Source organism: Pseudomonas sp. AE27, assembly GCF_037113495.1.
Lineage (GTDB): Bacteria > Pseudomonadota > Gammaproteobacteria > Pseudomonadales > Pseudomonadaceae > Aquipseudomonas > Aquipseudomonas palmensis.
This window is the reverse complement of record NZ_CP146966.1, coordinates 1,370,437-2,293,182: the sequence shown is the minus strand read 5'-3', so window position 1 is coordinate 2,293,182 and position 922,746 is coordinate 1,370,437. Positions and strand designations below refer to the sequence as shown.

At 65.1% G+C, this 922,746-nt stretch carries 787 protein-coding genes, 1 tRNA gene, 9 pseudogenes and 3 riboswitches (1 of these 800 only partly in view); of the genes and pseudogenes, 410 read left to right on the top strand and 387 right to left on the bottom strand.

Annotation, left to right across the window (positions count from 1 at the left end; all coding sequences use genetic code 11):
* Nucleotides 1-70: 70 nt before the first annotated feature.
* Nucleotides 71-1,633 (top strand): alkyl hydroperoxide reductase subunit F, encoded by a 1,563-nt coding sequence (gene ahpF, locus V9K84_RS10375; RefSeq protein ID WP_088514406.1) that lies wholly within the window; start codon nt 71-73, stop codon nt 1,631-1,633.
* Between the two features lie 84 nt (nt 1,634-1,717).
* On the opposite strand, the gene V9K84_RS10370 is transcribed toward ahpF, so the two are convergent.
* The 3 genes from V9K84_RS10370 to V9K84_RS10360 form a co-directional block, all read right to left on the bottom strand.
* Nucleotides 1,718-1,966, bottom strand: a complete 249-nt coding sequence (locus V9K84_RS10370; RefSeq protein WP_088514407.1) for a hypothetical protein — start codon at nt 1,964-1,966, stop codon at nt 1,718-1,720.
* A gap of 103 nt (nt 1,967-2,069) precedes the next feature.
* Nucleotides 2,070-2,591 (bottom strand): lactoylglutathione lyase, encoded by a 522-nt coding sequence (gloA, locus tag V9K84_RS10365; RefSeq protein WP_043861746.1) that lies wholly within the window; start codon nt 2,589-2,591, stop codon nt 2,070-2,072.
* Nucleotides 2,592-2,810: 219 nt separating this feature from the next.
* Nucleotides 2,811-3,170: a histone-like nucleoid-structuring protein, MvaT/MvaU family gene (locus V9K84_RS10360; protein WP_043861747.1), complete on the bottom strand. Its 360-nt coding sequence runs from the start codon at nt 3,168-3,170 to the stop codon at nt 2,811-2,813.
* A gap of 357 nt (nt 3,171-3,527) precedes the next feature.
* Here V9K84_RS10360 and V9K84_RS10355 point away from each other — a divergent pair, with 357 nt between their 5' ends.
* Nucleotides 3,528-4,817, top strand: coding sequence for an OprD family porin (locus tag V9K84_RS10355; protein ID WP_054914311.1), 1,290 nt, complete (start codon nt 3,528-3,530; stop codon nt 4,815-4,817).
* A gap of 65 nt (nt 4,818-4,882) precedes the next feature.
* Nucleotides 4,883-5,620, top strand: a complete 738-nt coding sequence (cobF, locus tag V9K84_RS10350) for a precorrin-6A synthase (deacetylating) (RefSeq protein WP_088514408.1) — start codon at nt 4,883-4,885, stop codon at nt 5,618-5,620.
* On the opposite strand, the gene V9K84_RS10345 is transcribed toward cobF, so the two are convergent.
* The gene (locus V9K84_RS10345; protein ID WP_054914312.1) at nt 5,589-6,902 is read right to left on the bottom strand and encodes a glycosyltransferase; all 1,314 of its coding nucleotides are present in this window, start codon (nt 6,900-6,902) and stop codon (nt 5,589-5,591) included. The two genes, cobF and V9K84_RS10345, sit on opposite strands and share 32 nt — an antisense overlap.
* A 118-nt stretch (nt 6,903-7,020) precedes the next feature.
* On the bottom strand, nt 7,021-7,380 hold the full coding sequence (locus tag V9K84_RS10340) for a response regulator (RefSeq protein WP_088514409.1): 360 nt from the start codon (nt 7,378-7,380) through the stop codon (nt 7,021-7,023).
* Nucleotides 7,381-7,649: 269 nt separating this feature from the next.
* Here V9K84_RS10340 and V9K84_RS10335 point away from each other — a divergent pair, with 269 nt between their 5' ends.
* The 5 genes from V9K84_RS10335 to V9K84_RS10315 are packed head-to-tail and all read left to right on the top strand — an operon-like array spanning nt 7,650 to nt 14,184.
* Entirely contained in the window at nt 7,650-11,141 is a 3,492-nt protein-coding gene (locus V9K84_RS10335; protein WP_088514410.1) for a response regulator, read from the top strand.
* Complete coding sequence (locus V9K84_RS10330; RefSeq protein WP_043861753.1) at nt 11,138-11,959, top strand: protein-glutamate O-methyltransferase CheR; 822 nt, start codon at nt 11,138-11,140, stop codon at nt 11,957-11,959. The genes V9K84_RS10335 and V9K84_RS10330 overlap by 4 nt, the downstream gene beginning before the upstream one ends.
* Nucleotides 11,956-12,531, top strand: coding sequence for a chemotaxis protein CheB (locus V9K84_RS10325; protein WP_338794335.1), 576 nt, complete (start codon nt 11,956-11,958; stop codon nt 12,529-12,531). Before V9K84_RS10330 ends, V9K84_RS10325 begins: the two co-directional genes overlap by 4 nt.
* Nucleotides 12,525-13,751, top strand: a complete 1,227-nt coding sequence (locus tag V9K84_RS10320; protein ID WP_043861755.1) for a hybrid sensor histidine kinase/response regulator — start codon at nt 12,525-12,527, stop codon at nt 13,749-13,751. The genes V9K84_RS10325 and V9K84_RS10320 overlap by 7 nt, the downstream gene beginning before the upstream one ends.
* 55 nt (nt 13,752-13,806) lie before the next feature.
* Nucleotides 13,807-14,184 carry a response regulator gene (locus V9K84_RS10315; RefSeq protein WP_043861756.1) on the top strand — a complete coding sequence of 126 codons (378 nt, stop codon included), beginning with the start codon at nt 13,807-13,809 and terminating at the stop codon, nt 14,182-14,184.
* A gap of 19 nt (nt 14,185-14,203) precedes the next feature.
* Here V9K84_RS10315 and V9K84_RS10310 read toward each other — a convergent pair whose 3' ends face one another.
* From V9K84_RS10310 to V9K84_RS10300, 3 genes are read right to left on the bottom strand one after another with little or no spacing between them, the layout of a single operon-like run.
* Complete coding sequence (locus V9K84_RS10310) at nt 14,204-14,809, bottom strand: TetR/AcrR family transcriptional regulator (RefSeq protein ID WP_043861757.1); 606 nt, start codon at nt 14,807-14,809, stop codon at nt 14,204-14,206.
* 9 nt (nt 14,810-14,818) lie between these two features.
* On the bottom strand, nt 14,819-15,667 hold the full coding sequence (locus tag V9K84_RS10305; RefSeq protein WP_088514411.1) for a 3-hydroxybutyryl-CoA dehydrogenase: 849 nt from the start codon (nt 15,665-15,667) through the stop codon (nt 14,819-14,821).
* Nucleotides 15,668-15,680: 13 nt separating this feature from the next.
* Nucleotides 15,681-16,865: an acetyl-CoA C-acyltransferase family protein gene (locus tag V9K84_RS10300; RefSeq protein WP_043861759.1), complete on the bottom strand. Its 1,185-nt coding sequence runs from the start codon at nt 16,863-16,865 to the stop codon at nt 15,681-15,683.
* A gap of 180 nt (nt 16,866-17,045) precedes the next feature.
* Between V9K84_RS10300 and V9K84_RS10295 the strand changes: the two genes are divergently transcribed.
* On the top strand, nt 17,046-18,056 hold the full coding sequence (locus V9K84_RS10295) for an AraC family transcriptional regulator (RefSeq protein WP_058540352.1): 1,011 nt from the start codon (nt 17,046-17,048) through the stop codon (nt 18,054-18,056).
* On the opposite strand, the gene V9K84_RS10290 is transcribed toward V9K84_RS10295, so the two are convergent.
* Nucleotides 17,998-18,921, bottom strand: a complete 924-nt coding sequence (locus tag V9K84_RS10290; RefSeq protein WP_088514412.1) for a LysR substrate-binding domain-containing protein — start codon at nt 18,919-18,921, stop codon at nt 17,998-18,000. The genes V9K84_RS10295 and V9K84_RS10290 overlap by 59 nt on opposite strands.
* Before the next feature lie 113 nt (nt 18,922-19,034).
* On the opposite strand from V9K84_RS10290, the gene V9K84_RS10285 reads away from it, so the two are divergent.
* From V9K84_RS10285 to V9K84_RS10270, 4 genes are read left to right on the top strand one after another with little or no spacing between them, the layout of a single operon-like run.
* Nucleotides 19,035-19,679, top strand: coding sequence for an ankyrin repeat domain-containing protein (locus V9K84_RS10285; protein WP_043864086.1), 645 nt, complete (start codon nt 19,035-19,037; stop codon nt 19,677-19,679).
* 19 nt (nt 19,680-19,698) lie between these two features.
* Nucleotides 19,699-20,154: a nucleoside deaminase gene (locus tag V9K84_RS10280; protein ID WP_054914318.1), complete on the top strand. Its 456-nt coding sequence runs from the start codon at nt 19,699-19,701 to the stop codon at nt 20,152-20,154.
* A complete protein-coding gene (locus tag V9K84_RS10275) occupies nt 20,154-21,371 on the top strand; it encodes a cyanate transporter (RefSeq protein ID WP_088514413.1) in 1,218 nt (405 codons plus the stop codon). The genes V9K84_RS10280 and V9K84_RS10275 overlap by 1 nt, the downstream gene beginning before the upstream one ends.
* 55 nt (nt 21,372-21,426) lie before the next feature.
* Nucleotides 21,427-21,666 carry a DUF2790 domain-containing protein gene (locus tag V9K84_RS10270; protein ID WP_043864083.1) on the top strand — a complete coding sequence of 80 codons (240 nt, stop codon included), beginning with the start codon at nt 21,427-21,429 and terminating at the stop codon, nt 21,664-21,666.
* Here V9K84_RS10270 and dkgB read toward each other — a convergent pair whose 3' ends face one another.
* Nucleotides 21,667-22,470 carry a 2,5-didehydrogluconate reductase DkgB gene (gene dkgB / locus V9K84_RS10265; RefSeq protein ID WP_088514414.1) on the bottom strand — a complete coding sequence of 268 codons (804 nt, stop codon included), beginning with the start codon at nt 22,468-22,470 and terminating at the stop codon, nt 21,667-21,669.
* A 159-nt stretch (nt 22,471-22,629) separates the two neighbouring features.
* Between dkgB and V9K84_RS10260 the strand changes: the two genes are divergently transcribed.
* Entirely contained in the window at nt 22,630-23,250 is a 621-nt protein-coding gene (locus tag V9K84_RS10260; RefSeq protein WP_043864081.1) for a TetR/AcrR family transcriptional regulator, read from the top strand.
* Nucleotides 23,251-23,348: 98 nt separating this feature from the next.
* On the opposite strand, the gene V9K84_RS10255 is transcribed toward V9K84_RS10260, so the two are convergent.
* Nucleotides 23,349-23,567, bottom strand: a complete 219-nt coding sequence (locus V9K84_RS10255) for a DUF2970 domain-containing protein (protein WP_043864080.1) — start codon at nt 23,565-23,567, stop codon at nt 23,349-23,351.
* A 54-nt stretch (nt 23,568-23,621) separates the two neighbouring features.
* Nucleotides 23,622-27,329, bottom strand: coding sequence for a methionine synthase (gene metH / locus V9K84_RS10250; RefSeq protein ID WP_058540347.1), 3,708 nt, complete (start codon nt 27,327-27,329; stop codon nt 23,622-23,624).
* Nucleotides 27,330-27,485: 156 nt separating this feature from the next.
* On the opposite strand from metH, the gene V9K84_RS10245 reads away from it, so the two are divergent.
* The 3 genes from V9K84_RS10245 (at nt 27,486) to nfuA (ending at nt 31,571) form a co-directional block, all read left to right on the top strand.
* Entirely contained in the window at nt 27,486-29,783 is a 2,298-nt protein-coding gene (locus V9K84_RS10245; protein ID WP_054914322.1) for a fatty acid cis/trans isomerase, read from the top strand.
* 111 nt (nt 29,784-29,894) lie between these two features.
* On the top strand, nt 29,895-30,929 hold the full coding sequence (locus tag V9K84_RS10240; RefSeq protein WP_058540346.1) for an acyltransferase: 1,035 nt from the start codon (nt 29,895-29,897) through the stop codon (nt 30,927-30,929).
* A 57-nt stretch (nt 30,930-30,986) separates the two neighbouring features.
* On the top strand, nt 30,987-31,571 hold the full coding sequence (gene nfuA, locus V9K84_RS10235; protein WP_058540345.1) for a Fe-S biogenesis protein NfuA: 585 nt from the start codon (nt 30,987-30,989) through the stop codon (nt 31,569-31,571).
* 219 nt (nt 31,572-31,790) lie between these two features.
* Here nfuA and V9K84_RS10230 read toward each other — a convergent pair whose 3' ends face one another.
* From V9K84_RS10230 to V9K84_RS10210, 5 genes are all read right to left on the bottom strand, one after another.
* On the bottom strand, nt 31,791-33,215 hold the full coding sequence (locus tag V9K84_RS10230) for a TolC family protein (RefSeq protein WP_043864075.1): 1,425 nt from the start codon (nt 33,213-33,215) through the stop codon (nt 31,791-31,793).
* Nucleotides 33,212-36,391 (bottom strand): efflux RND transporter permease subunit, encoded by a 3,180-nt coding sequence (locus V9K84_RS10225; protein WP_054914324.1) that lies wholly within the window; start codon nt 36,389-36,391, stop codon nt 33,212-33,214. The genes V9K84_RS10230 and V9K84_RS10225 overlap by 4 nt, the downstream gene beginning before the upstream one ends.
* A 12-nt stretch (nt 36,392-36,403) precedes the next feature.
* Nucleotides 36,404-37,636, bottom strand: a complete 1,233-nt coding sequence (locus V9K84_RS10220; protein WP_043864073.1) for an efflux RND transporter periplasmic adaptor subunit — start codon at nt 37,634-37,636, stop codon at nt 36,404-36,406.
* Between the two features lie 197 nt (nt 37,637-37,833).
* Nucleotides 37,834-39,147 carry an MFS transporter gene (locus V9K84_RS10215; RefSeq protein WP_078481163.1) on the bottom strand — a complete coding sequence of 438 codons (1,314 nt, stop codon included), beginning with the start codon at nt 39,145-39,147 and terminating at the stop codon, nt 37,834-37,836.
* 70 nt (nt 39,148-39,217) lie between these two features.
* The gene (locus tag V9K84_RS10210; protein ID WP_043864071.1) at nt 39,218-40,528 is read right to left on the bottom strand and encodes an L-fuconate dehydratase; all 1,311 of its coding nucleotides are present in this window, start codon (nt 40,526-40,528) and stop codon (nt 39,218-39,220) included.
* Between the two features lie 101 nt (nt 40,529-40,629).
* Between V9K84_RS10210 and V9K84_RS10205 the strand changes: the two genes are divergently transcribed.
* From V9K84_RS10205 to V9K84_RS10170, 8 genes are all read left to right on the top strand, one after another.
* A complete protein-coding gene (locus tag V9K84_RS10205) occupies nt 40,630-41,577 on the top strand; it encodes a LysR substrate-binding domain-containing protein (RefSeq protein ID WP_054914325.1) in 948 nt (315 codons plus the stop codon).
* Nucleotides 41,578-41,615: 38 nt separating this feature from the next.
* Nucleotides 41,616-42,587: a LysR family transcriptional regulator gene (locus V9K84_RS10200; RefSeq protein WP_054914326.1), complete on the top strand. Its 972-nt coding sequence runs from the start codon at nt 41,616-41,618 to the stop codon at nt 42,585-42,587.
* A gap of 158 nt (nt 42,588-42,745) precedes the next feature.
* The gene (locus V9K84_RS10195) at nt 42,746-44,296 is read left to right on the top strand and encodes an altronate dehydratase family protein (RefSeq protein ID WP_088514415.1); all 1,551 of its coding nucleotides are present in this window, start codon (nt 42,746-42,748) and stop codon (nt 44,294-44,296) included.
* Nucleotides 44,297-44,332: 36 nt separating this feature from the next.
* Entirely contained in the window at nt 44,333-45,919 is a 1,587-nt protein-coding gene (locus tag V9K84_RS10190) for an aldehyde dehydrogenase (NADP(+)) (RefSeq protein WP_088514457.1), read from the top strand.
* Nucleotides 45,912-46,970: an Ldh family oxidoreductase gene (locus V9K84_RS10185; protein WP_054914328.1), complete on the top strand. Its 1,059-nt coding sequence runs from the start codon at nt 45,912-45,914 to the stop codon at nt 46,968-46,970. The genes V9K84_RS10190 and V9K84_RS10185 overlap by 8 nt, the downstream gene beginning before the upstream one ends.
* Nucleotides 46,971-46,996: 26 nt before the next feature.
* The gene (locus tag V9K84_RS10180) at nt 46,997-48,214 is read left to right on the top strand and encodes a fumarylacetoacetate hydrolase family protein (RefSeq protein ID WP_058540534.1); all 1,218 of its coding nucleotides are present in this window, start codon (nt 46,997-46,999) and stop codon (nt 48,212-48,214) included.
* Nucleotides 48,215-48,300: 86 nt separating this feature from the next.
* Nucleotides 48,301-49,614 (top strand): MFS transporter, encoded by a 1,314-nt coding sequence (locus V9K84_RS10175; RefSeq protein WP_088514416.1) that lies wholly within the window; start codon nt 48,301-48,303, stop codon nt 49,612-49,614.
* A 172-nt stretch (nt 49,615-49,786) separates the two neighbouring features.
* On the top strand, nt 49,787-50,167 hold the full coding sequence (locus tag V9K84_RS10170; protein WP_043864065.1) for a hypothetical protein: 381 nt from the start codon (nt 49,787-49,789) through the stop codon (nt 50,165-50,167).
* Between the two features lie 46 nt (nt 50,168-50,213).
* On the opposite strand, the gene V9K84_RS10165 is transcribed toward V9K84_RS10170, so the two are convergent.
* The 6 genes from V9K84_RS10165 to V9K84_RS10140 all read right to left on the bottom strand — a co-directional run bounded on the left by V9K84_RS10165 (nt 50,214) and on the right by V9K84_RS10140 (nt 55,978).
* Nucleotides 50,214-51,434, bottom strand: a complete 1,221-nt coding sequence (locus tag V9K84_RS10165) for a zinc-dependent alcohol dehydrogenase (protein WP_058540342.1) — start codon at nt 51,432-51,434, stop codon at nt 50,214-50,216.
* A 74-nt stretch (nt 51,435-51,508) separates the two neighbouring features.
* The gene (locus V9K84_RS10160) at nt 51,509-52,303 is read right to left on the bottom strand and encodes a DUF3618 domain-containing protein (RefSeq protein ID WP_088514417.1); all 795 of its coding nucleotides are present in this window, start codon (nt 52,301-52,303) and stop codon (nt 51,509-51,511) included.
* Complete coding sequence (locus tag V9K84_RS10155) at nt 52,300-52,728, bottom strand: phage holin family protein (protein ID WP_178075062.1); 429 nt, start codon at nt 52,726-52,728, stop codon at nt 52,300-52,302. Before V9K84_RS10155 ends, V9K84_RS10160 begins: the two co-directional genes overlap by 4 nt.
* The gene (locus V9K84_RS10150) at nt 52,728-53,309 is read right to left on the bottom strand and encodes a hypothetical protein (protein WP_088514419.1); all 582 of its coding nucleotides are present in this window, start codon (nt 53,307-53,309) and stop codon (nt 52,728-52,730) included. Before V9K84_RS10150 ends, V9K84_RS10155 begins: the two co-directional genes overlap by 1 nt.
* Before the next feature lie 185 nt (nt 53,310-53,494).
* Nucleotides 53,495-53,968, bottom strand: coding sequence for a hemerythrin domain-containing protein (locus tag V9K84_RS10145; protein ID WP_043864060.1), 474 nt, complete (start codon nt 53,966-53,968; stop codon nt 53,495-53,497).
* Nucleotides 53,969-54,187: 219 nt separating this feature from the next.
* Complete coding sequence (locus V9K84_RS10140; protein ID WP_338794334.1) at nt 54,188-55,978, bottom strand: thiamine pyrophosphate-requiring protein; 1,791 nt, start codon at nt 55,976-55,978, stop codon at nt 54,188-54,190.
* Nucleotides 55,979-56,154: 176 nt separating this feature from the next.
* Here V9K84_RS10140 and V9K84_RS10135 point away from each other — a divergent pair, with 176 nt between their 5' ends.
* Both V9K84_RS10135 and V9K84_RS10130 read left to right on the top strand, forming a co-directional pair.
* A complete protein-coding gene (locus tag V9K84_RS10135) occupies nt 56,155-57,195 on the top strand; it encodes a GlxA family transcriptional regulator (RefSeq protein WP_229590272.1) in 1,041 nt (346 codons plus the stop codon).
* 124 nt (nt 57,196-57,319) lie between these two features.
* Nucleotides 57,320-57,394: transfer RNA gene (locus V9K84_RS10130), tRNA-Gln, on the top strand.
* 154 nt (nt 57,395-57,548) lie between these two features.
* Here the strand turns inward: V9K84_RS10130 and V9K84_RS10125 are convergent.
* Both V9K84_RS10125 and V9K84_RS10120 read right to left on the bottom strand, forming a co-directional pair.
* Nucleotides 57,549-58,778 carry a DUF3422 domain-containing protein gene (locus tag V9K84_RS10125; RefSeq protein WP_088514421.1) on the bottom strand — a complete coding sequence of 410 codons (1,230 nt, stop codon included), beginning with the start codon at nt 58,776-58,778 and terminating at the stop codon, nt 57,549-57,551.
* A gap of 5 nt (nt 58,779-58,783) precedes the next feature.
* Entirely contained in the window at nt 58,784-59,386 is a 603-nt protein-coding gene (locus tag V9K84_RS10120) for a TetR/AcrR family transcriptional regulator (RefSeq protein ID WP_088514422.1), read from the bottom strand.
* 97 nt (nt 59,387-59,483) lie between these two features.
* Here V9K84_RS10120 and V9K84_RS10115 point away from each other — a divergent pair, with 97 nt between their 5' ends.
* The 9 genes from V9K84_RS10115 to V9K84_RS10075 all read left to right on the top strand — a co-directional run bounded on the left by V9K84_RS10115 (nt 59,484) and on the right by V9K84_RS10075 (nt 71,424).
* Nucleotides 59,484-60,233, top strand: coding sequence for an SDR family oxidoreductase (locus V9K84_RS10115; protein WP_043864056.1), 750 nt, complete (start codon nt 59,484-59,486; stop codon nt 60,231-60,233).
* On the top strand, nt 60,226-60,984 hold the full coding sequence (locus V9K84_RS10110; protein ID WP_078481155.1) for an SDR family oxidoreductase: 759 nt from the start codon (nt 60,226-60,228) through the stop codon (nt 60,982-60,984). Before V9K84_RS10115 ends, V9K84_RS10110 begins: the two co-directional genes overlap by 8 nt.
* Nucleotides 60,985-61,144: 160 nt before the next feature.
* The gene (locus tag V9K84_RS10105; protein ID WP_088514423.1) at nt 61,145-63,220 is read left to right on the top strand and encodes a hydantoinase/oxoprolinase family protein; all 2,076 of its coding nucleotides are present in this window, start codon (nt 61,145-61,147) and stop codon (nt 63,218-63,220) included.
* A gap of 40 nt (nt 63,221-63,260) precedes the next feature.
* Nucleotides 63,261-64,913: a hydantoinase B/oxoprolinase family protein gene (locus tag V9K84_RS10100; RefSeq protein ID WP_236171901.1), complete on the top strand. Its 1,653-nt coding sequence runs from the start codon at nt 63,261-63,263 to the stop codon at nt 64,911-64,913.
* A 3-nt stretch (nt 64,914-64,916) separates the two neighbouring features.
* On the top strand, nt 64,917-66,119 hold the full coding sequence (locus V9K84_RS10095; protein WP_043864052.1) for an aminotransferase class I/II-fold pyridoxal phosphate-dependent enzyme: 1,203 nt from the start codon (nt 64,917-64,919) through the stop codon (nt 66,117-66,119).
* Nucleotides 66,120-66,152: 33 nt separating this feature from the next.
* Nucleotides 66,153-66,965, top strand: coding sequence for an NAD(P)-dependent oxidoreductase (locus V9K84_RS10090; RefSeq protein WP_088514424.1), 813 nt, complete (start codon nt 66,153-66,155; stop codon nt 66,963-66,965).
* A 33-nt stretch (nt 66,966-66,998) separates the two neighbouring features.
* Nucleotides 66,999-68,195: an FAD-dependent oxidoreductase gene (locus V9K84_RS10085; RefSeq protein ID WP_088514425.1), complete on the top strand. Its 1,197-nt coding sequence runs from the start codon at nt 66,999-67,001 to the stop codon at nt 68,193-68,195.
* A gap of 27 nt (nt 68,196-68,222) precedes the next feature.
* Nucleotides 68,223-69,908 (top strand): thiamine pyrophosphate-binding protein, encoded by a 1,686-nt coding sequence (locus V9K84_RS10080; protein ID WP_088514458.1) that lies wholly within the window; start codon nt 68,223-68,225, stop codon nt 69,906-69,908.
* A gap of 64 nt (nt 69,909-69,972) precedes the next feature.
* Entirely contained in the window at nt 69,973-71,424 is a 1,452-nt protein-coding gene (locus V9K84_RS10075) for an NAD-dependent succinate-semialdehyde dehydrogenase (protein WP_088514426.1), read from the top strand.
* Between the two features lie 27 nt (nt 71,425-71,451).
* Here V9K84_RS10075 and V9K84_RS10070 read toward each other — a convergent pair whose 3' ends face one another.
* Nucleotides 71,452-72,177, bottom strand: coding sequence for a FadR/GntR family transcriptional regulator (locus V9K84_RS10070; protein ID WP_043864047.1), 726 nt, complete (start codon nt 72,175-72,177; stop codon nt 71,452-71,454).
* Nucleotides 72,178-72,540: 363 nt separating this feature from the next.
* On the opposite strand from V9K84_RS10070, the gene V9K84_RS10065 reads away from it, so the two are divergent.
* From V9K84_RS10065 to V9K84_RS10045, 5 genes are all read left to right on the top strand, one after another.
* The gene (locus V9K84_RS10065) at nt 72,541-73,689 is read left to right on the top strand and encodes a branched-chain amino acid ABC transporter substrate-binding protein (RefSeq protein ID WP_078481146.1); all 1,149 of its coding nucleotides are present in this window, start codon (nt 72,541-72,543) and stop codon (nt 73,687-73,689) included.
* Between the two features lie 143 nt (nt 73,690-73,832).
* Nucleotides 73,833-74,771 carry a branched-chain amino acid ABC transporter permease gene (locus V9K84_RS10060; RefSeq protein ID WP_088514427.1) on the top strand — a complete coding sequence of 313 codons (939 nt, stop codon included), beginning with the start codon at nt 73,833-73,835 and terminating at the stop codon, nt 74,769-74,771.
* Between the two features lie 12 nt (nt 74,772-74,783).
* Nucleotides 74,784-76,025: an ABC transporter ATP-binding protein gene (locus tag V9K84_RS10055; protein ID WP_043864045.1), complete on the top strand. Its 1,242-nt coding sequence runs from the start codon at nt 74,784-74,786 to the stop codon at nt 76,023-76,025.
* Nucleotides 76,022-76,795 carry an ABC transporter ATP-binding protein gene (locus V9K84_RS10050; protein WP_043864044.1) on the top strand — a complete coding sequence of 258 codons (774 nt, stop codon included), beginning with the start codon at nt 76,022-76,024 and terminating at the stop codon, nt 76,793-76,795. The genes V9K84_RS10055 and V9K84_RS10050 overlap by 4 nt, the downstream gene beginning before the upstream one ends.
* 2 nt (nt 76,796-76,797) lie before the next feature.
* Entirely contained in the window at nt 76,798-77,514 is a 717-nt protein-coding gene (locus V9K84_RS10045) for an ABC transporter ATP-binding protein (protein ID WP_088514428.1), read from the top strand.
* A 7-nt stretch (nt 77,515-77,521) separates the two neighbouring features.
* On the opposite strand, the gene V9K84_RS10040 is transcribed toward V9K84_RS10045, so the two are convergent.
* Together V9K84_RS10040 and V9K84_RS10035 are read right to left on the bottom strand one after the other, a co-directional pair.
* Complete coding sequence (locus tag V9K84_RS10040; RefSeq protein ID WP_088514429.1) at nt 77,522-78,196, bottom strand: SOS response-associated peptidase family protein; 675 nt, start codon at nt 78,194-78,196, stop codon at nt 77,522-77,524.
* 92 nt (nt 78,197-78,288) lie between these two features.
* On the bottom strand, nt 78,289-79,473 hold the full coding sequence (locus V9K84_RS10035) for an acyl-CoA dehydrogenase family protein (protein WP_054914345.1): 1,185 nt from the start codon (nt 79,471-79,473) through the stop codon (nt 78,289-78,291).
* A gap of 255 nt (nt 79,474-79,728) precedes the next feature.
* Between V9K84_RS10035 and V9K84_RS10030 the strand changes: the two genes are divergently transcribed.
* Nucleotides 79,729-80,685, top strand: coding sequence for an ABC transporter substrate-binding protein (locus V9K84_RS10030; protein ID WP_088514459.1), 957 nt, complete (start codon nt 79,729-79,731; stop codon nt 80,683-80,685).
* A gap of 14 nt (nt 80,686-80,699) precedes the next feature.
* Nucleotides 80,700-81,662: an aliphatic sulfonate ABC transporter substrate-binding protein gene (locus tag V9K84_RS10025; protein WP_043864039.1), complete on the top strand. Its 963-nt coding sequence runs from the start codon at nt 80,700-80,702 to the stop codon at nt 81,660-81,662.
* A 191-nt stretch (nt 81,663-81,853) separates the two neighbouring features.
* On the opposite strand, the gene V9K84_RS10020 is transcribed toward V9K84_RS10025, so the two are convergent.
* Both V9K84_RS10020 and V9K84_RS10015 read right to left on the bottom strand, forming a co-directional pair.
* Complete coding sequence (locus V9K84_RS10020) at nt 81,854-83,437, bottom strand: rhodanese-related sulfurtransferase (RefSeq protein WP_088514430.1); 1,584 nt, start codon at nt 83,435-83,437, stop codon at nt 81,854-81,856.
* Nucleotides 83,434-84,042, bottom strand: coding sequence for a cysteine dioxygenase (locus V9K84_RS10015; protein WP_088514431.1), 609 nt, complete (start codon nt 84,040-84,042; stop codon nt 83,434-83,436). The genes V9K84_RS10020 and V9K84_RS10015 overlap by 4 nt, the downstream gene beginning before the upstream one ends.
* A 253-nt stretch (nt 84,043-84,295) precedes the next feature.
* Here V9K84_RS10015 and V9K84_RS10010 point away from each other — a divergent pair, with 253 nt between their 5' ends.
* The 4 genes from V9K84_RS10010 to V9K84_RS09995 all read left to right on the top strand — a co-directional run bounded on the left by V9K84_RS10010 (nt 84,296) and on the right by V9K84_RS09995 (nt 88,486).
* Nucleotides 84,296-85,378, top strand: coding sequence for an LLM class flavin-dependent oxidoreductase (locus V9K84_RS10010; RefSeq protein ID WP_088514432.1), 1,083 nt, complete (start codon nt 84,296-84,298; stop codon nt 85,376-85,378).
* An 83-nt stretch (nt 85,379-85,461) separates the two neighbouring features.
* A complete protein-coding gene (locus tag V9K84_RS10005; protein WP_236171895.1) occupies nt 85,462-85,962 on the top strand; it encodes a tripartite tricarboxylate transporter TctB family protein in 501 nt (166 codons plus the stop codon).
* 10 nt (nt 85,963-85,972) lie between these two features.
* Nucleotides 85,973-87,475, top strand: a complete 1,503-nt coding sequence (locus tag V9K84_RS10000) for a tripartite tricarboxylate transporter permease (protein ID WP_043864035.1) — start codon at nt 85,973-85,975, stop codon at nt 87,473-87,475.
* 36 nt (nt 87,476-87,511) lie between these two features.
* Complete coding sequence (locus V9K84_RS09995) at nt 87,512-88,486, top strand: tripartite tricarboxylate transporter substrate binding protein (protein WP_088514433.1); 975 nt, start codon at nt 87,512-87,514, stop codon at nt 88,484-88,486.
* A 39-nt stretch (nt 88,487-88,525) separates the two neighbouring features.
* On the opposite strand, the gene V9K84_RS09990 is transcribed toward V9K84_RS09995, so the two are convergent.
* The 4 genes from V9K84_RS09990 to V9K84_RS09975 form a co-directional block, all read right to left on the bottom strand.
* Complete coding sequence (locus V9K84_RS09990) at nt 88,526-89,416, bottom strand: LysR family transcriptional regulator (RefSeq protein ID WP_054914352.1); 891 nt, start codon at nt 89,414-89,416, stop codon at nt 88,526-88,528.
* 89 nt (nt 89,417-89,505) lie between these two features.
* A complete protein-coding gene (locus tag V9K84_RS09985; protein ID WP_043864032.1) occupies nt 89,506-91,905 on the bottom strand; it encodes a hybrid sensor histidine kinase/response regulator in 2,400 nt (799 codons plus the stop codon).
* A gap of 9 nt (nt 91,906-91,914) precedes the next feature.
* Nucleotides 91,915-92,376 (bottom strand): response regulator, encoded by a 462-nt coding sequence (locus V9K84_RS09980; RefSeq protein ID WP_043864031.1) that lies wholly within the window; start codon nt 92,374-92,376, stop codon nt 91,915-91,917.
* A gap of 18 nt (nt 92,377-92,394) precedes the next feature.
* Nucleotides 92,395-94,650, bottom strand: coding sequence for an ATP-binding protein (locus tag V9K84_RS09975; protein WP_254999888.1), 2,256 nt, complete (start codon nt 94,648-94,650; stop codon nt 92,395-92,397).
* A gap of 295 nt (nt 94,651-94,945) precedes the next feature.
* On the opposite strand from V9K84_RS09975, the gene mqo reads away from it, so the two are divergent.
* Nucleotides 94,946-96,592 (top strand): malate dehydrogenase (quinone), encoded by a 1,647-nt coding sequence (gene mqo / locus V9K84_RS09970; RefSeq protein WP_058540324.1) that lies wholly within the window; start codon nt 94,946-94,948, stop codon nt 96,590-96,592.
* 16 nt (nt 96,593-96,608) lie between these two features.
* Here mqo and V9K84_RS09965 read toward each other — a convergent pair whose 3' ends face one another.
* Nucleotides 96,609-97,439 carry a LysR family transcriptional regulator gene (locus V9K84_RS09965; RefSeq protein WP_088514434.1) on the bottom strand — a complete coding sequence of 277 codons (831 nt, stop codon included), beginning with the start codon at nt 97,437-97,439 and terminating at the stop codon, nt 96,609-96,611.
* A gap of 101 nt (nt 97,440-97,540) precedes the next feature.
* Between V9K84_RS09965 and V9K84_RS09960 the strand changes: the two genes are divergently transcribed.
* On the top strand, nt 97,541-98,266 hold the full coding sequence (locus V9K84_RS09960) for an SDR family oxidoreductase (protein WP_043864027.1): 726 nt from the start codon (nt 97,541-97,543) through the stop codon (nt 98,264-98,266).
* Nucleotides 98,267-98,284: 18 nt separating this feature from the next.
* Here the strand turns inward: V9K84_RS09960 and V9K84_RS09955 are convergent, their stop codons facing one another.
* From V9K84_RS09955 to V9K84_RS09930, 6 genes are all read right to left on the bottom strand, one after another.
* Nucleotides 98,285-100,789, bottom strand: coding sequence for a TonB-dependent receptor (locus V9K84_RS09955; protein WP_143516628.1), 2,505 nt, complete (start codon nt 100,787-100,789; stop codon nt 98,285-98,287).
* A 126-nt stretch (nt 100,790-100,915) separates the two neighbouring features.
* On the bottom strand, nt 100,916-101,896 hold the full coding sequence (locus tag V9K84_RS09950) for a FecR domain-containing protein (protein WP_054914364.1): 981 nt from the start codon (nt 101,894-101,896) through the stop codon (nt 100,916-100,918).
* 55 nt (nt 101,897-101,951) lie between these two features.
* Nucleotides 101,952-102,449, bottom strand: a complete 498-nt coding sequence (locus tag V9K84_RS09945) for an RNA polymerase sigma factor (protein ID WP_043864025.1) — start codon at nt 102,447-102,449, stop codon at nt 101,952-101,954.
* A 147-nt stretch (nt 102,450-102,596) separates the two neighbouring features.
* Complete coding sequence (locus V9K84_RS09940) at nt 102,597-103,127, bottom strand: cupin (RefSeq protein ID WP_088514436.1); 531 nt, start codon at nt 103,125-103,127, stop codon at nt 102,597-102,599.
* Nucleotides 103,128-103,219: 92 nt separating this feature from the next.
* Nucleotides 103,220-104,050: an alpha/beta hydrolase gene (locus V9K84_RS09935; RefSeq protein ID WP_088514437.1), complete on the bottom strand. Its 831-nt coding sequence runs from the start codon at nt 104,048-104,050 to the stop codon at nt 103,220-103,222.
* Nucleotides 104,051-104,196: 146 nt separating this feature from the next.
* Nucleotides 104,197-106,056 carry an ABC transporter ATP-binding protein gene (locus V9K84_RS09930; protein WP_054914368.1) on the bottom strand — a complete coding sequence of 620 codons (1,860 nt, stop codon included), beginning with the start codon at nt 106,054-106,056 and terminating at the stop codon, nt 104,197-104,199.
* 221 nt (nt 106,057-106,277) lie between these two features.
* On the opposite strand from V9K84_RS09930, the gene V9K84_RS09925 reads away from it, so the two are divergent.
* Together V9K84_RS09925 and V9K84_RS09920 are read left to right on the top strand one after the other, a co-directional pair.
* On the top strand, nt 106,278-107,063 hold the full coding sequence (locus tag V9K84_RS09925) for a PhzF family phenazine biosynthesis protein (RefSeq protein WP_088514439.1): 786 nt from the start codon (nt 106,278-106,280) through the stop codon (nt 107,061-107,063).
* An 81-nt stretch (nt 107,064-107,144) separates the two neighbouring features.
* On the top strand, nt 107,145-107,363 hold the full coding sequence (locus V9K84_RS09920) for a hypothetical protein (RefSeq protein WP_088514440.1): 219 nt from the start codon (nt 107,145-107,147) through the stop codon (nt 107,361-107,363).
* A gap of 45 nt (nt 107,364-107,408) precedes the next feature.
* On the opposite strand, the gene V9K84_RS09915 is transcribed toward V9K84_RS09920, so the two are convergent.
* The gene (locus tag V9K84_RS09915; RefSeq protein ID WP_052504313.1) at nt 107,409-108,284 is read right to left on the bottom strand and encodes a helix-turn-helix transcriptional regulator; all 876 of its coding nucleotides are present in this window, start codon (nt 108,282-108,284) and stop codon (nt 107,409-107,411) included.
* A gap of 217 nt (nt 108,285-108,501) precedes the next feature.
* Here V9K84_RS09915 and V9K84_RS09910 point away from each other — a divergent pair, with 217 nt between their 5' ends.
* The 7 genes from V9K84_RS09910 to V9K84_RS09880 all read left to right on the top strand — a co-directional run bounded on the left by V9K84_RS09910 (nt 108,502) and on the right by V9K84_RS09880 (nt 115,670).
* On the top strand, nt 108,502-109,356 hold the full coding sequence (locus V9K84_RS09910; protein ID WP_088514441.1) for a hypothetical protein: 855 nt from the start codon (nt 108,502-108,504) through the stop codon (nt 109,354-109,356).
* 162 nt (nt 109,357-109,518) lie between these two features.
* Nucleotides 109,519-110,754, top strand: coding sequence for an MFS transporter (locus V9K84_RS09905; RefSeq protein WP_043864017.1), 1,236 nt, complete (start codon nt 109,519-109,521; stop codon nt 110,752-110,754).
* Between the two features lie 186 nt (nt 110,755-110,940).
* On the top strand, nt 110,941-111,771 hold the full coding sequence (locus V9K84_RS09900) for a dihydroorotate dehydrogenase electron transfer subunit (RefSeq protein ID WP_043864016.1): 831 nt from the start codon (nt 110,941-110,943) through the stop codon (nt 111,769-111,771).
* Entirely contained in the window at nt 111,771-112,706 is a 936-nt protein-coding gene (locus V9K84_RS09895) for a dihydroorotate dehydrogenase (RefSeq protein WP_043864015.1), read from the top strand. Before V9K84_RS09900 ends, V9K84_RS09895 begins: the two co-directional genes overlap by 1 nt.
* Nucleotides 112,703-113,959 carry a Zn-dependent hydrolase gene (locus tag V9K84_RS09890; RefSeq protein ID WP_088514442.1) on the top strand — a complete coding sequence of 419 codons (1,257 nt, stop codon included), beginning with the start codon at nt 112,703-112,705 and terminating at the stop codon, nt 113,957-113,959. Before V9K84_RS09895 ends, V9K84_RS09890 begins: the two co-directional genes overlap by 4 nt.
* Nucleotides 113,956-115,314, top strand: a complete 1,359-nt coding sequence (locus V9K84_RS09885; RefSeq protein ID WP_088514443.1) for a dihydroorotase — start codon at nt 113,956-113,958, stop codon at nt 115,312-115,314. The genes V9K84_RS09890 and V9K84_RS09885 overlap by 4 nt, the downstream gene beginning before the upstream one ends.
* Nucleotides 115,315-115,340: 26 nt before the next feature.
* A complete protein-coding gene (locus tag V9K84_RS09880) occupies nt 115,341-115,670 on the top strand; it encodes a hypothetical protein (protein ID WP_054914373.1) in 330 nt (109 codons plus the stop codon).
* 39 nt (nt 115,671-115,709) lie between these two features.
* Here the strand turns inward: V9K84_RS09880 and V9K84_RS09875 are convergent, their stop codons facing one another.
* The gene (locus V9K84_RS09875) at nt 115,710-116,612 is read right to left on the bottom strand and encodes a LysR substrate-binding domain-containing protein (protein WP_058540305.1); all 903 of its coding nucleotides are present in this window, start codon (nt 116,610-116,612) and stop codon (nt 115,710-115,712) included.
* Between the two features lie 149 nt (nt 116,613-116,761).
* On the opposite strand from V9K84_RS09875, the gene V9K84_RS09870 reads away from it, so the two are divergent.
* From V9K84_RS09870 to V9K84_RS09825, 10 genes and pseudogenes are all read left to right on the top strand, one after another.
* Nucleotides 116,762-118,345, top strand: coding sequence for a peptidase M20 (locus V9K84_RS09870; protein ID WP_088514444.1), 1,584 nt, complete (start codon nt 116,762-116,764; stop codon nt 118,343-118,345).
* Between the two features lie 93 nt (nt 118,346-118,438).
* Complete coding sequence (locus tag V9K84_RS09865) at nt 118,439-120,175, top strand: amidohydrolase (protein WP_043864009.1); 1,737 nt, start codon at nt 118,439-118,441, stop codon at nt 120,173-120,175.
* 14 nt (nt 120,176-120,189) lie between these two features.
* A complete protein-coding gene (locus V9K84_RS09860) occupies nt 120,190-121,191 on the top strand; it encodes a GTP-binding protein (protein WP_088514445.1) in 1,002 nt (333 codons plus the stop codon).
* Between the two features lie 186 nt (nt 121,192-121,377).
* Nucleotides 121,378-122,979, top strand: coding sequence for a 5-guanidino-2-oxopentanoate decarboxylase (locus V9K84_RS09855; RefSeq protein WP_088514446.1), 1,602 nt, complete (start codon nt 121,378-121,380; stop codon nt 122,977-122,979).
* An 88-nt stretch (nt 122,980-123,067) separates the two neighbouring features.
* Nucleotides 123,068-123,832 (top strand): annotated as a pseudogene (locus V9K84_RS09850) (ATP-binding cassette domain-containing protein); the annotation flags it as partial.
* An 80-nt stretch (nt 123,833-123,912) separates the two neighbouring features.
* Nucleotides 123,913-124,689: a transporter substrate-binding domain-containing protein gene (locus tag V9K84_RS09845; RefSeq protein WP_054914377.1), complete on the top strand. Its 777-nt coding sequence runs from the start codon at nt 123,913-123,915 to the stop codon at nt 124,687-124,689.
* 36 nt (nt 124,690-124,725) lie between these two features.
* On the top strand, nt 124,726-125,439 hold the full coding sequence (locus tag V9K84_RS09840; protein ID WP_043864005.1) for an ABC transporter permease subunit: 714 nt from the start codon (nt 124,726-124,728) through the stop codon (nt 125,437-125,439).
* A 10-nt stretch (nt 125,440-125,449) separates the two neighbouring features.
* A complete protein-coding gene (locus V9K84_RS09835; protein WP_043864004.1) occupies nt 125,450-126,139 on the top strand; it encodes an ABC transporter permease subunit in 690 nt (229 codons plus the stop codon).
* A gap of 44 nt (nt 126,140-126,183) precedes the next feature.
* Nucleotides 126,184-127,365, top strand: a complete 1,182-nt coding sequence (locus V9K84_RS09830; RefSeq protein ID WP_043864003.1) for an aminotransferase class I/II-fold pyridoxal phosphate-dependent enzyme — start codon at nt 126,184-126,186, stop codon at nt 127,363-127,365.
* Between the two features lie 21 nt (nt 127,366-127,386).
* Nucleotides 127,387-128,847 (top strand): aldehyde dehydrogenase family protein, encoded by a 1,461-nt coding sequence (locus V9K84_RS09825; RefSeq protein ID WP_088514447.1) that lies wholly within the window; start codon nt 127,387-127,389, stop codon nt 128,845-128,847.
* Between the two features lie 499 nt (nt 128,848-129,346).
* On the opposite strand, the gene V9K84_RS09820 is transcribed toward V9K84_RS09825, so the two are convergent.
* The 4 genes from V9K84_RS09820 to V9K84_RS09805 all read right to left on the bottom strand — a co-directional run bounded on the left by V9K84_RS09820 (nt 129,347) and on the right by V9K84_RS09805 (nt 132,757).
* Nucleotides 129,347-129,865, bottom strand: coding sequence for a hypothetical protein (locus V9K84_RS09820; protein ID WP_088514448.1), 519 nt, complete (start codon nt 129,863-129,865; stop codon nt 129,347-129,349).
* Nucleotides 129,866-129,915: 50 nt separating this feature from the next.
* On the bottom strand, nt 129,916-130,314 hold the full coding sequence (locus V9K84_RS09815; protein ID WP_256582795.1) for a GIY-YIG nuclease family protein: 399 nt from the start codon (nt 130,312-130,314) through the stop codon (nt 129,916-129,918).
* Between the two features lie 75 nt (nt 130,315-130,389).
* A complete protein-coding gene (locus V9K84_RS09810) occupies nt 130,390-131,172 on the bottom strand; it encodes a phage exclusion protein Lit family protein (protein ID WP_168186828.1) in 783 nt (260 codons plus the stop codon).
* A 130-nt stretch (nt 131,173-131,302) separates the two neighbouring features.
* On the bottom strand, nt 131,303-132,757 hold the full coding sequence (locus tag V9K84_RS09805) for a hypothetical protein (RefSeq protein WP_088514450.1): 1,455 nt from the start codon (nt 132,755-132,757) through the stop codon (nt 131,303-131,305).
* Nucleotides 132,758-133,053: 296 nt separating this feature from the next.
* Here V9K84_RS09805 and V9K84_RS09800 point away from each other — a divergent pair, with 296 nt between their 5' ends.
* The 5 genes from V9K84_RS09800 to V9K84_RS09780 all read left to right on the top strand — a co-directional run bounded on the left by V9K84_RS09800 (nt 133,054) and on the right by V9K84_RS09780 (nt 145,578).
* A complete protein-coding gene (locus tag V9K84_RS09800; RefSeq protein ID WP_088514451.1) occupies nt 133,054-134,094 on the top strand; it encodes a phospholipase D family protein in 1,041 nt (346 codons plus the stop codon).
* Nucleotides 134,095-134,164: 70 nt separating this feature from the next.
* Nucleotides 134,165-138,178 (top strand): hypothetical protein, encoded by a 4,014-nt coding sequence (locus V9K84_RS09795; protein ID WP_088514452.1) that lies wholly within the window; start codon nt 134,165-134,167, stop codon nt 138,176-138,178.
* A 558-nt stretch (nt 138,179-138,736) separates the two neighbouring features.
* Entirely contained in the window at nt 138,737-139,522 is a 786-nt protein-coding gene (locus tag V9K84_RS09790) for a DUF3732 domain-containing protein (RefSeq protein ID WP_338794333.1), read from the top strand.
* A 120-nt stretch (nt 139,523-139,642) separates the two neighbouring features.
* Nucleotides 139,643-144,136: an ATP-binding protein gene (locus V9K84_RS09785; RefSeq protein ID WP_168186830.1), complete on the top strand. Its 4,494-nt coding sequence runs from the start codon at nt 139,643-139,645 to the stop codon at nt 144,134-144,136.
* Nucleotides 144,136-145,578, top strand: coding sequence for a multidrug DMT transporter permease (locus V9K84_RS09780; protein ID WP_168186831.1), 1,443 nt, complete (start codon nt 144,136-144,138; stop codon nt 145,576-145,578). Before V9K84_RS09785 ends, V9K84_RS09780 begins: the two co-directional genes overlap by 1 nt.
* A 173-nt stretch (nt 145,579-145,751) precedes the next feature.
* On the opposite strand, the pseudogene V9K84_RS09775 reads toward V9K84_RS09780, so the two are convergent.
* Together V9K84_RS09775 and V9K84_RS09770 are read right to left on the bottom strand one after the other, a co-directional pair.
* Nucleotides 145,752-145,943, bottom strand: a pseudogene (locus tag V9K84_RS09775) (transposase); the annotation flags it as partial.
* A gap of 315 nt (nt 145,944-146,258) precedes the next feature.
* Entirely contained in the window at nt 146,259-147,173 is a 915-nt protein-coding gene (locus V9K84_RS09770) for a LysR family transcriptional regulator (protein ID WP_043863986.1), read from the bottom strand.
* A gap of 198 nt (nt 147,174-147,371) precedes the next feature.
* Here V9K84_RS09770 and V9K84_RS09765 point away from each other — a divergent pair, with 198 nt between their 5' ends.
* The 5 genes from V9K84_RS09765 to pgm all read left to right on the top strand — a co-directional run bounded on the left by V9K84_RS09765 (nt 147,372) and on the right by pgm (nt 156,068).
* Nucleotides 147,372-148,394, top strand: a complete 1,023-nt coding sequence (locus tag V9K84_RS09765; RefSeq protein WP_043863985.1) for a zinc-dependent alcohol dehydrogenase family protein — start codon at nt 147,372-147,374, stop codon at nt 148,392-148,394.
* A 546-nt stretch (nt 148,395-148,940) separates the two neighbouring features.
* The gene (locus tag V9K84_RS09760) at nt 148,941-150,350 is read left to right on the top strand and encodes a hypothetical protein (RefSeq protein ID WP_143516651.1); all 1,410 of its coding nucleotides are present in this window, start codon (nt 148,941-148,943) and stop codon (nt 150,348-150,350) included.
* 71 nt (nt 150,351-150,421) lie between these two features.
* Nucleotides 150,422-152,074, top strand: coding sequence for a VRR-NUC domain-containing protein (locus V9K84_RS09755; RefSeq protein WP_088515127.1), 1,653 nt, complete (start codon nt 150,422-150,424; stop codon nt 152,072-152,074).
* Nucleotides 152,071-154,332, top strand: a complete 2,262-nt coding sequence (locus V9K84_RS09750) for an ATP-dependent DNA helicase (RefSeq protein WP_088515126.1) — start codon at nt 152,071-152,073, stop codon at nt 154,330-154,332. Before V9K84_RS09755 ends, V9K84_RS09750 begins: the two co-directional genes overlap by 4 nt.
* Nucleotides 154,333-154,427: 95 nt before the next feature.
* Nucleotides 154,428-156,068 carry a phosphoglucomutase (alpha-D-glucose-1,6-bisphosphate-dependent) gene (pgm, locus tag V9K84_RS09745; RefSeq protein ID WP_088515125.1) on the top strand — a complete coding sequence of 547 codons (1,641 nt, stop codon included), beginning with the start codon at nt 154,428-154,430 and terminating at the stop codon, nt 156,066-156,068.
* 85 nt (nt 156,069-156,153) lie between these two features.
* Here pgm and V9K84_RS09740 read toward each other — a convergent pair whose 3' ends face one another.
* The gene (locus V9K84_RS09740) at nt 156,154-156,852 is read right to left on the bottom strand and encodes a pirin family protein (protein WP_043864092.1); all 699 of its coding nucleotides are present in this window, start codon (nt 156,850-156,852) and stop codon (nt 156,154-156,156) included.
* A gap of 222 nt (nt 156,853-157,074) precedes the next feature.
* On the opposite strand from V9K84_RS09740, the gene V9K84_RS09735 reads away from it, so the two are divergent.
* Complete coding sequence (locus V9K84_RS09735; protein WP_088515124.1) at nt 157,075-159,564, top strand: UvrD-helicase domain-containing protein; 2,490 nt, start codon at nt 157,075-157,077, stop codon at nt 159,562-159,564.
* Here V9K84_RS09735 and preA read toward each other — a convergent pair.
* The 3 genes from preA to hydA all read right to left on the bottom strand — a co-directional run bounded on the left by preA (nt 159,546) and on the right by hydA (nt 163,739).
* Entirely contained in the window at nt 159,546-160,820 is a 1,275-nt protein-coding gene (preA, locus tag V9K84_RS09730) for an NAD-dependent dihydropyrimidine dehydrogenase subunit PreA (protein WP_043863980.1), read from the bottom strand. The genes V9K84_RS09735 and preA overlap by 19 nt on opposite strands.
* On the bottom strand, nt 160,821-162,188 hold the full coding sequence (locus tag V9K84_RS09725; protein ID WP_043863979.1) for an NAD(P)-dependent oxidoreductase: 1,368 nt from the start codon (nt 162,186-162,188) through the stop codon (nt 160,821-160,823). It abuts the gene before it with no gap.
* 111 nt (nt 162,189-162,299) lie between these two features.
* Nucleotides 162,300-163,739: a dihydropyrimidinase gene (gene hydA / locus V9K84_RS09720; protein WP_054914390.1), complete on the bottom strand. Its 1,440-nt coding sequence runs from the start codon at nt 163,737-163,739 to the stop codon at nt 162,300-162,302.
* Nucleotides 163,740-164,086: 347 nt separating this feature from the next.
* On the opposite strand from hydA, the gene V9K84_RS09715 reads away from it, so the two are divergent.
* The 3 genes from V9K84_RS09715 to V9K84_RS09705 all read left to right on the top strand — a co-directional run bounded on the left by V9K84_RS09715 (nt 164,087) and on the right by V9K84_RS09705 (nt 167,867).
* Nucleotides 164,087-165,574, top strand: coding sequence for an NCS1 family nucleobase:cation symporter-1 (locus tag V9K84_RS09715; protein WP_088515123.1), 1,488 nt, complete (start codon nt 164,087-164,089; stop codon nt 165,572-165,574).
* A gap of 39 nt (nt 165,575-165,613) precedes the next feature.
* Nucleotides 165,614-166,894: a Zn-dependent hydrolase gene (locus V9K84_RS09710; RefSeq protein WP_054914391.1), complete on the top strand. Its 1,281-nt coding sequence runs from the start codon at nt 165,614-165,616 to the stop codon at nt 166,892-166,894.
* Nucleotides 166,895-167,159: 265 nt separating this feature from the next.
* The gene (locus V9K84_RS09705; protein WP_043863975.1) at nt 167,160-167,867 is read left to right on the top strand and encodes a YebC/PmpR family DNA-binding transcriptional regulator; all 708 of its coding nucleotides are present in this window, start codon (nt 167,160-167,162) and stop codon (nt 167,865-167,867) included.
* Between the two features lie 28 nt (nt 167,868-167,895).
* Here the strand turns inward: V9K84_RS09705 and V9K84_RS09700 are convergent, their stop codons facing one another.
* Nucleotides 167,896-169,203, bottom strand: coding sequence for a leucine-rich repeat-containing protein kinase family protein (locus V9K84_RS09700; RefSeq protein WP_088515122.1), 1,308 nt, complete (start codon nt 169,201-169,203; stop codon nt 167,896-167,898).
* 129 nt (nt 169,204-169,332) lie between these two features.
* On the opposite strand from V9K84_RS09700, the gene V9K84_RS09695 reads away from it, so the two are divergent.
* On the top strand, nt 169,333-171,222 hold the full coding sequence (locus V9K84_RS09695) for a propionyl-CoA synthetase (RefSeq protein ID WP_088515121.1): 1,890 nt from the start codon (nt 169,333-169,335) through the stop codon (nt 171,220-171,222).
* A 3-nt stretch (nt 171,223-171,225) separates the two neighbouring features.
* On the opposite strand, the gene zapE is transcribed toward V9K84_RS09695, so the two are convergent.
* Nucleotides 171,226-172,299 carry a cell division protein ZapE gene (gene zapE / locus V9K84_RS09690; RefSeq protein WP_229590271.1) on the bottom strand — a complete coding sequence of 358 codons (1,074 nt, stop codon included), beginning with the start codon at nt 172,297-172,299 and terminating at the stop codon, nt 171,226-171,228.
* 260 nt (nt 172,300-172,559) lie between these two features.
* Here zapE and V9K84_RS09685 point away from each other — a divergent pair, with 260 nt between their 5' ends.
* The 7 genes from V9K84_RS09685 to V9K84_RS09655 all read left to right on the top strand — a co-directional run bounded on the left by V9K84_RS09685 (nt 172,560) and on the right by V9K84_RS09655 (nt 178,926).
* Nucleotides 172,560-173,087 (top strand): spore coat U domain-containing protein, encoded by a 528-nt coding sequence (locus V9K84_RS09685; RefSeq protein ID WP_078481712.1) that lies wholly within the window; start codon nt 172,560-172,562, stop codon nt 173,085-173,087.
* A gap of 28 nt (nt 173,088-173,115) precedes the next feature.
* Entirely contained in the window at nt 173,116-173,649 is a 534-nt protein-coding gene (locus tag V9K84_RS09680; protein WP_043863971.1) for a spore coat U domain-containing protein, read from the top strand.
* A gap of 16 nt (nt 173,650-173,665) precedes the next feature.
* On the top strand, nt 173,666-174,199 hold the full coding sequence (locus tag V9K84_RS09675; protein ID WP_043863970.1) for a spore coat U domain-containing protein: 534 nt from the start codon (nt 173,666-173,668) through the stop codon (nt 174,197-174,199).
* Nucleotides 174,200-174,202: 3 nt separating this feature from the next.
* Nucleotides 174,203-174,700, top strand: a complete 498-nt coding sequence (locus V9K84_RS09670; RefSeq protein ID WP_043863969.1) for a spore coat U domain-containing protein — start codon at nt 174,203-174,205, stop codon at nt 174,698-174,700.
* A 45-nt stretch (nt 174,701-174,745) separates the two neighbouring features.
* Nucleotides 174,746-175,531, top strand: a complete 786-nt coding sequence (locus V9K84_RS09665) for a molecular chaperone (RefSeq protein ID WP_088515120.1) — start codon at nt 174,746-174,748, stop codon at nt 175,529-175,531.
* A gap of 168 nt (nt 175,532-175,699) precedes the next feature.
* Nucleotides 175,700-177,940, top strand: a complete 2,241-nt coding sequence (locus tag V9K84_RS09660) for a fimbria/pilus outer membrane usher protein (RefSeq protein ID WP_338794408.1) — start codon at nt 175,700-175,702, stop codon at nt 177,938-177,940.
* A gap of 47 nt (nt 177,941-177,987) precedes the next feature.
* Nucleotides 177,988-178,926, top strand: a complete 939-nt coding sequence (locus V9K84_RS09655) for a spore coat U domain-containing protein (protein ID WP_088515135.1) — start codon at nt 177,988-177,990, stop codon at nt 178,924-178,926.
* Here the strand turns inward: V9K84_RS09655 and V9K84_RS09650 are convergent.
* Nucleotides 178,890-180,104 (bottom strand): MFS transporter, encoded by a 1,215-nt coding sequence (locus V9K84_RS09650; RefSeq protein ID WP_078481709.1) that lies wholly within the window; start codon nt 180,102-180,104, stop codon nt 178,890-178,892. The two genes, V9K84_RS09655 and V9K84_RS09650, sit on opposite strands and share 37 nt — an antisense overlap.
* 95 nt (nt 180,105-180,199) lie before the next feature.
* Between V9K84_RS09650 and V9K84_RS09645 the strand changes: the two genes are divergently transcribed.
* Nucleotides 180,200-180,655, top strand: a complete 456-nt coding sequence (locus V9K84_RS09645; RefSeq protein ID WP_088515119.1) for a helix-turn-helix domain-containing protein — start codon at nt 180,200-180,202, stop codon at nt 180,653-180,655.
* Nucleotides 180,656-180,760: 105 nt separating this feature from the next.
* Here the strand turns inward: V9K84_RS09645 and V9K84_RS09640 are convergent, their stop codons facing one another.
* The 3 genes from V9K84_RS09640 to V9K84_RS09630 form a co-directional block, all read right to left on the bottom strand.
* Nucleotides 180,761-181,909: a M14-type cytosolic carboxypeptidase gene (locus tag V9K84_RS09640; RefSeq protein ID WP_088515118.1), complete on the bottom strand. Its 1,149-nt coding sequence runs from the start codon at nt 181,907-181,909 to the stop codon at nt 180,761-180,763.
* A 48-nt stretch (nt 181,910-181,957) separates the two neighbouring features.
* Nucleotides 181,958-182,470, bottom strand: a complete 513-nt coding sequence (locus V9K84_RS09635; RefSeq protein WP_043863965.1) for a DUF4880 domain-containing protein — start codon at nt 182,468-182,470, stop codon at nt 181,958-181,960.
* A 435-nt stretch (nt 182,471-182,905) separates the two neighbouring features.
* Complete coding sequence (locus V9K84_RS09630; RefSeq protein WP_054914395.1) at nt 182,906-183,238, bottom strand: DUF3077 domain-containing protein; 333 nt, start codon at nt 183,236-183,238, stop codon at nt 182,906-182,908.
* Nucleotides 183,239-183,370: 132 nt separating this feature from the next.
* Here V9K84_RS09630 and V9K84_RS09625 point away from each other — a divergent pair, with 132 nt between their 5' ends.
* Entirely contained in the window at nt 183,371-183,988 is a 618-nt protein-coding gene (locus V9K84_RS09625) for a S24 family peptidase (RefSeq protein ID WP_063611980.1), read from the top strand.
* Nucleotides 183,989-184,060: 72 nt separating this feature from the next.
* Here the strand turns inward: V9K84_RS09625 and V9K84_RS09620 are convergent, their stop codons facing one another.
* From V9K84_RS09620 to V9K84_RS09605, 4 genes are all read right to left on the bottom strand, one after another.
* Complete coding sequence (locus tag V9K84_RS09620) at nt 184,061-186,019, bottom strand: acetyl/propionyl/methylcrotonyl-CoA carboxylase subunit alpha (RefSeq protein ID WP_088515117.1); 1,959 nt, start codon at nt 186,017-186,019, stop codon at nt 184,061-184,063.
* Complete coding sequence (locus tag V9K84_RS09615; RefSeq protein ID WP_043863961.1) at nt 186,016-186,834, bottom strand: gamma-carboxygeranoyl-CoA hydratase; 819 nt, start codon at nt 186,832-186,834, stop codon at nt 186,016-186,018. The genes V9K84_RS09620 and V9K84_RS09615 overlap by 4 nt, the downstream gene beginning before the upstream one ends.
* 3 nt (nt 186,835-186,837) lie before the next feature.
* Nucleotides 186,838-188,442, bottom strand: coding sequence for a carboxyl transferase domain-containing protein (locus tag V9K84_RS09610; RefSeq protein WP_043863960.1), 1,605 nt, complete (start codon nt 188,440-188,442; stop codon nt 186,838-186,840).
* An 83-nt stretch (nt 188,443-188,525) separates the two neighbouring features.
* Nucleotides 188,526-189,689, bottom strand: a complete 1,164-nt coding sequence (locus V9K84_RS09605; RefSeq protein WP_043863959.1) for an isovaleryl-CoA dehydrogenase — start codon at nt 189,687-189,689, stop codon at nt 188,526-188,528.
* A 204-nt stretch (nt 189,690-189,893) separates the two neighbouring features.
* Between V9K84_RS09605 and V9K84_RS09600 the strand changes: the two genes are divergently transcribed.
* Nucleotides 189,894-191,567 (top strand): AMP-binding protein, encoded by a 1,674-nt coding sequence (locus V9K84_RS09600; protein ID WP_088515116.1) that lies wholly within the window; start codon nt 189,894-189,896, stop codon nt 191,565-191,567.
* Nucleotides 191,568-191,662: 95 nt separating this feature from the next.
* Here V9K84_RS09600 and V9K84_RS09595 read toward each other — a convergent pair whose 3' ends face one another.
* Entirely contained in the window at nt 191,663-191,818 is a 156-nt protein-coding gene (locus V9K84_RS09595; RefSeq protein WP_167400188.1) for a hypothetical protein, read from the bottom strand.
* Nucleotides 191,819-191,960: 142 nt separating this feature from the next.
* Between V9K84_RS09595 and V9K84_RS09590 the strand changes: the two genes are divergently transcribed.
* Genes V9K84_RS09590 through glgB form a run of 3 tightly spaced genes read left to right on the top strand, consistent with a single transcriptional unit; the run spans nt 191,961 to nt 199,517 of the window.
* Complete coding sequence (locus V9K84_RS09590) at nt 191,961-193,967, top strand: alpha-1,4-glucan--maltose-1-phosphate maltosyltransferase (protein WP_088515115.1); 2,007 nt, start codon at nt 191,961-191,963, stop codon at nt 193,965-193,967.
* 27 nt (nt 193,968-193,994) lie between these two features.
* The gene (gene treS / locus V9K84_RS09585) at nt 193,995-197,303 is read left to right on the top strand and encodes a maltose alpha-D-glucosyltransferase (RefSeq protein ID WP_088515114.1); all 3,309 of its coding nucleotides are present in this window, start codon (nt 193,995-193,997) and stop codon (nt 197,301-197,303) included.
* Nucleotides 197,304-199,517 carry a 1,4-alpha-glucan branching protein GlgB gene (gene glgB / locus V9K84_RS09580; protein WP_088515113.1) on the top strand — a complete coding sequence of 738 codons (2,214 nt, stop codon included), beginning with the start codon at nt 197,304-197,306 and terminating at the stop codon, nt 199,515-199,517. It abuts the gene before it with no gap.
* 75 nt (nt 199,518-199,592) lie between these two features.
* Here glgB and V9K84_RS09575 read toward each other — a convergent pair whose 3' ends face one another.
* From V9K84_RS09575 to V9K84_RS09555, 5 genes are all read right to left on the bottom strand, one after another.
* Nucleotides 199,593-200,564: a PDR/VanB family oxidoreductase gene (locus V9K84_RS09575; RefSeq protein WP_054914401.1), complete on the bottom strand. Its 972-nt coding sequence runs from the start codon at nt 200,562-200,564 to the stop codon at nt 199,593-199,595.
* Between the two features lie 23 nt (nt 200,565-200,587).
* Complete coding sequence (locus tag V9K84_RS09570) at nt 200,588-202,036, bottom strand: NAD-dependent succinate-semialdehyde dehydrogenase (RefSeq protein ID WP_088515112.1); 1,449 nt, start codon at nt 202,034-202,036, stop codon at nt 200,588-200,590.
* A gap of 45 nt (nt 202,037-202,081) precedes the next feature.
* Complete coding sequence (locus V9K84_RS09565; protein WP_043863952.1) at nt 202,082-203,203, bottom strand: ring-hydroxylating oxygenase subunit alpha; 1,122 nt, start codon at nt 203,201-203,203, stop codon at nt 202,082-202,084.
* A gap of 153 nt (nt 203,204-203,356) precedes the next feature.
* Nucleotides 203,357-204,979 (bottom strand): BCCT family transporter, encoded by a 1,623-nt coding sequence (locus tag V9K84_RS09560; RefSeq protein WP_043863951.1) that lies wholly within the window; start codon nt 204,977-204,979, stop codon nt 203,357-203,359.
* 196 nt (nt 204,980-205,175) lie between these two features.
* On the bottom strand, nt 205,176-206,267 hold the full coding sequence (locus V9K84_RS09555; RefSeq protein WP_043863950.1) for a tartrate dehydrogenase: 1,092 nt from the start codon (nt 206,265-206,267) through the stop codon (nt 205,176-205,178).
* A gap of 99 nt (nt 206,268-206,366) precedes the next feature.
* Here V9K84_RS09555 and V9K84_RS09550 point away from each other — a divergent pair, with 99 nt between their 5' ends.
* Entirely contained in the window at nt 206,367-207,284 is a 918-nt protein-coding gene (locus tag V9K84_RS09550; protein WP_054914402.1) for a LysR substrate-binding domain-containing protein, read from the top strand.
* On the opposite strand, the gene V9K84_RS09545 is transcribed toward V9K84_RS09550, so the two are convergent.
* Nucleotides 207,281-207,580, bottom strand: coding sequence for an RcnB family protein (locus V9K84_RS09545; protein WP_043863948.1), 300 nt, complete (start codon nt 207,578-207,580; stop codon nt 207,281-207,283). The two genes, V9K84_RS09550 and V9K84_RS09545, sit on opposite strands and share 4 nt — an antisense overlap.
* A gap of 288 nt (nt 207,581-207,868) precedes the next feature.
* On the opposite strand from V9K84_RS09545, the gene V9K84_RS09540 reads away from it, so the two are divergent.
* Complete coding sequence (locus V9K84_RS09540) at nt 207,869-208,621, top strand: outer membrane beta-barrel protein (protein WP_043863947.1); 753 nt, start codon at nt 207,869-207,871, stop codon at nt 208,619-208,621.
* A gap of 3 nt (nt 208,622-208,624) precedes the next feature.
* Here V9K84_RS09540 and V9K84_RS09535 read toward each other — a convergent pair whose 3' ends face one another.
* A complete protein-coding gene (locus V9K84_RS09535; RefSeq protein WP_043863946.1) occupies nt 208,625-209,191 on the bottom strand; it encodes an N-acetyltransferase in 567 nt (188 codons plus the stop codon).
* A 131-nt stretch (nt 209,192-209,322) separates the two neighbouring features.
* On the opposite strand from V9K84_RS09535, the gene V9K84_RS09530 reads away from it, so the two are divergent.
* Together V9K84_RS09530 and V9K84_RS09525 are read left to right on the top strand one after the other, a co-directional pair.
* The gene (locus tag V9K84_RS09530; RefSeq protein WP_043860251.1) at nt 209,323-209,859 is read left to right on the top strand and encodes a hypothetical protein; all 537 of its coding nucleotides are present in this window, start codon (nt 209,323-209,325) and stop codon (nt 209,857-209,859) included.
* 58 nt (nt 209,860-209,917) lie between these two features.
* Complete coding sequence (locus V9K84_RS09525; RefSeq protein ID WP_043860250.1) at nt 209,918-210,394, top strand: GNAT family N-acetyltransferase; 477 nt, start codon at nt 209,918-209,920, stop codon at nt 210,392-210,394.
* Between the two features lie 19 nt (nt 210,395-210,413).
* Here V9K84_RS09525 and V9K84_RS09520 read toward each other — a convergent pair whose 3' ends face one another.
* The 3 genes from V9K84_RS09520 to V9K84_RS09510 form a co-directional block, all read right to left on the bottom strand.
* Nucleotides 210,414-210,758, bottom strand: a complete 345-nt coding sequence (locus V9K84_RS09520) for a carboxymuconolactone decarboxylase family protein (protein ID WP_078481264.1) — start codon at nt 210,756-210,758, stop codon at nt 210,414-210,416.
* Between the two features lie 183 nt (nt 210,759-210,941).
* Entirely contained in the window at nt 210,942-211,841 is a 900-nt protein-coding gene (lpxO, locus tag V9K84_RS09515; protein WP_043860248.1) for a lipid A hydroxylase LpxO, read from the bottom strand.
* 136 nt (nt 211,842-211,977) lie between these two features.
* Nucleotides 211,978-213,228 carry a DUF1835 domain-containing protein gene (locus tag V9K84_RS09510; protein WP_088515111.1) on the bottom strand — a complete coding sequence of 417 codons (1,251 nt, stop codon included), beginning with the start codon at nt 213,226-213,228 and terminating at the stop codon, nt 211,978-211,980.
* A gap of 258 nt (nt 213,229-213,486) precedes the next feature.
* Here V9K84_RS09510 and V9K84_RS09505 point away from each other — a divergent pair, with 258 nt between their 5' ends.
* From V9K84_RS09505 to mnmH, 6 genes are all read left to right on the top strand, one after another.
* The gene (locus V9K84_RS09505) at nt 213,487-213,930 is read left to right on the top strand and encodes a bifunctional diaminohydroxyphosphoribosylaminopyrimidine deaminase/5-amino-6-(5-phosphoribosylamino)uracil reductase RibD (protein ID WP_043860246.1); all 444 of its coding nucleotides are present in this window, start codon (nt 213,487-213,489) and stop codon (nt 213,928-213,930) included.
* A gap of 123 nt (nt 213,931-214,053) precedes the next feature.
* Nucleotides 214,054-214,692, top strand: a complete 639-nt coding sequence (locus V9K84_RS09500; protein ID WP_088515110.1) for a TetR/AcrR family transcriptional regulator — start codon at nt 214,054-214,056, stop codon at nt 214,690-214,692.
* A 141-nt stretch (nt 214,693-214,833) separates the two neighbouring features.
* Nucleotides 214,834-216,774, top strand: a complete 1,941-nt coding sequence (locus V9K84_RS09495) for a methyl-accepting chemotaxis protein (RefSeq protein WP_088515109.1) — start codon at nt 214,834-214,836, stop codon at nt 216,772-216,774.
* A 188-nt stretch (nt 216,775-216,962) separates the two neighbouring features.
* The gene (locus V9K84_RS09490) at nt 216,963-218,591 is read left to right on the top strand and encodes a methyl-accepting chemotaxis protein (protein WP_043860243.1); all 1,629 of its coding nucleotides are present in this window, start codon (nt 216,963-216,965) and stop codon (nt 218,589-218,591) included.
* A gap of 74 nt (nt 218,592-218,665) precedes the next feature.
* Nucleotides 218,666-219,700 (top strand): selenide, water dikinase SelD, encoded by a 1,035-nt coding sequence (gene selD, locus V9K84_RS09485; protein WP_043860242.1) that lies wholly within the window; start codon nt 218,666-218,668, stop codon nt 219,698-219,700.
* Nucleotides 219,700-220,797 carry a tRNA 2-selenouridine(34) synthase MnmH gene (gene mnmH, locus V9K84_RS09480; RefSeq protein ID WP_088515108.1) on the top strand — a complete coding sequence of 366 codons (1,098 nt, stop codon included), beginning with the start codon at nt 219,700-219,702 and terminating at the stop codon, nt 220,795-220,797. The genes selD and mnmH overlap by 1 nt, the downstream gene beginning before the upstream one ends.
* A 39-nt stretch (nt 220,798-220,836) precedes the next feature.
* Here mnmH and V9K84_RS09475 read toward each other — a convergent pair whose 3' ends face one another.
* From V9K84_RS09475 to V9K84_RS09440, 8 genes are all read right to left on the bottom strand, one after another.
* A complete protein-coding gene (locus V9K84_RS09475; protein ID WP_088515107.1) occupies nt 220,837-221,889 on the bottom strand; it encodes a permease in 1,053 nt (350 codons plus the stop codon).
* 57 nt (nt 221,890-221,946) lie between these two features.
* Entirely contained in the window at nt 221,947-223,026 is a 1,080-nt protein-coding gene (locus tag V9K84_RS09470; protein WP_088515106.1) for a lipocalin-like domain-containing protein, read from the bottom strand.
* Complete coding sequence (locus V9K84_RS09465; RefSeq protein WP_088515105.1) at nt 223,016-225,472, bottom strand: FtsX-like permease family protein; 2,457 nt, start codon at nt 225,470-225,472, stop codon at nt 223,016-223,018. The genes V9K84_RS09470 and V9K84_RS09465 overlap by 11 nt, the downstream gene beginning before the upstream one ends.
* Nucleotides 225,469-226,125 (bottom strand): ABC transporter ATP-binding protein, encoded by a 657-nt coding sequence (locus V9K84_RS09460; RefSeq protein WP_088515134.1) that lies wholly within the window; start codon nt 226,123-226,125, stop codon nt 225,469-225,471. The genes V9K84_RS09465 and V9K84_RS09460 overlap by 4 nt, the downstream gene beginning before the upstream one ends.
* Nucleotides 226,126-226,504: 379 nt before the next feature.
* Nucleotides 226,505-227,839, bottom strand: a complete 1,335-nt coding sequence (locus tag V9K84_RS09455) for a cation:proton antiporter (RefSeq protein WP_043860236.1) — start codon at nt 227,837-227,839, stop codon at nt 226,505-226,507.
* A gap of 87 nt (nt 227,840-227,926) precedes the next feature.
* Nucleotides 227,927-228,589, bottom strand: a complete 663-nt coding sequence (locus V9K84_RS09450) for a hypothetical protein (protein WP_043860235.1) — start codon at nt 228,587-228,589, stop codon at nt 227,927-227,929.
* A 2-nt stretch (nt 228,590-228,591) separates the two neighbouring features.
* Complete coding sequence (gene ampC, locus V9K84_RS09445) at nt 228,592-229,752, bottom strand: class C beta-lactamase (protein ID WP_256582841.1); 1,161 nt, start codon at nt 229,750-229,752, stop codon at nt 228,592-228,594.
* Nucleotides 229,749-230,555: a helix-turn-helix transcriptional regulator gene (locus tag V9K84_RS09440; RefSeq protein WP_054914413.1), complete on the bottom strand. Its 807-nt coding sequence runs from the start codon at nt 230,553-230,555 to the stop codon at nt 229,749-229,751. Before V9K84_RS09440 ends, ampC begins: the two co-directional genes overlap by 4 nt.
* Nucleotides 230,556-230,634: 79 nt before the next feature.
* Here V9K84_RS09440 and V9K84_RS09435 point away from each other — a divergent pair, with 79 nt between their 5' ends.
* Complete coding sequence (locus V9K84_RS09435) at nt 230,635-231,609, top strand: bile acid:sodium symporter family protein (protein WP_043860233.1); 975 nt, start codon at nt 230,635-230,637, stop codon at nt 231,607-231,609.
* Between the two features lie 80 nt (nt 231,610-231,689).
* On the opposite strand, the gene V9K84_RS09430 is transcribed toward V9K84_RS09435, so the two are convergent.
* Together V9K84_RS09430 and V9K84_RS09425 are read right to left on the bottom strand one after the other, a co-directional pair.
* A complete protein-coding gene (locus tag V9K84_RS09430; protein WP_088515104.1) occupies nt 231,690-232,064 on the bottom strand; it encodes a DUF2784 domain-containing protein in 375 nt (124 codons plus the stop codon).
* Between the two features lie 9 nt (nt 232,065-232,073).
* Entirely contained in the window at nt 232,074-232,553 is a 480-nt protein-coding gene (locus V9K84_RS09425) for a GNAT family N-acetyltransferase (RefSeq protein WP_043860231.1), read from the bottom strand.
* A 188-nt stretch (nt 232,554-232,741) separates the two neighbouring features.
* Here V9K84_RS09425 and V9K84_RS09420 point away from each other — a divergent pair, with 188 nt between their 5' ends.
* The 4 genes from V9K84_RS09420 (at nt 232,742) to V9K84_RS09405 (ending at nt 236,998) form a co-directional block, all read left to right on the top strand.
* Nucleotides 232,742-233,362 (top strand): LysE family translocator, encoded by a 621-nt coding sequence (locus tag V9K84_RS09420; protein WP_088515103.1) that lies wholly within the window; start codon nt 232,742-232,744, stop codon nt 233,360-233,362.
* Between the two features lie 18 nt (nt 233,363-233,380).
* Nucleotides 233,381-234,253 (top strand): alpha/beta hydrolase, encoded by an 873-nt coding sequence (locus tag V9K84_RS09415; RefSeq protein WP_058540269.1) that lies wholly within the window; start codon nt 233,381-233,383, stop codon nt 234,251-234,253.
* A gap of 164 nt (nt 234,254-234,417) precedes the next feature.
* Nucleotides 234,418-235,494, top strand: coding sequence for an HlyD family secretion protein (locus tag V9K84_RS09410; RefSeq protein WP_229590267.1), 1,077 nt, complete (start codon nt 234,418-234,420; stop codon nt 235,492-235,494).
* Nucleotides 235,484-236,998, top strand: a complete 1,515-nt coding sequence (locus V9K84_RS09405; protein WP_088515102.1) for an MDR family MFS transporter — start codon at nt 235,484-235,486, stop codon at nt 236,996-236,998. Before V9K84_RS09410 ends, V9K84_RS09405 begins: the two co-directional genes overlap by 11 nt.
* On the opposite strand, the gene V9K84_RS09400 is transcribed toward V9K84_RS09405, so the two are convergent.
* Nucleotides 236,999-237,760 carry a helix-turn-helix transcriptional regulator gene (locus tag V9K84_RS09400; protein WP_088515101.1) on the bottom strand — a complete coding sequence of 254 codons (762 nt, stop codon included), beginning with the start codon at nt 237,758-237,760 and terminating at the stop codon, nt 236,999-237,001. It lies immediately after the preceding gene.
* Between the two features lie 143 nt (nt 237,761-237,903).
* Nucleotides 237,904-238,812, bottom strand: a complete 909-nt coding sequence (locus V9K84_RS09395) for a LysR family transcriptional regulator (protein ID WP_173925050.1) — start codon at nt 238,810-238,812, stop codon at nt 237,904-237,906.
* Between the two features lie 96 nt (nt 238,813-238,908).
* On the opposite strand from V9K84_RS09395, the gene V9K84_RS09390 reads away from it, so the two are divergent.
* Both V9K84_RS09390 and ycaC read left to right on the top strand, forming a co-directional pair.
* Nucleotides 238,909-239,802 carry a pirin family protein gene (locus V9K84_RS09390; protein ID WP_088515100.1) on the top strand — a complete coding sequence of 298 codons (894 nt, stop codon included), beginning with the start codon at nt 238,909-238,911 and terminating at the stop codon, nt 239,800-239,802.
* A gap of 73 nt (nt 239,803-239,875) precedes the next feature.
* Nucleotides 239,876-240,505, top strand: a complete 630-nt coding sequence (ycaC, locus tag V9K84_RS09385) for an isochorismate family cysteine hydrolase YcaC (RefSeq protein WP_043860055.1) — start codon at nt 239,876-239,878, stop codon at nt 240,503-240,505.
* A 6-nt stretch (nt 240,506-240,511) separates the two neighbouring features.
* On the opposite strand, the gene V9K84_RS09380 is transcribed toward ycaC, so the two are convergent.
* Nucleotides 240,512-240,913, bottom strand: a complete 402-nt coding sequence (locus V9K84_RS09380) for a low affinity iron permease family protein (protein ID WP_043860056.1) — start codon at nt 240,911-240,913, stop codon at nt 240,512-240,514.
* A gap of 79 nt (nt 240,914-240,992) precedes the next feature.
* Between V9K84_RS09380 and V9K84_RS09375 the strand changes: the two genes are divergently transcribed.
* Nucleotides 240,993-241,577 (top strand): hypothetical protein, encoded by a 585-nt coding sequence (locus V9K84_RS09375; RefSeq protein ID WP_088515099.1) that lies wholly within the window; start codon nt 240,993-240,995, stop codon nt 241,575-241,577.
* A 2-nt stretch (nt 241,578-241,579) separates the two neighbouring features.
* Here the strand turns inward: V9K84_RS09375 and V9K84_RS09370 are convergent, their stop codons facing one another.
* On the bottom strand, nt 241,580-242,092 hold the full coding sequence (locus V9K84_RS09370) for a DUF2938 domain-containing protein (protein WP_088515098.1): 513 nt from the start codon (nt 242,090-242,092) through the stop codon (nt 241,580-241,582).
* 67 nt (nt 242,093-242,159) lie between these two features.
* Here V9K84_RS09370 and V9K84_RS09365 point away from each other — a divergent pair, with 67 nt between their 5' ends.
* Nucleotides 242,160-242,813 (top strand): metalloregulator ArsR/SmtB family transcription factor, encoded by a 654-nt coding sequence (locus V9K84_RS09365; protein WP_088515097.1) that lies wholly within the window; start codon nt 242,160-242,162, stop codon nt 242,811-242,813.
* Between the two features lie 91 nt (nt 242,814-242,904).
* Entirely contained in the window at nt 242,905-243,402 is a 498-nt protein-coding gene (locus tag V9K84_RS09360) for a PaaI family thioesterase (protein ID WP_043860059.1), read from the top strand.
* Nucleotides 243,403-243,452: 50 nt separating this feature from the next.
* On the opposite strand, the gene V9K84_RS09355 is transcribed toward V9K84_RS09360, so the two are convergent.
* Complete coding sequence (locus V9K84_RS09355) at nt 243,453-244,766, bottom strand: hypothetical protein (protein WP_088515096.1); 1,314 nt, start codon at nt 244,764-244,766, stop codon at nt 243,453-243,455.
* Nucleotides 244,767-245,139: 373 nt separating this feature from the next.
* Here V9K84_RS09355 and V9K84_RS09350 point away from each other — a divergent pair, with 373 nt between their 5' ends.
* The 5 genes from V9K84_RS09350 (at nt 245,140) to V9K84_RS09330 (ending at nt 250,195) form a co-directional block, all read left to right on the top strand.
* Nucleotides 245,140-246,642 carry an APC family permease gene (locus V9K84_RS09350; RefSeq protein WP_088515095.1) on the top strand — a complete coding sequence of 501 codons (1,503 nt, stop codon included), beginning with the start codon at nt 245,140-245,142 and terminating at the stop codon, nt 246,640-246,642.
* Nucleotides 246,602-247,192, top strand: a complete 591-nt coding sequence (locus V9K84_RS09345; protein WP_088515094.1) for a DUF3156 family protein — start codon at nt 246,602-246,604, stop codon at nt 247,190-247,192. The genes V9K84_RS09350 and V9K84_RS09345 overlap by 41 nt, the downstream gene beginning before the upstream one ends.
* Nucleotides 247,193-247,309: 117 nt before the next feature.
* A complete protein-coding gene (gene feaR / locus V9K84_RS09340; protein WP_088515093.1) occupies nt 247,310-248,263 on the top strand; it encodes a transcriptional regulator FeaR in 954 nt (317 codons plus the stop codon).
* A gap of 119 nt (nt 248,264-248,382) precedes the next feature.
* Entirely contained in the window at nt 248,383-249,597 is a 1,215-nt protein-coding gene (locus tag V9K84_RS09335; protein ID WP_088515092.1) for a multidrug effflux MFS transporter, read from the top strand.
* Nucleotides 249,598-249,613: 16 nt separating this feature from the next.
* Complete coding sequence (locus V9K84_RS09330) at nt 249,614-250,195, top strand: TetR/AcrR family transcriptional regulator (RefSeq protein ID WP_088515091.1); 582 nt, start codon at nt 249,614-249,616, stop codon at nt 250,193-250,195.
* Between the two features lie 86 nt (nt 250,196-250,281).
* On the opposite strand, the gene V9K84_RS09325 is transcribed toward V9K84_RS09330, so the two are convergent.
* Nucleotides 250,282-250,647: a cupin domain-containing protein gene (locus V9K84_RS09325; RefSeq protein ID WP_088515090.1), complete on the bottom strand. Its 366-nt coding sequence runs from the start codon at nt 250,645-250,647 to the stop codon at nt 250,282-250,284.
* Between the two features lie 36 nt (nt 250,648-250,683).
* Nucleotides 250,684-251,982, bottom strand: coding sequence for an FAD-binding oxidoreductase (locus V9K84_RS09320; RefSeq protein ID WP_088515089.1), 1,299 nt, complete (start codon nt 251,980-251,982; stop codon nt 250,684-250,686).
* 179 nt (nt 251,983-252,161) lie between these two features.
* On the opposite strand from V9K84_RS09320, the gene hpaR reads away from it, so the two are divergent.
* Nucleotides 252,162-252,584 carry a homoprotocatechuate degradation operon regulator HpaR gene (hpaR, locus tag V9K84_RS09315; RefSeq protein WP_043860068.1) on the top strand — a complete coding sequence of 141 codons (423 nt, stop codon included), beginning with the start codon at nt 252,162-252,164 and terminating at the stop codon, nt 252,582-252,584.
* Nucleotides 252,585-252,665: 81 nt separating this feature from the next.
* Here hpaR and hpaI read toward each other — a convergent pair whose 3' ends face one another.
* From hpaI to V9K84_RS09275, 8 genes are all read right to left on the bottom strand, one after another.
* A complete protein-coding gene (gene hpaI, locus V9K84_RS09310) occupies nt 252,666-253,469 on the bottom strand; it encodes a 4-hydroxy-2-oxoheptanedioate aldolase (RefSeq protein ID WP_088515088.1) in 804 nt (267 codons plus the stop codon).
* Between the two features lie 15 nt (nt 253,470-253,484).
* On the bottom strand, nt 253,485-254,288 hold the full coding sequence (gene hpaH, locus V9K84_RS09305; protein WP_043860070.1) for a 2-oxo-hept-4-ene-1,7-dioate hydratase: 804 nt from the start codon (nt 254,286-254,288) through the stop codon (nt 253,485-253,487).
* Between the two features lie 12 nt (nt 254,289-254,300).
* Nucleotides 254,301-255,605: an MFS transporter gene (locus V9K84_RS09300; RefSeq protein WP_088515087.1), complete on the bottom strand. Its 1,305-nt coding sequence runs from the start codon at nt 255,603-255,605 to the stop codon at nt 254,301-254,303.
* Between the two features lie 50 nt (nt 255,606-255,655).
* Nucleotides 255,656-256,051, bottom strand: coding sequence for a 5-carboxymethyl-2-hydroxymuconate Delta-isomerase (locus tag V9K84_RS09295; protein WP_043860072.1), 396 nt, complete (start codon nt 256,049-256,051; stop codon nt 255,656-255,658).
* A 19-nt stretch (nt 256,052-256,070) separates the two neighbouring features.
* Nucleotides 256,071-256,928 carry a 3,4-dihydroxyphenylacetate 2,3-dioxygenase gene (hpaD, locus tag V9K84_RS09290; RefSeq protein WP_043860073.1) on the bottom strand — a complete coding sequence of 286 codons (858 nt, stop codon included), beginning with the start codon at nt 256,926-256,928 and terminating at the stop codon, nt 256,071-256,073.
* Between the two features lie 119 nt (nt 256,929-257,047).
* The gene (gene hpaE, locus V9K84_RS09285) at nt 257,048-258,508 is read right to left on the bottom strand and encodes a 5-carboxymethyl-2-hydroxymuconate semialdehyde dehydrogenase (protein ID WP_043860079.1); all 1,461 of its coding nucleotides are present in this window, start codon (nt 258,506-258,508) and stop codon (nt 257,048-257,050) included.
* Nucleotides 258,509-258,513: 5 nt separating this feature from the next.
* Nucleotides 258,514-259,287, bottom strand: a complete 774-nt coding sequence (locus tag V9K84_RS09280) for a fumarylacetoacetate hydrolase family protein (RefSeq protein WP_054914429.1) — start codon at nt 259,285-259,287, stop codon at nt 258,514-258,516.
* Nucleotides 259,287-259,958, bottom strand: a complete 672-nt coding sequence (locus V9K84_RS09275) for a fumarylacetoacetate hydrolase family protein (RefSeq protein WP_088515086.1) — start codon at nt 259,956-259,958, stop codon at nt 259,287-259,289. Before V9K84_RS09275 ends, V9K84_RS09280 begins: the two co-directional genes overlap by 1 nt.
* A 151-nt stretch (nt 259,959-260,109) precedes the next feature.
* On the opposite strand from V9K84_RS09275, the gene hpaA reads away from it, so the two are divergent.
* Complete coding sequence (gene hpaA / locus V9K84_RS09270; protein ID WP_043860076.1) at nt 260,110-261,012, top strand: 4-hydroxyphenylacetate catabolism regulatory protein HpaA; 903 nt, start codon at nt 260,110-260,112, stop codon at nt 261,010-261,012.
* A gap of 118 nt (nt 261,013-261,130) precedes the next feature.
* On the opposite strand, the gene V9K84_RS09265 is transcribed toward hpaA, so the two are convergent.
* The 3 genes from V9K84_RS09265 to V9K84_RS09255 are packed head-to-tail and all read right to left on the bottom strand — an operon-like array spanning nt 261,131 to nt 265,144.
* Nucleotides 261,131-262,705 carry an ABC transporter substrate-binding protein gene (locus tag V9K84_RS09265; RefSeq protein ID WP_088515085.1) on the bottom strand — a complete coding sequence of 525 codons (1,575 nt, stop codon included), beginning with the start codon at nt 262,703-262,705 and terminating at the stop codon, nt 261,131-261,133.
* 3 nt (nt 262,706-262,708) lie between these two features.
* Nucleotides 262,709-263,905: an LLM class flavin-dependent oxidoreductase gene (locus tag V9K84_RS09260; protein ID WP_043860051.1), complete on the bottom strand. Its 1,197-nt coding sequence runs from the start codon at nt 263,903-263,905 to the stop codon at nt 262,709-262,711.
* Nucleotides 263,906-263,920: 15 nt separating this feature from the next.
* Nucleotides 263,921-265,144, bottom strand: a complete 1,224-nt coding sequence (locus V9K84_RS09255) for a lipase family protein (RefSeq protein WP_054914432.1) — start codon at nt 265,142-265,144, stop codon at nt 263,921-263,923.
* 300 nt (nt 265,145-265,444) lie between these two features.
* Between V9K84_RS09255 and V9K84_RS09250 the strand changes: the two genes are divergently transcribed.
* The 5 genes from V9K84_RS09250 (at nt 265,445) to V9K84_RS09230 (ending at nt 270,164) form a co-directional block, all read left to right on the top strand.
* Nucleotides 265,445-266,524 (top strand): sigma-54 dependent transcriptional regulator, encoded by a 1,080-nt coding sequence (locus V9K84_RS09250; protein WP_088515084.1) that lies wholly within the window; start codon nt 265,445-265,447, stop codon nt 266,522-266,524.
* A gap of 187 nt (nt 266,525-266,711) precedes the next feature.
* Nucleotides 266,712-268,394: a nitrite/sulfite reductase gene (locus tag V9K84_RS09245; RefSeq protein ID WP_043860048.1), complete on the top strand. Its 1,683-nt coding sequence runs from the start codon at nt 266,712-266,714 to the stop codon at nt 268,392-268,394.
* Nucleotides 268,382-268,864: a DUF934 domain-containing protein gene (locus V9K84_RS09240; protein WP_058540251.1), complete on the top strand. Its 483-nt coding sequence runs from the start codon at nt 268,382-268,384 to the stop codon at nt 268,862-268,864. The genes V9K84_RS09245 and V9K84_RS09240 overlap by 13 nt, the downstream gene beginning before the upstream one ends.
* 75 nt (nt 268,865-268,939) lie before the next feature.
* The gene (locus V9K84_RS09235) at nt 268,940-269,476 is read left to right on the top strand and encodes an N-acetyltransferase (protein WP_043860046.1); all 537 of its coding nucleotides are present in this window, start codon (nt 268,940-268,942) and stop codon (nt 269,474-269,476) included.
* Entirely contained in the window at nt 269,469-270,164 is a 696-nt protein-coding gene (locus V9K84_RS09230) for a glutathione S-transferase N-terminal domain-containing protein (RefSeq protein ID WP_088515083.1), read from the top strand. Before V9K84_RS09235 ends, V9K84_RS09230 begins: the two co-directional genes overlap by 8 nt.
* Before the next feature lie 54 nt (nt 270,165-270,218).
* Here V9K84_RS09230 and V9K84_RS09225 read toward each other — a convergent pair whose 3' ends face one another.
* The 3 genes from V9K84_RS09225 to V9K84_RS09215 form a co-directional block, all read right to left on the bottom strand.
* Nucleotides 270,219-270,446 carry a DUF6555 family protein gene (locus V9K84_RS09225; RefSeq protein ID WP_043860044.1) on the bottom strand — a complete coding sequence of 76 codons (228 nt, stop codon included), beginning with the start codon at nt 270,444-270,446 and terminating at the stop codon, nt 270,219-270,221.
* Nucleotides 270,447-270,550: 104 nt separating this feature from the next.
* Nucleotides 270,551-271,111, bottom strand: coding sequence for an ATP-dependent Clp protease proteolytic subunit (locus tag V9K84_RS09220; RefSeq protein WP_043860043.1), 561 nt, complete (start codon nt 271,109-271,111; stop codon nt 270,551-270,553).
* 49 nt (nt 271,112-271,160) lie between these two features.
* A complete protein-coding gene (locus V9K84_RS09215) occupies nt 271,161-271,331 on the bottom strand; it encodes a KGG domain-containing protein (RefSeq protein WP_078481227.1) in 171 nt (56 codons plus the stop codon).
* A gap of 217 nt (nt 271,332-271,548) precedes the next feature.
* On the opposite strand from V9K84_RS09215, the gene V9K84_RS09210 reads away from it, so the two are divergent.
* The 3 genes from V9K84_RS09210 to V9K84_RS09200 all read left to right on the top strand — a co-directional run bounded on the left by V9K84_RS09210 (nt 271,549) and on the right by V9K84_RS09200 (nt 274,245).
* Nucleotides 271,549-272,889 (top strand): iron-containing redox enzyme family protein, encoded by a 1,341-nt coding sequence (locus V9K84_RS09210; RefSeq protein WP_088515082.1) that lies wholly within the window; start codon nt 271,549-271,551, stop codon nt 272,887-272,889.
* Nucleotides 272,890-272,900: 11 nt separating this feature from the next.
* Entirely contained in the window at nt 272,901-273,854 is a 954-nt protein-coding gene (locus V9K84_RS09205) for a class I SAM-dependent methyltransferase (RefSeq protein WP_043860041.1), read from the top strand.
* A gap of 127 nt (nt 273,855-273,981) precedes the next feature.
* Entirely contained in the window at nt 273,982-274,245 is a 264-nt protein-coding gene (locus V9K84_RS09200; protein WP_088515081.1) for a DUF1652 domain-containing protein, read from the top strand.
* Between the two features lie 15 nt (nt 274,246-274,260).
* Here the strand turns inward: V9K84_RS09200 and V9K84_RS09195 are convergent, their stop codons facing one another.
* Nucleotides 274,261-274,875 carry a Yip1 family protein gene (locus V9K84_RS09195; RefSeq protein WP_054914434.1) on the bottom strand — a complete coding sequence of 205 codons (615 nt, stop codon included), beginning with the start codon at nt 274,873-274,875 and terminating at the stop codon, nt 274,261-274,263.
* 189 nt (nt 274,876-275,064) lie between these two features.
* Here V9K84_RS09195 and V9K84_RS09190 point away from each other — a divergent pair, with 189 nt between their 5' ends.
* From V9K84_RS09190 to V9K84_RS09180, 3 genes are read left to right on the top strand one after another with little or no spacing between them, the layout of a single operon-like run.
* Nucleotides 275,065-275,235 (top strand): metallothionein, encoded by a 171-nt coding sequence (locus tag V9K84_RS09190; RefSeq protein WP_043860038.1) that lies wholly within the window; start codon nt 275,065-275,067, stop codon nt 275,233-275,235.
* 27 nt (nt 275,236-275,262) lie between these two features.
* A complete protein-coding gene (locus V9K84_RS09185) occupies nt 275,263-276,171 on the top strand; it encodes an SDR family oxidoreductase (RefSeq protein WP_043860037.1) in 909 nt (302 codons plus the stop codon).
* A 14-nt stretch (nt 276,172-276,185) separates the two neighbouring features.
* A complete protein-coding gene (locus V9K84_RS09180) occupies nt 276,186-277,016 on the top strand; it encodes a Ku protein (protein ID WP_078481224.1) in 831 nt (276 codons plus the stop codon).
* A gap of 78 nt (nt 277,017-277,094) precedes the next feature.
* On the opposite strand, the gene V9K84_RS09175 is transcribed toward V9K84_RS09180, so the two are convergent.
* A complete protein-coding gene (locus V9K84_RS09175; protein ID WP_058540247.1) occupies nt 277,095-277,466 on the bottom strand; it encodes a hypothetical protein in 372 nt (123 codons plus the stop codon).
* A 5-nt stretch (nt 277,467-277,471) separates the two neighbouring features.
* Nucleotides 277,472-278,665 (bottom strand): MFS transporter, encoded by a 1,194-nt coding sequence (locus V9K84_RS09170; protein WP_088515080.1) that lies wholly within the window; start codon nt 278,663-278,665, stop codon nt 277,472-277,474.
* Nucleotides 278,666-278,779: 114 nt separating this feature from the next.
* On the opposite strand from V9K84_RS09170, the gene V9K84_RS09165 reads away from it, so the two are divergent.
* Nucleotides 278,780-279,667, top strand: a complete 888-nt coding sequence (locus tag V9K84_RS09165) for a LysR family transcriptional regulator (RefSeq protein WP_088515079.1) — start codon at nt 278,780-278,782, stop codon at nt 279,665-279,667.
* Nucleotides 279,668-279,745: 78 nt separating this feature from the next.
* On the opposite strand, the gene V9K84_RS09160 is transcribed toward V9K84_RS09165, so the two are convergent.
* From V9K84_RS09160 to alkB, 8 genes are all read right to left on the bottom strand, one after another.
* The gene (locus tag V9K84_RS09160; protein WP_078481219.1) at nt 279,746-280,666 is read right to left on the bottom strand and encodes a DUF72 domain-containing protein; all 921 of its coding nucleotides are present in this window, start codon (nt 280,664-280,666) and stop codon (nt 279,746-279,748) included.
* Nucleotides 280,663-281,322, bottom strand: coding sequence for a glycosyltransferase (locus tag V9K84_RS09155; RefSeq protein WP_043860031.1), 660 nt, complete (start codon nt 281,320-281,322; stop codon nt 280,663-280,665). The genes V9K84_RS09160 and V9K84_RS09155 overlap by 4 nt, the downstream gene beginning before the upstream one ends.
* Nucleotides 281,319-281,918 (bottom strand): class I SAM-dependent methyltransferase, encoded by a 600-nt coding sequence (locus V9K84_RS09150; RefSeq protein WP_054914437.1) that lies wholly within the window; start codon nt 281,916-281,918, stop codon nt 281,319-281,321. Before V9K84_RS09150 ends, V9K84_RS09155 begins: the two co-directional genes overlap by 4 nt.
* Before the next feature lie 11 nt (nt 281,919-281,929).
* Entirely contained in the window at nt 281,930-282,691 is a 762-nt protein-coding gene (locus tag V9K84_RS09145; RefSeq protein ID WP_088515078.1) for a PIG-L family deacetylase, read from the bottom strand.
* Nucleotides 282,688-283,731 (bottom strand): hypothetical protein, encoded by a 1,044-nt coding sequence (locus V9K84_RS09140; RefSeq protein ID WP_054914439.1) that lies wholly within the window; start codon nt 283,729-283,731, stop codon nt 282,688-282,690. Before V9K84_RS09140 ends, V9K84_RS09145 begins: the two co-directional genes overlap by 4 nt.
* On the bottom strand, nt 283,728-283,991 hold the full coding sequence (locus tag V9K84_RS09135) for a hypothetical protein (RefSeq protein WP_054914648.1): 264 nt from the start codon (nt 283,989-283,991) through the stop codon (nt 283,728-283,730). The genes V9K84_RS09140 and V9K84_RS09135 overlap by 4 nt, the downstream gene beginning before the upstream one ends.
* Nucleotides 283,992-283,996: 5 nt before the next feature.
* A complete protein-coding gene (gene ligD, locus V9K84_RS09130) occupies nt 283,997-286,504 on the bottom strand; it encodes a DNA ligase D (protein WP_088515077.1) in 2,508 nt (835 codons plus the stop codon).
* A 61-nt stretch (nt 286,505-286,565) separates the two neighbouring features.
* Nucleotides 286,566-287,231 carry a DNA oxidative demethylase AlkB gene (gene alkB, locus V9K84_RS09125; protein WP_054914441.1) on the bottom strand — a complete coding sequence of 222 codons (666 nt, stop codon included), beginning with the start codon at nt 287,229-287,231 and terminating at the stop codon, nt 286,566-286,568.
* A gap of 111 nt (nt 287,232-287,342) precedes the next feature.
* On the opposite strand from alkB, the gene V9K84_RS09120 reads away from it, so the two are divergent.
* The 12 genes and pseudogenes from V9K84_RS09120 to V9K84_RS09065 form a co-directional block, all read left to right on the top strand.
* Nucleotides 287,343-287,744, top strand: a complete 402-nt coding sequence (locus V9K84_RS09120) for a hypothetical protein (protein WP_054914649.1) — start codon at nt 287,343-287,345, stop codon at nt 287,742-287,744.
* A 145-nt stretch (nt 287,745-287,889) separates the two neighbouring features.
* Nucleotides 287,890-288,726: an urease accessory protein UreD gene (locus V9K84_RS09115; protein ID WP_088515076.1), complete on the top strand. Its 837-nt coding sequence runs from the start codon at nt 287,890-287,892 to the stop codon at nt 288,724-288,726.
* 11 nt (nt 288,727-288,737) lie between these two features.
* Entirely contained in the window at nt 288,738-289,040 is a 303-nt protein-coding gene (locus V9K84_RS09110) for an urease subunit gamma (RefSeq protein WP_043859641.1), read from the top strand.
* An 18-nt stretch (nt 289,041-289,058) separates the two neighbouring features.
* Nucleotides 289,059-289,376, top strand: a complete 318-nt coding sequence (locus tag V9K84_RS09105; RefSeq protein ID WP_054914443.1) for an urease subunit beta — start codon at nt 289,059-289,061, stop codon at nt 289,374-289,376.
* Nucleotides 289,373-291,076, top strand: a complete 1,704-nt coding sequence (ureC, locus tag V9K84_RS09100; protein WP_088515075.1) for an urease subunit alpha — start codon at nt 289,373-289,375, stop codon at nt 291,074-291,076. The genes V9K84_RS09105 and ureC overlap by 4 nt, the downstream gene beginning before the upstream one ends.
* A 9-nt stretch (nt 291,077-291,085) precedes the next feature.
* On the top strand, nt 291,086-291,571 hold the full coding sequence (gene ureE / locus V9K84_RS09095) for an urease accessory protein UreE (protein WP_043859638.1): 486 nt from the start codon (nt 291,086-291,088) through the stop codon (nt 291,569-291,571).
* 20 nt (nt 291,572-291,591) lie between these two features.
* Nucleotides 291,592-292,137 (top strand): HupE/UreJ family protein, encoded by a 546-nt coding sequence (locus tag V9K84_RS09090; protein WP_058540237.1) that lies wholly within the window; start codon nt 291,592-291,594, stop codon nt 292,135-292,137.
* A complete protein-coding gene (locus V9K84_RS09085; protein ID WP_054914445.1) occupies nt 292,137-292,811 on the top strand; it encodes an urease accessory protein UreF in 675 nt (224 codons plus the stop codon). The genes V9K84_RS09090 and V9K84_RS09085 overlap by 1 nt, the downstream gene beginning before the upstream one ends.
* Before the next feature lie 10 nt (nt 292,812-292,821).
* Nucleotides 292,822-293,448, top strand: coding sequence for an urease accessory protein UreG (gene ureG, locus V9K84_RS09080; RefSeq protein WP_058540236.1), 627 nt, complete (start codon nt 292,822-292,824; stop codon nt 293,446-293,448).
* Between the two features lie 109 nt (nt 293,449-293,557).
* A riboswitch (TPP riboswitch) is annotated at nt 293,558-293,673 on the top strand.
* A gap of 32 nt (nt 293,674-293,705) precedes the next feature.
* Nucleotides 293,706-294,356 carry a TenA family protein gene (locus tag V9K84_RS09075; protein ID WP_088515074.1) on the top strand — a complete coding sequence of 217 codons (651 nt, stop codon included), beginning with the start codon at nt 293,706-293,708 and terminating at the stop codon, nt 294,354-294,356.
* A gap of 3 nt (nt 294,357-294,359) precedes the next feature.
* Nucleotides 294,360-295,019, top strand: a complete 660-nt coding sequence (locus tag V9K84_RS09070; RefSeq protein ID WP_088515073.1) for a TenA family protein — start codon at nt 294,360-294,362, stop codon at nt 295,017-295,019.
* Nucleotides 295,020-295,024: 5 nt separating this feature from the next.
* Nucleotides 295,025-295,162: pseudogene (locus V9K84_RS09065) on the top strand (hypothetical protein); the annotation flags it as partial.
* A gap of 43 nt (nt 295,163-295,205) precedes the next feature.
* Here the strand turns inward: V9K84_RS09065 and V9K84_RS09060 are convergent.
* The 3 genes from V9K84_RS09060 to V9K84_RS09050 form a co-directional block, all read right to left on the bottom strand.
* A complete protein-coding gene (locus V9K84_RS09060; RefSeq protein ID WP_088515071.1) occupies nt 295,206-295,553 on the bottom strand; it encodes a ribosomal protein L7/L12 in 348 nt (115 codons plus the stop codon).
* Nucleotides 295,554-295,669: 116 nt separating this feature from the next.
* Nucleotides 295,670-296,098 (bottom strand): RidA family protein, encoded by a 429-nt coding sequence (locus V9K84_RS09055; protein ID WP_088515070.1) that lies wholly within the window; start codon nt 296,096-296,098, stop codon nt 295,670-295,672.
* Nucleotides 296,099-296,186: 88 nt separating this feature from the next.
* The gene (locus V9K84_RS09050; protein ID WP_088515069.1) at nt 296,187-296,732 is read right to left on the bottom strand and encodes a hypothetical protein; all 546 of its coding nucleotides are present in this window, start codon (nt 296,730-296,732) and stop codon (nt 296,187-296,189) included.
* Between the two features lie 154 nt (nt 296,733-296,886).
* Here V9K84_RS09050 and V9K84_RS09045 point away from each other — a divergent pair, with 154 nt between their 5' ends.
* Nucleotides 296,887-297,693, top strand: a complete 807-nt coding sequence (locus V9K84_RS09045; protein ID WP_088515068.1) for a hypothetical protein — start codon at nt 296,887-296,889, stop codon at nt 297,691-297,693.
* A gap of 133 nt (nt 297,694-297,826) precedes the next feature.
* Nucleotides 297,827-298,672 (top strand): tyrosine-type recombinase/integrase, encoded by an 846-nt coding sequence (locus V9K84_RS09040; RefSeq protein WP_235593661.1) that lies wholly within the window; start codon nt 297,827-297,829, stop codon nt 298,670-298,672.
* Here the strand turns inward: V9K84_RS09040 and V9K84_RS09035 are convergent.
* The 22 genes from V9K84_RS09035 to V9K84_RS08930 form a co-directional block, all read right to left on the bottom strand.
* Nucleotides 298,669-299,181: a FecR domain-containing protein gene (locus V9K84_RS09035; RefSeq protein WP_054914451.1), complete on the bottom strand. Its 513-nt coding sequence runs from the start codon at nt 299,179-299,181 to the stop codon at nt 298,669-298,671. The genes V9K84_RS09040 and V9K84_RS09035 overlap by 4 nt on opposite strands.
* A gap of 144 nt (nt 299,182-299,325) precedes the next feature.
* Nucleotides 299,326-299,673 carry a hypothetical protein gene (locus tag V9K84_RS09030; protein ID WP_043860591.1) on the bottom strand — a complete coding sequence of 116 codons (348 nt, stop codon included), beginning with the start codon at nt 299,671-299,673 and terminating at the stop codon, nt 299,326-299,328.
* A 79-nt stretch (nt 299,674-299,752) separates the two neighbouring features.
* Nucleotides 299,753-300,946 (bottom strand): hypothetical protein, encoded by a 1,194-nt coding sequence (locus V9K84_RS09025; protein ID WP_088515066.1) that lies wholly within the window; start codon nt 300,944-300,946, stop codon nt 299,753-299,755.
* A gap of 81 nt (nt 300,947-301,027) precedes the next feature.
* Nucleotides 301,028-301,495: a VOC family protein gene (locus tag V9K84_RS09020; RefSeq protein WP_043860593.1), complete on the bottom strand. Its 468-nt coding sequence runs from the start codon at nt 301,493-301,495 to the stop codon at nt 301,028-301,030.
* Between the two features lie 157 nt (nt 301,496-301,652).
* Nucleotides 301,653-303,269, bottom strand: coding sequence for an NADP-dependent glyceraldehyde-3-phosphate dehydrogenase (locus tag V9K84_RS09015; RefSeq protein ID WP_058540227.1), 1,617 nt, complete (start codon nt 303,267-303,269; stop codon nt 301,653-301,655).
* A 110-nt stretch (nt 303,270-303,379) separates the two neighbouring features.
* Entirely contained in the window at nt 303,380-307,780 is a 4,401-nt protein-coding gene (locus V9K84_RS09010) for a leucine-rich repeat domain-containing protein (protein WP_088515065.1), read from the bottom strand.
* A 60-nt stretch (nt 307,781-307,840) separates the two neighbouring features.
* Nucleotides 307,841-308,641 carry a ChbG/HpnK family deacetylase gene (locus tag V9K84_RS09005; RefSeq protein WP_043860596.1) on the bottom strand — a complete coding sequence of 267 codons (801 nt, stop codon included), beginning with the start codon at nt 308,639-308,641 and terminating at the stop codon, nt 307,841-307,843.
* Nucleotides 308,613-309,788 carry a GNAT family N-acetyltransferase gene (locus V9K84_RS09000; RefSeq protein WP_088515064.1) on the bottom strand — a complete coding sequence of 392 codons (1,176 nt, stop codon included), beginning with the start codon at nt 309,786-309,788 and terminating at the stop codon, nt 308,613-308,615. The genes V9K84_RS09005 and V9K84_RS09000 overlap by 29 nt, the downstream gene beginning before the upstream one ends.
* A gap of 4 nt (nt 309,789-309,792) precedes the next feature.
* Complete coding sequence (locus V9K84_RS08995; protein ID WP_043860598.1) at nt 309,793-310,482, bottom strand: GNAT family protein; 690 nt, start codon at nt 310,480-310,482, stop codon at nt 309,793-309,795.
* 45 nt (nt 310,483-310,527) lie between these two features.
* Nucleotides 310,528-312,456, bottom strand: a complete 1,929-nt coding sequence (locus V9K84_RS08990) for a hypothetical protein (protein WP_088515063.1) — start codon at nt 312,454-312,456, stop codon at nt 310,528-310,530.
* Nucleotides 312,453-313,757 carry an oligosaccharide flippase family protein gene (locus tag V9K84_RS08985; protein WP_043860600.1) on the bottom strand — a complete coding sequence of 435 codons (1,305 nt, stop codon included), beginning with the start codon at nt 313,755-313,757 and terminating at the stop codon, nt 312,453-312,455. The genes V9K84_RS08990 and V9K84_RS08985 overlap by 4 nt, the downstream gene beginning before the upstream one ends.
* Nucleotides 313,754-314,764 carry a polysaccharide deacetylase family protein gene (locus tag V9K84_RS08980; RefSeq protein WP_043860619.1) on the bottom strand — a complete coding sequence of 337 codons (1,011 nt, stop codon included), beginning with the start codon at nt 314,762-314,764 and terminating at the stop codon, nt 313,754-313,756. The genes V9K84_RS08985 and V9K84_RS08980 overlap by 4 nt, the downstream gene beginning before the upstream one ends.
* A gap of 8 nt (nt 314,765-314,772) precedes the next feature.
* Entirely contained in the window at nt 314,773-315,909 is a 1,137-nt protein-coding gene (locus V9K84_RS08975; protein WP_043860601.1) for a glycosyltransferase, read from the bottom strand.
* On the bottom strand, nt 315,902-316,867 hold the full coding sequence (locus V9K84_RS08970; RefSeq protein ID WP_088515062.1) for a glycosyltransferase: 966 nt from the start codon (nt 316,865-316,867) through the stop codon (nt 315,902-315,904). Before V9K84_RS08970 ends, V9K84_RS08975 begins: the two co-directional genes overlap by 8 nt.
* Nucleotides 316,864-318,234, bottom strand: coding sequence for an O-antigen ligase family protein (locus V9K84_RS08965; RefSeq protein ID WP_054914458.1), 1,371 nt, complete (start codon nt 318,232-318,234; stop codon nt 316,864-316,866). Before V9K84_RS08965 ends, V9K84_RS08970 begins: the two co-directional genes overlap by 4 nt.
* Nucleotides 318,231-319,316: a glycosyltransferase family 4 protein gene (locus V9K84_RS08960; protein WP_088515061.1), complete on the bottom strand. Its 1,086-nt coding sequence runs from the start codon at nt 319,314-319,316 to the stop codon at nt 318,231-318,233. The genes V9K84_RS08965 and V9K84_RS08960 overlap by 4 nt, the downstream gene beginning before the upstream one ends.
* Before the next feature lie 8 nt (nt 319,317-319,324).
* On the bottom strand, nt 319,325-320,917 hold the full coding sequence (locus tag V9K84_RS08955) for a GNVR domain-containing protein (protein ID WP_043860605.1): 1,593 nt from the start codon (nt 320,915-320,917) through the stop codon (nt 319,325-319,327).
* 20 nt (nt 320,918-320,937) lie between these two features.
* Nucleotides 320,938-321,960, bottom strand: a complete 1,023-nt coding sequence (locus V9K84_RS08950) for a polysaccharide biosynthesis/export family protein (protein ID WP_088515060.1) — start codon at nt 321,958-321,960, stop codon at nt 320,938-320,940.
* 23 nt (nt 321,961-321,983) lie between these two features.
* The gene (locus V9K84_RS08945; protein ID WP_043860607.1) at nt 321,984-322,631 is read right to left on the bottom strand and encodes a CpsD/CapB family tyrosine-protein kinase; all 648 of its coding nucleotides are present in this window, start codon (nt 322,629-322,631) and stop codon (nt 321,984-321,986) included.
* Entirely contained in the window at nt 322,632-323,378 is a 747-nt protein-coding gene (locus V9K84_RS08940; protein ID WP_043860608.1) for a sugar transferase, read from the bottom strand.
* A complete protein-coding gene (locus V9K84_RS08935; protein ID WP_088515059.1) occupies nt 323,375-324,457 on the bottom strand; it encodes an NAD-dependent epimerase in 1,083 nt (360 codons plus the stop codon). The genes V9K84_RS08940 and V9K84_RS08935 overlap by 4 nt, the downstream gene beginning before the upstream one ends.
* A complete protein-coding gene (locus tag V9K84_RS08930) occupies nt 324,454-325,806 on the bottom strand; it encodes a UDP-glucose/GDP-mannose dehydrogenase family protein (protein WP_088515058.1) in 1,353 nt (450 codons plus the stop codon). Before V9K84_RS08930 ends, V9K84_RS08935 begins: the two co-directional genes overlap by 4 nt.
* Before the next feature lie 407 nt (nt 325,807-326,213).
* Between V9K84_RS08930 and V9K84_RS08925 the strand changes: the two genes are divergently transcribed.
* Nucleotides 326,214-327,911, top strand: coding sequence for a sulfatase-like hydrolase/transferase (locus tag V9K84_RS08925; protein ID WP_088515057.1), 1,698 nt, complete (start codon nt 326,214-326,216; stop codon nt 327,909-327,911).
* 18 nt (nt 327,912-327,929) lie between these two features.
* Here V9K84_RS08925 and V9K84_RS08920 read toward each other — a convergent pair whose 3' ends face one another.
* The 4 genes from V9K84_RS08920 to V9K84_RS08905 are packed head-to-tail and all read right to left on the bottom strand — an operon-like array spanning nt 327,930 to nt 331,384.
* Nucleotides 327,930-328,490: a PqiC family protein gene (locus V9K84_RS08920; protein ID WP_088515056.1), complete on the bottom strand. Its 561-nt coding sequence runs from the start codon at nt 328,488-328,490 to the stop codon at nt 327,930-327,932.
* 17 nt (nt 328,491-328,507) lie between these two features.
* The gene (locus V9K84_RS08915; RefSeq protein WP_088515055.1) at nt 328,508-330,163 is read right to left on the bottom strand and encodes an MlaD family protein; all 1,656 of its coding nucleotides are present in this window, start codon (nt 330,161-330,163) and stop codon (nt 328,508-328,510) included.
* The gene (locus V9K84_RS08910; RefSeq protein WP_043860614.1) at nt 330,156-330,788 is read right to left on the bottom strand and encodes a paraquat-inducible protein A; all 633 of its coding nucleotides are present in this window, start codon (nt 330,786-330,788) and stop codon (nt 330,156-330,158) included. Before V9K84_RS08910 ends, V9K84_RS08915 begins: the two co-directional genes overlap by 8 nt.
* The gene (locus V9K84_RS08905) at nt 330,785-331,384 is read right to left on the bottom strand and encodes a paraquat-inducible protein A (RefSeq protein ID WP_043860615.1); all 600 of its coding nucleotides are present in this window, start codon (nt 331,382-331,384) and stop codon (nt 330,785-330,787) included. The genes V9K84_RS08910 and V9K84_RS08905 overlap by 4 nt, the downstream gene beginning before the upstream one ends.
* A gap of 130 nt (nt 331,385-331,514) precedes the next feature.
* Between V9K84_RS08905 and V9K84_RS08900 the strand changes: the two genes are divergently transcribed.
* Complete coding sequence (locus tag V9K84_RS08900; protein ID WP_088515054.1) at nt 331,515-332,435, top strand: aldo/keto reductase; 921 nt, start codon at nt 331,515-331,517, stop codon at nt 332,433-332,435.
* Nucleotides 332,435-333,691: an MFS transporter gene (locus tag V9K84_RS08895; protein ID WP_088515053.1), complete on the top strand. Its 1,257-nt coding sequence runs from the start codon at nt 332,435-332,437 to the stop codon at nt 333,689-333,691. Before V9K84_RS08900 ends, V9K84_RS08895 begins: the two co-directional genes overlap by 1 nt.
* A 90-nt stretch (nt 333,692-333,781) precedes the next feature.
* Here V9K84_RS08895 and V9K84_RS08890 read toward each other — a convergent pair whose 3' ends face one another.
* Nucleotides 333,782-334,663 (bottom strand): bile acid:sodium symporter family protein, encoded by an 882-nt coding sequence (locus V9K84_RS08890; RefSeq protein ID WP_043861212.1) that lies wholly within the window; start codon nt 334,661-334,663, stop codon nt 333,782-333,784.
* 302 nt (nt 334,664-334,965) lie between these two features.
* Between V9K84_RS08890 and V9K84_RS08885 the strand changes: the two genes are divergently transcribed.
* From V9K84_RS08885 to V9K84_RS08875, 3 genes are read left to right on the top strand one after another with little or no spacing between them, the layout of a single operon-like run.
* Entirely contained in the window at nt 334,966-336,375 is a 1,410-nt protein-coding gene (locus V9K84_RS08885) for a circularly permuted type 2 ATP-grasp protein (RefSeq protein ID WP_043861213.1), read from the top strand.
* A gap of 3 nt (nt 336,376-336,378) precedes the next feature.
* Nucleotides 336,379-337,329, top strand: coding sequence for an alpha-E domain-containing protein (locus tag V9K84_RS08880; protein WP_043861214.1), 951 nt, complete (start codon nt 336,379-336,381; stop codon nt 337,327-337,329).
* Nucleotides 337,326-338,117 (top strand): transglutaminase family protein, encoded by a 792-nt coding sequence (locus V9K84_RS08875; RefSeq protein ID WP_054914468.1) that lies wholly within the window; start codon nt 337,326-337,328, stop codon nt 338,115-338,117. The genes V9K84_RS08880 and V9K84_RS08875 overlap by 4 nt, the downstream gene beginning before the upstream one ends.
* A 93-nt stretch (nt 338,118-338,210) precedes the next feature.
* On the opposite strand, the gene V9K84_RS08870 is transcribed toward V9K84_RS08875, so the two are convergent.
* Nucleotides 338,211-339,392: an acetyl-CoA C-acetyltransferase gene (locus tag V9K84_RS08870; RefSeq protein WP_043861216.1), complete on the bottom strand. Its 1,182-nt coding sequence runs from the start codon at nt 339,390-339,392 to the stop codon at nt 338,211-338,213.
* A 125-nt stretch (nt 339,393-339,517) separates the two neighbouring features.
* Between V9K84_RS08870 and V9K84_RS08865 the strand changes: the two genes are divergently transcribed.
* Nucleotides 339,518-340,408, top strand: a complete 891-nt coding sequence (locus V9K84_RS08865) for a LysR family transcriptional regulator (protein WP_043861217.1) — start codon at nt 339,518-339,520, stop codon at nt 340,406-340,408.
* Here V9K84_RS08865 and V9K84_RS08860 read toward each other — a convergent pair.
* The 6 genes from V9K84_RS08860 to V9K84_RS08835 all read right to left on the bottom strand — a co-directional run bounded on the left by V9K84_RS08860 (nt 340,405) and on the right by V9K84_RS08835 (nt 348,403).
* The gene (locus V9K84_RS08860) at nt 340,405-340,896 is read right to left on the bottom strand and encodes a winged helix-turn-helix transcriptional regulator (RefSeq protein ID WP_043861218.1); all 492 of its coding nucleotides are present in this window, start codon (nt 340,894-340,896) and stop codon (nt 340,405-340,407) included. The two genes, V9K84_RS08865 and V9K84_RS08860, sit on opposite strands and share 4 nt — an antisense overlap.
* A 122-nt stretch (nt 340,897-341,018) precedes the next feature.
* On the bottom strand, nt 341,019-342,311 hold the full coding sequence (gene gabT / locus V9K84_RS08855) for a 4-aminobutyrate--2-oxoglutarate transaminase (protein ID WP_043861219.1): 1,293 nt from the start codon (nt 342,309-342,311) through the stop codon (nt 341,019-341,021).
* Nucleotides 342,312-342,363: 52 nt separating this feature from the next.
* Complete coding sequence (locus tag V9K84_RS08850) at nt 342,364-343,824, bottom strand: NAD-dependent succinate-semialdehyde dehydrogenase (RefSeq protein ID WP_054914469.1); 1,461 nt, start codon at nt 343,822-343,824, stop codon at nt 342,364-342,366.
* A 245-nt stretch (nt 343,825-344,069) separates the two neighbouring features.
* A complete protein-coding gene (locus V9K84_RS08845) occupies nt 344,070-345,623 on the bottom strand; it encodes a PucR family transcriptional regulator (protein WP_088515052.1) in 1,554 nt (517 codons plus the stop codon).
* 129 nt (nt 345,624-345,752) lie between these two features.
* Nucleotides 345,753-346,754 (bottom strand): polyamine ABC transporter substrate-binding protein, encoded by a 1,002-nt coding sequence (locus tag V9K84_RS08840; protein WP_229590265.1) that lies wholly within the window; start codon nt 346,752-346,754, stop codon nt 345,753-345,755.
* A 257-nt stretch (nt 346,755-347,011) separates the two neighbouring features.
* On the bottom strand, nt 347,012-348,403 hold the full coding sequence (locus tag V9K84_RS08835) for an aldehyde dehydrogenase family protein (RefSeq protein ID WP_088515051.1): 1,392 nt from the start codon (nt 348,401-348,403) through the stop codon (nt 347,012-347,014).
* 106 nt (nt 348,404-348,509) lie between these two features.
* Here V9K84_RS08835 and V9K84_RS08830 point away from each other — a divergent pair, with 106 nt between their 5' ends.
* From V9K84_RS08830 to V9K84_RS08805, 6 genes are all read left to right on the top strand, one after another.
* Nucleotides 348,510-349,382, top strand: a complete 873-nt coding sequence (locus tag V9K84_RS08830; protein ID WP_088515131.1) for a LysR family transcriptional regulator — start codon at nt 348,510-348,512, stop codon at nt 349,380-349,382.
* 118 nt (nt 349,383-349,500) lie between these two features.
* On the top strand, nt 349,501-350,247 hold the full coding sequence (locus tag V9K84_RS08825) for a hypothetical protein (RefSeq protein ID WP_088515050.1): 747 nt from the start codon (nt 349,501-349,503) through the stop codon (nt 350,245-350,247).
* A gap of 87 nt (nt 350,248-350,334) precedes the next feature.
* Nucleotides 350,335-350,550 (top strand): PLD nuclease N-terminal domain-containing protein, encoded by a 216-nt coding sequence (locus V9K84_RS08820; protein ID WP_043861225.1) that lies wholly within the window; start codon nt 350,335-350,337, stop codon nt 350,548-350,550.
* A 130-nt stretch (nt 350,551-350,680) separates the two neighbouring features.
* On the top strand, nt 350,681-352,624 hold the full coding sequence (locus V9K84_RS08815) for a LodA/GoxA family CTQ-dependent oxidase (RefSeq protein WP_088515049.1): 1,944 nt from the start codon (nt 350,681-350,683) through the stop codon (nt 352,622-352,624).
* A gap of 5 nt (nt 352,625-352,629) precedes the next feature.
* Complete coding sequence (locus V9K84_RS08810) at nt 352,630-353,688, top strand: NAD(P)/FAD-dependent oxidoreductase (protein WP_256582845.1); 1,059 nt, start codon at nt 352,630-352,632, stop codon at nt 353,686-353,688.
* A gap of 86 nt (nt 353,689-353,774) precedes the next feature.
* A complete protein-coding gene (locus V9K84_RS08805) occupies nt 353,775-354,599 on the top strand; it encodes an ABC transporter ATP-binding protein (protein ID WP_043861228.1) in 825 nt (274 codons plus the stop codon).
* Here V9K84_RS08805 and V9K84_RS08800 read toward each other — a convergent pair.
* Nucleotides 354,567-355,367, bottom strand: a complete 801-nt coding sequence (locus V9K84_RS08800; RefSeq protein WP_229590123.1) for an IclR family transcriptional regulator — start codon at nt 355,365-355,367, stop codon at nt 354,567-354,569. The genes V9K84_RS08805 and V9K84_RS08800 overlap by 33 nt on opposite strands.
* Nucleotides 355,368-355,582: 215 nt before the next feature.
* On the opposite strand from V9K84_RS08800, the gene V9K84_RS08795 reads away from it, so the two are divergent.
* The 8 genes from V9K84_RS08795 to V9K84_RS08760 all read left to right on the top strand — a co-directional run bounded on the left by V9K84_RS08795 (nt 355,583) and on the right by V9K84_RS08760 (nt 366,300).
* Nucleotides 355,583-357,673 carry a TonB-dependent receptor gene (locus V9K84_RS08795; RefSeq protein WP_058540521.1) on the top strand — a complete coding sequence of 697 codons (2,091 nt, stop codon included), beginning with the start codon at nt 355,583-355,585 and terminating at the stop codon, nt 357,671-357,673.
* A gap of 64 nt (nt 357,674-357,737) precedes the next feature.
* A complete protein-coding gene (locus V9K84_RS08790; protein WP_054914474.1) occupies nt 357,738-359,048 on the top strand; it encodes an NtaA/DmoA family FMN-dependent monooxygenase in 1,311 nt (436 codons plus the stop codon).
* 3 nt (nt 359,049-359,051) lie between these two features.
* On the top strand, nt 359,052-359,990 hold the full coding sequence (gene fepB, locus V9K84_RS08785; protein WP_088515047.1) for a Fe2+-enterobactin ABC transporter substrate-binding protein: 939 nt from the start codon (nt 359,052-359,054) through the stop codon (nt 359,988-359,990).
* A gap of 3 nt (nt 359,991-359,993) precedes the next feature.
* Complete coding sequence (locus V9K84_RS08780; protein ID WP_088515046.1) at nt 359,994-360,998, top strand: iron ABC transporter permease; 1,005 nt, start codon at nt 359,994-359,996, stop codon at nt 360,996-360,998.
* Complete coding sequence (locus tag V9K84_RS08775; protein WP_054914476.1) at nt 360,995-362,032, top strand: iron chelate uptake ABC transporter family permease subunit; 1,038 nt, start codon at nt 360,995-360,997, stop codon at nt 362,030-362,032. Before V9K84_RS08780 ends, V9K84_RS08775 begins: the two co-directional genes overlap by 4 nt.
* A 169-nt stretch (nt 362,033-362,201) precedes the next feature.
* Nucleotides 362,202-364,115 carry a sigma-54-dependent Fis family transcriptional regulator gene (locus V9K84_RS08770; RefSeq protein WP_088515045.1) on the top strand — a complete coding sequence of 638 codons (1,914 nt, stop codon included), beginning with the start codon at nt 362,202-362,204 and terminating at the stop codon, nt 364,113-364,115.
* 299 nt (nt 364,116-364,414) lie between these two features.
* The gene (locus V9K84_RS08765) at nt 364,415-364,603 is read left to right on the top strand and encodes a c-type cytochrome (protein WP_078480933.1); all 189 of its coding nucleotides are present in this window, start codon (nt 364,415-364,417) and stop codon (nt 364,601-364,603) included.
* On the top strand, nt 364,600-366,300 hold the full coding sequence (locus tag V9K84_RS08760) for an AMP-binding protein (protein ID WP_088515044.1): 1,701 nt from the start codon (nt 364,600-364,602) through the stop codon (nt 366,298-366,300). Before V9K84_RS08765 ends, V9K84_RS08760 begins: the two co-directional genes overlap by 4 nt.
* 56 nt (nt 366,301-366,356) lie before the next feature.
* On the opposite strand, the gene V9K84_RS08755 is transcribed toward V9K84_RS08760, so the two are convergent.
* The 6 genes from V9K84_RS08755 to V9K84_RS08730 all read right to left on the bottom strand — a co-directional run bounded on the left by V9K84_RS08755 (nt 366,357) and on the right by V9K84_RS08730 (nt 376,136).
* The gene (locus V9K84_RS08755; RefSeq protein WP_043861235.1) at nt 366,357-368,354 is read right to left on the bottom strand and encodes a U32 family peptidase; all 1,998 of its coding nucleotides are present in this window, start codon (nt 368,352-368,354) and stop codon (nt 366,357-366,359) included.
* A gap of 139 nt (nt 368,355-368,493) precedes the next feature.
* Entirely contained in the window at nt 368,494-373,761 is a 5,268-nt protein-coding gene (locus V9K84_RS08750; RefSeq protein WP_088515043.1) for a putative Ig domain-containing protein, read from the bottom strand.
* A 120-nt stretch (nt 373,762-373,881) separates the two neighbouring features.
* A complete protein-coding gene (locus V9K84_RS08745; protein ID WP_088515042.1) occupies nt 373,882-374,427 on the bottom strand; it encodes a GNAT family N-acetyltransferase in 546 nt (181 codons plus the stop codon).
* A complete protein-coding gene (locus V9K84_RS08740) occupies nt 374,420-374,959 on the bottom strand; it encodes a tail fiber protein (RefSeq protein ID WP_043861237.1) in 540 nt (179 codons plus the stop codon). The genes V9K84_RS08745 and V9K84_RS08740 overlap by 8 nt, the downstream gene beginning before the upstream one ends.
* Nucleotides 374,960-374,994: 35 nt before the next feature.
* Nucleotides 374,995-375,552, bottom strand: a complete 558-nt coding sequence (locus tag V9K84_RS08735; RefSeq protein ID WP_043861238.1) for a tail fiber protein — start codon at nt 375,550-375,552, stop codon at nt 374,995-374,997.
* A 29-nt stretch (nt 375,553-375,581) separates the two neighbouring features.
* On the bottom strand, nt 375,582-376,136 hold the full coding sequence (locus V9K84_RS08730) for a tail fiber protein (RefSeq protein WP_054914486.1): 555 nt from the start codon (nt 376,134-376,136) through the stop codon (nt 375,582-375,584).
* A gap of 433 nt (nt 376,137-376,569) precedes the next feature.
* Between V9K84_RS08730 and V9K84_RS08725 the strand changes: the two genes are divergently transcribed.
* Complete coding sequence (locus V9K84_RS08725) at nt 376,570-377,343, top strand: ATP-binding cassette domain-containing protein (RefSeq protein WP_088515041.1); 774 nt, start codon at nt 376,570-376,572, stop codon at nt 377,341-377,343.
* A gap of 30 nt (nt 377,344-377,373) precedes the next feature.
* On the opposite strand, the gene V9K84_RS08720 is transcribed toward V9K84_RS08725, so the two are convergent.
* A complete protein-coding gene (locus V9K84_RS08720; protein WP_231390587.1) occupies nt 377,374-378,300 on the bottom strand; it encodes a class I SAM-dependent methyltransferase in 927 nt (308 codons plus the stop codon).
* Between the two features lie 259 nt (nt 378,301-378,559).
* Here V9K84_RS08720 and V9K84_RS08715 point away from each other — a divergent pair, with 259 nt between their 5' ends.
* The 8 genes from V9K84_RS08715 to betI all read left to right on the top strand — a co-directional run bounded on the left by V9K84_RS08715 (nt 378,560) and on the right by betI (nt 388,927).
* The gene (locus V9K84_RS08715) at nt 378,560-379,900 is read left to right on the top strand and encodes a diguanylate cyclase (RefSeq protein ID WP_173925049.1); all 1,341 of its coding nucleotides are present in this window, start codon (nt 378,560-378,562) and stop codon (nt 379,898-379,900) included.
* A 58-nt stretch (nt 379,901-379,958) separates the two neighbouring features.
* Nucleotides 379,959-381,035 carry a hypothetical protein gene (locus V9K84_RS08710; protein ID WP_218195173.1) on the top strand — a complete coding sequence of 359 codons (1,077 nt, stop codon included), beginning with the start codon at nt 379,959-379,961 and terminating at the stop codon, nt 381,033-381,035.
* A 188-nt stretch (nt 381,036-381,223) separates the two neighbouring features.
* Nucleotides 381,224-382,123, top strand: coding sequence for a proline iminopeptidase-family hydrolase (locus V9K84_RS08705; protein WP_168186848.1), 900 nt, complete (start codon nt 381,224-381,226; stop codon nt 382,121-382,123).
* Between the two features lie 269 nt (nt 382,124-382,392).
* On the top strand, nt 382,393-383,760 hold the full coding sequence (locus V9K84_RS08700; RefSeq protein ID WP_054914490.1) for an APC family permease: 1,368 nt from the start codon (nt 382,393-382,395) through the stop codon (nt 383,758-383,760).
* 158 nt (nt 383,761-383,918) lie between these two features.
* The gene (locus tag V9K84_RS08695) at nt 383,919-385,415 is read left to right on the top strand and encodes an aldehyde dehydrogenase family protein (protein WP_088515038.1); all 1,497 of its coding nucleotides are present in this window, start codon (nt 383,919-383,921) and stop codon (nt 385,413-385,415) included.
* 10 nt (nt 385,416-385,425) lie between these two features.
* Nucleotides 385,426-386,610, top strand: a complete 1,185-nt coding sequence (locus V9K84_RS08690) for an iron-containing alcohol dehydrogenase (RefSeq protein ID WP_088515037.1) — start codon at nt 385,426-385,428, stop codon at nt 386,608-386,610.
* Nucleotides 386,611-386,670: 60 nt separating this feature from the next.
* A complete protein-coding gene (locus V9K84_RS08685; protein WP_043861246.1) occupies nt 386,671-388,113 on the top strand; it encodes a cytosine permease in 1,443 nt (480 codons plus the stop codon).
* A gap of 166 nt (nt 388,114-388,279) precedes the next feature.
* A complete protein-coding gene (gene betI / locus V9K84_RS08680; protein ID WP_052504246.1) occupies nt 388,280-388,927 on the top strand; it encodes a transcriptional regulator BetI in 648 nt (215 codons plus the stop codon).
* 4 nt (nt 388,928-388,931) lie between these two features.
* On the opposite strand, the gene V9K84_RS08675 is transcribed toward betI, so the two are convergent.
* From V9K84_RS08675 to V9K84_RS08665, 3 genes are all read right to left on the bottom strand, one after another.
* Nucleotides 388,932-389,102, bottom strand: a complete 171-nt coding sequence (locus V9K84_RS08675; protein ID WP_167400189.1) for a hypothetical protein — start codon at nt 389,100-389,102, stop codon at nt 388,932-388,934.
* Nucleotides 389,103-389,242: 140 nt separating this feature from the next.
* Nucleotides 389,243-389,929, bottom strand: coding sequence for a hypothetical protein (locus V9K84_RS08670; RefSeq protein ID WP_088515036.1), 687 nt, complete (start codon nt 389,927-389,929; stop codon nt 389,243-389,245).
* Nucleotides 389,930-389,996: 67 nt separating this feature from the next.
* Complete coding sequence (locus V9K84_RS08665; RefSeq protein WP_088515035.1) at nt 389,997-390,719, bottom strand: DUF4375 domain-containing protein; 723 nt, start codon at nt 390,717-390,719, stop codon at nt 389,997-389,999.
* Nucleotides 390,720-390,807: 88 nt separating this feature from the next.
* Here V9K84_RS08665 and V9K84_RS08660 point away from each other — a divergent pair, with 88 nt between their 5' ends.
* A complete protein-coding gene (locus V9K84_RS08660) occupies nt 390,808-391,452 on the top strand; it encodes a dTMP kinase (protein ID WP_043861249.1) in 645 nt (214 codons plus the stop codon).
* A gap of 55 nt (nt 391,453-391,507) precedes the next feature.
* Here V9K84_RS08660 and V9K84_RS08655 read toward each other — a convergent pair whose 3' ends face one another.
* On the bottom strand, nt 391,508-392,188 hold the full coding sequence (locus tag V9K84_RS08655) for a hydrolase (protein ID WP_043861250.1): 681 nt from the start codon (nt 392,186-392,188) through the stop codon (nt 391,508-391,510).
* Between the two features lie 261 nt (nt 392,189-392,449).
* On the opposite strand from V9K84_RS08655, the gene mdcA reads away from it, so the two are divergent.
* The 9 genes from mdcA to madM all read left to right on the top strand — a co-directional run bounded on the left by mdcA (nt 392,450) and on the right by madM (nt 399,748).
* Nucleotides 392,450-394,126 carry a malonate decarboxylase subunit alpha gene (mdcA, locus tag V9K84_RS08650; RefSeq protein ID WP_043861251.1) on the top strand — a complete coding sequence of 559 codons (1,677 nt, stop codon included), beginning with the start codon at nt 392,450-392,452 and terminating at the stop codon, nt 394,124-394,126.
* Nucleotides 394,126-395,001 carry a triphosphoribosyl-dephospho-CoA synthase gene (locus V9K84_RS08645; protein WP_043861252.1) on the top strand — a complete coding sequence of 292 codons (876 nt, stop codon included), beginning with the start codon at nt 394,126-394,128 and terminating at the stop codon, nt 394,999-395,001. The genes mdcA and V9K84_RS08645 overlap by 1 nt, the downstream gene beginning before the upstream one ends.
* Entirely contained in the window at nt 395,001-395,300 is a 300-nt protein-coding gene (locus V9K84_RS08640) for a malonate decarboxylase subunit delta (RefSeq protein WP_088515130.1), read from the top strand. Before V9K84_RS08645 ends, V9K84_RS08640 begins: the two co-directional genes overlap by 1 nt.
* Nucleotides 395,293-396,141 (top strand): biotin-independent malonate decarboxylase subunit beta, encoded by an 849-nt coding sequence (locus V9K84_RS08635; protein ID WP_043861253.1) that lies wholly within the window; start codon nt 395,293-395,295, stop codon nt 396,139-396,141. Before V9K84_RS08640 ends, V9K84_RS08635 begins: the two co-directional genes overlap by 8 nt.
* Nucleotides 396,141-396,944, top strand: a complete 804-nt coding sequence (gene mdcE, locus V9K84_RS08630) for a biotin-independent malonate decarboxylase subunit gamma (RefSeq protein ID WP_088515034.1) — start codon at nt 396,141-396,143, stop codon at nt 396,942-396,944. The genes V9K84_RS08635 and mdcE overlap by 1 nt, the downstream gene beginning before the upstream one ends.
* Before the next feature lie 5 nt (nt 396,945-396,949).
* Nucleotides 396,950-397,570: a malonate decarboxylase holo-ACP synthase gene (locus V9K84_RS08625; protein ID WP_088515033.1), complete on the top strand. Its 621-nt coding sequence runs from the start codon at nt 396,950-396,952 to the stop codon at nt 397,568-397,570.
* Nucleotides 397,567-398,502 (top strand): malonate decarboxylase subunit epsilon, encoded by a 936-nt coding sequence (mdcH, locus tag V9K84_RS08620; RefSeq protein WP_088515032.1) that lies wholly within the window; start codon nt 397,567-397,569, stop codon nt 398,500-398,502. The genes V9K84_RS08625 and mdcH overlap by 4 nt, the downstream gene beginning before the upstream one ends.
* Nucleotides 398,503-398,568: 66 nt before the next feature.
* On the top strand, nt 398,569-398,979 hold the full coding sequence (gene madL, locus V9K84_RS08615; protein ID WP_088515031.1) for a malonate transporter subunit MadL: 411 nt from the start codon (nt 398,569-398,571) through the stop codon (nt 398,977-398,979).
* Nucleotide 398,980: 1 nt separating this feature from the next.
* Nucleotides 398,981-399,748 carry a malonate transporter subunit MadM gene (madM, locus tag V9K84_RS08610; RefSeq protein WP_088515030.1) on the top strand — a complete coding sequence of 256 codons (768 nt, stop codon included), beginning with the start codon at nt 398,981-398,983 and terminating at the stop codon, nt 399,746-399,748.
* A 32-nt stretch (nt 399,749-399,780) separates the two neighbouring features.
* On the opposite strand, the gene V9K84_RS08605 is transcribed toward madM, so the two are convergent.
* A complete protein-coding gene (locus V9K84_RS08605) occupies nt 399,781-400,701 on the bottom strand; it encodes a LysR substrate-binding domain-containing protein (protein WP_043861259.1) in 921 nt (306 codons plus the stop codon).
* A gap of 259 nt (nt 400,702-400,960) precedes the next feature.
* Here V9K84_RS08605 and V9K84_RS08600 point away from each other — a divergent pair.
* Nucleotides 400,961-401,924: pseudogene (locus V9K84_RS08600) on the top strand (GNAT family N-acetyltransferase).
* A 318-nt stretch (nt 401,925-402,242) separates the two neighbouring features.
* A complete protein-coding gene (locus V9K84_RS08595) occupies nt 402,243-403,682 on the top strand; it encodes a tetratricopeptide repeat protein (RefSeq protein WP_088515028.1) in 1,440 nt (479 codons plus the stop codon).
* Between the two features lie 47 nt (nt 403,683-403,729).
* Here the strand turns inward: V9K84_RS08595 and V9K84_RS08590 are convergent, their stop codons facing one another.
* The 3 genes from V9K84_RS08590 to V9K84_RS08580 all read right to left on the bottom strand — a co-directional run bounded on the left by V9K84_RS08590 (nt 403,730) and on the right by V9K84_RS08580 (nt 408,450).
* Nucleotides 403,730-404,455 carry a hypothetical protein gene (locus tag V9K84_RS08590; RefSeq protein ID WP_088515027.1) on the bottom strand — a complete coding sequence of 242 codons (726 nt, stop codon included), beginning with the start codon at nt 404,453-404,455 and terminating at the stop codon, nt 403,730-403,732.
* A gap of 83 nt (nt 404,456-404,538) precedes the next feature.
* On the bottom strand, nt 404,539-408,054 hold the full coding sequence (locus V9K84_RS08585) for a hypothetical protein (RefSeq protein ID WP_338794332.1): 3,516 nt from the start codon (nt 408,052-408,054) through the stop codon (nt 404,539-404,541).
* 78 nt (nt 408,055-408,132) lie between these two features.
* Nucleotides 408,133-408,450 carry a hypothetical protein gene (locus V9K84_RS08580; protein ID WP_043861263.1) on the bottom strand — a complete coding sequence of 106 codons (318 nt, stop codon included), beginning with the start codon at nt 408,448-408,450 and terminating at the stop codon, nt 408,133-408,135.
* Nucleotides 408,451-408,826: 376 nt separating this feature from the next.
* On the opposite strand from V9K84_RS08580, the gene V9K84_RS08575 reads away from it, so the two are divergent.
* From V9K84_RS08575 to hisD, 3 genes are all read left to right on the top strand, one after another.
* Nucleotides 408,827-409,693, top strand: coding sequence for a sugar phosphate isomerase/epimerase family protein (locus V9K84_RS08575; protein WP_043861264.1), 867 nt, complete (start codon nt 408,827-408,829; stop codon nt 409,691-409,693).
* Between the two features lie 213 nt (nt 409,694-409,906).
* Nucleotides 409,907-411,628, top strand: coding sequence for a thiamine pyrophosphate-binding protein (locus tag V9K84_RS08570; RefSeq protein ID WP_052504248.1), 1,722 nt, complete (start codon nt 409,907-409,909; stop codon nt 411,626-411,628).
* 314 nt (nt 411,629-411,942) lie between these two features.
* Nucleotides 411,943-413,250 (top strand): histidinol dehydrogenase, encoded by a 1,308-nt coding sequence (gene hisD, locus V9K84_RS08565; RefSeq protein WP_088515025.1) that lies wholly within the window; start codon nt 411,943-411,945, stop codon nt 413,248-413,250.
* 83 nt (nt 413,251-413,333) lie between these two features.
* Here hisD and V9K84_RS08560 read toward each other — a convergent pair whose 3' ends face one another.
* Entirely contained in the window at nt 413,334-414,200 is an 867-nt protein-coding gene (locus tag V9K84_RS08560; RefSeq protein WP_043859788.1) for a helix-turn-helix transcriptional regulator, read from the bottom strand.
* Nucleotides 414,201-414,532: 332 nt separating this feature from the next.
* Here V9K84_RS08560 and V9K84_RS08555 point away from each other — a divergent pair, with 332 nt between their 5' ends.
* The 3 genes from V9K84_RS08555 (at nt 414,533) to V9K84_RS08545 (ending at nt 416,553) form a co-directional block, all read left to right on the top strand.
* On the top strand, nt 414,533-415,120 hold the full coding sequence (locus tag V9K84_RS08555; RefSeq protein WP_338794331.1) for an IclR family transcriptional regulator C-terminal domain-containing protein: 588 nt from the start codon (nt 414,533-414,535) through the stop codon (nt 415,118-415,120).
* 41 nt (nt 415,121-415,161) lie between these two features.
* Nucleotides 415,162-416,312 (top strand): IS3 family transposase gene (locus V9K84_RS08550; RefSeq protein ID WP_095160079.1). Its coding sequence is split into 2 segments (ribosomal slippage): nt 415,162-415,405 and nt 415,405-416,312, totalling 1,152 coding nucleotides; the frame shifts between segments, so codons are not numbered across the junction.
* 64 nt (nt 416,313-416,376) lie between these two features.
* Nucleotides 416,377-416,553 (top strand): hypothetical protein, encoded by a 177-nt coding sequence (locus V9K84_RS08545; protein WP_338794407.1) that lies wholly within the window; start codon nt 416,377-416,379, stop codon nt 416,551-416,553.
* A 73-nt stretch (nt 416,554-416,626) separates the two neighbouring features.
* On the opposite strand, the gene V9K84_RS08540 is transcribed toward V9K84_RS08545, so the two are convergent.
* Nucleotides 416,627-417,883, bottom strand: a complete 1,257-nt coding sequence (locus tag V9K84_RS08540) for an MFS transporter (protein WP_088515024.1) — start codon at nt 417,881-417,883, stop codon at nt 416,627-416,629.
* A 621-nt stretch (nt 417,884-418,504) separates the two neighbouring features.
* Here V9K84_RS08540 and V9K84_RS08535 point away from each other — a divergent pair.
* The 11 genes and pseudogenes from V9K84_RS08535 to V9K84_RS08485 all read left to right on the top strand — a co-directional run bounded on the left by V9K84_RS08535 (nt 418,505) and on the right by V9K84_RS08485 (nt 438,890).
* Nucleotides 418,505-419,665, top strand: coding sequence for an iron-containing alcohol dehydrogenase (locus tag V9K84_RS08535; RefSeq protein ID WP_088515023.1), 1,161 nt, complete (start codon nt 418,505-418,507; stop codon nt 419,663-419,665).
* Nucleotides 419,666-419,747: 82 nt separating this feature from the next.
* Nucleotides 419,748-421,244: a CoA-acylating methylmalonate-semialdehyde dehydrogenase gene (locus V9K84_RS08530; protein WP_043859784.1), complete on the top strand. Its 1,497-nt coding sequence runs from the start codon at nt 419,748-419,750 to the stop codon at nt 421,242-421,244.
* A gap of 184 nt (nt 421,245-421,428) precedes the next feature.
* Nucleotides 421,429-422,655 (top strand): MFS transporter, encoded by a 1,227-nt coding sequence (locus V9K84_RS08525; RefSeq protein WP_200893442.1) that lies wholly within the window; start codon nt 421,429-421,431, stop codon nt 422,653-422,655.
* Nucleotides 422,656-422,689: 34 nt separating this feature from the next.
* Complete coding sequence (gene thiS, locus V9K84_RS08520) at nt 422,690-422,890, top strand: sulfur carrier protein ThiS (protein WP_043859783.1); 201 nt, start codon at nt 422,690-422,692, stop codon at nt 422,888-422,890.
* A gap of 523 nt (nt 422,891-423,413) precedes the next feature.
* On the top strand, nt 423,414-424,988 hold the full coding sequence (locus V9K84_RS08515) for a GMC family oxidoreductase (protein WP_088515129.1): 1,575 nt from the start codon (nt 423,414-423,416) through the stop codon (nt 424,986-424,988).
* Between the two features lie 90 nt (nt 424,989-425,078).
* Nucleotides 425,079-426,887 (top strand): thiamine pyrophosphate-binding protein, encoded by a 1,809-nt coding sequence (locus V9K84_RS08510; protein WP_168186847.1) that lies wholly within the window; start codon nt 425,079-425,081, stop codon nt 426,885-426,887.
* Nucleotides 426,888-427,123: 236 nt separating this feature from the next.
* The gene (locus V9K84_RS08505; RefSeq protein WP_256582844.1) at nt 427,124-428,257 is read left to right on the top strand and encodes a carbohydrate porin; all 1,134 of its coding nucleotides are present in this window, start codon (nt 427,124-427,126) and stop codon (nt 428,255-428,257) included.
* Between the two features lie 90 nt (nt 428,258-428,347).
* On the top strand, nt 428,348-429,043 hold the full coding sequence (locus V9K84_RS08500) for a hypothetical protein (protein WP_088515128.1): 696 nt from the start codon (nt 428,348-428,350) through the stop codon (nt 429,041-429,043).
* A gap of 822 nt (nt 429,044-429,865) precedes the next feature.
* Entirely contained in the window at nt 429,866-430,081 is a 216-nt protein-coding gene (locus V9K84_RS08495; RefSeq protein WP_143516650.1) for a hypothetical protein, read from the top strand.
* 323 nt (nt 430,082-430,404) lie between these two features.
* The gene (locus V9K84_RS08490) at nt 430,405-437,031 is read left to right on the top strand and encodes a DUF3320 domain-containing protein (RefSeq protein WP_088515019.1); all 6,627 of its coding nucleotides are present in this window, start codon (nt 430,405-430,407) and stop codon (nt 437,029-437,031) included.
* A gap of 697 nt (nt 437,032-437,728) precedes the next feature.
* Nucleotides 437,729-438,890: pseudogene (locus V9K84_RS08485) on the top strand (IS3 family transposase).
* Between the two features lie 31 nt (nt 438,891-438,921).
* On the opposite strand, the gene V9K84_RS08480 reads toward V9K84_RS08485, so the two are convergent.
* On the bottom strand, nt 438,922-440,160 hold the full coding sequence (locus V9K84_RS08480) for a site-specific integrase (RefSeq protein WP_088515018.1): 1,239 nt from the start codon (nt 440,158-440,160) through the stop codon (nt 438,922-438,924).
* A gap of 287 nt (nt 440,161-440,447) precedes the next feature.
* On the opposite strand from V9K84_RS08480, the gene V9K84_RS08475 reads away from it, so the two are divergent.
* Nucleotides 440,448-440,879, top strand: a complete 432-nt coding sequence (locus V9K84_RS08475; RefSeq protein WP_088514901.1) for an N-acetyltransferase — start codon at nt 440,448-440,450, stop codon at nt 440,877-440,879.
* Nucleotides 440,880-440,932: 53 nt separating this feature from the next.
* The gene (locus tag V9K84_RS08470; RefSeq protein ID WP_088514902.1) at nt 440,933-441,433 is read left to right on the top strand and encodes a DUF4019 domain-containing protein; all 501 of its coding nucleotides are present in this window, start codon (nt 440,933-440,935) and stop codon (nt 441,431-441,433) included.
* Between the two features lie 174 nt (nt 441,434-441,607).
* On the opposite strand, the gene V9K84_RS08465 is transcribed toward V9K84_RS08470, so the two are convergent.
* The 3 genes from V9K84_RS08465 to V9K84_RS08455 all read right to left on the bottom strand — a co-directional run bounded on the left by V9K84_RS08465 (nt 441,608) and on the right by V9K84_RS08455 (nt 445,886).
* A complete protein-coding gene (locus V9K84_RS08465; RefSeq protein WP_088514903.1) occupies nt 441,608-442,012 on the bottom strand; it encodes a DUF2251 domain-containing protein in 405 nt (134 codons plus the stop codon).
* A 78-nt stretch (nt 442,013-442,090) separates the two neighbouring features.
* Nucleotides 442,091-442,810 carry a TraX family protein gene (locus V9K84_RS08460; protein ID WP_088514904.1) on the bottom strand — a complete coding sequence of 240 codons (720 nt, stop codon included), beginning with the start codon at nt 442,808-442,810 and terminating at the stop codon, nt 442,091-442,093.
* Nucleotides 442,811-442,847: 37 nt separating this feature from the next.
* On the bottom strand, nt 442,848-445,886 hold the full coding sequence (locus V9K84_RS08455; protein ID WP_043862794.1) for an FAD-binding and (Fe-S)-binding domain-containing protein: 3,039 nt from the start codon (nt 445,884-445,886) through the stop codon (nt 442,848-442,850).
* A gap of 159 nt (nt 445,887-446,045) precedes the next feature.
* Between V9K84_RS08455 and V9K84_RS08450 the strand changes: the two genes are divergently transcribed.
* The 3 genes from V9K84_RS08450 (at nt 446,046) to V9K84_RS08440 (ending at nt 456,519) form a co-directional block, all read left to right on the top strand.
* A complete protein-coding gene (locus V9K84_RS08450) occupies nt 446,046-446,942 on the top strand; it encodes a LysR substrate-binding domain-containing protein (RefSeq protein WP_078480977.1) in 897 nt (298 codons plus the stop codon).
* 212 nt (nt 446,943-447,154) lie between these two features.
* Nucleotides 447,155-455,746, top strand: a complete 8,592-nt coding sequence (locus V9K84_RS08445; RefSeq protein ID WP_088514905.1) for a glycoside hydrolase family 94 protein — start codon at nt 447,155-447,157, stop codon at nt 455,744-455,746.
* A gap of 26 nt (nt 455,747-455,772) precedes the next feature.
* A complete protein-coding gene (locus V9K84_RS08440; RefSeq protein ID WP_088514906.1) occupies nt 455,773-456,519 on the top strand; it encodes a Crp/Fnr family transcriptional regulator in 747 nt (248 codons plus the stop codon).
* Here V9K84_RS08440 and V9K84_RS08435 read toward each other — a convergent pair.
* The 4 genes from V9K84_RS08435 to V9K84_RS08420 all read right to left on the bottom strand — a co-directional run bounded on the left by V9K84_RS08435 (nt 456,507) and on the right by V9K84_RS08420 (nt 469,577).
* Nucleotides 456,507-461,594 carry an RHS repeat-associated core domain-containing protein gene (locus V9K84_RS08435; protein WP_088514907.1) on the bottom strand — a complete coding sequence of 1,696 codons (5,088 nt, stop codon included), beginning with the start codon at nt 461,592-461,594 and terminating at the stop codon, nt 456,507-456,509. The two genes, V9K84_RS08440 and V9K84_RS08435, sit on opposite strands and share 13 nt — an antisense overlap.
* Nucleotides 461,581-463,629 carry a hypothetical protein gene (locus tag V9K84_RS08430; RefSeq protein ID WP_088514908.1) on the bottom strand — a complete coding sequence of 683 codons (2,049 nt, stop codon included), beginning with the start codon at nt 463,627-463,629 and terminating at the stop codon, nt 461,581-461,583. The genes V9K84_RS08435 and V9K84_RS08430 overlap by 14 nt, the downstream gene beginning before the upstream one ends.
* A gap of 30 nt (nt 463,630-463,659) precedes the next feature.
* The gene (locus V9K84_RS08425) at nt 463,660-464,166 is read right to left on the bottom strand and encodes a hypothetical protein (protein WP_143516641.1); all 507 of its coding nucleotides are present in this window, start codon (nt 464,164-464,166) and stop codon (nt 463,660-463,662) included.
* 272 nt (nt 464,167-464,438) lie between these two features.
* Nucleotides 464,439-469,577 (bottom strand): RHS repeat-associated core domain-containing protein, encoded by a 5,139-nt coding sequence (locus V9K84_RS08420; RefSeq protein WP_088514910.1) that lies wholly within the window; start codon nt 469,575-469,577, stop codon nt 464,439-464,441.
* Between the two features lie 597 nt (nt 469,578-470,174).
* On the opposite strand from V9K84_RS08420, the gene V9K84_RS08415 reads away from it, so the two are divergent.
* The gene (locus V9K84_RS08415) at nt 470,175-470,882 is read left to right on the top strand and encodes an MgtC/SapB family protein (RefSeq protein ID WP_043862787.1); all 708 of its coding nucleotides are present in this window, start codon (nt 470,175-470,177) and stop codon (nt 470,880-470,882) included.
* A gap of 6 nt (nt 470,883-470,888) precedes the next feature.
* On the opposite strand, the gene V9K84_RS08410 is transcribed toward V9K84_RS08415, so the two are convergent.
* The 4 genes from V9K84_RS08410 to V9K84_RS08395 all read right to left on the bottom strand — a co-directional run bounded on the left by V9K84_RS08410 (nt 470,889) and on the right by V9K84_RS08395 (nt 473,143).
* Nucleotides 470,889-471,806, bottom strand: coding sequence for a pyridoxal-phosphate dependent enzyme (locus V9K84_RS08410; protein WP_054914512.1), 918 nt, complete (start codon nt 471,804-471,806; stop codon nt 470,889-470,891).
* Between the two features lie 52 nt (nt 471,807-471,858).
* A complete protein-coding gene (locus V9K84_RS08405) occupies nt 471,859-472,545 on the bottom strand; it encodes a PAS domain-containing protein (protein WP_088514911.1) in 687 nt (228 codons plus the stop codon).
* A 95-nt stretch (nt 472,546-472,640) separates the two neighbouring features.
* The gene (locus V9K84_RS08400; protein ID WP_043862785.1) at nt 472,641-472,910 is read right to left on the bottom strand and encodes a hypothetical protein; all 270 of its coding nucleotides are present in this window, start codon (nt 472,908-472,910) and stop codon (nt 472,641-472,643) included.
* Between the two features lie 23 nt (nt 472,911-472,933).
* Nucleotides 472,934-473,143: a hypothetical protein gene (locus V9K84_RS08395; protein ID WP_043862784.1), complete on the bottom strand. Its 210-nt coding sequence runs from the start codon at nt 473,141-473,143 to the stop codon at nt 472,934-472,936.
* Between the two features lie 220 nt (nt 473,144-473,363).
* On the opposite strand from V9K84_RS08395, the gene V9K84_RS08390 reads away from it, so the two are divergent.
* A complete protein-coding gene (locus tag V9K84_RS08390; protein ID WP_043862783.1) occupies nt 473,364-474,275 on the top strand; it encodes a LysR substrate-binding domain-containing protein in 912 nt (303 codons plus the stop codon).
* Nucleotides 474,276-474,291: 16 nt separating this feature from the next.
* Here the strand turns inward: V9K84_RS08390 and V9K84_RS08385 are convergent, their stop codons facing one another.
* The 8 genes from V9K84_RS08385 to V9K84_RS08350 form a co-directional block, all read right to left on the bottom strand.
* A complete protein-coding gene (locus tag V9K84_RS08385; RefSeq protein ID WP_168186841.1) occupies nt 474,292-475,887 on the bottom strand; it encodes a DUF2599 domain-containing protein in 1,596 nt (531 codons plus the stop codon).
* A 275-nt stretch (nt 475,888-476,162) separates the two neighbouring features.
* Entirely contained in the window at nt 476,163-477,434 is a 1,272-nt protein-coding gene (locus tag V9K84_RS08380; RefSeq protein WP_088514913.1) for a DUF2599 domain-containing protein, read from the bottom strand.
* A 36-nt stretch (nt 477,435-477,470) separates the two neighbouring features.
* Complete coding sequence (locus V9K84_RS08375) at nt 477,471-477,965, bottom strand: DUF2599 domain-containing protein (RefSeq protein ID WP_088514914.1); 495 nt, start codon at nt 477,963-477,965, stop codon at nt 477,471-477,473.
* A gap of 283 nt (nt 477,966-478,248) precedes the next feature.
* Nucleotides 478,249-479,289, bottom strand: coding sequence for an ABC transporter substrate-binding protein (locus tag V9K84_RS08370; RefSeq protein ID WP_088514915.1), 1,041 nt, complete (start codon nt 479,287-479,289; stop codon nt 478,249-478,251).
* Nucleotides 479,290-479,422: 133 nt separating this feature from the next.
* A complete protein-coding gene (gene argE / locus V9K84_RS08365; RefSeq protein WP_088514916.1) occupies nt 479,423-480,583 on the bottom strand; it encodes an acetylornithine deacetylase in 1,161 nt (386 codons plus the stop codon).
* A complete protein-coding gene (locus tag V9K84_RS08360; RefSeq protein WP_043862778.1) occupies nt 480,576-481,250 on the bottom strand; it encodes a DUF1028 domain-containing protein in 675 nt (224 codons plus the stop codon). Before V9K84_RS08360 ends, argE begins: the two co-directional genes overlap by 8 nt.
* A gap of 10 nt (nt 481,251-481,260) precedes the next feature.
* Nucleotides 481,261-481,671 carry a RidA family protein gene (locus V9K84_RS08355; RefSeq protein WP_003182257.1) on the bottom strand — a complete coding sequence of 137 codons (411 nt, stop codon included), beginning with the start codon at nt 481,669-481,671 and terminating at the stop codon, nt 481,261-481,263.
* Nucleotides 481,671-483,002: an NAD(P)/FAD-dependent oxidoreductase gene (locus V9K84_RS08350; RefSeq protein ID WP_236066318.1), complete on the bottom strand. Its 1,332-nt coding sequence runs from the start codon at nt 483,000-483,002 to the stop codon at nt 481,671-481,673. The genes V9K84_RS08355 and V9K84_RS08350 overlap by 1 nt, the downstream gene beginning before the upstream one ends.
* A gap of 166 nt (nt 483,003-483,168) precedes the next feature.
* On the opposite strand from V9K84_RS08350, the gene V9K84_RS08345 reads away from it, so the two are divergent.
* The gene (locus V9K84_RS08345) at nt 483,169-483,684 is read left to right on the top strand and encodes a GNAT family N-acetyltransferase (protein ID WP_088514917.1); all 516 of its coding nucleotides are present in this window, start codon (nt 483,169-483,171) and stop codon (nt 483,682-483,684) included.
* Between the two features lie 643 nt (nt 483,685-484,327).
* Here V9K84_RS08345 and V9K84_RS08340 read toward each other — a convergent pair.
* On the bottom strand, nt 484,328-485,326 hold the full coding sequence (locus V9K84_RS08340) for a DNA-binding protein (protein WP_088514918.1): 999 nt from the start codon (nt 485,324-485,326) through the stop codon (nt 484,328-484,330).
* Between the two features lie 178 nt (nt 485,327-485,504).
* On the opposite strand from V9K84_RS08340, the gene V9K84_RS08335 reads away from it, so the two are divergent.
* The gene (locus V9K84_RS08335) at nt 485,505-486,455 is read left to right on the top strand and encodes a site-specific integrase (RefSeq protein ID WP_058540184.1); all 951 of its coding nucleotides are present in this window, start codon (nt 485,505-485,507) and stop codon (nt 486,453-486,455) included.
* Between the two features lie 42 nt (nt 486,456-486,497).
* Here the strand turns inward: V9K84_RS08335 and V9K84_RS08330 are convergent, their stop codons facing one another.
* Entirely contained in the window at nt 486,498-486,713 is a 216-nt protein-coding gene (locus tag V9K84_RS08330) for a TOBE domain-containing protein (RefSeq protein ID WP_043862773.1), read from the bottom strand.
* Nucleotides 486,714-486,942: 229 nt separating this feature from the next.
* On the opposite strand from V9K84_RS08330, the gene V9K84_RS08325 reads away from it, so the two are divergent.
* Complete coding sequence (locus V9K84_RS08325; protein ID WP_043862772.1) at nt 486,943-488,130, top strand: acyl-CoA dehydrogenase family protein; 1,188 nt, start codon at nt 486,943-486,945, stop codon at nt 488,128-488,130.
* 10 nt (nt 488,131-488,140) lie between these two features.
* Complete coding sequence (locus V9K84_RS08320; RefSeq protein WP_043862771.1) at nt 488,141-489,241, top strand: sigma-54 dependent transcriptional regulator; 1,101 nt, start codon at nt 488,141-488,143, stop codon at nt 489,239-489,241.
* Here the strand turns inward: V9K84_RS08320 and V9K84_RS08315 are convergent, their stop codons facing one another.
* The 13 genes from V9K84_RS08315 to V9K84_RS08255 form a co-directional block, all read right to left on the bottom strand.
* Complete coding sequence (locus V9K84_RS08315; protein ID WP_256582835.1) at nt 489,242-490,651, bottom strand: MFS transporter; 1,410 nt, start codon at nt 490,649-490,651, stop codon at nt 489,242-489,244.
* A gap of 6 nt (nt 490,652-490,657) precedes the next feature.
* The gene (locus tag V9K84_RS08310) at nt 490,658-491,878 is read right to left on the bottom strand and encodes an acyl-CoA dehydrogenase family protein (RefSeq protein WP_088514919.1); all 1,221 of its coding nucleotides are present in this window, start codon (nt 491,876-491,878) and stop codon (nt 490,658-490,660) included.
* A 28-nt stretch (nt 491,879-491,906) separates the two neighbouring features.
* Nucleotides 491,907-493,745: an ABC transporter ATP-binding protein gene (locus V9K84_RS08305; RefSeq protein WP_088514920.1), complete on the bottom strand. Its 1,839-nt coding sequence runs from the start codon at nt 493,743-493,745 to the stop codon at nt 491,907-491,909.
* 3 nt (nt 493,746-493,748) lie between these two features.
* Nucleotides 493,749-495,398: an ABC transporter ATP-binding protein gene (locus tag V9K84_RS08300; RefSeq protein ID WP_088514921.1), complete on the bottom strand. Its 1,650-nt coding sequence runs from the start codon at nt 495,396-495,398 to the stop codon at nt 493,749-493,751.
* On the bottom strand, nt 495,395-496,285 hold the full coding sequence (locus V9K84_RS08295) for an ABC transporter permease (RefSeq protein ID WP_063611979.1): 891 nt from the start codon (nt 496,283-496,285) through the stop codon (nt 495,395-495,397). The genes V9K84_RS08300 and V9K84_RS08295 overlap by 4 nt, the downstream gene beginning before the upstream one ends.
* A 29-nt stretch (nt 496,286-496,314) precedes the next feature.
* Nucleotides 496,315-497,367 carry an NADP(H)-dependent aldo-keto reductase gene (locus tag V9K84_RS08290; protein WP_078480993.1) on the bottom strand — a complete coding sequence of 351 codons (1,053 nt, stop codon included), beginning with the start codon at nt 497,365-497,367 and terminating at the stop codon, nt 496,315-496,317.
* Nucleotides 497,368-497,389: 22 nt separating this feature from the next.
* A complete protein-coding gene (locus tag V9K84_RS08285) occupies nt 497,390-498,733 on the bottom strand; it encodes an LLM class flavin-dependent oxidoreductase (RefSeq protein ID WP_088514922.1) in 1,344 nt (447 codons plus the stop codon).
* Nucleotides 498,734-498,758: 25 nt separating this feature from the next.
* Complete coding sequence (locus tag V9K84_RS08280) at nt 498,759-499,994, bottom strand: acyl-CoA dehydrogenase family protein (RefSeq protein ID WP_058540179.1); 1,236 nt, start codon at nt 499,992-499,994, stop codon at nt 498,759-498,761.
* 25 nt (nt 499,995-500,019) lie between these two features.
* On the bottom strand, nt 500,020-500,952 hold the full coding sequence (locus tag V9K84_RS08275) for an ABC transporter permease (RefSeq protein ID WP_054914524.1): 933 nt from the start codon (nt 500,950-500,952) through the stop codon (nt 500,020-500,022).
* Complete coding sequence (locus V9K84_RS08270; RefSeq protein WP_088514923.1) at nt 500,949-502,664, bottom strand: ABC transporter substrate-binding protein; 1,716 nt, start codon at nt 502,662-502,664, stop codon at nt 500,949-500,951. Before V9K84_RS08270 ends, V9K84_RS08275 begins: the two co-directional genes overlap by 4 nt.
* A gap of 55 nt (nt 502,665-502,719) precedes the next feature.
* Nucleotides 502,720-504,849 (bottom strand): TonB-dependent receptor, encoded by a 2,130-nt coding sequence (locus V9K84_RS08265; protein ID WP_229590261.1) that lies wholly within the window; start codon nt 504,847-504,849, stop codon nt 502,720-502,722.
* Nucleotides 504,850-505,146: 297 nt separating this feature from the next.
* Nucleotides 505,147-506,286, bottom strand: a complete 1,140-nt coding sequence (locus V9K84_RS08260; protein ID WP_054914526.1) for a glycerate kinase — start codon at nt 506,284-506,286, stop codon at nt 505,147-505,149.
* A 134-nt stretch (nt 506,287-506,420) separates the two neighbouring features.
* Nucleotides 506,421-507,521, bottom strand: a complete 1,101-nt coding sequence (locus V9K84_RS08255) for a sugar diacid recognition domain-containing protein (protein WP_043862760.1) — start codon at nt 507,519-507,521, stop codon at nt 506,421-506,423.
* Nucleotides 507,522-507,681: 160 nt separating this feature from the next.
* Between V9K84_RS08255 and V9K84_RS08250 the strand changes: the two genes are divergently transcribed.
* Together V9K84_RS08250 and V9K84_RS08245 are read left to right on the top strand one after the other, a co-directional pair.
* Entirely contained in the window at nt 507,682-508,986 is a 1,305-nt protein-coding gene (locus V9K84_RS08250) for an MFS transporter (RefSeq protein ID WP_088514924.1), read from the top strand.
* A gap of 135 nt (nt 508,987-509,121) precedes the next feature.
* Nucleotides 509,122-510,129 (top strand): aldo/keto reductase, encoded by a 1,008-nt coding sequence (locus tag V9K84_RS08245; protein ID WP_088514925.1) that lies wholly within the window; start codon nt 509,122-509,124, stop codon nt 510,127-510,129.
* On the opposite strand, the gene nahK is transcribed toward V9K84_RS08245, so the two are convergent.
* The 3 genes from nahK to V9K84_RS08230 form a co-directional block, all read right to left on the bottom strand.
* The gene (gene nahK, locus V9K84_RS08240; protein ID WP_078481000.1) at nt 510,107-512,755 is read right to left on the bottom strand and encodes a hybrid sensor histidine kinase/response regulator NahK/ErcS'; all 2,649 of its coding nucleotides are present in this window, start codon (nt 512,753-512,755) and stop codon (nt 510,107-510,109) included. The genes V9K84_RS08245 and nahK overlap by 23 nt on opposite strands.
* Entirely contained in the window at nt 512,685-513,848 is a 1,164-nt protein-coding gene (gene nosP, locus V9K84_RS08235; RefSeq protein WP_054914528.1) for a nitric oxide-sensing protein NosP, read from the bottom strand. Before nosP ends, nahK begins: the two co-directional genes overlap by 71 nt.
* Nucleotides 513,849-514,067: 219 nt before the next feature.
* The gene (locus V9K84_RS08230) at nt 514,068-515,249 is read right to left on the bottom strand and encodes a porin (protein ID WP_043860154.1); all 1,182 of its coding nucleotides are present in this window, start codon (nt 515,247-515,249) and stop codon (nt 514,068-514,070) included.
* Nucleotides 515,250-515,586: 337 nt separating this feature from the next.
* Here V9K84_RS08230 and V9K84_RS08225 point away from each other — a divergent pair, with 337 nt between their 5' ends.
* A complete protein-coding gene (locus V9K84_RS08225; protein WP_088514926.1) occupies nt 515,587-516,657 on the top strand; it encodes an enoyl-CoA hydratase/isomerase family protein in 1,071 nt (356 codons plus the stop codon).
* 16 nt (nt 516,658-516,673) lie between these two features.
* Nucleotides 516,674-517,825 carry an acyl-CoA dehydrogenase family protein gene (locus V9K84_RS08220; protein ID WP_088514927.1) on the top strand — a complete coding sequence of 384 codons (1,152 nt, stop codon included), beginning with the start codon at nt 516,674-516,676 and terminating at the stop codon, nt 517,823-517,825.
* A 67-nt stretch (nt 517,826-517,892) separates the two neighbouring features.
* Here the strand turns inward: V9K84_RS08220 and V9K84_RS08215 are convergent, their stop codons facing one another.
* Genes V9K84_RS08215 through pedF form a run of 3 tightly spaced genes read right to left on the bottom strand, consistent with a single transcriptional unit; the run spans nt 517,893 to nt 520,024 of the window.
* Entirely contained in the window at nt 517,893-518,819 is a 927-nt protein-coding gene (locus V9K84_RS08215) for a quinoprotein relay system zinc metallohydrolase 1 (RefSeq protein ID WP_088514928.1), read from the bottom strand.
* An 8-nt stretch (nt 518,820-518,827) separates the two neighbouring features.
* The gene (locus tag V9K84_RS08210) at nt 518,828-519,583 is read right to left on the bottom strand and encodes a quinoprotein dehydrogenase-associated SoxYZ-like carrier (protein WP_043860158.1); all 756 of its coding nucleotides are present in this window, start codon (nt 519,581-519,583) and stop codon (nt 518,828-518,830) included.
* A gap of 3 nt (nt 519,584-519,586) precedes the next feature.
* On the bottom strand, nt 519,587-520,024 hold the full coding sequence (gene pedF, locus V9K84_RS08205) for a cytochrome c-550 PedF (RefSeq protein ID WP_043860159.1): 438 nt from the start codon (nt 520,022-520,024) through the stop codon (nt 519,587-519,589).
* A gap of 315 nt (nt 520,025-520,339) precedes the next feature.
* Between pedF and exaA the strand changes: the two genes are divergently transcribed.
* Entirely contained in the window at nt 520,340-522,169 is a 1,830-nt protein-coding gene (gene exaA, locus V9K84_RS08200; protein ID WP_256582838.1) for a quinoprotein ethanol dehydrogenase, read from the top strand.
* Nucleotides 522,170-522,271: 102 nt separating this feature from the next.
* Complete coding sequence (locus V9K84_RS08195) at nt 522,272-522,922, top strand: pentapeptide repeat-containing protein (RefSeq protein WP_088514930.1); 651 nt, start codon at nt 522,272-522,274, stop codon at nt 522,920-522,922.
* A gap of 17 nt (nt 522,923-522,939) precedes the next feature.
* Here the strand turns inward: V9K84_RS08195 and V9K84_RS08190 are convergent, their stop codons facing one another.
* Entirely contained in the window at nt 522,940-523,584 is a 645-nt protein-coding gene (locus V9K84_RS08190; RefSeq protein WP_043860162.1) for a response regulator transcription factor, read from the bottom strand.
* 156 nt (nt 523,585-523,740) lie between these two features.
* Here V9K84_RS08190 and V9K84_RS08185 point away from each other — a divergent pair, with 156 nt between their 5' ends.
* Nucleotides 523,741-524,277 (top strand): PQQ-dependent catabolism-associated CXXCW motif protein, encoded by a 537-nt coding sequence (locus V9K84_RS08185; protein ID WP_088514931.1) that lies wholly within the window; start codon nt 523,741-523,743, stop codon nt 524,275-524,277.
* Between the two features lie 45 nt (nt 524,278-524,322).
* Nucleotides 524,323-524,988: a response regulator transcription factor gene (locus V9K84_RS08180; RefSeq protein WP_043860164.1), complete on the top strand. Its 666-nt coding sequence runs from the start codon at nt 524,323-524,325 to the stop codon at nt 524,986-524,988.
* Here V9K84_RS08180 and V9K84_RS08175 read toward each other — a convergent pair whose 3' ends face one another.
* A complete protein-coding gene (locus tag V9K84_RS08175; protein WP_088514932.1) occupies nt 524,989-525,792 on the bottom strand; it encodes a hypothetical protein in 804 nt (267 codons plus the stop codon).
* 591 nt (nt 525,793-526,383) lie between these two features.
* Between V9K84_RS08175 and V9K84_RS08170 the strand changes: the two genes are divergently transcribed.
* Complete coding sequence (locus V9K84_RS08170; RefSeq protein ID WP_088514933.1) at nt 526,384-527,463, top strand: 3-deoxy-7-phosphoheptulonate synthase; 1,080 nt, start codon at nt 526,384-526,386, stop codon at nt 527,461-527,463.
* A 111-nt stretch (nt 527,464-527,574) separates the two neighbouring features.
* Here V9K84_RS08170 and V9K84_RS08165 read toward each other — a convergent pair whose 3' ends face one another.
* From V9K84_RS08165 to V9K84_RS08145, 5 genes are all read right to left on the bottom strand, one after another.
* Nucleotides 527,575-528,855 (bottom strand): hypothetical protein, encoded by a 1,281-nt coding sequence (locus tag V9K84_RS08165; RefSeq protein WP_088514934.1) that lies wholly within the window; start codon nt 528,853-528,855, stop codon nt 527,575-527,577.
* A 12-nt stretch (nt 528,856-528,867) separates the two neighbouring features.
* Nucleotides 528,868-530,166 (bottom strand): hypothetical protein, encoded by a 1,299-nt coding sequence (locus V9K84_RS08160; protein WP_338794330.1) that lies wholly within the window; start codon nt 530,164-530,166, stop codon nt 528,868-528,870.
* Nucleotides 530,167-530,198: 32 nt separating this feature from the next.
* A complete protein-coding gene (locus V9K84_RS08155) occupies nt 530,199-531,209 on the bottom strand; it encodes a hypothetical protein (RefSeq protein ID WP_088514936.1) in 1,011 nt (336 codons plus the stop codon).
* Between the two features lie 23 nt (nt 531,210-531,232).
* Nucleotides 531,233-532,150 carry a hypothetical protein gene (locus V9K84_RS08150; protein WP_143516643.1) on the bottom strand — a complete coding sequence of 306 codons (918 nt, stop codon included), beginning with the start codon at nt 532,148-532,150 and terminating at the stop codon, nt 531,233-531,235.
* A gap of 72 nt (nt 532,151-532,222) precedes the next feature.
* On the bottom strand, nt 532,223-536,236 hold the full coding sequence (locus V9K84_RS08145) for a hypothetical protein (protein ID WP_143516644.1): 4,014 nt from the start codon (nt 536,234-536,236) through the stop codon (nt 532,223-532,225).
* A 193-nt stretch (nt 536,237-536,429) separates the two neighbouring features.
* Between V9K84_RS08145 and V9K84_RS08140 the strand changes: the two genes are divergently transcribed.
* The 10 genes from V9K84_RS08140 (at nt 536,430) to V9K84_RS08095 (ending at nt 548,983) form a co-directional block, all read left to right on the top strand.
* Nucleotides 536,430-536,711 (top strand): peptidylprolyl isomerase, encoded by a 282-nt coding sequence (locus tag V9K84_RS08140; protein ID WP_043860171.1) that lies wholly within the window; start codon nt 536,430-536,432, stop codon nt 536,709-536,711.
* Between the two features lie 69 nt (nt 536,712-536,780).
* A complete protein-coding gene (locus V9K84_RS08135) occupies nt 536,781-538,622 on the top strand; it encodes an extracellular solute-binding protein (protein WP_168186845.1) in 1,842 nt (613 codons plus the stop codon).
* Nucleotides 538,619-539,677 carry a microcin C ABC transporter permease YejB gene (yejB, locus tag V9K84_RS08130; protein ID WP_058540166.1) on the top strand — a complete coding sequence of 353 codons (1,059 nt, stop codon included), beginning with the start codon at nt 538,619-538,621 and terminating at the stop codon, nt 539,675-539,677. Before V9K84_RS08135 ends, yejB begins: the two co-directional genes overlap by 4 nt.
* Nucleotides 539,677-540,699: an ABC transporter permease gene (locus tag V9K84_RS08125; protein ID WP_088514939.1), complete on the top strand. Its 1,023-nt coding sequence runs from the start codon at nt 539,677-539,679 to the stop codon at nt 540,697-540,699. The genes yejB and V9K84_RS08125 overlap by 1 nt, the downstream gene beginning before the upstream one ends.
* Nucleotides 540,700-540,727: 28 nt before the next feature.
* Nucleotides 540,728-542,122 (top strand): sigma 54-interacting transcriptional regulator, encoded by a 1,395-nt coding sequence (locus V9K84_RS08120; protein WP_088514940.1) that lies wholly within the window; start codon nt 540,728-540,730, stop codon nt 542,120-542,122.
* A 1,173-nt stretch (nt 542,123-543,295) separates the two neighbouring features.
* A complete protein-coding gene (locus V9K84_RS08115; RefSeq protein ID WP_058540163.1) occupies nt 543,296-544,687 on the top strand; it encodes a GntP family permease in 1,392 nt (463 codons plus the stop codon).
* A gap of 10 nt (nt 544,688-544,697) precedes the next feature.
* Nucleotides 544,698-545,468, top strand: a complete 771-nt coding sequence (gene hbdH / locus V9K84_RS08110; RefSeq protein WP_088514941.1) for a 3-hydroxybutyrate dehydrogenase — start codon at nt 544,698-544,700, stop codon at nt 545,466-545,468.
* Between the two features lie 68 nt (nt 545,469-545,536).
* The gene (eco, locus tag V9K84_RS08105) at nt 545,537-546,016 is read left to right on the top strand and encodes a serine protease inhibitor ecotin (protein ID WP_058540161.1); all 480 of its coding nucleotides are present in this window, start codon (nt 545,537-545,539) and stop codon (nt 546,014-546,016) included.
* Nucleotides 546,017-546,106: 90 nt separating this feature from the next.
* Complete coding sequence (locus tag V9K84_RS08100) at nt 546,107-546,382, top strand: peptidylprolyl isomerase (RefSeq protein ID WP_038611202.1); 276 nt, start codon at nt 546,107-546,109, stop codon at nt 546,380-546,382.
* Between the two features lie 150 nt (nt 546,383-546,532).
* Nucleotides 546,533-548,983 carry an autotransporter outer membrane beta-barrel domain-containing protein gene (locus tag V9K84_RS08095; protein ID WP_088514942.1) on the top strand — a complete coding sequence of 817 codons (2,451 nt, stop codon included), beginning with the start codon at nt 546,533-546,535 and terminating at the stop codon, nt 548,981-548,983.
* Nucleotides 548,984-548,986: 3 nt separating this feature from the next.
* Here the strand turns inward: V9K84_RS08095 and V9K84_RS08090 are convergent, their stop codons facing one another.
* Both V9K84_RS08090 and V9K84_RS08085 read right to left on the bottom strand, forming a co-directional pair.
* The gene (locus V9K84_RS08090; protein WP_043861489.1) at nt 548,987-549,613 is read right to left on the bottom strand and encodes a LysE family translocator; all 627 of its coding nucleotides are present in this window, start codon (nt 549,611-549,613) and stop codon (nt 548,987-548,989) included.
* Between the two features lie 203 nt (nt 549,614-549,816).
* Nucleotides 549,817-550,506, bottom strand: coding sequence for a metallophosphoesterase (locus V9K84_RS08085; protein WP_054914547.1), 690 nt, complete (start codon nt 550,504-550,506; stop codon nt 549,817-549,819).
* Between the two features lie 84 nt (nt 550,507-550,590).
* Between V9K84_RS08085 and V9K84_RS08080 the strand changes: the two genes are divergently transcribed.
* From V9K84_RS08080 to V9K84_RS08065, 4 genes are all read left to right on the top strand, one after another.
* On the top strand, nt 550,591-550,818 hold the full coding sequence (locus tag V9K84_RS08080) for a hypothetical protein (RefSeq protein ID WP_043861486.1): 228 nt from the start codon (nt 550,591-550,593) through the stop codon (nt 550,816-550,818).
* Between the two features lie 62 nt (nt 550,819-550,880).
* Entirely contained in the window at nt 550,881-551,105 is a 225-nt protein-coding gene (locus V9K84_RS08075; RefSeq protein ID WP_043861485.1) for a hypothetical protein, read from the top strand.
* Between the two features lie 119 nt (nt 551,106-551,224).
* Nucleotides 551,225-551,437: a hypothetical protein gene (locus tag V9K84_RS08070; RefSeq protein ID WP_043861484.1), complete on the top strand. Its 213-nt coding sequence runs from the start codon at nt 551,225-551,227 to the stop codon at nt 551,435-551,437.
* A gap of 203 nt (nt 551,438-551,640) precedes the next feature.
* Nucleotides 551,641-551,892 (top strand): hypothetical protein, encoded by a 252-nt coding sequence (locus V9K84_RS08065; protein WP_043861483.1) that lies wholly within the window; start codon nt 551,641-551,643, stop codon nt 551,890-551,892.
* Nucleotides 551,893-551,945: 53 nt separating this feature from the next.
* On the opposite strand, the gene V9K84_RS08060 is transcribed toward V9K84_RS08065, so the two are convergent.
* The 4 genes from V9K84_RS08060 to V9K84_RS08045 form a co-directional block, all read right to left on the bottom strand.
* On the bottom strand, nt 551,946-552,128 hold the full coding sequence (locus tag V9K84_RS08060) for a DUF6021 family protein (protein ID WP_088514943.1): 183 nt from the start codon (nt 552,126-552,128) through the stop codon (nt 551,946-551,948).
* An 84-nt stretch (nt 552,129-552,212) separates the two neighbouring features.
* Complete coding sequence (locus tag V9K84_RS08055) at nt 552,213-552,392, bottom strand: hypothetical protein (RefSeq protein ID WP_080922870.1); 180 nt, start codon at nt 552,390-552,392, stop codon at nt 552,213-552,215.
* A gap of 104 nt (nt 552,393-552,496) precedes the next feature.
* The gene (locus V9K84_RS08050; protein ID WP_168186843.1) at nt 552,497-552,664 is read right to left on the bottom strand and encodes a hypothetical protein; all 168 of its coding nucleotides are present in this window, start codon (nt 552,662-552,664) and stop codon (nt 552,497-552,499) included.
* A gap of 121 nt (nt 552,665-552,785) precedes the next feature.
* On the bottom strand, nt 552,786-553,829 hold the full coding sequence (locus V9K84_RS08045) for an ABC transporter substrate-binding protein (protein ID WP_088514944.1): 1,044 nt from the start codon (nt 553,827-553,829) through the stop codon (nt 552,786-552,788).
* Nucleotides 553,830-554,021: 192 nt separating this feature from the next.
* Here V9K84_RS08045 and V9K84_RS08040 point away from each other — a divergent pair, with 192 nt between their 5' ends.
* Complete coding sequence (locus V9K84_RS08040) at nt 554,022-555,974, top strand: FAD-dependent oxidoreductase (RefSeq protein ID WP_088514945.1); 1,953 nt, start codon at nt 554,022-554,024, stop codon at nt 555,972-555,974.
* A 45-nt stretch (nt 555,975-556,019) separates the two neighbouring features.
* Nucleotides 556,020-556,622, top strand: coding sequence for a cupin domain-containing protein (locus V9K84_RS08035; protein WP_043861479.1), 603 nt, complete (start codon nt 556,020-556,022; stop codon nt 556,620-556,622).
* 47 nt (nt 556,623-556,669) lie between these two features.
* Here the strand turns inward: V9K84_RS08035 and V9K84_RS08030 are convergent, their stop codons facing one another.
* The 3 genes from V9K84_RS08030 to V9K84_RS08020 all read right to left on the bottom strand — a co-directional run bounded on the left by V9K84_RS08030 (nt 556,670) and on the right by V9K84_RS08020 (nt 557,676).
* Nucleotides 556,670-556,843 (bottom strand): hypothetical protein, encoded by a 174-nt coding sequence (locus V9K84_RS08030; RefSeq protein WP_167400191.1) that lies wholly within the window; start codon nt 556,841-556,843, stop codon nt 556,670-556,672.
* A 40-nt stretch (nt 556,844-556,883) separates the two neighbouring features.
* Nucleotides 556,884-557,078 carry a hypothetical protein gene (locus tag V9K84_RS08025; protein WP_054914550.1) on the bottom strand — a complete coding sequence of 65 codons (195 nt, stop codon included), beginning with the start codon at nt 557,076-557,078 and terminating at the stop codon, nt 556,884-556,886.
* A gap of 82 nt (nt 557,079-557,160) precedes the next feature.
* Entirely contained in the window at nt 557,161-557,676 is a 516-nt protein-coding gene (locus V9K84_RS08020; protein WP_043861503.1) for a DUF4142 domain-containing protein, read from the bottom strand.
* A 196-nt stretch (nt 557,677-557,872) separates the two neighbouring features.
* On the opposite strand from V9K84_RS08020, the gene V9K84_RS08015 reads away from it, so the two are divergent.
* Complete coding sequence (locus tag V9K84_RS08015) at nt 557,873-558,007, top strand: hypothetical protein (RefSeq protein WP_255001044.1); 135 nt, start codon at nt 557,873-557,875, stop codon at nt 558,005-558,007.
* A gap of 263 nt (nt 558,008-558,270) precedes the next feature.
* On the opposite strand, the gene V9K84_RS08010 is transcribed toward V9K84_RS08015, so the two are convergent.
* From V9K84_RS08010 to V9K84_RS07975, 8 genes are all read right to left on the bottom strand, one after another.
* Nucleotides 558,271-559,329 carry a linear amide C-N hydrolase gene (locus V9K84_RS08010; protein ID WP_043861477.1) on the bottom strand — a complete coding sequence of 353 codons (1,059 nt, stop codon included), beginning with the start codon at nt 559,327-559,329 and terminating at the stop codon, nt 558,271-558,273.
* 143 nt (nt 559,330-559,472) lie between these two features.
* Nucleotides 559,473-559,760: a hypothetical protein gene (locus tag V9K84_RS08005; RefSeq protein WP_143516645.1), complete on the bottom strand. Its 288-nt coding sequence runs from the start codon at nt 559,758-559,760 to the stop codon at nt 559,473-559,475.
* A gap of 116 nt (nt 559,761-559,876) precedes the next feature.
* On the bottom strand, nt 559,877-560,227 hold the full coding sequence (locus V9K84_RS08000) for a copper-binding protein (RefSeq protein WP_078480399.1): 351 nt from the start codon (nt 560,225-560,227) through the stop codon (nt 559,877-559,879).
* Complete coding sequence (locus tag V9K84_RS07995) at nt 560,224-563,382, bottom strand: efflux RND transporter permease subunit (protein ID WP_088514946.1); 3,159 nt, start codon at nt 563,380-563,382, stop codon at nt 560,224-560,226. The genes V9K84_RS08000 and V9K84_RS07995 overlap by 4 nt, the downstream gene beginning before the upstream one ends.
* Nucleotides 563,379-564,863, bottom strand: a complete 1,485-nt coding sequence (locus V9K84_RS07990; RefSeq protein ID WP_088514947.1) for an efflux RND transporter periplasmic adaptor subunit — start codon at nt 564,861-564,863, stop codon at nt 563,379-563,381. Before V9K84_RS07990 ends, V9K84_RS07995 begins: the two co-directional genes overlap by 4 nt.
* Entirely contained in the window at nt 564,860-566,116 is a 1,257-nt protein-coding gene (locus tag V9K84_RS07985) for a TolC family protein (protein WP_088514948.1), read from the bottom strand. The genes V9K84_RS07990 and V9K84_RS07985 overlap by 4 nt, the downstream gene beginning before the upstream one ends.
* Before the next feature lie 100 nt (nt 566,117-566,216).
* Nucleotides 566,217-566,558 (bottom strand): hypothetical protein, encoded by a 342-nt coding sequence (locus V9K84_RS07980; protein ID WP_088514949.1) that lies wholly within the window; start codon nt 566,556-566,558, stop codon nt 566,217-566,219.
* A gap of 340 nt (nt 566,559-566,898) precedes the next feature.
* Entirely contained in the window at nt 566,899-567,069 is a 171-nt protein-coding gene (locus tag V9K84_RS07975) for a hypothetical protein (RefSeq protein WP_167400192.1), read from the bottom strand.
* Between the two features lie 224 nt (nt 567,070-567,293).
* Between V9K84_RS07975 and V9K84_RS07970 the strand changes: the two are divergent.
* The 3 genes and pseudogenes from V9K84_RS07970 to V9K84_RS07960 all read left to right on the top strand — a co-directional run bounded on the left by V9K84_RS07970 (nt 567,294) and on the right by V9K84_RS07960 (nt 570,628).
* Nucleotides 567,294-567,605 (top strand): annotated as a pseudogene (locus V9K84_RS07970) (integrase).
* 71 nt (nt 567,606-567,676) lie between these two features.
* Complete coding sequence (locus V9K84_RS07965; RefSeq protein ID WP_043861471.1) at nt 567,677-569,263, top strand: ABC-F family ATPase; 1,587 nt, start codon at nt 567,677-567,679, stop codon at nt 569,261-569,263.
* Nucleotides 569,264-569,434: 171 nt separating this feature from the next.
* Nucleotides 569,435-570,628: an MFS transporter gene (locus V9K84_RS07960; protein ID WP_088514950.1), complete on the top strand. Its 1,194-nt coding sequence runs from the start codon at nt 569,435-569,437 to the stop codon at nt 570,626-570,628.
* On the opposite strand, the gene V9K84_RS07955 is transcribed toward V9K84_RS07960, so the two are convergent.
* On the bottom strand, nt 570,622-571,629 hold the full coding sequence (locus V9K84_RS07955) for a dienelactone hydrolase (RefSeq protein ID WP_256582839.1): 1,008 nt from the start codon (nt 571,627-571,629) through the stop codon (nt 570,622-570,624). The genes V9K84_RS07960 and V9K84_RS07955 overlap by 7 nt on opposite strands.
* Before the next feature lie 157 nt (nt 571,630-571,786).
* Complete coding sequence (locus V9K84_RS07950; protein WP_054914558.1) at nt 571,787-572,398, bottom strand: FMN-dependent NADH-azoreductase; 612 nt, start codon at nt 572,396-572,398, stop codon at nt 571,787-571,789.
* Nucleotides 572,399-572,526: 128 nt separating this feature from the next.
* Between V9K84_RS07950 and V9K84_RS07945 the strand changes: the two genes are divergently transcribed.
* Nucleotides 572,527-573,435: a LysR substrate-binding domain-containing protein gene (locus V9K84_RS07945; protein ID WP_043861502.1), complete on the top strand. Its 909-nt coding sequence runs from the start codon at nt 572,527-572,529 to the stop codon at nt 573,433-573,435.
* Nucleotides 573,428-573,787: an MmcQ/YjbR family DNA-binding protein gene (locus tag V9K84_RS07940; protein WP_043861467.1), complete on the top strand. Its 360-nt coding sequence runs from the start codon at nt 573,428-573,430 to the stop codon at nt 573,785-573,787. Before V9K84_RS07945 ends, V9K84_RS07940 begins: the two co-directional genes overlap by 8 nt.
* 63 nt (nt 573,788-573,850) lie before the next feature.
* Here V9K84_RS07940 and V9K84_RS07935 read toward each other — a convergent pair whose 3' ends face one another.
* Together V9K84_RS07935 and V9K84_RS07930 are read right to left on the bottom strand one after the other, a co-directional pair.
* Complete coding sequence (locus V9K84_RS07935; RefSeq protein ID WP_080922871.1) at nt 573,851-574,225, bottom strand: DUF1294 domain-containing protein; 375 nt, start codon at nt 574,223-574,225, stop codon at nt 573,851-573,853.
* A gap of 28 nt (nt 574,226-574,253) precedes the next feature.
* Nucleotides 574,254-575,084 (bottom strand): undecaprenyl-diphosphate phosphatase, encoded by an 831-nt coding sequence (locus V9K84_RS07930; RefSeq protein ID WP_054914658.1) that lies wholly within the window; start codon nt 575,082-575,084, stop codon nt 574,254-574,256.
* Nucleotides 575,085-575,368: 284 nt separating this feature from the next.
* On the opposite strand from V9K84_RS07930, the gene V9K84_RS07925 reads away from it, so the two are divergent.
* The 9 genes from V9K84_RS07925 to V9K84_RS07885 all read left to right on the top strand — a co-directional run bounded on the left by V9K84_RS07925 (nt 575,369) and on the right by V9K84_RS07885 (nt 583,502).
* Nucleotides 575,369-577,003 carry a methyl-accepting chemotaxis protein gene (locus V9K84_RS07925; protein WP_043861500.1) on the top strand — a complete coding sequence of 545 codons (1,635 nt, stop codon included), beginning with the start codon at nt 575,369-575,371 and terminating at the stop codon, nt 577,001-577,003.
* A gap of 152 nt (nt 577,004-577,155) precedes the next feature.
* Nucleotides 577,156-577,722, top strand: coding sequence for a nicotinamide riboside transporter PnuC (pnuC, locus tag V9K84_RS07920; protein ID WP_058540151.1), 567 nt, complete (start codon nt 577,156-577,158; stop codon nt 577,720-577,722).
* Nucleotides 577,719-578,270 carry an AAA family ATPase gene (locus tag V9K84_RS07915; RefSeq protein ID WP_054914561.1) on the top strand — a complete coding sequence of 184 codons (552 nt, stop codon included), beginning with the start codon at nt 577,719-577,721 and terminating at the stop codon, nt 578,268-578,270. Before pnuC ends, V9K84_RS07915 begins: the two co-directional genes overlap by 4 nt.
* A gap of 334 nt (nt 578,271-578,604) precedes the next feature.
* A complete protein-coding gene (locus V9K84_RS07910) occupies nt 578,605-579,018 on the top strand; it encodes a hypothetical protein (protein ID WP_088515013.1) in 414 nt (137 codons plus the stop codon).
* Nucleotide 579,019: 1 nt separating this feature from the next.
* Nucleotides 579,020-579,592 (top strand): hypothetical protein, encoded by a 573-nt coding sequence (locus V9K84_RS07905; protein WP_058540149.1) that lies wholly within the window; start codon nt 579,020-579,022, stop codon nt 579,590-579,592.
* Nucleotides 579,593-579,657: 65 nt separating this feature from the next.
* Entirely contained in the window at nt 579,658-580,653 is a 996-nt protein-coding gene (locus V9K84_RS07900) for a heme utilization protein (RefSeq protein ID WP_088514952.1), read from the top strand.
* Nucleotides 580,654-580,713: 60 nt separating this feature from the next.
* Nucleotides 580,714-581,394, top strand: coding sequence for a C39 family peptidase (locus V9K84_RS07895; RefSeq protein ID WP_043861461.1), 681 nt, complete (start codon nt 580,714-580,716; stop codon nt 581,392-581,394).
* 33 nt (nt 581,395-581,427) lie between these two features.
* On the top strand, nt 581,428-582,168 hold the full coding sequence (locus V9K84_RS07890) for a hypothetical protein (RefSeq protein WP_054914563.1): 741 nt from the start codon (nt 581,428-581,430) through the stop codon (nt 582,166-582,168).
* A gap of 47 nt (nt 582,169-582,215) precedes the next feature.
* Nucleotides 582,216-583,502 carry a hypothetical protein gene (locus V9K84_RS07885; protein ID WP_043861459.1) on the top strand — a complete coding sequence of 429 codons (1,287 nt, stop codon included), beginning with the start codon at nt 582,216-582,218 and terminating at the stop codon, nt 583,500-583,502.
* An 88-nt stretch (nt 583,503-583,590) separates the two neighbouring features.
* Here the strand turns inward: V9K84_RS07885 and V9K84_RS07880 are convergent, their stop codons facing one another.
* Nucleotides 583,591-584,916, bottom strand: coding sequence for a sigma-54 dependent transcriptional regulator (locus tag V9K84_RS07880; RefSeq protein WP_043861458.1), 1,326 nt, complete (start codon nt 584,914-584,916; stop codon nt 583,591-583,593).
* 323 nt (nt 584,917-585,239) lie between these two features.
* On the opposite strand from V9K84_RS07880, the gene V9K84_RS07875 reads away from it, so the two are divergent.
* Complete coding sequence (locus tag V9K84_RS07875) at nt 585,240-585,506, top strand: hypothetical protein (RefSeq protein WP_054914565.1); 267 nt, start codon at nt 585,240-585,242, stop codon at nt 585,504-585,506.
* Nucleotides 585,507-585,623: 117 nt separating this feature from the next.
* Here the strand turns inward: V9K84_RS07875 and V9K84_RS07870 are convergent, their stop codons facing one another.
* The 4 genes from V9K84_RS07870 to cobW form a co-directional block, all read right to left on the bottom strand.
* Nucleotides 585,624-586,187: a VWA domain-containing protein gene (locus V9K84_RS07870; RefSeq protein WP_058540516.1), complete on the bottom strand. Its 564-nt coding sequence runs from the start codon at nt 586,185-586,187 to the stop codon at nt 585,624-585,626.
* A 101-nt stretch (nt 586,188-586,288) separates the two neighbouring features.
* Nucleotides 586,289-587,296: an ATP-binding protein gene (locus V9K84_RS07865; RefSeq protein WP_088514953.1), complete on the bottom strand. Its 1,008-nt coding sequence runs from the start codon at nt 587,294-587,296 to the stop codon at nt 586,289-586,291.
* Nucleotides 587,297-587,303: 7 nt separating this feature from the next.
* Entirely contained in the window at nt 587,304-591,053 is a 3,750-nt protein-coding gene (gene cobN, locus V9K84_RS07860) for a cobaltochelatase subunit CobN (protein WP_088514954.1), read from the bottom strand.
* Between the two features lie 3 nt (nt 591,054-591,056).
* A complete protein-coding gene (gene cobW, locus V9K84_RS07855; RefSeq protein ID WP_043861454.1) occupies nt 591,057-592,127 on the bottom strand; it encodes a cobalamin biosynthesis protein CobW in 1,071 nt (356 codons plus the stop codon).
* Between the two features lie 97 nt (nt 592,128-592,224).
* Nucleotides 592,225-592,424: riboswitch (cobalamin riboswitch) on the bottom strand.
* 56 nt (nt 592,425-592,480) lie between these two features.
* Nucleotides 592,481-592,710, top strand: a riboswitch (cobalamin riboswitch).
* 113 nt (nt 592,711-592,823) lie between these two features.
* Between cobW and V9K84_RS07850 the strand changes: the two genes are divergently transcribed.
* From V9K84_RS07850 to V9K84_RS07825, 6 genes are all read left to right on the top strand, one after another.
* On the top strand, nt 592,824-593,009 hold the full coding sequence (locus tag V9K84_RS07850; RefSeq protein ID WP_043861453.1) for a CbtB domain-containing protein: 186 nt from the start codon (nt 592,824-592,826) through the stop codon (nt 593,007-593,009).
* A gap of 11 nt (nt 593,010-593,020) precedes the next feature.
* Nucleotides 593,021-593,710 carry a CbtA family protein gene (locus V9K84_RS07845; RefSeq protein ID WP_058540145.1) on the top strand — a complete coding sequence of 230 codons (690 nt, stop codon included), beginning with the start codon at nt 593,021-593,023 and terminating at the stop codon, nt 593,708-593,710.
* Nucleotides 593,710-594,114, top strand: coding sequence for a cobalamin biosynthesis protein (locus tag V9K84_RS07840; RefSeq protein WP_054914569.1), 405 nt, complete (start codon nt 593,710-593,712; stop codon nt 594,112-594,114). Before V9K84_RS07845 ends, V9K84_RS07840 begins: the two co-directional genes overlap by 1 nt.
* Nucleotides 594,115-594,142: 28 nt before the next feature.
* Nucleotides 594,143-594,889 carry a precorrin-4 C(11)-methyltransferase gene (gene cobM / locus V9K84_RS07835; RefSeq protein WP_043861450.1) on the top strand — a complete coding sequence of 249 codons (747 nt, stop codon included), beginning with the start codon at nt 594,143-594,145 and terminating at the stop codon, nt 594,887-594,889.
* A 295-nt stretch (nt 594,890-595,184) separates the two neighbouring features.
* A complete protein-coding gene (locus V9K84_RS07830; protein WP_043861449.1) occupies nt 595,185-595,799 on the top strand; it encodes a response regulator transcription factor in 615 nt (204 codons plus the stop codon).
* Nucleotides 595,800-595,806: 7 nt separating this feature from the next.
* Nucleotides 595,807-599,103 (top strand): transporter substrate-binding domain-containing protein, encoded by a 3,297-nt coding sequence (locus V9K84_RS07825; RefSeq protein ID WP_088514955.1) that lies wholly within the window; start codon nt 595,807-595,809, stop codon nt 599,101-599,103.
* 8 nt (nt 599,104-599,111) lie between these two features.
* Here V9K84_RS07825 and V9K84_RS07820 read toward each other — a convergent pair whose 3' ends face one another.
* Together V9K84_RS07820 and V9K84_RS07815 are read right to left on the bottom strand one after the other, a co-directional pair.
* On the bottom strand, nt 599,112-600,431 hold the full coding sequence (locus tag V9K84_RS07820) for a PAS domain-containing methyl-accepting chemotaxis protein (RefSeq protein WP_088514956.1): 1,320 nt from the start codon (nt 600,429-600,431) through the stop codon (nt 599,112-599,114).
* Between the two features lie 89 nt (nt 600,432-600,520).
* Entirely contained in the window at nt 600,521-601,540 is a 1,020-nt protein-coding gene (locus tag V9K84_RS07815; protein WP_054914573.1) for a LacI family DNA-binding transcriptional regulator, read from the bottom strand.
* Nucleotides 601,541-601,747: 207 nt separating this feature from the next.
* Here V9K84_RS07815 and V9K84_RS07810 point away from each other — a divergent pair, with 207 nt between their 5' ends.
* Together V9K84_RS07810 and V9K84_RS07805 are read left to right on the top strand one after the other, a co-directional pair.
* Nucleotides 601,748-602,287 (top strand): gluconokinase, encoded by a 540-nt coding sequence (locus tag V9K84_RS07810; RefSeq protein ID WP_043861445.1) that lies wholly within the window; start codon nt 601,748-601,750, stop codon nt 602,285-602,287.
* A gap of 100 nt (nt 602,288-602,387) precedes the next feature.
* Nucleotides 602,388-603,740 carry a GntP family permease gene (locus V9K84_RS07805; protein WP_043861444.1) on the top strand — a complete coding sequence of 451 codons (1,353 nt, stop codon included), beginning with the start codon at nt 602,388-602,390 and terminating at the stop codon, nt 603,738-603,740.
* Nucleotides 603,741-603,820: 80 nt separating this feature from the next.
* Here V9K84_RS07805 and yiaY read toward each other — a convergent pair whose 3' ends face one another.
* From yiaY to V9K84_RS07785, 4 genes are all read right to left on the bottom strand, one after another.
* Nucleotides 603,821-604,969 carry an L-threonine dehydrogenase gene (gene yiaY, locus V9K84_RS07800; protein ID WP_054914574.1) on the bottom strand — a complete coding sequence of 383 codons (1,149 nt, stop codon included), beginning with the start codon at nt 604,967-604,969 and terminating at the stop codon, nt 603,821-603,823.
* A gap of 78 nt (nt 604,970-605,047) precedes the next feature.
* A complete protein-coding gene (ilvA, locus tag V9K84_RS07795) occupies nt 605,048-606,610 on the bottom strand; it encodes a threonine ammonia-lyase, biosynthetic (RefSeq protein ID WP_088514957.1) in 1,563 nt (520 codons plus the stop codon).
* 190 nt (nt 606,611-606,800) lie between these two features.
* Nucleotides 606,801-607,253: a PACE efflux transporter gene (locus V9K84_RS07790; RefSeq protein ID WP_043861441.1), complete on the bottom strand. Its 453-nt coding sequence runs from the start codon at nt 607,251-607,253 to the stop codon at nt 606,801-606,803.
* 156 nt (nt 607,254-607,409) lie between these two features.
* Nucleotides 607,410-608,081 carry a DUF3313 domain-containing protein gene (locus V9K84_RS07785; protein WP_043861440.1) on the bottom strand — a complete coding sequence of 224 codons (672 nt, stop codon included), beginning with the start codon at nt 608,079-608,081 and terminating at the stop codon, nt 607,410-607,412.
* A gap of 81 nt (nt 608,082-608,162) precedes the next feature.
* On the opposite strand from V9K84_RS07785, the gene V9K84_RS07780 reads away from it, so the two are divergent.
* Both V9K84_RS07780 and V9K84_RS07775 read left to right on the top strand, forming a co-directional pair.
* A complete protein-coding gene (locus V9K84_RS07780; RefSeq protein ID WP_054914577.1) occupies nt 608,163-608,810 on the top strand; it encodes a DUF1345 domain-containing protein in 648 nt (215 codons plus the stop codon).
* Nucleotides 608,811-609,089: 279 nt separating this feature from the next.
* Nucleotides 609,090-609,347: a DUF1652 domain-containing protein gene (locus tag V9K84_RS07775; RefSeq protein ID WP_043861439.1), complete on the top strand. Its 258-nt coding sequence runs from the start codon at nt 609,090-609,092 to the stop codon at nt 609,345-609,347.
* A 9-nt stretch (nt 609,348-609,356) separates the two neighbouring features.
* On the opposite strand, the gene V9K84_RS07770 is transcribed toward V9K84_RS07775, so the two are convergent.
* The 9 genes from V9K84_RS07770 to V9K84_RS07730 all read right to left on the bottom strand — a co-directional run bounded on the left by V9K84_RS07770 (nt 609,357) and on the right by V9K84_RS07730 (nt 625,420).
* Complete coding sequence (locus tag V9K84_RS07770; protein ID WP_088514958.1) at nt 609,357-611,435, bottom strand: EAL domain-containing protein; 2,079 nt, start codon at nt 611,433-611,435, stop codon at nt 609,357-609,359.
* Between the two features lie 229 nt (nt 611,436-611,664).
* Nucleotides 611,665-613,167, bottom strand: a complete 1,503-nt coding sequence (locus tag V9K84_RS07765; protein ID WP_054914580.1) for an efflux transporter outer membrane subunit — start codon at nt 613,165-613,167, stop codon at nt 611,665-611,667.
* A complete protein-coding gene (locus V9K84_RS07760) occupies nt 613,164-616,271 on the bottom strand; it encodes an efflux RND transporter permease subunit (protein ID WP_043861436.1) in 3,108 nt (1,035 codons plus the stop codon). Before V9K84_RS07760 ends, V9K84_RS07765 begins: the two co-directional genes overlap by 4 nt.
* Nucleotides 616,268-619,366, bottom strand: a complete 3,099-nt coding sequence (locus V9K84_RS07755; protein ID WP_058540138.1) for an MdtB/MuxB family multidrug efflux RND transporter permease subunit — start codon at nt 619,364-619,366, stop codon at nt 616,268-616,270. The genes V9K84_RS07760 and V9K84_RS07755 overlap by 4 nt, the downstream gene beginning before the upstream one ends.
* On the bottom strand, nt 619,363-620,649 hold the full coding sequence (locus V9K84_RS07750) for an MdtA/MuxA family multidrug efflux RND transporter periplasmic adaptor subunit (protein WP_088514959.1): 1,287 nt from the start codon (nt 620,647-620,649) through the stop codon (nt 619,363-619,365). Before V9K84_RS07750 ends, V9K84_RS07755 begins: the two co-directional genes overlap by 4 nt.
* 255 nt (nt 620,650-620,904) lie before the next feature.
* On the bottom strand, nt 620,905-621,405 hold the full coding sequence (gene tpx, locus V9K84_RS07745; RefSeq protein ID WP_043861433.1) for a thiol peroxidase: 501 nt from the start codon (nt 621,403-621,405) through the stop codon (nt 620,905-620,907).
* Between the two features lie 152 nt (nt 621,406-621,557).
* Complete coding sequence (locus V9K84_RS07740) at nt 621,558-622,835, bottom strand: serine/threonine transporter (RefSeq protein WP_088514960.1); 1,278 nt, start codon at nt 622,833-622,835, stop codon at nt 621,558-621,560.
* Nucleotides 622,836-623,063: 228 nt separating this feature from the next.
* Entirely contained in the window at nt 623,064-624,266 is a 1,203-nt protein-coding gene (locus tag V9K84_RS07735; RefSeq protein WP_043861431.1) for an amino acid aminotransferase, read from the bottom strand.
* A 137-nt stretch (nt 624,267-624,403) separates the two neighbouring features.
* On the bottom strand, nt 624,404-625,420 hold the full coding sequence (locus V9K84_RS07730; RefSeq protein ID WP_043861430.1) for an Ldh family oxidoreductase: 1,017 nt from the start codon (nt 625,418-625,420) through the stop codon (nt 624,404-624,406).
* A 148-nt stretch (nt 625,421-625,568) separates the two neighbouring features.
* Between V9K84_RS07730 and V9K84_RS07725 the strand changes: the two genes are divergently transcribed.
* The 6 genes from V9K84_RS07725 to V9K84_RS07700 all read left to right on the top strand — a co-directional run bounded on the left by V9K84_RS07725 (nt 625,569) and on the right by V9K84_RS07700 (nt 630,839).
* Complete coding sequence (locus V9K84_RS07725) at nt 625,569-626,438, top strand: MurR/RpiR family transcriptional regulator (RefSeq protein WP_043861429.1); 870 nt, start codon at nt 625,569-625,571, stop codon at nt 626,436-626,438.
* 29 nt (nt 626,439-626,467) lie between these two features.
* Nucleotides 626,468-627,226, top strand: a complete 759-nt coding sequence (locus tag V9K84_RS07720) for a transporter substrate-binding domain-containing protein (RefSeq protein WP_088514961.1) — start codon at nt 626,468-626,470, stop codon at nt 627,224-627,226.
* A gap of 109 nt (nt 627,227-627,335) precedes the next feature.
* Nucleotides 627,336-628,055, top strand: coding sequence for an ABC transporter permease subunit (locus tag V9K84_RS07715; RefSeq protein ID WP_043861427.1), 720 nt, complete (start codon nt 627,336-627,338; stop codon nt 628,053-628,055).
* A complete protein-coding gene (locus tag V9K84_RS07710) occupies nt 628,052-628,762 on the top strand; it encodes an ABC transporter permease subunit (protein WP_043861426.1) in 711 nt (236 codons plus the stop codon). The genes V9K84_RS07715 and V9K84_RS07710 overlap by 4 nt, the downstream gene beginning before the upstream one ends.
* Before the next feature lie 24 nt (nt 628,763-628,786).
* Complete coding sequence (locus V9K84_RS07705) at nt 628,787-630,031, top strand: FAD-binding oxidoreductase (protein ID WP_043861425.1); 1,245 nt, start codon at nt 628,787-628,789, stop codon at nt 630,029-630,031.
* Nucleotides 630,032-630,050: 19 nt separating this feature from the next.
* Entirely contained in the window at nt 630,051-630,839 is a 789-nt protein-coding gene (locus tag V9K84_RS07700) for an amino acid ABC transporter ATP-binding protein (RefSeq protein WP_043861496.1), read from the top strand.
* 99 nt (nt 630,840-630,938) lie between these two features.
* On the opposite strand, the gene V9K84_RS07695 is transcribed toward V9K84_RS07700, so the two are convergent.
* A complete protein-coding gene (locus tag V9K84_RS07695; protein ID WP_054914585.1) occupies nt 630,939-631,232 on the bottom strand; it encodes a hypothetical protein in 294 nt (97 codons plus the stop codon).
* A 158-nt stretch (nt 631,233-631,390) separates the two neighbouring features.
* Nucleotides 631,391-633,121, bottom strand: coding sequence for a hypothetical protein (locus tag V9K84_RS07690; protein ID WP_338794329.1), 1,731 nt, complete (start codon nt 633,119-633,121; stop codon nt 631,391-631,393).
* Nucleotides 633,122-633,318: 197 nt separating this feature from the next.
* On the opposite strand from V9K84_RS07690, the gene V9K84_RS07685 reads away from it, so the two are divergent.
* From V9K84_RS07685 to V9K84_RS07665, 5 genes are all read left to right on the top strand, one after another.
* Complete coding sequence (locus tag V9K84_RS07685) at nt 633,319-634,110, top strand: hypothetical protein (protein ID WP_143516646.1); 792 nt, start codon at nt 633,319-633,321, stop codon at nt 634,108-634,110.
* A 2-nt stretch (nt 634,111-634,112) separates the two neighbouring features.
* Nucleotides 634,113-635,753 (top strand): hypothetical protein, encoded by a 1,641-nt coding sequence (locus V9K84_RS07680; protein WP_088514964.1) that lies wholly within the window; start codon nt 634,113-634,115, stop codon nt 635,751-635,753.
* Nucleotides 635,754-635,790: 37 nt separating this feature from the next.
* A complete protein-coding gene (locus V9K84_RS07675) occupies nt 635,791-636,429 on the top strand; it encodes a glycine zipper domain-containing protein (RefSeq protein ID WP_058540130.1) in 639 nt (212 codons plus the stop codon).
* A 30-nt stretch (nt 636,430-636,459) separates the two neighbouring features.
* Complete coding sequence (locus V9K84_RS07670) at nt 636,460-636,921, top strand: hypothetical protein (RefSeq protein WP_054914589.1); 462 nt, start codon at nt 636,460-636,462, stop codon at nt 636,919-636,921.
* Nucleotides 636,922-637,227: 306 nt separating this feature from the next.
* Complete coding sequence (locus tag V9K84_RS07665; RefSeq protein ID WP_043861344.1) at nt 637,228-638,043, top strand: type 1 glutamine amidotransferase; 816 nt, start codon at nt 637,228-637,230, stop codon at nt 638,041-638,043.
* An 80-nt stretch (nt 638,044-638,123) separates the two neighbouring features.
* Here the strand turns inward: V9K84_RS07665 and V9K84_RS07660 are convergent, their stop codons facing one another.
* Nucleotides 638,124-639,041 (bottom strand): LysR family transcriptional regulator, encoded by a 918-nt coding sequence (locus V9K84_RS07660; protein WP_338794328.1) that lies wholly within the window; start codon nt 639,039-639,041, stop codon nt 638,124-638,126.
* A 112-nt stretch (nt 639,042-639,153) separates the two neighbouring features.
* Here V9K84_RS07660 and araD1 point away from each other — a divergent pair, with 112 nt between their 5' ends.
* From araD1 to V9K84_RS07640, 4 genes are read left to right on the top strand one after another with little or no spacing between them, the layout of a single operon-like run.
* Nucleotides 639,154-640,152: an AraD1 family protein gene (gene araD1, locus V9K84_RS07655; protein ID WP_088514965.1), complete on the top strand. Its 999-nt coding sequence runs from the start codon at nt 639,154-639,156 to the stop codon at nt 640,150-640,152.
* A gap of 57 nt (nt 640,153-640,209) precedes the next feature.
* Nucleotides 640,210-641,532 carry an MFS transporter gene (locus V9K84_RS07650; RefSeq protein WP_054914592.1) on the top strand — a complete coding sequence of 441 codons (1,323 nt, stop codon included), beginning with the start codon at nt 640,210-640,212 and terminating at the stop codon, nt 641,530-641,532.
* Between the two features lie 30 nt (nt 641,533-641,562).
* Entirely contained in the window at nt 641,563-643,119 is a 1,557-nt protein-coding gene (locus V9K84_RS07645) for an altronate dehydratase family protein (protein WP_338794327.1), read from the top strand.
* Nucleotides 643,120-643,150: 31 nt separating this feature from the next.
* Nucleotides 643,151-644,737 (top strand): aldehyde dehydrogenase (NADP(+)), encoded by a 1,587-nt coding sequence (locus V9K84_RS07640; RefSeq protein WP_088514966.1) that lies wholly within the window; start codon nt 643,151-643,153, stop codon nt 644,735-644,737.
* Nucleotides 644,738-644,803: 66 nt separating this feature from the next.
* On the opposite strand, the gene V9K84_RS07635 is transcribed toward V9K84_RS07640, so the two are convergent.
* Nucleotides 644,804-646,426, bottom strand: coding sequence for an ankyrin repeat domain-containing protein (locus tag V9K84_RS07635; RefSeq protein WP_143516647.1), 1,623 nt, complete (start codon nt 646,424-646,426; stop codon nt 644,804-644,806).
* Nucleotides 646,427-646,460: 34 nt separating this feature from the next.
* Complete coding sequence (locus tag V9K84_RS07630; protein WP_043861351.1) at nt 646,461-646,790, bottom strand: hypothetical protein; 330 nt, start codon at nt 646,788-646,790, stop codon at nt 646,461-646,463.
* 319 nt (nt 646,791-647,109) lie between these two features.
* Here V9K84_RS07630 and V9K84_RS07625 point away from each other — a divergent pair, with 319 nt between their 5' ends.
* Entirely contained in the window at nt 647,110-648,183 is a 1,074-nt protein-coding gene (locus tag V9K84_RS07625; protein ID WP_043861352.1) for an NAD(P)-dependent alcohol dehydrogenase, read from the top strand.
* A 9-nt stretch (nt 648,184-648,192) separates the two neighbouring features.
* Here the strand turns inward: V9K84_RS07625 and V9K84_RS07620 are convergent, their stop codons facing one another.
* The gene (locus V9K84_RS07620; RefSeq protein WP_043861353.1) at nt 648,193-649,215 is read right to left on the bottom strand and encodes a hypothetical protein; all 1,023 of its coding nucleotides are present in this window, start codon (nt 649,213-649,215) and stop codon (nt 648,193-648,195) included.
* A 125-nt stretch (nt 649,216-649,340) separates the two neighbouring features.
* Here V9K84_RS07620 and thpR point away from each other — a divergent pair, with 125 nt between their 5' ends.
* A complete protein-coding gene (gene thpR / locus V9K84_RS07615; protein ID WP_043861354.1) occupies nt 649,341-649,883 on the top strand; it encodes an RNA 2',3'-cyclic phosphodiesterase in 543 nt (180 codons plus the stop codon).
* Nucleotides 649,884-649,927: 44 nt separating this feature from the next.
* Complete coding sequence (locus V9K84_RS07610; RefSeq protein ID WP_088514968.1) at nt 649,928-650,638, top strand: hypothetical protein; 711 nt, start codon at nt 649,928-649,930, stop codon at nt 650,636-650,638.
* Between the two features lie 65 nt (nt 650,639-650,703).
* Here the strand turns inward: V9K84_RS07610 and V9K84_RS07605 are convergent, their stop codons facing one another.
* The 4 genes from V9K84_RS07605 to V9K84_RS07590 all read right to left on the bottom strand — a co-directional run bounded on the left by V9K84_RS07605 (nt 650,704) and on the right by V9K84_RS07590 (nt 654,494).
* A complete protein-coding gene (locus tag V9K84_RS07605; RefSeq protein ID WP_088514969.1) occupies nt 650,704-651,597 on the bottom strand; it encodes an AraC family transcriptional regulator in 894 nt (297 codons plus the stop codon).
* A gap of 105 nt (nt 651,598-651,702) precedes the next feature.
* The gene (locus tag V9K84_RS07600; protein ID WP_043861356.1) at nt 651,703-652,050 is read right to left on the bottom strand and encodes a cupin domain-containing protein; all 348 of its coding nucleotides are present in this window, start codon (nt 652,048-652,050) and stop codon (nt 651,703-651,705) included.
* Nucleotides 652,051-652,059: 9 nt separating this feature from the next.
* Nucleotides 652,060-653,466 carry an FAD-dependent oxidoreductase gene (locus tag V9K84_RS07595; RefSeq protein WP_054914599.1) on the bottom strand — a complete coding sequence of 469 codons (1,407 nt, stop codon included), beginning with the start codon at nt 653,464-653,466 and terminating at the stop codon, nt 652,060-652,062.
* Nucleotides 653,463-654,494 carry an ABC transporter substrate-binding protein gene (locus tag V9K84_RS07590; RefSeq protein WP_043861358.1) on the bottom strand — a complete coding sequence of 344 codons (1,032 nt, stop codon included), beginning with the start codon at nt 654,492-654,494 and terminating at the stop codon, nt 653,463-653,465. The genes V9K84_RS07595 and V9K84_RS07590 overlap by 4 nt, the downstream gene beginning before the upstream one ends.
* Nucleotides 654,495-654,670: 176 nt before the next feature.
* Here V9K84_RS07590 and V9K84_RS07585 point away from each other — a divergent pair, with 176 nt between their 5' ends.
* On the top strand, nt 654,671-656,152 hold the full coding sequence (locus V9K84_RS07585) for a PucR family transcriptional regulator ligand-binding domain-containing protein (protein ID WP_088514970.1): 1,482 nt from the start codon (nt 654,671-654,673) through the stop codon (nt 656,150-656,152).
* 3 nt (nt 656,153-656,155) lie between these two features.
* Here V9K84_RS07585 and V9K84_RS07580 read toward each other — a convergent pair whose 3' ends face one another.
* The 8 genes from V9K84_RS07580 to V9K84_RS07545 all read right to left on the bottom strand — a co-directional run bounded on the left by V9K84_RS07580 (nt 656,156) and on the right by V9K84_RS07545 (nt 663,616).
* The gene (locus V9K84_RS07580; RefSeq protein WP_088514971.1) at nt 656,156-657,094 is read right to left on the bottom strand and encodes a LysR family transcriptional regulator; all 939 of its coding nucleotides are present in this window, start codon (nt 657,092-657,094) and stop codon (nt 656,156-656,158) included.
* Between the two features lie 27 nt (nt 657,095-657,121).
* Nucleotides 657,122-658,096, bottom strand: coding sequence for a quinone oxidoreductase (locus V9K84_RS07575; protein WP_088514972.1), 975 nt, complete (start codon nt 658,094-658,096; stop codon nt 657,122-657,124).
* A 124-nt stretch (nt 658,097-658,220) separates the two neighbouring features.
* Complete coding sequence (locus V9K84_RS07570; protein ID WP_043861362.1) at nt 658,221-658,529, bottom strand: AzlD domain-containing protein; 309 nt, start codon at nt 658,527-658,529, stop codon at nt 658,221-658,223.
* The gene (locus V9K84_RS07565; protein WP_256582836.1) at nt 658,519-659,235 is read right to left on the bottom strand and encodes an AzlC family ABC transporter permease; all 717 of its coding nucleotides are present in this window, start codon (nt 659,233-659,235) and stop codon (nt 658,519-658,521) included. The genes V9K84_RS07570 and V9K84_RS07565 overlap by 11 nt, the downstream gene beginning before the upstream one ends.
* 161 nt (nt 659,236-659,396) lie before the next feature.
* A complete protein-coding gene (locus V9K84_RS07560) occupies nt 659,397-659,894 on the bottom strand; it encodes a VOC family protein (protein WP_058540117.1) in 498 nt (165 codons plus the stop codon).
* 37 nt (nt 659,895-659,931) lie between these two features.
* On the bottom strand, nt 659,932-660,870 hold the full coding sequence (gene dsdC / locus V9K84_RS07555) for a DNA-binding transcriptional regulator DsdC (protein ID WP_054914605.1): 939 nt from the start codon (nt 660,868-660,870) through the stop codon (nt 659,932-659,934).
* A gap of 14 nt (nt 660,871-660,884) precedes the next feature.
* Nucleotides 660,885-662,237, bottom strand: coding sequence for a D-serine ammonia-lyase (locus V9K84_RS07550; RefSeq protein ID WP_088514974.1), 1,353 nt, complete (start codon nt 662,235-662,237; stop codon nt 660,885-660,887).
* 35 nt (nt 662,238-662,272) lie between these two features.
* Nucleotides 662,273-663,616, bottom strand: a complete 1,344-nt coding sequence (locus V9K84_RS07545; protein ID WP_088514975.1) for a gluconate:H+ symporter — start codon at nt 663,614-663,616, stop codon at nt 662,273-662,275.
* A gap of 217 nt (nt 663,617-663,833) precedes the next feature.
* On the opposite strand from V9K84_RS07545, the gene V9K84_RS07540 reads away from it, so the two are divergent.
* A complete protein-coding gene (locus tag V9K84_RS07540; protein ID WP_088514976.1) occupies nt 663,834-665,552 on the top strand; it encodes an amidase in 1,719 nt (572 codons plus the stop codon).
* 143 nt (nt 665,553-665,695) lie between these two features.
* Here V9K84_RS07540 and V9K84_RS07535 read toward each other — a convergent pair whose 3' ends face one another.
* The 5 genes from V9K84_RS07535 to V9K84_RS07515 all read right to left on the bottom strand — a co-directional run bounded on the left by V9K84_RS07535 (nt 665,696) and on the right by V9K84_RS07515 (nt 672,200).
* Nucleotides 665,696-666,931, bottom strand: coding sequence for a saccharopine dehydrogenase family protein (locus V9K84_RS07535; RefSeq protein WP_043861369.1), 1,236 nt, complete (start codon nt 666,929-666,931; stop codon nt 665,696-665,698).
* A 26-nt stretch (nt 666,932-666,957) separates the two neighbouring features.
* Nucleotides 666,958-668,055 (bottom strand): carboxynorspermidine decarboxylase, encoded by a 1,098-nt coding sequence (gene nspC / locus V9K84_RS07530; RefSeq protein ID WP_043861418.1) that lies wholly within the window; start codon nt 668,053-668,055, stop codon nt 666,958-666,960.
* 157 nt (nt 668,056-668,212) lie between these two features.
* Nucleotides 668,213-670,618, bottom strand: coding sequence for a TonB-dependent siderophore receptor (locus tag V9K84_RS07525; protein ID WP_088514977.1), 2,406 nt, complete (start codon nt 670,616-670,618; stop codon nt 668,213-668,215).
* Nucleotides 670,619-670,728: 110 nt separating this feature from the next.
* Complete coding sequence (locus V9K84_RS07520; RefSeq protein WP_088514978.1) at nt 670,729-671,694, bottom strand: DUF4880 domain-containing protein; 966 nt, start codon at nt 671,692-671,694, stop codon at nt 670,729-670,731.
* On the bottom strand, nt 671,691-672,200 hold the full coding sequence (locus V9K84_RS07515; protein ID WP_043861372.1) for a sigma-70 family RNA polymerase sigma factor: 510 nt from the start codon (nt 672,198-672,200) through the stop codon (nt 671,691-671,693). The genes V9K84_RS07520 and V9K84_RS07515 overlap by 4 nt, the downstream gene beginning before the upstream one ends.
* 166 nt (nt 672,201-672,366) lie before the next feature.
* Between V9K84_RS07515 and V9K84_RS07510 the strand changes: the two genes are divergently transcribed.
* Complete coding sequence (locus V9K84_RS07510) at nt 672,367-673,113, top strand: hypothetical protein (protein ID WP_043861373.1); 747 nt, start codon at nt 672,367-672,369, stop codon at nt 673,111-673,113.
* 52 nt (nt 673,114-673,165) lie between these two features.
* On the opposite strand, the gene V9K84_RS07505 is transcribed toward V9K84_RS07510, so the two are convergent.
* Together V9K84_RS07505 and V9K84_RS07500 are read right to left on the bottom strand one after the other, a co-directional pair.
* Complete coding sequence (locus tag V9K84_RS07505; RefSeq protein WP_043861374.1) at nt 673,166-673,597, bottom strand: hypothetical protein; 432 nt, start codon at nt 673,595-673,597, stop codon at nt 673,166-673,168.
* Between the two features lie 50 nt (nt 673,598-673,647).
* Nucleotides 673,648-673,944 (bottom strand): DUF3144 domain-containing protein, encoded by a 297-nt coding sequence (locus tag V9K84_RS07500; RefSeq protein ID WP_043861375.1) that lies wholly within the window; start codon nt 673,942-673,944, stop codon nt 673,648-673,650.
* Nucleotides 673,945-674,165: 221 nt separating this feature from the next.
* Between V9K84_RS07500 and V9K84_RS07495 the strand changes: the two genes are divergently transcribed.
* Nucleotides 674,166-675,842 (top strand): MFS transporter, encoded by a 1,677-nt coding sequence (locus V9K84_RS07495; RefSeq protein WP_088514979.1) that lies wholly within the window; start codon nt 674,166-674,168, stop codon nt 675,840-675,842.
* A 40-nt stretch (nt 675,843-675,882) separates the two neighbouring features.
* On the opposite strand, the gene V9K84_RS07490 is transcribed toward V9K84_RS07495, so the two are convergent.
* Nucleotides 675,883-677,115: a M20/M25/M40 family metallo-hydrolase gene (locus V9K84_RS07490; RefSeq protein WP_078480332.1), complete on the bottom strand. Its 1,233-nt coding sequence runs from the start codon at nt 677,113-677,115 to the stop codon at nt 675,883-675,885.
* Nucleotides 677,116-677,221: 106 nt separating this feature from the next.
* Here V9K84_RS07490 and V9K84_RS07485 point away from each other — a divergent pair, with 106 nt between their 5' ends.
* The 3 genes from V9K84_RS07485 to V9K84_RS07475 all read left to right on the top strand — a co-directional run bounded on the left by V9K84_RS07485 (nt 677,222) and on the right by V9K84_RS07475 (nt 679,492).
* Nucleotides 677,222-677,623, top strand: coding sequence for a GFA family protein (locus V9K84_RS07485; protein WP_088514980.1), 402 nt, complete (start codon nt 677,222-677,224; stop codon nt 677,621-677,623).
* 137 nt (nt 677,624-677,760) lie between these two features.
* Nucleotides 677,761-678,939, top strand: a complete 1,179-nt coding sequence (locus V9K84_RS07480; RefSeq protein WP_088514981.1) for a GGDEF domain-containing protein — start codon at nt 677,761-677,763, stop codon at nt 678,937-678,939.
* Between the two features lie 31 nt (nt 678,940-678,970).
* Nucleotides 678,971-679,492, top strand: coding sequence for a GNAT family N-acetyltransferase (locus tag V9K84_RS07475; RefSeq protein WP_043861419.1), 522 nt, complete (start codon nt 678,971-678,973; stop codon nt 679,490-679,492).
* A gap of 35 nt (nt 679,493-679,527) precedes the next feature.
* Here V9K84_RS07475 and V9K84_RS07470 read toward each other — a convergent pair whose 3' ends face one another.
* Nucleotides 679,528-680,127 carry a DMP19 family protein gene (locus V9K84_RS07470; RefSeq protein ID WP_058540104.1) on the bottom strand — a complete coding sequence of 200 codons (600 nt, stop codon included), beginning with the start codon at nt 680,125-680,127 and terminating at the stop codon, nt 679,528-679,530.
* A 184-nt stretch (nt 680,128-680,311) separates the two neighbouring features.
* Between V9K84_RS07470 and V9K84_RS07465 the strand changes: the two are divergent.
* The 8 genes and pseudogenes from V9K84_RS07465 to V9K84_RS07430 all read left to right on the top strand — a co-directional run.
* Nucleotides 680,312-680,842, top strand: a pseudogene (locus tag V9K84_RS07465) (GNAT family N-acetyltransferase); the annotation flags it as partial.
* 114 nt (nt 680,843-680,956) lie between these two features.
* Complete coding sequence (locus V9K84_RS07460) at nt 680,957-681,223, top strand: DUF4440 domain-containing protein (protein WP_229589509.1); 267 nt, start codon at nt 680,957-680,959, stop codon at nt 681,221-681,223.
* Between the two features lie 90 nt (nt 681,224-681,313).
* Nucleotides 681,314-681,937, top strand: coding sequence for an SMI1/KNR4 family protein (locus V9K84_RS07455; protein ID WP_054914615.1), 624 nt, complete (start codon nt 681,314-681,316; stop codon nt 681,935-681,937).
* A 19-nt stretch (nt 681,938-681,956) separates the two neighbouring features.
* On the top strand, nt 681,957-682,475 hold the full coding sequence (locus V9K84_RS07450; protein ID WP_043861382.1) for a GrpB family protein: 519 nt from the start codon (nt 681,957-681,959) through the stop codon (nt 682,473-682,475).
* Between the two features lie 100 nt (nt 682,476-682,575).
* Nucleotides 682,576-683,157: a hypothetical protein gene (locus V9K84_RS07445; RefSeq protein ID WP_088514982.1), complete on the top strand. Its 582-nt coding sequence runs from the start codon at nt 682,576-682,578 to the stop codon at nt 683,155-683,157.
* Nucleotides 683,158-683,331: 174 nt separating this feature from the next.
* A complete protein-coding gene (locus V9K84_RS07440) occupies nt 683,332-683,628 on the top strand; it encodes a hypothetical protein (protein ID WP_088514983.1) in 297 nt (98 codons plus the stop codon).
* Nucleotides 683,629-683,667: 39 nt separating this feature from the next.
* Nucleotides 683,668-684,744: an FAD-binding oxidoreductase gene (locus tag V9K84_RS07435; protein ID WP_088514984.1), complete on the top strand. Its 1,077-nt coding sequence runs from the start codon at nt 683,668-683,670 to the stop codon at nt 684,742-684,744.
* A gap of 23 nt (nt 684,745-684,767) precedes the next feature.
* Nucleotides 684,768-685,292: a M15 family metallopeptidase gene (locus tag V9K84_RS07430; protein WP_088514985.1), complete on the top strand. Its 525-nt coding sequence runs from the start codon at nt 684,768-684,770 to the stop codon at nt 685,290-685,292.
* A 1-nt stretch (nt 685,293) separates the two neighbouring features.
* Here the strand turns inward: V9K84_RS07430 and V9K84_RS07425 are convergent, their stop codons facing one another.
* Nucleotides 685,294-686,499 (bottom strand): MFS transporter, encoded by a 1,206-nt coding sequence (locus V9K84_RS07425; protein ID WP_088514986.1) that lies wholly within the window; start codon nt 686,497-686,499, stop codon nt 685,294-685,296.
* 137 nt (nt 686,500-686,636) lie between these two features.
* Between V9K84_RS07425 and V9K84_RS07420 the strand changes: the two genes are divergently transcribed.
* Entirely contained in the window at nt 686,637-687,224 is a 588-nt protein-coding gene (locus V9K84_RS07420) for a TetR/AcrR family transcriptional regulator (RefSeq protein WP_054914619.1), read from the top strand.
* A 48-nt stretch (nt 687,225-687,272) separates the two neighbouring features.
* Here the strand turns inward: V9K84_RS07420 and V9K84_RS07415 are convergent, their stop codons facing one another.
* Genes V9K84_RS07415 through V9K84_RS07400 form a run of 4 tightly spaced genes read right to left on the bottom strand, consistent with a single transcriptional unit; the run spans nt 687,273 to nt 693,340 of the window.
* Nucleotides 687,273-687,758 (bottom strand): DUF2165 family protein, encoded by a 486-nt coding sequence (locus V9K84_RS07415; RefSeq protein ID WP_088514987.1) that lies wholly within the window; start codon nt 687,756-687,758, stop codon nt 687,273-687,275.
* A gap of 13 nt (nt 687,759-687,771) precedes the next feature.
* Nucleotides 687,772-689,208, bottom strand: a complete 1,437-nt coding sequence (locus tag V9K84_RS07410) for an efflux transporter outer membrane subunit (RefSeq protein WP_088514988.1) — start codon at nt 689,206-689,208, stop codon at nt 687,772-687,774.
* Nucleotides 689,205-692,306 (bottom strand): MexW/MexI family multidrug efflux RND transporter permease subunit, encoded by a 3,102-nt coding sequence (locus V9K84_RS07405; protein ID WP_088514989.1) that lies wholly within the window; start codon nt 692,304-692,306, stop codon nt 689,205-689,207. Before V9K84_RS07405 ends, V9K84_RS07410 begins: the two co-directional genes overlap by 4 nt.
* The gene (locus tag V9K84_RS07400; protein WP_305886534.1) at nt 692,303-693,340 is read right to left on the bottom strand and encodes an efflux RND transporter periplasmic adaptor subunit; all 1,038 of its coding nucleotides are present in this window, start codon (nt 693,338-693,340) and stop codon (nt 692,303-692,305) included. Before V9K84_RS07400 ends, V9K84_RS07405 begins: the two co-directional genes overlap by 4 nt.
* A gap of 215 nt (nt 693,341-693,555) precedes the next feature.
* Between V9K84_RS07400 and soxR the strand changes: the two genes are divergently transcribed.
* Both soxR and V9K84_RS07390 read left to right on the top strand, forming a co-directional pair.
* Entirely contained in the window at nt 693,556-694,008 is a 453-nt protein-coding gene (gene soxR, locus V9K84_RS07395; protein WP_058540094.1) for a redox-sensitive transcriptional activator SoxR, read from the top strand.
* Nucleotides 694,009-694,622: 614 nt separating this feature from the next.
* Complete coding sequence (locus tag V9K84_RS07390; protein ID WP_168186844.1) at nt 694,623-694,790, top strand: hypothetical protein; 168 nt, start codon at nt 694,623-694,625, stop codon at nt 694,788-694,790.
* On the opposite strand, the gene V9K84_RS07385 is transcribed toward V9K84_RS07390, so the two are convergent.
* Nucleotides 694,778-695,578, bottom strand: a complete 801-nt coding sequence (locus tag V9K84_RS07385; protein ID WP_088514991.1) for an aminoglycoside phosphotransferase family protein — start codon at nt 695,576-695,578, stop codon at nt 694,778-694,780. The genes V9K84_RS07390 and V9K84_RS07385 overlap by 13 nt on opposite strands.
* A complete protein-coding gene (locus V9K84_RS07380) occupies nt 695,571-696,185 on the bottom strand; it encodes a hypothetical protein (protein ID WP_088514992.1) in 615 nt (204 codons plus the stop codon). Before V9K84_RS07380 ends, V9K84_RS07385 begins: the two co-directional genes overlap by 8 nt.
* Before the next feature lie 217 nt (nt 696,186-696,402).
* On the opposite strand from V9K84_RS07380, the gene V9K84_RS07375 reads away from it, so the two are divergent.
* Complete coding sequence (locus tag V9K84_RS07375; RefSeq protein ID WP_088514993.1) at nt 696,403-697,092, top strand: B3/4 domain-containing protein; 690 nt, start codon at nt 696,403-696,405, stop codon at nt 697,090-697,092.
* Between the two features lie 17 nt (nt 697,093-697,109).
* Here V9K84_RS07375 and V9K84_RS07370 read toward each other — a convergent pair whose 3' ends face one another.
* The 4 genes from V9K84_RS07370 to V9K84_RS07355 form a co-directional block, all read right to left on the bottom strand.
* Nucleotides 697,110-697,595 (bottom strand): ATP-binding protein, encoded by a 486-nt coding sequence (locus tag V9K84_RS07370; RefSeq protein WP_078480319.1) that lies wholly within the window; start codon nt 697,593-697,595, stop codon nt 697,110-697,112.
* Nucleotides 697,596-697,664: 69 nt separating this feature from the next.
* Entirely contained in the window at nt 697,665-698,096 is a 432-nt protein-coding gene (locus tag V9K84_RS07365; RefSeq protein ID WP_043861401.1) for a carboxymuconolactone decarboxylase family protein, read from the bottom strand.
* A 27-nt stretch (nt 698,097-698,123) separates the two neighbouring features.
* Entirely contained in the window at nt 698,124-698,744 is a 621-nt protein-coding gene (locus tag V9K84_RS07360) for an NAD(P)H-dependent oxidoreductase (protein WP_338794326.1), read from the bottom strand.
* Nucleotides 698,741-699,187, bottom strand: coding sequence for a GNAT family N-acetyltransferase (locus V9K84_RS07355; protein WP_088514995.1), 447 nt, complete (start codon nt 699,185-699,187; stop codon nt 698,741-698,743). Before V9K84_RS07355 ends, V9K84_RS07360 begins: the two co-directional genes overlap by 4 nt.
* An 89-nt stretch (nt 699,188-699,276) precedes the next feature.
* On the opposite strand from V9K84_RS07355, the gene V9K84_RS07350 reads away from it, so the two are divergent.
* The 5 genes from V9K84_RS07350 (at nt 699,277) to V9K84_RS07330 (ending at nt 706,571) form a co-directional block, all read left to right on the top strand.
* Nucleotides 699,277-700,674 carry a PLP-dependent aminotransferase family protein gene (locus V9K84_RS07350; protein ID WP_088514996.1) on the top strand — a complete coding sequence of 466 codons (1,398 nt, stop codon included), beginning with the start codon at nt 699,277-699,279 and terminating at the stop codon, nt 700,672-700,674.
* Nucleotides 700,675-700,768: 94 nt separating this feature from the next.
* Nucleotides 700,769-701,638, top strand: a complete 870-nt coding sequence (locus V9K84_RS07345; RefSeq protein ID WP_088514997.1) for an AraC family transcriptional regulator — start codon at nt 700,769-700,771, stop codon at nt 701,636-701,638.
* 208 nt (nt 701,639-701,846) lie between these two features.
* Nucleotides 701,847-702,851, top strand: coding sequence for a sensor domain-containing diguanylate cyclase (locus tag V9K84_RS07340; protein ID WP_088514998.1), 1,005 nt, complete (start codon nt 701,847-701,849; stop codon nt 702,849-702,851).
* 210 nt (nt 702,852-703,061) lie between these two features.
* Complete coding sequence (locus V9K84_RS07335; RefSeq protein WP_078480310.1) at nt 703,062-703,430, top strand: hypothetical protein; 369 nt, start codon at nt 703,062-703,064, stop codon at nt 703,428-703,430.
* 705 nt (nt 703,431-704,135) lie between these two features.
* Entirely contained in the window at nt 704,136-706,571 is a 2,436-nt protein-coding gene (locus tag V9K84_RS07330; RefSeq protein ID WP_088514999.1) for a membrane-bound PQQ-dependent dehydrogenase, glucose/quinate/shikimate family, read from the top strand.
* Between the two features lie 66 nt (nt 706,572-706,637).
* Here the strand turns inward: V9K84_RS07330 and V9K84_RS07325 are convergent, their stop codons facing one another.
* From V9K84_RS07325 to V9K84_RS07305, 5 genes are all read right to left on the bottom strand, one after another.
* Complete coding sequence (locus V9K84_RS07325) at nt 706,638-708,092, bottom strand: TolC family protein (RefSeq protein ID WP_088515000.1); 1,455 nt, start codon at nt 708,090-708,092, stop codon at nt 706,638-706,640.
* Nucleotides 708,089-711,265, bottom strand: coding sequence for a multidrug efflux RND transporter permease subunit (locus V9K84_RS07320; RefSeq protein ID WP_088515001.1), 3,177 nt, complete (start codon nt 711,263-711,265; stop codon nt 708,089-708,091). Before V9K84_RS07320 ends, V9K84_RS07325 begins: the two co-directional genes overlap by 4 nt.
* Nucleotides 711,262-712,419 (bottom strand): efflux RND transporter periplasmic adaptor subunit, encoded by a 1,158-nt coding sequence (locus V9K84_RS07315; RefSeq protein WP_088515002.1) that lies wholly within the window; start codon nt 712,417-712,419, stop codon nt 711,262-711,264. Before V9K84_RS07315 ends, V9K84_RS07320 begins: the two co-directional genes overlap by 4 nt.
* Before the next feature lie 120 nt (nt 712,420-712,539).
* Entirely contained in the window at nt 712,540-713,442 is a 903-nt protein-coding gene (locus V9K84_RS07310; RefSeq protein WP_088515003.1) for a GGDEF domain-containing protein, read from the bottom strand.
* Nucleotides 713,443-713,619: 177 nt separating this feature from the next.
* On the bottom strand, nt 713,620-714,492 hold the full coding sequence (locus V9K84_RS07305; protein ID WP_088515004.1) for a universal stress protein: 873 nt from the start codon (nt 714,490-714,492) through the stop codon (nt 713,620-713,622).
* 333 nt (nt 714,493-714,825) lie between these two features.
* Between V9K84_RS07305 and V9K84_RS07300 the strand changes: the two genes are divergently transcribed.
* The 3 genes from V9K84_RS07300 to V9K84_RS07290 all read left to right on the top strand — a co-directional run bounded on the left by V9K84_RS07300 (nt 714,826) and on the right by V9K84_RS07290 (nt 716,783).
* Entirely contained in the window at nt 714,826-715,248 is a 423-nt protein-coding gene (locus V9K84_RS07300; protein WP_088515005.1) for an NUDIX domain-containing protein, read from the top strand.
* 310 nt (nt 715,249-715,558) lie between these two features.
* On the top strand, nt 715,559-716,206 hold the full coding sequence (locus V9K84_RS07295; protein WP_218195168.1) for a hypothetical protein: 648 nt from the start codon (nt 715,559-715,561) through the stop codon (nt 716,204-716,206).
* The gene (locus tag V9K84_RS07290; RefSeq protein ID WP_143516649.1) at nt 716,199-716,783 is read left to right on the top strand and encodes a hypothetical protein; all 585 of its coding nucleotides are present in this window, start codon (nt 716,199-716,201) and stop codon (nt 716,781-716,783) included. Before V9K84_RS07295 ends, V9K84_RS07290 begins: the two co-directional genes overlap by 8 nt.
* Before the next feature lie 100 nt (nt 716,784-716,883).
* Here the strand turns inward: V9K84_RS07290 and V9K84_RS07285 are convergent, their stop codons facing one another.
* On the bottom strand, nt 716,884-718,110 hold the full coding sequence (locus tag V9K84_RS07285) for an MFS transporter (protein WP_088515015.1): 1,227 nt from the start codon (nt 718,108-718,110) through the stop codon (nt 716,884-716,886).
* A gap of 353 nt (nt 718,111-718,463) precedes the next feature.
* Between V9K84_RS07285 and V9K84_RS07280 the strand changes: the two genes are divergently transcribed.
* A complete protein-coding gene (locus V9K84_RS07280) occupies nt 718,464-718,712 on the top strand; it encodes a hypothetical protein (protein WP_256582837.1) in 249 nt (82 codons plus the stop codon).
* A 91-nt stretch (nt 718,713-718,803) separates the two neighbouring features.
* Here the strand turns inward: V9K84_RS07280 and V9K84_RS07275 are convergent, their stop codons facing one another.
* The 10 genes from V9K84_RS07275 to V9K84_RS07230 all read right to left on the bottom strand — a co-directional run bounded on the left by V9K84_RS07275 (nt 718,804) and on the right by V9K84_RS07230 (nt 732,988).
* Entirely contained in the window at nt 718,804-720,138 is a 1,335-nt protein-coding gene (locus tag V9K84_RS07275; protein ID WP_218195169.1) for a di-heme oxidoredictase family protein, read from the bottom strand.
* Nucleotides 720,135-721,436 (bottom strand): extracellular solute-binding protein, encoded by a 1,302-nt coding sequence (locus tag V9K84_RS07270; protein WP_088515006.1) that lies wholly within the window; start codon nt 721,434-721,436, stop codon nt 720,135-720,137. The genes V9K84_RS07275 and V9K84_RS07270 overlap by 4 nt, the downstream gene beginning before the upstream one ends.
* Nucleotides 721,423-723,465 carry a TonB-dependent receptor gene (locus V9K84_RS07265; RefSeq protein WP_088515007.1) on the bottom strand — a complete coding sequence of 681 codons (2,043 nt, stop codon included), beginning with the start codon at nt 723,463-723,465 and terminating at the stop codon, nt 721,423-721,425. Before V9K84_RS07265 ends, V9K84_RS07270 begins: the two co-directional genes overlap by 14 nt.
* Before the next feature lie 319 nt (nt 723,466-723,784).
* Nucleotides 723,785-724,300, bottom strand: coding sequence for a hypothetical protein (locus V9K84_RS07260; protein ID WP_088515008.1), 516 nt, complete (start codon nt 724,298-724,300; stop codon nt 723,785-723,787).
* A 554-nt stretch (nt 724,301-724,854) separates the two neighbouring features.
* A complete protein-coding gene (locus V9K84_RS07255; protein ID WP_078480297.1) occupies nt 724,855-725,304 on the bottom strand; it encodes a hypothetical protein in 450 nt (149 codons plus the stop codon).
* 352 nt (nt 725,305-725,656) lie between these two features.
* Nucleotides 725,657-726,274 carry a hypothetical protein gene (locus V9K84_RS07250; RefSeq protein ID WP_143516593.1) on the bottom strand — a complete coding sequence of 206 codons (618 nt, stop codon included), beginning with the start codon at nt 726,272-726,274 and terminating at the stop codon, nt 725,657-725,659.
* Between the two features lie 5 nt (nt 726,275-726,279).
* On the bottom strand, nt 726,280-730,929 hold the full coding sequence (locus V9K84_RS07245) for an RHS repeat-associated core domain-containing protein (RefSeq protein ID WP_338794325.1): 4,650 nt from the start codon (nt 730,927-730,929) through the stop codon (nt 726,280-726,282).
* 117 nt (nt 730,930-731,046) lie between these two features.
* Complete coding sequence (locus V9K84_RS07240) at nt 731,047-731,226, bottom strand: hypothetical protein (RefSeq protein ID WP_088515338.1); 180 nt, start codon at nt 731,224-731,226, stop codon at nt 731,047-731,049.
* A gap of 138 nt (nt 731,227-731,364) precedes the next feature.
* Nucleotides 731,365-731,808, bottom strand: coding sequence for a hypothetical protein (locus tag V9K84_RS07235; RefSeq protein ID WP_143516665.1), 444 nt, complete (start codon nt 731,806-731,808; stop codon nt 731,365-731,367).
* A gap of 439 nt (nt 731,809-732,247) precedes the next feature.
* Nucleotides 732,248-732,988 (bottom strand): hypothetical protein, encoded by a 741-nt coding sequence (locus V9K84_RS07230; RefSeq protein ID WP_143516666.1) that lies wholly within the window; start codon nt 732,986-732,988, stop codon nt 732,248-732,250.
* A 157-nt stretch (nt 732,989-733,145) separates the two neighbouring features.
* Here V9K84_RS07230 and V9K84_RS07225 point away from each other — a divergent pair, with 157 nt between their 5' ends.
* The 5 genes from V9K84_RS07225 to V9K84_RS07205 all read left to right on the top strand — a co-directional run bounded on the left by V9K84_RS07225 (nt 733,146) and on the right by V9K84_RS07205 (nt 738,837).
* A complete protein-coding gene (locus tag V9K84_RS07225; RefSeq protein ID WP_054915325.1) occupies nt 733,146-733,454 on the top strand; it encodes a DUF3077 domain-containing protein in 309 nt (102 codons plus the stop codon).
* A gap of 164 nt (nt 733,455-733,618) precedes the next feature.
* A complete protein-coding gene (locus V9K84_RS07220; protein WP_302098955.1) occupies nt 733,619-734,134 on the top strand; it encodes a sigma-70 family RNA polymerase sigma factor in 516 nt (171 codons plus the stop codon).
* Nucleotides 734,131-735,111: a FecR family protein gene (locus tag V9K84_RS07215; RefSeq protein ID WP_088515340.1), complete on the top strand. Its 981-nt coding sequence runs from the start codon at nt 734,131-734,133 to the stop codon at nt 735,109-735,111. The genes V9K84_RS07220 and V9K84_RS07215 overlap by 4 nt, the downstream gene beginning before the upstream one ends.
* 97 nt (nt 735,112-735,208) lie before the next feature.
* Entirely contained in the window at nt 735,209-737,674 is a 2,466-nt protein-coding gene (locus V9K84_RS07210; RefSeq protein WP_088515341.1) for a TonB-dependent siderophore receptor, read from the top strand.
* A gap of 1,001 nt (nt 737,675-738,675) precedes the next feature.
* On the top strand, nt 738,676-738,837 hold the full coding sequence (locus V9K84_RS07205) for a DUF2986 domain-containing protein (protein WP_078480115.1): 162 nt from the start codon (nt 738,676-738,678) through the stop codon (nt 738,835-738,837).
* Between the two features lie 10 nt (nt 738,838-738,847).
* On the opposite strand, the gene gcvA (V9K84_RS07200) is transcribed toward V9K84_RS07205, so the two are convergent.
* Complete coding sequence (gene gcvA / locus V9K84_RS07200) at nt 738,848-739,735, bottom strand: transcriptional regulator GcvA (RefSeq protein ID WP_088515342.1); 888 nt, start codon at nt 739,733-739,735, stop codon at nt 738,848-738,850.
* A 129-nt stretch (nt 739,736-739,864) separates the two neighbouring features.
* Between gcvA (V9K84_RS07200) and V9K84_RS07195 the strand changes: the two genes are divergently transcribed.
* A complete protein-coding gene (locus tag V9K84_RS07195; protein WP_256582873.1) occupies nt 739,865-740,500 on the top strand; it encodes a glutathione S-transferase family protein in 636 nt (211 codons plus the stop codon).
* A gap of 22 nt (nt 740,501-740,522) precedes the next feature.
* A complete protein-coding gene (locus V9K84_RS07190) occupies nt 740,523-741,569 on the top strand; it encodes an LLM class oxidoreductase (RefSeq protein ID WP_088515344.1) in 1,047 nt (348 codons plus the stop codon).
* 3 nt (nt 741,570-741,572) lie between these two features.
* Here the strand turns inward: V9K84_RS07190 and V9K84_RS07185 are convergent, their stop codons facing one another.
* The 3 genes from V9K84_RS07185 to V9K84_RS07175 all read right to left on the bottom strand — a co-directional run bounded on the left by V9K84_RS07185 (nt 741,573) and on the right by V9K84_RS07175 (nt 743,916).
* Complete coding sequence (locus tag V9K84_RS07185; RefSeq protein ID WP_088515345.1) at nt 741,573-742,223, bottom strand: hypothetical protein; 651 nt, start codon at nt 742,221-742,223, stop codon at nt 741,573-741,575.
* Between the two features lie 42 nt (nt 742,224-742,265).
* Complete coding sequence (locus V9K84_RS07180) at nt 742,266-742,997, bottom strand: carbon-nitrogen hydrolase family protein (RefSeq protein ID WP_088515346.1); 732 nt, start codon at nt 742,995-742,997, stop codon at nt 742,266-742,268.
* A gap of 109 nt (nt 742,998-743,106) precedes the next feature.
* The gene (locus V9K84_RS07175) at nt 743,107-743,916 is read right to left on the bottom strand and encodes a sulfite exporter TauE/SafE family protein (protein WP_088515347.1); all 810 of its coding nucleotides are present in this window, start codon (nt 743,914-743,916) and stop codon (nt 743,107-743,109) included.
* Between the two features lie 105 nt (nt 743,917-744,021).
* Between V9K84_RS07175 and V9K84_RS07170 the strand changes: the two genes are divergently transcribed.
* Nucleotides 744,022-744,819 (top strand): helix-turn-helix transcriptional regulator, encoded by a 798-nt coding sequence (locus V9K84_RS07170; protein ID WP_088515348.1) that lies wholly within the window; start codon nt 744,022-744,024, stop codon nt 744,817-744,819.
* Nucleotide 744,820: 1 nt separating this feature from the next.
* Here V9K84_RS07170 and V9K84_RS07165 read toward each other — a convergent pair whose 3' ends face one another.
* On the bottom strand, nt 744,821-745,705 hold the full coding sequence (locus V9K84_RS07165; RefSeq protein ID WP_088515349.1) for a DMT family transporter: 885 nt from the start codon (nt 745,703-745,705) through the stop codon (nt 744,821-744,823).
* A 123-nt stretch (nt 745,706-745,828) separates the two neighbouring features.
* On the opposite strand from V9K84_RS07165, the gene V9K84_RS07160 reads away from it, so the two are divergent.
* Together V9K84_RS07160 and V9K84_RS07155 are read left to right on the top strand one after the other, a co-directional pair.
* Nucleotides 745,829-746,392, top strand: a complete 564-nt coding sequence (locus tag V9K84_RS07160; RefSeq protein WP_054915334.1) for a helix-turn-helix domain-containing protein — start codon at nt 745,829-745,831, stop codon at nt 746,390-746,392.
* Nucleotides 746,393-746,430: 38 nt separating this feature from the next.
* Entirely contained in the window at nt 746,431-746,928 is a 498-nt protein-coding gene (locus V9K84_RS07155) for a hypothetical protein (protein ID WP_043860528.1), read from the top strand.
* Nucleotides 746,929-746,949: 21 nt separating this feature from the next.
* Here V9K84_RS07155 and V9K84_RS07150 read toward each other — a convergent pair whose 3' ends face one another.
* Together V9K84_RS07150 and V9K84_RS07145 are read right to left on the bottom strand one after the other, a co-directional pair.
* Entirely contained in the window at nt 746,950-747,432 is a 483-nt protein-coding gene (locus V9K84_RS07150; RefSeq protein ID WP_054915335.1) for a MaoC family dehydratase, read from the bottom strand.
* A gap of 36 nt (nt 747,433-747,468) precedes the next feature.
* Nucleotides 747,469-748,086, bottom strand: a complete 618-nt coding sequence (locus V9K84_RS07145) for a LysE family translocator (protein WP_043860545.1) — start codon at nt 748,084-748,086, stop codon at nt 747,469-747,471.
* A gap of 148 nt (nt 748,087-748,234) precedes the next feature.
* Between V9K84_RS07145 and V9K84_RS07140 the strand changes: the two genes are divergently transcribed.
* Complete coding sequence (locus tag V9K84_RS07140; RefSeq protein WP_043860530.1) at nt 748,235-748,687, top strand: Lrp/AsnC family transcriptional regulator; 453 nt, start codon at nt 748,235-748,237, stop codon at nt 748,685-748,687.
* 102 nt (nt 748,688-748,789) lie between these two features.
* Complete coding sequence (locus V9K84_RS07135) at nt 748,790-749,410, top strand: AraC family transcriptional regulator (RefSeq protein WP_229589228.1); 621 nt, start codon at nt 748,790-748,792, stop codon at nt 749,408-749,410.
* On the opposite strand, the gene V9K84_RS07130 is transcribed toward V9K84_RS07135, so the two are convergent.
* The 4 genes from V9K84_RS07130 to V9K84_RS07115 all read right to left on the bottom strand — a co-directional run bounded on the left by V9K84_RS07130 (nt 749,393) and on the right by V9K84_RS07115 (nt 753,156).
* A complete protein-coding gene (locus tag V9K84_RS07130; RefSeq protein WP_088515351.1) occupies nt 749,393-750,286 on the bottom strand; it encodes a sterol desaturase family protein in 894 nt (297 codons plus the stop codon). The two genes, V9K84_RS07135 and V9K84_RS07130, sit on opposite strands and share 18 nt — an antisense overlap.
* A 98-nt stretch (nt 750,287-750,384) precedes the next feature.
* Nucleotides 750,385-750,915 (bottom strand): glyoxalase superfamily protein, encoded by a 531-nt coding sequence (locus V9K84_RS07125; RefSeq protein ID WP_088515352.1) that lies wholly within the window; start codon nt 750,913-750,915, stop codon nt 750,385-750,387.
* A 178-nt stretch (nt 750,916-751,093) separates the two neighbouring features.
* Nucleotides 751,094-751,939, bottom strand: coding sequence for a TIGR03915 family putative DNA repair protein (locus V9K84_RS07120; RefSeq protein WP_054915340.1), 846 nt, complete (start codon nt 751,937-751,939; stop codon nt 751,094-751,096).
* On the bottom strand, nt 751,936-753,156 hold the full coding sequence (locus tag V9K84_RS07115) for a putative DNA modification/repair radical SAM protein (protein WP_054915341.1): 1,221 nt from the start codon (nt 753,154-753,156) through the stop codon (nt 751,936-751,938). The genes V9K84_RS07120 and V9K84_RS07115 overlap by 4 nt, the downstream gene beginning before the upstream one ends.
* Nucleotides 753,157-753,436: 280 nt before the next feature.
* On the opposite strand from V9K84_RS07115, the gene mrdA reads away from it, so the two are divergent.
* Both mrdA and V9K84_RS07105 read left to right on the top strand, forming a co-directional pair.
* Nucleotides 753,437-755,329 carry a penicillin-binding protein 2 gene (mrdA, locus tag V9K84_RS07110; protein ID WP_088515353.1) on the top strand — a complete coding sequence of 631 codons (1,893 nt, stop codon included), beginning with the start codon at nt 753,437-753,439 and terminating at the stop codon, nt 755,327-755,329.
* Between the two features lie 101 nt (nt 755,330-755,430).
* Entirely contained in the window at nt 755,431-756,501 is a 1,071-nt protein-coding gene (locus V9K84_RS07105) for a pyruvate dehydrogenase (protein WP_256582875.1), read from the top strand.
* Here the strand turns inward: V9K84_RS07105 and V9K84_RS07100 are convergent.
* Nucleotides 756,490-756,936 carry a MarR family transcriptional regulator gene (locus tag V9K84_RS07100; RefSeq protein WP_088515354.1) on the bottom strand — a complete coding sequence of 149 codons (447 nt, stop codon included), beginning with the start codon at nt 756,934-756,936 and terminating at the stop codon, nt 756,490-756,492. The two genes, V9K84_RS07105 and V9K84_RS07100, sit on opposite strands and share 12 nt — an antisense overlap.
* Before the next feature lie 131 nt (nt 756,937-757,067).
* On the opposite strand from V9K84_RS07100, the gene aceE reads away from it, so the two are divergent.
* Nucleotides 757,068-759,740 (top strand): pyruvate dehydrogenase (acetyl-transferring), homodimeric type, encoded by a 2,673-nt coding sequence (aceE, locus tag V9K84_RS07095; RefSeq protein ID WP_088515355.1) that lies wholly within the window; start codon nt 757,068-757,070, stop codon nt 759,738-759,740.
* 144 nt (nt 759,741-759,884) lie between these two features.
* Here aceE and V9K84_RS07090 read toward each other — a convergent pair whose 3' ends face one another.
* The gene (locus V9K84_RS07090) at nt 759,885-760,202 is read right to left on the bottom strand and encodes a DUF2388 domain-containing protein (RefSeq protein ID WP_043860539.1); all 318 of its coding nucleotides are present in this window, start codon (nt 760,200-760,202) and stop codon (nt 759,885-759,887) included.
* Between the two features lie 154 nt (nt 760,203-760,356).
* Here V9K84_RS07090 and V9K84_RS07085 point away from each other — a divergent pair, with 154 nt between their 5' ends.
* The 3 genes from V9K84_RS07085 to V9K84_RS07075 are packed head-to-tail and all read left to right on the top strand — an operon-like array spanning nt 760,357 to nt 763,256.
* Nucleotides 760,357-761,415, top strand: coding sequence for an NAD(P)-dependent alcohol dehydrogenase (locus tag V9K84_RS07085; protein WP_058540721.1), 1,059 nt, complete (start codon nt 760,357-760,359; stop codon nt 761,413-761,415).
* Between the two features lie 37 nt (nt 761,416-761,452).
* Nucleotides 761,453-762,076 (top strand): glutathione S-transferase, encoded by a 624-nt coding sequence (locus V9K84_RS07080; protein ID WP_043860541.1) that lies wholly within the window; start codon nt 761,453-761,455, stop codon nt 762,074-762,076.
* Nucleotides 762,054-763,256, top strand: coding sequence for an MFS transporter (locus V9K84_RS07075; protein WP_088515356.1), 1,203 nt, complete (start codon nt 762,054-762,056; stop codon nt 763,254-763,256). Before V9K84_RS07080 ends, V9K84_RS07075 begins: the two co-directional genes overlap by 23 nt.
* Before the next feature lie 745 nt (nt 763,257-764,001).
* On the opposite strand, the gene V9K84_RS07070 is transcribed toward V9K84_RS07075, so the two are convergent.
* Entirely contained in the window at nt 764,002-764,892 is an 891-nt protein-coding gene (locus V9K84_RS07070) for a DMT family transporter (RefSeq protein WP_088515357.1), read from the bottom strand.
* A 105-nt stretch (nt 764,893-764,997) separates the two neighbouring features.
* Here V9K84_RS07070 and V9K84_RS07065 point away from each other — a divergent pair, with 105 nt between their 5' ends.
* Nucleotides 764,998-766,329, top strand: a complete 1,332-nt coding sequence (locus V9K84_RS07065; protein ID WP_054915346.1) for a PLP-dependent aminotransferase family protein — start codon at nt 764,998-765,000, stop codon at nt 766,327-766,329.
* Between the two features lie 10 nt (nt 766,330-766,339).
* On the opposite strand, the gene V9K84_RS07060 is transcribed toward V9K84_RS07065, so the two are convergent.
* The 3 genes from V9K84_RS07060 to V9K84_RS07050 all read right to left on the bottom strand — a co-directional run bounded on the left by V9K84_RS07060 (nt 766,340) and on the right by V9K84_RS07050 (nt 770,884).
* Nucleotides 766,340-768,628 (bottom strand): TonB-dependent receptor, encoded by a 2,289-nt coding sequence (locus V9K84_RS07060; RefSeq protein WP_088515358.1) that lies wholly within the window; start codon nt 768,626-768,628, stop codon nt 766,340-766,342.
* Nucleotides 768,629-768,709: 81 nt separating this feature from the next.
* Entirely contained in the window at nt 768,710-769,828 is a 1,119-nt protein-coding gene (locus V9K84_RS07055) for an aryl-sulfate sulfotransferase (RefSeq protein WP_043860506.1), read from the bottom strand.
* Between the two features lie 66 nt (nt 769,829-769,894).
* A complete protein-coding gene (locus V9K84_RS07050; RefSeq protein WP_088515359.1) occupies nt 769,895-770,884 on the bottom strand; it encodes an ABC transporter substrate-binding protein in 990 nt (329 codons plus the stop codon).
* Between the two features lie 46 nt (nt 770,885-770,930).
* Here V9K84_RS07050 and V9K84_RS07045 point away from each other — a divergent pair, with 46 nt between their 5' ends.
* Nucleotides 770,931-772,058, top strand: a complete 1,128-nt coding sequence (locus V9K84_RS07045) for a helix-turn-helix domain-containing protein (protein WP_256582876.1) — start codon at nt 770,931-770,933, stop codon at nt 772,056-772,058.
* Nucleotides 772,059-772,085: 27 nt separating this feature from the next.
* Nucleotides 772,086-772,562, top strand: coding sequence for a hypothetical protein (locus V9K84_RS07040; RefSeq protein ID WP_043860504.1), 477 nt, complete (start codon nt 772,086-772,088; stop codon nt 772,560-772,562).
* A 140-nt stretch (nt 772,563-772,702) separates the two neighbouring features.
* Here V9K84_RS07040 and V9K84_RS07035 read toward each other — a convergent pair whose 3' ends face one another.
* A complete protein-coding gene (locus tag V9K84_RS07035) occupies nt 772,703-773,173 on the bottom strand; it encodes an FAD/FMN-containing dehydrogenase (protein WP_088515361.1) in 471 nt (156 codons plus the stop codon).
* 113 nt (nt 773,174-773,286) lie between these two features.
* Between V9K84_RS07035 and V9K84_RS07030 the strand changes: the two genes are divergently transcribed.
* Nucleotides 773,287-773,589 (top strand): hypothetical protein, encoded by a 303-nt coding sequence (locus V9K84_RS07030; protein WP_043860502.1) that lies wholly within the window; start codon nt 773,287-773,289, stop codon nt 773,587-773,589.
* Here the strand turns inward: V9K84_RS07030 and V9K84_RS07025 are convergent.
* The 5 genes from V9K84_RS07025 to V9K84_RS07005 all read right to left on the bottom strand — a co-directional run bounded on the left by V9K84_RS07025 (nt 773,586) and on the right by V9K84_RS07005 (nt 776,967).
* Entirely contained in the window at nt 773,586-773,915 is a 330-nt protein-coding gene (locus V9K84_RS07025) for a hypothetical protein (RefSeq protein WP_088515362.1), read from the bottom strand. The two genes, V9K84_RS07030 and V9K84_RS07025, sit on opposite strands and share 4 nt — an antisense overlap.
* A gap of 72 nt (nt 773,916-773,987) precedes the next feature.
* Entirely contained in the window at nt 773,988-774,713 is a 726-nt protein-coding gene (locus tag V9K84_RS07020; RefSeq protein ID WP_088515363.1) for a DUF72 domain-containing protein, read from the bottom strand.
* On the bottom strand, nt 774,710-775,498 hold the full coding sequence (gene xth, locus V9K84_RS07015) for an exodeoxyribonuclease III (protein ID WP_043860499.1): 789 nt from the start codon (nt 775,496-775,498) through the stop codon (nt 774,710-774,712). The genes V9K84_RS07020 and xth overlap by 4 nt, the downstream gene beginning before the upstream one ends.
* A gap of 17 nt (nt 775,499-775,515) precedes the next feature.
* Nucleotides 775,516-775,758 carry a hypothetical protein gene (locus tag V9K84_RS07010; protein WP_338794324.1) on the bottom strand — a complete coding sequence of 81 codons (243 nt, stop codon included), beginning with the start codon at nt 775,756-775,758 and terminating at the stop codon, nt 775,516-775,518.
* Between the two features lie 75 nt (nt 775,759-775,833).
* Nucleotides 775,834-776,967, bottom strand: a complete 1,134-nt coding sequence (locus tag V9K84_RS07005; protein ID WP_043860497.1) for a diguanylate cyclase — start codon at nt 776,965-776,967, stop codon at nt 775,834-775,836.
* A 171-nt stretch (nt 776,968-777,138) separates the two neighbouring features.
* On the opposite strand from V9K84_RS07005, the gene V9K84_RS07000 reads away from it, so the two are divergent.
* The 3 genes from V9K84_RS07000 to V9K84_RS06990 all read left to right on the top strand — a co-directional run bounded on the left by V9K84_RS07000 (nt 777,139) and on the right by V9K84_RS06990 (nt 779,388).
* On the top strand, nt 777,139-777,867 hold the full coding sequence (locus V9K84_RS07000; protein ID WP_043860496.1) for an AraC family transcriptional regulator: 729 nt from the start codon (nt 777,139-777,141) through the stop codon (nt 777,865-777,867).
* Between the two features lie 77 nt (nt 777,868-777,944).
* Nucleotides 777,945-778,904 carry a DMT family transporter gene (locus V9K84_RS06995; protein WP_078480222.1) on the top strand — a complete coding sequence of 320 codons (960 nt, stop codon included), beginning with the start codon at nt 777,945-777,947 and terminating at the stop codon, nt 778,902-778,904.
* A gap of 16 nt (nt 778,905-778,920) precedes the next feature.
* Entirely contained in the window at nt 778,921-779,388 is a 468-nt protein-coding gene (locus tag V9K84_RS06990; RefSeq protein WP_088515364.1) for a GNAT family N-acetyltransferase, read from the top strand.
* Nucleotides 779,389-779,473: 85 nt separating this feature from the next.
* Here the strand turns inward: V9K84_RS06990 and V9K84_RS06985 are convergent, their stop codons facing one another.
* The 3 genes from V9K84_RS06985 to V9K84_RS06975 form a co-directional block, all read right to left on the bottom strand.
* Entirely contained in the window at nt 779,474-780,325 is an 852-nt protein-coding gene (locus tag V9K84_RS06985) for a CAP domain-containing protein (protein WP_043860494.1), read from the bottom strand.
* Between the two features lie 177 nt (nt 780,326-780,502).
* Entirely contained in the window at nt 780,503-781,222 is a 720-nt protein-coding gene (locus V9K84_RS06980) for a GNAT family N-acetyltransferase (protein ID WP_043860493.1), read from the bottom strand.
* A gap of 73 nt (nt 781,223-781,295) precedes the next feature.
* Entirely contained in the window at nt 781,296-782,180 is an 885-nt protein-coding gene (locus V9K84_RS06975; protein WP_043860492.1) for a LysR family transcriptional regulator, read from the bottom strand.
* A gap of 111 nt (nt 782,181-782,291) precedes the next feature.
* Here V9K84_RS06975 and argC point away from each other — a divergent pair, with 111 nt between their 5' ends.
* From argC to V9K84_RS06945, 6 genes are all read left to right on the top strand, one after another.
* A complete protein-coding gene (gene argC / locus V9K84_RS06970) occupies nt 782,292-783,215 on the top strand; it encodes an N-acetyl-gamma-glutamyl-phosphate reductase (RefSeq protein WP_088515365.1) in 924 nt (307 codons plus the stop codon).
* Between the two features lie 1,135 nt (nt 783,216-784,350).
* Nucleotides 784,351-786,126: a DUF262 domain-containing protein gene (locus tag V9K84_RS06965; protein ID WP_088515366.1), complete on the top strand. Its 1,776-nt coding sequence runs from the start codon at nt 784,351-784,353 to the stop codon at nt 786,124-786,126.
* A complete protein-coding gene (locus tag V9K84_RS06960; protein WP_088515367.1) occupies nt 786,123-788,486 on the top strand; it encodes a DUF262 domain-containing protein in 2,364 nt (787 codons plus the stop codon). Before V9K84_RS06965 ends, V9K84_RS06960 begins: the two co-directional genes overlap by 4 nt.
* A gap of 113 nt (nt 788,487-788,599) precedes the next feature.
* Entirely contained in the window at nt 788,600-789,058 is a 459-nt protein-coding gene (locus V9K84_RS06955) for a GNAT family N-acetyltransferase (RefSeq protein WP_054915360.1), read from the top strand.
* An 85-nt stretch (nt 789,059-789,143) separates the two neighbouring features.
* Nucleotides 789,144-790,667, top strand: coding sequence for a PLP-dependent aminotransferase family protein (locus V9K84_RS06950; RefSeq protein WP_043860488.1), 1,524 nt, complete (start codon nt 789,144-789,146; stop codon nt 790,665-790,667).
* Between the two features lie 60 nt (nt 790,668-790,727).
* Nucleotides 790,728-792,014, top strand: a complete 1,287-nt coding sequence (locus tag V9K84_RS06945; RefSeq protein ID WP_088515368.1) for a benzoate/H(+) symporter BenE family transporter — start codon at nt 790,728-790,730, stop codon at nt 792,012-792,014.
* Here V9K84_RS06945 and V9K84_RS06940 read toward each other — a convergent pair.
* The 7 genes from V9K84_RS06940 to V9K84_RS06910 are packed head-to-tail and all read right to left on the bottom strand — an operon-like array spanning nt 791,908 to nt 800,201.
* Entirely contained in the window at nt 791,908-793,743 is a 1,836-nt protein-coding gene (locus V9K84_RS06940) for an ABC transporter ATP-binding protein (protein WP_082405744.1), read from the bottom strand. The genes V9K84_RS06945 and V9K84_RS06940 overlap by 107 nt on opposite strands.
* Nucleotides 793,740-794,558, bottom strand: coding sequence for an ABC transporter permease (locus tag V9K84_RS06935; RefSeq protein WP_043860485.1), 819 nt, complete (start codon nt 794,556-794,558; stop codon nt 793,740-793,742). The genes V9K84_RS06940 and V9K84_RS06935 overlap by 4 nt, the downstream gene beginning before the upstream one ends.
* A gap of 12 nt (nt 794,559-794,570) precedes the next feature.
* Complete coding sequence (locus V9K84_RS06930; RefSeq protein WP_043860484.1) at nt 794,571-795,632, bottom strand: ABC transporter permease; 1,062 nt, start codon at nt 795,630-795,632, stop codon at nt 794,571-794,573.
* On the bottom strand, nt 795,625-797,199 hold the full coding sequence (locus tag V9K84_RS06925) for an ABC transporter substrate-binding protein (RefSeq protein ID WP_088515369.1): 1,575 nt from the start codon (nt 797,197-797,199) through the stop codon (nt 795,625-795,627). Before V9K84_RS06925 ends, V9K84_RS06930 begins: the two co-directional genes overlap by 8 nt.
* Before the next feature lie 10 nt (nt 797,200-797,209).
* Nucleotides 797,210-798,385, bottom strand: a complete 1,176-nt coding sequence (locus tag V9K84_RS06920; protein ID WP_088515370.1) for an LLM class flavin-dependent oxidoreductase — start codon at nt 798,383-798,385, stop codon at nt 797,210-797,212.
* 10 nt (nt 798,386-798,395) lie between these two features.
* Complete coding sequence (locus V9K84_RS06915; RefSeq protein ID WP_088515371.1) at nt 798,396-799,130, bottom strand: class II aldolase/adducin family protein; 735 nt, start codon at nt 799,128-799,130, stop codon at nt 798,396-798,398.
* Nucleotides 799,131-799,145: 15 nt separating this feature from the next.
* A complete protein-coding gene (locus tag V9K84_RS06910; RefSeq protein WP_088515372.1) occupies nt 799,146-800,201 on the bottom strand; it encodes an ABC transporter substrate-binding protein in 1,056 nt (351 codons plus the stop codon).
* A gap of 290 nt (nt 800,202-800,491) precedes the next feature.
* Here V9K84_RS06910 and V9K84_RS06905 point away from each other — a divergent pair, with 290 nt between their 5' ends.
* From V9K84_RS06905 to V9K84_RS06840, 14 genes are all read left to right on the top strand, one after another.
* Nucleotides 800,492-801,709 (top strand): acyl-CoA dehydrogenase family protein, encoded by a 1,218-nt coding sequence (locus tag V9K84_RS06905; RefSeq protein ID WP_054915368.1) that lies wholly within the window; start codon nt 800,492-800,494, stop codon nt 801,707-801,709.
* Nucleotides 801,710-801,764: 55 nt separating this feature from the next.
* Nucleotides 801,765-803,543, top strand: coding sequence for an ABC transporter ATP-binding protein (locus tag V9K84_RS06900; RefSeq protein WP_088515373.1), 1,779 nt, complete (start codon nt 801,765-801,767; stop codon nt 803,541-803,543).
* Nucleotides 803,536-805,434 (top strand): ABC transporter ATP-binding protein, encoded by a 1,899-nt coding sequence (locus V9K84_RS06895; protein WP_088515374.1) that lies wholly within the window; start codon nt 803,536-803,538, stop codon nt 805,432-805,434. Before V9K84_RS06900 ends, V9K84_RS06895 begins: the two co-directional genes overlap by 8 nt.
* A 520-nt stretch (nt 805,435-805,954) precedes the next feature.
* Entirely contained in the window at nt 805,955-807,100 is a 1,146-nt protein-coding gene (locus tag V9K84_RS06890; RefSeq protein WP_058540679.1) for an LLM class flavin-dependent oxidoreductase, read from the top strand.
* Complete coding sequence (locus V9K84_RS06885) at nt 807,097-808,155, top strand: ABC transporter substrate-binding protein (protein WP_043862916.1); 1,059 nt, start codon at nt 807,097-807,099, stop codon at nt 808,153-808,155. Before V9K84_RS06890 ends, V9K84_RS06885 begins: the two co-directional genes overlap by 4 nt.
* Before the next feature lie 69 nt (nt 808,156-808,224).
* The gene (locus V9K84_RS06880; protein WP_168186860.1) at nt 808,225-808,371 is read left to right on the top strand and encodes a hypothetical protein; all 147 of its coding nucleotides are present in this window, start codon (nt 808,225-808,227) and stop codon (nt 808,369-808,371) included.
* 32 nt (nt 808,372-808,403) lie between these two features.
* Complete coding sequence (locus V9K84_RS06875; protein ID WP_088515375.1) at nt 808,404-810,635, top strand: TonB-dependent receptor; 2,232 nt, start codon at nt 808,404-808,406, stop codon at nt 810,633-810,635.
* Nucleotides 810,636-810,695: 60 nt separating this feature from the next.
* The gene (locus V9K84_RS06870) at nt 810,696-813,155 is read left to right on the top strand and encodes a TonB-dependent receptor (RefSeq protein WP_058540677.1); all 2,460 of its coding nucleotides are present in this window, start codon (nt 810,696-810,698) and stop codon (nt 813,153-813,155) included.
* Between the two features lie 129 nt (nt 813,156-813,284).
* Entirely contained in the window at nt 813,285-814,859 is a 1,575-nt protein-coding gene (locus V9K84_RS06865) for a methyl-accepting chemotaxis protein (protein ID WP_043862919.1), read from the top strand.
* 113 nt (nt 814,860-814,972) lie between these two features.
* The gene (locus V9K84_RS06860) at nt 814,973-816,025 is read left to right on the top strand and encodes a tetratricopeptide repeat protein (RefSeq protein WP_054915374.1); all 1,053 of its coding nucleotides are present in this window, start codon (nt 814,973-814,975) and stop codon (nt 816,023-816,025) included.
* 117 nt (nt 816,026-816,142) lie between these two features.
* Entirely contained in the window at nt 816,143-817,771 is a 1,629-nt protein-coding gene (locus V9K84_RS06855; RefSeq protein ID WP_088515376.1) for a response regulator, read from the top strand.
* The gene (locus V9K84_RS06850) at nt 817,768-818,550 is read left to right on the top strand and encodes an endonuclease/exonuclease/phosphatase family protein (protein ID WP_088515377.1); all 783 of its coding nucleotides are present in this window, start codon (nt 817,768-817,770) and stop codon (nt 818,548-818,550) included. Before V9K84_RS06855 ends, V9K84_RS06850 begins: the two co-directional genes overlap by 4 nt.
* Nucleotides 818,547-819,758 carry a cardiolipin synthase ClsB gene (gene clsB, locus V9K84_RS06845; protein ID WP_088515378.1) on the top strand — a complete coding sequence of 404 codons (1,212 nt, stop codon included), beginning with the start codon at nt 818,547-818,549 and terminating at the stop codon, nt 819,756-819,758. Before V9K84_RS06850 ends, clsB begins: the two co-directional genes overlap by 4 nt.
* Nucleotides 819,755-820,723: a lysylphosphatidylglycerol synthase domain-containing protein gene (locus V9K84_RS06840; RefSeq protein ID WP_088515379.1), complete on the top strand. Its 969-nt coding sequence runs from the start codon at nt 819,755-819,757 to the stop codon at nt 820,721-820,723. Before clsB ends, V9K84_RS06840 begins: the two co-directional genes overlap by 4 nt.
* On the opposite strand, the gene V9K84_RS06835 is transcribed toward V9K84_RS06840, so the two are convergent.
* Complete coding sequence (locus tag V9K84_RS06835; protein WP_256582878.1) at nt 820,675-822,756, bottom strand: ATP-binding protein; 2,082 nt, start codon at nt 822,754-822,756, stop codon at nt 820,675-820,677. The genes V9K84_RS06840 and V9K84_RS06835 overlap by 49 nt on opposite strands.
* 23 nt (nt 822,757-822,779) lie before the next feature.
* A complete protein-coding gene (locus tag V9K84_RS06830) occupies nt 822,780-823,241 on the bottom strand; it encodes a nucleoside deaminase (RefSeq protein ID WP_229589252.1) in 462 nt (153 codons plus the stop codon).
* Between the two features lie 147 nt (nt 823,242-823,388).
* Between V9K84_RS06830 and V9K84_RS06825 the strand changes: the two genes are divergently transcribed.
* Together V9K84_RS06825 and V9K84_RS06820 are read left to right on the top strand one after the other, a co-directional pair.
* A complete protein-coding gene (locus V9K84_RS06825) occupies nt 823,389-824,093 on the top strand; it encodes a type 1 glutamine amidotransferase domain-containing protein (protein WP_078480157.1) in 705 nt (234 codons plus the stop codon).
* A 140-nt stretch (nt 824,094-824,233) separates the two neighbouring features.
* Nucleotides 824,234-825,040 (top strand): CSS-motif domain-containing protein, encoded by an 807-nt coding sequence (locus V9K84_RS06820; RefSeq protein WP_043862927.1) that lies wholly within the window; start codon nt 824,234-824,236, stop codon nt 825,038-825,040.
* Nucleotides 825,041-825,106: 66 nt separating this feature from the next.
* Here the strand turns inward: V9K84_RS06820 and hppD are convergent, their stop codons facing one another.
* Nucleotides 825,107-826,183, bottom strand: coding sequence for a 4-hydroxyphenylpyruvate dioxygenase (gene hppD, locus V9K84_RS06815; RefSeq protein WP_054915379.1), 1,077 nt, complete (start codon nt 826,181-826,183; stop codon nt 825,107-825,109).
* Nucleotides 826,184-826,588: 405 nt separating this feature from the next.
* Between hppD and V9K84_RS06810 the strand changes: the two are divergent.
* Together V9K84_RS06810 and rarD are read left to right on the top strand one after the other, a co-directional pair.
* A pseudogene (locus V9K84_RS06810) lies at nt 826,589-828,137 on the top strand (EAL domain-containing protein).
* A gap of 61 nt (nt 828,138-828,198) precedes the next feature.
* Complete coding sequence (gene rarD / locus V9K84_RS06805; RefSeq protein ID WP_043862930.1) at nt 828,199-829,086, top strand: EamA family transporter RarD; 888 nt, start codon at nt 828,199-828,201, stop codon at nt 829,084-829,086.
* On the opposite strand, the gene V9K84_RS06800 is transcribed toward rarD, so the two are convergent.
* Nucleotides 829,049-830,620 (bottom strand): TerC family protein, encoded by a 1,572-nt coding sequence (locus tag V9K84_RS06800; protein WP_088515380.1) that lies wholly within the window; start codon nt 830,618-830,620, stop codon nt 829,049-829,051. The two genes, rarD and V9K84_RS06800, sit on opposite strands and share 38 nt — an antisense overlap.
* Before the next feature lie 269 nt (nt 830,621-830,889).
* Here V9K84_RS06800 and V9K84_RS06795 point away from each other — a divergent pair, with 269 nt between their 5' ends.
* Entirely contained in the window at nt 830,890-831,483 is a 594-nt protein-coding gene (locus V9K84_RS06795; RefSeq protein WP_088515381.1) for a LysE family translocator, read from the top strand.
* Nucleotides 831,484-831,548: 65 nt separating this feature from the next.
* On the opposite strand, the gene V9K84_RS06790 is transcribed toward V9K84_RS06795, so the two are convergent.
* Nucleotides 831,549-832,331, bottom strand: a complete 783-nt coding sequence (locus V9K84_RS06790; protein WP_088515382.1) for an AraC family transcriptional regulator — start codon at nt 832,329-832,331, stop codon at nt 831,549-831,551.
* Between the two features lie 136 nt (nt 832,332-832,467).
* Between V9K84_RS06790 and V9K84_RS06785 the strand changes: the two genes are divergently transcribed.
* Nucleotides 832,468-833,019 (top strand): RNA 2'-phosphotransferase, encoded by a 552-nt coding sequence (locus tag V9K84_RS06785; RefSeq protein WP_088515383.1) that lies wholly within the window; start codon nt 832,468-832,470, stop codon nt 833,017-833,019.
* Here the strand turns inward: V9K84_RS06785 and V9K84_RS06780 are convergent.
* Nucleotides 833,016-833,564 (bottom strand): XRE family transcriptional regulator, encoded by a 549-nt coding sequence (locus V9K84_RS06780; protein WP_043862935.1) that lies wholly within the window; start codon nt 833,562-833,564, stop codon nt 833,016-833,018. The two genes, V9K84_RS06785 and V9K84_RS06780, sit on opposite strands and share 4 nt — an antisense overlap.
* A 161-nt stretch (nt 833,565-833,725) precedes the next feature.
* Between V9K84_RS06780 and V9K84_RS06775 the strand changes: the two genes are divergently transcribed.
* Nucleotides 833,726-834,508 (top strand): aldolase, encoded by a 783-nt coding sequence (locus V9K84_RS06775; protein WP_088515384.1) that lies wholly within the window; start codon nt 833,726-833,728, stop codon nt 834,506-834,508.
* 25 nt (nt 834,509-834,533) lie between these two features.
* Complete coding sequence (locus tag V9K84_RS06770) at nt 834,534-835,418, top strand: dihydrodipicolinate synthase family protein (RefSeq protein WP_043862937.1); 885 nt, start codon at nt 834,534-834,536, stop codon at nt 835,416-835,418.
* Nucleotides 835,419-835,501: 83 nt separating this feature from the next.
* Here the strand turns inward: V9K84_RS06770 and V9K84_RS06765 are convergent, their stop codons facing one another.
* The 4 genes from V9K84_RS06765 to V9K84_RS06750 all read right to left on the bottom strand — a co-directional run bounded on the left by V9K84_RS06765 (nt 835,502) and on the right by V9K84_RS06750 (nt 840,834).
* Nucleotides 835,502-837,730 carry a TonB-dependent siderophore receptor gene (locus tag V9K84_RS06765; RefSeq protein WP_088515385.1) on the bottom strand — a complete coding sequence of 743 codons (2,229 nt, stop codon included), beginning with the start codon at nt 837,728-837,730 and terminating at the stop codon, nt 835,502-835,504.
* Between the two features lie 150 nt (nt 837,731-837,880).
* Nucleotides 837,881-839,299, bottom strand: a complete 1,419-nt coding sequence (locus V9K84_RS06760; protein WP_043862939.1) for a TIGR00366 family protein — start codon at nt 839,297-839,299, stop codon at nt 837,881-837,883.
* A gap of 143 nt (nt 839,300-839,442) precedes the next feature.
* Nucleotides 839,443-840,099, bottom strand: coding sequence for a CoA transferase subunit B (locus V9K84_RS06755; RefSeq protein ID WP_054915387.1), 657 nt, complete (start codon nt 840,097-840,099; stop codon nt 839,443-839,445).
* Between the two features lie 36 nt (nt 840,100-840,135).
* Nucleotides 840,136-840,834, bottom strand: a complete 699-nt coding sequence (locus V9K84_RS06750) for a CoA transferase subunit A (RefSeq protein ID WP_043862941.1) — start codon at nt 840,832-840,834, stop codon at nt 840,136-840,138.
* Nucleotides 840,835-841,040: 206 nt separating this feature from the next.
* On the opposite strand from V9K84_RS06750, the gene V9K84_RS06745 reads away from it, so the two are divergent.
* Nucleotides 841,041-841,862: an aldo/keto reductase gene (locus V9K84_RS06745; protein WP_043862942.1), complete on the top strand. Its 822-nt coding sequence runs from the start codon at nt 841,041-841,043 to the stop codon at nt 841,860-841,862.
* Here the strand turns inward: V9K84_RS06745 and V9K84_RS06740 are convergent, their stop codons facing one another.
* From V9K84_RS06740 to lexA, 4 genes are read right to left on the bottom strand one after another with little or no spacing between them, the layout of a single operon-like run.
* Nucleotides 841,863-844,961, bottom strand: coding sequence for an error-prone DNA polymerase (locus V9K84_RS06740; protein WP_218195177.1), 3,099 nt, complete (start codon nt 844,959-844,961; stop codon nt 841,863-841,865).
* A complete protein-coding gene (locus V9K84_RS06735; protein ID WP_088515387.1) occupies nt 844,937-846,355 on the bottom strand; it encodes a DNA polymerase Y family protein in 1,419 nt (472 codons plus the stop codon). Before V9K84_RS06735 ends, V9K84_RS06740 begins: the two co-directional genes overlap by 25 nt.
* 6 nt (nt 846,356-846,361) lie before the next feature.
* Nucleotides 846,362-846,979, bottom strand: coding sequence for a translesion DNA synthesis-associated protein ImuA (imuA, locus tag V9K84_RS06730; RefSeq protein WP_043862945.1), 618 nt, complete (start codon nt 846,977-846,979; stop codon nt 846,362-846,364).
* The gene (lexA, locus tag V9K84_RS06725) at nt 846,979-847,596 is read right to left on the bottom strand and encodes a transcriptional repressor LexA (protein ID WP_054915390.1); all 618 of its coding nucleotides are present in this window, start codon (nt 847,594-847,596) and stop codon (nt 846,979-846,981) included. The genes imuA and lexA overlap by 1 nt, the downstream gene beginning before the upstream one ends.
* Nucleotides 847,597-847,687: 91 nt before the next feature.
* Here lexA and V9K84_RS06720 point away from each other — a divergent pair, with 91 nt between their 5' ends.
* The 11 genes from V9K84_RS06720 (at nt 847,688) to V9K84_RS06670 (ending at nt 862,661) form a co-directional block, all read left to right on the top strand.
* Nucleotides 847,688-848,344, top strand: a complete 657-nt coding sequence (locus V9K84_RS06720) for an HAD-IA family hydrolase (RefSeq protein WP_088515389.1) — start codon at nt 847,688-847,690, stop codon at nt 848,342-848,344.
* Between the two features lie 430 nt (nt 848,345-848,774).
* Complete coding sequence (gene glgA / locus V9K84_RS06715) at nt 848,775-850,337, top strand: glycogen synthase GlgA (protein WP_058541106.1); 1,563 nt, start codon at nt 848,775-848,777, stop codon at nt 850,335-850,337.
* A gap of 13 nt (nt 850,338-850,350) precedes the next feature.
* A complete protein-coding gene (gene treZ / locus V9K84_RS06710; protein WP_043862949.1) occupies nt 850,351-852,123 on the top strand; it encodes a malto-oligosyltrehalose trehalohydrolase in 1,773 nt (590 codons plus the stop codon).
* Nucleotides 852,116-854,188 (top strand): 4-alpha-glucanotransferase, encoded by a 2,073-nt coding sequence (malQ, locus tag V9K84_RS06705; protein ID WP_054915393.1) that lies wholly within the window; start codon nt 852,116-852,118, stop codon nt 854,186-854,188. The genes treZ and malQ overlap by 8 nt, the downstream gene beginning before the upstream one ends.
* Nucleotides 854,185-856,989 carry a malto-oligosyltrehalose synthase gene (locus V9K84_RS06700; RefSeq protein WP_088515390.1) on the top strand — a complete coding sequence of 935 codons (2,805 nt, stop codon included), beginning with the start codon at nt 854,185-854,187 and terminating at the stop codon, nt 856,987-856,989. Before malQ ends, V9K84_RS06700 begins: the two co-directional genes overlap by 4 nt.
* A complete protein-coding gene (locus V9K84_RS06695; protein ID WP_043862952.1) occupies nt 856,986-857,288 on the top strand; it encodes a DUF2934 domain-containing protein in 303 nt (100 codons plus the stop codon). Before V9K84_RS06700 ends, V9K84_RS06695 begins: the two co-directional genes overlap by 4 nt.
* Before the next feature lie 102 nt (nt 857,289-857,390).
* Nucleotides 857,391-859,556, top strand: a complete 2,166-nt coding sequence (glgX, locus tag V9K84_RS06690; RefSeq protein WP_088515391.1) for a glycogen debranching protein GlgX — start codon at nt 857,391-857,393, stop codon at nt 859,554-859,556.
* 318 nt (nt 859,557-859,874) lie between these two features.
* Nucleotides 859,875-860,933, top strand: coding sequence for an autotransporter outer membrane beta-barrel domain-containing protein (locus tag V9K84_RS06685; protein ID WP_088515392.1), 1,059 nt, complete (start codon nt 859,875-859,877; stop codon nt 860,931-860,933).
* 118 nt (nt 860,934-861,051) lie between these two features.
* Nucleotides 861,052-862,137, top strand: a complete 1,086-nt coding sequence (locus V9K84_RS06680) for a helix-turn-helix transcriptional regulator (protein ID WP_043862955.1) — start codon at nt 861,052-861,054, stop codon at nt 862,135-862,137.
* Nucleotides 862,134-862,379, top strand: a complete 246-nt coding sequence (locus V9K84_RS06675; RefSeq protein WP_058541109.1) for a hypothetical protein — start codon at nt 862,134-862,136, stop codon at nt 862,377-862,379. Before V9K84_RS06680 ends, V9K84_RS06675 begins: the two co-directional genes overlap by 4 nt.
* A gap of 30 nt (nt 862,380-862,409) precedes the next feature.
* Nucleotides 862,410-862,661, top strand: a complete 252-nt coding sequence (locus tag V9K84_RS06670; protein WP_043862957.1) for a hypothetical protein — start codon at nt 862,410-862,412, stop codon at nt 862,659-862,661.
* Here the strand turns inward: V9K84_RS06670 and V9K84_RS06665 are convergent.
* A complete protein-coding gene (locus tag V9K84_RS06665; protein ID WP_043862958.1) occupies nt 862,658-863,008 on the bottom strand; it encodes a hypothetical protein in 351 nt (116 codons plus the stop codon). The genes V9K84_RS06670 and V9K84_RS06665 overlap by 4 nt on opposite strands.
* Before the next feature lie 171 nt (nt 863,009-863,179).
* Here V9K84_RS06665 and V9K84_RS06660 point away from each other — a divergent pair, with 171 nt between their 5' ends.
* The 5 genes from V9K84_RS06660 to fdhE all read left to right on the top strand — a co-directional run bounded on the left by V9K84_RS06660 (nt 863,180) and on the right by fdhE (nt 869,180).
* Nucleotides 863,180-863,458 (top strand): YceK/YidQ family lipoprotein, encoded by a 279-nt coding sequence (locus V9K84_RS06660; RefSeq protein ID WP_116054465.1) that lies wholly within the window; start codon nt 863,180-863,182, stop codon nt 863,456-863,458.
* Nucleotides 863,459-863,688: 230 nt separating this feature from the next.
* The gene (fdnG, locus tag V9K84_RS06655; RefSeq protein WP_088515393.1) at nt 863,689-866,739 is read left to right on the top strand and encodes a formate dehydrogenase-N subunit alpha; all 3,051 of its coding nucleotides are present in this window, start codon (nt 863,689-863,691) and stop codon (nt 866,737-866,739) included.
* Nucleotides 866,740-866,758: 19 nt separating this feature from the next.
* On the top strand, nt 866,759-867,649 hold the full coding sequence (gene fdxH / locus V9K84_RS06650) for a formate dehydrogenase subunit beta (RefSeq protein WP_305886535.1): 891 nt from the start codon (nt 866,759-866,761) through the stop codon (nt 867,647-867,649).
* Nucleotides 867,646-868,293, top strand: coding sequence for a formate dehydrogenase subunit gamma (locus V9K84_RS06645; RefSeq protein WP_043862960.1), 648 nt, complete (start codon nt 867,646-867,648; stop codon nt 868,291-868,293). The genes fdxH and V9K84_RS06645 overlap by 4 nt, the downstream gene beginning before the upstream one ends.
* Nucleotides 868,290-869,180, top strand: coding sequence for a formate dehydrogenase accessory protein FdhE (gene fdhE / locus V9K84_RS06640; protein WP_043862961.1), 891 nt, complete (start codon nt 868,290-868,292; stop codon nt 869,178-869,180). Before V9K84_RS06645 ends, fdhE begins: the two co-directional genes overlap by 4 nt.
* Here fdhE and V9K84_RS06635 read toward each other — a convergent pair.
* Nucleotides 869,177-869,629, bottom strand: a complete 453-nt coding sequence (locus V9K84_RS06635) for a GNAT family N-acetyltransferase (RefSeq protein ID WP_088515395.1) — start codon at nt 869,627-869,629, stop codon at nt 869,177-869,179. The two genes, fdhE and V9K84_RS06635, sit on opposite strands and share 4 nt — an antisense overlap.
* 112 nt (nt 869,630-869,741) lie before the next feature.
* Between V9K84_RS06635 and V9K84_RS06630 the strand changes: the two genes are divergently transcribed.
* Nucleotides 869,742-871,265 (top strand): FAD-dependent oxidoreductase, encoded by a 1,524-nt coding sequence (locus V9K84_RS06630; protein ID WP_088515396.1) that lies wholly within the window; start codon nt 869,742-869,744, stop codon nt 871,263-871,265.
* 5 nt (nt 871,266-871,270) lie between these two features.
* On the opposite strand, the gene V9K84_RS06625 is transcribed toward V9K84_RS06630, so the two are convergent.
* Nucleotides 871,271-872,464: a sugar transporter gene (locus V9K84_RS06625; protein WP_088515397.1), complete on the bottom strand. Its 1,194-nt coding sequence runs from the start codon at nt 872,462-872,464 to the stop codon at nt 871,271-871,273.
* A gap of 369 nt (nt 872,465-872,833) precedes the next feature.
* Between V9K84_RS06625 and V9K84_RS06620 the strand changes: the two genes are divergently transcribed.
* The 4 genes from V9K84_RS06620 to V9K84_RS06605 all read left to right on the top strand — a co-directional run bounded on the left by V9K84_RS06620 (nt 872,834) and on the right by V9K84_RS06605 (nt 876,193).
* Nucleotides 872,834-873,547: a GNAT family N-acetyltransferase gene (locus tag V9K84_RS06620; RefSeq protein WP_229589264.1), complete on the top strand. Its 714-nt coding sequence runs from the start codon at nt 872,834-872,836 to the stop codon at nt 873,545-873,547.
* 137 nt (nt 873,548-873,684) lie between these two features.
* Complete coding sequence (locus V9K84_RS06615; protein WP_088515398.1) at nt 873,685-874,377, top strand: N-acetyltransferase; 693 nt, start codon at nt 873,685-873,687, stop codon at nt 874,375-874,377.
* A 234-nt stretch (nt 874,378-874,611) separates the two neighbouring features.
* Complete coding sequence (locus V9K84_RS06610; protein WP_043862966.1) at nt 874,612-875,301, top strand: hypothetical protein; 690 nt, start codon at nt 874,612-874,614, stop codon at nt 875,299-875,301.
* Between the two features lie 304 nt (nt 875,302-875,605).
* On the top strand, nt 875,606-876,193 hold the full coding sequence (locus V9K84_RS06605) for a biliverdin-producing heme oxygenase (RefSeq protein WP_088515399.1): 588 nt from the start codon (nt 875,606-875,608) through the stop codon (nt 876,191-876,193).
* Nucleotides 876,194-876,283: 90 nt separating this feature from the next.
* Here V9K84_RS06605 and V9K84_RS06600 read toward each other — a convergent pair whose 3' ends face one another.
* Nucleotides 876,284-877,684 (bottom strand): amino acid permease, encoded by a 1,401-nt coding sequence (locus V9K84_RS06600; protein WP_054915402.1) that lies wholly within the window; start codon nt 877,682-877,684, stop codon nt 876,284-876,286.
* A gap of 334 nt (nt 877,685-878,018) precedes the next feature.
* On the opposite strand from V9K84_RS06600, the gene gcvA (V9K84_RS06595) reads away from it, so the two are divergent.
* The 8 genes from gcvA (V9K84_RS06595) (at nt 878,019) to V9K84_RS06560 (ending at nt 887,119) form a co-directional block, all read left to right on the top strand.
* Complete coding sequence (gene gcvA, locus V9K84_RS06595; protein WP_088515400.1) at nt 878,019-878,909, top strand: transcriptional regulator GcvA; 891 nt, start codon at nt 878,019-878,021, stop codon at nt 878,907-878,909.
* Between the two features lie 90 nt (nt 878,910-878,999).
* Entirely contained in the window at nt 879,000-880,250 is a 1,251-nt protein-coding gene (locus tag V9K84_RS06590; protein ID WP_054915403.1) for an aspartate aminotransferase family protein, read from the top strand.
* 70 nt (nt 880,251-880,320) lie between these two features.
* Nucleotides 880,321-881,229 (top strand): hypothetical protein, encoded by a 909-nt coding sequence (locus tag V9K84_RS06585; RefSeq protein WP_088515401.1) that lies wholly within the window; start codon nt 880,321-880,323, stop codon nt 881,227-881,229.
* Between the two features lie 128 nt (nt 881,230-881,357).
* Nucleotides 881,358-881,816 (top strand): (2Fe-2S)-binding protein, encoded by a 459-nt coding sequence (locus tag V9K84_RS06580; RefSeq protein WP_088515402.1) that lies wholly within the window; start codon nt 881,358-881,360, stop codon nt 881,814-881,816.
* Nucleotides 881,816-884,074, top strand: coding sequence for a xanthine dehydrogenase family protein molybdopterin-binding subunit (locus V9K84_RS06575; protein WP_088515403.1), 2,259 nt, complete (start codon nt 881,816-881,818; stop codon nt 884,072-884,074). Before V9K84_RS06580 ends, V9K84_RS06575 begins: the two co-directional genes overlap by 1 nt.
* A gap of 24 nt (nt 884,075-884,098) precedes the next feature.
* Nucleotides 884,099-885,448, top strand: coding sequence for a cytochrome c (locus V9K84_RS06570; RefSeq protein ID WP_088515404.1), 1,350 nt, complete (start codon nt 884,099-884,101; stop codon nt 885,446-885,448).
* A 53-nt stretch (nt 885,449-885,501) separates the two neighbouring features.
* Complete coding sequence (locus V9K84_RS06565; protein ID WP_088515405.1) at nt 885,502-886,548, top strand: XdhC family protein; 1,047 nt, start codon at nt 885,502-885,504, stop codon at nt 886,546-886,548.
* Nucleotides 886,532-887,119 carry a nucleotidyltransferase family protein gene (locus tag V9K84_RS06560; RefSeq protein ID WP_058541118.1) on the top strand — a complete coding sequence of 196 codons (588 nt, stop codon included), beginning with the start codon at nt 886,532-886,534 and terminating at the stop codon, nt 887,117-887,119. Before V9K84_RS06565 ends, V9K84_RS06560 begins: the two co-directional genes overlap by 17 nt.
* A 45-nt stretch (nt 887,120-887,164) precedes the next feature.
* Here the strand turns inward: V9K84_RS06560 and V9K84_RS06555 are convergent, their stop codons facing one another.
* Together V9K84_RS06555 and V9K84_RS06550 are read right to left on the bottom strand one after the other, a co-directional pair.
* Nucleotides 887,165-888,310, bottom strand: a complete 1,146-nt coding sequence (locus V9K84_RS06555) for a serine hydrolase domain-containing protein (RefSeq protein ID WP_088515406.1) — start codon at nt 888,308-888,310, stop codon at nt 887,165-887,167.
* Nucleotides 888,311-888,497: 187 nt separating this feature from the next.
* Nucleotides 888,498-889,565 (bottom strand): fatty acid desaturase, encoded by a 1,068-nt coding sequence (locus V9K84_RS06550; protein WP_043862977.1) that lies wholly within the window; start codon nt 889,563-889,565, stop codon nt 888,498-888,500.
* Nucleotides 889,566-889,862: 297 nt separating this feature from the next.
* Here V9K84_RS06550 and V9K84_RS06545 point away from each other — a divergent pair, with 297 nt between their 5' ends.
* Entirely contained in the window at nt 889,863-890,426 is a 564-nt protein-coding gene (locus V9K84_RS06545; protein WP_043862978.1) for a recombinase family protein, read from the top strand.
* Nucleotides 890,427-890,471: 45 nt separating this feature from the next.
* Here V9K84_RS06545 and V9K84_RS06540 read toward each other — a convergent pair whose 3' ends face one another.
* Nucleotides 890,472-890,606, bottom strand: coding sequence for a hypothetical protein (locus tag V9K84_RS06540; protein ID WP_256582880.1), 135 nt, complete (start codon nt 890,604-890,606; stop codon nt 890,472-890,474).
* 159 nt (nt 890,607-890,765) lie between these two features.
* Between V9K84_RS06540 and V9K84_RS06535 the strand changes: the two genes are divergently transcribed.
* The 8 genes from V9K84_RS06535 (at nt 890,766) to V9K84_RS06500 (ending at nt 900,570) form a co-directional block, all read left to right on the top strand.
* Entirely contained in the window at nt 890,766-892,940 is a 2,175-nt protein-coding gene (locus V9K84_RS06535) for a TonB-dependent siderophore receptor (RefSeq protein WP_088515407.1), read from the top strand.
* Between the two features lie 562 nt (nt 892,941-893,502).
* A complete protein-coding gene (locus V9K84_RS06530; protein WP_088515408.1) occupies nt 893,503-895,044 on the top strand; it encodes a class I adenylate-forming enzyme family protein in 1,542 nt (513 codons plus the stop codon).
* Nucleotides 895,045-895,060: 16 nt separating this feature from the next.
* A complete protein-coding gene (locus tag V9K84_RS06525; protein ID WP_088515409.1) occupies nt 895,061-896,095 on the top strand; it encodes a hypothetical protein in 1,035 nt (344 codons plus the stop codon).
* On the top strand, nt 896,088-897,269 hold the full coding sequence (locus tag V9K84_RS06520) for an acyl-CoA dehydrogenase family protein (RefSeq protein WP_088515410.1): 1,182 nt from the start codon (nt 896,088-896,090) through the stop codon (nt 897,267-897,269). Before V9K84_RS06525 ends, V9K84_RS06520 begins: the two co-directional genes overlap by 8 nt.
* 36 nt (nt 897,270-897,305) lie before the next feature.
* Entirely contained in the window at nt 897,306-897,692 is a 387-nt protein-coding gene (locus V9K84_RS06515) for an ectoine synthase (protein ID WP_043862984.1), read from the top strand.
* Between the two features lie 48 nt (nt 897,693-897,740).
* Nucleotides 897,741-898,967 (top strand): MFS transporter, encoded by a 1,227-nt coding sequence (locus tag V9K84_RS06510; RefSeq protein WP_338794323.1) that lies wholly within the window; start codon nt 897,741-897,743, stop codon nt 898,965-898,967.
* Between the two features lie 111 nt (nt 898,968-899,078).
* Nucleotides 899,079-899,711, top strand: coding sequence for a hypothetical protein (locus V9K84_RS06505; protein ID WP_088515412.1), 633 nt, complete (start codon nt 899,079-899,081; stop codon nt 899,709-899,711).
* A gap of 550 nt (nt 899,712-900,261) precedes the next feature.
* Complete coding sequence (locus tag V9K84_RS06500; protein WP_078480193.1) at nt 900,262-900,570, top strand: DUF3077 domain-containing protein; 309 nt, start codon at nt 900,262-900,264, stop codon at nt 900,568-900,570.
* Between the two features lie 126 nt (nt 900,571-900,696).
* On the opposite strand, the gene V9K84_RS06495 is transcribed toward V9K84_RS06500, so the two are convergent.
* Nucleotides 900,697-901,665 (bottom strand): AraC family transcriptional regulator, encoded by a 969-nt coding sequence (locus tag V9K84_RS06495; protein WP_088515413.1) that lies wholly within the window; start codon nt 901,663-901,665, stop codon nt 900,697-900,699.
* A 103-nt stretch (nt 901,666-901,768) separates the two neighbouring features.
* Here V9K84_RS06495 and V9K84_RS06490 point away from each other — a divergent pair, with 103 nt between their 5' ends.
* The gene (locus V9K84_RS06490; RefSeq protein ID WP_088515414.1) at nt 901,769-903,016 is read left to right on the top strand and encodes an MFS transporter; all 1,248 of its coding nucleotides are present in this window, start codon (nt 901,769-901,771) and stop codon (nt 903,014-903,016) included.
* Nucleotides 903,017-903,111: 95 nt separating this feature from the next.
* On the opposite strand, the gene V9K84_RS06485 is transcribed toward V9K84_RS06490, so the two are convergent.
* The 18 genes and pseudogenes from V9K84_RS06485 to paaF all read right to left on the bottom strand — a co-directional run bounded on the left by V9K84_RS06485 (nt 903,112) and on the right by paaF (nt 922,398).
* The gene (locus V9K84_RS06485) at nt 903,112-903,501 is read right to left on the bottom strand and encodes a hypothetical protein (protein WP_143516667.1); all 390 of its coding nucleotides are present in this window, start codon (nt 903,499-903,501) and stop codon (nt 903,112-903,114) included.
* A gap of 128 nt (nt 903,502-903,629) precedes the next feature.
* Nucleotides 903,630-904,496: a transporter gene (locus V9K84_RS06480; protein WP_043862995.1), complete on the bottom strand. Its 867-nt coding sequence runs from the start codon at nt 904,494-904,496 to the stop codon at nt 903,630-903,632.
* A gap of 88 nt (nt 904,497-904,584) precedes the next feature.
* Nucleotides 904,585-906,678 (bottom strand): PQQ-dependent dehydrogenase, methanol/ethanol family, encoded by a 2,094-nt coding sequence (locus V9K84_RS06475; RefSeq protein ID WP_078480197.1) that lies wholly within the window; start codon nt 906,676-906,678, stop codon nt 904,585-904,587.
* A 243-nt stretch (nt 906,679-906,921) separates the two neighbouring features.
* On the bottom strand, nt 906,922-908,976 hold the full coding sequence (paaZ, locus tag V9K84_RS06470) for a phenylacetic acid degradation bifunctional protein PaaZ (RefSeq protein WP_088515416.1): 2,055 nt from the start codon (nt 908,974-908,976) through the stop codon (nt 906,922-906,924).
* A gap of 32 nt (nt 908,977-909,008) precedes the next feature.
* Nucleotides 909,009-910,250: an OprD family porin gene (locus V9K84_RS06465; protein WP_088515417.1), complete on the bottom strand. Its 1,242-nt coding sequence runs from the start codon at nt 910,248-910,250 to the stop codon at nt 909,009-909,011.
* A gap of 31 nt (nt 910,251-910,281) precedes the next feature.
* A pseudogene (locus V9K84_RS06460) lies at nt 910,282-911,844 on the bottom strand (cation acetate symporter); the annotation flags it as partial.
* Nucleotides 911,841-912,149, bottom strand: a complete 309-nt coding sequence (locus tag V9K84_RS06455; protein ID WP_043863000.1) for a DUF485 domain-containing protein — start codon at nt 912,147-912,149, stop codon at nt 911,841-911,843. The gene V9K84_RS06455 and the pseudogene V9K84_RS06460, both read right to left, overlap by 4 nt.
* A 118-nt stretch (nt 912,150-912,267) precedes the next feature.
* A complete protein-coding gene (gene paaE / locus V9K84_RS06450) occupies nt 912,268-913,344 on the bottom strand; it encodes a 1,2-phenylacetyl-CoA epoxidase subunit PaaE (RefSeq protein ID WP_043863001.1) in 1,077 nt (358 codons plus the stop codon).
* A 31-nt stretch (nt 913,345-913,375) separates the two neighbouring features.
* Nucleotides 913,376-913,909, bottom strand: coding sequence for a 1,2-phenylacetyl-CoA epoxidase subunit PaaD (paaD, locus tag V9K84_RS06445; RefSeq protein ID WP_054915435.1), 534 nt, complete (start codon nt 913,907-913,909; stop codon nt 913,376-913,378).
* The gene (paaC, locus tag V9K84_RS06440; protein WP_088515418.1) at nt 913,896-914,660 is read right to left on the bottom strand and encodes a 1,2-phenylacetyl-CoA epoxidase subunit PaaC; all 765 of its coding nucleotides are present in this window, start codon (nt 914,658-914,660) and stop codon (nt 913,896-913,898) included. The genes paaD and paaC overlap by 14 nt, the downstream gene beginning before the upstream one ends.
* Before the next feature lie 8 nt (nt 914,661-914,668).
* Complete coding sequence (paaB, locus tag V9K84_RS06435) at nt 914,669-914,950, bottom strand: 1,2-phenylacetyl-CoA epoxidase subunit PaaB (protein ID WP_043863004.1); 282 nt, start codon at nt 914,948-914,950, stop codon at nt 914,669-914,671.
* Between the two features lie 25 nt (nt 914,951-914,975).
* Complete coding sequence (gene paaA / locus V9K84_RS06430) at nt 914,976-915,965, bottom strand: 1,2-phenylacetyl-CoA epoxidase subunit PaaA (protein WP_054915436.1); 990 nt, start codon at nt 915,963-915,965, stop codon at nt 914,976-914,978.
* A 207-nt stretch (nt 915,966-916,172) separates the two neighbouring features.
* Nucleotides 916,173-917,489, bottom strand: coding sequence for a phenylacetate--CoA ligase PaaK (gene paaK, locus V9K84_RS06425; RefSeq protein WP_054915437.1), 1,317 nt, complete (start codon nt 917,487-917,489; stop codon nt 916,173-916,175).
* Between the two features lie 82 nt (nt 917,490-917,571).
* Entirely contained in the window at nt 917,572-918,777 is a 1,206-nt protein-coding gene (gene pcaF / locus V9K84_RS06420; protein WP_088515419.1) for a 3-oxoadipyl-CoA thiolase, read from the bottom strand.
* Entirely contained in the window at nt 918,770-919,219 is a 450-nt protein-coding gene (gene paaI, locus V9K84_RS06415) for a hydroxyphenylacetyl-CoA thioesterase PaaI (protein WP_043863008.1), read from the bottom strand. Before paaI ends, pcaF begins: the two co-directional genes overlap by 8 nt.
* Nucleotides 919,212-920,786 carry a 3-hydroxyacyl-CoA dehydrogenase PaaH gene (gene paaH, locus V9K84_RS06410; RefSeq protein WP_088515420.1) on the bottom strand — a complete coding sequence of 525 codons (1,575 nt, stop codon included), beginning with the start codon at nt 920,784-920,786 and terminating at the stop codon, nt 919,212-919,214. Before paaH ends, paaI begins: the two co-directional genes overlap by 8 nt.
* Nucleotides 920,787-920,788: 2 nt before the next feature.
* On the bottom strand, nt 920,789-921,580 hold the full coding sequence (paaG, locus tag V9K84_RS06405) for a 2-(1,2-epoxy-1,2-dihydrophenyl)acetyl-CoA isomerase PaaG (RefSeq protein WP_043863010.1): 792 nt from the start codon (nt 921,578-921,580) through the stop codon (nt 920,789-920,791).
* 44 nt (nt 921,581-921,624) lie between these two features.
* Nucleotides 921,625-922,398 carry a 2,3-dehydroadipyl-CoA hydratase PaaF gene (gene paaF / locus V9K84_RS06400; protein WP_054915468.1) on the bottom strand — a complete coding sequence of 258 codons (774 nt, stop codon included), beginning with the start codon at nt 922,396-922,398 and terminating at the stop codon, nt 921,625-921,627.
* 261 nt (nt 922,399-922,659) lie between these two features.
* On the opposite strand from paaF, the gene paaY reads away from it, so the two are divergent.
* Nucleotides 922,660-922,746, top strand: the 5' portion of a protein-coding gene (paaY, locus tag V9K84_RS06395) for a phenylacetic acid degradation protein PaaY (RefSeq protein WP_043863012.1). Its footprint extends 510 nt past the window's final position; the window shows 87 of its 597 coding nt (coding positions 1-87); its start codon is at nt 922,660-922,662; the stop codon falls past the right edge of the window.

Sequence of the window (922,746 nt, the reverse complement as noted above, 5' to 3'; positions counted from 1 at the left end):
GCCCCGCAAAACGCCCGGGCGACTCTGCCCGGGCGTTGTTTTTTCTACCGTTTGAAAAGGAATCGCCCGTATGTTGGACGCCACGCTTAAAACTCAGTTGAAAGCCTACCTGGAGCGGGTCACCCAGCCGATCGAGATCGTTACCTCCCTCGACGACGGCGCGAAGTCCCGTGAAATGCACGACCTGCTGCGGGAAATCGCCAGCCTGTCGGATCTGATTACCTTGCGCGAGGACGGTGCCGACGCCCGTCGCCCGTCGTTCTCGCTCAATCGCCCGGGGGGCGATATCAGCCTGCGCTTTGCCGGCATCCCCATGGGCCACGAATTCACCTCGCTGGTGCTGGCGCTGCTGCAAGTCGGTGGCCACCCCTCCAAGGCGAGCGCCGAGCTGATCGAACAGGTCGCCGGGCTCAAGGGTGAGTTCAACTTCGAAACCTACTTCTCGCTGTCGTGCCAGAACTGCCCGGACGTGGTGCAGGCGCTGAACCTGATGGCGGTACTCAACCCCAACGTGCGCCATGTGGCCATCGACGGCGCGCTGTTCCAGGCCGAAGTCGAGGCGCGCCAGGTGATGGCAGTGCCCAGCGTCTACCTCAATGGCGAAGTGTTCGGCCAGGGCCGCATGGGCCTGGAGGAGATCGTCGCCAAGCTCGACACCGGCACCAGCGAGCGCCAGGCCGAGAAACTCAACGCCAAGGACGCCTTCGACGTGCTGGTGGTCGGTGGTGGGCCGGCAGGCGCGGCAGCAGCGATCTACGCGGCCCGCAAAGGCATTCGCACCGGCGTGGCTGCCGAGCGCTTCGGCGGGCAGGTGCTGGACACCATGGCCATCGAGAACTTCATCTCCGTGCAGGAGACCGAAGGGCCGAAGCTGGCCATGGCGCTGGAAGAGCACGTCAAGCAGTACGACGTCGACATCATGAACCTGCAGCGCGCCGATGCGCTGGTGCCGGGCCAGGACGGCGCGCTGCACCAGGTGCGCATGGCCAACGGTGCCACGCTCAAGGCCAAGACCGTGATCCTGGCCACCGGCGCACGCTGGCGCGAGATGAACGTGCCGGGCGAAAAGGAGTACCGCAGCCGTGGCGTGGCCTACTGCCCGCACTGCGACGGCCCGCTGTTCAAGGGCAAGCGTGTGGCGGTGATCGGTGGTGGCAACTCCGGTGTGGAGGCGGCCATCGATCTGGCCGGCATCGTCGCCCATGTCACGCTGATCGAGTTCGACAGCCAGTTGCGTGCCGACGCGGTGCTGCAGCGCAAGCTGCACAGCCTGGCCAACGTGACCGTGATCACCAGCGCCTTGACCACCGAAGTGCTGGGCGACGGCCAGAAGGTCAACGGGCTGCGCTACAAGGACCGCAACAGCGACGTGCAGCATGACATCGCGCTGGAAGGGATCTTCGTCCAGATCGGCCTGCTGCCCAACACCGATTGGCTCAAGGGTACCCTCGAGCTGTCGCCCCGTGGCGAGATCATTGTCGATGCGCGGGGCCAGACCAGCGTGCCGGGCGTGTTTGCCGCCGGTGACGTGACCACGGTGCCCTACAAACAGATCGTGATCGCGGTGGGTGAGGGGGCCAAGGCGTCGCTGGCAGCGTTCGACCACCTGATCCGTACCAGCGCTCCAGCCTGAGGCGCATCGCCGGCCTTGCCGGCCTGAGACGGTGCAACAACGCAAAAGCCCTGACAGGTCAGCCTGTCAGGGCTTTTGCGTGGCCTACTTGAACAGCGGCCGGCCCTTGTCCAGCTGCTGGTCGACCAGCGACTTGCCCAGTGCAATCGACGCGCGCTGGGCGTTTTCCAGGTCGGCCAGAAACAGCGGCGCGTGGGCACACAATCGCCGGGTGCTGTGCTTGTCTGGGGAGGTGATGCGGCATCCGACTTCGAACGGCAGGGGAATGCCGGCATGCGGGACCACGTTTGCCGTGACCGTGTAGTTGCGGTGGACACATTCAAGGGTGTGCATGAGCGCTACCTCGCTGTGGTGGCTTCAACCGGTATCAGCTCCGGTATACCACAGCCAGGTGCGCCGGGGCGGCGCGCCGACGAGCGCGCCCCCGGGGCCGCTGTCAGAACTCGGTCGGCTGGATGATCTCTACCCAGTAATCGTCCGGGTCCTTGATGAAGGCCAGGTGCTTCATGCGCCCGTCGCTCAGGCGCTTCTGGAAGTTCACGCCCAGCTGTTCGAAGCGCTCGCAGGCCGCGCGGATGTCCGGTACGGCAATGCAGATATGGCCGAAACCGCGCGGGTCGGTGTTGCCGTTGTGGTAGGCGAACGCGGGATCGTTTTCGGTGCCGTGGTTGTGGGTCAGCTCGAGGATGCCCGGGATCGACTTCATCCACTCGGTACGCTTGGCCGGGTCGGCCGGAATCTGCGCCTTGTCCACCAGCGCCAGGAAGTACAGGCTGAATTCGGCTTCCGGGAAGTCGCGTTTTTCCACGAGGCTGAAGCCCAGAACGCGGGTGTAGAAGTCCAGGGACTTGGCGACGTCCTTGACCCGCAGCATGGTGTGGTTGAACACGAAGTTGTGGGTCGCGGCATCCGGTTGCGCGGTGACGCCGGGGAGGGTGTCGAGGTTTTGCAGGCTCATGGGCACTCCGCAGATAGGGCCGGCGCTTGGCGCGCCAGCAAAACAGTCAGGGAGCAATGATACGGAACTGAAGCGATTGCGCAAACGGTTTGCGCCCCGTCGGCCAGGCCTGACGGGGCGCAAGAATTAGAAGCCCGCCGAAGCGGGCGTATGGGGCGCTAATCCTTTAGCAGTCTTCATCCTGAGCCAGTACATGTGAAAAAAGTGTGAAGCACTGTTTCACTTGCGCAACCAGCTGTCGACTGTCTGTGCGCCGTATTCCTGCTTCCATGCCTTGAGGCCGTGATGATTGCCGCCCTTGGTTTCGATCAGCTCGCCGGTATGCGGGTTTTCATAGACTTTCACCACGCGCGCACGGCGTTGCTTGGGCGCGCTGGCAGGCCGGCGCGTAGTGGCCGCCGGGTCGAGAATATTGATGATGTCGCGCAAGCCCTTGTCATAGGTTTTCATCAGGCTGACAAGTTTCTGCTCGAATTCGATTTCCCGTTTGAGGCCGGCGTCTTTTTTCAGTGCCTCCAGTTGAGCAAGCTGTTCCTGAAGGGCTTTTTCGGCAGCACGAAACTCTGCAAGTCTGGACACTGTCATCTCTCCTGTTGGTCGGTAAGGGCCGTGCGCGGCGCAACCGCTTGAGGCCGCTATTGATGCCGCGTCACCGGGTAGAAAACAAACAACACAGTAAAAAGAGTGTAGTCAATCGCCCTGCGATAAACATCAAACTTTTACGACAACACACTACGGAACTTTCTTATTGCACAGTGCTCGCCACACTAAAGAATTAATTACCGCATCGGCATCTGTTCTAGACCATGGTCCAATGGCCCGTGCCAGAGCGCTTTGGAGACAATAAGCGGTCGCTGCCTAGTTGTGTGCAGCGGCCCTTGCCCAGCCCCGTCGGGGCTGATGGATACCTTGCCTTCGTTCTGGATACTGCTTTTCATGCGTGCCCCAACTCCCTTCATTGCCCAACGCCCGGTGGTCGGCGCGTTGTTGTCCTTCGTTACTGTTTCGGCCCAGGCCAGTGGTTTCCTGCAAGACAGCAGTGTCAACATCGAGGCGCGCAATGTGTATTTCAATCGTGACTTTCGTGACGGTCACACCGCCTCCTCCCAGGGCGCGTCGAAACGTGAAGAGTGGGCGCAGGGTTTCATACTCAACGCGCAGTCCGGGTATACCCAGGGCACCGTGGGCTTTGGTATCGATGCGCTGGGCATGCTGGGTTTCAAACTCGATTCCAGCCCCGCCGACAGCAACAGCGGGCTGCTGCCTTCCAGCGGCCACAACCCGCGCCATTCGGCCGATCAGTACGCAAAACTGGGTGTGGCCGGCAAGGTGCGTTACTCGCAGACCGTATTGAAATACGGTGCCATGCTGCCGGACATGCCGCTGCTCAAGTACAACGACGGGCGCCTGTTGCCCACCATGTTCCATGGCGCGATGCTGACGTCCAGAGAGGTCGACAACCTCACCTTCAGCGCCGCGCGGCTCGACAAGTACACCGCCCGCGATTCGACCGACCAGCAAGACATCCGCGTGCACTGCAAGAACAAGCGCTATGCCTGCGACACCCGCGCCGACCACTTCGACACGGCCGGGCTGGAGTACCGCTTCAACGAGCGCCTGAGCGCGCAGTACCAGGTGGCCAAGCTCGAAAACATCTATCGCCAGCATTTCCTCGGGCTGGTGGCCAGCCAGCCCTTGAGCGTGGGCCGCCTCTCGGCCGACCTGCGCCTGATCAAGAGCGACGACATCGGTCGTGCCCGTGCCGGCGATATCGACCACCGTGCCTTCAGCGCCATGCTTGGCTACAGCCTGGGCGGGCACAAGCTCAGCGCCGGCTGGCAGCGCATGTACGGCGAGAACGCCATGCCGTACCTCGATGGCAGCAACCCCTACCTGGTCAACTACGCCCAGGTCAACGACTTCGCTGCGGCCCAGGAGCGGTCCTGGCAGGTGCGCTACGACTACGACTTCAAGGCAGTAGGGCTCGAAGGCCTGAGCTTCCTGACCCGCTACATCAGCGGCGATCACGTCAAGGTGCCGGGCAGCCCGGCACAGGGCAAGGAATGGGAGCGCGACAGCGAACTCAAGTACCAGGTGCAGAGCGGCACCTTCAAGGACGTCAGCGTGCGCCTGCGCAACTCCACCTACCGCAGCAACTACGAAAAATTCGCCCGCGACATGGATGAGACCCGGGTGATCGTCAGCTACAACTTCTCCGTACTGTAGGCGCAGGCTTTGCCAAGTGGCGCGGGCCGGTCGACAATGGCCGCGCGCCCCTGGGAGAGCTTGCGATGAAACACCTGCTGCTGATTGGAATAGGCCCGGGCAACCCCCGGCAGATCACCCTCGAAGCCATCGACAGCCTGAACCGCGCCGACGTGTTCTTCGTGCTGGACAAGGGCGCCGCCAAGGGCGACCTGCTGCGCCTGCGCAAGGAGCTGCTGGAGCGCCACGTCAACCGGCCCTATCGCCTGGTGCAGGTCGAAGACCCGCAACGCGACGCGGCGGCTGCAGACTACGTCGGTGCCGTGGAGGACTGGCACCGCCAGCGCGCTGCGCTGTATGGGCGCCTGCTGCACGACGAGCTTGCCGAGGGGCAATGCGGCGCGTTCCTGCTGTGGGGCGAGCCGACGCTTTACGACAGCACCCTGCGCATTCTGGAGCGGGTGGCGCAGCCGGCGTTCAGCCTTGAAGTCATCCCCGGCATCAGCAGCGTCCAGGCCCTGGCGGCCGCTCACCGCATTGCACTGAACCGTATCGGCGAGCCGCTGCATATCCTGCCGGGCCGACGCCTGGCTGATGAGTCAGGCATCGACAACGTGGTGGTGATGCTGGACGGGCAATGCGCCTTTGCCGAACTGGACGATCCGCACCTGCACATCTATTGGGGCGCCTACCTGGGCACTGCCGACGAGCTGCTGATCGAGGGGCCGCTGATGCAGGTCAAGGCGCAGATCCTGGCGCAGCGCGAGCAGGCCCGCGCGCGCAAGGGCTGGATCATGGACACGTATCTGCTGCGCCGCCGCTAGGCCGGTTCTTGGCCTCGATCCACTGGGCCATGTACTGGGTGCTCTTGTGGTGATGGTGGCGCAGCATGGCCCCGGTGAAGTTGTACAGGCGCTGTTCATCCAGGTGCGCCAGCGTGTGTTCGATGCGCTGCACCAGGGCCTGGCCGTGCCAGCGCCTGTCGTAGCGGGCGCTCAGCAGCTGGCGCCCGTCGCGCTGGGCCTGCTCCCAGCGCGGTTGCTCGCTGTAGAGCCGCGCCGCGGCATCGGCCAACCCTTCGGCGGTGTCGGCCACCAGGCCTGGCCAGGGCAGGTCGCCGTGCATGGCCTCGGCGCCAATCGGGGTGGTCACGCTGGGCGTGCCGCACAGCATCGCATCGGTCAGCTTGCCCTTGATGCCGGCGCCAAAGCGCAGCGGGGCCAGGCACACCCGTGCGCCGCTCATCACCTGCAGGGCGTCCTCAGCCCAGTTCATCACGTGAAATCCTTCGGCAGCATTGTGCAGCGCGGTGGCCTTGGGCGGCGTGTAGGCACCATAGATGTGCAACTGCGCCTTGGGCAGGCGACGGCGGATCATCGGCCACAGGCTGTGCTTCATCCACAGCACCGCATCCCAGTTCGGCGCGTGGCGGAAGTTGCCGATGCTGAGAAAGTGCTCGCGTTCCGCGAACGGCCTGAAGGCTTCGGTGGGCGGCGCCAGCATCAGCGGGCACCAGTGCAGCAACGCCTCGGGCACGCCGAAGCCATTGACCAGCAGGTCTATCTCGACATCCGAGATCATCAGGCTCAGGTCGCTGCGGTAGATCGCCGCCAGTTCGCGCTGGGCCAGGTCGGCACCGGCCATCTGGCGATACAGATCGGGGCCCGAGGTGTTGAACAGCGCGCGAAAGTCGTTGCTGTCCAGGCCCTCGGCCAGGCGCCGGCGCAGCAACTGATGACGGGCATCGCGCAGGCTCTGCAGGTCGGAGGTCTCGAGCACGCGCAGGGCCGCCGGGCAATGCTTCTCGACGCGCCAGCCGAACTGCTCCTCCATCATGAAGCGATCGAACAGCACCACGTCGGGGGCAAGGTCGGCGATGAAACGGTCGAAACTGGCGTTGTTCAGCTCGATGGCCTGCTCGGCGATGCCCAGGCTCGCGAGGTCGGCCTTGTGTTCGCCGATGGCTGCGGGGCTGCTGAAGGTGATGCGCCAGCCGCGCTCCAGAAAACACTCCAGCAGCTGCATCATGTGCCCGCCGGCGGCCGAAGAGCGGGGTTCGGGCCAGACATAGCCGATGACCAGTACGTGGAGGGCGGTTGGGTGCATGGGGAGGGCGGGCCTTTGGGCAAAAAAGGCGTATTAAACCAGAATCCAGGCCACCCGTTTCGGCCTCTTCGGCGGCAGGCCGGCTCCCGCAGGTAAAGCGGTGCGGGAGCTGGCGCGCCTAGAGGGCCAGAATCGAGGTCACCTTGTCGCGCAGCTGGTCGATGCTGAACGGCTTGCCGATCATGTGCATGCCCTCGGGCACATCGAAGCTGTCGGCATAGCCACTGGCGAACAGGATGGGCAACAGCGGCCGCAGTTCGCGGGCCTTGCCCGCCAGTTGCTTGCCGTCCATGTCGGGCAAGCCGACATCGGTCATCATCAGGGCAAGGGGTTTGTCCGGGTTGCCCAGCACTTGCAGCGCTTCTTCGGCATCTTTGGCCTCCACCACCTGGTAACCCAGTTCATCGAGCACATCCACCATCAGCATGCGCACGATGGTGTCGTCTTCGACGACCAGAAGAGGGTGATTATCGGGCATGGCAGGATCCTGTGAAAATGGGTGACACACTATCTGTAAACAGCACGCGGTGCTTAGTTCCCTGGATCGTCAAACGTACCAGCCAGTGAGCATAGCGGGCTCTGGCCAAACAGGGAACGTTTGGCGCAGCACTGGCTCAAATACGGGCTCGATGCCCGGCCAACACGGGCACGGCGCCACGCTGCGGGCATTGAACTGGCGGAAAACTGGAACAATTGCTCGAAAATCCGTCACACTCTTTCGTTCGTCTACTTGCTCGGGCCTTTCCAATGAGTCAACCAGCCTCGACCGATCAGCAGAGCTTTCGCAAGCTGCTGAGCCGCAACATCGGCCTGCCCCTGGGGGTCGGTCTGATCAGTGCGGTGGTTTTCGTCGCCGTGATTGCCTACCTGCTGTCGGTCATCCAGTGGGTCGCCCACACCGACCGGGTGATCAACAACGCCAACGAGGCGGTCAAGCTGTCCATCGACATGGAAACCGGCATGCGCGGGTTCCTGCTCACCGGCGACGAGCAGTTCCTCGACCCCTATGAAGTGGCCAAGCCACGCATACAGGCCGAACTCGAGACGCTCAAGCAACTGGTGGCCGACAACCCGCAGCAGGTCGACCGCCTGAGCCGCCTGCAAGCCCTGCAGGCCGCCTGGAACAACTTCGGCAAGGACATGATCGCCCTGCGCCGCGCCAATGACGACTACCGCACGCCCATCAAGCTCGGTCAGGGCAAGCGCCTGACCGACGAGATCCGCAAGGAGTTCGACGATTTCGTCGCGATGGAGCAACAGCTGCGTCTTGCCCGCAACGATCAGGTCGGCAACACCACGAAGTGGTCCATTTCCCTTTACCTGGCCTTCGTGGTGCTGCTCAGCGCATTGCTGGCCTATATCGGCCGCCGCGACCTGCTCAACCTGTCCAGCAACTACGCGGCCAACCTGGAGGCCCAGCAGCGCGCTGCCGAGCGCCTCGAACAGCAGGCCTGGCAGCGCGCCGGGCAATCGCGTCTGGCCGAGCAGGTGCTGGGGCAACTGACCCTGCCGATGCTGGGCAACAACATCCTGCAGTTCTTCGCCCATTACCTGGGCAGCGTGGTGGCGGCCGTGTACGTGCGCGACGAGCATGGCAGCCTGCGCCGCGTGGCCAGCTACGGCTTCTCCCGCGAGCAGCAGGGGCAGGAGCAGGTCGTCGGCGCCCAGGAGGGCATCCTTGCCCAGGCCGTGGCGCAACGTCGCCTGATGCGCCTGGACGAGGTGCCGCAGGACTACTTCAAGGTCAGCTCCGGGCTGGGCGAGGGGTGCCCGCGCAACGTGCTGGTGATTCCGGCGATCAACGACGGCCAGGTCAATGGCGTGGTCGAGCTGGGCTTTCTGCGCGCAGTGGAGGACCGCGACATCGAGTTTCTCGAGCGGTTGGCCGACAACCTGGGCACCTCCATCGAGAGTGCGCGCTATCGCCAGCGCCTGCAGGAAGTGCTGGCCGAAACCCAGCAGCTCAACGAAGAGCTGCAGGTGCAGCAGGAAGAGCTCAAGACCGCCAACGAAGAGCTCGAGGAACAGTCCCGGGTGCTCAAGGAGTCCCAGGCCCATCTGGAGACGCAGCAGGCCGAGCTGGAGCAGACCAACGAGCAACTGGCCGAGCGTACCGACGCGCTGGCCGAGCAGCGCGATGCGCTGGACCGCAAGAACGGCGAGCTGAACCGGGTGCAGGTCGAGTTGCAGGAGCGTGCAGAGGAACTGCAGCGCTCGAGCAAGTACAAGTCCGAATTCCTCGCCAACATGTCCCACGAGCTGCGCACCCCGCTCAACAGCTCGCTGATCCTGGCCAAGCTGCTGGCCGAGAACCCGCAGGACAACCTCAGCGCCGAGCAGGTCAAGTTCGCCGAGTCGATCTATTCGGCCGGCAACGACCTGCTCAACCTGATCAACGACATTCTCGACATCGCCAAGGTCGAGGCCGGCAAGCTCGATGTACGCGCCGAAACCACCCACATCAGCCGCATGGCCGAAGGCCTGCGCAGCCTGTTCGAGCCGCTGGCGCAGCAGAAGCAGCTGGCCTTCAGCGTCACCGTAGAGCCGCAGGTGCCGGCCACCCTGTTCACCGATCGACAGCGCCTGGAGCAGATCCTCAAGAACCTGCTGTCCAACGCACTGAAGTTCACCGAGCGCGGCCAGGTGGCGCTGACCATCGGCTACCAGGCCGGCACCGGCATCGTGTTCTCGGTGCGCGACAGTGGCATCGGCATTGCCGACGACCAGCAGCAGAGCATCTTCGAAGCCTTCCACCAGGCCGACGGCACCACCAACCGGCGCTACGGCGGCACGGGCCTGGGGCTGTCGATTTCCCGTGACCTGGCGCAGTTGCTGGGCGGCCAGATCCGTGTCGAAAGCCAACTGGGCCAGGGCAGCGTGTTCAGCCTGATACTGCCCGAGTCGTACGAGCCGAGCGTCGAGGCGCAGCCGCTGGCACTGGTGGCCCGCGCCGCCGCGCCGTTGCCCGTGGCGGCCCCCGTCGTGCTGCCGGCCGCCGAAGCCCCGCGTCCGGCGGCCAGCTTCGCCGACGACCGTCACCTGGCACCGTTCAGCAACCGCTGCATCCTGGTGATCGAGGACGAGCCCAACTTTGCCCGCATCCTCTTCGACCTGGCCCACGAGCTGGGCTACAGCTGCCTGGTGGCCCAGGCCGCCGACGAAGGCTTCGAACTGGCGGCCAGCTACATCCCCGACGCCATCCTGCTGGACATGCGCCTGCCCGACCATTCCGGCCTAACCGTGCTGCAGCGGCTCAAGGAGCAGGCGTCCACCCGGCACATACCGGTGCACATCATCTCGGTCGAGGACCGTGTCGAGGCGGCCATGCACATGGGCGCGATCGGCTATGCGGTCAAGCCCACCAGCCGCGAGGAGCTCAAGGCCGTGTTCGGCCGCCTGGAAGCCAAGCTGACCCAGAAGCTCAAGCACATCCTGCTGGTGGAAGACGATGACCTGCAGCGCGAAAGCATCGCCCGCCTGATCGGCGACGAAGACATCAAGATCACCGCGGTGGGCATGGCTCAGGAAGCCCTGGAGCTGCTGCGCGAGAACATCTACGACTGCATGATCATCGACCTCAAGCTGCCCGACATGCTCGGCAACGAGCTGCTCAAGCGCATGACCGCCGACGATATCCGCTCGTTCCCGCCGGTGATCGTCTACACCGGGCGCAACCTGACCCGCGACGAAGAGGCCGACCTGCTCAAGTACTCGCGCTCGATCATCATCAAGGGCGCGCGTTCACCCGAGCGGTTGCTGGATGAAGTCACGCTGTTTCTGCACAAAGTCGAGTCGACGCTGTCCCATGAACGTCAGCGCATGCTCAAGACCGCGCGCAGCCGCGACAAGGTGTTCGAGGGGCGCAAGATCCTGCTGGTGGACGACGACGTGCGCAACATCTTCGCCCTCACCAGTGCGTTGGAGCACAAGGGCGCGATCGTGGAGATCGGTCGCAATGGCCGCGAGGCCATCGAAAAACTCGAGCAGGTCAGCGATATCGACCTGGTGCTGATGGACGTGATGATGCCGGAGATGGACGGCTACGAAGCCACCCGGCGCATTCGCAAGGACCCGCGCTGGCGCAAGCTGCCGATCATCGCCGTCACCGCCAAGGCCATGAAGGATGACCAGGAGCGCTGCCTGCAGGCCGGCGCCAACGACTACCTGGCCAAGCCGATAGAGCTGGACCGGCTGTTCTCCCTGATTCGGGTATGGCTGCCGCAACTGGAGCGAATTTGAGTATCGAACGTAACACCGACATTGAAATCCGGCTGCTGATCGAGGCGATCTACCTCAAGTACAGCTACGACTTTCGCGACTATTCCGGCGCTTCGATCAAGCGCCGGGTGCTGCATGCCGTGCGCCAGTTCGAATGTGCCACGGTGTCGGCCCTGCAGGAACGGGTGCTGCACGACCCGAGTGTGTTCATGCAGTTGCTGCAGTACCTCACCATACCGGTGAGCGAGATGTTTCGCGACCCTGGTCACTTCCTCGCGCTGCGCGAGGAGGTGGTGCCGCACCTCAAGACCTGGCCCTCGATCAAGATCTGGATTGCCGGCTGCAGCACGGGCGAGGAGGTCTACTCCATGGCCATCCTGCTGCGCGAAGAAGGGTTGCTCGAACGCACCATCATCTACGCCACCGACATCAACCCCAGTTCGCTGGAAAAGGCCAAGCAGGGCATCTACTCGATGCAGAACATGCGCGAGTACACCGAGAACTACCAGAAGGCCGGCGGGCGCCGGGCCTTCAGCGACTACTACACTGCCGCCTATGGCAACGCGATCATCGACAGCAGCCTGCGCGAAAACGTGACCTTCGCCGACCACAGCCTGGCCACCGACAGCGTGTTCTCCGAAACCCAGCTGATCTCGTGCCGCAACGTGCTCATCTACTTCAACAAGACCCTGCAGGACCGGGCCTTCGGCCTGTTTCACGACTCGCTGTGCCACCGTGGCTTTCTGGTGCTGGGCAGCAAGGAAACCCTGGATTTTTCCGCTTACGCCAACCGCTTCGACGCGCTGGTCAAGCCAGAACGGATCTACCGAAAGTCATGAAAGGCACCGATGCGATCGTGGTGGGGGCTTCAGCCGGGGGCGTGTCGGCGCTGCTCACGGTGTTTGCCGCCTTGCCCGCCGACTACGCCATTGCGCTGCTGTGCGTGCTGCACCTGCCCGACGACCGCCACAGCCAGCTGGCCGAAGTCTTCAGCCGCCGCTTGCAGCGCCCCGTGCAGGAGGCCCGCGACAAGGAAAGCGTGGTGCCGGGCATGATCTACGTGGCCGGCCCCGGCTATCACCTGTCGGTGGAGCGTGACCGCAGCCTGTCCCTGAGCCAGGAGGCCCGCGTGCACTTTTCCCGGCCCTCGATCGACATCCTCTTCGAGTCGGCCGCCGATGCCTATGGCGACGGCCTGGTCGGCGTGTTGCTGACCGGCGCCAACGAAGACGGTGCGCGCGGGCTGGCGCGCATCAAGGAGCACGGCGGTACTACCCTGATTCAAGACCCGCATGAGGCGCAAGTCGCGGTCATGCCCGAGGCGGCGCTGGCGCTGCACCGGCCCGACCACATACTCCCATTGAATGGCATCGGGCAATTGCTCGCCAAGCTGGAACCACGTGCATGCTAAGCCATATCCAAGCAAACCTGCTGATCGTCGACGACCTGCCGGAAAACCTGCTGGCGCTCGAGGCGCTGATCAAGGGGCCGGACCGCAACGTGTACCAGGCGCAATCGGCCGACCATGCGTTGTCGCTGTTGCTCGAGCACGAGTTCGCGCTGGCCATCCTCGACGTCCAGATGCCCGGAATGAACGGTTTCGAACTGGCCGAGATGATGCGCGGTACGGAAAAGACCAAGAACATTCCCATCGTGTTCGTGAGCGCTGCGGCGCGCGAGATGAACTACGCCTTCAAGGGCTACGAGAGCGGCGCGGTGGACTTCCTGCACAAGCCGCTGGACACCCAGGCGGTGAAGAGCAAGGTGGCGGTGTTCATCGACCTGTACCGCCAGCGCAAGGCCCTCGGCCAGCAGCTGGAGGCCCTGGAGCGCAGCCGCCAGGAGCAGGAGCTGCTGCTGGCGCAGCTGCAGGTCACGCGCAGCGAGCTGGAGCACGCGGTACGCATGCGCGACGACTTCATGTCGATCGTCTCCCACGAGGTGCGCACACCGCTCAACGGTCTGATACTGGAGACCCAGCTGCGCAAGCTGCACCTGGCGCGCAACAACGCCGATGCCTTCACCCTGGACAAGATGCACGCCATGGTCGAGCGTGACGAGCGCCAGATCAACAGCCTGATCCGGCTGATCGAAGACATGCTCGACGTGTCGCGCATCCGTACCGGCAAGCTGTCGATCCGGCCCGCATCGTTCGACCTGTGCCAGCTGGTCAGCGGCCTGGTCGAGAACTTCGCCGCCCAGGCGGCTGCGGTCGACTCGAGCATCAGCCTGCAGGCCGGCGCCGAACTGGTCGGCTACTGGGACGAGTTTCGTATCGAGCAGGTGATCGCCAACCTGCTCACCAACGCCCTGCGCTATGGCGCCAAGTCGCCGGTGCAGGTGCGCGTGTTCGAGGAACAGGGCATGGCCTGCGTGCAGGTGCGCGACCATGGCATCGGCATCAGTGCCGAGAACCAGCAGCGCATCTTCCAGCAGTTCGAGCGGGTATGCTCCAACCAGAGCAGTGCCGGCCTGGGGCTGGGCCTGTATATTTCCGAACAGATCGTGCTGGCCCATGGCGGCAGCATCACGGTCAGCAGTACCGAGGGCCAGGGCGCGACATTCAGCGTGCGCCTGCCACTGGTACGCAGCCCGCAAGAAAGTGGCGCGCAGCAGGCAACCTCTGCGTGAGGCCGGGGTCGTATAGCGATCCCCCATGAATCAAATACGAGTTGAAGGCATTGGCATGAGTGAAGATGCGCAAGATGTAGTACTGGTCGTCGAAGACGAACCGGTCATTCGCATGATCCTGAAGGACTATCTTCAAGGCGAGGGCTATCACGTGCTGGTGGCCGAAGATGGCGAGCAGGCATTCAAGATCCTGGCCAGCAAGCCGCACCTGGACCTTATCGTGACCGACTTCCGCCTGCCGGGCGGCATTTCAGGGGTACAGATCGCCGAACCTGCGGTCAAGCTGCGCCCGGACCTGAAGGTGATCTTCATCAGTGGCTACCCGGCGGAGATCCGCGAGTCGGGCAGCCCGATCGCGTTCAAGGCACCGATCCTGGCCAAGCCGTTCGACCTGGACAGCCTGCGCGACCAGATTCAGGAACTCCTGAAATAGGCCTGACGTTGGCGTGAGTTCAAGCGGCAGCGTCCAGCGCACCGGTCTGCAGGGTGCGCTCTATCGCCCCCAGCAGCATGTTTTCCATCAGCGCCAGGCGTTGTGGCTGCCCCAGCGGTGAGGCCTGCAACCAGCCGGGCAGGCTGTTGAGCAGCGTGGCGATGACATGGCCGGTCGCCTCCCGGGCCGGCGGCGGCAGGGCCGCGTGAGGGGCGATCAACTGTAACAGGCGGGTTTCGTATTCACGGCGCAGCTGGGCGATGCGTGCCTGTTGTTCCTCGCTCAGGCAGCACAGGTCACGTTCGGCCAGGCGAAACTGCAACGGGCGCTCGGCATGCAGCGCCCAGTGTGCCTTTATCACCCGGCTCAACGCCGTGGCCTCGGGCTTGCCGCGCCCACGGGGCTGCAGGGTGGCCAGCAACTCCTCGAACAGCTCTTCGATCAGGTCGAACAGCAGGTGCTGCTTGCTCGGGAAGTGGTGATACAGCGAGCCCGCCGTCAGCCCCAGGTGGCTGGCCAGTTCACGCATGCTGACCTGGCCGAACCCCTTGACTGCAAAGAGTTCGAGTGCCTTGTCCCGACGTTCTTCAAAGTTGGCGCAACGTTCGGCGCAGGTCTGCGGCATGCCCGTACCTCAGTAGGTGAAGAAGCCGCGGCCGCTCTTGCGCCCCAGGTAGCCGGCGGCGACCATTTCCTTGAGCAGGGCAGCGGGGCGGTACTTGCTGTCGTTGAAGCCGTCGTGGAACGACTCGATGATCGCCAGCAGCGTGTCCAGGCCGATCAGGTCGGCCAGGGCCAGTGGGCCGATGGGCTGGTTGCAGCCCAGGCGCATGCCGGTGTCGATGTCCTCGGCGCTGGCCAGGCCTTCCTGCAGCACCATGATCGCCTCGTTGATCATCGGCACCAGGATGCGGTTGACCACGAAGCCCGGGCGGTTGCCGGCACTGATGGCGGTCTTGCCCACGCGCTCGGTCAGGGCCATGGCGCTGGCGTAGGTGGTGTCGCTGGTCTGCAGGCCGCGAATGATCTCGACCAGCGCCATCATCGGCACCGGGTTGAAGAAGTGCACGCCGATGAAACGTTCGGGCTGGCTCACCGATGCGCCCAGCTGGGTGATCGACAGCGACGAGGTGTTGGTGGCGATGACGCAGTCGTCGGCCACGCTGGCGGCCACCTGCTGCAGAATCTTCACCTTCAGGGCGAGGTTCTCGGTGGCTGCCTCGATCACCAGCTGCGCGCCCTTGAGCTGCGCGTAGTCGGTGCTGGTGGCGATGCGCGTCAGGGCTGCCTCGGCCTGTTCGGCCTGCAGGGTCTGCTTGCTGACCTGGCGCTCCAGGTTCTTGCGCAGGGTGGCCAGGCCACGCTCCAGCGCGGCCTCGGACACGTCGATCAGGGTGACCCGGTAGCCGGCCACTGCACACACCTGGGCAATCCCGTTGCCCATGGTGCCGGCGCCGATCACGGCGATGTTTTCAATACTCACGGTTAACTCCGACTCAAACACGTTCGAACACGACGGCGATACCCTGACCGCCGCCGATGCACATGGTGGCCAGCGCGTAGCGGCCCTGGATACGTTGCAGCTCATGGATCGCCTTGGTGGCGATGATGGCCCCGGTGGCCCCCACCGGGTGGCCCAGGGAAATGCCCGAGCCGTTGGGGTTGACCTTTTCGGGGTCCAGGCCCAGTTCCCGCGACACGGCGCAGGCCTGGGCAGCGAAGGCTTCGTTGGACTCGATCACGTCCAGGTCGGCGACGCTCAGGCCGGCCTTTTCCAGCACCTTGCGCGTGGCCGGCACCGGGCCCAGGCCCATCAGCTCGGGCTCGACGCCTGCATGTGCATAGGCCACCAGGCGCGCCAGCGGGCGCAAGCCCAGGCGCTCGACCATTTCGCCGGTGGCCAGCACCAGGGCGCCGGCGCCGTCGTTGAGGCCGCTGGCGTTGCCGGCGGTGACGGTGCCGTCCTTCTTGAAGGCAGGCTTCATGCCGGCCAGTTGCTCGGCACTCACATCGCCACGCACATGCTCGTCCACCTCGAAACGTACCGGACCTTTGCGGCTCGGGATCTCGATGGGCACGATCTGGCTGGTGAAGCGGCCTTCGGCGATGGCGCGGGCGGCGCGCTGCTGGCTGGTCAGGGCCACCTCGTCCTGCATCTGGCGGGTGATGCCGTTTTTCGCCGCCACGTTCTCGGCGGTGATGCCCATGTGAAAGCCTTCGAACGGGTCCTGCAGAATGCCCAGCATGTAGTCGACACCCTTCAGGTCACCCATGCGCGCGCCCCAGCGCGCCTGCGGCAGCAGATACGGGCCGCGGCTCATGGATTCGGCGCCGGCGGCAATCACCGCCTCGGCCTCGCCCAGCAGCAGGCTCTGTGCGGCCGAGACGATGGCCTGCAGGCCCGAGCCGCACAGGCGGTTGACGTTGAATGCCGGGGTTTCCTTGGGCACGCCGGCGTTCATCGCGGCCACGCGGCCCAGGTACGCGTCACGCGGCTCGGTGGGGATCACGTTGCCCATGACCATGTGGCCGATCTGTTCGGGGGCAATGCCGGAGCGTTCGATGGCGGCGCGGGTCACCTGGGTGGCCAGGTCGGCCAGGGGCAGGTCCTTGAGCGAGCCGCCGAAGGTGCCGATGGCCGAGCGAACGGCGCTCACTACATAGATTTGCGGGGTGTTCATACGCGACTCCAGTGTGCGAAAGCGTGGCGGGGCGCTGCCTGGCTCTGCCAGAATGGCGCCCGGGGCCACGCTCGGGATGGGTTCGAGTCTAGGCAAAGGTCACGCCTGGGCCTATGCCATAACTGCCCAGCGAGGCTGGCACTTTTTGCCATATTCTTACGCTGCATAGCGGAAACAGTCATGCGGGAAAACGATTCGGTCGCGGTGTACTTCGTGCACATCATGCTGCACACACTGCGCCAACAGCCGGCGCGCGCCAGTGCGTTGCTGGTGCAGGCGGGCATCGACCCGGCGGTGGTGGACGCACCCGATGCACGGGTGCCGGCCAGGGCGTTCGCACGGCTGTGGCTGCTGCTCATTGAAGACCTGGGCGACGAATTCTTCAACCTCGACAGCCACGGCATGCCGCTGGGCAGTTTCGCCCTGATCTGTCGTGGGCTGATCCAGGAGCCGACGCTGGAAAAGGCCTTGCGCCAGTGCCTGAGCAACTTCGGCCTGTTCCTGCGTGACGTGCGCGGGCGCCTGGTGGTGCGTGGGCAGCGTGCGGTGATCAGCCTGGAGTCGCATTTCGACGATGCGCAGACTCGGGTATATGCAGAGGAGACCTTCCTGGTGCTGGTGGTCAGCCTGCTGTGCTGGCTGGGGGGGCGGCGCATCGCCATCGACCGTACCGAACTGCGCGACGGGCGTGCGGTGCTGGAGGACGACGCGTTGCTGTGGGGGCCGAACCTGCAGTTGGGCAGTGGCCGCACCCAGGTCGAGTTCTCGGCGCACTACCTGCGCTTGCCGGTGGTGCAGGACCTGGGTGCGCTCAAGACCTTCCTGCGCAGTGCGCCGCAGTGGCTGGTGGTGCGCTACCGCAACCAGAACGGATTGGCGGCGCGGGTATACCGGCATCTGCGCGGGCGTCAGTACGGGCAGTGGCCAACCTTGCTGGGCATGGCGGCAGCCGAGGGCCTGAGCCCGAGCAGTTTTCGCCGGCAGTTGGAGCGTGAGGGGTGTTCGTACCAGCAGATCAAGGACGAGGTGCGCCGTGCACTGGCGTTCGAATGCTTGCGCGATGGTGTGTTGAGCGTGGCGCAGATTGCCGAGCAGACCGGCTTCCAGGAGCCCAGCGCGTTTCATCGCGCGTTCAAGAAATGGACGGGGGAGAGCCCGGGGAGCTACCGCGCGCGGGTGGCGGGGGAGTAGGGGGCTGGCCCCCTCGACACCCTGCGCGCTGCTCGCACAGGGCCTGCAGCAGCTCGCGCAGCGCCAGGCCATCGGCGTCCAGCCCCTTGCGCCCGTACAACGCCAGCTCCAGGCCCTGGACCGGGGTAAACCCCTGCGCCTCACCCAGCACCCGATGGGTCGGCAACACGCTGCGGGTCGGTATCAGGCTCACGCCCAACCCCGCACTCACCGCCGCCCCCAGGCTGGCCAGACTGGTGCTCGAATAGCTGATACGCCAGCTGCGCCCACGGGCTTCCAGCGCATTGATCATTTCCTGCCGGTACAGCGCCCCCACCGGAAACACCACCAGCGGCACCGGGTCGGCCAGCTGCGTCTGCCCGGCACTGCACACCCACGACAACGGCTCGTGCCAGCCGGCATGGCGGTCGCGGTCCGCGCCCCATTGCTTGACCAGCAGCAGGTCCAGCTCGCCATCACGGTACAGGCGCAGCAGCGGGCTGCTCAGCCCGCTCTCGACCTCCAGGCGCACATGCGGGCGCTCGCCGATGAACCGGCTCAATGGCTCGGTCAGCACTTCCCCAGCCAGGTCTTCCGGCACCCCCAGGCGTAGCGCCCGTTGCGCCTGCACCGGGCTGAACGCCTGGCGCGCCTCTTCGTCCAGGCGCAGCAGGCGCCGGGCATACCCCAGCAGGCGCTCGCCGTCTTCGGTCGGCCACACCTGGCGCTGGCTGCGATCCAGCAGGCGCACCCCCAGGTGCTGCTCCAGCCGGATGATCTGCTGGCTGATGGTCGACTGGGTCAGGTGCAGGCGCTCGGCGGCGCGGGTGAAATTGCCGGTTTCCACCACGGTGACGAAGCTGCGCAGCAGTACGGGGTCAAGCATTCGATTACCCACTGGTATGCATGAAATCAATTAATTTCATGCTACACCCCAAGCCTCGGATAATCCCGCTTCATTGCACCAAAGGAGGCGCCATGTCATTGCTCAGACACTGGATGTACGGGGTTGCCGGGCTGTGCGCCAGCCTCGGCATCGCCGGGGCCGCCGGGGCGGCCGACACCTTGCTCGAAGCGGCCGCCAGCGGCAACCCCACCCGCGTCGGCGCCTTGCTGGCCCAGGGCGCCGACGTCGATCAGCGCGACTCGCGCAACAATACGCCGCTGCTGCTGGCCACCGCCGGAGGGCATGTGGCGGCGGCGCGCCGGTTGATCGACGCCGGCGCTGACGTCAACGCCAGCAACTGGATGCACGACAGCCCGTATCTGCTGGCCGGCGCCGAAGGCCAGTTGCAGATTCTGGAGATGACCCTGGCCCATGGCGCGGACCTCAAGAGCACCAACCGCTATGGCGGCACGGCGCTGATCCCCGCATGCGAGCGCGGCCATGTCGAGGTGGTCGCCCGCCTGCTGGCCGCCGGCGTTGCACCCGACCACGTGAACTCGCTGGGCTGGACCGGGCTGCTCGAAGCCATCCTGCTCAGCGATGGCGGCCCGCGTCACCAGGCCATCGTGCAACTGCTGATCGACGCCGGTGCCGACGTCAACCTTGCCGACCGCCAGGGCGTGACGCCCCTGCAGCACGCCCGGGAACGCGGCCAGCAGCGGATCGTCGAGTTGCTGCTGGCCCACGATGCCCATTGAACCTGACAGGAGCCTGACCATGGCCAACGAACATTTCATGCAGCAAGCGCTGGGGCTGGCCCGGGCGAACATCCAGGCCGGCGGCCGCCCGTTCGCGGCGGTGCTGGTGCACCAGGGCCGGGTGATCGCCGAGGCGGTCAACCAGATCCACCTGACCCAGGACCCGACCGCCCACGCCGAACTGCAGGCCATCCGCCTGGCCAGCCAGGTGCTCGGCAGCCCGCGCCTGGAGGGCTGCGAAATCTACGCCACCGGCCACCCCTGCCCGATGTGCCTGGCCGCCATGCACCTGTGCGGTATCGAGCGCGCCTGGTTCGCCTACAGCAACGAAGACGGCGAGCCCTATGGCCTGTCGACGGCAGCGGTTTACGCGCAGATGGCACGCCCGCCGCAGCAGCAGTCGCTGCCCCTGGCACCCCTGAAGCCAGCCGGCGAGCAGGGCCTGTACGCCGCCTGGCGGCAGGTGCAGGGGTGATGCGCGAGCAGGCTCGCAGTACCTTGCTGCTGTTGCTGGTGGTGGTGATGGCGCTGAACCTGCGCCCCATCCTCACCAGCATCGGCCCATTGCTGGAGGCCATCCGCCAGAGCACCGGCATCGGCTACCAGCAGGCCGCGCTGCTGACCGCCTTGCCCGTGCTGTGCATGGGGCTGGTGCCCTTGCTGCAACCCTGGTTGCGCCGCTGGGTCAGCGAGCAGGGCGCGATGCTCGCCGGGCTGGCCGCCATCGCGCTGGCCTGCGCCTGGCGCCTGACCCTCGACTCCGCCGCTGCGCTGATCGCCAGCGCAGCATTGGCCGGGCTTGGGGTGGCCTGCATTCAGGCGCTGATGCCGGGGCTGGTCAACCGCTGGTTTCCTCACCGCCTGGCCATGGCCATGGGTGTGTATTCGGCAGCCCTGATGAGCGGCGGCGGGGCCGCCGCCGTGCTCGGGCCGCGGGTGGCCGAGCAGTTCTCGCACTGGCAGGCAGGCCTGGGCATCTGGCTGTTGCCGGCCTTGCTGGCGTTCGCGGTATGGGCCTGGGTGCGCCCGCAGCTCGAAGCGGCGGTCGGCGGCGCAGGTGCCAGCGGGCACCTGTTCGGCAGCCGTCGGGCATGGCTGCTGGCGGTCTATTTCGGGCTGATCAATGGCGGCTACACCAGCATGGTGGCGTGGCTGCCGGCCTACTACCAGCAGGTCGGCGGCAGTGCCCAGGGCGGTGGCGAGCTGGTGGGGCTGATGACCGTGTTCCAGGTGGCCGGCGCCCTCGGGCTGCCCTTGCTGCTGCGTCGCCTGGTGGATCGGCGCCCCGGCCTGTGGCTGGCGTTGACCGTGCAACTGGCAGGCTTTGTCGGCCTGCTGCTGGCCCCGGCAATCGCCGGGCTATGGGTGGCCCTGATCGGCTTCGGCCTGGGCGCGTGCTTCAGCCTCAGCCTCACGCTGACCCTCGAACACCTCAAGGCCCCCGCCAGTGCGGGGGCGCTGGCGGCGTTCGTGCAGGGCGTGGGCTTCATCATCACCGGCATCGTGCCTTACGTCACCGGCTGGTTGCGCGACGTCAGCGGCGACTTCCAGGCCTCCTGGCTGCTGCTGAGCGTGACGGTGCTGCTGATGCTGCTGGTGACCTGGCGCTTCGCTCCCAGCGGCTATGCGCAGGCGATGGGCATGCCGTTGATCCGCGAAAGCGACACCAGGGCAGGCATGGCACCACACTGAAAGGGTCGGCGCGCGCCGGTGCCGGGCGTGCCTTCCATTTCACGGGAGAACTGTCATGACGCTGCGAATGCTGCTGCCCCTGGCGCTGTTGCTGGCCGGTGCCGCCCAGGCCCAGACAACCACGGTCTATCAGTACGGCATGCCACTGGACGTGGCGCGCGTGGTGCAACTGGACGAGCCGGCCACCGAGGTCTGCGACGTGGTGAAGGCGTACATGACCTACGTGGACTCTGCCGGCCGGCAGCACACCGTGCAGTACCTGAAACTGGCCAAGGTGTGCACCGACCGCGGTTGATCAGTCCCAGGCGGGTGCAAGCGACTCGGGGTCGACCAGGCGCTCGCCCTTGTCCAGGCCGGCAATCTGCGCCATGTCCTGTTCGCTCAGGCGCAGCTGCGCTGCCTTCAGGTTGCTGGCCAGGTTTTCACGCCGGGTCGAGGAGGGGATCACCGCATAGCCCAGCTGCATCGCCCAGGCCAGGGCCACCTGCGCCGGGGTGGCGCCATGGCGTTCGGCGATCTGCTGGATCAGCGGATCGTGCAGCACCTTGCCATAGCCCAGGGTCATGTAGGAGGTCACCGCGATGCCCTGTTCGTGCATGAAATCCACCAGCGTGCGGTTCTGCAGGTAGGGGTGCAGCTCGAACTGGTTGGTGGCTATCTGTTCGGCGCCCACCACCTCGATGGCCTGACGCAGCAAGGCGATGGTGAAGTTGGACACGCCGATCTGGCGGGTCAGGCCCTGGCGCTTCGCTTCGAGCAGGGCGCCCATGAACTCGGCCACCGGCACGGCGCCCTTGGGCGACGGCCAATGGATCAGGGTCAGGTCCAGATAGTCGGTGCCCAGCTTGTGCAGGCTCTCTTTCAGGCTGGGGATCAGCTTGTCGGCGCCCAGGTTCTCGGTCCAGATCTTGCTGGTCAGGAACAGCTCGTTGCGTGCAACGCCGCTGGCGGCGATGGCGTGCCCGACGTCGGCCTCGTTGCCGTAGATCTGCGCGGTGTCGATGGCCCGATAGCCCAGTTCGAGGGCCTGGCTGACCGAGTCGATGACCACCTGGTCCTTGAGCCGGAAGGTGCCCAGGCCGAGCAGGGGAATAGTCATGGAGTGCGTCCTCTTGTGTGGGATGTAATGCGGTGAGGCGCAGTATCGGACAGCGCACAGCGCTGAAAAACACCGCCCGCGGCACAACTTTTTTGACCGTGCGGCACGAATCGCCCTGGCGGTGGTAGCCTTGCAGGGTCATCCGCAACGGACCCGCCCATGGCCGCGCACAAGCACAGCATTCGCCAACGCAATGTCGACAGCATCCTGCTGGCAGCAGAAAAGGTCTTTGCCGAGAAGGGCTTCGCCGGCACGGCCATGGCCGACATCGCCGAGGCCGCCGCGCTGCCGCGCAGCAACGTGCACTATTACTTCAGCACCAAGGCCGAGCTGTACCAGGCGGTGCTGTTCGGCTTGCTGGAAGTGTGGAAGCAGGACGCCCTGTGCTTCGAGCTCTACGATGACCCGCGCATCGTGCTCAGCACCTATATCCGCGCCAAGATGAACCATTCCTGGACCCGCCCGCACGGCTCCAAGGTGTGGGCGAACGAGATCATCCACGGTGCGCCGCACCTGGGGGCGGCGCTGGATGACAGCCTGTACGGATGGGCCAAGCTCAAGGAGGGCAAGATTCGCCAGTGGGTCGAGGACGGGCGGATTCTGCCGGTGGAGCCCTCGGGGCTGCTGTACATGATCTGGGCCTCGACCCAGCACTACGCCGACTTCAGCCACCAGGTGAACCTGCTCAACGCGCACCAGCCGCTGAGCGAACCGCAGTTCGAGCGGGCGTTGCAGACGGTGACCAGTGTGATACTGCGGGGGATCGGGCTGGAGCCCTGAGGCTGTACCGGCCTTTTCGCCGGCAAGGCCGGCTCCCACAGGGCCACACATGACCTGTAGGAGCCGGCGTTGCCGGCGAAGGCGCCAACACGGTCGCCTCAGCGTGCGGTGAGGTGCATCGCCAGCTGAACCAGCCCTATCAGCACCAGGATGAACACCAGCGTGAAGGCCGTGCCCAGCGCAATGAAGTGCGCGGGCTTGCCGTGGGTGAAGTCGCGGGCGCGGTTCTTGCCGGTCTGCACGCCAAAGGCTGCAGCCAGCACGCTGTGCAGCATTTGCCAGAAGGTCGGCGGTTTGTGTTCGGCCGGGTCTTCCATGATCTGCTCCTGTAAAAGGCTTCAGCTCAGTGTAGACCCTTACCTCACCAGCGCTTAGTTGTCGTACCCCAGGTTGGGCGCCAGCCAGCGCTCGGTTACCGCCAGGTCCTGCCCCTTGCGCGCGGTGTAGCTCTGGACCTGGTCCTTGTCGACCTTGCCCACGGCAAAGTACTGCGCCTGCGGGTGGGCAAAGTACCAGCCGCTGACCGCCGCCGCCGGGAACATCGCGAAGTGCTCGGTGAGGAACACGCCGCTCGGGCCGGTCTCGCCGATCGCCGTGCCGTCGAGCAGGCGGAACAGGGTTTCCTTCTCGGTGTGGTCCGGGCACGCCGGGTAGCCCGGGGCAGGGCGGATACCCGCGTACTGCTCCTTGATCAGCGCCTCGTTGTCCAGGTGCTCGTCCTTGGCATAGCCCCAGTACTCCTTGCGCACCTGCTCGTGCAGCCACTCGGCGCAGGCCTCGGCCAGGCGGTCGGCCAGGGCCTTGACCATGATCGAGCTGTAGTCGTCGCCCTTGTCCTGGTAGGCCTTGGCCACTTCCTCGGCGCCGATGCCGGCGGTGGTGATGAAGCCGCCCACGTAGTCGGTGATGCCGCTGTCCTTGGGCGCCACGAAGTCGGCCAGGCAGAAATTGGGCTTGCTGTCGGGCTTGATCGTCTGCTGGCGCAGGTGGTGCAGCAGGGCCAGGGGCTGGCCGTCATCGCCGTACACCTCGATGTCGTCGTGCGCCACCTGGTTGGCCGGCCAGAAGCCGAACACCGCGCGGGCACTGATCAACTTCTCGTCGATCAGCTTGGCCAGCATTTCCTGTGCATCGGCGAACAGGGCGGTGGCCGCTTCGCCCACCACCTCGTCGTTGAGGATGCGCGGGTACTTGCCAGCCAGGTCCCAGGAGATGAAGAACGGCGTCCAGTCGATGTACTCGGCCAGCACCTTGAGGTCGATGTTCTCCAGCACGCGGGTACCGGTAAAGGTCGGTGCCACCGGCTGGTAGGCAGACCAGTCGTATTTCGGCTTGGCCTCGATCGACTGCGCATAGCTCAGGCGCTCGGTGCGCGCGCTGCGGTTGGCGGTGCGTTCGCGCACCTCCACGTAGTCCTCGCGGGTCTTGTGCACGAAGGCCGGCTTGAGCTCTTTGGACAGCAACTGCGTGGCCACGCCCACCGCACGCGAGGCGTCGGTCACGTAGACCACCGCGTCGTTGCTGTACTTGGGCTCGATCTTCACCGCGGTATGCGCCTTGGAGGTGGTTGCCCCCCCGATCATCAGCGGCAGGTGGAAGTCCTGGCGCTGCATCTCGCGGGCCACGTGCACCATTTCGTCCAGCGACGGGGTGATCAGCCCCGACAGGCCGATGATGTCGCACTTCTGCTCGCGCGCCACCTGCAGGATCTTCTCGGCCGGCACCATCACGCCCAGGTCGACGATGTCGTAGCCGTTGCAGCCGAGCACCACGCCGACGATGTTCTTGCCGATGTCGTGCACGTCGCCCTTGACCGTGGCCATCAGGATCTTGCCCTTGGCCTCGGGCTTGTCGCCTTTTTCCAGTTCGATGAACGGGATCAGGTGAGCCACCGCCTGCTTCATCACCCGCGCCGACTTGACCACCTGGGGCAGGAACATCTTGCCTGCGCCGAACAGGTCGCCCACCACGTTCATGCCGCTCATCAGCGGCCCCTCGATCACCTCGATGGGGCGCGCGCACTGCTGGCGGCACTCCTCGGTGTCCTCGACGATGAACGCGGTGATGCCCTTGACCAGGGCGTGCTCGAGGCGCTTGTCCACCGGCAGCGAACGCCACTCCTCGTTCTCGACCTCCTTGACCGCGCCGCCGCCCTTGTAGTCGTCGGCAATCGCCAGCAGCGCATCGGTGCCGTCGGGGGTGCGGTTGAGCACCACGTCCTCGACCTTCTCGCGCAGCAGCGCCGGGATCTCGTCGTAGATCTCCAGCTGGCCGGCGTTGACGATGCCCATGGTCAGGCCGTTCTGGATCGCGTGGTAGAGGAACACCGAGTGGATCGCCTCGCGCACCGGGTTGTTGCCACGGAACGAGAACGACACGTTGGATACCCCGCCGGAGGTCAGTGCATACGGCAGGTGGTCGCGGATGTAGGCACAGGCCTCGATGAAGTCCACCGCGTAGTTGTTGTGTTCCTCGATGCCGGTGGCCACGGCGAAGATGTTCGGGTCGAAGATGATGTCTTCGGGCGGGAAGCCCACCTCATCGACCAGGATGTCGTAGCTGCGCTTGCAGATCTCGCGCTTGCGGGCGGCGGTATCGGCCTGGCCGACCTCGTCGAAGGCCATCACCACCACGGCGGCGCCGTAGCGCTTGCACAGGCGGGCATGGTGCTTGAACGCCTCGACGCCTTCCTTCATCGAGATCGAGTTGACGATGCCCTTGCCCTGGATGCACTTGAGGCCGGCCTCGATCACTTCCCACTTGGAGGAGTCGATCATGATCGGCACCCGGGAGATGTCGGGTTCGCCGGCGATCAGGTTGAGGAACTTGACCATGGCCGCCTGGGAATCGAGCATCCCTTCGTCCATGTTGATGTCGATCACCTGGGCGCCGGCCTCGACCTGCTGCAGGGCCACTTCCAGCGCCTCGGTGTAGTTCTCTTCACGGATCAGCCGCGCGAAGCGGGCGGAACCTGTGATGTTGGTGCGCTCGCCGACGTTGACGAACAGCGAGCTGCGGTCGATGGTGAACGGCTCCAGGCCCGACAGGCGGCAGGCCCTGGGAATCTCGGGGATCGCCCGTGGCGGGTACTTGGCCACTGCCTCGGCGATGGCCTGGATATGCCCCGGGGTGGTGCCGCAGCAACCGCCGATGATGTTCAGAAACCCACTGGCGGCGAACTCTTCGATCACCGCGGCGGTTTCGGCCGGGGTCTCGTCGTACTCGCCGAAGGCGTTCGGCAGGCCGGCGTTGGGGTGCGCCGAAACGTGGGTGCCGGCCTTGTTCGACAGCTCTTCGAGGTAGGGGCGCAGGTCCTTGGCGCCCAGTGCGCAGTTCAGGCCCACCGAGATCGGGTTGGCGTGACGCACCGAGTTCCAGAACGCCTCGGTGGTCTGGCCCGAGAGGGTACGGCCCGAGGCGTCGGTGATGGTGCCCGAGATCATGATCGGCAGCTCGATGCCGTCGTCCTCGAACACCTGCTGCACGGCGAAGATCGCCGCCTTGGCATTGAGGGTGTCGAAGATGGTCTCGATCAGGATCAGGTCGGCGCCGCCCTCGATCAGGCCGCGGGTGGCCTCGATGTAGTTTTCCACCAGCAGGTCGAAGGTGACGTTGCGGTAGCCGGGGTCGTTGACATCCGGGGAGATCGAGCAGGTCCGGCTGGTGGGGCCCAGCACCCCGGCGACGAAGCGCGGCTTGTCGGGGGTCTCGAGGGTCTTGGCATCGGCCACCTGGCGGGCGATGCGCGCACCTTCCACGTTGAGTTCGTACACCAGCGATTCCATGCCGTAGTCGGCCTGGGATACCTGGGTGGCGTTGAAGGTGTTGGTTTCGAGGATGTCGGCGCCGGCATCCAGGTAGGCTTTCTCGATGGCCGCGATCACGTCGGGGCGCGAAAGCAGCAGCAGGTCGTTGTTACCCTTGACGTCGCTAGGCCAGTCGGCAAAGCGCGTGCCACGATAGTCGTGTTCCTCCAGGCGGTAGCTTTGGATCATAGTACCCATGCCGCCATCGAGGATCAGTATGCGCTCTTTGAGGGCTTGCTGAAGTGCTTGGTAACGGGCGCTGCGGTCAGACATAGGACTACCTGGTCGGGCAAATACAAAAGTTGCGGAATAATAACAAACCTGCGCGGTTTTTAGGCGTGTTGCCGGTTTGCATGAATTTGATTCATGTTGGCACGCTGCCGCCACCGGTAGAATCGTGAAGCTATCAATACCCAGGACATTCGGCACATGGTGCATCGTTTACTTGCCGGCGCCTTCGCACTGCTCATCAGCGGCGCGGCGCTCGGACAAGCCCCCGTCACAAGCCCGGCTATTTCCTATACCCGGGACATCCAACCGATCTTCACCGAGAAGTGCGTTGCCTGCCATGCCTGCAACGACGCGGCCTGCCAGCTGAACCTGGGCAGTGCCGAGGGCGCCGCGCGCGGTGCCTCCAAGGTGCCTGTGTATCAGGGCGACCGCAGTACGGCGGTCGCGCCGACCCGGCTGTTCTACGACGCGCACAGCGTCGAGGCCTGGCAGCGCAAGGGCTTCAGTTCGGTGCTCGACAGCCAGGGCAGCCAGGCCGCGCTGATGGCGCGCATGCTCGAGCTGGGCCACAACACGCCGCTCACCCCCAACGCCAAGCTGCCCGAGGAGATCGTGCTGGGGCTCAACCGCAACAACATGTGCCCGCTGCCCGGCGAGTTCGACGCCTACGCCGGCGCCCACCCCAGGGAGGGCATGCCGCTGGCCGTCACCGGCCTTACCGATGCCGAGTACCAGACCCTGCAGCGCTGGTTCGCCGCCGGTGCGCCGGTGGAGTACAACCCGATCCAGCCAAGTGCCAGCGAGGCCGCGCAGATCACCGAGTGGGAGGCGCTGCTCAACCGCCCCGGGTCCACCGAGGCGCTGGTGGGGCGCTGGCTGTACGAGCACCTGTTCCTGGCGCACATCTACTTTGTCGGCGGCGAGCAGGGCCACTTCTTCCAGTGGGTGCGCTCGCGCACGCCCAGCGGCCAGCCGATCGACCTGATCGCCACACGCCGCCCCAACGATCCGCCCGGCACCGACTTCTACTACCGCCTGATGCCCGTGCAGGGCGTGATCGTGCACAAGACCCACATCACCTACCCGATGGGGCCGAACAAGCTCAAGCGCGTGAAGCAGCTGTTCTACAGCGGCGACTGGCATGCCACGGCCTTGCCCGGCTACGGCCCGCGCCACCGCGCCAACCCGTTCGAGACCTTCGAGGCGATCCCGGCGATAGCGCGCTACCAGTTCATGCTCGATAACGCCGAGTACTTCGTGCGCACCTTCATTCGCGGCCCGGTATGCCGTGGGCAGATCGCCACCGACGTGATCCGCGACAACTTCTGGACCCTGTTCCAGGAGCCGGCACACGACCGCTACATCACCGATGCCGAGTACCGCGGCAAGGCCACGCCACTGCTGGCGATGCCCGGTCAGATCGACGACGTGGGCAGCATCCTGACCCTGTGGCACGCCTACCGCGACAAGCGCAACGAGTACGAAAAACTGCGCCGCGACGCCTATGCCGACCTGCCGCCACCGAGCTGGTCGAGCCTGTGGGCCGGCAACGACAACGCCTTGCTGACCATCTTCCGCCACTTCGACAGCGCCTCGGTGAGCAAGGGCCTGATCGGCGATGTGCCCAAGACCCTGTGGCTCTTCGACTACCCGCTGTTCGAGCGTACCTATTACCAGCTGGCGGTGAATTTCGACGTGTACGGCAACGTCTCGCACCAGGCGCAGACGCGCCTGTACTTCGACCTGATCCGCAACGGGGCCGAGGTCAACTTCCTGCGCCTGATGCCGGCCAAGCAGCGCAGCGACATCCTCGGCGACTGGTACCAGAACAGCGGCAAGGTCAAGATGTGGCTGGACTACGAGGCGATCGACAGCAAGACCCCGACCGCCCTCAAGCTCGACCCGCGCGACCCCAAGCGCGACTTCGGCCTCAAGCTGGTGGAGCGCACCGGCAGCCTGAACGCCGCGCCCGATCCGATCAACCGCTGCCAGGGCGCGTACTGCTCGCTGCCCGGCAGCGAGGAGTTCCGTGACGTGGAGCAGGCCCTGAGCCGGCTGGCCTCGCGCCCGGCGGCCGGGCTCAAGGTGATCGGCCAGTTGCCCGAGGCGACCATGCTGCGCATCGAAGGGCAGGGCGGCCAGCGCAAGGTCTACAGCCTGCTGCGCAACCGCGCCCACAGCAACGTGGCGTTCATGCTCGGCGAGGCCTACCGCTACCAGCCGGGGCTGGACACCCTGACCCTCTACCCGGGGGTGATGAGCAGCTACCCCAACTTCATGTTCAACATTCCGGCCAGCGACGTGCCCGAGTGGGTCGAGGACATGGAGGCGGCGCGGGACGATCCGGCCCGCTTCGAGCGCATCGTCATGCGCTGGGGCGTGCGCCGCAGCCACCCGCAGTTCTGGCAGTACTTTCATGACCTGAGCCGCTACATCCAGCAGACCGATCCGGTGGAGGCCGGCGTGCTCGACATGAACCGCTACGAGAACCTCTGAGGCAACCGCCGGGCAGATCAGGCTGATCTTTCCCGGCCTTTCGTAGTCCCACCCGCAAGCGGTCCCGATTTGTGCGGGGCCAGGGTGGGGTAACGAGAGACGGGAATCGACATGCTGTTTTCGCTTCAGGCATTGAGGGCGCTCGCCGCCTGGGTGGTGGTCTGTCACCACTTCATGCAGATCTTCTTCGACTTCAAGGCCAGCGGCCCGGTAGGGCAGTTTCTGGCTGATCGCGGTGCGGTCGGGGTGGACATCTTCTTCGTCATCAGCGGGCTGGTGATCTACCTCTCGACCCGCGACAAACCCATGGCGCCCCGGCGCTTTCTGCTCAACCGGGTGCTGCGCATCGTGCCGGCCTACTGGTTCTATACCGGCCTGATGGCGCTGCTGCTGGTGGTGGCCAGCCAGTGGATGCCGCACCAGACCCTGGAGCTGTCGCACCTGCTGCTGTCGCTGCTGTTCATTCCGGCGGAAAACCCCGGCGGCTACGGCCTGTACCCCACGCTCAACGTGGGCTGGACGCTGAACTACGAGATGTTCTTCTACCTGCTGTTCTCGCTGGTGTTCCTGGTGCGCCAGCGCCATCACCTGTGGCTGGTGGCGCTGGCGCTGTTCGCGGTCAGCGAGGTGCTCACCGGCCTGGGCGTGCTGGGGCGGTTCTACAGCAACAACATCATCTACGAGTTCCTGCTGGGCGTAGCCATCGGCGTGCTCTACCGGCGCGGCTGGATTGCCCAGGGGCTGTGGCTGCCGTTGCTGACCCTGGCGGCCGCATCGGTGGCGATCTACCGCCTGGATGCCTCGTCACGCCTGCTGCACTGGGGCCTGCCTAGCGCGCTGATCGTGCTGGCGTGCATCTCGCTGGAGCCGTATTTCAAGGGCAACCGGGTGCTCAAGGCACTGGGCGACTGCTCCTATTCGGTGTACCTGATCCATGTGCTGGTGCTGTACGGCGGCTGGTTTGCCAGCGAGCGTCTGGGGCTCAACCCCTACCTGGTGTTCGCGCTGTGCGTGCCGCTGATCGGCGGGGCGTCGTGGGCCAGTTACCGCTGGCTGGAAAAGGGCCTGTACCGGCGCATGAGTGGCTGGTTCGAGGCGCGTCTGGGCCCGGCGGTGCCGGTGGCACTTTCCCGACAGAATTACTAGGACTTTGTTCGCCGGCCGTGTTGGCGTAAACTGCGCACAAGTCTGTGAGGAACTTACATGAGCGCCATAACGATTACCGACGCCGCGCACGATTACCTGGCCGATCTGCTGGAAAAGCAGAATACCCCAGGCATTGGCATTCGCATTTTCATTACCCAGCCGGGTACGAACTACGCCGAAACCTGCATTGCCTACTGCAAGCCAGGTGAAGAAAAGCCGGAAGACGAAGCGGTGGGGCTCAAGTCCTTCACCGCCTACCTGGATGCGGTCAGCATCCCGTTTCTGGAAGATGCGGTGGTGGACTACGCCACCGACCGCATGGGCGGCCAGCTGACCATCAAGGCGCCGAACGCCAAGGTGCCGATGGTCAATGCCGACAGCCCGATCAACGAGCGCATCAACTACTACCTGCAAACCGAGATCAACCCGGGGCTGGCCAGCCATGGCGGTCAGGTCAACCTGATCGAAGTGGTCGAGGACGGCATTGCGGTGCTGCAGTTCGGCGGTGGTTGCCAGGGTTGCGGCCAGGCCGACGTGACCTTGCGCGAAGGCATCGAGCGCACCTTGCTCGAACGCATTCCGGAGCTCAAGGGCGTGCGTGACGTGACCGACCATTCGCAGAAAGAAAACGCCTACTACTAAGCAGTTGTAGCGTTCTGGCGGGCCCCTTCGCCGGCAAGGCCGGCTCCTACAGGTTTACCGTGACCTGTGTAGGAGCCGGCCTTGCCGGCGAAGGGGCCCGCCGCATTTCAAGGGCAAAGAAGGCAGATGTGCCGGCGAAGAGGCCCGCAAGGCCACAAAAAAAGCCCCGCCAATGGCGGGGCAAAGTGGTCGGTGCTAACCAACCAAAGGAGCTCTGAATCAGTTCGCCGCAGCCACGCTGTCGGTCTGCCAGCCACCACCGAGTGCCTTGTAGATCGCAACGATCCCGCGATACAGGTCCACCTCGCCCAACGCCTGCGCGTCCTCGGCAGTAAGCCGTTCACGCTCGGCATCCAGCAGCACCAGGTAATCCACCGTACCCTCGCGGTAACGAATCGACGCCAGGTCCGCCGCCTTGCGGCTCGCCTCGCTCTGGCGCAGCAGCGCCATCAGCCGTTGCTGACGCTTGGCGTAATCGCTGAACGCATTCTCCGACTCTTCCAACGCCAGCAGCACCTGCTGCTCATAGGTCGCCAACGCACCCTCGGCCTCGGCATTCGCGCCGCGCAGACGCGCCCGCACACTGCCCAGGTCGAACGCCGCCCAGGTGATGCTCGGGCCCAGTGCCCACGCCTGCGCCGCACTCGACCCCAACTGCGAACCACGCCCTGCGGTAAAGCCCAGGAAGCCGCTCAGGCTCACCCGCGGGAACAGGTCGGCCGTGGCCACCCCCACATTCGCCGTGGCCGCCGCCAGCTGGCGCTCGGCACTGCGCACATCCGGGCGACGCTTGAGCAGTTCGCCCGGGTCGCCAATCGGCAGGGCCTTGGCAATCGCCGGCAACTGCGCCGGCGACAGGTCGACACTCAACGCATCCGGCCGCTGCCCCAGCAAGGTGGCGATGCGGTTGCGCGCACGCACCTGCTCGGCCTGCAGCTGCGGCACGCTGGCCTCTACCGCCGCCAGGCGCGCATCGGCGCGCACCACGTCCAGTTCGTTGCCAACCCCTGCATCACGCAGGGTTTCGGTAATGCCGCGCGAATCCTGCTGGGTCTTGAGGTTGGCCAGGGCTATCTTCTCGCGCAACTGCGCACCACGCAGTTGTCCATAAGCATCAACCAGCTCGGCAATCAGGCTCACCTGCAATTGTTGCAGGTCGGCCTGGGCCGCGGCCTCCTGCGCCTCGCTGGCTTCCAGCTGGCGCTGAATGCGGCCGAACAGGTCAAGCTCCCAGGCCATGTCCAGGCCCAGGTCGTAGCGCTCGCTGTTGACCCGGCGGTCGGTCTGGCCAGGTATCTGACCCTTGCCCAGGTCGCTGCTGGCGCGGCTGGTGACGGTGGGCAGTGCATCGTTGCTCACATCGTCACGAATCGCCCGCGCCGCCTTCAGGCGCGCAAACGCCACGCGCAGCTCGCGGTTGTCGGCCAGCGACTGGCTCACCAGCTGGTTGAGGACCGGGTCGTCGAACTGACGCCACCAGATCGCATCGAAGCGGGTGCGGTCGAAGGCCGCCTTGGCCTCCTGCGCATCGGCCGCCGCCAGGTGCGCGGCGTCGGTGTGCGGGGCCTGGTAGTCCGGGCCGACCGCACAGGCGGCCAGGGCCAGCACCAGCAGGCTCGGTGCCCACAGTTTCAAGTGGTTCATGCCTGGTTCTCCAGCTGCAGCTGGCGGGCCGCCTTGCGGGCCTCGCTGCGCTCTACATAACGACGGATCAACACAAAGAACACCGGGGTCAGCAACAGGCCGAAAATCGTCACCCCGATCATCCCGGAGAACACCGCCACACCCATGGCATGGCGCATTTCGGCGCCGGCCCCGGAGGAGAACACCAGCGGTACCACACCCATGATGAAGGCGAACGAGGTCATCAGGATCGGGCGCAGCCGCAGCCGGCAGGCTTCCAGCACCGCAGCCAGCGGGTCGAGCCCTTCGGCCTGCTTGTCCTTGGCGAACTCGACGATAAGAATCGCGTTCTTGCACGCCAGCCCCACCAGTACGATCAGGCCGATCTGGGTGAAGATGTTGTTGTCGCCACCGGACAGGATCACCCCGGTAATGGCCGACAGCAGGGTCATCGGCACGATCAGGATCACCGCCAGCGGCAGGCTCCAGCTCTCGTACTGGGCAGCCAGTACCAGGAACGCCAGCAGCACGCACAGCGGGAACACGAACAGCGCGGTGTTGCCGGCCAGGATCTGCTGATAGGTCAGCTCGGTCCATTCGAAGGTCATGCCGTTGGGCAGCTCTTCCTTGAGCAGTTTTGCCATGGCCTGTTCGGCCTGGCCGGAGCTGTAGCCGGGTGCTGCGCCACCGTTGATCTCGGCGGTGATGAAGCCGTTGTAGTGCATCACGCGGTCCGGCCCGGAGGTGTCGCTGACCTTGATGAAGGTCGCCAGCGGGATCATCTCGCCCTGGTTGTTGCGCACCTTGAGCTGGCCGATCTGCTCGGCATCCAGGCGGAACTGCTGCTCGGCCTGCACGTTGACCTGGTAGGTACGGCCAAAGCGGTTGAAGTCGTTGGCGTACAGCGAGCCCAGGTAGATCTGCAGGGTGTCGAAGATATCGTTGATCGCCACACCGTGGGTCTTGGCCTTCTCACGGTCGATGGCGGCATCCACCTGCGGCACATTCACCTGGTAGCTGGTGAACAGCCCGGCCAGCTCCGGCACGTTGTGGCTCTTGGCGATGATGTTCTGGGTTTCCTTGTACAGCGCCTCGTAGCCCAGGTTGCCACGGTCTTCGATCTGCAGGCGGAAACCGCCGATGGTACCCAGCCCCTGAACCGGCGGTGGCGGGAAGATCGCGATGTAGGCTTCCTGGATGTCGGCGTACTGCGCGTTCAACGTGGCGGCAATCGCCGCGGCCGACTGGCTGGGGTCCTTGCGCTGGTCGAACGACTTGAGTGCGACGAACACGATGCCGCTGTTGGGGCTGTTGGTGAACCCGTTGATCGACAGGCCCGGGAAGGCGATGGAGTCGGCCACACCCGGTTGCTTGAGGGCGAACTCGCTCATCTTCTTGATGACCGATTCGGTGCGGTCAAGGCTGGCCGCATCCGGCAGTTGCGCGAAGGCCACCAGGTACTGCTTGTCCTGAGCGGGCACGAAACCGGTCGGGGTGGCGGCAAAGCCCATCCAGGTCAGCACCATCAGCCCGGCGTACACGAACAGGGCGATGCCGCTGCTGCGGATCACGCGGCCCACGGTGCCCACGTAGCCATGGCTGGCACGCTCGAAGAAGCGGTTGAACGGCTTGAACAGCCAGCCGCCGAGCAGGCGGTCGAGCAGTTTCGAGAAGCGGTCCTTGGGGGCGTGATGGCCCTTGAGCAACACCGCAGCCAGCGCCGGCGACAGGGTCAGCGAGTTGAACGCCGAGATCACCGTGGAAATCGCGATGGTCAAGGCGAACTGCTTGTAGAACTGCCCGGTCAGGCCGGAGATGAACGCCGCCGGGATGAACACCGCACACAGCACCAGCGCGGTGGCGATGATCGGCCCGGTCACTTCGCTCATGGCGCGCTTGGTCGCCTCCAGCGGGTTGAGCCCCAGCTCGATGTTGCGCTCCACGTTCTCCACCACCACGATGGCGTCGTCCACCACGATACCGATGGCCAGCACCAGCCCGAACAGCGACAGCGCGTTGAGCGAGAAGCCGAACAGGTGCATCACCGCAAAGGTGCCGATCAGCGAGACCGGTACCGCCACCAGCGGGATGATCGAGGCGCGCCAGGTCTGCAGGAACAGGATCACCACCAGCACCACCAGGATCAGCGCCTCGAACAGGGTGTGCACCACCGCTTCGATCGAGCCGCGCACGAACACGGTGGGGTCATAGACGATGCTGTAGTCCATGCCCTCGGGGAAGTCCTTCTTCAGCTCGGCCATCTTGGCGCGTACTTCGTCGGAGATCTCGATGGCGTTGGAGCCAGGGCGCTGGAAGATCGGGATCGCCACCGCCGGCTGATTGTTGAGCAGCGAACGCAGGGCGTACTGGCTGGAGCCCAGCTCCACCCGGGCGATGTCCTTGAGGCGGGTGATTTCACCGTCGGCGCCGGAGCGGATGATGATGTTCTCGAATTCCTCTTCGCTCACCAGGCGGCCCTGGGTGTTGACCGACAGCTGGAAGCTGGTGGCCCCGGGGGCGGGCGGCGAACCGAGCTGGCCGGCGGCCACCTGGCGGTTCTGCTCGCGAATGGCAGCCACCACGTCGCTGGCAGTCAGGTTGCGCGAGGCGGTCTTGTTCGGGTCCAGCCATACGCGCAGCGAGTAGTCGCCCATGCCGAACAGCTGCACGTCACCCACGCCACCCAGGCGAGCCAGCTCGTCCTTGATGTTGAGGATCGCGTAGTTGGACAGGTAGAGCATGTCGTAGCGGTTGTCCGGCGAGGTCAGGTGCACCACCATGGTCAGGTCGGGCGAGGCCTTGTCGACGGTGATACCGATACGCGTGACTTCCTCGGGCAGCTTGGGCTGGGTGCGGGTCACACGGTTCTGCACCTGCACCTGCGCGTTGTCCAGGTCGGTGCCCAGGGCGAAGGTGATGGTCAGGGTGATCTTGCCGTCGGCGGTGGACTGCGAGGACATGTACAGCATGTTCTCGACACCGGTGATGGCCTGCTCGAGCGGCGCGGCCACGGTTTCGCCGATCACCTTGGGGTTGGCACCGGGGAAGTTGGCGCGCACCACCACGGTGGGCGGTACCACCTCGGGGTATTCGCTGATCGGCAGCTGGAACAGCGAGATGCTGCCGGCGATCAGGATCAGCAGCGACAGCACGGCGGCGAAGATCGGCCGGGTAATGAAGAACTGGGAAAAATTCATCGGTCTGGTCCCTTAACCGCGTGGTGCCGCGGCACTGGCGAGCTTGACCGTGACCGGCTTGCTCGGGGTGCTGGCTTCCAGGGCCTGGCGTTGCTGGGCGAGGGCGGCGAGGGTGGTGTCGCTGGCCATCGGGGTTTCTTCAGGGCTGACCGGCGAGCCAGGGCGTACACGCTGCAGGCCCTTGACCACGATGCGGTCTTCCTTGCTCAGGCCGCTGCGCACGATACGCAGGCCTTCGAGTTTGGGGCCCAGCTCCACGGCGCGGTAATCGGCTTTGTTGTCCTTGTCCATCACCAGCACGAACTTCTTGCCCAGGTCGGTGCCCACGGCCTCGTCGTTGATCAGCACGGCCGAATAGGTGGCGCTGCCGACCAGTTTCAGGCGCGCGTACAGCCCGGGGGTGAACTGGCCGTCGCTGTTGTCGAACACCGCGCGACCGCGAATGGTGCCGGTCTTGGGGTTGACCTGGTTGTCGACGAAGTTCATCTGGCCCAGGTGCGGGTTGCCGGTTTCGTTGGACAGGCCCAGGTACACCGGGGTGCTCTGGCCGCGCTGGCCGTCGCGGGCCAGCTGGGTGTACTTGAGGTACACGCGCTCGTCGGCGTCGAAGTAGGCGTAGACCTTGTCGGTGGACACCACGCTGGTGAGCGCGGTGACATCGGCGGTGACGATGTTGCCGGCGGTGAACTCGGCGCGGCTGACACGGCCGCTGATGGGCGCGGTCACGCGGGTGAAGCTCAGGTTCAGCCTGGCCAGGTCCAGCTGCGCCTGGATCGCGGCCACCCCGGCGCGGGCTTCGGCGGCGGCACTGGTGCGCGACTCGGCGAGTTCGGCGGAAATCGCGTTGCTGCTGCGCAGGCGCTCGCCGCGCTGGGCTTCGGTCTGGCTGCGGGTGGCGGTGGCGCGGGCTTGTTGCAGTTGGGCTTCAAGTTGGCGTACCTGAGCCTGGAACGGGCGCGGATCGATCTGGAACAGCAGGTCGCCTTTCTTGACCTGGGCACCTTCGGTGAAGGCTACCTGGTCGATCTGGCCGGAAACGCGCGGGCGTACTTCGACGGTTTCGGGGGCTTCGAGGCGGCCGGTGAACTCGTCCCATTCGTTGATGGGCTGCTCCAGCACCTTGGCCACCGTGACTTTCGGCGCACCGGGCGCTTGCGGGGCCTCCGGGGTACGACCACAGGCACTCATCACCACCAGTGCCAGGGCAGCAAGGGGATAGCGCAAGGGTTTGAGTGAGTGTTCCATGGATAGATCCGCCAATGTATTGAGAGTGGGCGGATTCTGCGATTTGTAACTATTAACAACGAATCGAATGGGGCGAAGGTAACTATCATTCGGAATGATATGAACGCCATTCGCCGGCAAGGCCGGCTCCTACATGCAGATGCACAAACCCGTAGGAGCCGGCCTTGCCGGCGAATGAGCGCGTAACCGATACCCGATCAGGCCTGAGCCTTCTCCTCCTGCCCCTGACGCAACCGCGTGCTGATCAGCGCCGCCAGCACCAGCAGGCCGGCGATCACCCACAGCCCGTTGCGCGTGCTGCCGGTGGTCTGCTCGATCAACCCCATCACCGACGGCCCGACGAACCCGCCGAACAGCCCGCACATGGTCACGAACGCCAGCCCCGCCGCCAGTGCACTGCCGCTCAGGCGGCTGGACGGGAACACGAAGATGATCGATTGCACCACGAACAGCATCAGCGCCGTCAGCGAAAAGCCCACCAGCCCGATGAACGAGTTGGAGAACGAGGCAATCACCAGCCCCGCCGCCATGGTCAGCAAGCCGAAGAACATGATCATCCGGCAGCGGGTGGGGGTGGTGGCCAGGCGCGGGAAGGTCGCGGCGCCAATGGCGGCGGCAATCCACGGTACCGAGGTCAGCAGGCCGATCTGGAACGGCGACAGGTTGCCATAGGTGCCGATGATGCCCGGCAGAAAGAAGATCACCGTGTAGATGGTGATCTGGTGCACGAAGTACACCGCGATCGCCAGCCAGATCTGCTTGTCGCGAAACATCTGGCTCAGGCGGGTCTGTGGCGGCGCGGCGGCTTTTTCGGCGTTCAGGCGCTGCTCGATATCGCGCTTGTCGGCCTCCGACAGCCATTTGGCCGAGGCCGGCCCGTCAGGCAGTTTCTTCCACACCACATACGCCAGCGCCACTGCCGGCAGGCCTTCGATCACGAACAGCCACTGCCAGCCATGCCAGCCCAGCAAACCGTCCATCTGCAGCAACGCACCGCCCAGCGGCCCGCTGAGGATGTTGGCCAGGCACACGCCCAGCAAAAAGTAACCGGTGGCGCGTGCCCGCTGTTCGCGGTCGAACCAGTAGGTCAGGTACAGCATCACCCCCGGGAACAGCCCGGCCTCGGCCACGCCCAGCAGCAGGCGCATGATGTAGAACGAGGTCTCGCCCTGCACGAACGCCATGCCTGCCGACAGCAGGCCCCAGGTGATCATGATGCGGGTGATCCAGAAACGTGCGCCCACCCGGTGCATGATCAGGTTGCTTGGCACCTCGGCCAGCGCGTAGGTCAGAAAGAACAGCCCGGCACCCAGGCCGTAGGCAGCGGCCGACAGCCCAAGGTCGATGCCCATGCTGGCCTTGGCCAGGGCAATGTTGGTGCGGTCCAGAAAGCTCATCACGTAGACGATGACCAGCAGCGGCAGCAGTTTGCGCAGCAGCAGGCTGTTCAGGCGTTGTTCGGCAGGCACGGCGGGCGCGGCCGCCGCTGTCGCGGTATTGAGGATTGTCATTATTGTTAACCCCGGTATTGATGGTGCGGCCCGCCGACGCGCAGGGCGCGGCGGCGGGCTTGGGTGTCGATCAGGTGCGGGCGATGTCCAGCCACACCGGGCCGTTCGGGTACTGGTAGCGCTCCAGGGTGTCGGCGTGCATCTCGATGCTGTAGCCGGGGCGCAGTGGTGGCATGTAGCGGCCGCGGCGGATCACCACCGGGTCGATGAAGTGCTCGTGCAGGTGGTCGACGTATTCCAGCACGCGGTTGTGCAGCGAGGCCGAAACGCCGATGTAGTCGAACAGCGCGATATTCTGCACGTATTCGCACAAACCCACACCCCCGCCATGCGGGCACACCGGCACGTCGTACTTGGCCGCCATCAGCAGCACGATCAGCACCTCGTTCAGCCCGCCCAGGCGCGCCGCGTCGAGCTGGCAGAAGTCCAGCGCACCGGCCTGGAACATCTGCTTGAACATCACCCGGTTGTGGCAGTGCTCGCCGGTGGCCACGCCGATCGGCGCGATGCGCTGGCGAATGGTGGCATGGCCGAGGATGTCGTCGGGGCTGGTCGGCTCCTCGATCCACAGCGGTGCGAAGGCGGCCAGGCGGCGCATGTTCTCGATCGATTCGTCCACGCCCCACACCTGGTTGGCGTCCATCATCAGGGTGCGTTCCCAGCCCAGCTCGTCACGCAGGATGCCGGCGCGGCGAATGTCGTCTTCCAGGTTGGCGCCGATTTTCTGCTTCACGTGGGTCCAGCCATCGGCCACGGCCTCGCGGGTCAGCTGGCGCATCTTCTCTTCGCTGTAGCCCAGCCAGCCCGGTGCGGTGGTGTAGCCCGGGTAGCCTTCGCGCAGCATCTGCGCCTCGCGCTCGGCCTTGCCCGGCGCATTGCGGCGCAGCAGGGCGATGGCTTCCTCGGGGGTGATCACGTCGGTGACGTAGCTGAAGTCCAGGCAGCGCACCAGCTGCTCGGGGCTCATGTCGGCCAGCAGCTTCCACACCGGTTTTTCTTCGTGCTTGGCCCACAGGTCCCACACGGCATTGATGATGGCGGCGGTGGCGAGGTGGATCACGCCTTTTTCCGGGCCCAGCCAGCGCAGCTGGCTGTCGCCCACGGTGAAGTTGTGCCAGAAGGCGCCCATGTCGGCGGTGATCTCTTCCAGGGTCAGGCCCACCACCATCGGTGCCAGCGACTGGATCGCGGCCACGCAGATCTCGTTGCCGCGGCCGATGGTGAAGGTCAGGCCGTGGCCTTCCAGGGGGCTGTCGGTGTGCAGCACCACGTAGGACGCCGAATAGTCCGGTGCGCTGTTCATCGCGTCGGAGCCGTCGAGCGACAGCGAGGTAGGGAAACGGATATCGCGAACGCTCAGGTGGGTAATTCGAATGCTCATGGCGGGCTCTTGTTCTCGGTGACCACTTGGAGTCCCGACTGTAGGTTGCCGAGCGATACGTGCATAATCGCGGTTTCCTAACCAGGGATACCGAATTCGATATGTCTGCGAGCCCTGAAGCCGATCCGCTGCTGCCACGCAGCCTCGGCGCGCTGAAAATTTCCAGCCGCCAGATCACCTTGCTCAACGCCCTGGGCGAGTTCGGCAACCTGCGCCGCGCCGCAGCGGCCATGCACACCACCCAACCGGCGGCGAGCCTGCTGTTGCAGCAGTTGGAGGAGCGCCTGGGCGTACGCCTGTTCGAGCGCCTGCCCCGGGGCATGCAGCCCACCCTGTATGGCGAGGTGATGATCCGCTATGCCCAGGGCGCGCTGCACGAGTTCGAGCACGCCCAGGCGCAGATCGCCGAACTGGCCCGCGGTGCCATGGGCCTGGTGCGGGTGGGCACGGTGATGGGCCCGGTGCCGCGCCTGCTGACCGGCGCGGTGCTGGCCTACAAGCGCGACCACCCCAAGGTGCGCATCAGCATCGAGGTGGGCACCAGCGACACCTTGCTGCCGGCGCTGCTGCGCGGCGACTTCGACGTGGTGCTCGGGCGCCTGCCCGACCAGGGTGACAGCCAGGACCTGGACATCGAGCTGTTCGACATCGGCGAGCAGATGCGCGTGATCGCCAGGGCAGGGCACCCGCTGGCCGGCGCCGCGGCGCTGCAACTGGCCGACCTGGTCAGCCTCACCTGGATCCTGCACCCGCTCGGCAGCCCCATGCGCCGTCGCGTGGAAAGCGCGCTGCAGGCCGGCGGCATGGTGCAGTCGCTGGACATCGTCGAGACCGCCTCGATCCTGGCCACCACCGCCATGCTCGAAGCCTCCGATATGATCGCGGTGGTGCCCAACGACGTGGCCGAGCATTATGCGCGCTATGGCATGGTCGCCATCCTGCCGGTGGAGCTGCCCATCAGCATGGTCAACCTGGGCCTGCTGACCCTGCGTTCGCGCCCACGCTCGGTGGCGCTGAACACCCTGCTGCATTACCTGCGGGCGCAATGACATGACCTGCGCCGCCACCTTCAGGAGGCACTGAGCCGATGCCCTCGGACATTACCCATTCCAGCTTCTGCAACTGGGTGCGCTTCAAACACCTGGTGCTGATCGACACCCTGGCGCGCACGCGCAACATGCATGCCACCGCCTCGCGCATGAACCTCAGCCAGCCGGCCCTGAGCAAGATGCTGCGCGACCTCGAGGAGCAGTTCGGCTTTGCCCTGTTCGAACGCCTGCCGCGCAGCATGCCGCCCACCGAGCTGGGCGAGTACGTGGTGCGCTATGCGCAGAACGCGCTGGCCGACTCGCACACCTTCGTCGACCAGGTCAATCGCCTGCGCAAGGGCGGCCACGGCTTCATCAAGGTGGGCGGCATCTTCGCCGCCACCTCGGTGGTGCTGCCCCAGGCCATTGCCGCGATCAAGGCGCGCAGCCCGCTGCTGTCGATAGAAGTGGTGGAGCAGTCCAGCGACTACCTGCTGGCGATGCTCGAACAGAACAAGCTCGACCTGATGATCGGGCGCTTCACCGAACCGCGTTTCGCCCAGTTGTTCGACTTCCAGGCACTGGAGCCGGAGCCCTTCTGCCTGGTGGTCAACAGCAGCCACCCGCTCAACCAGCTCGAGGTCACGCCGCTGGAGGCCCTGGGCGACTGGCCGTGGGTGCTGTACCCGGTCGGCACGCCGATCCGCGACCGCCTGGAGCGGGCGTTTCGCGCTGCCAACATCGCCACCCCCGCCGACAGCGTGGATACCATCTCGATGCCGATGTTCCTGCAACTGCTGCAGTCGGGGCCGATGATCGCCATGCTGCCGCGCTCGATGGTGGCGGCGCAGCTGGCCAGCGGTCAGTTTCGCGAGCTGCAGACCCCGCTGCACCTGGCACCGCTGGAGTACGGCATCATCACCCGCAAGGACCAGCCGCTGACCGGCTCGGCGCAGGTGTTCGCCGATATCCTGCTGGACTTCGCCCGCCAGCGCCGTCAAGCCGAGGGTCATAAAACGATCTATAAATGAAACGAGAATTCGCACTTCGATAACCCAGGGTTATCGCTTGATCGGATCATCTCATTGGGAATACGCCGGCCGGCTCCTTACAGTTGGTGCAGATTCGCCCGCACAAGACGGGCGTGATGCCATAACAAGAAGCTTGCCGTAGCGCCCTGAGAGGTCCCATGCACCTGATTGCCAGAACCCGCAGCAGCGAAGACCCTGCGGTCATCCGCCTCAACCCGCTGGACAACGTGCTGATCGCCCGCCAGGTGCTGCCCGAGGGCCTGCACCTGGACGCCGAGGCGGTCACCGTGCGCCAGTCGATCCCTTCGGGGCACAAGGTGGCCAGCCAGCGCGTGGAGCAGGGCGAGGCGCTGCGCCGCTATGGCCAGATCATCGGTTTTGCCTCGCAGCCCATCGAGGCCGGCGAACACGTGCATGTGCACAACGTGGAGATGGGCGACTTCGCCCGTGACTACGCCTTTGGCGAAGACGCCCACAGCGTGCCGGCCAGGGAAGCCTTCTTCGAAGGCATCGTGCGTGCCGACGGGCGGGTGGCCACCCGCAACTACGTGGGCATCCTGACCTCGGTGAACTGCTCGGCGACCGTTGCCCGTGCCGTGGCCGACCATTTTCGCCGCGATATCCACCCCGAGGCGCTGGTCGACTACCCCAACGTCGATGGCGTGGTGGCCCTGACCCACGGTGCCGGTTGCGCGGTCGACCCCAGCGGCGAAGCCCTGGGCCTGCTGCGCCGCACCCTGGGCGGCTATGCCGTGCACCCCAACTTCGCCGCCGTGCTGATCATCGGCCTGGGCTGCGAGACCAACCAGATCGAAAGCCTGATGCAGACCCAGGGGCTGACCGCCGGCGCCCAGTTGCGCGCGTTCACCATCCAGGGCATTGGCGGCACCTCCAAGACCATCGCCGCCGGTATCGAGCAGGTCAAGGCGCTGCTGGCCGACGCCAACCAGGTGCGCCGCGAGCCGGTCAGCGCCCGGCACCTGATCGTGGGCCTGCAATGCGGCGGTTCCGACGGCTATTCGGGCATCACCGCCAACCCCGCGCTGGGCAATGCGGTAGACCGCCTGGTGGCTGCGGGCGGCACCGCGATCCTGTCCGAAACCCCGGAAATCTACGGCGCCGAGCACCTGCTGACGCGCCGTGCGGTCAGTCGCGAAGTGGGCGAGAAGCTGATCGCGCGCATCCACTGGTGGGAAGACTACTGCCAGCGCATGAACGCCGAGCTCAACAACAACCCCTCGGCCGGCAACAAGGCCGGCGGCCTCACCACCATTCTCGAAAAATCCCTGGGCGCCGTGGCCAAGGCCGGCTCCAGCAACCTGGTGGACGTGTACCAGTACGCCGAGGCCGTGCGCGCCAAGGGGCTGGTGTTCATGGACACCCCCGGCTACGACCCGGTGTCGGCCACCGGCCAGGTCGCCGGCGGCGCCAACCTGATCGCCTTCACCACCGGTCGCGGTTCGGCCTACGGCTGCGCCCCGGCGCCGTCGATCAAGCTGGCCACCAACAACCGGGTGTTCGAGCACCAGGAAGAAGACATGGACGTGAACTGCGGCGGCATTGCCGACGGTTCCACCAGCATTGAAGAACGCGGCGCCTACATCTTCGAACAGATGCTGCGCATCGCATCGGGCCAGCGCAGCAAGAGCGAGCAACACGGCTACGGGCAGAACGAGTTCGTGCCGTGGCAGATCGGCGCCGTGACCTGATTGACCTTTCCGCACCCTTACAGAGGCGAAATGCACATGAGCTTTTCCGGACACAACTTCATCGCAGGCCAGCGCAGCGCCCTGGGCGACACCCTGGTCTACAGCGTCGACGCCCACACCGGCGAACGCCTGCCGGGCGGTTTCCACCAGGCCACCCTGGGCGAAGTCGACAGCGCCGTTGCCGGTGCCAGCGCGGCCTTCCCGGTGTTTCGCAGCCTGCCGGCCGTGCGCCGGGCCGAATTTCTCGACGCCATTGCCGATGAACTCGACGCCCTGGGCGAGGACTTCGTGGCGCTGACCTGCCGCGAAACCGCGCTGCCAAGCGCACGCATCCAGGGGGAGCGCGGTCGCACCAGCGGCCAGATGCGCCTGTTCGCCAAGGTGCTGCGCCGTGGCGACTTCTACGGTGCGCGCATCGACCAGGCGCTGCCCGAGCGCACGCCGCTGCCACGTCCGGACCTGCGCCAGTACCGCATCGGCGTGGGCCCGGTGGCGGTGTTCGGCGCCAGCAACTTCCCGCTGGCATTCTCCACCGCTGGCGGCGACACCGCCGCAGCGCTGGCAGCCGGTTGCCCGGTGGTGTTCAAGGCCCACAGTGGCCACATGGCCACTGCCGAGCGCGTGGCTGAGGCGCTGCTGCGTGCGGCCGACAAAACCGGCATGCCGGCCGGCGTGTTCAACATGATCTTCGGTGGCGGGGTGGGCGAGGCGCTGGTCAAGCACCCCGGCATCCAGGCCGTGGGCTTCACCGGTTCGCTCAAGGGCGGCCGTGCCCTGTGCGACATGGCGGCGGCGCGGCCGCAGCCGATCCCGGTATTTGCCGAGATGTCGAGCATCAACCCGGTACTGGCGCTGCCGCAGGCACTGGCCAGCCGTGGTGCGCAGATGGCCAGGGAACTGGCCGCCTCGGTGGTGCAGGGCTGTGGCCAGTTCTGTACCAACCCGGGCCTGGTGCTGGGCATCCGCTCGCCGGCCTTCACCACCTTCATCGAGCAACTGGGCGGCCACCTGGCCGAACAGGCGCCGCAGACCATGCTCAACGCCGGCACCCTGGCCAGCTATGGCAAGGGCCTGCAGGCACTGCTGGCGCACCCCGGCATCCAGCACCTGAGCGGCCAGGCACAAGCCGGCAACCAGGCCCAGCCGCAGCTGTTCGGCGCCGATGTCAGCCTGCTGCTGGAACACGACGAACTGCTGCAGGAAGAGGTGTTCGGCCCCTGCACCATCGTGATCCAGGTGGCCGACGCCGCCGAGCTGCTGCGCGCCGTCAGCGCCCTGCGTGGCCAGCTCACCGCCACGCTACTGGCCGACGGTGACGACCTGCCGGCCTTCGCCCAGCTGTTCGGCGTGCTCGAAGACAAGGTCGGCCGCGTGCTGGTCAACGGCTACCCCACCGGTGTGGAGGTGTGTGACGCGATGGTGCACGGCGGCCCGTACCCGGCCACCTCCGATGCCCGCGGCACCTCGGTCGGCACCCTGGCCATCGACCGCTTCCTGCGCCCGGTGTGCTACCAGAACGTGCCCGACGCGCTGCTGCCGGACGCCCTCAAGGACGCCAACCCGCTGGGTATCCAGCGCCTGGTCGATGGCCAGTACAGCCGCCAGGGCCTGGGCGATGTCTGAGGCCCGGCGCTACGACACGGCCACGTTGACCCGGTTCGTCGAACAGTTGTTCGAGGGTGCCGGGGCCGACGCCGAGGTGGCCCGGGTGGTGACCCGCGTGCTGCTCGAGGGCGAGCTGCTGGGGCACCGCACCCACGGTCTGAACCTGGTCAGCCGCTATGTCGGTGGCGTACAGCGCGGTGAGGTCAAGGCACGTGCCGCCGACCTCGAACACCTGCAGGGCAGCGGCATCGCCACGCTGTTCGACGGCCACTACGTGCTGGGCCCGTACTGCGTAGAGCGTGCCCTGGCATGCGCCGCGCAGGGTGCCCAGGCGCAGGGTATCGGCATCTCGGTGGTGCGCCGTGCCTCGCACATCGGCTGCCTGGCGGCCTACCTCAAGCCCTACACCGACCGTGGCCTGGTGGCCCTGCTGTATTCCTCCGACCCGTCGGTGGGGCTGGTGTGCGCCCAGGGCGGCATCGACCCGATCTACACCCCCAACCCGATTGCCGCGGGTATTCCGACCCAGGGCGAGCCGATCCTGCTGGATGTGAGCATGTCCAGCGTCACCCTGGGCCTGGTGGGCCAGTGCCGCGATGCCGGCACCACCTTGCCCCACGCCGTGCTGATGAGTAACGACGGCACGCCGAGCAACGACCCGCGCGACTTCTTCACCACGCCCCAGGGCAGCCTGCTGCCATTGGGCGGGCAGGCCTTCGGGCACAAGGGCTTTGCCCTGGCCCTGCTGGTCGAGGCGCTGACCTCGGGCCTGGCCGGGCACGGGCGCAAGGACGCGCCGCAGCAGTGGGGCGCCTCGGCCACCGCAGTGGTAATCGACCCGCGCTTCTTCGGCGGGCTTGAGGCCTTTACCGCCGAGAGCAGCTTCCTTGGCCAGTTGGTGCTGGCCAGCCGTCCGCTCGACCCGCAGCGCCCGGTGCGCCTGCCGGGCCAGGCCGGGCTGAAACTGCGCGAGCAGGCGTTGCGCGAGGGCCTGGGCCTGTCGCCGGCGGTGCTCGATGCGCTGAACCAGACCGCTGCGCAGTTGCAACTGGCGCCGCTTTCGCAATGACCGACCACCACAACAAGAGTGCACACATGACCAACCAGAACCAGGCGCACGCGCCTCTCGCACTGAGCAACGATCTCGCCGTGTTCGCCACCGGCAGCTGGGTAGGGCGGGTGTGGCTGCCCGAGCAGGGCCCGGCCGTGGTGCTGGTCAGGGCCGGCGCGGTGCATGACATCAGTGCCCATGTGGCCACCGTCTCGGCCCTGCTCGAACAACCCGACCCGGCCGCCTACCTGCGCGCACTGCCGCTGGGCGAGGCGTTGATCGAGCTGCCCGCGCTGCTGGCCAACAGCGACCCGCAGCAGCGCGATGCGCGCCTGCCATGGTTGCTGGCCCCCATCGACCTGCAGGCGGTCAAGGCCGCCGGCGTGACCTTCGCCGCCAGCCTGCTGGAGCGTGTGGTCGAAGAGCAGGCCAAGGGCGACCCGGCCAAGGCCGACGCGATTCGCGACACCCTGGTCAGCCGCATCGGCGCCGACCTGTCGCGTATCGTGCCCGGCTCGGCCCAGGCCGAAGAACTGCGCGTGCTGCTGGTGGAGCAGGGCATGTGGTCGCAGTACCTGGAAGTGGGCATCGGCCCGGACGCCGAAGTGTTCACCAAGGCCCAGCCGTTGTCGGCGGTCGGCCATGGCGCCGATATCGGCCTGCACCCCAAGTCCAGCTGGAACAACCCCGAGCCCGAGGTGGTGCTGGCGGTGTCGAGCAACGGCACCATCCACGGCGCCATGCTGGGCAACGACGTGAACCTGCGCGACTTCGAGGGGCGCAGCGCGCTGCTGCTGTCCAAGGCCAAGGACAACAACGCCTCGACCTCCCTCGGCCCGCTGCTGCGCCTGTTCGACGAGACCTTCAGCCTGGAGGACGTGCGCGCCGCCGAAGTCGACCTGCGCGTCGAAGGCCGGGATGGCTTCGTGCTGCAGGGGCGCAGCTCGATGCGCCAGATCAGCCGCGACCCGGTCGACCTGGTACAGCAGACCCTCAACGAGAACCACCAGTACCCCGACGGCCTGGTGCTGTTTCTGGGTACCCTGTTCGCGCCCAAGCAGGACCGTGACCAGCCCGGCAGCGGTTTCACCCACAAGCTGGGCGATGTGGTCACCATCAGCAACCCGCTGCTGGGCAGCCTGTGCAACCGCGTGACCACCAGCGACCAGGCGCCACAATGGGCATTCGGCCTGCGTGCGCTGATCGAAAGCCTGAGCCGTCGTGGCTTGCTGGAGGTGGCAGTGACTGCACGCCAGCCCTGAGCGGGCGTGCGTATTCCAGGGATGACGTGTGGATGAAGGATCGCCTCGGCGTTTGACGCTGCAACAACAATAATAAAGGCCATCAGATGAACGCACTGAAGAAGTACCAACGCATCACCGTCGTGTTTCTGCTGTTGATCGGCATCGTCAACTACCTGGACCGCAGCGCGCTGTCGATTGCCAACACCTCGATCCAGCGCGACATGCTCATCAGCCCTTCGCAGATGGGCATCCTGCTGTCGGCCTTCTCCGTGGCCTATGCCTTTGCGCAGTTGCCACTGGGCCTGATCATCGACCGCCTGGGCAGCAAGATCGCCCTGGGCGCCTCGTTGCTGGCCTGGTCGGTGGCGCAGTCGCTGTGCGGGCTGGTCAACAGCTTTGGCGGCTTCATGGGCCTGCGGGTGCTGCTGGGGATCGGCGAGGCGCCGATGTTCCCCTCGGCGGCCAAGGCGCTGTCGGAATGGTTCGACGCCAACGAGCGGGGCACGCCGACCGGCATCGTGTGGTCGTCGACCTGCCTGGGGCCGTGCCTGGCGCCACCGTTGCTGACGCTGTTCATGGTCAACTTCGGCTGGCGCGGGATGTTCATCATCACCGGCGTGATCGGCATCGTGCTGGCGCTGTGCTGGTTGACGTTCTACAAGAGCAAGGCCAGGTACCTGGCCGAACTGGCGGCGCAGGGCCAGGCGCTGCCAAGCGAACAGCCGGCGCCGCGGGCTGACGCGGTGCAGGCGCCCAAGGCGTCGTACTTTGCCGGCTGGCTCGACCTGTTCAAGCACCGCAGCACCTGGGGCGCGGTGCTGGGCTTCATGGGCGTGATCTACATGCTGTGGCTGCACCTGACCTGGCTGCCGGGCTACTTCGAGCGCGAGCATGGGCTGAACCTGTACGACACCGCGTGGGTGGTATCGCTGGCCTATGGTTTCGGCGCGGTGGGCACCATCGTGGCGGGGCGGTTCTGCGACCTGCTGGTACGGCGTGACATGAGCGTGCTGGCCAGCCGCAAGTTCAGCGTGATCACCGGGCTGGTGCTGGCGGCGCTGTTCACCTTGCCGCTGTCGTACGTGAGCGGGTTGACCGGGTGCGTGATACTGCTGTGCCTGGCGCTGTTCAGCATCAACATGGCCAGTGCCACGGCGTGGATGATCGTCAACACCATCGTCGACAGCCCGCGGGTGGCCTCGTTTGGTTCGATCCAGAACTTTGGCGGCTACATTGCAGGGTCCGTGGCGCCGATCGTGACCGGGTTCAGCATCCAGTATTCGGGCTCGTTCAATACCGCGTTCATGATCAGTGCGGTGGTGGCGCTGTGCTCGGCGCTGGCGTACTTCCTGTTGCTCAAGGCGCCGATCGGCGGGGCGGATGAGCCGGCGGGGCAGATGGCCGGGGCTACCCAGTAGGGCAGGTGGCGAGCGCTTCGCGCTCGTTCGCTGGCGTGCCAGCGAAGAGGCCGGTGGTCTTCGCTCCTCTGCCATTCATCCACCCAATCGCACCCTGGCGCACGCGCGCCCTCAAACCCCCTGAATGGCCCGTGACACGGGCCCGCATTCAACCGGATCGAGGGTGAGCACCATGCCCCAGGGAAGCAAAGCCAAGTACACCGCCGAGCAGAAACGCAAGGCGCAGCACATCGAAGAAAGCTACGAGCAAAAAGGCACGCCCAAAGCCGAGGCCGAGGCGCGTGCCTGGGCCACGGTGAACAAGCAGTCTGGCGGGGGCGAGAAAAAGGGCGGCTCAGGTCGCAGCACCCCGGCCGGCGAAAAGCACGCCGCTGCCTCCGACTCGGCCAAACGCGCCGCCAGCACCCGCGCCGGCCACGCGCGCACCTCCACCACCTCGTTGGCCAGCCAGACCAAGCAAAGCCTGCTCAAGGAGGCGCGCAGCAAGGACATCAAGGGGCGCTCGAGCATGACCAAGGCGCAGCTGATCGAAGCGCTGCACGCCCACCACTGAACCCGCCCGACGCTGACCGGCGAGGCCGCCGGCCAGCGTCACGGGCTCAGGCCACCACGCCGTCGTCGACGATGGCCATCGGCAACTCGATGCTGCTGTCGCCAGGCGTGAGGATGACCTTGCGGCACTCCTGCTCCTTCTTGTCGAAGATCCTGTAGCCCTCGGCCGCCTGTTCCAGCGACAGGCGGTGGGTGATGATGGTTTCCGGCGTGAGCGCGCCGGTTTCGATGTAGCCCAGCAGTTCGGGCAGGTAGCGCTGCACGTGGGTCTGGCCCATGCGAAAGGTCAGGCCCTTGTCGAACGCATCGCCGAACAGGAAGCCGTGGATGAACCCCGAATACACCCCCGGCACACTGACCACACCGCCGCGCCGGGCTGCCGCGATGCACTGGCGCAAGGCCTTGCCGCTGCTGCCCTCGAGCTTGAGCGCGGCCAGCACGGTTTCGGTGGTGCTGCCCTTGGCCTCGAAGCCCACCGCATCGACCACACCATCCACCCCGCGCATGCCCGGGGTCTGGCGGATGATGGTATCGGCCGGGTCGTCGTCATCGTCGAAATTGATCGGTATCACGCCATACGCCTGCTGCGCATAGGCCAGCCGGTAGGGGTGGTGGTCGACCATGAAGATGCGTTCGGCGCCGAGCATCCGCGCCACCGCCGCGCACAGCAGCCCGACCGGCCCCGCGCCGTAGATGGCGAGGCTCGAACCCTGGCCGATCTCGGTGTTTTTCACCGCCTGGAAGGCCGTGGGCAGGATGTCGGACAGAAACAGCACCTTCTCGTCGCTCAGCGTGCCGGGCACGCGGAACGGCCCGGTGTTGGCCTTGGGTACGCGCACGTACTCGGCCTGGCCGCCGGGTACGCCACCGTACAGGTGGCTGTAGCCGAACAGCGCTGCGCCAGAGGGGATGAGCTTCTTGTTGAGGATCGCGCCGCGCCCGGTATTGGTGGTCTCGCACGCGGCGAACAGGTCCTGCTGGCAGAAGAAACAGCTGCCGCAGGCAATCACGAACGGGATCACCACGCGATCGCCCGGCTGCACCGCGGTCACCCCGGTGCCGACTTCCTCGACCACGCCCATGAACTCGTGACCGAAGATGTCGCCGTCTTCGACCGCCGGGATCTTGCCGCGGTACAGGTGCAGGTCCGAGCCGCAGATGGCGGTGGCGGTCACCCGCAGGATCAGGTCGTCGGGTTCTTCCAGAATGGGGTCGATTACGGTATCGACCCTGACGTCGTGGGCGCCGTGGTAGGTGAGTGCTCTCATGGTCTCTCCAGCTTCGCGTAGGTAGGTGCAACACAGAGGGGCGTGCCCCGGCGCACAGGGCGCCGGGGCGACACTCAGGGCCTGAAGCCCAGCCCGTCGGACAGGTCGGCAGGCCCCTCGCGGGGGGCCTGCGCGGCAGCTGCCGGCGCGCTGGCGTCGGCGTTGTGCACGGCCTCGGTGGCGTCGGCGTACAGCGCCTTGCCGGTGCGGGTCACCTTGTCGGCCAGGGCATCGCGGGTTTCGCCCATCAGTTCGTCCTCCTTGCGCGTGCCGGGCAATGCCGCGCCCAGGGCCGCGCCGAGGGCGATGCCGATGGCGGCCAGCACCAGCGGCTGGTCCTTGAGCAGGTGGTCGAACTGGCCCTTGAGCTGCGCGGCCTGGGCCTGCACCCGGTCGCTGGCGTGGTGCGCGGCCTGGCGCACCTTGTCGGCCGAGCTGCCCAGGCTGTCGCTGGCGTCGCGCGCCTTGTCGTGGGCCACGTCCGAGGCGTGGTGCAGGTGCTCGCCGGCCTGGGCCATGGCGCCCTTGATGCCGCTGGCAGCGTCGCCCAGCGTGTCGGCCAGGCCGCTGCCGCCAAAGGTCGGGGAGCCGGGTGAGAAGGGGCGGTTCTGGTTCAGCGCCAGCCACGCAAGGCCCACACCGGTGAGCACGGTGGGCACCGGGTTGTGCTTCAGGGTGGTGCCCAGGTTCTGGAAGAACTCGCCGCCGTTGCCCTTGAAGTACGCCATGCCCTGGTCGATCAGCTGGCCGGGGGTGAGGCGGTGTTCCAGCGAGTCCACCAGGTGGCTGATGCTGGCGCGCTTGGCGTCGATCTCCTGCTCCAGGGTTTCCGGGCTCTTGTGCGATTCGGCTTCGAATGAGGTGCTCATGAGACTTTCCTCTTCAGTGCGTCCTTGTCCCGTTGCAGGGCATGCAGGGTGCGGTCGGGGGTGAGGTTGGACGGGTCGAACTGCTTCTTGCCGGCCTGCAGCATCACGAAGCCGATGACCAGGGTCACCGCGCCCACGATCAGCGCCGCCAGCCAGGGCGCGACCACGTAGGCCAGGCCGTACACCGCCGCCATCAGCAGGATGATCAGGCCCGCCAGCAGCACCATGGCGCCGCCGGCCACGGCGGCTGTACCGGCCTTGAGGGTGGTCAGGCTGCGTTGCAGTTCGGCCTTGGCCAGTGCCAGCTCCTTGGTGAACAGCTCGGGCACTTCACGGGTGAGCTGGCGCAGCAGGCTGCCGATGCTGGTGTTGTCGTGCTCGCCCGGTGGCGCGGGGGGCAGGGTATCGAGTGGGTCGCGTTCCATCACACACCTCCCTTGAAGCTGTCCTGGGTGTTGGGGCCATCGGCCAGGGTGCGGCCGAGCGGGTCGGCGGGCACGGGGTTGTCGCGCAGCGGCGGTACCGAGCTCTGGTAGGGCGCGCTGGCGCCGTAGGCCTGCGTGGGGGTGCCCGACGCGGTCGGGTGGCTGCTGCTGGCGCGCAGGAAGCGCGACAGGCCAAAGCCGATGGCGACGCTGCCGGCCAGGAACAGCGTGGGGTTGTCGCGGGCCAGCTGCGCGCCCTTGTGCACCAGGTCCTCGATGCTGTTGTCGCGGACCTGGTCGGCAAAATCGCCCAGCCCGCTGGCCAGTTGCGCCATGTACTGGGCCAGCCCGAGGGAATCCTTGCCTTCAAGGGCCGAGGCTGCCGACTGGGCGCCTTCGACCAGCGAGTCGAGCTGTTCGGCGGCCAGGTCGCGATACTGCTCGTACTGTCTGGCGCCGTGTTCCCTGGCGTCGTCGAGCAATGCCCCGGCGTCTTCGGCCAGGGTGTGCAGGTGTTCCTGCGGGGTGCCCTGGGGCGACTGCGAGGCGTCGCCGTGGGCCGACTGTTCAGTCCCGTTCATTGTGGTTCTCCCTTACGTTCGGATAAACGCCGGGCACACTGCGCTGATTGCCAAGCACTGTTTTACGGACTCTCAGGCGGATGACGATGGACGTGGCGGCAGAGTTCAAGGCAAGTGACAGGTGACTGCCAAGGGCACGACCAAAGGTGGGACGGGCCCGCCCGGCGGCGGGCCTGGGGAAGGGGTCAGTGGCTGGTGGTATTCTTGAGGGCCTTCATGTAGTTGGCCTTGAACGCCTGCATCTGTTCGCCAAGGGCCTCGAGTTCGGCCTTTTTCAGCAGCTTGCGGGCCTGCGGGAACATCTCGGACTCTTCTTCCTCGATATGGTGTTCGAGCAGCTCCTTCACCACCTTCACGCGGCCGGTGAACTCCGGGGTCGACGGGTCGGTGGTCTTGAGGTCGGGCAGCACCAGGGAGTCGACGGTGCGGTGCTCTTCCTTGGCCTCGTAGTACATCACGTCCTGTTCCTTGCCGCCGGCCTGCTTGAACGCCGGGTAGAGGATCTGCTCCTCGATCTCGGTGTGCACGGTGATTTCCATCTCCAGTTCGGCAAGCAGCTGGGTGCGCGTCTTGACGCCGCGCTCGGTGGATGCGCTCAGTTTTGCCAACAGGGCCTTTACGCGCTTGTGATCGGCTTCGAGCAGTTCAATGGCATTCATGGTGATCTCCGATGGCGGGTACGGTGGCGTGTTCGCCTCGGTAGTCGTTGCATCAACGGTGCCAGCCTGCACCGCTGGAAAAACCTCGTTGAATCAACGGCGTCGCCAGCGCATGGGCAGCGTCAGGCTTGCAAATTGCCCGAAACGGCCACCGGATCATGCAGTTTGGATGAAGGCACACTGCCCACGCCGCCTCAGCGAAGCGGCGTGGGCATGCAATCAGCGCTTGCGCTTGGGCAGCACCGCGCTGAGCACCTGCTTGGCGGTCTGGGTGATCACGCCGGCTTCGTCGGAGTCGCCCTTGAGCAGGGTGGTGGCGAAGTTCTTCGCCTGTTGCACGGTGATGTGCGGCGGCAGGGGCGCCACGTTGGGGTCGGTCTTGAACTCGATCAGCACCGGGCAGTCGCTGGCCAGGGCCTGCTCCCAGGCGGCGGCAACGTCTTCTTCACGCTCGACGAAAATGCCCTTGAGCCCGATGGAGATGGCAAACAGGTGGTAGGGCACGTCGGGAATGTTCTGCGACGCCTCGAACTTGGGGTCGCCCTCCATTACCCGCTGCTCCCAGGTGACCTGGTTGAGGTCCTCGTTGTTGAACACCGCGCAGATCCAGTTCGGGGTCTGCCACTGACGCCAGTACTTGGCCACGGTGATCAGCTCGGCCATGTTGTTCATCTGCATGGCGCCGTCGCCCACCAGCGCGATCACCGGGCGCTCGGGGTGGGCGAACTTGGCCGCGATGGCGTAGGGCACGGCCGCACCCATCGAGGCCAGCCCGCCGGACAGCGAGCACTGCATGCCGCGGCGGATCTTCAGGTCGCGGGCGTACCAGTTGGCGCACGAACCCGAGTCGCTGGTGATGATGGCCTGGTCGGGCAGCCGAGGTGACAGCTCGTGCACCACCCGCTGCGGGTTGATCGGGTTGGCGCTGACCAGTGCGCGTTTTTCCAGGGTCTTGTCCCAGCGGGCGCGCCAGCCTTCGACCTTCTTGCGCCAGCTGCGGCTGGTCTTGCTGTCGAGCAGCGGCAGCAGGGCGCTCAGGGTTTCGGCCGCATCGCCCACCAGGTTGACCTCCATCGGGTAGCGCAGGCTGAGCATGTCGGGCTGGATGTCGATCTGCACCGCGCGGGCCTGGCCCTCCTTGGGCAGAAACTCGGCGTAGGGGAAGCCCGAGCCGATCATCAGCAGGGTGTCGCACTCCTGCATCAGCTTGTAGCTGGGCTCGGTGCCGAGCAGGCCGATGGCGCCGGTGACCCAGGGCAGTTCGTCGGGCAGGGCGGCCTTGCCCAGCAGCGCCTTGGCCACGCCGGCGCCGAGTTTTTCGGCCACGGCGATGACCTCGTCGGTGGCGTTCAGCGCGCCCGCACCAACCAGCACGGCGACCTTCTTGCCCGCATTGAGGGTGTCGGCGGCGCGCTGCAGGTCGGCCTCGTAGGGCACCACCCTGGGCTTGCTGTAGCCGACGCCCGAATGCAGGGTGCCGTGGGCACGGGCGGGTTCTTTATAGGGCAGATCCTGCAGGTCGTTGGGCAGGATCACCGCCGTGACGCGGCGCTCGCCCACCGCCGTGCGCACGGCACGGTCGATCAGGTGGCGTACCTGGGAGGGTTCGGAGGCCTGCTGCACGAAGGCGCCGGCCACGTCCTTGAACATCGACAACAGGTCCAGTTCCTGCTGGTAATGGCCGCCCAGCGCGGTGCGGGCCTGCTGGCCGACGATGGCGAGCACCGGCATGTGGTCCATGCGCGCATCGTAGAGGCCGGTGAGCAGGTGCGAGGCGCCGGGGCCGGAGGTGGCGATGCATACCCCCAGCTCGCCGGTGAACTTGGCATGGGCTGCGGCCATGAACGCGGCCATTTCCTCGTGCCGCGCCTGGATGAATTCGATCTTGCCCCGGGCCCGGTCGAGCGCGCCGAACACGCCGTTGATGCCATCGCCGGGGTAGCCGTAGATACGTCGCACGCCCCATTGATACAGCCGCTCAACCAGGAAGTCGCCCACTGTCGTCGTCATTCGATCCCTCACGTTTACAAGTGATAGTCAGAGGTCTGGACCGGGCGCGCGCGCAGAAAGTTTCAACTGTCGAGCGTGGCGACGACTATCGCGGCGGGGGCATTTGAAGGCATATTGCCGTGCCACCCGGCGTGCGCTGCACGCTTTACCAGAACAACCAGAAGAGGCAGAACGTGGTGCAACGGCGGCAGTTCAGCGGTGCCCTGCAGGGCTCGAACCTGCGTTTTGTAGGCGGGCAGGGTCACGGCAGCGGGCCCCGGGCGCGGGTGGGCTTTGTGCTGCTCGAACATTTCTCGTTGCCGGCCTTCACCCAGGCGCTCGATACCCTGGTCACCGCCAACCTGATCCAGGCCGATGCCTTCGCCACCACCACCTTCAGCCTTGACGGTGCCTCGGTGGTCAGCGACCTGGGGCTGGTGATCTGCCCGGATGCCCCGCTGGGTTTGAAGACGCTCGAAGGCCTGGACCTGCTGGTGGTGTGCGGTGGCCTGCGCACCGTGCTGCGCCCGCTGCCGGAGCTGGCGCTGTTGCTGCAACGGGCTGCGCAGGCGGGGGTGGCGTTGGCGGGGCTGTGGAATGGTGCCTGGTTTCTGGCCCAGGCCGGCCTGCTCGATGGCTACCAGTGTGCGGTGCACCCGGAGAACCGTGCGGCGCTGGCCGAGCTGGCCAGGCATAGCCAGGTGACAGGGGAGAGCTACACGGTGGACCGAGACCGCCTGACGGCGGGCAGCCCGGCGGGGGCGTTCAACATGGTGCTGGAATGGATCGGCCAGCGTCATGGGCGTGGCCTGGTGGATGCCGTGGTCGATATCCTGGCCTACGAGGCCTCGCGCTTTCGCCGGGTGCAGCCGACCGTGCACCAGAACATGAGTGCGCCGCTGCGCGAGGCGATCAAGCTGATGGGGGCCAACCTTGAAGAGCCGCTGAGCCAGGTGCAGTTGGCGCAGTATGTGGGGTTGTCCCGGCGTCAGATCGAGCGGCTGTTCCAGTCGCAGCTGGGGACCACGCCGGTCCGTTACTACCTGGAGTTGCGCATTACCGAGAGTCGCCGGTTGTTGCAGCACTCGGACCTGGCGTTGATCGATGTGGCCCTGGCGTGCGGCTTTGTTTCGCCCAGCCATTTCAGCAAGTGCTACACCTCTTTTTATGGGTACGGCCCGTCGAAGGAGACGCGATTTGGCTGCGTGAACGGGCCGCAAAAGCCGGACATGCCGTAAGCCATGCGGTAACCACCTGTTTTTTCGTTATTTTTTATCGTTGGGGGCTTCCCTGGCGAAGCGAAAGTTGGTACATTTCCGCTCATTCCTGCCGAGGCCTTTCATGGGCTTCCAGTTGCATCACAGGGGCGTCGCCAAGCGGTAAGGCAGCAGGTTTTGATCCTGCCATGCGTTGGTTCGAATCCAGCCGCCCCTGCCATTTTTTCCCGTATCAACCTTCCCCAACTATCAAAAGCTGCTTGATTGCGGTTGGCTTCCGTTCGTGCTGCGTTTCGCTGCCGGGCCAGCGGCGCCAAGGCTGCAGGCCATGGCGCTCGGTTTAAACAACGTAGGTTCAAACGCTGGTCGCAGGGCTAGTGATCGTTGTGCTTGACCTTGCGCACCCGCACCAGAATCAACCCCAGCACGCCGATGGCCAGCGGCGCCATGCCCAGCAGTGCGTCCCGTGCGCTGACCTGCAGCCCCATCACCGTCAGGCCTGAATAGATCAGCTTGAACAGGTTGAGCAGGTAGTAGGTGATGGCGATGATCGACAACCCTTCCACTGCGCGCTGGATCTTGATCTGGGTGTCGGCGCGGGTGCTCAGGCTCTTGAGGATCTCCGCGTTCTGCTCCTCCATTTCCACCTGCACCCGTGCCTGCAGCAGGTCGCCCAGGTTGGCCACGCTCTTGGCCAGCTGGTCCAGGCGCTGTTCGGTCACGGCGCAGTAGCGCACCGTGGGCTTGAAGCGCCGTTCGATGAAGATACCCAACCGCTGGCAATCGCCCAGGTGGCTTTCGCGCAGCTCGCCCAGGCGCTCGAACACCAGTTGCGCATAGGCCTGGGTGGCGCTGAAGCGGTGGCGGGTCTTCGCGGCGCTGCGCACCATCTGCGCCGACAGCCCGGCAATGTCGCCCAGCAGTGCCTTGGCGTTGCCCGGCTGCGGGTCGGCGTTGCGCTCGGACAGGCTCACCAGGGTTCTGTCGTAGGCATTGAGCTCCACGCTCAGGGCCTTGGCGGTGTCCAGCGACAGCGAGGCCATCATGCGGTAGGTCTCGATCTCCAGCAGGCGCCGGATCATGCGGCCCTGGCGGTAGGCATTGAGGCGCCTGTTGACGAACAGGAAGCGGTTGGTGCCGTCCTCGCCCAGGCGAAAATCGCTCCATACCCGCGCATCGCCCCCGCCAATGCACGAGCCGCACGGGTCCTTGAAACCGTAGCGCGACAGCTCGCCGGCAAATGCCGCGTCGTTGTGCACCATGATCTGCACGGCATTGATCAGGTACGGCAAAAAGGCATCGACCCTGTCCATCAGCAGCGCGGGCAGGGGCTGCCAGTCCGGCGTCTGCTCGGTGGTGGTGACCACCAGGGTGAGGGTGACGAACTCGGCGTGCCGTTCCCATTTCAGGGCGTGGCCTTGCAGTCGGGTGATGCCCTGCACGGCGCCTGGGCTCACCGGCTCCGGGCAGCACTGCTGCAGCAGCGCCTCGCAACGTGCGTCGTCGCTGAGAAAGGCCAGGTGGTAGACGTGGGCGGGCTCGTCGAAGTACAGCGAGGGGCGGGCGTGCAGCTCGTTGTGCAAGGTCTTGCGCTGTGGGTGCATGTAGATCAGGCCATGTTGGAATTGTTCTTGGCGCTTTCGATGATGCCCGTGACGAAGGTGATCAGGGCCTGGGTCAGGCCCTGTTCGCTGACCTGCACCCCGCGCCACTGCGCATGCCCGTACAGCATGCCGATGACGGCATGGGTGACGAGGCCGATCGCGCCTCCCTGGCGCCCGTCGCGTGCACACTCGCTAGCAATGATGCCGCTCAGGATCGACGTATGGCTGCGGTTGAGCGCGTCGATCTGCAACTGCTGTTCGTGGGACAGGTTGACGTACTCGCGAGTCACCAATTGCACGCGATGGACGTGCGCCAGGTTGAACCGCACAAACGCCTGGACGAAGCGCTGCAGGCGTTCTTCGGGGGTTCTGGCGCCTTTCATGCAGCGTTTTGTGTCGAACACCAGGTCGGCCAGGGTCGACTCGATCAGCTCGAACAACAGGCACTGCTTGTTCTCGATGTGGTGGTACAGCGAGCCGGCACGCAGGCCCAGATGGCTGGCCAGGTCGCGCAGGCCGATGGCCTGGTAGCCGCGGGTGGCGAACAGTTCGGTGGCCGCGTCGAGCAGGCGGTCCCGGGGCGAGCAGGCAGTAGCGGCAGCGGGCATGGCGCAGTCCTGTATGGGCATCGAGCGGGGCAAATTCGGTTTGACCAAATGTAAGACAACAGGCATCTTACGTAAAGACTAATGCGCGGAGGTGGTTATGGAAGGTCAGACGGTCGTAATCGTTGGCGGTGCTTCGGGTTTGGGCCTGGAAACCGCCAGGTTAATGGTCAAGCGTGGGGCACGAAAAATCGGCTTGATCGATCGCAATGAGCAGTTGATGGCCGAGGCGGCAAGCACCTTGCGCGCCCTGGATTGCGAGGTGGCCACGGCGGCGGCGGACATTTCGCGCCAGGCCAGCGCCCATGCAGCCTTCGGGCAGGTCGTCGAGGCGCTGGGGCGGGTGCACTGCCTGGTCAACAGTGCGGCGATCTACCCGCGCCAGGACATCTTCGAGATCACCGACGAAGAGTGGGACCTGGAAAACGCGGTCAACATCAAGGGCACCTACCACATGATGGTCGCCGCCGTGCGCCACATGCAGGGCTTCGTCGCGGCGCCGCAGGTGACCGGGCGCATCGTCAACGTGACCTCGGTGGACGCCTTCAAGGCGCACCCGCAGAACGCCCACTATGCCGCCACCAAGGCGGCGGTGGTGAGCCTGACCAAATCCTTCGCCCAGGCCTGTGCCAAGGACCAGATCCTGGTCAACTCGGTGGCGCCGGCCGGTTTTGCCACCGAGCGCGCCCGCCAGCTGGGTTTTCTCGGCGAGCTGGCCGCCGCCAACCCGCTGGGCCGCGCGGCGGAACCTGCGGAGATCGCCGAATGGATCGTGATGATGGGCAGCAGCCGCAACAGCTATGCCACGGGTGAGAACGTGATTGTCAGCGGGGGTTACATCTATGCCTGAAGCAGCCGCATTACCGGCCTCCTACCGCTGTGCACTGGTGACCGGTGCCACCAGCGGCATCGGCAAGGCCATCGTGCTGGCCCTGCGCGATGCCGGCCTGCAGGTGATTGCCGTGGGCCGCAGCCGTGAGGCGCTGCAGGCGCTGGGCCAGGAGCAGGGCGTGGTGACGGTGGAGGCCGACGTGCGCCAGGCCGACGCCTTTGCCCAGGTGCTGAGCCAGTACCCGGTGGACGTGCTGGTCAACAATGCCGGGGTGCTGTCGAGCCGCGCCGCGTTCCAGGATATGGACCCGGCCGAGATCGACACCATGCTCGACATCAACCTCAAGGCGCCCCTGCACCTGACCCGTCAGGTGCTGCCGGGCATGGTGCAGCGCGGCCATGGCCACCTGTTCTTCATCGGCTCGAGTGCCGGGCGTGCGCCGCACCCCGGGGCGGCGGTGTATGGTTCGTCGAAGGCCGGCATCAGCCTGTTCTGCGACGCGCTGCGCTGCGACCTGCTGGGCAGCGGGGTGCGGGTGACCGAAATCGCCCCGGGTCGCGTGCAGACCCAGCTGTACCGCACCGCCATGGGCATGCAGGCCGCGGGCAGCGAGCTGTATGACGGCTACGCCTCGATCATGCCCGAGGACATCGCCCAGCTGCTGTTGGCGGCCTTGCGCCTGCCCGAGCAGGTGGACGTTTCGCGTCTGGAGGTGTTCCCGACGGCCCAGGCCGTGGGCGGCGCGCGGATGGTCAAGACGCTCGGCTGAGGCAGGCGGTGCCGGTGCGCACGGCGCATCGGCACGCCAGCCCGGGCGAGGGTGGAAAAGCGTGGTGTTAGTGCTTGACCACCTGTAAGACAACATATAACTTACATTAAGCCCGCCAACCAGTCGGGTGTGACAAGCACAAGAATTCAGGGGAACGACGATGACTGCTACAGCATGCCGAGTCGGCGTGGACATAGGTGGGACCTTTACGGATATCGCGCTGGATGTCGGCGGGGTGTTGCACTCGACCAAGATTCTGACGGACTACGCATTGCCCGAGCGTGCGATCCTCACGGGTGTGCAGGCGGTCGTCGACGCGGCAGGCCTGAAGCTGTCGGATATCGAGCAGCTGATCCACGGCACCACCCTGGCCACCAACGCCCTGATCGAGCGCCGCGGCGCGCGCACTGCGTTCATCACCACCGAAGGTTTTCGCGACACGCTGGAGATGCGCACCGAAAACCGCTTCGAGCAGTACGACATCAACATTGCGCTGCCACCGCCGCTGATCGAGCGCGAGCACCGCTACACCCTGCGCGAGCGCCTGGACGTACGCGGCAACGTGCTGATCGCCCCGCAACAGGCCGATATCGACGCGCTGGTGCAGCGCATCGGCGAGGGCGACTACCAGAGCGTGGCCATCGGCCTGATCCACAGCTACATCAATGGTGCCCACGAGCGCCTGTTGCGCGACGCCCTGCAGGCGCGCCTGCCACACCTGTCGATTTCGATCTCCAGCGAAGTCTCGCCGCAGATGCGCGAGTTCGAACGCTTCAACACCGTGTGCGCCAACGCCTACGTCAAACCCCTGATCAAGTCGTACCTGGACCGCCTGGTGGTCACCCTCAAGGCCGCCGGCGCCGATTGCCCGGTGTTCATGATCCATTCCGGCGGCGGCATCATCTCGGTGCAGAGCGCCGCCGAGTTTCCGGTGCGCCTGGTGGAGTCGGGCCCGGCGGGCGGGGCGATCTTCGCCGCCGACATTGCACGCAAATACGCGCTCGACGCGGTGGTGTCGTTCGACATGGGCGGCACCACGGCCAAGATCTGCCTGATCGAGAACCAGGTGCCCAAGACCGCCAAGACCTTCGAAGTGGCGCGCACCTACCGCTTCAAGAAGGGCAGCGGCATGCCGATTTCCATCCCGGTGGTGGAGATGGTCGAGATCGGCGCCGGCGGCGGTTCCATCGCCAGCATCGACAGCATGCGCCAGATTCGTGTGGGCCCGCACAGCGCGGCGTCCGAGCCGGGCCCGGCCTGCTATGACCGCGGTGGCCTTGAGCCGACCATCACCGATGCCAACCTGCTGCTGGGCCGCCTGGATGCCGACAATTTCGCCGGCGGCGCGCTGCGCCTGTCGGTCGACAACGCCGCCAGCGCGGTGGACCGGGTGATCGGCCAGCCGCTGGGCATGGACCCGTGCACCGCCGCCTTCGGCATCTGCGAAGTGGTCGACGAGAACATGGCCAACGCCGGCCGGGTGCACGCGGTGGAGAGCGGCAAGGACATTGCCGACTACACCATGATCACCTTTGGTGGCGGTGGCCCGCTGCACGCTGCGCGTCTGTGCGAAAAGATGGGTGTGTCGCGCTTTCTGGTGCCGGCCGGCGCCGGGGTAGGGTCGGCCATCGGTTTTCTGCGTGCGCCGTTCGGCTATGAAGCGGTACGCAGCGCCTTCGTGCGCCTGGCCGAGTTCGAGGCGGGGCAGGTCAATGCACTGATCGACGACATGAAGGCCGAGGCCCTGGGCTTCCTGCGCCAGGGCATGCCCGAGGGCGAGCCGGAGATGGAGTGCACCGCGTTCATGCGCTACGTCGGCCAGGGCTGGGAGATCCCCGTGAGCCTGCCGTTCAAGGCTTTCAGCAACAGCGACACGGCGCAGTTCAAGACGCTGTTCGAGGCGGCCTACACGGTGTTCTTCGGCCGCCCGATCGAAGGCCCGGACGTGGAGATCGTCAGCTGGTCGGTCAAGGCCAGTTCGCCCTTGCCGCCCGTGGCGCTGGCCAGCCAGGTCAAGGCCTCGCACCGCGCCCACGAAGTGGCGCGTCGCCAGGTGTTCGACGTGGTCGCCGGCGGTTTCGTCGATGCCGGCATCTACCAGCGCGAAGCGCTGCAGGCCGGTGCGCGCATCGATGGCCCGGCGATCATCGCCGAGCGCGAAACCTCGACCTTCGTGTCGTCCTCGTTCACCGCCACGGTCCAGCCCGACGGCTGCCTGCTGGTCGTCCGGCGCTAAGCCGCATTCGTTTGGAAGGCGATAACCCATGAGCGAAACAATGATCGATATTCAAATGCAGGTGATGTGGAACCGCCTGGTGTCGGTGGTCGAAGAACAGGCCCTGACCCTGATTCGCACCGCGTTCTCCACCAGCGTGCGCGAAGCCGGCGACCTCTCGGCCGGGGTGTTCGACCGCGCCGGCAACATGCTGGCCCAGGCCGTTACCGGCACCCCCGGCCACGTCAACACCATGGCCGAGGCGGTGGTGCACTTCATCAACGACATCGGCCCGGACAACATCTTCGAAGGCGACGTGTACGTCACCAACGACCCGTGGAAGGGCACCGGGCACCTGCACGACATCACCATCGTCTCGCCCTCTTTCTACAAGGGCCGGCTGATCGGCTACTTCGCCAGTACCGCCCACGTGGTGGACATCGGCGGGCGCGGTTTCGGCCCGGATGCCCGCGAGGTGTACGAGGAAGGCCTGTTCATCCCGATCATGAAGCTGTTCGAACGCGGCCAGGTGAACCGCGACCTGATCAACATCCTGCGCAACAACGTGCGCGAGAACGACCGCGTGGTCGGCGACTTCTACGCACTGTCGGCCTGCAACGAGACCGGGCACAAGCGCCTGCTGAGCATGCTCGACGAGTTTGCCCTGGACGACCTGGAGCACATCGGCGGGTTCATCCTGGAGCACAGTCGCCGCGCCACCCTGGAATGCTTCAAGTCGCTGCCCCATGGCACCTACCACAACAGCATGACCCTGGACGGCTACGACGTGCCGGTGACGCTGGCGGTGACCCTGACGGTGGGCCCGGACGGCATTCTCACCGACTTCAGCGGTACCTCGGGCATGAGCCAGTTCGGCATCAACGTGCCGCTGGGCTACGCCAAGGCCTATGCCTGCTACGGGCTCAAGTGCATCGTGGCGCCGGAGATCCCCAACAACAGCGCCTCGCTGGAGCCTTTTGCGGTCACTGCGCCCGAGGGCTGCATTCTCAATGCCAAGCACCCGGCGCCGGTATCGGTACGCCATGTACTGGGCCACTTCGTGCCCGACCTGGTGCTGGGTGCGCTGCACAAGTGCCTGCCCGGCCAGGTGCCGGCCGAGGGCGCCAGCGCATTGTGGAACCTGCACCTGAGCGTGCGTCCGCTGGACAGCAACCCGACCGGGCGCAACGCCGAGATGCTGATGTTCAACAGCGGCGGCATGGGCGCGCGCTCCGGCATGGACGGCCTGAGCGCCACCGCGTTCCCCAGCGGCGTGCACACCATGCCGGTGGAAGCCACCGAACAGGCCGGCCCGGTGGTGGTGTGGCGCAAGGAACTGCGCGAAGGCTCTGGCGGTGCCGGCCTGCTGCGCGGCGGCCTGGGCCAGGAAATCGAGGTGTCGGCCGCCGAAGGCTACAGCTTCCGCTTCAGCGCCATGTTCGACCGCATCCAGTACCCGGCGCGTGGGCTTGAGGGGGGCAAGGAGGGGGCCCAGGGCTACGTGGGCCTGGACGACGGCACCCTGCTGCGCGGCAAGGGCCAGCAGTTCGTGCCGGCCGATCGGCGCCTGGTGCTGCGCCTGCCGGGTGGCGGCGGTTACGGCGACCCGCGCCAGCGGCCACGCCACGAGGTGGCGCGCGACCTGCGCTTTGGCTACATCAGTGCCAGCCAGGCACGCGACGACTACGCCTTCGAACCCGGCCAGGAGGGCTGACCCATGGACTTTCAGAGTGCCCGTGTGCGGGCGGTGAAAAGCTCGCCGAGCATGGCGGTATCGGTGCTGGCCAAGCAGATGCTGGCCAAGGGCGAGCCGGTGATCAACCTGAGCCTGGGCGAACCGGACTTCAACACCCCGGCCCACGTGATCGAGGCCGCGCACCAGGCGATGCTCGAGGGCAACAACCACTACACCGCGCCCAATGGCCTGGAGGTGCTGCGCCAGGCCATCGTCGACAAGTTCGAGCGGGAAAACGGCCTGCGCTACGCACTGGACGAAATCTGCGTGGGCAATGGCGCCAAGCAGCTGCTGTTCAATGCGTTTCTCGCCACCCTGGAGCAGGGCGATGAAGTGCTCACGCCAGCGCCGTACTGGGTGTCGTACACCGACATGGCGATGCTCAACGGCGGCGTGCCGAAGGTGGTGCCGTGCGGCGCCGAACACGGCTTCAAGCTGGATGCCGCGCGCCTTGAGGCCGCCATCACCCCGCGTACCCGCTGGCTGATGCTGAACTCGCCGAACAACCCCTGCGGGGCGATCTACAGCCGTGAAGAGTTCGCGGCCCTGGGCGCCGTGCTGGAGCGCCACCCCCGGGTGCTGGTGATCTCCGACGAGATCTACGAGCACATCGTGCTGGGCAGGCAGCCGTTCGTGTCGTTCGTCAGCGCCTGCCCGCACCTGCGCGAGCGCACCTTGCTGATCAACGGCGTGTCCAAGGCCTACGCCATGACCGGCTACCGCCTGGGCTATGCGGCCGGGCCACGCGAGCTGATCGTGGCAATGAACAAGACCCAGTCGCAGACCACCACCTGCCCGTCGACCATTTCGCAACTGGCGGCTGCTGCGGCGCTCAACGGCCCGCAGGATTTCGTGCGCCAGGCCAATCGCGAGTACCAGGCCCGAGGGGCGCTGGTGGTCGAGGGCCTGGCGGCCATCGAGGGGCTGAGCCTGCAGATGCCCGAGGGCGCGTTCTATGCCTTCCCGCAGTGCGCCGCGTTCATCGGCAGGCGCACGCCGGACGGGCAGGTGATCGAAACCGACGCCGACCTTGCCAGCTACCTGCTGCGGGTGGGCAAGGTGGCCACGGTGCCGGGCTCGGCCTTTGGCCTCGAACCCTACATTCGCCTGTCGTTCGCCACCTCGCGCCAGGAGCTGGAGCAGGCCCTGGGGCAGCTGCGCGATGCGTTCGCGGCGCTGGCCTAGTAACGACAAACCGACTTTCACGAGGTTTCAAGCATGAGCAAGCCGTTCAAACGTTTGTTGATCACCGGTGCAGCCGGCCGCCTGGGCAGCGTGTTGCGCAAGCACATGCAGGCCTTTGCCGACGAGCTGCGCCTGACCGATATCGCCGACATGGGCAGCGCCGCGCCGCACGAAGAACTGGTGCGCTGCGACCTGGGCAACCTGGCCGATGTGCTGCCGCTGGCCGAGGGCGTGGATGCCATCATCCATGCCGGCGGCGTGCCGGTGGAGGACACCTTCGCGGCGATCCTCAACGGCAACATCGTGGGCACCTACAACATCTATGAAGCGGCGCGCCAGCATGGCGTCAAGCGCGTGATCTACACCAGCTCCAACCACGCCATCGGCTTCTATGACCGCACCGAAACCATCGACGCCAGCGCAGCGCACCGCCCCGACAGCCTGTACGGGGTGAGCAAGTGCTTTGCCGAGGACCTGGGCCGCTACTACTGGGACAAGTTCGCCATCGAGTCGGTGAACCTGCGCATCGGCTCCTCGTTCCCCGAGCCGCTGGACCGGCGCATGCTCGCCACCTGGCTGTCGTTCGACGACTTCGCGCAGCTGTGCGAGCGCTCGCTGCTGGCGCCACGGGTCGGCCACATGATCGTGTACGGCATGTCCGACAACCGCGAAACCCTGTGGGACAACCGCCTGGCGTCCTCCCTCGGCTACGTGCCCAGGGACAGCGCCGACGACTACCGCGAGAAGGTCCTGGCCGAGCACCCGCCGCTGGACCCGAACGAGCCGGCAGCGCGCTACCACGGCGGCAACTTCGCCGGCGCCGGCCACTTCGAAGACCCGAAATGACCTTTTCCGAGCACTTTTGAAGAGACCCCAGCCATGGCTTCGACAGCAACAAAGCAGTATTACGATGTGGTGATCGTCGGCGGTGCGGTGAATGGCAGCGCCACCGCGTACTTTCTGGCCAGCAACCCGGACTTCACCGGCTCGGTGCTGGTGGTGGAGCGCGACTGGACCTATGCCCAATCGGCCACGGCGTTGTCCAGCAGCTCTATCCGGGTGCAGTTCTCCAACCCGATCAACATCCAGATCTCGCGCTTTGGCGCGCAGTTCATCCGCGACTTCCCCGAACTGATGGCGGTCAATGGCGACAGGCCCGACCTGGCCTTCAAGGAGAACGGCTACCTGTTCCTGGCCGACCAGAAGGGCTTCGACGTGCTCAAGCGTCTGCACCAGACCCAGCTGGACAACGGCGCCGACGTCACGTTGCTGGACACCGAGGCGCTGATCCGCCGCTTCCCGTGGGTCAACCCCGACAGCCTGGCCGGCGGCACCTATGGCGAGAGGGACGAGGGCTGGTTCGACAACTACGGGATCATGAACGGCTTTCGCAGAAAGGCCCGCAGCCTGGGCGTGGAGTATGTCGAGAACGAAGTGGTCCAGGTGCTGCGCGAGGGTGATGTGATCACCGGTGTGCGCCTGGGCGATGGCCAGTTGATCGGCTGTGGCCAGCTGGTCAACACCGCCGGCACCCGTGGACGCCAGGTGGCGCGCCTGGCCGGGCTGGACATTCCGGTGGAGGCGCGGCGCCGTTCGCTGTTCGTGTTCGACTGCCATACGCCGCTGCCCGGCACCGTGCCGCTGACCATCGACCCCACCGGGGTGTTCTTCCGCCCCGAAGGCCACCTGTACCTGGGCGGCACCTACCCACGCCACGACCCGGAGGTGGATTTCAGCGACTTCGACGTGATGCACGACGAATTCGAGGAAGAGGTGTGGCCGGTGCTGGCCGAGCGTGTGCCGGCGTTCGAGGCGATCAAGGTGGTCAACTCCTGGGCCGGGCACTACGACTTCTGCGTGCTCGACCACAACGCCATCGTCGGCCCCCATGACCAGGTGCGCAACTTCCTGTTCTGCAACGGTTTCAGTGGCCACGGCCTGCAGCAGGCACCGGCCATCGGCCGCGGCCTGAGCGAGCTGATCATCTACGGGGGCTACCGCACCCTGGACCTGAGTGCCCTGAGTTATCAACGGGTGATCGAGAACCGTCCTTTCCTGGAAGACTCGGTCATCTGACCGCGCCGCCTGATGGAGAACAACAAGATGAACACTGACAACAACGGGCTGCGCACGGGCGGGCAGGTGCTGGTCGATGCCTTGCGCATCAATGGCGTGGAACGCGCGTTCTGCGTGCCCGGCGAGAGCTACCTGGCGGTGCTCGATGCCTTGCACGATGCCAGGGACGACATCGAGCTGATCGTGTGCCGCCAGGAGGGCGGCGCCGCCTACATGGCCGAAGCCTACGGCAAGCTCACCGGCAAGCCGGGTATCTGCTTCGTCACTCGCGGGCCGGGGGCGACCAATGCCTCGGTCGGCGTGCACACCGCCTTCCAGGACTCCACGCCGATGATCCTGTTCATCGGCCAGGTGGCCCGCGACCAGGTGGAGCGCGAAGCCTTCCAGGAGATCGACTACCGCCGCATGTTCGGCCAGATGGCCAAGTGGGTGGTGGAGGTCGACGATGCCGCGCGCCTGCCCGAGCTGCTCAGCCAGGCGTTCCACCGCGCCACCAACGGCCGCCCCGGCCCGGTGGTGGTGGCCCTGCCCGAAGACATGCTGACGGATCGGGTGGCAGTGGCCGATGCCGGCCCGGCCCGGCGGATCGAAGCGGCGGCTGCACCTGCCGACCTGCAGCGCCTGCAGGCTCTGCTGGGCGAGGCACAGCGCCCGTTGGTGGTGCTGGGTGGTGGCGGCTGGACCGCCGCGGCGGTGGCCGATGCGCGGCGCTTCATCCAGGCCCAGAACCTGCCTGTGGCGGCTTCGTTCCGCTGCCAGGACCTGTTCGACAACACCTTGCCCCAGTACGCCGGCGACCTGGGCCTTGCCGCTGGCCCCGAGCTGGTGGAGGCGGTGAAAAGCAGTGACCTGCTGCTGGTGATCGGTGCACGCCTGGGCGAGATGAGCACCGGCGGCTATGCCCTGGTGGACATTCCGGTGCCCAGGCAGGCGCTGGTGCACATTCACCCCGGAATCGAGGAACTGGGCCGGGTGTACCAGCCGACCCTGGCGATCAACGCCGGCATGCCGACCATCGCCGCGCAACTGGCGGCGCTGGCGCCGGTCAAGCCGCAGGCATTCGCCGAGTGGGTACAGCGCCTGAACAGCGGCTACCGGGCCAACTTCGAATGCCCGCGTTCGCCCGGCGCGGTGCAGATGAGCGAGGTGATCGCCTGGCTCAACCAGCACCTGGCCGCCGACAGCATCATCACCTGCGGTGCCGGCAACTACACCGGCTGGGTGCACCGCGGCTACCAGCACCAGGCGTTTCGCACCTTGCTGGGGCCCACCAACGGCTCGATGGGCTATGGCGTGCCGGCGGCGATTGCGGCCAAGCTCACCGCGCCGCAGCGCAGCGTGGTGGCGTTCGCCGGTGATGGCTGCTTTCTGATGAACGGCCAGGAGCTGGCCACTGCCGCGCACTATGACGCACGGGTCATCGTGGTGGTGGTGAACAACGGCATGTACGGCACCATCCGCATGCACCAGGAGCGCAGCTACCCGGGGCGGGTGTCGGGTACCGACCTGCACAACCCCGACTTCGCCGCGCTGGCACGGGCCTATGGCCTGCATGCCGAAACGGTGAGCGCCACCGAGCAGTTCGCGGGTGCGTTCGAGCGTTGCGAGGCATCGGGCAAGCCGGCGCTGATCGAGGTGCAGATCGACCCCGAGGCGCTGACCCCGCGCATGACCCTCAGCCAGATCCGCGAAAAGGCCCTGGCGTCGCGTTGACCCTCCAGGCGGGGGCAGGGTCTGCCTCCCGCCGTTTCCTTCATTCCCCTGCGAGCCCATCAGCATGAACCTTGCCGATCCTGATCTGCTGCGTGAACGTTGCTATATCGATGGAACCTGGGTGGGCGCCGACAGCGCCCGCAGCATTGACGTGACCAACCCGGCCACCGGCCAGCGCCTGGGTGGCGTGCCGCGCATGGGCGCCGACGAAACCCGCCGCGCCGTGCTCGCCGCCCAGGCGGCGCTGCCGGCCTGGCGCGCCCTCACCGCCAGGGAACGCGCCAGCCGCTTGCAGGCGTGGTTTCGCGAAATTCTCCTGCACCAGGAAGACCTGGCGCGCATCATGACCGCCGAGCAGGGCAAGCCCCTGGCCGAGGCCCGTGGCGAGATCGCCTTCGCCGCAGCCTATGTGGAGTTCTATGCCGAGGAGGGCAAGCGCCTGTATGGCGACGTGATCCCCTCGCCGCAGGCCGACCGGCGCCTGCTGGTGACCAAGGAGCCGATTGGCGTGTGCGCGGCGATCACGCCGTGGAACTTCCCGGCGGCGATGATCACGCGCAAGGCCGCCCCGGCCCTGGCGGCCGGGTGCACGCTGGTGCTCAAGCCCGCCTCGCAGACCCCGTTCAGCGCCCTGGCGCTGTGCGTGCTGGCCGAACGCGCGGGCATACCGCGTGGCGTGCTCAACGTGGTGACCGGCGACTCGGCCGCCATCGGTGGCGAACTGACCGCCAACCCGGTGGTGCGCAAGCTGTCGTTCACCGGCTCCACGCCCATCGGCATCCAGTTGCTGCAGCAAAGCGCGGCCACGGTGAAGAAGGTGACCCTGGAGCTGGGCGGCAACGCGCCCTTCATCGTGTTCGACGACGCGGACCTTGAAGCGGCGGTGGAGGGCGCACTGGTGGCCAAGTTCCGCAACAGCGGGCAGACCTGCGTGTGCGCCAATCGCTTCTACATCCAGGACGGCATCTACGAGCGCTTTGTCGAGCGTTTTGCCCAGCGGGTCGGCGAGCTGGTGGTGGGCGAGGGCAGCCAGGCCGGTACCACCGTCGGCCCGCTGATCGATGCCAAGGCCGTGGCCGGGGTCGAGGCGATGGTGAGCGACGCACTGGAGGGCGGTGCGCGACTGGTCGCCGGTGGCCGGCGCCACCCCCTTGGCGAGGCGTTCTACCAGCCCACCGTGCTGGCCGAGGTGACACCGGACATGCGCGTGGCCCGCGAGGAGATTTTCGGGCCGGTGGCGCCGCTGTTTCGCTTTCATAGCGAAGAACAGGTCATCGCCCAGGCCAATGCCACCGAGTTCGGCCTGGCCTGCTACCTGTATGCACGGGATGTGGGGCGGATCTGGCGGGTCTCGGAGGCCCTGGAGTACGGCATGGTCGGCGTCAATGTCGGCGTGCTGGCCACCGAGGTCGCACCGTTTGGCGGTGTGAAGTCATCGGGGCTGGGGCGCGAAGGCTCGCGCTACGGGATCGAGGATTACCTCGAGATCAAGTACGTGTGCCTGGGCCTGGGCTGACCCGCGAGGGCAGGGCGACAGCGCCGCTCAGTCGCCGCTGTCGACCAGGCGCTGGTAACGCGACAGGCTTTCTTCCAGGTGCTTGCGCACCGCCGAACGGGCGGCGTTGACGTCGCCCATGCTGATGGCCGAGAGAATCGCGCCGTGTTCGCGGCCGATCTTCTTGATGTGCGCCAGGCGGTTCTTGCCGGTGGACTGGCCGTGCTTGAGGTTGAGGTCGAAGATGATGTCCGGGCCCAGGGCTTCGAGCAGCTGCGGGAAGTGCGGGTTGTTGGTGGCGCGGGCAATCGCCAGGTGGAACTCGAAGTCGGCACGGGCCTCTTCCTCGAGGTTGGAGCCGTCCAGCGCGTTGAAGCGGTCGAAGGCCTCGGTGATCTGCGCCACGCTGGTGGGGCTGCGGCGCTCGGCGGCACGCGCGACCGACTCGGTCTCGATGCCCAGGCGCAGTTCCAGCACGTGGGCGGCGGCGCGCACGTCATCGACTGCGGTGCTCAGGGCAAAGCCCAGGCGCTTGACGTCCTGCTCGACCACGAATACGCCTACACCCTGGCGGGCGATCAGCCGGCCGCCCAGACGCAACGAGGCCACGGCCTCGCGAATCACAGGACGGCTGACGCCGAATTCCTTGCACAGCTCCTGTTCGGACGGAAGCTTCTGCCCCGGCCCGTATGTGCCATTGTCGATCCGGTTGGACAGCTCGTGGATCACTGTCTCCGCCAGATTGGCCCTGCGCGTTCCAAACGACGCATTCATAGTTGTGTAGCTCCTGAAACTGATGTGCTCATCACGATGGATTGAATGGTTGAACAGGTTGGCGCATCCGTCAAACGCGATCTGCGTCGAAATCACCCGACCCGCTAAAAACCCGAAGTAGCGGCGAAAATGTAGCCATATGTTATCAAACAACTGACTTGTTATGGTGCAAGCGCCTGATTCTACTGCAATCCCATGCCTCGTTAAGGTGCATGGATCAAGGCGTGCGTGGCTTTTGTCAGCATTTTCATTTTCCTCAAGCATACACCCATTGACAGTTGCCTGCTGACTGTTATCTTACAAGTGCGCCGGCGAGGTTGGCCAGGCGTGTGCAGTTCGTCCAATGATTACTGGGAGCTGAGAATGAATAAGAACAACCGGGGTTTGACCGCCCTTGCTGCACTGATGGCAACACTGATGGGGGCTGGCACGGCGAACGCGGCGGACACCCAGCTGGTACGGATCGGCTTTGCCGGCCCGCTGACCGGGCCCTCTGCACACCAGGGGCTGGATGTGGAACATGGCGTGAGCATCGCCATCGAAGAGGCCAACCAGCAGCAGTTGAAGCTGGGCGACAAGGTGGCCCAGTTCAAGCTGGTGTCCGAGGACGATGTGGCCGACCCGCGTACCGGTACCGCCGTGGCGCAACGCCTGGTGGATTCGAAGGTGGCGGTGGTGATCGGGCATTACAACTCGGGCACCAGCATCCCGGCCTCGAAGATCTACGCCGATGCCGGCATCCCGCAGATCTCGCCGTCGGCGACCAACCCGGCGCTGACCCGCCAGGGCATCAAGACCGTGTTTCGCGTGGTCAACGACGACGCCACCCTCGGCCGCTATGCCGGCAACTACCTGGTCAAGACCCTGCAGGCCCAGCGCATCGCGATCTTCGACGACCGCACCGCCTACGGCCAGGGCCTGGCCGACGAAGTGACCAAGGCGGTCAAGGCCGCCGGTGGCAACGTGGTGGTACGCGAATACACCAACGACAAGTCCACCGACTTCAATGCCATCCTCACCACCGCCAAGTCGCAGAAGGTCGATGCGGTGTTCTTCGCCGCCCTCGACTACCAGGCCGCCCCCATGGCCAAGCAGATGAAGAACCTGGGCCTGAAGGCCAGGTTCATGAACATCGGCAACCTGCCCAACGACGAGTTCAAGAAGATGGCCGGCAGCGCCGCCGAGGGCGTGTACGCCTGGAACTACGGCACCCCGTTGCTGGAGATGCCCAAGGGCGCGGCGTTCGAGCAGAAGCTCAAGGCCAAGTTCGGCACGGGCGTGGTGCAGTCCTCGCCTGCGGCGTACGACGCCACCTGGGCGGCGATCACCGCCATGGTCAAGGCGCAGTCGGCCGACCCTGCCGTGTACCTGCCGGTACTCAAGAGCGAAAGCTACGAGGGCGTCACCGGCACCATCGCATTCGATGAATTCGGCAACCTGAAAAGCCCGGCCGCCACGGTGTTCCAGTTTGCCGACGGCGGCTGGAAAACCCTCTCGGTCGAGCGCGACTGAGCCGTTGCTCTACCTCGAATAACAAGCGGGCCGCCCGGCTCGCAACAATAAGAAGCGTTCATTTCTGACCTGCCAGGCATGCCGCCGCGTCGCTGTTGCCAGCGCACGCGGTGAGCGACAACGCAGTTTTGAGGATTCAGCTCGTGGAAGGCAATTTCGATATCTTGTTGCAGCAGGTCCTCAACGGCCTGGTGCTGGGCAGCATCTATGCCCTGGTAGCCCTGGGCTACACCATGGTCTACGGCATCATCGGCCTGATCAACTTCGCCCACGGCGAGGTGGTGATGGTGGGCGCCATGGTGACCATCTCGGTGCTGAGCATGCTCGCGGGCATGGGCTTTGCGCCCGGCATCCTGACCCTGCTGCTGGCGATCATGGTGGCGGCGGCGGTGTGCATGCTGATGGCCCAGGGCATGGAGAAGTTCGCCTACCGGCCCTTGCGCAAGGCCCCGCGCCTGACCCCGCTGATCCTCGCGATCGGCATCTCGATCGCCTTGCAGAACCTGGCGATGATGATCTGGGGGCGTGGCTACAAGACCTTCCCCGAAGTGGTCGAAACCCGCCCGATCGAGGTGTTCGGCGCCACCGTCACCAACGTGCAGATGAGCATCATGATCATTTCGGTGGTGATCATGCTGGGGCTGTGGCTGCTGGTCGACAAGACCCGCCTGGGCAAGGCCATGCGCGCCACCGCGCAGAACCAGGAAGTGGCCGGGCTGATGGGCATCAACATCAACCGGGTGATTTCCGCGACCTTCCTGATCGGTGCCGGGCTTGGCGCCATCGCCGGGGTGATGCGCGCGGTCAACTACGGCCAGGCCGACGCCTACATGGGCCTGCTGCTGGGGCTCAAGGCCTTCTCGGCGGCGGTGCTGGGCGGTATCGGCAAACTGTTCGGGGCCATGGCCGGCGGGCTGCTGCTGGGCCTGATCGAGTCGCTGGCCGCCGGCTACACCGGCCACCTCACCGGGGGCTTCCTGGGTGCCAACTACCAGGACATCTTCGCGTTCGCCGTGCTCATTCTGGTGCTGCTGTTCCGACCCAACGGCCTGATGGGCGAACGCCAGGCCGACCGGGCCTAGGAGGCAACGCACATGAAAAACCAAACCGCACAGTACCTGCTGCTGATCCTGGCGTTCGTGGCCTTGCCCTTCGTCGTCGACAGCATTCCGTTCCTGGGGCCCACCTGGGTACGCATCCTCGGCTTTGCCATGCTCTACGTGCTGCTGGCACTGGGCCTGAACATCGTGATCGGCTACGCCGGCCTGCTCGACATGGGCTACATCGGCTTCTATGCCATCGGCGCCTACCTGTACGCCTTGCTGGCCTCGCCGCACCTGAACATGGCCGGGCTGGTGGACGGCGTGCTGAACTGGCCGCTGTGGGTGATCATCCCGCTGGCAGCGATTGCCGCGGCCATCTGCGGGGTGCTGATCGGCGCCCCGGTGCTCAAGCTGCGCGGCGACTACCTGGCCATCGTGACCCTGGGCTTTGGCGAGATCATCCGCATCTTCATGAACAACCTCGACCAGCCGGTGAACATCACCAACGGGCCGCAGGGCATCAGCAACATCGCACCCTTGCACATCGACGGCGGGGCCTGGTCGCATGCCGCAGGGCAGGCGCCCGAGGCGCTGCTGTCGCTGCAGACCTCATGGAGCCTGTTCGGGCTCAAGGTCACCCCGGTGATCAGCTACTACCTGTTCTTCCTGGTGGTGGTGATCTTCGCCATCGTGCTGTCCAAGCGCCTCGAAGTCTCGCGCATCGGGCGGGCCTGGATGGCCCTGCGCGAGGACGAAGTGGCGGCCGAAGCCATGGGCCTGAACAAGCGCAACCTCAAGCTGCTGGCATTTGCCATGGGCGCGACCTTTGGCGGGGTGTCCGGGGTGCTGTTTTCCAGCTACCAGGGCTTCGTCAGCCCCGAGTCATTCACCCTGATGGAGTCGATCATGGTGCTGGCGATGGTGGTGCTCGGCGGCATGGGCTCGATTCGCGGCGTGGTGCTGGGGGCGTTGATCCTGTCGGTGATGCCCGAGGTGTTCCGCGACCTGGTCAACTGGATACAGCCGTTCGTGATGGACAACGTGACCTTCGTCAGCCGCGAGGTGCTGCGCAACGTGCTGGATGCCTCGACCCTGCGCATGCTGGTGTTCGGCCTGGCGCTGATTCTGGTGATGCGCTACCGGCCCGAGGGCCTGTGGCCGTCCAACCGACGCCGCGCCGAGCTGCATGACGGCGACCCCGAGCCCACCCCGGCGGCGACCGCGCTGAGCACCACGGTGCCCGCGAGCACGCCGGCCTTCGATCACCCGGCCCAACAGGCGGACAAGGTATGAGCGACGTATTACTGGAGCTGCGTTCGGTCAGCAAGTTCTTTGGCGGCCTGCAGGCCCTGCACGGCATCGACCTGTCGATCCGGCGCGGCGAGATCCGCGGCCTGCTGGGCCCCAACGGCGCGGGCAAGACCACCCTGTTCAACGTGCTTACCGGGCTGTACCGGGCCGAAGAGGGCAAGGTCGAGTTCGACGGCAAGCCGCTGAACATCAGCAAGCCGCACAAGGTGGTGGAGGCGGGTATCTCGCGCACCTTTCAGAACATCCGGCTGTTCCACAACATGACCGCGCTGGAAAACGTGATGATCGGTCGCCATGTACGCACCCGCTGCGGGGTGTTCGGGGCCGTGTTCCGCACCCCGGCCTGCGTGCGCGAAGAGCGCGAGATTCGCCAGGCTGCGCGGCACTGGCTGGCCTACGTGGGCATCGCGCACCTGGCCGGGGAGCTGGCCAAGAACCTGTCCTACGGCGACCAGCGGCGTCTGGAAATTGCCCGCTCGCTGGCCACCGAACCCTTGCTGATTGCCCTGGACGAACCGGCGGCCGGCATGAACGCCTCCGAGACCGAAGGCCTGCGCCAGCTGATGTGCAAGATGAAGGCCGACGGCAAGACGGTGCTGCTGATCGAGCATGACGTGAAGCTGGTGATGGGCTTGTGCGATCACGTCACCGTGCTGGAATTCGGCAGGAAGATCGCCGATGGCCTGCCGGCCGATGTGCAAAGGGACCCTCGGGTAATCGAGGCCTATCTGGGTTCGGAGGCGGTGGCCTGAACATGAAGAACATTCTTGAAGTACGCGACCTGCAGGTGTCCTACGGGGCCATCCAGGCGATCAAGGGCATCGACCTGCACATCCGCGAGGGCGAAATGGTCGCGCTGATCGGCGCCAACGGCGCCGGCAAGACCACCACCCTCAAGACCCTGGCCGGCCTGCTCAGCCCGGTGGCCGGGCAGATCACCTTCGATGGCAAGGCGCATGCGGCGATCAAGAGCTACGACCTGATCCGCCAGGGCCTGGCGCTGGTGCCGGAAGGCCGCGGGATCTTCCCCAAGCTGACGGTGTACGAGAACCTGGAGATGGGCGCGTTCTCGCGAACCGACGGCAAGGACGCGATCCAGGCAGATATCGAACGCATGTTCGGCATCTTCCCGCGGCTCAAGGAGCGCGCCTTTCAGCTGGCCGGCACCATGTCGGGCGGCGAGCAGCAGATGCTGGCGATTTCCCGGGCATTGATGGGCAGGCCCAAGCTGCTGTTGCTCGACGAGCCGTCGATGGGCCTGGCGCCGATCATCGTGCAGAAGATCTTCGAAACCATCGTCGAGGTGGTCAAGGGCGGCGTGACCTTGCTGCTGGTGGAGCAGAACGCCAGGCTTGCCTTGCAGACCTGCCAGCGCGCCTATGTGATCGATGGCGGGCGCATCGCGCTGGAAGGCCAGGCCAGCGACCTGCTGCACAACGAGCAGGTGCAGAAGGCGTACCTGGGCGAGTAGGCGCCGTTCAGGGGTGCCGGCGCTGCACCAGGGCCGGGCCCTGGTTGCGGCTGTTGCCCACGGCGCTGTCCACGGGGTACCACTCGAACTCCTGGGCGGGCTCGGCGAGGTCCAGCAGCAGCTGTTCGGCGTATGCCTTGGAGGTGGCGGGGTCCAGCCAGTGGCGTGCCGCATCTGCAGCCAGCACCACCGGGCGCCGGTCATGCACATCCAGCAGGCCGCCCTGGCTGTCGGCCGTGATGATCACGCAGCCGTCCTGTTCGCCGGGTGGGTCGCCCAGCTGGCCGATGGCCGCGCACAGGGCAGGGCGTCCATCGCGGCGGCGGATCAGGTAGGGCTGCTTCTTAGGCCCGCCCTCATCGACCCATTCGAACCAGTTATCGACCGGCACGATCAGCCGGTGCGGCCAGGTGGCGCGAAAGAACGGGCCGTGGGCCACCTTCTCGACGCGGGCATTGATCGGTGCCGGCTTGTCCTGCGCCCAGTGTGGCCGCCAGCCCCAGCGCAGCAGGTCGGCGTGCAGGGTGTCATGCTGCAGGCCGAGTACCGCCAGCTGGGTGGTGGGGGCCACGTTGTAGTGCCCAAGCGGCGCATCGCCCACGCGGTTGACCAGTGGGTTGGGCATGCTCAGGGCGTCCACGAACTCGTGGATGCCGTGGTACTGGCTCAGTCGTCCGCACATGTGCACCTCCGCCGGCAGGCCTGTTTGAGCATAGGCCGATTTGGTGGGCGGCGGTGCGTGGCCGGTCGGCCGCTGTCAACCGGGGGCGAGGGTCACGGCGCTTCCTGGCTCAGCGCCGAGCGCCCGGCACTGTGGAACACCACGTCATCCTGCGGGGTGTGGATGCGGCTGCACAGCACGTTGCGGTAGTGCCGCTCCAGCGGGTTGTGCCGCGAAAGCCCTGGGTTGCCGCTGGCCTCGATGGCCAGCTCCACGGCCTGGATGGCGTTGTGCGTGACCAGTTGCTTGAGCTGCCCGGCGTGCTGCGCGGTGACCTGGCCGCTGGCCGCGGAGTCGAGCAGGTTGCGGTTGGCGAACAGCAGGGTATCGATGCGACCGACCCGCTCCTGAAAGCGCGGCAGGCTGGCCAGCGGCTGGCCGAGGTTGGACGGCACCCGCTCGCGCAGGAAGCTCACCAGCCAGTCGCGTGCGGCCTGGGCCACGCCGTCGTAGAGGCTGGCCAGCAGCACCGCCATCCACAGCTGAGCTTCGCCATCGAGCTCGGCGCGCGGTGCGCTGGCCGGGCTGACGGCCACGGCATGCTCCAGCGGCAGCAGCACATCGTCGAACTCGACGCGGTGGCTGCAGGTGGCACGCATGCCCAGGTGATCCCACTCATCGACGATGCGGATGCCGGGGCTGTCCTTGTGCACCAGAAAGCCGCCCACCAGCGGGTCGGCATCGTCGCTGCGCGCCCACACCAGGTACCAGCTCAGGCCGTGGCTGCCGGTGGAGTAGAGCTTGGTGCCGGACAGGCGCCAGCCTTCGGCGGTACGCCGCGCGAGGGTCGCGGGCAGGCCGCCACGGGCCGGGGTGCCCAGCTCGGGTTCGACCCTGAAGGCATTGATCAGCGCGCCGTGCTCCACCGCTTCGCGGGCCAGGCGCTGGCGCAGCGACACCGGCCAGCGCTGGTCGTCCTGCAGGCGCACGTGCTGCAGGTACTGCATGACCAGAATCAGTGCGGTGGAGGGCTCGCCCTTGGCCACGGCGGCCACCACCTTGCGCGCGGTGGCGAGGTCGGCACCGGCACCCCCCAGCTCGCGCGGCACGGTGAGCGCGAGCAGGCCATGGCGTTGCAGCAGGGCAAAGTTGGCGGCGGGGAAGGCACCGCTGCGGTCCACCTCGGCGGCGCTGGCGGCCAGCTCGCGGGTCAGGGTAAACAGCAGTGGGTCCAGGTCGGCCAGGGCAGGGGCCGACTCGATCGAACGGTACGGCGCGGCAATAGAAGACAGGCTCATCAGGCACTCATCGCAGAAAATCCAGGGAGCACCCGGGGGTGCCGTCGTCCCGCCCTGAGTTGTGTGTGCAGATCGGCGGGCTTATGACCGTATGCGTTAAATTTTCTGCTGTAAAATTCTTTATGGTTATAAGCTAATGGCGATAATTAAACGTTATTTGCATATTAGGATATTCATAAAATGCACTTCACTGATTTATGACGAGCCGGTAGAGTCGCTCTACAATCGCCTTCAGGAGTGCACTGCATGCCACCCATTTCACGACTTCTCGCCCTCGCTGGCGCCTTGCTGCTGGCCGGGCAGGTGCTGGCCGAACCGCGTATCGAACTGCGTATCGGCGACCAGAAGGGCAACATGCGTGCCCAGCTGGAGGCCGCCGACGGGCTGCGCGACCTGCCGTATGACATCAAGTGGGCGGAGTTTCCGGCTGCCGCGCCGCTGGCCGAGGCGCTCAATGCCGGCGCGGTGGACGCCGGCATCATCGGTGATGCGCCGCTGCTGTTCGCCCTGGCGTCCGGCGCGCAGGTCAAGGCGATTGCCGTGGACAAGTCCGACGCCTATGGCACAGCCGTGCTGGTGGACCCCGGGTCGGCGCTGCACGCGGCGGCCGACCTCAAGGGCAAGCGCATCGCCACCGGGCGCGGCTCGATTGGCCATTACGTGGCGCTCAAGGCGCTGGCCAGCGCGGGGCTGAGCGAGGAGGACGTCGAGTTCCGCTTCCTTGGCCCGGTGGATGCCAGGATGGCCCTGGCCAACGGTTCGGTGGATGCCTGGGCGACGTGGGAGCCCTACACCGCGCTGGCCGAAACCACCGGCCAGGGCCGGGTGCTGGTCAATGGTCGCGGCTTGTCCAGTGGCAACAGCTTTCTGGCGGCGACCGACAAGGCGTTGGCCGACCCGGCCCGACGCGCGGCCCTGCAGGACTACCTGGCGCGCCTGGCCAAGGCCCAGGTGTGGGCCAACCAGAACCTGGACAGCTACTCCAAGACCCTGGCGCAGATCATCGGCTTCCCGCAGGACGCGGCCCGGCTGCAGTTCGAGCGTCGCCAGTTGCGCTGGCAGGTCGTGGACGCCGGCACCATCGCCGAACAGCAGGAAACCGCCGACTTCTACCAGGCCCACGGCCTGATTGCCCAACGTCTGGACGTGGCGCCGACCTTTGCCGGCGGCTTCGTGCTGCCCGCCAGCGTCGCCGTGACCCAGGCCCACTGACAGGAGCTGACCCCATGCAACCGTTCAAACGTCTGCGACAACTGGCCATCGGCGCGCTGCTTGGCGCCAGCCTGGTCGGTAGCGCCAGCGCGGGGCAAACCCTGCGCATCGGTTACCAGAAATCCTCGACGCTGCTGATTCTGCTCAAGGCCCAGGGTACGTTGGAGCAGCAGCTGGCGCAGCAGGGCATACAGGTCAGCTGGCATGAGTTCGCCAGCGGCCTGCCGCTGCTGGAGGCCCTGAACCTGGGCAATGTCGATGTGTCGGCGGATGTGGCCGACACCGTGCCGGTGTTCGCCCAGGCGGCGGGGGCGCGGCTGACCTATTTTGCCCGCGAGACACCATCGCCACTGGCCCAGGCCATTCTGGTGCCGGCGGATTCGCCGCTGCACAGCCTGGCGGACCTCAAGGGCAAGAAGGTGGCGGTGACCAAGGCCGCGGGGAGCCATTACCTGTTGATACAGGCCCTGGCCAGGGCCGGGTTGACCTTCAGCGATATCCAGCCGGCCTACCTGATCCCGGCCGATGGCCGTGCGGCGTTCGAGAACCGCAAGGTCGATGCCTGGGTCACCTGGGACCCGTTCGTGGCCAGCGCCCAGCGCCAGCAGCATGCGCGGGTGCTGAGCGACGGGCAGGGGCTGGCCAGCTACCAGCGTTACTACCTGGCGGGCAGCGATTACGCCAAGGCGCATCCGCAGGTGCTTGAAACCGTGTTCGGTGCGTTGCAGAAGGCGGGGCAGTGGACCAAGGCCAACCCCACGCAGGCGGCGCAGGTGCTGGGGCCGTTGTGGGGCAACCTGGATGTGGCCACGGTGGAGCAGGCCAATGCGCGGCGCAGTTACGACGTGCAGTTGGTGAAGCCGGAGCATCTGGCCGAACAGCAGCAGATTGCCGATGTGTTCTTTGCCCAGGGCCTGTTGCCGCGCAAGGTGGATGCGGCGGCGGTGTCGTTGTTCGAGCCGGTGGCAGGGCGCTGATTGCGGCTCGGCGGGTGGGGGCTGCCTGATCCACGGTGGGTTCAGGTTGTACGAGCGCTTCGCGCTCGATTCGCCGGCAAGGCCGGCGCCTACTGTGCTTGTGCCCGAAGCAAGCAGGAGCGGGCCTTGCCCGCACCTGCGTATGCGGCCTGTCGGCCAGGGGCAGACCTGATACGGTCTGCTCAGGAGGTTCAGATCACCCGGAACCCATGGGTGCCATCACGCCCCAGCTGCGCCACCAACCCGAACTCCCAATCCAGGTACCCCTGCATCGCCTCACGCGGGTTGTCGGTGCCTTCATACGGCCGGCGGTAACGGTCGCTGCGCGGCACCGCCAGGTGCGTCTCGCCCGACTCCAGCGGCCGCCCCTCGGCAATCCAGCGGCCCGTACCACCCTCCAGCACGAACACCGGCACTCGGGTCAGGCGTTGCAGGTCCTGCGCCGCAAACCGCGCCAGCAAGCTGCTGCCGCAGGTCAGCACGTAACGTCCCGCCACCGGCAAGCGCTCCAGTGCCTGCTCCAGCTGTGCCCTGATCGCCCAGTGCGCACCCGGTATGTGCCGCTGCACGTAATTGGCACTGGTGGTGAAGTCGAGCAGCACCGTGTCGGCGTCCGCCTGCCACTGCACCAACTGCTCGGGGTCGATGGTCGAAGGCTGCGGCAACGCCGGCAACGGCGGCTGCCAATCACCCGTTTCGCTGAAGTCGCCTGCGCCCAAGCCATCGAGCACCGCCACCTCCCAGCCCATCTGCGCCAACCACGACGCACTCATGTTGGCACGCACGCCATCGTCATCGATCAGTACGATGCGCGCCCCGCGCACACTGGCCACATGGTCGGTTTCCTGCACCAGCTGACCACCCGGCGTCGAGCGGCTGCCTGGCAGGTGGCCCCGGGCAAATTCCTCGGGGGTGCGCACATCGAACACATAAGTACTGCGATCGGCCTGGGCGCGCCACGCCGCCAGCGTCTGGCTGTCCGCACGCACGACGCCGGCCTTGTCGGCCACGGCCCGGGCCTGTTCGGCGGCGCGCTGCCGGTTGGCCGGGCTCACGTCGCCAAAGCGCTGCGATTGGCTATGGGCCAGGGTCTGCCCCGCCAATGTCCAGCCAATGGTGCCGTTGCGCAAAGCCGATACCGGGTTGGGAATGCCGGCGTTGACCAGCGACTGGGTGCCGATGATGCTGCGGGTGCGCCCGGCGCAATTGACGATCACGCGGGTGGCCGGGTTCGGTGCCAGCTCGGCCACCCGCAGCACCAGTTCGGCACCCGGCACGCTGATGCCGCCCGGAATGCTCATGGTCTGGTATTCGTCGAAGCGACGCGCATCCAGCACCACCACGTCGGCCTTTTCGTTCAGCAGCGCCTGCACTTCTTCGGCCGCCAGCGACGGGGTGTGGCGCTGGCTTTCCACCAGTTCGCCAAACGCCTTGCTCGGTACGTTCACATCCTGGAACAGCTCGCCGCCGGCCTCGCGCCAGCCGGCCAGGCCGCCTTCGAGCAGGGCCACGTCGCTGTAGCCAAGTTGACCCAGGCGCTGGAGCGCAATCTGCGCCAGGCCCTCGCCATCGTCATACACGGTGATCGGTGTATCGCGCCGGGGCACTCGCGCGTAGATTTCGATTTCAAGCCTGGACAGCGGGATGTTGGCCGCGAACAGCGGATGTTCCACGGCGAAGGGTGCTTCTTCGCGCACATCGATCAGGGCCAGTTCATGCCTGGCCAGCAAGTGCTGGCGCAGGTGGGCGTAGGTGCGGGTGGTCGGGGTGCTCATGGCGCAAGGTTCTCTTTTGACAGGTCCCACAGATTGGGCAGTTGGGTGTTGGAATAACCGGAAATGAAGGGTTTCTCGCTGCCGTCGGCCAGGTACACGGCACGCCTGACCGCGCCGATGTTGGCGCCGTACACGTGGATGCTGATCGACACCTGGTCGTCGAAGGCATTGCTGACCTGATGGATGTCGCCGATGCGCGGCGACACCGCCTCGACCTGGCCGCGCTCGAGGCGCACCGGGCTGCCGGACGGCAGCAGCGCGCCGTGCTCGCTGCGGGCAAACCCCTGGGCGTATTCGGCGCCGCGCAGCATGCCGATCAGGCCCCATACCCGGTGGTCGTGGACCGGCGTGGTCTGCCCCGGCCCCCACACGAAGCTGACGATGGAGAAGCGCTGGCGCGAATCGCAGTGCAGCAGGTACTGCTGATAGCGTTCGGGGCTGGGCTGGGCCAGCTCTGGCGGCAGCCAGTCGTCATGGGCCACCAGTTGCTGCAACAGGCGCTGGCCATCATCGAGAAGGGCCGCTTCATCGGTTTCTCGGTCGAGCAGGCTGGCCAGTTCGTCGATGAACTGACGCAAGCGGTCCAGGCGAAGGGGGTCGGTCATGGTCGGGGCTCTGGCTACGGTTTCGAATCACCCTAGCAACCGCCTGATGATTCTCAAAATTCAAATTGAGCATAAGCTAATATGCGCAAAGTGAATTTTAAAGCTGTTTCGATATAAATCATTTTTTATATTAGGTTATGCCTAAAATGAATTTCACAAGGGGTGGCGGGCTCGGTAGCTTATAAGCGTTCGTTTTGAAGAAAGAACCTTCTATAACCAATAAGCTTTCTTCGCCCTCTTCAAGGAGCCCCCCATGAGCGTTCAATTCATCGGCATGATCGGCCACCGCCTGTCTTCGGAGACCCTCGATCCGGCTGGCCCGATCTTCGACAAGGCGTACATCACCCGTTTTGCCCAGGTGCACGAGCAGGCAGGCTTCGACCGGATTCTGGTGGGGTACTGGTCGGATCAGCCCGACGGCTTTCTGGTCACGGCCCTGGCCGGGCTGGCGGCGCCGCGTATCGGCTTTCTGCTGGCGCATCGCCCCGGCTTCGTGGCGCCGACCCTGGCCGCGCGCAAGCTGGCAACCCTCGATCACCTGCTCGACGGACGCCTGGCGCTGCACGTGATCAGTGGCGGCAATGACGGCGAGCAACGCAAGGACGGCGACTACCTCGACCACGACCAGCGCTATGCGCGCAGCGACGAGTTTCTGGAGGTGGTGCGCAAGGTCTGGACCCAAGACACCCCCTTCGATCATCACGGCACCTTCTACCAGGCGCAGAACGCCTTCTCCGCCATCAAGCCTTTGCAAAAGCCGCACCTGCCGGTGTTTTTCGGTGGTTCTTCGGCGGCGGCCCTGGAAGTGGCCGGCAAGCATGCCGATGTGTTCGCGCTGTGGGGCGAGTCGCTGGAGCAGACCCGCGAAACCATTCAGGCAGTACGTGCCCAGGCGGCCTTGCACGGGCGCCAGGTGCAGTTCAGCGTGTCGTTCCGGCCCATCATCGCCGATACCGAAGCTGCGGCCTGGGCCAAGGCCGATGCCATTCTCGATACCGCTCGCCAGCGCCTGGAGCGCGCCGGCCCGGTGGTGGCCAACAAGCCGCAGAGCGTCGGTGCGCAGCGCCTGCTGGACACCGTGGCGCAAGGCGAGCGCGTGGATGAGCGCCTGTGGACCGGTATGGCTGCACTGGTTGGCGGTGGGCACAACTCCACCGCGCTGGTGGGAACCCCCGAGCAGGTGGCCGATGCCTTGCTGGCGTACTACGACCTGGGCGTGACCACCTTTCTGATTCGCGGGTTCGACCCGATCAACGACGCCGCCGACTACGGCCGCGAGCTGATCCCGCTGACCCACGCCAAGGTCGCGGCGCGCCAGGCACAACGCAGCGCCTGAACGGCGCAGCTACCCCAACCCCACCCCGAGACCGCACGCGCGGATCGCCCTGCCTTGTGCCGTACCGGCACCTGGAGACCTGCGTGCGAGATGCTCTGCAACGGGCCGCCACTGCGCGCCCGCATTCCCTGACCCTGAACCTCGATGCCCGCGAAGTGCTGGCCGGCTGCCTGTTCCTGGGCTTCGGCCTGACCGGGCTGCTGGTGGGCAGCGCCTATGCCAGCGGCACGGCGATGCGCATGGGCGCAGGCTACTTTCCCTGGCTGGTGAGCCTGGCCCTGTGCGGGCTGGGCATCGCCTTGCTGGTGCGCGGCCTGTGGCTGGGCCGCGAGAAGGTCACGCTGGACGGGCTGTTCATCGTCCGCCCGGCGCTGGCCATCAGTGCCAGCGTGGTGGCGTTCGCGCTGCTGCTGCCCAGCCTTGGCCTGGCGCTGGCGACCCTGTGCATGACGCTGCTCAGCGGCCTGGGCCGGCACAAGGCGCACCTGGGCGAACTGCTGGCGGTGGGCAGCGCGCTGGGGCTGTTCAGCGTGCTGGTGTTCGGCTACGGGCTGGGCCTGAACCTGCCGGCCTGGCCTGTCTGAGGAGCGACCCATGGAGCTGTTGGCACACCTGGGTATCGGCCTTGAAGCCGCCTTCACCCTGAACAACCTGCTGTACTGCCTGATCGGTGTGACCCTGGGCACGCTGGTGGGGGTGCTGCCCGGCCTGGGGCCGGTGGCCACCATCGCCATGCTGCTGCCGATCACCTATGGCCTGAGCCCGGCGGCGGCGCTGATCATGCTGTCGGGCATCTATTACGGCGCCCAGTACGGCGGCTCGACCACGGCGATCCTGGTCAACCTGCCGGGCGAGTCGTCCTCGGTGGTGACCTGCCTGGACGGCCATGCCATGGCACGCAAGGGCCGGGCCGGGGCGGCCCTGGCCATTGCCGCGATCGGTTCGTTCATCGCCGGCAGCCTGTCGATCCTGCTGCTGGCCGCTGCTGCCGCACCGCTGGCCGAGGTGGCGCTGAAGTTCGGCCCGGCCGAGTACTTCTCGCTGATGCTGCTGGGCCTGGTGGCCGCCGTGGTGCTGGCCCAGGGCGACGTGCTCAAGGCCGTGGCCATGACCCTGCTGGGCCTGCTGCTGGGCCTGGTGGGCACCGACGTGAATTCCGGGGTGGAGCGCTTTACCTTCGGCCTGCCCCAGTTGAGCGACGGCATCAGTTTCGTGGTGATCTCGATGGGCATCTTCGGCATCGCCGAAATCATCGCCAACCTGGAGCGCAGCCGCGGCCAGCCGCCCCAGGTGGCGCGGGTGGGCAGCCTGATGCCGACCCGCGAAGACTACCGGCGCAGCTGGAAGCCGATGCTGCGCGGCACCGGCCTGGGCGCGGTGCTGGGCGTGCTGCCGGGGGGCGGGGCGATGCTGGGCGCGTTTGCCTCGTACATGGTCGAAAAGCGTATCGCCAGGCACCCCGAGCGCTTCGGCCAGGGCGCCATCGAGGGCGTGGCCGGGCCGGAGTCTGCCAACAACGCCGGGGCGCAGACCTCGTTCATCCCGATGCTGGTGCTGGGCCTGCCTTCCAACGCGGTGATGGCGCTGATGGCCGGGGCCATGATGATCCACGGCATCGTGCCGGGCCCGCAGGTGATCGACGAGCGCCCCGAGCTGTTCTGGGGGCTGATCGTGAGCATGTGGATCGGCAACCTGTTGCTGCTGGTGCTCAACCTGCCGCTGGTGGGGATCTGGGTGCGGCTGCTGTCGGTGCCGTACCGCCTGCTGTACCCGTCGATCCTGCTGTTCTGCTGCATTGGTGTGTACAGCGTCAACAACAGCCTGTTCGACGTGCTGCTCACGGTGGCGTTCGGGTTGCTGGGCTACCTGTTCATCAAGCTGCGCTGCGAGCCGGCGCCACTGCTTCTGGGCTATCTGCTCGGCCCGTTGATGGAGGAGAACCTGCGCCGGGCGATGCTGCTGTCGCGGGGCGACCCCACGGTGTTCGTCACCCGGCCATTGAGCCTGACCCTGTTGATTCTGTGCGTGCTGGCGGTGGGGCTGATGCTCATCCCGCGGGTGCGCGCCACGCGTCATGTGGCCTTCAGTGAAGACTGAGGGCTGCTTCAACCCTGACTGTTCCAGGACCTTTGCATGAAAATCATCCTACCGCTCAAGTTTGCCCTGGCCGCACTGGCCCTGGGCGTTGCCGCACTGGCCCAGGCCGATACCTACCCGAGCCGCGCCGTGACCCTGGTGGTGCCGTTCCCGCCGGGCGGCGCTGCCGATACCGTGGGGCGCTACTACGCCGAGCAGTTGTCGGCCTCGCTGGGCCAGCCGGTGGTGGTCGACAACAAGCCCGGTGCCGGCACCGCAATCGCCGCCGAGGCCGTGGCCAAGGCCAAACCCGATGGCTACACGCTGTCGCTGGCCACCGCCGGGCAGCTGACCATACTGCCCAACCTGCAGAAGGGCCTGCGCTACGACCCGCTGCAGGACTTCACGCCCGTGGCGGTGCTGGCCTCGGTGCCCAACGTGGTGGCCGTACCGGCTGCCAGCAAGGTCGACACGCTGCAGGCGCTGATCGACCAGGCCAAGGCGCGCCCGGGCGCGTTGAGCTATTCGTCGTGCGGCAACGGCACCCTGTGCCACCTGTCCGGGGAGTTGCTGAAGAAGCTGGCGGGCATCGACCTGCTGCACGTGCCGTACAAGGGCAGTGCGCCGGCGGTCACGGCGGTGCTGGGCGGCGAGGTGGATGTGGCGGTGGATACCCTCACCGTGCTGGCCCCGCAGATCCAGGCCGGCAAGCTCAAGGGGCTGGTGCTCAGCAGCGCGCAGCGCTCGCCGTTGCTGCCAGGGGTGCCGAGTGCCAGCGAGGCAGGCCTGCCGGGGTTCGAGGCATCGGGCTGGTTCGGCCTGGTGCTGCCCAAGGGCGCTTCGCCGCAGCTGGTCGAGCAGTTGAGCGCGGCGATTGCCGCGATTGCCCAGGCGCCGCAGACCGCCGAGCGGTTCGCGCAGAACGGGATCAGCGTCGAGCACAGTACCCCGGCGGGGTTTGCCAAGCTGATCGCCGATGACGGCGCACGGTGGGGCGAGGTGATCCGGGCGGGCAACATCACGCTGGAGTGAGGCCCGCTGCCTTGGCTGATGCGGGGCAGGGCGGGGCTGCTACAGCGCCAGCCGCTGCGCCGTGACGCTGCCGAACAGCTCCACCGGCTCCTGCAGGTTGCCCAGGTAGCTGGGGTGAAACAGCCACAGGTCGACCTGGGGCTTGAAGTCGCTGACGTTGACCACTTCAAGCAGGTCGCGATGACGGCTGGCGGCCAGCAGCGGCTCGGGCACCAGCCCCAGGCCCTGGCCGTTGGCGACCAGGCCCAGTTGCAGTTCGGTGCCGAAGGTTTCCAGGTTGATCTGCAGCGACAGCCCCTGCTCGCTCAAGGCGCGCTGCAGGCCGGCGCGAAACCCGCAGCCGTCGGGGTTGAGCACCCAGCCCTGGCTGTAGCAGTCCTTGAGCTTGTAGCTGCGCTTGCTGGCGCTGCCCTTGGCGGCCACCACCCGCAGGTGCATGCGGCCGATGGAACGGCTGGCGATGCCTTCGGGGAAGATCTTGCCGGAGGGGAACAGCGCGGCGGCCGCATCCAGCTCGCCGTTTTCCATCCTGGCGATCAGCGCGCTGCCCCAGCCGCTGGCGACCTGGGTCCGCAGCTCGGGGTAGGCCTGGCGAATCTGCGCCAGGGCATCGAGCAGCACCACATCGCCGATGGTCTGCGGCACGCCCAGGCGCAGGGTGCCGCTGGGCGAGCCGTGGCTGGCCACCAGCTCGCGCAGGGTGTCGATCTCGCGCAGGATGGCCTTGCACTGTTCGTACACGCGCCAGCCCATGGGCGTGGGCTTGAGCGGCTTGGTGTTGCGGTCGAGCAGGTTGGTGCCCAGGTCTTCCTCGAAGTTCTGCACGCGTCGTGTGATGGCCGGCTGCGTCAACTGCAGCGACTGCGCCGCAAGGTTGGTCGACTGGCAGCGGATGACGGCGACGAAGGCGTCCATGTCATCGATCTTCATATTCGGCTCTCACATAGTCTGGCGTTGAAAAATGTCATTCAAGAATAATCTTTTTTGCTCGGCCAGGTAGAAAGCGTGTACAGGTTTTTTCAACGCGCCAGCGCTGCCCAGATCTTGCTGCGCAAGTCGCGCTCGCTGAACGGCTTCTGGATCACCGTCGAATGGCTCAGCCCCAGCACGTCGGTATTGGCATAGCCAGTCACGAACACCACCGGCAACTGCGGGTAGGAGCGCTTGACCAGGGCTGCCAGCTCGCCGCCGGTCATGCCCGGCATGGCGTAGTCGGTCAGCAGCAGGTCGATCTCGGGGCTCAGCATGTTCAGTGCATCCGGGCCGTTACGCGCCTGCACCACCTTCAGGCCAAACGATTCCAGCAAGGTGGCCGTGAGGGTACGCACGGTGCTGTCATCGTCCACCAGCAGGATGGTCGAGCCCAGCGGCTGATGCGGTTCACTCACCGGCGCAGGGCTGGGCAGCACGGCCACGGCGTCGCCCTGGATCCGCGGCAGGTACACGCTGACCGTGGTGCCGACATCCAGGGTGGTTTCGATGCGCACCCCGCCACCGGACTGCTTGGCGAAACCGAACACCTGGGCCAGCCCCAGCCCCGATCCATGCCCGACCGGCTTGGTGGTGAAGAACGGCTCGAAGGCCCTGAGCAGGGTGTCCTCGTTCATGCCGCTGCCCGAGTCGACGATGGAGAACACCACGTAGTGGCCGGGTTCCGGGTCTTCGGGCCGCAGGGGCGCGGCCTCCACGGTGACGTTGTGAGTACGCAGCAGCACCGAGCCGGGCCCGTTGGCCATGGCGTCGCGGGCGTTGATGATGAGGTTGAGGATGATCATCTCGGTCTGGGTCAGGTCCGCCGAGGCGGTCCACAGGTCCGGGGCCAGCGACATCTCTACCCAGATATTGGCCCCCAGCGCCTTGTTCAGCAGGCTCTGCATGCCGCGCACGGTGGCGTTCAGGTCCACCGGGCGCGGTTGCAGGCGCTGGCGGCGCGAGAACGACAGCAGCTGGGCCGTGAGCCGGGCGCCACGTTCACCGGCATCGGTGATGTGTTCCAGCCGGGTGCGGGCCTTGTCCAGGTTGCCGCGGGCAATGTCGCGCGTGGCAAAGGTCGCGCTGGTGAGGATCACCGTGAGCAGGTTGTTGAAGTCGTGGGCCACTCCAGCCGTCAGCTGGCCGACCACTTCCAGGCGCTGCATCTGCTGCAGCGTGGCTTCCACGCGTTCCTTCTCGTCGATCTGTTCGCGCAGGCGCTTGTTGGTGGCGGCCAGTTCCTCGACCACCGCACGCTCATCGGTGATGTCGCGCACGGCGGCGTACATCAGGCCGTTCTCCGGCACGATGGTCCAGGACAGCCACCGGTAGTCGCCGTTGGCGTGGCGCATGCGGTTGACGAAGCGGGTCGATACGTTGCCGCTGGCGATGCTGCGGGTTTCCTTGATGGTGGCGTCCAGATCGAGGGGGTGGATCAGCTCCCACAGGCGCAGGCTGCCGATCTGGTCCCGCGACCAGCCCAGCGCCGCCTCCCAGGCCGGGTTGAAGTTGATCGGGGTCATGTCGAAGCGCAGCACCCCCAGCAGTTCACGCGACAGCTCCCAGGTGCGGTCGCGCTCGCGGGTGCGTTGCTCTACGCGCTCGCCCAGGGTTTCGGTCAACTGCACCAGGGCCTGGGTGGCGACCTTGCGCTCGCTGATGTCCTGCATCACCCCGCTGAAACGCACGCAACGGCCATCCTTGAACAGCGAACGGCCGTTGGAGTTGATCCAGCGCAGGCGACCGCCCGACAACTGCACGCGGTATTCGGCATGGAACACCGATTCGCAGCTCAGGGCCTGCTCGACCTTGGCCCGCAGCATTGCCCGGTCGTCGGGGTGGCAGTGCTCCAGCACCTGGTCAAGGTGCAGGTTGCAGCTGGGCGTGACTTCGTACAGGGCGCGGCAGCGCTCGTCCCACAGCACCGAGCCGCTGGGCACGCTCAGTTCCCACACGCCCATCTCCGCAGCCTGGATGGCCAGGCGGGCGCGGGTCTCGACCTCTTCGAGGGCGTTTTCCGCAGCGCGGCGCTTCTCGCGTTCGCGCACTTCGAGCACGGCGCGGCGTATGGCCTTGGGCAGCACCTTGAGGTTCTGCTTGAGCACGTAGTCGACCGCGCCCAGGCGCATGGTCTCCACCGCCTGCTGTTCGCCGAAGATGCCGGACAGGAAGATGAACGGCGTTTCCGGGGCCGCCCGCTGGGCCACCTCGAGCACCTGGATGCCCGACGAGGAGGGCAGCAGGTAGTCGCACACGATCACGTCGAAGGTGTGCTGCTGCATGGCCTCGCAGGCGCCGATGTGATCGTGCACCACCACCGGGTCGACCTGCAGGCCATAGCGCTCCAGCGTCAACAGCGTGAGCTCGACGTCGTGGGTGCTGTCTTCGATCAGCAGCAGCTTTATTCTGGGGAGCGGCGTCGGCGCTCCGGGCTCTCGTCTAGGCATGTGTTGTCATCATGACTTGGGGCGACGCACGACCCGGGTGGAACCGGGCGGTGGCTCGTTGAGCACGGCCCAGAAAATCCCCAGGTCGGAGATGGCGCCGACGAACTCCTTGAACTCCACGGGTTTGACCACGTAGGCATTCACGCCCAGCTGATAGGCGCGGTCCAGGTCCGGCTCTTCGCGGGACGAGGTCAGCATCACCACCGGAATGCTGCGCAGGTCGGCCGAGTCGCGCACCTGTTCGAGCACCTCCAGGCCATCGACCTTGGGCAGCTTGAGGTCGAGCAGCAGCACTGCCGGGTTGCCTTGCGGGCGGTCGGCATGGCTGTTCCTGCGGAACAGGTAGTCCAGCGCCTCGGCGCCGTCGCGTACCACGATCACCTCGTTGGCCAGCTGGCTGCGCTCGAGCGCGAGCAGGGTCAGTTCGAGGTCGTTGGGGTTGTCTTCTACCAGGAGTATCGGTTTGAGCATGGAGCGCCCTCGTGTGGGTCATGCAGTGGGCATGAGGGTTTTCTTTGGAAGTGAAAAATAGAACGTCGCGCCCTGGTCCGGGACACCGTGGGCCCATACCGTGCCGCCATGGCGCTCGATGATGCGCCGCACATTGGCCAGGCCGATGCCGGTGCCTTCGAACTCCTCCATGCGGTGCAGGCGCTGGAACACGCCGAACAGCTTGTTGGCGTACTGCATGTCGAAGCCGACGCCGTTGTCGCGCACGCTGATCACGTGGGCGTCGTCGCGTTCCTGCACGTCGACCTCGATCAGCGCCACCGGCCGGCCGCGGGTGTACTTGATGGCGTTGGCGATGAGGTTGCGCAGGGCCAGGTGCAGGAAGGCCGGGTCGGCCACCACGATCGGCAGGGCGTTGAAGGTCCAGCGGATGTCGCGGCCCTCGTAGTCGGGCAGCATCTCCAGCTTGATGGAGGCGACCATCGCCGACAGGTTGACGTCGGACAGGTGCATGGCGCACCGGCCCATCTGCGAGAAGCTCAGCAGGTTGTCCACCAGGGTGCCGGCGAACTTGGCGGAGTTCTCGATGGTGCCCAGAAAGCGCAGGCTGCGCTCGGACATGTTGGCGCCTTCGGCATCGCTGAGCAGCTCGGCATAGCCGGCGATATGCCGCAGCGGCGCGCGCAGGTCGTGGGAGACGCTGTAGGAGAAGGCTTCCAGTTCCTTGTTGGTCTTTTCCAGGGATTCGGACAGTTGCGCCAGTTCTTCGGCCTTGCGCAGCACGATGCCGAGGATGGCCTGGCGCAGCTCCTGCACGCCCTCGATTTCGCTGGGGTCCCAGGGGGTCGAGAAGCCTTCGACGATCTGCTGCCACTGCTCGAAGCTTTCGCGCGGGTTCAGCGAGCCGCTCTGGGCGATGCTTTTTTCCGGGCGGCCGGCCCAGTGCACCACCTGGGACTGCTGGGGTTTGAACCAGATCAGGTAATGCGGGTGCAATTCGGAAATGGACACGGCAAGGATGCCGCTGGCCATGTCGGCCAGCCCCGTCAGGTGCGGGATATCGCGCCCGGCGTTGTCGGTATGGAACACCTCGGCGTCGCCGCGGGCGGTCAGCCAGCCCACCAGGGCCATGATCCGCGCCTGGGGCGGGGTGTGCCCGTAGGTGTCGCAGCCGGTGCTGGACACCACTGCGGCACCGGCGGCGCCGACGAAGTCGGTGAAGATGTCGGGCAGGGCGCGCAGGCCCAGGCGCACGCTGTCCTGGTCGGCGATGGCGCCCAGCAGCTGCACGATGCGCTGGCGGATCTCGAGCATGCGCGCGTGGCGCAGGTGGGCTTCGCGGGTCTCGATCTGCAGCGACAGCACCCGGCCCAGCAGTTCGCAGGCGGTACGCACCTGAAAGCTCACGCTGCGCGGGGTGCGGTGATGACACGACACCAGCCCCCATAACCGGCCCTCGACCACGATGGAAACCGACATCGAGGCCCAGGTCTGCATGTTGCGCATGTATTGCAGGTGCACGGGCGAGACGCTGCGCAGGGTCGAGAAGCTCAGGTCCAGGGGTTGGCCGGTGAGCAGGTTGGCGGCCGGCAGCAGGCGCGCCGGCTGGTAGTCGGCATCCTCGATCACGCGGATGCGGTTGGCACAGTACAGCGCCCGGGCCTGCGCCGGGATGTCCGAAGCAGGGAAGCACAGGCCCTTGTAGCTGGGGTAGTCGTCGTCGACCAGCTCGGCGTTGACCAGCCCGTTGCCCTCGGTGTCGAAGCGGTAGGACTTGACCCGGCCGAACCCGGTCAGGCGCTTGATCACGCGCACCGCCCGCTCGCACAGCTCGTCGATGCTCTCGCTGTCCGGTGCGCCGCCAACGAAGGAGCGCACCAGCGGGTACAGGCGCGAGCTCGGCGCCGGCACGGCGGCCGGGCGCTGGAATTCGGCGATCAGCACCTGGTCGTGGCGGTGCAGCATCATCGGCAGGCGCTGCGCCTGCTGGCCGATCAGAAACTGCACGTCGGCCACGTGATAGGGCTGGGACTGGTCTTCGTCGAGTTCGCCCAGCTGCTCGACGAAACTGCAACCGTCCTGCACCACCGCATCGAAATGCACGCCCAGCAAGGCGTCGATCTCCACCCCCAGCCAGTCCGGCAGGTTCTCGCTGACCTGGCGGATCAACATGGCCGGCTCCTGCACCACGACCATGAACCCCTGGGGCTGAATGCTGCCGGGGGTACGGATCTGTTCACGGGCGCAGTTGGCCAGGGCGATCTGGAAAGCGTCGCTGGGGTGGGTGGTGGTCACAAGATCCCTCCTGAAGGCGTGTTGGCAGGCCGTGCAGGGGAAGGGCACAAGCGATCCCGGCCAGGTGTAGAAAGCGCGGACAAGGTATCAAATCCTGTGGTTTCACGATGCTAAAACTGATCCTTAGCTGATGAATTGGTTCAGTTTGATAGCGTTTTGCCCGTGCCCTGGCGCCGCCGCGGCCCGATCCAAGGGAACCCCACTGACTGCACCGGGTCGCTTGTACGGCTTGTCATGCGCGATCCATGAGCCACACTCACTGGATCGTCTCGTAATGCAATTGGGGGGATATGCCATGAAGTTCGCAAGGAACGTGGCCACATTGGGCCTGGCCGTGTCACTGGCGGCCGGCCAGGCGCAGGGGGCGGAATCGAAGAAGGTCGATGTACTGCTGGTGGGGGGCGGCATCATGAGCGCCACGCTGGCAATCTGGCTCAACGAGCTGGAGCCGGGCTGGTCGATGGAGATGGTCGAGCGCCTGGACGGGGTGGCCGAGGAAAGCTCCAACGGCTGGAACAACGCCGGCACCGGGCACTCGGCGCTGGCCGAGCTGAACTACACGCCCGAGGACAAGGACGGCAAGATCAACATCACCAAGGCGGTCGAGATCAACGAGGCGTTCCAGGTGACGCGCCAGTTCCTGGCCTGGCAGGTCAAGAACGGGGTGCTGAAGAACCCGCGCTCGTTCATCAATTCCACGCCGCACATGAGCTTCGTGTGGGGTGACGACAACATCAGTTTCCTCAAGCGCCGCTACGAGGCGCTGCAGGCCAGCCCCCTGTTCCGGCCGATGCAGTACTCCGAAGACCCGGCGCAGATCCGCAAGTGGGTGCCGCTGATGATGGAGGGCCGCGACCCCAACCAGAAGATCGCCGCCACCTGGACGCCGATCGGCACCGACGTGAACTTCGGCGAGATCACCCGCCAGTTCGTGGCGCACCTGCAGCAGCAGGAGAATTTCTCGCTCAAGCTGTCCAGCGAGGTCGAGGACATCCGTCGCAATGACGACGGCTCCTGGCACGTGGAGTACAAGAACCTCAAGAGTGGCGAGAAGTCGACCGCCGATGCCAAGTTCCTGTTCATCGGTGCCGGCGGCGCGGCGCTGCCGCTGCTGCAGAAGTCCGGCATTCCCGAGGCCCAGGACTACGCGGGCTTCCCGGTGGGCGGCTCGTTCCTGGTCACCGACAACCCCACCATCGCCCAGCAGCACATGGCCAAGGCCTACGGCATCGCCGCCACGGGCGCGCCGCCGATGTCGGTGCCGCACCTGGATACCCGGGTACTCGATGGCAAGCGGGTGATCCTGTTCGGGCCGTTCGCGACCTTCTCCACCAAGTTTCTCAAGGAAGGCTCGTACCTGGACCTGTTCTCCAGCATGACCACCCATAACCTGTGGCCCATGACCAAGGTGGGGATCGACCAGTTCGACCTGGTGCAGTACCTGGCAGGCCAGCTGATGCAATCGGACGACGACCGCTTCGAGGCGCTGCAGACCTACTTCCCCCAGGCCAAGAAGGAAGACTGGCGCCTGTGGCAGGCCGGGCAGCGGGTGCAGATCATCAAGCGCGACAAGGAAAAGGGCGGGGTGCTCAAGCTGGGCACCGAGGTGGTGAGCGCGGCCGATGGCAGCATTGCCGGGCTGCTGGGCGCATCGCCCGGCGCATCCACGGCGGCGCCGATCATGCTCGAAGTGCTGCAGAAGGTGTTCAAGGACAAGGTCGCCAGCCCGGCCTGGCAGCAGAAGCTGCACCAGATCGTGCCCAGCTACGGCACCCACCTGAACGACGACCCGGCCCGGGTGCAGCAGGAGTGGGCCTACACCAGCGAGATACTGCAGCTTGCGCCGCCACCGGGCATCGATACCCAGGCGCCGCAGCAGTCGCCGGCCACCGACCCGATCGGCCAGAAGCACAGCGACTCGGACCCTGACCTGGCGCCATGACCTCGGCGCTTCGTGCTCAGGGCAGGGGCGACGCCCAGGTACCGGCCGGGGCGTCGCGCAGCGCGGCGTGCAGCAGACGCAGCACCGGGTGCTCCAGCGCAGTGCCGCTGTAGCACAGGCCCACCCGGCGACTGGGCAGCGGGCTGTTGAGCGCATGCACCTGCACCCCTTGTGCCGCGCTCACCAGCGAGTGCGGCAGCGCCGCCACGCCGATCCCGGCCGCCACCAGCAGCAGCGACTGCTGCAGCGAGCCGCTGCTGGCCACCGCCGACGCGGTGGAGTTGCCATACAGCGCCATCAGGCGCTGGTGGGAGGGGTGTTCGGGGCAGATGACCCAGGGGTACAGGCTGGTGACCGTGCCCGGTTGCCTGCCGGCTGCGCTCACCAGCACGAACGGGTCGTCCCACACCGGCAGGAACAGCTCGTCTTCGCAGCACTGTTCTTCCACCGCCAGGCGCGCATCGCCGGCACAGCCCTCGTGCAGCGTGATGTACAGGTGCGCCACCACCTGGTGGGCAAAGCGCAGAAACGCAGCGACCTGCGCGGGGCTCAGGTCCGGCTCGATGCCCAGGCTCAGGTGCTGGCGCGCATCGCTGGTGCGAAAGCGCTGGCGCAGGGCCTCGGCCTCGCTGACCAGCGCGCAGGCCTGCGGGTACAGCGAACGCGCCGCCTCGCTCACCTCCACCCCTCGCGACTGGCGGTTGAACAGGGTGGCGCCCAAGGCTTCTTCGAGCTGGCGGATGGTCACCGACAAGGTCGGCTGGCTGATGCACAGGCGCTGGGCGGCGCTGGTGATGTTGCGTTCTTCGAACACCGCCACAAAGGCTTTGAGGTGCCGGATATCCATAGGTAAGGCCGATGTCTGCAAGAGGAATTAAGCATTTTATCTGCTGTGGCCGGCACTATACGCTTTGCGTCATCTGATAAACCAATGACGGAAGCACTTTCATGAACAAACCCCTGATCATCGTGACCGGCGCCAGCTCGGGCATCGGCGAGGCCGTCGCGCGCCTGTTCTCTGCCCAGGGCCACCCCCTGCTGCTGCTGGCCCGGCGCGTGGAGCGCCTGCTCGCACTGGGCTTGCCCGCCACCCTGTGCAAGGGTGTCGACGTCACCGACCGCGAGGCGCTGCTGGCTGCGGTGAAGGAGGCCGAGGCGCAGTACGGCCCGGCCGATGCGATCGTCAACAATGCGGGGGTGATGCTGCTGGGTGATACCGCCACCCAGGCCCCCGAGCAGTGGGAGCGCATGCTGGATGTGAACGTCAAGGGCCTGCTCAACGGCATCCATGCGGTACTGGGCGGCATGATCGAACGCAACCACGGCACGGTGATCAACGTCGGCTCGGTGGCTGGGCGCAAGACCTTCCCCAACCATGTGGCCTACGTGGGCACCAAGTTTGCCGTGCACGCGATCTCGGAAAACTTGCGCGAAGAAGTGGCGGCGCACAACGTGCGGGTCATCACCATCGCGCCGGGTGCGGTGGAAACCGAGCTGCTCGGCCACACCACCGATGAGGCGATCAAGTCCGGCTACCAGGACTGGAAGGCCGGCATGGGCGGCGTGGTGCTGTCGGCGGACGATGTGGCCAATGCGATCCGCTACGCCTACGAACAGCCTCAGGGCGTGTGCATCCGCGAGATCGTGCTGGCGGCGACCCGCCAGCAGGCCTGATGGCGTGCGCGTTGCGCGTCAGAAGCTGTACCTGACGTTGAACATCACGTTGCGCGGGTCGCCGTAGTAGACCGAGTAGTAGTTGCCGATGCCACTGTAGTACGTCTTGTCGAACAGGTTGTTGAGGTTGGCCGACACCTTCAGTTGCTTGCTCACGTCATACGCGGCCATCAGGCCGACCACGCCGTAGGCGTCCTGGAAGAACTTGTGGCTGGGCAGCGCCACGTCGTTGACGTCGTCGTAGAAGGTGTCGTCGACGAAGTAGGTGCGGCTCTGCCACTGCCAGTTGCCGCCCACGGTGAGCTTGTTCAGCTCGGCCGGCAGGCGGTAGCTGGTGGCGACCTTGAGCAGGTGCTGGGGCTGGTTGGTCGCCACGCGCCGGTGATCGGCGTCGTAGGAGGCCTGATAGACGTAGCCGGCGTTGATGTTCCAGTCGGGCAGGATCTCGCCGGACATTTCCAGCTCCACACCGCGGGTGGTGGCGCCCTGCACGGCGCGCATCACTTCATTGCCGAACTCCCCGGTGGTGCCGGTCGACTGCGCCAGGTTGTCCTGCTTGAGCTCGAACAGCGCCAGGCTGGCATTCAGGCGACGGTCGAAATACTCGCCCTTGATTCCCACTTCGTAGCTTTGCCCGGTGAGCGGGTCCAGCGGCTTGTTGTCGGCACCCCGGTTGTAGGGCTGTGGCTTGAAGATGTCGGTGTAGCTGGCGTACACGGTGTGCTGGTCGTCGAGGTCGTAGGTGATGCCGGCATAGGGGATCACTTCACCGGTGTCGCGGGTGGCGGTGCGGCTGCTGCGCGGCAGCGCGTTGATGCTGTCCAGGCTCCACGCGTAGTCGGTGACCCGCGCCCCCAGCACCAGGTTGAGTGCGTCGGTGGGCTTGAGCACGACCGCAGCATAGCCGACCTTCTGCGTGGTCTTGATATCGAAGGTCGACCACCAGGCCCAGTCGGTGGGGTAGGCGGCGTTGTTGTTCCAGTCGAAGGCATCGGGTGCCACGGCGTCGGTGCTGCCGTCGGTACGGTCCGATTGCGCGGTGGTGTGGGCATAGGTGTAGCCCACCACCAGGTCGTGGCTTCTGCCCAGCAGCGAGAACGGGCCCTTGGCGTAGATATCGAAGGACTTCTCGTCGGTATCGGTGTTGAACTTGGCCGCACCGCCCGGGTAGTAGCCGTGGGCGACGCTGTTGTCGTTCGGGTCGACATGGGCGGTGGCCAGGCCTGCGATGATCTCGCGCGAGGCATAGTTGCGGTAGCTGGCGGTGGCCTTGAGCGACCACTCGTTGTCGAACTGGTGATCGATGCTGGCGAATGCGCGCTGGGTGCGATGGTTGCGGTAGGCCCACTTGTCCGCCGGGTTGGTGGAGCGCGAGAAGCGCACCGGCGTGCCGTTCTTGTAGAAGGCCGGCAGGTGGGTGGTGGAGGACGCGTCGTTGTCGTTCTGCTGGTACTCGTAGCCCACGCTCAGCACGGTGGCGTCAGACAGGTCGCCGTCGAGCACGCCGTAGAAGATGTCCTGTTGCTGCTTCTGGTAGTCGATGAAGGTGTGCTGCTGTTCACGGGCCGCGACGAAACGCCCGCGCAGGGCGCCGCTGTCGAGCAGCGGTCCGGACACGTCCAGCTCGGTGCGGTAGTGATCCCACGAGCCTGCGCCGGCGGACACATGGCCCTGAAACTGGGCAGTGGGCCGCTTGCGCACCAGGTTGATCACCCCCGACGGGTAGCCGATGCCGTTGACCAGCCCGGTGGCGCCCTTGAGCACCTCGACGCGGTCGTAGATCACCGAGTTGGTGATGCTGTAGTTGTCGCGCAGGTTGCCGGCGTCGGTGCTCAGGCTGGGCACGCCGTCATACTGGAAGTTCTGGATCTCGAAGCCGCGCGAGTAGAAGGTGAAGCCTTCGGAGTTCTCGCGGTTGACGGTGATGCCCGGGGTTTGCTGCATCACCTCGGACAGGTTGTTCAGGCCCTGGTCGTCCATCTGCTGGCGGGTGATCACGCTGATCGACTGCGGGGTCTTGCGCAGCGACATGTCCAGGCGCGTGGCGGTGCTGGTCTGCCCGGTGGTGTAGGAGCCGCTGCCCTCGGTGGTGCTGCCCAGGCTCCAGGCGCTGTTGATGGTGGTGGCGCCCAGTTCGATGTTGTTGCCGGCGCTGTCTGGCAGCGGTACCAGGTACAGGGTCGAGGCGTCACTGCGCCCGAAGGTGAAGCCGCTGCCGGCCAGCAGTTGGGCCAGGGCCTGATCGGCGGAGTAGCTGCCCTTGACCGGTGCGCTGCGCAGGCCGGCGTCCAGGTTGCCGTCGAGCATCACGTTCTGCCCGGTCTGCTGGCTGAACACCAGCAATGCCTGGCGCAGTTGCTGGGCGGGGATATCGAATGCCGTGTGCACGCTGACCGCCCCTGTACCGGGCGCGGGCAGCTGGGCCTGGGCCGGTTGGGCCAGCAGCGCGCAACTGATCGCGGCGCCCAGCGCCGACATGCGCCAGCACGAACCCTGGGGGAACAACGTCTGGGGTGTTGCCATTTCCTTGACTCCTCGGCAGAACGACTTCGCCTGTTTGCGAATGGGTTTCATCTGCTGGTGATGACGCACAAGGAGTGCAAATGTCTGATGGGTACTGCAAATAATTTTCAATCAGCCATCGGCGGGTCAGGCAGGGCGGATGATGGTCACCAGGTCGGTGTAGCGGCTCAGGCGGATCGGCAGGGTGCGCGCCAGCACATCGAGCATCTGCTCGGGGTGCTGGCGATTGAGGATCAGGCTCACCGGGCGTGCCGCCAGGCGCTCGTCGGCGATGAAGATGCGGCCCTCGCGCCAGCGCTGCAGGTGATTGACCACCTTGGCCAGGGGCGTGTCGAAGAACACCAGGCTGCCGTTGCGCCAGGCCAGCACCTGGTCCAGTTCGGCGCGCTGCACCGGGCCGAGCCCGGCGGCGCCGAAGGTCACGGCCTCGCCCTGGCCCAGTTGTGCCTGCTGGCCGGGGATTTGCACCCCGGCATTGTGCTCACTGACGGCCAGGTCGGCGCTGCCGGCGTCGCAGGACAGGCAGAACGCACCCTGGTGGCTGACCACGGTGCCGGCCTCGGTGTCGATGCGCAGCGGGCGGGTATCGGCGGCCACCTTGAAATAGGCCTGACCACGCAGCATGCGCAGGCGCCGCGTGGTGCCGGAAAAGTCGAGGTCCAGGGCGGTGTTGCCGGCCAGTTCGATCACGCTGCCATCGGGCAGGCGCTCGGTGCGGGTTTCACCCACGCGCGTGTGCAGGTCGGCAAACGACAGGCCGTCGCCCTTGAGCCACAGCGTGGCCGAGCCGGTGGCCACTGCGGCGGTGCACGCCGCCATGGCCAGTTGCATGAAGCGCCGCCGCGAGACGCCGCGGGCCTTGGGGGCAGGCGGCGCCTGCACGGCAGGCAGCTCGGCGGCCAGGGCCCACAGCGCTTCGAGTTCCAGGTAGGCCTTGGCATGGCGCGGGTCGGCCAGCATCCACTCAAGCCACTGCTCGTGCTCGGCCTGGCTGGCCGAGCCTTCGAAGATCAGCGCGAACCAGGCGCAGGCCTGCTGCGAGATGGGGTCGGCCTGGGGCTCGTCGGGCGAGGCCGGGGCCGGCGTGGGGAAGGGCGGTTCAGCCATGGGTCGGGTCACTGTGCGGGCGGTGAGGTGTACAGGGGCGCATGATAGTCCACTCTCACTCGGACATGCCCAGCTTGAGCAATTCCAGTGCCCGCACCATGCGGCTGTAGGCGGTCTTGGGCGAAATGCCCAGGCGTTCACCGATCTCCACGTAGGTCAGGCCTTCGCCGCGCGCTAGCAGAAACACCTCGCGGCAAGGCTCGGGCATGCGCTGCATCACGCGGTTGAGCGTGGCCAGCTGGTCCTGGGCGATCACCGTGCGTTCCAGGCTCGGGGTCTTCTGCTCCAGCGCCTGCAGCTCGGTGGGCTCGACCACCTCGCCCTTGCGGTGGCGCTCGCGACGCAGGTAGTCGATGAACAGGTTGCGCGCGCACAGAAACAGGTACGCGCGAAAGTTGTCGATGGGCGTGCGCCCCAGCTGTTCGGACAGGCGGATGAAGGTCTCCTGTGTCAGGTCTGCGGCGGTGTCCTTGCAGCGCACCTGACGATTCAGGTAGTCCTGAATTTCTTCACGGTGGGCAAGGTACAACGCCTTGAGGTCTGCGCTTGACACGAAACACCTGCGAGCTGGGGGTCAGGGAGCGCAGGAAGATAACAGGAATTAATATCATTTAAAACAACACGGCCGAGGCGCTGGGGTAGCGTCTCTAGCGGTTCGGGAGCAATCGGGCCTGGGCCCGCTGGAGCCAGACGCTGCCCTTCAACGCTGGTTGAGCCAATGCTGCTGGTAGGTCCCTTGCGGGTCCTGCACCGGGCCGTGATCGGGAAAGGGCAGGTTGGCGATGCACGCAAGCTGGGCCTGGGTTGGCGCTTCGCGTCGGATGTCTGCGTGCTGCCCGGGCGGGTAGGCCCCCACCACCAGAAAGCCCGGGCTGCAATCGAGTTTGCAGTGGCCCGTGCCGGCGGGCAGCAACAGCACATCGCCTGCACTCACCTGTACTTCGCGGCCCCGCGGGCCGCCCAGTATCAGCCTTGCCTGGCCACACACCACGCCGAGCGCTTCGTGGCCCTCGGTGTGGTAGTGGTGGTAGGCGTAGATGCCATCGCGCCATTGCGCCGGCCAGCCATTGGCCTCGAAAGTGCGTTCGATTTGCGCCGCCGGATCACTGCCATGCAGCGCAATCGCGTGGGGGTAGATCAGCACCGGCAGCCGGGTATTGTTGGGCACCCAGTCGTCGGGTTGCAGCCTCAGTACCTGCGAGGCCGTTGAAGGTGTGTGTCGAGTGTTCAAGGTCGACCCTCGGCGATGAAGCCGGGGCGGCATCGGGTTGCCAGCCCGGCGTGGTGACAGGGAAGGGGCAGGTGGATGCCTGCCCCGGTCGTCTAGCTTCGCAGGAACGCGAGCAGATCGGCGTTGATCGTGTCGGCGTCGGTGGTCGGCATGCCATGCGGCAAGCCCGCATAGGTTTTCAGGGTGCCGTTCTGCAACAGCTTCGCTGACCGCGGCCCTGAGTTTGCATAGGGCACGATCTGGTCATCGTCCCCGTGCATCACCAGGGCGGGAATCGTGATGCGCTTGAGGTCGTCGGTGAAGTCGGTCTGGGAGAAGGCCACGATCCCGTCAAGGTGTGCCTTGGCGCAGCCCATCATGCCCTGACGCCACCAGTTCAGGATGGTGCCCTCGCTGGCGTTTGCGCCTGGGCGGTTGTAGCCATAGAACGGGCCCGACGGCAGGTCATGGTAGAACTGTGCGCGGTTGGCCTTGAGCTGCGCCTGCAAGTCATCGAATACCGACTTGGGCAAGCCGTCCGGATTGTTCGGGGTCTGGACCATCAGCGGTGGCACGGCACTGATGAGGACAGCCTTCGACACACGCTCCTGGCCATGGCGAACGATGTAGCGGATCACCTCGCCGCCGCCGGTGGAGTGCCCCACGTGGGCTGCACCCTGCACGCCAAGATGGTCGACCACGGCCGCAACGTCGTCCGCATAGTGATCCATGTCGTGCCCGTCCCACACCTGGCTGGAGCGCCCGTGGCCGCGGCGGTCGTGTGCGACGACCCGGTAGCCGTGATCAAGGAAGAACAGCATCTGCGCATCCCAGTCGTCGGCACTGAGTGGCCATCCGTGGTGAAAGACGATCACCGGGGCATCGCGTGGGCCCCAGTCCTTGTAGAAGATCTCGACACCGTCCCGCGTAGTGACATACCCCATGTTCGTGGCTCCCGAGTGAAGTGGAGGGCGTGGTCAGTATCGTGTTGTGATCATGACCAGGTGAACAAAGTGCAGATCAGCGGATGAACGGCCTGCACAGACGCTGCGATAGCCATTGACCACGGACCACCGCAGGCTTGTACGGCTCAGTCCTGATGCATGGCCTGTGCTACCCCCTGATCCTCACCCAGGAACCCGCCACTCTGGTGATGCCACAGCTGCGCATAGGTGCCATTTCTGGCAAGCAACTCGGCGTGGGTACCCTGCTCGATGATGCGCCCGTCATCCATCACCACCAGCCGGTCCATGGCCGCAATGGTGGACAGACGGTGGGCGATGGCGATCACGGTCTTGCCCTGCATCATCTCGTCGAGGCTTTCCTGGATGGCCACTTCGACCTCGGAGTCCAGTGCGCTGGTGGCTTCGTCCAGCAGCAGGATCGGGGCATTCTTGAGCATCACTCGGGCGATCGCGACGCGCTGGCGCTGGCCCCCCGACAGCTTGATGCCGCGCTCGCCCACCAGGGTGTCGTAGCCGCTATGGCCTTGCTGGTCGCTCAACTGGCTGATGAAACCGTCGGCCTGGGCACTGGCGGCTGCGCTGCGGACCTGTTCGTCGGTGGCGTCGGGCCGGCCATAGGCGATGTTGTCGCGAATGGAACGGTGCAGCAGCGAGGTGTCCTGGGTGACCATGCCGATGGCGCTGCGCAGGCTATCCTGGGTCACATGGGCGATGTCCTGCCCGTCGATGCGGATCTGGCCGCTGTCGACGTCATAGAAGCGCAGCAGCAGGTTGATGAGCGTGGACTTGCCCGCGCCGGAGCGCCCCACCAGGCCGATCTTTTCACCCGGGCGAATGCTCAGGCTCAGGCCGTCGAGCACCTGGCGCTCGCCGTTGTAGTTGAAGCTCACCTTGTCGAAGGTGACCGCGCCGCCGCGGGTCTGCAGCACCTTGGCGTCCGGGGCATCCTTGACCTTGGGGCCGCGGGTCAGGGTGGCCATGCCGTCCTGCACGGTGCCGATGTTCTCGAACAGCGAGGTCATCTGCCACATGATCCAGTGCGACATGCCATTGATGCGCAGCGCCATGGCGGTGATCGCCGCCACGGCACCTGCGCCGACCTCGCCCTGGTGCCACAGCCACAGGGCATAGCCGCCGGCGGCCATGATCAGGGCCACCACCAGCGCCTGGTTGACGATCTCGAACTGGCTGACCAGGCGCATCTGGCGAAAGCCGGTCTGCTTGAAGTCTTCCATCGCCGCACGGGCGAAGTGCGCCTCGCGGTTGGAGTGGGAGAACAGCTTCACCGTGGTGATGTTGGTGTAGGCGTCGGAAATGCGCCCGGTCATCATCGAGCGGGCGTTGGCCTGCTCCTGTCCGACCTTGCCCAGGCGCGGCACGAAGTACAGCATGGCCAGGCCGAACAGCACCACCCAGGCAACGAAGGGCAGCATGAGCTTGAGCGCGAAGCCGCCGGCCAGCGCGATGATCGCGATGAAGTACACCCCGATGCCGGGGGCGATCTCGATCAGGGTGAACAGCAGGTCGCGCACCGCCAGTGCGGTCTGCATGACCTTGGTGGTGACGCGCCCGGAGAATTCGTCGGAAAAGAACGACAGGCTCTGGCGCAGCATCAGGCGGTGGAAGTCCCAGCGCAGGCGCAAGGGCAGGTTGATTGCCAGTATCTGGTGCTGAACCATGGTGCGCAGGGCCACCAGCCCGACGCTGCACAGCATCACGATGCCGATGCCCCACAGCACGCGGCGTTCCTGCGCTGCCGCATCGCCCCCGGCCTGCCAGGTGGAGAGCAGGTCCACGACCTGGCCCAGGAACGAAAACAGCCAGGCTTCATAGATGGACACCGCAGCGCTGAGCAGTGCGAACGCCAGGATGTAGCCGCGCGCACCCCGCGTGCACGCCCACAGAAAGCGTGCCAGGCCCACGGGCGGCGGGGGCACCTCGTCAGGAGGGAAAGGGTCGAGCCTTCGTTCAAATGCACGAAGCATGGTGGTCTCCAAAACGATCGAATGGGGGCAATTCTGACATCGAACGGCGGGCTTGCGGGATTTGTGGGGAGTGAAGAGGCGGTGGTGGTTTGCTGCGCTGGTTGAGAGAAAGGCCGCAATCGACCCAACGCGGGTTCCCGTTTCAGGATTTCAACAATAAATTGATAATTCAACGCCTGGTTGATATTTTCTAGGCCCGACGATCATTACTTGGGTGCCCGATGCAACTCGATATTTTCCAGGTGGACGCTTTTTCTTCCGAGACGTTCGGGGGCAACCCGGCGGCTGTGTGCCCGCTGGACGCCTGGCTACCTGATGCGACGCTGCAACGGATCGCAGCAGAGAACAATGTGTCCGAGACGGCCTATTGGGTACGCAACGGTGAGGTGTTCGAGCTGCGCTGGTTTACCCCCGCAGTGGAGGTCGATCTGTGCGGGCACGCCACGCTGGCAGCCGCCTGGGTGCTGTTCGAACAGCTTGGTGAATGCCGCGACACGCTGCGTTTTTCCACCCGCAGCGGTGAATTGCGAGTGCGCCGCGAAGGCGGTCGCCTGGCCATGGACTTTCCGGCCAAGCAGCCTGAAACCGTAGCCCTGCCGCCTGGCCTGCTGCAGGCCCTGGGGCTGGAGCAGGCCGAGGCGCTGTATCGCACGGACGATTACCTGGTGGTGGTCGAGGATGAAAGCATCGTCGCCGGGCTCGACCCCGACTTTGCCGCCCTGGCCGCATTCGAGGTGCGCGGGGTTGCCGTGACCGCGCCGGGTCGTCACATGGACTTCGTCTCGCGCTGGTTCGGGCCGCGAGTGGGGGTCAACGAAGACCCTGTCACCGGCTCGGCCCACACTTCGCTGGCGACCTACTGGGCCCAGCGCCTGGGCAAGCGCAGCCTGAGTGCCGAGCAGGGCGGGGCGCGGAAGGGCCAACTGCACTGCGAAGTCCTGGACAACGACCGGGTCATCATCAGCGGTCACGCGGCGCTCTACCTGCGCGGCACCATCTTCATCTGAGACCGGCCCGCCAAATCACTTCAAACTTTTCCTACCTCACGGGTTCTGCTTAGTAACACCCCGCACTTGAAGGAGAACCCGATGAAACCCACCGATACCAAGCAGGGCGACAAGGTCCCGCGGCCACTCTCGTCGGACCAGGCGCAGAAGGGCACGCCATCCCCCGACCCGGTGCTGGAACAACCGGACCCGGATACCGAGGCAGTAGACAAGGTGATCACGCCGACGTCCATCAAGGAGCAGGAAGAAAAGACCCGCGAAATCCAGCGGCGCCTGGCTGAGGCGCAAGGGGAGGGCTGAAAGCGGCCCTGCCGGGCCCTGCGTGCCTTGGCGTGCCAGCGCCAGTCACAGCTTGGCGAGCAGGTGCTGCAGTTTTTTCGTGGCTTCGCGCCCGGAACAGGCGCGGCTGAGCAGGTCGCTGGACATGTTCTTGTACATGTCCACGGCCTGGGCAGAGGAGGTGACGCTGGCAATGCCCACATGCAGGTTGGGCAGCTCCCCTAGCCGGTAAGGGCTCACCGCCACGTAGCTGGTGGTCTTCTGCTCGAAGATCTGGAAGGTGGCGCTGGGCAGTGCCTCGTCGATCAGGTAGATACCCGGGTGATCGCTGTTGGTCTCGACGATGGAGATCAGGTTCTCGATTTCCTTGCGTGCCAGCAGGGCCCGCTCCATTCGCACGCTGGGGGGCAGGTCCAGGCGACCGACCAGGCCGATGTGCAGGTAACGCTCGATCTGACGCAGGCTGACAATCGACCTGACCTGGAATTTTTCGCGAAAGAAGGTGGATTTGCGCTCGTCCAGAATGCTCAGAATCTGGCTCTCCATCGCTTCCTGTGCCGGGCTGAAGCCCTGCGGTCGAGCCTCGTGGAGCATGGTCTGAAACAGCGCCGAGTATTCGGGCGTGGTCAGCAGGTAGGAAAACGGGTCGAAGTAGGAGATGACGCTGCTGGAACGGGCCTCCAGCTGGCGCATGCGCTCGAAGTAGCCGAGGGCGTTGTCGAAGTACTCCGTATCGGAACCCAGCAGGCTGGTCAGCGACACCTTCAGCAGGTCGGCCAGGCGCTCCAGTGTGTCGAGTTTGACGATCTTGCCCAGTTCCAGGCGGTACACCGCAGCCCGCGAGATGCCGAGCTTGTCGGCCACCTGGTCGGCGTTGAGCTGGCGGCCGATGCGAAAGGCCCGGAGGCGCTCGCCGATTGCCTGGTAATCAATCTGGTTCACTGGGGGATCCTTGTCGTTTTCGTGGTGGCATGTTCTACCAGATCGGCTTGACGAGGCCATGGCGCGAGTGTATCAATATTTAGACATGAACTGTTGCTTGTCCAAAAAATATAAAAAAGGCCGACACATGTCCACACCACCCAGCACCTGCTGCGGCATCGCCTGCGCTGCCACCTGACTCCAAAACCCCACCCCCCACCTGATAGGAGCTTCCCTGATGAAGACTCGCATCGGCGCGCCCGCGTTCGCGCTTTTCATGACCCCGATGGTGATGGCTGGCCCGCCGCCAGCCTTCAGCGATACCTTTATCGGTTATCGCTACAGCAGCCATTTCTCGGACCCGGGCAAGCGCCAGGACATAGCCAAGCACATTGTCCAGCTTGCCCATGTGAGCAGCTACGCACTGGGCCAGCAGTTCGCCAACGTGGATGTGTTCAAGTCCGACCGCGATGACCCGCGCAAGGACAGCAGCAGCGGCGCCACCGAGGTCTACCTGACCTACCGCAATCAGTTGCAGCATGCACGGGTGTTCGATCGGCCGCTGGCGTTCGGGCCGGTGAAGGACGTCGCGCTGACCCTGGGCCTGGACTGGAACACCAAGAACAACGCGTTCCAGTCGCGAAAGCGCATGATTTTGATAGGCCCGACCCTCAAGTTCGCGCTGCCGGCAGGGTTTCTCGACCTCAGCCTGTTCTACGCCAGGGAATGGAACCACTGCGGGCTCGACAGCTGCCGGCAGCCGGGCAACCATTCGCGCATGGCATTCGACCCGTTCTACCAGCTGAACCTGACCTGGGGCATACCGTTCGCTCTGGGCAGCCTGCCGATGAAGTTCCAGGGCTTCTACAGCTACAGCGGCGAGAAGGGCGATGACTACCGGCGCAACCCGACGGCGGATGAACAGCTGATGCGTACCTCGCTGATGCTGGATGCAGGGGCTGTGCTGGGGGGCGCAAGAAACACGCTATGGGTCGGGCCCGGATACGAGTACTGGCGCAACAAGTTCGGCAACCGCCGTGACGACGGGATCGACGTGGACGCCTTGTCGATCAACCTGGAGTGGCATTTCTGAGCGCAGCGTTTTTTTTGCGAGCCCACAATCTAAATATTTAGACAATCGCGCAGGCTGGCAGTACGCTTTGTGAAGCCTTGCACGGGCGGACCGGCGGCGATCCTGGGCGGGTTCAGGCGTCAGCTGTCTAAAAAACCATACAAAAACAAGAGGTAAACCAAGATGGCTTCTTCCGAAAAGCGTCCGAAGAAGGACGCGTCACCCAAGAAGGCCCTGATAGCCAGCGTGACCGGCTATGCGATGGATGGCTTCGACCTGCTGATTCTCGGGTTCATGTTGCCGGCGATCACCATCGGTCTCGGTCTGAGTTCCTCGGAGGCTGGCTCGCTGGTGACATGGACGTTGCTGGGCGCCGTGGCCGGGGGGCTGATCTTCGGCCAACTGAGCGACCGCTATGGCCGGGTACGCATGCTGACCCTGTGCATCCTCACCTTCTCGATATTCACCGGGCTGTGCGCATTCGCCCAGGGCTACTGGGACCTGCTGATCTATCGAACCCTGGCCGGGTTCGGCCTGGGCGGGGAGTTCGGCATCGGCATGGCACTGATCGCCGAAACCTGGCCGGCCAATCGACGCAATCGTGCTTCTTCCTATGTGGGCATGGGGTGGCAGGCCGGCGTGCTCGCCGCTGCATTGCTCACGCCATTGCTGCTGCCCTACATCGGCTGGCGCGGCATGTTCCTGGTCGGGTTGCTGCCAGCGTTCGTCTCGCTCGTGGTTCGCCATACCATGAGCGAGCCGGCAGAGTTCGTGAAGGCCGCAGCCGACCCGGTGCCTTTCGCACGGCGCTTCACCGACCTGTTCAAGGACCGGCAGACCAGCAAGGCGAGCCTGGGGGTGATGGTGCTCACCTCGGTGCAGAACTTCGGCTACTACGGGCTGATGATCTGGATGCCCAGCTACCTGTCGAACAAGTTCGGCTTCTCGCTGATGGCCTCCGGAACCTGGACCGCAGTGACGGTGCTGGGCATGGCGTTCGGTATCTGGCTGTTCGGGCACCTGGCCGACCGTTTCGGACGCAAGCGCATGTTCCTGCTGTATCAGGCCGGCGCAGCGTTCATGGTCATCGCCTATGCCAACCTCGACAACCCCACGGTCATGCTGTTTGCCGGCGCGATCATGGGCATCTTCGTCAACGGCATGATCGGTGGCTACGGCGCATTGATCTCCGATCTGTACCCCGCGCAGATCCGTGCCACGGCGCAGAACGTGCTGTTCAACGTGGGCAGGGCCGCCGGTGGCTTCGGGCCGCTGGTGGTGGGCGCCGTAGCGCTGCACTATTCGTTCTCGGCGGCCATCATGCTGCTTGCCTCGTTGTATGGGGTGGCGATGCTCGCGACGGTGTTGCTGCTTCCCGCCTGCCAGGCCCACGACGTGCCGAAGCCGCAGCCGGCCTAGCCCGGCGGGATGGTTATGAATTTGCCCTGGCTTATTCGTATCAAAAATTAGACAGAAACACCGAGCTGCAGTACAGTCAACTTACGCAATCGCTGAAACACCGCTTCATCTGCCGCTTCATCGCTGAGGCGGCATTTACTTTTGACCATGCTGTATAAAAATTTAGACAAATGCGAGGCCACCACAATGAACGTGATTTCCGGCTGCTGCCAGGCGAGTGCCCTGACCCCCCCAGACGACACCTTGGCGGTCGTGATTTCCAACCAATGGGTCAACGATGAATACAAGCGCCTGGTGCTACAGGCCGACGGCGCCGCCAGCCAGTCTTTGCCGGGGCAGTTCTTCAACCTGCTGTGCCCGAGTGAAGGCGAGCACAAGCCGTACTTCCGTCGCCCCATGAGCACTTACAAGGCCGACCCGGCCACGGGCCAGGTGGAGTTTCTGTACAAGGTGACCGGCAAGGGCACCTATGGCCTGGAGACGCTTGGCCAGGCGCAGACCGTGGAGATCCTAGGCCCGCTGGGCAAGGGCTTCGACCTGCAGCCGGGGTGGCAGCACATGATCATCGTGGCCCGGGGCGTGGGGCTGGCCACCCTGGCGCCGCTGGCCGAAGCGGCGCATCGGCTGGGCATCCGCCTGACCGCAGTGCTGAGTGCCCGCAGCGAGAAGAGCCTGCTTTCGCGCGAGCGCTTCGCCTCGCTGGGGGCCGACGTGCGGGTGGTGCTGGATGAGGATGGCAGCAGCTCGCCCGAACGGCTCGAACCGCTGCTGCGCCAGATCATCGCCCGTGAAGGCACCGATGCGCTGTTCACGTGTGGCTCCAGGCGGCTGACCCAGTTGCTGAAGAAGCTGAGCGCCGAGCTCGGCCTGGTGGGCCAGGTAGCGCTGGAGCAACAGATGGTGTGCGGCCTGGGCATGTGCCAGTGCTGCGTCGAGGTGTTCGAGGTGGACGGGCTCAGGGTGGGCAAGCGGGTATGCCTCGAAGGCCCTGTATTCGACCTGGCGGAGGTGGTGTGATGATCAATCTGAGCGTACAGGTCGGCGGGTTGCGCCTGAAGAACCCGGTGATGCCGGCATCGGGCACCTTTGCCGAAGAGCTTGCCCACCTGCTGGACTTCAACCAGCTGGGTGCACTGGTGACCAAGACCATCACCACCGAAAAGCGCAGCGGCAACCCGATGCCGCGGGTCTGCGAGCTGAATGACGGGATGATGAATGCCATCGGTATTCCCAGCAAAGGCGCGCAGCTGTTCATCGACAAGGTGGTGCCGTTCTACCGCGACTACGACGCGCCGTTGATCGTGAGCATTTCGGCGCCCACGGCCCAGGGCTTTGCCGACCTGGCGGCGCGGCTGAGTGATGTGCCTGGTGTGGCCGGCATCGAGGCCAATATCTCGTGCCCCAACCTGGAAGCGCATGGCCAGTCGTTCGGCATGCAGGCTGAAAGTACCCGCGACGTGGTGGAGCTGATGCGCCAGGTCACCTCGTTGCCGCTGTGGGTCAAGCTGACCCCCAATGCCGGCGAGGTGGTGCCGGTTGCCCTGGCTGCGCAGGAGGCCGGGGCCGATGCCGTCGTGGTGGGCAACACGCTGCTCGGGTTGTCGGTGGACATCGAGCGAGGCCGCGCGCGGCTGGGCAACTTCATGGGCGGCATATCCGGCGCCGCCATCCGCCCGCTGATGGTGCGCCTGACCTATCAATGCGCCCAGGCGCTGGAAATTCCGGTGATTGGCTGCGGTGGCATTGCCACGGCCGACGATGCGCTGGAGTTCATCTATGCCGGTGCCTCGGCGGTGCAAGTGGGTACGGCCACCTTCCTGCACCCGAAAACCATGAACACCATGGTGTCTGAACTGGAGGCCTACTGCCGGCGCAAGGGCGTTGCCTCGATCAGCACCCTGATCGGCGCCCTCGACGATTTGCCCGCCGAGCCGTTTGGAGCCTTGCCATGATCGCGCAATGGCCTGAACAGGCCGCCAGACTGTTCGACACCATCGCCGCCTTGTCACGCGATGCCCAGGAGGGGATCACCCGCGAAAGCTACGGCCCCGGCGAGAGTGACGCCATCGCCTGCCTGAGCGACTTCGCCTTGACCCAGGGGCTGGAGGTGGCAACCGACCGTGCGGGCAACGTGATCTTCACGCGCAAGAGCGACAATGGCCAGCCCGCGCTGTGGTACGGCTCGCACCTGGACTCGGTGCCCCAGGGCGGCAACTACGACGGCCTGGCCGGCGTTGTGGCAGGCCTGCTGTGCCTGTGCCGGCTCGACCGCGAGGGCGTGGCCACGGCGCAGCCGGTGCGGGTCATCGGGCTGCGTGGCGAGGAGAGCGCCTGGTACGGCAAGTCGTACATAGGTTCGCGTGCGCTGGTCGGCGGGTTGAGCGAGCACGACCTGCAGCTGACCAACCGCTTCAGCCAGCGCACCCTGGGCCAGGCCATGCAGGCCGTGGGCGCCGACCTGGCAGCGATTGGCCGTCGGCAGTGGCTGGTCGATCGCACCCAGTTTGCCGGCTATCTGGAAGTGCATATCGAGCAGGCGCAGTCACTGGAGCGCATGGGGCAGGCCGTGGGGATCGTGCCCGGCATCCGCGGCAACCTGCGCCATAACCAGGTTCGCTGCCTGGGCGAAGATGGCCATTCGGGCGCCGTGGCTCGGGAGGACCGCCACGACGCCGTGTTTGCCGTGAGCGAGCTGGTGGCCCGCATCGACCAATGCTGGCGTGAGTACCTCGCCGCCGGGCGAGACCTGGTGGTTACCGTCGGCACACTGGGGACCAACGCGGCGCACCATGCCGTCTCGCGTATTCCCGGTGAGGTCAGCTTCAGCCTCGAGATGCGCAGCCTCGACATGGCCACGCTCGAGGCCTTTCACGCGGTTGCGCTGCACGAGGCACAGGCCATCGAGCAGGCCCGCCAGGTTCGCTTCGAGTTCGACCTGCGTATCGACACGGCCCCGGCGGCCATGCACGCCCCCTGGGTCGAGGCGCTGGTGCGCCAGGCCCGCCAACAAGGCTGGCAGGGCGTGCTCACCCCCAGCGGGGCCGGCCATGACGCTGCGGTTTTCGCCAACGTTGGCATCCCCAGTGCCATGCTGTTCATCCGCAACCAGCACGGCTCGCACAACCCCCACGAGGCCATGGCCCTGGACGACTTTCTGGTGGCCACCGAGGTGCTCTATCACACGACACTGGAGCTGACACCATGAGCGTACCCAGCAATGCCTGGCTGATCCGCAACGCGACCCTGGTCAACGAAGGCCGCACCTGGGCGGCCGATGTGCGGCTGCGCGAGGGCCGCATCGACTGTATCGGGCAGGCCCTGCAGCCGCTTGCCGGGGAGGGCGTGATCGAGGCGCACGGCCTGTGGCTGCTGCCGGGAATGATCGACGATCAGGTGCACTTCAGGGAGCCCGGCCTGACCCACAAGGCGGACATCGCCAGCGAGTCGCGGGCCTGTGCAGCGGGCGGCATCACCAGTTTCATGGAGATGCCCAACACCAACCCGCCCGCGCTCGATCGGGCCAGCCTGGAAGCCAAGTACGCCATCGCCGCCGCATCGAGCGTGGTCAACTACGCCTTCTACATGGGGGCAAGCAACGACAACCTGGCCGCCATTCGCGCCATCGACCCGGCCAGCACGCCAGGGCTGAAGGTGTTCATGGGGGCCTCGACCGGCAACATGCTGGTGGACGACCCCGAGGTGTTGAACGAGATATTCCGGGTTTCGCCGGTGCCGATCATCACCCATTGCGAAGACACGCCCATGATCAATGCCGAGCTGGAAAAGGCCAGGGCGCGCTTTGGCGAAGACATTCCGGCCCGCGAGCACCCGCTGATCCGTTCGCGCCAGGCGTGCATCAGGTCCACTCGGCTAGCCATCGAGCTGGCGCGCAGGCACGGCACGCGCCTGCATGTGCTGCACATCTCCACGGCAGAAGAGCTGCAACTGTTCGAGCCCGGCCCCCTCAGCGGCAAGCGCATCACTGCCGAAACCTGCGTGCACTTTCTGCACTTCACCGATCACGACTACGAGCGGCTGGGCTTTCTGATCAAGTGCAACCCGGCGATCAAGTCGGCCAGCGACCGCGACGCCATCGTCAAGGCGCTGGCCGAAGGTCGGCTCGACGTGCTGGCGACCGACCATGCCCCGCACCTGCTCGAAGAAAAGCGCAGCACCTACGCCAAGGCGCCGTCAGGCATTCCGTTGGTGCAGTACGCGCTGCAGGCCGCCCTGGAGCGCGTCTTCTGCGGGGAGCTGAGCCTGGAGCGCCTGGTCGAGGTGGTCAGCCACGCACCGGCGCAGCTGTTCCAGGTCAGTGGCCGGGGCTACCTGCGCGAGGGCTACGCCGCCGACCTGGTGCTCGTCGACCCGCAGCGCCCGCACCGGGTGAGCAATGACCAGGTGCTGTCCAAATGCGGCTGGACGCCGTTTGCCGGTACCGAGTTCTCATCGAGCATCGTCGCCACGTTCGTCAATGGCGAACGGGTGTGGGACGGCGCCACGGTGAACAGTGCAGTCCGTGGGCAACGACTTTCCTTCAACCGCGCCACGCCTGCCTAGTGGCGCAACAAGAGGTACGAACAGCGATGAATTTTCATGAAATGGTGCAACGCTTCGCCGCCGCGCTGCCGGGCACCGACTCGTTCAAGCAGGCCAACGCCGACTGTGAGGCCATCATCCGTGACCAGCCGTTCCAGGCCGGCGCGGCCTTTCTGGTCGCGGGCTTTTGCCGCAGCTACGTGCTCATCTACGAGGATCAGGGGCTGGAGCACGACTTCGCCCTGCGCAACCAGCGCCAGCTGCTCGAGTACATGAACAGCCTGCAGGCGGCCCTGGCGACGTGCGATCACGCGATTGCGCACCAGGCGCTGATCGAGGTGGTAACCCATTACGCCAGGAGCGAGCGGATTTTCTAGGGCGGCGGCTGGCGGCGCCAGCAGGCCGGAGCCAACGGCCTAGAGCGCCGTCCAGGACTGCCTCGAAGCCTGCAGCTGGTTCTTGATCCAGTTGGTAAAGGCCCGCACGGCGGGCCGCTCGCACTTCTGCAGGTCGGTGACCAGGTAGTAGCCGCGGTGCGAGTGGATGACGATATCGAAGGGGCGCACCAGCAGCCCCTTGGCCATGGAGTCGCCACACAGCAGGTTGTCGCCCATGGCAACGCCCTGGGCCGCGATGCACGCCGCTTGTGCGCAATGTGCATCGGAAAACAGGATGCCCGTGGCCACGTTCAGCTCCGGGGTGTTCGCCGCCGCCTGCCACACCCGCCAGTCGCTGTAGTCGCTCATGTGCAGCAATGGGAACGCGGCCAGGTCCTGCGGGGTCTTGAGCCCGCCCAGGGCGTTGATCAGCCGCGGGCTGCAGACCGGAAAGTAGTTCAGCGCCGCTATCTGTTCCACCTGCATGCCAGGCCAGTCGCCGATACCGTAGGAGATGAACAGGTCGGCGTTGTGGTTGCTCACATCATCCGCCGTGGTCGGTGTGACCATGTGCAACTGGACCTGGGGGTATTCCTTCACGAAGCCGCCGATGTGATGGCACAGCCAGTAGGTGGAAAACCCCGAGCTGCAACTGATGGTCAACTTGCCATACACCTCCTGGTCATCGACCCGCCGGCCTGCATCCTCCAGGTTGGCCAGCAGGCGCTGGATCTCCCGGGCGTAGCGTTCGCCGCGAAACGTCAGCGAGATACCCCGGCCCTGGCGCTCGGTCAGGGCAAAGCCGAGGGTGTCCTCCATGCCCGTGATCTGATGGCTGATGGCGCTGCGGGTGAGGTTGAGCTCAAGCGCCGCGGCAGTCACGCTGCCCAACCGGGCAACCGCTTCCAGGGCACGTAACGCGGGCATCGAGGGTAGACGCATGGGGCGCTCCACTGACTTATTGTTGAGCAAATATAAACATTAATGGCGAAATAAATCGATTGTCGTATTTTCTGGTTCAACAATACTAGGCAGGCCCCTGCGGGTCCGAGCCGCTCAGCGGGGTCACATACCAATAAGGAATGCCCTGCATGATCGAGCCCAAGGCCTTTGCCCAGAACTGGGTGGACCAACAGCAAACGACCCTGTCCGACTGGCACCAGGTGATCTGGCACTATGCCGAGCCGGCCTTTCGCGAGTACAAGTCCTGCGCCTGGTACGTCGAGCTGCTGCGCAGGCAAGGGTTCGAGGTGGAGGAGGGCAGCGGCGGCATGCCTACCGCCTTCTGCGCCACGTTTCGCAACGGCGACGGCCCTGTGCTGGCGACCTACGCGGAGTACGACGCGGTGCCGGGCAACAACCAGGCGGCGACCACCCGGCGCCAGCCGCGCGAAGGGCTGTCGCGTTTCGCCCCGGGGCATACCGACCCTCATTCGGCGCTGGGCATCAGTGCCCTGGGGGGCCTGCTGGCCGCCAAGGCCGCCATGCTCGAACATGGCATCGCGGGCACGCTGAAATTCTTCGGCGAGCCGGCGGAAAAGCTGCGCGCCTCCAAGCCGGTGCACGCGGCCAAGGGCTATTACGATGACCTGGACGCGGCCATCAGCTTCCATCCCACGTACATGCTGCCGCTGAACAACACCACTACCTGGGATACGCACTGCGGCATCGCCTACGCCTACATCTATACCTTCACCTGCGATTCGCCCCAGGACTGGATCGCAGCGGACAAGTACAGCCCGATCCCGCAGAACCACCTGGCCGCCAGGGCGCCTGGGGCCAACGACGCGCTGGTGCACTTCTATACCCTGAACGAGAGCATGCGCCGCTCCACGTTGCCGTTCACCGGGCTGTGGAGCTACAACGAGGCGATCCTCACCGCCGGCCAGGCCACGGCCGACAACCTGCCGCCGCACATCGCGCAGATCCAGTACCTGTCGCGCTGCGACTCGCTCGAGCAGGCCGAGGCCATCTCCCAGGTGATGGACAACAACGCTGCCGCCGCCGCCCTGGCCACCGGCTGCCAGTGGAACAAGACCTGGGTGTGCAAGTCCCGTGGCGGGCTGCCGAACCATGTGCTGGCGCAGGCCACCTACGACAACCTGCAGGCCATCGGTGCCCCCACCTGGGACGACGAGGCCATCACCATCGCGCAGCAGATCCAGGGCAACCTGGGGCTCGAACCCATGGCCCGGCCGTTTCTGCCCGAAACCGAAACCCTGATCGACCCACAGGAGTGCGAGCGCCTGCTGCGCCAGCAGATGCCCGCCTGGCAAAAGCACCTGACCTCGGACGACTACCCCGAATACACCTGGCATTGCCCGACGGTGCGCCTGCTGGTGGCCCGCCCGATGCTCTCGGCGCCGCCTGGCTACACCTACCCGGACTGGGTGCCCAATGCCCTGGGCGGCATCCGCCAGACCATCGACCCGATGATCCAGGTGGCGGCCAAGACCATCGGTGCCACCCTGATCGACCTGCTCACGCGGCCCGAGCTGCTGGCCGCCGCCCGCCAGGAATTCACCGAGCGTACCGGCGGCGGCATTGGCGGCACACGCTGGCAGGCGCCGCTGCTGCCCCGGGACTTCAAGGTCCCGCATGACTTCCGCTGGCCCGAATACATCCGCACCGCCCGTGGCGAGGAGTGGTGGATTCCGGCCCGGGACGACGAATAGCCGACCGGCGACGGCGCCTGCGGCGCCTTTTACCCAACCTGGTTTTCTTGGACTGGTGCCGCGCGGCGGTGCCATGCAAAGGTGTTCCCTGCGATGAGTGCGATGACCGATTACCGCTCCAGCCATGTGCCCGGCCCCCAAGGCGCCGCCGACCTGGTGTTTCTGAATGGCCGCATCTATACGGTCGATGAGTCTGCCCCCTGGGCCGAAGCCGTGGCCATTCGCAATGGCAGCTTCGTCGCGGTGGGCAGCAACGACGAGGCGAAGGCGTTCGTCGGCCCGCGCACCCAGGTGGTGGACCTGGACGGCCGTTTCGTGATGCCGGGTATCTACGACATGCACACCCACCCGGACCTCAAGCTTGCGCCCGGTTACTCCGGCTACCTCGAAGTCGGCGTCAGCGATCCGACCCCGGAGCAGGTGCGCCAGGCCATTCTCGACTATGCGGCCGAGCACCCGGGCGACGGCTGGGTGTATGGGCAGTACTTCGTGCGCTACACCTTCAAGCAGGCCGGGCTGGTGCCGTCGCGCCAATGGCTGGACAGCGTGCTGCCGGACCGCCCGGTGGCGATCCTGGATCGCTCCTGGGGCTGCATGATGGTCAACTCCAGGGCGCTCGAGATCGCCGGGATCGACGCCGACACCATCGACCCGCGCCACGGCTACATCGAGCGCGACAGCGTCACCGGCGAGCCGACCGGCATCCTGGTGGACGGCGCCTATGCACTGATGCACGCCGCCATGCCGCCCACGCCGCAACACGCCCTGAAGCGTGCCTATCGCGAAGGGGTGTGGTTCCAGAGCGGTCATGGGGTGGTGGGCACCAAGTATGTGCACGTGTGCGAGCACCGCCTCAATGCGCTCAAGGCCATCGACCAGGCGGGCGAGCTGTCGGTGCGCGTGGAGGCCGCGATCAGCTGGCAGGACGACATCTTCCCGGTCAAGCGTCGCTGGGAGCTGCTGGCGGGTGAGCGTCACTTCTATCGCAGCGCACGGCTCAACGCCAATGCGGTCAAGTTCCACTTCGACGGCACCCACGAATCGCGCTCGTCGTACCTGTCCAGCGCATGGCCGGGCGAGGAGCGCTGGCGCGGCCACCTCAACCTGACCCCCGAGCACATCACCGACATGGTGGTGGACATGGACCGCCGGGGTATCCGGGTCATCGCCCATTGCACCGGTGACGGCGCCTCCGACCTGTTCCTCGATGCCGTGGCCATGGCGCGGGCCAAGAACGGGCCCGACGGCGTGCGCCACCAGTGCGCCCACAGCACCACCTTGCTGGATGCCAACCTGCCGCGTTTTGCCGCGCTCAACGTCACCGCCGAGTTCTCCCCGGTGGGCTGGTTCCCTTCATCGTTCGCCAACGCCCGCGCCGTGTTCGGCGAGGACCGCATGCAGCGCGCCTACAACTTCAAGGGCGTGTTCGAGCATGGCGGCGTCGCGGTGATGGGCACCGACTGGCCGGTGTCCAGCATCAACCCCTGGATCGGCTTCGAGGCGATGGTCACCCGGCAGAACCCGTTCGGCGAGGAGCAGGGCAGTTTCTACGGCTCGCCCATCAGCCTGGAGCAGGCCATGCGCGTGATGACCATCAACGGGGCGTGGTGCATGGGTATCGAGGACAAGGCCGGCTCCATCGAGACGGGCAAGTCCGCCGACCTGATCGTGCTCGATCGCAACCTGTTCGAGGTGGAGCCCAAGGGCAACATCCACAACACCCAGGTGCAGATCACCGTGCTCGAAGGTGAAATCACCTGGGACCGCAACGGCGAGTTCGATGCCGGCACCCACGCGGCCACCTGGCGCCGTGAACTCCCCAACTTCTGAGGCGGGCCGTTTTGATGAACAAGCAGTCTCCCATTCCGGTGACGCTGGTGTCGGGTTTTCTCGGCTCCGGCAAGACCACCCTGCTCAACAAGATCCTGGGCAGCGATCACGGCTTGCGCATGGCGGTGATGGTCAATGACTTTGGCGCGATCAACATCGACAGCGAGCTGATCGTCAGCCAGACCCAGACCACCCTCAGCCTGGCCAACGGGTGCATCTGCTGCACGGTTGAAAGCGACCTGATCGAGCAACTGGGGCGCCTGCTCGGCGACCGGCAGAACCGCCCGGAGTACATTCTGATCGAGGCGAGCGGGGTGTCGAGCCCGGGCAAGATCGCCCGCACGCTGAAGTACCCGCAGTTTCGCGATGCGCTGTCGATCGACAGCATCATCACGGTGGTGGACACCGAGCAGTTCGGGCAGCTCGAGGGCGAGATGGCGCAGTTGGCCATGGACCAGCTGGACGTGGCGGACATCATCGTGCTGAACAAGGTGGACCGGGTCGAACGCAGCCAGATCGAGGCGCTCAAGAGCCGCTGGCTGTACCCCCGGGCGCGAATGCTCGAATGCCAGTATGGCGATGTACCGCTAGAGCTGGTGCTGGGCGTGGGGCGCGGCAACCCGCTGGCGTCCTTCACGCCGGCCAAGGCGGCCTCAGCGCCGAGCATGGGCGGGCACGCGGCAGATCACGCCAGCGTGTTCGAGTCCTGGAGTTTCGCCAGCGACAGACCGATGGCGCTCGACACGCTGCGCGCGACGCTGGCGCAACTGCCGGCGTCGATCTATCGGGCCAAGGGCACGCTGCACATCGCCGAAGTGCCGGGCAAGCGGTTCATCATGCACCTGGTCGGCAGCCGCTGCGAGATCCTGCCCGACCGCGCCTGGGGCGATGAAACGCCCCACACCCGGCTCGTGTGCATCGGCAAGCGCGGCACCCTGGCCCCCGAGGCGCTCGAGGCCGGCTTCCAGGCGTGCGTTGTCCACACAAATGACAAGCTTTATTCACATCATGGGTGAAGCGGAATTGGCGACGGCCTCCGGCAGGTTCAGCAATGTGGGTGGTAGTGGCCTTCTGGCCTGTGCGGAGGGGGCAGGAGTGGTGAGCAGATATCAACAATCAGCCAAATTTAATTCGATTGTGGTTGCCCAGCATCTACTGAAAAATGCCTCGGCGGTCTGGTAAAAATAACAGGAGAAGACCCAATGACTAGTTGTGCTCAGGCGCTCGTCAAACTGCTTGAAGGTTATGGTGTGGACACCGTGTTCGGTATTCCGGGCGTGCACACTGTTGAGTTGTATCGCGGATTGCACGGTAGCCGGCTTCGCCATGTCAGCCCTCGCCACGAGCAGGGCGCAGGGTTCATGGCGGACGGCTATGCCCGAGCCAGTGGCAAGCCGGGGGTGTGCTTCATCATCACAGGCCCCGGCATGACCAACATTCTGACCGCCATGGGCCAGGCCTACGCCGACTCGGTGCCGATGCTGGTGATTTCCACCACCAGCCGTCGCGAGCACCAGCGGCTGGGGCACGGTTACCTGCACGAACTGCCTGACCAGCGCGCGATGGTGGCCGGCGTGTGCGCCTTCAGCCATACCCTGCAGCGCCCGCAGGAACTGCCGGAGCTGATTGCCCGGGCCTTCGCGCTGTTCGGTTGCGCCCGGCCGCGCCCGGTTCATATCGAGATCCCGCTGGATGTGCTGGAAATGCCGGCCGATGGCCTGGACCTGAGCCCTCGCGCATTGCCGCTGGCCAGCGCGCCTGCCGAGGCGGCCGTACAGCAGGCCGCCGCCCTGCTGGGCGCGGCACGGCGGCCGCTGATTCTCGCCGGCGGCGGCGCGCGCGGTGCCAGTGATGCACTGCGGGCACTGGCCGAGCGTCTCCAGGCCCCCGTTGCGCTGACCACCAATGCACGCGGCATCCTGCCGCCTGCGCACCCGCTGCTGCTCGATGGCGTGCAATCGTCCGCCCATGGCCGTGCACTTTTCGCCCAGGCGGATGTGGTGCTGGCGGTGGGCACCGAGCTGGGCGAAACCGACTACGACTTCTTCGGCCTCGGGCCACTGGCCCTGCAGGTGCCGGTGATTCGCCTGGACATCGACCCGATGCAGATCCTGGGCGTGCAACGCGCAGCCGTCGGGCTGCTTGGCGACGCACGGTTGGGGCTGCAGGCCCTGATCGCAGCGCTGCCCGGGGCGGCCGCAGACAGTGACTGGGCCGCGTTGAACGTGCAGCGGGTCAATGCCGCCGAGCGCGGCAGCTGGACCGGCAGGCAGCAGGCCATGCAGGCGCTGCTGGATACGCTGCGCGACAGCCTGCCGGCGCCGATTCTGGTTGGCGATTCGACGCAGCCGGTGTACCAGGGCGCGCTGGGCTATCGCGCACCGGCCCCGTGCACCTGGTTCAACGCCGGTACCGGGTACGGAACGCTGGGCTACGGCCTGCCGGCGGCCATCGGTGCCAAGGTTGCCCTGCCTGAACGTGCCGTGGTGGCGCTGGTGGGCGATGGTGGTTTGCAGTTTTCGAGCGCCGAACTGATCGCGGCGCGCGAGCACGGCATCGGGGTCATCCTGGTGCTGTGGAACAACCAGTGCTACGGCGAAATTCGCGACTACATGACGGCGCGCGACATTGCGCCCCTGGGCGTGGACATCCTCACGCCGGACTTCGCGGCCTTCGCACGCTCCTGTCATGTGCAGTACCACACCGCCGGCAGCCTGGACGGGTTGCGCGATCTGCTGCAAGGCCTGGAGAGCGGCGAGCCGCATGTCATCGAACTGAACGCCTCGGACTTTCTGCCTGCCTGACGGGGCTGTCCGGTCGGGTTGATCAACAACAATGGGACATCGAAGCATGATCCACGAAAAAGGGCTGCCAAGCATGCAGTCGACCCCCGTCGTCGCCATCGATGACCTGCACAAGAGCTACGGCGACCATCACGTCCTCAAAGGGATCTCCCTGCGTGCCCATGAGGGGGACGTGGTGTCCCTGATCGGTTCCAGCGGCTCGGGCAAGAGCACCTTGCTGCGCTGCATCAACCTGCTGGAGATTCCCAACGCCGGCAGCCTGCGCGTGAACGACGAGGAAGTCAGGTTCAGGCAGGGGCGTGGCGGGGTGCGCGAGATCGCCGACCTGCGCCAGGTCGAGCGGCTGCGTGCGACCCTGAGCATGGTGTTCCAGAACTTCAACCTGTGGCCGCATCGCACCGTGCTGGAGAACGTGATCGAGGCCCCGGTGCATGTACTGGGTGAGAAGCGCCAGGACGCGATCGCGCATGCCGAGCAGTTGCTGGAGAAGGTCGGGCTGGCCCACAAGCGCCACGACTACCCCTCGTTTCTGTCCGGTGGCCAGCAGCAACGGGTCGCCATCGCGCGGGCACTGGCGGTACGGCCCAAGGTGATGCTGTTCGACGAACCTACCTCGGCGCTGGACCCGGAGCTGGTGGGCGACGTGTTGAAGGTGATCCGCGACATCGCGCAGGAGGGCCGCACGATGATCCTGGTGACCCACGAGATGGCGTTCGCGCGGGATGTCTCCACCCAGGTCGTGTACCTGCACCAGGGCCAGATCGAAGAGCAGGGCCCACCGCAACAGGTGATGCTCGACCCGCACAGCGAGCGGTGCCGCCAGTTCGTGATGGCGCAGAACAATCGCTCATAACAACACTATTCATCCGCGGGGGCGTGCCCCTGCATTGTCCGCTGCCAAAAACCAAACAATAGCTGCATAAGGACTGTTAAATGAAAAAGACACTCGTTGCTGTCGTGCACTCGCTCCTGCTGGCCGGGGCGATCAATGTCGCTCACGCCCAGGACAAGGTGGTGTTCGCGATTTCCCAGGAACCCTACCCGCCGTTTTCCTTCAGAAACAGCAATGGTGCGTGGAGCGGTTTCGAGCCTGACCTGATCAGCGAAGTGTGCAAGCGCATGCAGGCCGAGTGCTCGCTCAAGGGGATGGCCTGGGACGGCCTGATTCCGGCGCTGCGCTCCAAGCAGGTGGACGTCATCATGAACTCGATGTCCATCACCCCCGAACGCGAGCAGGTGGTGGACTTCAGCGACCCGTACATCGAGACGCCCGCACTGTGGGTCGGGGATGCCGCCCTGGAACTGACGCCCACCCCGGAAGGGCTCAAGGGCAAGATCATCGGCGTGCAGGGCTCGACCAGCCATTCGGCCTACGTCAAGGAGTACTTCGGCAAAGGCTCGACCATCCGCTACTACAACGACCAGGACGACCTGCTGGCCGACCTGCGCAGCGGCCGCATCGACATCATGCTGGCCGACAAGATCTCGGTGGAGCCGATGCTGGCACTGCCCGACAACGCGATGCTGGCCGGCAAGGGCATCGCGCCGGCCGACCCGCTGTTCGGCAAGGGCATCGGCGCGGCGGTGCGCAAGGGCGACGATGCCCTGCGCGAGAAGCTGAACCAGGCGCTCAAGGCCGTGCGCGAAGACGGCACCTACGACGCCATTGGTGCGCGCTACTTCAAATCCAGTGTCACAGCCGCCCAATGAGGCGGTTGAAACCTGCGCGGGTGATCGGGTGCCTGTATGACCATTTCTGAAATGTCCAATCTGCTGTTCGCCGAGGGCTGGATTCAAACCCTGGCCCAGGGCGCGGTGAAAACCCTGGGTATCTCCCTGGGGGCCTTCGCGCTGGGCCTGTGCATCGGCCTGCTCGTCGCGTTGATCAAGCTCAGGGGGCCACGCTGGATGGTCGCCTGTGCCAACTGCTACACCACGCTGTACCGCGCCGTGCCGGAACTGCTGCTGATCCTGCTGCTGTACTACGCAGGCACCGACCTGCTGAACCTGGCGATGGCCGCGATGGGCCGGCCCAGTGTCGAGATCAACGGGTTTCTGGCTGCGGTCGTGGTGCTGGGGATTGTCCAGGGCGCCTACTCGGGTGAGGTGATTCGCGGCGCCGTCGAGGCCATTCCTGCGGGGCTGGTGGAGGCCGGCAGGGCCTACGGCATGTCGCGGGCAAAGCTGTTGAGCCGGATCATCCTGCCGTGCATGTTGCCGTTCGCCATCGCGGGCCTGTCGAACCTGTGGCTGGTGCTGGTCAAGGAAAGTGCGCTGATCAGCGTGGTGGGCTACAGCGAACTGCTGACCGCCGGGCGTCAGGCGGCGGCCAGCACCAAGCACTACCTGCTGTTCTACCTGGTGGTCGCGGCGTTCTATTACGTCATCACCCTGGTTTCCAGCATGGTGTTCCGCAAGTTCGAGGCCGGCTTCGAACGCTGGATGCCCAGGAACGTATAAGGGGACGATCATGGATTTGACTTGGCTGAATGATTTTTCCAGTGAACTGCTGCGCGGTGCCGGCCTGACCGTGCAGTTGCTGCTCATCTCGGCAGGCTTCGGGTTTGTACTGGCCATCGCGATGGCCCTGGGGCGCCTGTCCAACAGCGTCGTGCTGGCCAACGCCTGCCGGTTTGTCAGCAGCGTGATTCGCGGTACGCCGCTGCTGGTGCAGATCTACATCCTGTATTACGGCGTCGGCAGCGTGCTGGCCAGCTACCCGCTGATCAGGGGCGGGGTGTTGTGGCCCTACCTGCGCGAAGGGTTCTGGTATGTGGCCCTTGCACTGACCTTGAGCGTGGGGGCGTATGTGGGCGAAGTGCTGCGCAGTGGCCTGCGCGCCGTACCCAGGGGCGAGCTTGAGGCGGCACGCGCCTATGGCATGCGCCGCGGGCAGATCCTGCGCAGGGTGTGGTTGCCGCGGGCATTGCAGATGGTCAGGCCGACCCTGGCGGGGGAGAGCGTGATGCTGCTCAAATCCACGGCGCTGGCCTCCACCGTCGCGGTTACCGACCTGCTCGGCGCCGCCAACATCGTGCGTTCGCAGACCCTGCGGGTCTATGAGCCGCTGCTGTTGGTGGCGATCACCTACATCGTCCTGGCCCTGATCATCGAAAAGAGCTTCAAGTTGATGGGCACCACCTCGCAGCGTCGAGTCTAGTGGCTAACGTATTGGCGTCGGTCTGTACGCCACAAGGAATTCAAATGAAGTATTCATCTCTGGTTCAACGCATCAGCGGCGAGAGCGTAGCCGCATGGGACATTCACTATGCTGCCTGCCAGGCGCAGGAGCGGGGCGAGAACGCGATCATCCTCAGCATCGGCGACCCCGATTTCGCGACGGACGATGCGATCTGCGAGGCCGCGATCCAGGCCCTGAAGGCCGGCGATACCCACTACACCCCGGTAGTGGGCCGGGAAAAGCTGCGCGAAGCCATCGCGGCCAAGCAGCGCAAGCTGCTGGGCATACCGGTTGCCGCCGAGAACGTCGCGCTGGTGGCCGGTGCGCAGAACGGCCTGTACGCCGCAGCCATGTGCCTGTTCGAAAGCGGCGATGACGTGCTGGTGCCCGAGCCGATGTACCTGACCTACGCTGCCAGCGTGCAGGCATCCGGTGCGCGGCTGGTGTGCATCGAGCAGCCTGCCGAGAAGGACTTTCGCCTCACGGCCCAGGCGCTTGAAGCCGCACTGACCCCCAACACCCGTGGCATCGCCCTGGCCACGCCGAACAACCCCACCGGCAACGTCTACACCCGCGAGGAGCTGGAGGCGGTGGCGCAGGTGGCCCGGCGTCACGACCTGTGGGTGATCTCGGACGAGGTCTACTGCCAGCTGACCTACGACGCGCCGCACATCAGCATCGCCAGCCTGGAGGGCATGGCCGAGCGCACGGTGGTGCTCAACAGCCTGTCCAAATCCCACGCCATGACCGGCTGGCGGGTCGGCTGGGTGGTGGCGCCCACGAGCCTTGTCCAGCACCTGGACAACCTGCTGCTGTGCATGCTCTACGGTCTGCCGGGCTTTGTTCAGGAAGCCGCGCTCAAGGCCATCGAGCTGGACGATGAGATCGTCGCCTCGGCCCGCGAACTCTACACCCGCCGCCGTGACCTGATCGCCCGGGAGCTGGACGGGGTGCCGCTGATCAAGGGCAAGGTGCCCGAGGCGGGCATGTTCATGCTGCTGGACATTCGTGCCACGGGCCTGTCGGGCGTCGATTTTGCCTGGGCGCTGTTCCGCGAGACCGGCGTCTCGGTGCTCGATGCCCAGGCCTTTGGCGCCAGTTGCGCGGGCTTCGTGCGGGTGTCGTTCACCGTCGCCGACAAGGACCTGCTGGACGCCTGCCAGCGGATCCGCCAGTTCATCGAGAAGCTGCAGGCCGGCCTCTGAGCCGCTTGCGAAGGAATGACGATGCTCCCTCCTGAATGTTCATCCGAAGTGCTCGCCGGCGTGCTGATCGGCGAGCAATGGCTCGCCGACGGCCCGCCGCTCGAGGTCATCAACCCCTCCACCGAGGCGTTGATCGCCACGGTAGGCGGGGGCAATGCTGAAACCGTCGAGCTTGCCGTGCAAAGCGCCGCTGCAGCGTTTGCGCAGTGGTCAACCAGCACTGGCGCGTTGCGTGCCCAGGTGTTGCGCCGCATTGCACGGGGCATACAGCAGAACCGCCAAACCCTGATGGCGCTGCAATCGCGCAACAACGGCAAGCCATTGGCCGAAGCGGGGCTGGACGTGGACGACGTGATAGCCACCTTTGACTATTACGCCGACCTGGCCCAGGGCCTTGACGCTGCGCAGGACCGCGATGTGGAGCTGCCTGCCAGCGACTATGCCGCGCGCTTGCGCCGCGAGCCGTGTGGCGTGGTTGCGCTGATCGTGCCGTGGAACTTCCCCATGGTCACCACGGCCTGGAAACTGGCGCCGGCCCTGGCGGCGGGGTGCACGGTGGTGCTCAAGCCATCGGAGGTCACGCCGTTGCCGGAGCTTGCACTGGCGCGGATCATTCTCGAGGCGGGCCTGCCGGCGGGCGTGTTGAACATCGTGTGCGGTACCGGCCTGGCCGTGGGCGCACCCTTGTCGGCGCACCCGCAGGTGGCCAAGATCTCCTTCACCGGCAGCAACGCGGTGGGGGTTCAGGTGATGCAGCGTGCGGCAGAGACGGTGAAGGGTGTCAGCCTGGAGCTGGGCGGCAAGTCCTCGCTCATCGTGCTGGAGGACGCCGACCTGGAACTGGCGGTCGAGCTGACCTGTGGCGGCGGCTTCTACAACGCTGGCCAGATGTGCTCGGCCACCAGCCGGGTGCTGGTCGCCGAGCACCTGGCGGACGCCTTCGTGGCAAAGGTCAGGGCCCGCGCCCAGGCGATCACCGTTGGCGACCCCTTTGTCGACGGGGTGCAGATGGGTGCGCTGGTCAACCGTGCCCAGTACGAGCGTGTGCTGGCGCACATCGCGCGCGGGCTGGCTTCCGGCGCCCGGCTCGAGTGCGGTGGTGGGCGCCCGCAGGGCTTGGCGCAGGGGTTCTACGTTGCGCCGACGGTGTTCACCGACGTGGCGCTGGACAGCAGCTTGTGGAACGAGGAGATCTTCGGCCCGGTGATCTGCATCCGCCGTTTCGGCACCGAAGCCGAGGCCATTGCGCTGGCCAACCAGGGTGATTTTGGCCTGGTGGCCACGGTGGTCGGCCGCGACCGCGTTGCGGCCAACCGGGTAGCGGATGCCTTGCAGGCCGGCATGGTCTGGATCAATGCGCCTCAGGTGATCTTCCCGCAGACCGCCTGGGGTGGGTACAAGCAGAGCAGCATCGGGCGCGAGCTCGGCCCCTGGGGGCTGGCAGCGTTTCAGGAGTTGAAGCATGTGGTGAGTGCTGGTTGATTGGGGGGGCTGATGGCGTGCTGTTGCGTCGATGATTCACTGCATCGGCAGCTTTGAGGGGCTGCATCCTGTCGCTCGGTTGCCAGCTGGTATTGGCGGTCCGTCTGTGGCTTATCGTGATGTGGCAGGCCGGCAGGGGGCTATTGCAGGCTCTCAGGATCCCCAAAGAACATTTGGGCAGGGCTCTAGGACGGTGTTTTCAGGCGTAAAAAATTCAAATGTCCCCCAGTTTTGCCCCCAGTAGTGCGGGATATGCAGACGATCGAGATTGGCGATTTCTGATGCGGAGCAGGGTGGACTTCCACGGTTTTCAGTGTACGCCAGTCGGCTTGTTCGGAGCATGCCTGATGATTGGTTGCCCAGGGTAGGGCATCAAGCGCACTTTAGGACCGTACAGCGTCCTTGCGCATCTATCATTTTCAACTTGATCGCTGCTAGGCAAACCCAGGCGGCTGGTCTACGTGAGCCGTAGCTAGGCGCGCTGTACGTCGCGCTCGTGTTAGCCGAGCCGGCCATGGCGTTCAAGTATTCGCATCAAAACGCTGTTCGCATGACTGAAGTTCTCGCGCTGATCGCGAAGCTCATAGGCCCATTTTGCGCCGTGGAAGAGATTGTTGCGTAGGCGCCAGACGATCATCAGGAGAGCCAACATTCGGTCGCGTGGGGTGTCGTTCACCCCTTCAATAACCGCCTGAACGAGATCACGGTGGTCTGAGGGCCGTAGTTGCAGGTGAGGGAAATGGTGAGTCAACTCACCGTCGGCATAGTAACGACTCCGATAGTAGGCAAGCTCCGCCTCGTAGAGCTCAGCTCCTAGCGTTCCATCCACAGTCCAGGCATCGATTCGTTTGCGGATGAGATTAGTCCGGGCATAGTTCTCCATGATCTGTGCCTCGAACAGACTCCAAAGAAAGGCGAAGTCGAATATGACGCGGCGATCAAGATCTGGTAGACGCTGAAAGCCGGGGGCCCGGGCTTCAAGCCATTGTTCACTTGCACTAAGTTCCTTGTCAGTCATGGCTCAGTCGTCCAAGTCTTCGTTGCGTGGGTCCAAGTCCGAGAAGTCCGTTAGCGTGTCGCAGTTAAGACAGTGATACATCTGCGATGCATCTTGAAAGTGCATGCCGCACAGGCAGCCGCAGAAGGGGCAGCACTCATAGATCTCAAGGTCGCCCCATTCCCATATCCAAAGATACTCTGGCACAGCGTCACGGTCATAGCCAATGACCTGGAACTCATCAGCGTTCTGGCGACAAATCCGTCTCGGCCAGCGCGCATAAGAATGGGCAAGATATCTGAAGGCTCGATCGCGAACCACTCGCCGCGCGCGTGGGCCGATTTGAAATGTTGATGGAACTGGCGTTCAAGCTCAAAGGCGTTGGCGACCTCGATCCATCCGAGTAGTTTCAGAACGAGAGGATTGCCGGTCTGGAGATTGCGCTTACGCTCTGCGATGTTCTTCGCCACTCCGATCTTGATAGAAGAGCATCCGTTTTCATCTTCGCCAATGAAATGGACCGGCAAATTATTTCCCCTAGGCTTTCAGACGAGCCGGTCGAGCAGCATGTCGACCATTTCTTTGTTCGAGTAGGCGACAATGTCGAGTGGACGGTTTTCCTGCCGCATGAGCGCGATTAGGACACAGGCTGTGAAGGCCCAGAACGATGAATCGGCTGGCAAGCTGTAGCCACGGATCATTGCTGTGAGCCGTTCGGAAATCGGTGGGTAATCGCTATTGCCCCAACGTGCATGGGACGGCGTCATCGCATGAACGATTACGGCGGCGAGCGTGATGCCCATCGCACGCTTCTGCTGGACTTGGGCGAAGTCGTGTCCGTGTGTCTTCGCATAGGCGGCGAGCTCGCTCATCATGAAAGTGCGGGCATAGGTGTCACAGGCGATTTCCTCTTCAGGTCGTGAGGAGGGCGCACTTTTATCGGCGCAGAACATGACGTGCTGGAATTCGTGTAGCAGCGCGAAGGCCAAGGCGAGCGCAACAAGGTCGAATGCCGCCATGTGCTGAATGTTGTCCAGGCCATCACGGTCGGCGCTCGGCAGGGGGATGTCCGACGGCCACACTATGTCGGAGGTCTGTTCGGCTCTGATGAGCGACTGGGCGGCGGCGATGAGCTGCTTGTAGTCAAACTCATACTGGCCGCGTTCTTCATCGACACTGAGGGCTTGGTCGAGCGGTAACCCGCTGGATGTCGCGACAACCAGTGCCGGTGAGTAGACTTCGATGGCCCGCCACGAGCTGAAGCCAAGCAGCCAGAACAGGTCGATCGTCTTAGTGTCGAGCTGAATACGTTTCCCGTTGGCATTCATAGTCACGTCCTTTCTACTTGGCGCGACCTCGACGGCATGGCCGTATTGGCTCCAAAGATCGCTGATTTCATCGGCCCGTTCGGGCACTGCGCCGCGGAGGAGATGTAGGATGATCGTCCGATTAGATGGCTCATTCGTCATTGTCGTTATCTATTCTGTGCTCGTGTAGGGCAGGTGGTTGGCTACGGTCACGCGGCTTGCTCGTCACAGCGGGTTTGACATCCATCTGTAAATGAGTGATCGATGAGATGACTGAGTTCGCCCAAATGGTGCTGCATTCGATGTCGCCATCGCGCTCAAACCAGTGGGTCGCGCCGGGGATAAGGTCAAACGGGATGGGATGTGTTGCCAATGGGTTGTGAAACACTTCCAGTTCCTGAAACCAAGCTTCGCCCCACGGCCAGAGTGCTTGGTATTCGGCACTGTCAACGGCAAGGTTGAAATCGATAGGCTCTAGTACGCCCGGAGTTCGGTCGAAGAGAATGCCGCGCCTGATCATCGTCAGCCCGTGCGGTCGCCATCCTGCCAAGAAACCCATGCGGTTGAATTTGGCGAGCGTTGAAGAGTTACTGAAGATGACGGCCGAGAGGTGTCCGAAATTTGAGTCGCGGAAGAGCCCAGCAGGAATGCTGTGTTGGCCCGTCAGATTTGCGATCGGCACTCCAATCGCGCGACGATCAGTGCCATTTCCGGTGACGTCCGCGCGTAAGCCGTAAAGGTAGGTGGGAAGAGCCTCGCGGCTCCAAACCATGGAGCCGAAATCATGGAAGTCGGCGATCGCTAAGGCGAACGGCTGTCCTTTTACATGGTCCAGTTCATGGTAGTTGCGCTGGAGCTTGCCGCGCAGTGTCTTTGCGAATCGTTCCGCCGGGTTGCCTGTCAGCCGTTCAATGCGATCCTTTGAGGCATGAACCCATTTTCCGATGCCGCCGGCACGTGGCAGCATGGAGTTTGCTGTAACTGCCTCAATCCAGCATGCGTTACCTTCCTTCTCGATCAAGAAGTCGGGAGAGGCATGGTCTTGTCGGACGCTTAAACCCTGCTCACGAAAGCAGCTGAAAAGGTAGAGCTCGAACAGACGGGACGCGAAGTTGTTGGTTTGAAAATCCGAGACGAAATTGGCGCCGGGGTTGGGAAGCGCGAGGTAGCATTCTCCGACCGCCATGAGCGCCGGCAGATGGTTGACCGTGTTTGTCAGCAGCTGGAACTCTGGAGAAGTGCCACGTGGCCCCGGCTTCAGCAAATGCGGGCGACGTCTGATTCCTGGCGGTAATGGTTCCGGTGGATCACTGGCACGCATAGCTACGGTGAGTCGCTTAAGTGCAGCCTCGGGTGTGGAGTAGGGCCCGCTTTCATCTACTTTGACCCAACAGTGGTCGATGCGGCGGCGCATGGCCAGATATGTGAAAGCTCCTGTGTCCGGATCAAGAAGAATGCAGCCAGTTACACCGCCAGTTGCGGCCTGATAGGCACTGAAAATATGTGCGGGGTCGAAATTGGGACCGTGTTTGAGCGACAGGGCATAGAGCTCGAATTGGCGCTGGCTGATTAAGGTGAAAAGTCGAGTTTCGCTGCTTGCGGACATGGTCGGCCTCTTAGCCCCGTGTAGCAGATGCGCGAATTCAAGTTCCTCTTCACAAAGACTCCGTTGCGGCAAGGATGTGGGTGGACTTTCAGTTGTCGATCTGGCCCGTTCAATGGCGCCTATGCCGCCTGCATGCGGCCGTTTGGTAGAAGAGTGTGGTTCATCCTTGATCCTACATAGTGCAGTTGCTGCTGGTATGGCAGAGTAATAGCCCGCCTTGGTGGCGGCAATCTACCAAGCGATGTGGTCACCTTCACACCGTCAGTTACCAGCACAATTCACAGGAGTGGCCTCACTTGTTCGTTCGCCCTGATCAGTACCAGTCAGTAGTAGCCACGGTAGTCGCCGAAGAGCCGCGCTTGGACGTCGTGGTAGCGTTCTGGGGAGAAGGCGCCGATGTGCACATCCACCCTGAGACCTCCAAGCCCATCCGGATGATCGTTAACTTGCGCAGCGGGGGTACGAACCCTTGGATGATCAAGGGCCTGCTAAAAAGGGCGAAGAAGAATCCTCATATCGAGATTCAACAGTGCGACTGCCTGCACGCCAAGGTGATCGTAGGTGAAGCGAACCTGGTTTTAGGTAGTGCCAACCTCAGCCGAAATGGTCTTGGTTTGGAGGGGCAAGAGCTCGCTCACTGGCTGGAGGCGGGGATCCACACCACCACGACTGATGAAGTGCGTGCGGCTCAACAATGGTTCGAGCCGCTCTGGACATCAGCTGAGACTCGGGTCATCACCGACGATGACCTCAAAGCTGCCATCGTTGCCTATAACCGCAATCGGAACGCAAGACCTGACTACTCGCCTAAGGGGCCATTCACGTTTGCCAAATATCTGCCGCACGAACTCGAGGTGCGTGATGCGTATGCTCTGATTTACAACTCTCGACCCTGCGAAGAGGCCGATGAGGCCGGTGATCGCTACCACCAGCAGATTGTCGCAGAGCAGGGGGGCGATAAAGGCCGTAGACCCAGCAAGCACTGGAATTTCGAGTCCTGGCCCAATGCGCTCGACACCACGGGGAAGTACGAGTATCTGTGCCTTTTCCTTAAGGAAGACGGGGAGTTGGTGGTTGATGGAGTGTGCAGGATGACCGGCCTGCGAATTCCATTTGAGTACGGTAATGAGGGTGGTGAAGGGTGGGTCGACCTGGCCAGGCCAACATCAACCTTAATGGGGCATAGCCTGAAGCGGGCTCAGCGTGAGGCGCTTGCGCTCGAACTGGGGCCCAGTATCAGCGATATTTGGGCGGAGGCTGAAATACTCGAGGAGGGTGCGCGCAGAATTCACCTGAGCGAGATTGCACGGATCCTGGCACGGCAAACCAGCCAATGACTCCAGTTACCCGAGCCAGGCCCGGCATCTTGTATCATGCCGGGCTCGATTGAGCCTGGCCCGTCCCCACATGACCATTGCCCCACTTGACCGCCTCATAACGACCGGCACTACTGCTGATGAAGCGAGAGACGCTCGGCTGCTGAGCAGCCTGCTTAGCGAGCCATTCATTGTGCTCCTCGGTGCCCCTGGTATGGGCAAGTCCGTGGCGCTCAGCCAGCTGGCCCAGCTGGAGGGGGAAGCCTGCCACCCAGCATTCGCCGTGGTTGAGCAGCAATTTACACCCGGTTCGACAATCTACATCGATGCCCTTGATGAGATTCCGGTGGACGAGGCCAGGAGCATCGCAAGGGCTTTACAGCGCACTCCGGACGTCAGGTGGCGGGTAAGTTGCCGGGCTGAAAGCTGGAATGAAGGCGGGCGCCTCAGTCAGGCTTTCGGTGATAAGGGGGCTTCAACTGGTGTAGCCCCTGCAGTTGCCCAATTGCTTCCTTTAACGGAGCAAGAGGCAGTCAGAGTGCTTCAGGCGTTCGGCTGCGCTGATCCCGCAGCACTCCTCGCCAAGGTGGAGGTGATACGTTCGACGGCCTTCGCGATGACGCCTCTGGGTTTGAAATTCCTTACAAAGGCCAAAATAGAGTCACCCACCGAGTTGACGCGATTTGAGCTCTATCAGTCCGGCGTTGAGCACTTGGCGTTTGAGCACAACAATACCAAACAGGAGGATGGCCAGCGTGCCATCCTCTCGATGGACGCCAGGCTCGACATTGCCGGCCGCATCGGCCTGGCACTGCTGTTGTCAGGCAAGCATCGGATCAAGCTTTCCGTTTTTACAGATGACGCCGCGGTCACTTGTGACGACTTGAGGCTCGACCGCACTGCATTGACAGCAGTGTTGGACACCGCGTTGTTTATCAAAGCCGGGGACGTGTCCCAGCCGCTTCACCGCAGCATTCAGGAATTCCTCGCCGGACGCTTTCTCGCAAGGCTTGTCACTAACGGGGTTGGCAATTCGAAGCTCCCGGCTGAACGCGCGCTGGCGCTCATCGTGTCTGCAGACGGCTTACCTGCTGACGGAATGCGTCCCCTCTACGCGTGGTATGCAGGACACTTGGTCAGCTTCGGATACCCAGATGAAGCAATGAGACTGGCACAACTAGACCCGGATTCATTGCTTCTGCACGGCGACACGGCAAAGTTGCCCGTCGACGCAAGGTTAACGGTTCTCAGGGACGTGGGTTCTAGAGACCCATTCTTCCGGTGGGCGCCTCACCAATGGGCACCAGCAGAAATCACAACGGTGGGCCTAATCACTGCTGACCTGCTTACCCAGGTGATAGCGATGCTGACCGGGGAAACGTCGGGCTACCGCATCAATATGCTTTTGGAGGCGCTGTCTGTAGGTAAGCCTCATGCCGCAGCAACTGACGCCTGCTGGGGCATGGTAGTGAGTCAAGCCGGGGTTGAGTGGTGCCGGCGCGCAGCAGTCAAAGCCTGGCTCCACTGTGCCCAGCCCACCGTTGACGTGATTTGGGCGAATATTGATTACCTCTGCCATATGGTGGAGCACGATTACGGCAACCTGCGCTCGGTGGCCCAGCTGTTTTGCGCTATCCCGTCAGAGAACCTGAACGTGACTGATGTGGATCGGCTGCTGAAAATGCTGATGGCGGTACACAGTGCTCTTTATCACGCTTCGAAAAAGATGGGTGGCCCCACCCCCACTATCACCTACGTCCTACGAGATGCAGCATGGCATGTAGCGTCGAGGTCATGGCGCGATTTGATTACTGAAGACCCGAAAAGCTGGCGCGTTGCGAGAGGTAAGGGGTCGATACAGCAAGCTTTTGCCTCGCACATCGCCTATGCCGTTGTTACGCAGTTTGAGCCAACTGTTGAAGAACTCGCCTGCCTGCTGATCGCAACAGGTTTGATTGTTGGCGATGACTCCTCCGCCTTCATCAATGCCGCGCAGAGGTACATTGAATCGCGGGGTGTGGTTGATGATCTAGTGGCTGAAATCGCCGCTGTTACCGACCTTGAAATTGCTGATTGTGGCTCGATTGGCATTGGATTGCGGCTCGTCGGCATCTCACCCACCGCAGCGTCCGTCAGCTTGCTTCTGAACTCAAGTCAACTGCTGGCCAGGACAGGGGGGGCTTATGTTGGGCGGCAGGTGGTTACCTGGGTTCTGCGACAGGGTGAGGCAACGCCTGACTGGTTACCAGCCTTGCTTACGGCTCGCCTAGACCGAGAAGTAGTATCTACGGTCAGGGCCGCTATCACTGCACATGAGGAGGAGCTTTCGATCCTGCAAGCACGTGCAGCTGATAGTGTGGAGGCCCAGCTACAACGAAGAATCAAGGCTTGCCAGACAGCTGAAACAATCACCGATGACCAATTAAGCGAGCTCTTCTACTGGGGGGCAGAGATTTATGCTGGAAATACGCCCCTGCCTCTTGTGGCTTGCAACGGAACAGAAGCGCTGAATGAAGCCTTCGGTGAGGCTCTTGCTGGTGCAGTAGTCGACGGGATTCTCGATGATCAGTGTTCTGCTACAGGGGTACATCTCGCAGCCCGGGCATCATTGCTGATTGACAAGGGTCGTGACCTCATTGGATTGTCGACCGAAGAAATCATCAGGGTGTACTTGTCTGCCGAGTACCTGAGAAGCTCCTACCTCAAAGATAGGCTTGAGGACCAGTGCATTGCTTTGCTTGAAAGCGCCTTCCGCATAGAGCCAGAAACGCTCGCTCAGCTCTCCCGTGCAAATGACGGATCTTGGCGCATTTTTTTGAAAAGGCTCGGAGAGAAGCCGCGGGCTAGTGATTTGCAGGCGTGGGCCGTAAACGCACTTGTACGGCAACCAGACATGGTCGACAGAGGCTTGCTGGACGCGGCACAAAATCTAGCTTGGCTGAACCTTGACCACGATGAGCTAGTCTCGGTCGCTCGAACCTTCATTGACCGTCTGGTCGAGCAATGCAAGCAGGAGCCTCAGGGTAGGCTCTATTCCACCATCATCTCGGATCGACTTCAGTGGACATACTTCGGCGTTTGTATTGAGCCGGGCTTGTTCAGTGATGACTTCACCCGAGCATTGGAGGTGGCCGATGACCATACGATCCACCGTTTGATCGTCGACGACTACCCGCTTAAAGGCTTCAGTACTGAGCCTTCTACTACGATCAGCATCAGCACCCTCTTGATGCGGTTTTTCATCGCCCGATCGCCATCAATGGAAGGGCATTACGATCGCATCAGGATCGACACCGCAAAGGTGATGAAGTCGATCAGGCTGTCGGGTGAGAGACAGGCGGAAAGTGTCCTGAAGTCGCTGGTTGCCGCTGCGGAGGGAACGGCTTGGGAGCTGCTGCTCAGGCATGACCTTGAGGTCTACCGTCGCGATGCCCGGGCATTGGGTTGTTCGTTGATTACCCCGGCTGACTTAGCCAAAGTGATTGATAGCAAAGCCCCCATCAGTGTCCGTGATCTGCGAGCTCTGACCCTTATGGAGCTGCGCAAAGTTGCATCAGAAATCCAGTCTTCGCCACTGAACATCTGGAGCCTTTACTGGAATGAAGATGCGCCTAAGCCAGAGAACGATTGCCGCGACATTTTAGCCGATAAGCTTCGTGATCGCCTGCGGGTTTATGGTGACTTCGAGGTATCTCCAGAGGTGGCGTCAGCAGGAGGGACTCGGGCTGACATGGTGGTCACGCACGGGACCTTGTCTCTACCGTTCGAGGCTAAACGTTCAGGCCACAGTCACCTTTGGTACGGGCATAGCGGTCAGCTTCAAACCTATACACAGGCGCCGAGCACTGAAGGGCAGGGGATCTACATTGTCTTTTGGTTCGGGAAGGGGCTGAAGATCCCGGCATCGCCGGAGGGCACCACGCCTGACACACCTGATGCACTCAAGGTCGCACTTGAGGGGCAGTTGCCGGCAGAGCTAAGGGCCATAACATCTGTTGTAGTCCTGGACCTTACTGACGCAGGCGCTGCTGCGAAAGTACGAAAAGAGTCCGGTTACGAGGAAGGAAAAGCGGCCAAACGAGAGAGACGAGTCAGCAGTAAGTAAAAAAATAGGTTTAATGGAGCGCTTGAGCTCCATCTGCCATAGAACCACAAGTGTAGTGACGGAAGTATCGGTCAACGGGGAGGGTGTGCCTACTGTTGTTTCCAGATCCACTGAAACACCGCGACACGGTCGGTTCGTCTCAGGCTGAGCATTCCACTCAGCCCGGACTCAGTAGATGCTGGTGCACCGCACTTGGCGTCTTTGGGTGAGCTTCCAGCCACCCTCGATGGTGGTTCCCAGCCCTTTCTCAACCAGGCTGTTGAGGTATCGGGCCTTTACACCTTGCTCAAAGGAGAGCTCCTGGCTTTGCCGCTCTGTTGACAGGCGGACGATCAAACCCTGCTCTTGAATTGTTGGTGCAGGGCTCATTAAGGACAAGCTAATCCGCTCTCGGTCGAGAGCAGCAACTCCGATCGGCTGTGTTCGACCCAATATTTGCATCCGCTTAATTAGTCTGCTTGGATTGGAGGTGTCTACGAAGTCAGGGGCGATTCACTCATCAAATCGCTGGCCAAGGAAAAGGATGTCCTTTCGGGTATCCAGACCAGCATCAACCAGTTGACCAAGCAGGTCGAAGATCTCAAGAAAAGCAAGACGGTTGATGAGATTGCGCTGCGCGTGAAACACCGCATCGAGGGGGTTATCGAGGACTACGATAGCAAGCCTAAAACCGAGTATGAGGGTACTCTCCAATTCATCAAAGACAGATTGGCCGTGATCAAGCCGCTCCTGGATGCCTACAACGTCAGCGGAAAAATGGGCGACCTGAGCGACCTGATCAACAGTGAGATGGCCCGCATTGGTGCCGGGTTCGATTTTGAAGAAGCTTACCAGCCGATCAACCTAAAGTTCGATCTGCACACTTTCGATCTGTGGCACGAGAGTGCCGACATGGGTAACGTTTACCTCCGTTCGATGGGGAGTGGGGCGAACTGGCTTTATTCCCACCTGACACTGTTCCTTGCACTCCACTCGGTGTTCGCGCTGAAGCATGAAGAGGGCTGCAAAATCCCTCCCATCCTGTTCCTAGATCAGCCCACCCAGGTCTATTTCCCGACCAAAATTGACCATGGCCAGGCCTTTGACGCTAAGGCGCTAGCTGAGAAGACTGCAAGCACTGATCGTTTGGACGACGACTTAAGCGCGGTAACGAACATGTTTAACAAGCTGGTCGAGTTTTGCGAACAGACTAAAGCGGCTACCGGGATGATGCCGCAAATCATCGTCACAGATCATGCTGACGATTTAAAACTCAAGGGGAAGGCTAATTTCCAGTCATTTGTACGTGCAACTTGGCGTAAGAGAGGCTTCATCGCTGAGCGGCGCCTCGATGCGCTGGTGTAGCCAACCGGGCGCCTATGCCGACCGCTTACCTGAAACGTCAGTTGATGATCTGATTGGCGCCGGTTTTGTGCCGCACGGACATGGGCTCACCTGAAATCGCGGCACAAAGGACCGCAAATGATGACTGAGAACATCAAGAACACGGCGATCACCGCAGCCGGCTATATCTATCAGAACCGGCAAGGGTTGCGGGTGTTGTGCGACTGGCTAGATGCGCCGAGTCGCTACGCAATGGTTAAGTTCGAATGTGACGTCGATGCGGACGCACCGATGGGGCTGGATGACATCGTGGTGGAGCGTTCAGACGGTCTGCAGGATCTCAAGCAGGTAAAGTTCACGCCAAACCCTGATGCACATCCGCTGTCCTGGGATTGGTTGCTTGAGAAGTCAGGCAAGACAGAGCGATCCCGGTCGATGTTGAAAAAATGGTATGACGCATACCGGTCGCTGGACCCCGCGCGGATCGGCGAAATCTCTCTGCTGACCAATCGCCGACCAGATGCCGAGATTGAAGTCTGTCTATCGAACGGCAAGATTGACTTTTCCAAAGTTGTTGGTCCGAGGCGCGCGGCGCTTATCGCCGAGCTTGGCGACGAGAACGACTGCAAGAAGTTTCTCGACCAGTTGCAGATCACGCACAGCGATAAGGGTTACGAAACTCTTGAACACGAGATTGACGCAAGGTTACGCGCGCATGGCACGCCGGAGGGCATCGCCGTACTCAAAACTCTTGCTTTGAACTGGGCTACTCAGAAGGACTCTCCGCCGCCGTCCGGCTGGATTACGTTGCCAGAGCTTCGCGCGATCCTTCAAGCGACGCCGCCTGCACCGCTGCCCGAGGATTTTGCAGTCCCTAAGGGGTATGAGGTACCCGATGCAGTCTTCCATCGCGAATTCGTCGAGGAAGTCATGCGCTCGGCCGGTAAGGCGATTGTCTTGACTGGGCCGCCAGGCCGTGGCAAGAGCACCTACCTCAGCGCTCTGTGCGACACGTTTGCCGAAAAAGATATTCCAACTGTACGCCACCACTACTTTTTGTCCACGACGGCGCGTGGTCGGGATCGCGTACACAGCCACGTTGTCGAGGAGTCTATCCGGTCGCAGATCAAACGATTTCATCCGAACGTTCCTTCTACCTCAGGCAGCCTGCGAGCTTTATTGGAAGCCGCTGCATCCCACTACAAGTCGCTCGACAAACCGTTCGTGCTGATCTTGGACGGTCTTGACCACGTATGGCGCATTCATGCTGGAGACAAACAACCGCTTGAGGACTTGTTTTCTCAGTTGGTGCCTTGCCCTGAGAACTTGGTGCTGCTGGTCGGTACACAGCCAGTGGACGACACTCAATTGCCTGCCGACCTTTTGGTAGCGGCGCCCAGGGCAAATTGGAAGATGCTCCCGCCCATGTCCGGCGACGCTGTCCTTTCATACCTTCAACAGGCAGTTCAGGCCGGTCGGTTGAGCACGCGTCTTGAGCCCGTAGAGCTTGAGGAACCGGAACTTCATGGTGAGGAGAGTAAGGCTGAAACGTCTAGAGCTTCCGCAGTACATGAGGCTGCTATCGAGCAGGAGTTGCAAAGTGCTGCCGCCGCACTCCGCGCCAAGACCAATGGGCATCCGCTGCATGTCATCTACGCAACCTCTGCACTGGTGCTTGCTGGTGGCAAGGTTACGCGATGGGACGTCGAACAACTCACTGGTGATCTGAGCCAAGAAGCGAAGTTCTATTACGGATCACTGTGGGAGCGTCTTTCTCCTAGCTCGAAGGATGCCCTGCGATTGGTATGCACCTTTCCGTTCTTCTGGCCGCGAACCGCATTCGCTGAGATCGCTACCGCGATGGGGCTGGCTGCGCCGGAAATCGAGAAGGTGGCACATCTGCTTCATTCGTCGGCCGCTGGGCTGAAGGTCTTTCACGAGAGTCTGGCCGTATACGTGCGCTCGACCGATGGATACTCCGATCGTATCGCTGAACTGAGGCCGCAGGTTGCGCATTGGCTAGAGACTTTGGCGCCCGACGCGTTGAGGGTGAACTGGCTCTGGACGATCCAGGCGCAGCTCGGTGATCCAGGCAATCTTATCGCCGGTTTGACCCGTGACTGGGTGCTACATCGCCTGGAAGAGGGTTATCCGCAGTCGCTATTCGACACATTGATCACCGACGCCGTAACTGCAGCGCTTGACCGGGCTGAGTTCGCGCAGGCCTATCGCCTTCAGCACTTGAAGGACCGCATGATTGAGGGCAGCAAATACCAGATGCCGGACGAGGACATGGCTCGACTGGCTTCCTATACGTGGACGCTGGCGCCGGACGATGGAGTGATCCAAGAAAACGTTGCTTCCCGGCACGAGGCGGAAATAGAACTTGTAGCGGCATTGGGACTTGCGCTGCAATCGCGCGGCGACCATACCGTGGCTGAGATGTGTGGTGAAGAAACGCTGCGACGCTTCCGAGGTGCGAGTCGGTTCTCGAGCCAGTATGCGACAGGGAGCGGTTTGGAGGCTTTCAGATTCCTGGCTGCTGCGTTTGCGCAGTTGGGTGCAGTAGGGACCACCCCGGAGTGGCTCACGCAGCTTGCAACACGGGCTCATCCGGAATGGTGGTTGCCGTGCGTACGGTTGATGGCCGCAGAGGGGCAACTGGATGAATTGATGTCACTCGCAGCGTCGATGGGTGACGGCTGGCGCAAGCATGTGGTCAGCGATGCCTGCCTCCGAGCTGCGGCTCAAGTCAATGTCAGCATTGTCGAGCGTCCCGACTTCAATGAGCTCTCGACGACACCCTTTGTTGCTGCTATCAGGGCTGGCTGCACACGGTCTGTGACGCCCTTGAGCGCGGATATCCCGATTGATTGGCTGGAGCTGGACTACCGTAAACGGAGGGTGGGGCTGGCGAGGTTGGTACACCACTGGTTTTTCAGTACCGTGCATTTGAGGTTTTGCATGGCCGCAGAGGCGCAAACTGAATTCAGCATTGTACGCGCACCAATCTATGCGGACCGAGAAAACATTACAGACTTCCTGAATGCCCTCTCGGGCGTCGCGACACAGGTTGCGAATCGCTGGTGGCGAGGAGAGTTTGTGGATTTCCACGACCTCTATGAGTTACTGGAGCCGCTCGAGTACCTACATTTTCGACAAAGCTACGACTGGCAATCGTCGGCTGATGATTTTCGGGCAGCGCTGCATCGCGTGGCCTGTGATGTCCGACTCGGCAGCATCCTGTTAGGCCATGACGTCGAAGCTGATCTGACCGAAGCTACGTTGTCCGCTTCACGGACCTTCAAATGGTTCGATGCCGTGTCCTTCCGTGAGCAGTATGCCTCTGGACGTTTGACGAAGATGTCTCATGAGGCCGCCGCAACCTTTGTGAGATCCCAACACGAGCTTTTTGATGCGGAAGTTCGTCAGGAGACCAGCGTGCATTTGCAGACGCCGCTGCAACTGTGTGGAATCGCCGTTGCGCATGGTTTGGAGGACCCCGCGCGTAAACTATGTCGACAGACCTGGGAGCTGGCAACTGGCTTTTCGCATCGCAAAGACCCGACGTTGAGCAAGACTCTTGATGCGATAGGCTTCCTGGTCGACCACGCGCCAGAGGCTGCACGCCAACTGCTGGCGCAGGTGGCTTCTCAAGTCCACTCGGTGCTCGACTACACGGACGGCAGTGGTACCCGACATGTGTTGGCCGAGGCAGACGTGTTGCTGGCCAAGCTGGCTCCTGCCGCATTAGTGACCAAGTATGAGGAGCATCTGAGCGCGGGGCAGTGGACTGCGGCTGAGAATAGTCTGAGTGCTTACATTGAGCAGGGAGTGAAGTCTGGCTGGCAGCTTGACGCGCTGATGCGCACAGGGCTGCATCCGAATGTTGGCAACTTGCTGCAGCGCCTTTCCAAGGAGGGTATTCCGGGTGCCGCTGAGCGACTGCAGGAACTCATCGCTCACGGAGGATGGGATATCGGTGTGCTGGATCGCGAGGAACATCCTCGTTCTAACACCGATCGAAAACCTTTTGATGGTGACGTCTCAGCCTTCGAACCCGAAGAACTGGAGGCTTTGCTGGATCGTCTCTCGGGTCGTGGCTACGACGACGAAGCGGTGCTACAGGACTGGTATCGGTATTGGGAGGGTAACGGTCAAGGGAAGCGGCTTCTAGAGGCGCTCGATGTTCCGTTGTTGTCGGCCCGGGGGCTGGGCCGTGGTTTACTTCATATGTCCGGTCACGCCTTCCACACCAGACGCAAAATGAGTGGTCTGAGGGCGGCTTGGAAGTATCTCGTGGAGGCACAGATCAACAGTGGCGGGTGGATGAACTTCATGGAGGGCGAAGAGAAGACGCTGGCACGGTTGGACCTTGTGGCGAAGCATTACCCGAAGCGGTGCGACGAATTCGTGAGTGAAACGACCTATTCCATGTTCGGTGAGCCGGAGCGGCCGAGATTGGCTCCGGGCGAAGCCATGGTCTATTTCTATGCGAAGCAAAAGCGCATTGATGAAGCGGTCGCATTTGCGCAGGTGATGGTCGATTGCGTGCTCGAAGATACTCGAACGCTACCCTTGACTATACCGTGCTGGGGAGTCGAACTGGCGACAGCAGACCTTCAGGAGGAGTGATGGACGATCTTCGAATTCTCATTGCTCGTCTCGGATGGCCAATACCTGCAGGCCGATGGTGGACAATGCAGGAGTTGGCAAAACGACTGGGCGCCCCTGCCACAGCGGCAGAAACCGAGGCTGCGCTCCTGAGATTGCTGAACTCGTGCAAGCTTGAGGCGGAAGTCGTCGAGGCGCTTTGCATTTTCTGGATTGCTGCGGCGGTGGAGGGATACGTTGCCAATCTGGACTTGTTGAAGCGCACACCCAAACCGTCCCTGCTGTCCAACCTGTTCTTAGAGGCCCTCGGTTTTGAGGCGCAGGCGCTCGATGTCGACCTTAAAGTGGCGCCGCCAGACTTCGAGACCCCTACTGACTTCGATGGCATGCAGGGGCTGCAACTGGCCAGGAACTTACGAACGAATCTGAGCCGGCTAGAGAATCGGACCTCGCTCCCGCTAATCCGTCAGATGGCGTTCGAATGGACTCAGAACCAGACGGCTTATCCTGAGTCGCCCATACAGGGGGACTTCTGGCACTTTGCGCGGTCGCTGGGCGAAGGATTCGTGGGGCCGTACTCGAGTCGTGCCGCCCTTCGTGGGATTTCTGCCTATCTGCGTACCTTGGTGGTAGCAGAGCAGTTGTGGGAGCTGCCGGCCGGCGTCGTTCGCTATTACGCGCTTAAAGCACTGCCCGTTCATCCAGCGCTGGCTGCGCTGAGTCCGTCACGTCCGGCATGGGGGCTGATTCGGGGGGACTTCAGCGGGGGCTCAAAGGTGATTGAGGAAATCCTGCGAGGTGTCGTCGACCGCGTTGCAGCCGAGCGGCCCGGTGATGAGTTAGTTGCGCTCAGCTCTCCCGTAGAGATGACGATGGGGCGTTGTGTTGAGGTATCGCTGGTGCGTTGGTTGCAGGTCGGTGACAGTGAGGTGGCGGATCAGGACTTGGCAGTACATCTCGACACCTACTGGCACGACATGCCTACGCTGTCGAGCGCTCCTACGAAGCCACTCGACGGAAAGATATGGCTGCGTAGAATGCCTATCGATGAGCTTTTGGACGACCCGTCGACGTCTTTGCCTTTGGCGGGACGGGTTGACTTTGATCGCATGGGATACCTGCAGCTGCACCTCTATCCATCTAGATTATTTGTGCCTACTGTCGTGCATACTGATCAAATCGAGGTGCGCCAAGAAGGCGGTATGCTTGAGGTCCTAGAGGGTGAACAAGTGGTGGCGGATTATTCCCATTGGAACTCGGGCTGGGGGCCGGTGCGGCCGACGCAGCTGAGTGGGGCCTGTGGTGCAGCCTTAGTGTCGCGCGGAACGGCCTACCGCGAAGTTCCTGCCTCTGAAGGCCAGGTGGTTCGGTCATTCTATCTCTGGCAAGTTCGGATACTTCAGCGGAACAGCACGCAGGAAGCGTTCGATGAGGTCTTGAAGGGCGGGGTCTTCTTTGTCTAATCAACTGTCGCTTCCACGCTGACGGGGTAGGGCGGCGCTTGTACCGGAACGTGACGCCCTTGAGCTGGGTGACCACCCAGCGCAAGGTTGACTCAACCAGTCCAAGCGAACGAGCGGCATCGATACTGTTGTAGCTTTTTTCTAGGCACTGTACGAAGAGAGATCCGGCAGCAGGCCAACGTGACCATGGTGAGATAACTTATTGTGAGCTTGCAGTAACGCGTGGCCAGCCGGCGGTGCTCTTTCAGCCAGCCAAATAGACGCTCGATGACATCCCGCTCCCGGTACTTGGTTTGTCGAATAGCCGTGGGAGGCCGCGTTTTGGCTTGCGTTTCATGGCGCGGTAACCTCTGGCCGTTGGTCAGTGCCGGTAATCCTCCGCGCCACGTCTGTTGGAGCAGCTTGGTTTTCGAAGGTGGTGAGCTTAAGCGGCGGTCTTACTCTCGGGAGCACTCTGGAAAGCGAAAAATCACCGCGAAGACAGTTTTGGCACCCAAGATGAACAGCGTGGTCGGCAGATTACCGAAAGCGCTGACATTTTCGGTTGGGGGCATCCTTTTCAAACCATCCAAAGCATGCCCTCAAATATGCCCCAAATTTAGCAATTAACTGGAAGCAAATGGCTATTCGAGGCTAGAAAGAGGCAGAAATGATCAACTAATCAAGCATGCACGAAGCCCCTAAAGACTGTCAGGGTCGCCAAAAAACATCTGAATCCGCGACCGCAACCACCGCTCCCCCGGATCATTGTCCTGCGACCCGCGCCACGCCATATGCAGCTCGAAGCTCTGCACCTCCAGCGGCGGGTCTTCGGCGCGCAGGCCGCCGGCGGCGGTCAGCTGCTCGGCGGTGTAGTCCGGCACCGTGGCTAGGATGTCGGTGCCGGTCAGCAGGCTGCCCAGGCCGTTGAACTGCGGCACGGCCAGCACCACATGGCGCTTGCGCCCCAGCTTCTCGAGGATCTCGTCCATGAACCCGCTCAGGTCGCCGGCAAACGACACCAGGGCATGCGGGCGTGCGCAGAATTCATCCAGGCTGAGGCTGCCCGGCTTGCTGTCGGCACGCAGCACCTTGGGCCTGCTGCGACGCAGCACCTTGCGCTTGGCGTTGGCCGGCAGGTCGCTGGTCCAGCTCACGCCCACCGAGATTTCACCCGACGCCAGCAGCGAGGGCATCAGCAGGTAGTTGACCCGGCGCACCACCAGCACGATGCCCGGCGCCTCGGCGCGCACACGTTTGAGCAGTTGCGGCAGCAAGGCGAACTCGGCGTCGTCGGAGAGGCCGATGCGAAACACCGCCGTGCTGGTGGCCGGGTCGAAGTCGGCAGCGCGGCTTACCGCCGTGGAGATGGAGTCCAGCGCGGGGGAGAGCAGGGCGAAGATCTCCACCGCCCGCGCCGAGGGCTCCATGCTGCGCCCGGTACGCACGAACAGCGGGTCGTCGAACAGGCTGCGCAGGCGCGACAGCGCCGCACTGATGGCCGGCTGGCCGAGGAACAGTTTTTCCGCGGCGCGGGTGACGCTGCGCTCGTGCATCAAGGTCTCGAACACGATCAGCAGGTTCAGGTCGACGCGACGCAAGTCGTTACGGTTCATCGGCTTCGCTTCATAGGTCTGGTCGGGGCAGGGGTGAATCTTAAGGGCAAAGACGGTACCCTGCACCGCATAAATTGCGCAGCAGGCGCTATCACCAATCAATGACAGGCATGTTGACTATTAATGGCCACTGATGGTCTAACCGCTATAGCCCCGATAGAGTTGCGGGTATTAGAGGTTCACTAGGCGAGGTTTGCGATGTCCCGCATGATCCGTTTTCACAAATTCGGCCAGGCCGAGGTGCTCAAGTGCGAGGACGTGGCCACGCCGCAACCGGCTGCCGGTGAAGTACAGGTGCGGGTGCAGGCTATCGGCATCAGCTGGTACGACGTGCTGTGGCGGCAGAACCTGGCGCCGTCCCATGCGCGCCTGCCAGCCGGCATCGGCCACGAAATGGCCGGTGTGGTGACCGCCCTCGGCGCCGGCGTCGACGACCTGGCCATCGGCGACAAGGTCGCCAGCTTTCCGGCCACCAGCCCCAACGAGCACCCGGTGTATGGCGAGGTCATCGTGCTGCCGCGCAACGCACTGACCCGCTACCCCGATATCCTCAGCCCGATCGAGGCCAGCGTGCACTACACGCCGCTGCTGATCGCCTATTTCGCCTATGTCGACCTGGCGCGGGCCAAGGCCGGGCAGACCGCCCTGGTCACCGACGCCAGCCACTGTGCCGGGCCGGCCTTCGTGCAACTGGGCAAGGCCCTGGGCCTGAAGGTGATCGCCGCAACCAAGGACAGCGCCGAGCGCGACAACTTGCTCAAGCTGGGGGCAGAGAAGGTCATCGTGACCGAAGAGCAGGACCTGCTCATGCAGATCAACAAGTACACCGACAACCGCGGCGTGGACATGGTGCTCGATGGCCTGGGTGGCCCGCAGATGTCGTTGCTGGGCGATGTGCTGGCGCCACGCGGCAGCCTGGTGCTGTACGGCCTGCAGGGCGGCAACCAGACGCCGTTCCCGGCCTGTGCGGCGTTCCAGAAGAACATCCAGTTCTTCGTGCACTGCGTGAGCAACTTCACCGGCAAGCCGGAGCTGGGCATCACCCAGGACCAGGTGGCGCTGCAGCGCGCACTGCGCGATATCAACCAGTTCACCGCCGACCGCCAGGTATTGCCACACATCATCAAGGCCTACCCGTTCGACGAGGTCGTCGCCGCACACCGCCACATGGACGAGTGCCCGTGTGGAGGCCGCGTGGTACTGGTGCTGCCTGACGCCTGACAGGCTGCGCGACACGCCAAGCCCGAGCCGAGTCTCGGGCTTTTTTGTGGAAATTTCTTATTAAAGTTTCAGATGTTTCCTATTTAACTTGTGCGGACTAAGTACGGCGCTTGCGTTATGTTGTGGGCGTGGGAATAAAGACTTTCCGGTGTCCGTAAAATTACATCTTCGCGTGGAAAGGCTGCTGTTTCCTATGGGCGTCGGGCACTGTAGTGCCTAAGGCGGCGCTGTTCATCCAACCATCAATCATCTCAAGGAGCGAGATATGGTGTGCCAGCTGTACTGTTCATGGAGGTGGGGCCCTCGCACGCAACGCGCCGGGGGGCGCTGTCCGGGGCAAGGGTGGTCATCGGGCGATGCTGTTTCGATCTGAGTCGGAACAATCGTAGGAAGTTGTAAGAAACATCCTAAGACCATCATTCTTTTTTTAATTCACTTTGCCGTTGTTACGCAACGATGTCCTGTTACCCGCATCGGGTAACTTCCGGCTGCCGGCAGTCGTTATCGAATCAGGTATACACCATGAGTACCCTCCACGATCAAGCCATGACTCACATTTACCAGCAGGTCCTGCAGCGACTGCTCGAGTGCCTTACCCAGGGCCAGCGCGCGTCGCTGCAATTGCTTATCCAGCGCATGCTGGTGGCCGCCGGCGGGATCGAGCGCATAGGCGACTTCAAGGTGATGCTGGCCCATGGCGGCGGCAAGGACAGCTCCTTCGCCCTGGCGTTTCTGCGCGCCGCGCAGTTGAGCATTGCGGCGCGTGCGCCCGCCACCTTCGAGCTGCGCGTGGTCACCGCCCGCCATGTGGGCATGTCGACGGCGGTGATCGAGAACATCGAGCGTGGCTATTCGGCGCTGGTGCTGCATGACGACCTGCGGGTCGAGCTGCTGGTGCTGGACGACGGCGGCCTCCAGCACTTCGATGCACTCAAGCCGCTGTCGCCGCGTCAGCAGCAGGTCGAGCGGTTCGACACCCTGGTTGCCGGGCACCTGACCGCCGGCCAGGTGCGGCCGATGTTCTGCAATCGCTTCTACCTGGCGCTGGCCGAACTCTACCGCCAGGGCATGGGCTGGGAGGGCGGGGTGGACGCATTGATCAACGCCGACCCGATGCCCGAGCGCAAACGCTACCTGGCGTGGGGCCGCCGCATGATGCGCGAGGCCGGGTTGAGCAGTGCAAGGCCGGCCCACTCACACCCTGGCGCCCTGTTGCAGGGCCTTGGCCAACTGCGCCGCATCTACCTCAACGAGGTGCTGGGGCTGCCAGCCGAGCCCCTTCGGCAGGTCCCAGGCCCCCGCCGTATCCCGCGCTTCATCGACATCGCCGACCTGCTGCAGGACAGCCAGCAGGGGCAGAGCGTGCTGCTGCTCGAATTTCTCAGGTTTCGCTATGACGAGCTGGCCCTGGGTTTCAGCCAGTCGGCCTGTGCCAACCCGTTGCTGATGGCACACCTTGCCGGGCTGCGCGCGCAGTGGGTGCAGGGGCAGGACTATGCGCTGGGCATTGCCGAGCACCTGCAGCAGGTCAAGGCCCAGCTGCGGCGCAAACCGGTGCCGGCGGCGCTGCAGGCACTGGCCATGGAAACCTGGCAAGACCGCGAGCGCCACGGCCAGCGCCGCCGCCTGGCGGACAACTTCGCCCTGCAGGGCTACAACCTCAACGAAGAACAGCTGGCCTGCCTGCTGTTCGCGCCCTTCGTCGACCGCGGGCGCAACCTGGAGCGCTTCGTACAGGCGCGGCACCCCGGCATGCAGGCGGCGCTGCCCTACCTGCACAAGGCACTCAAGGGCGTACCCTCGCCACAGCCCATGGTGCAATGGCTGGAGGAGATCAGCGGCTTGTCCCTGAGCACGCTGCAGATGCTCTACCAGCGAGAAAGTGAAGCGGCCGCCGGTGGACGTTCGCTGCTGGCGCGGGCCCGCGACAGCGATCCGGGCCGGTTGCGCCATTGATCCGCTGAGGTTGCCAAGCCCGCCTGTCTGTATGTATAACCAGTGGATTCCTTCTGCTGGTTACCCGCTCCGTGATCGCCCATTCCGTCGCCGACCCGTTCTATTACCTGTGCAACTTTCAGCAGGTACTGGCCTGGGTGCAACTGCGCTACGCCGACCTGCTCGATGAACACGAACACGCCTTCATTCAACAGTTCGCGACGCTGGGCCAGGCCTCCCAGGCCCTGCTGGTACGCATGGTGATGCGCAAGGGGGTGATGTTTCGCGCCAGCAAGCTGACCTACCTGGAAATCGGCGCAATCGAGCCTGCCGCCGCGCCGCTGGTAGCGCTGGGCTGGCTCGACGACCAGCCGAGCCTGGGCCTGGACCACCTGTTCCAGTTGCTGCGCAAGGACGAAATCGCCCGCTGTTTCGCCGACGTGCTGGAGCGCCCGCGGGCTGCCAAGGGCGAACTGCTCGAACAGTTGTCGGCGCTGTATGCCGAGGCCAGGCCCCTGCGTCAGTGGTGGCCCGAATTCGACGAACCGGTGTACGTGCTGCACCTGCAGGCGCTGTGCGATCGTCTGCGCCTGCTGTTTTTCGGCAACCTGCACCAGGACTGGTCGGAGTTCGTGCTCGCCGACCTTGGCCTGCTGCGCTACGAGCAGGTCGCGTTCGGCGAGGATTCCCGGGCGCTGCGCGAGCGCGCCGATATCGACCTGTGCCTGGCCCTGCACACCTGTGCCGAGCAGCTCGAGGCCGGGCAGCCGGTCGAGCAGGTGCTGGCACTGCTGGACGGCCTGCAGCCGAGCAACCCGTGGCTGGAACGGCGCCGCGCCAGGTTGCTGTTCCAGCTTGGCCAGCATTGCGAGCGCAGCGGCGACTGGGCCCAGGCCCTGAACATCTACCCCCGCAGCAACCACCCCCAGGCACGCATCCGGCATATCCGCGTGCTGGAGCGCAGCGCCGATCATGCCGCCGCCCTGGAGCTTGCCAGCGAAGTGGGCGCCAAACCGGCCAACGCGCTGGAGGTCCAGGCGCTGGCGCGCATCGTGCCCCGCCTGCAGCGCAAGCTGGGCGGCCCGCCACAGCGTCGGCGCGCCCCGGCAGCGATCAGCCGGCTGGACCTGTGCCTGCCTGTCGATCTGTCGACGCTTGGCGTGGAGCAGGCGGTGCAGGTGCACCTGGCGGCCGATGACGGGCCGGTGCACTACGTCGAGAACACCCTGTTCAACAGCCTGTTCGGGCTGCTGTGCTGGGAAGCCATCTTCGCGCCCGTGCCCGGCGCGTTCTTCCACCCGTTCCAGAGCGGCCCGCTGGACCTGCACGACGCCGGCTTCCAGGCGCGCCGCGCCGAGCATTTTGCCGCCTGCCTGGGGCAACTGGACGATGAGCGCTACCGCCACACCATCCTGGCCAACTACCAGGCCAAGCACGGCCTGCAATCACCCTTCGTGTACTGGGAACTGCTGGATGCCACGCTGTTGCAGCAGGCCCTGGACTGCCTGCCGGCGGCGCACCTCAAGCGCTGCTTCGAGCGCCTGCTGGAGGATATCCAGGCCAACCGCGCCGGCATGCCCGACCTGATCCAGTTCTGGCCCGGGCAACGGCGCTACCGCATGATCGAAGTGAAGGGGCCGGGCGATCGCCTGCAGGACAACCAGCTGCGCTGGATCGCCTTCTGCACCGAGCACGGCCTGCCCGTCGAGGTGTGCCACGTGCAGTGGGCACAGCCGGCAGCATGAGCTACAAGGTAGCGGTGCGTGCGCTGTGCGAGTTCACCGCCAAGGTCGGTGACCTGGACCTGCGCTTCACCCCGTCGCCCTCGGCCCAGGAGGGCATCACCGGCCACCGCACGGTGGTCACGCGCCGGGGTCGGGGCTATGAGTCGGAGGTGGCGCTGGAGGGGCAGTTCGAGCAGTTGCAGGTACGCGGGCGCGCCGACGGCTACAACCCGGCGCTCAACCGCCTGGAAGAGATCAAGACCTACCGCGGCGACCTGGCCAGCCAGCCCGACAACCACCGCCAACTGCACTGGGCCCAGGCCAGGGTGTATGGCTGGCTGCTGTGCCAGCAGCGAGAACTGGCCGAGGTGAACCTGGCGCTGGTGTACCTGGACGTGGACAGCGACCGCGAAACCCTGGTGGAGGCCCGCCATACCGCCGCCGAACTCGAGCAGTTCTTCATCGCCCAGTGCACGCTGTTCCTGCGCTGGGCCCAGCAGCAGATGCAACGCCAGGCCTTGCGCAACAGCGGCCTGCAGGCGCTCGCGTTCCCCCACGCCAGCTTTCGTACCGGGCAGCGCGAGCTGGCCGAGACCGTGTACAAGGCGGTAAGCACCGGCCGCTGCCTGATGGCCCAGGCCACCACCGGCATCGGCAAGACGCTGGGCACGCTGTTCCCGTTGCTCAAGGCGATGGTGCCGCAGCAACTGGACAAGGTGCTGTTCCTGACCGCCAAGACGCCGGGGCGGGCGCTGGCGCTGGAGGCCGTGCAGCGGGTCATGCACGCCAGCCCCGAGCTGGCCCTGCGTAGCCTGGAACTGGTGGCACGGGAAAAGGCCTGCGAGTTCCCCGGCACCGCATGCCACGGCGAAGCCTGCCCGTTGGCCAAGGGCTTCTACGACCGCTTGCCCGCCGCCCGCCAGGCCGCCGCGCAGCAGCCGGTGCTGGACCAGGCCCGCCTGCGCGAGGTAGCCCTGGCGCACCAGGTGTGCCCGTACTACCTGGGGCAGGAGATGGCGCGCTGGGTGGATGTGCTGGTGGGCGACTACAACTACTACTTCGACCAGAGCGCCTTGCTGTTCGGCCTGGCCCAGCTCGACCAGTGGCGGGTGGCGGTGCTGGTGGACGAGGCGCACAACCTGGTGGAGCGTGCACGCCAGATGTACAGCGTGAGCCTCGATCAATGGCAATTGAAGGCCCTGCGGCGTGATCCCCCGGCAGGCATGGCCAACGCCTTGCAGCGCCTTGACCGGGCCTGGAACGCCGTGCACAAGGACCAGGACGTTCCCTACCGCGCCACCGGCCAGTTGCCCGAGGCCTTTCTCAAGGCGTTGCAGCGTTTTGTCAGCCATGTGCAGGACAGCATGAACCAGCAGCCTGCCGGCGTCGAAGGGCCGCTGTTGCAGCTCTTCTTTCAGGCTTCGCAGTTCTTGCGCCTGTGCGAGGTGTTCGACGAGCATTTCGTGTTCGATATCAGCAAGCGCGACGGCCCGGGCCGGCGCAGCCTGTCCACCCTGTGCCTGCGCAACGTGGTGCCGGCGCCGCTGATCGGCCCGCGCATGGCCGCTGCGCGCAGCGTCACGCTGTTTTCCGCCACCCTCAGCCCACGCCACTACTACGCCGACCTGCTCGGCCTGCCGGCCGACACCGCGTGGCTGGACGTGGCCTCGCCGTTTGCCGCCGAGCAGTTGCAGGTGCACGTGATCAGCAGCGTGTCGACGCGTTTCCAGCACCGGCAGGCGTCACTGGCGCCGATCGTGGAACTGATCGCCGAGCAGTACCGCCTCCAGCCGGGCAACTACCTGGCGTTCTTCAGCAGCTTCGACTACCAGCAGCAGGTGGCGCGGCTGCTGGCCGAGCGCTACCCGCACATCGTGCAATGGTCGCAGTCGCCCGGCATGGACGAGGCGCAGCGCAAGGGCTTTCTCGAACGCTTTGTCGAAGACGGGCAGGGCGTGGGCTTCGCCGTGCTGGGCGGGGCGTTCGGCGAAGGGGTCGACCTGCCGGGCACCCGGCTGATCGGCGCCTTCGTTGCCACCCTGGGGCTGCCCCAGGTCAACCCGGTGAACGAGCAGCTCAAGCTGCGCATGGGCGCTCTGTTCGACGCGGGCTTCGACTACACCTACCTGTACCCCGGCGTGCAGAAGGTGATCCAGGCGGCCGGGCGAGTGATACGTGGCACTGAAGATCGCGGTGTGGTCATGCTGATCGACGACCGTTTTGCCGAGCCCCGGGTGCAGCGGATGTTTCCCGGCTGGTGGGCACCGCAGTACAAATAGTCGCGGCGGGCGGGATCGCCGCCGTCGCGTTGTGGTCGAAGTGCCAGTAAACTGCGTATTTTCATCACCCTGTACATCTTTACTTGAGGTTTTGCATGAAGCTCAGTCCCTTGGCGGGTAAACCGGCGCCAGCCTCCGTGCTGGTCGATATCCCCCAGCTGCTGACCGCGTACTACACCGGCCAGCCCGATGCAGGCGTCGCCACCCAGCGCGTTGCCTTTGGCACGTCGGGGCACCGCGGCAGCTCCGTGGACCTGGGCTTCAACGAAGCGCACGTGCTCGCCATCAGTCAGGCCATCTGCCTGTACCGCAAGGCGCAGGGCATCGACGGGCCGCTGTTCATCGGCATCGACACCCATGCGCTGTCGACCCCGGCGGCGGCTACCGCACTGGAGGTGCTGGCAGCCAACGGCGTCGAGGTGATGCTGGCCAAGGATGACGAGTACACCCCGACCCCGGCCATCTCCCACGCCATCATCTGCTACAACCGTGGCCGCAGCCGTGGCCTGGCCGACGGCATCGTGATCACCCCGTCGCACAACCCGCCGCAAAGTGGCGGCTTCAAGTACAACCCGCCCAATGGCGGCCCGGCCGACAGCGACGTGACCAAGTGGATCGAGGCCAAGGCCAACCAACTGCTGGCCGACGGCCTCAAGGGCGTGCAGCGCATGGGCCATGCACAGGCCCTCAAGGCCAGCACCACGCACCGTCACGACTACCTGGGCAGTTACGTCAGCGACCTGGTCAATGTGATTGATTTCGATGTGATTCGTGGTGCGGGCCTGCGCCTGGGTGTCGACCCGCTGGGCGGTGCCGGGGTGCGTTACTGGTCGGCGATTGCCGAGCACTACAAGCTCGACCTGGACGTGGTCAACACCGAGGTCGACCCCACGTTCCGCTTCATGTGCGTGGACTGGGACGGCCAGATCCGCATGGACCCGTCCTCGCCTTACGCCATGCAGGGCCTGATCGGCCTGCGTGATCGGTTCGACGTGGCGTTCGGCTGCGACCCCGACCATGACCGTCACGGCATCGTCACCCCGTCAGGCGGCCTGCTGGCGCCGAACAACTACCTGGCGGTGTCCATCGACTACCTGTTCCAGAACCGCCCGCAATGGCGCGCCGATGCGGCCGTGGGCAAGACCGTGGTCAGCAGCGGCATGATCGACCGCGTGGCGGCACGCCTGGGGCGTCGCCTGTACGAAGTGCCGGTGGGCTTCAAGTATTTCGCCGATGGCCTGTTCGACGGTTCGCTGGGCTTTGGCGGGGAGGAGAGCGCCGGCGCCTCGTTCCTGCGCAAGGACGGCACGGTGTGGAGCACCGACAAGGACGGCCTGATCCCGTCGCTGCTGGCGGCAGAGATGACCGCCCGTACCGGGCGCGACCCAAGCCAGGCATACGAGGCGCTGGCCGAGGCGCTGGGCAGGCCGTTCTCCACCCGGGTGGATGCCAAGGCCACGCCGCAGCAGAAGGTCCAGTTGGGCAAGCTGTCGCCGCAGCAGGTCAAGTCGACCACGCTGGCGGGCGAGCCGATCGAGCAGATTCTCAGCCATGCGCCGGGCAACGACCAGGCGATTGGCGGCTTGAAGGTGATGACGGCCAACGGCTGGTTCGCGGCGCGGCCTTCGGGCACCGAAGACATCTACAAGATCTATGCGGAGAGCTTCGTCGACGACGCGCACCTGCAGCGCCTGGTGGGTGAGGCGCAGGAGCTGGTGGACGCGGCCATCGCCTGATTCGGCCTCTTCGCCGGCAAGGCCGGCTCCTACAGGTGATGCGTGAACCTGTAGGAGCCGGCCTTGCCGGCGAAAGGGTCAATGCCTACGCCACATCCACCAGCACAATCTCGCTGTCTTGTAGCGCCACCACCCTTAGCACCTGCTCATCCTCCACCGCCACCCCGTCGCGGGCCTCGGCGCGCAGGCCATTGACCTCGATCACGCCCTTGGCCGGCACCAGGTAGGCCCGGCGACCCGCATCGATGCGGTACTCGGCGCTTTCCCCGGCCTTCAGCGTCGCCGCCACCAGCCGCGCATCGGCGCGGATCCCCAGGCTGCCTTCATCCCCCTCGCGCCCGCTGGCCAGGGTCACGAACCCTTCGCCGCGCTCGCCCTTGGGAAACGGCCGCACGCCCCACGACGGTGCCTGGCCCACACGCTGGGGCACAATCCAGATCTGGAAGATCCGCGTGTCCACGGCCTCCACGTTGTACTCGCTGTGGGTGATGCCGGTACCGGCGCTCATCACCTGCACGTCACCGGCTTCGGTACGGCCCTTGTTGCCCAGGCTGTCCTGGTGGGTGATCGCGCCTTCACGCACATAGGTGATGATCTCCATGTCGCGGTGCGGGTGCGGCGGGAACCCGCTGCCGGCGGCGATCAGGTCGTCGTTCCATACCCGCAGCGTGCCCCAGTTCATGCGGCGCGGATCGTGGTATTCGGCAAAGGAGAAGTGATGGTGGGCATCCAGCCAGCCATGGTTGGCGTGGCCAAGGGTGTCGAAGGGGCGCAGTTGCAGCATGCTCGTGTCCTCGGTAATCAGGTGGATGGCGCTGATGATCCTCTCGATAAACATCGAAAAAAAGCGTAAATATCGGCTAAATATGATCGTTATATTCGATATATAACCTGCGGTAGTTTCGCCGCTTCGTCGCCTAATCCACTGATCTGAAAGCATTCGGCTGGTGATTTGGTCGTGATAAGGCGAACATGGCCGCTGGTTGAATTGATTGCCGGAGTCGGTGTGTCACACGAGCGTCCCAAGCTACCCACGGATCTAACCCCACCCGCGCAACTGCCCTGGGTCAGACGTCTGGCCGCACGCCTGCTGGGCCGTGGCCTGAGCCGGTTGCAGGCACAGCACCGCGATTCGTGGTTCCAGGGCCATGCCAACGGCCAGCGCACCGGGCATGCCGACGGGCTGCGTGAAGGCTATGAAGAAGGGCGCGTGGACGGTTTCGAGGCCGGGCGCCAGGTGCTGGTGATCCGCGATACGCGCCCGGACGCCCACGGCGTGCCGGGGCTGGACGATGCCCTGTTCGACGACTGGCGCCTGCCGCTGACCCCCGAGCTGAAGAAGCGCTTCAAGGCCGATGTCGCCGCGCGCCTGCCGGCCCACGTCCAGCCCAGCGCAGCGCAGTGGAAGATGATCTTCAGCGACACGCCGTCCACCTGCGTGATCGCCGGCGCCGGCGCTGGCAAGTCCACCTCGCTGGTGCTGCGTATCCTGTTGCTGCGCCATTACCTGGGCTTCGAGCTGGAGGCCATGACCGTGGTCACCTTCACCCGCGAGTCGCGCAAGGACTTCATTGCCCGCCTGGTGCAGGTGTTCGGCCTGTGGCAACTGGCCCTGAGCCCGGTGCAGGCGCGTGAGCTGGTGCGCACCTTCCATTCGCGCATCCTGCCGCTGGTGCGCAGCCTGCCGGGCTTCAGCCAGGTGCGGGCGTTCGAGACCCTGGGCAGCGAGCAGCCCGGGGGCAGCGAGGCGGGCGTGGACAGCAACCCGTTCGACCTGCGCATCAACGATGCCCAGCGCCAGCAACTCAACCTGTGCTACCGCGACCTGCTGCACACCAGCCCGCGGTTCGCCGAGCTGATTGCCGGGCTGCGCCGCGAAGCCCTGCAGCTCAAGGCCCTGGACCGCGACCACCCCGACGTGCAGAAGCGCGTGGCGGTGACACAGCTGTCGTCCGGGCGCGACGAAGAGCTGTGCGACGTGATCGAAGACCTGTGGTTCCAGGCGGGTGCCTGGCCGATCAAGGGTATCGAGCCCAGCCGCGAAACCGTCGAAATCAACGGCAGCCGCTTTCATTTCCACGGCCATATCGCCGAGCTGGACGCCTGGGTGGTGCTGGGTTTCGACCCCAAGGAGAATCAGCAGTACAAGCGCCCCGGCGCCAAGCTGCCGGTGTGGGCCGAATGGGTGATCAAGCGCACGCTGTTCCAGGCGTTCTGCGACAAGCCGGTGATCTGGCTGGAAAACTACGCGGCGGCCAAACGCCTCACCGCCTCGCTGGCCGGCGATGCGGTGGCCGGGCCGGGCTTTGACTACAAGGTAAAGGGCGAGCTGGGCGCGGCGCCCTTGCTGGATGCGTTCGTCGGCGCTGCCGGGTTCATCGAGAACCTGGGGCTGGATGTGAGCGTGGCGGTGGGCGGCATGAGCTACCCGCAGGGTGACACCGACGCGCTGTTCTTCGAGGCCCTGAGCCTGTACTGGAAGGCGCTGGAGGCGCACCTGCTGGCACAGTCGCCGCCGATCATGAGCTACAACCGCATGTTCGCCCTGTTCGGCGAGAACAACCCGGAAAACCTGCGCCTGCTGCCCGACCCGATGCTGCGCCCGTTGTCGCACCTGATGATCGACGAGTTCCAGGACGTGTCGCCGCAGATCGTCTCGTGGCTGCGCGCCTGCCTGCGCGAGATCCGCCGGCGCGGCCCGGCCATGCACGTGGGGCAGGTGGCGCAGCATTCCTCGCTGCTGTGCGTGGGGGACGACTGGCAGTCGATCTATGGCTGGCGCGGCAGCTCGCCCAAGTACTTCATGGAGTTCGCCAAGCAGTTCGTCGCCCCCAGCACCACCCGCGTGATGCTGGCCGACAACTACCGCAGCCACCAGCACATCATCGATGCAGCCGAGCATATCGTTAAGTCGGCCCCGGCAATTGCCGGCAAGAAGGCCCGTGCCTGCGGCCCGGCGGCCGAGCAGCCGGTGCCGGTGATGGTGATGGAACGCGACGAAGCCACACTGGCCCGGCAGTTGATGGACCACTACCGCGATGGCGAGTCGGTGATGCTGCTGTACCGCAAAAGCGTCGACAAGTCGGTGATTGCCGAGCACCTGCAGCCCTTGCTCAACCACGAGGCCAGCCTGCCGGCGGCGCAGCGGCGGTTCCGCCAGCTCACCTACCACAGCGCCAAGGGCCTGCAGGCCGATGCGGTGTTCATGCTCGGCGACTGCCAGCACCTGACGCGCTCGCCGTACAAGAACCAGGTGTACCGCCAGGCCGGGCTGGGCCGGGCGGGCGACCCCGAAGGCTACGACAACGCCCAGAAGGACGAGATCCTGCGCCTGGCCTACGTGGCCATCACCCGCGCGATCAAGCACTGCTACTGGCATGTGGAGACGCCGTCCGGGGAGGCGGCTAACCTGCCCCGGGCGTCTGTTCAGGTGGACGGGAACAAGGCCTGCTTCGAAGACCTGCGCGGGGCGCAGCCTCAGGACGCCTCGCGGTAGGGGTTGCGTGGGTCGTGCAGCCAGTCCAGGAACGGCTTGCCGGTGTCCTGGGGCACCATCTCGATGCAGCCCTCCACCGGGCAGGTGATCTGGCACAGGTTGCACCCCACGCACTCGGCGTCGATCACCTCGTAGCGGTGCCCGCCCTCGGCCTTGACCAGGCTGGCGATGGCCTGGTGCGAGGTGTCTTCGCAGGCAATGTGGCAGCGCCCGCAGCCGATGCAGGCCTGCTGGTCGATCCTGGCGATCACCTGGTAGTTGATGTCCAGGTACTTCCAGTCGGTGGTGTGGCCCACCGCGCGCCCGCGAAAGTCCTGCAGGCTGTGGTAGCCCTGACTGTCCATCCAGCGCGAGAGGCCGTCCTTCATTTCGTCGACGATGCGAAAGCCATGCAGCATCGCCGCGGTGCACACCTGCACCGAGCCGCAACCCAATGCGATGAACTCGGCGGCATCCCGCCAGCTGCCGATGCCGCCGATGCCACTGATCGGCAGCCCGTGGGTGGCCGGGTCGCGGGCGATCTCGGCCACCATGTTCAGCGCGATCGGCTTCACTGCCGAACCGCAGTAGCCACCGTGGGTACTGGCCTCGCCGACGATCGGCAGGGCGATCATGCGCTCAAGGTCGACGCTGGTGATCGAGTTGATGGTGTTGATCAGCGACACCGCGTCGGCGCCGCCCCGGTGCGCGGCGCGGGCCGACTGGCGGATGTCGGTGATGTTGGGGGTGAGCTTGACGATCACCGGCAGCGAGCAGTAGGTCTTGCACCAGCGTGTCACCTGCTCGACGTACTCCGGCACCTGGCCCACCGCCGCGCCCATGCCGCGCTCGGGCATGCCGTGGGGGCAGCCGAAGTTCAGCTCGATGCCGTCCGCCCCGGTGGCCTCCACCAGCGGCAGGATGGTTTTCCACGCGTCCTCCACGCACGGCACCATCAGCGATACGATCAGCGCGCGGTCGGGCCAGGCCTTTTTCACCTGGGTGATCTCGCGCAGGTTGATCTCCAGCGAGCGGTCGGTAATCAGCTCGATGTTGTTGATGCCCAGCACCTCGCGGTTGGGCCCGAAGTGCGCCGAGTAGCGTGACGACACGTTGACGGCGGCGGGGTCTTCGCCCAGGGTTTTCCAGACCACGCCACCCCAGCCGGCCTCGAACGCACGTATCACGTTGTAGGCCTTGTCGGTGGGCGGTGCGGAGGCCAGCCAGAACGGGTTGGGCGCCTTGATGCCAGCGAATTCGATCGACAGGTCTGCCATTTATGCGGCCTCCACGTTGAGGGTCAGTTGGGCATGGATGGCCTCGGCGGCCCGCTTGCCGTGCTGCACGGCCTGTACGGTGAGGTCCTGGCCCAGGTGCGTACAGTCGCCGCCGGCGTACACGCCCGGCAGGCTGGTGCGCAGGTTGTCGTCCACGCGGATACGCTCGCCATCACGCTCCAGTTGCAGGGCCTGCGGGTCGCTCAGGGCCTGGCCGTCGAAGGCCTGGCCGATGGCCTTGAAGATCGCATCCGCCGCCAGTTCGAAGGTTTGCCCAGTGGTTTGCAGACGCCCGTCCACCAGGTGCGTGCGGGCAAAGCGCATGCCGCGCACCCGGCCCTGGTCGTCGAGCAGCACCTGCTCGGGCTGGGCCCAGGTCAGCAGCCGTACCTGGTTGGCCTTGGCGATGTCCTGTTCATGCTGGGTGGCGCCCATGTCCTGCAGGCCACGGCGGTACACCAGGTTGACGTCATGGGCGCCCAGGCGGGCCATCTGTACTGCCATGTCGATGGCGGTGTTGCCGGCGCCGAGCACGATGCAGCGTTCGGCCAGGGGCAGGGTGCTCAGGTCGTCGGCCTGGCGCAGCTCGCGGATGTACTCGGTGGCGCTGAGCAGGCCGGGGGCGCCTTCGTCGGGCAGGCCCAACTGGCGGCTGGCGGCCAGGCCCAGGCCGAGGAACACCGCGTCGAACTGCTGTTGCAGCTCGCCCAGGCTGAGGTTGTCGCCCAGCACCTGGCCGTGGCGGATCTCGATACCGCCCACCTGCAGCACGAAGTCCAGCTCGCGCTGGGCGAAGTCGTCCACCAGCTTGTACTTGGCGATGCCGTATTCGTTGAGGCCGCCGGCCTTTTCCCGTGCTTCGAAAATCACCACCTCATGCCCGTGCCAGGCCAGCCGGTGGGCGCAGGCCAGGCCTGCGGGGCCGGCGCCGACCACGGCGATGCGCTTGCCGGTGCTGGGCGCACGCTGGAACGGGTGCTCGGCGAACTCGGCATGATCGACCGCGTAGCGTTGCAGCAGGCCGATCAGCACCGGGGCGCATTCCTGGGCGTTGTTGCGCACGCAGGCCTGCTGGCAGAGGATCTCGGTGGGGCACACCCGGGCGCAGCTGCCACCGAGGATGTTGGCCGAGAGAATCTTGATGGCCGCGCCCTGCACGTTGTCCTGCTGGATGTTGCGGATGAAGGAGGGGATGTCGATGTCGCTGGGGCAGGCGTCGACGCAGGGGGCGTCGTAGCAGTACAGGCAGCGCGCGCTTTCCACGGCGGCCTGGCGCGGGGTGAGGGGTGGAGCCAGGTCGCTGAAATGCGTGGCGAGGGTGGCGTTGTCGTCTTGCGGGTGCGGGAGATGGTTCAAGGCGTTGATCACGGTAGTGGCCTCTTTGTTTTTTTATTGGGGGACTGCGGTGCGCCGTTCGCCGGCAAGGCCGGCTCCTACAAACCCCTGTAGGAGCCGGCCTTGCCGGCGAAGCTTTTGCCCTCAGCGCTTGACCGCGCCGGGCCTGCACTGCTGCGCACGCTTGCTCAGCAGGTCGAACACCGCCGGGTATGCCGGCCGTTCGACATAGCGCCCGGCGCCGCGCTCGGCGCGCAGGTCGCCGTCGGCCCACACCAGCTTGCCCTGGCTGATGGTATGGCTGGGCACCCCGCGCACCGTCTTGCCTTCGAAGATGTTGAAGTCGACGTTCTGGTGGTGGGTCTTGGCCGAGATGGTGCGCGTGCCGTGCGGGTCCCACAGCACCAGGTCGGCATCGGCGCCGACCCGCAGCGCACCCTTGCGTGGGTACAGGTTGAAGATCTTGGCGGTGTTGGTGGAGGTGAGGGCGACGAAGTCCTGCATCGACAGCCGGCCGGTGTTCACGCCTTCGTCCCACAGCACCGCCATGCGGTCCTCGATGCCCGCCGTGCCGTTGGGGATACGGCTGAAATCGTCACGCCCCGCGGCCTTCTGCTCGGCGCAGAAGCAGCAATGGTCGGTGGCGGTGGTATGCAGGTTGCCCGATTGCAGCCCGTGCCACAGGGCCTCCTGGTGCCCGCGCGGGCGAAACGGCGGGCTCATCACATAGCCGGCCGCCGTCTGCCAGTCGGGGTGCTGGTACACGCTGTCGTCCAGCAACAGGTGCCCGGCCAGCACTTCGCCGTACACCGGCTGGCCCTTGGCGCGGGCATAGGTGATCTCGTCCAGCGCCTCGCGGGTGGACACGTGCACCAGGTACAGCGGGGTGCCGAGAGTTTCGGCAATGCGGATGGCACGGCTGGCCGCTTCGCCTTCCACCTGCGAAGGGCGCGACAGCGGGTGCGCTTCGGGGCCGGTGATGCCCTGGGCCAGCAGCTTGCGCTGCAGGTGGTACACCAGCTCGCCGTTCTCGGCATGCACCGTGGGCACCGCGCCCAGCTCCAGGCAGCGCTCGAAGCTGCCGACCAGGGTGTCGTCGGCGGCCATGATCGCGTTCTTGTAGGCCATGAAGTGCTTGAAGCTGTTCACCCCGTGGTGGTTGACCAGCTCGGCCATTTCCTCGCGCACCTGCTCGCTCCACCAGGTGATGGCCACGTGAAAGCCGTAGTCGGCCGCCGATTTCTCGGCCCAGCCGCGCCACTGGTGAAAGGCTTCGAGCAGCGATTGCTGCGGGTTGGGGATCACGAAGTCGATGATCGAGGTGGTGCCGCCGGCCAGGCCGGCGGCGGTGCCGGTGTAGAAGTCCTCGCTGGCCACCGTGCCCATGAAGGGCAGCTGCATGTGGGTGTGGGGGTCGATGCCGCCGGGCATCAGGTACTGCCCGCTGCCATCGAGCACGGTACAGCCGGCGGGGACGTCGAGGTTGTGGCCGATGGCCTGGATCAGGCCGTCTGCGCAGTACACGTCGGCCGGGTAACTCTCGTCATGGGTAATCAGGGTGGCGCCACGAATCAAAAGCGTCATCACGAAGCTCCTCGCAGGCTTGACCGGTTGCTACCGGCTCTAGATTTTTGTCGTGATCGGCGCCGGAGTAATCCTGTCATCGCCGTCAAGAATTGAATCTAGTTGGCGATCCGGGATTGGGCAAGATTATTTTTTATATGCTTATTCTGTTTTCAACTTATTGAAAAATAAGAATAAAACCTCTTTTTACGGGTTGGGAGAGGTTTCTGGCGAGTCCTGTCTTGCTTGACAGGATGCGTAAATGGTCAAGATTTCTCAGATCACCTGACCGTGATTGCCTTACCTGCACGCGCAAGACTCCGGCGCCTCATCGCGAGGTGCACATAACCAGAAAAGTGGAGCGGCCAATGCACCAGACCCGATCGCAAGTGAGCGAGCGAGACGGCTTGTTCGAGCTCGACGCCGGCACCGACGTCCTCGACAGCCCTCGCTACAACCATGACATCGCCCCGACCAAGGTGGGGCAGCGCACCTGGAACAAATGGCACATCACCGCACTGTGGGTCGGCATGTCGATCTGCGTGCCCACCTACACCCTGGGCGGGGTGCTCACGGCGTATTTCGGCCTGACGGTGGGCGAGGCGCTGCTGGCGATCCTGCTGGCCAACACCATCGTGCTCATCCCGCTGACGCTCAATGCCTTCCCCGGCACCAAGTACGGCATCCCGTTCCCGGTGCTGCTGCGCTCCTCGTTCGGCATCATCGGCTCCAACGTGCCGTGCCTGATCCGCGCGCTGGTGGCGTGCGGCTGGTTCGGTATCCAGACGATGTTCGGCGGGCTGGCCATCCACCTCTTCCTGGGCTCGTTCTGGCCGGAATGGAAGGCGCTGGGCGGCACCGGCGAGGTCATCGGCTTCATGCTGTTCTGGTGCCTCAACCTGTGGGTGGTGCTGCGCGGCGCCGAGTCGATCAAGTGGCTCGAAACCCTGTCGGCACCGCTGCTGGTGCTGGTGGGTGCCGGGCTGCTGGTGTGGGCGCTGCCCAACGTGTCGTTCAGCGAACTGCTGGCGCAGCCGCCCAAACGCCCCGAAGGCGCCAGCGTGACCGGCTACTTCTTCGCCGGGCTGACCGCCATGGTGGGTTTCTGGGCCACGCTGTCGCTGAACATCCCGGACTTCAGCCGCTATGCCCGAAGCCAGAAGGACCAGATCCTGGGGCAGATCTTCGGCCTGCCGCTGACCATGTTCCTGTTTGCCGCGCTGGGGGTGGTGCTGACCGCGGCCTCGGCCTCGCTGGTGGGCGAGACGGTGTCCGACCCGGTGAGCCTGATCGGGCATATCCAGAGCCCGCTGTGGGTGGCGCTGGCCATGGCGCTGATCATCATCGCCACACTGTCGACCAACACCGCGGCCAACATCGTTTCGCCCACCAACGACTTCCAGAACCTGGCGCCCAAGTGGATCGGGCGTACCACCGCCGTGCTGCTGACCGGGCTGGTGGGCCTGCTGCTGATGGCCCATGAGCTGCTCAAGAAGCTCGGCCTGATCGTCTCGGACGTGAGCCTGGAGTCGGTGTATTCCAACTGGCTGCTGGGCTATTCCAGCCTGCTGGGGCCGATTGCCGGGATCATGGTGGTGGACTACTTCCTGCTGCGCAAGCAGACCCTCGACCTTGCCGGGCTGTACTGCGACGACGTGTACCCGGCCTGGAACGCGACCGGCTTCATCGCCTTCGGCGTGCCGGTGGTGCTGACCCTGTTGTCGCTGCACAGCCCGGCGTTCAGCTGGTTCTACGACTTCGGCTGGTTCACCGGCTCGGCGCTGGGCGGGGTGATCTACTACGCCCTGGGCAGCCTGAAGGGCGCGCGTGCCACCAGCCTCAAACCCACCGTGTAACCCCACGGCCCGCAGAGGCCGGCCAAGCAGGAGATGCTCATGCAAACCGCTAAGGACGTTCTGCAAAGTACCCAGGCCCACATCGATGGCGAGCGCCTGTGGCAGTCGCTGATGGAGCTGGCGCAACTGGGTGCCACCGCCAAAGGCGGCGTATGCCGCCTGGCCCTGACCGACCTGGACCGCCAGGCCCGCGACCTGTTCGTGCAATGGACCGAGGCTGCCGGCTGCACCGTCAGCGTGGATGGGGTGGGCAACATCTTTGCCCGCCGGCCCGGGCGCAACCCGCAACTGCCGCCGGTGATGACCGGCAGCCACATCGACACCCAGCCCACCGGCGGCAAGTTCGATGGCTGCTTCGGGGTGCTGGCCGGGCTGGAAGTTCTTCGTACACTCAATGACTTGCAGATAGAAACTGAGGCTCCACTTGAGGTTGTGGTGTGGACCAACGAGGAGGGCTCGCGGTTCGCGCCGTGCATGATGGGCTCGGGCGTGTTCGCCGAGAAGTTCACCCTTCAGGAGACGCTGGCCAAGCGCGATGCCCAGGGCGTGAGCGTGGGCGAGGCGCTGAATGCGATCGGCTACGCCGGTACCCGCGCGGTCAGTGGGCACCCGGTTGGCGCCTATTTCGAGGCGCATATCGAGCAGGGGCCGATCCTGGAGGACCAGCGCAAGACCATCGGCGTGGTGCTCGGCGCGCTGGGGCAGAAATGGTTCGACCTGACCCTGCGCGGTGTCGAGGCCCACGCCGGGCCGACCCCGATGCACCTGCGCAAGGACGCCCTGGTAGGCGCCAGTGCGGTGGTGGCGGCGGTCAACCGCGTGGCTCTGGAGCATCAGCCCCATGCGTGCGGCACGGTGGGCTGCCTGCAGGCGTACCCGGGCTCGCGCAACGTGATCCCCGGCGAGGTGCGCATGACCCTGGACTTTCGTCACCTGGAGCCGGCGCGGCTGGACTCGATGATCGCCCAGGTGCAGGAGGTGATCGCCGCGACCGCGCAGCAGCACGGGCTGACCTACACGCTGACGCCCACCGCGGACTTCCCGCCGCTGTACTTCGACAAGGGCTGCGTGGAGGCGGTGCGCAGCGCAGCGCAGGGGCTGGGCATGTCGCACATGGACATCGTCAGCGGGGCCGGGCACGACGCGATCTTCCTGGCCGAACTGGGCCCGGCCGGGATGATCTTCGTGCCGTGCGAGGGCGGCATCAGCCATAACGAAATCGAGAATGCCGACCCCAAGGACCTGGCGGCTGGGTGCGCAGTGCTGCTCAGGGCAATGCTGGCGGCGGCGCAGGCGGTGGCGCAGCGTGAAGCTGCTTAACTACATGAGGTTGTTGGCTTATCTGATTGATGTATATGAAATAAAAATCACAACTTAAAGTGGTTTCTAGGTTGTGGATGCTGGCCTCTTCGCCGGCAAGGCCGGCTCCTGCAACGCCAGTAGGAGCCGGCGTTGCCGGCGAAGAGTTCACCAGGCCCGGCAACAGCCCAGCGTTTTTTTGTCGATTGCCCGGCGCAGCCTGTATAAACTGCACGCCACCTTGCTGGTCGCTACCTGAACCGGCAGCTGAAACAAGAGAGTCGAGATGGGCGCACAGTGGAAAGCCAAGCATAGAGAAGTAGCAGCCAACGCCAAGGGCAAGATCATGGGCAAGCTGTCCAAGGAGATCCAGATCGCGGCCAAGGCCGGTGCCGACCCGGACATGAACCCGCGCCTGCGCCTGGCCGTGGAACAGGCCAAGAAGGCCTCGATGACCAAAGAGACCCTGGAACGCGCCATCCGCAAGGGCGCGGGCCTGGATGGCGACGCGGTGCAGTACCACCACGTTACCTACGAAGGCTTCGCCCCGCATCAGGTGCCGCTGATCGTCGAATGCCTGACCGACAACGTCAACCGCACCGTGGCGCAGATTCGCGTGCTGTTCCGCAAGGGCCAGTTGGGCGCTTCGGGTTCGGTGGCCTGGGACTTCAACCATGTCGGCCTGATCGAAGCCAGCCCTGAAACCCCTGATGCCGACCCGGAAATGGCCGCCATCGAAGCCGGTGCACAGGACTTCGCGGAAGGTGAAGAAGAGGGCTCGACCCTGTTCATCACCGACACCACCGACCTGGACGCGGTACAGAAGGCCTTGCCGCAACAGGGCTTCAAGGTGATCTCGGCCAAGATCGGCTACACCCCCAAGAACCCGGTCAGCGGGCTCAGCGACGAGCACATGGCTGAAGTCGAGGCATTCCTGGAAGCCATCGACGACAACGACGACGTGCAGAACGTGTACGTCGGCCTGGCGGGCTGATAACCCACTTCGCCGGCAAGGCCTGCTCCTACGCCTCTTGCAGGAGCCGGCCTTGCCGGCGAAGCACCCGTTCAACCTGCGCAAAATCCGGCCTTGCCAGCACCTGCGGCTGAACACAGCTCGCCTGCAAGTCCGCCAGTTCCTCTGACGCCTCCCTGCAACACGCCAGCAGTTCCCCCAGCAACACCCCGAACGCCCGCACCTCGATACGCTGCAATGCGTCTGCAGCAGCACTGCCATCCTGCGCAAAGAACGATGCCGCGCCAAAGTCCCCGAGCACCGCGTTGCCCTGTGCATCGCACAGGATGTTGTGCGCGTACAGGTCGCCGTGGGTGATGCCGCGCTGGTGCAGGTGCGCTGCGACCGACGCGATGGCCGTCGCCAGCCGGGTTGCGGCTTGCAGGCCAAGGCACAGGTCAGGCGGGTAGACGTCTCGGGTGCAGGTTTGCAGGCTGGGCGGCCCGGCCAGGGCAGACAGGTGGGTGCCCACCAGCGCCATCAGCAGCCCCGGCACCTGGTGCGGGTGGTTGGCTACCTGCCCCAGCAGCGGGATCAGGTTCGGGTGGGCGCCAGCTGCCACGCACGCCTGCATTTCGTTGAGCGGCGAGCCATCGCTGGTCATCTGGCCCTTGTACAGCTTGAGCGCCGCCTTTCGGCCCGCCACCTGCACGCGGTGAATCACCCCGGAGGCGCCCTGGCCCAGCACCTCGCCCAGCTCGAGGGCGTGCCAGTCGATGGCGTCGCACCGGCCCGGCGCCTGCGGGGCCGCAAGGCCCTGGGGCAAGGGGTTGCCGGCATACGCCAGCCACGCCAGGCGGGGCATCGTCAGCAGCCACTGGGGCAGTTCGCTCAACCGGTTGGCCGACACCCGCAGCAGTTCGAGCCGCTGGCACCGCGCAAGGCTGGCCGGCAGGGCGCGCAGGCGGTTGCCCGCCAGCATCAGCTTTTGCAGCTGCTGGCAGTCGCCCAGTGCGTCGGGCAACTGTTCAAGGCAATTCTCGGTCAGCACCAGTGCCCGCAGGTTGGGGCCCAATGCGGCGGCCGGCAGGTGCGTGATGCGGTTGTTGCGCAACCCGACCATTTCCAGGCGCAGGCACTGGCCTACGCTGGCCGGCACCTCGGTGAACCGGTTGTAGGAGCAGAACAGCACCTTGAGCCGGTGCAGCCGGCCCAGGTCATGGGGCAGGCTGCTCAACGCATTGCCGCTCAGGTTGAGCACTTCGAGGCTGTCGGCCAGTTCGAAGATCTCATCCGGGAACTGCGTGAGCCCGCAGTTCAGGTCGAGGCGGGTGGCACCTGCCAGGCGGCCGCGCCTGAGGTCGTCGAGGGTGTGCATGAAGGGGCTGCAAGGGCAATGAAGACGGCGGCGATGATACCCGACTTAAGTACCATGGCAGGCGCGCAATTGGCGTCCATACTCGATATTCGCCCTTTTAATAACAACAAAGTTCAGGGTTACCGATCGATGACTTACCAGCACAGCTACGACCGCTCCATTGCCGACCCCGCCGCGTTCTGGGCCGAACAGGCTGACCACCTGGCCTGGTACCGCAAGCCTGCGCAGACCCTTGTGGCCAACCCCGACGGCACCCACCAGTGGTTTGCCGACGGGCAACTCAACAGCTGCTACCTGGCCCTCGACCACCAGATCGAGCAGGGCCGTGGCGAGCAGACCGCACTGATCTACGACTCGCCCGTCACCGACACCCGCCAGACCTTCACCTTCGTGCAACTGCGCGACGAGGTGGCGCGCCTGGCCGGCCTGTTGCGCGAGCTGGGGGTGAAGCAGGGCGATGGGGTGATCATCTACATGCCGATGGTGCCGCAGGCGGCCATGGCAATGCTGGCCTGCGCCCGCATCGGCGCGGTGCATTCGGTGGTGTTCGGTGGCTTTGCCGCCAACGAGCTGGCCCTGCGCATCGACGATGCGCGGCCTGCGCTGTTGCTCACCGCCTCCTGCGGGCTGGAGTTCGACCGCGTCATCGAATACAAGCCGTTGGTGGACAAGGCCCTGCAACTGGCCACCCACCAGCCGCGCCAGGTGCTGGTGCTGCAGCGCCCGCAGGCCCGCGCCGAGCTGCGCGAAGGCCGCGACCTGGACTGGCAGGCGGCAGTGGCTGCGGCCAGCCCGGTGCCACCGGTGGCCTTGGCCGCAGGCGACCCGCTGTACATCATGTACACCTCCGGCACCACCGGCAAACCCAAGGGCATCGTGCGTGAGAACGGCGGCAACGCCGTGGCGCTGCGCTTTGCCCTGCGCCATATCTACGGCATGCAGCCGGGGGATGTGTGGTGGGGCATCTCCGACGTGGGCTGGGTGGTGGGGCACTCGCTGATCGTCTACGGGCCGCTGATGAACGGCTGCACCACGGTGTTCTACGAGGGCAAGCCGATCCGCACCCCGGACGCTGCCGCCTACTGGCGCGTGGTGGAGCAGTACCGGGTCAACGGGCTGTTCTGCGCACCCACGGCCATGCGCGCAATCCGCAAGGAAGACCCGCAGGGCGAGCTGTTCAAGCGCCATGACCTGAGCTCGCTGCGCCAGATCTTCCTGGCCGGGGAAAAACTCGACTCCAGCACCCATCAATGGCTGGAGGCGGCCAGCGGCAAGGCCGTGCACGACCACTGGTGGCAGACCGAAACCGGCTGGCCGGTGACCGCGCCCTGCGTCGGGCTGGAGGGTTGCGGGGGGCGTCCGGGTTCGAGCAACCGCGCCGTGCCGGGTTACCACGTGCGCGTGCTGGACGACGACGGGCACCTTCTGGGCCCCAACGAGCAGGGTGCCATCGTGATCGCACTGCCGCTGCCGCCCGGCTGCAGCCAGACGCTGTGGGGCGACCATGCGCGCTACCTGCAGGCCTACCTGCATAGCCACCCTGGCTACTACCACACCGGCGATGGCGGCTACCTCGACGAGGACGGTTTCGTCTACATCATGGGGCGCACCGATGACGTGATCAACGTGTCCGGGCACCGGCTGTCCACCGGCGAGATGGAAGACCTGGTGGCGCGCCACCCGGCGATTGCCGAGTGCGCGGTGGTGGGGGTGCGCGACGAAATCAAGGGCCAGGTGCCGTTGGGCCTGGTGGTGCTCAAGGACGGGGTCAGCCTGAGCGAGCAGCAGTTGCAGGCCGAACTGGTGGCCAGCGTGCGCGAGCAGATCGGCGCGCTGGCCTGCTTCAACCAGGTGCGGGTGGTCAAGCGCCTGCCCAAGACCCGCTCGGGCAAGATTTTGCGGGCGGTGCTGCGCAAGATCGCCGACCACCAGCCTTACACCCCGCCCTCGACCCTGGACGACCCGGCCGTGCTGGCCGAGATCGAAGGGGTGCTGGCCAGCCTGGCGCGGGCCAGCTGAGGGTCAACCCGGGCAGGCTACCGGGCCCAGCACATTGAGCTGGCCCAGCCGGCTGCGGGTGCGGGCCAGGTCGATGGCGCTGCCGCCCAGGCTTTCGCACAGCGAGGCCTGGCCGACCAGCACCAGGTGCTTGTCCTGGTCATACAGCACGTCCACCAGGTTGATGAAGCGCTGCTGCGCCGCCATCGAGCACTGCGCCAGGTCCGGCAGGTGCTCGATCACCCAGTGGTCGTAGCGGCGCGCCAGCTCCAGGTAGTCCATCACCGCCGTGGGTTGCTCGCAGATCGCCTCGAAGCTGAAGCCTACCGCGCGCTCCTGGCTGAACAGGGCGTGCAGCGAGCGCTTGCCCACCTGCAGCCTTACCGGCGCGCCGGCCTGATCCAGGCCGGCGGCATGGCGCTGCGCCGGGCTGCCGGGCCAGAGGTAGTGACCCTGGGTGAAGCGCTGCTGGCTGCCGGAGGCCGGGTGGCTGCGGTAGTCCTGCTCGCCGCCCACTTCAAGCACCTGCATGTGCGCCTCGATCAGGCGGATCACCGGTTCGAAGCGCTGGTGGTAGAGCGGGTTGGGCAGCAGCCCGGCAGGCGGGTAGTTGGAGGTCAGCAGCACGAACACGCGGCGCTCGAACAGCGCCTTGAACAGGCCGGTGATGAGCATCGCGTCGCCGATGTCGTGCACGTGGAACTCGTCGAAGCACAGCACCTGGCAGCCTTGCAGCAGCTCGTCCAGGGTCGCGCCCAGCGCATCGTCCTGCTGGCGATGGCGGAACATGCCCTCGTGCAACTGGGCGAAGAAATCGTGAAAGTGCAGGCGGCGCTTGTGCGGATGCTCCAGTGACTGGAAGAAGCCGTCCAGCAGCCAGCTCTTGCCCCGTCCCACCGCCCCGTACAGGTACAGGCTGCGCGCCGTGCCGTCAGCCAGGTGCGCGGCCTGCTCGGCCATGCAGGCGATCACCCGCTGCTGGCCGTGGCTCAAGGTATAGCCCTGCTCATCGGCCTTTCGTCGGAAGAATTCATCGACTTCAACAGCCGCCAGGCGCTTGGCCGGCGGGTGTGCACGGGCAGCCAGGCGCTGGCGCAGGGCGCGCAGCGGCGAACGGATCCAGGACGGCGGTAAGGCGGTCAATCTCAGGCTCCTTGGGGGTACCGGGCACAGGGGCCGGCTGAGTGGGCGGCGCTAATGTACCGAATAGGGGGTTGGGCTGCCAGTCATGTCGTGCCTGGCAGGTCATGTAGGAAGGTTCTTGTACGCGGCCTATACATTTCCGAGCTTGCTGGCAGGTTTTTCTTCGGCTGCTACCCTCTGGAACAGATGGATCCTGTATTGCAAGGAGGGTAACGGTGAAGGGACGCTCTCTGGCTGCGCTGCTCGGGCTGGTTGTCGCAGACGCTGCCGCCGCCGCAGATTTTCTGGTGGAAGTTCGCGTGGATGTACAGCGCGGTTGCCAGCTGGTGCACCAGACCCGCGATGCCGGCGCCCAGGCCCAGGGCCTGCTCGACTTCGGCCGTACCGCGCGCCTGGACGATCCGCAAGGCCCGCTGACCGGCGCCTTGCTGCAACAACGCCCCCCACGTCTGGAATGCAACCCCGATACGCTGTACCAGGTGAAGGTCGATGGCGGCCAGCATGGCGGCGTCGGCGAGGTGCGCTACCTGGCCAGCGACACGCCACAGGCCCGCCCCATCCCGTACCGCCTCTACCAGGACCCGGCCTGGCGCACTCCGCTGGCGGTGAACATCGCCCAGCATGCACGCGTACCCGACTCGGGGTCGGTGGAACTGCCGCTGTACGCCCGCATCGACACCCTGGCCCAGGTGCCCCGTGTCGGCCATTACTCGGACTTGCTCAAGGTGACCGTCACCTGGTGACCCTGTGCGTGCTAAAGGAACTGGCAGCATGAAGACATCGCAGATTCTGTTGATCAGCCTCGGGCCCTTGCTGTTGTGTCCGATGGCCAATGCCGCCCTCAGCGGGCATATCCAGGCACGCCTGGTAATCAGCGCAGCCTGCCAGATCAGCAATGTGCCGGACGACAGCCCGGCCGGTGGCGGCCTGGGCCTGCTGGACTTCGGCACCCAGGGGCCAAGCTGGGCCCGCCCGCTGAGCGCCAACCTCGACCAGACCGGCGGCAGCGGCACCCTGCAGGTCAGCTGCAACCCCTCGGTGCGGGCCTTCACGGTGAGCATCAATGGCGGCAGCAACGATGCCAACGGAGTGCGCCGCCTGCGCAACGGCAGCGAGCTCATCCCCTACCAGCTGGCGGCCGACCCAAGCGGTGCAGTGCGCTACGGCATCGGCCAGCAGCGCAACTTCTCGATCAGCAGCGCTGCGCAAATCCCCATACCGATCTACGGCGCCGTGGTGGCACACCCCAGGGCGCTGCCGGCCGGCATCTACCGTGACACCCTGATGGTGACCCTGGACTGGTAACAACAAGGAGTGACTCATGCATCCCAACGTCTCACGCATACTCTTCGCCGGGCTTGGCCTGGCCCTTGCCAGCCAGGCCCAGGCGGCCACGGTCACGGGCAATATCAACGCCACCCTGACCCTGACCGCGGCCTGTCAGGTGAACGGTTCGACCGCCACCACCGGGGTCAACTTCGGTAACCTGGATTTCGGCTCGCAGATTGCCCTGTTCACCGAGGCCAGCGCCCAGGTGATCGGCACCGGTGGTGGCGGCGCCATCAGCGTGCTGTGTTCGCCCGGTGCCACGCCGGTGGTGAAGGTGGGCGCAGGCGCGCATGACGCGGCCACCACCGGTGGCAGCCGCGCGCTGGCCATGGGCACCAACTACGTGCCCTATGACTTCTATACCGATGCCGGGCACACCAATCTGCTGGCAATCAACGGCACCATCACCCTCGCCACCAGCACCGGGGTGGCGCAGACCGTCAACCTGTACGGCCGCGCCGTGGGCAAGCCGTCGCTGCCGCCAGGGGTGTACACCGACACGGTGGCGGTCGAGCTGAGCTTCTAGGTCATGCGCCGGTTGCTCGGTGGCCTTGCGGTGCTGGCCTGGGCAGTGCCCATGCCGCTGGATGCCGCGCTCACCAGCACGCTTCAGGTCAGCGCAACGATTGCGGCAGGTTGCCTGGTGGTGGGCGGCGCCAGCAACTACGGCACCCTGGACTTCGGCACCCGTCCGGCGCTCGGCGCTGCCAGCGTGAACACCCAGCTGGCCGGCACCACGGTGACCCTGCAATGCACCCCCGGGGTGGCCCTGAAGATGAGCGTCGACGGTGGCCTGAACAACAACGGGGTACGCAACCTCAAGCGCACCAGCGGTACCTCGCTGGTGGCCTATCAGTTGTACCGCGACGCGGCCTTGTCCCAGGTGCTGGGCATCGGTCAGCTCGTGGCGGTCAGTTACAGCGATCCGACGGCGATCAAGCTGCCGGTGTATGCGCAAGCCCAGTTACCCGGCGTGTTGCCGGCGGGCACCTACACCGACGTGGTGCAAGTGGTGTTGTCCTGGTGAGTGCGCTCCCGGGGTTGTATCGGAACAAGCCAAAGGAGAGGGTGCATGGCGCTGTACGCACGTGGATGGCAAGGGATGGGCAAGTGGCTGCTGGTGGGCGCCTTGCTCGCCGCAGGGGGCGCCCAGGCGGCGACATCGGTGTTGATCTGGCCTATCGACCCGGTGCTGGAGGCCGACCAGAAGGCTGGGGCGTTGTGGTTGGAAAACCGTGGCACCACCCCGGCGAACCTGCAGGTCAGGGTGTTCGCCTGGCGCCAGGACGGGTATGACGACCAGTTCCAGCCCCAGCGCGAGATCATCGGCAGCCCGCCGGTGGCGACCATCAAGCCGGGTGAGAAACAGCTGATTCGCCTGACCCGCACCGGCCAGTCGCCGGCCGGCCAGGAACAGGCCTACCGCATCATCATCGACGAAATCCCACCCGCCCTGCCGGCCAGCGATGCGCAGACTTCCCAGGCGCAGATCCGCTTCCAGATGCGCTACTCGGTGCCATTGTTCGTCTACGGCCAGGGGCTGTGGAGCAAGCCGGACGCCGAGGGCAAGCGTGATGCAGCGGGCGTGGGCACGCCGTTGCTGAGCTGGCGACAGGTATCGCAGCAGGGCAAGCCCTTCGTCGAGATCCGCAACGTGGGGCCGGTGCATGCGCGCCTCACCGATGTGGTGATGCAGCAGGGCGCCCAGAGCAAGCCGCTGGTCGACGGCTTGCTGGGTTATGTACTGCCCGGCGCGAGCATGCGCTGGCCGGCACCTGCAGCAGCCTCGGCGGCCAGTGTGCTGAAAGGGCGCGTCAACGGGGCCGAGCCGCCCCAGACCATCAACCAGGGCCACTGAGCCCGGCGCCTCAAGGGCGCATGAAGATGGAGCAGGGGCCAGGGAGGACCCGGACATGGTGGGACGGCGTGCGTGAGTACTTCTCTGGCCTGCACCCGCAGCGTGACGCTGGCGGTGCTGCTGGCGGGCAGCGCGGTCGCAGGCGAACTGCCGCCACCCCCTGCGAGTATGGAGGCTGTCGCCGATGCGCCGTTGTACCTGGAACTGGTGGTCAACCAGATGAGCAGCGCTAGCGTGGTGCTGGTGCACCAGCGGGCCGGGCGCCTGTACATGGCCACCGCCGACCTGCAGGCGGCGGGCGTGCAACTGCCCGGGCAGCCCGGCCCGGAACTGGCGCTGGACGCCATCGATGGCTTGCACAGCGAGTACGACAGCCAGAACCAGCGGCTGCTGGTGCAGGTGCCGCCGGCGTGGCTGCCCAACCAGCGTATCGGCGAGCGCTCGCTGGGGCCGGCCGGCGAGGCGTTGAGCAGTTTCGGCGCCTTGCTCAACTACGATGCCTACTTCAACGACACCGATGAGGGGGGCACCTACCTGGCAGCCTGGAACGAACTGCGGGTGTTCGACAGCTGGGGCACCTTCTCCACCACCGGGCAGTGGCGCCAGCGCCTCGGCGGGGCAGGCTACGAAGGCGCCCAGGAAGGTTTTCGGCGGTACGACACCACCTGGCGCTACACCGACGAGGCGCGCCTGCTGACCTTCGAGGCCGGCGATGTGCTGACCGGCGCCTTGCCCTGGACCAGCTCGGTGCGGGTGGGCGGGGTGCAGCTGTCGCGGGACTTTGCCGTGCGCCCGGACCTGGTGACCTACCCCTTGCCGGCCTTCGCCGGTGAAGCCGCGGTGCCCTCGTCGGTGGACCTGTTCATCAATGGCTACAAGAGCGCCAGTGCCGACCTGCAGCCAGGCCCCTATACCCTGACCAACGTGCCGTTCATCAACGGTGCCGGCGAGGCGGTGGTGGTGACCACCGACGCCCTTGGCCGGCAGGTCTCGACCACGTTGCCGTTCTACGTCACCAGCAGCCTGCTGCAACAGGGGCTGGCGGACTTCTCGGTGGCGGCCGGCGCCCTGCGCCGCGACTATGCCGTGCGCGACTTTGCCTACGGCCCCGGCGTTGCGGCGGGCAGCCTGCGCTATGGCCTGACCGACTACTTCACGCTGGAAAGCCATGCCGAGGCGGCCGGGTCCCTGGGCCTGGGCGGGCTGGGCGGCAACCTGCGGGTGGGCAACTTCGGCGTGCTCAACACGGCGCTGAGCCAGAGCCGCTTCGAAGGTCGCAGTGGCCAGCAGTTGAGCCTGGGCTACCAGTACAACAACCGCTGGCTGGGCTTCAATTACCAGCGCCTGGAGCGTCATGGCGACTACGCCGACCTGTCGCTGGTCGACAGCCCGTATATCCGCCTCAGCCAGCGCAGCGAGCAGGTCACCCTGAGCCTCAACCTGCAACGCTATGGCAGCCTGGGGGCGGGCTACTTCGACGTGCGCGCCGCCGACAACTCGCGCACGCGCCTGCTCAACCTCAGCTGGAGCAAGCCGCTGTGGGGCAACAGCAGCCTGTACCTGTCGGCCAACCGCGACCTGGACGACAGCCAGTGGGCGGTGCAGGCGCAGCTGGTGGTGCCCTTCGACCTGCACGGCACGCTGGCCCTGAGCCTGGAGCGCAACCAGCAGGGCGAGAACCTGCAGCGGGTCAACTACAGCCGCGCCGTACCCGCCCAGGGCGGCGTGGGGTTCAACCTGGGCTATGCCGGTGGCGACCGTGAAACCTACCGTCAGGCCGACCTGACCTGGCGCCTTCAATCGGTGCAGTTGCAGGCCGGGGTGTACGGCAGCAGCGACAACATGACCCGCTGGGCAGACGCCAGCGGCTCGGTGGTGCTGATGGACGCCGGGGTGTTCGCGGCCAATCGCATCGACGACGCCTTCGTGCTGGTCAGCACCGAAGGCTTTGCCGATGTGCCGGTGCGCTACGAGAACCAGGTGGTGGGGCACACCGACAGCCAGGGGCACCTGCTGGTGCCCTACGGCAGCGGCTACTACCGCGGCAAGTACGAGATCGACCCGCTGGAACTGCCCCCCGATGTGCGCTCGCCGAATGTGGAGCAGCGCGTGGCGGTAAGGCGCGGCGCCGGCTACCTGCTGGAATTTCCGTTGCGCCGGGTACTGGCCGCCAGCGTGGTGCTGGTGGATGCCGGCAACAACGAACTGGCCGTGGGCAGCCAGGTACGCCACGAGCAGAGCGGCGCGCTGGCGGTGGTGGGCTGGGATGGCCTGGTGTACCTGGAGGACCTGAGCGAACACAACAGCCTGGTGGTGCAACTGGCCGGAGGCGGCAGTTGCCGGGTGCAGTTCGAGCTCAAGGCGCAGGCCGACCAGGTGCCGCTGATCGGCCCGCTGGTGTGCCAGTGAAGCGCCGGCTGACGGGGCTGCTTGCGCTGCTGGCACTGCTGGCCTGCATGCGCGCCCAGGCGCTGTGCCAGGTGCTGGCAACCACGCCGGCCACTTTCGGCCTGGTCAACTCCACCCTGATACGCACCACGGTGCAGACCACCACGGCGCCCAGTGCCGGCTTGAGCTGCACCGGTTCGCTGCTGACCCTGCTGCGTTCGGATGACTCCTTCAAGGCCACCTTCACCGCCAACAACGGCACCACCGGGCTGGTGGGCCCCACCGGCGACGTCATCCTCTACACGCTGTACGCCAACAACAGCACCAGCTACCCGATCACCCGGGGCCAGCCCTACGATTTTGCGCGCAACGGCATCATCGATGCCCTGGGCCTGCTCGGCGGCACCTCGCCCAAGACCGTGCCCATCTACCTGCGCACGCAAATGACCAGCAACGTGGCGGCCGGCCTGTACCAGGAGACGTTCACCGTGGCCTGGAGCATCGACTATTGCTGGGGGCTGGGTCTGGGCAGCTCCTGCCTGGGGCGGCAGGTGCTCAACGCCACTACCACCCTGACCATCAACCTGACCGTCACCAACGACTGCCAGATCAGCTCGCCCAACATCGTGTTCGGCAGCGCGCCGGTGGTCAGCGGGTTCGCCACGGTGAGCCAGAACGTCAACCTGGCCTGTACCAAGGGCAGTGCCTACACGGTGGGGCTGGATGACGGGCAGAACGTGGCAGGCGGGCGTCGGCGCATGAAATCCAGCGCCGGCAACTACCTGGCCTATGACATCTTCAAGAGTGGCGGGGGCGTGCGCTGGGGCAGCCTGAGCAGTGCGCGGCGCGCCAGCAGCGACGCCGACATCAACCCGGGCAACGGCAATGGCAGTGGCAGCGCGGCCGGCAGCCAGGTGTTCAACTACAACGCCAGGGTCTACACCGACCAGGCCACGCCGCCGGCCGGCGACTACCTGGACAGCGTGATACTCGACGTGCAGTTCTGAGCCGGCTGGCGCACGGTGCGCCACCAGTACCCCAGTGCCAGCACATTCAACCCCGCGCCCAGCACGCATACCAGCAGCCAGCCGCCCCAGGCGTAGGCCAGCGTCGAGGCCAGCGAGCCCAGTGCACTGCCGATGGAGTAGAACAGCATGTAGGCGGCGGTGAGCCGGCTGTGGGTATCGGCCGGCAGGCGGTAGATCAGGCTCTGGCTGGCCACGTGCAGCGCCTGCAGGCCCAGGTCGAACACCACCACCCCCAGCAGCAGTGCCCACAGCGATTGCTGGGTGAGGGCGATGGCGCCCCATGAACCGATCATCAGCAGCAGCGAGAGGCCGCTGACCCGTTGCCCCAGGCCACGGTCGGCCAGCCCGCCGGCACGCGCGGCGGCCAGCGCCCCGGCAGCACCGGCCAGGCCGAACAAGCCCACCTCGGTTGCCGACAACGACAGCGGCGGGGCGCTCAGGGGCAGTACCAGCGGGGTCCACAGCACCATGGCCGAGGCGAAGCTGAGCATTGCCAGCAGGGCGCGCTGGCGCAGCACCGGCTGCTCGCGCACCAGTTGCCACAACGACACCAGCAGCGCGCCGTAGCCAGTGTTGGGGCGCGCAGCCGTGTGTGCGGGCAGCACGCGCCACAGCAGCAGGGTCATCAGCAGGGTCAGCGCTGCCGACAGGGCGTAGATCGAGCGCCAGCCGGCCAGATCGGCCATCGCCCCGGACAGGGTGCGGGCCAGCAGGATGCCGATCACGATACCGCTGGTGACCATGCCCACCACATGCCCGCGTTCGGTGTCGGCCGATACGCTGGCGGCATGCGCCACCAGCAGTTGCGCCACCACCGCCAACAGGCCGGTCAGGGCCATGCCGACAAACAGCCAGGCGCTGCTGGTGGCCAGCGCGATCATCAGCAGGGCCAGCACCGACAGCAGCGACTGCAGCACGATCAGCCGGCGCCGCTCGAACAGGTCGCCCAGAGGCACCAGCAGTATCAGGCCCAGGCCGTAGCCCACCTGGGTCAGGGTCACCACCAGCCCCACCAGCGCCGGGTCGATGGCGAAGTCGCGGGCCATCGCGTCCAGCAGTGGCTGGGCGTAATACACGTTGGCCACCGCCAGTGCGCAGGCGACGGAGAACAGCAGGGCGAGCCACGGCGAAAGCCGGGGCGCAGGGGAGGCGGGCATGGCGATATCCTATGTGGTTGCATAATGAAACTGGTTGTATGCTGAGAGGACCGGTTTTATATTGCAACTACTTTTTCAGCCTGCCGAGAGCGACCATGGTTCAGCGTACCCGCCTGCAAGATGCCGAATGCCCGGTGGCCCGGTCACTGGACGCGATCGGTGACTGGTGGTCGCTGTTGATCGTGCGTGATGCGTTTGATGGCTTGCGCCGCTTTGGCGAGTTCCAGCGCAACCTGGGCATGGCCAAGAACATTTTGGCCTCGCGCTTGCGCCAGTTGGTGGAGCACCGGATTCTGGAGCTGGTGCCGGCGTCGGATGGCAGCGTGTACCAGGAGTACGTGCTGACCGAGAAGGGGCGCGGGTTGTTTCCCTTGATCGTGGGGCTGCGCCAGTGGGGCGAGGCGTTTTTCTACCAGCCTGGCGAGGCGCATTCGGTGCTGGTGGACCGCCAGAGCGGGGCGCCCGTGGGCCCGCTGCAGCTGCGAGCGGCGGATGGGCGGGTGCTGGGGCCGGATGATTGCGTGCGGGTGGCGGGGCCGCCGCCGGCCTGACCTGCCTCATCGCGGGTCAGGCCGCTCCCACAGGGCACTGCAAGCCTTGTGGGAGCGGGCTTGACCCGCGATGGGGAGCGCTGCGGGGCGACGGTGTGCCAGCCCCTAGCGCAGCGCTGCGACCAGCTTCGCCAAGGTGTCGATCACCGCGCTGCCCAGCGCCTTGGAGCGTTCACCCGACCAGCCGGTCACCGCATCGGGCGCGTCGTCGTGATCCTTGAACGGCATCTCCAGGGTCAGCGACAGGCAGTCATGCGCCTGGCCCACCGCATTGCATGCCAGGGTCATGTTGGCCTGCCCAGGCTTGCTGCGCGGGTAGCCGTGGGTGGTCTGGAAGTCCCGGGTCACGCTGCACAGGGTGCTGCGAAAACGCTCCTCCAGTGCCGCGATCCGATCCGTGTAGCCCGGGTTGCCTTCGCACCCGGCCGTGAACACATGGGGTATTTCCTCATCGCCATGGGCATCCAGGAACAGGTCCACGCCATACAGCTTCATCTGCTGCTGGGCGAACAGCACCTCAGGGGTGTGTTCGATGTTCGCATCCTGCCAGGCGCGGTTGAGGTCCTTGCCCCTGGCATTGGTGCGCAGGTGCCCGGCAGCGGCACCGTCCGGGTTCATGTTGGGGATCAGGTACAGGTCGGCGACCGCCAGCAGGGCCTGCACTGTGGCATCGTTGCCCTGTATGCGGTCGATCACGCCCTCCATGAACCACTCGGCCATGTGCTCGCCGGGGTGCTGCTGGGCGATGATCCACAGCTTGCGCTTGCCCGCGCCCCCGTCGCCCGCCCGCAGCAACGGGATATCGCGCCCTTCGACGCTGCGCCCGGTGGCCAGCAGTTCGACGCCCGGCAAGGCGCTGGCGCGTTCGATCAGCTGATTGTGCCGCGCGCGCGGGTAGGGCTCGAAGTAGGCGAACCAGGTCTGTGTTTCGCGGGGCTCAAGGCTGAAGTGCAGGGCCTTGCCGTCGTAGCGGGTCGGCACGCGAAACCAGTTCTGCTGGTCGTAGGACGCTACCGCCTGGTAGCCCTCCCATGCGGCGCTATAGGACGACTGGCTGGCGTTGTCCAGGCTGAAGGCGTGGGTATGCCCGGGCGTCAGCCCGCTGGCCTTGAAGTGAAACCACTGGAAATGCCCGCTGTGGGTGTCGGGGCGGATGTTCAGGTGAATCCGGGACGGGTTGCCGGCATCGACGAGCAGGATGTTGCCGGCATCGAATGCGCAATCGATGCTAACGGGGGACAGCGTCACGGTCATGGCCAGGCTCCGGTAGAGTTGTTGTGCCAACCACTCTACACCCCTGGATCACGACCAGAAACCGATCGCCAGCGCCGCTGCCAACCCCAGGCCGAGCGCCACCGAGCAGCCTCCCAGCGAAACACCGGCCCAGGCCTGGCGATACCAGTGCCCATCGCCCAGTTGCCGGGCCGGTGCCAGCAGGTTGCGCCAGCGCAGTTCGGTGGCATGGAACGCATGCAGGTGTTCGGGGGCGGCATCCAGCCAGCGGCGAAAGTCGATGCGCTCGCTGGCGGTGATGTCCGGGCTCTGCAGGCGCACATACCATTGTGCCGCCGCAGTGCTGGAGGCGCTGCGCACCGGCAGGGCGGCCTGCAGTACCTGGCCCATGTGCCGTTCCACGGTCGGTGCGCCGATATCCAGGCGCTGGGCGATGGCGGCGAACGACAGTTGATCGAGGCGATTGAGCAGGAACACCTGCTGTACCCGGCGTGGCAGCTTTTTCAGGCGCACGAGCAGGGCATCTTCGCCGAGGTCGGCGCTATCGTGATGGTGTTCAAGGGGCAGCAACAGACGGGTCATGTACGAGCTCCTTGCAGAAAGAAACGACTGAAGAGAAGGGGGCGTCTTCCCTGACGCTGCGACAGCTTAATCTACATGAGATTGATTCTCAAGTGCTGAATCGGCAAAGGCTTGCCTCGGGGTTACATATCGAGACATACATTTGCTATCATCGCTGCCATTCAAGCACCACCCGCCTTCATTAGCCTGAAGAGCCAAAAAAAAAGACCCGGCAAAAAGCCGGGTCAAAAACCGTGATTAGCCTGATGAGGAGATAATCTGAGAGTCCGACCTAAGGGCTTTCAGTTATCCAACCAGTCTCGCGACCAGTTGTTTGCAATAATAATCGTTCTCATTTTCAAGTCAAATGAATTTTCTGTTATCCAGCAAAAAATTCCGCATCGCTGTGCCTGGTCGTTGAACCACGGCCTGCCCCACCGCCGTTCCCGTTGCCCATCATCCCTCCCTTGATTGAAGCTCCTGCCGCCTGGCCTGTTCCGCGAGGCTGCGGTCCAGCAGCGCCCTGGCCATGTTGATCATGTGCATCACCGAGAAGGCCATGTCCCGTGAGTTGCCCTTGAGGTTGTCGGCCGACTCGTAGGCGCTGGCCGCGGCGCAGCGCAGCATGCTCGAGGCGTGTTCGGTGGCCGCTTCGGCCGAGAGGTCCTGGCGGGCGATGAACAGCTGGTCGTCCGTGTGGCTGACCGTAGATGGGGTAGGGTTGAGGTAATAGTCCAGTGCGCGGCGTGCCGCTTCGCTGTCCAGGTCGTTGAAAGGGGGTGGGGTCATGGGGCTGCCTTCCTTGTGGTGAGTAGGAAAAGATTACCCTTCAATCCTAAGTACATGTTGTATTGTATTCCATCGCTTAAATACTACAGAGTATGTATTGAGTCGCTGCTGTCAGTCCGTATCGTGCCAGCGATGAAAAAATGGAATGAACTGGCGAAAGCCAGAATGCGCGAGCTGGGCCTCACGCAGGAGAAACTGGCCGAACGCCTCGGGGTGACCCAAGGTGGCGTTGGCCATTGGATTCGGGGAAGGAACAACCCACCGCTGGCCACCATCGACGAGATCCTGCGGATACTGGGCATGGGGCGCATGGGCGTGGTCTGCGACGACGCCGTCGCGGAGCCGTCCGGGGTCTATGCCACACCGGCGCTGGGTGCATTCCGCTACCCGCTGTCGGACTGGGAGCACCTGGCCGAGCCTGTCGAAGGCGCGCCGACCGTGCTCAGCGACCACCTGGCCGATGGCCCGTGCTACTGGCTGACGGTGGAAGGTGACGCGATGAATTCGCCCATGGGCCTGAGCGTGCCGGCGGGCATGATGGTGCTGGTGGACAGCGGTCGAATTGCCGAGATCGGCGCGCTGGTGATCGCGCGCCTGCCCGGCAATCCTGTCGCGGTGTTTCGCCAGCTGGTCGAGGAGGGTGGTCAGCGGTACTTGCAGCCGCTCAATCCCACCTGGCCCAAACTGACGTGGGAGGAGGGCACCGAGGTGCTCGGTGTGGTGGTGCAGGCGTCTATCCGGCTGGGCTGAAAAGCGTCGCTGGCAAGCCGGCACCCACAGGGTTTCGTGGCGCCCACAAAACCCTGTGCAGGTGCAGCGTCGTCAGCCTTCCTGAACCTCCAGCTCCACCAGCGCGGCCCCTTCGCTGACCATCTCGCCTTCCTGGCAATACAGCGCCTTGACCGTCCCGGCCTGGGGTGCGCGGATGCTGTGCTCCATCTTCATGGCCTCCAGCACCACCAGTTGCGTGCCAGCCTCGACCACCTGACCGACCTCCACCAGTACCCGCACGATGCTGCCGTTCATGGGCGCACTCATGCCGCCCTGGTGCGCATGGCCGGCGTCCGCCTCGGCAATCGGGTCGAAAGCGCTTACCCCGTGCAGCTCGCCATCCCACTCCAGATACAGCGTTTGCCCACGGCGCACGGCCAGGTGCCTGCGCCGCACGCCTTCGTGCTCGATCACCAGGTGCTCGCCGTCCATGCGCGCGGACACCGACCCGGGGTTCAGGTTCAGTGCCCGGTCTTCGCCATTGCAGCGCAGGTGCAGGGCGGTCTGCGCCGGTACGCCCGGCCTGAAACCGGTGGCGGTTGCCCACGGCGAGTGCCGGTCATCAGCGCGCACGCAGGCGGGGCGCGATTGCTGGAAGGCCTGCCCGGCAGCCTGCCAGAACGCTGTCGGCAACGCGACGGGGGCGGGCAGCAGTTGATCCTGATAGCGCGGGATGAACCCGGTATCCAGTTCGGCCTCGGCAAAGGCGCGGTGGGCCAGGATGCGGCGCAGGAAGGCGATGTTGGTCTTAAGGCCGCCAATGGCGAAGCTGTCGAGCATCGCCAGCAGGCGCAGGCGTGCCTGTTCCCGGTTCTCGCCCCAGGCAATCAGCTTGCCCAGCATCGGGTCGTAGAACGGCGAGATGCTGTCACCTTCGCACACGCCGCTGTCGACCCGGCGCCCTTCGCCCGGCGCCGACTCGCGGTACAGCGCCAGGTGCCCGGTGGCCGGCAGAAAGTCGTTGGCCGGGTCCTCGGCGTACAGGCGTACCTCGATGGCATGCCCGTGCAGCGGCACCTGATCCTGCGTCAGCGGCAGCGCCTCGCCGCACGCCACGCGGATCTGCCAGGCCACCAGGTCCAGGCCGGTGATCGCCTCGGTCACCGGGTGCTCCACCTGCAGGCGGGTGTTCATTTCCATGAAGAAGAATTCGCCACGGGCATCGAGCAGGAACTCGACCGTGCCTGCGCCCACATAGCCGATGGCCTGGGCCGCACGTACCGCCGCCTCGCCCATGGCCTGGCGCTGCGCCGGGCTCAGGCCGGGGGCCGGGGCTTCCTCGACCACCTTCTGGTGACGACGCTGGATCGAGCAGTCGCGCTCGTTCAGGTACAGGCAGTTGCCATGCTGGTCGGCGAACACCTGGATCTCGACGTGACGCGGCTTGAGCACGTACTTTTCGACCAGCATGCGTGCATCGCCGAACGACGACAGCGCTTCACGCTGGGCCGAGGCCAGGGCTTCACCCAGCTGGCTTTCCTGCTCGACCACCTTCATGCCCTTGCCACCGCCACCGGCGGTGGCCTTGAGCAGTACGGGGTAGCCGATGCGCTGGGCGGCCGCGCGGAAGGTCTCCAGGTCCTGGGCTTCGCCGTGGTAGCCAGGCACCAGCGGTACCCCGGCCACTTCCATCAGCGCCTTGGCCGCCGACTTGCTGCCCATCGCGTCGATGGCACTGGCCGGCGGGCCGAGGAAGATCAGCCCGGCCTCTTCGATGGCCCGGGCAAAGCCTGCGTTCTCCGACAGAAAGCCGTAGCCCGGGTGTATCGCCTGGGCGCCGCTGGCCTTGGCCGCGGCAATCAGCCTGGGGATGTCCAGGTAGCTCTCGGCCGCCTTGGCGCCACCCAGGTCAACCCGGATATCCGCTTCGCGGCTGTGCCGCGCATCGCGGTCGATGGCGCTGTGCACGGCCACGGTGGTCAGGCCCATGGCCTTGGCGGTGCGCATCACGCGGCAGGCGATCTCGCCACGGTTGGCGACCAGCAGGGTGGTCAGCAGAGGGCGGCTCATGGGCGTGGCTCCTTGTCCGAAGCGGGGGTTTGCCAGGCTGGCGTGCGTTTTTCGAGGAAGGCGCGCAGGCCCTCCTGGCCTTCGGCGCTCACGCGGATACGCGCAATGGCGCCTTCACAGTAGCGGCGCAGGGCAGGGGTGAGCTCACCATTGCCCACTTCGCGCAGCAGCTCCTTGCTGGCGCACATGGCCTGCGGGCTGTTGAGCAGCAGGTTGTCGACCCAGCGCTCGACCTCGGCATCCAGCTGCGCGGCCGGGCAGGTTTCGGCCAGCAGGCCCAGTTCGCGGGCCCGCTCGCCGCTGAAGCGTTCGGCGGTCAGGGCATAGCGGCGGGTGGCGCGCTCGCCCATGGCCTGTACCACGAACGGGCTGATCACCGCCGGCGCCAGGCCGATGCGCACTTCCGACAGGCACAGCTGCGCGTCGTCGGCACCGATGGCCATGTCGCAGCAACTGATCAGCCCCACGGCACCGCCGAAGGCTGCGCCCTGGACCACCGCCAGGGTCGGCACCTTGAGCCGCGCCAGGTTGTACATCAGCTCGGCCAGCTCGCGGGCGTCGTCCAGGTTGGTGTTGTAGTCCAGCTGCGCCGACTGCTGCATCCAGGCAAGGTCGGCGCCGGCACTGAAGTGCCGGCCGCGCCCGCGCAGCACCATGAAGCGCAGGCTGGCGTCGTTGCCGATCTGGTCGATGGCGATGATCAGTTCGCGGATCATCTGCGCGTTGAAGGCGTTGTTCTTGGCCTCGCGGCTCAGCCACAGGGTGGCGAAGCCGCGCGGGTCGCGAATCAGTTCAAGGGTAGAGAAGTCGCTCATCGGTCACATCCGGAAAATGCCGAAACGGCTCGGTTCGATCGGGGCATTGAGGGCTGCCGAGAGGGCCAGGCCGAGAATCTCGCGGGTTTGCGCAGGGTCGATGACGCCGTCGTCCCACAGCCTTGCGCTGGAATAGTAGGGGTGGCCCTGGTGTTCGTACTGGTCCAGGATCGGCTGCTTGAGCTGCGCCTCGTCCTGCGGGCTGAAAACCTGGCCGCTGCGCTCGCTCTGTTCGCGCTTGACCTGGGCCAGCACGCCTGCGGCCTGTTCGGCGCCCATCACGCCGATGCGCGCGTTGGGCCACATCCACAGAAAGCGCGGATCGTAGGCACGCCCGCACATGCCATAGTTGCCGGCACCGAAGCTGCCGCCGATGATCACGGTGAACTTGGGCACCTGGGCACAGGCCACTGCGGTCACCAGCTTGGCGCCATGCTTGGCGATGCCGCCGGCCTCGTACTTCTGGCCCACCATGAAGCCGGTGATGTTCTGCAGGAACAGCAGCGGGATGCCGCGCTGGCAGGCCAGCTCGATGAAGTGCGCGCCTTTCTGCGCGGCCTCGGCGAACAGGATGCCGTTGTTGGCCAGAATCGCCACCGGGTAGCCGTGCAGGTGGGCAAAGCCGCACACCAGCGTGGTACCGAACAGCGCCTTGAACTCGTCGAACAGCGAGCCGTCCACCAGGCGCGCGATCACCTCGCGCACATCGAACGGCTGCTTGGCATCGGCCGGCACCACGCCGTACAGCTCGTCGGCTGCGTACAGCGGGGCGATCGGGGTGCGCACCTGCAGCTGGCCCAGCTTGCGCCAGTTGAGGTTGGCCACGCAGCGCCGGGCGATGGCCAGGGCGTGTTCGTCGTTGTCGGCATAGTGGTCGGCCACGCCGCTGACCTTGCAGTGCACGTCGGCACCGCCCAGGTCTTCGGCGCTGACCACCTCGCCGGTGGCGGCTTTGACCAGCGGCGGGCCGGCCAGGAAGATGGTGGCCTGCTGGCGCACCATGATCGCCTCGTCGGCCATGGCCGGCACGTAGGCACCGCCGGCGGTGCACGAGCCCATCACCACGGCGATCTGCGGGATGCCCTGGGCGCTCATGGTGGCCTGGTTGAAGAAGATGCGGCCGAAGTGCTCGCGGTCGGGGAACACCTCGTCCTGGCGCGGCAGGTTGGCGCCGCCAGAGTCCACCAGGTACACGCAGGGCAGGCGGTTCTGCTGGGCGATGGTCTGGGCGCGCAGGTGCTTCTTGACGGTCAGCGGGTAGTACGAGCCGCCTTTGACGGTGGCGTCGTTGGCCACGATCATGCACTCCACGCCCTCGATGCGGCCGATGCCGGCGATCACGCCGGCGGCAGGCACGTCTTCGCCGTACACCTCGTGGGCGGCCAGCTGGCCGATCTCCAGAAACGGCGAACCCGGGTCGAGCAGGCGGTCGATGCGGTCGCGCGGCAGCAACTTGCCGCGTGAGGTGTGGCGCTCCTGGGCTTTGGGCCCGCCGCCCTGGTGCACGCTGGCGAGCAGGTCACGCAGGCCTTGCACCTGTTCGAGCATGGCCGCGCTGTTGAGCGCGAATTCGGGCGCGCGGGGGTTCAACTGAGACTTCAGAATCATCGTGGCTCCTGGCGCAGCTTCAAGCGGCAAGCTCCAAGCTGCAAGAGTGGGTCTGCGTTATGGCGGCGTTGCCGCTGAGCGCCTCAGCGCGTCTCGTTGAACAGCTCGCGACCGATCAGCATGCGCCGGATCTCGCTGGTGCCGGCGCCGATCTCGTACAGCTTGGCGTCGCGCAGCAGGCGGCCTGCGGGGAACTCGTTGATGTAGCCGTTGCCGCCCAGAATCTGGATTGCCTCGAGGGCCATCTGGGTGGCGCGCTCGGCGGTATAGAGGATCACCCCGGCGGCGTCCTTGCGGGTGGTCTCGGCGCGATCACAGGCCTGGGCCACGGCATACAGGTAGGCGCGGCTGGCATTGAGCTGGGTGTACATGTCGGCGATCTTGCCCTGGATCAGCTGGAACTCGCCGATGCTCTGGCCGAACTGCTTGCGGTCGTGGATGTAGGGCACCACCAGGTCCATGCACGCCTGCATGATCCCGGTAGGGCCGCCGGAGAGCACCACACGCTCGTAGTCCAGGCCGCTCATCAGCACCTTCACGCCACCGTTGAGCTGGCCGAGGATGTTCTCCTGGGGCACCTCGACGTTGTCGAAGAACAGCTCGCAGGTGTTGGAACCGCGCATGCCCAGCTTGTCGAACTTGTTGCTGCGGCTGAAGCCGGCCCAGTCGCGCTCGACGATGAACGCGGTGATGCCGTGGGGGCCCTTTTCCAGGTCGGTCTTGGCGTAGATCACGTAGGTGTTGGCGTCGGGGCCGTTGGTGATCCAGGTCTTGCTGCCGTTGAGCACGAAGCGGTCGCCGCGCTGTTCGGCACGCAGTTTCATCGACACCACGTCGGAGCCGGCGTTGGGCTCGCTCATGGCCAGGGCGCCGATGTGCTCGCCGCTGATCAGCTTGGGCAGGTATTTGGCTTTCTGTTCGGCGGTGCCGTTGCGGTTGATCTGGTTGACGCAGAGGTTGGAGTGGGCGCCGTAGGAGAGCGCGACCGAGGCCGAGCCGCGGCTGATTTCTTCCATGGCCACCACGTGGGCCAGGTAGCCCAGGCCCGCGCCGCCGTATTCTTCGCTGACGGTGATGCCCAGCAGGCCCATGTCGCCGAACTTGCGCCACATGTCGGCGGGGAACAGGTTGTCCTGGTCGATCTGCGCCGCACGCGGGGCCAGCTCGGCTGCGACGAACGCCTGCACCTGGTCGCGGAGCATGTCGATGGTTTCGCCCAGGGCGAAGTTCAGGGTCGGATAACGCATGCTGGCACCTTTCTTGTCGATTGTTCTTTGAGTGGCGTGGTGGTTGACCCGCGATCAAGGCGCTGCGATCTGTCACCTTTACGTTAACGTAAACCCCACGCCGAACACTGTCAATCTCCCCATGACCTTTACGTTAACGTTAATTTGCGCCACATTAGGTCTCGCGTGAATCAGCACCCACAACAATCACAATACGGGGTCGTCATGAATCAACCGAGCTACACCCAGGGTCGCCAGGACAAACCGCTGCTGGCCATGACCATCGGCCAGGCCCTGGACAACACCGTGGAGCGCTTTGCCGAGCGCGAGGCACTGGTGGTACGCCACCAGCAACTGCGCTACAGCTGGCGCGAACTGGCCGACAGCATCGACCTGCATGCCCGCGCCCTGATGGCGCTGGGCCTGAAGACCGGCGACCGCCTGGGTATCTGGGCGCCCAACTGCGCGCAGTGGTGCATCGCCCAGTTCGCCACCGCCAAAATCGGCGTGATCCTGGTCAACATCAACCCGGCCTACCGCACCAGCGAACTGGAATACGTGCTGCGCCAGTCTGCCTGCCAGTGGCTGATCTGCGCCGGCACCTTCAAGACCTCCGACTACCATGCCATGCTCGGCGAACTGCTGCCGGAGCTGGCGCACCAGGCGCCAGGCCAGCTCAATGGCGAGCGCCTGCCCGACCTGCGCGGGCTGATCAGCCTCGACGACGCGCCGCCGGGCGGCTTCCTGCCGTGGGCGGCGCTGGCCGGCATGGCCGAGCAGGTCGCCCCGGCCGAGTACCAGCAGCGCCAGCAGAGCCTGCAGTTCGACCAGCCGGTGAACATCCAGTACACCTCCGGCACCACGGGCTTTCCCAAGGGCGCGACCCTGAGCCACTACAACATCCTCAACAACGGCTACATGGTCGGCGAGAGCCTGGGCCTGACCGAGCATGACCGCATGGTGATCCCGGTGCCGCTGTACCACTGCTTCGGCATGGTCATGGGCAACCTGGGCTGCATCACCCACGGCACCACCATGATCTACCCCAACGACGCCTTCGACCCGCTGCTGACCCTCGAGGGCGTGGCCCGCGAGCGCGCCACCGTGCTGTACGGGGTGCCGACCATGTTCATCGCGCTGCTCGACCAGCCGCAGCGCGGCGACTACGACCTGAGCAGCCTGCGCACCGGCATCATGGCCGGCGCCACCTGCCCGATCGAAGTGATGCGTCGGGTGATCGACCAGTTGCACATGGGCGAGGTGCAGATCGCCTACGGCATGACCGAGACCAGCCCGGTGTCGCTGCAGACCGGCCCGGACGACGAGCTGGAGCTGCGCGTGACCACGGTGGGGCGCACCCAGCCGCAGCTGGAGAGCAAGATCGTCGACGAACACGGCTGCATCGTGCCGCGTGGCACCATCGGCGAGCTGTGCACCCGCGGCTACAGCGTGATGCTGGGCTACTGGGGCAACCCGGCGGCCACCAGCGAGGCGATCGACCCGGCGGGCTGGATGCACACCGGCGACTTGGCGAGCATGGACGAGCAGGGCTACGTGTGCATTGCCGGGCGCAACAAGGACATGATCATTCGCGGTGGCGAGAACATCTACCCGCGCGAGCTGGAGGAGTTCTTCTTTACCCACCCGTCGGTGGCGGACGTGCAGGTGATCGGCATTCCGGATGAGCGTTACGGCGAGGAGATCGTGGCGTGGATCAAGCTGCACCCTGGGCACAGCGCCACCGATGGGGAGCTGCAGGCCTGGTGCAAGAGCCGCATCGCGCACTTCAAGACGCCGCGACATTTTCGTTTCGTCGAGGAGTTTCCGATGACGGTGACCGGCAAGATCCAGAAGTTTCGCATGCGCGAGATTAGCATCGAGGAGTTGTGCAATCGCTGACATCGCATCGCCGGCAACGCCGGCTCCTACAGGTCGGCGCGTTTACTGTAGGAGCCGGCGTTGCCGGCGAAAGCAGCACCACCGTGCAACCCCGTCTACGCTTGCACCTTCACCGGCGGCTCTTCACTGGGCGGATCGCCCACGGGCTCCTGCTCCTTGGGCGGCTCGGGCTCCTTCTCGGGCACCGGTGGTGGCAGATTGGGGTCATCGATATTCGGATCGGGCGTTTCAGCAGGAATAGGAATATTCATGGGCCGAACCTCACATAAAGGGCTGTTCAAAGGCTGACCCATTCTTCGACCGTGGCCGCGCCGCATCGCTCATTTTTTATTGAACCCCCACGCCTGCCATTGCTCTGAACCTTACCGTCACAGCGTAACGGAGCGATGTTCGATGACCCGCGATGAGCCTTTCAGCACCGATGAAACCAGCGAGCACACCCTGACCCTGGCCAGGGCGCTGCTGCTGCCGCGCATAGTGATCGAGAACACCGAGCCTGTGCTCGACGCCGGCCAGCATGCGGTCAAGGGCACCGTGGGCGAACAGGTCACCGTTACCAGCAAGGTCTTCGCCGACGGCCACGACGTGCTGGCCGTGCGCCTGAGCTGGCGCCGCCTGCAGCACCCCAACTGGCACGAAGTGCCCATGACGCTGCTGGGCAACGACAGCTGGGAGGGGCGCTTCACGGTCAGCGAGGTGGGCCGCCACCTGTTCATGATCGAGGCCTGGATCGACCAGTACGCCAGCTACTGCTACGAGCTGGAGAAGAAATTCGCCGCCGGCGTCGACGTAGGCCTGGAGCTGGAGGAAGGCCGCCGCCACCTGATGCAGAGCGCCGAGCGCAGCAGCGAGCCGCTGCGTGCGCAACTGGAGGCGGTGGCCCTGCAACTGGCCAGCCTGCCTGCCCAGGCCGGTGTCGAGCTGCTGCTGCACGACGACACCCGCGCCCTGATGGGCCGCGCCGACCACCGTGCCTACCTCAGCCGCAGCGCCGAGTTCCCCCTTGAGGTGGAGCGCGAGCGCGCACGCTTTGCCAGCTGGTACGAGCTGTTCCCGCGTTCGGTCACCGACGACCCGGCCCGCCACGGCACCTTCAACGACGTGCATCAGCGCCTGCCGATGATCCGCGACATGGGCTTTGACGTGCTGTACTTCCCGCCCATCCACCCCATCGGCACCCAGCACCGCAAGGGCCGCAACAATGCCTTGCAGGCCGGCCCCGACGACCCCGGCAGCCCCTACGCCATCGGCAGCGCCGACGGCGGGCACGAGGCCATCCACCCGCAGCTGGGCAGCCGCGAAGACTTCCGCCGGCTGGTGGCCGCCGCCGCCGAGCATGGTCTGGAAATCGCCCTGGACTTCGCCATCCAGTGCTCCCAGGACCACCCCTGGCTCACCGAGCACCCGGGCTGGTTCAGCTGGCGCCCCGACGGCACCATCCGCTATGCCGAGAACCCACCGAAAAAATACCAGGACATCGTCAACGTCGACTTCTATGCCGCCGACGCGGTGCCCGCCCTGTGGCTGGCCCTGCGCGACGTGGTGCTGGGCTGGGTGCAGGAGGGCGTGACCCAGTTTCGCGTGGACAACCCGCACACCAAGCCGCTGCCGTTCTGGGAGTGGCTGATCGCCAACGTGCGCAGCCAGCACCCGCAGGTGATCTTCCTCGCCGAGGCCTTCACCAAGCCGGCGATGATGGCGCGCCTGGGCAAGGTCGGCTATTCGCAGAGCTATACCTACTTCACCTGGCGCAACACCAAGGCCGAGCTGCAACAGTACTTCAGCGAACTCAACCAGCCGCCGTGGTCGTACTGCTACCGCCCCAACTTCTTCGTCAACACGCCGGACATCAACCCGTTCTTCCTGCACGACTCCGGCCGCCCGGGCTTTCTGATTCGCGCAGCGCTGGCCACCATGGGCTCGGGCCTGTGGGGCATGTATTCGGGGTTCGAGCTGTGCGAGGCGGCGGCGATACCGGGCAAGGAGGAATACCTGGACTCGGAGAAGTACGAGATCCGCCCGCGCGACTACACCCAGCCCGGCAACATCATTGCCGAGATCGCCCAGCTCAACCGCATCCGCCGCCAGCACCCGGCCCTGCAGACCCACCTGGGCATCCGCTTCTACAACGCCTGGAACGACAACATCCTGTACTTCGCCAAGGGCGATCCGGCCAGCGGCAGCCTGATCCTGGTGGCCGTCAGCCTCGACCCGCACAACGCCCAGGAGGCGCACTTCGAGTTGCCGCTGTGGGAGCTGGGCCTGGAGGACGACGCCGAAACCTTCGGCGAAGACCTGATGAGCGGCCATCGCTGGAGCTGGTACGGCAAGACCCAGTGGATGCGCATCGAACCCTGGCACCAGCCGTTCGGCATCTGGCGCATCACCCCGGCCCGCTAGCCCCCCGCCAACCTGAAGGAGTCGTACATGGCGAAGAAAGCCCGCCCAGCCACGTTCATCAACGACCCGCTGTGGTACAAGGACGCGATCATCTACCAGGTGCACGTCAAGTCGTTCTTCGACTCCAACGGCGACGGCATCGGTGATTTTCCCGGCCTGATCGCCAAGCTCGACTACATCGCCGAGCTTGGGGTCAACACCCTGTGGCTGCTGCCGTTCTACCCCTCGCCACGGCGCGACGACGGCTACGACATCGCCGCCTACAAGGCCGTGCACAGCGACTACGGCACCCTGGCAGACGTGCGCCGTTTCATCGCCGAGGCGCACAAGCGCAACCTGCGGGTGATCACCGAGCTTGTCATCAACCACACCTCCGACCAGCACCCGTGGTTCCAGAAGGCCCGGCGCGCCAAGCCCGGCTCCAGGGCGCGGGACTTTTATGTGTGGTCCGACACCGATACCAGGTACGACGGCACGCGCATCATCTTCCTCGACACCGAGCACTCCAACTGGACCTGGGACCCGGTTGCCGGCCAGTACTTCTGGCACCGCTTCTATTCGCACCAGCCCGACCTCAACTTCGACAACCCGCAGGTGCTCAAGGCGGTGATCGGGGTGATGCGCTACTGGCTCGACCTGGGCGTGGATGGCCTGCGCCTGGATGCCATCCCGTACCTGATCGAGCGCGATGGCACCAACAACGAGAACCTGCCCGAAACCCACCAGGTGCTGAAGAAGATCCGCGCCGAAATCGACGCCAACTACCCCGACCGCATGCTGCTGGCCGAGGCCAACCAGTGGCCCGAGGACACCCAGCTGTACTTCGGCGAAGGGCAGGGCGACGAGTGCCACATGGCCTTTCACTTTCCGCTGATGCCGCGCATGTACATGGCGCTGGCCCAGGAAGACCGCTTTCCGGTCACCGACATCCTGCGCCAGACCCCGGAGATCCCGGCCAACTGCCAATGGGCGATCTTCCTGCGCAACCACGACGAGCTGACCCTGGAGATGGTCACCGACCGCGAGCGCGACTACCTGTGGAACTACTACGCCCAGGATCGTCGCGCGCGCATCAACCTGGGCATCCGCCGGCGCCTGGCACCGTTGCTGCAACGCGACCGGCGCCGGGTCGAGCTGCTGACCAGCCTGCTGCTGTCGATGCCGGGCACCCCGACCCTGTATTACGGTGACGAGATCGGCATGGGCGACAACATCTACCTGGGCGACCGCGACGGCGTGCGCACGCCGATGCAATGGTCCATCGACCGCAACGGCGGCTTCTCCCGCGCCGACCCGGCACGCCTGGTGCTGCCGCCGATCATGGACCCGGTGTACGGCTACCAGTCGGTGAACGTCGAGGCCCAGGCCAGCGACCCGCATTCGCTGCTCAACTTCAACCGTCGCCTGCTGGCGGTGCGCAAGCAGCAAAAGGCCTTTGGCCGCGGCAGCCTGACCATGCTCTCGCCCAGCAACCGCCGCATCCTGGCGTATGTCCGCGAGTTCACCGGCAGCGACGGCAAGGGCGAAACCATTCTGTGCGTGGCCAACGTGTCCCGCGCCGCCCAGGCGGCAGAGCTGGACCTCTCGGCCTATGTCGACCAGGTGCCGGTGGAGATGCTCGGCGGCAGCGCGTTCCCGCCGATCGGCCAACTGCCGTTTCTGCTGACCTTGCCGCCCTATGGCTTCTACTGGTTCCTGCTCGCGCCCAGGGACCAGATGCCCAGCTGGCATGTGCAGCCCGCGCAGCCGCTACCGGAGTTCACCACCGTGGTGCTCAAGAAACGCATGGAGGAGCTGCTCGAATCGCCGTCGCGCGACACCCTGCAAGACGCCATCCTGCCGCAGTACCTGCCCAAGCGCCGCTGGTTCGCGGGCAAGGGCGCCGCGCTGGAAAAGGTGCGCATCGCCTATGGCGTGCGCTTCGGTGCGGCCACCAGCCCCGTGCTGCTCAGTGAAATCGAGGTCGACAGCGGCGGGCAGACCAGCCGCTATCAGTTGCCGTTCGGCCTGATCGGCGAAGACCAGCTGACCAGCGCATTGCCCCAGCAACTGGCCCTGTCACGGGTACGCCGGGGGCGCCAGGTGGGCCTGATCACCGATGGTTTCGTGCTCGAAAGCTTCATTCGCGCGGTGCTGGCCGGCTTTGCCGATGGCACGCGCCTGAGCTGCAGCGACGGCGAGTTGCAGTTCCAGGCCACCGAGCAGCTGGCCGCCCTGGAGCTGGGCGACGAGCCGGCGGTGCGCTACCTGTCGGCCGAGCAGTCCAACAGCTCGGTGGTGGTAGGGGGCAGCCTGGTGCTCAAGCTGATCCGCCGGGTCAATGGCGGCATCCACCCCGAGCTCGAGATGAGCGCCTACCTCACTGCCGCCGGCTACCCGAACATATCACCGCTGCTGGGCTGGCTGAGCCGGGTGGACGCCACCGGGCAGCCGCACCTGCTGATGATCGCCCAGGGCTACCTGAGCAACCAGGGCGACGCCTGGGACTGGACCCAGAACACCCTGGAACGCGCGATTCGCGACGAAATGGAACCCGGCATCCAGGCCCCGCAGGCCCATGCCGATGCCTTGCAGGAGCTGCAGGCCTTTGCCGCGCAGCTGGGCCAGCGCCTGGGCCAGATGCATCAGGTGCTGGCCGCGCCCACCCAGGACCCGGCGTTCAAGCCGCGGGTGAGTAGCGCGCGCGATGGCAAGGCCTGGGGCAAGCAGGTCAGTGCCCAGCTCAACCAGGCGTTCGACCTGCTGGAGCAGCACCGCGATGAGCTGGATGCCGACAGCCAGGCGCTGGTCGACGACCTGGGCAAGCAGCGCAAGGGCCTGCTCGAACAGGTCAGCGAACTGGCCATGCAGGCGGTCGGTGGCGTGCTGATACGGGTACACGGCGACCTGCACCTGGGCCAGGTGCTGGTGGTGCAGGGCGATGCCTATCTGATCGACTTCGAAGGCGAGCCGGCGCGCCCGCTGGAGGAGCGACGCGGCAAGCATAGCCCGTACAAGGACGTCAGCGGCGTGCTGCGTTCGTTCGACTATGCTGCTGCGATGGTGTTGCGCAGCGCGTCGGGGGTGGACGTCTCGCCGCCGGCCCGCCAGGCCCGTCAGCGCGTGGCGCGGCGCTACCTGCACCAGGCCCGGCATGCCTTTGTTCAGGCCTACGATCTGGCCACCGCCGACCTGCCGCACGCCTGGGAACAGCCCGGCGGGGCACGCGCGGCGCTGGACCTGTTCAGCCTGGAAAAGGCTGCCTACGAAATTATGTATGAAGCCGAGAATCGCCCGAGCTGGTTGGCCGTGCCCTTGCATGGCCTCCATGGGCTTGTCAGTACGTGGGGAGAATGAATGAGCGCGCACAAGCGGGAACAGGCTGGGTTGGGCACAAGGGATATCGATGACCTGGTCAATGCCAGGCACGGCGACCCGTTCGCGGTGCTCGGGCCGCACCCGGATGGCGCGGGCGGGCAGTGGATACGCGCCTACCTGCCCGATGCCCTGAGTGCCCGGGCGGTGGCCCGCGACAGCGGGCAGGTGCTGCTGGAGCTGGAGCAGGGCAGTGTGCCCGGGCTGTTCAGCGGGCGGTTGCAGCAACCGCAGGCGTACGACCTGCACATCAACTGGGCAGGGGGCGAGCAGGTCACCGAAGACCCCTACAGCTTTACCCAGTTGCTGCTGGGCGAGATGGACCTGTACCTGTTCGCCGAAGGCAATCATCGCGACCTGGCCAAGGTGTTCGGCGCGCAGCCCGCACAGGTGGACGGCATCGACGGGGTGCGCTTTGCGGTGTGGGCGCCGAATGCGCGGCGGGTGTCGGTGGTCGGTCACTTCAACAACTGGGACGGGCGCCGCCACCCGATGCGCAAGCGCGTGCCCAGCGGTGTGTGGGAGCTGTTCATCCCGCGCCTGCAGGCCGGCGAGACGTACAAGTACGAACTGCTCGGGCCCGACGGCATCCTGCCGCTCAAGGCCGACCCGCTGGCACTGGCCACCGAGCTGCCGCCCAGCACCGCCTCGAAGGTGGCCGCCGCGCTGGGCCATGTGTGGCAGGACCAGGGCTGGATGCGCGTGCGTGCGTCGCACCAGGCCACCAACGCGCCGCTGTCGATCTACGAACTGCACGCCGGTTCCTGGCAATGCGAGCTGGATGAAAGCGGTGAAGTGGCTCGCTACTACAACTGGCGCGAACTGGCCGAGCGGCTGGTGCCCTACATCCAGGAGCTGGGCTTCACCCATATCGAGCTGATGCCGATCATGGAGCATCCGTTTGGCGGCTCGTGGGGCTACCAGCCGTTGTCGATGTTCGCGCCCACCGCGCGCTATGGCACGGCCGAGGATTTCGCCGCGTTCATCGACGCCTGCCACCAGGCCCACATCGGCGTGATCCTCGACTGGGTGCCGGCGCATTTTCCCACCGACGAACATGGGCTGGCGCAGTTCGACGGCACCGCACTGTATGAGTACGCCAACCCGCTGGAGGGCTTCCACCAGGACTGGGACACGCTGATCTACAACCTGGGGCGCAACGAGGTGCACGGCTTCATGCTGGCTTCGGCATTGCACTGGCTCAAGCATTTTCACATCGACGGGCTGCGGGTGGATGCGGTGGCCTCGATGCTGTACCGCGACTACTCGCGCAAGGCCGGCGAATGGGTGCCCAACCGCCACGGCGGGCGCGAGAACCTGGAGGCCATCGATTTTCTGCGCCACCTCAACGATGTGGTGGCCCAGGAGGCGCCGGGGGCGCTGGTGATCGCCGAGGAATCCACCGCCTGGCCGGGTGTCAGCCAGCCGACCCAGCAGGGCGGCCTGGGTTTCAACTACAAGTGGAACATGGGCTGGATGCACGACACCCTGCATTACATCCAGAACGACCCGATCCACCGTGCGCATCATCACAACGAGATGAGCTTCGGCCTGATCTACGCGTATTCCGAGCATTTCATCCTGCCGATTTCCCATGACGAGGTGGTACACGGCAAGCACTCGCTGATCGACAAGATGCCGGGCGACCGCTGGCAGAAGTTCGCCAACCTGCGCGCGTACCTGGCCTTCATGTGGTGCCATCCGGGCAAGAAGCTGCTGTTCATGGGCTGCGAATTCGGCCAGTGGCGCGAGTGGAACCATGACGCGGAACTGGACTGGTATCTGTTGCAGTACCCCGAGCACAAGGGTGTGCAGTCGCTGGTGGCCGACCTGAACCGGCTGTACCGCGACGAAAAGGCGCTGCATCAGCAGGACTGCGTGCCGCAAGGGTTCCAGTGGCTGATCGGCGACGATGCGCGCAACAGCGTGTATGCGTGGCTGCGCTGGAGCGCCGAGGGCGAGCCGTTGCTGGTGGTGGCCAACTTCACGCCGGTGCCGAGGGAGGGTTATCGCATCGGGGTGCCGTTTGGCGAACAGTGGGTGGAGGTGCTCAACAGCGATGCCCAGGTGTATGCCGGGTCCAACTACGGCAACCTCGGGGCGGTGAACAGCGAGGCGTTGCCCAGCCATGGGCAGCCGCTGTCGCTGGCGGTGAACCTGCCGCCACTGGCGGTGCTGGTGCTGCGCCCGGCTTGAAAGACTTCGCCGGCAACGCCGGCTCCTACAGGTTGGGCGATCTGCTGTAGGAGCCGGCGTTGCCGGCGAATCGATTCAAAGGTCCAGCACCAGCCGGGCCGTGCGCGCCCGCGACACGCACAGCATCATGCTCTGCTGCGAAGCCTTCTCTTCATCGCTCAGATACTGGTCGAAATGCTCGGCCTCACCCTCCAGAATCATGGTCTCGCAGGTGCCGCACACACCCTCGCGGCACAGGCATTCCACCTTGGCCGCCTTGGATTTCTCGATGGCCTGCAAGATGGTCATGCCTTCCTCCACCTGCAACTCCTGCCCCGAGCGCGCCAGCACCACGGTAAACGCCGCACCGGTCACCGGCGCCGCGGCAAACTGCTCCCAGTGCACGCGCTGCTCGGCAATGCCCAGCGACGCTGCGGTGGCGATCACCGCATCGATCAGCGGCTTGGGCCCGCACACATACACATGCGCCGCGTCATCCAGGCCCGCAAACAGCGCGGCCAGGTCCAGCTTGCGCTCCAGGCTGTCGATGTAGAACTGCGTGTTGGCCGCATGCGGCCCGCTGCTCAGTTCGGCCTGGAACGCGCCATGCTCGGGGCTGCGAAAGGCATAGTGCAGCTCGTAGGCGGTGCTGCCGGCCTCCAGTTCATGCAACTGCGCCAGAAACGGCGTGATGCCGATGCCGCCGGCGATCAGTACGTGCCGGCCCGCGCTCGGGTCCAGCGCGAACAGGTTGTTGGGGCTGGAGATGGTCAGCACGCTGCCCACCTCGACCTGCTGGTGCATGAACGCCGAGCCACCCTTGGACTGCTCTTCAAGGCGCACGCCGATCTGGTAGCTGCGGGTGTCGCGCGGGTCGCTCATCAGCGAGTAGGCGTTGCTGAACTGGCGCCCGTCGGCGCCCTGCATCTGCACGATTACGTGGCTGCCACCGGTAAATGCCGGCATCGGCGCGCCGTCCTCACGGGCCAGGGTGAAGCGCTTGATCAGCGGCGTCGCCTGCTCGACGGCGGTTACCTGCACACTGAACATCTCGTATTTGTTGGCCATGATTCACCTCGACTGCCACTGGCTCACACGGCCAGGCACAGGTACTTGATTTGCAGATAGTCTTCGATGCCGTAGCGCGAGCCTTCGCGGCCCAGGCCCGACTGCTTGACGCCGCCAAACGGCGCCACTTCATTGGAGATCAGCCCGGTATTGATGCCGACCATGCCGTACTCCAGTGCCTCGGCTACCTTGAACACCCGGGCGATGTCGCGGCTGTAGAAGTACGCCGCCAGGCCGTACAGGGTGTCGTTGGCCTGGGCAATCACCTCTTCGTCGCTGCGAAAGCGCACGATGGCCGCCACCGGGCCGAAGATCTCGTCCTGCAGCAGCTGGGTGCCCGGCGCAATGTTGGCCAGCACCGTGGGTGCGAAGAAGTTGCCGCCCAGCGCATGGGCTTCGCCGCCCAGCAGCAGGTCGGCGCCCTTGGCCACGGCGTCGTCGATCAGGCTGCGCACCTTGGCCACGGCCTTGTCGCTGATCAGCGGGCCGACCTGGCTCGCGGCGCTGGTGCCGTGGCCCACGCCCAGGGCGCGCACGCGCTCCACGAAGCGTTCGGTGAACTGCGCATACACGCTGTCATGCACGTAGAAACGGTTGACGCATACGCAGGTCTGGCCGGCGTTGCGGTACTTGGCTGCCAGCGCGCCTTCGACGGCGGCGTCGATGTCGGCATCGTCGAACACGATGAACGGCGCGTTGCCGCCCAGTTCCAGCGACACCTTCTTGATGCTCTGGGCACACTGGCCCATCAGCAGCCGGCCGATCGGGGTGGAGCCGGTAAAGCTCAGCTTGCGCACGGCCGGGTGCCCGGTGAACTGGGCGCCAATGGCCACCGCATCACCGGTGACCACGCTGAACACCCCGGCCGGGATGCCTGCACGTTCGGCCAGCTCCACCAGCGCCAGGGCGCAGAAGGGGGTTTCGTTGGCCGGCTTGACCACGATGGTGCAGCCGGCGGCCAGGGCCGGGGCCACCTTGCGCGTGATCATCGCCGCCGGGAAGTTCCACGGGGTGATGGCGGTGCACACGCCGATGCCCTGCTTGATCACCAGCAGGCGCTTGTCGTTGGAAGGGCTGGGGATGACATCGCCGTAGACGCGCTTGCCTTCCTCGGCAAACCATTCGATGAACGAGGCCGCGTAGCGGATCTCGCCCAGTGCTTCGTGCAGCGGCTTGCCCTGCTCGAAGGTCATCAGCCGGGCCAGGTCGTCTTCGTGTTGCAGCAGCAGTTCGAACCAGCGGCGCAGCACCTGCGCGCGGTCCTTGGCGGTGCGCTCGCGCCAGCCTTGCAGCGCGGCCTCGGCGGCTTCGATGGCGCGTATCGTCTCGGCGCCGCCCATCAGCGGCACGCTGCCCAGGCGCTCGCCGTTGGCCGGGTCGCAGACCTCGACCTGACGACCGTCGTCGGCATCGCACCAGTGGCCGTTGATGTACGCCTGTTGGCGCAGCAGTGTGGGATCGTTGAGTTTCACGCAAGGCACTCCATGCCGCCCCCGGCGTACCGGGGGCGGGCGTTGTCAGTCGTTGAGGTGGGCGACGGCGATCAGGTTGTGGAAGTGGGCGATGCCGTGCTCGCTCATGCCGCTGCGCTCACGGTCGGCCATGATCCGGCCCTGGCCACGGTAGCCGCGGGACTTGAGGCCCTTCTGCACGCTCTCGACCAGGCGCAGGTCCTCGGGGCGGAACACCTCGCGGTACCAGTCGATGAGTTTCTGCTGCTCTTCGGTGATGTCCTTGTTCAGGAAGTACACGTCGTAGTGCTGCAGGGTGGTTTCGGCGTCGACCGGGAACTCGTAGATCACGGTCATGAAGTTCGCGCCTGGCGGCACGTTGAACATGGTGCACGGCCATGCCCAGAAGCCGGCGAAGGAGGGGTCCTTGACGCTTTCGTCGAACTTGAACGACTGCTCCGACGGCTTGGCCAGGCCATATTGCAGGGTCCAGTTGCCGTAGGTGGTGTGGCTGTACTGGCCGACGTCCACCGAGTCGGAGAAGCCCGGGTGCGCCGGGGCGCAGTGGTAGCACTCCAGGTAGTTGTCGACGATGGACTTCCAGTTGGCCGGGGTATCGCTGACGAAACGTGCTGCCAGGTGCAGGTCGTCGATCACCGCGCAGGCCTGGCGCATGCGTGCCTGCAGGCCGGGCAGCTGGTCTTCGACGCTGCCGGCGTCCATGTCCATGTTGATGAAGATGAAGCCTGCGTACTCTTCCACGCGCAGCTGCACCAGGGTGGAGTTCTGCTTGTCGAAGTTGACCACGTTCTCGCAGTTGCGTGCGTGGGCCAGTTCGCCGTCGAGCTTGAAGGTCCAGGCGTGGTACGGGCAGGTGATCACGTTCTTGGCCTTGCCGCTGCCGCTGAGCAACTGGTGGCCACGGTGCGGGCACACGTTGTAGAAGGCGCGCAGCACGCTGTCGCGACCACGCACCACGATGATGCTCTCGCCGATGATCTCGCGGGTGATGTAGGCGTTGTTCTCGGCCACTTCGCTGCGATGACCCACGCAGATCCAGCTGCGCGCGAAGATGTTCTCTTTCTCGTGCTCGAACACCGCAGGCTGGGTGTAGAACTTGGCCGGAATGGTGAAGGCCTCGTCTGCGCTGGCGCAGAAATCGGCGGGCAGGCGTTTGAAGTCGTTCATTGCTATCTCCTCACGGGGGCGTCCAGCCAGGCCGGCGCACCGTTGTTCAATTGGCTTTTACTTATTGGTTTACGTGTATCTATTGGTTAACAGAACAGGCAAAAAAAAGGACCGTCAGGCCTGCATCCGTGCAGGTGGGTCGGGGTCAGCGACTCAGCGGGCCGTCGCGGTTACCGGGGCCGCTGCGGGTTGTTCAACGGGTTCAGGCTGTTCGGGCTGCTCGCCGGCCAGGCGCGCGGCCTCTTCCTCGATGCGGTGGGCCGGCACGTGGCCGTAGTCCTGCAGCATCCACTTGAAGAAGCCGTAGATCTTGATCAGCAGGATCACCATGAACGGGATCGCGGTCAGCACCACGGCGGTCTTCATGGTCGACAGCGAGGCCTTGGCGAACAGCATGGCCAGCGGTACCAGGGTCAGCACCACGCACCAGAACAGACGGTGGGTGGGGGTGGGGTCGTCGCCTTCGCGCAGGTTGCGGGTACTGGTGGCCGCCACGGCATAGGCGGCAGCGTCCATGTGCGAGGCGCAGAACACCGCCATGATGAACAGGTACACGCCCAGGAACACCTTGCCCATCGGCAGTGCTGTCAGCAGGGCACTGACCGCCGATTCGCCGCCTTGCTCGCTGAGGATCTTCGGTACGTCGATGGCGCCGTTGATGAACTGGTGCATGCTGTAGCTTTCCAGCGCGCCAAAGAAGAACCAGCAGCCCACGCTGCCACCGGCGAGCAGGGCGAACACCACTTCCTTGAGCTGGCGCCCACGGGACACACGGGTCACGAACATGGCCACGCCCGGGGCATAGGACACCCACCACAGCCAGTAGAACACCGTCCAGTTGCGGGTGAACGCGCCGTCGCCGGCCGGGTCGGTGAACAGGCTCATGCGCACATAGTTCTGCACCATCAGGCCGATGGAGTTGGCGGTGTTGTTGATGGTGAACTGGGTCGGGCCCACCAGCAGCACCACGCCGGCGAACACCAGCGCGCCGATGCACACCATCTTGCTCAGGCGCTGCAGGCCGCCATCGATGCCGATGTAGGAACTGAGCGAGAACAGGATGGCCACTGCACCGATCACCATCAGTTGCACGGTGAAGGTGTCGGGGGTGCCGGCCAGGTCATGCAGGCCGCGGGTCAGGGTCGAGGCGGTGAGCGCCAGCGACACGGTCAGCGCGCCCATCATGGTCAGCAGGAAGATCAGGTCCACGGTGCGACCGATCGGGCCGGTGGCCTTGAAGCCGGTCACCGCCTCGACGATCGAGGCCAGGTTCAGGCCGCTCTTCTTGCGCACGTGGAAGTGATAGGCCATGGCCAGCGAGGCCAGGGCATAGATCGACCAGGCGCTGATGCCCCAGTGGAAGAACGAGTAGCTGACGCTGTATTCCAGCGCCTGGCTCGATTGCGCGGCAATGTTCAGACCAGGGGTCTGGTAGTAGTAGGCCCATTCCATCACGCCCCAGTACAGGGTCGATGACCCCATGCCGGCACAGATGAACATGAACACCCAGGTGGGGGTGGAGTACTCGGGCTTGCCGCTGCCGAAGCGGATGTTGCCGTACTTGCTGAACGCCAGATACAGCACGGCCAGCGAACTGCCGAATACCAGCACCTGGACACTGGTGCCGAAGGTACGGGTGGCAATCTCGAACAACTGGTTGGCGGCCTGTTCGGCCTGGGAGGGAAACACGGCGAGGCCGATCACGGTGAGCAGCACGGCAATCAGGCTCACGGTAATCAGGAACACATCTATCTGTTTTTTATTCTTGTGCGACATCATCGTCTCCTGGACGTTGGCGTTCTTATCTGTACCCGGCAGGCAATCCGGGGGGGTAGTGCGGTAAAGCGTCCTCCTTCTGTTAACTATAAGTTAACGTCTATCTTTTGGTTAACAGATTCTGCCTAGAATCTTGTGGGCTCGCAAGAGGTGACGGGCCGGATTGTCTGGCAATTCAGACAACCGGCCCGTTGTTTCACCCTTCGATCAGCGCGGTGATGGCCTGGCCGACCTGTTGGGTGGACTTCTGCCCGCCCATGTCGCGGGTGGTGTCGCCGGCGGCGATCACGCGCTCGATGGCGCCAAGGATGTCGTCGTGGGCGGCGCGGTAGCGCGGGTCGGCGCCGTCATTGCCGAGGAACTCCAGCATCAGCGCCCCGGACCAGATCATCGCGATCGGGTTGGCGATGTTCTGGCCGAAGATATCCGGCGCCGAGCCGTGGACCGGTTCGAACAGCGACGGGAACCTGCGCTCGGGGTTGAGGTTGGCCGACGGTGCGATGCCGATGGTGCCGGCGCAGGCCGGGCCCAGGTCGGAGAGGATGTCGCCGAACAGGTTGGAAGCCACCACCACGTCGAAGCGGTCCGGCTGCAGCACGAAGCGTGCGCAGAGGATGTCGATGTGCTGCTTGTCCCAGCTGATCTCGGGGTAGTTGGCGGCCATCGCGGCGGTGCGCTCGTCCCAGTACGGCATGCTCACGGCCATGCCGTTGGACTTGGTGGCCGAGGTCACGTGCTTGCGCTCGCGGGTCTGCGCCACGTCGAAGGCATACTTGAGAATGCGGTCGACGCCGCGGCGGGTGAACACCGACTCCTGCAGCACGAACTCGTTTTCGGTGCCTTCGAACATGCGACCGCCCAGCGAGGAGTATTCGCCCTCGGTGTTCTCGCGGATCACCACGAAGTCGATGTCGCCCGGCTCGCGACCGGCCAGCGGGCAGGGTACGCCGGGGAACAGGCGCACCGGACGGATGTTCACGTACTGGTCGAAGTCGCGGCGGAACTTGAGCAGCGAGCCCCACAGCGAGATGTGGTCCGGCACCTTGTCGGGCCAGCCTACCGCACCGAAGTACAGCGCATCGAAGCCCTTGAGCTGCTCGAACCAGTCATCGGGCATCATCTTGCCGTGGGCCAGGTAATAGTCGCAGCTGGCCCACTCGAAGAATTCGAACTGGATGTCCAGGCCGTGCTTGCGCGCGGCGGCTTCGACCACGCGGATGCCCTCGGGCAGCACTTCGTTTCCGATACCGTCGCCGGGAATGGCGGCAATCTTGAAGGTCTTGGTCATGGCGGCTCACTCGTTGTTGTTTGGGAACAGGTGAGCGCATGCTATAAGCCATCGGGTCAGAGATAATCTCGCCCAACATGAATTCTTTGTGCACATATCGTGAATAGTCTGCCCAACCTCGAAGACCTCAACATTTTTGTCCAGGTGGCCAAGCGCGCCAGCTTTGCCGCGGTGGCCGAGCAACTGGGCATGTCGGCCGCGTTCATCAGCAAGCGTGTGCGCCTGCTCGAGCAGCAGATGGGCGTGCGCCTGCTGCACCGCACCACGCGGCGGGTGTCGCTGAGCGAGGAGGGCGAGCGGGTCTACCAGTGGGCCTTGCAGATCTTCGAGACGGTGCAGCGCATGGGCGACGACATCAGCACCCAGCACCGCGTGCCGGTGGGCCAGTTGCGTATCGCCAGCAGCCTGGGCCTGGGCCGGCGCTTCGTGGCGCCGGCGCTGTCGGAGCTGGCCGAGCGCTACCCGCAGCTGGATATCCGCCTGGACGTGCACGACCGCCTGGTGGACCTGATCGAGGAGGGGGTAGACCTGGATATCCGCGTGGGCAACGTGATTGCCCCGCACCTGATCGCCAAGCCGCTGGCCCACAACCGGCGCGTGCTGTGCGCCGCACCGGGCTACCTGCAACGGCGCGGCACGCCGCGCCAACTGGCCGAGTTGAGCAGCCATGACTGCCTGGTGATCAAGGAGCGTGACCACCCGTTCGGCGTCTGGCAACTACAGGGGCCGCAGGGCGAGCAGAGCGTGCGGGTGACCGGCGGGCTGTCGACCAACCACGGCGAGGTGGCGCACCAATGGTGCCTGGACGGGCGAGGGATACTGCTGCGTTCGTACTGGGATGTGCACGACAGCCTGGCCGATGGCCGGCTGGTGCCGGTGCTGGAGGACTACCACCAGGCGGCGGACATCTGGGCGGTATACACCTCGCCCCTGGCCAGCTCGGCGAAAGTACGCGTGGCGGTCGAGTTCCTGCGCCAGTACTTCGCCGAGCGCTACAGCCTGCCGGTGCTGGGCTAGCCCTTGGCGGGCACGATCTTCTTGATGGTGCCGTTGGTGATTTCGATCAGCACGTAGTTGTCCTGGATCTTGACCCACTGGCTGTCTTCGTCGGGCTGGCTCAGGCCCTTTTCCTTCCAGCCGCGCAGGGCCATGTCGTCGCGCTTGTAGAGGTCGGGGGCCTTGTCGTGCACCTTCAGCTCGCGGGTCGGGGACTCAGGCGCGACCACGCTGGGCTCGGCGGCCTGGGCCGGGAGCTGAACCAGCGCGACACTGCCGAGCAGGGCAAGGGTGGTGAACAGTTTGCGTGCAGTCATGCGGTACTCCTGATGGCTGGGGCTTGAAGGGTGGGACTGCGCGGTGCTGAAAACATTCAATCGGCTGTATATCTGCGGCGTTGCCTTCGCTGGCAATGCCAGCTCCCACAGGGTTTTGTGAACGCCTGAGAACCCGGTAGGAGCCGGCATTGCCGGCGAACAAGGCGACACGGTTTCTGTGACACAACCCGCACCCCAGAGCCTTCGTCTGAACTTTTTGAAACGCCCGGGGTTCGAAAGGTCGCATTCGACCCCGAGTGCCTTTCACATAAATGGAGACTGAAAGTGATGTCCAAGCGATTCGGCAACCTGCTGCTCAAGACCTCGGCCCTGGCGGTACTGGCCGCCCCCCTGAGTGCGCTGGCCGCAGCCCCCACCGACCCGATTGCAACCTTTGGTGTTCTCGGCGCCTACAACAAGTTCAAGCTCGAAGGCGGCAGCGAGTCCGATACCGACCGCATGGGTGAAGGCGGCCTGTTCTTCAACTTCGGCAACAAGCTCACCGCTGAATCCGGCTTCATCTACCAGGCCGGTGTCGACCTCAAGTACGGCGACCACAACGACACCAAGCTCAAGGAAGGCCAGGCCGACGTGGACCTGGGCTGGCGCGCCGCGATCGATGCGCGCAACTCGGTCGACCTGATCGTGGGCGGCGGCTACAACTGGTCGCGCTACGAGCTGGAATCCAACGGCTACGACATGAAGCTGACCGGTCGCACCCCCTTCGCCAAGGCCGCGCTGGGCTACAACCACCAGTTCGACGACATGACCCTGCGCCTGGAAGCCGGTGCACGCCGTTCGCTGGACAGCAAGGCCAAGCTGCATGTCGAAGACGTGGGCAACGACACTGTCGACCTCAAGGACCGTACCAACCCCTATGCCGAAGTCAGCCTGCTGATGAACCAGAAGGGCTCGATGCCGGTGATGGCCGGCCTGTACTACACCCGCACCGAGTACAAGCTGGACGAAGACTCGGAAGTGGCCGACAACATCAAGCTCAAGCGTGACGAGTTCGGCATCAAGGTCGGCCTTGCGTTCTAAGGGCTAGCGCCCGCGCTTGCGCGACACCACCGCCTCGATGTTCTTGCGCCCGATCAGCCTTGGCTGTTCGGGCGCAGTCATTTCACCCAGCCACTTGTACATCACCAGGCAGTCGACCAGGCCCAGGCGGGCATGCTGGTAGGCCCTGGGCAGGCGCCCGACGGTCTCGAAGCCCAGCGCGTGCCACAGCGCCACGGCCACCTCGTTGCTGGCCACCACCGAGTTGAACTGCATGGCCAGGAAGCCCTCGTTGCGTGCCAGGCGCTGGGAGTGCTCGCACATCAGCCGCGCCACGCCGCGCCCGCGGGCGGCCTCGGCGACCATGTAGCCGCAGTTGCTCACATGGCTGCCGGGGCCTGCGGCATTGGCCTTGAGGTAGTACGCGCCCAGCAACTGGCCCTCGTCCTCGACCACCAGCGTGTGCAGCGGCACCTCCAGCCACAGGTGCCGGGCCTGCTCCAGGCTCAGGTTCGGGTCGTAGGCGTAGGTCTCCCGCGCCGCGATCACGGCCTGGAAGGTGGGCCAGAAGCGGTCGAAATCGGCGGCGGTCATCGGGCGGATCTGCAGCATGGGAATCCTTGGCGGGCGAAGGGGGCGGGTGGGGCGCCATTCTAAGGGATTGCGCCCCGACCGGCGCAATCAACTGAACGCTGGCGCCGGGGCGGGCTCCAAATTCGACCACTGGTTGCGGATACCCAGACATGTCGAAAATCATCACCCAGCCCTTGCCCGTGCAATCGAGCGACGAAGACGACCCGTTGTTGTTCGGCTCGCCCAAGGAGCGCCTGGACTTCTACCGGCGCGAGATCCAGTACGAAACCAGCCTGCTGTCCAACCGGACCAACGCCTACCTCACGGCGCAGTCGTTCCTGGTGATCGCCTTTGCCTCGTCGATGGCCAACCTCAACCCCGAATGGGGCAAGCTGTTCACCTTGGTGGTGCCGTGCCTGATGGCGCTGCTTGGCATCGTCAGCTCGCTCAACGCCTGGCCGGGCATACGCGCGGCCTACCTGATCATCGACCACTGGCACTTCAAGCAGAGCAACCTGCTGCACAGCAAGCCGGCCATGGGCCTGGCCTACGACGAATCGCCGCTGTTCAACGAGCTGGAATCGAGCCACAAGGGCTTTTGCAAGTCGCTGCTGTTCTCCATGCGCACGCCCTGGCTGTTCATCGGCTTCTGGCTGCTGCTGGGCAGCTTCTGCCTGTACATCCAGTTCACCAACCCGGGTGGTTGAGGCCACCGTGCAGGCCGGCTAGAGTGGCGGCTCATGCATTCACAGGGGAAGGGAACCCATGGAGTCGATCACCTTGCGCGCGGCCCGGGCCGGCGATGGGGCAGCGGTATTTGCGGTGACGCACCAGTCGATCACGCAATTGGCGGGTGGGCGCTATTCGGATGAGCAGTTGCGCGGCTGGATGGGCCAGCGAACCCATGAGGATTACGAGCGTTCCATTGCCAAGGGCTCGATGGTGGTGGCATGTCAGGGTGAGACGGTGGTCGGTTTTGTCGACGCTGAACCTGGCGAAGTCACGCGCCTGTTCGTGCTGCAGCAGGCGGCCGGCCAGCAACTGGGCAGCCGCCTGCTGGAGGCGGGCCTGGCCAAGGCCCGGGCGCCGGGCGTGGAGGTGATCAAGGTCGAGTCCACGCTGAATGCCGAGGGCTTCTATCAGCGTCACGGGTTTGTCGCCAAGGGGCGCGACTTCTTCTCCCACGGGGTGGGCGGCGACCCGATCGAGGTGGTGCTGATGGAGCGGCCTGCGCAGCCCTGAGCGCAGGCCCCGGGCCGGGTTACTCCCCGGCCTTGCCCACCGCATCCAGTGCGCGCGCCGAGTACACCAGAGCGGCGCCGGCGTTCATCGCCACGGCCACGCCCAGGGCCTCGGCGATTTCCTCACGGGTGGCGCCTTGCTTGACCGCCTGCGCCGAGTGCACGGCAATGCAGCCGTCGCAGCGGGTGGTCACCGCCACGGCCAGGGAGATCAGCTCGCGGGTCTTTGCGTCCAGGTGGTTGGTCTTGGCCCCGGCGCCGCTGGCGGTCATGTAGCCGTCGACCGTGCCGGGCGAGAGTTGCTTGAGGTCGCCGATACCGGCCATCAGCTGTTTGCGGTAGCCATCCCAGTCCATCATGCTCATCGTCTTCACCTTTTTGTGTTGCGACAAAATGAACAGTGAAGCTAGTTTTTTCGGCACTGGGGCGCCGTTGGTCGATGGTCGGGGTGGGGGCGTACTTTGGTAGGGGCCGTTTTGCCGCAAGGCCGGCCCCCACAGGCTCACGCGCCGCCGGCAGGAGCCGGCCTTGCCGGCGAAAGGGCCACCTCAGATATAGATGAACACCAGCAGCAACAGCGCCACCACCGCCCACTTTTCCAGGTAGTAGCGCAGCCGGTTGCGCTTCTTCAGCGCCTTGCCGCGCTCGCGGATCTTGTAGATGCGCGTGAACAGCCGGTTGATCCCGCCGGTCTTGTCGCCCGCATCGTTCGGCGCCGCAGCGGCGGCCATCACCTTGCGGCTGAACCAGCGGTTGAACGCCGTCGCCCAGCGGTACTTCAGCGGTCGCTCCACATCACAGAACAGGATGATGCGATTGTGCTCGGTGTGGTTGGCCGCGTAGTGGATGTAGGTTTCGTCGAACATCACCGCCTCGCCGTCGCGCCAGTGGTAGTTCTCGCCGTCGACGCAGATATAGCAGGCCTCGTCGTTGGGCGTGTCCAGCCCCAGGTGGTAGCGGTAGGAGCCGGCATACGGGTCACGATGGCGCACAAGTTTGGAGCCCGGCGGCAGGGTGGCGAACATCGCCGCCTTGACCGTGCCGATGCCCTGCAGCAGTTCGGTGGTGCGTGGGCACAGCTTCATGGCCGACGGGTGGCTTTCGCCGTACCACTTCAGGTAGAAGCGCTTCCAGCCGCTCTTGAAGAACGAGTTGAAGCCGACGTCGTCATGGCTCTGCGAACTCTTGATTTCGCCCACGTGCAGCAGTTGCTGGGCTTCGGCACGAATTTCCTGCCAGTTGTCCTGCAGCGGCTTGAGCTCGGGGAAGGCCTCCACCGGCAGGTAAGGCTTGGCCGGCAGCCGGGAGAACAGGTAGAGGAACACGTTGATCGGGGCCAGGAAGCTGGAGTGATCGCCCAGCTGGCGGGTGAGCTTGTGCCGCACGCGCCCGCGCAGGTGCACGTAGGCGATGGAGAAGACAAACAGTAGAACGAGAAAGATTTTCATGGTCGATTAACAGGTCGATGTGGCTATGCGCCATGGCATGAGCAGGCCAGCATAAACAATCAACCGCGTGCTTTGTACATATTGTTACGTTTTGGGGTGCCGACCTTTGGCTAGGTCGGCGGTCGTTCGGCAGGCATCAGGACGGTTGATGGCGCCACACCGGCTGGCCATGGGCATCCAGTGCCCAGTGCGCCAGCCCGGCCTGCAGGCGTACACCGCCTACCCAGCGTTCGGGGGCCGCCTGGTCCAGCCAGTAGGCGTCACCTGCCAGTACCCGCTGGCCCAGGGCCGTGAGGGTCAGGCTGCGTTGCGGCCAGGGCAGGTGAACGTCCGCTTCGAACAGCAACGGCGTGGGCGCATCGATCAGCGGGCGCATCAGCGCATGGAACATCTGGTCGCCCAGGTACGGCAGTGGCTCGCGCCTGCCCATGAGCTCTGCGAACACCCGGCCGAACGCCAGGCTGCCGGCCTCGGCGACGATGCCCAGGGCCAGGCGCTCGGTCAGCGACAGGCCGTCGGCCAGCCCCGGCAGTTCCTGCAACTGGCGCAGCAATGCCGGCGCCAGCAAGGGCAGTGCCGGGCTTGGCGCATGGGCCAGTTGCGCCCAGGCCAGTGGCGAGGGCGCGCAGTACGCCGCCCAGGCACGCCGGGCCAGCGACAGCGCTGCCTCGTCCAGGCGCCGACGCTGGGGCCACAGCCAGGCCAGCAGGTCCGGCGCGAGCTGGCCGATGCCGATGAAACGCTGCACCCCCGGCACCTGGCTGATCTCGATCAGTTCCAGGCACTCGGGCAACTGCTCGATGCCCGCCAGCACGCGGATCAGGAACAGCTGGTCATAGGCATCCGCCTCGCACCACAGCACGGCATGCGGGCACCCGTCGAGCTGCGCCAGGGCGGCGTACTCCTCGGCACTGCGCCGCGCCACGTCGGCTTCTGGCATGCCGAACACGCGGCTGATGTAGTCGTTGCGCAGGGCGAGCAACGGTTGCGCCGGCAGTGCCGGTACCGGGCCCATGCACAGCGGGTCGATGAAGGTATGGAAGGCCCCCTTGAAACCGGCCAGGCGCAGGGTATGGGCGATGTCGTTGCCGCACCGCCAATGCACGCTGCGGGCTTCGTCGTCGGCTTCGAAGCCGGGGTTGCGTGCGGCAAAGTCGATGGCGTCGACATGCGCCTTGAGCCTTGGCCAGCTGGCAAAGCCCAGCTCCTGCGCGATCAGCCACTGCGCATCGGCCAGGCGTGGGGCGCGGCTGTGGGGCAGGGGCTTGAAGTGCGCCGGCGCAGTGCCGGCCAGCAGGTGCCTGAGCAGGGTCTTGGCGCGTTTGCGCTGGTGTTCGAGGTTGATTCTGCCGTCATGGCAGATGTGCGGGGGCAGGGCGGCGAGCATACGATCTCCTGGGTCGGGCCTTGTCCGCTTGCAGGCCGGGAGTCGTATCGACGAATGAGGCTGTTCTGTACCGGGGCGTGGCCCTTTGCGCGGACGGCAGGCGCGGAGAACGCCAGGGCGTGACTATAGCGAAGCCCGCCGGCAGCGACAACGGGCAACTGGCGTGAGCGCACGATGCGGGAGAAATCGTGCCCTCGCCGTGCAGCAGGAGTACCCTGTCGCCTTCGCTCATTCTGGAACCCACTGGGCAAGGACCTTATGCCGATACTCCCTTCCAACAGCGATTTCATGCAACTGGCCCTGATCGAGGGGCGCCGTGCCTTGCCGGCGTGCCGGCCCAACCCGCCGGTGGGCTGCGTGATGGTCCGCGATCACCAGGTGATCAGCCAGGGCCACACCCAGCCGCCGGGGCAGCCCCATGCCGAGGCGATGGCGTTGGCGAAATTGCCGGAAGGGGGCCGGGGTGTGACAGCGTATGTGACCCTGGAGCCCTGTTCGTTCCAGGGGCGCACCCCGTCGTGTGCCCTGGCGTTGATCGACAAGGGGGTGGAGCGGGTGTTCGTCGGCATGCTCGACCCGGACCCGCGCAATGCCGGGGCCGGGGTTCGCCTGTTGCGTCAGGCCGGTGTCGAGGTGATCGTCGGGCTGCTGGCCGAAGAGGTCTCCAGGGACCTGCGCACCTACCTGCTGGCCGAGGCCTGAGGCGCCCCACCCACTCCAGCCGCCGGCCTTGCCGGCGAAGGCGCGCCCGCAACCTGGCATGCATAGCCTCATCGCTATGTATTTTTGTATATTGCGAAGGTCTTTCCCCGAAGTGCCATCGCCATGTCCAGCATTCGTCAACGCAACCAGCAGCTGATTCTCGAGGCCGCCAGCGAGGAATTCGCCAGCAAGGGCTACAACGCCGCCCAGACCCGCGACATCGCGGCCCGCGCCGGCGTGCCCAAGGCCAACCTGTACTACTACTTCCAGACCAAGGAAAACCTCTACACCCGGGTGCTGATGGCCTTTCTGGAACCCTTGCTCGCGGCCTCCGCCGTGCTGCGCGCCAGCGATGACCCGCAGGTGGCGCTGCCGGCCTACATCCAGGCGCGCATCCGCATCGTGCGTGACCACCCGTACACCTCCAACGTGTTCAGCAGCGAGTTGCTGCATGGGGCCAAGCAACTGCCCGGGGTGTGCCGCGACCTGCTGCACGCCGAGGCGCAGCTCAACGTGCACTGCCTGAACAGCTGGATCAAACGCGGCCTGATCGCCCCGGTCGACCCGCAACACCTGATGCTGTTCATCTGGTCGGCCACCCGCACCTACACCAATTTCGGCTGGCGCATGGCCCAGCTCACGGGCGTGCATGCGCCCCAGGGCGACGACTACGCGCTGGCGGCCGCCACCATCACCCGCCTGGTGCTGCAGGGCGCCACGCCTGGCATGCCGGCGCCGCGCCCCATGCGGCCGACCAACTAGAAACAATCCTGCATTTTTTTGTACACGAAACTGTATTAAAGATTTTCACCTCCCCAGCCGAAACAGCGGTGATAGCAAATTGCCAGAACTCACGCTGCACGGGTGACTGGCGCCTCATGCCCGGGGAGGGTGAAGCGCGCGATGAATATAAAAAACAAGCTGGTCCTTGCGTTTGTACTGGTGGCTTTCATCCCGGTGACGGTGGTCGCGGTGGTCAGCGTGATGAATATCCGCACCCAGGCGGTTGAACAGTTCATCGATGGCAGCACCCGGGAAATACGCCAGATCGACGGCAACATGCGCCAGTTCTTCGACGGGATGCAGCAGAACGTCGATCAGATGTCGGCCGATCCTGTATACAGCGCTGTGCAGACGCTCAAGGACTACCGCGCTGCCGACGCTGCCAGCCAGCCCCTGCCAGCGCCGGCCCAGGGGGTGATCGACGCCTTTGCACGCTTTGGCGCCACCCACCCGGCGGCGGCCATCCTGTCCATCGGCCTGGAAGACGGCACCTACGCCAAGTGGCCGGATGACCCGCAACTGGCCAACTACGACCCGCGCCAGCGCCCCTGGTACAAGGCCGCAATGGCCAGCCCCGGCAAGACCGTGCGCACCCCGGCCTACTACTACGACAAGGACGACGTGGCCCTGGTGGGCACCGCCCGGGCCATGCTCGACACCGCCGGCAAGCCCCGCGGCGTGTTCGTGGTCAGTGTCTCGCTGAAGAACCTCACCGAACTGGTCAAGAGCATCAAGCTGGGTCAAAGCGGCTACGTGATGCTGATCGAGGACGGTGTGGTGCTGGTCGACCCGCGCGACGACGGGCACAGCTTCAAGCCGCTCAAGGACCTGGGCGAGCCCTACGCCAGGCTCGCGGCCACCGAACAGGGGGCTGCCGACGTCGAGATCGACGGGGTTCGCTACATGGCCAACGTATGGACCTCCCCAGGCCTGGGCTGGCGCTTCGTGGGCCTGATCGAGCAGCGCGAAGTGATGGGCGCCGCCACGCGCATGACCTACCTGGCCGGGATCATCGTGGTGGTGCTGGCGATCTTCTTCGCGCTGATCGGCGCCGCGTTCGCCCGGGTGATCGTCAAGCCCATCGGCCAGGTCAGCACGGGCCTGCAGTCGATCGCCGAGGGCGAGGGCGACCTGCGCCGCGACCTGGTTGTGCAGGGCAAGGACGAAACCGCCGAGCTGGCCGGCTGGTTCAACCGGTTTCTGGCGGCCATCCGCCAGTTGATCCAGCGCATCGGCGCAGCCTCCACCAACCTGCACGACGCCTCGCAGGTCAACAGCGAGGTGGCCACCAACATGAACCAGGCGGCCGGGCGCCAGCGTGAAGCGGTGGAGCTGGTTTCCACTGCATTCAACGAAATGGTCGCCACCGCCAACGAGGTGGCCCGCTCGTGCAGCAACGCCGCCGATTCCGCCGAAAGCGGGCATCGCCGGGTGGCCGAAGGCAAGCAGCAGATCGAGCTGACCACCGAGAACGTCAACCGCCTGGGCAACCGCCTGAGCGAGTCGTCCCAGGCCATGGTCGAGCTGGAGGAGGGCAGCCGCAGCATCAACCAGATCCTGGGCACCATTCGCGCCATCGCCGAGCAGACCAACCTGCTGGCGCTCAATGCCGCCATCGAGGCCGCCCGCGCCGGCGACCAGGGCCGCGGCTTTGCCGTGGTGGCGGACGAGGTGCGCGCGCTGGCCAAGCGCACCGCCGACTCCACCGGCGAAATCGACCAGTTGCTCGGCACCCTCGCCAGCAAGACCCAGGAGGTATCGCAGAAGATGCAAAGCTGCCAGGACCTGTCCCGGGCCAGTGTCACCTCCATCGAAAGCGCGCGCGACAGCTTCGAGGGCATCCAGCTGTCGGTCAACGAGATCCGCGACCAGAACCTGCAGATCTCGGCCGCCGCCGAGGAGCAGCACAGCGTGGCCGAGGAGATCAACCGGCATATCCAGCAGATCTACGACGAAGCGCGCCTGGTCGAAAGCCTGGCCAGCTCGGCGCAGGAGGACTCCGGACGGCTGTCCACGCTGTCGGCCGAATTGAACGCACTGGTGGGCCGCTTCAAGTCCTGACCACCGACAACGTTACAATTAATGTCAATGTGATATCATGGCTTCACTGCCGCCGAGTGATCCCGCCGGCAGTGGAGCAAGCACTCATAAAGAACACTGCCCTCCCGCTTCACCGCCTTGCCTGCAGAACCTGACCGCGCCGCCTGTCCCGTCGCGGGTTGTACTTTTGCAGCCACAAGGAACACCCCATGCTTCTGCGCTCCCTCAACATTTCCCTGCGTGCCGGCCTCAGCTTCGCGCTGATTGCCCTGCTGGCGATGGCCCTTGGCGGCCTGTCGCTGCTGGAAATGCGTCGAATGAACGAACAGTCCAACCAGGTCGACCAGAACTGGCTGCCCTCGATTGTCGCGGCCAACGGCGTAGCGCTGACCAGCACCCAGATCCGCACCCTGACCCTGCGCCTGCTGGTACTGCGCGACGGCGACGACCTGCAGGACCTGATCACGCGTCTGCACCAGCTCGAAGCGCAGCTGGACACCCAGGAGGCGACCTATGCCGGGCTGATCACCCTGGCGCAGGAACAGGCCGCGTTCGCCCGCTACCAGCAGGCCAAGACGCGCTACCTTGCCGATCAGCACAAGGTCGTCCAGTTACTGCAGCAGGGGCGCAAGGACGACGCCATCGCGCTGGTGGACGCCGGCCCGTACCTGACCAATGCCGACGGCATGCTCACCGACCTGCTCGAAATCATTGCGCTCAACGACAAGGGCGGGGAGCAGGCGGCCCAACGCAGCACCGAGGTATTCCATGGCGCCATCAGCCTGGTGCTGGCGATTCTGGCCGTGGTGCTGGCTTTGACCGTGGCGCTGGCAGTGCTGCTCACGCGCAGCATCGTGCGCCCGCTGGGCGAAGCCGTGGGCATTGCCCAGACCATCGCCGGTGGCGACCTGTGCGACGAGATCAGCATCAGCGGCAAGGATGAGCCGGCGCGTCTGCTGCTGGCGCTGCGCGACATGCAGGGCAGCCTGCGCGGCACGCTGCAGAAAATCGCCAGTTCCTCCAGCCAGCTGGCCTCGGCCGCCGAAGAGCTGCAGGCTGCCACCGACGACTCCAATCGCGCGCTGCAGCAGCAGAACGACGAAGTGGAGCAGGCGGCCACGGCGGTGAACGAGATGACGGCGGCCGTGGAGGAGGTGGCCCGCAACGCCGTGAGCACCTCCGAGGCTTCGCGCCAGACCGACGAGACCGCCCACCACGGCCGCGAGCAGGTGCAGCGCACCGTCGACTCCATCGGCCAGCTTACCGACGACGTGACCCACACCTGCGAGCAGGTCGAGCACCTGGCGGGCGATGTACGCAACATCGGCCAGGTGCTGGAAGTGATCCGCGCGATTGCCGAACAGACCAACCTGCTGGCCCTCAACGCCGCCATCGAGGCGGCCCGGGCCGGGGATGCCGGGCGCGGCTTCGCCGTGGTGGCCGACGAGGTTCGGGCGCTGGCGCACCGCACCCAGCAGTCCACCCAGGAGATCGAGACCATGATCGGGACCATCGAGCAGGGCACCGGCACGGCGGTCACGGCAATGCGCAACAGCAACCAGCGCGCCCACGCCACCCTGGAAGTGGCGCAGCTGTGCGGTCACGCCCTGGACGAGATCACCCAGGCCATCACCGGCATCAACGAGCGCAACCTGGTGATCGCCAGCGCCAGTGAGGAGCAGGCCCAGGTGGCCCGCGAGGTGGACCGCAACCTGGTCAACATCCGTGACCTGTCGATCCAGACCGCGGCCGGTGCACGCCAGAGCAATGCCGCCAGCCAGGCGCTGGCAGGCCTTGCGGTCGACCTCAACCTGCTGGTGACCCAGTTCAAGGTCTAGCAGTAGCCACCATCACGTAGCGCCCCCCGGGTCCCCTGCCTTAGACTCAGGGGCTTGAACCCGGGGGACAACCGATGAACGAACCAGTACGCCTTACCCAGTACAGCCACGGCGCCGGCTGTGGCTGCAAGATTTCACCCAAGGTGCTCGAGGTGATCCTCGCCGGCAGCGGCGCGCAGAACCTCGACCCGCGCCTGTGGGTGGGCAACGCCTCGCGCGACGACGCGGCGGTGTATGCCATCGATGACGAGCGCGGCGTGGTCTCGACCACCGACTTCTTCATGCCCATCGTCGACGACCCCTTCGATTTCGGCCGCATTGCGGCCACCAACGCCATCAGCGACATCTACGCCATGGGCGGCGACCCGCTGATGGCCATCGCCATCCTGGGCTGGCCGGTCAACGTGCTGGCCCCGGAGATCGCCCGCGAGGTGATCCGCGGCGGGCGCGCGGTGTGCGATGCGGCCGGCATTCCCCTGGCCGGCGGGCATTCGATCGACGCCCCCGAGCCGATCTTCGGCCTGGCGGTCACCGGCATCGTCGACAAGCGCCACATCAAGCGCAACGACACCGCCACCGTCGGCTGCCAGCTGTACCTGACCAAGCCGCTGGGTATCGGCGTGCTCACCACGGCGGAGAAGAAGGGCCTGCTGCGCGCCGAAGACGTGGGCCTGGCGCGTGACCAGATGTGCACCCTCAACCGTATCGGCAGCCAGATCGCGCGCCTGGAGGGGGTCAAGGCCATGACCGACGTCACCGGCTTCGGCCTGCTCGGGCACCTGGTGGAAATGGCCGATGGCAGCGGCGTGACCGCGCGCCTGGAAGCGGCGCAGGTACCGCGCCTGGCCAGTGTCGAGCACTACATCGAGCAGGGTTGCGTACCCGGTGGCACGCTGCGCAACTTCGACAGCTATGGCGAGCGCATCGGCCCGTTGAGCGAGGCGCACAAGCTGCTGTTGTGCGACCCGCAGACCAGTGGCGGGCTGCTGGTGGCGGTGGCGCCTGAAGGGCAGGCGGCGTTTCTCGAGCTGACGCAGGCACAGGGCCTGGCGCTGACGCCGATCGGCACGCTGGTGGCGCGCGGCACCCATGCGGTCGAGGTGTGTTGATGCACGACGACTGCACCGACTACCGTTCGATCTTTCTCGACGATGTGCCCCTGATGGATGTGCGCGCACCGGTCGAGTTCGACAAGGGCGCGTTCACCCACGCCAGCAATCTGCCGTTGATGAACGACGACGAGCGCCAGCAGGTGGGCACCTGCTACAAGCAGCATGGCCAGCAGGCGGCAATGGTGCTCGGGCACCAGCTGGTGTCCGGGGCGCTGCGCCAGGCCCGTATCCAGGCCTGGGCGCAGTTCGCCCGGGCCAACCCCGATGGCCTGCTGTACTGCTTTCGCGGTGGCCTGCGTTCGCAGATCACCCAGCAGTGGCTGCGCGATGAGGCCGATATCCGCTACCGGCGCGTAGGCGGGGGCTACAAGGCCTTGCGCACGTTTCTGCTGGAGGTTGGCGACCAGGCCGTGGCGCAGTGCGATTTCGTGCTGCTGGGCGGCATGACCGGCACCGGCAAGACCGAGGCGCTGGCGCAGCTGGACAATGCGCTGGACCTGGAGCGGCACGCCAACCACCGTGGCTCCAGCTTCGGCAGGCATGCCACTGCGCAGCCGGCGCAGATCGGTTTTGAGAACACCCTGGCGGTGGACCTGCTGAAAAAGCGCAACGCCGGCATCGAGCAGTTCGTGCTCGAGGACGAGGGGCGCATGATCGGCAGCCGCGCGGTGCCGCTGGGCCTGTACCGGCGCATGCAGCAGGCGCCGCTGGTGTGGCTCGAAGACAGCCTGGAATGCCGCGTGCAACGAATCCTGCAGGACTATGTGATCGACCTGTGCGCCGAGTTCGTGCTGGCCCACGGGCCGGAGCAGGGCTTCGAACACTTTGCCGGGCGGCTGCGCGAGAGCCTGTCGGGCATTGTCCGGCGCCTGGGTGGCGAGCGTTACCAGCGCCTGGCGGCGGCGATGGACGCGGCGTTGCAGGTGCAGCGTGCGAGCGGCGCCGTGGAGCTGCACCGTGCGTGGATCGAAGGCCTGCTGAGCGAGTACTACGACCCGATGTACGCCTACCAGCGCGATGCCAAGGCGGCGCGCATCGAGTTCGCCGGCGATCGGGCCGCGGTGCTGGCCTACCTGCGCGAAAGGCGGCTGTAGGCACCTGTGCCGGTGCTGTGGGGGCGGTGCACGCCGGCCCTAGAGCACCAGCAGCGCAACCAGCCCGCTGAGCACCCCCACCAGCATCGTCAGCAGCGCAACCCACACCAGCACCCGCGTATCGAAGGAGGTGCGCAGCATCAGCAGTGACGGCAGGCTCACGCTGGGCAAGGTCATCAGCAATGCCACCGCCGGCGCGGTGCCCAGCCCCAGGGCCATCAGCGTCTGCACGATCGGGATTTCCGCCGCCGTCGGGATCACGAACAGCGTGCCGACCATCGCCAGCGGTACCAGCCACACCAGCCCTGAACCCATGCCGCCCTCGACATGCGGAAACAGCCACACCCGCGCCGCGCCCAGTACCAGCACGGCCAGCACATAGATCGGGATGGTGGTCCAGAACAGCTGCCACAGGGTTTTCATCCAGCGTGCCAGCAGGCTGCCGGGCACCGGGGTACTGGCCACATTGGCCGCGTCCACCGCGGGTTCGGGCAGTACGTCCGGGCGCGAGATGCGCTGGGCGAACAGCGACACCCCCACCACCAGCACCACACCCGCCACCAGGCGCAGGGCACTGAACTCCCAGCCCAGCACGAAGCCCATGAACACCAGCGTGGCCGGGTTGAGCACCGGGTTGGCGATCCAGAACGCCAGCGCCGCGCCTACCGACACATTCTGCCGACGCAGCCCGGCAGCCACCGGTGCCGCGCAGCAACTGCACATCATGCCCGGCAGGGCGAACAGGCCGCCACGCAGGGTCGAGCCCAGCCCGGCCTTGCCGAACAGGCGCAGCAGCCAGTCGCGCGGTATCAGCACCTGAACCAGCGAGCCGAGGATCACCGCCAGCAGCGCCGCCTTCCAGATGGCCAGGAAGTACACCTGGGCATACGCCAGCGCTGCCGTCAGCGGTGCGTACTGGTGATCGTCCAGGATCGAGGCGCCGATGCTGTGGCTGTCGGCGGCAACAAACGACTTGGCGTAGTAGGGCGACCATTTCACGTAGTACAGGCCAATGGCGGCCACCAGCAGGAACGCCAGCGGTTTGCACCACTGCGTCCAGCCACGGGGGGCGGAAGTAGACAGGCCAGGCATGGTGCAACTCCAGGCAGGTGGGCGTTCAGGCAAGAATAGCCGCTGCGTCGGTGGCGCTCAGCGCGAATAGCCGGTCATTTCCAGGTAGCCACGCCCGGCCGTGCTGCCCTGTACCTTCACCGGGCCTTCCCAGTAGGGAAAGCGGGTGCCCATCCAGGCCTGCGGCACCAGGGCGTCGACCTCGATGTCCAGCTGCCGGTCGGGCACCTGCACCCGCCAGCGCGTGGGCACCTGCGGGCCGTCGACCAGTTGGGTGCGGGCCAGCGGCTCAAGCACGATCTGCGCACCGTTGAGCGCGGTGCTGCTGCCGTCGGCGGCAATCCAGGTGCCTGCCCGGTACGGTTGTGCATCGGCCTGACGGACCTGGAACAGCATCAGCCGCGTGCCGTTGTCCAGGTGCAGCGAAAACCAGTCCCAACCATGCTGGTCGGGGGCCAGCGGCTGGCTGCTCCATTCGCGGTCGAGCCAGGCGTTGCCGGTCACCTCGACGCGCCGGCCCTCGTGCTGTACTTCACCGCGCACTGTATAGAACGGCTGGCTGTAGTAATACGACGCCTGGCCCTGGCCGGACTTCTCGCTGTAGCCCTGATCGCCCTGCAGCACCAGAGGCTGCTGGCTGCTCAGTTGCAGGTCGTAGCTGAAGCCCTTGCCGCCTGCGCGCATCTGCAACTGCTCGATGCCTTGGCCGCCCACCGCCTGCAGCGACCAGTCGTCGATCCAGGCCTTGAATGGTTGCGCCTGCACGTCCGCCTGGCCGACACCGCCACGCGCCAGCGTTTCACTGAACTGATGGCCAAACGGCCCGCTCAACGCCGCGTGCCCCAGCCATACGGCGGGGCTGGCCCAGCCCGGCTGTTCGGCGCCGGGGCGCAGCGCCGAACGGAACAGCGTCCATTGCGCACCCCAGTCGCGGCCCTGTGCATCGCGCAGGTTGGCGGTCACGTACCACCATTCGATGCGATACCCCGCATGGGCGCCGTGGTCACGCGGGAACTGCAACGGTTGGCCGCGCACCACCGGGGCAAAGGCTGCGGCGTCCTGGCCCAGGCCGGCAAAACCGGCGGGTGGCGGTGGCGAGGGGTCGCAGGCGCCCAGCAGCAGGCACAGCAGCAGGACGCCCCAGTGTCTAGGTTCCATCGGCATAGTGCCTCAGCAGTTCGGCGGGCTGGCGGCGGGCCAGTTGCCACAGGGGCCCGGCGGCGGCGAGCAGGGCGGTGAACAGGCCCAGCAGCGCCAGTTGCAGCAGCTGGCCAGGGAACACCTGCAACGGCAGGCGCCAGCCGAAAGCCTGCACGTTGACCACCGCCACCAGGCACCAGGCCAGCAGCAGGCCCAGGGGAATTGCCAGCAGCACGGTCAGGCTGGCCAGCAGCAGCGTCTGCCCCAGCGACAGCCAGGCCAGGTGCTGGCGCCTGACGCCCAGTGCCCATAGCGGCGCCAACTGGCCGAGCCGGCTCTGGCCCAGGGTCAAAAGGCTGATCAACAGGGCCACGCCGGCCACGCCCAGGGTCAGGCTGTTGAGTGCGGCGGTGGCGGCGAAGGTGCGCTCGAACACCTCCACCGACCAGCGCCTGAGGGTGCGCTGGTCCACCAGCCGGGTGCCGTCCAGCGCATAGCGTTGCTGCAGCGCGGCCTTGAGCGTCGCCACCTGCTCGCCCGCCACGCGCAGGTTGAGGGTGTTGAGCGTGGCCTCGGGCCAGGTGCGCCGCAGCCAGTCGGCGTTCACCAGCACCTGCCCGCGCGGGTTGCCGTAGTCGGCGTATACGGCCACCACATCAAGGGGCGCAGCGCCGGGCAAGCTCAGGCGGTCGCCCAGGCCCAGCGCCAGGCGCCGCGCCAACTGTTCGCTGAGCATCGCCCCGGCGCCGCTGGCCAACTGGCGCCACGCTTCGCTGCGCTGTTCGAGCAACGGCCAGTGCTGCGCGTAGGCCGGGTGGTCGATCACCCCCTGCACCTGCACCGGGGCGCCGCCCACGCGCACTTCGGTGCGCCACTGCGCGAGCACGGCGCGCACCCCTGGCTGGGTGGGTAGCCAGGCCGCGATGGCCAGGCCCTGGGCGGTGTCATGCGGGGTCACGTACAGCTCGGCCGACAGCCGTTGATCGAGCCAGCCCAGAAAGGTCTGGCGGAACCCGGACGTCATGCTGCCCACCCCGACGCTGGCGGCCAGCGCCAGCAGCAACGCCATCAGCGCCAGTGCCAGGGCCGGCAGTTGCTGGCGGCTGTCGGCCACGAACCACTGCGCCAGCGGCCGGTGGCACAGCCGCTGCAACAGCGCCAGGGCGCCATCGAGCAGCAGTGGCAGCATCAGCGCGGCGCCCAGCAGCAAGGCGGCCAGCAGGGTGAAGGCCGCCGGCAGGCTCGCGCCCCAGCGCCAGCACCCCAGGGCCACGGCCAGCAGCAGTAGCGCCAGCAGTGCCTGGCGCCGCAGCCAGCGCACCTGCGCCTGGCGCCAGGCCTGGGGCTGTGCCAGCGCCAGCAGCGGCAGGCGCGCGGCGCGCAGCAGGCTGCCGGCACCGGCCAGTGCTGCCCCGAGCAGGCTGATGGCCAGCCCGCTCAGCCACCAGTGCAGCGGCAGGCTCAGGTGCCCGGCCACCTGGGCGCCATACAGGCCGCGCAGGCTGGCGGCCACGTCACCCAGCAGCAGGCTGGCCAGCAGGTAACCGCAGGCCACCCCGGCCAGCCCGGCCAGCAGCGCGAACAGCCCCAGTTCGATGGCCAGGGCAGTCACCAGCGCACGCACACTCACGCCGCAGGCACGCAGGGTGCGCAACAGGCTGCGGCGCTGCTCCAGGGCCAGGCCGATGGCCGCATGCACGATGAACAGCCCCACCAGGAAGGCCAGCAGGCCCAGCGCAGTGAGGTTGAGGTGAAAGCTTTCGGTCAGCCGTTGCAGGTCGTCGGTGTCGCTGGCGGCCTGCACCACCAGTAGCTCGTTCAGGCCCTCGGGCAGCGCGGGCGGGGTGTAGCCGGCGGGTATCAGCAGTCGCGAGAGCTGTTGCGGTGCCTGCAGCAGGCGTTGGGCCTGGCCGATGTCGACCACCATCACCCCCGGGGCCAGCTGCGCCTGTACCTGCAACGGCGGCAGACGCTGGCCGTCGCCGCTCAGCGGTTCGGCACCGGGCGCCAGGCCAAGGCGCTGCAGGGTGTCGGGTGCGATCCATGCCTGGCCCGGTGGGCCGATGAAGGCGGCGGGGTCGATGCGTTGGGCGGCCTGGCCGGCGATGGCGCTGCCGGGTGGCAGGCTCAGCGGCTCGATGCCCAGCAGTTTCACGCTGACCGGTTCGGCGCCGGCAAAGCGCAGGCGGCCTTCGAGCACCGGCGACACCGGCCAGCCGGCCCGGCGCAGTTGAATGTAGGCGTGCTGGTCGAAGCGTTCGCCGTGGCGCGGGCTCACCTGCGCCTGCGCTGCGCCGGTCAGCAGCGCGTTGGCCCGCGCGTAGTCGGCGCGGGCCTGCTGGTTGAGCGCCTGGACCCCGGCCCACAGGGTGGTAGCCAGCCACAGCCCGGTGAGGATGCTGGCGCATTGCAGGCGGTGGCGCCGCCAGTGGCTGAGCAGCGCCTGCAGGCACAGGCCGATCATGCGCGTACCCGGCCCAGGTGCAGGGTCAGGCGCTGGTGCAGGCGGGTGGCCAGGTGGGCGCTGTGGGTGACCATCAGCAGGCTGCTGTTGCTTGCCCCGACCAGCTCCAGCAGCAGGTCGAGCACGTTTTCGCTGCTGGCTTCGTCGAGGCTGCCGGTGGGTTCGTCGGCCAGCACCAGCGCGGGGCTCGAGGCCAGTGCGCGGCCGATTGCCAGGCGTTGCTGCTGCCCGCCGGAGAGTTGCTCGGGGTAGCGTTGCAGCAGCGGCGCCAGGCCCAGGCGCTCGGCCAGGTGGGTGACCCAGGCCGGGTCATGGCGGCCGGCCAGGCGCGCCTGGAAGGCCAGGTTGGCGGCCACGTCCAGGCTGCTGATCAGGTTGTATTGCTGGAACACCAGGCCGATGCCTTGTCGGCGCCAGTGTGCGAGCCCGGCTTCGGTGCGGGTGTGTAGCGGTTGGCCGTCGAACAGAATGCGCCCGCTGTCGGGGCGTTCGAGGCCGGCTATCAGGTGCAGCAGCGTGCTCTTGCCGCTGCCGGACTCGCCCATCAGCGCCAGGCTGGTGGCGGCGGGCAGGTGCAGATCGACACCGCGCAGCACCGGCAGGGTGCCTTGGGCGGTGGTGAAGGTCTTGTGCAGGTTTTCGACGATGAGCATGGGTGAAGGGTAGGCCAGGTTGGGGCAGGTGGGTACATCGGGTTGTGCCATGGCGATTCTGCGGGCCAGGGTGGTTTTAAAAATGCAGGAGCCGGCCTTGCCGGCGAAGCGCCGCGCGAGCGGCGCTCGGTCTTGAGGGCGCCGGTGAACTCAAGGTGTGCACTTTTTGGTTTTGGTGCGATTTCAAACCACCCGGTTGCAACGCTCCAAATAAAGCTCCGGCGTGGGAACGCAGTGAGGGCCGATGTGCCAGCCAACACAGTTGCAGCGCCCATGAAATCGAGCGCCGCCCGCGCGGCGCTTCGCCGGCAAGGCCGGCTCCCACATTGGTTGCAACGCACCATGGCCTGTGCGAAGGGTATTTCGCCAGCAGGGGCGGTCAGCCGCGCCGCCCGTAGTAGTTCAGCATTGGTTGCGTGCTCAGGCCATGCACCACGATGCTCAGCGCCACCACCGACAGCGTGATGTTCAGGCACTGCGCCGAAAGCGTGCCGCCAAGGCCGTGGCTCAGGGCGTAGAACAGGTAGAACAGGCTGCCGATGCCACGAATGCCGAACCAGCCGACCATCAGCCGCTGGCGCAGGTCGAGCAGGCTGCCCCAAGGCATCAGCAACACGCTCAACGGGCGCACCACGCAGAACAACGCCAGGCCAAAGCCCAGTGCGCGCCAGTCCCAGTGGCTGGCCAGCGCCACGCCGAGCACGGTCACCAGGAACACTTCCATCACCCGCTCCACCAGGCTGCCGAAGGCAAGCATGTCGCCCATCATCACCCCGGCCGCCACCTGGGTGTCTTCGAGGTTGTCCAGGTCGCCATGCACCGCATTCTCCGGCGCGGCTTCCAGGTGCCCGGCCACCGGTTGCGCCAGGTGCTCGGACGGGGTCTGCGAACCGCCGGTGAAGCTCACCTCGGCCTGGCGCAGCCCCAGCCCGGCGGCAAACACCGCCAGAAACCCATAGGCATGCAGGGTGTCGGCCACCACATACGCCAGTGCAATCAGCGCCAATGCCAGGTAGTCGTTGGGGGTGAGCGTGCTGTCGGCATGGCTGATGCGCAGGGTCAGGGTCAGGCGCCCCAGCAACTTGCCCATCCAGTAGCCCACCAGCAACCCCACCGGCATCGCCCACAGCAGGTCGCGCCACAACCAGGTGAACAGCGCCGAGCCGTCGACGGCCTGGCCCTGCACCAGCAGCAAGCCCAGCAGCACGAAGGGAAAGGCTACGCCGTCGTTGAGCCCGGCCTCGCCCGACAGGCCGAAACGCAGCGGGTCGTGGTCCTGCGCATCGTTGACCTGCACCAGCGCTGCCAGCACCGGGTCGGTGGGCGCAAGGATGGCGCCGATCAGCAGGGCCGGCGCCCACGCCATGTCACCCAGGTAGTGCAGCACCACGCTGAAGCCACCGATGCTCAGCAGCATCACCGGGCCGGCCAGGCCGAATGCCACCCGCCAGACACGGCTGCGCAGCGGCAGGCGCAGCTTCAGGCCACTGATGAACAGCGAGAACAGCAACGCGACTTCGGTCAGGTGCTTGAGCCAGCCGGCGGCGTGGTCCAGGTCCAGGTGCAACAGGCCCAGCCCCAGCGGGCCGATGCCGATGCCCAGCAGCAGGCACACCGCCGAGGTGGTCACCGGCATCCAGCGCAGGTACGAGGAGGTCAGGGCCAGGATCAGCAACACGGCGCCGAACACGGCGATCCACAGGGTAAAACTCATCGAAGGCACCGTCGCATGGGGTCGGGCCAACGCTGGCCCCTGAGCATTCGAGGGGCGCGGTGCGGCAGAGGTTCACTGCACGCAGCATCAGGGCGCCGGGCTGTCGACCTGCTGCAGGCTGAAGGTACCGGTGAACGGGTTGCCCTGCAGCCTGTAGCACTGGCTGTGGTTCTTGCGCAGCCATGCAGTGCCCGCGTCGACCGGGCCGCAGTTGGAGGCGGGCATGGCATCGACGATCAGGGCGTACTCCAGGCCCTCGTCCAGCTGCTGCAGGGCAAACCCCGCACAACAGACCAGGGCCGCGGCAAAGAAGGGTTCGAACGTCGGCACTTTCTGCGCCGGGGCCGGGGCGGCGCCGGGGCGTAGTCTGCCAGCCGCCCTGCGCAGCCACTGGGGCAACAGCAGGTAGACCCCCAGCAGCATCAGCGAGAACGGGATGGAATAGAGCGCCCCATATACCACCGCCGCGTTGTCCAGGTAGTCCACCTCGATGCCAAAGCGCGCATTGAGCATCCGTTGCGCAGACAGCTTGCACAGGTACACCACGACCACGCTGTACAGCAACGACCCTGGCCAGTAGCTGAGAAAGGCGAAGAGGCGCGACAGGTTCAGCAGCGCATAGATGCCGCCGGCCGCCAGCCCGCCGACCAGTATCAGGTTCGCGCCGAGGCTCGGCGGCAGGCGCGCGAAGCCCCACAGCCCGGCCAGCAGCAACAGCAGCTTGAGGGTGTCGCGTACCGGTTTGCTCACGGTCAGTGGCTACCTTCGTTCAAGGCGCCGAGGATCTGGTAGGCCAGCTTCACCCGCGCTTCGTTGGGGTAGTTCTTGTTGGCCAGGATCACGATGCCGATCCGCTGCGAGGGCACGAACGCCACGTAGCTGCCAAAGCCGTTGGTGGAGCCGGTCTTGTTGATCCACACCGCCTGCTGCGGGGCCAGCGGGGGTTGCAGCGGCGTGACGTCGAGGGTTTCAAGGGCCATGCGGCTGGCATTGCCGTCGAGCAGGGTCTGCAATGCGACCGGGTAGGGGTACTGCTCCCAGATCAGGTCCTGGGTCATGGGGCCCACCTGGTAGTAGCCGGTATGGGTGGCGGCAATGGCCTGCTTGAGGGGCGTATCGAGTTTCTCCAGGCCCATGTTCGCCTCGACAAAGCGCAGCATGTCGTCACTGCTGGACTTCACCCCGTAGGCTTCGTCGGCCAGCACCGCAGGGCTCAGCCGGGCGGGGACGTTGTCGCGGGTATAGCCCTGGGCGTACATACGCTGCCAGTTGGCAGGTACCTGCAGATGGGTGTTGTTCAGGCCCAGCGCCGGAAACAGCAGGTCCTGCAGGGCGGACCGGTAGCTCATGTCCAGTTGGCGGGCGCTGATCACCCCGAGCAGGCCGATGCTCGGGTTGGCATAGGTACGCCGGGTGCCTGCCGGGTAGCTCGGGGTCCAGTGCTTGAAGTAGCGCATCAGTTGCCCGTTGTCGTGCACGCTGTCTGGCAACTGCAGCGGGAAGCCGCCGGCGGTGTGGGTCGCCAGGTTCAGCAGACTGGTGTTTTCCAGGGCACGGCCGCGCAGTTCGAGCAGGTAGCTGGCCGGGCTGTCGGTCAGCTTCAGCTTGCCGGTGGCCTGGGCATAGGCCGCCAGGGTGACGTTGAAGGTCTTGCTGATCGAGCCCAGTTCGAACAGGGTGTCGCGGTCGACGGCCTGGCCGCTGTCGCGCGAGGCCACACCGAAGTCGTAGTAGTGGTGCTGGCCATTGACTGTCAGGGCCACGGCCATGCCGGGTATCGCGTGCTCCTGCATCACGGCCTGGCTGGCGGCCTCTACCAGGTTGTCGAGGTTGTCAGGCACGGTGGCGGCCCAGGCGGCAGGGCTGGCCAGCAGCAGGCCGCTCAGCAGGTGATGCGGTTTGAACAGGTTCACGTAATGGGTTTCCGGTGGGTCTGGAGGAATTCGCCCGGTGACAGGCCGAACTGTTTGCCAAAGGCGGCGATAAAGGCCGACAGCGATTCGTAGCCGCAGGCCAGGGCCACGTCGGTGACGCGCTCGCCGCGGCTGAGTGCTGGCAGCGCACTGAGCAGGCGCATGCGCTGGCGCCAGGTGCGAAAGGTCATGCCGGTGTCACGCAGAAACAACCGGCTCAGGGTCTTTTCCGAAACGCCGTACTTCAGGCTCCAGGCTGCCAGCCCGGTGCTGTCCTCGGGGTGTGCCTGCAGGCGCCGGCACAGTGCACGCAGGCGGGTGTCCTGGGGCAGCGGCAGAATCAGGTCTTCCTGGGGGGCGCTGGCCAACTGGTCGAGCAGCACGGCGACCAGGCGCCCGTCTGCGCCCTCGGTGTCGTAGGCCACCGGCAGGCCGCTGAAGGTGCGGATCAGCTCGCGCAGCAAGGCATTCACGCCGATCACCCGGCACTGGGTGCCCGGCCACACGCTGTGCTCGATGTACAGGCTGCGGATGCAGGTGTCGTCGGCGCAGCTGACCTGGTGGGGGGTATGCGCCGGGATCCACACCGCGCGCTGCGGCGGCACCACGTAGCGTCCGGCGCCGGTGTGCACATGCAGCACGCCCTGGGCCGCATACGACAGTTGCCCCCAGGCATGCTTGTGACGAAAGCCCAGGGCGATGTTGGCCAGCGACTGCGCCTGCCCGTACAGCGGGCGCGGCAGTACCTTGAGCTCGCTCAGGGGCGGGATGCGCGGGGCGTGGGGTTGTCCTTTGGGCGACACTCTTGGGGTTCTGTCGTTAGTCGGAAAAGAAAAGAAACCTTACCGTCTGCGCCATCCCAATAACAAGACAGGACGTGACATGAAACACCTGCGGTTGCTGTTCGACAATTTCACCCTGGCCCTGCTCGGCGTGATTGCACTGGCCACCTTGCTGCCCTGCGAGGGCCAGGGCGCGGTGGTGTTTGGCTGGCTGACCAACCTGGCCATCGGGCTGCTGTTCTTTCTGCACGGCGCCAAGCTGTCGCGCGAGGCGGTGGCGGCCGGGGCAGGGCACTGGCGCCTGCACCTGCTGGTTTTTGGCTGCACCTTCGTGATGTTTCCGCTGCTGGGCATGCTGTTCAAGCCGCTGTTCCTGCCGCTGGTGGGCGACGAGCTGTACCTGGGCGTGCTGTACCTGTGCGCGTTGCCGGCCACCGTGCAGTCGGCGATTGCCTTCACCTCGCTGGCGCGGGGCAACATCCCGGCGGCGATCTGCAGCGCGGCGGCCTCCAGCCTGCTGGGCATCGTGCTGACGCCGCTGCTGGTGATGGTGCTGATGGGCGTGCAGGGCGATACCGGGTCCAACCTCGATGCGGTGTTGAAGATCGTGCTGCAACTGCTGGTGCCGTTCGTGGCCGGGCAACTGGCGCGGCGCTGGATCGGCGCCTGGGTGGCGCGCAATGCACGCTGGCTGAAGACCGTCGACCAGGGCTCGATCCTGCTGGTGGTGTATACCGCGTTCAGCGACGCGGTGATCAGCGGGTTGTGGCAGTCGGTGCCGCTGGTGCGGCTGCTGGGGCTGGCGCTGGTGTGCTGCGTGTTGCTGGCGGTGGTGCTGTGGTGCACGCAGTTGCTGGGCAAGCGGCTGGGGTTCAACGTGGAAGACCGCATCACCATCCTGTTTGCCGGCTCCAAGAAAAGCATGGCCACCGGTGTGCCGATGGCCCAGGTGCTGTTTGCCGGGGGGGCGATTGGCGCGATGATTTTGCCGCTGATGCTGTTCCACCAGATCCAGCTGATGGTGTGTGCGGTGCTGGCGCAGCGCTATGCGGCGCGGGAGGAGGTGAGCGCCTGATTCAGGTGCTGTGGTGACCGCTTCGCCGGCAAGGCCGGCTCCCGTAGGAGCCGGCCTTGCCGGCGAAGCGGCCTGAACACTCACCGCAAGGCACGGCGCTTGCGCGAGTAGCACAACCACGCATAGACCCCCGCATTCACCACGAACACCAACGCCCCCAGCCACAGCTGGATGTCTGCCGTCAGCTTGGCCGGGTAGATCAGCGGTATCAGGTAATGCTCCACAAAACTGTCGGGGTAGCCGGTGTCACCCGCCGCTGCACGCAGGCGGTTTTCCCATTCGGTCAGCGGGCAGGGCAGGTGCAGCACCTCCACCAGCACCCCCCAGGTCACGGCCGGCAGGTGCAGCCAGCACAGCCGCGGCCACCTGAGCACCAGCAACCCGCCCAGCATCACGAACACGATGAACGTCAGATGAAACAGCACCAGCCCGTCGGCGGCCAATCGAAAGAACATGGCGTGGTCTCAACCCTGGGCGAAGCTGCGCAGCGTTTCACCTTCCATGCGATAGCGCACCCACTCGTCCTGCGGCTGCGCGCCGATGGACTTGTAGAACTGGATGGCCGGTTCGTTCCAGTCCAGCACGCTCCACTCCAGGCGCCCGCAGCCCTTGGCACAGGCCTCCTGCGCCAGGTGGCGCAGCAATGCCTTGCCCGCACCCGTGCCGCGGGCCTGGGGCGTGACGTACAGGTCTTCGAGGTAGATGCCCTGGGTGCCGAGCCAGGTCGAATAACTGAAGAAGTACACCGCAAAGCCGATGGCCTGGCCGTCACGCTCGCAGATCAGCGCCTGGGTGCTGCTGCCTTCGCCGAACAGCGTGCGCTCGATATCGGCGACCGTGGCGATCACCTCGTGGCGGGCACGCTCGTACTCGGCAAGCTCGGTGATGAAGGTGAGGATCTGGCTGGCGTCTTCGACGCGCGCGGGGCGGATATGTACGGGCATGGCGGGGCTTCTGTTCCGGAAATCGAGGAGGGTTATCCTAAGGCAATTGCCCGTCGAGGGCACGGGAAGCCTGGAGTGTGGTGAGGGCTCGCCAAGTGTAGTGCCACAATTGCCCCCAACTGTATCGCAGCGCTGCGCACCGACTTGGTTAGTGTCACTTCACAACAACACACCGCCGGACACCCGCCATGCTCACCTCGCTCAACCTGCTGATGGCCTTCGTGCTGTTCGCCTTCGTCTCCTCGATCACCCCCGGCCCCAACAACACCATGTTGCTGGCCTCCGGCGTGAACTTCGGTGTGCGTCGCACCATTCCCCACGCGCTGGGCATCAGTATCGGCTTCATGGTGCTGGTACTGGCGGTGGGCCTTGGCCTGGGCGAGGTGTTCAAGGCCTATCCGCTGGCCTACGGCGTGCTGCGCTACGTGGGCGCCAGCTACCTGCTGTACCTGGCCTGGAAGATCGCCAATTCCGGCCCGCTGACCAGCGCCGAACCCGGCACGCGCAAGCCCCTGGGTTTCTGGGGCGCGGCAGCCTTCCAGTGGGTCAACCCCAAGGCCTGGGTCATGGCCGTGGGCGCCATCACCACCTATGCACCCAGCCAGGGCTACCTGACCAACGTGATCGTGATCGCCGCGGTGTTCGCCGTGGTCAACCTGCCCAGCGTGTGCGTGTGGGTGATGTTCGGCAGCGCGCTGCGCACCGTGCTGCAGGACCCACGCTGGCTCAAGCTGTTCAATTGGCTGATGGCCGCACTGCTGGTGCTATCGCTGTATCCACTGCTGTTTGTAGAATCCGGTTTTGTGTAACCCCCACAGCGAGTCCCGATGGAACTGATCCCCTGGTCGCATGACTGCGCCGAACACTTCACCCTGCGCGGCTGGCGCTCACCTGCCAGCGGCAAGCCGCTGCTGCATTTCATCCACGGCACCGGGTTCTGCTGCCTGGCCTACCAGCCGTTGCTGGAGCGCCTGGCCGAGCATTTCGACCTGTGGCTGTGCGATGTGCAGGGCCATGGCGACAGCGATCATGGCGGCGCCTTCGTGGGCTGGAACCGCAGCGCCGCGCTGGCGATCGAGGCCTTCCAGGCAGGCCGTGGCGAATACGGGCAGGTGGCGTGCTTTGCCATGGGCCACAGTTTCGGCGGGGTGCTGACCGGCTTGATGCTGGCGCTGCAACCGGGCCTGTTTCAGCGGGCGGTATTGCTTGACCCTGTGGTGTTCAGCCGCTCGATGCTGGGGGTGATGAGCGTGGCCACGCTGTTCGGCATGCACCGTCGCCACGGCCTGGCACGCAAGGCCGCCACCCGGCGCAGCCACTGGCCCGACCGCGAGGCGGCCTACGCCGCGCTGCACGGGCGCGGCATTTTCAAGGGCTGGCACGACGAGGCGCTGCAGGCCTATGTGGACCACGCCATCGGCGACTGCGGCGAAGGGGTAGTGCTCAAGTGCCGGCCTGCGCGCGAAGTGGACGTGTTCAGTTCGTTCCCTCGCGGGCTGTGGGCTGCCCTGGCCCAGGTGCAGACACCCGCACGGGTGCTGCATGGCATCACCACCTATCCCTTCGTACCCGTGTCGCTGGCGCGCTGGGCGCGTCTGAACCCAAGGGTCGAGCTGCGCGAGGTGCCCGGCGGGCACTGCTTCATGCAGGAAGATCCGCAGGCCTGTGCGAACGAGGTGCAAACCTACCTGCTGGGCTGATGGCAGGTTGTCCATTTCGCGACGAATACTGGCCTGTACGCTAGCGAACGCCAACCGCTGACCCCCTTAGAGTGCATCCTTGAACAACAACAGGGAGCACGAACATGAACCAGGCGGTCAGCCCCGAACCACCGGTTACCCAAGCCACCGAGCGCGTGCGCGTGATGACGCTGCGCCGCGCCCTGGGCGCAGCCGGCACGCTGGCGGTACTAGGGGTTGCCTTGTATGTGTGGCACAGCGGGCGCTTCAACGAACAGACCGACGATGCCTACGTGCGCGCCGACTGGGCGCCGATCAGTGCGCGGGTGGGCGGCTATGTGGCCCAGGTCAGCGTGGCCGACAATGCCGTGGTCAAGGCCGGCGACCTGCTGGTGCAGCTGGACGACCGCGACTATCGCCAGCAGGTGCGCCAGGCCCGTGCGGCGCTGGCCGCCAGTACCGCTTCGGTGCAGGCGCAGCAGGCCGTGCTGGTGACCCTGGCGGCGCAGCTGGAGGGGCAAGGGCAGGCGATTGCCCGTGCCGCCGCCGAGCGCGAGGCGGGCGGTGCCGAGGCGCGGCGCGCCGAACTCGACTGGCAGCGTTACCGCCAGTTGATCGGCATGAACGCGGTGAGTGCCCAGCGTGCCGAACGCGCCAGCACCACACGCACCCAGGCGCAGGCCACGCTCAAGGGCGCGGACGCCGGCTGGGCCATGCAGCGGGCCCGGCACCAGGTGCTGGCCAGCCAGCAGCGCGAGGCCCGGGCCGAACTGGTGCGCCGCGAGGCCGAGCTGGAACAGGCCGAGGCGGCCCTGGCCCTGGCCGAGAACGCCCTGGCCGACACCCAGGTACGGGCGCCCTTCGACGGCGTGGTGGGGCAGCGCAAGGTGCGTGTGCAGCAGTACGTCAGCCCCGGCCTGCCACTGCTGGCAGTGGTACCGGTGGAGCAGGCCTACGTGGTGGCCAACTTCAAGGAAACCCAGCTCGAACACATGCGCCCGGGGCAGCGCGCGACCCTGGAGGTGGACACCTTCGGCCGGCACTGGCAGGGCACGGTCGACAGCGTCTCGCCCGGCTCGGGGGCGGTGTTCGCGCTGTTGCCGCCCGACAACGCCACCGGCAACTTCACCAAGATCGTGCAGCGCTTTGCCGTGCGTATTCACCTCGACCCGGTGGAACCCGGCACGCCGCGGCTGCTGCCGGGCATGTCGGTGATCGCCACCATCGATACGCGCACGGCGCAGGTGCGCGATGAGCACTGAAGACAAGGTATCGCTGCGCGCGTGGGTGGCGGTGATCGGAGGCTTGTTCGGCTGCTTCATGGCGGGCATGAACGTGCACGTCACCAGTGCCGCGCTGCCGGAAATCGAAGGCGCGCTGGGGGCGACGTTCGAGGAAGGCTCGTGGATCTCCACCGCCTACCTGGTGGCGGAAATCACCATGATTCCGCTCACCGCCTGGCTGGTGCAGGTGTTCTCGCTGCGCCGGGTGATGCTGGTGGGCTCGCTGGTGTTCCTGATCAGCTCGGTCAGTTGCGCGCTGGCGCCGAACCTGCAGGCGATGATCGCCATCCGCGTGATCCAGGGCGCTTCGGGGGCTGTGCTGATCCCGCTGTCGATGCAATTGATCATCACCGAGCTGCCGCCGAGCAAGATCGCCCTGGGCATGGCCTTGTTCAGCCTCTCCAACAGCGTGGCCCAGGCCGCCGGGCCGTCGATCGGCGGCTGGCTGACCGACGCCTATTCATGGCGCTGGATCTTCCTGCTGCAACTGCTGCCCGGGGTGGCGCTGCTGGCGGCGGTGGCGTGGTCGATCCCCGCGCAGGCCGGCGACCGCGCCCAGTTGCGCGGTGCCGACTGGCTGGGCATCGCGGCCATGGCGCTGGGGCTGGGCGCGCTGCAGATCGTGCTGGAGGAGGGCGGGCGCGAGGACTGGTTCGATTCGGCGTTCATCGTCACCTTCAGCGTGGTTGCCGTGGTGGCGTTGGCGCTGTTCGTGCAGCGCCAGCTGTGGGGCGCGCGGCCCTTCATCAACCTGCGCCTGCTGGCCAGCTACAACTTCGGCGTGGCCAGCCTGGCCATGGCGGTGTTCGGGGCGGCGACCTTCGGGCTGGTGTTTCTGGTGCCCAACTACCTGTCCCAGGTGCAGGGCTACAACGCCCGCGAAATCGGCATCAGCCTGATCGCCTACGGCATGGTGCAGTTGCTGCTGGCGCCGCTGCTGCCGCGCCTGATGCGCTGGCTCAACGCCAAGGTGCTGGTGGCCAGCGGCTTCGCGATCATGGCGCTGGGCTGCTGGCTGGGGGCGCACCTGTCGGCGGACGCGGCAAAGAACGTGATCATCCCCTCCACGGTGGTGCGCGGGCTGGGTCAGCCGCTGATCATGGTGGCGCTGTCGGTGCTGGCGGTGAAAGGGCTGGACAAGGCCCAGGCCGGCTCGGCCTCGGCGCTGATCTCGATGCTGCGCAACCTGGGCGGTGCGGTGGGCACGGCGCTGCTGACGCAGCTGGTGTCGTTGCGCGAACGGTTTCACGGGCAGCGTATCAATGAGAGCCTGACGCTGTTCGATGCACCCGTGCAGCAGCGTCTGCCCGGCGGGGTGCTCGATGCACAGGCCCCGGCGCACCTGCAGGTGCTGGCGCAGCTGGACCAGACGGTGCATCAGCAGGCCTACCTGATGGCGTATTCGGATGCGTTCTATGTGTCGTGCGTGGCGTTGGCGGTGTGTGCGCTGGCGTCGCTGCTGCTGCGCCAGCATGCACGCTGACTAGTCGGCGTCGGGCTGGCCGTAGGCCGGGGTCTTGCCGAAGTAGGCACTGGGCGAGACCCCCAGGGTGCGGCGGAACATGGCGCTGAAGGCGCTGGGGCTGTCGTAGCCCAGGTCCAGCGCCACGTTCAGGATCGAGTGCCCGGCGGCCAGCGCGTCGAGGCTGGCCAGCAGGCGCAGGCGGCGCAGCCACTGGATGAAGCTCAGGCCGGTTTCGCGCTGGAACGCGCGGGTCAGGGTGCGTGCGTTGAGGCCGCTGTGGGCGGCGGCGCGCTGCAGGCTCCAGGGGCTGGCCGGGTCGTCGCGTAGGGCCTGGCACAGCGCGGCCAGTTGCGGGTCGACCGGCAGCGGCACGTGCAGGGACAGAATCGGCAGCACGCGGATCTCGTCCAGAATCAACTGCATCACCCGCTCGTCACGCCCGCCGGGCGGGTAGTCGGCGGGGATGAGCATGGCGCTGATGATCAGTTGGCGCAGCAACGGCGGGATGTCCACCACGCGGCAGGTCAGCGGCAGGTCGGGGCGCGCGTCGGAGGCGACGAACAGGGTGCGCATGCGGACCTGGCCGGCCATCTTCAGGTCGTGCTCGACGGCGGCGGGCACCCATACGCCGCGCCCTGGCGGAACCACCCAGCAGCCCTGGCTGGAGTTGACCGTGATCACCCCGCTCAGGGCATGGATCAGCTGGGCGCGGTTGTGGCAGTGCGGGGCGATGCGCTCGCCGTGGGGGTAGTTTTCTGCCAGGGGGACAATCGGCTGCATGGCGGTGCGTTGGGGTTGAGGGTGGGGGGGGCAGTATGCCTGATGATCGGTGGGTGCAGGTTCAGCGAATGCTGTGCATTCGATCGCCAGCAAGGCTGGCTCCTACAACGTCGGCAAGGTCGGCTTCTGCACCACCGGGCAACTCAATCGATCCCGCTCTGGGCAAACTCCTGGGCCAGAAAATCCAGCAGGTGCCGCACCGAAGGCAGCAGCCCGCGCCGTGAGGCAAACACCGCGTGCACCAGCCCGCATTGCGGCGCCCAGTGCGGGGTGGGCTGCACCAGCTCGCCACGGGCCAGCTCGTCGCGGATCACCACCAGTGGCAGGTGCACCACCCCCACGCCCGCCAGCGCCGCCTGGCGCAATACCACCAGGTCGTCGGTCACCAGCCGCGGCGTGTGCCGCAAGCTGGCCGTGGCGCCGTCCGGGCCATTGAGCTGCCATTGATAATCGCGCTGCGGGTTGCCCCAGTGCAGGCTCGGCAAGGCGGCCAGGTCGGCGGGCACGATGGGCCTGGGCAACGAAGCCAGCAAGCCGGGCGCGGCCACCAGCAACTGCGTGCTGTTGGCCAGCACCTTCATCACCAGGTCACTGCTCTCCAGCGGCGGCACCCGCACCCGCAGCGCAATGTCGATGCCTTCCTGGATCAGGTCCACATGGCGGTTGGTGCTCTCGATATGCAGCTGCACCAGCGGGCACTGCACCATGAAGCGCGACAGCATCGGCCCCACCCAGAAATCCAGCAGCGCCGTGGGGCAGCTCAGGCGCACGATGCCCTGGGGCTCGGCACGGTGGCGCTCGATCAGCTCGGCCGCACCCTCGGCCTCCACCAGCATGGCCACGCAATGGCGGTGATAGGCCTGCCCGATGTCGGTTACCGAAAAATGCCGGGTGGAACGCTGGATCAGGCGCACCCCGAGGCGCTCCTCGAGCCCGGCCACCCGCCGGCTGAGTTTGGACTTGGGCATGTCCAGGGCACGGCCGGCGGCGGCAAAGCCACCGTGCTCGACCACCTGGGCGAAGTAGTACAGGTCGTTGAGGTCTTCCACCACTGTTCTCCAAATGGAACGCTGAGGGCACTTTACGCTATCTACCGCCTTCAGCGTTGCGCCCTTATCGTTGGCTTCATGCACGAGAGGAGGTAGCTCATGAAAAAGATCCAAGGCGTCTACAGCAGCCCGCACCCGCATTGGGTGGGTGACGGCTTCCCGGTACGCAGCCTGTTCACCTACGACAACCTGGCCCAGCACATCAGCCCGTTCCTGCTGCTCGACTACGCCGGGCCCCATGCCTTCACCCCCACCAGCGCCCGTCGCGGCGTCGGCCAGCACCCGCACCGCGGTTTCGAAACGGTGACCATCGTCTACCAGGGCGAGCTGGAGCACCGCGACTCCACCGGTGCCGGCGGCCTGATCGGCCCGGGCGATGTGCAGTGGATGACGGCCGCGGGCGGCATCCTGCATGAAGAGTTCCATGCGCCGTCGTTCGCCCGCAGTGGCGGCACCCTGGAGATGGTGCAGTTGTGGGTCAACCTGCCGGCACGGCACAAGTCTGCCCCTGCCGGCTACCAGACCCTGCTGGCCGCCGACATCCCCAGCGTGGCGCTGCCCGGCGGTGCCGGCAGCCTGCGGGTGATTGCCGGTGACTACCACGGCCATCGCGGCCCGGCGCGCACCTTCACGCCGATGCAGGTGTGGGACATGCAGCTCAAGCCCGGCAAGCCCGTGCGGTTGCCTGCCCAGGCCGGTCACAGCAGCGCCCTGGTGGTGCTGCGCGGCCAGGTCACGGTCAATGGCGAGCGTTCGGTGGGCCCGGCACAACTGGTGCTGCTGGAGCGTGCCGGCGACGAAGTGCTGCTGCAGGCCGACAGCGAGGCGGCGGTGCTGTGGCTCAGCGGCGAGCCGCTGGATGAACCCATCGTCGGCTACGGCCCGTTCGTGATGAACAGCGATGCCGAGATCGAGGCGGCGTTCGCCGATTTTCGCGCCGGGCGCTTCGGCCAGATGACCAATGGCGGCGGCACTGTCACACGCGCCGACTAGGGTCTGTATGCAACTCACGTTTGTCCCAACTCCGGCGCCACGGCGCCGGACCACCCCTGCAAGGAGTATGACCATGAGTGTTCCCTACACCCGTCTGGACAAGAACAACGCCGCCGTGCTGCTGGTCGACCATCAGGCCGGGCTGCTCTCGCTGGTGCGTGACATCGAGCCGGACAAGTTCAAGAACAACGTGCTGGCGCTGGCCGACCTGGCCGAGTACTTCAAGTTGCCCACCATCCTCACCACCAGCTTCGAAAGCGGCCCCAACGGCCCGCTGGTGCCCGAGCTCAAGGCGCAGTTCCCTGACGCGCCGTACATCGCGCGCCCCGGCCAGATCAACGCCTGGGACAACGAAGACTTCGTCAAGGCGGTCAAGGCCACCGGCAAGAAGCAGCTGATCATCGCCGGTGTGGTTACCGAGGTGTGCGTGGCGTTCCCGGCGCTGTCGGCGATTGCCGAAGGCTTCGAGGTGTTCGTGATCACCGACGCCTCCGGCACCTTCAACCCGATCACCCGCGACGCGGCCTGGGACCGCATGTCGTCGGCCGGTGCGCAACTGATGACCTGGTTCGGCGCAGCCTGCGAACTGCACCGCGACTGGCGCAACGATGTCGAGGGGTTGGGCGCGCTGTTCTCCAACCACATCCCCGACTACCGCAACCTGATCACCAGCTACAACACCCTCACCGGCGCCAACCAGTAGCCCGCCTCACTGCGCGTCGCCGCGCCTGCCCCCGGTTTCATCGGCGGGCAGGTCGGTGGCGCGGTCTTCGCCGATCTCCCGGTACTCCTTGAGCAACTGCTTGAGCTGGCTGTTGTCCAGCTGGTCGAGGTTCATCAGCGCGTTGTGCGCCGCCTTGGTCGAGCGCAGCAGTTCGTCGAGCTTGATGTGCAGCACGTCGTTGTCGCGGTTCTGGGTGTTCTGGATGACGAACACCATCAGGAAGGTGACGATGGTGGTCGAGGTGTTGATGATCAGCTGCCAGGTGTCGTTGTAGTCGAACCACGGCCCGGTGACGGCCCAGACCACGATCAGTACCAGTGCGATGAGGAAGGTGCGCGAGCGACCGGCCTGTTTGGCCAGGCCCTGGGCGAAGCGTTCGAATTTCATGGCAGACTCTTGTGTGGGGATCTACTGGGTAGACCCTCCGGCGTTGCCGAAATTCTTTGTAACATCAGGGGAAGACGACATGGGGCAGGACCACGGGGCACCGACGCACCTGGTGCGGGTGATACCCACCGATTACGGCCAGTTCGTGCTGGAGCTGAACAATGGCGAGCACCGCTTGCTCAAGGGCCTGGTGCTGACCCGCGAGCTGGGCTGGAGCGAGCTTGCCAACCCACGCAAGGCGCGCCAGCGAACCTTCAGTGCCACCCAGCTCGGTTGGCCGGGTGGGCGTACGCTGGGGCTCGACTACCTGCTCGCGCAGGCACAGCCGATGAGCGAGCGCGAGCTGGGCTGGCAGTCGGTGGACTTCTCCCAGTGCAACCGCGCGCCCACCCCGGAGCACGACACCCACCACGTGTACTACGTGAGCCTCAAGCCCTTCGACCCGCAGCCATTCGGCCTGGGCGAGTCGATTCACGGCGGCCATGGCGAGCGGGGCGGCATGTTTTCCTTCGACCTGGCCGGGCTTGTGGCGTGGCCCAACTGGCGCGAACACTTCGAGCTGGCCGGCTGTGGCTGGGCCATTGCCCTGGTCGACGCCAACACCACGGATGCGCAGGCATTGCTGGACGTATTGATAGACGTCTGGTGCCAGCGTGAGGCCTGAGCTCAGCCCCGGGGCATCAGGCCCAGGCCATTGAGCAGCAGCGCCGCGACGAACAGGCTGACCCCGAACGCCGTGTGCGCCGCCAGGCTGCGCAGGCGTGCCACCTTGGGGTTGGGGGTGCGACGGGCCAGTACGCCTGCGCCCATGCCTGGCTGCAGAATGAAGAACGGCGCCACCAGCGTGCCGATACCGATCGCCAGCGCCGGCAGTAGGGTAGGGCTGTGGGCCCAGCCGATGCCGAAGATCGCCAGCAGCAGCCCGGCGTACAGCACCCCGATCGCATAGTGCGTCGCCCAGCCCAGCAGGGCTTCGCCCGGTACGGGCGGCGCCTTGGCGATGCTGTCATGAATGAACTGGCCATGGCGCAGGTGCGCCACCCAGCGCCCGACCATCGGCCAGCTGGGCGTGGGCACCTTCAGCAGCCGCTTCTGTGTTTCGGCCCACAGGTCGGCCAGCGCCGTGCCCAACAGCCCGATCAGGCTGGCACTGGCGATGAAGTGAAGCAGAGGGGACATGGCGTTGCTCCTGAATAAAACATTCAATGAATTGATTGAATGATTGGCGAATGATAGCTTCCTGTCAATGACCGACCTTCCTCAGCAACACTTCATCGATATCGCCGAGCTGGCCCGCACCCTGGGCCATGCGCATCGGCTGCACCTGCTCGAACACATCGCCCAGGGCGAGCGTGCGGTCGAGCGCCTGGCCGAACTGTGCGGGTTGTCCGTGGCCAACACCTCCCAGCACCTGCAGCACCTGCGTCGCGCCGGCGTGGTACAGACCCGCCGCGACGGCAAGCGCGTGCTGTACCGCCTGGGTGGTGGGCCGATCCTGGAGGTGCTGGCGGCACTGGGGCAGTTCGCCGAGCACAACCGCCTGGCGGTGCGCGAGCTGCTGGCCGACAGCATGAGTGCGCAGGAGCGCCTGGAGGCGATGTCGCGCGACGAACTGGTGCAGCGCCTGCACGAGCAGAGCGTGACCCTGCTGGATGTGCGCTCCCACGAGGAATACGCCCTGGGGCACTTGCCGGGGGCGATCAGCATGCCACTGGACGAGCTGCAGCAGCGCCTGGCCGAACTGCCGCAGGACCAGGAGATCGTTGCCTACTGCCGTGGCCCCTGGTGCGTGCTGTCGAGTACCGCCACCGCGGCCTTGCGCGAGCACGGCTTCAAGGTGCGCCGGCTCGACAGCGGCCTGCCGGACTGGCAGGCGGCAGGGCTGCCGGTGGAGGCCTGAGCCTCTGCGGCGGCCCCTGGCGCTTTCGCGCGCGGGCCTGGCAGCGTTACCATCGACGGTCTGACTTTCCATAAAAACAATCAGGAAGCCTATGAACGCCCAAGCCTTACCCCTGCAAGACCTCGCCGCGCCAGAGGGCGTGTGCTACGGCTGCGGTACCTCGCACCCCAGCGGCCTGCACCTGAAAAGCCACTGGGCCGAGGACGGCAGCCACGTGCTGTGCCGGCACGAACCCGATGCCACCTTCACCGGCTGGCCGGGGCTGGTGTACGGCGGGTTGCTGGCGATGCTGGTGGACTGCCATTCGAACTGGACCGCCATGGCCTGGCACTACCGCGCCGAAGGCCGCGAGCCGGGCAGCCTGCCGCGCATCGACTGCGTCACCGGCAAGCTTTCGCTGACCTACCTCAAGCCCACCCCGATGGGCGTGGAGCTGGTGCTCAAGGCGTGGGTCGAGGGTGAGGTGGGGCGCAAGAGCCGGGTCATCTGCGAAGTCTGGGCCGGCGACGTGCTCACCGTGACGGCCGACTCGGTGTTCGTGCGCGTCGACACCGAACGCCTCAAGCAACAGGCCCACGCGACCGTGTAACCCCGGGGGCGATGGCCTTGGACATGTCCCTGGCCGTCGCCCCAGCCAACTCAGAACGGCATCGCCAGCGTCACCTGGCTGTACAGGTTGGTGCCATTGCCGCCCACCTGATTGCCCCCCGTGTTCTCGTCCTTTTTCGGCTGGTACAGCCCCACCAGCGGGCTGACGATCAGGTGCGGGCTGACTGCCCATTCCACGTACAGGTCCAGCTCGCGGGCACCGAGGTTCAGCGCGTTGCGTGTGTGCAGGGTATCGAAGTCGAAATACAGCGCGCCCAGGGTCAGGTTCTCCAGTGGCTTGGCAACCAGGCCCAGGTGATGCACCCCGGTATTGCTGTTGAACGGCCCCGCGTAGTTGGCCGCCACCTCACCCTGGAACCAGGTGCCGTAGCCGGTGCTCAGCCCGGTGAACAAGGCATCCCAGCCTTCGGAATAGCGGGTGTAGCGGTAGGTCAGGCTGGGTGCCCAGGGCAGCTCGGCGAAGGTGTAACCGGCCTCGGCGTACCAGGCCTTTTCCGGGCCGGCCTGCTTGTCCTGCCAGGCGTATTCGAAGGCGAAGCTGGCGTTGTCGATACCGGCGTTGCCTTCGCCGCGCAGGCTGTAGGTGTCCATGCCGTCGCGTTGGCGCTGGAATTCGCTGGCCCATTGCTCGGTCACGCCCAGGCCGTGAACCCAGGTCAGCCCCAGGGTGCCGGCCGCGGTGGTGTAGTCCAGGGTGCCGGCGGCCAGTTCGGTCTCGGCCTGGGCGCGGTTGTCGGACTTGAGCCACAGCACGCTGGCGTGCACGCCACGCTCGCCGCCCAGGCGCAGCACGGCGGTGCGGTCGAACGCGTGGCGCGCCGCCAGGTAATAGGCGCCGCCACGGTCCAGCGCGCCGTCGGCGGGGCCCTTGCCGAGGTTGGGGCCGTCGTCGTTGATCAGAAAGCCGCGGCCCAGCTTGACCACCTTACGGCCGAACGAGGCATCCACGCCATCCTTGCCCAGCAACGGGAACAGCTCGCCGGAGCGCCAGCCGAGGTAGGCGTCCTCCAGCTTGGTGGTGCGCTCGGTGCCGTCGGTGTTGCCGGCTGCGTCGCCATCGCCCCAGGTGGCGGAACTGACCCAGCTGAGTGCGCCGTAGGCACTGCCGTTGCCGGCCAGGCGCTGGCCGCCGCTGATTCCATACTTGATGAAGCCCTCGCGCCAGGTCGAGCCGCCGGGCGTGGCGTCGTAGTTCTTGCGGCTGTTGAACAGGCCGTACACCGCCAGGATGTCGGCATTCAGGTGGGACTCGTCATCGGCGTAGAGCTCGATGGCCTGGGCTGATGGCTGGGCCAGCAGCGCAGCCAGGCTGAGGGCGGCAAGCAGGTGAGGGTGCAGGTTCATGGTGGTGGGGTCCCCGGGTTGGCGTGAGTGGTGGCCATTTAGGGCGGGGACGGTGGGGGCTGTCTTTGATCTGGCTGCCACATGGATTGATTGTGTGCGCCAGGCGGGTAGGTGCCGGGGTGCTTGCCAGAAGCAGGTTGTTTGGGGCTGTGAGGTCGGCTTCTGCCCGCAGGGTGTGGGAGTTGGCTTGGCCGACGATCGAGCGCGAAGCGGTCGTAAAACCTGAGTGCACGGTCCGCCAGGCAAACCGGCTACGGCCAGAAGTGCCCTGGCAGCCTGCAACAAAACCCCAGGCAGCCACGGGCAAGACGCCAGTCAACCGCCAGCGCACAGTGGCGCATAACCACAACAACGGCATTCGAGGTCGCTCATCATGTCGCTCAACCACACCCTCAGCGTGCACCTGAACCGTGGCACGGTCGGGTTCCCCACCGCGCTGGCCAGCACCATCGGCCTGATCATGGCCAGCCCGGTGATCCTCACCGCCACCACCGGTTTCGGCATCGGCGGCGGTGCGTTCGCCGTGGCCATGCTGATCGCCATGCTGATGATGCTCGCCCAGTCGACCACCTTCGCCGAAGCCGCCGCCATCCTGCCCACCACCGGCTCGGTGTACGACTATATCAACTGCGGCATGGGGCGCTTCTTCGCCATCACCGGCACGCTGTCGGCCTACCTGATCGTGCACGTGTTCGCCGGCACCGCCGAAACCATCCTGGCCGGGGTGATGGCGCTGGTGAACTTCGAACACCTCAACACCCTGGCCGAATCCGCCGGTGGCTCGTGGCTGCTGGGGGTGGGCTTCGTGGTGGTGTTCGGCATCCTCAATGCGTTCGGCATCAGTGTGTTCAGCAAGGCCGAGATCATCCTCACCTTCGGCATGTGGACCACGCTGATGGTGTTCGGCGTGCTCGGCCTGATCGCCGCCCCGGCGGTGCAACTGGACGGCTGGTTCGGCGCGTCGCTGGTGGGCACCGACCTGATCACCGTGCTGTCGCTGGTGGGCATGGCGATGTTCATGTTCGTCGGCTGCGAGTTCGTCACCCCGCTGGCACCCGACCTGCGCCAGTCGGCGCGCACCCTGCCCAGGGCCATGGCGCTGGGGCTGTTGGGCGTGGCCTCGTGCATGTTCATCTATGGCGCGGCGATGAAGCGCCAGGTCGACAACGTGCTGCTCGACGCCGCCAGCGGCACGCACCTGCTGGACACGCCCATGGCCATTCCGCATTTTGCCCAACAGGTGATGGGCGACATCGGCCCGTTGTGGCTGGGCATCGGCTTTCTGTTCGCCGGCGCCGCCACCATCAACACCCTGATGGCCGGGGTGCCGCGCATCCTCTATGGCATGGCGGTGGATGGCGCATTGCCCCGGGTGTTCACCTACCTGCACCCACGCTTCAAGACCCCCATCGTGTGCATTCTGGTGGCGATGCTGATCCCGTGCCTGCACGCCTGGTGGCTGGGCGGCAACACCGACACCATCCTGCACCTGGTACTGGCGGCGGTGTGTGCCTGGAGCACCGCCTACCTGCTGGTGACGCTGTCGGTGGTGATCCTGCGCATTCGCCGGCCCGACCTGCCACGGGCCTACCGCTCGCCGCTGTTCCCGCTGCCGCAATTGCTGTCGAGCGTCGGCATCGGCCTGGGCATGTGGTTCATCACCCCGCCGGGCATGAACCCGGCCCAGGTGTACGTGCCATTCGCCTGGATGCTCGGCGCCACGGCGGTGTACGCGCTGTTCTGGACCCTGGTGGTGCAGAAGGTCAACCCGTTCAAGCCGGCCTCGGTCGAAGAGGTGCTGGCGCGCGAATTTGCCCACCAACCGGGAGTCGAGCATGGCGCATACCCTGCCCACACTGTGGCAAAGGCTGTTTGACCGCGCGCCCTCGGGCTACCGCCCCGGGGTGACGCTGGCGCACCTGCAGCGCAACCTCGGCCTGGCCGGTTGCGAGGTGCTGGGGCCGGGCAGTGCACGCTACGCCCTGGCCGATGGCAGCCTGACGTTCGAGGTGCGCGAGCGCACCGAGTCGCAGTTGCTGATGCACCTGGTGCTGTGCGAGTTCCGCCTGCAGGTGCCCGGCCCGCAACAGGGCACGGCGCGGCTGGTGTTGCAGCATACCGGTGCACTGCGGCGCAGCGGCCTGCGCTGGCGCCGGCTGCGTGGCGAGCGGTCCTGGCAGGCGCGGCTGGAGCAGGCCCTGGCCCACGACCCGGCCCTGCAACAGGCGCTGATGCCGCTGGATTTCAAGCGCCTGCACCTGGACCTGGCAGGCGGCTGCTGGACCCTGACCCTGGAGCACATGGGCGGCAGCGAGGTGGTCAACCGCATGCCGGCGTTTCGTCGCTACATCAGCCTGAACCCCGCACAGCGTGACCTGCTGCTGGCCGCATTGAAAGGTCTGGCGCGGCTTGTCGAAGGCCTCTGAACCCGCAGACTGGCACCAAAACTGCTTCCACCCTGGCGACGACGAACGTGTTGCGTGCATATAGCTAACATGTTAACTATTTCCCAACAAAAACAAGATGCCATCGTGGAGGTACCCATGAGTACTCATCAGCTCGCCGGCACTGCGCTGGACCGCTGGAATGCCGACATGCAACACATTTGCGGGCATTTCGAGACCGAACTTGCGTTCAACCGCTCGCTGTTCATCGGCGAGATTTCCACCTGGTCACGCGGCGGCCTGGCCCTGGCCAACCTGCGCACCAACGCCGGGCTGATCCGCCGCGACGGCATCAAGCCCGACCGCGACAACGACCAGCACTGCTTTCTGGTCAGCCAGCGCACCGGTTTCTCCCAGGTCACCCAGAACGGCGTCAGTGTGCAGCTGGCACCGGGCGAGATGCTGCTGATGGACGCGGTCGGGGCCTGTGAAATCATGCCGTTCGGCCTGATCGAACACGCCTCGCTGTCGCTCTCGCGCGAGGCGGTGTGCCGGCAGCTGGGGGGCGATGCGCGTACCTTCGGCAAGATCTCCCAGACCAAGGCCTGCGGGCGCATGTTGCATGTGCTGATGGATCAGCTGTGCAAGGAAAGCGCTCCGGGGGAGGGCGAGCTGGCCGAGGGCCAGGCCCTGCACAGTGCATTTCTGTCGCTGCTCGGGTCGGCCCTGGAGGGCGGCGATGACCAGGTGCAGCCGGGCGCGGCGCTGCATGGCGCCAACCTGCGCAGCTATGTGCAGAAGGTGATCGACGAGTCCCTGGGCCAGCCCGGCCTGTCGCCGGTGAACCTGGCCAACCGCCTGAACATTTCGGTGCGTCACCTCTACCGCCTGTTCGAAGAGCAGGGCGACAGCGTGTGCCGCTACATCCAGCGCACGCGCCTGCAACGCAGCGCCGACGACCTGGCCAACCCGATCCTCAAGACCGAGTCGATCACCACCATCGCCTACAAATGGGGCTTCACCGATTCGGCGCACTTCAGCCGCTCGTTCAAGAAACAGTTCGAACGCTCGCCCAAGGACTACCGCTCCCATAGCCTGGCCGGCCCGACCTGATAAACCACTGGCTTGACCCTGCGGGGCACAGTGTATAGGCTCGCACGCTCTGGCTACCTACCGGTCGGTAGGTTAGGCATTCGGCAGCCAGACCTGTGACCTTTTTGTGGATTCGAGCTATGCACACCCCGCAGTCCCCCCATGTGAAATTTGCCGTGTCCCTGGCGCTGATCGGCGCCCTGGGGCCGTCGGCCATCGACATGTACCTGGCCAGCATGCCGAGCATCGCCGCCGAGTACGGCGCGACCTATGCCGGGGTGCAATTGACGCTGACGGTGTTTCTGCTGGCCATGGGCGCCGGCCAATTGCTGTTCGGCCCGCTGGTCGACACCCTGGGCCGGCGCCGGCCGCTGCTGGCCGGGCTGCTGGTGTTCGTGCTCAGTTCGCTGGCCGCGGCCCAGGCGCCCAGCCTCGAAACCCTGCTGGCGGCGCGCTTTGTCCAGGGCCTGGGCAGTGCGCTGACCCTGGTGGTGATCATGAGCATGGTCCGCGATGTGGCCGAAGGGGCGCGCGCCGCGCAGATCTTCGCCCTGCTGATGACCGTGGAGGGCCTGGCGCCGGTGCTCGCACCGGCGGTGGGCGGTTTTGTGGGGGCGCACCTTGGCTGGCGCGCGATCATGCTCACCCTGGCCGGGCTCGGCGTGCTGGTGCTGTTGAACTCGGCCTGGGTGCTCAAGGAAACCCTGGCCGCCGACAAGCGCCAGCCCTGGCAGCCGCGGGACATCCTGCGCACCTACCTGCGCATCGGCAGCGATGGCCAGTTCCTGCGCCCGGCGCTGGCGCTGGCGGCGGTGTTCTTCTTTCTGTTTGCCTACATCGGCGGTGCGGCGTTCGTCTACCAGACCCACTTCGGCCTGTCGGTGCAAGCCTTCGGCACGCTGTTCGGCGCCACCGGGGTGGCAATTCTGCTCGGCGCCATCGCGGCGGGTCGGCTGGTGGCGCGCAAGGGCCTGCTGCGCCTGGCCAAGGCCGGTGCGGGGTGCCTGCTGATCGGTTCCCTGGTGGTACTGGCAGGGGCCCTGAGCGCGGCGGGGCTGGCCGGCATCGTTGCCGGCATGGCGCTGGCGATGTTCGGCCTGGGCATTCTCGAGGCCACGCTGATGTCGCTGGTGATGTCTTCGCAAAGCCGCGCGCTGGGCTCCACGGCGGCGTTGCTGGGCGCCTTCCAGTTGATCATTTCGTCGTTCGCCACGCCGTTGTCGGGCATCATGGCGCCTTTGGGCGCGGCGCACTGGGCGTCGCTGCTGGTGATTTCGGGTGTTGTCGTGGCGCTGCTGGTGCGCGCCTGCACCCGGCACGCGCCGGTCGAGGCGAGCAGCCTGGCCGGGCATTGATACGGGAGAACCCTGCATGAGAACCCTCACGCCTTCGGCGCAGAAGGTCTGCGCGATCGCGGTCGAGCAGTTTGCCGAGCATGGCTACGATGCCGCCTCGCTCAACGACATCGCGGCGGCGGCCGGCATGCGCAAGCCGTCGCTGTATGCGCACTTCAGCAGCAAGGACGACCTGTTCGAGGCAGTGTTCGAGCGTGCGGTGGAGGCCGAGCGGCTGTATGTGGAGCAGTGCTTTGCGCAGTGCGACGACGCATTGCCGGGGGCCGGCTATGCCCACTGCCTGGGTGAGCGCTATCAGCAGTCGGCGCACCTGCGGTTTCTGCTGCGTACCGCGTTCTTTCCGCCGGCGGCGCTGCGGCCGATCATCTCGGCAGGCTTCGAGGGGTACCTGGCGCGGCTGGGCGAGGTGTTCGAGCAGGCGCTGGGCACGTGCCTGCCGCAGGTGCCGGTGGCGCGGCGGGGGGTGTATGTGGACGCGTACCTGGGGGTGGTGGACAGCCTGAATGTAGAGCTGATCTATGCCGGGCCGCAGGCGTACGCGCGGCGGTTGCGGGCGATGTGGGTGGTGTTCGGGGATGCTTTGAACGCAGCCGGATAAATCGTGGTGCCCTCATCGCGGGTCAAGCCCGCTCCCACAGGATCACAACAACCTGTGGGAGAGGGCTTGACCCGCGATGAGGCCCGTCAGGCCACCGCCAGGTAATGCTTCACGAAGCTCTCGCTCAGCACCTCCCACAGCACCGGCGTGCCCTTGGTCACGAACCAGCTGTCGCCCACCTTGTACAGCGTGCTCTGCCCGGTGCTTTCATCGGTCAGGCGCACTTCGCCCGTCATCACCGTGGCCTGCTCGTTGAACGGGTAGACCATGCGGAACCTGCCCTGGGTGGTACCGAAGTAGGCGCTGCTGAGCGCGTCGGTCGGCGCGCCGAAGGTCATCTTGCCGAAGGCACGCACCTCGCCTTCGAGAGTCTCCGAGCCCAGGTCGGCAACGGTGCCCCAGGCGTCGAGTTCGCCGAGCTGGATGTTGTGCTTGAGTGCAGTCAGGGTCATGGCAGTGTTCCTTGAACAGTGGAAAAAAAGGGGGTGTCAGCGCCGGCCATTCCAGTACCCCGACAGCTGGTGCCAGGATTTGCCGGCCGTGAGCAGCAGCGGGCGGATATGGTCCTTGCCGACAATCGTCGGGCGCGGGATCGAACTGACCAGGTCATAGCGGGCCGAGCCTTCGCTCATGCCTTCGGCCAGCACCTTGCAGATGATGTGGCTGGGCGTCACGCCGAACCCGGAGTAGCCCTGCACGTAGAACGCATTGCTGCGCCCGGGCAGGGTGCCGATCTGCGGGAACAGGTTGGGGCTGCAGGCCATCGGGCCACCCCAGGCCAGGTCGATCTTCACGTCCTTCAGGTACGGGAAGATCTTCAGCATCAAAGCCCGGTTCCAGGCCTTGAGGTCGCGGGGGATATGCTCCACCAGCGGCGTCGCGGCGCCGAACAGCAGACGGTTCTCGTTGGTCACGCGGTAGTAGTCGATCACCGGGCGAATGTCGCTGTAGGCGCCGCGAATCGGGCTGATGCGCCGGATCAGATCCTCGGGCAGCGGCTCGGTCATCATCTGGAAGGCGTAGGTGTTGATGGTGGAGCGGTGCAGTTCGGGTTCAAGCCTGTTCAGAAAGCTGTCGCAGGCCCACAGCAGCTTGCTGGCGCGTACCGAGCCGCGGCCGGTGCGCACGGTGATGCGCTCGCCGTACTGCACCTGCAGCGCCGGGCTGTTCTCGAAGATGCGCACGCCATGCCCGGCCACGGCCTTGGCCTCGCCCAGCAGCAGGTTGAGCGAGTGTACATGCCCGCCGCCCATGTGCAGCAGGGCGCTGCCGTAGGCGTTGGAGCCGATGATCTGGCTGACCTCGCTGCCGCCCAGAAAGCGGATCTCGTGCTGGGAATTCACCGACTTGAAGTCTTTCTCCCAGGCGCGCAGGGTTTTCTCCTGGCGGGCATTGAAGCCCATGTAGCCATAGCCGTGGCAGAAGTCGGCATCGATGGCGTACCGGGCGATGCGCTGCTTGATGATGTCGGCGCCCAGGTCGCTGATCTCGAAGATCTGGCGCAGGCCATCTTCGCCCACGGCTGATTTGATCTTTTCAAGGTCGTGGCCGATGCCGGCCATGATCTGCCCGCCGTTGCGCCCGGTGCCGCCAAAGCCCAGGTAGCGGGCCTCGAGCACGACGATGTTGGTGATGCCCTTTTCGGCCAGCTCCAGCGCCGTGTTGATGCCGGAAAACCCGCCGCCGATGATGACCACGTCCGCGTCTTCATCGTGTTCCAGGGTCGGGAAGCTCAGGTTGTATTTCTTGGTTGCCGTGTAGTAGGTCGGCGTTTCGATCGTGATCATGGCGCAGCCTGAAAAGTGGAGGAGCTTTCGAGGCCTATTAGGGGGCTTGGCGGGGTGGCGTGTCTTGATCCTGCGTGCCGCGTGCCTTGACCGCGGGTGCCAGCGCTGCGCAGGCGGGTAGGTGGCCGCCGGCTTCTTTGTTAAAGTGTTAACAAATAACCTGATGACCGTAGCCTTCCATGTCCAAACCTCGTGTTTCGCTGACTCTTACCTTGTTGCAAGCCCGCGAGGCGGCAATGAGCTTCTTCCGCCCCTCGCTCAACCAGCATGGCCTGACCGAGCAGCAGTGGCGGGTCATTCGTATTCTCAGCCAGCAGGGCGAGCTGGAGATCTACCGGCTGGCCGAACAGGCGTGCATCCTCAAGCCGAGCATGACCGGCGTGCTGGTGCGCATGGAGGCGGCGGGGCTGGTATGCCGGCGCAAGGCCGAGCAGGACCAGCGGCGGGTGCTGGTCAAGCTGGCGGACAAGGGCGTGGCGTGTTTCGACTCCATGAGCCAGAGCATGGAGGCCAACTACCAGCAGCTGCAGGACCAGTTCGGTGAACAGAAGCTGCAGCAGTTGCTGGGGTTGCTGGAAGAACTGAAGCAAGTACGGCGCTAACTCATTCGCCGGCAAGGCCGGCTCCTGCAGACACCGCAGCCTGTGTAGGAGCCGGCCTTGCCGGCGAAGCGGCCCGTCAGATCAATACACCCCGCCAGCCTTGTCGACAGGTGCCGCCTCACCCTTGAACTTGCCCACCAACCCCTGCAACCCGCGCATCAGCACCGTGGTATCCACCCCCACCGCCACGAACGCCGCGCCCAGTTCGATGTAGCGGCGCGCCAGCGCTTCATCGGCGCTGAGAATCCCGGCCGCCTTGCCCGCACGCTGAATCCGCACGATCGCGTCTTCGATTGCCGCCTGCACGTCAGGGTGCCCCGGATTGCCCCGGTGCCCCATCGACGCACTCAGGTCGGCCGGGCCGATGAACACCCCGTCCACCCCCTCCACGGCCGCAATCCGGTCCAGCTGCGCCAGCCCCTCGACGCTCTCGATCTGCACCAGCAGGCACATCTGCGCATCGGCCTGGTCCAGGTAGCCGGGGATGCTGTTCCAGCGCGACGCCCGCGCCAGTGCACTGCCCACCCCGCGCACGCCCAGCGGCGGGTAGCGCATGGCGCGTACCAGCTCGCCGGCCTGGGCCGCGCTTTCCACCATCGGCACCAGCAGCGTCTGCACACCGATGTCCAGCACCTGCTTGATCAGCGCGGTGTCGCCGATCACCGGGCGGATGATCGCCTCGCCAGGGTAGGGCGCCACCGCCTGCAACTGCGCGAGCATGCCGCGCAGGTCGTTGGGCGCATGCTCGCCATCGATCAGCAGCCAGTCGAAGCCGGCATTGGCTGCCAGCTCCGCGCAATACGCGCTGGCCAGCCCCAGCCACAGGCCGATCTGCGGCTCGCCGCTGGCCAGGCGTTGTTTGAAACGGTTCACAGGCAGGTGCATGGCAGTCTCCGAAGGTCAGACAAAACGGCAGGCGATGGAACCGAGCATGTCGTAGTCGACATGGAAGGTATCGCCGGGGTTGGCGGCCACCGGCCGGGTGAACGAACCGCCCAGGATCACCTGGCCGGCCTCCAGCGCCACGTCATACGGCGCCAGCTTGTTGGCCAGCCACGCCACGCCCTTGGCCGGGTGGTTGAGCACCGCCGCCGACACCCCGGATTCCTCGATCACGCCGTTGCGGTACAGCACCGCCGGCACCTTGCGCAGGTCGATGTCGCCCGGGCGCACCGCGCGCCCACCCATCACCACCCCGGCATTGGCGGCGTTGTCGGAGATGGTGTCGAACACCTTGCGCGTGGCGCCACTGTGCGGGTCCACCTGCTGGATGCGCGCATCGATGATCTCCAGCGCCGGGATCACCCATTCGGTGGCATCCAGTACATCGAACAGGGTCACATTGGGCCCCTTGAGCGGCTTGCCGAGGATGAACGCCAGCTCCACCTCCACCCGCGGCACGATGAAGCGTTCGAAGGGGATGTCGCTGCCTTCGTCGAAAAACATGTCGTCGAGCAGCGCGCCGAAGTCCGGCTCGGTGATGTTGGACGACACCTGCATGGCGCGCGAGGTCAGGCCGATCTTGTGCCCGACCAGCTTGCGCCCGTCCTTGATCTTCTGCGCCACCCAGGCGCGCTGGATGGCGTAGGCGTCCTCGATGCCGATGGCCGGGTGGTCGAGGGAAAACTGGCGCACCTGCTCGCGGCTGCGCTCGGCGCGGTCGAGCTGGGCGGCGGCTTGAAGGATCTGGCTAGGGTCGAGCATGTTCGGCGTCTCTTACTGGGGGTTGACGATGGCAGCCCGGGTGCGCAGCACCAGCAGGCCACCCAGGGCGATGAACAGGGCCAGCACGTACAGCGCAAGGCTGGCGCTGTGGGTGGTGTCGCGCATCCAGCCGATCAGGTAGGGCGCAAGGAACGAGGCGATGCTGCCGAACGAGCTGATCAGCGCGATACCGGCCGCCTGCGTGGTGTTGGACAGAAACGCCGGCGGCAGCTGCCAGAACATCGGCAGGGCGGCGCTGGCGCCCATGCCGGCGACGATCAGGCCGCCCAGCACCATCAGCGGGTTGCCCGGGGCCAGCCCGGCCACGGCGATGCCGAGTGCCGACATCAGCAGCGGCACGCACAGGTGCCAGCGCCGCTCGCGCTGGCGGTCGGACGAGCGCCCGCAGGCGATCATGAACAGGCAGCCGGCCAGGTAGGGGATGGCGCTGAGCAGGCCCACGCGGCCGTCGCTGCCGATACCGGCGCCGTGGATCAGGGTCGGCATCCAGAAGGCCAGGGTGTTGACCGCCAGCATCACCGCGAAGTACACCGCCACCAGCAGCCATACCTGACGGTTGCGCAGGATGCCGCCGAACGAGGTGATCGACTTGCGTTGCTCTTCGTTGGCCAACTGCTCGCGCAGGTGCTGCTTCTGGCCGGCATCCAGCCAGCTGACGTGCTCGAAGCTGTCGGGCAGGCGCTTGAGCACCACCAGGCCCAGCAGCATCACCGGGGCCCCTTCGATCAGGAACATCCACTGCCAGCCGCGCAGGCCGGCGGCGTCGTGAAACAGTTCCAGGATGCCGCCCGAAAGCGGCCCGCCGATCACCCCGGCCATCGGCACGGCAATCGCGAACAGCGCGGTGATCTGGCCACGGCGCCGGGCCGGGTACCAGCGGTTGAGGTACACCAGGATGCCGGGGAAGAACCCGGCCTCGGCCACGCCCAGCAGAAAGCGCAGCACGTAGAAGCCCGAGGCCGACTCGACCCACAGCATGCCGGTGGACAGCGCGCCCCACACGATCATCAGGGTGGCGATCCAGCGCCGCGGGCCGACCCGGTCCAGGGCCATGTTGCTGGGTACGCCGAACAGCGCGTAGGCGATGAAGAACAGGCCGGCACCGAAGCCGTACACCGTGTCGCTGAAGTGCAGGTCGCTGCTCATCTGCATCTTGGCGAAGCCGATGTTGATGCGGTCCAGGTGGGCAAACAGGTAGCAGACCAGCAGCAGCGGCATCAGCCGCCAGGTGACGGTGCCGTGGGTGGAGTCGTGCTGGGCAAGGCTGGCCGATGCGGCGGTATTGGCTGTGCTCATGATCTTGTTCTTTTTGGTCAGAGGGCCGATGGGGGAGCGCAGGGCCGGGTTCAGCCCGGCTGCTGCTGGTTCAGAAACGCGTGCACGTTGTTCTGCTTGAAGTTCAGTTGCGGGTGCAGCTCGATCATCTCGAACGACAGGGCCAGCAGGCGCTGGCTCTGCAGGTCGGCAAAGTGCTCGGTGATCACCGCGAACAGGGCCTTGGCCACCTGTTCGCGGGTGGCCAGGTCGCGCCCGTGGCCGACCTTGAGGGTCATGTGCACGAAGGCGTAGTCGTGCTGCCCGTCGGCCATGCGCCAGGTGTCCAGGCGCACCGCCCGGCTGCGGATGCCGCCCAGCGGGAACACGCCCGTGGCGCCCAGGCAGTGGTGAACCTTTTCGAACAGGCCGGGCAGGTCGGCCTGGGCTTGGAGGTTGTCGGTGTACTCGGCGATGAAGTGGGGCATCCTGGGCTCCTTGGCGCGGTCAGACGGGGAAGATGGCGTTGATCTGGCCGGTGCCGGAGCTGCCGAACGGCTCGGTCAGCACCTCCACCGGCCTGTCGTAGTCGGCGCCGCCAAGCAGGCCCAGCAGCATCGCGGTGTCGTGCATGCCACCTTCGCCGTAGCAGTGGCTGGCGTAGTCGGGCAGCATCGCGCAGAACTCCCTGAAGCGGCCCTGCTTCCACAGTTCCACCACGCGCAGGTCCATCTGCTTGTCGAATTCGCGGGTCCAGTTGTGGATGTTGGCCTCGGCGTTGCGGTCGTCCGAGAAGCGGTGCGAGAGCGAGCCGGAGGCCAGCACCAGCACCTTGCGGTCGCTCTTCTCGATGGCCCGGCGCACGGCGGCGCCGAACGTGAAGCTGTCTTCCAGGCGGTGCCAGGCGCACCAGGCGGCGATGGACACCACCTTGAGTCTGTCGGCGGCGGGCACGTCCATGTGCATGTAGCGCATCGGTACCAGGGTGCCGTATTCCAGCTCCAGGCTCGGGATGTTGTGGGCCAGGGTGCGCACGTCGGCGGCATTGGCCTCCTGTGCGATCAACTCGCCCAGTGCCGGCAGGCCGGGGTACTCGAAGTCCATGTTCTTGATGAAGTGCGGCAGTTCATTGCTGGTGTAGGTGCCCTTGAAGTGCTCGCCGCAGTTGATGTGGTAGCCGCTGTTGACCAGCCAGTGCACATCGAACACCACGGCGGTATCGGCGCCCAGTTCGCGGGCGCGGCGGCCGATCTCCTTGTGGCCGGCGATGGCGGCCTCGCGGCAACCGTGGTGCTTGCCGGGCAGTTCGGACAGGTACATCGAGGGGACGTGGCAGACTTTGGCTGCGAGGACGACTTCGCCCATGGTGGGGTACTCCTGGATCTGTTGTTCTTGTGGTGGGTCAGGACGGGTGCTTTCGCCGGCAAGGCCGGCTCCTACAGGGTTTGCGCCGTCTGTAGGAGCCGGCCTTGCCGGCGAAGCCCTCAGAGGCCCCAGCGCGGAATGGCGTGGCTGCCCATCGACACGCACACGTTCTTGATCTCGGCAAACACCTCGAAGCTGTACTGGCCACCTTCGCGGCCGGTACCGGAACCCTTCACCCCGCCGAACGGCTGGCGCAGGTCACGCACGTTCTGGCTGTTGATGAACACCATGCCGGCCTCGATGCCATGGGCCAGGCGATGCGCCTTGCCGATGTCCTGGGTCCAGATGTACGAGGCCAGCCCGTACTCGGTGTCGTTGGCTAGCTTCAGTGCCTCGGCCTCGTCCTTGAACGGGATCAGGCACACCACCGGGCCGAAGATCTCCTCCTGGGCGATGCGCATGCTGTTGCTGACGTCGGCAAACACCGTGGGCTGGATGAACTGCCCGCGCGCCAGGTGCGCCGGCAGGTTGGCCGGGCGCTCCAGGCCACCGGCCAGCAGGGTGGCGCCTTCCTCGATGCCGATGCGGATATAGCCGGTCACCTTGTCGTAGTGGGCCTGGGTGATCATCGAGCCGACCTGGGTCCTGGGGTCTTGCGGGTCGCCCACGATCAGGCGCCTGGCCCGCGCCGCGAACTCGGCCACGAACTGCGGGTACACGCTCTCTTGAATGAAGATGCGGCTGCCGGCGGTGCAGCGCTCGCCGTTGAGCGAGAAGATGGTGAACAGCGCAGCGTCCAGCGCGCGCTCGAGGTCGGCGTCCTCGAAGATCAGCACCGGCGACTTGCCGCCCAGTTCCATCGAGTACTTCTTCAGGCCCGCGGTCTGCATGATCTTCTTGCCGGTGGCGGTGCCGCCGGTGAACGAGATGGCGCGTACGTCCGGGTGACGCACCAGGGCATCGCCTGCGGTGGCGCCGTAGCCCTGGATCACGTTGAGCACACCGTTGGGGATGCCGGCCTCGACCGCCAGGCGGCCCAGTTCGTTGGCGGTCAGCGGCGACAGTTCGCTCATCTTCAGCACCGCCGTGTTGCCCAGGGCCAGGCAGGGCGCGGTCTTCCAGGTGGCGGTCATGAACGGCACGTTCCACGGCGACACCAGCGCACACACGCCGACCGGCTGGTACAGGGTGTAGTTGAGCATCTGGTCGTCGACCGGGTAGGTGTGGCCATCCATGCGCGTGCACACTTCGGCGAAGAAGTCGAAGTTGTGCGAGGCCCGCGGGATCAGCACGTTCTTGGTCTGGTGAATCGGCAGGCCGGTATCCAGGGTTTCCAGCTCGGCCAGCCGGGGCACGTTCTGCTCGATCAGCTCGCCCAGCCTGCGCATCAGCCGCGCACGCTCCCTGGCCGGGGTGCCGGCCCATTTGGGGAACGCCTCCCGGGCTGCTGCAACTGCCTGGGCGACTTCTTCGGCACCGCCGCTGGCGACTTCGCCGATGGCCTCGCCGGTGGCCGGGTTGTAGTTGACGAAGACGTCCTTGCTTTCGACCTCACGGCCATTGATCCAGTGCTTGATCATCGGGTTCATGCCTCTTGCGGGTTCAGGGCGAAGAACTCGGCTTCGCTGACAATGCGGTTGACCAGGCGGCCGACACCTTCCACTTCCACCACCACTTCATCACCCGGCACCACGTCGGCCAGGCCTTCGGGGGTGCCGGTGGCGATCATGTCGCCCGGTTGCAGGGTCATGAAGCTGGACAGGTATTCGATCAGGTAGGGGATGTCGAAGATCATGTCGCGGGTGCTGCCCTGCTGCTTGAGCTCACCGTTGATCCAGGTGCGCAGGGTGAGGTTGGACGCATCCGGCACATCGGCCACATCGACCATCCACGGGCCCACCGGGGTGGTGGCGTCGCGGTTCTTCACCCGCAGGTTGGGGCGGTAGTAGTTCTCCAGGTAGTCGCGGATCGCGTAGTCGTTGCACACCGTGTAGCCGGCCAGGTACTGCAGCGCGTCCTCGCGCCTGACGTTGCGCGCCGGCTTGCCGATCACCGCCACCAGCTCGCACTCGTAGTGCATGTACTTGACGTTGTCCGGGCGCCAGGTGACCTGGTTGTGGCCGGTGTAGGTACCGGGCGACTTGACGAAGGCCAGCGGCTCGGTGGGTGCGGCAAAGGCCAGTTCGGCGGCGTGGTCGGCGTAGTTCAGGCCCAGCGCGAACATGCTGCCGGTGGCCGGCGGCAACCACTGCACCTCGTGCTCGGCGAGCAGGCGGCCATCGGCCAGGCGCACGTTGTTGCCATCTTCCACGGTCACGGCGTGGTCCTGGCCCTGGTAACGGATACGGGCGTGTTTCATCAGCGTTGCTCCTGTTCGGCCACGATCGGGTTGGCCAGGCGGCCCAGGCCGCTGATCCGGACCTCGACCTGATCGCCTGGCAGCACGTCCACGCGGCCTTCGGGGGTGCCGGTAATCAGCACGTCGCCTGCGTGCAGGGTCATGAACTCGCTGATCTCGGCGATCAGCTGCGGGATGTTGCGCACCAGGTTGGCGGTGCTGTTGTGCTGGCGCAGTTCGCCATTGACGAACAGCTCGATGGCCAGCTGATGCGGGTCGGCCACCTGCGCGACCGGCACCAGCTCAGGGCCGAGTACGCAGAAACCATCGCGGCACTTGGCCTTGACCGCCGGGCGGTAGTAGCTGTCTTCGGGCAGGCTGAACTCGTTGACGATGGTGTAGCCGGCCACGTGCTCCAGGGCCTGTTCGACGCTCACGCGGCTGGCGCGCTTGCCGATCACCACGCCCAGCGCCGGGCCCGGCTGCAGGCGTTCGACACCTTGCGGGTACACCACCGGGGCGCCATGGCGGTTGCGCGTGTTGGGGGTCTTGATGAACAGCACCGGCTTGACCGGGGGCTTCTGGTACGGCGCCTGTTCGAATTCGGCGAGACGCTGGTTCAGCAACCCCTGGTAGTTCAGCGCAACGCCGAACAGGGTGCCGGTGGCAACGTCGTGCAGGGCACGGCTCATGCTCTTCTCCTGGCAAGGGCAGGGCGGCAAGCACCCTGCGGGACAAATCGTTAATGTGTTAACGTTATAATTAAGATGTTAACGAAAGGCAAGCGGCGCGTGTCAGGCGTTAAGCTGCCGGCAGAACAGGAACACAGCAGGAAACCCCGTCATGAACGAACGCACGCCGATTCCCAACATCAACATCGGGCAGGTCTACGACCAGCGGTACAGCGATGCCGAGGTGCATTACGACAAGCTCGGCAACCTGGCTGGCTTTTTCGGCCGCAACATGCCGGTGCACCGCCACGACCGCTACTTTCAGGTGCATTACGTCAAGAGCGGCACGGTGCGGGTGTACCTGGACGACCAGCAGTACGTGGAGTCGGGGCCGATGTTCTTCCTTACCCCGCCGACCATCCCGCACTCGTTCGTCACCGAGCCCGACGCCGACGGCCACGTGCTGACCGTGCGCCAGCAACTGGTATGGCAACTGCTCGAAGCCGACCCTGCGCTGGCGCCTGGGCCGCAGGTGGCGCCGGCGTGCGTGGCGCTGAGCGGGCTGGAGGGACGGTTTGCCGACGAGGCGCGGCGCCTGGTGCTGCTGTTCGACGAGCTGCACCGCGAGATCAATGCCGCGCAGGTGGGCCGTGGCCCGGCGCTGGACAGCCTGACCCGGCTGATCATGCTCAGCCTGCTGCGCCTGTGCGCGCGCTCGCTGCCGGCGCGCCAGACCCGGCATGAGGACCTGCAGGTGTTCCACCGCTTCAACGAGCTGATCGAGGCGCATTACCTGGAGCACTGGCCGCTGTCGCGCTATGCGCTGGGGGTGGGGGTGACCGAGGCGCGGCTCAATGACGTGTGCCGGCGTATCGCCGACCTGCCGTCCAAGCGCCTGATCCTGGAGCGCCTGATGCAGGAAGCCAAGCGCCTGCTGCTGTTCACCGGCAGTTCGGCCAACGAGATCTGTTACAGCCTGGGCTTCAAGGACCCGGCGTACTTCAGCCGGTTCTTCCTGCGCTATGCGCAGGTGACGCCGGGCGAGTACCGCCAACGGCAGGCGGGCGTGCGCTGACATGGCATTTTTCCGTTTTTGTTGTAAGGCGCGGCAAGCGCCGCTGCCGCCATGATGGCGGTAGCGGTGTAACGGAAAAATGCCTTTTACAGGGGTGCGCTTGTACTTTTCAGAGCGCTCAGGCGGCGTTGTTCAACCACAGGTTTTCAAAACGCCAGGTGCTGAACAACGTCTGCTCCGGCGCCGCGCCGCCGACCTTGCGTGAAAACGCATCGAGCAGGTTGGCATAGCCCCAGATCAGCAGGCCGCCCTTGTCGTACTGGATCTGCTGCGCCTGGTGAACCAGTGCGGTGCGCCTGGCCAGGTCCGGTTGGGCCATGGCCTGCAGAAACAGCTGGGTGAACTGCGGGTCGTCGAAGTGGGTCTTGTTGGCCACCGCGAACGGCGCGTCGGTGTGCATGGCGCTGGCCAGGAACGGCGCGCCGATGGTGCCGCCGGTGCTCAGCAGCCACTGGTCCTGCTGCGGGCCGTTGAAGGTGGCGCTGTCGACCTGGCGCACATCGAGGGTCACGCCGATGCGCCTGGCCTGCTCGGCCAGCACCAGCGCCGAGGCCAGCGCCGGCCCGGCGGTGGTCACCAGTTCCACCCGCAGGTGTTCCTGGCCAGCCTCGCGCAGCAGTTGCGCGGCGCGCTGCGGGTCATGGGCACGCGGGGGCAGGGCGTGGTTGAAGGTGGGGTCGAACGGGGCGTACAGGTCGTTGGCCACGCGGCCCTGGCCGTTGAGGGCGCGGCGCACCAGCTCGTCGCGGTCGGCCAGCAGGCGCAGTGCCTCGCGCACCCGCGGGTCGTTGAATGGCGGCTTGCTGGTGTTCATTTCGAACGACAGCCAGTTGCCGCTGATCGACGTCACCAGGTTCAGCCGCGGGTCGCGCTCGAGCACCTGCAACTGCTCGCTGGGCATGCCGTTGGCCATGTCGATCTGCCCGGCACGCAGCGCGGCCAGGCGCGAGACCTGGTCCTTGAAGTCGATGATCTCCAGTTCATCGGCATACGGCCTGCCGGCCTTGTAGTAGTTCTCGAAGCGGCTGAACACCGAGCGCTGGCCGGGGGTGAAACTCTTGAACCGGTAGGGCCCTGCGCCGACCGGGTTGGTGACCGGGTGATAGTCCACCGGCACGATGCCGCCGAAATTCACCCAGGTTTCCGGCAGTGGCAGGAAGCTGCGGCCGTCCTTGAAACTCAGGCGCACCGTGCGGTTGTCGAGCTTGACCAGGTTGTCGCGGTCCACCCAGTGCAGCAAGGCGGCGTAGGGCGAAGCCAGCTGCGGGTCGGTGAGGCGGCGGATCGAGAAGATCAGGTCGTCGGCATCGATGGTCTTGGCGTTGTGGAATTCCAGGCCCTGGCGCAGGCGCAGGGTCCAGCTGCGCGCGTCGCTGCTGGCCTCGGCGAACTCGGCCAGGGCCAGGCGCGGCTGCATCTGCTCGTCCCATTCCCACAGTTTGCTGTACAGCGCAAAGCCGCGCACGATGCCGCTGCCGATGGGCTTGTGGGCGTCGAGGTTGCCGGTCTGGCCGCCGTCCAGGATGCCCAGGCGCAGGCGCCCGCCGTGCCGCGGCTGGGCAACCCCGGCGGCGGGGGCGGGGGCGTCATCCGGGCCGCAGCCGCTGAGCAGGCTGGCGCCCAGCAGCAGGCCGCCGCCCATGGCCAGGCCCTGGCCGATGAACTGGCGCCGGCTGTAGTGGTTGGGGTTCATGGCTCAGGCTCCTGCCGCGCGCAACTGCGCGGTGGCCTGCACGGGCCGGCTCAGCGCCTGCCGTTCACCGCGAAAGTGCGGCAGGACGTGCTCGCCCAGGCGGTAGGCTTCTTCCAGGTGCGGGTAGCCGGCCAGGAAGAACAGGTCGATGCCCAGCGCGTTGTACTCGCGAATGCGCGCCACCACGTTGGCGTAGCTGCCCACCAGCGCCAGGCCCGGCGGGATGCCGATGTGGCTGAAGCCCGACCACACGTTGGGGTAGATGAAGAAATCGTCGAAGGCACGCTCGTCGTGCTCGGGCCGGTAGTCCTCCTCGTAGCTGAGCTTGCGCGCGGTACGCAGCCCTTCGTGGGCCGCCTTGGCCTTGGCGGCCCCCCTGGCCACGCCCTCGTCGAAAAAGCGCTTGGCTTCGGCCAGCGCCAGTGCCTCGGTCTCGCGGGCGATCACGTCGATCGACAGGCCGAAGCGGATGTCGCTGCGGCCGAACGTGAGTGCACGCTGGCGGATGTCGGCGATCAGCGCGGCGATCTCGTCGGGGTGCTCGGCGCGCATCAGGTAGAAGTCGGCATGCTTTGCAGCGAACTCGCGGGCGGCAATCGACGAGCCGGCCGTGCAGATCAGCGGCAGCTCGGCCTTTTTCTGCGGCCCGCGCAGGCCGCCGCCTTCGGCCTTGTAGAAGCGCCCGTCGTAGTGGAAGTGCTCCGAGTGCCAGTAGCCCTTGACCACATCCATGAACTCGGTGGCGCGGGCGTAGCGCTCGTCGTGCTCGGCCAGGTCGCCGACCTGGCGCTGGAGGGCGTCCGAGCCGCCGTTGATGATGTTCCACACCAGCCGGTTGCCGCTGGCGCGCTGGTAGGTGGCGGCCTGCTGCACCGCCACCCACGGGGTGTAGTGGTAGGGCTGGAACGCGGTGACGAACTTCAGCGTGCGGGTTTCGCGGGCCAGCAGCGAGCACACCGTCCAGGGCTCTTCGCCGGACGGCGCATTGACCATCAGCGCACCGCCGAAGCCGTTGATTTCGGCGGCCCGGGCAATCTGCCCCAGGTAGTCGATGTAGGTGAAGTGGTCACCGACCGCAAACCCCGACACCGCGCCGGTGCTGGCGCCGCCGGCATGCCAGTCGCCGCGGTTGCGCGGGTCGCCGGGCAGGAACTGGGTTTCACCGTGCAGCGGCAGGCGGGTAAAGAATTCGATGCTCATGGGCAGGCTCCTGGCTTATTGCACGCTGGGGTTGCAGATCGGGGTGACGGGCTGGTCGCTGAACACCTTGCGCGCGAAGGGCAGCGAGTCCTTGAGCGAGGCATTGACCGTCTCGCTGTGGCCCAGGCCCTTGTACAGGTGGCCCTCGACCACCGAGCCGGCAGCGCACGCGTCCTTCATCAGGCTGACCTGGGTGACGGCGGCGGGGGTCTTGTCCTCGGCACCGGTGCCGATGAAGATCGGCTGCGCAAGCTTGAGCGTCGGGTAGGAGACCTGCGCCAGCCACGGCTTGAGTTGTGCGCCGTCGTTGGCCTTGCGCGTGTTGGCCGGGGTCAGCCCGGTGCCGATCACATCGGCGGTGAGCGACGCCAGGCAGGTGGTGCGAGCCTGTTCGAACAGTGGCAGGGCCTTGTCGGTGTAGAAGTCGCGCGGGTCGATGCTCGGGTCGTATTGCTGCGCGGCCAGCAGGGTGTAGAAACCGTAGGCCAGTGACGCGTCGACCTTGTTCGGGTCCTGCTCACCCACGTTGCTGGCGCCCACGGTGTAGATCACCCCGGTACCGACGCTGCCCTTCAGGCCCAGGTCCGGAGCGTAGGTGGGGGCATAGGCGGCAGAGGCGAAGGCCCCGGCGCCGCCCTGGGACTGGCCGACCACCAGCACCTTGTTGGCCAGGCCCGGCACCCCGCTGACCACGGCGCGGGCCGCATCGAGGATGCCGTAGGCGGCCATGCGGTTGTTCAGCAGCGGGTGGCCGCCGGGCACGCCCAGGCCCTGGTAGTCGGTGGCGACGATGGCATAGCCCTCGTTCAGCCAGCGCGCCAGGTACTGCACGTCGCGGTACGAGCGGCCCGACCAGGACGGCGCGCAGATGTCGGCCACGCCGACGGTGCCATGCCCCCAGGTGACCACCGGCCAGCCGCCGGCCGGGGCCTTGCCCTGGGGAATGAACAGCGCGCCGGAGACCGCGATCGGGGTCTTGCCGTCGATGCCGTCGGTGGAGCTGTAGAGAATGCGCAACTGGCTGGCCGCGCCGGGCAGGCTGAGGGTCTGCTCCAGCGGCTCGCTGCGCAGCAACCTGCCGGGGGTGGCCGGGATCGCCTGTTCCCAGTGGTAGAACGCCGAAACACGCCCGTCGCCCTGCAGCGGGTCGGGCGTGGGGGCGTAGGTGTCGGCGGCCATGGCGGCGCAGGAGAGGGCGAGCAGGCTCAGGCCGAAGGCCACGGAGTGCGGGAATTTCATCAGGGGCTTCCTTGGGCGAAACAACGATGCCGGGTGCAGAGCGAAAGCCGTGCCAGATGCTGAAATATTCACGCAACCTGCTGAATCAGAAGGGTTTTCCTGGTTTCATACAGACGCTGCCCAGCACCGCGCTGCTGATTTGCAAGCAACCCCCTGGGCCGGATTGCTGCTGTGGCAGCAGCGCCTCAGCAGGTGGTTTCTGATAGGTGAAATTGGAATATACAAAGATGAATTAATAATTATTTGTTCTAATTTGTTTCGTGCACTATGGGCCGGCGCTATCAATGCCAGGAATGCACCATGTCGCTGATTACCCATCCCCATGCCCGGGAACTGACCAAATCCGTTCGTGCCACCGTGCTGGTGTTCAAGGACCCTCGCTCCCAGGAACTGCTGGCCCGTATCGAGCGCCTGGCGCCGAGCGAGGCCAACACCCTGATCATCGGCGAGACCGGCACCGGCAAGGAACTGGTGGCGCGGCATATTCACCAGTTGAGCCGGCGCGGTCGCGAACCGTTCGTGGCGGTGAACTGCGGCGCCTTTGCCGAAACCCTGGTGGAGAGCGAGTTGTTCGGCCATGAAAAGGGCGCATTCACCGGGGCCACCAACAGCAAGGCGGGCTGGTTCGAGGCAGCCAATGGCGGCACGCTGTTTCTCGACGAGATCGGCGACCTGCCGCTGAACATGCAGGTCAAGCTGCTGCGCGTGCTGCAGGAGCGCGAAGTGGTGCGGCTGGGGTCGCGCACGCCGATCCCGATCAACGTGCGCCTGGTGGCGGCCACCAACGTCAACCTGGCCGATGCGGTGGTGGCGGGGCACTTTCGCGAAGACCTGTTCTACCGCCTGCACGTGGCGACCATCCGCCTGCCGCCGCTGCGCGAACGCCCCGGCGACATCCTGCCGCTGGCCGAATTCTTTCTCGAGGAGCATTGCCAGCGCCTGGGCTACAGCCGCGCCAGCCTGAGCCTGGAGAGCGAGCGCAAGCTGCTGGGGCACAGCTGGCCAGGCAACATCCGCGAGCTGGAGAATGCCATTCACCATGCCTTGCTGGTGTGCCGCCAGCAGGTGGTGCAGCCGGCCGACCTGCACCTGGTGGACATGCGTTCGGTGGGTATCCGCCAGGAGGAGAGCGCCCAGCCGCTGCGCCTGCAGACGCCCGAGGCGCCGAGCCTGGAGGCGGCGCTGACGGCGCTGTTCGAGCAGAACGTCGAGGATTTGTACGAGCATATCGAAGAGACGGTGTTTCGCACCGCGTACCGCTACTGCCACGGCAACCAGCTGCAGACCGGGCGCCTGCTCAACATCAGCCGCAACATCGTGCGGGCGCGGCTGGAGAAGATCGGCGAGCTCAAGCGTAGCGAGGGCGCATTGCCGTTGTAGGAGCCGGCCTTGCCGGCGAAGCGGCCTCCCCGAAGCTCCAGGGTACCCTGAGCCCGCGGGTGCTGCGCACCCGTTCGCTGGCAAGGCAGCGCGCGGGTCAACTGATCCGCATTAATCCCCCCAACCTGAATCTGTAACCCAGTACACCTCGAAGCCATAGTAGCGGCCTCCCTGATGAGGTCCGACCATGTATCACTACGACGAATACGATCGTGCACTGGTGTTCGAGCGCGTAGCCCAGTTCCGCGACCAGGTGCAGCGCTTCACTGCCGGTGAACTGAGCGAAGAAGAATTCCTGCCACTGCGCCTGCAAAATGGCCTGTACCTGCAAAAGCATGCCTACATGCTGCGCGTGGCCATCCCCTACGGCACCCTCGGCGCCCGCCAGATGCGCACCCTGGCCAGCATCGCGCGCGACTACGACCGCGGCTACGGCCACTTCACCACGCGCCAGAACATCCAGTTCAACTGGGTCGAACTGGCCCAGGTGCCGGATATCCTGCAGCGCCTGGCCGAGGTCGACATGCATGCGATCCAGACCTCCGGCAACTGCGTGCGCAACATCACCACCGAGGCCTTTGCCGGCGTCGCCGCCGACGAGATCATCGACCCGCGCCCGCTGGCCGAGATCCTGCGCCAGTGGTCGACCATCAACCCCGAGTTCCTGTTCCTGCCGCGCAAGTTCAAGATCGCCATCTGTTCGGCCCGCCAGGACCGCGCAGCGATCATGATGCACGACATCGGCCTGTACCTTTACCGCGACGGGCGCCAGCAGATGCGCCTGCGGGTGATGGTCGGCGGCGGCCTGGGGCGCACGCCGATCTTGGGCCTGCAGATCCGCGAGGGCCTGCCGTGGGAGCACCTGCTGTCCTACGTCGAGGCCATCCTGCGGGTGTACAACCGCCATGGCCGGCGCGACAACAAGTACAAGGCGCGCATCAAGATCCTGGTCAAGGCACTGGGCATCGAGGCCTTTGCCCGTGAAGTCGAACAGGAATGGCAACACATCAAGGACGGCCCGGCGCAGCTCACCGAAGCCGAGTTCCAGCGGGTAGCCGAAGGCTTCGCGCCGCCATGCTACGCCGCGCAGCCCGACGGCGACCTGGACTACGGCACCCACCTGGCCATGGACCGCTCCTTCGCCCGCTGGGTCTCGCGCAACGTGCAGCCGCACAAGGTGGCCGGCTATGCCAGCGTGGTGCTGTCGACCAAGCCCGGCCCGGCGGCGCCCCCCGGCGACCTCACCGCCGAGCAGATGGACAACGTGGCCGACTGGTCGGAGCACTTCGGTTTCGGTGAAATCCGCATCGCCCACGAGCAGAACCTGATCCTGCCCGATGTCCGCAAGGCCGACCTGTACCCGCTGTGGCGTCTGGCCTGCGAGCAGGGCCTGGGCACCGCCAACATCGGCCTGCTGACCGATATCATCGCCTGCCCGGGCGGCGACTTCTGCGCGCTGGCCAACGCCAAGTCGATCCCCATCGCCCAGGCCATCCAGAGCCGCTTCGACGACCTCGACTACCTGCACGACCTGGGCGAGCTGAGCCTGAACATCTCGGGCTGCATCAACGCCTGTGGCCACCACCACATCGGCAACATCGGCATCCTGGGCGTCGACAAGAACGGCAGCGAGTGGTACCAGGTGACCCTGGGCGGGGCGCAGGGCAAGGCCAGCGCACTGGGCAAGGTGATCGGCCCGTCGTTCAGCGCCGCCGAGATCCCCCGCGTGATCGAGCAGATCGTGGCCACCTACTGCGCCTACCGCGAACTCGACGAGCCCTTCGTCGACACCGTGGCGCGGGTGGGGCTGGAGCCGTTCAAGGAGCGCGTCTATGCCAGGCAGCCGGAGGTGTCCACATGCGCAATGTGATCGCGATACGCCAAGGGCAGGCGCAGCTTGTGGAGGACGACAGCTGGCAGTTGCTGCGCGAGCAGGAGGCGCCGCTGCCGACGGGCGCGCTGATTTTGCCGCTGCACCGCTGGCTGGCGCAGCCCAGTGGTTATCACGGGCTGTGGCTGGGGCCGGATGACGATGTCGAGTCGCTGCAGCTGTGGCTGGGCGTGCTGCCGCTGATCGCCATCGACTTCCCCTCGTTTCGCGATGGCCGTGGCTACAGCCAGGCCTACCTGCTGCGCACGCGGCTGGGCTGGCAGGGCGAATTGCGTGCTGTCGGCGATGTGCTGCGCGACCAGCTGAGCCACATGCGCCAGTGCGGTTTCGACAGTTTTGCCGTGCGCGAGGACAAGTCGGCAGCCGACGCGCTCAAGGGCCTGCAGGGCATGAGCGTGCTCTACGGGCGTTCGGTGATCGAGCCCAGGCCGCTGTTTCGGCGACGTTGAGTGCGTAGGGTGCTGTCGCGCCGGTGATGGAACGGGCTACCATGCAGGTTCGCCCGTTGGACAGGATGTTGCAGCATGCTTTTCAGTACCCGTACTGCCCGGCCGGCCGATGCTGAAGCCCTCAGCGACATCGCCAGCCAGACCTTCGCCCTGGCAAGCCCCGCCGATTCGTCGGCCAAGGCGCTTGCCGCCTATATCCGAGGCCATCTTCAGCCCGAACACTTCTGCCTGCACCTGATCAGCCGCGCCAAGCAATTGCGCGTGCTGGAGCATGACGGCGTGGTGGTGGGCTACACCCTGATCGACAAGGCGGCGCAGGCGCTGGGTATCGAGGCGGCCGACGGCCTGCCGGAACTGAGCCGCTGCTACGTGCTGCCCGAGCACCATGGCCAGGGCGCGGCCCAGCGCCTGCTCGAGGACACCCTGGCCCAGGTGGGTGGGGCGATCCGCCTGACGGTCAACGAACACAACAGCCGGGCGATCCGCTTTTACCAACGCAATGGCTTCCGCCAGGTGGGCGAGGCCATTTTTGTCTGCGGGCCGGAACGTCACCGTGACTGGGTGATGGTGCGCGCCTGCGCCACTGCCGAACCAGAGGCTGCCGATGACTGATCTTTCTGCCTACCCCATCACCCGCAAATGGCCTGCCCGCCACCCCGAGCGCCTGCAACTGTATTCGCTGCCCACGCCCAACGGGGTGAAGGTGTCGATCATGCTCGAAGAGACGGGCCTGGCCTACGAGGCGCACAAGGTGGACTTTGCCACCGAGGATCAACTGAGCGCCGAGTTCATCTCGCTCAGTGCCAACAACAAGATCCCCGCGATCCTCGACCCGCACGGGCCGGGGGGCAAGCCGCTGGGGCTGTTCGAGTCGGGGGCGATCCTGCTGTACCTGGCCGAGAAGACCGGCCAGCTGCTGCCTGAAGACCCGGCTGCGCGCTACGAGACGATCCAGTGGCTGATGTTCCAGATGGGCGGCATCGGCCCGATGTTCGGCCAGGTGGGCTTCTTCAACAAGTTCGCCGGCAAGGCCTATGAAGACAAGCGCCCGCTGCAGCGCTACGTGGACGAGGCGCGGCGCCTGCTGGGCGTGCTGGACCGGCGCCTGCACGGGCGCGACTGGATCATGGGCGAGTACGGCATCGCGGATATCGCCACGCTGCCGTGGGTGCGCAACCTGATCGGTTTCTACGAAGCGGGGGATCTGGTGCGGATCGAAGAGTTCGTCGAGGTTCGCCGCGTGCTGGAGGCGTTTCTGGCGCGGCCGGTGGTGCAGCGCGGCTTGCTGATTCCGGGTTGACCGGGTTGTGCTGCGGTCAGCGCGGGCCTGGCCCGCGCTGACCGCAGCGCCGTCTCAGTGGCTCTGGCGCCACGTCACCTCGGTGATTCCGTACCGCTCGGCCAGTGGCTTGCTGACCTTCTTTACCTTCTCGCGCCCATAGCGCGGAATATGCCCCACCCCGGCGTCACAGCTGGCCCAGTGCCAGGCTTCGGCGTTGTCCATCGCCTCGGCACGAATCACGAAGGACTTCTGTTTGCCGTGCAATTGATAGTCGATGACGAAGAGTTTTGCGTTGTTCATGGTTCCCTGAAAATCCTTTCAACGTGGTGACCGATGCGTGTTCACTCATACCGCCTAACTAAGTACCTTCCAGCCACCAAATAATTCAGTCTGATTGTTCGACATCAGTGTTCGGCGCTGACGGTGAGGTGGCGGGCATCGGTGTCGAACACTACCTGTTCCAGCCGGTGGGCCATGCCGCAGGCCAGCGAATCGTAGGCAGGGATCACCCGTTCCTCGGCCGACAGGCAGTGGATGATGTCCAGTTTGCGCTCGGCATGGGCGGTCTCCAGTTCGAAGATCCGCGCATAGCGCTCCAGGTCGTTGTTCAGGCTCGACAGGTATTCACGCAGGCGCGAGTGGTCCACCGCGCTCTGGCTGAAATGCCAGGTCATGGGGTGGATCAGAAACCGCGAGTGGGGCACGGCCAGGCGTTCGCTGGCGGCCAGGTACATCACGATGCCCATGGATTCGATGTTGCCCGCATTCACCGCGCTGACCGGCACCGGCAGCGACTTGAGAAAGCTGTAGATCGAGAACCCCAGGTGGGTACTGCCGCCGATGGTCGACAGGTTGAGCAGCAGGGCGCTGGCCCCTTCGTCGATCGCCTGCAGGCAACGGTCGCGAAAGCGCTCGGTGGTGCCCTGATCGATCGGGCAATGAAAGTGGATGACGTACTGCTTCATCAAGAGTCCTCAAGACCGACGCACCCTCGGTGCGCCGGTCGCTCGAGCGTCAGCTACGACCACCACCACTTGGTTTGCGGGTGTCAGACTTGGTGGCGTCAGGCTTCTTGTTGCCCTGGCTGCCAGCGCCGCCTCCGGAGGCCTGCCCACCTTTTTTGCCGGCTTCCGACGCCTTGTTCTTGTCGTTGGCAAAGTTTCCCGAATTTTCTTTCTTGTCCATGATGCTGATCCTCATGTCATTGGGATGCGAAGCCTTGTGGACCTCACATAGGTGTGGAGATAGGCCACGGGGCAAAGTTTTAAAATCTTTGCGTGCATGAGACGAACGGTAAGCCCGCACGACTTTTTCACCCGCTTGGCGGGGCTGTGGAACTTTGCAGCGCAGCGCCCATTCCCTTGCATATCGACTGCAAGGGGCAGCCAAGAGGACAACGGCCATGACCGTGATGAACGCAACCCGCCCGACTGCCGACCTGGCGCAGGTTCAGGCCGGCGACCTGCTCAACCGCTACCAGGCGCTGCTGCGCGGTGACCTGGTGGGCAGTGCCGCCTGGCTGGCCGAGCAACTGCTGCGCACCCAGGGTCTGCAGGACGACCTGCCGGCAACCCCGGGCGAACTGGACGCGTGGACCGACCGGCGCACCGCCGCAGTTGCCGGCGAATACGCCGAGTACCTGGCCGGGCGCAAGGCCGGCGCGCCCCGGCGCTATTTCAGCACTCGCGCCCACGCGCTGTACTTTCTGCACCATGTGGCCCCCACCAAGGCGGTGGACGGCGCCTGGCTGCACGGGCTGCTGCGACACTGGGCCGACCCGCGCTATCACGGGCTGATCCGTATCTACCTCGAAGAGCTGGGCGATGGCGACCCGGCCTGCAACCATGTGCTGATCTATCGCCGCCTGCTGGCCGAGGCCGGTTGCCACGAGCCGGTGCCGCTGCCCGACGAGCGTTACCTGCAAGGCTGCCTGCAACTGGCGCTGGGGGCCAACAGCGACATGTTCCTGCCCGAGGTGATCGGCTACAACCTGGGCTATGAGCAGCTGCCGTTGCACCTGCTGATCAGCGCCTACGAGCTCGACGAACTGGGCCTGGATGCCCAGTACTTTCGCCTGCACGTCACCATCGACAACGCCAGCAGCGGCCATGCACGCAAGGCCGTGCAGGCCCTGCAGCAGTTGCGCCCGGAGCAGGACGACGGGCGTTTCTACCAGCGCGTGGCCGCCGGCTACCGGCTCAACGACCTGGGCCAGGGCTCGGCGGCGATCATCGCAGGCTTTGACCTGGAGGCCGAGGTGGTGGCGCTGCTCGAACGCAAACGCGCCTTCGGCCAGCACATGCATTCGGATTACTGCCGCTTCCAGGGGCGCACCGTCAATCAATGGCTGGCCGAGCCGGGCAGCATGCCGGGTTTTCTTGGCGTGCTGGAACAGAAGGGCTGGATCAAGCGCGGGCAGGACCCACAGCTCAGCCGCTTCTGGCAGGTGATCGAGGGGCCGGGCGCGGCGATGTTCGGGGTGTTCAGCGTGTATGAAAAGCAGCTGCTGCATGACTGGATCGCCGGCGACTGGCAGCTGGCCGGCAACCCCGAGCGTACCCAGGGCAGCGCCCTGCAACCCTCGATGCCTTCGGACGACACCGCGCTCGACATCGAGTTGCAGGCGTTGCCCGCACAGTGCCGTATCGAACGCCTGATCGACGCCATGGCCGGCAACCGCCATGCACTGCCGCGCGGCCTGCAGGCCACGCGGATGTACCGCCAGCTCACCGGCCTTAACTGAAGGAGTGCACCATGCTGCTGAACACCTGCCAGCCTGAAGCGGACAAGGCCCTGCTGCAACTGGGCCGGCGCCTGCAGGCCGACGGCTACCGCTTCACCTGCGTCACCCCGCTGACCCAGCAGCGCAACAACGAGCGCCAGAGCGCGGCGCGGGCACGCACCCTGCGCGACATTTTTGGCTGGAACCGTCCGTTCACCGCTTCGCTGCTGTCGGCCGACGAACTGGCGCAGATGCGCGTGGCACAGATTCTCGACGAAGACGGCGACTGCTGGCGCAGCCGGGTGCGCTGGTCGAGCCTGGAGGACCTGCTGTTCGTGCATTCGGGCTTTCCCACCACGCAGGCCGATGCGGTGTTCTTCGGGCCCGACAGCTACCGTTTCGCACACTTTATCGCCAGCCACCTGCAGGGCCGCTTCAGCGAAATCAACCACGCGGTGGATATCGGCTGCGGGGCCGGGGTAGGGGCAATACTGATCGGCCGTGCACGCCGGCATGCCCAGGTCACCGCGCTGGACATCAACCCCGACGCCCTGCGCCTGAGCGCGATCAACGTGGCCTTGGCCGGGCTGGCCAATGTGTCGGTGGCGCACAGCGATGTACTGCAGGGCATTACCGGCAACTTCGACCTGATCGTCGCCAACCCGCCGTACATGCTCGATGCCGGCCGCCGGGCCTATCGGCACGGTGGCGGCAGCCTGGGCGCCGACCTGTCGCTGCGCATCGTCAACGAGGCAATCGGGCGCCTGAGCCAGGGCGGCACGCTGCTGCTGTACACCGGGGTGGCGATGGTCGACGGGCACGACCCGTTCCTGGCCGCCATCCGTGCCCAGCTCACCGCCCCGCAATGGTCGTGGCACTACCAGGAGCTGGACCCTGACGTGTTTGGCGAGCAACTGCTCGAACCTGGCTACGAGCAGGTCGAGCGCATTGCAGCGGTGGGGCTGACGGTGACGCGCAACGGCTGAACATGCCGGTGCGGTTTCATTGCCCCGGTCAATCAGATGCCGGGGGCTGTATTGGAGTTTTCGATTTGAATGTCGGGCCCGGGGGGCCCTTACTAGTGGTTACACCTGAGACATCGAGGGTTGCATCATGCCAATGAACGGAGTGTGTGATCTGGAACTGCGTCGCCTGATAGAAGGCGCCTTTCTGCCATGGCGCTGTGAAGTGGCGTGCAGCGACGGATTGGCGCTGACCATCCACCTGCCGGCCGATGCCGAGTATGCCGAGCTTACGGTCACGGGTATCCAGCTGAGCGCCTTGCCCGACATGCGGGCCATCGCGGACCTGGTGGGTCAGATCCGCGAAGAGCGCCGCACCATGGGCCTGCGGCCGCGCAGGCTGTACCGCGCCTGACCCCCATGCGCCCGGCTAGCCCAGGCCGGCCGGGCGCAGGTATTCCGGTTGCAGGGTGTTGAACCAGAACAGGATCATCGACACCAGGATGGTCACCTGCACCAGCAACCCCACCCCCCACACGCTGGCCGAGTACAGCAGGCCGTCTTCCTTGCGGATGCGCATGAAGGTCGGCAGACCGGTGAACAGCAGAAAGGTCGCGTACACCGTGGCCGCGCCCAGTATCGTGACCGCCAGCCAACGGCTCGGGTACAGCCCGGCCAGCCCGGCTACGAAATACGGTGTGGCAGTGTAGGCAGCAAAGCCGATGCACTGGTTGAGGGTGGGGCGTGCATCGAAGGTACGCGACATCCAGCGGATGAATGCCCCCATCAGCACCGTGCCCGCCATGATCGCCAGAAACAGCAGGATGCACAGCTGCAACGCGCTGCTGGCACTCAGGCGCACGTTCTCGTTTTCGGCCAGGCTCCAGCCCACCGAGGTGATCCCGATGAACAGGCATACGGTGGGGATCAGTGCCAGCAACAGCAGGTGTGACAGGTAGTGACGCGGGTGGGCTTCCTCGTCGTGGCGAATATCGGCCCACGCCGAGTTGGGTTGGGTGAACAGCTTGACCAGGTGGCTTGTCATGGCGGTCTCCGGTACCGGGGCGAAAGGGCCCCTCGTGTTCTGTGGAGGTCACAAAGCGGCCAGGGTTTCATCGGCTTTGCCGCAAGCGGACCAACTGCCTTGAACCATTGCGCGCGCGGGCCGGTCACTTCTTGCAGGGGCGCCAAACGGCGCCACCGATGACGACCATCACCTTCAGGAGTCAAGACCATGGACCAACAGACCTGTGCCTGCCCGGACTGCAACTGCAAGGTCGGCGACAACCCCGTGCAACGCGAAGGCAAGTCTTATTGCTGTCAGGCCTGCGCCGATCATCACCCGGCCGGCAAACCCTGTTCTGCCAGTGGCTGCGGCTGCGCCAGGCAGGCCCCCACGCACTGAGGCACTGAACCGTACCGGAGGATCCCGATGTCGACGCCAAAACCCAGCAACCAGTACAGCATGCGCAACCCGCTGACCCAGTACCCGCAACCGCCGTTTCCGGCCCAGGGCCAATCGGCGCCGGGGCTGGACAGCGGCATGCAACCCAAGCCGGACCACGGTGAGCACAGCTACCAGGGCTTTGGCCGGCTCCAGGGGCGCAAGGCGCTGATCACGGGCGCCGACTCCGGGATCGGCCGTGCGGTGGCCATCGCCTTTGCCCGCGAGGGTGCGGACATCGTGCTCAACTACCTGCCCATCGAGCACAGCGATGCCAAGGAGGTCATCCAGTTGATCGAGGCCGAGGGCCGGCGTGCCATCGCCTTGCCGGGCGACCTCAAGGACGAGGCCTTTTGCCGCGAACTGGTCAGCCAGGCCCACGACCAGTTGGGCGGGCTGGACATCCTGGTCAACGTGGCAGGCAAGCAGGTGGCGCGCAAGCAGGTGGGCCAGGTCAGCAGCGAACAGTTCGACGCCACCATGAAGACCAACGTGTACGCGCTGTTCTGGCTGTGCCAGGCGGCCGTGCCGCTGATGCCGGCCGGGGCCACCATCATCAACACCGCATCGATCCAGTCGTACCAGCCGTCGGCGACCCTGCTCGACTACGCCACCACCAAGGCGGCGATCGTGGCCTTTACCAAGGCCCTGGCCAAGCAGGTGATCGAGCGCGGCATCCGCGTCAACGCGGTGGCACCGGGGCCGATCTGGACGGTGCTGCAGCCCAGCGGCGGGCAGCCGCCGGAGAAGATCCCCGACTTCGGCGGGCACACGCCGATGAAGCGCCCCGGCCAGCCGGCCGAGTGTGCGCCGTTGTACGTGCTGCTGGCGTCGCAGGAATCCAGTTACATCACCGGTGAAGTGTTTGGCGTGACCGGTGGCAACCCATTGCCTTAGGCGAGGAGACGAGCATGGCCAGCAGGGCGATCTGGAAGGGCGCGATCAGTTTCGGGCTGGTGCATATCCCGGTGTCGCTGACCACGGCGGTCAGCAGCGACCGGGTCGATTTCGACTGGCTCGACAAGCGCAGCATGGACCCGGTGGGCTACAAGCGGGTGAACAAGGTCACCGGCAAGGAGATCGACAAGGAGCATATCGTCAAGGGCGTAGCGTTCGAGAAGGGCCGCTATGTGGTGATCAGCGAGGACGAGATCCGCAAGGCGCGGCCCGAGGCCACCCAGACCATCGATATCTTCTCGTTCGTGGGCAGTGACGAGATTCCGCTGCAGCACTTCGACACGCCGTACTACCTGGCGCCGGACAAGCGCGGTGGCAAGGTCTATGCGCTGCTGCGCCAGACCCTGGAGAGCACCGGCAAGGTGGCGCTGGCCAAGGTGGTGCTGCATACCCAGCAGCACCTGGCGCTGCTGCGCCCGCTGGAGGACGCCCTGGTGATGATCACCCTGCGCTGGCCCGATGAGGTCCGCGGGCTCGAAGGGCTGGAGCTGGACAAGAGCGTGAGCGCGGCCACGGTGGACAAGAAGGAGCTGCAGATGGCCAAGCGTCTGGTGGAGGACATGGCCGGGCACTGGACGCCGCAGGAGTACCACAACGACTTCAAGGACACCATCATGGCGCTGGTGGAGGAGAAGGCCAGCCAGGGCAAGATCGCCACCGTGGAGGCACCCGAAGACCAGGCAGCGGGCAAGGGTGCGGACATCATCGACCTCACCGAGCTGCTCAAGCGCAGCCTGGGTGGGGGCAAGAAGGCGCCGGCCAAGAAGGCCGCACCTTCGCGGTAGGAGCCGGCGTTGCCGGCGAAGGCCACACTGCGGGCTGTCGGGCTTTTTCGGTGTTCGCTTCGCCAGCAAGGCTGGCTCCTACACAGGCTGCGGCGTTACCGCGGTCTCCTGCAAATGCAGCCACTTGCCCTGCCCATCGAACACCACCGTCGACCAGCGCAGCGTGGTCTGGCCGCTGTCATCCTGCTGATGCTCGCGATAGGTCACCACCCCCGGCGCCACGTCGTGCATCTCATCGATCTCGATGCGCAGGCCAGGCCGCGAGCCATAGGCCTGAGCAAAAAAACCCTCCAGCTGCGCCTTGTCGAGCACCGTGCCCTTGAGCGTGAACATCGAGAACCCCTCGGCAAAGCGCTCCAGCAACGGCGGCCGAGCCTCGCCGGCCAGCCACTGGCGGATCTGCACATGCGCCTCCAGCACCTCTTCAAACCCCGCATTACGCTCTGGCATTGCACTCACTCCACAGGTTGAACAAACACGGCCCGGGCGCCCGGCAGGCGCAGCACCCAGGGCAAGGGCAGCAAGGTCAGCGCGGCGCCCAGCGCCAGCACTTGCGCGTAGGCTGTAGGCCCCGGCAATCGCCAGTCGAGCACTGCGCCGAGCAACGCCACCCCGAAAAAGAAACTCAACTGCCGGTTCAGGCTCCACAACGCACTGGCCGCGCCCATGGCCGCCTCGGGGATCGCCACGAACGCCGCCGTCTGCGCGGTGCTGCTGCACAGGCTGCTGCCCAGGCCCAGCAACGCATACAGCAGCACCAGCCAACCGGAGTGGGCGACCAGCCAGGGGCTGGCCAACGCCAGCACCGCCAGGCTTTGAATGCCCATGCCGGCCAGCAGCAGCGGGCGTGGGCCCAGTGCGTTGAAGCGCCACCGGCTCAGGGCGATTGCCGCCAGCGCACCGGCGGCCCACGGCAGCATCAGCCCGCCGGTGGCAGTGGCGCTCAGGCCCAGCGTGCCTTGCAGGTACAGCGCCGCCACCAGGTTGATCCCCATGAACACGCCCGGTACGCACAGGTAGATGAGCATGGCGGTGTGCAGCAGTGGCTGGCGCAACAGGCGCAGGTCCAGGGCCGGCCGTGCGCTGGGCTGGGGCCGACCGCCGGGCAGCCAGGCCAGCACCAGCGCGGCGCACGCCAGGGTGGGCGCAAGCAGGGCGAAGAACACCCAGCGCCAGTCGCCCTGGTCGGCCATCAGCCCGCCCAGCGCCGGCGACAGCGCCGGCACCAGCAGGGCCACCATCATCACCCGCGAGGTGAGGCCGGCGCGCTCGCTGGCGGGGCAGGCGCGGTAGGCCAGCGCCTGGCCCACCGGGATCAGCAGGCCGCCACCCAGGCCCTGCAGCAGGCGCCAGCCGATCAGTGCCTCGATGCTCCGGGCCGAGCCTGCCAGGGCACAGCCCAGGCCGAACAGGGCCAGCGACAGCAGCAGAGTGGCGCGCTCGCCGATGCGCTGCGCCAGCCCGTTACCCAGCGGGATGATCAGGGTCAGGCCGAGCATGTAGGCGTTGCCGACCCAGCCCAGCTGCGTGACCGAGGCGCCGAGCTGGCGCTGCAGGGCGGGGTAGGCGCTGTTGAGCACGAACAGGTTGAGCAGGTCGAGGGCAAAACCCATCAGGAAGATCAGGCTGACTTTGCTGCGAAAAGGCATGACGGGGCGCCGCTGGAGAACGATGGGCGCAGTGTAGGGCGGTGCTGATGATTGAATAAGCCCCGCAATACTGCCAGATTGGTCGAATTATTTTGACAATCAAGGGGCCTTTGCATGGTCAGCCTGGACCGTTTCGAGCTGTTTTGCGCCGTGGTGGAGGCGGGGTCGTTCACGGCGGCGGCCACACGCCTGTGCCAGACCCGCGCCGCGGTCAGCTTCGGTATCAAGCAGCTGGAGGCGCAGCTGGGCGTGACCCTGCTGATCCGCACCACGCGCCGGGTGGCGTTGACCGATGCCGGCGAGGGCTTCTACCGTCAGTGCCTGCTGGTGCTGGAGCAGGCGCGGCTGGCCATCGAGCAGGCGCGTGCCGAGCATGGCGGGTTGCAGGGCAGCCTGCGGGTCACCTCCACGGTGGAGTACGGTTTGCGCGTGGTGGCGCCGGCCTTGCAGCTGTTCATGCGCGAGCACCCGTTGCTCAACGTGCGGCTGGAAACCCACACCAGCCACGCGGACCTGGTGCAGGAGCGCTTCGACGTGGCCATCCGGTTAGGGCAGGCGCAGGATTCAGGCTACCGCGGGGTGTGCCTGGAGACCTATGCAGTGCACCTGGTGATGGCGCCGGGCGTGGGCGTGCCGGGGGCGACCCTTGCCCAGGTGAACGCCTTGCCCAGGCTGGTGCATGGGCGTTTCGAGCGCCAGGCCGGTTGGGCGTTGCTCGATCAGAGGGGGGAGGCGGCGGTGTACGAGCCTTCGGGCCGGGCGGTGATGGTGGCAGACAATGCTTCGATCCTGCGCTCGTTCGCCTTGCAGGGGCTGGGCGTGGCGCTGCTGCCGGCCTGGTTGATCGAGGACGACCTGCGTACCGGGCGCCTGCTGGATGCATTGCCGGGGTATCGCTTTGCCGAGCAGAGCGTGTACGCGCTTTACCCGGCCAGCAACCACGTGCCGCGCAAGGTGCGGGCCTGGATCGATTTTCTCAAGGGGTATGTGAACGGCATGTAGGCGCCGGCGTTGCCGGCGAAGGGGCGCGCTGCGTTGGCCGGTGTTTCGCGGTGTCCGGTTCGCCAGCCAGGCGGGCTCCTACAGCGCAGCACCCGGTGTCGCTTCCAGGCCCTTGTCCAGCTTCAGCAGCTCCAGCAACCGTCTGGCGTCATAGGGCGCGCGCACCTTGATGTCGTTGTCGAAGTAGCAGTACACATCGCGATGCGCCGCCTTCGGCGCCGCACTCGCCGCATCGATCAAGCGCGCATCCCCAGGCTGCGCCCCGCGTTTCCACGCCTGGATACGCTTTTGCCAGCCGCGCAAGGCCGCCTGCGAATAACCGCTGCTGTACAGCGCCACATCCCCATGCAGGCGCATGTACACGAAGTCGCTGGTCAGGTCCTCCACATGCGGCCACTTCTTCGCCGTGTCGGCCACCACCAGCGCTACCCGGTACTTGCGCAGCAACGCCACGAACGCCGGGTCCAGAAAGCTCTCGTGACGCACCTCCACTGCATGGCGCACCACCTGCCGGTCGGCGCCCTCCAGGTAACCCGCACGCTGCATCCGCTCGGCACACTGCGCGGCCAGGGCCTTGGCCTGCTTGCCGGTGTGCGGCAGGCGCGCCAGAAACGCATCGAACAACCCCTCGTCAAAACGCATGTTCGGCGGGAACTGCCACAAGGTCGGCCCCAGCTTGCTGCCCAGCGACAGGGGGCCGGAGGCATAGAAGTTGGCCAGCGGTTCGTCGATCTCGCGCAGGCGCTTCACGTGGGTGATGAAGCGCGGCGCCTTGACGCTGAACACGAAGCCTGGCGGCGTTTCGGCCGCCCAGCCGGCGAAACGCTCGGGACGTTGCAGCGCGTAGAAGGTGCCGTTGATCTCGATGCTGTTGACCGCCCGCGAGGCGAAGTGCAGCTCGTCCTTCTGGCGCAGGCCCTCGGGGTAGAAGTCGCCCCGCCACGGCACATAGCGCCAGCCCGAGATGCCGATGTGCACCTGCGCCGCGCCACGGCTCACGGGGTAGCCGCCAGGGTGGTGAGGAAGTCGCCGAAGCCGCCCCGCGCCCGGCAGTCGCCACGGCTGCTGGTGGACACGCTGTTGCGTGCCGTCCACACGATGCGCGCGCCGCTCAGCTCAAGGTCGCTGATCAGTTGCACGTCTTCGTCTAGCGGCACGGGCCGGAACCCGCCGACCCGCTGGTAGGCCCTGGCGCAGATGCCCAGGTTGGCGCCATGGATGTGCCGGTGGTCCTCGCGGGCCTGGTAGTGGGCCAGGTAACGCGCCTGCAACGCCGCATCCTGGTGCGCCTGCCATTGCTCCACGTGCACCGTGCCGCACACGGCGTCGGCGGCGCAGTCCAGCTGGCACACCAGCCAGTCGGCCGGCACGCAGCTGTCGGCGTCGGTGCAGGCCAGCCAGCGCGCGCCGCGCTCGAGCATCCAGCTGGCGCCGGCACGCCGGGCGTAGCCCACGTTGCGCGCAGTGACCTGCAGGGTGTGCACGCCGTGCGCCAGGGCAATGGCTTGGCTGGCATCGCTGCACTGGTCGAGCACCACCACGATCTCTACGCGCTCGCCAAGGGCCTCGGCCTGCGCCGCCGCCTGCCCGAGGGCGCGCAGGCAGGCCGGCAGGTACTGTTCTTCGTTATGCGCGGGGACGATCACGCCGATCATAGGCAAGGCTCCTGCAGGTCAATGGCACACGGCTGGCAACACCAGTATTCGAGCAGGAAGTCGGCTTCTTCGTGGCGCACGGCGCGGTACAGCGGCAGGCGCTGATCGAGCAGGGCGTGTACCTGGCGGCCATCCTGCGGGCAGCCGTCGATGGGGTGCAGCCAGTGGCAGGCCAACAGCGCGCCGCCAGGGCTCAGGCTGGCCACGGCCTGTTCGATCACCTGCAGCCACTGCGCGGGGTCGAGGTAGTAGCCGATCTCGCTGAGCACGATCAGGTCGAACTCACCCCCCGGCCAGTCGCCGGGCAGGTGGCCCTGGCTCACACTGGCCTGGGGGCAGGCTGCCAGGCGCCGGCGCGCAAGCTCCACGGCAGTGGCATTGAGGTCCTGGCACAGCAGGGCCTCGGTGCGCTCGGCCAGCGCTGCACTGAGCTCGCCGTTGGCGCAGGCGGGCTCGAAGATGCGCGTGTAGTACTGGCGCGGCAGGCAGGCCAGGGTCAGGTCGCGCTTGCGCTTCTCGTACCAGCGGGTCCGAAAGGCCCAGGGGTCTTCATCGTGCTCGAACAGCTGTTCGAAATACTGCGGCGATACGCTCATGGAAACACCCGTCATAGAAACAGCAGTTCGAAAGGTTGCAGAAGGCGTTGCAGGGTGGTCTGGCTCAACACCGGTGGCTGCTCGCCATCGGCATGGAGCTGGCTGGCATGCGCGGCGATGGCGGCGCGCTTGCGCGCAAGTTGCTGCGGGCTGAGCGCCAGCTTGCGCGCACGGCGCCACGGCAGGCGCGGGTCGTCCGGCCGGGCCCAGTGCCAGGCCCAGATCGGCACCTCGATCAGTTGCGCGCCCACGGTCTGCGCCGCCTGTGCGCTGGCACGGCCCACGGCCTCGTGGTCGCAGTGGCCGTCCAGGCGCCAGGTGCTCAGCACCCGGTCGTCGGGGCGCAGGCAACGCACCAGCGCATGGGCCAGCTGCGCTTCGTGCGCGGCCACGCCACTGTCGGCCAGGTGCAGGCGCTGCCAGGCCACCCGGTCGACGTCCAGCCCCAGCGCGGCCAGGGCTGCGCGGCTTTCCAGGGGGCGCTGCACGCGCAGGCGCTCGCCTGGCCAGGCGAGCGAGCCGGGGTGGCTGCCTTCGCCATCGGTCACCGACACCAGCAGCAACGCCTGCTCACGGCCGCAGAAGGTCGACAGCAGGCCACCGCAACCGAGCACCTCGTCATCCGGGTGGGGCGCCACCACCACCAGGCGCGCACCGGGGGGCAGCAGCTCATCGGCCTGCACCGTGGCGACCTGGGCCAGGGCGCTGGACGCCTGCCACAGCGACAATGGCGTGCCACTGCCGGCTGCCTTGATCGGGTTGTCGACGCTCATAGCTGCCACCCGCCGGCTTCACGCCCGGCCAGTTGCCGGCCCAGTTCGGCCAGGTCGCGCTCGGCGTGGCTCTGGCGCAGGAACACCGGCAGGTCGGCGCTGAGCCGGGCGAAGTGGCTGTTGCGGCAGAACGGGGTGGCACCCAGGGCGCGGCCCACGTGGGTCAGCACCAGGGTGGCGGCGTATTCGACCTGGGCGCGCACACGGCGTACGGCGAACTGGGCATCGGCCTGGGGCTGTGCGTCGATCTGTGCGGCGCACTCGCGCAGGGCTGCAGCGGCGCCGCACAGGGCAGCGTCCACCGCGCCCAGGTGGGCGTCGGCGTGGGGGTCGGGGCGTGGCTGGCGACAGTGTTCGCGCAGGTAGTCGGCCAGGGCCTCGGCGGCGCCGTACCAGCAGGCGGCGATGCCGGCGCCGCCGTGCCAGAAGCCGGGGCGACTGAGGTACTGGCCAGGGCCACCCACCAGGTGCGCCGGGGTGTGTTCCAGTTCCAGCTCGACGCTGGCGGTAATGCCCATGCCCACCGCCTGCCAGCCGTCTGCCACCCGGTGCAGACCCGTCTCGGCAAGGTCCAGCGCCACCAGTTGCGGCTGTTCGTCTTCGTCCCAGGCGGTGAGCAGGCCGTGGTCGATCTGCAGCGCGCCGGAGCACCAGGCCTTGCGCCCCTGCAGGTACACCCGCTGGTTGTCGCGAGCCACGATGCGCACCCGTGCGCTGGGCGGCTCGGCCGCCCATACGCCCCAGATCCCGTTGCCGGCCAGGTGCGCCCCGGCGCATTCGGCGAGTATCGCCAGGGCATCGGTATGCCCTTCATACAGCTTGGCCAGGGCCAGGTCGGCGCCGGCCACCCGTGCCAGGGTCTGCCAGCGCTGCAGCGTCTGGCCCTGGCCGGGCAACGGCAGGCGTTCCAGGCCGGCTGCCTGCAGGGCCTGCATCAGTTCGAGCAGCTGGCTGTCCAGGTTCAGCGGTTGCGGGCGCTCGGCGAACTGGCGCAGCAGGGTGTCCAGGCGGCCCAGGTCGAAGGTTTGAACAATGCTCATGAGGCGGACTCCTTGGGGCACGCAGCGTGGGTCGAGGTATTCTTTTTCAGGCCGCGCAGGTTCATGGCGCACAGGCAGAACTGCAGCACGATCAATGCCCAGGCCTCGGTCTGCCAGCCCCACACCACCCACAGCAGGTTGCTGGCCATGAAGCAGCAGAAGCCGATGCGCCGCCGACGCGGCTGACGCGAGCCGATCCACCAGGCTGCCACCAGGGTGAGCAGCATGGCCGGCCACTGCAGCAGGTCGATCCAGTCCAGGCCCTTCACGCCACGCCCATGCGCTTGCGCAGCGCCACGGTGAGCGACTGGCGGGTCTTGTCGTAGTCGGCCCAGGGGTCGTCGCCATTGGCCAGGCGCTCGCCCAGGTTGTGCAGGTTCCACTGGTTGGCGCCCTTGAGTTCGGTGAGCTCTTCGCGGCGGATCGGTACCGACACCGGCAGCCCTTCGCGGGCGCGCAGCGAATAGGCGCACACGGTAGTGGCGCCACGGGCATTGCGCAGGTAGTCGATGAAGATGCGCCCCACGCGGTTCTTAGGCCCCGAAACGGCGGACAGCCGGTCGGGGAACAACCCGGCCATGTGGGTGACGATGGCATGGCTGAACGCCTTGACCTCGTCCCAGCCGGCACGCCGGGTCAGCGGCACCACCACGTGCATGCCCTTGCCGCCACTGGTTTTCAGAAACGCCTGCAGGCCCAGTTCGTCGAGCAGTGCCAGGGTCAGCTGGGTCGCTTCGACCATGGCCTTCCAGGGCAATGCCGGGTCGGGGTCGAGGTCGAGCACGAAACGGTCGGGTTTGTCGAAGTCCCTGGCGGTGGCGTTCCAGGTGTGCAGTTCCAGGGTGTTCATCTGTACCGCGCCCAGCAGGGTGTCGGCGCGGTCGATGATCATCACTGCCTGGCCGGCCTCGGCCTTGTCGTGACTCTCCAGGCCCGGGATGTTCAGCTGGGCGGCGTTCTTCTGGAAGAACAGCTCACCGCTCAGGCCCTCCGGTGCGCGCACCAGCGCCACGGGGCGACGCTTGAGGTGCGGCAGGATCCATTCGGCGACCTGGGCGTAGTACTCGGCCACCTGGCGTTTGTCGGTGCCGCTGCTGGCATCGATCACCCGGTCGGGGTGGGTGATGCGCAGGGTGTTGTCGGAGGCTTTGCGGGTAGGCGCTTTCACGGGTTTCTCCAGGCCGATGGCGCGGGCCGGCTTGTCTTCGCGCAGGCCATGGAACACCGAATGGCGTACCACCCCTTCGCGGGTCATCTGGGCGTAGGCCACCTCGGCCAGCAGCTGTGGCCTGAGCCAGTGCACGCCGCGGGCTTCGGCGCCGGTGGGTGGGTGGGCGACCGCGGGCTTTTTCACCTCGAGCGGGGTGAGGCGCTGGAGCAGGCTCTGCAGGGTGGCGGTATTGAAGCCGGTGCCGACCTTGCCGGCGTAGCGCAGCTGGCCGCTGTCGGCGTCGTGCACCCCCAGCAGCAGGGCGCCGAACGCGGCGCGGCTGCCCTTGGGTTCGGTGAAGCCGACGATCACGAATTCCTGGCGCTGCTTGCACTTGAGCTTGATCCAGTCGTGACTGCGCCGCGATACATAGAGGCTGTCGGCACGTTTGCCGATCAGGCCCTCCATCTGCATCTGGCAGGCGCTGGCCAGAAGGGACTCGGGGGCTTCGTCGAAGTCGGCACTCAAACGCAGGCGTTGTTCGTCGGCCGGTTCAAGCACGGCCGCCAGGGCGGCGCGCCGCTCCTGCAACGGGCATTGGCGCAGGTCCATGCCATTGAGGTAGGGCAGGTCGAACAGGTAGTAGACGATGTTGGCATCGGTGTCGCTGTCGAAGGCGTTCTGCAGGGCCTGGAAGTCGGCGATACCCTCGGCGTTGGCCACCACCACTTCGCCATCCAGCCAGGCCGAGCTCAGCCCCAGGCCGGCCAGGGCCTTGGCCTGCAGCGGCATGCGCGCGGTCCAGTCGTGGCCGTTGCGGGTGAACAGGCGCACGTCGTCGCCGTCGATGCGCGCCAGGATGCGGTAGCCGTCGAACTTGACCTCGTAGCGCCAGTCGCCTTGTGGCGGGGTTTCCACCAGGGTGGCCAGTTGCGGCGTGAGGGCGGCGGGCAGGGTGGCCTTCCTGGCCGCACTCAGTGTGCCGGCCCTGGCTGGGCGGCGAAGCGGGGGGGCGGCCTTGGGCTTGTCCTTGTCCTTGTCTTTGCCCTTGCCCCTGGTGCGGGGGATCAGGCTGCGCTCGCTGAGCACGCTGTCGGGCTGGGCCTGCAGCACGTCGTAGTCGGCCTCGGCGCGGGCAGCCTCGTCGTCGGACTTGACCAGCATCCACTGTTCCTTCTTGCCGCCAAGGCGGGTGCGAAACAGATGCCAGGTGCCGTTCAGCTTTTCGCCCTGCAGGCGAAAACGCAGCTTGCCGCTGGCATAGGCCTGGGCCGGGTCGCCCTCGGGCAGCCACACGCCGCGGTCCCACACGATCACTTCGCCCGCACCGTAATGGCCTGCGGGGATGCTGCCCTCGAAGCTGGCGTAGTCCAGCGGGTGGTCTTCGACGTGGACGGCCAGGCGCTTGACCTTCGGGTCCAGTGACGGGCCCTTGGGGATGGCCCAGCTCTTGAGGGTGCCGTTCAGCTCCAGGCGAAAGTCGTAATGCAGGTGGCTGGCGTCGTGCTTCTGGATGCAGAACTGCAACGCCTGCGCGCGCGCACCGCGGCGGGCCTTGCCGGCCGGCTCCGGGGTGGCGTCGAAGTTGCGCTTGCGCTGGTATTCCTGCAGTGGCTTGGCCATTGCCGTGCTCCATCGTTCATACAAACCCTATGAAGTGGGAGGGGCGCAGACCGGCGGGAGTTCAATCGGGTTGACCGGCCTTGCGCAGGGTCAGGTTGATGCGGCGGGCGCCCAGCAGTGGGTGCTCGCCGTCCTTGAGCGGGTTGACCCCGTGAAAGCGCAGGCGATCCTCGCCGCCCCAGACCATCACGTCGCCGTGCTGTAGGCCGACCTTGCGGGTGGGTTCGCTGCGGGTGTGCCCGCCGAACAGGAACACCGCCGGCAGGCCCAGCGAGATCGACACGATGGGCTGGCTGAAGTCGCGTTCGTTGCGGTCCTGGTGCAGGGTCAGGCGGTTGCCGGGCTGGTAGTGGTTGATCAGGCAGGCGTCGGGCCTGAAATGGGCGAAGCCGGCGGCCTCTGCAGCGGCAGCGGCCAGCTCGGCGAGCAGCGTGGGCAGGGCAGGCCAGGGCTTGCCGGTGAGCGGGTCGAAGGGGCTGTAGCGGTAGCCCAGGCGGTCGCTGACCCAGCCCAGTGGCCCACAATTGGTGACCGCCACTTCGATGGTGCGCCCGCCGGGGGTGAGCTGGTTGCGAAACGGTGCGGCGCGCAGCACCGTGCGCAGGGCCGGCAGCAGGGGCTCGACGAGGTCCAGGGCAAAGCCTGGCAGCAGCAGCGTCTGCTTGCCGATCCATTCGGGGGCGCCGAGGGCGGGTGGGCCGAACAGGTCGAGTTCGGGTTGTTTCATGCAAGGATCTCCAGTGACGCCTTCGCCGGCAACGCCAGCGCCTGCACGCGACGCAAACCGGGCAGGAGCCGGCGTTGCCGGCGAAGGGGCCGGTGACTATGCTTGGGCCTCATGGAGCCCATCATACCGCTGCGCCAACCCTGCCCACCCGGTGCCTGCATCTGCGAGCGCGAACGCCTGCTCGAAACGCCGGGCGCCGACCTGCGCATTCTGCGCCTGACCCGCCAGGAAGAAAACCGCCTGCTCCAACGCCTGGAAAACCTGCAGAGCCTGCCCGACCTCGAACACCTGCAGCGCCGCCTGTTCGATCAGCTCGGCATCCAGGTGCACATCGCCCCCGGCCCCAATGAAGTGCGCACCATGCGCGGTATTCGTATCGAGGTCGAGGGCCCGCCAGGGTTGTGCCGCAAGACCCGCCAGAGCATACCGGCGGCCATCCGCCGCGCCCTCGAAAAACGTCCCGAGATCGCCTACCGGCTGCTCGACGCTCATGACCTGTTTGGCCAGCAGTAACCATCGCAGGGCGTTTCCTACGCCGTGACCACGCCAATGCACAACATTGGCTCGCAACCTGCATTGCCCCAGGCATCGATAGCTGATCGATTGGTCAGACACCGGCCTTGCCGTGTCGCCACTCCATTGCCCAGGGCCGCCGTGCATGACGCTAGCTCAACGATTTATCCCCGCGCCGGTTGATCCGGCCGGCTGGAACGCCGAACTGAACCTGCGCTTCGTCGCAGGTCAGGGGCGGACCCGAATTGGTGCACGCCAGCATTTCGGCCCACTTCTGGTGCAACGCCCGTTCTACCCCGAAGGCGACCCCTGCCATGTGTATGTGCTGCACCCCCCGGGCGGGGTGGTGGGGGGTGATCGCCTGGCCCTGAACCTGCACCTGGAGCCGGGCAGCCATGCGCTGCTGACCATGCCCGGCGCCACCAAGTTCTACCGCAGTGCCGGGCCCACCTCGGTGCTGCGCCAGCGCTTTCACCTGGCCGAGGGCAGCATCCTGGAGTGGTTGCCCCAGGACAGCATCTGCTTCCCCGGCGCGCGGGTATCGCTGCACAGCCATTTCAGCCTGGCCCCCGGCGCGCGCCTGCTGGCCTGGGAAACCCTGTGCCTGGGCCGCCCGGTAATGGGCGAGGCCTTCAGCCATGGCGCCGTGGACAGCCGGCTGCAGGTGGACATGCCCGACGACCCCGGCCTGCACGAGCGCCTGCGCCTGCAGGGTGGGCACCTGCACAAGCTGGGCGGCCACCCGCTGCTGGCCACCTTCTGCGCCGCCCCGGCCAACGAGCAACTGCTTGAACAGGTGCGCGAACTGATCCACCCGCTGCCGGTGCCCGCCGGCGCCACGCTGCTTGGCCAGCTGCTGGTGGTGCGCCTGCTCGACCACGACAACCAACGCCTGCAATCCACCCTGCAGCGGCTGTGGCGCGCCCTGCGACCAACCGTCGTCGGCTTGCCGCCATGCCCGCCGCGCATCTGGGCCACTTGAGAGACCGCACCATGGAGCTGACCCCGAGAGAGAAAGACAAACTGCTGCTGTTCACCGCCGCGTTGCTCGCCGAGCGCCGCCTGGCCCGTGGGCTGAAGCTCAACTACCCCGAGGCGGTGGCGCTGATCAGTGCCAGCGTGATGGAAGGTGCCCGCGACGGGCGCACGGTGGCCGAGCTGATGAGCCTGGGCCGCGAAGTGCTCGGGCGTGACCAGGTGATGGAAGGTGTCAGCGAGATGATCCACGACGTGCAGGTGGAAGCGACCTTTCCCGACGGGACCAAGCTGGTCACCGTCCACGACCCTATCGTCTGACCTGCCCAGGAGCAGCCCATGATTCCCGGAGAAATCCAGGTCGCCGACGGCGACATCGAACTCAACGCCGGTCGCGCCACGATCAGCGTCAGCGTGGCCAACCATGGCGACCGGCCGATCCAGGTCGGCTCGCACTATCACTTCTACGAGGTCAACGCCTTTCTGGTGTTCGAGCGCGAGGCCACCCGCGGCTTTCGCCTGGACATCGCCGCCGGCACTGCCGTGCGCTTCGAACCGGGCCAGGCGCGCACCGTCAACCTGGTGGCCTATGCCGGCAAGCGCGAGGTGTACGGTTTCCAGGGCCGGGTGATGGGCAAGCTGGAGGCCGTGGCATGAGCCGTATTTCCCGGCGTGCCTATGCCGACATGTTCGGCCCCACCGTGGGCGACCGTGTGCGCCTGGCCGACACCGAGCTGTGGGTGGAGGTCGAGCAGGACTTCACGGTCTACGGTGAAGAGGTCAAGTTCGGCGGCGGCAAGGTGATCCGCGACGGCATGGGCCAGGGCCAGATGCTGGCCGCCGAGGCCATGGACCTGGTGCTGACCAACGCCCTGATCATCGACCACTGGGGCATCGTCAAGGCCGATATCGGTGTGAAGAACGGGCGCATCTTCGGCATCGGCAAGGCCGGCAACCCCGACGTGCAGCCCGGCGTGACCCTGGCGGTGGGGCCGGGCACCGAGGTGATCGCCGCCGAGGGCAAGATCGTCACCGCCGGCGGCATCGACTCGCACATTCATTTCATCTGCCCGCAGCAGGTCGACGAGGCGCTGGTGTCGGGCATCACCACCTTCATCGGCGGCGGCACCGGGCCGGCCACCGGCACCAACGCCACCACCTGCACCTCGGGCACCTGGTACCTGGCGCGCATGCTCCAGGCCGCCGACGAACTGCCGATCAACATCGGCCTGCTGGGCAAGGGCAATGCCTCGCAACCCCAGGCCCTGCGCGAGCAGATCGAGGCCGGGGCGGTGGGGCTCAAACTGCACGAAGACTGGGGCTCGACCCCGGCGGCCATCGACTGTTGCCTGGGCGTGGCCGAGGCGATGGACGTGCAGGTGGCGCTGCACAGCGACACCCTCAACGAGAGCGGCTGCATCGAAGACACCCTGGCCGCCATCGGCGACCGCACCATTCACACCTTCCATACCGAAGGCGCGGGCGGCGGGCATGCGCCGGACATCATCCGTGCGGCGGGCTACGCCAACGTGCTGCCGTCCTCCACCAACCCGACCCTGCCGTACACCGTCAACACCGTGGACGAGCACCTGGACATGCTGATGGTGTGCCACCACCTGGACACCAGCATCCCCGAGGACGTGGCCTTCGCCGAGTCGCGCATCCGCCGCGAGACGATTGCCGCCGAAGACATCCTGCACGACATCGGCGCGTTCTCGATGACCTCGTCAGACTCCCAGGCCATGGGCCGGGTGGGCGAGGTGGTGCTGCGCACCTGGCAGGTGGCGCACCAGATGAAACTGCGCCGCGGCCCGTTGGCGCCTGACACCGCGCGCAGCGACAACTTCCGGGTCAAGCGCTACATCGCCAAGTACACCATCAACCCGGCGCTGACCCATGGCATTGCCCATGAAGTCGGTTCGCTGGAGGCCGGCAAGCTGGCCGACCTGGTGCTGTGGTCGCCGGCGTTCTTCGGGGTCAAGCCCGCACTGGTGGTCAAGGGCGGGATGATCGTGATGGCGCCGATGGGCGACATCAACGGCTCGATCCCCACGCCGCAGCCGGTGCACTACCGGCCGATGTTCGGCGCCCTGGGCCAGGCGCGCAACGCCACGCGCATGACGTTCCTGTCCCAGGCCGCGGTGGAGCGTGGCGTTCACCATGAACTGCGCCTGCGCAGCCTGATCGGCGTGGCCCGGGGCTGTCGCACGGTGCGCAAGGCCGACATGCTGCACAACGGGCTGATGCCCACCATCGAAGTGGATTCACAAACCTATGAGGTACGCGCCGACGGCGAGCTGCTGGTGTGCGAGCCGGCCAGCGTGCTGCCGATGGCGCAGCGTTATTTTCTGTTTTGAGGAGCGAGCATGATCCTGTTGACGCAACGCCTGAACCAGGCCGCACACATCGGCGCCACTGCCACCCTGAGCCTGGATACGCGCATCAAGAGCCGCGTGCGCATCACCCTGGATGACGGGCGCGAGGCCGGGCTGATGCTCGAACGCGGCCAGCTGATTCGCGGCGGCGAGCTGCTGGCCGACGCCCAGGGGCGTGAGGTGATTCGCGTGCTGGCGGCGCCGGAGCAGGTTTCGACGGTGCGCTGCGCCGACCCGCTGGCGCTGGCCCGCGCCGCCTATCACCTGGGCAATCGGCATGTGCCGTTGCAGATCGAGCGCGATTTCGTGCGGTACCAGCACGACCATGTGCTGGACGACATGGTGCGTGGCTTCGGCCTTGAGGTGACGGTGGAGCAGGCGCCGTTCGAGCCCGAGGCCGGCGCCTACCAGAGCGCGCCGCACAGCCACAGCCATAACGATCACCCCTTTGTTCGCGTGCCTGGCCACGCCCACTGATTTCGACATGGAGTTGCACGATGAAAAAGACCCTCGCGTTTGCCTTGCTGCTGATCGCCGTCCCTGCGTTCGCCCACCCCGGCCACGACAGCAACCCCTTGCAGGACGGGTTGCTGCACCCGCTCACCGGGCTTGACCACCTGCTGATGCTGCTGGGCACCGGGGTGCTGGCCGCCCTGACCGGGCGCACCCTGGCGCTGCCGCTGGCCACGCTGGCGGCGATGTTCGGCGGCGCGCTGATGGGCCATCTGTTCGGGGGCGTGATCGGCATGGAGAGCATGATCATCGGCTCGCTGCTGGTGGCCGCCGCGGCGCTGCTGCTGCCCAGCCGCCAGGTGCTGCTGGCGCTGGTCATGCCGGTGTTCGCGCTGTTTCACGGCTGGGCGCACGGCGTCGAAGCCAGCCCGGGCGCGTTCTGGGTGTTCAGCGCAGGCTTTGTCGCGGTCAGCGGTCTGTTGCTGCTGGCAGGCTATGGCGCGGGGCGCCTGTTGCGCCGTCACCCTGGGCTGCAAAAGGCCTGTGGCGGCGGCCTGCTGGCCGGTGCCGCCCTGGTGCTGGCCGGCTGATGAGCGCCAACCTGCAGTTGCTGCGCCTGCTGCAACTGGTCAGCGCCAACCTGCCGGTGGGGGGCTTCACCTATTCCCAGGGGTTGGAGTGGGCGGTGGAGGCGGGCTGGGTGACGGGGGCCGACGGCTTTGGCGCCTGGCAGCGCGAGCAGTTGCACGACACCCTCGGCCACCTCGACTGGCCGCTGCTGCAACGGCTGTACAGCGCGTGCCGCGCGCAAGATGCCGATGCGTTCGCCCACTGGAGCAGCTTTTTGCTGGCCAACCGCGAAACCGCCGAGCTGCGCCTGGAGGAACGCCAGCGTGGCAAGGCCCTGGCGCGCCTGCTCGATGGCTGGCAGCTGTGTCAGGCGCCGGCCTGGCGCAGCAGCGTCGAGCTGAGCCAGCTGGGCGGCATGGCCTGGCTGGCCGTGCACTGGCAGATCCCGCTGCGTGAGCTGGCCCTGGGGCATGGCTTTGCCTGGCTGGAAGGGGCGGTGATGGCCGGGGTCAAGCTGGTGCCGTTCGGTCAGCAGGCAGCCCAGACCCTGCTGCGCGAGTTGTGCGAGGAGCTGCCTGCGGTACTGGAGTGGGCGCTGGACGTACCTGATGAACACCTGGGCGGCGGCCTGCCGTTGCTGGCGATTGCCTCTGCCCGCCATGAAACCCAATACACCCGATTGTTCCGATCCTGAGGAAACTGCCATGCAAAGCTACCAGCAACCCCTGCGCGTCGGTGTCGGCGGCCCGGTCGGCTCCGGCAAGACCGCGCTGCTCGAAGCGCTGTGCAAGGCCATGCGCGATGACTACCAGATCGCCGTGGTCACCAACGACATCTACACCAAGGAAGACCAGCGCATCCTTACCGAAGCCGGCGCGCTCGAACCCGAGCGCATCGTCGGCGTGGAGACCGGCGGCTGCCCGCATACCGCGATCCGTGAAGATGCCTCGATGAACCTGGCGGCGGTGGAGGATCTGGCGCGCAAGTTCGGCAACCTGGAAGTGATCTTCGTCGAGAGTGGCGGTGACAACCTGAGTGCCACCTTCAGCCCGGAGCTGGCCGACCTGACGATCTACGTGATCGACGTGGCCGAGGGCGAGAAGATCCCGCGCAAGGGCGGGCCGGGGATCACCAAGTCGGATTTTCTGGTGATCAACAAGATCGACCTGGCGCCCTATGTGGGCGCGTCGCTGGAGGTCATGGAAAAGGACACCCGGCGCATGCGGCCCGAGCGGCCGTGGACGTTCAGCAACCTGAAGACGGGGCAGGGCTTGCAGGCGGTGATCGGGTTCATTGTCGAGCGGGGGATGCTCAGGCCGCGTCTGGGTTGAAGGCTTCGCCGGCAACGCCGGCTCCTACGGGCCCTGCGCTGACTGTAGGAGCCGGCCTTGCCGGCGAAGCGGCCAGGCTGGACACTTCAAGCCCACGGTTGTATACAGTGTGCGCACCAAGGGGAGCCCCGGCAACGGGCTGAGAAACCGCTGGCATCTGCAGCGCGGTGACCCTTCGAACCTGATCCGGATCATGCCGGCGAAGGGATGGGATCTAGCGCCTGCCTTCTTTGCCGGTCTCACTGCGAGGCCGCTCCATGACTGCCCCACGTTTCACCGAACACCTGCGCAAACAAAGCGAACCCACCTGGTCGGCCGCCGTCGGCCACCGTTTCGTCACCCAGCTGTGCGACGGCAGCCTGCCGGACCCGGTGATGGTGCGTTACCTGGTGCAGGACCATCGCTTCATCGACAGCTTCCTGACCCTGCTCGGCGCGGCCATTGCCACCGCCGACACCTTCGATGCGCGCCTGCGCCTGGCGCGTTTCGCCGGCATGATCGCCAGCGATGAAAACACCTATTTCCTGCGCGCCTTTGAGGCACTGGGCATGAGCGAGGCGCAACGCACCGCGCCGGCCGACACACAGCCCACGGCCGGCTTCAAGGCGATCATGCGCCAGGCGGCGGCCACCCGATCCTATGCGGCGGTGCTGGCGGTGCTCAACGTGGCCGAGGGCCTGTACCTGGACTGGGCGCTCAAGGCGCCTAGGCCGCTGCCGGAAAACTTCGTGCACGCCGAGTGGATCACCTTGCACGACAACCCGGCCTTCGCCGACTTCGTTGCGTTCCTGGGCGCCGAACTCGACCGTGTGGGCCCGCAGGAAGAGGCGCTGAGCACTGATTTCTTCTTGCGTGCCGTGGCGCTGGAGCTTGAGTTTTTCGATGCCGTGTACCCACAGGGGGAGTGAACGATGGATATTTTCGACCGTTTGAAAGCTGCTGCACCGACCGAGTGGGCCCGTTACGTGGACCACAGCTTCGTGCGCCAGATGGGCCAGGGCAGCTTGGCCGAAACGGCGTTTCGTACCTACCTGGTGCAGGACTACCTGTTCCTGATCCAGTTCGCGCGGGCCTGGGCGCTGGCCGCGTACAAGAGCCGCCGGCCTTCGGACATCCGTGCCGCCCAGGCGGGGCTAGCGGCGATTCTGGACGAGACCGACCTGCATGTACGCCTGTGCGCGCGCTGGGGCTTGTCCAAGGCTGACATCGAGGCAGCGCCGGAGCACCAGGCCACCGTGGCCTATACGCGCTTCGTGCTCGATTGCGGCGCGGCGGGCGACTTGCTGGACCTGCATGTGGCGCTGTCGCCCTGTGTGATCGGCTACGCCGAGATCGGCCGGGCGCTGAGCCCCGACGGGGTGGCGGCGCTGGGTGATCATCCGTACCGCGAGTGGATTGGCGAGTATGCCGGGGAGGGGTATCAGGGCGTGGCTGCTGCAGCGCGCCTGCACCTGGACGAGCTGGCGGCGCGCAGCATGACCGAGCAGCGCTTCACCGAGCTGGTGGCGATTTTTGCCCAGGCATCGCGGCTGGAGGCGGATTTCTGGCAGATGGGGTTGGCGGCGCGGTAGACGTGCTCAGCGAGCTGCCTGAAAAAAGCGGCGAGGGCCACCCAATGCTGTTGGTGGTGGCCTCGCGGGAGGCCGACAAGTCACCCGCCGCACTCAAGCGCTCGGGCAAGTCGACGCTCATCGCCGAGGCCGGTATCTACCCCGCGATGTGTTCCTCAATACCGCAGGAGCGTTGCCTGGCCGCCATCAACCGGGCGGCCTGATGCTTACGGATGCACCTGCCCCTTCAAGCTTCAATTTGTAGTTTTGCGCCTGCTCCTCGGTCAGCCCTTGTGCGAAAACCACGGGTGCATTGTCCACCGTCTGAGTCGCCTCTCCCATCGACATGCCATTCAGCGCTCGAAGCGCCTTGACCACTGGGATTTTTTTTGATGGATCAACTTTATGCAAGCCGACCGAATATCCAGCTGCACCGGTTGCATTCTGGCCAGGCGTTTGCGTGCTGGTGCTCGGGGTACCGAACTGCTTTTCATTGTCTTTGATCAATTCGTTCAATTCTTCAACTGTGTTTTTTTCGATATCGTCTCTGATCATTTTTCCTCTCCCGAAGTGCAGCGTACATACCACTGCGTGCCTTAAACCATAGCGCCACACGCACCACCGGACTACTGATAGAAATGACAGGTTCTTGGAGCTTGTTTCATTTGCCGTCAGCTCATAGCGGGCAAGGCCGCCACGGCATCGACTTCGATCTGCATGCCGTCCAGTGCCAGGCGCGGCACGGGTATCAGGGTGCAGGTCGGTTTGCTGAGCTGGCCCCAGGCGGCGTTGGCAGCCGCCACCCACAGCGCCAGCCTGGCTTCGCTATGGTCCACGATCAGCAGGGTCAGCTTGAATACATCGGCCAGGCTCGCACCTCTTGATTCCAGCGCGGTGCGCAGGTTGAGCAGCGCCTGGCTCGCCTGTTCGGCAAAGTCGGGCGACAGCGTACCGGCAGGGTCTTCACCCCCCTGGCCGGCGATGTACAGCAGCTTGGCGGCGGTGCTGACCTCGGCCACGTGTGAATAGGCATTGGCGCTGGGGTCGTACAGGCCTTCGGGGTTGGACAATGCAAATACGGCGGGTTGGCTGGTGCTCATGGGGCGACTCCACTCAAGGGAGGCGCAAGGGTAAAACCTCAAGTTAGGTTGAGGTCAAGCACCTGTTTTCAAGGGCGCCGCACGTTCTTCAGTAGTGTTTGAGAAATAGGCGCTGCGAAGGCACCGGCCCCTTGATCAGTCGGATCAGGTCGCTGGCCTGCAAGGTGAACGGCTTCGAATAGTAGTAGCCCACAAAGAAGCCGGACGCCTTCATGGTGCATGGCAGTACCGGCTTTCTTGCCAGCATGTCGAGGGCCGCTGCGTCGCTCAGGTCGCGGTACTGGTCTTTTTTCTGAAAGCTCAGTTTCGAGGTGAACAGGCCATCACGGGGCGGTCGGTCATCGCGTTCGATCTCACCGATCAGCGAATACGTCATGCGGTAGTCATAGGCGAGGTTCTCATCCTCGGTGATCGAGCATTCGATGCGCGTGCCCAACTGGCTGGTCTTGCCCCGGAAGGCGTCGAGCACATCCACATCTGCCGCGAAGGTCAGGGTGTACACACTGTGGTTGCTGTCGAGCTGCTTTTGCAGGGAAATCGGTTCGACCGTGGCCTTGGCGCGCGGGATGAACAGTGAACAGGCACTGAGCTGGGCAGCCAGCAGGCCAAGTACGATCAGTGGAAGCAGGCGCATGTGTCATCCATGGGGGCGGGAGGGCGCCTTGATACACCAGTTGGTCACGCTGCGCCAGCGGTTCACGAGGCATCGCGCGAAGCGCCGTGACACTTGCCGCAGAGTGCCTGCTAGGGCATCCTGCGCGCCCGCCACACTCATGGAAGAAGGGCGCATGCCTGTGTTTCACCGCTTCGCCCTTGGCTTCACGCTGGCCGCCGGTGCACTGTTGAGCAGTGGCTGCGTCAAGGACCACGGCATCGACCCGGTGCCCCTGCGCTTTCTGTCGTTCAGCGACAACCCGTATCGCTACGACCTGCGTTTTCAGGCCGACGAAGACCTGCTCAGCCTGTTCGAACGCCACACCGGCAATGGCCAGATCAGCGAGCGGCTGGTGTGCGCGCTGGACGGCGACGAGAACTTCGACCTCGAGCACGTCATCACCTACAACCTGTCCGGCTCGCCCGAGTTCGAAAGCCTCGCGCCCGATGGCAGCTTCAACTACCTGGCGCAGGTGAGCTTCGACAAGACCCTGCCGAGCCGCTCCAGCAGCACTGAACTGACCCGCGAAACCATCCAGCGCCTGCTCGAGAACAGAACCACAATCCCGTGCAAGCTGTACATCACCGCGTTCCCGTATCACGCGTACTTTTCACTGGTGATGCGCATCCCGGTTTCGGTGCTGCTGGCCGAAGTGAACAAGCACGACTACAGCCCGTACATAGCCCCTTTTGTGTGGGCCGCGCCGACACTGGACGACGCCACGCCGCTGGCACCCTTCGCCAGGCAGGTCGAGGCGCCGCTCTACAGTGCACGTCTGCCCATCACCGACAGCGAAACCGGCAGGCCACTGCCACGCGTGGCCTACGTGATCCAGCGCAAGGACGGGTATCTGGAATACGGCACCAGCGATGCCGAGGGCTACACCCACGAGGTGATCTCGCTGACCCGGGAAACCATCAAGCTTTACCTGGTGGACTAGGGGTATCATCCCCGGCTGAATTTGCCCTACTGCGCTAGAGGAACCCCACGGTTTGCCTGATTCACTGCACGCATCGCTCCACAACCCCCTGCTGCAATACCTCGCCCGACTGGCCCCGTCGAGCCAGTTGACCATGAAGTACATCCTGCAGGACGCCGCCGACCGTCTGGACTTCGAGGACATCGACATCAAGGAGGTGCCCTGGCACTTGCTCGAACCGGGGCATGTCACTGCGCTGGTGGCGGCGTTGCGCGCCGACGGCTATGCGCCCAACACCACGTCGCTGTACGTCAACGCGATTCGCGGGGTGATGAACGAAGCCTGGCGCCTGGGCCTGATCAGCCAGGACCAGCTGCTGCGCATGCGCACGGTCAAGGCCGCCCAGGGCACTCGCCTGCCGGTGGGGCGCAACCTCAAGCGCACGCTGATCCGCGAACTGATGGAGGCCTGCGCTGCCGACCCGCGCCCGCAGGGGCTGCGCGACGCGGCGGTGATCGCCTTGCTGTACGGCACCGGCATGCGCAAGAGCGAGTCGGTCAACCTCGACCTCAGGCAGATCGACTTTGCCGAGCGCAGCCTGCAGGTGCTCGGCAAGGGCAACAAGCAGCTGATCAAGTACGCCCCGGTGTGGGCCTTCGACAAGCTCAATGCCTGGCTGGAGTTTCGCCGCTCGCAGCTGCCCGAGGGCCAGGCCGACGATACCTTCCTGTTCAACCGCATCCGCCGCGGCAGCCATATCACCCGCGAGCGCATCACCAAGCACGCGATCTACTACATCGCCCGCCAACGCGGAACCCAGGTGGGCGTGAAGATCATGCCCCACGATTTTCGCCGTTCGTTCATCACCCGGGTGATCGAGGAGCACGACCTGTCGATAGCGCAGAAGCTGGCGCATCACAGCAACATCCAGACCACGGCCAACTACGACATGCGCGACGACAACGAGCGGCGCCGCGCGGTGGACCGCTTCGACTGCTAGCTGCCGGCGGGCCAGGCCCGGGTGTTGATTCGGCTGGGCCGGGCTGGCCATTGCCAGCTGCTGCCGGCACGGCGCAGCCATAGCCCGCTGCCGCTGGGCAGCAGGCTGGGGGTGCCCAGCCGTGGCAGAACCTGTACGTCAGCCGCGTAGGCGTTGACCTGGGAGCCCCTGTGCAGATGATCGACACTGAACGTCCCGGAGTGTGCGCGGACTTCACCGCTCGGGGTTTCGACGATCAGCGGGCGCGGGTCGCTGCTGGCCTGCACCAGCACTTCGCCGTCGTGCAGCACCAGGCGTCGTTGCTGCGCGGTGAAGCGGATGTCCACATGGGTGGCGTGGTTGAGCGCAAGCTGGCTGCCATCGCTCAATTGCAGCAGGCGTGTCTGGGCCGGCCCGGTGCGTTCATCGGCCATCAATTGGCGCCATGGCACGATGTTCTGCGCCAGGTAGGCGCTGCCAAGGATTGCCAACAGGCAAGCGCCAAGGCGTTTCAGGCGAGGGTCAGACACGGGGAGCCCCAGGTGGAAGAGGCTGGGGATGATAGGGGCAGCAGGGGCGGCACTCAAGCGGTTGCAGTGCTTGGGCCTTCGCCGGCAAGGCCGGCTCCTACAGGGCGTGTATCGCCGGTAGGAGCCAGCTTGCGGGCGCAGCGGTCAGCTGCCAGCCGGGCCGCTGACACCGCCGCTGTTGTTGCTTTCGGAGCCTTCGTGGCCATTTCTCTCGGAGCCGGTGCCCTCGGGCATCTGCCCACGGGTGTCATCGGTGTTCATGCCGCCCTGGCGGCCGTCGTCGTTGCCCTGGGTACGTGGGTCGGTGCCGTTGGGCATCGACGGCTCGTTGGACGGGGCCGGTACATCCACCCCGGCCCCAGGAAGGGTGGAGTTGGGCACGCCGTTGCCGGGGGCAGGGTTGGTCGGGCCGGTACCTGCGGCCAGGGCCACGGTGGCCTGGGCGCCCAGCAGCGCGGCGAACAGCAGAGCGGTGATCGGGGTGCGGGTCATGGTCGAACTCCTTTCATGTGGGCTACCTGACATTGGTCCGTCGTCATGCGCCGAGGGTGCGGCGTGAGCGACGGACGGTCTAGTCGCGACCCCGCATGAAGAAGCCCGCCACGTACTTGCGGAAGGTGTCCAGGCCTTTGAAATCAGCAAAGCGCCTGAAGTTTTCCGTTTCGGGCTCCGGGCCCAGCGGCTGTTCGGTCAGCGACACGGACAGCACCCTGTCCTGGTCGGAGCTGAGCACCAGTTCGTCCATCACCCGACCGCCGATCACCGGCCGGCGCATCACCACCTTCACACCCTTGCCGGCCATCCAGTCGATCAGCGAGACGAGCATCTTCAGCGGTTCGCGCTCTTCGTCGCGGTACACCGGGAACAGGTGAGCGCGCGACAGCACCGGCACGCTGGCCACATGGATCAGTTCGTAGAAGTGGCTGCCGGCGGTGGCGGGGGAATAGATGGCCAGCGCCAGCAGCGGGCCGGGGGTGCGGCTACCGCCCCACAGCAGGTGGTGGCCCTGGAAGTCGAACCCGTCTTCGCTGCGTTCGGTGAGCACCTTGCGCGCCTTGATCTGGCTGACGCAGTCCAGCAGCAGGCCATGGCGCCGATGTGTGCCGAACACCGTGGCGTCGCGCAGACGTGCCTTGAGCATCATCATGTGCTTCATGTCCAGGCTGGTTTCCAGGTAGTTGCTGGCGGGCACGCGGTCGATCAGCGGGTAGCGGGTGGCGACGCTGCGCAGCTCGGCGAACTGGGCAGTCAGGTCCTTTTTGAGGTGGGTGGCATAGACGTTCAGGCCGCTGGCTTCGATCAGGGTCAGCAGCAGCGAGAGCAGGCGATGCTGTTCGCGCCTGTCGCCGCTGCCGTTGCCGTCGCCACTGCCGGCAGCGGCACGCTGGAAATCGCCGATCAGGCGCAACGGCGCGTCCGGTGCCAGCCAGGCCGCCGGCGGGGTGTCGGCCTCGTTGTGGCTGGCGTCGGTGTCGCGTTCGTCCTTGGTGAAGGCACAGCCCGGCGCATGTTCGGCGGTGCCGGGGTTGTTCTTGAGAAACAGCGTGCCGGTGCTGCCGTTGAGGTTGACGTTGAGTACCGGCATGCTTTTGGGCTGGCAGTCGCAGGCCAGCCACTGCCCGGCGGCGCGTACCTTCATCAGCAACTGGTTGGCCTGCAGCAGCCGCGGGCCCTCCAGGGCGCCCAGCACGAACCCGCGCAGCAGTTCCTCTTCGGCGGGGGTAAGGGTGCGCACCAGCGCGGCGTTTTTCTCGATGATTCGCATGGACGATCCTGGCCAGCCTTCCTGTGCCTGCCACCTTAATTCAAAGCCCTGCACGCGACCATCGTCGCGTGCAGGTGGCGTTCATTGCGGGCTGAACATTTTTGCCGCGCGGGCGCGGATTTCCTCGACCGACACGTCTTCGACGTGGGTGGCGACGAACCAGAGGTTGCCGAACGGGTCCTTGAGGGTGCCGCTGCGGTCGCCGTAGAACTGGTTCTGCACGGCGTTGACCTGGGTGGCGCCGGCCTTCAGCGCCTGGGCGAAGGTAGCGTCGACATCTTCGACGTACAGGTGCAGGCCGATGGCGCTGCCCTGCAGGGATTGGCTGCTGGTGAGCCCGCCGGCCTGGTCGCAGGGGTCGGCCAGCATCAGCGAGGAATCGCCGATTTTCAGCTCGGCATGGCCGATACGGCCATCGGGGGCGTCGAGGCGGAACATTTCGGTGGCGCCAAAGGCGGCCTTGTAGAAGTCGATGGCCCTGGCAGCGTCCTTGATGCCCAGGTAGGGGGTGATGCTGTGCTGACCGTCGGGGATGGGTTGGGTGGCCATTTTTTCCTCCATTGGTACGCAGAATCGGGTTGTGGGTGCCGGCCTCTTGGCCGGCAAGGCCGGCTCCTGCCCGAAACTCTGTAGGAGCCGGCCTTGCCGGCGAAGCTGTTCAAGCCGACGCGAACCCTATGCTTGTACCGTTTTGCCCACCACGCAATCAGAAGATGTAGTCAGTCGTCAGGAAACTCGACTCGCGGTTGCGGATGATCTGGCTGATCAACTGCTTGTTGGCCTCCTGGAACTTGGTGGCCACCAGGGTGCGGATCGAGAACACGCGCAATGCGTCATGCACCGACAGGGTGCCTTCGGCCGAGTTCTTGCGCCCGTTGAAGGGGTAGGTGTCCGGCCCGCGCTGGCACTGGGCGTTGAGGTTGATGCGCCCGACCTGGTTGGCGAAGGTGTCGACCAGCCGGCCCACGGTGGCCGAATCGGTGCCGAAAATGCTCAACTGCTGACCGAAATCCGAATCCAGCACGTAGTCGATCACTGTCTGCAGGTCGCGGTAGGGCACCACCGGGATCACCGGCCCGAACTGCTCTTCGTGGTACACGCGCATCTGCGGGTTCACCGGGTACAGCAGCGCCGGGTAGAAGAACGAACCGCGGCTCTGGCCGCCGCCCTGGTTGATCACCCTGGCACCGTGGGCTACTGCATCGGTTACCAGGCCGCCCAGGTAGTCGACCTTGCCTGCTTCGGGCAACGGGGTCAGGCTGACGCCCGGGTCCCATGGCATGCCGGGCTTGAGGTCGGCCAGCTTGCGCTGGAACTTGTCGAGAAAGGCGTCCACCACCTGCTCGTGCACGAACAGGATCTTCAGCGCCGTGCAGCGCTGGCCGTTGAACGAGAGGGCGCCGGTGACCGCCTCGTTGACCGCGTTGTCCAGGTCTACCTCGGGCAGCACGATGCCCGGGTTCTTGGCGTCCAGCCCCAGCGCGGCGCGCAGGCGGTGCGGGCGCGGGTGAAGCTTCTTCAGGTCGCTGGCGGCCTTGTTGGTGCCGATGAAGGCGAACACGTCGACCTTGCCGCTGGCCATCAGCGCGCTGACGGTCTCGCGGCCACGCCCGTAGATGACATTGATCACCCCGGCCGGGAAGCTGTCGCGAAACGCCTCCAGCAACGGGCGAATCAGCAGCACGCCGAACTTGGCCGGCTTGAACACCACGGTGTTGCCCATGATCAGCGCCGGGATCAAGGTGGTGAAGGTCTCGTTGAGCGGGTAGTTGTAGGGGCCCATGCACAGCGCCACGCCCAGGGGCGCGCGGCGGATCTGGCCGAGGGTGTCCTGCTCCAGTTCGAAGCGACTGGAGCGCCGGTCGAGTTCCTTGAGGGCGCCGATGGTCTCGACGATGTAGTCGCAGGTGCGGTCGAACTCCTTCTCGGAGTCCTTGAGGTTCTTGCCGATCTCCCACATCAGCCACTTGACCACCACCGCGCGCTGCTCGCGCATGCGGGCCAGGAACGCCTCGACATGCTGGATGCGCTCGGCCACGCGCATGTTCGGCCACACGCCGCGGCCCTTGTCGTAGGCACGCACGGCGGCGTCCAGGGCGGTGAGGGCGGTATCGGCGTCCAGCAGCGGGGCGCTGCCGAGTATCACCTGCTGCTCACCGTCGTCGGTCTTGAGCCACACCGGGCTGCGCACCGTGGCCAGCGGGCCTTCCCAGCGGTGCAGCTGCCCATCCACCAGGTAGTCGCGCTGCTCGAGCGGGTCGCCCAGGCGATAGGCCTCGGGAATATCCGTGGCAGCGGGAAACAGCGAGTCCAGACGATCCATGACGCAATACCTCTTTTCCATGGTGAATGAAACGGTTCAGCCGAGCATAACGCCGGCCCCGGCACAAAAGCCAGCCTGGCCCGGGTGCGCTCCGGGCCGGCGCCCGCCTGTCAGTCGATGGTGCCTCGCGCCACTGCCTCGGTCAGGGTTCTGCGCAGGTCGACGAGGCGTTGTTCGTACACCTGCCGCAAGCGCTGCGCCTCCACCAGCAGTTCACCTTCGCTCAGCGTTTCGGCTGCCTGCTCCAGGCTGTCGTCCAGCGCTGCCCGCGAGGCGGCGAACTGTGCGGCGAAGCGTTCGCGCAAGTGGTGCTCCCATGCAGGGTAGACCGGTTCCTCTTCATGGTTCATGGCCAGTACTTCGTCCAGGCCGTGGGAGGTGGTCGGGTCGACCGCCAGCAGCAGGTTGCGCTGCTGTTCTATCCAGGCTTCGCCCGGCAGCGGCATCACATCGACCAGTGCGTCGATGATCACCGGCTCGTCGGCACGCGCCGCCTGGGCCAGGTCCAGGCCCGGCAGCCGGGTGATACGTTTGAGCGCCCACTGGTAGAGCGTCGCGTAGCTGTCTTCGGACATGTTGAAAGAAAGGCTCAGCACGCCGAAGCCGAGCTTTCTGAGACGCACGTGGTTGACGATGGTCGCCAGCAGGGTGCGCGAGCGGGTTGCCAGGTCCGGGATGGCCAGGGCCTGTGACACCTCGCCCAACTGTTCGAGGTCGAGCAGGGTGCCGCCTGTGCGGGCGAGAATCTGCTCACGCAGGGGCGCATTGGCGTCCATCCAGGTCAGCAGGCGCCACAGGCGGCGCCGGTAGGTCAGGGGGGCGACGATGTAGGGCGGGCTGTCGAACATGGCACGCAGGTCCCGGAAGAACCCCGACGGCAGGCTCTGCTGCAGTCGTTGCCAGCTGGCCCGCTGTTGTGGCGTGGCGTCGTCGAGCAGTTCGTTGTAATCGATCTCGGCCACCAGCAGGTCGATACGGTGGGTGGTGTAGTAGGCATCGGCCGCCTGCAAGGCAGCATCGCTCAGCGGATTGTGTTCCAGGCGCAGCGCCCGGGCCAGCGGAGGTGAGAGGATGGCGGTCGGTGGCAGCTCCTGCAGCTGGTTGCCGGACAGGTCCACCAGGTTCGGCGCGTCCAGCTGATCGAGCCCTGCCGGATAGGTCGCCAGGCTGCAGTTGTACAGGTCCACGCCCTGCAGCCGGTTCAGGCGGGCGAAGTCGGGCGGGGTTGCCAGCGGGTTGTTCGCCAGGCTCAGGCTGTGCAGCTGCGGGTAACCTTCGAGGGCGTGCTGCAGGTGCTCGTCCCAGACCAGGCGGTTGTTGGCCAGGTCCAGCACGCTGAGCCGATCACCCAGCCCGGTGGGCAGGCTGGTGAGTTCGCAGCCGTTCAGGCTGACGCGATGCAGCTGGGTGAAGTGGCGCAGGAAGGCGTCAGGCAGCCGGGTCAGGGAGTTCTGCTCCAGTGACAGCTCATTCACGTGATCGAAGTTGGCCTCCAGCGCAGGGAAGCTTTCCAGGTCGCCGTCGGTCAGGTCTAGAAAGTCCAGGTTCAGTTGAATGATGGCTCCGCCATCGGCGACCTCGCGCACCGACAGGCGCTGCCAGGCGGCGATGATTTCCTCCCGCGCCGATTGCCGGGCTGTACTGGGCAGGGCCCACAGGGTCAACGCGCTTTTCAGGCGTTGCAGGGTTTGTTCGAGCGTGCGCAACCGCGTCTGTGCCGGAATCTCGCTGGCCTCCCAGGCCGCCAGTGTGGCACGCGCCTCTTCGCCGCTGGCATGCGGGTAGAGCGTGCGGTAGCGGGCCTCCTGTGAGGAGCTGGCAGGCGACACCGGCGGGTAGCCGGGGCGGTCACTGCCGCCCAGCAGGCGTTCTTCGCTGGCCCAGCCGCGGACCTCGACGGACCACAGCCAGGTGGCAAGTTCGCCGCGGGGGCGTTCGAGCATCGACAGCACGCGTTGCTGCAGCGCCGCCCTGGTGTCCAGGCCCAGCACCTGGCGATAGCGGGGAGCGATGCTGTCATGCAGGGCCGCGAACAGGTCGTCGCCGGGCGCGTGCAGCGGGAGGTCGTCCTTGAAGGCCTGGTAGCCTTCTGCACCGTGCACCAGAACCCTGCGCTGCGCCTGGGTGGCACGACCCACGCGCTGCAGCAGAGGGCCGCGCGGGCCGCCACTGCGTGCTTCCAGCACGACCGAGGCATCCCAGCCGGGGGCGTGCTCCAGGCACAACAGCGCCAGGCGCGTGCTTTGCGGCGTCGCCAGGGCTGGCCAATACAGGCCTTCGGTCGCGCGTACCAGGGGAACACGGGCGGCCAGCGTGGCGGCCTCTTCCAGCAATTTGGTGGGGATGGCTGCCGGTGGCACCCAGCGTGCCAGTCGGGCCGGGCCGACTGTGTCCAGCAGGCTGCGGGCCAGCACCGGGCTCAACCCGGGCAAGCGTGCGCACAGGGCCGTGATGTGCGGCTGCGGGGGCACCAGGGCCAGGTAACGCTGCTCGAACAGGGCCTTGCCGACGCTGCCCGTGACGTTTTCGGCGCGCAGTTGCCGGACGATCCTGAGCCGTTGCAGCGTATCGGCCAGCAAGGGTGGCAGGCCCAGATTGGCGGCGTGCAACCGACGCAGCGCGTCTTCGCGGGTGCCGCTGACCTGGCAGGCCTGTTCGAGTTCTGCATCGCTCAGGCCTTGCGCAAGCGGGCCCAGACGGCGCAGCAGGGTGGCTCGCGACCAGCTCAGCGGCTGTTCATGCACGCTGCGCCAGGCACCCTGGCCGTTGTGCTCCAGCGCGGGGCGATAGGCGTCTTCACGCTCGGGGTGGCGCAGTTGCCATTGCTGCTGGTGCGCATCGAACTGCTGCTCGTACAGGTCGGCGCCGAGCCTGATGTAGTGCCGGTCCGCGTGCCGGTACTGGCCCTGGTCGTTGGCTGTCACCTCGGCGGGCAGCGACGTGTCCAGCCGGTAGGGTGCCAGGTCGGGCAGGTACAGGCGCGTACTGCCATCGGGCAGCGGCACTTCGATCAACGCATCGACCAGCGCTGGTGCTGCCTTGAGCGCCAGCACCGAACCGGCCAGCATGCCGGCAGTGATCGCCACCGACTGCAGGTGCGCCATGGCGCCCTCGACGTCGCCGTCCTGCCAGTCCTCCACGCCTTCATACACCTCCTTGATCAGCTGTACCGCAGTGACCGCCAGCATGACCGGGCCCAGCGCCGGCACGAACATCGCCGCGGCATTGAGCACGTTCAGCGCGCGTGTCTCCCATTGTTCCAGGCGGGCCTTGCGCGCTTTCTCGTCGGCTTCAGCGGTGGGCACCATGAGTACCCGTGCTTCATCCTTCAGGCGTTGCAGGTGGCGGTCCTGCAGCACGCCGAACAGCTCGCCGGCAACCGGGGCAAGGCTCAGGTACAGGCTGTCCTGCTCCTGCGAGTGCCACGGTCCGTCCTTGTCGACCACCTGCCGGGCCAGGTTGTGTCCGAGCACATCGAACAGGTGTTGCTGCTGTTGCAGCGGTACGTAGCGCTGAAACAGTCTGCGAAACCCGGGGTGGTTGAGGCGCCCTTTGAGGTAGCGCTCCAGCGCCGGCATCGACGCATGCTCGGTGAGGGCATCGTCCGGGTCGCCGGGCAGGTACAGCAGCAGGCTGTCTGCCTGCTGCTCAGATGCCAGGGCAAACAGCAGGATGTCGTGCAACGGTACGCCGCTCATGCTCAGCAGGCTCGCCTGCATTGGCGGGGCCTCGGCGCCTGCTGCGGCGGGCGCGTCCAGCAGCGCCAGCAACCGGCGGCTGGCGGTTGGCCCGATGCGCTGGCGCGCTTTCGCCACGGTGACCTCCAGGCGCAGCAACTGGCGATTGGCATCGATCGAGTCGCGTCGCACCCTGTCTTGCGTGGCAGGTGTTTCGAAGACTGCCTGCAGGTGCTGCTGGTAGCGGGCGCCCAGGTCCAGTTCGCGGCACAGGCGGGCGAACACGGCGGGTGACAGGCGATGGCGGGTATAGCGGTAGGCAAGGCCGGCGTCGGTCAGGTCGAGGTGGAAATGGCCTTGCAGGGTGATCGCACTCTTGCCGAGGAAGGTCACGTCGTCACCGAAGTTCTGCAGCGCTGCCTGCAGCAGGCTCTGCTTCTGGTAGGTGGTACGTGTGGCGAGCTGCCAGAGGTCGGCCTCTTCGTGAAACTGCACCAGGTCGGTGGTGTGCAGGTTCAGGGTTTCGCCAAGTTCGGCGTCAAGGCGCGCCTGCAGCAGCGGCTCGGCAAATGCCAGCAACCCCTGGAAGGCCTTGAGGGTGCCTGCCAGTGTCTGGCTGGCCCGCCGATAGCGACGCCTGGCTGCACGCACGGCGTCACGCTGATCGGGCAGGCCGTTGGCCAGCCAGCCCGGTTCGGCATCGGGGATGACATGGGTCAGGGCCAGATGGCGCCGAAGGTCTTCGGCGTCCTGGGCGCTGGTGTGTTTCAGCCAGGTGGGCAGGCGCTGGACGATGAACGGTGAGTGGGGAATGCGTGAAGGGGAGGTAGGCATGGTCGTGCTCCGGTCGGTGGACCGACAGCACAACCGATCAGCCGGGCGAAGCGGTGGTAGTTATCTGTTGGAGGCAGTGTCCAGGGTGCTCTGGCGCGCCTCGCGTAGCGACGCGTAGCCGACCCTGGGCACGCCCGCCAGGCGCTGGTCGAGCAAGGCCTGCAAGGACTCGCCACTGCCCAGGTAGGCATCGCCGAAGTCGTGGCTGCCCAGGGCACTGGGGTGCGCCACCACTTCGAGCACGCCATGGCGCGGGGCCAGGCCGTCACGCAGGTCGACCGGGGTACACACATGGTCGGCGGTCAGCCTGGCCAACTGGCGCAGGCGCTGGTTGAGCAACGTCTTGAACAGGCGTTTTGCCGGGCCGATGTTGTGCCCCACATTGCGGGCCAGGCGTATCGGCACCCCTTCGCGGGCGGCGAAGCGGGCGACGATTTCGCCGATGGGCCACAGGTTGTGCACGTGCTGGTGGGAGTCCAGGTGGCTGGGGGTGAGCCCATGGTCCAGGCAGCGCTGCCATTGCGCGGCCAGTTCCTCGTGCACCGCCTGGCGGGCCGCGCGCCCCAGCCACAGGCGCTTGCGCGACAGGCCCAGGTCGAACTCGCCCTCGGCATTGCAGAACTGCGCCAGCGCGCGGATCGGCTCGCTCAGCGGGCGACCGTAGGTCAGGTTGAAATGCAGGCCCACGCGCCCGCGCAGGGCCGGTTGCTGGGCCAGCGCGCAGGCGGCCTTGAATGCCGGCATGCTGGCCATGGCGGTGGCAGAGCTGATCAGGCCGCACTGGAACGCGCGCAGGATCACCGCGTTGGTGTGTTCGTTGAGGCCAAAATCGTCAGCGTTGACTATGACTTGGGACGGCATCCGGGCGCTCCTGTGCTGTCGGTGTGGCAGTGGGGGTAGTGGCAGGTGCCGGCACGGGCTGCTGTTGGCGGCGTTTGAGCCAGGGCTTGATGCGTTGCCACAGGCGCAGCGCCATGCCCAGGCACAGGCCCGACGGGCGCCAGCTGTAGAAACTGTGGCGCAGGTGCTCGACCTGGCCGGTCATGCGCTCATGCAGCTGGTGGCTGGAGTTCTCCAGGCTCACCCTTGAAGCGTCGATCCACGTCCAGCCTTCGTCCAGCCCCCAGTCGATCCATTCCTGCAGCAGCACCCGGCCGCTGCCAAGGTCGGCATACTGCGGCACGAAGGCGAGGTTGTAGTCGTACAGGCGGCCCCGTTCGAGCAGGCCCAGGCGGTAGCTGATGCAGCGCCCGTCCAGTTCCAGCACCACCAGGCGCAGACGGCCATCGGCCGCCAGCGCGGTGAAGGCCTGGAACATCCACTGGCGCTGTGCGGGCACCGAGAAGATGCCGACCCCGTCGTCGCCTTTCCAGCTCACGGCCTCGACCGCGCTGACGGCTTCCAGCCAGGAAGCTGCGTTGGCGGTATCGGGGGTTACTCGGCGCACCTGTGCACCGCAGGCGGCGATGCGCTTGCGCGCGCGGCGCAACTTGTAGCGTGGGTCGCCACTGACTTCCTGGCGGTCGGCCTCGCTTATCTGGTGCACCGGCGCACGGCAGGCGGTGCGCTGTTCGTGGGTGGAACTGCGGCGTGCCCACTGCTGCAGCCAGGGCGAATCGCCCGTTACCTCGTTGAGTTGCAGCAGGGCATGGGGCAGGCGCGTGCGAATGGCTGCCAGTACCTGGCCGGCGGCACTGGTCGGCAGGTCGATGAGCAGGCCGATGCGGTCGCTCATGGGGTAGCCCAGGTGGTGCACCACGGCAAAGTCCAGCGGCCCGTGGCGCTCAAGGGTGCGGACCAACGGCAGGCACAGCACCAGGCGTCCTTGTGCGTGCCCCAGCAGTACCTGCAGGTGCTGGCTGGCCGGCAAGGCAGCCTCGGCGGCGCGCAGCCAGGCCAGGCTGTTGAAGGGGGTGGCATCGGGCAGCCGCTCGCGCAACTGCTCGTAGGCGTCGGCGGGGAAGTCGTCGGCACGCAACGAGGCGTGCCAGGTAAAGGTCAGGGTCATCGGTTCAGGACACCGTGGCAGTAGTGCTGCGCGGCGCCGGTTTGCGCAAGGCATCCAGGCGCGAGCCGCTGTAGCGCGTTTCGCGGAAGAATTTCCAGCGACCGAACAGGCAGTACACGTGCATCACACGGCCCTGCTCGACGTAGCCCATGCGCAGGTGCAGCTTGAGCGCCGGAATGTTGTGGGTCTCGCACACGTCGACCACCTTGTCGCAGCCCTGTTCGGCCATGGCGCGCCACAGGGCCAGTTGCAGGTCGACCGACAGCGACGTACCCCAGTACTGGCGCGCCAGTTCACCGCCGAACTCGAAGAACTCGCCCGGCTCGACCGGGAACCAGCAGCCATAGTAATGACGGTCGTGGTAGTGACGCGGGCTGCCCCAGATGAACGCCACCACGTGGCTGTCTTCGTCCAGGAACATCAGCCCGGTATGCCCTTCGGCGGCCAGTTCACGCATGGTTTCGACACGGTCGCCGAAGTGCTTGGCAAAGCCTTGCACGTTGTGCACCGTGATGCGCTCCACGCGTAGCGGCGCATAGGGCTTGAGGGTATGCGGCGGCACCGGGCTGACCAGGTCGCGCTCCATCCACAGCAGCTCCCAGTGAAAGAACACGTAGCGCTTGTACGCGCTGCGAAGGGTGGCGCGCAGGCCTTTCTGGTGTACGCGCTGGCTGAACTTGCTGACGATATTCATGGTAGCTCCCGTATCCGGCAGGGGAAGAGATCTTCGGCACTGTGTTCATGAGGCGCTCCATCGCAGGGCAAACAGGGTCTGCCCGGGCAGTTCGAATCGTACCTGGCCGTGCTGGCAATCCAGTGCCGCGGCGCGTGGCTGGTTGTCCGGCCCGAACAGGGTGAGCGTGGCAGCGGCCTGCGGGCATCGGCTGGCCGGGGTGGCGAAGCTGACGTGTTGCAGGCGTTCGCCCTTGTTGACGCCCAGCAGGCTGCGCTGTGCGCCGCGTGCCATGGCCAGTGCATCGACCTCGAAGGCGTCGTTGTCCAGGTGCAGCACCTGGTCGAGCCAGTGCTGGGCGATGAACTGCTGGGCCAGGCCCACCGGCTTGAGCTCGAAGCGGTTGTTGCCCAGCACCTTGACCATACCTTTGGGCCACTCGGGCTCGTCGGCGATGTGGAACCAGTTGAGCATGTCCAGCAGGCCGTCCTGGGAGGCATTGATGACCACCGAGGCCCACCATACGCCGGCATAGTGGGTGTTCTGCTCGTACAGGCTCAGGGTCGAGCCACTGGACAGGTTGGTCTGGTCGAGCAGCAGCGCCTTGCGCGGGCGACCGTTGGCGTCCAGCCCCACCAGTTCGGCGGCGCGGCGTACCGAGTCGCGGTAGGTGCGGGTGGCGAGCAGGTCGCGGACCATCCACTCGTGCCAGGCCATGGCGTCGATCTGCGGTTCGAATTCCTTGAGCAGGCGCCGTGCCCAGTCCAGGCCGACGCGCTGCGCCGCATCGCCGCGCAACGGGCCGTTGACCAGCCGCGAGCTGGCCGGCATGGCGATGCGCACGCCGGCTTCATGGGCGCCGGGGTAGGCGCGCACACGCTGGGCCATGGCCGCGAAGAAGGTGCGGTAGGTGGCGTAGTCGGCGTAGTTGAGGTTGGGTTCGTCGGCAAAGGCGATGTAATGCAGGCCCTTGCCGCCCAGGGCGACGCTGGTGGCCAGCCAGTCGTCCAGCGCGCCATCGTTGGCGCGGCTGCGCATCAGGTCGGACTTGCGCCCGGTGGCGGCCATCAGGGTGATGTCGTGGTGAATGCCGAAGCGTTCCTGGTACAGCTGGCGAAACGGCAGTTCGTAGCGCGGCTTGCGTGCCAGCACGTCGGCAAAGGTGTAGTAGCCGGCGGCCTGCAGTTGCAGCGCATCGATCACCGCATGGCTGGACGGTGGCGGCATCACGTAGGGCAGGTTGTTGCCCAGCCTGGGCGTGGGGCCCAGTACCTTGGCACTGCTGCGCAGGATAACCTGGCCGTCGCGGTGCACCAGTGGGGCGAGGTCCTGGGGGCGCAGGGCGAACAGGTTGGCGCTGCCGTCCAGCCAGAAGGCCACCTTGCCGGTGCCTTCGAAGTTCAGGCGCCATGTCTGGTCCTGGGCGCTTGCGGGCAGGTTCACCTGATCGAACTGCCAATAAGCCCGGTGTTCGAGCAGCGCCAGCCTGAGGCGCTTGCCATCGTCCACGCGCTCCAGGGTCAGGTTGCGCACGCCGTCGTGATACTTGCCGGCAAGCACCGCCGTTTCACCGGCTTTCACGCGAAAGTACAGGGTGGTGGCGCGGTCCAGTTCGAGGCTGAAGTGCACCTTGGCGGGGGCGAACTGGGCGCCGGTGGTGTCGTCGTATTCGAGGCGGTAGCGCCTGAAACTGTAGCCGGGGATGGCCACCTGGTAGGTGCCGTTGCCGGCGGTGAGTGGCCAGCTCAGCTGGCCGCGGCCTTCATGGGGGGCAATGATGCGTTGCGCATCGAGCTTGCCGGTGGCGTCGAGCAGGTACACCTGTTCCTGGTTGGCATCGGCCTGCCAGGCCGGCACCCAGCTCAGTTGCAGCGGGGCGCTGCGCTGCGGCGCCAGGTACAGGCTGCCGTCGCGAATGTCCGGCCAGCGCAGGGTGGCGGCGTGGGCAGTGGCGGCCAGCAGCAGGCCGGGTAACAACATCCATGTACGTTTCATACCGTTCTCCGTTGCAGCATCTGGCGCAAAGGCAACAGATCGCCAGGCAACACAAACAAGGTCCGCAGCAACGGTACGCCGCTCAGCCTGCAGTACAGCACGAGCATGGCCACCGTCACCCCAAGGTAGGCGATGGAGGAGGCCAGGGCCGCACCCGCGATGCCAAAACGGGGAATCAGGACCACGTTGAGAATCAGGTTTGCCGCCGCGCCCACCCCCATCATCAGCGAGACCGCGCCGGGGCGATTCTTGCCCAGCAGGTCCAGGCGCAGGATGCTTGCGTAGCACAGGCCGAACAAGCCGGGAAGCAGTGCCAGCAGGGCCGGGTAGGCCGGCTGGTAGGCCGCGCCGAACAGGGTGACGATCAGCCATTCGCCTACCAGGGCCATGCTCAGGCAGGCCCCCAGCATCACGGTGGCAGTCAGGCGCAGGGCCAGCGGGGTGAGCTTGTCCATGCCGGCATCCTGCTGCAGCAGGCGCTTCATCAGCGGGGTGGTGACGGCCTCGGGGATGATCAGCAGCAGTTCGGCGGCGGCGCTGGCCATGGCGTAGTGCCCCAGGGCGGCGCTGCCCAGGAAGGCACTGATGAACAGGTAGTCCGAGCGCAGGATGACCTGCTGGAACAGCACGTCCGGGTGGCTGCGCGCACTGTAGGCCAGCAGCTCGCGCTGCCCGCCGCGGTTCCAGCACAGCGTGATGTCGTGCTGGCGGCCCAGCCACACCAGGCCCAGCAGCGCGACCAGCCCCAGGCCCAGCAGCCAGCTGATCAGCGCGGCCTCCAGCGCGGCGTGCTGCCACATCCAGAACATGCCCACGAACAGCAGCAGCGGCACCAGCGATTCGGTCAGGCGCAGTGCGTTGAATGCGCCCACCCCGCCGGTGGCGTTGTGCAGGGTGAGCAGGCCGCTCTTGAGCACCGTCAGCGGCACCGCCAGCAGCAACAGCCAGGCCAGCAGGCCCAGTTGCAGGGTCACTTCCAGTTCAGTGCCGAATTCGCGCATCAGCGCCACGCAGATCAGGGTCAGCACCCCGGCCAGCAGGCACCCGTAGATCAGCACCTGGCTCAGCAGCAGGCCCATCGAGCGTTGCTGCGCCGCCTGATAGCCCACCGCGGTGTTCAGCCCGCCGCTGGTGGCGGCACTGATCAGGTCGGGCAGGGTGCTGAGCAGGGCGAACAGGCCGCGCTCGCTGGGCCCCAGGATGCGCGCCAGCAGCACGTTGCGCGCCAGGCGCAGGGCGATCATCGCCAGGCGTGTGCCCATGCTCAGCAGCAGGTGGCGCAGGTAGTTGCCACGACTCATGAGCGGCCTCCGCGGCTGATGCGCCAGGCCAGCAGCGAGGGGCGGCTGGCGTTGCGCTGGCTCACGCCGATGCGCGGCAACGCCAGTGGGTCGTCATGACCCTGGCAGATCCCGGCGCGGGTGCTCAGGGCGAAGGGGTAGCGATGGGCGGCCAGGCGAGCGCGTACCCGGGCGTCATGGTCGCCGTTGGGGTAGCAGTACACCGGCAGCGGCTGCTGGCAGCCTTGCTGCAAGGCGTGGTGGCTGCGGCTGAGTTCTTCATCCAGGCGCTGGTTGTCCAGCCCCGGCAGCAGCGCGTGACTGGCCCCGTGCGGGCCGAAGCTGATCAGCCCGGAGCCTTCCAGTTCGCGCACCTGCTGCCAGTCCAGGGCCTGGGGCAGGGATTCGGCCGGGCAGGCGTCTGTCAGTTGGTGCAGGGCGGCCGGGCTCAGGGTCTTGAGGCTTTGCAGGTAGCCGGCCAGCGCCTGGCTGCGGGCGTTGGGCCGCTGGTTCATGAAGTAGGCAGCCGGCAGCGGCCGGCCGATCTTGCGCAACGCCTCGATCAGGGTGTGGCGCGGGCCTTCGCCATGGCTGCCCCACAGGGTTTCGCCCAGGCTTTCCCACCAGAAGCGCTGGCGGCTGCCGATGTAGTCGGTGGACAGGAAGATGCTGGCCGGTACCTGGTACTGCTGCAGCAACGGGAACGCATTGAGCGCGTTGTCGCGCCAGCCGTCGTCGAAGGTCAGGGCAACCTTGGGGCGGCTGTCGCCCCTGGGCTGCTGATGGTCCTTGAGCAGGTCCATCAGGTGCACGCAATCGAAGTGCTGGCGCAGCCAGCGCAGCAGGCGCTCGAAGGCCTGCGGGCCCACGCACAGTTCGTTGCGATGGGGCAGGGCCGCGCTGGCGTCGTCGGCCAGCACCCGGTGCAGCATCAGGATGACCCCGGCGCCGCGCAGCTGGCTGCGGCCCTTCGGGGAGTGCAGGTACAACCAACCGCTGGCGCGCTTGAGACTGGTCTTGATCGGCATGAAGGCACTCATCGGGTCTGGTCGGGGTTCCATTGGTTGTAGCTGTGCCCGCGCAGGAACTGCCACAGGCCCACGCTCATGCCGGCCAGGGTCACCAGCACGAAGGCGGCCAGGCGAAATGGCTTGGGCAGGCGGTGGCCCTTGTCCAGCAGGCCGACCACGGCGATGGCATAACCCAGCAGCTGGGCGGCCAGGGTCAGGCGATAGAAACCGTGGCCGTCGAGCAGCCACAGGTTGGCCAGCAGCAGGGGCACCAGCAGCACGGGGGCCAGGCGGCGTACCAGCTTGTGGCTGATCAGGGCGATGGCGTAGAGCCCGTGGCGCAGCGGGTTGAGCAGTTCGCGCCGGGCCGCCAGGCTGATCAGCCCGCCGACGGTGACGCGCTGGCGGCGGCTGAACTGGCGCTCGGCCTCGTCCACGCCGTAGTCCAGCACCCTGGCCTGGTCGACGTAGACCACGCGCTTGTGTGCCACCGGGGCGCAGGTATTGATGAAGAAGTCGTCGTTGACCCGGTCCGGGATCGGCTGGTACAGCTCGCGGCGCAGGGCCTGCAGCGCACCGTCGGCCGACACCGTGCAGCCGGTGCGGCTTTCGACCCGGCGCAGCCAGGCTTCGTAGTGGCGGTACAGGCTCTCGCCCAGGCTCAGGCCCTTGCCCGCCACCGGGATGGTCATGTTGCCCACGGTGCCGCCCACCTCGGGGTCGGCGAAGGGCGCGAGCAGTGCGGCGAAGGTGCCCTCCACCCAGTGCACGTCGGCATCGGTGAACACCAGAATGTCGCCGCTGCAGTGCTCGACGGCGGCATTGAGCACGCGGTTCTTGCCCATCCGTGGCAGGTCCAGCACCAGGATGCGCGGGTCGTCGAAGGTGCGCGCCAGGGCCACGGTCTGGTCACTGGAGCCGTCGCTGGCCACCACGATCTGCAGGCTGGCGAGCGGACAGTCCTGCTCCAGCAGGTTGCGCAGCTTGTTCTCGATGTTGCGCGCCTCGTTGTGCGCCGCAACCACCACGCTGACCCGTTGCGGCGGCAGCGGCGGCGGGGTGTGCCGCGGGAACAGCGGCCCCACCAGCGTGAGCAGCAGCGGGTAGCCCAGCCAGGCATAGAAAGGCAACAGCAGGCAAAGCCAGAAAATGAACTCAGCCACGTGCGGGCCTCCTTGCGTTCCAGTTGAACAGGCTGAGCACGAAAGCCGCTCCAGCCAGGTGCAGGCGAACCCAGTGCAGGCCCCACAGTTGCAGGGTGAACACCGGGTCGCGGTGTTTGAGACTCTGACGCAGGCTCAGCGCCAGCGCCGGCAGGCTGGTGAAGAACAGCAGCAGCATTGCCAGATGCGGAAAGCCGTCGAGCAGCGCGGACAATGCCAGCGCATCGAGCACCCAGGCCCCGAGGGACAGCAACGGGAAGCGCAGCAGGCGCAGGCTCGCGCCATTGTTGCGCAGCAGTTGCAGGTTGCTGCCCTGGCGCCACAGCTCCTTGCCCAGCCATTCGCTCCAGCTGCCCTCGTAGCCCCAGTGCAGCACCACCGGTGCGCGCAGGGCCAGCAGGCGGGCACCGGCCTGGCCCAGGCGCCAGGTGAAGTCCTTGTCTTCGCCGGTGCGCAGGGTTTCGTTGAAACCGCCCACCCGGTCGAACCAGTCGCGGCGCATCAGCAGGTTGGGGGTGGGCAGCCATTGCATGCTGTGCAGCGCCGGCCGGCCGGCGCGCAATGTGCGTCGCTGCCAGGCGCGGGCGAACCAGGGCGCCTGGCGCGGGGTATCGCAGTCCAGCGCGAACACATCGCCACGGCCCTGGGCGTGCAGGTCCAGCAGCAGGCTCAGCCACTGCTCCGGCACCTCGATGTCGGCATCCAGAAACGCCACCCATTCCCCGGAGCTGGCCTGCACGCCCCGGTTGCGCAAGGCGCCGATGGTCAGCCCCGGCAGGTCGAGCACCTTGGCGCTGAGGTTACGGGCAATCTGCGGGCCATCGTCGGAGGAGCCGTTGTCCACCACGATCAGCTCGCAGTCCAGGCCGGCAAGGTCGGCGGCCCGACGCGCCGAGTGGAGGGTGCGGGCAATATGGCGTGCCTCGTTGAACATCGGCATCACGATACTGATCTTCATCCGGCCACCTGCACGGGGCGCGCCTGTTCGGCCTTGAGGCGCAGCACGCTGGAAAGCGCCAGCAGAATCCACAGGTACTTGTGGTTCGGCGCACTGAGGAACATCAGGAACAGGCCGATGGCAAGCATGCTGGTGGACAGGTGCGTGAGCATGTCGGCCTGCCCCTGATCACCCTTTTGCAGCCACAGGCGCCGTGCATGCCAGAGGTTGTACAGGGCCAGCATGACCATGCCGACGAATGCCAGGCCCGCCGGTACGCCGACTTCGCTGAAGATTTCCAGGTAGGTGTTGTGGGCACGGCGGTACAGGTCGCCGACCTTGCGGTTGGCCGAGAACGCCTTGGCGTAGCCGGTGGTGGCGTATTCCAGCGGGAAGGTGCCGGGGCCGGTGCCCAGCAGCGGATGTTCGCGGATCATCTTGCTGCCCACCACGATGTAGGACGAACGCCGGCCCAGGGAGTCGTCCTTGTAGGCATTGACCCCGGACTTGAGCAAGGCCAGCGACTGGATACGCTCGATGTAGCTGGCGGGCATCACCGCGACCGCCACAGGCAGCACGATGGCCAGGCCGAGCATGGCGAAGCCCAGGTGGCGCGGGCGCAGGTGCGTGAGTTTTTCGCGGTAGTGCACCAGGCCGATCACCAGGCTGATGGCCAGCACCACCAGTCCGGAACGTGAGTTGGTCTTGGTCATGCCGGCCAGCAACAGCACCACGCAGGCCAGCCAGAACAGCCGCTGCAGGCGGTTGGGGCTGCTGAACACCAGCCACAGGGCCATGGGCACCGCGATGGCGATGAGCATGGCGAACACGTTGGGGTCTTCGAGCAGGCCCGAGGCGCGGCCTTCGTCCTGGTACTTGGCCGAGAACATCGCCATGGCACAGGTGACGCCCACGCTCAGGGTCACCAGGCGGTACATCATCGGCAGGTTGAGTTCGCGTCCGATCAGCAGGGTGAGCACGAACAGCACCAGGCCCACCGCCAGTTCGCGAAAGTGCCCCATGGACATCTCGCTGCTTTCACTGGCCAGAAAGCTCAGCAGGTACAGCGCCATAAAGGCCAGCAGCAGGCGCCACATGGAGCTGCGCAGGCGTTCGCCCGGCAACTGCCCCACGGCCAGTTGCAGCAGCAGCACCATGGCCAGCGCGGCGCCGATGAATTTCGAGGCGGTCAGCTCGCTGTCCTTGAACAGGCCCTCAAGCGGCACCAGGGTGATGATGGCCAGCAGGCCCCACGCCGGGCGGCGGTACAGCACAAGCACGCCGGCCAGGCCGATCACCGCGCCGGGGGCCAGGAACGGGTAGGGGCTGGCCAGCAGTACCACGCTGACGATCGCCAGCAGGCCGATCAGGGACAGGGGAATGATCATGCGCAGGTCTCCTTGGCCGCACCTGCCGTGCCGCGATAGACCTGGGCCCAGCGTTGCGCCAGCGTCGGCAGGTGATAACGTTCACGTTGGGTGCGTCGTGCCTGGGCGATCAGCTCGCCGGCCTGGGCCGGGTCGAGCATCAGCGCTTCGAGCTGGGCGGCCAGTTCGTCCACCGCCAGGGGCGGTGCCAGCAGCCCGCTGCGCCCGTGCTCGATCACGTCGGGGATGCCGCCGACACCAAAGGCCACCACCGGCACGCCATCCTGCATGGCTTCGAGCAGGATCATCGGGGTGCCTTCGGTGCGCGAGCTGATCACCAGCGCATCCAGGCGCGCCATCCATTGGCGCATGTCTTCCTGAAAGCCTGGCAGGCGGATGCGCTCGTGCAGCCCGGCGGCATCGACGCGGGCCTGCAGGGCTTCGCGTTCCGGGCCGTCGCCGAGCATCACCGCGTCCAGATGCGGGTGGCGCTGGCACAGCGGGATCAGCGTATCGAGGAACAGGTCAGGGCCCTTTTCGCTGCTCAGGCGCCCCACGTAGCCGGCCAGCCAGCGTTCGTGGCCGTGGGCATGGGCGGGCAGGGCGCCAGCATCCGGCAGGCCGTTGGGGATGACATCGAGCTTGCGCTGCGACACGCCGGCACGCAGGTGGATCCGGCGGATGCTCTCGGCCACGCACACCACCTTGCCGATGGTGGCGGTGCGGCACAGTTGCAGGCTCAGCCAGGTGTACAGCCGCTGCTTGCGGCTGCTGGGGGTGAAGCCGTGCTGGGTGGCGACCATCGGCAGGCGCCACAGGGTGGCGCCCACCCAGCCGAACAGCAGGCCCTTGAAGTTGTGGCTGTTGATCAGCGGCTGCTGGCTGCGGTACTGGTCCAGCGCCCGCAGCACCTCGCCCAGCCCGTTGCAGGTGCGACAGTCCACGCCGGCGGCGGCAAAGCGCGCCACCAGCGTCTGCGGCGCGCCCAGAAACAGCACCACGTGCTGTCCCGGGGTGGCCTGGCAGTGGTCCAGCAACATCCGTTCGGCGCCATAGAAGCCGCCACTGCCCAGCAGGTGGATGATCGGCCGCTGCGGGCTCATGGCTGCGTTCAATTGCGCACCCAGTGCACCAGCCGTGGCAGCGACCAGCCCTTGTGCGGGTTGTGCGTTTCCGGGGTCTGGTCGTTGATCACCAGCAGTACCGGCAAGCCCAGCTGCTGGGTGATCTGCGCCGGGTGCTTGAAGCGATGGTCGAAGAACTCGCGCACGTACACCAGGGCGATGCCCAGCAGCAGGCCGGTCAGCATGCCGAACGGAATGATCAGCATCGGCTTGGGAAAGGCTGGCTCGGCGGGCTCATAGGGCGCACTGAGAATCCGTGCGTTGGACACGTCACCCGACAGCAGGCGCTCGCCACGGGCTTCTTCGTAGCGCTGGGTGTAGGTGAAGAACGCCTTGTGCAGGGCATCGATCTCGGTATCCAGCTGACGCGCCTTGCTCTGGGTTTCCTGCAACTGGTGCACGCGGCTCTTGTAGTCGGCGATGCGCTGGGTTTTCTGCGCGATCACGTTCTGCACCACGGCCAGGTCCTTCTCGCGCTCCTGGATACGGTTGGCGACGATCTTGAGAAACTGCTGGCGGGTCTTGGCGATCTGCTCGCGCTGCAGCAGCATCTGCTCGCTGCCGGGCTGGAACACTGCCAGGTCGCTGACGTAGGTCAGTACCTGGGTGGTCAGCTGCTCGCCCAGTTGCTTGATCTCGCGGTCCTCGAAGGCCACGTTGTCGACGGTCTGGGTGAAGGTGAAGGGGAAGGCGAAGTCGCGCATGTTGGCGTTGCTGGCCGCAGCCAGGCTGGTCTTGAGGTATTCCAGCCACTGCTGGCTCTGCAGCAGGCGATCGCGGTACTGGTTGAGTGCCTGTTCCTCGGTGTTGATGGCATTGAGGCGGAAGGTGATCTCTTCCTTGGGGTCGGACGAGCCGATGCCTTCGAGCATGCCCAGGCGCTTGCTTTCCAGGTCATCCATGCGCACCTGGTACTGCATCTTCTTCTGCTCGTAGAACTCCTGCGGCAGTTCGTTGGACTGCAGGTTCTGGCGGTTGCGCAGGTAGTTGTCGAGCAGACGGCTGACGAACAGCGTACCGACCTTGGGGTCGGGGAAGCTGTAGGTGATCGATACCACGTTGGAGCCGGGCAGGGTCTCGATCTTCAGGTCCTTGATCGCGTCGTCGGTCAGGGTGTCGAGCTGGGTATCGCGTACCGGGTCGACCTCCAGCCCGAACAGGCTGCGCACCGGGTTGACCACATACTCGCGCAGCGGGTTGACGATCAGGCTGCGGATCGGCCCGAACACCAGGCGCTGCAGCAGGCCGGGGGGCACGTCATACAGGCCCTCGTCGCGCAGCTGGGTGATGGTCTGGCGGATCAGCGTGGGTGAACGCAGGATGTTGCTCTCGGTCTCCATGTCGGCCAGCGAAGGCGGAATGAACTTGTCGGTCTCCTGGGCCAGGGCGGTGTTGGTATCGCTCTGGGAGAGCTTTTTCGACTGCACGATCACTTCGGCCGTGATGTCGAAGCTCTGCTTGAGCACCAGCGGCAGCAACAGGGCAATCACTGCGAACACCAGGAATACCCGCTTCACCAACTGACGGTTGGCGAAGAGGATCCTGAAGAATTCATGCAGGTAGTTTTCTTTGGTAGTCATGCGCGTGCACCTGCCTGGTTTTAGTTGTTGCTGTCTTTGTTGTCGACGCGGTAGGAGAAGCTGAAGCCCACCCCCTGGAACAGCACCACGTCGGCCAGTTGCCGGGCCAGTTCGCCGGCGCTGGCCAGCTTGGTCTTGGGCACGTAGAGCATGTCGTCGGGCTGCAGGTAGGCCACCTGCGCGGCGCTGGCGTCCAGGGCCTTGTCGACGTTGTAGGGCACGGCCTGCACCTGGTTGCCGTTGCGCCGCATGATCACCACCGAGTCGAGCCGGGCCTTGAGGCTGGGCCCGCGGGCCAGGGTAAGGGCTTCGAGCACCGATACCGGGCGCCGGATCGGATAGGCGCCGGGCTGGGCCACCTCACCGAGCACATAGATCTCGTTGACCGCAGTGGACTTGAGCATCACGTCCACCGTCATGCGCCCGGGCAGGTCGGCGTAGCGCTTGTTGAGGAAGGTCTGCAGCTGGGTGACGGTCATGCCCTGCAGCGGCACCGCGCCCACCTCCGGAAAGCTGGCCTGGCCGTCGGTGCCCACGGTGATCTCGCGGCTCATGCCGGTGGCGGGGTGGTTGAGTGCGCTCTTGAGGTTCTGTTCGTTGGTCAGCGGGCTGATCACCTGCACGGTCATCTGGTCGCGGTTGGGCTGGAACAGGCGCTTGTTGCGGTAGGCCTGCTGGATGGCCTGGCGCGCTTCGTCCGGGGTCATCCCGGCGACGTTCACCGAGGTGTTGGCCCGTGGCAGTTCGATGGTGCCATCGGGCAGCACCAGCTGGTTGCCGTTGAGCGAGCTGGCCGCAAGGAAGCCCAGGCCTACGGTGTCACCGGGCTGGATGCGATAGGCCTGCGAGCCGCTGGTGCTGATATGGAAGATCACATCGAGCACGTCCCCCGGGCGCAGCGCCTGCTCGCCGCGTGGCAGCTCGGTGTCCTGGGCGTTGGCCGCGTTGGCAGTCATGATCTGCACCGGCATCTGGCGTGGCTCCTGGCTGGTGCAGGCTGCCAGAGGCAGCAGCGCCAGCAGGGCGAACAGTTTCACATTCATAGCGTCATCCTTAGCCTGGCTGCTCAGAGATTGTTGTAAAGCCATTTGGGCATGTAGTAGCGGCGTCGGTTGAACACGCTGCCGATCAGCTTGGCGCCGGCCTGGGTCAGGCGCTGGGCGGCGGCCTGGGCGACCTCCCAGCGGGTGTCCTCGGCGGTGACCACCAGGATCACGCCATCGACCAGGGTGCCGATCACCAGGCTGTCGACGCTGGAGTACACCGCCTCGCCGTCGATGACCACGAAGCGGTAGTGCGCGCTGAGCTGGCTCAGCAGGGCACGCAGGCGGTCCGGGTTGAGGCGTTCGTTGCCACGCCGGTACTGGCCGCACGGCAGCATGTCGAAAGGCTGGTCTGACACCCGCACCAGGCAGTCCTGCAGCACGGGCGGGGTGTCCTGCTCGAACAGCAGGTCGCGAAAGCCGGGCAGCTTCTGCAGGCCCATCTGCTGGGTCAGGCTGTTGCTGGTAGGGCTGCTGTCCACCAGCAGTACCGGTCCGCCGCTCATCAGCGTCAGCTGCTTGGCGAAGGCCAGCGCACTGGTGCTGGTACCGCTGCCGGTATTGGCCGCGGTCAGCAGCAGCACGCGCTGCTCCTGGTCCAGCACGGTGGACGTCAGGTTGGTTTCGCTGGGGGTGGCGATGGTCAGACTTCTCGAAGTAGAACCGTCCATTCAACTTGCTCCGTGGCCGCTGAAGACTTTGAAGGGGGTCTTGAGCAGGATCTTCAGGTCCAGGCTCAAGCTCTGTTCGGCGATGTAACTCAGGTCAAGCTCGACCCGCTGGTCGAAGTCGATGTTGCTGCGCCCCGAGATCTGCCACAGGCCGGTCATGCCGGGGTAGATGCTCAGGCGCGCCAGGTGGCTGTCCTTGTAGCGATAGGCGTTGAAGGAGGTCGGGCGAGGGCCCACCAGGCGCATTTCGCCGCGGATCACGTTGAACAGGTTGGGCAGCTCGTCCAGGCTGCTGCGCCGCAGGAAGCTGCCGATGCGGGTTACGCGCGGGTCCTTGTCGATCTTGAAGTCGATGGCGTCGGCGCCGTGCTTGTTCAGGTGGCGCACCGACTCCTTGAGGTCCTCGGCGTTGGCGACCATGGTGCGGAACTTGTACATGCCGAAGCTGCGCCCGCGGTAGCCGGTGCGCTGCTGCACGAAGAACACCGGGCCGGGGCTGCTCAGCTTGACCAGCACGGCCAGCACCAGCAGCAGCGGTGAAATCAACAGCACGATCATCAGCGCGCCGATGAACGACAGCACGCGGTTGGTGCGCGACAGCGTCCACGGCCGCCCGCCGGCGCGCCCGGTCATCCAGCCACGGCCCTGCATGTGAATCGCCGCATCGATGCGCATGCGGTGATTGGGGTCCATGCGTTTGTCCTGGCGCAGGGCCTGGGTTTCAGCACTTTTCTGTTGGCCTGTCATACCACCCTCCGTTGATGCTCGGGCGCGGCAACCGGCGTTTGCCCGATGGACCGCACAGCGTCGTCGGGCGTGTGCGCGTAATAATCGACGAACCAGGCGACGAAGCGGCGCAGCCCTTCGTCCAGCGAGATGCACGGGGTGAAGCCGGTGGCCTGGGCCAGGGCACTGGCATCGGCGCAGGTGTCCAGCACGTCACCGGGCTGCAGGGGCAGCAACTCGACCTGGGCGGTGCGCTGCAGGTGTTTTTCCAGCAGCGCCACGTAGTCGGTCAGGGCCACCGGCCGTTGCCCACCGATGTTGTAGATGCGCCAGGGCGCATGGCTGCTGGCCGGGTCGCTGGCCAGGCGGTCCCAGGCCGGGTCGCTGACCGGGGCCAGCGGGACCAGGCGCACCAGGCTTTCGACGATGTCGTCGATGTAGGTGAAGTCGCGCTGGTGCTGGCCGTAGTTGAACAGCTTGAGCGGGTGGCCCTGGCTGATGGCCTGGGCGAACTGGATGGGCGACATGTCCGGGCGCCCCCACGGGCCGTACACCGTGAAAAAGCGCAGCCCGGTGGTGGGGATGGCGAACAGGTGGCTGTAGCTGTGGGCCATCAGTTCGTTGGCCTTCTTGCTCGCGGCGTACAGCGACAGCGGATGGTCCACTGCGTCCTGCACGGCATAGGGTGTGCGCTGGTTGCTGCCGTACACCGAGCTTGAGGAGGCATACAGCAGGTGCTGCACCGGATGGCGGCGGCAGGCCTCGAGCATGTTGAGGAAACCCACCAGGTTGCTGTCCACGTAGGCGCGCGGGTTGTCCAGCGAATAGCGCACCCCGGCCTGGGCGGCCAGGTGGATCACCACCTCGGGGGCGAATTCGGCGAACAGCGCCTCGATGCCTGGGCCGTCGGCCAGGTCCAGGCGGCGCAGGTCGAAATCGCCGGCCTGGGCCTGGACCCAGCGCACGCGGTCTTGCTTGAGCGCGGGGTCGTAGTAGTCGTTGAAATTGTCCAGGCCCACGACCTGATGGCCGTCGCGCAACAGGCGCAGTGTGCAGTGTGCGCCGACGAAGCCGGCCGCACCGGTGACCAGTATTCTCATGGCGCCGATACCTGCGGTTGTACCTGGCGCAGGCCGATGCCGCTGTAGGTCAGGCCGAAGGTTGCCACCTGTTCGGGGCTGTAGAGGTTGCGTCCGTCGATGATCAGGCGTTGGCGCAGCTTTTGCGCCAGCAGGTTGAAATCCACCACCCGGAAGGTCTTCCACTCGGTGCAGATCACCAGCGCATCGGCATCTTCCAGGGTGTCGTCACGGGTGGCGCACAGTTGCAGGTCATCGCGGTAGCCATACAGGCGCCGGCATTCGGCCATGGCTTCGGGGTCGAAGGCGCGCACCGTGGCGCCCTCGGCCCACAGCGCCTCCATCAGGTAGCGGCTGGGGGCTTCGCGCATGTCGTCGGTATTGGGTTTGAAGGCCAGGCCCCACAGGGCGATGGATTTGCCCTTCAGGCTGCCGGGGAAGCTGCGCTTGAGCTTGCTGAACAGGATCTGGCGCTGGCTGTCGTTGATTTCGCTCACGCTCTGCAGCAGGCGCAGCGGCATGCCGCTGTGTTCGGCGGTATGCAGCAGCGCACGCAGGTCCTTGGGGAAGCACGACCCGCCAAAGCCACAGCCCGGGTAGATGAAGTGGTAGCCGATGCGTGGGTCCGAGCCGATGCCCTTGCGCACCGATTCGATGTCGGCACCGAGGAACTCGCTGAGGTTGGCCAGTTCGTTCATGAAGCTGATGCGCGTGGCGAGCATGGCGTTGGCTGCGTACTTGGTCAGCTCGGCGCTGCGGTTGTCCATGAACATGAGCTTTTCATGATTGCGGCAGAACGGCGCGTACAGCTCGGACAACTGCTGCTGGGCCTGGTCATCGGCGGTACCGACGATGATCCGATCCGGGCGCATGCAGTCGGCCAGGGCGCTGCCTTCCTTGAGAAACTCGGGGTTGGAGACCACCCGCACCTGCAGTTGATGCTTGCCCAGCCGGTCGAGCTCCTCGCGGGCGAGCGCGGCCACCTTGTCGGCGGTGCCCACCGGCACGGTGGACTTGATGATCAGGGTGCGGTGCGCCGCCATCAGGCCGGCGATCTGGCGGGTGACGCCCAGCACGTGGGAAAGGTCGGCCGAGCCGTCTTCGTCCGGTGGGGTGCCGACCGCGATGAAGATCAGTTCGGCGTGGGCGACGGCATCGCTGGCCTGGGTACTGAACGACAGCCGACCTTCCTTGATGTTTTCCTCGAGCATGCTCGACAGGCCAGGCTCATGTATAGGTGGAACACCTTGTCGCAACTGACTGATTTTATGGGCGTCTACATCGACACAGAGTACCCGGTGACCTACGTCAGCCAAGGCGGCAGCTTGCACAAGTCCGACATAACCGGTGCCAAATACGCTCACATCCATGCTGGCGTGCCTCGTATGGAGTAATGAAAGTGAAACAGCGGGTGTGAATTCGGTATAGACCAGCTGAGCCGGTTTGTGTCAAACCTATGGCATGTATCTGTAGAGTTACAGGTGGTAGGAGTTCCACTGTTTTGCCATCAACCCTTTTCCAATCCGTACCTTAGCGTCGAAATGGGCTGGCACTTGGCCGGTTGTCAATGCGATGAACGGTCGTAGCCCGCGTAGAACGTGGCTCGTGGAATGTGGGTTGTTTCGCGAATGCATCAGATTCGCGCTTCAAAAGCGTCATAATCGGCGCCCTACATTTCGTCATTTTTTTGACAAACTGTGGTTTGCGCTTTGTCGGCATCCTGCTACCGTGTGGGAAACCTCAGTGGGCTGGGGGAAACATTTCTGGCGGGGAAGTCATGCGCGTTTACATCAAGGGACTGTTGCTGCTGGTTTACCTTCTGAGTTTCCATGCGTACTACCTCGAGCGTCTCGAGGCGATCGGGCTGGGGGTGGCACTGGTGTTGTATGCCGGTGTGTTCGTGCTGCTGGTGGCTGCCCTGTGGCTATGCGCGAACATACGCCAGGGCCTGGTGCGCTGGCTGTTTGCAGTGGGGTTCTGTGCCAGCGCGGTGTTTTTCGACGCCTATACGCGCATAACCGCCGAATACCTCACCTACAGCGCCTTCGTTTCGATGGTGTATTCGGGTGGGTTCATCGGCGAGGCGCTTGAGCAGTACCACAGCGTGATCGTGGGGGTCGCGGCCAAGGGGCTGCTGTTGCTGCTGGGGCTGGGCCTGCGCCCGGACCCGGTGCAGCGGCTGCCCGGCACCCTGGCGTGGGCCGCACCGCTGCTGGGCCTGGCGCTGTTGACCGGCATCCTGTTCGTGCGTGCCGGCGAGGGCGCACGCGGCCTGCCGGTGATGTACACGCCGCTGGCCTACCTGAACCTGTTCCTCTACGAATCGCTGCACGACAGCGTGGGCCCGCGCCAGCCAGTGACGCTGGCGCGCAGCGGCCCGCCATTGGCGCGCGATATCGTGCTGATCATCGACGAGAGCGTTTCGGGCAACTACCTGGACCTCAATACCCCCAACGGGGTCACCAGCAACCTCACCCACCCCCAGCCGGGGGCCAGCATCTTCAACTACGGCTATGCCGCCTCCATCGCCAATTGCAGCGCCGACACCAACGTCACGCTGCGCTACGGCGGCACCCGCAGCGATTACCTGCGCATCAACTCGACCCTGCCGTCGATCTGGCAGTACGCCAAACAGGCCGGGCTTGGCACCGTCTACATCGACAGCCAGCGCACCGGCGGCAACCTGCAGAACCTGATGGATGCCACCGAAAAGCGCGACATCGACCAGTTCATCCAGTTCGACACCACCCCGGTGCGCGACCGCGACATGGCCGCACTGCAAAAGCTCGTGGAGCTGCTGGGCGACGGCAAGCCGCAACTGATCGTGATCAACAAGGTGGGGGTGCATTTTCCGGTGCACGACAAGTACCCGGATGCGTTCATGACCTACACGCCGGCGTTGCCGCGGGGCCACTATGCCGACATCGCCGATACCGGTCAGCGCGACGGGTTCAGTGGTACCCCGCAGGACTGGGTGCTGTACCGCAACTCGTACAAGAACAGCGTGCTGTGGAGCGTGGGCGAATTCTTCAAGCGCCTGTTTGCCCAGGCCGACCTGAGCCAGGCGGTGATCATCTACACCTCCGACCATGGCCAGGACCTGCATGAACGCGGCAACCCGGGGCTCAACACCCACTGTGGCGAGAACCCGGTGGAGGAAGAGGGCCTGGTGCCGCTGGTGGTGATCCAGGGTCAGGGCCTGAAGACCCTGGACTGGCAGGCGCAACTGGCGACCAACAAGGACCGCTCCAGCCACTACAACATCTTCCCCACGCTGCTGCAGTTGCTGGGGTATGACGCTGCGGCGGTCGAGCCGATCTACGGACACGCACTCAACGTGCCGACCAACGATCCGTTCAGTTTCAACTACCGCTTCAATGCACGCCTTGGTGCCAAGCCCGAGTTCAAGCATATCGACCTGGACGTGGTGGTCACACCGGGGCCGCAGGGCATGCCGGTGGGCTCGGCCCAGTAAGCTGACCGGCCCGATGCCTCAGGAACCGGAGGCCGGGCACCCGGCCCGGGTGTCATCGGCCGCCTGGGCTATCAACCCTGCAAGACGCGCCACGTTGCGTTGCTGGGCTGCCACCAGCTCGGCGATACCGGTGCCCGCCGCACTGCGTACCAGGCTGTGGCAGCGCAGGGCGGGGCGGTTGGCATCGCCGCCCAGCGTACGCAGGCGCCAGCGCGCCTCCAGCAGGGCGTATTGCCCGGGTACCGAGTCGAAGCGCTGCACCTCCAGGCGCAGGCCCAGGGTGCGCGGTGCATTGCTGTTGAGCTGGCCGCTCAAGGCGCTGCGCAGTTCATCCACCAGGCTGGCGCCCCACCATTCACTGTCGAGCACCGCCAGGCCGCTGTCGCCGTGACGCACGACGATCTGCTCGCGGTCGACCTGGGGCGGCACGCTGATGGACTCTATGCGTACGTCTACCGCACGGGTCGCCCCGGCCTGTAGCTGCGCAGGCACCAGGGTGTGGTAGTGCACCGGCTCGCTGCGACAGGCCGCCAGCAACAGCGCGATGCCAAGCAGCGAAGGTTTGAGCAGATAGGTCATGGGGCGGGCTCCAGTGCTCATTGGCGCGAGGAAGGTTGCAAGGCATCGGCAGGGGCATTGTCGGGCCGCCCGCGCAGCAGCGACTCGGGGTTGCGCTTGAGGTAGTCGGCCAGCTCGCGCATCGAGCGCGTCATGCGGCCCAGGTCGTCCAGGGTCTGCGACAGCTGCTCGCGCTGTGGCGAGTCGTCGGCCAGGGTCGCATTGGCACTCTTGAGCGTGGTGCTCATGTCCTGCAGCGTGCCCTCGATGCCGGGCAGGGTCTTGCCGTTGAACTGCTTGAGCGCCTTGCGCAGCTCCACCAGGTTGGCGTCCAGGTTGCCGGCGATGCGTTCGATGGGCAGCTTGTTGATCTTCTCGACCATGGCCTGGAACTGCTCCTGCAGTTGCTCCAGGCTGCTGGGGATGGTCGGGATGGTGATGGGGCGCGCGCTCGGGTCGAAGGTCACCTTGGGCGCCTTGGGGTAGAAATCCAGGGCGATGTACAACTGCCCGGTCAGCAGGTTGCCGCTGCGGGCCTGGGCGCGCAGGCCGTTGTCGATGAAGGTGCCCATCAGGCGGACGCCGGCCTGTTCATCGTCAGGGTTGTGATTGAGCACCTTGAGCATCTTGGTATGCGCCTGGCCCAGGCGTTGCGGGTAGATCACGATGCCCACATTCACCGGAAAAGTGCGGGTCTTGGCGTCGAAGTCGAGGTTGATGGCGACTACCCGGCCGAATTCCATGCCCAGGAACTCCACCGGTGCGCCCACCTTGAGCCCGCGCAGCGCCTGGTCGAAGCGCAGCGCCAGGTACTGCGCCTTGCCCGCCGGCGGGGCGAGGGCGGAGGGGCGGTCATCGAACAGCTCGAAGGTCTTGTCCTCGGCTGCCGGCTGGTCGTCGGGGCTGTAGTCCGGCGCCCTGAACGCCACGCCACCGACCATCAGCGACGACAGCGACTCGGTGCGCAGGGCAAAGCCGTTGGCACCCACCTCGACATCCACGCCGCTGGCGTTCCAGAACCGCGTGTTGTCGGTGACGAAGGCATCGTTGGGGGCGTGCACGAACACTTCGACATTGACCCCTTTGCCGTTGGCGTCCAGCGCGTACGACACTACCTGGCCGACCTGGATCTTGCGGTAGTACACCGGCGAGCCGACGCCCAGCGAGCCGAGGTCGGAGGCATGCAGGTTGAAGCGCTTGCCGGGTTCGCCGTAGGTGATTGGCGGTGGTGTCTCCAGGCCGGTGAAGGTCTTGGCGCGGGTGTCCGACTGCCCGGCATCGGCGCCGATGAAGTCACCGGAGAACAGCGTGTCGATACCCGTTACGCCGCCCGCACCGATGCGCGGGCGCACCACCCAGAACAGCGAGTCCTGGCGGGTGAAGTTCTCGGCCTGCTTGACCAGCTTGATGGTGGCGGTGACGCTCTTCTGGTCCTGGCTGAGCTCCACTTCGCTGACCTGGCCGATCACCACGTTGCGGTACTTCACTGCTGTCTTGTTGGCTTCCAGCCCCTGGCCGGTCTTGAAGGTGACCTGGATACTGGGGCCCTCCTGCAGCCAGTTGTGCACCACCAGCGAGATGCCCACCAGCACTGCCACGATCGGCACGATCCACACCAGCGACACGCTGAAGCGCCGGGTCTGCACCGCCGGGCGGGCCGGTTGTGCCGCGCTGTGGTTGCTGTCTTCACTCATGCGCGGGTTCCTTGCCGTTGGGCGGTTGCCAGATCAGGCGGGGGTCGAAGCTCATGGCCGCGAGCATGGTGAACACCACCACCATGCCGAAAAACAGAATGCCCAGGCGCGGCTCGATGTCGCCCAGGGCCTGGAACTTGACCAGCGCGGCAACCAGCGCCACCACGATCACATCGAGCATCGACCAGTAGCCGATCAGCTCGACGAAGCGGAACAGCTTCGAACGCTGGCGCTGGGCCCAGGTACTGCCGCGCTGCACAGTCACCAGCAGCAGGCCCAGGGCCACGAACTTGGTGGCCGGCACCGCGATGCTGGCGATGAAGATGATCAGTGCGATGTCCCATGAGCCATGGGCCCAGAACTCGAGCACGCCGCTCATGATGGTGCTGTCGTCGCCGGCACCGAACAGCTTGGTGTTCATCACCGGCAGCAGGTTGGCCGGGATGTAGAACACCAGGGCGGCGATCAGGTACGCCCAGGTTCGGGTCAGCGACTCGGGCTTGCGCTCATGCAGCGGCGCTGCGCAGCGAGGGCACTGGGTGGGGTGGTCGCGGTTGTCGCAGGCCAGCCCGCAGGCATGGCACAGCACCAGGCCCAGCTCGCTGGCCAGCGGCGGCGCGTTCAAGACAGGTACACCCACAGGTCGCGGATATCGCGCCCGGCCAGGCGGATCATCAGCAGGCTCAGGGCGGCCAGGGCGATCAACCCCAGGCCTGGCAGCACATCGAGCAGCCCGGCCAGCTTGAACACCGCCACCATCGACCCCAGCAGGCACACCTCCAGCATGCTCCACGGGCGCAGGGTTTCCAGCCAGCGCATGCACAGGCTGAAGGCCGGCGAGCGGCGTCGGCCCAGGGCATGCACCAGCACCCACAGCAGCAGCAACAGCTGGAACATCGGCGCGATGATGATCGCGATGGCGGCCACCAGGGCGATGAAGGTGATCGGCCCGGTGGCCAGGGCGCGCACCGAGTCCCATAACGTGGCGCTGTTGTGCAGGCCTTGCAGGCTGATGCTCATCACCGGGTAGAAGTTGGCGAACATCCACAGGATCGCTGCAGTGAGGCTCAGCGCCAGGCGCTGCTGTACATCCAGGCCGTTATGGCGCTGCAGCACGGCGCCGCAACGCAGGCATAGCGCTTTCTGGTGTTTGGCGAGCTCGACCCGTTCATACACGCAGTCGCAGTGTTCGCAGATGATCAACCGATCGGTGCTGGCCACGCTTGGCACTCGCAACAGGGACTAGCTCAATATAGAAGCGCATGGCAATTGAGCAAATCGGCGCCGTTGGGCCATGGTCTATGCTTGACCCTTTGACCCCTTCCAACGCCGCTTTGCAGGAGGCCTGCGCATGCCTACGCGTCGCCGTTTTCTCGCCACCAGTGCTGCCCTGGCCGCTGGCCTGGGGCTGCTGCTGAGCCGCCCGCACGCCCTGGCGCAGCCCCACACGGCGCTGCTCGAGCGCAAGGTGCCGTCCACCGGCGAGGCCTTGCCGGTGATCGGCGCCGGCACCTCGGGCAGTTTCGAGGTGACGGCGGGTTCCCCCGAGTACCAGCAGCTCAAAGCGGTGCTGCAGGTGTTCTTCGACGGTGGCGGCCGGGTCATCGATACCTCGCCCAACTATGGCGGCGCCGACGCGATACTGGGCCAGTTGCTGGAGGAGGGCGGCTGGCGCGAGCGCGCCTTCCTGGCCACCAAGATCGCCGCCGACAGCCAGGCTGCGGCGCAGGCGCAATGGGCCCAGACGCTGCGCCGCCTGCGCACCGCCAAGGTCGATCTGCTGCAGGTGCACAACCTGCGCGACTGGCAGCGCCAACTGCCCTACGCCCGTGAACTCAAGGCCCAGGGCAAGACCCGTTACGTGGGCGTTACCCATTACACCGATGGCGGGCTGGACGAACTGGAGCGCATCCTGCGCCGCGAGCCGCTGGACTTCATCCAGATCCACTATTCGGTGAATGCACCTGGCGCCGCGCGCACGGTGCTGCCGCTGGCACAGGACAAGGGCGTGGCGGTACTGATCAACCGCGCCTTCGACGACGGCAGGCTGTTTGCCAGGGTCAAGGGCCAGCCGTTGCCGGGCTGGGCCGGCGAAGCCGGCATTGGCAGCTGGGCGCAGCTGTTTCTCAAATTTGCCCTCAGTCACCCGGCAGTGACGACCGTGATCCCGGCCACCAGCCGCCCGGACCGTCAACGCGACCAGCTCAAGGCCGGCAGTGGCGCGTTGCTCGACACGGCCCGGCAGCAGGCGCTGATCAAGATGTTCGGCTGATGCGCCTGCTGGGCCGGCTGTTCACCTTTCACGACGACGAAACCCCGGCGGTGGTGGGCGGCCTTGCGCTGTTCTTCCTGCTGTTCGCCGGCTATTTCATGCTGCGCCCGGTACGCGAGACCATGGGGGTGGCCGGCGGCGTCGACAACCTGCAATGGCTGTTCACCGGCACCTTCATCGTCACCTTGCTGGCATTGCCGCTGTTCGGCTGGGTGGTGGCGCGGGCCCGGCGGCGCAGGATCCTGCCCTGGACCTACGGCTTTCTGGCAAGCAACCTGCTGGCCTTCGCCCTGGTGTTCGCGGTGCAGCCCGACAACCTGTGGGTGGCCCGGGCGTTCTACATCTGGCTGTCGGTGTTCAACCTGCTGAGCATCTCGCTGGCCTGGAGCGTACTGGCCGACCTGTTCAGCAACGAGCAGGCCAAGCGCCTGTTCGGGTTGCTGGCAGCCGGTGCGAGCCTGGGCGGGCTGGTGGGGCCGATACTGGGTACCCTGCTGGTGGGCGTGGTCGGGCATGCCGGGCTGGTGCTGCTGGCCACGCTGTTTCTGCTGGGCAGCATCGGCGCGGCAACCTACCTGCAGCGCTGGCGCGACCGTGCGCCCTTGCCGGCGGAGGCCGAACACCCGCGCTCCCGGCCGCTGGGCGGCAACCCGTTCGCCGGGGCCGGCGAGGTGCTGCGTTCGCCCTACCTGTTGATGCTGGCGCTGTTCGTGGTGCTGCTGGCCAGCATCAGCACCTTCCTGTACTTCGAACAGGCGCGGCTGGTGGCACAGACCTTTACCGACCGCACCCGCCAGACCCAGGTGTTCGGCCTGATCGACACCGTGGTGCAGGCGCTGGCGATCCTCACCCAGTTGTTTTTCACAGGGCGCATCGCGCGGCGCATGGGGGTGGGCGTGTTGCTGGTGGCGGTGCCGCTGGTGATGGTGGCCGGCTTCCTGTGGCTGGCCCTGGCCCCGGTGTTCGTGGTGGTGATGGTGGTGCGCCGTGCGGGGGAGTATGCGCTGGTACGGCCGGGGCGCGAGATGCTGTACACCGTGCTGCCGGCCGAGCAGAAGTACCGCGCCAAGAACTTCATCGACACGGTGGTCTATCGCGGTGGCGATGCGCTAAGTGGCTGGGTCAAGCGCGGGCTGGATGTGCTGGGCGAGCACCCGCAACTGGCGATGCTGATCGGGGCGGGGATTGCGCTGGGGTGGGCGGCGACCGGGGGCTGGCTGGGCAGACGGCAGCGGCGGTTGGAGCAACGCAATTGAACGGTGTTGGCTTGCTTCGCCGGCAAGGCCGGCTCCTACAGGGGGTTGCGCCGTTCACAGAACCCCGTAGCAGCCGGCCTTGCCGTGCAGTCAGTCGAGCACTGCCACCGGTTCCGGGTTGCGGCTCACCCACCAGCCAAACCCGGCGGCGGTAAAGAACATGATCAGGCTGTACAGCGCCGCCGGAATGGCCATGGTCGAGTTGTTGAGCAGGGTCGGGCTCAGCGCCAGTGCAATCGCCAGCGTACCGTTGTGGATGCCGATCTCCATGCCGATGGCGATGGCCTGGCGCTTCGGAATCTTCAGCATCCGCGGCACATAGTAGCCCAGCCCCAGGCTCACCAGGTTGAACAACAGCGCGGCTGCGCCTACCAGGGGCGCGTACTCGACCACGGTGGCCCAGTCTTTCATCAGCGCCAGCATCACCGTGCCGGCCAGGAACAGCGCCGCCACCAGCTTCATCGGTTTCTCCATGCGCGCCGCGAAGGCCGGGGTCAGGCGCCGCACCAGCATGCCCAGCGCCACCGGCACCAGCACGATGGCAAACACCTGCAGCACCTTGGCGAACTGCAGCGGGATGGCCTGGTCGGCGCTCATGAAGTAGCTCAGCGACAGGTTGACCAGCAGCGGCATGGTCAGGATCGCGATCAGCGAGTTCACCGCCGTCAGCGTGATGTTGAGCGCCACGTCACCGTGCGCCAGGTGGCTGAACAGGTTGGCGGTGGTGCCGCCGGGCGAGGCCGCCAGCAGCATCAGGCCGACCGCCAGGGCCGGTGCCAGGCCAAAACCGTTGGCAATCAGAAAGCAGATGAAGGGCAGCAGCAGGATCTGGCACACCAGGCCGATGACCACCGGCTTGGGGTATTTCACCACCCGGGCGAAGTCGGCCAGGGTCAGCGAAAGCCCCAGGCCGAACATGATGATGCCCAGCGCAACGGGCAGGAAGGCGGTCAGCAATGGCGAAGCGGTCATGGCAGCAACTCGCAGAAAAGAGGTGTCGGCATTCTAGGCCACCAGATCGCCATGTGCTGCTGGGGAGGCCCCGTAGATACAAGTCTTTACGAAAAGGTGCGCAGCGTGCACCGGGCAGGTTGCGCGCACCGTTATGGGGCAAATGCATGCACCGCTCGGGTCGCCCGCCGCGCTCAAGGGGCGTGGCAGAGCGATTCCCGGGCGTTGGGCACAGCCCTTGCTAAAGTCTGTTGAAAGGCCCGGGTACTGGAAGACAGCAGCCAATTAGAAGAAGCCGTTACGAACACGGCGAGGAGTGGGGTATGTCCGGAGCTTTTTTTGACGAAATGTATGCCGCAGGGGGCCAGTGTCGCCCGCATTACCGCGAGTTTGCCCGCTGGCTGGCGGACACGCCGCTGGAACTGCTGGCGCAGCGCCGCCGCGAAGCCGACCTGCTGTTCCACCGCGCAGGCATCACCTTCACGCTCTACGGTGACGAGCAGGGCACCGAACGCCTGATCCCGTTCGACATCATTCCGCGCAGCATCAAGGCCAGCGAATGGCAGGTAATCGAGCGTGGCTGCATCCAGCGGGTGCAGGCACTGAACATGTTCCTGGCCGATATCTACCATGAACAGCGCATCCTCAAGGCCGGGATCATACCGGCCGAGCAGGTGCTGGCCAACGAGGGCTACCAGGTGGCCATGCGTGGCCTGGGGCTGCACCGGGGCCTCTATGCGCATATCGCGGGGGTGGACCTGGTGCGCGATGGCGACGGCAGCTACTACGTGCTCGAGGACAACCTGCGCACCCCCAGCGGCGTGAGCTACATGCTCGAAGACCGCAAGATGATGATGCGCCTGTTCCCCGAGCTGTTCGCCGCCCAGCGCATCGCGCCCATCGACCATTACCCCAACCTGCTGCTCGACACGCTCAGGAGCGCCAGCCCGCTGGACAACCCCACGGTGGTGGTGCTGACCCCGGGGCGCTTCAACAGCGCGTACTTCGAGCATGCGTTCCTGGCCCGCGAAATGGGGGTGGAACTGGTGGAAGGCGCCGACCTGTTCGTGCGTGACGACCGCGTGTTCATGCGCACCACCTGCGGCCCGCAGCCGGTGGACGTGATCTACCGCCGGCTGGATGACGCCTTCCTCGACCCGTTGACCTTCAACCCCGAGTCGATGCTCGGGGTGCCCGGCCTGATTGCCGCCTACCGCCTGGGCAACGTGGTGCTGGCCAATGCGGTCGGCACCGGGGTGGCGGACGACAAGTCGATCTACCCCTACGTGGGCGAGATGATCCGCTTCTACCTGGACGAAGCGCCGATCCTGAAGAACGTGCCCACCTGGCAGTGCCGCAAGCCGGCCGAGCTGTCCCATGTGCTGGCCAACCTGGAGCACCTGGTGGTCAAGGAAACCCAGGGTTCGGGCGGCTACGGCATGCTGGTGGGGCCGGCGTCGACGGCAGCGCAGATCGAAGCGTTCCGCCTGCGCCTCAAGGCTCGCCCGCAGGACTACATCGCCCAGCCCACCTTGTGCCTGTCCACCTGCCCGACCTTTGTCGAAAGCGGCATCGCCCCGCGCCATATCGACCTGCGCCCGTTCGTGCTGTCGGGCAGCCAGACCCGCCTGGTGCCCGGCGGCCTCACGCGGGTGGCGCTGCGCGAAGGCTCGCTGGTGGTCAACTCGTCGCAGGGCGGCGGTACCAAGGACACCTGGGTGGTGGAGGACTGAACCATGCTTTCAAGAACCGCTGCAGACCTCTACTGGATGTCGCGTTACCTGGAGCGCGCGGAAAACCTCGCGCGCATGCTCGAAGTGAGCTATTCGCTGTCGCTGATGCCCCAGGCCGGGCGCAGCGACGGCCACGCGGAGCTGGCCATGTCGCTGCTGGCGGCCGGCACGCTGGAAGACTACAAGGCCCGCCACGGCGCGCTCGACACCGAGCACATGCTGCACTTCTTTGCCCTGGACGAGGCCAACCCCGGCAGCATCTACTGCTGTCTGCGTGCGGCGCGCAGCAATGCCCACGCCGTGCGCGGGCGCATCACCGCCGACATGTGGGAGAACATCAATGCCACCTGGCTGGAGATGCGCGCCATTGCCGGCAACGGCCTGGGCCGCTACGGCATCAGCCAGTTCTGCGAATGGGTGCGGGAGCGTTCGCACCTGTTTCGCGGGGCCACCTCGGGCACCATCATGCGCAACGAGGCCTATGGCTTCATTCGCCTGGGCACCTTCATAGAGCGCGCCGACAACACCTTGCGCCTGCTGGATGCGCGCTACGAGATGTTTGGCGAGGAGTCGGAGGAGGTCAGCGACAAGTCGGCCCGTGGCTACTACCAGTGGAGCGCCTTGCTGCGCGCCCTGTCGTCGTTCGAGGCGTTCAACGAGATCTACCGCAACGCACCGAACGCCGAGCAGGTTTCGGAAATGCTGCTGTTGCGCGCCGAGGTGCCGCGCTCGCTGCATGCCTGCATCCAGGAGCTGGACCTTGAACTGTCCAACCTGCCGGGCATCAACGGCCGCCCTGCGCAGCGCCTGGCCGCCGGCCTCAACGCTCGCCTGCGCTACACCGGCATCGACGAGATCCTCGATGCAGGCCTGCACGCCTGGCTGATCGAGTTCATCGATCAGGTCCGCGACCTGGGCCAGGCCATTCACGACGCCTACCTGGAGGTGGTATGAAACTGTCCATTCGCCACGACACCACCTACAGCTATGCCAACGAGGTGTGCACCAGCATCCAGTTCCTGCGCCTCACGCCCCAGGACAGCGAGCGCCAGCGGGTCATCGACTGGCAGGTGGACATGCCGCGCAAGGTGCGCAGCCAGCTCGACCCCTATGGCAACGTGCTGCATGTACTGACCCTGGACGAGCCCCACGGTGAGATCGTGCTGTGCGCCCACGGCCAGGTGGAGATCGACCCCACCCGCGAGGTGGAGCCGGACCTGCAGTCGCCGCTGCCGTTTCTGCGCAGCAGCCCGCTGACCGCCGCCGACGAGGCGCTGCTGGCGTTTGCCGCGCAGCATTGCGGCGAGCGGCGCGACAGGGCGGCGCTGATCGAGCTGATGAATGCGCTGGCCGAGCACATGCCCTACAGCCCCGGCGCCACCGAGGTGGGCACTACCGCGGCCGAGTCGTTCGCCAGGCAGGCGGGGGTTTGCCAGGACCATACCCATGCGTTTCTGGCCTGTGTGCGCAGCCTGGGTATCCCGGCGCGCTATGTGTCGGGCTACCTGTGCACCGAGGACGCCACGCACCTGGCCAGCCATGCCTGGGCCGAAGCCTGGCTGGGGGAGGGCTGGTACAGTTTCGATATCACCAATCGGCTGGCCAGGCCCGAGCGCCACCTGAAGCTGGCGGTGGGGCTGGATTACCTGGATGCGTGCCCGGTGCGCGGAATGCGCCGGGGCGGGGGGATGGAGCACATGCTGGCCAAGGTGCAGGTGGAACTGATGGTGCAGGTGCAGTAGCTGCGCTGCCTGCAATGGCCGCTTCGCCGGCAAGGCCGGCTCCTACAGGGCACCTATAATCTGCAGGAGCCGGCCTTGCCGGCGAATCGAGGGTCAGGCGCGCTCGATGGCCAACGCCACACCCTGCCCACCACCGATGCACAGGGTTGCCAGGCCCTTCTTCGCATCACGCTTGATCATCTCGTGCAGCAACGACACCAGCACCCGGCAACCCGAGGCACCGATCGGGTGGCCCAGGGCAATCGCGCCGCCGTTGACGTTGACCTTGCTCGCGTCCCAGCCCAGCTCCTGGCCCACCGACAATGCCTGGGCCGCGAAGGCTTCGTTGGCTTCGATCAGGTCCAGCTGATCCAGCGACCAGTCGGCCTTCTGCAGGCAGCGACGGGTCGCGCTGACCGGGCCGATACCCATGATCGCCGGGTCCACGCCCGCATTGGCATAGGCCGCAATGCGCGCCAGTACCGGCAGGCCCAGGGCCTTGGCCTTGGCCGCGCTCATCAGCAGCACCGCCGCTGCGCCGTCGTTGAGGCTCGAGGCGTTGCCCGCCGTCACGCTGCCGTCCTTCTTGAACGCCGGCTTGAGCTTGGCCAGCGACTCGGCGGTGGTGCCGGCGCGGGGCTGTTCGTCGGTGGCGAACACCAGCGGCTCACCCTTGCGCTGCGGGATCTGGATCGGGGTGATCTCGTCGGCAAAGCGGCCGGCCTCGATGGCCGCGCAGGCCTTTTGCTGCGAGGCGGCGGCAAAGGCGTCCTGGGCCTCACGGGTGATGGCGTACTTGTCCACCAGGTTCTCGGCGGTGATGCCCATGTGGTAGTCGTTGAAGGCATCCCACAGGCCGTCGCTGATCATGCTGTCGATCATGCTGGCATGGCCCATGCGCAGGCCGGTGCGCGCGGCAGGCAGCACGTAGGGGGCCAGGCTCATGTTCTCCATGCCGCCGGCGATGATCACCTCGGCGTCGCCACAGCGGATCGCCTGGGCGCCCAGGTGCAGGGCCTTGAGGCCCGAGCCGCAGACCTTGTTCAGGGTCAGGGCCGGTACCGCATGGGGCAGGCCGGCCTTGATCGCGGCCTGGCGCGCCGGGTTCTGGCCGCTGCCGGCGGTGAGCACCTGGCCCAGAATCACCTCATCCACTTCGCTGCCGGCCAGCCCGGTCTGCTCCAGCAGGCGGCGGATCACCGCTGCGCCCAGCTCCGGGGCCGGGATGGCGGCCAGCGAACCCTGGAAACTGCCGATGGCGGTACGAGTGGCCGCGACAATGACGACGTCTTGCATGGAATATTCTCCTTGTTAGTGGTCCAGTGGCGTGAGTGTTGCGCCATTACATATATTTGTTAAGTTGATTTTTGAGATGGATTGATCGATAAACCTCAACAATTCCCCGTTTTGCCGGAGTCAGCATGACCGTCAAGCAGCTGCGTGCCTTCTGGGCAGTGGCCCAGAGCCTGAGTTTTGCGGTGGCCTGCGAGCGTCTGCACCTGTCGCAGTCGGCACTGAGCCTGACCATCAAGTCGCTGGAGGAGGGCCTGGGCGGGCGGCTGTTCACGCGCACCACGCGCAACGTCACGCTGACCCCGGAAGGCGAATCGCTGCTGCCCCTGGCGCGCCGCCTGCTTGCCGACTGGGACAACGCCGAGGACGAGATCCGCCAGCGCTTCACCCTGCAGCGCGGGCGCGTGACCATTGCGGCGATGCCGTCGTTCGCCGGCAACCTGCTGCCGCCCATCCTGAAGAACTTTCGCACCCGCTACCCGAACATCGGGGTCACGGTGAACGACGTGATCAACGAACAGGTGCTGGAGATGGTGCGTGACCGCCAGGTGGAGCTGGGGGTGGCGTTCGAACCGTTCGAAGGCTCGTCGCTGGTGTTCTCGCCCCTGTACGTCGACCGGTTCACTGCCGTGGTGCCGCTGGATTCGCCCCTGGCCGCGCTGGATGAAATCGACTGGCAGACCTTGCTGCAGCAGCCGTTCATCACCTTGCAACGGCCCTCGAACGTGCGCGTGATGCTCGAAGAACACCTCAAGGCGCGCGGCATGAAGCTGGCGGTGGAGTTCGAGAGCCATCAACTGGTGACAGTGGGTCGCATGGTGGCCAGCGGGCTTGGGGTCAGCGCGGTGCCGGCCCTGTGCGCCGGCCAGATGCACGAGCTGGGCGCGCGCTGCATCACCCTGCGCGACCCGGTGGAACGTGCCATCGGGGTGCTGAGCAAGCCGGGCCACGAACTGTCGGCTGCGGCCCAGGCGTTGTTCGACAGCCTGCATGAACAGCAGGCCGAGGCCAGGCGCTAGACGGCGGCGAGCAGGCTGCGCAGGGGCACCTTGTTTTTCATCACCGGCGACTTGATCACGATGTAGCTGAAGTACTTCTCGATGCCGATGTTCTGGTCGAGGATGGTTTCCATCAGCTCCTGGTAATGCTGGATGCTGCTGGTCAGAAAGCGCACCAGGTAGTCGTAGCCACCGCTGATCAGGTGGCATTCGAGCACTTCGTCGATGTTGCGGATGCTCGATTCGAATTTCTGAAAGTCGGAGCGTTTGTGGTCGCTCAGTGTGACTTCGGTGAAGATGGTCACCGAGTTGGCGAACTTGGCCAGGTTCAGGTGGGCTTCGTAGCCGCTGATATAGCCTGCCGCCTCGAGTCGCTTGACCCGTTGCAGGCACGGGCTGGGCGACAGCCCCACGGCTTCGGCCAGGCTGACGTTGGTCATGCGGCCGTCTTTCTGCAACTGGACCAGGATGTTGATATCGATCCGATCGAGCTTGGTTGCCGCTTCCATTCCTGACTCCTGAAATGCGGGATGACAAAAAAACACACTTTCACCCACGGGGCCTTCGCTGGCAAGGCCGCTCCCGGCGGGAGCCGGCATTGCCAGCGAAGGTGGCGCCGCAGAGGGGCGGATTACGCCGTAGCGCGGGTCAACGCCTGGTCGAGCATGCGCAGCGCTTCGGAGATCTGCGCCTCGGTGGTCACCAGCGGTGCCAGGAAGCGCACCACGTTGCGGTACACGCCGCACTTGATCACCAGCAGGCCGGCTTCACGGGCCTGGTCGATGATGGCCTGGGCCAGGTTCGCGTCCGGGGTCTGCGCGGCGTCGTCGGCCACGATCTCGATGGCCTGCATGAAGCCCAGGCCACGCACGTCGCCGATGCACGGGTAGCGGTTCTGCAGGGCCAGCAGGCCTTCACGCAGTTGCACCGCACGCTGCTCGCCCTGGGCCAGCAGGTCTTCTTCCTCGAACAGGTCCATCACCGCCAGTGCAGCCGCGCAGGCCACGGCGTTGCCGCCGTAGGTGCCGCCCAGGCCGCCCGGGGTCGGCGCGTCCATGATCTCGGCACGCCCCACCACACCCGACAGCGGCATGCCGCCGGCCAGGCTCTTGGCCACGGTCACCAGGTCAGGCTGGATGCCCGAGTGCTGGAAGCCGAACGGCTTGCCGGTACGCCCGAAGCCGGCCTGGATCTCGTCCAGGATCAGCACGATGCCGTGGCGCGTGCAGCGTTCGCGCAGGGCACGCAGGAAGGCATCGGGGGCACGCAGGAAGCCGCCATCGCCTTGCACCGGCTCGATCAGGATGGCCGCCACGCGGTCGGGGGCCACGTCGGTGGCGAACAGGTGGTCGAGTTCGGCCAGGGCGTCGTCACTGCTCACGCCGCGGTATTCGTTGGGGTAGGTGGCGTGGTAGATCTCGGCCGGGAACGGGCCGAAGTTCTGCTTGTACGGCTGGCTCATGCCGGTCAGGGTGACGCCCAGCAGGGTGCGCCCGTGGAAGCCGCCGCGGAACGAGATCACCGCCGGGCGGTTGGTGTAGCCACGGGCGATCTTGATGGCGTTCTCCACCGCTTCGGCACCGGAGGTGAACAGCACGCTCTTGTAGGCTTCGCCGCCACCGACCATGGCGTTCAGGCGCGCTGCCACGTCGATGTACGACGCATAGGCCACCACCTGGAAGCTGGCATGGGAGATCTCGCCCACCTGGCGGCGTACGGCCTCGACCACACGCGGGTGGTTGTGGCCAACGTTGAGCACGCCGATGCCGCCGACGAAGTCCAGGTAGCGCTTGCCGTCCACGTCCCACAGCTCCGAACCCTGGGCGTGGCTGACCACGATCGGGTGGGCGGTGGCGATGCCGCGGGGTACGTGCTGCTCGCGCAGGGCCAGCAGGCGTTGATTTTCAGTCAGTGCAGAATTCATGGTGCAGCTCCATTAACTAACGATGGTGTCAGGGGTTCGGGAACGCAGGTATTCAGTCGAGGCCGCCCATGTGCCAGGCCTTGATTTCGAGGAACTCGTCCAGGCCGTACTTGGAGCCTTCACGGCCGGTACCGGACTGTTTCATGCCGCCGAACGGGGCCACTTCCATGGAGATGATCCCGGTGTTCAGGCCGACCATGCCGAACTCCAGGCGCTCGCCCACACGCCAGGCGCGGCGCATGTCCTGGGTGAAGTAGTAGGCGCCCAGGCCGAACGGGGTAGCGTTGGCGATGGCCAGGGCCTCGGCTTCGTCCTTGAAACGGAACAGCGGGGCAACCGGGCCGAAGGTCTCTTCGGTGGCCAGCAGCATGTCGGTGGTGGCGTCCAGCAGCACGGTCGGCTGCACGAACAGGCCGGTGTCGTCGGGCATGCCGCCAATCGAGATGCTGGCGCCTTTTTCCACCGCATCGCCGATGTGGCTGGCGACTTTTGCGACGGCGGCGGCGTTGATCAGCGGGCCGATGGTCACGTTCTCGCCCAGGCCATCACCCACCTTCAGCTCAGCCACCGCAGCCCGCAGGCGCTCGGCGAAGCGGTCGTAGATGCCGTCCTGCACCAGAATGCGGTTGGCGCACACGCAGGTCTGCCCGGCGTTGCGGAACTTGCTCAGCATCACCCCGGCAATCGCCAGGTCGAGGTCGGCGTCGTCGAACACGATGAACGGCGCGTTGCCACCCAGCTCCAGGCTCAGGCGCTTGAGGGTGTCGGCGCACTGGCTCATCAGCAGCTTGCCGATGCGCGTGGAGCCGGTGAACGACAACTTGCGCACGGCCTGGTTGGCGGTCACTTCGCTGCCGATGCCGGCAGGCAGGCCGGTGAGCACGTTGAACACCCCGGCCGGGATGCCAGCACGATCTGCCAGTACCGCCAGGGCCAGGGCCGACAGCGGGGTCATCTCGGACGGCTTGACCAGCACGGTGCAGCCGGCGGCCAGGGCCGGCGCGCATTTGCGCGTGATCATCGCGTTGGGGAAGTTCCACGGGGTGATGGCCGCCACCACGCCGATCGGCTGCTTGAGCACCAGGATGCGGCGGTCGTTGGTGGGCGCGGGGATGGTGTCGCCGTAGATGCGACGGGCCTCTTCGGCAAACCATTTGACGAAGCTGGCGCCGTAGCCGATTTCGCCGCGCGACTCGCTCAGGGGCTTGCCTTGTTCGGCGGTCATGATCAGCGCCAGGTCTTCCTGGTTTTCCAGGATCAGGCTGTACCAGGCTTCCAGGTGACGTGCGCGGGTGGCGGCGGGGACTTCGCGCCAGCTTTCGAAACGGGCCTGGGCGGCCTCGATGGCGCGTCGCGTCTCGGCGGCGCCGAGGGCCGGGACCCGGGCGATTTCGCTGCCGTCGGCGGGGTTGATCACGGCAATCGTTTCGCCGTTGTCGGCATCGATCCAGCTGCCATTGACGTAAGCGCGTTCGACAAGCAGCGAGGGGTCACGCAGTGTGCTTTTCAACATGGAGAGGGTGCCTTCTACGGGTCCGGTGAATGGCACGATTGTAAGAACAGGCACGCAGTGACCGATGCCGAGATGGCCGCTTGGGCCAGGCATAAATGCCGTATTGAGGGGGTTGGCAGCACACTATGCTGCGGGGGTGGTCGAGGTGTCTCCAGCGCCGGTCAAGCCCGCTCCCGCAAGGCCACTGACGGCCTGCTGGAGCGGGCCTGGCCCGCCACCGGGCGGTACAGGCAGCAGATTGTTTGTCAGGCGTCGTTCTGCAGGCGGTACATCTCGGTCGCCACCTGCAGCTGAAAGCGCGCCTGCGGGTTCTCCATCGACAGCTGCAGCAGCTCTTCGATGCGCTCCACGCGGTAGCGTAATGTGCTGATGTGGATGTCCAGGCAGCGGGCGCTGCTGGCCAGCTGAAAGCCTTCGCTGGCCAGGGTGCACAGGGTTTCCATGAGCATGACGCCGTTCTTGTGCCGGGTCAGCGGGGTCACCAGGCGCTCCAGCAGCATGCGCCGTGCATCGTCGTCGCCCATCAGCGCCCGCGGAAACAGCACTTCGTCAAACCCATGCAGCTTGCCCGGGCGCAGCAGCGGCAGCAGGGTGGCCACATCCCCGGCGCCCTGGGCCATGCCAGCCACGCCCCGGTGCACGCGGCTGGCGGCCATGGCGCCGCCGTCCAGTCGAATATGCTTCCAGATCGACTCGGGCACCACATCGGCCGGCACGATCAGGCTGATCTGGTTCAACGACACCGACAGCAGGGGCGCGATTCCCAGCCCCTGCATGATCTCGGTGATGCGCTCGGCCTGCTCCTTGCGCCGCTGGAAGCCCTCGCGGCTGAGGGGAATCGGCTCGTCCAGCAACACCAGGCACACGCGGTAGTCGCGGGTATGACACCAGCCGGACACCAGCGCACGTTCGATGGCGCGCGGCGTTTCGGGGAACTTGCCTTCCAGCAGCCCTGCCACCAGGGCATGGCCCAGGCGGTTTTCCTGGTCCAGCAATTCGCGTTGATGGGACAGCTGCAGGGCGGCGATCAGCGCAGCATGTTCCACTGCGCGGCAGTGCAGCTCCTCGAAGCTGTCCCGCTGGCCCTTGAGCCACACCACCCCGACCCGCTCGCCCTGCAGGCGGATGGGGCAGCCCAGGCGAAACGCGCCGGCATCGGCGTCCAGCTCCAGCACCTGCGGCTCGACCCCCTGAAGCAGGTTGGCCTGCTCGTTCAGGTGGCGCATCACGGCAAGCTCCACGGCGTCATTGGCCGGCTCGCTGGCCCCCAGCACACTGCCGGAGCTGGCCACGATCAGCGCCGGCAGTTCCAGGGCGCTGGTGAGGGCGCTGGCCAGGCTCTGCAGGTTGTCGGCCTCGATGGCAGCGCGGGTGAGCATGCGGTGGATAAGGTCGGAGCGACGGATGATGCGGGTCTGGAAGTTGATGATCTGTTCGAGAACCTGCTGGGTGATGTCGCTGAAGGCGACTTCCCAGGGCAGTTCCAGCAAAGGGAAACAGCAGCGGTCGGCCTCTTCGATGGCCGCCTGGGGGAAGTGTTCGTGAAAGTGCGGGACTGCCATCACGACCCCGGCCAGGCCCAGCTCGGCCAGCCGGCGAACCATGTCGCGGCATTTTTGCGGGTCTTGCGGCCAGTTGTAGCCGGTGGTCAGCAGCAGGTCGCCCTTTTTCAGCCAGTTGAAGATGTCGGGGTGATCGACGATATGCACCCACGCCAGGTCGCGGTCCAGGCATTGCCTGCCCGCGACCACGGTGGCCTGGCTGAGGGAGGTCTGTTCCAGGGCGGTGGCGAGTTTCATGTGCAATCCACGATCCAGACACGATAGAGGATCGCAGTCTAGCGGACTGGACATGGCTGCGGGGAGGGCCCTGGACAGGAGAATAGAACCTGTGCGCTGATCATCCATGAGGCGCACAGGGAGGGGAAATCAGGACTTGCTAGCCCAGGCGTTGAACTTCTGTTCAAGCGTTTCTGCGTTCTCGAGCCAGAACTCGACGTTTACCCGCAGTGCATTCTTCTGGTTCTCTGCCGCGGTGGGCAGGTCGTCAGCCAGCGACTTGTCGAGCATTTCGGCGGCCTTGGTGTTGGACGGGCCGTAGGCCATCTGCTCGGTGTAGAGCTTCTGCTGCTCAGGCTGCATGGCGAACTTGATGAAGTCGTAGGCCTTGTCCAGGTTCTTGGTGCCGCGCGGGATGGCCCACTCGTCGAACTGGTACAGGTTCTGGTTCCAGACGATCTTCAGGTTGCTGCCGCTCTGCTGTGCAGCGTGGATGCGGCCGTTGTACGAGGACGCCATCACCACATCGCCAGCCACCAGGTACTGCGGCGGCTGTGCACCGGCTTCCCACCACTGGATGTACGGCTTGATCTCGTCCAGCTTCTTGAAGGCGCGGTCCACACCTTCTTTGGTGCTGAGCAGCTTGTAGACTTCGGCAGGCGGCACGCCGTCGGCCATCAGGGCGAATTCCAGCGAGCCGCGGGCAGATTTGCGCAGGCTGCGCTTGCCCGGGAATTTCTTCACGTCCCAGAAGTCGGCCCAGCCGGTAGGGGCGACTTTCAGTTTGTCGGCGTTGTAGGCCAGCACGTTGGACCACACGAAGATACCGACGCCACAGCCGTCGTCACTCTTGGTGCCTTCGATCCAGTCGCCCGGCGTGCCGAGGCGTTCGTAGTCGAGTTTTTCGAACAGACCTTCTTCACAGCCACGGGCACGGTCGGTGTCTTCGGTATCGAGCACGTCCCAGGTCACGGTCTTGGTGTCGTTCATGGCGATGAGCTTGGAGATTTCACCGTTCCACTCGCCAGCGATCACCTGGGTCTTGGTCTTTTCTTCGTAGGGCTTGTAGAACGCGGTGACCTGCGCGGCCTTGCTCGCGCCACCATAGGAGATCACCGTGAGCTTGTCGGCAAAGGCACTGTTGGCCAGCATCAGGCCACCGAGAACGGTGAGGGTGAAGAGTTTTTTCGACATTCGAACGCTCCAATCAAGACTGTTATTTCGAGTTATGTTTGGCAGTTGCAAGCGGGCGCAAAATAGATGAAAGGTGCTGATTTTTATAGTGGCAAGGTGCCTGCTGTGTTTGAGAGTGAGTTGAGGCTAATGGATAAGCGCTGCCATGGGTATCTATTAAACGCAGGATAAGCCTATTTTTTTATCCTGCGCTTTATAGGAAGGTGCTTCGTACTTTAGTGGCGATCGAACCATACGGTCTGCGCGTTGCAGAACTCGCGAACGCCGAAGTGCGAGAGTTCGCGGCCAAAGCCGCTCTTCTTCACCCCACCGAAGGTCACGCGCGGATCACTGGCGCTGTAGCCGTTGATGAACACGCCGCCGCACTCCAGTTCGTCGGCCAGTTGTCGGGCCAGTGCCGCATCCCGGGTGTACACGGTCGAGGTCAGGCCGAATTCGCTGTCGTTGGCCAGCTGCAGGGCGTGGCGCGCATCCCGGGCAGTGATGATCGAGGCCACCGGGCCGAACAGCTCCTGGCGGAACGAGGTCATCTGGTCGGTGACGTCGGCCAGTACCGTGGGCGCGTAGTAGTTGCCCGGGCCGTCGACCTTGTGCCCGCCCAGCAGCAGCGTGGCGCCTTCGGCCAGGGTGGCCTGGACCTGCTGGTCGAGCTCGTCGCGCAGGTCATGACGCGCCATCGGCCCCAGGTAGGTGTCGGCCAGCAACGGGTCGCCCATCACCAGCGCGCGGGTTTTCTCGACGAACTTGCGGGTGAATGCCTCGACCACGCCGGCTTCGACGATCAGCCGCTTGGCTGCCGCGCACACCTGGCCGGTGTTCTGGTAGCGGCCGATCACGGCAGCCTGTACGGCGGCATCCAGGTCGGCATCGTTCAACACGATGAACGGGTCGGAGCCGCCCAGTTCCAGTACGCATTTTTTCAGCGCGGCACCGGCCTGGGCACCGATGGCGGCACCGGCACGCACGCTGCCGGTAAGGGTCACGGCGACGATGCGCGGGTCCACGATGGCCCTGGATACGCCCTCAGGCGTCACGTTGAGCACCTCGAACACGCCTTCGGGGAATTCGGCCTGCTGGAACGCATCGCGCAGCAGGTAGGCCGAGCCCATCACATTGGGCGCGTGCTTGAGCACGTAGGTGTTGCCGGCGATCAGCGCGGGTACCGCACCGCGCAGCACTTGCCACAGCGGGAAGTTCCACGGCATCACCGCGAGGATCGGGCCCAGTGGGCGGTATTCGATGTGGGCCTTGGCGTCGGGTACCTGGGTTGGCTCGGGGGCCAGCATGGCCGGCCCGTTCTCGGCGTACCACTCGCACAGCTGGGCGCACTTTTCCACTTCGCCGCGGGCCTGGGCCGCAGGCTTGCCCATTTCCAGGGTAATCATCCGCGCCATGGCCTGGGCGTTGTCGCGCAGCACACCGGCCAGTTTCACCAGCAGGGCCGAGCGGGTGGCCAGCTGGGTACGCCGCCAGCCGGCAAACCCGGCAGCGGCGCGGCCCAGGGCGGCGTCCATCAGTGCGTCGGTTTCATAGGCGTAGTGGCCGATGCGTTCACCGGTGGCCGGGTTGATCGAGAGGGCATGGGTGTGGCTGGTTATGTCGGTCATGGCGGGCGTTCCTGTCAGAAGGGAAACAGGGGCCCAGCGTAATGCCGTGCTAGTCTTTCGAAAACTGAATAATAAAAACGGTTTCTTTCACGTTTGGAGAATGTTTTTGGACCTGGTACAGCTTGAGATCTTCACCGCCGTGGCCGAGCACGGCAGCATCAGCGCAGCCGCCCAGCACATCCACCGCGTGCCGTCGAACCTGACCACGCGGATCAAGCAGCTGGAAGCCGACCTGGGGGTGGAGCTGTTCATTCGTGAAAAGCTGCGCCTGCGCCTCTCGCCGGCCGGCTGGACCTTCCTGGAGTACGCCAAGCGCATCCTGGCCTTGGTGGAGGAGGCCCGCCTGACCGTGGCGGGGGAGGAACCCCAGGGGGCGTTCTCGCTGGGCTCGCTGGAAAGTACCGCAGCGGTGCGCATCCCCGCGTTGCTGGCGGCCTACAACCAGCAGTACGCCAAGGTCGAGCTGGACCTCTCCACCGGGCCGTCGGGCACCATGATCGAGGGCGTGCTGTCGGGACGCCTGGCGGCGGCCTTCGTCGACGGCCCGGTGCTGCACCCCTCGCTGGAGGGCGTGCCGGTGTTCGAGGAGGAGATGGTCATCATCGCGCCGCTCAACCATGCGCCGATCCACCGTGGCCAGGACGTCAACGGGCAGAGCATCTATGCGTTCCGGGCCAACTGTTCGTACCGCCATCATTTCGAGCGCTGGTTCACCCAGGATGCCGCCGTGCCGGGCAAGATCTTCGAACTGGAGAGCTACCACGGCATGCTCGCCTGCGTGAGCGCAGGGGCGGGGCTGGCGCTGATGCCACGCAGCATGCTCGAGAGCATGCCGGGGTGCGCCACGGTCAGCGTGTGGCCGATGTCGCAACGTTTTCGCTACCTGCGCACCTGGCTGGTATGGCGCAGCGGCACGGTGTCGCGCAGCCTGGCGATGTTCGTGAAACTGCTGGAGGAGCGGGGCGCGGTGCTCCAATAGTGCGGCGTGGCGCCACTGCGGTCTGGCGGTTATCGCACTTTTTGCGTTTTTTCGGCTCTATTCATCGCCAGGACGCGTCGATCCCCGACGCGGCCCGTGAACCCAGACCCCGGTGCCGATGGTTTATCCGCTTTGCGTTCCACCCCAGCGCGTGCTGCGCCGGCTGTTGCTGGCGGGCACGCTGATGGCCTGCGCCGCTGGCTGTACCCAGCAGCAGGGGCGCGATATCGCCACCCAGCTGGGCAACGGCCGGCCCCAGGAACTGTTCCAGACCAGCGTCGATCGCATGGCCACGCTGTCGATGCAGGACAACCTGCAGAGCCTGTACCTGTTGATGAGCAAGCTGTACCTGCGCAACCCCAACCAGTGGCGCGAATCGGGCTTTCTCGATGCTGCCAGTGCCGAGCGGCAGATCCGCCAGGCCATCGAGCAGCGCCAGGCCTTGCCGCAGCTGGGCGAGCGCCGCCACCTGGCGGCACTGAGCTATGCCCTGAGCCCGGAGTTCAGGGGCGATCGCGTTGGCGCGTTCATCTACGCCATCGGCAGCATGCTGGTGACCGCCCATGGCGGGCGTACCGAATTCTTCATCACCGACACCATCGACCCGCAGTTCGTCAGCAACGCAGCGCGCAACATCGAGAAGGCCACCTGGCTGCTGAGCCAGCGCCAGGATGCCAATGGCGTGCTGTTGCTGTTCTCCAACGAAATCTCCGAGGCGGGCAGCAACCTGAGCTTTGCCGTGGAGTTCGGCAAGATCGTCGCGCGCCTGGACCTGCTGACCCAGATGCTCGACGAGCGCTACCGGCGCATCGGCCTGAACTATGCGCAGAGCCTGTTGCTGATGAACTTTCTGCCGGTGCAGTGAGGTGTCTGCCTGGCGCCTTTGGGCGCAGATTCACTGAACCATCGCGGCGTCGCCTGACCTAACGCAATACCATTCGGGAGATGACGCATGCAAAACAACGGTTATATCTGGATCACATTGGCGGTAATCCTGGCCCTGGTGGAACTGTGGGCCATCAAGAGCATCATCGGCAGCAAGAGCAAGGCCGACCGCAAGATGTTGTGGATCGTGCTGGTGGTGTTCGTGCCGCTGGTCGGCCTGATCGTGTGGGGCGTGGCGGGGCCCAAGGCGATCAACAACAACGCGGCCTCTCGCAACGGCTGACTCAACGGCGCAAATTGAGCTTCGGATTGCTGGCTGACATGGCCATTTGACACCCCTCCATTCGCCATCTAGCGTTGAGCGCGAAATTGCGCATTCGCGCAGACCCCACTGGCAAGGAGGCTAGACGGCCATGATCAGCCCGGCATCGATCAAATCCATTCGTGTGCACCCAGGGCTCGGCGTTGCCCGTGTCGGCAACGCCGATGGCGATGAGGAGTACGTACTCGCCGCGCAGGTGCCAGGGGCACTGGCCAGCAGCGCCGACGGGCAATTTCGCGATGCCAGGGGCCAGGTGCGGCGCCAGGCCGTGCGCTTTCGCCTCTATGCCGAACTGCACGACGGCACCGTACAGGAGCTGAGCCTGGACGACGGCGTGCAGATCGAATGGACCGTGGAAGTCGCCAACCTCAAGGCCGGCTGGTACGCCTTCGAAAATGCCATGGACCTGCCCGGCCAGTACGCCATCGCCGAAAAACGACGCAACCCGCACGTGACCGGCGCGCAGCGCCAGGCCCTGGACATCCGGCCCGGCCCCAGGACCATCAGCGGCCGCCGCCAGCAAGGCAAGCCCTTTCATTTCGACACCGGCACCTTCCACGGCAAACCCGTGTACCTGGGCGAACTGCGCACCGACGAGGCCGGGCGCCTGATCGCTTTCGGCGGGCACGGCCACAGCGCACCGCGGGTGGACAAGACCCCACCGACGACCTTCGCCAACAACGACGACTGGCACGACGACGTGTCGGACGGCCCGGTGTACGCACGGGTGACGTTCAACAACGGCCAGCGCCTGGATGCCGAGCCCGGCTACCTGGTGGTGACGCCCCCCAACTACGCGCCAGGGCTGTTCGGCGTGGTCACCATGGAAGAGGTGGTGCGCGACCTGTTCGTGCGCCAGGGTCAGCTGCCGGCCGAGCTGAGCTGTTCGTTCACCCGCGATATCTGGCCGATCTTCGAGCGCATGACCCACATGCAGTGGACCAACCAGGGCCTGTTCATGCTCAGCGGCCACGGTTCGCCACTCGATACCCAGAACCCCGACGTGGTGGCCCGGCTGGCCGACCCCGGTGAGGCCAGTGCGGACTTTCGGCGCAAGGTCTTCGCGCTGTTTCGCGACCCCGCCAGCACCGCCGAGTTCGCCCCGGCGCTGTTGCCCCTGTACGGCGACTATTACGGCGACTACGACCTCGACCCCCAGCCGCCATCCGCGGTCGGGCTCGCGGTCACCCCGCTGATGTACCAGGCCTTGAGCCAGTGGGTGCAAGGCGAATTCGTCGCCGACTGGCAGGGCGCGCCGGTGCCGGCAGACTTCGACACGCTCGAACCGCGCGCCCAGGCCCAGGCGCTGGACCGCGCCGGCCTGCATGAATGCCTGGGCGGCCCGTTCCACCCGGGCATCGAACTGACCTGGTTCATGCGTGTGCCCAGCGTGTGGCGCAGCCCTTATCGCCTGGCGGTACTGCCCCAGGGGCAGGCAGTGCGCCAGGATTTCGGTGACGAACTCACGCCACAGGTGTGCCTGGCACCCCAGGGCCCGCTGGACGGCGTGGGCCCGGGTTCGCTGACCCGCGCGCTGGGCGTGCCGTGGCAGACCGACGAGGCCTCGTGCCTGTCGGATGCCGAGTACGAGCCCAGTACCTACCTGTCGTTCCCCAGCTACTGGGGGGCCCGCGTGCCCAACCAGGTACTGAGCAGCGAGGCGTGGGAGCGTGTGGGCGCAAGACGTACCACGCCAGCGCAGCAGCTCAAGCATTTTTCCTACCGCGAGGACTGGCTGCGCGACCTGAAGGGCAGCTACTTCACGCGCATCAACCTGATGGTGAGCCACTGGTGGGAGTTGGGCATTCTGCTGGCCCACGACGCCACCCCCGAGGCGACCGCACTGGGGTTGCCGGCGCGGGCCTGGATCGAAAGCGGGCGGCCCGAGCGGGTCACCGGCTCCAATGCCAAGCTCGACCTGCTGGCGGTGATCGAGGCCCTGGATTCGCCGTCACCGTTGCTGGGCGAGACCGAACTGGAGCCGCCCAGGCAGAAGGTACCGCCACGTCGTCGGCTGCGCAGGGACGAGATTTGAACCCCGTGCACGACGTGCTGGTGGTGGGCGCCGGGCCGGCCGGCACGGCGCTGGCCATCCGCCTGGCGCAGGCCGGGTTGCAGGTGGGGCTGGTGGAGCGTGAACACGAGGCGGCGCTGCGCCCCGGCGAGTGCCTGTCCCCCGAGGCGTTGCCTGCACTTGCCGCACTGGGGCACGCCGACCTGCTCGACGACAGCACCGTGGCGCGACGCTGCTGCGGCGTGCAGTCGATCTGGCTGACCAGCGAGCCGGTATTTCGCGACTACTTCTGCGAGCGCGCCGCCCATGGCGCGTTCCTGGAACGGCGGGTGTTCGACGCCCGGCTGCGGGAAAGGGCGGCGGCGCTTGGGATCACCCGTGAAGACAACGTGCGGGTGACCCATGCCGATTTTGCCGACGACAGCATTACCCTGGGCGGTCGGCGAGGTGAACACCCCTGGCGCGGGCAGGCACGTTTCGTGGTGGATGCCACCGGCAAGGCCAGTTGCATCGCCCGGCTCGGCGGGGCACGGCGCCAGCGCCTGAGTCGTCAGGTGGCGGTCGCGGCGCGCCTGCCCCGAGGTGGCTCGGAACTGGCCGACACCGAGTGGCTGCTGATCGAGGCCGATGCCCAGGGCTGGTGGTCCGGGGCCACCACCGCCAGCGGCCAGCGTCACCTGGTGCGCTTCTTTCCCGGCGGTGACGGTCAGCGCACCGCGCCGCAGTTGGCCGAGCAACTGCAGCGCACGCGCCTGATGCAGCGCTATGCAGGTGCCGACGAACTGGCCGCAGCGCAGGTTCAGGTGCTGGATGCCGGCTGCAGTGCACTGCAGCGCTGTGCATCGGCGCACTGGCTGGCGGTGGGCGAGGCGGCCATTGCCTTCGACCCGGTGTCGTCCCAGGGGCTGACCCACGCCCTGGGTGCCACCGACCTGGCTGCCCGCGCCATCCTGGCCAGGTTGCAGCAGGGCCGTCTGGACCTGCTGCACCAGTACGACCGGCACACCCGTATCACCCTGGGGCATTCGCTCAAGGGCCTGGCGCGGCACTACGCGCAGTGCCAGCCGTTGATGGCGGCGGGCTGAGGGCAGGGCGCCGGCGTTCCGGATTGCGGAATAAATTCCTCATCTGCAATACTGGCGCCGAATCCCTTCACTGGAACACCCTCTCCATGACGTATCGCCTGCAGGCTGACGCCGTGACGCTTCGCTACGACCAGCGCACGATCTCCACGGACCTTTCGGTGGCTATCACCGAAGGGTCCTTTACCGTCATCGTCGGCCCCAATGCCTGTGGCAAATCCACCTTGCTGCGGGCCTTGTCGCGCCTGCTGGTGCCTTCGAGCGGCACGGTGCTGCTCGATCAGGTCGATATTCACACGCTCGCGGCCAAGGACGTGGCCCGGCGGCTCGGCCTGCTGCCCCAGAGCGCGGTTGCGCCCGACGGCATCACCGTGGCCGACCTGGTGGCCCGCGGGCGCTACCCGCACCAGTCGTTCCTGCGCCAATGGTCGCAGGCCGACGAACAGGCCGTGACCGCAGCCATGCAGGCGGCGCAGGTCAGCGAGCTGTCCGAGCGCCTGCTGCAGGAGTTGTCCGGCGGCCAGCGCCAGCGGGTATGGATCGCCATGGTGCTGGCGCAGCAGACGCCGGTACTGCTGCTCGACGAGCCCACCACCTACCTCGATATCGCGCACCAGATCGAACTGCTGGAGCTGTTGGCCGAGCTCAATCGCCAGGGCCGCACCATCGTCGCGGTGCTGCATGACCTCAACCAGGCGTGCCGCTATGCCTCGCACCTGATCGCCATGAAGGCCGGCGCCATCGTCGCCCAGGGCGACCCGGCGCGCATCTTCACCGAGGCCCTGGTGCAGGAGGTGTTCGGCGTGGCCTCGATGATCATCGCCGACCCGGTCAGCGGCACGCCGCTGCTGGTGCCCTTGTCGCGCGAGCGGGCGGTGGTGTCAGGCGCCTTGCCACGGCAGGCCGCCGGTTGACTGGTTGACCCGGCTGGCCGCCCGGAACAGCGCATCGCGGTCTTCGGGCGTCTTGAGCTGACCCAAGTCGGTCACCGTGGTCACCACACACACGATCTCGCCCTGGGCGTCGAACACCGGCGCGGCCTGCCCGGTGACATTCGACAGCAGGTGGCTGGTCTTCTCGGCCCAGCGGCTGCTGCGCACCTCGTCCAGCACAGCCTTGGCCGGCGCCGTGCCGCGAAAGTGCGCCGGTTGCAGCTTGCGCGCCGCATCGATGGTGGCCTTGGGCAGGAAGGCCTGGAACACCAGCCCGCAGGCGGTGTTGTCGATGGGCAGCACGTCGCCCAGGGCCAGCGGGTTGATCGAGAAGAACGCGCTGCGGTACCAGCGCACCAGCGTCGGGCCACGGTCGGTCCAGATCGCCACGCCGCCGCTGGCCGCATGCTGGTGGGCCAGCGCCTTCATGTGCTGGGCGGCGATCTCCACTGCATCCACCCGCTTGAGCGCACCGATACCGATGCTCAGCGCCGCCGGGCCCAGGTCGTACAGGCTGCTGGCCGGGTCCTGCCTGGCCAGGCCCTCCTTGACCAGACTCTGCAGATAGCGGTGCGCGGTGGACGCGCCGGTCTGGGTGCGCCGCGCCACTTCCCCCAGGGCCAGTTCGTGCTCGGCGCTGGCCAGTACGTTGAGAAAGCGGGCGGCGATGGCGACGGACTGAATGGTGCCCGAACGTTTTTCGCCCGGCGCGTGCGGGGCGTCATCCGCAGCTGGAATGGTTTTTTTCAACGGGCCTCTCCTCATCGCCGACTGGCGGCTGTTCCTCATCAGGCATCAAGTGCGCGCCGCTTGTGCGCGGCGTCGGTGCGCATGATACCGACTTTTCCGAGCGCTGGCCGGGCCCCTGGATTTACCACATTGCAGAATGAATTCTCTATTGAGGAATGAAGTGGCCACATGATACCTTTCGCACAAACGATTATGATTATCATTTGGAGCGTATCTTGAAGGCCTATTCACCCCTTGAACTCACCTGCGGTTTCAGCGTGCTGACCCTGGCGACCGTGCTCGGCATGGCGCCTGCGATGGCCGATGATGCCGTTGCTGCCCCGGGCAAAGGCGCAGTCACCTTCGAACCGATCATGATCACCGGGGAAAAGCTCGAGCGTGACCTGAAGAACACCGCCTCCTCGGTGTCGGTCAAGACTGCCCGCGACATCGAGCGCCAGAACACCGGCAACGCCAGCGTGCATGAAGTGCTCAATGACGTGCCCAACGTGATCTACACCGACTCGGTAGGCGCGCCGATCATCCGCGGCCAGGACACCCAGGGCCCGAACAACGGGCAGAACCAGTTCTGGGGCGGCACCGTGCCACGGGCCACCATCAACCTGGACGGCCACTACCTGAACTACAACGAGATGTTCTTCGGCGCCACCTCGGTGTGGGACGTGGACAGCATCGAGGTGTTCCGCGGCCCGCAGACCACCTCGCAAGGCGCCAACGCCATCGCCGGCGCGATCATCGTCAACACCAAGGACCCGACCTTCACCCCCGAGGCCGCCTACCAGGCCGAGATCGGCAACTACAACGCCAAGCGCACCTCCATCGCGCTGTCCGGGCCGCTGATGGGTACCGACCTGGCCGGGCGCCTGGCAGTGGACTACTCGGCGCGCGATACCTTCATCGACTACACCAACCCCAACTTCCAGAAGGGCAAGACCGACCACGACTTCAGCGCGCTCACCACCCGCGCCAAGCTGCTATGGCTGCCCACCGACATCCAGGGGCTGGAGGCCAAGTTCACCTTCTCGCACAACGAGAGCAACCGCCCCACCCAGGAAGCCGCCTCGGCGCCGTACCACAAGCTCGATCACACCACCACGACCATGCCCAGCTGGGAGCAGAGCACCAACACCAGCGTGCTGGACGTGAGCTACGACTTCGACAACGGCCTCAAGCTGATCAACCAGGCGCAGTATTCGTTGTCCAGCGTGCAGCGCTACACCGGCATCCCGGGGCAGGGCGACGCCGACATCAAGCAGAAGAACCTGTCCAACGAAACCCGCCTGGTGTTCGGTGACCAGCACAGCGTGCTCAGCGGCGCCACCGGCCTCTACGTGGCGCGCACCAGGACCGACGAAACCCTCAACCTGGCCGGGCTGTCGGCGTTCGACGACACCAAGGAAAACCTCGGCCTCTTCGGCGAGCTGAACTACCGCCTGAGCGACCTGTGGACCCTGAGCACGGGCCTGCGCTTCCAGCAGGACCGTATCGAGCGCGACGGCAACTCGGTGCTGGCGCCCACTGCGCTGGACTACCAGAAGACCTTCACCGCCGTGCTGCCCAAGGTATCGCTGGCCTACGCCGCGACCCCGGACTGGACCGTGGGCGCGATGGTCAGCCGCGGCTACAACCCGGGCGGTGTCTCGCTCAACCTGTCGACGCGCCAATGGCAGTACTTCAAGGAAGAGTCGGTGTGGAACTACGAGCTATTCACCCGCGCCAGCCTGCTCGATGACCGCCTGCGCCTGAGCGGCAACCTGTTCTACATGGACATGAAGGATTCGCAGTACAACATTCCGGTGGTGATCTCCACCGGGATCAGCCAGTCCTACACCATCAATGCCGAGAAGGCCCACGCCTACGGTATGGAACTGAGCGCCGACTACCAGCTGCTCGACAGCCTGACCCTCAAGGCCAGCGCCGGCACCCTGCGCACGCGCATCGACCGCATCACCAGCAACGACAGCTACCAGGCCAACGAGTTTGCCAAGTCGCCCGGCTACACCCTGAGCTTCGGGCCCAGCTGGGACGTGACCGACAAGCTCAACCTGTCGGCCCAGGTGCGGCATATCGACGGCTACTACTCCGACACGGCCAACAACTCGTCGTATTCGGTCGACTCCTACACCCTGACCGATGCCCGCGCCAGCTACCAGTTCACCCCGGCGGTGGAACTGTACGGCTACGTCAAGAACGTGTTCGACGACCGCTCGGCCACCTACCTGCAGCAGAACCGCGGCATCGGCGGCACCGAGGCGAGCATGACCACGCCACGCATGTTCGGCGTGGGCGTCAAGGGCTCGTTCTGAATCAACCCACTGTCAACGGCGGCCCTGGGGCCGCCGTACTCGATCACTTGCACCCGGAGCTTTGATGACCTCGCCCAAGCGACTCCATATCGGCCTTTCACTGGCCCCCACCTGGCTCAGCGGCGACGCCTGGCGGCGCGCCGACAGCAACGTCGAGGGCCTGTTCACCAGCGCCTTCGCCATCGATCTGGCGCAGCGCGCCGAAGCCGCGCACCTGGACTTCGTGTTCCGCCCCGACGTCAGTTGCCTGCCGGTGGAAATGCTCGAAAGCGGCCCTGGTTTCACCAGCCTCGACCCCACCATCCTGCTGGCCGCCGTGGCCCAGCAGACCTCGCACATCGGCCTGGTGTCGACGGTGTCGACCACCTTCTATCCGCCGTATGTGGTGGCGCGCCAGCTGCAATCGCTGAACTGGATCAGCAACGGGCGCGTGGGCTGGAACATCGTCACCGCCTTGCAGGGGCACGAGAACTTCGGCCTTGAGCAGATGCCCGACGCCGACGAGCGCTATGCGCGGGCGGCCGAGTTCACCGAGCTGGTGCACCAGCTGTGGGGCAGCTTCCCGTTCGAGGCGCTGACCATCGACCGTGCCAATGGCTGCTATGCCGACACCACCCAGGTGCGCCCGGTCAACCATGAGGGCACCTACCTCAAGGTCAAGGGCCCGCTGAACCTGCCAGCCTTCCCCGGCACGCGCATTCCGCTGATCCAGGCCGGTGCCTCGGAGTCGGGGCGGGATTTCGCCGCCTCGGTGGCCGACCTGGTGTTCGCACCCACGCCCGACAAGGAAGCGGCGCTTGAACTGCGCCGTGACCTGGGCCGGCGCGCCGAACGCCACGGCCGCTCGGCGCAGGCGATCCGCCTGCTGCCGGGCCTGAGCCTGTACCTGGCCGACACCCGCGAGCAGGCCCGGGCGGTGTTCATGCAGACCCACGGGCGCATGAACCGCGCGCGCAAGCTGGCCTCGATCAAGGAAATGACCGGGCTGGACCTGGCCGACTGGCCCCTCGACCGCCCGGTGACCCGTGCCGACCTGCCGGTGGTTGCGCCGGACGCCTCCAGCCGTACCCACAGCAGCCTGCTGCGCCGCCTGATCGAGCGCGAGTCGCTGAGCATCGACCAGCTGCTGCTGCGCCCCGAGGTGATCTCGGCGGCGCACTGGCAGGTGGTCGGCACCGTCGACGATGCCTTCGAGCAGATCGCGGACTGGGCTGCCAGTGGCGCCATCGACGGCTTCATTGCCGCGCCCGGTGGCTCGGTCGAGTCGCTGAACCTGTTTCTCGACCAGTTGATGCCACGCCTGGTGCAGGCCGGCCTGTTCCGCAAGGGCTACAGCGGCTCGACCTTCGCCCACCACCTTGACGAGCAGGGCTAGACGATGAAAAAGACTGTGGTGGCCGTGCTGGCCATCGTCGCTGTGGCCAGCGTCGCCCTGTGGCTGGCCCGGCAGCCCGCCGAGCTTGCGGACGAGGCGCCGACGGCGTCGGCGCAGGCCTCGCCCAAGCGCATCGTGTCCACCTCGCCGAGCGTGACCGGCATCCTGCTGGCCATGGACGCGCCGCTGGTGGCCAGTGCCGCGACCACGCCCAGCCGCATCTCCGATGCCAAGGGCTTCTTCACCCAGTGGGCCGAGGTGGCCGACCAGCGCGGCGTGCAGGTGCTGTACAAGAACCTGGTGTTCGACCTCGAAGCGGTGGTCGGGCAGGCACCCGACCTGCTGGTGGTGTCGGCTACCGGGGCCGACAGTGTGCTGCCCCACCAGGCCGAGCTGCAGGCCCAGGGCATCGACACGGTGGTGGTCAACTACGCCAACCACAGCTGGCAGGAGCTGGCGCGCCAACTGGGGCAGGCCAGCGGCCTGCAGGCGCAGGCCGAGGCGGCCATCGAGCGCTTCGACGCCTACGCCGCGCAGGTTGCAGCGCGCATCACGCCACCTGCCGGCGCGGTCAGCGTGGTGGGTTACAACCTGGGTGGCAGCTATTCGGTAGCGCGCCTGGACAGCCCCCATGCGCAGCTGCTGGCAGCTCTCGGGTTCGCGGTGGCCGGCTTGCCGCAAGGGTTGCAAGGGCAGGTCAAGCGCAGCTCCGACGTGGACTTCATCTCCCGTGAAAACCTCTCGGCGGCCATCACCGGCGACACGGTGTTCCTGCTGGGCGGCAGCGACGCCGACGTGCAGGCGTTTCTCGCCGACCCGGTGCTGGCCAACCTGCCGGCGGTGGTGCACAAGCGGGTGTATGCACTGGGGCCCAGTTCGTTTCGCATCGACTACTACTCCGGGCGCGAGATGATCGACGCCGTGGCGCGGGCGTACCGCTGAGCCATGGTGCGATCAAGACGTTTTCAGGGCCTGCTGCTGGGGCTGCTGTTGCTGGTCGTGGCGGTGCTGGCGAGCCTGGTGGTGGGGTCGCGCAGCATCGGCGTGGCCCAGGTATTCGAGGCGCTGTCGGCCTACGACCGGCTCGATGACCAGCACCTGATCGTGCGCGAACTGCGGGTGCCGCGCACGCTGGTGGCGATACTGGCCGGGCTGGCGCTGGGCCTGGCCGGTGCGATCATGCAGGCGGTGACCCGCAATCCGCTGGCCGAACCGGGCCTGCTGGGCATCAACGCCGGGGCCGGGGTAGGGGTGATCGTCGGTGTGGCCGTGCTGGGCCTGAGCAGCATGAGCGGCTACGTGTGGTGCGCCTTCGTCGGCGCCGGGCTGGCCGGGGTGGCCGTGTTCATGCTGGGCCGTGCCCAGGAGACCGGCACCAACCCGGTGCGCCTGGTGCTGGCCGGCGCCGGTCTGTCGGTGATGCTGGCCTCGGTCACCGGCATCATCATCCTCAATGCGCCGGCGCAGGTGTTCGACCAGTTTCGCCACTGGGCATCGGGCTCGCTGGAAAAGAGCGGCTTCGAGGCGGTGGGGGTGCTGGCGATGGCCGTGGTGCCGGGCGCTGTCACGGTGCTGGCGCTGGCCGGCAGCCTCAATGCCATGGCCCTGGGCAAGGACCTGGGCCTGGCGCTGGGGGTGAACGTGCGCCTCACCTGGCTGCTGGCCTGCCTGGCAGTGATGCTGCTGGCCGGCGCTGCCACCGCCGCTGCCGGGCCGATCGGCTTTGTGGGGCTGGTGGCGCCGCACCTGGCGCGCCTGCTGGTGGGCCCGGACTACCGCTGGATCCTGCCGTACTCGGCACTGTTTGCCGGCGTGCTGCTGCTGGGGGCCGATGTGCTGGGCCGGGTCGTGGCGGCGCCGGCGGAAGTGGCGGCGGGTATCGTCGCGCTGCTGATCGGCGGGCCGTTCTTTATCGCGCTGGTGCGCACATTCCGGTTGAGCAAGCTATGAACACTACCGCTACACGGGTCGTCCGCCTGGCCGCCCTGTCGTTTCGCTGGCAGCCACGGGGGGTGCTGGTGTGTGCCGTGCTGGTGCTGCTGGCCCTGGGGCTGGGGGTGCTGCTGCTGGGCATCGGCACCTTGCCGTTGACGCCGGGCCAGGTGCTGGCCAGCCTGCTGGGGGCAGGGCCGAGCCCGACCACCGAGCGCATCGTGCTGCGCGTGCGCCTGCCCCGGGTGCTCACCGCGTTGTGCGTGGGCGCTGCATTGGGCATGGCCGGCTCGATCTTCCAGTCCATCTCGCGCAACGCGCTGGGCTCGCCCGACATCATCGGCTTCACCACCGGGGCGGCGAGCGGGGCGATCGTGCAGATCATCCTGTTCGATGCGGGCCCGCTGGGGGCGTCGCTGGCGGCGGTGATCGCCGGCGTGGGCACCGCTGCGCTGGTATTCGTGCTGTCGATGAAGGGCCGCACCACCGGCGGCTATCGCCTGGTGCTGGTGGGCATCGGGGTGGGCGCGATGCTCTCGGGGCTCAACACCGTGCTGCTGGTGATGGGCAACCTCGACCAGGCCATGTCGGCGCAGATCTGGCTGGCCGGCTCGCTCAACACCCGCACCTGGTCGCATGTGCTGCCGGCGGCGCTGGGCCTGCTGCTGGTGGTGCCGGTGGCGGTGTACCACGCACGGCGCCTGAACATCCTCGAACTGGGTGACGACAGCGCCGCCCAGCTGGGTGTGGCGGTGGAGCGTACCCGCTTGCTGATGGTGATGGCGGCGGTGGGCCTGACCGCGATCGCCACCGCGGCGGCCGGCCCGATCAGTTTCATCGCCCTGGCCGCGCCGCAGCTGGCACGGCGCCTGACCACCTCGGCGCAGGTGCCGCTGGTGAGCGCAGCGTTGATGGGGGCGGTACTGCTGTTGGCCGCCGACCTGCTCAGCCAGCGTTTTGTGGCCAACCTCAACCTGCCCATCGGGCTGACCACCGGCCTGCTGGGCGGGGTGTACCTGCTGTGGCTGCTGGCGCGCAATCGGCGCGCCTGAAAGGAGGACGACACGTCGCGATTCATCACCTTTACGTAAACGTAACCTTGTGCCACTCTGCCGATCAGGTTGTCGGCGCCTGCGGGTGACGGCCCTGCAAATCTCAAGCACACTCCCTTGAGTTACATTGCCTTAAGTGCACAACGTTCGACGGGCGCTGGAGTAAGCGATGGCACGCACCATTCTAATAAAAAACGCCGCTGACCCTTTGCAGGAGTCACGCCAGGCACGCATGAAACTGGTCCATGACGGGGAGTTGCCGCTGGGCATGTTGCGCGACGAGATCGACGCCTCGTGGCGGCGCAGCCTCGGCCATGGCCTGAGTTGCCTCGAAGGCGAGCGGCACGAGCTGGCCGCCCCGCAGCGCGGTGAACTCAAGCGCCTGCTGGAAAGCAACCGGCTGCTGATCGACGCCGCCACGCCGGAGCTGGAGTACCTGGTGTCGCGCCAGGGCAAGGGCGGCATCATCATCCTCGGCGACGCCCAGGCCAACGTGCTGGCCATCGAGGGCAACACCGAGCCACTGCGCCAGACCGGGTTGCGCGACCTGCACCCGGGCAGTTGCTGGAGCGAGTCGGTGCGCGGCACCAATGCCATCGGCACCGCCGTGGTGGAAGGGCGCCCCACGCTGATCAACTGCGGCGAACACTACCTGGACCGCCTGAGCCCGTTCTCCTGCACCTCGGTACCGCTGCGCGACCCGCGCGGCGAGATCATCGGGGTGCTCGACCTGACCCGCGAAGGCGTCATGGCCCAGCCCCAGGACAACCTCTCGACGCTGTTGCTGGCGGCCGGCAACATCGAAAGCCGTATGTTCGGCCTGTGCTACCCCGAGCAACTGGTGGTGGCCTTCCACAACCGCCCCCAGTACCTGGGCAGCGCCTGGCACGGCCTGCTTGCCCTGAGCCTGGACGGCGAGGTGCTGGCGGCCAACGACCAGGCCTGCGCCTTGCTGCAGGTATCGCGCGCCGCCCTGGTGGGGCGCAGCTGCAGCGACCTGATCGGCGAACGCTCCAGCGCCTTCATCAGCCGGGTATGGCAGGGCGGCATCAGTAGCGTGCAGACCGCCAAGGGTGAGTTCTACTTCCGCTCCCAGCACCTGCCGCGCCAGCCCGTGATTGCCGCGACACCTGCACCCGCTGCCCCGGTGGCCGCGCAGAAGAGCGTCGACCTCGAGGCCCTGGCCGGGCGCGACAGCAGCCTTGCGCGCACCTTGCGCATGGCCCTGCAGGGCCTGAAGAACGAACTGCCGGTGCTGCTGCTGGGCGAAACCGGCACCGGCAAGGAAGTGGTGGCGCGCGCCCTGCACCAGGCCAGCCCGCGTGCCGGCAAGCCGTTCGTGGCGGTCAACTGTGCGGCCATACCCGAGGGGCTGATCGAGTCCGAACTGTTCGGCTACCGCGAAGGTGCCTTCACCGGCTCGCGCCGTGGCGGCATGGTCGGGCGCCTGATGCAGGCCCACGGTGGTACCCTGTTTCTCGACGAGGTGGGTGACATGCCGCTGGCCCTGCAGGCACGCCTGCTGCGGGTATTGCAGGAGCGCCGGGTGGCGCCGCTGGGCGCCGGCGAAGAGCAGGACATCGACGTGGCGGTGATCTGCGCCACCCACCGCGACCTCAAGCGCCACGTGCTCGAGCAGCAGTTTCGCGAAGACCTCTACTACCGCATCAACGGCGTGAGCCTGCGCCTGCCGGCACTGCGCGAGCGCGACGACCTGGGCACCCTGATCGACAGCCTGCTGCACAAGTTCGGCGCCCACGGCGTGCGCCTGAGCAAGGAGCTGGCCGCGTTGCTGAACAACTACGACTGGCCCGGCAACATCCGCCAGCTGGAGATGGTGCTGCGCTCGGCGGTGGCCATGCGCGAGCCGGGCGAGCCACTGCTGGGCCTGGAACACCTGACCGACTGCCTGCTCGAAGACCTCAGGGGCAGCACCCAGCAGCCGGGCAGCATCCGCGAAAACGAGGAGGAGCTGATCCGTGGCGCCCTGGCGCGTCATCACGGCAACATCACCGCGGCAGCCGATGCCCTGGGCATCAGCCGCGCCACGCTGTACCGCAAGATCAAGCAGCTGCGCAGTTGAACCGCCTGGGCCGAGTGCTGCTGCGCCTGGTCAATACCGACCCGGTGGGTGGACCTCGGCATTGCAGGCGGCGGGCCAGGTAGTGGTCTCAGCTGTCTCAGAGTTAGACAGTCATCGCGAAATTGCACGTCCGGGCACTGCTTGAATCAATCTTGTTTATCAGGAATGTCTGATAACTAACTGTTAAACAAAGATTTGTTTTTGTTGGCATGCACTCTGCTTGGTGTGAATCAGATGTGCCCAACAGCCCCTCGCCGGGCGCGGACGATTTATAAAAACAATACCGTGGAGGCCCGACCTTGAAGACAACACGACTCCGGCATTCCCTGACTGCCGGCACGCTGGCCATGCTGGCCTGTGCTGTTCTGCCCCCCGCCGTGGCCGAAGATGGCAAGGCGATTCTTAATGCCAAGTGCATGGCCTGCCATACCCCTGAGGGCAACGATGCCCTGAGCCGCATCAGCTACCAGCACAAGGGGCAACCATGAATCAACCGAGCTATACCCAGGGGCGTCAGGACAAGGACCTGCTCGCCATGACCATCGGCGCGGCGTTCGACGCCACCGCGGCCAGGTTCGCCGCGCGTGAAGCGCTGGTGGTGCGCCACCAGGGCCTGCGCTACAGCTGGCAGCAACTGGCCGAGGAGGTCGAGCGCCACGCCCGGGCCCTGCTGGCCCTGGGGCTGCAGCGCGGCGATCGCCTGGGCATCTGGGCGCCCAACTGCGCGCAGTGGTGCATCACCCAGTTCGCCAGCGCCAAGGTCGGCGTGATCCTGGTCAACATCAACCCGGCCTATCGCAGCAGCGAGCTGGAATACGCGCTCAAGCAGTCCGGCTGCAACTGGGTTATCTGCGCCGACGCGTTCAAGACCAGCGACTACCACGCGATGCTCCTCGGCCTGGTACCGGAGCTGGCCAGCGTCGCCCCCGGCAGCCTGAACTGCCAGCGCCTGCCGGCCCTGCGCGGCGTGGTGAGCCTGGCCGAGCAACCACCCCCAGGCTTTCTGCCCTGGGCGGGCCTGCAAGGCATGGCCGAGGCGGTGACCGTGCAGGCCCTGGCCGAGCGCCAGGCCGGCCTGCACTGGCACGACCCGATCAATATCCAGTACACCTCCGGCACCACGGGTTTTCCCAAGGGGGCAACCCTCAGCCACCACAACATCCTCAACAACGGCTACATGGTGGGCGAGAGCCTGGGCCTGAGCGAGCACGACCGGCTGGTGATCCCGGTGCCGCTGTACCACTGCTTCGGCATGGTCATGGGCAACCTGGGCTGCCTGACCCATGGCTCGACCATGATCTACCCCGGGGATGCCTTCGACCCGCTGAGCACCCTGCGCGCCGTTGCCGAGGAGCGCGCCACCGCGCTCTACGGTGTGCCGACCATGTTCATCGCCGAACTGGACCACCCGCAGCGGCATGAATTCGACCTGTCGAGCCTGCGCACCGGGATCATGGCCGGCGCCACCTGCCCGATCGAGGTGATGCGCCGGGTGATCGACGAGATGCACATGAGCGAGGTGCAGATCGCCTATGGCATGACCGAGACCAGCCCGGTGTCGCTGCAGACCGCCGCCGAGGACGACCTGGAGCTGCGCGTCACCTCCGTGGGGCGCACCCAGCCGTGCCTGGAGAGCAAGCTGGTGGACAGCGACGGGCTCACGGTACCCCGCGGGCAGATCGGCGAGCTGTGCACCCGTGGCTACAGTGTCATGCTCGGCTACTGGGAAAACCCCGAGGCCACCACCGCGAGCATCGACCACGAGGGCTGGATGCACACCGGCGACCTGGCGGTGATGGACGAGCAGGGCTATGTGCGCATCGTCGGGCGCAGCAAGGACATGATCATTCGCGGGGGCGAGAACATCTACCCGCGGGAGCTGGAGGAGTTCTTCTTCACCCACCCGGCCATCGCCGACGTACAGGTGATCGGCATTCCGTGCAGCCGTTATGGCGAGGAGATCGTGGCCTGGGTCAAGTTCCACCCCGGACACAGTGCCAGCGAAGACGAACTGCGCGAATGGGCCAGGGCGCAGATCGCCCACTTCAAGGTGCCGCGGCACTTTCGCCTGGTGGACGAGTTCCCCATGACGGTCACCGGCAAGGTGCAGAAGTTTCGCATGCGCGAGATCAGCATCGAGGAACTGACCCTGGCCAGGCAAGGCCAGCTGGCGGGCAGGGGGTAGGCCTGCGCCGCCGGGTGCGGGCGGTCATGCAGGGCGCATGACCGCCCGGGCGGCACTCAGTGCGTGCCGCGCGGCACGGTCTTGAGCAGGTCCTCGGGGCTGATATGGCCCACGATGTGCTTCACGCTGCCCGGCTGCGGCAGGTCGAGGATGTGCCCCTTCATCTTGCCGATCACGTGCATCTCGCACGGCTTGCAGTCGAACTTCAGGGTCAGTACCTCGTCACCGTGAATCAGCTGCATGGGCGCAACCTTGGTGCGCACGCCGGTGACGCCCTTGGCCTGCTTGGGGCACAGGTTGAACGAGAAGCGCAGGCAGTGCTTGGTGATCATCACCGGCACTTCGCCGGGCTCTTCGTGGGCCTCGTAGGCCGCATCGATCAGCTTGACCCCGTGGCGGTGGTAGAAGTCGCGGGCCTTCTGGTTGTACACGTTGGCCAGGAACGACAGGTGCGACTCGGGGTATACCGGCGCCGGCACCGTCTCGGCCTTGCGGCTGCCGCGCGGGTGCGCGGCAACGCGGGCGGCGGTGAGGCTCTCGATCACGTCGCGGCGCAGCGCCTTGAGCTGGGAGTTGGGAATGAAATACGCCTGCGGCGCATCCAGGCGAATGCCGGTGGCGTGGTACTGGGTGGTGCCCAGCTGGCCGAGCAGGTCGTGCAGTTGCTCCAGCGCCTGCTCCGGCTTGTTGGCCGGGCCGAACGGGCCGGGCAGGGTGGCACTGGCGCTGATGCCTTCCTCGCTGGTGGCGGTCAGCTCAAGGCCGTGTTCACGCAACTGCGCGACCCAGCCCAGGCCGATACGGCGTTCGGCCGACGTCTTCTGCAGCGCCTGCTGCCAGTTGTGGTCCAGGTTGCGGCTCAGCGGATGGTTGGGGCGCAGCTGGTGCAGGCCCTTGGGCATCTCGTTGGGCTCTACGCGGTAGCGGTAGCGCTTTTCGCCGTCTTCGTCGAACTCGCCCCTGGCCTCGGCGATGTTGGCACGAAAGCCGACCACCTCACGCTTGACCAGCACGTTGAGGCCGTCGCCGTTGGACAGCGGTGCATGGGTGACCACCTGCAGGTCGCGCTTGCCGACCTTTTCCACCACACCCACCGGCAGGCCGGTGAAGGTGGGCGAATCGAACGCGCCGATGTCGATCTTGCGCTCGCTCACGAAGTAGTCGGTGCTGCCGCGGTGGAAGGTCTTGTCCGGGTCGGGCACGAAGAAGTGCGCGGTATGGCCGCTGGAGGCGCGGGCCAGGTCGGTGCGGTCTTCGAGCACTTCGTCCAGGCGCTGGCGGTAGTAGGCGGTGATGTTCTTCACGTAGCCCATGTCCTTGTAGCGGCCCTCGATCTTGAACGAACGCACGCCAGCCTCTACCAGGGCGCGGATGTTGGCGCTCTGGTTGTTGTCCTTCATCGACAGCAGGTGCTTCTCGTAGGCGATCACGCCGCCTTTTTCGTCCTTGAGGGTGTAGGGCAGGCGACAGGCCTGGGAACAGTCGCCACGGTTGGCGCTGCGTCCGGTCTGGGCGTGAGAGATGTTGCACTGCCCGGAGAACGCCACGCACAGCGCGCCATGAATGAAGAACTCGATGGCCGCGTCGGTTTCGTCGGCGATGGCGCGGATTTCCTGCAGGTTCAGCTCGCGGGCCAGCACCAGCTGCGAGAAACCGGCCTGGTCGAGGAATTTGGCCCGTGCCAGGGTGCGGATGTCGGTCTGGGTGCTGGCGTGCAGCTCGATGGGCGGAATGTCCAGCTCCATCACCCCCAGGTCCTGCACGATCAGCGCATCGACGCCGGCGTCGTACAGCTGGTGGATCAGCTTGCGCGCCGGCTCCAGCTCGTTGTCGTGCAGGATGGTGTTGATGGTGGTGAACACCCGCGCGTGGTAGCGGTGAGCAAACTCCACCAGCCCGGCGATATCGCTCACCTCGTTGCAGGCGTTGTGGCGGGCACCGAAGCTCGGGCCACCCAGGTACACCGCATCGGCGCCATGCAGGATCGCCTCGCGGGCAATCGCCACGTCGCGGGCGGGGCTGAGCAATTCCAGGTGATGCTTGGGTAGGGACATGTCTTTTTAGTCTGGCTGGTCACGGTAGCCGCGCATTGTAGCCGCGCAACGCGCTGTCGGCACCTTTGCCGACAGGCGTCACGCAGATTGACCAGCCCCCTTCGCCGGTGAGGCCGGCAAAGGGGCGCCAGGGCAGGGGTCAGAAGCGCCCGTCCAGGCCGATGCGGAACATCTCGTTGCGCTCGTCGGTGGCCAGCGCGGTCTTGTACGAGAAGCCCAGGCGCCAGCTCTGGCTGAGGCTGAAGTCCAGGCCCAGGTCCAGGTCGACGAAGTTGCTGTCCATCGGGTCGGGTGACAGGCGATACAGCACGCCGTCGTTGGTCTGGTCGGTGTAGCGCATGCGGTAGTCGTCGCTGTGGCTGAAGTTGTGACCCCACGCCAGCCCGACCCGCGGCGTGAGCACGCCGGCGCCGGTCTGGATGTCGTAGCCGCTGCGCACGCCCAGGAACGAGGTGAAGGTCCGCTGGCGCTGTTGTTCGTACGACAGCCCGTAGATACCGCCGCCCCGTTCGCTGAAGTCGTCCAGCTTGGTGAAGCTGGCGTTCAGCCGTGTGTACGGCGCCAGCGACAGGGCGCCTTCGCGGTACTCGTAGCTGGCGGTCAGCGAGGCGAACAGCTGGTCGGCGTCGCGCGAGCCATGGGCATAGCCATTGGACGGGTCGGCAGTGACGTAGCGGCGCGAGTCGAAGCGGATGCGGTTGTAGCCCAGCAGTGCATCGATGTAGATCTCCGACAGCGGGTTGACGCTCAGGTACGCCGCCAGGCCCAGGGCGTCAGCCTCGCTGCGGGTGTCCTGCTCGCCGATGTCGGCGCGGTCGTTGCCGTAGCCAAAACCGATGCCCACCACGGCCCTTGGCGACAGGCGATAGTCGACGCCGGCGCTCAGTCCGTAGGTGACGAAGCTGTTGTCCTTGGCGCCGCGTGCGCGGTTGGAACCGGTGTTGATGAAGCCATCGGTCCAGTAGGCCACGGCCTCTTCGACGCACTCGCCGGAGGTGGCGCGGGCGGTGTCGCGCTGTTTGCGACGGGTGTCGTCCGCGTCCTCGTCGTCATTGCCCTTGCCGTTGCCTTCGAGCTCGTCGCGCAGCGCCTTGCCCAGGCTGCCCAGGCCGAGGTTGTCGCGGCCATGTTGAACGTTGGCGTTGAACGAGTTGCGGTCACAGGTAGGGCGGTGCAGTTGCTCCAGGCGCCGGTTGAAGTTGTCCATCTGGGTGCTGGCAAAACGATCCGCTGCGCGCGATTGCGCGTTGAGCAGGCCGATCACTTCGGCGTCCTTGCTGGGGTCGGGACGTGCCTGCACGCTGAAGGTCACGGTGCCGGTCGCGCTGGCACCGCTGGTGCTCTCCAGGCTGAAGGTGACCACTGCTGTGCCGGCAAAGGCAGCGGCAGGCACGAAGCGCAGGTTGAAACCGGACAGGGCGGCACGCGCTGCTCGCGCAGGGGCCATCGGTGTCAGGCTGGCATGCCCGGCTGACGCTGGGCTCAACGACAGCACGCGGGCGCGCAGGAACGGCCCTCCGGTGGCCCCACGGGTAAGGTCGACGCTGGCGACAGCACCGGGGCTGAGCGCCTCGCTGGATGACACCACGGTGACCACCTGGGCGGCGATCGCCAGGGTAATGCTGCGGCTGCCGGTGGCGCCGTTGGCATCGGTGGCGGTAACGGTCAGCGTGGCGTTGGCGGCCTCGGTCGGCGTGCCGCTGATCACCCCGGTCGCCGGGTCGAGCTGCAGGCCATTGGGCAGGCTGCCGGCGCCGATGGCGTAGCTGTACGGCGCCATCCCGCCGCTGGCACCCAGGCCGAAGCTGTAGGCGCTGCCCACGGTGCCTGGCGGCAGTGGGCCGGAGGCCGGGCTCATTACCAGCGTCGGTGGGGTGATGGTGAGGCTCACCGTGGCGGCTGCCGAGGTGCCGCCCGGGCCGGTGGCGGTGTAGGTGAAGCTGTCAATGCCCGAGTAACCGGCAGTCGGGGTGTAGCTGATGCGGGTGCCACTGACCTGCGCAGTACCGTGCTGTGGGTTGCTGGCCACGGCCACGCTGGTGACCGGGGCACTGCCCAGGCTCAGGGTCAGCGGGTTGTTGCGGCTGTTGGCGGCCACACTGGCCGACACGTTGCCGACCACGGGCGCCTGTGCCACGACTGTCAGGCTCAGCGTACGGCTGCCGGTGGCACCGTTGGCATCGGTGGCGGTAACGGTCAGCGTGGCGTTGGCAGCCTCGGTCGGCGTGCCGCTGATCACCCCGGTCGAGGTGTTGAGTGTCAACCCATTGGGCAGACTGCCGCCGATGGCATAGCTGTACGGCGCCATCCCGCCGCTGGCACCCAGGCCGAAGCTGTAGGCGGTGCCCACGGTGCCTGGCGGCAGCGAGCCTGACGCTGGGCTTAGCACCAGGGTTGGCGGGGTAACGGTAACGCTCACCGTGGCAGGTGCCGAGGTGCCGCCCGGGCCGGTGGCGGTGTAGGTGAAGCTGTCAATGCCCGAGTAACCGGCAGTCGGGGTGTAGGTGATGCTGGTGCCACTGACCTGCGCAGTACCGTGCTGTGGGTTGCTGGCCACGGCCACGCTGGTGACCGGGGCACTGCCCAGGTTCAGGGTCAGCGGGTTGTTGCTGGTGTTGGCGGCCACACTGGCCGACACGTTGCCGACCACGGGCGCCTGCGCCACGACTGTCAGGCTCAGCGCCTGGCTTGCCTGGAAATTCTGGCTGTCAGTCACCCTGACGGTGAAGCTGGTGGTGCCGGGTGCGGTTGGCGTACCGGCCAGGCTGCCGGTCGGGGCCAGGGTCATGCCGGACGGCAGGGCGCCCGAAACGATGGTGTAGCTGTACGGCGCGGTGCCGCCACTGGCACTGATACTGGCCGTGTAAGGCACGTTCTGGGTGGCGTTGGCCAGTGTGGTCGTGCCGATAACCACGGTGGGCGGCGTGATGGCGAGGTTGACGGTGGCAGGCGCCGAAGTCCCCCCCGGGCCGGTGGCGGTATAGGTAAAGCTGTCGACGCCGGCATAGCCTGGGGTCGGGGTATAGGTGAAACCCGTGGCCCCGGTGATGTTGACGGTGCCATGTGCAGGGGGTGTCACCACGGCCAGGCTGGTGGTCGGCCCCCCGCTGAGGCTTGCGCTGATCGTGCTGGCGCCGCTGTTGGCTGCGAGGGTTTGGTTGATATTGGCGGCTACCGGCGCTTGCTGGCCAACCACGAAGGAATAGGGACGCACTCCGGTGAATCTGTTGGTATCACTGGCCCGCACCCCGAAAGTGAACGTACCGGCGGTGGTTGGTGTGCCACTCAGGGTGCCTGTGCTGGTAAGGCTCATTCCTGCAGGCAGCGCGCCGAAGGCGATACCGTAGTCGAAGGGTGCAACCCCACCGCTGGCGCTGATCGACGTGCTGTACCCCGTGCCCACCGTAGCTGCGGGCAAGGTAATCGGCGTGATGTCTATGAAGGGCGTGGCAATGGTGAGGGTATAGGTCTGACTGACGCTGGTGAGGTTGCTGGAGCTGTCGACCGCCGTGACGCTGAAGGTGTAAGTACCGGCTTTGGAGGGGCTTCCGGTCAGGGTACCGGTACTGGAAAGGGCGATTCCGGTCGGTAGGCTGCCACCGTTGATGCTGAAGGTGTAGGGCGCGACACCCCCACTGACGGTGAGCTGTTGGCTGTAGCTGCTGCTGTAAATGGGGGCCGGCAATGTCGCCGGGGTGATGGCCATGCTGCCGGCAACGATGGTCAGTGTATAGCTGCGCGTGCCGGTGTAGCTGAACGCGTCGGTGACCTTGGCCGTGAAGCTGAAGTTGCCGCTGCTGGTCGGCGTGCCGCTGAGCGTGCCGTTGGATGCCAGGGTCAGGCCGCTGGGCAAGGCTCCAGATGCAAGCGAAAAGGCGTAGGGCGCGTTACCCCCGCTGGCAGCCAGCGAGGTGGTGCTGTAGGCGATACCGGCAGTACCCGCAGGCAGTGATGCAGGGGCGATGCTGATGGTCGGGGAACCGACGGTAACGGTCACGGTCGCCGGGGCAGAGGTGCCTGCACTGTTGGTGGCGGTATAGGTGAAGCTGTCCGTGCCTGCAAAACCGACCGTGGGTGTGTAGGTGACGCTGGTGCCGCTGGCCGTTACTGTGCCGTGGCTTGCTGAGGTACTGATGGCCACGCTGCTGGCGACGCCCCCCGAGAGGCTGAGTGTGACAGGGTTCGCGCTGCTGTTGTGGCCGACAGAGGCGCTGACCGGGCCGGCAACCGGCGGTGCAATGTAGGTGAAGGCATTGGTCAACGACGCTGAGCCGGCGGCAGTGGTGACACTCACGTTGACCACGCCGGCGTTGCCGGCCGGGACTATGGCGGTGATCTGGGTGGGGCTGTTGATGGTCCAGCCGGTTGCCGATACCCCGCCAAAGGTGACGCTGCTGGCGCCGGTCAGGCCGGTGCCCGTGAGGGTCACGCTGGTGCCACCGCCGATGGGGCCTGAGTTGGGGGTGACGGTGTTCAGGGTCGGCACGGCGAGGTAGGTATAGGCATTGACCGAAGTGGCACTGCCCCCCGGCGTGGTGGCCACGACATTGACGGGCCCGGCGGCATGCGCGGGCGCAATGGCGGTGATCGATGTCGAACTGTTGACGGTGAAGCTGCTTGCCGGCGTGCCGCCAAAGGTGAGGCTGGTGGTGCCGGTCAGGCCTGTGCCTGAGATAAACACTTGATTGCCGCCGGTGGTGGCGCCGGAATTGGGCGTAGCGATGGTCAGGGTCGGTACGGCGAGGTAGGTGAAACCATTGGTCAGCGTGCTCGTACCGCTTGCCGTTGTGACCGTCACGTTGACCGGGCCTGCCGTGTGGGCGGGGACGGTGGCGGTTATCAAGGTCGGGGAAACGACGATGATGTTGGTAGCGGGCACGCCAGCGAATGTCACGTTGGTGACGCCGACAAAATTGGTGCCGGTCAGGGTTACAGAGGTGCCGCCGATGGCGCCGCCGCTGCCGGGCGATACGGCGGTCAGGGTCGGTGTTGCGCCTGTGACCCTGAGGGTGTAACGGGCCTTGCCGACGTCGTCATTGTTGTCAAGGGCCGAAATCCAGAAATCGTAGCTGCCGATGGCTGTGGGGGTGCCATGCAGGGTGGTGGTCGCGCTTCCAGGCGACGTGTCCAGAAACAGACCGGGCGGCAGGCAGTTGGTCGGCATGCTGGGGTCATCCTGATCACATTCGTACCACTCGAAGATCGGCATGGCGCCGCCGGTGGCGGTGATAGTGACAGGTTGTATCGGTGTGTTGACCGCCACATCCGGCAGGGCGGTGCCACTGGCGGGGGAAAGGGTCGGGGCGGCACTGGCCTGGCCGCACAGCAGCAGCGAGACGAGCATCAGGCCCAGCAATGCAATGCTGCGGGCCATGCGGTGACGAAGGTCAATCAGGGATCTGTTCATGGGGCTTCCTGCCAGGTAGCGGTATTACTCGCTTGCGGCGCGGGTCAAGAGTCATCGGAACAACCCGTATGCCGTGACTGGCAGTGCGGGTTTTGCAGCGTGGAGGTAACGGCGGCGTGGTCAGGGTTCCATGGGGGCACCCTCGGCACAGGTCTGCGTCAGTGGCCGTTGCATCTGCAGGTACAAGCCCTGCTCGCCAACTACCTCGAAGCCCAGGCGCGCATACAGCCGGCGCGCCGGGTTGAACGGCTCCACACTCAGGGCACAGCGCGTGTGCTGGCCGTCGGCCAGCGCGAGCACCGCGGCCAGCAGGGTGCTACCCAGCCCCTTGCCCTGCCAGGCAGGCAGCAAGGCGATATCGACCACCCGCACTTCGCTGGCGTCCACCTGCAGGCACAACCTGCCGATCGGTTGCCCCTGGTGCTCCAGCAACAGGAATTCGGCCGAGCGATAGTGCAGGGCGTAGTGGCGTTGCTGCAGCTCGGCTTGGGCGTGCAGAAACGCGACCCGCTGCGCGTCGGTCCACCCTGGTGCGGCACGCACCTCTTCCCAGCGGCGCGTCACGAACAGCGCGCGCAGAAACCCGTCATCCGCCTCGGCCTGCAGGCGCAGGCCGGGAACGAACGACGATGGCAACAGGCGGGCCAGGCGCTCGAGGCTAGTCATTGCGGATCGGGTACTCCCCTTCGACGCAGATGCAGTACGCCAGCGCCAGGTAGGGTTGCATCAGGTTGCGCTCGATGTTGCCGTTGCCAGTGCCGGCGTCAGTCATGCTGCCTTCGGCCAGCGTCTGCGTGGTGCCCACAGTGTTGTACAGGTTGATGTTGCGTGGCTGGGCCAGGTAGGTGGTGGTGCTCGGGATGTCGACCCTCTGGTCCGGCTCGGTACCATCGCGCGCGGTGAACCCATGGTTGTGTGGCGGGTAGTTCAAGGAATTGAGCGCTACCTTGTCGGCGCCAGCGGTACTGGCGAAGGCTGCGTTTGGCAACCCGGTACCCTGGCCGGCTCCCATCACCACACGACCATTGAGATTGGGCAGCATGAACGTGGTCTTGCCATCGCCGCCGAATCGGTTGCCGATCACCGAAAACAGCACGCTGTACTGCTGGATCAACAACGAACGCCCGTCGCAGGGAAGAAAATTCTGCGGCACGAAACTGTAGGGCAGAAGCCTGATTTCACCATAGAAAGCGTCCATGGAATGCTCTTTCCTTGATTCAGAGAGGGGTGGGCTTACTGCTGCGACGGGTAGATCCCGGCCAGCGCGATGATGTAGTTGAGCGCCATGCTGCCCATCAGGTTGGCATGTGGTTGCCCGCCGCCTGGCGCCACCGACACTGCTGCGGAGTTCAGTGTGACGTTGGGGTTGGTGCCGCCGTTGCTGTACAGCCCCTTGGTCGAGCTTTGCGCGGTGAACACCCCGAGCGTGCGCGAGGCCGGTGCCTGGGTGTCGACCGGCGAGGCGGCATCGGCCAACTGCGTGCTGGCGTAAAAGGTATGCGAGTGAGCGGGCATGTGTTGCACGCCAATGGTGGTCTGTGCACTGCCCATTGCCTGGCCCAGGTTGCGCTGCGTGAGGCCGGGGCCTGCGCCGGCGCCTACCGGTACCCGGCCGCGCATGTCGGGCAGGGCGAAGGTGTTGACCCCATCACCGCCATAGGTGGTGCCCAACAGCGTGAACAACACCTGGTTCTGCTGGATCGACAACAGCTGGCCATTGCACAGTGCCCAGTCCTGTGGCTCGTAGTTGCCTGCGAACAGACGGATTTCCCCGATAAAGGCTTCAGACATGGTTCATTCCTTGATGTGAAGGAGCGTGTTCACGGGCGCGGTGGGTAAACGCCAACACTGGCGATGCAGTACTGCAGCACCAGCGAAGGCTGCATGTTGTCCAGGGGCTGTTGGGGTGGCGTGGGCTGAATCGTTGCCGGGTTGAGCGCTTGCTGCTTGCTACTGTCGAACTTGACGTAGGTGCTGCGCGAAGCGACCGGTGGGGTTGCCAGGTTGGCACTGGTGGCCGGGAACGCACCGGCCGGCCCGCTGTTGCCCAGGGCATCGGATACATAGACCTCATGGGTATGCTGGGCGAGTGCGGCGGCGGGCAGTGTTTCTTTCTCGGTGCCGGCTGACTGGCCCTGGGTATGATTGCTCAGGCCGGGGTCAGGGGTGCCGGTGCTGTTCCGGGCCAGCGCGGTGCGCCCGCGCAGGTCAGGCAGGGCAAACAGGTTGTTGCCGGAGCTGCCGAACTGGGTGCCGAGCAAGGAAAACAGTGCAGCGTTGGTTTGGGTGGATAACAGGCGTCCGTCGCACGGCAGCCAACCCTTGGGCACGAAGTTGTACGGGAACAGGCGGATTTCACCCACGAAAGGTTCCATATGAACAAACCTCCATCATGTTTCTCAGGCACCAAAAAAAACCCACTTGCAGGCAAGTGAGTGACAATCACGGCAGAGCTGACTAGCTAGGTAAGGCGGTTATCGATCACGGCTTGTGGCCGTTCCAGCTTCCATCTGCGCTTCTTCATGAGCGTTCCTTCCATGGTTGCGATAACAGGCAGAGGGTCCGGCGAAGCGGCCCTCGGGAGGTGGGTTGATGCTAGGCGAGGTAGTGACGCATTGCCATCACTGAAAATGGGTATTTCGACGATTTTTTTCAAACGATTGTTTGACGCGGGGCGGCTGTCGGTAATCTGGCGCCAGGCACACGTCGCGCCCGGCATTCATGGGCACCTGGCCGTGCCCTGTAGCCAGTGGCTGCGTGCTGTGGAAAGATCCGGGTTCTTTTCCGTGCCGCACTGACGAGCAAGCCATGATCGATTTCCACAATGTCACCGCCTACCAGCAGCACAACCGTGTGCTGGACGGTTTCTCCCTGCACATCGGTGCCGGCGAGAAGGTCGCCATCCTGGGCCCCAACGGGGCCGGCAAAAGCACCCTGCTCAAGCTGATCACCCGCGAGCTGTACCCGGTGGAGCGCGAAGGCAGCCACCTGAAGCTGTTCGGCAACGACACCGTCAACCTGTGGGCACTGCGCAGTCGCCTGGGGTTCGTGTCCCAGGACCTGCAGGAAGACTACACCCCGCACACCCAGGCGCTGGATGTGGTGGTGTCGGGCTTTTTCGGCGCCATTGGTGCCCATGGCCATCTGCAGCCCGATGACGAGCAACTGGCGCAGGCGCGTGCGCTGCTGGCCGAGGTGGAAATGGCCGGGTACGAAAGCACCATGTTCCAGCGCCTGTCCACCGGGCAGAAGCGCCGCCTGCTGCTGGCCCGCGCGCTGGTTCACCGGCCCAGTGCGCTGATTCTCGACGAGCCGGCCAACGGCCTGGACATGGGGGCGAGCCTGGGCATGCTGAGGTTGCTGCGCAGCTTCTGCGCCGAGGAGCACGCCATGATCATCACCACCCACCATATCGACGAGATCATCCCGGAAATCGAACGTGTGGTGCTGCTTAGCCAGGGGCGCATCGTGGCCGACGGGCCCAAGGCCGAGGTGCTGACCAGCGCGGCACTGTCGCAGCTGTACCAGACGCAGCTGCGCATCAGCGAACAGGATGGCTGGTACCGCTGCTGGCACGCCTGAACCGGCCTGCGTGCGGCCGGCTCGGCGGGGTCAGGGCACAGGGTTGATGAACGGGCCGCCGGTGAACTGCACGAACAGCTGGCGGTACTCTTCGTTTTCCGGGTCGATGATCAGTGCCTGACGCAGGAACTCCAGCCCCTCGCGAGCGTTGTCCAGCTGGCAGCTGAGGGCAAAGGCCAGGTACAGGTGATAGGCGTTGAAGAAGTCGAACGACAGCGCCACCTTCACCAGGTGCAGGGCGCCGGTCAGGTCCTGGGCCCGCAGGCGCGTGCCGATCTCGTGATTCAACTGGGCGCCATCCTTGATCATCAGGTTCGCCAGGCCGACCTGCTTGCGCAGTACCACCGTATGGCCGTTGCCGACCTTGGAGTCGGTCTGCTCGACGCTTTCGACCAGCCAGTGCCCCAGCCCGACGTTGTTGATCAGGTTGACGGCCCGCAGCATGCTCTGCAGGGAGAACACCAGGTGATGGCCACGCCACAGGTGCGCGTCGATCGTGCTCATGTCGACGCGCTTTTCGTAGGCGTCGATCATCTGTTCCAGGGTGGTCAGCGCGCGGATGCGGTCGGTGGGCTCGGCGTTGCGGTTGGGGAAGATGCAGAAGAACACGCCACCGTCCTTCACCACCCGGGATGACTCCACGTAGGCCGCCAGCAGGTTGGGCACATGCTCGATGACGTGGGAAGTGATCAGGTAGTCGAAGGTCTGGTCGGCAAAGGGGATATCCAGGAAGTCGCCCAGCGCGTCGACCCTGGCGGGCTCGGCGTGGTAGTTGGCCTGTTCCTGCTTGTAGTGCGTGTAGTCTTCCAGGTCCTGCGGGTACAGGAATGCCTCGCCATCGCAGGGGGCCAGGTTGATGCAGTCCGGCAGGTAGAACGCATTATGCGCGGCGGCACCGATCTCCAGGCCGCGGCCCTGACAGTATTTGCTGGCCAAGGCCATGCCTTTATGGTTCATCGACGCTTGCTTCCTCTGAAAAAATGCCTTGCGCAGGCTATCGGCAGGGCCGCGCAAGTATTGAGCCGGGTATGCAGCGCTCGCGTTCAAAGACTTCCCGCGCAGCGTGCAATAGAATACCCGGCGGGCGAACCCGGTTGGTTCGTCCAGTGCCGAAGCCTCTTGTGATTCGTGTAGGCATCAGGCTTCTTGCTGAATTGAAAATAGGCCACACATGCCAAGCGTTTCCCCGGAAGTACAAGCCAAAGAATGGCACAGCATGGTTTCCCAGTACCCATGCACGCTGACCCAATCGTTGCAGGGCCTTGTCGAGCGCAACAAGGTCATGCTGGCCGCGCGGTTCTATGAACACATGCTGGCCGACCCCAATGCTTCGCTGATCCTGTCCCACGACGAGGTCAAGAGCCGCCTGGGCAGTTCGATGCAGGCCTGGCTGGTGCGGGTCTATTCGGTGTCGCCCACCGATGACTGCATGCCGCTGGTTGCCCTGCAGAAGCAGGTGGGGGAAGTGCATGCGCGCATCGACGTGCCGCTGCACCTGGTGCTCAGTGGTGCGCGGCACCTGAAGAAGTTGCTGTTCCAGCTGATTCTCGAACAGCAGTGGGCCAGCGAGGCGCAGGCATTGCGCCTGGCCAGCGAAACCATGGACCTGGCCATGGAAATCATGAGCCACGCCTATTCGCGGTCCCATGACCGCAACTCGCGCAACGAGGAAGGCTACCGGCTGTTCTCGGTGCTGCAGAACATCAGCACCGAGCGCGAGCGTCAGCGTGGCGCCTTGCTGGACTGGGAAAACAGCCTGATGTTCGACCTGGCCATGGGCTCCAACGGCGTGAACCTGCCCAGGCTCGCGGCCTCTGATTTCGGCCTGTGGTTCCGTCACAAGGGCGCCTACGCCTTCCAGAACACCAGCGAAAGCGATCAGATCCTGAAGATCATCCGTCACATGGATGATGTGTTGCTGCCCATGTTTCTTGCCTCGATGCACGAGCAGGAGACGCGCATGCGCCTGCTGCGCGACATTCGCGACCAGACCAAGAGCCTGATGTTCAACCTCGACAACCTGTTCAACACCGCCAACGAGCTGGAAAGCGGCCGCGACGTGCTCACACGCATGCTCAACCGCAAGTTCCTGCCGGTGGTGATCGGCAACGAGATCGCCATCGCGCAGAAGACCGGGCAGACGTTTTCGGTGTTCTCGGTGGATATCGACAACTTCAAGTCGATCAACGACAACTTCGGTCACGAAGCCGGCGACGCGATTCTGCAGCAGATCGCCGAGATCCTCAGCAGCCACAGCCGCGCGGGGGACTACGTGTTCCGCATGGGGGGCGAGGAGTTCCTGATGATCCTGGTGGACATCGACAGCGCCAACGCCATGAAGGTGGCGCAGAAGTTGCGGCGCAAGGTCGAAGCGGAAAAGCTGCAACTGACCGAAGGCCGCAGGCACCAGGTCACCGTGAGCATCGGCATGGCCACCTACAACGGCCACCCCGACTACCAGCACCTGCTGCGACAGGCCGACCAGGCCATGTACCAGGCCAAGCAGGGCGGCCGGAACCGGGTGGTGGCGTACGGGGAACTGACCTCGCCGGAGTGACAGGCCAAGCCTGATGGAGGCGACGATGCACACGCCAAGGCGCCTCTGGCGCAGCGTTATGTGGTTGACAGTGCTGTGGCTGACGGCCAGTGGCGCGCTCGCCGCCGAGCGCGGCCACTGCGGGCGCCAGGCCGGCCCGCAGTGCCTGCACAGCTTCGCGTTGCCGGCAGGTGCAGGCCAGATGCATTACTACGCATCGCGCGCGCCAAGGCCCGGCGACCCCCACGGCCCGCAGACGGCACTGCTGATACTGCACGGGCATCCGCGCGATGTCGGGCGCAGCTTCGAGGCCGGCTTGCAGGCGGCACGTGCTGCGGGCCGGTTGCCGCGTACCCTGGTGGTGGCGCCGCTGTATCAGGTGGCGCCGGCGCAGGCCGGGCGTTGCAGCATGCCGGACACGCCCGGCGCTCAACCGGGCGACGCGCTGTGGAGCTGTGCCGGCTGGCTGGCGGGGGCTCCCTCGCTGGGCGGCCATCCGCTTGGCGCCTTTGCGGCACTGGACGCCTTGCTGGGCGAACTGGCCCGGCAGTGGCCGAGCCTGCGCAGTGTGACCCTGGTGGGGTTTTCGGCCGGTGCGCAGATGCTCCAGCACAGCATCGGTTTTGCCGCCGACCCGCCGGCGGGTGTGGCGCTGCGCTATGTGATCGCCGACCCGGGCAGCTGGCTGTACTTCGACCCGGTTCGCCCCGTGCCCCTGCGGGGCGAGCGAACGGTGCCGTGGGAGGCCTGTGGTACGGGGGGCTGCACCTGGCGCTTCGACGTGCCGGCGACGTCCCCGGCCTGTGCCTATGACCACTGGAAGTACGGCACCCAGTCGCTGCCTGGCTATCTGCCGCGTACCGGCGCGCAGGCCCGCGCACACTATGCGGCGGCCCAGGTCGATTACCTGGAAGGTGCCCTCGACAGCAGTGCCGACAAGGGTACGTTCTACCCGATTCTCGACAAATCCTGCGCGGCCATGTTGCAGGGGCCTTTCCGATTGCAGCGAGGGCTGGCGTATGCCGCCTATGAACAGGCCGTGCTCAAGCCGCGCACGCCCAGGCGCATGGTCATCGTGCCAGGTTGCGCGCATGACGTGGCCTGTGTACTGGGCGCCGATGCAGCGCGGCCCGTGCTGTTCGCGCCGCCGCCCTGAGCGTGCCGCAGCGCCACGGCAGGTCAGGAAAATAATTCAGGACCAGCCCATTTTTTTTCGCTTGTGCCAGCCCCTTCGTGCCCCAAGACTCGAGCAGGGCGACGACCGCCTGTTCCCGCGTCAGTACCGGGCTTGCGGGTTCGGGGGCGTGCGCCAACAGAATAACAATCACAAGGTTGGAGGTGCTCGTGAGTGACTACGCTGCTGTGCCAGATGAAAGCGGCCATATCGATGTGCCGGGTGGGAAGGTCTGGTACCGGCTCAACCGCTCGGCCAACAGCGGTGCCGTGCCGCTGATCGTGCTGCATGGCGGCCCCGGCAACTCCCATGACTACCTGCTGCCGCTGCTGGAACTGGTGCCTGACCGCAGCGTGGTGCTGTACGACCAGCTCGATTGCGGACGCTCGCAGCGGGTGGGCGACACACGCAACTGGACGCTGGAGCGTTTTACCGACGAGATAGATGCCGTTCGCGAGCACCTGGGCCTGGGCCAGGTGCATCTGTTTGCCAGCTCGTGGGGCTGCAGCATCGCCATCAACTATGCGGCCCGGCAGCCGGCCGGGCTGTGCTCGCTGGCGCTGTCGGGGCCGTTGGTCGATGCCAAGCGCTGGATGGCGGACTGCGAGCGATTGAAGGCGCAGTTGCCCGACCACCTGCAGGCGGTGATGCGCCGGTGCGAGGCGCAGCGCGACTTCACCAGCCCCGAGTACCTGGAGGCGGTCAACGCGTTCTATGTGCGTCACCTGTGCCGCGTGCAGCCCTGGCCGCAGATCGTGGTCGACACGATGGACAATTGCGCGACCGAACTGTACGGCTACATGTGGGGCCCCACCGAGTTCTTCGGCACCGGCACACTGGCGGACCTGGACCTGACCCCGAAGCTGGGGTCGATCGAGGTGCCCACGCTGTTCATGTGCGGGGCCCACGACGAAGGCACCCCCGAATCGGGCCGGGCCTTCGCGGCGATGGTCAGGGGCGCCGAGTTCTGCTGCATACCCGAGGCCTCCCACATGCCGCATATCGAAAACCCCGAACCCTTCTTCAGGCACCTGCGCGCCTTCATTGCCAAGGCGACCCCGCGCACCTGAATGCCGTCGGGTCGATGCACAGCCAGGGCGGCACCGCTGGGGATCATTCCGCCGACGACTGATTGCATGCGCAATGGTCGCTTGTTCGCCTGGTGGCCCACTTTGATACTTGCCCCTTGCAGGAAGCAGCCCCGGTACAGCGCACGCAGCCCCGCGCGCGCTGTACCGACCCTTGAAGTCATGGATAAAACTATAAAAAACAAGTCGACCCAGGCCCCTGGCGAAGCAGGGGGTTGCGCCTCGACGATCTATTGCTTCGGAGATTGCCCATGTCGATTGCCAATGCGTCAGATACCCCCAGTACACAAGACCCGGAGCAGGCAGGGCTCAAACGGGTACTGAGCTTTTCCGATGTGCTCGCCTACGGCCTGCTGTATTTCGTGCCCATCGCCCCGGTCAGCGTGTTCGGGCTTATCTACAACACCTCCGCCGGCATGGTGGCGCTGGTGTACCTGGTGGCCGCCGTCGCGATGATCTTCAGCGCCATCAGCTACAGCCAGATGGCCAGGAAGATCCCCCTGGCCGGCTCGGTCTATTCCTATGTCACCCACGGCACCAACAGCAGCCTGGGCTTCGTGGCCGGCTGGGCGATTCTGCTCGATTACCTGCTGCTGCCGGCACTGCTGGCGGTGCTGGGGGCGGCGGCGCTGTCGGCGCAGTTCCCGCAGGTGCCGACCACGGTGTGGCTGGTCACCTTCGTTGCGGTGCCCACGGCGGTCAACCTGATGGGCATCGAGATGAATGCCAGGTTGAGCAAGGTGCTGCTGCTGATCCAGCTGGTGGTGCTGTTTCTGTTCGCCGCCTTCGCCACCTCTCGCATCATCGAACTCAAGCCGACCCTGGAGCACTTCATCGCGCCATTCTACAACCGCTCCGACTTCTCCATGGCCATGGTGTTCGCCGCCGTACCGATTGCAGCCCTCAGCTACATCGGATTCGACGCGGTGTCGACCCTGAACGAAGAGGCCAAGGGGGGCGGGGAGACGGTCTCCAGGGCCACGATGATGCTGCTGGTGCTGGTTACGGTGCTGTTCGTGGGGCAGGTGTACCTGGCGGCAGTGTTCGTGCCGCTGGGCACGGTGTACCAGGGCGCCGCTGCAGACACCGCGTTCTATACCCTCAGTGCCGAGATCGTCGGGGCCTGGTTTCTGCCGGTGATCACCCTGACCAGCGGCATCATCGCGCTGATGGCCAACACCCTGGTGTCCCAGGCGACCACGGCGCGGGTGCTGTTCAGCATGTCGCGGGACAAGCGCCTGCCCGCGTACCTGAGCCGCATCAGTGCCCGCACCAACGTGCCTGCCAACGCCATCGTCACGGTTGCGCTGGTTTCGTTCGTGGTGGCGTTCGCCGGGGCCGGCTACCTGGATGTGATGGTGACCCTGGTCACGTTCGGCGCGCTGACCGCCTACATCCTGTTGCACGTGTCGGTGATGATCTACTTCAGGAAGATCGGCCAGGCGCAGCTGTTCAGCCATGGGGTGTCCCCGGTGCTGGGCGTGCTGCTGTTGAGCTATGCGCTGTGGAGCACCAACGTGCACGCCAAGGTGCTGGGCGCCGCCTGGATGCTCGGCGGCCTGCTGATTGCCTGGGTGATGCGCCGGCGGGGGGCGCCCTCGCTGAACTGGACGGACTGACTGCACGCTGCTGCCCATGTATCGCCTGGAACAATGCCCGCTCATGCGGGCATTTTTTATTGAAAATAAATTCAGTAACGGCCTTGATCGTTATTGAAGATATTTTCAGTATCGCCTAGGATTGCCCCAGCCTGACAAGAACAAGACGGGGTATTGCAGTGACACGACTCAAAGACAGGGCCTATTGGCTCGACAAGGCAGCAACGTTGCCGCTGGAGGGCAGGGCATTCATCGACGGGCGCTATGTGGACGCGCAAGACGGGGCGACCTTCTGCACCCGCAGCCCGGTTGACGACGCCGTGCTCGCGGCGGTGGCCCAGTGCGCGAAGGCCGATGTGGACCTGGCCGTGGCTGCTGCGCGGCGCAGCTTCGAGGCCGGCGTGTGGAGCGAGCTGGCGGCCCGCGAGCGCAAGGCGGTGCTGCTGAGGTGGGCCGCACTGCTCGAGGCGCATACTGACGAGCTGGCGCTGCTGGAGACCCTGGACAGCGGCAAGCCGATTGCCGATACCATTGGTGCCGACCTGCCGGGCACGATCTACTGCCTGCGCTGGTTTGCCGAACTGATCGACAAGGTGCACGGCGAGGTGCCGGCCACCGACCCGCAATTCTTCGGCACCGTGACCCAGCAGCCGCTGGGCGTGGTGGCGGCGGTGGTGCCCTGGAACTACCCGCTGCTGATGGCCGCCTGGAAGTTCGCCCCGGCCCTGGCAGCCGGCAACAGCGTGCTGCTCAAGCCGTCGGAGAAAACCCCGTTGAGCGCCTTGCGCATCGCCGCCCTGGCGATGGAAGCGGGTATTCCGGCGGGGGTATTCAACGTGCTCCCCGGTGATGGCGCGGTGGGGCGCGAGCTGAGCCTGCATGGCGACGTCGACTGTATCGCCTTCACCGGCTCCGGCGCGGTGGGGCGGCAGATCGCGCAGAACGCCGCCGCCTCCAATCTCAAGCGTGTATGGCTGGAGCTGGGCGGCAAGTCGGCCAACATCGTCATGGCCGACTGCGCGGATCTCAGCCAGGCCGCGCAGTCGGCAGCGGCGGCGATCTTCGCCAACATGGGCCAGGTGTGCAGCGCCGGGTCGCGTCTGCTGGTGCAGCGCTCGGTGATCGAGCCGCTGCTGCGCGAACTGCTCGTGGCCACCGACAGCTACTACCCGGGGCACCCCCTGGACCCGGCCAGCGTCACGGGTGCGATCATCGACGCGGTGCAGTTCGAGCGCGTCCAGCGCTACATCGAAACAGGCCGGCACGAGGCGCAGTTGCTCAAGGGCGGCCAGGCGCTCTCGCCGGTGGGGGCAGGCGCCTACCTGGAGCCGACGATCTTCCTTGCCCCGGACGCAACCGCGCGTATCGCCAACGAGGAAATCTTCGGCCCGGTGCTGGTGGTGATTCCCTTCGACACCCTCGATGAGGCCATCGCCATCGCCAACCAGACCGAGTTCGGCCTGGCGGCGGCGGTGTGGTCATCCGACCTTGGGACCATTCACCGCGCCACCCGCCAGCTCAGGGCCGGCACGGTGTGGGTCAACTGCTATGACGAACTGGTGGATATGAACTTCCCGTTTGGCGGGTTCAAGGAGTCCGGCAATGGCCGGGACAATTCGGCCCATGCGCTGGGCAAGTACACCGAATTGAAATCCACCATCCTGCGCTGCCGTTGAGGTCAACCCCATGCAAAACACGCTTTCAGCCTTGAACCCGCAACAATGGACCGTGCCACTGCCCATCGAGTACGGCCCGGGTGCGCGTCATCACCTGGCCAGGCTGTGCCGGGACTTCAACATCAGCCGACCGATCATCATCACCGATCAGGGCTCGCTGCGCCTGCCCTTCGTGGATGAACTGCAGCGCAGCCTGACCGAGGCGGGGCTTGCCTGCGGCCTGTACGGCGGCATCGAGCCCAACCCCACCGACCAGTCGGTACTGGCCGGTGCCGCAGCCTATCGGGTCTGGGGCGCCGACGGCATCATCGCGCTGGGGGGCGGCAGTGGCCTGGACGGCGGCAAGGCGGTGGCCCTGGTCGCCCGTCAGCAGCGCAGCGAGCTGTGGGCCTTCGACTTCGACAAGCCGGTGCCGGCAGGTTTCAGTGCGGCGGACTTTGCGCCGGTGATCGCGATTCCCACCACCGCCGGCACCGGCGCCGAAACCGAGAGCACCGCGATGCTCACCGACACCGGGCGCGGCATCAAGGGCTGCGTGTGGCACCCACGGGCGCGCCCGGCGGCGGTGATCCTGGACCCGGAGCTGACCCAGAGCCTGCCGGCCAACCTGACCGCATGGACCGGGTGCGATGCGATCATCCATGCCCTGGAAGCCTACTTCGTGCCCAGCTTCAACCCGCTCAGCGATGGCGCCGCGTTGCAGGCATTGACGCTGCTGTGGGGCTCGATCGACACCGCCGTCGAACGCGGTCACGACCTGGAGGCGCGGGGCAACATGCTGATCGGCTCGTGCCTGGCCGGCGTGGCGTTTCTCAAGGGCCTGGGGCTGGTGCACGCACTGAGCCATATGGTGGGCGCCACCTACAACACCCACCATGGGTTGACCAACGCGGTCATCCTGCCGGTGGTGCTGCGCTACAACCAGGCGCAGATCACCCCGCGCCTGATGCCGGTGGCGCAGGCCCTGGGCTTGCCGGACGCCGAGTTCGAGACCTTCTACAACGCCGTGTGCGCCTTGCTCGACCGCCTGGAGATTCCCAGGTCGCTGGCCGAGCTCGGGGTCCGCCAGGCCGATGTCGGCGCCGTGGCACGCAAGGCCATGGGCGACCCGGCGCGGCTGACCAACCCGCGCGACAGCACCCAGGCACAACTGGAGGCGCTGTTGACCCAGGCGATCAACCACGCCCGCGATTGATGAACCCGCTGTTTTCCGCTTAGCCGTGCAACCAGACCAATAAAAAAAGGTGCAACTGCCATGTCTGCCTCCCACTCGGCGTCCAAGGGACGCCTGAACCTTGAAACACGCTCCATCGATTACGTCCCGCTCGCAGAGCGCCACGGCAAGGCGTGGCACCTGTGGCCCATCTGGTTCTGCGGGGAAGCGCACCTGACCACCCTGGCGGTGGGCATCATCGGGGTCGGCATGGGCGCCAACCTGTTCTGGTCGGCGGTGGCGATCTTCCTGGGCTGCGCCTTCGGCACGCTGTTCATGGCCGGCCATTCCACCCAGGGCCCGCAGATGGGCCTGCCGCAACTGATCCAGTCGCGCCCGCAGTTCGGCTACCTGGGCGCGTTGCTGGTGTATGTGGTGGCCATCGCCACCTACGTGGGCTACAACGCCTTCAACCAGTTGCTGGTGGGCCAGACGCTGCACGAACTGTTCGACGTTCCCGAAAACGGCTCGGCCATCGCCTTCTCGCTGCTGGCGATCGTCATGGCGATTGCCGGCTACAACACCTTCCACAAGGTGCAGCGGCTGCTGGCGTTCGTGCTGATCGCGGTGATGCTGGTGTTCACCGTGGGGCTGTTCTTCTTCGTCAAGCTGCCAGCCGATCAGCTGAGCGTCTCGGACTTCAAGGCAACGCCGTTCCTGGCGCAGTTCTTCGTGGCCGCCGCGTATCAGCTGAGCTGGGCGATCTACGTGTCGGACTACTCGCGCTACCTGCCGGCCAATGTCAGCGTGCGCTCGTCGTTCTGGTGGACCTACATGGGCGCGATGATCGGCGGGGTGTGGATGATGCTGATCGGCGCCCTGGCCGCGGCACTGAGCCCGGGGCAGAACCTGGCCAAGGGCCTGGTGATGCTGGGCAACACACTGTTCGGCGGCTTCGGCGAATGCCTGCTGATCCTGGCGGTGCTGAGCCTGGTGACCAGCGCGGCGCAGAACTTCTACGGCGCCTCGATCACCTTGCTGAGTATCGCCGACACGGTGAAGACCCAGACCTCCACCTTGTTCAAGCGCATCGTTTCGATGTTGCTGGTGGGCGGGACCGCGATCGCCATCGCGATGACCGCATCGGACAACTTCGTGAAGGACTTCGGCGACTTCCTGGCCATCCTGCTGTACCTGTTCACCCCGTGGACGGCGATCAACCTGGTGGACTTCTACAAGGTACGCCACGGCAAGTTCTCGATTACCGAGATCTTCAAGCCCAACGGGATCTACGGGCGCTGGAACTGGCGCGGCATCGGCGCCTACGTGGCAGGCTTCGTGGCCATGCTGCCGTTCTCCAGCACCGGGCTGTATACCGGCTACGTGACCACGCTTCTCGATGGCGCCGACATCAGCATGCTGGTGGGTCTGGTGGTGTCGGCGCTGGTCTATGGGTGGCTGTGCCGCACCCAGGACATCGCGGCGGAGCTGTCGCGCATCGATGAACTGGACAAGGACCTGGAGCGCGGCCTGAGCGCCAACTGAGCCTGTCGACGATTGCCCCGGCGTGCGCAACGCACGCCGGGGCAATCGCCATTTCCTGTCACTTGCCCGGGCAAAAGTTGCTAAATTGTCGCCTCGCTTGGCGACTGAGATGTAGCCGCTGTCCGGAGACCGGGGCCATGCCCCGCAGTGCACAGGTTGTTGACGTATGAGCAGTGAGCCCGAAGTAACCCAACCCAGGAAGCGTCGAACCCGCATCGACCCCGAGACGCGCCGCAAGGCCATCATCGAGGCGACGATGCAGTGCATCACCCGCTATGGCCACAGTGGCAGTACCCTGGAGCGCATCTGCGCGCAGGCCGGGGTGTCCATCGGGCTGATCGGCCATCACTTTTCCAGCAAGGAAGAGCTGATGCTGTCGACCTACCAGGAACTCACCGACCAGCTGCGCGAAGAAACCCGCAAGTACCTGGCGGTGCAGGGCGGCACCCCCGAGGACCGTCTGCTGGCGATCATCCGCTCCTCGTTTCGCGGGCAGATCTTCAACGAGTTCATCCTCACCACCTGGCTGGGGTTCTGGGGGGCGGCGGTATCGTCGGAGCAGCTGCGCGCCTTGAACAAGAAGCTCTATGCCGACTATCGCAAGGAACTGGAGTCGGTGTTCAAGGCCATCGGCAAGGCACAGGGCACGCAGATAGACGCCAAAAGCGCGGCGTTGACCATCACCGCGCTGATCGACGGCTTCTGGCTGGAATGGGCGCTCGACCACAAGGCCTTCAGTTCGAAAAAAGCCGAGAAGTGCTGCATTGTCACGGCGCAGATGTTCGTCAAGGGCGCCGAACCGCTGCAGCCTTGAACGGCTAGGCGAGAAACTCCGGCTCGGCGGGGGGCGCCTGCGGGGTGTCCTCGCGGATGCTGATGTACAGCGCCGCGCCGCACACGCCCACCAGCCCCACGCTGGCGAGCACGATCTCGCCCAGCAGCATTCCCACGATCAGCAACAGCAGGCTAAGCCGGCAGAACAGGGTCATGGCTGTCTCCTTGGCAGTTGGATTGTTGTGCGGCCTACCTTAAACGTTCGCCGTGGCTGCATGCAGCACCGGCGCGTTGCCATGGCATTGCTTCCCTGTGCTTTGGCCGAATTACCACCTGCGCCCAGGCCGGCCGAGGGCTACTTCGGGGTTGAGGGGCAAGACGTGGCCGGAGCGCTAGCCGTGACCGGGCAGTGGCTCAGAAACGCCTGCAGACCTTGCTGATAGTCCTGCGCCGGCATCAGCTCGCTGTGCCTGGCAATCAGGCAGGCCATGCCCTTGGCGCGCATGTCTGCGCTCGCCACGTGGTAGAAATCCGGCGTTTCCAGCAGGTGTACGACTTGCTCCCAGGCCAGGACCGTCTTGCCGCCCCGGGCCTTGTCCAGCGTGAAGCCCTGATCATCGAAGCTCAGCTTGTACGTGTCCTGGGCCGATTTCAGGGGTGCCCGAAGCCTGGCCTCGATCAGGCGCTGGTTGAGCCCGCGTACCGGTGCCCGGGGCTTGGCGTGGTTGGCGGCGATCCGCGCTTGCAGGTGGCCGAGCCAGCGCCCGGAAAAGCGCCACCACAGCGGGATGAACACCAGTGCGAACAGCAGCAGAGCGATGGCTTTCTCCGGGGTGATGCGTCGCTCCGGGAGATACACCGCCAGCAAGGCGCCGATCAGGCACAGGGCGAACATCAGCGGGCCGATCAGGCGGCTCTGCCACCTGGCGAAGGTGGCCAGGACGCGGGCCTGTTGCGCGTCCTGCTTGAGCAGTTCCTGCTTCAGCGGTTCGGCGATCAAGGACTGGAGGTGGTCGGGGGTGATGCGGTAGTGCAGTTCCATGAGGGGGAATCCGAGGTCCGTCGGGGAGGGCGGCAGTCTACCGGCTTGCGCGCTGCAGGGGCACGGCTCAGGCGGGAAACTGCGCCATGTGTCGCTCCACCCACGCGTACAGCTGCTCGTCGAGCTGCGTGCGCTGCTGGTTGAAGCGGGTTTGGCAGGCGTCGAAGAGCGGGTCCTGCTGGATCCGTATGGCCAGCTCGACGTGGCGTTCATCGGCATGGGCCTGGCGCAGGTGCTGCTGGCGCTGATCGGCCTGCTCCAGTGTGTGCGCCAGGGCATCGAGCTGCAGGTGCCTGAGTTGGGCGATGGCCTGGGGCAGATGAAAGTGCAGGGCACTGTCAAAGCCTTCCCATTGCTCGAAGGCCAGCCATTCGTGGATCACCATGAAGCAGCGCAGCGCCGCGGGCAGTTGATCCAGGCGCTCGAAATCCAGCCAGTACTGGCGGGGCAGCTGTTCGGCGGTTTCGATGGCCTGGGCGATCAGGTCCAGGGCGCGTGGCTTATCCTGGTGATGGTGGCGCAGAATGCGCTGGGTCAGGGTGAAACGCGCTTCGTCCAGGGCGGTCAAGGCGCGGCTCAGGTCGTAGCCCGCACTGTGCAGGTACTGGCGGGCCTGGTGGTGTGGCAGCCCGGATTTTTCCATCAGCACCTGCAGCAGTTCGGCCTTGTACAGCTCGGCGGCCTGCTGCGGGTTGCCGGCGCAGCGTTGCAGCAGGGCCCGGGCGTGACGTAGGCCGATGGGCAGGGCGCTGCGCAGTTGCGCAAGGGCCTGGGTGAGTGTCGGGTCCATTGACGGAGGTGCCTCGGTGTCTGCTGGGGAGCGGGTGTGCAAGAATGCCGGCTCATGACTGATGGACACAACCAGAGGCGCAACAACAATGAACCGTCCGCTTTTCGTTTCGCTGGATGGCCCCAAGGGAACCGGCAAGACCACGCTGCTGGAAGCCGTGACCCAGGCACTGCGGGCGGACGGCAGAAAGGTGGTCCGGCTGTCCGAGAAAAACAGCGACCCCGGCCGGGGCGAGACGATGGCGCTCGTCAACGCACTGGTCAGAAACCCCAGCCGGTCGCTGGAGTGGGCGGTTTGCGAACGCCTTGCCGACAGCCGGGCCTGGATTTCCCGGCAGGTGCTGACCAGGCAGCCGCCCAACAGCATCATCCTGATCGACCGCTGGTATCCATCGGATGCGGCGTTTCGCCGGATAGTGCCGTTTGCCGAGATTCTGCGGTTGAACCTCGAGCGCGAGGTGAGTGTGCCGGACCTGCACGTCGGGGTGGTTACCAGCCCGCAGATTTCGTGGGCGAGGGCGGCGGCCAGAACCCGAGGGCTGGGCAGTACCGTGATGTTCAGCCTCGAGGAGCAGGTTGCTGCCACGCAGGCATTCGAGCAGGCGGTTGCGGATAACGGGTGGGTGCTGTGCCGTAATGAAGGCACGGTTGAGGAGGCGGTGAGGCAACTGGTGGCCGAGATCGACGGCGTGCTGGGCGACTCTCGGGCCGAGCACGCCGTGTCAGCTCCATGAATTGCGGGTGCCGCCAACAGTCCCCACCTTGCGATGGGAACCGTTGGCGGGTGAATCAGCTGCGCTGGGAGTCCAGCGCTTCGTTGTTCTTCGCCACCTCCTGTGCCTTTGCGTAGCTTTCGATCAACAGCTGATAGTTGGGGAAGATGCCGGTATAGGCCTGCGCCCACTCAGCCGCGTCTTGCCGGTTCCATGTCTTTTGCAGTTCGGAAGCCACCGCCGCCACGTCGATGGGCACGACACCTGCCTGGACCATTCGCGCAAGGGTGATTTCCTGCGCCATCTTCGAGTAGGTACCGGAGGCGTCGATCACGGCAAACACCTGATAGCCTGCAGCCACCGCCGCAATGGACGGAAAGGCCATGCACACGCTGGTGATGGTGCCGGCAATGATGAGCTGCTTCTTGCCGGTGGCCTTCACGGCGGCGACAAACTCCGGATTGTCCCAGGCGTTGATTTCGCCTTTGCGTGCGATGTAGCGGGCATGCGGGGCGTTCTCATGAATTTCGGGAATCAACGGGCCGTTGGGGCCTTGCGGTACCGAGGCGGTGGTGATCACGGGGATGTTGGACAAGGTCGCGATCCTGGCCAAGGTGCTGGCCAGGCGGCGCAAGGTGGTGAAGGGCATGTCGTGCACTGTCTGGAACAGCCCACTCTGATGGTCGATCAACAGCATGGCGACATCGGTCGGGTCGATGACAGGGGCCTGATTGTTGAAGTTGGCGGGTGCGCTCATTTGGACTCTCCTCTGGGGTAGTGGTGTGAGAGGGAGTCTAGATACGGAACGATAGGGCCGGTAGACGCGTAATTTGCACGTGAGCGTCCTGTTTTGTGAACGATGATTGCAGCGTTCATTGTCAAGCGCACAGGGTAGTGGGCGACGCTTCGATGCCCTGATCGTTAACCTGAGCGTAATGATTCGTCAGCCTGCTTGATTGATGCTCTGGCCGTGTAGTTCCACAGTGTGCCCACTACAGCGAAGACGCGTGGAGTGAGCATGACAACAACAATCTACCCCGACCCGCGCTGGTCGAGTCGCCGCGCTGCCAAGCAGCAGCGACTGCAAAGCGTGCAAGCGTTCGCCGATGGCGTGGTGTTGCCCACCGAACGGATCGTCGAGGCCCTTGAGGCGCTGATGTTGCCCGGCGACCGGGTGGTGCTCGAAGGCAACAACCAGAAACAGGCCGATTTTCTGTCTCGCGCGCTGGCCAGGGTCGACCCCGCCAAGCTGCATGATCTGCACATGATCATGCCCAGCGTCGGGCGCCCCGAGCACCTGGACCTGTTCGAGCGCGGCATTGCGCGCAAACTCGACTTTTCGTTCGCGGGCACCCAGAGCCTGCGCATCAGCCAGTTGCTCGAAGACGGGCTGCTGGAAATCGGCGCGATCCATACCTACATCGAGCTGTATGCCCGGCTGGTGGTCGACCTGACCCCCAACGTGGTGCTGTCGGCAGGGTTCATGGCCGATCGCCAGGGCAACATCTACACCGGCCCGAGCACCGAAGACACCCCGGCGCTGATCGAGCCGGCGGCGTTCAGCGATGGCATCGTCATCGTCCAGGTCAACCAGCTGGTAGAGGATGCGAGCGATCTGCCGCGGGTGGACATCCCGGCCTCCTGGGTCGATTTCGTGGTGGTCGCCGACCAGCCGTTCTATATCGAGCCGCTGTTTACCCGCGACCCCCGGCACATCAAGCCGGTGCATGTGTTGATGGCGATGATGGCGATCCGCGGCATCTACGAGAAGCACAACGTGCAGTCGCTGAACCACGGCATCGGCTTCAACACCGCTGCCATCGAGCTGATCCTGCCGACCTATGGCGAATCCCTGGGCCTCAAGGGCAAGATCTGCCGTAACTGGACCCTCAACCCCCACCCCACGCTGATACCGGCAATCGAGAGCGGCTGGGTCCAAAGCGTGCACTGCTTCGGTACCGAGCTGGGCATGGAACAGTACATCGCCGCGCGCCCGGACGTGTTTTTCACCGGGCGCGATGGCTCGCTGCGGTCCAACCGCATGCTCTGCCAGCTGGCCGGGCAGTACGCCGTGGACCTGTTCATCGGCGCTACCCTGCAAGTGGACGGCGACGGCCATTCCTCCACCGTCACCCGCGGCCGCCTGGCCGGCTTTGGCGGTGCGCCGAACATGGGCCACGACCCGCGCGGCCGGCGGCATGCCACCCCTGCCTGGCTGGACATGCGCCTTGAGCAGGATGGCGCCCCGCAAGCACTGCTGGAGCGCGGCAGGAAGCTGGTGGTACAGATGGTCGAAACCTACCAGGAGGGCGGCAAGCCGACCTTCGTGCCGACCCTGGACGCCATCGACGTCGCCAGAAAATGCGGCATGCCGCTGGCGCCGATCATGATCTACGGCGACGACGTCACCCACCTGCTTACCGAAGAAGGCATCGCCTACCTGTACAAGGCGCGTTCGCTGCAGGAGCGCCAGGCCATGATTGCCGCCGTGGCCGGGGTGACCGCCATTGGCCAGCGACACGACCCCAAGGACACCCAGCGCATGCGCCGCGAAGGGCTGATCGCCTGGCCCGAAGACCTGGGCATCCGGCGCACCGATGCCACCCGCGAGCTGCTGGCGGCCAAGAGCGTCGCCGACCTGGTGCAATGGTCGGGCGGCCTGTACGCCCCGCCCGCCAAATTCAGGAGCTGGTAATGCACGCACTCAATCTGAACACCCGCCCGGTGTCGCTCAGCGAACAATTGGCCGACTTTGCCGTTGATGCGCTGATCGACGAAGCGGACCTGTCACCCAAGCCGGCCCTGGTGGACCGGCGCGGCAGTGGCGCGCACAGCGACCTTGACCTGGGCCTGATGCACGCGTCGGCGCTGACGCTGTGGCCGGCCTTCAAGGCCATGGCCGATGCGGCCCAGGGCCTGGGCGAGATCGGCCTGGCGCTGCGTGAGGCCATCGGCGCCGTGGGCCGCGAAGGCGAACAGGCGATGCTGGCAACCACCGCCGGCGTCAATACCCACCGTGGCGGCATCTGGGCGCTGGGCCTGCTGGTGACTGCAGCCGCCCTGGCGCCTGGCCAACTGGGCGCCTCGGCGGTGTGCACCCGTGCCGCGCGCCTGGCCTTGCTCGATGATCGCCATGCCCCTTGCGTTGCCAGTCACGGCCGGCAGGTCAGCCAGCGGTACGGCACCGGTGGGGCCCGTGAACAGGCGCAACAGGGGTTTCCAGCGGTGCTGCTGCACGGTTTGCCGCAACTCAAGCGCAGCCGCGCTGCAGGCCATGGCGAGCAGAACGCCCGGCTCGATGCCTTGCTGGCGATCATGGCCCGACTGCAGGACACCTGCGTACTGTACCGCGCTGGCCTGCACGGCCTGGCACTGATGCAGGACGGTGCCCAGGCCGTGCTGGATGCCGGGGGCAGCGCAAGCCTGGCCGGGCGGCGGCGTCTGCTGGCGCTGGACCGGCAACTGCTGCAGTGCAATGCCTCGCCCGGTGGCGCCGCCGATCTGCTCGCGGCGTGCCTGTTGATCGATCGCCTGGAGCAGGGCGAGCTGAATGTTCAGGGAGCATGCTGATGGAAACCTTGAGTTTTGAATTCCCCGCCGGCCAGCCTGGCCGCGGGCGCACGTTGGTGGGCTGTGTCGGCTCCGGGGACCTGGAAGTGCTGATAGAGCCTGGCCCTGCCGGCACCTTGAGCATCGCCGTGCAGACATCCGTCGATGGCAGCGCGACGCGCTGGCAGCAGGTGTTTGCGCGAATTTTCGAAGGGCGTACGCCACCGGCGCTGCGCATCGATATCCATGACTTCGGCGCCACCCCCGGTGTGGTTCGCCTGCGTCTGGAGCAGGGCCTGGAGGAGATCGACCATGACTGACCCTACCCAGTTGCTGCACAAGCGCAGCTTCGTCGAGCTGAGTGCTCGCCAGCGCGCTCGAGCGCTGCTCGACAGTGGCAGCTTTCGCGAGCTGATCGACCCGTTCGAACGGCTGATGTCGCCCTGGCTGGCCAAGCAGGGGGTGGTGCCCCAGGCCGATGACGGGGTGGTGATTGCCAAGGGCCTGGTCGACGGCCTGCCGGTGGTGGTTGCGGCCATCGAAGGTGCTTTTCAGGGCGGTAGCCTGGGCGAGGTGGGGGGCGCCAAGATCGCCGGCGCGCTGGAGCTGGCTGCCGACGACAACCGCAAAGGCATTGCCACCCGCGCCCTGCTGTTGCTGGAGACCGGCGGCGTGCGCCTGCAGGAAGCCAACCTCGGCCTGGCGGCGATTGCCGAGATTCATGCCGCCATCGTCGACCTGCGCCAGTACCAGCCGGTGATCGGCGTGATTGCCGGCAGTGTCGGCTGCTTTGGCGGCATGTCGATTGCCGCCGGCCTGTGCAGTTACCTGGTGGTTACCCAGGAGGCACGCCTGGGCCTGAACGGGCCGCTGGTGATCGAGCAGGAGGCGGGTGTGGAGGAGTACGACTCGCGAGACCGGCCGTTCATCTGGAGCCTGACCGGAGGCGAACAACGTGTTGCCTGCCAGTTGGCCGACCGCTATGTGGCCGACGAGGTCAGCCAGATTCGCAGCGAGGTCAGTGCGCTGTTGCAGCAAGGCCTGCCGCCTGTGCCGCGCAGTCAGCAGTCTGGCTATTACCTGCAGCGCCTGAAAGCGCTGGACACCACGGCGCCAATCGACCCGGCGACGGTTCGCCACCTGTATCAAGGAGAACGCTGATGACTGCCTGTTCACTGCGTGGCCTGCACTGGTTCCAGGCCCTGGGCCGCGACGCCGTCGAGGCCAACGACGTACCGCCTTCGTTGAGGGTCGCCGATGGTCGGCTGGGGGAGTGGCCGGTGCGCTATCTGGCCGTGGTGGCCGATGCGCATAACCGCTTTGTTCGCGCACGCCAGGGCGAAGTCGGCCTGGTGGAAGGCTGGGGCCTGGCCCAGGCGGTGGAGCAGGCCATCGCCGCTGACCGCGACCAGTCTTGCAAGCGGGTGCTGGTCGCGATTGTCGATGTGCCGAGCCAGGCCTATGGTCGGCGCGAAGAAGCGCTAGGCATTCATCAGGCCCTGGCCGTTGCCGCCGACAGCTATGCCCGTGCTCGCCTGGCCGGGCACCCGGTGATCGCGCTGCTGGTAGGCAAGGCGATGTCCGGGGCGTTTCTGGCCCATGGCTACCAGGCCAATCGGCTGATCGCGCTGGCCGATGACGGGGTCATGGTGCATGCCATGGGCAAGGCCTCTGCGGCGCGGGTCACGCTGCGCAGTGTCGAGGAACTCGAAGCCCTGGCTGCCAGCGTGCCGCCGATGGCCTATGACATCGACAGTTACGCAAGCCTGGGGCTGTTGTGGCGAACCCTGACTGTCAGCGATGCCGAGCAGCCTTCGATGGCCGATCTCGGGCGGGTGGTGGAATGCCTGATCGAGGCGGTCAAGGACATCCAGTGCAGCGGCCCCGACCTCAGTTGCCGGCTGGGTGCCAGCAACCGCGCCGCGTCGAGCCGGGTGCGCGAATTGTTGCGCGCCCAGTGGTAACGGCCATGAACCCGTACTTGCCTCACGACCTGCTCTGGACCACCTGCCTGGACGGGTTGCCGGCCGATGCGCCGGCCTGGGCGGTGAACGTGCTGCAGCAGGGGCGACCGGTGGTGGTGCGGCGGGCCGAGGGTGCGCCGGGCCAGGTGGCCGTGGGCCTGCGTGGCAGCAACCGCGAACAGCGTTACGCGAGCTGGATACCGGCAAGCAGCGTGCAGCGTCAGGTGAGCCCTGAACAGCTCGCGGCGTACCCGACAGGCACCCGGCAATGGCCGGCGCTGCAGGCCCTGGCGCAACTGAGGCCGGTGCTCGACGCGACGGGGCTGGTGTGGGGCGTCAGCGGTAGCGCGGGTTATGAGCTCGCCTGCGGGGTGGCGGTTCTGCATCAGCACAGTGACCTCGACCTGATTCTGCGTACCCCCGCGCCGATGTCGCGGCTGGCGGCGCGGCAACTGCTTGAGCGTCTGCGGACTCCGCTGTGCCGCATCGATGTTCAACTGCAGACACCCGGCGGCGCCGTAGCCCTGGGCGAGTGGGCCGGCGATGCGCGCCAGGTACTGCTCAAGGCCAGCACCGGCGCCTGCCTGGCGGCTGACCCGTGGCAGATAACGGAGCGCCGGGCATGAGCTGCTGGCTGGTGTTCCCGGGGCAGGGCGCGCAGAAGCCGGGGATGCTGCATGGCCTGGCCGATGAACCGCTGGTGCGCGAGAGCATCGCCGAGGCCTCGGCGGTACTCGGCGAGGACGTGATGCAGCTGGATTCGGCAGCGGCGCTGGCGTCTACCCGTGCAGTGCAGCTGTGCCTGCTGGTGGCCGGGGTGGCCTGTGCCCGATTGCTGTTGCAACAGGCACCCGCACCGGCCTATGTGGCGGGGCTGTCGATCGGGGCGTATCCGGCGGCTGTGGTGGCGGGTGCGTTGAGTTTTGCCGATGCCCTGAAGCTGGTCAGCCTGCGCGCAGAGTTGATGCAGCAGGCCTGGCCCTATGGCTATGGCATGACCGCCATCATCGGCCTGGAGCCTGCGCGCGTCGAAGCGTTGCTGGCGCAGGTGCACAGCGCGGCGACACCGGTGTACCTGGCCAACATCAATGCCGATAACCAGGTGGTGATCGCCGGCAGCGATGCGGCCATGGCCGATGTTGTCGACCGCGCGCGCAGCGCCGGCGTGGTGGTCGGCAAGCGCCTGGCCGTGAGCGTGCCGTCGCATTGCCCGTTGCTGGAGTCCGCCGCCCGGTTGCTGGCTGCAGCGTTCGAACAGGTGAACGTGCGCGCGCCGCAGCTGGGTTACCTGAGCAGCAGTCGGGCCAGGCCGCTGTACAGCGGCGAAAGCATTCGCGATGAACTGGCCTTCAACATGTGTCGGATCGTCGACTGGCGCGCAACGCTGCAAGGCGCCTACGAACGCGGTGTACGCCTGCAGATCGAACTGCCGCCGGGGCAGGTCCTCACCGGTCTTGCCCGGCGCGTGTTCAGCCAGGGCACCACCCTGTGCTTTGAAGGTACCCGCCTGGATACCCTTGTTTCCCTCATGCAACGGGAGGGCCTGCGCCACCTCTGAACCTGCACTGTTTTGCCCGATACAAAAACAACAATTGAAGGCGGTACACCCTGGAGGACAACAACAATGATTATTTACGGTGTGGCTTTACTGGCGATCTGCACGCTGGTGGGCATTGTGGCAGGTGATCTGCTGGGCGCGTTGATGGGCGTGCAATCGAACGTCGGCGGGGTCGGTATCGCGATGCTGCTGCTGATCTTCGTGCGCCTGTACATGCATCGTCATGGTGGCTTGAGCAAGGAGTGCGAGCTGGGTGTGGGCTTCTGGGGCGCAATGTACATTCCGGTGGTGGTGGCCATGGCGGCGCAACAGAACGTTGTCACGGCCCTGCACGGCGGACCGATGGCGGTGCTGGCGGCCATCGGCTCGGTGCTGCTGTGCGGCGCGACCATCGCGCTGATCAGCCGCACGCACAAGGGCGAGCCGTTGCCGGCCGAACCGCTGGATGTACTGCCATCGACCAACGGGGGGCATTGATATGCTGGACGTCATCATCAAGGGCCTGGAACACAATGGCCTGATCACGGCCTTCGCGTTCGTCGGGGTCATCATGTGGGTCTCGGTGGTGCTGTCCAGGCGCCTGACCTTTGGCCGCGTTCACGGCTCGGCAATCGCCATCGTGATAGGCCTGGTGCTGGCCTGGGTGGGTGGCACCCTGACCGGTGGGCAGAAGGGTCTGGCGGACCTGGCGCTGTTTTCCGGCATCGGCCTGATGGGCGGCGCCATGCTGCGCGACTTCGCCATCGTGGCCACCGCGTTCGAGGTGCAGGCCACCGAGGCGCGCAAGGCCGGCATGGTCGGGGCGCTGGCCCTGGTGCTGGGCACCCTACTGCCCTTTATCGTCGGCGCCTGCGTTGCCTGGGCGTTCGGCTACCGTGATGCGGTGAGCATCTCGACCATCGGCGCCGGCGCGGTGACCTATATCGTGGGGCCGGTGACCGGTGCCGCGATTGGGGCCAGCTCCGAGGTGGTTGCGCTGTCGATTGCCACGGGGCTGATCAAGGCGATTCTGGTGATGGTCTGCACGCCCTTCGCGGCGCGCTGGATGGGGCTGGACAATCCACGCTCGGCCATGGTGTTCGGTGGCCTGGCGGGTACGGTCAGCGGTGTGACGGCGGGGCTGGCGGCGACGGATCGGCGGCTGGTGCCCTACGGCGCGCTGACAGCCACGTTCCATACCGGGCTGGGTTGCCTGCTGGGGCCATCGCTGCTGTATTTCGTGGTTCGCGGCCTGGTCGGGGCATGAGCCTGCGCCCCTTGCCCGACAGGGCAGGGGGCTCAACCCTGGGCGTGACGGCCAGCATACAGGCGGCATTCGGCCAACAGGGCCAGCAGGTTCGGATCACGCTCCTTGGCCTTGAGAAACACCACGCCGATTCGCTGCTGCAGGCTGTAGCGCGCCTGCAGCGGTATCAACTTCACCCGGTTCTCATACACCGCGGCAATCCGTCCTGGCAGCAGGGCATAGCCCACCCCGGAGCTGACCATGCTGAGCAAGGTGAAGATATCGTTCACCTGCATCGCCACCTTCGGCGCGAATCCCGCCTGATCGAACACCCTGACGCCATCGCGGTGCGTGGCAAAGCCCTGGGTCAGGGTAATGAAGGTCGAGTCGCGCAGCTCGGCCAGGTCGACATCGGCGTGGGAAGCGAAGGGCGAGTCGACCGGGGTGGCGAGAAAGATATCGTCGCTGAACAGCTCGATCGACTCGCAGTCCGGGTCATGGGTGGTTTCGTCCAGTGAAACCAGAATCGCATCGGCCTCCATGTTCTTGAGCTTGTACAGCAGGTCGAAGTTGGAGCCCAGGATCAGGTCGATGTTGAGCTCGCTACGGCGGATCTTCAGGCCCATGATCAGCTGCGGCACCGTCTTGACCGTCAAGGAGTACAACGAGCCCAGCTTGAATCGTTCAGCGGAAAAGCCTGCGGCCTCGCGGGTCAGGCGCACCGTATCGACCACATCCTGCACCAGCTTTTGCGTACGTTCCTCGAGCACATAGGCGCTTTCCAGCGGCGTGAGGTTGCGCCCCTCATGCTTGAACAGCGGGCAGCGCAGGGCGCTTTCCAGCGAATGGATGGCCCTGTGTACGCTCACATTGCTGGTTTGCAGCTCGGCCGCTGCCCGGGACAGGTTGCCAGTGCGCATGAATGCGAGAAACACTTCGAGCTTTTTCAGGGTGAGCTCTTCATCGATCAGCATGATCGGGCCCCTAGCGAAAGTTGAACCACAGGCTGTGAGTGGAATAGCCCGTGCATGATGGATGGGTGGGCACACAGTAATCAATGTTCGGATGGTTAATGCCAGCGTAACGAATCGTGCCTTGGGTTGAATGATGGGCGGGGTTGTCGCGTGCAGTCTTGCCCAGCTGGTGCGCCGAAATGTCGCAGGTTCGGCGGGCCTGAACGGCTTGGCATTCTGGCGTTATCTCTTAGGATGGCCGGTTGCCGAAAGAACCGTCATGGCAATCGCCATGAAGGGCTTTCATCCTTTGCATATCAAGTGTGGTGAAGATGAACAGGCCTTTCATTTCGCTGTGCCCTGAAATTACCCGGGCACATGCGCTGACGTTGATGGACTGGTTGGAAGACGAACGTGTTACCTGCTATCTGAGTGATTCGCGTGATGTTTCTCGCTCCATCGAACAAGCCATCGATCGGACTCAATTGCCGATCCTGACCCATCTATTCAATCGGGGCGGCCGATTCTTCATGGCCTATGACCGGCATGACGCCCCCGTCGGCTTTGTCCGCCTCGTCAAGACTGGCTCCAACTGCGAGATCGTCCTGGTCATCGGAGACAGCGACAAGTGGGGCCGAAACCTTGGCGCCCGTACGATTCGCGAAGGCATGAAACTGGCCTTCCTCGACATGCGGGCCAAGAAGCTCATCGCCAAGATCCACCCGGACAACACGCGCTCGCTGAAAGCCTTTGTACGCAGCGGCTTTGTGCTGGAGAGCGAAACCCCGACATTGAAGTCATTTGCCATGACGATGGGGCGCTACCTCACGTTCTTGCGCGAAGGTGCCGTGGGCGACTCCACCGGGATCTACATCACAGAAATCGACAAGGCCAGGCTCGAGGGCCTGATCGCGCTAGAGGAAGGCCCGACCGTGGTGGAACTCGAGCATGAGCTCGAGCGAGCCATCGTCGTGAAGCCGCAGCAGGTGGCGCGCAATGTCGTCACGATGAACTCCAGGGCCTTGTTGCAGCTGGACGACGAGGAGATCGAAGTGGCGTTGGTCTACCCCGAAGACGCGGACAGCAGCACCGGCAAGCATTCGGTGTGTTCCGACATCGGCGCCGCCATCCTCGGCTATCAGGAGGGGGACGCCATCGACTGGCGAATCGCTGATCGAACCCGCCGGATCGAGATCCGGAAGGTGCTCTATCAGCCCGAGGCTGCGGGGCATTTCCACCTGTAGCTGCACTTTCAGTGGATGGTGGCGATACAGTGGCTATGCTTGGCGTTTCGCAACCCGGCTCCACGAGCCACCTGATGCTCGATTCCAAGGACGGACCATGCACGCTGAAAGGGATAGCACAAACATAACCGGTGTGATTCGAGCCTACGGCGCAAGGTCTCTTGAGACCGAGCCAGCCTGGGCTGCATTGAATGACACTGGCGGTGCGAGCGCCACGATTGGCGATGACGGGAATGAGGCAGCTGAAAGTACCGACAAGGACGCTTTCGGCCGCGCCATGAAGATGAAGGCTGCCCTTGACCCGTTCAGAGGCTTTGCGTGAGTGCGCAAGTCTGGATGGCGAAATATGGTGCCCTGCGCACCACGCCAGAAGCTGCAGGCAATGGCTGCGCGCAGCAGACCGTATCGGTGCTGCTGGAGGAGGGCTGTACCCTGTGCGATCAGGGCGAGTTCGATGCCGCACAGGCATGCTTTCGTGCCGTTGTGCAGCAGTGTCCTGACTGGGCTGTTGGCCATAACAACCTGGGTTGGGCCTTGCAGCAATCGGGGCGCAATGAGGACGCAATTTCGAGCTACAAGGCTGCGATCAGCCTGCAGCCTGCCTTCGACCTGGCCAAGGCCAACCTGGCCTTTTTGCTGGCCACGCTGTATGGCCACATGGGCCAGCACGACTCGGCCCGTGGCATGTGGAAGGTCCTCGGCGAACTGTACCCGCGCGATCCAGAGATCCTGGAGCAACTCGTCAGCACTTCATTGCGTACTCACGACCTTGACGCTGCGGGCCTGTGGGCTGCGCACTATGCCTCTGTAGTTCGTGGTGACGAGCGCAGCCTGTCTCAACCCGGTGCCTGCGAAGGGCGTGGCGCTGTACCGAGGGCTTCGCGGGCGAAGCTGGCCCACGACCTGGAGCAGTTACGCTATTTGCGAGACCACCAGCTGATTGGTCCGCGTCTTGAGGCGGAGATTGCTAGCTATGAGGCAGCTCTCCAACCATTCGAACAGCCCAACAGTTTGGCAACACCCCCGGCCAACGTCGCTGCGCTGCCCCCGAGCTACGGGCGTAATGTGCACCAGTTGCAGGCTCCGCGACTGCAAGAGGGGGCCTTGAAGATGAGCCAGGCGCTGCTGCGAGCTGAACGCGATTACCTGGAGAGCCCCCTGGGCCTGGTCGTGATCGACGACTTCCTGTCTGCTGATGCACTGGCGCTTGTGCAGGCGTTCTGTTTGCAGTCCACCATCTGGCATACCGACCGATATGCTCATGGTCGGCTCGGCGCGTTCTTCAGGGAGGGTTTCAATTGCCCGCTTCTGCTGCAGGTTGCCGATGAGATTCGGCGTTGCTTCCCCCAGCTTATCGGCAAGCATCACCCATTGCTTCAGATGTGGGGGTTCAAGTACCAGCATGACCAGCCTGCGACACACCCCCATGCAGACTTTGCCGCTGTGAACGTGAACTTCTGGATCACGCCGGACGAGGCAAACCTTGACCGCGACTCGGGAGGGCTTGTGGTCTACGACGTCGAGGCACCCTCTGACTGGGATTTCGAAACCTACAATCGCCAAGGTGATCGAATTGCCGCCTTTCTGAAGGAGGCTGGAGCCCGGCGCACAGTCATCCCTTACAGGTGCAATCGCGCTGTGATTTTCAACTCAGATCTGTTCCATGCCACCGCGCCACTGGCTTTCCGGCCGGGCTACCTCAATCAACGGGTCAATGTGACGCTGCTTTTCGGGGAGCGTGGCAGCGCGCCGGGGTAATGAGACTTGCCAGCCCGGTGAGGTAGCCACCGGGCTGGCAGCATCGGCTATTCGCCTTGCGTGCGGATGTCTACCTGCATGCTACCGACGTTGTCCGTCAGGCCCGCACCATAAATCCCTTTGAGGTCATCGTTGATGCACAGTTGCAAGGCCCCCGACTGTCCTGCCGGCACCTTGACCTGAGGCCCAACCAGAAACGGTGCGTTGTCGCCAATGCGGCCGATCAGGGCCCCCTCGAACTGGCCTGGCAGGGTATAGCCTTGCTTGGCGCGATAGTTCGTGTTGCCGGCCGGGCCTGTTTTCCCTGTTGCCGGGTTGGAAGTCCAGGAGCCTTGCGCTGCAATCAGGGTGACCTGGCGGCCAGTCACTGTCAGGCCGCTTTGCTGCCAGGCTTGATTGGCCTGAATGGTCACGGTAACCGGATACAGGATGTTCACTGCATCACTGACGCTGGAGGCGTCGAAACCCGCTTTGCCAAGGGCTTCATTCATCTCGGTGGCCGGTGTGGCTGGCAGCACTTTCGGGTTGAGAATGGTTTTCCCGACGTCAAGCGCAGTCAGGTCCGGATAGGTGGTGTGCAGGATGATTGCGAGTTGGGTCGCGGTCAGGGGCGAGAAAACCTCGATCACGGCTTCGGCCACTGCGGTGTTGTCGGTGGTAGCCCCTCGGGCATGTGACTGGAGCTGGGCCAGTGCCTCTTTGACCGCCTCAAGGGGGCTCAGCCCTTGTTGCTTAAGAGACTGCAGGATGCTGATCAGGGTTTCGGTGCTCATGCTGTTTACCTCTCGTAGTCGCTGTTTGTAATGGGGTGAATGACGCAGTTGAACGGTGGATCTTCTTGCTCGGCATGGCGGCGTCACTGATAAGCGAGCACCAGCGCAGTTGATAGCTCCACAGGCGAGATGGCGGGGTACGCCAACTTGAGGCCTGTCGCTGTGTCCGTTGCGGGGTAACCTGCCTTTGCCATGGCGCGCGCCATCTCTGATACGCCAAGCTGTGGGAATGCCTTCAACAGATTGACTGCGCACAGCTCACCAGGCACGCCCTGGCCACGCTGGGAGGCGGCAAACTGCAACGGATCGGGATACGCCAGGGCAAGTACGGTCGCCAGCTCAAGAGGTGGGGTATCAGGCCACACAGCAAGCAGGCCATTGCTGGTCTCAATGGCCGGGTAGCCGCCTTGCGCCATGGCGATGGCCAAAGTCTGCGGTGTCAGGTTCGGGAATGCCGCTATCAACTGTGTACCGCACGCGCTCCCCTCGATAGTGAGGGCATGCAGCGCGGTGGCCATTTCTGATGCGGTTGCATAGGGCGTAATCGTCACCTCGACGACGGCCGACGGCACGCCCGCTACGTAGTTCACCTGGTCGGCGCCAGGCAGCGCCCAGACCTGCACCTGGTAAACGGAAGGCGAATGCGAAGGGCAGGGTAGAGCGAAGTCTGCATGCTCGACGCCGCTTTCCTCCCGGGCGTGCAGCTCAATAACCAGAGGGGCAGCCCCTTTCTTCTGCGCCAATGCCTGGTAGCGCAATGCACCAGCAACCGAACGCCAGCGCAACACAACATTGCTGCCGATACTGCTGGCCTGGAAGTCCTGGGGCTGGCCTGGACGTACAAGCGTCAGCGGCTCGCTGTCTGGACTCGCTACGGATGCATGCCCACCCTTGGCCGTTACGCTGAAGCGATAATCCCCCGCTGGGGAAGCCTCTTCGAAAATGAATGCGTATGTCGCAGGTGGGAGCGACTGATCTGCGCCGGGCTCGATCTGGACCCTATCGGTCGCACTCCCCGGCAGGCGGGTAGAGAGCTCGTACGAGGAGGCCCCGGCAATCGGTGCCCAACTCAGCTGCACTCCATATGCTGGCGCCGGGACCGTGGTGTCTGCTTGAGCGCTGGGTTGGGCCGGCGCTGTCAGCCGGTTGAAGGGAGCCGCCGCCCAGCGGGTGGCCGATTGTTCATGAACACCCTGGACCTGGGCCGTGTAAGGGCCTGAAGGCCACTCTGGGCCAAACTCGAACTGGGTCTGCCGGGCCGCACCCGCCAGGTCCGGGTTGTTCAGCAGGATGGTCGCGGCACTGTCGAGCAATTGCGCGTGATAGCGCGCATTGCCCTGGCCACCCCCCCAGGTCAGAGTGACCACACGGTTGGTGATGGTGACTCGCGGATCAACAGGCGGGCTCTGTGTCGCGGTTCCTGTTCCTGTTCCTGTGCCGCCAGTGCCAGTGCCAGTCCCTGTGCCTGTGCCAGCAAAGAAATCTGCAACCGCGACTACGGCCCCGGCGACCAGGGCCCCAGCAGCGCCGGCCCCCGCCTCTGCGGCTGTGGCTGCGGCAAGGGTCTCTGCAGCTGTCGCAACAACAGCATCTGCTGCTACACCGTCGATCAAGGCCTGGCAGGCAAGAGTAGCGGCATAGGAGGCCGCGGCTTTTCCCGCGGTGAGGCCAATGACGGCAGCAATGGCCTCTCGGTTTTTCACCAGGGCTTTGACAAATGATTCAGCTGCTGCAGCCAGAGCACGTTCGATGTAGTTGCCCAACTCGGAAAAGCTGATCGAGTTGGGTAGGGGGATCGACACCAACCCTGGAAATGGAATCGCTACCGCGGTGAGGGAGGTCTGCGCGACGCAGAGCGTATAGGACCCATCGAGGACCAGCGTTACCCCCTCATCATTTTCCTGGGTACCAAACGAGACACTCACGCGGAATTTCGACTGTAGAAGCTTCTCGAAGGCGAACCCGACGAGTTTGCCGCACCCGGCGCTGCCCTGGTCGGAGAGTTTCTGCAGTGTCTTGATGAAATCGATGGCGTTGGTCAGATACTCGAAACTTGGCCAGTTCGTCACCTGGAAGCCACCGTCCTTGCTGTACCGAAGCCCCAGGGATGTGCCAGCGGGCAGGAACGGTGGGTAGTTCGATAGCGCCGTGAGCGTACCGTCGACCTGGGTGTTTCCCTTCGCGTTTCTGGTGGCTTTCACGCGGACGTCGACGCCAAATTGTTCCTGCATGAACCATAGGCTGCCAACGAAACCCATAGAGGATTTCTTCTCGACGGTAGACAGCTCGAACGCAGGCCCGCCGATGGGCTGTGAGGCGCGTGATGCCGCGATGGTCACGATGAAGAGGTCGATGGGCTTGCCCAGGCTGATATCGGCAGTGACGCCATCCTCGGCAATCTGGATCGTGCCGACCACTTCCAGGGTCTTGACGAGTGTCAGGTCGAACAGCGCCCTTATGTTGAACCCATTCTGGTAGTCGATGCTGGCGCTAAGTTGACGATCGGGCAGGTCCCCCTCGGCAGGGCATGAGAATGTCTCCAGTCTTGCGAGTTGGCTTCCAGCGGCCGAGCGGTAATACAGCTCGCTGCCTGCCTTGAAGGTGATGTCGATGAGCGAGGTCGGCCACGGGGCCCCCGGGATGCATTGGTTGAACACATCACCGATCGACAGTGCCTTGTCGACTTTTATGCTGGCCACCTGGGGTTTGCCGTTGTGCAGGTAGATGTACCCGGTCAGCTGGGCTGAGCCGACTCTGACCGTACCCTGGACCTGGAATGTTCGTTGATCTTCGTTGTCGCCATAGCGAGCGAATATCCCGAACACCAGGCGCTGGAAGGTAATGCCACGCATCTGGTCGCCGAAGAGCCTGGTAACGCTTTGATCGGGTTCGGCACTTTTCAAGCAGGCTGAGAAGGTTCTGTTGACCTCGTCCGAGTTCAGTACCCCTTCGAACAGATACTGCTTCTCATCAAAAAGGGACACACGCAGCTTGCCTTTGACATTGAGCTGTCTGGCTTCCTTGAAGCGATATCGAACCTCGACCTCTTCAAAGCCGAACAGCTTGAACAAGCGGATGTTCGGCAAGCTGGCCAAGTAGATCGCGTCACTCACCGCCTTGCCGGCGACAGTCCCTCTAGCCAGCACCGCGGAGAGTGAAAGTTTGTCACCGTCGCCAGAGGGCGAGGCGTACCCTATTTCGATCAGGCTGCCGAACAGCTTGATATCGTCGAGGCTTACCGTCAGCCAAAACCCCGCTGTATTGGTCATCGGCTCGGTGGCCCTGGAGACACTGAGTGGAACCGGCGATTGCGGGAAAATCTTGTGCAAAGAGGTGTTCGGGGGGACCGCCCCGTTGCCGAAATGACTGAATGTGAAGAACCCGGCATCCATCACCCTCAGATATTCGGCCGGAAGCTCGATATCGAAGGCTTTGTTGAGTTCAGCGAGAACATTCCACCCCTGTGCATCCTCTGTTCCCAGGTCTGCATAGATCAGGCTGTACTGGCGTGACAGGTCCAGCTGGCACTTGCTTCGGGCGGCGATCTTGCGACCAAAAATCTCCGACCAGGCAAAGTGCGCCGTAACGCGGATATCCATGGGCGAGGGGCCCTCCCGCAGGCAGGTACATCAATGCGGTGGGGCATAGTGACATGCCCCACCGTGGAGGAGTCAGGCCTAGGCTTCGAATTTCCCGTCTTTGTATTTGCCTTCGGAGACTTCAACGTTGAGCGCCTGGACGACCTTGGCGTCACCACCAATGGCGTCGGAGATCAGGTCCATGGGGGGTGCAACTGCAACGTATACCTGGTCGGTGGCGCCGACAGCGACTTCGAGAAGTGTCTGCAGTACCGCGTCTGCGGCTTCGCCTTTGGAGGTGACAGTGAAGATGAACGGCTTATCGGCAGTCGGTGCGGAGTTGGGGATGTTGAGCGAAGCTTTGTAGGTCTTGTTGTCGATCAAAAACTCAGCATTTACTTTGGCACTGATACCCATTCTGAGAGCTCCTTGCTGCATGGACTGGGGGGGAGGTGGCCACCTTCCTGGTGACGCGACGGTGGCGCTTGGAAAAGTAGTAGGCACTCGGCGATATAGCAAATGGCCACGATCTTTTTTTGCCTCGCTGCAGGGGCGTTGCGGGCGCGACATTCCTTCGCTCGTGGACTACCGGGGGCGGCCACGCAGGTAAAGAAGGTGTCTGCAGCATCCGTGGCGATTCAATCCTTCTGGAAAAATCTGGGAGCACAACGCTGTGCGTCGATCTGCGTCGCGATTTGATGGGCTGCGAAGTTTCGGCCAACTGCCGCAATTGCCCATATTGCCTGCTTGATCAGGTTGCTCACTGCCATGTTCTTGAGTTCAGGTGCTCTGCATGAAAAACAAGAAAACTCAATTGATCGCTTCGTACTGGACACTGGCTGGGAACACGTTTCCTGGCGCGCCCAGTGAGGTCGCCACTTTTAGCCTTCAGGATCGTGTATCTGCAGCAAGTAAGGCCGGTTGGAGTGGGCTGGGGTTCACCTATGCTGATTTGCTTCACTTGGAGCAGACCATTGGTATTCGAGAAGTCGCCAATCTGCTCAAAGAGCATGGCCTGGAGTACGCTGAAGTCGAATTCCTGACCGATTGGCACTTGCAAGGAAGCAAAAAGCAAGCTTCCGACTACAAGCGAAAGCAGCTTCTGGAGTTCGCGGCGGCTATCGGGGCCCAGCGACTCAAATGTGGGGCTGGTGTGTTGGAGCAGGGCGACCTTGATGTAGCGGGCATGCGGGCCTCTTTGCTGGCCTTGTGCGAAGTCGCAGCTGAATTCTCCATCGACGTAGCTATCGAGTTCATGCCTTTCTCCAAAGTATCGACTATCGACAAGGTCATGGCAGTCACCCAAGGCTTGCACGATAACGCAGGCATGGTCATCGACAGTTGGCACGTAGCTTATGGTGGCATGGAGATGTCCGAGATTGCCAAGATCCCAGCACCTTTGATCAAGGGCGTGGAGCTGAGTGACGCCATGTTCGTGATGTCGGACAACCTGATAGAGCAGTCCAACCACCAGAGGTTGCTCATCGGCGACGGAGAGATCGATATCTGCGGGTTCATTCACAATGTGAGGCAGACGGGCTTTGACGGGCCCTGGGGCGTCGAGATCATATCGGGCATTCATCGTGGGCTTGCGGTGGATCAGATGGCTGAACTCGCTTACCAATCTGCGATGCAGTTCTTCGAACCCCCTTACGCCTGACAGACTGAGTTCCGATGTTTTTCATCGGGCTTCATCTTGTGGAGCTTGGGCTCAAGCGTGGGTGAGCCCGAACGTGTGCGTCTCATTGCGTCGATTTTTCAAGGGGTGCGAAATGGAGATCTCGCCTGATGGGAAAAATAATCTTCGGTCCTGGAAGTGTTCCTTGCAGCAGGCTCGCACCTCGTCATCGGCGTTCAACAAGAAGGTATTCCAATGAAGCTCACTGGGGGCCAGATTCTGGCAAAAGCGCTAAAAGCCCACGGGGTACAGTACGTTGCTGGCATTCCCGGCTACGGTTCTTGGGCCATGGTGGATGCCTTCCTTGAGCCTGGATCCGAGATTCCCTTCATCCAGGTCATGCAGGAACAGAGCGCCGTTCATCTGGCCGATGGTTTCTTTCGAGCCTGCGGACGGCCGATGGCAGCGTTACTGCCAGCCGGTTTGGAAACGTCTAAAGCTGTCTGTGCGTTGGCTACGGCGTCAGCGAATTCTTCTGCCGTACTGGTTCTGAGCGGGGATAAGGAAAGGTCGTTGGTTGACGCTGCGAAAACCGCGTCTCGAGGCGATAGAGCAACACTTTGCAAGGTCGATTGCTACGTGAACGAGGTCGACGCAATTCCGGAGGTTCTGAGGCAGGCATTCGTTAGCATGCTATCGGGTCGGCCTGGGCCTGCCAGCCTTGCATTATCGGTCAGTGCGCAGATCGGCACGTCAGAAGCCAAACTCGATTTCTCGGTTCAGCGGCAGGCCAATCTCAAGTCATGTCCGGATGCGCAGGTGGTGTCGAATGCTGCTGCGCTGCTTTGTGATGCCCAGCGCCCGGTGATTCTGGTGGGGGGTGGCGTCATCAATGCTGACGTCACTGATGAATTGGTGAAACTGGCCGAGTACCTGCACGCTCCGGTCGTCAGTACATCCGGTGGCAAGGGCGCATTCCCTGATGATCATGCCCTCAATGGCGGCGCTATCGGCCGTCTAGGCAGTACTTGTGGCAACTGTCTTTTGAGTAGTGCAGACCTGATCCTGGCTGTTGGCAGCCGGCTGGAGAATGTGTTGGACCTGGGGTGGGGCGGGGGACGAGATTCTGCCCTTGCTCATGCGTGTCTGGTGCACATCGATATCGATGCAAAGCAGATTGGCAAGCGCCATGACGTCGACCTGGCAATCGTTGCAGATGCGAAGCTGGCCCTGGATGCAATTGGATCGGCAATCACCGCGGCTCAACGCACGCAGTTGGCCACCAGGCGGGCGCCCTATCTGAAGGAAATTATTGCCCTGAGACAGCAGTGGGATGAGCAGGTCGAGTTGCTGAGTAACAGTGACTGTGCTCCTTTCAACCTGCAGCGACCGCTGCTGGAGCTTCGCAACTGGATCGAAAGCGACGCAATCATCGTTGTAGGCTCAGGCGGCGTCAAAGGGGCGGTGCACCAGATGTTTCCCATCTACCACCCGCGCACTCACCTCACGTGTGGTGACTCGTCATCGCTCGGTTGGGCAGTTCCTGCTGCAATCGGCGCCAGGCTCGCCATGCCCGCTCGCCAAGTCATCTGCCTGGTCGGTGATGGCGATTTCCTCCACTCGCTCCAGGAACTGGCGGTCTGCGTGATGCATACCATTCCTGTCCTGTTCGTCGTGTTCAACAACAGCGGATACATGTCGCTGCGCGACGGGCAGAACGGGGTGTTCGGGCGCCATTATGGTTGCGAATTCAACTTTCCAGATGGCAAACCATATTCTCCACACTACGCAGAGGTTGCGAGGAATTTCGGGCTCGATGCCTGGCGTGTGGAGCACGCTTCGCAATTGAAGTCGGTGTATCAGAAGGCGCTGAAAAGCAATGGGCCGTCACTTGTTGAGGTGATCGTTGCGCGTGAGGGGGCAGGGCCGGTGCTACAGAATGACCTTTCTTTCCCGGCCCCGCAGTACGCACGCTGAAGCGCTCTTACCTGCGTCGCACGTCACACCTGACGCACGATGCAAGGTCTATGCGGCCTATCTCGATTTTCTGCCGTTGGTCTTGCCTGATCTCTGTGGCTGCTACGCCGGGACTTGAGCCTGCCGTACGGGAACTGCTGGGTTTTTTCTCAAACTACGCCTGCAAATGCGTCACTGTGCGTCAATCAGGTTGGAGCTGCGAAATTGAGCGCGCTATGGACTCTTGGGAATACTTCGCTCATCGGATGGGAGAACCAAGCTCATTTTGAGCGCATCCGTCCTAGGCGAAGCAAATCAACAAAAGGGAACAACCCATGGCGTACTATCTGAAATCTTCAACCACTCAGCCAGCTGGAGAGGCGGACAGCGTACAAGTACGCCGAATCGTCGAGGAGATGATTTCCGACATCAGCAACCGCGGCGAAGTGGCAGTTCACCAATACTCGGCAACGTTTGATAAATGGGACCCCGCCAGCTTCCGCCTGACTCAAGCGCAAATCGACGAATGCCTGGCCGAGCTGACCCCGCAGCAGATTGATGACATCAAGTTTGCTCAGGCACAGGTTCGTAACTTCGCTCAGCATCAGCGCAACTCGATGAAAGACATCGAGGTCGAGACGCTGCCTGGCGTGATCCTGGGTCACAAGAACATCCCGGTTGAGACGGTTGGCTGTTACATCCCGAGTGGCAAGTACCCGCTGTTGGCCTCGGCTCACATGGGCATCATTACTGCCAAGGTCGCCGGTGCGAAGAAGGTTATCGCGACTTCCCCGCCCTTCGAAGGTCGTCCAAGCGCTCCGGTGATCGCTGCAATTCACTTGGCCGGCGCCGATGAGATCTACTGTATCGGTGGTGTGCAAGCCGTTGCTTCGATGGCCTTGGGTATCGGTGAATTCCCTGAGGTCGACATGATCGTTGGCCCAGGTAACGCCTACGTTGCAGAAGCCAAGCGTCAGCTGTTCGGCAAGATCGGTATCGACCTGATCGCTGGCCCTACCGAGACCCTGGTTGTTGCGGATGACTCGGTTGACGGCGAGCTGGTGGCAACCGACCTGCTAGGTCAGGCTGAGCATGGCCCGACCTCGCCGGCAGTGCTGATTACGACCTCGCGCAAGCTGGGTGAAGACACCCTGGCTGAGATCGAGCGTCTGCTGGGGCTGTTGGACACTGCTGAGATCGCGCGCAAGGCTTGGGACAACTACGGTGAGGTTATCATCTGCCAAAGCCAGGAAGAGATGATCGTGGAAGCGAACCGTCTGGCTTCCGAGCACGTCCAGGTGATGACTCGTGATCCGGACTACTTCCTGAACAACCTGCAGAATTACGGCGCGCTGTTCCTGGGCGCCCGCACCAACGTTGCGTATGGCGACAAGGTGATCGGTACCAACCACACGCTGCCTACTTCGCGTGCTGCTCGTTACACCGGCGGTCTGTGGGTTGGCAAGTTCCTGAAGACCTGTACGTATCAGCGCATCCTCACAGACGAGGCCTCGGCCATGATCGGTGAATACTGCTCCCGTCTGTGTATCCTGGAGAAATTCACTGGCCACGCCGAGCAGGCCAACATTCGTGTTCGCCGCTACGGCGGTAAGGATGTTCCGTTCGGTGCGGCTGCTGAGTAGCACCGTGCGCTCATGAAAAAGGCTGGTCAGTGATGACCAGCCTTTTTTCGTTTGCCCGGTTTGCGAGTGGCGCGCGTGCTGACTCAGCCCTCACCACCCCACAGGATGGTCGAGCTATCCCCTGTCATGTACTCGCGCACTTCCAGCGGCACGGACAGGTCGCTGGGCAGTATCACAGTCGCGTTCCTGAGGTGCTCGCGGCGGATCAGCCCTTTGTCCACGTATCCAAGCGCCATGCGCGTAGAGAACGGCTGCCGGTAGGACGTGGACGCTACACCGGTTATCAGGCCGTAGAGGAAGCGAATGGGGCGTCGGTGCTGTGGCGTAAGGATCGAGCAGGTAATCTCGTTGCGCTGCTTGCTCTCAAAGTCGATCATGAAGATTCGGTCGCCCAGCAACAAGCAGAACCCGTGATAGGTGAACGAGCAGCCGATTTTTCCACTGCCATCCAGCAGCGGGAAGCGTTCCACGGTGACGTACTGCACCATCGACTCAGCGCGGTACAGGCAGGTGACCGAGCGAAGAATGCGACCCTTGTAAATTGACGAGTTGTGATAGCGGTAATAAACACCCAGATAATCGTTCAATTGCTCAGGCGAGTTTTTGGCCAGTGGCAAGAAGTGCGTGAACTCTTTTGATGAGCGGAGCCCCATCGGCAGTTCGTTTTCAAATCCTTCGTAGAAGCTTTTAAACTCAAGGGGCGATCGGAATAAGTCGTCAACCTCCATCATGAAATACCTGGAGATTTTCTGCAGGATTTTCTGAGAAGGCAGGTGCTGTCCCGCGAGATACTTGTTGAACTGTTGCCGATTGACATCAACTTTTCGACACAGGTCTGCAACAGAACGGCAGGACTCTACAAGCGTCATTAAGTTTTTCTGAAGATTGAGCTGCAAGTCGTACCGGTTTTGACTGCGTTCAACTAGATTGGGCGTAATCGTTACAGGCATTTCTTATAATCCTCCACTACGAATAGCGGCCCGCCCAAGCTGTAAGCTTCGGCAGTATCACTCCCAATACTGGAGGAAACTGGGGGCACACACTTCATCGAGCTACACGGTGATTGAAAACTCGAGCATGCTTTGTGCCATCTGAAGCAAGGCAGGGTTTTCAATGGCATTCTCCGATTTTTGAGTTTTGCTGTCTCAATCCTGTACATTCTGCGTCAGAATCGACGTTCGGTCTACTGTGTCGAGCAATGTATCCGCTCTGTTTCAGGTCTTTGAGGGTGGGCACGCCGCTGCATGTTCCGTAACTGACTTATGACAAAATGGTGTTTTGAATGAGTGAAAGTAACACTGGCAGGATTAAGGGATCCTCCATCTCGCGCGTCATGGAGATTATCGAGGCTGTCGCGCTGGCCAAGGCGGCCCTGTCCCCGGCAGACCTGGCATTTATGTTGGATATTCCGAAGCCAAGTATTCATCGCTTGCTTCAACAGATTCAGGCTGATGGTTACCTCCAAACCAATATGCGTGGGCTGGTTGTGCCAACAGCGCGGCTTCATAAAATAGCCATGGGCGTCATTTACGCCAGTCGCTACAAGGCACTCCGGCAATCAATTTTGCGTCGACTGTCAAGTGAGTTGGATGAGACTTGTGGCATCGCGATGCCCGACGGTATTGATATGGTGTATTACGACCGTGTTCAAAGTGACTGGCCGTTGCAGTTGCACCTTCCTGAGGGGGCGCATGTTCCCATGTGGTGCACGGCCAGTGGGAAGTTGTACTTGAGCACGTTCTCTAAGTCTCGCCGTCAGCAAATACTTCAAAATCTCGCCCTCAAGCGGCTCTCGAAAAATACTATTACCAGTGCTGAGCAACTGGAGCTTGAGCTGTTGAAGATCAGTGAATCGCCCCTAGTTTCGTAGACACCTCCAAGCCTCATAATGAGGCCCAAATAGGAGGAGCCATGAGTCGTCAGCGTTACCCCGAAGAATTCAAGATCGAAGCGGTCAAGCAAGTGACCGAGAAAGGCAAACCTGTCGCCGATGTCGCCCAGCGCCTGGGTATGTCCGTGCACAGCCTTTACGCCTGGATCAAGGTCTACAGCAAGCCCCAAGAGCAGCGTCAGCAAGACGACGATCAGCAGGCCGAACTGCGCAAGCTACGCGCTGAACTCAAGCGCGTGACGGAAGAGCGAGACATCTTAAAAAAGGCCGCCGCGTACTTTGCCAAGGAGTGCGGCTGAAGTACGCCTTCATCAAGAAGCACTCGACTGATTACCCGGTGCGGCGCCTTTGCCATACCCTCAAGGTGCACCCCAGCGGTTATTACGCCTGGCTGGCCGAGCCTCAATCTTCCCGAGCAAAAGAAGATCAACGTCTGCTTGGCTTGATCAAACACGCTTGGCTGGAAAGCGGAGGTGTATACGGCTACCGCAAAATTCACGATGACCTGCGTGAGCTGGGAGAGGAATGCGGTCGAAATCGAGTCGGGCGCTTGATGCAGGCGGAGGGGCTGCGTTCTCAAACGGGCTATCGGCGGCGTCCAGGGTTCTATGGTGGAAAACCAACAGTGGCCTCGCCCAACCACCTCGCGCGGCAGTTCAAGGTCAGTGAGCCGAACAAGGTCTGGGTGACAGATATCACTTACATCCGCACCTATGAAGGGTGGCTCTACCTCGCGGTAGTGCTGGATCTGTTCTCACGCCAAGTAATTGGTTGGTCAATGAAGCCAAGGATGAGCAGCGACCTAGCTATCGACGCGATGTTGATGGCTGTTTGGCGACGCAAGCCTCAGCAGCAAGTGATGATTCACTCAGATCAAGGCAGTCAGTTCAGTAGCTCGGATTGGCAAAGTTTCTTGAAGGCCAACAATGTAATCAGCAGCATGAGCCGGCGGGGAAACTGCCACGACAATGCCGTAGCCGAGAGCTTTTTCCAGCTTTTGAAGCGGGAGCGAGTCCGACGAAAGATCTACACAACCCGTGAAGAAGCCCGAAGTGATATTTTCGATTACATCGAGATGTTCTATAACCCTAAACGCCGACACAGCAGTGCTATGCAGCTGTCTCCAGTAGAGTATGAGAAACGCTATTTCCTGAGCTTGGAGAGTGTCTAGGAAACCAGGGGCGATTCACAGGTCGACAGAGATCGGCATCGATAACGAGGAGTTTGTAGAGGGCATGGTGGCTTGCGCGGTGCCTATCAAGGATGCAAGTGGGCGCCTCATGGCGTGCCTTTACGCGCATGCACCGACGGTGAGGAAGAGCCTGGCGGATCTGCTCCGATTCCAGCCAAACCTTCAGCAGGCGGCGGCGGAACTGTCGAGCCTGGTGGAGGAACCCTTGGGGGAGGAGTAGGGCGTCCTGATAACGCATAAACCAGGGAGCCCCTGGTTTATGCGGGTGGTGCTGAGACCTGGCGAGCCGGCGCTTAACGCACGGCGAGATTTCCGGGGGTGGTGCACGCCTGGTTAGCTGCCTTGGCGCGTACGCTCAGCGGGGCGATGACGGTGACGATCGCCATGAGTACCAGCGGCAGGTAGAAGAGTGCTTCGATTCCGTAGGTGGTAATGATCAGCGAGTAGATAGCTGGGCCGCCGAGCATGCCGAAGAAACCGATGCCGTTGACGATGCCCACGTTTCGGCCTGCGTTCGCAGGATCCTTCTGGCCGGCCGCACCCAACATCAGAGGAGCGATGCAAGCCAGACCTGCACCCAGTAGCGCACAGCCGACGACGCTCATGAGCGGCTCTTTGCTAAGGGTGGCACAGAGCATGCCGACGATCGATACGACGCAGCTCAGGAACAGCATGCTTGCGCGGCCAATTCGCGCCGCCAGCCAGTCACCGGTCAAGCGAGCAATGAAGCCGGCACCAGTGTAAAGGCTGATGGCCATGCCTGCGGTGGTGATGCTCATGCCGCGCTCGCGGTGCATGAATTCCTGTCCCCAGTCGCTGACAGAGCTCTCACCAATCATGCCGGCGATCAGGATGAGGCCGAATACGACCATCAGAGACAGTACGCGCCAATCCATCTGGCTGGTCGAGGCAGCAGCACCGGTTGGTGTTGGTACAGGCAGAAGGTCATCTTTGCCGAGCATGAATTTGCTGGTAATCAGACCCAGGATTGCAAGTGACACGCCTGCGGTTGTGAAAGGAATAATGGCACTGTCGGTGGAGAAGCCGGCCAGGTAGCTGGCGATGAAGCCGAACAGGAAGCCACCCAGTGAGAAGAAGGCGTGGAAAGAGGACATGATGGGGCGTTGATAGTACCTCTCGACCTCCACACCATGCGCGTTCAGGGCTGTGTCTGTGGCGCCGCGCAAGAAACCGAGCATGCAGGCGAACACCATGGCGAACCAGTATTCAGGGGCCACCGCCAAGCAAATGAACGAGACCGGATAGGCGCAGAGGAGTACTCGCAATACAGCTCGCGGACTGAAGTAGTCGACCGCGTAGCCGACCAGGAAAGCGCCGAACGCAGCACCCACGGCGATACCCAGTGCCAGCATGCCGAAGTCCATGTCGCCCAGGCTCCCGGAGAGGCCAAGGTGATTGCGAAATGCAGTGACGCCGACAGACCATGTGTAGAAGAGGGCGCCCAGAAGCATGAAGCCAGAGAAGGTTGCCATGCGCGCATTGCGGATTTTGGGTGTCACGAGAGAACTGTTTTGATTGTTGGATTGCATTTTATCACCTGCCCGGAAGTAGCTTGGGATTGCTCTTCCTTGATTGGATTGTTATTGCCTAAGGCTTTTAGACAGTGATGAATCTTGACGTCTACTGCTTGTTGTTTTGGCTGTTATCGCCACTGTTAGCTTGCGCGCTTGATTCGCAACGGTGCTGCTCGCTCTATCTTGCACCTGGTTGATTCCTCAGGCTCGATCTGCTGGTCGAGTGACCAGGCAGCTCCAGCTTCCCGGGTTCTCCGTGCGCTCTACGCATCCCTGCAAAGAACCGGTGACTCGATTTTTAACTGACGGAGTCACTGCCTCACAATTTCGCATCGCGATCCTGATAGACGCACTCTGAAGCAACCTCGACGCACTCCGCGAACAATCCCGCAGCACAGTCGCAGCGCATGGTTCGGTGTGAATCGCCGCATCGCCGAACATCTGAGCCGTGCATCAAATCCCGAGAGCCCTGTAGCAGATGGGTTTGAAGCTTTTTTGCCCTTCGCAATCGAGAGTGCCGGCCTTGCAGGCACGAAAAAAATCACCAAGACACCCTCGACATAAAAAGCCAATAGCGATACGTTTTGTCTCGTTATATAAAAATATTGGCTTCTGAAAAGCCTGGAGGTGTGATCCATGTCGGTACAAGCCATCCTGCCGCGAATCATGGAAATCGGAGGCGATGCCAGCCTCAAATTGCCAGATGTGCTCAACTCGCTGGGCTGCCGGCGACCTTTGATCATCACGGACAAGGTGATGGTCAAGCTGGGCTATGCCGAGCGCCTGACCTCGTTGCTGTCGGAGCGGGATATCCCTTCCGAGGTGTTCGACGACACCGTGCCCGAGCCCACTGCTGCTTCCATCGCTGCCGGCGTTGCCCGGGTGCGAGAGGGGAGCTTCGACTCGATTGTCGCGCTTGGAGGCGGTAGCCCAATCGATAGCGCCAAGGCGATTGCCATCCTGGGCAAGTTCGGCGGCGAGATTCAGGACTATCGTTTCCCCCGCCAGGTCAACGAGGCAGGCCTGCCGATCGTCGCTGTTCCTACAACGGCAGGCACCGGGTCGGAAGTGACGCGCTTTACGATCATCACCAATGAAAAGACTGACGAGAAGTTGCTCTGCGCAGGTGTCGGCTTCATGCCTGTCGCCGCGTTGATCGACTACAAGCTCACGCTGACTCTGCCTGTTCGAACAACGGCCGATACCGGCATCGATGCGCTGACTCATGCCATCGAGGCATACGTCAGTCGTAAGGCCAACCCTTACAGCGATACGCAAGCACTGGCAGCAATGCGCTTGATCGGGCCGAACCTTCGCCGGGTTTACGAAAACGGATCTGATGAGGAGGCGCGCGAAGCCATGATGATCGGCTCAACGCTGGCCGGTATCGCGTTCTCCAACGCTTCCGTTGCCCTGGTGCATGGCATGAGTCGTCCCATCGGCGCTTTCTTCCATGTGCCTCACGGTCTGTCGAACGCCATGCTCCTGCCGTCCGTGACGGCGTACTCAATCTCGTCTGCGCCGGAGCGCTATGCCCAATGCTCGCGTTCCATTGGGGCGGCAAGCCCAAGCGATCCGGATGCGGTTGCCAATGCACGGCTTGTCAGCTTCCTGGAAGCGATCAATCGCGACCTGTCGGTGCCAACTCTCCAAGAGTTTGGTGTGACCCGCGAGCGCTTTGATGAAGTGGTGACGACCATGGCTGAACAGGCACTGGCTTCGGGCTCTCCAGGCAACAATCCGCGAGTACCGACCGTAGAAGAGATGGTGGAGCTGTACCAGGCTCTCTGGCGGTGAACTGCCCCGTTTGTGCTTAACGCTGGTGTCGCGACTAACCGTAGTTATCGCATTTTTTGAATTCGAAGTAGGAGATTACTAGATGAACACGATCGGGCATTTGATCAACGGCGAAGTTCGCCTGGATGACAACCGTACTCAGGATGTCTTCAACCCGGCTACCGGCAAGGTAGAGAAATGGGTCGCCCTGGCCAGCAAGGCCACTGTTGAGGAGGCGATTGCCGCGGCAGAGGCTGCATTCCCCGCCTGGCGGGATACCCCGCCGATGAAACGGGCCCGCGTCATGTACCGCTTCAAGGAATTGCTGGAGCAGCATGCTGAGCGTATCTGCACTCTCATTGGTGAGGAGCACGGCAAAATCTCCCATGACGCCGCTGGCGAACTGCAGCGCGGTATTGAGAACGTCGAGTATGCGTGTGGTGCTCCTGAACTGCTCAAAGGTGAGCACAGCAAGAACGTAGGCCCGAACATCGATTCTTGGAGCGAGTTCCAGCCTCTGGGTGTTGTGGCGGGCATTACCCCGTTCAACTTCCCCGTGATGGTACCGCTGTGGATGTTGCCCATGGCCCTGGTCTGCGGCAACTGTTTCATCCTCAAGCCTTCCGAACGCGATCCTAGCTCAACCCTGCTGATCGCTCAGCTGCTGCATGAAGCTGGCCTGCCAAAGGGTGTGCTGAACGTGGTGAACGGTGACAAGGAGGCAGTTGATACCCTGCTGCATGATCCTCGTATCCAGGCCGTCAGCTTCGTGGGCTCGACCCCGATCGCGGAGTACATCTACTCCACCGCCACTGCGAATGGCAAGCGCTGCCAGGCCCTTGGCGGTGCGAAGAATCATGCGATCGTGATGCCCGATGCAGACCTTGATAACGCGGTGAACTCCCTGCTTGGTGCGGCCTTTGGCTCGTCCGGTGAGCGCTGCATGGCATTGTCGGTCGCTGTCGCCGTTGGTGATGCAGTAGCAGACGCGCTGGTCGAAAAGCTGCAGGTGGCAATGAAGCCTCTGAAGGTCGGTAATCACACCGAGCGTAGCAATGACTTCGGGCCGGTTATCACTCGCCAGCACCAAGAAAAGGTTGTCGGCTTCATCTCCAGCGCCGAGGCTCAGGGGGCCAGCGTGGTCGTTGATGGTCGTGACGTCATCGTCCCTGGCTTTGAAGATGGCTTCTTTGTTGGTGCAACTTTGATCGACAAGGTCACCGCCGACATGTCCAGCTACAAAGCCGAAATTTTCGGCCCTGTTCTGCAGGTCATCCGTGTGAACACCATGCAAGAAGCCATGCAACTGATCAACGCTCATGAGTACGGCAATGGCACCTGCATCTACACCCGCGATGGCGAAGCCGCCCGTTACTTCAGCGACAACATCCAGGTGGGCATGGTTGGAATCAACGTGCCGCTGCCGGTACCGGTGGCTTCACACAGCTTCGGCGGTTGGAAGCGCTCTCTGTTTGGCGACCTGCACGCCTATGGCCCGGATGGCGTCCGGTTCTACACCCGTCGTAAAACCATCACGCAGCGCTGGCCGTCGGCAAGTGTTCGTGAAGGCGCAGAGTTCTCGATGCCAACCATGAAGTAGTGATCGAGTCGCAGAATAACCACCGCCTGGTGCGGTGGTTTTTTTTGCCCCAACCAAAGTGCTTCACTTCGCGTCGATGTGGGCCGGGCTGCGAAATGGTTCGCATCGGGTGGGCTGATCAATACTCTTCAAGGCGTGGTGAGCACTGCAATGGCCGCTGTCAGCGGAGTTTACGGAGGATGGTGTGAGTTCCATTGATATTGCGGTTGAGAAAGCTCCAGAGGGGCTAATTGACGCCACGATTTACAAGCGCCGTCGAGCGCTTTTTTCGCTGTTTTTCATCATTGGTCTTTGCATGGCGACATGGGTGTCCCGCACACCAGATATTCGGGACAGCCTCTCTGCCACAACCGCAGAAATGGGGATGGTGCTGTTCGGGCTTTCCTTGGGCTCGATCATTGGCGTGTTAAGCGCTGCGGTACTGGTTCGGCACTTCGGAACCAAACCCATCGTATCGTTTGGGGTGTCATCAGTTGTTTTGAGTTTATCGATCATGGCAGTGGGTGCGTCACTTTCCATTGCCCTGGTTGTGGCGGCAGGCTTGTTTGCCTTCGGGCTCGGCATGGCAACCGCCGAAATTGCTCTCAACATAGAGGGAGCGAATGTCGAGCAGATCATTCGACGATCAGTGCTGACGCAACTGCACGGCTTTTTCAGCTTCGGGACGTTTCTAGGGGCTGTATGCGGAATAGCGCTCACTGCAATGAAGTTTCCCGTGGCCCTGCATCTGCTTTGCGCGGTGGGAGTGGGCATGGTGATCGCGGCTACTGCCTTGGGACACATCCGACCGGGACTTGGCAGGCGACCGGTGGCGGGGCAGGGGAACTCGACGGCTGAATCACCCAGCCTGGCTTTGCACTTGAAAGATGTTCGGCTGCTGTTGATCTGCATCCTTGTGCTCGCAATTGCACTGGCTGAAGGGGCGGCGAGCGACTGGCTGCCGCTGTTGATGGTGGATGGCCATGGCTACAGCGGCGCTGCCAGCTCGATCGTCTATGCCGGTTTTACCGCCGTGATGACCATAGGGCGATTTGCTGGAAGCTACTTCATCGAGCGTTTTGGTCGTGATCGCGTGTTGCGGGCCTGCCTGGGGCTAGGCGTGGCGGGCCTGGCAGGTGTGATCTTCATCAACCACCCGATACTCGCCGGGCTTGCAGCGTTGCTCTGGGGGCTTGGCGTCTCCATCGGATTCCCGATTGGTATTTCTGCCGCGGGTGATACGCCCAATGATCCGGAGGCTCGCGTGTCGATTGCCTCAACGGCGGCCTACTTCGCGTTCCTGGTCGGTCCCCCGATGCTTGGTTTTTTGGGAGAGCACTTCGGGTTGCGAATGGCGATGACTCCGGTTCTTGCCATGTTGACGATCGTGTTCTTCCTGGTTCCAGCGGTTCGTTCCCGCAGCCGTACATAGTGTTCGGTGTCATCCGGTTTGTTGAGGTGCAAAAGTGCGTGTAAGTCTGAATGGAGAAAACTTCAATCTCCCCTTGGATGCGACGGTTGAGAGACTGATCGAGCTTCTTGGACTTTCCAATCGGCGCATAGCTGTCGAGCTCAATCAGGATATCGTTCCTCGAAGCCTTTATTCGCTTACCGAGATTTGCGAAGGCGACAGGCTTGAGGTGGTGCACGCCATCGGCGGGGGTTGAGCGAGCGTGCAACTGTTCAGGCGATTAGTCGAGGCGAGCGAGCAGATGGCTGCTATACCCGCTGCAGCTGGCCGCAGCCATGAAGCATGCGGTGATAGACGCTTGACTGGCCCATCTGGCAGACCGGATGCCTCGAAATCCGTACACCAGTGCGTCACCTGCGATGAACATGCCGATCACTGACCGGGGCTTGTGCTCCGTAGTCGACGCGTTCCAGCGTTAAAGCACAGTTAGGCGTGTGCCAATCACGTCATGGGCGGCTCCAGCAACGTTGCTAAATCACACGCAACCCCTCTAGTTCGGGGGGCTGCGGCGTGCCGTGCTGGGGGGCTCACTTAGTGCGTCAGTGTGCGTCGCCTTTGGAGGGGGCTGCGAAATTGAGCTCGAAAGCCGTAGTGCAAATACTGGCACCACTAGCGTTGCTTCATGGGCCCGAGATGAGCCTGTGGGTAGAGGTTGGAGGTTCAGCCCTGTGACGCATCAGTTAGCTGCCTGTTACGTGATTAGTGAGGCTAAGAACAAGATGGAAACAAAACCTGATGTCATTGTAATAGGCAGCGGGGTCGGTGGCGGGGCCACTGCCCGTCGTCTGGCTGAGAATGGTGTGAATGTGCTCATCCTTGAGCGCGGCGACTGGGTTCCTCGCGAGCAGGACAACTGGAGTGTGTCTTCGGTCTTCTTCGAAAAGAAGTACACCGCGCACGACACCTGGCTGGACGCCAAGGGCGAAGCGTTTCGCCCGAGCATCTATTACAACGTAGGGGGTTGCACCAAGTTCTATGGTGCATCGCTGATCCGTTTCCGTGAGAAAGATTTCGACGACCTGCTTCACGTTGAAGGCCTGTCGCCAGCCTGGCCCTATCGCTACAAGGACATCGAGCCTTACTACCAGGAAGCCGAGGAGATCTTCAACGTTCACGGCGACGACACGGACGATCCAAGCGCGCCCTGGCGTAGCCAGGCCTACCCGTACCCTGCGATGGCCACCGAGCCCGTCGTCGCCAAGATGGCGAAATCGATGCGCGAGTACGGCGCACGCACTTCGGCACTTCCGTTGGGCCTGAATCACTTTGAAGGTGGCAATTGCATACGCTGCAAGACCTGTGACGGCTTTCCTTGCCGCGTAGGTGCCAAGAGCGAAGCTGAGACGGCCTTGATTCAGCCAGCTTTGGCCACCGGGCGAGTGACACTGTCGACCAATACGCTTGTTCAACGCCTGCTGCTTTCCGAGGACGGCAATCAGGTGACAGGCGTTGAGGTCATGCGTAGCGGCAAGGTCGAGGTGCTGACTGCGAAACTGATCGTCGTGGCATGCGGTGCGATCAACAGTGCTGCGCTTTTGCTCAGGTCGGCCTGTGCCCAGGCGCCAGACGGTGTGGCGAACAGCTCTGGGGTGGTAGGCCGCAACTACATGGCGCACAACCAGACGGCGCTCATGGGCCTCTCGTTGAAAGAGAACGACACGGTGTTCCAAAAGACGCTTCAGATGAACGAGTTCTACTTTGGCGCTGATGACTACTCGTTCCCGTTGGGACACGCCCAGATGCTGGGCAAGCTTCAAGGTGGGATGCTCTCCGCCAATGTGCCATACCTGCCGAAGATCGTGGGCGTGACAATGGCGAAGCACAGTATCGATTGGATTGCATTTACTGAAGATCTGCCTGATCCAAACAACCGGGTGCTGTGGAAGGATGGAAAGGTCCAGCTCGACATCCGTCGTAACAATCTCAAGCCGCATAAAGTCCTGGTTAAGAAGTTGGCGTCGCTGATTAGGTTGAGTGGCTATCCGGTTGTACTGACCAAGCCGTTGTTGAAGCACTCCACTTCGCACCAGTGCGGAACTGTGAAGTTTGGCAATGACCCGGCGACGTCGGCGTTGGACCAATATTGCCGCAGCCACGATCAAGACAATCTTTTCGTGATTGATGCTTCGTTCATGCCGTCGTCTGCCGCTGTCAACCCGGCGTTGACCATCGCAGCGAATGCCTTCCGGGCTGCCGATCACATGCTGAAAAAAGATTTCGGCATCGATGTCACCAAACAACCCGCAGAAGCCAAGGCCAAGGCCTTGATCTATGGAGCCGCCGTGAGGCGTTAAGCGTTCCGCCAGCGCCGCTCTGGCGTGAATGCAGAACTGATGTGTGCGACCAGCTCGCAGTAGCTTTTATTTAATAATGAGGAACAGCAAATGGCTGATACAAAAAAGAAAATGACCGGCGGCGAAATCATTGTCGAATACTTGATCCGCGAAAAAGTGCCTTACGTATTCGGCATTCCTGGTCATGGTAATACTGCGCTGCTCGACGCTTTTGTTGATCGCAAAGACGAAATCACACTTGTTCCTGCTATGCACGAGCAAGGCGCTTCGCACATGGCCGACGGCTACTACCGTGCGACCGGCCAGATCGCCGCAGTCTGCGCATCGATCGGCCCAGGTGCCACCAACACACTGACCGGCATCGCCACAGCGTTCGCCGACTCCCTGCCGCAATTGGTCATCAGCGGCGGTGTGCACACCTACATGATGGGTAAAGGCGTTCTACAGGAGCTGGATCGTCCGCATCCGGACAACTTCCCACGTATGGCCGAGCCGGTGGTCAAGCGCTGGTGGCAGCCAAGCCATGTTGATCAGATCCCTGGTGTAATGACCCAGGCCTTCAACGTCATGCTGGAAGGTCGTCGTGGCCCGGCGCTGATCAACATGCCGCAGGATCTGCAAGCCGAAGAGGCCGCAATTGATCTGCCAGCACCCCAGACTCACCGTTCTCACGGTCGTCTGCATGGCGACCCCGTCGACATCGCAAACGCGGTCAAGCTGTTGCTTTGCGCCCAGCGCCCGGTGATTGTCGCCGGTGGGGGGGTAATTGCTGCCAATGCCAGCCCTGACCTGGTTGCCATTGCAGAACACGTCGGCGCCGCTGTAACCACTTCCTTCATGGGTAAAGGCTCCATCCCTGAAGACCACCCGCTATACGCGTGGCCGTGTGGTGACCTGGGTTCGATCCCGGGTAATGCCATGACCCGTGAAGCGGACGTCATTCTGGCCGTTGGCTGCCGCTTCAGCGACCGTATCACCTCGTCGTATCGTCCAGGTGTGACCTTCGATATTCCGAAGACCAAGTTGATTCAGATCGACATCGATGGCTTCGAGATCGGCAAGAACTACCCAGCTGAAATCGGTATCGTGGGCGATGCCGGTGCCATCCTGAACGCCTTGCTGGCAGGCCTGCGTGAGGCTGCACCGGCCAAGGACTACACCAGCGATCCTCAGTTCCTGCGCCTGCAGGAACTGAAGGCGAAGTGGGAAGAGCACCTGCATCCGCTGCGTACCTGCAACCACTCGCCGATGAGCGTATCCCAGGTGCTTTTCGAGGCACGCAAGGTACTGCCACGCGATACTGTGGTCGTTACCGACTCCAGCAACCCGCAAAACCAGGTCTTCAACGAGTTTCCGGTATATGGGCCTAAGCAGCACATCACCCCGGGTGGTTTCTCCGGTATCGGCTTCGCTGTACCAGCCGCAATCGGCGCCCAGATGGGCCTGCCAAACCAGCACGTTGTAGCGGTGTGCGGTGATGGTGCCTTCCTGCAGACCGGTCAGGAGCTGGCGACTGCAGTGATGATGGGGGTTCCGGCGATCTTCCTCATCATCAACAACGGCGGTTGGGGTGCTATTCGCAACCTGCAGCTGAACATGTTCGGTGAGGACCGCGAAATCATCACCAACTTCAGCAAGCCAGACGGCAGCAGCTACATGGCCAACATCGCAGATTTCGCCAAGTCGCTCGGTGCACAAGCCGAACGCGTTGAAGATCCTGCACAAATCGGCGCTGCGCTCAAGCGCGCCATGGCATCCGGTCAGCCGTACCTGGTTGAGGCCATTTGTTCCATCGAGCGTCCGTACAGCAACATGCACCCGACTGGCTGGTGGGACATTACTGTTCCCGCCTACCTGGGTGACCTGCGCGACGAGTACGTCAAGAACCGCGGCTTCTAAGCCGTCTTGTAGTACGGGCCGGGCCGCTTCGGCGGCCTGTGTCTTATCACCGTCAGAATCCATAAAGATTAGAACTTCGCTTTTATGACGCGCGCAATGCGTGTCACGTGCTGCCAATCCGAATTAATGACAAGAAAAAAGGAAATGGTATGAATCTCGGTAAGCGTATTTGCTTGGCCGTTCCGGTCTTATTCAGTGTGTCTGCGGCGTCAGAAGCAGTGCAGTTTAGCGGCTATATGCGTAGTGGGGTCGGTGGGGCAACGTCGGGGGGCACGCAATCCTGTTTTCAATTGCCCGGCGCACCTTCAAAGTATCGTTTGGGTAACGAATGTGAACAGTATATAGAACTTGGTTTGCGGCAAGATGTCCTGACGCTCGATGACGGTTCTGTTGTCAGTCTTGAGGGGATGGCTCAGTTATACAATGCGTATGGACATTCACTGGATTTTACCGGCGACTACGGCTATGCCAGGATGAACCAGATGTACACCGAGTGGAGCAATGTCAGCTTCTTGAACGGTGGTTCGCTCTGGGCGGGTCGTCGTTTCTATAAGCGCAATGATATCCATATCTCGGACTTCTATTATTGGGATCAAAGCGCTACCGGCGCAGGTCTCGAAAACTTCGAATACGACGGCTTGAAATACAGCTACGCATTCTCGCGAAAAGACAGCGTGTTCCAGAAGAACGATGTCAGTCGGCACGACTTCAACGTAAGTGGCTTTCGCTCCAACCCCAATGGTCACCTTGAGTTCGGCGTCAGCTTTCTTGACAAGCCGAGCCGAGACGACAGCAACAGTGGTTGGGCCGTGACCGCGCAGCACAAGCAGGATGCGTTTCTGGGTGGGGTCAATACCGTCGCGTTGCAATACGGTGAAGGGCCAGGAACCGGCTTGGGCAACACCGGTGACGTCACCCTGGATCGTACTAATCGCAGTTGGCGGGCGGTCGAGTACTTTGACTGGAAAATGTCAGAAAAGTGGAGCGGGCAGGTTCAGGCGGTATATCAGAAAGATATCCGGGACGATGGTGGAAGCCAGGAGTGGACATCCGTGGGTGTGCGCCCCATCTATGCAATCACGAACCAATTCAAAATTGTTACAGAAATCGGGCGAGATCAGATAGAGGCTTCGGATGGCACTCGCAAGCTGACGAAATTCACTGTCGCGCCGACCTGGTCGCCTAAAGGCCCAGGCTTCTGGGATCGACCTGAAATCAGATTCTATTACACCTACGCCTGGTGGAACGATGTTGCCCAGCGTGCAGCTGATGCCATTGCAGAAGGATCAGCCTTGTCTACCACGGGGCCGTTTGGAGGTGCTAATCATGATAGTAACTTTGGTGCGCAAGTAGAATATTGGTGGGAATGATGATGGTGTGGCCGCCGGCTAGTTGGTAAACGGCCGCGAGCAGACTGCATGTTTATAACCCATTTGCTTTTGAAGATTGAGGATGACCACATGGAAACTAACATTCAGCGCCCATTGCAGTTCTCGGACGAGTTTGTAGAAAGTTATCTTGTTGAGAACGTCAGGAATTTTACCGTGGCAGGGGGTGTCGTGGTGAACCTCGACCATGAGCCCATGCACATCGGCGGCCCGGTACCGAGTGTAATCCCGGGGTGGAAGTCGGCCACCTTGTTCAACGGCATCATTACCAGCGCCAAGCGCGTCGCGGTCTTGCGTGTTCAATCCGAAACCAATCTGGGCGGGCTGGTTTTTGGAGAATGGGATTGGTTCGGCAACCGCTTTGCCAAATTCCCTCGTACGACTCCGCTGTACATCTCTCGTTATGACCACGTGGGGTCGGTGAAGCTTGATCCGTTCGTCTTCGCCAATCAGCGTGAAGAGGCATCTGATGTCCGGGATTACAACGTTCGCATCAACCTGTGGTGGGCGCCGACAGGTACTGATTGCTACATGCATAACGAGCACCCCTTTCTGGAAATCCATACTCAGATCCATGGGGTAGGGCGCATCCAGAAGTTTGTGGACCGTGACGAGAGCACGCTCTACGAGCAGATCGTCATGGCGCCTGGCTACACCCATGACCCGTTCTCTCATGTTGAAGAGAACGGCCTTCCGACGTACCCATGGCACCGTTACTACTCCGATTCGGACTGCATCTGGCTGGCTATCGAGTTCCACCCGGAGTGATGATCAGGTTTGGATCGTGTGCACCTGACTGTTGATTCAGATGAAATCTCCCCATGAGAAGGCGCCGGCGACTGGCATGGTGTGGGGAAGGAGCAAGGAGCCTACATCGGTGCAGTGCATCGATGCAGGACCGGCTGAGCGACCGTGTTGAGCTCCAAGGCAATCGCCAGGCCGAATGATGAGCATGTCCAGGTCATGAAGCAGTATGCCGGCAGTACGAAACATCACGAGACATCACGTACATGAACTTACCAACGCTACACACGATTTAACAAGTGGGCGATGTCAAATGTTCATAAGCCACTCACGGGCCGGAGATTACTGACTCAAAGTCCTCTAAACGAATGCGGCCGTTCATCAATTGATGTTTATAAAACTAGCTTTATTGGCCTCAGTGCAAGACAAAGAGGTGCCTACGAAGCTCAGGGCGATTCAGAACCTGTTCCGCAAGTATCTCGGTATCGCCAATTGATGTATTCAAATTGAAGGGCGAGTCCTTGATCAGCAACCTGGCTGATCGAGGAGAATTTTTCACCAGCACGATTTAACCAAGCCGCAGAGTGTGGCTATAAAATCGCTACTGAGCCTGATCGAACAGCGCCGCGGTGGCCTTGAGCACTAGCGCTGTTGAGGCGATGAAGCGGTACTACGAAGCGTAGGTCTTCCACAGGAGGTCATTTTTATGCTAATGATGGCACTGCGCCACTGTTCGATTTGCAAGCTGCGCCTCAAAATGTCTATTTGCAGCCAAGCTAGCCCAGCCTCCAACCACTTTGCGCAGAACTTACCAGACCGTTTCCTCTGCTTTGAAAAGGAGTTTTTATGCCTACTGAAAATATTGAGACGCTTCTGGAACGGCTTGTCGCTATCAATGAAGAGGTTTCACAAAAGCTAGATGATATAAAATATGATTTATCAGAAATAAAAAATGAGCTGAACTGGGTTGGTGAACATTCCTATGCAAAAGTTGTGTATGACGGCTTGAGTAACATTGAGACGAGATTGATAGGTATTGAGTCCAATACATCTAGCTTATAGTTCGCTGGAATGTTTTAGGTGGCTGGCTTTCCTTGAACTAGTCAGTCTTGATGTGACTTTTTGCAGTTTTGTGCCACTTTTGAAAAACCTTTGATACTAATTTTTTACACCCGATAGAGCTGATAGGTCTGTGGCAAGTCAGGATGCATCTGCGCTTTACTGCAGATCGCTGCTTAGCTGAACAGATTAAGCATCAGCGAACGACCAAAGGATCATTACGCCTGAAGCAGGAAGCGCTATCATCCCGCCCTCAGCTCAAGAGGATCCCTTCGCGGCCGGTCTGTCCGGCACTCCCTTGAGCATCACAACAAGGAAGGTTGCGCATGGACGACATCGTTCAGCCCCCCGCTGCTCAAGAAGAAATCCCATCTAAAGAAGTCAAGATCCTTGCCACCCTTGTGGCGAAGCTGAACCTTGCCGACTTCCAGAACGCCATTCCCGTAATTCGCGAACTTCGTATAGCGAACGAGACCGAAGACCGTTTCGTTAATGCGACCCTGACATTGACCTCAGAACCTGAGGTGTTCAAGGCCAAGGTGTGGCGGATCGACGAGATTGGGGCAGATAGCTTCCGGATCATTCCTGGTCTTGATCTGGTCTTGGACGGCCCGTTGCTTAGTCGTCTGACCGAAGCTGAGCTGTCGACATTCACCTTCGTGCTTGAGGCGGACGACAAGGAAGCCGAGAGCGGCAGAAAGGAGGTCTCCCGTTTTGAGCAAGTCGTAGACCTTCTGCCCCGAAATCAGTGGGGTGGGTTGCGGCATATTCCTGACATGACGGCTGCCTTCGTGCAGCCGAATGATGCGGCAGTTGAACGACTCTTGAAGCAGACGGCTGAGTTGCTTCGCCAAAGTGAACTGTGCTCATCGCTGGATGGTTACGAGGGTGGCGCGAAGCGAGCTTGGCAGCTGGCGTCTGCGGTCTGGAGCGCCGTCGCACGGATGAAGCTCGACTATGCATTGCCGCCGGCAAGTTTTGAACAGTCAGGTCAAAAGGTGCGAAGCCCAAGCCAGATTGCCGATACTGGTTTGGCAACCTGCATGGATCTTACCCTGCTATTCTGCGCTGCCCTGGAGCAAATCGGGCTGAACCCAGTCATCGTGTTCACCCGCGGTCACGCTTTCGCGGGGTTGTGGATGAAGCCCGAGGAATTCACTACTGCCCTTGTCGATGATGTGACGGCGGTACGCAAGCGGGTAAAGCTGCGGGAACTGGTTCTATTTGAAACGACGCTCAGTACGCAGAATCCTGTCCCAACCTTCTCTTACGCAGTCGAGAGAGGTGAGAAGCAGATTGCCGAAGACGCGGACAGCGAATTTGAAATGCTGCTCGACATTCGCCGGGCTCGACTGCAACGGATCAAGCCACTCGCAAGTGCTGAGGCTCAGATCGCACGGATTGCTGATGAGGTTCCGGTGGACTCTCCGACGCTCCTGGTCGAGGACGGGGCTGGAATCCCTGATGAGATCCACGAGGTAGTGGTCGAAGACCTTTCCAAGCTCGACCCAGCAGACCGACTTGGCCGGTGGCAGCGCAAACTCCTGGATCTCTCGCTTCGAAACAACCTCTTGAACTTCAAGACAGGCAAGCGGGCGCTGAAGCTGGAGTCCCCAGATCCAGGAGCCCTCGAGGACGTATTGGCCAGTGGTCAGTCGCTGAAGCTGCTCACCCGCCCAGACCTCATGGATGGTGCTGATCCGCGGGAGCGCGCTCTGTATGAGCAACGTGAGCGTGAGGATGTTCGTCGCCGGCATGCCGAGGATGCCCTCAATCGCAGAGAGGTGTTTGTTGCGCTGACATCCAACGAGATGGACGTTCGACTCACCGAACTGTACCGAGGTGCTCGTACAGCGCTGCAGGAAGGCGGCTCCAATACGCTCTTCTTGGCCATTGGCTTCCTGAGTTGGACACGCGAGGACAGAGCAGGGCAGAAGTACAAGGCGCCATTGGTTTTGATACCGGTTACGCTGGAGCGCAAGAGCGCTCGCTCCGGATTTACCATGGTGCTTCACGATGATGAGCCGCGCTTCAACCCCACCCTGATTGAGATGCTTCGACAGGATTTCGAATTGGGCTTGGGGTCGCTGGAGCACGAATTGCCTCGGGACGATTCTGGACTTGATATCGCCGGTATTTGGAACAAAGTTGGCCATGCCATCAAGGACATCCCAGGTTGGGAGTTGAGCGAAGACGTCGTGCTGTCGATGTTCTCGTTTGCCAAATACCTCATGTGGAAGGATCTGGCCGAGAACGCTGAGCACCTGCGGCAGAGCCCAGTCGTTCAGCACCTTCTGGATACCCCACGCGATTCGTTCGTTTCGGATACACCGTTCCCAGAGGCGCAATCGCTGGATCGCGACTACGGCCCGACAGACGTTTTCTGCCCGCTGCCGTCTGACTCATCTCAGTTGGCTGCAGTGATGGCTGCAGCCAAGGGCAAAGACTTTGTGCTCATCGGCCCACCCGGTACTGGCAAGAGCCAGACGATTTCCAACATGATCGCCCAGTCGATTGCCCAAGGGCGTCGCGTGCTGTTCGTCTCGGAGAAGATCGCCGCGCTGGATGTCGTGTACCGTCGCTTGCGTGAGATTGGCTTGGGTGAGTTCTGCCTCGAGTTGCACTCAAGCAAGGCTCGGAAAACTGATGTGCTGGCCCAGCTGCAGTCCGCTTGGGAGGCAAAAGGGCAGGTCGATTCCGCTGCATGGGAGGTTGAGGCTCAGCGTCTCGCAACGCTGCGCGACAGCCTGAACATTTACGTCGAGCGACTGCACCGGCGCCATCGCAACGGTTACACCATCTACGATGCGATTGGCACGGTCACTTCGGGTGTTGATGAAGCTGTTGCCCCTGTTGGCTGGGCGTCACCTGACACGCATGACCACAAGGCCATGCTTGAGCTTCGTGAATTGGGCGATCGCCTCGAAGTGAACGCGCAGGCTGTGGGCTACAGCCTGCTTGCTGGTAATGCGTTGTCCGCAGTTGGTCAAGCGGAATGGTCACCTCATTGGCAACAACAGTTCGTGCAGGCGGCTCGTGATGTGTTGCCTGCCGTCTTGGATGTCCAGTGTGCGGCTGATCGGTTCGTTGAGTTGGCTGGGCTCCTAGCTTCGGAATACACCCCGGGTGCACTGGAGGGGCTGTCAGTCCTTTCCCAGGCACTACCCGCGGCAGCAGGACAGGATTGGCGCTTCGCGTTGCGGCCTGAAGCCCGCTCCATTTCTCAACGGCTGAGCGATGGCTGTGCGTGGGTTGAACAACATCGAGAGCTAAACGCTAAGCTTTCGCCGCTCTGGACTTCTCGCGTTGTGGCGGATGCGAAGCAGGGTATTGACCTGCTGCAGCAACGTCGCACCATATTCGGTGAGCTCAGCCCGGCCTGGCCGGAAAGTGTCACCGATGTGCTTGCTCAGGCGGTGGCACTGCTTAGCCAAATAGTAGAGCTCAAGCAGCAGCTCAGTGCGACCTATGGCGATACGATCGAATCGCTCGACATCGATTTGTTGCTGAGAGAGTGGAAGGAGGCTGAGGAATCGTTCTGGCCAAAGTCCTGGTTCGGTAAGCGTCGTATCGCAGGTTTGCTAGCCCCGACTCAAACCTCTGCAGGCGAGGCCGATCAAGGTAAGGATTTAGCCACCTGGGCAGAAATACGTGCCGTGCGCCGCGCTATTGATGAGCTTGAGCCAGGGCAAGAGTGCGTTGCCGTTTGGCAAGGTTCTAAGTCTGACGCTGAGAAGCTTTCGACGTCGATCAAACTTCAAGAGGCCATTCGGCTCCAGCAATCAGACTCGGACTGGATCGATGATGGGCTCCAGTTGGTCGAGCAAGGCCAGCTGGGTGATGCATTGAAGGAAGAACTGCGACGGCTTCGCACGCTGACTCGCCTTGATAGCGATATGGGTGCCTTGTCCGACCTTGGCTCGAGCACTCAGCAGCTTTGGTGCGGCAAGGACACTAACATTGAACTCCTTACTGCAGCGCTGTGCTTCCAGGCTGAGCGTCGGGATATCGAAGAACGTGGTCGCCTTGTTGATGATCACCCAGAAGTGCAGGAGGGCCGCTGTGGAGCCTTGCTGAAAGGTGACTTCGATCTGTTGAAGGAGCGGGCAGCGGTTGAACGTGATCTGTCCGACCTGGCTGACCTGCGAGAACTGGTACCGGTCTGGAGTGACCTGAAGACCAAGCTTGAGATTGCACGTCAGGCTGTGGTGTTCCAAGGGCAGGTAGCAACTGCTGTTGCGAAGCTCGCGCTGAACCCGGAGCAGATTGCAGCTTACAAGGCTCCCCTTCAAACGCTCTTGGGCGATGGCAACGCTTTGCTAGAGCCTGAAGGTGCGATAGCTCTCGCAGGCGTTGGCCTGCGCGAAAAGCTTGCGTTGTTGCAGGAGCGTTCATCGCATCTGACTTCGATCGGTCACTTCACCGAGGCCGGTGCTGATGAGACCTCACACCTTTCGTTGAATGACCTCAAGAAAAATTGCGAAACCGTAGTTTCGTCCGAGGCGCGACTCAAGGCATGGTGTGCCTGGAGGAAGGTGCGCGATGAGGCCTTCGCCGTTGGCCTCGCCCCAATTGTCCAGGCCATGGAAAGCGGAGCCATCACCTCCGGAAAAGTCCGCCGCGTCTTCGAGGTGAATTATGCTCGCTGGTGGCTGAATACCACTGTCGATAACGAGGAAGTGATCCGGACATTTGTCAGCGTTGAGCATGAACAGCGTATTCGCGATTTCCGAGCGCTGGATGACAAGTTCACCGAGCTGACGAAGGACTGGCTCCGTGCTCGGCTGTGTGCTGACCTGCCAAGTCAGGACAGCGTGAGCCGCTCTTCAGAGTGGGGCTTGCTGCGTCATGAGATGGGCAAGAAAACCAAGCATATTCCATTGCGTGAGTTGATGACCCGGGCACCAGAAGCCCTCACCAAGCTGACGCCTTGCTTGCTGATGAGCCCGCTCTCGATTGCCCAATACCTGCCGCCAGCCTCAACCCCGTTCGACCTCGTCATCTTCGATGAGGCCTCTCAGATTCCGGTCTGGGATGCAATAGGTGCGATGGCGCGAGGAAAGCAGGTCGTGATGGTAGGTGACCCGAAACAGCTGCCGCCGACCTCGTTCTTTGACCGGGCTGAGTCCACTGCTGATGATGAGGATGTCGAAGCGGATCTCGAGAGCATCCTGGATGAATGCATCAGCGCGAACCTGCCGATGCGCAACCTGAACTGGCATTATCGCAGCCGTCACGAGAGCCTGATCGCGTTCTCCAACCAGCGTTACTACGGCTCGAAGCTGGTGACGTTCCCTTCGCCATTCACGGCTGATAAGGCTGTGAGGCTGTGTCCAGTTGCTGGTGTTTACGACAAGGGCGGCTCACGTACCAACCTGATTGAAGCAAGAGCCCTAGTTGCTGACCTTGTTGCTCGCCTTCAGTCACCGGCCTTCCGTGAGAGCCGTCGTACTGTGGGAGTGGTCACGTTCAACGGTGAGCAGCAGAAGCTCATCATGGACATGCTCGATGAGGCATGCCGGAGGGATCCGTCGCTCGACTCGTACTTCGCTGAGTCTGAGCTCGAGCCTGTGTTCGTGAAGAACCTGGAAAGTGTCCAGGGCGACGAGCGGGACATCATCTATTTCTCGACCACCTACGGAAAAGACGCTGCCGGCGTGATGTCTATGAACTTCGGCCCGATGAACCGTCCAGGTGGCGAGCGCCGACTGAACGTTGCAATTACGCGTGCTCGCCAAGAATTGGTGCTGTTCTCGACCCTCCGCCCAGAGCACATTGACCTTGCTCGGACGCAAGCCGTCGGGGTGCGTGACCTGAAGCATTTCCTCGAATTTGCTGAACGTGGGCCGCAGGCCTTGGCTGAAGCTAATTTCGGTAGTGTGGGTGGATTCGATAGCCCATTTGAAGAGGCAGTCGCTGCTGCCTTGGCCAAGAAGGGTTGGCAGATCCATACCCAGATTGGTGTCTCTTCCTTCCGAGTAGACTTGGGGGTTGTGCACCCTGATGCTCCAGGGCGCTTCCTAGCCGGTGTCGAGTGCGATGGGGCTACCTATCACCGCAGTGCGACTGCGCGTGATCGCGACAAGCTGCGTGAGTTTGTGCTGCGTGGACTTGGCTGGGAGATCGTTAGGATCTGGTCGACCGACTGGTGGGTTGATGCCGTGGGAACCGCAGAAAAGGTGCATCAACGTCTCACCGAACTGCTTGCCGAATCGAGGGCCAAGCAGGCGGTCATCGATGCTGCCCATGAGGCTGAGCGCCTAAAAGTCGATGCTGCCATGGCTGAAGTCATTGAGGTTGTGGATCAGGTTGCTGTTGTAGCTTCGACTTCAGCTGCCGGAGCCAATGATCCGTCTGGTGCAATGCCAGAGTTGAAATACGCCAGAGCTGCCGCGGCTCAAGCAGCAGAAGATACCGTGATTCCTTATGTGCCAGTAGAGCACCTGGTTTACAAGGAAGCAGACCCTGCCGAGGCTGTGAAGGCGGTTGATCCAGACAGATTCTTCGAAGCGAGCTACACGGCTACCTTGGAACAGATGATTGCCCATGTGGTGGCAGAGGAGGGGCCTGTGCTCGATATGGCGCTTGCACGGCGTATCGCGCGTGCTCATGGCTGGGTCAGAACGGGCTCGCGCATTCGTGATCGCGTCGATCAAATAGCGCGGGCACGATTCCGATCTCATGAAGAGGAGCAGGCAGGAACATTCTTCTGGCCGACTCATCTCGAGTCGGATATGAACGTTGTCTTTCGTAGGCCCGGTGATGACGATGCCATTCGCCCACTTGCTGAAATCTGCTTGCCCGAACTAGGTGCCTTAGTAGATGAAATGACTAAGCATGGTCACGTAGGAGAGGGGCTGGTTTACGCAGTAGCCAAGGAAGCCGGGGTCGGTAAGCTTGCCCACGCGGGCCGTCAGCGTATCGAAAAAGCGATAAAGCGGATCGCAGAGTGATACTCGATAGGGCGCATTACCAGCGCCCCTTATCGATTCAGGGTGTAGCACTGTTGCTTCGAATTGTGCCGCGCCTGTGTACACACGAAGGCTAATTTGCCGTGGCAGAACAGGTCAGCAGCGAGATCGTATGCTGCTGACCTGTAAACCGTCATTTGCCGCGCGGTTTGCCAGCATCGCTCCGTTTATCGCGGACTTGACCGTCCTTGTTGCGAGACCGTGGTTGTTCACCACCGCCAGGCTTTGGAACGTTCACGTTGGGGTTGAGAGGGCGACGATCTGTCATACGGAATCTCCTTCATCCAGCAATGTGAGATACATGAGGTTTTCAGTAAATCGCGAGCCGCGCAGAAAGGTTTTCACACATCATATGGTGGTTTTCCTTGCTGCAAGACACAACATAGTGCGCTCCGCTGGTGTTCGCAAGTGTTTTGGATCCCTTTAAATTTCTAAATTTTTACGCCCGTGCAGTGTGCCGACTGTTCGACGGCATATGCTAATGTGCCATCACGCATTCGGTATGGAGCATCGTGATGGGTTGGAAAGGAACTGTAAGATCGCTGCAGGCATCAGCCAGACGAGCTGAGCGCAACGCTCATCGTCGGCAGCGTGAACTCGAGAAGCGGCAAGAAGTGTAGTGGTCTACTAACCCCGGACACCCATTTAGGCGAGAATGCTCGCCACAGAGAGGTGTCCGATGACCAAGCAACGCCGTACCTTTACCCCTGAGTTCAAGCGCGAAGCCGCCTGCCTGGTGCTCGATCAAGGCTACAGCCATGCCGAAGCGGCCCGTTCGCTCAGCTTGGTGGAATCGGCCCTGCGTCGGTGGGTTAATCAGCTTCAGCAAGAGCGTGGCGGCATCACGCCGGCCAGCAAAGCGCTGACGCCAGAGCAGCAAAAAATCCAAGAGTTGGAAGCCCGGATCACGCGCCTTGAACGCGAGAAATCGATACTAAAAAAGGCTACCGCGCTCTTGATGTCGGAAGATCTCGAGCGTACGCGCTGATCCGCCAGCTCAGCGACCATGAGCCCGTTGATTGTTTGTGCGAAGTGTTTGAAGTCACTCGCTCGAGTTACTACGCACATCGTCACAGAAGGCAAACTCCGGACGTTGAGCGACTGCGGTTGCGCAGTCGAGTGAATGAGTTGTTCACGCGAGGGCGAAGTGCATCCGGCAGCCGTAGCATCAAGGCAATGATGCAAGAAGAAGGTGAGCAAATCGGGCGGTTCAAGGTGCCAACCTGATGCGTGAGCTGGCGTTGGTCAGCAAGCAGCCAGGATCACATGCGTACAAAAAGGCCACAGTGGAGCGGCCAGATATTCCGAACACCTTGAACCGAGCGTTTGATGTCGAAGCGCCAAATCAGGTCTGGTGTGGCGACATCACTTACGTTTGGGCACAGGGCAAATGGCACTATCTGGCAGTTGTCCTGGATCTCTATGCACGCAGAGTGGTGGGCTGGGCTTTATCAGAAAAGCCGAACGCAGACCTCGTGGTCAAAGCGCTGGACGTGGCTTACGAACAACTTGGAAAGCCTCAAGGGCTACTGTTTCACTCCGACCAGGGATCGCAATATGGCAGTCGTCAGTTCCGCCAGAGACTGTGGCGCTACCGCATGCGCCAGAGCATGAGCCGCCGAGGCAACTGCTGGGATAATGCGCCGATGGAGCGAGTATTTCGCAGCTTGAAATCAGAGTGGATACCGACGGTGGGCTACATGAGCGCTGTGCTGGCACAGCAAGATATCAGTCGGTTTTTGATGGAGCGGTACAACTGGCGGCGACCGCATCAATTCAACGAAGGGCTACCGCCTGCGGTCGCAGAGGAAAAACTCAATTCAGTGTCCGGGATCAGTTGACCACTACATGATTTGCTCACGACGAGCCTCCTTAACTGTCAAGCCGGCCCCACGCTGCCGAGGCACGCTGCGCATTATGGAGGTTGGCTGACTCGGCTAGATAACGACTTGCATAACGACGTGGCATCACCGAAGTCTCAGCCCAACCGCAGACTCGCCGGAGTTCGTCCGTGGCGCGCTCCAGGTCCTCCCCACGCTGCTCGACCAGATAAGCCAAGAAACGGTCGGCGAAGGTGTGGCGAAAGTCATGCGCAGAAAGAGTAGTCAACAACCCCGGATGTGCCAGTTCAATGGTCAGAAACAGCCGATCGAGGACGTTAGACAATGCGCGAATCGACAGCGGACGGCCTCGATCCGAGATGAACAGATATCGGTACGGCAATTTAATCGGTTTACCGTCACGCCAAGGGCGCCGCTCGCTCTGGATATAGTGCTCGTAGACCTCATACAACTGTGTAGAAATACCTACGGTTCGTCCGTGCGTTTTCAGCGCAGGCTCTTCAGCACGCGGGTCGCCCGGGTCATTTTCGCGATCATTGATGCTGACGTAGGCGTGCTGAGAACCCTTATTAATATCCGTGGTGTAGAGCTTCAAAAGCTCTCCACGACGCATACCGGTTTCCAGCAACAATTCAATCATTAGCCAATTGCGCAACTGCAATCGCTTGGGAAACGGATTTCCCACAGCACCCGGACGAATCAGTGTGCGGATGATCTGGAGTTGGGGATAACGAGCATGGTCGGGACGAACATTGGTGATATGGCTCTCAAAGCGTCGCTCAATGACGTCGGCAACATCTGCAAATGCCACCTCGATGTTAGCTTGAGTAGTTGAATTCTGACGAGCGCGCGGGATGTATCGTGTAACAGACCAGGACAGATACTGCTTCAACTGCCGCAGATACTGGTCACGGGTGTGCGGATCTATCGGTGGAAGAGATGCCATTGCAGTTGTGCCGATTCGGGCGACCAGATTATCCGCCTGGCGGCCGCTTTGGAGCCAGAGGGAGTAACCGTCCAGTAGTGCCAAAATCGTCTCGAAGTGACAGGCCAGGATGGCCTCATCGATATCCAGCTCCCGGCTTTTGGCATAGGTGTAGAAAGCCTGGATCGCACGCAGGTGCGCTGCGACGGTGTTGTATGCACGATGCTTGAATTTGAGCTGGACGTAGATAAATGGGACCAGCTTGGGCAAGGGCGCCGCTGAACCATCCTGCACAAGCACTGGCACGCGCTGACCTGACGAGAAATGACACTGAACCAGCTTCATTGGCAGACACCTCATTCAAGGTCTCGCCATGAACACGAAACACATGGCCCGTAGCAAGACTAGGCGTCCAAACCGAATTCGTCGAATCAGTGACTTACGTGGGTTATGAACATATCGGACATAGCACCTCGTTTAACATAATATACATTATGCGTACTACCGAATCATCCGCTCAAGACTGCGCCAGGCCAGATTTCAACCCTGAGCACCCCGTGCTTTCCCACCACGAATCGCTTTGCGGCATACTCAGAAGCTTTGTACCGCTAACACGCACTTCAAGGGACGACATGGTAAGAACATTTGAACCGCAAGACATGGAACGCGTCCTCGACATCTGGTTGCGCGCTTCGATCAAGGCCCATGACTTTATCGAAGCGTCGTATTGGCAATCCAATGTCGTGGCAATGCGCGAACTCTACATCCCTGCATCACAGACAATTGTCATCGAAGACAAATCGGCGGTTCAGGGATTTTGCTCGTTGCTGGACAACCAACTGGCGGCACTGTTCGTGGACCCTGACCAGCAAGGCCGTGGGCTGGGTCGTCAATTGCTCGAACACGTCAAATCGTTGCGCACCGAATTGAGCCTGGGGGTTTACAAGGAGAATTCACGCAGCATCGCTTTTTACCAGTCCCAGGGTTTTACAGTGATCAAGGAGCAGATCGATCCGCAGACTGGCCATGCCGAGTACCTGATGAGCTACAAGAGCCACCTTTAAACGTCTGGACGCCACATTCGTCCGTTGGACCCCTCAACCTTCGAGGTTTTTGCATGAAGCAATGTTTCGCCGTTCTAAGCAGCCTGTTACTGGTTGCCGGTTGCGATGTTTCATTCAACACAAACGCCAGCGGTACACAGGCATCCGCAGTCGTAGTCTCCGATCCAGGCTCTGCGCAACAGCAACGCCTGGTGGTCGATACCGCTGTGCAGTTCCTGATGTTGCTCGATGCCGGAAGAACCGACATGACCTGGGCCACAGCGGGCTCCGCGCTCAAGGCAACCACGACCGAGTCGAACTGGGTAAAAGGCATCGGGACGTTGCGCATCGGCCTGGGCGAGCTGAAGCAACGTGATCGAGCACAGATCACCTTCACCAAACAGCTGCCTGATGCGCCGCCTGGGCATTACGCTGCAGTTCAGACCCAATCGGCCTTTTCGAACCTCACCGTCACCGAGGCTGTGCTGCTGGCTGAAGAAAACGAACAGTGGTGCGTTGTCGGCTACAACCTCAGTAAAACCGTCGAAGTTGCTGCAAAAATGCGGCTCTTCTAGTAGCGTTGGTGAGGTTGGATTCGCAGCGGTTCAAGGGTGCCCCTGCTCCCCGCTAAACTAGCCTTTTCTTATAACTCAACTAAAGGACTATTTAGTTGAGTTATATTAAAATGTGGAAAGCAGCTGGTCACGCCTACCTGTACCCTGCCCCCTCCTGGTCAATTGGCTGCCTCATCAGGCAAACAATTTCAGCGCATCGTCATTCCACTCATGGCCCTGCTCCGACCAGCCGTTACCCACAGGTGGTGGAAATGCCGTATGGCAATAGCCCTGCTTGCCCGTGAAATCAAACACGGCATGAGGGCGATCGTTGATCAGCAATACCGCCTTGCTATGGTCCATGGACCAGCCGACCTTCACTGTCGAAGGCTTTTGCCGATCAGTTACCTCCTCCACGTTGTAGATGTGCAACGCATCCTGAATCGGGTTATCGGTAGCGGTGGTGTCAAGTGCATAGAAGTAGCCGGTCTCCTCGTCGTCCTCGAACACCACAACAAAGGCCCCCTCCTGTGCGGGCGCCTCGATTACAGTGGCTTGGCCTACCATGAGTTCCTGCTCTGCTGCGAGGTAGATGGGCATGCGAACGGTCCTTGTCACCGAATAAAAAGAAGGCGCGAATGATGCCTAGCCTTGCGTAGTGCTCGCAAGGCCCGGCACTCACATAAGTTTGCGTATGACCTGCAGCACGCCAAGATGCACCGGGTAGAACCAGTACGCCCAATGGCGTACCGGCCAGATACCGGTGGTGAGAGGCATGCGTAACAGCCACAGGCCGAACAGCGGTGCAAGGAACGCGGTGCCGAGTACCGCCAGTGAGTAGGCGTCCATTTCCATCGCCCTCGCCCACAAACTGCTGCGGGTATTGACCGCCACGCTGAGCAAGGCCGGCACCAGCCATATCGGCCCCGGCCGCTTGATGGCCAACAGCAGGGCCGCCGGCAGCAGACAGCCGAGAAATCCGTACATCAGCCGCTCGTCCAGCCAGGCGGCCGCGACAGCGGCGCCCATGGCCAAGGCAGCACTGAGCGTGTTGCGATGCTGAAAGCCCCAGGCTATCAGCAGCCCTAGGGTCAGGGTGAACATCACATTGAGGGTGCCCAGCGCACTGATGGGGCGGTACACCCCTTCAGATATCACGCTGAACACCAGCATCCAGCCCAGGTAGCGCGTGTTGCTTTGGCTGAGCAACTGGCCAGGGCGCGAACGCGCGACGTTGGCGGCGATCGCCAGGCAGAACAGCGGGAACGCCAGCCGTCCGGGTATGAACAGGGCGTGGGCGTCGGGCCACAACAGGCGCAGATGATCCAACAGCATGGTCAGCATGGCCAGCCACTTGATCAGGTCCAGCGGGATATCGCGCCGTGTCGCTACAGTCATGGCTCCTCGTTTCGGTCAATGGAAGGCCAGGCCATCATCACACTTGCCGGGCTACCCGCGCCAGCAACACCTCAAGCGGGTGCTGCAACCCCTGCCCCTCCTGGCGCTTGACCTGGCTGCGGCACGAATAACCATCGGCCAGCAGCCGGCCACCCTGCCCATGCCGGGCCACGATCGGTTGCCAGGACTGCTGGTAGATGATCGCGGAGGTGGCCACGTTGCGGGTCTCGTGACCATAGGTACCGGACATCCCGCAGCAACCGCTCGCAAGCACCTGAAGCTTGAGCCCCATGCGTTCGAACACCTTCTGCCACAGCGCTATCGCCGCCGGCTCGTTGGTCTTTTCGGTGCAGTGCGGCAGGAACTGGTAGACCTCTTCGTCGACCACCGCTGCCGATTCGGGCAGCACCGACGCCAGCCACTCCTGCGGCAAGGCCACGGTCGGGGCACCGTCGTTGCCCAGGGTCTTGCGGTATTCCTGGCGATACACCAGGGTCATCGCCGGGTCCAGGCCCACCAGGGGTACGCCCGAGGCCTGCAACAGCAGCAGCGACTTGGCGTTGAACTGCGCAGCCTTGGCGAACGCACCCAGAAAGCCCTGCACCTGCAACGGCTTGCCATTGGGTGCAAACGGTGCCAGGTACACCTGGTAGCCGAGGCGGCTGATCAGTTCCAGCCACTGGGCTGCCAGAGGCGTTTCGAAGAAACGGGTGAACGCGTCCTGCACCAGGATCACGCTGCGCTTGCGCTGTTCGTCGGACAACGCGGCCAGGGCGCCCACACTTGCCTGCTTGACGTTCCAGCGCTTGCACTCGGCTTCGAAGTCATGGGTGCTCAGCAGCGGGCTGTCGACCATGCCGGCCATGTGCTGCAGCGCGTAGCGCACCGGTGTGGCGGCCATGATCGCGTTGTACAGTCGCGGCAAGCGCGCCAGGTGCGGGATGCTGAACTCCAGCGAGCCGATCAGGTAGTCCTTCATCGGGCGCAGGTAACGACTGTGGTACAGCTCCAGAAAGCGCGAGCGAAACTCCGGTACGTTGACCTTGATCGGGCATTGCCCCGCGCACGACTTGCACGCCAGGCAACCGGACATCGCCTCGTACACCTCATGTGAGAAGTCCTTGCGCCCAACCAGGCGCGCCAGGGAGTTCCAGGTGCGCTGCGCTACACCGGTTACCCTGCCCGCTCCCGCCAGGTTCAGCACGTCCACCCCCGCCTCGCCCTGGCGGCGCAGCCATTCGCGAATCAGCGAGGCACGGCCCTTGGGCGAGTGGATGCGGTTGCGCGTGGCCTTCCACGACGGGCACATGGCGTCGTTGGGGTCGAAGTTGTAGCACGCGCCGTTGCCGTTGCAGTGCACGGCGCTTTCATAGTGTTGCCACACGCGCTCGTCGATGGTGCGGTCCAGGTCGCCGCGCAGGGTTACCGCGTCCACCTCGGTCAGGCGCGCCGCCGGCACGCTCGACGGGGTGGCGATCTTGCCAGGGTTGAGCTGGTTGAACGGGTCGAACGCGGCCTTGAGGTCCTGCAGCGCCGGGTACAGCTCACCGAAGAAGTCCGGCACGTACTGCGAGCGCAGGCCCTTGCCGTGCTCGCCCCACAGCAGGCCCCCGTACTTGTGGGTAAGCGCCGCGACGGCGTCGGAAATCGGCCGGATCAGCTGGGCCTGGGCCGGGTCCTTCATGTCCAGAATCGGCCGCACGTGCAGCACGCCGGCATCCACATGGCCGAACATGCCGTACTGCAGGCCGTGGCTGTCGAGCAAGGCGCGAAACTCGAAGATGTAGTCGGCAAGATTCTCCGGCGGCACAGCGGTGTCTTCCACAAAGGGCTGCGGGCGTGCCTCGCCCTGCACGTTGCCCAGCAGACCGACCGAGCGCTTGCGCATGGTGTACACCTGGTTCACCGCCTGGGCACCCACCGCCAGGGTATGGCCCAGGCGCACCACCGAGGTGTCGCGCTGCAGGTGCTGGATGAAGGCGTCGACGGTCTGTTCAAGGGCATCCAGGTCGTCGCCGCTGAACTCGATCAGGTTGATGCCCAGGGTCTGGGTGTCGGGGTGCGGCGGGAAGTACTGGGCCACGCCGTGCCACACGATGTCCTTCATCGCCAGCATCAATACCTTGGAGTCCACCGTCTCGATCGACAGCGGGCTGTGCGCCATCAGCGCCTTGGCGTCGCGCAGTGCATCCATGAACGCGGCGTACTGCACGTTGACCAGGATCGAGTGTTTGGGAATCGGCAGCACATTGAGCCTGGCTTCGACGATGAAGCCCAGCGAGCCTTCCGAACCGCACAGCACGCTGTTGAGGTTGAAGCTGTCCGGGGTTTCGCGCAGGTGCGCCAGGTCGTAGCCGGTCAGGCAGCGGTTGAGCTTGGGAAAGATCGCCTCGATCAGCGCCGCCTTGTCGTCGGCAATGGCCTGGGCGCAGCGATAGACTTCGCCGACCTTGTCGGTACGGGCGGTACAGGCCTGCAACTGCGGGTTGTCGATCGGTGCGGTGTCCAGGCGAGCGCCGCCCAGCAGCACGGTGCTCAGTTCGAGCACGTGGTCGCGGGTCTTGCCATAGGTGCAACTGCCCTGCCCGCTGGCATCGGTGTTGATCATGCCGCCCACGGTGGCACGGTTGGAGGTGGACAGTTCCGGCGCGAAGAACAGGCCGTGGGGCTTGAGCGCGGCGTTCAGCTGGTCCTTGACCACCCCGCTCTGCACCCGCACCCAGCGCTGCTCGACGTTGATCTCGAGGATGTTGTTCATGTGCCGCGACAGGTCGACGATGATCCCGTCGGTCAACGACTGGCCATTGGTACCGGTACCGCCGCCACGCGGCGTGAGCACCACCGAGCGATGCTGCGGCTGGGCGACCAGGCGTGCCAGCAACTCGACATCCTGCGCGTCACGGGGGAAGACGGCCGCCTGGGGCAGGCGCTGGTAGATAGAGTTGTCGGTGGCCAGCACGGTACGCAGGCCCATGTCGCGCGCGACCTCGCCCCTGAAGCCCTCGCTCTGCAGTGCATCGAGAAAACGCTGGTAATGGCTGGCGGGGACACGGTCGGGGGCAAGCAGAGCAATCATGACAAGGGATCCTGAGGCGATACATGACGCAGCGTCACATTCAAAACACGTATGCTTGGCAGCCAGGCAAGGTCTGCCGCATGCTTTATGGGGCTATGTTCCCGTGTGCGGCGCGGGCCTACAACTGAATTTCGTGTGACTTTTGCATGAGCTTTATGAATGAATCCAAGACGACTCACCCCTTCCATGTCGGTGCTTATCGCGTTTGAGGCCTCGGCGCGCCATGGCAGCTTCACCAAGGCGGCCGAAGAACTGGCGCTGACCCAGAGTGCGGTCAGTCGCCAGGTGCAGGCGCTGGAGGCGCAACTGGAGGTGGCGTTGTTCAGCCGCGTGGGCCGGCATATCGAGCTCACCGCCGCCGGCGCCCTGTATCACCACGAGCTGGCCGCAGCCCTGGCCCGCATTCGCAACGCGACGCTGCAGACCATCGCCCACAAGGCCGGCGACGGGCCGCTGCACCTGGCGGTGCTGCCCACGTTCGGCTCCAAGTGGCTGCTGCCGCGCATGAATGACTTCTACCGCCGCCACCCCGGCGTGCTGGTGCACATGCATTCGCGCATTGCCCCGGCCGAGCAGGACAAGGATCAGATGCACGCCTTCATCAGTGTCGGCACCGGGCATTGGCCCGGCCATGTGGCGCATCGGCTGCTGTCCGAGACGCTGGTGGTGGTGGCCAGCCCTGGCGCCCTGCCCGGCTACGCCAGCCTGACGCCGGCGGACATCTCGCAGCAGGCTCTGCTAAGCGTGGTGTCACGCCCCCATGCCTGGGCCGACTGGTTCGAACAGAACGGCCTGCAGCACCGGGCCATGCGCATGGGGCCGGGCTTCGAGCTGACTGCCCACCTGATCCAGGCGGCGGTGGCCGGTATCGGCATCGGGCTGGTGCCACGCATCCTGGTGCAGGACGAGATCGCCAGCGGTGAGCTGGTGGCCTTGTTCGAGCCGGTGGACAGCGGGCGTGGCTACTACCTCACCTACGCCACGCGCTATCAGCAGTTGCCAGCGCTGCAGGCGTTCACCCAGTGGCTGCTGTCGGTCGAGTTTCCCGACAGCTGAGCGGCGTTACCGGCGCCATGTAGGAGCCGGCCTTGCCGGCGAAGGCACCGACGCCGTTGCCGCAAGGTGCGCGCTGCCCTTTCGCTGGCATGGCCAGCGCCTACCGGGTTGCAGGGCACAAAGCCCACTGTGTTCGCTAGCGAACAGACGCCTGCGCCATGTGTCGCCACACTGGGGGCCAGACCCCGCGACGCGAGCACCTACAGGCCTTTATGGATAATTACTGGAGCCGTGCACGCGCCAGTCTGCGCAACGCAGGCCTTTGGCGCACCACACCCCGCAAGTTCGAATACGAAGCCATCCTGCGCTCCGAACTGTTCAGCGCCGAGCAGATGGCCGCCCACGGCACCTTTCTGGCCCAGCATCACGCCCTCAGCCCCCGCAGCGGCAAGGACACCCTGCTGGCACGGCTGGCCGACAACGAACGGACCCTGGCCAGCAGCTGCGCGGTGCTGATCGCCGAACAGCCCACCGCGCGACGGGTCACGCCGGCGGCCGAATGGCTGCTGGACAACTACTACCTGGTCGAAGAACACATCCGCATCGCCAAGACCCACCTGCCCAAAGGCTACAGCCGCGAGCTGCCACGCCTGGCCAACGGCGTGTCCAGCGGGCTGCCGCGGGTGTATGACATCGCCCTGGAAACCATCGCCCATGGCGATGGGCGCGTCGACGTGGACAGCCTGAGCCACTTCGTCGAGGCCTACCAGAGCGTCACCTCCCTGGCGCTGGGCGAGCTGTGGGCCATTCCGATCATGCTGCGCCTGGCGCTGATCGAAAACCTGCGCCGGGTCGCCTCGCGGGTCATGGCCAGCTGGGCCGACCGCAACCTGGCCAACGACTGGGCCGACCGCCTGCGCGAGACCGCCGGGCGCGACGCCAAGAGCGTGGTGCTGGTGCTGGCCGACATGGCGCGCTCGCAGCCGCCGATGACCGCCGCCTTCGTCGCCGAGCTCGCACGCCGCCTGCAAGGCCAGAGCGCCGCGCTGATCCAGCCGCTGACCTGGGTGGAGCAGATGCTCGCCGAATCCGGCCTGAGCATCGAGCGTCAGGTGCAGCTCGATGCCCAGCAGCAGGCAGCCGACCAGGTCTCGGTCAGCAACAGCATTGCCAGCCTGCGCCTGCTCGCCACCAGCGACTGGCGCGAATTCGTCGAGCACATGAGCCACGTCGAACGGGTGCTGCGCAGCGATCCTGCCGGCATCTACCCAGCCATGGACTTCGCCAGCCGCGATCATTACCGGCATGTCATCGAGCGCCTGTCCCGGCACAGCGCACAGTCGCAGGCGGCAATCGCCCGCGCCGCCGTCGAACTGGCCGCCGGTGCGCCCAGCCCGCTGCCACACGCCAGCGCCACCACCCATGTGGGGTTCTACCTGGTCGGCGCCGGGCGAGCGCAGCTCGAGCGCCGCGTGCACGCCGGCGTGGCGCTGGGCGAGCGTTGGCGGCGCCTGCTGCATCGCGCGCCACTCACGTTCTTCCTCGGCCCGGTGGCGCTGCTCACGCTGGGCCTGAGCGCACCGCTGCTGTACACCACGCTGCGCGATGGCTGGCCACTGGCTGTGCTGCTTGCGCTGGCCCTGCCCACGCTGGTGATGACCAGCCGCCTGGCCATCGACCTGGTCAACTGGCTGGTGACCCTGAGCGTGACGCCCCGCCTGCTGCCGCGCCTGGATTTCAGCGAGGGCCTGCCCGCTGAGGCGCGTACTTTGGTGGTGGTGCCCACGCTGATGGCCAATGCCGCCGATATCGAGGAGTTGGCAGAGGGGCTGGAAGTGCGCTTTCTGGCCAATCGTGACGAGTACCTGCACTTTGCCCTGCTGACCGATTTTCTCGATGCGCCCAGCGAAACCCTGCCTGAAGACGCCGCGCTGATGGCCCTGGCCGCCAGCCTGATCGAGGGCCTGAACCACAAGTACCCGAACGATGCGCGCTTCGTGCTGCTGCACCGTCCGCGGCGCTGGAACCCCGCCGAGCAGGTATGGATGGGCGTGGAACGCAAGCGCGGCAAGCTGGCCGATCTCAATGCACTGCTGCGCGGGCACGGTGAGGGGCGCTTCATGTTGCAGGTGGGGGATGTCCAGGTGCTGGAGGCGGTACGTTACGTCATCACCCTGGACACCGACACCCAGCTGCCGCGCAATGCGGCCCGCCAGTTCGTCGGGGCCATGCAGCACCCGCTCAACCGCGCCCAGGCTGGCAGCGGCTACGCCATCCTGCAACCGCGGGTCGGCATCAGCCTGCCCAGCGCGGCGCGCTCGCTGTATGCGCGACTGTTCGGCAGCGACGCCGGCGTCGACCCGTACACCCGCGCAGTGTCGGACGTGTACCAGGACCTGTTCGAACAAGGCTCGTTCATCGGCAAGGGTATCTACGACGTGGATGCGTTCGAGCAGGCGCTGCAAGGCTGCCTGCCGGACAACCGCATCCTCAGCCACGACCTGATCGAGGGCTGCTACGCCCGCAGCGGGTTGCTCAGCGATGTTCAGGTGTTCGAAGAGTACCCGGCCCGCTACAGCGCCGACGTCAAGCGCCGCCACCGCTGGATTCGCGGGGACTGGCAACTGCTGCCGTGGGTGCTGCCCTGGGCGCCCACCGCTGACGGCACCTGTGCGCGCAACCGGCTGGACGCCCTGGCCCGCTGGAAGCTGTTCGACAACCTGCGCCGCAGCCTGGAGCCCGGTGCATTGCTGTGCCTGTTGCTGTGGGGCTGGCTGGCCTCGGGCCGGCCCGGGCTGTGGACCCTTGCCGCGCTGTTGCTGGTGTTGACCCACGCGGTGCTCGGCACCCTGCTGGAGATACTGCGCAAGCCTGTCGACGTACCCCTTGCGCAGCACCTGTGGGCGGCGCTGCGCGGCTGCGCCCTGCATTTCGCGCGCGCCAGCCTGCACCTGGCCTGGCTGCCGTTCGAGGCCTACTACAGCCTCGACGCCATCGTGCGCACGCTGTGGCGCATGCTGGTCAGCAAGCAGCGCCTGTTGCAATGGAGCCCGTCACGGGAAGTCGAACGCACCAGTGTCAATCGCCTGGGGGCCTTGTACCGCAGCATGTGCAGCGCCCCGATACTGGCCCTGGTCGTGGGCCTGTGCCTGCTGCCAAGCCCCATGACCCTGGCCCTGGCGGCGCCCTTGCTGCTGGCATGGCTGGCCAGCCCGGCACTGGCCTGGTGGATCAGCCGCCCCTCCCCGCGCGCGCACTTCGACCCCACTGCCGAAGACCTGCGCTTTCTGCGCAACCTTGCGCGCCAGACCTGGGCGTTTTTCGAGCAATACGTCGGCCCCGACGACCACTGGCTGCCCCCCGACAACGTGCAGGAGCTGCCGGTTGCCCGCATTGCCCACCGCACCTCGCCCACCAACATGGGCATGGCCTTGCTGGCCCACCTGGCCGCCCACGATTTTGGCTACCTGGGCGGCGGGCGGCTGCTCGAGCGCCTGCTGTCCATGCTCGACAGCATGGACGGGCTGGAGCGTCACCAGCGCCACTTCTACAACTGGTACGACACCCTCACCCTGAAACCCCTGCCACCGCTGTACGTCTCCACGGTGGACAGCGGCAATCTTGCCGGTCTGCTGCTGACCTTGAAGCCCGGCCTGCTGGGCCTGGCCGACACACCGCTGGATGATCCGCGCCAGGCCCAGGGGTTGCTCGATACCCTGGAAGTCTTCGGCCAGGCCTTGACCAATGCCGGCCTGCCCGCCACCGAGGTACAGGCGTTATGCCGGCGTCTGCAGGCACCTCAGCCACACGATCTGGTGCAGCTGCTGCAGGACGCACTCGACCTGCCGGCGCCCGCCGACGATCCGGATGCGCGCTTCTGGTTCGACAGCCTGCAACGTCAGTGCACCGAGCAGCGCGACGAACTGCTGCGTTTTGCCCTGCCTGCCACCAACGAACCGGGCGTGCGGCCGCCGACCGGTTGCTGGCGCGACCTGGCGCGGCTGGACGCCGAGCAGTGGTGCGCTGCCGATCGCCCGCAGGTGCTGCAGGTACAGGCCCTGGCCCGCCAGCGCATGCAGCAGGCGGCGCAGCTTGCCCAGCGCGTCGAGGCCATGGCCGACATGGACTTCGGCTTTCTCTACGATGCCCGCCGCGAGTTGTTCGTGATCGGCTACAACGTCGATGAGCGACGCCTGGACAGCGCCTTCTACGACCTGCTGGCGTCCGAAGTTCGCCTGACCAGTTTCGTGGTCGTCGCCCAGGGCCAGGTGCCTCAGGAAAGCTGGTTTGCCCTGGGGCGCCTGCTGACCAGCAATGCCGGGGTGCCGGTGCTGCTGTCGTGGTCCGGCTCGATGTTCGAGTACCTGATGCCGATGCTGGTGATGCCCAGCTACGAAGGCACCCTGCTCGACCAGACCTGCCAGGCGGCCGTCACCCGCCAGATCGAGCATGCCAGCCAGCTGGGCACGCCCTGGGGCGTTTCGGAGTCCGGCTACAACACCGTCGATGCGCACTTGAACTACCAGTACCGCGCCTTCGGCGTGCCGGGGCTGGGCCTCAAGCGTGGCCTGGGCGAGGACAACGTGGTCGCGCCCTACGCCAGTGCGCTGGCACTGATGGTCGCGCCCGCGGCCGCCTGCCACAACCTGCGGCGCCTGGCCAGGCAGGGGGTGGCCGGGCGGTTCGGGCTGTACGAGGCGGTCGACTACACCCCGGCACGCCTGCCCCCTGGCACCGATGCTGCCGTGGTGCGCTCGTTCATGGCACACCACCAGGGCATGAGCCTGCTGGCCCTGACCTCGCTGCTGCTGGGTCAGCCCATGCAGCGGCGCTTTGCCGCCGAGCCGGCCTTCCAGGCCTGTGCCCTGCTGCTGCAGGAGCGCGTGCCCAAACGCGCCACGCAATACCTGCATGCAGCCCAGGCGCCTACCGTCGACGATGCCAGCCAGGGCAATGAAACCAAGCTGCGCGTGTTCACCGACCCGGACCGTCGTCGGCCGGCTGTGCAACTGCTGTCCAACGGGCGCTACCACGTCATGGTCAGCAATGCCGGTGGCGGCTACAGCCGCTGCAACGACATGGCAGTGACGCGCTGGCGCGAAGACATCGCCAGCGACAGCCTTGGCACCTTCTGTTACCTGCGCGACGTGGCCAGCGGGCATTTCTGGTCCACGACCTACCAGCCCACCCAGCATCGCGCGCACAGCCAGGAAACCGTGTTCACCGATGCCCGCGCCGAGTTTCGCGTGCGCGAGTTCAACTTCGACTGCCACACCGAGATCGTGGTGTCCCCCGAGGACGATATCGAGCTGCGTCGCCTGCACCTGACCAACCGCGCCCGTACCCGGCGCACCCTGGAGCTGACCAGCTACGCCGAAGTGGTGCTGGCCTCGGCCATCAGCGATGCGCTGCACCCGGCGTTCAGCAAGCTGTTCGTGCAAACCGAGCTGGTGCGACCGCTGCAGGCGATCCTGTGCAGCCGGCGTCCGCGTGCCAGTGACGAAGCCGTGCCGTGGATGTGCCACCTGCTGGCAGCCCACGGGGCGGACATCGAGCAGATCTCCTACGAAACCGACCGTGCCCGCTTCATCGGCCGCGGCCGCACCCTGCAGGCGCCGGCCGCGCTGACTGACACCTGCGAGCAGCTGTCCGGCACTGCCGGCGCGGTGCTCGACCCGATCGTGGCCATCCGCTGCCGTATCAGCCTGGAGCCTGGCCAGAGCGCCACCATCGACCTGGTCACCGGGGTGGCCGACAGCCGCGAGGCCTGCCTGCACCTGATCGACAAATACCGCGACCGGCATCTGGCCGACCGGGTGTTCGACCTGGCCTGGACCCACAGCCAGGTGCTGTTGCGCCAGCTCAACACCTCGATGGCCGATGCCAGGCTGTTCGAACAGATGGCGGCCTCGGTGCTGTATGCCAACCCTGCATTGCGCGCCGAAAGCGCCGTGCTGGCCAGCAACCGGCGCAGCCAGTCGGGGCTGTGGGGCCAGGCGATCTCCGGGGACCTGCCCATCGTGCTGGTGCAGATCGCCGACCCGGCCAACATCGAGCTGGTGCAGCAGATGGTCCAGGCCCATGCCTACTGGCGCCAGAAAGGCCTGGTGGTGGACCTGGTGATCTGGAACGAAGACCAGGCCGGCTACCGCCAGCAACTGCAGGACCTGATCATGGGCCTGGTGACCTCCGGGGTCGAAGCGGCCCTGCTGGACCGTCCCGGCGGCATCTTCGTGCGTCCTGCGCAGCAGCTGTCCAGCGAAGACCGCACGCTGATGCGGTCGGTGGCACGCCTGATACTCAACGACAGCCATGGCAGCCTGGCCGAGCAGGTCCACCGGCGGCGCATCGAGCCGGCCCTGGCACCGTTCACCCCGAGTTTGCTGCAAGGGCCGCAGAGTGCCGGCTACACGCTGCAGCCGCTGGCCATGGCGCCCACGCTGGGCAACGCCTACGGCGGCTTCAGCGCCGACGGCAGTGAATACGTCATCAATCATCGCCCGGGCCAGCCGACCCCGGCGCCCTGGGTCAACGTGCTGGCCAACCCCGGGTTCGGCAGCATCGTCTCGGAAACCGGCGGTGCCTACAGCTGGTACGAAAACGCCCACGAGTACCGTTTGAGCCCCTGGCACAATGACCCGGTCAGCGACCCCAGCGGCGAAGTGCTGTACCTGCGCGACGAAGATTCCGGGCAGGTCTGGTCGCCGACCCCGGCGCCCTGCCCGGGCAGCGGCGCCTACCGAACCCGCCACGGCTTTGGCTACAGCGTGTTCGAGCATGTGCAGGACGCCATACACAGTGAGCTGTGGGTGTTCGTGGCGCTGGATGCGCCGGTCAAATTCTCGCGCCTGGTGCTGTGCAACACCGGCGATCGTGCGCGACGCCTGTCAGCGACCTGCTACGTGGAATGGGTGCTGGGGGACTTGCGCAGCAAGTCGGCCATGCACGTCGTCACCGAAGCCGACCCGTTCAGTGGCGCACTGTTTGCGCGCAACGCCTACTCCATCGAATTCTCGGGCCGCGTGGGGTTTCTGGACTGCGACTGGCCCCAGGCCGGCCTCAGTGGCGATCGGGTCGAGTTTCTGGGGCGCAACGGTACCCTGGCCGACCCGGCAGCCCTGCGCCGGGCACGCCTTTCGGGGCGCCTCGGCGGCGGCATGGACCCCTGTGGTGCGCTGCAGGTGAGCGTCGAGCTGGCGCCTGGTGAAAGCCGCGAAGTGGTGTTCCGCCTGGGCGCCGAGCAGGATGCCAAGGCCGCCACCCGGCGGGTGCAGCAGTACCGCGGCGTACGCGCCGCCAACGTCGAACTGGCGCGGGTCACGCAGTACTGGCGCACCACCCTGGGCAGCCTGCGCATCCACACCCCGGAGCCTGCGCTGGACGTGCTGGTCAACGGCTGGCTGATGTACCAGGTGATTGCCTGTCGCTTCCATGCCCGCAGCGGCTATTACCAGTCCGGCGGTGCATTTGGCTTCAGGGACCAGTTGCAGGACAGCATGGCCATGGTGCACGCCGACCCTGCCAGCAGCCGCGCCCACCTGCTGCTGTGTGCCCGCCACCAGTACGTGCAGGGCGACGTGCAGCACTGGTGGCACCCGCCGATGGATCGCGGCGTGCGAACCCGTTGCAGCGACGACATGCTCTGGCTGGCCCTGGCCACCAGCCGCTATGTGCAGATCACCGGCGACACTGCGGTGCTGAACGAGCCCGTCGGCTATCTGGACGGTCGCGCACTCAACAACGGCGAGGAGTCCTACTACGACCTGCCCGGTCATTCGCCCCTGCAAGAGCCCCTCTACCAGCATTGCCAGCGCGCGCTGGAGCACGGCCTTTGCGTCGGTGCCCACGGCTTGCCGTTGATGGGCAGCGGCGACTGGAACGACGGCATGAACAAGGTGGGCGAGCACGGCATCGGCGAAAGCGTATGGCTGGGCTTTTTCGCCCACGAGGTGCTGCGTCGGTTCGCCGAAACGGCGCAGTTGCATGGCGATGCCCGCTTTGCCCAGCGCTGCGGCGAGCAGGCGCGGCTACTGCGCAGCAACCTGCAGGCCCATGCCTGGGACGGCGCCTGGTACCGGCGTGCGTATTTCGACAATGGCCAGCCCCTGGGGTCGGCCAGCAACCAGGAGTGCCGCATCGACTCCATCGCCCAGAGCTGGTCGGTGCTGTCGGGCGCCGCGCCCCTGGATCACTGCCGCAGTGCCATGGCATCGCTGGACCGCCACCTGGTGCGGCGTGATATCGGCATCGTGCTGCTGCTGGACCCGCCGTTCGACAAGGGCACGCTCGACCCCGGCTACATCAAGGGCTATGTACCGGGGGTTCGTGAAAACGGGGGCCAGTACACCCACGCCGCCGTGTGGGCGAGCATGGCGTTCGCCCGCCTGGGCGACGGCGCCCGCGCCTGGGAACTGATGCGCATGATCAGCCCCCAGAGCCAGGGCCATGCTACCCGCATCGACACCTACAAGGTGGAGCCCTACGTGATGGCGGCGGATGTCTACGGTGTGGCGCCCCATGCCGGGCGCGGCGGCTGGAGCTGGTACACCGGTGCGGCCGGATGGATGTACCGGCTGATCGTCGAATCGCTGCTGGGGGTGGAGCGCCAGGGCAACACCCTGCTGCTGCAACCGCTGCTGCCGCCAGAATGGTCGGGCTTCAGCCTGCAGTACCGGTATGGCGCCAGCGTTTATCACATCGATGTGCACCGGGGCACACAGGCCGTACAGGTGCTGAGCCTGGATGGCGAGGTGATCGACGGCACAAGCCTGTCGCTGGTCGATGATGGCGCCGAGCATCAGGTCACCTTGCTGTGCGCTGCATCGGCAACCGCGACGTTACCCTTGCTAAAGGGAGTACCCTAGGGCCTTACCCTATGGATGCCGGCCCCATGTCCCATGATCCAGCCAGCGGGCAGAACCATCTGCTCGCCGCCCTGCCCGACCCGGTACGCGAGCGGCTGCTGCCGCACCTTGAGCAGGTTGCCTTGCCGCTGGGCAAGGTGATCTACGAGCCAGGCGACAGGCTGACGCATGTGTACTTTCCCACCGATGCCATCGTTTCGCTGCTGTACGTCATGGAAAACGGCGCCTCGGCGGAGATCTGCGTGGTGGGCAATGAGGGGCTGGTGGGCATTGCGGTGTTCATGGGCGGCGAAAGCACCTCCAACCGTGCCGTGGTGCAAAGTGCCGGGCTTGCCTGGCGCTTGCCGGGCCAGCGGCTCAAGGACGAGTTCGACCGCCATGGCGAGCTGTTGCTGCTGATGTTGCGCTACACCCAGTCGCTGATCACCCAGATGGCACAGACCGCCGTGTGCAATCGCCACCACTCGATCGATCAGCAGTTGTGCCGCTGGCTGCTGCTGTCGCTGGACCGCCTGACCGGTAACGAGCTGAACATGACCCAGGAGCTGATCGCCAACATGCTGGGCGTGCGCCGCGAAGGCGTCACCGATGCGGCCGGCAAGCTGCAGCGCCTGGGGGTGATCGAGTACAGCCGCGGGCATATCAAGGTGCTCGATCGGCCACGACTGGAGCAGTTGAGCTGTGAATGCTACTCAGTGGTGAGGTGTGAGACCGAACGACTGTTACCGTACTTGCGTGGGCGAGCTCAGCCGATGGCAGATCAGGGCACATAGCTCACCACCGGCTCCAGGTTCTTGAAGTACCGCAGAGCTTGGTCATTTCGGCTGAAGCAGTACCCCAGCACAACGTGTACATCCGTGTTTTCGAGGTAGGTTCTAAATTCACTGGTTCGCATGTTCGCCAGGTCGACCACCCTGACCCGACTTTTGTAGCTGCCATTGTAGAGGGCCGACTGAGCCTCGAACATATCAGGCACAGACAACGAGTTCCTTCGTATGCGCTGGACATTCCAGTTGCGGCCTTGTGGGTTTCCATGGTTTCCCCCCATCACGACAATGTCACGTTGCGGCTCTTTACCGACGATGTACTTCAATGCGTCGTTGACCTCCAGACTGTTCACCCGGCGGTCGGCGGCAATGATGAATCTGCGGTCGCTGGCGTTGCTTGTCGGGCGCTCGGTGATGATTTTCCAGGGGGAGCTTCGGGCTTTTGAGACTGACTCCTCCACCACATTGCCAAGGGTGGCAAACTCGCTCGGAGCCGACGCGCCCGTTCGGAACATGAGCTTTTGACGCAATATGCCTGGTAGCTTTTTGGCCTTCGAGGCAGCTTTTGCCGCAGACGACCCAATCGACATACCTAACGAAGCCAGGCCTGTTCCGAACGATATCCAGCCCAGAATGCCCGCAGCCTTTTCGTTGCCACTGGCTTCAAGCGCCACCGATGCAACTCCGGTACCCAGGGCAATGGCTTCAACCGCTACCGCTGCTACCGATACGGCTCCTGCAATCGACGTGGTGGCCACCGCCGCGACAGCGCCTGCCGCAGCACCTGCAGTACTCGCACCGGCACCGAGCAAAGCTGTGTATGCCGCACCTATTGCAGGCGCTGCAGTGCCGGCAGTCGCTACCACTGCAACCGCTCCCAGCACCAGCCCGATACCAGCCACTACCCAGTTCCACCACGCATGCCCATCCGGGTCAACCCGGTTGACCGGGTCGCCGCTGCAATACGCATAGCGGTTCAAGCCGCCCGCGCCGTCCGGGCTTGCACTGTCAGGGCTGAGGAACATGAACAGGCACGGGTCGTAAGGACGGTTGCTGCCGGGCATGTACAACAGGCTGTCGGTTTCGCGCACCTCACCGGCGTAGCCCACCCGGCTTTGCGCGGTGCCGTTGTCCAGGCCATGTGCGCTGTAACCCACAAAGCAACTGCTGTCGCCGGTTTCAACCCGCACGCTGCCTTGCCCATCGCTGGCGCCGATCACAACCGTGCGCACCGCCTGGCTCAGCAGGGTCTGGGCGAACACGGTGCTGCCGGCACGCATCAAGGTCAACCAGCCCTGGTCGCTATGCTCGTTGACCATACGCTGGCCGTCATAAAAACGCTGACTCATGGTGCCATTGACGCGGGTCTCGACCAGGCGGCCCAGCGGGTCATACGCATAGTCGCAGGTACTGGTGCGGTCCTCCCGGCGCGTCAGGTGCCCCTGGCTGTCCCAGTACAATGCCCGCCACAGTTGTCCGTCATGTCGCTCCCTTGTCAGTTGACCAGCGGCGTCGTATTCAAGGTCGATGACCAGTGCCTGCGGCCAGCTGTGGGTGATCTGCACTGGACGATCTGCGGCCACATCGCTGTCGTAGGTGAACGTCATGCGGTTGCATTGACCATTCTCGTACTCGGTGTCGATCTGTTCATAACCGTCGAGCGCATTGAAACAGAACGTCTGGCGCCGAATTCGCTGCCCGGTACGAGGGTCGGTGACCAGATCAGACCCTTGCGTGGAGGTTTCGACCAGGCGATTGCGCACGTCATAGCGGTACTGCTCTTCGCTCAACAAGGAGGCCTGCTCCCCCTCCAGCAATTCCCACGTGCGTGTCGCCACCTGATCCTGCTGGGTCCAGCTCAAGCGCTGGCGAAAGCGCTGCATACCCGAGATACCATGGCACACCCATGTCCGGGTGCACTCACGGCCCAGGAGGTCGTAGGCCAGGGTCTGCTGCTGGGACTGGCCGTGCTGGCCGTCGGTGGTGAGTGTCTGCGCCAACCGACCGAATGCGTCGTAGCCCAGTTGCAAGGCCAGCGGGCCGCAGTGCTGGCCACTGATGCGCCCCACGGCATCGTAGGTGCAGTAAGTCATCTGGCCGTGTACATCGGCAAACGACAGCACGCGACCGTTCAACGAATACTGCCAGCCGCAGGTATGGGTCTGTCCTGCATGGTGCCAGTGCTCGGCACGGGTCACACCCGAGGCGGTGAAATCCCAAGTTATCTGCCCCAGCCCGCCGGTGGCCCGGGTAAGGCGACCGTGGGGCAGGCTGTAGGTGAAGGTGCTTTCACTGTTCTCGCTCGGTCGGGCGATGCGCTTGAGCTGATAATCCAGCTCGGGTTCATAGCCGAAGTGCGTGACACTGCCGTGGGAGCGTGTGAGTGCATCGGGAGGAATCTGCCCCGGCACATACGCGAGGGTTTCCTGCTGCCCGCCGCAATCGCGCGTCAGCGGGCGATCCAGGCCATCGAACGTCTGCTTGAGCAACAGCGTCTCGCGGGTCGCGGTGCATAGCGAAAGGGTTGCAATGGCATCGCCATCGCTGTGGGGGGCGAAGCTCCATTTCACGCGGCTGTGGTCTTGCAGCGTACGCTGCGCGACCCGCCCGTCACGGTCGTAGACGGTGGACGTGGTGCGCTGCTCGCCATCGGGCGTCTCTATCGTATGGGCTACCGGACGCTGCAGCGCATCGAGTGTCCAGCGTTCACGGCGCAACAACGGGCCACCCCCAGGCTCATGCAGTTCGACACGTTCGACACTGCCGCGTGCATTCAGGTACAGCGTGGTGCGAGGCCCTTGCTCCCCGGTGGCGCTCTGCTGCCAGGACACTTGGGTACGCTGGATGGGGTCATGCTTTGTATGGTCCACCGTGCCGTCGGCATGCTGCACCCGGCATACGGAGCCCCAGTCATCGTAGGCGGTGAGCACCGTACTGCTACAAAACGGGGTGTTCTGGGCGGCCGCCCAGTCCTGCGAGGTCTCACTGGTGACATTGCCCTGTACGTCGTAGGTCACTCGGCGCACTTCACGCAAGGGGGCGCCGGGGCTGTCCAGAAACTCGAGCAGTTCGCGCACCGGGCGTCCCTGACCATCCAGCTCCACACGCAGGCGCTGGCCGTTGCTGTCGGTCTGCTCGACGTACACCGTTCGATCACGCTGCAGGCCAACCAGCTGGTAGGCACAGTGGGTGCTGGTCGCATACGGCGTGTTTGCGCTTTCTATGCGGCGTACGGTGCGGCCCAGTGCGTCGTGGTCAAAACGGGTCACGGTACCGTGTTCGTTGCGTTCCTCGATGGTCAGGCCCGTCAGCACGTGGCGCAGGGTCGATGAGCTGATCACCAGTTGGTCATGGCTGATCCGCTGCTGGGTTTCGCACAGCAACGGGCCTTCGAAGGTGCGCAGGAAATTCGTGGTGGCGGCGTAGCCGTTGTAGAGCGTGACACTGGATATCGGTAGGCCATGGAACGGGCTGTCTGCTGCCTGCTCGACACGCTGGAGGATTCTGGCCGTTTCAACTTCCCCGCTATCAGTCGCATCCCGAGCCACTTCGCTGTCCAGCACCAGGTGCTGTCGATCCTCTGCCTGGCGCTTGTGCAGCCTGATGTACGCATAGTCGGTGTGTGCCACATGTCCCGCTGACCGTGCATCGGGTGCCGGGGCAGTAGTGGTGAAACGCTTGAGCCAGCGCACGAACCTTCCCCCGTCATCCGGGCAGCCCTGCGCGCCACCCAGCGGATAGTATTCGCGGCTTTCGCTGCGACCATCGGCGAATCGCTGGTTCAGTACATTGCCATAGGCATCGTATTCGCACGTGTCGCGTTCCTCCCTGGACTGGTTGCCGGTTTCATAGCGGGTAATGCTGGCAATCGGCAGCTGACACCAGGCCGGCTGGTCGTCCCAACCCACTGCAGGGTCGTCTGCGTACACGCTCTGCTGGCAAACCCTGCACTCGCCGCGCACGGTCAACTTCTGCGTCTGCAGGTGATAGTGATTCCAGGTGTATTCGACACTTTGCACCTTGCGCCCCTGTTCGTCGTGCAGGGTCTGCAGGCATCCATAGTCATAACGTGGCAGAAGATAGAGGTTGTCCTTGCCGTCTGCCCATTCACCTGCCGAGACACCCCCGTAGCCAAAGCAGTTGTTCGAGCCGATCAAGGCGTAGGTGGTGTAGGCCACCGGCTGGGCCGCACCGGGGTCGTGCCGATGCGTGGACACCCTGGGCAGAGAGGCCAGCGGCGCGCCCTGTGGCAGCCGAAGCCCATTGTTCCCCGTGGCGTAATCGACTTCGTCCGTGCTGCCCAGCGGCCCCAGCACCTTGCTCGGGAACAGCAATCGGCTTTGCGGATCCTGCCAATAGGTGAAGGCCCAGCGGTTGCCGCCATCAGGCAGGACCAGCTCATTGAGCCGGTCACTTCGCAGCAGCGTGACGACTGTGGTGCTGTCAGAACCCGGAAACATCACGAAGCGGGTTTCATCCCTGCCATGCTGGACGTCCAGCAACAGACGCTGCTCATCGCGGATGGTCCACAGCAGGTAGGGGCCACTGCCTGCAAGCCATTCAAGGTACGCGCGGCGCCCCTGGGCAGAAACGATCTGCTTGAGCATGGCCATGCCACTGTTATCCTGGACCTCGAGGTACTCGCAGACGCCATCCTTGTAGTCGATGCGAAAGCAGCGAGCCCTGTCGTCAACGGTGAACACCTCGAACGAACACAGCTTCTGGTCTTCGAACACCAGTTGCCCGCCCTTGCTCAAATCCGAACGGTCGCTATCGAACTTGAACGTGTCGCCCGAATTGATCCGTAGCTGACCGGTATTGAAATCGAGCATGGACAACCCGAGCGTCCAGCCGAGGCCATACCCGCTGTCGGTGTGCGAGCCCAGTGGGCTGAAATGCAGCACAGGTTGAATGACCGGCCCGGCAAGGTGGTTGGCGTGCAGTGCCGGCAGCTCGCAAGCCAGCGTTAACTGGCTGGTTCTGGGGTCCACGCCGGTGCTTACATGGCTCAGAAAATTACTGGCCTGGGTGTAAAGCGCGCCAGCGCGCAGGCGCTGGGTAATGTCGTCAAACCTCGTCATCCGTGGCGCTCCGGCTTTCGGTACCCGTTGCCAGCGACAGCCGCAGGCTGCGTGAACCGGACGCAGAGGTATCGGCGTAATGGATCATCAAGGTGTGGTCGTTGCCATACGCGTCAACGAACAGCAGCGGGCGCGGGCCACCTTGCTCTCGGGAGGACTGGCTGTGAAACGGTATGTTGTTGCCCCCCTGGAGTACCACCACGACGCTCTGCGGGCGTATCCTTGACACTTGGGCTACTGGCCTGAAGTCGTCGCCCAGCTCGATCAGAGGGTTATAGGACACCTCGCGTTGGCCCGGGGCGGCGTAGCCGACGTGTGAGGCCCGTGTGTCACTGGGCGAACGCACGGCCCACTGGATCATCCCGAAACCCGTAGGCTCCACGGCGCGCAAGGCCACCCAGGTGCCCAGCACATATTCCCAGATGAAAAGATCGGAATTTCCCTCACCGCCTACCAGTTCCCGCTCAAAGCTGTAGTCGTCAAGGCCGAACAACGGGATGGGCATTGTGCTGATATCGACGTGCTCGTCGAAATTGGTTTCGCTGCCGTCCGTGACGTAGAAGTACTCTTCACCGCCCTGTATACGGGTGATGCCCGCCCAAAGGGTGACATTGGTGCCCGCAAGGGCACGGGAATGCACGTAGAACCGGCGAGTGTAGACGGCAAGGGCTGCGCCCTCTGAAGCGGCATGCTCGCTGGCCGCTGCTGACGTGCCTGGGTAGTAGCTGTACGCGTTACGTACCGTCTTGTAGAACCACTGGGCTTCCCCATTATCCTCGCACTGCAGCGCAGTGTAGGTACCGTCATCGCTGCGTAGCAGCAGGCACAGGCTGTCCAGCTCTTGCTGGGAAACGTCCTGATTGGTGCGTGGCTCTATTTCCACTACAACTTCCACCTGCTGGCGCAGATTCGGGTAAAGGTTTCCCGTTGGCGAGCCTAGTCGCATACGCATCTGCGACAACCAGTTACCCAGTGGTGGCGCAGCGCGCGAAGGTACAAACGACGTGAATGATCGGGGAGGTACGCCTTCAACGGTCAAGGTATAGCCCCACGGTGCCAGGTCGCTTGCATTCGGATCATCGGAACGCAGGTACACCGACAGATCGAAGCGGTTGCCATAAACATCCCAGCCGTAGGTGTATCTTTGCTGGCGCGGTCCCACCACCTCGTTGAAATAGGCGATCATGCCCACCGCGATACAGATCGCGTCACGCGGGTGTTTTATGGATACGAGAAGATTAGAGTAGGCAAGAACGAGTTCGAGCGGGCCCGTGATCGCGGGGGTCGCTCTCGTGCTGTTGGGGGGTACAATAACGGTTGCCTTGTTCAAGTGGAGCGACGATTGATAGATAGGTGGTTGTTCTGTGCTGTGAATCTTCACGACCTTGCCGGTACGTGGGTTCTGCAACGAAACGTAAGTATTTTCGACACGTGCCGACCGCCCTTGGGCCTCTGGGGAGGTGCCCTCAAAAACCACAAGCGGTGAAGATACGACCAACCCGTTCCCCACTCTGTATTGCGTTGGTTCTACAGCCTCGATCTGAACGCTGCTATTGAAGCGCCCTCCTTCGCCTTGGCCGCCATACGGGACATCAAGATTGTTGGTAGTCCAGACTCTGCTTTGCACTCTGATCCTGGCTGCAAACTTGAACACCGTGCGCCCAGCAACACTGGGGTCCAGATGTATATAGCGTACAAAGGTCTGATAGTCAGTGCTGTCAGTATGTTTTTTTTCTGACGTCTTGCCACTTCTGACGGTGCCTTCATCATAAGGCAATATCCCGGTTTCGGGTGGCTGCGTCCCAGAAACCCAACCCCCGGGCGCGGTGGTGTACGGAATTATCTCGAGGCTGCCAACCGGTAGCAGTACCACTTCGCCATACTGGTTACGGGCTTGTAAGGTTATGATCACTTTTGATTTTTGACGACCATTCGCGAACAGATGCGCTGTGGCATTCTGCTGTCCTCTGAAGGCATCTGCCTCGATCAGGAAATAACTCAAACTTGCAACTGTAGTGTCTGTAACGTGGCTCATGATGGCGCTTCCTGCAGTAGAGTGGAAAGGTTACTGGTGAGGGAGGTTATATCCATCGGCTGATACATAGACGCAGGACACCTTGCCCTCCAACTGCCCATCCTTGTAGCCTTCGGAGATGATGCCCCGGGTTACCTCCTGGCCAATAGCGACATAATGGGCCCTTGAAACACTTATTTTTGCAGTCATCTTGCCATAGATTGGGTTGAGAATTTTATAGTGCGAATAGGATTCATCCGAATTGCAGTGCCCTGCATTGTAAATGCCGAACTTTACGCCATCCCGAGGGTTTTCAACGGCGAAGTTATACATTTCATCATTGTCACAACTGTTGTTGGCGAAGCGATGCATACCGACGGTCATCACAATCGTGCATTCTCCGCTGTTTTTCTTGTACAAGTGCAATATTGGAATGCCTTGTGCTACAGGAGGACTTTTTGTGTAATTTCTCATGATCAGGACGATAACCATCGAGAGCACAATCAATAGTACGAAAAGCGTTAAAACAGTACGGGCGCGAGAGAAATGGATTTTCACGATGATGCCCTTTGTCTGTCGGAGTGGAATTTATAGTGTAAAGTTGCTGCCGCCCGGGTCAAGTCATTAGTTAAACAAGTTCATTCCGAGTACCTGTTTTTTAGACTGATAATATTGCCAGTTGCAAAGTGTAAAACGTGTATGCCTGCTGGGCACATCGATTGAACGTTTCGTGTGCCACCCGCCTCGCACTCATTTATTTGCTGGTGATCACCGGTCCGGTCAGGTCGCTGCCCTGCAAGCCGAGCAAGTTGCAGTCAACGATGCAGGTTTCAATCCAGTGTGAAAGACATTGGTAGATCGAGCTCTTTTACATAACTTGTGAGGGGGGCCAGTTTTCGGTAATAGCGCAATGCTTCGTCATTGCGCCCGAAGCAGTAAGCCAGGATGACGTGGCTTTCCTGGCTGCTGACCAGCTTGCCGAACGACACGTCATCCATTTCCATCACATCGCGGATTTCAACGTCCCGCCCACCGATTGTGGTGCCCGCGTACTTGGCGCTGTCACGGTTGATAAACCGCCTGTCGTCGAGCTTGTCGAGGCGTTTGCCAGCGCTGTTCCAGTTATCGCCGTAGCGGTTTCCATGCCCACCTGTGACGAGTACGACCTTGCGTTTGGTCAACGTGGCCGTTCGCTCCAGAATACCTATGGGCTCAGCCAGATCTTCCCCTGTGATCGCGGTGCTGGCACCAAACACATAGTGGGTTCCGGAGGAACCTTGCTGAGTGACCGCATGCCATTTTGCAGGGGCGCCGTTTCTTAGCGAAAGATTGACTTTGGCTGGAATCGGCGAGAAATGTGCGGGGGTTCTAGGCGTGGTGTCAGCCTGCCTCAACATGCTATCGCGCCAGCGACCTGCAAGCCGATTGAGTTTGCTCGAGCCCTGGGCGGCTGAGGCCAGTGCGCTCGTGCCCGCAGCTGCAATGCCCGACCCCATCGACACCCAACCCAACAGGCGCGAAGCGCTTTCATTGTCTGATTGCTCCAGCGCGGCTTCTGCGACCCCGGCCCCCATGGATATCGTTTCAAGCACTGCACTGGTAACCGCCATGGCGCCAGCGGCAGAACCCATTACCGCCATCACCGCACCGGTGACCAACCCCCCCGCTACCGCTGCAGATGTTGCCCCTCCCCCCACCATAGCGCCGCCCAGGGCAACTGCCATCGGGCCTGCCAGCAGGCCCGCCGTTGCCACGACTGCCGCCAAACCGGCCACAACGCCCACGGCCGCGCCAACCCAGCTCCAGAAACTGTGACCATCCGGATCGATGCGGTTGACCGGGTCACCCGCACAATAGGCATAACGGTTCAGACCACCCGCGCCGAACGGGCTTTCACTGTCGGGGCTCAGGAACATCATCAACTGAGGGTCGTAGGGGCGATTGCTGCCCGGCATGTAGAGCACACTCTGAGCATCACGGTATTCACCGGCATAGCCGATGCAACTCTGGGCGTTGCCACTGTCCAGCCCGTGGGCGCTGTAGCCAATCAGTACGTTGTTCGCAGCCGTCTCGATGCGTACGCTGCGCTGCCCGTCGCAGGCAGTCAGAATCACTTCACGTACGGTCTGGCTCAACGTGCTTTGGGCAAAGATGGCCGGCCCGTTACGATGCAGCTGGATCCGTTGACCGTCTGCCTCTTCGTTGATGACCAGCGAGCCATCGTAGAAACGGCGCCTGACATGGTTTTCCACGGTGGTCTGAACCAGTCTTCCCAGCGGATCATACTGATAGTCGCAAGTGCTGATTGTGTCTGCTCGCCGGGTCAGGTGTCCTTGCGCATCCCACCATAACTGGCGCCATGGCTGGCCATCGTGCACCTCGTTGATCAGGCGGCCGCAGGCATCGTACTCAAGGTCGATGGTCAGAGGCCTGGGCCAGCTGTGTGTAACGCTGATCGGGCGGTCCTGCGCCAGGCTTGTGTCATAGAAAAAGCACATGCGGTTGTGTTGCCCGCCTTCATACTCGGTGTCTACGTGCTCATACCCATCCAGCGCATTAAAGACAAACGACTGACGACAAATAACCAGCCCGGTTCGCGGGTCGATCACGCTTTCGGGGCCTTGGCAGGTCGTTTCGACCAGGCGCCCGCGCGCGTCGTAGGCGTAGTGTTCCTCCCTCGACAACGTGGCAGCGTCGTTATCAAGTGATTCCCAGCGGCGCATGCTGACCTGGTCGTGTGCATTCCAGCCGAGGGTTTGAACAAAGCTGCGTTCGCCGGCGTCGCTACGACACCGCCATTGGCGCGTCGACTCCCGCCCCATGGCGTCATAGAGCACAGTCTGTTGCTGTGTCCGATGGGTGTGCAGGTCGCTCGTACAGGTCTGGCTGATGCGCCCGAACGCATCGTATTCGACACTTACCTGCACGCTGTCGGTACTGCATGCGCAAAGCCGGCCCAGGTGGTCATAGCTGTCGCGCTGGGGCTCGCCGTGGGGAGGCTTGAACAGCAGCCGCCGCCCGCCCAAGGTGCGGGACCAGGACAAAGTATGGCATTCGCCACCCACCTCCCAATGTTCGGCCATGAGCCTGCCGGTAGGCGAGTAACTCCAGTGCAGCCGGCCCAGGTTGCCCTCGGCCTGGGTCATGCGTGCGTGCGGCGTGCTGTAGGTATAGCTACCACCCAGGCCACTGTCCGGAAAGTGGGTGCCCGTCAGTTGGTCATTGAGCAGGGGCTCGTAGGTGTAGTGCGTCTGGCTGCCATCCGCACGCTCAAGTGCGCAGGGCGGTGTCTGCGACAGCCGGTAGTGCAGCCTTTCCTGCTGCCCACCAAAACGGCGGGTCACGGGGCGGGTCAGCCCATCGAAGGTTTGCTCGCCCAGCACGGTAGGGCTGCCGCCGACCCACAGCACCAGCTTGACCACGCTCTCGCCGTCGGTATGCGCGGCATAGGTCCATTCGACCACATTGCCGTCTGCCAATACGAGCCTGCTGACGCGTCCAATGCTGTCGTAGACGGTATGGGTCACCAGGGGCGGGGCATCAGCGCTTTCCAGCGTATGGGAAAGTGGTCGCTGCAATGCGTCGAGTGTCCAGGACTCGGTTTTCTGCAACGTCCCCCTCTCGCTGTTGCCACTGCGGGGGGCGCGCAGCTCGACGCGCGAGACAGCGCCGGCCTGGTTATGGAACAGCGTGGTTTCAGGGCCGTGCTCCCCCGCAGCACTCGTGAGCCAGGAGGTACGCCGCAACGCTACAGGGTCGTGCTGATTGTGCTCTTGCACGCCATCAGGTCGCACGGTGAGGTGTACATTTCCCCAATCATCGGTGTAATACGTCGTGGTGGTGCTTATGGGTTCGATCGCATTGGGGAGCCAATCCAGCGTGGTACGACGGGCAACATTGCCGTAAATGTCATAAGTCACCTGAAGGATATCGCGTAGCGGCGCCCCGTCGCTTTCGGTGTCTTGCAGCGCCTCGCTGACAACACGGCCATCACCATCGAAAACGATGCGTTTTATGCGCCCCTCGGTGTCCACCTCCTCAGCCATCGCCTGTGTCGACATTGGCCCATAGTTGCACTGCGAGCTGACCTCATAGGCATTGCCGGCGTTGTCCGTTCGCCTCACCATCCGGCCTACTGCATCGTATTCGTAGGCAGTCACTACGCCATTGATATTTTGTCGACGTAGCGTCAGGCCGGAGCTGGAGCAGCGCGCGGTGCTGCACTCGGTGAACAGGCCGTCGTGGCTGGTAAAACATTGAGTCTCTACCAGCTCCTCATCCGCCAAGGTCCGAAAAAAATCGGTGGTGCAGGCGTAACCGTTTATAACTGTTGTGCTCTGAGCAGGTAACCCATGAAACGGGCTGTCGATCAACTGTACGACGGTCTGGGTCGTGTGCCCCAAGGCAATCTCGACCGCGTCGACAACCGTGTAGGCGGACTCACAGGCAAGCACCAGATGTTGTCGGTCCTGCGCTCGCCGCTTGGTCAGCAAGGTGTAGAGATAGTCGGTGTGGGCGATGTGGGCAGGCACCTCGCCCCCCGGTGACGGGGCCGTTAATGTATGACGCTTGAGCCACCGCACAAACCCGCTGCCGTCGTCCGGGCAGCCGGGCGCACCCCCTGCTGGGTAATACTCACGTTGCTCGATCCTTCCATCGGCGTGGTGTTGGCAGAGGATATTGGCATAGGCGTCATACTCGACCTGGGTATGCTCTTGCCGCCACTTGCCGTCTGCCTCATAACGCAGCACGGTGGCCACGGGGAGTTGACACCAGGCTGGCTGATCCTCCCAGCCCACGTCCTTGTTCTCGCCATACACGGTCTGTACCTCGACCCTGTTGCCACCGCGTGTCGTCAGCTCTCGGGTCTGCAGATGAAAGCGGTTCCAGGTTCGCTCCACGCTTACAAGCGCCACGCCCTGCTCGTCGCTCAATGTCTCGACGCAGCTGTACTCATAGCGCTCATTCAGATAGAGGTTGTCCCGACCGTCCTGCCAACCATGCGGGCCGCCCCCGAAACCCAGAAAGTTGTGGCTGCCGATCCAGGTGTAGGCCCTGTAGGTCGCCGGCTGCCCAGCCCCAGGATCGTGGCGATGCCATAGCACTCGCGGCAGGTAAGCCAGCGGCGCTCCAGGCGGCAGCTTGTGCCCCGCAGCACCGCTGGCATAAGTAACCTCGTCGAGCCCGCCCAAGGGACCCTCTACCCACTCCGGGAACAGCAACCCGCTGGCGGCGTCAGCCTTGTACTTGAATGTCCAGCGGCTGTCGCCGTCAGGCAGGATCAGCTCGCTAAGCTTGTTGTTGTTCAGGCTCAAGGTGATGGTCGTAGCCTGTTTCGAGCTCGGGAACATGTTGAATAACACCTCGCCACGCCTCCACTCGACGTCCAGAAGCGTGCGTTGCTCGTCCCATACCCGGTACAGCAGATAGGGGCCGTTACCTGACAGCCACTCAAGATACGCCCGACGTCCCTCTGCCGAGCACACCTCCACCAGCAGCGCCATGCCGCTGCGGTCCTGTACTTCGAGATACTCGGTTATCCCGTCCTTGTATTCGATGCGAAATCGCCTGCCGGCCTTGTCATCGGCAAACACCTGGAAGGTGCACAGCTTCTGATCCAGAAAAACCAGCAGGCCATCACAGGCGAAGTCCGAGCGATCGAGGTCGAGCTTGAAGCTGTCTCCCGTGTTGATCGTCAGTTGATCGCTGTTGAAGTCCAGTTGTGAGAACGACAACGACCAGCCGAAGCCGAAACCATAGTCGCTGTGCGAGTTCAGCGGGCTGAAGTGCAGTGAAGGGCTGATCACCGGTCCGGCCAGGTCGTTGGCCTGCAAGCCGGGCAAGCTGCAGCCAAGGGTGAACTGACCCGTGCGTGGGTCGACGCCGGTGCTGACGTGGCTCAAGGAGTTGCTGGCCTGGGTATAAAGCCCCCCGGCGCGAAGTCGTTGAGTGACTGTATTGGCGGGCACGTGCGTCGCTCCTTGACAACCTTTGGCTCAATGCTGCTCCGGACAACACCCGTTTGGTGCGACCTGCGGGGTTCCGCTTTCCAAGCCAACATGGAGTGGATGTTCGTTACCTGAGTGATCGATGGACGTGATCAGGAACAGGTGCAGTAACTGTTGCACTGATGCCAGTATTGAACACTGCGCATAGACCTGTTACCTGACAAAAATATCAGTTCGGACAAAAGGTAAATTCGCTCGCAGGCTGCCGTACGGCCGTGCACAAATAGCACTTGACCTGCCCTGCCCGCGGCGTTAGTTTCACGCCCGCATTTTTGCAAGCCTGCACAGGAGTCCTGCATTGGACAGTTGCCCTAGTCGATTGCGACAGGTACAGCCGGCGAGCTAGTCCAGCAGACCCTTCTGCCACTGCTCGCCGAACACGGTGGTCAGTGGCGATCCGCATCCCTGGCGGGATGACGCATCTTCATTTCCCCTCCCCGCTTGACACCCCTCATCGTGACGAGGTGTGTCGGCTGCTCGTACCCGTTGCCATCCCCGAAATCTTTACGCGCACAAGTGCGCTGACGCCGGCTGTCTGCCGGTGCCTTGAGGTGGTTCATGGATTGGAAAGTATTCTTGCTGCGCGTGGCTGTCGCGCTGGTACTGGGGGCGCTGATCGGCGCTGAACGTCAACTGCGTCAGCGCCTCACCGGGCTGCGCACCAATGCGCTGGTGAGCACCGGCGCCTGCCTGTTCGTGCTGGTGACCCAGGCCGTACCGGGCATGCTCCCGGCCGACGCTTCGCGGGTGGCGGCCTATGTGGTCTCGGGCATCGGTTTTCTGGGCGGTGGCGTGATCATGCGCGACGGCATGAACGTGCGCGGCCTGAACACCGCTGCCACGCTGTGGTGTACCGCCGCCGTCGGTGTGCTGTGCAGCCTGGGGTTACTGCTTGAGGCGAGCCTGGGCAGCCTGATGGTTCTATGCGCCAACATCCTGCTGCGTGACATCGCCCAGCGGCTGAACCAGCAGGATGTGTTACCGGCCAGCGAGGCCGAGCAGCGTTACGAGGTGCGCATCGTATGCCGCGCCGAAGACGAGATCCAGGTACGCAGCCTGATGCTGCACAGCTTTGGTAGCAGCGGCCTGCGCCTGCAATCGCTGCACAGTGAAGACCTGCCCAACCCGGCCAAGCTGGAGGTGCGGGCCGAGTTGATGGGCGACCCGCAGGCGCCCTCGCAGCTCGAGCACCTGGCCAGCCGGGTGAGCCTTGAGAAAGGCGTCAGTTCGGTACGCTGGCAGGTATTCGAGCTGGCGTCGGACTGACCCGCTTCAGCAACTGGCGCGCCACTCGCGGATCTGTTCGTGGGTGGCCGTCACCCCGCCGCACACCACCACCAGCACCGACTGATATGCCTTGAGTGCCTCACTCGGTGCATAGGCCAGCGCCAGCGCTGCACCACAGGCCGGCTCCACCAGGATACGGTGGTCGAGCAGAAAGCGTTCGCAGGCATCCAGCGCCTGAGCGTCAGTCACCACATGGCTGTGAATCGGCCGTTGCTGGCTGAGTTCGAAGGCCTGCTGGCATACCTGCTTGGCCCCCAGCGAGGTCGCCACGCTGGTCACTGCGGGCAGGGCCGTCGGGGCCTTGCTGGCCATCGCGGCAGCCAGCGAGGCGGCGCCGTCGGTCTCCACGGCAAATACCGGCACGTCGGCCCAGTCGTTACGCGCCAACCCCTCGCACACCCCGGCCAACAGGCCGCCCCCGCCCACCGAGAGCACGATCGCATCGGGCTTGAACCCACTGATGACCACCTCGTCGATCAGGCTGGCATGGCCTTGCCATAGCAGCGGATCGTCGAAGGGGTGGATGAAGGCCGCGTCGTCGGTGAGCAGCGATTGCGCATAGGCATTGGCCTCGTGCCAGGCGCTGCCGTGCACGATGACCTCGGCGTCCTCCTGGCGAATCAGCTGCCTGGCGCGCTCGGTGGTGGTTTGCGGCACCACCACGGTCACCGGCAAGCCCAGGCAGCGGCCCGCATAGGCCACCGCAATACCGGCGTTGCCCCCCGACGAGGACACGAAGCGGCGCTTGCCTTGCCTGGCATAGGCCTGGCAAGCCAGGCCCACGCCACGCAGCTTGAACGAGCCACAGGGCTGCAGGGCGTCGAGCTTGAGCCACACGTCCTGGCCGCTGGCCAGGCTGAGCGGGCGCGAAGGTACCAAAGGGGTTTCGAGATGCAGGGACATACCAGGCTCCAGGTCAGGCCAGTTCGACGATCGATTGAATTTCAACGCTTGCTCAGCGGTTGCGGATTTCATCGAGGTAGTTGTAGATGGTGTAGCGTGTCACCCCGAGTGCGGCGGCAGCTTTCTCGACGGCGCCCTTGACGATGAACAGTCCGCCATCGTGCATCTGGCGCACCGCCTCGAGCTTCTGCGCCTTGGCGATACGCCGGCCCTGGCTGCGTGCGTCGTGCAGGGCGGCATCAATGATCTGCGCCATCAACTGCTCGAGGTCGGGTTGGTTCTCGGTGGGCTCGCCGGGGGCTGCCTCGGTGCCGGGCAGCAGCTGTTCCAGGCATGCCTGGGCGGCGGCGATGCCACTGAAGTCGGTGTTCACGCACAGGCTGGCATAGGGCTCGCCCAAGGCGTCGCGGAACACCGCCGTGGCACTGCGCAGGGTCTTGCCGTCGCGGCCCAGGCTCGGATAGTTGCCCACCACCACCGGGGTATGGCTGCCCTTGTCGCGCAGGGCCTGCAGCACCGCATTGAACCCCTGGTCTTCACGAGGCCCGGCCAGTACCGGGCTGCCGATCTGACGCCCACTGACATGCCCGTTGGCAATGGCAATCACCGAATGTTCCGGCCGGGTCAGGTCGTGCAGGACCACCTCGGTGGTGCGTCCCAGCACAGTGCCAAGCATCTGCACCGTTGCGTGCAGTACGCCCAGCACCAGCTGGCGTTCAGGGGTTGTATCGAGGGCCATCGAGCGCACCACAAGAAAAAACGAACCGAGAAAATATCAACATAAAGTTTAATTTTCAACGGTTCGTTAAAATCATCGCAGCACAAAATCGCGTGCTAGCCACCGTCGGTATCGATATCGGCATCAGTGCGCGGCTTGCGCTCACGTTGTGGCTTGAAGTCAGGGCTGTAGGGGTTTTCCTTGTGAGGTTCGGGTGTATTGCTCTGCTCCTGCCCTCCTTCGTCCGGGCGTCCGGCATCCTGCAACGGCACCTCCACATCGCGTTCAGGCAGGCTCTTGCCATCGTCCGGGCGTTTCCAGGTTTGCGGCAGCGGTTGTGGCTGGTCTTCAGCAACGGGCTCGCGGTTGCGCGGGTCATGAATCATGCTTGGCGTCCTCCGGTACAGGTTCAGCGTCGTTCATCCGACAGTGGCGTCGGCTCGTCAGGTTCGGGCACTGACGGGTTGGTGTCGGGAATGCCCTCGACGTCGTTAGGGTGTTCGCGGCGATCGTCGTCGCCACGCACGTTCGGGTCAGTCACCGGGTCGTGTTCGCGTCGGGGGTCGTTGAGCGGGTCCTTCCACAGGGGGTCATCCTGCGGGCGTGGATCGATAGCCATGGCGGTCACCTCAGGTCGTGGTCCGACAAATGCGGGCCCTGCAGTTTTTCGAGGCCCCTGGACGTGGTAGGTGCCAGCCAGCCGATCAATGGTCAGGGGCCGCGTACCCGCCAGCGAAGGAAAAATATGCTCTGTGCCCCGCAAAATCCGCTGCAACCTGCGGGGCACGCAAGGCCAGCACGCGGTAAGGTAGGCAAAAACTACAACCTGAGGTGTTTGCGTGGCGTCCTATACCCTGCGTCAGCTTAGATATTTCGTCACCACGGTCGAATGCGGCAGCGTGGCCGAAGCCTCGCGCAAGCTGTACATCGCACAGCCATCGATATCCACGGCCATCAAGGGGCTCGAAGACGGGTTCGGCGTACAGTTGCTGATTCGGCATCATGCCCAGGGGGTTTCACTGACCCCGGGCGGTGCGCGGTTCTACCGCAAGGCTCAGGAACTGCTGCGCATGGCCCATGAGTTCGAGCAGAACGCCCTGGCGGACAACGACGTGGTGAGTGGGCAGATCGACATCGGCTGTTTCGAAACCGTCGCCCCACTCTATCTGCCGCGGCTGATCGCCGGGTTTCGCCAACGCTTTCCGGGCGTGGAAATTCGCCTGCGCGATGGCGAACAGCAAGAGCTGGTACAGGGGCTGACGGCCGGCCGCTTCGACCTGGCGATCTTCTACCAGCATGACCTGGACAGCACCATCGAAACCGAGCCGCTGACCGCACCGCAAAGGCCCTACGCCCTGCTGCCTGCCGGCCATCGCTTCGCCGGTCAGGCCCAGGTCTCGCTGCGCGACCTGGTACTTGAGCCGATGATCCTGCTGGACGTGCAACCCAGCCGTACCTATTTCGTGAGCATTTTCGAGGAACTGGGCCTGAACCCGAACATCGTGTTCGGCTCGCCCTCTATCGAGATGGTGCGCGGCATGGTCGGCCAGGGTTTCGGCTTCGCACTGCTGGTGACGCGGCCACGTTCCACCATCAGCTATGACGGCCAGCCACTGGTGTGCGTGGATATCGCCGAAGACGTGACCGGTTCGGCACTGGTGGCCGCCTGGCTCAAACGTGCGCAGCTGACCAAGCCTGCGCAGTTGTTCGTGGATTACTGCAAGGAGCAGTTCAGGCTGTGGCTGGCGTGAAAGCGGGCCGATCAGTTCAGTTCGGGTTGCAACTGGCCAGCCGGGTCTCTTCAGAGGACAGCTTCGGCCGGAACGGCTCAAGATTCCACTGAGCAAAATCTCTGGCATAGCGTGATACGCACTCCAGTTGAGCCCGCATGCCACCGCCATCGTTGACTGTCCATTGGCTGTCCAAACCATGTTTGTGCATCAGTTCGGCGATGGCGTTATCGAGGTCTGCATCCCCCACATATCGACCACATGCCGAAGGCACTACCGACAGTGAAACCATGGTGCCACGCGTAATCCAGTTGGCAGAGTCGAAATAATTTGCACAGCGTGCAGAGGGCGCAGAGGTGCCGCGAATAATGGCCTGATCCACTGCAAAGAAATCGAACCTGGCTTCGCTTCTGTTGACCTTGCCGGGTGGGTCTTTGCGGTCGTAACTTTCAGGCAAGGTAATTTTGACAATCGGAACGACTCTACCCGTTTTCTCGTAGAAATCCGTCTGGTTCTTCCTTGCTTCTTCAACCCCCGTGCCGGTGTAGAAAAACGCTTCCAAGGGCACGGTTTCAGGCGTATTTTGCTGCCACGGGGAAAGTACCAGTTCATTCCACTCATCAAAGCGTTCGTTGCCGAGCAGTTTCATCGCATCCCTGATCGCCATGAAGCTCGCGGCTGGATTTTTGCCTTTGGCATCTTTGCTGACATCGAACCCGCATTTTTCTTCCTGCTTGCCGGGTTCCCTGAAGTGAGCCAGCCACTGTGCTCCGGTGACGTATCCTTTTGCCTGGCATGTGTTTTCCGGTTTGTCGCATGGCCCATCCGCCCTGTGCCAGCCCCAGGCATCAACAGGAAACGCACATAGCACGTCCGGGTACAACTTTCCTGCTGGCGCCGACAGTTTCGGGTAAAAAATAATACCGCTGTTGTTCTGCCATGCCAGGGCCGCAAACCTTGTATCGGTTCTCATGTATGAAAAAGATACGCCTCTGTGTCCCTCTTTCTGTGAGGTTCGACTGGTATTCCATACCGGATTTATTTTAGCCCTGTCCACGACCCTCATGAGTATCCCGCTACATAGAAAAGCGGGTCGATTGCTGGTGCCACAGTTCTCGCGCTTATCATAATAGCGCTTCGTCATGTTCTCCGCAGTGCGTTGTCCGACCAGTAGCGTACTGCCACTTTCATCGCCCGCCGCGATCTGGTTGAGCCGATTGATGCTTTCCTGGTCAATCGGGTTGCAGCCCTGTGCCCAAAGTTGTGCCTGATCGGGGACAGAGGGGCGAAAAGGCTCGATGTTCCAGTCATGCTTTTCTTTTGTATAACGTGCGTGGCAGTCGAATTGCTGTTTCATGACACCACGGTCGTAAGTACGCCATTGCCAGTCCTGGCTGTGGTTTTTCGAAAGCTCTTCGAAGGCTTGTGCGAACTCTTGCTCACCGATGTAGCGGCCTTTTTCTGTCGGTATGATACTGAGTGTCCAGATCGGCTGTTTCGCTCGGGGGCTGTCGCGTAATTCCCACCTAGCACTGTCTATATAGATGCCTTCTTGCGCAACAGCACTAAACAGTGGACTGCAACACAGCACACAGGCAGCAACGGATAAATGTTTGCTAGTGAATTTTTTCATTTCAGCACTCTCCGTGTCGAGTGATACATGACGTTTCACTCTGGAAAAGATCATAAGAGCGCAAAAAAAAATCCGTAACTGACAAAACTAACAGTGCACTTCAGCGCGTCCTCCTGACTGTTTTTTATCCTATTACACTGGCAGGCACAGCAACGCTTCGTATCACGTTGCACGCTGTAATTGAGTCTGCCTGCCGAGTGCTTAGTTTCAGCCGGTGTTAATAAAACGACAACTCACGACCTGTGTTCGATCGCAATAAAGTGGTCTGCAACAACCTAGGGGTTGCAGTTGGCCTTCACCGCCGCCTCGTGGGACACATAAGGGCGATGCGGCTCGATGAACCAGGATGCTTTGGTTGGGTACGTGGTCAGCAGGCAGACGAACTGGCGACGCATGCTGTTGGTGTTGCTCCACTGCCGGTCACTGCCGGCCTTGTTCAGCAGCTCCTGGAACGCCAGGTCGGTCTGGTCTGCGGCGATAGTGCGGGTACAGGTGGAAGGCTTGATTTCCAGGCTCCACTGGTTGCCATTGATCGCGCCCCATTTCACCGAGTCTATGTAGCGCGGGCAGCGGCCTGGCACCGGTTTCGGAGGCACGACCCCGGTCGACCCTGTTTCGGCTTGATCGGCAACGATAAAGTCGAAGCGAAAGTGATCATTGATGTTGGCAGGTGGCGTCAGCCGCACAATGGGCACGATGATGCCGGTGTCGGCCCGGAATTCTTTCTGGTTGAGCCTGGCAGCGGCCAGCCCGTTCGGCACCCCTGCTGGCCAGTGGGCAGGCACACCCACTGGCATGTAGAAGAATGCCTGGATGGGCAGGGTTCTGGCACGACCCGCCGGCCATGTCGTGAGAACAAGTTCGTTCTGCTCGTTGAACCCATTTGCGCCGAGCATATTTTTCATCTGCAGCATGAGCATGAAGTAACCGGCACTGTTGGCAACGCCCCTGCGCATGTCGAAGGCGCATTGATTCAGCGAGGGGTACTTGGCGGGTTGATTCCAGATCCCGAGCCATTGTTGTGGCGTGGTGACGCCCTGGCTCTGGCATGACCGACTGTGTGGGTAAACAACCCCCTCGTAGACCATGGTGCCGCAGGGGGTGTTCCTGAACCAGTTCCAGCCATCCATGCTGTAGGCGCACTGCACCATCAGCAGGTCCTTGCCCGCTGGCCTGCGGTCCTGGGGATACATGATCAGACCGTCGTTGAATCCCCACGCCACTGATCTGAACCTTGCGTCGTAACGTATGTAGGAGAACGACGTTCCGCCACTTCTCGCCGAGGTCGGGCTAGGGTCCCAGATGCGAAATGCCCCGGGGTTCTTCGGCCGCTGGGTGACGCGCATCAGGATACCGCTGCATAGAAACGGCGGTTTGCCTGAATCACCGCAATGGGTGTTGCCTGTGCTGTAGTTGTACCTGAGGTCGGCTGCGGTCGCGTTGCCGTCTTCCAGCGAGCTGCGTGGTGAGCCAGGCGCCCATTGTGCCAACCCCGGCGCACTGGCTGCTACGCACCCCAGAAGCATCAACACCTTTAACCTGTTCATGGCCCACTCCTTGTGCTGCAGTGCTGAAACTGCCTGTCAACGTGGCGTCGGATTGCAACCGGCAGCCACCGATACGCGATGGGACACATCGGGTCGAAAAGGCTCCAGGTTCCAGGTTTTCTTGTAGCGGGCGGTGGCCAGGTGGCACACCAACTGACGACGCATGCCGCCCCCGTTGTCGAGGCGCCAGCGCCAGTCACTGCCGTAGCGCTTGTACAGTTCCGCGTAGGCGGCGTTGGTTTCGTCCTGGTGGATGCGTCGCCCGCAATAGGTAGGCGTGAGCTCCAGGGTCCAGGCGTTCTTGCGGATGCCTGGGTCGTAGCGGTAGCTCCACTGCCCCGACTCGAAGTAGCGTGTGCAACGTGCGCGCGCAGCGGCTTCGCCAGGCGAAGCGTCGACGGAGGAAAGCTCGCTGCTCGACGCCTGGATGCCTGGCGCATGAGGCGTCGACTGCTGGCTCGGATGGATGCAGCCAGTCAGCAATACTGCTGCCAGCAAACAACAAGCTCGGGTGGCAAGATGGATGGGCATCACCGGCTCCTTTGGCAGGATTGCCCATGTCGATCACACTTCAGGAGTTGCCGTTGGCTGCCATTGCGGGCTGGTGACGCGCATACGGGCGGCGCGTCTCGATGTTCCAGGGGGGCTTGTTCGGTACGGACAGGCCGGGCCAGCGGATGTCGCAAGGTGTTCATGTCGCTCTCCCACTGTCTGCCCAACGGCAAGGCAAACAGTAACGGTGAGCAACACCAGCCCGCTACTGACAGAAGTATCAGTAGCGGGGGCTATGGCCTGGGTGGGATATTGGCTTGAATCAGCGCGCCGCCCAGGCATTGAAGCGTTGTTCCAGCTCCTCGCCATGGTCAACCCAGAACGCTGCATCCACTGCTCGCGCCTGGGCCAGGTTGGCTTCGGCAGTGGGCAACTGCTTCTGTACTTCGGCTGGCAGCAAACCCAGGGTCTGCTTGTTTACCGGGCCATACGGAATGTTTTCCGAGAACACCTTCTGCGCCTGTGGCTGGCTGGCGAACGCAATGAAATCCTCGGCCAGTTTCTTGTTCGGCGTACCCTTCACCACCGCCCAGTATTCAGGGTCGAACAGGCTTTGCGGCCACACGATGCTCAGCTTCATGCCCTCCTTCTGTGCAGCCGCGATGCGCCCGTTGTACGCCGCGCTCATCACCACATCACCGGCAATCAACCACTGCGCAGGTTGCGCCCCGGCTTCCCACCACTGGATGTTGGACTTGATCTGGTCCAGCTTGGCGAACGCGCGGCTCACCCCTTCAGGGGTGCCGAGCACCTTGTACAACTCATCGGGCTTGACGCCGTCGGCGAGCAAGGCGATCTCCAGGGTGTACTTGGCGCCCTTGCGCAGGCCGCGCTTGCCGGGGAAGTCCTTCACGTTCCAGAAGTCCGCCCATGAGGTCGGCCCCTTGGCCAGCTTGGCATGGTCGTAGGCCATCACCATCGACCATACATAGGTGGCCACGCCGCACTCGGTGAAGGTGCCGGGCACAAAATTGGCCTGGTCACCGAAACGTTGCGGGTCGAGTTTCTCGAACAGGCCTTCATCACAGCCGCGCAACAGCTCGGGGCTTTCGACCTCGACCACATCCCAGCTGGTGTGGCCGACGTCGACCATGGCCTTGATTTTCGACAGCTCGCCGTTGTACTCGCCTGCCACCACGGTGCCCGCACCGCTGGCATTGAATGGCTGGAAGTAGGCCTTTTCCTGTGCCTGCTTGGTGGCGCCGCCAAACGAGATGACGGTCAGGTTCTGCGGGGCGGCAAACACGGCACCGCTCAACAGGGCCAGGGCAAACGGAACGCTGCAACGCAAGGATCGGGTCATGGCTCACTTCCTCGACTAGGCCGGCACGCTCGTGCGCGCCGGCGGGGTTTTTTTAGGCGACCGTGGGTACGGTCGTCCTGCTCTACGGCAGTAAAAGGTGCAACGTTGGCCGGCTCGTGTGCCGATCTGTGTGTTATGTCTCGCTCAAAAACGCCGCCAGACGCTCCATCAACCGGTCACAACCAGCCAGCTGTTCGACGCTGACGTATTCGTCCGGCTTGTGTCCCTGGTCCATGCTGCCCGGCCCGCAGACCACCGCCGGTATCCCGGCCTGGTCGAACAGCCCGCCTTCGGTGCCAAAGGCCACCGTGCTGAAGGCATCGCTGCCGCACAGCCGGGCAATCAGCTGCGCCGCCGCGCTGTCCGGTGGCGTGGCAAGCCCCGGGTAGCTCGACAGTGCTTCGAAACGAATGCCGCTGTCGGCATTCACCGCCTGCATCGCCGGCACTACTTCGCGCGCGGCAAACGCCTGCAATTCATCGGCCACCGCTTGCGGGGCGAACGCCGGCAGCGCCCGCACCTCGAAATCGAAACGGCAATCGGCCGGCACGATGTTCAGCGCCGTGCCGCCCTGGATCGTGCCCACCTGCACGGTCGAAAATGCCGGGTCAAATCGTTCGTCGTGAAGCTCCGGCGCCGCCAGGCGCGTACCGATTGCGCCCAGCTGGCCGATCAGCCGCGCCGCCTGCTCGATGGCGTTGACGCCATAGGGCGCGTAGGCCGAATGACAGGCCGCGCCGTGCACATGGCAGCGCATGGCCAGCTTGCCCTTGTGCCCGAGCACCGGCTTGAGTTCGGTGGGCTCTCCGATCAGGCACAGCGCCGGCATCGGGATACGCCGTGGCAACACCTCGAGCAGGCTGCGTACCCCCAGGCAACCCACCTCTTCGTCATACGAAAATGCCAGGTGCACCGGGCGGCGCAACGGGCTTGCCAGAAACAGCGGCACCGCCGCCAGCACCGAGGCCAGGTAGCCTTTCATGTCGGCAGTGCCCCGGCCGTACAGCTTGCCGTCCTGCTCGCTCAGGTCGAACGGCGGCACCGTCCAGGCCTGGCCATCCACCGGCACCACATCGGTGTGTCCGGACAGCACCACGCCGCCCTCCACACCCGGGCCGATGCTGGCCAGCAGGTTGGCCTTGGTGCGTTCGGCGTTGTAGATCAGCTCGCAGTCCACCCCCAGATCGTCCAGGTAATCGCGCACGAACTCGATCAGCGCCAGGTTCGAATCCCGACTCACCGTGGCGAAGCCGACCAGCTGCGCCAGCAGGCTGCGGCTGCGCCATTCACTCATCGCCGGGCACTCCGTAGCTGGGCGCCTGCGTCGGGTCTAGGGCGCGGGTCAGGTAGTCCTGCAACTGGGGTTCATAGGCGGTCCACAGTTTGTGCAGTTCGCCGATGGGATTCTCGTCGGCCCAGTCCACCCGCAGGTCGACGATCGGCCAGGTCAGGTCGCCGACCACCGACAGTGCCGCCGAGTGCACCGCCCCGGCCTCGCCGCCTGCGGCCTGCCCCGCCTGCAATGCCGTGAGCAACCGGGCGGCCAGGCAGCCCTCGCTGCGCTCGAAGGCCTCGACCATACGTTCGATCACCGCGCTGCTGGCCAGCAGGTTGCCGGCGGCCACGCATTGATCGCCTGCCACTGCATTGTGGGTGCCCAGTGCGTGGCTGCCACTGAAGAGTGCGGTGCGCCCCTGGGCATCCACCACCGCTACCTGACGGTACTGGCCATAGCCATTGCTCGACAGTGCCTGGTCCAGGGCCGTGGCAGGTGCCAGCCCGTCGGCCAGGCCATCGAGAATCTGCGGGCCCAGCGCCGGCAACGTGATGTTCTGGCTCGACACTGCGCCCACGCCGGCACGCAGCCAGGGGCAACGCGCCCCCACGGCGATGCTCGACGAGCTGATGGCGATACCCAGCTGGCCGGTTTCGGCGCAGCGTCCGACGATAGAAAAAGTCATGTGCCGCTCCTTATTCGGGGATCACCGCGATCACGTCGATTTCCATCAGCCATTGCGGTTGGCCCAGGGCACTGACCACCAGCCCGGTGGAAATCGGAAACACGCCCTTGAGCCATTTGCCGACCTCCTGGTACACCGGCTCGCGGTAGCGCGGGTCGATCAGGTAGGTGGTGGTCTTGACGATGTGGCTCAGGTCGCTGCCGGCTTCTTCGAGCAGTTGCTTGACGTTGCGCATGGCCTGTTCGGCCTGGGCCCGCGGGTCGCCAAGGCCGACCAGTTGGCCGTCGAAATCGGTGCCCACCTGGCCACGCACGTAGACCGTGTTGCCGGCACGCACGGCCTGGCACAGGTCGTTGTCCAGGGTCTGGTTGGGGTAGGTATCCTTGGTGTTGAACATGCGGATGCGGGTATGGGTAGGCATCAACGTACTCCCAGTTTCTGGACGTTGGAATCACAGTGGGCGGCAGCCTCGCGTTGCGCGGCGTCGCGGTAGTCGAAATAGGTGCGCTGTTTCACGATGTGCTCGGCGATGTGCCGGGCGTCGTGCCACACGCCCCAGATAAAGGCGGAGCCACGGCGCGACAGCCACGGCAGGCCGACGAAATAGATCCCCGGTTCGCGGGACACACCGCGCTGATGCTGTGGCTTGCCGTCGGGCTTGAAGGCATCGACCTTCAGCCAGCTGTAGTCGGTCGAATAGCCGGTGGCCCAGATGATCGAGGTGACACCGGCCTTGGCCAGGTCCAGCTCAAGAATCGGCTGGGTCAGGCACTGCGGGTCGGGCAGCATGTGGCGTGCTTCGGGTTCTTCGGGCAGGTCCAGGCCGTTGCGTGCAATGTAGTCGTCGGCGGCATCGAGCAGCGCCAGGTAGTTCTCGTCGCCGCGGGCGATGTTCTCGGCCAGGTTGGCCTCGAAGCTGACCACACCTTGATCGAATGCGCGGGTCAGGCCCACCAGCGTGATGCCCTGGTGGGCCAGCTTGCGAAAGTCCACGGTATGTCCGCCACGGGCACCGCTGACCGCGATGGTCACGTGCTCCTTGCCGGGCTGCACGCCTTCGGCGTCCCACAGGCCGAGCACCCCCAGCCACCAGCAGAAGTCGCGATTGCGGTAGGCACGTGGCGGGCGATCGTGCGCGCCCACCGACAGGTACACCTGCTTGCCGGCGCGCTGCAGTTCATCGGCGATCTGCACACCCGAGGAGCCCGCGCCCACCACCAGCACCGCGCCTTCGGGCAATTGCCGGGGGTTGTGGTAGTCGGCCGAATGCAGCTGGGTGATGCCGGGAAGCTGCGGGGCGATGGGCGGGATCACCGGGCGCTGGAACGGCCCGGTGGCCACCACCACCTGGTTGGCCTCGATCAGGCCCGTGGAGGTCTGCACCGTAAAGCCCGGGCGACCTTCGTTGCGTTCGACCTTGAGCACTTCGACACCGGTACGAATGGGCGCGTCGATCTTCTTGGCATAGGTCTCGAAGTAGGCCGCCACCTGATCCTTGCCGGCGAAGGCGTCGGCATCCAGGCCTTCGAATTCCAGGCCCGGGAAGCGGTCGTGCCAGGCCGGGCCGTTGGCCACCAGCGAGTCCCAGCGACCGGTGCGCCAGGCTTCGGCGATGCGGTTGCGTTCCAGCACCAGGTGCTGCACCCCGAGGCGGCCCAGGTGCTCACTCATGGCCACGCCGGCCTGACCGGCGCCTACTACAAGCGTATCAATTCGGGTTTTTTCAACGGTCATGGCTGTGCGCTTCTGCATGAGGGGGTTGCCCGCATTCTGTGCGCCGCCGGGTATTAGCGAAATTATGATTTATGTCGCCACTGGCAAGGAAAAAGCGTGCCCCCGTATTGCCCACGCCAGGGGCGCTTGCACAACCCTGGTGCTTTGCACAGACTGCGTGGGTTCCCATTGCAGAGCGTGCCCGATGTCCTTTTCCATTCGCCTGGCGACCCCTACCGATGCTCCCCTGCTGCCTGCCATAGAGCGCTCTGCGGCCCAGGCCTTTGTGCAAGTGCCGGCACTGGCGTGGATTGCCGAGCACACGGTGCTCAGCAGCGTCGAGCACCTGGAGTTCGTGGCTGCCGGGCTCGAGTGGGTGGTGGTGGATGGGCGGGATCGCCCGATTGGCTTCGTGTGTGCCAGCGCGTTCGATGAGTCGCTGCACATCGAAGAGCTGGCGGTGGATCATGCGCAGCAAGGCCAGGGCCTGGGTCGGCGATTGATTGCGGCCGTGCGCGCGCATGCCGAGGCCCAGGGCTTCGCGGCCCTGACCCTCACCACCTTTGTGGCGGTGCCGTGGAATGCACCGTTTTATGCACGGTTGGGTTTCGAGAGGCTGGAAGAGGCGTCGTTAAGCGGTATGTTGCGCCGGCAGATGGCGTACGAGGCTTCGCGAGGGTTGCAGGGGCGGTGTGCGATGCGCTTGTCATTGCGTGACTAGCTTGCGTCTCTCCCAGGACCTGAGCCGGGCGAACAAGGCTGACAACTCAAGTCCTGCCGGCCATGGTGCGTTGCAACAACTGTAGGAGCCGGCCTTGCCGGCGAAGCGCCGCGCGGGCGGCGCTCGATTTCAAGAGCGCTGGGCAAACCAAGGTGTGCACGTTGAGGCCCTGACGCAGAACCTGATATTTATGTCAGGTGCGCTCTTAAGCATGTGAGGTTATATAAGCAAGGTATCGCTGAATTTAATCCACGCAAAAAGGAAACCTCAGAAATGTGTGCCGATAATTTTTCAAGTGACACATTACCCGCTCCAGAATTGACGAATACGGACATGATTGAGGGGAAGCACCACCTTACCGATCCCAGTGCCGGCCTCGACGTTTTCATACCAGGCTTCCATCTCAACACCTATGGGGGCCACGGAAGCCAAGATATTTTTGAGGTTCTGGTGGGTTGGGTAGTCGTAAATACTCGCACTTACACCCTCCCGATAGCTTCATATCCGCCCCTGAGCATTACAGTTCCCGCAAGCTCCTTGGGCGCATCCGGTGCCAAACAGGTTCGCTACAGAGTAACGAATGACGAAATAATGAACGTCTCGGAGTCACCTATCGTGGAAGTGATTGTGGGTAGCTAGTGATTCAACCTTCGGGCTCGCCTTGCGGTGGCTGCGCGGCGGCTTTGAGCGCCTCCAACTGCGCATCGCGCTGCTCGACCTGCGCCTGCAATTGCTCAATCACCTGCTGTTGCTGGCGTTGTTCACCCGCCCCCTGCTCCACCTGCTGCCCCAGCACCTGGTTCTGCCGCAGCAGCTCCTCCCGCGCACCCAACGACTGCGCCAGGCTGGCCATCAGGGTCTTGATCTCCTGTGCCTGTTGCGCCTGCTGGTCCTGCAGCGCCTGCCGCTCACGCTGCACCTGCCGCGCCTCCACCAGCAAGCGCTCGTTGTCGCGGTTGAGCCGCGTCAGTTCGTCCTGCTTGACGATCAGGCTCTGCTGCAACTGACGCACCTCGACCTGCAACTGCTGCACCTGCGCCTCATGGCGGCGCTGATCCTGCTCGCGCTGCTCACGCGTGGCGGTGCGGTAATGCTCCAGCGCATCGCGGGCATGCTGGTGCTTGTCTTCCAGCGACTGGATCTGCTCGTCCTTGTCGTTCAGGCGCAGGTTCAACTCACCTACCGCCTGATTCAAGGTGGCATTGCGCGTCTGCTCGGTCTGCAGGGTACTGCGGGTCGTGGCCAGCTGCGCCGACTCACCCGCCAGCGCCTCGGCCTGAATCTGGTGTTGCTGCTGCAGGCTCGCCAGCGCCTGCTGGATCGCCTGCAGTTCGCCCTGCAACGCCGCCTTTTCATGGTCGAACACGTTCTGCGCCGCTTCGATACGTGCGTCGCCCTCCTCCACCAGTTGCTGGGCCAGCTGACTGACCAGGTTGGCCAGGGCTTCGCTCATGCCCGGCTTGTCCGCCGCCAGTGTCGGTTGCTGCGCGTCCAGCTCCTTGAGGTAGCGGTGAATCGTGGTCTTGGACCCGGTGTTGCCCAGCTCGATGCGTACGGCATCGATACTGGGGTGTTCGCCACGGGCCAATAGCGCCTGACGCGCCTTCTGCACGATTGCCTTGTTGATACCGCCACGGGCCATGGGTGCTCCTACTATTTCGTAATGTGGTACGTACTATGTAGATACATACTAAATGAAATTGAAAAAATGCCTATAGAAATCAGAATAAAAGATGAAATAATCACGGCTTATCAAATGTGATAGGCAAAAAAACGCCCGGTTGCAGTCGCTCAGCCGTACACCGATGGAGAACCTGCCGATGAACAAGCTCGATCGCTACCTGGACGCAGCCGTAAGGGACAACACGCGGCGCAGCTACCGCGCGGCCGTGGAGCATTTCGAGGTGAGCTGGGGGGGCTTTCTACCGGCCACGGCCGACAGCATCGCGCGCTACCTGGCCGATTACGCCGAGCAGCACTCGATCAACACCTTGCGCCAGCGCCTGGCCGCGCTGGGCCAGTGGCACACCAGCCAGGGCTTTCCCGACCCCACCAAGGCGCCGCTGGTGCGCCAGATGCTCAAGGGCATACGCGCGGTGCACCCGGCGCAGGAGCGCCAGGCAGCCGCCCTGACCCTGGAGCACCTGCAGCGCACGGTCGACGCACTGCACGCCAAGGCCGCACAGGCGCAACAGGCGCACTGCCTGCCCGAGCTGCTGCGCGCACGGCGCGATGTCGCCCTGCTGCTGATCGGGTTCTGGCGAGGGTTCAGGGGCGATGAGCTGGCGCGCCTGCGCGTGGAGCACATCCAGGCCCAGGCGGGCGTGGGCATGCAGCTGTACCTGGCGCAAAGCAAAGGGGACCGGCAGGGCCGCGGGGTCAGTCATCGCACCCCTGCCCTGAAGAGCCTGTGCCCGGTACAGGCCTACATCGACTGGATCAGCGTGGCGGGCATCGCCCGCGGGCCGGTGTTTCGCAAGCTCGATCGCTGGGGCAACCTGGGCGAGCAGGCGCTCAACAGTGGCAGCCTGATCGTGCTGCTGAGGCGGATTTTTGCAGATGCCGGGCTACCCGCCAGCCTCTACAGCAGCCACTCGCTGCGTCGTGGCTTTGCCACCTGGGCCAGTGGCAATGGCTGGGACATGAAAGCGCTGATGGCCCACGTGGGCTGGCGCGACGTGAAATCGGCGCTGCGCTACGTGGATGCGTCGGTGTCGTTCGGGGAGCTGGAAGTGTTGCCGGCCAGAAGGGACGTGCTGACAGCCGACTGAGCATCGCGGTGAGGCCACCCGGCGCTCACCGTCACACCCCTCTCACAGCTTCGCGATCGACACCTCGGTCGATTTCACGAACGCGATCACCTCGCTGCCAATCCTCAGTTCCAGCTCATGCACCGACCGCGTGGTGATCACCGAGGTGACGATGCCGGCCTGGGTCTGCACGTCGATTTCCGAGACCACCGGCCCCTCGATGATCTCCTTGATGGTGCCCTTGAACTGGTTACGTACGTTGATCGCCTTGATGGTCATGGTGTGGCTCCTTAGCAGTTGGGAGCACCGTCGTTGCAGTGCGTGAATGCAGAGTGCACCGCAAAGATAAAAATCAAAAAGAATAAATAACGACAAATATAGATCCGTTTGGAATATGAAAAGCTGTATATCAACATTCCTAAACGTTATTTATTTAAGGTTTTTTAGATCATTTAGCATCGGCAGGGCCCGGCCTTGAGGCCCGAACCTTTTTGCACAGGTAACCCGCGTGAGCGCCACGTTGCATACCCCTCGATCGACCCCGCTGCAGATTGCCCGCGACCTGGCCCAGACATTCAGCCGCAGCGTGGTAGAGCGCGACCGCAAGGGCGGCACGCCCAAGGCCGAACGCGATGCCCTGCGTGCCAGCGGCCTGCTGGCCCTGAGCATCCCCCGCGAGTTCGGCGGGCTGAACGCCACCTGGAGCCAGACCTTCGATGTGGTGCGCGAATTCGCCCGGGTCGACAGCTCGATTGCCCATGTGTTCGGCTTTCACCACCTGATGCTGGCCACCGTGCGTCTGTTCGGCGCACCTTCGCAATGGCAGCCCTGGTACGAGCTGACGGCGCGCAAGAACTGGTTCTGGGGCAATGCCCTCAACCCCCTCGACACCCGCACCATCGTCAAGCACCACGGCAGCTGGCGTGAATTCTCCGGCAAGAAGAGCTTCTGCTCGGGCGCCAGCGATTCACAAATGCTGATTGCCTCGGCCGTCGACGAGGCTGCCGGGGGCAAGCTGCTGATTGCCGCGATACCCAGCGGTCGCACCGGCATCACCCTGCATGACGACTGGCACAACATGGGCCAGCGCCAGACCGACAGCGGCAGCGCCACCTTCGAACGGGTACGCGTGGAGGAAGGCGACCTGCTGCTCGACCCCGGCCCGCTGAGCACGCCGTTCGCCTGCCTGCGGCCGCTGATCGCCCAGCTGCATTTCGCCAACATCTGCCTGGGCATCGCCGAAGGCGCGTTCGAAGAAGCGCGCCAGTACACCCTCAACGAGACCCGGCCCTGGTTCAAGTCCACAGCCCTTGATAGCCGCGACGATCCTTATGTGCTGGGCCACTTCGGCGACTTCTGGGTACGCCTGCAAGGCGCCCGGCTGCTGCTCGACAACGCCGCCGGCGAACTCGACCGGGCCTGGGCCAAGGGCGCCGCGCTCGGCGCAGACCAGCGCGGCCGCGTGGCGGTGGCCATCGCCACCGCCAAGGTGGCGGCCAGCCGCGACGGCCTGGAGCTGTGCAGCAAGGTCTTCGAGGTCACCGGCGCCCGCGCCACGCAGGCCTCGGTGGGGCTCGACCGGCACTGGCGCAACCTGCGCACCCAGAGCCTGCACGACCCGCTGGATTACAAACTCCACGAACTGGGCGACTGGGCCTTGAACCAGCGCCTGCCGATTCCGACGTTCTATTCATAGTGTGACTGCCATGCAATTGTTGACCCTACCGCCCTCGCCCGCGTTGGCCACCTCGATCCGCGCCACCGCGCAGGTGTTCGAAGACCCCAAGTCACGTGCGCTGCTGGCGCACCTGCAACAGGTGGCGCCCAGCGAAGCCAGCGTGCTGATCATCGGCGAGACCGGTACCGGCAAAGAGCTGGTGGCGCGCCACATTCACAACCTGAGCGGGCGACGTGACAAGCCGTTCGTGGCCGTCAACTGCGGCGCGTTTTCCGAATCGCTGGTCGAGGCCGAGCTGTTCGGCCACGAGAAAGGCGCCTTCACCGGCGCCCTGGCGGCCAAGGCCGGCTGGTTCGAAGAGGCCAACGGCGGCACCCTGTTCCTCGACGAGATCGGCGACCTGCCGATGCCGATCCAGGTCAAGCTGCTGCGCGTGCTGCAGGAGCGCGAAGTGGTGCGCCTGGGCTCGCGCAAGAGCATTCCCATCGATGTGCGGGTACTGGCCGCCACCAACGTGCAGCTGGAAAAGGCGATCAATGCCGGGCACTTTCGCGAAGACCTCTATTACCGTCTGGACGTGGTCAGCCTGGAGCTGGTGCCGCTGCGCGAACGCCCCGGCGACATCCTGCCGCTGACCCGCCACTTCATCGATGCCTACAGCCAGCGCCTGGGCTACGGCCAGGTGCGCCTGAGCGCCCAGGCCGAGCACAAGCTGCGCACCTACGGCTGGCCGGGCAACATCCGCGAGCTGGAAAACGTCATCCACCACACCCTGCTGATCTGCCGCGACGGCCTGATCGAGCACGACGACCTGCGCCTGTCGAACATGCGCATCGAACGCCAGGACGACAGCCCCAGCCAGGACGACTCGGCCCAGGCGCTGCTCGAACGGGCCTTCCAGAAACTCTTCGAGGAACAGGCCGGCGCGTTGCACGAACAGGTCGAGGACGCGCTGTTGCGCGCGGCCTACCGCTTCAGCCACTACAACCAGGTGCACACCGCCAACCTGCTGGGCCTGACCCGCAATGTCACGCGTACCCGCCTGATCAAGATCGGCGAACTGGCGGTCAATCGCCGCCGGCCCACCGGCGCCACCCAGGGCGAGCGGGTGCTCAACCTGTCGATCTGATCAGCCACGCGCGGCATACACCGCATTGCCGGCGTCTGCTGCCAGGCGCCGGAACACCAGTGCCGAGGCCATGCACGCCAGCCCGCACAGCAGCATCACCCAGGCCACGTCGCTGGTGACGGGGGTGGCGTGCCCGCGCAGGTTCATCAGCCCCCCCAGTAGCGAGGCGGCCAGCCCCACCGACAGGCTCATGCTCAACTGCACCGTCATCGCCGACAGGCTGCTGGCCCGGCTGCTCAGCGCCGCCGGTACATCCGCATAGGTCAGCGCGCCCAGGGTGCTGAACTGCAGCGAACGGATCACTGCGCTGGCGAACAGCATCAGCACGATCACCCAGTACGGCGTATCGCTGGTAAAGCTGGCACAGGCCCCCAGGGTCAGCCCGGTGAGCAGCGCATTGCCGGTGAGCGTGCGACGGATGCCGAAGCGGCGCACCACGCGCACTGCCAGCAGCTTCATCAGAAACGCCCCCGCGCCGCCCGCCAGGGTCAGCAGTCCCGCATGCAGCGGGCTAAGGCCAAAGCACAGCTGAAACATCAGCACCAGCAGGAACGGGCCCGACGAGGTACCCAGGCGCAGCAGGTTGCCGCCCCAGAAGCTGATGCGGTAGCTGGGAATGCGCAGCAGCGACAAGTCCAGCAGCGGTTCGGCGCAGCGCCGTGCATGGCGGATGTACCACGCGCCGCACAGCAGCCCCGCCCCGATCATCACCGCCACCCACGCTCGCGGCAGCAGGCCGTGGCCCAGCGCCTCGAAACCGAACACCAGCGCCCCCAGCGCGGTGCCGCTGAGCAGCAGCCCGCGCACATCCAGCGCCCGCGCACGAACCCCGGGATAATGCGGTACATGGCGCAGCACCAGCACGATGCCCACCAGGCCGATGGGCAGGTTGATCAGGAAGATCCAGTGCCACGACACGAACGTCACCATCAGCCCGCCCAGCGGCGGCCCGATCATCGGCCCGATCAGCGCCGGAATGGTCAGGTACGACAGGTTGCGCATCAGGTCTTCGCGCGGCGACCAGCGCAGCAGGATCACCTGCCCCACCGGCACCATCATCGCCCCCGCCGCGCCCTGCAGCATGCGCGCCAGGCACAGCTGCAACAGCGAGGTGGAGGCCGCGCAGGCCAGCGACGACACGATGAACAGCACGATCGCCACCACGAACAGCCGTCGTGGGCCGAAGCGGTCGGCGGCCCAGCCACTGACCGGCACGCACAGCGCGGCGGCCAGCATGTACAGCGACACCACCAGGTTCATGCGCACGCTCGGCGCGCCGAAGTCGCTGGCCATCTGCGGCAAGGCCGTCATCACCACGGTGGAGTCGATCAGTTCCATGCACAGCGCGCAGCCGATGATCATCGGCACCTTGCGCGAAACCGGCCGCAAGGCCGGCAGGGGTTCGGCCATGGTCACTCAGAACAGCCCCGAGGTCGGCGGCGGCGTGCCCTTGAGGTACCAGGTGCCGACCGCCGAGGCCTTCCAGTGGCGCGGGTTGTGGTTGGCCACCGTACGCGCGTTGCGCCAGTGCCGGTCGAGGTTGTGGCTGCGCCCGGTGGTGGACGCACCGCCCACATCGAACAGCAGCTCGGCGGCCCGCAGCGCCGATTCGGCGGCGATGTACTGGGCCTGCGCCACGTCGATGGCGGCCTGATCCACCGCCTGCGGGTCCAGTTGCAGGGCCCAGGCGTGGTCGATCACCGCTGCGGCCTTGAGCACCACCGCTTCGGCGGTGAAGGCGCGCGCGGCCACTTCGCCCACGCTCAGTTGCACATAGGGGTCGTCCACCGACTGGCTGGCGCTGCTGTGCTTGATCGGTCGCGCATGCTCGCGGGCAAAGCGCACTGCATCCTCCTGGGCATTGCGCGCGATGCCGGCCTCCACGGTGGCGAGGAACAACTGCAGAAACGGGGTGACGATGGTGCGCTTGCCCTCTTCCACGGTGCGCGGACGGATCTCGCTGGCCAGCACCTGCACATCGTTCAGGCGCGTGGTGCCACTGGCGGTCAGGCGCTGGCCCATGGCGTCGAAGTCGTCCACCAGCTCCAGGCCCAGGCGATCGCGCGGCAGCACGAACGACACCGGCCTGTCCTGTTCGTCCAGCGCCACGGCGCTGACCCAGTCGGCGTACAGCGCGCCCGTGCTGTAGTACTTGCTGCCGCTGACGCGAAAGTGCTCGCCATCGGGCACGATGCGTGCGCTGATCGCGCCATTGGCGCCGCCCACCTCCCAGCCTGCGTTGCCCAGCACGGCGCCGTCCAGGTAGCGCGCGAACCAGCGCTGGCGTTCCTGCTCTGCACCGCTATGGTCGGCGGCCAGCAGCCCTTCGACGAAGGCAAAGCCCGGGCGCAGGGCCTGGGCCACATTGGAGTCCACCGAGGCCACCCGTAGCAGCAGGCCGATCACGTCGCTCACCGAGCCGCCGGGGCCACCGTAGGCGAGCGGGATGCGCACGGTATAGAGCCCTGCGGCGGCCAGCTGGCGTATGGCGTCATACGGCAGCTGGCGCTCACGTTCACGCTCGGCTGCACCGGCCGCAATCTCGGGAAGCAAGGCATCCAGGCGTTGATGCAGGTGCGCAACGCTGGTCAGTGCGTGTTGGGGGGCGTGTTTGGGGACTTTGGACAAATGCGGCATGGGCGCCTCCTTGGGCGTTTGAAAACTCTCAGGCAGATTCGGTAGCGGGTGTTTCGTCGACCTGGCCAGCGGCCTGGCGACTCCACAACCGGTGGTACTGGCCGCGCTGGCGCAGCAGCTGTGCATGGCTGCCGTCCTCGATCAGGCGGCCCTTGTCGAACACCAGGATGCGGTCCAGGTGCGCCACCGTGGACAAGCGGTGCGCGACCACCAGCACGGTCTTGCCGCGCATGATTTCGTCGAGTTTTTCCTGGATGAAACGCTCGGTGAGCGAGTCCAGGCTGGAGGTGGCTTCGTCCATCACCAGGATCGGGGCGTTCTTGAGCAGCACCCGGGCAATCGCGATGCGCTGGCGCTGGCCACCCGACAACTTGACCCCGCGCTCGCCCACCAGCGAGTCGTAGCCGTGTTCCATGCTGTCGATGAAGTCGTCGGCGCCGGCGCGGCGGCTGGCATGCACCACGTCCTCGAAGCTGGCCTCCAGGCGCCCGTAGTGGATGTTCTCGCCGATGCTGCGGTGGAACAGGCCAGGTTCCTGGGGGATCAGGCCGATCTGCTGGTGCAGCGAATGCTGGGTCACTTCGCGCACATCGCGTCCATCCACCAGCACCTGGCCGCTGTTGACGTCGTACAGGCGCAGCAGCAGGTTGAGCAGGCTCGACTTGCCCGAGCCCGAGGTGCCCACCAGGCCCACGGTCTGCCCCGCCGGGATCACCAGGTTCAGGTGCTGGAAGATCGGCTTGTCGGGCGCATAGCCGAAGCTCACGTCGCGAAACTCGATGTCGCCGCGCACCGGCGGCAGCGCCCGTGCGCCGGGGTGGTCCACCACCTCGTGGGGCCGCACCAGGGTGCGCACGCCGTTGGCGATGTTGCCGGTGGCCTCGAAGAACTCCAGAAAGCGCCGCGACAGGTTGCTCACGTCATTGATGATCAGCAGCGACAGGCTGGTGGCCATGACGAAGGTGGCGATGTCGATGCGCCCCACGTACCACTGCTGCAGCGCAAGCCCCAGCATGCCCAGCTTGAGGGCCACGCCGCCGGCCGACTGGAACCAGCGGATCTTCTCCATGTACCAGAACGAGCGGTAGGCCGCGTCCACCTCGCGGTCAAGGTAGTGCCCCAGGTAGCCGTGCTCGAACGGCTGGCGGGCGAACAGGCGGATGTTGGTGAGGTTGCTCACCGCGTCCACCACCTTGCCGTTGCTGGTGCTGCGCGCCGCCGAATACTGCTGCGCCAGCGGATGGCTGCGCCGCGCCAGGACATAGCAAACGCCAATGAACAGCAGCGACCAGCCGAGCATGAACGCGGCCAGCAGGCCCGAGGCGCTCCACAGCAAGGCGGTGGCCAGGCTCAGGGTCAGCGCCAGGCCGAGCATGTCGAACAGCAGGATGCCCAGGGTCTGGTTGACCCCCAGCGCCACCTCGGCGATGCGGTGCGCCAGCGCCCCGGCGAACTCGCTGCTGACAAAGCGCTGGGAATGGCGTTGCAGGTAGGCGAACAAGGCATGGGTCACGGTTCGCCGTTGCAGCGGCAGCACCTTGATGTGGCAGGCGGCGGCGCTGCGGGCGCTCAGCAGTTCCAGCACCAGCAGCGTGCCGAACAGGCTCAGGGGCGCCACCAGCCCCGGCAGCGCGGCATGCACCGAGGCGGCCTCGGTCACCTGCCGGGTGATCAGGCCCAGCGCCCAGGGGATCAGCACCGCGCTGACCACGGCGATGCACTGCAACAGCAGGATGCTTGAGTACCAGACCTTGTAATTGCCGATGCACAGGCGCACGAAGGCCAGCGGCGTGTCCGGCAGGTGGTCGATCTTCCAGTGGTGCAGCCGTCGTCGCGGCGTGAGGCGGGTCGAGAAATGCAGGCTCATGGTTCAGATCGCCAACTTGAGGAATTCGAACGAGGTACGGCGGCCGCTTTCCAGGTGCGGAATGGCCTCCAGCAAGGCCAGGGTGTAGGGATGCTGCGGGTGGTCGAACACGTCGCGTACCGCCCCGCTCTCCACCGCCACGCCGTCCTTCATCACCAGCACCTCGTCGCTGACCTGGTTGATCACCCCCAGGTCGTGGGAGATGAACAGGCACGCCAGGCCCAGGCGCTGCTTGAGGTCGTCGAGCAGTTCGAGGATCTGCGCCTGTACCGACACGTCCAGCGCCGACACCGGCTCGTCGCACACCAGAATCTGCGGCCCGGCGGCCAGCGCGCGGGCAATCGCGATGCGCTGGCGCTGCCCGCCCGACAGCTCGATGGGGCGCCGGTCGAGCAGCGCCGCGTCCAGGCGTACCAGGCCCAGCAGTTCCTCGGCCCGCCTGCGCCAGTCGGTGCGCTTGTGCCCGGCCACCTCCAGCGCCTCGAACAGCACGCGCTGCACGTTGTAGCGTGGGTCGAAGGAGCTCAGCGGGTCCTGGAACACCACCTGGATGCTGCGCCGCAACTGACGCTTGTGCGCCTCGGAAAGCTTCAGCCAGGGCTGGCCCTTGATCTGGATATCGCCGCTGTCGGGGGTTTCCAGGCCCAGGATCATGCGCGTCAGGGTGGTCTTGCCCGAGCCCGACTCGCCGACGATGCCCAGGGTCTTGCCGCGGCGCAGTTGTAGCGACACCTGGTTGACCACGGTGCGCATCTGCCCGTCCGGGCCCTTGAACGCCTTGCTCAGCTGGCGCACCTGCAACAGCGGTGGCTCCTGGGGCGGCGCCACGATGGCCAACGGCGTTCGTGCTGCCCCCGGCGTGCGCCGAAAGTGCACCGCCCGGCCGGCACGCAGCAGAAACTGCGTGTAGGGGTGCTGCGGGTCGTGCAGCACCGCCTCGACGCTGCCCTGCTCGACGATCACGCCGTTGTGCATCACCGCCACGCGGTTGGCCAGGCGCGACACCACCGCCAGGTCGTGGCTCACGATCAGCATCGCGGTGTTCTCGCCACGCAGCGATTCGAGCAGGCTCAGCACCTGCGCCTGTACCGTGGCGTCCAGCGCGGTGGTCGGCTCGTCGGCAATCAACAGGCGCGGGTTGCAGGCGATGGCCGAGGCGATCAGCGCCCGCTGGCGCAGCCCGCCCGACAGTTGATACGGGTACTGGCGGGCGCGCAGTTCCGGCTGCGGCACGCCGACGGCGCGCAGCAGCTCGATCACCCTGGCCTGGCGCTGCGCGCGGTCGAGCCCGGTATGCAGCTGCAGCGGCTCGGCGATCTCCTTGCCCACCGGGCGCAAGGGGTCCAGCGCGCCCAGGGCATCCTGCATCACGAAGCCGATCTGCGCGCCGCGCACCTGGCGCCAGGTGCGCTCGTCGAACTCGCGCAGGTCGTGCCCGGCAAAGTCCAGGCGGCTGGCCTGCACCTGGGCATGGGCGCCGGTCAGCCCGGCCAGCGTGCGTGAGGTGACACTCTTGCCCGAGCCCGACTCGCCCACCAGCGCCAGGCACTCGCCCTGGTGCAGCTGGAAGCTGATGCCCTTGAGGGTGGGCACGGCCTGGGCGCCAAAGCGCACGTGCAGGTCCTGTACATCGATAAGCGGTGCGCGACTCATGGGCGTTTACCTTCGCTGCGGCGCAGCAGTTCGCGGCCGATCGTACTGATCGAGACCACGGTCAATGTGATTGCCAGGGCGGGCCAGGCCACCAGCCACCAGGCGTTGGCCAGGTAGTTGCGGCCCACGGCGAGCATGCCGCCCCACTCCGGCTCCGGCGGCGGCGCGCCAAAGCCCAGAAAGCTCAGGGCCGCGCCCGAGACGATGTTGCCGCCGATGCCGATGGTGGCCAGGATCAGGATCGGCTTGATCGCATTGGGCAGTACATGGCGCAGGATCACCGCGTGCCGGCCCAGGCCCAGGGTGGTGGCGGCCTCGACGTAGCCGGCACCGCGCACCACCAGGGCCTGTGCGCGCACCAGGCGTGCATAGCGCGGCACGCTGGCGATGCCCACGGCAATGATGGTGTTCAACTGGCCCTGGCCGAAGAAGGTGATGATCACCAGGGCCAGCAGCAGGTCGGGGAATGCCAGCAGCACATCCACCCCGCGCATCACCGCACCGTCCAGCCAGCGCGGGCCGAGCCCCGCCGCCAGGCCGAACAGGGTGCCCAGCAGCAGGCCGATGGCGGTGGCCGACAGGCCCAGCACCAGCGACGGGCGCACCGCGTACACCAGCCGGGTGAGGATGTCGCGGCCGTTTTCGTCGGTACCCAGCCAGTACAGGCTGTCGGGGGCACGAAACGCCTGGCGCGCACTGGCCTCCAGCGGGTCGCCCGCCACCAGCCAGTGCGGCTGGATGGCCGCAATCACCAGCAGCAGCACGAACAGCCCGGCCAGCACCAGGCCCGGGCGGATGGCCCAGCGCCGCACCTTGCGCCGCCGGGCCACGAACAGCGGCTCGGCGGCAATCAGGCCGACGCTCGCGCTTTGATTGATGGGCGCCATGGGCACCTCCACAGGCTAGGGGTTGCGGCTCAGGGCGCCGGGTTCGGGGTGTGCGCGTGGATCTGCTCGATGCGCGCCAGGGTCTCGCCGCTCAGTTGCAGCTCAAGCGCGCCGATGTTCTCGCGCAGTTGCGCCAGGCTCGTCTGCCCGGTCAGGGCGCTGCTGACGAACGGCTTGCCGATCACCGCAGCCAGGGCCAGTTGCGCGGGGCTCACGTCCAGCTCGCGGGCCAGTGCCACGTAGGCGGCAATGGCCTGCTGCGCCGACGCGCTGTCGTAGCGGTTGAAGGTGCGGTACACCGACGACAGGCGCGAACCTTCGGGCCGTGCACCGCCCAGGTACTTGCCGGTGAGCGCGCCGAAGGCCAGCGGCGAATAGGCCAGCAGGCCCACCCCTTCGCGGTGGCTGAATTCCGACAGGCCGCCTTCGTACAGGCGGTTGAGCAGGCTGTAGGGGTTCTGGATGCTGACGATACGCGGCAGCCCCAGCACCTCGGCCTGGCGCAGGAACTGCCCTACCCCCCACGGGGTTTCGTTGGACACGCCGATATGGCGGACCTTGCCCGCCTGCACCTGCTCGGCCAGCACCTGCAGGGTTTCGCCGATGGCAATGGCCTGCGGGTCGTCGACATACGGGTACTCGCGCTGGCCGAAGAAGTTGGTGCTGCGGTCGGGCCAGTGCAGCTGGTACAGGTCCAGGTGGTCGGTCTGCAGGCGCTTGAGGCTGCCGTCCAGCGCGGCGACGATGTTGGCGCGGTCGTGGCGGCTGAGGCCATCGCGGATATGCGTGCCGCTGCCGGGGTTGCGCGTGGGGCCGACGATCTTGCTGGCCAGCACGATATCGCTGCGCCGGCCGGTCCGGGCCAGCCAGGTGCCGATGAAGCGCTCGGTGCTGCCCCAGGTGTCGGCATGGGTCGGGGTCGGGTACATCTCGGCGGTGTCGACCAGGTTGACACCGTGGTCCAGCGCCAGGTCCAGCTGCTGGTGGGCGTCCTGCTCGCTGTTCTGGTGGCCCCAGGTCATGGTGCCCAGGCCGATGACGCTGACCTTGATGTCGCTGTTGCCCAGTGTGCGGTAGTTCATGGGGTGTGCCTCGCTAATCGGTTCAGACGGCTTCTGCCGCACGTTGGTACTGGCTGGCCGGGTACGGCAGGCCCAGGTGGTCGCGCAGGGTGCTGCCGGTGTATTCACGGCGGAACACCCCGCGCTGCTGCAGCAGCGGCACCACCTGGTCGACGAACACCTCGACCCCCGAGGGGAACATGTCGGGCATGATGTTGAAGCCATCGGCGGCGCCGGCGCGGAACCAGTGCTCCAGGGTGTCGGCGACCTGTTCCGGGGTGCCCACCAGCAGGCGGTGGCCCACCAGGATGCGCCGCGACAGTTCGCGGATGGTCAGGTTCTCGCGCCGTGCCAGGTTCAACTGGGCTTCGAGAAAACCGTGCGAGCCGCGCTCGAATTCGCTGACCGGGCCAATACGCTCCCACGGCAGCGGCGCGTCCAGGTCCAGCTCGTCGGGGGGCAGGCCGATGCGAAACGCCAGTTGCTGCACCAGCCCCGCCTCGCCGCTGTAGGCGTTCAGTTCATCGAAGCGCGCACGGGCTTCGGCCTCGGTGCTGGCGATCACGGTGGACAGCCCCGGCATGATCTTCAGGTGATCGGGGTTGCGGCCCCACTGGCGTGCGCGCTGTTTCATCTCCTGATAGAACGCCTGGCCGTCGGGCAAGGTGGTCTGGGTGGTGAAGATCGCGTCGGCATAGCGCGAGCCCAGGGCCTTGCCGCCCTCGGACGAGCCGGCCTGTACCAGCACCGGCCGGCCTTGCGGCGAGCGCGGCAGGTTGAGGGGCCCCTTGACCGAAAAATGCTCGCCCACGAAGTCGATGCTGTGCACCTTGTGCGGGTCGGCGAACTGGCCGCTGGCGGCGTTGCCGATGATCGCGTCGTCCTCCCAGCTGTCCCACAGCTTGAGGGTCACGTCGATGAACTCGTCGGCCCGCGCATAGCGGTCCACATGGCGCGGCGCGCCGGCCAGGCCGAAGTTCTGCGCGGCGGCGTCGCCGGCGTTGGTCACCACGTTCCAGGCCGCCCGGCCGCCACTGATGTGGTCCAGCGAGCTGAAGCGCCGCGCCAGGTTGAACGGGTCGTTGTAGCTGCTGGACGCGGTGGCGATCACCCCGATGTGCCGGGTGGCCAGGGCCACGGCCGTCAGCAGCACGGTCGGTTCCAGGCGCCCGGCCGGGTGCTGGGCGATGTCGCCCGCCAGCGCCGGGCCGTCGGCGAGGAAGATCGCGTCCAGGCACCCCCGCTCGGAAATGCGCGCGATGTTGCGGTAGTACTCGACGTCGAGGTAGGCGTTGGCCGGTACTTCGGCCTTGCGCCAGGCGCTGGCATGCGCGCCGAAGCCGAGGATGTTCATGCCGATGCTCATCTGTCTTGCGATCTGGCTCATGGCTGCTGCTCCTGAATGAAGGCGGTTACACCGCGCTGGCTTCGTCGCGCACGGTGGTGCCGTCCTGGGCATGCAGCGCACGCCAGGCAGCACCGGGGCTGACGCCGTTGAGGTAGTAGTTGCCCAGCGCGCGCTCGCGGTAGATCGCCGGGTTGTGCGAGGCCAGGGTGCGCGCATTGCGCCAGTGCCGGTCCAGGCGCCGGGCCTGGCTGGTGGCCGACGCGCCGCCCACCTCGAACAGCAGGGTGGTGACTTCCAGCACCTGCTCCAGCACGATCTGCTGGGCCTGGAAGGTGCGGATATCGGCCTCGACGTAGTCGGCTTCCTGGGCGCTGTCGTTCAGCTCGGCCTGGTGTACCCGCTCGAGTACCTCGGCGGCAGCCAGCACCAGGGTTTCGCTGGCATAGGCCAGGCTCGACAGGCGTCCGATCACCCGCTGCACCAGCGGGTCGTCCTTGGGGCTGGACTGGCCCGGCACGCCGAAGGCGCGGGTGCGGCCCTGGACGAAGGCGGTGGCATCGCGCAGCGCGGCGCGGGCGATGCCGGCCAGGGTGGCGAGGTGGAACAGCTGATAGAACGCCGAGATGTATGACTCGGCGCGCAGCTCGCCGGGCTTGAAGCGGCGCAGCACATGCTGCTCGGGCACCGCCACCTGCTCGAAGCGTGTGGTGCCGCTGCCGCTCAGGCGCTGGCCGAAACCGTCCCAGTCGTCTTCACGGGTCACGCCGGGGGCGTCCACTGCCACCACCACGCTGACGAAATCCTTGTCGTGCATGGCCACGGCCGCCACCCAGTCGGCGTAGATAGTGCCGGTGCAGTAGTACTTCTCGCCGTTCAGGCGCCAGCCCTCCTCGGCGGCCTCCAGGCTGACCGAGTTGGTGCTGCTGTCGCTGCGCTCGGCCATTGCCGCGCCCCACAGCTGCCCGGCCACCACCTTGGCGAACCAGTAGTCCTGGGACGCCGGTTCGCGGGCCGACAGCCGCCCTTCGACGAAACCGAAGTGCGCGCGCACGATCTGCGGCAGGTTGGAGTCGGCCTCGGCCAGGTCGATCAGCAGGCCAAACAGCACCGGCAGGCTGATGCCGGCCCCCCCATGCGCCTGGGGCACGCGCAGCGCCGTGAAGCCGGCATCGCGCAGCAACGCCACGGCCTCGAAGGCCAGTTCGCGCTGCTGTTCTCGCGCCACCGCACCCTCGCCGATCTGTGCGAACAGCGGCTTGAAGCGCGCCTGCAGCGCAGTGTAGGAATTGGATTGGGTCATGACAGGTCCTTGCTTGGGGGTGGCATCACACGGCCTTGGCACGCGGGTCCACCCAGTGATTGATCAGGTCGACGAGAAAGTTCACGACCACGTAGATCGCCGCCGCCAGCAGGGTGATGCCCAGCAGCAGCGGCACGTCCTTGGATGTTGCGGCGTCGAGCATCAGCCGGCCGATGCCCTGGCGCGAGAACAGCAGCTCGATCACCACCGCACCGCCGAGCAGGCTGGCGAACACGAAGCCGGACAGGGTCACCAGCGACACCAGCGCATGGCGCAGCGCGTGTTTGAGGCGCACGCCGGTTTCGGACATGCCGCGGGCGCGCGCCATGGCGATGAAGGGTTGTTCGAGAATGTCTTCCAGTTCCTGGCGCAGTACCTGGCTGAGCACCGCCGCCACCGGCAAGGCCAGCGCCACGCTCGGCAGTATCAGCGCCTGCCAGCCGCTGGAGCCGGACGGCGGCAGCAGGTGCCAGCCGAACGCGAACACCAGCAGCAGGCCCAGGCCGATCACGAACGAGGGCGCCGACGACAGCACCAGCTCCGTGCCCGACACCAGCGAGCGCAGCCATGGCGCGCGATTGGCGGTGAGCACCGCGACCAGCACGGCCAGCAGCACCGCCAGTACCGCCGCAGCCAGCGACAGTTGCACGGTGGCGCCCAGTTGCCCGGCGATGATCTGCCCCACCGGGATGCGCAGGCGGTACGACTCGCCCAGGTCGCCCTGGGCCAGGCGCCCCAGGTAGTGGCCGTACTGCACGATCAACGGCTGGTCCAGGCCGTATTCGGCGCGCACCTGGGCGATCAGCTCGGCACTGGGCATCGCCTCCGGCCCGCCGAGGATGGCCAGTGCCGGGTCGCCGGCGCTCAGGTTCAAGGCCAGGAAGGTCAGGGTCGCCGCGCCCCAGAGCACGCCGATGCCGGCCAGCAGCCGACGGAGTATCAGGCGCAGGGTGTTCATCGGGCCTCCTGGTCGAGCCATATGCTGGTGAAGAACGGGGTGTTGTGCGAGGTATCGAAGATCACGCCCTTGACCGCCTTGCGGTAGGCCACCAGCACATGGCTCTCGTACACCGGTACGGCCGGCACGGTTTCCACCAGGCGTTGCTGCGCGGTGCGGTACAGCGCGGCCAGCTCCACCGGGTCGGTGGAACGGCGCGCCGCCGACAGCGCCGCATCGAGGGCGTCATCGCGAAAACGCCCGGCGTTCTGGCCGATGAGCTTGGGCGTGCTGATCGCATTGCTGTGGTAGAGGATGTACAGCCCGTCGGGGGTGTTGGTGTGCCAGTAGCCGCCGGCGATTGCCTGAAAGTTGCTGGCATAGCGGCGCTCGGTGACCTGGGCCAGGGGCAGCAGATCGATGGCCAGCTCGAAACCGACCTTCTTGAGGTCGGCCTGGATGGCCACTGCCACGCTACCGGGGAAGGCGCCGGTCTCGTACATCAGCAGGCGCGCCGACAGGCGCTGGCCGTCCTTGACCCGGTAGCCCCTGGCGTCACGTTCACCCCAGCCGGCCTGGTCGAGAATGCGGTTGGCCTCGGCCACGTCATAAGCCAGCACATCCTTGAACGCGGGGTCGTAGTAGCGGGTGTTGGCGGCCAGGAAATCGCCCTTGGGCTGGTACTCGCCAAAGCCGGTGATCCAGGCCAGGCCGTCGCGATCGATGGCCTTGGCCACGGCGCGGCGCACCTGCACGTCCTGGAACGGGAACTGCTCGACGTTGAAGGTCAGGCTGCGAAACGGGTTGGCCTTGCGGATGCGGCTGCTCATCTGCAGGTCGGGGTTGCTGCGAATGGCCCTGGCGTTCTGCGCCGGCGCGTCCACGGTGAAGTCCGACTGGCCGGACTCGAGCGCGCTGAAGCGGATCATCGGCTCGGGCACGATGCTCAGTTCCAGGCGGTCCAGGTAGGCCTCGCCGTTGTGCCGGGTCACCGGGGGCGCCCAGTTGTAGCCCTTGCGTTTGACAAAGGTGGCGCCCTGGTCGCGGGTATAGCTTTCCAGCACGAAGGGCCCCGAACCGATGGCATGCTCGGCGATGGACTTGGGCGCCTCGAGGATCTGGCGCGGCGAGATCATGCTCAGCCAGGACTGCGCCAGCACGTCCAGGAACGGCGAATAGGGTTCGCGCAGGTGCGCCTCGAAGGTGTACTCGTCGACGATGCGCCCGTTCACGTAGGGCGCGATGTACGCGGCGGCCAGCGGCGACTTGGTGGCCGGGTCGCGCATGTGCTCCAGGTTGATCTGCACGGCGCGGGCGTTGAATTTCTCGCCGTCGCTGAAGGTCACGTCATCGCGCAGGTGGAAGGTGTAGGTCTTGCCATCCGGCGAGATGTCCCACGACTTGGCCAGCCACGGCGAGATGTTGCCCTGGTCGTCCTGGTACAGCAGGCAGTCGAACAGGATGCGCCCCAGCCACTGCACGTTGCCGTGGGAAATCGAATGCACGTCCAGGGTGGTGGTGTCGGACGCCGTGGAAATGCGCAGCGTGCCGCCCGGCTTGCCTGGCGCGGCTTCGCGGTAGTCCTCGGCGGCGTAGCTCAGGCTGCCGTCGCGCAGCACGCCGTCGGCGCTCGATACGCTGTTGCGCGGCGCTTCGCTGGCCGGCTTGCAGGCGCCCAGCGCCACCACGCTGGCGAGTACGGCCAGGCGTGCGAGCCTTGTGATCAGGGTCATGTGCTTCCTCCGCCAGCACCGCGTGCAGGTGCACGTCGGCGCTGGCCGCGCTGGCTTAGAAGTTGTAGGTCACGCCGGTGAAGGCGCCGAAGCCGTCGCCCGGGTACAGCGACGCGACGTCCCTGCCCTGGGAGTTGTAGGTCGGCAGCACGGCGGTCACGTAGTCCTGGTCGGTGATGTTCTTCAGGTCCAGGTACACCTGCCAGGTCTTGCCCGGGTCGTCGTAACCCAGGCGCGCGCCCCACAGCGTGTAGGACGGCGCGTAGAAGCTGTTGGCGTAGTCCACCGACGTCTTGGACGCGGTGCGCACGTTGACCCCGGCGTAGAAACCGCTGGCCCACTGGTACTGCAGCTCGCCCTGATACACGTGCTTGGGCAGGCCCGGCAGTTCGTTCTTCTTGAACAGCGGGTCGTTCTCGTAGTGGAAGTCGTTGAGGGTGTAGGCCTGGCGCCAGGTCAGGCTGTCACCGTTGGCGCCTTCCCACAGGCGGGTGCTCAGGCCGGCCTCGATGCCCTGGTGGATGGTGGGCGTGGCATTGGAGGTGGACACCACCGCGGCAGAGGTGGCGGTGGCCGGCAGCACTTCGACGTTGAGCAGCTCGTTCTTGACCCAGGATTTGTAGAACGCCAGGCTGCCGTCGAAGATCCCCGACTTGCCCTTGATGCCGAACTCCACGGTGTTGGCCGCTTGCGGCACCAGTGGCTTGGCGTAGTTGCTGGTGACCCCGGAGCCGGAGCTGGACCAGGAGCTTGGCGGGTCGATGGTGCGGCTGGCGTTGGCGAACAGCTGCACGTCCGGGGCGATGTAGTAGCGCAGGCCGATACGCGGGGCCAGCTTCCACTCGTCGTACTTGTAGTGGCTGGGCAGGCCGCTGGTGTTGGGGCGGTCGCTGTAGGTGACGTTGATGTCACGCTTGATCTCGATCGCCGACACGCCGGTGGCCAGGTACAGGTTGTCGGTCAGGCCCAGGTCGTTGCCCAGGGTGAACACATGGTCGAACGAGCCGTCGTACTCGACCTGCTTCTGCAGAATGCCCAGATCCTTGTCGCCCTTGTAGGTGCGTGCGCCGGAACGGATGTGCTGGGTGCTGCTCCAGCCCGCGGTGGTGGTGCTGGGCAGGCCGAACAGCTGGTCGGTGCGGCTGTACTTGAGCGAGTAGTTGATGTCGCGCCAGTCCCAGTAGTTGGGGTTGACGGTGCTCTTGCGGCTGAGGATCTGCGGGTAATTGTGGTACACCAGCCCGGCTTCGAGGGTGGCATCGTCATCGAAGGTGTAGGTGGTCTTGCTGCCGACCCAGGTCGAGCCGCGCTTGGTGGAGTCGCCACGGGTGGCGTAGGTGGCGGCGTTGGTCTGTTTGGAGTTCTTTTTGAGCTGCGCCAGGGTCAGGGTGCCCGAGTTCTCGTGGTATTCCTCGCGGTAGCGGATGTACAGACGGGTTTCGAGCTTGGGGTTGAAGCGGTAGCCGAAGTTGCTGACCACCCCCTTGGCCTTGGTGAAGGTGAAGTCCTGGTAGCCGTCGCGGCGAGCGTTGTCGACGCTGACGTAGTAGTCGGCATTGCCGGCCACGCCGCCGGTGCTCAGGGTCTGCTTCTGCCAGCCGAAACTGCCGCCTTCGAGCTTGATGCGGTTGCCCGGTGCGGTCAGCCCGGAGTTGGTCACGAAGTTGATCGCGCCCCCCAGTGAAAGTGCGCCGTATTCGAAGGCGTTGGCACCGCGCAGTACTTCGGTGTAGTTCAGGCCCTGGGTATCCAGAAGTTCATAGGGCGTGCCACCGGCGCCGGTCAGTGCAAGGCCGTCGAAGAGAAACTTGGTGCCTTCGCGAAAATAGCCGGGCGAGGTATTGGCGCCGGAGCCGCGAATGGAAATCTTGATGGCATCGTTGCCACCGGCAGCTTGGGCGTAGACGCCGGGCTGGTACGCCAGGGTGTCTTCCAGGGTGGCCGAGCGGCCCTTTTCGACTTCAGCCTGGGTGACCAGGCTGGTACCGCCGGCGACCTCGTCGAGTTTGCTCTGCGCCGCCTGCACAGGGCTCTGTTTGGCGGCCTGCACGGTGACCGTACCCAGGCGCTTGTCGCCGCTGGTGTCGGTGTCGGCGGCCGAGGCCAACGGGATGAAGGTTAATAGTGCGCTGCTTACAGCGAACAGGGATGAATGTCGCAATACTGCCGAAGTTGCCCAATGCACGCGTTTCAAGGTCTTGCTCCCCACCTGATTAAAATTAGGCGAGTTTCTATTGGTATAGTCAATCTCACAGGGACTATTGCAGCGAGCGTGCCAACTGGCGAAGTGCCTTGTTTAAAGGGGTTTAGTTATAAAGCGGCAAGTAATCGGGTGTTGTATTGGAGGGCTAGTGTCGGGAGGGTGTTGCCAGGCGAACAGTTGCCAGTTGCTGATCTATGTATATAACCGGCAAGGCCGGCGCCTACAGGTTGGCCGCTGTCTGTAGGCGCCGGCCTTGCCGGCGAAGCAGTAGTGGGCTTGTTACAGACCCTGGTGCAAGGCCCACAGCCGAGCGATGTCCCGCGCCCTGTCGCGTAGCAAAGGCGCCGCCTGCTCGCACGCCTGCTGCAGGCTCATCGGCCCGCTGGTCAACGCAAATGCCGCATCGATGCCATGCTCGTACAGCGCCTGGTAGCCCTCGCCCAGGGTGCCGGCAATCACCACCACCGGCACGCCGTGACGCCTGGCTATGCGCGCCACACCGAACGGGGTCTTGCCGCGCAGGGTCTGCGCATCGAAGCGCCCCTCCCCGGTGATCACCAGGTCGGCACCGCGTACCGCCGCCTCCAGCCCGGCCAGCTCGGCCACCACTTCGACCCCAGCACGAAACTGCGCGCCCATGAAGGCCTTGGCCGCAAAGCCCATGCCGCCCGCTGCGCCACAGCCCGGAAACGCCCGAACGTCTTCCTCCAGCAGGCCGGCGCAATGGTCGGCAAAGTGCCCCAGTGCATGGTCGAGCAAGGCGACCTGGGCGGGGCTCGCCCCCTTTTGCGGGCCGAAGATCGCCGAGGCACCATTGGCCCCGCACAGCGGGTTGTCGACGTCTGCGGCCACTTCCACCTGCACGTCGAGCAGGCGCGGGTCCAGCCCGCTGCTGTCCAGCCGGGCCAGGTGCGCCAGGGCCAGGCCGCCCGGTGCCAGTTCAGCGCCCTGGGCATCGAACAGCCGCAGCCCCAGCGCTCGCAGCATGCCACTGCCGGCATCATTGGTGGCACTGCCGCCGATGGCCAGGATGATGCGCTGTGCCCCGGCATCCAGCGCCGCGCCGATCAGTTGCCCGGTGCCATAGGTGCTGCTGCGGCATGCATCGCGCTGCGCGAGGCCGAGCAGTTGCAGGCCGCTGGCCTGGGCCATTTCGATGATGGCGGTGTGGCTGTCGGCCAGCCAGCCCCAGTGGGCCAGTACCGGTGTGCCGAGCGGGCCCTGCACCTGCAGGCTGCGCTGTTCGCCGCTGCAGGTCGCCACCAGGGCCTGCAGGGTGCCCTCGCCGCCATCGGCCATCGGGCAACTGACCAGCTCGGCCTGTGGCAAGGCATCGGCCAGCCCCCGGGCGATGGCAGCGGCCACGTCTTCGGCGCTCAGGCTGTCCTTGAACGAGTCGGGGGCGATGACGATTTTCATGCGGTGTGCTCCTTATCCAGATGAGCTGCATGCTGACAGTTGCGCCGGCGGCGGGCGTCGGTCGGATGCACAGGCGGGCGCAGGGTTATTTGTTCAGTTGGACAATGCACCGACCAAGCGGCCCGCACAGGCAATCAACTGTTCACGGGCAACAACTGCAACCCCAGGTACAGGCTCAGCATCCCTTCCAGCCGCATCGGGTCCACCCCGCTCAACTCGGCCACCCGTTCCAGTCGGTAACGCAAGCTGTTGCGGTGAATGCCCAGCGCCTCGGCGCACGCCTGGCTCTGCCCGTCGTGGGCGCACCAGGCCCGCAGGGTGGCCAGCAGCTGCCCGTTGCTGTCCTTGGCACGCAGCCGTTGCAGCGGTTGCAGCAGTTCGTCCAGTGCATCGTCGTTGCGATGACGCCACAACAGCGCCGGCAGCCGATAGCGCGCCAGGGTCAGCAGGCGCTGGCGGGGCAGTACCTCGCGCCCGTAGGCAAGCAGGTCGCGCACCCGACGATAACCGCGGCGCAGGTTGTCCAGCCCTTCGGCCGGGCCAGCAACTGCCAGGCGCTGCACGGTCCAGCCCTGGGCCTGCATCTTGTCCAGCAGGCGCTGTTCGTCCAGCGCCACCGTCGCCGGGCGGCACCACAGCAACGACTGACGTGCCGGGCTCACGCACCAGCTGTCGGGGTAGCGCAGCATCAGCCAGGCCGCCAGCGGCTCGGCGGCCGGGCCCTCCTCCAGCTCGAACAGGCACGGGATACGCGTGAGCTGGGGTTTGAGACCCAGTTGCCGAGCCTCGTCCACCAGCCGGGTGGCGTCGCCGTTGCCGCCCAGCAGCAAGGCCAGCAGGTCGTCGCAGCGCTGCTTGCGCCATTGCTGCTGCACTTGCAGGTGCCGTTGGGCCAGCAGCATCTCGGCGGTCATGCGCACCAGTTCGGCGTAGGTGCGCACCTGCTGCGGGTCGCCGGTGATGCCGAGCACGCCGATCAGGCGCCCGTCCAGCAGCAGCGGCAGGTTCACACCCGGCTGCACGCCCTTGAGGCACCTGGCGGCCTCTTCGTCGAGCTCGACGATGCGCGCGTTGGCCAGCACCAGTTGCGCGCCTTCGTGGCGGGTGTTGATACGCTGCGCCTCGCCACTGCCCAGGATCAGCCCCTGGCTGTCCATGACATTGACGTTGTAGGGCAGAATGGCCATCGCACGGTCGACGATATCCTGTGCCAGGTCGTGGTCGAGCTCGAACATGGGCGGATCCTTGTGGTCGCAATGGTTGGTCGAGGGCACAGCGGTGCAGCGCAAAGGCTGTGCAAAAGCACAAAGACAGCGTCCTCTGGCTCAAACAGACTCGTCATGACAACTGCCTCGACGCAGTTGCGGCGATAAACATAAAAACAGAGAGAGAATCATGTCATACCGCCCTGCCCCTGACCAAGGCCACGACATCGACCGCAACGCGCTGTACCGGCGCATCACCCTGCGGCTGATCCCGTTCATCTTCATCTGCTACCTGTTCAACTACCTGGACCGCGTCAACGTCGGCTTCGCCAAGTTGCAGATGCTCGACGCGCTGAAGTTCAGCGAAACCATCTACGGCCTGGGTGCCGGCATCTTCTTCATCGGCTACGTGCTGTGCGGCCTGCCCAGCAACCTGGCGCTCAACCGCTTCGGGCCACGGCGCTGGATCGCGCTGATGATGATCGCCTGGGGCACGCTGTCGACCTGCCTGCTGTTCGTCACCACCCCCATGGAGTTCTACGTGCTGCGCCTGTTCACCGGCGCCGCCGAAGCGGGGTTCTTCCCGGGTATCGTGCTGTACCTCTCGCGTTGGTTCCCGGCGCAGCGGCGCGGGCGCATCATGGCGCTGTTCATGTCGGCGATCCCGGTGTCGGGGCTGCTGGGCGGGCCGTTCTCGGGGGGGATTCTCAACCACTTCGCCGCCGGCCAGGGCGGCCTGGCCGGCTGGCAATGGATGTTCCTGATCCAGGGCGTGCCTACCGTGGTGCTCGGCTGTCTGGCGATCGTGCTGCTCAGCGACGGCTACGCCAAGGCCGGCTGGCTGACCCCGGCGCAGCGCCAGGCGGTTGAGGCCGACCTGAATGCGGATGCGGCGGCCAAGCCGAAAACCGCCAGCGACAGCCTGCTGTCGGTGCTGGCCAACCCGTTGATCTGGACCTTCGGCTTCATCTACTTCTGCATCCAGAGCGGCGTGTATGCGATCAACTTCTGGCTGCCATCGATCATCAAGAACATGGGTTTCGACGATGCCCTGCTGATCGGCTGGCTGAGCGCCATCCCGTACCTGCTGGCCGGGCTGTTCATGCTGCTGGTGGGGCGTTCGGCAGACCTGCGCAACGAGAGGCGCTGGCACCTTGTGGTGCCGATGCTGATGGGCGCGGTGGGGCTGCTGATGGCGGTCAACTTCGCCCACAGCCCGGTGATCGCGATTCTGGGCCTGAGCATCGCGACCATGGGCGCGCTCACCGGCCTGCCGATGTTCTGGCCGATGCCCACTGCCCTGCTCACCGCGGGCACTGCAGTGGCGGGCCTGGCGATCATCAACTCGGTGGGCCAGATGGCCGGGTTCCTCAGCCCGTACCTGGTGGGCTGGATCAAGGACCAGACCGGCTCGACCGACGTGGCGTTGTATTCGCTGGCGGGGTTGATCGTGGTGGGCAGCCTGGTGGCGCTGCGGGTGTCGCGCCCCAGCTGACGACCGCTTCGCCGGCAAGGTCGGCTCCTACGGGCCTGAGGGCCGTTCACACGATTGTGCGGGAGCCGGCCTTGCCGACGAAGCTTTCAACCCTGTAAAACAGCTCGACCCCCTCCCGCAAAAGGATGCTCGAGCATGATCTACCGTCCCCTGGGCCGCAGTGGCCTGCAGGTTTCCGCCCTCACCCTGGGCAGCATGATGTTCGGCGAGCAGACCAGCACCGAAGACTCGCTGCGTATCATCGACAAGGCCTGGCACCAGGGCATCAATTTCATCGATACCGCCGACGTGTACAACGCCGGCCGCTCCGAAGAAATCGTCGGCGAAGCCATCGCCCGCCACCGTCACGATTGGGTGCTGGCCTCCAAGGTCGGCTTCGGCCCGGTCGACGGCCTGCCCAACCGCAGCGGCCTGAGCCGCAAGCATATCTTCAATGCCATCGACACCAGCCTCACGCGCCTGGGCACCGATTACCTGGACATCTACTACCTGCACCGCGAAGACCACGCCACCCCGCTGGAGGTCAGCGTGGCAGCCATCGGCGACTTGCTGCGCCAGGGCAAGATCCGTCACTGGGGCGTGTCGAACTTTCGCGGCTGGCGCATCGCCGAGGTGTGCAACCTGGCCGAACGCCTGGGTATCCCCAAGCCTGTGATCAGCCAGCCGCTGTACAACATCGTCAACCGCCAGGCCGAAACCGAGCAGTTCACCGCTGCAGCCTTTCACGGCCTGGGCGTGGTGCCCTACAGCCCGCTGGCGCGTGGGGTGCTCAGCGGCAAGTACGCCCCCGACGCCACCCCGGACGCCAACAGCCGCGCCGGGCGCCAGGACAAGCGCATCCTCGAGACCGAATGGCGCAGCGAGTCACTGGCCATCGCGCAGAAGATCCACGCCTATACCCAGGCCAAGGGCGTGGGCATGGTCGAGTTCGCCATTGCCTGGGTGCTCAACAACCAGCACGTCAGCTCCGCCATCGTCGGCCCGCGCACCGAAGCGCAGTGGGACACCTATGGCGGTGCGCTGCAGGTGAAGATCACCGCCGAAGACGAAGCCTTCATCGATTCGCTGGTTACCCCCGGGCATGCCTCCACCCACGGCTACAACGACGCGGCGCACTTCGTCAGCGGGCGCCAGCCACGCTGAGTTCGCAACCGATCAGGTGGCTGATGGCGGCCTTGAGCTTCATCGGCCGCACCGGTTTGTGCAGCAGGCTGTGGCCCAGGTCGCGCACCTGCTGCTTGAGCTCCACGCTGTAGTTGGCAGTGATCATCAGGGCCGGCAACGGCGTGTGCCGCTGCGTATTGATCGACCCGACCGCCTCCAGGCCATTGCGGTCGTTGTCCAGGTGATAGTCGACGATCAGCAGGTCGGCCCACTCGCTGTCCAGTGCCACCTGGCGGGCCAGGTCCTGCTCGCTCAGGGCGGTGACCACCGAGCAGCCCCACTGCTCCAGCAGGCTGCGCATGCCCGCGCAGATCGCCGCATCGTTGTCCACCACCCAGATACGTGCGCCGTCCAGGCGTTCGGTCAGCGGCTCGACCTGTGACGGTTGCGGCTCGCGCCGGGGCGCACGCTTGCTGCGCGGCACCTCGATGGAGAACACCGAGCCCTTGCCCGGCGTGGAGCGCAGGTGCACGCGGTGGCCGAGAATGCCGGCGATCTTGTCGACGATGGCCAGGCCCAGGCCCAGGCCGCGATCCTGGTCGGGACGCTGCAGGTCGCCGCGCTTGAACTCCTGGAACACCTCGGCGCACTTGTCGGGGGCGATGCCGATGCCGGTGTCCCATACCTCGATGAACACCCGCTGCCCACGCCGCCGGCACCCGAGCATCAGGCGCCCCTGCGGGGTGTAGCGGATGGCATTGCTGAGCAGGTTGCGCAGGATGCGTGCCAGCAGCTGGATGTCGCTGCGCACCCGCAGGCTGCTGCGCACGTAGCTCATGCGCAAGCCTTCGCTGGCGGCGGCATGGGCGTACTCGGCGGCCAGGTTGTCGAGCAGGTCGCTGACGGCGAAGGTCGCGACATCGGCCTTGATCACCCCGGCATCGAGCTTGGAGATGTCGACCAGGGTGCCCAGCAGGCTTTCGACGTCATCCAGCGAATTGCTGACGTTGCGCACCAGCGCCGGGCTTGCACAGTTCTGCTCCTGCAGCGCGCTGGTGAACAGGCGCGCGGCGTTGAGCGGTTGCAGCAGGTCGTGGCTGACCGCGGCAAGGAACTTGGTCTTGGACAGGTTGGCCTGGTCGGCCTCCTGCTTGGCCTCGCGCAGGCGCGCTTCGGCGCGGCGCCGCTCTTCGATTTCGCGCAGCAGTTGCTGGTTGAGCTGGGTGAGTTCGGCGGTGCGCTCGCGCACCCGCAACTCCAGGTTCTGGTAGGCCTGGTGCAGGGCTTCGGCGGTACGCCGGCGTTCGGTGATGTCGCGGATCAGCACGAAGATCCCCACCACCTCGCCGCTGGCCAGCTGGTTGGGCACATAGGAGCGCAGCATGTAGCGCTCCTGGCCGTGGGCGTTGGTTTCGGCGAACTCGAACGTCACGCTCTCGCCCGACAATGCCCGCTCCACATAGCTCTCCAGGCGCTGGTAATGCTCGGCGCTGTGCACCTCGCGCAGGCTCTGGCCGAGCATTACCCCGCGCGGCCAGCAGTACCACTGCTCGTACACCTTGTTGGTGAACTCGTAGACCAGGTCGGCGTTGAGGTAGGCGATCAGCGCCGGCACGTGGTCGGTGATCAGGCGGATCCAGCGCTCGCTCTCGCTCAGCGCCTCGGCATGCTGATAGCGCTCGGTGATGTCGGTGAAGGTGTTGACGAAACCGCCGGCCGGCAGCGGATGGGTACGGATTTCGAGCATGCGCCCGTCGAACAGGCGCTGCTCCAGTTCATGGATGCTGCGCCCGTTGGCATCGGTGCTGGCCGGGGTGAGCAAGGCCAGCTCGCTGTCGGCGATCACCTCGGCAAAGTCGCGATGGGCGGCAATCGGGGCCAGCCCGCTGAGTTCCAGGAAGCGCCGGTTCCACAACTCCAGCACGCCGTCGGCATTGACCATGGCCACGCCCTGGGACAGGTTGTCGACCGCACGCTGCAGCAGGTGCGACTTCTGCGCCACGGCCTGTTCGCGGCGCTGGGTTTCGCTGAGCTTGATCTGGGTGATGTCGGTGAACAGCATCACGCAGCCGCCGCCCTGGGTCGGCCGCTCGCTGACCTGCAGCCAGCGCCCGCCCTGCAGGCGGTACACCATGTGCTCGGCGCTGGGGCCGCGTTGCTCTTCGCAGAACAGCCCGGTGCTCTGCATCAGCCGCTTGATCTCGGCCAGACGCATGCCGCCGATGATGCGGATGCGGCTGTTGGCCCAGAACGCCTTGAAGCGCTGGTTGAACAGCACGATGCGCTGCTGCGGGTCGAACAGCACGAAGGCGTCGGAAATGCTTTCGATGGCGTCCACCAGGTACTGGTGCGCGGTTTCGGCGCGCAGCCGCGCATCGCTGAGCAGGTGGTTGCTGGCCTTGAGTTCGGCCATGGCCTGGTTCAGCGCATCGGTGCGCTCGCGCACCTGCTCGGCCAGCACCACCGAGTGCTGGAACGCCGCATACGAGTCGTCCGGGCGCGCGGCGCCCGATTCCTGGCGTTCGATCAGGGCGGCGTTGATACGGCTGAGCTTGCGGTTTTCATGCTGCAAGCGGGCGATCAGCGCGGCCTGGTCAATGTCCACGGCGTGCACGGGGCTGGCCAATGGCGACGCCGGTGAACGTCTGGTTGATGTGCATGCCATTGAACTGTTCTCCATAGGAGTTGAACCCCACCACAGGCTGCTGCTGCAAAAAGGCGCCGACGGCTTCGAACTCTGCGCTGCCTTCCAGCTCCAGGCGGCGCAGGAAGCAGTCGCAGCCGATGGTCAGCAGCAACGGCCCGAGGCGTTCGCGCAAGCCGTCGAACAACGCGCTCAGGTTGGGCAGCAGGGGCCCGGGGCGCATGGCGGTGAGCACGATGCCGTTCTCCACCGCGCAGTAGAAACTCAGGCTGCCGTCGTCGTGCACCTGCTGGATGGCCCGCACGTAGTAGCGCTCGTTGATGCGCACCGCCAGCGGGTGGGCGGCGAAGGTGCGGTGGTCGAGCTGTTCGGGGGGCACGCCGATCAGCGCGGCGTACTCCTGCGCGGCGGGTTCGGCATTGAGCTCGTAGACCCGGCGCAGGGTACTGTCGGCGCGGGTGACCACGAGCTTTTCCTGGCGCGGCTGGATGTGGTGGGTGGTGAATACCTCGAAATCCAGGCAGGTATTGACCAGCAGCACCACGGCAGCGCTGCTGTGGAAGGCGCCGTCGAAGTACACATGGGTGTGGTGCAGGTAGTTGTCGTCGCCGGCCGAGCCGCCGAAATGCGGGATGTCGCCCAGGGCGGCACTGAGGGCGGCAAGCACGGTTTCCTCACGGCTGGACAGCCCGTCGAGCAGGGTCAGGGCGAAGCTGTGGCCCTTGATCGGGGCCAGGGTGTTGCTGCGACAGTCGCCGACCAGGCGCTCGACCATCTGCTGCGCGTCGATCAGGCTGAAGTACTGCATGGGGGCGATGAGTTCGGCGGCAATCGAGAACATCCGGTAATCGAAGCCCAGCGCGGTGATGCAGCCGCGGCCGTAGCCTTCGGGGGTGATTTCGCCGGCGCTGGTGCAGCCTGCCAGGCGGATGCCGCCCAGGCTCTGTTGCAGCGAGTGGGCCAAGGCTGGCAGGTCGTATTCGGCGGAGCAGAAGAACAGCACGAAGCCCAGGTGCGGGTGCAGCAGCTGACGGGCCAGGTCCTGTGCGGCCTCTTCGGCGACACTGGCGCGCGAGACGGCACTGACAATGCCCTCGGCGGGGGGGTGGTGCATGACGGCCTCCGGCGGGGGCTTTAACGGATGGGCCCAGTGTACGAAGGGGCTGGAGAGGGTCGAATGCTACTTGGGTAGTGGGTGGGGGTGGCATTGGTTGTAGGTTTGCAAGGGGGGTGCCCTTTCGCTGGAACGCCGGCGCCCACAGGTTTGCCACTGACGTGAAGGACAGAGGCATCGCTGTGGGCGCCGGCTTGCCAGCGAAGGGGGCGACGCGGTTTACCAGGTCAGCACGGCACCCAGGGCCAGCGTATCGGTGTCTTCGTTCTGGCTGCTGCCCTCATGCCCGCGGATTTCGAACTGGTTGTATTCGGCTACCAGGGTGAGGTTGGCATTGATGTCGCGGAACAGCGCGATGCCGCGGGTCTCGTAGTCGGCGCCGGTGTTGACCGCGCCGTTGCCGTCGTCCTTGGTCTTGCCGTACGACAACGCCAGGCGGTTCTTGCCGAACTTGTACGAGCCCTGCATCAGGTAGCCCTTGCTGTCGACCTCGCGCAAGGTTGCTTCCCCGGCGTTGTTGGTGAAGAACGGGTTGATGCCCTTGGCGGTGAAGCCGGAACCGGTCAGCGAGAAGGCGCCCATCTTGGCCTGTACGCCATAGCCCAGGCCCTTGGAGGTCACCGAGTCGACGTTGTGATCGGTGTTGTCCGAGGTCTGGTAGCCACCGTTGATCCAGCTGTAGATCTTGGCGCCCCCCAGGTCGAACTGGTAGGTGATCTCGCTCTCGGTGCGCGGATTCTTCTGGTAGGCCTTGCCCACCGCGCTGTCATCGTTGGTATCGACCGGGTCCATGATGCCCACGGCGATGCGCAGGCCATCCATCACCGGGGTGCGGTAGGTGATCTGCGCAGTGGGGAACGGGTACGGGTAGCCGGTGCCGATGTTGCCGAACGATACGCCGCCACCGTCCACCAGGCCGAGGGTGTCACTGACCTGGCCATAGCCGGCCAGCAACTCGTCGAGCAGGATGTTGGAACGGGCGAACAGGCCGAAGTCCTTGCCGATCAGTACTTCGCCCCACTCCGAATTGGTCACGGTGCCGTAGAACTGACGCACGTCGATGGCCGTGTCGGTGCCGTTGGTTTCACTGTCGTTGATGGTGACCCAGAACGAAGCGCGCCCGCCCAGCTTGAGGTCGTCGATCTGACGGGTCATGTTGAAACCCAGGTAGTTGGGCAGAAAGCCCATCTTGACCCGGGACTGGCGACGGTCGAACTGCTCGCCGTCACGGTCGACCTTGCTGTTGACGTAGAAGGCGTTGATGTAGCCGTCGGTGGAAAAGGTCGTGTCGTCCTTGTCGTACAGCATGATCTCGGCCTGGGCCAGCGGGGTCAGGCCCAGCGCGGCAAGGCTCGCCACCAAGGGCAGGAAACGTGTATGGGCATTCTTATTGTTGTGCATGACGCTCTCCGCAAACGGGTGGACGGTTGTCGGAGGCGATTATCGAAAAGCGGCGCCGCGCGCCCTACGCTGCCTTGGGGGCAAGGCGCTGCTGCTTTGGCGAGGCGCGAGGTGCCAGGCACCGGGGAACTAATCCTGTGTCCGCCAGTGTCACAAGGCTAAAGTGCCAGCACCCGCTCCGGATGGCCGAGACCACCATGCAAAAATGCAGACAGGCACTGCAGTTTTGTCGATTGTAATGGGCAAAATTGCACTGTTACGATCCGACGATCCTTGAATTCATCTCCACGGCGCGACAAATCATGTGGAAAATCAATAACAAAGCAGGGAGACAGCGATGACCGCGCAAGCGCATTCCCCGGTCGATACCAACGTACTGGCTACCGTACGCAACCATGTAGGCCATCTGACCCTCAACCGCCCCGCCGGCCTCAACGCCCTGACCTTGCCGATGGTGCGTCAGCTGCAGCAGCAGCTCGACGCCTGGGCCGTCGACCCGCAGGTTCACGCAGTGGTTCTGCGTGGCGAAGGCCCCAAGGGTTTCTGCGCCGGCGGCGACATCCGTTCGCTGCATGACAGCTTCAAGGCAGGCGACAGCCTGCACCGCGACTTCTTCGTGGAGGAGTACGCGCTGGACCTGTGCATTCATCACTACCGCAAGCCCATCGTTGCCCTGATGGACGGCTTTACCCTGGGCGGCGGCATGGGCCTGGCCCAGGGCGCGGAGCTGCGTGTGGTCACCGAGCGCAGCCGCCTGGCCATGCCCGAAACCGGCATCGGCTACTTTCCGGACGTGGGCGGCAGCTATTTCCTGTCGCGCATCCCCGGCGAACTGGGCACCTACCTGGGGGTGAGCGGCGTGCAGATCCAGGCGGCCGACGCGCTGTACTGCGGGCTGGCCGACTGGCATGTCGACAGCGCCAGGCTGAGCACCCTGGATGAACGCCTGAACACGCTCAAGTGGAGCGAGCACCCGCTCAAGGACCTGCAGGGCGTGCTGGCCAGGCTGGGCACCCAGACCCTGGACAACCCTCCCCTGGCTGCGCTGCGCCCGGCCATCGACCACTTCTTCGCGTTGCCCGATGTGGCCAGCATCATCGAGCAACTGCGTGCCGTGACCGTCGGCGACAGCCACGAATGGGCACTCAAGACCGCCGACCTGCTGGCCACGCGCTCGCCCCTGGCGATGGCGGTGACCCTGGAGATGCTGCGTCGCGGGCGCCACCTGAGCCTGGAGGACTGCTTTGCGATGGAGCTGCACCTGGACCGGCAATGGTTCGAGCACGGCGACCTGATCGAAGGTGTACGCGCGCTGATCATCGACAAGGACAAGCAGCCTCGCTGGAACCCCGCCACCGTCGCCGAGCTTTCACGCTCGCGGGTGGATCAATTCTTCGAAGGCCTGTGAGGGCCGGAGTACGCACATGCAAGACCTGGAACTGACTGAAGAACAGATCATGATCCGCGACATGGCGCGCGACTTCGCCCGTAACGAGATCGCCCCGCATGCCCAGGCCTGGGAAAAGGCCGGCTGGATCGACGATGGCGTGGTGGCCAGGATGGGTGAGCTGGGCTTGCTGGGCATGGTGGTGCCCGAGCAATGGGGCGGCAGCTACACCGACTACGTGGCCTATGCACTAGCGGTGGAAGAGATTGCCGCCGGCGATGGCGCCACCGGGGCGTTGATGAGCATCCACAACTCGGTGGGCTGCGGCCCCCTGCTCGCCTATGGCAGCGACCTGCAGCAGCAGACCTGGCTGGAGCGTCTGGCCACCGGCCAGGTGATCGGCTGCTTCTGCCTTACCGAACCCCAGGCCGGCTCCGAGGCGCACAACCTGCGCACCCGTGCCGAGCGCGTGGGTGATGAGTGGGTGATCAACGGGTCCAAGCAGTTCGTCAGCAATGCGCGGCGCGCGGGCCTGGCGATCGTGTTTGCGGTGACCGACCCGGAGCTGGGCAAGAAAGGGCTGTCGGCGTTTCTGGTGCCGACCGACAACGAAGGTTTCGTGGTCGATCGCAGCGAACACAAGATGGGCATTCGCGCCTCCGACACCTGTGCGGTGACCTTGAACAACTGCCGTGTGCCGGCAGCCAACCTGCTGGGCGAGCGTGGCAAGGGCCTGGCGATCGCGCTGTCCAACCTTGAGGGCGGGCGTATCGGGATTGCGGCTCAGGCGCTGGGCATTGCGCGCGCGGCGTTCGAGGCGGCGCTGGCGTATTCGCGTGACCGCATCCAGTTCGGCAAGCCGATCAACGAGCACCAGAGTGTGGCCAACCTGTTGGCCGACATGCAGGTGCAACTCAATGCGGCGCGGTTGTTGATACTGCATGCGGCGCGTTTGCGCAGTGCGGGCAAGCCGTGTTTGAGCGAGGCTTCGCAGGCCAAGCTGTTTGCTTCGGAGATGGCCGAACGGGTGTGTTCCAAGGCCATCCAGGTGCATGGTGGGTATGGTTACCTGGAAGACTACCCGGTGGAGCGATACTACCGCGATGCGCGGATCACGCAGATCTATGAGGGCTCGAGCGAGATTCAGCGCATGCTGATTGCGCGGGAGTTGAAGCACTATCCGTTGTAAAGGCGCGGTTTGATGTGATGCCGGGCCACCATGGCCTGTCAGCCTTGTTGGCCCGGCCCCAGACCTTCTAGCGATCCACCCGTTTGAGCACCTGCCGCTCATACTGCGGGTACAGATGGCTCACGCTGCGAATGAGCTCGTACTGACTCAACGCTATGCCCGCAAACCGCTGGGGTATCGGCGTGGCAATCACCTCGGTCATGTCCAGCCCCTGCGCCGCACTCTCACGCATCACCTTGTCCAGCCACCCCAGGTAATCAACCATCTGCGCAAACGGCGCACGGTCCGTGGCCAGCGGGCCGTGCCCCGGCACCAGCACCTTCCACGGCAGCGCCTCGAGCCGCTGCAGATCCTGTAGCCACACCGCCAGGCCAGGGGTGTTGGGCGTGGTCAGCGCGCGCTGGTAGAACAACAGATCGCCGGCAAACAACACTCCGGTCTTCTCGTCGAACACCGCCAGGTCGGCACCGCTGTGACCGGTCAAGGCCAGCAGCCGCAACCGGTGCGAACCAAACGCACGCTCACCCGCCGCCACCTGTTGGTCGGGCAGGCGCACCTGGGTGCCACGCATCCAGTCACCCACCATGCGGTACATGTTCTCGGCCAGGCCATCCCCCTGCTCCTCCAGCAACTGCGTGGTACCAGGCAGTGCACCGACAGGCACACCGGCAAAGGCCTGGCTGCCCAGCGCGTGATCGGGGTGGTGGTGGGTCAGCAGCACCTGCACCACCGGCTGGTCGGTGACGCTTTCGATGGCCTTGCGCAAGGCCTGCCCATAGCGCAGCGACGGACCGCTGTCGATCACCACCACGCCAGCCTCGGTGACGATGAAACCGGTGTTGACGATGTTGCCGCCGTTGGTACGGGAGAAGTGCTCGGTGCTGCCCTCCAGCACATAGGTGCCGGCCGCGATCTGGCGCGGCGCCAGGCGATAGTCCAGGTCGGCCAGGCTCGGCAGGCTGACACACGCCAGCAACAGCAACAGTGCTCGCATCACGGTCCTCACTCGATGGCAGCGTCGAACTGGTTGCCGTTGTTGTCACGCAGCACCAGGCGGGTAGCCCCCTGGTTGAGCAGGTCGAAGCCCAGGCTGGGGTTCTCGCTTACGGCAGGAAACAGTTCGAGGGTGGCCAGCGACTGGCCCTGGGCATCGAACAGCTCGGCGTGTTCGATGAAGAATTCGGGGATGCCGCCAGTCAGGCCGTTATCCATCGGGTGCGACACGTCCAGGCGCACGCGGCTGAAGGCTTCGCGCGGGTAGCGTGCACCCAGTACCTGGCCCAGACGCTCTTCCCAGCCGGGCTGGCTGCGTACCACGCTGGGCGCCGTGCAGCCACCGCCGGCGGCATCGATCAGGCTCGAACCGATGTGCCAGGTACCGTCATCGGTCAGCACGGCCGCCCGCAGCGGGGTGGCCTGCTCGATGCGTATGCGCACCGCCAGCCACGGCAGAACCTGCGGGCCGGGATGGAAATCGACGACCCGCGGTATCGGGTTGAGTTCGGCCCACACGAGTATGCGCTGCACCTTGCCCGGCAACGCCCGGGCATCGACCTGCAACGGCACCTGTCGGGCGTCCTCGGCGAATGGCGGGGCAATCACCCGCACGCGCTCATCAAAGACGTAGGGCTCATCCTGGAGCCACTGTTTGCGATAGAACTCCCACATCACCGACGGCACCGGATCGGCACCCGGCTGTATTGCACAGGCCGGGCCGGCCAGCAGCAACGCGGCCAACAGCAACGGTACCCGGCGCATGGCCTATTCCTCGATGTGCACGCTGTCAAGGTAGGTACGCACCGCCCACAACGCTTCCTGGCTCAGGTAGTCGGCCATCTTGGGCATGTACACGCGCCCGTCACGCACCGCGCCGTTGCGTACCCGCTCCACGAACCATTCATCGCCCGCCTCGCCCTCGTCCAGCAGGCGCAGGTCGGGGGCGATGCCGCCGGACTTGGCTTCCAGGCCGTGGCAGGCCGCGCAGTTCTGGTTGTAGGCCGAGGCGCCGATGGACACTGCCTCGTCATGGTTGGGGCCGTTGCGGTAGGGGTTGGTTTCACGCCACTCGTCACCGAGTTTTTCCAGGGTGCCGGTGTTGACCGCCGACGGGGTCACGTTGCCATGGGCGAACACCGCCCCGGTACTCATCAGGCCGGCCATCAGCACGGCGCTCATCCAGGCGTTTTTCACTGTTGTCATTGTTCTGCCCTCGACTGCTTTGTCTGTACGGTTTGCACGCAGGCACCTCGCGATACCGGGGTGCTGCCGGGCATCTTAGAAAGCGCACTCCGGCGCCCCCATGCTGCTTTGGTGGTCGCGTGCTACTCCCTTGGTAGTAGGGCTTGTGGGGCAGTGCCAAATCATGCGCCGACTGGGACATTTTCCCGCTCAGGGCGGGAGTTTTTCCGTATCTGCGCAGGCGGCGACGATCCAGTCTAGGCAGGCACAAAACCTCCATTGGGAACACCCACTATGACAATAAGATCGTTACCCGCCGCGCTTTCCCCACTGTCCATGGCTGTGCAGGCCGTCCTGCTGGTCTCGAGCCTGGCCCTGGCACCGGCGGCCAACGCCAAGCCGGTGACCTGGGAAGACATCGCCAACGACCACCTCAACACCCAGAACGTGCTGCAGTACGGCATGGGCACCAATGCCCAGCGCTGGAGCCCGCTGGCCATGGTCAACGACAAGAACGTGTTCAAGCTGACCCCGGCCTGGTCGTACTCCTTCGGTGACGAAAAGCAACGCGGCCAGGAATCCCAGGCGATCATCAACGACGGCGTGATCTACGTCACCGGCTCCTATTCGCGGGTGTTCGCCCTGGATGCCAAGACCGGCAGGCGTCTGTGGACCTACAACCATCGCCTGCCGGACAACATTCGTCCGTGCTGTGACGTGGTCAACCGTGGCGCTGCCATCTTCGGCGACAAGATCTACTTCGGCACCCTCGATGCCCGCGTGATCGCGCTGAACAAAGACACCGGCAAGGTGGTATGGAACAAGAAATTCGGCGATCACAGCGCCGGCTACACCATGACCGGCGCCCCGACCCTGATCAAGGATCAGAAGAGCGGCAAGGTGCTGCTGATTCACGGCAGCTCCGGTGACGAATTCGGCGTGGTCGGCCAGCTGTATGCCCGCGACCCGGAAACCGGTGAAGAAGTGTGGATGCGTCCGTTCGTCGAAGGCCATATGGGCCGCCTGAACGGCAAGGACAGCACCCCTACCGGCGACGTCAAGGCGCCGTCCTGGCCGGACGACCCGACCACCGAGACCGGCAAGGTCGAATCCTGGAGCCACGGTGGCGGCGCCCCATGGCAAAGCGCAAGCTTCGACCCCGAAACCAACACCATCATAGTCGGCGCCGGCAACCCTGGCCCGTGGAACACCTGGGCACGTACCTCCAAGGACGGCAACCCGCACGACTTCGACAGCCTGTACACCTCGGGCCAGGTCGGCGTCGACCCGACCACCGGTGAGGTCAAGTGGTTCTACCAGCACACCCCGAACGATGCCTGGGACTTCTCGGGCAACAACGAACTGGTGCTGTTCGACTACAAGGACAAGGACGGCAAGCAGTACAAGGCCACCGCGCACGCTGACCGCAACGGCTTCTTCTATGTGGTGGACCGCACCAACGGCAAGCTGAAAAACGCCTTCCCGTTCGTGGACAACATCACCTGGGCCAGCCACATCGATCTCAAGACCGGTCGCCCGGTCGAAAACGAAGGCCAGCGCCCGGCCAAGCCATTGCCAGGCGAAACCAAGGGCAAGCCGGTGGAAGTCTCGCCACCGTTCCTGGGCGGCAAGAACTGGAACCCGATGGCCTACAGCCAGGACACCGGCCTGTTCTACGTACCGGCCAACCACTGGAAAGAGGAATACTGGACCGAAGAGGTCAACTACAAGAAAGGGTCGGCCTACCTGGGCATGGGCTTCCGCATCAAGCGCATGTACGAGGACCACGTAGGTTCGCTGCGTGCGATGGACCCGACCACCGGCAAGGTGGTGTGGGAGCACAACGAGCGCCTGCCGCTGTGGGCCGGCGTGCTGGCCACCAAGGGCAACCTGGTGTTCACCGGTACCGGTGACGGCTACTTCAAGGCCTTCAACGCCAAGACCGGCGAAGAGCTGTGGAAATTCCAGACCGGCAGCGGCATCGTTTCGCCACCGATCACCTGGGAACAGGATGGCGAGCAGTACATCGGCGTGACCGTCGGCTACGGCGGTGCAGTACCGCTGTGGGGTGGCGACATGGCCGAGCTGACCAAGCCGGTGGCACAGGGTGGATCGTTCTGGGTGTTCAAGATCCCGGCCTGGGATACCAAGACCGCCAAGCGTTGATCTGAGCGTTTTCGCGGGTCAAGTTCGCCACCACAAGGGATCACCAAACCTGTGGGAGCGGGCTTGACCCGCGTCTGCTTTCAAACTGCCAAGGAGATTCCCATGAAGTATCTGCCCCTAGTGCTCGCCGTCGCCCTGTCCCCGGCTTTTGCTGCCGACGATGAACTGGAACCACAGCCGCTGAAGATCAACGGCTGCATCATCCAGCCTGAAAGCCAGTGCCCCGGCGCCAACCTGCAGAACGCCGACCTGAACAACCAGGACCTGCGCAAGATGAACCTGGCCGGTGCCGACCTGCGTGGCGCCAACCTGCGTCACGCCAAGCTCGACCTGGCCAACCTGGAGAAAGCCAACCTGCAAGGCGCCAACCTCACCCGTGCCAGCCTGCAGCAAACCAACCTGCGCGTGGCCAACTTCACCGATGCCACGCTGATCGCGGTCCAGGCCTGGGGCATGTACGCCCAGGGCGCCAACTTCAATGGTGCCAACCTCAGCGCCGCGTACCTGGAGTTTGCCCGCCTGTCCGGCGCCAAGCTGCACAACACCAACCTGCAAGCCGCCGACCTGGAAATGACCTGGCTGAGCAGGGCCGACCTTGTGGGTGCGAACCTGGCCGATGCCAACCTGCAGGAAGCCAAGTTCGGTGAAAGCAACCTGGAGAAAGCCGACCTGCGCGGCACTCGCCAGCACTACGCCAACTTCCAGGACAGCAACATGGAAGGCTGCCAGGGTTGCCCGAGCACCTGGGACTAGGTGCCTGCGTACACAGCCTACGCCGCTATACGCAGCAGGCCGGCTTCGATTGCCAGGTGCACCAGTTCGGCATGGGAGCTGACCTGCAGCTTGCTCTTGAGCAAGGTCAGGTAGTTGGAGACGGTCTTGGCGCTGATGCACAGCTGCTGGGCTATCAACCGGGTCGGCGTACCCTTGGCCAGCATCAGGAAGATTTCGATCTCGCGCTGGGTCAGCCCCTGCAGCCGAGCATTGCCGCCACCCTGCCCCGGGTGCGGCTGGCAGGCCAGCTGGGTGGCCAGCGGTTGCTCGATGTAGGCATGCCCCGCCAGTACCCGGCGCACGGCTTCAAGCACCACCGCCGGCGCTGCCGCCTTGGACAGAAACCCGCAGGCCCCCGCGTCCAGTGCCTGGCGAACCAGGCCCAGCTCGGTGTGTTCGCTGAAAAACAGCACACGCAGTTGCGGCAGGCGCTGACGCAGGCGCCGGGTGGTTTCCAGGCCGCTGATGCCGGGCAGGTCGAAGTCCATGATCACCAGGCCGGGCAGTTCCTCCTGCACCTGCTGCAGGGCCTCTTCGCCGCTGCCGGCCTCGCGAACTGGCAGGCCATTGAGCCCTTCGCCCAGAAAGTGGGCCAGGCCCAGGCGGATCATCGGGTGGTCGTCGACCAGCAAGATGCCCATCGCGCAGTACTCCTGTAGTGGCTATACCCCATGCTAGAGCCGCTGGCGAGCACGGCCGCTACTACTTTGGTACTGCCCGCGCTGTCGATGGTCGCATTCACAAAGCGCCAGTACTGGCCTGTAATACCAGGCATAACAAAAACGAGACTGCCGACCATGCTGCTGCGTGCCTTGTTCGCTTCTGCCTGCCTGACCCTGGCGCTGCCCGCCAGCGCCGACACGGCGCTGTTCACTGCCGACGGCTACCGCGCCACCCTGTACCGCAGCCCTACCCCCGATCAGGCGCCGCCGGCGCAGACCCTCGACACCGCGCAGCTGCAGGCCCTGCTGCAACAGCAGCCACCGCCGTTGCTGATCGACGTGTACAAGCGCCCCTGGCTGCATGGCCGGTTCATCGACAGCGAGCCGCATGCCAACCTCCCCCACAGCCACTGGCTGGCCAACACCGGCGATGGCCAGCTGGACGACGCCTGGGCCCGCTATTTCAGCCGCCACCTGCAACGCCTGAGCCATGGCGACAAGCAGCGCGCCATCGTCTTCTACTGTCGCTCCGATTGCTGGCTGAGCTGGAATGCGGTCAAGCGCGCCGATGCACTGGGCTACACGCGGCTGTACTGGTACCGTGATGGCCTGGATGCCTGGGAGAATGCCGGGCTGCCGGTACACCCCGCGACACCCGAAGCGTTCCCCTGACTACTGTCTGCCTAGCGGTCAACCACAACAATAAGGTGCAAAGCCATGTACAAGATTCTGATCGCCGACGACCACCCGCTGTTTCGCGAAGCGATCCACAACGTCATCACTGACGGCTTCCCTGGCAGCGAGGTCATGGAAACCGCTGACCTGGACAGCGCCCTGAGCCTGACCGGCCAGCATGACGACCTGGACCTGATCCTGCTGGACCTGAACATGCCCGGCATGCATGGCCTTGGCGGGCTGATCAACCTGCGCAACGAGGCGCCGACGATCCCGGTGGTGATCGTCTCGGCCGAGCAGGACAAGCAGGTGGTGCTGCAGGCAATCACCTATGGCGCGGTGGGGTTCATCACCAAGTCGTCGCCGCGCTCGCAGATGACCGATGCCATCGAGCAGATCCTCAACGGCAACGTGTACCTGCCGCCCGACATCATCCGCACGCAAAAAAGCACCGGCCGGCGCAACCAGAGCGAGCATGCAGGCTTTGCCCCGGAGCTGCTGCAGGCGCTCACCCGCAAGCAGTTGCTGGTGCTCGAGCGCATGACCAAGGGGGAGTCGAACAAGCAGATCGCCTACAACCTGGATATCGCCGAGACCACGGTCAAGGCCCATGTCTCGGCGATTCTGCGCAAGCTCAACGTGCACAACCGGGTGCAGGCGATTCTCAGTGCCGGCGATATCGACTTTACCGCCTATCTGCGGCGCTGATCAGCCGGCGCCGGGTAGCGCAAGGGTCTTGCCGCTGCCCACCGGCCCCATCGACAACAGGGTTTCGGCCAGGGTCATGGGAACGATCATGTCCTTGGCGTTCTGCGCCTTGTAGTTGATGTCGGCATCGATGTGCTGTTGCACCTGCGCCGCATAGTCGGCCGGATACTGAGCCTTCTCGATTGCCGGCAGGCTGTTGTAGTGGGCCTGCACTTGCTTGAAGAAGTCCGTCATGCGGCCGGTGGTGTTGTATTCCTGTTGCGCCTTGTCGCTGACCTCGCGACGCCACGCCTGCTCCTGGCGGGTGGACTCCTCGAACGCGGCGCGCCGTTCGTTGACCGTGAAGGTGCCGCTGTCATCGTAGGTGATCAGCGCCAGTTGCTCGCGCGACAGGCCGGCAAACGGGTTTTCAACGGTCTTGCTGCCCACGGTCAGCGTCGAGTTCACGAACGCAGTGGCCTGTTTGGCCCGGGCCAGCAGCTCGGGGTCATCGGTGGCCGGTACTTCCTTGTCGTGGGCGGCCTTGTTGGCCGAATACGCAGCGCCGGTAATCTTGTCGAGCAGCGACTTGGCCAACGCACCGAGTGCCGAATGGCTCAGGCCGGTATCGCGCTCGCTGGCACGGGTGGCACTTGCGGCCAGTTGACGGGCCAGGTTGGAGACACTGCTGGTGTCCTGCCCTGCGTAGGCGTTCAGGGCCCTGGCGCTGCTGCTGTTGCCATGGTTGATGCCAAGGCTGGTAGGGATGGTGCTTGCACCGGTGGTGCGGGTGGTAATGGCCGATGTGTAGTCGTTCACATGCATCGGGAGACTCCATGTGGTGGTATGCACGTCTGTGCGGCGTGCGCTGACACCCTCCGGTGCCAGCAGTCGGGTGCAAGCCTAACGCCATTTGCCAGTTGCATCCAGTTGCGCGCCTGAAGTAAGCTCGGGCAATCAACTGGAGCACAGCATGTCGTCGATTTCCCTCACTCAAGCACTGCACACAGGTCGCGTATCGCACCTGGCGGCTGTGCCTGCGTGCGCGGCACTGTCTACCAGCGGCTTTTATTTTGGGTATTGGTTTAGCCACAGGCGCCGCTGATACCCACACCGGCGCCCACTCCCAGGGCCGCCGAACACGAGAATACTCAACCCCCGGTCGGCCCTGCCTACCGGGGGTTTTGTTTTGGGCACCGTACACCACCGACATCGATGAGGATTGCACCATGAACCACAGCACCTATTACCGTTACCAAAGCCTTGCCTGGCGATTTAGCCACTGCCGTTCGGGCCAGCCAGCCGCCTCCGACCGGTCGAGTACAGGTGGCACGCAAACACCGACACGAAATCGAACATCTCGCTAGGGCCGAAGGCGCGGGACCGAACCCGCCTTCCGCCCAAGGAAACCCGACCATGCAAGCGTCCACCCAAGCCCTGAACCTGTCCCAACCCCAGGCTGTCGCAGCCAACAGTAGCCTCAACCTGCGCCTGCCCAGCCCGTTTCAGCTCAAGCAGCAACTGCCCTTGTCCAGCGCCCTTGGCGGCCAGGTCGAGCGCCACCGCCAGGCGGTGAAGGCGATTCTCGACGGCGAGGATGATCGCCTGCTGGTGATTGTCGGCCCCTGCTCGCTGCACGACCCCCACGCTGCCCTCGAATACGCCGAACGCCTGGCCGCCCTCTCCCGCCAGGTCGATGACCAGTTGTTGCTGGTGATGCGTGCCTATGTCGAAAAGCCCCGCACCACGGTGGGCTGGAAAGGCCTGGCATACGACCCGCACCTGGATGGCAGCGATGACATGCAGGGTGGCCTTGCGCTGTCTCGTCAGCTGATGCTGGGCATGCTCGAACGGGGCCTGCCGGTGGCCACCGAACTGCTGCAGCCGATGGCAGCAGGCTACTTCGATGACCTGCTGAGCTGGGCGGCCATCGGGGCACGCACCACCGAATCGCAGATTCACCGTGAGATGGTCAGCGGCCTGGGGCTGCCGGTCGGATTCAAGAATGGCACCGACGGCGGCGTGGGCATCGCCTGCGACGCCATCCGCAGTGCCGCGCATGCCCACCGCCACTTCGGGCTGGATGCCCAGGGGCATCCGGCGATCGTCGAGACCCTCGGCAATCCCGACACCCACCTGGTGCTGCGCGGCGGCCACAAGGGCCCCAACTACGATGCCGCCAGCCTGGAGCAGGCGCGCCAGGGCCTGCACAAGGCCGGCATCCGCCCACGTCTGATGGTGGACTGCAGCCATGCCAACAGCGGCAAGGACCCGCTTCGTCAACCCGAGGTATTCGAAGCGGTCCTGCAACAGCGCCTGGCCGGGGATGGATCGGTAATCGGGATGATGCTCGAGAGCCACCTGTTCGATGGCTGCCAGGCACTGGGCAAGGCGCCGCTCAAGTACGGGGTGTCGATTACCGACGGCTGCCTGGGCTGGGAAGCGACCCGGGCACTGCTCGACGCGTCTGCCGCCAGACTGCGAGTTGCCCGATAGCGGGACACGCCCGCCTGCCGCTGCACCGCCCCGAGAAGGCGGTGCCCGCAGGGTGCCGAAGCCCTGCGCGCCACCGCGCAGACGCTCGTACCTTCTCGATGCCTCGCGTTGTCACAGGTTCTGGTCCAGGGGGTCGAAGGTGAACACCTGGCCGTTGGCCGCCGTCAGATCGACCCGTAGCACAGGAATGACCTTGCCGGCCTGTTGGTAGTAATCGCGCTGGATGTACCGGGCACCGTTCAGCCCGCCACTGCCACGGATAAGGAATGCAGCCTCGAGTGTCAGCTGCGGGCCGATGTTCTGCGGCCAGGGCGCGATGATGATTTCGTTCCAGGCGCCGCCATGGGCACGCACTTCGATGTTCAACTCGAAGGCCGCAGCACTGGGGTCGAAGGCGCAACTGCTGACGGGGCTTGCGCCATAGCGGCTGCGCCAGGCGCTGACACTGTTGATGTTCTGCGAGGCGCAGCTGGCCCGGCAGCTGTCGGGGATGGCGCTGGTACTGGCATTGGCCGGGTAGGCACAGCGCAGTACCAGTGTGTGGCGTGCGGGTGCTGCAAGCTCGCGGTAGATGAGCCCTTCGGTACCGGCCAGGCGCTGCGTGCCGACATCGGCACGTATGTAGGAGAACGACACGCCGTTGCGTGTCACGGAGTTGCTGCTGGGGTTCCATGCGTGAAAACCGGAGGCGCCATTCACTGCGCGGATCAGCACCCCGCGACAGTAGGCGGCTGCCTGCCCGTCGCGGCATCCGCTCAAGGCATCCCGATAGCGGTGCTCAAGGCGCTCGGCCACGCGCCTGCCATTGTAGAGCTGCTCTTGCTGCGCGAAGCCGAACACCTGTGCCTGCGGATCGCCAGGCGCAATCCGCAGGATCGGCAGCCAGAGGCCGGTGGCCTGGTAATAGGCCAACTGATTGCGCTGAGCGCAGCGCAGGCCCCCGGCCTGCGCGCTGTCATGGAACAGTGCCTGGATGGCAAGCTGCGCCGGCGCCTGTGCCTGCCAGCCAGACACCAGGACCGACCCGGGCGATACCGGGTCTTGCACAGCCTGAAAAGCCTTGCCGAGCGCTGCTGCGCTCAGACCATCGAACAGCAGGTAGCCGCACCCGAGCGCCAGGCCCGCCATGCTGCGGTCGTTGCGCAGGAAGACAAAGCGCAGGTCGCTGCCGGCAACGTCCTTGAGCGTCCAGAAATCTGCGTTCGCACTCTGCGGTACGCTGCGCACCAGTACGCCGCTGCAGGCGAAGGCAGGACTTCTGCCCACGCACTGTTCGGGCGTGCTGGTGAAGCGTGCATTGAGCCACTGCGCCGTGCGGGTGCCTTCCTGCGCGTGCACCGGCGCAAGGCAGGCGCACAGCGCCAGCACACCGCACAGTCTCAAGATGCCCATGTGCGCGCCTCACTAGAGCTTCTGCTCAGCGGGGTCATAGCTGAAGGGCTGCCCGTTGGCGGCCTGTACCTCCAGTTCGACCAGCGGCAGCCAGCGGCTGGTATCTTTGAAGTAGTCCTGCTGGAACGTCTGCCCTCCGACCAGGCCCTTGTTACCGTAAAACCCAGTAGCGCTGAAGAAGAACGCTTCGATCGGCAACTGCGCTGCAATGTCCTGCGGCCAGGTAGGGACTATGATTTCGTTCCAACCGGTTAACCCCGGGACTTGCTGGCGAATATCGACCATTAGTTGCAAGGCCGTGGCGTCGGCCCGGAACGCGCAGCTTCCGAACCGACCACCACCAGTGTGGGCGGACCAGGTGGCGACGCTGTTCACGGGCGGTTGTTTTTCGTCGCACCAGCCACGAAAGGTGCAGGTGTTGGTTGACACCGCATCGTGCGTGGCGCCGTCGGCGGCGTACAGGCACGCGGCAGGCAAGGTGTGTACTACAGGGGCGGCGGTTTCGCGAATCAGATAGCCTTGCGGCCACACCACCATCCTGATGGCCATGTCACTTCGCAGGTAGCTGAAGGACACGCCGCCGTTCTTAAGCGCACGGGGCCCCGGATTCCAGGCCTTGAAGTTGCCCGTGCCTGTCGAGCGCAACAGCACCCCGTTGCAATCGAACCCGGAGCGTCCGCTGATACAGGCAGGCTGGGTGTCGGCGTACCGCTGGTTGAGGCGCCGGGCGACCCTGTAGCCATTGTCCAGCTGGTCCTGCTGGCTGAAACCGAACACCAGGCCATCGCCATCGCCCAGGTGCAGGCGCACCACCGGCAACCATTGGGCCGTGGCCTTGAAGTAGGCGAGCTGGCTGCGTTGGGCTGCTGCCAGGGCCCCAACCCGAGTGATGTCGTAGAAGATACCCTGGATGGGCAACTTCTCCGGCACCTGGGCATTCCAGGTACTGACCACCACGCCACCGCCACTGCTGCCGGCCTGATACGGCTTGCCCAGGCCCACGGCGGTCAGTCGGTCGAACAACACGAACCCCGAAGGTGCTGCCAGCCCGTCGAAGGCGCGGTCCTTGCGCAGAAAACTCAGTTGCGCGGCATCGTCTTTCTTCCAGAACGTTTCGACATCGCTGGCCGGCACTGCGCGCAGCAACACGCCGCTACAGGCAAAGGCCGGTGCGCGTCCCACGCACTGTGCCGGTGTGCTGCTGTAGCGCGCATTCAACTGCACCGCTACCTGCGGGCTCCCGACGGCATGGGCGCTGCCCAGCAACAGGCACAATGCGATGCCACAAATCAGTTTGTTCGCAACGTTCATCCAGGTCGCCTCCCATGGCGTGCCGCCACTGTTCAACGAATGCCGGCCGGATAGCCCAGCTCATACTCTGTCGTGACTTCGGAACTGACCAGATTGTCGTAGAGGTCCAGGTACACGGCCGTCTGTGCGCCCACTACTTTGCCCCACACCCGGTAAGGAGACAGGTTCAGTGCCTTGGCGAGGCTGCCGGTCGGCGATGGGTAGAGGCGTGCCAGCGCCTCGAAATCCTCGTAGCTCGGCAGGGTGTAGCCCTCGTCGCGGGCCTTGGCCTGCGCCTGTGCCCAGGTGGATCGATACGCCGAGCTGAGCAGGCGCAGCTCACGCACGCCGCGCACACTGAGCACGTAGCTGGAACTGGCCCCTGCCGCGTTCTGCGCAGTGACGGTGATGTCGCCATTGCCCCATACCGAGACCTGTCCATCGGGATCGACCCTGGCAATGTCCGTGTTGTCCACGCGATAGGCGCTGGCACCTGGCTGTGCACGGGTGTAGCGGGCATAGTCAGGGATGGTCGGTGGCGTCCTGGCCTGGTTGTGCTCGTCGAAGAACACCACATAGCGTTGGCTGGCCAGGTTGAGTGCCTGTGCAGCAGTGAAGCCTTCCTTGATCAGCAGGGTGACCACGCCCGATCTGCGCGGCGCCGAGCGCGGCGCCTGCGCGGTGTAGTAGACCTGCAGGGTCTTGCCGACATTGGCCTCGACATAGCGCTTTTCTATCAGCAAGGTGACGGGTTTGCCGGCATTGCGCGCCGAGATCGGCCAACTGATCGAGGTGATCGCCTGGCCTTGCGCATCGGCAAGGTAGATCGTCAAGGTGGTCTGGAACGCCAGTACTACCGCGTTATCGTTACCAACCCCCTGGACGGTGATGCCCAGCCCCATGGCCGGTACCTTTTCAGGGTCCAGCTCGGCGCCCTGCAAGGCTGCCACTTGCGGCAGGTACAGGGTGGGGTCCGAAGGTTGGGTAGTGTCTGCATGCGCATTGAACATGCTCACGCACACGCACAACACCAGTGCCGCATAGGTACGTCTGATTGCGTCCATGAACGGTTGCTCCTGCCGTGGAGTCAGTCGGCCTGGCTGATGCCTACCGCGTAGCCTTTCTGGCTTGGGCTGGCACTGCTGACCTGCAGCGTTGCCAGGTCCAGGTAGGCGGGTGAGCCGTTCCTATCAGTAGCCCCCAGAAAGCCCCTTGCCGTCATGTCCGGCAGGCCCTGGTTCTGCTGCTTCAGATAGCCCGCGAGATCGTCTTTTGCCGCCGCGTACACAGTGCCGAAGCGACTGAAGTCGTCGGCTGTCGGCACGCTCAGGCCGACCGTGTTGGCGGCTGCTGTGGCGCCTTCGGCCTGCAGTTCGGGGTGGTCGCTCAACAGGTACAGTTCCCTGACCCCTCGGACCGTCAGCGTGTAGCTGCCGATCGAGGCACCGGCAGCGTCCAGTGCGGTAATGGTGACCGGCGGATCCTCTGCATTGCCCAGCAGGCTGACCTTGCCGCCGCTGTCGACACGGGCAACGTTGGTGTCGCTGCTTTTATAGTTGACGGCCTGTGCTGTGGTGCGGGTGAACTGCGCGTAGTCGGGCACTACCGGGGGCGGGCTGGGCTCCAGGGCGGCGTTGAAGAACACGATGTAGTTGCGGCCGCTGAGGTCGACTGCCAGGGGCGCAGCGAAGTTCGCCTTGACGGTGAACGTCAGCACCTGCGACTTCACCCCGTCAACCTCGTAATACACGTGCAGTTGTTGGCCCTCACGGCCCAGCAATGTGCTTTTCGAAATATCCCATACCGACAGTCGGTCGTTGTTCGGGGCGCTTATTGTTTTGCTGTAGAGCACCGTCTGCTGCTCATCACGCACAACAAGGTTCAGATTTTTTTGATACCAGGTGGCACTTCTTTGCACCTCTGCACGGGTGAATTCGCCCGCTGTACCGAGGTCGAGTGCCCCTTCCCTGACGTCTTTCATCATTGGCATGGCGTAGTCGGTCATGTCGTCAAACTCCCGCAGGTAGGCAATCGGCACCAGGTAGCGCCGATTGCAGGGTCATATCGCTCAAAGGCATCAGGCACCTGGCACGCCCGCCCACTCGCCGTCGGCCGCGGCATTGACACCTACCCGGTGCCCGGTAGTCACCTGGTTGCGTAGCGCTGCCTGCACCGCCGCACTGTCACCGCCGCCCAGCGGCTGGCCCCACGTCACCACGCGTCCGTCCGAAGTCAATGCGGCGAAGCCGTTGGAGTTGGCGTACACCGCACGCACATGGGTCAGTTGCCCGACCACTCGGCTGATATCGCCGCCGGCTTCGGGACGCCCCCAGGCCACCACGGTGCCGTCGCTGCACAGGGCGGCGAACGCCCATGCGCTGCCGGTGACCTGAATGATATTGCGCAGGCCGGCCACCGCAGGCGGTACCGTGCCGCCGTTGCTCGGGTTGCCCCAGGCCACTACCGAACCGTTCCGGCGCCGGGCACAGAAGGCATGCCAGGTGCTGGTGACCTCCACGATGTCACTCAAACCTGCAATCTCAGCCGGCACCGAGCCACCATGGCTGGCAGCCCCCCAGGCCACCACCTGACCAGTAGCACGCAAGGCGCTGAATGCCTGGGCTGTAGCCCCCTCAAGGGTGACGACATCGGTCAACTGGGCGATAGCCCCCGGTACCGTGCCGCCATAGCCGGCATTGCCCCAGGCAACGATGCGCCTGTTGGTGCGCCGTGCGGCAAAGGCGGCAAAGTTGCCCTTGACGTAGTAGACGTCTTTCAACAAGGCGATATCGCTGGGCAGGTTGCCGCCGTTGGCGGCACTGCCCCAGGCTACCAGCGAACCGTCGGCACGCTGCGCTGCAAAAGCGCTGCCGGCACCGTAGACGGCGGTGAAGTCCGCCAGGTTGAGGATCGCTGGCGGAATGGTCCCGCCCTCGGCCGCCACCCCCCAGGCAGCGAGGCGGCCGTCGACTTTGCGTCCGACAAACGCCCTGGCATTGCTGCGCACTTCGACGAATCTTCCGTTTTCTTGCGGCGTGGTACCGCCCTCGCCCGCATTGCCCCAGCACAGCACAACACCATCGGTCAGGCGTGCTGCATAAGCGCTGCGCGTGCAACTGACTTCAGCGATGTTGTCGAGGGTTTGCCATGTCGGCGGGATGGATGCCCCGTAGGCTGGGCTGCCCCAGCCGACGATATCGCGCTCCCCCCCCGAGCGTTCGTTGCGCAGGGCGACAAACGCTGCGCTGCCATTGACCGTGGCGTCGATTCCGTTGCCGATGATGTTGGCCGGGTTGAGTTGCACTTCATCGGTTTGCGTGCGTACGCGCAGCGCCTTCCAGGGCTGCTTGTCCATCCAGGTAGTGCCTGCGGTCCAGGCCGCCTCGTCCAGGTAACGCCATTCGGCGAGAATCGGCTGCAGGCTTTGCGCATTGAATGCGCTCAGAACTCGCGAGGAACTGGAGGCACGGTAGGTGCTCGCGCCGTAGCGGGCGCCGAAAATACGCAGGTTGCCGCTGCCTATCACACGGTTGACGAAATAGCTGTTGGACGGCGAGCGTTCCTCCGGGCCGCCGCTGCCACGCTGCAGCGTGTACTCGAGCGTGATATTGGTGCGATTGCTGGCGTTGATCGTGGCATAGGGTACCGACACGTCGAGGGCCTTGCCCGCGTTGCCCGCCGTTACCGTGATCGTGCGGCTGAAGTTGCCTGCCAGCACCTCGCTGTGCACCAGCACGGTCACCTTGTCACCGGCCAGCAATTTGGCCACGGCGTCGATCCGATACGTTGCACCATTGCGCACATCGTCCGGGTTCAGCTGGTTGTTGGCGGTGGCCTCTACGAATATCGGCAGCGGCAGCGCCGCACGCTGTACCCGCAGCGTGACGGTGCCGGAAGTCTGCTCGCGGCCATCGAAGCGGTACACCACGTACTTGACCCGTACATTGGCATCGATGTTGGCCAGCACGAACCGTGCTTCGATACGAGGCATCTCAAGTTTAGATTCCTGATCTTTCTGGATGTACAGGGTGACGCTTGTCGAGCCTTGGGGGGCATCGCCATCCCAGAACAGTTCCACTTCATCGCCAAGTTTGAGCTGGGCCTCGCGCGGGATCCAGACCACTGCATCGCCCACAGGGCGCAGCGTGCCATCGACCACGCCATCCACCTCCGGGTCGGGCAGCAGGAACTGGTGCTGTTTGCGGCGCAACGAAAGCAGGGCAGATACGCGAGTCGGCTGGCCGCTTTCGATGACCTGGTAGTACACATCGGCTGCCACTGTCAGGTGGTTGCTCCAGTCGGCGTGCTCGAAGGTGAACGTCACTTGCTTGTCGAGATTGTTCTTGGTCACCTTCATCAGATCGTCGAAGTACGCACCGCCCGCGTCGGACCACACCACCCTGATGGTCTGGTCGAGTTTCATTCCGGTATACGGCTCGATGATCACATCGACGCTGTCGAGAGCATCAGGATCCAGTTCACCGTCTTGTGCCTGCGGGCAACGGGGTGCCGGCAGTTCCAACTGCGCCACGCCCACTTGCAGCGTGAGAGCCTGTGATTCCAGAGGGCGCCCCAGGCCCTGCCGGCTTACGGTGTAGCTGACTTCGAGCGAGCCGCCGCTGAGCGGCTGGAGGTTCTGCGGCCCGTTCACGGCAAACGAGATGGCTTTTCCTGCGCTGGCGCTGGTGACCGTTTTGGTGTCCTTGTAGAGCAACGTGCTGCCATCGGAACCGGTGCCTCGCCAGGTGATCTCGATGAAGTCGTCCTTCTCCAGCTCGGCCGCTGCCGGTACCACCACGGTCGCCGTTGCCAGGGTGGGCTGCAGCACGCCGTCGACCGCTTCGGTCACTTGCGGGCTTGGCAACTTCACGGCAGCGCCGATAAAGTTTGTGCCCACACGCCGGGAAGTCTGTACTACGTCGCTTTTATCAGGCTTTCTGGTGAACCAGGTCCTGGCAAAACCCCGCGCCAGCATCTGCACATCTGCATAGGAAATCTTGAATATCAGCGTCCGGGGGCTGACCCACTTTTGACTGTACTGCCGCGTGATGACCTGGCCTTGCGCCGTGGTGCCTACCCAGAACAGGGTAATCACATCATTTTTCTTGAAGCCCGTCAGCGCCGACACTTGTACTTCCAGGCCGTCTTGCGCCACCAGCGCCACATCGATCGGCTCGCCCTCCAAGGCTTCCGGGTCGGGGTTGATGATGGTGGGCGGATACAGCTTGTTGGGGTCGATCGATACCTCGATGTAACCGCGCAATGACCAGTCGCTTGCGGTATTGAACACTTCGTCCCAGACCCAGTACACAAGCACCAGCTTTTCGCTGTCGCCGGCCTCGTAGATGAGCTCGGCATCCACCTCGATGACGATGTCGTTGCCCACCTCGTCAGGTTGCACGATGTACTCGACGATCGAGCCGCCCCAGCTCAGGCGAATGGTGTCGTACTCGCGCATGTTCGGGTACGCCGGTACGGTGACTTCCACGCCATACAGCTCGCCATCAAGGAAGTCCTTGAAGTCTTCTTCACCCACCACGCCACCGATTGGAGGGCTCGTCAGAAACGGTGGCAGCAGCTTGTAGTGCCCGGGACGATCGGGTTCAGGGTCGTTTCCGCCGGGGTACTTGAGGCGTGCCAGCACCTTGAGCACCAGCGAAGACTCCTTGTTGGTGGAGCCTGCACGCGTGATCACGTAGTAGAGGTCGTGCACGCCCTCCAGCACCTTTTTGGCCGGGATGTAGGTTTCGATGTTCTGGCCGAGCTGCTCCTCGCGGACACTGACCTTCACCGCCGCGATGTTGCTGGTGCCATAGAAGACCTCGATCAGATCCCCCGCCAGCATGTTCGGATACGGCTGCACGAATACCTGCATTCCGCGCACCGAATTGACCATCCCCTTGTTCACGCCAACCTGGGCGCCTTCGGTGTATACCGGGGTGATGTAACCTGGAATGTAGATGCGCCGCAGGGCCAGGGTGCCGGCTGCAAATCCTCCGAATGCCGGCGGTCCTCCCACTATGGCATTGAACAGGTCGATCATCGTTTGCAAGCCCGATTGGGTCCCGGGGACAATCAAGTTGTTCGTCATGAAGTTTTCTCCAATCCAGGAAGCCCGAAAGGTATGAACGGGGGAATGGGCTGGAAATGATTCAAAGGCAAAATGTACGAGGCGCACAACTGACACAAATACCAGGTGCCCGGCCAAGGCACGTGCACACCGGGGGAGGAAATCGCGCGCCGATTGCGCTAGGCTGCACCTTTACTCACCAGGAGCATTCTCCATGGCAAAAGCCACCGCCCGTCACATCCTTGTCGCCAGCGAAGACAAGTGCAACGAACTCAAGGCACAGATCGAAGCCGGCGCCGACTTCGCCGAAATCGCCAAGGCCAACTCCACCTGCCCCTCCAGCCGCCAGGGCGGTGACCTGGGCTCTTTCGGCCCCGGCCAGATGGTCAAGGAGTTCGACACCGTGGTGTTCAGCGCACCGGTGAACACTGTTCAAGGCCCGGTGAAGACCCAGTTCGGCTATCACCTGCTGGAAGTGACCAGCCGCCAGGACTGATCGGCCTTGGCCGCATCTGCCGGCCGTGTCGAGGGTCGGCCCGCTCCTGTGAGAGCGGGCTTGACCCGCATTGTGCTGTTCGCCCTTGCCCCGCTGCTGTTTCTGCTGCCTCCCTGGCAAACCCTGATCGCCGCCCCCAGCCACGCCCTCACCGTCTATGGTGAAGCCCCCCGCTACCGCGCCTCGTTCAGCCATTTCGACTACGTCAACCCGCAAGCCCCGAAAGGTGGAAGCCTGCGTCGCTCGGCGCTGGAAATCGGCGGCTTCGACCATGTGCTGCCCTACATCGACAAGGGCACCGGGGTCAGCGAGGTGGACGGCTGGCTGTATTCACCGCTGGCCATTCGTTCACTGGACGAGCCCTATACCGTATACGGCCTGATCGCGCAAAAGCTCGAGCGCAGCGCCGATGGGCTGTGGCTGCGCTTCTACATCGATCCGCGTGCGCGTTTTGCCGATGGCCGGCCCGTGCGTGCCGAGGATGTACGCTTCACTTACCAACTGCTGCTGCGTGAAGGCAATCTCAAGTACCGCACGCAGTTTGCCGACGTGGCTGCTGTGGTGGTCGAGACGCCCCTGCAGGTACGCTTCGACTTCAAGAACAATCAGAACCGTACCCTGGCCCTGGACCTGGCGTCGCTGCCGGTCTTGCCCGAGCACGCGCTCGACCAGGATGCATTCACCAACGGCGGCGGCTTCCAGGCGCTGGTGGGTAGCGGCCCGTACCGCATCGCACGGGTCGACAACGGGCGCAGCATCACCTTCGAGCGCAACCGCGACTGGTGGGCACGGGACCTGCCGGTCAATCGTGGGCGCTACAACTTCGACCAGCTGAAGATCGAGTATTTCGGCGACACCGACGTGGCACGCCAGGTGCTGCGCGGTGGCGGTTACGATTACAACCGCGAGTTCTCCGCCACCGGCTATTCGATCGGCTACAACGGCCCGGCCCTGGACGACGGGCGCCTGCAACGTGCGCACCTGGCCCGAGGGGCGCCGCAGAACGCACAGGGCTATGTGTTCAACCTGCAGCGCCCGGTGTTCCAGGACCGGCGCGTGCGCCAGGCACTGGGCCTGCTGTGGGATTTCGAATGGAGCAACCGGCAGATGATGCGCAACCTGTACATCCGCCAGCAGAGCTTTTTCGCCAACAGTGCGCTGGCCGCCCGCGCCCTGCCCGACCGCGCAGAACTCGCCCTGCTCGAACCCCTGCGTGCCCAGGTGCCGGCCGAGGTATTCGACCGGGTGTTCGAGGCGCCGCGCACCGACGGCTCGGGGCTGATCCGTGACAAGCAGCTGCAAGCCCTCGCTCTGCTGCAGCAGGCCGGCTGGCGCCCGCAGGGCGATCAGCTGGTCAATGCCCGGGGCGAGCCGCTGAGCTTTACCTTCCTCAATGGCCAGTCGGGCCTGGAGCGCCTGCTGCTGCCGTGGAAACGCAACCTGGCGCAGATCGGCATCACCCTGGACATACGCCGCACCGACGCGGCCCAGTACGTCAACCGGCTGATGGCCCGTGACTACGACATGATCGTCACCGGCTACCCGGTGTCGCCCTCGCCGGGGCTAGAGCTTTACAGCTACTTCGGCTCGGCGGCGGCTACCGACCCTGGCTCGAACAACTACATGGCCCTGCAGGACCCGTCGGTGGACAGCCTGATCGACGGCCTGGTCAAGGCCGCGAGCCCGGCCGACATGCTGCGCCATGCCCACGCGCTGGACCGGGTGCTGCAATGGAACTACTACTGGATCCCCAATTACTACCCGCCCGGCGCCTCCACGGTGTGGTGGAACCGCTTCGGCATCCCCAGGGTGCAAGCCAGCAATGACCCGGCGCTGGACACCTGGTGGGAGGTCAGCCCCACCCCGCTGACCACGGCTCAGATGGCCGAGCGCCTGGAGGCTGCGCCATGACCGCGTACATCCTGCGCCGGCTGCTGCTGATACTGCCCACCCTGCTGATCATTGTGCTGGTGAACTTCGTGATCATCCAGGCGGCACCGGGCGGCCCGGTAGAACAGGCCGTGGCGCGCCTGCAGGGTATCGGCGGCGGTGCGCCGGGGGCCGGCAGCGACACGCTGCACAGCGACTCGCGGGCCAGCCGCGGGCTGGACCCCAAACTGCTGGAGACCATCAGACGCCAGTACGGCTTCGACAAGCCGGCCCACGAGCGGCTGTGGCTGATGCTCACTCGCTACGCCCAGCTGGATTTCGGCAGCAGCTTCTTTCGCGGTGCCAAGGTCACCGACCTGATCCTGGACAAGTTGCCGGTCACCCTCTCACTGGGCCTATGGGCCACCCTGATCACCTACCTGGTGTCGATCCCGCTGGGCATCCGCAAGGCCATCCGCCACGGCAGCGCTTTCGATGCCTGGAGCAGTGCGCTGATCGTGATCGGCTATGCGCTGCCAGCGTTTCTGTTCGCACTGTTGCTGATCGTGCTGTTTGCCGGTGGGACCTCGCTCAACTGGTTTCCGGTGCGCGGGCTGGTGTCGGAAAACTTTGCCGAGCTGAGCCTGGCCGGCAAGCTGGCCGACTATTTCTGGCACCTGGTGCTGCCGGTGGGCTCGCTGGTGATCGGCGGTTTCGCCACCCTCACCCTGCTGACCAAGAACGCCTTCCTCAACGAGATCACCCGCCAGTACGTGGTCACCGCGCGGGCCAAGGGCCTGAGCGAGCGTCGGGTGCTGTACGGGCATGTGTTTCGCAACGCGATGCTGCTGGTGGTGGCGGGCATTCCCCAGGCGCTGATCACGGTGTTCTTCGCAGGCTCGCTGCTGATCGAAGTGATCTTCTCGCTCGACGGCCTGGGCCGCATGAGCTACGAGGCGGCGGTGTCGCGGGATTACCCGGTGGTGTTCGGTTCGCTGTTCATCTTCACCCTGTTCGGCCTGTTGATCCGTCTGCTGGGCGACCTGTGCTACACCCTGGTCGACCCGCGTATCGACTTTGCCACGAGGCAGCACTGATGCGGCGCCTGTCGCCGTTGTCCAGGCGCCGGCTGGCGAATTTTCGGCGCAATCGCCGCGGCTGGTTCTCGCTGTGGGCGTTCGGGCTGCTGTTGCTGCTCAGCCTGGGGGCGGAGCTGGTGGCCAACGACAAGCCGCTGCTGCTGGGCTACCAGGGCAGCCTGTACTTCCCCGTCTTCAAGCGCTACACCGAACAGCAGTTCGGCGGCCAGTTGCCGTTCCAGCCCGACTACCGCAGCCAGTACGTGCGCCAGCTGATCGAGGGCCAGGGTGGCTGGATGCTGTTTGCCCCGATCCCCTTCAGCGCCGACACCCCCAACTACGACCTGCAGGTACCCACCCCCAGCCCACCCACCGCCACCAACTGGCTGGGCACCGACGACCAGGCGCGCGACGTGCTGGCGCGGGTGCTGTACGGCACCCGTGTGTCGATACTGTTCGCCCTGCTGCTGACCGCCATCAGCACCGTGATCGGCGTGGCCGCCGGCGCCCTGCAGGGCTACCACGGCGGCTGGGTGGACTTGATCGGCCAGCGCCTGCTGGAAGTGTGGTCGGGGCTGCCGGTGCTGTACCTGCTGATCATTCTCAGTGGTTTTGTGGAACCCGGCTTCTGGTGGCTGCTGGGAATCATGGCGCTGTTTTCATGGCTGGCACTGGTGGATGTGGTGCGCGCGGAGTTCCTGCGTGGACGCAACCTGGAATACGTGCAGGCCGCCAGGGCGCTGGGCCTGCCCGATCGGCTGGTGATCGTGCGGCACATTCTGCCCAATGCGATGAACGCCACCCTCACCTACCTTCCGTTCATTCTCACAGGGGCCATCTCGACCCTCACTGCACTGGATTTTCTCGGTTTCGGCATGCCCGCCGGCAGCGCCTCGCTGGGCGAGCTGGTGAACCAGGGCAAACAGAACCTGCAGGCGCCATGGCTGGGGTTTACCGCGTTCTTCGCCCTGGCGTTGATCCTTTCGCTGCTGGTGTTCATCGGCGATGCATTGCGCGAGGCGTTCGATCCACGGGCATAATCGCAGCCTCATTACGGCGGAGCGGCCCATGCAAGACAGTGACAGCCTCAAGGACTACCAGCGCGTGCGCCAACTGGCGATCCGCTCGCTGTTCGAGATCATCGAGCAATCCAGCGAGGGCACGATCATCGTCGATCGCGATGCACGAATCGTGTGGATGAACCAGCGCTACGCACGGCGCTTTGGCCTGGAGGACGCCAGTGCCGCCATTGGTCAGCCGTGTGAAAGCGTGATCCCCGGCAGCCAGATGCGCGACGTGATCACCCAGGGCCGGCCGATTCTGCTGGACATGCTCGACACGCCCAAGGAGCCGCTGGTGGTGATGCGCCTGCCGATCCACGATGCCGAGGGCGCGGTGATGGGCGCCATCGGCTTTGCCCTGTTCGATGAGCTGCACAGCCTTTCGCCGCTGCTCAAGCGCTATGCCAGCATGCAGCAGGAACTGGCCTCGACCCGCTCGCTGCTGCGTGCGCGCCAGGCCAAGTACAGCTTTGCGCAGTTCATCGGTACCAGCGCCGCAAGCCTTGAGGTCAAGCGCCGCGCGCGGCGTGGGGCCAGCAGCGATTCGCCGGTGCTGCTGCTGGGTGAGACCGGCACGGGCAAGGAGTTGCTCGCCCATGCCATCCACGCCGCCTCGCCCCGCGCCCACAAGCCGTTTGTCAGCATCAACAGCGCCGCTATCCCGCACGATCTGCTGGAGGCCGAATTCTTCGGCACCGCGCCGGGTGCGTTCACCGGCGCCGACCGCAAGGGCCGACCGGGCAAGCTGCAGGTGGCCGAAGGCGGCACGCTGTTTCTCGATGAGATCGGCGACATGCCGCTGGCGCTGCAGAGCAAACTGCTGCGCGTGCTGCAGGAAAAGGAGTACGAGCCGGTGGGTTCCAACCAGATGCTGCAGAGCGATGTGCGGGTGATTGCTGCCACTTCGCGCGACCTTTCGGCAGCGATGGCCCGCGGGGAGTTTCGCGCCGACCTGTATTACCGCCTGAACGTGCTGCCGATCGAGGTGCCGCCATTGCGTGCCCGGCTCGATGACCTGCCGGCGTTGAGCGAGGCGATTCTGGAGGAGCTGGGCAGCCGCCATGAGCTGCAGGCACCGGCCCAGGCGCTGCTGGCCCGACATGCCTGGCCGGGCAACATTCGCGAGCTGCGCAACGTGTTGGAGCGGGCCACGCTGATGGCCGACCAGCAGCAACTGACTGCCGCCCAGGTGCAATCGGCATTGGGCCCGTTGACGCCCCTTACAGTCGACACCGACCCCGTAACCGACTACAGGCAGGCGTGCGAAGCATTCGAGCGCCAGTTGCTGGAAAACGCCCTCGCCCGCTGCGCCGGGAATGTGCCGCAGGCCGCGCGTGAGCTGGGGTTGGGGCGTTCGACGCTGTACAAGAAGCTGGCGGCTCTGGGGATCAAGTCTCAATAGAGAGACTTGTATCTCAACCTGGAGACAGCCCTGCTTGCGAATTGGCACAACGCGGTCGTAGACCTGTTTGCGCGGTGTATCAGGCAGGTCGCATGTGCAGGTTTTACTGGCGCTGCGCACCAGATCGCGGGCAAGGCCCGCTCCTACGGCCTGGCGGCCAGAGGCGTAGGAGCCGGCCTTGTCGGCGAACGAGCGCGAAGCGGTCGCAAGGCCTGAACGCGCGGTGTATCAGGCAGACCGCATGTGCAGGTTTTGCTGGCGCTGCGCACCAGATCGCGGGCAAGGCCCGCTCCTACGGCCTGCCGGCCAGAGGCGTAGGAGCCGGCCTTGCCGGCGAACGGGCGCGAAGCGGTCGTAGAACCAGAGTGCACGGTGTGTCAGGCAGACCCCGTGTGCAGGTTTTACTGGCGCTGCGCACCAGATCGCGGGGCAAGGCCCGCTCCTACGGCCTGGCGGCCAGAGGCGTAGGAGCCGGCCTTGCCGGCGAACGGGGCGAAGCGGTCGTAGAACCTGAACGCGCGATGTATCAGGCAGACCGCATGTGCAGGTTTTACTGGCGCTGCGCACCAGATCGCGGGCAAGGCCCGCTCCTACGGCCTGGCGGCCAGAGGCGTAGGAGCCGGCCTTGTCGGCGAACGAGCGCGAAGCGGTCGTAAAACTAGAGTGCACGGTGTGTCAGTCGAGCTCCATGTGCAGGTTTGACTGGCGCTGCGCACCAGATCGCGGGCAAGGCCCGCTCCTACGGCCTGCCGGCCCGAGGCGTAGGAGCCGGCCTTGCCGGCGAACGAGCGCGAAGCGGTCGCAAGGCCTGAACGCGCGGTGTATCAGGCAGACCGCATGTGCAGGTTTGACTGGCGCTGCGCACCAGATCGCGGAGCAAGGCCCGCTCCTACGGCCTGCCGGCCAGAGGCGTAGGAGCCGGCCTTGCCGGCGAACGGGCGCGAAGCGGTCGTAAAACCAGAGTGCACGGTGTGTCAGGCAGACCCCGTGTGCAGATCCTCCTGCGCTGCAAGCGCACGCACGGCACACCCAGTCTCAAACCAGAGACAATCATTCGATAAATTCCACTGGAATTAATTTTTATTCATACAAATCAATAGCTTATTAACATGGCACGGTCTTCGCTAAGGGCTGCATCCCAACAAAAACAAGATGCACCCAAGGAGACACTCAATGAGTGTGATCATTGCCCTGGCAGCCCTGGCGCTGCTGATGCTGGCGGCCTACCGTGGCTACAGCGTGATTCTTTTTGCCCCCATCGCCGCCCTCGGCGCGGTGCTGCTTACCGACCCTTCCGCCGTCGCGCCCGCCTTCACCGGGGTGTTCATGGAAAAGATGGTCGGGTTCATCAAGCTGTATTTCCCGGTGTTCCTGCTCGGCGCCGTGTTCGGCAAGCTGATCGAGCTCTCGGGTTTCTCGCGCTCGATCGTGGCTGCCGCCATTCGCCTGCTGGGCACACGCCAGGCCATGCTGGTGATCGTGCTGGTGTGCGCGCTGCTCACCTATGGCGGGGTGTCGCTGTTCGTGGTGGTGTTCGCGGTGTACCCGTTCGCCGCCGAGATGTTTCGCCAGAGCGATATCCCCAAACGTCTGATACCAGCCACCATTGCCCTGGGTGCGTTCTCGTTCACCATGGACGCCCTGCCGGGCACCCCGCAGATCCAGAACATCATCCCCAGCACCTTCTTCAACACCACCGCCTGGGCCGCGCCTTGGCTTGGCGTGATCGGTACGCTGTTCGTGTTCTGCACCGGGATGCTGTACCTGCAGCGCCAGCGCAACAAGGCGCAGCGCGCCGGTGAAGGCTACGGCAGCGACTTGCGCAACGAGCCCGAAACCGCCGCCGACCTGACCCTGCCGCACCCGCTGCTGGCGTTGTCGCCACTGCTGCTGGTGGGGGTGATGAACCTGCTGTTCACCCACTGGATCCCGGCGTGGTACGGCAAGACCCACAGCCTGAGCCTGCCCGGCATGAGCGCCCCGGTACAGACCGAGATCGCCAAGCTGACGGCCATCTGGGCGGTCGAGGCCGCCCTGCTGCTGGGCATCCTGCTGGTGCTGGTCAGCGCCTTCGGCGCCATCCGCACACGCCTGGCAGAGGGCAGCAAGAGCGCGGTCAACGGTGCCCTGCTGGCGGCGATGAACACGGCGTCGGAATACGGTTTCGGCGCCGTGATCGCGTCGCTGCCAGGCTTTCTGGTATTGGCCGATGCGCTGCGCAACATTCCCAACCCGCTGGTCAACGAAGCCATCACCGTGACCCTGCTGGCCGGCATCACCGGTTCTGCATCCGGCGGCATGAGCATTGCGCTGGCAGCCATGGCCGACAGTTTCATCAGTGCGGCGCACGCGGCGAACATTCCGCTGGAGGTGCTGCACCGAGTGGCCGCGATGGCCAGCGGCGGCATGGACACCTTGCCGCACAACGGCGCGGTGATCACCCTGCTGGCGGTGACCGGCCTGACCCACCGCGAAGCCTACAAGGACATCTTCGGCATCACCCTGATCAAGACCCTGGCAGTCTTCGTGGTGATCGCTACCTTCTACGCTACAGGCATTGTCTAAGGAGACTTCCATGAGCCTTGCAGGAAAAGTCGCACTGGTTACCGGTTCCACCAGCGGCATCGGCCTGGGTATCGCCCAGGCATTGGCCGGCGCTGGCGCCGATGTGATTCTCAACGGCTTCGGCGACGCCAGTGCAGCGCTTGCCGAGGTGGGCCGGCATGGCACCCGGGTGGGGCACCACGCGGCAGACCTTGGCAGCGAGGAGCAACTGAACGACCTGTTTGCCTATGCCGAACGCGAGTTCGGCGGGGTCGATATCCTGGTCAACAATGCCGGCATCCAGCATGTCGCACCGGTGGAGGCGTTCCCAGTGGAACGCTGGGACGCGATCATCGCGCTCAACCTATCGGCGGTGTTTCACAGCACCCGCCTGGCACTGCCCGGCATGCGCCAGCGCAACTGGGGTCGGGTGATCAACATCGCCTCGGTGCACGGGCAGGTCGGCTCGGTAGGCAAGGCCGCCTATGTGGCGGCCAAGCACGGGGTGGTCGGGCTGACCAAGGTGGTGGGCCTGGAGACCGCCACCAGCAACGTGACCTGCAACGCCATCTGCCCCGGCTGGGTGCTCACCCCGCTGGTACAGAAGCAGATCGACGATCGCATCGCCAGCGGGGTCGATCCGCAGCAGGCCCAGCAGGACCTGCTGGCCGAAAAGCAGCCCTCGCACGCCTTCGTCACACCGCAACACCTGGGCGAGCTGGTATTGTTTCTGTGTAGCGAAGCCGGCAGCCAGGTACGCGGCGCCGCCTGGAACATCGATGGCGGCTGGCTGGCCCAGTAGCCATCGGCCTGGGGCGCAGGTACCGCTGGCCGGCTACGACTGTCATTTTCAAACCGCAAGGAGCTTTTATGCGACCGCTTTCCCTGACCGCCCTGTTCATGCTGCCCCTGGCTTTCAGCGCCCCTGTTCTCGCGGCCAGCCTCAAGGATGTGGCCCCTTACCCCGAAGCCGAAAACGGCTTTGTGCGCCAGGTGATCCACCTGCCCGAGCAGAAAGACGAGTCGGCATTCAAGGTCGAGGTACTGGCCGGCAAGACCCTCAAGGTGGACTGCAACCTGCAGCGCCTGGGTGGCAACCTCGAAGAAAAGACCCTCGAAGGCTGGGGCTATAGCTACTACCGGCTGGACAAGGTGATGGGCCCTGTCTCGACCCTGATGGGCTGCCCCGACAACAAGAAGACCGACGCCTTCGTGCCGGTGGTCGGCGATGGCTTCCTGCTGCGCTACAACAGCAAGTTGCCGGTGGTGGTCTACACCCCCAAGGACGTGGAAGTGCGCTATCGCATCTGGTCGGCTTCCAGCGACGTGAAACGCGCCACGGTGGAGTAACCCGCCAAGCGTGGGTTCGGGGCACGGCGCGCCAAGCCACCCTGCCCCGAATCAGGCATAATCGCCGGTTTTACCCGTAACAGAGGCAACATGAAAGCACAGGCCCGTCACATCCTGGTCAAGACCGCCGAAGAGGCCGAACAGCTCAAGCAGCGCATCGCCAAGGGCGAAGCCTTCGATGTGCTGGCGAAAAAGTACTCCACCTGCCCGTCGGGCAAACGCGGCGGCGACCTGGGCGAAGTACGCCCGGGACAGATGGTGGGCGCCATCGACCAGGTGATTTTCAAGAAGCCGTTGCGGGTGGTACACGGCCCGATCAAGAGCAAATTCGGTTACCACCTGGTGCAGGTGTTCTACCGCGATTGAGCCCTCTGCCCTGATCGATAGGCGTGCCATCGGTCAGGCGTTTCTGCGCCAATGTGCACTTTTTCGATGACCACCTATCATTTCTGCCAGTTGCGACCGCCGTCGCAGCCCTGTATCGCTTGGGCCGATCGCTAGCCCAAGGAGGACGAAATGAGCCCGCCCAGCCGCGTTGCCCTGGCGTGCCTGCCGTTGCTGGGCCCGTGGGCCCTGACAAGTCAGGCGGACTGCACCTTCGCCCCTACCGGCGGCAACGATCGTTATGTCTGCGACAGCGGCATTGGCGCCTCCCTTGTCGACCCTGGCGGTGACAACACGCTGATACTGCCGGCCGGGGGCAGCGGCACCCTCGCCGGCAGCGTGACCTTCGGCCCCGGCGCCGACCGCGTCGAGATGGCGTCGGGCATCATCACCGGCGTGCTCGATCAGGGCGCGGGCATCGACACCTTCATCATGACCGGCGGGCAGTTGCAGGCCTTGCAGCAGGGCAACGGCCGCGACCTGTTCCAGATGAGCGGCGGACGCATCATCGGCGCCTTCGAAGATGGCGATGTGGCCTACATGAGCGGCGGGCGCATCGGGCGCGTCGACATGAAGCTGGACCGCAACCTGTTCGACATGTCCGGCGGCATCATCGACGCCAACCTGGTCACAGGCTTTGACCGCGACACGGTCATCGTCAGTGGCGGACGCATCGGCGGCAACATCAGCGTCAGCGGCGGCGACGACAGCGTGACCATCAGCGGTGGCGAGGTGGTGGGCAATGTACTGCTCAGCTTCGGCGACGACAGCTTCACCTGGCGCGACGACGGCATCGTGCGCGGTGCGGTGCTGATGGGCGACGGCAGCGACCAGGCGCTGCTGGCCAACCTCGACGAAAGCCGCCTGGGGCTGGTGCGCCAGGTGGACGGCGGCCTGGGCAGCGACAGCCTGGTACTGGACCATACCCGCAGCAGCCTGGGCGCGCGCTATACCGGTTGGGAGCGCATGGCCCTGACCAACGCCTCGGTCTTCAACCTGGATGACCACCTGGTTCTTGGAGACCAGGGCACGGGTACCGGCACCTTGCTGATCGATGCCACCAGCCAGCTGGTGGCGCGCACCGGCCAGGTGACGGCGTTTGCCGGCGGCACACCGGTGAGCGTGAACAACGCCGGGCTCATCGACCTCAGCAGCGGCGCCAATGCACTGGGCCGCCTGACCCTCGACGGCAACTACGCAGGCAGCAACGGCGTGCTCAAGGTCGACAGCGTGCTCGAAGGCGACGGCGCCGCCTCCGACCGGCTGGTGGTCAACCAGGGCTCGCTGGCCGGCAGCACTGCCCTTCAGGTGAACAACCTGGGCGGCAGCGGCGCGCTGACAGCGGCCGATGGCATCCAGGTGGTCGAGGCCGGCCCTGGCACCACCAGCACCAGCACGGCGTTCAGCCTTGGCCAGCCCTTGTCGGCCGGGGCCTACCAGTACTACCTGTTCAAGGGCGGGGTCAGCGCCGGCAGCGAGAACAGCTGGTACCTGCGCTCGAGCGTGGTCGCGCCCCCGGTATCGGCGCCGCCCCTGCCCGGCCAGCCACCACCACCGGTGGTGCCGGCGCCCGTGGCCGCCCCGGGTACCCCGCCACTGCCCACCCCGGTCGCCGGGCAGGCCATCGTGCTGTACCGCGCCGAAGTGCCGGTGTACGCGGTGGCCAGCCGCGCCGCGGCCATCATCAGCCTGTCGACCCTGGGCACCTTCCACCAGCGCCAGGGCGAGCAACGCCTGCTCGACGAACAAGGCCTGGTGGCCGCCGGGTGGGCCCGCACCTTTGGCGAGCACCTGCGCCAGCAGTGGTCCGGCACGGTGTCGCCAAGCCTGGACGGCAACCTGAGCGGTTTCGAGGTGGGCCATGACCTGTATGCGACGCACACCGACGGCGGTTATCGCCAGCACGCCGGGGTGTATGTCAGCCATAGCCGGCTCGATGGCGATGTCAAAGGCTTCGCACTGGGTTTCGAGGACAATGCAGTGGGCGATGTCCGTCTCGATGGCGACAGTGTCGGCGCCTACTGGACGCTGATCGGCCCCGGGCAGTGGTACGTGGACACGGTGCTGCAGTACACCGATCTGGACGGCCGCGCCCGTTCCGATCGCGGCGTGAAGCTCGATCTGGACGGGCATGCCCTGGCGGCCTCGGCGGAGGCCGGCTATCCGCTGGCATTGAGCGCGCGCTGGGTGGTCGAGCCCCAGGTGCAGGTGATCGCCCGCAAGGTCGACTTCGAGACGCGCAGCGATGGCATTTCAACGGTCAGCCAGGACAGCCAGACCAACTGGACCGGGCGCGTTGGCGCACGACTCAAGGGCAGCTACCTGGCCGGCAGCGTGCCGCTGGAGCCCTACCTGCGCAGCAATGTATGGCGCAGCAGTGGCGGTCGCGACACCCTGCGGTTCGACGGGGGCGAGCCGATCAGGACTGATCAGGCCGCCACCTGGATGGACGTGGGCGCCGGCCTGAGCGCCCGGCTGAGCCCCGCCGTGGCGGTGTACGGCGCAGTGACCTACAGCGCCAACCTTGACAGCCGCCAGCAGGAATCGATTGGCGGCACCCTGGGGCTGCGCATCAGCTGGTAGGGCTCAGGCCCGGCGTGCGGCGAGCAGGCCGAACCCCGCCAGGCCCAGCAACGATGCGCTGACCCGGTTGAACAGCCGACGCGGTGCAGGCTGGTTGAACCAGCGCTGCATGTACGCCCCCAGCCAACCGTAGATGGCGATGGCCAGCCACTCCAGTACCAGGAACATCGCCCCCAGCACGGCGAACTGTTCGGCCACCGGCGTGGCGCTTGTCACACTGACGAACTGGGGCAGGAATGCGGTGAAGATCAGGATGGCCTTGGGGTTGCCCGCCGCCACCAGAAACTCCTGACGCGCCAGGCGCAGGGTACCCACGCCGCGTGCACCGACCTGCGCGGCCTCGCCGACCGGTGCGCGCCACAACTGCCAGGCGATGTAGAACAGGTAGCCGGCGCCCAGCACCTTGACCAGCAGGAACAGGTATTCACTGGTATGCAGCACCACCGCCAGGCCCATGGCGGCCAGTACGATCATGCCGGCAAACGCCAGCAGGCGGCCGGCCCCAGCCAGGCAGGCCGTGCGCAGGCCGTAGCGGCTGGCGTTGTTCAGCGACAGCAGGTTGTTGGGGCCAGGGGCCATGTTCAGGGCGAAACAGGCCGGGATGAATAACGCGAGGGTGGTCAGGTCCATGAGGGGCTCCGGTGGCTGGGGCAACGAGTTTCAAATGCCCTGCCGGCCAGCGTCAAGTCATGTATGATCGCGCGCTTCTCGAAATCTGCCAGGAGAGATGGTGTTCAGTGGCCTGATGCTGCTGGTTGGCATCGCGTTGTCATGGGTATCGATACGCCAGCTCAGGCGAACCCCCACCAAGCCCAACGGTGACCCGTGGTGGTTCATCTAGGCGTCTGCAGTAACTCAAGGCTGGCAAGATCAAGCAGGCTGAAGTGTCCGCTTGCCCAGCCGCCGGTATCGAGGTGCCAGACATTGCCCAGCACCTTTACCTCGCGCAGCGTGGTGTGCCCGACGATCAGCGCACGCAAGCCCTGAACCTCGCCAGTGTCGCCCTGCTGCAAGCGTCGTCGCGACCATTGGCACACCTCCTGAACATCGGCTGAAGGTTCGCCTGCCAGGTGCTCGCACAGTGTCTGCCAATGCGCGAACGGGCAGTCGGCGTGCAGCAGGCCGACCAGGCCTTCAGGGGTTTGCAGCTCCAGCGCCAGGGGCATCTGTTCGAAGGCGGCCACAAAGCGGGCCTGGGCCTGCGCATCCAGGTCAAGAAACCAGCCGCCACCACTGGCGCGGTACATCGCCTGGTCCAGCCAGTGGCCCCGCACGTGGGCAATGGCCAACGCTTCATGATTGCCTTGCACCGCGTGAAACCAGGGTTGATCGAGCCATGCCAGCGCCTGTTCGCTGTCGGGCCCACGGTCGACCAGGTCGCCCACGCTGAAAAGCCGATCGATGGCCGGATCGAACCCGACGGTATCCAGTGCCTGCTGCAGGCGCTGGAAGTGCCCATGGACATCGCCCACCGCGATATCGCGACCACGACGGTTGGCCCGTACCTGCACCCTGGCGCTCATGCTGTGCCTCCCCTCTTCTGTTGCCGATGGTGTCGCCTGCTAGAATGCACCCATTTGAACGCAATCAGCCCATCCGAGGTATCCATGGGTATCAAGAAGTCCTCCGCAGAACTCAAACGTGACCTGAAGCTGGTCGCCACCGACCTTGAGCGTACCGCCGGTGAAATCAGCAAGCTGGCCGAGCGCATCAAGGACGTCGACGTGGTGGCGGTGCTGCACCTGATGAACCGCCTGTACCGGGACTCGGACAAGCTCAAGGCCTATGCCGACGAGGTCAAGGACGGGCGCATCGTGCGCGGCAAACCCGATTGAGGCTGGGGGGGCCAACTGCCGGCGCACTGCTACACTTAATTCGCCGAAGGGAGGAATGCGCCATGTCCGACAAAGAGATCACCACCCTGCTGACCCTGATCAACCACCGTCAGGACCGCCTGGCCGTGGCCTGCAAGGAGATCGCCGACTGGATCGACCGCCAGGGCGATGTACCGGTGGCGGGCAAGATCCGCGACACCCTCAAGGCCGTCGAAGCCGACGAGGTGCTGGTGAAGAAGACCCTGACCTCCCTCACCCTGGACCGACCGCTGCCGCGCTTTCGCTAGCCGCTGACAAACAGGCGCATCGCCCGTTCCGATGGAATTGTTGTCGCAATATCAATATGATAGCGGCCTGTCGCACGCCGTTCGTGCGACAGTGGACAATGACTCGGGAAGGATTACTCGTGAAAGATTTTGTTATCAGCGTCAACAACGTGGTGCTGTACGTGGCACTGGCCGTCATCTGGATTTCCGGCCTGTTCATGTTCAGCCAGAGCTTCCTGGCTGGCCTGGGCACATTGATTGTCGGTACGCTGACCTGGTGCATCGTTTCCGGCTTCTGGTTCGTCCAGTCGGCCACCTACGAAGAACTGCGCAAGCTCAACAACAAGCCCTGACGCCCCGGCGTAGCGCTTGACCCACTGCCCCGCGGCGTTGCCCGGGGCAGTTCTGTTTCAGGGCCCTGCTGCCCGCCCCCGCCCCGCAACCTGCTGTAACGCAACCGGTCGCCCCCTCGCGACATCCGGTGGAATCCCTGCCGCCCTGGCCTGTCGGAAGCTGTGCAACGCCCTTCATACCCATGAACACTGCGAGGCAGGCAATGACCAATCAAACACTGCAAAACGAAGTACTCACCCGGCTGTACCACGCCCACCCGAACGGGTTGGGCAAGGAAGTGCTGGACAACTTCGAAGGCGAAAAGGCGGTGGCCGAGACGCTCAAGCAACTGCAGGACAAGGGGTTGATCCAGGACGGTGCGGTCACCGTTGGGGCCGACGATGAACCGTCAGTGCGTTACCCGATCAAGCTCAGTGCGGCGGGTGTGACCGCGGCCAAGGCAGCCGGCGGCTGATTGCACGGCTGATTGCAAAAAGGCCCGGCATTGCGCCGGGCCCTTGTTTGCGGCTACTCGCCAAGAAGCGGTGGCTTGCGTGGTTCTGGCCCGCCCTTGGGCGCCTTGGCCGGGCCTACCGGATCCACCTGCGGGTCATCCAGGTCTGGCGAATCGGGATCAAAGTCCAGCGTGTCCCGTTCAGAGGCGTGCTCGGATGAATGCGGTCCTTCTGGTGTGTGCTGATTACCGGTCATCAATACCTCCACGTCGTCGAATGGGGCCAGGCATCCGGGTGTCTGCCAGCGATCCCCCCAGCCCCCTGGCAGGCGCCCCTGCGCTCAATCATTGGGCAGCGGCATGTCTTCGTCATCGGGCACGCCATCACCGCTGGCCGGGTCTTTCCAGTCCTCGGGACGATCTGGCGTGAACACCGGTGGGCGTGCCAGCGGATCGACGTCTTCGGGAGCCGTCGTCGGTTGGGTGGGGTCTTGGGCTTGGGCAGTCACTTGGTCAGTCATGGAACACCTCGCCAGCAAAGGCCCGGAACATCCGGGCCCTGTCAGTTGGAGGTCAGGCCGGGGCCAGGGTGCAGCACACGCGACGAATGGTGAAGCCGGCAGGGCTATGGGTCTTCGGGCTGGTCATCGTCATCGTCGAGCAGACCCCAGGCATCATCGTCCTCGTCATCCATACCGCCCGCCTCTGGCTCGGGGGCAATGTATTGATCGTGAAATTCGTGGTCGAGCAGGTGGTCGTGCTCGGGTTCGTGGATATCGTCGTCATCGTGCATGGAACGGGCTCGCCGGCGGTTCTGGTAAGCGCGTATTTAACCAGACTTTGAAGGGGCGCCGCGCGCCCCTTCACAGCTGAGCCCGCTCCTGCAGAACGGTGCAGGAGACGGGCTGCAACGGCTACTTGGTAGCCCAGGCGTTGAACCGCTCCTCCAGTTCGTCACCATGATCGACCCAGAACTCGACATTCATCGACAGCGCCCCTTGAAGGTTCTGCGGCGAGGTCGGCACCCAGCTGGCAAGCGACGGGTCCAGCTTTGCCGCGGCCTGGGTGTTGGTCGGGCCGTAGGGAATCTGCTGCACATAGCGCACCTGCGCTGCCGGGTCGTTGGTGTAGGCGATCAGCCGCTTGGCCTGGTCGACATGTTTGGAGCCCTTGATGATGGCCCAGTAGTCCATGCCGTACAGGCTGCCGGGCCATACCACCGCCAACGGCGCACCGGCCTGCGCGGCGCTGGCGATGCGCCCGCTGTAGGTGGAGGTCATCACCACGTCACCCGCGGTCAGCCACTGCGCCGGCTGCGCGCCTGCCTCCCACCACTGGATGTTGGGCTTGAGCTCGCTCAGCTTGGCAAAGGCGCGGTCCACGCCCTCGGGGGTGGCCAGCACCTTGTAGACGTCCTCGACCTTGACGCCGTCGGCCAGCAGTGCGAACTCCAGGTTGTACACCGCACGCTTCCTCAGGCCGCGCTTGCCTGGGTATTTGCGCACATCCCAGAAGTCGGCCCAGGAAGTGGGCGCCTGGGCCAGTTTGTCGCGGTCATAGGCGATCGCCACGCTCCACACCAGCGCCGCCGAGCCGCACGCCTGGGCAGCGTCCGGGATCAGCTCGTCGGCATGCCCCAGCTGCTTCCAGTCGAGGGGTTCGTACATGCCTTCGTCGCACCCGCGCATCAAGTCAGGCCCTTCGATCTGCACCACATCCCAGTCCACATTGCCAGTGTCGACCATCACCTTGATGCGGGCCATTTCACCGTTGTACTCGCTCTGGATCAGCTTGCTCTTGTCCTGGGCACTGAACGGCTGGAAGAACGCCACGTCCTGGGCCTTCTGCCCGGCACCGCCATAACCCACCACGACCATCTGCGGAGCTGCCTGGGCACTGCCCAGGCCCAGGGCAAGCAGCACTGCATACAGGCCTGGTTTACGCGGGAACGCTTTCATCGATGGATCCTCCTGCGGGTACCACTCGGCCTGGCGCCGGCGTGGTCCACTTTCTTGTTTTTGTGAGGTAAGCCCCTGCACTGGGGTGACTCGACGCTAATCAAACCCAAGTAAAAAAACAAGTTGATTTTTTACTGTCGGTACACTTTCATAGAAAAATAATAACAACACCCCCGCTGGAGCCTGACCACCATGTCGACCGCCTTCGCGCACCTGTTCACCCCGTTGCAGATCCGTGGCAAGCGCCTCAAGAACCGCATCATGTCCAGCGGCCACGACACCTCGATGCCCACCGACAACCTGGTCAACGAACAGCTGATTGCCTATCACCAGGCCCGGGCCGAAGGTGGTGTGGGGCTGATCGTGCTGCAGGTGGCCGGCGTACACGACAGCGCCCGCTACACCTCCCACGTGCTGATGGCCACCGATGACGCCTGCATCGAGGGGTATCGCCGGCTGGCCGAGACCTGCCATGCCAACGGCACCGTGGTGCTGTCGCAGATCTTTCACCCGGGCCGCGAGATCATGGAGTCCAGCGACGGCTTGCTGGCGGTGGCCTACTCGGCCTCGGCGGTGCCCAACGAACGGTTCCGGGTGATGCCGCGCGAGCTTGACCAAGGCATGATCGACGAGATAGTGGCCGGCTATGCCGCGGCGGCGCGGCGCCTGCATCAGGCGGGCGTGGACGGCGTGGAGGTGGTGGCCAGCCACGGGTACCTGCCCGCCCAGTTCATCAACCCACGGGTCAACCGGCGTAGCGACGGCTACAACGGCGACCTTGAACAACGTTTGCGCTTTGTGCGCGAAGTCATCGCCGCGGTGCGTGCCAGCACCGACGAGCACTTCATCATCGGCCTGCGCATCAGCGCCGATGAACGCGACGCCGAGGGCCTGAGCGAAGATGAATCGCTCGGCGCGGTGAAGGCCCTGCAGGGGCAACTGGACTATGTACATATCGTGGCCGGCACCTCGGCGTCCCTGGGCGGCGCGGTGCATATCGTGCCGCCGATGGCCATCGAGGCCGCCTACCTGGCCCGCGAGGCGGGCACCTTCAAGGCCAGCCTGGACATTCCGCTGTTCGTTACCGGGCGCATCAACCAGCCCCAGGAGGCCGAACTGATACTTGCCCGCGGCCAGGCCGACGTGTGTGGCATGACCCGCGCGCTGATCTGCGACCCGCAGATGCCGAACAAGACCGACAGCGGCCGAGCCGAAGACGTGCGTGCCTGCATCGCCTGCAACCAGGCCTGTATCGGGCACTTCCACAAGGGCCTGCCGATTTCGTGCATCCAGCATCCGGAGACCGGGCGCGAGCGGCAGTTCGGCCAACTGCAGCCTGCCACGCTGCGCAAGAAGGTGATGGTGGTGGGCGGCGGCCCGGCCGGCATGAAGGCTGCCGCGGTAGCGGCGGCCCGTGGTCATCAGGTCACCCTGTATGAGGCGGCCGCCCAACTGGGTGGCCAGGTGCTGCTGGCGCAACTGCTGCCACGGCGCAGCGAATTCGGCGGTGCCAGCACCAACCTGCAACGCGAGATGCAGTTGGCCGGCGTGGAGGTGGTGCGCAATACCCGGGTCGACCGCGCGCTGGTCGCGCGCGAGCAGCCGGATGCCGTGATCGTCGCCACCGGTGCCGCGCCCTACTGGCCGGCTTTCGAACGCGGCGGCGAGTTGCAGGTGGTCGACGCCTGGCAGGTGCTGCGCGAGCAGGTACAGGTCGGTCGCTCGGTGATGGTGATGGACTGGCGCTGCGACTGGATCGGGCCGGGCATCGCCGAACGCCTGACCCGCGCCGGGCATCAGGTGCAACTGGCGGTCAACGGTACCCACTGCGGCGAGAGCCTGCCGTTGTATGTGCGTGACCAGATGGCCGGCGAGCTGCACAAGCTGGGCATCCCGATCACGCCCTATGCGCGGCTGTATGGCTGCGACGACAGCAGCGTCTACCTGCAGCACACCGCCAGCGGCGAGGCGATGATCTTCGAGGGCATCGACACCCTGGTGCTGTGCCACGGCCATCACCCGGTCGACACCCTGGCCGGCGAGATCCAGGACCTGGCCGCAGTACACCGCATTGGCGATTGCCTGGCGGCACGTACCGCCGAGGAAGCCATCTATGAAGGCCTTAAAGTCGCCGCGAGCCTGTGAGGCTGTTTATACTCCGGGCCTTTGCAGGGCTGATCGGATAACGCCATGAGCAACAACAGCAAGCTGCCGCCCACCGCCGAGGACGGCAGCGCCGCGCCGCACTTTCTGGGCACGCGCATTCGCGGGCTTCGCAAGCGTCGCGGCATGACCCTGACCGAGCTTGCGCAACAGAGCGAGCTGACCGCCGGCTATATCAGCCAGCTGGAACGCAACCTGTCGTACCCTTCGATACCGGCACTGTTCAATATCGCCCGCAGCCTGGGCGTGACCATCCAGTGGTTCTTCGCCAGCGAGGCGGTCACCGCCCCCGAGGACAGCGGCTACGTGGTGCGCCGGCAGAGCCGACTGAGCGTGCATTACGAAGACGGCATCGTCGACCAGTTGCTCACCCCGCAACCCAACCGCGAACTGGAGATGCTGCATTCGCGCTTTCCGCCAGGCACCTACAGCCAGCAGAGCTACAGCCATGAGGGCGAAGAAGCCGGGTACGTGCTGTCCGGCCGCTTCGAGCTGTGGGTGGGGGATCGCCATTTCGAACTCGGCGAAGGCGACAGCTTCAGCTTCTCCAGCCAGGAGCCGCACAAGTACGGCAACCCGGGTGAAGTGGATGCGGTGGTGATCTGGGTGATCACCCCGCCCACCTTCTGAGCCCTGCGCCCCAAGCCTCGGCTGACTGGGGCGCACGTTCGCTCAAGCTAGTTGTTGGGGGGTTGCCGAGGCGCCGGCTCCGCAGGGGGCGTGTCGGGCTTTTGCATCTGCAGGGAAGACTTGCTGCGATCGGTATCCTTGTCGACATGCTCGGGCTCGTTGAAGCACCCTTGCAGCATCGACAGGCTGGCGACCAGCAACGCCAACGCGGTCAGTTTCATGACGCTAACCTCCAGGCACTGCCGGCATTGGCAAGGCCCCTCAGTGGAAGATAAAGGCATTGGCTTCCTTCACCAGCTCGCGCCACTCGCGACTGCTGATGATGCCCGCCACCTCGAGTGCATCGGCGGCCATCAACGCCTTGTCGTAACGCTGCTCGGCGTCCAGTGACGCATGCTCGTGGACCAACGCCTGTCGCCAGTTCTGCAACGCCTGCCTTTTGTCCGTGTCGTTCATCGTCACCTCTCCTCTACGACTGGAACGGTGCGTACTGCATTGCCAATGGCCAGCGCCTGCGCACTGGCCAGCGGGCATTCACTCAGGGTTGGGCTGCATCACCGCCGTGTGCGCTGGCAAGTGCCCTGGCCTTGGTCAGATGCTCTTTCAGCGTGGGCAGGGTTTTCTCGGCGAACGCCTTGAGCTCGGCATCGGTGCCGTCCTTCACATAGTTCTCGAACAGCTCGATGGTGGCCTCGTGCGCCTTGACCTGGTTGTTGGCATAGGCCTGGTCGAACGACTTGGCGCTACGCAGCTCCAGAATCATCGCCTTGGCCTTGTCCATCAGCATGGCATCATCCGAGACTTCCAGCTTTTTGCTGGCAGCGATGGCCTTGAGCTTCTCGTTGGCGGCGGTATGGTCCTTGACCATCATGTCGGCAAAGGCCTTCACGTCGCTGGCGCTGCCCTTCTCCTGGGCCAGCTTGCCGGCTTCCACTTCGGCGATGCCTTTCGCCGAGGCGTCTTCCACGAAATCGTCGGCGTCCTGGGCCGCGTGTACCGCGCCTGCCAGGGTAAACGCCAGCGCAAAAGCACTGCTTCGCAACAGGGTATTCATCATGAAATCCTCGTTCTGTTTTTCGGGAACTGCGTTTGAGGTACCGCTGTTCATGTGAGCGCGTGGCGGCGTGGGTGGTTCATCTTTTTTGCCTGGCCTGTTTGCGGTCGTCGATACACGGGCAAAAAAATTGAATTAGCCCGACACCCGCCCGGTCCAGACCTATGAACGCAGTAAATCTGACGAGGTAACAGCAATGACTATCGAAGCAGAGACACTCGTACAACTGACCGACGCCCTGCGCAAACGCGGCCTGACCCGCGTCTCGGACATCACCTTCATGCGCGCGCCCTACCGGCACAATCACCGCTGGACCTGCACGGTGAAATAGCAATCATTCAGACCAATCCCGTAATTTTCACAAGCCTTTCACATTCGAAGGCTTATGGTTGACCCAGCTCCTAGTAGAAACCTTTAAGCCCGCTCCCCCCCATCGCGGGCTTTTCTTTGTCTGGGATTTGGGTTGCTGCAGGCAGGCTGATGAAAGAGCCTCGTTTTGTTCAACGCACACAAAAGCGCTCGACCTCATGATTGCCGAGGCGAGCGCTGTTGCGTCCTGAGTGTAAATGTCAGGGATCAAGTCGCTGGTGCAATTCAAATCCCCTCGAATTTGAACGGTGCGGACTCTTCGAAGCGGGCGGACACCTCGCCGGCATACACGTTTGCCTGGTTCGGCCCCAGGTCCAGCTTCTTCACCTTGCCGGTTTTCTGGCTGAGGTCCAGCTTCTTCAGGTCAACCCAGAACGTATTGGGCGTGACTGCGGACTCGAAAAAATACTGCTTGTGTTTATGGTCCGCCACGGTCCGCCAGCGCGTGGATGAGATATTGGGCTGATCTGGCGTTGTAATGCCGTACGGCACCGAGACGTTGCGAATCACACTGAACACACTGGCCAGTGACAGCCGCGCATCCTCATGCTTGGGCACGGCATTTACGTAGAAGGACGCACGCGCAAAGCGATCAGGCGAGCGGTTGGTGCCAGGCAACATCTGTGTTCCGTCAATGCCTTGCCAGTAAGCATACATTTCCAACTGCTCGTCGAACTTCGGCGAGTTCGTCATCACTTGATATTTTCTGTCGTGGTGAATGACTTGCTTGCCATCGATATATTCAACGATTGCGCTATCACCCGACGCATCGGACATTGAAAGGTGCAGCGTTGCCAGGCGGGTTTCCTTCGGAACCTTGGATGTCACCACATGAAACGGTTCGGCCTTGAGCGCCTCGACCGCTTCAGCCACGGTCTTGAAGTTATCCAATACGTACTGAGCCCATGCCGAGATACTGAGCCCTGGCTTGCCCTGTTCGAGTGCTGGATATTCTGATTCCACCAGCCACAGCAGGTTTGCAGACAACCCGGCTTCGTTGATGCCGTCGGTGGTGGAAATATCGTAGCCGGACGCAATGACACTGCCGTACTTCGACGTCCAGGTAACCGAATTGGGGCCTGCCTCACCGTGGCGCTTCATGCCCTGGGGGAACACCCACAGGTTGGTTTCCACATCCTTCGCCCAGTCCATTGAGCGTGCCGTTATGATCTGTTGGTTGTCTCCAAGAAAAACCAGCCGCGTGCAGGCGTGCACCACGGGTATCGATGAACAGAAACCGACCAGGGCCAGTGCAATTCCTTTTGCTGCGGGTGAAAGTTTCATTCCTTTGATTTCCTTGACCAAACTGATTATCAACACGCGCGAGCCCAGGCCTTCAAGCGAACGTGCAAGCACCTGGCTCGGTAATGACAAATAGTGTTTGATCGTCAATGACGACAAACATCAGCCAATAAAGCACGGACATATCAGAAATCAAGATTTGAGGGGACAAACAGCGTTCGCTTACAAGTACCGCAGCCTTGGCTTACCCCACTTGGGTCGATTCGGTGTTTTTCCATTTTGTGGTTGCACGGGGCGCGGATGCGCCGGCCGAGCTGGTCCAGGTCGGTCATACCCGTCAGATCGGCGAAGGCTTCGTCGATATAAAGGAAAGATGTCAACCCATGGAGATCAGTTTGAATGAACAGTTGGCGGGGTTTAGAGCAAGTTTCCGGCGTCCATAGACCACACGCTTTTTCACAGGAATGGTTCACGTGGTGTCCATGGTAAATACGCGAATTGTGGCGACGAACAGATAGCGGATTTTAGCAAGGGCAGCCTTTCCAAACCGGCACGACAGAGCGTGCCGGTAGTTCTCATCGCTACAGTCTTATTTTTTAATGGAAACGATTGCGGCTTTGCCATCCTTTACCCTAAAGGAAAACGATACATGGTCTCCGACCTTCAGACCTGCCAGCTGATCCTCCGTCACTGAAAAGGCCATAGTCATTGGGGGCCATTGCACCGCTGGCACAGCTCCGTGGGAGATGGTCACCGTATGCTTCGAAGTATCCATAGCCTTGATGGTTCCCTCAGCGTCAGCAACTGGAGCCTGTTTTGTTTCCTGCTCCATCTTCATGCCCTCCATACCATCCATTTTCATACCCGGCATGTCCTGCGAGTAGGCAGAAAGTGAAAACATAAACGCGGTACTGGCAGCTGCGATCAGGGTCAGTTTCATACGAATTTTCCTTGTGGTTTGATCGGTTCAACGATGAGGTGCCGGCGACGCATCAGGCGATAGGCTGCCGGAATGACAAACAGGGAAAGCAAGGGGGCCGTGACCATGCCGCCGACCATGGGCGCGGCAATGCGGCTCATCACTTCGCTACCAGTGCCACTGCCCAACAGGATCGGCAGCAAACCGGCAATAATGACCGCCACGGTCATGGCCTTGGGTCGAACGCGCTGCACAGCGCCTTCACGAATCGCTGCCACCAGCCCGCGCTCAGTGCTGTCGCCGAGGTCTTCCCGTTCGGCCCAGGCATTCTTCAGGTAGAGCAGCATGATCACACCAAACTCGGCGGACACACCGGCCAAGGCGATAAAGCCGACCCCGGTGGCGACCGATAGGTTGAATCCCAGCAGATAGAGGAACCATGCTCCGCCCGTAAGTGCGAATGGCAGCGTGGCCATGATCAGCAAAGCCTCATCGAAGCGGGCGAACGTCAGATAGAGCAGCACGAAGATGATCAGCAGCGTGGCAGGCACCACCAGCTTGAGTCGTGCGTTGGCCCTTTCGAGAAATTCAAACTGTCCTGAATAGCTCAGGCTCATTCCGGGCTGCAACTTGACCTGCTCACTGACGATTCGGTGCAGATCGGCGACCACCGAGGCAATGTCTCGACCACGCACATCGATGTATACCCAACCCGAAGGTCGTGCGTTTTCGCTCTTGAGCATCGGTGGGCCATCCGTGACCTTGACCTTCGCCACTATGCCGAGGGTGATCTGGCTCCCTAGCGGGGTATAGATCGGCAATTGCTCCAAGGTGCCGACCGAATCACGCCACTCCCGTGGGTAGCGCACGCTGATCGGAAAACGGGCGAGCCCTTCAATGGTCTCCCCGACGTTTTCACCACCGATAGCACCGGCCACGATGGACTGCACATCGGCAATATTCAGCCCGTAGCGCGCGGCGGCTTTGCGGTCGATATCCACGTCGATGTAACGGCCACCGGTCAGGCGCTCAGCCAGAGCTGAACTGACACCAGGCACACCCTTGGCAACGCGCTCTACCGCCTGAGTAGCGGCGTCGATCTCCGTCAGGTTGGTGCCGGCAACTTTCACCCCGATGGGACTCTTGATCCCAGTGGCCAGCATGTCGATACGGTTGCGAATCGGTGGTATCCAGATATTCGTCAGTCCAGGGACTCGCACCACTCGATCCAGTTCTTCCACCAGTTTTTCCTGGGTCATGCCTGCACGCCATAGCTCGTGCGGTTTGAATTGAATGGTGGTTTCGAACATCTCTAGCGGCGCGGGGTCGGTGGCAGTTTCCGCGCGTCCCGCTTTACCGAAGACATGTTCGACTTCGGGCACGGTTTTGATCAGGCGGTCGGTCTGTTGCAGCAATTGCGCTGCTTTCTGTGCCGACAAGCCCGGCAAAGCCGAAGGCATATAGAGCAGATCACCCTCGTCCAGCGGCGGAAGAAACTCACCACCCAAGCGCGACATTGGCCATAGCGCACTGACAAAAATCAGTAGCGCCAACAGCAATGTGATCTTAGGTCGACGCAAGACCATATCCAAAGCCGGCTGATAGATTCGGATCAGCCAACGGTTTAACGGGTTCTGCTGCTCATTGGGTATTCGCCCTCGAATCCAGTAGCCCATCAGCACGGGCACCAGAGTCACAGACAATCCCGCCGCTGCGGCCATGGCGTAGGTCTTGGTGAACGCCAATGGGCCAAACAGCCGTCCTTCCTGAGCCTCAAGGGTGAATACCGGAATGAACGACAAGGTGATGATCAATAGGCAGAAGAAAAGTGCCGGGCCTACCTCTGCCGCTGCTTCAGTCATCACATGCCAATGACGCTCCCCCGTTAGCTCCTCATCCGGATTGGCTGCGTGCCAGGCCTCGATTTTCTTGTGGGCGTTTTCGATCATCACTACGGCAGCATCGACCATGGCACCAATGGCGATGGCTATTCCGCCCAAGGACATGATGTTGGCGTTGATACCCTGGTAACGCATGACGATGAAGGCAATCAATACACCAACCGGTAACGAGATAATCGCCACCAGGGATGAGCGCAGGTGCCAGAGGAAGATCCCGCACACCAAGGCGACGACGATGAACTCCTCGATCAGCTTGTGACTGAGATTATCGACAGCGCGGTCGATCAGCTTGCTGCGGTCGTAGGTGGTGACGATTTCCACACCAGCCGGCAGACTGCTTTTCAGTTCATCGAGCTTGGTCTTGACCGCTGCAATGGTTTCGCGAGCATTCTTGCCGCTACGCAAAATCACCACACCACCGACGGTCTCACCTTCGCCGTCGAGTTCGGAGATGCCCCTGCGCATTTCCGGCCCTAACTGAATCGTGGCGACATCACCCAGGGTCACCGGCACACCGCCTGAACCCAACTTAAGCGGGATAGCTCGAAAGTCATTAAGTGTCTTTAAATAGCCCGACGCCCGCACGATGAACTCGGTCTCTGCCATCTCCAACACGGCACCACCGGTTTCCTGGTTAGCTTTGCCGATAGCCTCGCTCACCTCGACTTGCGTGATGCCGAGGCTGGCCAGTTTGAGCGGATCGAGCTGCACCTGGTACTGCTTTACCATGCCTCCCACGGTAGCCACTTCCGCAACGTTGGGCAAAGTCTTGAGTTCGAACTTGAGGAACCAGTCCTGAAGAGCGCGAAGCTGTGCCAGGTCGTGTCCGCCACTGCGATCTACCAGTGCATATTGATAGATCCACCCCACCCCTGTCGCATCCGGCCCCAACGCCGGCTTGGCACTGGCAGGCAATCGACTTTGTATTTGGCTCAGGTATTCCAGCACCCGCGAACGGGCCCAATACAAGTCAGTGCCGTCTTCGAACAACACGTAAACGAAGCTATCACCAAAGAAGGAGTAACCACGTACCGTCTTGGCACCCGGCACCGAGAGCATGGTGGTGGCTAACGGATTGGTGACCTGGTTCTCGACAATCTGCGGCGCCTGGCCTGCGTAAGGTGTACGGATGATTACCTGTACATCAGAGAGATCGGGCAGCGCGTCTATAGGGGTGCTCTGTACCGACCAAATGCCCCAAGCCGTAACGAACAATGTCGCCAGTAGCACTAGGATACGGTTGGCCACTGACCAACGAATCAGGGCCGCGATCATGGCTGGCTCCCCGATTTATCCAAGCGATCCACACGCAAACCATCATCGGTTTGAGTAACTCCGATACGAACCTTGTCACCCGTTTCAAGTCCCTGCATCAGTGCCGGTTTGGCAAGCGGGAAAGTCATCGTCATACCAGGCATGCCCAACGTCTTGAAAGGGCCATGGGCAAGAGTGACCTCTTTGTCGTTGATCTCAACAATCTGCCCATCCGCTTCATGTAAGCTGGAGCCTGCTGCACCTGGTGGTGACTGGTCCTCCGCCCCTATGACAACGCCCTTAAGGCTGGCCTCCGAGTCGAGCAGAAATTGGCCAGACGTAACCACCTTCTGACCTTCTTCCAAGCCCTTCAGGATCGCCGTTCTACCATCGCTTTCCTGCCCAAGTTGGATCTCCACAGGACGGTAGCGACCCGCGCCTGCGGCGAGCATCACCAGAGCACGTCGACCAGTGCGAATGACGGCCTCGCTTGGCACCCACAGGACACTCTTCTCGGTCGAGCGGTTCAGACGTACCTCCGCCGACAGACCTGGTTTCAGGTGACCGTCAGGATTGGGCAGCTCCACCCGCACACGAATTGTGCGACTGTCCGAGTTGGTCTCGGGCAAAATCGCGCTGACCTTGCCATTGAGTATTGTTCCCGGAAAGGCAGGCAGGCGCGCTTCGACGGTCTGTCCTAAGGTGAGAGTTCCGGCTTCCGATTCTGGAATGGCCACGGCCAGCCAGATACTGCTCAAGCCGTTCACACGTGCCAGAGTATCGCCAATCGCCACGGTCACGCCTGCACGAACATTCAATTCTTGCAGCACACCACCTATAGGGCTGGTGAGCGTCAAGTAAGGCTGAACCTTGCCACTACGCCCGACCTGAGTGATCAGTGCCGCTGGCATTCCCGTGAGCAGTAATCGTTGGCGGGCCGCAGCCAGTAGCTCAGCATCCCCGCTGCGTTTCAGGGCAAGGAACTCCGTCTGGGCGGCTGCCCACTCTGGCACTAGGATATCCGCCAATGCCGCGTTGGCCTTGAGCACGTCACCGGGAGCATGGGCGTAGACCCGCTCCACAAAACCACTGGTGCGAGCCTGAATCACCGCGACATCACGCTCGTTGAACGCCAGGATGCCTGTCACATTGAGGCTGGAATCCAGGACACCACGGGTGACGGTCGCAAAACGCAGCCCGAGATTTTGAGTCAAGCTCGGATCAATACTCACAGTTGCCCGATCCCCTGCACCGCTGGCGTACTGGGGAACCAACTGCATGTCCATGAAGGGGGATTTACCCGGCTTGTCGAATTTTTGTTGCGGGTACATGGGATCGTACCAATACAGGGCTTTCCGCTCGTTTGGAGAATTGAGGCTCTGCTCTGGAACGGTACTTGGCACTTCGCTCATGCGCAGATGAGCGAACCAGTACCCACCGGCTACACCCAATGCCAACGAGATGCCTATCACCAATGACCCACTCCATTTTTTTAGGCTCATTGGCTGGTCTCCCCATAAGCGAAATACAGGCGCGCACTGGTCAGCGCTCGTTGCTCCTCCACGTCGATCTGTTTGAGGCGCGCTTCGACGAGTTCACGTCGGGCGGCAACCACGGCGCTCAAATCGCCTTTGCCCGACCGATAACTCGCCATACTGAGTTCGACCTTTTCCTTGGCCAGAGGCAACAGGCTTTCCTGATTTCGACGCACCGCACGATTCAGGCGCTCATAGTCGGCCAGTTCGCTCTCCAATTGCTGAGTGTGCTCGCGTGACAGGGCTTCGCGCTCGGCCTCGAGCTGGCTGAGTTCAGCCTGCTTGGCAGCGATTTTGGGGGTTTGGCGCGAGTCAGGAAACAGAGGTAAATCCCAAGAAAATTGCACGCTGACCATATCGCCGAACTCACGGCCACGATGCTGGTAATCCACTTCCCAGCTCCAGTCCGACCGCTTCTCTGATACGGCTTCCCGAACCTTGGCCTGCGCTTCGCGGGTCATCGGTGCAAACGCAGCCAACTCGGGATGGTGTTGCAGCCTATGGGAGTAGCCTGAGGTGTCGACCGGCCATTCAGGAAAACTACCCACAGGCTTGTCGTTAGCGGCAGAACCAATCCAGCGTTTGAGAGCCGCTTGTGCTTGCGCTCTTTGGAGAGTCAGATCGTCCTGTTGTTCTGCCAGTTTGGCTGCTTCTTGTTTGGGTGTCACCGCGTCAGCAGGTTGAGCGCGGCCACCGGCAATCTGAGCCCGTACAGTATCGGCTAGCAGGAGATTTTCTTTGTAGAAGTCCTGAAACAGTGCATCTTTGCGCTCAACCGAGTAACTACTGATCCAGGCCAATGCCGTGGACTGGCGTACCTTCAGACGTTCGACTCGACGCTCCGCAGAGGCGCGATCAATAGCTGCATCGGCGACCTCAATCCGCGCTTTGCGCTTGTCGCTGTTGGGCATCTCCTGTCTGACCCCGACCATTTGCATGGTCATGAAGTCTTGGTCGATGCTCCAGCGATCCGGGCCCCCAAAGGGGTAGTTCTGCACGCCCATCAGCAGCTTGGGATCAGGTAATTCACCGGCTGGAATAGCTGCACTGCTGGCAGCTTGAATTTTGGCATCTTGTGCGGTCAGCGACGGCGCATTGTTTTCGGCCAGACGCAGAGCTTCATCGAGCGTCAATGGCGCAGCGAAGCTCGGCAATGCCAGCACGCTTGCCGCCAAGCCGGCCATAAGAGACCAGCCTGTGCAATTGCACTTGGAGTTCATGTTTACGATTCCTGTGATCATCCACTGCACGCGAAAAAATGGAACGCGCGCAGCTAGTCCATCCCGCTAATGCGGAATGAGGCTCAATGTTGGAAAGGAATCAAACGCGTGGCGGTCGCCATACCCCGGACGGGGTCTGTACAGGCAGAGAATCGCTGATGAGGGAAAGCACTACGGGGCTGAACACGGTCACAGGAGGCTTGAAGATTGAGACTTGCAACATACCGCCCGACTTGCACTCCTGGCCCGGCTTGCAAGGTTTGCCGTGTTCGACAGGGCTTTTCATGTCGTTGCAACAATCCAGGCCCATGTCGTCCATCATAGCCATACCCATGGTCTTCATCGGGCAAGGTTCTGTCGGTGCCTGAACCCCCGCCATCCCACTGAGGGGAAGCGCCAGGCTGATCAAGAAGATGAGACAAAACCGCAGGTAGCGTTTCATGGTCTGGAGTGTATTCGCTGAAAATGGCTCTTACAATTGGGCACTGATCATCAAAAAAATCTCGTCAACCTCCAAAGCAGGCAATCAAGCCTTTTAAAAATTAAGCCAGTATTACGCGAAAAAAATTAACAATTTGGCCGAGACAGGCATTGCGAGGCAGTTCCGTAAGGGCTCTCTTGGAATCACGCCCCCCTATTGTCTGGGGTAGATGCCTGGAACAAGAGTTTTCGCTTCAGGCAGGGCCTCCCTATTCAAGGCTCGCTCGATAGTCCGCGTTGAGTATTTTCACTCAGGCACCTATGTGTATGCCTGTGCCTGCAGCTTGACCCCACCGCACACGTCAAGCCCGCTGGCGATATCCGGTAATGAGCAGCACTACACCAGGCACCAGAAAGCCGACCGCGGTGTAGCCAAAAGCAGCTTGCCCAGAGGCGCCGACTGCGGCGAACGCAGCGCCGATTGCAATCAATGGCGCCGCAGCGTAGTAGAACGGTTTGGCTTTATTGGCCATATCTAACCTCCTGTTTGACATACTTTTTATAACACATCAGTCCGCCGAAAGGCGCGGGCCTGGAGAGCTGTTGCCGTGGCAAACGAAGAACTGGCCGGGCCGCTGTGGCGGCGCGCAAGGACGACGGCAGTAACGGCCCGCAGACAAGCATGCGGGCAAAAAGGAAGAAACCCTGGGATGAGCACGCTGGGGAGCATCAGGCCGTGGTACCGGGTTTGCGCAAAATGGCATCGAAATCAGCCACTCCCACCAGTCCTTTTGTGTTCCAGCCGGGTAAAGGCGGGATGTAGATCAGGCAGGCAGGTGTTACAATCAGGCACTTCAAGCTCGCGCCCAAGGCGCTGGGCATCCGTGAACGTCGGCAGTACGACACGCGCCACACCTACGCAACCATGTGCCTAATGGCTGGGATGAACCCCGCGTTCATCGCGAACCAACTCGGCCACAGCGTCGAGATGTTGCTCTCTACCTACGCAAAATGGATCAGCTCCTCCTCGGATTGGAAGGAGCTGGAGAAGCTGCCGTCCCGTATCTGACGGGCCCAAAATCGGCCCCAAAAGGTCGGCGGCACCTAAACACACCTCTGGACACCCCGCAGGATAAGCACTTGATTTCTACCGCTAACATCACTATGCAGTTTGGCGCCAAGCCCTTGTTCGAGAACGTCTCGGTCAAGTTCAACAATGGCAACCGCTACGGCCTGATCGGCGCCAACGGCTGTGGCAAGTCGACCTTCATGAAAATCCTCGGCGGCGACCTGGAGCCGTCGGCCGGCCAGGTGATGCTCGAGCCGAACGTGCGCCTGGGCAAGCTGCGCCAGGACCAGTTCGCCTACGAAGAATTCACCGTGATCGATACCGTGATCATGGGCCACGAGGAACTGTGGCGGGTCAAGGCCGAGCGCGATCGCATCTACTCGCTGCCGGAAATGACCGAAGACGACGGCATGGCCGTCGCCGAGCTGGAAACCGAATTCGCCGAGATGGACGGCTACACCGCCGAATCCCGCGCCGGTGAACTGCTGCTGGGCCTGGGTATTCCCCTCGAACAGCATTTCGGCCCCATGACCGAAGTCGCCCCAGGCTGGAAACTGCGTGTGCTGCTGGCCCAGGCACTGTTCTCCGACCCTGAAGTGCTGCTGCTCGACGAGCCGACCAACCACCTGGACATCAACACCATCCGCTGGCTGGAAAGCATCCTCACGGCGCGTAACAGCACCATGATCATCATTTCCCACGACCGTCACTTCCTCAACAGCGTGTGCACCCACATGGCTGACCTGGACTACGGCGAGCTGCGTCTGTTCCCGGGCAACTACGACGAGTACATGACCGCCGCCACCCAGTCGCGCGAGCAACTGCTGTCGGACAACGCCAAGAAGAAGGCCCAGATCGCCGAGCTGCAGACCTTCGTCAGCCGCTTCTCGGCCAACGCCTCCAAGGCCAAGCAGGCCACCTCGCGCGCCAAGCAGATCGACAAGATCCAGCTGGCCGAGGTCAAGCCATCGAGCCGCGTCAGCCCGTTCATCCGCTTCGAGCAGACCAAGAAACTGCACCGCCAGGCCGTGACCATCGAGAAGATGTCCAAGGGCTTCGACGGCAAGACCCTGTTCAAGAACTTCAGCTTCACCGTCGAAGCCGGCGAGCGCGTGGCGATCATCGGCCCCAACGGTATCGGCAAGACCACCCTGCTGCGCACCCTGGTCGGCGAGCTGACCCCGGATGCCGGCGAGGTGAAATGGACCGAAAGCGCCGAAGTGGGCTACTACGCCCAGGACCACGCCCACGATTTCGAAGAGGACCTGAGCCTGTTCGACTGGATGGGCCAGTGGACGCAGGGCGAGCAGATCATCCGCGGCACCCTGGGGCGCATGCTGTTCTCCAACGACGAGATCCTCAAGTCGGTGAAGGTGATCTCCGGTGGCGAGCAAGGCCGCATGCTGTTCGGCAAGCTGATTCTGCAAAAGCCCAACGTACTGGTGATGGACGAACCGACCAACCACCTGGACATGGAATCGATCGAGGCGCTCAACCTGGCGCTGGAAAACTACCCGGGCACGCTGCTGTTCGTCAGCCACGACCGCGAGTTCGTGTCCTCGCTGGCCACCCGCATCATCGAGCTGAGCCCCAGCGGCGTGATCGACTTCAGCGGTACCTATGACGACTACCTGCGCAGCCAGGGTGTGTTGATCTAAACGTCGTACACAAGCTTCGCCGGCAAGGCCGGCTCCTGCAGGGTGCGTGGTTTTCGCGACCCGGGTGGGGGCCGGCCTTGCTGGCCACAGCTTGTTCGTTAGCCTGCTTTCTTTTCCTGCCCGCTCCCGCCATCATGGTCGCCTCCAACCGCTTGCCTGCGAACGAGCCCCATGTCTGCCCCGCCCCCTTCTGCTGCACTCAGTAACGAGTCGGTTACCCGACAGATACTGTCGATCGTCTTCTACACCTTCATCGCCTTCCTCTGCATCGGCCTGCCGATCGCGGTGCTGCCCAGCCACGTGCATGACACCCTGGGGTTCAGCGCGGTCATCGCCGGCATCACCATCGGCCTGCAATACCTGTCCACCCTGCTCAGCCGCCCCATGGCCGGACGCCTGGCCGACAGCCTGGGGACCAAGCGCGCGATCATCTACGGGCTGCTGGGCATCGCGCTGAGCGGCGTGCTGACCTGGGCATCGGCACTGGCCGTGCACCTGCCAGTGATGAGCCTGGCAGTGCTGCTGGCTGCACGGGTGGCCCTGGGCATCGCGCAGGGCCTGATTGGCGTGGGCACCCTGAGCTGGGGCATCGGCCAGGTGGGCGCCGAACACACCGCGCGGGTGATTTCCTGGAACGGTATCGCCTCCTATGGCGCCATCGCCATCGGAGCACCGCTGGGGGTGATCGTGGCCAGCGAACTGAACTTCGCCACCCTGGGCCTGAGCCTGACCGCGCTGGCAGCAGCGGCGCTACTGGTGATACGCAACAAGCCCTCGGTGCCGGTGGTGCGTGGCGTGCGCCTGCCGTTCTGGGCCGCCTTCGCACGGGTGGCACCGTGCGGCGTGGGCCTTACCCTGGCCTCCATCGGCTATGGCACGCTGACCACCTTCGTCACGCTCTTCTATATAGAACGCGGCTGGAGCGGCGCCGCCCTGTGCCTGAGCGCCTTCGGCGTGTGCTTCATCCTGTCGCGGCTGCTGTTCGTGAACGCGGTCAACCAGTGGGGCGGCTACCGCGTGGCAATTGCCTGCATGGGCGTCGAGGCACTGGGGCTGGCATTGTTGTGGCTGGCGCCGTCACCGCTGCTGGCGTTGGTCGGCGCGGGGCTGAGCGGCTTGGGCCTGTCACTGGTGTACCCGGCACTGGGGGTCGAGGCGATCAAGCAGGTGCCCAGTTCCAGCCGCGGCGCCGGGCTGGGGGCCTACGCGGTGTTCTTCGACCTGGCCCTGGCGATTGCCGGCCCGGTGATGGGCGCCATCGCTGCGCACCTGGGCTACGCCTCGATCTTCTGTGTGGCCGCGCTGCTGTCACTGGCCGGCGTGGGCCTGACCCTGGTGCTGTTGCGCCGCGCCACGGCTCAGTGATCGACCGCACTCAGGCCGACACGCTCGGCGCCCCCCAGGGTGCGGGTGAAGAAGCGCGTGGCTTCGGCCTGTAACGACAGGTGTATGCCGGCGCGGTCCACCCCTTCGGCATCGGTGCACAGCGTGGCCATGTGCTGCAGTTGGGATGCGTCGCACGGGGCCATGAACACGAAGTGCCCGGCACCCGCCAGCAGGCGGTAGTTGGGGGTGATCGGCAGTTTGCGCGCCAGCGCCTGGGCATTCTTGTCGATGGCCAGCAACTGGTCGCGGTCGCCGCTGTAGATCAGCGCGGGCACCTTCACATCGGCCAGCGCGTGGCGTCCGAACATCAGGCTCAACGGCGCCATCAGCAGCAATGAGCGCACCCGTGGGTCGGCGTGGGGCAACAGGTCGTCACGGTCTGCCACCAGCACCCCGTGGGCCTTGCAGGCATCGGCGTCCAGCGGGTTCTGCTGGCAGTAGCGGCGCAGGCGTTGCAGGTCTGGTCGGGCACCGGACAGGATCAACGCCGTCTCGCCACCGGCCGAGTAACCGATCATGCCCACCTGCCCGTCGCTGACGTAAGGTGCAAGCAACGGATCGGCAAGGGTCGCGGTCAAGGCGGCACTGATCTGCAGGGGCCGGCCATAGAGGTTGCTCAGGGTGCCAAGCCGGCTGTGGTCACGAGCGTTGTCTCCCGGGTGCACCACCGCCACCACCACGAAGCCCCGGCGTGCCAGTGCGCTGGCCAGGTCATGCAGCGCCAGTGGCGTGCCGGTATTGCCATGGGACAGCATCAGCAGCGGGAAGCGGTCCATTACCACCGCGCCTTCTTCGGCCACGTGGACCCGATAGCCGTCGACCTGATGCCACCGGGCGGCGTCGCTGGATGGGTAGAACGCCAGCGCCTGCATCGGCTGGCCGTCCACCGGGTCGGTCACGGCCATGCGATGCAGGCCGACACTCCAGTGCTGCGCGGGCTCGGCCTGCACCAGCAGGCAGCAGCCCCACAGCACCAGCATCAAAAATGTTCGAACCCACCGCATCGTTGCTCACCCTGCCCGGCCCGCACCTGTGACCGGTACTGACAAGCATAGAGCGGGCCAGGCCGGGCTGGATGAAAGGTGCATGAAAAAGCCGACTTGCAGGGTGACCGCAAGTCGGCTTTTCGACAGGGGCTCAGGCAGCCGCGAACAGCTCGCTGTCGATCTGCGCCTGGGCGGCCTGCATGGCATTGCTGCGGTGCTCGTCGCCGTAGGCCAGGCCATGGGCGCGCACGAACTCGACGTCGGTGATGCCGATAAAGCCCAGGAACACCTTGAGGAATTCCTCGTGGGCCACACCGGTCGGCTGGCCGACGTGCAGGCCGCCGGAGGTCGACACCACGATCACCTTCTTGTTGCCGCACAGGCCTTCAGGCCCGGCTTCGGTGTAGCGGAAGGTCTGGCCGGCGACGGCAATGCGGTCGATCCAGGCCTTGAGCTGGGTCGGCACGGTGAAGTTGTACATGGGCGCCGCGATCACCACCGCATCGGCCGCCAGAAACTCCTGCAGGGTTTCACTGCTGAGCCTGGCTTCATGTTGCTGCGCCGCATCGCGCAGTTCGTCAGGCGTGCCGGCGGCAACCAGGGTCGCGGCCGAGAAATGGCTGATGGCATCGGCGGCCAGGTCCCGGTAGACCACCTGCGCCGAAGGTTCTGCCGCTTGCCAGGCGGCGACCACGCGCTGGCTGAGCTGGCGAGAAGCGGAGTTGTCGCCGAGGATGCTGGAATCGATGTGCAACAGTTTCATGGGGCTCTCCTGAATGAGGATCGGCTGGCGATCACGATGGGGAGGATGCTACCGGGATAGCCAATAGCTGATAAGATCGCAAATTCGCACTTCTTCGTCCCACTGGCAGGACAATGCCCATGACCGGCATGCAAGACCTCAACGATCTGTTCTATTTCGCCCGCGTGGTGGAGGCCGGCGGCTTCGCGGCGGCCGGGCGTCTGCTCGGTGTGCCCAAATCCAGGCTGTCGCGGCGCATTGCCGAACTGGAGGAGCGCCTGGGCACGCGTCTGCTGCAGCGCACCACCCGGCAACTCAAGCTCACCGCCGTGGGCGAGCGCTACCTGCGCCATTGCCAGGCCATGCTGCTGGAGGCCGAGATGGCCGACGAGGCGGTGGCCAGCATGACCAGCGAACCGCGCGGGCGCTTGCGGGTGTCGTGCCCGGTGGGCCTGGCCCATGAGTTCCTGCCCGGCGTGATCAGCGCATTTTTGCAGCAGTACCCGCAGGTACAGCTGGACATGGTGCTGCTCAACCGCCGGGTCGACCTGATCACCGAAGGCATCGACGTGGCCCTGCGTGTGCGCGACCTGGGCGACGAAGACCCGGCACTGGTCACCCGCCGCCTGCGCCAGGCGCAGATGCTGCTGGTGGCCGCACCTGAGTTTGCCGCCCGGCACCCTGTCAGCTCCCCTGCCGACCTGGCCAGGGTGCCGGTACTGGGCGCGGTCGAGGCCGACCGCCTGGTGCACCTGCGCCTGCTCGACGAGCAGGGCCACAAGCAGGACCTGACCCTGGAAGCGCGCCTGGCCATCGACGACTTCGTGGTGCGCAAGGCCGCCACCCTGGCGGGCCTGGGCTTCACCACGCTGCCTATCATGCACTGCGAGGCCGAACTGCAGCGCGGCGAACTGGTACGCCTGCTGCCGGGCTGGTCACTGCCGGGCGGTTACCTGCAGGCGGTGTACCCGCACCGGCGCGGCGTGCTGCCGGCGGTCAGGGCGTGGATCGATCACCTGGTAGCCTCGTTCGAGGAATGCGGAGAGCGTTATGTCTGAGCGAAAAATGACCGAGGCACAGGTGGCGGCATTCTGCCTGGGCCTGCCCGGTGTGCAGGAAGATTACAAATGGGGTGGCGTGCGCGTGTTCTCGGTGGCCGGCAACAAGATGTTCGCGGTGATGGACCTGGCGGGTGCAGGCTTGTCGTTCAAGGTCGACACCGAGCTGTTCCTGGGCTACGTGGACCGCCCCGGGGTGCGACCGGCGCCGTACCTGGCGCGGGCACACTGGATCAGTGTGGCGCAGCCTTATGCGATGGGGCGTGGGGAACTGGAAGAGTTGCTGCGCCGCTCGCACCAACTGGTGGTGCGGCGATTGCCCAAGCGCGTACAGGTCGGGTTGCTGCTCTGAGGCCGATGGCTTTCGCCGGCAAGGCCGGCCCCTGAAGGCGCCGACCTTGCCGGCGAAAGCGCTCTAGAACCCGAACAATCGCCCGGCAAGAAACAGGTAGTCGGCCCAGAACACCTGATGCCCCAGCACGATCACCCAGAACACCAGCTGATACGACAACTTGCGTGTCTTGTGCCGGAACACCTGCTGCGCCAGCAGCGCCCCTGGCCAGCCACCGGCCAGTTCGCAGGCATGCAGCACCTTCTCGGGGGTACGCTGCCCCTGGCCGCGCGCCTGACGCTTGTCGTAGCCATACAGCCCGAAACAGCCAAGGCTCGCCAGCCCATAGGCCGCCAGCCACAACCAGTTGCCTGTGCCCACACCCAGCTTCAGTGCGCCCAGCACCGGCAGCAGGCACAGGGCCACGAATGCCAGCAACTTGAGGCGCAGGTGGCGCATGGGCGGGCGCGTTTCGGTGCGGGCCATCTCAGCCGTGCGCCACGGCCCAGTCGACCCAGCCGAACTGCCAGGTCGCCAGGATCACCAGGCCAAATGCGATACGGTACCAGGCAAACACCGCGTAGCTGTGGCTGGCGATGAACTTGAGCAAGCCGCGCACCGCAATCATCGCGAAGATGAACGACACCACAAAGCCGATGGCGAACACCGGGAAGTCATCCGGCTGGAACAGGTCACGGTACTTGTAGCCCGAGAACACCGCCGCCCCGACCATGGTCGGCATCGCCAGAAAGAACGAGAACTCGGTGGCGGCCTTGCGCGACAGGCCGAACAACAGCCCGCCGATGATCGTCGAGCCCGACCGCGAAGTCCCTGGAATCATTGCCAGGCACTGCGCGCAGCCGATCTTCAGCGCATCGGTCCAGCGCATGTCATCGACCTCCTCGGCACGCACCACGTGCTGGCGGCGCTCGGCCCACAGCATGATCACCCCGCCCACCACCAGGGCCACCGCCACCGTGATCGGGTTGAACAGGTACTCATGGATCAGGTCGGCGAACAGCACGCCCAGCACCACGGCGGGCATGAAGGCGATCAGCAGGTTGAGGGTAAAGCGCTGGGCCCGGGCCTGGCGGGGCAGGCCCACCACCACGTCCAGGATCTTGCGGCGAAATTCCCACACCACCGCCAGGATCGCGCCCAGCTGGATGATGATGTTGAACGCCATCGCGCGTTCGCCGCCAAAGTCGATCAGGTCGGCGACCACGATCTGGTGACCGGTACTCGAAATGGGCAAAAATTCCGTCAGACCCTCGACGATGCCGAGAATCACAGCCTGCATGGCGGTCCAAAAATCCATCATTCCCCCGTAAGACATTGCCGCTGGCAGGTCTCATCATTCGTTATTTGATTGCCCGAAACCGGGCATATTACGGCGACACTCCGTCGCAAAACCGAAGGAAATGCTACCCCGGCCTTCAGAACTGCCCCGTGAAGGCCGAAATCCTAACAGAGCGCTCGTGCAAACGCTGCCGCTCGACGCGACAGCGCTCTACTAATCAATCACTTAGCCCTTGGTCGAGTAGGTTGTTTCGGTAAAGCGTGGTTGGATGCGGACAATAACAAGAACATAGGGTGACCTTCATGAAGACTTTACGCAGTATGTCGATCAGCCGTCGGCTGTGGCTCATCCTGGTGGTGGCGGTACTGATGCTGGTGACCCTGGGGCTGCTGATGCTGCGTCAGATCCACGGTGACCTGTACCAGGCAAAGGCCGAAAAGACCCGGCACGTGGTCGAAACCGCAGCCGGCGTGCTGGCCTATTACCAGGGGCTGGAAGCCAGCGGTACCCTTACCCGCGAGGCCGCCCAGCAACAGGCGCTGAGTGCGGTGCGCGGGTTGCGTTATGACCAGGACGACTACTTCTGGATCAACGACCTGGGCCCGAAGATGATCATGCACCCCATGAACCTCAAGCTCGAAGGCCAGGACCTCTCCGGCATTCGCGACCCGGACGGCTATGCGCTGTTCAACGAAATGGTCGCGTTGGCCAAGGCCCAGGGCGCCGGCAGCATCGACTACCGCTGGCCCAAGCCCGGTGCCAGCGAGCCGGTGGAAAAAACCTCGTACATCCAGCTGTTCAAACCCTGGGGCTGGGTGATCGGCTCTGGCGTGTACATCGACGACATGCACGCCGAGTTCGTGCGCCAGCTTCGCGACGCATCGCTGCTGGGGGTGGTCATCGCGCTGATAATGGCACTGGTGGTCATGCTGATCGCCCGCAGCATCACCCGCCCCTTGCAGGAAGCCGTGGATGCCATGGGCAATATCGCCAGCGGCGAAAGCGACCTGACCCGTCGCCTCGACACCCATGGGCAGGATGAAGTCACCCAGCTGGGCCTGCACTTCAACACCTTCACCGCCAAGCTGCAGCAGGTGGTGACCCAGTTGCAGGGCGCCGCCCAGGCCCTGGGCCATTCGGCCGGGGACGTAGGCAGCAACGCCGGCCAGGCGCACCAGCGCAGCGAGCAGCAGTCGCAGCAGATGGAACAGGTGGCCACCGCAATCAACGAGGTCAGTTATGCGGTGCAGGACGTGGCCAGAAACGCCGAGCACGCCTCCAGCGAGATGCAGGACGCCCAGCAGCGGGCCGAACAGGGCCGGCAAAGCATTCATGGCAGCCTGCTGAAAATCGACGAGCTGTCGGGCACCATCGACCAGGCGGTGCAGGTGATCCAGGCCCTGGCGGGCCAGAGCACGCGTATCGGCAGCGTGCTGGAGGTGATCCGTTCGATTGCCGAGCAGACCAACCTGCTGGCACTCAACGCCGCCATCGAGGCCGCGCGGGCGGGCGAACAGGGTCGCGGGTTCGCCGTGGTGGCCGACGAAGTGCGCCTGCTGGCGCAACGCACCCAGCAGTCGACGGCCGAGATCCAGCAGATGATCGAGCACCTTCAGGGCCAGTCCGAGGCTGCGGTCAAGGCGATCGATGCCAGCAGCCTGGCCTCGCGCGAGACGGTCGAACAGGCCAGCGAGGCCGGTGCCAGCCTGGATGCCATCAGCCAGGCACTGCACAACCTCAGCGCGCTGAATGCCTCGATTGCCAGTGCCACGCTGCAGCAGTCGCATGTGGTGGAAGAGATCAACCACAACGTCACCCAGACGGCCGAGCTGTCGCGTCAGACGGCCGTGGCGGCGCACCAGTCGAGCAGTGCCGGGGCCGCATTGAACCAGTTGAGCGAACAGCTGGGGCAGTTGCTGAGGCAGTTCCGGGTCTGACCGCAGCCTGCACCTCGCCGGCGGCCGGCTTCTGCAAGGCTCGACATTGCCTCAGCAGGAGCCGGCCTTGGCGGCGAAGTGCTCACCCAAGGCTGGCACCTGACGTGCCACAAGGTACAATCGCCGCCCTGCCCCCCCTTCAAGGAACGCCGATGTCCGGCCTGGAACTGTACGCTGCCGTGCTGGGCGTCATCGCTGTATGGCTCACGACCCGCCAGAACCCCTGGTGCTGGCCCATCGGCCTGCTGGTGGTGCTGCTCTACAGCTGGATCTTCTTCGACTTCAAGCTGTATTCGAACATGCTGCTGCAACTGGCGTTTGCCGTGTTCCAGCTCTATGGGTGGTGGCAGTGGACACGCCCCGGCGAGGATCGCCCGATCCGGCAGGTGACCTACCTGGGTACCGCGCCGCTGCTGTCGGGCCTGGGCGTGGGCCTGCTGGCCAGCCTGGCCCTCGGTGCGGCCATGGCCACCTGGACCGATGCTGCAGAGCCCTGGCTGGACGCCACCCTCACCGCCTTCAGCCTGGTGGCGCAGTTCTGGATGGCGCAAAAGCGCGTGCAATGCTGGCCGTTGTGGATGGTGCTGGACGTGATCTTCGTCGGCCTGTTCCTCTACAAAGGCATGTACATCACCGCCGCGCTGTATGCGCTGTTCACCCTGATCGCCCTGCAGGGCTGGCGTAGCTGGCGACGTGACCCGGCCTTGGCCAGCCCATGAAGGTCCTGGTACTGGCGGGCCCGGAGTCCAGTGGCAAGAGCTGGCTGGGCGGCGAAATCCAGGCGCATTTCGGTGGCGAACTGGTAGGCGAGTACGTGCGCCACTTCATCGACGAGCAGCGACGCGACACCTGCTACGCCGACATCGACCCTATCGCCCGCGGGCAGCTGGTGTGGGAGGATGCGGCCCGCGCGCGCCAGCCCGAGCTGCTGATACTCGATACGCACCTGCTGAGCAACATGCTGTGGAGCCGCGTACTGTTCAACGACTGCCCGGCGTGGCTGGAACAGGCGCTGCTCGCACGGCGCTACGACCTGCACCTGTTGCTCAGCCCCGCAGGCGTGCCCTGGGTCGGCGACGGCCAGCGCTGTCAGCCACGGCTGGAGGAGCGCCAGGCGTTCTTCGAGGCCAGCCGCCAATGGCTGCAACGGCATGGCCAACCCATGCAGGTCATCGAGGGCGACTGGGCATACCGCCAATCGACGGTACTGGCGGCCGTACAGGCGCTGCTGGAAGGAAAGCCCCCGGCCTGCGCCACCGAGTGTTGACCCGGCGTTACACACCTGGCCACCTCAACCGCCGATCCAGAGCACTTGCAACCAACACGCGGTGACGTGTTAAGCCGGTGATACACCCACCCTCGGGGCACGCCGGGCATCTGCGCTGCTACAAGGCCTGTAAAAAGGACCAGCGGTTGTATCACCGGTGATACAGATTTTCCGACCGGCCCCTGCCCCGTGCGCTATGCCCTTGATTCGCTGGTACTAAGCAAAAGCGGCACAGCTTCTGCTCTCCTTCTCGCAACGCTGATAGGGCCAGCGCACCGAAGAAGGAATCGCTGCCGTGGGGAATCACACCAACAAGCTGCTGAGTCTTTTCGTCATGGGCTGTGCGCTGGGCGCCAGCACCCTGAGCCTGCCGATACTGGCCGCCGGCGACGGCACCATCGTCATCCAGCGCCAGGTTCAGCCGCGTTCGGCCGTTCGCCCGACCGGCACCCCCGACCCCCGCCCCATGACCGTCAATGCCAATCAGTCGCCACGCATCCTGAGCCAGACCAACGAGCTCAGCGATGGCGACTTTGCCGGTGTGGCCAGCGGTGCCAGTGTAAACCGGGTGTTGATGCCCGACGCGTCCGGCAACATCCGCGGCATGGGGGCAGTGCCCACCAGCCTGCCGGGCCTGCGTGGCGGCGCCGGCCCTGGCGCAGGGGGCGCCAACAGCATCTCCAATTCGGTCAACCAGAACGTGCAGCGTGGCCTTGCGCCGCTGCAGATCCTGACCGGGGGCCGTTGAGATGAACCACTCACTGCTGTTTCTGGCGCTGGCCTGCAGCGCGTCGGCCCTGGCCGCCCAACCGGTCAATGACAACGCCACCATCAACGCCAGCGGCCAGGGCTACAAGGGCAACGTGACCATCAACCAGGCGGCTGGCGACCAGCAGCAACAGAACAACAGCCGCGCCATCGCCATCAACCCCGATGCCACCGCCACCACCCAGGTGCGCCAGCGCATCGACACCCCTGCCAGCAGCGCGATCAATGCCCGCGCCAGCATCGGTGGCAACGCCTTCACCAACGGTAACGGGATGATTGGGATCAACCAGTCGGCCGGTGCCAACACACAACAAGTCAATGCGGTGCGGGTAAGCATCAGTGCCACCGCGCAGAGCATCGACGACAGCGTCCTCGACCAGCAGAACGTGGCGCTGTCAAACGGCTCAGGCTCGACAGGTCAAACCCCCGGCAGTCGCCAGGTCGCTACCAGCGATCAGGCCTTCACCGGCAGCCGTGGGGTGATCCAGTTGAACCAGAGCGCCGGGGTCGGGAACCGAATGGCCAACACCCTGAGCGTACGGGTTGCAGATTGACCCGAGCAGTTCACAACGCAGCACAACACAACACTTAACAACTAAAAACAATGCGGAGAAACACCATGAAACCCACAATGGCACTCAAGCCTCTGGTATTCGCACTCGCAGCGGTCATGGCAGTTGCTGCACAAGCGGGCGGAAACAACGGTGGTCACAACGGCGGAAACAATGGCGGCAATAACGGCGGCAACAACAATTCCAGCGCGCTGCTCGCCCTGCTGGTAAACGCCGGCGCTGGCGCCACCGTGATCGATACCCAGGGCAATGGTGGTAACGGTGTGCTCAACGAGAACACCCGCAACAACGGCACCATGGACAACTCGGCAAACGGCTCTCAAGGCAACCTGGGCGCCAACGTGGCAGCCGGTGACGGCAACCAGCAAGACAACGTTGCCGCCATCGCCACCGCCGACGAACGCTTCATCTTCGGCAGTGCGGTTGCTGTTTCCAGCGCCACCCAGACCAACACCAGCAACATCGTCAACAACTTTTCTACCCAGAACAACGCCAATCTCACCAATTCGGCGAACAACAGCTCCGGCAACATCGGTGTCAACGTGACCGCCGGCGACTTCAACCAACAGAAAAACAACCTGGCAATCGCCGTGTCCGGCGGCCGTGTGGCCGTGGCCAGCGCAGCCGCCAACCAGTCCACCTCTGGCCTGAGCGTCAACAACAAGGCCGACCGTACCTACACCAAGGAAACCCTCGGTGGCGCCTTTGCCGCCTATGGCCAGTACGAAGGCGAAGGCCACGGCTACGTGGAACGCAAAGACGACAAACCCGGGCACAACGGTGGCTGGGATGATCGTGGCGGCAACAAACCACAGAAAGACAAGCTTACCTTCACCGAAGAAGGCAGCTTCGTACTCGGTGGCGTCTACACCTACCAGGTGCTCAAACCTACCGGCTGGGCCAACCCTGTGGTCAACAACGCCAACATGAGCAACTCGCTCAATGGCGTGTCGGGCAACGTGGGCGCCAACGTGTCGGCCGGCTCGGGCAACCAGCAGAGCAACTCGCTGTCCATCGCAGCAGGCTGCCGCGCCTGCCTGTAAGCTGAACAAGGACGGGGCCCCCAGGGGCCCCTTTCCTGCCATCTACACGGTGCGAAGACCATGCGCATTGCCCTGCTTGCCGCATTGCTGTTTCTGGCCAGCCTGGCCGAGGCCGCACAGATGCCCATCGCTGCCCTGCCGGGCGGCAATGTCATTTACAAGCCCATCCAGAGCATTCGCGAACGACGCTTCGCCGACCTTGTACAACAGAAAACCGACTTCAGTTGCGGCGCCGCCGCCCTGGCCACCGTCCTCAAGCAAGCCTACTGGCTGGACGTCGACGAAGAACACATCATCGACGGCATGCTCGCCCACGCCGACCAGCAAGTGGTCAAGACCCAGGGCTTCTCCATGCTGGACATGAAGAAATACGTGGAAAGCATCGGCATGCGTGCCCGGGGCTATCGGATCCCGCCCGAAAGCCTGCAAAGCGTCACCATTCCGGTGGTGGTGCTGATGGACATTCGCGGATACAAGCACTTCGTGGTGCTGCAACGCACCGAAAAGGACTGGGTGTACATCGGTGACCCGGTTCTGGGCCACAAACGCTACAAGTTCGATGATTTCGTCAAAGGCTGGAACGGCATCATCTTTGCCGTCATCGGCCCTGGCTATGACAAGGCCAACGCATTGCTCGACCCGCCACAACCCTTGACTGCAAAAAACAAGATCAACGGGTTCAGCCCGGTAGACGATGCACAGTTGATGGATTTTGGTTTCATACAAAGCGATTTCTTCTAATCAGAAGGGGCATGAAGCTCCGGGGAGCACCCGATGAAGACTTCAACCTGGCTGGTTGCCGCCTGCCTGGCCGCCAGCTTGCCTGCCCATGCGCAGTTCAAGCCCATCGAGATCAAGGACCAGGAACTGTCCGAGCTGCGCGGACGCTATGTGATGCCAGGGCGCATCATCAGCTTTGGCGTGGTGATGAGCAGCACCTGGCAGAACGCCCGCGGCGACAGCATCGGCGCTACCGCCAGCATGCAAGTGCAGCAGTCCTCGTTCAAGCCTCAGTTCTATGTCTCGCTCGACACGCGCGATGGCAACGGCGCCCCGGTAACCCAGGGCAACGGTACCGTCACCGGCGGGGCCGGCCTTGGCACGACCCAGGGCGTTACCCAGTCGGTACGCGCGGCGGGCGACTACAACACGGCCTACAACAATGTCTCGATCAACGTGAAGGAAGCCAACAGTGCCCCGGCGGCGGGCAAGCCACAGGGTCAGTTGCTGGGTAGCGGGCAGACCATCACCGGCAGCAATGGCGCCGGCACGCTGAGCGTTTCCTCCACCGGCAAGGGCATCCAGCTGGGTATCCAGGCCAACAACAACCAGGGCAATACGGTGCAGCGCCTGGCCCAGGGCGGGCTGCTGCAGGCCACCACGCTCCTGGGCGGCAACAACGCCGTCAACAACATCACCCAGCTCAATGTGGTACTGCGCAACAACCTGCCTACTGCCGGGGCCTTGAACTGCAACCTGGATCAACTCAAGGGCCTTCGTATTTCCGGATATTGATCTACGCTCTGTCTCAATTCACCGCAGTTGGAAGGGACGGCTAACCCATGCATCGATCGTTTTCGTTGAAGGCAGTGGTCTGTGTGAGCACTCTGGCGTCTTCAGCGCTGCTGCAAGCGGCGCCAGATCCGCAAGTTGAGGCCCTGAAACAGGAGTTGCAGGCACTCAAGCAACGTTATGAATCCCAGCAGCAGGCACTGATGGTGCTCGAGCAGCGGGTCCGTCAGGTTGAAGATCAACCCGCGGCACCTCCTCAGCGCCTGACCCGCTCGCCAGCGGCCCCCACCCGGTCAGGCCAGGTGGCTACCGCATCCGGGGCGGCCCCCGGCACCGGCAGTTCCTACGGCGAAGCGCTCAAGGGCGATTCGGAACCTGCGCAGAGCGTGTCCAACCTGTACGACGAGGCCAGCGGCTTCTTCGGTGGCGGCAAGTTCAGCGTCGAGACCGGCATCACCTACGCCCGCTACGACACCCGCCAACTGATCCTTAACGGTTTCCTCGCGCTGGACTCGATTTTCCTGGGCAACATCAACCTGGACCGCATCAAGGCCGACAACTGGACCCTGGACCTGACTGCCCGCTACAACCTCGACCAGCGTTGGCAGTTCGATATCAACGCCCCCATCGTCTACCGCGAGTCCACCTACCAGTCCGGGGGCGCCGGCAACAACGCCCAGGGCGTGACCGAACAGACCGTCACTCGCGACCCGACCCTGGGGGATGTCAACTTCGGCGTGGCCTACAAGTTCCTCGACGAATCGGAAAACAGCCCCGATGCGGTGCTCACCCTGCGGGTCAAGGCGCCCACCGGCAAGGACCCGTTCGGCATCAAGCTGATCCAGGACCCGAACAACGACAGCCTCGCCTACCCCGAAGACCTGCCCACCGGCAACGGCGTATGGTCCATCAGCCCGGGCATCTCGCTGGTCAAGACGTTCGACCCGGCAGTACTGTTCGGCAGCCTGTCCTATACCCATACCCTGGAAGAGTCGTTCAGTGACGTCAGCTCCACGTCCGGGGTCAAGGTGCCGGGCAAGGTCAAGCTGGGCGACAGCTTCCAGATCGGCGCCGGTATCGCCTTTGCGCTGAACGAGAAGATGAGCATGTCGTTCTCGGTGTCCGACCTGATCGCGCGCAAATCCAAGATCAAGTCGGCCGAAACCGGCGACAGCTGGACCTCGGTGCCCAGCAGTGATGCCAACGCCGCCTATTTCAACGTGGGCATGACCCTGGCCGCCACCGACAACCTGACCATAGTGCCCAACCTGTCGATCGGCCTGACCGACGATGCGCCGGACTTCACCTTCAGCCTCAAATTCCCTTACTACTTCTGATCTGCGCCGACGCCATTCGCCAGCAAGGCTGGCTCTTACCTTCGGGTAGGAGCCAGTCTTGCTGGCGAATGGACGTAGCGTGGGATCTTCAGCGAATCTGATGCTTGTGCAGCAACCGGTAGAACGTAGGCCGCGACACCCCAAGCACCTTGGCCGCAATGCTGAGGTTGTCACTGTGACGATTGAGCACGTCACACAGCGCCTGGCGCTCGGCGCGGTGCTTGTAGTCTTCCAGGGTACCCATCGGCGTCATCTCGACCTGCGCCCCCTGCAACCCGAGGTCCTGGGCCTCGATCTGCCGCCCTTCGGCCAGCACCAGGCCGCGACGCACGCGGTTGGCCAGTTCGCGCACATTGCCCGGCCAATCATGCTTGCCCATCGCCATCAGCGCGTCTTCGCTGAAGGTGCGCGGGCGCCGGCCGGTTTCCTGGCTGTAGAAACGCGAAAAGTGGCTGGCCAGCATCGACAGGTCGCCATGCCGGTCACGCAGCGGTGCCGTCACCACCTGCAGCACGTTGAGCCGGTAATACAGGTCTTCGCGAAAACGCCCGCTGGTGATCGCGCTCTCCAGGTCGACATGGGTCGCAGCCAGCACGCGCACGTCCACCGCAATCGGCTGGCTGCCGCCCACCCGTTCGATATGCTTTTCCTGCAGAAAGCGCAGCAGGTTGGCCTGCAGTTCCAGCGGCAGGTCGCCGATCTCGTCGAGAAACAGCGTGCCGCCGTTGGCAGCCTCGATGCGCCCGACCTTGCGCTGGTGCGCGCCGGTGAAGGCGCCCTTTTCGTGGCCGAACAACTCGGACTGGATCAGGTGTTCGGGAATCGCCCCGCAGTTGATCGCCACGAACGGTTTGTCGTGGCGTTGCGACTGCCGGTGCAGGGTGCGCGCCACCAGCTCCTTGCCGGTACCGCTCTCGCCTCGAATCAGCACCGGTGACTCGGTGGGCGCCAGCTTGCTCAGCAACTTGCGCAGTTCGCGGATCGGGCGGCTGTCACCCAGCAGTTCGTGCTCGGGCTCATCCACATGCAGGTTGCCCTTGCCGCGCAGGCGTGCCATGCCGAATGCGCGACCCAGGGTCACCTGCACGCGGGAGACATCGAATGGCAACGTATGGAAGTCAAAAAACCACTCGCACACAAAATCACCCACGTTCTGCGCGCGCAGCTCCTCGGCGCTGAGCACCGCGATCCACTCGGTACCGCTGCGGCTGATCAGGTCCTTGACCGCATCGGGGTGCTGCAGGTGGCTGGCGTGCAGGCGCAGCAACCCCACATCGCAAGGGTGCTCCAGGGCAGTGGCAAGGGTGCAGGTGCGCACGTCCCAACCTACGCTGCGCAGGCCTGGCAACAAGCGGTGGCAATCGTCACAAGGGTCAACGATCAGCAAGCGGCGGTTCGGTACCGGTTCCAGCATGACCTTTCCTTGGCGCCAATTATTGGAAATGTTAGTAGAAACAGCATGTTGTATGGCCCGTCTGTAACAGTAGCAACCAACGTCAGAATGCCCACTACCGTCCGTCTGCAAATACGGCCTTGCTTTCGGCTCGGTAGAATTTTCCTGTTAATTCAACGTCCCAGATGTTGCCAATGAATGCAGATTGTCAGCACCGATTAAAAAAACATTACTTGCAGTGTGACCTGACCCACTACTGCGTGCATCAGTACAAGTAACCTGCCGCAGGGAACACACCTTGCCGCAACTTTTTCAATGTTTGGGACCACAGAGAGACCGAACCCATGAACGCCCCGCTCCGTGTCAACGAAGCACTGCTGATTGCCGACCACGCCTTCGAACCTTTCCAGTGCGTCGCCTGGGATGTGCCTAACGGCACTGGCGAACTCAGCCTGGCGGTAATCGACCGGACCAGCACCCGTATCGGCAGCAAGCAAGTTCCAAGCAGCACCTATTCCGACCCGCAGCAATTGGCACACCTGATCGAGGAAGTGCGCGCCGAGTTGAGCCAGAAAGGTTATGACTTGCAGCCGTGGAGCATGCCGAAGTAACTTTCCGGCCTGCCCCGTTCATGCAAAAGTGCACCCACTGGGTGCACTTTTTTTGTTTGTGAAGTGTGCGCCGGCGGCTGCGGCAGTTGGCCGCAGTTTACGGCCCAAGTACTTGTTTCAACGCAAGTTGAACTGTTCCAGGTGTTGGTATTGCGCACCCAGTTCCAGCGCCATTTGCCTGGCGCGGCCCAGGCGAACCGGTGCGCTTTCCATGTCCACCAGCAGGCTGCTGCACGGCAGTGCCTCCAGCGCCGGCCAGGCCTTGAGCCGGCCATCGGTGAGGATCAGGCAGTGCTGCACCTCATTGGGGTAGCGCCGCTGGCGTTGGGTCAGCCATTGCCGGGCCTGCTGCAGTGCCTCGAGCAGTGGCGTGCCTCCGCCGGCGCCAAGCTCCGCCAGCCAGGGCTGCAGCGCAGCAGAGGCCTTCAGGCCGTGGCGCTGCCAGCGCGGTTCGCGGCCGCTGGCCGTGAGCAGGGCGAGCCTGGCGCGGGCCCGGTAGGCCTGGTCGAACAGCTCGGCCAGCAAACCCTTGGCCTTGCTCAGTGCCTGGTAACGCCGGGTAGACGCCGACGCATCCACAATCACCAGCCAGAGCTGCGCCGGCGCGGCGGTGCGCTGCGCCCAGCACAGCTCGTCGCGCTGGCGCGGGCGGCCCTTGAGCAGGGTGGCAGGCCAGGCCACGCTGCCCTGCCCGGCTGCCCGGGCACGCCCGCGCGGGCCCCGGTCGAGCTTGCCTGCACGGGGCCTGGCATCCGCCGCTGGGTGCGAGCGCGGGCGGATGCTCAAGGCTTTTTTGGCCAGCGCGGTACCTCGCGCCGAGCGCCCACAGCCACCGGCTGGCCTGGCAGCTCACCCCACTGGCCACTGCCCTGGGGCTCGCTCGACGGGCTCGATTGCCCCTGGGGCTGAGCGTCGGGGCGAGGCGGTTGCTCGGCGGGCCGGTCATGGCGCCGATGGCGCAAGGCAAACTCTGCCACCGCCTCGATATCCTCGGCCTCGATGCCCGGTGCAATGCGCCAGGCCGCATGGGCACGGGCGGCACGCAACCAGACCAGGTCGGCGCGCAGGCCGTCGACCCCGGCCTCGAAGCAGCGCTGGGTGATCTGCGCCAGGGCCTGGTCATCCAGGGCAATCTGTTCCAGGCGTTCGCGTGCCTGCTGGCAGCGCTGGCGCAGCTCGGCCTGGGCATCGGCCCACTGCGCGCAGAACGCCTGCGGGTCGCTGTCGAAGTCCAGCCGGCGGCGGATGATCTGGCCTCGCGCCTCGGGCAGCGGCTGGCCCTGCAGGGCCACATTCAGGCCAAAACGGTCGAGCAACTGCGGACGCAGCTCGCCCTCCTCCGGGTTCATGGTGCCGATCAGCACGAAGCGCGCACTGTGCCGATGGGAAATGCCATCGCGCTCTACCCGGTTGGTGCCGCTGGCAGCCACATCCAGCAGCAGGTCGACCAGGTGATCGGGCAGCAGGTTGACCTCGTCGACGTACAGCACGCCGCCATCAGCCTTGGCCAGCACACCCGGCGAGAACTGCGCGCGACCCTGCCCAAGCGCAGCATCCAGGTCCAGGGTGCCGACCAGGCGCTCCTCGGTCGCGCCCAGCGGCAAGGTCACGAAGGGCCCTTCGCCCAGCAGGTCGGCCAGGCCCCGGGCCAGGGTGCTCTTGGCCATGCCGCGCGGGCCTTCGATCAGCACGCCGCCGATCCTGGGGTCGATGGCCGTCAGGCACAGCGCCAGCTTCAGGTCGTGGGCGCCGACCACGGCGGCCAGCGGAAAATGTACGGGTTCGCTCATGTCTGGCTTATTCCTCTGCGTCCAGCAGTTGCTCTTCCAGGGCCTGGCGGTACTCGCCCGGTGCCTGCCACAGCCCGCGCTGCTGGGCCTCCAGCAAACGTTCGGTGATGTCGCGCAGGGCCTCGGGGTTGTGCTGGCGGATAAACTCGCGGGTCGCGGCATCGAGCACATAGGCCTCGGCCAGCGACTGGTAATGATGATCGTCGATCAGGTGCGTGGTGGCATCGAAGGCGAACAGGTTGTCGACCGTCGCGGCCATCTCGAACGCGCCCTTGTAGCCATGGCGCTTGACCCCGTCGATCCACTTGGGGTTGAGCGCACGCGCACGGATCACCCGGTTCAGTTCTTCCTTGAGGGTGCGAATGCGCGGGCGATCCGGCTGGCTGTGATCGCCGTGGTAACTGGCAACGCCGGCACCGGCCAGGCTTTCTGCCGCCGCGAGCATGCCGCCCTGGAACTGGTAGTAGTCGTTGGAATCGAGCAGGTCGTGCTCATGGTTGTCCTGGTTCTGCAGCACCGCCTGCACCTGGCTCAGGCGCCGGGCAAAGGGTTCGCGCGCGGCGGTGCCGTCGTCCGAGGCGCCATAGGCATACGCGCCATGGTTGAGGTAGACCTCGGCAAGGTCTTCACGGCTGTGCCACAGACGGCCGTCAATGGCGTTCTGCACCCCGGCGCCGTAGGCACCGGGCTTGGAGCCGAACACCCGCCAGCCGGCCTGGCGCTCGGCCTGCTCGGGGCTCAGGCCAGCGGCCAGCAGTTCGGCACGCTCGCTGCGCACCTTGGCCGCCAGGGGGTTGAGGTCATCCGGCTCATCCAGTGCCGCCACGGCCTGCACCGCCGCGTCGAACAGCTTGATCAGGTTGCCGAACGCATCGCGGAAGAACCCCGAAACGCGCAGGGTCACGTCTACCCGGGGGCGATCCAGCAGGCTCACCGGCAGGATCTCGAAGTCGTCCACCCGCTGGCTGCCGCTGGCCCATACCGGGCGTACGCCGAGCAAGGCCATGGCCTGGGCGATGTCGTCGCCGCCGGTGCGCATGGTGGCCGTGCCCCATACCGACAGGCCGAGCTGGCGCAGGTGGTCGCCGTGGTCCTGCAGGTGGCGTTCCAGAATCAGGTTGGCCGAGGCGAAACCGATGCGCCATGCCGTGGCGGTGGGCAGGTTGCGCACATCCACGGTGTAGAAGTTGCGGCCGGTGGGCAGCACGTCCAGGCGCCCGCGGCTGGGCGCCCCGCTCGGCCCCGCCGGCACGAAACGCCCGTCCAGCGCCGCCAGCAGGCCCTGCATTTCGGCCGGGCCGCAGGCATCCAGCTGCGGCGCCACCTGGGCCCGCAGCGCCTGCAGCACGGCCTCGACGTCGGCGCTGTGCTGGTGGCTGGCCGGCGCCCCGTCGAGGGTCTGCTCGATCAGGCGGGCGGCATACAGTTCAAGCCGCTCGCGGGTGTCGCCGTTGGTCCGCCAGGCCTCGCTGCTCACCTGTGCCAGGCTCGGCGGCCGTGGCCCTTCCCAGGCAAGGCCCAGGTCGCAGTCCAGCGGGTCGAAGCCCAGCCCCAGGCCGCGGGCCAGGGCGCGCAGCAGGCTGGCATTGGGGCCGCGCCCATCACCACGTTCCACCCGCAGCAGGGCCAGCAGCGTGTCGATCCGCAGGCGACCGTCCGGCGATTGGCCGAACACATGCAGGCCGTCGCGAATCTGCGACTCCTTGAGGTCGCACAGGTAGGTGTCCAGGCGCGGCAGCCACACCGCCGCATCGTCCAGCGCGCCTTCCAGTTGCAGCTCGCGGTCGATGTGGTTGTCGCGCACCAGGTTGAGGATGTCGCGCTGCAGTTCACGGGCCCGGCGCGGGTCCAGCAGTTGCGCCTCGTAGTACTCGTCGGCCAGCAGTTCCAGGTCGCGCAACGGCCCGTAGGTTTCGGCGCGGGTCAACGGCGGCATCAGGTGGTCGATGATCACCGCCTGGGTGCGGCGCTTGGCCTGTGCGCCCTCGCCCGGGTCGTTGACGATGAACGGGTAGATGTTCGGCAGCGGCCCCAGCAACGCGTCCGGCCAGCACCCGGCCGACAGGCCGACGCCCTTGCCCGGCAGCCACTCCAGGTTGCCGTGCTTGCCCACGTGGATCAGCGCATCGGCGGCATAGGCGTGGCGCAGCCAGAAGTAGAACGCCAGGTAGCCATGCGGCGGCACCAGGTCGGGGTCGTGGTACACCGCACTGGGGTCGACCTGATAACCGCGCGCCGGCTGGATACCGACGAAGGTCAGGCCAAGGCGCAGGCCGGCGACCATCATGCGCCCGCTGCGGAACATCGGGTCCTGCTCCGGCTCGCCCCAGCGCTCGCGCACCGCCTGCTGGTTGGCCTGGGGCAACAGGGCGAAGGCGGCGCGGTAATCGTCCAGCGCCATGCTCTGCGCACAGGGGCGCTGGTCGAGCGTGTCGAGGTCGTTGCTGACCCCGCCGAGCAGGGCCTGGATCAGCGCCGTGCCACTGTCTGGCAACGGCCCCACCGGGTAGCCTTGGGCCTGCATGGCGCGCAGTATGTTGAGCGCCGCCGCCGGGGTGTCCAGCCCCACACCGTTGCCGATGCGCCCGTCGCGGGTCGGGTAGTTGGCCAGAATCAGCGCCACGCGTTTTTGCGGGTTGTCCAGGCGCGCCAGCTCGCACCAGCGCCGGGCCAGTTCCGCAACAAAATCCATGCGTTCCAGGTGCGGCTTGTAGCACACCACGTCCGACTGGCTGCGTTCGCTGCGCCAGGCCAGGTCCTTGAAGCTGATCGGCCGGCTGATGATGCGCCCGTCCAGTTCCGGCAGGGCAATGTGCATGGCCAGGTCGCGGGCCCCCAGGCCCTGTTCGCTGGCCTCCCAGGCCGGCTGGTTGTCCTGTGCGCAGATGGCCTGCAGCACCGGGATGTCGCGCCGGAACGGGCGCAAATGCGGCTGCTGCGGGCTGGACTGGGCAAAGCCTGTGGTGTTGATGATCAGGGCCGCGTCGACCTGGTCCAGCCATTGCTCGACCTGGTCCAGGCAGGCTGCCTCCTTGAGGCTGGCCACGGCAATCGGCAGCGGGTTGAGCCCCGCGCCTTGCAGACGCTCGCAAAACGCATCGATGAACCCCGTGTTGGCGGCCTGCAGGTGCGAGCGGTAGAAGATGATCGGCGTCACGGGCTGGCCGGGCTGCCACAGGGCACGCCAGCTGTCCACGCTCGCCTGGGGGTGTTGCGGGTGATAGACACTGGTGCGCGGCAACTGCTGCGGCTCGTCCCAGTGGTAGTCGCGGCCCAGCCATTGGCTGGCCAGGCACTGGAACAGGTTCAGCGCATTGGCCTTGCCGCCCTGGCGCAGGTAGTGCCACAACCGTTCGGCCTGGGCAGCGGGCACCGTGCTCAGGCTGGTCAGCTCAGGGTCCGGGCGGTCGTCGCCCGGCACCAGGATCAGTTGCACGCCCCGCCCCGCCAGCGCCACCAGTTGCTCCACGCCATAGCGCCAGTAGCCGATGCCGCCGTGCAGCGACACCAGGATGACCTTGGCATGGCGCAGCACTTCGTCCACATACAGGTCGACCGAAGCATGGTTCTGCACCAGCATGGGGTTGGCCAGGCGCAGGCTGGGGTAGTCGTCCGGCAACTGCTGGGCGGTTTCGGCCAGCAGTGCCAGGTGCGAATCACCGCTGCAGAGAATCACCAGGTCGGCGGGGGTCTGGCCGAGGTCGGCGATGCTGTCGTCCGGCACAAAGCCGCCGGGCTGGGTCCGCAGCAGGTGCATGGGTCAGGCGCCCAGTGCGGCGCGCAGGCTGGCTTCGAGTTGCACGGCGTCTAGGTCCTGGCCAATCAGCACCAGGCGCGTGGTACGTGGCTCGTCGCTGCGCCAGGCGCGGTCGAAGTGCTTGTCGAAGCGCGTACCCACGCCCTGCACCAGCAGACGCATCGGCTTGCCCGGAATGGCCGCGAAGCCCTTCACGCGCAGGATGCCGTGCTGCACCACCAGTTGGGTCAGGGCATCGAGCAGCAGGCTTTCGTCGGCCTGGGGCAACTCGATGGAGATGGAGTCGAAGGCATCATGGTCGTGATCGTCGTGGTCGTCATCGCCGTCATGGTGCGAATCGTGGTGGGTACGACGCGCGTCGATGTGCTGCTCGGACTCGGCGCCCAGGCCCAGCAATACGTCCAACGGCAGGCGGCCGCTGCTGGCCTCCACCACCTTGACCGCAGGCGGCAGTTCCTCGGCCACCTCGGCGCGCACCCTGGCCAGGTCGTCGGCAGCGATCAGGTCAGCCTTGTTCAGCACCACCAGGTCGGCGCTGGCCAGCTGGTCGGCAAACAGTTCGTGCAGTGGGGACTCGTGGTCCAGGTTCGGGTCGAGCTTGCGCTGGGCGTCCACCTGGTCGGGGTAGGCAGCGAAGGTGCCGGCGGCCACGGCCGGGCTGTCGACCACGGTGATCACCGCATCCACCGTGCAGGCGTTGCGGATTTCCGGCCACTGGAAGGCTTGCACCAGTGGCTTGGGCAGCGCCAGGCCGCTGGTTTCGATGAGGATATGGTCCAGGTCGCCACGGCGCGCCACCAGCTCGCGCATCACCGGGAAGAACTCTTCCTGAACGGTGCAGCACAGGCAGCCGTTGGCCAGCTCGTAGACGCGCCCGCTGGCTTCTTCCTCGGTGCAGCCGATGCTGCACTGCTTGAGGATCTCGCCATCGATGCCCAGCTCGCCGAACTCGTTGACGATCACCGCGATGCGGCGGCCCTGGGCGTTGTCGAGCATGTGCCGCAGCAGGGTGGTCTTGCCCGAGCCGAGGAAGCCGGTAACGATGGTGACGGGGAGTTTGGCCAGTGTTTTCATGGGGGTGCCCTTGGCAGGATGGCGGGCATGCAGGACGAGAGCCGCAGGAGCCTTGCTGCCTGAGCGCATTCGCCACCGGATCACCCCGCCCGGTTGAAAGTCGGAAACTGTTCGAGGCAGGTCTCCTGGCTCGCGCTGTGCCGGCACGCCTGCCGGCAGCATCGACGCCTTCCCGCCCGGGGCAGTGGCACGGCCGATGCCGTTCAACGCTTACAGTTGCGGGGGCAGCCACGGCTTGAACCGTATTCCCGTCTTAGCTGCAGCCAGGGCCGCAGAACCTCGAAGCGGCTAGGCTACGCAGTGGTCCGGGGCAGGTCAACCGCTGTATTGACGGATGCCGGCGCGCATGATTTGCTAGCCGCATTCGTTCGGGTGCCTTTTTACAAGGTGAAACGGGAAACCGGTGCGTCAGCCGCTTCTGCAAAGAAGCAGCGACAAATCCGGTGCTGCCCCCGCAACGGTAAGCGAGGAAAGCGTCTTTACCACTGTGCCAGCTGTGCGGCATGGGAAGGTGACGCCCTCAGGCTGAGCATGCTGCCAGCCCTCGCAAGCCCGGAGACCGGCCCGATACAGTCATGACAAACCCGCGGTGGGCGGGCGCTGTTGAACCCCTGGGCGAGCCTCGCGCAGGGGTTGGCCGCGCTTGCCTGTTGCCGATAGCCCCGACGACACGACAACAGCAAAAAGGAACGCGCCATGCCCATCAGTACCGCCAGCCAGCCCCTCGTCACCCCCACTACCCTCAGCCAGCGCCTGGCCGTCGCCATCGGTGCCTCGCTGCTGGGCCTTTGCCTGGTCTACTTCGCCGGCTTCTCGCACATCGAGGCGGTGCACAACGCTGCCCACGATACCCGCCACAGCGCCGCGTTCCCTTGCCACTGAGACCTGCCCCGATGATCAAGCGCATTGCCCGCACCGCAGGCTTTACCGGCCTGCTCGCCGCCCTGCTGCTGACCCTGCTGCAAAGCTTCTGGGTCGCACCGCTGATTCTGCAGGCCGAAACCTACGAGAACCCGGCACCGGCCGCCCAAACCCATGAGCATGCCGACGCCGCGGGTGAAGGCCACCACCACGATGCCGAGGCCTGGTCGCCTGAAGACGGCTGGCAGCGCGTGCTGTCGACCACCGGTGGCAACCTGGTGGTGGCGGTCGGCTTTGCCCTGATCCTGGCTGCGCTGTACACCCTGCGTGCGCCGGGCCGTACCGCCACCGGCGCAGCCTGGGGGCTTGCCGGGTTCGCGGTATTCTGCCTGGCGCCCACCCTCGGGCTGCCGCCAGAGCTGCCGGGCACTGCCGCCGCCGACCTGGCGCAGCGTCAACTGTGGTGGGTGGGCGCCGCGGCTGCCACCGCTGCCGGCCTGGCCCTGATCGTGTTTGCCCACAACTGGCTGCTCAAGGCGCTGGGTGTGGCATTGCTGGTTGTTCCGCACGTGGTCGGTGCGCCGCAGCCGGAGGTGCACGAGAGCCTGGCGCCGCAAGCACTGGAGGCGCAGTTCAAGGTGGCGTCGCTGTTGACCAATGCCGCGTTCTGGCTGGCCCTGGGCCTGCTCAGTGCCTGGCTGTACCGTCGCCAGCCAGCCTGATGCAGCTGTATGCCGGGCTGGGCTGTCGTCGCGGCTGCCCGGCCCGCGAACTGGCTGCCCTGCTCCAGCAGACCCTGTTCGCCCATCACCTGCCCGCCTCTGCCCTCGCCGGGCTGGCCAGCATCGACCTCAAGGCCGACGAGCCCGGCCTGCATGAACTGGCCAGGCAACTGGGGTTGCCGCTGGTGTTCTTTTCGGCCGCGCAACTGGCCCCCTTCGAAAGCCGCCTGAGCCACCGTTCGCCCACGGCGTTCGCCCTCAGCGGCTGCCATGGGGTGGCCGAAAGCGCCGCGCTGGCCCTGGCCGAGCAACGCGGCGGCGCCAATGCCGCACTGCGCCTGCCACGCACCGTGCAAGGCGCCGCCACCCTGGCATTGGCCTGGGCCCCGCCGTTTGACGGATAATGCCGCGCAATCTTTCCAAGGATTCATCATGACCGTCTATTTCATCGGTGCCGGCCCGGGCGACCCCGAGCTGATCACCGTCAAGGGCCAGCGCCTGATCCACAGCTGCCCGGTGATCATCTATGCCGGCTCGCTGGTGCCCGCCGCCGTGCTCGAAGGCCACCGCGCCGAAACCGTGATCAACAGCGCCGAACTGCACCTGGGGCAGATCATCGAGCTGATGCGCACGGCCCACGCCAACGGCCAGGATGTGGCCCGCGTACACAGCGGCGACCCGGGGCTGTACGGTGCGATCGGCGAACAGATCCGCCACCTGCGTGAACTGGGTATCCCGTTCCAGATCATCCCCGGCGTGACCGCCGTGGCCGCCAGTGCCGCGCTGCTCGAATGCGAGCTGACCCTGCCGGACATCGCCCAGAGCGTGATCCTGACGCGCTACGGCGATACCTCGCCGATGCCGCCGGGCGAATCGCTGGGGAGCCTCGCCAGCCACCAGGCAACCCTGGCCATTCACCTGGGGGTCAAGCACCTGGCCAGAATCGTCGAGGAACTGCGTCCGCATTACGGCAGCGATTGCCCGATCGCCGTGGTGCACCGCGCCACCTGGCCAGATCAGGATTGGGTGCTGGGCAGCCTGGACGACATCGTGCAACGGGTGCAGGCCAAGGGCTTTCGACGCACCGCACTGATCCTGGTGGGCCGGGTATTGGGCAGCGATACCTTCAGCGAGTCGGCGCTCTACCGCGCCGGGCATGCGCACCTGTACCGACCTTGACGGCCATTGACGGCGGCCCTCCCGGCCCGATGCCCGGCGCGTTCCCATGGGCGCGCCTGCCGATTCAACAGCCTCTGCAAGCGACAACCGGCCCAGACGATAGGAATTCGGCTACAGAACTTTCGAGCGCCTTGTAAGAAAAATCCTCTAATCGAACTGATTTCTTCCTCACTTCTATACTGGACGTACTCCTGCTGAGCGTTTCCACGTATCTTGGCCGCCTTGCCAGAGCCTGGGCAGGCGTCGCCCCGAACGGTTCGGGGCCTGGATCACCTCTCTGACAAGGAGTTGCGCGATGCCCAAAGTCTTGATCGTTGATGACCACACCACCATCCTCTTCGCCATCCGCACCCTGCTGGAGCGCGATGGCTACAACATCGTCGGTGAAGCCCGAGACGGCGCCAGTGCTGTCGAACTGGCGCGCAAGCTGCAGCCTGACGTGGTGATCCTCGATCTGGGGCTGCCACGCCTGGATGGCCTGAGCGTGCTGGAGCGGCTCAGCCAGTTGACCAACCCGCCACGTATCCTGGTACTGACCGGCCGCCCACCCCGGCTGTTCGCCCGCCGTTGCATCGAGTCCGGTGCCTCGGCATTCGTGCGCAAGGACGAAGACCTCGATATCCTGAGCGCCGCCCTCAAGGCCGTGCTCAACGGTTACTCCTACCTGCCCGATGCGTCACGCTTCAATGACCGGTCAAGCTCGGAACTCCAGCGCCTGGACAAGCTGTCCAACCGTGAGTTCGAGGTGCTGCGCCAGTTGGCCAAGGGCGCCAGCAACGGCGAAATCGCTACGGCGATGATCCTCAGCGCCAAGACCATCAGCACCTACAAGACCCGCATCATGGAAAAGCTCGGGGTGGTATCGCTGGTTGAGTTGATCGATGTGGCCAACCGCAACGCACTGACCTGAGCCGCCCATGACCAAGCGTTGCCTGCCTGCCCTGCTGCTCGCCTGCCTGGTGCAGTGGCTGGCGATAAGCGCCATGGCACAGGAGCCGGGGGTTGCCCGCCAACTGCTCGGGCGCTCGGTCAGCAGCAGTGCGCCACCCCCGCTGACCCTCGCCGAACGTCGGTGGCTCAAGCACAAGCAGGTGCTGCGCCTGGGCACCTCGGCGCCGGACTACCCGCCCTTCGACATCAATGTGAGCCAGCACGACTATGAAGGGGTCAGCGCCGACTTCGCCGGCCTGATCGGCGAGCAGTTGAAGATCCCGGTGCAGGTGCTGCAGTTCCCGAACCGTATCCAGGCCATCGCCGCCCTGCACAGTGGCCAGATCGACCTGCTGGGCAGCGCCAACGGCTACGAAGCCGCCGACAGCGCACTGGTGATGAGCCAGCCCTACGCCGACGACCAGCCGATCATCGCGACCCCCGTCGGCGTGACCCATGACCCTGACGACCCGCTCGACGGGCTGACGCTGTCGATGGTCGAACACTACCTGCCACCGTCGCTGGTACGCCAGCTCTACCCCCGGGCGAACCTGCAACTGTACGCCTCGACCATGTCGGCCCTGTCGGCGGTGGCCCTGGGCCAGGCCGATGCATTCATCGGCGACGCGATCAGTTCCGACTACCTGATCGGCAAGAACTACCGCGAAAGCCTGCAGATCTCCCACTACGTCAAACCCCAGCGCTCTTCCTTCGGCTTTGCCCTGGTGCGCGAGAACACCGCGTTGCTGGACCTGGTGAACAAGGCATTGGGCAGCATCACCGACAGCGACCGGTTGAACGTGATGCGCCGCTGGACCAGCGGCGTGAGCAGCATCCTGCTCAACCGGGCGGACATCGCGCTGACCGACGAAGAGCGACACTGGATCGCGCAGCATCCCAGCGTGCGCGTGGTCATCAACAAGTACTTCGCGCCCCTGAGCTTCTTCGACGAAAACCAGCACTTTCGCGGCATCACCGCTGACGTGCTGGCGCAGATCAGCCTGCGCAGCGGGCTGAAGTTCCAGATCATCGAGACCGACTCGGTGCCCACCATGATCAGCATGGTCGAACAGGGCGAAGCCGAGGTCGTCGGCGCGCTCAACTATGGTGAGCAGCGCGCCAGAACCCTGGCCTTCACCCGGCCCTACCTGGCCAACCCGCGGGTGCTGGTGACCAGCGTGCGCGATACGTCGATCCGCCACCCCGACCAGCTCGACGGCAAGCGCCTGGCGATCATTCGCGGTACACCGGTGAGCGCCGAACTGCGCCAGCGCTATCCCGCCATCAGCCTGATCGAAGTCGACGACCCGCTGGCACTGATGGAGTACGTGGCCCAGGGCCGCGCGGACGCGGCGCTCAGTTCGCAGATCAACGCCGCCTACTTCATCAGCCGCATGTTCAAGGACCGCCTGCGCATCGCCACCCTGCTGGACGACACCCCTGCCCTCGCCGCCTTCGCCACCGAACGTTCTTCGCCACTGCATGCGATATTGGAAAAATCCCTGCTCAGCATCCCGCCCGAGCAGATGACCCAGCTGGTCAATCGCTGGCGCATCAACGCCCTGATCAGCGACACGCCCTGGCGCAACTACCGCTCGCTGGTGCTGCAGATTCTTGGCATCGCGGTGGCGCTGGTGCTTGCCATAGCGTTGTGGAACCGTTACCTGCGCAAGCTGATGCAGCAACGCGCCGAGGCCGAGCAGGCCCTGCAACTGCAGCTGCGCATCAGCGAACACCTGCTCGAAGAGCTGCATGTGGCCAAGGAACAGGCCGACAGCGCCAACCACGCCAAGAGCACCTTCCTGACCACCATGAGCCACGAGATCCGCACCCCCATGAACGCGGTGATCGGCCTGCTCGAGCTTGCCCTGAAGGATGCCGCACAGGGCCGCACCGACGAGCACTCCCTGCAGGTGGCATTCGATTCGGCCAGCAGCCTGCTGGAGCTGATCGGCGACGTGCTGGACATCGCCCGCATCGAATCCGGACACATGAGCCTGGCGCCACAACCCACCGACCTGGGTGCGCTGGTACGCAGCACCGTGCAGGTGTTCGAAAGCAGCGCCCGTCTCAAGGACATCAGCCTGACCCAGGACCTGCAGCCCCCCGCCGCCCTGGTGGAGATCGACCCGCTGCGTTTTCGCCAGATCCTGTCCAACCTGCTGGGCAATGCCATCAAGTTCACCGAGCGCGGCGGCGTCAGCGTGCGCCTGCAGTGCCAGCCCACGCCGTGCGGCAAGCAGGTGCACATGCACCTGGCCGTCGAGGACAGCGGCATCGGCATCAGCCAGCCGGACCAGCAGCGCCTGTTCCACCCCTTCATCCAGGCCGGCAGCCAGCCGGCTCGCCAGGGCACCGGCCTGGGCCTGGTGATCAGCCGGACCCTGTGCGAACTGATGCAGGGCAGCCTGGAGCTGCACAGCACCCCGGGCCATGGCACCCAGGTCACGGTCAGCCTGCCGCTGATGCTGGCCAGCACTGCCAGTCAACCCGAGGAACCGGCCCAGGAGCCAACGGCGCAGGCCAGCCAGCGGCTGAACATCCTGGTGGTCGACGACTACCCCGCCAACCTCATGCTGCTGGAAAAGCAGCTGAGCGTGCTGGGCCATCGGGTGACCCAGGCCAGCGACGGCGCGGGCGGCCTGCAGGCCTGGCAGGCCGGGCGCTTCGACGCCGTGATCACCGACTGCAACATGCCCGGCATGGACGGCCACCAGCTGGCGCGCGAGATTCGTGCCCAGGAAGCCCAGGCGAAACGCCCGCCCTGCCTGATCCTGGGCCTGACCGCCAACGCCCAGGCCGACGAACGCGAACGCTGCCTGGCGTCGGGCATGGATGACTGCCTGTTCAAGCCGATCGGCCTGGGCGCCTTGAGCCGTCACCTGTCGGGGGTGGATACCCCCGAGCCGCAGGCGCCACCCGAGCCCCGCGCCGAGGACAACAGCGGTTTCAACATCGACAACCTCAAGCACCTGACCCTGGGTGACCCACGGCTGATCAAGCGTCTGCTGACGGAGCTGGAGCGCAGCAGCGCCGAAGACCTCGAGGCGTTGCGTGCATTGGGCTCAGGCGCGAGTCGACAGCAACTGCGCAGCCTGTCGCACCGCATCAAGGGCGGCGCCAAGATGCTCAAGGCCCATGGCCTGGTGGGGCACTGCGATGCGCTGGAGCAGGCCTGTACCGGCAAGGCCCCGGACAAGGCCATCGAGGCGTTGCTGGCGGCGCTGGAACAGAGCCTGAAAGATCTGCATGAACACCTGCAGCGATCCATCGCCGCCGGCTGAGATGCGGCTCAGTGCAGTTGCAGGGTCGAGTTGATCTGGCTGATGGCGTCCACCACGTGCTGCGAACCCTGCTGGATTTCCAGGATCACTTCCCCCGCCTCATTGGCCAGTTCCACCCCCAGCCCGGTGCGGCTGAGGCTCGACTGCATGCTGGCCACCGCATTGAGTGAAAGGTCGTGGTTCTGGCGCACCACATCGACGATCTCCAGGGTCGCCTTGCTGGTGCGTGCCGCCAGGCTGCGCACCTCGTCGGCCACCACGGCAAAGCCGCGGCCGTGTTCACCTGCCCGCGCCGCCTCGATGGCGGCGTTCAGGGCCAGCAGGTTGGTCTGGTCGGCAATGCTGCGGATGGTCTGCACGATCTGCCCGATCAGTTCCGACTGCTTGCTCACCGCATCGATGCTGCGGGCTGCGGCATTGAGCTCGCGGGAGATCTCCTCGATCACCTGCACCGTATGCTGCACCACTTCCGAGCCCTTGCGCGCGCAGGCATCGTTCTGCACCGAGGTGGCGTGGGCCGCTTCGGCAGCCGTCTGCTGGGTACATACCTGGTGGGTGATGTCGCTGGCGAACTTGACCACCTTGTACAGGCGGCCACGGGTATCGAAGATCGGATTGTAGGAAGCTTCCAGGTACACCATCTGCCCGAGTTTGTTCTTGCGCTCGAAACGATGGGAATGGTACTCGCCGCGATTGAGTGAGGCCCAGAATGCCTTGTAGGCGCTCGACTCGCTTTCGCTGCGGTGGCAGAAAAGGCTGTGGTGCTGGCCAATGACCTCCTCGGCCCGGTAATGCATGGTCTTGAGGAAGTTCTCGTTGGCACGGATCACATTGCCTTCGGGGGTGAACTCGACCATCGCCATGGAACGGCTGATGGCATTGATCAGGCTTTCGCTCTCATGCTCCTCGACCACCCGCCGGGTGATGTCGGAGGCGACCTTGATCACGCTGGTGACCTGCTGGTTGGCGCCGAACACCGGCATGTAGCTGGCCTCCAGCCATACATCGTGCCCGGCCTTGTCGCGCCGCAGAAAGGTACCGCTGTGGGCCTCGCCCCGCGCCAGGTCGCGCCACAGGGTGCGGTACGCATCGCTCTTGACGTAGTCGGGCTCGCAGAAAATGCGGTGGTGCTTGCCGATGATCTCCTCGGCGGCATAGCCCAGGGTGGAGCAGAAACGCTCGTTGGCTTCGAGAATCACCCCGTCGGGGCTGAACTCGATCATGGCCATCGAGCGGCCTATGGCCGCAAGCTTGGCATTGGAGTGGTGTAACGCTTGGGTGCAACGCTCGATTTCAGCCAGGTCAGACTTGCGATGGGCGTTAAACATTGGTTACCACTCCATTGGCGGTTTTTGCTCAGCATAGATGCACTTCTGTACCCTGCAAGCCAACTGCCATCACCGTTTATCACCCCACGTCAACTGCTTTCGCGCACCATCAATTCGAAGCCCAGGTCCTGGGTGCGCGGCTGCCCGCCCTTGCCGTCGAGCAACGCCAGCAGCGCCTGCGCAGCCTGCCGCCCCACGGCAGCGCGCGGGGTGCGAATGGAGGTCAGGCGCGGTACCAGGTGAGCCGATGCCGGCAGGTCGTTGAAGCCCACCATCGCCACCTGCCCCGGCACCTCGATGCCCTGGCGCAAGGCCTGCAGAATCGCGCCCTGGGCCAGGTCGTCGTTGCAGAAGAACAGCCCGTCCACCTCCGGGTGACGCTCGAGCAACTGGCTGAACAGCTCGCCGCCCAGGCCGATGGATGACGGCTGCGGTGCGAGCATTTCAAGTGCCGGGTCATACAGCCCTGCATCGTCCAGCGCCTGGCGGAACCCGTCGGCGCGTTGCATCACCCGCGGATCGAGCTGCGCGGCAATGAAGCCCAGGCGCCGCCGCCCGCGTTCGATCAGGTGCCGGGCAGCCGCGCGCCCGGCCTGCTGCTGGGAAAACCCGACCGAAGTGGCCGTGTCCGGCCCCCCCAGCTCCATCATGTGCACGCAGGGCACACCACTGGCGGCCAGCATCTGCTGCGACGCCTCGGTGCGGTCAAAACCGGTGAGCAGCATGCCGCACGGCTGGTAGGCCAGGTAGTTGCGAATCAGGTTCTCCTCTTCGGCCACGTCGTAGTGGAAGTTGCCGATCAGCACTTCAAGGCCGCGCGGGCGCATCACGTCGTGGATGGCTTCGAGGGTTTCGATGAACAGCTGGTTGGACAGCGACGGAATCAGCACCACCACCGACTGGCTCTGTGCCGACGCCAACGCGCGGGCTGCCGGGTTGGCGACATAGCCCAGCGCTGCGGCAGCATCCTTGACCTTCTGCACCAGTTCCGGGGCAACCGTGCTGATGCCGCGCAGGGCGCGCGAGGCGGTGATCGGGGAAACCCCGGAAAGCCTGGCCACTTCAGCCAGGGTGGGACGACCGGTAGTACGGGAGCCAATGCGGGTCATGGGGGCTTTTATTTTTCGGCTTGCAAAGAGAAGGGAACGGGCACTAAGGTAGCGCTGTCTCAGACGTCAGGCAATGCATAACTGCAGGTGCACGGCGATGAGCGCCCAGACTGCTTTTACAAAACCAATAACAACCGGGTGGGAAGCCGCCGAGGCGTTGTCAGCCTCGGCCAAAGATAGCGCTATCTCGCCCCGCAGGAGGTACCGATGAACTCTCCCCTGTCCGCTATTGTGGTGATGGGCGTGGCTGGCTGCGGCAAGAGCTGCGTCGGTTCTGCCATCGCCGATTGCAGCGGCGGCCGCCTGATCGAAGGCGATGCCTTTCACCCTGCCGCCAACATCCAGAAGATGAGCGCCGGCATTCCCCTTGACGATGACGACCGCGCTGGCTGGCTGATCCGCCTGGGCGAAGAGCTGCAGGCCACCCTCAAGGCCGGCGAACGGCCGATCCTCACCTGCTCGGCGCTGAAAAAGCGCTACCGCGACGCCCTGCGCCACGCCGTACCCGACCTGGGCTTCGTGTTCCTCGAACTGACGCCCCAGGAAGCCGAACGCCGCGTGCTGGCACGCCCCGGCCACTTCATGCCGGCAAGCCTGATCGACAGCCAGTTCGCCGCCCTGGAGTCGCCGCGCGGCGAAACCCTGACCCTGACCCTGGACGCCACCCAACCCATCGCCCAGCTGGCCCGTCAGGTAGACACCTGGCTAAAGCCCTGCGGTGAGTCGGCGCTGGCGCGAACTGCCTGATTTTCCGGGAGTTTTCCGGCTCACCAAAGATAGCGCTGTCTCGACTGCTGCACGCTGTAAAAGTTCCGCCCACAACAATGACAATACGAGGCACTGAACCATGTTCGGTCTGGCAACTGATACCTACCTCTTGCTCGATGCACTGGTGACCATCATCGGCCTGGTGCTGCTGATCACCCACTTCAAGGTGCACCCTTTCGTGGCGCTGACCCTGGCCGCGGGCTTTCTGGGCCTGACCTCCGGCATGCCGGTAGCCAAAGTGATGAAGTCGTTCCAGGACGGTTTCGGGGGCGTACTCGGCTTTGTCGGGATCGTGCTGGCACTGGGCACCATGCTCGGCAAGCTGATGGCCGATTCCGGCGGCGCCGACCAGATCGCGCAAACCCTGATTCGCGCCTTCGGCAAGCAGAAGGTGCACTGGGCCATGATGTTCGCCGCCTTCCTGGTGGGCATCCCGCTGTTCTTCGAAATCGGCTTCGTGCTGCTGATACCCCTGGTGTTCATCGTTGCCCGGCGCACCGGGGTATCGCTGATCAAGATCGGCATTCCGCTGCTGGCCGGGCTGTCGGTGGTGCACGGGCTGGTGCCGCCGCACCCGGGCCCGCTGCTGGCCATCGGCGTGTTCGGCGCCGACATCGGCAAGACCATCTTCTACGGGCTGATCGTGGCGCTGCCCACGGCGATCATCGCCGGGCCGCTGTACGGCACGTTCATTTCGCGGTACATCCCCGGCTCGCCGTCCCAGGAGCTGATGGACCAGATCGCCCGCGAAGCCGAGCGCACGCAACTGCCCAGCTTCGCCATCACGCTGGTAACCATCCTGCTGCCGGTGTTCCTGATGCTGCTCAAGACCTTCGCCGACGTGGTACTGCCGGCCGAGCACATCTTTCGCCAGTGGATGGACCTGATCGGGCACCCGATCACGGCGCTGCTGGCAGCCCTGCTGCTGGCCTTCTACACCTTCGGCTCAGCCCAGGGCTTCAGCCGCCAGCAGATCATGAAGATGCTCGACCAGAGCCTGGCGCCTACGGCGGCAATCGTGCTGATCGTGGGCGCTGGGGGCGGCTTCAAGCAGATGCTGGTGGATACCGGTGTGGGCAACGTGATCGGTCAGATGGCGGTACAGGCGCAGATCTCGCCGATCATGCTGGCCTGGCTGGTGGCGGCGGTGATTCGCATCGCCACGGGATCGGCGACGGTGGCGACCATTACCGGTGCGGGTATCGTGGCCCCGGTGATCGGCATGATACCGGGCGTGAACCGCGAGCTGCTGGTGCTGGCCACGGGGGCCGGCTCGCTGATCCTGTCGCATGTCAACGATGCGGGCTTCTGGCTGGTCAAGCAGTACTTCAACATGACCGTGGCCGAAACCTTCAAGACCTGGAGCATGATGGAAACCATCCTGTCGGTGGTGGGCATCATCTTCATCATGCTGTTGTCGCTGGTGGTCTGACGGCATCGCCGCAAAGCCAGCCCACAGGTTCTGGCCGTACCGCAGAACCCTGTGGAAGCTGGCTTGCCAGCGAAGATGCCCTAGAAGGCTGCCTTGAAGATCGCCTCGATCTCGGCCTGGCTGGCCCGCCGCGGGTTGGTCAGGCCGCAGGCATCCTTGAGCGCGTTGGCCGCCAGGGTCGGCACATCCGCCACCCGCGCACCCAGCACCTCCAGCCCCGGCGGGATCTCGATATCGTCGCTCAGTTGCACGATGGCCTGGATCGCCGCATCGGCACCCTGCGCCGCGTTCAGCCCCTCCACCGCCACGCCCATCGCCTGTGCCACATCACGCAGGCGCGCTGCGCTCACCGCCGCATTGAACCGCTGCACATGGGGCAGCAGCACCGCGTTGCACACCCCGTGCGGCAGGTCGTAGAAGCCACCGAGCTGATGCGCCATCGCGTGCACGAACCCCAGCGAAGCATTGTTGAACGCCATGCCGGCGAGGAACTGCGCATAGGCCATGTTCTCCCGCGCGGTCAGGTCCTGCCCGTCGATCACCGCCTGGCGCAGGTTGCGGCTGATCAGCTCGATGGCCTTGAGTGCGCAGGCGTCGGTGATCGGCGTGGCCGCCGTGGATACATAGGCCTCGATGGCGTGGGTCAGTGCATCCATACCGGTGGCCGCCGTCAGCGACCTGGGCATGCCGACCATCAGCGCCGGGTCGTTCACCGACAGCAACGGGGTGACGTTGCGGTCGACGATGGCCATTTTCACGTGGCGTGCCTCGTCGGTGATGATGCAGAAGCGCGTCATCTCGCTGGCCGTACCGGCCGTGGTATTGATCGCGATCAGCGGCAATTGCGGCTTGGCGGAGCGGTCGACCCCTTCGTAGTCGCCGATGTGCCCGCCATTGGTGGCACACAGGGCAATGCCCTTGGCGCAGTCGTGGGGTGAACCGCCGCCCAGCGAAATCACGCAGTCGCAGTGCTCGCGCTTGAGCATCGCCAGGCCCTGCTCCACGTTGGCGATGCTCGGGTTGGGCTTGGCGCCGTCGAACACCACCGAGTCGATGTCACGCATCGCCAGCTGCTCGGCGATTCGCTGTGCCACGCCGGCCTTGGCCAGCCCGGTATCGGTGACGATCAACGCCTTGGCAAAGCCATAGCCGACAATGGCGGTCATGGCTTCGTCCAGGCAGTCGATGCCCATGATGTTGACGGCTGGGATGAAAAACGTGCTGCTCATGGCGGTATTCCTCAGGCTTTATATCTCTGCCTCAAGGATCCGCCCGTGGGCCACAGGGCATGTTGATCCAGCGCAAAGTCAGCCAAGAAACAGCCGATAGGCCGGGTTGTCGGTCTCGTCCCAGTAGCGATAGCCCATGCCGTCGAGGGTGCCTGGCAACTGCGCCAGCTCATCGTCCGGCACCTGCAGCGCCACGAACACCCGCGCCTCGGCAGCCCCGTGGTTGCGGTAGTGGAACAGGCTGATGTTCCAGCGCTTGCCCAGGCGCTCAAGAAAGCCCAGCAAGGCGCCAGGACGCTCCGGGAACTCGAAGCGCAGCACCCGCTCGTCGAGCGAGGGGGCCGAGTGGCCGCCCACGGTGTGGCGGATATGCAACTTGGCCAGCTCGTTTTCGGTCAGGTCCAGCACCTCGTAGCCCTGCCCGGCCAGGCTGGCCAGCAACTGCGCGCGCGGGTCGGTGTGCGGGTGGGTCTGCACGCCGACGAACAGGCGGGCCTCCTTGCCGGGCTGGTAGCGGTAGTTGAACTCGGTGATCTGGCGCTGGCCCAGGGCCTGGCAGAAGGCACGGAAGCTGCCCGGCTGCTCGGGGATGGTCACCGCGATGACCGCCTCGCGCTGCTCGCCCAGTTCGGCGCGTTCGGCCACATGGCGCAGGCGGTCGAAGTTGACGTTGGCACCGGAGTCGATTGCCACCAGGGTCTGGCCCGTCACGCCGCGGCTGGCCACGTACTTCTTGATCCCGGCCACCGCCAGCGCACCGGAAGGCTCGGTGATCGAGCGGGTGTCGTCGTAGATGTCCTTGATGGCCGCGCACAGCTCGTCGCTGCTGACCGTGACCACTTCGTCCACGTAATGCCGGCACACCTCGAAGCAATGCGCGCCGATCTGCGCCACCGCCACGCCGTCGGCGAAGGTGCCGACCTGGGGCAGCACCACCCGCTCGCCAGCGGCCAGCGCGGCCTGCAGGCAGTTAGAGTCATGCGGCTCGACGCCGATCACCTTTACCTGCGGGCGCAGGTACTTGACGTAGGCGGCGATGCCGGCGATCAGGCCGCCGCCACCCACCGGCACGAAGATCGCGTCCAGCTCGCCCGGTTGCTGGCGCAGGATCTCCATGGCCACGGTGCCCTGCCCTGCAATCACGTCCGGGTCGTCGAACGGTGGCACGAACGTGGCGCCTTCGCTCTGGGCCAGTTGCAGCGCATGGGCCAGCGCCCGCGGGAAGCTGTCACCGTGCAGCACCACATTGCCGCCACGCGAGCGCACCCCTTCGATCTTCAGCGCCGGAGTGGTGGTGGGCATCACGATGGTGGCGCGCATGCCCAGTTCACGGGCGGCCAGCGCCACGCCCTGGGCATGGTTGCCGGCGGACGCGGTGATCACCCCGCGCTCGCGCTGCTCGGTGCTCAGGCGACTGAGACGGGTGTAGGCCCCGCGGATCTTGAAGGAAAAGGTCGGCTGCAGGTCTTCGCGCTTGAGCAGCACGTTGTTGCCCAGGGTCTCGGACAGTGCCCGGGCGGGCTGCAGGGGCGTCTCGATAGCCAGGTCATATACCGGTGCGGCAAGAATCCTTCGCACGTAGTCCGACAGCAGGCTGGTGGCGCTGGTCGAGGTGCTGGGGCAGACGGTAAGGCTGGTCATCGGTGACTCCTGGTTTTTTTTGAAGTGCCCAGGAGTCAGAAAGGAAAAACCCGCCTCCAGGGCGGGTTAGGTGCAAGGTGCTCGCTAGCCCGCCAATCTGATAATGGCGGTAATAATGCTGTGCGAAGGCAACGCTGCGAATAAGCTCATGGCAGCGAAACTAGCCCAGGGCCTTTTTCAAGTCAATCATTCATTTTGCGCTCGTGCAGGCTTGCACGCCGCGTTCGTGCGCCGATTCGGGCACGCCGAACACCCGGTCGAAGCCCCACTGGAACACGAAGGCGTACACGAAGAAGAACACGAACAGCGCAAGGTTGGTGCCCAGTGCCGCCCACAGGCTGATGTCCAGCCACCAGGCCACCACCGGCAGCAGGATCAGCACCAGCCCGCCCTCGAAGCCGATGGCATGCAGCAGGCGCCGCACGAAGGTGCGGCTGCGTCGGGCCTGACGTGCCTCCCAGAACTCGAACAGGTAGTTGTAGAGCATGTTCCAGCCCAGGGCCATGCCCGACATGATCACCGACAGCACGGTGGAATGGGCCATGCCCTCATCGAAGGCCAACGCCAGGGCCGGTGCGACACAGGCCACCGCGATGACTTCGTACAGAATGGCCTGGGTGATCTTGCGGGTAACGCCTTGCATGACGGGCTCCTTTCAACGGTATGCCGCGCAGGCTAGGCTGATTGAAGCCGGGTTTCAATGGTGAAGCGGTCAACTGTCGTCGGCCGCAGGGGCCGGCAGACCGGCCAACACGCTGCCAGGCCATTGCGGGGCTCCCCGAATGGCCTGGCACAGGGCTCAATGGCCCTTGAGCTTGAGGTAGGACTGGTGCAGGTCGGACGCCCAGCCATCGAGAACTGCCTTTACATCGTCGGCCTTCATCACCTGGCTGTCGTTTTCCAGCGGCTTGCCACTGCCCTTGCGCACCACCTGGGCGAGCACCTTGTTGTTGCCGCCATCCAGAAACTGCGCCTCGGTGGCGATATCGGTTTCCTGGTCGCGGATGCCCGATGCAGTGCTTACCGCCGCGGCTACCAGCGCCACCGGAATCACTTCGTATGCCTTCAGGCCCTCGGTCTTGCTGCTGACGGCCGTGATCGCCGGGCGTACCACGATCACCCCCGGGCCAGGGCCGGTGGCCAGCGGCAACGACTTGCCCAGCTCGCGCTTGAGCGCCTGGTCGTAGTAGTGGGTGATGCCTTGCAGGGTGCTCTGCGGAATCCGCGCGGTAGGTTGCGGCTTGGGATACAGCTGGCTGGGCTCGATGTATACGCTGGTGTAGCGGTCGAGCTTGAGGTTCGGGTCGATCCAGCGCATCACCGTGGCACCGGAGGGCGAGGTGGTCTGCTTGAGACGGCTGTAGTCCTTGAGGAACCCGGAGTACTCGTCGGGCTGCACGGTGCTGCTCGAACAACCGGCCAGGCCCAGCCCGGCCAGGCACAAGGTGCCGATGATCAATGCGTGTTTCATGCGGTCGCTCCAGTGGCGCCTGAAGAAAGGCTTCCTAGGTATAGGCTACAGTTGGCGGTGCATCCATCGACGTGAGGCAACATGGCATTCCACAAACTGGCCCATACCCACCCGCGCCTCAGCGCCGCCGCACTGGTCGGCTGCCTGGGCGGCGTGTTCATCCCGGCAGACAACCTGGTGCAACACATCCTGGCGGGCTGGAACCTCGGGGTCTGGCTGTACCTGCTGCTGGTGTTCTGGCTGACCCTGCGGGCAAAACCGGGCCAGGTGCGCAAGGTGGCCTGCATCGAGGACGAAAATGCCGGGCTGGTGCTGTTTACCGTGAGTATCGCGGCCATCGCCAGCCTTGCCGCAGTCACCCTGCAACTGGCCAGCAGCAAGGGCCTGACCGGCAGCACCCAGGCCCTGCACTACCTGTACACCGGCCTCACCGTGGCCGGCTCGTGGCTGCTGATCGGCACCATCTTCAGCCTGCACTATGCGCGCCTGTTCTACACCAGCACCGCCAAGCAGCCGCTGCTGCGCTTTCCAGACGAGGAGCGCAACCCCGATTACTGGGACTTCCACTACTTCTCGTTCACCCTCAGCGTCGCGGTGCAAACCTCCGATGTGGGCGTCGCCGGGCGTGAACTGCGCCGCGTGGTGCTGGCCCACTCGGTGATCGGTTTCGTGTTCAACACCGCTATTCTGGGTTTCACCATCAACATCGCCGCCGGCCTGCTCAGCTGAGCCCGCCGCTGGTCTGAAATACCCGTGGCCCCCACCCTGCCCGCTTCAGCGGCCAGGACAGCCTCACCCGCCGCAATGCGGACCACGCAAACGCTTGCGCAACCCACACATAGCAAAAAGCCATTGTGACGCAGGTCAAACATCCTGCAACGGGGCGCAAACAAGCGGCGGACAGCGGCCGCATCGGTGCTATGGTTAGGGTCTTGGCCTTCCCTGGGCAGCGTGTCCCGGGTACAGGCATGCTCAGCGAATCGGGGTCAGCTGTAAAAGGAGGCCGGCATGAACAAGCTCACGTTTCCCAACGCCTGCCAGATGATGCGCTGGCACTTCCATCCCCTGGGCTTTGAAGCCAGCATGGATGCACCGCGCAGCATGGTGGCGCGCGTGTTCGACCGCGCCACCGGCGAAACCCTGCTGGCGATTGCCGGCATTCCGTGCGCCACACTGATGGCGGCGTCGGATGTGGAGCGCATCATCGAAGCGGTGGAAGACGAGCTTGAAGCGTTCCAGCCCTCGTGTGCGCTACGCTCGGCCTGACGCTGGCGCTCAGGCCTGCCCCACCGCCAGTCTCTCGATATCAGCCATGAAACGCTCGGCCGGCAGCGGCTGACCGAGCAGGTACCCTTGCAGCGAATCACACCCCAGACGGGTCAGGAAGTCCTGCTGGCGGTCGGTTTCCACCCCTTCGGCAACAATCCTCAACCCCAGTGCCTGTCCCAGCGCCACGATGGCCGACACGATTGCGGCATCGTCGCTGTCCTGCTCCAGGTCGCGCACGAAGCCACGGTCTATCTTCAACTCGTTGGCCGGCAGGCGCTTCAAGTACATCAGGCTTGAGTAGCCGGTACCGAAATCGTCGATGGACAGGTCCACGCCCATGTCCGACAGGCGCTGCAACACCATCAGGCTCGCATCGGCGTCGTGCATGGCGGTGGTTTCGGTGATCTCCAGGGTCAGGCTGTTGGCCGGCAGGCGATGACGCTGCAAGGCCGACGCCACGCTGTCCACCAGCCCGGCATGGCAGAACTGGATGGCCGACAGGTTCACTGCAACCCGCCAGTTTTCATAGCCCTGGTCCATCCAGCTGCGCATCTGGCGGCAGGCCTCGTCCAGCACCCACTCGCCGATCGGGATGATCAACCCGGTTTTTTCCGCCAGCTGGATGAAGCGATCGGGCAGCAACATGCCGTGCTGCGGGTGCTCCCAGCGCAGCAGGGCCTCGGCACCGATAGGCTGGCGCCCCACCGCATCGAACTTGGGCTGGTAGAACAGGCGCAACTGGCGCTGCTCCAGCGCCATGCGCAGGTCCTGCAGCAACTGCAGCTGCAGGCGCGCGTTGCTGTTCATCGACACATCGAAAAAGCTGTAGGCGTTCTTGCCGGCGCTCTTGGCGTGGTACATGGCCGCGTCGGCATTGCGCAGCAGCTCCATCTGGTCGGCGCCGTTGCCGGGGTACAACACGATGCCGACGCTGGCGGAGATCTGCAGGCTCTGCTCGGCCACCCGGAACGGGCGCGACACCAGGTTGACCTGCTTGGCGGCCACCCCCACCGCATCTTCAGGCTCGTCCAGCTCCACCAGCAGCACGAATTCGTCACCGCCGATGCGCGCCAGGGTGTCCTGGCTGTGCAGGTGGCCGCGCAGGCGCATCGCCACCTCCTTGAGCAACTGGTCGCCGGTGTGATGGCCGAACGCGTCGTTGACCGGCTTGAACCCGTCCAGGTCGATGAACATCAGCGCAAAGCAGCCGCCCTGCTCGGCCACCTTGGCGATGGCCTGCTCGATACGGTCGGTCAGCAGGCTGCGGTTGGGCAGCCCGGTGAGGGTGTCGTGCAGCGCCAGCTGGGTCAGCTCCTGGTTGGCCAGGGTCAGCGATTGCGCCAGCTCCGCAGTGCGCGCCTCCAGGCGTGCATCCAGCACCGAGGTCAGCAGCGCCACCGCCAGCACCGCCAGGGTGGTGATCAGCACCAAGTAGTCCAGGCCACTGCCGCTGAGCCCACCGTCCAGCGCGCCACAGAAGCTGCCGTCGGCAAAATTGGCCGCTGCCATGCCGGTGTAGTGCATGCCGACGATGGCAATGCCCATCACCACGGCGGCGCCGCCGCGAATCTGGCGTACATACGGGGTATTGCGGCGCAGGCGGAAGGCGATCCACAGTGCGGCCACCGACGCGCCTACTGCAATCAACAGCGAGGCGGCGAACAGCAGCGGGTCGTAGTCGATGCCCGGTTGCATCTGCATGGCAGCCATGCCGGTGTAATGCATGCTGCTGATGCCCGCGCCCATGATCAGCGCCCCCAGCGCCAGCACGCGGCCCGGCAGGCTCGGCTGGCTCACCAGCCACAGTGCGAAGCCCGACGAAAGCACCGAGATCACCAGCGACAGCGCGGTGAGGCCCAGGTCGTAGCCCAGCTCGATGGGCAGGCTGAAGGCAAGCATGCCGATGAAGTGCATCGACCAGATCCCGGTGCCCAGGGCCAGAGCACCGCCGACCATCCACAGGTACGCGGCACGGCCCTTGGCGGTGGCGATGCGCCCGGTCAGGTCCAGCGCCGTGTAGGACGCCAGAATCGCCACGCACAGCGAAATCAGGACCAGCGAGGAGGAATAACTACCGTTGAGCATGAAGGTTCCAAGGCCCGGTTGACGGGCGCTGTCCCGGCCCGGTGAAAAACCGATGATTGTACTCAACCTTTAGCGAAACGCACGGAGTTTCCGAGGGATGGCGGGATGTTTTTGGCGAATGGCCATCAGGCTTTGGAACCGCGTCGCGGCCTTCGCCAGCAAGGCTGGCTCCTACAATCACACCGCGGCCTGTAGGCGCCGGCGTTGCCGACGAACGCCTCGACGCATACTACCTGTCGGTCGCGGTACGGTCTTCAGCAGCAAGGCTGGCTGCCTCCCAGCCGCCCCCCAACGCCGCAATCAACTGCACGCTGGCCACCAGCCGGCCCTGCAGCAGGTTCAGCACGCTGCGTTCATTGCTCAACGCGGTGGTCTGCACGTTCACCACGTCCAGGTACCCGATCAGGCCCGCCTTGTACTGGTTCTCGGTCAGGCGCAGCGACTCGCGCGCCGACGCCAGCGCCTCATCGCGCACCTGCGCCTCATCGGCATACACTTTCAGCTGCACCAGGTAGTTTTCCACCTCCTGGAAGCCATCCAGCACGCTCTGACGGTACTGCGCCACAGTCTGGTCGTACACGGCCTTGGTACGGTCGACCTCGGCCGAGCGCTTGCCGGCATCGAACAGGGTCACGGCCAACTGCGGCCCCACCGACCAGAATCGGTTCGGCAAGCTGATCCAGTCGCTGAAGCTGCTACTGCTGTAGCCACCGCTCATGCTCAGGGTCAGGTCCGGGAAGTACGCCGCCCGCGCCACGCCGATATTGGCGTTGGCCGCCATCACCTTGCGCTCGGCCGAGGCAATGTCGGGGCGGCGCTCCAGCAGCTGCGACGGCAGCGCCAGCGGGATCTGCGGCAAGGCCGGTATGGTGGTGCTCGGCGCCAGGGCAAATTCGGCCGGCGCCTTGCCCATCAGCACGGCAATCGCATTCTCGAACTGCGCCCGCTGCCAGATCAGGTCGATCAGGTCGGCCTGGGTGCTCTTGAGCTGGGTCTGTGCCTGGGCCACCGCGTCCTTGCCCGAAACCCCGGCGCGGTACTGGTTCTGGGTCATGGTCAGCGAACGCTGATAGGCCGCCAGCGTGGCCTCGAGCAGGCGCTTCTGCTCGTCGATCACACGCAGCTGCAGGTAGTTCTGCACCAGCTCCGACTGCAGGCTCAGGCGTATCGCCGCCAGGTCCGCCAGGCTCGCCTCGGCACTCGCCTCGTTGGCGTTCAGGCCCTCACGCAGCTTGCCCCACAGGTCGGCTTCCCAGCTCACGCCCAGCTGGGCGCTGTACGTGTCGCGGATACCGCTGCTGTTGTTGCTCAGGCTCGAACTGCTGCTGCCGGTGCCCTGGCTGGAGCGGGTCTTGCCGGCGCTCAGGTCGAGGCTGGGAAACAGCGAAGCCCGGGCGCTGCGCACCAGGGTCTGGGCCTGGCGGTATTGCGCCTCGTACTGGGCCACCGTCTGGTTGTTGGCATTGAGCTGCTCGACCAGACCGTTGAGCTGCGCATCGCCGTACAGCTCCCACCAGGCCCCGCGCGCCAGGGCGTCGGACGGGTTGGCCTGTGTCCAGCCCTCAGCGTACTTGAACGCCACCGGCTCCGGCGCCTGCGGCCGGTGGTAGTCGGGGCTCAGGGTACAGGCGCTGAGCATCGCCAGGCACAGGGCCGAGGTCAGCAGGCGCGAACCACGGGCCGCCAGCACGCGCTGCAGGGAAGGTGGACAAACATCGGCAGGTCGGGTCATAGCGGGGTTTCCAAAGCAGCGTCGGTACGCACGCCGCGCCAGTGATTGAAGCGATGGCGCAAGCGGTCCAGATAGAGGTAGACCACCGGGGTGGTGTAAAGCGTGAGGATCTGGCTGAACACCAGCCCGCCAATGATGGTCAGGCCCAGCGGCTGGCGCATCTCGGCGCCCTCGGCGGTGCTCAGCAGCAACGGCAAGGCGCCCAGGATCGCCGCCAGGGTGGTCATCAGGATCGGCCGCAGACGCAGCAGGCAGGCCCGACGAATCGACTCCTGCGGGCTCAGCCCTTCATGGCGCTCCAGCTGCAGGGCCAGGTCGATCATCAGAATCGCGTTCTTCTTCACCACCCCGATCAGCAGGAACAGCCCCAGCAGCGAGATCAGGCTGAATTCGCTGCCGACCACGTACAGCGTCAGCAGCGCCCCTACCCCGGCCGACGGCAGGGTCGAGAGGATGGTCAGCGGGTGAATGTAGCTTTCATACAGAATCCCCAGCACCAGGTACACCGCCAGCAAGGCGCCGAGGATCATCCAGGGCTGGCCCTCCTGGCTCTTGGTGAAGGCATCGCCGGTACCGCCGAGCTTGGCGATCACGTCCTCGGGCAGGCCGACCTTGGCCACCGCGCGCTCCACCGCGGCCAGCGCCACGTCCTGGCTGACGCCTTCTGCGAGGTCGAACGAGATGTCCTCGGAGGCGAACTGCCCCTCGTGGCTGACACGGTCCTCGGCCAGGCTGTTCTCGTAATGGGCAAAGGTCGACAGCGGCACGCGCGCGCCGTCGGCGGTGATCACCTGGACCTGCTCCAGGGTGCGCGGGTCCTGCGCATACTTGGGGTTGACCTCCATCACCACCTGGTACTGGTTGAGGCTGTCGTAGATGGTCGAGATCTGGCGCTGGCTGTAGGCGTTGTTGAGCACGGCGGTGACCATGTTCATGTCGATGCCCAGGCGCTTGGCCTGCTCGCGATCGACCACCAGGGTCACCTGCTGGGTGCCGCTGCCTTCGCGGGCGTCGATGGCCGTCAGCTCCGGCAGCGCCTTGAACGCCGCCACCACCTTCGGGTACCACTCGCGCAACGCCGTCAGCTCGCCACTTTGCAGGGTGTAGAGAAACTGCGAGCTGCTCTGCTCGCGGCCACCGCCAAACTGCAGGTCCTGGTCGGCCATCAGGAACAGCCGCCCGCCGGGTACCTTGGGCATCTCCTTGCGCAGGCGCTCGATGATCTTCTGCGCCGACTCCTTGCGCTCCTTGATCGGCTTGAGGCGCACCAGCACCATGGCGTTGTTGATGCCGCTGTTGCCGCCGATGAAACCGGCCACGCTCTGCACGGCCGGGTCCTTGAGCAAGGCGCGCCGGTAGATTTCCATCTTCGGCTGCATCACCGCGAACGACAGCCCGTCGTCACCCCGCACAAAGCCCATCAGCTGGCCGGTGTCCTGCTGCGGCATCAGGGTCTTGGGCACCACCACGTACAGCGCCACGTTGACCACGATGGTCACCAGCAGGCTCAGCAGGGTCAGGCGGCGATGGCGCAGCGCCCAGCCCAGGCTGCGGTCGTAGCCGGCCATCATGCGCTGGTTGAGACGCTCGCTCCAACGCTGCAGGCGGGTCTGCTCGCCGGGGGCGTGAGGTTTGAGCCAGCGCGCGCAGAGCATCGGCGTGAGCGTCAGCGACACCACCAGCGACACCAGGATGGCCGCCGCCAGGGTGATGGAGAACTCGCGGAACAACGACTCGACGATGCCGCCCATGAACAGGATCGAGACGAACACCGCCACCAGCGAGGCGTTCATCGCCAGCAGCGTGAAGCCCACCTCCTTGGCGCCGAGGAAGGCCGCGGCCAGCGGCGCGACGCCTTCGTCGATATGCCGCGAGATGTTCTCCAGCACCACGATGGCGTCGTCCACCACCAGCCCGGTGGCGAGAATCAGCGCCATCAGCGACAGGTTGTTGAGCGAGAACCCGCACAGGTACATCACCGCGAAGGTGCCCACCAGCGACACCGGCACCGCCAGGGTCGGGATCAGCGAGGCGCGCAGGTTGCCCAGGAACAGGAACACCACCAGGATCACCAGCGCCACGGCGATCAGCAGCGTGTGTTCGGCCTCCTTGAGGGTGGCCTTGATCACCGGCGAGCGGTCCATGGCCACGTTCAGTTGCACGCTGGCCGGCATCAGGTCCTGCAACGCCGGCAACTGCTCCTTGATGCTCTCGATGGTCTTGATGATGTTGGCGCCGGTCTGGCGGTTGATCACCAGCAGCACCGCGTCCTTGTCGTTGAAGAAGCCGCTGTTGTAGCGGTTCTCCACGCCATCGGTGACCTTGGCCACGTGGCTCAGGCGCAGCACCGAGCCGTCCTGGTAGCGAATCACCAGCGGGCCGTAGTCCTTGGCTTTCTCCAGTTGATCGTTGGCCTGTACCTGCCAGCTGCGCTGGGTGTCCTCGATGAAGCCCTTGGGCCGGCGCACGTTGGCGTTGGCGATGGTCTGACGCACATCGTCCAGGCTCACGCCGTACTGGTTGAGCAGTTGCGGCTCCAGCTCGATGCGCACCGCCGGCAGCGAACTGCCGCCGATCTGCACCTCGCCCACACCCGGCACCTGGGACAGGCTCTGGGACAGGATGGTGGAGGCCAGGTCGTAGAGCTGGCCCTTCTGCAGTACATCGGAGGTCAGCGACAGCACCATGATCGGTGCCTGGGCCGGGTTGAACTTGTTGTAGGTGGGCATGCTCTTCATGCCGCTGGGCAGCAGGTTGCGCGTGGCATTGATGGCCGCCTGCACCTCGCGTGCGGCGCCATCGATGTCGCGCCCCATGTCGAAGCCCAGGATCACCCGCGTGGAGCCCTGGCTGGAGCGGCTGGTCAGGGTGTTGACCCCGGCGATGCTGCCCAGCGAGCGTTCCAGCGGGGTTGCCACGGTGGAGGCCATCACCTCGGGGCTGGCCCCGGGCAGGCTGGCCGACACCACGATCACCGGGAAGTCCATCTGCGGCAGCGGCGCCACCGGCAGCAGGCCGAAGCTGACCCCGCCCAGCAGCATGATGGCCAGGCTCAGCAGCATGGTCGCCACCGGGCGACGGATAAACGGGCCGGAGAGGTTCATGCGTCGGCCTGTTGCGGGTCAGGCTGACGGCGCCAGCGACGCGCCAGGCGGTCGAAGTACAGGTAGATCACCGGCGTGGTGAACAGCGTCAGCACCTGGCTCACCAGCAGCCCGCCCACCATCACCAGGCCCAGCGGCTGGCGCAGCTCGGCGCCCGAGCCGGTGGCGAGCATCAGCGGGATGGCCCCGAACAGCGCCGCCAGGGTGGTCATCAGGATCGGCCGGAAGCGCAGCAGCGCCGCCTGGTAGATCGCCGTCTGCGGGTCCATGCCCTGGTTGCGTTCGGCCTCCAGGGCGAAGTCGATCATCATGATCGCGTTCTTCTTGACGATACCGATCAGCAGGATGATGCCGATGATCGCGATCATGCCCAGGTCGTTGCCACTGATCATCAAGGCCAGCAGCGCGCCCACTGCGGCCGAGGGCAGGGTCGAAAGGATGGTCACCGGGTGGATGTAGCTCTCGTAGAGCACGCCGAGCACGATGTACATGGTCACCACCGCCGCCAGAATCAGCAGCAGGGTGCTCGACAGCGACGCCTGGAAGGCTTCGGCCGCGCCCTGGAAGCGGGTCTGCACGCCCAGCGGCATGCCGATCTGCTGCTGCACCTGTTCGATGACCTTGACGCCCTCGCCCAGCGACACGCCTTCGGCCAGGTTGAACGACATCATCACCGCCGGGAACTGGCCGATGTGGGCAATGGCCAGTTGCGCCTGGCGCTGCTCCACATGGGCCAGGCTCGACAGGCGCACCTGCGCGCCATCGGTGGTCTTGACGTAGATCTGGTCGAGCACCCTGGGCCCAAGGTCGGCCGCCGCAGCGGCCTGCAGCACCACGCGGTACTGGCTGGCCTGGGTATAGATGGTGGAGATCTGGCGCTGGCCGAAGGCGTCGTACAGCGCATTGGTGATTTCCGACACGTTGATGCCCAGACGGCTGGCGGCGTCGCGGTCGATCACCAGGAACACCTGCAGGCCCTTGTCCTGCAGGTCGCTGGCCACATCGGTCAGCTCGGGGCGATCATGCAACGCATCCACCAGCTTGCCGCTCCACTGCGCGAGCAGGTCGGCATCCGGCGACGACAGGCTGAACTGGTACTGGGTGCGGCTGACGCGGTCTTCGATGCTCAGGTCCTGCACCGGCTGCATGAACAGGCGAATGCCCACCAGCTTGTCCAGTTGCGGTTGCAAACGGGTGATGACCTGCGAGGCAGTGATGTCGCGCTCGCCGTGGGGCTTGAGGTTGATCAGCAACCGGCCGCTGTTGAGCGTGGCGTTGTCGCCGTCGACGCCGATGTACGACGACAGGCTCTGCACGGCCGGGTCCTGCAGGATCACCGCGCTCAGTTCCTGCTGGCGCTGGCTCATGGCGGCGAACGAGATCGACTGCGGGGCTTCGGAAATACCCTGGATCACCCCGGTGTCCTGCACCGGGAAAAAGCCCTTGGGCACCGCCAGGTACAGCAGCACGGTCAGGCCCAGGGTCGCCACCGCCACCAGCAGGGTCAGCGGCTGGTGGCGCAGCACCCACTGCAGGCCGCGACCATAGTGGGCGATCATCCAGTCGATCCAGGCACCGCTGGCGCGGTAGAAGCGCCCCTGTTCCTCTTCCCTGGGCTCGCGCTTGAGCAGGCGCGCGCACATCATCGGCGTGAGGGTCAGCGACACCACCAGCGAGATCAGGATCGCCACCGCCAAGGTGATGGCGAACTCGCGGAACAACCGCCCCACCACGTCGGCCATGAACAGCAGCGGGATCAGTACCGCGATCAGCGAGAAGGTCAGCGAGATCAGGGTGAAGCCGATCTGCCGGGCGCCCTTGAGCGCGGCCTGCATCGGCGTCTCGCCCTCCTCGATATGCCGCGAGATGTTCTCCAGCATCACGATGGCATCGTCCACCACGAAGCCGGTGGCGATGGTCAGGGCCATCAGCGTGAGGTTGTTGATCGAGAACCCGGCCAGGTACATCACGCCGAAGGTGCCGATCAGCGACAGTGGCACGGCGATCGACGGGATGAGGGTGGCGCTGGCCCGGCGCAGGAACAGGAAGGTCACCAGCACCACCAGCACGATGGCGATCAGCAGCTCGTGCTGCACATCCTTGACCGAAGCACGGATGGTCTGGGTGCGGTCGGTGAGCACCACCACGTCCAGCCCCGCCGGCAGGTTGTCGGTGATCGACGGCAGCAGCGCCTTGATCCGGTCGACCACCTCGATGACGTTGGCCCCAGGCTGGCGCTGGATGTTCAGCAGCACTGCCTGGCTCTGGTTGGCCCAGGCCGCCAGGCGCTCGTTCTCGGCGCCGTCGACGATCTCGGCAACGTCCTTCAGGCGCAGCGGCGCACCGTTCTTGTAGGCCAGGATCAGGTTGGCGTATTCCTCGGGGGAGCGCAGCTGGTCGTTGGCGTCGAGCATCGAGACCCGCGTGGGGCCGTCGAAGTTGCCCTTGGGCTGGTTGACGTTGGAGGCGCCGATCAGGGTGCGCACGTCGGCCAGGTTCAGCCCGGCCGAGGCCAGCGCGTCAGGGTTGACCTTGATGCGTACCGCCTGGCGCTGGCCACCGGCGATGCTGACCATGCCCACACCGCTGATCTGTGCGATCTTCTGCGCCATGCGCGTGTCGACCAGGTCGTTGAGCTTGGGCAGCAGCATGGTCTTGCTGGTGATGGCCAGGGTCAGTACCGGGGTATCGGCCGGGTTGACCTTGTTGTACACCGGCGGCGCCGGCAGGTCGCTGGGCAACAGGTTGCTGGCCGCGTTGATCGCCGCCTGCACCTGCTGCTCGGCGACGTCCATGTTCATTTCGAGGCTGAAGCGCAGGGTCAGTACCGAGGCACCGCCCGAACTGGTCGAGGCCATCTGGGTAAGCCCGGGCATCTGCCCGAACTGGCGCTCCAGCGGCGCGGTGACCGCGCTGGTCATCACCTGCGGGCTGGCACCGGGGTACAGAGTGATGACCCGGATGGTCGGGTAATCGACCTGGGGCAAGGCCGCCACGGGCAGCAACGTGTAGGCGATCAGGCCGGCCAGCACGATGGCAAGCATGCTCAGCGTGGTGGCGACCGGGCGCAGGATGAACAGCCGCGAAAGGTTCATGCGCCAGCCTTGCCCTGCTCGCCCGGCGTGGCCGAGAGGTCTTTCTTGTCCTGGCCCTGCAGGTGCTGGCCTGGGGTGGCGGGCACGTCGCTGCTGTCGTTGACCACTTCCACCTCGCTGCCGTCACGCAGGCGGTCGGTACCTTCGAGCACCACGCGCTCGCCTTTGGCCAGGCCTTCCTTGACCACCGTGAGGTCGCCGTCGCTGGCGCCGAGCTTGAGGCTGCGGATGGTCACCTTGTTGTCGCCGTCCATCACGTAGGCGAAGGTGCCGTTGGTGCCGAACTGCATCGCGGCCGATGGCGCCAGCACCACGTCCTTTAAGGTATCGGCCAACAGGCGCACGTTGACGAACTGGTTGGGGAACAGCATTTCATCCTGGTTTTCGAACCCGGCCTTGAACTTCAGGGTGCCGGTGGTGGTGTCGATCTGGTTGTCCAGGCTGCTCAGCACGCCCACCGAGAGCTGCTGGGTGTCGCCGCGGTCCCACGCCTGCACCGGCAGCTGGGCCCCGCTGCGGTAGCGCGACAGCACGGTGGTCAGCTCGGTTTCCGGCAGGGTGAAGACCACGGTGATCGGCTGGGTCTGGGTGATCACCACCAGTGCCGTGGTGTCGTTGGCCGCCACCAGGTTGCCGACGTCCAGCTGGCGCAGGCCCAGGCGCCCGCTGATGGGGGCACGAATCCTGGTGAAGTCGAGGTTGAGCCTGGCATCGCCCACCGCCGCCTGGTTGGTCTTGATGGTGCCCTGGTATTGGGCCACCAGCGCGGCCTGGGTATCGAGGGTCTGCTTGGCGATGCTGTCTTCGGCGAACAGGCCCTTGTAGCGCTCAAGGTCGATCTGGGCGTTTTTCAGCTGCGCCTGGTTCTGTGCCAGGGTGCCTTCGGCCTGCTGCAGGGCGATCTGGTAGCTGCGCGGGTCGATCTCTGCCAGCAGGTCGCCGGCCTTGACCCGCTGGCCTTCCTTGAAGTTGATCTTGACCAGCTCGCCGCCCACGCGGCTGCGCACGTTGACCGTGTTGGTCGCGGTCACGGTGCCCAGGGCCTTGTAGTACAGCGGGAAGTCGCCCACGGTGGCCGGCGCCACACGCACCGGTACCGGCCCGCCGAACGCGCCGAAACCTGGCCGCCCGCCCCCCGGCTTGCCTGCGCCCGGGGCCTTGGTCGCCGGCGATGAGGGCCAGAATACCCAGCACAGGCCGGCAATCAGCAGCAGGACCAGCAGGCTCAGCAGCCAGCGACGGGAGTGACGAGGACGGGCGGTTTGCATCGGTTGATCGGCCATTGTGCGGAAAGACTTCTCTTGAGGAGGCTGAACGATAAGCAGTAGAGCGGTTTTAGCAAAGCGCCTTTACCGGCTATTTACCTAGAGCTGACGTTGGCAAAGTGCTGAACTATAAATAAAAACGGCCTGGGCTAAGGCCAGGCCGTTACAACTTTTTTCAAATAACCTTTCTATTTCAGCACCGCCCCCTGTGGGAGCTGGCTTGCCAGCGAAGGCATCCATGCGGTGCATGAAAACTCGCGGTGCCTGAATACGTTACTTCAGTACCGCCAGCGCCGCGTCGTAGTTCGGCTCTTCGGCGATTTCCTTGACCAGTTCGGCGTGCAGCACCTTGTCGTTTTCGTCCAGTACCACGACTGCACGGGCAGTCAGGCCCTTGAGCGGGCCGTCGGCGATGGCCACGCCGTAGTTCTGGATGAATTCGGCACCACGCAGGGTGGACAGGTTCTTGACGTTTTCCAGGCCTTCGGCGCCGCAGAAGCGTGCCTGGGCGAACGGCAGGTCGGCCGAGATGCACAGTACCACGGTGTTGGCCAGTTCGTTGGCCTTGGCGTTGAACTGGCGCACCGAGGTGGCGCAGGTCGGGGTGTCGACGCTCGGGAAGATGTTCAGCACTTTACGCTTGCCGGCGAAGGAAGCCAGGGTCACGTCGGACAGGTCGCCCGCCACCAGGGAAAACGCAGGTGCCTGGGCACCGACTTTCGGCAGTTCGCCGTTGACCTGAACCGGGTTGCCTTTGAGAGTCACTTGAGCCATGAAAGAAGTCCTTATGCGGGGGTGAGTAAAGGACCAGAGTTAAGCATGAAAGTGCCCCGACACCTATGGGGCAGCGATAAATTGTTGAATATCCAGAGAGTATTTGTGGACAAAGAGCGAGCAAGGGTGTGCACCCCTGCCCGCCCCCGGCCTCAGCCGACCAGCGAGTAGACGATGGCGCTGATGGCCACCAGGCCCACCACGACCACGAACACGTTGGACAGCGCGCCACTGTACTTGCGCATCGCCGGCACGCGGCGGATGGCGTACATCGGCATCAGGAACAGGATCGCCGCGATCACCGGGCCGCCGAACGACTCGATCATGCTCAGGATGCTGGGGTTGAGCGTGGCCACCACCCAGCAGATCACCAGCATGAAGGCTGCGGTGAACCGGTCCAGGGCCTTGGCGCCCGGCCGCTTGCCCGTCTTGAGCACCAGGCCCTTGAGGCCTTCGCTGGCACCGATGTAGTGGCCCAGGAACGACTTGGCGATGGCGATGAAGGCAATCAGCGGTGCAGCGAACTCGATGGTCGGGTTGCTGAAGTGGTTGGCCAGGTACGACAGGATCGACAGGTTCTGCGCCTTGGCCTCGGCCAGTTGCGCCGGGTTCAGGGTGAGCACGCAGCTGAACACGAAGAACATCACCATCGCCACCATCAACAGGTGCGCGCGCCGCAGGATCTGCCCGCTGCGCTCGTCGGCGTGCTCGCCGTAGCGGCGCTTCTGGTCCACGGCAAAGGCCGAAATGATCGGCGAGTGGTTGAACGAGAACACCATCACCGGAATCGCCAGCCACAGGGTGTGCACGAATGCCGACCCCGATGGCAGCTCGGTGGCGGCCGTGAGGATGCCGCCGTTCCAGTGCGGTATCAGGAACACCGCCAGCAATGCCAGGGCCACGATGAAGGGGTACACCAGCAGGCTCATGACCTTGACGGTGGCCTGCTCGCCGCAGCGCACGATGACCAGCAGGCCCAGGATCAGCACGAACGACAGCAGCACCCGCGGCGGCGGCGCCATGTGCAGTTGATGCTCCATGAAGCTGCTGACCGTGTTGGTCAGGGCCACGCTGTAGATCAGCAGGATGGGGAAGATGGCAAGGAAGTACAGCAAGGTGATGCAGGCGCCGGCGCTGAGGCCGAAATGCTCCTCCACCACTTCGGTGATGTCGGCACCGTCACGCCCCGAGAGCACGAAGCGGGTCAGGCCACGGTGTGCGTAGTAGGTCATCGGGAAGGCCAGCAGCGCGAGGATCAGCAGCGGCCAGAAGCCGCCGAGGCCGGCGTTGATTGGCAGGAACAGCGTGCCGGCACCGATGGCGGTACCGAACAGGCCCAGCATCCAGGTGGTGTCCTGCCGGGCCCAGCTACCTAGGGCGGCGGGGGTCGATTCGAAGCGTTGATCAACGCTCGGGGCCTGCTCATTCATCCGGGTGCAACTCCGCTCGCAAGACTGCAACATCGCTGGGAGTGGCCAAACAGACGCATCGGCGCACCCCAGCTGTAAAAGAGGGGCGCGATTGTGCGCGCTTTGGTTGCACTTGCAAAGCCCTTGCCGAGGAGTGGTTGCACCTGCCGGCAACGCATCGCCGGTCAAGCCCGCCCCCACAAGGCCATCACTGTACGTGTGGGAGCGGGCTTGAGCCGCGACTGGCCGTTATGCGGTCTTGTGCACCGCCGCGAACGCTTCGGCCACCTGCTGCAGGTTGTCCGGGCGCACGCCCGACATGCACACCCGGCCGCTGTCGATCAGGTACACGCCGAACTCGTCACGCAGCCGGCGTACCTGCTCCACGCTGAAGCCGGTGTAGCTGAACATGCCGCGCTGGCTCAGGAAGAAGTCGAAGTTCTGACCCGGCAGCAGCACCGCCAGTGCATCCACCAGCGCCTGGCGCATGTCCAGGATACGCAGGCGCATCCCCTCCACTTCAGCCTGCCACTGGGCATTCAGGCCGGCATCGCCAAGCACCGTCGCAACCAGTTGCGCACCGAAGTTGGGCGGGCTGGAGTAGTTGCGGCGCACGGTCGCCTTGAGCTGGCCCAGCACGCTCTGCGCGGTGGCGCTGTCGTCACAGACCACCGACAGGCCGCCAACCCGCTCGCCATACAGCGAGAAGATCTTGGAGAACGAGTTGCTGACCAGGCACGGCACGCCGGCGCGGGCAAACTCGCGAATGGCGTAGGCGTCGGCGTCCAGGCCTTCACCGAAGCCCTGGTAGGCGATGTCGAGGAACGGAATCAGCTCGCGCGCCTTGACCACCTCGATCACCTGCTGCCATTGCGCCTGGTTCAGGTCGACCCCGGTCGGGTTGTGGCAGCACGGGTGCAGCAGCACGATGCTGTTGGCCGGCAGGGTCTGCAGGGTGGCGAGCATGCCGTCGAAGTCCAGGCCACGGGTGGCCGGGTCGAAGTACGGGTAGGTGTTGACCTTGAACCCGGCGCCTTCGAAGATCGCGCGGTGGTTGTCCCAGGTCGGGTCGCTGACCCATACCTGCGAGTCGGCGAAATAGCGCTTGAGGAAGTCGGCACCGACCTTCAGCGCACCCGAGCCGCCCACGGTCTGCACGGTGGCCACACGTGCGCCACCCACGGCCGGGTGATCGGCGCCGAACAGCAGCGCCTGGATCGCCTGGCGGTAGCTGCCCAGGCCTTCCATCGGCAGGTACAGCGAGGCTTCATGGGGCTGGTCGGCCAGGCGTTTTTCCGCCTCGCCCACTGCCGCCAGCTGTGGCACCACACCGGCGGCGTCGTAATACAGGCCGATGCTCAGGTTGACCTTGTTGGCACGCGGATCGGCCTTGAAGGTCTCCATCAGGGAGAGAATCGGATCGCCGGCATAGGCATCGACATGTTTGAACACAGCGTGCAGCTCCTTGGGTCTGGGCAAATCGTGAAAGACGCTGCCGAGGATACCTGTAGCCGCCGATTTGTGACATGACCCTGGATGCAACTGATCAGTGCAGCTGCGCATGCATCCGCCGGCGAAAAGGCCGCGGGTCACCCCTTGGCCAACACCTGCAACTGCTCGAACTCCTGCGCCGTCACGCTCACCCCGTCCCGCGCCGACGCCTCGCGCTCACGCAAGCGCCGCTCGCCGGGCATGCGGGTCAGGCCTACCGCCTGCATCTGTTCCACCAGTTCACGGCTGCGCTCGGCAAAACGGCTGCCTTCGGCCTTGGTCGGGTCGATCACGATCACCAGTTGCCCGGTCCACGGGGTCTTGGCGCCCGGGTGCTGCGACCAGTCGAACTCGAACGAGAAGTTGCCGCCGGTCAGCGCCGCGGCCAGCAACTCGACCATCATCGACAGCGCCGAGCCCTTGTGCCCGCCAAAGGGCAGCAAGGCACCCCCGTCGAGAATCGCCTGCGGATCGCAGGTCGGCTGCCCGTCGCGGTCCACGCCCATGCCTTCGGGCAACTGCTCGCCCTTGCGCGCGGCAATCTGCACGTCACCATGGGCGATGGCGCTGGTGGCCATGTCGAACACGATCGGCGCATGCCCGGCACAGGGTGCGGCGAACGCGATGGGGTTGGTACCGAACAGTGGCTTGCGCGCGCCGTGCGGCACCACGCAGGTCATGCTGTTGACCACGCTCAGGGCCACCAGGCCTTCTTCGGCAAAGGGCTCGACATCCGGCCACAGGGCCGCGAAGTGATGCGAGTTGTGTATCGCCAGCACAGCAATGCCGGCACTGCGGGCCTTTTCCACCAGCAGCGCCCGCGCCGCCTCAAGCGCCGGCTGGGCAAAACCGCCCCCGGCATCGACCCGTACGTAGCCGCTGGCCACGTCCTGCACTTGGGGCACCGCCGTGCCGTTGACCCAGCCACTGGCCAGGGTCGACACATAGGCGGGAATCCGGAATACCCCGTGGCTATGGGCGCCGTCGCGCTGGGCGCTGGCGCAGTTGGCGGCCAGCGTGCGGGCAACCGATTCGCTGGTGCCGTGGCGCACGAAAATCTGCTGCAACAGGCGCTCGAGGTCGGCCTGGGGCAAGTGGTGAACAGCTGCGGACATCTGAAGCTCCCTTGTTGGAATTGGTATGGGCGACAGCAGTGAGCGATAGCGGACTTTCCTCCGATTGACAGCAAACTGTCAAATGTTGACTTGATGACAGAAAACATTCATTTTCTATTCCCAGCGCAACCGTCGTCGAGAATCGTCCGTGAGCCAACCGATCAAGCAACGCCTGGAAAACAGCCTGCAACATGCGGCGGCCTCGGGTCGCAAGATCGCCACGTACATGCTCGCCCATTTCACCGACCTGCCCTTCGAGACCTCGGCCAGCCTGGCGGCAAAAATCGGCGTCAGCGAATCGAGTGTCGGGCGTTTCTGCCGCTCGCTCGGCTACGAACACCTCAAGGCCCTCAAGCACGATCTCAAGGACGACCTGGGCGATGGCCCATGGCTGGTCGGTGATCGGTTGCAAGAATTTCGCCAACAACAGGGCAAGGACGACATCGACCGCGCGCGCAGCCTCGAGCTGGAGGTCGCCGCCCTGGTGCGGGTCTACGAGTACAGCCGCACCGAGGCCTGGCACACCGTGGCCCGGCGCCTGGCCGAACGGCGCCGGGTATTCATTGCCGGGTTCCAGACCGAGCGCGGTATCGCCCAGTGCATGAGCCACCTGCTGCAATACCTGCGCGATGGCGTGCAGGTGGTGGACGGCAGCGCCGGGCACTTCGGCGAAGTGCTGCTCAGCGCCTCGCACGACTGCGCGCTGGTGGTGTTCGAGGCGCGCCGCTACTCGCGCCACGCCCTGGTGCTGTGTCGCAAGGCACGCGAAGCGGGCATCCCGGTAACACTGGTTACCGACACCTTCTGTGACTGGGCCGATGCCAACGCCGACGAGGTGTTTCGCATCCCCACCGAATTCAATCTGTTCTGGGAGTCCACCGCGACGATGCTGTCGTGGGTACACCTGATGGTCAACGAGGTCTGCAAGAAGCTCGGGCCGGATGTTGAAAAACGCTTGGAAGCAACTGCCGCTCTACACAACGAATTCGTTGGCTACACGTCAACGAGCAAACAATAGCAAGAGTGCAATCAACCACGAGGTGTTTCATGAAACCCGTCCTCCGCTTTGCAGGCGCATGCGCGCTGCTGTTCGCCGGCATCACCTCGGCCCAGGCCGAAACCCTGAAGATCGCCACCGAAGGCGCCTACCCGCCGTTCAACTACGTCGACTCCAAGAACCAGCTGCACGGCTTTGACGTGGACATCGCCAAGGCCCTGTGCGAACAGATGAAGGTCGAGTGCACCGTGGTGGCCCAGGACTGGGAAGGCATCATCCCGGCGCTGATGGCCAAGAAGTACGACGCCGTGGTGGCCTCGATGATCAACACCGAAGAGCGCCGCAAGAAAATCGCCTTCACCAACCACTACTACAAGACGCCGCTGTCGGTCGCAGTGCCCAAGGACAGCGAGATCACCGACGCGCAGACCGACTTCAAGGGCTACACGGTGGGCGCGCAGTCCTCCTCCACCCAGGCGATCTACGCCGAAGACGTGTATGGCAAGGCCGGTGCCGACGTCAAGCTGTACCCGACCCTGGACGAAGCCAACGCGGACCTCGCCGCCGGGCGCCTGGACGGGGTGATTGCCGACAAGTTCCCGCTGCTCGAATGGCTGGGCAAGGCAGGCAAGGACTGCTGCAAGATCCTGGGTGACGTCAAGGGCACCACCGCCGATGCCTCTATCGCCGTGCGCAAGGAAGACGAGGCGCTGCGCGAGCGCCTGAACAAGGCCCTGGACGAGATCGTCGCCAACGGGACTTACCAGAAGATCGCCAGCAAATACTTCGACTTCGATATCTACCAGTAAGACCGCATTCGCTGGCAAGCCAGCTCCCACAGGGTTTTGCGTCAACCGCGACCCTGTGGGAGCCGGCTTGCCGGCGAAGAGGCCCTGTTGTCTTGCCGAGGGTTCGCGCATGATCGAACAACTGTCCCTGTTATCCTTCGCCAGCGGTGGCTGGGGCCAGGCCCTGCTGGCCGGCGCCCTGGTGACCATTTCCCTGGCCCTGGCCTGCCTGCCCATCGGCCTGCCGCTGGGCCTTGGCGTGGCGCTGGCCGCCCGCTCGAAAAAACGCTTTCCGCGCGCCTGGGCCACCGTGTTCTCCACGGTATTTCGCGGCCTGCCCGAACTGCTCACGCTGTTGATCATCTATTACGGCTGCCAGATCGCCGCGCAGAAGATCCTCACCGCCATGGGCTACGAGGGCGAGGTAATGATCAATACCTTCCTCGCCGCCATGATCGCCTTCAGCCTGGTGTTCGCCGCGTTTTCCAGTGAAATCTGGCTGGGCGCGTTCAAGACCATTCCCAAGGGCCAATACGAGGCCTCGGCCGCGCTGGGCCTGAGCAAAACCACCACCTTCCGCAAGGTGGTGTTCCCGCAGCTGGTGCGCATCGCCCTGCCGGGCCTGTCGAACAACTGGCTGTCGCTGCTCAAGGACACCTCGCTGGTGTCGACCATCTCGCTGGTCGACCTGATGCGCCAGACCAACCTGGCCGTCAGCGTGACCAAGGAGCCGATGTTCTTCTACACCGTCGCCTGCCTGGGCTACCTGCTGTTCTCGGCGCTGTCGGGCCGGGTCTTCGCCTATATCGAACGCCACACCAGCCGTCACCTGCGGAGTGCACGCACATGAATCTCGATGCCCTGCTGGCGTTCTTCGTCGACCCCGACCTGCTCGAACGCTACGGCCCGCGCTTTATCGACGGGCTGCTGGTCACCGGCAAACTGGTGGCCATCTCCTTCACCCTGGGCGCCCTGCTGGGCCTGCTGCTGGCGCTGGCGCGGCTGTCGAACAACGTGCTGCTGCAACGCCTGAGCGCCGGCTACATCTACTTCTTCCGGGGCTCGCCGCTGCTGGCGCAGCTGTTTCTGCTGTACTACGGGCTGGGCTCGCTCAAGAGCTTCTGGCAGGACGTCGGCATGTGGTGGTTCTTCCGCGAAGCCTGGTACTGCACCCTGCTGGCCTTCACCCTGAACACCGCCGCCTACCAGGCCGAGATCTTTCGCGGCAGCCTGATGGCCGTGGCCCCCGGGCAATACGAGGCGGCCAGGGCACTGAGCCTGAAGCGCTCGACCACCTTCTTCAAGGTGATCCTGCCGCAGTCGCTGATCGTGGCCATCGGCCCGCTGGGCAACGAGCTGATTCTGATGATCAAGGCCAGTGCAATCGCCTCGCTGGTGACCATCTACGACCTGATGGGCGTGACCAAGCTGGCCTTCTCGCGCAGTTTCGACTTCCAGATCTACCTGTGGGCCGCGGTGCTCTACCTGCTGATCGTGGAGATCGTGCGCCGCAGCCTCAAACACATAGAAGCCCGACTGGGCCGCCACCTGCGCTGAACCGTAGCCGTAGAGGATTTTTTCATGCATTGCCAAACCATCGTTCTGGGCGCCGGTATCGTCGGTGTTTCCACGGCCCTGCACCTGCAAGCACGCGGGCGCAAGGTGATCCTGATCGACCGTGACGAACCGGGCAGCGGCACCAGCCACGGCAATGCCGGCCTGATCGAGCGCTCCAGCGTGATCCCCTATGCCTTCCCGCGCGAGCTGTCCAAGCTGCTGCGCTACGGCCTCAACCGCCAGCCCGACGTGCGCTACAGCTTCAGCTACCTGCCCAAGGCCGCGCCCTGGTTGCTGCAATACTGGAAGAACTCCGCCCCGGCGCCCCTGGCCGAGGCCACCCGCGCCATGCTGCCGCTGGTGCAGCGCTGCGTCGAGGAACACGACGCACTGATCGAGGCCGCCGAACTGGGCGCCATGGTGCAGGCCAAGGGCTGGATCGAGGTGTACCGCACCCAGCCTGCCCTGGCCCAGGCCGTGGCCGATGCCCAGGCGCTCAAGCCCTACGGCCTGCAGTTCGAGATTCTCGACAAGCAGCAACTGCACGAGCGCGAACCGGACCTGAGCGCCAACGCCGTGGGCGGCATCCACTGGCTCGACCCCAAGACCGTGAGCAACCCCGGCGGCCTCACCCGCGGTTACGCGGCGCTGTTCGTCAAGCGCGGCGGGCAGTTCATCCAGGGCGATGCGCGCACCCTGCGCCAGGTGGCCAGCGAATGGCAGGTCGACACCCGCCAGGGCCCGGTCACTGCACCGGAGGCGGTGATCGCGCTGGGCCCGCAGGCCGGCGAGCTGTTCCGCCCGCTGGGCTACGATATCCCGTTGGAGGTCAAGCGCGGCTATCACGTACATTTTCATGCCAAGGCCGGTGCTGCACTCAAGCATTCACTGTGCGACGTGCAGGGCGGCTTCGTGCTGGCACCGATGGCCCAGGGTATTCGCCTGACCACCGGCATCGAGTTCGCCGCCAGCGACGATGCGGCCAACGAGGTCCAGTTGCAGCGCTGCGAAGCCATCGCCCGCCAGCTGTTCCCGCTGGGCGAGCGCACCCAGGACGCGCCGTGGCTGGGCCGACGCCCCTGCCTGCCGGACATGCGCCCGGTGATCGGCCCGGCGCCGCGGCACAAGGGCCTGTGGTTCAACTTCGGCCACGCCCACCACGGCCTCACCCTGGGCCCGGTATGCGGGCGCCTGCTGGCAGAAATGATTACCGGCGAGAACACCTTTACCGACCCGACGCCCTATGGCGCCGACCGCTTCGAACACTGAGATCGCGGAGAACAACAACATGACCGCACCACTGAGCCTTGCCGCTGCACGCCCCGACACGCACCCCGACCCGCGCAAGGTCGTGGTGAGCATCGACGGGCTGAACAAGTTCTATGGCGACTTTCACGTACTGCGCGACGTCGACCTCAAGGTGCGTGAAGGTGAGCGCATCGTGCTGTGCGGGCCGTCCGGCTCGGGCAAGTCGACGCTGATCCGCTGCATCAACCGCCTAGAGATCGCCGAAAAAGGCACCCTGCTGGTCAACGACACCGACCTGGCGCTGACCACGCGCCAGGCCGCCGAGGTGCGCAGCGAGATCGGCATGGTGTTCCAGCACTTCAACCTGTTCCCGCACATGAGCGTGCTCGACAACTGCACCCTGGCGCCGATGAGCGTGCGCGGCCTGTCGCGCAAGGAGGCCGAGGAGCGGGCACGGTTCTACCTGAACAAGGTGGGCATCGAGAGCCAGGCGGGCAAGTATCCCAGCCAGCTGTCGGGCGGGCAGCAGCAGCGCGTGGCAATCGCCCGGGCGCTGTGCATGAAGCCAAAGATCATGCTGTTCGACGAGCCGACCTCGGCACTGGACCCGGAGATGGTCGCCGAAGTGCTGGATGTGCTGGTCAAGCTTGCCGACACCGGCATGACCATGCTGTGCGTGACACACGAAATGGGCTTTGCGCGACAGGTGGCCGAGCGCGTGCTGTTTCTGGACGGCGGGCAGATCATCGAGGATGCCCCGCCCGAGGCGTTCTTCAACAACCCGCAGAGTGATCGGGCCAAGGGCTTCCTGGCGCAGATTCTGCACTGAAGCCGCTGGCCTTTCGCGGGTCACGCCCGCTCCCACAGGGGCTCACGCCGGCCTTGTGGGAGCGGGTTTGCCCCGCGAAAGGCCCACCACGTACTACGCCTAGCGCGCCTGCATCTTCGACTTGATGAACCCGGCCACGAACGTCAGCACCGCGCCGCCGGCACCACCGCCGACGATGCTGCTGATGATCGCCGCCATGTCCAGCGACCCGCCAGCCCCCATGGCGGCCCCGGGCTCACCGGTGATCGCGGCCAGTATCTGGCCCACGATCACCCCGCCCACCCCGCCGAAGATCGAATTGAGCAACGGCCCCATGCTCTGCTTGCTCATGCCGGCGGCATTGCCGCCTACCACACCACTGATGACCTGAATGACCAGACTCACGATGTCCATGGCTATACCCCTGCGCAGCGCTGATTGAGTGACGGCTCAGCTGCGACTACGACTACAGGCACTACCGGCGGCATCGAGACGTCTCGATCCGATCAACGACAGCCAGCTGTTGCGGATACGCGAAGTATAGGACAGGTACACGCCCTGCCCTTGCCGCCTCACACGTCGAAGTTCATGCGCCGCAGCCGCGCATCGATGGCCGGCGCGTTGAGCGCGCGGTTGAACACCAGGGCCAGCAGCAGCGACAGCGGCACCAGCGTGGGCAAGGCCCCCAGCATGCCGACCAGCGCACTGGGCAGCATGTGCTGCAGGCGTGGCCCGTCCCGCAGCAGGGCGATCGGCGTGTCCGGGAACAACGCCAGCAGCGGCATCAGGCAGAAGGCCAGCACCACGGCGGCCAGCAGCCGATTGCCCGGGCCCTTGCCCATGAAGCGGTTCATGCGGTGCCACAGCATGTCCTTGAACAGCCAGGTGCACAGCAGCCCCACGCCCACCAGCATCACCCCGTTGATCGGACTGGTGAACGGCAGCACCAGGTAATGCTTGAACATGGCCCACACCGTGGCCGGGCCATCGGCCCTGAACAGCACCTGCGGCCCGCCGAACTTCACCTCCAGAAGCTTGCCCGCGCTGAAAAAGAACAGCACCAGCATCAGCAGGCTCAGCCGCCAGAAGTAACCCAGCGCACGGCGCAGCACCAGCCTGGGCTCCAATTTGCTGCGCAGGGCCGTCTGCTGGTCCGAGGCGTTCTTGCGCAGCGCGAAGAAGCGATTGGCCTGCTCGGGGCTGACCGTGCCGTTTTTCACGTCCGACAGCTGGCTGACGTAATTCACGTGTCCAGACTCCTCGATCATGCGCCGGGCCACCGAACGCTCGCTGGCCAGGGCCACCTGTTCGATGTCTGCCGGGTTTTCCAACTGCTCGATCACCCTGTCGAAGTAGCTGGCGGCCAGCCCGTCATCGAACACCACATGCCGGTAGCGGCCAAGCATGTTGCAACGGATGCTGCGCCGTCCGGCACGCACCTGGGCCTGGCTGTAATAGCAGGTGCCGTCCACGCTCAGTACCAGGTCGCCCTTCTCGGGTGTGTTGTCCGGGTAATAAGGCGCGGCGAACCCTTCGGCAGCCCGCTCGATGGTTTCGGGCTCATCCCCCCACTCGTCGACGTAAGGCTTGAGCCAGGTATCGTTGGACTTCAGGTGCACCGAATTGCCGACCGCCTTGGCCGACACCTCCAGGGTGTAGCGGGTGCAGATGAACTTGTCGCCCAAACAGCCGCCGCAGGTCACCTGCCCCCCCATGCAGCCGCACGCCACAGAGCCGCCCACACAACTGGGGCAGTTGTCGCCGCCTGCGCCCATGCAGTAGGCACAACTGCCACTGCCGGTGCGGCCGGAGCCGCCACAGCCCCAGCACTGCGTGCGGCCCTTGCCGCTGCAACTGCTGCATCTTAGCTTGCAACTGCCGTTGCACGCGGTGCAGCGCTGCTTGCCGTAACCGCTGCAGGTGCCGCAGGTATGGCTGGTGTAGAGCGGGTCCAGGGCAAACAGCTTCACCTGCTGGCTGCGCAGAAAATGCGCGGGATTGCTGCCCAGCCCCTTGAGCACACGGTTCTTGTAATGCGCCGCGCCCCTGCCCAGCAGCACTTGACGCTGCTCGGCCATCGACTGCTCGAGCTGGTGTTCGCTCACCGAATTGATCCGCAGCCCCACCGAAGCCGACTCGCGGCGCACTTCGGTCACCAGGCTCCAGCGCCGGCTCACGCTCACCGCGCGCCCCTTGTCCTCGACCTGCTGCACGGTCAGCTCGAGATCGGAGGTGTCATAGCCGCACCCCTGCAGGCGGCTGCGCAGTGCTTGCTCCACGGTGCGGGTGAATGCCTGGGTCATCGTCTACTCCGTCTCAATGCGCGCGTCCTGTTTTCGCCTGCTGGCGTAACGCCACAGAATGCCACGCCGCCCCTGGCGTGCGCTACGCGTCACGTTTCGGTTGTCAGCAATTCTTGTAGGAAACTGCCCAATATGTAGCCCTGTGCTACCATCCCGCGCAGCGGGTCACGCGCGCCATCAGTACAGGGAAGCACTCTTTGAAACACCACACCCCCTCACGTTTCAGCGCACTCGCCCTGGCCTGCTGGCTAATGGCCGGGCTCGCCTTCCAGGCATCCGGCGCGCTGGCCGACCAGTTGATCGGCACCCACCCCTCGGCTGCCGGCCCGATCAACCACATGGAAACCCCCCTGGGGCACGCCTACCTCACGCTGCCCCAGCGCAAGCTGCAGTTGCAGCTGCCAGCGCAGTGGCGCGAAACCAATGTGGAGGGCACCTACGACCTGCAGGGCGAAACCGCCGTGGTGCTCAGCTACCGCACGCCGCAATGCGACTCGCAAAGCGCGCTGGTGGTGTTGTCCGGCACCTCGGCGTGGGGGCCTTACCGCCTGGGCGGCTGTTCCGACATGCTGGCCTTGCAGCGCGCCGAAGACGGCAAAAGCCTGGTGGCGATGCAGCTCAACGGCACGCAGTCGGCGGCCTGGACCTACTCGTCGCTCGACCGGCAGTTCCGCGGCCCGCTGCGGGTCGACCTGCCGAACCTGCTCAAGGGCCTGGCCAAGGCGACACCAGCCCCTGCCAGGGCCGCAACGCCACGCCCTGCACCCGTCCAGCACGCCGTGGCCCCGACGCCCCCGCCGCAACCCAGGCCCGCGCCCGCGGTGGCCAGGGTCGAAGCCAAACCGCCAACGCCTGCCCCGGCAGCAGCGCCATCGGCCGCGCCGCAGGTCACGCCCCAGGTCGCCACTGAAGTGGTCGACCGCGCCAAAACCGCGGCGCCGGCCCAGCGCCGGGTGACGCTCGACCTGACCTCCGAGCTGGAACACTAGCCGTGAACAGCCGCCTGTCGCCCGACCTGACGGGCCGGCCATGGCGCGGGTGGCTGCGCCGGCCTGTCGTGGCACGTGCGTCAACGCCCCGCCAGCAGCAACGCTTCGTGGCCCGCCTGATGCTGGGGCTGACGCTGTGTTACCTGCTCGTCGAGATGGGCTTCAACGCACGCCTGCTGGATGTGGTGGGCGGGCTGGCCAGCCCCGCGCAGGTCGAGTCGATCGAAGTCTACGGGCGCCTGATCGCCGGCACCGCCGTGGCCCTGCTGGGCCTGGGCTGGGTACTGAAAAAGGCCTGCAGCCAGTACTGGAGCCTGGGCCGCACGCTGGCCTGGTCTGCGCTGACGGTGGGCAGCTGCCTGCTGGTGGTGTTTTATGCGCAGCTGGCCCTGATCAACCACCTGGTCGCCACTTCAACCCCGCAGGAGCGTGCCCGCGCCGTGCTGGGCGTGCCCATCAGCTACCTGTTGGTGCATCGCGAGTTCGGCCTGAAGGGGCTGGAGCTGGGCACCGACGACTACAAGCGCCCCGAGGGCAAGACCCTGCTGGCCACCCTGCCGATCCTGCTGCAGTCGGTCGATCGCCTCGAAGAGCGGGTGCGCCAGCAGGGCCTGGCCTTCTTCGAACTGTTCGCCGAAACCCGCCGCGGCCCGCTGGCCGACAACTACCAGCGTTACCGCGAGGCCCTGGCCGAGCTGGACGAGCTGTACGGCAACTACCGCCAGGGCAGCCAGCGCTACCTGGACGCCACCAGCCCGGCCGCCATCGCCCGGCATCAGCAACAGGCCTGGGACGATTACGTACAGACCCTCAAGCAGCGCAATCGCCGCCTGACCCCAGGCAACGTGCCGCGCCGACACTGGCCGCAGGTGCGCCGCATGCTGGATGACAAGGGCATTCAGGTGAGTGACAACTGGCAACCCGGCGACCGCGCCGGCTTCAACCTGGCCGTGGCCAAGCGCGTGCAGGGCCATGCCAGCGGCGCCTACGGCACCGAGCTGTTCAAGCATATCCAGGGCGACTGGATCAAACCCGGCCTGTCGCGCCAGGGGTTCTTCGCCGACCCGGCGATCCAGCAGCGCTGGCGTAGCGCGCTGTACCTGCCCGACAGCCTGTCACTCAAGCCCGACTGGTCGCTCGACGCCTATGAACAGGCGATCTACCGCCCGACCCTGCTCCTGGATGCCCAGCAACTGCTCGAAGAACGCCTGGTCGAGCCGGCCCGCTATGGCGAGCGCAACGACAAGGCCGACATCGGCCGCGACAGCTACCGCGCCCTGATCGTGCCGATGATCGCCCTGCTGTTCTCGTTGCTGGGGGCCTTCACCCACCTGTTCAAATGCACCCTGTTCGCCCTGCGCGCCGTGCGCCCGGTACCGCGCCGCGCCTACTGGGGGGCGCTGGCGGTGTACGCGGTGGTGGTGCTGGCGCTGCCGATGCCGTTCAGCAACAAGGTCACCGAACAGCCGCTGTTTCTCACCCTCAAGCAGCGAGGCGCCAGCACCCTGGGCGCCATGGGCTGGGTGATCGCCCACGGTGCGCAGTGGACCGCCCAGGTGCAGCCGCTGTTCTACCCGCTCAACGAAGCGATTCGCCTGCACCTGCTGCAAGGCCTGAGCTACGGCTACCACGACAACGACTGATGACAGCGCCCCGCCACGGCCTGAAAGGAGCCCCACCTTGACCCGCTCGACCACCCTTACCCTTGTACTACTGGCTGGCAGCGTGCTGCTCGGCGGCTGCCAGAACTCGCAGATGGGCAGCACCGCACTGGGCGGTGCTGCCGGCTGCCTGGGCGGCGCAATCATTGCGGTCGGCACCGGCGGCAAGCCCGGTGTGGGCTGCGCCATTGGTGCCGCGCTGGGCGCCCCCAGTGGCTACTACATCGGCCGCCAGAAAGACCTGCAGCAGGCCCGGCAGGTGCAGGCCGACATCGAGCGCCAGTCTGCCGACGTAGCCGCCGTGCAGGTCAGTACCCGCCAGGTCGCGGTGCCGGCCGACGAGCGCAATGCGGTGGGCGCCGCCAGCATCGATGCCGTCGACTCCATGCAGGTGAACGTGCCCCAGGCCCTGGTCAACAAGCGCGACAAGCGCCTCAAGGAGCCCCTGGGCCGCGTCGGCAGCTACGTGTCCGGTGCCCGCAGCAAGGCCAATGTGGTGGTCACCACCCGCAGCAAGGGCGACTTCAACTACATCGTCAGAACCATCAAGAGCGGCTACAACGGCAAGGTCGCCACCGACAAGGTCACCTACCAGTACCGCGAGCAGACCCGCGGCACCCAGTCGGCGATTCAGGTCATGCACGACGCCCAGGCTTAAGCCTTCCAACTCCAGTGGAGAACAGCAAGCATGCAGGATTTCAAGATTCAACGCCCCGACCCGGATGGCCGCGCAAAGCCGCAGAGCAAGCCGCAAAGCCAACCGCAGCAGCCCGACAGCACCGACCACACGGCCTACTACAAGCCGCGCCACCGCCAGGCGCAGCAGAACCAGAGCACCTACACCCGCAGCAGCGACAACGGCCCGATGCTGGTCTACGTGCTGTACCTCATCAGCCTGCTGGTGGTGGTCACCGCGCCTGCCGGGCTGGTCTACGCCTACCAGAGCCGCGCTGGCGCAAATGACCTGGACCGCAGCCACTACACCTTCCAGATCCGCATGTTCTGGATCGGCCTGTTGCTGCTGGGGGTGGGCGTCATCGGCATACCCTTCGTGTTCGGCTGGTTCGTGCTGGTCGGCTGGGCTGTCTGGCTGCTGTACGCAATCACCACCGGCATGCGGCGCTGGCGCAAGGGCCAGCCGGCCAGCTGAGGCCTGGTTGCCTACGCCGAAAGTCGTACGTTAAATATAATGAACTACCAAGCACGCTAACAGTTGACATTAATCCTTATAAAACAAGGTATTGGGTTGTATTCCTAGAAACAACATAAGGAAATTAGCCTGCCACAGGGTAAAGCCGTTTGACATATTTAACGGCTCTGGCAAGCTATGTCACAGGTTTCGACCGGGAGTCGCCCTTCCAGGCGCTCTCGGCAGTGCTCGAAACCTCAGGTAGCGTCAGCGGTTCCCGATGCGCCTGCACAACAATGACAGGCCGAGCCTGTCCCAAGGTGACATATGCCCAACAGCAACATTGGCAATAAGAATCAGACCCTGCGCAAGCCTGTCGTACTCATGACCATGGGTGCCCAGGAACGCAAGGGCCATGCCTACCAGGTAATGACCCACAAATACATCCAACCCCTGGTCGACCATGCCGGATGCGTGCCGGTTCTGGTTCCGACCTGCTGCGGTACCGAAGACCTCGAGCAGTACCTGGACATGGCCGACGGCGTGTACCTGACCGGTGCCGGCAGCAACATCGACCCGGCGCTGTATGGCCAGGAGAACGAAACCCCGGGCAAGGCCCAGGACCGCGACCGCGACCTGTTCGACCTGCCGCTGGTGCAACTGGCCATCGCCCGTGGCCTGCCGATCTTCGGTATTTGCCGCGGCATGCAGGAAATCAACGTGGCACTGGGCGGCGACATCTACCAGAAGGTCTATGCCGAGCCAGGCTTCAACGATCACCGGGAGAACCCCGACGATCCGGTTGATGTGCAGTACAGCCAGGTTCACAGCGTGCGCCTGGAAGCCGGCAGCTGGCTGCGCGAACTGCTGCAGAGCGATGAAATCCGCGTCAACTCGCTGCATGGCCAGGGCCTGAAGACCCTGGGTGAAGGCCTCGAGCCACTGGCACGTGCCGAAGACGGGCTGGTGGAAGCGATCCATGCACCAAGCCTGTCGCCGTTCCTGTTCGCGGTGCAATGGCACCCGGAATGGCAGGCGGCGCAGAACCCGGACTCGGTGAAGATGTTCGAAGCCTTCGGCCAGGCCTGCCGCCAGCAGGCAGCCAAGGGTCAGGCGGCGAAGAAGGTCGGCTCTACGGCCTGATTCGCGCCAACCGTTTCGCCGGCAAGGCCGGCTCCTGCGGCAGGAGCCGGCCTTGCCGGCGAAGGGCCCGGCCTGTCACCTCACACCCCCAGCGCCTCGATCAGCAACTGCGCCGGCACCGGCAGTTCCACCCCCTTGCGCGTGACCACCTCATAGGGCTCGCTGCGCGAGTTCAATTCCAGCGGCAGTTGCGCCAGCATCCCATGCTCGAGCGCGATCCTGGCCGAGTCCCACGGCATCACCGCCACCAGCCCACGGTCCTGCAACAGCAACGTGAGCGTGGTGAAAGTTGATGAAGTTTCAATGGGATACAGCGGAAAGCTCAAACCCGCCTCACGAAATTCTCGCTCCAGCGTCAAGCGCATCGGCATGTTCACCGGGAACACCACCCAGCGTGAATCGGCCAACGCCTCGAGCCTCAACTCGGCACACCCCACCAGCGGGTGCTGCAGATTGGCCACCACCACCAACTGCTCCTGATGCCTGGCCCGGCTCACATAGGCGCCCGGTCGCGGGCTCACGCTGGTTCGGCAGATCACCACATCCAGACGGCCCTGATCGAGCAAGCTGAGCAGGCGGTCGCTGGTGTCCTCGACGATCGATACCGACAGGTCCGGCTGGCTCTCGCGCAGACGCGCCAGGCCCTCCACCAGCATCGGTACCGCCCCCATGATCGACTCCACCGACAGCCGCCCGCCGTGGCCCTGCAGAATACCGATCATCTCTTCGCGCAGGTGCGCCAGGTCGGTATTGATCAGGCGCGCATAACGCACCACGCAGCGCCCCAGGTCATTGGCCTCCAGCCCCTTGCTGGTGCGCTCGAACAGTACCGCGCCCAGGGTCGATTCGATTTCATTGAGGGCCTTGGTCGCGCCCGGCTGGGTAATCGACAGGGCCTGGGCGGCCTTGTGGATCGAGCCCAGCTCGTCGAGGCTGATCAACAGGCGCAACTGGCGCATGCGCAGGCGCGAAGCCATGGTAGTCAGGGGTGGCAGCATAGGTGATTACTTTTGGTTATCCCTCGGTCAACAGCTGTCATTAGGCAGCAAAGCCACGCAAATTTAAAGTGTCGGACAACAGCCCTCCCCACAAGAACAATCAGGAGTCAGCATGCGTCTGATCCAATTCGAAACCCCTGCAGCCGCGCGTCACGTCGGCGTCATCGAAGGCGACCTGATCCAGGTGGTACGCAATACCCGCACCATGCGTGAGCTGGCCCTGGCCGCGATTCGCAACACCCTCAGCCTGTGCGACGAAGTGCTCGCCCGCGGCCTGGACGCCACCGCCCACAGTTACGCCCAGGCCCTGGCCGACTGCCGGGTGCTGCCGCCGCTGGACCACGATGACCCCGCCCACTGCCTGATCAGCGGCACCGGCCTGACCCACCTGGGCAGCGCCTCGACCCGCGACAAGATGCACCAGCAGAAAATCGACGACAGCACCGCCCTGACCGACACCGCCCGCATCTTCCAGTGGGGCATCGAAGGCGGCCGCCCGCCCTCCGGCACCGCCGGTGTGCAGCCGGAATGGTTCTACAAGGGCGACGGCTCGATCGTGGTACGCCCCGGCCAGCCGTTCCAGAGCCCCGCCTTTGCCGAAGACAGCGGCGAAGAGCCCGAGCTGGCCGGCCTGTACGTGATCGGCGATGACGGCCAGCCCTACCGGGTAGGCTTCGCCATCGGCAACGAGTTCTCCGACCATGTGATGGAGCGGCGCAACTACCTGTACCTGGCCCACTCCAAGCTGCGCAACTGCTCCTACGGCCCCGAGTTGCGGGTCGGCGAGCTGCCCGCTCACCTGGGCGGCGTCAGCCGCATCCACCGCGGTGATAACCTGCTGTGGGAAAAGGAATTCCTCAGCGGCGAGGACAACATGTGCCATTCGCTGGAGAACCTGGAGTACCACCACTTCAAGTACACCCAGTTCCTGCGTCCGGGCGATGTGCACGTGCACTTCTTCGGCACCGCGACCCTGTCGTTCGCCGACCAGGTCAAGGCCGCGCCCGGCGACGTGTTCGAAATCAGCCTGCCCGAGTTCGGCGCCCCGCTGCGCAATGGCATCAGCGTGACGCCTTCGGCCATCTCACCCGGCGAGGTGAAAGCGCTTTGAACCGCAGGCGGCGCCCCGCGCGCCGCCGCGGCATTTCATAACAACCATAAGAGTGAGATGAGCATGAAAGACACCTCCTTGCAGGCCGCCCCGGCACCTGCCCTGGCTGCCACCGATGCCCAGCGGCCCACCACCGTGCGCTGGCGCATCTTCCTGATCCTGCTGTTGCTGGCCGCGATCAACTACATCGACCGCGCCTCGCTGTCGGTGGCGCTGCCGCTGATCTCGGCGGAATTCGAACTGACCCCGGCCATGGAAGGCCTGATTCTCAGCGCGTTCTTCTGGTCGTACGCACTGATGCAGATCCCCAGCGGCATGCTGCTGGACCGTTTCCAGGTGCGCAACATCATCGGCGCCGCCACCATCGGCTGGGGCGCCTTCCAGGCACTGGCCGGCGGCGCGCACAACTGGATCACCCTGCTGATCACCCGCGTCGGCCTGGGTGTGGCCGAATCGCCGATCATGCCGGCCGGGGCCAAGCTCAACGGCGCCTGGCTGACCCCCAACGAGCGTGGGCGTGGCGCCACCCTGGTGGACGGCGGCGCGCCGCTGGGCACCGCATTCGGCGCGATCATCATCGCCGGCCTGATCACCTGGTTCGACTCCTGGCGCATCGCCTTCGTGATCGCCGGGGTGGGCACCATCGTGGTCGGCATCTGGGCCTGGTGGTACATCCGCAACCACCCTTGCGAGCACCCCAAGGTCAACGCCGCCGAGCTGGACTACATCAACCAGGCCAACGCGGTGGCCAGCGACGGCAACGGGCGCAAGGCGATCCTCAAGGAGCTGCTCAAGAGCCGCTCGGTACTGGCCATGTTCGCCGGCTATGCCTGCTACAACAGCGTGTTCTACGGCCTGCTGACCTGGATGCCGAGCTACCTGCACCAGGCCCACAACCTGGACATCAAGGCCATGGGCGGCGCCACCTTCCTGATCTTCATGTGCGGCTTCGTCGGCGAGCTGATCGGCGGCTGGATCGCCGACAAGTGGAAAGCCAGCGGCGGCCAGCCCAACACCGTGATGCGCAGCATGTTCGCAGGCTCCGCCGCCGTGGCTGCCCTGTGCATCCTGCTGGTGGCCTACACCCCGGATGCCGCGCGGGTCATCGCCCTGCTGTGCGTCGCGCTGTTCTTCATCCGCTGGTGCGGCATGTACTGGTGCCTGCCGGCGATCCTGGGCGGCAAGTCCAAGGCCGGCATCCTGGGCGGCAGCATGAACTTCTGCGGCAACATGGTCGGCGTACTGGTGCCGATCCTGATCGGCCTGATCGTGCAGTTCACCGGCTCCTACTTCCTGGCCCTGATCTTCTTCGTGGTCATGGCCTTCGGCCTGATGCTGTTCTCCGGCCTGATCGACTATCGCGAGCGCGGCCTGGCGTAAGCCCGGCCCACGCCTCTGGAGATGACTGAGATGCAACTCATTACAACAACAGGCAGCGACAGCGCCGCCAACGCCATGATCCGCCTCAACCCGCTGGACGACGTGCTGATCGCCCGCCAGCCCCTGCCAAAGGGCCTGCACCTGCAGGCCGAGCACATCGAGGTGCTGCAGGCCATCCCGGCCGGGCACAAGGTGGCGGTGCGCGCCATCGCCCCCGGCCAGCCGCTGCGCCGCTACGGGCAGATCATCGGTTTCGCCAGCCAGCCCATCGCCGCCGGCGAGCATGTGCACGTGCACAACCTGGCCATGGGCGACTTTGCCCGCGACTACGCCTTCGGCGTGGACGCCAGGGGCACACCGGCCACCACCGACGATACCTTCATGGGCATCGTGCGCGCCGACGGCCGGGTGGCCACGCGCAACTACATCGGCATCCTCACCTCGGTGAACTGCTCGGCCACCGTGGCACGCGCCATCGCCGACCATTTTCGCCGCGACATCCACCCCGAGGCGCTCGCGCCCTACCCCAACGTGGACGGCGTGGTGGCCCTGACCCACGGCGTGGGCTGCGCGGTCGACCCTGGCGGCGAGGCGCTGGCGATGCTGCAGCGCACCCTGGGCGGGTACGCGGTGCATGCCAACTTCGCCTCGGTGCTGATGATCGGCCTGGGCTGCGAGACCAACCAGATCCCCGACCTGCTGGCCGCCCAGGGCCTGAACAGCAGCCACACCCTGCGCACCTTCACCATCCAGGGCACCGGCGGCACCACGCGCACCATTGCCAGCGGCATCGCCCAGGTCAAGTCGCTGCTGGCCGAAGCCGATCAGGTGCGTCGCGAGCCGGTCAGCGTCAGGCACCTGACCGTCGGCCTGCAATGTGGCGGCTCCGACGGCTATTCGGGCATCACCGCCAACCCGGCACTGGGCAATGCGGTGGATCGCCTGGTAGCGGCCGGTGGCACCGCGATACTGTCCGAAACCCCGGAAATCTACGGCGCCGAGCACCTGCTCACGCGCCGTGCGGTCAGCCGCGAAGTGGGCGAAAAGCTGATCGCGCGCATCCACTGGTGGGAAGCCTACTGCGAGCGCATGGGCGCCGAACTGAACAACAACCCCTCGGCCGGCAACAAGGCCGGCGGCCTCACCACCATTCTTGAAAAATCCCTGGGCGCCGTGGCCAAGGCCGGCTCCAGCGACCTGATGGACGTCTACGAATACGCCGAACCGGTGCGTGCCCACGGCCTGGTGTTCATGGACACCCCCGGCTACGACCCGATCTCGGCCACCGGCCAGGTCGCCGGCGGCGCCAACCTGATCGCCTTCACCACCGGGCGCGGTTCGGCCTACGGCTGCGCACCGTCGCCCTCGATCAAGCTGGCCACCAACACCCGCCTGTGGGAAACCCAGGAAGACGACATGGACGTGAACTGCGGCGGCATCGCCGACGCCAGCACCACCATCGAGGAACGCGGCGAACACATCTACCGCCTGATGCTGCGAATTGCCTCGGGCGAGCGCAGCAAGAGCGAACAACATGGCTACGGCCAGAACGAATTCGTGCCCTGGCAGATCGGCGCCATCACCTGAGCCCCTGCCCTCAACCGACAAGGACCCCGCAATGACCTCTGTTCTCGGCCACAACTACATCGCCGGCCAGCGCAGCGCTGCCGGCACCACCGTACTGCAGAGCCTGGATGCGAGCACCGGCGAAGCGCTGGCGTGCACCTTCATCCAGGCCACTGCCGAAGAAGTGGACGCCGCCGCCAAGGCTGCCGCCAGCGCCTACCCGCAGTTCCGTACGCTGCCTGCGACGCGGCGCGCCGAATTTCTCGATGCCATCGCCGACGAGCTGGACGGCCTGGGCGATGACTTCATCGCCACGGTATGCCGCGAAACCGCCCTGCCCGCTGCACGCATCTCGGGCGAACGCGGGCGCACCAGCGGGCAACTGCGCCTGTTCGCCAACGTGCTGCGCCGTGGCGACTTCCACGGGGCTCGCATCGACCGCGCGCTGCCCGAGCGCCAGCCACTGCCGCGCCCGGACCTGCGCCAGTACCGCATCGGCCTGGGGCCGGTGGCGGTGTTCGGCGCCAGCAACTTTCCGCTGGCCTTCTCCACGGCCGGCGGCGATACCGCCTCGGCGCTGGCCGCCGGCTGCCCGGTGGTGTTCAAGGCTCACAGCGGGCACATGGCCACCGCCGAATGGGTGGCCGATGCGATCCTGCGCGCTGCGCAGCGCACCGGCATGCCGGCGGGGGTATTCAACATGATCTATGGCGCAGGTGTGGGGGAATGGCTGGTGCGCCACCCGGCGATCCAGGCGGTGGGCTTCACCGGCTCGCTCAAGGGCGGCAACGCCCTGTGCAAAATGGCCGCCGAGCGCCCGCAGCCGATCCCGGTGTTCGCCGAGATGTCGAGCATCAACCCCGTCATCCTGCTGCCACAGGCGCTGCAGGTGCGTGGGGCGGCCATCGCCCGCGAGCTGACCGGTTCGGTGACCCTGGGCTGCGGGCAGTTCTGCACCAACCCCGGCCTGATCATCGGCGTGCGCTCGCCGGCGTTCAGTGACTTTGTGCACGCCTTCGTCGCACAGATGGCCGAACAGCCTGCACAGACCATGCTCAATGCCGGGGCACTGGCCAGTTATGCCAAGGGGCTGGAGCACCTGCACCGCCATCCTGGCCTCACGCACCTGGCAGGGGCCGCGCAGAACGGGCGCCAGGCGCAACCCCAGCTGTTCAAAGCCGATGTGAACTTGTTGCTGCAAGGTGATGATTTGCTTCAGGAAGAAGTGTTCGGCCCAACCACCATCGTTATCGAGATTGAGGACGATGCGCAGCTGGCGCTGGCATTGCAAGGGCTGCGCGGACAACTGACCGCCACCCTGATCGGCGAGCAGGCCGAGTTGCTCGAATACCGCTGGCTGGGTGAGTTGCTGGTGGAAAAGGTCGGGCGGGTTCTGCTCAATGGCTATCCGACGGGGGTCGAGGTGTGCGATGCGATGGTGCATGGCGGACCGTACCCGGCCACGTCCGATGCCCGGGGCACCTCGGTGGGTTCACTGGCGATCGACCGGTTCCTGCGCCCGGTGTGCTTGCAGAACTACCCCGATGCACTGCTGCCCGAAGCGTTGCAGAATGCCAATCCGCTGGGAATCCAGCGGCTGGTCGATGGCGTCATGAGCCGCGAGGCTGTCGGCGCCTGATGCGGCGCCTTCGCCGGCAAGGCCGGCTCCTGCACCTGCAGGGGCCAGCCTTCCCGGCGACTGGGGTCAACCCTTGTTGGCAGCCAGGCTGTCAACCAGCATTGCGCTCTGCGCATCGCTGGCTTCGATCATCAGCTGCTTCAGGCTCTTGTCGAAGCCCGGGAACGGCGCTTCGAAGTTGAACGTGGACTTGCCCAGCAGCCCGCCCACGTACTGGATACGCGCCGCGTCCCAGCTCACCTGCTTCTGACGGCCCAGGCGCGGGTCGCGCAGGAACACCAGTTGCATCGGGGTAACGCCCGAATAGTCCGCCTTGTCCAGATCGGCACCGGCCGCGATCAGCGCATTGGCCACGGTCTTGTCACGCTGCGTGATGCAGTAGTGCAAGGCAGTCTGGCCCGCGTAGTTCACCGCGTTGATGTCCTGGCTGGCGATCAGGCGCTGGCCCAGTTCCGGGCGCTCCTTGGTCAGGCTGTTGCTCTTGCACAGCTCGTGCAGCGGCGTGTTGCCGAACAGGTTGGCCGTCTTGGCATTGGACAAGGCCAGCAGCTGGTCGAAGTGCGCGTCCGAGCAATCGCGCCACGCGTTCTTCAGGCACATCATCAGCCGGGTATTGCCCTCTGCGGTGGTCTTGAGCGGGTCGGCGCCCAGGCTCACCAGCATGTCGTAGGCATTCTCGGCCACATAGTGGACCGGCAGCTCGGCTTCGGCGACCAGCGGCTTGTTCAGGTCGATGTCAGAGGCCTGCAGCAGGTACTTGAGCGACTCCACATCGGCCACGTAGCCGTCACGGGTAGACTTGCCGGCCAGCGCTTCCTTGAGCTTGTAGTGGTTGGGCGGCACGTCCTGGTACGGCACCAGCACCTGTACATCCAGCTCGCGGTAGATCACGGTCTTGCCGGTGTCCTGCCCCGCCGCGTAGGTTTCGCGTTTTTCGACGGTCTTTTCCGGCCAGTCGGGCGAGACGAAGTACTGGATCGAATCGCCATCGCGCTGGCCATCCTTGTAGGCAGTGACCTTACGCAGACGGTAGGTGCCGTCGTCGAGCAGCACGAACTCCTCCTGCAGGCCCTCCAGCTTGCCCTGGTTGTAGTGCTTGCGCTCCTGCAACTGGCCGGTCGGGTAGAAGGTTTCCTGCACGCCATCGAGCTGGCCGCTGCCGTCCTTGTCATAGTTGGCGACCACGGCCGGCACCTGCTCGCCATTGACCACGCGCCAGGCCGATTGGGCCAGGGTGCGACCGTTCTGCTTGCTGCCCTCTTCGTGCACCGTGACCTGTTCGCGGGTCTGCAGGCCGCTGGCGCAGTCGAACTGGCTCTCGGTCTGCTTCTTGCCGGCGATGACGATGCGCTGCTGCGGCTTTTTCTCGCCGCCGCTGCAATACACGGTCGTGGTGCCGGTCAGCTGGCCGTCATCGAGTTGCGCCTCGATGGCCACCGAGCCGTCGGCATTGTGGGTAACCCAGTCGCCCTGGACCTTGCCGTTCTTGACCTTGAACTCGGAGATCAGCGTGTCGCCTTCCTTCCAGATGATGGTGCCGGACACCGGCTCCTTGGTCTTCTTGTCCACATAGATGGCAGTGGGCTTGCCCTTGCTGCCCTTGGAGGTGGTGACCTCGTCCCACTGGTAACTCGACCCGCAGCCAGCCAGCAACGCGGCAATGCCTGATACAGCCAGTACTTTTTTCACAGAACGTCCTTGGAGTTGAATGTGGCGTGGGGAGTTACTTGATGCGGGTCAGGGTCATGCTGACCAGCTCACCGCCGTCCAGCACCACCAGGCGGTTACCGTTGTCTTCGACGCGCGCGTTCATCACCGCGGTGCCGTTCTTGTCGCGGGCGACGACGGTGTCACCGTCACGCTTCCACTCGTCGATCTCGTACTTGTCGCCCAGCAGGGTGATGTAGTCCTCGTCCAGCTCTGCGGTACCCACGTTGCTCTTGAAGCCCATCACGCTGGCCTGCACGTTGAACTTGCCTTCGATGGCATCGCTGCCGCAGCCGGCCAGGGCGGCGAACAGCGAGGTGAGCACCAGCGTCTTGATGATTTTCATTAACCGAGTCCTTAGCACGTATCTGTCTTGTGGGTTGCACGCTGGCACTTTCATATCAACCTGCCAGCATGAGCAACCTATGACCCTGTCCTACAATTTAAGTTCACTTCATAAACAACTTTAGATTATTTACCTAACTATCTGTTTTAAAACGAAAGATCATGAAAATAGCCTGGGAACCCGGTGATTTGTTTCCTACGCAGATGAGCCCCGCCATGGCCTATGCTCATCAGCTTGACCCGGATCAACAGCCCGCCGCCCGTGCAGGCGCACCCTGCCCCATGAAGTTGCGCGTGTACCCCCTTGAGGAGAAACGACCATGGCCCGCATGAAAGCTGCAATCTTTGTCGAAAAGAACCGCATCGTGCTCGATGAAAAACCGATCCCCGAGGTCGGCCCCTCGGACGCCCTGATCCGCATCACCACCACCACCCTGTGCGGCACCGACGTGCATATCCTGCGCGGCGAGTACCCGGTGGAAAAGGGCCTGACCATCGGCCATGAACCGGTCGGCATCATCGAAAAGCTCGGCGCCCAGGTTAAGGGCTTCACCGAGGGCCAGCGCGTCATCGCCGGCGCCATCACCCCCAGCGGCCACAGCTATGCCTGCCTGTGTGGCTGTTCGTCCCAGGACGGCCCCGGCACGCCGCACGGTTTCAAGCCGGCCGGCGGCTGGAAGTTCGGCAACACCATCGACGGCTGCCAGGCCGAATACGTGCTGGTGCCGGACGCCATGGCCAACCTCTCGCCGATCCCGGACGGGCTGAGTGACGAACAGGTACTGATGTGCCCCGACATCATGTCTACCGGGTTCTCCGGGGCCGAGCGCGGCGGCGTGCGTATCGGCGACACGGTGGCAGTGTTCGCCCTGGGGCCGATCGGCCTGTGCGCGGTGGCCGGGGCCAAGCTGATGGGCGCCACCACCATCATCGGCGTCGACACCGTGCCCGCGCGTCTTTCGGTAGCCCGCCAGCTGGGCGCCACCCATGTGGTGGACTTCAAGCAGGGCAACGTGGTGGACCAGATCATGGCCCTCACCCACGGCCGTGGCGTAGACGTGAGCATCGAGGCGCTGGGCACCCAGTCGACCTTCGAGTCGGCGCTGCGCATCCTGCGCCCGGGCGGCACGCTGTCGAGCCTGGGGGTGTATTCCTCCGACCTGACCATTCCGCTGTCGGCCTTTGGCGCCGGGCTTGGCGACTACAGCATCGTCAGCACCCTGTGCCCCGGCGGCAAGGAGCGCATGCGCCGCCTGATGGAGGTGGTGGCCAGCGGCAGCGTCGACCTCAAGCCGCTGGTGACCCACCGCTACAAGCTCGACGACATCGAGGCGGCCTACGAACTGTTCGCGCACCAGCGCGACGGCGTGATGAAAGTCGCGATCACTCCATGAGCACCGCCATCAGGGCTGCATCGCCGGCAAGCCGCTGCTGAGCACCAGGCTGTCGCGGATCTGCCCCGACAGCGCATTGACCCCCGCCATCACCCCGGTGGCGGGGTTCTGCATCAGGCCCTGCCATTCCTCGTTGAGCGCCACATTGAGGATTACCCGCAGCTGCTCGACCATGGCCGGGCGCTCGCTTTCGTGCATCATCGCGCCGATGCCCGCCGAGGCCACCGAGATCAGCGCCCCCACCGCCTTGCCCACCGCAGCCGCCACCGCGCTGGCCGCGCCGCGCGGCACCAGCGTTGCTTCGAGCTGGGCGCTGGCGCGCTTGGCCACCGACGACAGGCCCGTGTCGGACGGCGCCTGGCCTGCCGCCACCGCAGCCTTCTGGATCTGCTCGTTCAACGCCAGGTAGGCCGGCAGGGTCAGCAGTGGCTGGGCCGTGATCAGCTGATGCACCGAGGCGTCGCGTGCGGCCGGCGGGCCGAGGGCGATGGCGGGAATGCGGTTCAGGTGCAGGGCGAACTGGTCGGGGGCGGCGCGGTAGCGCTGGCCGATACCTTGCAGCTGCTGGCCGAGCAGTTGCACGTACAGTTGGGTGGCGCGCTCGCGGATCAGCTGCGGGTTGATTTCCCTGGCCACCGGCTCCAGCACCCGTTCGCGGTACTGCTCCTGCAGGTAGAGCGCCAGGCGGTCCTCGCCGGGCGCGGTCTGCTGGTTCTTGCTGACCTTGTACCAGGCCACCTTGAGGGTCAGCCACTGCTGGGTCCAGTAGCCGGTGAACCACGGAATGAAGTCCGCCTCGGTACGCGCGTGCACTGCGTCTTTCCATACCTTCATGGAGCGTCGCGCATAGTCCTGGGCGGAACGGCTGGCGCCCTCGGAGGCGTCGATGATGTCCCAGTCGACACGTTGCCAGGCGGCCTGGGACAGCACCACCGGGGGTTGCGGCGCTGGTGTCGGCCGGGACCGGGCGCAACCGCCGATGGCCAGCAACAGTGCAAGGGTGCAGAGGGCGAGCAAGATGCGCTGGTTCAAGGTCGGCCCCCCGGTGCAGTGAAGCGCTTGCCTGGAGTATAGCGAGCGGCGCGGGAACCACGGCTGGCCTTGGTCGGCGCTGCTCGGTACCCTGTCGGCACCTGCACACATTCAAGGGAGCTTCCATGCGAGGTGAACTGCGAACCCCGGGCGAGCCGTTCAAGCGCCTGTTCATCGCCCTGCCCTGTACCGAGCAGCAATGCCGGGCCATCGGCAAATGGCGCAGCACACTGGGGATCACCCGTGGTCGTCCGGTGCCTGCGGCCAATTTTCACCTGACGCTGATGTTCCTTGGGGAAGTCGGCGTCTCGCGCCTGCCTGCGCTGTGCGACGCCATGGCGGCGGTGCCGCGCCCAGAAGGCCCGCTGCGCCTGGAGCTGGACCGGCTGGTCGCATGGCACCGCGCCGATGCACTGGTGCTGGAGCCCACGCAGACGCCGGTGGCCTTGCGTCAATGGGTGTATGCCCTGCAGCAGGCGTTGCTGCCGCTGGGCGTGGAAGACAGCGTGCGTGAGTTTCGTGCGCACCTGACGCTGGTGCGCGACTACCCGGGTGATGTACCGGAGACGCCGGAGCCACCGGCGTTCAGATTGAACATCGACGACTTCGTGTTGTTCGAGTCCAGTGGCGGCCGCTACAAGCCGATAGCGCAGTGGCCGCTGGCGTGAACCCCTGCCGACCGTGGTGTCGGCGCTGACTGGCAAGGAAGAGCATGTATTACTGGAACAAGGACAATTTCGAAGGCCTCAGGCGCATTGGCGAGGTCTATGCCTCCCGTGAAGGCTTTGCCGGTTTCTCGCGGTATTGCCTGCTGCGCGAACAGGGCCTGAAAAAGCCGGCGCTCAAGGCGCTGGACGAGTTTCTCGACGGTGCGCGTCAGCGGGAGGTGGGCCAGCAGCGGGCGATTGTCTGCGAGATTGCCGACCTTGCCTTCAGCAACAGTGGTGCGCACCAGTTGTTGTCGCATGCCTTGACCCGCTACCTCAGGCAGGTGCTGCGAGCCTGGTGCGACGAGGGCCCGGCGTTGGCCGAGCCTTATCGCTGGATGGGCAAGCTGACGGGCGAGTCGGCGTGGCTCCAGGCGGCACTGGCGCACGACCCGCAGGATCAGGTGGCGTTGCGGCAGTTGGCGCTGGATGAGCTGGGCGAGGTTGATTTCATGGTTCATCACCTGCATGAGTCGGTGTTTCTGGGTGACGTTACCGTTGCGGCGACGAAGCTTACGCGTGCCAGTGCGCTGGCGCGGTTGATCGAGGCCGAGACGACCCGCAGTTACATTGATGGTGAAGTGTGCAGCCTGCGTGAAATGCTCGAGGCCTGGGCGGTGTATCAGCAGGGGGATCAGTCGGTGGGGTTTGCCCAGTGGTGCGAGGCGCAGGCGCATGAGTTCCGGTTCCTGAAGAGCTACTACTACACCGAATGAGGAGTGGCCCACCTCTATTGTAGGAGCCGGCCTTGCCGGCGAACGAGCGCAACGCGCTCGCCTCCCTAGAGATAAGCCTGCTCCCGCCCCGGGCTGCGCTCGAAATGCCGCTTGTACTCGCGGCTGAACTGCGACGTGCTCTGATACCCCACCCGATGCGCCACCTGCGCCACACCCAACCCCTCGCCTATCAACATCTGCTGCGCCTTGAGCAAACGCAACCGCTTGAGGTACTGGATCGGCGACAGCAACGTGCAGCGCTTGAAGTGCTCATGAAACGTCGAGGTACTCATGTTCGCCCGCCCCGCCAACGCCTCCACGCTCAACGGCTCGGCGTAATGCTCGCGCAAATGGCTGAGGGCTGCAGCGATGCGCGCAAAATGCCCCTGCTGCTCCACCAGCGCCCGCAGCACCCCGGCCTGCGGCCCACGCAAGGCCACGTACAACACCTCGCGCACTCGCGCCGCCCCCATCACCCGGCTTTCCAGCGGGTCGTGCAGGCAACGCAGCAGCCGCTCCACACTCTCGCGCATCGGCGCATCCAGCGCCGCTGATGTCATGGACTCGGGCGTCTGCGCCGCCACCACCTGGCCAGCCCCCAGCCCCATGCTCTGCACCAGCTCGCTCAGCACCGTGCGGTCGATCGCCACCGACACGCCCAGCAGGGGTTTATCTTCGGTGGCGAAGGTTTCGCACATGAACGGCACCGACAGTGCCTGCACCAGGTAGTGGCCAGCCCCATATTCCAGGGTACGCGGCCCCAGCCGGGCCAGTTTGCTGCCCTGGGCCAGGATCATCAGGCTCGGTTCGTAGATCTGCGGGCTGCTCGCCACGTAGTGGCTCCAGGACAACACCTGCACCTGCGGCAGGTGGGTGTCGACCGGGCCCGGGCGGGTGGCAAGGGGTTGGATCAGGGCGCAAAGCGTGGCATTGGCATCGGCGTGGCAGGTGAGCTGCATGGGGTACCGCATCAGAGGATCAGACACGCGCATCATCGCAGATTCGCTGCCTACCGCCACTACCGCACGCCCGATCCCGGAGGATCAGGCATGACTATCGGAGCATTAACCCAGGATCAGGTAGGTCTTGCGTACCGTCTGGCGCACGTCCCAGGTGCCCTGGCTGTTGGCGGCAAAGTACAGCGCATCGCCGGCACCGAACGGGATAGGTTCGCCACCCTCGGGGGTGAAGCTGCCCTCGCCGCTGATGATGTAGCTGTACTCGGCCTGCACCACCTGGCGCCGGAAGCGCCCCGGCGTGCATTCCCACAAGCCGGTGCTGGCGCCCTGCCCGGCCAGCTCCTGGTGCAACGCGGTACGCGCCATGGCTACCGGCTCGCCCAGGGGGGCGCCGACTGCCGCGCTGGGGCCGAAGGCGGTGTCGTCTTCAAGGTGAATCAGTACAGGGTTCATGTGCAGTCCTCAGGATTTGTCTTCAAGCCCGGCCGGGGCCAGGCGGGCCAGCATGCAATCGAGACGGCCGGCGGTGTGGCCGGCCATTTCGGCGCGCTCCTTGCGTATCACGGCGTTGCGCACCAGCGAACCGCCCACATACCGCAGCGGCTCCGGCGGGAAGGCCTTGCAGTTGCGCCCCACCAGCGCACAGGTGCTCCAGGCATCCTTGCGCCCCAGGGCCAGGCTGGCCAGGATGCGCCCGCCCAGGCGGCTGGGGCCCACGCCGTTGCCGCTCCAGCCGATGCCGTAGTGGATGTTGCCCTGCTCGCCCAGGCCGCCGAAGGTCGGCAGGCTGTCGTAGGTGCGGTCGATGGGCCCCGACCAGGTATGGGTGATGCGCACGTCATCGAGCATCGGGTAGGTACGGCGCAGGTCGGCCTCGGTCAGCGCGATGCTGCCCGGGTCGTGGCTGAACACCGGCCCGATCCTGCCGCCGTAGGCTATCGCCCCGGTGCCCTTGCCGAAGGCGATACGGCCATCCACGGTGGTGCGGTAGTAGTCGACCATCAGTTGCGAATCGGTGATCGACTCGGCGCCGGTCCAGCCCATCTGTTCCAGGCGGGTCGCCACCGGCTCGGTGAGCACGATGGAACTGTTGACCGGGGTGATCAGGCGCGCCAGTTGCGGCAATGCAGCCGCCCAGGCATTGGTGGCCAGCACCACCGAGCCGGCACGGATGCGCGCCTGCGGGGTCAGCACCTGCACCGGTGTGCCGGGCTGGATATCGCTGACCGCAGTACCCTCGGCAATCACCACCCCCGCCTCCAGCGCCACCCGGCGCATGCCGCGCACCAGGGCGCCGGGTTGCACGGTGGCGTTGCTGCGCTCGAACACGCCGGCCAGGTGCACCTTCGAGCCACAACGGCGCGCCACCTCGGCAGCCGGCACCCGCTCGAACGGCGTTACCCCAAGGCGGGCACAGGCGGCCAGCGTGGCGTTCCAGGTGTCGATGTGCGCGGGGCTGGTGGCCGTCCACAGCCAGCCCTTCTGGCGAAAGTGCGCGTCGATCTGGTGCTGCTGGCAGAACTCGCCCAGCTCGCTGATCGCCCGCTCGGCGCTGTGCCCCAGAAACAGCGCCTGCTCCGGGGTGCAGAAGCTCGCCAGGGTGCCGACCTTGGGCCACCACGACATCACGAAGCCGCCGTTGCGCCCCGAGGCGCCCCCGCCGCACACGTCCTGTTCCAGCACCATCACGCGGATATCCGGCTCATGCTCCTTGAGGGTCAGGGCGGTCCACAGGCCGACGAAGCCGCCACCGACGATCACCACATCGGCGTCGTGCTCACCCTGCAGCGCCGGGCCGGGTTTGAGGCTGGGCTCGGCGCTTTCCAGCCAGTAGCTGCGTTTGAGCGGTGCGCTGGGGGTCAGTTTCATGAGCGTGCCGCCCAGGCGTTGAAGCGCTGTTCGAGCAGTTCGCCGTGGTCGGCCCAGAAGCTTGCGTTCATCGGCAACTGGCCTTGCAGGTTGGGGCTGCCGGTGGGCAGCTCGCTGACCCGCTGCTCGCTCAGCAGGCCCAAGGCCTCGCGGTTGACCGGCCCGTAGGCGATCTGCTCGGCGTAGCCCTTCTGCTGCTCGGCCTTGAGGGTGTGGTTGATGAACTTCAGTGCTTCGTCGCGCTTCTTGGCCCCACGCGGGATGGCCCAGGCGTCCATGTCATAGATGCCGCCATTCCACACGATGCGCAGCGGGGTCTGGCTCTGCACCGCGCTGATCCGGCCGCTGTAGGCCGAGCTCATCACCACGTCGCCCGAGGCCAGGTATTGCGGCGGCTGGGCGCCGGCCTCCCACCACTGGATGCTCGACTTGATCTGGTCGAGCTTGGCGAAGGCGCGGTCCTGGCCTTCACGGGTGGCCAGCAGGGTGTAGACATCGGCCGCCGGCACGCCGTCGGCCAGCAGGGCGAATTCCAGGGTGTACATGGCGCCCTTGCGCAGCCCGCGTTTGCCGGGGAATTTCTCCAGGTTCCAGAAGTCGTCCCAGCTGGTGGGGGCCACTTTGAGCTTGTCGGCGTTGTAGGCGATCACCGTCGACCACACGAAAAAGCCCACGCCGCACGGCTGTACCGCACCGGGCAGCAGTTGCGCGGCCACGGCCGGGTCGGGGGCGAACTCTTCGAGCAGGCCTTCTTCACAGGCGCGTGCCAGCTCGGGCATCTCCATCTCGACCACGTCCCACGAGACGCTGCCGGTATCGACCATCACCTTGACCTTGGCCATCTCGCCATTGAACTCGCCGGCCACGATGCGGGTGCCGGTCTGTGCCTGGTAGGTGTCATAGAAGGCCGCCACCTGTGCGGCCTTGTTGGCCCCGCCGTGGGACACCACGGTGAGGTCGGCCAGCGCCGATGTGCTGCACGCAGCGGCAGCGATCAGGGTGAGCGAAAAGGCCAGATTCTTGTGCATTGTTATGTTCTCCGGGTCGGGATGGCTCAGTAGGCCAAGTGTCGAGCCGCAGCCGGGTCGCCACAATCAGACGCAAACAAGATTCAGCCGCGTACCTTCATACGTTCGTACAAAGCCGTTCAAAGGCGCGCCATGCCCGGTTACACTGGCCGTCACCCTGCCCCGGAAGCTGCCCCATGGCCCTGTCTGTCAGCGACATCATCGCCCTGCCCGAACTGCGCACCCGCGTCATCAGCGGTGCCGCAGGGCTGGGCAAGCCGGTACGCTGGGCCCACGTGTGCGAACTGGCCGACCCCAGCGAATGGCTGGGCGACGCCGACCTGCTGATGACCACCGGCATCGGCATACCCGCCGATGCCGATGCCCAGCGCGCGTACGTGGAAAACCTCGCGGCCGCTGGCCTGGCGGGCATGATGATCGGCGAGAACATGCAGGCCCCGGCCAACCTCGAGGCCTTGATGGAGCGGGCCGACGCCCTGGACTTTGCGGTGATGTTCACCCACTACGGCGTGCCCTTCGCCGCCGTCACGCGGGCCATCGTCGATGCCGGCCAGCAGGAGGAGCAGGCGCGCCGCAATGCCATAACCCGGGTCTACGAAAGTGCCCGCATGAGCATTCAGGGGCTGGGCCTGGGCGCACTGCTCAAGCGCCTGGAAAAGGACGTGCAGGCGCGCCTGACCCTGCTCGACGCCGCGTCGCTCGCGCCCTGGCGCGACGCACTGGGCGGCCTGCCGACAAGCCAGCGCCAATGGCTGGCGGCCCGCCAGCGCGACACCTCGGGCAACCGGCCGGTGGTGCAGCGCCACGCGCTGGAGGCGGGCGAGCTGCTGGTGATGGCGCTGCCGTCCCAGGCCGACTGCCTGCTGGTGGCCGAAGGTGACGGGCTGCTCGACTACGGCCTGTTGCACCATGTGGTGGCGGTGCTGGGCATCGAGCTGGAGCGCCTGCGGGTCGACAACGAGCGCAACCTGCGCCTGGGCTCCGAGCTGCTGGACGACCTGTTGCAGCAGCGTCTGCCGGCGCATCAGGCACAACAGCGCCTGGCCGCCTTCGACATCGGCGCCGAACAGGCCTGCCTGCTGCTCGGCCGCGCCGCCGGGGTGTCACCGGCGGCCTGCGACGAAGCCCTGCAACGCCAGGGTCGTCGCGTGCTGATTCGGGTTCAGGGCGATGACCTGATCGTGCTCGGCGCCGCCGAGTGCATCCCGCAGCTGCAGGCGCAACTGCAGGTGCCGCTGGGGGTGAGCAACCCGCTGGGCCACGCCGGGCGCAGTGTCGAGGCGCTGCGCGAGGCGCGCCTGGCACTGGCCCACACCAGCGCCGCGCAACCGCTGGTGACCTACGCCCAGGCCGGCGCCAGCGTACCGTGGCTGGCGCAGAGCCTGGATGAAGCCGAACGTACCTTCCGCAACGTACTGGGCCCGCTGGCCGACTACGACAGCCAGCAGAACACCCAGCTGCTGCACACCCTGCAGGTGTTTCTGCAACACAACCGCTCGTGGCTGGCGGCGGCCGCGCAGCTGCACGTGCACAAGCAGACGCTGGTGTACCGCATGCGCCGCATCGAAGAGATCACCGGCCGCTCGCTGGACAGTACCGAGGACGTGGCCACGCTGTGGTTCGCCCTGCGCGCGGCGCGCATGGCGGGGCTGGCCTGAGTGCTAGGCGGCAGACGCCCCAGCGCGCTGCCATGGCGCCCCCTTGGCGAAGGCCGCCTCCATCCAGTGCTTGAACGCCAGGGTAGTGGCCGTGGTGAAGCGCGCCGAAGGCCGCATCAGGTAGATGCCCGACGCCGAGTCCAGCTGCCACTGGGGCAGCACGCGCACCAGGCGCCCCTCGGCCAGGTCCTGGTGCATCATCCAGTCGCCACCGGCCAGAATCCCCACGCCGCTGCGCACTGCCACCAGCAGTGCTTCATTGTCATTGCTGATCAGGCTGCCCTGCACCCGCACCGTCTGCTGCCCGCCCTGCCCGTTCAGGCGCCAGTCGGGGAACGAACGCAAGCCGCTGAAGCCCAGGCAATTGTGCCCGGCCAGGTCGGCTGGCCGTTGCGGTGCGCCGTGACGATGCAGGTAGGCCGGCGCAGCACACAGGATGCGCGTGTGCTCGCACAGCTTGCGCGCCACCAGCCGGTTGTCGGCCAGCTCGCCGACGCGCACGGCCACGTCGAAGCCTTCGCCCACGATATCGACGAAGCGGTCGGCATAGTCGACGTCGACGGTCACCTCGGGGTAGGCCAGGGAAAACCCGGCCACCAGCGGGCTCAGCCAGCGCCGGCCCATCGCCCCCGGCAGCGCCACGCGTAGACGCCCGCGCACCTGCGCCGCACCGTTGCAGGCCTCGAGTTCGGCCGTGCTGATCAGGCTGGCGGCATGCTGCAGGCGCTCCACCAGCCGCGTGCCCTCGTCGGTGAAGCGCAGTTGCCGGGTGGTTCGCTCCACCAGGCGGATACCCAGGCGCTGCTCCAGAGCCGCCAGGCGCTTGGACAGCACCGAGGCATGGCGTTGCAGCACCCGGCCGGCGGCAGCGAACGAGCCATGCTCGTGCAGCGCCAGCAAGGTGGCAAATTCATCGGCCTGACGGCTGTCGAAAGGGTCCATCGGTGAGGTCGGCCTCGTGCGCGTCGGTCAGGGGATCAGCACGACCGCCCCCTGGGACCGGCCTTGCTCGATGGCAGCATGGGCGCTGGCCACGTCGGCCAGGGGGTAGCGTTGCCATATGTGCGGCTGGATGATACCCGCCGCCAGTGCATCCAGCACATCCTGCGCGCGCTGCTGGTACTCCTGGGGGCTGGCGGTATGTGCCGCCAGTGACGGCCGGGTGAGGAACAGCGAGCCCTTGGCGTTCAGCGTGCCCACCTCGACCGCTGGGGGCGCGCCGCTGGTGGCGCCGAACGACACCAGCGTGCCGCGCGGGCGCAGGCTGTCCAGCGACGCCTCCCAGCTCACCCGGCCGACCGAGTCGTAGACCACATCGACCTTGAGGCCCTGGGTCAGCTCGCTCACCTGGGCCGCCAACGTGGCTGCGTCGAACACCAACACCGCATTGCAGCCGGCCGCCTTGGCGCGCTCGACGCTTTGCGCCCTGGACACCACACCAATCACATGGGCGCCCAGGTGCCTGGCCCACGGCACCATGATCTGCCCTACCGCCCCCGCCGCACCGTAGATCAGCACACGCGTGCCGGGGCCTACCGGGTAGCTCGCCTTGAGCAGGTACTGGGCGGTGATGCCCTTGAACAGCACGGCAGCCGCGTCTTCGAACGACACGGCAGCGGGCAGCCTGACCAGGCGCTCGGCCGGGTACAGGCGTGCACTGGCATAGCCACCCAGCGGCCCGGTGGCATAGGCCACACGGTCGCCCACGGCCACCTCGGTCACGCCCGCCCCCAGCGCCCGCACGGTGCCGGCACCTTCCAGGCCCAGCGCGGACGGCAACGCAATCGGCACAGTGCCCTTGCGCTGGTTGATGTCCAGCGGGTTGACGCCGATCGCGGCCTGTTCAAGCCACACCTGGCCCGGGCCTGGCGCTTGCACGGCGCCGGCCTGAAGCTGCATCACCTCGGGGGCGCCTACCGCCTGGAGCGTGATTGAAGTCACCATGATGTTGCCTCTTGCAGTGGTTGAAGGTCTGCAAAGGCTAATTAGCGCACCCGTAAACGACAATACAGCGCCATTGCCGAACATATGTGCACCTGATGCAGCAATGCCAGGTGCCCTTCGCCCCCTACAGCGCCCGCACCAGCGCCGCTGCCACAATGCCTGCCGCAATCGCCGGCAGCGGCTTTTTCACCAGCAGCATCACCACCGCCGTGCTCAGCAGCGCCAGGCGTGCGCCGTTGTCGCCGTTCACCGCCAACGGCGTCAGCACCGCCACCAGCACCGAGCCGGACATCGCGCTGATGAACTGCTGCACGCGGTAGTTGATGGGCACGAACGACATCACGAACACACCCCCCCAACGGGTGGCCAGGGTCACCAGGCCCATGATCACCACCAGCAGCAGCGTGCCGGCGCCTGCAGTTTCAACGTTCATGCTTGTTCTCCATCCACACCACACCCAGAATGCCGCCCGCCAGCGCGCCCATCACCACGTGGCTGTTCTCCGGCAGGTACCAGTAGGCCAGCAGCGACGAACCGGCCGCCACGATCCAGATCATCAGCATGCGCAGGCTCTTGTGCCCGCCCAGCACCATCGCCAGCAGAAAGCAGCCCATCACCATGTCCAGGCCCAGGCTGACCGGGTCGTGGATCGCATTGCCGAAATGCAGCCCCAGCCAACTGCCCAGGCACCACGCCGACCACAGCGCGATACCGCCGCCCAGCACCAGGCCCAGGCCCGGCTTGCCGGCGTTCAATGCCTGCATGGCCATCGCCCAGTTGGCGTCGGACACCACCAGCATCACGCCGTAGCGCCGAGCGGTGGGCAGCTCGCGCAGCCAGGGGTACAGCGTGGCGCCCATCAGCAGGTGACGGGCATTGATGGCGAACACGGTGATAATCAGCGGCACCAGCGGTACCTGCTCGCCCCACAGTTCCAGCGCGGCGAACTGCGAGGCGCCGGCGAACACCAGTGCGCTCATCAGCAGGGTCGCCGCGTCCCCCAGCCCGGTCTGGGCTGCAGCGAGGCCGAAGGCCACACCGAACACCACGACGAACAGGGAAATCGGCAAGAGTTGCTTGAAGCCAGCCCAGACGTCGCTCCACTCAAGCCTGGATAGATGCTTCTCTACGGTTGACAAGGCACAGCCTCCTTCGTGTGGCGATCTTGTCATGCACCGGCCCGAAGGGGCGCATGCCGAACCGCTCGTTTTATAGTGACGCACGCGCGCGCTGGCGTGCGGGCGCTACTATGCCCGCACACACGCGCGTCACAAAGCCTGTTGTGCAGTTGTCGGCGAATTTACTCTCGCGTCGGTGCCTGGGGTCGCAAGGCGGCCTCGATGGCGGCGATGTCTATCTTGTCCATCTGCATCATCGCGTCGAAGGCACGCTTGGCCGCAGCCGGGTCGGGGTGAGTGATCGCGGCGGTCAGCGCGCGCGGGGTGATCTGCCACGACAGCCCCCACTTGTCCTTGCACCAGCCGCACACGCTGGCCTGGCCGCCGTTGCCGATGATCGCCTGCCACAGGCGGTCGGTCTCGGCCTGGTCGTCGGTGGCCACCTGGAACGAGAACGCCTCGCTGTGATGGAAGGCCGAGCCGCCATTGAGGCCCAGGCACGGGATGCCCATGACCGTGAACTCCACGGTCAGTACATCGCCCTGCTTGCCGGCAGGGAAGTCGCCGGGGGCACGGTGCACGGCGCCCACCGCGCTGTCGGGAAAGATGCTGGCGTAAAAGGTGGCAGCCTCCAGCGCCGCGCCGTCGTACCAGAGGCAGATCGTGTTCTTGCTGTTCATCGTGGTTCTCCACAGAAAAGCGACAGACCTCTGCAGTCTAGTCGCCCGCGGCGCAACCCTTGAGCCAGTCGATCAGTACCTGCACCCGCCGGGGCAACGGGTCGCGCGGCGGGTGAACCAGAAAGTAGTCATAGCGCCCCGGCTGGGAAAACCCGCCGAACGGCAGCACCAGCTCGCCCTGGTCGATACGCGCCTGCACCAGGCGCTGGCGGCCGATGGCGATACCGGCGTGGTGGATGGCCGCCGTCACGCACAGGTCCGACCGGTCGAAGGTCAGGCCGCGCTGCGGCAAGGCGTCCAGCAGCCCCTGCTGGCCAGCCCACAGTTGCCACTCGGCATCGAACACCGCGTTCTCCCAGGCCAGTGCATCGTGCAGCAAGGTGCACTGGCGCAGATTGGCGGGGTTGTCGAACAGCTGGTGCAGCTCGGCATAGCGCGGGCTGCACACCGGGGCGATGGTCTCGCTCATCAGCGCATGGCTGACCAGGCCGGGAAACTCGCCATTGGCGTACAGCAGCGCCAGGTCGATGTTGTGCGTGCGAAAGTCGACCGCATCGTTGCCCACCCGCACGTCCAGCGCGATGTTCGGGTAGCGCTGGTGGAAGTCGGCCAGGCGCGGCACCAGCCAGCATTGCGCTGCGGACGGGCGGGCGTACAACGCCACCGCCCCGCGCAGCTCGGCCTCGGGCGATGGCTCCAGGGCATCGCCCAGCTGCTCCATCACCCCCTGCAGTATCGCGAACACCCGCTCGCCCTCGGCTGTCAGGCGTATGCGCCGGGTCAGCCGCTCGAACAGGCGCAGCGCCAGGGCCTGCTCCAGGCGGGCGATACGGTGGCTCACCGCACTGGGGGTCAGGCACAGCTCCTCGGCTGCCTGGGCAAAGCTCAGGTGCCGCGCCGCCACCAGAAAGGTGTGCAGGTTGGCAAATTGCGAGCTGTTCAGGCGTGCGCTCAAACGCGGGGGCAGGTTCAGCATCGGGGCAGGTTCCGCTAGTGTCCGGCCAGCAGTGTACGGCCCTGCGCCAGATACGCCTGCATTTCATCGTCCGGCACCATGCTGCCGCCGGTGCCCCACACCAGGTGCGTGGCATTGGTCAGGCGCTGCGCGCTCAGGCCCAGGCGCTGGCGATAGCCCTGCCGTTCCCCGGTCACCCGCAGGAACCCCGGCAGCCCGGCCAGCGCCGAGGGTTCCAGGCGATGGCCCTCGATGGCTTCAAGTTGCGCCAGTTGCCGATACAGCTGCTCGTCGGGAACGGTGTAATAGCCGTCTATCAGGCGCTGCATGGAGCGCCCGACAAACCCGGACGGGCGCCCCACCGCCAGGCCGTCGGCGGCGGTGCGGTTGTCGATGCCGAAGTCGTACACGCTGACCTGCTCGTGCAGCCCGGTGTACACCCCCAGCAGCATGCAGGGCGAATGGGTCGGCTCGGCGAACACGCAGTGCACTGCGTCGGCGAAGATCTGCTTCAGACCGAATGCCACCCCGCCAGGGCCACCACCAACGCCGCATGGCAGGTAGACGAACAGCGGGTGCTCGGCATCCACCCTGATGCCCGCCGCCTCGAGCTGGCGTTGCAGGCGACGCGCCGCCACCGCGTAGCCGAGGAACAGGTTGATGGAGTTTTCGTCATCGACGAAATGGCAGCGCGGGTCGGCCTCGGCCTGCTGGCGCCCCTGCTCCACCGCCACGCTGTAGTCGGACGCATACTCGATCACCTCCACCCCGCAACTGCGCAAGCGGTCCTTCTTCCACTGCCGGGCGTCGGCCGACATGTGCACGCTGGCCTTGAAGCCCAGGCGCGCACTCATGATGCCGATGGACAGGCCCAGGTTGCCGGTGGAGCCGACCGCCACGCTGTACTGGCCGAAAAATGCCCGCGCGCGGTCGCTGTCGAGGCTGGCGTAGTCATCCCCAGGCTGCAGGATGCCCGCCGCCAATGCGAGGTCTTCGGCGTGCTTGAGCACCTCGTAGATACCGCCACGCGCCTTGATCGAGCCGGAGATCGGCAGCAGGTTGTCGGCCTTGAGCCACAGCGCGCCCTGCACGGGTACCTGCGCTTCGGCGCACAGCGCGGCCTGCACCTGCGCCAACGGCAGCAGGGGCGACTCGATGATGCCCTTGCTCACCACCGTCTGCGGGAAGGCCGAGGCAATGTAGCTGGCAAAACGTTCCAGCCGCGCGCTGGCGTCGTCCACATCGGCCAGGGTCAGCGGCACGTCGCCCAGCGCCTGCGCTGCCGGGGCCAGGCCCGGGTTGAACCAGGTGGTCGGTTGCAGGCGCACCAGGTCGGCGATCAAGGGGTGGCTGTGCTGCCACTGGTCCAGGGTCTTGTCGTGAATCATGCGGTTCTCCAGAAAAGTGACGGGTACGGGCAGGCTCATACCCAGTGCGACAGCAACAGGGTCATGCCCAGGGCCACGACCGAAGCCAGCAGTGTCGCGGCGGTGAATTTTTTGAGCGCCTCGCCCAGCGACACGCCCAGGTATTCCTTGACCACCCAGAACGCCGAGTCGGTGACGGTAGTCCAGCCAATCGCGCCGGCGCCAATGGCAATGATCACGATCTCGCGGTTCTGCCCCGGCATCGCGTCCAGCAGCGGCAGCACCATGCCGGCGGCGCTGACCATCGCCACGGTGGCCGAGCCGACCGCCAGGTGCATCAGCCCGGCGACGAACCAGGCCAGCAGGATCGGGTTCAGGTCCCACTGCGACAGGGTGCTGGCCAGTACCTTGCCGACCCCGCTGTCGATCAGTACGCCATTGAAGGCACCGCCGGCACCGATGATCAACAGGATACTGGCCAGCGGGGTGAAGGAGCCGGCAGTCAGCGCCTGCAACCGGGCCATGCCCAGGCCACGGCGCAGGCCCAGTGCCCAGTAGGCGAAGCACACCGCGATGGCCAGGGCAGTGAGCGGGTTGCCGAGGAACATCATCAGCCGGTACAGCCCGGCCTCGGGCCCCAGGGTCATGCTGGCCAGGGTCTTGCCCACCATCAGCAGCAGCGGCAGCAGAATCACCAGCAGGGTCAGGCCCAGGCCCGGCATCGACCGGCCAGCGGCTGGCGTGGCGGCAGGCTCTGGCGCGGCCTGCGCGTCGGGCGCGGCGTGCCGCGGGCACACCAGCGTGGCCCATACCGGGCCGGCAATCACCGCGGTCGGCAGGCCGACGATCAGCCCGTACAGGATCACCTTGCCCACGTCGCCCCCCAGCAGCTGGGTGATGGCCATTGCCGCCGGGTGCGGCGGCAGCATGCAGTGCACGGTCATCAGCGATACGGCCAGTGGCAGGCCGACGTAGAGGATGTTGAGCCGGGTCTGGCGGGCCACCACGTAGATCAGTGGTATCAGCAACACGAAACCGACTTCGAAAAAGACCGGTATGCCCACCACGAAGCCCACCAGCATCATGGCCCACGCCGTGCGCTGTTCACCCAGGGCCTCGAGCAGCGAGCGCGCAATGCGTTCGGCGCCGCCCGACACCTCCAGCAGTTTGCCCAGGATGCTGCCCAGGCCGATCACCGCCGCAAGAAAACCCAGGGTGCCGCCCATGCCCTTCTCGAACGAATCGGCGATGGCCGGCAGCGGCATGCCGGCCCCGGCGCCCACCACAAAACTGGCCAGCATCAGGGCCAGGAACGAGTGCACCCGAAACCTGACCACCAGCACCACGATCAGGCCGATGGCCGCCATCAATATCAGTAACAAACCTGCGTCTTCGTGCATGACTTCGCCTTTATTTGTTTTAGTGAGCGATTGCCGCGCAGGGCGCGGTCGGAGGCGATTAGGCGGCACGCAGGCAGGCCTTTACAAAGGATGGTTTTTCAGCGCACAGGTGATCTGAGGTCATCTGCCAGGGCCCTCGTCGGGCGGACACCTGAACCTTAAACCGCTATGATTCCCGCCATCACTCATGACCCCTTTGGCCGCTGGTAACCACCGCATGATCGAAGTCACCGAAGTTTCCATTGCGCAGCTGCGCGCCGCCCTCGAATCGGGCCAGACCACCTCGGTCGAGCTGGTGAAGGCCTACCTCGCCCGCATCGATGCCTACGACGGCGCAGACACGCCCACCGCGCTCAATGCGGTGGTGGTGCGCAACCCCGAAGCCCTGCGCGAAGCCCAGGCATCCGACGAGCGTCGTGCCCAGGGCAAGCCCCTAGGCCCGCTCGACGGCATCCCCTACACCGCCAAGGACAGTTACCTGGTCAAGGGCATGACTGCCGCCTCCGGCAGCCCGGCCTTCGCCAACCTGGTGGCCTACCGCGACGCCTTCACCATCGAGCGCCTGCGCGGCGCCGGGGCGATCTGCCTGGGCAAGACCAACATGCCGCCCATGGCCAACGGCGGCATGCAGCGCGGCGTGTATGGCCGGGCCGAAAGCCCGTACAACGCCGCCTACCTCACCGCACCCTTCGCCTCGGGCTCGTCCAACGGCGCGGGCACGGCCACGGCGGCCAGCTTCGCCGCGTTCGGCCTGGCCGAGGAAACCTGGTCCAGCGGCCGCGGCCCGGCCTCCAACAATGGCCTGTGCGCCTACACCCCTTCGCGCGGGGTGATCTCGGTGCGCGGCAACTGGCCGCTGACGCCGACCATGGACGTGGTGGTGCCCTTCGCCCGCACCATGGCCGACCTGCTCGAAGTGCTCGACGTGGTGGTGGCCGAAGACCCCGACACCCGTGGCGACCTGTGGCGCCTGCAGCCCTGGGTGCCGATCCCCAGCGTGGCCTCGGTGCGCCCCGCCGCCTACCCACAACTGGCGGCGGACAGCGCGGCGCTGGCCGGCAAGCGCTTCGGCATCCCGCGCATGTACATCAACAAGGACCCGGATGCCGGCACCTCGGACAGCCCCGGCATCGGCGGCCCGACCGGCCAGCGCATCAACACGCGGCCTTCGGTGATCGCACTGTGGGAGGCGGCGCGCAAGGCACTGGAAGCGGCCGGCGCCGAGGTGCTCGAAGTGGATTTCCCGCTGGTATCGAACTGCGAGGGCGACCGCCCAGGTGCCCCCACCGTGTTCAATCGGGGCCTGGTGTCCAAGGCATTCCTGCACCATGAACTGTGGGACCTGACGGCCTGGGCCTTCGACGACTTCCTGCAGGCCAACGGCGACCCGCAGCTCAACCGCCTGGTGGACGTGGACGGGCCGAAGATCTTCCCCCACGACCCCGGCACCCTGCCCAACCGCGAGGGCGACCTGGCGGCGGGCATGGACGAGTATGTGCGCATGGCCGAGCGCGGCATCACGCCGTGGGACCAGATCGCTACCCTGCCCGATGGACTGCGCGGGCTGGAGCAGACGCGGCGTATCGACCTGGAAGACTGGATGGACAGGCTGGGGCTGGATGCGGTGCTGTTCCCGACGGTGGCCGATGTGGCCCCGGCCGATGCCGATGTGAACCCGGCCTCGGCGGATATTGCCTGGAGCAACGGGGTGTGGGTGGCCAACGGCAACCTGGCGATCCGTCACCTTGGGGTGCCGACGGTGACGGTGCCGATGGGGGTGATGGCGGACATCGGCATGCCGGTGGGGCTGACCTTCGCCGGGCGGGCGTATGATGACTCGGCGTTGCTGCGCCTGGCCTCGGCGTTCGAGGCTACCGGGTCCAAGCGTGTGATACCGCCGCGTACCCCGGTGCTGGTGGGTGGCCGTTTATCTTGAGTTGATTGGGCTGGCCTCTTCGCCAGCAACGCTGGCTCCTACGGGTTTGGTAGGTCTGTAGGAGCCAGCCTTGCTGGCGAAGGGCACAACACAAAAAAGGGGGACGCCATCACGGCGCCCCCCTTTTTGTCAGCCTGAACCCATCAGTTCCAGGGACGATCGCCGTTCTCGTCCTTGATGCGGGTCGGCAGGCCCATCACGTCCAGCGCCTTCAGGAACGGCTCGGCCGGCAGTTCCTCGACGTTGGCCATGCGCTGCACGTCCCACTCGCCACGGGCCACCAGCAGGGCCGCCGCCACCGGCGGCACGCCCGCGGTGTAGGAGATGCCCTGGCTGTCGGTCTCGGCATAGGCCTCTTCGTGATCAGCCACGTTGTAGATGAACACTTCGCGTGGCTGGCCGTCCTTGGTGCCCTTGACCAGGTCGCCAATGCAGGTCTTGCCGGTGTAGCCCGGCGCCAGCGAAGACGGATCCGGCAGCACGGCCTTGACCACCTTGAGCGGCACCACTTCCAGGCCCTCGGCGGTCTTCACCGGTTGCTCGGACAGCAGGCCCAGGTTCTTCAGTACGGTGAACACATTGATGTAGTGCTCGCCGAAGCTCATCCAGAAACGCACGTTCGGCACGTCGAGGTTCTTGGACAGCGAGTGCACTTCGTCATGGCCGGTCAGGTACAGGTTCTGCGAACCCACCACCGGCAGGTCGTCGGTACGCTTGACTTCGAACATGGTGTTGCTGGTCCACTGGCTGTTCTGCCAGCTCCACACCTGTCCGGTGAATTCGCGGAAATTGATTTCCGGGTCGAAATTGGTGGCGAAATACTTGCCATGGGAGCCGGCATTGACGTCGAGAATGTCGATCGAATCAATGCGGTCGAAATACTGTTGTTGCGCCAGTGCTGCATAGGCATTGACCACACCCGGGTCGAAGCCCACGCCAAGAATGGCGGTGATGTTCTTCTGCTGGCATTCCTCGAGGTGCTTCCACTCGTAGTTGCCATACCAGGGCGGCGTCTCGCAGATCTTGCCCGGTTCTTCGTGAATGGCGGTGTCCAGGTAGGCCACGCCGGTATCGATGCAGGCACGCAGCACCGACATGTTGAGGAAGGCGGAACCGACGTTGATCACGATCTGCGATTCGGTTTCGCGGATCAGCGCCTTGGTTGCCTCGACATCCAGAGCATTGAGCGAAAAGGCCGTGATGTCGGCGGGTACCTTCAGGCTACCCTTGGCCTTGACGCTGTCGATGATGGCCTGGCATTTGGAGATGTTGCGTGACGCGATGGCAATACGACCGAGTTCGTCGTTGTGCTGCGCGCACTTGTGGGCCACCACCTTGGCGACACCTCCTGCACCAATGATAAGAACGTTTTTCTTCAATTTCTTTATCTCTCCTTTCCGCCAGCTTACGAGAGGCTGGACAGGTAGTCGTCAAAACCAAATTCGCGAACCACCTCGACAGTACCGTCAAGTTGTTTCACTACGATGGATGGCATCTTCAAACCGTTGAACCAGTTTTTCTTGACCATGGTGTAGCCTGCCGCGTCGATGAACGACAGCCGATCGCCGATGGCCAGCGGACGATCGAATTGATACTCGCCGAAGATGTCCCCGGCCAGGCAGGATTTGCCGCATACCATGTAGGTGTGCTCACCCTCGCTGGGCGCCAGCTTGGCGTTGAGGCGATAGATCAGCAGGTCGAGCATGTGCGCCTCGATGGAGCTGTCGACCACGGCCAGGTGCTTGCCGTTGTACAGGGTGTCGAGCACGGTCACTTCCAGCGAAGCGCTCTGGGTGATCGCCGCTTCGCCCGGCTCCAGGTACACCTGCACGCCGTACTTCTGCGAGAACGCCTTCAGGCGCGCGCAGAATGCATCCAGTGCATAGTCTTCGCCGGTGAAGTGGATACCGCCGCCCAGGCTCACCCACTCGACCTTGTGCAGCAGCTCGCCGAAGCGCTCTTCGATGGTGTTGAGCATCTGGTCGAACAGGCCGAAATCACCGTTCTCGCAGTTGTTGTGGAACATGAAGCCGGAGATCTGCGACATGACCGCATCGATCTTGACCGGGTCCCATTCGCCCAGGCGGCTGAACGGGCGCGCCGGGTCGGCCAGCAGGTAGTCCGAGCTGCTCACCTGCGGGTTGACGCGCAGGCCGCGCACCTTGCCTTCGGTGGCCTGGGCATAGCGCTGCAGCTGGCCGATGGAGTTGAAGATGATCTTGTCGCAGTTCTCGATCATCTCGTCGATTTCATCGTCGGCCCAGGCCACGCTGTAGGCGTGGGTCTCGCCTTCGAACTTCTGGCGGCCGAGCTTGAGCTCGTAGAGCGAGGACGAGGTGGTGCCGTCCATGTACTGCTGCATCAGGTCGAACACCGACCAGGTGGCGAAGCACTTGAGCGCCAGCAGGGCCTTGGCCCCGGACTGTTCGCGCACATAGGCGATCTTCTGCATGTTGTGCAGCAGCTTGGTTTTGTCGATGAGGTAGTACGGCGTCTTGATCATTTCGAGGCCCCCGGCAAGGCCGGCCAAAAAAAGGACACGCATTGTGCCTTCACTGCACGGGAATCGAAAGCTCGGAAGTGATTTTTGCCCGACGCGGATTTTTCGGGTGCACCCATCGCAGGTCGAACCCGCCCCCACACGGGAGCGGGCCTGGACGTCAGAAGTCCCAGCGAGTGCTGAACATCACGTTGCGCGGGTCACCGTAGTACGAGGAGTTATAGAAGCCGATGTTGGTGTAGTAGTACTTGTCGAACAGGTTGTAGACATTGACCGACGCCGACAGGTGCTCGGTGAACTGGTAGCGCGCCATCAGGTCGACCAGCCAGTACGGGGTCTGGGTGAAGGTGTCATTGGTGCCCTTGGCGTAGTTGTTGAGGACCTGCCAGCCCTTGCCCTGCCAGCGTGCCCCACCGCCCACGGTGAGCTTGTCGAGGCGCCCGCCAAGTTTGTAGGTGGTGTAGAGGTTGAGCTGATCTTCGGGCTCCCAGGTAGCTACCTTGGCCCCGCCCTGGTCGCGGCTGACCTTGTGCGTGTAGCCGGCCTGCACCTGCCAGCCGGGTGCCAGCTCCCCGGACACCTCTGCCTCGTAGCCCTTGGTTCTGGACTTGATGCCCATGTAGGCGTAGTCGATGTCGGGGTTGGTTGGCCTGGCGTTGTAGAACGTGTCGGCCTGCGGGCGGTTATCTTCGTGCACTTCGAAGTAGGCCAGGCTGGTGTTCAGGCGACCGTCGTAGAACTCACCCTTGATGCCCACCTCGTAGTTCTGGCCCTCGTTGGGCTCGAGCATCCTGTTGCGGCTGTCACGGTAGGCCGTCTGCGGCAGGAAGATATCGGTGTAGCTGGCATACGCAGAGAAGTTGCTGTTGAGGTCGTACACCACCCCGGCATAGGGCACCAGCCGTCCGCTCTCCTGGCTGTCGCTGGTGCCGGTGACCTGAAAGTTTGCCAGGCGACTGCCCAGCAGCAGCGAAAGGTCATCGGTGACACTGAAGCGCGCAGTCAGGTAGCCGCCACTTTGCCGGGTGGTTTCGTCGTTGCGCTTTGTCACCGAGCCCCAGTCCGGCTCGATGGCCTGACCGTGCCAGCTCTCCAGATCGTATTCGTTGTCGAAGTAGGTGACGTTGTTGTAGTTGTCGCCCTTCCAGTGCGAGCTGGACACCGAGCCACCCACCACCAGTTGGTGTTCGCGCCCGAACAGGCTGAACGGCCCGGTAGCGTAGAGGTCGCCGCTGTCGCTGGTGGTTTCGCCGGTGTACTTGCGCGAATAGATCGACGACACGGTCGGGGTGTCGGGCGACACCGAGCCCAGTGGCGCGTCATAACCATTGATCTGGTGGTTGTACTGACCCTTGATGACCCAGTCATTGGCCAGGCGATGCTCCAGGGTGGCGAACAGCGTGCGCGAGTACTGCTCCCAACTGCTCCACTTGGCGCCATTGTTGAACGAACGCGGCAGGCTGATGGGGTTGCCCTGGGAGTCGTACACCGGACGGCTGCCCGACCAGCCCGAGCCCCTGGGGTCGCTGTCCTGGTAGTCGGCGCCCAGGGTCAGCAGGGTGTCTTCGTCCAGGTCCACTTCCAGGATGCCGTAGTACACTCTGGTCTTGCGCTCGTAATGGTCCATGAACGAGTGCTTGTCCTGATAGGCGGCCACCGCCCGGCCCCGCACGTTGCCACTGTCGGTCAGCGGGCCGCTGAGGTCGATCTCCGAGCGGTAGTTGTCCCAGGAGCCGGCGCCCAGGTCCACATGCCCCCTGAAGTCGGCCGTCGGCTTCTTGCGGATCAGGTTGATCGTGCCACCGGGGCCGCCCGCGCCGGTGAGCAGGCCGGTGGCGCCCTTGAGCACCTCGACCCGGTCATAGATCGCCATGTCGGTAAGGGTCTGCCCGGCCGAGTACTGCGCGTCACGCAGGGTCGGGATGCCGTCGTACTGGAAGTTGACGATGGAGAAGCCGCGCGAATAGTAGTTGGTACGTTCACTGTCGTAGGTCGACACGGTGATGCCGGGGGTGTGGCGCATCACATCGTCGATGGCGTTCAGGCCGAAATCGTCCATGGCCTGGCGCGTGACCACCGAGATCGACTGCGGGGTTTCCCGCGGGGTCAGCACCATGCGCGTGGCGGTGGCGATGGTGCCCGGCGTGTAGGAGCCGGTGCCTTCGGTGATGGTGCCCAGCTGGTTGGCGCTGACTTCGGTGGCCTGCAGCTCCAGCTGCGCACTGCCGGTGGCCAGCCTTGGCATTACCCGGTAGCCCTCGCCTTCGGGCATCGCCTGCAGGCCCTGGGGCGCGAGCAGTCGCTCAAGGCCCTCGGCGATGGCGTAGCTGCCGTCCAGGCCGCTGCTGTGGATGCCTTGGGTCAGGGCCGAGTCGACCGCGATCATCACCCCGGCCTGCTGGCCGAATGCGCCGAGCACGCGATCGAGGTTGCCGGCGCCGATATGGAAGGCGTGGGTGGCGTGGGCATCGGCGCCGGCCAGTACGCCCTGGCTGGCGCACACGAGGGAAAGCCCGAGGATAGCCGTGCGCAAGGCACCGGCAAGCGGAGTGAGGCGGCTGTGCATAAACAATTCCATGGGTTGAGGGTGTTGGCGATGCGCTGTTTTTCAGCGTCTTCCCTGGTCTTGATGCATGAGATGGAAAAAACTGCCGCCGCTGTTAAAAATAATCGTTCTCAGGCCACGACCACGTTTGCCCAGTAGCCGAACACACGCTGTACCCGTATCGGCAACACACTGGCCAGCAGGTCGAGGCTGGCATCGGGCCGATCGAGGGAGAACGAACCCGACACCTGCAAGGCCGCCACCGCCGGATCGCAGCGCAGTACGCCGCGCCGGTAGCGGTCGAGCTGGGCCAACACCTGGCCCAGTGGCATGCGCTCGGCAATCAGCAGGCCGTCAACCCAGGCCTGGGCGCCCGCGTCGAGGGGTTCGACACTGCCGACCTGCTGCCCGAACGCCACCTGCTGGCCGGCGCTCAAGGTCATGCGGGTGCTGCCGGCCCAGGCGATCGAGGCACTGCCTGCCAGCACCTGCACCTGGGTACCCGACACCCCGGGCAGGCCCTGGCTGACCACCAGCCGCGAGGCGGGCTCGGGGCGTACCCAGCCATTGGCGGTGCGCACCGCCAGCGAAGCACCTTGCCCCAGGGTGAGCATGACCCGCCCCAGGTTGAGCGCCAGCACGTCTGCGTGCGCATCCACGCCGGTGCGGGTATCCAGGGTCAGCTCCACCTCGCCAGACAACGCCACGTGATGACGCTCGCCGGTGGTGGTGCGGTAGTCACTGAACAGTTCCGGCAGCAGCACCCGCTCACGCACGCTCAGGCCAGCCGCCAGTACCACCCCCAGCCCGGCGAAGCCCTTGAGCACATTGCGCCGCGACGCAGTGCCACGTGCCTGCAGCAATCCGCGCGCGCCGGCGGCCGGTAACGTCCTGGTGCCCTGGCGCAGGTCATGGGTGAGCCCGGCAAGACGCTGCCAGGCCAGTTCATGCTGGGGGTTTTCATCGCGCCAGTGCTGGCAGGCCTGCTGCTCGGCCAGGCTGCTGACACCCGACTGCAGGGTGACCATCCACAGCATGGCCTGCTCTACCACGCCGGGGTCCAGCGGCTGGTTGTCGATCCGGGCGAAGCGGCTCATGCGCCGTAGACCGCCGCATAGCAGTGGCGGTAGGCCTTGAGCATGGCCTTTTGCACCACGTTCACCGTCAGGCCCTGGTGTTCGGCGATCTGCGCGTAGGTCAGACCGTCAAGCTGTGACAGCAGGAAGATCTCGCGCACCTTGCTGCCCAGCCCATCGAGCACCTGGCCCACCGCGTCCAGCGCCTCGAGCACCAGCAGGCGAGTTTCCGGGGACGGCACCAGCGCCGGTTCAAGATGGGCCAGCGACTCCATGTAGGCCTTCTCCAGCGCATGGCGCCGGAAGTACTGGATGCACAGGCGGCTGGCCACGGTGGTTAGGTAGGCACGCGGCTCGCGGTACACCGGCGGTGCCTCGCTGCGCAGGATGCGCACGAAGGTGTCCTGCGCCAGGTCCAGCGCCTGCTCCCGGTTGCCCAGCTTGCGGCGCAGCATCTGCGTCAACCAGCTGTGGTGTTGAACGTAGAGTTCGCCCACCGCATGGTGGGTGCTGGAAAGTGGATGCATCGGCAGGGTTCCGGGACGCAGGCTGACGGGAGTCGTGCATGGTAATACTTCTCATTAGCTTGCGGTGGATTTTTATGATTGCCGCCGAAACAACCTGCTTCACCGACACTGGCAGGCCGGCGCTCAGGTGCAGTACTGTGCGAGGCAGCCAAAGGGAGGGCTGAATATGGATCAAGCGACACTCACCACCTTGTTGACCAAGCTCCGCAATTGCGACCTCGAGGGCGCGGCCGCCGACCTGCAGGCCCAGGCAGTGGCACTGGCGGCCCGGGGGGAAGAGGCACTGTCCGATTTCCTCGCCCGCTATGCCTTCCGCTCGTTGCAGGGCAAGCACAGCCCGGACAAGACATCGCCGGCGCTGGCCCAGGCACTGCACGACAGCGAACAGCACCTGCAGCGACTTCACGACGAGCGCAAGGCGCTGCTCGACGACATCCACACCTACTTTCTGGAATTCGAGAAGATTGCCGTCAACCTGACCCCGGCACTGATCGAACCGGCGACTTTCAGTGAGCAGAACCGCGACAACCTGCCGTTCATCGAGGACTACCTGAGCGGCCGTCGCGAGGTGGTGGACGATCTCAACCTGCAGAGCGTGCTGAAAAAGCAGATCAAGTTCTACCTCAACCTCAACCTGCACGATGAACGCCCCACGTTGCAGGTCAGCTATCGCAAGACCCACATCCAGCCGGGCAAATCCTGGCGGTTCGTGGAGCTGAGCCAGCAGGCCGGGCAACGCAGCGAACAGTTGAACCGGCTGGTGCAACTGGATACCGAGTGCGATGCGGTGCAGCGCCAGGCATCACGCCTGAAATGGGAGCTGCGCTGCAACGAGGACACCGGCAACCAGCAGGTGGCCGACTTCCAGAAGAAACTGGGGTTGTTCATGGCCAGTGTGGCTGCACAGGCCTGAGGCCGACCGGGTGGCGGCACCGGCCCGGCGCCCCCGCCCGGCCATTCGCGGATCAGCCCAGGCGGCCCCAGACCTGCACCAGCCCCACCAGGTGCACCACCCCGAACCCCAGGCACACCAGCGAGCTCACCACGATGAAGCGCTGGCTGCGCCCGGTATTGGCCAGCACGAAGGGCCCGGCGATACCGCGCAGCAGGTACACCAGCGTGATCGCGCACAACGCCGGCAGCAGCAACGGCAGCGGCGCGATCACGCCCGCCCCCGACAATGCAAAGGCCGCCCAGCTCAGCAGCACCAGCGCAATCGCTGCCGTGACCACCGCCGGAAAGGTCCGGCCCGCCTCCGCCGCCCGGATGAAGCGCTCACCCGCCCCGAACAGGCGATACCAGGACGGCCCCGCGATGATCGTACCCACGTGCAGCACGGCCGCCAGCGCGCTGAGCGCCGCGGCAATCACCAGCGCCAGATTGTATTCACCTGCCATAACGGTTCTTCCTTGTAGGAGCCGGCGTTGCCGGCGAAGCGGGCAACGCGTTACTTGGCCGAACCCTGCATGTACGTCGCAAAGTTGTTGATATGGTCGTCCAGGTTGTCTTCGAGCATCATCCGGTACTGGTCGCAGAAGTACGTGAGCATCGCCTCGCGTGCCTGCGCCATTTCTTCCCCCGACTTGAAGTTGCGCGCACTCACCCAGGCATTGAACCGGGTGGTGCCGAACATCATCGAGGCACTCACCTTGCCCAGGTCCTGGACCTGCCCGAGCTGCTCGTTGGACAGCTCTATATGGGCGTCGGCGCGGTCGTAGAACGAGTCGTCAGCATTTTGCGGCATTGCGTGTCCCTTTCTCATCACGTCTGGTTATTGCAGCCCCCTCCTGCCGTCCGGCCAACCGTCGGCGAGTGGATATCTGCGCGAAGCTGATTATGCTTCAAACGAGCGGGCAGCGCTGCGAGGTGTCTGTGCGCATTGCGTAGTCCGATGACATCAGCCCCAGGGCTTGGGTGAAGTGGCAGTGGGTGTTCCGGCCTACAACAACAATCCGGAGAAAACTCATGGCGACAATCGACAGCACTTCCACAGGCAGTGCGCCCAGGCGCGGGATCACCAAAGAGGAACGCAAGGTCATCTTTGCCTCGTCCCTGGGCACCGTGTTCGAGTGGTACGACTTCTATCTGTATGGCTCCCTGGCGGCGATCATCGCCAAGCACTTCTTTGCCGGGGTCAACGAAACCACTGCCTTCATCTTCGCCCTGCTCGCCTTCGCCGCCGGGTTTGCGGTAAGGCCGTTCGGCGCCATCGTGTTCGGCCGCCTGGGCGACATGATCGGGCGCAAGCACACCTTCCTCATCACCATCGTGATCATGGGCGTGTCCACCGCGGTGGTGGGCCTGTTGCCCAGCTACTCGAGCATCGGCGTGGCGGCCCCGGTGATCCTGATCACCCTGCGCCTGCTGCAAGGCCTGGCGCTGGGCGGTGAATACGGCGGCGCCGCCACCTACGTGGCCGAGCACGCACCGCCCGGCAAGCGCGGCTTCTTCACCTCGTGGATCCAGACCACCGCCACGCTGGGGCTGTTTCTGTCGCTGCTGGTGATCCTGGCGTGCCGTACCGTGCTGGGCACCGAGGCGTTCGAGGCGTGGGGCTGGCGCATACCATTCCTGCTGTCGATTCTGCTGCTGATCGTGTCGGTGTACATCCGCCTGCAACTGAGCGAGTCGCCGGTATTCAACCGGATGAAGGCCGAAGGCAAGGCATCCAGGGCGCCGCTGACCGAGTCGTTCGCCCGCTGGGACAACCTCAAGGTGGTGATCATGTCGCTGCTCGGCGGTACCGCCGGCCAGGCGGTGGTGTGGTACACCGGGCAGTTCTATGCGCTGTTCTTTCTGTTGCAGACGCTCAAGATCGACCCGCAGACCGCCAACCTGCTGATTGCCGGTTCGCTGCTGATCGGCACGCCGTTCTTCGTCATCTTCGGCAGCCTGTCCGACCGCATCGGGCGCAAGGGCATCATCATGGCCGGCTGCATCCTGGCGGCGCTGACCTACTTCCCGATCTTTCATGCGCTGACCCAGTACGGCAACCCCGACGTGTTCAGTGCCCAGGCACGCAACCCGGTGACGGTGGTCGCCGACCCGGCGCAGTGTTCGTTCCAGTTCGACCCGGTGGGCAAGGCGCGCTTCACCAGTTCGTGCGACGTGGCCAAGAGCGTGCTGGCCAAGCGCGCGATCCCCTACGTGAACGAAAAGGCCGAGCCCGGCAGCGTGGCGCAGGTGCGCATCGGCAACGCAGTGGTGCCCAGCTTCGACGGCAGCCGCCTGCCGGCCGCCGACTTCAAGACGCAGAACGATGCCTTCGCCGCCACCCTGGGCGCGGCCCTGAAGGACGCCGGCTACCCGGAAAAGGCCGACCCGAACAAGACCAACTACCCCATGGTGCTGTTGCTGCTGACCATCCTGGTGATCTACGTGACCATGGTCTACGGGCCGATCGCCGCGTGGCTGGTGGAGCTGTTCCCGGCGCGTATCCGCTACACCTCGATGTCGCTGCCCTACCATATCGGCAACGGCTGGTTCGGCGGCTTCCTGCCCACGGTGGCGTTCGCCATGGTCGCGGCCACGGGGGATATCTACTACGGGCTGTGGTACCCGATCGTGATCGCGGTGATGACCGCCATCCTGGGTACCTTCTTCCTGCCCGAGACCAAGGACCGCGACATCAACCACAGCTGAGCCGCCCGCCCTCCCGGGTGCCGGGAGGGCGCGGTGCAGCCTACTGCGAGAGGTGCCGGATCATCGCCACCGTCAGGTACAGGCGCGGCGCGATGCTGGACAGTTCGATGTATTCATCGTCGGCGTGCAACCCGGCCCCGACCACGCCCATGGTTTCGAGCACCGCCGGCGTGGCGCTGCCGGGCACATAGGCATAGCCGGCGTCGGTGCCAAAACGCATGGCGATGGGTTCCAGGCTGCGATCGATCTGGCCATACAGCTGCTGGGCAGTGCTGGCCAGGGCGGCGGAGCCTTCATTTCTGGCCAGCGGCGGGCGCCCCTTGCGCAGGGTCAGCGTGACCTGCGTGTCGGCGATGAGCCGGGCCTGGCTGATACGTTGCGCGTCGGCCAGCACGCGGTCGCTTTCGGACAGGTCGGCATAGCGCATGTCGGCTTCGGCGGTGGCCAGCGCCGGGATGATGTTGGCTTTCTCGCCGGCCTTGGCCAGGGTCCAGTTGACCGTGGTGCCTTTGGCCGGGTCGCCCAGGTCCTTGAGCTGCACCACCTGGTGCGCCAGCTCGGTCAAGGCGTTGCGCCCGTCTTCAGGGGCGGAGCCGGCGTGTGCCGAGCGACCGCGCACTTCCAGCAGCAGCTGGTTGATGCCGTTGGTGGCCACCGTCACCGCGTCCTTGTTCGGGGGCTCGTAGGAGAAGACGTAGTCATGCTTGCGCGCAAGCTCGGCAATGATCTGCCGGGAGCCGAGCGAGCCCATTTCTTCATCGGGGTTGAACAGCACGGTCAGGGTGGCGTAGTCGTTGAAGCGCACATCCTGCAGCAGCTTGATCGCATGCAGGATCATCGCCACCCCGCCCTTCGCGTCGGCCACCCCGGGGCCATAGGCACGCTCGCCCTCGATGCGAAACGGGCGCCTGGCGGCGGTGCCGGGGCCGAACACGGTGTCGTAATGCACCATCAGCATGAAGCGCTTGCTGCCGCTGCCCTTGAAGGTGCCGACGATGTTGTTGCCCACCGAGGGCGTGGCGGCGCTGGTCTGCACCGTGGCGCCCAGGGCCTCCAGGCGCTTGACCAGCAATGCGCCGATGTCGGTGAGGCCTTGCTGGGTGCCGGTACCGGTGTCCACCGATACCAGGGTTTTGAGGGTATCCAGGTAGCTCGACTGCTCGGCCTTGGCTTTTTCCAGCAGGTCCTGGGCGGGGGAAGCGATGGCGCCGGTACAGGCGAAGGACAGGCAGAGCGCCAGGGCGCTGGCGTAGGGAGGGCGAAACAACGGCATAGGGCGGGGCCTCGGTGCAGGGTGGCAAAAGGGTGTGTTGCATGACGGGCAAGGGATCAGCTTAGACTGTCGGCCCTGTATTGCGAGCAACCGGGTTGGACCTTCCATGACACACCAGTACCAGGGCAGCTGCCTGTGCGGCGCCATCCGTTATCAGCTCAGCGCGCCCCTCAAGGCGGTTTCGCACTGCCATTGCAGCCAGTGCCGCAAGGGCCACGGGGCGGCGTTCGCCAGCTACGCCAGCGTCAGGCGCGACGACCTGCAACTGCTGCAGGGAGGCGAGCGGCTCAAGTCGTACGCATCGTCCGAGTCGGTGGCGCGCCAGTTCTGTGGCGACTGCGGTTCATCGCTGTTCTGGTCGCGCTCACAGGGGGACCATGCCGACTGGATCTCGGTTGCGCTGGGCACCCTGGACTCACCCCTGACGTTCGACAGGCAGCGCCATGTGGAGGTGGCTTCGAAGGCGCCGTGGTACGCAATCGAGGACCATTGGCCACAGGGTCGATAGGGTCTTTTGCACTGCCCGCGACAGGCTGGCCCAGGTTTGCGACAGCCGGCTGAAACGCTTCGCGCAAGCACTGCGAAAAACCGATTCAAACGCTTACAATCGCCGCTTTCCGTGCACTTCATGCAGGCCCGCTCGCCATGGCGCTAGACCCACCCACGATGCTCACCATCACGATCGCCCTCGCCGCGGCCGCCGCGCTGTACCTGGCGATCGAGTGGCGCAGCGTGCGTGAACCCTCGCTGCTGTTCTGGAGCGCCGGGTTCGCCACCATCACCGTGGGCTGTACCCTCGCGCTGCTGCGCAGCAGCGGCCTGCTGCTGATCGGTATCTGGTTCGCCAATGGCCTGCTGGTGACGGCGCACTGGCTGTTCCTGCTGGGTGTCGGGCGTTTCACGCAAACCCAGCTGTCGCGGGGCTGGTACCTGGTCTTCGTGGTATGGCTCGCGCTGCTGGTGGTACCCGAGGAGCCGCAATGGTCCAAGCTGATGCTGCTGGTCAACTCGCTGCTGGTGGCGCTGCTGGCGCTCAAGGCCAGTGCACTGCTGCGCCCGCATGGCAAGTCGCTGAGCGTGGGGGCGGTGCAACTGCGCTACGTGCTGCTGATGCACGGCCTGTTCTACGTGGCCAAGGCGATCACGGCGGTGGTGCCCGGCACGCTGATCGACCTGGCGGCGTTCCGCGGCCAGATCATCCAGATCTCGCTGGTGGAAGGCGCCATGGCAATCATGCTGATTGCGCTGTCGATGACCGGCACCGAGCGCTACCGGCGAGAAAAACGCATCGCCCGCCTGGCCGCCCGTGACCCGCTGACGGCCCTGTACAACCGCCGCGCCCTGGAAGTCCGTGCGCCGCGCCTGCTCGAAGACGTGTCGGCCACGCGGCCCGGAGCGTTGCTGCTGATCGATATCGACAACTTCAAGCTGGTCAACGACCTGTTCGGGCATAGCGCCGGTGACCGCCTGCTGGTCGACCTGAGCGAGATGATCCGCACGGTGCTGCCCACCGGCGCCCTGGCGGCGCGACTGGGTGGCGATGAGTTCGTGATTCTGCTCAACAACGCCCCCACCGAACGTATCCTGGCGCTGGGCGGTGCCTTGCGCGAGCAGTTCCGGCAGGCCGCCGCGCAGCTGTTCCCCACGCCTGCGCCAGTGACCCTGAGCATCGGCGCCAACCTGTTCGACCAGCCGCCGGGCAGCCTCACGGCCCTGATCGAACAAAGCGACAGCGCGCTCTACGCCTCCAAGCGCGGTGGACGTGACAGTATTCGCGTGGTGGACCGCACCGCAGCCGCTGGCGAACCCCTGCACTCGCCTTGAGGCAGTACCAATGGACAAGGTGAACAGCAGCATGATCGCCACAACAGCACTCGAACCCTCGCACTGGCCGCTGTACCGCGACCTGCGCCTGCAGTCACTGCAGGACTCGCCGGATGCGTTCGGCAGCACCTACGGCTCGGAGGCCACGCGCACCGATGAAGACTGGTCGGCGCGCTTGCAGGCGGCGGCAAGCTCCGGCCAGGGCCGTGCGTTTGTTGCGCTGGAGGGCGAAGCGCCCTGTGGGCTGGTGTGGTGCAAGCTGGCCGGTGCAGGGCCCGGCGTTGCCGAGATCTTCCAGATGTGGGTCGACCCGGCCTGCCGCGGGCGCGGCGCCGGACGGGCACTGCTGCAGGCAGCGCTGGACTGGGCCCGCCGCCACGACATGCAGCGGGTACGGCTGGGAGTCACGATTCAGGACAGCCCTGCCATGCACCTGTACACCGCGCTGGGCTTCAAGCCGATTGGGCCACCCGAACCGCTGCGCGCGGGCAGCGCGCTGATGTCCCAGGGCATGGAGCTGGTACTGGATACCGTGCAGGCCCGCAACGACTGACACCGCGCGCCCCTGGCAGAACAGGACCCCGAAACCTAATCGGCGGCAAACAGCTGCTGTTGCCGCGCATACGCCACCAGGCGCTCCTCCAGCTGGTCGGGGTCGAGGTAGAAGCGAGTGTCCAGTGCATCCAGCGCGGCCTCGCAGGCCAGGTCGGGCTCATCGGCATAGGTGGGCATGCGCAACTGACGCTCGCCCTGCTCGGCAGGCACTGCCTGGGCGCCGAACAACAGGCCCTTGGCCTCCTCCAGCAGCGCGAGGGTCTGCAACGCGCCGAGTTCGCGCAGCCCCGCGCACGCGCTGGCGTAGTGATCGCCCGAGGAGTTGCCGAAGTACTGGTCGAAACCACCGTTGTACACCTCGCCCTGCAGCACGTTGACCGCGTAATAGTGCTGCTCGGCCAGTGCCAGCCCGGCAAAGCCCTGGGGCGTGCGGAACACCCGGTCGACCAGCGCAGACCAGTACAGCGCCTGCGGGCTGGCCAGGTACTGCTTGCGCTCCTGGGCGTAGCGCTTGCCGTTCTCGATGTTCTCCCGGTAGCCGCCCTTGCAGGGCATGCACAACCCGCCGGTGCGCGCTGCGGTGCTTGCCAGGATCACGTTGCCGCAGACGCGGCAGGGTTGGTTGTCGCTCATGCGCACCCCATGTTCATTGCGTGGTGAGGGCGCGCCCCTTGCGCGTCGCGCCCAACGTGGCGCACATGCTACAGCGTGCCGGCCTGCGCGATCCAATCGCCTTGGCGCATGGGTTTGGTTTACCCTCGGTGCCGACACCTTGCCCACCCTCGCCCACCCCATGCATTACCGCTTCGAGGCCAAGATGAACCGCATCCCTACCTTCACCACCGCGCGCCTGCAGCTCACGCCCCTGCAATTGAGCGACGCTGCGGCGATCCAGCAACTGTTCCCGCAGTGGGAGGTGGTGCGTTATCTCGACAGCCGCGTGCCTTGGCCGTACCCGGACGACGGCGCACTGACGTATGTGCGCGACCTGGCGCTACCCGCCATGGCGCGTGGCGAGGAATGGCACTGGATGATCCGCCTGGTGCAGAACCCGCTGCAGTGCATCGGCAGCGTGTCGCTGCACGATACCCCCGGCAACCACCGCGGTTTCTGGCTGGCGCCGCAGTGGCAAGGCAAGGGCTACATGCGCGAGGTGTGCGAGGTGATCAACCGCTTCTGGTTCGACACCTTGAATCGCCCGACCCTGCAGGTGCCCAAGGCCGTGAGCAACCTGGCGTCACGGCGCATATCGCTGCGCGAGGGCATGCACCTGCTGCACGTGCAGCCCGGCAATTTCGTCAGTGGGCCGATGCCCCAGGAAACCTGGGAGCTGACGCAGGATGAATGGCGCAAGCGCCGCGGCGACGCCAGCCCCGCAACGCAACCCGCTGGCGAGCTGGAAGCCACCCTGCACTACCTGGAGCAACGCCTGCTGCAGCAGGACGTACGCAGCAACACGGCCTTGCTGTCGACGCTGCTGGCCGATGACTTCATGGAGATTGGCGCCAGCGGCAAGGCCTGGCACAAGGCGGATGTGCTCTCCAGCCTGCCCGTCCAGGCATTCAGGGTGCGCACGATCAGCGATTTTCAGGTACGCCCCCTGGCGCCGGACGTTGCGCTGGTGACCTATACCTGCCACAGCGACACCGCGTCGCTGCGCAGCTCGGTATGGCGCAGGCTCGATGGCCATTGGCAGATGACCTTTCATCAAGGCACCCCGGCCGCGTAATGCCGCAGACGGTGCGGCCCCACCCGCGCCGTTTGCCTGCGGCGCCCATGCGCGGCATCATCTGCCGCCCCTGTACAGCGAGCCACCTCGATGACCGATTACCGCGGGCTGATGCTCGAAGACACCCGGCAAGGCGCCAGCGACGCTGCGCTTGCACAGCTGGAGGCCAGCCTTGGCGCGCCCCTGCCGGCTGACTACCGTGAATTTCTCACGACCTGCAACGGCGCCTACCTCGAGTACGACGTGGCGGTCACCCTGGCCAGCGGCGAACGGGAGCTGATGAGCTTCTCGCTGTACGGGCTGGACCTGGACGGCGAATGGGAGTCGAACCCCTACGAGCTGGAACGCGCACGCCAGCGCCCTGGCTACCCTGCCCACGGCCTGCTGCCGATCGGGCGTGACGGCGGCGCCAGCCTGTTGCTGCTGGACCTGCGCGAGGGGCGCCAGCAGGTGGCCGCGATGGTCGCCGCCCTGCCCGCCTGGACCGGCCGCCGCCAGCAAGGCGACGAATACGTGGTGCTGGCCGAAAGCTTCAACGACTACCTGGCCCTGCTGCATGTGGCCGAAGAGACCATCGTCAACCATATCGACAGCTTCATCATCAGCCAGGACAGTGTTCAGGCCACCCTCGCCTGGCTCGATTCCGGCAGCCGCGGCTGGCGCGAACGCCACCGTGAGCGCTGGAACGCACGGGTAAGCGACTGGCCAATATGACTCCCAGGGAAACACCGCAATGAAGCTGACCAGTCAGATCCGCCCCTACGACAACCAATGGCCCGAGCGCTACCTGGCCGCCAGGGCAGGCATCGCCCAGGGTTTTGGCAGTGAACTGATCGACATCCATCATGTGGGCAGCACGGGCGTACCCGGCCTTGCCGCCAAGCCGGAGATCGACGTGCTGGTGGTGGTCCAGGCGCATCGGGAAACCGCAGCACGCCACGCCCACATGCAGGCTCTGGGGTACGTGCGCGGCTCCGACCTGTCGCCGGGCCACCACTTCTACCGTCGTGATGTCGACGGTATCCGTACCCACAAGGTGCACGTGTGTGCCCAGGGCCACCCACAGATTGCCTGGATGCTGCGCTTTCGCGACCTGCTGCGCAGCGATGACGACCTTCGCCAGCGCTACCAGGCGTTGAAGCTTGAGCTTGAAGCGACCAATCGTGACGGTATCGGCGAGTACCTGGCCGGCAAGGCGCCATTCATCGAGGCCGCGATGCGTGGCCAGGTGCAGTCGCAGGGCGGCGTCTAACGGGCATATCCGCAATCAGTGGCTATGCTTTGCGCGTGATCCACGCACGTTGCGTCATGCGTTGTTCCGCTCATTCAGCCATTACATGGAATGCAGGCTTATGAAATCGATTCGCTCCCTCGCCCACGCCGTTGCCCTCGCCTCACTCATGACCACTGCCAGCTTTGCGGCCCACGCCGCCGAACTGCCGCTGGGCAGCGAAGCGCTGCAAGACCACATCAGCACCCAGGTGCTGGCCGTGGACCCGGGCAACTTCCGGGTCACGATCGAAGGCCCGAACAACAGCCAGGTGCCTATCCAGCTAAGCGACCAGGCAAAGGACCTGCACAACCTGAAGGTGGGCGACAAGGTCGACATCACGGTGACCCGTGCCGTGGCCTATGTGCTCAACACCAGTGAGGGCGGCGCGCCGAAGGTCACCGACGAGGCCGGCACCGTGCGCGCCACCAAGGACAACCCCAACCCGGGCGGCGAAGCTTTCCGCCAGGTGCGCGTCACCTCCAAGATCACCGCCATCGACCTCGACGCCCATGAAGTGACCCTGCTGCCGCCCCAGGGCAAGGTGAAGGTGGTGAAGGTCGAGGACCCCGAACTGCAGGCGCGCATGAAGAACCTCAAGGTCGGCCAGACGGTCGACGTGGTGTACACCGAAGTGCTGACCGTGAAAACCTCGCGCCCGTGAGGTATGCTCGCCGAGTCGACTGACTCGAACGGCTCTGGCGCGCCGTTCCCGGCCGGATTTCCCCGGCCAGGAACGCACCGCCCACCACCCGATGGCCAGCCGCGCCTGCCACGGGTATTCCATTGGAACACCCCCCTTTTTCACGTCGCTTGACCGTTGCACAGGGGAACCGGGATGAACGCAAAAACAGTGCCTGGCCGCTTGTCATGGGGCCTGCCCTGCCTGCTTGCATTCGCCCTGCTGCTGACCGGCGGCTGCGCCGGCAAGACGGCCGCCAATCGCTATGCCGCCCAGGGTTCCAACTGCTACGCAAAGGCGGTGCCCAGCACTGGCGAAGGCGGCCTGGCCTGGGGCTCGACCCTGGGCCAGGCCCGCAAGAAATCCATGGACAACTGCATGCGCTACGCCAGCCGCTCCGGTGGCACGCCCAGGACCTGCCAGGTGGTACTGGCCCAGTGCAAGGGCCAGTAACGCATCGGCAAGGCGAGCCTGTTTGAACGGAGTGTGTGATTGAACAAGCGAATCGTGGTAATTGGCGCAGGTATCGTCGGTGCGTCCCTGGCGTATCACCTGGCCGGCAAAGGCGCACAGGTGACGGTACTGGATGCTGGCGATGTGGCGTGCGGGGTGACCGGTCGCTCGTTCGCCTGGATCAACACCTCCCACAGCGCCGCCGACCCCATCGCGGCGCTGCGCGGTGCCGCCATCGAGCAATACCGACGCCTGGAGTCGGAGCTGCCGGGCCTGGCCATTCGCTGGTCAGGCGCCCTGACCTATGGTGTGCAGGCGCCCAGCCCCTCTGCCGCCCTGGTGAGTCGCGAGCGCATCCGCGAGCTGGAGCCGAACCTGCGCCACCCGCCGCTACAGGCCAGCCATGCGCCCGATGAAGGCGCGCTGGACGCGGTAAAGGCCACCCATGCCCTGCTCGCCGGCGCCCGAGCGAAGGGCGCAACGGTACTCACCCACACGCAGGTGGTGGCCCTTGCAACCCATGGCACCAGGGTAACGGGTGTGCAGACAGCGGCAGGCATCATCGAGACGGACATGGTGGTGCTGGCTGCGGGAACCGGCACTGCGGCGCTGACCGAGGCTATCGGCCTGCCGCTGCCCATTTTGGCCTCGCCGGCGATATTCATCCGCTACGCCGCACCTTCGGGCCTGGTGCGCAGCATTTTGTCCAGCCCGGACATGGAGGTGCGCCAGGCTGACGACGGTACCCTGCTGGCAGCGGAGGATTACCTGGACGACGCACCGCAAAACCAGCCCGCAGCCCTGGCGCTGCGCACCGCCAAGGTCATCCGGAAGGAGCTCGATGGCGTCACCTCTCTGCAGACGCAACAGGCCTGCATCGGGCTCAGGCCGATGCCTGCCGATGGCATTCCGATCATCGGCCCGCTGCCCTCGGTTGCCGGGGTCTACGTGTGCACCATGCACCCCGGCGTGGTGCTGGCGGCTGTGGTCGGCCAACTGGCCAGCGAGGAGATCATGCAGGGCAAGACGTCGCCGGCCCTGGCACCTTGCCGCCCGGAGCGGTTTTTCAAGGACGGCGCCCCATTGCACCACGCCTTCACTGCTAGGCTGGATTGATACCCACTGCCCAGGTCAGCCCCATGCCCTACTCCCCCGCCGCATTGCAGATGCTCGAACAGCTCGGCATACCGTTGAACGCGGTGATCGAGCGCCATCTGCAGGAGTTCGTCGAAGCCAGCCTGCTGCAGTGGGCCGAGACCGGCCAGGACAACCGAAAGCACGAACTGGTCGCCGTGGCCGCTCAGGCCTGGCGCCAGTTGAAAGCGGCTGCCGGTGCCGAGGGCGTGGCGCTTTACCTGGTGTCGGCCTTCAGAAGCGTCGAACGGCAGAAGAGCATCATCCAGCGCAAGCTGGACAAGGGGCAGAGCATCGAGCAGATCCTTGCGGTCTCGGCCCCGCCGTTCTTCAGCGAGCATCACACCGGGCGTGCCGTCGACATAGGCACCCCCGGCTGCACCGACCTGGAGCCCGAATTCGAAGCGACACCGGCATTCAGATGGTTGACCCGCAACGCAGCGACCTATGGCTTCGAGCTGTCGTACCCGCCCGACAATGGCGCAGGCTACGTGTATGAGCCCTGGCACTGGCGCCATGTAGCCAGCTGATTCAGGCGGGCTGCGACGCCGCCGCCCGCGCAACCAGGCGCCGGTGGGCCCACACAGCCACCAGCAGCACCAGGGCACCGGCCACCAGCGCCACACCGAAGCCGGCCCGGGCACCGCTGCCATCCACCACCTGCCCCGATACCGCCGCCCCCACGGCCACACCGATGTTCAAGCCGGCCAGCAGCCAGGTCATGCCCTCGGTCAGACGATGTTCGGGCACCAGCCGCTCGACCAGGGTCATGGCCACGATCAAGGTCGGCGCAAAGAACAGCCCCGCCACCAGCACCGCCACACCCAGGCCCGGCAGGCTGGCGACCAGCAACAGCGGCAGGGTCGTGGCAGCGGTTGCCAGCCCACCCAGCAACAGCAGGCGCGGCAAGGGCACCTGCAGCTTGAGCGCACCGAACAGCAGCCCCGCCACGCACGACCCCACGGCATAGGCCGACAGCACCAGGCTGGCCGCCGCCGGCTGGCCGCGTTGCTCGGCAAAGGCCACGCTGACGATATCCACGGTGCCGACGATCATGCCCATCGCCACCATCAGCAGGGTCAGCAGGCGCACGTTGGCCAGGCGGATCACCGAGCCCGAACGACCCCCGGCAGCTTCCCGGGGCTGGATCGGCGGCTCGGTACTGCGCTGGACGACCAGGGCGAACACACCCAGCACCAGCAACAGTGCGGCCGCAAGCAGGCCCGCCTGGGGCAGTACCACCACCGCCAGGCCCACCGACAGCGGCGGCCCGGCAATGAAGCTGACCTCATCGAACACCGTCTCCAGCGAATACGCCGCTTGCAACTGCGGCTGGCCACGGTACAGGGCCGTCCAGCGCGCACGCACCATCGCCGACACGCTCGGCATGCACCCTGCCAGCACCGCCCCGATGAACAGCGCCCAGTCGCCAGCCCGTTGCCAGGTGCTGGCCAGCACCAGCAGCAGGCCGAGGAGGCTGATGGCGGTGGCCGCAGGCAATACGCGGCGTTGCCCGAGGCGATCCACCAGGCGCGATACCTGTGGCGACAACAGCGCATAGCTCAGCACGAAGGCCGCCGCCACTGCCCCGGCCAGTGCGTAGCTGCCACGCAATTGCGACAGCAAGGTGATGATGCCGATGCCTGTCATCGGCAGTGCGGTACGCGCCAGCAGCCCGGCCAAGGCAAAGCCCAGGGCGCCCGGCGCGGCAAAAAGGTCTCGATAAGGGTTGGCCATCTGATGCTCCAGGGCGGTGAATTGGCCGCTGACACGGCAGCGCGACAAGTCACATACGGCATGTATGTATAAAAAGCGTATATTCATACGCACCGAATGTAAATAATCATACGCACCGTATGTAAGGAGACATGCCCATGGCTCGCCGCACCCGTGCCGAAATGGAAGAAACCCGCGCCACCTTGCTCGCCACCGCCCGCAGCGTGTTCAGCGAACGCGGCTATGCCGATACCTCGATGGATGACCTGACCGCCCAGGCCGGGCTGACCCGCGGCGCGTTGTATCACCACTTCGGCGACAAGCAGGGGCTGCTGGCGGCCGTGGTGGCGTCGATCGACGCCGAGATGGATGCACGCCTGCAGGCGCTCTCCGACACTGCCCAGACGCCCTGGGAAGGCTTTCGCCAGCGGTGCCGGGCGTATCTGGAAATGGCGCTGGAGCCGGATTACCAGCGCATCGTGCTGCGCGATGCCCCAGCCGTGCTGGGGGGCACCTCGACGGACGCGCAACGCCATTGCATCGCGTCGATCCAGGCACTGCTGGAACGGTTGATCGAACAAGGCGTGGTGGCCGAGGCCGACCCGCAGGCCCTGGCCTCGCTGGTCTACGGCAGCCTGGCCGAGGCTGCGGTGTGGATCGCCCAGGGTGATGACGGCGATGCGCGACTGGCGCGCAGCACCGGCGCACTGGAACTGCTGCTGCGCGGGCTGCTGGCCAAACCATAGGGCATCAAGGCCACGCGAGGGTGGCCCGATTGGGGTGACAGCGGCGCACTAGCCCCACTGCAGGTTGAACACCATGAAGTTCAGCACCACCCACACCACCAGCGCCAGGTGAGTGAGCTGCAGGCCCTCCTGGCGTATCCAGTAGCCGAACCACAGCCCCCCGAGCAGCATGGCGAAAAGAAAGCCCAGGGCTGCGCTAAGCGCCAGGTTCAACCAGGGCCGGGCTGCGTCCAGGCCGCTGCCCAGCAGCAGGTGGTAGCAGCCCGCCCAGGCGGCCAGCACCGCCCCCGCCTGCAGCAGCACGACGACCATCAATGCCGCCCTGTGCACAGCGGGCGAGTGGATGGCCCGCGAGCACAGGGGCAGGTCGATCGCCGGTGCCTGGCGCAGGGGCGCCATCGACAGCGTGCCCCCGACGGCCGCCGCCGAACTGGCAAAGGCCTGCAGGTTGTTGACCAGGGCGATGCTCAACCACAGGGAGAACCCTGCGGCCAGTACCATCTGAAACATCAGCAGTGAAGTTGCAGTATCCACGAAGCGGTCCTCATCAGTTGTTCAGGGTGTTTGCGCTCAGCGTCCTGCCGGTAGGCGCGCGCCAGGCCAGGGCCTTGTACAGGTCCACGGCGTTGCCATAGGAGGCGGCCTGTGCCCGCGCGATGTCCTGGCGCAGACGCAACAGGTCGCGCTGGCTGTCCTTGACCGCCAGGTAGCTGCCCGAACCTGCGCCATAGCGCTGCTGGGCGATGGCGAACGCCGCCTCGCCATGCCGCGCCGCCTGCACCAGGCCGAGCAGGTGGCGCTGGTGCTCGGCCAACTGCGTGACTGCGCCCTCCACCTCTTCCACCGCCACCAGCAGCACCTGTTCGAAGTGCGCCGCCTCGCCCTGGGCCAGCGCCTGGGTACCGCGCAGGCGCGCCCGCACCGAGCCCAGGTTGAACGCTGGCCAGGTCAGGCCGGGCGTCAGCTCGAACGCCCGCGCCGCACTGCCCAGGTCGCCGTCACGCAAGGCAAAGAAGCCGATGAACCCACCCAGGTTCAAACGTGGGTACAGGTCGGCAGTGGCAGCGCCCACATCCTGCACACGGGCAGCCAGCAGCCGTTCGGCCTGAACCACATCGGGCCGGTTGCGGATCAGCTGATCCACATCCCCCAGTGGCAGCTGGCGCGCCAATGGCATCGGCGGCATGTCACCCAGCGCGATGGCAAAGCTGCCGGGGCGCTGGCCTGTGAGCACCTGCAGCCGGTACAGGCGCCGCTGCAACTGGCTGCGCAGTGGCGCCACAGTCGATTGCGCCAGCAGCAGGTTGCTCTGCGCGCTCTCCAGCGCTTCGGGCAGGCCGGCGCCGGCGTGCAACTGCGCCTGGGTCAACTGCACGGTCTCCTGCCAGCTGCGCACCGCTTCTTCGGCCAGCAGCCCTTGCTGGCGTAGCCCCTGGGCCTCGAAGTAGGCCTGGGCCACCTGGGCCGCGATGCTCAACTGCACCTGTTCCAGGTCGGCCGCGGAGGCCTGCGCACGGGATTGGGCGGCGCGCTCCAGGTGATCGAGGCGGCCGAACAGGTCAAGCTCCCACTGCAGGTCCAGCCCCGCCCGCCACGATTCGGACAGGCTGCGGGCCGGCGGCTGCCCCTGCCTGGCCTGCTGCGCCAGGCTGCGCTGGTAGCTCGCGCTGCTGGTCACCGTCGGCAGGCGCTCCAGCGCCTGTTCATCCACATGGGCACGGGCCAGCAGCAGGCTGGCATGCGCCTGCTCGATGGCGTGGTTGTGGGCCAGGGCGTTGGCGATCAGGCGTTCCAGCTGCGGGTCGTCGAAAAAGGTCCACCAGGCTGACGTCGGCTGCACCGGCGTCGCAGCGAAGGCCTGCGCCTGCGGGCTGACCACATGAATGGGCGCCACCTCGAGGGCGTGATATTGCGGCCCGACGCTGCAGGCACCCTGCAACGCCACGGCGCCCAGCAACAGCGGATAACGGCTGAACCCCTTCATGGCCTTGCCTCCCTGTGCCCAAGCGCAAGGCCCTGCTCGGCCTCCTCCAGTTGCTGCTTGCGCGGGCTGTGCACGCGATGGTCACGGGCCAGCCAGGCATACACCGTGGGCAGCACGAACAAGGTGAACAGCGTGCCTATCAACATGCCGCAGACAATGACCACACCCAGGCCGAAACGGCTGTTGGCACCGGCGCCGCTGGCGAACAGCAGCGGCATCACGCCGAAGGTCATCGCGGCGGTGGTCATCAGTACCGGGCGCAGGCGAATCTGCGCGGCGCGGATGATCGCCCCGGCACGGTCGAGGTTCTCGCGCAGCTGGATCTCGTTGGCGAACTCCACCATCAGAATGCCGTGCTTGCTGATCAGCCCGATCAGGGTCACCAGCCCGATCTGCGTGTAGATATTCAGGGTGGCCCAGCCCAGTGCGAGCGGCAGCAGTGCGCCGCAGATCGACAGCGGCACGGTGACCAGGATGATCAGCGGGTCCACCAGGCTTTCGTACTGGGCCGCGAGCACCAGGTAGATGACCACCATCGCGGCGAGAAACGCCAGCACCAGTGCATTGCCTTCCTGCACATACTGGCGCGACTCGGACTGCCAGTCATGGCTGAACTCCGGCGGCAGTTCGCTGGCCAGCGCCTGCAGAAACGCCACCGCCTGCCCCTGGGAAACCCCCGGTGCCGGGATGGCCTGCAGCGTGCTCGCATTCTGCTGGTCGAACTGCAGCAGCCGGTTGGGCTCGACCGTCATCTGCAGCCGCACCACGGCAGACAACGGCACCAGTTGCCCCGCTTCGCTGCGCACATACTGGCGCTCTAGCGCCTGGGGCGTCAGGCGCTGATCCTGGGTGCTCTGCGGGATCACGTCATACGAGCGGCCATACAACGCGAAGCGGTTGATGTACTGCTCGCCCACCAGCACGGCCAGGGAGTCGCCGAGGGCCTGCATGCCGATGCCCAGGCTGGCGGCCTTGGCGCGGTCGACCGTCACCTTGACCACCGGGTTGTTGTAGTCCAGGTCGCTGTCCACCACCGCGAACAGGCCGCTGTCGCGGGCACGCTGCTTGAGGGTTTCCATGGTCTGGTACAGCACCGGGTAGTCCTGCGCGCTGCGCAGCACCATCTGCACCGGCAAGCCACCGCTGGAGCCTGGCAGCGAGGCCACCTGGAAGGCAAAGATGCTGCTGCCCTCCACTTCGCTCACGGCCTGCTGCAGGTCGGCCTGGACCTGATCGGCCGAGCGCTCGCGGGCCTGCCACAGGCTGAGGTTGATGCCGCCGAAGCTGCTGGCCGGCCCGTCGGTGCCGTTGATGATCCAGGTGTCGGTGGTTTCCGGCAGGCTGTGCATCACCTGGTCGAGCTTGCTGGCGAAGCGCTCGGCATAGTCGAGGCTGGCGTACTGCGGCGACTTGATGGCGGTGAGCACGGCGGCCTGGTCCTCGGGTGGCGCCAGCTCGCGTTGCGGCTGCAGGTACAGCCACGGCAGGCTCAGGCACACCAGCAAGGCGACGCCACCGCTGACCCAGCGACGCGACAGCGAGTGCGCCAGTGCCCGCCCGTAGGCGCTGGCCAGCCCGCCGAACACCTTCTCGGCAAGCCTGGCCATGCGCCCCTCCTGCTGGCCGGGCTTGAGCAGCAGCGAGCTCATCACCGGCGACAGGGTCAGGGCCACCACCCCCGAGACGATCACCGCCCCGGCCAGGGTCAGGGCGAACTCGCGAAACAGCGTGCCGGTGAGCCCGCCGATCAGGCCGATAGGGGCATACACGGCGGCCAGCGTGAGGGTCATGGCGATCACCGGCCCGGCGATCTCGCGGGCACCGACCAGCGCGGCGGCCACCGGCGTCTGGCCCTCCTCGATATGGCGGTGCACGTTCTCCACCACCACGATCGCGTCGTCCACCACCAGCCCGATGGCCAGCACCATCGCCAGCAGGGTCAGCAGGTTGAGGCTGAAGCCGAACGCCAGCATCAGCCCGGCCGCGCCGAGCATCGACAGCGGGATCGCCAGCACCGGGATGGCTACGCTGCGCAACGAGCCCAGGCACAACCAGATCACCAGCACCACGATCACGATCGCCTCGACCAGCGTGTGCAGCACTTCCTGGATCGAGGCCTCGATAAAGCGTGCAGTCTCGTAGGCCAGCGCCACGTTGACCCCTGGCGGCAGGGTCTGCTGGATCTGCGGCAGCAGCTTGCGAATGCCGTCGACGATCACCAGCGGGTTGCCCGCAGGCGTCGGGAACAGGCCCAGGTGCACCGCCGGGCGGCCATCCATGGTGGCGCTGGTCTGGGTGGCCGCGGCGCCCAGTTCGACCGTGCCCACATCGCGCAGGCGCACCAGCGCCGTGCCGTCATTGCGAATCACCAGGTCGCGAAAGGCCTCGACACTGGTCAGGTCGGTATCGATGCGTATGTCGGCCAGCACGAACTGGCCGCGTACCTGCCCGGGCGTGGCCTGGTAGTTGTTGCTGCGCACGGCATCGGCCACCTCGGCGGCGGTCACGCCGCGCCCGGCCATGCGTTCGCTGTCCAGCCACAGGCGCATGGCCAGGGTCTGGCCACCGAAGGTCTGGATCTTGGCCACGCCGTCGATGCCGGAAAGCTGCGGCTCGACCACCCGCGACAGGTAGTCGCTGAGTTCGGGAATCGACAGCGTGTCGCTGGCAAAGCCCACATAGGCCACGGCGGTGGAATCCCCGGCCGACAGCTCCACTACCGGATCGTAGGCCTTGTCCGGCAGGCGGTAGCGCACCTGGTTGACCTTGGCCATGGTCTCGCTCAGCGCCTGGGTCGAATCGCGGTTCAGCTCCATGCGCAGGGTCACCAGGCTGCGGCCCTGCACCGACGACGAAGACAGGTAGTCGATGCCTTCCACCGACGACACCGCCTGGGTGATCGGCTGGGTCACGAAGCCCTGCATCAGTTCGGCCGATGCACCCGGGTATTCGGTGCTGACGGTAATGGTGGCGGTTTCCAGCAACGGGTACTGGCGGATGGGCAGCTTGCCCAGGGCGAACAGGCCGGCTAGCACGATCAGGCTGCTGACCACCAGGGCCAGCACCGGGCGACGCACAAAACTGTCGGTGAACCTCATGAGGCGTCGCCCCCGTCGGCGTTGTGCAGCGTGTCATTGGCCACCTGCTCCACCTGCATGCCGTCACTGAGCTTGAGCTGGCCCGAGACCACCACGCGGTCGCCCGCCTTGAGCCCGGAGGTGACTTCCACCTGGCCCTTCCAGCGCTCGCCGGTGGTCACCTGCACGCGGTGCACGCTCAGGCCGCGTTCCGGGTCGTGGTTGGCAATGAACACGGTCTGGCCGTAGGCGGTATAGGTGATGGCGGTTTCCGGCACGGCCATCACCCGGGTCGGCTGCGCCGCCGCGAGCTGCACGCTGGCGTACATGCCGGCCTGCAACTGCCCGTCCGGGTTGGCCAGGGTGGCCTGCACCCACACTGCGCGCGCCTTGCCCACCATCGGGTCGATGGCGTTGATGCGCGCCGCAAAGGTCTTTTGCGGCAGTGCATCCACCGCCAGGGCGGCGGTCTGCCCCACCTGCAAGCCCGGGGCGGCATGCTCGGCCAGCGAGAAGTTCACCCGCAGTTGCGTGGCGTCCACCAGGCTGGCCACGGCGTCACCGGCATTCAGGTACTGGCCTTGATGCACGCGGCGGATGCCCAGCTTGCCGGCAAAGGGAGCCCGGATCGCCTTCTGCGCAATCCGTGCATCGACCTGCTGCAGTTCGCCCTCGGCCATCTGCACGGCGGCGGTGGCATTGTCGAGTTGCTCCTGGGTAGTGACATTGGCGGTGCGCAGCTTGCCGATGCGCTGATGCAGGGTGCGGGCATTGCGCAGCTGTGCGCTCAGGCGCACCCGGTCGGCCTGCTCGGGGGCATCGTTGAGCTGCACCAGCAGTTGCCCGGCCTTGACCCTTTGCCCCGACTCGAAGGCGATGCGCGTGATGCGCCCGGTGGTTTCCGCGGCCACCTGCACCTGGTGGGCGGCTTCCAGCTCGCCGGCCGCGAAGGTCTGGCGGGGCGCCTCACGCGAGGTGACGGTGACCAGCGCGACCTTGGTCACCGGCCACGCCGCAGTGGCGTGCGCCGTCGAGTCCTTTCTGGTCAGCAGCATGACGACGGCCAGCACGCACACAACAGCGGCGCCCCCTCCCAACAGCATCCTCTTGCCCATCTTTGCTCCGCTCATCGGTGTGGTGTGTTCGCTGCACAGCGCATCCCGTGCCGATGGCTGGCATCGGCACGGCAAAGCGGTTGCAGGAAAGATCGGGCCGGACTATAAAACCTCAACTTAACTTGAGGTCAACACACGTGGCGGCAGAAAAGACGATGGATGGTGCGCGCTCGCTCACCATCGGCGAGGTGGCCAGGCGCAGTGGCGTGCCGATTTCCACCTTGCATTTCTACGAGTCCAAGGGGTTGATCGCCAGCACGCGCAATGCCGGCAACCAGCGGCGATTTCCGGCGTTGGTGCTGCGCAGCATCGCGATCATCAAGGTGGCGCAGCGCACCGGGATTCCGCTGGAAGAGATCAAGCATGCGATGAGCCGCTACCCGCCCAACAGCAAATTGACGGCGGCGCAGTGGGGTGAGATGTCATCGGCCTGGCGCGAGAACCTGAATGCGCGCATCCGGACGCTGGAGGCATTGAGGGATAGCCTGGACAACTGCATCGGTTGTGGCTGCCTGTCGCTGGATGATTGCCCGTTGCGCAACCCGGGGGATGCGCTGGGGCAGGATGGACCGGGGCCGAGGATTCTGGAAGGGGCTGCCGGGGGGTAGGCGCAGGGGTTGCGGGTGGTCTGGCTGATGCACCGTGCACACAGGTTTTGCGACCGCTTCGCGCTCGTTCGCCAGCAATGCTGGCTCCTACAGCGCTGGGGCTTCTGCCCGAAGGGCGTAGGAGCGGGCCTTGCCCGCGATCTGGCTGATGTACCGAGCACGCAGGTTGTGGGACCGCTTCGCTTTCGTTCGCCAGCAATGCTGGCTCCTACAGCCGTGGGGCTTCTGCCCGAAGGGCGTAGGAGCGGGCCTTGCCCGCGATCTGGCTGATGCACCGTGCACGCAGGTTCTGCGACCGCTTCGCGCTCGTTCGCCAGCAATGCTGGCTCCTACAGCCCTGTGGTTTCTGCCCGAAGGGCGTAGGAGCGGGCCTTGCCCGCGAACTGGCTGATGCATCGCACACGCAGGTTCTGCGACCGCTTCGCGCTCGTTCGCCAGCAATGCTGGCTCCTACAGCCCTGTGGTTTCTGCCCGAAGGGCGTAGGAGCGGGCCTTGCCCGCGATCTGGCTGATGCACCGTGCACGCAGGTTCTGCGACCGCTTCGCGCTCGTTCGCCAGCAATGCTGGCTCCTACAGCCCTGTGGTTTCTGCCCGAAGGGCGTAGGAGCGGGCCTTGCCCCGCGAACTGGCGCGCAGCGCCAGCAAAACCTGCGAACGCGATCTGGCTGATGCATCGCGCACGATCGTCGGCCAGCAGCAGCCCACCTGCACGCCTGTGGTTTCAAACGGAGCGACAGCGCTCCATCAATCGACCCGCATGGAGCGCAGTCACTCCATATAACCAAGCCCCGCTGCGGCCAGTTTCGCCACCTCAAGGGTGCTGCCCGGCGGTTGATGGTCTTCGAGCAGCCAACTGACCGACAGGCCCGACCACGCGAGCACCCACTGCAACAACCGACGAGGTTCCATGCCGCTGGCCTTGGCGACGATCTCGACCCGGTGCGCGAAGCGCCCCGGTGCCAGCGCCTGCTCGCCATCGGGATTGCAGAAAATGTTCGCGTAATCGAAGCCCTGCTCGCCATACAGCCCCTTGGGGTCGATGGCGAGCCAGCCGGCTGCGCCGAAATCGAGCACGTTGCCGTGGTGGATGTCGCCATGCAGTACCCCCACATCGCGCGGCGCAGCCAGCAGTTCGCGGGCGGTGCTGGCGCAGTGCAGCAGAACACCGCCGTGCCTGTCGGCCCCGTGCCACAACCCCTCGAACCACTGCTCCAGTGGCACCAGGGCGAGCATGGGCGTGGCGCGCGGTGCATGCAGGCGGGCGGCAACCGCGCAAAGGATGCGCGTGGCCTGCTCGTCGTGCCCGTCCTTGACCATCTGCGTCAGTGCATCCGTACCTTGCGCGCGCACCATAAGAAGGGCTTGGCCGTCGTGAGCCAGTACCGGCGCTGCCCCCTCGCCCTGCCACCACGCCATGAGCAGGCTGCCCGCCTGTTCTTCGGCAACGTGCGAAATCTTCAGCATGGCTGGCCTGCCCTGCTGGCGCACCGGCAGCAGGGTGCCGTTCAGCGAGTCGAACGGCTCGCCATCGACAGTCAGTTGCCAGCGCTTGAGATAGTCGTCAAACATGCCGTGGCCTGGGTAGCGAGGCGATCATCTGGTCAAAGGCCTCCAGCGCATAGCGCCCTTCCAGGCGCTGCAACGTGGGCAACTGCGCGGGCAAACCGAATTGCACCCTGCCGGGCAGCACCTGCTCGATGGCGCCGTACCAGTTCAGCACTGCTTCCTGCAGGCGCACGTGCAGCTCGAACCTGCTGCGCCGACGCGTGCTGTCGGCCCGGGCCCGCTCCCGTGCCAGCTGTGGGTCGATGCGCGCAACCAGGTAGGCGTCGGCAAAGCCGATGCGCCCTTGCGCGAAGGTCTGGCGGGTGGCGTCCAGTTCCACCTGCCAGTCGCGCTCACTGGCCTCGCCGATCTGCCACAGGCTCCAGATGTAATGCAGCTTGAGCGGGTCGCTGTCGCATACGGCCCGCGAATGGCGCTGCTCCATGGCCAGCGCCGCCTGCCAGCGATCGACGTTGCGTTCGGCCCAGAACGCAGCCGCCCCGAGCGGATCTGTCGCGCGATCGGGCTCGTTCTCAAAACGCCCGTTTTCGGCAATCAACTGTTGCTCGGCGTGACTTGTGCACCAGGTGGTCTTGCCACTGGCGCTGATACCTTCGACTACCACAATCATTGCAACTGCCACTCCGTTGAACAGGGCTTGCTGCAAAGCCCAAAACCGGCCGACATCATACAAGCCGCCGAGCGTGTGCAATACACAGGTGCGTGCACCACCCCATCTGCAGGATAAGAAGAACTGATAAGGCATGAGGCCTAATCATTGGATCTGATAAGGCTCACCGTTCAAGAATGCGCACCTGTTCTGCTCCCCCTGCCTTCTGGAGAAATACATGTCGTTTGTCGTGCCTGTTCTTGACCCGCAGATTGCAGAGATAGCACCTGGGTTCCGTGCCATGAGCATCTGCGTCAAAGCCACGCCGATCACCCGGCCCGAGGTGGCGACCAACGCCCTGGCGCAGGCCTGTGAGGCGGTCACGGCCGGCGCCCCGGACTGGGCAGAGGCGCACCTTGCGGCATGGGCACACACCTTCCGGCTGTTCGGCGCCAAGCCGCAGCGCACGCCGTGCTCGGCCGAGGCACTGCGCAAGCGCGTGCTGCGCGACGCCGTGCTGCCGAGCATCGACCCCATTGTCGACCTGTACAACGCCATCAGCCTCAAGTTCGCCGTACCGGTAGGCGGCGAGAACTTTTCCGCATATGCAGGTGTTCCTCACTTGACCGTTGCCGACGGTACGGAGCTGTTCGACACCATCAAGGACGGCAGCGCCGCCAACGAATCGCCCGACAAGGGTGAAGTGATCTGGCGCGACGACCTGGGTGTGACGTGTCGGCGCTGGAACTGGCGCCAGGGAACCCGAACGCGCCTGGACGCCGATGCAGAACAGATGTGGTTCATCCTCGAAAGCCTGCCTGCAATGCCCCTGGAGGCACTGCAAGCTGCGGCTGACGAACTGGGCGCCGGGCTTTTGCAGATGATGCCGGGCGCCACGATCGACCGGCAGTTGATCGAACTCTACTGAGTTGTGCGCGCCGAGGGTCAGAGCCGGTGAACGCTGATCTCGACCCCCTCCTCGGGGTCGGGCACCCGAAAGTGGCTGGTGATCAGATCGAACTCGGCGTCGGTCGCGGCGAACTCATGCTCGGCGCGGCCGTTGCGAAGGTGCAGCCTGGCCCGGCAAGTCTCATCGCTTGCCTCGATGTAGTGAACGCAGTGCGGCACCTGTGCGGCGTCGGCCAGGGCGCGCAGCCATTGGCGATCGGCAGGCGTGTTGGCCGGAAAGTCCAGCACCACGCTGGTGCCCGCCCTGAGCATGTCGGTAACCAGCGGCCCCATCACCGCCCGCACCTGGCGGGCAAGGCGCACGTAGTCGGCCACCGAGTGGATCTGCTGCGGGTACAGCCTGGAGAGCCAGTGATCCTCGCTCAGCAAGATCGCCGCGTGTTCGGTTGCCAGGGCCTTGGCCAGTGTCGACTTGCCGGAGGCGATCTTGCCGCACATCAGATGAAGCGTCGGGGTGACCATGGCGTTGTCCTGATTGATGAACCGCCATGATGCCGTGCCGGCGCTAGCACCCACAACAGTGGAACGCGCTCAGAGGTTCATGCCGATGGCCAGCCGGTTGAACGCATTCATCAACGCCACGGCCAAGGTCAGGTCGGAAATCTCGACGTCGGAAAAATGGGCTTTCAAGGGCTCGTACAACGCATCGGGGGCGCCCTTTTCGCTGACGTGGGTCAGCGTCTCGGCCCAGGCCAGTGCGGCGCGCTCGCGCTCGTTGAACAGCCCACTGATGCGCCAGCCGGCCAGGCAATCGAGCTTGGCTTGCGCCACCTCGCTGTCACGCAGGGTTTGCGAATGCTTGCCCAGGCAGAAGGCGCAGCCGTTGATCTGCGAAATGCGCAGGTACACCAGTTCGATCAATGGCAGGCCCAGAGAACTGGCGGCCAGTGCGTTGTTGGTGGCGAGCAGGCCTTGGTAGGCCTCAGGCGACAGGGAAGCGAACGGCAGTCTGAGTTGGCTCATGGTGAAACTCCAGTGAAGTAAAGGGGATCAGGCGCAAACCTGTGGGTTGAACAAGGGCTCCAGCGCCAGGCGCGCGCGGCCGGCGTCGATTGCGCTACGCACCGCCTGCTCGCTGCCCACCAGGCCCTGCAGGTAGGTGAAGTGCAGGTCGAACAGCCCGAGGGTGTTGAGTACATGGCGCAGGTACGGCGTGAGAAAGTCTGGTTGGCGCGCCGCCTCGCCCTGGTGAATGCCACCGGAGCCCACCAGCACGTACACCGGGCGGTCGCGCAGCAAACCGACCTTGCCCTGCGGGCCGGCACTGAAGGTGCGGTGAATGCGCAGCACGTAGTCGATCCACAGCTTGAGCGCGGCCGGCAGCATGAAGTTGTGCATGGGCGTTGCAATCAGCAGCACATCGCTGCGCTCCAGTTCCTGGATCAACGCCTCGGACACCGCGAAAGTGGGTGCGTCGAATGGCGTGCGGGTGGTCAGGGCGCGGGCGTAATCGGTATCGAGCGGGGGCAGCGGGCTCGCGCCCAGATCACGCTCGATCAGTTGCAGCTCGGGGTGGCGCCGGCGCAAGGTGGCGACCAGCTCCAGCGCCAGTTGTTTGGCATGGGACACCGGCCCCTGCGGGCTGGCGTTGAGCAGCAGTACGTTGTTCATTGCGGGCTCCCCGGCTTAAGGCTCTGGGTGAAGTGCATGCCACGGGCCAGCAGCCCCTGGCGAAAATAGAAGCGCTGGGCCAGCGGCATGTGCAGGCCGGTATCCAGCACGAAGTGATCGCAACCGCGCTGCAGCGCCTCGTCACGCACGGCGCTCAGCAACTGCGCGCCCAGGCCGCCGCGTTGCAGGTCGGGGCTTACCACCAGGTCATCGACATAGATGAAGCGCCCGTACAACAGGTTTTCCAGCGGGCGGTAGCCCGCCAGGCCCACCACCTGCTCACCCTCCCACGCCGCCAACAAGCGGTAGCCCTGCGCCGACTGACGCTGCAGCTGCGCCACATAGTCGGCCAGGTCGGTGAGGTGCGGGCGCAGTACACGCATCAGTTCAAAGCTGGCTTCAAAGGCTGCGTGGCTTTCGAGGTGTTGAAGGGTGTAGGCCATGGTCGTCGTCCGCTTTTCAAGAGCGCCCACTTTAAGCAAGCAATGGCTTAAGCTACAGGGCCGAAAAATGAATAAACGACTAGGCCAAGATGCTTTCCTTCGAACTGGACCGCAGCCAGCAGGCGCCGATCTATCGCCAGCTCTACCAGCGCTTTCGCGAATCCATCGCCGACGGCCGCCTGCGCCCAGGTGATCGCGTGCCGGCCGTTCGCGCCCTGGCCGCCGAGCTGAACCTGGCGCGGGGCACCGTGGAGGCGGCCTACCAGTTGTTGATCGGCGAAGGCTACCTGATGGCGCGCGGCGCCGCCGGCACGGTGGTCACCCCGCAACTGACCCCGGTTGCCCCACCCCAACTGGGCCATGGCCTGGCCGCCAGCACCTACCCGACCACCCATTCCGGCGAGCTGCCACTGCCCTTGCAGATGGGCCTGCCGGCCCTGGACGCCTTCCCGCGCAAGCTGTGGACGCGGCTGGCCGGCCGGCAACTGCGCCAAGGCGGCCTGGAAAGCCTGGTGTACCCGGACCCACGCGGCCACGCACCGCTACGGGCGGCGATTGCCACTTACCTGGGCATCTCGCGGGGCATCACCTGCCGCCCCGAGCAGGTGTTCGTGTGCGCCGGCTATCGCGCCTGCCTCGACCTGATTTGCCATACGCTGATGCAGCCGGGCGACCGCTGCTGGCTGGAGGAACCCGGCTACTTCATGGCCCGCAACGCCCTGCAGGAAGCCGGCGCGCAGCTGGTGCCCGTCAGCGTGGACGACCAGGGCCTGGATGTGGAACAGGGCATCGCCCGCGCGGCGGATGCGCGCTTTGCCGTGGTCACCCCCACCCACCAGAGCCCGCTGGGCGTGTCGCTGTCGCTGCCGCGCCGGCTGGCGCTGCTGGCGTGGGCCAACCGGCAAGGCAGCTGGATCATCGAGGACGACTACGACAGCGAATACCGTTATCGCGGCAAGCCCCTGCCCGCCCTCAAGAGCCTCGACCAGCAGGGCCGCGTGCTCTACACCGGCACCTTCAGCAAGGTGTTGTTCCCCGGCTTGCGTCTGGCCTACCTGGTGGTGCCGGCGCAGCAGTGCGAGGCCTTCGCCCGCCAGGCCGACCGGCTGCACAACCACTGCCCTCACCTGCTGCAGACCACCGTGGCGGCGTTTATCAACGAAGGCCACTTTGCGCGGCACCTGAACAAGATGCGCAATCTGTACGCCCGGCGCCGGCAATGGCTGATCGAGGCATTGCAGCAGCAGTTGGGCGAGCGTTTGCTGATCGATACCCAGGCAGGCGGCATGCACCTGGTAGCCGGTTTGCCCGGCGTGGACGATGTAAAACTGGCCAAGCGCGCACGGGCCGCCGGGCTGGCGGTGGAGCCGCTATCGCAGTGGTACCTGGCAGGTGCGCCCAGACACGGGCTGGTAATGGGGTTTACCAATGTTGCCAGTGCACAGCAGGCGGCGATGGTGGCGCGGGAACTGGCTCAGCTTGCATAGGGAAGCAACCCCTATCAGAGCAAACCCGGCTAGGCACGACGAGGGGGCAAAGGCGGATGCTGTTGCTCACCGCATCTTCAGGAGGTTTTGTTCGGTGACCGACTCAAGCAACAGCCATGCCTACGCAAAACGGTTCGACGCCGTACTCGCCTATATCGATACCTGCCTCGAGGGCGATCTCTCGGTGAGTGCACTGAGCCGCGTCGCCAACTTCTCGGTGTTTCATTTTCACCGGCAATTCACGGCGTATGTAGGCGTGCCGGTTGCACAGTATGTGCAGTTGATGAGGCTTCGGCGCGCTGCGCATCAACTGGTCGGTTCACCGGGTCAGTCCGTGCTGGAGACAGCACTGGGTGCTGGCTTCGAAAGCCCCGAGGCCTTTTCAAGGGCGTTCAGGCGCGCCTTTGGCATGGCGCCGAGTGCGTTCGCCAAGGCACCGAGCTGGCAGGTCTGGAATGCGGTATTCGTTGTCCCTCACTTTTCCAGGAGTATCACCATGCAGATCCGTATCGTGACGTTCGCCGAAACCCGCGTGGCGGCGCTTGAACATTGCGGGGCGCCCGGCCTCGTCAGTCAAAGCGTCAGTCGTTTTCGTCAGTGGCGCATGCAGAGCGGTCAGTCGCCAGTGGCCGTGAGCCGCTCGTTTGGCATCCCCTATGACAATCCCGATACCACGCCCGCAGAGGCCTTCAGGTTCGCGATTTGCGGCGAGATAGACGAGGCCGTGCTACCCAACGAATTCGGCGTGCATGAACGGGTCATCCCGGCAGGGCGTTGCGCCGTGATTCGCCATACGGGGTCGCCTGACTACATCGGAGAATCCATCTACCCGCTTTACCGCGACTGGCTACCCTCCAGTAACGAAGAGCTACGCGATCACCCGTTGTTCTTCCATTACCTGAGCGTGTTTCCCGAAACACCGCAGGATCAATGGCAGACGGATATCTACGTTCCGTTGAAATAGGCGAAGCTGGCGTGTGAAACGGGTTGCCGCTCGGTGGGTGAGTTGCTGGCCGAGCGGCCGTTGGCGGCCAGGCAGAATACGAAGGGCTTTCAGCGTGCCCGCAACCTCTTCCATGTCGCCATGTACCGACCCATGGCTCGGTACGCAGTACTTGCCCTGCCAGGGCTGCTAAAGTGGCTTATCCATAGGGTTCCGAGGGCTATCGTGTATGTCCGATGCAAGCGAGCTTGTCAATGACAATGAGGTGTACAGAACCCTTCTGGAGTCGACCAAGGCGATTCCCTGGAAGATTGACTGGGCCTCGATGAAGTTCACCTACATCGGCCCTCAGATCGAGGCGTTGCTGGGCTGGAGCCCTGAAAGTTGGGTGAGCGTGGAAGACTGGGCAATGCGCATGCATGCAGAAGATCGCGAGCATGTGGTGAACTTCTGCGTGACGCAATCCAAGGCTGGCGTGGACCACGAGGCGGACTACCGAGCGCTGACCAAGGACAACGGCTATGTGTGGATCCGCGACGTTGTGCACGTGGTGCGCAATGACAGGGGCGAAGTCGAAGCGCTGATCGGCTTCATGTTCGACATCAGCGAACGCAAGAAGACCGAAGACCAGTTGCTGAGTTTGCAGAAGGAACTGGAGGTGCTCTCGTTCAAGGACGGCCTGACGAATATCGCCAACCGCCGTCGCTTCGACAGCTGTTTCGAGTTGGAGTGGGAACGTGCGCGCCGCGAGCGCCGGCCATTGTCGCTGCTGTTGCTGGACGTCGATTTTTTCAAGCAGTACAACGATTTGTACGGCCATATTCAAGGCGACAAATGTTTGATAGCGATTGCCCAGACCCTGAGTTTGGCGTTGGATGGCCCACACGACCTTGTGGCTCGCTATGGCGGCGAAGAATTTATCGTGCTGCTGCCCGAAGCCGATGCCGAGGTGGCGCGTAAAGTGGCTGAGCGCTGCCAGCGGTTGATCCACAAGCAGTCCATCGTGCATGCGCTATCGCCACATGACCACCGCCTGACGGTCAGCATAGGCGCGGGTTCGGTGGTACCAGGCGAGCGGGACAGGCCTACAGACTTCATCAAAGCCGTGGACCAGCAGCTCTATGCGGCTAAAAACAACGGACGGCACCGCATTGAGTATGTGCAGTTGGAGGGGTTGTCGGGCTGTTCAGCAGTTGAAGGTGCAGAAGAACAAACAACTGCCCGTCCTTCATAGAGGGTCATCAACAGCCACGGTGATGCTGGAGAAAACGCAGCGGCGAGTGCGATTCGAGATTACTGGGCAAACACGGTTTCGGCCGTCGCTAACGGACCCAAGGCTGCCGGTGGTTAACGGCAGCAATCGGCCAGAGGCGGACTGTAGACAGATAGCTGGCATTCCTACGCTGGCATTCTAGTAATCTCACAACGCTAAAAAGGAACATTCATGTTGGTCATTCAAATTGATCGGGATAGCGTGCATGCAGGGGATGATCTGGAAAGTCACAGGACATCAATCAGGCTTGATCCAGCAGTAACACTGCGCGCTTTGTTCGAAGCGATCCAAGGTATGGGTTACCTGCCTGACATCAGTGGAGGCAAGGCGACGTGGATTATTTGTTCGTCTGGCAAACACATAGGTGTTTTAGCTCAGCAATGGCCAGAAACTAAATTGTTAATCCCCGCCGAGAGCCTCCTGAGTCAGTATTTTGGGGATACCGAACCTCGCCTTCTGTTCAGATATTGGTGCCAGGCAGATCCAGACCATGTCTTTTCACAGATCAAAGCTGGAAATGAACCGCCGTCTCGATTTTAGGACTGGCGGGGGCTACCTACTGATCCAGAAGCTAATATGCCTGCTTTGGGTTGTGGCGGCCTGTTGCAAAGGTGGGCTACCGAGCTATAGCTGCATCCTTTCGGGTTTGCTAGCCCGAGTACCTTAGGACGTGCAAGCGTCCATCCGTCTCAGCTGACACCTTTTTGCACCCGCTGTTTCGTTTTATGACGGCTGTACGCAGGGCGCATTCGTGCGCGCTGGGTTCCTGGAGTCCCGGTCTACCATCCTGCTTACGGCCGTCACCCTTTGTCGTCGGGTGTCATGGCGACTGTACGCGGGGCGCATTCATGCGCGCCGGGGTCCTTGATCTCTGGTCTGCTAACCCGCGTACAGCTGCCTCCCTTTCGTTCCGCGGGCCGCACACGCGGCCTACCGACCGTCCCCATTGTTACTGTTTCCCCAACAATGCTTTTCGACCTTGAGCATTTATCCGCCCCGCCTCGCCCGCCTAAACTGGCCACCGTTTTCAGGCAGCCCTACCGCGCCGACTCCGCAAAGGCCACCCCAACGCCAACACCCTTTCCCAGAGCCTTCGGCGCCCCCCGTATCGAATGATCGCGCACGCCCTTGCGCGCTGATCGCCACGCCCCACGGGTTCGACCTTTACCGCTGCCGACTGAATGCCTTGACCCCTGCGCAGAGCCTGCGTGCACTTTCCATTGACTAACGGAACGTATGAAAAAAATGACGGATGACCATCAACCGCAAACTCGGAAGTTTGCACTCGGCACCACCGCAAGGGTGCTGTTTGCCTTGCTGGTGCTGCTCGTATCGCTGGCGATGATCTACGGCGGCTTCAAACTGGTAGCACTCGATGGCTCGCCTTACTACCTGATCGCAGGCGTTGCATACCTGCTGCTGGCAGCGCTGATGTTCCTGCGCAAAAGCGCCGGCATCGCCCTTTCGGTAGCCATCGCCCTGGCAACCTGTGTGTGGGCATTCTACGAAGTCGGCCAGTTCAGCTACTGGGAGTTGCTGCCACGCCTGGTGGTACCGGCAATCATCCTGACCCTCAGCCTGTGGGTCGGCGCAGCCTTGCCCGGCACCTCGGCAAGCACCCGACGCCTGGCCAACCGCTTCGGCTTTGCGGTGTTCGCGGGGCTGATCGCGACCTTCGTGGCGGCGTTCTACCCGCACGGTGCAATCTCCACCCCGCTCGCCTCCACGGCCAAGCCTGCGCCGACCGAAGCCCCCGCCGCGCCGGAAAACTGGGAGTTCTTCGGCCGCAACGCCTCGGGCACGCGCTTTGCGCCGTTCAGCCAGATCACCCCGGCGAACGTCAAGGACCTGCAAGTGGCCTGGATCTACCGCACCGGCCGCAGAACCACGGGCGCCGGTGCCGGCGTGGACGAGAACACCCCGCTGCAGATCGGCAACGTGCTGTATTCATGCACGCCAGAAAACCTGATCACCGCCCTCGACGCCGACACGGGCAAGCCGATCTGGAAGTTCGACCCGCACGCGCGCAGCGCCGAGCACGTGACGTGCCGCGGCGTGGGCTACCACGACATCGACAAGGACGACAGCCTGAGCGCCGAGCTCAAGGCCTCGTATGGCGAGCAGCAGTGCCGCCAGCGCATCCTGGTGTCGTCGGTCGACGCCCGCCTGTTTGCCCTGGACGCATACACCGGCACCCTGTGCCCGAGCTTTGGCGACAACGGTTATGTCGACCTGAAAAAAGGCATGGGCCCCACCGAGAACAGCAAGCGCTATCACCCCACCTCCCTGCCCGTGGTAATGGGCCACCTCACCGTGGTCGGCGGCTGGGTGCGCGACATCGTCGCCAAGGAGCCGTCGGGCGCCGTGCGTGCCTTCGACGTGCTGACCGGTGCGCTGGTGTGGGCCTGGGACATCGGTGCGCCTGAAGGCCAGGATGCAACCGCCAGCGACCACCAGTTCACCCTGGAAACCCCCAACGTGTGGACCGTGCCCACCTACGACAAGGCACTGAACCTGGTGTACCTGCCCACCGGCAACGGCCCGCCCGACTACTGGGGTGGCGACCGCAACCAGGCCAAGGAAAAGTACGGTTCGGCCGTGGTAGCCGTCGATGCCTCGACCGGCAAGGCCAAGTGGGTGTACCAGACTGTGCACCACGACGTGTGGGACTACGACCTGCCCTCGCAACCGGTGCTGTACGACATCAACAACGCCCAGGGCGAAAAGACCCCGGTGCTGATCCAGACCACCAAGACCGGCAACATCTTCGTGCTGGACCGCCGCACCGGCCAGCCGGTGACTGAAGTTCAGGAGCTGCCCGTACCGACATCCCCCGCCGCCGAAGGCGAACACCTGGCACCGACCCAACCGCACTCGGTGGGCATGCCGGTGATTGGTGCCGAGCCCCTGACCGAGAAGTCCATGTGGGGCGTGAGCACCTTCGACCAGCTGTACTGCCGCATCATGTTCAAGGACTCGGTGTACGTGGGCCCCTTCACCCCGCCGACCGAAAAGCCCTACATCGAATGGCCGGGCCTGCTGGGTGGCATGAACTGGGGTGGCATCTCCATCGACGAAAACACCGGCATGATGTTCGTCAACGACATGCGCGTACCACTGCGCATGGCGCTGGTCACCAAGGAAAACACCAGCAAGTTCAAGGTTTCCACCGATGAGGTGCCGGGCTTCATGGGCACGATTCGCCCACAAGTGGCGGGCATCTATGGCGGGGTAAAAATCGACATCCTGCAATCCCCCCTGGGCGTGCCGTGCAACACCCCGCCGTTCGGCAGCATGAGCGCCATCGACCTGAACACCCAGAAACTGGTGTGGCAGGTACCGCTGGGTACCGTGCAGGACACCGGCCCCCTGGGCCTCAAGACCCACCTGCCGATCCCGCTGGGCATGCCGACGCTGGGCGGCCCTACCTCGACCGCCTCGGGACTGGTGTTCTTTGCCGGCACCCAGGACTACTACCTGCGGGCCCTGGACTCGGCCACCGGCAAGGAGGTGTGGAAAGCCCGCCTGCCGGTAGGTGCAGTGGCAGCGCCGTTGATCTACCAGTCGCCGGCGACCGGCAAGCAGTATGTGGTGATCTCGGCGGGCGGCATGAGCCATTCGCCTGATGTGGGCGACTACATCATTGCCTATGCGTTGCCCGACGCTACTGAACAGCAGTAACACGCTGGCGGAAGCCATATGAAAATAATCCCCGGTTTCGGGGATTATTTTTGCCTGATGGAACGCCTAGAGAGAGGCGCCGTCGCACGGCTGCCGGGCCTGCGCGCAGACTTCCCAGCCACCACCCAGCGCTTTGTAGATGCCCACAACCGCCAGGCGTTGTCGGGTACGTGCGGCGGTCAGGGCGCGTCGGCTGGCGTAATCGGCGCGCTCGGCCTCAAGCACATCCAGATAGACGCCCTCGCCCTCCGAGAACCGCGCCCGGGCAAGCCGCGCCGCCTCGCCGTTGGCCGCCGATTCGAGCAATCGCAGCCTCAGGGTATTGCTCGCAGCCCCGTGGGCCTTGAAGGCATCATCGGTTTCCTGCAACGCGCGCAATACCGTCTGGTCGTACCCGATCAACGCCTCCCTGGCGCGTGCCTCGCTGGCGGCAATCCGGGCACGTACACGCCCGGTGTCCAGCAGCGACCAGCGAATCATCGGGCCGATAAAGCTCGACAGCGCGCCCGCGCCCCTCATCCCGTCGAGGCTTCCGGTGACCACACCGATGGAGCCCTGCACCTGCACCTCGGGATAGAGGCCCGCCGTCTCGACCCCGATTTGCGCCGTGGCGGCCGCAAGGGCGCGTTCTGCCGCGGCAATGTCGGAGCGTCTCCAGAGCAACGCGGTGGGCTCGCCGACGGCGATCGTGCGCAGGGCCAGCGCCTGATCCCCAGGCTCGGCGGCCGGTGGTGTGAACCGCTGCGGCGGCTCGCCCAGCAGGATCGCCAGGGCGTTGACCGAGGCATCACGCCGACGCTCCAGCTCGGGCACGCTCACCTCGACCGAGCGCAACAGGGCCTCGGCGCGCAGCCGGTCGAACTCGGTGGCCGCCCCGGCGTTCACCTGGCGTTCGACCATGCTCAGGCTGTCGCGCTGGCTTTGGCGGGTATCGGCGGCAACCGCCAACTCGGCCTCGATGCCCCGCAGCTCGAACCAGGTGGCCGCCACCTCGGCCGCCACACTCGCCTGCACCCCGCGCAGCAACGCCTCGCGCGAACCGGCCTGGGCGCGTGCGGCCTCCACCGAGCGGCGCACGCGGCCGAACAGGTCGATTTCCCAGGACGCATCGACCGCCCCCCGATAGGTTTCGTTCTGCCGCGACTGGCCAGCCGGTGTCTGCACTTCGCTCCAGCGGCGGTTCTCGTAGCTGAGCGCAGGGCCGCCACGCGGGAGGAAACCCTGGCGGCTTTCGCGCAACATCGCCCTGGCTTCTTCGAGCCGCACGGCAGCAATCGCGATGTCATGGTTGGCGGCAAGCGCCCGCTGCACCAGCCTGGTCAACGCGGGCTCGTCAAAGGCACCCCACCACCGGGCCTCGACGCTGCCGGGGCCAAGCCCGGCAGGCAGCTCATCGAAGCGCGCGGGAAGCTGCGTTGCCGGCAGCGACGGCGCAACGTAGTCGGGGCCCACTGCAGCACACCCGGCCAGCAGCATGAGGGTGGCCAGGGGCGCCAGAACAGCTCGATAGCAAAGGCTCATGAACGGCGCTCCTCCAGGGCAGGCTGGGTTGTGGGCGTGTGCCGCTCGAAGCGGGCCGCCAGGCCACGGATCACCACATAGAAAACCGGGGTCAGGAACAGGCCGAACAGTGTCACCCCGAGCATGCCGGCAAACACCGCCACCCCCATGGCCTGGCGCATCTCGGCACCTGCGCCGCTGGCAAGCACCAGCGGCACGACGCCGGCGACGAAGGCCAGGGACGTCATCACGATCGGGCGCAGGCGCAACCGGCATGCCTCCACAACCGCCTCCAGCACACTCGCCCCCCGCGCTTCCAGGGTGCGGGCGAACTCGACGATGAGGATCGCGTTCTTGGCGGCCAGGCCCACCAGCACGATCAGCCCGATCTGCACGAACACGTTGTTGTCGCCCTCCATCAGCCACACCCCGATGATCGCGCTCAACAGGCACATCGGCACAATCAGCAGCACCGCCAGGGGCAGCAGCCAGCTGTTGTACTGCGCCGCCAGAATCAGGTAGGCCAGCAACACACACAGCGGGAAGATGAACAGCGCCGAATCGCCGGCCAGCTTCTGCTGGTAGGTCAGGTCGGTCCATTCGAAGGTCATGCCTTCAGGCAGCATTTCCCCAGCCAGACGCTCCATCAGCGCAACCGCCTGCCCTGAACTCACGCCCGGCATCGCGCCCCCCGAAATGTCCGCCGAGGGGTAGCCGTTGTAGTGAATCACCCGGTCCGGGCCGGAGCTTGGCGTAACGCTGACAAACGCCGACAACGGCAGCATGGCCCCGGCCGCATTGCGTACCTGCAGGCGGCCGATGGCTTCGGCCTGCATGCGGTGGTCCGTGTCGGCCTGCGCAGTGACCTTGTAGGTGCGGCCAAAGCGGTTGAAGTCGTTGACGTACAGCGAACCCAGGTACACCTGCAGCGCCTCGAACACATCGGTCAGGCGCACGCCGTGGCTCTTGACCTGGGCCCGGTCGATGACCACGTCGAGCTGCGGTGCATTGATATCGAGGCTGGTCATCAGCCCGGCCAACTGCCCCGACTCGGTGGCCTTCATCATCAGGATGCGGGTGTGCTGCACCAGGGCCTCCAGCCCCGCGCCGCTGCGGTCCTCGACTTGCATCTTGAAGCCGCCGGTGGCACCCAGGCCGGGCACCGGGGGTGGCGGGAACACCCCAAGAAAACCATCGGGAATACCCGCGAACCTGGCCTGCAGGCGCCCGGCAATGGCGGTTGCAGCCAGGTCCGGCGAGGCACGCTCCTTGAACGGGTCGAGCATGATGAACATCACCGCGGCGTTGGGCACATTGACGAAACCGTTGATCGAAAGCCCCGGGAACGCCACCACGCTTTCGACGCCCGGCTCGGCCAGGGCCAATTGCGACATCTGCCTGGCCACCGCTTCGGTGCGGTCCAGCGACGACGCGTTGGGCAACTGGGCGATAGCCACCAGGTAGTACTTGTCCTGCATCGGTACAAAGCCCGGTGGCACGGCATTGAAGCCGAACGCGGTCAACCCCAGCAGGCCGACGTACACCACAAGCACCAGGCCGCTGAGCCGGACCACCTTGCGCACCGTGTTGCCATAGGCCTGCGGTGCACGCTGGAACGGCCGGCCAAGGGTGCCGAGCAACCGTCGGGCACGCCCGCGCAGGCTGCGGGGGTCGGGGGTGTTGCCGTGCTGGCGTGGCTGCAGCAGCAACCCGGCGAGTGCTGGGCTGAGGGTCAGCGAATTGACCGCCGACAGAATCGTCGAGATGGCAATGGTGAGCGCGAACTGGCGATAGAACTCGCCCTGCAGGCCGCTGAGGAACGCCGTGGGGATGAACACCGCAGCCAGCACCGAGGTGATCGCGATGATGGGCCCGGTCACCTCGTCCATGGCAAGCCTGGCGGCCTGGGCCGGCGCCTCGCCGTTCTCGATATGACGCTCGACGTTCTCCACCACCACGATGGCATCGTCCACCACGATCCCGATCGACAGCACCAGGCCGAACAACGACAGGGTGTTGAGCGAAAAGCCCATCAGGTGCATGACCGCAAAGGTGCCCACCAGCGACACCGGCACCGCCATCAGCGGGATGAGCGACGCGCGCCAGTTGTGCAGAAACAGCACCACCACGATCACCACCAGCATGATCGCCTCCAGCAAGGTGATGGCCACCGACTCCAGCGAGGCCTGCACGAACACCGTGGGGTCATAGGCAATGCGCGAGGTGAGCCCCGCCGGGAAGTTCGCCTCCAGCCGCTGCATGGTTTCGCGCACCGCCTGGGCAACGTCCAGGGCATTGGCGCCCGGGCTCTGGATGATCTGCAGCGCAACGGCCGGTTCGCCATCGAGCAGGCTGCGCAATGCGTAAGAGTCGGCGCCCATCTCGATACGGGCCACATCGCGCAGGCGCGTGACCTGACCGTCGTCGCCGGTGCGAATGATGATGTCGCCAAACTGCTGCTCATCGGTCAGCCGCCCCAGGGTGTTCACGGTTACCTGGAACGCGGCGGTGGCGTTGGACGCCTGGCCGACCGACCCCGCTGCCACCTGCACGTTCTGCTCGCGCACCGCTTCGATCACCTCGCCTGCGGTGAGCCCGCGCGCGGCGATCAGGTCCGGGTCGAGCCACAGCCGCATGCTGTACTCCCCGGCGCCCCACACCAGCACATCGCTGATGCCGGGCAGGCGCGACAGTTCATCGCGCACCTGAAGGTAGGCGTAGTTCGACATGTAGAGCGGGTCGTAGCGTTTGTCGGGAGACAGCAGGTGAACCACCATCAGCATGTCCGGCGAGGTCTTCTGGGTGACCACGCCCTGGTGCTGCACCTCTGCCGGCAGGCGCGGCAGAACCCGCGAAACGCGGTTCTGCACCTGGATCTGCGCAATATCGGCATTGGTGCCCTGGGCGAAAGTGATGGTCAGTACCATCCGGCCATCGGTGGCAGACTGCGACGCCATGTACAGCATGCCCTCGACCCCGGTAATCGCCTGCTCCAGTGGCGCGGCCACGGTTTGTGCGATTACCTGGGGGTTGGCCCCCGGATAGGACGCCGTCACCTGCACGGTCGGCGGCGTGACCGCCGGGTACTCGCTCAGCGGCAGCTGGAAGAAGGCGACGATGCCGGCAATCATCATCAGTATCGAGAGGACGATGGCAAAAATGGGACGATCGATGAAGAAGCGCGGGAATGTCATTGCGCCGCCCCCAGGGTTTGCTGCGCCTTGACGGGCGAACCCTCGATCGAGGTGGGCTGCGGCGTAACCTGCATGTCCGGGCGCACCAGGCCCTTGACCACGATGCGCTCGCCGGGCTGCAGGCCTTTTTCGATCACGCGCAAGCCCTCCACCATCGGGCCGAGTTCGACCGGGCGGTACTGGGTCTTGTCGTCCTTGCCCACTACCAGTACGTAGCGGCTGCCCTGGTCGGTCGAAATCGACTGGTCCGAGATCAGCACCCTGGCCTGTGGCGTGCCGGTCTCAAGCTTCACCTTGGCAAACAAACCGGGCGTCAGCTGCCCGTCGGGGTTGTCGACCACCGCGCGAACACGCAGCGTACCGGTGTTGCGATCGGCGGCGTTGGCCAGAAAATCGACGCGGCCGGGCCGCGCGTACTGCTTGTCGGTGGCCAGCGCCACGCTCACCTTCGCCGCCTGCGCGCCCGCGCCAGGGCGGCTTGATGCAAGCGAGCGCAGGTACGTGCGCTCGTCCACATCGAAGTACACATACAGGGGGTCGACAGAGACGATGGTGGTCAGTGGCGTCACCCCATTGGTGACGTAGTTGCCTTCGGTGACCAGGGTTTGCCCTACACGCCCACTGATCGGTGCGGTGACCCGCGTGAAGCTCAGGTCGAGCTTTGCAGCGTCCAGCGCGGCCTTTGCGGCATCGACCTGGGCCTGGCCCGCATCGAGCGCCGCAATCGCGCTGTCGAGCCGGTCCCGCGCAACGACCTTTTGCGCATACAGTTGCCGGGCTCGGGCATGGTCTGCCTGGGCCAGCAGCCACGCCGCACGGGCCTCCTGCAGGCGTGCGGTGGCGGCGTCGAGCGCGGCCTGGAAGGGCCGTGGATCGATGACAAAAAGCTGGCTGCCCTTCTCTACCATGCGGCCCTCGGGCACGCTCACCGCCTGAATGTAGCCGGCCACCCGCGGGCGCAGTTCGACCCGCTTGATCGCGGTCAGCGACCCGGTGAATTCGGCATGGGGCGTTACCGGGCGCACGATCACCTCGGCTACCGGAACACTTGGAGGCTTGGCGGGTTCAGTCGCGGGTGCCGTCTCCTTGCACCCGACGCTGGTGAGCGCGACGCTTAGCGCCGCAGTGAAAAGGGTTACGCGTTTGACGTTCATCACATGGCCTTTCGCACGAGTGTCGACCTGCTTTGCGGGGGCAAAGCAACGTTCGCGTACTTATCCGACTTGCCACGTCTGGAAGGTCAAGGGTTTTCTGACATTGGCCATACCCTGGCGTCAGAGCCACACAATCCGATCCTTGCCCATGCTCTTGGCCACGTACAGGGCACGATCGGCCCGTTTCAAGGTGTCCTCGTAAGCGTGGTCCTCGGTCAGCATGGCCGTTGCGCCAATGCTCACGGTGACCACCGTGTCGCCTGCCCAATAGCGGCTCAGCTCTTTGCGAAAGCGCTCATGCAGACGCTCGGCAAGCTGCAGCGCCTGCTCGCGCTCGGTATTGGGCAGGCCCACCACAAACTCGTCGCCACCCAGGCGGCAGGCGAAATCCGTTGCGCGCAGCGCGCAACGACAGATCTGGGCCACCGCCTGGATGATCTGATCGCCGGCGTGATGCCCCTGGGTATCATTGATTTTCTTGAGGTTGTCCAGGTCGAACAGGAACACCGACGTCGGCACACGATAGCGTGTCAGGGACTCGTGGTGCAGTTTCAGGTCATGTTCGAGCTTTCTGCGGTTGAACAGACCGGTGAGCTGGTCGGTATCGCTCAGTTCCCTGAGCCTGACTTCCAGTGTGTGCCGTTCGGAGATATTGCTGGCGACCCACAGCACGACCTCCTCTTCGTCCACCCTGAAGTTCAGGGCCTGGATGCGCCCTTCGAACCAGATGGGATCTTTGGGGCCCTCATCGGGCAGGCCCTTCACGTCCCTGTTGCTCAGCTCGTACTCGGCGACCAGCAGGTTTCCCGTGGCCAGTGCTCGGGCAATCTGCTCCAGAAACCAGTTCGCCTTGTCGGCATTGATCAGGTCTGAAATATACAGGCCGATCAGGCCGGACCCATCGTGGTAATAACGCGCGTCGCGGCCACCAAACACCGCAACGTACTTGCCACTGCGCGACAGGATGAAGGCAGGGTCGGGCAGCGCATCAAGAATCAGGGCCATCTGTGCGGTGTCGATCATGAAGCACTTCTTCTGTGCCGATTGATGAATGGCGTAACGGTAGCCAACAATACCATTACGCCATCATCCGCAACATGGGCCTTGCGGATGCCACCAACGCCGCACGGCGCTTGCGACAGAACCGTTATCGCGTGTGCTGTGCCAAGCGTTTCCGGCCCCCTGCCCTACGTACAGCCCCTAGATCGACACCAACACATCGCACTGCGATTCGCTCAGCACGTGCTTGGTGACGCTGCCCACCAGCAGCTCTTCCAGCGCGCTTTCGCCCTGCTTGCCGACCACGATCAGGTCGCAGTCCAGCTCCTGCTCGGTTTCCACGATCCGCCAGGCTGCGTCGCCGTGTGCAATGATCTGCCGAGCATTGGGCAGGCCGGCGGCTTCGCTCAGGGCCGCAAGTTGCTCCACGGCATCCTTCTTGATGGCGTTGCGGTAGTGCGCGAGGGTGTCCTGGTCGATGTAGGCAAAGCGCATGCTGCCCTCGAAGGGCGCTTCGAACGCGTGCATCAGAATGATTTCGGCCTGCGGGGCCACGGCTTTTGCCAGCTCGATGGCACGCAGCGACGAAGGCGAAAAATCAACCGGCACCAGCACGCGGCGGTACGCCTCGCGCGGGGCCTGTTTGACCACCAGCATCGGGCAGTGCATGCGGCTCAGCATGCGCTGCACGGTGGAGCCCAGCAGGCGGCGCGCCAGGTTCTGCCCCTTGGCCCCGCATACCAGCAGGTTGGTGTGTTTGTCTTGCACCACACGGGTGATTTCGGTAGCCACCGAACCGGGCGCGACCTGTGTGCCAGCGGAGATGGCGTAGCGGTGGAACAGCATGGCAGCCACTGCACGCAGGTTTTCGCCGGCACTTTCCAGCACGCGATTCAACAGGTTGTCATCGGGTACCACAACCTGCTTGAGGCGCTCGTAAGGCGCGGGGTTGGCAACGTAGAGCAGGTCCAGCGCGGCATGCTGCGCCTGGCTCAGGAGTGCGGCCCGCTCTGCTGCGTTGCGCGCAGAAGTGGACAAATCGGTGGCAACCAGTACGTGCTTCAACGGGCTCATGTGGGGCTCCTTATGCAATGTGGCGCATGCGGATCGAGGCGTTGGCCTGCTGTCGATCCGCTCCTTTCGTGCCGCCATGGTCTCCCGAACCCCATAGGCAGCAGCTTGATTTGCGTCAACCTCAAGGCCAGGCATCTGGCTGCGGCAACAAACTGCAACATGTGGGCAGGGTTCATCAGTGTGCTGCCTGGTTTGTCCTGAACTTGGGAGGGAGGCAAAAACCCGGCAGAGCCGGATGGATGCTTTAAGATCGTGCAGTGTTGAAGGCAGCTGACATCGTTCAGCTTTCGACGCGCTCAACACTCAACAGCAATGAGCCAAGGGGAGAACAACATGGCAGTGGATAAAGCTTGCCCGGTGGTGCTGCGCAGCCGTGAAACGTTGGAGGTTCTGGGGTTCGCGCATCCGTTGGCGGGCCTGCAGTTGGTCAAGGGAAGTGTGGAGCCAGGTGAGCCGAGTGAAGACGCTGCTGTACGAGAACTGTTCGAGGAAGCCGGAATTCAAGGCACGGTGGGACGAAATCTTGGCGTGTGGCGCGCTGAGGTAACCGGGCATGTGTGGGCATTTCATGAGTGTCACGTCACCCACGAGCTTCCCGACACCTGGGTTCACTTTACCCAGGATGACGGAGGGCACGCGTTCAGGTTTTTCTGGCATCCACTCCATAGCGAGCCATCCGACGCATGGCACCCACTCTACAAGGATGCATTGAGCTTCCTTCGACTTGGCCTCACTGAAGCACCCGTGCCCGGCTAGGCGCCATGTCGGCTATTGGCCGAGCACAAACGGGCGGTAGACACGCTGATGGCAAAGTAAACAACGTCAACTACGCTGCTCGCAGTTGCCGCGTAATAGCCGGATCGAGTCCATCTTGTGGCGCCCTGCTACTTCAAACGTCGGCACCTTGGGAGGATTGATGAGTTGCTTACCCCGTCACGGCAGAGTCTCCTGCTCGCGTTGCCACACCGAGAGTGCGCCAGCATTCGATGTAGCCACTCGCACCGAGGGCGAGTGGCGTATTACGGCAAACCCGCTGGCATGGGGCAGTACTACGCCAGAGGTGGTTGTGCTGGGCTTCTCCAAGGGCCCCACTCAGGCGGGGGCACTTGCCAGCACACCTCACGACGACATCGCCTACAAGGGCAGTCGTCTCAATGTGGGCAAGATTCTGGCCCACGTGGGCCTTATCCCCGCCGCCCCGCCTGACAGGCTCAAGCAACAGGTGGACCGCCTTATTGCGGACAACAACGGGCGCTTTCATTTCGCATCGCTCATCCGTTGCACCGTAGAGCGCCACGACCGCAAGGCTGGTACCTGGAAAGGATCAGGCGGCGGGATGCTGGACAAGTTCATTGCCAGCCCGTTCGGCAAGTCGGTGGCCAGCAACTGTACAACGGCCTTTCTTCGCGACCTGCCGCAAGAGACCCGACTGATCGTGATGTTCGGCCTGGGCACGGGGATGAACTATGTCGCGTCTGCCTACGCGCTGTTGCGCCATGCCCGCCCCGGCGCATGGAAGATGATCAACGCCGTGGCCTACACAGACGGCAGAATCACCGTGGTGCATGTCGAGCACTTTGCGGCGCAAGGCGCCTTGATCCCCAACTGGCTTGGGGAAAGGGATCACCCGAGAAGCAGGCTTGGCCTGCTCTCGAAAGCGGCTGTTCAAGCAACAGGGGTCGGCAACTTCAGCGGGGGGAATGGGCATGGCTGATCAACCGGTGCTGGCGGGCAAACACTTCCAGGCGATTCTGGCAAGCGCACCGCTGAACCAGGCGACGTTCCTTTGCCAGGGTTCGAGCAGCATGCTGTTCGAGCACGGTACCAGGCTCTATCGCCTCACGCTCGAAGGTTGCGGCCACAATTTTCTTGCCCGGCAGTGGGCCCAGGGCAACCGTAATGTCGTCGAGGTCATTCACGACTATGGCGCCGTGGGTCCCTCTGACGCTTCACTCAGGGGAAGCGAAAACGAGTTCTACTGGCTGGCCGAAGTGGAAAGGTTGATAAGCGTGGATGAGGCCAGCGAGCCGTTGCTTGCCAGCCTGCTGTCGGGGTTGCTCGACGACAATGATGATCTGCCGGCCAACGCCGTGCTTGCTGAACAGTGCCTGGCCTTGGCCGGTGAGCATCCCGCGCTGGCGGGGGTGTTGATCACACTCGCCAGGGCGGCGGAATTTGCGCAGCGCCATGAATGTGACGTGGATGCCAAGCTCGACAACCTGATGCGCCGCCCCGCTACCGGGGAGCTGGTGTGGACTGACCCGCTGGGCGGGTGTTTCTATGCGCCGTAGATCAGCAATGAAGTGCTGATTTGGGCTATCGAATCTCAGCGATCTGCAAGGCCGCACACGCGGCCCCCTCAAGATTGACGTCAGCCCATGCGCCGGGCTGCTAGCAAGGCTGAACCGCCATTCGGTTACTGACCTTGCGCCCCAGCACCAGCACCGTGACAAAACCGCAGCCCACCAGTGCCGTGGCCAGGCTCAGCAGCACCGAGCTGCCCATCTGGTCGACGATGCGCCCGCCAAAGAACGACCCCAGCGCAATGATCACCTGAAACAAAGCCACGAACAGCGGCATGCCGCGCTCGACATCCTTGGGCGCCACCACGAACATCCAGATGCTGGCGCAGGCCGGAAAGGCACCGAAGGCAAAGCCCCACAGCGCGATCAGCATCACCGCACCGGTCATGCCGGTGGCGAAGTAAGGGAACAACGCCGTGCTGACGGCAATCATCAGCGCCACCAGCATCAGCGTGTAACGCACGCTGCGGTTGGCGGCAAACCCGGCGAAGACATTCCCCAGCACCCCGGCCACGCCATACAGCAACAGCAGCGAGCCAATGGTCGGCCCATCGAAGCCGGCGCTTTGCTTGAAGAACGGTGCCACATAGGTGTACGCGGCAAAGTGCGCCAGGCCGATCAGCAACACCGCAATCAGGCCGACCCGGGCTTGCGGATTGATGAACAGTGCCGGCAGGTCACTGATGCGAATGGCCTTGTCGGGGTTGAGCCGCGGCAGCAGGAACACCTGGGCCAGCAACACTGGTACACCCACCAGCGCGGTCACCAGGAAGGTCATGCGCCAGCCCATCAGGCCACTGAGGCAGGTGCCGACGGGCACGCCCAGCACGGTGGCCAGGGTCACACCCACCATGATGATCGAGGTGGCCTGGGCTACCCCAACTCCCTTGGGGGCCAGGCGGCCGCTGAGGGCGATGGCCGTGGCCCAGAACCCGCCGATGCTCACCCCCAGCAGCACACGGCCGAACAGCAGCAGGCTGAAGTCGGTAGCGTAGGCCACCACCGCATTGGCGATGATCATGATCAGGGTCAGGCCGATCAGCAGGTAGCGCCGGTCCATCGCGCCGATGCCCACCGACAGCAAGGGCGCGGCGAGTGCGGCCATGATGCCGGGCAGCGTCACCATCAGGCCGGCATGACCGGCACTGATGCCCAGGTCGCTGGCGACATCGTTGAGTACGCCCACCGGCAGAAATTCACTGGTCACCAGGGCAAAGGCGCCCACCGCGACCGAGAGAATCGCCAGCCACTGCTGTTTGACGCTCTGTTGATTGTGTTCGGGAAGGCCGCTAGGGGCCTGGCTTGCGCTTGGCATGGTGCTGGGTTCCATGGGGGAAATGACGCCTTGAGCAGGCGCGGGAAGCGGGGAAAAATCGAAGGCGATTATACAAGCGGGTTTTACCGCGCCGACAGGCGGGCCCTTTGATAGTAATCATCAGCGCTATCGATGAAAGGCCCGTAGTAGAGCAACTGCTGCAGGCCCATGCAAGCTTGGCCCAGCTTGCCGGGCATGCCAAGCCCCGGTACCTGACGCAACATCCGCCAAGGCCCTGCCCAGCGCCTCAAATAATTTGAACCGCCTCTGGGCGAACTCGCCTAATGATCAGCATGTGGATGATCCCACAGGCAACGTGCCAATACCGGCAAGCGCTATCAGAGGTGGTCAACGTGGCTAAGGACGAGAAGAAAAGCAAAGACGGGTCTTCAAAAGCCAGCAAGGATTTGAAAGACAAGAAGTCATCATCGGCAAAGAAATCAGCTGCGGCATCGGCTCTTTCCAAAGCCTCTGAAAAGAAAGAAAAGAAAGACAAGAAAAAAGATGCCGAACCCAAGAAATCTGCAAAAAAATCGGACAGCAAGCCCGATAAGGCCAAGAAGTCGGACAAGGCAGATAAACCTGCGAAAAAGAAAAAGTGACGGTTGCGATTGGCCAGGGCTTCATGCCCTGGCCTTCTCATGCTGAATCGCGCTTCCGTCACTGAGAGATGATCGCCTTGGGTCCAGCGCCCTACAGCGACTCAAGAAACGCCCGAATCGCCGCCCGTTCCTTCGCCCCCAGCGTTACATAGCGCTGCCGGGCCATTTGTGCTTCACCGCCATGCCACACGATGGCTTCCTCCAGCGTGCGCGCTCGGCCGTCGTGCAGGTAGCCACTGCCGGGGTTGATCCGCTCACCCAACCCAAGCCCCCACAGCGCAGGGGTGCGCCACTCGCGGCCGTTGGCGAGAAAGTCCTCACGGCCATCGGCCAACCCCTCGCCCATGTCGTGCAACAACAAATCGGTGTACGGCGCGATCCGTTGCTGGCTCAGCGCCGGGTACAGCGGGTGTGTGCCCGTGACCAGTTCGGGCCGGTGACAGGCCGTGCAGCCAATCGCGGCAAACAGTTTTTCACCCTGCACAACCGCAGGCTCGGCCTGCTGCCGGCGCACAGGCACGGCCAGGTGGGCGAGGTAGAAATGCAGGTCACCAAGCTGCATCGCGTCCAGCTCCGGCTCGCCGCCGTGGGGCGCCTGCGCACAGGCCTGTTGGGCAGGGGTGCAGTTCTGCTCAGGAGCCAGCGTGGAGGTGATGCCCAGGTCGCCCAGCATGGCGTGGGCAATCTGTTGGCGCAGGTCGGGCTGGTTGGCCTTGAGGCCAAAGCGGCCCGCCTCGGCACGCTGTCGCTCCACACTCCACACCTGATTGATGCGCCCGGTCACGCCGTCGGGCTTGGTTTCAGCCGCCATGGCCTGCAGCGTGCTGGCCTCGATGGCCTCCAGCAAACCGAGGCCGAATACCGGCGAGCCCACCCGCGCCGAGGTCAACACCCCGTCCAGTGGCCCATAGGCCAGCTCGCGCAGTTCGACACGCGGCATGCGCAGCATCACGGTTTCGCCATCGCCCAGCTGCACCGCGTGCTCCTGCCAGTACACATGGGCCCGCCCTTCCCCCGGCACGCCGGGCACACCTTGGTCGTTGAGCTGGTCGCCATACACAGGATGAGGCTTCGGCCCGCCGTGGGCATCGCGGCCCGGCACGGACAGGCGCAGCAACAGGCTGCGCATTGCCTCCCCCTGCTGCGGCGCCTGGCCACGGCCGTTCTTGGGGTGGCAGGCGATGCACGACACCCGGTTGTACAACGGCCCGAGCCCATCCACCGCTTCGTCGCGAGACGGCGCGACCACCCACGCCTGCCGGAACAGGCTGCGCCCGCGAAAGAAGCGCTCCAACTGGCCTTCGTCCAGCCCGGCGAAGGGCTGGGCATAGGCTTCACGGTTGACCGCGGTGTGGGTGACATCGGCGCTGGCGAGCGCGCTCACCAGCAAACCGATCGACAGCCCGGCGATGCGCACAACGGTCACTGACCCAGCCCCTCCAGCAACCGCGCCGCCTCTGCCCGCTGCAGCGCGGCCTGGAACTGCCAGGTGATCTCGGTGCGGCCCAGTGCATCCTGGTCGGTTGCCGGCTCGTGGGCCATGCCCTTGTCCTGATGTGCCGCGAACAGGCCCAGCAACGGCTTGGCCTCGGCTTGCCCGGCAGTCAGTGGCGGCGCGGTCAACAGCTGACGTATGGCAGCTACGTCATGCCCCGCCGCTTCGGCCGCGTGCAGCCGCGTCCAGAGTTCGTTCAGCGCCTCGTGGGGCAGGCCCAGCCATTGGGTGAACAGCGAACTGATCAGCGCCAGGCGTTCGCGCGAGCTGCCGTTGCCGTAGTCATAGGCGCCGTGCCCTGCGGCAACGAACGGGTCGTGGTACTGCGCGGGCAGCTGCGCATACACGCTCGGGCGCACCGGCAGCTTGCGAATGTCGGCATCGGCCAGCAGCGCCTGCCCGGCGTCGGACAACACGTACCGTGCGAACGCCCGGGCACCGGCCGGCGCCTGGGTGCTTGCGGTAATGGCGATGAATGCCGGGTTGAGCCCGCCGTGGGCCGGGTACACGAAGTCCACCGGCTCGCCGTTGGCCTTGGCCGAGGCGACGAAGAAGTCGATCGACAAGCCAACCGCTGCCCGCCCGCTGGTGACCTCGTCACTCACCAGCGTACCGCCGCGCGTGACCAGCCGCGCCTGCCCGGCCAGCTCGCTCCACAGGGCCCAGCCGCGCTCCCAGCCATAGGCGCGCAGCACGATATCCAGCAGCACCGGGGCAAACCCGACCCGGCCCGGGTCGGGCAGCGCCACCCGCCCGCGCAACCGGGCGTCGAGCAGGTCGGGCCAGTCCTTGGGCGTGGGCACACCCAGCTCGGCGAGCGACGCGGCGTTGATGGCAAAGCCGTAACCTGCCAGCTCAGTCGCCTGGTACAGGTTTTTTTGATCACGCAACGCCAGGCCGCCGATCTGCGCCGGCAGGCCCTCCAGGCTGATACCCAGCGGCTGCCAACTGCCCGCCTTCGCCAGCCGGGTGAAGTTGCCCGGCGACGGCGCCCAGTACACATCCACCCCGCCCTGTCTGGCTTGCAGCAGGTACGGCAAGGCATCGAAGCCCTGGCGCCAGAGGACCTGCAGGCGATACTCCGGGTGGGCCTGGGCGAAGCCATCCTCCACCCGCGTCATCACCTCCTGGGGGTAGCTGGTCATCACCACCACGCTTTGCGGGGCCGCGCTCAGCAGGCCGCTGAACGCCAGCAGCAGGCCCGCCAGCCAGCGGTTACAGCGGCACATTGAATTGCACGAAGTATTGACGGCCCATTTCCGGGTAGCCCTCGCTGTACTCGTACAGGCGGTCGAACAGGTTGCGCACGCCGCCCTCGATCAGCACGTCGTTGCTGAAGCGGTAGCCGGTCTTGAGGTTGTACACCGCGTAGCCCGGTGCCATCTGGGTGGCGTCGGAGGTGTTGTAGCGACGCGAGGCCGCCTCCACGCTGGCGGTGTGCTTCCAGGCGTCGAGGTTCCACGAGGCCGAGCCGAACAGGCTGTGGCGCGGGGTGTCGGTGGGGTGCAGGTCGCGGTCGCTACGGTTCTCGCGGTCGAGGAAGGTGTAGTTGGCTGCCAGCTCCCACTCGCCCAGGTCGCCGTTGATGCCCAGCTCCACCCCCTGGTTGCGCGCCTTGGCAATGTTCTGGAACTGGCCGCAGGGCGCGGCGCAGTTGTCCTGCGCGGGCACGGTGACCTTCTGGATGGAGTCTTCGATATTGGCCACGAACAGCGCCGCGTCCAGCTGCCATTGCGGGGCAACCTGGCCGCTGTAGCCGAACTCGTAGTGCGTGGCGCGTTCGGACTTCAGGTCCGGGCTGGGGATGACCGTACCGAAGCGGGTCGAGTAGCGGTCCTTGATGGTCGCAAAGCGGCTTTTGCGCGCCACGGTGAGGCGCAGTTGGCCGTTGTCATCGGTGCCCAGCAGCGGGTTGGTGTTGGCGAACAGGCCGAGCTGCGCGTTGACCGCGTCGTTGCTGCCGGTGGGTTCGTCGTACAGCACGGCCTGCTTGGGCGAGCTGGCGGTGGTGCCGTAGTTTTCGGCATCCAGGCTCTTGCGGTAGTTGTAGGAAACGCCGCCCACCACGCTGAAAATCTCGTTCAGGCGCAGGGTGTCTTCCAGGGCAATCGACTGGGTCTGGTCGCGAAAGTGGGTTTGCGGGCTGTCGCCATCGCGGGAGCGGTGCACGTCATCCTTGAAGTGGTAGGCGATGCCCAGGCGGTTGTTCTCGGTCAGGGCCAGGTCGGCTTCCACCGAGAAGCCGGTGCTCTCGTCGTCGTACTTGCTCGGGAAGCCCTTCTGCAGGTTACCCACCACGCCGTTGCGGTAGGCGAAGCTTTCCAGCGAGTTCTTGAAGGTGTCGTGGTACACGCGGGTTTTCAGAAAGTGCTCGCCAAAGCCGGTTTTGGTGGCGATGAACACGCTGGTGTTGTCCGAGCGCGGCCACTCCCACCAGCGTGCGCGCTGGCCGGTCGGCGGCAGCTTGCCGGCATAGGTGGGCTGGCCCTTGCTGCCCTCCTGCTGAACGTAGCCGAGCACGTATTCATCGGTTTCGTTGGGGGTGAAGCCCAGCTTGAAGCTGAACTTGGTGTCGCGGTGGTCGCTGTTCTCGCGCCGGCCGGTGCCTTGCTGGTTGTTGGTGGGTTTGAAGTCGCCGGGCAGCAGGGTGTAGTCGTAATCCACATACGACACCCCGCCCTGCATCCACCACGCGCCCTGGTTGGAACCCACGTTGGCGTAGGTGCGGTAGGCGTTCACGTTGCCGTGATCGGTCAGCTCCAGCCCTCCGCCCACTTCGCCTTCGAATTCCTGCACCGGGCGCCGGGTAACCAGGTTGATCGCCCCGCCCAGGGTGTTGGGGCCGTACAGCAGCGAGGCAAAGCCCTTGTCCACCTGGATGCGCGACAGGTCGTAGGTGGTGAAGCGGCCCAGGTCGATGTTGCCGTCGTAGGGCACATAGGTGGGGATGCCGTCGATATACACCGGCACCTGCAGGCGATCGAAGCCGCGCACGAACACCACCTGCTCGGCGCGACCGCCGATATAGCCCAGGTTGACGCCGGGGGCCAGGGTGAGCGCGCTGGCGACGGTTTCGCGGTCGTGCAGGCGGATGTCCTTCAGGTCGATGACCGAGCCGCCGGTGGACAGGGTTTCGTCCTGGGGCGCGGAGATCTGGATTTCGCCGAGGGTGAAGGTGTTTTTCTGCTCCGCGAGGGCGGATTCAGCGCCCAGGGCTGCGACGGCAACCATCAGGGCGTGCGGTGTTAGCGGCTTCATTGCTGCTCCTGTGTCGGCCTTGACGTAGGCGGCGCCCGGGCGACGTTGTGTATTATTTTATATAGCGACCGACGGTTTTTCTGGTCACGACCTCCCCAGGAGGTGATCAGCCGGTGGTTGCTTTAGGGGGAAAGCGGGATGGCGCAGGGCCAAACGGCAGGAATGCTAGCGTTGTTCACAGGACGTTACAACGCTGTACACAAAAATATATAGCGAATTGACCAACCCAGAAGCGGGGCTTCTAGCGGCTTTGCGCTCGACGGCAAGGTGTCAGCGGAGTGCCGGCAAGCGCATCGAACCCCTACCCCTCAGGCACGCGCTACATCGTCTGTCGAGGGATGGCATAAATACGTACAAGTTCCTCGTTGCAGGCATGGTCAAGGAACCTGCTCTCTAGAAAAACGAAGCTCTCAACGAAGCCGCAGGTCGTGAACAGCTGCTTGACCTTGGTCATTTCCATTGAGTCCGTTTCAGGTTGATTCTTGATAAGCGTTTGGCGAAGTGCGCCGGCTGCAGTACTTGGGTATATGAAGAGTTGGGGCACCAACGTGGAGCCACCGCTGGTATCGAAGCGTGTGAAGGTGATGGCAGTCAGCTCTAACTGCCTTTGATTGCTACGGGCGAGTGCACGTACGGTATTCAATACGAAAACAGCAAGCCCCAACAGAAAATCCGAGATGTCTTTTTTCTCGAGTTTTCTTTGTAATTTTTTTAATCTGCTGTCCCGTGAAATGATGGGGTATTCTTCAAAATCGTCGAACGCGCCTGCCAGGCAACGCAGATCATTGTAGGCTTCTTTTTTTATTATCTTTGCGTACAACCCATGTAACTTCATCTATTTGAATCTCAGCATACGTATTTTAATGAAAAACACCGGGGCGCGACATTGTATGTTCAATCCACGCGAATAACCAAACGGGCCCTGCCCACTAAATCGCCCTACCACGGATCATAGTACCGATACCGGTTGTAATGCAGCCCAGTATCAGGGTCGTGATACTGCCCCTGAAACCGTAGCGGGTTACTCAGCCCTACCTGCCTTGCCCAGCCCGACCGCTCCTCATGCACCTCCCCCCACGCCTTGTACTGCCCCGCCCACGCCACCGCCCCATGGTGGTCAGTCAGTTCCATCGGCGTGCCCAGGTGATCGCACTGGTACCACGCAAGCGCATCAAACGCCTGCGGCTGCATGTGCGTTTACCACAACGGGTCCTGGTCTAAGCTGCAGATGCAAATCTACAGGAGCAGTTGCTGGGAATCATCGACACTGGTTGCGCCCTCAAGGACGCGTCTCGAGTGCCCCAAAGAATGCAAGTAATATAGAGTTCTGCTCTCATGACATATACTGCAAGTAAAGCCATCCAAAGACAGGCAATATCTACTTAACAATCAGGATCGAGAGCCGATAGTAACGAAGACCTCTCCATACTCTTCATCATATATACGTCGCGCCACTGCATACTCCGCACCAAATTCTTTAAATATTTTAGAGTTCCAACTTTCAGAAATTATTAGGGCAACTTCCATGGCTTGCTCCGTGGGAAGCTCATCAAAAACCCCCGTTATCTCTAGCAGGTTCATCCAGAACTGAGTCTCATCTAGACTTTTGCTCAAACTCAAGTGACGCTCAAACATCTCAGGATCGAACAGCTCAGCAACAAAAACCTTATCATTCAAAATATTGAAACTTGGCCATAAAAATCTTGCAAAGCAAACAATAAAGTCCGATGCCAGCTCGTGATTCACATAAATTGCCCTTACATAATCAATGCCTGTTACAGCGTGATCCTTATTGGCATTCACAAAAGAAGAGAAGTCAAATGATTTAATACTATCCAAGTTATTCACCTTTGGGATGTTCGTCAGGTACTGGATGGCGCACGCGCCATTTATCTATGAATACACGACCGTCTGGCCTAGTATTTCCGTTGCTTCTTTTATGTTCGGCCTAGCAATATTTCCGTGATTTTTCCCGACCCACGGTACTGCTTCCACGTTCCAGTAATGCGCGGTGGATTGCCCACCTCGTCATGGAACCACTGCAGCGTGCTCGCCGCATTGAGCGCCTGGTTCAGCTTGCCATTGTCGGCATAGGCAAAGCGCTCGTTCTGCGACTGGTCACCCTGACTGGCGGTATGCGCGCCAGCGGTCCCATGGGGTCAAGACACGGGTCATCACAACACTGGCCACCCTACCAACAGGGCATTTCTCGCATATTTTCGATGAACACTAGGCGCCCTTCATCGCCTACTAAGCTTTCTAACTTAGTCAAGAAACCATCCATGTCTTGGGAGATCAAATAAAATGCCCCCCAGCCATGCTCTTGCGCACGTTGAGAAATCCCAAAATATGCGCAAGAAGATAGCAGACTTTCATACAATGGTTCTTCAATCCGGCTGTCATCTTGCAGGAAGTGCGACAACTCAGAAGGCTCTGGCTTTTCAGTGTGCCTATAGCGGGAAAGAATGCTGTATTTTTTCATGGCTAGCACATAACGCTCATGCGAGGCAACTAAACTGCTAAATGCGCCACCTTTATCTTTGAAGAAAAAATTCGGCATGCCTCCCTTGGGGAATACTCCTGGATGATCAACACTGCCTGAGCCGCGTAAGCAGTAACACCCTCCTAACAATTCATCTAAAATACTTTCAGCTACCTGATTCACATCGAACCCCAGCTTACCATTCGGATCACGCGCCATTACAGCAGAAAGCTCATCATTACCATTTGCCGGTAGTGACGATATACGATCATTCGCGTATTTTTTTAGATACTTAAATTCCGATCTGCAAATCAAAACTTCGAACATTCTAGCTACCCCGGATAAGTAAATACTATGACTTCGCCTTTCTTGTTTTTCGCGTGCACATGCGGCCCGTCGTGATGAGCAGGAAATCCTTCGCCTACCATATGAGGGTGCCCGTCTGGGTGATCAAAAACTAGCGGCTTAGCGCCTTCTTCCTTCCGTCCTAGCGTACTTCCTCTAGCGCACAGACATGCGTAATTTTTCCCCCTGCTTTCAGAATTAAGCTCGGCAACGAGAATATCCGTTCCTCCTCGACCAACCCTCGGAACTTGAGCATGCTGCTGCGCAAGCCTCAACGCATGCGCACGGCTTCTAGCGGCAACAACTTTCTCCAGTCCGAGTGGGTCCGTCCATTCGATAGGGTTCGGTGCGTATAAGTAGAGATTCAATCCACCCGCGTAACTAATCGGGTCCTTGCTAACAAATCGCCCAACCCCCGGATCATAGTACCGATACCGGTTGTAGTGCAGCCCAGTCTCCCGGTCGTGATACTGCCCCTGAAACCGTAGCGGATTGCTCAGCCCAATCTGCCTTGCCCAGCCCGAGTGTTCCTCTCGTACCTCACCCCACGCCTTGTACTGCCCCGCCCACGCCACCGCCCCATGGTGGTCGGTCAGCTCCATTGGCGTGCCCAGGTGATCGCACTGGTACCACGCAATCGCATCAAACGCCTGCGGCGGCATGTGCGTTTGCCACAGCGAGTCCTGGTCGAAGTCGTAACTGCGCTGGCTCCAGTCCGGCTGCTTGTGCAGCCGCACCGGCCCCCTGCGCAGGGCCTGGGCCACCGGCACAAAGCTGCCCGGCTCATACAGGTAATGCACCGTGCGGCCCGTATCGCCTTCATACCGCGGCGGGGAGCTTTCCCACGCCAGTGTGTCGCCGTCCCAGCCAAATAGCGTGAAGCCACAATCCAGCTCACGCTGGCGCTTGGCCCGTTCAAGCTGATTCCAGCCCGTGCCGGCCTGCGGCTTGTTCGAGTAATGCGCAACCGAGTGTTTGTGCAGTCGCCGGCCGAGTGCGTCATAGCTGTACTCGGCCTTGAGCTTGTCGTCGCTGTAGCTCTGCAGCCGATCGAACAGGTCCCAGGTGAACTGCGCACGCACGCCGTTGTGCAGCCGTTCGGCGAGGTTGCCGCGCGCATCGTAGGTGTAATGGGTGCCGGCGTACTCGCGCAGCAGGTTGTCCATCAACCTGTTGCGTTTCGGGGCCTGGTCCAGCGGGCGGTTGAGCTGCTGCGTCTTCTCGTCCAGCAGGTTACCCGCCGGGTCGAACGCGAATGTCTCCACCCCCAGGCGACTGCTGGCCTGCAACAGGCGACCGACAGGGTCGTACTGGTAGGCCAACTGACCACGCCGGCTGTCGTGAATGTCGGTGAGTTGCCCGGCGCCATCGTACTGGTACTGACGCTTGAGCAACGTGGACTTGCCGTCGTGGCTGCCTAGCAGTTGCTCCTGCAGCCGTCCGGCCGGGTCCCAGGCCTGGCTCTGCATCAGCTTGTTGCCCTGATGGCGCGCCACTTCACGGTGCAGGTCATCGCGCTCGTAGCTGAGCATGTCGTGCTGGTCGAGCTTCATGCCCAGCAGGTGGCCGCTGCCGTAGGTCAGCCAGCTGACCGTGTGGCCATCGGGGCGCACGGTCGCGATGCGCTGGTTGAGCACGTCGTACTCGTGCGTCCACACCGCCACCACCGGCTGCTGCAACCCCAGGTAATGCTGATGCTCGCGGGTCAGATTGCCCGCCTCGTCATGGAACCACTGCAGCTGGCTTGCCGCGTTGATCGCCTGGATCAGCCTGCCGTTGCCGTCATAGGCAAAGCGCTCGGTCTGGGACTGATCGCCCAGCCTGGCGGTACGCTCGGCCAGCCGACCCATGGGGTCGAAACGCAGGTCGATGCGGCGCTGGCCGACCTGGGTCGAGGCCAGGCGACCGCTGTACGGGTCGTATTGATAACGGGTGGTCAGGCCATCGAAGCCGGTCTCCTGCAACAGGCGACCGACCGGGTCGTACACGAAGCTCGCCTGGCTGGTGTTTTCGTTTTCCAGGCCGATCAGGCGGCCCAGTTTGTCCCAGCGATAGCGCAGGGTGTGCTCGTTGGCGTCGACGCGCTCGGCCAGAAGCCCGGCGCCGGAATAGGTCCAGGTGGTGCAGCGGTCGAGCGCGTCGAGGTACGCCAGCAGACGGCCTTCGGCATCACGTTCGAAGCGCTCTTCGGTGTTGTCGGGGTGGGTGACCCTGGACAGTTGCCCGGCCTTGTACTCATAGGCGGTCTTGTTGCCCGCTGCGTCGGCGAACTGCACCAGCTGGCCGAAGTCGTTGTAGGCCCACTGGCTGGTCTTGCCGGAGCAGTCGACGTACTCGAGTAGTTGCCCGGCGTCGTTGTAGGCCAGCGCCTTCTGGTTGCCGTTGGCGTCCTTGATCGCACTTACCAGGCCGCTTGGGGTGTAGGCAAATTCGGTCTTGTTGCCCAGCGGGTCGACCGTCTCTACCAGGTTGCCGCGCTCGTCGTAGTCGCGCAGCCAAAGGCCACCCTCGGCATCGCGGATCTTAATCAGCTGGTCATGGTCGTCGTAGGCGTAGTGCAGCGTGCTGTGGTCGGGACGGATGTGCTGCAGCAGGTTGCTACGCTCATCAAAGCTGTAGCGGTCCTGGCTACCGTCGGGGTGCACGTGGCGGATGATGTTCTTGCGTGCATCACGGAACAGCCATTGCTCGCGGCCATCGGGATGTACGACGCGGTAGGTATAGCCAAGGGCGTCGTAGTAGTACCAGGTTTCCTGGCCGTGGGCGTCGGTGACGTAGGTCAGGCGGATGTTCGGGTCCCACGCCAGACGGGTCTCGAAGCTGCCGTCATCCGCCCATTCATGAATCGCCTTGGCGTGCGGGCCTGTGCCATCCCATTCGAGGTTGAGGCCACGGCCGGTGCGGTCGGTGTAACGGGTGATCAGATGATGCTGGTACTCATAGTGCCAGGCGGCACCGTTTTCATCCTGAGCCGCTACCAGGTCACCCGCGCCGTCGTAGTGATAGGCGCACAGTTGGCGCAGCGGCTTGCCATCGACCACCTGCCACACACCCTGGATATGCCCCTGCTCATCCAGCAGGGTGCCCAGTTGCAGGTGCACCTTGCTCGGGTCGTCGTCCTGGTAGGTGTTGATGTCGGACAGCACCGGCTGGCCGTTGTGGCGATGCTCGTAGTGCAGCATGGCACCGGCGCCGCTGCGCAGGCGAATGTGGGTCAGGTAAAAGCGCTCGCCGACCTGGGCATAGGTTTCGAACCGCTCCTGGCCCCGCACCAGGGTCAGCTGCTGTGCACGGGTGCGCTTGAGGGTCAGGTATTCGATGGGGTCGTGGTGCCAGGTGTCGACCTCGAGCCACGGGAAGTCGTGGCTGCGTCCATCGCTGTCATGCAGCACCAGCCCCTTGTCGACCACATCGATGCAGGTGGTGAACTCGGTGATCCAGCGTGCGCCTATGGTGCCGCTATCCAGAGCGTCGAGCCGCGAGTTGTAGACCCGGGCCCAATCCACCGGAAACGGGCCGGACAACGCGAAGTCCTGATGAACGACGGTCTCGTCGCCGAGCACATGGCCGATGCTGTGGCCGGTACAGGGACAGATACCATTCTTGTCGGTATTGGGGGCCTTTTTGGCCCTGACCTGGCGGCTGACCACCTCGGTCGGGCCTTCACTGTGGATGTGCCGCGCCTGCTGGGTGACCCCGGGGCGAATGCTGGTGGCAACGCCGCGCCTGGCGGGGTGTGCCAGCACGGTTTCCAGCAGGCGGCTCAGCAACCAGGCAATGCTGTTTTGCATGCCAGGGGCGCCCAGGGCTTCGAGGCGATCCGGCACCGACGCGGCCAACCCGTCGAGCGTGTGCACCAGCGGGCGCAGCAGGCTTTCCAGCGCCTCGCCGAAGTGGCTGGCGACACGGTTGTAGGCCGCCTTGAGGTTGCCCTCGGAGGCATTGGCCAAGGCCGACAGCGCCAGGCGCCAGGCGTCAGTGCTCAGCAGCGAGTCGTACAGCGCCGCCTGGGTCATCTGGGTGCGTGACAACTGGTGGCTGGCTGCGGCGTCGAGTTGGCCCCGGGCAGCGGCTTCTATGGTCCTGGCCAGCGTGGTGAACAACAGGCGCGCGGTGTCGGCGGCCTCGCCGAGTATGGCCGGCAACTGGGCCAGCGCCTCGCGTACGTAGTGTTCCAGGGCGCCGCGGATGTTGGCATGCAGGTGGCCGTCGATGATCTCCAGGATCACCGCGCCGATGTTCGCCCCCGGGCGACGGCGCAGGGTCTGGCGGGTCAATTGCAGCACCGGGCGCAGCACCATGCGCGCCTTGGCCAGGCCTGGGGGAAACGGCACTACGCCGATCAGGTTGATGCCCAGGCTGACCCAGTCGAGCGGGTCGGGAGACGGGCTCTCCAGCAGCGTGAGGATATCGATCAGTACATCCACACCGGCCAGGGCATTACAGACCACCGGCACATTTTCGCCGGCCTGGCGCAGCAGTTGCAGGTTCACCAGGCCGTAGGTGACCTCGCGCAGCCAGTGGTCGACAGAGGCGGCGGCAGCGCCGAGGTCTTCACTGAGCAGGGTTTCGAGTGGGGCAATCGCAATCTGGATCTCACGCTCGCTGGGCGTGGACGCGGTGGGGGAAGCAGGCATCGGGAATAGCCTTCCTAGGCAGGGGCGAAGCGCCCTGGGTGGTCCATGAAGGCAAAAGGGTACGAGGGCAAGGAATTCTCAGATATGGAGAAACTTCCTGGAGTTGTGTGGGATGTGTCACATAAAGATGTAGATGCCGGGGATATACACCGGCACCGGCAGGCGGTCGAAGCCGCGCACGAACACCACCTGCTCGGCGCGACCGCCGATGTAGCCCAGGTTGACGCCGGGGGCCCGGGTGAACGTGCTGGCGACGGTTAAGACAGTACTTTTCGTACAGTGCCTAGAGCGCCCCATCCAGCACGTCACCTACTTCCCATTGACTTGCGTTGCCTACCTCCAATGTTTGGAACTTATGTGGCAACTGTGGACAGCTCGAGAACTGCACTTATCGTCACTTCAGTTTTCTCCAAAGCCAAGCTCCCCATTGCGCGGCTATGCGCGTCCCCGATCTGGCACCTCGCCCACATACCAGTGGCTTCCATTGGGAACCTCCAACGTCACAGGCACATTGGGCAACAGTTGTCTCATTGTATAATTCAACTTGAAGGGGGCTTTCTTCGTAGAACCGTCTGAGTTGAGCCACTCCATAATTGCACCATCGGTAGTGTCCAGCTCAATCAGATAGAACTTAAAATCTGAATTATTTGTTAACTTGAATCGAAGAGTTTCTGGCTCTTCAGGTGGCGCAATTAAGGAATCGGCGGTCGTCGCTATAAACCTTCCGCCGGGGTAGAGATTGAAGTCATAAATGGTTTGGGGCGATGTTAATGGGGATTTTGTACCCGTGGTGCGATCGTTGACTTTTTTGTAGTGGAAATAATTGATCTTACCCTCCATTTCATTTTGGAGGTGCACGTTGAAGTATGTGGCACTCATGATCGATTCTCCCAGGAAAGGCACTCGGCTACGTGCTCATGGATAGCTTGCTACGTCATCTTGCTTGTCACAACTGTCAACTTTGCCAGTTGCATCGAGCCGATCCAGCCCTGCCTGAGCAATAATGCAGAGGCATCCGGCTCCTGCTTCAGGGGCGTTGCGCATACCGGTGTAGAGCGTGTAGAAGCCCCACCCCCAACCAGCTAACCTTGCGAGCTCGCAGGCAATCCAGCGACCGGGCCTCGCGGCTCGCTACTGCGCCAACTGAACATCAGATGGCAGCTCCACTCAAAAAGGGAGGTTGTTGCAACGGCAACCAACCTCCCTCTGTTCAAAGCATGCACTACTTAAAAAATGCTGACGACGCGAGAGCTGAATTATGGTCACTTGAGTTCTGTACAGCACCCAAGCTCCCCCGTTGCGCTGCCAGGGGAAAAGGTCAGTTGAATTCTACTTCGCTCACCGCCCACCAGCTTCCTTCGATTACCTCCACTTCAGTTGAGCTGTGTGGAGGTAGCAGCCATGCGACCTGTGCAGAGGGGTCGCGAAAGGGTTTTATTTCGTAGTCTGCCCAGCTCGATTTTTTGTCCCCCCCTGAAAACGGATACTCTTGTCTATCCCCAGACATTCGCTTGTAATCTTCGATTATTGACTTGCGCTCAGCTTTAACGTACTCCTCACCTTTGTCCTCCGGAATCTCCGCCAGCTCGGCTTTAAGCTCTTCGGGATAATGGAACTCATCGTCTACGCGGACCAACCCGACACAAAAATCTGAATTATTTTTCAATTTGAATCGAAGAATTTGTGGATCTTCAAGTGGCGCAGTTAAGGAATCGGCGGTCGTCGCTATAAACTTTCCGCCGGGGTAGAGATTGAAATCATAAATGGTTTGGGGCGATGTCAATGGGGATTTTGTACCCGTGGTGTGGTCGTAGAATTTTTTGTAGTGGAAATAATTGATCTTATCCCATGTTTCGTTTTGGAGTTGTACGCTGAAGTATGTTGCACTCATGATCGATGCTCCCAGGAAAGGCACTCGGCTATGTGCTCCTGGATAGCTTGCTACGTCATTTTGCTTGTCACAACTGTCAACTTTGCCAGTTGCATCGAGCCGATCCAGCGTTGCTGCCTGAGCAATAATGCACAAGCATCCGGCTCCCGCTTCAGGGGCGTTGCGCATACCGCTGTAGAACGTCTTGAATCCCCACCCCAACCCCGCTAATCTTGCGACGTCGCTGTCAATCCAGCGACCGGGCGTCGCGGCCCGCTAATGCAAAAGGCGCAACTGCGCCACCTGAACATCAGATGGCGGTTCCACTCAAAAAGGGAGCTGCACAATGGTCAAAACCGTCTCCAATCCCCCGCTTACTACTCAACCCCGCAAACGCATCTACACCGCCTTCGGCTGTTGCAACGGTAATCACCCGCCCCTGTTTTCAGTCTGCGAAGGCATCGAGCTGGAAGACGCCCTGGTTCACCTGTCGCTCCAGATCCAATGCGCCAAGGACACCACCGCCCAAGCCTGCGAACGCGCCGACGAGCAGTTCAAGACGCTGCTGATCGCCGCACAGCAATCGCTGGAAATGAGCACCGTACTGATCGACACCGTGCTGGACGGCATGGAAGCAAACGCGGCACCCGAGTAACGACGCAACACACGGGCCGCACACGCGGCCTACCGAGCTCGCTCCGCCCACCAAAACCCCACCTGCCCCCCACATCACGCACTCTCCCCATGCTGTCCACGGCCCACTGGCACTAGGATGCGACAAATTCTCAAATGCACCTGGCTATCATGCTGAGGTTTTCCGTGTCGTCGCCATCCACTTCCCCCACCCCTCACGCCGATGTTCGTGCGCTGTACATCAACCATCACGCCTGGTTGCTGGGCTGGTTGCGCAAGCGCATGCGCCACGGCGACCACGCGGCGGACCTGGCCCACGACATCTTCGTGCACATCCTCGGCAAGCCGGAGCAGCTGCAGCAGTTACGTCAGCCGCGTGCCTGGTTGAGCACCGTGGCCCACGGGCTGCTGGTGGATCGCGTGCGCCGCCAGCGGGTCGAGCGGGCGTATCTGGAGGCCATCGCACACCTGCCCGAAGCCGAGGTGCCGTCGCCCGAGTCGCAGCTGATACTGCTGGAAACCCTGGCCCGTGTGGACGCCTTGCTCAACGGCCTGCCGCCCAAGGTGCGCATGGCCTTTCTGCTGTCGCGCCTGGAGGGCCTGAGCTACAAGGAGATCGCCGAGCGCCTGGCGGTAAGCCTGAGTTCGGTGGAGAAGTACATGGCCAGCGCCATTCGCCATTGCTACCTGGCCCAGCGATGAGCCGCCCGCCATTGCCCGAACTGCCCGACAACGTGGTGGACCAGGCCATCGGCTGGCTGGTGCGCATCGAGTCCGACGGCGCCAACCCGCAGCTGCTGGAGGCCTGCCAACGCTGGCGTCAGGCGCACGCGCTGCATGAGGTGGCCTGGCAAGCGCTGCAAAAAAGCGATGCCACCTTCCAGGGCCTGGCCGCACTGCCCGGCTCGGTGGCGCGGGACACGCTGCAACGCCTGCAAGGCGGTCGTCACAGCCGGCGCCAGGCGCTCAAGCTGCTGGGCGTGGGGCTGCTGGCCAGCGGCGTTACCGGCTGGTCGATGCGTGACAGCACGCTGGTGCCCTGGGGCGCGGACTACGCCACCGAGGTGGGCGAGCGCCGTCAGTTTGTGCTGGACGACGGCACCCGCCTGCAACTGAACACAGCCAGTGCAGTGGACGTGCAGTTCACCGCGCAGCGCCGGTTGATCGTGCTGCGGCGCGGCGAAATCTTTATCGACACCGGCAAGGACGCCGCCACGGCGGGCGGGCGTCGCAGCTTCTGGGTCAGTACGCGGCATGCGCAGTTGCAGGCCATCGGTACGGCCTTTGCCGTGCGTGATGAAGCCAGCGGCACGCGGTTGCGGGTCGAGGATGGGGTGGTGGCGATTCAGGGCAAGGGCCAGCCGGTGATGGTTGCCGCCGGGGAGCAATACCTGATCGATGCAAACGGCAGCCAGCGGGTCGAAACCAGCCCCCTCAATGCCAGCGCCTGGGCGCGCGGGCAACTGGTGGCCAAGCGCATGCAACTGCGCGAGCTGACCGCAGAACTGGCGCGCTATCGCCACGGCTGGCTGCGCTGCGACCCGGCCATCGCGCACCTGGAGGTGTCGGGCGTGTTCCAGCTCGATGACATCGACCAGGCCCTCAGCGCCCTGAGCGATTCGCTGCCGGTGCGGGTGGAACGCTTTACCCCGTTATGGACCCGTATCGTCGCCCGGTAAGGCTGATGAGAAGAAATCTCAAAAACTTTTACGGGTTTTGCCACCCTCTTCGACAGACAGGCAATACACCTCGTCATTCGAAAGGAGCACGCCGTCCATGTCTTCTGCTTTTATCCCCACCCGGCCTTTGCAGCGCAGCGTGCTGGCACTGACCCTGCGCAGTATGTTGCTGGCCGGTGCCACCAGCGTGTCGCTGGCCAGTGCGGCCGCGCAGGCCGCCGAGGCAAGCAGCCGCCACTACGAGCTGGCGGCCGGCCCGCTGGAAGAGTCGCTCAACAGCTTTGCCCAGGTGGCCGGCATCAGCCTGCCGTTCGACCCGGCGCTGGTGCAGGGCAAGCGCGCCCCGGCACTGCGTGGGGACTATGCCGTGCAGGATGGCCTCGAACGCCTGCTGGCCGGCAGCGGCCTCACGGTTACCCGCACCGCCAGCGGCAATTACCTGCTGATTGCCCGTAGCCAAAGCGCAGATGCCCTGGAACTGGGCGCCACCACCATCAGCGGCCTGGGCCTGGGCTCGACCACCGAGCACAGCGGTTCGTACACCACCGGCGCCATGCAGACCGCCACCAAGCTGCCGCTGTCGCTGCGCGAAACACCGCAGTCGGTCACAGTGATTACCCGCCAGCGCATGGACGACCAGGGCATGCGCAGCCTCGACGACGTGGTGCAGGCCACGCCCGGGCTGCGCCTGTCGGCCGCGCGCCCGGCCAACAGCGAGTTCTTCGCCCGCGGCTTCCCCATCACAAACCTGATGTTCGACGGCCTACCCACCACCTACAACGCCGACTGGGTGGCCACCGCCGACCTGGCCCCCTATGACCGCGTCGAAGTGGTGCGCGGCGCCACCGGCATGATGCAAGGGGCCGGCAACCCGTCGGCCGCCATCAACATGGTGCGCAAGCGCCCTACCCAGGCGTTCCAGGCCAGCGTGACCGGCAGCGCCGGCAGCTGGGACAACTACCGCAGCGAGCTGGATGTGTCCGGCCCGCTGAACGACAGCGCCAGCGTGCGTGGCCGCATCGTCGGCGCGTACAACGACAAGGGCAGCTATCAGGATTACGCCGGGCGCGAGCGCGGGGTGTTCTACGGCATCAGCGAGTTCGACCTCACCGACAGCACCACCCTGACCGTGGGCGCGTCCGACCAGAACGACAATAACAACATCAACTGGGGCGGCCTGCCGGTGAACCCCGATGGCAGCCACATGGGCTTTTCTCGCTCCAAGACCTTCGGCTACAGCTGGTCGCACCAGGACGTCGAGAACAAGACCGTGTTCGTCGAGCTCGACCAGCGCTTCGACAACGACTGGCGCCTTCACCTGGGAGCGTCGAAAAACTGGTCCGAATTCAAGATGATGGGCGGCGTGCTGGAGCGCAACAACGACGCCACCTACCGCCAGCGCATCTTCAACCAGAACCGCGACTTCGATCAGTCCACCTACGATGTCTACGCCACAGGCCCGTTCACACTGTTGGGGCGCGAGCATGAACTGGTGGTCGGCGCCAGCAAGCGCCAGCTCAAAACCGAAGCCACCGGCGGCACGGTGTTCGTCGATGTGCCGGACATCAACCGCTTCAACCCGGGCGGGCTGGCCAGACCGAACGTGCCGGACATCTACTCCATCGACGACAAGGTCGATCAGGAAGGCCTCTACCTCACCACGCGCTGGAACCTAGCCGACCCGCTGAAGGTGATACTCGGTGCGCGCCTGGACTGGTACGACGCCACGGCCATCTATGACCAGATCAACGACCAGTACTACACCTCGGGCAAGACCAAGGTGTTGCGCAACGTCACCCGTTATGCCGGGGTTATCTACGACCTGGACGACAACCATTCGGTGTATGCCAGCTACACCGATATCTTTCAGCCGCAGACCGAGAAGGATGGCCAAGGCAAAGGCATCGAGCCTATTACCGGCGAAAACTACGAAGTGGGTATCAAGGGTGAGTATTTTGGCGGCGCGCTGAATGCCAGTGCTTCGCTGTTCCAGATCGACCAGCTCAACCGCGCGGCCGAGGTGGCGGATGCAAGCCTGTGCAAGGTCATCCCGGTGGGTAGCTACGGGTGCTATGAAGCGGCTGGCAAGGTGCGCAGCCAGGGCATCGAGTTCGAGATCAATGGTGCGTTGACGCCCAACTGGCAAGTGGGCGCCGGCTATACGTTCGCCCAGGCCAAGTACGAGAAGGATGCCGACAAGGCCAAGGAAGGCCGGCTGTTCGACACCGACCTGCCGCGTCATATGTTCAAGGCCAGTACCACGTACCAGTTGCAGGGTGATCTGAAGCAGTGGCGTGTGGGGGCCAACCTCTATAGCCAGAGCGCGACCTTCAACAAGGGCAGCAATGTGTTCGGCAACTACCATGTCGAGCAGGAGGCGTATGCGCTGGTCGGGTTGATGGCGGGTTACCAGGTCAACAAGCATCTGGACACACAGTTGAACATCAACAACGTGTTCGACAAGAAGTACTACCAGGGCATCGCCAGCAACTCCACGTGGAGCCCATATGACGTGTTTGGCGACCCGCGCAACTTGATGGTTACGGCGAAGTACAGCTTCTGATGATGCGCCGGGGTCAGCGTGATTGCCGGCGTATGCAGATTGACTGATGCACCGTGCATTCAGGCGTTGCGACCGCTTCACGCTCGATTCGCGGGTCAAGCCCGCTCCCACGCCCTGCGGGCAGAAGCGGATTATGCATGGCTCGATGATCTGTTTCGGGCCGCCAGGCCGTAGGAGCGGGCCTTGCCCCGCGATCTGGTGCGCAGCGCCAGTAAAACCTGCACATGCGGTTCGCCTGACACACCGCGCACTCAGGCGTTGCGACCGCTTCGCGCTCGTTCGCCGGCAACGCCGGCTCCTACGCCCTGCGGGCAGACTCCGCTTCTGGCCGCCAGGCCGTGGGAGCGGGCCTTGCCCCGCGATCTGGTGCGCAGCGCCAGCAAAACCTGCACATGCAGTTCGCGTGATACACCGTGCATGTAGGCCTCGGGCAGACTCCGCCTCTGGCCGCCAGGCCGTAGGAGCGGGCCTTGCCCCGCGATCTGGTGCGCAGCGCCAGTAAAACCTGCACATGCGGTCTGCCTGATACACCGCGCACTCAGGCGTTGCGACCGCTTCGCGCTCGTTCGCCGGCAACGCCGGCTCCTACGCCCTGCGGGCAGATGCTGCCTCTGGCCGCCAGGCCGTAGGCGCGGGGCTTGACCCGCGATCTGGTGCGTAGCGCCAGCAAAACCTGCACATGCAGTTCGCCTGATACACCGCGCACTCAGGCCTTGCGACCGCTTTGCGCTCGTTCGCCGGCAACGCCGGCTCCTACGCCCTTCGGGCAGACTCCGCCTCTGGCCGCCAGGCCGTGGGAGCGGGCCTTGCCCCGCAATCTGCCGCGCAGCGCCAGCAAAACCTGCGAACGCGCCCTCAAAGCCCCCCACGCACAACGCTCACGCTTGCAGCGCAACCTTTAGTAAACTCGCCCCACCGGCAATACCGGCAAGGCTCTGCAGAACACCTGCAACCTCCCCGCCACCGCACCGCTTTCAAGCATCTACAGGCCCAGCAGAACCATGAACCGCCAAAAGAAGATCAAGCAGATACTCAAGGCCAACGCCAAGAAGGCCAGCGCCAAGCTGGCCCCCAAAAGCAAACCCAAATACATCTGCAAGGCCGACCGACTGAAGCTGGCTGCCGAAGCCGCCGAAACCCCGACCCCCGCCGCCGAAGGCTGAGCCACACCTGTCACGCAGCGCCCGCCTGCTGCGTTATCCACTCGATGAACGCCTGCACCTGCGACCGCTTCAAGGCCTCTTTGCGCGTTACCAGGTAGTACGCAAATCGCGACGGCCACGGCCTGTCCAGCGCCACCACCAGCCTGCCGTTGTGCAGATCTTCCTGGGCATGGTTGTCCTGCACCAGGGCGATGCCCTGCCCGCTCGCCGCCGCGCGCAGCAGCAACAGGTCTTCATCGTAACTGGCACCGCGCTGGCTACGGCTGTCAGCCTCCACGCCATGCGCCTGCAGCCACAGCGGCCAATCCGCTCGCTCGGTATCGTGCAGCAGCGGGTAGTTCAGGCAATCCTGCGGGCTGTTGATAGGCGGCCCCTCGGCCAGCAGCCGAGGGCTGGCCACCGGTAGCAGCACCGGCGCCATCAGCGGGATCGACTCCAGCCCCGGGTACTGGCCCAGGCCATGGCGCAGCGCAATGTCGATGCGCTCGCGCTGGAAATCCACCAGCCTTGCCGACGCCTCCACCCGCACTTCGATGTCAGGATGCCGGGCACTGAAGTCACCCAGGCGCGGCACCAGCCAGGTGGACGCGAACGACGGCACGGTGCTGATGGTAAGCGTTTGCTCGTGGGTGAACGACTCAAGTTCGAGTAGCGCGTTCTCGATCTGCCCAAAGCCCCGCGACAACCCGGGGAAAAGACGTGCGCCGGCATCGCTGAGCTGCACCCCATGCCGCCCCCGCACCAGCAGCGTGACGCCCAGGCGGTCTTCCAGCTGGCGGATCTGCTGGCTGATGGCGCCGGGGGTGACGCCCATGTGCTCGGCCGCCGCCTTGAGGCTGCCCAGCCGTGCAGCTTCGGTAAAGGCGCGCAGCGCCAGCAAGGGTAGAACGGCGCCCATGGCGTATTCCCTGGTTTAGAAAATCTAACGTCAAAGCGCAGGACTAATCGTTTTTGTCCCAGGCAATCACTCACTAGCATGGCACCCACACCACGCAACAAGCATTAGTCTGCCTGAGGTATGTGCCCTGTGTCCGATCCTGACCTGATTCTCTACACCGACAGTTCGCCAAATGGCTTCAAGATCACCATCGCCCTGGAAGAAATGGGCCTGCCCTACAGCCTGCACCATGTGCGCATCGATGAGGGCGAGCACCAGCGGCCCGAGTTTCTTGCGCTCAACCCGCACGGTCGCATTCCGGTGCTGATCGACCGCGCCACCGGCATCACCCTGTTCGAGTCCGCCGCCATCCTGCTGTACCTGGCGGACAAGAGCGGCCAGTTGCTTGGCCACGACGCTCCCGAGCGCTGGGCATGCATCACCTGGCTGATGTTTCACAGCGCCAGCATGGGGCCGTTGCTGGGCCAGCGCGTGCACTTCGAATGCTTCGACACCGTGCCCAACCCTGCCGCCATCCAGCGTTACAGGACCCTCACCGAAGCCACCTTCGTCACCCTCGATCAGCACCTGGCAAACCAGCCGTGGCTGGGTGGCGCCACCTATTCGATTGCAGACATAGCCACCTTCGCCTGGCTGCATATCGCGCAGCTGGTGGGCTTCGACTTCAGCCAGCAGCCCTGGTTGAGCCAATGGTACGCGCAGGTTGAGCAGCGCCCTGCGGTACAACGCGGCATCCGCCTGCCCGCCCCTGCCACCGGCCCATGAACCCCGACACCAAGGAACAGGCATGAACACCATGACCCACCCCACTGCACCCGCCGTCACCTGCGGCGCGAACGCCGAAGCCTTCGCCCACCACCCCGGCTACCGGCGCATGTTCGCCGCCGATCACCTGACACTGGGCATCTTTCTGCCACTGCGCTTCTACCAGGGCGACATGGCGGTGCTTCACGCCCAGGCGCAGCATGTGAGCGAGATCGAGCGCCTGGGCTTTGCTGCCGTATGGGTGCGCGACGTGCCCTTGTTCGACCCGGCCTTCGGCGATGCCGGCCAGGTGTTCGACCCCTTCGTATACCTGGGCTACCTGGCCGCCCATACCCGGCACATCGCGCTGGTCACCGGCAGCGCCATCTTCACCTTGCGCCACCCCATCGACCTGGCCAAGTCTGCCGCCAGCCTCGATCGCCTGTCGGGCGGCCGGTTGGTGATGGGCATCGCGTCGGGGGACAGGGCCGTGGAGTTCCCCGCCTACGGCCTGGCCCATGACCAGCGCGGTGAGCGCTTTGCCCACAGCGTGGACTACTTTCGGCAATTGCTGGCGCAGGGCCCTGCGACCATCCGCTCGCCGCTGGGCCAGATGAGCGGCACGCAGTTGCTGCCACAACCGGTCACCGGGCGCATTCCGCTGATCGTGACGGGGTCGTCGCGTCAATCCCTGCAGTGGCTGGGTGAGCAGGCCGATGGCTGGCTGACCTACCCGGACGCCACCCACACGGCGCAGGGCCCGCTTCGCCTGGCAGAAAAGGTTCGGGCGTGGCGCTCGCAGATCCCCAACGGCGGGTTTCGCCCGCACATGACCAACGAGTGGATCGACCTGGACGAAGACCCCGACTTCCCGCGCACGCCGTTGCAAGGTGGGTATGTGCTCAAGACCGGGCGCAACGGGCTGATCGCGTTGCTTGGCGAATGGAAGGCAGCGGGCGTCAATCATGCGGCGCTGGGCATTCAGATGGCCCGGCGGCCGGTTGACGAGGTCATTCAGGAATTGGCCGAAGAAGTGTTGCCGCTGTTCCCCACCTTGCAAGGGCCAGCGCCGCTGGCCCAGGGGTGGTAGCACTTATCCGGCGCAGGGGTAGCCCGTTTCGACAGCCGAGGCCACCGCCTCGGCAAAGTCCAGTTGCGGGTTGAGCGCGGCCACCAGGTCGGCGGTCAACGGGGTGTGGTCGTAGAGTTGCTGCACCGCCGCCAATGGCACGGCCTGCTCGTAGTACCACTGGGCAAACTCCACGTAGCCACTGGCCGGTTCGATCAGCAGCGCCAGAAACTCCGCCGAGCCATCGTCGAGGTGGTCCGTTGTGACGTTCGGCGCTGCCACCTTCTGCCAGGCCGCGTCGTCAGGGCTTCTCCAGTAGCAGTAGCTCAGCCAGTCCATGCTGAAGGCCGCTTCGTTGAGAAAGGCGGCAAAGGCCGGCGGCACTTGTTGCTGTACGGCCTCGACGAGGCGGCTGTCGCCGGCTAACGGGGATTCATGCGCAATCCCCTTGATGGCCGCGCCGAACGGCCCGAAGTGCACAAACCATTCATCGCCCGAGCCATTGCGCATCGACGCCATTTCCTCACAGTCGAACCAGCTCGCGTTGTAGCTGAAATAGCGGTACTCCCATTCGGGGGAGACGATGGCATCGAGCATGGCCAGGGCCTTGGCGCGCTGGCGCAGCGTGGCGATGTCCGGGAGTGTTGCGGGGTCAAGGGGAATCAAGGCGGGCATGAGTGCTTCCGAAGGTCGACGAATTGAGGTGGCGATGGTGATTCAAGCCAGGCTGACAGTGCCCGCTTCTCCCGTGCGTGTGTCATATGCGACCAGGGCTTGCCGGGTGGCGTCGGCAGTGCAAACGCGCTCGCCATTCGGGTTCCAGACCGCGGACTGGCCTGCACCGATGAAGTTGTCGGCGGGGCCTACGCAGTTGGCCATGATCACGGTCATGCCATGCTTGCGGGCCATTGCCGGGTAATGGTTGCAGGCCAGGTCCACGCCCTTCTGCGACTTGGCCACGCTGGCCAGGTACACCTGGGCACCTGCCGCGGCGGCCTGGTCTGCATGGGCGGGCTGCAAGGATTCATAGCAGATCGCGGGCACCAGAACATGCCCGCCCTGGCGGAACACCTGCTGCTGGGTACCGGGCGTGAAGAATGGCAGTTCATCGGCGTGCAGAAGCTGCTTGGAATACACCGCACGTGGCAGCCCTGGCTGGAAGGCGATCATGCTGATCTGGGTGCCCTCCCTCCCCTGGGTTGGCGCACCCACGGCGATGAGCAGGGTGTAGCGATCGCTCAAGGCCTGGAACGCATCGAGGCGGCTGTCGGTGGGCGCCATCGCCAGGCCACCGGCCAGTTCGGGTTCGTAGCCGGTCAGCGAAAGTTCGGGGAAGACCACCGCGTCGGCTCCCTGGCTTGCGGCGGCGTGGATAGCGTCGATGTGTTGGGCGAGGTTCTTTTCGACATCCCCCGGGGTGGCCGAGATTTGCGCAGCGATAAGCTTCATTCGAGTCTCATGTCCCTTGGTCGACGCGGGCCTATGCTGCACCAACATCGTTACCTTGGAAAGTGTGCGGTGTTTCAGGCTGATCACGGGGCAAGGCCCGCTGGCCTAGTCAGGCAACCACCATCACCACCAGCACCACCCCCAGCAGGGCCAGGTAGCACTTCACATGCAGCGCGTCGGGCATGCGCCCGATCCACGGCGCGGCCAGGTGAATGCCGCACCACGAGCCCAGCACCAGCACGGCCAGGGCACGCACATCGATAAAGCCGGCAAACCAGGGCCCCAGCACTTCGGTGCGCCACGCAAGCACGGCGTAGGCGGCAGTACCGGCAATCGCCATCGGCAGCGACAGCGGGTTGGCCGACGCCGTCGCCACGGCCATGCTCGCCCCACGCCTGCGCATCAGCGGCACGCTCATCACGCTGCCGCCTACACCCAGGAATGCCGCCACGGCGCCCATGCCGACACCGATCACGGCGCTGGCTCGACGGCCCAGCGGGCGCATGCCATCGCTTGTGCTCACGGTAAACCCCGGGCGCATCACGGCATCAAGAATGGTCAGGCCAAGGTAGCCGATGAACAGCCAGCGTATCCACGCCCCTTGCACCTGCGTGGCTGCCCATGCGCCCAGCACTGCACCCAGCGCAACGTAACCCAGCAACGGCCGCACCACAGGCCACTGCAAGGTGCGCGCACGGGCATGGCGCAAGGTCGAAAGGCCTGCGCCGAAGATCATCGCCGCCGTGGAGGTGGCCACGGCGATATGCATCGCGGCCTCGCCGATGGCCGACCCCGGCGCATGGCTCACACTGATAAGGGTAAACAGCAGCGGCACCGCCACAAAGCCGCCACCAAAGCCGAACAGCACAGTGGTCACGCCGGCTACCACACCGAACGCACACAGCAGAAACCAGAACATGCATCGCTTCCAACACAAGGGGGGAGCCACACGTTAACGGCCAGACATGTGGCCAGCCCTCGCGAATTGGCCAATAATCCTCGCGTTCCGGCCAAGGTGCTTCACATGCTCAATATTCCGCTCGCCAGCGTCGACGCCGTCGCCCGCCCGGTGCTCGCCATCGGTACCGACTACCCGCCCGACACACTGCTGCCCACCCATGTGCATCGGCGCGCACAGTTTCTGTATGGCATGAGTGGCCTGATGGAGGTCCAAACCCAGGACGGCAGCTGGGTGATTCCGCCCGGTAGCGGGGTGTGGATACCCGCCGGCAAGCCGCACCAGGTGCTGATGCGCGGGGTGAGCACCCGCAGCCTGTACATAGAGCCGGCGCAGCCGGTGCGTGATACCTCGCAGTGCCAGGCCCTGGTGGTCTCGCCCCTGCTCCACCACCTGTTGCTGGCCACGGCGCACGTACCCGCACTGTATGAAACACACGGTCGCGACGGGCATCTGATTCAGTTGGTACTGCACGAGCTGCGCAGCGCGCCGAGCCTGGCGCTGTTCGCACCCTTGCCAAACGACCCGCGGCTGGCCGAACTATGTCACAACTTTCTGCGCCAACCCCGCATCAACACCAGCGCCGAGTCCTGGGCAAGTGCCCTGCATTGCAGTGCAAGAACCTTCAGCCGCCTGTTCCGCCAGCAAACCGGGCTTTCATTCGGCACCTGGCGCCAGCAGGCCTGCCTGATGGCTGCCGTCACCCGCCTGGCGGCCGGCGCCTCGGTCACACGGGTCGCGCTGGAGCTGGGCTACGACAGCCCCAGCGCCTTTTCCAGCATGTTCCACCGCCAATTGGGCGCCCCGCCCAGTGTTTACCTGGCCACGCTCGACCAGTGCGGCCCAGGGCATGCGGTGGTCTAACTCAGGTATTCAGGGCCGGCTTTGAGCCCAGGCGCCAGCCCAGGTTCATGCCGGCCGCCGCCAGCAATATGGCCAGCGCCCCGGCTGCCTGCAGCGCGCTGAGGGGGTGATCGAAGGCCAGCCAGTCGACCAGGATGGCCACCGCCGGGTACAGAAACGACAGGGCGCCGATCAGCGCCGTGGGCAGTTTCTGGATGGCGCCGTACAGCAGGGTCGACATCAGCCCGGTATGCACCGCGCCAATGGTCAGCAGGTAGGCCCAGGCCTGGGGCTGCGCGGTCATGTCCGGCACCTGCGCCCAGGGCCAGAGCATGGCCGCGCCCACCAGCAGCTGCACCAGCACGATCAGGTGCGGCGGCACGCCCTGCAGGCGCTTGGCGATGATCGCCGCAATCGCGTACAGCAAGGCCGACGCCAGCGCGAGCATCACACCCATCAGGTAGTTTTCCCCGGCCGCCCCCGTCTTGGCCGTCACAATCAGCAGCATGCCGACAAACGCCAGGCCCAACCAGCCAGCACCACTGGCCGAAATTCGCTCGCCGAACAGCAGCACGCCCAGCCCCACCAGCATGAAGGGTTGCGTGTGGTAGACCACCGTGGCCACCGCGATGGAGGCCTGGCTGTAGGCGCTGAACAGCAGCAGCCAGTTGCAGGCCAGCGCAACGCCACCCAGCAGCATCCACCCCCACTGCGCGCGCGTCGGGCGCAGCGTGCCAAACACCCCCAGCGCCCAGCACGCCAGGGCCATCACGGCGGCGCCGAACAGGCAGCGCCAGAACACCATCGACGAAGGCGACTGGCCCGACTGCACCACGAACCAGCCGACAGTGCCAGAAATGCACATGGCGGTGACCATTTCGAGGGTGCCGCGTGAACGTGCATTCATGGCGCGCGGTGTCCCGTCGAGGTAAAAACAGAAGGCTGTGTCATCGAACAAAATCCATCAAAACGAACGAGTGGGTGCCATAATGTCCGCCGCCCTCTCTCCCAGTCAACTCATAACGAACAAATGACCATTATATCGAACGATGCGCCGATCATGATTCTGGCCCAGGCCATCAGGCGCGAGCGCTTGCAGTCGGGGATGTCCGTCAGCGATCTGGCGCGCCGCGCCGGCGTGGCCAAATCCACGCTATCGCAGCTGGAGTCCGGCCTTGGCAACCCCAGCATCGAGACCCTGTGGGCGCTGGCCACGGCACTGGGCATTCAGGTCACGCGGTTCTTCGAGCAGCCGGCGCAGACGGTCACGGTGATTCGCGCAGGCGAAGGTGCGGCGCTCAAGGCCGACGACGCCGACTACGCGGCGACCCTGCTCGCCGACTGCCCGCCCGGCATACGCCGGGACCTGTACCGCGTGCATGCCCAGCCCGGGCAGCCCCACCATTCCCAGGCGCACCCGGCGGGCACTTTCGAGCATGTATTCGTGTGCCAGGGGGCCGCCAGCGCAGGCCCGGCCAGTGCACCGGTGCTGTTGCATGCCGGCGACTACCTGCGCTACCCGGCCAACCAGCCCCATGTGTTCGAAGCCTTGGAGCCCGATACCGTTGCTGTCATGCTGATCGAGCACAGCTGAAGCAACTGCCTGCCCTATCCCTCAGGACCCCCACCCCCATGACCAACCACAGAATCGAGCTGTCAAACGGATGGATCGCCGAGTTTGCCAACCAGGGCGAGTTCCGCATGGATGCCGAAGGCTGGAACCTGGTGCTGCACGGGCCGCAGGGGCAATCCATCCAGTACTTCAATGACCAGATCGTGCTGGTGAACGATGACGACGGCACGCAGGCCAAGGCGTGCCTGCAGCTGTCGGAGGATGGCGTCTACGGTTACCTGAGCACCTCGGTGGGCACCGGCTGGGTGATCGACTTTGCCCGCGGCATGCTTGCCCCGCACCGGGTGGATATTCGTCACTACCACGACGGCTACGACGAGAGCATCGCATTGACCGAGCAGCCGGCCTTCCAGCGTGCACGCCAGTACATTCAGGTGAAGGGGCGATTCGTGTACCTCACCTTCCCGTTCATCCGCGAAGCGGAGTTCCCCAAGGTGTGGGAGCAGTACGTGGCGATCCGTCGGCGCCAGCTGGACGAGCTGTACTTTCGCAATTGAACCCTGCCGCGTGCCGGCGCCCTAGGCACCTGCCGCAGCCAGGTTGCCGGGGTCGCCCTCGGCCAACAGCTGCGCCATGCGTTCACGCGCCGCTGCGTTCGGCAACACCCCGGTGGTCATGCCTTCCAGCACGGTTTCGCCCTGCGCGTTGACGATGCTCAACTGCGCCCGCGCATGCCCGCGCTCGTCCTTGTCCACGATCAGCCAGTGGCAGGTGATTGCATCGCCGGCATACACCGGCCGCTTGAACTCGAAGCTCATGCTGGTCGCCAGCCAGCCGATCTGCCCGCCGATCTCGGTCACCAGGCTGGCCGTCAGCAGGCCATGGGAGATGATCGACCTGAACCTGCGCAGTTCGGCCGAGGCGGCATCGTAGTGCACGGGGTTGTAGTCCCGCGAAAGCTGCGCAAAGCAGCGGATGTCCTCATCGGTGAAGCACCGGGTCACGCTCAGTTGCGCCCCCACCTCCAGGCCCTGTACGGCCCGTGCTCTCAAGCTCTTCATGGCACTCCCCCTGTTCGATTGCCGCGTACATTCTGCCTACCTGGGTAGCTGCCCGCCCAGCAGCACCAGCGCGATGATGACCATCGCCGCCCCCGACACCCGGCTGACCCACAGCGCCGCCGCAGGCCGCGCGCCCAGCACGGCCTGCGAACCAAAGCCCACCAGCAGGTAGATCACCCCGCAGCTGAGCGCATGCACCAGCCCCAGCGCCACGATCTGCAGCGGTACCGGCCACGGCGCCGTGGCGTCGGTGAACTGTGGCAGCAATGCCAGAAACAGCAGGAACACCTTGGGGTTCAGGCCGCTCACACACAGGCCCTTCACCGCCCAGCGCTGCCACGCACCGGCTACCTGCACCTGGTCCGCCTGGGGCACAGTCGGGTGCCGCAGCATGCCGATGCCCAACCATAGCAGGTACCCGGCCCCGGCCACCGTCAGCACCGACAGCGCAAACGGATGCCCCGCCACCAGCGTGCCCACCCCGGCGGCGACGATCAGTGTCGCGATCAGATGCCCCGACAACAGCCCGGCCACGGCGGGCAATACCACCCGCCCCTTCAGCCCGGCCGATATCGCATAGGCCCAGTCCGCACCCGGCGTGATGATGAACAACATCGACACCGCCCAGAACGCCACGAAAACACTCAGGGTCATGGCGCTACCCACGTCAGGGATGTGTACACGGTTGGCTGCATCGTCCTGCTCCACAAGCAAATTGGTGCAGGGAACAATAATGAAATCTTGCTAGAATTTTCTTTCGAAGATAATCGCGACATAGGCCAATAGGGGAAGATCCTTCCAGATGGACCGCATCGACCGGAACATTCTTGCCGAACTGCAAAAAGACGGGCGCCTTTCGATCACCGAACTGGCCGAGCGGGTGGGGTTGAGCCTCTCCCCCTGCCACCGGCGGGTGCGTGCCCTGGAAGAATCGGGGGTGCTGCTGGGCTATCGGGCGAAACTGGACCCCATTGCCCTGGGCCTGACCTTTTCCGCCATGGTCTTCGTCACCCTTCGCGAGGGCGATCGCACGGCGGTCGAGGCGTTCGAGAACGCGCTGGTGGCGTTGCCACAGGTGGTGGATGCGCAGCGCCTGTTCGGCGAGCCGGACTACCTGCTGCACGTGATCACCCAGGACCTGCCGGCCTTCCAGCGGCTCTATGATGAAAGCCTGTCGTCGCTGCCCAACGTGCAGCGGCTCACCTCCACCCTGGTGATGAAGCGCGTGGTGCAGGACCGGCCCTTGCCGTTGTAACCTCGCCGCCCGCCTTCAGCCTCATTCAGGAGCACCACTATCCACCGCACACCCAACGAACCCTGGCAAGGCGACCTGTGGCTGGCCACCGACTACTGCCTGGTGGCCGGGCAGGTCGGGCAAACCCAGGCCCACGCCCACTATGCCCACCAGGTGCTGATCGCCTGCGCTGCCCCGGTGCAGGCGTCGATCCAGGGCCAGGTCGAGTGCGGGCCGCTGCTGCTCATTGCCTCCGGCCAGCCGCATGCGATTCTCAGCGAGCAACCGGCGATCACGCTGTTTGCCGAGCCATTGGCTTTCGAACTGCCGGTGCTGCGCCAGCTCTGCGAAGACGCCGGCGCAGACCTGGAGGGCCTGAACCAACGCTTGCGCGCCCTGCCCCGGCGCCCTTTGCATCCGCGCCTGGCCACCGCCTTGCAACGGGTACGTGCACTGGATGAAAACACCCTGCCCGCCGCGCAGCTGGCCAGTGAAGCGGCGCTGTCGCTCAGCCAGCTGGAGCGCCTGTTCAGCGGTCAACTGGGGTTGTCGGTGCGCCGCCTGGTGTTGTGGCAACGCCTGCGCGTGGCCTTGCAGCTGGCACTGGGCGGTAGCAGCCTGACCGAGGCAGCCACCTGCGCAGGCTTTGCCGACTCGGCCCACCTGTCACGCAGCGTGCGCCAGCAGTTCGGCATCCGTGCCGACCGTACCTTGCGCCACCTGCGCCTAAGGCTGCTGGACTAGCGCACGGCTCAGGGCATCGGGCAGTACGGCAGGTGGATGCTCGGGCTGGTCGCGACGAAAGGGTTGGCGCAACTGCGCGCCGTAGCCCACCGGGTAGTCCGGAAAGTCGCCGATACCCAGGTCGTCGTCCGCCAGGTGATAGTGCGGCAGGTGCAAGGCGGTACCCAGCAGGCGGTCCCAAACGCTGAAGAACAGCGCGAAGTTCACATCCCCCGTGGTGCCGTACTTGAGGTGATGCAGCCGGTGCACCGGCGCCCAGGCAAACACATGGCGCAGCCAGCCGATGCGCATGTCGACGTTGCTGTGCTGCAACAGCAGCTGGATGGATATGCTGAACGCCAGCAAGGCCGCCACATCCAGCGGCAACCCGCACAGCAGCAAGGGCAAGGTGCCGCCCAGCGCTTCGAGCATCTGGTGCAGCGGGTGCTTCATCAGCCCGTTGAAGCCGTACATTCGGGTCACGCTGTGATGCACGGCGTGCAGGCGCCACAGCAACGGCAGGCGGTGGCTGGCGTAATGCACCAGGGTGATGCCCAGGTCTGCCACTGGCAACGCCAGCAACAGCTGCAGCGCAAGCGGCCAGTCGCTCGGCCACAGGCCGGTATCGGGCAGCACCAGGGCAATCAGGGGGATGGCGGCAATGCCGGCCGCGTTGAGCGCCTCGTTCACCCCCGCGTGAATCACGTCCCGGGTGCCATCGCCCTGGCTTACATTCCAACGCTCGCGATAGGGCCACAGCCGCTCGCACAGCAGCGACACGCCAATCGCCAGCAACAGCAGAACCGGCAACCAGCCAAGGCTTGCGCCCTCGTCCAGCAGCCACACGGCCGAGCCGATGAATCCAAGGAAAAATACAGGGGCGTACAGGGTTCGCATCGTGAAACTCCAGGCAGGTCAGAGCCTGGAGTTTCGTGCAGCCCCAGCCTGCGCCGCTTGAACAAACGGCGCATCTTCAGCCTGGGGGGAAAGGCCGGTCAGCCCTGGCAGAAGCGAATGCGATTGCCGAACGGGTCGTACACCTCAAGCACCTTGCCCCAGCCCTGCTCGACGATGTCCGGGCGGCCATAGCCGTAGCGCTTGGCAAGCAGCTCGTCGCGCAATTGCTCGATGTTGTGCATGGGGATGAACACCGTCGAGCCAGGGCTTGCGTCGCCGTGGTGCTCGGACAGGTGCAGTTGCAGCCCATTGCGTACGATGCCCAGGTACAGCGGTAGGTCGGCTTCGAAGCGGTGCTCGAACTCCAGGCTGAAGCCCAGGAAGTCGAGGTAGAACTCGCGCGCCTTGGCTTCGTCGAACATGCGCAGGATGGGGATAGGCTTGTCGAAGCTCACTTCGCTTGCAGGGATGGCGGGGGCAAGCAGGGCCGAGGCGGTGTTCCAGTCCTTGTAGCCCAACTGCTGCGCCACCAGCTCCAGCGCACCGGAGTGGGTCAGCGGCGGGCTCTGCGCCTGCAGGGCGGTACGCAGACGCTTGGCCATCTGTTTGGCCTGTTCGATCGAGATCATCATGTGCTCCTGGTGCCGAGGCAGTGTGGGGCTCGCGTTGCCAGGCCTCGACGTTCAAGAGAATGATCGCGTCAGGGGTAACTGCAATGCTTTCACCTTTCCCAACGGGAGCGAGCGGCGGGCAGCATCGGCCCGCGCCGATCATACACAGCCAGGGTGGCATATGGAAAGGCGGCCCTCAGCGCGTTGGCGAATCCCCGCGCCCGATGCGCTTGCCGCCCTGCTGCCCCACCTCCTGCGCCTGGCCGTCGCGCTGCTTGCCCTGGCGCGCCTGGCCCACCAGCCGCGCGATCAGCGGGCCTTCGGGCAAATGACGCCAGAAGCGCCCCGGCATGTGCTGGCGCATGGCATCGGGGTTGACCCGTGCCGGGTTGAAGGTGTGCCGGTAGTAGGTGCGCCACAGCTCGGCGCCAGGGTCGTCGGCGTGGCAGGCCCACTGGCGCCATTGCTCGGGGCAGTGCCGTCGGTAGTCCAGGGTGCTGCCATCGAAACGGATGCCATCGCGTGGCGTGGCGATCAGCCAGCGCTGGCGGCCCAGCCGGTCGGCAAAGTGGCCGCTGGCGCTTTGCAGAATGTCGTGGGCCGGTTCATGGAAGGCCACCAGGTCCAGTTGCAGTTGCTCGGCCAGTGCCGCCGGCAATGGCACGAAGCGCACGAAGGCATGCAGGTGATGGGCCTCGCGGCTGACCTGCTTGATGCGCCGCTGCAGCTCGCTGCCCAGCCGGTCGCCCGCCAGCATGGCGGTGCGGTCGCCATGGGCCACGCGCCACAGCACTTCATACAGCAGGTTCCAGCGCTGCTCGCCACGGTAGCGGGCGGCCTGCTCAAGTTGATCCAGCAAGGCGGCCGGCACCCGTGTGCGAAACGGCCCGGGGCCCTGCGGCAACACCGCCGGCACCGCCAGCAGATCGTGCACCGGGCCATGGGCCCACACCACCTCGGTGGGGTCGATGCCGTGGCCCAGCAGCACGCGGGCCTGGTCGCGCCAGGTGTCGAAGTGCTCGTCGCAGTCCAGCGCGATCATCCCCACAACCCCATCTGCACCGGTGCCTGCGGCTCGCGCAGGCGTTCGCGCAGCAGGCCGCTGCGGGTTTCCGACTGGGGCGGGCGATAGTCGCTGGTGACGATGAACGGGCGCGCCTTGTCCAGCACGCAGCGCAGCTGGATCAGGTCGTCATAGCGAATGCGCCGTTCACGGCGCAGCGCCACCAGGCGTTGCACGCTGCGCAGCCCGATGCCGGGAATGCGCGCCAGCAGCGCCGGCTCGGCGCGGTTCACATCCAGCGGAAACACCTCGCGGTTGGCCAGGGCCCAGGCCAGCTTGGGGTCGATGTCCAGCGCCAGGTTGCCCGCGCCGCCCAGCAGTTCGCCGGCCTTGTAGCCATAGCCGCGCATGAGAAAGTCCGCCTGGTACAGGCGGTGCTCGCGCAGCAGCGGCGGCGCGGCCAGGGGTACGCTGGTGGGGCTGTCGGGGATCGGGCTGAACGCCGAGTAGTACACACGCCGCAGGCCATAGCCCTGGTACAGCGATTCGGCATTGCCCAGGATGGTGTGGTCGTCGGTGGCATCGGCGCCCACGATCATCTGGGTACTCTGCCCGGCAGGGGTGAAGCGCGGTGCGTTGACTTCACCGGCCACCGCCTGCTGGCCGTGGTGGATGGTGCCCATGGCCTGGCGAATGGTACGCACCTGCTTCTCCGGCGCCAGGCGCTGCAGGCTGGCTTCGGTGGGCAGCTCGATGTTCACGCTGAGGCGGTCGGCCAGCCGCCCGGCCTGCTCGATCAGCAGCGGGTCGGCGTCGGGGATGGTCTTAAGGTGGATGTAGCCGCGAAAGTTGTGCTCTTCGCGCAGCAGCTGCGCCACGCGAATCAACTGTTCCATGGTGTAGTCGGCGGAGCGGATGATGCCCGAGCTGAGGAACAGCCCGCTGATGCAGTTGCGCCGGTAGAAATCCAGGGTCAGGCGCACCACCTCCTCAGGCGTGAAGCGTGCCCGCGGCACGTTGCTGGAGCGGCGGTTGACGCAGTACTGGCAGTCGTACAGGCAGAAGTTGGTCAGCAGCACCTTGAGCAGCGACACGCAGCGCCCGTCGGGGGTGTAGCTGTGGCAGATGCCCATGCCATCGGTGGCGCCCAGGCCGTCGCGACCGCGCGAGCTGCGCTTGGGGGCGCCGCTGCTGGCGCACGAGGCGTCGTACTTGGCGGCATCGGCCAGGATGCCGAGCTTGGCGATGAGCTGCATGGGGTCCACCTCGATACTGATTATCCATACAGTATTCGCAGTTCGCCACGCATGCAAGCGCAGCCTGTCGACCGGGCCGCTGCGGCCTTCATGAAAAAATCTTCATGAACGCTGCGCCCCGCTAACCGGGGAACCTCGGCGCACCCTCGACCGCCTGCGGACAACCGGCCTTGAGGCACCGCAGCAGCTTGCGTAGGATCGCCGTTCATTCACGCCATCGCGCCCGTTCACTGCCTGCTCCCAGGCCGGTGGTGTATCCGTTTTCCGCAAGAGCCTGCACATGCCCCAGCCTATCCCCCTCAAGGACCACGAGAAAGAAACGCACCTGGTCAACCGCAGGCTGATCGCGTGTGCGCTGCTGGTACTGGTGCTGGTGGCGGTGCTGGTGGGGCGGCTGTACGTGCTGCAGGTGGTGCAGCACGACTACCATGCCGCCGTGTCGCAGAACAACCGCGTGCACGTGCTGCCCATCGCCCCCGAGCGCGGGCTGATCTACGACCGCAACGGCGAGGTGCTGGCTGACAACAAGCCCAGCTTCAACCTCACCATGACCCGCGAGCGTGCTGGCGACACGCCCAGGGTGCTCGACAGCCTGGTGCAGATCCTGGGCCTGGGCGAGGAGGACCGCCAGGGCTTCGAGAAGGACCTGCGCCGTGGCCGCAAGCCGTTCGAGCCGGTGACGCTGATGTTCGGCCTGAGCGAAGAGCAGATCGCCCTGATCGCGGTCAACCAGTTCCGTCTGCCGGGGCTGGACGTGGAGCCGCAGTTCATTCGTGAATACCCCATGGGCGCGCACTTTGCCCACTCGGTGGGCTACGTGGGGCGCATCAACGAGAAAGAAGCCAAGACCCTCGATGCCACCGAATACCGTGGCACCCAGTCCATCGGCAAGACCGGCATCGAGCACTTCTACGAGGCCCAGCTGCACGGCCAGGTGGGCTACGAAGAGGTCGAGACCAACGCCCAGGGCCGCATCATGCGCGTGCTGCGCCACCACGATCCGGTGCCCGGCAAGAACATCACCCTGAGCCTGGACGCGCACCTGCAGCTGGCCGCCGAAAAGGCCCTGGGCGATCGCCGTGGTTCGGTGGTGGCGCTGGACCCGGCCACCGGCGAGGTGCTGGCGATGGTCAGCAACCCCAGCTTCGATCCCAACCTGTTCGTCAAGGGCATCAGCTTCAGGCAGTACGCCGAGCTGCGCGATTCCATCGACCGGCCACTGTTCAACCGCGTGCTGCGCGGCCTGTACGCCCCGGGCTCGACGATCAAGCCCGAGGTGGTCATCGCCGGCCTCGACAGCGGCGTGATCACCCCGGCCAGCCGGGTGTTCGACCCCGGCTACTACGAGCTGCCCAACTACGACCACAAGTACCGCAACTGGAACCGCAGCGGCGACGGCTGGGTGGACATGTACAGCGCGATCATGCGTTCCAACGACACCTACTTCTACGACCTGGCGCACAAGCTGGGGGTCGAGCGCCTGCACGACTACATGAGCGAATTCGGCCTGGGCCAGAAGGTCTCGCTGGACATGTTCGAAGAGTCACCCGGCCTGATGCCCTCGCCCGCCTGGAAGCGCGCCAACCGGCGCCAGGCCTGGTACCCCGGCGAAACCCTGATCCTGGGCATCGGCCAGGGCTACATGCAGGTCACCCCGCTGCAACTGGCGCAGGCCACCAGCCTGCTGGCAAGCAAGGGCGTGTGGCACCGCCCGCACCTGGCCATGAGCATCGGCGACGAGCCGCCGGTAGACCCCAACCCCATGCCCGACATCGTGCTGCATGACCGCCACGCCTGGGACCAGGTCAACCAGGGCATGCAGATGGTCATGCACGCCCCGCGCGGCATCGCCCGCGCCGCCGCTGCCGGGGCGCAGTACCGCATCGCCGGCAAGAGCGGCACCGCGCAGGTGGTGGCGATCAAGCAGGGGGAACGCTACAACCGCGACAAGACCCTGGAGCGCCACCGCGACAACGCGTTGTTCGTGGGCTTTGCCCCCGCCGACCACCCGAGCATCGCCATCGCGGTGATGATCGAGAACGGCGAGGCCGGTGGGCGCGTGGCCGGGCCGGTGGTCCGGGAAATCATGGACGCCTACCTGCTGGACGAACAAGGCCACCTCAAGCCCCAGTACGCCGGCAACGCAGCCGCCGCCGCGGTGCCCCATACCTGAAAGCGCAGCGCCCTGATCGTGTCGACAGCATCTGATTGCATTTGCAATCAGATTGCAGTATCCCTTGCGCTTCTGCCAAGGACCGATCATGGAGCTGCCCCGTGGATTCACTGCCTGCCATCCCCCCTGCCCGACTGGCCGCCCACGCCTGCATTCGCAGCATCGAGGCCGGCCTGCCGTCGACCGGCGCAGCGTCGCACTCGCCGCTGTTGCAGATTTTGCAGACCGTGCACCGCATCGAGCACGACCCGGCCGTGGCGGGCAACCTGTGGGTGATCAATGATCGCGCCGACAGCGCGAGCGAGGTGGTCAGCCCCTGGGGCATCTGGTTTCGCCAGCAGGCGCCCAGCCGCGAACGCCCGCTGATCTACCTCACCCAATCGCCGAGCTCGGCCCGCGTGTCGATGCTGGCCGAGCAGATCGGCCACCGCGGCATCGTGTTCAACGACCTGGAATCGGCCGCCTCGCGCTGGCCCAAGGGCGCGCACCCGTGGCTGCCGTTGTGGCTGTCGGCCAACGCCCAGTGCCGCCCGTACGACCCCGCCAGCGCTGCCGAGGCCCAGGCCATCCTGCTGGCGGCGCTGGACGAGCTGTACGTACAGGGGCGCCACGGCTTCTACTACATGACCCTGCACGACCAGCCGCCGGCAGCCGATGAACCGGCACACGACGATTGCAGCGATGCATTCCTGGGCATGTACCCGTTGCAGCCCACCAGCGCTGCCCGCCCCCAGGTACGCCTGCTGGGTGCCGGCGCCATGCTCCGGGAGGTGCGCGCCGCCGCGATGCTGCTCGACACGCACTGGGGCATCGCCAGCCAGTTGTGGAGTTGCCCCAGCTACACGCGCCTGGCCCGTGACAGCGACGATGCCGCTCGCTGGAACCGCCTGCACCCCGAGGCCGCGCCACGCAAGAGCTACCTGCAGTACTGCCTGATGTCGGCCAGCACGCCGGTGATCGCCGTGACCGGCTATGCCCAGCACATCGCCGACCAGCTTGCCCCGCATGTCACGGCGCCCTTCACCGCACTGGGCGCCGACAGCCTGGCGCCGGGCAACTGCCTGGATCGGCGCTGGATAGCCTTCAGCGCGTTGCAGGCACTGGCCGGCCAGGGCCTGTTCGACACCCAGGCGCTACCCGCCGCACAGGCCCGGCTGGGCCTAGGCGAATGACGCCCGGGCCTTGAAGCTCGACTGTTCCAGCGCCTGGGCGAACAGCGACTGTTGCTCGGGCGTGAACTGGCTCAGAAACAGCTCGTCCACTGCCTGCTTGTACACCGCCCACATGCGCTTGCGCAGCGCCTTGCCGCTGTCGGTGATGCACGCCAGGGCGCCGCGCCCGTCGCCCGCGACCTTCTTGCGCACCACATGCCCTTCGGCCTCCAGGCGGTCGACCAGGCGGGTCAGGTTGTAACGCTCGATGGCCATCACATCGGCCAGCTCGTGCATGCGCCGGCAGCCATCGGGGCCGCTCTCGATGCCCCACAGCGCGTCATACCAGGCGTACACGGGCAGGCCCTGGTCGGCCAGGCGACGTTCGATTTCGCGAATCAGGTTGCGGTGGGCGCGAATGAAGCTGAACCAGAGGTCAGCGGTGGGTGCAGCCATGAGGGTTCCTCGGGTCAAAGTTATTGCATTTGCAATCATACGGGGCGCATGCCTAGAATCAATTGCAAATGCAACTACTACCCGGCAGACCTGCCGGCACTGCCCGCCACAACCCCGCAGGAGGATTACCGATGCAACAGCAGCCCCCTCTGTTGAACGACCCAGATCCCGAGCAGACCCAGGAATGGCTTGAGTCCCTGGCCACCGTTGTCGAGGTGGAGGGGCGCTCGCGTGCGCACTTCCTGATCGACCAGATGCTGGACCTGGACGTGTCGCTGCACGGCGACTTTCGTGGCCGCGTCAACACCCCCTACGTCAACACCATCGGCCCCGAGCGCGAACTGCCCTACCCCGGCGACCTGGCCACCGAGCAGCGCCTGAATGCCTATATCCGCTGGAACGCACTGGCCATGGTGCTGCGCGCCGGCAAGCATTCGGGGGTGGGCGGGCATATCGCCACCTACGCCTCGGCGGCGGTGCTGTATGACGTGGGCTTCGATCATTTCTTTCGCGGGCGCACCGCGCAGTTTGCCGGCGACATGGTGTACATCCAGGGCCACTCGGCGCCGGGTATCTATGGCCGGGCCTACCTCGAAGGGCGCCTGAGCGAAGCGCAGCTGGACAACTTTCGCCGCGAGACCGACCGCGATGGCGTGTCGTCCTACCCGCACCCGCGGCTGATGCCCGAGTTCTGGCAGTTTCCCACCGTGTCCATGGGCCTGGGGCCGATCACCGCGGCCTACCAGGCGCGCTTCATGCGCTACCTCGAAGACCGCGACCTCACCCCACGCCAGGGCCGCAAGGTGTGGGCGTTTCTCGGTGACGGCGAAATGGATCAGCCCGAGTCGCTGGCGGCCATCTCGCTGGCCGGGCGCGAAAAACTCGACAACCTGATCTTCGTGGTCAACTGCAACCTGCAGCGCCTGGACGGCCCGGTACGTGGCAACGCCAAGGTGATCCAGGAATTCGAGAGCCTGTACCGTGCTGCCGGCTGGAACGTGATCAAGGTGGTGTGGGGCAGCGGCTGGGATGCGCTGCTGGCCAGGGACAGCAGCGGCATCCTGCGCCAGCGCATGATGGAGTGCGTGGACGGCGAGTATCAGACCTACAAGTCGCAGAACGGCGCCTACGTGCGCGAGCACTTCTTCGGCAAGTACCCGGAACTGCTGGCGATGGTCAGCGACCTGAGCGATGACGACATCTGGAAGCTGGCTCGCGGCGGGCACGACCCGGTTAAGGTGTACAACGCCTACGCGGCGGCCGTGCGTCACACGGGGCGGCCAACGGTGATCCTGGCCAAGACCGTCAAGGGCTTCGGCATGGGCGAAGCCGGCGAAGGCCAGAACATCAACCACCAGTTGAAGAAGATGGGCGACGAGGCGGTCAAGGCCTTCCGCGACCGCTTCGGCCTGGACCTGAGTGATGAGCGCCTCGGCGAGATCCCCTACCTCAAGCCCGCCCCCGACAGCGCCGATGCGCGCTACCTGCAGGTGGCCCGTGATCGCCTGGGCGGGCATGTGCCGGCGCGCCAGGCCAGGGTCGAGCCGTTGCAGGTGCCGGCCCTGGAGGCCTTCGACAGCCAGCTCAAGGGCACCGGTGACCGTGCCATCTCCACCACCATGGCGTTCGTGCGCATTCTCGGCACCCTGCTCAAGGACCCGCAGGTCGGCCGCCTCGTCGTACCGATCGTGCCCGACGAATCACGCACCTTCGGCATGGAGGGGCTGTTCCGCCAGATCGGCATCCACTCCCATGTGGGCCAGCTGTACACGCCGCAGGATGCCGGCACGCTCAGCTACTACAAGGAGAGCACCGACGGCCAGATCATGCAGGAAGGGCTCAACGAGTCCGGCGCCACCTCGTCGTGGATTGCCGCCAGCACCGCCTACGCCAACCATGGCGTGATGACCCTGCCGTTCTACATCTTCTATTCGATGTTCGGCTTCCAGCGAGTGGGCGACCTGCTGTGGGCGGCGGGCGATGCGCGCGCACGGGGGTTTCTGCTGGGCGCCACCAGCGGGCGTACCACGTTGATGGGCGAAGGCTTGCAGCATGACGACGGGCACAGCCACGTGATGTCGGCCACCGTGCCCTGCTGCGTCTCCTACGACCCCACCTATGCCTACGAACTGGCGGTAATCATCCAGGACGGCATGCGCCGCATGTATGCCGAGCAGGAGGACGTGTACTACTACATCACCGTGCTCAACGAGAACTACGCCCACCCCGCCATGCCCGAAGGCGCAGAGCAAGGCATTCTCAAGGGGCTGTACCGCCTGCCGGTGGAAAAACCGCCGCAGGGCGAGCGGCATGTGCAGTTGATGGGCAGCGGTTCGATTCTGAATGAGGTGCTGGCGGCGGCGGAGATTCTGCAGCGTGATTTCGGCGTCAGCAGCGAGGTGTGGAGCGCCACCAGCCTGACCGAGGTGCGGCGCGAGGCGCAGGCGGTGGAGCGCTGGAACCTGCTGCACCCGCTGCAGGCGCCGAAGACGCCATACATCGAAACGCTGCTGCAGGGGCATGCGGGGCCGGTGGTGGTGGCCACGGACTACATGAAGATCCATGCCGACCAGATCCGGCCGTGGGTGACCGGGAGGCGTTTCGTGGCGTTGGGCACCGACGGCTTCGGCCAGTCGGACACACGCGAGGCGCTGCGCCGGCATTTCGAGGTGGACCGCCAGTTCATCGTGCTGGCGGCGCTGAATGCGCTGGCGGCGGACGGGGTGATCGAGCGCGAGGTGGTGGCCGGCGCGATCGAAGCGCTGGGCATCGACCCTGGCAAGGTTGATCCGGCTTCAGTCTGATAGCACCCATCAGACCTGTGGCAGCAACAGCTTCCTGTAGGAGCCGGCCTTGCCGGCGATGGCGTGCGTAACGCCTATGGCACGGCGTAGCCGCGCATCGCCAGCAAGGCTGGCTCCTACAGGTGTGCATTCAGCAGCCGACGACTACTGCCCCGCCCCCAGCTCATCCTGGGTCAGTATCGCCTTGGCCAGGTCTTCGTCACTGGCCTGCAACCCAGGGTTCTGCTGACGGATACGCTGCAGCATCGACTCCAGGTACACACCGCGAATTTCGCCGCCGCTGGCGATGAACGTCGAAGCATCATCGCGCGCCGGAATCACCAGCTTGTCGTCCTTGAAGGTCGAGTACAACGAGGCGGAAACCCCGGCGGAGGTGGCGACATCGCGACCATCCACACGGGCCAGGGCCGTGCCCAAAGGCAGGCAGAGCACAAGGGAAGAAACCAGCAGTAAACGGCGCATGACGATGCCTCCGTGATGGGGGGAACCTACATTCATTAGGATAGGCCCCCCAGGCCAAGAGTTCCCGCCAATATCCCTACCCGCCCAACGAAGCCCGCCATGCTGGCTATATTGAAACCCTGGTCCCCATTCCCGAGCGTGACGAGAGGTGAACATGTACACCATTGGCTATGCAGCGCAGCACCGCGAAGCACCGCTGGCACCCTTCAAGTTCGAACGCCGCGCCCTGCGCCCCAACGACGTGGCGATGCAGATCCTGTACTGCGGCGTATGCCACTCCGACCTGCACCAGGCCCGCGACGACTGGGGTTTCAGCCGCTACCCGATCGTGCCAGGCCACGAGATCGTCGGGCGCGTGACCGAGGTTGGCAGCCAGGTCACCCGCTACAAGGTCGGTGACGCCGTGGCGGTGGGCTGCATGGTCGACTCCTGCCAGCAGTGCGACCAGTGCCGCAAGGGCGAGGAACAGCTGTGCCGCGAGAACAACACGCAAACCTACAACAGCCTGGACCGCATCACCCGCGAACCCACCTACGGCGGCTATTCCAAGCACCTTGTAGTGCGCGAGGAGTTCGTGCTGCGCGTGCCCGACGGCCTGGACCTGGCCAAGGCCGCGCCGCTGCTGTGCGCCGGCATCACCACCTATTCGCCGCTGCGCACCTGGAATGCCGGGCCCGGCAGCCGCGTCGCGGTCATCGGCCTGGGCGGGCTGGGGCACATGGCCGTGAAGCTGGCGGCGGGCCTGGGTGCCGACGTCACGGTGCTCAGCCGCACCCCCGACAAACTCGATGATGCGCGGGCGCTGGGCGCCGACAAGCTGCTGGTGTCGTCCGACGCCAAGGCCATGGCCGCCGCGCGCTCCAGCTTCGACCTGATCATCGACACGGTGCCGGTGCGCCATGACGTGTCGCCCTACATGTCGCTGCTGGACGTGGACGGCACCCTGGTGATCGTCGGCCAGGTGGGGCCGATCGACGAACAACTGACCGTGCCGTTCATCCTCGGCCGGCGGCGCCTGGCCGGCTCGCCGATTGGCGGGATTGCGCAAACCCAGGAGATGCTCGACTTCTGCGCGAAGAAGAACATTCTGCCGGAGTGTGAAATGATCCGCATGGACCAGATCAACGAGGCGTTCGAACGCATGCAGCGCTCCGATGTGCGCTACCGCTTCGTGATCGACATGGCCTCGCTCGACGACACCACCGGCGCCTGACGCGCCTCACTCCCCTACCGAACCACAAGGGCCTCCCATGCTGCAGATACTCGGCAAAGCTTCCTCCATCAATGTACGCAAGGTGCTATGGGCCTGCACCGAGCTGGGTATCGCCTTCGAGCGCGAGGACTGGGGCTCGGGCTTCAGGTCCACCTTCAGCCCGCAGTTCCTGGCCCTCAACCCCAACGCCATGGTGCCGGTGATCAAGGACGGCGACTTCGTGCTGTGGGAGTCCAACAGCATCCTGCGCTACCTGGCCAACCAGTACCACGGGCAGCACCTCTACCCCGCCGAGCCCCGGGTGCGCGCACGGGTGGACCAGTGGATGGACTGGCAGGCCACCGACCTCAACAAGTCCTGGACCTACCCCTTCCTGTCGCTGGTGCGCCATTCCCCCGACCATCAGGACCCCGAGGCACTGGCGGCGGCATGCAGACAGTGGACCACCAACCTGCAGATCCTCGACCGCCAGCTCGAATCGACCGGCGCCTACGTCAGTGGCCAGGACTTTTCACTGGCGGACATCGCCATCGGCCTGTCGGTCAATCGCTGGTTCGAAACCCCGCTGGAGCATCCGGATTTTGCAGCGGTTCGGGCATACTACGAGCGTCTGACCGAACGCGAAGGGTTTGTCATCCATGGAAGAAACGGTACCCCGTAACGCCACCGTCACCACCGAAACCTCGGTGCGCCGCCGCTCGCTGCTGGCCGGCTGCAGCGCCCACGCGGTGCACGACGGGCTCACCGACGTGATCTACGTGCTGCTGCCGCTGTGGCAGGCGCAGTTCGGCCTCAGCCTGGCCCAGGTGGGCCTGTTGCGCGGGGCCTATTCCGGGATGATGGCCGGCTTTCAGCTACTGGCCAGCCGCGCGGCCCGGCGCTTTGGCCGCGAGCGCCTGCTGGTGGGCGGCACGCTGCTGGCCGGCGTGGCCTACCTGGTCGCCGGCCAGGCCACCGGCCTGGGTGTGCTGCTGGTGGCGCTGATGCTGGGCGGGCTGGGCGCCAGTACCCAGCACCCGCTGGCCTCCTCGATGATCACCGACAGCCACGCGGCGGGCGGCGGGGTCAAGCAGGCGCTGTCGCACTACAACTTCGCGGGCGATATCGGCAAGGCGGTCATTCCGGGCCTGATGGGCGTGCTGCTGGTGGCCGTCAGCTGGCGTACCGGTGCAACGCTGCTGGGCGTGCTGGGTGTGGCTGCGGCGGTGTTGCTGTGGTGGCTGATCCCCTCCCGGGCCCAGGCCCTGGCGGCGGGCGGCAAGGCGCCGAAGCTGGCCACCGGAAACGGCTCGCCGGGCGGCCTGCGTGCCCTGCTGATGCTGGGCATGCTCGACAGCGCGGTGCGCATGGGGTTTCTGACCTTCCTGCCGTTTCTGCTCAGGCTCAAGGGCGCCGGCACCGCCGGTATCGGCCTGGCGCTGACGCTGCTGTTCGTGGGCGGGGCCTTCGGCAAGCTGCTGTGCGGCTACCTGGGCGCACGCATCGGCCTGCTGAAAACCGTCTCGCTCACCGAAGCGGGGACTGCGCTGTTGATCGTGCTGGCGGTGGTGCTGCCGTATTCGGCCACGCTGGTGATGCTGCCGTTGCTGGGCCTGGCGCTGAACGGCACCTCGTCGGTGCTGTATGGCGTGGTGCCGGAGCTGGCGGCTGCGGGCAAGCACGAGCAGGCCTTCGCGCTGTTCTACACCGGCACCATCGGTGGCGGCGCACTGGCACCGGTGGTGTTCGGGCGGCTGGGGGACTTTACCGGGGTGCCCACGGCGGTGGTGGTGCTGGCGGCCACGCTGCTGCTCACGCTGCCGCTGGCGTGGCGGGTGAACAAGGGCTTGGTGGCAGAATAGAAAAGAAGGCGCGGGAGTCTCGGCGCCTTCCTGGTTTTGTGCGGGGTGTGACGGGGGGTTACAGGGGGGAGATGGTACCCAGTGCTCCGATTGCGAAGGCCAATACCAGAAAGCCGAATACAAAAATTGCCATCTTGCCCATGGGAGCTCCTAACTGAGGGGGTGCGGCTGTCGAAGGCCACATTGTCTGCCCCCTTCTGATCTGGAAACAGATGCAGCTAGCGAGGCAAAAAGCGGATCAGATGAAGAAGCAAGGGTGGCGCAAGCCTGATGGCCGCACCTCAATCTGCGGCCGGACAGACAAAGCTGACAACGCTGGTCCTGCAGGCCATGGCACGTTGCAACAGATGTAGGAGCCGGCCTTGCCGGCGAAGCGCCGCACGGGCGGCGCTGGATCTTGAAAGCGCAGGTGGACTCAAGGCATGCACCTGCAGGGCTTGATGAAATACTCAGGCGGACACACCCAAGGCTTGATGCAATCTAAAAACATCCCCCTCCAAGCCCTGAAACAATCTCGAGACAGATAATTGGGATTTCTTCAGAAGGGCCCAGTTTCAGATCGCGGTATTACCACCAAGTGCCAGCCGATGCCTTTGCAGCGCTCTCAAGATCGAGCGCCGCCCGTGCGGCGCTTCGCCGGCGAGGCCGGCTCCTACATCTGTTGCAACGTGCCATGGCCTACAGGACCAGCGTTCCAGTTTGGTTTTCTCGGCTCAAGAGCAACAGGGGCGCAGGTTGGATGCCTCTACCGCGCCCACCGCCTCGCCCCCGCCACACACAGGATCACCCCCACCGTCACCCCCAGCATACCCGGGCTGACCTGCTCGCCCAGCAACCCCGCCGCCAAGGCCAGGCCAAAGAACGGCTGCAGCAGCTGCAACTGCCCCACTGCCGCAATCCCGCCCTGGGCCAGGCCGCGGTACCAGAACACGAAACCGATCAGCATGCTGAACAGCGACACATACCCCAGGCTCACCCACGCCGGCAGGCTGATACCCGCAAACGTCGACGGCGCCAGGTACCAGGTCAGCACCAGCATCACCGGCAACGACACCAGCAGCGCCCAGCAGATCACCTGCCAACCGCCCAGCGCCCGCGACAACCGCGCCCCCTCGGCATAACCCAGGCCGCACACCACCACCGCCAGCAGCATCAGCAGGTCACCCTGGGGCGACGCCGCCAAGCCCTGCGACAAGGCAAAGCCCACCACCATCAAGCACCCCAGCACCGAAAACAGCCAGAACACCGGGCGCGGGCGCTCGCCCCCCCGCAGCACGCCAAACACCGCGGTGGCCAGCGGCAGCATGCCGATGAACACGATCGAATGCGCCGAGGTCACGTGCTGCAAGGCCAGCGCGGTCAGCAGCGGAAACCCCACCACCACCCCAAGCGACACCACGATCAAGGGCATTACCTGAGCCCGGGTCGGGCGCGGTTGCCTGAGCAGTATCAGCAAGGCCAGCGCCAGTACACCGGCAATGGCGGCACGCGCCACGGTGAGGAACACCGGGTCGAATTCCAGCACCGCCAGGCGCGTGGCCGGCAAGGAGCCGCTGAAAATCACCACGCCGATCAGGCCGTTGATCCAGCCACGGGTGGCGTCGTCCAGGGTACGAGGTTTGAGAGTCTGTTCCATTGAAGTCACGCTCGACAGGTTGCAGGGGTAAGGGCACGCTTGCCAAAAACCATGCTAGGGCCGACGATCAGCACAATCAAAAAATCGTCATGGATACATCTGCACATGCCTCGCTCGCGCTACAAGGCCCTGGTCGATACCTTTGCCGCCGACATTCGTGACGGCAGGCTCGCCCCTGGCACCCGCCTGCCCACCCACCGTCACCTGGCCGCGACCCATGGCCTGGCCCTGGTCACCGCGTCACGGGTTTATGCCGAACTCGAGCAGATGGGCCTGGTGAGCGGCGAGACCGGGCGCGGCACCTTCGTGCGCGAAACCTCGCTGCCGCCCGACCTGGGCGTCGACCAGCAGGTGGTGGCCGCCGGCATGGCCGACCTGAACTTCAACTACCCGGCATTGCCCGGCCAGGCCGACCTGCTGCGCAGCGGCTTGCGCCAGCTGGCACTGAGCGGCGACCTGGAGGCGCTGCTGCGCTACCAGCCCCATGCCGGGCGCGCCCATGAACGCGCCTGCATCGCCCGGCACCTGCTCGGTTGCGGGCTAGAGGTGAATCCAGAGCAGGTACTGATCGTCAGCGGCGCCCAGCACGGGTTGGCCGTGGTGCTGATGGCCCTGCTGCAGCCCGGCGACGTGATCGCGGTCGACGCCCTCACCTACTCCGGGTTCAAGGTGCTGGCCGAGGCGTTGCGCCTCGAGATGCTGCCGATTCCGGTCACGCCCCACGGGCCGGACCTCGGCGCCCTGCAGCGGCTGTGCCGCAGCCGCCCGGTACGCGCGGTGTACAGCATGCCCACGCTGCACAACCCGCTGGGCTGGGTGATGAGCCTGGAGCAGCGCGAACAACTGGTGTCGATTGCCCGCACCCACAACCTGCACCTGATCGAGGACGCCGCCTACGCCTTCCTGGCCGACGACGCGCCGCCGCCCCTGGCCCAGCTGGCACCGGAGCGCACGCTGTACGTGTCAGGCCTGTCGAAGAACATCGCCACCGGCCTGCGCGTGGGCTTCATTGCCGCGCCGCCGCACCAGGTTGCCGCGCTGGAGCGCTCCATTCGCGCCACCACCTGGAACACCCCCGGGGTGATGACCGCCATTGCCTGCGCCTGGATCGAGGACGGCACGGTGGAGCGCCTGGAAGCCGAGAAGCGCGCCGATGCCCAGGCCAGGCAGGCCATCGCCCGCGAAGTACTGGCGGGCATGCCCTGCGTCACCCACCCAACTTCGTACTTTCTGTGGCTACCGCTGGCTGATGACGCCCGCGCCGAACAGATCGCCGCCGCCCTGATGCGCGAACAGGTGGCGGTGTCCACCGCGCAGCCGTTCGCCACCACCAGTCACGTGCCGCGTGCACTCAGGCTGGCGCTGGGCTCGGTGGACCTGGACACGCTGCGCGCGGCGCTGGCGAAGGTACGCTGGGTGGTGCAGGCGTACTCCTGAAGCCCACGCCTCAGAAGTCGTAGCGTGCACTCATGCCCAGGGTGCGCGGCGTACCCAACACCCCGGTGTAGGCGCCGTTGGGCGAGTTCCACAGGGTGGTGTAGTAGGTCTTGTCGAAGGCGTTCTTCAGCCACAGCGACACGTCCCACTGGCCCTGGCCCCAGTCGCCGCGCACCCCCGCCGACAGGTTGACCAGCGCATACCCCGGCAACTGCGCCAGGCGCGAATCGTCCACCGTGCCCACCGCCTGCGAGCGCCAGGCGTAGTTGCCGTTCACGTAGGGTTGCAGGCCGTTGTCCAGGTCCCACTGGTAGCTGGCGCTGGTGTTGGCAATCCATTTGGCCGCGCCCACCACGTTATGCCCGCTGAGGTCGCAGGCGGCCGGGGCGCCGGGGCGCAAGGCCACCTCCGCCGGGCATGGGGCGTTGTCGTAGGACAGGTAGCGCACATCGTTCCACGAGCCGTTCAGGCTCAGGGTCAGGCCACGGCTCACCCGCCAGGTACTGTCCAGCTCAAGGCCACGGCTGCGCACGCTGCCGGCGTTGGTCAGGTAGCTGGTGAGGTTGGCGTCGTCGTAGGCGTTGGTCTGGTAGCCGTGCACAATCGTCCAGAACAGGTTGGCATTGAGTTGCAGGCGCTGATCCAGCAGCGTGGTCTTGATGCCCAGTTCGGCGTCGTTGGCCCGTTCGCTGCCGATCAGCAGCGAGTCGGCGCCGGCCACCGGGGCGCTGGCCACGCTGAGGTTGACCCCGCCGGACTTCTCCCCGTGGGACAACGAGCCATACGCCAGTACCTGGTCGTTCACCCGCCAGGCCAGGCTGGCCAGCGCCGACTCGCTGAAGCTGTAGAGGCTGAGGTCGCCCGAATCATAGGCGCCGACACGCCCCTGCCTTACCGCTGCCGCCGCACCCGTCACGCTCGCGCCGCCCACCGGGGCATCGCGCGTCACCCTGGCCTGCTTGCGCTCGTAGGTACCGCGCAGGCCCAGGCTCAGGTCCAGGCGCGGGGTCAGGTGCCAGGTGCCCTGGGCAAAGGTGGCGAAGCTGTCGGTGTCGATGCTGCCGTGGCCCACGCTGTTCACATCGTTCAATGCGCCCTGCGGGGTGCCGTTCCAGGTGTCGGCCAGCGGCCCGTATTCGGTGAACACGCGGTTCTGCATCTGCTGGCCAAAGTAATAGCCGCCCACCACGTAATCGAACCGCCCACCCAGCGGCGAGGCCAGGCGCAGCTCTTGCGAGTACTGCTTGTCGCGGGCCGACTGGCCTACGTTGTGCATCACGTCCACGTTCAGTTCGTCGTCGTTGCGCGGGGTGAAGTCCCACCAGCGGTAGGCGCTGATCGACGTCAGCGTGAAGCCATCGGCCAGCCCCCAGTTCGCCTCCAGCGAGGTGCCGCCCTGGAACACCGTGACACGCTGGTCGGCATCGAGGTTGACCCTGCGCCCGTCGACCAGCGTCGCGCCCACCGCCTGGGCCCGCTGTTCATAGCGGTTGACCCCGTTGATGGTCGGCCCGGTGCTGAACAGCGAGCGCGTGCCGGCGCTGGAGTGCTCCTCGTTGTAGTCGCCGATCCAGCGCAGGCTGAAGTCTTCCTGCGGCTTGAACAGCAACTGCCCGCGAAAGCCCTGGCGCCGGCCGCCGCCCAGGGTGTCGCCGTCGAACCGGTTCTCCACGTAGCCGTTCTCGTCGGTGCGGTAGGCCGCCACCCGCCCGGCCAGCGTGTCGGTCAACGGCCCCGACACACCGCCCTGCACCTGCCGGTAGCCGTCCTCGCCCAGCGACGTCGACACGTTGCCCTGCGGGGTGAAGGTGGGCTGGCGGGTGGCGATGTTGAGCACACCGGCCGTGGTGTTCTTGCCGAACAGGGTGCCTTGCGGGCCGCGCAGCAAGGCGATCTGCTCGATGTCCAGCAGGTCGAACACGGCCATGCCGGGGCGGCCCAGGTAGACGTTGTCGAGGTAGATCCCGGCGCTGCCCTCCAGGCCGTCACTGGCCGGGTTGTTGCCCAGCCCGCGAATAGACAGGCTCGACTGGCGCGGGTTCATGAACGCCACGTTGACGCTGGGCATGGCCTGTTGCAGGTCCTGCAGGCGATACAGGCGCTGCGCCTCCAGGGCCTGGGCGCCCAGCACGCTCATGGGGGTGGGCACGTGCTGCGCCTCTTCGCTGCGCCGGCGCGCCTCGACCGTCACTGGGGCAAGGGTCGGGGCGTCGGTGGGGGTAGGTTCAGTGGCTGACGCAGGCAGTGACAGCAGGCCCAGTGCGGCCAGGCACAGGGGGCGTGGATAAGGCAGCTTCATCATCGATTCCTTTGGGGGTATGGCGGTACCTCGCTGCGCGTGGTGTGCGTGAGCGTGAGGGTGGGTGCTGGTGCGCTGTGTTCAGGCTTTCAGCCAGGGAATGTCGTCGCGCTGGTAACGGTGCGCGCGGAAGATCGCGTTGTTCTCGCCCGGCAGGTAGCGGCGCGAGGCCGCATCGGGGTAGGCGGCAAAATGCGGGTTGATGTACTCCCACACCACCTCGCCGGCCGGCGTCACTTCGAACAGGCGGCCGAAGTTGGCCTCGGTGATCAGCGTGTTGCCGTTGTGCAGGCGCTGCGCACCGCCCATGAACGGGGTGAAGAAGGCGTAGCCGGGGGTATCGGCGTACTGCCATTCGATGCGCCGGGTCAGCGGGTCGATCTCCAGGATGCGCGAGTGCGGCATCGACACGTGTGGCCGCGAAATACCGTTGTCGAACACCAGGATGCGGCCGTTCTCCAGCTCGCTAGGGCAATGCTGCTGCGCCACCAGATCGTGGCCCAGACGCCACAGCACCTCGCCGCTGCCGCGCTGCACGGCGATCACCGACGACACGCTGCGCAGGCTGAGGATCACCTTGCCATCGCGACCCGGGGTCACCGCGTTGGTCATGGGCCAGTGGTAGCGCTCGAAGGTGTCGTGCAGCGGGTAGTCCTCGGGGCGCAGGTGCTCCCAGCTGCGCCACTCCCACACCACCTGGCCCTGGCGATCCACCTCCTTGACCACATCGGCATAGATCACCCCGCCCGCCGCCTCGCTGCCGGGAATACCGCCCACCACGCGGCTGGCCAGCTCGGGGCTCAGGGGCTCGACCGTGGTGTACAACAGGTGGCCGTTGTCCAGCCACTGGGCATCGTGGTGGTGCAGCAGGTCGGTGTGCTGCCACACCACCTCGCCTTGCGCGGTGACTTCACTGAAGGCGCCGCCGTGCCATACCGACCAGCCGGGGAACAGCTCGGGGGAGTCGGGGTGGTTGCCGTTGTAGCCCAGGTTGCCGTTGGGCAGTATCACCGCGTCGCGACCGGGGCGCTGGGGCAGCTTCCAGCGGTGTACCACTTCGCCGTCCAGGTCGATCAGGAACACGTTGCCGTCGGCGGTCTGCGGTGCGAACAGGGTGTAACCCCCGGCGCTGCGGGCGTGGTCCACGGCAACCAGGCCGGTCCTGTGGCGTTTGAGGGTCGGGGTGTGCAGGGCAGTCATGACGTTTCTCCGGGTGAGTGATGCCCTGCCGACGGCAGGTCGGCATGGCAGGTCGAGTTGAAGTGTTTAGTCAGGTTGTGGCAGCAAACTGTTGAAACGGCTATCGAATACCTGTTCAACCTGCAGCGGTTTTGGGATCAGGCGCTCGGCGGCGAAGGCATCGGCCAGGCGTTGCTGCAAGGCGATGATCGAAGGGTCGATGGGCACATAGCGCAGGTGCTGGTGCGCCAGCATCTCGCGCACCAGCTCAAGGGGCAGGCGCGTGCTGCCTGCCAGCGCCTGGGCCCAGGCATCCGGGTGGGCGGTGGCCCAGGCCTGCGCCCTGGCCAGGCGCACCATCAGCTCGCCCAGCTGTCGAGCACGCTGCGGGTCGGCCAGGGCCTGGCCGCTGGCGACCGTGAAGTTAAGGCCGGTCTCGGGCCAGGCCGAGCCGTCCACCAGCACCCGGGCGCCGTAGGCGGTGGCCTGCCCGACAAAGGGGTACCACACCGCCCAGGCGTCCAGATGGTCACTGGCAAAGGCGTTTTGCGCATCGATGGGGCTGGCGTAGGCGATCTTCACCTCGCGAGGGCTCAGCCCGGCCTGGCGCAGCGCGGCCAGCAGCAGGTAGTGGCCGCTGGAGCCTTTGGCCACCGCCACGCGCCGGCCCTTGAGGTCGGCCACCTGTTGCACCGTCGAGCCTTGTGGCAGCAGCAGCGCATTGTTGTTCTGGGCGCCGTCGGCCACGCCGATGATACGGATGTCGAAACCGCCGGCCTGGGCAAACACCGGCGGCGCATTGCCCACCACCCCCACATCCACCGCCCCGGCACTCAGCGCCTCGAGCAAGGCCGGGCCGGCCGGGAACGGGTGCCAGCTCAGGGGCAAGGTAAGGGGCTCGGCCTCCCCGGCGGCCTGCAGCAGGGTTTGTACCAGCCCGCTCTGGTCGCCGACCCGCAGCGCGGCAGGTGCGGCGCTGACGGCCTGGGCCAGCACCATGCCGGCGCACAGCGCCACGGCGCGCAAGGTGGTGCGGCGGGCGTGCAGGTGCTTGGCAGCAGCAGCGAATAACGGCATTGTCGTCCCCTTGTTTCGTGTTGAACCCAGTATGTCGAGGCCCCCCGTGCAACTCCATGCCAAACACCCCTCCTTTGCTGCCACGCCACCCGCGCCCCGCACGGTGGTGGTGCTGGGTTTCGACGATGCGTTGCTGCTCAATGCGGCCGGCCCGTTGGAGGTGTTCGGCGCCGTGCCGCGCCTGCTGGCCGGCGCGTTCGCACAGCACCCGCCCTATCGCCTGGTACTGGCCTCGCCCGAGGGCGGCCTGATCAGCACGGTGTCGGGCATCGAGGTGATGACCCGTTCACTGACGCAGCTGGACCTGGAGCTGCGCGACATCGACACCCTGATCGTGGCCGGCGGCCCGGGGGTGGCCGCACTGGAAGCAGACCCGCGCGCGTGCGACTGGCTGCGCCGGCGCCATGGGCAGATTCGCCGGCTGTGCTCGGTGGGCACGGGCACCTTCGCGCTGGCGGCTGCGGGCCTGCTCGATGGCCGTCGGGTGGTGACCCACTGGAAGTTCAATGACGAGTTGCAGGCGCGCTACCCCAGCGTGCAGTGCCAGCCCGACGCGCTGTACCTGAACGACGCCAACCTGTGGACCTGCGGCGGCGCCACGGCGGGCATCGACCTGGCGCTGGCACTGGTGGAGCAGGACCTGGGCCCCCACACGGCCCTGGCGCTGGCACGCTACTTCACGGTGTTCCTGTGGCGCTCGGCCGGGCAACCGCAACTCAGTGCCTCGTTGCAGGCACAGTCCAACGCGCTGCGCACCGCACCGGATGTGCGCCTGGCCCGGCTGCATGCCTGGATCGCCGCCAACCTGGATGGCGACCTGCGGGTGGAGCGCCTGGCCGAGCAGTTCGGCATGAGCCCGCGGCATTTTGCCCGGGCCTATGTGGCGGCCACGGGTGACACGCCGGCCCAGGCGGTGGAAACATTGCGCCTTGAAGCGGCGTGCCGCCTGCTGGAGACCACCCGCGAGCCGATCAAGCGCATTGCCGAAACCGTCGGCTTCGGCCGCGAAGAACGCATGCGCCGGGTGTTTCAGAAAGAGCTGGGCATCAGCCCGCTGGGTTATCGTACCCAGGCCAGGGCCCCGCAACCGGGCGTGCCCGTGCCAGTGGCCGGCCAGACCGGCTACCGCCATGTGGAGCGGCCGGGCATCGCGCTGGAGCACCTGGCGCAGTAGATTCGGATTGTCGAGAACGGAGTGATCATGAAAGTTCTGTATACCCTGCTTGCCCTACTGGCGTTGAGCGGACTGGGTGGCACTGCCTATGCCAAGGCACCGGCCGCAGAGGCGGCGCGCGAGTTCGTGGTCAAGAGCCAGGCCGGGGCCAACCTGGGGCCGATTGCGCTGTCGGCGGCCATGCGCACCAACACCTACGGCCTGCTGACTGCGCAGGTCGGCAGCCAGCAAGCGGAAAAGAGCGTGACGGCGGCCATCAAGGGGCTGCTGCCCAAGTACCAGCCGCAGTGGGACCAGCACCTGGTCGAGGCCTACAGCCAGTCGTTTTCGGCGAAGGAGCTGGCGTCACTGGCCAGCGAAGGTCGCGAATCCAAGTATGCCGACAAGGTGATGAGCAAGCAGCCAGACATCGGCAAGGCCATGCAGGCCAGTGCCAGGCCGGTGCTGATCGAGCTGGTGACCGAGGCGTTGAAGGTGGCGGTGGCGGCGCATCCGGTGAAGTGAGGGGCGTAGTTGCCTGCTGGTGCTGCGCACCCGATCGCGGGTCAAGCCCGCTCCCACAGGTTTGCGCTGCTTCTGTGGGAGCGGGCTTGGCCCGCGATCCCAGTGCGCGGTTTCGTGAACGATGAACTCAGCGGGGATCTTCAACGCGCCTTCACCTCGGCCAGCGCCTCGCGCAGTGCCTGTGCATCGGCCACTTCCTGCTTGGCCGTCACGCGCCCGTGCTCCAGTTGCAGCAACAGCACCTTGTCTTCGGCGCCCGGGTAACGCGAGGCCACCCGCCCCTCGCGGTCCAGCAGCACGCGGTAGCTGTAGTCGCGCATGGCCGGGATGGCGAACAGCTTGGCGATCAGCGCCGGCATGCGCTGCACGTCGGCGACAAACACACCCTTGCGCGCCTCCAGGTAGCCCTTGGGCTGCCCCTCCAGCACCGCCTTGACCAGCTTGCCACCCTCCATGCTGCGCGCCACCAGCACCAGGGCCGTGTCGTCGTTGAGGGTATACGGCTGCTCGAACTGGTCGAGCAGGGTCCACGGGGCCACGCGCTCGCCCACCTCAAGCGCCTGGGCAACGATGGGCATCAGGCCCAGCAACAGCACGATCAGCACTCTCACACCACACCTCGTTCATTGGGCTTCGACAAGCCGGCGACTATAGCGCGACTCAGGCAGGCGAAGACATCGCCCGCGCCACCGCATAAAGTGACGCTTTTTTCCGGGAGGTATGGATGAACGCGCCCACTGACCACACCCTCACCGCCCGCGAGGTGTGCCAGCAGCTACGTGACGCCGCCCTGGGGCTGGCCAGCCTGCAGTGCCTGCAGGCGCAACCGGCCAGTGGCGTGATGCAGGTGCAGATCGACGGCTGGCAGTTGAGCCTGGATGTCGAACACGGCCACCTGCACCACTGCCAGCGCTGCCAGAGCCCGGATGGCCGGGTGTACGAGCCTGGCCTGCGCTACGGCACCGACCCGGTCTACCTGCTCAGCACCTGGGAACTGGCCCGGATCGAGCGCCTGCTCGGCGCCTAGCGCTGCGCCATGGCATGGCGCGCGCACTGTTCGTAGTAGGTCTGCTTGATGGCTGGCGGCTTGAGCCGCGAGCGGCTGTTGTAGGTCTGTTCGGTAATGCCCATGGCCGTCATGCGCATCCACGGCTTGGGGAACTTGCGCGATTGCAGGCGCTTGCGCGCGGCATACAGCGTGACCCCGGACAGCTTGGACTGCTGCGCGCCGGCGGCAATCTCCGAACCCCAGCTGCACACGAAGCGGTCATTCTTGTTCAGCGCCTTGGCGTGCGTCGCCAGCGAGAGGGTGGCCAGCGCGCACACGGCCACGGTCATCACGAAACCTCGCATGAAGTCATCCTAACCCGTTGAAAGGCGGCGAGTTTGCCAAGGATGAAAAGGCGTCGGGGCCAGCAAATTGCCTTATGTGTCCTCCAGCAGTTGCAGCAGGCCCAGTGCATCGCCTACCGCAGCGCCGCTGGCGGTGTTGTCGAAGATGCACCAGCACTCCACACCGGCCTCCAGGGCCTGGCGTATGTCCTGGGCCAGCAGTGCCAGGCGTTCGTGCCCATAGGCGCTGTGATAGAGGCGTGGCGAGCCGTGCAGACGCCAATAGCGCAAGCCGGCCCAGCCACCTGGCTGCACGGCACCGATGGGGCTGGGGTCGGCCCCCACCTGGGCAATGCGCCAGCGTTCGAGCAGCGCCCCGGCGTCGGCCCAGGAGGCATGGCGCGGCTCGAACGCCACCGCGCCGGCGTAGCGCTCACGCAGTGCACCGAAGAACGCCTGCGCCACCTGCGGCTCGCAGGCCAGCGATGGCGGGGTCTGCACCAGCAGGCATCCCAGGCGCTCGCCCAACTGCGTGCACTGCTGCACAAACGCATCCAGCAACCCGGCGCAGTCATGCAGGCGTTGCACATGGGTGATCTGCTTGGGCACCTTGACCGAGAATGCGAAGCCTGGCGGTACCGCCTGAGCCCAGCGCGCATAGGTGGCGGGCTGGTGCGGGCGGTAGAACGAGCTGTTGATTTCCACGGCCGGCAGGCGCGACGCATATCGCTGCAGGTGCGTGCCCTGCTCGGCGAACGCCGGCCAGTACGCGCGCGGCAGGCTCCAGCCGGCACAGCCGATGCGCAACAAGGGGCTCATCGAGCGGCCTTGAGTTCGATCCAGGTGGGTGCATGGTCGCTGGCATGCGCTTCGTTGCGCACCCAGGCGTCGACCCCGGCGTTTTTCAGGCGCCTGGCCAGCGGCGGGTTGAGCAGCAGGTGGTCGATGCGCAGCCCCGAGTTCTTCTGCCAGTGCTGGCGAAAATAGTCCCAGAAGGTGTACACCCGCTCGTCCGGGTACAGGTGGCGGATCGCGTCCGTCCAGCCCTGGGCCAGCAGGCGCTGGTAGCATTCGCGGCTTTCGGGCTGCAGCAGCGCGTCCTTGAGCCAGGAGCGCGGGTTGTAGATATCCAGGTCGGTGGGCACCACATTGAAGTCGCCGGCCAGCAGCACCGGGTGCTCGCTGTTCACCAGGCCCTGGGCGTGGGCGATCAGGCGTTCGAACCAGGCCAGCTTGTAGTCGAACTTGGGCCCCGGTTGCGGGTTGCCATTGGGCAGGTACAGGCAGCCGACCTGAATGCCCAGCACCGCCGCTTCGAGATACCGGCTTTGCGTATCGTCCTCGCTTCCCGGCAAGCCGCGGCGCACCTCCAGCGGTTGCGCGTCACGGGCCAGAATCGCCACGCCGTTCCACGACGCCTGGCCATGGTGCAGGCAGCCATAGCCGAGGGCTTCGAAGTCAGCCACAGGGAACGCGCTGTCTACCGCCTTGAGCTCCTGCAGGCAGGCGATGTCGGGCTGTTCCCGCTCCAGCCAGGCCAGCAGGTTGGGCAGCCGCGCCCGCAGGCCGTTGATGTTGAATGTGGCGATCTTCAGCGTTTTCATCCGCACCTCCCTGGCCATCAGGTATCCGGGTCGTCGACCTTGGCCTCCACGGCCGCTTCGATGGCGTGCGTGTTCGCCTCATCGGCCATGGCCTTGAGCGCCAGCCAGTCGTCCCATTCGATGGCACCGTCGTCCAGCAGCGCCTGGGCCAGGCTGACCAGGGCCTGGTGGTAGGCATCCGGCGACTTCAGCCGGTAACTCTGATCGTCCAGCACGGCATACCAGGCTTTGAGTTCAGGCGTATTGCGGTCAACCGACATGGCATTGTCCTCTGGGTCACTCAGCTCTAGTGAGTGCCGGGCACGGCCGAACGTTCAGTTGCAGTGCACAGGCGGTCAGTCGGCCGCCACCACCTGATTGCGCCCCTGGGCCTTGGCGCGGTACATCGCCTGGTCGGCGCTGTTGAGCAAGGTGTGCAGGTCGCTGTGCGCCGCACTGGCCACCGCCACGCCGAAGCTGGCCGTCATGCCCTGGCGACCATCGCTGTGGTGCACGAACTGCAATTGGGCGATGGCTTGCGCCAACTGCTCGGCGATGCCCAGCGCCGTGTCCATCGGGGTGTCGGCCAGCAGCACCGCGAACTCCTCCCCGCCCAGCCGACCGTACACGTCGGTGTCGCGGAACGAGGCCTTGATCACCCCGCCGATCTGGCGCAGCACCTCGTCGCCGACCTGATGACCGTAGGTGTCGTTGATGCGCTTGAAGTGATCGATGTCCAGCATCAATGCGCACAGCGGGCGCTGCTCGCGCTGGCTGTGGGAGTACAACTGCTGGGCATGTTCGAAGAACGCCCGGCGGTTCTTCAGGCCGGTCAGCTCATCGGTTTGCGCCGCGCTGCTGGCGATGTGGTGCGCGCGTTCCATCTCGTGGGTCAGGCATAACGCCTTCTCCAGCGCCGCGCAGAGCTTGCCGGTGGCACGCAGCATGAACGAGGAAAACACCAGCACCGCCAGGGCCATGCCGGTCTGCAGCTGCGAGGGCTGAAACAGCAGCCACAGCGTGCAGGGCAGCAGCACCAGGCCGATGGCGGCCAGGGTCATCGAGCGGTAGGCGTAATAGCAGGACACCGCGCTGCCCGACATGCCCACGGCGAACAACAGCACGATCGCCTGGGCCAGCAGGCTGTCGTGCGGCATCACCGCCAGCGCCCCCAGGCCCCACACGCCGGCACTGAACACCAGGGTGACCCAGTATCTGCGTTCCCAGCGCGAGGGGGTATGGCTGGTCTCGGGGCTGCGGTAGTAAGCGGTGAACAGCACGATGCGCGACAGGGTCGCCACGCTCAGCACGCCGATCCAGCTCAACGCGACGTTGTGTTCGATGTAGTCCCAGCACAGCCAGCACAGCATCACTGCGCCAAGAAAGCTGCCGTATACCGCGGTCAGCGACTGACGGAACAGCAACTGCAAACGGTCGGTACGGGCCAGTTGCGCCACAGTGGCATCAGGGTGCGAAAAGGGATGATCCATTGGCTATGCCCGCTATGGTGAAGCGCTGGTAAGCCGCATTGTGGCACTGTGCGATCATCTCGAACAGCCGGCTGTCGGCTGGGGCGCGCACGTGCGATTGAATGTTCAGAGGGTCGAGGATAGCCTGTGCGCACGGCGGCCATGCCGACGTCTGACGCCAGGAGTGCACCATTGGTCTTGAACCTCGATATTCGCAGCTATCAGGCTGAAAGCGCTCATCACCAGCATGACTTCACGCAACTGGTGCTGCCCATCTGCGGGCGCATGGAAATCGACGTGGATGGCCGTGGCGGCAGCATCGACAATGCCCTGGCGGCGCTGGTGCGACCCGGTTCGCAGCACGCGCAGCTGGCGCAGCCCGGCAGTCGCTTCCTGGTGCTCGACTGTGCCCCCGATGCACTGCACGGCCAGCCGTTCACGGCGCTGGCCCAACGCACCTACGTCGCCATCCCGCCCGCCACCCGGCGCCTGATCGAATATGCCGAGCTCATCGGCCGTGACCAGCTGGCGGCCACTGCAACACACCTGGCGCCCTTGCTGCTGGCGTCGCTGGCCGCCCTGCCGGTGCAGCCGAACCCCGGCCTCAACCGCCTGATTGCCCAGGTACACGCCCGACCAGCCGCCGCCTGGAGCAACGAGCGCATGGCCCATGTCGCGGGCATGAGCCTCAGCCAGCTGCATCAGCGCTTTCGCGAGCTGCATGACTGCACCCCGCAGGGCTGGCTGACCCGCGTAAGGATCGAGCAGGCGCAGCGCTGGCTGGGCGACAGCCACCTGCCGATTGCCGAGATCGCCCTGCGCAGCGGCTTCAGCGACCAGGCCGCCCTTACCCGCGCCATGCAGCGGGTGGGCGGCATCACTCCCGCCGCCTACCGCAGGCGCCAGCAACAGCCTGGGTAAAAAACCCCGCAGTCGGCGCCAATACCACCACTGGCAAAACCCGCATGCTGGGCACCTTTCACGGCAGGGGTGGTGCGATGTTCGCTGATCGTTCGTTGGTAAAGGGGCTTGGCTACGGCGTGGCGGCCGGGGTGTGCTGGGGCGTGATCTTCCTGGGCCCCGAACTCACCCCAGGGTTGAGCGGGGTGCAGTTCGCGGTACTGCGGTTCCTGTGTTACGGGCTGTTTTCGCTGGTGCTGCTGATGCCGCGCCTGCACCGGGTATGCGCGCAGCTCACCCGTGCCGACTGGGTCTCGCTGTTCTGGCTGAGCCTGGTGGGCAACCTGGTGTACTACTCGCTGGTGGGCAGCGGCGTGCAACTGGTCGGCATCGCCACCACCTCGTTGATCGTCGGTCTGATCCCGGTGCTGGTGACCCTGGCGGGGCGCCATGACGCCAACGCGGTGCCTGTGCGGCGGCTGATCCCCTCGCTGACGCTGGCGATGGCCGGCGTGGCCCTGATCAGCCTCGATGCGTTGCACAGCGGCGCCGACACCCGCACCAGCAGCGGCCAGGTGATAGCCGGCCTGCTGTGCGCCGTGGGCGCGCTGGTGAGCTGGAGCTGGTACGCGGTGGCCAATGCCCGTCGGCTGGCCCTGGTCGGCGGCGTGTCCTCCCACGACTGGGCCTTGCTCACGGGCCTGATGACTGGCGCACAGGCGCTGGTGCTGGCGATTCCGGTGCTGGGCCCTGAAGTGGCGGCCCATGGCGCGGCAACCTGGGTTCACTTCGTGCTGGTGGCCGCGGGCGTGGCGCTGCTATCGTCGGTGGTCGGCGGCGCCTTCTGGAACCAGGCCAGCCGGCTGCTGCCGCTGGCGCTCAGCGGCCAGGTGCTGGTGGTGGAAACCCTGGCGGCGCTGCTGTTCGGCTTTTTGTGGGAACAGCGGCTGCCCGGTGCGCTGGAGCTGGTTGCTATTGCGCTGCTGGTCGGTGGCGTGGTCTGGTGCCTGAACTGCCACCGCAGCGATACTGCCAGTGCCACCGCAACCTCCTCCTGAACCAATGGACTGTGAAATGCTCACCATCAGACCCGCTACCAGCGCCGATGCCCAAGTGGCCTACGACATACGTCGGGAGGCAGTCCGTCATCACTGCATCGGGGCCTACCCGGCAGAACAGATGCTGGCCTGGACGGCGGGCACGGCCGAGGATGGCTACGCCAGCCTCATGGCCAGTCACTTCTACATGGGGTGCATCGAAGGTGAGCCGGTGGCAACCGGCATGCTGGATGTGAATGCCCGTGAAATCGGGGCGATCTTCGTGTTGCCGGGGTACATGCAGCAAGGCCTGGGCAAACAGATGCTGGCGTTTCTTGAAGCGCTGGCGCGCAACCTGGGGCTGGCGCAGGTGAACCTGGACGCCACGCTGAACGCAGCAGCCTTCTATCGACAGTGTGGTTATGTGGGCGAAGCGACAGCGCTCTATCACTCACCCCGGGGCATCGACCTGACGTGTGTGCCCATGACCAAGGTACTGGTATAGGTCGGCGCCGGCCTCTCGCGGGTCAAGCCCGCTCCCACAAGGATGGCGGTGTGCCTTGTGGGAGCGGGCTTGACCCACGATGCTGTCACTTCGTCCCGAACATCGCCGTCCAGTAGATCCCCGCATCGCTCTTGGGGTCCACCGCATAGGCCGCGCCCAGCTCCTTGAACTGCGGGTTCATCAGGTTGGCGCAATGCCCGGCGCTGGCCAGCCAGCCATCGACCACCTTGCGCACGTTGTCCTGCCCGGCGGCAATGTTTTCCCCGATCAGCTGATAGCTGTAGCCCTGCAACTCGGCGCGGTCGCCCGGCATGCGCCCGTCACGGTCGCGGTGGTCGAAGAAATTGCCGTTGGCCATGGCCCGCGTATGGCCCTGGGAGGCCTCTGCCAGGGTGGTATTCCAGGCCAGCGGCGCGCTGGCCGCATAGGCCTGGGCGCCGCACTGGCGCGGCTGGGCCCGCGCACTGTTGATCGCATCGAGCAGCTTCTGCCCCTCCACCTGCGACTCCGCCAGCTTGGCACTGAGCAGTGGGCGCGCCAGCACGATGCGCCAGTCACGCCCTTCGCGGCTCACGCCCACATCGACGAACTGCGGGTCGAGCACCACCTTGCAGAAGCTCTCCTGGATCGCCTTCATCGCTGCCGCTGCATCGCGCGGCCCCGACAGGCTGATGGCCTGCACGCTGACCATCGGGTACGAGGCCTTCACCAGCGCCTGCTGCAAGTCACCGACACCGTTGGCCGGGAGCACCAGGCGCGGGTCGCTGGCCAGCGGCGGCAGCTCCAGCGACACCTGCTCGGCACAACGTTGCGACTGGCTGCGATAGCCATTGATCGACTCGACCAGTTGCGTCTCGTCGCTCGCCACCGCCAGCGTGGTGACAAGCATGCCCAGCGCCAACGCGCCCAGACGCAGCCTGGATGATAAGTCGTGCATGTAACTCTCCCTTGAACAAACTGCGCCCATGATGCGGGATTTTGTGTTGCTTTCGTAGCACCACGGGATGCGACGCATTATCAATACCTGCCTGTGCGTCGCTATCGAGCTTGGATGCGCAGTGCCGGCCGGCGTTCCTTGCCCTGCGCACAAATCCACCGGTTGACGCCCCTACCCTCACACCAGCCGCAGGCTGGCAGCGGCCTGCGCGCCCGTGTCGCCAAGGCGCTGCTGCACGAATGCCCTGGCCTGGCGGGTGAGTTGATCCAGATGACGGTCGCGCTGCTTTTCGGCGTCCACCATGGCCCGCTTGCCGTGCTGCTTGAGCAGGTAGGCGTGAATCTGCTGGACCTCAAGGGTGCGGTAGATCGGCGCCACGTCGAGCACCGCCAGCAGCCCCTCGGTGGCGTGATCGCGGGTGTTCATCAATACCTGCGGCCCGCGTGCCCCCAGCACCTGAAAGCCCATCGCCTCGAAATACGCCACCTTGCCCACGGCGCAGGCCAGCTCCACGTGCGGGTAGCGCTCGCGTACCTGCCCCAGCAGGGCCCGGGCGATGCCCTGGCGCCGGTGCCCGGCCAGTACCGCCATGTACGCCACCGCGCAGGCCTGGGGGTCGTCCTGCACCGGCAGGTACAGCACGAACCCCAGCAGCCGCGAGGGGTCCTGCTCGTCGGTGGCCACCAGCAGCTCCACCGGGATGCCGCGCGCGCCACTCAGGGCCTCCAGGTACAGGTGCACCTCATAGCCGATGCCGTACTGGTAGAGGCTGTACAGCGGGTTGCTCGGCGGCAGGGCCACGCTGCTGATGTCGGTCAGGTAGTCGACCACCATCTGCAGGATCTGGCCCTTGATCGGTTCGTCGGGGGGTGTTTGCAGCAGGGTGATGACAGGCATGCGGCGTCTGGCTCCGGAAACAGGGTGACCTTGCGGTCCTGGCAGGGATTCTACAGGTCTGCGCGGCCCCGCCCTACCCCGCGCTCAAGCCCCACAGCACCTGCAGCACATGGCCGGTGGCACGCTCCACCTCGCCGCTGCGGTGCGCGATGCCCAGCTGGCGCCACAGCAGCGGCTGCAACGGGCGCATCACGATGCGCGCATCGGCCAGCGGCGTGGAGCCCTCGTTGGGCAGCAGGGTGGCGCCGTAGCCGGCAGCCACCAGGCTCTTGATCGCATCGTTGTAGTTGAGCTGGATGCGCGGCGCCGGCTGCTGGCCGGCCGCGTTGAACCACTCCGAGGTCAGGCGTGACAGCCCGGTGCTGCTGTCGTTGAGAATCAGCGGCTGGGTCGCCAGCCACTCGGGCGTGACCTGCGCCGGGCAGTCCCAGCGTGCCGGCAGGTACGCCATGACCGGGTCGCGCCGCCAGGGCTCGATGCTCAGCCCCTTCACCGGGCTTTGCGGCAGGGCCACCAGGCCGATGTCCAGCGAGCCCTCGGCGAGCTTGTTGAGCGTTTCGCGCGAGGTCAGCACCGCCACCTGCACATCGATGCCGGGGTGTGCATGGCCCAGGGTTTCCAGCGCCTGGGGCATCAGTTGCGCAATCGCCCCGGTGGACGCCCCCAATCGCACGCGCCCGGCCAGGCCCAGCACCTGGCGCTGCACGTCGTCCAGTGCCTGCTGCGCGTCGGCCAGCAGGCGGCGGGCGCGCTCCACCAGGGTTTCGCCGATGGCAGTGGGCTGCACGTTGCCACGGGTGCGCGAAAGCAGGGTGCCGCCCACCCGTGCTTCAAGCTCGGCGACATGCAGGCTGACCGTGGGCGGCGCCAGGTTGAGCACCCGCGCGGCTTCGGCGAACGACCCCAGGTCGGCAATCGCCACCAGGGTACGCAAACGGTCCAGGCTGATTTCACGCATGGGTGTTGCCTCTTCAGTAAAACTGAACCTGACCTTTGCCAAATTCAACTTTTCCTATCTTAACCGCGCATCGAAGATAAGCCCTGACCTTTTTCACGTGCGAGCACACTCATGGCCACACCCGTTGTATTCATCGATGGCGACCAGGGCACCACCGGGTTGCAGATCCACCAGCGCCTGCAGGGCCGAACCGACCTGCAGTTGCTGACCCTGCCCGCCGAACACAGAAAGAGCCCGCAGCACCGCGCCGAGGCGATCAACGCCTGCGACATCGCCATGCTGTGCCTGCCCGACGATGCCGCGCGCGAGGCGGTGGCCAGCATCCGCAACCCGGCGGTGCGGGTGATCGATGCCAGCTCCGCGCACCGTACCCACCCGGAGTGGGTCTATGGTTTCGCCCAGATGAGCCCGCAGCAGGCCGAGCGCATTGCATCAGCCAAGCGGGTGAGCAACCCCGGGTGCTACCCGACCGGGGCCATCGGCCTGCTCAAGCCGTTGATCGATGCCGGCCTGTTGCCGCAGGACTACCCTGCCAGCCTGCATGCCGTGTCGGGCTACTCGGGCACCGGGCGTGCCGGTGTCGAGCTGTACGAGGGGCCGGATGCGGCCGGGGCGCCGGCATACCAGGCGTATGGGCTGGGGCTTGCGCACAAGCACGTGCCGGAGATCCAGCAGTACAGCGGGCTGGGCCAGCGGCCGATGTTCATGCCGGCCTATGGTGCGTTCCGCCAGGGCATCGTGCTGACCATCCCGGTGCAATTGCGGCTGCTGGCGCCGGGTGTTACCGGGGAGCGCTTGCAGGCGTGCCTGGCCGAGCACTATGCGCAATTGCAGCACGTCGAGGTGCTTTCGATGCAGCAGGCCAAGGCGCTGACGTACCTGGACCCGCAGGTGATGAACGGCACCGACGACCTGCGCCTGATGGTGTTCGAGAATGGCGAGCAGGTGCTGTTGGCGGCGGTGTTCGACAACCTGGGCAAGGGCGCGGCGGGGGCGGCGGTGCAGAATCTGGACCTGATGATGGGGGGTGAGTGAGGGGCACTTCCCTGGCGGTTGGCGCGGTGGCCTCGCAGCAAAAGCCTGCATTGTGAATGTAGGCCTTGCGACCGCTTCGCGCTCGTTCGCCGGCAACGCCGGCTCCTACGCCCTGCGGGCAGACTCCGCCTCTGGCCGCCAGGCCGTAGGAGCGGGCCTTGCCCCGCGATCTGGTGCGCAGCGCCAGTAAAACCTGCACATGCGGTCTGCCTGACACACCGCGCACTCAGGCCTTGCGACCGCTTCGCGCTCGTTCGCCGGCAACGCCGGCTCCTACACCCTGCGGGCAGACTCCGCCTCTGGCCGCCAGGCCGTAGGAGCGGGCCTTGCCCCGCGATCTGGTGCGCAGCGCCAGCAAACCCTGCACATACGGTCTGCCTGATACACCGCGCACTCAGGCCTTGCGACCGCTTCGCGCTCGCTCGCCGGCAACGCCGGCTCCTACGCCCTGCGGGCAGACTCCGCCTCTGGCCGCCAGGCCGTGGGAGCGGGCCTTGCCCCGCGATCTGGTGCGCAGCGCCAGTAAAACCTGCACATGCGGTCTGCCTGGTACACCGCGCCCTCAGGCGTTGCGACCGCTTCGCGCTCGTTCGCCGGCAACGCCGGCTCCTACGCCCTGCGGGCAGACTCCGCCTCTGGCCGCCAGGCCGTAGGAGCGGGCCTTGCCCGCGATCTGGTGCGCAGCGCCAGCAAAACCTGCACATGCGGTCTGCCTGATACACCGCGCCCTCAGGCCTTGCGACCGCTTCGCGCTCGTTCGCCGGCAACGCCGGCTCCTACGCCCTGCGGGCAGATTCTGCCTCTGGCCGCCAGGCCGTAGGAGCGGGCCTTGACCCGCGATCTGGTGCGCAGCGCCAGTAAAACCTGCACATGCGGTCTGCCTGACACACCGCGCACTCAGGCCTTGCGACCGCTTCGCGCTCGTTCGCCGGCAACGCCGGCTCCTACGCCCTGCGGGCAGACTCCGCCTCTGGCCGCCAGGCCGTAGGAGCGGGCCTTGCCCGCGATCTGGTGCGCAGCGCCAGCAAAACCTGCACATGCGGTTTTTCTGCCCACTCCGTTGCCAACCTCGCCCTACCAAGGCACTCTGCCATCGCTCGGCTGTTGCGCACCCTCGGCAATAAGGACCATTGCAATGACCTCACCCGATTTTCGGCCTAAGCCCGTCCACCAGCTGATCAGGGAGGACAGGCAAAGCCCGGCCAATCGCTTCTGGATCCCCGCCTACCAGCGCGGCTACCGCTGGAAACCCGAGCAGGTGCAACAACTGCTGGAAGACATCCTCGAGTTCGCCTACCGCAAGAACCCGCAGAACGACGACTTCTACTGCCTGCAGCCGCTGGTGCTAAAGGCCCGCGACAATGGCCAGTATGAAGTGGTCGACGGCCAGCAGCGCCTCACCACGCTGCTGCTGATTCTGCGTTTCTTCAACCAGCGGCTCACCGAAAGACACCGCGCACCGGTGTTCGAACTCAGCTACGAAACCCGCCCGCACCTGCCGGATTTTCTGCTTGAGCCTTCGGCCGAGCAGGCCTGCGGCAATGTCGATTTCTTCCACCTGTACCAGGCCATGCACAGCATCGAGCACTGGTTCGATCAGCACGACAACGAAGTCGACGACTTCAAGTCCACCCTGCTCAACCGCACCAAGGTCATCTGGTACGAGCTGGCCGCCAGCGAGAACCCGGTGGACGCCTTCACGCGCCTGAACATCGGCAAGATCCCCCTGACCGACGACGAGCTGATCCGTGCGCTGTTTCTCAAGCGCAACGCCGACGACGCCTCGGGCGAAACACCCCAGCAACTGCGCATCGCCCACGAATGGGATCAACTCGAAAAGGCCCTGCAGAACGACGCGCTCTGGTACTTCCTGAACGAGCAGCCAAGCACCGGGCAGAACCGCATCGGCTTCCTGTTCCAGCTGGTAGCCCGGGTGGAAGGCGCAAGCGCGCCAGCCCGACAGCGCTACTCCGTGTTCCATCACTACAGTCGCCGGCTGGCTGCCCCCGACGCCTCGGCGCAACCGCTATGGCAGCAGGTCAAGAACACCTGCATGCTGCTGGAGGAATGGTTCGAGGACCGCCGGCTCTACCACATCATCGGTTTTCTGGTGCAGCAGGGTGTCGCCGTGGCCGAGCTGTTTGCCCTGTCGCAAGGCCTGCCCAAGAGCCAGTTCGAACAGCGCCTGCGCCAGCGCGTGTTCATGCAACTGACCGGCTCGCCCCTGCCCCAGCCGGCTACCCGCGACGCCATTACCGATGCGCTCTCGCCCTTCCTCGCCGGCCTGGACTACTCACAGCGGGACAGATCGGCCATTCGCGCGACCCTGCTGCTGTTCAACCTCGCCAGCCTGCTGCAGAACCCGCAATCGAACGTGCGCTTCCAGTTCGACAGCTTCAAGAAGGAGCGCTGGGACATCGAACATGTGCGCTCGGTCACCGCCCACCGCTTCAACGGCGCCGAGGAAAAACAGCAATGGCTGCAACGCTGCCTGCCGCACCTGCCGGACAAGACCGAAACCCGGCCTCTGCGCGAGGCCCTGGAGGCATTCATTGGCGACCCCAAGGGTGCAGACGATGAGGCTTTCAACGCGCTCCACCAGGCAGTGCTGGAGGCGTTCGGCGAAAACCAGGAGGTCGACGACAGCATCGGCAACCTCACGCTGCTCGACCAGAAGACCAACCGCAGCTACAAGAACGCGATCTTCGCGGTCAAGCGCGAGCGCCTGCTGGCCCTGGACCAGGGCGGCGTGTTCGTGCCGCTGTGCACGCGCAACCTGTTCCTCAAATGCTACAGCCCTGACGTCAAGCACCTGCTGTTCTGGGGCGAACAGGACCGCAAGGGCTACGCGCTTGCGCTCTTGCACACCCTGATAGCCTTCTTCGCCGACCCGCAGGAGCAGCACGCATGAGCGCCAACAGCCAGATCATCTTCGGCCAGCTGTTCGAGCGCTACGCCGGCACCCGCATCCCGCTGATCCAGCGCGACTACGCCCAGGGCAGGGCCGATACCGAAGAGGTGCGCAGCGAATTCCTCGGTGCCCTGGCCCGCGCCCTGGCACTGCCGCCCGACGACCCGAGCCTGCCGCTGAACCTGGACTTCGTCTACGGCACGCTGAACCCCCAGCGCCAGTTCGTCCCGCTCGACGGCCAGCAGCGCCTGACCACACTGTTTCTGCTGCACTGGTACCTGGCGCAACGCGACGGTGAGCTGGCAGCCTTCACCCAACTGTTCTGCAACGCCAACGGCAGCGCCCGATTCGCCTACAGCGTCAGGCCCAGCAGCAGCGAGTTCTTCGACGCCCTCAGCCAACATGCACCCTCGCCCGCGCTGGGTGCCGACGACTCGCTGATCGAGCACCTCACCGACCAGCCCTGGTACTTTCGCCACTGGCGCCTGGACCCCACCATCCAGTCATGCCTGACCATGCTGCAGGCCATGCACGAGCGCTTTCACAACGCCGCCACCGCCCGTTTTGCCCGCCTGATCGATGTGCAGCGGCCGGTGATCAGCTTCCAGATCCTCGACCTGGACGACTTCGGCCTGGCCGACGACCTGTACATCAAGATGAACGCCCGCGGCATGCCGCTGACTGCCTTCGAGACGTTCAAGGCGCGCTATGAACGGCACCTGCACACCCAGTTCGACGGTCACACCCGGCAGATGCACGGCAAGCCGGTCAGCACCGCGACCTTCTTCGCCTGGCGCATGGACACGCGCTGGGCGGATTTTTTCTGGAACTTCAGCAACGCCCGCAATGACGCCACGGCCCCCGCGACCATGCGCCTGTTCGACCAGGCGGTGATGAACCTGTTGCAGATGGTCGCCGCGGCCACCCGCGCGCCCGAGGCGCCGGGCTACGAAGCCGACCTGCTCAAGCTGCGCAACCGCCAGCAGCGCCTGAGCTACCAGGTGTACGAGGACAACGGCTGGCTCGATGATGCGTTTTCCGAAACCCTGATGCTGCTGCTCGAAGCCTGGAGCGAGGGGCCCGGCAGTTTCGCCACCCAGTTGCCAACGGCGCACTACTTCGACGAGGTCGCCTTCTTCAACCACGCCATCAGCGACCAGCCACTGAACTACACCCGCCTGGTGCAGTTCTGCGGCTATGCGATGTTCCTGCGCCGCCATGGCAGCAGCCAACCGCAGGCATTTGGCGAGTGGATGCGGCTGGTGGTCAACCTGTCGGTCAATGCCAGCTACGACGGGCCGGACGATGTAAAGCGCAGCGTCAGCGGGCTCGGCGAAATGCTGGAGCAGGCGCTGGACATCCTCGCGCACTTTGCCAGCGTCGACAGGCCCGTCAGCGGCTTTCGCGGTACCCAGGTGCGCGAGGAAATCACCAAGGCGAAACTGATCGTCGCCGACAGCCAATGGCGGCCGCTGCTCGAACACGCCGAGCAGCACGGCTACTTCCAGGGCCAGATCGATTTTCTGCTCGACCACAGCAGCGCCGCCTGGGCGCTGCAAAGCCACGCGCACGCCACCTGGCAGGAACACTTTGCCAGCAGCCTTGCGCTGGCCGAGCAGATGTTCGACGACCACGGGCTACGCGCAATCGACGACTTCCTCTGGGAGCGCGCGCTGTTGAGCGAGGGTGATTACCTGCTCAAACGCGGCTACAACCATTCGTTCCTTGGCGACGGTCTCACGGGCCCTGGCACCTGGAAACGCCTGCTGGCCAATGAAGACGGCATGCGCGTGACGCTGTTCTGCCTCTGGAACCGACTGGACGAAACCCGCCCGCTGCCGGCCCAGTTGCAACGCATCATCGACCAGGCCCGGGTGCGGGAGCCGTGGCGCCAGGTGCTGATCCAGACCCCCTCGGCCCTCGGGTACTGCGCGTTGCGCCAACTGCGCTTCGAACGCGACCAGGTGTACCTGCTGGCCAGGGAACGCATGAGTGGCAGCCATGCCGAGCTGTTCAGCTTCGCCCTGCATCAACGGCTGCAAACCCCGCAGCGGCTGGCGCAACTGGCACCGCTGTCGGTCGAAGGCTACGTGCCGGTTTCCGGCAGTGCCGACGAACCCTACTTCTACCTGCTGCACAGGCCCAGCCCGCAGGTGCACACCCATCTCTATGTCACCTCCACGCCGCATGGCTTTCTGCTGCAGATGGATGTCGATGAACTGCTCGGGCGCGACGCCCTGGCCCATGCCCTGCAGCAGGACTTCGACTTTGTCGTCGAGGCCGGCTACCTGCAGAGCCACTGCCCCCGCGACACGGTCGAACAGCGGCTGGTCGCGCTGGCCGGCGTGTTGGCAGCCTGAGGCACGCGGACTGCCCGCCGCCCTCCAAGTGGTCGGTTGATGCCCGCGCCCTGCCCCTATGCTTGGGCAGGTCGCGAGGCATGCAGCCTTGCCATCAACGAGGACCATCAGCGATGACCAGCAGTACCGCATCACTCGCCATCCGCCCCATCCAGCCCACCGACTTCGAGGCCTGGCTGCCGCTCTGGCTGGCCTATCAGGACTTCTACCAGGTCGACCTGGGCGAAGCCGTCAACGCCACCACCTTCAAGCGCTTTCTGGACCCCGACGAGCCCGTGTTCGCCGCAGTGGCCGAGTACGACGGCGAGCTGGTCGGCATGGTCACCTGGGTCATCCACCGCTCCACCTGGTCGACCACCCACTACTGCTACCTCGAAGACCTCTACGTCGCCCCGCAGATGCGCGGCCAGGGTACCGGCGAGCACCTGATCGCCTGGGTCAAGGCCGCCGCCGACCAGCAGCAGTGCACACGCCTGTACTGGCACACCCACCAGACCAACCATCGCGCCCAGCAGCTGTACAACCGTGTGGCTGTCAACCCCGGCACGATCCTCTACCAGATCGCGCTGTAACCTTCCCCCGTTCAAGGGCAGGCATGGACAGCCGGGCCCTGGCAGGTCAGCATGCCGGCCTGCCCTTCTTCACTGCACAGACGTCATGGCCCACAGTTTTCAACTCGACACCCTGAAGATCCGCCTGGCCGCCGCCGAGCTGGCCCCGCTGGAGCTGCGCGTGCGGGTACAGCGCGCCCTGCGCGAACTCATTCTTGCCGGCGAACTGCCGCCGGGTTGCCGCCTGCCCGCCACCCGCACCCTGGCCAGTTCCCTGGGACTGTCTCGCGACACCGTGGAGATGGCCTATGTGCAACTGCAGCTGGAGGGCTGCATCTGCCGCCGCCCAGGCTCGGGCAGCTATGTGGCCGAGCACCTGGGGCCACGTCTGCTGGGTGCACGCCCCCCGCGCACCGGCGCGCCGCAGCACGCGCCTGCCACCGTCGGCCTCAGCGCCCGTGGCGCGGCGATCCTGGCCAGCGGCGGGGTCAGCGACCAGCAGCAGGTCAAGGCCTTCGCCACCGGCCTGCCCGAGACGCGCAACTTCCCCCTCGACACCTGGGACCGCCTGCAACGCCAGGCCCAGAAGGACTACCGCGCCCAGGTGCTGCTGCATGGCGACCCGCTGGGTGCCGCGCCGCTGCGCCAGGCCATCGCCCGCTACCTGAACCTGGAACGCGGCGCCAGGGTGCACGCCGACCAGGTGCTGGTGCTGAGCAGCGCGCGCCAGGCGCTGTACCTGTGCGCGCAGGTGCTGGCCGACCCCGGCGGGCCGATCCTGCTCGAAGACCCGGGTTACTTTGGCGCGCGCAAGGCCTTCGAGATGGCCCAGCTGCAGGTGGTGCCCGTGGCCGTGGATGAGCACGGCCTGCGCACCGACCTGCTGCGTGCTGACCGCAGCGGCGCCAACACCGTCTACGTCACCCCGTCGCACCAGTACCCCACCGGCGTCACCCTGGCCCTGGAACGGCGCCTGGACCTGATTGCCTGGGCCGCCGAGCGCAACGGCTGGATCATCGAGGACGACTACGACAGCCAGTTCCACTACGACGGCCTGCCCACCGCCTGCGTGCAGGGCTTGGACAACGCGCAGCGCACGATCTACCTGGGCACCTTCGCCAAGTCGCTGTACCCCGGCCTGCGCATGGGTTTCATGGTGCTGCCGCCGGCCCTGGTCGCGCCCATGAGCCACGCGCGCAGCATGCTCGACGGGCACACCCCGCAGCTGGCCCAGTTGACCCTGGCGCGGTTTATCGAAGACGGCCATTTCGCCGCGCACATTCGCGCCATGCGCACGCTGTATGCCGTGCGCCGCGAGGCCATGGCCCAGGCCCTGCACCAGCACCTGGGCGGCATCGCCAGCGCGCAGCTGCCACCGGGCGGCCTGCAGATGCTGTGCCGCCTGGAGCACGGCTGGAGCGAGGCCGAGACGATCCGCCAGGCCGCGCGGGCGGGCATCCACCTGCCCGGCCTCAGCCGCCTGTACGCCACGCCGCCGGCACAGGGCGGCTGGCTGCTGGGCTTCGCAGCGCTCACCCCGCACCAGATCGGCAGTGCCGTGGCACGCCTGGCCAAGGCCCTGCGCCCCGGCGTGCGCAGCGGTCTGGCGCAGGCCAGCGAGGTGGACTGATCGGGCCACCCCTGGCGCGGATACGCTCGGCACCCCAGCCCATCCCGCAAGGACCTGCCCATGAACCGAACCGCTTCGCGCCTGCACCCGCGTGACCTCGTCTCACCCACCCTGGCCGCCCTGATCAGCGTCATGGTCAACTATGGCGGCACCTTCGTGCTGGTGTTCCAGGCCGCGCAACTGGGCAACCTGACCGCCGCGCAAACCGCCTCGTGGGTGTGGTCGGTGAGCATCGGCGTGGGCCTGACCGGGGCCTGGCTGAGCTGGCGCTACCGCGCGCCGATCATCACCGCCTGGTCCACCCCGGGCGTGGCGTTCCTGGCCACGGTCATGCCGTTCACACCCTATGGCGAGGTGATCGGCGCCTACGTACTGTGCGCCATCGGCTTCATCCTGCTGGGGCTGTCGGGGGTGTTCGAGCGGCTGGTGCGCTGGATACCGGCCGGCATCGCCGCCGGGCTGCTGGCAGGCATCCTGCTGCAGTTCGGGGTCAACGCCTTCGGCGGGGCCAGCGCCGACCCGCTGCTGGTGATCGTGCTGGTGCTCACCTACGCCGTGCTGCGCCGCTTCACCTCGCGCTTTGCCGTGGTCGGGGTGCTGGTGGCGGGCCTGGCCATGCTGCTGGCCCAGCAGCGCCTGGACCTGCACGGCGTGCACCTGAGCATGGCGCTGCCGGTGTTCGAAACTCCGCAGTTCAGCCTTGGCGCGCTGTTCGGCGTGGCGCTGCCGCTGTTCGTCATCACCCTCACCGGGCAGTACATGCCCGGCATGCTGGTGCTGCGCAACGACGGCTACGCCACCAGCGCCAACCCGATCATCACGGTCACCGGGCTGGGGTCGCTGCTGATGGCGCCGTTTGGCGCCCATGCGTTCAACGTGGCCGCCATCACTGCGGCCATCTGCACCGGCAAGGACGCGCACCCCGACCCGGCCAGGCGCTACCTCGCCGGCATCGCCTGCGGGGTGTTCTACGTCACCGTGGGGGTTTTCGGCGTGACCCTGGCCAGCCTGTTCATGGTGCTGCCGCGCACCTTCGTCACCACCCTCGCCGGGCTGGCCCTGCTGGGCGCCATCGGTGGCAGCCTGGCCAGCGCGATGGGCGATGCGCGTACTCGCGAGACCGCGCTGATCACCTTTCTGGCTACCGCCGCCAATGTCACCCTGCTGGGTATCGGCGGCGCGTTCTGGGGGTTGCTGACCGGCCTGCTGGTGCATGCGCTGATGCACGCCGGCCGCCCGCTCAGCCCAGCCGTGGCGAGTGCGCCAGCAGCCCCTGGGTGTACGCCGCCTGGGGGTGGTCCAGCACATCCTGCGCCGGCCCCTGCTCGACAATCCGCCCTTCCCTGACCACCACCACGCGGTCGGCGATGGCGCGCACCACGCCCAGGTCGTGGGTGACGAACAGCAGGGTCATGCCCTCGCCCTGCAACTGCTTGAGCAGCGCCAGGATCGCCGCCTGCACCGACACGTCCAGGGCCGAGGTCACCTCGTCGCAGATCAGCACCGAAGGCTCGCACACCAGCGCGCGGGCAATCGCCACGCGCTGGCGCTCGCCGCCCGACAGATGATGCGGGTATTTGTGCGCTGCATCCGGGGGCAGCGCGACCCGTGCCAGCGCCGCGTCGATACGCGCCCGGCAGGCCGCGCCCTTGAGGCCGAAGAAGTGCTCCAGGGGCGCTTGCAGGCACTGCGCCACGGTCTGGCGCGGGTTCAGGGCGCGGTACGGGTTCTGGAAGATGTACTGGATACGGTGGCGCGTGGCCGCGGGCCGCTGGCGCGCCAGCAGGCTCAGCGGCTGCCCGTCGAAGGTCAGCTCGGCCTGGGCGGTATCGCCCAGCCCCGCCAGGGTGCGCGCCAGGCTGGTCTTGCCCGAGCCCGACTCGCCCACCACCGCCAGGCATTCGCCCTTGTACAGGTCCAGCGACAGGTCGAACAGCACCTGGCGGTCGTAGCTCAGGTTGAGGTCGCGCAGGCTCAGCAGCGGCGTGTCAGCGCAGCTGAGCACCGTTGCCGGCACCACCGTCGGCGCAGCCACAGCAGTCAGTTGCGGGTGCAGGCAAGCGACCTGCTGCGCGCTGTCCAGCGCATTCAGCGACGGCTCCAGCGAGGTGCAGGCAGCGCTGCGGCGCGCGCACCGCGGGGCGAAGGCGCAGCCTTGCGGGCGCTGACCGGGCGCCGGGGCATGGCCGGCAATCGCCTGCAACGGGCGCTGGCGGGCCACGTCCGGAATCGCCGCCAGCAGGCCCAGGGTGTACGGGTGCGCGGGCCGCGCGAACAGGCGTTCGCGCTGCGCCACCTCGACGATGCGCCCGGCGTACATCACCATCACGCGGTCGACCAGGTCCTTGATCACGGCCAGGTCGTGGGACACGTACACCGCTGCCACCCCCTGCTCCTTGCACAGCCTGCGCAGGGTTTGCAGGATGTGCGCCTGGGTGCCGACGTCGAGGGCGGTGGTGGGTTCGTCGAGCACGATCAGGCGCGGGCGCAGCACGAAGGCCAGGGCCAGCATCACCCGTTGCTGCTGGCCGCCGGACAGTTGATGGGGGAAGCGCCTGAGAAACTCGCGATCGCCGGGCAGGCCGACGTCCACCAGGGTCTGCTGCAGGCGGTCGGCCTGGGCCGCACGGGCAAGCTGCGGCTCGTGGGCCAGCAGGGTTTCGCGCAGCAGGTTGCCGATGCGCAGCGCCGGGTTGAGGGCCATGGCCGGGTCTTGCGCAACATAGCCGATCAGCCCGCCGCGGGCACGGCGCAGGGCATCGCCCTTGAGCTCGAGCAGCGAGGCGCCGGCAATGTCGATGCGCCCGCCGGCAATCTGCGCACCGCGCCGGGCATGGGCCAGCAGCGCGGTGGCCAGGGTGGTCTTGCCCGAGCCGGACTCGCCGACAAGGCCGAGGATTTCACCGGGGGCCAGGCTGAAGTGGATGTGGTCGATGATATCGGCGCCGCTGGCGAGTTCGACCCGCAGGTTCTCGACCCGCAACGCTTCGCCGGCAACGCCGGCTCCTACAGACGGTGCAAAACCTGTAGGCGCCGGCGTTGCCGGCGAAGAGGCCATCAAGGCATGCGCATTCATTTGCGTTCTCCCGCACTGTGCCGGGCAATGCCCTCGGCCAGAATATTGGTGCCGTAGGCGAACACCCCGATCAGCAGCGCCGGTGCCAGCACCGCCCACGGCTGCACCAGCAGCCCGGCCTGGTTCTCGTTGATCATCAGCCCCCAGTCCGCAGCCGGCGGCGCCACGCCGTAACCCAGAAAGCTCAGGCCCGACAACATGCCCACGCCCCAGGTCAGCATGTTGCCAAAGTGCACCAGCAGCGGCGTCAGCACGTTGGGCAGGATCTCGCGCAGCAGAATCCGCGTGCGCGAAAAGCCCATCATCTGCGCCGCCTCCACGAACTCCTGGCTGGCCACCGCCACCGCACTGCCGCGCGCCAGGCGGATCACGCCGGGGGTAAAGGCAATTGCCACGGTCATCACGATCAGCCACGGCGCGCGCCCCAGCATCGACACGATCAGCAGCACCAGGATCAGGTCCGGAAACGCCAGCCACACATCCGCCAGCCAGGTGATGGCCTGGTCCAGGCGCTGGCGCGACAGCCCGGCCAGCAGCCCCAGCGCCGTGCCCAGCACCAGCGCAATGGCAGCGGCCGCCAGCGACATCCACAGGATCGACACACCGCCACCGAGCAGCCGCGACACCACGTCGTGGCCCAGAAAATCATGCCCCAACGGCGCCTCGCCGCTGGGCGGCCCGTACACCCCGCCAACCATGTCGGTGGGCGCATGCGGCGCCAGCCACGGGCCCAGCAGCGCCAGCAGCACGATGGCCAGGGTCACCAGCCCACCCCGACGAATTTGCGGCTCACGCCAGACACTTGCACTGAACATGCTCTCTTCCTCTCAAGGGGCCTTGGCTGCCGGGCGGCGCCACCAGCTCTGGATGCCGCGACGGTTGCGCTGGATCAGCGTTGCCCGCCGCGCGGTGCGCAGCCTGGGGGTCAGCAGCACGGTGAGCAGATCGGCCAGCAGGTTGATCGCCACCACGCCCAGGGTGATCACCAGCACCACGCCCTGGATCAGCGGAAGGTCGCGCATCTGGATCGCGGTGTTGAGCTGGGTGCCGATGCCGGGGTAGCTGAAGATCACCTCGGCCAGCAGCGCGCCGCCGATCAGCGTGCGCAAGGTCAGGGCCACGCCCTGCACCGCCGGCACCAGCGCGTTGGGCAAGGTGTGGCGCCACACGATGCGCCATTCGGGCACCCCGCGCAGGCGCGCCGCACTCACGTAGTCGGATTCCAGCGCCTCGATCATCGAGGCGCGTACCAGCCGCGCCAGGTACGGCAGCGACGACAGGCTCAGGGCCAGTATCGGCAGCAGCAGAAACTCCAGCTGCTGCCACAGGTGCTTGTCCGGGTCGAGGATCGACACCGCCGGCAGCAGGCTGAACTGCGGCATGGAAAACAGCAGCACCAGCCCGATGGCCAGCAGAAAACCCGGGGTGGCCTTGAGAAAGATCAGCGCCGACAGCGCCCAGCGGTCCAGGCGGCTGTCACGCCGCAGCGCCAGGCTCACGCCGATGCTCAACGCCAGCGGCACCACCACCAGCAGCACGCCGCCCAGCAGCGCCAGGGTATTGCCAAAGCGCGCGAGAATGATGCCGGCCACCGGTTGGTTCGAATCCAGCGAGATGCCCAGGTCGCCGTGCAGCACCTGCCCCAGCCAGCTCAGGTACTGCAGCAGGATCGGCCGGTTCAGGCCCAGTTGCTCGCGCAGGGTCTGGATGCTCTCCAGCGGCGCGTCGGGGCCCAGGATCACCCGCGCCGGGTCCGAGGGCAGCGCCTGGGTGGCGATGAACACCACCAGGCTGATGACCCAGGCGGTGAGCAGGCCGTAGCCCAGGCGCCCGATGAACCAGGGCAGCCAGGCCGGCAGTCGATGAGAGGTTGCGCACGGTTCAGGCATGGTTCAACCACAGGCTGTCAAAGCGCCAGGAGGCGAAGGTGGTCTGTTCGCCGTGCAGGCCGCCGACCTTGTTCGAGGCGGCGTCCAGCACGTCGGTGAAGCCCCAGATCAGCAGGCCGCCGCGCTGGTGCTGAATGGCCTGCGCCTCGTGCACCAGTTGCTTGCGCTGCGCCAGATCCGGCTGGCCGAGCGCCTGGGTGAACAGCGCACTGAAGCGCTCGTCACGGAAGTTGCTGCGGTTGTAGATCGCCAGCGGTGCATCGTTGTGCAGGCCGGTGGCCAGAAAGCCGCGGGCCGGTGTCGAGCCGGGCGACATCAGCCACTGCTCCTTCTGCGGACCGTTGAATACCGAGGCGTCCACCGGCGTGACCTTGACCTGGACCCCGGCCTTCTTCGCCTGCTGGGCGAACACCAGGGCAGCGTTGATTTCGTTGGCGGTGGTGGTCAGCTCTATGCGCAGGTCGGTCTGCCCGGCCTGGCGCAGCAGCGAACGGGCCTGGTCCAGATCGAAGGGGCGCTGGGCGATGGCATGGTTGTAGGTGGGGTCGGTTGGCGAATACAGGTCGTTGGCGATGCGCCCGAAACCGTTGAGGCCACGGCCCACCAGCTCCTGGCGGTCGGCCAACAGGCGCAAGGCCTGGCGCACCCGCTCGTCCTGGAACGGTGCCTTGGCGGTGTTGAGGTTGAAGCCACTGAACGAGGTGGTGGGCGACACCACCAGTTGCAGGCGCGGGTCGGCCTTGAGCAAGGCACTGTGCTCGGCCTGCACGCCGCTGGCGATGTCGATCTGCCCGGCACGCAGGGCGGCTACGCGCGATACCTGGTCCTTGAATTCGATGATCTCCAGCTCGTCGGCATATGGCTGGTTGGGCTTGTAGTAGTTTTCGAAACGGCTGAACAGCGCACGCTGGCCCGGCACGAAACGTTTGAGCCGGTACGGGCCGGCGCCCACCGGGTTGCTGACCGGGTCGTAGTCGGTGGGCACGATGCCGCCGAAGGCAATCAGGGTCTCGTCCAGCGGGAAGAAGCTGCGGCCCTGCTTGAAGCGGATCTCGATGGTGCGCTCGTCGAGCTTGCGCAGCGCCTGGCGGTCGATGGCGCCCACCAGCCCGGCAAATGGCGAGGCAAGTTTCGGGTCGGTCAGGCGCAGGATCGAGAACAGCATGTCGTCGGCGCCGATGCTCTTGCCGTGGTGGAACTCCAGCCCCGGCTTGATGCGAATGGTCCAGGCGCTGGCATCGGCATTGGGCTCGGCAAATTCGGCCAGGCCCAGGCGCGTGCTGACGTCGTCGTTCCATTCCCAGAACTTGCTGTACAGCGCCCAGCCGCGAATGATCCCGCCACCGGAAGGCTTGTGTGCATCCAGGTTGCCGGCCTGGTCGCCGTCGATGATGCCGACGCGCAGGCGCCCGCCGTGCACCGGGGTGCCCGGGCGTGCAATGGCCGCCGCGCTGCTGGCAGGCCCGCCGGCATCGCAGCCGCCCAGCAGGCTGGAGCCCAGCAACAGGCCGCCACCGACGGCCAGGCTGTTGCCGAGGAAGATCCGGCGCGAGAATTCATGAGGCATGGGCAGCTCCTTAGGCCGGCTCGACAGCGGTGCGCGCACCCAGGCGCGGGATCTCGAACCCGTGGTCCAGTTCCAGCAGCGGGAACAGCAGGTCGGCCACCCGGTGCGCTTCATCGATCAGCGGAAAGCCCGAGAGAATGAACGCCGAGGTGCCCTGCTGCTGGTACTCGCGAATGCGCTCGGCCACCTGCTCGGCACTGCCCACCAGGTAGGTGCCGGACGACGGGCCGAGGATGTCGAAGCCGAACAGGCTGGGGCCGGTCCACACGTTGGGGTAGATCTCAAGCTCGCGCGCAGTGGGCAGGCGCCCGTCGCGGATGCTCTGCACGTTGCGCTGCACCTGCGGGTTGTCGCTGTGGAAGGTGTCCAGGGTCTGGCCCGGCGGCAGGCGGCGCTCGATGGCGGCGCGGGCGGTGGCCAGGGAGGTCTGTTGCAGCAGCTTCTCGGCATGCGCCCAGGCTTGGGCCTCGGTCTCGCGCACGATGACCTGCAGGCGCGTGCCGTAGGTCAGTTCGCGGCCGATCTTCGCCGCTTCGGCGGCCACGCGGCGGAACTTGTCGCCCAGCCGGGGCGGGGTGTCGGCAAAGCTCAGGTACACGTCCAGCAGTTGCACCGAATGCGCCACGCCCACGTCCGAGGTGCCGGCGCCCCACAGGGGTACCGCCAGGCGCTGCGGCGGGTGCCAGCCGCCCAGCGGATGGCGCGCCGCCGCAGCCGGGCGTGGCGCGAGCTTCACGTACTGGCCGTCGAAACCGGCGGTGTCGCCGGCATAGATGCGCTGGAAGGCGCGCCAGTATTCCAGGCTGAACTGGTAGCGCTCATCGTGCGGGTAATGCACACCCAGGGTGGCCAGGCCCGCGTCGCTGCCATTGACCACGTTGAACAGCAGGCGGCCGTTGGAGAACTCGTCGAAGGTCAGCGCCCACTTGGCCAGCACCGCCGGCGACAGCTCGCCCGGGTGCTGCGCCACCAGAAAGCGCAGGCGCTCGGTGGCATCGATCAGTGCCGCCGACACCGCCAGGCTCTCGTTGGGGCTTGAACCCAGCAGGGCGCCGTAGAACCCCAGGCGGTCACTGGCCACCGCCAGTTGCCTGAGGTGGGCGAAATCGGTTTTCCAGCGCCCCTGGGGCTCCCACGGGTAGGGGCCGTCGGGGCTGGTGAGGTACCACAGGATCTTGATGGCCATGGCAGGTTCCTCAGGCGCGTGGGCGGTCGATGGCCGGGACCAGGCCCAGCGCGTGGGCGCGGTCGATCAGCTTGCTCATGTTCCATTGCTGGGTGAGCACGCCGGGGCCGTAGGGGCGCGAGCCGCCGATGGACTCGGCCAGCAGTTGCAGTTGCGCGCCCTCCTCCAGCAGCAGGATGAACTCGGCGGTGGCGCGCAGGCCCTGGCGCCCCCACACGGTCGCACCGCCGTTGGCTTCGAGAATCGCCGGGGTGTAGGGGTTATCGGCCAGGCGCTCGAGAATGAAGTCGACCTCGTCCTGGCGCCGGTCGATGTACACCGGCAGCTCGCGGGCCAGCTGGTAGCGCTGCACCGGCACGTAGTGGAACGGCAGGCTGCGCTGGGTCTGCGCCCAGGCGCCCAGGTACGGGGTGTGCACGTGGGACACCGTGGTGATGCCGGCGTCTTCGCGAAACAGCCGGGTGTAGCGGCCCAGCCCGCCCTTGCCCTGGCCATGCACCAGGTTGCCGGCAAAGTCGCTGACCGTGGCCTGCAGCGGCTTGCGGTAGTCCCACGGGCCTGGGTAGTTGACCGACACCAGCAGCTCGCGGCCCGGTACGCGCTCGATGAAGCCCACGGTGCCGGCGGCGGTGAGGGTGTTGGTTTCGCGGAACACGGTGAAGGCCTGTTCGGCCTCGTGCAGCACCTGCTCGATGAAGGCCTTGAGGTCGGCGTCGATCAGGTGCTCGGTGGTCAGTACGGTCATGGCGGACTCCTTGGTTCAGGCGCGGGCGCGCCGGGCCAGCAGTTGATGGGCAGCTTGCAGTGGACGCGGGTCGACCCAGTCGGCCAGGTTGAAATCGGCTTCGAGAAAGCCATGCAGGTTGAGGAAGGTCTTCTGGATGTCCAGGTAGCCCAGGCGCTGGGCCGAGAGGTCCGGGGCCAGGGTGGTGTGGAAGTCGCCACGGTAGGCTTCGTCCACGCCCTGGGCGCCGGCGCGGGTCTCGTCCTGCAGGATGCGCAGCAGCGCCTCGCGGTTGTGGCTGGCCCAGTCGGCGGCGCGCAGGGTCTGCGCGAGGAAGCGCACCACCAGCTCGAAGTGGTTGTCCAGCAGGCTCTGGTGCACGGTGATCGGCCGTGGCGTGCCGTTGTTGATGCGGTAACGCGGGTCGCTGATCTGGTCCAGGTCGATGCCCACCACCAGGCCCAGGCGGCGCGCTGCATCGGCAGCGGCGGCGCCCTTGACGTACACCGCGTCGACCTCGCCACGGGCCAGGTAGTCCAGCCCCGACCACAGGCGCTGCAGGCCCTGCTCGGGGGTGAGGGCGTCGTCCTGGTTGTGCAGCGCCACTTCCACCAGTTCGACATCGTCGAAGCTCAGGCCGGCCAGGCTCAGCGCGCCCTTGTAGCCATGCAGGCTCATGGCGCGGGCGATGCTGCCCGGGCGGTTGTCGCCCCAGGCCGGCAGCGCCAGGCGCTTGCCCTTGAGGTCCCGGGCGCTGCGGATGCCGGAGTCGGGGCGTACCAGGACGGTCTGCCATTCCTCGATCCAGGTCAGGCCGATCAGGCGGCTGGGCGAACCGGCGGCGCGGGCGGCCAGGGCCGGCACGTTGCCGCCCTCGCGAAACAGCCCGGGCAACTGGTGATCGTAGTGGTGATGGCCGAGCTGGCGGGCCTCCTGCAGGGTCTCCACCGGCAGGCCGTCGGCGGCGAATTCCTCCCCCAGCCAGCCCAGGGTGTAGGCGATGCCGGAGGCGGTCGGCACCGGGCAGCGGGTGAACCAGATCTGTTCGAGGGCCGGTGCGGCAGGCAACGGCAAGGTAGCGGCGATTGACATGGGCATGTTCCATCAAGCGAAGGTAGCCATGCCATTGCAGCGCCCGTGCCAACTCACCAACTCATTGTTTTTGTTGGTTTTTTAAAGACCTTCTGAACACCGGCTGCTGGCCTGGCAGCAGTGTTGCAGCTGCCCTGCTGCTGCCAGAGCAACAATCGGCGCCCCGCTGCTGCCCCAGCAGCACCCCGCCGCCCGCACCTGGCCGCAGTCCTTGTGGCACAAGGCTTTGCGGCGTGTGGCACAGAACCTGCTCAAGGGCCTGAAACCTGTTCATTCAAGGAAGCCCCCGCATGAGTACCCCGCCCCGCCGCCTGGAAAGCGCCGCCCAGGCCATCGCCGCCGCCCATGAAATCGCCGGCCAGATCGCCGAGCTGGCCCGCGACCGGCACAACAACCGCCAGTTGCCGCGTCGCCAGGCCCAGCTGCTGTCCGACAGCGGCCTGACCGCCATCGGCGTGCCCGCGCAGTTCGGCGGGCTGGGCGCTTCGGTACAGACCATCGTCGAGACCGTGCGCATCGTGTCCGCCGCCGACGGCGGTGTCGGGCAACTGCTGCAGATTCACAACGTGATGCTGCGCGGTGTGCTCAGCGGCTACCCGGATGAAGTGCGCGAGCGCCTGATCGCCGACCTGCTCGCCGGCAAGCGCCTGGGCAACGCCCTGGCCGAGGTCGGCGGCAAGAACAAGTTCGCCCTCAAGACCCGCATCGAGCGCCGCGAAGACGGCAAGCTGGTGCTCAACGGCAGCAAGTTCTACTCCACCGGCTCGTACCTGGCCGAATGGATCTCGCTGACCGCCGCCAGCGACGACGGCGGCGCCGGGGTGCTGCTGCACCGCGACACGCCGGGCCTGACCCTGCTCGACGACTGGGACGCATTCGGCCAGAACAACTCGGTGAGCGGCACGGTGCAGTTCGACAACATCGAGCTGGACGAGCGCTATGTGCTGCGCCGCCAGGGCCCGATGAAGCGCACCGGGCTGACCTTCCCGCAGATACTGCACGCGGCCATCGACACCGGCATCGCCGCCGGCGCCCTGCAGGCCGGCATCGACTACCTCAACCAGCACGCGCGCCCGTGGGTGGAGAGCGAGGTGGAGCGCGCCAGCGAAGAGCCGCACATCATCCGCCAGATCGGTGAATACGCCGTGGCCCTGCGCGCCGCCGAATCGCTGCTGCGCGATGCCGCACGGACCTTCGATGCGCACGAGCTGGCCCCCGACGACAAGGCCCTGCAGGACGAGCTGATTCTCTCGGTAGCCACCGCGCGGGCGCACTCGGATGCCGCCTCGCTGAAGATCTCCAGCGACATCTTCTCGCTGCTGGGGGCCAGCGCCTCGCTGAGCAAATGGAACCTGGACCGCTTCTGGCGCAATGCGCGGGTGCACACCACCCACGACCCGATCCGCTGGCGCCTGCACCACGTGGGCAACTACTACCTCAACGGCATCGACCCGGGCGAATACACCGCCATTCTCGCCGCCAAGCAGAGCGCGGGCGCCAGCCGCTGAACACCGGGCGCGGGGCCTGCCCTGCGCCTGCTTTCCCCTTTGCCTCGAGTTTTCCATGAGCCCTCGACACCCGCTGCTGCGCAGCCTGGCGATCTACCGCGAAATGCCCTGGCGTTTCGCCCTGGTCGCCGGGCTGTTCGTTTTCATCAACCTGGGGCTGGTCTGGCAGCAATGGCTGATCGGCCATGCGCTGAACGACGTGAGTGCCGGCGCCGCCGTGGTGCGCCTGGCCGATGGCAGCCTGGATGCACGCCTGGCCTGGCACTGGTTCTGGCTGATAGGCGCGGTGGCGCTGGGCCGCGCGGTGTTGCAGTACGCCGCGGCCATCGGCTCGCTGGTGCTCGGCCAGGCGCTGCTCACACGCCTGCGCGAGCGCCTGCTGGCCCAGGTGCAGGCCCTGCACCTGGGCTACCACTGGCAGCACGGCATGGGCGAGATGGTCACCCGCACCACCCGCGATGCGGACAAGGTGCGCGATGCCCTGATCAGCTTCTGGCGCCAACTGGTGGAAACCCCGTTGGTGGTGCTGGCCACCGTCGGCCTGCTGGCCTGGTACGACCCGTGGCTGGCCCTGGGGCCGCTGCTGCTGACCGTGCTCGGGCTGGGCATCTTCGTGCACCAGACCGAGCGCCTGGTGGCACTGGACCGTGCCGTGGGCGCCGCCTACGACCGGGTCAACCAGGACCTGGCCGAAGGCATCGGCGCGGTACGGGTGATCAAGTCGTTCGGCCTGCAGGCCCAGCGCATCCAGGGCTTTGCCGCGCAGGTGCAGGTGTTTGCCGGGCATGCACGCCAGGCGCTGGCCTACGCCAGCTCGCGCATACCGCTGCCGCAGGCGGTGGTGGCGCTGGGGCATGTGTGGATCCTGGTGGTCGGTGCGCAGCTGGTGGCCCAGGGGCGCATCGGCATCGGCGAGCTGGTGACCTCGCTGCTGATCGCCACCACCCTGGTGTTTCGCATCGAAGGCATCGGCCGGGTGATGCAGACCTTCGCCGACGCGCGCGCCTCGGCCGAGCGTATCTGGCAGTTGCTCGATGCGCCGGTACACATCGTCAGCGGCCAGCAGTCGCTGCCCCCGGGGCCGCTGGGCCTGAAGCTGGAGGCTGTCGGCGTGGCAGCGCCCGGCGGTGGGCAGGCGGTGCTCAGCCAATGCTCGTTGCAGATAGAACCCGGCGAGGTGGTCGCGCTGGTGGGCGCCACGGGCACCGGCAAGAGCCTGCTGGCCAGCCTGCTGCCGCGCCTGACCGAGGCCGACCAGGGCCGCGTGCTGCTGGGCAGCGCTGCACGGGGCTGGCACGACGTGCGCACCCTGGCGCTGGATGAACTGCGCCGGCGCGTGCATGTGCTGCCCCAGGAGAGCTTTCTGTTCGCCGACAGCCTGGCTGCCAACCTGCGCCTGGGTGCGCCCACGGCCAGCGACGCGCAACTGCTCGATGCACTGCGCCAGGCCAGCGCCGAGGACGTGCTGGCGCGCCTGCCCCAGGGCCTGGACACGCCGCTGGGCGACCGTGGCGTGACCCTCTCGGGCGGCCAGCGCCAGCGCCTGTGCCTGGCCCGCGCCCTGCTGGCGGCCCCCGACATCCTGTGCCTGGACGACGCCACCAGCGCGCTGGACGCGATCAGTGAACAGCGTGTGCTCGACACCCTGCGCCAGCGCCGCAGCGATGGGCATGCGCCGACCCTGCTGCTGATCGCCAGCAAGCTGAGCACCGTGCAACTGGCCGACCGCGTGCTGCTGCTGAGCAGTACCGGCATTGCCGACAGCGGCAGCCATGCGCAGCTGCTGCAACGCAACCCGACCTACCGTGAACTGCTGGGGATCGAGCATGGCTAAGCCGCAAGCGGGCACTGCCCTGAGCGATATCGAAATAGAAGAATTCCTGGCAAGAAAGGCCCTGGACCGCAGCATGTTCCGGCGCCTGCTGCCGCTGCTGCGCCCGGTGCGCCGGCAGATCGGCTGGGTGATCGGCCTGGAGCTGGTGCTGGTGTTCACCGTGTTCCTGCGCCCGTGGTTCGTGCGCGAGCTGCTCGATCACGGGCTGATCCATGACGGCAACGCCTGGCTGCTGGACCCGCCGCTGGTGCTGTGGCTGGGCGCGGGCCTGGCGGCAAGCTGGCTGGGGCGCTTCGTGCTGGCGGGGCTCTCGCAGTACATCGCCGGCAGCGCCGCGATCAGCGTGCTCAACGACCTGCGCGTGCGGGTGTTTGCGCACGTGCAGGCGCTGAGCGTGGGCTACTTCGACCGCACCCGCGCCGGGCGCATCATTTCGCGGGCCGACCGCGACGTGGACGCGCTAGAGCCGCTGCTGATCCAGGGCCCGCCCGAGCTGCTCGGCGCCCTGCTGCGCTGCAGCCTGGCGGCGGTGATGCTGTGGCTGATCGAGCCGCTGTTCTTCTTCAGCCTGATCGGCAGCATGCCGTTGCTGCTGCTCGCCACCTGGGGCTTCAAGCGTATCGCCCAGCGCAACTGGGCGAAGGTCGCGGAAAACCGCAGCCGCTTCACCGCCCACCTGGTGGAGAGCGTCAGCGGCGTGCGCCTGCTGCAGCAGACCGGCCGGCAGCAGACCAACCTGCAGCGCTACCAGGGCCTGCTGGACGAATTCAACCGCGCGCTGATTCTGGGCAGCCTGCGCTCGGGCTGGTTCGCGCCGTTCACCGCGCTGCTGGCGGCGATGGGCATGGCGGTGCTGGTGCTGGTGGGTGGCTACGGGCTGGCCGAGGGTTCGGTGACGGTAGGCCAGGTGGGTGAAAGCCTGTTCTACGTGATGCTGTTTCTGGGGCCGTTGCAGGAGCTGACCGACCTGTTCGAGCGCTATGCCACCGGTTCGGCTTCGGCGCAGCGGATCTTTCTGCTGCTGGACACCGCGCCGCAGATTCTCGACCCGCAGGTGCCCGTGGCGTTGCCCAGGGCGCGTGGCGAGGTGCGCTTCGAGCAGGTGCGCTTTGCCTATGAGCCTCAGGCGCCAACGCCGGTGATCGACGGGCTGGACCTGCACATACGGGCCGGCGAGGTGCTGGCATTGGTCGGGCCGTCGGGGCATGGCAAGAGCACGCTGGTGCAGTTGCTCACGCGCTTCTATGACGTGGACGGCGGCGCGGTGAAGCTCGATGGCATCGATGTTCGCCAGTTGAGCCAGCAGCAGTTGCGCCGGCACGTGGGTGTGGTGCTGCAGGACAACGTGCTGTTTGCCGGCAGCATCCTCGACAACCTGCGCCTGGCAGCACCGGGGGCGGACGATGCGACGCTGATCGCGGCGGCCCGCGAGCTGGGCGCCGATGAAGTGCTGGAGCGCCTGCCGCACCAGTACGCGACCCAGGTGGGGGCGCTGGGCGCGCACCTGAGCCATGGGCAGCGCCAGCTGGTGTGCCTGGTGCGGGCGTACCTGGCAGACCCCGCGGTGCTGGTGCTGGACGAAGCCACCTCGGCGGTGGACGTGCATACCGAGCGGCGCATCCAGCGGGCGTTGCGTCGGCTGTGCGAGGGGCGCACGGCGATCATCATCGCGCATCGGCTGGCGACCATTCGCGAGGCGGACCGCATCGTGGTGATCGGCCAGGGCCGCCTGGTGGAGCAAGGGCCGCATGCGCAGTTGCTGGCCAGGGGTGGGGCGTATGCGGCGTTGCATCGCAGCTATGCGCGGGCCGGCTCCTGCACGGTCTCCAGTCAGGCCACCAGAGCTCACAACGCCGCTCCTGCAGGCCATGGCACGTTGCAACAAATGTAGGAGCGAGCGTTGCTCGCGAAGCGCCGCGCGGGCGGCGCTCGGTCTTGAGGGCGCTGGTGGACTCGAGGCATGCACCTTCGGGCCTTGATGCGATTCAAGGTATGCATTTTTTGAATTCGATGCGATTCAAAAGCATGCACCTCTCGAACCCGGTGCAATCTCAACCCAGATGTTAAACGTCGTTCGGGAATGCCCGACACACGAACGCAGCGCAACCACCATGCGCCAGTCGATGCCTTTGCTGCGCCCTCCAGACCGAGCGCCGCCCGCGCGGCGCTTCGCCGGCAAGGCCGGCTCCTACATTGGTTGCAACGCACCATGGCCTGACGGTATTGCATTGCCAGCCCTGTTTGCACGGCTTTGGACCTCTGTGGTGCCCCCTCCTGCTGCAACCGCCGCACCCACTGCTGCTGCACTGCTGCCCTGGCAGCAGTGCAGCAGCCCACCCCCCGCAAAACCGGGCCCGCACCGCGTGGCATGACGGTTGCACCACCTCTGGCACATTCACCGAGGAACAGCCATGAGCACCGAATTCTTCTGGCGCCTGCCCCTGGGCACCGACGGGCCGCAATTGAGCACCGACCGGCACAACCGTGGCAGCTTCAGCCACCAGCACGGCCATATCGCACCCGGCCGGCTGGCAGACGGCCGCCCCGACGGCTTCACCTATATCGACTACATCGCCCAGGTGGCCAAGGCCGCCGAACTGGCCGGCTTCGAAGGCGCCCTGCTGCCAACCGGCCCCGAACCCTGGATCGTGGCCGCCGCACTGGCCCGCGAAACCCGCCGCCTGCGCTTTCTGATCGCCTTCCAGGCCGCCTGGACCCTGCCCGCCTATGCCGCACAGCAGGCCGCCATCCTGCAGCACCTGAGCCACGACCGCCTGGACTGGAACATCATCACCGGCGGCAACCCCGCCAGCCAGCGCGCCCAGGGCGACTTTCTCGACCACGACCAGCGCTACCGGCGCACCGGCGAATTTCTCGACATCATCGACGGCCTGTGGCGCAACGAGCACTTCAGCTACCAGGGCGAGGTCTATCAACTGGACAACGGCGCCCTGCCCGAGCACCTGGGCCATGTGCGCAAGCCGGGGGTGTACTTCTCCGGCTTCTCCGACCCGGCCCTGGACGTGGCTGCACGCCACGCCGATGTGTACCTGAACTGGGCCGAGCCGATCGAGCAGCTCAGGCCGCACATCGAGCGCGTGCGCGAGCTGGCCGACAGGCAGGGCCGCACGGTGCGCTTCGGCCTGCGCGTGGACCTGTTCGCCCGCGAAACCGAAGAGGCGGCCTGGCGCGACCTGCGCCGCCAGTTCGACAGGCTCGACGGCAGGCCCAGCGCCCTCTCCAGCACCTTCAGCACTGCCAGCGACTCGGTCGGCGGCGCCCGCCAGAGCGCCTATCACCAGAACATCCAGCGCTTCGACGACCTGATTCTGGGGCCAAACCTGTGGGCCGGTTTCGCCAAGGCCAAGCCCGGCCCCACCGTGGGCCTGGTGGGCAGCCACCAGAACATCGCCGAACGCCTGGCCGAGTACCGCGACGCCGGCTTCTCGACCTTCATCCTGGCCGGCAACCCGCACCTGGAAGAAGCCCTGCGCATCGGCCAGGAAGTGCTGCCGCTGGTGCAACAACAACCCATCAAGGACCCGATGCCCCTATGACCACCCCTCTCGATACCCTCTGGTACACCCACAGCCCGGTGCCGACCGGCCTTGGTATCGCCGTGCAGACCGGGCGCCTGGCCGAGGCGTTCCAGCCGCTGGGCACCTCGATCCAGTCGCTGCGCGAGTCCAGCGAGCGCGAAGTGCGCGAAGCCCACTACGACCATCACCTGCCCAACTCGGTGCGCCACGGCGGCAACATTCCGGCGATCTGGGCCTACGCCAGCGGCGTGCAGACCCGCGTGCTGGGGCTGAGCTGGGCCGATGAGGTGCAGTTGATCCTGACCACCGAGGACAGCGGCGTGAAAAGCGTGCGCGACCTCAAGAACCGCCGCTTCGGCCTGCCCAAGTGGGCCAACGTGCAGATCGACTTCACCCGCGCCCAGGCCCTGCGCGGGCTGGAAAACGCGCTCAGGCTCGAAGGCCTGGACGTGGCCGATGTTGAGCTGGTGGACTACCCCTACGGCGGCACCCACAGCGACGAGCAGGTCACCCATGTGCATGGCGCCACGGTGACCCTGGGCATGAACCGGGTGAGCCGGCGCAACAACGAACTGATCGGGCTGCTGCGCGGCGACATCGACGCGATCTTCCTCAAGGGGGCCTCGGCCTTGCAACTGGCCCACGAGTTCGGTTTGCGGGTGGTGATCGACACCGGCTCGCACCCCGATCCGCTGATCCGTTCCAACAACGGCACGCCGCGCACCCTGACCGTGGACCTGAACCTGCTGCAACAGCATTTCGGCGCGTGCACGCGCATCGTCGACGTGGTGCTGCGTACCGAGCAGTGGGCCTGGGCCAACCCCGATGAAACCCGGCGCTACCTGGCGCGCGAGCTCAACACCAGCGAGTACTGGGTGGCGGCGGCGTATGGCGAGGACGCGCACCGGCGCCTGCGCACCACGCTGGACAGTCGCTCGATCGAGGCTCTGCAGGATTTCACCGATTTTCTGCATCGGTGGCATTTCATTGCGCGGCGCTTCGATGTGCGCGACTGGATCGATTTCAGTGTGCTGGAGGCGGTGATCGGGTCGACGTCGCGGGTGGCCACCTGAAAATCGTGTCGCCCCATTCGCCAGCAAGGCTGGCTCCTACACAGGCCTCGCCCCCTGTAGGAGCCAGCCTTGCTGGCGAAGCTTTTCAAACCGGTTGCTGCTGCAGCAGCAGGCATTCCACAGCCCCCTGCTGCACCACTAGCAACCCACCCCGAAACACCCGATAAAACCAATGTAAATCAACAGCTTGCAAACATGGCACAAACCCTGCTCTAGCCCCGTATCAGCCACACTCGGGGAGCCACACCATGCATCAGCTTCATCCACTGGCCAGGGGCATCGGCCTGGGCCTGCTGCTCGCAGGCACCAGCACCGCCCACGCCGACGACAGCACCACGCCGGCACTCAAGACCGTCACCGTCACCGCACAACACCGCGAAGAAACCCTGCAGGAAGTGCCGGTATCGGTCAGCGCGGTCCAGGGCACCAGCATCACCGCCGACGGCGTGCGCGCCATGGGCGACATCACCACCTTCATCCCCAACGCCTCGGCCAAGAACCCCGATGGCGATGGCCGCCCGCGCTGGTACATCCGCGGCCTGGGCACCGGCGACACCGGCGCCGCCACGGTCTACCCGGTGGGCATCTATGCCGACGACGTCTACCTCAACGCCCCCGTCGCCGGCGGCGGCCCGCTGTTCGACCTGGAGCGCATCGAGGTGCTGCGCGGCCCTCAGGGCACCCTGTACGGCAAGAACACCACGGCGGGGGCAGTCAACGTGATCTCGAAAAAGCCCACCTTCGACACCGACGGCTTCGGCACCATCGGCTTTGGCAGCAAGAACGAACGCATCCTCAACGGCGCCCTGGGCGGCACCCTGGTGGACGAACGCCTGGCCGGCCGGGTGTCGCTGTATTCCGAGGAGCGCGACGGCTTCACCCACAACCTGACCAACGACCAGACCTATGGCGACGTCAACAAGAAGGCCGTGCGCGTACAGTTTCTGGCCAGGCTCAACCCGGACCTGGAGGCGCTGTGGAAGCTCCACGGGCGCCAGTTCAAGGGCGATGGCAGCAGCGGTTCGCTGCCGCTGGGCACCTATTACAACGTCGGCTACCAGCGCCCCCAGGGGCGGCGCATCGAGCTGAACGTGGACGAGCACTCCAAACTCGACCACGACGGCACCTCGCTGACCCTGAACTGGGACATCGGCGACTACCGGCTGACCTCCATCACCGCCTACGACTCTATCCGCCAGCAGTCGCTGACCGACGCCGACTACACCCCCTACGAGGTCAACGGCGCGAGCGACACCGACAACCGCTACGACCAGTACTCGCAGGAATTTCGCCTGGCCTCCCCGCAGCAGGAAACCCTGCGCTGGATGCTCGGCACCCATTACTTTCACGAAACCCTCGACAGCACCGACCGGCGTTTCGTGACGCCGGGCCCGACGCCCAACGGCACCGGCTCCAACCAGATCGGCGGGGTCGACCTGAGCAGCCTCGACTACACCCACAAGACCGACAGCTACGCGCTGTTCGGCAACCTGGCCTATGACCTGAGCGACAACTTCACCGTGACCGGCGGGCTGCGATGGACCACCGAGAAAAAGAGCATCGACCTGGACCTGGCCCAGCTCACCCGCACCAGCGCCAACGGCCCGCTGGTGCCGCTGGGCGCTGCGGGCGCCAACGGCAACCGCGACGAGAGCAAGCGCTGGGACGCCTGGACCTACGATGTGACGCCCGAGTACCGCATCAACGACAACCTGCGGGTGTTCTTTCGCTATGCCCACGGCTTTCGCTCCGGCGGCTTCAACACCGGCCTGTCGAGCAACCTGGCGCAGCTGACCACGGTCGACCCGGAACAGCTCGATGCCTACGAGCTGGGCCTGAAATCGGAGTGGTTCGACCACCGCCTGACGGTCAACGCCAACCTGTTCTACTACGACTACCAGGACATCCAGGTCAACCTGCTGACGGTCAACAGCGGCGTGCTCACCACCGCGCTCACCAACGGTGCCAAGGGCAAGGTCAAGGGCGCGGAGCTGGAGATCGAGGGCCAGCCCACCGACTACCTGCACCTGCGCGCGGCGGTGTCGTTCCTGGACACCGAGTACACCGACTTCAAGAACGTCAACCCCACCACCGGCGAGGTGACCGCCGACTACAGCGGCAACAGCTTCGTGCGCTCGCCGCGCAACGTGGTGTCGCTGGGCGCCGACTACACCATCCCGCTGGCGATCGGCGGCAAGCTGGTGGCCGGCGCCGACGTGAGTTTTCGCGACAAGGAGTACTTTCTGGCCAACCGCCAGAGCAGCGCCGAGCCGACCCTCAGCCAGCCCCACTACACCCTGGCCAACAGCCGCCTGACCTGGTTCAGCGCGGATGAAAAGCTCAGCGTGACCGGCTTCGTCAACAACCTCACCGACCGCCGCTACCAGGTGCACGGCCGGCCCAACGGCCCCCAGGGCCAGTACGTGCTGACCTACGGCGACCCGCGCACGGTCGGCGTCAGCGTCACCAGCCGATTCTGATCGACCGCGCCGGCGGCAGGCTGCCGGCGCACTTCAACTGCCTTGCAAGGAGTACACCCCATGTTGCGTCCCACCCCCTTGGCCGGCGCCATCGCGCTGGTCATCGGCAGCGTTGCCGTGCCCGAATGCTCTGCCCAGGCCGCACCCGGCGCGGATGACAAGCTCGATACCGTGGTCGTGGTCGGCACCCGCCGCAGCGACGTCACCGCGCTGCAAAGCGCAGCCCCGGTGGATGTGCTGAGCGCCGAGAAGCTGCAGGACACCGGCGCCAGCGACCTGTCCGGTGCGCTGACCGCCCTGTCGCCCTCGTTCAGCTTCCCGCAGTCGCCCCAGGGCGCGTTCGCCGGCTCCATCGCCCAGGGCGCCTCGCTGCGCGGCCTGGCGTCGGACCAGGTGCTGGTGCTGGTCAACGGCAAGCGCCGCCATACCAGCGCCAACGTGACCCGCCAGGGCCTGGCCAACGGGCGTGGCGCAGCGGCCGTGGACCTGAGCCTGATCCCGCTCAGCGCGGTGTCGCGGGTGGAGATCCTGCGCGACGGCGCCGCCGCCCAGTACGGCTCGGACGCCATCGCCGGGGTGATCAACATCGTGCTCAAGGAGAACGACGACGGCGGCAACGTGGGCTATCGCTTCGGCGGCTACGACAAGGGCGACGGCCTGCAGCGCAAGCTCAGCGGCTGGAAGGGCCTGGCCCTGCCCAACGATGGCTTCCTGACCCTGAGCTTCGATGCCGGCAGCCAGGACCCGGCCAGCGACACCAACCCCGACAACCGGATCTTCTACCCCGGCAGCACCAGCACCGATACCCCGCGCGAGCAGAACAACCGCTACCGCACCTGGCGCTGGGGCTCGGGCAATGTCTCGGACCAGTACAACCTGGTGGCCAACAGCGAAATCGGCCTGGGTGAAGGGCTGACCGCCTATGGCTTTGCCACCTATGCGCACAAGAACACCGACGCCGACGGCTTCTTCGACCCGCCCACCACCCTGGCCCGCAACTACGGCAGCGATGCGCTGCGCCGCTACCCGGACGGGCGCCTGCCGGTCACCCGCTACAACCTGCAAGACTATGCCGTGACCGGCGGCCTGCGCTGGGAGGACGAAACCCTGGGCACGTTCGACCTGGCTGCCAACTACGGCAACGACACGTTGAAGTCCACCGACCGCAACGCCATCAACCCCAGCTGGGGCACGGCCAGCCCGTCGAGCATCTACACCGGCGAGCGCGAGAACCAACAGACCAACCTGACCCTGGACTGGGTGCGCGACTTCCCCACCGACCTGCTGGCCAGGCCGCTGACCCTGTCGGCGGGCCTGGCCTGGCGCAAGGAGAACTACCACCTGGGCGCCGGCGAGGCGGCCGGCTGGCAGAACGGGCCGCTGTTCGGCAGCCTGGACCCGGTCAGCGGGCGGCCGATCCCCGGTTACTACTCGGGCATCACCAACGTCGATGCCGCGTCGCTGGAGCGCAAGGTGTTCGGCGCCTATGTCGACCTCGAAGGGCAGCTCACCGACAAGTTCCAGGCTGGCGTGGCGCTGCGCTCGGAGCATTACTCGGACTTTGGCGACACCACCAACGGCAAGCTGTCGCTGCGCTACGACTTCACCCCGCAGATCGCCGCACGCGGCAGCCTCAGCACCGGCTACCGCGCCCCCTCGCTGGTGCAGAGCGGGCTGTCCTCGTTCAGCGTGCAGGTGGTGGAGCAGCCACCTGGCAGCGGCAACTGGGTCGAGGTGCAGCAGCGCACCCTGCGTGCCGACAGCCCCGAGGCCGCGCTGCTGGGCGGGCGCGCGCTCAAGCCCGAAGAGTCGACCAACTACTCCCTGGGCCTGGTGTGGCGCCCGCTGGCCAACGCCTCGGTGACCGTGGACGCCTACCGCATCGACATCGACAACCGCATCACCCTGTCCGACCAGTTGCCGGCCAGCGTGGTGGGGCCGATCTTCGCCGGTACGCCGTATGCCAACATCCAGAGTGCGGCGTTCTATACCAACATTGCCGACACCCGCACCGACGGCATCGAGCTGGCCGGCCAGTACCAGTGGGACCTGGCGCAGTACGGCCGTCTGGACCTGAACGCCGGCTTCGCCAAGACCCGCACGCGCATCACCGAACTGCGCGATGCCGGCGGCATTGCCGGCAACCAGATCGTCGGGCGTGCCACCCAGGGCCTGATCGAGCACGGCACCCCCGACACCAAGCTGACCCTCAGCGCCAACTGGCTGTACCAGAACTGGGGCGTGACCCTGACCCAGCGCCGCTACGGTGAATGGCAGAGCCTCAATGCCAGCAACCCCGACCTGGACCAGACCTTCAGCGCACAGTGGATCACCGACCTGGATCTGAGCTACCGCTTCGACCAGGGGCTGAAGGTCTCGGTGGGTGCGATCAACCTGTTCGACAGCCACCCCGACAAACTCGAAGGCCAGACCCTGTACGGGGTGCAGAAGTACTCGATCACCTCGCCCGAGGGCGCCCAGGGCGCGTTCTACTACACCAGCCTGAGTTACGACTTCTGAATTTTGTCCGACAATAAAATTGAGCTGGATCAACGTTTGGCGTGATGTATGGCACTTAGCCTTCATCCACTGCGACAGCGCTTCTATAGTGTGGCGGGAACCACGTTCCCCCCACTCTAAGGAGCGTTCATGCTGCGCGTACTTTCACTGGAAAACCTCACCGTCACCCGCAAACTGGCACTGGGCTTCGGGCTGATGCTGGCCCTGGCGGTGTGGTTGGCCGCCACCGGCCTCAAGGGGTTGCACAACGACAAGACTTCGTTCGAGCGGATCAACCGACTGAGCACCCTGTTCGACGAAACGGTGTTTGCCCGCGAGGCCAACTACCAGTACGCGCTGGCGCCCCAGGCCGCCCACCTGGACACCCACCAGACCCACCAGCAGGCCTTGCACAGCGCACTGAACGCGGTGCTCGAGGACGTGCAGCGCGGCGCCTGGCCCGCCGAAGACCTGCAGACCGTGCAGCAACTGGCCGACGGCCTGCAGGGCTACATCACCACCCACCAGGCCGCCCTGGCCCTGGACCCGCCCGACAGCGCCCGGGTGGTGCAGGCCAATGCCCTGCTGGCCGACCTGCAGGGCAGCATCAACGTGCTGTACAAGAAGGAAGAGGAGCGCGCTGCCGCCAGCGTGGCCACGGTGGTCTCGATTCTGCTGGGCGTGACCGTCGCGACTCTGGTGCTGGGCACCCTGATCGCCTGGCTGATCGGCCGGCAGATCGTGCGCCCGCTGCGCCAGAGCCTGGAGGCGGCCGAGCGCATCGCCCACGGCGACCTCACCGTGCAGCTGGACAGCCATCGGCGTGACGAACTGGGCCAGCTGCTGCGCGCCATCGGCGACATGAGCCAGCGTCTGCGCGAGGTGATCACGCGCATTGGTCACGGCTCCTCGCAACTGGCGGTATCGGCCAGCCAGCTGGCCACCATCACCACCCAGACCCAGGCCGGCACCGACAGCCAGCGCAGCGACACCGACCGGGTCGCCACCGCCATGAACCAGATGACCTCGATGGTGCAGGCCGTGGCGCGCAACTCCGAAGACGCGGCCCAGGCGGCCCGCCAGGCCGACGAGGAAGCCAGCGGCGCCTCGGGCATCTCGCGCAATGCCATCGTGCAGATCGAGGCGCTGGCCGGCGAGGTCGGGGTGTCGGCCGAGTCGATGAGCCGCCTGCACCAGGAAATCGACCGTATCGCCAGCGTGCTCGGGGTGATCAAGGCCGTGGCCGGGCAGACCAACCTGCTGGCGCTCAATGCCGCCATCGAGGCGGCACGTGCCGGCGAGGCCGGGCGCGGCTTCGCGGTGGTGGCCGACGAGGTGCGCAGCCTGGCCCAGCGTACCCAGCAGTCTTCCGAGGAGATCGAGCACCTGATCGGCGAGTTGCAGCGCATTGCCAACGAGAGCACGCAGATCATGCAGTCCAGCGTGGAGCAGACCCAGTCGACCGTGACCGGGGTGCGCAACACCGGCGATGCGCTGGCGGCGATCACCCGGCAGGTCTCGGACATCCAGCAGATGAGCCTGCGCATCGCCAGCGCCGCCGAAGAACAGACCACGGTGGTCGAGGAAATCACCCGCAACGTGCTGCATGTGCGCGAAACCGCCGACCAGTCGGCACTGGCCAGCAGCGAGATCGCCAGCTCCAGCGTCGAACTGGCGCGCCTGGGCAGCGACCTGCAGAGCCTGGTGGTGCATTTTCGCACCTGACGGCTCGCGGCACGGGCTGCGGCGCAGGGTGCGGGCAGGTGAAGGGGGAAAACGGATTGACTCCGTTTCCTGGCTGACCCAAGCTTGCCCCACCCCGCCTGCCCGGATGCCGCATGTCAAAACCGCGCCTCTATACACTGCTCAGCCTGCTCGTGCTGCTCGTCATCGGGCTGGGCTACGGCTGGCTGGGTGACGCCCCGGCCCCCGCGCCGGCCCCCAGCCATGGCTACACCAAGGCGCTGACCATGGCCCATGAAGGGCAGCCGGGGGCGGCGCGGGTGCTGTACCAGCAACTGGCGCGCGCCGACCTGTCGGGCATTCGCCGCGCCAGCCTGCATGCCGAGCTGCCCAACTACCCTTCGCCGCTGGCGCTGAAGCTGGCCGACCAGGACCTGAGCCACGACGACCCGCTGGTGCGCCGCGCGGCGATCGCCAGCATCAGTGCGCTGGTGCCGGCGCCGCAGCGCAGCGTGCTGCTGGGGCCGATGCTCGAAGACCCCGAGCAGAGCGTGCGCTTTGCCGCGGTCGATGCGCTGCTGGGGCTGGGCCCGGACGATGTCGGCCTGTACTACGGCCCGCTGCAGCAGGCACTGGAGCAGTACCAGCAGGCCTTGCTCAAGCAGCTCGACGATGCCGCCGCCCAGGTGCACCTGGCCCGGCTGTACGTGCACGAGGGCCATGACGACGAGGCGGCGCAGGCACTGGAGCGAGCGCTGGCGCTGGCACCCGACGACCTCGAGGCACTGGCGGCCAAGGTGCGCCTGCTCGACAGCCAGGGCCACGCCGATGCCTCCCGCGAGCTGCTGGCCCAGGCGCTCAAGCGCCACCCAGACTCGGCCTTCCTGCAACACGAGCTGGGCCTGTGGCTGATGCGCCACGACCAGCACGAATACGCGCTGCTGGCGTTCGACCGGGCCCTGGCGCTGGACCCGGACAACGCCGAGTATCGCTATACCCTGGCGTTGACCCTGCACAGCCTGGAGCAGGTCGAGGTGGCGCAGAAGCAGCTCGAAACCCTGCTCGCCCGCCAGCCGGCCAACCGCAAGGCGCGGGTGCTGCTGATCGGCTACTGGAAAGAGACCGGCCAGCTGCAGAACGTGCAGGTGCTGCTGGCCCAGCTGGAGCAGCAGAACCCGGACGATCCGCTGGTGCAGCAAGGCCTCTGAGGCCCCTCGTCCGGGCTCCCGCAAGCGTTTTGAACCCCGCCGAAAGTGGCGTGTCCAGTGATAGTGCATGGATAAAAAGGCAATCGCCTGGCTGTGCGTTATCAAAGGAGATCGCCCGTGAACAATTCGGTGCCAAACGGCGAACGCGCACTGATACTTGCCCCGCCCACCCTCAGCCGCCTGGCGCTGAACCTGTTCGACGAAGCCGGCATACAGGCGCTGGCCACCCGCGACCTGGACGAGATGGCCGATGCCCTGGGCCAGGGCGCGGGGCTGGCCATCATCGCCGACGAGTCCCTGGGCGGCTTCGTGCAGTCGCCCGTGCACAACTACCTGCGTACCCAGCCCGCCTGGTCGGACCTGCCGGTGGTGCTGCTGACCAGCCCGGCCCGGGCGCCGGACGCCGACCTGCACACGGCGCTGGGCAACCTGTTCCTGCTGGCATGCCCGTTCCAGCCCAGCGGCCTGCTGGCCCTGACCCACGCTTCGCTGCGCGCACGCCGTCGCCAGTACCAGGCCCAGTACAGCGCGGCCCGCCTGCAGGACCTGGAGCAACGGGTGGAAGAGCAACTGCGCCACCTGCGCGAAGACGAACAACAGCTGCGCCACACGCAGAAGATGGAAGCCATCGGCCAGTTGGCCGGCGGTGTAGCCCACGACTTCAACAACCTGCTTACCGGCATCGGCGGCAGCGTGGAGCTGATCCGACGGCGCCTTGCCCAGGGCCGCCAGGAAGACCTGCCCAAGCTTATCGACATGAGCCTGGGGGCGGTGCAGCGCGCCGCCAGCATGACCCATCGGCTGCTGGCATTCTCCAGCCGTCAGCCGCTGGATGCGGGCCCGGTCAGCCTGGCCAGCCTGCTGGACGGCGACCAGCTGCGCGCCCTGCTGACCCCGCAGATCGACCTGCAGGTCAGCCTCGACGCCGACCTGTGGCACATCGAGGTGGACGCGCAGCAGTTGCGCGAAGCCATCGACAACCTGCTGAGCAACGCCCGTGATGCCATGCCCAACGGCGGCGAGCTGCGCATCCACGCCGGCAACCGTCGCCAGGGCAAGCCGTTGCCTGGCGGGCATCCGCTGGCCAGCGGCGACTATGTACTGCTGAGCGTGCACGACAACGGCTGCGGCATGCCGCAAAGCAGCGTGGACCGCGCCTTCGACCCCTTCTTCACCACCAAGCCCATCGGCCAGGGCACCGGGCTGGGCCTGTCGATGGTGTATGGCTTCAGTCGCCAGTCACAGGGGCACGTGGCGCTGTACAGCAGCATCGGCCATGGCACCCAGGTCGAGCTCTACCTGCCGCGGCATGTGGGGGATGTACAGGGCGCGCCAGCGCCCGCCCCCGGCCCGCCGCCGGAGGCCAATGGCAGCAACCGCGTGCTGATCGTGGAGGACGACCACACGGTGCGCCAGCTGGTCCACGAGACCCTCGCCGAGCAGGGCTACCAGTGCTGCGAGGTGGCCGACGCCAGCCTGGCACTGTCGGTTCTGCGCTCCGACCGGCCGATCGACCTGCTGATCAGCGATGTGGGGCTGCCGGGGATGAACGGGCGCCAGCTGGCGGAGATCGCGCGCAAGCTGCGCCCGGGGCTGAAGGTGCTGTTCATTACCGGCTACGCCGAAAACGCCACCTCGTGCCGGGGCTTTCTCGACCCGGGCATGCAGATGATCAACAAGCCATTCAAGTTCACCCAGCTGACGCGCAAGGTGGCGCAGATGCTCGGCCCGGGCAACGCCCCATGAGCCTGCCCCAGCCCCCGCCGGTGGCCGGCCGGCAGGTCACCGAGCACGCCATGCGGGTGCTTACGGTGAATGTGCACAAGGGCTTCAGCGCGTTCAACCGGCGTTATGTGCTGCCCGAGCTGCGCGAGGCCGTGCGCAGCCAGGACGCCGACCTGGTGTTTCTGCAGGAGGTGCTGGGCAGCCACCGTGGCCATGCCAGCCGCCACCCGGACTGGTCCCACGTGCCGCAGTACGAGTTCCTGGCCGACAGCCTGTGGCCGCAGTACGCCTACGGGCGCAACGCGGTGTACCCGGACGGCGAGCACGGCAATGCGCTGCTGTCCAAGTTCGCCATCCGGCATTACGAAAACCTCGATGTGAGCGTGACCGGCAGCGAGCGCCGCGGCCTGCTCCACGCCGTGCTCGATGTACCCGGCCAGCGCCCGCTGCACACCGTGTGTGCGCACCTGGGGCTGGACGAGCGCCAGCGCGTCAAGCAGTTGCGCCTGCTGTGCCGGCTGCTGGACAGCCTGCCCGCCGAGGCGCCGGTGATCGTGGCGGGCGACTTCAATGACTGGCGCCAGCGCGCCGACCAGCACCTGGCCGGCTGCGGCCTGGTGGAGGTGTTCACCCAGGCCCACGGGCGCCCCGCACGCAGCTTTCCGGCGCGCTGGCCGCTGCTATGCCTGGACCGTATCTATGTGCGTAACGCCCAGGCCCGGCAACCCCGGGTGATGGGGCGCAAACCCTGGTCGCACCTGTCAGACCACTTGCCGCTGTTCGTGGAGGTACTGCTATGAAGGCCGACTGGCGCGAGGATAACGAGGTGCAATTGCTGATCAATGGCGAGGCGTACTTCCCGGCCGCCTTCGAGGCGATTGCCAATGCCAGGGAGCAGGTGCTGCTGGAGACCTTCATCATTTTCGAGGACAAGGTCGGCAAGCAGCTGCAACAGGTATTGATCGAGGCAGCGCAACGCGGCGTGCAGGTGGAGGTGCTGGTGGACGGTTATGGCACCGCCGACCTGAGCAGCGCCTTTCTGCTGGCGCTGAGCCAGGCCGGTGTGCACCTGCAGGCGTTCGACCCGAGCCCGCGGCGGCTGGGGCTGCGCACCAACCTGTTCCGCCGCCTGCACCGCAAGATCCTGGTGATCGACGGGCACACTGCCTTTGTCGGCGGAATCAACTACAGCGCCGACCACCTGGCCGACTTCGGGCCGATGGCCAAGCAGGACTACGCCGTGCGGGTACGGGGGCCGATCGTGGCCGACCTGCAGCAGGCCACCCTGACCCTGCTCGACGCCCAGCGCGCCCGCCCTGTGCGGCCCCGGGGCTGGTGGCGCCGGGCGCCGCCGATCAGTGCCGACAGCGTGCAGGCGCGCATGTGCCTGTGCATCCGCGACAACGCCGAGCACCCCACCGACATCGAGCAGCACTACATGCGCGCCATCGTCACCGCGCGCGAACGGATCATCATCGCCAATGCGTACTTCTTCCCCGGCTACCGGATGCTGCGGGCCCTGCGCAATGCGGCCCGGCGTGGCGTGCACGTCACCCTGATCCTGCAGGGCATGCCCGACATGCCGCTGGTGCGGCTGTGCTCGCGCATGCTCTACAACTACCTGCTGCGCGACGGCGTGCGCATTCACGAGTACTGCGAGCGCCCGCTGCACGGCAAGGTCGCGGTGGTGGACCGCGAGTGGTCCACGGTGGGGTCGAGCAACCTCGACCCGCTGAGCCTGTCGCTGAACCTCGAGGCCAACCTGGTGATCCGCGACCAGGCCTTCAACCAGCTGCTGGGCGAGCACCTCCAGGCGCTGGCCCACAGCCAATGCAAGCCGGTGACCCTGCAACGGGTGCTGCGCGGCTACTGGTGGCGCGCACCGCTGATCTTCATGGCGTTCCACTTCACCCGCCTGTTCCCGGCCATCGTCGGCTGGCTGCCTGCGCACCAGCCCCGGCTCAAGCCGCTGCAGCCGCCAGCGGCGCTCCAGGAGCCGGTGTCATGAAGCTTTCCGGCACACACTGGCAATGGGCGCGCCGGGCCCTGACCCTGGCGTTCTTCATCCTGATACCGACATTGCTGTTCATGTTGCTGCGCAACCAGGACTGGGGCGAGGTGCGTCACGCCCTGGTGTCCTACCCGCCCGGGGTGTTGCTGCTGGGCGGGGCGATTGCGGCGTGCAGTTTCGTGCTGTTCAGCTGCTATGACCTGCTGGGGCGGCGCTACACCGGCCACCAGCTGCCGGCGCGCCAGGTCGTGCCGCTGGCTTTCGTGTGCTACGCGTTCAACCTGAACCTCAGTGCCTGGGTGGGCGGGGTTGCCCTGCGCTATCGCCTGTATTCGCGCCTGGGCCTGGATGTACCGACCATCAGCCGCCTGCTCGGGCTGGGCCTGGTGACCAACTGGCTGGGCTACCTGCTGGTGGCCGGCAGCCTGTTCGCCTGTGGCCTGCCGCGCCTGCCGGCGGGGATGGAGATCGGCACCGGCGGGCTGCGCGTGATCGGTGTGCTGATGCTGCTGGCCGCTGCGGCCTACCTGGGCGCCTGCGCGTTCGCCAGGCGCCGCAGCTGGCAGGTGCGCGGGCAGGTGCTCACGCTGCCGGGTATCCGCCTGGCACTGCTGCAGGCCGTCATGGGGGCATGCAACTGGCTGCTGATGGGGCTGGTGATCTACACCCTGCTGCCGGACAAGGCGGGCTACCCGAGCATCGTTGGGGTGCTGATGATCAGCAGCATTGCCGGGGTGATCACGCATATTCCGGCAGGCCTGGGGGTGCTGGAGACGGTGTTCATCACCCTGCTGCAGGGCCAGTACGCCAAGGGCACCCTGCTGGCGGCGCTGATTGCCTACCGCGTACTGTACTTTCTGCTGCCGCTGCTGGTGGCCTGCGTCGTCTACCTGCTGCTGGAGCGCGTGGCCAGTCAGGGCGCCGGCGTGCCGGCCCCCGGCCCGCGCGACTCGGCGCGCTGAAGCATGACCTTGACCTTGCACTGCAGGCGGTCCAGCGGGAACGGCTTGGTCAGCAGTTCCACCCCCGCCTCGAGGGTGTCGCGCTGGGCGATGGCTTCGTCGGTGTAGCCGGTGATGAACAGGATGTTCTGCTGCGGGTTGTGCCGGCGCACCTCGCTGGCCACCTGGCGCCCACTGAAACCGCCGGGCAGGCCGATGTCGGTGATCAGCAGGTCGACCGGCGGGCCGGCCAGGCACGCCGCCAGGCCTGACCGGCCATCCACGGCCTCGATCACGTCGTAGCCTTCCTGTTGCAGCACCTCCTTGATCAGCATGCGCAGGGTCGGTTCGTCATCGATCAGCAGGATCCGCCCCTTGCCCGGCACGCTGACCTTGGCCGGCACCGGTACGCTGGCCGCAGGCTGGCTGTCGGCGCCACAGTAGCGTGGCAGCACCAGCCTGATGCGGGTGCCGCCGGTATCGGACGCCTCGATCCACACCCGCCCGCCCGACTGACGCACGAAACCGTACACCATCGACAGGCCCAGGCCGGTGCCCTGGCCCACGGGCTTGGTGGTGAAGAAGGGTTCGAAGGCGCGCTCCATCACCTGGGGGCTCATGCCCTGGCCGTCGTCCTCGACCGTCAGCGAGCAGTAGTCGCCAGGGGGCAGGCCGTCCCTACCTGCGACCCGGGCATCGTAGCGTTCATTGCCGGTACTGATGGTCAGCCGCCCGCCGGCGCGCATCGCATCGCGTGCGTTGATGCACAGGTTGAGCAAGGCGTTTTCCAGCTGGTTGGCGTCCACCAGGGTGCGCCACAGCTGCGGCTCGACCTTCAGCTGCAGGGCGATGTCCGGGCCCAGGGTCTGGCGGATCAGGGCGTCCATGCCGTGCACCAGGGCATTGAGGTCTGCCGGGCGCGGGTCGAGGGGCTGGCGCCGGGCGAACGCCAGCAGGCGGTGGGTGAGCACCGCCGCGCGCTGGGACGCCTCCTTGGCGGCGGCGATGTAGCGATCCAGGCCGTCCAGCTGGCCACTGCCGATACGCCGCTCGATCATTTCCAGGCTGCCGCTGATGCCGGTCAGCAGGTTGTTGAAGTCGTGCGCCATGCCGGCGGTCAACTGGCCCACGGCATCCATCTTCTGGCTCTGGCGCAGCAGCTCCTCGGCTTGCACCAGGGCCGCGGCGCGCTCCTGGTCCAGGGTGATGTCGTGGCCGATGGCGGTATAGATGCCGGTGCTGGGCACGATCGACCAGTTGAACCAGCGGTAATGGCCGTCACGGTGACGGTAGCGGCACTTGAAGCCCTGCACGGTCTGCCCGGCCCGCAGTTGCTGGTGCACCGCTTCGATGCCCGGCCGGTCGTCGACATGGCACAGCTCCAGCACCGGCCTGCCGATGAACGAATCGTCCCAGCCCAGCAGCTCGCGACCGCAGGCATTGATGGCGTAGATCTGCAGGTCTTCGCGCACCAGCATCATGATGTCGCTGGACAGCTCCCAGATGCGCTCGTGGTCTGCGGTCTGCTCCATGATCTTCTGTTCGAAGGCATCGGCGCGTTCGCGCCACACCTGCTCGTTTCTGACCGTCTCGGTGGTTTCGAACACGGTGTTCAGAAAGCCCGCCACCTGGCCGGACTCGTCGCGCACTGGGCTGTAGCAGAAGGTGAAGTACGCCCGCTCCACATCCCCGTTGCGGTCGGTATCGAGCGCGAAGTTTTCCATGAACACCGCTTCGCCGGCGTAGGCCCGCTGCGCCAGGGCGCTGATATCGTCCCACACGTCGCTCCAGATCACGCTCAGCGGCTTGCCCAGCGGCGCCGGCTTGGCGCCGAGCAAGGGCACGAACGCGTCGTTGTGGATGCTGATCAGCTCGGGGCCCCACACCAGGCAACCCGGAAACTTGGAAGCCAGCAGCATGTCCACGGCGATGCGCAGCGAAGCCTGCCATTGCGGCGCCGGCCCCAGGGCGGTGCGGCTCCAGTCGAACTGGCGTACCGCATCGCTCATGCCGCCCGACAGGTTCGGGGCCGCTTCAGAGTGGGGGGTGTGCATGATCGGGTGCGCTTCCTTGGGGCTCAAGGCTCGGACTGCTCGCCGATATCTTCGTTCCAGAGCTGGGGGTGGTCCTCGATGAATCTGCGCATCAGGCCGGTGCAGGTGGCGTCATGCAGCACCTGCAGGTTCACGCCACGGCTCTGCAGCAGGTCCTCCTCGCCCAGGAAGGTGTGGTGCTCGCCGATCACCACCTGCTTGATGCCGTACAGCAGGATGGCGCCGCTGCACATGGCGCAGGGTGACAGGGTGGTATAGAGGGTGGCGTCGGCGTACACGCTGGCCGGCTGGCGCCCGGCATCTTCGAGCGCGCTCATTTCACCATGCAGTATCGCGCTGCCCTGTTGCACCCGGCGGTTGTGGCCGCGTCCGATGATCCTGCCCTGGTGCACGATCACCGAGCCGATGGGAATGCCACCTTCTGCCAGGCTCTTCCGCGCTTCGTCGATGGCGGCCTGCATGAACGGATCGGTGTGTGTGGACATGATGGCGGTGACTCCTGTGACAGCGGCTGTATGGGTGGAAACTAGCACAACGCCCTGGGCGATGGCGGGTTTTGCGGCCGCGACTATGCTCTATAGGTTTGCTTCGCTCCACCCCTCCCCGCGCCCGATCACCAGAGGAACGCTGCAATGAGCAAGAAAGTACTGGTAGTGCTGACCAATACCGCCAGGTATCCGAGCCTCAAGCGCGCCACCGGGCTGTGGCTGGGCGAAGCCGTGCACTTCGTTGCGGTGATCGAGAAGGCCGGCTACAAGGTGGACTATGTGAGCCCTGCCGGCGGCTACGTGCCGATCGACCCGCACAGCCTGAGCATGGCCCCGGACCTGGATTGGCAGTGGTACGACGACAAGGCGTTCATGAACCGCCTGGGCGCCACCCTGGCCCCTGACCAGGTCAAGGCGCAGGACTACCACGCGATCTATTTCACCGGCGGCCACGGGGTGATCTGGGACTTCCCCGACAACACGGCATTGCAGGGCCTGGCGCGCCAGATCTTCGAGGCCGGCGGCGTGGTGGCCTCGGTGTGCCATGGCGCGGTCGGCCTGCTCAACATCAAGCTCAGTGACAACACCCTGCTGCTCAAGGACCGCGAGGTTACCGGGTTCTCCAACGTCGAGGAACAACTGGCCGAACTGGACAAGGTGGTGCCGTTTCTGACCGAGAACGAACTGGCCGCGCGCGGTGGCCTGTACAGCAAGGCCGAGGACCCCTGGCAGGAATACGTGGTGCGCGATCAGCGCGAGGGGCGCCTGATCACCGGGCAGAACCCCGCCTCCTCGGCCGCTGTCGCACGCCAGGTGCTGGCAGTACTGGCCGCATCGAAGGCAGGCTAGCCCCCCGGAGCGTCGACGAATAGCACGGCCAATGTCGTCGCGTCTTACAAGGGCAAACTACGCCCCTCACTTATGCTGAACGGCATCCGCTCAAGATGCCCGCGCGCCCCTGCGGCCCGCTCTGTCAACATAGGTGAATCATGCCCCGTCACAAATTTCGCGCTGGCCGTGTGCTGCTGGAACTGCTGGTCATCCTGTTGATCGGCCTGACCCCTGTGGGGTGCGGCCTGTTGATCATGAGCTGGCAGGTGGAAAAGATGCTGGCCGAGTCGACCCTGGTCTCGATCCAGCACACCCAGCAGGACATCGATCGCATCCTCGACTCGCTGCACAATGCCAGTAACAAGGTGCTCAACCTGGCGGACTTCCCCTGCCCGCGGGCCCTGCCCAGCCTGCGTACCGAAGTGGTGATGCGCCCCGAGCTGCGCTCGCTGGTGCTGGTGCGCGAGAACCGGGCCTACTGCAGCACGGTGCACGGCGAATACCAGCTTCTGGTCGACCCGGGCAGCTTCTTCAACCAGCGCCTGCGCCTGGAGCCGGGCAACGATGTGACCCCGGACTCGGCCATCCTGTATTACCGCCTGCAGGAGTACCCGCTCGGCGTGCTGGCCCTGGTCGACGCCAAGACCCTGCAAGCCACGATGCAGCGGGTAAAGGCCAGCGCCAACCTGGTGCTGCAGTTCGGCGACGATTACCTGTGGAGCGAGGGCAGCACCTTCGACGACGTGCTGCCCGATCACTCCGAACAGCATGTCCGCGTGCTGTCCGCCAGTTACGGGTACACCATCCATGGCGGCTACCCGGACGGCCATATCTGGCAGGCGATGCTGTCCAACGCCCAGGCCATCATCCCGTCGTTGCTGCTGGTGGGCGTCATGACCTCGGCAGCGGTGTACTGGACGCTGTTTCGCAACCGCCGCGCGCCATCGGTGCGTCGTTACGGTTGAGGCCGGCGCAGGCACAAAAAAGGCCATCGAGGCATGCTCGATGGCCTTTTTGCATACGCGCCGCGTTTACTCGGCGGTCAGTACACCGCGGCGAACCTGGTCGCGCTCGATGGATTCGAACAGGGCCTTGAAGTTACCCTCGCCGAAGCCGTCGTCACCCTTGCGCTGGATGAACTCGAAGAACACCGGGCCCATCAGGGTTTCGGAGAAGATCTGCAGCAGCAGGCGCTTGTCGCCCGCCTCGGACGAGCCGTCCAGCAGAATGCCCCGCGACTGCAGCTCGCCCACCGGCTCGCCGTGGTTCGGCAGACGGCCTTCGAGCATTTCGTAGTAGGTATCCGGCGGCGCGGTCATAAAACGCATGCCGAGCTTTTTCAGCGCGTCCCAGCTCTTGATCAGGTCGTCGGTGAGGAAGGCGACGTGCTGGATGCCCTCGCCGTTGAACTGCATCAGGAACTCTTCGATCTGGCCGGCGCCCTTGGAGGACTCCTCGTTCAGCGGGATACGGATCATTGCGTCGGGGGCGGTCATGGCCTTGGAGGTCAGGCCGGTGTACTCACCCTTGATGTCGAAGTAGCGGATCTCGCGGAAGTTGAACAGCTTCTCGTAGAAGCCGGCCCAGTAGGCCATGCGCCCGCGATACACGTTGTGGGTCAGGTGGTCGATGATCTTGAGGCCGGCGCCGACCGGGTTGCGGTCCACGCCTTCGATCCACTTGAAGTCGATGTCGTAGATCGAGCTGCCTTCCTCGAAACGGTCGATCAGGTACAGCGGCGCGCCGCCGATACCCTTGATCGCCGGCAGGCGCAGTTCCATCGGCCCGGTCTCGATCTCGACCGGCTGGGCACCCAGCTCCAGGGCACGGGCATAGGCTTCATGGGCATTGCGCACACGGAAGGCCATGCCGCACACCGACGGACCATGCTCGGCGGCAAAATAGGACGCCACGCTCTTGGGTTCGTTGTTCAGGATCAGGTTGATGCCGCCCTGACGGTACAGGTGCACGTCCTTGGAGCGGTGGCTGGCGACCTTGGTGAAGCCCATGATCTGGAAGATCGGCTCCAGGGTACCCGGGACAGGTGCGGCCAGTTCAATGAACTCGAAGCCCATCAGGCCCATCGGGTTTTCGAAGATATCTGCCATGTTCGTTTCCTCATCATCAAAGCGTTCAAATCACAGGGGTAGCTTGCTGTCGATGTGGAGCGAACGTGGCGGCGCGCAGGAGATGCCCCTCACACTGCGGGCGAGGTAGTCACCATAAATCAGTTTGAACCCATGACACTTCATATGGGACCTATTCTCGGCCGTCTGATCCTCCAGTGGCGAAGGACCTTATTATTGTATGCGTAACGCGATTCTACAGGGCGTAAGAAAAATTGTAAGTACTTTAGTGCCCGGGCCTGCCGACAGCGGCAGCCTCCCCTGCAGTACATCAGGCTGACGCCTCAGCTGTATACGGGCCGATGAACGGCTATGCTGTGCGCTCAGGGGTACCAGGGAAACCCTGCCCTTGAAATCATCCGCGCTCATCCCGCACAGGTAGCCACCATGCCCCTCACGAAAAAACGCCCCGGTCGCTGGACCCTGCGAGCCCTGCTGCCATGGCTGGTGGGGGCGATACCGGTGGTGTCCGGCGTACTGATCATGCACTGGCAGGCACAGCGTGAGCTCGAGGCCAGGGCCGTGAACACGGCCGCCCTGGTCACCGGGCACTTCGAACGCATCCTCGACAACATCGCCGGCGCCGCCCAGGCCCTGCTGCCCCTGACCGGCCAACCCTGCGCAGAGGCCACGCTGGCGCTGCGCGAACAGGTGACACGCGGCTCGTTCGTACGCTCCAGCAACCTGTTTCGTGACAATGACCTGTACTGCAGTTCGCTGTTTGGCAACTTCAGCGAGCCGGTGGATGCCAAGGACTATGTCGATGGCAGCCTGTGGCTGATGAACGGCAACTCGGTGACGCCCGGCCATGCACTGCTGGCCTACCGGCTCAGCAAGGGCAACGACGGCGCCATCACCACCGTCGATGGCGACCACCTGAGCAGCGCCCTGGAGCTGCTCGACCAGGGCACCACCCTGGTGCTGCAGGTAGGCCCCAACTGGATGGGCGAAGACGGCGTGGTGCACCAGGGCCCGCCCCCGGTGTTTGCCGTGGCGCCGACGCAGCAGGCCTCGCAGCGCTATCGTTTTTCGGTGCACAGCGGTTATGCCGCTGGCGAGCCCTGGCGCCTGATGCGCGCCGAGTACCCGGGGCTGTTCGGCCTGGTGACCCTGCTGGGCGTGATGGCCGGCGCGGCCTGCCGCTGGCAGCTGCGCAGGGCCAGTTCGCCACGGGTGGAGCTGCAACGGGCACTGGAGGCCGACGAGTTCATCCCGTACTTCCAGCCGGTGGTGCGCGAGGGTGACTACCGCTGGGCCGGCGCCGAGGTGCTGATGCGCTGGCAGCACCCGCGCGAAGGCATGGTGCGCCCTGACCTGTTCATTCCCTATGCCGAGCACAGCGGCCAGATCGTGCCCATGACCCGGCGCCTGATGCAGCGCGTGGCCGAAGGCCTGGCGCCCCACGCCCAGAGCTTTGGCGACGGCTTTCATGTGGGCATCAACATCACTGCCGATCACTGCCAGGACATGGCCCTGTATGACGACTGTCGCGATTTTCTCGCCGCCTTCCCGCCTGGCCGGGTGATCCTGACCCTGGAGCTGACCGAGCGCAAGCTGGTGGTACCCAGCGACACCACCGAGCAACTGTTCGCAAGGCTGCAGGCCCTGGGGGTGATGATCGCCATCGATGATTTCGGCACCGGCCAGTCGAGCCTGGGCTACCTGCGCCAGTTCAAGGTCGACTACCTGAAGATCGACCAGAGCTTCGTGGCCATGATCGGCGTCGATGCCCTGTCGCTGCATATCCTCGACAGCATCATCGAGCTGTCGGGCAAGCTGGGCCTGGGCATCGTCGCCGAGGGTGTGGAGACCATCGCCCAGCGCGACTACCTGGCCCGGCACCGGGTGGACTTCCAGCAGGGCTACCTGTTCGCCCGGCCGATGCCGTTGGCCGAGTTCGTGGCTGCATTGGGCACACAGCCGGTTGCCCAGGTGACGCGCCCCTGAGATCATGCGCGCTCACCACTTCCCTACCCCTTCGTGCTCCCGAGGCCCCCTTGTCCAGAGGCATCGTTTCATCGGTCATGGCGTCGTGTCTGTTCGCCCTGATGTACTACTACACCTCCCTGCTCACCCCCCTCGACGGCGAGGAAATCTTCGGTTGGCGCATGCTGCTGACCCTGCCGTGCATCACGCTGTTCATGCTGCTGTCCAAGGACTGGCCACTGGCAATCGGCGTACTGCAGCGCATCCGGCGCAACCCGCTGCTGTTGCTGGGGCTGGTGGGTACCTCGACATTGATGGGGCTGCAGCTGTGGGTGTTCCTGTGGGCACCGCTGCACGGCCGCAGCATGGAGGTGTCGCTGGGGTACTTCCTGCTGCCGCTGACCATGGTGCTGACCGGGCGGGTGGTGTATGGCGAGCGCCTGTCACGCCTGCAGAAGGTCGCCGTGGCCTGCGCCGTGGTGGGGGTGGGGCATGAACTGATACGCCATGGCTCGTTCGCCTGGGAAACCCTGCTGGTGGCCGGCGGCTACCCGTTCTACTTCATCTTGCGGCGCAAGTTGCGCACCGATCACCTGGGCGGGCTGTGGGCCGACATGTGCCTGATGATGCCGCCCTCGGTGTACTTCATCGTGCAGGGCCCGCTGAGCGCAGCCGACCTGCTGGCCCACCCGCAGCTCTACGTGCTGATCCCGATCCTGGGCGTGATCAGCGCCCTGGCGCTGGTCACCTACGTGATGGCCAGCCGTCTGCTGGCGTTCAGCCTGTTCGGCCTGCTCAGCTATGTGGAACCGGTGCTGCTGGTGGCGGTGGCCCTGATCCTGGGCGAGAGCATCGCCCCGGATCAGTGGCTGACCTACCTGCCGATCTGGCTGGCAGTGGTGGTGCTGGTGCTCGAGGGGGTCAGGCACCTGCTGCGTCAGCGGCGGCGTTCGGTGTAAGCCGTACCTGCCGCACCCGGCGCTCCTGCACGGCCTCGACGGTCATCAGCCAGTCGCCCCAGGTCAGTTGATCGCCCACCCGCGGCAGGCGGTCGAGCAGGCTCATGACCAGGCCGGCGAGGGTCTGGTAGTCCTCGGTGGGCTTGGCCGCAAAGCCGATCTGCGCCTGGATCTGGCGCAGGTTCAGCGCGCCGTTGACCAGGTAGCCGCCCGGCGCCTGCACGATGCCCGGCCCTTCGACTTCACTGGCATCGGGCAGCTCGCCGGCGATGGACTCGAGGATATCGGTCATGGTCAGCACGCCGGTGAAGTCGCCGAATTCGTTGACCACGAAGGCGATGTGGGTCGACTGGCTGCGCATCTGCTCCAGCGCGTTGAGGATGCTGAAACTCTCCAGCAGGTTCAGCGGCGTGCGCGCCAGGCGCTCCAGGTCCGGCTCGTGACCGGCCAGCAGCTCCCTGAGCAGCTCCTTCTTGTGCACGAAGCCCAGCGGCTCCTCCACCCGCCCCTGGCGAATCAACGGCAGGCGCGAGTAGGACGAATGCATCAGCGCGGTACGGATCGCCTCCGGCGTTTGCGCCAGGTCGATGAAGTCGACTTTGGCGCGTACCGTCATCAGCGTTCTGATGGGGCGTTCGGCCAGGTTCAGCACGCCGCTGATCATCACCCGTTCGCGGCGGTCGAACAGCACCTGTTCATCGCCATCCTCGACCAGGTCGGCGATGTCCTCACCCACCTCGTCGGCCTGCAACCGGCGCCCACCCAGCATGCGCATCACCGCGTGGGCGGTGCGCTCGCGCAATGGCCGGTGCTGTTGCAGGCTGCGCTTGCGCCGGGCGCGGGCCAGCTGGTTGAACAGCTCGATCAGGATCGAGAAGCCGATTGCCGCGTACAGGTACCCCTTGGGTATATGAAAGCCCAGGCCCTCGGCGGTGAGGCTGAAGCCGATCATCATCAGAAAGCCCAGGCACAGCATGATCACCGTGGGGTGGGCGTTGACGAAGCGGGTCAGCGGCTTGCTCGCGACGATCATGATGCCGATGGAGAAGATCACCGCGATCATCATGATCGACAGGTGCTCGACCATGCCCACGGCGGTAATCACCGCGTCCAGCGAGAACACTGCATCGAGTACCACGATCTGCGCCACGATCGGCCAGAACGCCGAATGGCGCGCCGGGCCCTGATGGTGGGCGACGTGCCCTTCGAGACGCTCGTGCAACTCCATGGTGGCCTTGAACAGCAGGAACACACCGCCGAACAGCATGATCAGGTCACGGCCCGAGAAGCTCTTGTCGAACACCTCGAACAGCGGCGCGGTCAGCGTCACCATCCACGAGATGCTGGCCAGCAGGCCCAGGCGCATGATCAGCGCCAGCGACAGGCCGATCACCCGCGCGCGGTCGCGCTGATGGGGCGGCAGCTTGTCGGCGAGAATCGCGATGAACACCAGGTTGTCGATACCCAGTACCAGCTCGAGCACGATCAGCGTGGCAAGGCCCAGCCAGGCCGTGGGGTCGGCTAGCCATTCCATGGGCAGGTACTCAGGCGGGAAACGTCACGGGGACGGGAAAGGGGAGATGGCCAGGACGGCCGGGTACTGGGAGGCTCCGAGAACGAAGTCATATCAACCTTGGGTCAATTAGGGACGGTGATCCTACAATTTCAGCTGACTTTTCTCACAGCGTGAAATTATTTCAATCTGTGGCAAAACACGCGCTGCGGCACAGGGCAATTTCCTTCAATACCCCACCGACCTTCCCGCCTACCCTCGCTGCACCCTCCCCCTCAAGGATCTGCCGCATGAGCCTCAGCCTTTCCATGGCCGCCTTCGCCCTGGCCGCCTCCATTTCCCCTGGCCCGGTCAACATCGTTGCCCTGGGCGCCGGCGCACGGCATGGCTTGCGCCCGGCCATGCGCCACGTTACCGGTGCCACCCTGGGGTTCATCCTGCTGCTGGTACTGATCGGCCTAGGCCTGCATGAGGTGCTGCGCCACTGGCCAGGCCTTGCCGTTGCCCTGCACTGGGCCGGGGTGCTGTTTCTGCTGTACATGGCATGGAAACTGGCCCGCGACGACGGCGCGCTCGGTGAAGGGCGTGATACCCACGCACCCAGCCTGCTGCGCGGCGCTGCCATGCAATGGCTCAACCCCAAGGCCTGGCTGGCCTGCGTGGCGGGCATCGGCGCTTTCGTGGGCCAGGGCGAAACCGCCCTGCTGGGCCAGTTCAGCCTGATCTACCTGGTGATCTGCTACCTCTCGCTGGGCTGCTGGGCGCTGGCCGGCAGCCTGATCCGCAGCTACCTCGACAACCCGCGGCGCCTGCGCCTGTTCAATCGCAGCCTGGCCGCCCTGCTGGTGCTGAGCGCGGTGTACCTGATGCAGGGGTCTGTATGAAAAAGACGAAGGTCAGGCTGTTTTCAACCCAGCATCACCGAGTATCAAGGCTTTTCGTACAGCGCCTAGGCTGAGCGGTAATGCCCGGGCGTCGCAGCCAGGTGCTGCTTGAATGCCCGTTGCAGATGCGCCTGGTCGGCAAACCCGGCCTCCAGCGCCACCTCGGCGATCAGCCGGCCCTGGCGCAACTGGGCGCGGGCGTACTGCACGCGGCAGTCCAGCACAAAGCCGTGCGGGGTCAGGCCGTAATGCTGTTTGAAGGTGCGGATCAGATACGAGGTGGACAAGCCGGCGGCCTGGCTGATGTCTTCGAGCTTGAGCGGTTCGGTGCAATGTGCGCGAATGAATGCCGCCGCCCGCTCCAGGCGCGCATCCGGCCTGGCCAGCGGCGGTGGCGCTGCCTCCAGCTGCTGGCGCAGGTCGCCGAAGAACGCTTCGGCAGCCGCCGCCTTGCACGCCGCGCCACGCTGGTTGTCGATGAGCACGTCGTACAACTGCAACAGGGCCTCGAACAGGGCCGGGGCGGTACTCAGGGTGGCAGCGACCGGTGCGAAGCCAAGCCGGGTCAGCCACGGCATGTCCACGTACAACATCAGGTACGACCACGGCTGGTCGGCGATCGGGTTGCAGGCGTGCACCACACCGGGGTTCATCATCACCACCGTGCCGGTCTCGACCTCGCGCCAGGTGTGCCCGCTGAGGTAGGAGCTACGCCCGGCAGTGATCGCACCGATGGAAAACCCGGCATGGGAATGGCGCGCATAGCAGACCTTGCGACCGTCTGCGACCCCGCGCGCCTCGATGAAGGGCAACGCCGGGTCACGCCAGAAATACGAGGTGGTGGTCATCGCGTGCGGGCCTGTGGGCAGTGGAACAACGCGCACTCTATCAGGCTTCAAGGCGTGCCACTGCCCCTTGCGCACCGCTCGTCGTCACTCGCGCGCCCTGATAAGCTGCCGCGCAGACCGTTCAAGGAAGACCCGCATGAGCAGCAAGCACTTCACCGAAACCAGCAAATTTCTCAGCTACGTGCTGCGTCACGCCCCCGAATCCATCGATCTGCAACTGGACAGCGAAGGCTGGGGCGATGTCGATGCACTGATTGCCGGCGCCGCTCGCCAGGGCCGCGCGCTGGACCTGGCGCACCTGCAGGCGGTGGTGGCCAGCAGCGACAAGAAACGCTTCGGCCTGTCGGACGATGGCCGCAGGATTCGCGCCGTACAGGGGCACTCGACAGCGACGGTCGAGCTCCAGTACGCGCCCAAGGCGCCGCCTGCCGAGCTGTACCACGGTACGGCAACGCGCTTTCTCGACTCGATTGCCCAACAGGGCCTGATCGCCGGCAACCGTCACCACGTGCACCTGTCCCACGACCCCGAAACGGCCATTGCGGTCGGCCAGCGTTACGGCTCACCGGTACTGCTGCACATCGATGCAGCGGCAATGCACGCCCAGGGCCTGGCGTTCTTCCAGGCCGACAATGGCGTATGGCTGACGGCCCACGTGCCGGTGGCGTTCATTCGACAGCCCGGTTAAACCGGCGAGTCGGCGTCGTGCACCACCACCAGCAACTGCGCCTGCACCGCCCCGACCGAGCGTAGCCGGTGCGGTGTCTGGGCATTGAAGTGCAGCGCATCGCCGCGCTCGAGCAACACCCGCTCGTGCATGAAGTCCACTTCCACCTGCCCTTCGTGCACGAACAGGAACTCTTCGCCAAGGTGCTCCTTGAACGTCGAGTCGCTGAAGTCCGCCGGCGGGCAGATGATGAACGGCAGCAGGCTGCGCTGGCCGATATGCTGGGCCAGCACCGCGTAGCCCGGCCCTTCGGCGCTGCCGGACAACGCCTGGCGTTCACCCCGGCGTACCAGGCTGTAGCGCGCCTGCGCAGGTTGGTCTTCGGCGAACAGTTCTTCCACGTTCACGTTCAACGCCCGCGCCAGTTTCAGCGCCGCCGCAATCGAAGGGGTGTTCAGACCCCGCTCCACCTTGGACAGGTAGCTCTTGGTCATGGCCGTTTTCTCGGCCAGCGTCTCAAGCGTCAGCCCAAGTTTTTTTCTTAATACTTTCAATCGGATAGACATTTAACGCCGCTATTCCCGGTGCAGTGGGCAACCTTTCCCTTGCCAATGACACTTTGTGTCATATAGCCTTGTTTGTGTCATGAGGTTGACCACCCCGCTCACCTTCCAAGCAACCGGGGCGGGCCAGCCCTGACGTCCGATCCGCCACCGAGGAAACCCCAATGGCCAAGACATTAGCACTCCCCAAGGACCAACTGGTCAAGCAGGCCCTGGAACAGATGCAGGGCACGCTTGCCGATAATACGTGGACTGTGCGTGAAAAGCTGGCGCTGACCTGCCGAATCCTGTTCGACAACGGCCACGACTCCGGCCTGGCCGGGCAGATCAGTGCCCGCGGCCCGCAACCGGGCACCTTCTACACCCAGCAACTGGGGCTGGGCTTCGATGAAATCACCGCCAGCAACCTGCTATTGGTCAACGAGGACCTGGAGGTGCTCGAAGGCAGCGGCATGCCCAACCCGGCCAATCGCTTTCACAGCTGGGTGTACCGCGCACGCCCGGATGTGAACTGCATCATCCACACCCACCCGACCCACATCGCCGCGCTGTCGATGCTCGAGGTACCGTTGCAGGTGTCGCACATGGACCTCTGCCCGCTGTACGAGGACTGCGCGTTTCTCGAAGGCTGGCCCGGGGTGCCGGTGGGCAACGAGGAAGGCGAGCTGATCAGCGCGGCGCTGGGCGACAAGCGCGCCATCCTGCTCTCGCACCACGGCCAGCTGTCGACCGGCGCCAGCATCGAGGAAGCCTGTGTGATCGCGCAGTTGATCGAGCGCGCGGCGCGCCTGCAGTTGCTGGCGATGTCAGCCGGCCAGATCAAGCCCATCGAGCCGGTGCTGGGGCGCGAAGCGCACGACTGGATCGCCCGCCCCAAGCGCCACGGCGCGGCGTTCGCCTACTATGCCCGGCAGTGCCTGCGTCAGCATGCCGATTGCCTGAACTGAACCTGTTTTCTGCGGAGTGTTTTTCATGTCCACGACTTTTCACGGCATCATCGGCTACACCATCACCCCGTTCAGCGCCGACGGCACCCAGCTCGACCTGACGGCCCTTGGCCGCTCCATCGATCGGCTGATCGAAGGTGGGGTACAGGCCATCGCGCCCCTGGGCAGCACGGGCGAAGGCGCCTACCTGAGCGACCGCGAGTGGGACCAGGTGGCCGAGTTCAGCCTGGCGCACATTGGCGGGCGGGTACCGACCATTGTCAGCGTCTCGGACCTGACCACCGCCAGCGCCATGCGCCGCGCGCGCTTTGCCGAGGCCCATGGGGCAGATGCGGTGATGGTATTGCCGGCGGCCTACTGGAAGCTGAGCGAAGCCGAGATCCTGCAGCACTACCAGAGCATCGGCGACTGCATCGGCGTGCCGATCATGCTCTACAACAACCCGGCCACCAGCGGCACCGACCTGTCGGTGGAGCTGATCATGCGCATCGTGCGCCAGGTCGAGAACGTGACCATGGTCAAGGAGAGTACCGGCGACATCCAGCGCATGCACAAGCTGCAGCAGTTGGGCGAAGGCCAGGTGCCGTTCTACAACGGCTGCAACCCGTTGGCCCTGGAAGCGTTCGTGGCCGGTGCCACGGGCTGGTGCACGGCGGCAGCCAACCTGATTCCGGCGCTCAACCAGCAGCTGTACCAGGCCGTGCTGGGTAACGACCTTGAGGCGGCGCGGGCGCTGTTCTACCGGCAGTTGCCATTGCTGGAGTTCATCCTCAAGGGCGGCTTGCCGGCGACGGTGAAGGCAGGGTTGGCGTTGACCGGGCTGGAGGTGGGCGAGCCGCGCAGGCCGGTGTTCGGGCTGGATGACGCCGGGCGTGAGCGGTTGCGCGGGTTGCTCGAACAGATGGGGTAAGGCCTTCTCACGGCCTCAGCGCACGGGATTGCCACGGCCAACAGGGCATGCATCGCCAGCCCTGTTGGCTCGGCTTCAGGGCGCTACAACCGCCAATCCAGGCTCACCGTCAGCGTGCGCGGATCACCCCAGTACACCCCGTTGTAGAACCCCACGTTGTTGTAGTACCTGGTATCCAGCAGGTTCTTCACGTTCAAGGACGCCGACAGGTGTTCGTCGAACTCGTAACGGGACATCAACCCCACCACCGTGTAGGACCGCTGGCGAATGTCAGCCGGCGCCGTGATGATCCGGCCATCGCTGCCTCGCCCCACCGGACGATTGCCGCTGCGGTAGATGTCGCTCTGCCAATCCACCGACCCACCCACGGTCAACCTGTCCATCACCCTGTAGGTGCTGTTCCAGCGCACCATGTTCAACGGCTGGGTGGTGTTGCGCCGCTTGTGCTCGGCATCCAGCGAGTGGGTGTAGCTGTAGCCCAGGGTCATGTTCCACCCCGCCATCACCTCGCCAGCGACCTCTGCCTCGAAGCCCTCCACGGTATTGCCCTTGCCGCCGGACTTGTAATACTGCTCGCCGTTGGGCCCTACCGGAGTGGAATCGTCCACCTCGGCCACGTTGTCCTGCTTGCTGCGAAACACCGCCGTCGACAGGTTCAGGCGCTCATCCAGCAGGCTGCCCTTCAGGCCCACCTCGTAGTTGCTGCCCACCACCGGTTCCAGGTACTTGTCGTCGACATCCTTGTAGTTCTGCGGCTTGAAGATGTCGGTGTAGCTGGCGTACACGGTGTAGTGGTCGGTGATGTCGTACAGAACGCCCGCATAGGGTGTCCACACGTCATTGTGGGTGCGGCTGGAGCGCGGGTTCTCCACCACCTGCCCCGCCGCATCGAATGCCCATGAGCGCCCCGTGACCTTCCAGCTGCCGTAGCGGCTGCCTAGCACCAGGTGCAGTGCATCGGTCACGTTCAACCGGGTGGCGACATAGCCGGCCTTCTGCTGCGTGGTATCGCGCGAACCATCCAGGTTGGTCACGGTATCGGCGAACTTGTCTACCCCGCCCAGGTACTTCCAGTCGGGGATGGTCGTGTAGCCGGGCGGCAGGTCCAGGGGCCGCTTGAGCGGCGCGCTGTTGCGCCGCTGCGACTCGCCATAGCCGATCATGAATTCGTGCTCGCGCCCCAGCAGCGCAAAGGGCCCGCCCAGGTTGAGGTCGGCGGCGCTCATTTTCTCGTCGCCGATGAAGTGGCTGACCCAGGCATTCATGCCGCTGCGGTCGGCCTCGGGGAAGCCCTGGCCACCGAAGTACACCTTGCCGTCGGTTTCGCTCTGGCGGTAGGTGTAGGCCGCCTTGAGGTGCCAGTCGCCGCCCAGGCGCTGGTCGAGGGTGGCGAACACGGTCTCGTCCTTGAGCGGCCATGAACTCCACGGCGCCGAGATGTTGTTCGAGCGCGGCAGCTTGGCCTTGCCACCGGAGGCGTTCCAGTACGGCACGGTGCCCCACGAGGCACCCTGTACATGCTTGTTCTGGTAGTCGTACCCCACCGCCAGCACGGTGTCGTCGCTCAGGTCACCCTCGAGAATGCCGTAGGCCACCTCGCGCTGGGTCTGGTAGCGGTCGCGAAACGAATGGGCGTCGCGGTAGGCCAGCACGCTGCGCCCGCGCAGACGACCGTCGAAGGCCAGCGGCCCGCCCACGTCGACATAGCTGTAGTAGTTGTCGTAGCTGCCGCCACGCAGGCCGGTTTTCACCGCCAGTTCATGGGTGGGGCGCTTGCGCATCATGTTGATGGTGCCCGACGGGTCGCCGGCACCGGTGGTCAGCCCGGTGGCGCCACGCACCACTTCGATGCGGTCGTAGATGATGGTGTCCGAGTCGGACTTGAGCCCCGCGAAGGTGTTGAGCATGCCGTCGATCTGGAAGTTGTCGATGGCATAGCCGCGCGAGTTGTACGTGGGGCGCTCGGAGTCGTTGCGCTGCACCACCACGCCCGTCACCTGGCCCATGGCTTCGGAGAGGTTGTCGAGCTGGAAGTCGTCCAGCTGCTGGCGGGTCAGCACCGACATCGACTGCGGGGTGTCCTTGATCGACAGGTTCAGGCGGGTGGCGGTGCTCATGCTGCCGGTGGTGTAGGCCCCGGTGTTTTCGGTGGTGCTGCCCAGGCCCTGGGCACTCACGTTGGTCGAACCCAGCTCCAGCGCCTGGGGGGCGGCGTCGGGCAGGGGTTCGTTGTCAGCCAGTGCGACGGCGCTGCAGGCGGTGCCGTACAGGCCCAGTGTCAACGTCATGGAACGGGTAATCGGCGCGAACATCGCGGCCTTCTCCTTGTTTTACGACGGGAAATTCCGTTTAGAAGTACACAGCGGGACATCATCGGATCACCCTTAATACGAATGCTTATCGATTTAATTTAGACATGAAAAAGGCGATCCGAAGATCGCCTTTTTCACCCGCCGGATGCGCTACGGCATCACAGGTGGCGTGTACTGCAACGTGGTGCCCAGCGCCCAGAGCAGGAACAGCACCAGCGGCACGTGCACCAGCAACTGCACGAACGAGAAGCCGATCAGGTCGCGCGCCTTGAGCCCCAGCACGCCCAGCAGCGGCAGCATGTAGAACGGGTTGATCAGGTTGGGCAGCGCCTCGGCGGCGTTGTAGATCTGCACCGCCCAGCCCAGGTGGTACTGCAGGTCGTTGGCCACCAGCATCACGTAGGGCGCCTCGATGATCCACTTGCCGCCACCGGAGGGAATGAAGAAGCCCAGCACCGCGGAGTACACGCCCATCAGCAAGGCGTAGGTGTCATGCGAGGCGATCTGCACGAAGAAGGTGGAGATATGGTGCGCCAGGGTTTGCGCGTCCACGCCCTTGACCTGGGTGAGGATGGCCGCGATCGAGCCGTACAGCGGGAACTGGATCAGTACCCCGGTGGTGGTCGGCACCGCACGGCCCACCGCATCCAGGAAGCTGCGCGGGCGCCAGTGCAGCAAGGCACCGAGCATGATGAACAGAAAGTTGTAGGTATTGAGCCCCGAGATCGCGGTGATGGCCGGCTTGGTCGAGAACTCGTGGTACAGCCAGCCAGCCGCCAGGGCCACCAGCAGCAGGGTCAGCACCGGGCTGTATTCCAGCCATTCACCCGGGCGCGTGCGCTGCGCCGGTGGTGGTGCGCTGAAGCTGGGATCGATGCCACAGGCCTGGGCATCGCGGGCACTCTGCGGGCCGGGTGCAGTGGCGTAGGCCACGATCAGCGACACGATGACCAGCGCCGCCAGCATCACGCCCGACTGCCAGAGGAAGATGGTTTCGGTGAACGGGATCACCCCGGTGATCGCCAGGATCGACGGCGGCAGGCTGGCCGGGTTGGCTTGCAGCTGCGCGGCCGACGAGGACAGGCCCAGGGCCCATACGGCGCCCAGGCCCAGGTAGGCGGCGGCACCGGCGGCGCGGTAGTCCATCTTCAGGTCGGTACGGCGCGCCAGGGCGCGTACCAGCAGGCCGCCGAACACCAGCGACAGGCCCCAGTTGAGCAGCGAGGCGACCATCGATATCAGCGCCACCCAGCACACGGCCGAACGGCCGTTCTTCGGAATGCGCGCCAGGCGGTCGATGAGTTTCACCGCCGGCGGCGAGCTGGCCACCACATAGCCGCCGATGACCACGAAGGCCATCTGCATGGTGAAGGGGATCAAGCTCCAGAACCCGTCACCGAAGGCGGTGGCGGTATCGAGGGGTTTGGCGCCCATGGCCAGGGCGGCCAGTGACACCAGCACCACGGCCAGGGCGGCGAACACCCAGGAGTCGGGGAACCAGCGTTCGGCCCAGTTGGAGCAACGCAGGGCAAAGCGGGCGGAGCGGCTGTCTTGGAGTTCGGCGGCCACGGGATTTTCCTTCTTATTGATTTTTTTTGAACGGCTGAAGGCCCCTTCGCCGGCAAGGCCGGCTCCTGCACAGGAATGCGTGGTTCCCTGCAGGAGCCGGCCTTGCCGGCGAAGAGGCCAGCACAGGCAAGGCGGTTATCAGCCTAGAACGTCATCTCTTTCACATCATCGGCCACGATCAGCTTGCCGGCGGTCTTGGCGACGATCTCTTCCACGCTCACCCCCGGCGCCGTCTCGCGCAGGATGAACGCGCCATTCTCGATCTCAAGATAGGCCAGGTCGGTCAGCACCTTGCGGATGCAGCCGGCACCGGTCAGCGGCAGGCTGCAGCGCGACAGCAGCTTGGACTCGCCGTCCTTGGAGGCATGGGTCATGGTGACGATGATGTTCTCGGCACCGGCCACCAGGTCCATCGCCCCGCCCATGCCCTTGACCAGTTTGCCCGGGATCATCCAGGAGGCGATGTTGCCCTCCACGTCCACCTCGAACGCCCCCAGCACGGTGAGGTCGACGTGGCCGCCACGGATCATCGCGAAGGACTCGGCCGAGTTGAAGATCGACGCGCCAGTGCGGGCGGTCACGGTCTGCTTGCCGGCGTTGATCATGTCGGCGTCCAGCTGCGCTTCGGTGGGGAATTCCCCCATGCCCAGCAGGCCGTTCTCCGATTGCAGCATCACGTCCATATCCGCCGGGACGTAGTTGGCCACCAGGGTCGGGATGCCGATGCCAAGGTTGACGTAGTAGCCGTCCTTGAGTTCACGGGCTACACGTTGTGCCATTTGTTCGCGGGTAAGTGCCATGCTCAGGTTCTCTTTGTTGTTCTGCGCGGGGTCGGGTCAGGCTTTGACGGTGCGTTTTTCGATACGCTTCTCGAACGTGCCGACGATGACCCGGTCGACGTAGATGCCCGGGGTATGGATCTCGGTAGGCAGCAGCACGCCTGGCTCGACGATCTCCTCGACCTCCACCACGGTGATCTTGCCGGCGGTGGCGGCCAGCGGGTTGAAGTTCTGCGCGGTGTTGCGGTACACCACGTTGCCGTAGTGGTCGGCCTTCCAGCCCTTGACGATGGCGAAGTCACCGGTGATGGCTTCTTCGAGGATGTACTTGCGCCCGTTGAATTCGCGCACTTCCTTGCCTTCGGCCACCGGGGTGCCGTAGCCAGTGGCGGTGAAGAAGGCCGGGATGCCGGCGCCGCCGGCGCGCATCTTCTCGGCCAGGGTGCCTTGCGGGGTAAGTTCCACTTCCAGCTCGCCGCTGAGCAGCTGACGCTCGAACTCGGCGTTTTCGCCCACATACGAGGCGACCATCTTGCGGATCTGGTGGTCTTCGAGCAGCACGCCCAGGCCGAAGCCGTCGACGCCGCAGTTGTTGGACACCACGGTCAGGCCGCGCACGCCGCGGCGCTTGATCTCGGCAATGAGGTTTTCGGGGATGCCGCACAGGCCGAAGCCGCCTGCCAGTACGGTCATGTTGTCGGCAAGGCCTTCGAGGGCCTCTTCATAGGTCGCTACGCGCTTGTCCAGTCCGGCCATGCTGATTCGCCTTTTGTAGTTGTAGAACCGACGAGGGTCGTCGGAGAGCGTCTGGGGCCATCTTCACCCTTGGCCACTCATTTGTTAATTTTGTTTTTTTGATGGATTGATTGGTTATTCAAATCAATGTCGACGCGGGTAGGCTTGACCCGCCACAAAACCCTAAAGGACAGTAGACCACCCTCCCCACTTTGCAGGAGCCTTCCATGCGTACGCTCGAACTCGGCGACTCCACCGTACCCGTCATCGGCCAGGGCACCTGGTACATGGGCGAAGACCCCGGCCAGCAGAAAGCCGAGGTCGCCGCCCTGCAGCACGGCATCGACCTGGGCCTGACGTTGATCGACACCGCCGAAATGTATGCCGAGGGCGGCGCCGAGCGGGTGGTGGGCCAGGCCATCCAGGGGCGTCGCGAGCAGGTCTGCGTGGTCAGCAAGGTGTACCCGCACAACGCCAGCCGCAGCGGCATCCCCGCCGCCTGCGAGCGCAGCCTGCAGCGCCTGGGCACCGACCATATCGACCTGTACCTGCTGCACTGGCGCGGCCAGTACCCGCTGGAGGAAACCGTCGAAGCCTTCGAGCGCCTGCGCGAGGCCGGCAAGATCCGGCGCTGGGGCGTGTCCAACTTCGATACCGATGACCTGCGCGAGCTGGACAACCCGGCCTGCGCCACCAACCAGGTGCTGTACAACCCCGAGCAGCGCGGCATCGAGTTCGACCTGCTGCCCTACAGCCACAAGCGCCACTTGCCAACCATGGCCTACTGCCCGCTGGCCCAGGCCGGACGCCTGCTCAAAAACGCGACCCTCAACCAGATCGCCGAACGTCATGGCGCCACCGCGGCCCAGGTGGCGTTGGCCTGGGTAACCCGAGAAGACGGCGTGATCGCGATCCCCAAGGCGGTGGACAAGCGCCATGTGCAGCTCAATGCCGCCGCAGCCAGCCTGACCTTGAGCAGCGAAGACCTGCGCGCCATCGACCGCGCCTTCCCGCCGCCCACCCGCAAGCAGCGCCTGGCGATGGTGTGATCAGCGAAAGTCGCGGCTGCGCACATCCAGCCCGTGCAACAGCGGGCTGAGGTCTTCCAGGCGCTTGGCGATCAGGTGGCGCACGCCGTCGGCGCATTCGAGCGTACCCATCACCCGCAGCAGCTGCGAGCCCACCAGCACCCGGCGCTGACGCTCGGCCAGCTCGCGCCACACCACCACGTTGACCATGCCGAACTCATCCTCCAGGGTCACGAAGGTCACGCCGCTGGCAGTGCCTGGCCGCTGGCGCCCGGTGACCAGCCCCGCCACGCTCACCGCATCGCCGTGTTCGGCCCCCTCCAGGGCCTGCGAACTGCGACAGCCCAGGCCATTCAGGCGTCGGCGCAGCAGGCTCAGCGGGTGCGGGCCCAATGTGGTGCCGACGCTGGCATAGTCGGCAAACAGGTCCTCGCCCACGCTGGGCACCGGCAGGTTCACCGGCGCTTCACGGGGCGGCTCCACCCCGGCGAACAGCGGCAGTTGCGCCTGCACCGCCGCCACTTCCCAACGCGCCTGATAACGGTGCCCGGCCAGGGCGCCCAGGGCCCCGGCATCGGCCAGCAGCGCCCGCGCCCGCGCATCCAGGCCGGCACGCAGGCACAGGTCGGCCACATCGCCGAACGCCCGCTGCGCCCTGGCCTGTGCCAGGCGCAGGGCATCGTCCTGGCGAAAGCCGCGCACCTGGCGCAGGCCAAGGCGCAGCGCCAGTTCATCGCCGCCCACCGGCTCCAGGCTGCAGTCCCACTGGCTGTGCTGCACATCCACCGGGCGAATCTGGATGCGGTGGCGGCGCGCGTCCTGCAGGATCTGGTCCGGGCTGTAGAAGCCCATCGGCCAGCTGTTGATCAGCGCACAGGCGAAGATCGCCGGCTCGTGGCACTTGAGCCAGCAACTGGCGTAGGTCAGCAAGGCAAAGCTGGCCGCGTGGGACTCGGGAAACCCGTAGCTGCCAAAGCCCTTGATCTGCTCGAAGATGCGCTCGGCGAACTCGACGCTGTAGCCGTTGTTCAGCATGCCCCGGGTCAGCCGCTCGCGGTGTGGCTCCAGCCCGCCGTGACGTTTCCAGGCGGCCATCGAACGGCGCAACTGGTCGGCCTCGCCCGCCGTATAGTCGGCAGCCACCATGGCCAGCTCCATCACCTGCTCCTGAAACAGCGGCACGCCCAGGGTGCGCTCGAAGACCTTCTTCAGCGCATCCGACGGGTAGGTCACCTGCTCCTGCTTGTTACGCCGGCGCAGGTACGGGTGCACCATGTCGCCCTGGATCGGCCCGGGGCGCACGATGGCCACCTCGATCACCAGGTCGTAGAACTCGCGTGGCTTGAGCCGCGGCAGCATGGCCATCTGCGCCCGTGACTCGATCTGGAACACCCCCACGGTATCGGCACGGCCGATCATGTCGTAGGTGGGGACATCGTCCGGCGGCAGGGTAGCGATGGTCAGCTCGCGCCCGCGGTGGTAGCGCACCAGGTCGAAGCAGCGGCGCAAGGCGCTGAGCATGCCCAGGGCCAGGATATCGACCTTGAGCAGGCCGACCATGTCCAGGTCGTCCTTGTCCCACTGGATCACCGTGCGTTCGTCCATGGCGGCGTTTTCCACCGGCACCAGGGTGTCCAGTGGCTGCTCGGAAATCACGAAGCCACCAGGGTGCTGCGACAGGTGCCGGGGGAAGCCGATCAGCTCGCCGGTCAAGGTCAGCACCCGGTGCAGCAGCGGGCTGTCGGGGTCGAAACCGGCTTCGCGCAACCGCTCCGGCGGCGGGATGCGGTCGGTCCAGCGCCCGCAGCAATCGGCCAGGGCGTTGATCTGGTCGGGCGGCAGCCCCAGCACCCGGGCAATGTCGCGCACCGCCCCGGCGGCATGGTAGGTGCTGGCCACGGCCGTCAGGGCGGCGCGGTGGCGGCCATAGCGGTTGAACACGTATTGCAGCACCTCTTCGCGCCGTTCGTGCTCGAAGTCCACGTCGATGTCCGGCGGCTCGTCGCGCTCACGCGATAAAAAGCGCTCGAACAGCAGGTGCGTGCGGGTCGGGTCCAGCTCGGTGATGCCCAGCACGAAGCACACCACCGAGTTGGCTGCCGAGCCCCGGCCCTGGCACAGGATGCCCTGGCCACGGGCAAAATGAACGATGTCGTAGACGGTCAGGAAGTAGCTCTCGTAGCCCAGCTCGGCGATCAGCGCCAGTTCGTGTTCGAGGGTCTGGCGCACGGCCGGCTCGATTCCTCCCGGCCAGCGCCACGGCACCTGGCGTTCGCACAGCGTGCGCAGCCAGCCGGTCGGCGTGTACCCCTCGGGCACCACTTCGCGCGGGTACTGGTAGCGCAACTGGCCGAGGTCGAAGGTGCAGCGCCGGGCAATCTCCAGGGTGGCCTCAAGCAGGTGGGCCGGGTACAGCTCGGCCAGCTGCGCCAGGGGCCGCAGGTGCCGCTCGCCATTGGCGAACAGGTGCTGCCCGGCACCGGCCACGGTGCTGTGATGGCGCAGCGCGCTCATGCAGTCCTGCAGCGCGCGCCGCCCACGCGCATGCATGTGCACGTCGCCACAGGCCACGGCGCGCAGGTTCAGGCTCGCGGCCAACCCCTGCAGTTGTTGCAGGCGCTGATGATCGTCGGCACCGCGATGCAGTTGCACCGCCAGCCACAGGCGCTCGCCGAACACCTCGCGCAGCCACAGGCCGGGGCCGGCCGGCAACGGCTCGTCCGGCACCCACAGCGCCAGCAGGCCGTGCAGCGGGCCGGCGAAGTCTTCGCGCAGCAGCTGGTATTCGCCCTTTTTCGCCCGGCGCCGCGCCAGGGTGATGAGCCGGCACAGGTGCTGGTAGCCGCTCAGGTTTTCGACCAGCAGCACCAGCCTGGGGCCATCGTGCACCCGCACCTCGCTGCCGACGATCAGCTTGAGGCCCGTCTCCCTGGCCGCCTGCCAGGCGCGCACGATACCGGCCAGGGTGCATTCGTCGGTGATCGCCAGGGCCTGGTAGCCCTGCTGGTGCGCCCGCTCGAACAGCTCGCGGGCACTCGAGGCCCCGCGCTGGAAAGTGAAGTTCGACAGGCAGTGCAGCTCGGCATAGCCCACGCTCATGCGAACCAGCCCTGCAGCCACAACGGCCCGCCTTCGCCCAGTGGCCGGTAGGCCCAGCCGCGCTGGCCGGCCGGGGTTTCGACCAGGTAGTAGTCACGCCGTACATCGCCGCCATCCCACCAGCCGGATTCGATCCGCTCGGGCCCGGCCAGCAGGCGCAGGCCCTCGGGCGCCAAGGCCTGCGGCTCGGCCAGCAGCCAGCCCGGGCGCGGCGGCCCACCCGGCGCACGGGCCAGCGGCGGGGCGCCGCCAGCCGACTGCCAGGCGCACTCGGGGCGGTGGTCGGCAAAAGCCTGCACAGCCCGCACGCTCTCATCGCCCAGGCGTGCACGCAAACGCTCGCGCAACTGCTCCCAGTCCTGTTGCTGCTGGGGCCGCGCATTGAACAGCTCGCCCGGTTGCGGCACGAACGCCGGCAGGTCGTCGGCCACCAGGCGCACGCTGCGCACCGGTGCGGGCAGGCTCAACTGCTCCAGGCGCCCGCGTGCCAGCTCGAACAGCATGCCCGCCTCGCGTTCGGCGGCCAGCAGGCCGACCACCACCGGCGTGGCGACGCCCCGGGCATGTTCCAGGTGCAGGGTAAAACGCTGCACGCCGCCGTCACGGCTGGCCAGGAACGCCGCCAGGTCGGCAATCAGCCGGCGCAACGGAAACAACAGCGCCTGGTGCGATTCCACATCGAAGTTGAGTTCCAGCCGCGCCTCGAACCGGTCCGGCGGCCGGTAGCACGCCAGCGCCATGGGGCGCAGGCCCAGCAGGCGATCCAGGTGCACCTGCACGCTGGCGGCAAAACGCCTGGCCAGGGTGTCGCGCGGCAACCCCAGCACCTGCCCAAGGTCGCGCAGGCCCATGCGCGACAAGGCCGTGGCGGCCTCCACCGGCAGGCCGATGCGGTCCACGGGCATCTGCGCAAGGGCGGCGCGGGTGGCCTGGGCGTCGTTCAGTGCCAGCCCGTCATGGGCGTTGGCCAGCATGCGCGCCGCCACCGGGTTGCTGGCCAGCACGATGCGATGACGCAGCCCCAGCTCGCCCAGCTCCTTGCGCAGGCGGGCCTCGAACAGCGGCCAGGGCCCGAACAGGCCCAGGCTGGATTCGACTTCGAGCAACACGGTGCGTGGGTAATGCAGGCTGACCTGCGAACTGAACTGGTAGGCCCAGGCGGCCAGCAATTGCTGCAACTGCTCGACCGCCGCCGGGTCATGCTCGACGCAGGTAAAACTGCTGGCCAGCGCCTGCGCGGTGCTCAGGCTCTGCCCGGCGCGCAGCCCCAGGGCCCGGGCCGCCGGGTTGACCGCCTGCAACACGCGCCGCTGCGCCGGGCCGCTGAGCAGCACCAGCGGCGCCTGGGGGTCGTCGCGACCGCGCAGCACGCTGTCGAGTGCCAGTTGCGGCAGCAGGATGCAGGCCCACAGCATCGCCCATCACCCTCGCCCGGCCATGGCGATCGGGGTGGCCGGGGCCAGCCCGCCACGGCACTTGAGCACCCGCCACTGCGCCGGGTGCAGGTCGACGGCAATGCGCAGCGCGGCCGGCGACGGGTTGAGTGCCGCCTGCTGCGGGCGGCAGGCAAAGGCCAGGGTCTGGCCGGTTTCGGCAGCCACCTGCAGGCGGCGCAAGGCGCGGTCGTCGACCTGCTGCGGCCAGCACAGCACCGCGCCGCAACTGCCCGAGCGCAGGCACTGCTCGGCGGCCCACAGGGCCTCGACGCGGGAGGCCTGGATCAGCGACAGCCAGCGCAGGTCGACACCGGCTGCCAGCCAGGCGGGCGGGTACGGAATGAACGGCGGCGCCACCAGCACCACCCGTTCGCCGCTGGCAGTCAGGCGCGCCAGGCTCGGCCAGAGCAGGTGCAGCTCGCCGGCGCCCTCGGCAGCCAGCAGCAGTTCGCTGAGCGCACCCGGTGGCCAGCCGCCGCCGGGCAGCACCGCGTCCAGCGCGGCATGCCCGGTGGGTTGCAGGCCCCGGGGCTGGGCCAGCGGGCGCCCCTTCCAGACCCGCCGCTCGTCGAGCAGCCCGTCGAGGCTGACCACCGCGCCCATCAGTCGCGCCTCAACAGGCCGCAGAACACCCCTTCGATCACGAAGTCGCGTTCGGGCCCCACGTCTATCGGTGCATAGGCCGGGTTGCGCGGCAGCAGGCGGTAGTGCGTGCCTGCGCGCTGGAAGCGCTTGATGGTGACCTCGCCATCGAGCCGGGCCACCACGATCTGCCCGTCGCGGGCATCGGGCTGCTGGTGAATGCCCACCAGGTCGCCGTCGAAGATACCGTCGTCGATCATCGAGTCGCCGCGCACCTTCAGCAGGTAGGTGGGGGTACGGCTGAACAGGTGCGCATCGAGCATCAGCTGTTCGTGGATGTCCACGTCGGGCCCGATCGGGCGGCCGGCGGCCACCTGGCCCAGTACCGGGATCTCCAGCACCTCGGGGCGGCGCAGCGCACCGGCCAGGCGGATGCTGCGCGCCTGGTTGGGGGTGACCTCGATGAAGCCGGCCTCGCACAGCGCCTGGATGTGCTTGCGCGCCACGCTGCGCGAGGCAAAACCGAAGGCCTGGGCGATGTCGGCCAGGCTCGGGGGCTGCCCTTGCTGCGCGATGCGGTCGCGGATGAAGGTCAGGATGGCGGCACGTTTGGGCGATAGTCTGTTCATGGAGCACATTTGTACTCTTTTCGGGTTTATCTGACCAGCCCCGCTGATCGCCACGGCAAAATGGTTATGATGGCCCGCCGTGCAATGGAAACCGCGCCCCATGCTTGAAGCCCTGCTGTTCGACCTCGATGGCACCCTGACCGACACCGATACCCTGCATTTGCAGGCACTGCAGCAGTTGCTGCGTGAGCAGGGTCGCGAACTGAGCGAGGCCGAGTTCGACGCCCACGTCAGTGGCCGGGCCAACGCCGACATGTGCCGCTACCTGTTCCCCGGGCGCCCGGTGGCCGAGCATGAGGCATTCGCCGACCGCAAGGAGGCGCGCTTTCGTGCGCTGTCGCCGACCTTGCAGCCCACTGCCGGCCTCGAACGCCTGCTGGCGCATGCCGAGCGCCGCGGCATCGGCATGGCCGTGGTCACCAATGCGCCACGGGCCAATGCGCAGCACATGCTGGCAGCCATGGGCCTGGCCGAGCGCTTCGAGCATGTGCTGGTGGCCGAGGAACTGGCACGGGCCAAGCCCGATCCCCTGCCCTACCTCACCGGCCTGGGGCGCCTGGGGGCCAGGGCAGACCATGCGCTGGCGTTCGAGGATTCGGTGCCGGGCGTGACGGCAGCGAGCCGCGCGGGGATCCTTACCGTGGGCCTGTCGACCAGCCAGGCGCCGCAGGTGCTGCTGGAGGCCGGTGCGCAGCTGGTGGTGAAGAACTTCGACGATGAGCGCCTGTGGCAACTGATTGCGCAGATGAGCGGCTGAAGCCACCCACCGCGCCGGTTTCGCCAGCCAGGCTGGCACGCGCACCATCGGGGGTCACCTTCGAGCGGTGCACGCTCGCTGTCGGTGCACCCCTGTGCCGGCCAATTCACAAAACATGACCAACGGGTCACATTTATCTCGCCCCTCTCCTACACTGTTCAATCGACCTGATACCGTCCGGAAAACTCGATCGAAAATAGTCGAAACTTCTGCAAACCCGGTAGGTCAGCAACTAAGTAGGCCAACGACTCTGGTTACCCAGGCGCAGCCCACCCCCCACTCGTCAGCACGCCATCGGCAGGAGCGCCGGCTGGCGTAGCGCTTGCACGTGTGTCCGGGGCGTTTCACCGCATCACATGACATAGCGAGAACAACAGTACAGACATGCAGCGGGTGGGATACGCCCGCAGAACAAGGGACGGAGACAAGTATGATCAGCGCCGCTGTCGAACCTCATGCAGAGCATTTCAACCCGGATACCAGCGCGCAGGTGCGTGCTGCCCAGATCGTCACGACAGCCAAGGCCCCTGCCCTCGATACCCGGCGCAACCCGAACAAGCGCAAGGTGCTGTTCGTGACCTCGGAAATCGCCGACCTGGTCAAGACCGGCGGCCTGGGCGACGTCTCCGCCGCCCTGCCCCGCGCCATGCGCCACCTGCACGATGTACGCGTGCTGATCCCCGGCTACCCGCAGGTACTCGAAAGCGACAACCCGATCCACCTGGTGGGCGAGCTGGGCGGCCATGCCGCACTGCCCCCGTGCAAGATCGGGCGCATGGACCTGGCCGACGGCCTGGTCATCTATGTACTGATCTGCCCCGAGCTGTACCAGCGCGAAGGCACCCCCTACGGCGCCAACAATGGCCGTGACTGGCCCGACAACCATATCCGCTTCGCCCGCCTGGGCCTGGCCGCCGCCGAAATCGCCGCGGGCGAGGGGATGGTGCACTGGAAGCCCGATCTGGTGCACGCCCACGACTGGCCTGCCGGCCTGGCCCCGGCCTACATGCACTGGCGCGGCCTGAACACCCCCACCCTGTTCACCATCCACAACCTGGCCTACCAGGGTGTGGTCAGCCGCGGCTGCTGCCCGGAACTGGCGATTCCCGAACACGCCCTGCAACAGGAAGGCATGGAGTTCTACGGCAAGCTGTCGTTTCTCAAGGCCGGCCTGGCCTACTCCAGCCACATCACCACGGTCAGCGCCACCTATGCCCGGGAAATCACCACCCCGGCCTTCGGCTGCGGGCTCGACGGTTTTCTTGGCAGCAAGGCGCAGCAGGGCCTGCTCAGCGGCATCCCCAACGGCATCGACGAAAGCTGGGATTCGGCCACCGACACCCACCTGACCCACCGCTTCAGCATCAACGACTGGGAAGGCAAGGCGGCCAACAGCAGCCAGGTGCGCGAGCTGTTCGAGCTGGAGCCCTCCACCGGCCCGCTGTTCGCCGTGGTCTCGCGCCTGGTGTACCAGAAGGGCCTGGACCTGACCCTGGGGGTGGCCGAGTACATCGTCGAACAGGGCGGCCAGATCGCCATCATCGGCCGCGGCGAACCGGAGGAAGAACAAGCCATGCGCGAGCTGGCCAGCCGCTTCCCGGGCCGCGTGGGGGTGCGCATCGGCTTCAACGAGACCGACGCACGGCGCATGTTCGCCGGCAGCGACTTTCTGCTGATGCCCTCGCGCTACGAGCCCTGCGGCCTGAGCCAGATGTACGCGCAGCGCTTCGGCTCGCTGCCGGTGGCGCGCAACACCGGCGGCCTGGCCGACACCATCGAGAATGGCGTCACCGGCTTTCTGTTCGACGAATCGAGCGTGGAGAGCTACCGCGAAGCACTCTCGCGGGCCTTCTACGTATACGGCAAGAAACACCTGCTCAATGCCATGCGCTGCCTGGCCATGACCCAGCCATTCAACTGGTGTCAGGCCGTGGAACCCTATGCCCACCTGTACGAGGAACTGGTGACGCGCGCCACGCTCAACGCAGGCTGAGGAGAACTGCCGTATGCCCTTCAGGTCACAGGAACACGCGACCCACGGGGCCGTGATGCTGGACAGCCACACCACCCGCTTCGCCCTCTGGGCGCCCGATGCCCGGCAGGTGGAGGTGGAATGCGAAAACGCCGCCCCGCAACCCATGCAGCGCAGTGACGACGGCTGGTTCGTGCTGCGCCTGCCCTGCCCGGCCGGTACGCGCTATCGCTACCGTATCGACGGCGACCTGTCGGTCGCCGACCCGGCCAGCCGTGCCCAGCCCGACGGCGTGCACGGCCCCAGCCAGGTGCTGGGCACCGAATATGCCTGGCAACACCCCGACTGGCAGGGCCGCCCGTGGCACGAGGCAGTCATCTATGAAGTGCACGTCGGCCTGCTGGGCGGTTACGCCGGCGTGGCCAGGCACCTGCCGCGCCTGGCCGCGCTGGGCGTGACCGCCATCGAGCTGATGCCCATCGGGCAGTTTCCCGGCCAGCGCAACTGGGGCTATGACGGTGTGCTGCCGTTCGCCCCGCAAGCGAGCTATGGCACTGCGCAGCAACTCAAGGCGCTGATCGACCAGGCCCACGCGCTGGGGCTGATGGTGCTGCTGGATGTGGTGTACAACCACTTCGGCCCCGACGGCAATTACCTGCACCGTTATGCCCAGGGTTTCTTTCGCGAAGACCGGCATACGCCCTGGGGCGCGGCCATCGATTTTCGCCGCCGCCAGGTGCGCGACTTCTTCATCGAGAACGCCCTGATGTGGCTGCACGACTACCGCTTCGACGGCCTGCGCCTGGATGCGGTGCATGCCATCGACGACCCTGACTTTCTGCATGAGCTGGCCCGCCGCGTGCGCGCCAGCACCGCACCGGGCCGGCAGGTGTGGCTCACCCTCGAGAACGAGCGCAACCAGGCGCACCTGCTTCAGGAGGGCTACGACGCCCAGTGGAACGACGATGGCCACAACGCCCTGCACGTGCTGCTGACCGGCGAGCAGGAAGGCTACTACGTCGATTACCGCGAGGCGCCGCTGAACAAGCTGGCGCGTTGCCTGAGCCAGGGGTTCGTGTTCCAGGGCCAGCCGGACCGCAACGGTGAACCGCGTGGCGAAGCCAGCGGCCATCTGCCGCCCAGTGCCTTCGTGCTGTTTCTGCAGAACCATGACCAGATCGGCAACCGCGCGCTGGGCGAGCGGCTCGAGCGCCTGTGCCCGCCCCAGGCCCTGCGCGCCGCCACCGGGCTGCTGTTGCTGGCACCGATGATCCCGCTGCTGTTCATGGGCGATGACTGGGGGTGCCGCCAGCCCTTCCTGTTCTTCACCGATCACCACGACGACCTTGCCACCGCCGTGCGCGAAGGCCGACGCGCCGAGTTCAAGGGGTTCAAGGCCTTCGCCGACCCCGAGCAACGGGCGCGCATCCCCGACCCGAACGCCGCCCAGACCTTCCTCGACTCGCAACCGCAATGGGGCGAGGACAGCGAGCAGTGGGTGGCGCTGTACCGTCGCCTGCTGTACCTGCGCCACCAGCACATCATCCCGCGCCTACCGGGCACCCGCGCCCTGGGCGCCCAGGTGGTCGACGGCCAGGGCGTGAGCGCCCGCTGGCAACTGGGCGATGGCAGCGAGCTGCGCATCGACCTCAACCTCGGCCAGCAGCCACTGGCCCTGGACCTGCCGGCCCGCGAGCGGCACCTGTTCGAAAGTTGCGAACTGCCCCCGGGCCCACCCTGCCTGCCGCCGTTGAGCTGCGTGGTGAGCCTGACCCCTTCCTGCCCCACGGAGCCTGTGCATGCCTGACCTACCCTTGCTGCAACTGGCCGAACGCGCTGGCCTGGCGGTGGACTGGATCGACGCCAACGGGCGCGCCCAGCGTGTCAGCGAACCGGTCCTGCGGCGCATCCTGGCCGCCCTTGGCCACCCGGCCGCCGACGACATCGCCATCGCCAACAGCCTCAAGGCCCTGGAAAAAGCCCACGATTCCCGTCACCTGCCGCCACTGCTGACGGTCGACCAGCACCAGCCGCTGGACCTGTCGCGCTACTTCGCGGCCAACAGCCGCTGCGAGGTGCAGCACGAGGACGGCACCCGCCAGCAGCTGCAGCTGGATGCCCAGGCCCTGCTGCCGCCAGGGCTGCCACTGGGGTATCACCAGCTGCATATCGACGCCACCACCTTCACCCTGGCCGTGGCCCCGGCGCAGTGCTACAGCCTGGCCGATGCGCTGGGCACCCCGCACCCACGGTGCTGGGGCCTGAGTGCCCAGCTGTACAGCCTGCGCCGCCCGGGCGACGGCGGGCTGGGCGACTGCCTGGCACTGGAGGGCCTGGCACGCAGCGCCGCCGAGCGTGGCGCCACGGCCCTGGCCATCAGCCCGGTGCACGCCATGTTCACCCGCAACCACCCCAGCTACAGCCCCTATTCGCCGTCCAGCCGGCTGTTTCTGAACAGCCTGTATGCCAGCCCCCAGGCGGTGATCGACGAGCGCACGGTGCGCATCACGGTCCAGGCCCTGGGCCTTGAGGCCCAGCTCGAACAGCTCGAAGGCCTGCCGTTGATCGACTGGCCACGGGCGGCCGGGGCACGCCAGCAGATATTGCAGGCGCTGTACCAGGGCTTTATCAAGGGCGAGCAACCGCAGCGCGCCGACTTCGACAGCTTTCGCCACGCCGGCGGCCAGGCGCTGGAAGACCACTGCCGCTTCGAAGCGCTGCTCGATGCCGCCGCCGAACGCGGCGAAAGCCAGGACTGGCGCCAGTGGCCGGCCGCCTGGCTCGACCCGCGCAGCGCCGAGATTGCCGCGTTTGCCGCCGACCACGTCGAGCAGATCGGCTTCTATGCCTTCTGCCAGTGGCTGATCGCACGCAGCCTGGAACGTGCCCAGGAAGCGGCGCGCGGCAGCGGCATGGCGGTGGGCCTGATCGCCGACCTGGCGGTGGGGGCCGACGGCACCGGCAGCCAGGCCTGGAGCCGCCAGGACGAGCTGCTGGCCGAGCTGCACGTCGGCGCCCCGCCCGACATCCTCAACCGATCGGGGCAAAGCTGGGGCATCTGCGCGTTCTCCCCCGAGGGCCTGCGCCGCAACGGCTACCGCGCCTTCATCGAGATGCTGCGGGCCAACTTCGCCCACGCCGGGGGCCTGCGCATCGACCATGTGATGGGCCTGCAGCGCCTGTGGCTGATCCCCCAGGGCGCCGCCCCCAGCGAAGGCGCCTACCTGCACTACCCACTGGACGACCTGCTGCGCCTGCTGGCCCTGGAGTCGGTGCGCCACAAGGCCATCGTGCTCGGCGAAGACCTGGGCACGGTGCCCGAAGGCCTGCGCGAAAAGCTCGCGGCCCGCGCGATCCTGGGCATGCGTGTGCTGCTGTTCGAGCAGGACCCGCCCGGGCAGTTCACCCCCATCCTCGACTGGCCCGACAACGCCCTGGCCACCACCAGCACCCACGACCTGCCCCCGCTGGCAGGCTGGCTGCAGGCCCGCGACATCGACTGGGGCCAGCGCCTGGGGGCGATCGACGCGATCACCGAGCGCGACTGGCGCGACAGCCGCCAGCATGAAATCCAGGGCCTGCGTCGCCTGCTGCACAGCAGCTACGGCGACACCAGCAGCGAAGCCGACACCCTGATCGATGCCAGCCTGCGCCTGCTCGGGCATACCCGCGCGCCGCTGGTGCTGGTACCGCTGGAAGACCTGCTGGGCGTGGACGAACAACCCAACCTGCCCGGCACCGTCGACACCCACCCCAACTGGCGCCGCCGCTTCGCGTTGCCCGCCGCACAGCTGCTGGACGACAGCGATGCGGCGCGACGCCTTGAGCTGCTGGCCCAGGCCCGTGAACAAGCCTTCGAGCGTGACCGATGAACAGCCTCACCGCCACACTGCGCCTGCAATTTCATGCCGACTTCAGCCTCGACGATGCGGTGCCGCTGGTGCCCTACTTCGCCCGGCTGGGCATCAGCCACCTGTACGCCTCGCCCCTGTTGCAGGCGCGGCCCGGTTCGCGCCACGGCTACGACGTGGTTGACCCGACCCGGGTGAGCCCCGAACTGGGTGGCGAGGCGGCGCTGGAACGCCTGGTGGCCGCGCTGCGCCAGCACGGCATGGGCCTGATCCTGGACATCGTGTCCAACCACATGGCCGTGGGCGGCGCACACAACCCCTGGTGGCAGGACCTGCTGGCCTGGGGCCGGCGCAGCCCCTACGCCGAGTTCTTCGACATCCAGTGGCATTCGCCCGACCCGTTGCTCAAAGGCCAGTTGCTGTTGCCGTTCCTGGCCAGCGACTATGGCGCGGTGCTGCAGGCCGGGGAAATCCCGCTGCGTTTCGACGCCCGCCACGGGCGCTTTCACATCGAGCACCACGAGCACCGCTTCCCGATCAGCCCGCCGGACTATGCGCGCATCCTGTGCGTCAGCGGCCACCCCGAGCTGAGCGAGCTGGGGGCACGCTTTGCCGCCTTCGAGGGCCAGCGCCACGCCCCGGCCAACGTCGAGGCGGTGCACCAGGCCCTGGCCGAACTGGCCCGCGAGCCGCGCATCGGCCAGGCCATCGAACAGGTGCTGGCCGCCTTCGACGGGCGCACCCCCAGCGGTTTCGAGCACCTGCATCAACTGCTCGAACAGCAACACTACCGCCTGGCCAGCTGGCGCACCGCCGGTGACGACATCAACTGGCGGCGCTTTTTCGACGTCAACGAGCTGGGCGGCCTGCGCGTGGAGCGCCCGGCGGTGTTCGAGGCCACCCATGCCAAGGTGTTCGAGCTGATCGAGCGCGGCCTGGTCGACGGCCTGCGCATCGACCACATCGACGGCCTGGCCGACCCACGCGGTTACTGCCGCAAGCTGCGCCGACGCGTCGACGGCCTGCTCCCACGCCGGCCGCTGAGCGCTGCGCTCGAGCACTTTCCGATCTACGTGGAGAAGATCCTCGGCCCCGGCGAGCGCCTGCACGACGACTGGCGGGTGGACGGCAGCACCGGCTACGAATTCATGAACCAGGTCTCGCTGCTGCAGCATGACCCGCAGGGCGAAGCCGAACTGACCGCGCTGTGGCACGACCTGAGCGAGCGCCCGGCGTTCGTCGAGGAACTGCGCCTGGCCCGCCAGCTGGTGCTCAATGCCAGCCTGGCCGGCGACTTCGAATCGGTGGCCCAGGCCCTGCTGCAGGTGGCGCGCAACGACATCATGAGCCGCGACCTGACCCTGGGCGCCATCCGCCGCGCGTTGCAGGCGCTGGTGGAGCACTACCCGGTGTACCGCACCTACATCAATGCCTGCGGGCGTCCAGCGATGGACGAGGGGTTCTTCCAGCAGGCCCTGGCCGATGCGCGTTCGAGCCTGGGCGAAGCCGACTGGCCGCTGCTGGACTACCTGCAGCGCTGGCTGGGCGGCCAGCCCTGGCGCGAGCTGGGCCCGGGGCGGGCGCGCAAGCAGTTGCGCCACGCCTGCGTGCGCTTCCAGCAGCTGACCTCGCCCACCGCCGCCAAGGCCGTCGAAGACACCGCCTTCTATCGCTCGGCGGTGCTGTTGTCGCGCAACGACGTGGGCTTCGACGCCGAGCGCTTCAGCGCGCCGGCCGAGGCCTTCCATGCCAGTTGCCAGCAACGCCTGGCGCACTTCCCCGACAACCTGCTGGCCACCGCCACCCATGACCACAAGCGTGGCGAAGACTGCCGCGCACGCCTGGCGGTGATCAGCGAACGCAGCCACTGGTTCTGCCAGCGCGTGGAGCTGTGGCGTGAACTGGCCTCGCCCCTGCGCACACAACTGGCCGATGGCGTGGCACCGAGTGCCGGTGATGAACTGCTGCTGTACCAGACCCTGCTAGGCAGTTGGCCGATGACGCTGCGCTGCGATGACACCCACGCCTTGCGCGGCTACGCCGAACGCCTGCGCCAATGGCAGCGCAAAGCCCTGCGCGAGGCCAAGCTGCGCAGCAGCTGGAGCGCCCCCAACGAGGTCTACGAGCAGGCCTGCGCACGCTTCATCGACGCCCTGCTGCTGGAGCCGCAATGCCAGCAGCTACGCCAGTCGGTGGCCCAGGCGGCGCAGGCCCTGGCCTGCCCGGGCGCGCTCAACAGCCTGGTGCAGAGCCTGCTGCGCATGACCGTGCCGGGGGTGCCCGACCTGTACCAGGGCAACGAATGCTGGGACCTGAGCCTGGTCGACCCGGACAACCGCCGCGCGGTGGACTACGCCGCGCGCCGCCAGGCCCTGGACGACAGCCTGCCCCCCGCCGAACTGCTCGGGCACTGGCAGGACGGGCGGGTCAAGCAGGCCCTGATCGCCCAGGTGCTGGAGCAGCGCCGGGCCTACCCAGAGCTGTTTCGCCACGGCCGCTACCAACCTCTGGAGGTACGCGGCAAACACGCCGAGCGGGTGCTCGCCTTTGCCCGTATCGGCGAGGCGCAACGTGCGGTGGTGGTGGTACCGCGGCTGGCCTCGGGCCTGCTGGGCAACGCCACGCAACCCTTGATCCCGGCACAGAACTGGGACGATACCCGTGTGCTTTTACCGTTCGCCTTGTGCGCTGCCAATTGCACGGGACTTTTCGCCCAGGGCGCAGTCACACCCTCTAACGAGCTGTGGCTGAGCACTGCGCTCAAAGCCTTCCCCGTCAATCTCTTCATAGAACAGACTGAGTCATCAGGAGCGTCGAGATGAGTGCTGAGGAAAAACGTATCCGCGAATTCGCCTACCAGATCTGGGAGTCGGAAGGTAAACCCGAAGGCCAGGAGGAGCGCCACTGGGAGATGGCACGCAAGTTGGCCGAAGCCGAGGCCATTGCGCCCAAGGCCGCCCCGCGCAAGCCCCGTACCACCCCGCCAGGCGCACCGCCGGTAGCCCCTGGCGCCAAGCCAAAGCCCGGCGCCGCCGCGTCCAAGGCCAAGCCGCCGGCCCCTGCGGCCAAGCCCGACCCGGCAAAGAAGCCGCGTACCGCGAAGAAGCCCGCCACGCCCTGACGCCGCCGTACCTTGCGTCACTACCGCCCCGGGGCAGCGCAACGCTGCCCCGGCGCCCAGTGCGTCGCCTTTCGCCCCCCAAGGATCGCTACAAGGATTGCCATGACCCAGCCCAAGTCCAAACACAACACCCAGCCCGACGCCGTTGAACCTTCGCGCATCCGCGAGGGCCTGCCCTTCCCCCTGGGCGCCACCTGGGACGGCCTGGGTGTGAACTTCGCACTGTTCTCGGCCAACGCCACCAAGGTCGAACTGTGCCTGTTCGACGCCAGCGGCGAACATGAGCTCGAGCGCATCGAACTGCCCGAGTACACCGACGAGATCTACCACGGCTACCTGCCCGACGCGCACCCGGGGCAGATCTACGGTTACCGCGTGTACGGCCCCTACGAGCCGCAGAACGGGCACCGTTTCAACCCCAACAAGCTGCTGATCGACCCGTATGCCAAGCAGCTGGTCGGCGAGCTGCGCTGGTCCGAGGCGTTGTTCGGCTACACCATCGGCCACCCCGATGGCGACCTCAGTTTCGACGAGCGCGACAGTGCGCCGTTCGTGCCCAAGTGCAAGGTCATCGACCCGGCCTACACCTGGGGCCGCGACCAGCGCGTGGGCGTGCCGTGGGACCGTACCGTGTTCTACGAAGCGCACGTGCGCGGCATCAGCATGCGTCACCCGGCGGTGCCGGAAGCGGCGCGCGGTACCTTCGCCGGGCTGATGAACGACGAGCTGCTGGGGCACATCAAGGGCCTGGGCGTCAGCTCCATCGAGCTGCTGCCGATCCACGCCTTCGTCAACGACCAGCACCTGCTGCAAAAGGGCCTGAACAACTACTGGGGCTACAACAGCATCGCCTTCTTCGCGCCCCACCCGCGCTACCTGGCCAACGGCAAGATCGCCGAGTTCAAGGAGATGGTCGCGCACCTGCACGACGCCGGCCTGGAGGTGATTCTGGACGTGGTCTACAACCACACCGCCGAAGGCAACGAGCAGGGCCCCACGCTGTCGATGCGCGGTATCGACAACGCCTCGTACTACCGCCTGATGCCCGACGACAAGCGCTACTACATCAACGACTCGGGCACCGGCAACACCCTGGACCTGAGCCACCCCTGCGTACTGCAACTGGTCACCGACTCGCTGCGCTACTGGGCAGGCGAGATGCACGTTGATGGCTTTCGCTTCGACCTGGCGACCATCCTGGGCCGCTACCACGAAGGCTTCGACGAGCGGCACAGCTTTCTGGTGGCTTGCCGCCAGGACCCGCTGCTGAGCCAGGTCAAGCTGATTGCCGAACCCTGGGACTGCGGCCCCGGTGGCTACCAGGTGGGCAACTTCGCGCCGGGCTGGGCCGAATGGAACGACCGCTTTCGCGACACCGTGCGCGCCTTCTGGAAAGGCGACGAAGGCCAGCTGGCCGACTTTGCCGCGCGCATGACCGCCTCCGGCGAGTTGTTCAACCGCCGCGGCCGGCGCCCCTATGCCTCGGTCAACTTCATCACCGCCCACGACGGCTTCACCCTGCGCGACCTGGTGTCGTACAACGACAAGCACAACGAGGACAACGACGAGAACAACCAGGACGGCAGCAACAACAACATCTCCTGGAACCACGGGGTCGAGGGGCCCACCGACGACCCCGAGATCAACAGCCTGCGCCAGCGCCAGATGCGCAACTTCTTCGCCACCCTGCTGCTGGCCCAGGGCACGCCGATGATCGTGGCCGGCGACGAGTTCAGCCGCACCCAGCACGGCAACAACAACGCCTACTGCCAGGACAGCGAGATCGGCTGGATCAACTGGGACCTGGACGAGCAAGGCAGCGCCCTGCTCAAGTTCGTCAAGCGCCTGACCAAGCTGCGCCTGGCCTACCCGATCCTGCGCCGCAGCCGCTTCCTGGTGGGCGACTACAACGAGGCGATCGGGGTCAAGGACGTGACCTGGCTGGCGCCGGACGCCAGCGAGATGAGCGTGGAACAGTGGGAAGACCCGCAAGGGCGTTGCCTGGGCATGCTCATGGACGGGCGCGCGCAGGTCAGCGGCATCCTGCGCCCGGGGGCAGACGCCACCTTGCTGCTGATCGTCAACGCGCACCACGACGGCGTGGAATTCACCCTGCCCGACGTGCCCGAGGGCGAGTACTGGAACTGCCTGATCGACACCGACCGGCCGCAGTTGCGCAAGGCCCAGCGCCTGGAATTCGGCAGCGTGTTCAACGTCACCGGACGCTCGTTGCTGCTGTTGGAACTGCAACGGGACGAGGACGCCTGACGCTTTAGCAATCATTCGAAATAGCCAGCCGCGTTGTCATTCGCAACGCGGCTATGCCCATTCAGTAACCGCTATTTTTCAACCGCTTACCCCCTCCAACACGGCCATCACAAAATAATCACACAATCTTGACGCCTGCCTGCGACTCTCCTTAGCTACACCTAGAACCACCGTGTTCAACTTCATTCCGGGCCTCTGGCACGCGGCTTTGCGCGCGCCATGGGGCAGGTTTGCTGGTTTGGGTCGCTCTCTGTTCCTGCCTTACAGCCCGTGACATCAGGCCAGACCTTTGGCTGTAACACACAGAGGAGATCGGCCATGAAAAGCGCACCCTGCCCTTCGGGGCTCGAGTATGTTTTCTACGCACTGTCGACGTCGCTGCTGCTGGCAACCCCGCTGGAAAGCCTGGCGGCGGGGCTGGAAGACGACGACCCGATGTTCAACCCGGCACACGGCCTGGCGCTGCCGTCGCTGGTCCCGGCCAGCGTGTCGGGGCTGAGCCGGGGCACGCTGGGGGCGTTTTCCGAGCGCCTGGCAGAGCGCACGGCGGTACTCGGCGACGAAGGCATTGCCAGCCAGTGGGCGCAGTTCTTTCCCACCCCGGTCAGGACCGCCCCGCAACGCCTGGATGCCCCCAACCAGAACCTGCAGATCGCCCCCGACCTGTTCGTGCGGGAAACCGCCGGCGGCAACACCCACCGCGCCGGGATCTTCATGGGCCACAGCAACCTGCAGGGCGGCCTGGACAATCGCCGGCCACAGCTGGGCGACAAGCAGAACGCCGTGCGCCTGGAAGGGCAAAGCCTGGGCATGTACTGGAGCCTGCAGCATGACCAGGGCTGGCATGTGGATGCGGTGGCCATGGGCACCCGTTTCGACGCCAGCGGGCGCGGCAGCGACGGCGAACGGCTCGATGGCAACGGGCACGCGCTGACCTTCTCGGTGGAGGGCGGCTTCCCCATCGGCCTGGGCAAGCACTGGGTGATCGAGCCCCAGGCGCAGTTGATCAACCAGCAGTACTACCCCGGCAACGACGCCCAGGCCCAGACCCTGCAGGCCTATGACAGCCAGCCGAGCTGGACCGGCCGGGTGGGGGCGAAGCTGTCGGCCCGCTACGAGGTGCGCGGCATGCCCATCGAACCCTATGTGCGCACCAACGTGTGGTACGACTTCTCGAACGCCGACACGGTGAGCCTGGACAAGGTCGACAAGATCAGCAGCGGACGCAACGCCACCACCGTGGAGGTGGGCCTGGGCCTGGTGGCACGGGTGACGCCCAAGGTGGCGCTGTTTGTCAGTGCCGATTACAGCAGCGACGTGGACGACAACGACTTGAACGGGTTGATCGGCAACCTGGGGGTGCGTGTGCGCTGGTGAGCGGCGCTGAATGCATCGCGGGTCAGGCCCGCGATGCGACGCGCATACCCCCGTCAACCTGAGGTTGACAGCTTATGTATACTGGCCGGCCATGCCCTCGCCAAGGACACCCCAGCGCATGACCGAAAACAGCTTCGCCTTTCGCCTCAAGGAACTGCTCGAACACCACAAGCTGACGCTGCAGGCGGTAGGCACGGCCCTGGGGATCTCGCGCACCGCCGTGCACAAATGGACCCGCGGCGGCGAGATCGACTACGCCAACCTGCGCAAGCTGGCCGACTTTCTCAAGGTCAACTGGATCTGGCTGCGCTACGGCGAAGAAGCCCTGCAGGACGTGCAGCAGACCCAGGTGGTGGAGCTGCCGATGACCGACCTGCGCCGGCGCTACACCGCCGAGATCATGGAGAGCGAAACCCGCATGAAGCTGGCCCAGGAAGGCGCCCGCATCGTGACCTGGGAATGGAACCTGATCAGCGACGAACTCACCTACTCGCCCAACGTCGAGGCCGTGTACGGCTGGCAGGTGATCCGCAACGAAGACTTCTGGGTGCACCTGCCCCCCGAGGACGTCGAGATGCTGCAGGCGCTGTACAGCAAGACCTTGCTCGAAGGCGAAGGCTGCGAGTGCGACTTTCGCATCTATCGCCCCGACGGCGAGATGCGCTGGATCGCCTCCCGCGCCACGGTGGTGCGCGACAGCGCCGGGCGCGCGGTGAAGATGGTCGGCATCAGCATGGACAACACCGAGCGCAAGGTCGCCGAAGAGCAACTGCGCAACAGCGAGGAACGTTTTCGCGCCATCTTCGAACTGGCCTGGGGCGCGCTGGCCTACATCGACCCGGACGGCACCTGGCAGCGGGTCAACGGCAGCTTCTGCGAGCTGCTGGGCTACAGCGCCGAAACGCTGTACGGCATGACCTTCCAGCAACTGACCCACCCCGACGACCTGGCCGCCAACCTGCAGTTGCTGCAGCGCCTGCTGGCCGGCGAGATCGAGCGCTACGAAGTGGAAAAGCGCGTGCGCCACAAGCAGGGCCACTACATCTGGGTACGTGCACGTACCGCCCTGCAGCGCCGCCAGGACGGCCAGCCGCAGCATCTGATCAGCGTGTTCGAGGACATCGGCGCCGAACGCCAGGAACGCGAACGCCTGCAGGCACGTATCGAGGCGCTTGAAGCACAGCGCGGGGCTTCGCAGGCATGAGCCGCTTCGTGGGCGTGTTTCACCTGCGAAGCCGGCATGCCGTGGACAGGGGCTTCAAGGTGCACGCGCTACACAGCGACAATCATGCCGATGCGCACCTTGAAGCGGGCGACATACGCAATGAACAGGGCTACCAGGACGATCAGACCTGCGACTTCACCGTGATCGAGATTGCCAGCACTGCCCTGGCGCCCCGGCGCCTGAGCTGGCTGGAGCGCATCACGGGCAAGCTGCATGCATGACCCCATCCCTGATCTGACTGCGGGGCGCACATGAGCCGCTTTGTCGCTGTGTTTCACCACTGGCATATCACCAAACGCAACCTTGGCTTCGAGGTGCACAGCCTGGCAGGTCGCGATCAGGCACAGGCGCACCGCGAAGCCTGCGCACGGTTGGCCGATCAGGAAGTGAGCGATATCGTGCGCTGCGCCTTCACCCTGGTTGAGATCGGCGCGCATGAACACGTTGCGCGCCCGCTGAGCTGGCGCGAGCGCATCACCGGGCGTTTCGAGGGGCGTGGCTAGAGGCAGGTGGCCAACGCCGCCATGCGCCGCTGGGCCAATGCATCGTCCTTGAGGGTGTAGAACTTGACCACCGTGCCGCCGGCTTCGGCGCGCACATCGGCGAAGTATTCGGCATCGCGTGTCGACACCGTGGCCCCACCGTTGGGGCCGGCGTCGAGGTAGCCGCTGGCATCCACGCCGAAGACGGCTTCGTCCTGCCAACCGAACTGGATGCACTCGGCCACCAGCGGCTCGGCCTTGGCCGAGGTGAAGGTCTTGTGCGGTGCGCCCAGGCGAGCCTGGTTCATCGTCGACGAGGCGCATCCGGCCAGCACCAGTGCCGTACCCAATAGCATTGCTGCGCGCATGGTTGTCTCTCCCGTTGGTTGTGTGTCGGCAGCACCGGGCTCTTCGCTGGCCCTGCAGATGCTGGCCTTGCCAGCGAAGAGCCCTGGCCTGCTGATTGAAAAAGGAGCGACTGTAGCATTGCCCCGGCCCCCGGTGAGAGAATGCCGCGCAGAAAAACGGACCCTCCCCCTGTGCCAAGGAACAGCACCATCCGAATCCTCTCGCTCGCCCTCATCGTCTCCACCCTCGCCCTCACCAGCTGCGGCACCATGATGCGCGGTGGGTACTGCGCCGAATGTGCATCCCCAGGCATGTACCGGGGCGTGCGCAACAACTTCTCGTTCCTGTTCAGCGCCACCTCGGCGCAGTTCTGCTGGCCGCTGATCGTGTGCCCGCTGGCGTTTATCGTCACCGCGCCCGTGGATATCGTGATCGATACCGCGATGATCCCCGCCGACCTCTCGCGCTGAGTGCCAAACAATCGAATCCCTCTATAGGTTCATCGACAAGGTCGATTAGTCACAAATTAAGTAAGGGCATAAACTGCCCCCGATTGCGCGCAATACACCCACGATAGAAAGGGTCTTGGCGCGCACCCTCTGTGACTAGCCTGCATACCACTTACCGATCCTGACGCTGATCTCGGCGGGCCTGCGCGTGCGCGGCCGATTCTGGAGCTCGTTTGTACAAGGAGATAACCATGGGACTGGGCAGAAGACAGTTCTTCAAGCTGTGCACCGTCGGCGCTGCCACCGCCACTGCGGCCAGCCTGGGCTTCGCCCCGGGCATGGCCCAGGCCACCCAATCACGCCAGTACAAGCTGCTGCGCGCCAAGGAAACCCGCAACAACTGCACCTACTGCTCGGTGGGTTGCGGCGTGCTGATGTACAGCCTTGGCGACGGCGCCAAGAACGCCAAGGCGCGTATCTTCCACATCGAAGGCGACCCCGATCACCCGGTCAGCCGCGGCTCGCTGTGCCCCAAGGGCGCGGGCCTGGTGGACTACATCCACAGCGAACAACGCCTGCTCTACCCCGAATACCGCGCCCCTGGCTCGGACAAATGGCAGCGCATCAGCTGGGATCACGCCATCGAGCGCATCGCACGCCTGATGAAGGACGACCGTGACGCCAACTTCATCGAGAAGAACGACAAGGGCACCACGGTCAACCGCTGGCTGAGCACCGGCATGCTGTGCAGCTCGGCCGCCAGCAGCGAAACCGGCTCGCTGGACCAGCGCTTCACCCGCGCCCTGGGCATCCTGGGCACCGACAGCCAGGCCCGTGTGTGCCACGCCCCTACCGTCTCGGCCCTGGCGCCGACCTTCGGGCGCGGCGCCATGACCAACAACTGGGTCGACATCAAGAACGCCAACGTGGTGCTGATCATGGGCGGCAACCCCGCCGAGGCGCACCCGGTGGGCTTCAAGTGGGTGATCGAGGCCAAGATCCGCAATGGCGCCAAGGTCATCGTGGTGGACCCGCGCTTCAACCGCAGCGCCGCCGTGGCCGACATCTACTCGCCGATCCGCGCCGGCTCCGACGTGACCTTCCTGATGGGCGTGGTCAACTACCTGATCACCCACGACAAGATCCAGCACGACTACGTGCGCGCCTACACCAACGCCAGCCTGATCGTGCGCGAGGACTACAGCTTCGACGACGGCCTGTTCAGCGGCTACGACCCGGCCAAGCGCAGCTACGACCGCAGCTCCTGGACCTACGAGCTGGACGCCGACGGCTTCGCCAGGCGCGACATGACCCTGAGCCACCCGCGCTGCGTGTGGAACCTGCTCAAGGCCCACGTCAGCCGCTACACCCCGGACATGGTCACCAACATCTGCGGCACGCCCAAGGCCGACTTCCTGCAGATCTGCGAGATCCTCGGCACCACCAGTGCCCCGGACAAGACCGCCACCTTCCTCTACGCCCTGGGCTGGACCCACCACACCAACGGCGCGCAGATGATCCGAGGCTCGGGCATGATCCAGCTGCTGCTGGGCAACATCGGCATGGCCGGTGGCGGGGTCAACGCCCTGCGCGGCCACTCCAACATCCAGGGCTACACCGACCTGGGCCTGCTCTCGCTGCGCCTGCCCGGCTACATGAACCTGCCATCGGATGCGCAGACCGACCTGGCCACCTACCTCAAGCAGACCACGCCCAGCGCGGTGCTGCCCGACCAGGTCAACTACTACAAGCACACCCCCAAGTTCTTCGTCAGCCTGATGAAGAGCCTGTGGGGCGACAAGGCCACCAAGGACAACGACTGGGGCTTCGACTGGCTGCCCAAGTGGGACGACAGCTACGACGTGCTCAACTACAGCAACCGCATGTACGAGGGCAAGGTCAACGGCTACATCGCCCAGGGCTTCAACCCGGTGGCGGCGTTCCCGGACAAGAACAAGGCCCAGGCCGCGCTGGAGAAACTCAAGTTCCTGGTGATCATCGACCCGCTGGCCACCGAGACCTCGAGCTTCTGGCAGAACCACGGCGAGGAGCACGACGTGGACACCGCGGCGATCCAGACCGAAGTGTTCCGCCTGCCCTCCTCGTGCTTTGCCGAGGAAGACGGCTCGATCGTCAACTCCGGGCGCTGGCTGCAATGGCACTGGGCCGGCGCTGCGCCGCCCGGCGAGGCCTGGCACGACGGCAAGATCCTCGGCCACCTGTTCCTGAAGATCCGCGAGCTGTACGAGAAGGAAGGCGGTGCCAACCCCGCGCCGATCCTCAACATAGCCTGGGACTACGCCGACCCGTTCGACCCCAAGCCCGAGGAAGTGGCCAAGGAATCCAACGGCCGCGCCCTGGCCGACCTGCACGACGAACAGGGCAACCTGATTCTGCGCAAGGGCCAGTTGCTCGACGACTTCTCGCAGCTGCGCGACGACGGCACCACTGCCAGCTTCAACTGGATCTTCGCCGGCTCCTGGACCGAAAAGGGCAACCAGATGGCACGGCGCGACAACGCCGACAGCGGCCTGGGTTGCACCCCGGGCTGGGCCTGGGCGTGGCCGCAGAACCGGCGCATTCTCTACAACCGCGCCTCGGCCGACCCCCAGGGCAAGCCGTGGGACCCCAAGCGCAAGCTGATTGGCTGGGACGGGGCGCGCTGGAGCGGCGTGGACGTGCCGGACTTCGCCGTCACCGCTGCACCGGGCAGCAACACCAACCCGTTCATCATGCTGCCTGAAGGCCTGGGCCGGCTGTTCTCGGTGGGCGCGATGAACGACGGGCCGTTCCCCGAACACTACGAGCCCACCGAAAGCCCGCTGGCGAACAACCCGCTGCACCCGAACGTGACCTACAGCCCCACCGCGCGGGTGTACGAAAGCGATCGCAAGCGCATGGGCAGCCGCGAGCAGTTCCCGTATGTGGCCACCACCTACTCGATCACCGAGCTGTTCCGCCACTGGACCAAGCATGCGCGGCTCAACGCCATCGTGCAGCCCGAGCAGTTCATCGAGATCGGCGAGAAGCTGGCCGCCGACAAGGGCATCGTGCAGGGCGACCTGGTGCGCGTCAGCACCCAGCGTGGCTACATCAAGGCCAAGGCCGTGGTGACCAAGCGCATCCGCCGCCTGGCCATCGACGGGCAGGACGTCGACACCATCGGCATCCCCTGCCACTGGGGCTATGAAGGCACCACGCGCAAGGGCTTTCTGGCCAATACCCTGACCCCGGGGGTGGGCGATTCCAATACCCACACGCCGGAATACAAGGCGTTTCTCGTGAACATCGAAAAGGCCTGAGGGAGCGAACTTCATGTCCATGCAATCCCAAGACATCATCAAGCGCTCGGCCACCAACGTGCTGACCCCGGCGCCGCGCGCGCGCGACCACCAGGCCGAAGTGGCCAAGCTGATCGACGTGAGCATCTGCATCGGCTGCAAGGCCTGCCAGGTGGCCTGCAACGAGTGGAACGACCTGCGCGACGAGGTCGGCCACAACGTCGGCGTGTACGACAACCCGGCCGACCTGTCGGCCGAAACCTGGACGCTGATGCGCTTCGATGAAGTCGAAGATGAAAGCGGCAAGCTCGAATGGCTGATCCGCAAGGACGGCTGCATGCACTGCGCCGAACCGGGCTGCCTGAAGGCCTGCCCGCAACCGGGGGCGATCATCCAGTACGCCAACGGCATCGTCGACTTCCAGTCCGACCACTGCATCGGCTGCGGCTACTGCATCGCCGGCTGCCCGTTCGATGTGCCGCGCATCAGCAAGAAGGACAACAAGGCCTACAAGTGCACCCTGTGCGTGGACCGCGTGTCGGTGGGCCAGGAGCCGGCCTGCGTCAAGACCTGCCCCACCGGTGCGATCAACTTCGGCAGCAAGCAGGACATGCTGCACCAGGCCAGCGAGCGCGTGACCGAGCTGCAGGGCCGCGGCTTTGCCGGCGCCGGCATCTACGACCCGCAGGGCGTGGGCGGCACCCACGTGGTGTACGTGCTGCAGCACGCCGACAAGCCGCACCTGTACCACAAGCTGCCCACCGACCCGCGCATCAGCAGCGCCATCCATGGCTGGAAGGGCTGGCTCAAGCCGGTGGCGGCCGTGGCCTTCTTCGCCACCCTGGCCGGCACCCTGTTCCACTACGTGGGCGTGGGGCCGAACGAGGTCGAGGAAGCCGACGAGAAACACGAGGAGGACACCCACGCATGAACAAGGACAAACTGATCCTGCGCACCCGCTTCATCGAGCGTGCCAGCCACTGGGTAATGGTGCTGTGCTTCCTTGCCGTGGCCCTGTCGGGGCTGTCGTGGTTCTTCCCGTCGCTCAACGGGCTCAACGCGGTGTTCGGCACCCCGCAGCTGGCGCGCATCCTGCACCCGTTCTTCGGGGTGGTGGTGTTCCTGCTGCTGGCGTTCCTGTTCGTGCGCTTCGTCAAGTACAACCTGCCCGAGCGTGAAGACCTCGCGTGGTTCAGGAACGTGCGCCAGGTGCTGGCCGGCGAGCACGAGCCGGCGCTGCAGATCGGCAAGTACAACGCCGGGCAGAAGATCCTGTTCTGGGGAATCATGGGCCTGATCAGCGTGCTGCTGGTCAGTGGCGTGGTGATCTGGCGGCCGTACTTCGCGCCGTGGTTCAGCATCCCGTCGATTCGCATCGGCCTGCTGGTACACGCCATTGCCGGCATCTGCCTGATCCTGCTGATCATCGGCCATGCGTACCTGGCGTTCTGGGTCAAGGGTTCGATTCGCGGCATGGTCACCGGGTATGTGAGCCGCAGCTGGGCCAAGACCCACCATGACCGCTGGTACCGGCAGATCAGCAACAAGCAGAGCGGGAGTGGCAAGCAGCAATGAACAGCATCCAGATGACCCCTGCCGAGCAGCGTAGCGCCGGCGTTGGCGAAATACCTGCCGTGCTGCTGCCGACCCTGGGCGAGCGCTACCGCCAGCGCGCCACCCGCCTGCGTCAGCTGGCCGAGGGGCACCCGATGGCCGACTACCTGCGGTTCGTGGCACAGGTGGCCGATGCCCAGCAGCAACTGCTCGAACGCCTGCCGCTGCCGGCAACGCTGGTGAGCAGCCTGGCCGGGCGGGTAGCCGCCGGCAAGGCGCCGCTGGCCTGGGCCAGCCTGCCGCGCGATGCCTACTGGCAGCAACTGTTGCGCGGGCTTGGCGAGCACATCGAACACGCCACCCTGCAGGGCCTGTGCGCGCAGGGCGAGGCCGCCCTGGACGTGGCGGCCGATGCGTTGCTGGCAGGCCGCTTCAGCGAGATCGACAGCGGTCAGGCGCTGTTTCTGTGGGCGGCCCTGTCGCTGTACTTCACCCAGCTGGCGGCGCACCTGCCCGCCATCGGCAATGCCGGCGTGGGCGAGCAGCGCCAGCATTGCCCGGTGTGCACCGGGGCGCCGGTGGCCAGCGTGATCATGACCGGTGCCCAGGCCGGGCTGCGCTACCTGCACTGCGGGTTGTGCGAGAGCCGCTGGCACATGGTGCGGCTCAAGTGCAGCAACTGCGAAGAGACCGGCAGCCTGGACTACTGGTCGCTGGATACCCATGAAACCGCGATCAAGGCCGAGAGCTGCGACGACTGCCACAGCTACCTGAAGGTGTTCTACCCCGAGCACGAGCGCGACCTTGAGCTGGTGGCCGATGACCTGGCCTCGATCGCGCTGGATGCCGAGGTGGAGCGCCAGGGGTTCGATCGCAGCGGTGTGAACCCGTTTCTGTTCCCGGGCTAGAGCGGGTACTGCATCAGCCAGTGTGATTTGCCCCAGGCCTGGAACTGCTCGAGGTACTGCCACCCCCGCTTGTGGTAGTACTCGGCGCGGTCGTGGGTGTGCAGGTAGAGGTGCGTGTGCCCCAGGGCCCTGGCCTTGGTGCAGATGCCCTCGATCAGCGTTTCGGCCAGGCCTTGGCCGCGGGCTTGCGGGCTGACGAACACGCAGGCCAGCCAGGGGCTCAGGTCGGGCCGCAGGGGGAGGTCGTCGCGGGCCAGTGAAGCGCTGCCCAGCAGGTTGCCGTCATCCAGCGCCAGCAGGCTGTACAGGCTGCCGTCAGTCTGGCCATGGGCGAATTCCTGTTGCCATTGGGCCAGCGGTACATCGGCGTATTCGTAGGCGAACTGCTCGTGCAGCCAGCGGGCCAGGGTATCGCTGTGGTGTGGGTGGTTGCTGAGCCAGTCGATCATGGGTGTGCTCTGGGCGTTGGGGGGATGCAAAGGTACACCGAATTGGATGAGGGGTGTGGCCACCTGCATCTACACTTGTCAGTGCCACCGCACCTTCCCGGAGGACCGCGCCATGCCCCACTCTGACGTCCTGATCATCGGCGCCGGGCCCACCGGCCTGGTCCTGGCCCTGTGGCTGAGCAAGCTGGGCATCTCGGTACGCATCCTCGACAGGACCAGCGCCGCCGGCACCACCTCCCGCGCGCTCGCCGTGCAAGCCCGCACCCTGGAGCTGTACCGCCAGCTGGACCTGGCCGACGCGGTCGTTGGCGCCGGCCACCAGGTGCCCGCCGCCAACCTCTGGGTCAAGGGCGAGCCCGCCGCACGGCTGCCTTTGGACAGCATCGGCGCCAACCTCACGCCCTACCCCTTTCTCGAAATCTACCCGCAGGACCAGCACGAGAACCTGCTGATCGAGCGCCTGCGCGGCCTTGGCGTGGAGGTCGAACGCAGCACCGAACTGCTCGGTTTCACCCAGCACGACACCACCGTCAGCGCACGCCTGCGCCTGCCCGACGGCAGCGAGCAAGACTGCGAGACGCATTACCTGGCCGGCTGCGACGGCGCCCATTCGGCCGTGCGCAACGGCCTGCATGTCGACTTCCCCGGCGGCACCTACCAGCAGCTGTTCTATGTGGCCGACGTGGATGCCAGCGGCCCGCCCATGAACGGCGAGCTGCACGTGGACCTGGACGAGGCGGACTTTCTGGCGGTGTTCCCGCTGGCCGGCACAGGCCGCGCGCGGTTGATCGGCACGGTGCGCGACGCACGCGCCGAACACCCCGAGCAACTGCGTTTCGAGGATGTCAGCCAACGTGCCATCGAGCACCTGCAACTGCAGGTGCTCAAGGTCAACTGGTTTTCCACCTACCGCGTACACCATCGCGTGGCCGGGCATTTCCGCCAGCAGCGCGCCTTCCTGCTCGGCGACGCCGCGCACGTGCACAGCCCGGCCGGCGGCCAGGGCATGAACACCGGCATCGGCGATGCAATCAACCTGGCCTGGAAGCTGTGCAGCGTACTCAAGGGCAAGGCCCACGACGACCTGCTCGACAGCTACCCGGTCGAGCGCATGGCCTTCGCCCGGCGCCTGGTGGCCACCACCGACCAGGTGTTCACCTTCGCTACCGCCGATGGCAGCATCGCCAACCTGTTGCGTACCCGCCTGGCACCGGTGCTGATACCGCGCATGGCGGCATTCGCCAAGGCGCGCAGCCTGCTGTTTCGCACGGTCTCGCAGCTGGGCCTGAACTACCGCCTGATGCCGCTGAGCTTCGGCAGCGCCGGCCATGTGCAGGGCGGCGACCGCCTGCCCTGGGTGGTGACGCAGGAACACGACAATTTCAGCGCGCTGTCGCACCTGGGCTGGCAGGTGCACGTGTACGGCCTGGCCAGCAAGGAACTGAGCGCCTGGTGCGCCGCACGCCAGCTGCCACTGCAGGTTTACCCCTGGTCGGCCGCCTGCACTGCCGCCGGCCTGGCACGCAACGCGCTGTACCTGCTGCGCCCCGACAGCTACGTGGCGCTGGCCGAACCCTCGGCCTCCACCGGCGCCGTGGAGCGCTACTTCAGCGAGCGGGGCCTGCGCCCCTGGTGAGGTGCTTACGCCGGTTTGTCGGCGCCGAGCACCCCGGCATAACGGTAGGTGGTCACGCAACACAGCACCAGGCCGCTGACCGCGACCGCGCCGCCCACCAGGCCGATGTCGCCAAGGCCCATGTGGGTACTGACCAGGCTGCCCAGCAATGCCCCGCCACCGATGCCCACGTTGTACAGCCCCGAGAACATGGCCATGGCCACGTCGGTGGCATCGGAAGCCAGCACCAGTACCTTCGATTGCAGGACCAGGCTGAAACACATGATCGCCATGCCCCATACCATGCTCAGCGCGCAGAGCAGGGTCGGGTTGACTGCCAGCGGGGCCAGCAGCAACAGGCTCAGGGCGATGGCGCCGATGGCGCCAATCGCGAACCCCCGCGGGAAACGTTCGCTGTAGCGACTGAACAGGATCGAGCCGAAGATGCCCGCCCCGCCATACAGCAACAGCAGGATGGTGGTCATCTCGCCGCTCATCGCCGCGACCTGCTGGCTGAACGGCTCGATGTAGCTGTAGGCGGTGAACTGCGCGGTGATGCCCAGCACCACCAACGCATACACCGAGAGCAGCGCCGGCCGCTTGAGCAGCATCGGCAGGCTGCGCAGCGAACCGGAGTTCTGGCTGGGCAGGCGCGGCAGCGAGCGCATCAGCCAAAGCAACGTCAGTACCGAGACCCCGGCGATGCCCATGAAGGTGGTGCGCCAGCCCAGCGCCTCGCCCACCACTCGCCCCAGCGGAATGCCCAGCACCATGGCCAGGGTGGTGCCGGTGGCCAGCACCCCGAGGGCCTTGGCCTGCTTGCCCGGCGGCGCCACCCGCACCGCCAGCGACGCGGTGATGGCCCAGAACACCGCGTGGGCCAGTGCGATACCGATGCGGCTGAACAGCAGCATGCCGAAGCTGGTGGCCATGCTCGACAGCACATGGCTGGCAATGAACAGCACGAACAGGAACGCCAGCAGCTTGCGCCGCTCGATGTTGCGGGTCATCAGCATCATCGGCAGCGAGGCCAGCGACACCACCCAGGCATAGATGGTCAGCATCAGCCCGACCTGGGCGGTGGGCATGTCGAAGCTGCGGCCGATGTCGCTGAGCAGGGCCACCGGCACGAACTCGGTGGTGTTGAAGATGAATGCAGCCAGGGCCAGCGCGAAAACGCTGAGCCAGCTGCCATTACGGGTATCTGCGGGGTTGTTCATCGGACGGGGCAAGGCTCCGGGGCGGGCGCGTCAGACGCGACCCTGGGTTCAATGAAACCTGCGCGGCAAAAGGCGCGCAGGCAAAAGCCACCCCTGGGCCGGCGGCCTGGGTGTTGCGCTGCAGAAGGTTGTTATAGGTAGGTGCGGGTCGCAGGCCCGATGGTACGTCATGCATCGGGGGGGCGACAATAACGCTCGCCGCGCCGCGCCGGCCCCACCGATGAAACTTGCCACGGACATGCAGTGTCTTTGTCATGAGCCCGTAGTAGTGCAAAGCCTGACAAGGGCTGCAGCATTGTCCGATGGTCAGGGTTTACCGACACACGCCTAATCGGGGTCCCTTGAGTACCGGATCTGCCAGGAGGCCGTATGCGCCTAGTTTCGCAACTGCTCCAACGTCTAAGACAAAAAGGCCTGCGTCGCGCCTTGCGCCCGCTGTGGCAACGCCACGTGTTCCAGCACTGGCAACTGGTGTGGCTGGACCGCGACCCGTTGGCCAGGGTGCCTCGACAACGCACCCGCCCCTGCCCCCCCGTGCGGCTCGTCCAGATCACCCCGAGCAATACCGACGCGTTCGCGCGCCATTTCCCCGGCCAGTTGCAGGCCATGAACGACCTTGCACGCGAAGGCCACACCGGCCACATGTACCTGGACGAAGCCGGTGACGCGGTGGCGATGGTGTGGGCCAGCACCCGTGACTATCACGACCGGCACTACTACGGCTGCACCTTCCCGGTACAGCCCGGCGAATACTTCCAGTTCGCCGGCGAAGTCGAGCGCGCCTACTTCGGCACCGGCCTGTCCACGCGGGTACAGACCGAGCTGTGGGAGGCCATGCTCGCCAAAGGCTGCACGCGCATCGTGGTGGTGGTGGCGCTGGACAACGCACAGGCAGTCAAGATGCACCTGCACCTGGACTACCACGAACAGGGTCGCATCACCCACGCGTACAGGTTCTTCGGGCGCTGGTACTTCTCCCGCGTGACCCACTACAGCGGCTCACGCCTGGCCCACCTGGCCCCGCGAGCCAGACGCAAGGCCGACAGCGAGCCGGCGCCGCAGCTGCACGACACCGACGCCTGAGCGCCTACGCCCCGGGTTGCAAGGTCATGCAGCGCGCATGACCTTCAGCTTACCGGGGCTGTAGAGAAGGCCGAGGGCATGCAACTGCCGGTGGACGCCTAATCGGAGCTCCTGGAATAAAACCTGTCGGAGTTCTCATGCAATTGATCGAAATCGCCCACCAGCGCATCAGACAAAAAGGCTTGCTGCGTGCGCTTCGCCCGCTGTGGCGCCGCTACATCTTCTCGCACTGGCAACTGGTGTGGTTGCAGCGCAGCCCCCTTGCGCCCGTCGCCGCGCAACGCAGGCGTACCTGCCCGCCAGTGCACCTGGTAGCGATAACACCCCACAATACCGAGGCCTTCAGCCGTTACTTCCCTGGCCAGGTGCAGGCCATGACCGACCTCGCCGAACAGGGCCACACCGGCCACATGTACGTGGACAGCCACGGCAACGCGGTGGCGATGGTGTGGGCCAGCACCCGCGATTACCACGACCGCCATTACTACGGCTGCACCTTCCCGGTGCAGCCGGGCGAATACTTCCAGTTTGCCGGGGAAGTCGACCGCGCCTACTTCGGTACAGGCCTGTCGACCCGGGCCCAGCTCGACCTGTGGTCCACCATGCTGGCCAAGGGGTGTACGCGCATCGTCAATGTGGTGGCGCTGGACAACGTGCAGGCGGTGAAGATGCACCTGCAGCTGGATTATCAGGAACAGGGTCGCATCACCCACGCCTACAGAGTGTTCGGTTGCTGGCGGTTCTCGCGCACCACCCACTACAGCGGCAAGCGCCTCGCTCACCTGGCGCCGCGGGCCCGGCCACGGGCCCCTGACACCTTCATCGCCTGAGCAGAACCGCGCCTTGATTCAGGCGCCATAAAATCGTCAAAAAAGCGTCAGACCTTTCCGATCAACTGCTCTATGCCGGTAACCTCCGGTGTAGAGCGGTTCACCCTTGTTACACATATTTTGAAACAACCGCTGCGATGGCTTTTTGACACGCCGTCAAAACGCTGGGCTATACCATGAAAAAGATTTCATCAAACCCACCGTTTCATCCGCCCTATCCGGCAAGGAGGCACCATGGGTGCTTTGCAGAACGTGCGCGACAAGATCAGAAGAAAAGGCCTTCGCCGCGTCGCCAGAACCCTCTGGGAACGCCATGTGTTCTATCACTGGGAACTGCTGTGGATGGAGCGCGACCTGGTCAGTGCGGTACCGCCGCACAACCTGCGACCGCACAAGCCGGTGCGCCTGGTGACCATCACCGAGGACAACGCCGTCGCCTTTGCCCGCCACTTCGGTGACCGAGTGCAGACCATGGCCGAGCTTGCCCGCGAAGGCCACACCGGGCACATGTACCTGGACGATGCCGACAATGCGGTGGCGTTCATCTGGGGCAGCAAGCGCGACTACCTGGACCGTCACTATTACGGCTGCACCTTCCCGGTCAAGGAGGGCGAGTTCTTCGAGTTCGGCGGCGAGATGACCCCGTCGTACTTCGGCACCAGGCTGTCGGTGGATGCCCAGGTCAACCTGTGGGCGGCCATGCAGGCCCAGGGCTGCAACAAGGTGGTGGACGTGGTCGAGACGCACAACGTACCGGCCATGAAGCTGCACCTGCGCATGGGTTATCACGAACAGGGGCGCGTGGCGCACGTGTACTGCCTGTTCGGGCGCTGGAAGTTCTTCCGCGAGACCACCTACAGCGGCTCACGCCTGGAACAGCTGCGCAAGCCGCGGGCAGTCAAGACAGCCGCCGCACCGGCATGAACCTGCCAGCCCCTGCGCCCGCGCTGCGGGTGCAGGGGCCTGCTCGACACCCCTGCTCAACCCCGCATCTACCCGCCCTGCGCGGCGCTTGACCGTACCTGGAGCGCATGCAAGCATCCGCCGGCCATAACGCCCAAGAATGCAGTTCAGAGACGAATGACCCGGGATGAAGATTCCATTGCAGATCCACGCATTGAAGACGCTCGCCTGGCAGGCGAGATGCTGCACGGAACGACGATGGCGCGAGAGAGTCTAGGCATTGGCATTACCAATGCCTGCTCACTGCCGACATGAGACCCCGCCCATGAATGCCCCCGCCTCCCCTGCGCCCGAACCCGGCCGCTGCCAACGCCTCAAGGCCGCCAGCCGCCGCGAGCACGACAGTGTCGATACGCTGGTGATGGGCGTTCGACCGTTCGAGAGCCGCGAGCGCTATGCGCTGTTTCTGCAGGTGCAACACCGCTTTCATGGCAGCCTTCAAGCCTTGTATGGCGATGCGCAGTTGAACCGCACATTGCCCGGGCTGGCGGCGCTGTCGCGGTTCGAGGCAGTGCAGGCCGACCTGCGCGACCTTGGCCTGCCGGTGCCCGGTGTACCGGCCCCTGTGCAGCTGTCTGCGCCAGCTGAAGCACTGGGCTGGCTGTACTGCAGCGAGGGCTCGAACCTGGGGGCGGCGTTTCTGTTCAGGCAGACCCAGCAACTGGGGCTGGGCGCGCAGCGTGGCGCCCGGCATCTGGCGCCGCACCCGGACGGGCGTGCGCTGCAGTGGCGCCAGTTCGTGGGGTTGATCGATGCACTGGTGCTGAGTGAGGAACAGGAGCGCCAGGCGGTGGATGGGGCGCTGGCGGCGTTCGAGTTCTATCGCAGCAGCGTGCGCGACATTTTCGGCTGAGGCCTGTGGCGACGTCTTCGCCGGCTCCTGCAGGAGTCACGATGATCCTGCAGGAGCCGGCCTTGCCGGCGATCGAGTGCGCAGCGCTCGCTAACCCTGCTCGGTCATCGCCTGCGGCTGATGCTCGATACGCGCCCGCTTGCGGTAGAACGCGATGCCCAGGATCAACGCCGTCACCGCCGCCGTCATCAAGGTCTCGTAGCGGTAGTCGGGGCTGAACAGCATGTAGCCCAGCACCAGCGAAATCACCACGATCACCAGCCAGGTCAGCCACGGGAACAGCCACATCTTGAACGCCAGCTCGGTGCCCTCGCGCTCGACGATGGCACGCATGCGCAGCTGCGACACGGCAATCACCAGGTACACCAGCAGCGCGATGGCCCCGGTGGTCGACAGCAGGAAGCCGAACACCTTGCCCGGGAAGGCGAAGTTCACGAAGCAACCGACAAACCCGGCCAGGGTCGACAACAGCACCGCCACGGTGGGCACGCCACTGCCGGAAATACGCTTGGTCAGCGGGTGCGCCTCACCGCGCGCGCCCAGTGAATAGAGCATGCGCGAAGCGGTATACAGCCCCGAGTTCATGCAACTGGTCACCGCCACCAGCACCACCACGTCGATCAGGAACTTGGCACCCGGCACGTTGAGGATTTCCAGCGCGCGCTGGAACGAACCCACCTGCAGCAGGCGCGGGTCATTCCACGGCACCAGCGCGACGATGAAGAAGATCGAGAACACGTAGAAGATCGCGATGCGGTACACCACCAGGTTGGTGGCGCGGCGGATCTTGTCTTTCGGGTTGGCGGTTTCGTCGGCGGCAATGGTGACGATCTCGGCACCGAAGAACGAGAAGATGGTCACCAGCACGCCGGCCAGCACGGCGCCGAAGCCGTTGGGCATGAAGCCGCCATTGGACCACAGGTTCTCGACGCCCGAGGTCTGCGCCAGCGGCCATACACCGCTCACCCCCATCAGGCACACCACCAGGAAGCCGATGATCGCCACCACCTTGACCAGGGCGAACCAGTACTCGAACTTGCCGAAGTTCTTCACGCTGATCAGGTTGCTGCACGACAGCACGATCATGATCAGGAAGGCAAAGGCCCAGGACGGCACGTCGGGGTACCAGGCGTGCAGGATGTCGGCACCGGCGATTGCCTCTACCGGAATGATCAGTACCCAGAACCACCAGTACAGCCAGCCGATGGTGAAGCCTGCCCATGGCCCGATGGCCCGCCCGGCGTAGGTGGAGAACGAGCCGCTGTTGGGGTCGGCGATGGCCATTTCGCCGAGCATGCGCATCACCAGCAGCACCAGCAGGCCGGTAATCATGTAGGAGATGAGGATGGCCGGACCGGCCTTGGCGATGGCGTTGGACGAACCGATGAACAAACCGGCGCCGATGATGCCGGCGATGGAGATCATCGAGACCTGACGCGAGGTCAGGCCGTGCTTGAGCGAGCGTTGCGGTTTTTCTTGTAGGGACGACATGGTTGCCTCTCTGGCCAATGCCTGCTGCACCTGGTTGCGCGATGACCGCGCAGGTCAGGCCAAGGTCTTCATGGAAAGTGTGCGGCAGCAGAAATGTAAGGAGCCGTTATTGTTTTTTGGGCATCAAACGTGATGTAACGGGTACTGATCGGCCTCTTTTCGATAAGTTTCAGACGCACTTTTCCCGGTCCCTCGGGGCATCGAAACTAGCAGTTGAAATGATTGACGCAGGTCAGTATTAATCTGCGAACAGGCTGCTTACAAACGACCTTTTATCACCACATGATTCCTCCATGGAATGAACTCAGTCCTTTTCATCTGCCCGGTGCCCTCGATGTCCAAGCGTTTGATGCCCTCCACCACCACCCTGCAATGCTTCGAAGCGGCGGCCCGCCACCTGAGCTTCACCCGCGCCGCGCAGGAGCTGCACCTGACCCAGAGCGCGGTGAGCAAGCAGGTGGCGCAACTCGAGGAAATGCTCTGCCACAACCTGTTCCAGCGCGTGCGCCGGCGCCTGCACCTGACCCCTGCAGGCTCGCTGTACCTGGCCGAGGTGAACAAGATCCTCACCCAGCTGGACATCTCCAGCCGCTACATCCTGACCTACGGCGGCGAGACCCAGGTGCTGACCGTGGCCACCCAGCCCACCTTCGGCGCACGCTGGCTGGTGCCCAACCTGCACGGTTTCAGCCGGCAGCACCCGAACATCCATCTGGACATCAAGAGCGAGCTGGAACCCTTCGACCTGCTCAACAACAAGGCCGACATCGCGTTTTTCTTCGGCCAGGGCACCTGGCCGGGGGCCACCTGCATCGAGCTGTTCCATGAAGAGGTGGTGCCGGTGTGTCACCCCGAGCTGATCGCGGCAGCGCTGCCACGCAGTGCCGAAGACCTCGCCCACCACCCGTTGCTGCAATGCACCTCGCGCCCGGAAGCCTGGCACGAGTGGTTCCTGCAGCAGGACCTGCAGTCCCAGCACAGCTACCACGGGCCGCGCTTCGACACCTTCTACCTGTGCATCCGCGCGGCCCAGGCCGGCTGCGGCATCGCCCTGGTGCCACGCTACCTGGTGGCCGAAGAACTGGCCGAGGGCAAGCTGGTGGTGGCCTGGGCGCACACCATGCCCAGCGAGGGCGCGCACTTCATCGCCCATGCCGAGCATGCGGCGCAGGTGCCGAAGGTGAAGGCGTTCGTCGAGTGGATACAGGGCAGGATCACGATTTGACGGAATGATTGCTCGACTTTATTTCGCTTGTGGCGTTTGCCGGATGTTGGCTTAGATATATAAAAACTTCCGTCACCCAGGTACTTGCCCATGACGCACGAAACAATCAGCCGATCTCTTTCCATTGTGCATCCCATTACACTTTCACACGGGCGCAATGCCCAGGTGTGGGATACCGATGGCAAGCACTACATCGACTTCGTGGGCGGTATCGGCGTACTCAACCTGGGGCATTGCAACCCGGCGATCGTCAGCGCCATCCAGCACCAGGCCACGCAACTGACCCATGCGGCGTTCAACGCCGTCCCGCACGGGCCCTATGTGCAGTTCATGCAACGCCTGGAGGCGTTCGTGCCACTGAGCTACCCGATGGCAGGCATGCTCACCAACAGTGGCGCCGAGGCGGCGGAGAACGCCTTGAAAGTGGCCCGCGCCGCCACCGGGCGTACGGCGGTGGTGGCCTTCGATGGCGGCTTCCACGGACGTACCCTGGCCACGCTCAACCTCAATGGCAAGGTGGCACCCTACAAGCAGAAGGTCGGCGTGCTGCCCGGCCCGGTGTTCCACCTGCCCTACCCCAGCGCCGACAACGGCGTGACCGGCGAGCAGGCGATGCAGGCGCTGGAGCGCCTGTTCAGCGTCGAGATCGACGTCAACGAAGTGGCCTGCTTCATCTTCGAGCCGGTGCAGGGCGAAGCCGGCTTCCTGGCAATGGACCCCACCTTTGCCCAGGCCCTGCGCACGTTCTGCGATGCACACGGCATCCTGATCATCATCGACGAGATCCAGTCGGGCTTTGGCCGCACCGGCCAGCGCTTCGGCTTCCCGCGGCTGGGCATCGAGCCGGACCTGCTGCTGTTGGGCAAGAGCATTGCCGGCGGCGTGCCGCTGGGAGCGGTGGTAGGCCGGCGCGAGCTGATGGCCAGCCTGCCCAAGGGTGGCCTGGGCGGCACCTATTCGGGCAACCCGCTGGCCTGTGCGGCAGGGTTGGCGACCCTGGAACTGATGAGCGATGCCAACCTGGCGACCTGGGGCGAGCTGCAGGAGCGCGCCATCGTCGGGCGTTATGAAGCGTGGAAGGCCCGCGGGTTGACGCCGTACCTCGGGCGCCTGACCGGTGTGGGCGCCATGCGCGGCATCGAGCTGGTCACGCCACAAGGCAAGCCGGCCACCGCGCAGCTGGCCGAGGTGCTGGAGAAGGCACGCGCGGCCGGGCTGCTGCTGATGCCGGCCGGCAAGGCGCGGCACATCATCAGGTTGCTGGCGCCATTGACCGCCGAGGCAGACGTGCTGGAGCGCGGGCTGGATATCCTGGAGCGCTGCCTGGCAGAACTGTCATGAGCAAGTGCTTTTGCCCAGCGCAATCAGGCTTTATCCTGCATCGTTTCGCACGCTGGCCCTGGGAGTTCCAATGTACATCGATGTACCGCGCCGCCTGGTGTTCTTCGACAAGGACGACACCGTTCGCCCGCCCTGCCTCGTGCAGTACCATCCCGACACCGGCACCCTGAGCCGGCCGGCTTTCGCCCAGCCCGACGACAGCGTGTGGGACATCGCGCGCGACCAACGCCGCATCGCGCTGAGCGGGGTCAAGTGGCTGGTGGTGCGCGGGGCCAGCCGCTCGCGGCTGAACCTTGTGCACGACGGCGCGCCGCTGCATGCAACCCAGAACCTGCTGTCGTACTGGGCACGCTTCGACCCCAGCGCCCGCTACGCGCTGGTCAGCGTGGCCAATGGCAAGAAACGCCCGGTGATCATCGACCTGGACAGCGGGGAACACAGCGACCCTGTGGAGCGTGACGTGGACGCCAGGTTCGGCAGCATCGACCCGCTGCAGGGCAGGCTCTGGGCCCCCGACGAGCGTGCCCGCAATGGCGTGCTGACGGTCGATTGCGCCAGCGGCGAAGTCGGCAGGGTCAGCGTGCCGCTGGAGGCAAAGGTGCGCAGCCTGCGCTTTTCCCGCGACGGGCAGTACCTGTTCGTGACCGGGGAAAACAACCGGCTGTTGTGCTGCGACCGCGAGGGCGCAACGGTATGGACCAAGGACGTCAGTGCGTATGGCCATGTCGGCTCGGGCCGGATCCTGTTCAACGAATCCGGCAGCCACCTGTGCCTGCCGACCTCGCCCACCGACAGCTCCACGCTCGCCGGCGATCTCATCATCGCAACCGCCACCGGCCATACCGAGACCACCATCATGCCCAAGGCGCGACTGGCCGCTGACTGGTTTGGCGACCACGTGCTGAGCCATCGTGGCGAGGTGGTGGACTTCTTCACCGGCGCCATCGTGGCCAAGCTGGACCTGGCCAGCCCCTGCTGATCGTCACCTGACCCGCCCCTTCAACGGCCCCCGCCGCCCCGTGTGCTAGCGTCTATGGGTGGCCTGCGCCTTGCGCACGGCCACGCCCATAAGAAATCAAGACCTGACCGACTGATGACGGGTGAGCCATGCTACTGCGAATCAACCAGACGACCTACGAGGTCGATGCTGACGCGGACACGCCCCTGCTGTGGGTGATCCGCGATGACCTGGGCCTGACCGGTACCAAGTACGGCTGCGGCCTGGCCCAGTGCGGCGCCTGCTCGGTGCTGGTGGACGGCGCCGTGGTGCGTGCCTGCGTGACCCCGGTGGCAGGCGTGGTGGGGCGCGAAATCACCACCATCGAAGCCGTGGAGGCCGACGCCGTGGGCAAGCGCGTGGTCAGCGCCTGGGTCAAGCACCAGGTGGCCCAGTGCGGTTACTGCCAGTCGGGCCAGGTGATGGCGGCCACCGCCCTGCTCAAGCACACCCCGCACCCGAGCGATGCCCAGATTGCTGCCGCGATGGTCAACCTGTGCCGTTGCGGCACCTACAACGCCATCCATGCCGCCGTGCACGACGTGGCCGCCGCGCAGGAGAACGCCTGATGAACGACAGCCTGCGCGTTACCGGCGTGGCCCAGCCCTTCCCTGTGGGCGAGCCGGTCAATATCTCACGCCGCAGCTTTCTGCTGGCAAGCGCCGGCACGGCAGTGGGCGCACTGGTGCTGGGCTTCGGCCTGCCCCTGGGCCTGAGCCGTGTGCAGGCCGCCACGGGCAACGCAGCGGCGCCCGGCACCCAGGTGCCGGCCTTCCTGGAGATCCGCCCGGACGGCCGCATCCGCCTGCTCAGCCCGTTCATGGAGGGCGGCCAGGGCATCTTCACGGCTATGGCGCAGATCGTGGGCGAAGAGCTCGATGCCGACCCCGCCACCTTTTTGATCGACAGCGCACCGCCCGGCGAGCAGTACGTGGTGATGGACAACGGCATGCGTATCACCGGCGGCAGCATGTCGGTGCGCACCAGCTACCCGACCATGCGCCGCCTCGGCGCCCTGGCCCGCGCCATGCTGCTGCAGGCCGCTGCCGAGCGCCTGGGCGTGCCGGTGGGCGACCTGAGCACCGAGCCCGGCCGGGTGATACACGCCGCGTCGGGGCGCACGCTGGGCTATGGCGAACTGGCAGCCCAGGCCATGGACCTGCCCGTGCCAGACCCTGCCAGCGTGACGCTGCGCGACCCCAGCCAGTTCCGCTGGATCGGCAAGCCGGTGCAACGGGTGGACGCCTATGACAAGTCCACCGGCAAGGCCGTGTACAGCATCGACGTGAAGGTCGACGGCATGCTGCATGCCGCGGTGCAGCATGCACCGCGCCTGGGCATGCGCGTGGGCGAGCTGCGCAACGAGGCGCAGGTGAAAGCCATGAAGGGCGTGCATTCGGTGCATCGGCTGCCCGGTGCGGTGGCCGTGGTGGCCGAACGCTGGTGGCACGCCAAGCGCGCGGTGGAGGCCGTGCAGGTGCAGTGGCTGGAGGCATCGGCCGACTCGAAGGTGCGCCAGATGCCTGCGGACTTTTCCAGTGACGCCTTTCGCGACCAGTTGGCCGCGGCCACCGGCCCGGCCCGCGACGAAGAGAATGAAGGCGACTTCGGCAAAGCCTTTGCCGACGCCGCCACCCAGGTGGAGGCCACCTACCACAACCAGTTCCTCAACCATGCGCAGCTGGAGCCGCCTTCGGCCCTGGCGCGCTTCAACCCCGACGGCACGCTGGAGGTGTGGCTGCCCAACCAGGCGCCCGACATGTTCCGCGCCGACATGGCCAAGCGCACCGGCCTGGACCCGTCACAGATCACCCTGCACTCGCCGCTGCTGGGCGGCTTTTTCGGCCGCCACTTCCTGTACGACAGCGCCAACCCCTACCCGCAGGCGATCCTGCTGGCCAAGGCGGTCGGGCGCCCGGTCAAGCTGATCTGGAGCCGCGAAGAGGAGTTTCTGCGTGACGCGCTGCGCCCCATGGCCGTGGTCAGGTTCCGCGCCGCACTCGACGCCCAGGGCCTGCCGGTGGCCATCGAGGCAGTCAGCGCCACCGAAGGCCCCACCGAAGCCATCGCCGGCAAGCAGGGCGAGAAAATCGACCCCACGGCACTCGAAGGGCTGTCGGGCAAGGCCTACGCCATCCCCAGCAAACGTATCGCCCAGGTCTATGTGAAAGGCCCGGCGATGCTCGGTTACTGGCGTTCGGTGGGCAACTCGCTGAATGACTTCTTCTATGAGGCGTTCCTCGATGAGCTGGCCGACAAGGGCAAGCAGGACCCGTTCGAACTGCGCCTGCACCTGCTGCGCGACAACCAGCGCCTGACCAACCTGCTGCAGGCGGTGGGCGATCTGTCCGGTGGCTGGAAGCGTGGCCCGTTCACCGCCGAGGACGGCTCGCGGCGCGCTCGGGGTGTGGCCATGGCCTCGCCGTTCGGCTCGGAGGCGGCGGTGATCGCCGAGGTGTCCATCGAGCAGGGCCAGGTGAAGGTGCACGATATCTGGGAGGCCATCGACCCCGGCAGCATCGTCAACCCGGCGATCATCGAGGCGCAGGTCAATGGCGCGGTGTCGCTGGGGCTGTCGCAGGCACTGGTGGAGGAAGCGGTGTACGTGAACGGCCAGCCGCGCGCACGCAACTATGACCTGTACCCGATCCTGTCGGCGCAGCGCATGGCGCGGGTGCATGTACGCATCGTCGAGAGCGGCGCGAAGATGGGCGGTATCGGCGAGCCGCCATTGCCGGCGGTGGCCCCGGCGGTGGCCAATGCGGTGGCGCACCTGACCGGCCAGCGCATCCGCAGCATGCCGCTGTCGCGCTACACCTTCAGCTAGGCCTCGATCAGGGACATCGCGCACATGACCAAGAGTCGACTCGCAACAACGCTGGGCTGTTTCGCGCTGCTGTGCCTCGTCATCGCAGCCGTGCTGGCCTGGTACGTGACCCGCACACCAGCGTCGCCCTTCGCCGCTCAGGCCAGTGCCGCACCGCCAGACCCGGCCCTGGTGCAACGCGGCGAGTACGTGGCGCGGCTGGGCGACTGCGTGGCCTGCCACAGCCTGCCAGAGGCGGCGCCGTTTACCGGCGGGCTGAAGATGGCCACCCCGCTGGGCGCGATCTACGCCACCAACATCACCGCCGACCGCGCCACCGGCATCGGCGCCTACAGCCTGGCCGACTTCGACCGCGCCGTACGCCATGGGGTGACCCCGGACGGTCGCCGGCTGTACCCGGCCATGCCCTACCCCTCGTACGCCAAGCTCAGTGACGACGATATCCGCGCGCTGTATGCCTTCTTCATGCACGGGGTGAGCCCGGCGGCGCAGGCCAACAAGCCCAGCGAAATCCCCTGGCCACTGAACCTGCGCTGGCCGATTGCGCTGTGGAACGGCCTGTTCACCGACCCCGCGCCCTACCCGGCCAAGCCGGACCAGGATGCGCAGTGGAACCGCGGCGCCTACATCGTGCAGGGGCCGGGCCACTGCGGCAGTTGCCATACGCCGCGCGGCCTGGCCTTCAACGAGAAGGGCCTGAGCGAGGCCAGCAAGACGTACCTGGCCGGCGGGCTGCTGGATGGCTGGTATGCGCCGAGCCTGCGCAACGACCCCAACACCGGGCTCGGGCGCTGGAACGAGGCGGATATCGTCAGCTTCCTCAAGCACGGGCGCAACCGGCACGCGGTGGTGTACGGCTCGATGACCGAGGCGTTCAACAACTCCACGCAGTTCATGAGCGACGAAGACCTGGGCGCGATCGCGCACTACCTCAAGTCGCTGCCCGGCGACCCCAGCCGCGACGGGCCGGCATGGCAGTACCAGGCGAGCGAGCTGTCGGCCGCATCCTCGGCACCCGGCGCGCATACCTACGTGAGCCGCTGCGCGACCTGCCATGGCCTGGACGGGCGCGGCCAGGCCGAGTGGATGCCACCCCTGGCCGGCGCCACCTCGGCGCTGGCCAGGGAGGACGCATCGGCCATCAACATCACCCTGAACGGCTCGCAGCGCATCGTCGCCGCGGGCGTGCCGGACGCCTACCGCATGCCGGCATTTCGCGAACAGCTGTCGGACCGGGAAATTGCCGAGGTGCTGAGTTTTGTGCGCAGCACCTGGGGCAATCACGGTGGCGCGTTAGAGGCCAAGGCGGTGGGCAAGCTGCGCGAGCACACCGGGCCGGCCAGCAGCAACCCGATCATCTTGCAGATGCGTTGAGCATCACCACCAGGAAGCCCCCATGCCATTGCAACGCCTGTCGAGGACACCCCATGGAAAGCATTGACCTGCTGGTGCTGCGAACTGCCCGAGAGTGGCTTGCCGGCGGCGAGCGCTGCCTGCTGGCCACCGTGGTGCGCACCTGGGGCTCGTCGCCGCGACCGGTGGGCTCGATGATGGTGCTCAGGCAGGACGGGCGCGCGGTGGGCAGTGTGTCGGGCGGGTGCATCGAGGACGACCTGATTGACCGGTACAGCAGCCTCCATGGCGGGCCGGGGATACCCGGCGGCGCGCCACAGGTGGTGCGCTACGGCGTGAGTGCGGACGAGGCGCACCGGTTCGGCCTGCCATGTGGCGGCACCCTGGAACTGGTGCTGGAGTTCGCACCCTGCGCGCAGGCGCTGGGCCGATTGCTGGCGCTGCTTGATGAGGGAGTACTGATGCGCCGCGAGCTTGACCTGGCCTCGGGTGAGGTGACGGTGCAGGCCGACCAGCCCCATGCACCGTTCAGCTTCGATGGGCAGCGCATGAGCAACCCGCTGGGGCCGGCTTACCGGATGCTGCTGATCGGCGCCGGTGTGCTGGCCGAGTACGTGGCGGTGATGGCGCTGTTCAACGGGTTCAAGGTGTCGGTGTGTGATCCGCGGCCCGAGCACATGGACGTGTGGACGGTCGCCGGGGTAGAGAAGCTGATGGGCATGCCGGACGACGTGGTGCGCGCGTTTGCGGTGGATGTTCGCACCTGCGTGATTGCCCTGAGCCATGACCCCAGGCTGGATGACCTGGCGCTGATCGAAGCGCTGCGCGGGCCGGCGATGTACATCGGGGCGATTGGCTCGCGGCGCAACAGCGAGAACCGCCGCCAGCGCTTGATCGGGCATTTTGGCCAGACCCAGGAATCGCTGCGGCGCCTGCATGGGCCCATCGGGCTCTACATCGCCAGCAAGACCCCAGGGGAGATTGCGGTGAGCGTGATGGCCGAGGTGCTGGCGGTGAAGAACGGCGTGCCCCTTCCCGGCGCTGTCGGCGCGGGGCCGACCCAGCATCAGGTGGAGCACCCGCCACTGACTCAGGCATCGTGTTGTGCGCACCCAGGGTGACTGCATCGCCCTGGTGCTGGCTGCAGGCCGTGCCAGGCGCTTTGGCAGCGACAAGCGCCTGGCACGGCTGGCGTCGGGGCAAACGCTGCTGGCAGCCACGCTGGCACGGGCACTGGAGGCGTTCGACGACGTCCGGGTGGTGCTCAGGCCCGGGGACGATCCCGCGACCCTGGCAATTGACGGGCGGGTACGAGTCCTGTGGGCCGAGCAGGCCGACCAGGGCATGGGCAGCAGCCTGGCAGCCGGGGTGCGTGCGCTGGAACAGTCACCGGCCCCGGCCGTGGCGGTGTTGCTGGGCGATATGCCCTGGGTGCAGGGGCAGACGCTCAAGCAGTTGAAGGCCCTGTGCAACGCCCGGCAGATCGTGCTGCCGCTGCATCACGGGGTGCGTGGGCATCCGGTGATCTTCGGTCGACAGTTCTGGCCGGCCCTCGCATGCCTGCAGGGCGATCAGGGCGGCAAGGACATCGTGCGCGGCGCGCACGACGCCTGCGTCCAGGTGCCGGTGGAGGATGCGGGCGTCCTCAGGGATGTGGATCAGCCACGGGACATCCCTGCTGGCTCGAGGTGAGCGACGCCACCCGCACGCAACTGCCGCTGCACGCTGGCGCCGCGCTCAAAGCGCCGCATAGACAAGGGCTGACAGCCGGCCGGGGCGCGGATCGATCATGCTGTGGCCGCCCGAGGTCGTGGTGACGAAACCGAAACTCACGCGCCGCTCGGGGTCGGCAAAGCTGATCGGGCCGCCAAGCCCGATATGGCCGAAGGTGTCCGGGCCCATGGCGTGGGAAGCCGCCGGGTCGACCTGCTGCTCCAGCATGCAGCCCAGCCCGTAGCGCATTGGCCGCATCCATACCCGATCCATGCCATGACTGTGCTCTCGGGTGAATTCGTCGAGCAGTTCAGGGCCGATGAAGTGGCCCGCCAGCAGCGCACTGTAGAAACCGGCCAGGCCGTGAGCGGTGGCATGGCCACACACCCCCGGTTGCCGATAGGCCCACCAGCGCGGGTCACTGGTGCGCCGGGGCACCATGCCGGGGTTGGTGAAGGCGAATGTGGCGATATGCGAGGGCTCGGTCTTCACCACCGTGCGCAGCGCTTGCGAGTAGGGGTCGCCAACGCGCCCGGTGGCACTGTCGAAGCGAGCGATACGGTGAAACTGCGTCTCGTCCACCCCAAGGTGCACGTCCAGGCCGTGGGGGTCCAGCATCTGTTCATGGATGAAGGCGCAGGGGTCGCGCCCGTCCACCCGACGAATCAGCTCGCCCAGAATCCAGCCAAAGGTGGTGGTGCCGTAGCCCAGGTCGGTGCCCGGTTCCCACCACAGCGGCTCGTCTTCCAGCACCCGCACCATGTGCTCCCAGTCATACATCATCGGGTTATGGTCGGGGCCCCGCAGCGCCGGCAGGCCGGCGGTGTGGTTCATCACCTGACGCACACTGACCCTGGCCTTGCCGTTGCGGGCGAACTCGGGCCAGTAGCGGGCCACCGGCGCATCCAGTTCCAGCCGGCCCGCCTCGACCAGCATCAGGATGGCCACTGCCACATAGGGTTTTACAACACAGAAGGTGTTGGCCAGCGTGTCGTGCGTCCAGGGCCTGCCGCCCTCCTGGTCCGCCACACCGGCCCACAGGTCGACGACCCGCTCCCCGTCCACCTGCACACAGAGCCCGGCACCCCGCTCCTGCGGATCATCGAACATCGCTTCGAAGGCCTGCCGGACCGCCTCGAAGGGCTGGGCACATATCCCTTGCGCTTTCATGCCTCGTCTTCCTCGTCGTTGAAATGTTGCCCTGTAACCGAGCGACGTTGCTGCGTAGCAGACCTGCCAGGCGACAATGATTGTCTCGGCGCCTGACAGACCCGAACGCATTACTGTTGGCTCGTGAACCTGACTACCGACTGCGCCCCCTGGGGCGCCCCCTCAAACACACAGGTTGATGGAACGTTCATCCACGCGAGCGCGTGTGCGTGTGTGCCAGGGAATAACGGTTCGCGCGTTTATAGGTGCCGAAGTCATTGAACCGAACACCGGCCTCGGCCATGACTTGATGCGCATAAGGCGCGGTCATCTGGCGCAGGTAGAACGGGTCCCTGACAACGAAGTGGTGAATACTGTGGGTGCTGCCGAAGTTGAAGCAGAACAATTGGAACGGCCATAGCCACCAGGCGTTCATGACCTGAGTTTGCTGCAGCGCATTGCGCGGTGCCACATCACCGTAATAGTGCATGTTCGAACTGATGAAAAACAGGCAGAACTGCCGGATCAGGTTGGGCGCGACCAGAATCACGACCACACTGTTGACCACATCCATTACCGCCAGGGTGGTCGCGGAACTGTGCACCTCGTGCCCGCTGACCGCGCCAAGCCAGGCATACAGGTGGTAGCCGAGAAACACATACCAGCAACCCCAGTACAACAGCCCGAAGGGTGTATTGAGCCGGACGATCTTGACCAGCAAGCGGACTTTCTCCCGCCAGCCTGGGGCAAATACCGCATTGAGAAAACCGAAGATGAACCCGTCCACCAGTTTCAACAACCGCAATACACCCCAGGGGCTGCCACTGGTGGTGATCCAGGCTTCCACATCCGTCTCGGTGCCTGACTCTTTATGGTGATGAAAGTGCAAACTTCGCCTTAACCAGGGGCTGGGCATTCCCGGCCGAGCCAACCAGCATAAAAACATCATGGCATTGTGCGCCAGCGGCTGTTTTCTGAAATAAAGACGATGAATCAGATCGTGTTCTATTTCATGAATGAACGAGGTCAGCAGCGCGTTGATCAGAATGCAGCCCCAGGCAGGAATGGACCCCTGCAGGTAGAGCCCCCCACTCACCACCATGCCGATCAGCGACACCGCCATGACACCTGCGCCCAGCGCATTCTGATGTTGCAGGATCGGATAGCGCTGGCGCAGGTAATTACCATGTTCGGTAATACGCCGGGTAACATGATCAATCTTTTGCTGATCGGTAGTGGGGCGTTCAAGTTCCATTGCTGCCTCCAAGACTTTCATACCTCATCCTCTGTTTGTGTCGGACAATCCCCCGCCAGGACAAACCGGCCGCGTCAATTGTTCGGGCTATACAACGGGTAGGTGAATGCATGCGCGCATTATATGAACGCAAATCGACTGTTTGCGTGAAGCTTGTTAAGATCCTTTCAAGCTTCAAAATGATAAGGCAAGTAAAAGTCTTTGCAACTGTGTATTTTGGGTGGGTTCAGCGTGACAGTTACCTGTAAGGATTTTTAATTTAGTTACAGGTTGTACAGTTATAAAACGACGCCGTACAAGTATTGCCAAGGAGGCACCATGAGATTGCATCGCATCAGATATTGCCGGCTCGCCTCACCGAAACCCGATGCCAGCGTACCCAGCCCAGCCAGCCCCGATGCCTTCGACGCGGTGTTTTACGATGCCCCTGCAGACACGGCCACCCACCGCGCAGGCTTTGAAAAGCTGCTGCGTTACCTGCAGTGCGGGGATACCGTGATCGTGGACAGCATGGCCTCGCTTTCGGCCAATACCGAGCAGTTGTGCAACTTCATTCGCCGCTTGATCGAAAAACAGGTCACGCTCAAGTTTGTGGATGAAAACCTGACATTCCGAGATGACGGCCGTGAAGTTGCGGGCCCCATCGTCGCGGCCATGGAGTTGCTTGCAGAGTTCGAGCGCGCGGCACTGCGCGAAAAACAGGCCGCCGGTATTGCAACTGCAAGAAATCGGGGTTCCTACCGAGGTCGAAAGAAGAAACTGTCCGACAATCAGGTTGTAAGTTTAATTGAGCGCGCCCGCGCGGGAGAAAGTAAATCCCGGCTGGCGCGTGATTTCGATATCAGTCGCCAGACGTTATATCGGTATTTGAAATCGACCTAGGGCTCTTCAGAAGAAGAGCCCTATGTAACGTTGCCCCAGGCCCACTCACGCCCACAGATACGACTGTACGTCGCGCTGGAACACCAGCTCGTCGATGAGACAGCGCGCCGTCGCTTCGGTCGGGAAGCCCTTTTCGAAGGGCTGGTTGGCCTGTTCTTCGTACTGGCTGCTTCCTTGCACGAATGCCTGGGGGTGTGGTGACAAAAGGTGATGGTCAGAAAGCTAACAGAGGAAGCCGCATCGGCCAGAACGCCGCTATTTATTGAGACACACCTTGACACAGCATTTGGTAACGATTCTCATATACATTATCTTTATCGCTGCCATTGGAAACCCTTCATGTCGCGCCCTACCCCGCCGCATTGCTCCGGCCTGCCCCGCAATCTGTTGGCCATGGCCATCTGCATGGCCACCCTGACCCCCGCCCTGGCCGATGACAGCTCTGCGACACCGCAGCCAGCCAAGGCTGCGACCCTGGAGCTGGGCGCCACCGAAATCGTCAACACTCAACTGGGCAGTACCACCGAAGGCACCCAGTCATACACCACCGGCGCCATGTCGACCGCGACCAAGCTGCCGCTGACCCTGCGCGAAACGCCCCAGGCCGTTACCGTGATTACCCGCCAGCGCATGGACGACCAGGCCATGACCAGCATCAACGACGTGGTAAAGGCCACCCCGGGGCTGTTCCTCGACTTCTCCAGCGGCCCTGGTCGGCAGACGTATTCGGCGCGCGGTTTCGATATCGACAACCTGATGTACGACGGCATCCCCAGTGGCTACCAGGGCTGGACCGTGGGCGCCCAGCCGAACCTGGCGATGTTCGACCGGGTGGAGGTGGTGCGCGGCGCCACCGGGCTGGTGACCGGTGCGGGCAACCCTTCGGCTGCCATCAACCTGGTGCGCAAGCGCCCGCTGGCCGAACAGAAGGTCACCCTCACCGGTGCGGTCGGCAGCTGGGACGACTACCGCGGCGAGGTCGATGCCTCCAGCCCGCTCAACGACAGCGGCACCCTGCGCGGTCGGGTGGTGACGTCCTACCGCGACAGCAACAGCTTCGTCGATGGCGTGGACGAAACCCACGGCCTGTTCTACGCCATCACCGAGGCGGACCTGAGCGACGACACCACCCTGACCCTCGGCTTCTCCAACCAGAAGGACAAGACCAACTACTTCTGGGGCGCCTCGATGATCGGCCTGGACGGCCATCACCTGAACCTGCCGCGCTCGTACAACCCGGGTACCCCCTGGGAGAACAAGGACCAGGAGATCAACACCGTCTTTGCCGAGGTACGCCAGCGCCTGGCCAACGACTGGAAGCTGCAGGTCAACGCCAACTATTCCGAGCAGAACGCGCTGTTCTCCGGCTCGTACCAGTCGCGCTGGGTCAACAACACGCTGGCACGTACCGTGTACCAGTCGGCCCACGATGAAAACCAGGCCGGCGTGGATGCCTTTGTCAGCGGGCCCTTCGAGGCGCTGGGGCGCACCCATGAACTGGTGGTGGGTGCCAGCAAGCGCATCTACGACATGACCACCCACAACTATGCCCCCTACGACACCAACTGGCCGATCGATGCCGGCAAGCCGAACTTCACTCACACCGGCAACAGCCGCGAAGTGACCACCCAGGATGGCGTGTACCTGACCACCCGCCTGAGCCTGGCCGACCCGCTCAAGCTGATCCTGGGCGGGCGCCTGGACTGGTATGACTACGACAACCGCGATGGCGACGGCGACTACAAGGTCACCCGCAACGTCACCCGCTATGCCGGGCTGATCTACGACCTGGACGAGCATCACTCGGTCTACGTCAGCTACAGCGACATCTTCACCCCGCAGAGCAGCAAGGGCACCTCCGGCACCCCGGTCAAGCCGATCGTGGGCAAGAACTACGAGGTAGGCATCAAGGGCGAGTACTTCGAGGGTGCGCTCAACGCCAGCCTGGCGCTGTTTCGCATCGACCAGGAAAACCGCGCGGTGCAGGTGTTCGTGCCGAACTGCCCGCAGACCGAATGCTACGAGGCCTCGGGTGAGATCCGCAGCCAGGGCATCGACTTCGAGCTGCAGGGTGCGCTGACCGAGAACTGGCAGGTGGGCGGTGGCTACACCTATGCCCGCGTGCATACCCTCAAGGACGCCGCCAACCCGCAGAACGTCAACCAGCGCTTTGACACCGACACGCCCGAGCACCTGTTCAAGCTGACCACCACCTACCGCTTCCAGGGCCCGCTGGAGAAACTGCGCGTGGGCGGCAACGTGTCGTGGCAGAGCCGCCTGTACAACGACGTGGCGTTGGCCAACGGTGGCAGCTATCGCCTGGAACAGGGTGGCTACGCCGTCACCGACCTGATGGCCGGCTACCGGCTGACCCGCAACCTGGACCTGCAGCTGAACGCCAACAACGTGTTCGACCGCAAGTACTACTCGTCCATCTCCAACTCGACCAGCTACGGCGGCGACACCTACGGCACACCGCGCAACATGATGCTCACGGCCAAGTACAGTTTCTGATGTGAAGTGGCGCAGGGATGCGCCGTGTTGTTGTCTGTACGCAGTGCGCCACGCACGTCCTGCCGTTCGATCAAACCGTCCCTGCCCTTCAACCATTGCGCGTGGGTTTTCTGGGGCGATATCCTCAATCTGTGATGACTTAACTGTCGCGGTCCATCCGCTTTAGATAATGTCACCTTTCACTTCAATCAAAATATCTCGCAACTACTGAACGCCACTTAACACAACATCTGAATCAAACAAACTATCATTCATAGGAAACTTCCTACCACTGCAGCAATCAACACCTCTCGACCAAAAACACCATTAACACTCAAAACTTAAGTACGTCACCGGGCAGTGACAAAATAACTTCTGCCCAGTCGCACCGCGACTTGACAGGCCTGCCCGCCAGATGGAAGTATATTTTTCATCACGTAGCCGCCCGGCACTTTTAAATAACCACCACCCCATAATAAATATAGAACTGCCTCGTCATCCGGAAGAGCCAAGGCTGATGAAAGCCTTGCTGCATAACAAACCGAAGTAACTGCCAACGTTGAGTCTGAAAGGATGTTCAGCCATGCAGCTTCTCCATCACGTCATTGCAGATAATGCTACTAAATACCCTACCAAGTCGGCCATTGTGTTGGATGGCATCACAACGCCTTATCAAGTGCTGCAACAGCATGCAGATGACGTCGCCTCCTTGCTGCAGACGGTGGGCATTGCAACAGGCGACCGTGTGGGTCTGTACTCAGCCATTTCCGTCGAGCTGATCGCTGCTTATCTGGCCATCCTGCAAGTCGGGGCAATCACCGCTGCAACTCATCACACACTAAGTCGCGAGAAGCTGGTTCATCAGCTCAAGCATTCAGGCACGCGTGTGCTGATTACCGACTGTACCGAGGGTCTGCCGGAGCTGATTGAGGAAGTCGGACTGGAGCTGATTTTGCTCACCGGTCCGGTATTCGCGGCTGCGCCAAAGGTGATCCAACTGGCTGATGCCATCGCCTCGTACAGGGATCAGAATGCCCCGGCCGCTATGCCGCTAGTCATAGACTCCGAGCAACCCACCTCGATCTTCTATACCTCGGGTTCGAGCTTCAATCCCAAAGGGGTGCTGGTCAATCATCGGATCATGCTAGCGGCCTGCAGCCGGGTCACCGAGTACCTGCAGATCAAACCCGACGACCGCATCCTCAGCTATTCGACGCTGGGTTCCGACTATGGCGTCTACAACGTGATGATGCCGCTGTTCGCCGGCGCCACCAGCGTCATAGAAAGCCGCCCCGCCAGCACCGCCAACGATGTGCTCGCGGTTGTCGAGCGCGAGGCAGTCACGGCGATGCATGTCTTCCCCCCGGTATTTTCCCTGCTAGCCAATGCTGGCCCTGAATGGCAGGTTCGGGTCCCCAGCCTGCGCTACATTTCCAGCAGCGGACAGGCCTTGCACGTCCGCCAAATTCAGCTGGTACGCAATGTACTGCCCAGGGTGAAGCTCTTTTCCAGCTACGGGCTCACAGAGTGCAAGCGCGTCAGCTACCTGCCCCCCGAGCAAATCGACGAGCGCCCAACTTCAGTGGGCAAACCCCTGCCTGGCATCAGCATTTGCCTTGTGGACGAACAGGGTCGAGCCATCGACCAGCCCGGCCAAATCGGTGAGCTGCTGGTAACCAGCGACTACCTGATGCTCGAGTACTGGAACATGCCCGAGGCCAATGCCAAGGCCTTCATACACGATGCCTTCGGTCATTCTCGGATGTTCCGCACTGGCGATCTGTTCAAGCAGGACGCTCAGGGTTACCTCTACTACGTGGCCCGCAAGGACGATGTGTTCGCACGCAACATCTGGATGGTCAACCCGCTGGAAATCGAGCAGTGCCTGGCCGCGCACCCAGCGGTGGCCGAGGTGCTGGTTGTGCCTGTCGCCGACGAATCGGCCGGCCACGTGCCAAGGGCCTGCATCGTGCTTGCAGCGGGCCATGACCAGACCAGCGAACAAGCTCTGCTCGATCACTGCAAAGCCCGGCTGGACTGGCACATGGTGCCCACCCACTTCGTATTCCTCGAAGCTTTGCCGAGAACCGACTCAGGCAAGTTCACCACCCAAGGACTGATCTGATGGCAGGAATGACAAAATGACCACTTGTACCCAGCCTCTACTGGACGACGCCATTCTGGACCAGGACCTGCAACAAAGCGCCATGCTCAAATTGGCCGGCCACTTCCATAGCCTGGCAACAGGCGCCAGCCAAGTGCCCTTGCAATCCCTGCACAGCCATCTGAAGTCGAAGATCGAAGACCCACGAGTCCTTGACTACCATGACCGCTTGATAGAGGGTGCGGGGCCACTCTTCTCTCATTTCCTCGCCAGTGTTCCATACATTCTCGAAGAGCTGTCCAGGGTTGGCGTAGCCCTGACCCGCCTGGCCCAGGCCCGCACCACAGAAGCCGGCCAGACCTTCAGCCTGTTCGAAGTAGATGCCTTTGATGGCAGCAACGGCCGTGCTCTGGCCGGCCATTCGCAAGGCCTGATCCGCAGCTTCACCTCATCTCCCAATCGGGCGAACCAGATCACCTTCGACAGGCACGCAGACCCGGCATTGTCGCGGTTCTATCCGCAGTCTTTCTTCAAGGTGTGCCCGCCCCTCTTGCAAAGCCCCGAATACGAGAGCTTCAACCTGGGTTTTGAGTTCATTTATGAAATGGCCGCGTTCCAGTTTTATAGCCGCGACCGCAATCGGCAAATCAGCCATATCAAGCAATTTCTCAAACCTGGGGGGTTGGCATTTTTTCTTGAGAAGCTCAACCACCCCGACCCTATGGAATACCTGCGTCGGGAGCGCATCAAGGACGAGGTGTTCAAAGCTCGCTACTTCAGCGAAGAAGAAATTCGCTGGAAACGCCAACAGATGCTCCATCAGATGCAAAACGGCCAGGTCACCCTGGAAGAGTTAGTCAGCACCCTCTCGACCCATTTCAATCACGTTCACCTCCTCTGGAGCAGCAGTAACTTCTGCGAATTCGTCGCCTCTGACGACCCGGAGAAAATCGAACACTTCCTCAGTCTGCTGGGCCCGGTGGTGCAACCCGCAGACTTCAGCTTTGAAAGCACGCGCCTGGGCGCCATTTCGTCCTCGCCGAGCGATGATGGGGGCTCGGGTAATGTTTGATTTCGCTGAACAGATGCCTCACCAGGCGGCCCTGCCCGCACTCTGTCAACGAGCCCGACAACACCTGCCAGGCTGGCGGGAACGAGCGAGCGTGGCAGAAAAAAACCGCCGCTTGAACAGCGCTACGTTCACCGAGCTGTTTGCTGGCGGTTGGCTGGACCTGCTGTCACCCCGCGCCCCGGCCACCAGCAGCGGGCACTGGCCAACACTGGTGGAGAGCGCGCGCATCGCAGCCATGGGCTGTGCCTCCACGGGCTGGATGCTGGCCCTGGTGGGCGGCCACAGCTGCATCGCTCGGCGCCTGCCTCCATCCTGCCAAGCCCGGCTATACGCCGAAGGCCCTCGACAGCTGTTCGCCTCAGCTTCCAACAGCGCAGACAGCCAGTTGTCATTCGAGGCCGAGGGCGTTCGGGTTAGCGGGCGCTGGCGCTTCAGCTCGGGCATCGAGAACGCCACGTGGTTGATACTCAATGCCCCCTGCCCGAACCACCCGGATGCCGAGCGGGCCCTGCGTGTCCTACTGCTGGTCGCTGCGCACAAGGTCCAGAAGCTGGACAGCTGGGATAGCTACGGCATGGCGGCAACCGGTTCGCACGATGTGCTGGCCCACCAGTTGCTGGTGCCCCACGAACAGGCCTTCCCCTTGAACGAAGTATTTGGCCAGCGCCCGCTCGCACCCGGCGCCGACTATATCGACGGGCTTCCGCTAGCACCCTACCTCACTACCTCCATCATCGGCCCGCTATTGGGTTGTGCCGAGGGCGCGCATGCCGAATATTTGGCGACCCTGGCCGGATCGCCTCTGTCCAGCGATCCACGCTACGCCGAAAAGGTGTCCCACTCCTCGGCGCAGCTCTACAGCGCCAGGCTGCTGTATGACTCGCTGATTTCCCGGTTGCATGACGCCGGTGTTCGTAGCCACGCCCTGGACGCAGCGCAACTGTTGCTACTCAAACGCGACCGCGCCTATCTGGCACGACAATGCGTGCAGGTGGTGCAGCGCCTGGTCGAGCGGCTGGGCGCCTCGTCGCTGGTGACTGGCAATCCGCTTCAGCGTCACTGGCGCGATATTCAGGCCATGGCCGCGCACCGCGACCTGGTCTGGAGCGACGCGATGCTGGCCTGCGGCAAAAACATCCTGCTTCCCGTCAGTACAAATACAGAACCGGCCTGACCCCTTCTTAATCCCTGCATTGCCAGAGAGGCCTATATGTTCGTTCGCAACAAATCCGACGTCGAGAAAACCCCGTACTTTGTCGAATGGGGCGCCGGCACAAGCCATCGCCTGCTCACCGAGCGGGACGCCATGGGTTTTACCCTGTGCCACACCTTGGTCCGTGCTGGCACTGAATCACTGCTGCAGTATCGCAATCATCTGGAGGCGTGTTACTGCATCGCAGGGGAAGGCGAAGTCGAAGACATGCAGGGTAATGTCTATCCGATTCGACCCGGTGACGTGTATGTGCTCGACCAGCATGATCGCCATTACCTGCGCGGGGGCAAGCAACAGGATCTGATTCTGGTGAGCGTTTTCAACCCGCCCTTGCGCGGTGACGAGCGACATAACCTCAACGACAACTCGGGCTCTGCCTATTGATGTAGCGGCATGCCGTCACGCCACGCCGCCAAGCGGCAGGAGGTTGTTGTGCGTAAGGACTACCTGGCTTTTTTCACCTCACTGTTCTTCTCTCGACTGGCAGACCAGATCCTTCTGTTCATCGTGCCGCTGGTGGTGTTTCAGGTCACCGACAGTGCGTCCTGGGCCGGGCTCGCTTTTTTCGTTGAATCACTGCCACGCTTTCTGGCGTTCCCTGTGTGCGGGGCCCTGTGCGACAAGTTCTGCCCCATCAGGATCCTGCACATCAGTCAGATCTACCGAGCGCTTCTGTGCGTGCTGGCGGTGGTGTTCTACGCCCTTTTCGGCGGCATTGCCTGGCTGGTGGTGCTGTCGGCGCTGTGTGGGGTACTGACCACGCAGGGCATCATGGCCAGAGAGGTGCTGATGCCGCATATCTTCCAGCACTACAGCTACGCCAAGACCCTGTCCTACTCGCAGATAGCCGACCAGACCGGGCTGGTGCTCGGGCCGCTGGTGGCAGCGCTGTTACTGGAAGTCTGGGCCTGGCATTGGGTGGTGCTTGGGGTGGCCGTGCTGTTCTTGCTGGCCGACATCGGCATGCTGGTGTGGCAACGTCTAAGCCGCATCACGCTGGGAGTGTTCGAGCAGCATCAGGATATATGGCTGCAGCCACTGCGCATCGCCTTCGGGCATATCCGCGCATTGGCGGAGCTGAAAAAGATCATCGTGCTAGCGGTTGGGGTCAACCTGATCGTCGGGGTCACCTTGGCCACCTCGGCGGCCATGGTGCTCGGCGAGTACAGCGCCGGCAAGGATGACTACGCAGGGCTGCAGGCAGTTGGCGCAGTGACCACCATCGTGATTCTGTTTTTTCTCGCCCGGGTGGTGTTGCCTTTACGTGTAATGGGGGGCGTGGCCTATTCGATGATCGTCGCAGGCGCGTTCATCAGCGCCTGGAGCCCAGATCTGATCGGTTATGTGGTGGGGTTTCTGCTGATCGTCGGCTTCGACAAGATGTTCAACGTTTACATGCGCAGTATCCGTCAGCGGGTCATCGCGCCTCAGGACTTTGGCAAGACGGTGGGGGTGATCACCTTGCTCAACAATCTGTCGCAGCCCCTGGCCGGCTTGCTGGTGGCATTGTTGGCTGCCCCTTTGGGCACGCAAGGGGTGATTCTGATGCTGGCTGTGTCGGCTACGTTGCTGGGTGCGGGGGCTCTGTGGTGGTTTGGAAAGGCACCGGGCCAGCTCGACGCATCGGCACTGGAGGCAGGCCAAGATCCCGGCCAGTGAGTGAGGGGGCGCATTGACTGAGGTTGATTTTGCTATTAGTTAAATTTACAACTCTATCGTGCACTGGCTAGAATCAAGTAAACTTTAAAAAACCATGCCCTGGGCGAGCTCATGAAAAGTATCAACATTGCATATATCCTGTTCGGCTCCGTGCTTTCTTTAAAAGTGATGGCGAGCGGGCTAGACGTCGAGCACACACTAATTGAGCATCGCTGGTACACTTTTGAAGACGTGATAGAAAAGAGAAAAATATACAACAGGGTGGATATTTCGCGAGGGTACATCGAATACTATTTCGAGGGTGATGAATATAAACCCAAGCAGCCAGAAGAGAAATTGACGCCCCGTCAAAAATTCTATTCCAACCATGGCAGCGTTGGAACCTACGCGGCTGCTGATTATGAGACCGCGCTAGACAAGGAGTGCATAGATGTTGTCTCCGGTTCTTTAGGATCATTTATAGGCGACTATGAAAATTCCAAAAGACCTGACAGACAAAAATACAAGCGCACCGTTGTTGGCATAAAATCCTTAATGTACAAAGGCCCTGAGTATAACTTCAAGAGCCCTTCATCCTGGTCGCCTGCAGTGTTGCCCAAGAACAACAAAAGTCTTCTTTGTGAAATTTATGAAGTCAAGAGCAAAGAAAGTGATGTGAAATACATTGTTTATGCTGCTTCAGTGGCAACCGCTATGTTTGACGAAATTCATACGGCCCCATTGCCAGGTAAAAAGGTCGAGTAATTAAAGGTCTTCGCACTCATGCTGCGGCGCCCACTGCTGCGGCATTGGCCGATTGCGGCCCTTCGTGAATGGCTGCTGTGGGTTGTTAGCGGTCTTTCACCAAAGACCGCATACGGCCAGAATCTCTAGCTGCCGCAACAGACTGCAACGTATTGGTCAGCCTCAAGCGCAGGCCACTCTGCGCGCCTCAAACCTTTGAATTCAAAAGCAAGCCAGATCGTCAAAATGAATGCATCAGCTCTCAGACGGTAACGCCTCGTCCTTCCCTCAGCCAGAAACTTGAATCCCCACCCCAACCCCGTTAACCTTGCTCAGTCGCTGTAAATCCAGCGTCCAGGTTTGGTCACCTGAGATAAATCAAGGCGCACAAAGCGCCGCATCCGAATCAGTGGCGCTTTTTTGTGTCTGCTGTTTCGTGTTATGGCGGCTGTGCGTGGGGCGCATTCGTGCGCGCCGGGTTCCTTGATTCCCGGTTGACCAACCTGCGTACAGCCGCCCCCCATCGTTTGGTCACGATGCTGGTCGGCTCCACCAATCAAGGAGCTGCACAATGACAAAAATCGTCCCTGATCCCCCACTCCCCAACACCCCGCGCAAACCCGCCTACACCTCCTTCGGCTGTTGCCACGGCGATCACCCTCCCCTGTTTTCCGTGCGCGAAGACATCAAGCTCGAAGATGCGCTGGTCTACCTGTCGATCATGATCCAGTGTGCAAGGGACACCACCGCACAAGCCTGCGAACGCGCCGATGAGCAGTTCAAAAGCCTGCTGATGGCCTCGCAACATTCGCTGGAATTGAGCAACGCATTGATCGAGTCGGTGCTTGATGGCATGGAGGCCAAAGCGGTCAGTAACTGATGACGCAACACTCGGGCCGCACACGCGGCCTATCGAAAGCAAAGAGGTGCGAGCGACCGCGTTCGGCCTTGTCTCAAATAGTGCCAAGGCCGCCCAAGATGGCCCACCCGCTCATCCCACTCAGCTTCAGATGGCCGCCGACTGCCTCAACCTGCGACTCAACCCAGGCGTGTTACCCGTAACACGCTTGAACGCCCGACTGAACGCCGCCTGAGACGTATAGCCCAAACGCTGCGCGACCTCTTCAATCGGCAACCTTTCCAGCGTCAGCCACTGGCTGGCAAGCCGCATTCGCACTTCGGTGACGTAGCGCAGCGGGGTCATGCCAATCGTCAATTGAAAACGCTCCGCAAAGACCGAGCGGGACGTATTGCATTGCTCCGCCAACTGCTCGACGGTCCAGTCGCGGCCCGGCTGTTGATGCAGCGCCAGCAGTGCACCAGCCAGGCGCGGATCGCGCAGGGCGGCAACCAGGCCAGAGGCGTTACCGCAGGCGCACTCGACCCAACCTCGAACGACCATGGCGGCGACCACGTCGGCCAACCGCGCGAGGATGCCGGCGAAGCCGATGCGTGCGGCGCTGACCTCGCGCTCCATGGTGGTGAGAATCGGCACCAGCCCGGGGTAACGCTGGCCGCCGGCATCAATCAGCATCAGGCCCGGCATCAGCTTGCCAAGGCCATGCAGGCTGCCCAATTCGAACTCCATGCAGCCACTGAACAAAAGCGTGGTCGGCATGGCACCGACATCGGTTCCGGTGTCCACCGCGCTGACGGCGTCGCCCAGCGGCTCGCCGTCCAGAAGGTCGATTTGCTGCACGGGCACGTGTGTATCCGAGAGCAATTGATGGGCCGCGCCATGGGAGATGAAGACGGCGTTACCGGCGCACAGCGCATAGGTTGTGTCGTCTTCCATGCGCAGCACCGCGTTGCCGACCGCCAGGAAGTGGAACCAGGCATGCCCGGGTTTGGCAGCGAAGCCCAAGCCGAAGGCCGGGCCCGCCTGGATACGCCGGTAGTCGACACCGCGCAGGCGCATGCCGCGCAACAGCTCGTTGATGAGATCGGAAGAGAAGGCAGATGGGTCCGTCGGCATGATTCAGGTGTTCTGGTCAAAAAATCGAGTTTTTCGATCATAGATCATCCGGATTCTCGCGCCTAGACTGCGTGTCGCAATTGAAGATTGGGAGATCCGTGCAATGACTGACCTTGTTTGCAATGCCGTACCCGACAGCCGTCCCGGCGCCGGGCCGGATGCAGAACCTGCAACCCCCGCGTGGATGACCGTGTTCTCGCTGGCCATGGGCGTGTTCGGCTTGCTGACCGCGGAGTACCTTCCGGCCAGCCTGTTGACGCCAATGGCGACCGAGTTGGGGGTATCCGAAGCGCTGGCTGGCCAGGCGGTAACGGTGACAGCCGTGGTGGCGCTGTTCGCCGGCCTGTTGGTGCCAGGCCTGACTCGCAGCATCGATCGCCGCTGGGTGTTGCTGGGTTTTTCCACGTTGATGATCGCGTCCAATCTGTTGGTCGCCGTTTCCTCCAGTTTCGCGGTGCTGTTGCTGATGCGTATCTTGCTGGGCATCGCGCTTGGCGGGTTCTGGAGCATGGCGGCGGCGGTGGCGATGCGTCTGGTGCCGGGGGCGTTGTTGCCGCGAGCGCTCTCGATCATTTTCAGTGGCATCGCCATCGGGACGGTGGTTGCGGTTCCGCTGGGTAGTTATCTGGGTGGGCTATATGGCTGGCGCAGCGCGTTCTTTGCAGCGGCGGCGGTGGGGGTGGTGACCCTGGCGTTCCAGTCAATCACGCTGCCGAGCCTTGCGCCGCGCCGCCCGGCACGCCTGCGCACGGTGCTTGAAGTATTGCTGCGCCCAGGCATTGCCATGGGGATGTTCGGTTGTGTGCTGGTGCACAGCGGCCACTTCGCGATGTTCACGTATGTTCGGCCATTCCTCGAAGGCACGACCGGCATTGGCCCGCAGGGGCTGTCGCTGATGCTGCTGGGTTTTGGTGTGGCGAACTTTGCCGGCACCCTGGTGGCCGGGTGGATGCTTGCTCGTTACCCGCTGGCCACCCTGGTGTCGATGCCCGCGCTGGTGGGCGTTGCGGCACTGGCGCTGGTCCTGTTGCCGGCGTCGGTGCCAGGGCAGGCCGTACTGCTGGCGGTGTGGGGCCTGGCCTTTGGCGGTGTGCCGGTGGCGTGGTCGAACTGGGTCGCCAACGCGGTCCCTGACCAGGCGGAAAGCGCCGGGGGCATGGTGGTAGCGTCGGTACAGTCGGCCATCGCCACAGGCGCAGCCGCGGGTGGGGCAATGTTCAGCCTCGGTGGCAGCGCAGGCGTATTCGTGGCGGCGGCCGTGCTGATGCTGCTGGCCGCGTTGCTGATTGCACTGCGGGTGCGAGTTCCTTCGGTAGAGGCCGCTGTGCTGACCCGGTCGGCACGCCACTGATGATTCAGCTCTGCGGCGCCGATCCGCGATCGCGCATTGCGCGCCGCCCTCCCCTCGGTCGATACACGCCAGGCGACGCGGCAGCGAAGAGCCGGTCAGCGGCCCTGGGGGCTATCTGCGAGCCAGTAATAGTCTGGCCAGTAAGGCCAGACATGGCGGTCGCGATGCACATGCTTGAGCGACAGGGGCTGGCCCGGGTGAAAGTGATCAGCCGGGTACTGACCTGACAACAGCACGGTGCGCGTTGTTGCGATCAGCGACTGGCAATAGTCACGCGCGGCTTTGTCGGCCCCCTGCACCTGACTGTGCGCAATTGAAAAGCCGAAGGCCGTCATCGGATGCCCGTCATTTTTCAGCCGGGTGAAGACAGGGGTCGGCTGCCGATACTCGGCAACGGGAACGATCTTGCCACCCAGTTGGCAGGCGAACTCCTGGGCCAACAGCGGTGGGCAGACAAGCAGCAGCAGGCACAGTTTGAGCTTCATGTTCACGTCACAGTTCAAGTGTCCGGCCCGGCGCGTGGCGACTGACAGGCCCAAGCCACGCAGTCTAAGCCCGGCCATGGCGTGTGACCACACCGGGTGCCCCTCACCCGGTGTGCGTCAGGCTCGCCTCAGTAGATATACGCCAACCTGAACTGCAGCGAATGGTCGGTCATCGGCCCCGAGCGCACGTCCACATCCCGCCAGTACTGCCCCATTACCTGCCACTGCTTGCCCAGCATGGTGGTCGCCGACAGCCCGACCGTGCCGTTGTTGTGGCTGGTTTCCAGGGTCTGCCCGTCCAGCGTCTCGCGCGAGCCCCAGTTGTGCCGGTACGACAGCGCCACCGAGGTGGCCGGGGTGAAGTTGTAGCGCAGGTGGTTGTGCAACTGGATCAGCGGGTCACGGTGCGCACCGGTGTCGCGCTGCTCCTGGTAGAACTCGGTCTCGGCGATCACGTCCCACGTCCAGCGCTCGTTGAAGCCGTGCACATAGCCCACCTGGAAGTCCGCCGCCCAGCGGTTGCCGCTCAGGGCAAAGCCCTGGTTCTTGTCGGCGCCGGTGGGCGCGGTGACAAACAGCGACCAGCCCAGGTGGCGGTTGCGCTCCATGTCGGCCAGGCTCCACACCGTGGCGCCGAAGGTGATGTCGCCCAGGCCGCTGTTCTTCTGGCCGGTGGCGCCGATTTCCTGATGGCCGTAGGGGATGATGATCTGCGGGTCCCAGATCAGGCCGGTGTTGAAGAACTCGGTGAAGTGCACCAGACGCAGCACGCCCACGGTCAGGTCCAGGTCGAGGTTGTCGGCGGCGCGCTTGCCGCCCATGTACGAGCGGTCGATGCGCGGGTTCTGCTGGTACAGCAAGGCCAGGTCGGTGCCCGGTGGCAGCGCGGCATAGTCGCCGGAGTCGGGGCGTACATCGGCCAGCGCGGGGCTGGCGCACAGGGCAAGGAACAGCGAGCACGGCAATGCGCCGCCTTTGTGCAAAAGCGCTTTCATGGAAGTCACCTGTCTACCGGTTAATTGTTATTGGAACGGGTTGAGGCTGCCCCGCTCGCACGCCTGGCGAGCGGGGTCGAGGGGTGGCTTACTGCGCCGCAGTGGCGTCGGCGGCGGCGCGCAGGTCAAGGCTGCGCTTGATGATGTATTGCTGGATCAGTTGCATCTGCGGCATGTCCAGCACCCCGGCAAAGCTCGGCATGCCCTTGCTCATGAACGCACCGCTGACGATGCCGACGAAGGCCTGGTGCTTGTCCGGGCTCAGGTAGCGCAGGTCGGGGATCACCCCGCCGCTGGCGGCGTTGAGGCCGTGGCAGGCACCGCACATGCCGTTGAACAGGGTGCGGCCCTGGGCGATTTCATCCGCCGAGGCGGTCAGCGCGGGCACCTGCGGCGGCAGCACCGGGGCCTTGCGCGGCGGCGGCAGTTCGCCCTTGGCGCCGAGCTTGAACACCAGCACGCGGGATTCGGGTTGCACCTTGCCCTTGTCGGTCAGGCCGCCTGCGATCAGCGGCATGATGCCGCCCCAGCCGGCCATGAACGCCACGTACTGCTCGCCCTTGACCTCATAGGTGACCGGCCCGCCGAGCACGCCGGAGTTGGCGCGGTGCTCCCACAGCTGCTTGCCCTTGTCGGCGCTGAAGGCCATGACGCGGCCGTCCGAGGTGCCCTGGAACACCAGGTTGCCGGCGGTGCTGAGGGTGCCGCCGTTGCCGGACTCGACATAGTCGTGGGTCCAGGCGGCCTGCTGTTTGACCGGGTCCCAGGCAATCAGGTGGCCGCGCCAGGCGCTACGGATCTGGTTGAACACTTTTGGGTCTTCCGGCAGGTCGGGCACGTCCAGGCCGAAGTTCACCACCGACTTGGTCGGCAGGAACAGCGGCTTGTCGGCGGCCTTGAGTTCGGCCACGGTGTCCTGGGCCGGGATGTACACATAGCCGGTGTTGGGGTTGTACGACATCGGGTGCCAGCTGTGGCCGCCGAGGAAGCTTGGCTGTATCACCTTCGGCGCCTTGGCGTAGTCGGCCTGGTCAGTGAGGATGGGGCGCCCGGTCTTGGGGTCCAGGCCGCTGGCCCAGTTCACCTGCACGAAGTTGTTGCCCGAGATGAATTCGCCGTTGGTGCGGTCGATCACGTAGAAGAACCCGTTCTTGGGTGCCTGCATCAGCACCTTGCGGGTCTTGCCGTCGATCTGGATGTCGGCCAGCACGATCTGCTGGGTGGCGGTGAAGTCCCAGCGATCGCCGGGCGTCACCTGGAAGTGCCACACGTACTCGCCGGTTTCCGGGCGCAGCGCGACGATCGACGACAGGTACAGGTTGTCGCCCTCGCCCTGGCTGCGGAACTGGTAGTTCCACGGCGAGCCGTTGCCGGTGCCCACGTACAGCAGGTCCAGCTCGGGGTCGTAGGACATCGAGTCCCATACGGTGCCGCCACCGCCCCACTTGACCCAGCCATTGCCCTTCCAGGTTTTCATGGCCTTGGCCATGGCCTCGTTTTCCGGTGGCAGCGCCGGGTCGCCGGGCACGGTGAAGAAGCGCCAGGCCTGCTTGCCGGTCTCGGCATCGTAGGCGGTGATATAGCCGCGCACGCCGAACTCGGCGCCGCCGTTGCCGATCAGCACCTTGCCTTTGACGATGCGCGGGGCGCCGGTGATGGTGTAGCTCTTGTTGGGGTCCAGAACGGTGTCGACGCTCCACACCTCCTTGCCGGTGGCCGCATCGAGGGCGATCAGGCGCCCATCGAAGCTGCCCACGTAGACCTTGCCCTGCCACACGGCCACACCGCGGTTGACCACGTCGCAGCAGCCCTGGCTGAGTTTTTCCATGGGGATCTTGGGGTCGTACTTCCACAGCGGCTTGCCGCTGGCGGCGTCGAAGGCATACACGATGCTGAAGGCACCGGTGGTGTACATCACGCCGTCGACCACGATGGGGGTGGCTTCGGTACCGCGATCGATGTCGAGCTTCTGCGTCCAGGCCAGGCCAAGCCCGGCGACGTTCTGGTCGTTGATGCGGGTCAGCGGGCTGAAGCGTTGTTCGTCGTAGGTACGCCCGTGGGCGAGCCAGTTGGCGGCGTCCTGGTTGGCGTTGAGCAGTCGGTTGGCGTCGATGTTGCCGGGCGTGCCGGCGTGGGCGAGCGTTGACACGTAGAGCACGGCAAGCGGCATCAAGCGTTTCATTTTTTATTGTTATCCCGTTCTGGGTGGATCAATGAGTGGCGTGGCAGGCCATGACGGGATTAGAGCAAAGTCGGAGGGGGTAAAGCGCTTGCGTGTGTGCCAGGTATTTTTGTGTGCGTGCCATATTGGTTTGCAGGCTCGGCCCCTTGGTCTGTAGGAGCCGGCCTTGCCGGCGAAGAGTCATGGCACGCTGGCCAGTCATGCCCCTTCGCCGGCAAGGCCGGCTCCTACAGGCGAACAAGGTCAGGCCGGGCGCTTGAGCACTAGCGTCAGGATGTCGTAGCTGGCCACCAGCTCACCCAGCTGGTTGGTCACTTCCACATCCCACGCCACCACCCCTTGCGGCTGGCCCAGCGGGCTGGATTTGCCCTGATCGATCTTGCGCTTGCAGGTCAGGCGCGCCTGGATGGTGTCGCCAATGCCCACCGGGCTGATGAAACGCAGGGTGTCCAGGCCATAGTTGGCCAGCACCGGCCCCTCGCCCGGCGACACGAACAGCCCCGCCGCCGCCGACAGCACGAAGTAGCCATGCGCAATGCGCTTGCCGAACTGCGATTGCCTGGCCGCAATGTCGTCGAAGTGCATGTAGAAATGATCCCCCGACAGGCAGCCGAAGTTCACCAGGTCCGCCTCGGTCACGGTACGCCGATGGGTCAGCAGCGACTCGCCGATGCGCAGCTCTTCGAAGTGACGACGGAACGGGTGCACCTCGCTCTCGTACACCTGGGCACCGCGCACATACTCGCCGGTCACCGCCATCAGCATGCTCGGCGAACCCTGCACTGCCGCACGCTGCAGGTAGTGCTTGACCGCCCGCAGCCCGCCCAGCTCTTCGCCGCCACCGGCACGCCCAGGGCCGCCGTGCTTGAGCTGCGGCAAGGGCGAACCGTGCCCGGTGGACTCCGCCGCCGCCTCGCTGTCGAGGATCAGCAACCGACCGTGCCAGGCCGCGGCCACCGGAATGGCCTTGGCTGCCACCTCGCGGTCGGCGGTCACCAGGCTGGCCACCAGGCTGCCCTTGCCGCGCGCGGCCAGCGCCAGCGCTTCGTCCAGGTCGCCGTAGGCCATCAGCGTGCTCACCGGGCCGAAGGCCTCGATGTCGTGGGCACCGCCGTCGGCGTGCGGGTCGCGTGCCTGCAGCAGGGTCGGCGCAAAGAACGCCCCTTCGCTCACGCCCTCGCCCCGAGGCTCGAAACCATCGCTGGCACCGAACAGCTGGTCGCAGCTCTGCAGCAGGCTGCGCACCCGCTCGCCCACATCGCGCTGCTGGTCATGGGAAGCCAGCGCGCCCATGCGCACGCCCTCCACCGACGGGTCGCCCACCACCACCTTGCTCAGGCGCTCGCGCAGGCGCGTGGCCACGGCGTCCAGGTGCTTGGCCGGCACGATGGCGCGGCGGATGGCGGTGCACTTCTGCCCCGCCTTGGTGGTCATCTCGCGCACCACTTCCTTGATGTACAGGTCGAACTCGGCATCGTCCGGCTTCACGTCCGGGCCCAGGATCGCGCAGTTGAGCGAGTCGGCCTCGGCGGTGAACGGCACCGAGTGGCGGATCAGGTTCGGGGTCACCCGCAGCTTGGCCGCGGTGTCGGCAGAACCGGTGAAGGTCACCACGTCCTGGCCTTGCAGGCGGTCGAGCAGGTCGCCGGTACTGCCCACCACCAGTTGCAGGCTGCCGGCCGGCAGCAGGCCGGACTCATCCATCAGGCGCACCACCGCCTCGGTCAGGTAGCTGGTGGAGGTGGCCGGCTTGACGATGCACGGCATGCCGGCCAGAAAGGTCGGCGCGAACTTTTCGAGCATGCCCCAGATCGGGAAGTTGAACGCGTTGATGTGCACCGCAAGCCCGGCACGCGGCACCAGGATGTGGCTGCCGGCGAAGGTGCCCTGCTTGCCCAGCGGGATGGCCGGGCCTTCGTGCAGCAGGTTGCCCGAGGGCAGTTCGCGGCTGCCGATGCCGGCATAGGCGAACAGCGTGGCGTTGCCGCCCTCGATGTCGATCCAGCTGTCGGCGCGGGTCGCACCACTGTGATGGGACAGTGCGTAGAGCTGTTCCTTGCGCTCGGCCAGGTACAGCGCCAAGGCCTTGAGCCGCGCGGCACGCTGCTGGAAGTCCATCGCCATCAGGCTGCGCAGGCCGTCACGGCGCGCATGCTCGATGGCTTCGGCAAAGTCGGGCCGCTCTTCATGGCTGTACGCCAATACGTGCCCGTCCAGGGCGCTGCGCAGCGGCTGCGCGCCATGCTGGCCGAGCCAGCGGCCGGCGATGAAGCTTTGCAAGGTTGGGGCAACAGACATGAGGTGTCCTCCGGTTCTTTTAAGGGGCGCGCTTACCACAGCGCCAGGGTGTAGCCGATGATCAGGCGGTTCTCGTCCAGGCTGTTGGTCAAGCCGTTGCCTGAGCGGAAGGTGACGTTGCGCCAGCGCAGGCTGACGTTCTTCAACGGGCCGCTCTGCACCACGTAGGTGATGTCGGTGTCGCGTTCGCGCTCGCGGCCGTTGTCCACGGTCGCGGTCCTGGCATGACGCCCGTCGGTGTAGCGGGTCATGAAACTCAGGCCCGGAATGCCCAGGGCGACGAAGTCGTAGTCGTAGCGCAGTTGCCAGGAGTCGAGCCCGGCGCGGGTGTAGGTGTTGTAGGTCACCAGGTTGACGGTGTACGGGTCGCCGCCGTTGAGGAACGGGAAGGCGCTGTCGCCCGACATCTGCTGGAAGGTGGCACTGACCTTGTGCGCGCCACTGGCCAGGGTGAACATGCCGTTGAAGTTGCGGTTGTCGATGCGCCCTGCCCGCTCGGCGCCGTCGCCACGGCTGTCGAAATAGCGCAGGTCGCTGCGCAGGCTCAGGCCCTCGCCCAGTGGCTGGGTGTGCACCAGGCCGACGAACTGCTGACGGTAGATCTGGTCGAGCTTGGCGTAGTAGTAGGTCAGGTTCAGTTGCGGGGTGAAGGCATAGGTGCCGCCACCAAAATCGAAGCGGTCGCTGCTGGCCGCGCCGTAGCCGATGTCGTCGCGGCTGGAGGAATCGCGCAGGTTGGCCTTGGTCAGCCGCCCGGCGTTGAACGTCAGGCCGTCGATCTCCTGGCTGGTCAGCAGGCCGCCCTGAAAGCTGGCGGCCAGCAGGCGGGTGTCGTTGTACACCACCACCGGTAGGATCGGCTGCAAGGTACCCAGGCGCAGCACGCTCTTTGAGGCGCGCAGCTTGGCGGTCAGGCCCAGCTCGCTGTAGTCGTCGGCTGGTTCCAGGCTGTCTGGCCCGAACGGCAGCAGCCCGGTGCCGCGCCGATCACGGCTGGAGTCGAGCTTGATGCCCAGTTGCCCCATGGCGTCGACGCCTACCCCGATCGGGCCATCGGTGAAGCCGGACTCGAACTTCACGGTAAAACCCTGGGCCCACTCCTCGGCCTTGGATTGCGGCGCGTTGCTCTGGCGAAAATCGCGGTTGATGTAGTGGTTGCGCAACTCGACCCTGGCATGGCTGTCGTCGATGAAGTCGGCCAGGGCCGGCGCGGCGACCAGGGGCAAGGCGAAGCCGGCCAGCAGCGAAGCTGGCATGAAGCGAATGTGGTTCATTATTTTTATACCCGACAATCGTTTTGGTTTATTAGTGTTTGCTTGCGCCTGCGGCACCGATGCCGGTCATCGAGCGGATGAACTGCGCCAGGTAGCGGCCGCGTTCCTGCGCTGCCCGCTCCGAGGTGTCGGTGACCGAGAACACCCAGGCGCCCAGGAACGCCAGGCTCATGGAGAACAGCGCCGGGTTGCTGTAGGGGAACAGCGCCGTTTCGTTGTGCAGCACGTTGACCCACACCGCCGGGCTGAGCACCAGCAGCACGATGGCCGAGACCAGCCCGCTCATGCTGCCGATCACCGCGCCACGGGTGGTCAGGCCCTTCCAGTACATCGAGAGGAACAGCACCGGGAAATTCACCGAGGCGGCAATCGCCAGCACCAGCCCGGACAGGAACGCGATGTTCTGCGACTCGAACATCAGGCCCAGGATGATCGCCAGCACGCCGATGGCCAGGGTGGCGATGCGCGACACGCGCATCTCTTGCTTCTCGGTGGCCTGGCCCTTGCGGATCACGCAGGCGTACAGGTCGTGGGACACCGCCGAGGCGCCGGACAACGCCAGCCCGGCCACCACCGCCAGGATGGTGGCGAAGGCCACGGCCGAGATGAAGCCCAGGAACAGGTTGCCGCCCACGGCCTGGGCCAGGTGCACGGCGATCATGTTGCCGCCGCCGATGATCGCGCCGTTGACGTCGCGGTAGCTTGCGTCGGTGCCGACCATCACGATGGCGCCGAAGCCCACCATGATCAGCAGCAGGTAGAAGTAGCCGATGAAGCCGGTGGCGTAGAACACGCTCTTGCGCGCCTGCTTGGCGTCACTCACGGTGAAGAAGCGCATCAGGATATGCGGCAGCCCGGCGGTGCCGAACATCATGCCCAGGCCCAGGGAAATCGCATCGATGGGGTTGGACAGCAGCCCGCCCGGGGCCATGATCGCGGTGCCCTTGGCGTGCACCTCGGTGGCGGCGCTGAACATCGCCTCGGTGCTGAAACCAAAGTGCTTGAGCACCATGAACGCCATGAAGCTGGTGCCCGAGAGCAGCAGCACGGCCTTGATGATCTGTACCCAGGTGGTGGCGAGCATGCCGCCGAAGGTCACGTAGAACACCATCAGCACGCCCACCAGCATCACCGCATACAGGTAGCTGATGCCGAACAGCAGCTCGATCAGCTTGCCGGCGCCGACCATCTGCGCCACCAGGTACATCAGTGCCACGGTCAGGGTGCCCAGGGCCGAGGTCAGGCGTACCGGGGTCTGGTCCAGGCGGTACGACACCACGTCGGCGAAGGTGTACTTGCCCAGGTTGCGCAGGCGCTCGGCAATCAGGAACAGGATGATCGGCCAGCCGGCCAGCACGCCCAGGGCGTACAGCAGGCCGTCGTAGCCGTTGAGGAACATCATCGCGGAAATGCCCAGGAACGAGGCGGCGCTGATCATGTCGCCGGCGATGGCCAGGCCGTTCTGAAAGCCGGTGAGGCCGCCGCCTGCGGTGTAGAAGTCACTGGCCGAACGGGTGCGCTGTGCGGCCCAGCGGGTGATGCCCAGGGTGAACACTACGAACAGCAGGAACATGCTGATGGCTGTCCAGTTCATTTCGCGCACTCCTGGCGGACCTTGTCGTTGAGCGGGTCGAGCACGTTGTTGGCGCGGTACACGTAGATCCCGGTGAGGCCGAAGGACACCAGCACCACCAGCACGCCGACCAGCATGCCGACGGTGGTCACGCCGCCGCTGAGCGATTGCCCCAGGGTGCTGGGGGAGAACGCCACCAGCAGCACGAAGCCGTAGTAGATGACCAGCATGGCCAGGGTCAGCGACCAGTTCAGGCGCTGCTTGCGCCGTACCAGTTGCTTGAAGTCGGGGTGCTTGCAGATGCTGTCGATGTCTTCGGGGGTCATTGGGGCGCTCTCTTGGTGTTGTTGTTTTAGTTTTCAGGGCACACAGGTGTTGCGGTGTTCAGGCGGGCCTCATCGCCGTGTAGGAGCCGGCCTTGCCGGCGATGGGACCGACGCGGTATCAGACCTGATCGAAGTCCAGCACCACCCTGTCGCTGACCGGGTACGTCTGGCACGACAGCACATACCCCGCCGCCACTTCGTAGTCCTCCAGGGCGTGGTTGCTGTCCATCTCCACCTCCCCTTCGATGACCTTGCACTTGCAGGTCGAGCACACCCCGGCCTTGCACGAGTACGGCAGTTCGGCGCCGATGGCATTGCCGGCATCCAGCACGCTGACGGTGTTGCGCGGCAGGTCGAAGGCCAGCGCCCGACCGTCGCTGATCACGGTGATCTGGCTGACGGCGGCGTCCAGCTGGCGCGCCGCCTCGCGGGCTTCACGCTTGCGTTCGTCGCCCGCCGCTGCAAACAGCTCGAAATGGATCTTCTCCCCCGCCATGCCATTGGCCTTGAGGCTGTCGCGCACGGTCTCGGTCATCGCCTGCGGGCCGCAGATGAAGGCGGCGTCCAGCGCCCTGGGGTCGAGCCAGCGCGAGAACAGCTGACCGCACTTGTCGGCGTCGATGCGCCCGTTGTACAGGTCCACGTCCTGCTGCTCGCGGCTGAACACGAAGATCAGGTTCAGGCGTTGCAGGTAGCGGTTCTTCAGGTCTTCGAGCTTGTCGCGAAACAGCGCGCCGGAGCTTGAGCGGTTGCCGTAGAGCAAGGTGAAGCGGCTGTCGGGTTCGCGCTCCAGGGTGGTCTTGATGATCGACAGGATCGGCGTGATGCCGCTGCCCGCCGCCACCGCCAGGTAGTTGCCACGACGGGTCGGGTCCAGTGGCACATGGAAGCTGCCCGAAGGCGGCATCACTTCGAGGCTGTGGCCGACCTTGAGCACCTCGTTGGCAAACGCCGAGAAGCGCCCGCCGGCCACGCGCTTGATCGCCACGCGCAGCTCGCCGTCTTCCACGCCGCTGCAGATCGAGTACGAACGGCGCACTTCCTCGTCGTCCAGTTGCGTGCGCATCACCAGGTACTGGCCCTGGGTGAAACGGAAATCGTCCTGCAGGTGCGCCGGCACCTCGAAGGCAATCGACACCGCATCGCGGGTCTCGGCGCGCACATCCTTGATGGTCAGGCTGTGAAATTGACTCATGCTGTTCTCCCGCTGCACGGCGCCAGCGCGCTCAGATGCATTTGAAATAGTCGAAAGGTTCCAGGCACTCGCGGCACCGGTAAAGGGCCTTGCAGGCCGTGGAGCCGAACTGGCTGAGCAGCTCGGTGTGGCTGCTGGCGCACACCGGGCACAGCACCTGCGGGCTTTCGCCCAGCAGGCTGCGCTTGCTGGCACTGCCCACGGGCGGCGCGATGCCATAGGCACGCAGGCGCTCGCGCCCCTGCTCGGTGATCCAGTCGGTGCTCCAGGCCGGCGTCAGGCGCCGCTCCAGGCACGGCGCGGCGAACCCGGCCTGCTCCAGCGCCTGGCGGATATCGCCCTCGATCACCTCGGTGGCCGGGCAGCCCGAATAGGTCGGCGTGACCACAAGGTGCAGGTGGCCGGCCTGCCAGTGCAGGTCGCGCACTATCCCGAGGTCGACCACGCTGACCACCGGCACTTCCGGGTCCATCACCTGCTCCAGCACCGTCCAGGCGTGGCTCAGGTCATCGGCCCGCAGTGCCCGCGCACCGTGGTCGCTGGCGATCAGCTCACCAGGTTGCATCGGGGTAGGCCCGTGGCAAAAACTGCATTTCGGCCAGCAGGATGCCCAGGTGCTCGGTGTGCATGCCGGTACGCCCGCTGAGGTAGAAGTGGCTGGCCGCAGGCGGCAGCGGCAGTTCGACCGAGGCGAAGGTGGCCTCGACCTGGTGCAGCCATGCCGCGCCGACCTGCGCCGGGTCGGCGCCGATGCCCGCTGCGGCCAGGCGGGTTTCAGCCTCGCTGCCGCTGGCCAGCTCCACGGTGAAGCGCCACACCTGCGTGATGGCCGCGAGCATGCGCCGGCGACTTTCGTCGGTGCCGCCACCCAGGCGCTGCACCCATTCACTGGAGCGACGCAGGTGGTAGGTGACCTCCTTGAGCGCCTTGGCGGCGATGCCGGCGATGCGCAGGTCGGTGGAGTCGCACAGGCCCTTGAGCACCTGCAGGTGCCAGGCGTCGAACAGGAACTGCTTGGCCATGGTCACGGCGAAATCGCCGTTGGGCTGCTCCACCAGCAGCAGGTTGCGGTAGGCACGTTCGTCGCGGCGAAACGCCAGGTCGTCGGCATCGCGGCCGTCGGCCAGCAGCTCGGCGGCGTAGTCCAGCCAGTTGCGCGCCTGGCCCACCAGGTCCAGGCCGACGTTCATCAGCGCCAGTTCTTCCTCGATGGCCGGCGCCTTGCCGCACCATTCGCACAGGCGCTGGCCCTGGATCAGGGCGCTGTCGCCCAGCAGCAGCAGGTAATGGATCAGATCGTCTTGGGTGCTGTTCATGGTCGACCTCACATGTGTCCGACTTCGTCGGGCAGCTCGTAGAAGCTGGCGTGCCGGTAGACCTTGTCGTCGGCCGGGTCGAACAGCGGGTCCTTCTCGTCCGGCGAGGAGGCCACGATCAGCGCCGAGGGCACCACCCACAGGCTTACGCCTTCGCTGCGGCGGGTGTACAGCTCGCGGGCGTTCTCGATGGCCATGGCGTCGTCGGCGGCATGCACGCTGCCCACATGCTTGTGGTTCAGGCCGTGCTTGCTGCGCACGAACACTTCGTAGAGGGTCCAGACAGACATCGTGTATCTCCCATCAGTCGCCGGTTCAGGCGGCGTTCTTGTTCTGTTGTTTGCGGGCGTAGGCGACGGCGGCTTCACGCACCCAGGCGCCGCTTTCGATGGCATTGCGCCGGGTGGCCAGGCGTTCCTGGTTGCACGGGCCGTTGCCCTTGAGCACGTCGAAGAATTCCTGCCACTGGATGGCGCCGAAATCGTAGTGGCCGCGCTCGGCGTTCCACTTCAGGTCGGGGTCGGGGGCGGTGCAGCCCAGCAGTTCGAGCTGCGGGATGGTCTGGTCGACGAAGCGCTGGCGCAGTTCGTCGTTGCTCTGGCGCTTGATCTTCCAGGCCATCGACTGCGCGCTGTTGGGCGAGTTGTCGTCGCTGGGGCCGAACATCATCAGCGCCGGCCACCACAGGCGGTTGATCGCGTCCTGCACCATGTCCTTCTGGGCCTGGGTGCCGTGGCGCATCATGGTCAGCAGAATCTCGTAGCCCTGGCGCTGGTGAAAGCTCTCTTCCTTGCAGATGCGCACCATGGCCCGTGCGTAGGGGCCGTAGGAGGTGCGCTGCAGCACCACCTGGTTGACGATGGCGGCGCCATCCACCAGCCAGCCCACCGCGCCCATGTCGGCCCAGTTGAGGGTCGGGTAGTTGAAGATGCTGGAGTACTTGGCCTTGCCGCTGTGCAGCTTGGCGATCTCTTCGTCGCGATCGGCGCCCAGGGTTTCCATGGCGCTGTACAGGTACAGGCCGTGGCCGGCTTCGTCCTGGATCTTGGCCATCAGCTGCAGCTTGCGCTTGAGGGTCGGGGCACGGGTGACCCAGTTGCCCTCGGGCAGCATGCCGACGATCTCGGAGTGGGCGTGCTGGGAAATCTGGCGGATGAGGGTTTGACGGTAGGCGTCGGGCATCCAGTTCTTGGCTTCGATCTTGATTTCGGCGTCGATCTTTTCCTGGAAGGCACGTTCCTGGGGCGACATCTCGTCCAGGGACTTGATGCGTTTGACGCCGGTTTCGACAAGCTGTGCGTACATGTTCGGGCTCCCGCCTCAAGGCTGGTTGGGCATGGGAGTATTTATAAGCGATACACAATTCAATATCAAACAGCTTTTTAGTGTATCTAATGTTTTTTGTATCGCTTTGGGCCGTTTCGCCGGCAACGCCGGCTCCTACAAGCGCTTGCAGGCGAAGGGCGCAAAAAAAAGCCCCGACCAGGTCGGGGCTTCGGCAGCCATCAGCTATCAGCTGGCCAGACGCTTGTCATACACATGACAGGCCTTGCCTTCCGAACGTTTCAGCGTGCCCAACGGCTGCAGCACGATGCGCGTGCTGATGCCGATGTAGGTCTTGATCTGCTTGCCCAGCTCGGCGGTCAGCAGCCTGCGCTGGGCCTCGTCGTAGTGCTGGCATTCGGCACGCAGCTCCACGTGCACATCCACCGTGTCGAGATTTCCATCACGATACAGATAAATCTCATAGCACTCTGAAAACTGTTTTATTTTCAGAACCTGTTCCTCGACCTGGGTCGGGAACACGTTGACCCCACGCACGATCAGCATGTCGTCGCTGCGCCCGGTGATCTTGTCGATGCGCCGCATTGGCCGCGCGGTGCCGGGCAACAGTCGCGTCAGGTCGCGGGTGCGGTAGCGGATCATCGGCAGCGCCTCCTTGCTCAGCGAGGTGAACACCAGCTCGCCCATCTGCCCGTCGGGCAGCACCGCACCGGTCACCGGGTCGATGATTTCGGGGTAGAAGTGGTCTTCCCAGAGGGTCGGCCCGTCTTTGGTCTCGGCGCACTCCATGGCCACGCCCGGGCCCATGATTTCCGACAGCCCGTAGATATCCAGCGCGGTGATACCCATGCGCTGCTCGATGGAGCGGCGCAACTCGTCGGTCCACGGCTCGGCACCGAAGATCCCCAGGCGCAGCGCCAGCTTGTGCGGGTCCAGCCCCTGGCGCTCGATCTCGTCGGCCAGGTTGAGCATGTACGAGGGCGTGACCATGATGATGTCCGGCTGGAAGTCGTTGATCAGCTGCACCTGCTTCTCGGTCTGCCCGCCCGACATCGGGATCACCGTGCAGCCCAGGCGTTCGGCGCCGTAATGCGCGCCCAGCCCGCCGGTGAACAGCCCGTAGCCATACGACACATGCACCTTGTCGCCCTTGCGCCCGCCCGCGGCGCGGATCGAGCGCGCCACCACGTTGGCCCAGGTGTCGATATCGTTCTGCGTGTAGCCCACCACCGTCGGCTTGCCGGTGGTGCCGCTGGAGGCGTGCACCCGCACCACGTCATGCATGGGCACGGCGAACATGCCGTAGGGGTAGTTGTCGCGCAGGTCGGTCTTGGTGGTGAACGGGAATCGGGCCAGGTCGTCCAGCGAACGCACCTCGTCGGGGTGCACTCCCAACTGGTCGAAGCGCTGGCGGTACAGCGGCACGTTCTGGTAGGCGTGGGACAGGCTCCAGCGCAGGCGGTCAAGCTGGTGCTGGCGCAGTTCATCGATGCTGGCGGTCTCCAGCGGGTCGAGTACAGCAGTATTCAAGGCGGCCATGTTCATGTGTTCACTCTGATTCTTTTTATGGTTCAGCCCCTGACGGGCCCGAGTGTGGGAGCTGCACGGCTCCCGCTGTGTTGCCGGCTCAGGTTCGCTCGATGATCATCGCGATACCCTGCCCCACGCCGATGCACATCGTGCACAGCGCGTACCGCCCGCCGCGTTGCTCCAGTTCCACCAGTGCGGTGGTCACCAGGCGAGCGCCGCTCATGCCCAGCGGATGCCCCAGGGCGATGGCGCCGCCATTGGGGTTGACCCGCGGGTCGTCGTCAGCCAGCCCGAGCTCGCGCAGCACCGCCAGGCCCTGCGCGGCGAAGGCTTCGTTCAGCTCGATGACATCCATGTCGGACAGGTTCAGGTTGGCCAGTTCCAGCACCTTGCGCGTGGCCGGCACCGGGCCGATGCCCATGATGCGCGGCTCGACGCCGGCCGTGGCCATCGCCACCACCCGCCCACGGGCCTTGAGCCCGAAGCGCGCAGCCTGCGCCGGGCTTGCCAGCAGCAGCGCACAGGCACCGTCGTTGACCCCCGAGGCATTGCCCGCCGTGACACTGCCGCCCTCGCGAAACGGCGTACCCAGGCGTTGCAGCATCTGCAGCGTGGTGTCGCCACGCGGGTGTTCGTCGTGCTCGACGCGCTTGGGCTCGCCCTTGCGCTGGGCAATCGACACCGGCACGATCTCCTGCGCCAGGCGCCCGCTGGCCTGGGCAGCCGCCGCACGTTGCTGGCTGCGCAGGGCGAAGGCGTCCTGGTCGGCACGGGAAATGCCGAACTGTGCGGCGACGTTTTCGGCAGTCTCCGGCATCGAGTCGATACCATACGCCTTTTCCATCGCGGCGTTGACGAAGCGCCAGCCAATGGTGGTGTCGTACAGTTGCGCCTGGCGCGAGAAGGCCTGTTCGGCCTTGCCCATCACCAGCGGGGCGCGCGACATCGACTCCACCCCGCCCACCAGCAGCAGGCCGGCTTCGCCACTGCGGATCGAGCGTGCGCCCAGGCCGATGGCGTCCATGCCCGAGCCGCACAGGCGGTTGACCGTGGTGCCCGGCACTTCCATCGGCAGGCCGGCCAGCAGCGCCGACATGCGCGCCACGTTGCGGTTGTCTTCGCCGGCCTGGTTGGCGCAGCCGAACAGCACGTCGTCCACCTGCGACCAGTCCACCTGCGGGTGGCGCGCCATCAGCGCACGCAGCGGCACCGCGCCCAGGTCGTCGGCACGTACCGTGCTCAGCGCGCCGGCATAGCGCCCGATGGGGGTGCGCACGGCGTCGATGATAAGGGCGTCATTCATCTGCGGTCTCCTGGGCAAGCACTGTGCCTTGCACCTTGTAAGATTTGCCATGGAACAGCGCGATCAGCTGCCCGTTCTGGTTTTCCACACGCACGTCGTAGTTGCCGGTGCGTCCACCACGGCTCTGCTCCACGCAACTTGCATTGAGCGTGTCGCCCATCAGTGCCGGGGCGATGTAGTCGATGCTGCAGCCCAGGCCGATGGTGACCTGGTTGTAGGTGTTGCAGGCCACGGCAAACGCCGAGTCGGCCAGGGTGAAGATGTAGCCGCCATGGCAGGTGCCATGGCCCTGGATCATGTCGGCGCGCACCGGCATGCTCAGGCGCGCCCTGCCCGGCGCGACGCTCAGCAGTTGCATGCCCAGCGCGAGGCTGGCGCGGTCACGGGCGAGCATGGCCTGGGCACATTGGCTGGCAAGCTCGGTGGCGTTCAGGTCAGTCATGCAATGCCCTCCCCTCGGCGACCGTGCGCCGCAGCAGCAGTGATGGCCGGTAGCGGCTTTCGCCGTAGGCGGCCTGCAGATTGTCGAGTACCGCCAGCACCTGCGTCGGGCCGATGGCGTCGGCCCAGGCCAGCGGGCCTTGGGGGTAGTTCACGCCCTTGCGCATGGCCAGGTCGACATCCGCCGCCGTGGCCACGCCCTGCAGCACCGCGTCGGCGGCTTCGTTGGCAAGCATGGCCACGGTGCGCATCACCAGCAGCCCCGGCACGTCGGCCAGCGGGCTGACCACCAGGCCCGCGGCCTGCAGCAAGGCCACGGCCTGGTCGCGGGCAGCGGGGGTGGTGTCGGCGGACCAGCTGATGCCGATGCGCCCGGCGGTGGCGTAGTCCAGCGCCAGGTCGAACAGCACGAGGTTGTGCAAGCCTTCGTCGCGGGCGCGCTGGCTGGCCAGGCGACCGTCGGTCAGGGCCAGCACGGCGTCGCCCACGCGTATGACTGCGTGCCCGCATCGCGGGTCAAGCCCGCTTCCACAACGACCGGTGGGCGCGGGCTCGACCCGCGATGGGGCCCGCGACACCTTGATGCCGTGCGCCTCGATACGCGTCAGCAAGCCCTGCGCAATGCCCAGGTCGCCTTCGACTTCACAGGCCTCGATGCGCAAACCACTGCGCAGCTCGCTGACCACCGGGCGCGCGGCCGAGGGCCCATAGTCATAGAACCCCTGCCCGCTCTTGCGCCCCAGCCGGCCGGCATCCACCAGCGCCGCCTGGATCAGCGACGGCTGGAAGCGCATGTCGCCGTAATAGGCATCGAACACCGAACAGGTGACCGCGTAGTTGACGTCATGCCCGATCAGGTCGGTCAGCTCGAACGCGCCCATGCGAAAGCCGCCGGCCTCGCGCATCAGCGCATCCAGCGTGGCGCACTCGGCCGCACCCTCCTGCAACAGGCGCAGGCTTTCGGCATAGAACGGGCGCGCCACGCGGTTGACGATGAAGCCCGGGCTGGAGCTGGCATGCACCGGCGCCTTGCCCCAGGCCCTGGCCGTTGCATACAGGCTGGCCGCTACCTGCGGTGCCGTGGCCAGCCCCGAGACGATCTCGACCAGCGCCATGACCGGCGCAGGGTTGAAGAAGTGCACGCCCACGAACCGCTCGGGCCGCGCCAGGCCGGCCGCGATGCGGGTGATCGACAGCGACGAGGTGTTGCTGGCCAGCACGCAGTCGGCCGTGCAGATTGCTTCCAGGCGAGCAAACAGCTCGCGCTTGGCGTCGAGGTTCTCGACGATGGCCTCGATCACCAGCCCAGCGTCCGCCAGCTCGTCGAGCGCCTGCACCGCGTGCAGGCGCGCCAGGGTGGCCTCGCGCTGCGCGGGGTCGAGCTTGCCCTTCTCCACCCGCTTGCCCAGTTGCACACCCAGCCCCTCGATGGCCGCGCTCGCCGCCCCCGGGCGGCTGTCGTGCAGCAGCACCGGATGCCCGGCCTGCGCCGCCACCTGGGCAATGCCGGCGCCCATGGCCCCGGCACCGATCACCGCCACCACAACGCTTGTGTCCAGTGCGCTCATGCTCAGCACCCCTTGAACACGGGGGCGCGCTTGGCCATGAAGGCGGCCACGCCCTCGCGGTAGTCCTCGCTGCGCCCGGCCAGGCGCTGCAGGTCGCGCTCCAGGTCCAGTTGCTGGTCAAGGCTGTTGTCCAGGCTGGCATTGAGCCCGCGCTTGATCAGTGCCAGGCCCGAGGTGGGCTGTGTCGCCAGCTGTCGCGCCAGGCCCAGGGCCTCGTCGCGCAGGGCCTCGTCGTCGACGCAGCGGTAGATCAGCCCCCACTGCTCGGCCTGCTCGGCCGACAGCTTGTTGCCCAGCAGCGCCAGGGCCTTGGCCCGCGCCACGCCGACCAGCCGCGGCAGGAACCAGGTACCGCCCGAGTCGGGCACCAGGCCGAGTTTGCAGAACGCCTGGATGAAGCTGGCCGAACGCGCCGCCAGCACCAGGTCGCAGGCCAGCGGGATGTTCGCCCCGGCGCCGGCGGCCACGCCGTTGACCGCGCAGATCACCGGCAGCGGCAAATCGCGCAGGGCGCGAATCAGCGGGTTGTAGAATTTTTCGATGGACTCGCCCAGGTCGGGCATCTGCGCACCGGGCGCGACGTTGCGGTCGGACAGGTCCTGCCCGGCACAGAAGCCGCGCCCTTCACCGGTAAGCAGCAGCACACGCACCTGGGCATTGGCGCGTACCTGCTTGAGCGCCTCCTTCACTTCGGCGTGCATCTGCGCGTTGAAGCTGTTGAGTTGCTCGGGACGGTTCAGGCGCAGAAAGGCCACGCCGTCGTCTATGTCGAAAAGAATGTGCTCGAAGGTCATGACCAGTACCGCTCGCAAGGTTGAAGTAAAAGGGGCCGGCGCACTCAGCGGCCGGTGAACACCGGGGCGCGTTTTTCGCGAAAGGCACTGATGCCCTCGCGCCGGTCATCGGTGGCGGCCAGCACAGTGAAGGCGTGGCGCTCGAAACGCAGGCCGCTGGCAAGGTCGGTATCCATGGCCTTGAGCAGCGATTCCTTGGCCAGGCGCACGGCCAGCGGGGCCTTGCGCGCGATGGCCTGGGCGATCTGCACGGCGCGCTCGACGGTGAATTCGGGTTGGGTGATTTCGCTGACCAGGCCGGCCTGTTGCGCGGTGCGCGCATCGATGGGCTCGCCGGTGAGCACCATCTGCATGGCCATGGACTTGCCCACCGCGCGCAGCAGACGCTGGGTGCCGCCGGCGCCAGGCATGATGCCCAGGTTGATTTCCGGCTGGCCGAAACGCGCATCCACGCCCGCCACGATGATGTCGGCGTGCATCGCCAGCTCGCAGCCACCGCCCAGGGCAAAGCCGTTGACGGCCGCCACCAGGGGCTTGCTGAAGCGGCTGATCTGCTGCCAACAGGCAACACGCGGGTCGTTGAGGATGCCCACCGCATCGCGCTCGGCCATCTCGTTGATGTCGGCGCCGGCGGCAAACGCCTTGCGACTGCCGGTGAGCACCACGGCGCGGCAGCTGTCGTCACGCTCCAGGCGCTCGAGTTCGGCTGCCAGCTCGCCGAGCAGGCGGGTGTTGAGGGCATTGAGCACCTCGGGGCGGTGCAGCGTCACCAGGCAGATGCCGGCGTGGGAGTTATCAAGCAACAGGGTGTCAGGCATGACGGTCACCGCACGGGCCAGTCGAGGCTGGCTGTTATTGTTGGGTCGAGGCCGATTGCGGCAGAGTATAGCCACAATATGATACACAAAATCAACATTACTGCGACTTGTCTGTGTCTATTTGTTTTCCATGCGTGCCAAATAAACCCAGCAAACACTGCGCTTATAGCGAGTAAAGCGCCAAGAAGCGATACATCGAAGCATTGCAAACAAGTAACAATACGTTATATTCGCTGTCATCCCCGTCCACAGGAAACCGACATGACCTGCTACAGCCTTGGCGGAATCACCCCGGTCATCGACCCCAGCGCCTACGTGCACCCTTCGGCGGTACTGATTGGCGACGTG

Coding starts and splice junctions, on each gene's coding strand:
- V9K84_RS08835 (WP_088515051.1), bottom strand. CDS start 348,403: ATGACCGACATAACCAGCCACACCCATGCCCTCTCGATCAACCCGGCC.
- V9K84_RS08315 (WP_256582835.1), bottom strand. CDS start 490,651: ATGGCCGAACCCCTGCCGGCCTTGCGGCCGGTTTCGCGCAAGGTGCCG.
- V9K84_RS06875 (WP_088515375.1), top strand. CDS start 808,404: ATGCATCAGCTTCATCCACTGGCCAGGGGCATCGGCCTGGGCCTGCTG.
- V9K84_RS08580 (WP_043861263.1), bottom strand. CDS start 408,450: ATGGGTATCAGTGCCAAAGTAAATGCTGAGTTTTTGATCGACAACAAG.
- V9K84_RS07245 (WP_338794325.1), bottom strand. CDS start 730,929: ATGCCTGCTTCCCCCACCGCGTCCACGCCCAGCGAGCGTGAGATCCAG.
- V9K84_RS09500 (WP_088515110.1), top strand. CDS start 214,054: ATGTCCAGCATTCGTCAACGCAACCAGCAGCTGATTCTCGAGGCCGCC.
- V9K84_RS08895 (WP_088515053.1), top strand. CDS start 332,435: ATGCGCCTGCTGGGCCGGCTGTTCACCTTTCACGACGACGAAACCCCG.
- V9K84_RS08185 (WP_088514931.1), top strand. CDS start 523,741: ATGCTGCTGCGTGCCTTGTTCGCTTCTGCCTGCCTGACCCTGGCGCTG.
- V9K84_RS09590 (WP_088515115.1), top strand. CDS start 191,961: ATGACCCGCGATGAGCCTTTCAGCACCGATGAAACCAGCGAGCACACC.
- V9K84_RS09210 (WP_088515082.1), top strand. CDS start 271,549: ATGACCGTGATGAACGCAACCCGCCCGACTGCCGACCTGGCGCAGGTT.
- V9K84_RS08000 (WP_078480399.1), bottom strand. CDS start 560,227: ATGAAACTGACCCTGATCGCAGCTGCCAGTACCGCGTTTATGTTTTCA.
- V9K84_RS06635 (WP_088515395.1), bottom strand. CDS start 869,629: ATGATCGACTGGCTCAGCAACCACCCACACCACAGCGATACCCTGGCC.
- nspC (WP_043861418.1), bottom strand. CDS start 668,055: ATGATCAAGACGCCGTACTACCTCATCGACAAAACCAAGCTGCTGCAC.
- V9K84_RS08385 (WP_168186841.1), bottom strand. CDS start 475,887: ATGAAAAAATTCACTAGCAAACATTTATCCGTTGCTGCCTGTGTGCTG.
- V9K84_RS08955 (WP_043860605.1), bottom strand. CDS start 320,917: ATGACTACCAAAGAAAACTACCTGCATGAATTCTTCAGGATCCTCTTC.
- V9K84_RS09490 (WP_043860243.1), top strand. CDS start 216,963: ATGCTTCTGCGCTCCCTCAACATTTCCCTGCGTGCCGGCCTCAGCTTC.
- V9K84_RS09175 (WP_058540247.1), bottom strand. CDS start 277,466: ATGCCAGAGCGTAATGCGGGGTTTGAAGAGGTGCTGGAGGCGCATGTG.
- V9K84_RS07785 (WP_043861440.1), bottom strand. CDS start 608,081: ATGAAACACGCATTGATCATCGGCACCTTGTGCCTGGCCGGGCTGGGC.
- V9K84_RS09045 (WP_088515068.1), top strand. CDS start 296,887: ATGCCTGTGTTTCACCGCTTCGCCCTTGGCTTCACGCTGGCCGCCGGT.
- V9K84_RS09110 (WP_043859641.1), top strand. CDS start 288,738: ATGGAGCTGACCCCGAGAGAGAAAGACAAACTGCTGCTGTTCACCGCC.
- V9K84_RS08215 (WP_088514928.1), bottom strand. CDS start 518,819: ATGCGAGCACTGTTGCTGTTGCTGGCGTGTGTCAGCCTGCCGAGCCTG.
- V9K84_RS08815 (WP_088515049.1), top strand. CDS start 350,681: ATGATCAGCCCGGCATCGATCAAATCCATTCGTGTGCACCCAGGGCTC.
- V9K84_RS09280 (WP_054914429.1), bottom strand. CDS start 259,287: ATGAAACACGCCCGTATCCGTTACCAGGGCCAGGACCACGCCGTGACC.
- V9K84_RS09655 (WP_088515135.1), top strand. CDS start 177,988: ATGCGCGCCCAGGCGCTGTGCCAGGTGCTGGCAACCACGCCGGCCACT.
- alkB (WP_054914441.1), bottom strand. CDS start 287,231: ATGAAACAACCCGAACTCGACCTGTTCGGCCCACCCGCCCTCGGCGCC.
- V9K84_RS09995 (WP_088514433.1), top strand. CDS start 87,512: ATGAAAATCATCCTACCGCTCAAGTTTGCCCTGGCCGCACTGGCCCTG.
- V9K84_RS07770 (WP_088514958.1), bottom strand. CDS start 611,435: ATGCTCAACGGTAGTTATTCCTCCTCGCTGGTCCTGATTTCGCTGTGC.
- V9K84_RS08150 (WP_143516643.1), bottom strand. CDS start 532,150: ATGACCGACTACGCCATGCCAATGATGAAAGACGTCAGGGAAGGGGCA.
- V9K84_RS07755 (WP_058540138.1), bottom strand. CDS start 619,366: ATGAACCTTTCGCGGCTGTTCATCCTGCGCCCGGTCGCCACCACGCTG.
- V9K84_RS10225 (WP_054914324.1), bottom strand. CDS start 36,391: ATGAATTTTTCCCAGTTCTTCATTACCCGGCCGATCTTCGCCGCCGTG.
- pcaF (WP_088515419.1), bottom strand. CDS start 918,777: ATGAATGACGCCCTTATCATCGACGCCGTGCGCACCCCCATCGGGCGC.
- V9K84_RS09380 (WP_043860056.1), bottom strand. CDS start 240,913: ATGAAATTCGAACGCTTCGCCCAGGGCCTGGCCAAACAGGCCGGTCGC.
- V9K84_RS09455 (WP_043860236.1), bottom strand. CDS start 227,839: ATGAGTTTTACCCTGTGGATCGCCGTGTTCGGCGCCGTGTTGCTGATC.
- V9K84_RS07790 (WP_043861441.1), bottom strand. CDS start 607,253: ATGCAAGGCGTTACCCGCAAGATCACCCAGGCCATTCTGTACGAAGTC.
- V9K84_RS06910 (WP_088515372.1), bottom strand. CDS start 800,201: ATGTCAATCGCCGCTACCTTGCCGTTGCCTGCCGCACCGGCCCTCGAA.
- V9K84_RS08125 (WP_088514939.1), top strand. CDS start 539,677: ATGCGGCGCCTGTCGCCGTTGTCCAGGCGCCGGCTGGCGAATTTTCGG.
- V9K84_RS06665 (WP_043862958.1), bottom strand. CDS start 863,008: ATGCGCGCAGCAATGCTATTGGGTACGGCACTGGTGCTGGCCGGATGC.
- pnuC (WP_058540151.1), top strand. CDS start 577,156: ATGTCCGGCCTGGAACTGTACGCTGCCGTGCTGGGCGTCATCGCTGTA.
- V9K84_RS08260 (WP_054914526.1), bottom strand. CDS start 506,286: ATGAAAATCGTCATCGCCCCCGACTCGTTCAAGGACAGCCTGAGCGCC.
- V9K84_RS10080 (WP_088514458.1), top strand. CDS start 68,223: ATGAACACTGACAACAACGGGCTGCGCACGGGCGGGCAGGTGCTGGTC.
- V9K84_RS07780 (WP_054914577.1), top strand. CDS start 608,163: ATGGCATTCCACAAACTGGCCCATACCCACCCGCGCCTCAGCGCCGCC.
- V9K84_RS07500 (WP_043861375.1), bottom strand. CDS start 673,944: ATGCCGCAAAATGCTGACGACTCGTTCTACGACCGCGCCGACGCCCAT.
- V9K84_RS10050 (WP_043864044.1), top strand. CDS start 76,022: ATGAGCGACGTATTACTGGAGCTGCGTTCGGTCAGCAAGTTCTTTGGC.
- V9K84_RS08490 (WP_088515019.1), top strand. CDS start 430,405: ATGGACGACATCGTTCAGCCCCCCGCTGCTCAAGAAGAAATCCCATCT.
- V9K84_RS07060 (WP_088515358.1), bottom strand. CDS start 768,628: ATGAAGCTGCCTTATCCACGCCCCCTGTGCCTGGCCGCACTGGGCCTG.
- V9K84_RS09495 (WP_088515109.1), top strand. CDS start 214,834: ATGAATATAAAAAACAAGCTGGTCCTTGCGTTTGTACTGGTGGCTTTC.
- V9K84_RS09900 (WP_043864016.1), top strand. CDS start 110,941: ATGAACGTGATTTCCGGCTGCTGCCAGGCGAGTGCCCTGACCCCCCCA.
- V9K84_RS08320 (WP_043862771.1), top strand. CDS start 488,141: ATGCAATTGTTGACCCTACCGCCCTCGCCCGCGTTGGCCACCTCGATC.
- V9K84_RS09090 (WP_058540237.1), top strand. CDS start 291,592: ATGAAAAAGACCCTCGCGTTTGCCTTGCTGCTGATCGCCGTCCCTGCG.
- V9K84_RS06615 (WP_088515398.1), top strand. CDS start 873,685: ATGCAATTGATCGAAATCGCCCACCAGCGCATCAGACAAAAAGGCTTG.
- V9K84_RS10185 (WP_054914328.1), top strand. CDS start 45,912: ATGTCTGAGGCCCGGCGCTACGACACGGCCACGTTGACCCGGTTCGTC.
- V9K84_RS07960 (WP_088514950.1), top strand. CDS start 569,435: ATGTCTGCCCCGCCCCCTTCTGCTGCACTCAGTAACGAGTCGGTTACC.
- V9K84_RS06915 (WP_088515371.1), bottom strand. CDS start 799,130: ATGACCGTACTGACCACCGAGCACCTGATCGACGCCGACCTCAAGGCC.
- V9K84_RS08330 (WP_043862773.1), bottom strand. CDS start 486,713: ATGACCATCAAGGCGATCAACGTACGTAACCAGTTCAAGGGCACCATC.
- V9K84_RS08090 (WP_043861489.1), bottom strand. CDS start 549,613: ATGGACCTGACCACCCTCGCGTTATTCATCCCGGCCTGTTTCGCCCTG.
- V9K84_RS09170 (WP_088515080.1), bottom strand. CDS start 278,665: ATGCCTTTTCGCAGCAAAGTCAGCCTGATCTTCCTGATGGGTTTTGCC.
- V9K84_RS07815 (WP_054914573.1), bottom strand. CDS start 601,540: ATGACCCGCATTGGCTCCCGTACTACCGGTCGTCCCACCCTGGCTGAA.
- V9K84_RS09520 (WP_078481264.1), bottom strand. CDS start 210,758: ATGAGCATGATGGACTGGGATGGCTACCGCAAACAGCTGATGGCCGGT.
- V9K84_RS06610 (WP_043862966.1), top strand. CDS start 874,612: ATGGGTGCTTTGCAGAACGTGCGCGACAAGATCAGAAGAAAAGGCCTT.
- V9K84_RS07145 (WP_043860545.1), bottom strand. CDS start 748,086: ATGACCCTGAGTGTTTTCGTGGCGTTCTGGGCGGTGTCGATGTTGTTC.
- V9K84_RS10240 (WP_058540346.1), top strand. CDS start 29,895: ATGCTGTTTTCGCTTCAGGCATTGAGGGCGCTCGCCGCCTGGGTGGTG.
- V9K84_RS09835 (WP_043864004.1), top strand. CDS start 125,450: ATGGATTTGACTTGGCTGAATGATTTTTCCAGTGAACTGCTGCGCGGT.
- V9K84_RS10205 (WP_054914325.1), top strand. CDS start 40,630: ATGTCTGCGAGCCCTGAAGCCGATCCGCTGCTGCCACGCAGCCTCGGC.
- V9K84_RS06495 (WP_088515413.1), bottom strand. CDS start 901,665: ATGCCGACGGACCCATCTGCCTTCTCTTCCGATCTCATCAACGAGCTG.
- ilvA (WP_088514957.1), bottom strand. CDS start 606,610: ATGACCAGCCTTACCGTCTGCCCCAGCACCTCGACCAGCGCCACCAGC.
- V9K84_RS09895 (WP_043864015.1), top strand. CDS start 111,771: ATGATCAATCTGAGCGTACAGGTCGGCGGGTTGCGCCTGAAGAACCCG.
- V9K84_RS10075 (WP_088514426.1), top strand. CDS start 69,973: ATGAACCTTGCCGATCCTGATCTGCTGCGTGAACGTTGCTATATCGAT.
- V9K84_RS07330 (WP_088514999.1), top strand. CDS start 704,136: ATGACGGATGACCATCAACCGCAAACTCGGAAGTTTGCACTCGGCACC.
- V9K84_RS07900 (WP_088514952.1), top strand. CDS start 579,658: ATGAAACCCACAATGGCACTCAAGCCTCTGGTATTCGCACTCGCAGCG.
- V9K84_RS09710 (WP_054914391.1), top strand. CDS start 165,614: ATGCAAACCGCTAAGGACGTTCTGCAAAGTACCCAGGCCCACATCGAT.
- V9K84_RS08355 (WP_003182257.1), bottom strand. CDS start 481,671: ATGCCTACCCATACCCGCATCCGCATGTTCAACACCAAGGATACCTAC.
- V9K84_RS10000 (WP_043864035.1), top strand. CDS start 85,973: ATGGAGCTGTTGGCACACCTGGGTATCGGCCTTGAAGCCGCCTTCACC.
- V9K84_RS09140 (WP_054914439.1), bottom strand. CDS start 283,731: ATGAGCATTGTTCAAACCTTCGACCTGGGCCGCCTGGACACCCTGCTG.
- V9K84_RS08165 (WP_088514934.1), bottom strand. CDS start 528,855: ATGGGCATCTTGAGACTGTGCGGTGTGCTGGCGCTGTGCGCCTGCCTT.
- V9K84_RS06780 (WP_043862935.1), bottom strand. CDS start 833,564: ATGTCTATCCGATTGAAAGTATTAAGAAAAAAACTTGGGCTGACGCTT.
- V9K84_RS06670 (WP_043862957.1), top strand. CDS start 862,410: ATGAGCCGCTTTGTCGCTGTGTTTCACCACTGGCATATCACCAAACGC.
- V9K84_RS07715 (WP_043861427.1), top strand. CDS start 627,336: ATGATCGAACAACTGTCCCTGTTATCCTTCGCCAGCGGTGGCTGGGGC.
- V9K84_RS06535 (WP_088515407.1), top strand. CDS start 890,766: ATGTCGCGCCCTACCCCGCCGCATTGCTCCGGCCTGCCCCGCAATCTG.
- mnmH (WP_088515108.1), top strand. CDS start 219,700: ATGCACGACGACTGCACCGACTACCGTTCGATCTTTCTCGACGATGTG.
- V9K84_RS06465 (WP_088515417.1), bottom strand. CDS start 910,250: ATGAACCACATTCGCTTCATGCCAGCTTCGCTGCTGGCCGGCTTCGCC.
- V9K84_RS09770 (WP_043863986.1), bottom strand. CDS start 147,173: ATGAACCGTAACGACTTGCGTCGCGTCGACCTGAACCTGCTGATCGTG.
- V9K84_RS08030 (WP_167400191.1), bottom strand. CDS start 556,843: ATGAAACTGACCGCGTTGGCGTTGCTGGTCGCCAGCCTGTCGATGCTG.
- V9K84_RS10230 (WP_043864075.1), bottom strand. CDS start 33,215: ATGAACCACTTGAAACTGTGGGCACCGAGCCTGCTGGTGCTGGCCCTG.
- V9K84_RS08050 (WP_168186843.1), bottom strand. CDS start 552,664: ATGCACGATGACGACGATATCCACGAACCCGAGCACGACCACCTGCTC.
- V9K84_RS09575 (WP_054914401.1), bottom strand. CDS start 200,564: ATGGCCAACAAATACGAGATGTTCAGTGTGCAGGTAACCGCCGTCGAG.
- V9K84_RS09220 (WP_043860043.1), bottom strand. CDS start 271,111: ATGAAGCAGTACGTCATCCACTTTCATTGCCCGATCGATCAGGGCACC.
- V9K84_RS07570 (WP_043861362.1), bottom strand. CDS start 658,529: ATGAACGTTGAAACTGCAGGCGCCGGCACGCTGCTGCTGGTGGTGATC.
- V9K84_RS06865 (WP_043862919.1), top strand. CDS start 813,285: ATGCTGCGCGTACTTTCACTGGAAAACCTCACCGTCACCCGCAAACTG.
- V9K84_RS09260 (WP_043860051.1), bottom strand. CDS start 263,905: ATGAGCATCGAATTCTTTACCCGCCTGCCGCTGCACGGTGAAACCCAG.
- V9K84_RS08035 (WP_043861479.1), top strand. CDS start 556,020: ATGAGCAACAACAGCAAGCTGCCGCCCACCGCCGAGGACGGCAGCGCC.
- V9K84_RS10295 (WP_058540352.1), top strand. CDS start 17,046: ATGCGGGAAAACGATTCGGTCGCGGTGTACTTCGTGCACATCATGCTG.
- V9K84_RS09960 (WP_043864027.1), top strand. CDS start 97,541: ATGAACAAACCCCTGATCATCGTGACCGGCGCCAGCTCGGGCATCGGC.
- V9K84_RS07355 (WP_088514995.1), bottom strand. CDS start 699,187: ATGGCCTACACCCTTCAACACCTCGAAAGCCACGCAGCCTTTGAAGCC.
- nosP (WP_054914528.1), bottom strand. CDS start 513,848: ATGCACCACCCCCCCGCCGAGGGCATTGTCAGTGCCGTCTCGCGCGCC.
- V9K84_RS09880 (WP_054914373.1), top strand. CDS start 115,341: ATGAATTTTCATGAAATGGTGCAACGCTTCGCCGCCGCGCTGCCGGGC.
- V9K84_RS09105 (WP_054914443.1), top strand. CDS start 289,059: ATGATTCCCGGAGAAATCCAGGTCGCCGACGGCGACATCGAACTCAAC.
- V9K84_RS07640 (WP_088514966.1), top strand. CDS start 643,151: ATGACCTCTGTTCTCGGCCACAACTACATCGCCGGCCAGCGCAGCGCT.
- V9K84_RS10345 (WP_054914312.1), bottom strand. CDS start 6,902: ATGCACCCAACCGCCCTCCACGTACTGGTCATCGGCTATGTCTGGCCC.
- V9K84_RS08475 (WP_088514901.1), top strand. CDS start 440,448: ATGGTAAGAACATTTGAACCGCAAGACATGGAACGCGTCCTCGACATC.
- hydA (WP_054914390.1), bottom strand. CDS start 163,739: ATGACGCTTTTGATTCGTGGCGCCACCCTGATTACCCATGACGAGAGT.
- V9K84_RS07830 (WP_043861449.1), top strand. CDS start 595,185: ATGCCCAAAGTCTTGATCGTTGATGACCACACCACCATCCTCTTCGCC.
- V9K84_RS10325 (WP_338794335.1), top strand. CDS start 11,956: ATGAAAGGCACCGATGCGATCGTGGTGGGGGCTTCAGCCGGGGGCGTG.
- V9K84_RS06645 (WP_043862960.1), top strand. CDS start 867,646: ATGAACAAGGACAAACTGATCCTGCGCACCCGCTTCATCGAGCGTGCC.
- V9K84_RS06920 (WP_088515370.1), bottom strand. CDS start 798,385: ATGGCCATCAAGATCCTGTGGTACCTCACCAGCCCCGACGGCCCCTAC.
- V9K84_RS08770 (WP_088515045.1), top strand. CDS start 362,202: ATGGCACGCACCATTCTAATAAAAAACGCCGCTGACCCTTTGCAGGAG.
- V9K84_RS07875 (WP_054914565.1), top strand. CDS start 585,240: ATGAACGCCCCGCTCCGTGTCAACGAAGCACTGCTGATTGCCGACCAC.
- V9K84_RS07710 (WP_043861426.1), top strand. CDS start 628,052: ATGAATCTCGATGCCCTGCTGGCGTTCTTCGTCGACCCCGACCTGCTC.
- V9K84_RS10070 (WP_043864047.1), bottom strand. CDS start 72,177: ATGAATGCGTCGTTTGGAACGCGCAGGGCCAATCTGGCGGAGACAGTG.
- V9K84_RS07380 (WP_088514992.1), bottom strand. CDS start 696,185: ATGATTGTGGTAGTCGAAGGTATCAGCGCCAGTGGCAAGACCACCTGG.
- V9K84_RS07425 (WP_088514986.1), bottom strand. CDS start 686,499: ATGGCCAACCCTTATCGAGACCTTTTTGCCGCGCCGGGCGCCCTGGGC.
- ureG (WP_058540236.1), top strand. CDS start 292,822: ATGCAAAGCTACCAGCAACCCCTGCGCGTCGGTGTCGGCGGCCCGGTC.
- V9K84_RS09600 (WP_088515116.1), top strand. CDS start 189,894: ATGAATCAACCGAGCTACACCCAGGGTCGCCAGGACAAACCGCTGCTG.
- V9K84_RS07115 (WP_054915341.1), bottom strand. CDS start 753,156: ATGCAGCTCATCGCCAAGCTCGGCATCCTGGCCGATGCCGCCAAGTAC.
- V9K84_RS07215 (WP_088515340.1), top strand. CDS start 734,131: ATGAGCCGCCCGCCATTGCCCGAACTGCCCGACAACGTGGTGGACCAG.
- V9K84_RS09865 (WP_043864009.1), top strand. CDS start 118,439: ATGAGTGCGATGACCGATTACCGCTCCAGCCATGTGCCCGGCCCCCAA.
- V9K84_RS07375 (WP_088514993.1), top strand. CDS start 696,403: ATGTCGTTTGTCGTGCCTGTTCTTGACCCGCAGATTGCAGAGATAGCA.
- V9K84_RS07910 (WP_088515013.1), top strand. CDS start 578,605: ATGGGCTGTGCGCTGGGCGCCAGCACCCTGAGCCTGCCGATACTGGCC.
- V9K84_RS08100 (WP_038611202.1), top strand. CDS start 546,107: ATGAAAGCACAGGCCCGTCACATCCTGGTCAAGACCGCCGAAGAGGCC.
- V9K84_RS10220 (WP_043864073.1), bottom strand. CDS start 37,636: ATGGAACACTCACTCAAACCCTTGCGCTATCCCCTTGCTGCCCTGGCA.
- V9K84_RS08180 (WP_043860164.1), top strand. CDS start 524,323: ATGTACAAGATTCTGATCGCCGACGACCACCCGCTGTTTCGCGAAGCG.
- V9K84_RS07430 (WP_088514985.1), top strand. CDS start 684,768: ATGCCCTACTCCCCCGCCGCATTGCAGATGCTCGAACAGCTCGGCATA.
- V9K84_RS10335 (WP_088514410.1), top strand. CDS start 7,650: ATGAGTCAACCAGCCTCGACCGATCAGCAGAGCTTTCGCAAGCTGCTG.
- V9K84_RS09360 (WP_043860059.1), top strand. CDS start 242,905: ATGAACGCCCAAGCCTTACCCCTGCAAGACCTCGCCGCGCCAGAGGGC.
- V9K84_RS08540 (WP_088515024.1), bottom strand. CDS start 417,883: ATGCAATCCAACAATCAAAACAGTTCTCTCGTGACACCCAAAATCCGC.
- V9K84_RS09005 (WP_043860596.1), bottom strand. CDS start 308,641: ATGCCGTCCCAAGTCATAGTCAACGCTGACGATTTTGGCCTCAACGAA.
- V9K84_RS09615 (WP_043863961.1), bottom strand. CDS start 186,834: ATGAGCGACTTCTCTACCCTTGAACTGATTCGCGACCCGCGCGGCTTC.
- V9K84_RS09435 (WP_043860233.1), top strand. CDS start 230,635: ATGAAACACCTGCGGTTGCTGTTCGACAATTTCACCCTGGCCCTGCTC.
- fdxH (WP_305886535.1), top strand. CDS start 866,759: ATGCAATCCCAAGACATCATCAAGCGCTCGGCCACCAACGTGCTGACC.
- V9K84_RS06455 (WP_043863000.1), bottom strand. CDS start 912,149: ATGACCCCCGAAGACATCGACAGCATCTGCAAGCACCCCGACTTCAAG.
- V9K84_RS08635 (WP_043861253.1), top strand. CDS start 395,293: ATGACTGACCCTACCCAGTTGCTGCACAAGCGCAGCTTCGTCGAGCTG.
- V9K84_RS08890 (WP_043861212.1), bottom strand. CDS start 334,663: ATGACCGCTTCGCCATTGCTGACCGCCTTCCTGCCCGTTGCGCTGGGC.
- V9K84_RS08660 (WP_043861249.1), top strand. CDS start 390,808: ATGAACCGTCCGCTTTTCGTTTCGCTGGATGGCCCCAAGGGAACCGGC.
- V9K84_RS07730 (WP_043861430.1), bottom strand. CDS start 625,420: ATGTCCGCAGCTGTTCACCACTTGCCCCAGGCCGACCTCGAGCGCCTG.
- paaI (WP_043863008.1), bottom strand. CDS start 919,219: ATGACTGACCTGAACGCCACCGAGCTTGCCAGCCAATGTGCCCAGGCC.
- V9K84_RS07175 (WP_088515347.1), bottom strand. CDS start 743,916: ATGTTCTGGTTTCTGCTGTGTGCGTTCGGTGTGGTAGCCGGCGTGACC.
- V9K84_RS07510 (WP_043861373.1), top strand. CDS start 672,367: ATGGATCAAGCGACACTCACCACCTTGTTGACCAAGCTCCGCAATTGC.
- V9K84_RS09240 (WP_058540251.1), top strand. CDS start 268,382: ATGCGCAATGTGATCGCGATACGCCAAGGGCAGGCGCAGCTTGTGGAG.
- V9K84_RS07190 (WP_088515344.1), top strand. CDS start 740,523: ATGAACACCATGACCCACCCCACTGCACCCGCCGTCACCTGCGGCGCG.
- V9K84_RS09630 (WP_054914395.1), bottom strand. CDS start 183,238: ATGACCCCACCCCCTTTCAACGACCTGGACAGCGAAGCGGCACGCCGC.
- V9K84_RS08510 (WP_168186847.1), top strand. CDS start 425,079: ATGGCTGATACAAAAAAGAAAATGACCGGCGGCGAAATCATTGTCGAA.
- V9K84_RS06860 (WP_054915374.1), top strand. CDS start 814,973: ATGTCAAAACCGCGCCTCTATACACTGCTCAGCCTGCTCGTGCTGCTC.
- V9K84_RS08530 (WP_043859784.1), top strand. CDS start 419,748: ATGAACACGATCGGGCATTTGATCAACGGCGAAGTTCGCCTGGATGAC.
- V9K84_RS07540 (WP_088514976.1), top strand. CDS start 663,834: ATGATCGAAGTCACCGAAGTTTCCATTGCGCAGCTGCGCGCCGCCCTC.
- V9K84_RS10175 (WP_088514416.1), top strand. CDS start 48,301: ATGAACGCACTGAAGAAGTACCAACGCATCACCGTCGTGTTTCTGCTG.
- V9K84_RS09055 (WP_088515070.1), bottom strand. CDS start 296,098: ATGAGCACCAGCCAACCCGCCGTATTTGCATTGTCCAACCCCGAAGGC.
- V9K84_RS10320 (WP_043861755.1), top strand. CDS start 12,525: ATGCTAAGCCATATCCAAGCAAACCTGCTGATCGTCGACGACCTGCCG.
- V9K84_RS08930 (WP_088515058.1), bottom strand. CDS start 325,806: ATGGATGTGAGCGTATTTGGCACCGGTTATGTCGGACTTGTGCAAGCT.
- V9K84_RS09855 (WP_088514446.1), top strand. CDS start 121,378: ATGACTAGTTGTGCTCAGGCGCTCGTCAAACTGCTTGAAGGTTATGGT.
- V9K84_RS06940 (WP_082405744.1), bottom strand. CDS start 793,743: ATGAATGCGCATGCCTTGATGGCCTCTTCGCCGGCAACGCCGGCGCCT.
- V9K84_RS07360 (WP_338794326.1), bottom strand. CDS start 698,744: ATGAACAACGTACTGCTGCTCAACGCCAGCCCGCAGGGGCCGGTGTCC.
- V9K84_RS08870 (WP_043861216.1), bottom strand. CDS start 339,392: ATGCAAGACGTCGTCATTGTCGCGGCCACTCGTACCGCCATCGGCAGT.
- V9K84_RS09540 (WP_043863947.1), top strand. CDS start 207,869: ATGTCCAAGCGATTCGGCAACCTGCTGCTCAAGACCTCGGCCCTGGCG.
- V9K84_RS09165 (WP_088515079.1), top strand. CDS start 278,780: ATGGTCAGCCTGGACCGTTTCGAGCTGTTTTGCGCCGTGGTGGAGGCG.
- V9K84_RS07125 (WP_088515352.1), bottom strand. CDS start 750,915: ATGATCTCGATCGAACAGGCCAAACAGATGGCCAAGCGTCTGCGTACC.
- V9K84_RS07610 (WP_088514968.1), top strand. CDS start 649,928: ATGTATTACTGGAACAAGGACAATTTCGAAGGCCTCAGGCGCATTGGC.
- V9K84_RS07160 (WP_054915334.1), top strand. CDS start 745,829: ATGACCATTATATCGAACGATGCGCCGATCATGATTCTGGCCCAGGCC.
- V9K84_RS08570 (WP_052504248.1), top strand. CDS start 409,907: ATGAAGCTCACTGGGGGCCAGATTCTGGCAAAAGCGCTAAAAGCCCAC.
- V9K84_RS09025 (WP_088515066.1), bottom strand. CDS start 300,946: ATGCGAATCATCGAGAAAAACGCCGCGCTGGTGCGCACCCTTACCCCC.
- V9K84_RS09925 (WP_088514439.1), top strand. CDS start 106,278: ATGCAACTCGATATTTTCCAGGTGGACGCTTTTTCTTCCGAGACGTTC.
- hppD (WP_054915379.1), bottom strand. CDS start 826,183: ATGGCAGATATCTTCGAAAACCCGATGGGCCTGATGGGCTTCGAGTTC.
- V9K84_RS09965 (WP_088514434.1), bottom strand. CDS start 97,439: ATGGATATCCGGCACCTCAAAGCCTTTGTGGCGGTGTTCGAAGAACGC.
- V9K84_RS08500 (WP_088515128.1), top strand. CDS start 428,348: ATGGAAACTAACATTCAGCGCCCATTGCAGTTCTCGGACGAGTTTGTA.
- V9K84_RS09860 (WP_088514445.1), top strand. CDS start 120,190: ATGAACAAGCAGTCTCCCATTCCGGTGACGCTGGTGTCGGGTTTTCTC.
- mrdA (WP_088515353.1), top strand. CDS start 753,437: ATGCCCCAGCCTATCCCCCTCAAGGACCACGAGAAAGAAACGCACCTG.
- V9K84_RS08025 (WP_054914550.1), bottom strand. CDS start 557,078: ATGAACGACACGGACAAAAGGCAGGCGTTGCAGAACTGGCGACAGGCG.
- V9K84_RS08350 (WP_236066318.1), bottom strand. CDS start 483,002: ATGCAGAAGCGCACAGCCATGACCGTTGAAAAAACCCGAATTGATACG.
- V9K84_RS07290 (WP_143516649.1), top strand. CDS start 716,199: ATGGCTGATCAACCGGTGCTGGCGGGCAAACACTTCCAGGCGATTCTG.
- V9K84_RS06775 (WP_088515384.1), top strand. CDS start 833,726: ATGGCCAAGACATTAGCACTCCCCAAGGACCAACTGGTCAAGCAGGCC.
- V9K84_RS08965 (WP_054914458.1), bottom strand. CDS start 318,234: ATGATCATTCCCCTGTCCCTGATCGGCCTGCTGGCGATCGTCAGCGTG.
- V9K84_RS09215 (WP_078481227.1), bottom strand. CDS start 271,331: ATGGACAAGAAAGAAAATTCGGGAAACTTTGCCAACGACAAGAACAAG.
- V9K84_RS08590 (WP_088515027.1), bottom strand. CDS start 404,455: ATGAGCACCGAAACCCTGATCAGCATCCTGCAGTCTCTTAAGCAACAA.
- V9K84_RS09015 (WP_058540227.1), bottom strand. CDS start 303,269: ATGGATCGTCTGGACTCGCTGTTTCCCGCTGCCACGGATATTCCCGAG.
- V9K84_RS07700 (WP_043861496.1), top strand. CDS start 630,051: ATGACCGCACCACTGAGCCTTGCCGCTGCACGCCCCGACACGCACCCC.
- V9K84_RS06850 (WP_088515377.1), top strand. CDS start 817,768: ATGAGCCTGCCCCAGCCCCCGCCGGTGGCCGGCCGGCAGGTCACCGAG.
- V9K84_RS08515 (WP_088515129.1), top strand. CDS start 423,414: ATGGAAACAAAACCTGATGTCATTGTAATAGGCAGCGGGGTCGGTGGC.
- V9K84_RS06905 (WP_054915368.1), top strand. CDS start 800,492: ATGAGTACCCCGCCCCGCCGCCTGGAAAGCGCCGCCCAGGCCATCGCC.
- V9K84_RS07625 (WP_043861352.1), top strand. CDS start 647,110: ATGGCCCGCATGAAAGCTGCAATCTTTGTCGAAAAGAACCGCATCGTG.
- V9K84_RS07120 (WP_054915340.1), bottom strand. CDS start 751,939: ATGATCGCGCTGGACTGCGACGAGCACTTCGACACCTGGCGCGACCAG.
- V9K84_RS09785 (WP_168186830.1), top strand. CDS start 139,643: ATGACTGAGAACATCAAGAACACGGCGATCACCGCAGCCGGCTATATC.
- V9K84_RS08555 (WP_338794331.1), top strand. CDS start 414,533: ATGAGTGAAAGTAACACTGGCAGGATTAAGGGATCCTCCATCTCGCGC.
- V9K84_RS09620 (WP_088515117.1), bottom strand. CDS start 186,019: ATGAGCCGCCCTCTGCTGACCACCCTGCTGGTCGCCAACCGTGGCGAG.
- V9K84_RS09190 (WP_043860038.1), top strand. CDS start 275,065: ATGGACCAACAGACCTGTGCCTGCCCGGACTGCAACTGCAAGGTCGGC.
- V9K84_RS07410 (WP_088514988.1), bottom strand. CDS start 689,208: ATGAAGGGGTTCAGCCGTTATCCGCTGTTGCTGGGCGCCGTGGCGTTG.
- V9K84_RS07850 (WP_043861453.1), top strand. CDS start 592,824: ATGCCCATCAGTACCGCCAGCCAGCCCCTCGTCACCCCCACTACCCTC.
- V9K84_RS08380 (WP_088514913.1), bottom strand. CDS start 477,434: ATGAACAGGTTAAAGGTGTTGATGCTTCTGGGGTGCGTAGCAGCCAGT.
- V9K84_RS06885 (WP_043862916.1), top strand. CDS start 807,097: ATGACCACCCCTCTCGATACCCTCTGGTACACCCACAGCCCGGTGCCG.
- V9K84_RS08445 (WP_088514905.1), top strand. CDS start 447,155: ATGGATAATTACTGGAGCCGTGCACGCGCCAGTCTGCGCAACGCAGGC.
- V9K84_RS10285 (WP_043864086.1), top strand. CDS start 19,035: ATGTACGGGGTTGCCGGGCTGTGCGCCAGCCTCGGCATCGCCGGGGCC.
- V9K84_RS09675 (WP_043863970.1), top strand. CDS start 173,666: ATGCATCCCAACGTCTCACGCATACTCTTCGCCGGGCTTGGCCTGGCC.
- V9K84_RS07925 (WP_043861500.1), top strand. CDS start 575,369: ATGAAGACTTTACGCAGTATGTCGATCAGCCGTCGGCTGTGGCTCATC.
- V9K84_RS08360 (WP_043862778.1), bottom strand. CDS start 481,250: ATGACTTTTTCTATCGTCGGACGCTGCGCCGAAACCGGCCAGCTGGGT.
- V9K84_RS07265 (WP_088515007.1), bottom strand. CDS start 723,465: ATGAAGCCGCTAACACCGCACGCCCTGATGGTTGCCGTCGCAGCCCTG.
- V9K84_RS08480 (WP_088515018.1), bottom strand. CDS start 440,160: ATGAAGCTGGTTCAGTGTCATTTCTCGTCAGGTCAGCGCGTGCCAGTG.
- V9K84_RS07590 (WP_043861358.1), bottom strand. CDS start 654,494: ATGCACAAGAATCTGGCCTTTTCGCTCACCCTGATCGCTGCCGCTGCG.
- V9K84_RS07475 (WP_043861419.1), top strand. CDS start 678,971: ATGATCGCCACAACAGCACTCGAACCCTCGCACTGGCCGCTGTACCGC.
- V9K84_RS07995 (WP_088514946.1), bottom strand. CDS start 563,382: ATGATCGCGGCCCTGATTCGTTGGTCAGTGGCCAACCGTATCCTAGTG.
- V9K84_RS09060 (WP_088515071.1), bottom strand. CDS start 295,553: ATGATCAGAGACGATATCGAAAAAAACACAGTTGAAGAATTGAACGAA.
- V9K84_RS10255 (WP_043864080.1), bottom strand. CDS start 23,567: ATGGAAGACCCGGCCGAACACAAACCGCCGACCTTCTGGCAAATGCTG.
- V9K84_RS10165 (WP_058540342.1), bottom strand. CDS start 51,434: ATGAGAGCACTCACCTACCACGGCGCCCACGACGTCAGGGTCGATACC.
- V9K84_RS07945 (WP_043861502.1), top strand. CDS start 572,527: ATGCAAGACCTCAACGATCTGTTCTATTTCGCCCGCGTGGTGGAGGCC.
- V9K84_RS07445 (WP_088514982.1), top strand. CDS start 682,576: ATGAAATCGATTCGCTCCCTCGCCCACGCCGTTGCCCTCGCCTCACTC.
- V9K84_RS09225 (WP_043860044.1), bottom strand. CDS start 270,446: ATGAACAACGCAAAACTCTTCGTCATCGACTATCAATTGCACGGCAAA.
- treZ (WP_043862949.1), top strand. CDS start 850,351: ATGCCCTTCAGGTCACAGGAACACGCGACCCACGGGGCCGTGATGCTG.
- V9K84_RS08915 (WP_088515055.1), bottom strand. CDS start 330,163: ATGAGTGAAGACAGCAACCACAGCGCGGCACAACCGGCCCGCCCGGCG.
- V9K84_RS09420 (WP_088515103.1), top strand. CDS start 232,742: ATGCTCACCTCGCTCAACCTGCTGATGGCCTTCGTGCTGTTCGCCTTC.
- V9K84_RS09525 (WP_043860250.1), top strand. CDS start 209,918: ATGGAGTCGATCACCTTGCGCGCGGCCCGGGCCGGCGATGGGGCAGCG.
- V9K84_RS10065 (WP_078481146.1), top strand. CDS start 72,541: ATGAATAAGAACAACCGGGGTTTGACCGCCCTTGCTGCACTGATGGCA.
- cobM (WP_043861450.1), top strand. CDS start 594,143: ATGACCGTCTATTTCATCGGTGCCGGCCCGGGCGACCCCGAGCTGATC.
- V9K84_RS09510 (WP_088515111.1), bottom strand. CDS start 213,228: ATGCTCGCCGCCCTGCCCCCGCACATCTGCCATGACGGCAGAATCAAC.
- V9K84_RS09020 (WP_043860593.1), bottom strand. CDS start 301,495: ATGGCCACCCAACCCATCCCCGACGGTCAGCACAGCATCACCCCCTAC.
- V9K84_RS07020 (WP_088515363.1), bottom strand. CDS start 774,713: ATGAGCCCCTTGTTGCGCATCGGCTGTGCCGGCTGGAGCCTGCCGCGC.
- V9K84_RS08950 (WP_088515060.1), bottom strand. CDS start 321,960: ATGAATGTGAAACTGTTCGCCCTGCTGGCGCTGCTGCCTCTGGCAGCC.
- V9K84_RS07470 (WP_058540104.1), bottom strand. CDS start 680,127: ATGAGCGACAACCAACCCTGCCGCGTCTGCGGCAACGTGATCCTGGCA.
- V9K84_RS08435 (WP_088514907.1), bottom strand. CDS start 461,594: ATGACGAGGTTTGACGACATTACCCAGCGCCTGCGCGCTGGCGCGCTT.
- V9K84_RS06525 (WP_088515409.1), top strand. CDS start 895,061: ATGACCACTTGTACCCAGCCTCTACTGGACGACGCCATTCTGGACCAG.
- V9K84_RS06835 (WP_256582878.1), bottom strand. CDS start 822,756: ATGCACACCCCCCACTCTGAAGCGGCCCCGAACCTGTCGGGCGGCATG.
- V9K84_RS09320 (WP_088515089.1), bottom strand. CDS start 251,982: ATGATCACGATCGAAACGCCGACCTACTACACGGCAACCAAGAAATAC.
- gcvA (WP_088515342.1), bottom strand. CDS start 739,735: ATGGGCGCCGTTCTACCCTTGCTGGCGCTGCGCGCCTTTACCGAAGCT.
- V9K84_RS07845 (WP_058540145.1), top strand. CDS start 593,021: ATGATCAAGCGCATTGCCCGCACCGCAGGCTTTACCGGCCTGCTCGCC.
- V9K84_RS09875 (WP_058540305.1), bottom strand. CDS start 116,612: ATGCGTCTACCCTCGATGCCCGCGTTACGTGCCCTGGAAGCGGTTGCC.
- V9K84_RS08310 (WP_088514919.1), bottom strand. CDS start 491,878: ATGCCGCATTTGTCCAAAGTCCCCAAACACGCCCCCCAACACGCACTG.
- V9K84_RS06585 (WP_088515401.1), top strand. CDS start 880,321: ATGTACATCGATGTACCGCGCCGCCTGGTGTTCTTCGACAAGGACGAC.
- V9K84_RS07370 (WP_078480319.1), bottom strand. CDS start 697,595: ATGGTCACCCCGACGCTTCATCTGATGTGCGGCAAGATCGCCTCCGGC.
- V9K84_RS09635 (WP_043863965.1), bottom strand. CDS start 182,470: ATGACCCGTCTGTTGCTGCCCCTTGAACACCATCACGATAGCGCCGAC.
- V9K84_RS07100 (WP_088515354.1), bottom strand. CDS start 756,936: ATGGCTGCACCCACCGCTGACCTCTGGTTCAGCTTCATTCGCGCCCAC.
- V9K84_RS08465 (WP_088514903.1), bottom strand. CDS start 442,012: ATGCCCATCTACCTCGCAGCAGAGCAGGAACTCATGGTAGGCCAAGCC.
- V9K84_RS09760 (WP_143516651.1), top strand. CDS start 148,941: ATGACTCACATTTACCAGCAGGTCCTGCAGCGACTGCTCGAGTGCCTT.
- V9K84_RS08575 (WP_043861264.1), top strand. CDS start 408,827: ATGAAAAACAAGAAAACTCAATTGATCGCTTCGTACTGGACACTGGCT.
- V9K84_RS08700 (WP_054914490.1), top strand. CDS start 382,393: ATGTCGATTGCCAATGCGTCAGATACCCCCAGTACACAAGACCCGGAG.
- V9K84_RS09410 (WP_229590267.1), top strand. CDS start 234,418: ATGACGCTGCGCCGCGCCCTGGGCGCAGCCGGCACGCTGGCGGTACTA.
- V9K84_RS07285 (WP_088515015.1), bottom strand. CDS start 718,110: ATGCCAAGCGCAAGCCAGGCCCCTAGCGGCCTTCCCGAACACAATCAA.
- V9K84_RS07300 (WP_088515005.1), top strand. CDS start 714,826: ATGGCAGTGGATAAAGCTTGCCCGGTGGTGCTGCGCAGCCGTGAAACG.
- V9K84_RS08405 (WP_088514911.1), bottom strand. CDS start 472,545: ATGGCCCTCGATACAACCCCTGAACGCCAGCTGGTGCTGGGCGTACTG.
- V9K84_RS06575 (WP_088515403.1), top strand. CDS start 881,816: ATGAACGACAGCCTGCGCGTTACCGGCGTGGCCCAGCCCTTCCCTGTG.
- V9K84_RS08885 (WP_043861213.1), top strand. CDS start 334,966: ATGTCCGGAGCTTTTTTTGACGAAATGTATGCCGCAGGGGGCCAGTGT.
- V9K84_RS08060 (WP_088514943.1), bottom strand. CDS start 552,128: ATGACCGGTAATCAGCACACACCAGAAGGACCGCATTCATCCGAGCAC.
- V9K84_RS09715 (WP_088515123.1), top strand. CDS start 164,087: ATGCACCAGACCCGATCGCAAGTGAGCGAGCGAGACGGCTTGTTCGAG.
- hpaE (WP_043860079.1), bottom strand. CDS start 258,508: ATGATCAAGCACTGGATCAATGGCCGTGAGGTCGAAAGCAAGGACGTC.
- V9K84_RS08280 (WP_058540179.1), bottom strand. CDS start 499,994: ATGACCCAATCCAATTCCTACACTGCGCTGCAGGCGCGCTTCAAGCCG.
- V9K84_RS07335 (WP_078480310.1), top strand. CDS start 703,062: ATGTTGGTCATTCAAATTGATCGGGATAGCGTGCATGCAGGGGATGAT.
- V9K84_RS09295 (WP_043860072.1), bottom strand. CDS start 256,051: ATGCCCCACTTCATCGCCGAGTACACCGACAACCTCCAAGCCCAGGCC.
- V9K84_RS09535 (WP_043863946.1), bottom strand. CDS start 209,191: ATGCTGCAGATCCGCCCGATGACCGCCGCCGATTTCGACCGCTTCTGG.
- V9K84_RS08640 (WP_088515130.1), top strand. CDS start 395,001: ATGGAAACCTTGAGTTTTGAATTCCCCGCCGGCCAGCCTGGCCGCGGG.
- V9K84_RS09830 (WP_043864003.1), top strand. CDS start 126,184: ATGAAGTATTCATCTCTGGTTCAACGCATCAGCGGCGAGAGCGTAGCC.
- hpaH (WP_043860070.1), bottom strand. CDS start 254,288: ATGCTCGACCCTAGCCAGATCCTTCAAGCCGCCGCCCAGCTCGACCGC.
- V9K84_RS08275 (WP_054914524.1), bottom strand. CDS start 500,952: ATGAACACCCTGCGCCTGATACTCCGTCGGCTGCTGGCCGGCATCGGC.
- V9K84_RS07260 (WP_088515008.1), bottom strand. CDS start 724,300: ATGAAGTTACATGGGTTGTACGCAAAGATAATAAAAAAAGAAGCCTAC.
- V9K84_RS09820 (WP_088514448.1), bottom strand. CDS start 129,865: ATGACTGACAAGGAACTTAGTGCAAGTGAACAATGGCTTGAAGCCCGG.
- V9K84_RS07185 (WP_088515345.1), bottom strand. CDS start 742,223: ATGCCCGCCTTGATTCCCCTTGACCCCGCAACACTCCCGGACATCGCC.
- V9K84_RS08295 (WP_063611979.1), bottom strand. CDS start 496,285: ATGGCGCCCATCAATCAAAGCGCGAGCGTCGGCCTGATTGCCGCCGAG.
- V9K84_RS09845 (WP_054914377.1), top strand. CDS start 123,913: ATGAAAAAGACACTCGTTGCTGTCGTGCACTCGCTCCTGCTGGCCGGG.
- V9K84_RS06755 (WP_054915387.1), bottom strand. CDS start 840,099: ATGGCACTTACCCGCGAACAAATGGCACAACGTGTAGCCCGTGAACTC.
- V9K84_RS06820 (WP_043862927.1), top strand. CDS start 824,234: ATGCCCCGTCACAAATTTCGCGCTGGCCGTGTGCTGCTGGAACTGCTG.
- V9K84_RS06625 (WP_088515397.1), bottom strand. CDS start 872,464: ATGAACAACCCCGCAGATACCCGTAATGGCAGCTGGCTCAGCGTTTTC.
- V9K84_RS06770 (WP_043862937.1), top strand. CDS start 834,534: ATGTCCACGACTTTTCACGGCATCATCGGCTACACCATCACCCCGTTC.
- V9K84_RS07520 (WP_088514978.1), bottom strand. CDS start 671,694: ATGAGCCGCTTCGCCCGGATCGACAACCAGCCGCTGGACCCCGGCGTG.
- V9K84_RS09465 (WP_088515105.1), bottom strand. CDS start 225,472: ATGATCGGCCTGTGCCTGCAGGCGCTGCTCAGCCACTGGCGGCGCCAC.
- V9K84_RS09405 (WP_088515102.1), top strand. CDS start 235,484: ATGAGCACTGAAGACAAGGTATCGCTGCGCGCGTGGGTGGCGGTGATC.
- V9K84_RS09695 (WP_088515121.1), top strand. CDS start 169,333: ATGACTTACCAGCACAGCTACGACCGCTCCATTGCCGACCCCGCCGCG.
- V9K84_RS08940 (WP_043860608.1), bottom strand. CDS start 323,378: ATGACAGGCCAACAGAAAAGTGCTGAAACCCAGGCCCTGCGCCAGGAC.
- V9K84_RS07040 (WP_043860504.1), top strand. CDS start 772,086: ATGAAAGTTCTGTATACCCTGCTTGCCCTACTGGCGTTGAGCGGACTG.
- V9K84_RS07155 (WP_043860528.1), top strand. CDS start 746,431: ATGACCAACCACAGAATCGAGCTGTCAAACGGATGGATCGCCGAGTTT.
- V9K84_RS07080 (WP_043860541.1), top strand. CDS start 761,453: ATGCTGCAGATACTCGGCAAAGCTTCCTCCATCAATGTACGCAAGGTG.
- V9K84_RS07305 (WP_088515004.1), bottom strand. CDS start 714,492: ATGAGCCCGTTGAAGCACGTACTGGTTGCCACCGATTTGTCCACTTCT.
- V9K84_RS10125 (WP_088514421.1), bottom strand. CDS start 58,778: ATGCACCCACAGCGCAAGACCTTGCACAACGAGCTGCACGCCCGCCCC.
- V9K84_RS07885 (WP_043861459.1), top strand. CDS start 582,216: ATGCATCGATCGTTTTCGTTGAAGGCAGTGGTCTGTGTGAGCACTCTG.
- V9K84_RS07050 (WP_088515359.1), bottom strand. CDS start 770,884: ATGCCGTTATTCGCTGCTGCTGCCAAGCACCTGCACGCCCGCCGCACC.
- V9K84_RS08980 (WP_043860619.1), bottom strand. CDS start 314,764: ATGCCGATCAAGACCAGTCTCAAGCGCGCCAGCGGTTGGTTGTACCTG.
- V9K84_RS07950 (WP_054914558.1), bottom strand. CDS start 572,398: ATGAAACTGTTGCACATCGATTCCAGCATCCTCGGCGACAACTCCGCT.
- V9K84_RS08760 (WP_088515044.1), top strand. CDS start 364,600: ATGAATCAACCGAGCTATACCCAGGGGCGTCAGGACAAGGACCTGCTC.
- V9K84_RS09355 (WP_088515096.1), bottom strand. CDS start 244,766: ATGAACCTGCACCCTCACCTGCTTGCCGCCCTCAGCCTGGCTGCGCTG.
- V9K84_RS09920 (WP_088514440.1), top strand. CDS start 107,145: ATGAAACCCACCGATACCAAGCAGGGCGACAAGGTCCCGCGGCCACTC.
- V9K84_RS07055 (WP_043860506.1), bottom strand. CDS start 769,828: ATGACTGCCCTGCACACCCCGACCCTCAAACGCCACAGGACCGGCCTG.
- V9K84_RS10160 (WP_088514417.1), bottom strand. CDS start 52,303: ATGAGCACCTCATTCGAAGCCGAATCGCACAAGAGCCCGGAAACCCTG.
- V9K84_RS10015 (WP_088514431.1), bottom strand. CDS start 84,042: ATGACCGACCCCCTTCGCCTGGACCGCTTGCGTCAGTTCATCGACGAA.
- V9K84_RS06520 (WP_088515410.1), top strand. CDS start 896,088: ATGTTTGATTTCGCTGAACAGATGCCTCACCAGGCGGCCCTGCCCGCA.
- fepB (WP_088515047.1), top strand. CDS start 359,052: ATGAAAAAGACTGTGGTGGCCGTGCTGGCCATCGTCGCTGTGGCCAGC.
- V9K84_RS09595 (WP_167400188.1), bottom strand. CDS start 191,818: ATGAATATTCCTATTCCTGCTGAAACGCCCGATCCGAATATCGATGAC.
- V9K84_RS09665 (WP_088515120.1), top strand. CDS start 174,746: ATGGCGCTGTACGCACGTGGATGGCAAGGGATGGGCAAGTGGCTGCTG.
- V9K84_RS08655 (WP_043861250.1), bottom strand. CDS start 392,188: ATGAGCGCACCCGCCAACTTCAACAATCAGGCCCCTGTCATCGACCCG.
- V9K84_RS06735 (WP_088515387.1), bottom strand. CDS start 846,355: ATGCTGTGGGCCTGCATCCTGCTGCCGCAACTGGCACTCGACAGCGTG.
- V9K84_RS09910 (WP_088514441.1), top strand. CDS start 108,502: ATGAAGACTCGCATCGGCGCGCCCGCGTTCGCGCTTTTCATGACCCCG.
- V9K84_RS07340 (WP_088514998.1), top strand. CDS start 701,847: ATGTCCGATGCAAGCGAGCTTGTCAATGACAATGAGGTGTACAGAACC.
- V9K84_RS07550 (WP_088514974.1), bottom strand. CDS start 662,237: ATGATTCACGACAAGACCCTGGACCAGTGGCAGCACAGCCACCCCTTG.
- V9K84_RS06590 (WP_054915403.1), top strand. CDS start 879,000: ATGACGCACGAAACAATCAGCCGATCTCTTTCCATTGTGCATCCCATT.
- paaE (WP_043863001.1), bottom strand. CDS start 913,344: ATGAGTCAATTTCACAGCCTGACCATCAAGGATGTGCGCGCCGAGACC.
- V9K84_RS07270 (WP_088515006.1), bottom strand. CDS start 721,436: ATGTGCCGCTGTAACCGCTGGCTGGCGGGCCTGCTGCTGGCGTTCAGC.
- V9K84_RS08175 (WP_088514932.1), bottom strand. CDS start 525,792: ATGCATGTGAACGACTACACATCGGCCATTACCACCCGCACCACCGGT.
- feaR (WP_088515093.1), top strand. CDS start 247,310: ATGAGTACTCATCAGCTCGCCGGCACTGCGCTGGACCGCTGGAATGCC.
- hpaI (WP_088515088.1), bottom strand. CDS start 253,469: ATGCACCTGCCTGTGAACCGTTTCAAACAACGCCTGGCCAGCGGCGAG.
- preA (WP_043863980.1), bottom strand. CDS start 160,820: ATGGCAGACCTGTCGATCGAATTCGCTGGCATCAAGGCGCCCAACCCG.
- V9K84_RS08990 (WP_088515063.1), bottom strand. CDS start 312,456: ATGAAACGTACATGGATGTTGTTACCCGGCCTGCTGCTGGCCGCCACT.
- V9K84_RS07825 (WP_088514955.1), top strand. CDS start 595,807: ATGACCAAGCGTTGCCTGCCTGCCCTGCTGCTCGCCTGCCTGGTGCAG.
- V9K84_RS08645 (WP_043861252.1), top strand. CDS start 394,126: ATGCACGCACTCAATCTGAACACCCGCCCGGTGTCGCTCAGCGAACAA.
- V9K84_RS06700 (WP_088515390.1), top strand. CDS start 854,185: ATGAACAGCCTCACCGCCACACTGCGCCTGCAATTTCATGCCGACTTC.
- V9K84_RS07750 (WP_088514959.1), bottom strand. CDS start 620,649: ATGGCCGATCAACCGATGCAAACCGCCCGTCCTCGTCACTCCCGTCGC.
- V9K84_RS06500 (WP_078480193.1), top strand. CDS start 900,262: ATGACAAAAATCGTCCCTGATCCCCCACTCCCCAACACCCCGCGCAAA.
- V9K84_RS07170 (WP_088515348.1), top strand. CDS start 744,022: ATGCTCAATATTCCGCTCGCCAGCGTCGACGCCGTCGCCCGCCCGGTG.
- V9K84_RS06790 (WP_088515382.1), bottom strand. CDS start 832,331: ATGACCACCACCTCGTATTTCTGGCGTGACCCGGCGTTGCCCTTCATC.
- V9K84_RS06990 (WP_088515364.1), top strand. CDS start 778,921: ATGCTCACCATCAGACCCGCTACCAGCGCCGATGCCCAAGTGGCCTAC.
- V9K84_RS08825 (WP_088515050.1), top strand. CDS start 349,501: ATGGTTTATCCGCTTTGCGTTCCACCCCAGCGCGTGCTGCGCCGGCTG.
- V9K84_RS09415 (WP_058540269.1), top strand. CDS start 233,381: ATGGAACTGATCCCCTGGTCGCATGACTGCGCCGAACACTTCACCCTG.
- hpaA (WP_043860076.1), top strand. CDS start 260,110: ATGAACGAACGCACGCCGATTCCCAACATCAACATCGGGCAGGTCTAC.
- V9K84_RS10140 (WP_338794334.1), bottom strand. CDS start 55,978: ATGACGACGACAGTGGGCGACTTCCTGGTTGAGCGGCTGTATCAATGG.
- V9K84_RS07210 (WP_088515341.1), top strand. CDS start 735,209: ATGTCTTCTGCTTTTATCCCCACCCGGCCTTTGCAGCGCAGCGTGCTG.
- V9K84_RS07495 (WP_088514979.1), top strand. CDS start 674,166: ATGGCGACAATCGACAGCACTTCCACAGGCAGTGCGCCCAGGCGCGGG.
- fdnG (WP_088515393.1), top strand. CDS start 863,689: ATGGGACTGGGCAGAAGACAGTTCTTCAAGCTGTGCACCGTCGGCGCT.
- V9K84_RS08305 (WP_088514920.1), bottom strand. CDS start 493,745: ATGAGCCTGCATTTCTCGACCCGCCTCACGCCGCGACGACGGCTGCAC.
- V9K84_RS08095 (WP_088514942.1), top strand. CDS start 546,533: ATGAGCCCGCCCAGCCGCGTTGCCCTGGCGTGCCTGCCGTTGCTGGGC.
- V9K84_RS09530 (WP_043860251.1), top strand. CDS start 209,323: ATGTCGAAAATCATCACCCAGCCCTTGCCCGTGCAATCGAGCGACGAA.
- V9K84_RS07985 (WP_088514948.1), bottom strand. CDS start 566,116: ATGAACTCCAAGTGCAATTGCACAGGCTGGTCTCTTATGGCCGGCTTG.
- V9K84_RS08395 (WP_043862784.1), bottom strand. CDS start 473,143: ATGGCTATCGATCCACGCCCGCAGGATGACCCCCTGTGGAAGGACCCG.
- V9K84_RS09205 (WP_043860041.1), top strand. CDS start 272,901: ATGCTGCTGAACACCTGCCAGCCTGAAGCGGACAAGGCCCTGCTGCAA.
- V9K84_RS06795 (WP_088515381.1), top strand. CDS start 830,890: ATGAGCCTCAGCCTTTCCATGGCCGCCTTCGCCCTGGCCGCCTCCATT.
- V9K84_RS08505 (WP_256582844.1), top strand. CDS start 427,124: ATGCGTAGTGGGGTCGGTGGGGCAACGTCGGGGGGCACGCAATCCTGT.
- V9K84_RS10200 (WP_054914326.1), top strand. CDS start 41,616: ATGCCCTCGGACATTACCCATTCCAGCTTCTGCAACTGGGTGCGCTTC.
- V9K84_RS07810 (WP_043861445.1), top strand. CDS start 601,748: ATGAACTCTCCCCTGTCCGCTATTGTGGTGATGGGCGTGGCTGGCTGC.
- yiaY (WP_054914574.1), bottom strand. CDS start 604,969: ATGAGCAGCACGTTTTTCATCCCAGCCGTCAACATCATGGGCATCGAC.
- betI (WP_052504246.1), top strand. CDS start 388,280: ATGAGCAGTGAGCCCGAAGTAACCCAACCCAGGAAGCGTCGAACCCGC.
- V9K84_RS08345 (WP_088514917.1), top strand. CDS start 483,169: ATGTCCTTTTCCATTCGCCTGGCGACCCCTACCGATGCTCCCCTGCTG.
- V9K84_RS08780 (WP_088515046.1), top strand. CDS start 359,994: ATGGTGCGATCAAGACGTTTTCAGGGCCTGCTGCTGGGGCTGCTGTTG.
- V9K84_RS09040 (WP_235593661.1), top strand. CDS start 297,827: ATGAAGTACATCCTGCAGGACGCCGCCGACCGTCTGGACTTCGAGGAC.
- V9K84_RS09115 (WP_088515076.1), top strand. CDS start 287,890: ATGACGCTAGCTCAACGATTTATCCCCGCGCCGGTTGATCCGGCCGGC.
- V9K84_RS07695 (WP_054914585.1), bottom strand. CDS start 631,232: ATGGACATCGTGAGTCTGGTCATTCAGGTCATCAGTGGTGTGGTAGGC.
- paaF (WP_054915468.1), bottom strand. CDS start 922,398: ATGCCTGACACCCTGTTGCTTGATAACTCCCACGCCGGCATCTGCCTG.
- V9K84_RS10195 (WP_088514415.1), top strand. CDS start 42,746: ATGCACCTGATTGCCAGAACCCGCAGCAGCGAAGACCCTGCGGTCATC.
- V9K84_RS07365 (WP_043861401.1), bottom strand. CDS start 698,096: ATGAGCCAACTCAGACTGCCGTTCGCTTCCCTGTCGCCTGAGGCCTAC.
- V9K84_RS10090 (WP_088514424.1), top strand. CDS start 66,153: ATGAGCAAGCCGTTCAAACGTTTGTTGATCACCGGTGCAGCCGGCCGC.
- V9K84_RS10040 (WP_088514429.1), bottom strand. CDS start 78,196: ATGTGCGGACGACTGAGCCAGTACCACGGCATCCACGAGTTCGTGGAC.
- V9K84_RS08415 (WP_043862787.1), top strand. CDS start 470,175: ATGGATTGGAAAGTATTCTTGCTGCGCGTGGCTGTCGCGCTGGTACTG.
- V9K84_RS09750 (WP_088515126.1), top strand. CDS start 152,071: ATGAGCTACAAGGTAGCGGTGCGTGCGCTGTGCGAGTTCACCGCCAAG.
- V9K84_RS07065 (WP_054915346.1), top strand. CDS start 764,998: ATGCCTCGCTCGCGCTACAAGGCCCTGGTCGATACCTTTGCCGCCGAC.
- V9K84_RS06890 (WP_058540679.1), top strand. CDS start 805,955: ATGAGCACCGAATTCTTCTGGCGCCTGCCCCTGGGCACCGACGGGCCG.
- V9K84_RS09555 (WP_043863950.1), bottom strand. CDS start 206,267: ATGACCAAGACCTTCAAGATTGCCGCCATTCCCGGCGACGGTATCGGA.
- V9K84_RS08085 (WP_054914547.1), bottom strand. CDS start 550,506: ATGAGCGCCAGGGTGCAGGTACGGGCCAACCGTCGTGGTCGCGATATC.
- V9K84_RS09155 (WP_043860031.1), bottom strand. CDS start 281,322: ATGATCGGCGTGATCGTCCCCGCGCATAACGAAGAACAGTACCTGCCG.
- V9K84_RS08560 (WP_043859788.1), bottom strand. CDS start 414,200: ATGCCTGTAACGATTACGCCCAATCTAGTTGAACGCAGTCAAAACCGG.
- V9K84_RS08775 (WP_054914476.1), top strand. CDS start 360,995: ATGAACACTACCGCTACACGGGTCGTCCGCCTGGCCGCCCTGTCGTTT.
- V9K84_RS10270 (WP_043864083.1), top strand. CDS start 21,427: ATGACGCTGCGAATGCTGCTGCCCCTGGCGCTGTTGCTGGCCGGTGCC.
- V9K84_RS10100 (WP_236171901.1), top strand. CDS start 63,261: ATGATCGATATTCAAATGCAGGTGATGTGGAACCGCCTGGTGTCGGTG.
- V9K84_RS07005 (WP_043860497.1), bottom strand. CDS start 776,967: ATGGATCATCCCTTTTCGCACCCTGATGCCACTGTGGCGCAACTGGCC.
- V9K84_RS09660 (WP_338794408.1), top strand. CDS start 175,700: ATGGAGGCTGTCGCCGATGCGCCGTTGTACCTGGAACTGGTGGTCAAC.
- mdcH (WP_088515032.1), top strand. CDS start 397,567: ATGAGCTGCTGGCTGGTGTTCCCGGGGCAGGGCGCGCAGAAGCCGGGG.
- V9K84_RS09200 (WP_088515081.1), top strand. CDS start 273,982: ATGCCAATGAACGGAGTGTGTGATCTGGAACTGCGTCGCCTGATAGAA.
- V9K84_RS07180 (WP_088515346.1), bottom strand. CDS start 742,997: ATGAAGCTTATCGCTGCGCAAATCTCGGCCACCCCGGGGGATGTCGAA.
- thpR (WP_043861354.1), top strand. CDS start 649,341: ATGCGAGGTGAACTGCGAACCCCGGGCGAGCCGTTCAAGCGCCTGTTC.
- V9K84_RS10370 (WP_088514407.1), bottom strand. CDS start 1,966: ATGCACACCCTTGAATGTGTCCACCGCAACTACACGGTCACGGCAAAC.
- V9K84_RS06485 (WP_143516667.1), bottom strand. CDS start 903,501: ATGAAGCTCAAACTGTGCCTGCTGCTGCTTGTCTGCCCACCGCTGTTG.
- V9K84_RS09255 (WP_054914432.1), bottom strand. CDS start 265,144: ATGAAATTCCCGCACTCCGTGGCCTTCGGCCTGAGCCTGCTCGCCCTC.
- V9K84_RS06955 (WP_054915360.1), top strand. CDS start 788,600: ATGACCAGCAGTACCGCATCACTCGCCATCCGCCCCATCCAGCCCACC.
- V9K84_RS07665 (WP_043861344.1), top strand. CDS start 637,228: ATGCCCAACAGCAACATTGGCAATAAGAATCAGACCCTGCGCAAGCCT.
- V9K84_RS06630 (WP_088515396.1), top strand. CDS start 869,742: ATGCCCCACTCTGACGTCCTGATCATCGGCGCCGGGCCCACCGGCCTG.
- V9K84_RS07315 (WP_088515002.1), bottom strand. CDS start 712,419: ATGAACGTCAAACGCGTAACCCTTTTCACTGCGGCGCTAAGCGTCGCG.
- V9K84_RS10145 (WP_043864060.1), bottom strand. CDS start 53,968: ATGAATGCCATTGAACTGCTCGAAGCCGATCACAAGCGCGTAAAGGCC.
- V9K84_RS07420 (WP_054914619.1), top strand. CDS start 686,637: ATGGCTCGCCGCACCCGTGCCGAAATGGAAGAAACCCGCGCCACCTTG.
- V9K84_RS07025 (WP_088515362.1), bottom strand. CDS start 773,915: ATGCGAGGTTTCGTGATGACCGTGGCCGTGTGCGCGCTGGCCACCCTC.
- V9K84_RS07820 (WP_088514956.1), bottom strand. CDS start 600,431: ATGTTTAACGCCCATCGCAAGTCTGACCTGGCTGAAATCGAGCGTTGC.
- paaD (WP_054915435.1), bottom strand. CDS start 913,909: ATGCAACCTGGTGAGCTGATCGCCAGCGACCACGGTGCGCGGGCACTG.
- V9K84_RS10300 (WP_043861759.1), bottom strand. CDS start 16,865: ATGAACACCCCGCAAATCTATGTAGTGAGCGCCGTTCGCTCGGCCATC.
- V9K84_RS08020 (WP_043861503.1), bottom strand. CDS start 557,676: ATGAATACCCTGTTGCGAAGCAGTGCTTTTGCGCTGGCGTTTACCCTG.
- V9K84_RS10025 (WP_043864039.1), top strand. CDS start 80,700: ATGCAACCGTTCAAACGTCTGCGACAACTGGCCATCGGCGCGCTGCTT.
- V9K84_RS07505 (WP_043861374.1), bottom strand. CDS start 673,597: ATGGCAGGTGAATACAATCTGGCGCTGGTGATTGCCGCGGCGCTCAGC.
- metH (WP_058540347.1), bottom strand. CDS start 27,329: ATGTCTGACCGCAGCGCCCGTTACCAAGCACTTCAGCAAGCCCTCAAA.
- V9K84_RS07140 (WP_043860530.1), top strand. CDS start 748,235: ATGGACCGCATCGACCGGAACATTCTTGCCGAACTGCAAAAAGACGGG.
- V9K84_RS08270 (WP_088514923.1), bottom strand. CDS start 502,664: ATGACCCTGATCACAAGGCTCGCACGCCTGGCCGTACTCGCCAGCGTG.
- V9K84_RS09075 (WP_088515074.1), top strand. CDS start 293,706: ATGACTGCCCCACGTTTCACCGAACACCTGCGCAAACAAAGCGAACCC.
- V9K84_RS09470 (WP_088515106.1), bottom strand. CDS start 223,026: ATGGAACCTAGACACTGGGGCGTCCTGCTGCTGTGCCTGCTGCTGGGC.
- V9K84_RS07955 (WP_256582839.1), bottom strand. CDS start 571,629: ATGCTGGTGCTGTGGGGCTGCTGCCTGCTGGTGCAGGCCGAGCCCGCG.
- V9K84_RS08140 (WP_043860171.1), top strand. CDS start 536,430: ATGGCAAAAGCCACCGCCCGTCACATCCTTGTCGCCAGCGAAGACAAG.
- V9K84_RS08850 (WP_054914469.1), bottom strand. CDS start 343,824: ATGTTGAAAAGCACACTGCGTGACCCCTCGCTGCTTGTCGAACGCGCT.
- V9K84_RS06935 (WP_043860485.1), bottom strand. CDS start 794,558: ATGTTCAGTGCAAGTGTCTGGCGTGAGCCGCAAATTCGTCGGGGTGGG.
- V9K84_RS10170 (WP_043864065.1), top strand. CDS start 49,787: ATGCCCCAGGGAAGCAAAGCCAAGTACACCGCCGAGCAGAAACGCAAG.
- V9K84_RS08285 (WP_088514922.1), bottom strand. CDS start 498,733: ATGAGCCAGATCGCAAGACAGATGAGCATCGGCATGAACATCCTCGGC.
- ycaC (WP_043860055.1), top strand. CDS start 239,876: ATGAGTGTTCCCTACACCCGTCTGGACAAGAACAACGCCGCCGTGCTG.
- V9K84_RS09980 (WP_043864031.1), bottom strand. CDS start 92,376: ATGCTCAAACCGATACTCCTGGTAGAAGACAACCCCAACGACCTCGAA.
- paaG (WP_043863010.1), bottom strand. CDS start 921,580: ATGACCTTCGAGCACATTCTTTTCGACATAGACGACGGCGTGGCCTTT.
- V9K84_RS10315 (WP_043861756.1), top strand. CDS start 13,807: ATGAGTGAAGATGCGCAAGATGTAGTACTGGTCGTCGAAGACGAACCG.
- V9K84_RS08170 (WP_088514933.1), top strand. CDS start 526,384: ATGCAAGCGTCCACCCAAGCCCTGAACCTGTCCCAACCCCAGGCTGTC.
- pgm (WP_088515125.1), top strand. CDS start 154,428: ATGAAGCTCAGTCCCTTGGCGGGTAAACCGGCGCCAGCCTCCGTGCTG.
- hpaD (WP_043860073.1), bottom strand. CDS start 256,928: ATGGGCGAAGTCGTCCTCGCAGCCAAAGTCTGCCACGTCCCCTCGATG.
- V9K84_RS08040 (WP_088514945.1), top strand. CDS start 554,022: ATGTCGACCGCCTTCGCGCACCTGTTCACCCCGTTGCAGATCCGTGGC.
- V9K84_RS07760 (WP_043861436.1), bottom strand. CDS start 616,271: ATGAACCTCTCCGGCCCGTTTATCCGTCGCCCGGTGGCGACCATGCTG.
- V9K84_RS07690 (WP_338794329.1), bottom strand. CDS start 633,121: ATGACCCAGGCATTCACCCGCACCGTGGAGCAAGCACTGCGCAGCCGC.
- V9K84_RS08375 (WP_088514914.1), bottom strand. CDS start 477,965: ATGCCCATCCATCTTGCCACCCGAGCTTGTTGTTTGCTGGCAGCAGTA.
- V9K84_RS09935 (WP_088514437.1), bottom strand. CDS start 104,050: ATGGGGTATGTCACTACGCGGGACGGTGTCGAGATCTTCTACAAGGAC.
- V9K84_RS09985 (WP_043864032.1), bottom strand. CDS start 91,905: ATGCCTAGACGAGAGCCCGGAGCGCCGACGCCGCTCCCCAGAATAAAG.
- V9K84_RS09605 (WP_043863959.1), bottom strand. CDS start 189,689: ATGCGTTATCCGACCCTGAACTTCGCCCTGGGCGAAACCATCGACATG.
- V9K84_RS06825 (WP_078480157.1), top strand. CDS start 823,389: ATGAGCAAGAAAGTACTGGTAGTGCTGACCAATACCGCCAGGTATCCG.
- V9K84_RS07150 (WP_054915335.1), bottom strand. CDS start 747,432: ATGAAGAGCTTGAGAGCACGGGCCGTACAGGGCCTGGAGGTGGGGGCG.
- paaB (WP_043863004.1), bottom strand. CDS start 914,950: ATGTCTGTCTGGACCCTCTACGAAGTGTTCGTGCGCAGCAAGCACGGC.
- V9K84_RS06545 (WP_043862978.1), top strand. CDS start 889,863: ATGAGATTGCATCGCATCAGATATTGCCGGCTCGCCTCACCGAAACCC.
- V9K84_RS07895 (WP_043861461.1), top strand. CDS start 580,714: ATGCGCATTGCCCTGCTTGCCGCATTGCTGTTTCTGGCCAGCCTGGCC.
- V9K84_RS08535 (WP_088515023.1), top strand. CDS start 418,505: ATGTCGGTACAAGCCATCCTGCCGCGAATCATGGAAATCGGAGGCGAT.
- V9K84_RS07230 (WP_143516666.1), bottom strand. CDS start 732,988: ATGCGCAACGCCCCTGAAGCGGGAGCCGGATGCTTGTGCATTATTGCT.
- V9K84_RS07740 (WP_088514960.1), bottom strand. CDS start 622,835: ATGAATGAGCAGGCCCCGAGCGTTGATCAACGCTTCGAATCGACCCCC.
- V9K84_RS06720 (WP_088515389.1), top strand. CDS start 847,688: ATGCTTGAAGCCCTGCTGTTCGACCTCGATGGCACCCTGACCGACACC.
- V9K84_RS08440 (WP_088514906.1), top strand. CDS start 455,773: ATGTCCCATGATCCAGCCAGCGGGCAGAACCATCTGCTCGCCGCCCTG.
- V9K84_RS09705 (WP_043863975.1), top strand. CDS start 167,160: ATGGGCGCACAGTGGAAAGCCAAGCATAGAGAAGTAGCAGCCAACGCC.
- V9K84_RS08410 (WP_054914512.1), bottom strand. CDS start 471,806: ATGTCCCTGCATCTCGAAACCCCTTTGGTACCTTCGCGCCCGCTCAGC.
- V9K84_RS10260 (WP_043864081.1), top strand. CDS start 22,630: ATGGCCGCGCACAAGCACAGCATTCGCCAACGCAATGTCGACAGCATC.
- V9K84_RS07990 (WP_088514947.1), bottom strand. CDS start 564,863: ATGAGCCTAAAAAAATGGAGTGGGTCATTGGTGATAGGCATCTCGTTG.
- V9K84_RS07085 (WP_058540721.1), top strand. CDS start 760,357: ATGTACACCATTGGCTATGCAGCGCAGCACCGCGAAGCACCGCTGGCA.
- V9K84_RS07490 (WP_078480332.1), bottom strand. CDS start 677,115: ATGCCGTTGTTTCGCCCTCCCTACGCCAGCGCCCTGGCGCTCTGCCTG.
- V9K84_RS08400 (WP_043862785.1), bottom strand. CDS start 472,910: ATGATTCATGACCCGCGCAACCGCGAGCCCGTTGCTGAAGACCAGCCA.
- V9K84_RS07525 (WP_088514977.1), bottom strand. CDS start 670,618: ATGCACAGCCGCCTCACTCCGCTTGCCGGTGCCTTGCGCACGGCTATC.
- V9K84_RS09475 (WP_088515107.1), bottom strand. CDS start 221,889: ATGCCTGGCCTGTCTACTTCCGCCCCCCGTGGCTGGACGCAGTGGTGC.
- V9K84_RS09120 (WP_054914649.1), top strand. CDS start 287,343: ATGGAGCCCATCATACCGCTGCGCCAACCCTGCCCACCCGGTGCCTGC.
- V9K84_RS08195 (WP_088514930.1), top strand. CDS start 522,272: ATGAAGTATCTGCCCCTAGTGCTCGCCGTCGCCCTGTCCCCGGCTTTT.
- V9K84_RS08250 (WP_088514924.1), top strand. CDS start 507,682: ATGTCATACCGCCCTGCCCCTGACCAAGGCCACGACATCGACCGCAAC.
- V9K84_RS09870 (WP_088514444.1), top strand. CDS start 116,762: ATGATCGAGCCCAAGGCCTTTGCCCAGAACTGGGTGGACCAACAGCAA.
- V9K84_RS06745 (WP_043862942.1), top strand. CDS start 841,041: ATGCGTACGCTCGAACTCGGCGACTCCACCGTACCCGTCATCGGCCAG.
- V9K84_RS09670 (WP_043863969.1), top strand. CDS start 174,203: ATGCGCCGGTTGCTCGGTGGCCTTGCGGTGCTGGCCTGGGCAGTGCCC.
- V9K84_RS08625 (WP_088515033.1), top strand. CDS start 396,950: ATGAACCCGTACTTGCCTCACGACCTGCTCTGGACCACCTGCCTGGAC.
- madM (WP_088515030.1), top strand. CDS start 398,981: ATGCTGGACGTCATCATCAAGGGCCTGGAACACAATGGCCTGATCACG.
- V9K84_RS08605 (WP_043861259.1), bottom strand. CDS start 400,701: ATGCTGATCGATGAAGAGCTCACCCTGAAAAAGCTCGAAGTGTTTCTC.
- V9K84_RS08220 (WP_088514927.1), top strand. CDS start 516,674: ATGCAAGACCTGGAACTGACTGAAGAACAGATCATGATCCGCGACATG.
- V9K84_RS07250 (WP_143516593.1), bottom strand. CDS start 726,274: ATGTTCGAAGTTTTGATTTGCAGATCGGAATTTAAGTATCTAAAAAAA.
- V9K84_RS09145 (WP_088515078.1), bottom strand. CDS start 282,691: ATGAGCGTCGACAACCCGATCAAGGCAGCCGGCAGTGGCACGCCATTG.
- V9K84_RS08055 (WP_080922870.1), bottom strand. CDS start 552,392: ATGACTGACCAAGTGACTGCCCAAGCCCAAGACCCCACCCAACCGACG.
- V9K84_RS07980 (WP_088514949.1), bottom strand. CDS start 566,558: ATGAAACGCTACCTGCGGTTTTGTCTCATCTTCTTGATCAGCCTGGCG.
- V9K84_RS09345 (WP_088515094.1), top strand. CDS start 246,602: ATGGCGCATACCCTGCCCACACTGTGGCAAAGGCTGTTTGACCGCGCG.
- mdcA (WP_043861251.1), top strand. CDS start 392,450: ATGACAACAACAATCTACCCCGACCCGCGCTGGTCGAGTCGCCGCGCT.
- glgX (WP_088515391.1), top strand. CDS start 857,391: ATGACCCAGCCCAAGTCCAAACACAACACCCAGCCCGACGCCGTTGAA.
- V9K84_RS08790 (WP_054914474.1), top strand. CDS start 357,738: ATGACCTCGCCCAAGCGACTCCATATCGGCCTTTCACTGGCCCCCACC.
- V9K84_RS06600 (WP_054915402.1), bottom strand. CDS start 877,684: ATGTCGTCCCTACAAGAAAAACCGCAACGCTCGCTCAAGCACGGCCTG.
- V9K84_RS07805 (WP_043861444.1), top strand. CDS start 602,388: ATGTTCGGTCTGGCAACTGATACCTACCTCTTGCTCGATGCACTGGTG.
- V9K84_RS06490 (WP_088515414.1), top strand. CDS start 901,769: ATGACTGACCTTGTTTGCAATGCCGTACCCGACAGCCGTCCCGGCGCC.
- V9K84_RS08045 (WP_088514944.1), bottom strand. CDS start 553,829: ATGAAAGCGTTCCCGCGTAAACCAGGCCTGTATGCAGTGCTGCTTGCC.
- V9K84_RS08960 (WP_088515061.1), bottom strand. CDS start 319,316: ATGAGCCCGCAGCGGCCGATCATCCACCTGCTGGGCAGTGGCGGCTTC.
- V9K84_RS08945 (WP_043860607.1), bottom strand. CDS start 322,631: ATGGACGGTTCTACTTCGAGAAGTCTGACCATCGCCACCCCCAGCGAA.
- V9K84_RS08735 (WP_043861238.1), bottom strand. CDS start 375,552: ATGTCTGAAGCCTTTATCGGGGAAATCCGTCTGTTCGCAGGCAACTAC.
- V9K84_RS07320 (WP_088515001.1), bottom strand. CDS start 711,265: ATGACATTCCCGCGCTTCTTCATCGATCGTCCCATTTTTGCCATCGTC.
- paaZ (WP_088515416.1), bottom strand. CDS start 908,976: ATGTCTGTTGCCCCAACCTTGCAAAGCTTCATCGCCGGCCGCTGGCTC.
- V9K84_RS09780 (WP_168186831.1), top strand. CDS start 144,136: ATGGACGATCTTCGAATTCTCATTGCTCGTCTCGGATGGCCAATACCT.
- V9K84_RS09300 (WP_088515087.1), bottom strand. CDS start 255,605: ATGAGCACAGCCAATACCGCCGCATCGGCCAGCCTTGCCCAGCACGAC.
- yejB (WP_058540166.1), top strand. CDS start 538,619: ATGACCGCGTACATCCTGCGCCGGCTGCTGCTGATACTGCCCACCCTG.
- V9K84_RS06950 (WP_043860488.1), top strand. CDS start 789,144: ATGGCCCACAGTTTTCAACTCGACACCCTGAAGATCCGCCTGGCCGCC.
- V9K84_RS08160 (WP_338794330.1), bottom strand. CDS start 530,166: ATGAACGTTGCGAACAAACTGATTTGTGGCATCGCATTGTGCCTGTTG.
- V9K84_RS08710 (WP_218195173.1), top strand. CDS start 379,959: ATGTGGTTGACAGTGCTGTGGCTGACGGCCAGTGGCGCGCTCGCCGCC.
- V9K84_RS07455 (WP_054914615.1), top strand. CDS start 681,314: ATGACCGATTACCGCGGGCTGATGCTCGAAGACACCCGGCAAGGCGCC.
- V9K84_RS10150 (WP_088514419.1), bottom strand. CDS start 53,309: ATGAACGGGACTGAACAGTCGGCCCACGGCGACGCCTCGCAGTCGCCC.
- V9K84_RS07515 (WP_043861372.1), bottom strand. CDS start 672,200: ATGCATCCACTTTCCAGCACCCACCATGCGGTGGGCGAACTCTACGTT.
- V9K84_RS09030 (WP_043860591.1), bottom strand. CDS start 299,673: ATGACCCGCACCCCGATCACCGCTCTGCTGTTCGCCGCGCTGCTGGGC.
- V9K84_RS09370 (WP_088515098.1), bottom strand. CDS start 242,092: ATGTCCCCTCTGCTTCACTTCATCGCCAGTGCCAGCCTGATCGGGCTG.
- V9K84_RS07075 (WP_088515356.1), top strand. CDS start 762,054: ATGGAAGAAACGGTACCCCGTAACGCCACCGTCACCACCGAAACCTCG.
- exaA (WP_256582838.1), top strand. CDS start 520,340: ATGGCTGTGCAGGCCGTCCTGCTGGTCTCGAGCCTGGCCCTGGCACCG.
- V9K84_RS08985 (WP_043860600.1), bottom strand. CDS start 313,757: ATGAGTCGTGGCAACTACCTGCGCCACCTGCTGCTGAGCATGGGCACA.
- malQ (WP_054915393.1), top strand. CDS start 852,116: ATGCCTGACCTACCCTTGCTGCAACTGGCCGAACGCGCTGGCCTGGCG.
- V9K84_RS08805 (WP_043861228.1), top strand. CDS start 353,775: ATGACGTATCGCCTGCAGGCTGACGCCGTGACGCTTCGCTACGACCAG.
- V9K84_RS09565 (WP_043863952.1), bottom strand. CDS start 203,203: ATGAACGACTTCAAACGCCTGCCCGCCGATTTCTGCGCCAGCGCAGAC.
- dkgB (WP_088514414.1), bottom strand. CDS start 22,470: ATGACTATTCCCCTGCTCGGCCTGGGCACCTTCCGGCTCAAGGACCAG.
- V9K84_RS09185 (WP_043860037.1), top strand. CDS start 275,263: ATGTCGACGCCAAAACCCAGCAACCAGTACAGCATGCGCAACCCGCTG.
- V9K84_RS07440 (WP_088514983.1), top strand. CDS start 683,332: ATGAACGCAAAAACAGTGCCTGGCCGCTTGTCATGGGGCCTGCCCTGC.
- V9K84_RS07090 (WP_043860539.1), bottom strand. CDS start 760,202: ATGCGCCGTTTACTGCTGGTTTCTTCCCTTGTGCTCTGCCTGCCTTTG.
- V9K84_RS09365 (WP_088515097.1), top strand. CDS start 242,160: ATGACCGACCTTCCTCAGCAACACTTCATCGATATCGCCGAGCTGGCC.
- V9K84_RS09890 (WP_088514442.1), top strand. CDS start 112,703: ATGATCGCGCAATGGCCTGAACAGGCCGCCAGACTGTTCGACACCATC.
- treS (WP_088515114.1), top strand. CDS start 193,995: ATGGCGAAGAAAGCCCGCCCAGCCACGTTCATCAACGACCCGCTGTGG.
- nahK (WP_078481000.1), bottom strand. CDS start 512,755: ATGGCATGCACATCAACCAGACGTTCACCGGCGTCGCCATTGGCCAGC.
- V9K84_RS09050 (WP_088515069.1), bottom strand. CDS start 296,732: ATGCGCCTGCTTCCACTGATCGTACTTGGCCTGCTGGCTGCCCAGCTC.
- V9K84_RS06680 (WP_043862955.1), top strand. CDS start 861,052: ATGACCGAAAACAGCTTCGCCTTTCGCCTCAAGGAACTGCTCGAACAC.
- V9K84_RS08450 (WP_078480977.1), top strand. CDS start 446,046: ATGAATCCAAGACGACTCACCCCTTCCATGTCGGTGCTTATCGCGTTT.
- V9K84_RS08225 (WP_088514926.1), top strand. CDS start 515,587: ATGACCGCGCAAGCGCATTCCCCGGTCGATACCAACGTACTGGCTACC.
- V9K84_RS10095 (WP_043864052.1), top strand. CDS start 64,917: ATGGACTTTCAGAGTGCCCGTGTGCGGGCGGTGAAAAGCTCGCCGAGC.
- V9K84_RS10010 (WP_088514432.1), top strand. CDS start 84,296: ATGAGCGTTCAATTCATCGGCATGATCGGCCACCGCCTGTCTTCGGAG.
- V9K84_RS09010 (WP_088515065.1), bottom strand. CDS start 307,780: ATGCCTACCTCCCCTTCACGCATTCCCCACTCACCGTTCATCGTCCAG.
- V9K84_RS09905 (WP_043864017.1), top strand. CDS start 109,519: ATGGCTTCTTCCGAAAAGCGTCCGAAGAAGGACGCGTCACCCAAGAAG.
- cobN (WP_088514954.1), bottom strand. CDS start 591,053: ATGCACCTGCTGCGGACCCAGCCCGGCGGCTTTGTGCCGGACGACAGC.
- V9K84_RS08080 (WP_043861486.1), top strand. CDS start 550,591: ATGGGTATCAAGAAGTCCTCCGCAGAACTCAAACGTGACCTGAAGCTG.
- V9K84_RS06505 (WP_088515412.1), top strand. CDS start 899,079: ATGAAAAGTATCAACATTGCATATATCCTGTTCGGCTCCGTGCTTTCT.
- V9K84_RS10105 (WP_088514423.1), top strand. CDS start 61,145: ATGACTGCTACAGCATGCCGAGTCGGCGTGGACATAGGTGGGACCTTT.
- V9K84_RS07480 (WP_088514981.1), top strand. CDS start 677,761: ATGGCGCTAGACCCACCCACGATGCTCACCATCACGATCGCCCTCGCC.
- V9K84_RS07400 (WP_305886534.1), bottom strand. CDS start 693,340: ATGCTGCTGACCAGAAAGGACTCGACGGCGCACGCCACTGCGGCGTGG.
- V9K84_RS07405 (WP_088514989.1), bottom strand. CDS start 692,306: ATGAGGTTCACCGACAGTTTTGTGCGTCGCCCGGTGCTGGCCCTGGTG.
- V9K84_RS08255 (WP_043862760.1), bottom strand. CDS start 507,521: ATGTTCGAGCTCGACCACGACCTGGCACAGGATATCGTCGACCGTGCG.
- V9K84_RS08740 (WP_043861237.1), bottom strand. CDS start 374,959: ATGGACGCTTTCTATGGTGAAATCAGGCTTCTGCCCTACAGTTTCGTG.
- V9K84_RS09840 (WP_043864005.1), top strand. CDS start 124,726: ATGACCATTTCTGAAATGTCCAATCTGCTGTTCGCCGAGGGCTGGATT.
- V9K84_RS09460 (WP_088515134.1), bottom strand. CDS start 226,125: ATGCTCATCGTCGAAAACCTGCACAAGACCTTCACCACCGCCCAAGGC.
- V9K84_RS07600 (WP_043861356.1), bottom strand. CDS start 652,050: ATGAACCCTGTACTGATTCACCTTGAAGACGACACCGCCTTCGGCCCC.
- gloA (WP_043861746.1), bottom strand. CDS start 2,591: ATGAGCCTGCAAAACCTCGACACCCTCCCCGGCGTCACCGCGCAACCG.
- V9K84_RS07595 (WP_054914599.1), bottom strand. CDS start 653,466: ATGAAACTGACCCCCAGCGCACCGCTCAAACGCAGCTACTGGCTGGAA.
- pedF (WP_043860159.1), bottom strand. CDS start 520,024: ATGACAACAGTGAAAAACGCCTGGATGAGCGCCGTGCTGATGGCCGGC.
- V9K84_RS09700 (WP_088515122.1), bottom strand. CDS start 169,203: ATGCACACCCTCGACGACCTCAGGCGCGGCCGCCTGGCAGGTGCCACC.
- V9K84_RS06925 (WP_088515369.1), bottom strand. CDS start 797,199: ATGCCTCATGAATTCTCGCGCCGGATCTTCCTCGGCAACAGCCTGGCC.
- V9K84_RS09330 (WP_088515091.1), top strand. CDS start 249,614: ATGAGAACCCTCACGCCTTCGGCGCAGAAGGTCTGCGCGATCGCGGTC.
- V9K84_RS07070 (WP_088515357.1), bottom strand. CDS start 764,892: ATGGAACAGACTCTCAAACCTCGTACCCTGGACGACGCCACCCGTGGC.
- V9K84_RS08115 (WP_058540163.1), top strand. CDS start 543,296: ATGAGTGTGATCATTGCCCTGGCAGCCCTGGCGCTGCTGATGCTGGCG.
- mdcE (WP_088515034.1), top strand. CDS start 396,141: ATGACTGCCTGTTCACTGCGTGGCCTGCACTGGTTCCAGGCCCTGGGC.
- V9K84_RS07890 (WP_054914563.1), top strand. CDS start 581,428: ATGAAGACTTCAACCTGGCTGGTTGCCGCCTGCCTGGCCGCCAGCTTG.
- V9K84_RS08900 (WP_088515054.1), top strand. CDS start 331,515: ATGCCTACGCGTCGCCGTTTTCTCGCCACCAGTGCTGCCCTGGCCGCT.
- V9K84_RS08715 (WP_173925049.1), top strand. CDS start 378,560: ATGGTTTCCCAGTACCCATGCACGCTGACCCAATCGTTGCAGGGCCTT.
- V9K84_RS08455 (WP_043862794.1), bottom strand. CDS start 445,886: ATGATTGCTCTGCTTGCCCCCGACCGTGTCCCCGCCAGCCATTACCAG.
- glgB (WP_088515113.1), top strand. CDS start 197,304: ATGAGCGCGCACAAGCGGGAACAGGCTGGGTTGGGCACAAGGGATATC.
- V9K84_RS09990 (WP_054914352.1), bottom strand. CDS start 89,416: ATGAAGATCGATGACATGGACGCCTTCGTCGCCGTCATCCGCTGCCAG.
- V9K84_RS07385 (WP_088514991.1), bottom strand. CDS start 695,578: ATGTTTGACGACTATCTCAAGCGCTGGCAACTGACTGTCGATGGCGAG.
- selD (WP_043860242.1), top strand. CDS start 218,666: ATGAACGAACCAGTACGCCTTACCCAGTACAGCCACGGCGCCGGCTGT.
- V9K84_RS06570 (WP_088515404.1), top strand. CDS start 884,099: ATGACCAAGAGTCGACTCGCAACAACGCTGGGCTGTTTCGCGCTGCTG.
- V9K84_RS08120 (WP_088514940.1), top strand. CDS start 540,728: ATGCAAGACAGTGACAGCCTCAAGGACTACCAGCGCGTGCGCCAACTG.
- V9K84_RS06475 (WP_078480197.1), bottom strand. CDS start 906,678: ATGAAACGCTTGATGCCGCTTGCCGTGCTCTACGTGTCAACGCTCGCC.
- V9K84_RS09250 (WP_088515084.1), top strand. CDS start 265,445: ATGTCGCTGATTACCCATCCCCATGCCCGGGAACTGACCAAATCCGTT.
- V9K84_RS08925 (WP_088515057.1), top strand. CDS start 326,214: ATGCGCGTTTACATCAAGGGACTGTTGCTGCTGGTTTACCTTCTGAGT.
- V9K84_RS10340 (WP_088514409.1), bottom strand. CDS start 7,380: ATGCCCGATAATCACCCTCTTCTGGTCGTCGAAGACGACACCATCGTG.
- V9K84_RS09335 (WP_088515092.1), top strand. CDS start 248,383: ATGCACACCCCGCAGTCCCCCCATGTGAAATTTGCCGTGTCCCTGGCG.
- V9K84_RS06515 (WP_043862984.1), top strand. CDS start 897,306: ATGTTCGTTCGCAACAAATCCGACGTCGAGAAAACCCCGTACTTTGTC.
- V9K84_RS08585 (WP_338794332.1), bottom strand. CDS start 408,054: ATGGATATCCGCGTTACGGCGCACTTTGCCTGGTCGGAGATTTTTGGT.
- cobW (WP_043861454.1), bottom strand. CDS start 592,127: ATGAAAACACTGGCCAAACTCCCCGTCACCATCGTTACCGGCTTCCTC.
- paaA (WP_054915436.1), bottom strand. CDS start 915,965: ATGTACGCACAGCTTGTCGAAACCGGCGTCAAACGCATCAAGTCCCTG.
- V9K84_RS09805 (WP_088514450.1), bottom strand. CDS start 132,757: ATGTCCGCAAGCAGCGAAACTCGACTTTTCACCTTAATCAGCCAGCGC.
- V9K84_RS06995 (WP_078480222.1), top strand. CDS start 777,945: ATGTTCGCTGATCGTTCGTTGGTAAAGGGGCTTGGCTACGGCGTGGCG.
- V9K84_RS08820 (WP_043861225.1), top strand. CDS start 350,335: ATGCAAAACAACGGTTATATCTGGATCACATTGGCGGTAATCCTGGCC.
- V9K84_RS08065 (WP_043861483.1), top strand. CDS start 551,641: ATGACCAATCAAACACTGCAAAACGAAGTACTCACCCGGCTGTACCAC.
- V9K84_RS07775 (WP_043861439.1), top strand. CDS start 609,090: ATGAACAAGCTCACGTTTCCCAACGCCTGCCAGATGATGCGCTGGCAC.
- V9K84_RS06870 (WP_058540677.1), top strand. CDS start 810,696: ATGTTGCGTCCCACCCCCTTGGCCGGCGCCATCGCGCTGGTCATCGGC.
- V9K84_RS06980 (WP_043860493.1), bottom strand. CDS start 781,222: ATGCCTGTCATCACCCTGCTGCAAACACCCCCCGACGAACCGATCAAG.
- V9K84_RS10245 (WP_054914322.1), top strand. CDS start 27,486: ATGGTGCATCGTTTACTTGCCGGCGCCTTCGCACTGCTCATCAGCGGC.
- aceE (WP_088515355.1), top strand. CDS start 757,068: ATGCAACAGCAGCCCCCTCTGTTGAACGACCCAGATCCCGAGCAGACC.
- V9K84_RS07660 (WP_338794328.1), bottom strand. CDS start 639,041: ATGCTGCCACCCCTGACTACCATGGCTTCGCGCCTGCGCATGCGCCAG.
- V9K84_RS09235 (WP_043860046.1), top strand. CDS start 268,940: ATGCTTTTCAGTACCCGTACTGCCCGGCCGGCCGATGCTGAAGCCCTC.
- V9K84_RS09930 (WP_054914368.1), bottom strand. CDS start 106,056: ATGCTTCGTGCATTTGAACGAAGGCTCGACCCTTTCCCTCCTGACGAG.
- V9K84_RS06945 (WP_088515368.1), top strand. CDS start 790,728: ATGAACCGAACCGCTTCGCGCCTGCACCCGCGTGACCTCGTCTCACCC.
- paaK (WP_054915437.1), bottom strand. CDS start 917,489: ATGAACATGGCCGCCTTGAATACTGCTGTACTCGACCCGCTGGAGACC.
- V9K84_RS09180 (WP_078481224.1), top strand. CDS start 276,186: ATGGCCAGCAGGGCGATCTGGAAGGGCGCGATCAGTTTCGGGCTGGTG.
- V9K84_RS09625 (WP_063611980.1), top strand. CDS start 183,371: ATGAAAAAATGGAATGAACTGGCGAAAGCCAGAATGCGCGAGCTGGGC.
- V9K84_RS10155 (WP_178075062.1), bottom strand. CDS start 52,728: ATGGAACGCGACCCACTCGATACCCTGCCCCCCGCGCCACCGGGCGAG.
- V9K84_RS07225 (WP_054915325.1), top strand. CDS start 733,146: ATGGTCAAAACCGTCTCCAATCCCCCGCTTACTACTCAACCCCGCAAA.
- V9K84_RS10215 (WP_078481163.1), bottom strand. CDS start 39,147: ATGACAATCCTCAATACCGCGACAGCGGCGGCCGCGCCCGCCGTGCCT.
- xth (WP_043860499.1), bottom strand. CDS start 775,498: ATGAAAACGCTGAAGATCGCCACATTCAACATCAACGGCCTGCGGGCG.
- paaC (WP_088515418.1), bottom strand. CDS start 914,660: ATGAACAGCACCCAAGACGATCTGATCCATTACCTGCTGCTGCTGGGC.
- lexA (WP_054915390.1), bottom strand. CDS start 847,596: ATGTGCTCCATGAACAGACTATCGCCCAAACGTGCCGCCATCCTGACC.
- V9K84_RS07560 (WP_058540117.1), bottom strand. CDS start 659,894: ATGAACAGCAAGAACACGATCTGCCTCTGGTACGACGGCGCGGCGCTG.
- V9K84_RS09560 (WP_043863951.1), bottom strand. CDS start 204,979: ATGTCGCACAAGAATAAAAAACAGATAGATGTGTTCCTGATTACCGTG.
- V9K84_RS07880 (WP_043861458.1), bottom strand. CDS start 584,916: ATGCTGGAACCGGTACCGAACCGCCGCTTGCTGATCGTTGACCCTTGT.
- V9K84_RS09810 (WP_168186828.1), bottom strand. CDS start 131,172: ATGAATGCCAACGGGAAACGTATTCAGCTCGACACTAAGACGATCGAC.
- V9K84_RS09195 (WP_054914434.1), bottom strand. CDS start 274,875: ATGACAAGCCACCTGGTCAAGCTGTTCACCCAACCCAACTCGGCGTGG.
- V9K84_RS08755 (WP_043861235.1), bottom strand. CDS start 368,354: ATGTCCCTACCCAAGCATCACCTGGAATTGCTCAGCCCCGCCCGCGAC.
- V9K84_RS10210 (WP_043864071.1), bottom strand. CDS start 40,528: ATGAGCATTCGAATTACCCACCTGAGCGTTCGCGATATCCGTTTCCCT.
- V9K84_RS06550 (WP_043862977.1), bottom strand. CDS start 889,565: ATGAAAGTCTTGGAGGCAGCAATGGAACTTGAACGCCCCACTACCGAT.
- V9K84_RS10180 (WP_058540534.1), top strand. CDS start 46,997: ATGACCAACCAGAACCAGGCGCACGCGCCTCTCGCACTGAGCAACGAT.
- V9K84_RS10310 (WP_043861757.1), bottom strand. CDS start 14,809: ATGCCGCAGACCTGCGCCGAACGTTGCGCCAACTTTGAAGAACGTCGG.
- V9K84_RS09505 (WP_043860246.1), top strand. CDS start 213,487: ATGCCGATACTCCCTTCCAACAGCGATTTCATGCAACTGGCCCTGATC.
- V9K84_RS08010 (WP_043861477.1), bottom strand. CDS start 559,329: ATGAAACTTTCACCCGCAGCAAAAGGAATTGCACTGGCCCTGGTCGGT.
- V9K84_RS09640 (WP_088515118.1), bottom strand. CDS start 181,909: ATGACCGTGACGCTGTCCCCCGTTAGCATCGATTGCGCATTCGATGCC.
- V9K84_RS08685 (WP_043861246.1), top strand. CDS start 386,671: ATGTCTGCCTCCCACTCGGCGTCCAAGGGACGCCTGAACCTTGAAACA.
- V9K84_RS06620 (WP_229589264.1), top strand. CDS start 872,834: ATGCGCCTAGTTTCGCAACTGCTCCAACGTCTAAGACAAAAAGGCCTG.
- V9K84_RS06895 (WP_088515374.1), top strand. CDS start 803,536: ATGGCTAAGCCGCAAGCGGGCACTGCCCTGAGCGATATCGAAATAGAA.
- V9K84_RS09070 (WP_088515073.1), top strand. CDS start 294,360: ATGGATATTTTCGACCGTTTGAAAGCTGCTGCACCGACCGAGTGGGCC.
- V9K84_RS07130 (WP_088515351.1), bottom strand. CDS start 750,286: ATGCGAACCCTGTACGCCCCTGTATTTTTCCTTGGATTCATCGGCTCG.
- V9K84_RS09400 (WP_088515101.1), bottom strand. CDS start 237,760: ATGCAGCCGATTGTCCCCCTGGCAGAAAACTACCCCCACGGCGAGCGC.
- paaH (WP_088515420.1), bottom strand. CDS start 920,786: ATGAGCGCACTGGACACAAGCGTTGTGGTGGCGGTGATCGGTGCCGGG.
- V9K84_RS07545 (WP_088514975.1), bottom strand. CDS start 663,616: ATGCACGAAGACGCAGGTTTGTTACTGATATTGATGGCGGCCATCGGC.
- V9K84_RS08665 (WP_088515035.1), bottom strand. CDS start 390,719: ATGGACCCGACACTCACCCAGGCCCTTGCGCAACTGCGCAGCGCCCTG.
- V9K84_RS07630 (WP_043861351.1), bottom strand. CDS start 646,790: ATGAAAATCATCAAGACGCTGGTGCTCACCTCGCTGTTCGCCGCCCTG.
- soxR (WP_058540094.1), top strand. CDS start 693,556: ATGGATGGTGCGCGCTCGCTCACCATCGGCGAGGTGGCCAGGCGCAGT.
- V9K84_RS06530 (WP_088515408.1), top strand. CDS start 893,503: ATGCAGCTTCTCCATCACGTCATTGCAGATAATGCTACTAAATACCCT.
- V9K84_RS07720 (WP_088514961.1), top strand. CDS start 626,468: ATGAAACCCGTCCTCCGCTTTGCAGGCGCATGCGCGCTGCTGTTCGCC.
- V9K84_RS08300 (WP_088514921.1), bottom strand. CDS start 495,398: ATGAGTCGCGCACCGCTTATCGATGTACAGGACCTGCACGTGCGCTTT.
- V9K84_RS08460 (WP_088514904.1), bottom strand. CDS start 442,810: ATGACTGTAGCGACACGGCGCGATATCCCGCTGGACCTGATCAAGTGG.
- V9K84_RS07585 (WP_088514970.1), top strand. CDS start 654,671: ATGGCCCTGTCTGTCAGCGACATCATCGCCCTGCCCGAACTGCGCACC.
- V9K84_RS06685 (WP_088515392.1), top strand. CDS start 859,875: ATGAAAAGCGCACCCTGCCCTTCGGGGCTCGAGTATGTTTTCTACGCA.
- V9K84_RS09645 (WP_088515119.1), top strand. CDS start 180,200: ATGGTTCAGCGTACCCGCCTGCAAGATGCCGAATGCCCGGTGGCCCGG.
- V9K84_RS10275 (WP_088514413.1), top strand. CDS start 20,154: ATGCGCGAGCAGGCTCGCAGTACCTTGCTGCTGTTGCTGGTGGTGGTG.
- V9K84_RS07905 (WP_058540149.1), top strand. CDS start 579,020: ATGAACCACTCACTGCTGTTTCTGGCGCTGGCCTGCAGCGCGTCGGCC.
- V9K84_RS08430 (WP_088514908.1), bottom strand. CDS start 463,629: ATGAGCCACGTTACAGACACTACAGTTGCAAGTTTGAGTTATTTCCTG.
- clsB (WP_088515378.1), top strand. CDS start 818,547: ATGAAGGCCGACTGGCGCGAGGATAACGAGGTGCAATTGCTGATCAAT.
- V9K84_RS08690 (WP_088515037.1), top strand. CDS start 385,426: ATGCAAAACACGCTTTCAGCCTTGAACCCGCAACAATGGACCGTGCCA.
- V9K84_RS07580 (WP_088514971.1), bottom strand. CDS start 657,094: ATGGACCCTTTCGACAGCCGTCAGGCCGATGAATTTGCCACCTTGCTG.
- cobF (WP_088514408.1), top strand. CDS start 4,883: ATGAAACACCTGCTGCTGATTGGAATAGGCCCGGGCAACCCCCGGCAG.
- V9K84_RS09425 (WP_043860231.1), bottom strand. CDS start 232,553: ATGCCCGTACATATCCGCCCCGCGCGCGTCGAAGACGCCAGCCAGATC.
- lpxO (WP_043860248.1), bottom strand. CDS start 211,841: ATGAAAATCTTTCTCGTTCTACTGTTTGTCTTCTCCATCGCCTACGTG.
- tpx (WP_043861433.1), bottom strand. CDS start 621,405: ATGGCTCAAGTGACTCTCAAAGGCAACCCGGTTCAGGTCAACGGCGAA.
- V9K84_RS09375 (WP_088515099.1), top strand. CDS start 240,993: ATGGGGCAGGACCACGGGGCACCGACGCACCTGGTGCGGGTGATACCC.
- madL (WP_088515031.1), top strand. CDS start 398,569: ATGATTATTTACGGTGTGGCTTTACTGGCGATCTGCACGCTGGTGGGC.
- V9K84_RS07865 (WP_088514953.1), bottom strand. CDS start 587,296: ATGAGCGAACCCGTACATTTTCCGCTGGCCGCCGTGGTCGGCGCCCAC.
- V9K84_RS07940 (WP_043861467.1), top strand. CDS start 573,428: ATGTCTGAGCGAAAAATGACCGAGGCACAGGTGGCGGCATTCTGCCTG.
- V9K84_RS07650 (WP_054914592.1), top strand. CDS start 640,210: ATGAGCATGAAAGACACCTCCTTGCAGGCCGCCCCGGCACCTGCCCTG.
- V9K84_RS08880 (WP_043861214.1), top strand. CDS start 336,379: ATGCTTTCAAGAACCGCTGCAGACCTCTACTGGATGTCGCGTTACCTG.
- V9K84_RS09545 (WP_043863948.1), bottom strand. CDS start 207,580: ATGACTGCACGCAAACTGTTCACCACCCTTGCCCTGCTCGGCAGTGTC.
- V9K84_RS08470 (WP_088514902.1), top strand. CDS start 440,933: ATGAAGCAATGTTTCGCCGTTCTAAGCAGCCTGTTACTGGTTGCCGGT.
- V9K84_RS06675 (WP_058541109.1), top strand. CDS start 862,134: ATGAGCCGCTTCGTGGGCGTGTTTCACCTGCGAAGCCGGCATGCCGTG.
- V9K84_RS07450 (WP_043861382.1), top strand. CDS start 681,957: ATGAAGCTGACCAGTCAGATCCGCCCCTACGACAACCAATGGCCCGAG.
- V9K84_RS06555 (WP_088515406.1), bottom strand. CDS start 888,310: ATGAAAGCGCAAGGGATATGTGCCCAGCCCTTCGAGGCGGTCCGGCAG.
- V9K84_RS07645 (WP_338794327.1), top strand. CDS start 641,563: ATGCAACTCATTACAACAACAGGCAGCGACAGCGCCGCCAACGCCATG.
- V9K84_RS08075 (WP_043861485.1), top strand. CDS start 550,881: ATGTCCGACAAAGAGATCACCACCCTGCTGACCCTGATCAACCACCGT.
- V9K84_RS08970 (WP_088515062.1), bottom strand. CDS start 316,867: ATGAAGATCAGTATCGTGATGCCGATGTTCAACGAGGCACGCCATATT.
- V9K84_RS06930 (WP_043860484.1), bottom strand. CDS start 795,632: ATGCCTGAACCGTGCGCAACCTCTCATCGACTGCCGGCCTGGCTGCCC.
- V9K84_RS07235 (WP_143516665.1), bottom strand. CDS start 731,808: ATGAGTGCCACATACTTCAACGTGCACCTCCAAAATGAAATGGAGGGT.
- V9K84_RS10085 (WP_088514425.1), top strand. CDS start 66,999: ATGGCTTCGACAGCAACAAAGCAGTATTACGATGTGGTGATCGTCGGC.
- argE (WP_088514916.1), bottom strand. CDS start 480,583: ATGAGTGAATGGCGCAGCCGCAGCCTGCTGGCGCAGCTGGTCGGCTTC.
- V9K84_RS09430 (WP_088515104.1), bottom strand. CDS start 232,064: ATGTTCTTTCGATTGGCCGCCGACGGGCTGGTGCTGTTTCATCTGACG.
- V9K84_RS10120 (WP_088514422.1), bottom strand. CDS start 59,386: ATGCCCGCTGCCGCTACTGCCTGCTCGCCCCGGGACCGCCTGCTCGAC.
- hisD (WP_088515025.1), top strand. CDS start 411,943: ATGGCGTACTATCTGAAATCTTCAACCACTCAGCCAGCTGGAGAGGCG.
- V9K84_RS08290 (WP_078480993.1), bottom strand. CDS start 497,367: ATGAACTACCGCACACTGGGCAACAGCGACATCAAGGTCAGCGTCATC.
- V9K84_RS08210 (WP_043860158.1), bottom strand. CDS start 519,583: ATGCGCCGGGTACCGTTGCTGTTGGCCGCGTTGCTGCTGGCCGGCCCG.
- glgA (WP_058541106.1), top strand. CDS start 848,775: ATGATCAGCGCCGCTGTCGAACCTCATGCAGAGCATTTCAACCCGGAT.
- V9K84_RS10020 (WP_088514430.1), bottom strand. CDS start 83,437: ATGAGCACCCCGACCACCCGCACCTACGCCCACCTGCGCCAGCACTTG.
- V9K84_RS08935 (WP_088515059.1), bottom strand. CDS start 324,457: ATGAGAATACTGGTCACCGGTGCGGCCGGCTTCGTCGGCGCACACTGC.
- V9K84_RS10115 (WP_043864056.1), top strand. CDS start 59,484: ATGGAAGGTCAGACGGTCGTAATCGTTGGCGGTGCTTCGGGTTTGGGC.
- V9K84_RS07930 (WP_054914658.1), bottom strand. CDS start 575,084: ATGGATTTTTGGACCGCCATGCAGGCTGTGATTCTCGGCATCGTCGAG.
- araD1 (WP_088514965.1), top strand. CDS start 639,154: ATGCGTCTGATCCAATTCGAAACCCCTGCAGCCGCGCGTCACGTCGGC.
- ligD (WP_088515077.1), bottom strand. CDS start 286,504: ATGGCCAAGCCACTGCAGGAATACCAGCGCAAGCGCAACTTCGACGCC.
- V9K84_RS08675 (WP_167400189.1), bottom strand. CDS start 389,102: ATGACCCTGTTCTGCCGGCTTAGCCTGCTGTTGCTGATCGTGGGAATG.
- V9K84_RS09085 (WP_054914445.1), top strand. CDS start 292,137: ATGAGCGCCAACCTGCAGTTGCTGCGCCTGCTGCAACTGGTCAGCGCC.
- ureC (WP_088515075.1), top strand. CDS start 289,373: ATGAGCCGTATTTCCCGGCGTGCCTATGCCGACATGTTCGGCCCCACC.
- V9K84_RS08015 (WP_255001044.1), top strand. CDS start 557,873: ATGACTATCGAAGCAGAGACACTCGTACAACTGACCGACGCCCTGCGC.
- V9K84_RS06900 (WP_088515373.1), top strand. CDS start 801,765: ATGAGCCCTCGACACCCGCTGCTGCGCAGCCTGGCGATCTACCGCGAA.
- V9K84_RS07010 (WP_338794324.1), bottom strand. CDS start 775,758: ATGTCGGTTGACCGCAATACGCCTGAACTCAAAGCCTGGTATGCCGTG.
- fdhE (WP_043862961.1), top strand. CDS start 868,290: ATGAACAGCATCCAGATGACCCCTGCCGAGCAGCGTAGCGCCGGCGTT.
- gabT (WP_043861219.1), bottom strand. CDS start 342,311: ATGAATTCTGCACTGACTGAAAATCAACGCCTGCTGGCCCTGCGCGAG.
- V9K84_RS07575 (WP_088514972.1), bottom strand. CDS start 658,096: ATGGTGACTTCAATCACGCTCCAGGCGGTAGGCGCCCCCGAGGTGATG.
- V9K84_RS09390 (WP_088515100.1), top strand. CDS start 238,909: ATGAAAAAGATCCAAGGCGTCTACAGCAGCCCGCACCCGCATTGGGTG.
- V9K84_RS06985 (WP_043860494.1), bottom strand. CDS start 780,325: ATGCACGACTTATCATCCAGGCTGCGTCTGGGCGCGTTGGCGCTGGGC.
- V9K84_RS09610 (WP_043863960.1), bottom strand. CDS start 188,442: ATGATTCTGAAGTCTCAGTTGAACCCCCGCGCGCCCGAATTCGCGCTC.
- V9K84_RS09795 (WP_088514452.1), top strand. CDS start 134,165: ATGACCATTGCCCCACTTGACCGCCTCATAACGACCGGCACTACTGCT.
- V9K84_RS09765 (WP_043863985.1), top strand. CDS start 147,372: ATGTCCCGCATGATCCGTTTTCACAAATTCGGCCAGGCCGAGGTGCTC.
- V9K84_RS09650 (WP_078481709.1), bottom strand. CDS start 180,104: ATGCCCGCCTCCCCTGCGCCCCGGCTTTCGCCGTGGCTCGCCCTGCTG.
- V9K84_RS07325 (WP_088515000.1), bottom strand. CDS start 708,092: ATGAGCCTTTGCTATCGAGCTGTTCTGGCGCCCCTGGCCACCCTCATG.
- V9K84_RS09825 (WP_088514447.1), top strand. CDS start 127,387: ATGCTCCCTCCTGAATGTTCATCCGAAGTGCTCGCCGGCGTGCTGATC.
- V9K84_RS08230 (WP_043860154.1), bottom strand. CDS start 515,249: ATGCACAACAATAAGAATGCCCATACACGTTTCCTGCCCTTGGTGGCG.
- V9K84_RS09265 (WP_088515085.1), bottom strand. CDS start 262,705: ATGAACCCCAACCACTACAGCCGGCGCCAGTTCATCGGCCAGGGCCTG.
- V9K84_RS07205 (WP_078480115.1), top strand. CDS start 738,676: ATGAACCGCCAAAAGAAGATCAAGCAGATACTCAAGGCCAACGCCAAG.
- V9K84_RS07310 (WP_088515003.1), bottom strand. CDS start 713,442: ATGATCGACACCGCACAGATGGCCCTGATTCTTGATGCGCTGCCCGAC.
- V9K84_RS10290 (WP_088514412.1), bottom strand. CDS start 18,921: ATGCTTGACCCCGTACTGCTGCGCAGCTTCGTCACCGTGGTGGAAACC.
- V9K84_RS10045 (WP_088514428.1), top strand. CDS start 76,798: ATGAAGAACATTCTTGAAGTACGCGACCTGCAGGTGTCCTACGGGGCC.
- V9K84_RS08745 (WP_088515042.1), bottom strand. CDS start 374,427: ATGACTAGCCTCGAGCGCCTGGCCCGCCTGTTGCCATCGTCGTTCGTT.
- V9K84_RS06965 (WP_088515366.1), top strand. CDS start 784,351: ATGACCTCACCCGATTTTCGGCCTAAGCCCGTCCACCAGCTGATCAGG.
- V9K84_RS08545 (WP_338794407.1), top strand. CDS start 416,377: ATGGTGGCTTGCGCGGTGCCTATCAAGGATGCAAGTGGGCGCCTCATG.
- V9K84_RS07605 (WP_088514969.1), bottom strand. CDS start 651,597: ATGCAGCTCACCTGCCACGCCGATGCCAATGCCACGCTTTGCGCCCTG.
- V9K84_RS07165 (WP_088515349.1), bottom strand. CDS start 745,705: ATGAATGCACGTTCACGCGGCACCCTCGAAATGGTCACCGCCATGTGC.
- V9K84_RS07240 (WP_088515338.1), bottom strand. CDS start 731,226: ATGGGGCGCTCTAGGCACTGTACGAAAAGTACTGTCTTAACCGTCGCC.
- V9K84_RS08370 (WP_088514915.1), bottom strand. CDS start 479,289: ATGACCCGATCCTTGCGTTGCAGCGTTCCGTTTGCCCTGGCCCTGTTG.
- V9K84_RS10190 (WP_088514457.1), top strand. CDS start 44,333: ATGAGCTTTTCCGGACACAACTTCATCGCAGGCCAGCGCAGCGCCCTG.
- gcvA (WP_088515400.1), top strand. CDS start 878,019: ATGTCCAAGCGTTTGATGCCCTCCACCACCACCCTGCAATGCTTCGAA.
- mqo (WP_058540324.1), top strand. CDS start 94,946: ATGAAGTTCGCAAGGAACGTGGCCACATTGGGCCTGGCCGTGTCACTG.
- hbdH (WP_088514941.1), top strand. CDS start 544,698: ATGAGCCTTGCAGGAAAAGTCGCACTGGTTACCGGTTCCACCAGCGGC.
- V9K84_RS07935 (WP_080922871.1), bottom strand. CDS start 574,225: ATGCGCCACCTGCGCCTCAAGTTGCTGGCATTCGTGGCCCTGTGCCTG.
- argC (WP_088515365.1), top strand. CDS start 782,292: ATGGCCACACCCGTTGTATTCATCGATGGCGACCAGGGCACCACCGGG.
- V9K84_RS06785 (WP_088515383.1), top strand. CDS start 832,468: ATGAGCAGCAAGCACTTCACCGAAACCAGCAAATTTCTCAGCTACGTG.
- V9K84_RS08865 (WP_043861217.1), top strand. CDS start 339,518: ATGACCGTCAAGCAGCTGCGTGCCTTCTGGGCAGTGGCCCAGAGCCTG.
- V9K84_RS06480 (WP_043862995.1), bottom strand. CDS start 904,496: ATGAAAGCGCTTTTGCACAAAGGCGGCGCATTGCCGTGCTCGCTGTTC.
- V9K84_RS09245 (WP_043860048.1), top strand. CDS start 266,712: ATGTATCACTACGACGAATACGATCGTGCACTGGTGTTCGAGCGCGTA.
- V9K84_RS10035 (WP_054914345.1), bottom strand. CDS start 79,473: ATGAGCCTGTCTTCTATTGCCGCGCCGTACCGTTCGATCGAGTCGGCC.
- V9K84_RS07975 (WP_167400192.1), bottom strand. CDS start 567,069: ATGGCCAATAAAGCCAAACCGTTCTACTACGCTGCGGCGCCATTGATT.
- V9K84_RS08155 (WP_088514936.1), bottom strand. CDS start 531,209: ATGGACGCAATCAGACGTACCTATGCGGCACTGGTGTTGTGCGTGTGC.
- V9K84_RS08335 (WP_058540184.1), top strand. CDS start 485,505: ATGAACAAGCTCGATCGCTACCTGGACGCAGCCGTAAGGGACAACACG.
- V9K84_RS06975 (WP_043860492.1), bottom strand. CDS start 782,180: ATGCGTGAAATCAGCCTGGACCGTTTGCGTACCCTGGTGGCGATTGCC.
- V9K84_RS09885 (WP_088514443.1), top strand. CDS start 113,956: ATGAGCGTACCCAGCAATGCCTGGCTGATCCGCAACGCGACCCTGGTC.
- ahpF (WP_088514406.1), top strand. CDS start 71: ATGTTGGACGCCACGCTTAAAACTCAGTTGAAAGCCTACCTGGAGCGG.
- ureE (WP_043859638.1), top strand. CDS start 291,086: ATGATCCTGTTGACGCAACGCCTGAACCAGGCCGCACACATCGGCGCC.
- V9K84_RS10055 (WP_043864045.1), top strand. CDS start 74,784: ATGAAAAACCAAACCGCACAGTACCTGCTGCTGATCCTGGCGTTCGTG.
- V9K84_RS06565 (WP_088515405.1), top strand. CDS start 885,502: ATGGAAAGCATTGACCTGCTGGTGCTGCGAACTGCCCGAGAGTGGCTT.
- hpaR (WP_043860068.1), top strand. CDS start 252,162: ATGTCCAAACCTCGTGTTTCGCTGACTCTTACCTTGTTGCAAGCCCGC.
- V9K84_RS09000 (WP_088515064.1), bottom strand. CDS start 309,788: ATGACCCTGACCTTTACCTGGCACGCCTCGTTGCGTGCCGACGACTTC.
- V9K84_RS07705 (WP_043861425.1), top strand. CDS start 628,787: ATGCATTGCCAAACCATCGTTCTGGGCGCCGGTATCGTCGGTGTTTCC.
- V9K84_RS06800 (WP_088515380.1), bottom strand. CDS start 830,620: ATGGAATGGCTAGCCGACCCCACGGCCTGGCTGGGCCTTGCCACGCTG.
- V9K84_RS08340 (WP_088514918.1), bottom strand. CDS start 485,326: ATGGCCCGTGGCGGTATCAACAAGGCAATCGTGCAGAAGGCGCGTCAG.
- V9K84_RS08750 (WP_088515043.1), bottom strand. CDS start 373,761: ATGAACAGATCCCTGATTGACCTTCGTCACCGCATGGCCCGCAGCATT.
- V9K84_RS08725 (WP_088515041.1), top strand. CDS start 376,570: ATGATCGATTTCCACAATGTCACCGCCTACCAGCAGCACAACCGTGTG.
- V9K84_RS06765 (WP_088515385.1), bottom strand. CDS start 837,730: ATGTTCGCGCCGATTACCCGTTCCATGACGTTGACACTGGGCCTGTAC.
- V9K84_RS06580 (WP_088515402.1), top strand. CDS start 881,358: ATGCTACTGCGAATCAACCAGACGACCTACGAGGTCGATGCTGACGCG.
- imuA (WP_043862945.1), bottom strand. CDS start 846,979: ATGGGCGCGGTGGTCAGCCTCGACGGGCTGCTCGACGAGCGGCGGGTC.
- V9K84_RS08670 (WP_088515036.1), bottom strand. CDS start 389,929: ATGGAACTGCACTACCGCATCACCCCCGACCACCTCCAGTCCTTGATC.
- V9K84_RS07350 (WP_088514996.1), top strand. CDS start 699,277: ATGCTTTCCTTCGAACTGGACCGCAGCCAGCAGGCGCCGATCTATCGC.
- V9K84_RS08840 (WP_229590265.1), bottom strand. CDS start 346,754: ATGCTGGCCAACAGTGCCTTTGCCGACAAGCTCACGGTGATCTCCTAT.
- nfuA (WP_058540345.1), top strand. CDS start 30,987: ATGAGCGCCATAACGATTACCGACGCCGCGCACGATTACCTGGCCGAT.
- V9K84_RS06830 (WP_229589252.1), bottom strand. CDS start 823,241: ATGTCCACACACACCGATCCGTTCATGCAGGCCGCCATCGACGAAGCG.
- V9K84_RS08720 (WP_231390587.1), bottom strand. CDS start 378,300: ATGAACCATAAAGGCATGGCCTTGGCCAGCAAATACTGTCAGGGCCGC.
- V9K84_RS09275 (WP_088515086.1), bottom strand. CDS start 259,958: ATGAGCCGTGCCCTGCACGACGTTGCCACCGGCACCCTGTTCGGCGTT.
- V9K84_RS08190 (WP_043860162.1), bottom strand. CDS start 523,584: ATGGGCATCTTGCTGGTCGACGACCACCCGATGATCCGCCTGGGCCTG.
- dsdC (WP_054914605.1), bottom strand. CDS start 660,870: ATGCTGAACCTGCCCCCGCGTTTGAGCGCACGCCTGAACAGCTCGCAA.
- V9K84_RS08845 (WP_088515052.1), bottom strand. CDS start 345,623: ATGAAACTCGCCACCGCCCTGGAACAGACCTCCCTCAGCCAGGCCACC.
- V9K84_RS10280 (WP_054914318.1), top strand. CDS start 19,699: ATGGCCAACGAACATTTCATGCAGCAAGCGCTGGGGCTGGCCCGGGCG.
- V9K84_RS06695 (WP_043862952.1), top strand. CDS start 856,986: ATGAGTGCTGAGGAAAAACGTATCCGCGAATTCGCCTACCAGATCTGG.
- V9K84_RS09325 (WP_088515090.1), bottom strand. CDS start 250,647: ATGACCCTGACTGCACTCAAGCACAACATCCAGCTCGGCGAACTCGAC.
- V9K84_RS10110 (WP_078481155.1), top strand. CDS start 60,226: ATGCCTGAAGCAGCCGCATTACCGGCCTCCTACCGCTGTGCACTGGTG.
- V9K84_RS09950 (WP_054914364.1), bottom strand. CDS start 101,896: ATGGCTGAACCGCCCTTCCCCACGCCGGCCCCGGCCTCGCCCGACGAG.
- V9K84_RS07030 (WP_043860502.1), top strand. CDS start 773,287: ATGAACGCGCCCACTGACCACACCCTCACCGCCCGCGAGGTGTGCCAG.
- V9K84_RS09955 (WP_143516628.1), bottom strand. CDS start 100,789: ATGGCAACACCCCAGACGTTGTTCCCCCAGGGTTCGTGCTGGCGCATG.
- V9K84_RS07840 (WP_054914569.1), top strand. CDS start 593,710: ATGCAGCTGTATGCCGGGCTGGGCTGTCGTCGCGGCTGCCCGGCCCGC.
- V9K84_RS09350 (WP_088515095.1), top strand. CDS start 245,140: ATGTCGCTCAACCACACCCTCAGCGTGCACCTGAACCGTGGCACGGTC.
- eco (WP_058540161.1), top strand. CDS start 545,537: ATGCGACCGCTTTCCCTGACCGCCCTGTTCATGCTGCCCCTGGCTTTC.
- V9K84_RS06605 (WP_088515399.1), top strand. CDS start 875,606: ATGAATGCCCCCGCCTCCCCTGCGCCCGAACCCGGCCGCTGCCAACGC.
- V9K84_RS08495 (WP_143516650.1), top strand. CDS start 429,866: ATGCCTACTGAAAATATTGAGACGCTTCTGGAACGGCTTGTCGCTATC.
- V9K84_RS06960 (WP_088515367.1), top strand. CDS start 786,123: ATGAGCGCCAACAGCCAGATCATCTTCGGCCAGCTGTTCGAGCGCTAC.
- V9K84_RS09150 (WP_054914437.1), bottom strand. CDS start 281,918: ATGAGCGTATCGCCGCAGTATTTCGAACAGCTGTTCGAGCACGATGAA.
- V9K84_RS07915 (WP_054914561.1), top strand. CDS start 577,719: ATGAAGGTCCTGGTACTGGCGGGCCCGGAGTCCAGTGGCAAGAGCTGG.
- V9K84_RS09680 (WP_043863971.1), top strand. CDS start 173,116: ATGAAGACATCGCAGATTCTGTTGATCAGCCTCGGGCCCTTGCTGTTG.
- V9K84_RS08245 (WP_088514925.1), top strand. CDS start 509,122: ATGATCTACCGTCCCCTGGGCCGCAGTGGCCTGCAGGTTTCCGCCCTC.
- V9K84_RS08995 (WP_043860598.1), bottom strand. CDS start 310,482: ATGAATATCGTCAGCAAGTTCAGCCAGCGCGTACACCAGAAAGGCCTG.
- V9K84_RS08920 (WP_088515056.1), bottom strand. CDS start 328,490: ATGACCTATCTGCTCAAACCTTCGCTGCTTGGCATCGCGCTGTTGCTG.
- V9K84_RS08730 (WP_054914486.1), bottom strand. CDS start 376,136: ATGGAACCTTTCGTGGGTGAAATCCGCCTGTTCCCGTACAACTTCGTG.
- V9K84_RS07485 (WP_088514980.1), top strand. CDS start 677,222: ATGACACACCAGTACCAGGGCAGCTGCCTGTGCGGCGCCATCCGTTAT.
- V9K84_RS06840 (WP_088515379.1), top strand. CDS start 819,755: ATGAAGCTTTCCGGCACACACTGGCAATGGGCGCGCCGGGCCCTGACC.
- V9K84_RS08860 (WP_043861218.1), bottom strand. CDS start 340,896: ATGGAAGCGGCAACCAAGCTCGATCGGATCGATATCAACATCCTGGTC.
- V9K84_RS10355 (WP_054914311.1), top strand. CDS start 3,528: ATGCGTGCCCCAACTCCCTTCATTGCCCAACGCCCGGTGGTCGGCGCG.
- V9K84_RS07765 (WP_054914580.1), bottom strand. CDS start 613,167: ATGACCCGACCTGCCGATGTTTGTCCACCTTCCCTGCAGCGCGTGCTG.
- V9K84_RS08145 (WP_143516644.1), bottom strand. CDS start 536,236: ATGACGAACAACTTGATTGTCCCCGGGACCCAATCGGGCTTGCAAACG.
- V9K84_RS09740 (WP_043864092.1), bottom strand. CDS start 156,852: ATGCTGCAACTGCGCCCCTTCGACACCCTTGGCCACGCCAACCATGGC.
- V9K84_RS09230 (WP_088515083.1), top strand. CDS start 269,469: ATGACTGATCTTTCTGCCTACCCCATCACCCGCAAATGGCCTGCCCGC.
- V9K84_RS07670 (WP_054914589.1), top strand. CDS start 636,460: ATGCAGGATTTCAAGATTCAACGCCCCGACCCGGATGGCCGCGCAAAG.
- V9K84_RS08875 (WP_054914468.1), top strand. CDS start 337,326: ATGAAACTGTCCATTCGCCACGACACCACCTACAGCTATGCCAACGAG.
- V9K84_RS06750 (WP_043862941.1), bottom strand. CDS start 840,834: ATGGCCGGACTGGACAAGCGCGTAGCGACCTATGAAGAGGCCCTCGAA.